The organism is Burkholderia sp. PR2 (assembly GCF_052372875.1).
GTDB classification, from domain to species: domain Bacteria; phylum Pseudomonadota; class Gammaproteobacteria; order Burkholderiales; family Burkholderiaceae; genus Burkholderia; species Burkholderia diffusa.
On record NZ_JBQRWH010000004.1, the window covers coordinates 115,344 to 1,014,775 of the forward strand.

Genomic DNA, 899,432 nt, shown 5'->3' on the forward strand with positions numbered 1-899,432 from the left:
GAGCCGGCCGGCGTGTCGATCGTCGCGTACCAGGATCAGAACCAGGTGTATGCGGATCTCGTGGCGGGTCGTCTCGACGCGACGCTGGTGCTCGCGCCGGCCGGCCAGCGCGGTTTCCTGTCGCGCCCGGACGGCAACGGTTTCGCGTTCGTCGGCCAGCCGGTGCGCGACGACCGGATTCTCGGCAGCGGGATCGCGTTCGGCCTGCGCAAGGGCGACGACGCGCTGAAGGCGAAACTCGATTCCGCGATCGACAAGCTGAAGGCGGACGGCACGGTGAAGTCGCTCGGCCAGAAATACTTCGGCGATATCGACATCTCCACCAAATAACGGACGCACACGATGCAGAGCCTGGATACGGGCGGAGAGACCGGCGGCCACGGTGCGACGGTGCAGGCGGACGACGCGCTCGAGGCGGCGCTCGTCGCCGGCCTGGGCGACTCGCTGGTCACGCGGGCGGCCGGGATCGATCCGCGCTACTTCACCGCGTACAACGAGCCGGCCGGTGTGCGGCCGCGCGCGCTGGTGCGGCCGCGCAGCGTCGACGACGTGTCGCGCACGCTCGCGCTGTGCACGCGGCTCGGGCAGCCGGTCGTGCCGCAGGGCGGTCTCACCGGGCTCGCCCGCGGCGCGGTCGCGCTGGGCGGCGAGATCGTGCTGTCGATGGAGCGTTTCGCGGGCGTCGAGGCAATCGACGCGGCGGCGGGCACGATGACGGTGCGCGCCGGGACGCCGCTGCAGACGGTGCAGGAAGCAGCGGACGCGGCGGGCTTCACGTTCGGCGTCGATCTCGGCGCACGCGGTTCGTGCCAGATCGGCGGCATGCTCGCGACCAACGCGGGCGGCACGCGCGCGATTCGCTACGGGATGATGCGCGAGCAGGTGCTCGGGCTCGAGGCCGTGCTCGCCGACGGCACCATCGTGTCGTCGATGAACCGGATGCTGAAGAACAACGCGGGCTACGACCTGAAGCAGCTGTTCATCGGCAGCGAAGGCACGCTCGGCATCATCACGCGCGCCGTGCTGCGGCTGCATCCGAAGCTCGCCGCGCCGGCCACCGCGCTCTGCCGCGTGCGTGGCTACGACGCCGTCGTCGGGTTGTGGAACCGCCTGCGCGCACTGCCCGAGATCGTCAGTTTCGAAGCGATGTGGCCGGCCTTCTACGACTACGTCGCGGGCCACACGCCCGGCGTCGTCGCGCCGTTCGCGGGCGACGGCGGCTTCGCGGTGCTGATCGAGTGCGCGACGAGCGCGCCGGGCGGCGATGCGCGGCAGGCGCTGGAAACCGGCCTGGCCGATGCGATCGACGCGGGGCTCGTCGACGATGCAGCGCTCGCGACGTCCGAGCGGCAGGCGCGCGACCTGTGGACGTTGCGCGAAGGCCTCGCGATCGATGCGCTGCCGCATCTGGTGAACTTCGACGTGAGCCTGCCGACGGGTGAGCTCGGCCTGTTCGCCGCGCGCTGCGAGGCGGCGTTGCGTGCGGTCTGGCCCGGCATCGTTTGCCTGTTCTTCGGCCACGTCGGCGACGGCAATGTGCATATCGGCGTATCGCTCACCGGCATGCGCGACGCGGACGCCGATGCGATCGATCGCTGTGTGTACGCGGTCGTTCGGGACATGGGCGGCTCGGTGTCGGCGGAGCACGGCATCGGGATGCTCAAGCGCGCCTATCTCGCGCACACGCGCAGCGAAGCGGAAATCGGCTTGATGCGGCGCCTGAAGGCCGCGCTCGATCCCGCCGGCGTGCTCAATCCCGGCAAGGTGCTTTGATCGGCACGCGCCGATGGCGGGCGCGTCAGCCGTCGACCCAGCGCAGTGCGCCGATCCTCAGGTGTTCGACGACGCTGCGCGCCCAGTCGAGTTCCGCGTTGAGCAGCACGAGCGCATGTTCGTTCTGCAACAGGAACAGGCGCGGCACCTGGTCGTTCTGCGCGGCGTTGCGCAGCGACTCGAGACGTTCGCGTTCGGCCTCGAGCGCGGCGATGCGGCGCTCGAGTTGCTGGCGCGCATCGTCGGCGTCGAGCAGCGGCAGGAATGCGAGACCGGCGCCGAATGCCGGAAACTCGCGCGCGGGCTCCGCGAGCAGCGCATGCAGCCACGCCTGCCCGGCCGTATGCCCGGCTTCGGTCAGCGTGTACAGCGTGCGTTCGGGAAACGCGCCGTCGCGCTCGGTGTCGTGCACGGCGATCAGCCCGTCGCGCACCAGCCGGTCGATCGTCTGGTAGAGGCTCGTGCGCTGTCGCACGTTGACGACTTCGTCATAGCCGCGCGCCTTCAACTGCTGGAGCATTCCGTACGGATGCATCGGCGTTTCGGTGAGCGTCGCGAGGACCGCGAGCGCAAGCGGAGACGGGCGGCTTGTTGCCATGAATAGTTCGATTATGTCTAGTAAGAATATAACTAGTATCGACTAGACTATCATATTCCACAAGCGTTTCAGCCGAGGTGTGAGCGCTTCGCGGCTGGCGCGACGGTTTCCATCGTCGTGAGACCGTGGACGATTCCGCAGTCCTCGACCGAATGTTCGCCGACGCACTGGCGGCGCAATTCGGTGAGCTGGTCGCGCAGATGCGTCAGTTCGGCGAGGCGCGCGTCGACGTGGCCGATGTGCTCGTCGAGCAGCGCGTTGACCGAATCGCACGGGTCGGCCGGCGTGTCGGTGAGCTGCAACAGCGCGCGGATTTCGTCGTGCGCCATGTCGAGCGCGCGGCAGTTGCGTATGAAGCGCAGCCGCTCGACGTGCACGTCGGTGTAGTTGCGGTAGTTCGCATCGGTGCGCTCGGCGTCCGGCATCAGCCCTTCCTTCTCGTAGAAGCGGATCGTTTCGGGCGTGCAGCGGGCCGCCTTGGCCAGTTCGCCGATCTTCATGGCTTTCTCCGTTGTAAGGGTTGACCTTGTAGTGGCTTCAGGGTGTTAACTCTACACCGTCAAGCCATAGAGGAGGTTGTCATGACCGACGCCCAGCGTACCCCCGACCCACGACACCGTCATGCAGGCGGCGCCGATGCGTGCTGCGCCGATGCGCGCGACACGCAGGCGGCGACCACTGCCGACGCGGCGCCGGCGGCCGGCGAGCACGCGCATGGCGACGCGGCGGCGCACCGCGCGCAGCCGCATGCATGCGGTCACGATCATGACCACGATCGCCCATCCGCGCACGGCACGGGGCACGATCACGACACCCATGCCGGCCACGCGCACGGCGACGGGCATGAGCATGGCGCGGCGTGCTCGCACGACCACGCGGCGCACGATCATGCCGGTCACGACCACGACCACGACCACGACCACGACCACGACCACGACCACGACCACGACCACGCGGCCCGCGCATGCTGCGCGCCGGCCGCGCTATCGCTCGCGCCGCTGCCGGTCGCGCGGGCGACCGCGTCGGGTCACGTCCGCTCGGCGTTCCGCATCATGCAGATGGACTGCCCGACCGAAGAAACCCTGATTCGCAAGAAGCTCGGCGGAATGGAGCAGGTGTCCGCGCTCGAATTCAACCTGATGCAGCGGATGCTGACCGTCGAACACGTGCCCGGTGCGCAACCGGCGATCGAAAGCGCGATCCGCACGCTCGGGATGACGCCGGAGGCCGCGTCGGCCGACGCACCGGCAGCATCCGTCGCGCCGCCGCCCGCGAAGCCGTGGTGGCCGCTTGCGTTGGCCGCCGTCGCCGCGATCGCATCCGAGGCGGTGAGCTGGGCCGGTCTGCCGACGTGGCTGTCGGCGGTGCTGGCGCTCGCGGCGGTGCTCGCATGCGGGCTGACCACGTACAAGAAGGGCTGGATCGCGATCCGCAACGGCAACCTGAACATCAACGCGCTGATGAGCATCGCGGTGACGGGCGCGATGGCGATCGGCCAGTGGCCGGAAGCCGCGATGGTGATGGTGCTGTTCACGATCGCCGAGCTGATCGAGGCGAAGTCGCTCGACCGCGCGCGCAACGCGATCCAGGGCCTGATGCAGCTCGCGCCGGACACCGCGACCGTGCAGGACGCCGACGGCACGTGGCGCACGATCGAGGCCGCGCAGGTCGCGCTCGGCGCGATCGTGCGCGTGAAGCCGGGCGAGCGGATCGGGCTGGACGGCGAGGTCATCGCGGGCCGCTCGACGGTGAACCAGGCGCCGATCACCGGCGAGAGCCTGCCGGTCGACAAGACGGCCGGCGACGCGGTGTACGCGGGCACGATCAACGAAGCGGGTTCGTTCGACTATCGCGTGACGGCGGTTGCCGCCAACTCGACGCTCGCGCGGATCATCCACGCGGTCGAGGAAGCGCAGGGCGCGAAGGCGCCGACGCAGCGCTTCGTCGACCAGTTCGCGCGCGTCTATACGCCGATCGTGTTCGCGGTCGCGCTGCTGGTCGCGGTGGCGCCGCCGCTCGTCATGGGCGGCGCGTGGCACGACTGGATCTACCGCGCGTTGGTGCTGCTCGTGATCGCGTGCCCGTGCGCGCTGGTGATCTCGACGCCGGTGACGATCGTGTCGGGGCTCGCAGCCGCGGCACGGCGCGGGATTCTCGTGAAGGGCGGCGTCTATCTGGAAGAAGGCCGCAAGCTCGCGTGGCTCGCGCTCGACAAGACCGGCACGATCACGCACGGCAAGCCCGTGCAGACCGATTTCGACCTGCATGCGACGGACGTCGACGCGGCGCGCGTGCGTCACCTCGGCGCGAGCCTCGCGGCGCGCTCCGATCACCCGGTGTCGCAGGCGATCGCCGTCGCGGCCCGCGACACGCAGACGGCAGCATTCGCCGATGTAGAGGACTTCGAAGCACTCGTCGGGCGCGGCGTGCGCGGCACGATCGACGGTACGCGCTACTGGCTCGGCAACCACCGGCTCGTCGAGGAGCTCGAACGCTGCTCGCCGGCGCTGGAGGCGAAGCTCGACGCGCTCGAGCGGCAGGGCAAGAGCGTCGTGATGCTGGTCGACGACACGCGCGTGCTCGGCATCTTCGCGGTGGCCGACACGATCAAGGACACCAGCCGCGCGGCGATCGCCGACCTGCACGCGCTCGGCATCCGAACCGCGATGCTGACCGGCGACAACCCGCACACCGCGGAGGCGATTGCGCGGCAGGCCGGCATCGACGATGCACGCGGCAACCAGTTGCCCGAGGACAAGCTCGCGGCGGTCGAGGAACTGTCGGCGGGCGGTGCGGGCGCGGTCGGGATGGTCGGCGACGGCATCAACGACGCACCGGCGCTCGCGCGTGCCGACATCGGCTTCGCGATGGGCGCGATGGGCACCGACACGGCGATCGAGACGGCCGACGTCGCGCTGATGGACGACGACCTGCGCAAGATCCCCGCGTTCGTGCGGCTGTCGCGCGCGACGCACCGCGTGCTGGTGCAGAACATCGGCTTCGCGCTCGGCGTGAAAATCGTGTTCCTCGGCCTCACGGTCGCGGGGCTCGGCACGATGTGGATGGCTGTGTTTGCCGATGCGGGCGCGAGCCTGATCGTCGTCGGCAACGGGCTGCGGCTGTTGTCGAAGACGAGCGTGTTCGACGGCGCGACGGCGAAGCGATGAGGAGCGGGCTGTGAGCTTTCTGAAACGGATCCTGCGCGGCCACGGAGGTGGTCACGGCGGAGGTGGCCACGGCAGCGGGCAGGGCGGCGGCCACGGTGGCGGCGGGCATCACGGCGGGCAGCAACGCGACGGTCACGGCGGCCACGATGCGCGCGGCCGCGACGGCTACGGCTGGGGCCGGCAGCCGTCGACCGACGCGCCGGGCGGCAACATGCCGCTGCGCCAGCTCGCGTGCGCGGGCTGCGGCGCCCTCAATGCGTCGGATGCGCGTTTCTGCGCGCAGTGCGGTGCCGCGCAACGCGGCAAGTCCTGCAGCCGCTGCCATTCTGCGCTGGCGGCCGACGCCCGGTTCTGTCCCGGGTGCGGGACACAGGCTGCGTAAGTTCGTCGGCCATCCGCGTCGGCGGCGTCTGAACGCCGGCCGGCGCGCTTCGTTTCAGGTGCAGGCACACCCGTCTTTCGATCAGCGCAGCGGCAGGTAGATCTCGGTGCGCAGGTCGGCCGGCGCCGCATTCATCGGCGTATTGAGGTACAGCTCGAACGGCGGCGCGTCGGCGGCTTCTCGGCCCGAGTGACGCAGCCAGTCGCCGTAGAGCCACTGGTAGGCCGTCTTCAGGTCCGCATACGGCCCCGTATGCAACAGCACCGCATATTCGCCGCCCGCCACTATCACGTGCTCCACCGGCGGCACGGGCTCGACGTCCGGCGCACCGTCGGCGGGCATGAAGCAGGCCTTCGCGCGCAACTGCGCTTCGGGCGTGGTGTCCGGATCGTCGTAAAAAATGCCGATCATCTTCGCGCCGGGGCCGATCAACCCGTGCTGCCCGACCCACGCGCCGATCCGCATGAACGCCTCGCTGACCTTCAAGTACGAACCGGTGTGCGCTATCGCATAGCCGTGCAGTTCAGGCAGCTGCCGGATTTCGACTTCATGCTTGAACATGTCTTCTTCTCCTCGCTGTAACGGATAGATGGGCCGGTGGCTGCCCGTGCGCCGGTGCTGCACCGGCGGCACGCCGTAAGCGTCGCGAAACACCCGCGTGAACGCGTGCGTCGAACCGTAGCCCGCGCGCCGTGCGATCTCGTCGATCGGCCGCGCCGTGCAGACAAGATCCTCGGACGCGCGCACGATCCGCATCCGCCGCACCGTCAGCACGACCGACTCGCCATACAGCGCGCGATAGACGCGCTGCCAGTGATACGGCGACAGGCACGCGACTTCGGCAAGCCGGTTCAGGTCGAGCGGGCCGTCGAGGTGCGCGCGAATGTATTCGTGGACGCGCGCCACGTTGGCCGCGTAACGGATCCAGGCGAGCTGGTCGGGTTTCGTTTCGACGGTCATCGGCGTGTCCGGGCGGGAACCGACGTCACGGTAGCACGGGCCGAATTGATAAATCTTGCGGAAATGCGTAGGAGGCCGACAAATCGGGCCCCTTTTTATTATGACGAAATGGGGTCTTGCCCCCCTGCGATCTACGACTAAAGTTAAAGACGGTGAAATCGTATGATCGCGTCATTTTTCTCGGGTAAGTTGCTCGGACGGCAACGCACGGTTTTCGAAGTACGCAGGTAGTTCGTCGATGTTCAATCGCAACGCCACGTTTTTCGGGAGAAGAAGAAATGGATGCTTCCAGCTTCATCACGTCGCTGCAGACCACGCTAGGCGGATACCTGCCCAAGATCGCCGGCGCGATCGGCATCCTGGTGATCGGCTGGCTGATCGCCGTGGCGGTGCGTGCCGGCGCGCTCCGGCTGCTCAACGCGCTGAAGGTCGATCAGCGGATCAGCGAAAGCACCGGCCAGGGCGCGTACGTCGAGCGGATCATCGCCGGCGGCCTGTTCTGGCTCGTGCTGCTCGTCACCGCGGTGGGCATCTTCAACGTGCTCAACCTGTACGCGGTGTCCAATCCGTTCTCGCTGCTCGTCACGCACATCGTCAACTACCTGCCGAACCTGATCGGCGGCGCGGCGCTGACGCTGATCGCGTGGCTGATCGCATCGCTGCTGCGCAGCCTCGCGAACCGCGCGCTGAAGGCGAGCAAGGTCGACGACAAGCTGTCCGAAAGCGCAGGCATGCAGCCGATGAGCGGCTATCTCGGCGACGTGCTGTTCTGGCTCGTGATCCTGATGTTCCTGCCCGCGATTCTCGGGTCGTTCGCGCTGTCCGGCCTGCTGTCGCCGGTGCAGGGGATGGTCGACAAGCTGCTCGCGATCGTGCCGAACCTGTTCGCTGCCGCGGTGATCGGCATCGTCGGCTGGATCGTCGCGCGCGTGTTGCGCGGTCTCGTGACGAACCTGCTCGTCGCCGCCGGCGCCGATCGCCTGACGCAAAGCATCGACAGCCCGACGCCGGTGCGCGTATCGAGCCTGGTCGGCACCATCGTCTACGTGTTCGTGTTCGTGCCGACGCTGATCTCCGCGCTCGACGCGCTGAAGATCGACGCGATCTCGATTCCGGCCACCAACATGCTGAACCAGTTCCTCGGCGCGGTGCCGGACATCGTCGCGGCGATCGTGATCGTGCTCGTCACGTTCTACTTCGCGCGCTTCGTCGCGTCGCTCGCGCAGAAGCTGCTGGAAGCCGCCGGCGTCGACGGGCTGCCGGCCGTGCTCGGCGTCGAGCGCGTGTTCTCGGGGATCCTGCAGCCGTCGGTGCTGGTCGCGCGGCTGATCGTGTTCTTCGCGATGCTGTTCGCGTCGGTCGAGGCCGCGAACCGGCTCGGCTTCACGCAGGTGCGCGACGTCGTCACGCTGTTCATCGAATTCGGCGGCCACGTACTGATGGGCGGCGTGATCCTCGTGATCGGCGTGTGGCTCGCGGGCCTCGCGCGCCGCGTGATCGAGCAGGCGGACCGCGAGCACAGCGTGCTGTTCGCGCGCATCGCGCAATTCGCGATCCTCGGCCTGGTATTCGCGATGGGGCTGCGTGCAATGGGCATCGCCAACGAGATCGTGCAGCTCGCGTTCGGCCTCGTGCTCGGCGCGATCGCGGTGGCGGTCGCGCTGTCGTTCGGCCTCGGCGGCCGCGAAGCGGCCGGCAAGCTGCTCGATCGCTGGTTCAACCAGCGCGGCGGCGGGCAGTAAGCCTGCCGCGTGCCCGTCCGGCCGCTTCGCGCGGCCGGCGGTGGTGCCCGCAGGGGGCGGTCGGGCGTGCGCGCCCGGCACATCGACGCGCGTCGCATGGCCGGCCGGGCCGGCATTTCCGTCAGCGAAATGTCAGCCGTCATCTTTGCCGAATTTCGATAACACGTCGTTTAATGACTCTCTAGCATCGATTCTCAGTCGCGCAGGCCGCCAGGCCCGGCGCATTTGAGGAGAGAATCCGATGAAAGCAGAGTCGAATGGCCGGCCCGCCGCCGGCGCCAAGTCGTCCGGCCAGCCCGCGCTGCAGCAGACGCTCGGGACCTGGCAACTGTGGGGCATCGCGGTCGGCCTCGTGATTTCAGGCGAATACTTCGGCTGGAGCTACGGCTGGGCGAGTGCGGGCACGCTGGGCTTCGTCGTCACCGCGTTGTTCGTCGCGGCGATGTACACCACCTTCATCTTCAGCTTCACCGAACTGACGACGTCGATCCCGCACGCGGGCGGCCCGTTCGCGTATGCGCGCCGCGCGTTCGGCCCGGCGGGCGGCTACCTCGCCGGCGCGGCGACGCTCGTCGAGTTCGTGTTCGCGCCGCCCGCGATCGCGCTCGCGATCGGCGCGTACCTGCACGTGCAATTCCCGGGCCTCGAACCTAAACATGCGGCGATGGGCGCGTATCTCGTGTTCATGGCGCTGAACATCGTCGGCGTGCAGATTGCCGCGACGTTCGAGCTGGTCGTCACGCTGTTCGCGATCTTCGAGCTGCTGGTGTTCATGGGCGTCGTGTCGCCGGGCTTCGCGTGGAGTAATTTCATGAAGGGCGGCTGGTCGGGCGCCGATCATTTCAGCGTCGGCGCATTCCACGGCATGTTCGCGGCGATCCCGTTCGCGATCTGGTTCTTCCTCGCGATCGAAGGCGTCGCGATGGCCGCCGAGGAGGCGAAGAACCCGAAGCGCTCGATCCCGATCGCATACGTGGCCGGCATCCTGACGCTCGTCGCGCTGGCCATCGGCGTGATGGTGTTCGCCGGCGGCGCGGGCGACTGGACCAAGCTCGCGAACATCAACGACCCGCTGCCGCAGGCGATGAAGTACATCGTCGGCGCGAACAGCGGCTGGATGCACATGCTCGTGTGGCTTGGGCTGTTCGGGCTGGTCGCGTCGTTCCACGGGATCATCCTCGGCTATTCGCGCCAGATCTTCGCGCTGGCCCGCGAAGGCTACCTGCCGGAGTGGCTCGGCAAGGTGCATCCGCGCTTCAAGACCCCGCATCGCGCGATCCTCGCGGGCGGCGTGGTCGGCATCGCCGCGATCTACAGCGACGAACTGATCCAGTTCGGCGGCCAGACGCTCACCGCGAACATCGTGACGATGTCGGTGTTCGGCGCGATCGTGATGTATATCGTAAGCATGGCGGCGCTGTTCAAGCTTCGCCGTTCGCAGCCGAACATGGCGCGGCCGTTCCGCGCGCCGCTGTACCCGTTCTTCCCGGCATTCGCGATCGTTGCGGCCCTGATTTGCCTCGCGACGATGGTGTATTTCAACGGGCTGGTGGCGATGGTGTTCGTCGCGTTCCTCGCGCTCGGCTACGCGTACTTCCTCGCGACCCGTTCGCAGCGTGCGAGCGCGCCGGCCGACGTGCTGCTGGAGGAATGAGGGTGGTGGACCCGAACGGCCGTTGGTGACGGCATCCGGCGCGCCCCGTCGAACGGGCGCGCCGTCGGCGTTATGCAAGGCAAGGACTGGCAAGGAGATTCGAACGATGTCCTACACGGAGACGATCGGCCCGCGCACGTACCGCTTCGCGGACCTGAAGACGCTGCTCGCGAAGGCGAGCCCGCTGCGTTCCGGCGACCAGCTCGCCGGCGTCGCGGCGGCGAGCGAGGAGGAGCGCGTCGCCGCGAAGATCGCGCTCGCGGGCGTGCCGCTGAAGGCGTTCCTGAATGAAGCGGTGATTCCGTATGAAGACGACGAGGTCACGCGCCTGATCGTCGACGATCACGACGCTGCCGCGTTCGCGGAAATCTCTCACCTCACCGTCGGCGACTTCCGCAACTGGCTGCTGTCGCCCGCGGCCGACGGCGCCGCGCTCGAACGGATCGCGCCGGGCCTCACGCCCGAGATGGTCGCGGCGGTGTCGAAGCTGATGCGCAACCAGGACCTGATCGCGGCCGCGCGCAAGCGCCGCGTCGTCACGCGCTTTCGCAACACGGTCGGGCTGCCCGGCCGGATGTCGGTGCGGCTGCAGCCGAATCATCCGACCGACGACGTGAAGGGCATCGCCGCGTCGATGCTCGACGGGCTGATGTACGGCTGCGGCGACGCGATGATCGGCATCAACCCGGCGACCGACAGCCTCGCGGCGATCGTGAAGCTGCTCGCGATGATCGACGGGTTCCGCGAGCGCTACGGCGTGCCGACGCAGTCGTGCGTGCTCACCCACGTGACCAATACGATCGCGGCGATCGAGAAGGGCGCGCCGGTCGACCTGGTGTTCCAGTCGATCGCGGGCACCGAGAAGGCGAACGCGAGCTTCGGGATCTCGCTCGCGCTGCTCGGCGAGGCGCACGAGGCCGCGTTGTCGCTGAAGCGCGGCACCGTCGGCAACAACCTGATGTATTTCGAGACGGGCCAGGGCAGCGCGCTGTCGGCGAACGCGCACTTCGGCGTCGACCAGCAGACCTGCGAGGTGCGTGCCTATGCGGTCGCGCGCAAGTTCGATCCGTTCCTCGTGAACACGGTGGTCGGCTTCATCGGGCCCGAATACCTGTACGACGGCAAGCAGATCATCCGCGCGGGGCTCGAGGATCACTTCTGCGGCAAGCTGCTCGGCGTGCCGATGGGCTGCGACATCTGCTACACGAATCACGCGGAAGCCGACCAGGACGACATGGACACGCTGCTGACGCTGCTGGGCGCGGCCGGCATCAACTTCATCATGGGGATTCCCGGCGCGGACGACGTGATGCTGAACTACCAGAGCACGTCGTTTCACGACCAGCTCTACGTGCGCGAGGTGCTCGGCCTGCGCCGCGCGCCCGAGTTCGAGGAATGGCTGGAGACGATGGAGATCGCCGACGCGCGCGGCGCGCTGCGCGCCGCGAACGCGCGCGTGCCGCTGCTCGCGGGCGCGAACGACTGGATGGGGATTTCGGCATGAGCGACGCCGTCGAAAAGAATCCGTGGGCGCAGCTGAAGGCGTTCACGAACGCGCGGATCGCGCTCGGCCGCGCGGGCAGCAGCCTGCCGACCGCGCCGCTGCTCGCGTTCAACCTGTCGCACGCGCAGGCGCGCGACGCCGTGCATCAGCCGCTCGACGCGGACGCGCTGCGCCGCCAGATCGACGCGGCCGGCTTCGCGACGCTCGGCGTGCAGAGCGCGGCGCCGGACCGCCAGCATTACCTGCGCCGGCCCGATCTCGGCCGCAAGCTGTCCGACGACGGACGCGCGCTGCTGGCCGGATACGGCGCGGCGCTCGACGATGCGCCGGACGTCGTGTTCGTGGTGGGCGACGGGCTGTCGGCCTTCGCGGCCGCGAAGCAGGCGCTGCCGTTGCTGCAGGCGGTGCGGCCGCGGCTCGACGCGGACGGCTGGCGGGTCGGCCCGGTGGTGGTCGCGACGCAGGCGCGCGTCGCGCTCGGCGACGAGATCGGCGAACTGCTGCGCGCGCAGGTCGTCGCGATGTTGATCGGCGAACGGCCGGGGCTCAGCTCGCCGGACAGCCTCGGCGTGTACCTCACGTGGGCGCCGAAGGTCGGCTGTCACGACGCGCTGCGCAACTGCATCTCGAACGTGCGGCCCGAAGGGCTGCCGCATGCCGCCGCCGCGCACAAGCTGCATTACCTGATGACGCATGCGCGCAGGCTCAAGCTGACGGGCGTCGGCCTGAAGGACGACAGCGATTCGTTGTTGCCGCAGGCGGAAGCGGAGCGGATCGGCGCGGCGTGACGGGGCCGACCGTCTATCGGAACAGCCGCTCGCACAGGAAGTCGACGAACACGCGCAGCTTCGGCGACAGTTGCCGGCTCGACGGCCACACGATCGAGAACTGCCCCGGCGCGATCCGGTAGTCGTCGAGCACGGTGACGAGCGCGCCCGTGTCCAGCGCGTCGCGCGCGAGGAAGTCGGGCATGTAGCCGATGCCGAGCCCCGCCATCACCGCGCCGCGCAGCGCTTCCATGTTGTTGCAGGTCATCGCGGTGCGCAGCTTCAGCGGCGTGCCGTCGTCGGCGGCAAGCGCCCAGTCCTGCAGCTTGCCGGTGGTCGGGAAACAGTAGCGCACGCAATCGTGGGTTTCGAGATCGTGCGGCGCCCGCGGCGTGCCGGCCAGCGCGAGATACGCGGGCGTCGCGCACAGCACGAACGCGAACGGGCCGAGCCGCCGCGACATCAGGCTCGAATCCGACAGCGGGCCGCTGCGGATCACTGCGTCGAAGCCGCCTTCGACGACATCGACCATCCGGTCGTTGAAATCCAGATCGAGCTCGACGTCCGGATAGCGCAGCCTGAATTCGGGCAGCACCGGCAGCAGGAACCGGTAGCCGATCACCGGCAGGCTCACGCGCAGCTTGCCGCGCGGGCGCTGCGCGGAGGCCGTCACGGTCGCCTCCGCATCACGAAAATCCTCGAGGATCCGCTGGCAGCGTTCGTAGAAATGGCGCCCTTCGTCGGTCAGCGTGACGCGCCGCGTCGTGCGGTTGAACAGGCGCACGCCGAGCGACTGCTCGAGCCGCGCGATCGTCTTGCCGACGGCGGAGGCCGAGATGCCGAGCGCGCGGCCGGCCGCGACGAAGCTGAGCGCTTCGGCGGTGCGGACGAAGGCGGCGATGCCGTTCAGGTTTTCCATCGACGTAGACGGGCGAGCGGGGCGCGAAGCGTTGAATTGAAGAATTTTAGTCCGTTATATGCGGAGCTTCGCATTGTTTTTCTAAGATTGAATCGAAATTATCCTTGATCGCGCTTGAGGCGCATCCGCGCCGGCTTTTCGAGGAGCGATGATGGATCACCCGTTTTCACCCGCTTCAGCCACGTCGGCGCGTCGGCGCGCGTGGGTGCTGGCCGCCGTCTGCATGGCCGCCGTCGCGCTGCCGCTGTCGTTTTCGGGCGGCGCGGTCGCGACACCCGCGATCGGCCGCGACCTGCACGGCGGCCCGGTCGCGATGAACTGGATCACCAACGCATTCATGCTCGCGTTCGGCAGTTTCCTGATGGCGGCGGGCGCGCTGGCCGACCAGTTCGGCCGCAAGCGCGTGTTCGCGATCGGCGTCGGCGGCTTCACGCTGCTGTCGGTGGCGCTCGCGTTCGCGCCGTCGATGCTCGCGGTCGACCTGTTGCGCGCCGCGCAGGGGCTCGCGGCGGCCGCGGCGCTCGCGGGCGGCACGGCCGCGCTCGCGCAGGAGTTCGACGGCGCGGCGCGTACGCGCGCGTTCAGCCTGCTCGGCACGACGTTCGGGATCGGGCTCGCGTTCGGGCCCGTGCTCGCCGGCGGCCTGATCGCGCACTACGGCTGGCGCGCGATCTTCGTCACGGGCGCGGCGGCAGGCGCGTTGTCGCTCGCGTTCGGGCTGCCGCGCATGCACGAGTCGCGCGATCCGCACGCGACGGGGCTCGACTGGCCCGGCACGGCCGCGTTCACCGCCGCGCTCACGCTGTTCACGTTCGGCGTGATCGAGGCGCCCGCGCGCGGCTGGGCGCATCCGCTCGTCGTCGCGCTGCTGGCGGCTGCGGCGCTCGGCGCATGTGCGTTCGTCGCGATCGAGACGCGCGTCGCGCGGCCGATGCTCGACCTGTCGCTGTTCCGGATTCCGCGCTTCGTCGGCGTGCAGGTGCTGCCGGTGTCGACCTGCTGCTGCTACATCGTCCTGCTCGTCGTGCTGCCGCTGCGCTTCATCGGCATCGACGGCTTCAGCGAAATCGACGCAGGCTGGCTGATGCTCGCGATTTCCGCGCCGATGCTCGTCGTGCCGCTCGTCGCGGCGACGCTCACGCGCTGGCTGTCGGCCGGCGTGATCTCGGGGCTCGGGCTCCTGCTCGCGGCGGCGGGCCTCGTGTGGCTGGGCGTCGCGCTGCACGGCGGCGCAGGGCCGACGGCGATCGCGCCGATGCTCGCGATCGGCGTCGGGGCCGGCATGCCGTGGGGGCTGATGGACGGGCTGTCGGTCAGCGTCGTGCCGAAGGAGCGCGCGGGGATGGCGACCGGGATCTTCAGCACGACGCGCGTGGCGGGCGAGGGGATCGCGCTCGCGATCGCCGGCGCGGTGCTGGCGACGCTCGCGCACACCGATCTGCGGCGGGCGACCGGCGCGTCCGACGCAGCGTTGCGCGCGGCCGCGCGGCTCGCCACCGGCGATCTCGCGGGCGCGGCGGCCGTATTGCCGGGCGTCGAGCGTACGGCGCTGCTCGCGAGCTATACGCATGCGTTCGATCGGCTGCTGATCGGGCTCGCGATCGTCACGGTGCTGTGTGCGGGGGTGGTGTTCGCATTTCTCGGTGCGCGGCCCGGGGTGACGGAAGCGCGCGGCGACGATGGTGAAACTGCGCATCCCGGCGCGCCGGCGCGCAGCCGAACCGAACCGGCTTGCACGGAGGCAAGCGGGCGGTGAGCGGGGCGTCTCAGGGGGCGCGCAGGTCGACGATCGCGGGCAGCGTGCCCGCGCATGTTGCGATCACGCGAATCCGTGTACCGACGATCGGCCCCGCGCGCGAATGAGCGTGGAGCGTTGCGTCGCCCGCAGGGCACGCGTCCTGTGGGAATGGCGCCGGCGTGCTCCGGCACCTACGACTGGCTCGATGCAGCACGCTTGCACAAGCGTGCGCAGCACCGCACCGGGCATTGCCTGCCCGCCTTGTGCCGACGACGAAAGGGTGCCGCGCATCACGCCAGCACGAGCGGCGGCAATCCCGCATCGGCCCGTGCCTGCGCGCTTTCCACATCGACGACCACATAGCGCAGCGCATCGGGCCACAGGTGCGCGCGACTTCCGGCATCTTCATCGATCGTCGCGCGACCTTGCACGAGCCACGTCGTCTGCCGGACGAAGTCGACGAACAGCAGCGCGATCGCCGGATTCACGAGCAGGTTGCCGATCGTGTTGAACAGGTTGTTGCCCGCGAAATCGGGCAGCACGAGCGTACGACGGTCGGGCAGGTCGACGAGCGGGGCGAACGAACCGTCCGCGCGCGGCTGCCGGCCGCGATACGAGCAGTCGCTGTCGCCCGCCGCGTTCGCGGTCGCGACGATCAGGAATGCCTGTTCATGGATGAACGCGACGGCATCGTCGCCGAGGGGGCCCGGGTTCATGGTTCGGTCGGCGCGTGGCCGGTGCGTGCGGATCCGCGTTCCGCACGCAAGCGACATGCCACGCTGCAAGCGCGGTGCACGGCGAAGCGTGCGCGGGTGCGCTGTGGAAAATCAGAACACCCGCCGTGCCGGCTGTGCCGTCGCGATGTTCAGAATCGGGACACTCGTTTTTCGTGCGCCGGCGCCGCCCGCGGCGGGCGGCCGGACACACCGCTCCCGTTCGGTTTTCGGCCGGTTTGGCACGCATGTTGCGTAAACCGTGTAGCGCGATCCAACCGGCGCTGCATTCACACAAGCACGATGAACAGGAGACATGTATGAACCCGTTTGACCTGAAACAACTGGGCCTCGACGTCGAATATCCGTATCGTCAGCAGTACGACAACTACATCGGTGGCAAGTGGGTTCCGCCGGTGAAGGGCGAGTATTTCGAGAACGTGTCGCCGATCAACGGCAAGCCGTTCTGCCGCGTGCCGCGCTCGGGCGCCGACGACATCGAGGTCGCGCTCGATGCCGCGCACGCCGCGCGCCGCAAGTGGGGCAAGACGTCGGTCGCCGAGCGGGCGAACCTCCTGCTCGCCGCCGCCGACCGGATGGAAAAGAACCTGAAGCTGCTCGCGGTGGCCGAGACGATCGACAACGGCAAGCCGCTGCGTGAAACGATGGCGGCCGACCTGCCGCTCGCGATCGACCACTTCCGCTATTTCGCGGGCTGCATCCGCGCGCAGGAAGGCGGCATTTCCGAAATCGACGACAACACCGTCGCGTACCACTTCCACGAGCCGCTCGGCGTCGTCGGCCAGATCATCCCGTGGAACTTCCCGCTGCTGATGGCCGCATGGAAGCTCGCGCCGGCGCTCGCGGCCGGTTGCTGCGTCGTGATGAAGCCGGCCGAACAGACGCCCGCGTCGGTGCTGGTGCTGATGGAACTGATCGGCGACCTGTTCCCGGCCGGCACGATCAACATCGTCAACGGCTTCGGCAAGGAAGCGGGCGAGGCGCTCGCGACCAGCAAGCGGATCGCGAAGATCGCGTTCACGGGCTCGACGCCGGTCGGCAAGCACATCCTGCGCACCGCGGCCGAGAACCTGATCCCGTCGACGGTCGAGCTGGGCGGCAAGAGCCCGAACATCTTCTTCGCCGACGTGCTCGACCAGGACGATGCGTTCCTCGACAAGGCGCTCGAAGGGCTCGCGATGTTCGCGCTGAACCAGGGCGAGGTGTGCACGTGCCCGTCGCGGATCCTGATCCAGGAATCGATCTACGAACGCTTCATCGAGAAGGCCGTCGCGCGCGTCGAGCGCATCAAGGCCGGCCATCCGCTCGACATGCAGACGATGATCGGCGCGCAGGCGTCGCAGCAGCAGCTCGACAAGATCCTGTCGTACATCGACATCGGCCGCGACGAAGGCGCGCAATGCCTGACGGGCGGCGAGCGCACGGCACCGGCCGCCGACCTCGGCACGGGCTACTACGTGAAGCCGACGATGCTGCTCGGCAACAACAAGATGCGCGTGTTCCAGGAAGAGATCTTCGGGCCGGTCGCGTCGGTGATGACGTTCAAGGACGAGCAGGAAGCGATCGAACTCGCGAACGACACGTTCTACGGGCTCGGCGCCGGCGTGTGGACGCGCAACGGCACGCGCGCGTACCGGATGGGCCGCGAGATCGAGGCTGGCCGCGTGTGGACCAACTGCTACCACCTGTACCCCGCGCATGCGGCGTTCGGCGGCTACAAGCAGTCGGGCATCGGTCGCGAGACGCACAAGATGGCGCTGTCGAACTACCAGCAGACGAAGTGCCTGCTGGTCAGCTACCAGGCCGAGGCGCTCGGGTTCTTCTGATCGCCGCAGCAGGGGCGAAGTGCCGGGCCGGCCGGGCGGCAGCGCGACGCTGCCCGGTACGGCAACCGGTGCCGGACGGCGGCGTGTCCGGAACCGGATTGCCGGGCAGCGTTCGACGGTCGGGCGATGGCTGCCCGGCCGTCGGGCGGTGCGCGCGGCGCGGCAGCGCGCTTGCGGCCGATCGTCCGGCACTTCGTCTTTTTCGCCTTTCGACATTCGATACGCGGCGTCGGCTGCGCGTCGCCGGCGGCCCGCCTCGGCAACCGCATCGGCTGTCGCGCGGTCGCGCCCGCATTGCGCACCATTGGCCCCGACGGAAACCAGCATGGCAGATCCGCCTCGATCCTGGCCGCGTCACCCCGTGTTTCACGCGGGCGAGCTCGACGCGCAGCACCGGTTCGGCGTCGCCGACGAAGCCGAGCGCATGAGCGACGTCATCACGACGCGGCTGAGCATCGGCGTGCGCCAGTTCGTCGAATCGCAGCCGTTCATGTTCGTCGGCACGACGCGCGGCGACCCGGCGCGCGTGACCTGCGACATCGTGCAGGGCATGCGCGACGCGAACGGCGACCTGTGGCCGGTCGTGCGCGTGATCGACACGAAGACGCTGCGCTTCGCGCTGCCGACGCACGGCGACGGCGACCGGATCGATGCGCTCGCGTGCGACGGTGGCGGCATCGGGCTGTTGTTCATCGATTTCGTGCGCGGCATCCGTTATCGGATCAACGGCCGCGCGACGTTGCGTGCCGATCTGCCGGCAGCGGATGCCGCACCCTGGTCGGCCGGCAGCCCGATCATCGAGCTGGCGGTCGCGCAGGCGTACGGCAATTGCGGCACGCGGGTCGTGCGGTTGCGGCCGGGCGCGTAGCGCGTCGCCGGGCTGCCCGCGGCGCGCAAGCCGCACCCGCACGGTGCGTGGCATGCCGCCTCCGGGTGCGCCCTCATGGCGCGCGGCGGCCGCACGGCGTGCAATGACGGGCTTGTCGCCGGGCCGCGCGGTTCGGCACGGGACTTGCGTGTTGGACGCGGTTCCGGGCAGGTGAGGAGAACACGATGGGTCAACGATTGGAGTGCATGGCCGAGCCGACGGCCGAGGACACGCGGTGCAGCGCGCAGGGTGACGACGCGCTCGCCGGCCAGGCCGTGGTCAGCGTTGCGCATGACGCGGACGAGCAGGCGCGCAACCTGATCGGCTGGCGGCAGACTTACGACCAGCTCGCGGCCGGCCGCTTCGTCGGCACGCTGACCGAGCTGCCGCTCGACACGATGAAGCTGTTTCGCGAATCGACCAGCCACCTGCTGCGCCAGGCATGCGAGGTGCGCGGCGACGCGTACTGGTTCGGCATCCCGCTGGTCAGCGACGGCACCGCGCGCGTCGATGCGTGCCGCATCGGGCCCGGTGCGCTCGCGTTCCGGCCCGGCAACGTCGAATTCGAATTGCTGACGCCCGCGCAGTTCTCGATCTACGGCGTGGTCGTGCGCGGCGACGTGCTGCGCCGCTACGCGGAGGAAGTCGAACACCGCGCGCTCGACGAGCGGCTGTTCACGCAGCACGTGATCCAGATCGGCGATACGCGGCTCGCGCGCCTGTGCGCGCTGCTCGGCCGCCGGCTTGACGGCGCGGCGGCCGTGGGCGGGCCGCTGCCCGACGCGCAGCGCGACGACCTGCAGGCCGAAGTGCTGGCCGCGCTGTTCGATGCGTGCGCGCAACCGGCGGACGATGGCGCCGGCGGCGCGCCATCGACACGGCGCTGGATCGTCGAGCAGGCGCGCGAGTACGTGCTCGCGCACCGCACGCGCCCGGTCGGCGTGCCCGAGCTGTGCGAGCAACTGCACGTGAGCCGGCGCACGCTCCAGTACTGCTTCCAGGACGTGCTCGGCATGGCGCCCGCGACCTACTTGCGGACGCTGCGGCTGAACGGCGCGCGGCGTGATCTGTGCGGGCGGGCGGCCGGCTCGGTGCAGGACGTCGCGGAGGCGTGGGGCTTCTGGCACCTGAGCCAGTTCGCGACCGACTACCGGCGGCTGTTCGGCAAACGGCCGTCGGAGACGCTGCGCGAGCGGGCAGTGACGGTGACGGCCGGATGAGCCGCGCGGCGGTGCGTGGCTGCCGCTGCACGCCCGATCTTTCGGGCGATTTTCGTTTTTCTATCCGGACATAGTCGCCGCGTCGCGCGGTGCAGGCCACGGCACGGCATCCCAGTCGATCGCCCGGTAAGCGGCTTCGACCGCCGCGAGATCGCCCGGTCGCTCGCTGCGATGCAGCCCGTGCAATTCGTCCGGCACGTCGAGCGCGACCGGCACGCAGTGCGGATAGTCGCGCACCCGCAGCACCGGCCCGATCGTCGTGAAACAGGCGAGCGTCGGCACGTCGAAGCCGTCGGCGAGATGCAGCGCGGACGTATCGGGCGCGAACAGCATGCTCGCACCCTCGACCCAGGCAATGAAGTGCGCGGTATCGGCCGCGTCGCGGCTCACGTCGACGTAGGCGGGATGCGCGACAGGGCCGAAGCCGACCACCGGCAGCCCGTAACGCTGCGCGAGTCGCTCGACGAACGTCGCGTGCAGCGCCGGCGGCACGCTGCGCACCGCGGTGCTCGCGGTCGGGCAGAACAGCACGTATGGCCGCCGCCATTCGGCCGGCAGCGCGGGCAGCCGCAGCCGCGCGAGCCAGCGGTTGCGCTTCGCGGCGGCCGGCACCGTGGCCGGATCCGCGCCGAGCGCGTCCAGGAAGAAGTCGATCATCGGCTGCCGCGCGAACGCGGGCCAGTACAGGTGATTGCCGAGATCGACGCACGGCGCGTGCGCGGGCAGTGCATCGGCGGCGCACGGCAGCGCATGCGACGGCGCGACGACGTCAGCCGCGAGCGCATACAGCGCGTCGACGTAGCGCGGCGCGCGGGCCGGCCGGAACAGCGTGAAGCGCAGGCCGGGATGCATCGCGCGCAGCGCGGCGAGCGCGGTCAGCCCGATCACCGAGTCGCCGAGCGTGACGCCCATTCCATTGATCACGTACACGTCCGTCATGCGGTCGTAGTCGAGCCGGAACGGCTGGTGGGCGGCGTGCAGCAGGCCGAGCGCCGGCGCGGCCGGCACATGGCCCTCCGTGGGGCCGCCGCCGTGCTCGAGGTCGTACGGCGCGACGAGCGTGCCGTCCGGCGCGAGCAGCGTGCCGGGGTGGGTGAGCGCGTCGTCGCGCGACAGCGCGAGGCCGGCCGGTGTGGTGCGCAGTTCCACGGTCATGCGCCGCGCGCGCGGCGGCCCTGTTCGCGGATCTGCTCGAGCGTCGCGGCCGGCGTGCTGGCGTCCTGCGGGATGCGGATCTCGATCAGCGCCGGCAGCCCGCAGGTCAGTGCGCGCTCCAGTGCCGGCGCGAAGTCGGCGGTGCGCCCGACCGTCTCGCCATGCGCGCCGAACGCGCGCGCATACGCGGCGAAATCGGGATTCGTGAGCCCGGTGCCATGCACGCGCCCAGGATAGTTGCGCTCCTGATGCATGCGGATCGTGCCGAAATGCCCGTTGTTGACGACGATTGCGATGATGTTCAGTCCATACTGCATCGCGGTCGCGAGTTCGTTGCCGGCCATCATGAAGCAGCCGTCGCCGGCGAGCGCGACGACGGTTCGCGACGGATACAGCGACTTCGCGGCGAGCGCGGCGGGCAGCCCGTAGCCCATCGCGCCGCTGGTCGGCGCGAGCTGCGAGCGGAAGTGCCGGTACGCGAAGTGGCGATGCAGCCAGATCGCGTAATTGCCGGCGCCGTTGGTCAGGATCGCGTCGTGCGGCAGGCGTTCGCGCAGCTGCACCATCACGTCGCCGAGCTGGACGTCGCCGGGCATCGGCAGCGGGGCATGCCATTCGCGGTATACGCGGTGCGAGTCGGCGGCCGTGCCGGCCCACGCGGGCTGCGCCGGCGGTTCGAGCGCGGCGAGCGGCGCCGCGATCTCAGGCATGCCCGACACGATCGGCAGGTCGGCCGCATACACGCGGCCGAGCTCGTCCGCGCCCTGGTGCACGTGGATCAGCGTCTGGCGCGTCTTCGGGATGTCGAGCAGCGTGTAGCCGCCGGTCGTTGCTTCGCCGAGGCGCGGCCCGATCACGAGCAGCAGGTCGGCGTCGCGGATGCGCTTCGCGAGCGCCGGGTTGATCCCGAGCCCGACGTCGCCCGCGTAGTTCGGGTGCGCGTTGTCGATCGTGTCCTGGTAGCGGAACGCACACGCGACCGGCAACTGCCACCGCTCGACGAAGGTGCGCAGGTTCGCGCATGCGTCGGGCGTCCACCCGCTGCCGCCGACAATCGCGAATGGCCGTTCGGCGCGCGCAAGCCGTTCGCGCAGCTCGTCGACCTGCGCGGCCGACGGCGCGGCGGCGACGCGCTTCGCGGCCGGCACGACGGGCTGCGGCGCGCAGGCTTCGGACAGCACGTCCTCGGGCAGCGCGAGCACGACCGGGCCCGGACGGCCCGACATGGCGACGTGGAACGCATGGCTCAGGTATTCGGGAATGCGGCGCGGGTCGTCGATCTGGGCGACCCACTTCGCCATCTGGCCGAACATCCGGCGGTAGTCGATTTCCTGGAAGGCTTCGCGGTCGAGGTGCTCGCGCGCGCACTGGCCGACGAACAGGATCATCGGCGTCGAATCCTGGAACGCGGTATGCACGCCGATCGACGCGTGGGTCGCGCCGGGCCCGCGCGTGACGAACGCGATGCCGGGATGGCCGGTCAGCTTGCCGACCGCCTCCGCCATGTTCGCGGCGGCCGCCTCGTGGCGGCAGACGACCGTCTGGATGCGCGCGGTGTCGTCCGCCAGCGCATCTAGTACGGCGAGGAAGCTCTCGCCCGGCACGCAGAACACGCGTTCGACGTGATTGGCGAGCAACGCATCGACGAGCAGTCGCGCGCCGGTGGTGGCGCGCGGCTCGAGATCCTTGGAATGCGACATGGGCTGCCGTCTCCCTGGGTAGCGGGAGGTACAGCTTACGCCTGTCGGCGGGGCGCCGGTACACCGGCCGGTGAAAAGTGTCGGAACGAGCGGGGCGGCGGCGCGCCTCGGCGCGTGCGCCCGCCCGCCGTCATCGCATCAGCATTCGACGATATTCACCGCCAGCCCGCCGCGCGACGTTTCCTTGTACTTCGTCTTCATGTCGGCGCCGGTCTCGCGCATCGTCTTGATCACCGAGTCGAGCGACACATAGTGCGAGCCGTCGCCGCGCAGCGCCATGCGCGCCGCGTTGACGGCCTTCACCGATGCCATCGCGTTGCGCTCGATGCACGGGATCTGCACCATCCCGCCGACCGGGTCGCAGGTGAGGCCGAGGTTGTGCTCCATCCCGATCTCGGCCGCGTTCTCGACCTGGCGCGGCGAGCCGCCGAGCACGGCCGCGAGCGCGCCGGCCGCCATCGAGCAGGCGACGCCCACTTCGCCCTGGCAACCGACTTCCGCACCCGAAATCGACGCGTTGAGTTTGTACAGAATGCCGATCGCGGCGGCGGTCAGCAGGAAGTCGATCACGCCCTGTTCGTTCGCACCCGGCGTGAAGCGCGTGTAGTAGTGCAGCACGGCCGGGATGATGCCGGCCGCGCCGTTGGTCGGCGCGGTGACGACGCGGCCGCCGGCTGCGTTTTCCTCGTTGACCGCGATCGCATACAGGTTGATCCAGTCGATCATCGACAGCGGATCCTGCAGCGCGCGCTCCGGGCTGCCCGTCAGCGTGCGGTACAGCTGCGGCGCGCGGCGCTTGACCTGGAACGGGCCGGGCAGGTTGCCGTCGGCGTCGGGGTTGCCGATCCCGCAGCCGCGCGACACGCACGACTGCATCACGGCCCAGATCTTCAGCAGCCCGTCGCGCGTCTCTTCCTCGGTGTGCCACGCGCGCTCGTTTTCCCACATCAGCTGCGCGATCGACTTGCCGGTCGACTCGGTCAGCGCGAGCAGCTCGGCGCCGGTGCGGAACGGATGCGTCATCTGCTCGGCCGCGCTCAGCACCTTCGTGTTCGGCGCGCCGGCCGTCACGACGAAGCCGCCGCCGACCGACAGGTACGTGCGCTCGACCAGCACCGCGCCGTTCGCGTCGGACGCGCGCAGCTTCATGCCGTTCGGGTGCTCGGGCAGCGCCTGGCGGTAGAACGCGATGTTCTCCTTCAGCACGAACGGCACCGGATGCGTGCCGAGCAGCGCGAGCTTCTTCGACGTGCGGACGTCCTCCAGACGCGCGTCGATCGTGTCGGGATCGACGGTATCGGGCGCGTCGCCGAGCAGCCCGAGCATCACGCCGCGATCGGTGCCGTGGCCCTTGCCGGTGGCGCCGAGCGAGCCGTACAGCTCGACCTTCACGTGGGCCGTCGCGTCGAGCAGCCCGTCGCGCTCGAGGCCCTGGACGAACATCAGCGCCGCGCGCATCGGTCCGACCGTATGCGAACTGGACGGGCCGATGCCGATCTTGAAGAGGTCAAACACGCTGACTGCCATTTCGATTCCTGCCTTGCTTTGAGAATAGTGCTAACGCGCCTGCAATGGCAGGCACGCGGCGAGCCATGCGGGCGGCATGGGGGAGAGCTGCCGCGCGACGCGGGCATAACGCCCGTCGAGCCGCGCGGCCAGATGAAAGAGTTCAGTGGCGTTTTTCGGGTCCCACTGCCCCGTGTAGCCCGGCAAGCCGGCTTCGCGGCGCTTCGCGTCGAACGGCACCGGCGAATTCACGAATTCCTCGTGCGTCTTCTCGCCGAGCGCGTACGGCACGAGCCAGTCGAGCGCGGCCGCGAGCGTCGCGCCGTTCGCGCCGCGCTCGCGCAGCCAGTTGCGGTTGAAGCGGCGCGCGGCGAGCGCGGCCGTCACCAGCGGCTGGAGGTCGTACACCGCGTAGTGCAGCGCGTCGCGTTCCTCGAAATCCCAGGTCTTGCCGTCCGGGCCGATGTTGTCGGCGAGATGCTCGACGAACAGCCGCTGCGCGGCGTTCATCATCTTGCGGTCGCCGAGCGTGAACGCGGACAGCGCAATCAGCTTGATCCGGTGGCTTTGCCAGTTGTTGCGCCAGGTGCCGGTGAGCGGGCGCTTCTGCGCGTCGATCTGCGCGACGTAACCGGCGCCGAGCTTCGCGATGAACGCCGCCGTCGCGTTGCGGGTCTTCACCGGCAGCGCGCTCGCCGTCATGTCGTACGCGACGATCAGGCTGTCGAAGCGCGTCTCGTCGATCGGGTTGAAGCTCGGCTGGTAGGTCGCGACCCACGCGGACAGGAAGCGGTCGACGAGCTGCAGGTAACGCGGCGCATTGGTCACGCGCCACGCGAGCGCGGCGTCGCGCATCAGCTCCATGTCCTTCAGCGCGTCGGCGCTCTGGTCGTAGATGCCTTCGTGCGGCAGCGTGCCTTCGGTGTGCACGCGCGCCAACGCCTTCGGCTGCTCGCCGATACGCGCGTCGACGCTGCGGATCAGCGCCTGCACGCCCGGCTCGGCCTGCGTCGTCTCGCTCGCCTGCAACGCGGGCGCCGCGCAGAAATTCATCGCCGCGCCTGCGCTGCCCGGCGTGCCAAGGCCGGCGACGGCAAACGACAGCGACGCGACGAGCAGCGGCACGAAGCGGCGCGTGCGCGGCCGCTCGTGCGCTGCACCATGGCCCGGAAACATCGGACGCACCATGCGGAACTCCTTGATTGGCTGGATCGCGTGTGATGTTAGCCGGATTGGGGGGCAAGCGTGAATCGATCGGGCTGGCGGCGAACGCAAAAACCGCACGCAACCGGAGGTTGCGTGCGGTGTGGTCACGGCCGGACTCCGGTGCGCGACGGGCGTTATGCGTATTCCGACATCGGCACGCACGAGCAGAACAGGTTGCGGTCGCCGTAGGCGTTGTCCGCACGGCCGACCGGCGGCCAGTACTTGTTCGTGCCGAGCGATGCGACCGGGTACGCGGCCTGCTCGCGCGAGTACGCGTGCGGCCATTCGTTCGCGGTGACGACTGCTGCCGTGTGCGGCGCGTGACGCAGCGGGTTGTCCTCGCGATCGGCGCGGCCTTCCTCGACCGCACGGATTTCATCGCGGATCGCGATCATCGCGGCGATGAAACGGTCGAGTTCTTCCTGCGATTCCGATTCCGTCGGCTCGACCATCAGCGTGCCCGGCACCGGGAAGCTCATCGTCGGTGCGTGGAAGCCGTAGTCCATCAGGCGCTTCGCGACGTCGTCGACGCTGATGCCGCTGGTTTCCTTGAGCGGACGCAGGTCGAGAATGCACTCGTGCGCGACCAGCCCGCCCGGGCCCGAATACAGCACCGGGTAGTGCGGCGCGAGGCGCTTCGCGATGTAGTTCGCGTTGAGGATCGCGGTTTCGGTGGCGGCGGTCAGATTCTTCGCGCCCATCATCGCGATGTACATCCACGAGATCGGCAGGATCGACGCCGAGCCGTACGGTGCGGCCGACACCGCGCCGATGCCGTCTTCCGCGCGCGCGTAGCCGGTCGAACGCTGGTTCGGCAGGAACTTCGCGAGGTGCGCGCCGACCGCGACCGGGCCGACGCCCGGGCCGCCGCCGCCGTGCGGGATACAGAAGGTCTTGTGCAGGTTCAGGTGCGACACGTCGCCGCCGAACTGGCCCGGCGCGGTCAGGCCGACCATCGCGTTCATGTTCGCGCCGTCGACGTACACCTGGCCGCCGTGCGCGTGCACGATCTCGCAGATCTCGCGCACGTTCTGCTCGAACACGCCGTGGGTCGACGGATACGTGATCATGATCGCCGCGAGGTCGTTCGCGTGCTGCTCGGCCTTCGCCTTCAGGTCGGCGATGTCGACGTTGCCCTGCGCGTCGCAGGCGACGACCACCACCTTCATGCCGGCCATGTGCGCGGACGCCGGGTTCGTGCCGTGCGCGGATGCCGGGATCAGGCACACGTCGCGATGCGCTTCGCCGCGCGAAGCGTGGTACGCGTGGATGATCAGCAGGCCCGCGTACTCGCCCTGCGAGCCGGCATTCGGCTGCAGCGACACGGCCGCGTAGCCGGTGGCCGCGACCAGCATCTGCTCGAGCTGGTCGATCATCTCGCGGTAGCCGACGGTCTGCTCGGCCGGCGCGAACGGGTGGATCCGGCCGAATTCGGGCCACGTGACCGGCAGCATTTCCGACGTCGCGTTCAGCTTCATCGTGCACGAGCCGAGCGGGATCATCGAGCGGTCGAGCGCGAGATCCTTGTCCGACAGGCTGCGCAGGTAGCGCAGCATTTCGGTTTCGGAATGGTGGCGGTTGAACACGTGGTGCGTCAGGTACGCACTCGTGCGCTCGAGGCCGGCCGGCAGCGCGGCGACGCCGGCGAGGCCCGCGTCCAGCGCGTCGACGGTCGGCGCGGTGCCGCCCGCGGCCTGCGCGAACACGGTGAGGAGATCGGCGAGGTCGTCGCGGGTCGTCGTTTCGTCGACCGACACGCCGACTTGCGTGTCGCTCACGCGGCGCAGGTTGATGCGCTTGGCCTTCGCGAATTCGTGAACCTGCGCGGTGCGCGCGCCGGTGTCGATCGTCAGCGTGTCGAAGAACGTGTCGTTGACGGTCGCGAAGCCGAGCAGCTTCACGCCTGCGGCGACGAGCGCCGCGATGCGGTTCACGCGCAGCGCGATCGTCTTCAGCCCGTGCGGGCCGTGGTAGACCGCGTACATGCTCGCCATGATCGCGAGCAGCGCCTGCGCGGTACACACGTTCGACGTCGCCTTCTCGCGGCGGATGTGCTGTTCGCGGGTCTGCAGCGCGAGACGCAGCGCGGGCTTGCCCTGCGCGTCGACGGTCACGCCGACGAGGCGGCCCGGCATCTGGCGCTTGAATTCGTCACGCACGGCCATGTAGGCGGCGTGCGGGCCGCCGAAGCCCATCGGCACGCCGAAGCGCTGCGTGTTGCCGACCGCGACGTCCGCGCCCCATTCACCCGGCGGCGTCAGCACGGTCAGTGCGAGCAGGTCGGCCGCGACGACGACATGGCCGCCCGCCGCGTGGATCGCTTCGGTGAGCGCGCGGTAGTCACGCACGTCGCCGTTGACGCCCGGGTACTGGAGCAGCACGCCGAACGCGTTGGCCTGCGCGGCGTCGGCCGCCGGGCCCGTCTTGACCTCGATGCCGATCGGCAGCGCGCGCGTGCGGATCACCTCGAGCGTCTGCGGCAGCACGTCGTCGGCGACGTAGAACACGTTCGACGCCGGCTTGCCGGTGCGCTGCAGCAGCGTCATCGCTTCGGCCGCGGCCGTTGCTTCGTCGAGCAGCGACGCGTTCGAGATCGCGAGGCCCGTGAGGTCGGCGACCATCTGCTGGAAGTTCAGGAGCGCCTCGAGGCGACCCTGGGAAATTTCGGGCTGGTACGGCGTGTAGGCCGTGTACCACGCCGGGTTTTCGAGCACGTTGCGCAGGATCACGGCCGGCGTGTGCGAGTCGTAATAGCCCTGGCCGATATACGAGCGGAACACCTGGTTCTTGTCCGCGAGGGCGCGCAGCGCGGCGAGGGCTTCGGCCTCGCTCTTCGGTTGCGCGAACGGGCCGAGCGGCAGCGTTTCGGCGCGGCGGATCGAGGCCGGGATCACGGCGTCGATCAGGGCGGCGCGCGACGCGAAGCCGAGCGTGTCGAGCATGGCCTGCTGGCTGGCGGCATCGGGGCCGATGTGGCGTTCGGCGAACGCGTCGTGCGTTTCGAGCGCGGCGAGCGAGAGGGGCGTGCGGTTCATCAGGCGGTCCGGGTGTTCGAGCTTCATGGCGTGACTCTGGTCCCGCGCGGCCCGGCTGGCCGGCCGCGCGGTTCGGGTAGGGAAAATTAGTCGATCAGCTTGCTGTAGGCGTCAGCGTCGATCAGCTTGTCGGTCGAGGCGCCGGCCGCGAGCTTGATCTTGAAGAGCCACGTGCCGTATGCGTCGCTGTTCACTTCTTCCGGCGAGTCGGCGGCTTCTTCGTTGATGGCGACGACTTCGCCGGACACCGGCGAGTAGATGTCGGATGCCGCCTTCACCGATTCGACGACGCCGACGGCGTCGCCCGCGTTCACCGACTTGCCGACTTGCGGCAGTTCGAGGAAGACGATGTCGCCGAGCGTGCTCTGCGCGTGATCGGTGATGCCGACCGTCAGCGTGCCGTCGGCTTCGGTGCGGATCCACTCGTGTTCGTCGGTGTACTTCAGATCGGCCGGGACGTTGCTCATCGGATGCTCCTGGATAAAAGGGTGTGTTCGTTATGCTGGCGCGCCGCCGGGGCGCGCCGGGTGTGGTTGCGCCGGGCGCCATTTCCCGGCTTCCCCGGGAGGCGGCCTCCCGGTCGCCTCTCGGTCGTTACGCAGCGAGGACCTTGCCGTTGCGCACGAACGGCAGTTTTACCACGCGCGCGGGAAGTTGCTTGTCTCGAATCTGCACATGAACGGTGTCGCCGACCTGGACGGCCGCCGGCACGCGCGCGAACGCGATCGATTCCTGCATCGACGGCGAGAACGTGCCGCTCGTGATCTCGCCTTCGCCGTGCGGCGTGACGACCTTCTGGTGCGCGCGCAGCACGCCGCCCGCCTTGCCGTTTTCCTTCTGCAGGATCAGGCCGACGAACGCAGCGCGCGAGCCGTCGCGCTCGAGCGCGGCGCGGCCGACGAACTCGCGCGGCGCCGACAGGTCGACCGTCCATGCGAGGCCCGCGTCGAGCGGGGACACGGTGTCGTCCATGTCCTGGCCATACAGGTTCATGCCGGCCTCGAGGCGCAGCGTGTCGCGCGCGCCGAGCCCGCAGGGGCGCACGCCGTTTTGCTGCAGCGCGGCCCACAGCGCTTCGACGTGCACGGCCGGGACGATCACTTCGAAGCCGTCTTCGCCGGTGTAGCCGGTGCGCGCGACGGTGAGATCGCCGAACGGCGTGCCGGCGACCTGCGCGGCGTTGAACGGCTTCAGTTCGCTGGTCGCGGCACGCGCGGCGGGCACCGTCGTCCAGACCTTTTCACGGGCATTCGGGCCCTGAACGGCGACGATCGCGAAATCGCGGCGCGGCACGATGGTCAGGCCGTAGCCGCCTTGTTCGTTGAGCTGGTTGAACCACGCGATGTCCTTCTCGGCCGTGCCGGCGTTGACGACGACGCGGAAGAAGTCTTCGGTGAAGTAATAGACGATCAGGTCGTCGACGACGCCGCCCTGCGGATTGAGCAGGCACGAGTAGAGCGCCTTGCCGGGGGTCTTGAGCTTGCCGACGTTGTTCGCGATCGCGTGTTCGAAGAACGCGCGCACGCGGCTGCCGGTGAAATCGACGACGCACATGTGCGATACGTCGAACATGCCGGCGTCGGTGCGCACGGCTTCGTGTTCTTCGATCTGCGAGCCGTAGTTGACGGGCATGTCCCAGCCGCCGAAGTCGACCATGCGGGCATTGAGCGCGCGGTGCGCGGCGTTGAGCGGGGTTTGATTCAGTGCAGTCATCGAGGCCTCAGGCAAGGCGCTTGCGCGCGGGTCAGAACGGCCATGTGCCGACCGCCGCGGCCGTGGGCCTGCGAGCGATGCGATACATGCCCCTCTGTCCTCGATACCTGAGAGATTGCGCCGCGGGCAAAGCCGGCGAACGCGCGCCCCTTCGGTGGGCAGCCTGCCCGCGCTGCAATCGCGCAGCGGGCTACTGCCGCTCTCCAGAGTGCGGGGAGTGCGGCCCGCGCGAAGCGCGGACGGGATTCCCCGACGCGGTCGGTCCTTTTGCCTGAGAGTTTGCGGGTGTGCCCCTTCGGCGGCGCGACCGGCGTTGCGAGTTGCTACGCGGTCACACGCTCTCCCGACGCGTGCGGGCGACTGTACGCGAGCGGGTGGGCATTGTCAATTTGAGCAAAAGAATGTCGCTTCGCGACAAGCGGCGGCGCGAGGGGCGCCGCCGCGTTTGCCGGCACCGGCCGGTCCCGGCAGGGCCGGTATTACTCGCCGATCGCGCGCGCGGCCGTGTCGAGTTCCTGGTTCAGCACGCGCTGCTCGTCGCCGGACAGGCCGCCGTTGTGCTGCGCCGACATGTCGTTCGCTTCCTGGCGGATCACGTCGAGCCGGTGGTGCAGCTGCGCGCCGTACGGCGGGGGATAGTAGCCGCCGTTGACGCGTGAGTCGATCCGGCGGTGCAGGTTGTCGATCCGGCCCTGGACCTCCAGCAGGCGATCGTTCGCGACGACCTGCGGATTTGGCCGCGGCGGGGGCGGAGGCGCCTGTCGGGCCGGCCGCTGCGGCTGCACGATACAGGCCGCGAGCGAGGAAACCAGGACGCAGCATGCCGCTGCGCGAATCAACCGTTGCATCACATTCTCCTGACGGTTTGGTGTCGGATCGACTTTTTGAGAAACGCATCAGACTGGGCGACCGATGACTTTCGTTCCCGCACCATTTGTAACGGAATGTTCGGGACCGTGCCGTCGCGGCGGCTGACGCGTGGCCGCTGCCGGGGACGGCGCGGCGCGGGGTAGCGGCCGAGGCCGGGACGGTGCCGACCCGGCCGGCGGTCAGACGATGCGGCGCACGAACGGTACCCGGCGGCCTTCGTGCTCGCTTTGCGCGGCGAGCTCGATGATCGTCATCACGTCGACGGCGTCCTGCGGCGTGATCGGGAACGGCGCGCCGTCGTGGACCGACGCGGCGAGCGCGCGGTAGAACTCCGCGTACTGGCCGTCGAGCGTCGGCACCGGCCGCTCGACCTCGACTTCGCCGTCGAGCACGCGCAGCACGCCGGGCGGGTTGCCGCCGCCGAACTCGACGTGGTCCGGCGTGAGGCCTGCCTTCAACTGATCTTCCTGCGTGTCGAGCCCGAACTTCTGGTAGCTGCCGCGCGTGCCGTGCAGCGTGAAGCGCGCGGGCTCGATCGCCGACAGCGCGCTCGCGTGCAGTGCGACGTCCTTGTCCGGATAGCCGAGCAGCAGGTGCACGAAATCGGGCGCCGTGCCGTTGTCGCGGCGCGTCTTGACCGTGGCGCTGACCGTTTCCGGCAGCCCGAACAGCGCGAGCGCCTGGTCGATCAGGTGCGGGCCGAGGTCGAGCAGCAGGCCGCCGCCGCGTGCGGGCTCCTCGCGCCAGCGCGTGCGCGGGGTCGGCCGGAAGCGGTCGAAGTGCGACGCGAAATACGTGAGCCGGCCGAGTTCGCGGGATTCGACGATGCGCCGCACGGTGAGGAAGTCGCCGTCCCAGCGGCGGTTGTGGAACGGTGCGAACAGGCGGCTGCGCGCGTTCGCGAGCCGCGCGAGCGCGAGCGCTTCGTCGGCCGTGAGCGTGACGGGCTTGTCGACGACGACGTGGCGGCCGGCTTCGAGCACCTGGCGGGCGAGCGTGAAGTGCGTGTCGTTCGGCGTGGCGATCACCACGCAGTCGATGTCGTCGAGGCCGAGCAGCGTGTCGAGATCGGGGACGATGCGTGCGCCCGGGTATGCGGCGCGCGCGCGATCGGGCTGCCCCGTCGCGATCGCGGCGATCTCGGTGCGGCCGCTCGTGGCAATCACGGGCGCGTGGAACGTCGCGCCGGCGAAACCGAAACCCATCAAACCAATCCTGAGCAATGACGACATGGCAAATCCTTGGCTGCGTACGAAGGGCAAAGCGCTGCGGCCACCGGCCGCGCGGACGGCTATTGTGGCACGGCGGCACGCGCGCGACCGGGCGTTGGCCGAACGGACAAGGAACCGCTGCGCGTGCGCACGACCTCGGCCGAATGGCCGGATCGCGCCCGCCGGCGCGCGAATCCGACACAATGGGGGCTGTTCCGGCGCGTGTCCCGCGTCGCCTGCTTGCCCCGTTACTGGATCGAAACCATGGGATATCCGCTCGCCACCGCCGCCCTGGGCCCGTTGCTGTTGATGCAGGGGCGTCGTGTCCGCCGCGTCACGCCGCGGCTCGCCGAGGCGGCCGGCCCGCGCGATGGCACGGCCGGCGACGGGCCGCCGCTGCGCGTGCTGGTGCTGGGCGATTCGGCTGCCGCGGGCGTCGGTGTCGCGTCGCAGCGCGACGCGCTGTCGGGGCAGCTCGCCCGCGCGCTTGCGGCATCGCACCGCGTGAGCTGGAAATTGCTGGCGCGCACGGGGCTGACCGCCGAGGACCTCGTCGACTGGCTTGCCGCCGAGCCGGCGCAGCCGTTCGATGTGGCAGTGACGTCGCTCGGCGTGAACGACGTGACGGGCGGCGTGTCGCCGGCGCGCTGGCGCGCCGCGCAGGCGGCGCTCGTCGACCTGCTCGCCGCGCGATTCGGGGTCGCGCACGTGATCCTGTCGGCGGTGCCGCCGATCGAGCGCTTTCCGGCGCTGCCGCAGCCCCTTGCGTGGTATCTCGGCCTGCGCGCGAAGCGGCTCAACGCGACGCTCTCCGAGTGGGCCGCGACGCAATCGCGTTGTACGTTCCTGCGCGTCGCGCTGCCGCTCGAGCCGCACCTGATGGCGGCGGACGGCTTTCATCCCGGCGCGGCCGCGTGCGCCGCCTGGGCCGCACAGGCCGCCGACGCGCTCAGGCAGCGCCTGCGCGCGTAACGTTGCGCCGGGTACGAACCGTCAGCGGGTGCGGTTCATCCGGATCACGCCGTCGGCGCCCGTCTCGAAGCTGACCTGCCGCGCGAACGACGGATGCTGCGCGACGAGCTCGTCGCCCATCGCGAACCACGTGTAGCCGAGCGTCTTCAGGTAGTCGAGCAGCGCGGCGCGCTTTTCCGAGAACCATTCGAGGTTCCAGGCCTCGAGCAGCAGCGGCGGAAAGCCGTGCCGTTCGAGGAAGGCCGTGCCGCCTTTCAGCACGTCGAGTTCGAGCCCTTCGACGTCGATCTTGATCAGCGCCGGCGACTTCGGGAAGTTGAGGGTGTCGAGCCGGGCGATCGGCACGTCGCTCGGCTGCTGGCTCGCGACGGTCTCGACCGAGTTGCGACGCAGGTTGAACTGCTCGTCGAGGGAGAAGCCGCCGATGTTGATCGAGCGCGAATAGTCGATCGCTGGCAGCGGGATGATGCCGTCCTGGTTGCCGATCGCGACGTTGAACGCGTGCACGTTCTCGAGCCGGTTCAGAAACACGTTGCCGCACAGCTGGTAATAGACGATGCGCTGCGGCTCGAACGCGTAGACCATGCCGCCCTGCGCGGCGATGCTCTTGGCGACCGGCACCGCGTACGCGCCGAGGTTCGCGCCGATGTCGAGCACCAGCGGCGCCTTCTCGTTCGCGTAGAACATCTGGCTGATGGTCAGCAGCGATGCGTCCCACGAGCCGTTGTAATAGAGGTTCGCCGAAATCGCGTCCCGGGTTGCGAACAGCAGGTAATCGGCGTTGTCGGTCTTGACGAGGTTGACTCTGGGTAGCATGGCGCGAGGTGTCAGGGTTGTCGGGCGAAGAGGGCGAAGAGGGCGGCGTGCGTGCATGGCGCTGCGATGCGCCGATGCCGGCCGCCGCGGGTCAGGCCAGGTAGTTCGACCACTTCTGGTGTTCGCGGTAGTACTGTTCCTCCGCGTCCGTCAGGCCGGTCTCCTTGTACCAGGGCACGTGCTTGCAGGTGTAGCGGCCCGCGAACCGGACGCCGCAGAGATGCGAATCGCGGCGGAAGTAGCGCTTGTTGTAGACGGCGAACGTGGTATCGATCGGCGCGTTGTAGATCGGGTCGCCGCCCGCCGTGCTGCCGATCTGGTGGCGCCAGAAGTTCGCCTCCCATTCGAGCGTCGTGTATTGGCGGTCGCCGCAGAAGAGCGTCGTTTCCTTCATCAGCTGGGGTTGCGAGATGTCGAGCGCGAAGCCGGCCTTGCCGGTCTGGAACGCTTCGGTCGCATCGATCAGCTCGAACAGGAATTCGGGCGGCAGCGCGTCGTTCAGTTCGAGGTCCGGATCGGTGACGCAGAAGAGCTCCGGCAGGCGCGCGTAGTTCGCGTCCGACAGGAACAGGTCGCGCGGGCCCGCGTTGCGATCGAGGCGCACGACGGTCACGTCGTCCTGCACGCTTTCCAGGAACGCGAGCATGTCCGGCGCGCTCGACGCGTTGTCGACGATCACGATGTTGCGCAGGCCGCGCGCCTTCAGCTGGGCCACCATCCGGCGCGTATAGGTCGGATTGTTGAAGGTCGGGATCAGCACCGGCACCGTGGCGACCAGGCCGCCCGCGAAATGCCGGAACTGACGGCTGCCCGGCAGCGTCGTGCAGAGCGTCGCGTTCGGCACCAGCGGCATCGCGACGGGCTGCGGCGCCGGCGCGGATTGCATCACATGCGCCTCGAGCTCGGCGAGGTCCTGCCGCGTGTCGGCGTCGTCGGGCATCAGCGCGGCGGCCTTGCGCATCGGCGCGAGCGCCTCCGCGTGACGCTCCTGCTGAACCAGCGTGACGGCCAGCGCCCGCCAGCCGAGCCCGATGTCGGGCATCCATTCGGTCAGCTGGGTCGCGATGCCTTCGGCCTGCGCGAATTGCCGCTTGTCGAGCAGCGCCGCGAGCGTATTCATGAATTCGGAGAGGACGGCCGCCAGCTCGTCGGCGGAGGCCGACGGCGCATCGGCTGCCGCGAGTTCGAGCGACAACGCGTCGATGCCGTGCGTGCGGGCCTGCGCGACCAGCGCGCGCGCCGCATCCATCTGGTTGTCGCGCGTCAGCGCGTCGATGCACGCGATCCAGTAGCGCCGCTGCGACGGCTCGGTTGCCACCGCGGCCCGGAAGTGCCGCAGCGCGGCGTCGCGCCGGTCGAGCTGTTCGAGCACCGTCGCGAGGCGGAGGTGAGAATCGGCATGTTCGGGATGCGCTTGCAGGATCTGGCGGTAGGCCTGCTCCGCGTCCTGAAGCGAGCCGGCGGCGTGAAGCGCGGCTGCGTGGGCCAGCTCGGCCTCGGAAACGGGGGCGGCGATGACGGTGTCATTCATGGCGGCGGAAGTCGATGACGGCGAATGAAGGGGCGGCGGCGCGTACTCGCCGACGTTTCGCGTATCTTGCCGCCGGGGGCCGCGCGGTCATGGATCAAACAGAGGGGAGATTTGCTGCCTGTTCGGATGTTCGGCGCGCGTCCACCGGCGCGTCCACCGGCGCGTCCACCGGCGCGGAAAGCGCGCGGGGAAAGGGGGCAGGAAAAGGGCGCAGGAAAAGGGGCGCGAAGCCCGCCGGTGTCGCGCGTTGCCACGCGGCGGCATCGTCATCCGCCGGCCGCCGCCGACGTGTTAACATGCGCGTCCTGCCCCGCGTGTCCGCCTGCATTCCAGGCCTGCCGCGCGCGGCATCCTCCCGGCGTTCAGCCGTCAACCGCAACATCATCCGTCATCATGTCCGCAGGCCTCAACCCCGCTCAGAACGAAGCGGTGCGCTACCTCGACGGTCCCTGCCTCGTGCTCGCCGGCGCGGGCAGCGGCAAGACCCGCGTGATCACGCAGAAGATCGCGCACCTGATCGAAGCGAAAGGTTTCGAGCCGCGTCACATCGCGGCCGTCACGTTCACGAACAAGGCCGCGGCCGAAATGCGCGAGCGCGTGTCGAAGCTGCTGGAGGGCAAGACGCTCACCACGCCCGGCAAGGAAGGCCGCAAGGTGCCCGTCAACCAGCTCACCGTGTGCACGTTCCACTCGCTCGGCGTGCAGATCCTGCGCCAGGAGGCCGAGCACGTCGGCCTGAAGCCGCAGTTCTCGATCATGGATTCGGACGACTGCTTCGGGATGATCCAGGAGCAGATCGGCACCACCGACAAGGGCCTGATCCGCAAGATCCAGAGCACGATCTCGCTGTGGAAGAACGGCCTGATCATGCCCGATGAGGCGATGGCGATCGCGGCCAACGAGGACGAGCACCAGGCCGCGCTGGTCTACCGCAACTACGTCGCGACGCTGCATGCGTATCAGGCGGTCGACTTCGACGACCTGATCCGCCTGCCCGCCGAGCTGTTCGCGAAGAACGAGCAGGTGCGCGACCGCTGGCAGAACAAGCTGCGCTACCTGCTGATCGACGAATACCAGGACACCAACGCGTGCCAGTACGAGCTGCTCAAGCTGCTCGCCGGCCCGCGCGCCGCGTTCACGGCGGTGGGCGACGACGACCAGGCGATCTACGGCTGGCGTGGCGCGACGCTCGAGAACCTCGCGCAGCTCGGCAAGGATTTCCCGAAGCTGCACGTGATCAAGCTCGAGCAGAACTACCGGTCGACGGTGCGGATCCTGACCGCCGCGAACAACGTGATCGCGAACAACCCGAAACTGTTCGAGAAGAAGCTGTGGTCCGAGCACGGGATGGGCGACTCGATCACCGTCACGCCGTGCAACGACGAGGAGCACGAAGCCGAATCGGTCGTGTTCCGGCTGTCCGCGCACAAGTTCGAGCGGCGCACGCAGTTCCGCGACTACGCGATCCTGTATCGCGGCAACTTCCAGGCGCGCATCTTCGAGCAGGTGCTGCGGCGTGAGCGGATCCCGTACGTGCTGTCGGGCGGCCAGTCGTTCTTCGACAAGGCCGAGATCAAGGACCTGTGCGCGTACCTGCGCCTGATCGCGAACGCCGACGACGATCCCGCGTTCATCCGCGCGGTCACGACGCCGCGCCGCGGGATCGGCAACACGACGCTGGAAGCGCTCGGCTCGTTTGCGGGCCAGGCGAAGGTGTCGCTGTTCGAGGCCGTGTACATGGGCGGGATCGAGGCGCGGCTGTCCGCGCGCCAGGTCGAGCCGCTCAGGATGTTCTGCGACTTCATCCAGCGCCTGACCGATCGCGCGGACAAGGAGCCCGCGACCGTCGTGCTCGACGACATGATGGAGGCCATCCACTACGAGGCCTATCTGTACGACGCGTTCGACGAGCGGCAGGCGCAGTCGAAGTGGCAGAACGTGCTCGAATTCCTCGAATGGCTGAAGCGCAAGGGCACCAAGCCCGAGACGGAAGCCGTCGACGGCGAGGCCGACGGGTTCCACAACGCCGACGGGCTGGCGGACACCGGCAAGAACCTGCTCGGCCTGATCCAGACCGTCGCGCTGATGTCGATGCTCGAAGGCAAGGACGAGGATCCGGACGCGGTGCGGCTGTCGACCGTCCATGCGTCGAAGGGGCTCGAGTATCCGCACGTGTTCCTGGTGGGCGTCGAGGAGGGGATCATGCCGCATCGCGGTGGCAGCGAGGACGACGGCCCCATCGACAACGAGCGGATCGAGGAGGAGCGCCGGCTGATGTACGTCGCGATCACGCGCGCGCAGCGCAGCCTGCATCTGAACTGGTGCAAGAAGCGCAAGCGGGCGCGCGAGACGGTCGTGTGCGAGCCGTCGCGCTTCATCCCCGAGATGGGCCTCGACGAAGCGCCGCCGCCGACGCCGGAGGAAGCCCCGATGACACCGAAGGACCGGCTCGCGAGCCTGAAGGCGCTGTTGCAGAAGTGACGTGCGAAAGGCGGGCCGGCGCTGCCGTCCCGACAAAGGAAAACCCCCGCGATGCGCGTGCGCCGCGGGGGTTTTTTCTGGCAGGCAGACGTTACTTCGACGCGTTGACCATGTAGTCGACGGCCGCCTTCACGTCGGCGTCGGACGCGCTCGACCCGCCCTTCGGCGGCATCGCGCCCTTGCCGTGCAGCGCGTAGTTGTAGACGGTATCCATCGAGTCCTTCAGGCGCGGCGCCCAGTCTTCCTTGCTGCCGAACTTCGGCGCGCCGAGCACGCCGGCCGCATGGCATGCCTGGCAGACCTGCGTGTACAGCGCCTTGCCGGCCGATGCGGCGTCGGCGCTGGTCGGCGCCGCTGCGGGCTTTTCGCCGGCCTTCGGAATCGCGGCGATCGCGGCCATTGCGGCCGCAGCCTGCGCGTTCGATGCATCGGCGCCCGACGCGCCTGCGGCACCCGCCGCGCCGCTCGCCGCCGGCGCCGCATTGGCGGCGGGGGCAGCCGGCTCGGGGAAGTTCGCGCCGTCGTTGTTCGCCATGTAGACGATCGCGCGCGCGATTTCATAGTCGCTGACGTCGTCGGGATTCGTGCCGCCACGCGGCGGCATCGCGCCCTTGCCCGACAGCGCCGTCTTCAGCAGCGTGTCGAAGCCCTGCGAGATGCGCGGCGCCCAATCATCCTTGTTGCCGAACTTCGGCGCGCCGGCGGCGCCCGTGCCGTGACAGGTCACGCACACGGCCTTGTAGACTTCCTCGCCGGTCTTGTACGTGCGGGGCGCGTTGGCGTCCTTCACGTCGACTTTCGCGAGCGGTGCGATCCGCGCGGCGACCTGTTCGTCCGATAGCGCGTCCGTGCCGGCGCCCGAGCGGAACGCATGGTTGGCATAGGTGGCAAACAGGACGATCAGGGCGATCGGAATCGCGAATGATGCGATGACGACGGCAATCAGCTGCCCGGGGGTTTTGACGGGAGATTCGTGGGGTGCTTCGCTCATGCTTGCCTCGTCTCCGTGAATAGGAATTGTGAGCGCGGTGCAACGGCAAAATGGCAGTCCAATGAAGCACGGACGATTATAGACGGAACGTTTACATCACGGCGAGCGGCGCGAAGGCGCGTGTTTACCCGCACGAATGGGGGCCTGACGGGGATTCTGCAGGCAAGGTGGACGCTTCATGGGAAACCGGGTATCCTTGCCGTCTTGCCAATGGTGGGCGGCCGGTTTATTGGGGTCGTTTCACTGTCACATGCGCCCGTAGCTCAATGGATAGAGTACTGCCCTCCGAAGGCAGGGGTTGCTGGTTCGATCCCAGCCGGGCGCGCCAAGCCTAGTCAGGCTTTCAGCGGTTTCGCTGCTTTATCGTTTTCCCCCACTTCAGTGAAATTACAGTCAGCTGGCGGCGACATGCGCCCACTGCGTCAGGTGGTCCGTTGACAGGTGCGGGTAGCGTTGCACCATCTCCAGCGTTTCCCATCCGCCCAGCTCCTTCAACACCTGAAGCGGCGTACCGCGCTGGCGTCGCGCGCGAGCTGCGGCCTGCCGGAATAACCATTACAAGTTCACGCCCGAGGTGTTCGGCGCCTGGATGCGGATCCTGCAGTGGGTGCCGGCTCCCTGGCAGGCCGACTGCCGGATCGCGTCGCAGGTCAAAAGTGGTCGAGATCCAGCACGATGCTCGCCGAGGCTAACAGCCGTTGGCGGTTCAGGCGGACCCACGTATTGGGGCTGGATGCCGCTGGTAGAGCCCGAGCATCGTCGAGCCGATCAGGTCCTCAAGCGTATTGTCGCATCGCATTTTCCTCTGCGCGCCGGCTGGGCTCTGGTGAATGACGACGGAGTTGAGCGGGGCATGAACCATTGCGCGTCCGGAAAGACAAGTGAGCAGGAAGTCCCAGTCTTCGTAAATCTCTAGACCGGTCGCATATTGGACGTGCGCGTCGACGTCGCCGATGCTCACCGTTTCGATCGAGGCAGTGCGTGGCGGATGCGTTGTGCGATCCTCGTAACAGACGTTGAAATCGCAAAACAGGTTTCCGGCTCGTCGGCGCCGATGCTTCGGGCCACCGCGTCGAGGTGCGTTGGCGCAACAAGCGTGTCGTCGTCGAGAAACATGACGTAGCGCGATTGGGCAAGCGAGAGTCCGATGTTGCGGCTTTCGGCTGGCCCGGGTGCGCCGCTGCGGATCACGTGGACGTAGCGCCCCTGCAATGTGAACAGCTGCCCGAATGGGGGCATGTATGTCGCGCTATCGTAGACGACGATGACGGTGACGTCCGGCCACGTCTGGTCGATCAGTGACTGCAACTCTCAGCGCAGCAACAGTGGCGGTTCCCGCCGGGCGATGACGCGAGGTCGTCAGGCGGGGCGGGCACCGGGGCGTTCGTTTAGAAACCCGCGATCCGCTGATATTGCAGCGCTGCTTCCGTACGGCCGATAGCCGCCTGAAACTCGGCCTGCAGTTCCTGTCGCGTCGTTTGTGCGTCTGCCATCACGGCCGCGTCGATCGCCTCGATGCGCTTCAGTATCGCCAGCGCGTCGGGCGATTGCGGGGCGGCCAGAGACATCAGCAGCGGCGAGCGCTGTTCGACGAGGCGCGCGGCGCCCGGCCAGTCGGCCATCGATGCCGCATGTTCGATTGCCTGCGTGAGCGACCACACGCGCTCCAGCAGAGTGGTCGAGTCCGTCGTCATGTTCTCTCCCATGTTGATTGATCCGGCCGCGGCATCGCCTGCCGCTATGCCTTGTTCGTGGCCAGCGCGCCAGCGCTGCTGGTGCCGCCGAACAGTTGCGTCAGGTACTGCGAATTGTTTTGCATCTTTGCCATCAGCGTATTGAGCGCGGTGAATTGCGTATTGTACTGATCGGTGAGCTGGCTCGCGTATGCCTGCAGCGCCGTGGCCTGCGTTTTCGCATCGGCGAGATCCCGGTTCAGCGCCGTGACGCGCGTGTCGATGATGCCGCCCGTCTGCAGGAATGTCGTGATGTTGCTGTTGAGCGTCGCGCCCACGCCGTTGGTCGCGTTGAACGCGGTTGCCACGGATGACGGATTGTTCGCCAGTGCGGACGACAGGGCCGCGCTGTCGACGCTGAGCGTGCCGTCCGGCTGAAGGTTGAGGCCGATCGCGCTAAGACTGACCGTACTGCCGCCGCTCGTTACGCCCTGAGCTACCTTGGTCGCCAGCGTGTTGACGATCGAATTCAGCATCGAGTCGCCGATGAGCGGGCCCCCCTGGCTCCCGGCAGCTGCGCTGGAATTGAAGCTCGACAGCGACGATGCGGTGCTGACGAACGCGTTGTATGCGGAGACGAACGCGTTGATCGTATTTGCGGCGGTGGTGGTGTCCGGCGAGACCGAGAGCGTTTGCGTCGCCTTTGCCGATGAAGCTGACAGGTTGATCGTCACGCCCGTAATCGCGCCCGTGATGGTGTTGCTCGCGCTAACCACGTTGGTGCCGTCGATCGAGAGCTGCGCGTCCTGCGCGGTGACCGTCTCCTTGTAGTTGTTTGTCGCTGCGCCCGTGTTGTCGACGGTTGCCAGCGCAGCCAGCCCGTCCGTCGAATTGGTCGACACCTTGATGGTGTTCGCCCCGCCCGTGACGTTGGACGTCAGCACGAGGTGCGAGCCGTCCGTGCCCGTGACGACCGTGGCGGTTACGCCCGGATTGCCGCTTCCCGTGTTGATTGCATTTGCGATGTCGGCGAGCGTGTTGGTGCCGGAATTGATCGCGACGGTCATCGGCGTGCCGCTGCCGAGCTGGATCGTCAGATTGCCGGTGCCGACCTGGTTCGTCGATGGAATTCCAGTGATCGACGAGAGCTTTTGCGCCGTCGCGACCTGCGTCACTGCGATCGAATAGTTGCCCGCAACCGCCCCGGTCGACGTAGTGGCCGTGAGGCCGCTGCCGCTCGCGGATGCCGTGAATTTTGACAGCGCCGAGCCGTCCGTCAGGCCGGACAGTGCGCTTTGCAGCGACGACAGCGACGACTTGAGCGAGCCGATCGCGGACAGCGTCGTGTTGTCGAGCGTTTGCCGATTGGTGTTCTGGGCCGTTTGTGCGGATGTCTTCGCTGCGACCAGCGCGGACACGAGCGACGAGACGTCCGTGTTCGAATTCGTCACACCGCTGATGATCGATTGGGCGGCTGCCGCCAGTGCGCTGTTCGCCGATGTGGTGGTAGTCGTCGACATATAGGACTCCATTCAATGAGATTGATGCTGCGCAAAGGTCGGGCAGAGTGACGGAATGCCCGAAGCACGAAAAACAAAATGCTTACCCGACGTGATCGGATAAGCATTGGGAGACAGGACGTTCCCGTTCCGATGGCGGCGCCGCGTCGTTCGCGATCCCCGCGGCGCGCGGTCCGGCGTGCTTAGCCCAGGAGCTTCAGCACTTGCTGCGGCATCGAGTTCGCTTGTGCGAGGACCGAAATGCCGGCTTGCTGCAGCACCTGTGCCTTCGACAGGTTGGCGGTCTCCTGCGCGAAGTTTGCGTCGGTGATCTGCGCGCTTGCTGCGTTCAGGTTCGTCGATTGCGACGTGGTTTGCGAGATCGCTGCCTGATAGATGTTGATGTCGGAACCGAGTTGAGCTTGCGCGGTGTTGATGGTGCCGAGCGCGGTGTCGATCGTGTTCATCATCGTTTGCGCGTTGGCGACGGTCTTCACGTCGCCTGTCAGGCCGAGCGTCGTCGTATCGTACTTGCCGCTCAGGTCAAGCGACAGGCTCTGGCCGGACTTTTCGCCGATCTGGAAGGTCAGCGGCGTGGCTGCGGCGTTCGCGGTGCCGTCGAGCAGTTTGATGCCGTTGAACGTCGTTTGGCCCGCGATACGGCCGATTTCGGTGATACGCGCTTGCACTTCGGTGTCGAGGTTGTTTGCAGCAGCTGTGCCGATCGACGAATCGGATGCCTGAACAGCGAGCTGGCGGATACGCTGCAAGTTGGCGGTGATTGCCGACAGGCCGCTCGATGCGGTCTGAGCCATCGACACGGCGTTGTTCGCGTTCGACACACCCTGCGTGTATGCGTTGATCGACGCTTGCATCGTCGTCGAGATTGCGAGGCCTGCCGCGTCATCTGCTGCGGAGTTGATGCGCTTGCCCGACGACAGGCGGTTGATCGCCTGCGCCAGCGCGTTCTGCGTCGACGAGAGGTTCGTTTGTGCGGTTTGCGAATAGATGTTGGTGTTGATGTTCAGCATTTGGATCCTCGTTTGGAAAACGCCGTTTGATTGACTGGATTCGGGTTCGGCGTCGCGCTTTCCGTGTCCCGCGCTGCCCGCCTTTCCTGGTTGACGGCGGCACCCGGCGAAAACTTTAGAGGGATGTGTGAGGAAAATCGGGACGGAATGTGGCGATCGCCGCGCAGGCCGCGCCTGGCTTGGGTGACAGCGATTTCGGGCAGGTTGCGCGACGGTCCCGTTGGATGGTGTACGCGGCCGCGCTGCGCGGGGCGGCGAGCCGGAATCGACAAAAGGATAGTTTTGTCTGTGATTTCCTGATATGATGGCGGGCTGAATTGAGATTTTCTGTCAAGCCTGTGCCGTCTCGGCATTCTTGCTGGCAGTCAAACGCGGCGCTGCACGCGGCTTGTGAAGCGTACCCGCGGTGCTTTGTGCCTCTCTTTTCCGGCCTCCGAGGCCGTATTTCCGCTCGTTTCGCCTGTTGTGGGGACGCCCGGATGGCCGGTGCGTGGCGCTTGGCCGCTACGTTTTTGACCGTTTAAGCAATTTAGGAACGACATGACGACGATTCTTCTGAAAGAAAACGAGCCGTTCGAAGTGGCGATTCGCCGCTTTCGCCGTGCTATCGAAAAAAATGGCCTGATCGCTGAACTGCGCGAACGCCAGTCCTACGAAAAGCCGACCGCAGTCCGCAAGCGCAAGAAGGCAGCAGCCGTCAAGCGCCTGCACAAGCGCCTGCGCAGCCAGATGCTGCCGAAGAAGCTCCACTAAGAGCATCTACGGTTCGCCGCGAAACGGCGGAGCGTGCTTCGAAAGAAGCCGCTCCGCCGTTTTGCTTTTCCGGGCCGGAAAAGGGCGTCGGTCTCGGGTTTCAAGCCTTGGCGGGGCGGTCGCCTGACGGCGACGCGGCCGATTCGACGGATTGCCGGCGGCTTCGAGCCGCCGCCGGGCGCGTTCCGATGCTGTCATCGCGACGCTCAGCGTCGGCGTGACGGGGATCGGTATCAGTTTGAAGAAGCGCAGCGCGTGTGTGTGGGGCCGCGCATGGCGTTGTGATGTGCCGATGCGCCAACCCCCGGCCCGCCCCGGGCGGGTTTCGTCGCCGTCAACCTGCCTTGCGGCTCCGTGCCGGCTGCTGCTTGCCCCCGAGCGCCGCGCATTTGGCGTGACACGGACAGCCGGTCTCGTGGTCGTTGACCATTCCGGTTGCCTGCATCAGCGCGTAGCAGATCGTCGAGCCGACGAACTTGCAGCCGTACTCCTTCAGCGCCTTGCTGAGCGCATCCGACTGGGCAGTCGACGCGGGCGCGTCGCGATACGACTGCCACGCGTTCTGCACCGGCGTGTGATCGACGAACGACCACAGGAATTGCGCGAGCGAGCCGTGGTCGTCGCGAATGCGCTGCACGGCCCGGGCATTGGTCACCGCGGATTCCACCTTCGCGCGATTGCGCACGATGCCCGGATTTTCGAGCAGCTTTTCGATGCGCTTCGGCGTGAAGCGCGCGACCGCGTCGACATCGAACTCGGCGAACGCCTCGCGATAGCCGGCGCGCTTGTTCAGGATCGTCGACCACGACAGGCCCGCCTGCGCGCCTTCCAGAATCAGCATTTCGAACAGATGGCGATCGTCGTGCGACGGCACGCCCCACTCGGTATCGTGATAGTGAGCATCCGCTTCCGTCCTTACCCAGTTGCACCGCTGCGACATCGTCAGCCTCGTTCCAGTGTCGATTCGATCGTGCCAGCATAGCGGAAGGCCCATTCACGGCATAGCTGGCCGAACGGCAGATGGGCGCGCGGCGCCGATCCGGTTAAGCTTGGCGCCTGTTCGAATCAGCAGGATCTACGCATGACGGCACTACTTTTTGCGATCGGCGTCGACGGCGGCGGCACCGGCACCCGCGTGGTACTGGCCGACCGGCACGGGCGCGAGCTCGCGCAGGGGCGCGGCGGCCCGTCGGGGCTCGGCCTCGGCATCGAGCGCGCGTGGGCATCGATCGGCGCTGCCTGTGCCGACGCCTTCACGCAGGCGGGGCTCGCGTTCGACTGGTCGCAATGTGCGCTCGGTTGCGGGCTCGCGGGCGTCAACAATGCCGCGTGGCTCGCCGCGTTCCGTGCGCAGGCGCCGCTCGACGCGCTCGCGATCGAGAGCGACGCGTATACGACCGTCGTCGGCGCGCACGGCGGCGCGCCGGGGCTCATCGTCGCGCTCGGCACGGGCAGCATCGCGGCGGCGCTCGACGCGGCGGGCGACTGCCGCATCGCGGGCGGCTTCGGTTTTCCGTCCGGCGACGAGGCGAGCGGCGCGTGGCTCGGCATGCGCGCGCTTGCATACGCGCAGCAGGCGCTCGACGGCCGCGTGCCGCGTGACGCGTTCGCCGGCGCGCTGCTCGCGGAAACGGGCGCGCACGATCGCGACGCACTCGTCCAGTGGTCGTGCGATGCGAACCAGACGATCTACGCGCGCCTCGCGCCGATCGTGTTCGCGCACCGCGACCATCCTTGTGCGGCGGCGCTGATCGCGCAGGCCGGCGATGAGATCGGCAAGATGATCGACGCGCTCGATCCTCGGCGGGCGCTGCCGGTCGCGCTGTGCGGCGGGCTGGCCGACGCGTTGGCGCCGGCCGTGCCGGCACGCCACGCGGCCCGGCTGCGCGCGCCGCTCGACGATTCCGCGCACGGTGCGTTGCGGCTTGCGCTGCAGGTGTTGAGGGCGACGGAAGCGGGGTGAGCGGTTCAAGTGGGCGGCGTGCGGTGGGTGGGCCGAGCAGGCCGAACGGCCCGAAACCCGCTCCATTCCCCAACCGCCCGGCGGCCCTCCGGGCACGACGTTAAAATGGCGGTTCCGCAGCGTCCCGCGCGCCATTCACCCGTCCCCATGTACAAAGTCATCGCCACCGATCTCGACGGCACCCTGCTGAACAGCGACCACCAGCTCGATCCGTACACGATCGAGACCGTCCGCCGGCTCGACCGCGACGGCCTGCAGTTCGTGATCGCGACGGGGCGCCACTACGCGGACGTCGCCGGCATTCGGGACGTGCTGGGCATTCGGCCGTACCTGATCACGTCGAACGGCGCGCGCGTGCATGCACCGGACGACACGGCGATCCACGCGCAGGACATCGATCCCGCGATCGTCCGCGGCCTCGTGCAGCCGGGCGTGACCGGCGCGCACGGGCGCGTGATCGTCAACCTGTTTACCGACCGCGGCTGGCTGATCGACCGGGACGCGCCGCACCTGCTCGAATTCCACCAGGATTCGGGATTCCGGTACGACGTGATCGACATGTCCGCGCACGACGGCGCCGATATCGCGAAGGTGCTGTACATCGGCGAGCCGGCCGATCTGGCGGTGGTCGCCGAGCAGATGCGCGTGCGGTTCGGCGATGCTCTATACGTCACGTACTCGCTGCCCGACTGTCTCGAAGTGATGACCGCCAACGTGTCGAAGGGCCGCGCGCTGCGTGCGGTGCTCGCGCGGCTCGGCGTCGACGCCGGCCACTGCATTGCGTTCGGCGACAACATGAATGACATCGATCTGCTCGAAACGGCCGGTCACGCGTTCATGATGAACAACGCGAACCCCGACCTGATCGCGCACCTGCCGCACATCCCGCGAATCGGCAACAACTTCGACGCGGGCGTCGCCCGTCACCTGCGCATGCTGTTCGCGCTCGAGGACACCCTCGACGGCGTCGCCGCTTCCTGAGCGGCCATGAAAAACGGGCGCCAGCGGCGCCCGTCCAAATTACCTGCCTCTATGTTGTTCGACAGCGTGAGGCTCGCTGCTCTGCTCGCGTGACCCCGTAGTGTTTTATTCGTTGGTGCGAGCGGATGCGGGCAGCAGGCCGACGGCATCGTCGCGCCCTGCGATGAGTGGGTAGACGATCCCGGCGATTGCCGCACCGATGATTGGCGCGACCCAGAACAGCCACAGCTGGCCGATCGCCTCGCCGCCCACGAACAGCGCCGGGCCGGTCGAGCGGGCCGGGTTGACTGACGTGTTGGTGACCGGGATCGAGATCAGGTGGATCAACGTCAGGCACAGGCCGATCGCGATCGGCGCGAAGCCGGCAGGCGCGCGCTTGTCGGTGGCGCCGAGAATCACGAACAGGAAGAAGCCCGTCATCACGACTTCGCAGATGAATGCCGCGCCGAGCGAGTAGTGGCCGGGCGAGCGCTCGCCGAAGCCGTTCGTCGCAAAGCCGCTGCCGACGACGTCGAAGCCCGGCTTGCCGGTCGCGATCAGGTACAGCACGAACGCACCCAGCGTGGCACCGACCACCTGCGCAACGATGTACGGCGCGAGATCGCGCGCCGGGAAGCGGCCGGCGACCGTCAGGCCGACGCTCACCGCCGGATTCAGGTGGCAGCCCGAAATATGGCCGATCGCGAATGCCATCGTCAGCACGGTCAGGCCGAAGGCGAGTGCGACGCCGGCAAAGCCGATGCCGAGGCCCGGAAAGGCGGCGGCCAGCACGGCGCTTCCGCACCCGCCGAGCACCAGCCAGAACGTGCCGAATGCCTCTGCAGCCAGACGCTGAGAAAGATTCATGTAAGGACCTCGTTCAAGTGGGTTGAAGACAAACGGACGACCGGATGAGTTATTCCGACACCCGGAATTGGTCTGGATTATAGGAAATGAATCGGGTTCGAGAGGGTCAACGATTGTTAAATCTGAATGGCTGGCGAATGGCTTTTATTAGAATAAGTCCGCATTCTCGATATCGACGAATCGGTTAAAGATGACAGCATTAATTTCGAAGAGCAGGGCGGCGGTACGATGACGTAACGGATGTTGGCGTTCCGGCCGAACTCGCCGGAGCCGCATCATGGAAAAGGGGAGTCGAAAAATGTCTCAATACGCGAAACTCAAGGCGCAAATCGCCGACTTGCAGGCTCAGGCGGAGGACGTGCGTCGCCAGGAAGTGGCGGCGGTGATTGCCGACGTCCAGCGAATGATTGCCGAATATGGCCTGACGGCCGAGGACCTGGGCTTCGCGGAGCGAGCGCGGCGCGGCCGTCCGCCGAAAAAGGCGCCGCTGCCCCCGAAATATCGCGATCCGAAGTCGGGTGCAACCTGGAGCGGGCGCGGCAAGCCGCCCAATTGGATCGTCGGGAAAAACCGCGATCGTTTCTTGATCGAATGACCGCGCAAAAATAAAGAGCCGCATCGAGGATGCGGCTCTTTGGCGTTTTCGGGATTTTCACGCCGATTTCGGCGCGAATTTTACCGGGTATTTCCTGACGAATTTCGGCGTCAGGCGCCCGCGACCTGGCGCAAGGTCGGCCGTTTTGCCGCCGTGCAAAGCGATTCGTAAGTTTCGACATAACGCCGCGCCATCGCTTTCGAGCTGAAACGCGTATCGAAACGCGCGCGGATCGCATCGCGCGACAGGCTGTCGATCCGGTGCAGCGCACCGACGGCGCCCTGCACGTCCTCGACGATGAAGCCGGTCACGCCATCCTCGATCACTTCCGGCACCGAGCCGCGGTTGAACGCGACGACCGGCGTGCCGCAGGCCATCGCCTCGATCATCACCAGGCCGAACGGCTCCGGCCAGTCGATCGGGAACAGCAGCGCCTTCGCGCCGGACAGGAACGCCGGCTTCTGCGCCTCGTTGATCTCGCCGATGAATTCGACGTGCGCCTCGCCGAGCAGCGGTTCGATCACTTCCTTGAAGTAGTCGGCGTCGGCCTTGTCGACCTTCGCGGCGATCTTCAGCGGCAGCCCGCTCTGCGCGGCGATCCGGATCGCGGTGTCGACTCGCTTTTCGGGACAGATCCGGCCGAGGAACGCGAGGTATTCGGGCTTCACGTCCGGTTGCGGCGTGAGCAGCGTGTCGGGCAACCCGTGATACACGGTGCCGGCCCATGCGGCCTGCGGCAGCGGCTTGCGCTGGTTGTTCGAGATCGACACGACCGGCGCGTCCGGGAATGCGTCGAACACCGGCTGCAGCTCCGGCAGGTCGAGGCGGCCGTGCAGCGTCGTCACATAAGGCGTATCGAGGCGCGACATCAGCGAGAACGGCAGGTAGTCGAGGTGGAAGTGCAGCACGTCGAATTCGTGCGCGACACGGGCGACCTGCTCGATCAGGCGCATATGGGGCGCCATCGAATCGCGGATCGACGGGTCGAGCCGCAGTGCGCGCGGCCATGCCGCCTCGAGACGCGCGGACGTGACGGAGTCGCCGCTCGCGAACAGCGTCACGTCGTGGCCGACCTCGACGAGCGCCTCGGTGAGGTAGGACACGACACGCTCGGTGCCGCCATAGAGTTTCGGCGGGACAGCTTCGTAAAGGGGCGCGATCTGGGCAATACGCATGGGCGTTCTCCGGTGTCGACCAGCGAGGGCGCTCGAGTGCGCATGCTGGTCCGATGCAGGGTTGCGGAACTCGCCGACGCACGCGCTCTGCGGTACGTGGCCCGGTCCGGGGCGCGGTGCGCGGGAGGCCGGGCGGCAAGCTGCGGGGCGGGCCGGCGCGGCTCCCGCCGCCGCCCATTGGAGTCCATTATCGATATCGCCTTCAGGGGTTCGAGTGTTTTTTCAAACACTTAAGGCTTGTTACACCGTGAAATACGCGAAAACCCCGATAAAAGGGGTGCGGAAACACAAAGCGATATGGCAACGAGAATTGTTGCGCTATCGTGAAAAACCACTATAATTTTTTCCGATTCACTTTCCGGCAGCCTTGCCGGAAGGCCTTCAGCCGGATTCGTCCCGTGTCGGACCGCATCGTCGACGAATTCGCGCGTCACTCCCCCCGCCGTTTGTTTCCTTTCAATTCGCCTTGTCGGAAAAATTCCTACACGGTTTACAGACAAATCCTGCGCGGCATACGTCACTCCGCTGATACCGGCATAAATGCCGTTTGGCCAAAATTCGCCCTGTAAGAATATAAACGTGCCGACGGAGCGCCCAGCGGGGCCTGATCGAGCAAACGTTTTCATAACATGAACGGCCAAAGCAAAGCTCTTAACGGGGGAATCATGAGCGCCAACAGCGAAATGCTCAGTGAGATCAAAGAGGTCAACCTGTCGTACCTCCTCCTCGCGCAGCGCCTGCTGCGGGAAGACAAAGCGATGGGCATGTTCCGCATGGGAGTTTCCCAGGAACTGGCCGATGTGCTCGCGAACCTCACGCTCGCCCAGACCGTGAAGCTCGCCGCATCGAACCAGATGTTGTGCCGCTTCCGCTTCGACGATCACGCGTTGTTGTCGTCGCTCGCCGACAAGGGGCGCAGCGACGTCGTCACGCACGCGCATTCGGCCATCCTGATGGCCGGCCAGCCGGTCGAAAGCGTCCGCTGATCCTTCCCCGCCTTGCGTTCGTCCCGGCGCGCCGCGCCGGCAGGCAGCGTCTTGGCCACTCATCCGAACAACGTCAAGCGGACGGTTATTCACCATGGCAAGCAAAAGCGTCGTGATCGAGGTGAAGGAAATCACCCTCGCCATCGAACTGATCGAACTGGGCGCCCGGCTGCAACTGCTGGAGGCGGAGACGAGCCTGTCGCGCGATCGCCTGATCAAGCTGTACAAGGAGCTGAAGGGCGCGTCGCCGCCGAAGGGGATGCTGCCGTTCTCGACCGACTGGTTCATGACGTGGCAGCCGAACATCCACTCGTCGCTGTTCTACAACATCTACCGGTTCATGCAGGACCACGGCCGCTGCGAACCGATCCAGTCGATCGTGAAGGCGTACCGGCTCTATCAGGAGCACGTGAAGCTGTCCGGCGACGAGGCCGCGCTGAGCCTCACGCGCGCGTGGACGCTGGTGCGCTTCTTCGACTCGGGGATGCTGCAGATGACCCCGTGCACGCGCTGCGGCGGCCACTTCGTCGCGCATGCGCATGATCCGCATCAAGGTTTCGTGTGCGGCCTGTGCCAGCCGCCGTCGCGCGCGGGCAAGACCCGCAAGGCCGCCGCCGCGCGCGCCGAGCTGTCCGCCGCCGCGGCCTGAGCGCCGGGCCGGGCAAGGCCGGGCGGGGCGCGAGCGGACGCCTCACGGCTGCCGCTCGCCGCGCGAACCGCGCGGGGCTTGCTGGTAAACACCGCCGCGCCGCCGCGGCGCGGCCGCGAAAGTTTTCCTGCCGACTGCCGTAAACCTGATTAACGGCGGTCTCCCCGCCGGTCATTCGTGAGGGACAGGCAGTGCTGATTATCGTGGGAACACTCGTGACGCTGTTGTCCGTCTTCGGCGGTTACGCGCTGGCAGGCGGGCATCTGGGCGCATTGATCCAGCCGGTCGAGATCCTGATGATCGCGGGCGCGGGCGTCGGCGCGTTCATCCTCGGCAACGGCATGAAGACCATCAAGGGGACGCTGCGTGTGCTGCCGACGCTCTTCAAGGGCTCGAAGTACACGAAGGACGTCTATATGGAGTTGATGGCGCTCCTGTACGTGCTGCTCGCGAAGGCGCGCAAGGAAGGCACGCTGACGCTCGAGGCCGACATCGACGATCCGGACAAGAGCCCGATCTTCACGCAATACCCGAAAATCCTCGCCGATCGCCACATCGTCGAATTCCTGACCGACTACCTGCGCCTGATGGTGGGCGGCAACATGAACGCGTTCGAGATCGAGAGCCTGATGGACGAGGAGATCGAGACGCACCACGCGGAAGGCGAGGGCCCGGCGCACGCGCTGATGCGCGTCGGCGACGCGATGCCGGCGTTCGGGATCGTCGCGGCGGTGATGGGCGTCGTGCATACGATGGCATCCGCCGACAAGCCGCCCGCGGTGCTCGGCGCGATGATCGCGCAGGCGCTGGTCGGCACGTTCCTCGGGATCCTGCTGTCGTACGGGCTGATCGGGCCGCTCGCGAGCCTCGCGGAGCAGCGCGTGGCCGAGTCGACCAAGATGTTCCAGTGCATCAAGGTGACGATTCTCGCGAGCCTGAACGGCTATGCGCCGGCGATCGCGGTCGAGTTCGGCCGCAAGGTGCTGTACTCGACCGAGCGGCCGTCGTTTACCGAGCTCGAAGAGCACGTGCGCCGCGTGAAGGCGAAGTGACGCGGAGCGTTCGATGAGCAAGAGCAAGGATCGCGCGATCGTCGTGAAACGGGTGGCCCCGCAGAAGAAGGGCCACCACGGCGGCGCATGGAAACTCGCCTATGCGGACTTCATGACCGCGATGATGGCGTTCTTCCTGCTGATGTGGCTGCTGAGCTCGGTCACGCCGGTGCAGCTGAAGGGGATCGCCGAGTACTTCAACACGCCGCTGAAGGCCGCGCTGTTCGGCAGCGGCGATCGCAGCTCGCAGGACTCGAGCATCATCAACGGCGGCGGCCGCGACCTGTCGAGCCTCGACGCCGGCACGCTGCGCCGCACCGACGGCACGACGTCGCTCGCCGACCGCGTCGCGAAAGCCGGCGACGACAAGACGCGCTCGCAGGCGCAGGGCGCGCAGGACCGGCTCGAGCAGACGCGCCTGCACGACCTGCAGATCAAGTTGATGGCGGCGATCGAGGCGAACCCGACGCTGCGCCAGTTCAGGCAGCAGATCCGCATCGATTCGACGCTGATGGGGCTGCGCATCGAGATCGTCGATTCGCAGAAGCGGCCGATGTTCGCGATGTCGAGCGATCACGTCGAGCCGTACATGCGCGACATCCTGCGCGAGATCGGCAAGACGCTGAACGACGTGCCGAACCGGATCATCGTCCAGGGCCACACCGACGCGGTGCCGTACGCGGGCGGCGAGGGCGGCTACAGCAACTGGGAGCTGTCGGCCGACCGCGCGAACGCGTCGCGCCGCGAACTGATCGCGGGCGGCATGGACGAGGCGAAGGTGCTGCGCGTGCTCGGCCTCGCGTCGACGCAGAACCTGAACAAGGCCGATCCGCTCGATCCGGAAAACCGCCGGATCAGCGTGATCGTGCTGAACCGCAAATCCGAAGACGCGCTGATGCGCGACGACGCGACGACCACGACGCTGTCGGCCGACGCGGCGGGCTCGAAGCTGCTGGCCCAGCAGCTCGGCGGCCCGGCGCAGCCCGCGCGACCGGCGCTGGCGAGCGCCGTCGCCGTGGCACCGAAACCCTGACGATTCCCAGATTTCGAGACAGACATGATCCGAACCATTCTCGCCATCGACGACTCGGCGACCATGCGTGCGCTGCTGCAGGCGACACTGGCGCAGGCCGGCTACGACGTGACGGTGGCGCCGGACGGCGAAGCCGGCTTCGACATGGCGGCCACCGTGCCGTACGACCTGGTGCTGACCGACCAGAACATGCCGCGCAAGAGCGGGCTCGAGGTGATCGCCTCGCTGCGCAAGCTGACGGCATACGCGGACACGCCGATCCTCGTGCTGACCACCGAAGGCAGCGATGCCTTCAAGGACGCCGCGCGCGACGCGGGCGCGACCGGCTGGATCGAGAAGCCGATCGACCCGGCCGTGCTGATCGACCTGGTCGCGACGCTGTCCGAACAGACCGCCTCCTGACATGAACGCGACGAATCCAACCGGTGACCGGGCATGACTCTCGACATCACGCAGTTCTACCAGACCTTTTTCGACGAAGCGGACGAGTTGCTCGCGCAGATGGAGCAGCTGCTGCTGAACCTCGACGTCGGCTCGCCCGACCCCGAGGACCTGGCCGCGATTTTCCGCGCCGCGCATTCGATCAAGGGCGGCGCGGCGACCTTCGGCTTTTCCGCGCTGACCGAGACGACCCACATCCTCGAGTCGCTGCTCGACCGCGCGCGCAACCATGAGCTGACGCTGACCAAGGAAATGGTCGACGCGTTCCTCGAGACCAAGGACGTGCTGTCCGACCAGCTGGTCGACTATCGCGCGAGCGCGGAACCGGACGCGGCGGCTGCCGCGACGATCTGCGCGAAGCTCGAACGCCTGAAGGCCGAGAGCGGCGCGGATGCGGCCGCGGCCGTCGTGCCGGCCGCAGCAGCCGAAGCGGCCGCACCGGCGCCGGCGCCTTCCACCGACGACCGCGTGCCCGATCACGTGGTCGAACAGGCCGTCGCGGCCGCGCATCCGGCGGACGACGCCGTCGCGGGCGGCCCGCACCTGAAGATCACGCTCGTCGGCGTCGACGCGAAGGACCAGGCGCTGCTCACCGAGGAGCTCGGCAATCTCGGCCGGATCGTCGGCCGCGAGGAAGCGGGCGCGGACCTGACGCTGTGGCTCGAATCGGACGTGCCGTCCGACGACATCGTCGCCGTGTGCTGTTTCGTGATCGACGACAGCCAGATCCGCATCGCGCGCGGCACCGCGCCGGCCGCACCGGCGCCTGCCGTCGCGCCGGCCGCGCCCGAACCGGCCGCGGCGCCGGAGCCGGCCGCACGCGTCGAGGTATTCGCGCAAGCCGCCGGTGCCGCACCGGCCGCCGCCGCACCGCAAGCGCCGGCGCAGCCGAGCGCCGCCGCGCAACCGGCGCCGCAACCCGCGCCGCAACCGCAGGCCGAACCCGCCGCGCCGGCTGCCCACGCTGCCGCGCACCACGACGACAAGCGTCCGCGCCCGGCCGCCGCCGCATCGGGCGCCGAAGGCAGCTCGATCCGCGTCGGCGTCGAGAAGGTCGACCAGCTGATCAACCTGGTCGGCGAACTCGTGATCACGCAGGCGATGCTCGCGGAAACGGCGAGCGCGTTCGATCCGGCGCTGCACGACCGTCTCTTCAACGGGATGGCGCAACTGGAACGCAACGCGCGCGACCTGCAGGAAGCGGTGATGTCGATCCGCATGATGCCGATGGACTACGTGTTCAGCCGCTTCCCGCGCCTCGTGCGCGACCTGGCCGGCAAGCTCGGCAAGCAGGTCGAGCTCGTCACGTTCGGCCAGGCGACCGAGCTCGACAAGAGCCTGATCGAGCGGATCATCGACCCGCTCACGCACCTCGTGCGCAACAGCCTCGATCACGGGATCGAGACCGTCGACAAACGCGTCGCCGCGGGCAAGGACGCGGTCGGCCAGCTCGTGCTGTCGGCCGCGCATCACGGCGGCAACATCGTGATCGAGGTCAGCGACGACGGCGGCGGCCTGAACCGCGAGCGGATTCTCGCGAAGGCCGCGAAGCAGGGGATGCAGGTATCCGACAACATCAGCGACGACGAAGTCTGGCAACTGATCTTCGCGCCGGGCTTTTCGACCGCCGAGACGGTGACCGACGTGTCGGGCCGCGGCGTCGGGATGGACGTCGTGAAGCGCAACATCCAGTCGATGGGCGGCCACGTCGAGATCTCGTCGCAGGCCGGCCGCGGCACGACCACGCGGATCGTGCTGCCGCTCACGCTCGCGATCCTCGACGGGATGTCGGTGAAGGTCGGCACGGAGATCTTCATCCTGCCGCTGAACTTCGTGATGGAATCGCTGCAGCCGTCGAACGACGACATCTACACCGTCGGCAACGGCGAGCGCGTGGTGCGCGTGCGCGGCGAATACCTGCCGCTCGTCGCGCTTCACGAGGTGTTCTCGGTCGAGGACGCGCGTACCGATCCGACCCAGGGGATCGTCACGATCATGGAAACCGAGGGGCGCCGCTTCGCGATGCTGATCGACGAGCTGGTCGGCCAGCAGCAGGTGGTCGTGAAGAACCTCGAAACGAACTACCGCAAGGTGCATGGCATCTCGGCGGCGACCATCCTCGGCGACGGCAGCGTCGCGTTGATCGTCGACGTCGCGGCGCTGAACCGTGAAACCCGTGCGACGCACGGCGCCCGAGCCGGCGCCGAGCTCGCAATCTTCTGACTCTCGCCATTCAACTGATTGGGGGCAAACGTGTCTGCTGAAGTCCAAATGATCAATACGGCCGCGGCGAACGCGGCGACCAGCCGCCGCGACGCGGAGCAGGGCGATGCGACGGGCCAGGAGTTCCTCGTCTTCACGCTCGGCGACGAGGAATACGGGATCGACATCCTGAAGGTGCAGGAAATCCGCGGCTACGACAGCGTCACGCGCATCGCGAACGCGCCCGAATTCATCAAGGGCGTGATCAACCTGCGCGGGATCATCGTGCCGATCGTCGACATGCGGATCAAGTTCCATCTCGGCCGCGTGGAGTACGACCACCAGACCGTCGTGATCATCCTGAACGTGTCGAACCGCGTGGTCGGGATGGTGGTCGACGGCGTGTCGGACGTGCTGACGCTGCAGACCGACCAGATCATGCCGGCGCCGGAATTCGGCGCGACGCTGACGACCGAGTACCTGACGGGCCTCGGCACGGTCGACGGCCGGATGCTGATCCTGATGGACATCGAGAAGCTGATGTCGAGCCGTGAAATGGCGCTGATCGAGACGCTCGGCGGGTAAGCGCGCCGCGCGCGCAGGAATTTCGGGAGAATCTGCAATGTTGCATAACTGGTCGATCCGCACGACGCTGACGGCGGTCGGACTCATCCTCGTGTGCCTGGCCGCCGCGGTTGGCGGGCTCGGCCTTTACGCGCTCGATCACGCGAGCCGTTCGCTCGACGAGATCGCGCACGTCGACCTGCCGGCGATCCACACGCTGGACGACACGGCCGCGCACCTGCTGCGCTCGCGCATTGCGCTCGATCGCTTCCGTACGCTGACCGAAGCCGGCAATGCGGCCGAGGCGGCGAAGGTGCTCGACCGCGCGCAGGAGCTGTACGCGAAGTCGAACCAGAACTGGCAGGCGTTCCAGTCGACGCCGAAGCTCGGTGTCGAGCAGGCGCTCGTCGACGAGCTCACCGCCCGCTACACGACGATCGTGAAGGAAGGCGTCGAGCCCGAATTTGCCGCGGCGCGCGCGGGCGACATGGCGGCGTATCACGCGATTGCCGACGCGAAGATCAGCCCGATGTTCGTCGCGTTCGACCAGACGGCGGCGGCCGTGATCGCATCGCTGCAGAAGCGCGCGGAAGAACGCCAGGCCGCGACGCAGTCGCAGATCTCGCTGATGGTCGGCCTGATCGCGGCCGGCATCGCGATCGCGTTCGTCGTCGTGATCGCGATCCGCTTCGCGCTGCGCGGGCTGATCGTGAAGCCGCTCGAGGACGCGATCGCGCACTTCGAGCGCATCGCAGGCGGCGACCTCACGCAGCCGGTGAACGTGTTCAGCACGAACGAGATCGGCCGCCTGTTCGGCGGCATCAAGCGGATGCAGGACGCCGTGACGACGATGGTGCAGGCCGTGCATCGCGGCACCGAGTCGATCGACGTCGGCGCGCGCGAGATCTCGACCGGCAACACCGACCTGTCGCAGCGCACCGAGGAGCAGGCCGCGTCGCTGCAGGAAACCGCATCGAGCATGGAGCAGCTGACCGGCACCGTGCGGCAGAACGCGGAGAACGCACGGCAGGCGAGCCAGCTCGCGGTGAACGCGTCCGACATCGCGACGCAGGGCGGCGAGGTGGTCGGCCAGGTCGTGTCGACGATGCAGGACATCGCGGCGAGCTCGGGCAAGGTCGTCGACATCATCGGCACGATCGAAGGCATCGCGTTCCAGACCAACATCCTCGCGCTGAACGCGGCGGTCGAAGCCGCGCGCGCGGGCGAGCAGGGCCGCGGCTTCGCGGTGGTCGCGGGCGAAGTGCGCTCGCTGGCGCAGCGCAGCGCGAGCGCCGCGAAGGAAATCAAGCAGCTGATCGGCGACTCGGCCGAGAAGGTCGACAGCGGGTCGGCGCTCGTCGCGCGGGCCGGCTCGACGATGGACGAGATCGTGCAGGCCGTGCGCCGCGTGACCGACATCATGGGCGAGATCAGCGCCGCGTCGGAAGAGCAGTCGACCGGCATCGAGCAGGTCAACCGCGCGGTCGGCCAGATGGATTCGGTCACCCAGCAGAACGCGGCGCTCGTCGAGCAGGCAGCGGCCGCGGCCGCATCGCTCGAGGAGCAGACGCGCCAGATGAAGGCGATCGTGTCGGCGTGGCGCGTCGCGGGCGGCATCGCGCTCGCGCCGGCGCGCAATGCTGCAGGCCCGGCCGCGCGCGCACCGGCGCCGGCGTTGCCGTCGGCGCACCGTCACGAAGCCTCGCCGGCCGCACTGCCGGCACCGCAGGCTGCCGTGCAGCCGGCCCGTCGCGCCGCACCGGCGCCGCATGCCGCGGCACCGGCCGCGAGCCACGAAACGAAGCGCGCGCCGGACGCCGCTGCCGCACGCGCATCGAAGGAAGCGCCGGCCGCGGGCGGCTATGGCCCGCGTCTCGCGAAGGCGGCCGCCGCACCGGCGCAGAAGCCTGCCGAGAAGCCCGCGCTGGTGCGCCCCGCGCTGAACGGCGAGAAGCCGGCGATGGCGGCGGCCGGCACGTCCGACGACGACTGGGAGACTTTCTAAGCCATGCCGTCCGCGCGCGCACCGTTTCGACCTGATGCACCGGATGCCTCGCCCCGCGCGGGCGAGCCGGGGCGCGACTTCGCGTTCACTGGCGCGGATTTCGCACGCATCCGCGCGCTGATCCATCAACGCGCGGGCATTTCGCTGTCCGAGCACAAGCGCGACATGGCGTACAGCCGGCTCGCACGCCGGCTGCGCGCACGCGGCCTCGACACGTTCCGCGACTACCTCGACCTGCTCGAGCAGGAGAACGATCCGCTCGAGTGGGAAGCGTTCACCAACGCGCTGACGACGAACCTGACCGCGTTCTTCCGCGAGTCGCACCATTTCCCGATCCTGGCCGACTTCGTGAAGGGGCGCGCGGCGCCCGTGTCGGTGTGGTGCTCGGCGGCGTCGACCGGCGAGGAGCCTTACTCGATCGCGATCACGCTGATCGAGGCGCTCGGCGAATCGGCCGCGCGCGGCGCATCGATCCTCGCGACCGATCTCGACACGCAGGTGCTCGCGAAGGCCGAGGCTGGCATCTATACGTACGACCAGGTCAAGCACCTGAGCCCGGAGCGGCTCAAGCGCTTCTTCCTGAAAGGCACGGGCGCGCAGGCCGGCCGCGTGAAGGTGCGCCCGGAACTGCGCGCGATGATCCGCTTCGAGCAGCTGAACCTGACCGATGCCGACTACGGGATCGCGAAGCCGTTCGACGCGATCTTCTGCCGCAACGTGATGATCTATTTCGACAAGCCGACGCAGGGGCAGGTGCTGTCGCGCTTCGAGCCGCTCGTGAAGCCGGGCGGCCTGCTGTTCGCCGGGCATTCGGAGAATTTCACGTACGTCTCGCAGGCCTTCCGGCTGCGCGGGCAGACGGTGTACGAACTGACGCGCGATGCCGCGCCGGGCCTGCGCCCGCGCGGCGCCGCGCCGGCCGCGGCGGTGCCGCCGCGCGCCCATGTGCGTGCCGCGGTCGCCGCGCCCGCTTACGGAGAACGCGGATGAGCGCCCTGCCGATCGCGACCAATCGCTACTTCGACAACCACTTCGAACGCCCGGGCGTGAAGCTGCTTCCGAACGAGTTCTACACGACGTCCGAGGACATGGTGCTGATGACCGTGCTCGGCTCGTGCGTCGCCGCGTGCCTGCACGACCCGTTGGCGGGCATCGGCGGGATGAATCACTTCATGCTGCCCGACGACGGCGCCGATGCCGGCGCGGCCGCGTCGGAGTCGATGCGCTACGGCGCGTACGCGATGGAAGTGCTGATCAACGAACTGATCAAGGCCGGCGGGCGCCGCGAGCGCTTCGAGGCGAAGGTGTTCGGCGGCGCGGCCGTGCTGGCCGGCATGACGACCATCAACATCGGCGACCGCAACGCCGATTTCGTGCGCCGCTATCTGGCGCTCGAACGCATCCGCATCACCGCCGAGGACTTGCAGGGCGTGCACCCGCGCAAGGTCGCGTTCATGCCGCGCACCGGCCGCGCGATGGTGAAGAAGCTGCGGCTGCAGGTGCCGGGCGTGACCGAGCGCGAAGCCGCGCTGGCGCGCGAGGCCGACCGCGTGCGCGCCGACCGGCAGCGCGCGCACGTCGAGCTGTTCGCGGCGAAGCGGCCGGTTGCGCCGCCGCCGGCACGCCCGCGCATCGAGCTGTTCGGAGCACGCGGCGGCACGGGCGCGCAGACGACGAACACGAAGGCCGGCAGCCCGTATGCGGCCAACCTTTCGAGAAAGCAGGAGGCATGACCGCAGTGCAGAAGATCAAAGTGTTGTGCGTCGACGACTCGGCGCTGATCCGCAGCCTGATGACGGAGATCATCAACAGCCAGCCCGACATGGAAGTGTGCGCGACCGCGCCCGATCCGCTCGTCGCGCGCGAGCTCATCAAGCAGCACAACCCGGACGTCCTGACGCTGGACGTCGAAATGCCGCGCATGGACGGGCTCGACTTCCTCGAGAAGCTGATGCGCCTGCGGCCGATGCCGGTCGTGATGGTGTCGTCGCTGACCGAGCGCGGCTCCGAGATCACGCTGCGCGCGCTCGAACTCGGCGCGGTGGATTTCGTCACGAAGCCGCGCGTCGGGATTCGCGACGGCATGCTCGACTACGCGGAAAAGCTCGCGGACAAGATCCGCGCGGCATCGCGCGCGCGCGTGCGCCAGGCGCCGCAGCCGCAGGCCGCCGCGCGCGCGGCGAGCGGCCAGCCGGCCGCGCCGATGGTCAACAACCCGCTCGTCAGTACCGAGAAGCTGATCATCATCGGCGCGTCCACGGGCGGCACCGAGGCGATCCGCGAGGTGCTGACGCCGCTGCCGCCGGATGCGCCGGCGGTGCTGATCGCGCAGCACATGCCGCCCGGCTTCACGAAGTCCTTCGCGCAGCGGCTGAACGGCCTGTGCCGGATCGCGGTGAAGGAAGCCGAACACGGCGAGCGCGTGCTGCCGGGCCATGCGTACATCGCGCCGGGCCACGCGCACCTGCTGCTCGCGCGCAGCGGCGCGAACTACATCGCGCAGTTGTCCGACGAGCCGCCGGTGAACCGGCACCGCCCGTCGGTCGACGTGCTGTTCCGCTCGGCGGCGCAGCACGCGGGCAAGAACGCGATCGGCGTGATCCTCACGGGGATGGGCCGCGACGGCGCGGCCGGCCTGCTGGACATGAAGCGCGCGGGCGCCCACACGTTCGCGCAGGACGAGGCGAGCTGCATCGTGTTCGGGATGCCGCGCGAGGCGATCGCGCTCGGCGGCGCGGACGAGGTGGCGCCGCTTTCCGAGATGAGCCGGCGCGTGATGGCGCGGCTGGCGACGATGGGCGACCGCGTACAGCGCGTCTGAATGAAATGTCACGGGGCAGCTGCGATGCGGCGGGCCCCGACGGTAACGAATCTGCAAAGGAACGACGATGGACAAGAGCATGAAAATCCTGGTGGTGGACGATTTCCCGACGATGCGCAGGATCGTCCGCAACCTGCTCAAGGAATTGGGCTACACGAACGTCGACGAAGCCGAGGACGGCGCTGCCGGCCTCGCGCGGCTGCGCGGCGGCGGCTTCGACTTCGTGATCTCCGACTGGAACATGCCGAACCTCGACGGCCTCGCGATGCTGAAGGAAATCCGCGCGGACGCGACGCTCACGCACCTGCCGGTGCTGATGGTCACGGCGGAGTCGAAGAAGGAGAACATCATCGCGGCCGCGCAGGCGGGCGCGAGCGGCTATGTCGTGAAGCCGTTCACGGCCGCGACGCTCGACGAGAAGCTGAACAAGATCATCGACAAGATGGCCAAGGCCGGGAGCTGACGTGAACGAGCCGATCCATGCGGCGCTTGCCGGCGCGGCAATCAACGCCGACGGCCACGCCGAAGGCGCCGATTACGCGAGCGACCGGATCCTCGCGCGCATCGGCCACGTCACGCGCACGCTGCGCGATTCGATGCGCGAGCTCGGGCTCGACAAGCATGTCGAGCGCGCGGCGGAAGCCGTGCCCGATGCGCGCGACCGGCTGCGCTACGTCGCGACGATGACCGAGCAGGCGGCCGAGCGCGTGCTGAACGCGATCGAGGTCGCCAAGCCGATGCAGGAGCGCATCCAGAACGAGGCCGAGGCGCTCGATGCGCGCTGGGCGCAGTGGTATGCGGCACCGATCGAGCACGCGGAAGTGCGCGAGCTGATGGACGACACGCGCACGTTCCTGCGTGCGCTGCCGGAGGCGGCGTCGGCGACCAGCGCGCAGTTGCTCGAGATCATGCTCGCGCAGGATTTCCAGGACCTGACCGGGCAGGTGATCAAGAAGATCATGGACATGGTCTACCTGATCGAGCAGCAGCTGCTCACCGTGCTCGTCGAGAACATCGCACCCGAGCGGCGCGAGCAGTTCGCGGCGACCGCGGCCGCGCTCGCGGCCGAGCAGATCAGCGCGACCGGCAGCCCCGAGTCGCTGCTGAACGGGCCGCAGATCGCGCCGGAAGGCAAGTCCGACGTCGTGCAGGATCAGGCGCAGGTCGACGACCTGCTTGCGAGCCTCGGCTTCTGAACCTGCCCATCGCATCGGCGCCGCGCCCGATCGCGGAGCGGCCCGGTGCGCGTGGCTTTCACGATGCTGGTCACACGAGCCCACACGTGCGGGTCGTGCTGCACGTCATGTTGCGTTGCGTCATGCCGCGTTGATTTGACACTCCGACACACTCCGCAGGCATACTACGCGTCAGCAGCAACGAAGCGTCATTCTTAAGACTTTCATTTGTTGACTGGCGGCGCCGGATCCGATGGCGGCGCGCCGGCAACGAAGCCAGTCCCTTGGGGGGGAACGTGAAGCTGAAACGCTTGGGCTGGGCCGCCGCGCACGCGACGGCCGCAATGGGTGTGCTGTGGGCCGTCCACGCACAGGCCGAACTGGGCGGCGCGCCGATGTCGCCTCCGGCGGACGATCACGCCGCCACGGTGCGCGCGCTGCAGCGCGCGATGCGCTCCGCCGACGGCGCGCAGGCGAACGCGGCCGCCTACACCGTCCGCGAGATCACGCTCGGATCGGGCACCGTCATCCACGAATACACGACCGCGGCCGGCACCGTGTTCGGCCTCGCCTGGCGCGGGCCGAGCATGCCGGACCTCGAGTCGCTGCTCGGCAGCTATTTCCCGCAGTACACCGCCGGCGTCCAGGTCGCGCATGCGGCGCGCGGCTGGCGCGCGCCCGTGTCCGTCGATACGAGCGGCCTCGTGATCCGCACGGGCGGCCACATGGGCGCCTTCGCAGGCCAGGCGTGGCTGCCGGCGGCGCTGCCGGCCGGCCTGTCCGGCACCGACATCCAGTGACAGCGGGAGAGTGATCTTGCGAATTCCTCGTACCTTCAAGCGCTGGCTCGGCCTGCTGAGCGTCGCGGCCGTGACGGCCATGCTCGTGACCGCCTGCGGCGGCGGCGGTGACAACAACGGCGGGAGCGGCGGCAACAGCGGCGGCTCCAGCGTATCCGACGGCAATACGGCGAACACGGCCGTGATCACCGTCGGCACCGGCGTCGCGCATGTGATCAACATCCCGACCGTCAACGTGAAGATCTGCGTGCCGGGCACGACGAACTGCCAGGTGGTCAACAACGTGCTCGTCGATACGGCATCGTACGGGTTGCGGCTGGTCAGCAGCGCGCTGTCGTCGGGTGTGTTGAACAACCTGCCGCAGACGACGAGCGGCGGCGCACCTGTGGCCGAGTGCGGCAAGTTCGTGTCGAGCTTCACATGGGGCTCGGTGCGCACCATCGACCTGTCGATCGGCACCGAGCAGGCGGGCTCCCTGCCGGTGCAGATCATCGGCGATCTCGGCACCAGCAACGTGCCGAGTTCATGCTCGAACAACGGTGCCCGAACGTCGGCCAACACGGCCAGCGATCTCGGTGCAAACGGCATCCTCGGCATCGGGCCGGCGCCGGTCGACTGCGGCACGAGCTGCGCGACGTCGACGTCGGCAACGTCCAACAACTACTACGCGTGCCCGAACGGCAATTCGAGCTGCACGGTGGCGCTGGTGCCGGTTGCGCAGCAGGTGGCCAACCCGGTCCATCGCTTCGCGACCGACAACAACGGCGTGATCGTGCAGATGCCGACCATCTCGAGCAGCGGGCAGGGCAGCGCGACGGGCCTGCTGACGTTCGGGATCAATACGCAGAGCAACAACGGGCTCGGGGCGTCGACGGTGCTGACGTCGACGACGACGGGCGACGTCGATGCGACGTTCCTCGGCGGCAGCGTGACCGCGTTCTTCGATACGGGTTCGAACGCGTACTTCTTCAACGATTTGTCGCAGAAGACCTGCTCGACCAATACGCAGTTCTATTGCCCGTCGTCGACGACCACCTACACGGCGACGCTGACCGGCAAGAACGGGACATCGGGCGGCGTGTCGATGCCCGTCGCGAACGCCGATGCGCTGTTCGCGAATTCGTCGACGTTCGCGTTCAACGACATCGCCGGCCCGTTCGGCCCAGCCGGGTGGCTCGATCTCGGCATGCCGCACTTCTACGGCAAGACGATCTACTTCGGGATGGATCGGACCGGCACCGGCGGCGCGCAGCCTTACGTCGCATTCTGACCGCGCACGAACGGCGGCAGCAAAAGGGGGCGAGCGATCGCCCCCTTTTTTTTGCCTTCGCCGGCGGCGACGCACTACGCTTCGGGCCGCCGCGCCGTGCCCGCACAGCGCCTACGATATAAGACCGGCACCGGTGCCGGCACGACATCGAGGAGACAGCGCCATGAGCCAGCGTATTCAACGCATCACGCCGTTTCTGTGGTTCGACCACGACGCCGAGGCGGCAGCGAATTTCTACGTGTCGGTATTCGACGACGCGCGCATCCTGCACGTCGCCCGCTACGGCAAGTCGGGTGCGCAGGCGTCGGGCCAGGCGGAGGGCGCGGTGATGACGGTGTCGTTCGAACTGGACGGGCAGGCGTTTCTCGCGCTGAACGGCGGCCCGGCGTTTCCGCTCACGCCGGCCGTGTCGTTCGTCGTCAACTGCCGCGACCAGCAGGAGATCGACCGGTACTGGACGGCGCTGGCCGAAGGCGGCGACGAGCGCGCGCAGCAGTGCGGCTGGCTGCGCGACCGCTTCGGCGTGTCGTGGCAAGTGGTGCCCGTGCAGATGCCCGAACTGATGGCGGGCGATCCGGCACGTGCCGAGCGCGTGATGGCGCAGGTGATGAAGATGAAGAAGCTCGATCTCCACGTGCTGGAGCAGGCGGCGGCAGGCTAGCGCGAACGCCGGCCAGCACGCGCCGTTTTCGACGTGCGCACGCGATGCCCGGCGATATTCCCGGCCGGCCGGTAAATGCGCGACGAACGACCGATTCGATTATCGATCGCGGTGCGTTTCATGCTGGTGTAATCAAGCCGTGGATTATCTGGTCGTTGTTTCCATCCGGACGTCGCGATTATAAAAATGACGTGACATGCCCGCGGGCGATACGGCATGCCGCCGCTGAAGCCGCGCCAGTTCTGCCGGAGCCCGCGTGCGAGCCGGTCGGCACGCGAAAAGAGATGCAAGGCTCGGAAATTCAAACTTATAATGCCCGCGATGTTTCCGGGGTCGCCGATATAAAACATGAGGGCAATAAAATGAATTTCACCGAGGCTGTTCGTTCCGCATTCAATCAATATGCGAAATTCGAGGGCCGCGCGCGCCGTGCCGAATACTGGTATTTCGCGTTGCTGACCAGCGTCGTGTCGATCATCTGCCAGGTGATCACCATGGCGGGGCGCGACGCGAGCGCGCTCTCGCTGCTGTTGATGATCGTCGCGGCCGTCGTGTCGCTCGCGCTGGTGCTGCCGAGCCTCGCGGTCACCGTCCGCCGCCTGCACGATACGGGTCGCTCCGGCTGGTTCCTGCTGATCGCGCTCATTCCGATCGTCGGCGGGATCCTGCTGCTCGTGTGGATGTGCTCGCGCGGCACCAACGGCCCGAACCGTTTCGGCTCGGATCCGATTCCGGTGATCTGAGCGCCGCCCGCCTCGACGCGCGACGCCGTCGCGTCGGGGAGGGCCGACGATCGCTCCACGGCCGCTTCGATCTCCCGATTCCCCGCCTTACCCCTTCATCCGCGTCAACGCGCCCGCCCGCAAACGCGGTTTCCACCGCCTCCCGGCCCCCCGCGCCTGCCCGCGACCTCCCGCCGCACCGGCTCGCCCGATTCTCCGAAATACCCCCCTTTCCCGGCTTTGCTCGACCGATCGGCGTTTGACGTGCGCATGAATAATCGGTGTCACTGGAAAGCGGCATTTCGCCGTACCCGACTGGAGGCACCGTGGCAGACGAGAGCGATCTCGACAGAACCGAAGCCGCCACTCCGAGGCGCCGCGAGAAGGCGCGCGAGGAGGGGCAGGTCGCGCGTTCGCGCGAACTGGCTTCGTTCGCGCTGCTCGCGGCCGGGTTCTACGGCGCGTGGCTGCTCGCCGGTCCGTCGGGCGCTCATCTCCAGACGATGCTGCGCGGTGCGTTCGCGTTCGATCGCGCGACCGCGTTCGATACGCACCGGATGCTGTCGGCGGCCGGCAGCGCAAGCGTCGAAGGTCTCGCCGCGCTGCTGCCGATCCTCGCGCTCACCGGCCTCGCCGCGCTGCTCGCGCCGATGGCGCTCGGCGGCTGGCTGATCTCGCAGAAGACCTTCGAACTCAAGTTCGACCGCCTGAACCCGATCGCCGGCCTCGGCCGGATGTTCTCGATCCAGGGGCCGATCCAGCTCGGGATGTCGCTCGCGAAGACGCTCGTCGTCGGCGGGATCGGCGGGATCGCGATCTGGCGCAGCAAGGACGAACTGCTCGGCCTCGCGACCCAGCCGCTCGGCTCGGCGCTCGCGGACGCGCTGCATCTGGTCGCCGTGTGTTGCGGCACGACGGTCGCCGGGATGCTGGTGGTCGCCGCGCTCGATGTGCCTTACCAACTCTGGCAGTACAACAAGAAGTTGCGCATGACGAAGGAAGAAGTGAAGCGCGAGCATCGCGAGAACGAAGGCGATCCGCACGTGAAGGGCCGCATCCGCCAGCAGCAGCGCGCGATCGCGCGGCGCCGGATGATGGCCGCCGTGCCGAAGGCCGACGTGGTCGTCACGAACCCGACGCACTTCGCCGTCGCGCTGCAGTACACGGACGGCGAGATGCGCGCGCCGAAGGTCGTCGCGAAGGGTGTGAACCTCGTCGCCGCGCGCATCCGCGAACTCGCGGCCGAGCACAACGTGCCGCTGCTCGAAGCGCCGCCGCTCGCGCGTGCGCTGTATCACAACGTCGAACTCGAACGCGAGATCCCCGGCTCGCTGTACTCGGCCGTCGCCGAAGTGCTCGCGTGGGTCTACCAGCTGCGGCGCTTCCGCTCGGAAGGCGGCGCCTTCCCGGCTGCGCCGATCGATCTCGACGTGCCGGCCGAACTCGACAAGGGGTCGTCGGTATCGGCCGACGACGAGCGTGAGGAAGCCGAAGACACGCTCGGCAAGCAAGGAAACGCAGCATGAGCACCCCGACCACCGGCTTCTTCGCCAAACGCCAGAATCCGTTTGCAGGTACCAACCTGCGCGCGCTCGCGGGCCCGATCCTCATCTGCATGATCCTGGGGATGATGATCCTGCCGCTGCCGCCGCTGCTGCTGGATCTGCTGTTCACGTTCAACATCGCGCTGTCGGTGATGGTGCTGCTCGTCAGCATGTACACGATGAAGCCGCTCGACTTCGCGGCGTTCCCGAGCGTGCTGCTGTTCTCGACCCTGCTGCGCCTGTCGCTGAACGTCGCGTCGACGCGCGTCGTGCTGCTCGAGGGCCACACCGGCCCGGACGCGGCCGGCCAGGTGATCGAGGCGTTCGGCCACTTCCTCGTCGGCGGCAACTTCGCGGTCGGCATCATCGTGTTCGTGATCCTGATGATCATCAACTTCATGGTGATCACCAAGGGCGCGGGGCGCATCGCCGAAGTGTCCGCGCGCTTCACGCTCGACGCGATGCCGGGCAAGCAGATGGCGATCGACGCCGACCTGAACGCGGGCCTCATCAACGAAGAGCAGGCGCGCAAGCGGCGCCTCGCCGTGTCGCAGGAAGCCGAGTTCTACGGGTCGATGGACGGTGCGTCGAAGTTCGTGCGCGGCGACGCGATCGCGGGCCTGATCATCATGGCGATCAACGTGATCGGCGGGCTGATCGTCGGGATGGTGCAGCACGACATGTCGTTCGCCGCGGCCGGCACCAACTACACGCTGCTGACGATCGGCGACGGCCTCGTCGCGCAGATCCCGTCGCTCGTGATTTCGACGGCCGCCGGCGTGATCGTGTCGCGCGTCGCGACCGACGAGGACATCGGCACGCAGATCACCGGCCAGCTGTTCACCAACCCGCGCGTGCTGACCATCACCGGCGCGATCATCGGGCTGATGGGGCTGATCCCGGGCATGCCGCACTTCGCGTTCCTCGCGCTCGGCGGCGGCGCGATCTGGCTGGCCCGCACGCAGGTCCGCCGCGCGGCGGCCCGCGTGGCGGCCGGCGACGTGACCGAGATCGCACCGCCCGCCGCGCTGCCGGGCGACAGCCACGAGGCGACCTGGGACGACGTGCAGCTGATCGATCCGCTCGGCCTCGAGGTCGGCTACCGGCTGATTCCGCTCGTCGACAAGAACAGCGACGGCGAACTGCTCAAGCGCATCAAGAGCATCCGCAAGAAATTCGCGCAGGAGATCGGCTTCCTGCCGCCGGTGATCCACATCCGCGACAACCTCGAACTGCGGCCCAACGCATACCGGATCGCGCTGAAGGGCGTCGAGATCGGCGCGGGCGAAGTGTTCCCGGGCCAGTGGCTCGCCATCAACCCGGGCCAGGTGACGGCCGCGCTGCCGGGCGCCGTGACGCAGGACCCGGCATTCGGGCTGCCGCGTGTGGATCGACGTCGCGATGCGCGAGCAGGCTCAGGTGTACGGCTACACGGTCGTCGATGCGAGCACGGTCGTCGCGACGCACCTGAACCATCTGGTCGTCCAGCACGCGGCCGAACTGCTCGGCCGCCAGGAAGTGCAGGCGCTGGTCGAGCGCACCGGCAAGGACGCGCCGTCGCTCGTCGAGGACCTCGTGCCGAAGACGATCTCGCTGACCACGCTGCAGAAAGTGCTGCAGAACCTGCTCGAGGAAGGCGTGCCGATCCGCGACATGCGCACGATTCTCGAGGCCGTGTCCGAACACGCGGGCCGTGGCGATGCGTTCGAGATCACCGCCGCGGTGCGGCTGTCGCTCGGCCGCGCGATCACGCAGCAGTGGTATCCGGGCTCGGGCGAGATGCAGGTGATGGGCCTCGATTCGAATCTCGAGCGCGTGCTGTCGCAGGCGCTCGCCACCGGCGCGAACCCGGGCCTCGAGCCCGGCCTCGCGCACAACCTTCTGACCGGCACGCAACAGGCGATGCTGCGTCAACAGAATCTCGGGCTGCCGCCGGTGCTGCTGGTGCAGCACGCGCTGCGCGCGATGCTCGCGCGTTTCCTGCGCCGCAGCCTGCCGCAACTGAAAGTGCTGTCGTATGCCGAAGTGCCGGACACACGCACGATCAAAGTCGTTAACGTCATCGGGGGTTCCGCTTGAACATTCGCAAATTCACCGGCGCGACCAGCCGCGACGCGCTTCGCCTCGTGCGCGAGGCACTCGGCGCCGACGCCGTCGTGCTGTCGAACCGCACGCTCGATGACGGCAGCGTCGAAATCGTCGCACTCGCCGACTCGGATCTCGCCGCGGTCACGCCGCCGGCCGCCGTCCGGGCGCGCACCCTCGCGCCGCGCACGGCGGAATCCGTGCCGGCAGCGGCCGTTCCGGGCATCGTGTCGCGCCCGGGTGCCGCGCTCGCGCGCCCGGCCGTCAATCCGTATGCGGCAAGCGAAGGCGGCCTCCCGGACGTGTTTTCGTCGGTGTTCGGCGCGAGCGCCGAAGCGACGGAACCGGCCGCGCAACCGACTGCCTTCGACGCCGCCACGGACGCGGCATCGCCTGCGCCCGCTGCCGGCACGCCGGCGGCAGCGTCCGAACCCGCGCCGTGGCTCGTCGAGCACGCGAAGCGCCTGACCCAGCAGCGCGAAGCGCTGATCGCCCGCGCGCAGGCCGCACCGGCCGCGCCGCAGGCGCCGGCCCGCGCGCAGCAGGACGCCGCGCCCGCGACGCCGGCCGGCTGGGCGCGCGACATCGTGCGCGACGCCGAACGCCGGATGCCGTCGGCCGCTGCTGCTGCCGCCACGGGCCGCCCGAGCGAAACCAGCGCCGCGAAGCCGGCCGAACGCACGCGCCTGTCCGCGGAAGCCGCGGCCGCGGTGGCGGATGCGGTGAAGACGCGCATCGAGAGCATCGTCAACGACACCGTGATGCACGAGCTCGGCGCGATGCGCGGGATGATGGAAGAGCAGTTCGACAGCCTGATGTGGCACGACCGCCAGCGCCGCAGCCCGGTGCACGGCGCGCTGACCAAGCACTTGTTCTCGGCCGGCTTCTCCGCGCAGTTGGTGCGCATGCTCGTCGACAACCTGCCGTCCGGCGACGACGCGCAAACCTTCGAGCAGGCCGCCGAATGGGCGCAGTCGGTGCTCGCGGCGAACCTGCCGGTGCTCGAGAGCGAAGACGCGCTGATGGAGCGCGGCGGCGTGTTCGCGCTGATGGGGCCGACCGGCGTCGGCAAGACGACCACCACCGCGAAGCTCGCCGCGCGTTGCGTGATGCGCTTCGGCGCGAGCAAGGTTGCGCTCCTGACCACCGACAGCTACCGGATCGGCGGCCACGAGCAGCTGCGCATCTTCGGCAAGATCCTCGGCGTGCCCGTGCACGCGGTGAAGGACGCGGGCGATCTCGAGCTCGCGCTGTCCGAGCTGCGCAACAAGCACATCGTGCTGATCGACACGATCGGCATGAGCCAGCGCGACCGCGCGCTGTCCGACCAGATCGCGATGCTGCACGGCGCGAACGCGCCGGTGCAGCGCCTGCTGCTGCTCAACGCGACGAGCCACGGCGACACGCTCAACGAGGTTGTCCAGGCCTACCGCAGCGCGGCCGAGTATCCCGATCTCGCCGGCTGCATCCTGACCAAGCTCGACGAGGCGACCCACCTCGGCGGCGTGCTCGACACGGTGATCCGCTACAAGCTGCCCGTCCACTACGTGTCGACCGGCCAGAAAGTGCCGGAAAACCTGTACGTCGCATCGACCCGGTTCCTGCTGAAGAGCGCGTTCTGCGTGCCGCGCGACGGCTCGCCCTTCGTGCCGCAAGACGAGGACATGCCGACGCTGCTTTCCGCCCTGACCGCACGTTCCACCGCCGAGCTGCACGAGGTGCGATTTGGATAAACGGATCATCGATCAGGCCGAAGGGCTGCGGCGCCTGCTGGCCGGGCGCGCGTCGCGCATCGTCGCGGTGACGGGCGGGCCGGCGGGCGTCGGCTGCACGACGACCGTCGTGAACGTCGCGGCCGCGCTGGCCGCGCTCGGCAAGGACGTGCTCGTCGTCGACGAGCGCGCCGACGTGCATTCGGCCGCGGCGACGCTAGCGGGCGCATGGCTGCGCGACGGCGAACGCACCCGCGTCGCCGCCGGGTTCGGCCTGTGCGCGGCCGCGCGGGACGGCTACAGCGATTCGCAACTGAGCGACTTCATCGACGGCCAGGCCGACATCGTGCTGGTCGACGCGCAGCTCGGTGCCGACGGCACGTTCTCCCCGCTCGCGCGCGAGGCGCACGACGTGCTGATCGTCACGCGGGTCGCCGCGCAGGCGATCACCGAGGCGTACGCGTGCATGAAGCGCCTGCATTTCGCGCACGCGGTCGCGCAGTTCCGCGTGCTGACCAATCACGTCGGCAGCCACGCCGACGCCAGGACCGCATTCGACAACCTCGCGGGCGTCGCGAGCCGCTACCTGACGGTGTCGATCGCCGACGCCGGCTGCGTGAGCGCCGATCCGCTCGTCGAGCATGCGCGCGACCTGATGCATACCGCGGTCGACGCGTTCCCGTCGTCGGTCGCCGCGCGCGATTACCGGCAGCTTGCCGCCGACCTGCTGTACTGGCCGATGCGCCCGCGTTCGGGCGCCGGCCGGGCCGTGCATGCGGGCGGCAAGCCGTCGTACGAGGCGGGTGCGGCACACGCCGCGTGAGCGCCACAGGAAGGAGAGAGAGCCATGATGTACAACGCTCAAGGAAAGATGACCCAGGCCGACGTGCTCGCGCAATATGCGCCGCTCGTGCGGCGCCTGGGGCTGCAGCTCGTCGCGAAGATGCCGGCGAGCGTCGATCTCGACGACCTGATCCAGGCCGGCATGATCGGCCTGATGGACGCGGCCGGCCGCTACAAGGAAGACCAGGGCGCGCAGTTCGAGACCTACGCGACCCAGCGCATCCGTGGCGCGATGCTCGACGAGCTGCGCAGCAACGACTGGCTGCCGCGCAGCCTGCGCAAGACGTCGCGCGAGGTCGAGTACGCGGTGCACCAGGTCGAGCAGCAGCTCGGCCGCTCGGCGAGCGAGACCGAGATCGCGCAGCACCTGAAGATGCCGCTCGACGAATACCAGGGGATGCTGCAGGACCTGCACGGCAGCCAGCTCATCTATTACGAGGATTTCGATCGCGCGGCCGACGACGAGCCGTTCCTCGACCGCTATCGCGTCGATCACGCCGATCCGTTGTCGTCGCTGCTCGACGAACATCTGCGCGAGGCGCTCGTCGAAGCGATCGACCGGCTGCCCGAGCGCGAGAAGCTGCTGATGTCGCTGTACTACGAGCGCGGGCTGAACCTGCGCGAGATCGGCGCGGTGCTCGAGGTGAGCGAATCGCGCGTGTGTCAGCTGCACAGCCAGGCCGTCGCGCGCCTGCGCGCGCGGTTGCGCGAACAGGCATGGGTCGGCGCCGAGAACTGACCCTTTCATGAGGCCCGCGCGCGCCGACGCCGCGCGCGGTGCATGGCGCGCATTTCCCGCGCCGATTTGCTACAATCCCTCCCGTTTTCCGAGGAGCGTTGCGACGGACCATCCTGCGTCCGCCAGGCTCGGAAAGCTTCACCAAGCAGCCGTGCGGCATCATTCGCGCCGGCCCCGCTTCCTGAACGGCGCTCACGTCACCAATTTCTAGAACTTTTTTAGAAAGGAGGGCGTGATGAACGCCATTATCGATTCCCAGGCTTCCAAGGATTACATCGTCGCCGACATGGCGCTTGCCGGCTGGGGCCGCAAGGAACTGAACATCGCCGAGACCGAAATGCCGGGCCTCGTGCAGATCCGCGACGAATACAAGGCGCAGCAGCCGCTGAAGGGCGCGCGCATCGCAGGTTCGCTGCACATGACGATCCAGACCGGCGTGCTGATCGAGACGCTGAAGGCGCTCGGCGCCGATGTCCGCTGGGCGTCGTGCAACATCTTCTCGACGCAGGACCATGCCGCTGCCGCGATCGTCGAAGCCGGCACGCCGGTGTTCGCGTTCAAGGGCGAGTCGCTCGACGAATACTGGGAGTTCTCGCACCGCATCTTCGAATGGCCGAACGGCGAATTCGCGAACATGATCCTGGACGACGGCGGCGACGCAACGCTGCTGCTGATCCTCGGCTCGAAGGCCGAGAAGGACCGTTCGGTGATCGCGAAGCCGACCAACGAGGAAGAAGTCGCGCTCTTCAAGTCGATCGCGAAGCACCTCGACGCCGATCCGACCTGGTACTCGACGCGCCTCGCGCACATCAAGGGCGTGACCGAAGAAACCACGACCGGCGTGCATCGCCTGTACCAGATGGAAAAGGACGGCCGCCTGCCGTTCCCGGCGTTCAACGTGAACGACTCGGTCACGAAGTCGAAGTTCGACAACCTGTACGGCTGCCGCGAGTCGCTCGTTGACGGCATCAAGCGCGCGACCGACGTGATGATCGCGGGCAAGGTCGCGGTCGTCGCGGGCTACGGCGACGTGGGCAAGGGCTGCGCGCAATCGCTGCGCGGCCTGGGCGCGACCGTGTGGGTCACGGAAATCGATCCGATCTGCGCGCTGCAGGCGGCGATGGAAGGCTACCGCGTCGTGACGATGGAATACGCGGCCGACAAGGCCGACATCTTCGTGACGGCGACCGGCAACTACCACGTGATCAACCACGATCACATGAAGGCGATGCGCCACAACGCGATCGTCTGCAACATCGGCCACTTCGACTCGGAAATCGACGTCGCGTCGACCCGCCAGTATCAGTGGGAAAACATCAAGCCGCAGGTCGACCACATCATCTTCCCGGACGGCAAGCGCGTGATCCTGCTGGCCGAAGGCCGCCTCGTGAACCTCGGCTGCGCGACCGGCCACCCGTCGTTCGTGATGTCGAACTCGTTCGCGAACCAGACGCTCGCGCAGATCGAACTCTTCACGCGCGGCGAACAGTACGAGAACAAGGTGTACGTGCTGCCGAAGCATCTCGATGAAAAGGTCGCGCGCCTGCACCTCGCGCGCATCGGCGCGAACCTGTCCGTGCTGTCGGACGAGCAGGCTTCGTACATCGGCGTGCAGAAGGACGGCCCGTTCAAGCCGAACCACTACCGCTACTGATGCACCGCCGCCGCCGCGCCGCACGCGCCCCGCAGCGGGCGTGCGCGGTGCGGCGGCCGGCCGCGGTCACCGACCGACCAGATCGACAACCGAACCGGAGCCCTCCATGAGCGTCATCCTCACCTGGGTCATCAACGCCCTCGCGCTGCTGATCATCACGTACCTCGTGCCGTCGATCCACATCAAGAGCTTCGGCACCGCGCTGATCATCGCGGTCGTGCTCGGCCTCATCAACACGGTGATCCGTCCGGTGCTGATCCTGCTGACGCTGCCGGTCACGATCGTCACGCTCGGGGTGTTCATCCTCGTCGTGAACGCGTTGTGCTTCTGGTTCGCGTCGTCGCTGCTGAAGGGTTTCGAGGTGTCGGGTTTCTGGTCGGCGTTCTTCGGTTCGATCCTGTACAGCATCGTGTCGTGGCTGCTGTCCGCGCTGATCTTCGGGCAGCGCGACATCGGCTGACGGCCGCGCCCATTCTTGCGAATCATGAAATCGATCGAACTCTCGTTTGAATTCTTCCCGCCGAAGACGGCGGACGGCGTCGAGAAGTTGCGCGCGACGCGTGCGCAGCTGCTGCCGCTGAAGCCGAAATTCGTCTCCGTGACGTTCGGCGCCGGCGGCTCGACGCAACAGGGCACGCTCGATACCGTGCTCGACATGCAGAAGGACGGCCTCGAGGCCGCGCCGCACCTGTCGTGCATCGGCTCGTCGCGCGACAGCCTGCGCGCGATCCTCGACCAGTACCGCTCGCACGGCATCCGCCATATCGTCGCGCTGCGCGGCGACTTGCCGTCGGGGATGGGCGAGGTCGGCGAGCTGCGCTATGCGTCCGAGCTCGTCAGCTTCATCCGCGCCGAGCATGGCGACTGGTTCCACATCGAAGTCGCCGGCTATCCGGAATACCACCCGCAATCGCGCTCGCCGAAGGCCGATCTCGAGAACTTCGCGCGCAAGGTGAAAGCCGGCGCGAATTCCGCGATCACGCAGTACTTCTTCAACGCCGACGCGTATTTCCGCTTCGTCGACGATGCGCGCAAGCTGGGTGTGGACGTGCCGATCGTGCCGGGCATCATGCCGATCACGAACTTCTCGCAGCTGATGCGCTTCTCGGAAATGTGCGGCGCGGAAGTGCCGCGCTGGGTCGCGCGCCGGCTCGAAAGCTTCGGCGACGATCGCGACGCGATCCGTGCGTTCGGCGCGGATGTCGTCACGAGCCTGTGCCAGCGCCTGATCGACGCGGGCGTGCCGGGTCTGCACTTCTATACGCTGAACGCGGCGACCGCCACGCGGACGATCTGCGAACGGCTCGTGATGTAAGCGCCGCCTCGCGTTTTGCATGTGCGAAAGCCCCGCCGGTCCTGCCGGCGGGGCTTTTTTTCGATGTTTGCGGAAGCGGCCGCGCGCGTCAGCGCTGCGCCTGCATCAGCGGCGGACGCCGGTCGAACCACGGCCGCGCCTGTTCGAGCTGCCGCGCGAGTTTCAGCAGCAATGCCTCGTCGGCGTGGCGCGCGACGAACTGCACGCCGATGGGCAGGCCGCGCGCGTTCCAGTAGAGCGGCACCGACATCGCCGGCTGGCCCGTCAGGTTGAACAGCTCGGTGCAGCCGGCCCATGCGAACGCCTTCTCCGAAGCCTTCGCGAGCATTTCCCGCAGCAGCGGTTTGACCGGCAGCGCGCCGAGCAGCTTCATCTGCGCGGCTTCGAGCGGTGTCGGCTGCAGCTCGCCGATCTTGACCGGCGGCCCCGCGAGCGTCGCGCACAGGATCGCGTCGTAGCGCGACACGAGGCCCGCGACCTGCACGGTGAGCTGGCGCTGCCATTCGAGCACGTCCGGCAGGCGCGCGCGCGCGATGCGCCTGCCGACGACGGCCATCGCCCACGTCGCCGGTTCGAACTCCGCGCGCTTCGGCGTGCGCCCGGTCACCGCGCGCGCGCCCAGCACCATCTCCTCGGCGATCGTCGCCCACAGCGTGAGAAAGGTTTCGGCCGCGCGTGCGTAGTCGATGTTCAGCGTCGCCGGCTCGACGTGATGACCGAGCGATTCGACGAGCGCGGCCGCGTCGTCGAGCGCCGCGCGCGTGTCGTCGGAGAGCGCCGGCGCGAGCATCGGGTCGACGACGAGGCCGATCCGCAGCGGCCCGGGCGGTGTGTCGAGCTCGCCCAGAAAGGTGCCGGGCGCGCCGGGCGGCAGCGTCTGGCCGGTCGTCACGTCGAGCAGCAGCGCGCTGTCGCGCACGCTGCGCGAAACCGCATGCTGGACGACCAGCTCGCCGTTCGACGGCGAGTCGACCAGCACCGGATTGCGGCTCGGTTTCAGGCCGAACAGCCCGCAGCACGACGCCGGAATCCGGATCGAGCCGCCGCCGTCGGACGCATGCGCGAGCGGCACGATGCCTGCCGCGACGGCCGCGGCCGCGCCGCCGCTCGAGCCGCCGGGCGTGTGATCGAGGTTCCACGGATTGCGGCACGCGCCGAACAGTTCGGGTTCGGTGTACGGCATCTGGCCGATTTCCGACGTGTTGGTCTTGCCGAACACGTTGAGTCCCGCCGCGCGGCTGCGCGCGATTACCGGTGAGTCGTCGGCGGGGACGAAGTAGCGATAGTGGCGGCTGCCCATCGACAACGGCAGCCCCGCGACCGCCGCGCCGAGATCCTTGACGAGATACGGGACACCCGCGAACGGCGCATCGGTGCTGGTAGCGACGGCCGATTCCGCCCGCTTGCGCGCATCGTCGTAGTCCTGCAGCACGATCGCGTTGATCGCGCCGTTCACCGCTTCGGCCTGGCCGATCGCGGCGTCCAGCAGTTCGCGCGGGCTCGCCTTGCCCTCGCGCACGAGTGCGGCAAGCCCGATCGCGTCATGCGCGAGATAGTCCGAGTGCATCGCAGTCACCCCCGTTGTGACCCGTGGCGATGAAAGGAGGATAACGCGGGCCCGACGTGCCGGGCCCGCTGCCGGCTGCCGTTACACGTGCTCGGCGAGGAACGTCAGCGTGCGGCCGTGCGCGAGCGCCGACGCGCGCTGGTTGTACGACGCGCGATCGGTGCAGTTGAAGCCGTGTTCGGCGCCCGGATACAGGTGGAACGATGCGTTGTGGCGGCCCGCGAACGCGGCCTTCACCTGCTCGACCGCGTCGAGGGGGATTCCGTGGTCGTTCTCCGCGTAGTGGAACAGGATCGGCTGCGTGACCTTGCCGGCAAGGTCGAGCGCATTCTGGATACCGCCGCCGTAATAGGCGACCGCCGCATCGACCTTGCCGGCCGCGGCCGCGCGGTACGCGAGCTGGCCGCCGAAGCAGTAGCCGATCGCGGCGACCTTGCCGGCGACTTCGGGGCGCGCGCGCAACGCGTCGGCGGCCGCGCCGATATCCGCGACCGCGAGACCGACGTCGGTCTTCTTCATCAGTTCGATGCCCTTGTCGCGATCGGCGCCTTCGTAGGTCAGTTCGACGCGCGGCTGCGTGCGCCAGAAGACGTCCGGCGCGAGCGCGACGAAGCCGTCGGCCGCGTACTGGTCGGCGACCGCGCGGATGTGTGAGTTAACGCCGAAGATCTCCTGGATGATGATGACGGCGGGGCCCTTGCCGCGCTTGGGCAGCGCGAGATAGCCACCGAAGCTGTCGTTACCGGTCGGGATGTCGATCCATTGGGCAGTCACGTTGGAACTCCTGGCGAACGGGTGCGCGACACGCGCACCGCGGATGGAAAAAAGGGCGGCCTAGTGTGCCACCAATCCGGTGGCGCTGCAGCGCGCAAGCGGCGCGCCTGGCGGGTGTGCGCGCGTGTCGAATCCGCGTCTCGGACCCGCGCTTCTCGCGCAGCGATCGTTTCGATCTCGATTATTCATTTTTCGGCGATGCGCCGCTTCGATAGAGTCGATGTGTAGGCCTTTACAAAGCGCTTTCGCACATCGTCATCGAAGGATTCGCCATGTCCACCCGTGCATTTTCCACGCCGTTTTCCGAGCGCTTCGGCCTGCGCCTGCCGCTCGTGCAGGCGCCGATGGTCGGCGCGACCACGGCCGCGATGGTCGCGGCCGCATCCAGTGCCGGCGCGCTCGGCAGTCTCGGCGCCGGCGCGTTCGAGCCGGATCGTCTCGCGACCGAAGTCGCCACCATTCGCGCGGCGACCGCGCGTCCGTTTGCCGTGAACCTGTTCGTGTTGCCCGAGGCCGTGCCCGACGCGGCGACCGTCGCACGTGCGCTCGCCGCGATCGATCCGTTGAACGCGACGCTCGGGCTGCCGCCGGGCACCGCGCCCGCGCGCTATGCACCCGACTTCCGCGCGCAATTCGACGCGCTCGTCGCGCTGCGCGTGCCGGTCGCGAGCTTCACGTTCGGCGTGCTCGACGCGGCCGACGTCGCGCGCCTGAAGGCCGCCGGTACCTACGTGATCGGCACCGCGACGCACGTCGCCGAAGGGCTCGCGTGGCAGGCGGCCGGGGCCGATGCGCTGTCCGCGCAGGGCGCCGAAGCCGGCGGCCATCGCGGTACCTTCATCGGCTCGGCCGACGATGCGCTGATCGGCACGCTCGCGCTGGTGCCGCAGCTCGTCGATGCGACCGGCCTGCCCGTGCTCGCCGCGGGCGGCATCATGGACGGCCGCGGGATCGCCGCCGCGCTCGCGCTCGGCGCGCAGGGCGCGCAGCTCGGCACCGCGTTCCTGACCTGTGCGGAAAGCGCGATCGCGGCGGACTGGAAAGCGCGGCTGCTCGCGAGCGCCGATACGTCGACGCAGGTCACGCGCGCGATCACGGGCCGCCATGCGCGCGGATTGCGCAATACGCTGATGATGCGGCTCGGCGAACGCGTGGCCGACGCCGCGCCGTATCCGGTGCAGAACGCGCTGACCCAGCCGCTGCGCCAGGCCGCCGCGCGCGCGAACGACGGCGACTACCTGTCGCTGTGGGCCGGGCAGGGCGCACCGCTCGCGCGACGGCGCGCCGCCGCGCTGACGACGTCGCAACTCGTCGACGCGCTCGACGCCGAATGGCGCGCAACGGCCGCCTGACCGGCCCGTATCGAAGCGAGAGAAGCGCGTGTTGTCACGCGCTTTTCATTCAATGATCCCGCGCACAAAATACCGAATCGAAATGACGCGAGAATGCTTTGAATCAACCTTTCATCCGGTCGTCCGAAATTAGCGGAAACCCTTATCTGGTGGGACTTGCAGCGAATTCGAGGATTCGTTCCAAAGCGCCCGTATCGGTAGTGTTACCACTACCCCAAAAAAGTCCCACAAATTAATTTGATCACCTACACTTGCGCGCAAGTACGGGCGGGCGGCCGCTACAAGCGGCTGTTTCCCTACGTGCTTGAGGCCAAGTGCATGAACGATGCAACCGGCGAATCGTCCAGTGAATGCAAACACAGGGATGGCAGCGGGGCACCGGGCGATGGCGTTTTTTGGGACCGAAACTGGAGACTTACATGAATATCAAGATGCAAAAGCTGTTGCCGATCACCGCAGCTGCGATGCTGTGTGCTGCAGCTGCAGGCAACGCAGCCGCCGATCAAGTCGTCAAGATCGGCCACGTCGCGCCGTTGACGGGCGGCATTGCACACCTGGGCAAGGACAACGAAAACGGCGCGCGTCTCGCAGTCGAGGAGATCAACGCCAAGGGTCTTACGATCGGCGGCCAGAAAATCACGCTGCAACTCGACCCGCAGGATGACGCGGCCGACCCGCGCCAGGCCACGCAGGTTGCGCAGAAGCTCGTCGACGACAAGGTCGTTGCGGTGGTTGGCCACCTGAACTCGGGCACGTCGATCCCGGCCTCGAAGATCTACAGCGATGCGGGCATCGTTCAGATCTCGCCGTCGGCGACCAACCCGGCTTATACGCAGCAAGGCTTCAAGACCACGTATCGCGTGGTGGCGACCGATGCGCAGCAGGGCCCGGCACTCGCGAACTACGCGCACTCGAAGGGCATCAAGAGCGTCGCGGTGGTCGACGATTCGACCGCATACGGCCAGGGTCTCGCGAACGAGTTCGAGAAGAAGGCGAAGGCGCTCGGCCTGAAGGTGATGTCGCACGACGCGACCAACGACAAGGCGGTCGACTTCCGCGCGATTCTGACCAAGATCAAGGGCGAGAATCCGGACGCGATCATGTACGGCGGCATGGACGCCACCGGCGGCCCGTTCGCGAAACAGGCAAAGCAGCTCGGCCTGCGCGCGAAGATCTTCGCGGGCGACGGCGTGTGCACGGAAAAGCTGGCCGACCTGGCCGGCGACGCGACCGACAACGTCGTGTGCTCGGAAGCCGGTGCTTCGCTCGAGAAGATGGCGGGCGGCGCGGCGTTCAAGGCGAAGTACGAGAAGCGCTTCGGCCAGCCGATCCAGATCTACGCACCGTTCACGTACGACGCCGTGTACATCATCGTCGATGCGATGAAGCGCGCGAACTCGACGGACCCGGCGAAGATTCTCGCGGCGATGCCGGCGACGAACTACTCGGGCGTGATCGGCACGACGACCTTCGACTCGAAGGGCGACCTGCGGCACGGCGTGATCTCGCTGTACAACTACAAGAACGGCAAGAAGTCGCTGCTCGACGAAGTGAAGATGTAAGCTGAAAAGCGGTCGACAGAAGGGGTGAAGGCGCGCCTGCGGCAACGCAGGCGCGCTTTCTTTTTGGCGATCTCGCAGCGGGTGGCCGGCTCGCCGCGCGGTCAGATCTTCAGGTGCGCGAGCACCTTCGGCGCGACGGCCGCGACGAGCGCCGCGCACAGCGCGACGACCGACAGGCCGACGGTCAGGTTCACGGCCTGCGCGACCGCACCGATCACGACCGGACCGAACAGCAACCCGAAATACGCGAGTCCGGCCACGTGCGCGAGCCCTTCGGCCGCGTGGATGCCTTTGACGCGCGCGGCGGCGGCGAACAGCACGGGCATCATGTTCGCGAGGCCGAGGCCCATCAGCGTGAAGCCCGTCAGCACGGCGATCGGGTTCGGCAGCAGCAGCGCGCCGATCATCCCGGCGCACGCGAGCGACGCGCTCGCGAACACGAGCTGCGGCGCGCCGAAACGCGCGCGCACCGCGTCGCCCGCGAAGCGCGCGATCGCCATCCCGCCGGAGAATGCTGCATAGGCCGCGCTCGCGAGCGCGGGGCTCGCCGCGACGACGTCGCGCATGTAGACCGTCGCCCAGTCGTACATCGCCCCTTCGGCGATCAGCGCGATCAGCGCGATGCCGCCGAGCATCCACAGCGCGGGCGAGCGCCAGCGGTTGCCGCCGCCGTGCGTGTATTCGTGATGCGGCACGTGCGGCAGCACGGCCGGGCTCGCGACGAGCAGCACGGCCGCGCTGACGGCCGCCGCGAGCGCGAGATGCACGGCCGGCGCCATGCCGGCCGACAGCAGCGCGCCGCCGGCCGCCGCCCCCGACATCCCGCCGATGCTGAACATCCCGTGCAGCGACGACATGATCGGCTTGCCGAGCGCGATCTCGACCGCGCTCGCCTCCGCGTTCATCGCGACGTCGAGCGTCGCCATCGAGAAGCCGAACAGCGCGAGCACGACGAGCAGCATCCAGTAATCGGGCACGGCGAGGATCAGCGCCGCGCACGCGGCCATCACGAGCCCGCCCGCGAGGCACGCGGTGCGCGAGCCGACGCGCGCGATCCAGCGCGCGATCGTGAGCATCGCGGCGATCGAGCCGCCCGCGACCGCGAACAGCGCGATCGACAGCAGCCCCGGGCTCAATGCGAACTTGTCGCGCACGGTCGGCACGTGCACGCCCCACGACGCGTACATCATGCCGGCGATGAAGAACAGTGCCATCGTGGCCGTGCGTGCGCGCTGGCGGACCGGCAAGGCCAGCAGGCGATGCGCGTCGGGCGGCGCGGCGAAGTCGGACGAGGATCGGGAGGAAGTTTCGGACACGGGGCGCTCTTGAATGGACGATGCGCGGGCGCGTCGCGCCCGTCGGATTGGTCCGATTCTATCGAACCGCTTACGGTCTTGCCGGCGTGCTGGCCGTTTGGCCGATCAGGCTTCGGCGCGCACGCCGCTTGCGCGGTCCGCGTCCGCCATCCGGCCGATGCCCGGCGGGACGCAGCCGCGAGTAACATCGGTGCGCAGGCGGCGTGCCCGAAGCGTTCCAGTGCGGCGCGTCATCGCCCCCGTTGCCGCTCAGGCTTTCCGACCGCAGGAGTCACCGTGAACATCGATCCCACCCTTGCCCTGCACCTGCTGCACCGTTGCGCGCTCGGCACGCTCGCGACCCACGCGCGCGACCCGCAAGGCTTTCCCTATCCGACGGTCGTGCCGTTCGCACCCGATGCGAATCATCGACCCGTGATTCTCGTGAGCGGCCTTGCCGAGCATACGCGCAACCTTGCCGCCGATCCGCGCGCGGGATTCCTCGTCGTCGACGCGCCGGACGGCGACGTGCTGAACGCCGAGCGCGCGACACTGCTCGGCCGCTTCATGTCGCTCGGCGACGATCCGCATGTGGCCGCGCGCTACACGCGTTACGAACCCGATGCCGCACGCTACCTCGCGCTCGGCGATTTCACGTTCTGGGCACTCGACATCGAGCGGCTGCGCTATATCGGCGGATTCGGCCGGATGGGCTGGGTGGACGGCACCGGCCTCGATGCGCTGCCGCCGCTTGGTTTCGACGAAGAACGGGCGTTGTGGGAGGCGTACGACTCGAGCGATGCGCGCCGCGACGGGCTCGACCTGCTCGGCGTCGATCGCCACGGAGCCGACTGGCGCTGCGACAACCGCCGCGTGCGCACGCCCTTCGATTCAGTGCCGGGCGACGCCGGTGCGTTGCGCGAACGGTTGATTGCCTGCGCTCGGGAGGTGACGTGATGCAGGGATACGGATATGTCTGAATAACGCCTCGCGCCGTACGATATTTCCGAACTTGTCGCCGGATGAAAGCTTTGATTTTCCCACATGCAGGGTAATTGCGTATGCTGATAGGCCGATTACCGGATCGATAATGTCCTAATCTCTATGCAAGTGCGTAAAAACTTGAGAAAAGGCCGCGGCCGGTCAAAATGACGTGCGTGAATTGCAATTGGTCTCGGGATTTTCATGAATCTCGCTTCTATCAAATCTTTTTTGTGCTAATCTCTGCCTTCGAAAATCCGAGGCACATATATTTCATGAATGGTGAGCTGGCAACAGACCGGCCCCATTGGTCAGATAGAAAGGGAAACTATGTCTTCTTACAAGGACCTGCTGGCCCAGCGGGAGAAGCTGGAGAAGCAAATCGAAGAAGCGAAGTCGCGTGAATACGCTGAAGTGCTGAATGACGTGAAGCAGAAAATTGCCGACTACGGCTTTTCGCTCGCCGAACTCGGTCTCAGCCGCGCGAAGGCAGGTAAGGTCGGCCGTCCGCGCGCAGGCGTGGCCGCGAAATACCGTGATCCGGAAACGGGCGCGACGTGGTCGGGCCGCGGCAAGCCGCCGCGCTGGATCGCTGGCAAGAACCGCGAACAGTTTGCGATTTAAACGATCGTTTAAGTCGACGTCTCGAAAAGAGCCGCGCATCCGTCGAGGAGCGCGGCTTTTTGCATTCCGGCACCGGATTGTATGCGTTTTGTCATGAAAGTGTCAGGCGCGGGTGTGAATGAAAATGCAACCCGTTCGCATAAGCGGTTGATTTGAATGGAAAATTTTGGGTTATCGGAATGCCGGGCGGACTTCGTTTGATAGAATTCCGTATCACAACCGATATCTAGCATTTCATGTCCACGTTTTCCGACGACGCGCAAAGCGCAGATAAGCACGCGGTCGCGCGCAAGAGCACCCTCGTTAGTATTGTGCTGAATGTGGTGCTCGCGACGTTTCAGATCGTCGTCGGCGTGGTTGCGCATTCGCAGGCATTGATTGCCGATGGCATCCATTCGATTTCCGATCTGATCTCGGATTTTGTCGTACTGGTGGCCAATCGCCATAGTGGTGCATCGCCGGATGCCGATCACAATTACGGACACAGCCGCTATGAAACCGTCGCGTCGCTGTTTCTCGGCGCGATCCTGATCGCCGTCGGCATCGGCATGCTCTGGCGCGCCGGCGACCGGCTCGTGAATCTCGAAAACATCCCGGCCGTCCATTTTTCCGCGTTGATCGTCGCGCTGACCGTGCTCGTGTCGAAAGAGGCGCTGTTCCGCTACATGCTGCGCGAGGCTCGGCGCGTGCGTTCGGCGATGCTCGTCGCGAACGCGTGGCATGCGCGCTCGGACGCCGCATCGTCGCTCGTCGTCGCGATCGGCATCGTCGGCAGTCTCGCCGGCGTGCGGCTGCTCGACCCGATCGCTGCGGCGATCGTCGGTTTCATGGTCGCGCGCATGGGCTGGACGTTCGGCTATGACGCACTTCAGGACCTGTCGGATCGTGCACTCGACACCGCCGATACGGCCGAGATCCGCGCGCTGCTCGAGGCGACGCCGGGCGTGCGCGACGTGCACGACCTGCGCACCCGCAAGATGGGCGATGCGGCGCTCGTCGACGCGCACATCCTTGTCGATCCGATGATCTCCGTCTCCGAAGGCCATTACATCGCGGAAACCGCACGTGCGCGCGTGCTGCGCGACCCGCGCGTGCTCGACGCGCTGATCCACGTCGATCCGGAGAACGACACGGCGCGCCGGCCGGCGCTCGCGCTGCCGCCGCGCGCCGAGATCGCGGCGCGGCTCGAGGCCGCGCTCGCGCAACGTGGGCTGCATCCGGCCGCGATCAACCTGCACTATCTGAGCACGGGGCTCGAGATCGACGTGACGCTCGACGCCGGCGCAGGCGATACCGACGCGTCGCTGGCCGGCCGGCTCGATGTCGACGCGCTGAAGCGGCAGTTCGGCGCGCGTCGGATCGGCTTCACGCGCGGATTGCCCGCGCAGGCCTGAGGGCATCGGCGACCGCGGGCCCGCGCGTTACAGCGGCAGTTGCGTGTCGAACTTGATTTCGCGCAGCACGACGCTCGTGCGCACCTGCGACACCGCCGGGATCTTGAAGATCCGTTCGTGCAGGAAGACGTCGTAGGCCTTGATGTCGGGCGCGACGATCTTGAGGATGTAATCGGCCTCGCCGGTCGTGCTGTAGCACTCGGTGACTTCCGGGCAGGTCGCGATCTCGCGCTCGAACTGCTCGACGCCGCCTTCGTTGTGGCGGGTCAGATGCACGTGCGCGAGCGCGCACACGTGCAGGCCGAGCTTCTCGCGATCGAGCAGCGCCGTGTAGCGCTGGATCACGCCCGACTGTTCCATGTCCTTGATGCGGCGCCAGCACGGCGTGCTCGACAGGCCGACCTGGTCGGAGATTTCCTGCACGGAACGGCGCGCGTCGAGTTGCAACAGGCGAAGGATTTTTTGCGAAAAGGAATCGAGCGTCACCTGCGCCTCCATGCGGCAGCTACAACACGCTGAATGTTAGAGGGCCGGGAAAGGAAAGGCAATCTGACGCGGCGCTGTTGAGCGAGATTCGCTAATTTGCTCGCGGATCCGTGGGGTTTTGTCCCGCCCCCGCGTTTTCCGACCGATCGGTGTCCGACACGGCGAGGCCCGCGAGCGCGGCCTGCTGACGGCGCAGGTCGGCGAGCATGTTGCAGAACAGCGCGCCTTGCTCGATCGCGTCGTCGAGCGCGACGTGCGTGTGCGGGTGATCGTCGAACCAGTGCTTCGGAAAGCGCGGCTTGATCGCCTTGCGGTACGGCAGGCCCGTCATCGCGAACGCGAGCGTCTTGATGTCGAGCGCCGACCACGAGAACGGGCAGCGTCCCGCGAAGCGCATCATGTACCAGAACATGAACGTGAAGTCGAAACCGGCCGGCATCGCGACGAATACCGGCTTGCCGGGCAGCGCCTCGACCCACTCGACGTAGGTGACCAGCGCCGCCTCGGGCGCCTGCAGGTCGCGCCGGCACGCGGCCCACGCTTCCGGTTCCGTCTTCCACCACGCTTCCTGCACCGGGTGGGCCTTCGCGCCGGGCAGCGTCTCGAGGTTCGCCGAGAACGTCGCGATCAGCTGCTTGTCCTCGGTATAGGCGGCCGACGCGAAGCTCAGCATCGAGTGCGGGCCGGGAATCGGGCCGTCGGCCTCGACGTCGGTGCTGACGTAGATTTCGGGGATGGCGGTCTGGTTCATCCGAACACCTTGTCGGACACGAACGGGTTCGTGCGGCGCTCGTCGCCGAACGTCGACACCGGGCCGTGGCCCGGCACGAACGTGACATCGTCGCCGAGCGGCCACAGCTTCTCCTTGATCGAACGCACGAGGTCCGCGTGGTTGCCGCGCGGGAAATCGGTGCGCCCGATCGAGCCGGCGAACAGCACGTCGCCGACGATCGCGACGCGATGCGCGCGGCTGAAGAACACGACGTGGCCGGGCGTGTGGCCCGGGCAGTGATAGACCTCGAGCGTCTCGTCGCCGAACCGCACGGTGTCGCCGTCCTTCAGCCATTGGTCAGGCTCGAACGCCTCGGCGGCCGGGAAGCCGAAGCGCTGGCTCTGCATCGGCAGTTGCTCGATCCAGAAGCGCTCGTCTTCCTGCGGTCCAACGATCGGCACGCCGTAGTGTGTCGCGAGCGCCTTCGCGCCCGCGCAGTGATCGACGTGGCCGTGCGTGAGCAGCACCTTCTCGACCTGCACGTTCTGCCGCGCGATCTCCTGTTCGATCCGTTCGATGTCGCCGCCGGGATCGACGACGGCGGCGCGGCCCGTCTTCTCGCAGACGAGCAGCGAGCAGTTCTGCTGGAACGGCGTGACCGGAATGAGCGTGACTTTCATGGAGACACCGGCGGCTAAAAGGAGCGATTGTACCGGTCGCGCGCGCTGCCTGCCCGCCCTGCGGCGCGGCGTCGGGTGCGCGGCTCCGGGCAATCCCGGAGCATGCCGATTGTTACACTCATAGTGAGAATCAATGGTCCGGAAGGGGCGCTTTTCTAGCCGGGCTTTTGGTTTATGTATAATGCGGCCCATTGCGCGTGAATTTCACGCAATTCGCTGGTGTTTCGGCCCCGTTAAAAAAGGGGTGCGGATTCACCGTCAAGCATCGACCGCCGGGGAGTCCGGCGGTGTATCCAGCACCGAGCATTCGGTGCTCACGTCTTGTCCGGCCGGGTGCTGCGCGCCCGTTCTGCGGCCCTGCTGCCGCGCCGCCGGATGAGGCCTGTGCCGCCGTTCCTGTGCGTTGGCCGTACGCCACGCGCGCGAACGTGATAGCCATGTTCGATGGCGGCATGTGGGGTCTGGTCAGGCTGCCGGGGACAGGTTGCGCCAGACGTGAAAACTAATCAGGACGGTTGCGGCAGAGACGAAAGCCGCGCCCATGCTAGCCGCCTGCTCGCTTGGCCGAGCGGGGCGTGCACGCATTTGCCGTCCGGGCCGCGTATCCGCGTTGTTGAGCAGCGTTGTATCGGTGCGGCCCGAACCAGAAGGCGACACGTCGATGAACTTTCGTTTTCCGACTCGATTCGGGACCATTGCATTATTTTTCGCGCTGACGGGCTGTGCGGTGCCATCCAGCCAGACCACCGGCAGCGCCAACCAGAAGAACGCGGTCAACAAGACGGCCGCTGCCGCGAAAGCGGACGACGACAAGCAGCAACTGAACTTCGATTCCGCGCTGGCATCGATGCCGGCTGCCGACAGCAAGGACGCGAAGAAGTCGTCGCTGGCGGACGCCGAGCCGATCGACGGCAAGGACGTGTCCGACTTCCGCCAGACGGGCCGGGCATCGTGGTATGGCCGGGATTTCCACGGCCGCCGCACCGCGAACGGCGAGCGTTTCAACATGAACGCGCTGACCGCCGCGCACCGCACGCTGCCGCTGTCGTCGTACATCAAGGTGACGAACGCGTCGAGCGGCAAGTGGGTCGTCGTGAAGGTCAACGATCGCGGGCCGTACAAGCGCGGCCGCGTGCTCGACCTGTCTTACGCGGCCGCCAAGATGATCGGCCTCGTGCATGCCGGCACCGGCCGCGTGAAGATCGAAGGGCTGTCGCCGCAGGAAGCGCGCGAGGCGCGCGACGAAATGCTCGCGTCGCTGTCGTCGAAGTAACGCGGCGGTTCGTCCGCACATGCAAAAGGGCTGCCTTCGGGCAGCCCTTTTTCGTTTCCGCGTGCCGGGCGGCGGGTTCCGCCCGCGCTCGCGCGTCAGCCTTCCTTCAGCGCCAGCGCGCGCGCATACAGCGCGTTGCGCGATGCGCCCGTCAGCGCGGCCGCGAGCTTCGCCGCGCTCTTCACCGGCACTTCTTCCAGTAGCAGCTTGAGCAGCGCGTCGTGCGCGGTGTCGTCGGCTTCGCCGACGTCGGCCGGCGCGCCTTCGACGACGAGGACGAACTCGCCGCGCTGCCGGTTCGCATCGCCGGCGAGCCAGCTCTGTCCTTCGGCCAGGGTGCCCTGGAACAGCTGCTCGTGTAGCTTGGTGAGCTCGCGTGCGATCAGCAGCCGGCGCGCCGGGCCGAACGCGTCAGCGAGGGCGGCGACGGTGTCCGTGATCCGGTGCGGCGCTTCGTAGAACACCAGCGCGTACGGGTGTCGCACGAGCGCCTGCAGCGCGCTCGCACGCTGCTTTGGCTTCGGCGGCAGGAAGCCCGCGAACGTGAACGCGCCGGCCCAGTCGCCCGCCACGCTCAGCGCGGTCACGGCCGCGCTCGGGCCCGGCAGCGGAATCACCGGGAAGCCCGCCGCGCGCACGGCGTCGACGAGCCGCGCGCCGGGGTCCGAAATGCCGGGCGTGCCGGCGTCCGACACGTACGCGACGCGTTCGCCCGCGCGCAACAGCTCGATCACGCGCAGCGCGGCTTCGCGCTCGTTGTGCTCGTGCACGGCGACGAGCGGTTTCGAGATGCCGTAGCGGGCCAGCAGCTGGCCCGTGTTGCGGGTGTCTTCGGCCGCGATGCGGTCGGCCAGGCCGAGCACGTGCAGCGCGCGCAGCGTGATGTCGGCGGTGTTGCCGATCGGCGTTGCGACCACATAGAGCGCGGCGTCCGGGTAGTGCTGCGTTTGCGCGAGTTCGAGGAGGGCAGTCATGGCAGGCAATGCGCGCAATCGCGGCGCAGGCGGAACAAGGACGGCATTGTGCCACGCGGCGCCGGCCGCGCCGGGCAACAAGCGCGATTTGCCGACCGGCGGCGGCAACTTTTCCGGCACGGCGCGATCAAGATCGATTGGCGCGACGTTCGAGCAGCGCGCGCGGCAGTTCCTGGAACGTCGCGGTCTCGCGTTCGTCGCGGCGAACGTGACGATGCGCGGCGGCGAACTCGACCTGGTGATGCGCACGCCCGACGGCACGCTCGTGTTCGTCGAGGTGCGCGCGCGGCGCAGCGCCCGGCATGGCGGCGCGGCCGCGAGCGTCGGCTTGCGCAAGCGGCGGCGTCTGGTCGCGGCCGCGCTCCATTTCTGGGCGCGGCACGGCGCGGGTGCCGCATGCCGTTTCGACGTCGTCGCGTTCGAGGCGGGTCGGCTCGAGTGGCTGCGCGATGCATTTCGTGCCGACGATGCGTAGCCGCGAGCTGTGACGAGATGTAAAGAGTTCTTGTCATACCCCCGGAGAGGGTGCCGGAGTGCGGTAAACTCGCCGCACCCATGACGTTGCGCGCTGCGTGCCATGCGCGCCCAGTTCACCAGGAATCGATGTCAGTCGAACGTATTCAGCAACATTTCCGCGACAGCGCCGCGCTTCACGCCGAAGCGGCCGATGCGCTGTCGTTGCCGATCGCGGCCGCGGTCGACGCAATGTTCGCCGCGCTGGCGAACGGCAACAAGATCGTCGCATGCGGGGATGGCCCGTCGGCCGCCGCAGCGCACTACCTCGCCGTGTCGCTCGTCGGCGGTTTCGAGCGCGAGCGTCCGGGCCTTCCCGCGATTGCGCTGGCCACCGATGCGTCGCAGGGCGGTCTCACGGGGGCAGTCGCCGCCGATCAGCTGTTCGCGCAGCAGGTGCGCGTGCTCGGGCAGACCGGCGACATCCTGCTGGTGCTCGACGCGAGCGGCGCGTCGCCGCGCGTGCTGGCCGCGATCGAAGAGGCGCACGAGCGCGAGATGACCGTCGTCGCGCTGACGGGCGGCGACGGCCATGCCGTCGGGGCCGCGCTGTCCGACACCGATATTCCGATCAGCGTGCCCGCCTCGCGTGCGGCACGCGTCCACGAAGTCCATCTGCTGACCATCCACTGCCTGTGCGACGGCATCGACGCGATGCTGCTGGGTGAGGATTGAACGAAGGAGAGCCGTCGATGAATCAAAGCCGCGTCAAACAGACGCTCGTCAGAACCACGTTGCTCGCCGCGCTGACGGCGGGCCTCGCGATGTCCCTGCAGGGCTGCGTGCTCGGCGTGCTTGGGGCGGCGGCCGGCGGCGGCGCGCTGATCGCGACCGATCGCCGTACGCTCGGCGCGCAGACGGAGGATCGCGAGATCCAGGTCAAGTCGCTCTCGCAAATCAACAACGGGCTGCCGGATCAGTCGCACGTGAACGTGACGGTGTTCAACCGCCGCGTGCTGCTGACGGGCGAAGTGCCGAACAATGCGTCGAAGCAGCGCGCCGAGGAAATCGTGCGCGGCATCAACAACGTGAACGGCATCGTCAACGAGCTGTCGGTCGAGCCATCGTCGTCGCTGTCGTCGCGCGCGAACGACTCGTACCTCGAAGGGCGCGTGAAGTCCGAGCTGATCGCGACGAAGGGGCTGTCGGCGAACTACTACAAGGTCGTCAGCGAGCGCGGCAACGTCTACCTGATGGGGCTCGTGACGGTCGACGAAGGCAATCGCGGCGCCGATGCAGCCAGCCAGGTGCCGGGCGTCGAGAAGGTCGTGAAGGTGTTCCAGTACATCCAGCCGCAGGACGCGCAGGCATTGCAGGCCGCGTCGCCGAGCGGGGCGTCTGGTGCGCAGGCCGCCGCCGCGCCTGCGGATGCCGCGACGGTCGGTGCGGTGCCCGATGCGTCGGTCCAGTCCACGCCGCTGCAACCGCCGGCACCGATCTCGAATTCATCGAGCGTGCACCCGGGCAACTCGAAGGCAACGCCGCAATGAAGTCGACGCAAATGAAGATCAGGCAATGGATGGTGCAGGGCGCCGCAGCCGCGGCGCTCGCAGCCGGTGCGCTCGGCACGGCGCAGGCGGACGTCGGCGACGGCCTCAAGGTCGCGCGCGGCAACGCGTGCATGGGTTGCCACGCAGTGGACCGCAAGCTCGTCGGTCCGTCGTTCAAGGACATCGCCGCCCGCTACAAGTCCGATCCGCAGGCCGTCGCGAAGCTGTCGAAGAAGGTGAAGGACGGTGGCTCCGGCGTCTGGGGCGCGATTCCGATGCCGGCGCATCCGCGCATGAGCGACGCGGAGCTGCGTTCCGTGGTCGAATGGGTGCTGGCCGGCGCGCCGTCAAAGTGACGCACCGGGGTGACGGAATCCCTATTGCCAAGCGCGGAAATGCGTGTGTATGATTGAAGACTGTTGGGGCGGTAGCTCAGCTGGGAGAGCGTCGCGTTCGCAATGCGAAGGTCGGGAGTTCGATCCTCCTCCGCTCCACCAACGGAATTCGAAGGGTTCGGTCGCAAGACCGAACCCTTTTTGTTTTTTCGCATGTCCGCCCCCCCGCCGTCACCCGCGCCCGAAACTCGGCCGCTTCGGATCGTACGTCCACCCCGGCACCAGATACCGCATCGCCATCGCATCGTCGCGCGCCGTGCCGCCGACTTGCACGTACAGCGCATGGGCAGCCTCGACCTGCGCCATGTCGAGTTCGATCCCGAGCCCCGGCCGCTCGGGCACGGCCACCTGGCCGCCGACGATCTCGAGCGGCTCGCGCGTGAGCCGCGCGTCGCCTTCCTGCCAGATCCAGTGCGTGTCGATCGCGGTGATCGTGCCGGGTGCCGCCGCGGCCGCGTGCGTGAACATCGCCAGCGAAACGTCGAAGTGGTTGTTCGAGTGCGAACCCCACGTGAGCCCCCAGTCGCGGCACAGCTGCGCGAGCCGCACCGAACCCTGCATCGTCCAGAAGTGCGGATCGGCGAGCGGAATGTCGACCGCCTGCAGCCGCACCGCGTGATCCATCTGCCGCCAGTCCGTCGCGATCATGTTGGTCGCGGTCGGGATGCCGGTGGCGCGCCGGAATTCGGCCATCACCTCGCGGCCCGAGTAGCCGGCTTCCGGCCCGCACGGGTCCTCCGCATACGCGAGCAGATGACCTTGCCCGCGGCACAGCGCGACGGCTTCATCGAGCGACCACGCGCCATTCGGGTCGAGCGTCGCGCGCGCGTCGGGAAAGCGCGCCTTGATCGCCGCGATCGCCTCCATCTCGTCCGCGCCGGCCATCACACCGCCCTTCAGCTTGAAATCGACGAAGCCGTAGCGCTCGACCGCAGCCTCGGCCTGCCGCGCGATCGCGGCCGGTGTGAGCGCGGCTTCGTTGCGCAGGCGGAACCACGGATCGGCCGCGTGCATCTCGTCGCGATACGGCAGGTCGGTGCGGCACCGCTCGCCGATGTAGAACAGGTACGCGAGCATCGGCACTGCGTCGCGCTGCTGGCCTTCGCCGAGCAGCGCGGCGACGGGCACGTCGAGATGCTGGCCGAGCAGGTCCAGCAGCGCGGCCTCGATCGCGGTGATCACGTTGTCGAGCCGCAGGTTGATCTCGTGCGGCTGGCGCAGCACGGCCGCCTCGCCGGCCGACGTCACCTCGTGCCGGATCGTGCGTCCCGCACCCGCAGCGGTGCCGGACAGCGCCGCGCGCACCGCGTTGAGCGTCGCCTGGTAACGCCCGATCGACTGGCCGACCACGAGATCGGTCATCCGTTCGAGCGCCTGTCGGATGCCTTCGCCGCCGGGCACTTCGCCCACACCCGTGTGGCCGCTGCTGTCGTCGAGGATCACGAGGTTGCGCGTGAAATACGGCGCGTGCGCGCCGCACAGGTTCAACAGCATGCTGTCGCGGCCGGCGACGGGAATCACTTGCATGCGCGTGACGCGCGGGGTGCCGGCACGGCTGGGTTCGGACATCGGTTCGCTCCTGGTTCAGGTGGCGTGCGGGCCGCTGGGTGCACTGGCGCAGCCCACGCCGTTCATCATTGAAGCTCGACGCGGCGAATTTCGCCGACGACGAACAGGTAGCAGATCACGGCGACGAGCGCGTGCGCGACGACGTACACGAGCGCGCCGTTGAACGAGCCGCTGCGGTCGACGATGTAGCCGATCGCGATCGGCGTCGTAATGCTGGAAAGATTGCCGCACGTATTGAGCAGCGCGCCGCTCAGGCCGGCGATCTGGCGCGGCGCGGTATCGGCGTTGACGGCCCAGCCGAGCGCGCCGAGCCCTTTGCCGAAGAACGACAGCGCCATGAACAGCACCACGAGCACGTGCGAATCGGTGTAGTTGCAGACGATCATCGACATCGACAGCAGCATGCCGATCACGATCGGCACCTTGCGCGCGACCGACAGTGACTGCCCCTGCTTGAGCAGCGCGTCGGACACGATGCCGCCGAGAATCCCGCCGAGGAACCCGCACACGGCCGGGATGGACGCGACGAGCCCCGCGTTGAGGATCGACATCCCGCGCGCCTGCACGAGATAGACGGGAAACCACGTGATGAAGAAGTAGGTGAGGGCGTTGATGCAATACTGCGCGACGTACACGCCGACGAGCATCCGGTTCCTCAGCAGCGCCTTCACGTGACGCATCGACGGGCCGCCGTCGCGCGCGCCGGTCGCCTGGTCGATGTTGACGAGCGCACCGCCTTCGGTGAGGTAGTCGAGCTCCGCGCCGTTGATGCGCGGGTGCACCTTCGGGTCGTACATCGTGCGGTTCCACACCAGCACGAACGCGAAGCCGAGCACGCCCATCACCGCGAACACCGACTGCCAGCCGTACGCGTGCACGAGCCAGCCCATCAGCGGCGCGAACACGACGGTCGCCGCGTACTGAGCGGCGTTGAAGATCGCCGACGCGGTGCCGCGCTCCGCGGCCGGAAACCACGTGGACACGATCCGGCTGTTGGCCGGGAACGACGGCGCCTCGGCCGCGCCGACCAGGAAGCGCAATCCGAACAGCAGCGCGAACGCGGCCGCGCCGCCGACGAAGCCGATGCCGCCCTGAAGCAGCGTGAACAGCGACCAGAAGAAGATGCTGAACGCATAGACGATGCGCGAGCCGAAGCGGTCGAGCAGCCAGCCGCCCGGCAGTTGCGCGATCACGTACGACCAGCCGAACGCCGAGAAGATGAAGCCCATCTGCACATGGCTCAGGTGCATCGTGCGGGCGAGCGCCGGGCCCGCGATCGCGATCGCCGCGCGATCCGCGTAGTTGATCGTCGTGACCGCGAACAGCACGGTCAGCACGAGCCAGCGCACGCGGGTGCGCCGGGCCGTTGCCGACGCGGACGCCGGCAATGCGTGAAGCGGATTCATGACTGTCTCCTCCGAAGGGCGGAAGGTGCCGTCGTGCGGCTGCGCGTCGGTGCGCGCGTTTTTTCGTGGTGGCCTTGCTGGCCGGGGCCGGACGCCGATGCCCGGAGGCCGGGCGTCCGGATCATTCTGTCATGGCGGAAATTGCGCTTTCATGCCAATTGCTGACTTGATCGATTCAGGAATTGGATCGATCCGTGGCATCGGCATGTCTCTTTTTTACCCGGATGATATTGACAACAATTTATACCCGGATAAAAATTGCGTCATTCCGATTCCTGCCCACGGGCAACCACGATGACTCTCTCCATGCTTCTCCCTTCCTACACGGCGTTCGATGGCCACCGGCGCGTCGCGTCGGGCCCGCTCGCGACGGTGGTGGTGGCGGTCCGTCAGGCGGCCGGCAATGCGATGTCCGGCACCATCGTGATCTTCGACGACGCGACCGGCCGCTCGATCGACCTCGACCTGCGCGGCACGGCGGACGATATCCGTGCGCGTTACGCGCCAGTGCCGGGCGAGGCATCCGCGCCCGCCGAGCCCGCCGGCGCGGCCGAACAACGCGGCCGCGGCCGTCCGAAGCTCGGCGTCGTCTCGCGTGAGGTCACGTTGCTGCCGCGTCACTGGGACTGGCTCGCCGCGCAGCCGGGCGGCGCGTCCGTCGCGCTGCGCAAGCTGGTCGAGGACGCGCGGCGCACGCACGCGGCGGCCGACCGGCGCCGCGACGCGCAGACGCGCGCATACCACTTCATGTCGGCGATCGCGGGCGACCTGCCCGGATTCGAGGAGGCCGCGCGTGCGCTGTATGCGAACGACCTCGAGCGAATGACCGAACTGATTGCGGGCTGGTCGGACGACGTGCGCGACCATGCGCTCGCGCTGGCGCGCGGCGATTTGCCGCCGTCGACCGAAGACTGCTGACGGAGCAGACGACGCGATGACGACGTTCGATCTGAACCGCGGCGCGATCGCGCCGGTCGCCGACGAAGTCGACCTCGTCGACCTGCGCGTGACCGGCACGATCCCGCCTGAACTCGACGGCACGCTGCTGCGCAATGGCCCGAATCCGCCGGGCGGCCGTTTCGAGGGTAACGACGTGCTGTCGTGGTGGCCGGAAGCGGCGATGCTGCACGCGATCGCGTTCGAACGCGGCCGCGCGGCCGGCTACCGGAACCGCTGGGCGCGCACGCGCCGCTGGGCCGATGTGCACGCGCCGGAGCAGGCGCCGCACCTGCCCGACACGAATCCGAACGTGAACGTGCTGCAGCACGCCGGCGAATTGCTCGCGCTGGCGGAAGGCGGCGCGCCGCTCGCGATCACGGCCGCGCTCGATACGCTCGGTGCGCCCGCGCGGCACACGGCGTTCGGCGGCGCGATGACCGCGCATCCGAAAGTCGATCCGGTGACGGGCGAACTGATCCTGTTTCACGCGGACTGGCGCGCGCCGTGGCTGCGCTACGGCGTCGCGGATGCGCAGGGCGTGCAGCGCGTCGACCTCGCCGTCGACGTGCGTGCGCCGTCGATGATGCACGACCTCGCGATCACCGAAACCCGCAGCCTGCTGCTCGACCTGAACGTCGGCTACGACTTCGCGATGCTGAAGCAGGGGCACCGGATGCCGCTGCGCTGGCACGACGACCGCGACGCGCGGATCGGCGTGATGCCGCGCCACGGCGGCGACGTGCGCTGGTTCGGCATCGAGCCGTGCTTCATCCAGCACGTCGTGAATGCGTACGACTGCGATGCGTCGTGCATCGTGCTCGACGCGGTGCGCTATCCGTGGTTCCTGCGGCTCGACGCGCGCACGGGCCGCTTCGCGGACAACCCGGTCGGCGAGCTGTGGCGTTACGTGATCGATACCGCGAACGGGCTGATCGACGAAGGGCCGCTGGCCGACGGCGGCATCGAGCTGCCGCGCATCAACGAAAGCCGGACGGGGCGCCGCTACCGCTACCTGTATGCGGTCGAGCAGCCGAACAACGCCGAGATGCGCGGCGTGATGCGTTTCGACCACGTGCGCGGCACGACGACCCGCTACGCGGTGCCGGCCGGCGACCAGAACGGTGAGCCGGTGTTCGTGCCGCGCCCGGGCGGCACCGACGAGGACGACGGCTGGCTGCTGGTGGTGGTCTACCGCGCGGCGACGGATACGAGCGATGTCGTGATCCTCGATGCGCGCGCGATCGACGCGGCGCCGGTCGCGACGGTGCACCTGCCGCGCCGCGTGCCGGCCGGGTTCCACGGCGCGTGGGTGCCGCGCGAGCGTCGGGCGTGAGGGGCCGCGCGCGTCACTGCGCGCGCAACGCGTCGACGATGTTCAGCCGCGCGGCGCGCATCGCCGGCAGGAAGCCGCCGACGAGCCCCATCACGAGCGAGAACAGCAGCGTCTTCACGACGATCGCGGGCGTCAGCACGAAGCGGAACGACAGGTCGGAGAAGGTCTGGAAGTTGGTCGTCGAGAACGACGCGAACTCCATCAGCGATGCGGATGCGAGCCCCGCGACACCGCCGACGAAGCCGAGCAGCAGCGCCTCCAGCAGGAACGCGGCGAGCACGTTCATGCGCTTGAAGCCGAGCGCGCGCAGCGTGCCGATTTCCGCGGTGCGGTTCGCGACCGACGCATACATGGTGATCATCGCGCCGATCATCGCGGCGATCGAGAAGATCGTCGACAGCGTGATGCCCAGGATGTTGATGAAGGTCGACAACGCCTTCGACTGGTCGCCGTAAAACGTCTGCTCGCGTTTCGCTTCATCCGTCAGGCGCGGGTCGACGTCGATGTCGGCCTTGAAGCGCGCGAAGCCGTCGGCGCTCGGGATGCGCAGCACCATCGACGAGTAGCTGGTGCGCCGGAACGACTGCATCAGCTGGTCGACGTCGCCCCAGATCTCCGAGTCGAAGCCACTGGCGCCCGCGTCGAAGATGCCGACGATGGTCCAGTCGCGCTGCGCGAAATGCAGGCTGTCGCCGAGTTGCGTGCCGCTGAACCCCTTCGCGATCGCGCTGCCGACGATGATCTCCGACGAGCCGGGCGTGAACATGCGGCCGGCGACGAGCTTCACGTGCGGGCGCAGCGCGAGGCCGGCCGGCGACACGCCGCGGATCACGACGTTCGACGGCTTGCCGGACGACGTCTTTACCAGCGAAATCAGCACGACCGCTTCCTTCGACACGAGCGGCCGGCCGTCGGGGCCGAGCGCGACAGCCGGGTGCATCTCGAGCGCGTTGGCCTGCTGGTGGTCGATCGCACTCTGAATCTCGGTTTCGGCGCCTTTGCGGATCACCACCGCGTTGTCCGGTTCGCCGGTCGACACGAGCGTCTGCGTGAGCCCCGCGTCGAGCATCTGCACCGTCGCGAACACGAAGATCACCAGCGCCATCCCGCCCGCGGTGAGCGCGGTGGTGAGCCGGCGCGTCCACAGGTTGCGCGCGATGTAGGTGAGTGGAATGGCCATGCGCCTATCCGATCGCCCGCAGGCCTTCGACCACGCGCACGCGCGCCGCCTGCCACGCCGGCACGAGCGCGGCCGCGAGGCCGACCGCGACCGAGCATGCGGCCTGCAGCGCCATCGTTTCGGCCGACACCTTGAATACCGGGAAGATGCCGCCCGCGGCCTGCTTGAAGAGGCTCGCGGCCGGCGGTGTCGCGAGCATCGCGAGCCCGCCGCCGACCACCGCGATCACGACCGATTCGCCGAACACGATCAGCGCGAGAAAGCCGGGGCCGAAGCCGAGCGCCTTCAGCGTCGCGTATTCGGCGGTGCGTTCGCGCGCGCTCATCGCCATCGCGTTCGCCATCACGGCCATGATGATCAGGATCACCACGTACGACACGACGCGGATCGCCGCGATGATCTGGTTCGACATCGCGACGAAGCCGAGCTGGAACGCCTGCTCGGTCTCGGTCAGCGTTTCGGCGAGCGAGTTCTTGAACACCGCGTCGACGTTTCGCGCGATCGCTGCGCCGTCGTCCGGGTTCGCGACCCCGAGCACGAACACGCCGACCTGGTCGGCCTGCTTCGGCGTCCGCTTGCGCACCGTCTCGTTCAGGTAATCCCAGTGGAACACCAGCTGGCGCGTGATCGTCGAATCGTCGCGGCCGTCGAGAATGCCGCGCACGACGAAGTCCCACGTGCCCGGGTAGATCGTGCCTTTCAGCGGAATCACGTCGCCGACCTTGAAGCCGAACTGCGTCGCGAGCTGGCGCCCGACGAGGCAGCCGCGGCGGTCGCGGTCGTAGTCGGCGCGCTGCTGCGCCGGTAGGATGAATTCCGGATACAGGTCGAGATAGTTCTCCGACACCGCGAAACTCGCGAAGAAGTTCTTGGGGTCGCGGTAGATGCCGCCGAACCAGTTCGAGCGGACCACGGCCGTCACGCCGTCGACGCCGCGGATCCGGTTCTCGTAGCTGACCGGCAGCGGGAACACGAGCGAGATCGCGTTGCGCGTGACGAGCCGGCCGCTGGACGCGGCGGCCGCGCCTGCGTACCACGCGTCGACGACGGTGTGCAGCAGCCCGAACGCCAGCACCGCGATGGTCAGCCCGAGCACGGTCAGCAACGTGCGCAGCCGGTGCCGCAGCGCATTGCGCGCGATCAGCTTCAGCACGTACATCGCGCGCGCTCCCGTCCGTCAGACGGCGTGCCCATCGATCAGCTCCCCTTTTTCCAGATGCACGACCGAGCGCGCGGCGGCGGCCGCGTGCGCATCGTGGGTCACCATGATGATCGTCTTGCCGAGCTCGGCGTTCATCCGCTGCAGCATTGCGAGCACGTCGGTGGCCGATGCGCGGTCGAGGTCGCCGGTCGGCTCGTCGGCGACGATCAGCACCGGATCGGTGATCAACGCGCGCGCGATCGCGACGCGCTGCTGCTGGCCGCCCGACAGCTCGGACGGGTAATGGGTCTTCCGGTCGCCGAGATTCACCATGTCGAGCACCATCTCGACGTGCTCGCGCCGTTCGCGGCGCGACAGGTGCGTGAGCATCAGCGGCAGCTCGACGTTCTCGAACGCGGTGAGCACGGGCATCAGGTTGTAGAACTGGAAGATGAAGCCGACGTTCGCCGCGCGCCATTCGGCCAGTTGCGCCTCCTCGAGCCGCGAGATGTCGAGGCCGCCCACGCGCAGCTCGCCGCTGTCGGGCCGGTCGATGCCGGCGATGAGATTGAGCAGCGTGCTCTTGCCGGAACCCGACGGCCCCATCAGCGCGACGAAGTCGCCTTCGCCGATGTCGAGCGTGATGTCGGTCAGCACCGGCACGATCTGGTGGCCGCGCCGGTACGACTTCGCGACGTGGCTGATCTCGACGAGCGGCGGCGAGGCGTCGTTCACGCGCGCCACGCTACTTCTTCGCGACGGTCACTTTCGCGCCGTCCTTCAGCTTCGCGCCCGGCGCGAGCACGACCGTGTCGCCGGGCTTCACGCCGCGGATCGCGACGAGTTCGCCGATCCGCGCGCCCTTGGTCACCGCCGTTGCATGCACGGTGTCGTCCTTCACGACGAACACGACCGGCCGGCCGTCGCGCTCGACCACCGCGCTCGCCTGCACGGCGGTCACCGGCTGCCGGTCCTGCGGCGAAGCAGGCTTCGACAGGAACGCGATCTTCGCGCTCATGTCGGGCAGCACGCGCTCGTCGCGGTCGACGAAACGCACCTTCACGAGCACCGTCGCCTTCGAGCGGTCGACGGTCGGCACGATGCGCGACACGCGGCCCGCGAAGCGCATGTCGGGCAGCGCGTCGAGCTGGATCTCGCACGGCTGCTCCGCGCGGATCTTCGCGATGTTCGATTCGGCGACGTCGGCCTCGACCTCGAGCGTCTCCATGTCGGCAATCGTCACGACCGCGCCCTTGCTGTCCGACGCGGACGAGAACGGCGTGATGTTGTCGCCGACGTTCGCGTGCTTTGCCAGCACGATGCCGTCGAACGGCGCGCGGATCACCGTCTGATCGACCGCGACCTGCGCGGCCTGCGCATTGGCCTCGGCGGACGCGATCGCGGCCTCGTCGCTGTTGACCGATGCGCGCGCCTTGTTCACGCGGGCCGTGTCGATGTCGAGCTGTGCGGCCGGCACCGCACCCTTCGGCGCGAGCACGGCGGTGCGGCGCAGCGCGATCTCCGCGTCCTTCAGCTCCGCCTGAGCGACGCCGAGGTTGGCGCGGGAGACTTGCGCCTGTGCGCGTGCCTGCGCCAGCGACGCTTCCACGTCGCGGCTTTCGAGCCGCGCGATGATCTCGTCCTTTTTCACGCGCGTGCCTTCGAGCACGCCGAGCCATTCGACGCGCCCCTGGCCTTTCGACGCGACCGCGGCCTTGCGCTGCGGCACGACGTAGCCGGTCGCGTTGAGCTGGGTGTCGTTCTGGTACGGGTAGGCGGACGTGACGGCGGTCGTGTCGACCGTCGGGCGGCCGGTGAGCGCCAGCACGGCAACGATCGCGACGATGACGAGCGCGGCGGCGACCGCGTAGCGGACCCACCGGCGCCGGCGTGGCGCGGTTGCGACGGGACGCCGGTCGATTTTCAGTTTGTCCAGATTGTGATCGGGCAATTTGGGCGCCTCGCGACGGCGGCGGTCTGTGACCGGCCGCGTCCGGTTGGGACGGAAGGAGGCCAGTATAGCGTCGCCGCGGCGGGCGTGAGAGACGGTTTGTCGGACGATTGATGCACGTCCCGCGGCGCGTCGCGCGGGCCCGAAACCGGCGCCCCCGGGGAAACCCGAAGGATGCAAGCGGCATGTCAACTCGTCGCGCGGGCGATGCGTTATGGAGCCAGTGCATCAGTATTTGTCGAGGCGGAAAGGCATGAGCCGGCCCGCCCGGCGGCGACCGGCGATCCGGCGCGACTGATGTTACGATGCGGATGCCTCGCATCACTTACCGGTACGTTTGACTTTTTCTCCGCTAAAGGAAGAACAATGAAGAAGACGCTCGCTTCGATCATGACCGCAGCATTCGCTCTCGCATCGGTTTCGGCATTCGCACAGGAGTCGGCGTCGGCTCCGGCAGGCGCGATGGCACCCTCTTCCGCACCGATGAAGAAGGATCACAGCAAGCCGAAGCACAAGCTGAAGCACCACGGTTCGGCAAAGGGCAAGGCGAAGGCCGCAGCCGCTTCGGCCGCCGGCACGAACGACTCGGGCGCAGCCAACTAAGCGCGCCTCGCCGGAGCTGGCGCTGCCAGCCATCCGTCGCGAAACCCCGCACGCTTCGGCATGCGGGGTTTTGTTTTTTCAGGCGTCCGCCACGTCCGGAACGTCGAGGGCACCGGGCGGCGGCGCGCGCATCGCGTCGACCACCGCGCGCATCCGGCGCCAGTGCGATCCTTCCCAGAACACCCGCTGGCACACGTCGCACGCGGCAAAGCGGCGGTGCCGCTGCCGGACGCCGGCCGGCACGCGCGGCGCGGCGTCCGCCGCATCGAGCGCGTGCAGCGGCGCGTTGCAGCGCAGGCACAGCCGGAACGGCCACATGTGCGGCGCGAGGTCGAGCCGCGCGAACAGCTCGCGCAACTGCGCGTCCGGCTGCTGCGCGTGCAGGTAGCAGCCGCGTGCGACCGCGCGGCGCTTGAGCAGCTCGCGGTCGCGTGTCAGCACGATCCGGCCTTCGCGCGAGGCGAGCGCGACGAGTTCGTCGTCGCGGTAGTGGTTGTCGTAGCAGGTGTCGAAGCCGGCGAGGCGCAGCAGCTGCGCAAGGCCGCCGAGGTGCGCGTCGGCGACGAAGCGCCAGCGGTCCGGTTGCGGCTGCGGGGATGCGGCCGACGGCTGCGGGCGCTCCGGATGGATGTCGACGCGGTCGCCGTCGCCGAGCGGCCGGTCGAGGGCGGACGGTGCGCCGTTCACGCAGAGCCGGCCGATTTCCGTATGCGGGACGCCGAGCGCCTCGATCGCATGTTTGACCGTCGCGTCGCGGGAAAACGCGTGCGTGAACACGCGCTCGCGCTGGGCGCGAGCGAGAAATGCGTTCAGTTCACCGTGGAAGCGGAAGATCGCGGTCGCCATCCGGGCAGTATCGCACCGCGTGCAGCCGGTCGCCGGGGCTGCAGGTCACCGCCATCTGTGTTTAACTCCACGCTTCACGAGTCGAAGGAGCGGGGAAATGGATCTCGGATTTATCGGGCTGGGCGAAATGGGGCAGGCGATCGCGACGAACCTGCTGAAGGCGGGGCATGACGTGCGGGTCTGGAACCGGTCGCGCGAGCGCGCCGAGCCGCTTGCCGCGCTCGGCGCACAGATCGTCGCGACGCCTGCCGACGCGTTTCGCGGCGATGCCGTTTTCTCGATGCTCGCCGACGATGCCGCGGCGCGCGAAGTATTCGACGACGCGCTGCTCGCGCAGGCACCGCGCGGCCTGATTCACGTGAACATGGCCACGGTGTCGGTCGCGCTCGCCGAGTCGCTCGCGCACGCGCATGCGTCGCGCGGCCTCGCCTACGTCGCCGCGCCCGTGATGGGGCGTCCGGACGTCGCGGCCGCCGCGCGCCTGACGATCATGGCCGGCGGCCCGGCCGAGGCAATCGACCGCGTGCAGCCGCTGTTCGACGCGATCGGCCAGAAGACCTGGCGCTTCGGCTCGCTGCCGCAGCACGCGAACGTCGCGAAGATCGCCGCGAATTTCACGCTCGCGTCGGCGATCGAGACGCTCGGCGAGGCGTCCGCGCTGCTCGGCGCGCACGGCGTCGCGATGCGCGACTTCCTCGACGTCATCACGAACAGCGTGTTTCCGGGGCCGGTCTACGAAGGCTACGGCGGGATGATCGCCGAGCGCAGCTACGAGCCCGCGCGTTTCAAGGCGCGCCTCGGGCTGAAGGACGTGCGGCTCGCGCTGCAGGCCGGCGACGCCGCGTCGGTCCCGCTGCCGGTGGCGAGCGTCGTGCGCGACAGCCTGCTCGATGCGCTCGCGCACGGCGGCGGCGAACAGGACTTCGCGGTGCTCGGCGAAGTCGCGCTGCGCCGCGCGGGCCGCTGAGCCGGCGCGGGACAGACACGCCGCGTGCGCGGCATAATCGACGTTTCGTTTCTCTTTCGGTCGGGGTGGTCATGAACCTGCATACGTGGTGGCTTTTCGTGGCGACGGTGTTCGTCGTGTCGGCGATTCCGGGTCCGAACATGCTGCTCGTGATGACGCACGGCGCGCGGCACGGGCTGCGGCGTTCGGCGTGGACGATGGCCGGCTGTCTCACCGCGCTGGTGCTGATGCTGTCGGTGTCGGCGGCGGGCCTCGGTGCCGTGCTCGAGGCCTGGCCGGCGATGTTCAACACGTTGCGCTTTGCGGGCGCGGCCTACCTGATCTACCTCGGCGTGAAGGCGTGGCGCGCGCGCGTCGACGACGAGCAGCCTGCCGCCGACGTCGAAACCGTGTCGCGCCAGGTCGCGTCGGCATCGCGCTCGGCGCTGTTCCGCAACGGTTTCCTGGTCGCAGGCAGCAACCCGAAGGCGATCCTGTTCGCGGCCGCGCTGCTGCCGCAGTTCATCAACGCATCCGAGCCGACGCTGCCGCAGTTCGGCATCCTCGTCGTCACGTTCGCGGTGATCGAGGTCAGCTGGTATCTCGTCTACGCGTCGTTCGGCACGCGCATCGGCGCGACGCTGAAGAGCCAGAGCGTCGCGAAGGTCTTCAACCGGCTGACGGGCGGCATCTTCGTCGGCTTCGGTGCGATGATGGCGCTGGTCCGTCACTGAATTAAGCCCGCGCGGTCCGCCGGACGCCCCGCACCTCGTCAGAGGGCGGGGCGTTTTCCTGTCCGGGCCCGCGTCAAGCGCGCGGCCACGCGGCGGCGCCGGCCCGGCGGCTCGCCGACAAGCCGAACACCGCGGCCGCGCCTGCGAACGCGAAGCCGACGCCGCACACGGCGCTCCACCCGCCCCACGCCCACGCGCTGCAAGCGAGCGCCGCGCCGAGCGCCCCGCCGACGAAGAACAACCCGACGAACAGCCCGTTCAGACGCCCGCGCGCGGCCGGATTCAGCAGGTTGATTTCCCGGCGGCCGATCGTCTGGTCGACGATCACGCCCGCGTCGAGCAGCGCCGCGCCGCTGGCCAGCAGCGCCAGCGCGAGCCCGCGGTGCGCGTGCGCATCGAAGCCGAACCAGCCGGCGCCGGCGATGCCGAGCACGGTGAGCGCGGCGAGCATCGTCACGTGCGCGATGCGCTGCGCGGCCGGGCCGTGGCCGCGATCGCCGGCGCGGCCGGCCAACGGCGTGACGATCGCACCGCTTGCGCCGGCGAACGCGAACAGCGCGATTCCGTGCAGGTCGAGGCCGAACGGCGGCTGCGCGAGCCGCAGCCCGACGGCGGTCCAGAACGCGCTGAACGTGGCCATCGCGAGCCCGGCCGACAGCGCATGTCGGCGCAGCACCGGTTCGTCGGCCAGCAGGCGGCCCATCGACGCGAGCAGCGCGCGATAGCCGGCCGTCACCGGCGGCACGCGCGGCGGCAGGCGCCGCGCGAGCACCGCCGCGATCGCCGCGTTCGCGAGCGCGGCCAGCGCGTAGAACGCGCGCCAGCCGGCCGTGCCCGCGATCAGGCTGGCGAGTGGCCGCGACAGCAGGATGCCGAGCATCAATCCGCTCATCACGTTGCCGACTGCCCGCCCGCGCTGCGCTTCGGGCGCCATCGACGCGGCCATCGGCACCAGCATCTGGATCACGCTCGACGCGGCGCCCGCGGCCAGCGTCGCGAGCAGGAAGACGGTGCCGGACCGCGTGAACGCCGGCAGCGCGAGCGCGGTCGCGCACGCGACGAGCGTCGCCACGATCAGACGGCGGTTCTCGAGCAGGTCGACGAGCGGCACCAGCAGCACGAGGCCCGCTGCGTACCCGAGCTGCGGCAGCATCGCGACGAGGCCCGTGAGGCCGGGCGGCAGCTGCAGGTCAGCGCTGATCGGGCCGGTCAGCGGCTGCGCGGCGAACAGGTCCATCACGATCACGCCGACCGTCGCGGCGAAGAAGAGCGTCATGCCTGCACTGAGCGCGGGCGGTGCGCCGCGCGCGGGGTGACCGGCGGGCGGGCAGGAATCGGCAGGGCAGTTCATCGAAGGCCTCGGGTCTTGAGCGAAGGAAGTCCCATCGTAGGTGCCTGATGTTTATGCGACAATTGAAATATGTCTAACATGATTATGCGAGTTTGCTTTGAATACGCGTGATCTCCAGGCGTTCGTCGCGGTGGTCGACAGCGGGTCGATGGTCGCCGCCGCCGCGAAGCTCCATCTGACGCAGCCGGGCCTCACGCGACGCGTGCAGAACCTCGAAACGCTGCTGGGCATGCCGCTGCTCGAGCGGCAGAGCAAGCCGCTGAAGCCCACGGCCGCCGGGCGCGACGTCTATGCGCTCGCGCGCAACGTGCTGGGTGCGGTCGACGAATTGATGGCGGCTGGCGCACCCGACAGCGAGCCGTCCGGCGAACTGCGCATCGGCGTGCCGCCGTTCCTGTCCGAGCTGGCGCTCGAGCGGCCGATCGACCAGCTGCGCGACACGTTTCCGCGACTGACGCTGCGCGTGACGGCAGGCTGGTCGCCGGCGCTGGTGCAGGGCATCGAACGCGGCACGCTCGATGTCGCGACGGTCATGGTGCCGACCAGCGCGGCGCTACCCGACACGCTGACGGCCACGCCGCTCGGCACGCAACCGACCGTGCTCGTCGCCGCGCGCGACTTCCCGCTGCCGGACGGCCCGCTGTCGCTCGATGTGCTGTCGGGTTTTCCGTGGGTGCTGAGCCAGGACGGCTGCGGGATGCGTTCGGCGCTGAGCCGTGCGCTCGGCGCGGCCGGGCTGCCGTTCGACGTCGCGGTCGAGGCGTTCGGTTCGGAGTTGCAGTTGTCGCTCGTCGCGCGCGGTGCGGGCATCGGGATTGCGTCGCCGAATGCGCTGGCGCGCAGTGCGCATCGCGATGCACTGAGGGTGGTGGAAACGGCGGGGCTGGAGACGCGGATCAACGTGTGGATCGTGCACGGTGCGTTGCCGGGCCGCCTGACACGGCCGGTCGCGCTGCTGCGCGATGCGCTGGGAGCGGTGCTCGACCGGGAGAACGAGAAGGGGTCGGATGCGAACTAGCGCGCTAGAGTGCGCATTCGAGGGAAAATCCTGATTTTCTCTACGGAAATGTTGCAATGCGGAAATCAATTCGCTATAGTTACACCTGTCTCCTCCATGTCTCCTCTGATATGGATTCAGCCCGCCTCTTAGGCGGGCTTTTTTTTGCCCGCGTTTTTTGCGCGGGCCATCCATTCGTCCTCTGTCCGTCCTCGGTTGGCGGCGTCAGAACTTGTAGGTCATCCCGACATAGCTGATGATCGGGTCGGCCTTCAGGTCCGATTTCGACTCGGCGAGCACCGTGCCGTCGGCCGCCTTGATCGTCACCGTCGACGTCGTCTTCAGCGGGATGTACGTCACCGACGCGATCAGCCCGAAATGCTCCGTCATGTTGTACTGCAGGCCCGCGTTGAACACCGGCTGCCACGACGACGACGCCTTCGCCTCCACCGATGTCGTACCCGGCTTGCCCGCGCCCGCCGCGAGAATCGCGCCGAGGTTGTCCTGCGTCTGCTTGATGAAGTTCGTGTTGAGCTGCAGGTCGCTGAACCAGTTGTACGACACGCCGAGGCCGAGGAACGGCCGGAACTTCGCGGTCGCCTGTCCGAAGTAGTACTGCAGGAGCACGGCCGGGCTCCACTGCCGCACGCTCTTCACGATCGGGTTCACCGACGCCAGCCCGATGTTCTGCGTGCCGAGTGCGCCGGCCGGGCCGGGCGGCTTGATCGTGCCCTGGCCCGACACCTTGAACACCGGCGGCACGCCTGCCACCGACGTGACCGCGATGTGGTCGGTCAGGAAGTGGCTGACCGTCAGGCCGACCGTATCGGCACCGCTCGTACGCAGCCCGGTGCCCGGCGACGTGAACGACGGCGGCAGCCGCAGCGGCGTGTTGATCGGCGTCGGCGCGACGTTGGTCGTCATCGGCGTGCTGCTTTGCTGCGGCATCACGTGGAACCAGCCCAGCGTGACGACGTTGCTGCCGGCGCTCTGCGCGTGCGCCGCGAGCGGCGCCAGGGCGGCGGCGCCGGCCGCCGCGCAAAGAAGGGTCCTCTTCATCACGGCTTGCCTCCGCTTACTGGACGAACGCGCCGATCGTGAAATACGGCGTCGAACCCGCGTTGTCGAGGAAACCGAACACGCCACCCGTGAAGATGAACTTGCCGGTCGGCGACGTGCTGCCCGAACCCGTGTGGATCGTCGTGACCGTGCCCGGCACCTTCTGCGTGTAGTCCAGGTCGAGCGCGGTCGCGAGCGATGCCTGCGACGGCTGGAACGGATCGAGCAGCGTGGCCTGGTTGTTGATCAGCGCGGTGGTCCGGTAGTCGAACTGGCTGTCGACGCCGATGTATTCGCCGTTCTGCGAGCCGGCCGCGATCGCGGTCTGCGGCGAGAGGATCGAGATGCTCGATTCGTCGTCGGCGGTCAGGCCCGGCACGCCGTTGCTGTCGGGCGTCGGGTTCGGGTTCGCGACGCCCGTGCGCACGAGGATCGGCACCAGCTGGTTGCGCAGCTTGCCGACGATCATGAAGCCCTTGCCCTGCGGCGTCGCCGACAGCGTCGGCTTCAGCTGGCTCTGGTAGTTGTTGCTCTGGAACGCGCCGCTGCCGTCGGCCGACTGCACGAAGTTCGTGCCCTGCTGCATGCACGCGCCGCCGGCGAACTGGCCGGTCGTGTCGCACTTGGTCCACGTGCCGTCCGCGTTGATCGTCACCTTGGCGTCGATCGACGCCGGCGCGAATTTCTGCGACGGCACTTCGCCGAAGCCGATGTGGCTGTACGTGCCCGCGACCTTCGTGATGTCGGTTTCGATCGACGAGAAGCCGATGAACGGGTAGTACGGGAATTTCGTGTCGGGCACCGCGGCCTGGCCGAGCACGCCGTCGAACTGGATCTCCTTGCCGGGAATCGTGCCGCCCGCCACGCCGAAGCCGACGAAGATGCGCGCCGGACGCGACGCATCGAGGCTCGCGCCATTCAGCCGGAACGCGCACTGGTTCAGCTTGTTGGTCGGCAGCAGCGTTTCCTGCGTGAGCGTGCCGCTGTCGACGGTGCCCGCGCGGGTCGGCGTGACGGTGCCGGTCTTTTGCGGAACCGCCGATTCGACATAGGTGACCTGCCAGGTCATCTTGGTCGTATCGAGCTGGACCTTGGCCAGTTCGCCACTGCCCGCGCCGCCGGTAAACACGGTGCTGTAGTCGAGCGTCGCGGGGCAGAGCCGGTCTTCGACGAGCGGAGGCGGATTGTCGCTGCCGCCACCGCACGCGGAAAGAAGGGGGGCGGCAAGGGCCGCCGCCAGAACGAGGTTGCGCTTCATGTTGCTCCTCCAGATTTGTCTTGTCAGGCGGCCGGCTCCCTGTCGACCGCTTCTGTTGCTTGTGCTCGTGCTGCCTGCGCCGTGCCGGGCGCCGTCGTTTCGTGCCTTCCCTGCATCCCGCGGCGGCGTATCGAGCGCCGCCGCGTCCCCGATCGTTACTTGCTGATCTGTGCGCCCACGCCGAAGTACGGTGTCGACGACGTGCTCGAGTTCGCCGACGTCGACGTGACGCCGCCGTTCACCGTGCCCTGAATGAGCGCCGCGTACAGGCCGCCCGTCGCGATCACCACGCCCGATGCGGACGGATAGGTCGCGCCGCTCGCCGGCGTCGTCGTCGTGTTGAGCAGGCCCGGCGTTCCCTGGCCGTAGTCGAGCGTGAAGGCGTCTTCCTCTGCCTGCGTGGTCGGGTTGATGAACGACGCGTTGCTGCCGCGGATCAGTGCAGCCGTGTACTTGAAGTTCGAATCGGCGCCCGCGTAGCCGCCGTCGATCGCGCCCGACTGGATCGCGCTCGCCGCGCCGAGCACCGCGATGCCCGATTCGTCGTCGACCTGCGCGTCGGCATGCAGCGGCGGCGTGCCGAGGTTCACGTTGCCCGTGCGCACGACCACCGGCACGGTCGCGCCGTTGAGCTGGCCGATCACCATGTGCGCGGTGGCCGACTTGCCGGTTGCGCCGATCAGCGGCAGCTGCGTTTGCGGCAGGATCTGCGGCGCCTTCGCGCTGTTGAGGTAGCCGCCGGTCGCGTTCACTGTCCATGGATCGCCGGTCGTCTGGCAGCCGCCGGCACTCGTCGACGTGCATGCGCCGTTCGCGTCGAACGTCTCGCTCGAATTCGTGCCCTTCGTCGCGTAGTTGCTCGACGGCACGAGGTGGTAGATCAGCGCGTTGTACGTGCCCGGCAGCTTCGTGAGGTCGGTCGTCGTGTTCGCGAAGCCGAGGAACGGATAGAAGTCGAAGTGGCGGTTCGGCACCTGGCCGACGTTCTGGATCACGCCCGGGATGATCGTCAGCCCGTCGTACTGAACCGTCGCGCCGGGGATGCCGCCGCCGGCCACGCCCATGCCGACCAGCAGCATCGGCGGGTTCGCCTGGTTGAAGTCGGCGGCCGTCGAGTAGGTCGAGCCGTTCGGTGCCGTGCCCGAACCCGGCGTGAGCACGAACGCGCAGCGCGTCTGTTCCGCGGTCGGCAGCGTGCCGGTCGGCGGGTGGACGACCTTGCCGGTGATCGTGGTGCCGGCGCGGCTCGGCGTGACCGTGCCGGTCGCGAGCGGAATCGGCGATTCGAGCCACTTGAGCGTGTAGGTCATCGCGACCGCGTCGATGTTGACGCTGACGATCTCGCCGCTACCGGCGCCGCCGAGGTACGTGCTCTTGACGATGTCGGCGTCGGCCGGGCACAGCGCGCCGTTTATGGGCTGCGACGGCGGCGGCCCTTGCGTGCCGCAACTCGATCCGGAACATTGGGGTGCTTCGATGGGCGCGGGCGAGCCGCCGTCTCCACCACAGGCAATCAGGAAAGGGGCGATGGCAAAGGCCGTTGCCACCCCCTTCGATAAGGCGTGCGACATGCCGCTGTCTCCAATCGTTTAATTGTGCGAGCTAATGTCGCTGTCTGGATTTTTGCTGTCAATTGATGAACTCGTCTAAAAAAGACGATTGAAACGGCGTGCGCGCGATGAATCCTTGCAGGATCGGGATTTCAGTAAGAATTAAAACGCGTGAAGGGTGCTAGAGTGCTGCCGAAGTGGGGTGGCTGCCACGCACGGAGGGCTCTCGAGGCCCTCACGCGTATAACGGCAGCGTTTAAAGCGGCGGTATCCGGTTTATCCCTATTCGGGATTGGCTGGAGAAAATTGGGGTAATTAATTCATCGGTAATCGCGCAATGGAAAGCTTGTAAATATTTGTAAATGCGCGAACCGGATTTTATTGATTGCCTGATACGGGAAAATAAAAAGCCGGCCAGCGGCCGGCTTTGCATCGCATGCAAGCGCAATCAGCGTTTGAGGCCTGCATCCTCGGCGGCGCCGATGTTGAGGTTCATGCACTGGATCGCCGCGCCCGATGCGCCCTTGCCCAGGTTGTCGAGGCGCGCGACCGTGACGAAGCGCTCTTCGTTGCCGAACACGAACAGGTCGACGCGGTTCGTGTCGTTGTTCGCCTGCACGTCGAAGAAGCCGCTGTCGAGGTTCGCATCCGCGTTGAACGGCGCGACGCGCACGAACGGTTCGTCCGCGTAGTACTCGGCGAACACGCGCTGCACGTCCTGCGGCGTCGCGCGCTTCGCGAGCTGTTCGGGCGAGAAGTAGGTCGTCACGGCAAGGCCCTTCAGGAACGGGCCGACGATCGGCGTGAAGATCGGTGCGTGCGCGAGGCCCGTGTGCGCGGCCATTTCCGGCAGGTGCTTGTGCGCAAGCGCGAGCGCGTACGGACGCGGGCTCGCGAGCTTGCCGCCCGGCGCCGCGTTCTCGTATTCGGCGATCATCGACTTGCCGCCGCCGCTGTAGCCGGTGATCGAGTAGCTGTGCGCGGCGAAGGTCGGCGCGACGATGCCGGCATCCACGAGCGGACGCATCGCGAGCACGAACGCCGATGCGTGGCAGCCCGGCACGGCGATGCGCTTCGACGTGCGAATCTTCTCGCGCTGCGCGCGCGTCAGTTCCGGCAGGCCGTACGCCCAGTCGGCGTGCGTGCGGAACGCGGTGCTCGCGTCGATCAACGTTGTGTTCGGGTTCTCGACCAGCGATGCCGATTCGCGCGACGCGACGTCCGGCAGGCACAGGAACGTGACGTCCGATGCGTTGATCAGGCGGCGGCGCTCGTCGACGTCCTTGCGCTTCGCTTCATCGATGCGCAGGATCTCGATGTCGTTGCGCGCCGACAGGTATTCGAAGATCTTGAGGCCGGTCGTACCTTCCTGGCCGTCGACAAAAACTTTGGTGCTCATTTCGTTCTCGCTGAATGAAACGGGAGCCGCGGCGCCCTTAAACCGCCATTTTAAGACCTCATCCGGCGGGCCTGCACCGCACGGGGCGAAAAAAAGACGGCCCGCGGGCCGTCTTGTACCGCTCTCGCGCGCCTGCGCGGCATTGCCGCGTCACCGGCGGCGCGGCCGGGCGCGCGTGCCGCCGCGTTCAGCGGCCGCCGGCCAGCCAGCGGGCGGTCGCCTCGGCGACGCGCCGGCCGAACGCCTTCGCGGTCTCGAGGTCGCCCGGCAGCGGGCCCTCGTCGGGCGTCGCATCCGCCGGCGACTGCGCGAGCAGGCCCGTGAAGCCGCCGACGTAGTTGATGTCGTTGCGGGTGGCCGCCTTCGAGTTGGCCGGCATCATGCCCGTGCCGACCCACACCATCCCATGCTGCATCGCCAGTGTGACGAAATACTGAATGGTCGAGAACTTGTCGCCGTTCATCGTCGCGGAGTTCGTGAAGCCCGCGGCGATCTTGTCCTTCCATTTCTGCGTGAACCACGGTTTCGACGTGGCATCGGCGAACTGCTTGAACTGCGCGGACGGGCCGCCCATGTAGGTCGGCGCGCCGAAGACGATCGCGTCCGCCGCGTCCAGCGCGGCCCAGCCCGCGTCGTCGAGTTCGCCGACGGCGATCAGGCGTGCGGTGGCGCCGGCGTCCTGCGCGCCTGCGTGGACGGCGTCGGCCAGTTTCTGTGTGTGACCGTAGCCGCTGTGATAGACGATGACGATGTTCGACATGAAGCGTTCTCCGGAAGGGGACGAAACGGCGGGCGTCGCGGCCTGCCGCGTCACGCGCCGCGGTCGGGCGGCGCGACGGATGCGCGGCGGGATGCCGCGACCGGTGACGCCGAGTCTAGCAAGTCGAAATGACGGGAGAAAAGCACGCAGGCGAGGCGGGGAAATTCGCGGGCGCGGGCGAGGGAGGCCGGGGACACGCGCAACGGGGCAGGCGGCGGCGCGAGAGCGCTCACTGGCCGTAAGTGACCGTGAGCCGCGCGGTGCCGATCGTCAGCGTGCCGATCTCGTGCTCGAACATCGGTGCGGGGCGCCCTTGCGCGACGCGCAGGTCCGTGCCCTTCAGCGCATAGACGGTGATGACGTAGCGGTGCGGCTTGCCGGGGGGCGGGCACGGGCCGCCGTAGCCGTCGATCCCGAAGTCGTTGCGCGCCTCGCTCGCGCCGATGCGGCGCAGGAGGCCCGACGCGCTCGCGTCGGCCGGCAGGCTCGTGACGCTTGCCGGGATGCCGGCGACAGCCCAGTGCCACCAGCCGTGCCCCGGCGCATCCGGATCGAAGATCGTGATCGCGTAGCCCTGCGTGCCGGGGGGCGGGTTGCGCCAGCTCAGTTGCGGCGACCGATTGGCGCCCTTGCAGTCGCCGCGGTCGAACACGTTCGCGGCGCCGACGCGGCCGCCGGCCGTCAGGTCGTTGCTCGACACGGTGAACGGGCCTTCCGCCCGCGCGGGCAGGACGGTGAACGCGACGCACGCGGCGGCGCAGGCAAGGGCGGCGATGAACGGCGAAGGACGACCCGGGGACGCAGGCGAAGTGATCCGGCGATCCACACGCATATGGCGCTTCTCCCGTCACGTGGGCCGGACCGATGCTCCCGGCATTGTTGGCGTTGTGCGTTGCCCGCGCAGCTGATGGCGACGATGGATCAAGTCTAGCATTAGGGTTCGATGCGCGATGCGGGCCGGCCCCGGTGCGGATCGGTGGACGAAAAAAAAGCCGCTCGCGATCAGGCGAGCGGCTTGTTCAGCCAGGGTGCCGGCTGCATGCCGGCCCGGCATTACTCCTTCGGCGCCGTCGCGCCGCCGTGCGCGGCCGACCACTCGGCCGGCGCGTGCAGGAACTTCTCGACTTCGTCGAGCGTCTTGGTCTCGAAGTAGCCCGAGGCCTTCGCGACGCGCAGCACGTCCCACCAGGTCGCCAGCGCGTGCAGGTCGACGTCGATGTCCTTCAGGACCGACACGCTTTCCTTGAAGATGTTGTAGTGGAACAGCACGAAGCAGTGATTCACCGTCGCGCCCGCGGTGCGCAGCGCGTTGACGAAGTTGATCTTGCTGCGGCTGTCGGTCGTCAGGTCTTCCACGAGCAGGACGCGCGAGCCTTCTTCCAGATGGCCTTCGATCTGCGCGTTGCGGCCGAAACCCTTCGGCTTCTTGCGAACGTACTGCATCGGCACCATCATCCGGTCCGCGAGCCATGCCGCGAACGGGATGCCGGCCGTCTCGCCGCCCGCCACCGAGTCGATCTGCTCGAAGCCGACGTCGCGCATGATCGTCGTTTCCGCCATTTCCATCAGCGCACGGCGCACGCGCGGATACGAGATCAGCTTGCGGCAGTCGATGTAGACGGGGCTTGCCCAGCCGGAGGTGAAGATGAACGGTTTTTCTGCATTGAAGTGCACTGCCTGTACTTCGAGCAGGATTTTGGCGGTCGTATCCGAGATCGACTGACGATCGTAGCCTGTCATGGGCATTCCTTGGGTGATGAGCGAAGAGCGGGCGCGGGCCCCATGGCGCAGCAAGGGGAACCTGCCCGAGGGGCCGGGGCGCGATCGGAGGGCCAATCGCATCGCTGCGCGCGTAGCCGGCTATTTTACCCGATTCAGGCCGGTTTTCGGCGGAATTCGCGCGGGTTCGCCGCTTGGCTCACCACCGGCGAAACAAACGGGGCCGGACCGCTCGCGCGCTGATGCAAAGGATGCGGCGCTGCACCAACATGCGTCATGCGCGGGGTGTACACTAGGCGACCCTTAGAAATCGTTCAGTACTTTGTACTTTCCTCTTGCCACCCGCCAAGGTTCGATGGCGTGCCGACCCGGCGCGCTGCGTGCCGTCTCGCAGTCGACCACCCCTTCGATTCAAGTAGACGCGGCCCAAGGTGCTGTGTACTGAACCGTCAAAAATTTCGCATGTCTCTCGCAGGTCAATCATGGACGAACAACTGAAGCAGGCCGCTCTCGCTTATCACCTGAACCCGAAACCCGGCAAGATTTCGGTCACCCCGACCAAGCCGCTGTCGAACCAGCTCGATCTGTCGCTCGCGTATTCGCCGGGCGTCGCCGCCGCGTGCGAGGCGATCCACGCCGATCCTCTCGACGCGCAGAAGTACACGTCGCGCGGCAACCTCGTCGGCGTCATCACGAACGGCACGGCCGTGCTGGGCCTCGGCAACATCGGCCCGCTGGCCGCGAAGCCGGTGATGGAAGGCAAGGGCTGCCTGTTCAAGAAATTCGCGGGCATCGACGTGTTCGACATCGAACTGTCGGAATCCGACCCCGACAAGCTCGTCGAGGCGATCGCGATGCTCGAGCCGACGCTCGGCGGCATCAACCTCGAGGACATCAAGGCGCCGGAATGCTTCTACATCGAGCAGAAGCTGCGCGAGCGCATGAAGATTCCCGTCTTCCACGACGACCAGCATGGCACCGCGATCATCGCGTCGGCCGCGATCCTGAACGGCCTGAAGGTGGTCGGCAAGAAGTTGTCCGAAGTGAAGCTCGTGTGCTCGGGCGCGGGCGCGGCGGCGATCGCGTGTCTGGACCTGCTGGTGAACCTGGGTCTCACGAAGTCGAACATCCTCGTCGCCGACTCGAAGGGCGTGATCTACGAAGGGCGCGGCAACCTCGACCCGTCGAAGCAGCGCTATGCGGCTGCGACCGACGCGCGCACGCTCGCCGACGCGATCGTCGGCGCTGACGTGTTCCTCGGCTGCTCGAGCGCGGGCGTGCTGAAGCAGGACATGGTCAAGACGATGGGCGACCGCCCGCTGATCCTTGCGCTCGCGAACCCGGAACCGGAAATCCGCCCGGAAGACGCGAAGGCCGTGCGCCCGGACGCGATCGTCGCGACCGGCCGTTCGGACTATCCGAACCAGGTCAACAACGTGCTGTGCTTCCCGTTCATCTTCCGCGGCGCGCTCGACGTCGGCGCGACGACGATCACGGAAGAAATGAAGCTCGCGTGCGTGCGCGCGATCGCCGAGCTGGCCGAGGAGACCGACCAGAGCGAGGAAGTCGCGAAGGCGTATGAAGGCCACTCGCTCGAGTTCGGGCCGGAATACCTGATTCCGAAGCCGTTCGATCCGCGCCTGATCATCAAGATCGCGCCGGCCGTCGCGCAAGCCGCGATGGATTCGGGCGTCGCCACGCGTCCGATCCAGGACATGGACGCATACCGCGAGCAGCTCGGCGCAACCGTCTACCGCACCGGCATGGTGATGCGTCCGGTGTTCGCGACCGCGAAGAAGAAGCAGGCGCGCATCGTGTTCGCCGAGGGCGAGGACGAGCGCGTGCTGCGCGCCGCGCAGTTCGTGCTGCAGGAAAAGATCGCGAAGCCGGTCATCGTCGGCCGTCCGTCGGTCATCGAGATGCGCTTGCAGAAGATCGGCTCGAAGCTCAAGGCCGGCGTCGATTTCGAGATCGTGAATCCGGAAGACGACACGCGTTACCACCGCTACTGGCAGGCCTACCACGAGATCGGCGCGCGCGACGGCGTCACGCCGGAAGTCGCGAAGGCCGCGATGCGCAAGTTCAACACGCTGATCGGCGCAATGCTCGTGCATCTGGGCGACGCGGACGGGATGATCTGCGGGATGATCGATACGTACCACACGCACCTGAAGTTCATCGAGCAGGTGCTGGGCCGCGCGAAGGGCGCCGAGCACTTCGCGGCGATGAACCTGCTGATGCTGCCGGGCCGCAACCTGTTCCTGTGCGACACGTACGTGAACGAACTGCCGAGCGCCGAACAGCTCGCCGACATGACGATCCAGGCGGCCGCCGAGATCGAGCGCTTCGGCATCGTGCCGAAGGCCGCGCTGCTGTCGAACTCGAACTTCGGCAGCGCGCCGTCGGCGTCGTCGCGCCGCATGGCCGAAGCCCGCAAGCTGATCAGCGAGCGTGCACCGAACCTCGAGGTCGACGGCGAAATGCACGGCGACGCGGCGCTGTCGGAAGCGGTCCGCAAGGCCGCATTCCCGGGCACGACGCTGTCGGGCGAAGCGAACCTGCTGATCATGCCGAACGTCGAAGCGGCGAACATCGCGTACAACCTGCTGAAGATGGTCGGCGGCGAAGGCGTGACGGTCGGCCCGCTCCTGCTCGGCGCGGCGAAGCCGGTCCACATCCTGACGCCGGCCGCGACCGTGCGCCGGATCATCAACATGACGGCAGTGGCCGCCGCGAACGCGAACACGAAGTAAGTTCGCGCCCGCGTGTGCCGTGCATCGCGCGCGGCGCAATGAAAAACGCCACGGAACCTGCGTTCCGTGGCGTTTTTTTTGTGAACCGCCCACCGCGCGGAGGCGGACGTCCCTACCGTGAACGCCCGCCTCGCGCCGTTACGCGACCTGCTGGCGCGACTGCCCGCCCGACGGCGAACGCCACTTCGCGAGCAACGTGTTCCACTTCTGGCGTACCGCGCGCAGGTTGTTCTCCTTCACGTGGCCGTAGCCGCGAATGCCGTCCGGCAGCGCCGCCAGCTCGAGCGCGAGCGGGTGGTTGGCCGCGTTCAGCCTGGCCAGCACTTCGTCGATCAGCGCTTCGTACTCGCCGATCAGTGCGCGCTCGGTGCGGCGCTCCTCGGTGCGGCCGAACGGGTCGAGGCCCGTGCCGCGCAGGAACTTTGCCTTCGCGAGCAACCGGAACGCCGACAGCATCCACGGGCCGTACGCCTTCTTCACGAGATGGCCGTGAGCGTCCGTCTTCGCGAACAGCGGCGGCGCGAGATGGAACTTCAGTTTCCAGTCGCCTTCGAACTGCGACGACAGGCGCGCGAGGAACGCCGGATCGGACTGCAGCCGCGCGACTTCGTATTCATCCTTGTACGCCATCAGCTTGAACAGGTTGCGCGCGACCGCTTCGGTCAGTTGCTCCTGCATCGTGTCGCCGTCTGCCAGCGCACGCTCGGCTGCCCGCACCTTGTCGACGAAGGCTGCATAGCGTGCTGCGTATGCGGCGTTCTGGTACGCGGTGAGGAATTCCACGCGCTTCGCGATCAGGGCGTCGACCGCCTTCTTCGTGTGCAACGCGATCACCGTGGCGCCTTGCGCCGGGCGTGCGTCGCCGGCCGCGGCCTGCTTCACGCTCGCGAGGTCGTGGGCGGCGCGGCGGCCCCAGTCGAATGCCGCACGGTTCTTCTCGACCGATACCGCATTCAGCTCGATCGCTCGGACGAGCGACGCAAGCGTGAGCGGCAGCCAGCCTTTCTGCCACGCGTAGCCGAGCACGAACGGGTTCGTGTAGATCGCGTCGCCGAGCAGCGCGACCGCGAAGCGGTTCGCGTCGATGAAGTCGACGGCTTCACCCGCCGCCGCGCGGATGTCGTTTTCCGCGGACAGGCCCGGGAACGCCCAGTTCGGATTCTTGATGAACTCGGCGGTCGGCGTCTGCGCACTGTTGACGACCACGCGCGTCGCGTCATGGCGCATGCGCGACGTGCATTCGTCGCCAGCCGTGACGATCGCGTCGCAGCCGATCACGAGGTCGGCTTCGCCCATCGCGATCCGCGTCGCGTGGATGTCGGTCGGCGCGTGCGAGATCTGCACGTGGCTCATCACGGCGCCGCCCTTCTGCGCGAGGCCCGTGACGTCGAGCACGGTCACGCCCTTGTTCTCCAGGTGCGCGGCCATCCCGAGCAGCGCGCCGATCGTGACGACGCCCGTGCCGCCCACACCCGTGACGAGCACGCCGTAGGCACGGTCGATCGCCGGCAGCGTCGGCTCCGGGATCGGCGGCAGCGCACCGCCGTCCACCGACACGGCCTTGGGCTTCTTCAACTGGCCGCCTTCGACCGTGACGAAGCTCGGGCAGAAGCCCTTCACGCACGAGAAGTCCTTGTTGCAGCTCGACTGGTTGATCTGGCGCTTCGTGCCGAATTCGGTTTCAAGCGGCTCGACCGACAGGCAGTTCGACTGCACCGAGCAGTCGCCGCAGCCTTCGCACACCGCGTCGTTGATCACGACGCGCTTCGCCGGATCCGGATACGTGCCTCGCTTGCGTCGGCGGCGCTTCTCGGTCGCGCAGGTCTGGTCGTAGATCAGAATCGTCGTGCCTTCGATCTCGCGCAGCTCGCGCTGCACGTCGTCGAGCTGGTCGCGGTGATGGATCGTCACGCCTGGTGCTAGGAGCGCCTTCTGGCTGTCGTACTTCTCCGGTTCATCGGTGACGATCACGATCTTCTTCGCGCCCTCGGACGCGAGCTGGTGCGTGATCTGCGGCACCGTCAGCACGCCGTCGACCGGCTGGCCGCCCGTCATCGCGACCGCGTCGTTATAGAGGATCTTGTAGGTGATGTTCGCCTTCGACGAGATCGCCGCGCGCACCGCGAGCAGGCCCGAGTGGAAATAGGTGCCGTCGCCGAGGTTCGCGAATACGTGCTTCTCGTCCGTGAACGGCGCCTGGCCGATCCACGGCACGCCTTCGCCGCCCATCTGGCTGAAGGTGCTCGTGTTGCGGTCCATCCAGACCGTCATGTAGTGGCAGCCGATCCCGGCGATCGCGCGCGAGCCTTCCGGCACGTTGGTCGACGTGTTGTGCGGGCAGCCCGAGCAGAACCACGGCTTGCGCTCGGTCTGCACGTGCGGCTTCGCGAGCGCCATTTCCTTCGCGTTGATCACCGCGAGCCGCGCGGCGATGCGCGCGCGCACGTCGGACGGCAGCTCGAACTTCTCGAGGCGCGTCGCGATCGCCTTCGCGATGATCGCGGGCGACAGTTCGTAGTGCGCGGGCAGCAGCCAGTTGCCCATCGGTACCGACCATTCCCCGCCGGCGCCGTCCTTCTCGTCGAACTTGCCGAACACGCGCGGGCGCTGCGCATCGGGCCAGTTGTACAGTTCTTCCTTGATCGCGTATTCGAGGATCTGGCGCTTTTCCTCGACGACGAGGATTTCGTCGAGGCCGCGCGCGAACGCCTGCGCGCCCTGGGCCTCGAGCGGCCACACGCAGCCGACCTTGTACAGGCGGATGCCGATCCGCGCGCAGGTTTCGTCGTCGAGGCCGAGGTCCGTCAGCGCCTGGCGCACGTCGAGGTACGCCTTGCCGCCCGTCATGATCCCGAAGCGCGCATTCGGCGAGTCGATCTCGATGCGGTCGAGCTTGTTCGCGCGCACGTACGCGAGCGCCGCGTACCACTTGTAGTCGAGCAGCCGCGCTTCCTGGACGAGCGGCGGGTCCGGCCAGCGGATGTTCAGGCCGCCTTCCGGCAGGATGAAGTCGGTCGGCAGCACGATCTCGGTGCGATGCGGGTCGATGTCGACCGATGCCGACGATTCGACCACGTCCGTCACGCACTTGAGCGCGACCCACAGGCCCGAGTAGCGGCTCATCGCCCAGCCGTGCAGGCCGAAGTCGAGATATTCCTGCACATTGGACGGAAACAGCACCGGCAGCCCGCAGGCCTTGAAGATGTGTTCGGACTGGTGAGCGAGCGTCGACGATTTCGCCGCGTGGTCGTCGCCGGCCAACACCAGCACGCCGCCGTGCTTCGACGAGCCGGCCGAGTTCGCGTGCTTGAAGACGTCGCCGGTGCGGTCGACGCCCGGGCCCTTGCCGTACCACATGCCGAACACGCCGTCGTGCTTCGCGCCGGGATACAGGTTCACCTGCTGCGAGCCCCACACGGCGGTTGCGGCGAGATCTTCGTTGAGACCGGGCTGAAAGACGATCTGGTGGGCCGCGAGGTGCTGCTTGGCCTTCCAGAGCGAGAGATCGAGGCCGCCGAGCGGCGAGCCGCGATAACCGGAGATGAAGCCGGCCGTGTTGAGGCCGGCGGCGCGGTCGCGTTCCTGCTGGAGCATCGGCAGGCGCACGAGCGCCTGAATGCCGCTCATGTACGCGCGGCCGCGTTCGAGCGTGTATTTGTCGTCAAGCGTGACGGACTTCAGCGCGGCTTCAAGCGACGCGCGTTGGCCTGCGTCTAGCGGGGCATTCATTGAACTGTCTCCTCCACCCAGTTTGGGATCACCAAAGCTTCAATTGCGTCGACGTCTTGTGAACGTCTCGGCAGTGGCCGGCATATTCGCCGGTTTTAAGCGATGGTAGCACTGGGATAAACCCGTCGCTCACCGGCCGGTTGGCCTCGGCGCATCGACGAAACGGCGCGCCGCAATGCGTTACATCATGTAAAAGCATGTAAAGCCGGTCCCATCTTCGTACAAATGCCGTTAATCTTGTCGGCCTGCCGGAGGTGCCCGGCCGCGTCGGCCTGTTTCGACGCAACCGGGGAGGCGCCGGCAGTTTTAAAGGAGGTGCAATGAACACACGTCATATCCAGAGTTTCCTGATCGTGTCCGCCGCGTTTTTCGCGATGACCGGCCCGGTGCACGCGCAAGGCGCGAGCGCACTGGCGGCAGCCGGCGCGCAGATGCGTCAGATCGCGCCGGCGCAGGCTGCCGACGCGCAGCCGGCAGCCGCGCGCGTCGTGTCGAAGGCGAACGTGCGTTGATCTGTTCGCGCGGCGCCAGGCCGCGCCGAAACCACGCAAAAGACGAAAGGGCGGGAATCGCAGGATTCCCGCCCTTTTTTTCATGTGCCGCCGAGGCTCGCGCGGCCCCCGGCTGTCGGGCGCCGGGCGGCCGTCTGCGTCAGGCCTTGTCCTGGACCACGCCGCGGCGGATCTGGTCGAGTTCGATCGATTCGAACAGCGCCTTGAAGTTGCCTTCGCCGAAGCCCTGATTGCCCTTGCGCTGGATGATCTCGAAGAAGATCGGGCCGATCTGGTTCTCGGTGAAGATCTGCAGCAGCAGGTCGTCGCGGGCACCGTCGATCAGGATCTTGCGCTTCTTCAGTTCGTCCAGCGATTCGCCGTGGTTCGGCACGCGGCGGTCGACCAGCTCGTAATACGTGTCGATCGTGTCGAGCAACTTCACGCTCTTGCCGCGCAGGCCGTCGACCGCGCCGTAGATGTCGTTCGTGCCGAGCGCGATGTGCTGGATGCCTTCGCCGTGGTACGCGTCGAGGTATTCCTGAATCTGGCCGGCCGTGTCCGAGCCTTCCTCGTTGATCGGGATCCGGATCTTGCCGCACGGCGAGGTCATCGCCTTCGACTTCACGCCGGTCACCTTGCCTTCGATGTCGAAGTACCGCACTTCGCGGAAGTTGAACAGGCGCTCGTAGAACTCGGCCCATTCCTGCATGCGGCCGCGATGCACGTTGTGCGTCAGGTGGTCGATGTAGGTGAGGCCGTGGCCGACGGGGTTCGGGTTCGCGCCGGCGATCGGCTCGAAGTCGACGTCGTAGATGCTGATGTCACCGATCGCGCCCGGCTGCGCGCCGTTCTTGCCGCGCCAGCGGTCGACGAAGTAGATCAGCGAATCGCCGATGCCCTTGATCGCCGGGATATTCAGCTCCATCGGGCCCGTCTTGTTGTCGAAGCCCCACGCGCCGAGTTCGAGCGCGTGCTTGTACGCCTTCGCGGCGTCCTGCACGCGGAACGCGATCGCGCAGATCGACGGGCCATGCAGGCGTGCGAAGCGTTGCGCGAACGAATCGGGTTCGGCGTTGATGATGAAGTTGATGTCGCCCTGGCGGTAGACCGTCACGTCCTTGTGGCGATGGCGCGCGATCGCGGTGAAACCCATCCGTTCGAACAGTTGTCCGAGCGCTTTCGGATCCGGAGCGGTGTATTCGATGAATTCGAAGCCGTCGGTGCCGACGGGGTTGTCCCATTGGGGGATCTGCATGTCGTGTCTCCTGTGCGGGGCGATCGGCCGGCGCGACGTGCGCGCGCGGCCCGGTTCGATGTCGAACGCGGCGCACGCATCGGCGTGCGCAACGAATCGGTACGTGCGACAAAGTGTAGCGGGCGGCCGCGAGCGTAAACTTGCGAACTTAATCGTCAATGCCTACGATGGCGCAATTTCCAGTCTCTGAACCATCATTGGAGGGCAGAAGATGGCGCAAGCCGAATTGGATGCCATCGACCGGCGGATTCTCGCGATTCTTCAGGAGAACGGCCGCTTGTCGAACCAGGAGATCGCCGAGCGCGTGAACCTGTCGCCGAGCCCGTGCCTGCGACGGATCCGGCGGCTCGAGGAGATCGGTGTGATCACCGGCTACGTCGCGTTGCTCGATCCGCAGAAGCTGGGGCTCGACCTGCTCGCATACGTGAGCGTGCGGCTCGAGAAGCGCGGCGGCCTGGCGCCGGCCCGTGCCGACGAGACGTCGGCGCGCGCGGGCGCGACCCACGCGGAACTGTTCCGCGCGGCCGTGCAGACCTGGCCGGAAGTGGTGGCGTGCCATGCGATGACGGGCGACATGGATTACCTGCTGCGGGTGCAGGTCGAGGACATGGCGCACTTCTCCCGCTTCGTGCAGGAGCATTTGCTGCACCATCCGTCGGTGATCGACGTGAAGACGAGCTTCTCGCTCGAGTGCTTCAAGGAGACGACGGCGTTGCCGATCCGGTCGGTGCGCTAGAGCGCGGTGCGGGAAGGGGAGAAAGAAGGCTGAGCCGGGCGCCCCGCAAGGCAGCCCGGTCGGCCGATGTCATGCCGTCAGCGCGGCGGGCATCAGCGATTCGATGAACTTCGACGTGCGGTGCGCCTGGCGCTTGAGCGCGTAGTCGAATACCGCGGCCTGCTCCTGCAGCATCTCGGCGAGGATCGTCGAGTGGTCGGCCGGTGGCAGCGACAGGTACGCATCGGCCTCGCCGTAAGCGTACTCGATGCGCATCCCGGACTTCTTCGCGATGTGCATCATCGTCGCGTTGCGCGACAGGCAATGCATGTACAGCATCGTCACGCGGGTGTTGCGGCTTCGGATCGCCGCGCGCTCGAACAGTTTCGAGCCGACACCGCAGCCGCGGGCGCTTTCGAGCACCGACACGCCGAATTCGGCCGTACGCTTGTCGCCTTCGGCGGGCAGATACGCCAGGTGGCCGACCCCGATCAGCTCGAGCGCATGGTCGAACACGCCGAACACCGTGTCGCGACCGAAGTCGATCGTACGGACATAGTTCTCGATCACATGGTCGGGCACCATCTGGCCGAAGCGCAGCAGGCGGTCCTCTTCGTTGAGCGAGAGAAAGTGGGTGAGCATTTGCTCACGGTCTTTGGAAGCCAGTTCCCTGACGAGAACCGGCGCAGTACCGGCGTGGCCGACTGCATCGGCACGGCGGTCGAGTTGCGTGTTCATCGTGGGTTCCTCAGTGTGTAGCTGCACGAGCAACTTGTGCAATGCAGCGCATTTTACCTGAGCGGGGTTGGGGAAAACCCGTATTTGACGTTATTTGTGCTGAGGGGGAATTCTAAATCCGCTTAGTTCATTCTCTATCTATTTGATTTTTAACGGATTTAAAATTCATCACATGAAATGCGCGGCGGCCTGTCGCAGTGTGCCCGCCGCGCAACGCATGCTGCTGCGCGGCAATCACGCGCCGGGCGACAGCCCGCGTTCCATCAGGTCGATCACCTGTTCGGCGAAGTCGCGGTAGCCGAGGCGGCCACCCGGCTTGAGCCACGTGAACGTCCAGTTGATCATCCCGAACACCATCATCGTGACCGACGTCTGGTTTTCCTTCGAGATCCGGTCCGGGTAGGCGCGCGCGAGCTGACGCGCGAATGCCGCGACGATGTCGCGCTGCCGGTCGAGCACGATTTCGCGCTGCGCGTCCTCGAGATACTTCACGTCGTTGAGCAGCGCGACATGGCGGCTGTGCGACGTCTCGTACTCGGCGAGGAACGCGCGCACCAGCTCGGCGAACGCGTCGCGCTCGCTGAGGCCGCGCCGCTGGCTCGCGCCTTCCACCTCGGCGATGATCAGCATCAACCGCTTCGTGTAGCGGTCGAGCAGGTCGAACAGGATCGCTTCCTTGCTCTCGTAATAGTGATAGAGACGTGCCTTCGACGTGCCGCTCGCGGTCGCGAGATCGGACATCGACGTGCTCGGATAGCTCGTCTGTGCGAATTTCTCGGCGGCGAGATCGAGGATCTGCTCGCGCTGGGATTCGTGGTCGGGCGCTCGGGTACGGGCCATGGTCGAATGCGAAAGTTGTAGCGTTAGCGAGGCGCGGCTGCCGCGCGCACCTGCGTGGAAGAAAGGGCGGCCGGCGCGTCGTCCTGCAGCTCGAGCCGGCCGGCAGCCGCGAGTTCGCGGCAGCGCCACCAGGCGATCGAATCGCTGACGAACAGCCCGCCGCGGTCGGCGTTGGCCATGATGTCGCCGACGACGCGTCGCGCGGGCAGCCAGCCGGGTTCCGCGTGCGCGACGATCAGCGCGTCGAGGTCCGCGTAATGGCCGCTCTCGATCGTGTTGCTGACCCAGTAGCGCAGCTCGGCATTCAGGTGCTTCGCCTCTTGCCATTCGAGCGCGAGGCGACCGATGCGCAGTACCGAGATCGGCGCGGCCACCGGCCGTTTGCGAGCGAGTGCCGCTGGCGAGAACATCCCGGTCGAGCAGGCCTGGTCGGTGCGGGTCAGCGCCGCGCGCTGCGGGGCGTCGAGGTCCGCGGCCGACAACCGCACCTCGTTCAGCCGCTGCGGCGCGTTGCGCAGGTGATAGGCGACGCGGCGCAACAGCAGCTTGTCGCCGACGCTCGGTGCGTGCCAGACGACCACCTGGTCCGTATCCATCGCGAGCTGGTCGAGGCGGGTGAATTCACCTTCGATCTCCGCGTTCCAGTCGGGAATCTGGTCGCCGAGCACGCGCTGCCAGAAGGCGGCGCGCGTGTCGGGCGTCTCGTCGGCGCCCTTCAGCGGCCCGACCGCGAGATCGTCGAGCAATCCGACGACGCGCTCGTCGCGTCCGGCTTGCGCGAGCGCCTCGCGCAGCGACGCGGCGGCGGTGCCGCCCTGAATCACGTGAATGGTACTCATCGGCCTGTCATCAACAAAAGAAAACCGCCGGCCGGGCGGACGTTGCGACGTCCAGCCGGCCGGCGGCCCCTAGTGTAAGCGAGATGTGTGACGACGAGAAACCGGCGCGCCGCGCCGGTGCGACGCCGCTCAACGCTCGTCGAAGCTCACGACGACCTTGTCGCTGATCGGATGGCACTGGCACGTGAGCACGAAGCCGTCCTTCACTTCGTGTTCCTCGAGCGTGTAGTTCTTCTCCATCCGGACTTCGCCTTCGACCACCTTCGCGCGGCACGTGCAGCACACGCCGCCCTTGCACGCATAGGGCAGCGCGAGGCCCGCGCGCAGGCCGACGTCGAGCAGGCTCACGCCCTCGTACGGCAGGCGCAGCTTGCGCTTCTTGCCGTCGAGCACGATTTCGAGATCGGCGGCCGGCGTCTGGTCGGTGATCTCGACGACGGGCGCGCCGGCCTGCGGCAGCGGCGTGCCGAAGCGTTCGACATGTACCTTCGCCGGCGGCACACCGGCTGCATTCAGCGCGGCTTCGGCCGCGTCCATCATCGGCGCCGGGCCGCAGATGAACGCTTCGTCGATCGCATCGGCCGGCGTCAGCGTGGCAAGGAATTCCGCGCATTTCGCCTGGTCGAGCACGCCGTTGAACAGCTCGACGTCCTGCTGGTCGTCCGACAGCACGTGGTACAGGACGAAGCGGTTCATGTAGCGGTTCTTCAGGTCCTCGAGCTCCTCGGCGAACATGATCGCGTCGACACTGCGGTTGCCGTAGATCAGCGTGAACGTGCTGCGCGGCTCGAGCTCGAGCGTCGTCTTCACGATCGCGAGCACCGGCGTGATGCCCGATCCGCCGGAGAACGCGACGTACTGTTTGCCGTGGTCGGCGTTCAGGTGCGTGAAGAAGCGACCGTCCGGTGTCATCACGTCGATGGTGTGGCCGGGCTTCAGCGTATCGAACGCGAAGTTCGAAAACCGGCCGCCGCGCACGCGCTTGATGCCGATGCGCAGCTCGCCGTCACGGTCGTAGTCGGTCGTACCGACGCAGATCGAGTACGAGCGGCGCGTTTCCTCGCCGTCGATGTGGGTCTTCAGCGTGACGAACTGGCCCTGCGTGAAGCGGTACGCGTCGCGCAATTCGGGCGGCACGTCGAAGGAGACGGTAACGGCGTCGGCGGTCTCGGGGCGCACATCGCGGATACGCAGCGGGTGAAATTGCGGGGTCGCCATGATCAATAAGGTTTGAAGTAGTCGAAGGGTTCGCGGCAGTCGACACAGCGATACAACGCCTTGCAGGCCGTGGACGCGAATTGCGCGAGACGCTCGGTGCGGGCGGAACCGCAGCGCGGGCAGACGGGCGCCGCGACGGGGCGCGGCACGAAACGCACGACGTTTTCCCGCGGCGCGGCGCCGGCGCACTGGCCGACGGGCGGCGCGATGCCGTACGCGCGCAGCTTGTCGCGCGCTTCCTGCGTGATCCAGTCGGTCGTCCATGCGGGCGCGAGCACCGTCTCGATCCGGTGCGGCGGCAGGTCGGCGGCGTGCATCGCCGCGGCGATGTCCTCGGCGATCTGCGACATCGCCGGACAGCCGGAGTAGGTCGGCGTGATCACGACTTCGAGCAGGCCGTCGTCTGCGCGACGGACGTCGCGCAGGATGCCGAGCTCACGGATCGACACGACTGGAATCTCGGGATCGGGCACGGCTTCGAGCACGTCCCACGCGCGCGCGAGCAACGGATCGTTGCGGTGCGCGGCGGGTGCGGTGTCGGCGGGGGCGGCAGTCTGGACGGACATCGTCGGGCTCCGTTGGGTCGGCCGGTTACCAGGTCGCGCCGGGGTGCTGGCGCGCGAGGCTCTGCATTTCCGCGAGCAGGTAGCCCATGTGCTCCGAGTGCTCGCCCTGCTTGCCGGTCGTCACATGCTGCACGGGCGCGGGCAGGGTGAGCGTCGCTTCCGCGAGCGCATCGTCCACGTCCGCGCGCCATGCGGCTTCGAGCGTGGCCGCTGCCGGGCCGATGCCGGATGCGGCGATCGCGTCGTCGACCGCGTCGGCGGCGAAGAATTCGCGCGTGTACGGAATCAGGTAGTCGAGCGCGGCCTGCGCGCGGCGATGCGATTCGTCGGTGCCGTCGCCGAGGCGCAGCAGCCATTCGCGGGCATGCTGCACGTGATAGCGGGTTTCCTTCACCGATTTCGCGGCGATCGCGGCGAGTTGCGCGTCCGTCGAGGTTTCGAGCGCCGTCCACACGTGCAGCATCAGCGTCGCGTAGAGGAAATTGCGCACGATGGTCACCGCATAGTCTTTGTCGGCGTGCGCGGTGCCGGCAATCGGGCCGTAGTGCGGCAGCTCGGCGAGCGTGAAGTTCGCGAACTCGCGCTCGGTGCGGAAGTACGCGTAGTCGTCTTCCGTCTTCGCCGCGCCGTTCAGTTGGCGGTCGAGGTCGGCTGCGTGCGTATAAAGCATGCGGGCCTGGCCGATGAGGTCGAGGCTCATGTTGGTGAGCGCGATGTCTTCCTCGAGGATCGGGCCGTGGCCGCACCATTCGGCGTTGCGCTGACCGAGGATCAGCGCGTTGTCCGCGAGGCGCAGCACGTAGGAGAGGTGTTCGGGCGTGATCGTCATGGCGCGGGCGTTACATGTGGTTGACTTCGTCGGGCAGCGTGTAGAACGTCGGGTGACGGTAGATCTTGTCGCCCGCCGGTTCGAACAACTCGGCCTTCTCGGCCGGATCCGACGCGGTGATCGCCGACGACGGCACCACCCAGATGCTCACGCCTTCCTGGCGGCGCGTGTAGACGTCGCGCGCCATGCGCAGCGCCATCGACGCGTCGGCCGCGTGCAGGCTGCCGCAATGCTTGTGGTCGAGGCCCTGCTTGCTGCGTACGAACACTTCCCAGATCGGCCATTCCTTGTTCATCACTCTCTCCTGAATCCTGTATTCGATAGTTGCCGCTCAGGCGGCTTGCTGCTTGGCGCGGGCGCGGCGCTTTGCTTCGTGCGCGAGCGCGGCTTCGCGCACCCACGCACCGTCGTCGTGCGCCTTCACGCGCGTCGCGAGGCGTTCCTTGTTGCACGGGCCGTCGCCGTTGACGACGCGCCAGAATTCATCCCAGTCGATCACGCCGTAGTCGTAGTGGCCGCGCGCCTCGTTCCATTTCAGGTCAGGGTCGGGCAGCGTCACGCCGAGCACCTTCGCCTGATCGACCGTCGCGTCGACGAACTTCTGCCGCAGGTCGTCGTTCGAGATCCGCTTGATGCCCCATTTCGCGGACTGGTTGCTGTGGACCGAATCGGCGTCGCTCGGGCCGAACATCATCAGCACCGGCCACCACCAGCGGTTCACCGCCTGCTGGACCATCGCGCGCTGCGCGTCGGTCCCCTTCATCATCGACAGCAGTGCATCGAAGCCCTGGCGCTGGTGGAACGACTCTTCCTTGCACACGCGGATCATCGCGCGCGCATACGGGCCGTACGTGCAGCGGCACAGCGGGATCTGGTTCATGATCGCGGCGCCGTCGACGAGCCAGCCGATCACGCCGACGTCGGCCCAGGTCGGCGTCGGGTAGTTGAAGATGCTCGAGTATTTCGCCTTGCCGGCGTGCAGCGCGTCGATCAGCGAATCGCGCGATACGCCGAGCGTTTCGGCCGCGCTATATAGATAGAGGCCGTGACCGGCTTCGTCCTGGACTTTCGCGAGCAGGATCGCCTTGCGCTTCAGGCTCGGTGCGCGCGAGATCCAGTTGCCTTCCGGCAGCATGCCGACGACTTCCGAGTGCGCGTGCTGCGAAATCTGGCGGACCAGCGTCTTGCGATAGGCATCGGGCATCCAGTCCTGCGGCTCGATCTTGCCGTCCGCGGCCATGACCGCGTCGAACCGCGCCTGCTCGGGCGACTCGGCTGCGGCGTCGAGCGGTGCGACGTTGCCGGGGATGTCGAGGGATTGCGTGTACATGGCGGAGGATCTCGTCCGGTTGAATGTGTGCGAAGTATAAACCAACCGACCGGTCGGTTAATAAATTTCTTGCGGATTTGCAGCGGGACTCGGGTAAACGTGGGGCGAGGGGCGCGATCGCCGGTCGGGAGGGCGGTGGCGCGTGAGACGGGTGGCTTCTGCGGCACAATGCCTGCTTTCCGATGAGGATTTCACCGATGTCATTTCGAAGCAGTTTCGTCGCGACCGTGCTGGGCGCGTCCGTTTTCATGTCGCCGTTCGCGGTCTCGGCCGCACCGGCCGGGTGGGTCGCCGCGTGGGCGACCGCGTTGCAGCCGATTCCCGACCTGACTGCGCCGCCGCCGCTCTACCGCGCGCCCGACGTGGCCGGGCGAACCGTTCGGCAGATCGTCTACCCGACGGTTTCCGGGCATGCCGCGCGGATTCGTATCAGCAACGCCTACGCTCGCGCGCCGCTGTTGGTCGAGGCGGCCAGTCTCGCGCGCGCCGGTGACGGCGCGGCGCTTGCCGACGCGACGGGCGCTTCCGTCCGCTTCGGCGGCAAGACGTCGGTGACGCTCGCCCCGGGCCAGGAGCTTGAAAGCGACCCGGTGGCGATCGACGTGACGGCCGGGCAGCCGTATGCAATCAGTCTGCGGATGGGGGCAAACCAGCGGATGACGGTGTGGCACCGTGTGTCGAACCAGCTCAATTACGTATCGGCGCCGGGCGATCATGTGAACGATCCGGGCGCCGGCGCATTCCGCACGCGCTTTACCCAGTATGCGTGGGTGACCGAACTGGCCGTCGAGGCGGGCGCCGCGCGGGCGAGTGTCGCCGCGATCGGGGACTCGATCACCGACGGGCTACGCTCGAGCCTGAACCGCAACCGTCGTTGGCCGGATGCGCTGGCGCGTCGGCTGGCCACGGCAGGTTCGGATTCGCTCGGCGTCGTGAATCTCGGGATCAGCGGCAATCGGCTGCTGAGCGATTCGGCATGCTACGGCACGTCGCTGGCGTCACGGTTCGAGCGCGATGCGCTTTCGCGTGCAGGGGTGAAGGCGGCGATCGTGCTGATCGGCATCAACGACATCAACTTTGCGGCGATGCCGCCGCGTGCGGGGCTCGATTGCGACAACCCGCATACGCAGGTCACGGCCGCTTCGTTGATCGACGGCTATCGCCGGTTGATCGAGGCAGCACATCACCAGGGCGTGAAGGTCTTTGGCGCGACGCTCACGCCTGCGGCGTTGCCGGCCGGGCGCGAGGCGGTCCGACTCGAGGTGAACCGGTGGATCCGGAGCGGCGGCGGGTTCGACGGCGTGGTGGACTTCGACGCGGTGCTGCGCGACCCGGCTCGCCCGAGTGTGCTGCAGCGCCGGTATGACAGTGGCGACGGCATTCATCCGAGTGACGCGGGTTACACGGCCATGGCCGATGCAGTGCCGATGGAGCGGCTGCGGGCCGCAGTCGGCGGCAAGTGACATCGCCTTATATATAGAGCGACGAACCACCGGCTTCCTCGAGATTGTGGGCGGCGCTCGGTCCCTCGGGCCCCAAAAGCCCCCGTGCGCTAACGCGCACGGGGGCTTTTTCAAAATATTTTCACAAAAGGGGTTGCGCAGACCGGGGCGGGTGCTTAGAATCACGCCTCTTTCGCGCTAACGGAAACGCGGCGCGGAGGAAGAAGGGAAGCGGTGCGATGGAGGGTGGGTTGTCGAGCCCCGGCGCACATGAAGTTGAACCCAGTCGCCGCAACGAAGCAGTTCAAAAAGTTGTTGACTGACTGAAAAAGACGGTTCATAATCTCGCTTCTCTGCTGCTGAAAACGCAGCGCTGCTGAGAAACTTCAGGTTTCTCGCAGAAATGCTCTTTAAAAATTAACAGCCGATAAGTGTGGGCGCTTGATGGAAGCGAGCTGATCTTCGGATCAGATAGCGAAAGTATCAAGAGTCTCACACTAAAGTAAGTCAGGTTTATGAAGTGATTCATATTCCTGTCAGCTTTGAGTGAGCGACCGGTTCGAAAGAACCGAAAACAGTAACAGGTTTAAACTGAAGAGTTTGATCCTGGCTCAGATTGAACGCTGGCGGCATGCCTTACACATGCAAGTCGAACGGCAGCACGGGTGCTTGCACCTGGTGGCGAGTGGCGAACGGGTGAGTAATACATCGGAACATGTCCTGTAGTGGGGGATAGCCCGGCGAAAGCCGGATTAATACCGCATACGATCTACGGATGAAAGCGGGGGACCTTCGGGCCTCGCGCTATAGGGTTGGCCGATGGCTGATTAGCTAGTTGGTGGGGTAAAGGCCTACCAAGGCGACGATCAGTAGCTGGTCTGAGAGGACGACCAGCCACACTGGGACTGAGACACGGCCCAGACTCCTACGGGAGGCAGCAGTGGGGAATTTTGGACAATGGGCGAAAGCCTGATCCAGCAATGCCGCGTGTGTGAAGAAGGCCTTCGGGTTGTAAAGCACTTTTGTCCGGAAAGAAATCCTTGGTTCTAATATAGCCGGGGGATGACGGTACCGGAAGAATAAGCACCGGCTAACTACGTGCCAGCAGCCGCGGTAATACGTAGGGTGCAAGCGTTAATCGGAATTACTGGGCGTAAAGCGTGCGCAGGCGGTTTGTTAAGACCGATGTGAAATCCCCGGGCTCAACCTGGGAACTGCATTGGTGACTGGCAAGCTAGAGTATGGCAGAGGGGGGTAGAATTCCACGTGTAGCAGTGAAATGCGTAGAGATGTGGAGGAATACCGATGGCGAAGGCAGCCCCCTGGGCCAATACTGACGCTCATGCACGAAAGCGTGGGGAGCAAACAGGATTAGATACCCTGGTAGTCCACGCCCTAAACGATGTCAACTAGTTGTTGGGGATTCATTTCCTTAGTAACGTAGCTAACGCGTGAAGTTGACCGCCTGGGGAGTACGGTCGCAAGATTAAAACTCAAAGGAATTGACGGGGACCCGCACAAGCGGTGGATGATGTGGATTAATTCGATGCAACGCGAAAAACCTTACCTACCCTTGACATGGTCGGAATCCTGCTGAGAGGTGGGAGTGCTCGAAAGAGAACCGGCGCACAGGTGCTGCATGGCTGTCGTCAGCTCGTGTCGTGAGATGTTGGGTTAAGTCCCGCAACGAGCGCAACCCTTGTCCTTAGTTGCTACGCAAGAGCACTCTAAGGAGACTGCCGGTGACAAACCGGAGGAAGGTGGGGATGACGTCAAGTCCTCATGGCCCTTATGGGTAGGGCTTCACACGTCATACAATGGTCGGAACAGAGGGTTGCCAACCCGCGAGGGGGAGCTAATCCCAGAAAACCGATCGTAGTCCGGATTGCACTCTGCAACTCGAGTGCATGAAGCTGGAATCGCTAGTAATCGCGGATCAGCATGCCGCGGTGAATACGTTCCCGGGTCTTGTACACACCGCCCGTCACACCATGGGAGTGGGTTTTACCAGAAGTGGCTAGTCTAACCGCAAGGAGGACGGTCACCACGGTAGGATTCATGACTGGGGTGAAGTCGTAACAAGGTAGCCGTATCGGAAGGTGCGGCTGGATCACCTCCTTTCCAGAGCTTCTCGCAAAATTGAGCGCTCACGCTTATCGGCTGTAAATTTAAAGACAGACTCAGGGGTCTGTAGCTCAGTCGGTTAGAGCACCGTCTTGATAAGGCGGGGGTCGTTGGTTCGAATCCAACCAGACCCACCATTGTCTGGCGGTAACACCTGAGGCAAATCTGTACTCATGGGGGCATAGCTCAGCTGGGAGAGCACCTGCTTTGCAAGCAGGGGGTCGTCGGTTCGATCCCGTCTGCCTCCACCAATCACCAACGCTAAGGGCTTGGTTCAGACACTGAACCGAGAATTTTGCATTGGCGATTGAGCCAGTCAGAGTGATACGTAGTACGTATCGGCTGTCGTTCTTTAACAATCTGGAAGAAGTAAGTAATTTGGATGGCGGAAGCGTCTTGAGATGGACGTGGAAACTATCCGGGTTGTGATTGTATCGATGTATCTCAAGATGATTCGAACTCTATGTTCGACTCGATTTTGGAATACGGCACAACGCGAGAACTCAACCTGTAACGAGACAGACTCGTTATAGGGTCAAGCGAACAAGTGCATGTGGTGGATGCCTTGGCGATCACAGGCGATGAAGGACGCGGTAGCCTGCGAAAAGCTACGGGGAGCTGGCAAACGAGCTTTGATCCGTAGATGTCCGAATGGGGAAACCCACTCCTTTTGGAGTATCCATGACTGAATACATAGGTCATGTGAAGCGAACGCGGTGAACTGAAACATCTAAGTAACCGCAGGAAAAGAAATCAACCGAGATTCCCAAAGTAGTGGCGAGCGAAATGGGATGAGCCTTGCACTCTTTATTTGTATTGTTAGCCGAACGCTCTGGAAAGTGCGGCCATAGCAGGTGATAGCCCTGTAGGCGAAAACAGTATGAAAGAACTAGGTGTGCGACAAGTAGGGCGGGACACGTGAAATCCTGTCTGAAGATGGGGGGACCATCCTCCAAGGCTAAATACTCGTGATCGACCGATAGTGAACCAGTACCGTGAGGGAAAGGCGAAAAGAACCCCGGGAGGGGAGTGAAATAGATCCTGAAACCGCATGCATACAAACAGTCGGAGCCTCGAAAGGGGTGACGGCGTACCTTTTGTATAATGGGTCAGCGACTTACGTTCAGTAGCAAGCTTAACCGTATAGGGCAGGCGTAGCGAAAGCGAGTCCGAATAGGGCGTTCAGTTGCTGGGCGTAGACCCGAAACCAAGTGATCTATCCATGGCCAGGATGAAGGTGCGGTAACACGTACTGGAGGTCCGAACCCACTAACGTTGAAAAGTTAGGGGATGAGCTGTGGATAGGGGTGAAAGGCTAAACAAACTTGGAAATAGCTGGTTCTCTCCGAAAACTATTTAGGTAGTGCCTCGTGTCTCACCTTCGGGGGTAGAGCACTGTCATGGTTGGGGGGTCTATTGCAGATTACCCCGCCATAGCAAACTCCGAATACCGAAGAGTGCAATCACGGGAGACAGACATCGGGTGCTAACGTCCGGTGTCAAGAGGGAAACAACCCAGACCGCCAGCTAAGGTCCCCAAATATAGCTAAGTGGGAAACGAAGTGGGAAGGCTAAAACAGTCAGGAGGTTGGCTTAGAAGCAGCCACCCTTTAAAGAAAGCGTAATAGCTCACTGATCGAGTCGTCCTGCGCGGAAGATGTAACGGGGCTAAGCTATATACCGAAGCTGCGGATGCGAGCTTTGCTCGCATGGTAGGAGAGCGTTCCGTAAGCCTGCGAAGGTGCCTTGTAAAGGGTGCTGGAGGTATCGGAAGTGCGAATGCTGACATGAGTAGCGATAAAGGGGGTGAAAGGCCCCCTCGCCGTAAGCCCAAGGTTTCCTACGCAACGTTCATCGGCGTAGGGTGAGTCGGCCCCTAAGGCGAGGCAGAAATGCGTAGCTGATGGGAAGCAGGTCAATATTCCTGCACCATTGTTAGATGCGATGGGGGGACGGATCGCGGAAGGTTGTCCGGGTGTTGGAAGTCCCGGTCGCTGCATTGGAGAAGGCACTTAGGCAAATCCGGGTGCGCAATTCAAGGGTGTGGCGCGAGCTCCTTCGGGAGCGAAGCAATTGGAAGTGGTTCCAAGAAAAGCCTCTAAGCTTCAGTCTAACGATGACCGTACCGCAAACCGACACAGGTGGGCGAGATGAGTATTCTAAGGCGCTTGAGAGAACTCGGGAGAAGGAACTCGGCAAATTGGTACCGTAACTTCGGGATAAGGTACGCCCTTGTAGCTTGACTGGCCTGCGCCAGGAGGGTGAAGGGGTTGCAATAAACTGGTGGCTGCGACTGTTTAATAAAAACACAGCACTCTGCAAACACGAAAGTGGACGTATAGGGTGTGACGCCTGCCCGGTGCCGGAAGATTAAATGATGGGGTGCAAGCTCTTGATTGAAGTCCCGGTAAACGGCGGCCGTAACTATAACGGTCCTAAGGTAGCGAAATTCCTTGTCGGGTAAGTTCCGACCTGCACGAATGGCGTAACGATGGCCACACTGTCTCCTCCCGAGACTCAGCGAAGTTGAAGTGTTTGTGATGATGCAATCTACCCGCGGCTAGACGGAAAGACCCCATGAACCTTTACTGTAGCTTTGCATTGGACTTTGAACCGATCTGTGTAGGATAGGTGGGAGGCTATGAAACCGGAACGCTAGTTTCGGTGGAGCCGTCCTTGAAATACCACCCTGGTTTGTTTGAGGTTCTAACCTTGGCCCGTGATCCGGGTCGGGGACAGTGCATGGTAGGCAGTTTGACTGGGGCGGTCTCCTCCCAAAGCGTAACGGAGGAGTACGAAGGTACGCTAGGTACGGTCGGAAATCGTGCTGATAGTGCAATGGCATAAGCGTGCTTAACTGCGAGACCGACAAGTCGAGCAGGTGCGAAAGCAGGTCATAGTGATCCGGTGGTTCTGTATGGAAGGGCCATCGCTCAACGGATAAAAGGTACTCTGGGGATAACAGGCTGATACCGCCCAAGAGTTCATATCGACGGCGGTGTTTGGCACCTCGATGTCGGCTCATCTCATCCTGGGGCTGTAGCCGGTCCCAAGGGTATGGCTGTTCGCCATTTAAAGAGGTACGTGAGCTGGGTTTAAAACGTCGTGAGACAGTTTGGTCCCTATCTGCCGTGGGCGTTGGATATTTGAAGGGGGCTGCTCCTAGTACGAGAGGACCGGAGTGGACGAACCTCTGGTGTACCGGTTGTCACGCCAGTGGCATCGCCGGGTAGCTATGTTCGGAAGAGATAACCGCTGAAAGCATCTAAGCGGGAAACTCGCCTTAAGATGAGATATCCCTGGGGACTAGATCCCCTTGAAGGGTCGTTCGAGACCAGGACGTTGATAGGTCAGGTGTGTAAGCGCAGTAATGCGTTCAGCTAACTGATACTAATTGCCCGTAAGGCTTGATCCTATAACAAGTCTGTCTCGCGCTGATGACAGCGCGTCGGACTGGTTGGATTCTCGTGTGTGATACACACAACCTAAATTACTGCTTCTTCCCAGATTGGTTCTGTTGGCCATGCCAGCAGAACAACCCTCTTTGCCTGATGACCATAGCGAGTCGGTCCCACCCCTTCCCATCCCGAACAGGACCGTGAAACGACTCTACGCCGATGATAGTGCGGATTCCCGTGTGAAAGTAGGTAATCGTCAGGCTCCCTAAGCCAAGAACCCCCGCCCAAAAGGCGGGGGTTTTTGCATTTGCGGGGCGGAAAGCACGAGTGCAAGCAATCGAACCTCTCCGGTTGTTGCTCAATGAGGCTGACCCAATTTCCATCCCGGCCTTAGCTCGAAAATTCCGGTACTTCGGGGTGGGCCGCCCAGGCCCGATCGGTGCGCTGGCGGGCGAATTCCGCCGGTGTCATCCACTGCAGCGCAGAGTGAGGGCGCGCCTCGTTGTAGTGCTCGCGACAGACCTCGATTTTGCGTCTGGCTTCTTCAAGCGACGAGAGCCAATGCGCGGTGAGGCATTCCTCCCGAAAGCGTCCGTCGAAGGATTCATTCTTCGCGTATTCGGTCGGCTTGCCAGGACGCGAGAAATCAATCTCCACGCCGTTCTCGTACGCCCATTTGTCGAGCACCTTCGAAATGAACTCGCTGCCATTGTCTGCCTTGATATAGCGTGGACGCGGGCGATGCTGCGCAAGCCTGGTCAGCGCGGCAACCGCGTGCTCGCCACCCAACGAGCCGCCGACTTCAATCGCCAAGCATTCCCGCGGATAGTTGACCACGATCGTGAGGGTGCGCAAGCGTCGACCATCAAACAGCGCATCAGCGACGAGGTTCTTACTCCAGCTTTCTTTGATCGCGCTCACTGACTGCGTCGGTTGCCGGCGCCGGTAAGACTTGCTTCGACGGGCTCGCTTGCGGCACAACGAAAGGCCCAGTTCCCGATACACGCGTTCTACTCTCTGATGATTGTCTCTCCAGCCTTCCCTGCGAAGCATCACGTACACGCGGGGCGCACCGTAATGCCACCGCACTTCCATGATCTCCTTGATGCGCATTTCCAGTGCGCTGTGATCCCGCGCGACCGAGTCGTGATGGTAGACCGTGCCAGAAAGCTGCAACAACGCGCAGGTCTGCCGTTGGCTCGCCCCGAAACGCTGCATCAAGTCCGTGACCAGATCTCGGCGCCGAGAAGGCTTCAAAGCCCATTTGACAGCACGTCCTGCAGCATGGCCTTTTCCAGCGACAGACAGCGACGAGCCGCTTGAGCTTCGCGTTCTCTTCCTCAAGTTGCTTCAGCCGGCGCAGATCCGAGGGCGACAGTCCTCCATATTTCGTCCGCCAGTTGTAAAACATTGCGTCGCTAATCCCCATCTTGCGGTGGCCTCCGCGACCGGCGTGCCCAGCTCGGCCTGCTTCAACGCATAGGCGATCTGCTCTTCGGTGAACTTGCTCTTCTTCGCGGCATGACCTCCAGGTCCCGATGACATCGTCATGCCGGAATTTTCCACTTCTAAGTGGGGCCATATTGTGGGCTAGGGTCAAAGCTCAACCTGCTTCGGCGTCATGCTGCCGCTCATACGCGACGATCTGCTCCCGCACCCCTGGCTACCACGTCGACTGCGCGTCACCGTCGCGGCGAACGTGCAGCGGCGCAGCCCGCATTGCATCGGGCCTTCGTGCAAGCTTATCAACGTGAGCGTCAGGTCAAGCTATCGCAGCGGAGGAGGCGAACGGCGGCGCTATATCCGGAATCCGGTGTCGGTGTCCCCGAGGCCCCTGCGGACAACGCGGCAGCCCCGGGCCGGGCGATATGCTGACGTCACCGTCAATCGGCTTCAGCTGGTCCGGAAGTTTGCCGGATGCCCCCGCAATTCCCGTCGGCATGGAAATTGCAAATTTTTTGCATCTACCCGCTTGGCATTATCCGCGGGAGGTCGTATCATGGCGGTCTTTCGTTTTTAGCGAAGATGCAAATCGACGCTGAAGACGGAGTCTGACGAAGATGTGGCGCCGATCGGCCTCCTCTCGTGCTTGCCTCAGCCGGGTGAGCGTGAGTGTCTGGTAAGTCGGCAAGTGCTCTGGAAGAGAATGAAAATAATCTTTCAGATGTGCTTGACAAGAGTGCGATGCACCCCCATAATCGTCAGTTCTCTACGGAGGGGTGCCCGAGTGGCTAAAGGGGGCAGACTGTAAATCTGTTGGCTTACGCCTACGTTGGTTCGAATCCAACCTCCTCCACCAGAACATCAACGCAAAGAGCGGTAGGGAATCGTTAGTGGCCCGTGCGGGTGTAGCTCAATGGTAGAGCAGAAGCCTTCCAAGCTTACGACGAGGGTTCGATTCCCTTCACCCGCTCCAGTCCGTGTAGTTGAAGCGTAATAGCGCCCATGTGGCTCAGTGGTAGAGCACTCCCTTGGTAAGGGAGAGGTCGGCAGTTCGATCCTGCCCATGGGCACCAGCAGTACAAAGTCAGTGTCTGTTTGCGCGCGGCGCAACATGTGAAATTCCTTTTGGGAGTTGAAAATGGCCAAGGAAAAGTTTGAGCGGACCAAGCCGCACGTCAACGTTGGTACGATTGGTCACGTTGACCACGGCAAGACGACGCTGACGGCAGCGATCACGACGGTTCTGACGAAGAAGTTCGGCGGCGAAGCGAAGGCGTACGACCAGATCGACGCGGCACCGGAAGAAAAGGCGCGCGGCATCACGATCAACACGGCACACGTCGAGTACGAAACGGCAAACCGCCACTACGCACACGTCGACTGCCCGGGCCACGCTGACTATGTGAAGAACATGATCACGGGCGCGGCGCAGATGGACGGCGCGATCCTGGTTTGCTCGGCAGCAGACGGCCCGATGCCGCAAACGCGTGAGCACATCCTGCTGGCGCGTCAGGTTGGCGTTCCGTACATCATCGTGTTCCTGAACAAGTGCGACATGGTGGACGACGCTGAACTGCTCGAGCTGGTCGAGATGGAAGTTCGCGAACTCCTGTCGAAGTACGACTTCCCGGGCGACGACACGCCGATCGTGAAGGGTTCGGCGAAGCTGGCGCTGGAAGGCGACACGGGCGAGCTGGGCGAAGTGGCGATCATGAGCCTGGCAGACGCACTGGACACGTACATCCCGACGCCGGAGCGTGCAGTTGACGGCGCGTTCCTGATGCCGGTGGAAGACGTGTTCTCGATCTCGGGCCGTGGTACGGTGGTGACGGGTCGTGTCGAGCGCGGCATCGTGAAGGTCGGCGAGGAAATCGAAATCGTCGGTATCAAGCCGACGGTGAAGACGACCTGCACGGGCGTTGAAATGTTCCGCAAGCTGCTGGACCAAGGTCAGGCAGGCGACAACGTGGGTATCCTGCTGCGCGGCACGAAGCGTGAAGACGTGGAGCGTGGCCAGGTTCTGGCGAAGCCGGGTTCGATCACGCCGCACACGCACTTCACGGCTGAAGTGTACGTGCTGAGCAAGGACGAAGGCGGCCGTCACACGCCGTTCTTCAACAACTACCGTCCGCAGTTCTACTTCCGTACGACGGACGTGACGGGCTCGATCGAGCTGCCGAAGGACAAGGAAATGGTGATGCCGGGCGACAACGTGTCGATCACGGTGAAGCTGATCGCTCCGATCGCGATGGAAGAAGGTCTGCGCTTCGCAATCCGCGAAGGCGGCCGTACCGTCGGCGCCGGCGTCGTCGCCAAGATCATCGAGTAAGCCAGTTATTCGTTGATCGACAGTTTTGGGGCTGGCATCAGCCGGCCCCAGCATGGTTTAGGGGTATAGCTCAACTGGCAGAGCGTCGGTCTCCAAAACCGAAGGTTGGGGGTTCGATTCCCTCTGCCCCTGCCAAAAATCGCCACGTGTCCCACGTGGCATTTGTTTTAAGGTGTTATGGCGAATCCATCCGTCGAAACTGTAAATACCTCCGGCGATAAGCTGATGCTGGCCCTGGGCGTATTGCTGGTCTTGGCCGGATTCGTGGGCTTCTTCTGGCTGGCCAATCAGCAGTGGTACGTCCGCGGTGCCGCATTGGCGGTAGGTATTATCGCCGGCGTGGCCGTCGGCCTGATGTCCGCACCTGGCAAGAGCCTCATCGCGTTTGCCAAGGATTCGTACAAGGAAGTCCGCAAGGTCGTTTGGCCCACCCGCAAGGAGGCAACGCAAACCACACTCGTCGTGTTTGGTTTCGTGCTCGTGATGGCGATTTTCCTCTGGTTGAGTGACAAATCGATCGAATGGGTGATTTTCTCGGCGATTCTGGGTTGGAAATGATATGAGCGATACTCCGGCATCCCCGAGCGGAAAGCGTTGGTACGTCGTGCACGCCTACTCCGGTATGGAGAAGAGCGTGCAGCGCGCGCTTCAAGAGCGCATCGAACGTGCTGGCATGCAGGATAAATTCGGTCAGATCCTGGTTCCGACCGAAGAAGTGGTCGAAGTCAAAGGTGGCCACAAGGCTGTAACCGAGCGTCGTTTCTTCCCCGGCTACGTGCTGGTGGAAATGGAGATGACGGACGAAACGTGGCACCTCGTGAAGAACACGGCGAAGGTCACGGGCTTCGTCGGCGGTGCGCGTAACCGCCCGACCCCGATTTCCCCGAAGGAAGTCGAAAAGATCATGTCGCAGATGCAGGAAGGCGTCGAGAAGCCGCGCCCGAAGACCCTGTTCGAAGTTGGCGAGATGGTGCGTGTCAAGGAAGGCCCGTTCACGGACTTCAACGGCACTGTCGAGGAAGTCAACTACGAAAAATCGCGCGTGCGTGTGTCGGTCACCATCTTTGGCCGCTCTACCCCGGTCGAACTCGAGTTCGGTCAGGTCGAAAAAGTTTAATCCCGATTCGGTGGGCAGCCTCGGCTGCCCACCTTCGCGCTTACGGCTCGCGTTATGGCCGTTGAGGAGCGTCAGTAGCCAGCGGCGAAAGCGCGTTATCACTCACCGAACGCCGCTTGGCGTTCCAACGAGGTTTACAAATGGCAAAGAAGATTGTCGGCTTTATCAAGCTGCAGATCCCTGCAGGTAAAGCCAACCCGTCGCCGCCGGTCGGTCCGGCACTGGGTCAGCGCGGCCTGAACATCATGGAGTTCTGCAAGGCGTTCAACGCGCAGACTCAAGGCATGGAGCCGGGTCTGCCGGTGCCGGTGGTCATCACGGCATACGCTGACAAGAGCTTCACGTTCGTGATGAAGACGCCGCCGGCGACCGTCCTGATCAAGAAGGCGGCGAAGGTGGACAAGGGTTCGAGCAAGCCGCACACCGACAAGGTCGGTTCGATCACGCGCGCTCAAGCCGAAGAAATCGCGAAGACCAAGATGCCGGACCTTACGGCAGCTGATCTGGACGCAGCCGTTCGCACCATCGCTGGTAGCGCACGCTCGATGGGCATCACTGTGGAGGGCGTGTAAATGGCTAAGATCTCCAAGCGCCGTCAGGCATTTGCCGCCAAGGTCGATCGTCAGAAGCTGTACGCGATCGAAGACGCACTGGCACTCGTGAAGGAATGCGCGAGCGCGAAGTTCAACGAATCGATCGACGTCGCAGTGCAACTCGGCATCGACGCGAAGAAGTCGGACCAGGTCGTTCGTGGTTCGGTCGTTCTGCCGGCAGGTACGGGTAAGTCGGTTCGCGTTGCCGTGTTCGCACAAGGCGATAAGGCCGAGCAGGCTCGTGCAGCAGGCGCGGAAATCGTCGGTATGGAAGACCTGGCTGAGCAGATCAAGGCTGGCCAGATGGACTTCGACATCGTGATCGCTTCGCCGGACACGATGCGTATCGTCGGTACGCTCGGTCAGATCCTCGGCCCGCGCGGCCTGATGCCGAACCCGAAGGTCGGCACGGTCACGCCGGACGTTGCGACTGCAGTCAAGAACGCGAAGGCTGGTCAGGTGCAATTCCGTGTCGACAAGGCCGGTATCATTCACGCGACCATCGGCCGTGCATCGTTCGAATCGACCGCACTGCGTTCGAACCTGTCGGCACTGATCGAAGCGCTGCAGAAGGCCAAGCCGGCAACGAGCAAGGGCGTCTACCTGCGCAAGATCGCACTGTCGAGCACGATGGGTGTCGGCGTGCGTGTCGACCAGGCTACGCTGGCAGCACAGTAAGCAAGTATTCGGGCCGCTTCGTTCGCGAAGCGGCCTACATGGGCTTTGGGCGGTTGTTCGTGCAGCAAGGCGGGCAACCGGTTATCAAAGACCGTTGGTGGGGCGCAGCAGGCAGGCGATCCCTTAATTCAAGCCAACGCAGATGGCGAACCCGAAAAAGTTTTGCAGTGGTGAAGCCGCAGGCCGTGAAGCGATTCCCGGCGTGAGGTGGAAATACTCCTAACGAGGTCGGACGCCGTTGTTGAACGAGGTACGTGAGGTTTCGTGCCGAACGTATCGTTTCTGGAGGCTAACCGTGCCGCTTAATAGAGAAGACAAGCAAGCCGTCGTCGCTGAGGTTGCCGCGCAAGTCGCGAAGGCCCAGACCGTTGTGCTGGCTGAGTATCGTGGAATTGCGGTTGGCGATCTGACCAAGCTGCGCGCGAAAGCGCGTGAGCAACAGGTTTACCTGCGTGTGTTGAAGAACACGCTGGCGCGTCGCGCTGTTGAAGGTACGCCGTTTGCTCCGCTGGCAGAGCAGATGACTGGCCCCCTGATCTACGGCATCTCGGAAGATGCAATTGCTGCTGCTAAGGTCGTCAACGACTTCAGCAAGGGCAATGACAAGTTGGTCATCAAGGCTGGTTCGTTCGATGGCAAGGTGATGGACAAGGCTGGCGTGCAAGCGCTGGCAAGCATCCCGAGCCGTGAAGAACTGCTCTCGAAGCTGCTGTTCGTTATGCAATCGCCTGTTTCGGGCTTCGCGCGTGCTCTTGCCGCGCTGGCCGAGAAGAAGCAAGCAGAAGCTGCGTAATCGAGCGAGCATCAGCGTCACTGATCGCTGGCTGTATCCGAATTCAATTTAGGAGTATTTCAAATGGCAATCGCAAAAGAAGACATCCTGGCAGCAGTCGAAGGGATGACCGTTCTGGAACTGAACGAACTGGTCAAGGCGTTCGAAGAGAAGTTTGGCGTGTCGGCAGCTGCAGTGGCAGTCGCTGGCCCGGCAGGCGGCGGCGCTGCTGCTGCTGCAGAAGAGAAGACCGAATTCACGGTCGTTCTGGCTGAAGCTGGCAGCAACAAGGTTGCAGTTATCAAGGCAGTTCGCGAACTGACGGGCCTCGGCCTGAAGGAAGCGAAGGACGTCGTTGACGGCGCACCGAAGGCTGTCAAGGAAGGCGTCGACAAGGCTGCTGCTGAAGAAGCCAAGAAGAAGCTGGAAGAAGCAGGCGCAAAGGTCGAAGTCAAGTAAGTTTCGACGCGCTGTGCGAAGGCTGGCGGTATTTTCACCGCCGGCCTTTTTGTGCTTTGTGGGGACGTTATTCTGGCACTCATTCGGGAGCCCGAATAATCGGCCCCAGAAGCCAAAGAAAACCGCCGAATCGTAATCAATGGTCGCGATCGGCGTTTCTCTTTGTCTTCTGAAGCGACTGCAGAAGGCAAGTTTGGTCGGGTAGCGGGCAACACAGGCATCCGCTGCCGTCAGCCAGCGGTTGGTAGCGGCCAACCACCAAGCTTCTCGGCTCGTTCAAGCCGTTGGACGGCCATCGGGTCTCAGTCGGTGAACACTCGGGTTTGAAACGTCCAGGTATTCCGCCTCGATAGCACCCGCCGTGATTCGGAGATCGTATGCAATATTCCTTCACCGAGAAGAAGCGCATTCGCAAGAGTTTCGCGAAGCGCCCCATCGTTCACCAAGTTCCGTTCTTGCTGGCCACCCAGCTTGAATCATTCAGCACGTTTCTGCAAGCCGATGTGCCGGCCACACAACGCAAGCCTGAAGGTTTGCAGGCCGCGTTCACATCGGTATTTCCCATTGTTTCGCACAACGGTTTCGCGCGCCTCGAGTTCGTGAGCTATGCGCTGTCCTCGCCGGCATTCAACATCAAGGAATGCCAGCAGCGTGGCCTGACGTACTGCTCCGCGCTGCGCGCGAAGGTCCGCCTTGTCATCCTCGACAAGGAATCGCCGAACAAGCCGGTCGTCAAGGAAGTGAAAGAGCAGGAAGTGTACATGGGCGAAATGCCGCTCATGACGCCGACGGGCTCGTTCGTCATCAACGGCACCGAGCGTGTCATCGTCTCGCAGCTGCACCGTTCGCCGGGCGTGTTCTTCGAACACGACAAGGGCAAGACGCACAGCTCGGGCAAGCTGCTGTTCTCGGCACGGATCATTCCGTACCGCGGCTCGTGGCTCGACTTCGAATTCGATCCGAAGGACATCCTGTACTTCCGCGTCGACCGTCGCCGCAAGATGCCGGTCACGATCCTGCTGAAGGCCATCGGCCTCACGCCGGAACAGATCCTCGCGAACTTCTTCGTGTTCGACAACTTCACGCTGATGGACGAAGGCGCACAACTCGAGTTCGTGCCCGAGCGCCTGCGTGGTGAAGTCGCGCGTTTCGACATCACGGATCGTGATGGCAAGGTCATCGTCCAGAAGGACAAGCGGATCAACGCGAAGCACATTCGCGACCTCGAAGCCGCCAAGACCAAGTTCATCTCGGTGCCGGAAGACTATCTGCTCGGCCGCGTGCTGGCGAAGAACGTCGTCGATGGCGATACCGGCGAAGTGATCGCGAGCGCGAACGACGAAGTCACGGAAAGCGTGCTCGAGAAGCTGCGTGAAGCGGGCATCAAGGACATCCAGACGCTCTATACGAACGATCTGGACCAGGGTCCGTATATCTCGTCGACGCTGCGTGTCGACGAAACGACCGACAAGACGGCCGCGCGCATCGCGATCTACCGCATGATGCGTCCGGGCGAGCCGCCGACCGAAGAAGCGGTCGAGGCGCTGTTCAACCGTCTGTTCTACAGCGAAGAAGCGTACGACCTGTCGAAGGTCGGCCGTATGAAGTTCAACCGCCGCGTCAGCCGTGACGAGATCACCGGCCCGATGACGCTGCAGGACGACGACATCCTCGCGACGATCAAGATCCTCGTCGAACTGCGCAACGGCAAGGGCGAAGTGGACGACATCGACCACCTCGGCAACCGTCGCGTGCGTTGCGTCGGCGAACTGGCGGAAAACCAGTTCCGCGCGGGTCTCGTGCGTGTCGAGCGCGCGGTCAAGGAACGCCTCGGCCAGGCCGAAAGCGAAAACCTGATGCCGCATGACCTGATCAACTCGAAGCCGATTTCGTCGGCGATCCGCGAGTTCTTCGGTTCGTCGCAGCTGTCGCAGTTCATGGACCAGACCAACCCGCTGTCGGAAATCACGCACAAGCGCCGTGTTTCCGCACTGGGCCCGGGCGGTCTGACGCGCGAACGCGCAGGCTTCGAAGTGCGTGACGTGCACCCGACCCACTATGGCCGCGTGTGCCCGATCGAAACGCCGGAAGGTCCGAACATCGGTCTGATCAACTCGCTCGCACTGTATGCGCACCTGAACGAGTACGGCTTCCTCGAGACGCCGTACCGCAAGGTCGTGGACAGCAAGGTGACCGACCAGATCGACTACCTGTCGGCGATCGAGGAAGGCCGCTACATGATCGCGCAGGCGAACGCCGCGATCGACGAGAACGGCACGCTGGTCGACGAACTCGTGTCGTCGCGTGAAGCCGGCGAAACGATGATGGTCACGCCGGATCGCATCCAGTACATGGACGTCGCGCCGTCGCAGATCGTGTCGGTTGCAGCTTCGCTGATCCCGTTCCTCGAGCACGACGACGCGAACCGTGCACTGATGGGTTCGAACATGCAGCGTCAGGCCGTGCCGTGTCTGCGTCCGGAAAAGCCGGTCGTCGGTACGGGCATCGAGCGCACCTGTGCGGTCGACTCGGGCACGACGGTTCAGGCGTTCCGCGGCGGCGTCGTCGACTATGTCGACGCAGGCCGTATCGTGATTCGCGTGAACGACGACGAAGCGGTCGCGGGTGAAGTCGGTGTCGACATCTACAACCTGATCAAGTACACGCGTTCGAACCAGAACACGAACATCAACCAGCGTCCGATCGTGAAGATGGGCGACAAGGTCTCGCGCGGCGACGTGCTGGCCGACGGCGCATCGACGGACCTTGGCGAGCTCGCGCTCGGCCAGAACATGCTGATCGCGTTCATGCCGTGGAACGGCTACAACTTCGAGGACTCGATCCTGATCTCGGAGAAGGTCGTGGCCGACGATCGCTACACGTCGATCCACATCGAAGAGCTGAACGTCGTTGCACGCGACACGAAGCTCGGGCCGGAAGAAATCACGCGCGACATCTCGAACCTGGCGGAAGTCCAGCTCGGCCGTCTCGACGAATCGGGCATCGTGTACATCGGTGCGGAAGTCGAAGCGGGCGACGTGCTGGTCGGCAAGGTCACGCCGAAGGGCGAGACCCAGCTGACGCCGGAAGAGAAGCTGCTGCGCGCGATCTTCGGCGAGAAGGCTTCGGACGTGAAGGACACGTCGCTGCGCGTGCCGTCGGGCATGAGCGGCACCGTGATCGACGTCCAGGTATTCACGCGTGAAGGCATCCAGCGCGACAAGCGTGCGCAACAGATCATCGACGACGAACTGAAGCGCTACCGTCTCGACCTGAACGACCAGCTGCGCATCGTGGAAGGCGACGCGTTCCAGCGTCTCGCACGGATGCTCGTGGGCAAGGTCGCGAACGGCGGTCCGAAGAAGCTCGCGAAGGGCACGAAGATCGACCAGGCTTACCTGGAAGACCTCGACCACTACCACTGGTTCGACATCCGCCTCGCGGACGACGAAGCAGCGGCATCGCTCGAAGCGATCAAGAACTCGATCGAAGAAAAGCGTCACCAGTTCGATCTCGCGTTCGAAGAGAAGCGCAAGAAGCTCACGCAAGGCGACGAACTGCCGCCGGGCGTGCTGAAGATGGTCAAGGTGTACCTCGCGGTGAAGCGCCGCCTGCAGCCTGGCGACAAGATGGCAGGCCGCCACGGTAACAAGGGTGTCGTGTCGAAGATCGTCCCGATCGAAGACATGCCGTACATGGCCGACGGCCGTCCGGCAGACGTCGTGCTGAACCCGCTCGGCGTGCCGTCGCGGATGAACGTGGGTCAGGTTCTGGAAGTGCACCTCGGCTGGGCCGCGAAGGGCCTCGGCTGGCGTATCGGCGAAATGCTGCAGCGTCAGGCGAAGATCGAGGAACTGCGTGTGTTCCTGACGAAGATCTACAACGAGTCGGGCCGCCAGGAAGATCTGGAAAGCTTCACCGACGACGAGATCCTCGAACTCGCGAAGAACCTGCGCGAAGGTGTGCCGTTCGCAACGCCGGTGTTCGACGGTGCGACCGAGGAAGAAATGGGCAAGATGCTCGACCTCGCGTTCCCGGACGACATCGCGGAACAGCTCGGCATGAACCCGTCGAAGAACCAGGTCCGCCTGTACGACGGCCGCACGGGTGAAATGTTCGAACGTCGCGTGACGCTCGGCTACATGCACTACCTGAAGCTGCACCACTTGGTCGACGACAAGATGCACGCGCGTTCGACGGGCCCGTACTCGCTCGTCACGCAGCAGCCGCTGGGCGGTAAGGCGCAGTTCGGTGGCCAGCGTTTCGGTGAAATGGAAGTGTGGGCACTCGAAGCGTACGGCGCGTCCTACGTGCTGCAGGAAATGCTGACGGTGAAGTCGGACGACGTGACCGGCCGGACGAAGGTGTACGAAAACCTCGTCAAGGGCGATCACGTGATCGATGCAGGCATGCCGGAATCCTTCAACGTGCTCGTGAAGGAAATCCGCTCGCTCGGTATCGATATCGATCTCGACCGCAATTAATCGGACTACGGAGAGAAAGCAATGAAAGCTCTGCTCGATCTATTCAAGCAAGTCCAACAGGAAGAAGTTTTCGACGCGATCAAGATCGGTCTGGCCTCGCCCGACAAGATCCGTTCGTGGTCGTTCGGTGAAGTGAAGAAGCCGGAGACCATCAACTACCGTACGTTCAAGCCGGAACGCGATGGTCTCTTCTGCGCGAAGATCTTCGGGCCGATCAAGGACTACGAGTGCCTGTGCGGCAAGTACAAGCGTCTGAAGCACCGCGGCGTGATCTGCGAGAAGTGCGGCGTCGAAGTGACGCTGGCGAAGGTGCGTCGCGAACGCATGGGCCACATCGAACTGGCCTCGCCGGTCGCGCACATCTGGTTCCTGAAGTCGCTGCCGTCGCGTCTGGGCATGGTGCTCGACATGACGCTGCGCGACATCGAACGCGTGCTGTACTTCGAAGCGTATGTGGTGATCGAACCGGGCATGACGCCGCTGAAGGCGCGGCAGATCATGACCGAAGAGGATTACTACAACAAGGTCGAGGAATACGGCGACGAATTCCGTGCCGAGATGGGCGCGGAAGGCGTGCGTGAACTGCTGCGCGCGATCAATATCGACGAGCAGGTCGAGACGCTGCGCACCGAGCTGAAGAACACCGGCTCGGAAGCGAAGATCAAGAAGTACGCGAAGCGCCTGAAGGTCCTCGAGGCATTCCAGCGCTCGGGCATCAAGCCCGAGTGGATGATCCTCGAAGTGCTGCCGGTGCTGCCGCCGGAACTGCGTCCGCTCGTGCCGCTGGACGGCGGCCGTTTCGCGACGTCGGACCTGAACGACCTGTATCGCCGCGTGATCAACCGTAACAACCGGTTGAAGCGTCTGCTCGAGCTGAAGGCCCCTGAAATCATCGTCCGCAACGAAAAGCGGATGCTGCAGGAAGCCGTCGACTCGCTGCTCGACAACGGTCGTCGCGGCAAGGCGATGACGGGCGCGAACAAGCGTCCGCTGAAGTCGCTCGCCGACATGATCAAGGGCAAGGGCGGTCGTTTCCGTCAGAACCTGCTGGGCAAGCGCGTCGACTACTCGGGCCGTTCGGTCATCGTGGTCGGCCCGACGCTGAAGCTGCACCAGTGCGGTCTGCCGAAGCTGATGGCGCTCGAGCTGTTCAAGCCGTTCATCTTCAACAAGCTGGAAGTGATGGGCGTCGCGACGACCATCAAGGCGGCGAAGAAGGAAGTCGAGAACCAGACGCCGGTGGTGTGGGACATCCTCGAAGAGGTGATCCGCGAGCACCCGGTGATGCTGAACCGTGCGCCGACGCTGCACCGTCTCGGTATCCAGGCGTTCGAGCCCGTGCTGATCGAAGGCAAGGCGATCCAGCTGCACCCGCTCGTCTGCGCGGCGTTCAACGCCGACTTCGACGGTGACCAGATGGCCGTTCACGTGCCGCTGTCGCTCGAAGCGCAGATGGAAGCGCGCACGCTGATGCTGGCGTCGAACAACGTGCTGTTCCCGGCCAACGGCGATCCGTCGATCGTGCCGTCGCAGGATATCGTGCTGGGTCTGTACTACGCGACCCGCGAAGCGATCAACGGCAAGGGCGAAGGTCTGTCGTTCACCGGCGTGTCGGAAGTGATCCGCGCGTACGAGAACAAGGAAGTCGAGCTGGCATCGCGCGTCAACGTGCGGATCACCGAAATGGTCCACAACGAAGACAAGTCGGAAGGCGCACCGGCATTCGTGCCGAAGATCACGCTGTACGCGACGACCGTCGGTCGCGCGATCCTGTCGGAGATCCTGCCGCACGGCCTGCCGTTCTCGGTGCTGAACAAGCCGCTGAAGAAGAAGGAAATCTCGCGCCTGATCAACACGGCGTTCCGCAAGTGCGGTCTGCGCGCGACGGTGGTGTTCGCCGATCAGCTGATGCAGTCGGGTTTCCGTCTCGCGACGCGCGCCGGCATTTCGATCTGCGTGGACGACATGCTCGTGCCGCCGCAGAAGGAAACGATCGTCGGCGACGCCGCGAAGAAGGTGAAGGAGTACGACCGCCAGTACATGTCGGGTCTCGTCACCGCGCAGGAACGCTACAACAACGTGGTCGACATCTGGTCGGCGACGTCGGAAGCGGTCGGCAAGGCGATGATGGAGCAGCTGTCGACGGAGCCGGTGATCGACCGCGACGGCAACGAGACGCGCCAGGAGTCGTTCAACTCGATCTACATGATGGCCGACTCGGGCGCCCGGGGTTCGGCGGTGCAGATTCGTCAGCTGGCCGGTATGCGTGGCCTGATGGCGAAGCCGGACGGCTCGATTATCGAGACGCCGATTACCGCGAACTTCCGCGAAGGCCTGAACGTGTTGCAGTACTTCATCTCGACCCACGGTGCACGTAAGGGTCTGGCTGATACGGCACTGAAGACGGCAAACTCGGGTTACCTGACCCGTCGTCTCGTCGACGTCACGCAGGATCTGGTGGTGGTCGAGGACGATTGCGGCACGTCGAACGGCGTGGCGATGAAGGCGCTGGTCGAAGGCGGTGAAGTCGTCGAGGCACTGCGCGACCGTATCCTCGGCCGCGTCGCGGTCGCGGACGTCGTGAACCCGGAAACGCAGGAAACGCTGTACGAATCGGGTACGCTGCTCGACGAAACGGCGGTCGAGGAAATCGAACGCCTCGGCATCGACGAAGTGCGCGTGCGCACGCCGCTGACCTGCGAAACGCGTTATGGCCTGTGCGCAGCCTGCTACGGCCGTGACCTCGGCCGCGGCTCGCTCGTGAACGTCGGCGAAGCAGTCGGCGTGATCGCGGCACAGTCGATCGGTGAACCGGGCACGCAGCTGACGATGCGTACGTTCCACATCGGTGGTGCGGCATCGCGTGCGGCAGTGGCGTCGTCGGTCGAAGCGAAGAGCAACGGTATCGTGCGTTTCACGGCGACGATGCGTTACGTCACCAACGCGAAGGGCGAACAGATCGTCATCTCGCGTTCGGGCGAGGCGCTGATCACCGACGATATCGGCCGCGAGCGCGAACGTCACAAGATCCCGTACGGCGCGACGCTGCTGCAGCTCGACGGCGCGGCGATCAAGGCCGGCACGCAGCTGGCGACGTGGGATCCGATGACGCGTCCGATCATCACCGAGTACGGTGGTACGGTGAAGTTCGAGAACGTCGAGGAAGGCGTAACCGTCGCGAAGCAGATCGACGACGTGACCGGCCTGTCGACGCTGGTCGTGATCGACGTGAAGCGTCGCGGTTCGCAAGCTTCGAAGAGCGTGCGTCCGCAGGTGAAGCTGCTCGACGCGAACGGCGACGAAGTGAAGATCCCGGGCACGGAACACGCAGTGCAGATCGGCTTCCAGGTCGGTGCACTGATCACCGTGAAGGACGGTCAGCAAGTGCAGGTGGGTGAAGTGCTCGCCCGTATCCCGACCGAAGCGCAGAAGACGCGTGACATTACCGGCGGTCTGCCGCGGGTGGCGGAACTGTTCGAAGCGCGTTCGCCGAAGGATGCCGGCATTCTCGCGGAAGTCACCGGCACGACGTCGTTCGGCAAGGACACGAAGGGCAAGCAGCGTCTCGTCATCACGGACCTCGAAGGCAATCAGCACGAGTTCCTGATCGCGAAGGAAAAGCAGGTGCTGGTCCACGATGCTCAGGTCGTCAACAAGGGCGAAATGATCGTGGACGGCCCGGCCGATCCGCACGACATCCTGCGTCTGCAGGGTATCGAGGCGCTGTCGCGCTACATCGTCGACGAAGTGCAGGACGTGTATCGTCTGCAGGGCGTGAAGATCAACGACAAGCACATCGAGGTGATCGTTCGCCAGATGCTGCGTCGTGTGCAGATCACCGACAACGGTGATACGCGCTTCATCCCGGGCGAACAGGTCGAGCGTTCCGACATGCTGGACGAGAACGATCGCATGATCGCCGAGGGCAAGCGTCCGGCGTCGTACGACAACGTGCTCCTCGGTATCACGAAGGCGTCGCTGTCGACCGACTCGTTCATCTCCGCGGCATCGTTCCAGGAAACGACCCGCGTGCTGACCGAAGCGGCGATCATGGGCAAGCGCGACGATCTGCGCGGCCTGAAGGAAAACGTGATCGTCGGCCGTCTGATCCCGGCCGGTACGGGTCTCGCGTTCCACAAGGCACGCAAGGCGAAGGAGATGTCCGATCGCGAGCGTTTCGATCAGATCGCAGCGGAAGAGGCATTCGACTTCGGCACGCCGAGCGCGCCTGCGGAAGAGCCGCAACACCCGGCAGCCGAATAAGCGCGGGGCGGCGCGAGCCGCCTCACGTTGCGTATTCGCTGTCATCGAAACCGCCCGGTCCGCCGGGCGGTTTTTTTTTACGTCGTTCACGTGCATGACGGGCTTGCCGCACGCTTGCGCAGGCCCGTCATGCGCGTGCACGAACCCTGCCGATCGGCCAACGTTGCACGATTCGCCGCGCGTCGCGCGAGCGGGTTGTTAAAATCGCGGTCATCGTTCCGCCGTCCTCGTTCTCATCATTCATGTCCCGCGCCCTCGAAATCCTCGACGAAGTCTTTGGTTATTCCGCATTTCGCGGCCAGCAGGGCGAGATCGTCGAACACGTCGCCGGCGGCGGCGATTGCCTCGTGCTGATGCCGACTGGCGGCGGCAAATCGCTGTGCTACCAGATTCCGGCGCTGCTGCGCCGCGAGGCCGGGCAGGGCGCCGGCATCGTCGTGTCGCCGCTGATCGCGCTGATGCAGGACCAGGTCGCGGCGTTGAGCGAAGTCGGCGTGCGCGCGGCCTACCTGAACTCGACGCTGTCGGGCGCCGAGGCCGCGGCCACGGAGCGTGCGCTGCGCGAAGGCGAAATCGACCTGTTGTACGTCGCGCCGGAGCGCCTGATGACGGGGCGCTTCCTCGACCTGCTCGAGCGCGCGAAGATCGGCCTGTTCGCGATCGACGAAGCGCACTGCGTGTCGCAATGGGGGCACGATTTCCGTCCGGAATACATTCAGCTGTCGGTGCTGCACGAGCGGTTCCCGTCGGTGCCGCGTATCGCGCTGACCGCGACGGCCGATGCGATCACGCGCGACGAGATCATCCATCGTCTCGCGCTCGACGATGCGCGCGTGTTCGTGTCGAGCTTCGACCGCCCGAACATCCGCTACCGGATCGTCGAAAAGGACAACGCGCGTTCGCAGTTGCTCGATTTCATCCGCGCCGAACACACGAATGCCGACGGCACGACCGACGCCGGTGTCGTCTACTGCCTGTCGCGCCGCAAGGTCGAGGAAACGGCCGAATGGCTCAAGGCGCAGGGCGTGCGCGCGCTACCGTATCACGCGGGGATGGAGTTCGAGGTGCGGCAGAAGCACCAGGAAATGTTCCAGCGGGAGGAAGGCATCGTGATGTGCGCGACCATCGCGTTCGGCATGGGCATCGACAAGCCGGACGTGCGCTTCGTCGCCCACCTCGATTTGCCGAAGAGTGTCGAAGGCTACTACCAGGAAACCGGCCGTGCGGGCCGCGACGGGATGCCGGCAAACGCGTGGATGGCGTATGGGCTCGGCGACGTCGTCCAGCAGCGCAAGATGATCGACGAGTCCGATGCGGACGACGCGCACAAGCGCGTACAGACGTCGAAGCTCGATGCGCTGCTCGGACTGTGCGAGACGATCTCGTGCCGGCGCGTGCGGCTTCTGAACTACTTCGGCGAGGCGAGCCACCCGTGCGGCAACTGCGACACGTGCCTCGAACCGCCCGATTCGTGGGACGCGACGCGCGAGGCGCAGATGGCGCTGTCGTGCGTATTCCGCGCGCAGCGCGCGAGCGGCTTCAATTTCGGCTCGAGCCATCTGATCGAGATTCTGCGTGGCGGCCGCACCGAGAAGGTGCTGCAGCGCGGCCACGACCAGCTCAGTACGTTCGGGATCGGCGCGTCGCTGTCCGAGCCCGAGTGGCGCGCGATTTTCCGGCAGCTCGTGGCGTATGGCTATCTGGCGGTTGACCATGGCGGCTTCGGCGCGCTGATGCTGACCGAGGCCGCGAAGCCGGTGCTGAAGAACGAGGAGAAGGTCACGCTGCGCCGCTACGTGAAGCCGCAGCGCACGCGCCAGTCGTCGAGCCGCAGCGGCACGCGGGTCGATCCGACGGCCGGCATGGGCACGCGCGAGCGCGCACGCTGGGATGCGCTGCGCGCGTGGCGCGCGGAAACCGCGAAGTCCGACGGCGTGCCAGCCTACGTGATCTTCCACGACGCGACGCTGGCCGAAATTGCGCGCAATGCGCCGGAGACGATCGACGACCTGCGCCACATCCCCGGCATGGGTGTGCGCAAGCTGGAACGCTTCGGCGACGAGATCATCGACGTCGTCGAGTCGGCATGACACAGGTGTTCCGACCCTTCCGGTAAACCGCTCGCGCGGTTGGCAAATCACGCAAGCCGTTGACTTCGTTGGCATTTCCGGCATATGATGCTGGGTTCCGGTATTCGGTGGGTCGAGCCGCGTTCGAAAGTTCGTGTCCGTATCGCCAGTTCGGAAATCAACTGTGCGTCGATTCTCGCTTTGCCCGAAATCGATGTGCAGATTTTGTTCAATTTCAGGAATAAACAATGCCAACCATCAACCAACTGGTTCGCAAAGGCCGTCAGTCGGAAACGACGAAGAGCAAGAGCCCGGCCCTGCAGGACTGCCCCCAGCGTCGCGGCGTGTGCACCCGTGTGTACACGACGACGCCGAAGAAGCCTAACTCGGCACTCCGTAAGGTCGCCAAGGTTCGTCTGACGAACGGCTTCGAAGTGATTTCGTACATCGGCGGTGAAGGCCACAACCTGCAGGAACACTCGGTTGTGCTGATCCGCGGCGGCCGTGTGAAGGACTTGCCGGGTGTGCGTTACCACATGGTTCGCGGCTCGCTGGATACCCAGGGCGTCAAGGACCGTAAGCAAGCGCGCTCGAAGTACGGCGCGAAGCGTGCAAAGGCTGCCAAGTAAGCAGTTTTTGATCAGGGATCGCCGCAGGGCGGTCAAGGCGGGAGTGCCGGATTGCCGGTGCTGTCGAGTAAGTGGTCACCCGGCCAAGCTGGTTAGTCGTGAAGATGTGATCGGGTTTGTTGGTGGCCGCGGGGCTGAATGCAGCTCCAACTGAACAGGTAAAGGAAGAATCATGCCGCGTCGTCGCGAAGTCCCCAAGCGGGAAGTGTTGCCGGATCCGAAGTTCGGCAACGTTGATGTAGCCAAGTTCATGAACATGCTGATGCTGTCCGGCAAGAAGTCGGTCGCAGAGCGCATCGTTTATGGCGCATTCGAACAAATCCAGACCAAGGGTGGCAAGGACCCGCTGGAAGTGTTCACCGTTGCGCTCAACAACGTGAAGCCGGTGGTCGAAGTGAAGAGCCGTCGCGTTGGTGGTGCCAACTATCAGGTTCCGGTCGAAGTGCGCCCGTCGCGTCGTATGGCATTGGCGATGCGCTGGCTGCGTGAGGCTGCGAAGAAGCGCAGCGAGAAGTCGATGGCCCTGCGCCTGGCAGGTGAACTCTCCGAAGCGGCCGAAGGCCGTGGCGGCGCGATGAAGAAGCGCGATGAAGTTCACCGCATGGCAGAAGCCAACCGCGCGTTCTCGCATTTCCGTTTCTAAGCGCCTGGCTGGGCTGTTAGCGGAAATAAATTCCGGGCGGGTGCGCTTTTCAGGCGCCTCGCCCGTTTGTGTTGAAGCATGATGCAGCAGGGCTGCATCATGTCATCCCAGTAGAGGATCAAAGTGGCTCGCAAGACTCCTATCGAGCGCTACCGCAATATCGGTATTAGCGCTCACATCGACGCCGGCAAGACGACGACGACCGAGCGCATTCTGTTTTACACCGGTGTGAACCACAAGATCGGTGAAGTTCACGACGGCGCAGCCACGATGGACTGGATGGAGCAGGAACAGGAGCGTGGCATCACGATCACGTCCGCTGCTACCACGGCCTTCTGGAAGGGCATGGGCGGCAACTATCCGGAACACCGCATCAACATCATCGACACCCCGGGCCACGTCGACTTCACGATCGAAGTGGAGCGCTCGATGCGCGTGCTCGACGGCGCGTGCATGGTGTACTGCGCAGTGGGCGGCGTGCAGCCGCAGTCGGAAACGGTGTGGCGCCAGGCGAACAAGTACAAGGTGCCCCGTCTCGCGTTCGTCAACAAGATGGACCGTACCGGCGCGAACTTCTTCAAGGTCTACGACCAGCTCCGCCTGCGCCTGAAGGCGAATCCGGTTCCGGTCGTGGTGCCGATCGGCTCGGAAGAAAACTTCAAGGGCGTGGTCGACCTGATCAAGATGAAGGCGATCATTTGGGACGAAGCGTCGCAAGGCACGAAGTTCGACTACGTCGACATCCCGGCCGAGCTCGCCGAGACCTGCAAGGAATGGCGCGAAAAGATGGTCGAAGTGGCTGCTGAAGCCAGCGAAGACCTGATGAACAAGTACCTGGAAGAAGGCGATCTGCCGGAAGCCGACATCGTCAAGGCTCTGCGCGACCGTACGATCGCGTGCGAAATCCAGCCGATGCTGTGCGGTACCGCGTTCAAGAACAAGGGCGTGCAGCGTATGCTCGACGCCGTGATCGACTTCCTGCCGTCGCCGGTCGACATCCCGCCGGTCAAGGGCGAGCTCGAAAACGGTGAAGAAGCGGAGCGCAAGGCGTCGGACGACGAGAAGTTCTCGTCGCTCGCGTTCAAGATCATGACCGACCCGTTCGTCGGCCAGCTGATCTTCTTCCGTGTGTACTCGGGCGTCGTCAACTCGGGCGACACGCTGCTGAACTCGACCAAGGGCAAGAAGGAACGCCTCGGTCGTATTCTGCAGATGCACGCGAACCAGCGTGAAGAAATCAAGGAAGTTCGCGCAGGCGACATCGCTGCTGCGGTCGGCCTGAAGGAAGCGACCACGGGCGACACGCTGTGCGACCCGGCGAACCCGATCGTTCTCGAGCGCATGGTGTTCCCGGAGCCGGTGATTTCGCAGGCTGTCGAGCCGAAGACCAAGGCTGACCAGGAAAAGATGGGCCTCGCGCTGAACCGTCTGGCGCAGGAAGATCCGTCGTTCCGCGTGCAGACCGACGAAGAGTCGGGCCAGACCATCATTTCGGGCATGGGCGAGCTCCACCTCGAAATTCTGGTTGACCGGATGAAGCGTGAATTCGGCGTGGAAGCGACCGTCGGCAAGCCGCAGGTTGCATACCGCGAAACGATCCGTTCGACGGCGAAGGACGTCGACGGCAAGTTCGTCAAGCAGTCGGGTGGTCGCGGCCAGTACGGTCACGCGGTCATCACGCTCGAGCCGAACGAACAAGGCAAGGGCTACGAGTTCTTCGACGAGATCAAGGGTGGTGTGATTCCGCGTGAATACATCCCGGCGGTCGACAAGGGTATCCAGGACACGCTGAAGTCGGGCGTGCTGGCCGGCTTCCCGGTCGTCGACGTGAAGGTTCACCTGACGTTCGGTTCGTACCACGACGTTGACTCGAACGAAAACGCGTTCCGCATGGCCGGTTCGATGGCGTTCAAGGAAGCGATGCGCAAGGCGAACCCGGTCGTCCTCGAGCCGATGATGGCTGTCGAAGTCGAGACGCCGGAAGACTACATGGGCAACGTGATGGGCGACCTGTCGGGCCGTCGCGGCATCGTCCAGGGCATGGAAGACATGGTTGGCGGCGGCAAGATCGTTCGCGCCGAAGTGCCGCTGTCGGAAATGTTCGGTTACTCGACGTCGCTGCGTTCGCTGACGCAAGGTCGTGCAACGTACACGATGGAGTTCAAGCACTACGCTGAAGCTCCGCGCAACGTTGCTGAAGCGATCATCAGCGCGAAGTCGAAGTAAATCTGTAGCTACCAACCGATTATTTTTTGAAAGAAGAGAATCATGGCAAAAGAAAAGTTTGAGCGGACCAAGCCGCACGTCAACGTTGGTACGATTGGTCACGTTGACCACGGCAAGACGACGCTGACGGCAGCGATCACGACGGTTCTGACGAAGAAGTTCGGCGGCGAAGCGAAGGCGTACGACCAGATCGACGCGGCACCGGAAGAAAAGGCGCGCGGCATCACGATCAACACGGCACACGTCGAGTACGAAACGGCAAACCGCCACTACGCACACGTCGACTGCCCGGGCCACGCTGACTATGTGAAGAACATGATCACGGGCGCGGCGCAGATGGACGGCGCGATCCTGGTTTGCTCGGCAGCAGACGGCCCGATGCCGCAAACGCGTGAGCACATCCTGCTGGCGCGTCAGGTTGGCGTTCCGTACATCATCGTGTTCCTGAACAAGTGCGACATGGTGGACGACGCTGAACTGCTCGAGCTGGTCGAGATGGAAGTTCGCGAACTCCTGTCGAAGTACGACTTCCCGGGCGACGACACGCCGATCGTGAAGGGTTCGGCGAAGCTGGCGCTGGAAGGCGACACGGGCGAGCTGGGCGAAGTGGCGATCATGAGCCTGGCAGACGCACTGGACACGTACATCCCGACGCCGGAGCGTGCAGTTGACGGCGCGTTCCTGATGCCGGTGGAAGACGTGTTCTCGATCTCGGGCCGTGGTACGGTGGTGACGGGTCGTGTCGAGCGCGGCATCGTGAAGGTCGGCGAGGAAATCGAAATCGTCGGTATCAAGCCGACGGTGAAGACGACCTGCACGGGCGTTGAAATGTTCCGCAAGCTGCTGGACCAAGGTCAGGCAGGCGACAACGTGGGTATCCTGCTGCGCGGCACGAAGCGTGAAGACGTGGAGCGTGGCCAGGTTCTGGCGAAGCCGGGTTCGATCACGCCGCACACGCACTTCACGGCTGAAGTGTACGTGCTGAGCAAGGACGAAGGCGGCCGTCACACGCCGTTCTTCAACAACTACCGTCCGCAGTTCTACTTCCGTACGACGGACGTGACGGGCTCGATCGAGCTGCCGAAGGACAAGGAAATGGTGATGCCGGGCGACAACGTGTCGATCACGGTGAAGCTGATCGCTCCGATCGCGATGGAAGAAGGTCTGCGCTTCGCAATCCGCGAAGGTGGCCGTACCGTCGGCGCCGGCGTCGTCGCCAAGATCATCGAGTAACATCGACGATCCGCGGATCCCTCCGGGGTCCGCGATTCCACGGTAGGCAGTCGTACCGTCGAAACCGGGTGCCCAGTTTGATCTGGCACCCGGTTTTGTCTTTGTGGCGTGCGCGTTGCGGCATTGACAAACGCACACCACCACTCCGATTTTTCGTGTAGAATCGCGGGCTTAGCAGTGGAAGTACCGTTCGGAAGCTGGCGCCTCGCTCCCCGCAGGCAACAGGTTTCGCGTTCTTTTAGTGTCCGGCGATGCAACATCGCCTCGCTCTTTTCAAGGAATCGTCATGCAGCAACAGAAAATCCGCATTCGCCTGAAGGCTTTCGACTATCGTCTGATCGATCAATCGGCTGCCGAAATCGTCGATACCGCGAAGCGGACTGGCGCAATCGTCCGTGGCCCGGTGCCGCTGCCGACGCGCATTCAGCGTTTTGACATCCTGCGCTCGCCGCACGTCAACAAGACGTCGCGCGATCAGCTCGAAATCCGTACCCACCAGCGCCTGATGGACATCGTCGATCCGACCGACAAGACGGTTGACGCGCTGATGAAGCTCGATCTGCCGGCTGGCGTCGACGTGGAAATCAAGCTGCAGTAAGGCTTTCGGCGCCATCCGGATTGCTGGGTGGTGCTAAGTCTTTGTATTGCTTGCGGAAATCGAGAAGTCGGGCTATACTGCTTGGCTTTTCGCGTATTCGCGTAAAAAAGTTGGGCCTTGCGTGCCCGGCATTTTGTAAATCAGCCCCGACCAATCGCAGTCGGGAATGGAGAAAATGATGAGCCTTGGACTCGTAGGTCGCAAGGTTGGCATGACCCGTATCTTCACGGCTGAAGGGGATTCGATTCCCGTCACCGTGCTGGACGTGTCGGACAACCGCGTGACGCAGATCAAGACTGTTGAAACCGACGGCTACACGGCCGTGCAGGTTGCATTCGGCTCCCGCCGCGCATCGCGCGTGACGAAGCCGCTGGCAGGTCATCTCGCCAAAGCCGGTGTCGAAGCCGGTGAAATCCTCAAGGAATTCCGCATTGACGCGGCCAAGGCAGCAGAGCTGTCGAATGGCGCCGTGGTCGGTGCTGATCTTTTCGAAGTGGGCCAGAAGGTCGACGTGCAAGGCGTGTCGATCGGTAAGGGCTACGCTGGTACGATCAAGCGTTACAACTTCTCCTCCGGCCGTGCCACCCACGGTAACTCGCGCTCGCACAACGTGCCGGGCTCGATCGGTATGGCGCAGGATCCGGGTCGCGTTTTCCCGGGTAAGCGCATGACGGGTCACCTCGGTGACGTTACGGTGACGGTGCAGAACCTCGAAATCGCTCGTATCGACGCAGAGCGCAAGCTGCTGCTCGTCAAGGGCGCGATTCCGGGCGCGAAGGGCGGCAAGGTTTTCGTGACGCCGGCCGTCAAGACCAAGGGGGCGAAATAATGGAACTCAAGCTCCTGAACGAAAATGGTCAGGAAGGTGCAGTGGTCAACGCGTCGGACGTCGTGTTCGGTCGTGACTACAACGAAGCGCTGATCCACCAGGTCGTCGTCGCGTACCAGGCGAATGCTCGCCAAGGTAACCGCGCACAGAAGGACCGTGAGCAAGTCAAGCACACCACCAAGAAGCCGTGGCGTCAGAAGGGTACGGGCCGCGCTCGTGCCGGTATGTCGTCGAGCCCGCTGTGGCGTGGCGGTGGTCGCATCTTCCCGAACTCGCCGGAAGAAAACTTCTCGCACAAGGTCAACAAGAAGATGCATCGCGCAGGTCTCTGCTCGATCTTCTCGCAGCTGGCCCGTGAAGGTCGTCTGTCGGTCGTCGAGGACATCATCCTCGAAGCGCCGAAGACCAAGCTGCTGGCTGACAAATTCAAGACCATGGGTCTCGACTCCGTGCTGATCATTACGGACACGGTCGACGAGAACCTGTACCTGGCTTCGCGCAACCTGCCGCACGTGGCGATTGTCGAGCCGCGCTACGCTGACCCGCTGTCGCTGATCTACTTCAAGAAAGTGCTGGTCACGAAGGCTGCGGTCGCCCAGATCGAGGAGTTGCTGTCATGAGCGAGATTCGCAAGAACGATCATCGTTTGATGCAGGTCCTGCTCGCACCGGTGATCTCGGAAAAGGCGACGCTGGTTGCCGACAAGAACGAGCAAGTCGTGTTCGAAGTCGCACCGGATGCCACGAAGCAGGAAGTGAAGGCGGCTGTCGAGCTGCTGTTCAAGGTTGAAGTTGATTCGGTCAATGTGCTGGTTCAGAAGGGCAAGCAAAAGCGCTTCGGCCGTTCGATGGGCCGTCGCAAGGACGTGAAGAAGGCGTACGTTTGCCTGAAGCCCGGCCAGGAAATCAACTTTGAAGCGGAGGCCAAGTAATCATGGCAATCGTGAAAGTTAAACCGACTTCGCCGGGTCGCCGCGCGATGGTCAAGGTGGTCAACAAGAATCTGCACCAGGGCAAGCCGTACGCGGCACTGCTCGACTCGCAGAGCTCGACCGCCGGCCGTAACAACAACGGCCGCATCACCACGCGTCATAAGGGTGGTGGTCACAAGCAGCATTACCGTATCGTCGATTTCCGTCGCACGAAGGACGGCATCCCGGCAAAGGTCGAGCGTCTCGAATACGACCCGAACCGTAGCGCGAACATCGCGCTGGTGCTCTACGCAGACGGCGAGCGTCGCTACATCATCGCCCCGAAGGGCCTGACCGTCGGCCAACAGCTGATGTCGGGTTCGGAAGCGCCGATCCGTGCAGGTAACACGCTGCCGATCCGCAACATTCCGGTCGGTACGACGATCCACTGCATCGAGATGCTGCCGGGCAAGGGCGCGCAAATGGCGCGTTCGGCTGGCACGTCGGCCATGCTGCTGGCACGTGAAGGCGTCTACGCGCAGGTTCGTCTGCGTTCGGGCGAAATCCGCCGCGTGCACATCGAGTGCCGTGCAACGATCGGTGAAGTCGGCAACGAAGAGCATAGCCTGCGCCAAATCGGCAAGGCTGGCGCGAACCGCTGGCGCGGTATCCGCCCGACGGTGCGTGGCGTTGCGATGAACCCGGTTGATCACCCGCACGGTGGTGGTGAGGGCAAGACGGCTGCAGGTCGCGACCCGGTGAGCCCGTGGGGTACGCCGGCTAAGGGTTACCGCACCCGCAGCAACAAGCGCACGACGACGATGATCGTCCAGCGCCGTCACAAGCGTTAAGGAGTAGGCAATGGCACGTTCTGTAAAAAAAGGTCCGTTCTGCGACGCCCATTTGCTGAAGAAAGTTGAGGCGGCTGCAGCTTCGCGCGACAAAAAGCCGATCAAGACCTGGTCGCGTCGCTCGACGATTCTGCCGGATTTCATCGGCCTGACGATCGCTGTTCACAACGGCCGTCAACACGTTCCGGTGTACATCTCGGAAAACATGGTCGGCCACAAGCTTGGCGAGTTCGCACTGACCCGTACGTTCAAGGGTCACGCGGCCGACAAGAAGGCCAAGAAATAAGGGGCAATCAAGATGGAAGTGAAAGCAATTCATCGCGGTGCCCGCATCTCGGCGCAAAAAACGCGCCTTGTGGCTGACCAGATCCGCGGTTTGCCGGTCGACAAGGCGCTGAACGTTCTGACGTTCTCGCCGAAGAAGGCGGCTGGCATCGTGAAGAAGGTTGTGCTGTCGGCAATCGCGAATGCGGAGCACAACGAAGGCGCTGATATCGACGAGCTCAAGATCAAGAGCATCTACGTCGACAAGGCTGCATCGCTCAAGCGTTTCACCGCGCGCGCAAAGGGCCGCGGTAACCGCATCGAGAAGCAATCCTGTCACATCACTGTGACGGTCGGGAATTAAGGAGCCATACGATGGGACAGAAAATTCATCCGACTGGCTTCCGCCTGGCTGTCAGCCGCAATTGGGCTTCGCGTTGGTACGCGAACAATAACAATTTCGCGGCGATGCTGCAGGAAGACATCGGTGTTCGTGAATACCTGAAGAAGAAGCTGAAGAACGCTTCGGTCGGTCGGGTCGTCATCGAGCGTCCGGCAAAGAACGCGCGCATCACGATTTACAGCTCGCGTCCGGGCGTCGTCATCGGCAAGAAGGGCGAGGATATCGAACAGCTGAAGACGGAACTGCAACGCCGCATGGGCGTGCCGGTTCACGTCAACATCGAAGAAATCCGCAAGCCGGAAACCGATGCGCAACTGATCGCTGACTCGATCACGCAACAGCTCGAGCGCCGGATCATGTTCCGTCGCGCGATGAAGCGTGCGATGCAGAACGCGATGCGTTTGGGTGCCCAGGGCATCAAGATCATGAGCGCAGGCCGTCTGAACGGTATCGAAATCGCTCGTACGGAGTGGTATCGCGAAGGTCGCGTGCCCCTTCACACGCTGCGTGCCGATATCGACTACGCAACCTCGGAAGCGAAGACGACCTACGGGATCATCGGCGTCAAGGTTTGGGTGTACAAGGGCGACACGCTCGGCCGCAATGACGCGCCGGTGGTCGAAGAAGTAGCCGAAGACAAGCGTCCGCGTCGCAATGCGCGTCCGGGCGACCGTCGTCCGCGCCGTGACGGCGAAGGCGGCGCTCCGGGTGCTCGTCGTGGCGCACCGCGCCGTGGCGCCGGCAAGCCCGAAGACGGCAAGACTGGAGAATAACGATGCTGCAACCGAAACGCAGAAAGTATCGTAAAGAGCAGAAGGGTCGTAACACTGGCAAGGCGACGCGCGGCAACGCAGTGTCGTTCGGTGAATTCGGCCTGAAGGCGATCGGTCGCGGTCGTTTGACCGCACGTCAAATTGAAGCGGCGCGTCGTGCAATGACGCGTCACATCAAGCGTGGCGGCCGCATCTGGATCCGGATCTTCCCGGACAAGCCGATTTCGCAAAAGCCGGCAGAAGTGCGTATGGGTAACGGTAAGGGTAACCCGGAGTACTACGTCGCCGAAATCCAGCCGGGCAAGATGCTCTATGAAATGGACGGCGTAACCGAAGAACTGGCACGCGAAGCGTTCCGTCTGGCTGCAGCGAAGCTGCCGCTGAAGACGACGTTCATCGTGCGCCAGCTCGGCGCCTAAGGAGAAAACATGAAGGCTTCCGAACTTCTCCAGAAAGACCAGGCCGCGCTCAACAAGGAGCTGGCGGACCTGCTGAAGGCGCAATTCGGCCTGCGCATGCAACTCGCGACCCAGCAGCTCACGAACACGAGCCAGCTGAAGAAGGTTCGTCGCGACATCGCACGTGTGCGGACCGTCATGACTCAGAAGGCGAACCAGAAATGAACGATAGCGTGAAAACCTCGCTGAAGCGGACGCTGGTCGGTCGGGTCGTCAGCAACAAGATGGACAAGACCGTCACCGTGCTGATCGAGCACCGCGTCAAGCACCCGATCTACGGCAAGTACGTCGTGCGCTCGAAGAAGTACCACGCGCATGATGAAGCGAACACCTGCAACGAAGGCGATCTCGTCGAAATCCAGGAAACTCGTCCTGTTTCGAAGACGAAGGCCTGGACGGTGTCGCGCCTCGTCGAAGCAGCTCGCGTCATCTAAGCGGGCAGAGCAGTTGGCAGTAACAGGCACTTCGCCAAGAAGTGCTTGAAATCGCAAAGTTTTTGCTTGCGTGACCGGGATTATTTGTTATAATCCCGGTCTTCCCTCTTTATGGGAGCCCCGTCGCGGGCGAAGTTGGTGGGGGAAGCGGACTGGCGCCAGCCTGTCCGAAAGATTCACCGAATTGCGATGGCGGGTTTCGTTTGCCGTCGCTGCTGTTCCAACCCAAGCAGCCGATTGGCTGACGGGACCAAGACTGACCGAATGCATCATGGTGGTGCATCCGGATTAAGTTGGGAAAGACAAACCATGATCCAGACCGAATCTCGGCTCGAAGTAGCCGACAACACGGGTGCGCGTGAAGTCATGTGCATCAAGGTGCTCGGCGGCTCGAAGCGTCGTTATGCCGGCATTGGCGACATCATCAAGGTGACCGTCAAAGAAGCAACGCCGCGCGGGCGCGTGAAGAAAGGCGAAATCTACAACGCCGTGGTGGTCCGCACCGCCAAGGGTGTTCGCCGTCAAGACGGCTCGCTGATCAAGTTCGACGGCAACGCCGCTGTGCTTTTGAATAACAAGCTTGAGCCGATCGGCACCCGTATCTTCGGGCCGGTGACGCGTGAGCTGCGTAGCGAACGATTCATGAAGATCGTTTCGCTGGCGCCGGAAGTGCTGTAAGGAGTCGCGATGAACAAGATTCGCAAAGGTGACGAAGTTATCGTCGTCACTGGCAAAGACAAGGGCAAGCGCGGCGTCGTGCTGGCTGTCGGTGCAGAACATGTGACGGTTGAGGGTATCAACCTCGTCAAGAAGCATGTGAAGCCGAACCCGATGAAGGGTACGACGGGTGGCGTGGAAGCGAAGACGATGCCCCTGCATATTTCGAACGTCGCACTGGTCGACGCGAATGGCAAGGCGTCGCGTGTTGGCATCAAGGTCGAGGAAGGCAAGAAGGTTCGCTTCCTGAAGACGACCGGTGCCGTACTGAGCGCCTGACGCAGCGGAGTAAAAAATGGCTCGTTTTCAAGAGTTTTACAAAGAAAAGGTTGTGCCCGGCCTGATCGAGAAGTTCGGTTACAAGTCGGTCATGGAAGTGCCGCGTATCACCAAGATCACGCTGAACATGGGTCTTGGCGAAGCGATCGCTGACAAGAAGATCATCGAGAACGCCGTTGGCGACCTCACGAAGATCGCTGGTCAGAAGCCGGTCGTCACGAAGGCACGCAAGGCAATCGCAGGCTTCAAGATCCGCCAGGGCTACCCGATCGGCGCGATGGTGACGCTGCGTGGTCGTGCGATGTACGAATTCCTCGACCGTTTCGTGACCGTTGCCCTGCCCCGCGTGCGTGACTTCCGCGGTGTGTCGGGCCGTGCTTTCGATGGCCGCGGCAACTACAACATCGGTGTGAAAGAGCAGATCATTTTCCCCGAAATCGACTACGACAAGATCGACGCACTGCGTGGGCTGAACATCAGCATCACGACGACTGCGAAGACCGACGACGAAGCAAAGGCTCTGCTCGCCAGCTTCAAGTTCCCGTTCAGAAACTGAGGTTACCGTGGCTAAACTGGCACTGATCGAACGTGAAAAGAAGCGCGCCCGCCTGGTCGCGAAGTTCGCAGCAAAGCGCGAAGCGCTGAAGGCGATCGTCGAAGACCAAAGCAAGTCGGAAGAAGAGCGCTACGAAGCACGCCTTGAGCTGCAGCAACTGCCCCGCAACGCAAACCCGACCCGCCAGCGTAACCGCTGCGCGATCACGGGCCGTCCGCGTGGCACGTTCCGTAAATTCGGCCTCGCGCGTAACAAGATTCGTGAAATCGCATTCCGTGGCGAGATTCCTGGCCTGACCAAGGCGAGCTGGTAATAGGAGAAACGTAAATGAGCATGAGTGATCCTATCGCCGATATGCTGACTCGCATCCGCAACGCGCAGATGGTCGAGAAAGTATCGGTCGCGATGCCCTCGTCGAAGGTCAAGGTTGCAATCGCGCAAGTCCTGAAGGACGAAGGTTATATCGACGATTTCGCCGTCAAGGCGGAAGGTGCGAAGTCCGAACTGAATATCGCGCTGAAGTACTACGCAGGTCGCCCGGTCATCGAACGCCTCGAGCGCGTGTCGAAGCCTGGTCTGCGCGTGTACCGCGGCCGTAACGACATTCCGCAGGTCATGAATGGCCTGGGCGTGGCAATCGTGTCGACGCCGAAGGGCGTGATGACCGACCGCAAGGCGCGCGCTACCGGCGTCGGCGGCGAAGTCATCTGCTACGTCGCTTAAAGCCGAGGAGAGAGAAACATGTCTCGAGTAGGTAAGAGCCCGATCGCGCTGCAAGGCGCGGAAGTCAAGCTGGCCGACGGTGCAATCACCGTCAAGGGCCCGCTGGGCACCATCACGCAAGCGATCAATCCGCTCGTGAACGTGGCGAACAACGACGGCACGCTGAATCTGTCGCCGGTCGACGAAAGCCGCGAAGCAAATGCACTGTCGGGCACGATGCGCGCGATCATCGCGAATGCCGTGCACGGCGTGACCAAGGGTTTCGAGCGCAAGCTGACGCTGGTTGGCGTCGGTTATCGTGCGCAGGCGCAAGGCGACAAGCTGAACCTGTCGCTGGGTTTCTCGCACCCGGTGGTGCACCAGATGCCGGAAGGCGTCAAGGCTGAAACCCCGACGCAAACCGAAATCGTGATCAAGGGGATCAACAAGCAACAAGTCGGTCAAGTGGCTGCGGAAGTCCGCGGTTACCGTCCGCCGGAGCCCTACAAGGGCAAGGGCGTGCGCTATTCCGACGAGGTTGTGATCCTCAAAGAAACGAAGAAGAAGTAAGGGTGCGCAATCATGGATAAGACTCAATCTCGCCTGCGCCGCGCTCGCCAGACGCGTATCAAGATCGCTGAGCTGCAGGTCGCGCGTCTCGCCGTGCATCGCACGAACACGCACATCTACGCTCAAGTGTTCTCGCCCTGCGGCACCAAGGTGCTCGCCAGCGCGTCGACGCTCGAAGCAGAAGTGCGCGCCGAACTGGCCGACAAGTCGGGCAAGGGTGGCAACGTTAATGCTGCGACGCTGATCGGCAAGCGTATTGCCGAGAAGGCAAAGGCCGCCGGCATCGAATCCGTCGCCTTCGACCGCTCGGGCTTCCGCTACCACGGCCGCGTCAAGGCGCTGGCTGAGGCAGCTCGCGAAGCTGGGCTCAAGTTCTAAGGAAGGAATTCGTCATGGCAAAGATGCAAGCGAAAGTTCAGGCTGACGAGCGCGACGACGGCCTTCGCGAAAAGATGATTTCGGTCAACCGCGTGACCAAGGTCGTGAAGGGTGGCCGTATTCTCGGCTTCGCCGCACTGACCGTGGTCGGCGACGGCGATGGCCGTATCGGTATGGGCAAGGGCAAGGCGAAGGAAGTGCCGGTCGCTGTCCAGAAGGCAATGGAACAAGCTCGCCGCAACATGTTCAAGGTGCCGCTCAAGAACGGCACGCTGCAGCACGAAGTGCACGGCAAGCATGGCGCATCCGCTGTCCTCCTCGCTCCGGCGAAGGCAGGTACGGGCGTGATCGCCGGCGGCCCGATGCGCGCAGTGTTCGACGTGATGGGCGTTCAGAACGTCGTGGCGAAGAGCCACGGTTCGACGAACCCGTACAACCTCGTTCGCGCCACGCTGGACGGTCTGCGCAAGCAGTCGACCCCGGCAGACATCGCGGCGAAGCGCGGCAAGTCCGTCGAAGATATTTTGGGCTAAGCCCGGGTGGTCACCATGTCTGAAAAAACTGTCAAGGTTCAGCTCGTTAAGAGCCTGATCGGGACCCGCGAATCGCACCGCGCGACCGTGCGTGGCCTGGGCCTGCGCCGACTCAACTCGGTTAGCGAGCTGCAGGACACGCCGGCGGTCCGCGGCATGATCAACAAGGTCTCGTACCTCGTTAAGGTCATCGCGTAAGCGGCCCTACGGATCAAGGAGTTGATATGGAATTGAATAACCTGAAGCCGGCCGCTGGCGCCAAGCACGCCAAGCGTCGCGTCGGTCGCGGCATCGGTTCGGGCCTCGGCAAGACGGCTGGCCGTGGTCACAAGGGTCAGAAATCGCGTTCGGGCGGCTTCCACAAAGTCGGTTTCGAAGGCGGTCAGATGCCGCTGCAACGTCGTCTGCCGAAGCGCGGCTTCACGTCGCTGACGAAGGAATTCGTCGGTGAAGTGCGCCTCTCCGACCTCGAGAAGCTGCCGGTCGATGAAATCGATCTGCTCGCACTGAAGCAAGCCGGCCTGGTCGGCGAGCTGACGAAGAGCGCAAAGATCATCGCGACGGGCGAACTGAAGCGCAAGATCGTCGTGAAGGGTCTCGGTGCCACCAAGGGTGCGCGCGCTGCGATCGAAGCGGCTGGCGGTTCGTTCGCCGAGTGACACGCGTAGCGCGTCGTTACTTGCATTCATCGGAGAAGGTACTTGGCTAACAGCCCGAGTCTTGCAAAACCCGGTCGAAGCACGGCGAAATTCGGCGATCTGCGTCGGCGAGCGATGTTCCTGCTCCTGGCGCTGATCGTCTATCGCATCGGCGCGCACATCCCCGTGCCGGGCATCGATCCGGATCAACTGGCGAAGCTGTTCCAGAGCCAGGCGGGCGGCATCCTGGGCATGTTCAACATGTTCTCGGGTGGCGCGCTTTCCCGCTTCACGATCTTTGCGCTGGGGATCATGCCGTACATCTCGGCGTCGATCATCATGCAGTTGCTGGCGATCGTCTCGCCGCAGCTCGAGGCGCTGAAGAAGGAAGGGCAGGCAGGGCAACGGAAGATCACGCAGTACACGCGGTATTTCACCGTGGTGCTCGCGACCTTCCAGGCGTTCGGGATCGCGGCTGCGCTGGAAAACCAGCCAGGCCTCGTGATCGACCCCGGCATGCTGTTCCGACTGACGACGGTCGTGACGCTGGTTACCGGCACGATGTTCCTGATGTGGCTGGGTGAGCAGATCACCGAGCGTGGTCTTGGTAACGGCATCTCGATCATCATCTTCGGCGGGATCGCAGCAGGGTTCCCGAATGCCGTCGGTGGGTTGTTCGAGCTGGTGCGCACGGGTTCGATGAGCATCATTTCGGCGATCATCATCGTCGTTCTGATTGCCGCGGTGACTTACCTGGTCGTGTTCATCGAACGCGGTCAGCGCAAGATCCTCGTGAACTATGCGAAGCGCCAGGTCGGCAACAAGATCTACGGTGGCCAGTCGTCGCACTTGCCGCTGAAGCTGAACATGTCGGGCGTGATTCCGCCGATCTTCGCATCGTCGATCATCCTGTTCCCGGCCACGATTCTCGGCTGGTTCAGCACGGGTCAGCCGTCGGGAAGCTGGATCTCCAACACGTTGCATAACGTCGCGGAGGCGCTGAAGCCGGGCCAGCCGGTCTATGTGCTGCTGTACACGCTGGCGATCGTGTTTTTCTGCTTCTTCTACACCGCACTGGTGTTCAACAGCAGGGAAACCGCGGACAACCTGAAGAAGAGCGGCGCGTTTGTTCCGGGCATTCGTCCGGGCGATCAGACCGCACGATATATCGACCGTATCCTCACGCGTCTGACGCTGGCGGGTGCGATCTACATCGTCTTCGTCTGTCTGCTGCCGGAATTCCTGGTGCTGCGCTGGAACGTGCCGTTTTATTTTGGTGGAACGTCGCTGCTGATCATTGTCGTCGTCACGATGGACTTCATGGCGCAGGTGCAGTCGTACGTTATGTCGCAACAGTATGAGTCGCTGCTCAAGAAGGCAAACTTCAAGGGCGGCAACATCCCAATGCGTTAATTAAGGACTATGGCCAAAGACGATGTAATCCAGATGCAGGGTGAGGTGATCGAAAACCTCCCGAATGCGACCTTCCGTGTGAAGCTGGAAAACGGCCATGTCGTGTTGGGGCATATCTCCGGGAAGATGCGGATGCACTACATCCGCATCCTGCCAGGCGACAAGGTGACGGTTGAATTGACGCCTTACGATCTGTCTCGTGCGCGGATCGTGTTCCGGGCGAAGTGATTTGAAAAAAGGGTATTATCATGAAAGTGATGGCATCGGTTAAGCGCATTTGCCGCAATTGCAAGATCATCAAGCGCAAAGGCGTCGTTCGCGTGATCTGCAGCTCGGATCCGCGCCACAAGCAGCGCCAAGGCTGACCGCGCGTTTGTTTGCGCTTTTTGTTTGAGGAAAAACAATGGCTCGTATCGCAGGGGTTAACATCCCGAATCACCAGCATACCGAGATCGGCCTGACGGCAATCTTCGGTATCGGCCGCACGCGCTCGCGCAGCATCTGCACGGCAGCTGGCGTGGAATTCTCGAAGAAGGTCAAGGACCTGACCGACGCAGACCTCGAAAAGCTGCGTGAAGAAGTGGGCAAGTTCATCGTCGAAGGCGATCTGCGCCGTGAAGTGACGATGAACATCAAGCGCCTGATGGACCTCGGTTGCTACCGTGGTGTTCGTCATCGCAAGGGCCTGCCGATGCGCGGTCAGCGTACGCGTACGAACGCACGTACCCGCAAGGGTCCGCGTCGTGCAGCGCAAGCGCTGAAGAAGTAAGCGGAACTGACAGTTACAGGAAAACGTAATGGCTAAGGCTTCGAATACCGCGGCGCAACGCGTTCGCAAGAAGGTTAAGAAGAACGTCGCTGAAGGCGTGGTTCACGTTCACGCGTCGTTCAACAACACGATCATCACGATCACCGATCGCCAGGGCAATGCACTGGCATGGGCGACGTCGGGCGGCCAGGGCTTCAAGGGCTCGCGCAAGTCGACGCCGTTCGCTGCTCAGGTTGCTGCTGAGTCGGCCGGTCGCGTGGCGATGGAATATGGCGTGAAGAATCTGGAAGTGCGGATCAAGGGCCCGGGCCCGGGTCGTGAGTCGGCAGTGCGTGCACTGCATGGCCTCGGCATCAAGATCACCGCGATTTCGGACGTCACCCCGATTCCGCACAACGGCTGCCGTCCGCCGAAGCGCCGTCGTATCTAAGAATGTGCTGGCACGTTCGTGCTGGCACATTTGCCTGTCGCCGCGTAGCGTCGACGGGCGTTGCTTTTTTGATTGACTAAGCCCACCGTTCGCCCCAAAGGGCGCGAACTAGCGCGGATTTCGATCCGCGTGACTGATTGATAAAGGAATGCAAAGTGGCACGTTATATCGGCCCCAAGGCCAAGCTGTCCCGCCGTGAAGGCACCGACCTGTTCCTGAAGAGCGCGCGCCGCTCGCTCGCCGACAAGTGCAAGCTCGACAGCAAGCCGGGTCAGCACGGCCGTACCTCGGGCGCACGTACGTCCGACTACGGTACGCAGCTGCGTGAAAAGCAAAAGGTCAAGCGCATTTACGGCGTCCTGGAGCGTCAGTTCCGCCGTTACTTCGCTGAAGCCGACCGTCGCAAGGGCAACACGGGTGAAAACCTGCTGCAACTGCTCGAGTCGCGTCTCGACAACGTCGTGTATCGCATGGGCTTCGGCTCGACCCGCGCTGAGGCGCGTCAGCTGGTGAGCCACAAGTCGATCACCGTGAACGGCGTCGTCGCGAATGTGCCGTCGCAGCAAGTGAAGGCGGGTGACGTCGTCGCGATCCGCGAAAAGGCGAAGAAGCAGGCGCGTATCGTCGAAGCGCTGTCGCTGGCCGAGCAAGGCGGCATGCCGAGCTGGGTTGCAGTCGATGCGAAGAAGTTCGAAGGCACGTTCAAGCAAATGCCGGAACGCGCTGACATCGCAGGCGACATCAACGAAAGCCTGATCGTCGAATTGTATTCGCGTTAATCCGATTGACGGCCGAGGTACCCCGATTGCGTTATGCAAGGGGGGGCCTCGGCTGTTTATTTTCTGGTTGTTACCGGTCAGCCTTATCGGTGTAACGAGCCGAGGGTATTGAAAAGGAAAGCCCATGCAAACCAGTTTGCTGAAACCCAAGATCATCGCCGTGGAATCGCTGGGCGAGAACCACGCGAGGGTGGTCATGGAACCGTTCGAACGCGGTTACGGCCACACCTTGGGCAATGCGCTTCGCCGCGTGCTGCTGTCGTCGATGGTTGGCTACGCGCCGACCGAAGTGACGATCGCAGGCGTGGTGCACGAGTACTCGACGCTTGATGGCGTGCAAGAAGACGTCGTCAACCTGCTGCTGAACCTGAAGGGCGTGGTGTTCAAGCTGCATAACCGTGACGAAGTGACGGTTACGCTGCGCAAGGAAGGCGAAGGCGTCGTCACGGCCGGCGATATCGAGCTGGCTCACGATTGCGAAGTCATCAACCCGAATCACGTGATCGCGCATCTGTCGAAGGGCGGCAAGCTCGACGTTCAGATCAAGATCGAGAAGGGTCGCGGTTATGTGCCGGGCAACGTCCGTCGCTACGGCGAAGACACGGCCAAGATCATCGGCCGCATCGTCCTCGACGCATCGTTCTCGCCGGTTCGCCGCGTGAGCTACGCGGTCGAAAGCGCACGTGTCGAGCAGCGTACCGACCTCGACAAGCTCGTGATGAACATCGAGACGAGCGGCGTGATCACGCCGGAAGAAGCGATCCGTCAATCGGCCCGCATCCTGGTCGACCAGCTGTCCGTGTTCGCGGCGCTGGAAGGCACGGAAACGGCCGCCGAGGCACCGTCGCGCGCACCGCAGATCGATCCGATCCTGCTGCGTCCGGTGGACGATCTCGAGCTGACGGTTCGTTCGGCGAACTGCCTGAAGGCCGAGAACATCTACTACATCGGCGACCTGATCCAGCGCACGGAAAACGAGCTGCTGAAGACGCCGAACCTCGGTCGCAAGTCGCTCAACGAGATCAAGGAAGTGCTCGCTTCGCGCGGTCTCACGCTGGGCATGAAGCTCGAAAACTGGCCGCCGGCTGGTCTCGACAAGTAAGCCCGGTTGTTGCTGTAGTTGGCAAAGATGCGGATTTTCCTTTAAAATCCGCATCTTGCTTTTTTCGTTACCGGCCCGTGCACCCCAGCGGTGCGATAGAAGAGCTGGATCAAAACTTTGAATCAAGGAAACTGAAATGCGCCATCGTCATGGTCTGCGGAAACTGAACCGCACGAGCAGCCACCGTCTGGCTATGCTCCGTAACATGTCCAACTCGCTGATCGAGCACGAAGTCATCAAGACGACGCTGCCGAAGGCGAAGGAACTCCGTAAAGTCGTCGAGCCGCTGATCACGCTCGGCAAGAAGCCGTCGCTGGCAAACCGTCGCCTGGCGTTCAACCGCCTGCGCGATCGTGACTCGGTGGCGAAGCTGTTCGACGTGCTCGGTCCGCGTTTCGCGAACCGTCCGGGCGGCTACCTGCGCGTGCTGAAGTTCGGCTTCCGCGTCGGCGACAACGCACCGATGGCACTGGTCGAGCTGCTCGATCGTCCGGAAGTCGACGAAACGGAAAACGTGCAAGAAGCCGAGTAAGCTTCCAGTACGCAGCAGTATCTGAAAAGGGCCGAGCGATTGCTTGGCCCTTTTTGTTTTTTGTCGTGCCGCGGGCTGCGAAAGATTGTCGCAGCCCGCGGCCGGCAGTGTCGCGCGGGCTGCGCTACGATACGGAACTGTCGGCACGGGCCCTCGATGGGCGAATCGTGGCGGCGGAAGCCGGTAAAAACCAGCCAGGAGGGCGCGTATGGTGGTGGTGTTGATGCTCACGACGGTGCCGGATGCGGCGACGGCTGCGGCGCTCGCCGACGGCGCGCTCGATGCGCGGCTTGCCGCGTGCGTGTCGGAACTCGGTGCGATCAAGTCGCGCTACCACTGGCAGGGCAAGGTCGAGACGGCCGACGAGATCCAGTTGCTGTTCAAGACGAGCCCCATGCGCTCGCTCGAACTGGAGCGATTTATTCTCGCGCATCATCCTTACGAGACGCCGGAAGTCGTCTCGTGGCAGGCGACGGCTTCGGCCGCGTACGGCCAGTGGGTGACCAGCGAAACTCAACGTCTATTTCATGTTTAACGGTATGGCGCTTTCCGTGCGCGTGCGCGCGCTGCGGGTCCTCGCAGTCCTGTTGTCGTTCATGTTCATGCTGGCCGGCGTGTCGGTCGCGCGCGCGGCCGACGATTTTCTCGATCCGTCGGTCGCATTCAAGTTCAGCGCGAGCGAGTCGCCGGGGCAGGTGGACGTCCGCTTCAAGGTCGCCCATGGCTATTACCTGTACCGCGAGCGGTTCGCGTTCGCTGTGAAGGGCGGGCAGGTGACGCTCGGCGATCCGCAGTTCCCGGCCGGTCACGTGAAGTTCGACCAGACGTTCCAAAAAGAAGTCGAGACCTATCGCGACGAGGTCGTGATTCACGTGCCGGTCAAGCAGGCGGCGGGACCGTTCGAGCTCGCGGTGACGTCGCAGGGATGCGCCGACGAAGGGATCTGCTATCCGCCCGCGGAGCACGTCGTGAAGGTCGACGGCGCGGCGCTGGGCGCGGCCGCGCCGGCCGACGGCGCACCGGCCTCGGGCAACTGGTTCGACAAGGTCACGAGCGCGGATTTCGCGCAGTCGCTGCTCGAGGGGCACGGCTTCTTCACGATCGTCGCGCTGTATTTCGTCGCGGGCGTCGTGCTGAGTCTCCTGCCCTGTTCGTATCCGATGATTCCGATCGTGTCCGCGATCATCATCGGCCAAGGCACGCGGGCGACGCATGCGCGCGGCTTTGCGCTGTCGCTGACGTACGTGGTCGGCATGGCGCTCGTCTATACGGTGCTGGGCATCGCGGCGGCGCTGGTTGGCCAGAGCCTTGGCGCGTGGTTGCAGAACCCGTGGGTGCTCGGCGCGTTCGGCGTACTGCTCACGGCATTCGCAGTATCGCTGATTTCCGGCAAGGACATCGCGTTGCCCGAGCGCTGGCAGAACGGCGCGGCCGAAGCTTCGCGCGCGCGGCAGGGCGGTCACTTCGTCGCGGTCGCGGCGATGGGCGCGTTGTCCGCGCTGGTCGTCGGCGCATGCATGACGGCGCCGCTGTTCGCAGTGCTCGCGTTCATCGCGCACACCGGCAATGCGTGGCTCGGCGGTGCTGCCCTGTTCGCAATGGGACTGGGGCTCGGCGTGCCGCTGCTCGTCGTTGGCGTCGGTGCCGGCACGGTGCTGCCGCGCGCGGGCGCATGGATGGATGGCGTGAAGGTGTTCTTCGGCATCGTGCTGCTCGCGGCCGCGCTGTGGATCGTGTGGCCAGTGCTCGCGGGCGGGCTGAAGATGGTGCTCGCTGCGTTGTGGCTGCTCGTCGCGGCTGCGGCGCTCGGCCTGTTCACGCCGCATGCCGGCGCCGCGTCGATCTGGCGCCGACTCGGTCGTGGCCTCGGTGCGGCGCTCGCGATCTGGGCCGCGACGCTGCTCGTCGGGCTCGCGGCGGGCTCCAACGACCCCGTGAAGCCGCTGGCCGTACTCGCGACGCGCACGGTTGCGTCGGGCGATGCGTCGGCAGCCGGACAGGCAGGCCCCGCGTTCGCGTCGGTGCGCTCCAGCGGCGAACTCGACGCGCTGCTGAAGACGTCGGGCCGGCCCGTGATGCTCGACTTCTACGCCGACTGGTGCGTGAGCTGCAAGGAAATGGAGCATCTGACGTTCACCGATTCGCGCGTGCAGGCGCGGCTCGCGCAGCTTCACCTGGTGCGCGCGGATGTCACCGCGAACAATCCGGACGACCAGGCGCTACTCAAGCGCTTCAACCTGTTCGGGCCGCCGGGCATCATCTTCTTCGATCGCAACGGCAACGAAATCGGCCGCGTGGTCGGCTATCAGGCGGCCGAGACGTTCCTGCGCAGCCTCGATCGCGCAGCGGTGCCGACGGTGTAAGGCGCGCGCGTCCGCCGCACATGGGCGCCCGTTGCGCCCACCGGACCGCAAATGCAGAACGGCGGGACACCGATGAAGTGTCCCGCCGTTTTTCTTGATACTCGCCGTCGTGCGGCTCAGCGCTGCGCTTTCAGCAGACGGGCAGCATCGAGCGCGAAGTACGTGAGGACACCGTCGGCGCCCGCGCGCTTGAATGCGAGCAGCGATTCGAGCACGACCTTGTCGTGGTCGAGCCAGCCATTCATCGCGGCGGCCTTCAGCATCGCGTATTCGCCGCTCACCTGGTACACGTAGGTCGGGAAGCGGAACTCGTCCTTCACGCGGCGCACGATGTCGAGATACGGCATCCCGGGCTTGACCATCACCATGTCGGCGCCTTCGTCGATGTCGAGGCGCACTTCGCGCAGCGCTTCGTCGCTGTTCGCCGGATCCATCTGGTAGGTCATCTTGTTGCCCTTGCCCAGATTGGACGCCGAGCCTACCGCATCACGGAACGGGCCGTAGAACGCCGACGCGAACTTGGCCGAATAGGCCATGATGCGCGTATGGATATGGCCGTCGCTTTCCAGCATCTCGCGGACCGCGCCGATGCGGCCGTCCATCATGTCCGACGGCGCGACGATGTCGACGCCGGCTTCTGCCTGCGCGCGTGCCTGGTCGACCAGGATCTCGATCGTGTCGTCGTTGATCACGTAGCCGTTTTCGTCGAGCACGCCGTCCTGGCCGTGGCTCGTGTACGGATCGAGCGCGACGTCGGTCAGCACGCCGAGTTCGGGGAAACGCTTCTTCAGCTCGCGCACAGCGCGCGGGATCAGGCCTTCCGGATTGGCCGCTTCGCGTCCGTCGGGCGTTTTCAGCGACGGCTCGATGGCCGGGAACAGCGACAGCACGGGCACGCCAAGTTCGACGCACTGCTCGGCGACCTGCATCAGCAGATCGACCGATACGCGCTCGACGCCGGGCATCGACGGGACGGCCTGGCGTTCGTTGGTGCCTTCGACGACGAAAACCGGGTAGATCAGGTCGTCGGTGGTCAGGCGGTTTTCGCGCATCAGGCGCCGGGAGAAGTCGTCGCGGCGCATCCGGCGCGGACGATGAAGCGGATGGAAGCTCATGGCGATTTGGCAGAAATCAGGGCAAGAAGGACCTTACGGAACCCTTAGGTCATTTTCGAGATCGTTGGTATATGATAGCGATCGAGCGGCACGCGTCGCGTGCAACTCCCCGCTTCTCCTCCCTGAGCGGGTGCCTGTCGTTATTCGATTAGGCTGTTTGACCCGCCGTTCAACGGCGGGTTTTTTTATGAGCCGGCCGAATCCGCAGGTGCCGTCAGGTGCGCCCGGCCGATCCCGGCCGCGCGTTGCCCGCTCATTGTCCTACAGGCTCGCTTTTTTCGTCGGCGACGGACGGCCGCACCCAGCTCTCGATCAGTTCATGAGCCTCGTCGAGCCCCGTGCGCTTCAGCGCCGAGAACAGCTGGACGGTCAGCTTGCCCTTCACGCCCTGGTCTCGATACGCGTCGAGTCCCTTCTGAGTGTTACGCAGCGCGTTGATGCTTTCCTGGCGCGTCAATTTGTCGCACTTCGTCAGCAGCGTGTGGATCGGCTTGCCGGTCGGCGCAAACCACTCGAGCATCCGGCGATCGAGGTCGGTCAGCGGGCGCCGCGAATCCATCATCAGGATCAGGCCGCACAGCTGCGAACGCGTTGCGAGATACGACGACAGAAGCATTTCCCAGTGGGCCTTCGCGGCCCCCGGCACTTCCGCGTAACCGTAGCCGGGCAGGTCGACGAGGTTCGCGACGGGCTCGGCGGCCGGGCCGACGGAGAAGTAGTTGATGTGCTGGGTGCGGCCGGGCGTCTTCGATGCGAACGCGAGCCGCTTCTGGTTGCACAGCACGTTGATCGCCGTCGATTTGCCGGCATTCGAGCGGCCGGCGAACGCGATCTCCGGTTGCACCGTCGGCGGCAGGTCGCGCAGATGGTTGACGGTCGTATAGAAGCGGGCTTGGTGGAGCAAAAAGGCCATGGGGGAAACCGGAGGGACGGGGCGGCGCGAGCCGCTTGGTGGAGGCGGGGTAGCCCCGATAGGCGCGGGAGCTTTCAGCGCGATATTGTACAATACGCCGGTTTTGCCGAAGGGTTGCGGGCGCCTGCCTCGCGCTTTTATGCAGCTTCTGCGGTAGACTGGTCGACGTCGTTTTTTGCAGAACCTCAAATTCCCACAAGACGAAACAGGGTGTGCGAATGAATCGACTGTGCAAGTCTCTGATGGTGCTTCAGGTTGCAGCAGGGTTCGTAGGTTTCGTAGCGGAGGCAAACGCGGCGGATGCGGCAAAGCCGGATCTGGACCGCGGCAAGGCGATTGCCGGGCAAGTCTGCGCGTCGTGTCACGGCGCCGACGGCAACAGCGCATCGGGCAGTTTCCCGAAGCTCGCCGGCCAGCATCCCGAATATCTGGTCAAGCAGTTGAACGACTTCAAGGCCCAGCCGGGCGCGAAGGGGCCGGCGCGGACCAATCCGGTGATGGTCGGGTTCGCGAGCGCGTTGAGCGCGGACGACATGCGCAACGTCGCCGCGTATTACGGATCGCAGACGACGAAGCTCGGCACCGCACGCGACGCGGCGACCGTGCCGATCGGCCAGAAGATCTATCGCGGCGGCATCGCGGAAAAGGGTGTACCCGCCTGCGCGAGCTGCCACGGGCCGACGGGACAGGGGATTCCGGTCCAGTACCCGCGTCTGTCGGGGCAGTGGGCCGATTACACGGTTGCGCAGTTGACCGCATTCCAGCAGGGTGTCGGCGCGCGCAACAACAACGAGGCGATGCATCAGATCGCATCGCGTCTGTCGGACAACGAGATCAAGGCCGTCGCGGATTACATCGCGGGCCTGCGTTGAACGGACGGCCGCGAATGAAATGACCGGGCGCCCGAAGGGCGGCCGGCGTCAGAACAAGAAAAGGGTGGGGCGCCGCACCGTTGCGGTTGCCTCGCCCTTTTTTGTCGGCACTCGCCGGGCCGTCCCAAGAGTGCTGACCGCCCCCCCTTGGGTGGGCAGCGAACATAGTGAGCGTGGGGGCTGTTTCCCCTTAGTCGGAGTTTGAATGAGCGTTACCACGTCGGGGTTGCAGTCGAAGTCGGGTCAAAGTGCGTCCAGGCGCGCAGTCGAGCTGCTGAGCTCGATGCGCTTCGCGATCGCACTGTTGGTGGTGTTGTCGATCGCGAGCATCGTCGGCACGGTCCTGACCCAGGATGACCCATATCCGAACTACGTGAACCAGTTCGGGCCATTCTGGGCGGACATCTTCCGCTCGCTGGGCCTGTACAACGTGTACAGCGCGTGGTGGTTCATGCTCATCCTGATCTTCCTCGTCGTGTCGATCTCGCTGTGCGTGATCCGCAACGCGCCGAAGATGCTCGCCGACGCGAAGAGCTGGAAGGACAAGGTCCGCGAAGGCAGCCTGCGCGCCTTCCACCACAAGGCCGAATACTCGGCGTCCGGTACGCGCGCGACCGTCGCGGCCACGCTCGCCACGTTCGTCACCAAGGCCGGCTACAAGCACGTCGTGCGTGAAACCGACGGCGCGACGCTGATCTCCGCGAAACGCGGCGCGCTGACGAAGTGGGGCTACATCTCCGCGCACCTTGCGATCGTCGTGATCTGTATCGGCGGCCTGCTGGACAGCAACCTGCCGATCAAATTCCAGATGTGGCTGTTCGGCAAGAGCCCGGTCAACACGAGCGCGACGATCAGCGAAATTTCGCCCGACCACCGGCTGTCCGCGTCGAACCCGACGTTCCGCGGCTACGCGTGGGTGCCGGAAGGCCAGTTCGTGTCGACCGCGATCCTGAACCAGCCGAGCGGCTCGCTGATCCAGGACCTGCCGTTCTCGATCCAGCTCAACAAGTTCATCGTCGACTACTACACGACCGGGATGCCGAAGCTGTTCGCGAGCGACATCGTCGTGATCGATCGCGAGACGGGCCAGAAGATCCCGGCGCGCGTCGAGGTCAACAAGCCGTTCACGTACAAGGGCGTGTCGATCTACCAGTCGAGCTTCCAGGACGGCGGCTCGCAGATGGAGATGACGGCCTACCCGATGACGGGCGGCAACGCGAAGACCTTCGCGGTGAAGGGCACGATCGGCAGTACGGCGCCGCTGCAGATGCCGGGCAGCGACGGCGACACGATCGAATTCTCCGACTTTCGCGCGATCAACGTCGAGAACATGGCGGACGCGAACGGCAAGCCGGACGTGCGCGGCGTCGCGAAGACGGAGTCGCTCAAGGAAGCGTTCGACGAGCGGCTCGGTTCGGGCGCGAAGACGTCGAAGCCGATGCAGCTCCACAACATCGGCCCGTCGGTCCAGTACAAGATTCGCGGCAAGGACGGTCAGGCGCGCGAATTCAACAACTACATGCTGCCCGTCGACATGGGCGGCACGCGCGTGTTCCTCGCCGGCGTGCGCGCGAGCCCGAACGATCCGTTCCGGTACATGCGGATTCCGGCCGATAGCCAGGATTCGATCGGCGAATGGATGCGCCTGCGCGCCGCGCTCGAGGATCCGGCCGTGCGTGCCGACGCCGCCGCACGTTTCGCGCAGCGTTCGCTGCCGACGACCGAAGCGTCGCTGCGCGGCCGCCTGCAGGACAGTGCGTTCAAGGTGCTGACCCTCTTTGCGGCCAGCGACGACAGCGTCGGCCGTGGCGCCGACGGCCAGCCGGTCGGCGGCTTCCAGGCGGTGGCGACGTTCATCGACCGCTCGGTGCCGAAGGCCGAGCAGGAAAAGGCGGCCAGCCTGCTGCTGCGCATGCTCGAGGGTTCGATGTGGGAGGTCTGGCAGATCGCGCGCGAGCATGCCGGCGAGCCGGCCGCCCAGCAGGGCGCCGACACGATCCGCTTCGTGCAGAACGCGATCAATGCGCTATCCGACAGCTTCTTGTACGGATCGCCGGTCTATTTGCAGCTCGACTCCTTCAAGCAGGTGCAAGCTTCGGTATTTCAGCTGACACGCGCACCCGGCAAGAATCTGGTGTATCTTGGCAGCCTGCTGTTGGTCGCCGGCATCTTCTCGATGTTCTACGTGCGCGAGCGGCGCCTCTGGTTCTGGCTCAAGGATGCCGGTTCGGGCGTCGATGTGGTGATGGCGATGTCCACGGCCCGCAAGACCTTCGATTTCGAGAAAGAATTCGTGCAGACGCGCGACGCGGCCGGCGCCGCCTTGCGCGCCGCGCCACGCGACGCCGCACCCGCCGGTGCGGCAGCGACTGTCCGTCCGCCTGCCGGCGGCGGTTCCGATTCCGAGAATTCCACCCGGTAACATCATGGATCTCACTCAAGTCTCCTCTTCCCGTTCGGGGCCGGTTCAGGCCCCGAATCCGGCGCCGTTGTTCGACGACCGTCCGTTCCTCGCCCGCCTGTCGATCATCGACTGGCTGTTCGCCCTGGCTCTCGTGGTCGGCGCAGGCTATGCGTTCGTGCATTACAACGAACACATGAATTACTACGACAAGGCGGTGATGATCGGCACGGTGCCGGCGCTTGTCGTGCTCGGCTGGCGCTGGAAGCCCGCGCGGCTGATGATGGCGTCGATCGCGGTGCTGTCGCTGCTGTCGATCCAGATCTACCAGGGCGATCTCGCGCGTGCCGATTCGGCGTTCTTCCTCAAATACTTCCTGTCGAGCCAGTCCGCGATCCTGTGGATGAGCGCGCTGTTCGTGCTCGCGACGATCTTCTACTGGATCGGCCTGCTCGCGCGCTCGGAGTCGGGCTCCGCGATCGGCCAGAAACTGACGTGGGTCGCGGTGCTGATGGGTTTCACCGGCCTGATGGTGCGCTGGTATGAGTCCTACCTGATCGGTGCCGACGTCGGGCATATCCCGGTGTCGAATCTGTATGAAGTCTTCGTGCTGTTCAGCCTGATCACCGCACTGCTCTACCTGTATTACGAAGGCCACTACGGCACGCGCTCGCTCGGCGCGTTCGTGCTGCTGGTCATCAGCGCGGCCGTCGGCTTCCTGATGTGGTACTCGGTCGCGCGCGACGCGCAGCAGATCCAGCCGCTCGTGCCGGCGCTGCAGAGCTGGTGGATGAAGATTCACGTCCCGGCGAACTTCATCGGCTACGGCAGCTTCGCGCTGTCGGCGATGGTGTCGGTCGCGTATCTGATGAAGGAGCGCGGCGTGCTCGCCGATCGTCTGCCGACGCTCGAGGTGCTCGACGACGTGATGTACAAGTCGATCGCGGTCGGTTTCGCGTTCTTCACGATCGCGACGATCCTCGGCGCGCTGTGGGCCGCCGAAGCATGGGGCGGCTACTGGAGCTGGGACCCGAAGGAAACCTGGGCGCTGATCGTATGGCTCAACTACGCGGCCTGGCTGCACATGCGCCTGATGAAGGGCCTGCGCGGCGCGGTCGCCGCCTGGTGGGCGCTCACGGGCCTGCTCGTGACGACGTTCGCGTTCCTCGGCGTCAACATGTTCCTGTCCGGGCTGCATAGCTACGGCAAGCTGTAAGATTTTCGACGCTGGTCCGACAAAAGACCGCCGGCGCACTGCGTGCCCGGCGGTTTTCTTTTGTAACGGGCGGACGGTCCGGGCGTCGAACGGCGCAGGACGGCTCGGGTCGAACACCCATGAAGCGTGCGCGCCGCGCATGCAGGAGGAGCAGCACGATGTGGATCAAACACCCTTTGCGCACCGTACTGACCGGCGGTGATATCGCGCCGAGCGAGATTACGCCGCGCGCGGTGTTCGAGAACCGGCGGCGTGTATTGCAGGCCGCCGGCCTGGCGGCGGCGGGCGGATTGCTCGGCGGTAGCGGCGCGGCGTTCGCGGCCTATGCGTCGCCGGACGCGCGGGCCGCGAAGCTCGCGGCGAAAACCAATCCGAGGTTCGTCGCGGCCGACAAGGTGACGCCGTTCAAGGACATCACGTCCTACAACAACTTCTACGAATTCGGCACCGACAAGAGCGACCCGGCCCAGAACGCGGGCACGCTGCGGCCGCGCCCGTGGCGCGTGAGCGTCGAGGGCGAGGTGCTGCACCCGAAGGTGTTCGATCTCGATGAACTGCTGAAGCTCGCGCCGCTCGAGGAGCGCGTGTACCGGCTGCGTTGCGTCGAGGGATGGTCGATGGTGATTCCGTGGATCGGCGTGCCGCTGTCCGAACTGATCAAGCGCGTGCAGCCGACCGGCAACGCGAAATATGTACAGTTCATCACGCTGGCCGATCCGTCGCAGATGCCGGGGCTGTCGACGCCGGTGCTCGATTGGCCGTACTCGGAAGGGCTGCGGATGGATGAGGCGATGAATCCGCTGACGCTGCTGACGATGGGCGTGTACGGCCAGGTGCTGCCGAACCAGAACGGCGCGCCGGTGCGGGTCGTCGTGCCGTGGAAGTACGGCTTCAAGAGCGCGAAGTCGCTGGTGAAGATCCGCTTCGTCGACAAGCAGCCGAAGACGAGCTGGAACACGTATGCGTCGAATGAATACGGTTTCTATTCGAACGTGAACCCGAACGTCGATCACCCGCGCTGGAGCCAGGCGACCGAGCGCCGGATCGGCGAGGACGGCTTCTTCACGCCGAAGCGCAAGACCCTGATGTTCAACGGCTACGGCGATCTCGTCGCGTCGATGTATCAGGGCATGGATCTGAAAAAGAACTTCTGAGCGCGCCGGTGAGAAACGACATCCCTCCTTCGACGCTGACGCCCGCGAGTGCGTCCGGCATGCGCATGGCTGCCGCCGGTGGTGCAGGGGCCGGCACGGTTCGGAACGCCTCGCCGCGCTGGCTTGCGCCCGTCAAGGTGCTGGTTTTCGCGGCCGGCCTCTATCCGCTCGCGCGCGTGGTGCTGTTCGGGCTGACCGACCGGCTCGGCGCGAACCCGATCGAGTTCATCACGCGTTCGACGGGCCTCTGGACGCTGGTGATGCTCTGCGTCACGCTCGCCGTCACGCCGCTTCGGCGCGTGACAGGTGTTCCCGCGTTGCTGCGCTTTCGTCGGATGATCGGCCTGTTCGCGTTCTTTTACGCGACGCTGCATTTCACGACGTATCTGTGGTTCGACAAGTGGTTCGACGTGCTTGCGATCCTGAAGGACGTCGGCAAGCGTCCGTTCATCACGGTCGGCTTCGCCGCGTTCGTGCTGCTGATTCCGCTGGCCGCGACGTCGCCGCGGGCGATGGTGCGCCGGCTCGGCCGTCACTGGGCGACGCTGCATCGCGCAATCTATGCGATTGCGCTGTTCGGTGTGCTGCATTTCTGGTGGATGCGGGCCGGCAAGCACAATCTCGAACAGCCGAAGCTCTACGCGACGATCGTAGCGGTGCTGCTCGGCTGGCGGCTGCTTGAATGGGGCTGGCGGCGCATCCGTGCATGACGTGCGCGCCTGGAAAAACAAAAGGCGATGACGGGACGTCATCGCCTTTGTTGCGAACGGAGCCGCGCGAGTGGCGGTGTGCGATTACTGCGCGACAGCCGGACCGGATGCGGGCGTCGCGGCCCTCGACGCATCGCTCGACAGTTCCGGCGACAGCGTGAGCGGCGTGCCGGAAGAATCGGGAATGCTCTCGGACGACGCGTTTTCATCGGTCGGCATGACGTCCGACGGCGGCGTGTCCTGCTGCTGGATGGGCTTCGCCGGCAACGGCGGCACGGTGGGCAGATAGAGCGGGCCGCGTTGACCGCAGCCGGCAAGTATCGCCAAAGCCGCTACAATCGCGCTCATCCGGAAAACGACTCGCATGATCGTCCCTGAACAATTTAACCGATAGAGTTTAGCATGTCCGATACTGAATACCTGGCCCGTGCCGAGGCCGTGCTGGCGGCCGTCGAGCGTACCGTGGATGCCGCGAACGATGGCGATCACGACATCGATCTGGAGCGCAACGGCAGCGTGCTGACGCTGACGTTCGAGAACGGCTCGAAGATCATCATCAATCTCCAGCCGCCGATGAAGGAACTGTGGATCGCCGCGAAGGCGGGCGGATTCCATTACCGTTTCGTGGACGGCGAATGGCGCGACACGCGCACGGGCGCCGAGTTCTTCGCGGCGCTCACCGACTACGCGACGCAGCAGGCCGGTCTGCCGATCACGTTCGGCGCGTAACGTCCGGCACCCGATACGCCGGATCGAAGCACAAGAAAAAAGCGCCCTGCGGGGCGCTTTTTTCATGCTCGGGCCATGCGTGTCAATGGCCGCGGAACAGGTTCATGATGTCCTGCTTCTCCTGCTCGTCGACGTGCGGTACGGGTTCGTCGGTGTTCTGCACCGCCGGCGCCTGCGGCACGCCGACCGTCGATACGAAGCCGTGCCCCGGCGTGAACTCGGTGAAGTACAGCTCGCTGCCGAGCGCCTGGACGTCGTCCGGCATCGTCGGCTTGAACTCCGGCACGCCCTTCAGCGCCGCGCCCATGTAGTCGATCCAGACCGGCAGCGACAGGCCGCCGCCGGTTTCGCGATCGCCGAGGCTGCGCGGGTTGTCGTAGCCGATCCACGCGATCGCCGCGAGCGTGTGCTGGTAGCCGGCGAACCATGCGTCGTGCGAATCGTTCGTCGTACCGGTCTTGCCGGCGAGGTCGGTGCGCTTCAGCACATTGGTGCGCGCGCCGGTGCCGCGCTGCGCGACGCTCTGCAGCAGACTGTTCATCACGTACGCGTTGCGCGCGTCGATTGCGCGCGGCGCGTTCTGCTCGGCGATGAGCGGCTGCGCGCGAGCGACGATCGCGCCATTCGGATCGGTCACTTCGGCGATCAGGTACGGATTCACGCGGAAGCCGCCGTTCGCGAACACCGAGTACGCGCCGGCCATCTGCAGCGGCGTGACCTGGCCCGCGCCGAGCGCCATCGGCAGATAGGCCGGATGGCGGTCGGCGTCGAAGCCGAAGCGCGTGATGTACTGCTGCGCGTACTTCGTGCCGATGTGGTTCAGGATCCGGATCGACACGAGGTTGCGCGAGCGCTGCAGCGCAGTGCGCATCGACATCGGGCCTTCGAAGCCGCCGCCGTAGTTTTTCGGCTCCCACGGCTGGCCGCCGGTTTCCGCGGCGCTGAAATAGAGCGGGCCGTCGTTGATCACCGTGGCCGGTCCGAGGCCCTTGTCGAGCGACGCCGAGTAGATGAACGGCTTGAACGACGAACCCGGTTGCCGCCACGCTTGCGTGACGTGGTTGAACTTGTTCTTGTTGTAGTCGAAGCCGCCGACGAGCGAGCGGATCGCGCCGTCCTGCGGGACGATCGAAATGAACGCGCCTTCGACCTGCGGCAACTGCGTGATCGCCCACTTGCCTGCGTCGTTCCTCGAGACCCGGACGATCGCGCCCGGACGGATGCGGCGGTTCGGCTGCGCGCTGGCTGACAGCGCGCCCGACGCGAAGCGCAGGTTGTCGCCTTCGATCGTCGCGCTGCTGCCGTCGATGAAGGCGACGGTGATCTGCCGCGGGGTTGCGGCGGTGACGACCGCCGCGACCAGTTCGCCGTTGTCGGGGTGCTCGAGCAGCGCGTCGTCGATCGCCTGCTCGCGGTCATCGGCGCCGGCCGGCAGCTCGATGAAGCCTTCCGGCCCGCGATAGCCGTGGCGGCGCTCGTAATCCATGATGCCCTTGCGCAGCGCGGTGTACGCGACCTGCTGGTCGGCGGAGTCGATCGTCGTGACGACATTGAAGCCGCGCGTATAGGTTTCCTCGCGGTACTGCGCGTACATCATCTGCCGGACCATTTCCGCGACGTACTCGGCGTGCACGCTGAACTCGCGGCCCGCGCCCTTGACGACGAGCGGCTGCGCGACGGCTTCGTCGTACTGCTCGCGCGTGATGAAGTTCAGTTCGAGCATCCGCTGCAGGATGTATTCCTGGCGCACCTTCGCGCGCTTCGGATTGACGACCGGGTTATACGCGGACGGCGCCTTCGGCAGCCCCGCGAGCATCGCCGCTTCCGCGAGCGTGATGTCCTTCAGGTCCTTGCCGAAGTAGACCCGCGCCGCGCTCGCGAAGCCATACGCACGCTGACCGAGATAGATCTGATTCATGTAGACCTCGAGAATCTGATCCTTCGTCAGCGCGCGCTCGATCCGGTACGCGAGCAGCATCTCGTAGATCTTGCGTGTGTAGGTCTTTTCGCTCGACAGGAAGAAGTTGCGCGCGACCTGCATCGTGATCGTGCTCGCGCCCTGCGATGCATGGCCGTTCGTCAGCGCGACGAAGCCGGCGCGGGCGATGCCGGTGAGGTCGACGCCGCCGTGATCGTAGAAGCGCGCGTCCTCGATCGCGAGGATCGCCTTCTTGAGCGAGTCGGGCACGTCCTTGAAATGGACGATGTCGCGGCGTTCCTCGCCGAATTCGCCGATCAGCACGTGATCCGACGTGTAGATCCGCAACGGTACCTTCGGACGATAGTCGGTCAGCGCTTCGAGCGACGGCATGTTCGGCCACGCGACGACGAGCGCGTAGCCGAGCACGAGGCCGCCGGCCACGACGAGGGCCACGCACATCGCGGCGACGCCGATCAGGACTTTCAGCCACCAGGATCGCTTCTTCGGCTCGGGCGCGGGAGGCGGGGACGTAGGAGACGTGGATTGCATAGGCATACCGGAAAACAGTCCCGCGATTATAGCTGCCCGGTAAGACGGTCCTGGCGCGGGGGGGCGTCGGCCGGAACGCGGCGGATCGCGGTGCCGCCAGTATGGCGTCCGCGCGGCCGCTTGTGTCACGACTGGCCGTCCGGCCGACTGTCGGGTGCGCGCGGCGCTTTGCAGAATCAGGCATCGGAAACGCGGCGTGGGCCGCAACGATCGCGGGAGGGTGGAATGGCAGGACGATGGGCGGCGCGGTTCGCGCCGGGCAGGCACCGTTCGACGGGCATCGACGTCGGGGCGGACGAGGTGAGGGTGGCCGTGCTGAGCCGGCGCGGCCGGGCTGCGGATGTTCGGGTCGAAGGACTCGAGCGGGAGCCGGTCGGACTGGCAGGTGGGCCGGAGGACGCGCGCTGGGCTGCGGTGGCACGTGCGTTGGCGGCGGCCGTGTCGCGGCTGTCGGCGGCGGGTGTGTGCTGCGACGCACGCGGCGTGATGGCGCTGCGCGATGACGAGATGCAGACCGCGACGCTTGATCTGGCCGGACGCGACGACATCGCGGACGCCGCCCGGCAGGCGGCCGAACGGATCTCGGGGCTGGCACCCGACAACCTCGCGTTCGACTGGCGGCAGGACGACGATGCGTGCCCGGGCGAGATTGCGGTCGCCGTGGCGCCGCAGGCGTTGCTCGAGCGGCGGATCGACGTGGCCGCGCAGGCTGGCATCGATCTGACGGCCGTCGACGGCGAGTCAGCTGCCGCACTGCGCGCGTTGCGCTATGCCGCGCAGTTCGAGCCTGACGCACACGGCCCGTATGCCGCATTCTGGTTTAGCGACACGGGTTTGCGCGGCTGGCGGATTGACGGCGCGATCGCCGCGCCGGTGCTCGCGCTGTCCGGCGACGCGCAGGCGGCGTTGCCTGATGCATTGCGCCAGTGCGTATTCGAGCCCGTGCGCTGCGTGCTCGTGGCCGGCGACGAGCGCTGCATCGGCCGCTGCGGCACGTCGGCTGCCGATATCGGCGATGCGCTCGGGGTGGCCGTGGTGCCGTTCGACTGCACCGGATGGGACGGGCTGCCGCGCGAGCCCGCCGGCGCGCCGGGCGGTCCGGCGTTTGCCCTCGCGATCGGGCTGGCGCTGCGCGGGGTGTGGGAATGATGGTCGATATGGGGTTCGGGCGCGCTGCCGCCAGCCATGCCGCGCTCGGCGGCTTCAATTTGCTGCCGTACCGTGAGCGGCTGGCGCAGGCGCTGCGGCGCCGCCGCGCCACGCAGTGCGGGGCGGCGATCATGCTCGGTGCACTCGGGGCCTGTGTCTGGACAGGGGCGGCGATAGCGTGGCGATGGCGCGTGGATGCCGAGCGCACGCGCGTGGAGGCGCGGCTGCGGCAATTGCAGCCGCAGGTCGATGCCGCACGGCGCACCGCCGGCGCGGCAGCCGATCTCGCGCAACGCGATGTGCGGGCAGTCGTCCTTGCCGGGCCTTACCGGCGCGTTGCCGGACTGCTCGCGACGCTGGCGCTGGTGCGCGACGACACTGTTCGGCTCGACGCATTGCGTACGACACCGTCCGGTGCCGAGCTCGACGCGCGCGCGACGAGTTACCGGACTGCCGCGCAGTGGCTCGCACGGATCGCGGCCGAGCAGCGCGACTGGCGATTCGACATCGGTGCGTTGACACCGGCGTCGGCCACGCCGGTCCCGGGTTCGGCCGCGCCGTTCCGTTTTTCCGTCCAGGTGCGCTGGCACGACGCGCCGCCGCGACAGAAGGCAACGGGAGGCGGAGCATGACGGCCATCGTGCATCGGTCCATGCCTGACGGTGTCGAGTGGTTCGGCCGCATGACGCGGATGTCGCCGGCCGCGTTGCACGCCGTGGGTTGCGCGCTGGCATTCGCGGTCGTGACGGTGGGTGGCATTCATCTGATGAGTGCCGTCGATGGAAGCGGACTCGCACGCAGTCGCGCGTTGCTGGCAACGGCGCAGATACGGGCCGTCGACGCACAACGGCTGCTCGCGGCCGCCGCGCCGCGGCGCGATATGGGCACGCCTGCCGGGCGCGACGCCAGCTCGCCGCCTGCGCCAGGGTGGCCCGCGCTGATGCTGGAGCTGGCTGACCTGGTCCGTGGAAGCGGACTGCGGGTTGTGTCGATCGAACCACGTCGCACTGACGATGCAGCGCCGGATGGCCGGCGCACGGTACGGATCGTCGCGGACGGCGGTTTTCCGGCACTGCTGCGCCTGATGGGCGGGTTGGCGAGTTTCCCCGCGCTGGTGGTGCCGTCGGGGCTGCATATCGAGAGGAAACCGCCCGCGTCGCGGGTGGACATGACGATCGACGTGTTTCCGGCGCTGTCGGGGGCCCGCGTTCCGGACGGCGCGGAGGCGGTGCTTGCCGGTGCGCCGAGCGACGATCCATTCGGCGACGCCGGTTCGCCGACGGTAGCCGACGATACGCCGCCGCGCCTGGCCGGCACCATTCGCGACGGACGCACCGGGCTCGCGCTGTTCGACGCCGGCGATGGCGCATTCGCGACCGTCGCGCCGGGCGAGGCGTTCGGGGTGTCGCGTGTGGTGAGCGTCGATGCCGGTGCCGTGACGGTCGCGACGGCCGATGGCGCACGCCGGTTCGTCGTGGACGACGGAGACCACTCATGACGAAGTACGGATGGTGGGTGATCGCATTCTGGGCTGGATCGAGCGCGGCCACCGTGGATGCGGCGCTACCGCCTTTGCCGCCGGCCGGCTGGCCGATCGGATCGATACGGGCGTACGCCGAGGAGACGCCGCTGCCGCAGGGCGCGCCTGATGGCGCGGACGGCGTGGGCGGTGACGCGCCCGCGCACGATGGTCCGCAGCCGTTCGACCAAGCGGCGCGCGCGGTACTTCAGGCGGACACTGCGGCACCGGTGCTCCAGCTGGAAGGGCCGCCGATTCCATTGCCTCCGCCGGTGCGCATGAGCGACGCCGCGGCGCGGCACCCCGGCGATGCCGACGACGCGCGTCGAATCTCGCTGAATCTGCAGGGCGCCGGGCTCGCGGCCGCATTCGACGCGCTCGCGCGATTCACCGGGCTGAACATCATCGTCGGCGAGCAGGTGCGCGGTACCGTGACATTACGTCTGAACAATGTCCGCTGGCGCGATGCGTTCGATACGTTGCTCGACACGCACGGGCTGGCGATGTCCCGGCGCGGCAACGTGATCTGGGTCACTCCGGCGGCCGAACTCGCCGCGCGGGAGCGCGAGCGCTTCGAAACGCACGCTCGTGCGGCCGAGCTGGAGCCGCTCGCGAGCCGAACCTTCGCGCTGCATTACCCACGTGCGCAGGACGTGCAGCGGTTGCTGGCGGGGGCGACCGGCCAGCGCCTGCTGTCGAAACGCGGCGCCGCGGCGGCCGATCCGCGCATGAACTTGTTGTTCGTCACCGACCTGGCGCCGCGCATCGAGCAGATCGCGGGCCTGATCGACGCGATCGACCGGCCGTCGCGGCAGGTCCGGATCGAGGCGCGCATCGTCGAGGGCGAACAGGGGTTCTCGCGCAATCTCGGGGCTCGCGTCGCGCTGCGCGCCCAAGGGCGGGCCCCCGTAGCCGAGGGGGCGGCGCCCGCGACGGACACGCGCAACGCGCTCGACCTGGCCGCGCGACCGCTCGGCGGCTTCGAGGCGGCGACGGCCGGCTTCACGTTGTTCGCAGCGCCCCTCAGCCGCGTGCTCGACATCGAATTGAGCGCGCTCGAGGCGCAGGGCCGGGGCCAGATCGTTTCCAGCCCGCGCGTGGTGACGGCCGATCGCGTGAAGGCGATCGTCGAACAGGGGTCGGAGCTGCCGTACCAGGCGAAAGTCGGCAACGGCGTGAGCGGCGTGCAGTTCCGCCGAGCGACGCTGAAGCTCGAGGTCGAGCCGCAGATCACGCCCGACGGGCGCGTCGTGCTCGACCTGGACGTGACGAAGGACAGCATCGGCGAGCCGACGGCCGCCGGCCCGGCGATTCATACGAAGCACGTCCAGACGCGTGTCGAGGTCGAGGACGGCGGAACGGTCGCCATCGGCGGGATTTACGAGCAGTTGAACCGGGACGATGTGACGCGGGTGCCGCTCTTGGGCAAAATACCGGTTCTGGGCGCGCTTTTCCGGCACCGTGCGCGGCGCGACCAGCGTAACGAATTGGTCGTCTTCATCACGCCGACGGTCGTCGGCGCGCGTTGCGAAACGGCCGGCGCGGGCGACGCGGATGCGGGAAAAGCGGGGCCGGAAGCCGGTGGTGCAGGCTCGACAAGGCAGCCGCTTTGCCAGTAAGCTGCGCCACACACCAGCAAGATTCAAGCAGAGGAAGCCGTTGCAAGCGCGGGACCCACACGCAAACGTATTTTTCGTCGGCCTTATGGGAGCGGGTAAGACCACCGTGGGCCGTGCGGTCGCGCGCCGGCTCGACAGGACGTTCTTCGACTCCGACCACGAAATCGAGGCCCGCACGGGTGCGCGCATTCCGGTGATCTTCGAGATGGAGGGCGAGGCCGGGTTTCGCGACCGCGAATCGCAGGTGATCGCCGATCTGACGCAGCGCGAGAACATCGTGCTCGCGACGGGCGGCGGCGCGGTGCTGCGCCCTGAAAATCGCGATTGCCTGAAAGGCAGCGGCATCGTCATCTATTTGCGCGCCAATCCGCACGATCTGTGGCTGCGCACGCGCAAGGACAAGAACCGCCCGCTGTTGCAGACCGACGATCCGAAGGCGCGTCTCGAAGCGCTCTACGAAGTACGCGACCCGCTTTACCGCGAATGCGCGGACTTCATCATCGAGACCGGCCGTCCGTCGGTCAACGGCCTCGTCAACATGGTGCTGATGCAACTCGAACTGGCAGGCGTCGTCGCCAAGCCGCTACAAGCATGATTACCGTCAACGTCGATCTGGGCGACCGCGCCTACCCGATTCACATTGGTGCCGGCCTGATCGGCCGCACCGAGCTGTTCGCTCCTCACATCACCGGTTCGTCGATCACGATCGTCACGAACACGACGGTCGATCCGCTCTACGGCGATGCGCTGCGCGCGGCGCTCGCGCCGCTCGGCAAGCGCGTCTCGACGGTCGTGCTGCCGGACGGCGAGGCCTACAAGAACTGGGAAACGCTGAACCTGATCTTCGACGGCCTGCTGACCGAGCGCGCCGATCGCAAGACGACACTCGTCGCACTCGGCGGCGGCGTGATCGGCGACATGACCGGTTTCGCCGCCGCGTGCTACATGCGCGGCGTGCCGTTCATCCAGGTGCCGACGACGCTGCTGTCGCAGGTCGATTCGTCGGTCGGCGGCAAGACGGGCATCAACCACCCGCTCGGCAAGAACATGATCGGCGCGTTCTACCAGCCGCAGGCCGTGATCGCCGATATCGGCGCGCTGACCACGCTGCCCGATCGCGAGCTGGCGGCCGGCGTGGCCGAGGTCATCAAGACGGGCGCGATCGCCGATGCGGCATTCTTCGACTGGATCGAGGCGAACGTCGATGCGCTTAACCGCCGCGAGCCGGCCGCCCTCGCGCATGCGGTGAAGCGCTCGTGCGAGATCAAGGCGAGCGTGGTCGCGGCCGATGAACGCGAAGGCGGGCTGCGCGCGATCCTGAATTTCGGCCATACGTTCGGCCATGCGATCGAGGCCGGGCTCGGCTACGGCGAGTGGCTGCACGGCGAAGCGGTCGGCTGCGGGATGGTGATGGCGGGCGACCTGTCGGTGCGGCTCGGCCTCCTCGACGAAGCGTCGCGGCAGCGGCTCGATGCGGTGATCGCCGCCGCGCACCTGCCGGTCCGCGGGCCGGCACTCGGCGATGCGCGCTACATGGAGCTGATGCGCGTCGACAAAAAAGCCGAAGCCGGCGCGATCAAGTTCATCCTGCTGAAGCGATTCGGCGATACGCTGATCACCCAGGCGCCCGACGAAGCCGTGTTCGCCACCCTGGCGCAGACGACCCGGTAACGGCGCCCCGGATGCCCCGGCGCCCCTGACATGGAGGAGACGTGAGCGAGACATCCAGCAGCAAACCGTCCAAAGCCGGCAGCGCATCCGTCGCGGCGCCGGCCGAGCCGCCGACGCTGGCGGCGCTGGAAGCCCATCTCGCTCCGTATGCCGCCCACGCGTCGCAGTCGCGCGGCCGCCGCCATCAGGAAACACCGCCGGCGGCGCGCACCGAATTCCAGCGCGACCGCGACCGTATCGTTCATTCGACCGCGTTCCGCCGGCTCGAATACAAGACGCAGGTCTTCGTCAACCACGAAGGCGACCTCTTCCGCACGCGTCTCACGCACAGCCTCGAAGTCGCGCAGATCGCGCGTTCGGTCGCGCGCAACCTGCGGCTCAACGAGGATCTCGTCGAAGCGATCTCGCTCGCGCACGATCTCGGTCACACGCCGTTCGGCCATGCCGGGCAGGACGCGCTGAACGCGTGCATGCGCGAGCACGGCGGCTTCGAGCACAACCTGCAGAGCCTGGCCGTGGTCGATGAACTCGAGGAGCATTACGGCGCGTTCAACGGCCTGAATCTGTGCTTCGAGACGCGCGAAGGCATCCTCAAGCACTGCTCGCGCGAGAACGCGCGCAAGCTCGGCGCGCTCGGCGAGCGCTTCCTGCAAGGGCGCCAGCCGTCGCTGGAAGCGCAGCTCGCGAACATCGCGGACGAAATCGCGTACAACAACCACGACGTCGACGACGGCCTGCGCTCCGGCCTGATCACGATCGAGCAGCTCGCCGAAGTCGAGCTGTGGCAGCGCCACTACGACGCCGCGCTCACCGAATTCCCGCATCTGGAAGGTCGCCGCCTCGTCCACGAGACGGTGCGCCGCATCATCAACACGCTGATCGTCGACCTCATCGACGAGACCACGCGCAATCTCGCGCGTGTCGCGCCCGCGTCGCTCGACGACGTGCGCGCCGCGCCGCAGCTCGTCGCGCACAGCGAGGCGATCGCCGCGCAGGCGGCGGCCCTCAAGCGCTTCCTGTTCAAGAACCTGTATCGCCACTACAAGGTGATGCGCATGGCGAACAAGGCGCAGCGCGTCGTCACGGGGCTGTTCGACGCGTTCATCGACGATCCGCGCCTGCTGCCGCCGCCATACCAGTCGGACGACGAAGCGCAGCAGCCGCGCCTCGTCGCGCACTACATCGCCGGCATGACCGACCGCTTCGCGCTGAAGGAATATCAGCGCCTGTTCGTCATCAACGACAACTGACTGTCACAAACGATCACTAGACTTCGCCGGTTCAATGGCGACGGGAATGTTGCACACGCTGTTGGTAACGTTTTCATAGGAGAGAGGTCGATGAAGAAGAAGCCTGCGGGGACCGTGGTTCGCTCGATCGCGCTGGGCGGCGCGCTCATGTTCGGTATGCAGCATGCGGCGTTCGCCGTGACGGAGATCCAGTTCTGGCATGCGATGGAGTCGGCGCTCGGCGAGCGCGTGAACGAGCTCGCCGCGCAGTTCAATGCATCGCAGGGCGACTACAAGATCGTGCCGGTCTTCAAGGGCACCTACGATCAGGCGCTCGCGGCGGGCATCGCCGCCTATCGCAGCGGCAACGCGCCGGCGATCCTCCAGGTCTATGAAGTCGGCACCGCGACGATGATGCAGGCGAAGAAGGCCGTCGTGCCCGTCTACGACGTGTTCAAGCAGGCCGGCGTGCCGCTCGACGAAAAGGCGTTCGTGCCGACCATCGCGAGCTACTACAGCGACGCGAAGACGGGCCATCTCGTGTCGATGCCGTTCAACAGCTCGACGCCGGTGCTGTACTACAACAAGGATGCGTTCAAGAAGGCCGGGCTCGATCCGAACCAGCCGCCGAAGACGTGGGCCGACGTGCAGGCCGACGCGGAGAAGCTGCGCAAGTCCGGGATGGCGTGCGGCTTCACGACCGGCTGGCAAGGCTGGATCCAGCTCGAAAACTACAGCGCGTGGCATGCGCTGCCGTTCGCGAGCCGCAACAACGGCTTCGACGGCACCGACGCGGCGCTCGAATTCAACAAGCCGCAGCAGATCGCGCACATCGCGTTCCTGCAGCAGATGCAGAAGGACGGCACGTTCACGTATGCGGGCCGCAAGGACGAAGCGTCCGCGAAGTTCTACAGCGGCGACTGCGGGATCCTGACGACGTCGTCGGGCGCGCTCGCGAACGTGCAGAAGTTCGCGAAGTTCGGCTACGGCACCGGCATGATGCCGTACGACGCGAACGTGAAGGGTGCGCCGCAGAACGCGATCATCGGCGGCGCGAGCCTGTGGGTGCTGGCCGGCAAGGATCCGGCGACCTACAAGGGCGTCGCGAAATTCCTCGCGTTCCTGGCCTCGCCGCCGATCGCCGCCAAGTGGCACCAGGAAACGGGCTACCTGCCGGTCACGACGGCTGCGTACGACCTCACGCGCCAGCAGGGCTTCTATGCGAAGAACCCGAGCGCGGAAACCGCGATCAAGCAGATGATGAACAAGCCGCCGCTGCCTTACACGAAGGGGCTGCGCCTCGGCAACATGCCGCAGATCCGCACGGTCGTCGACGAGGAACTGGAGCAGGTCTGGGCGCAGAAGAAGTCGCCGAAGGACGCGCTCGATTCGGCGGCCTCGCGCGGCGACGAACTGCTGCGCCGCTTCGAGAAGTCGGGCGGCTGATCCCGCATCGCGTGCGTGTCGCCGGTCGCCGCGTCGCATATGCGACACGCGCGGCCGGCGGCGCGGTTCCTTTCCCGTTTCGCCTGACCGGATGCCCGCGATGCAATCCCGTTCCCGTTTCGGCGCGAGCCTGCTGCCGTACCTGCTGATCGCGCCGCAACTCGCGATCACCGCCGTATTCTTTCTGTGGCCGGCCGGCGTCGCGCTGTGGCAGTCCACGCAGATGCAGGACGCGTTCGGCACGTCGAGCGAATTCGTCGGCTTCGCGAACTTCGCGCGCCTGTTCGCCGATCCGCTGTACCTCGACTCGTTCCGCACGACGCTGGTGTTCAGCTCGCTCGTCACGGTCAGCGGGCTCGTCGTGTCGCTGTTGCTCGCCGCCTGCGCCGACCGCGTGATCCGCGGCGCGCGCGTGTACCGCACGCTGCTGATCTGGCCGTACGCGGTCGCGCCGACGATCGCGGCCGTGCTGTGGGCGTTCCTGTTCAACCCGAGCATCGGGCTCGTCACCTATGCGCTCGCGAAGGGCGGCATCGTGTGGAATCACGCGCTGAATGGCGGCCAGGCGATGTTCCTCGTCGTGCTCGCGTCGGTGTGGAAGCAGGTGAGCTACAACTTCCTGTTCTTCTACGCGGGGTTGCAGGCGATCCCGCGCTCGCTGATCGAGGCGGCGGCGATCGACGGTGCCGGGCCGGTGCGGCGCTTCTTCCACATCGTGCTGCCGCTGCTGTCGCCCACGAGCTTCTTCCTGCTGGTCGTGAACCTCGTCTATGCGTTCTTCGACACGTTCCCGGTGATCGACGCGGCCACCGCGGGCGGCCCCGCGCAAAGCACCAAGACGCTGATCTACAAGATCTTCACGGAGGGCTTCCAGGGCCTCGACATCGGCAGCTCGGGCGCGCAGTCGGTCGTGCTGATGATCATCGTCGTCGGCCTGACGGTGATCCAGTTCCGTTTCGTCGAACGCAGGGTGCAATACGCATGATCGAAAATCGCAAGGGCTTCGACCTGTTCTGCCACGCGGTGCTGATCGCGGGCGTCGTGCTGATCGTGTTCCCGGTGTACGTCGCGTTCTGCGCGGCGACCATGAACGCGCAGGAAGTGTTCACGATCCCGCTGTCGCTGGTGCCGAGCACGCACCTGCTGGAGAACATCGCCTACATCTGGGGGCACGGCAGCGGCGGCACGACGGCGCCGTTCGGCCGGCTGCTCGTCAACAGCTTCGTGATGGCGCTCGGCATCGCGGTCGGCAAGATCGCGGTGTCGATCCTGTCCGCGTATGCGATCGTCTATTTCCGCTTCCCCTTCCGCAACACGGCGTTCTGGCTGATCTTCATCACGCTGATGCTGCCGGTCGAGGTGCGAATATTCCCGACCGTGCAGGTCGTGTCGACGCTGAACCTGACGAACACCTACGCCGGGCTCTCGCTGCCGCTGATCGCATCGGCGACCGCGACGTTCCTGTTCCGCCAGTTTTTCATGACGCTGCCCGACGAACTGATGGACGCCGCGCGCATCGACGGTGCGGGGCCGCTGCGCTTTTTCCGGGACGTCGTGCTGCCGCTGTCGAAGACGAGCATCGCGGCGCTGTTCGTGATCACGTTCATCTACGGCTGGAACCAGTATCTGTGGCCGATCCTGATCACGACCGAGGCGTCGCTGTCGACGGCGGTGGTGGGCATCAAGACGATGATCGCGAGCGGTGACGCCGCGACTGAATGGCAATACGTAATGGCGGCGACGCTGCTGGCGATGATTCCGCCGCTCGTCGTCGTGCTGGCGATGCAGCGCTGGTTCGTGCGCGGCCTCGTCGATTCCGAGAAATGAACCACGGACGGCAACCGGGAGAAGGACCAAGTATGGCTGCGCTGAGCTTGAAGGGCGTCAGGAAATCCTACGACGGCAAGCAGCACGTGCTGCACGGCATCGACGTGGAGATCGCCGACGGCGAATTCATCGTGCTGGTCGGCCCGTCGGGCTGCGGCAAGTCGACGCTGCTGCGGATGATCGCGGGGCTCGAGACGGTGACGGACGGCGAGATCGCGATCGGCGATCGCGTCGTCAACGCGCTGGAGCCGAAGGATCGCGACATCGCGATGGTGTTCCAGAACTATGCGCTGTATCCGCACATGACGGTCGCGCAGAACATGGGCTACGGGCTGAAGATCCGCGGCATCGAGCGCGCGACGATCGACTCGCGGGTGGCCGCGGCCGCGAAGATCCTCGAACTCGAGCCGTTGCTCGCGCGGCGGCCGCGCGAACTGTCGGGCGGCCAGCGGCAGCGCGTCGCGATGGGGCGTGCGATCGTGCGCGAGCCGTCGGTGTTCCTGTTCGACGAGCCGCTGTCGAACCTCGACGCGAAGCTGCGCGTGCAGATGCGGCTCGAGATCCAGCGGCTGCATGCGCGGCTCGCGACGACGAGCGTGTACGTGACGCACGACCAGATCGAGGCGATGACGCTCGCGCAGCGCGTGATCGTGATGAACCGTGGTTATGCGGAGCAGATCGGCGCGCCGGTCGACGTGTACGAGAAGCCGGCGACGGTGTTCGTCGCGGGCTTCATCGGCTCGCCGGCAATGAACCTGATGCACGGCCGGCTGTCGGAGGATGGCGCGACGTTTACGGTCGCGGGCGGCGGTCCGGCGCTGCCGGTCGCCGGCGCGCCCGGCATCGGCACCACGATCGCCACCGGGCGCGACTGGGTGCTCGGCGTGCGGCCGGAGCACATGACGCCGCAGCCGGGCGTCGCGCAGGCATCGCTGCCGGTCGACTCGTGCGAGCTGCTCGGCGCGGACAACCTCGCGCACGGCCGCTGGGGCAACCACGACGTCGCGGTGCGGCTGCCGCACGCGGATCGTCCCGCGCGCGGCACGGCGCTGGGCGCCGCGCTGCCCGCGCACCGGCTGCATTTCTTCGATCCCGAGACCGGCCAGCGTGCCGGCTGACCCTGACGGACCTGCTGCGAGGCGCACGATGACTTCCCGTACCGACTGGCCCTATCCACGCGTCGTCGCCCATCGCGGCGGCGGCACGCTCGCGCCGGAGAACACGCTCGCCGCGTTCGACGAAGGTGCGCGGCGCGGTCACCGGATGGTCGAGTTCGACGCGAAGCTGTCCGCTGACGACGTGAGTTTCCTGCTGCACGACGACACGGTCGACCGCACGTCGAACGGCAGCGGGCCGGCGGCGGGCATGCGCTATGCGGCGCTGGCCGCGCTCGACGCCGGCGCCTGGTTCGACGCGCGGTTCGCGGGCGAGCGGATGCCGACGCTCGAGGCGGCGGCGGCGCGCTGCATCGCGCACGGGATGGCGGCGAACGTCGAGATCAAGCCGTGCCCGGGCCGCGAGCGCGACACGGGGCAGCGGGTGGCGGCCGATGCGGCCGCGTACTGGCACGGCGCGGCCGTGCTGCCGCTGCTGTCGTCGTTCTCGTTCGACGCGCTGCAACAGGCGCGCGCGAGCGCCCCGGCGCTGCCGCGCGGGATGCTGTACGAGGCGGTGCCGGACGACTGGCACGCGCAGGTCGTCGGCGCGCTCGGCTGCGTATCGTTGCATGCAAACCACAAGGAACTCGACGAACCGCTCGTGCGCGCGATCAAGGCGGCCGGGCTGCGCATCCTGGTCTACACGGTCAACGACCTCGCCCGGGCGCGCGAACTCGTGCGCTGGGGCGTCGATGCGGTCTGCACGGACCGAATCGACCTGATCGGCCCCGATGCACTGGACGACATTGCGTAGCGACCCGTCCCGCGCGATGGTGGATGCGGGAAGACCCTGAGACAAAAAAACGACGCCCCGGCGGGATTTCCGCCGGGGCGTTTTGCATCGAGGAGACGTTACGTCACGAAAAATCCGCTACAAATTGCAGCAGGATTAACCATTCCCCAAATATTCGACTACGCTTAGAAACGGTAGCCGACGTTCAGGTACGTGACGATCGGGTTCAGCGAGATGTGGGCCTTCGACGTTTCCGTCAGGGTGCCGACCGGCGTCCGGCGAGCCGTCGTGAAGGTCGCGGTCACGCTGACGGGGATGTACGAGAGCGACAGGCCCGCGAACCAGTGTTTCGTGAAGTTGTACGTGAAGCCGGCGTTGAAGACGGGCGCCCACTGGTTGCTGGTCGTGGCGCTGGTCGGGCCGCCGAGCACGCCGTTCTCGAAGCTGCTGTTCGTGATCTTCGCGCCGGTGAACCAGATGTACGTTGCGCCGATGCCGACATACGGGCGGAACTTCGCGTTGGCGTCGTTGAAGTGGTAGCGAAGCAATACGGCGGGGCTCCACTGGTACGCACGGCCGAGTACGCCGAATCTTTCGAACTGACCCTTGCCGGTGATGTCGAACTTCGGCGGTATCCCCATGACGAGCTCGGTGGAGATATGGTCGGTGACGAAGTAGCCCGTTGCGAGCCCAAGCGTATCGGCGTCGCTGATGCCGGCGCCGGTGTTGGGAATCGATTGGTTGATGGGCGTGCCGCCAACGCCGTAGACGAACAGCGGGTCGCTGCTGTCCTGCGGCGAAAGGTGGAACCAACCGGTGCTGACGTAGAAATCACCTGCGGATTGTGCTTGTGCCGTACCGCCCGCAAACGTGAATGCGAGCGCTGCAGCCCCCGTAATGGCCAGTTTTCGTTTCATTGTGTCTCCTCCGATCTAAGGCGTGCTCATTATGACGACTGCGTTTAAAACCAAACAAGCTCGTAAGTTAGAGTTTTCACCCTAAGATTAGTACGACCGTACGTTTCCGCGCCCGCCGGGACAGGCATTCTACGCAGGTGCGCAATTTCGGACCTCCGGGTATTTCCTAACGCGTTCAAACGGACATTCAGCATGGCACGGTTAGCACGACTCTACGTTCCCGACCAGCCGCAGCACGTGATACTGCGCGGCCTGGATCAGCAACCTGCGTTCGTCGACGACCAGGACTACGAACTCTTCATCGATTGCCTGAAGGCCGCGGCACGCGATCATCACCTCTCGGTGCATGCCTACGTGCTGCTTCCGCGCCAGGTGCAGCTCCTCGTGACGCCCAGCGACGAGGCGAGCCTGCCGAAGGCGATGCAGGCGGTCGGCCGCCGCTACGTCGCGCATTTCAACCGACGTTATTCGCGTCGCGGCACCTTGTGGGAAGGCCGCTATCGCGCGACGGTGATCGAAGGCGAACGCTATTTCCTCCTCGCGAGCCGCGTGGTCGAGATGAGCCCGGTGCGCTCGCAGCTGGTCGCGACGCCCGAGGCCTATCGGTGGTCGAGCTACCGGCATCACGTCGGGCTCACCGTCGACAGCCTGATCACCGACCATCCGCTCTACTGGGCGCTCGGCAACACGCCGTTCGACCGTCAGCGCGCGTACAAGGAGCTGTGCGAGCAGCCGCTCGACGAGCGGCAGGCCGATCAGCTGCAGCAGGCGACGCTGAAGGGCTGGGTGCTCGGCGGCGAGAACTACCGCGAATGGGCGGCGCGTACCGCGAACCGCCGCGTATCGCCGCTGCCGCGCGGACGCCCCAGAAAGGTGCGTGAAAACACCCCGCCGATCCAGCAGTAACGCGGGAAAGGCGGATCACGAGGCGGCGCCGCGGGCGCCGCTTCTTTTTGCACCAATACGATACGGCCCCAATAAAACGGCACCAGATCGGAGCATGCGTTTAATTGGGGTTCGATTAAGCGGTTTTTGTTGCTATTCCTTTGATTCGTCGCGTATATTCCGAATTCCGGTGGCCCGGGTGAAGCTCGCCCAACCACTGTCGGCCGTGCCGTCTCCCGTCGGGAGCGGGATCGACGGCAACACAAAATGGTTCAACGGCCCTCGAGGCCCCTTTACGACGGTGTCCCCATGAACGACCACCAGCAGCCGCTCGCCGCGGTGCCCGCCGCACAAGGTCTGTACGACCCGCAAAACGAACACGACGCCTGCGGCGTCGGCTTCGTCGCTCACATCAAGGGCAAGAAGAGCCACGGGATCATTCAGCAGGGTCTGAAGATCCTCGAGAACCTCGATCACCGCGGCGCGGTCGGTGCCGATCCGCTGATGGGCGACGGCGCCGGCATCCTGATCCAGATTCCGGACGCGTTCTATCGCGAGGAAATGTCGAAGCAGGGCGTGACGCTGCCGCCGGCCGGTGAATATGGGGTCGGGATGATCTTCCTGCCGAAGGAGAACGCATCGCGTCTCGCATGCGAGCAGGAACTCGAGCGGACGGTGCGGGCTGAAGGTCAGGTCGTGCTCGGATGGCGCGACGTGCCGGTCGACCACGCGATGCCGATCTCGCCGACGGTCAAGGCGAGCGAGCCGCTGATCCGCCAGATCTTCATCGGCCGCGGCAAGGACATCATGGTGACGGACGCGCTCGAGCGGAAGCTCTACGTGATCCGCAAGACCGCGAGCCACCGTATCCAGGCGCTGAAGCTCAAGCACGGCAAGGAATACTTCGTGCCGTCGATGTCGGCGCGCACGGTCGTCTACAAGGGGCTGCTGCTGGCTGGCCAGGTCGGCGTGTACTACCGCGACCTGCAGGACTCGCGCGTCGTGTCGGCGCTCGCGCTCGTGCACCAGCGCTTCTCGACCAACACGTTCCCGGCGTGGGAGCTGGCTCACCCGTACCGGATGATCGCGCACAACGGCGAGATCAACACCGTGAAGGGCAACGTGAACTGGCTGAACGCGCGTACCGGCGCGATCGCGTCGCACGTGCTCGGCGACGACCTGCCGAAGCTCTGGCCGCTGATCTATCCGGGCCAGTCGGATACGGCTTCGTTCGACAACTGTCTCGAACTGCTCGTGATGGCGGGCTATCCGCTCGTGCACGCGGTGATGATGATGATCCCGGAAGCGTGGGAACAGCACACGCTGATGGACGAGAACCGCCGCGCGTTCTACGAATACCACGCCGCGATGATGGAGCCGTGGGACGGTCCCGCCGCGATCGCGTTCACGGACGGCCGCCAGATCGGCGCGACGCTCGACCGCAACGGCCTGCGCCCGGCGCGTTACATCGTCACGGACGACGACCTCGTCATCATGGCGTCGGAAGCCGGCACGCTGCAGATCCCCGAATCGAAGATCGTCAAGAAGTGGCGCCTGCAGCCGGGCAAGATGTTCCTGATCGACATGGAACACGGCCGCATCATCGACGACAAGGAACTGAAGGACAACCTCGCGAACGCTAAGCCGTACAAGAGCTGGATTGACGCCGTGCGCATCAAGCTCGACGAGATCGAGCCGAAGGCCGAGGACGTCGCGGCCGGCCGCACGCAGGGCGCCGCGCTGCTCGACCGCCAGCAGGCGTTCGGCTATACGCAGGAAGACCTCAAGTTCCTGATGGCGCCGATGGCGCAGCAGGGTGAAGAGGCCGTCGGCTCGATGGGCAACGACTCGCCGCTCGCGGTGATGTCGAACAAGAACAAGACGCTCTATCACTACTTCAAGCAGCTCTTCGCGCAGGTCACGAACCCGCCGATCGACCCGATCCGCGAGAACATGGTCATGTCGCTCGTGTCGTTCATCGGCCCGAAGCCGAACCTGCTCGACACGAACAACATCAACCCGCCGATGCGTCTCGAAGTGTCGCAGCCGGTGCTCGACTTCAAGGACATCGCGAAGATCCGCGCGATCGACCAGTACACGGGCGGCAAGTTCAGCGCATACGAGCTGAACATCTGCTATCCGGTGGCCTGGGGCAAGGAAGGCATCGAGGCGCGCCTCGCGTCGCTGTGCGCGGAAGCCGTCGACGCTGTGAAGTCGGGCTACAACATGCTGATCGTGTCGGACCGCAAGACGGACGCCGAGCATGTCGCGATTCCGGCGCTGCTCGCCACGTCGGCGATCCACACGCACCTCGTCCAGCAAGGGCTGCGCACGAGCACGGGCCTCGTCGTCGAGACGGGCTCGGCACGTGAGACGCACCACTTCGCGCTGCTCGCGGGCTACGGCGCGGAAGCCGTGCACCCGTACCTCGCGATGGAAACGCTCGCGAAGATGGCCGAAGGCCTGCCGGGCGACCTGTCGCCGGAGAAGGCCGTCTACAACTTCACGAAGGCGGTCGGCAAGGGCCTGCAGAAGGTGATGTCGAAGATGGGCATCTCGACGTACATGTCGTACACGGGCGCGCAGATCTTCGAAGCGCTCGGCCTGTCGAGCGACCTCGTCGAGAAGTACTTCAAGGGCACGGCATCGAAGGTCGGCGGCATCGGCCTGTTCGAAGTCGCGGAAGAAGCGATCCGCCTGCACCGCGACGCGTTCGGCGACAGCCCGGTCCTGCGCGACATGCTCGACGCGGGCGGCGAGTACGCATACCGCGTGCGCGGCGAAGACCACATGTGGACGCCGGATTCGATCGCGAAGCTCCAGCACGCGACGCGCAGCAACTCGTACCAGACGTACAAGGAATACGCGCACCTGATCAACGACCAGACCAAGCGGCACATGACGTTCCGCGGCCTGTTCGAGTTCAAGGTCGAGCCGACCAAGGCAATCCCGATCGAAAACGTCGAGCCGGCGAAGGACATCGTCAAGCGCTTCGCGACCGGCGCGATGTCGCTCGGCTCGATCAGCACCGAAGCGCACGCGACGCTCGCGATCGCGATGAACCGGATCGGCGGCAAGTCGAACACCGGCGAAGGCGGCGAGGACGAGAAGCGCTATCGCAACGAACTGCGCGGCATTCCGATCAAGTCGGGCGAGACGCTGAAGTCGGTGATCGGCGACGAGATCGTCAGCGACATTCCGCTGAAGGACGGCGATTCGCTGCGCTCGAAGATCAAGCAGGTCGCGTCGGGCCGCTTCGGCGTCACCGCCGAGTACCTCGCTTCGGCCGACCAGATCCAGATCAAGATGGCGCAGGGCGCGAAGCCGGGCGAAGGCGGCCAGCTGCCGGGCCACAAGGTGTCCGAATACATCGGCAAGCTGCGTTACTCGGTGCCGGGTGTCGGCCTGATCTCGCCGCCGCCGCACCACGACATCTACTCGATCGAGGATCTGGCGCAGCTGATCCACGACCTGAAGAACGTGAACCCGAGCTCGAGCATCTCGGTGAAGCTGGTGTCGGAAGTGGGCGTCGGCACGGTCGCGGCCGGTGTCGCGAAGGCGAAGGCCGATCACGTCGTGATCGCCGGCCATGACGGCGGCACGGGCGCATCGCCGCTGTCGTCGGTCAAGCATGCGGGCACGCCGTGGGAACTCGGCCTCGCCGAAACGCAGCAGACGCTGGTGCTGAACCGCCTGCGCGGCCGCATCCGCGTGCAGGCCGACGGCCAGATGAAGACGGGCCGCGACGTGGTGATCGGCGCGCTGCTCGGCGCTGACGAATTCGGCTTCGCGACGGCGCCGCTCGTCGTCGAAGGCTGCATCATGATGCGCAAGTGCCACCTGAACACGTGCCCGGTCGGCGTCGCGACGCAGGATCCGGTGCTGCGTGCGAAGTTCAAGGGCCAGCCCGAACACGTCGTGAACTACTTCTTCTTCGTCGCCGAGGAAGTGCGCGAGATCATGGCGCAGCTCGGCATCGCGAAGTTCGACGACCTGATCGGCCGCGCCGACCTGCTCGATACGCGCAAGGGCATCGAGCACTGGAAGGCGAAGGGCCTCGACTTCTCGCGCGTGTTCTACCAGCCGGAAGAGTGCGAGGACGTCGCGCCGCGTCACGTCGACGTGCAGGACCACGGCCTCGAGCGCGCGCTCGACCACGTGCTGATCGAGAAGGCGAAGGCCGCGATCGAGAACGGCGAGCATGTGTCGTTCATCCAGCCGGTGCGCAACGTGAACCGCACGGTCGGCGCGATGCTGTCGGGCGTGATCGCGAAGAAGCACGGCCATGACGGCCTGGCCGACGACGCGGTGCACATCCAGCTGAAGGGCACGGCCGGCCAGAGCTTCGGCGCGTTCCTCGCGAAGGGCGTGACGCTCGACCTCGTCGGCGACGGCAACGACTACGTCGGCAAGGGCCTGTCGGGCGGCCGGATCATCATCCGACCGACCAACGACTTCCGCGGCAAGTCCGAGGAAAACATCATCTGCGGCAATACGGTGATGTACGGCGCGATCGAAGGCGAAGCCTTCTTCCGCGGCGTGGCGGGCGAGCGCTTCTGCGTGCGCAACTCGGGCGCGACGGCGGTCGTCGAAGGCACGGGCGACCACGGCTGCGAATACATGACGGGCGGTACGGTCGTCGTGCTCGGCGAGACGGGGCGCAACTTCGCGGCCGGCATGTCGGGCGGCCTCGCGTACATCTACGATCCGGAAGGCACGTTCGCGGCGAAGTGCAACAAGTCGATGGTCGCGCTCGAGCCGGTGCTGCAGCAGGCCGAGCAGGAGCGCACGGTCGACCGCGCGCTCTGGCATGCGGGCACGACGGACGAAGCGCTGCTCAAGGGGCTCGTCGAGCGTCATTTCCAGTTCACGGGTTCGCCGCGCGCGAAGTCGCTGCTGGAAAACTGGGACGCGGCGCGCCGCCAGTTCGTGAAGGTGTTCCCGCACGAATACAAGCGCGCGCTGGGCGAGATCGGTGCGAAGAAGGCGGCGAAGGAAGTGCTGGCCGCCTGAGCGACGAACGACATAGCGAATGCCGCGCGCGCATGATTGCCGCGCGCGGCTCCCCCACCCGATACACCGAACAGAAGAGCACCTTATGGGCAAGGCAACCGGTTTTCTGGAGTTCGAACGCCGCCACGAGGCGTACGAAGCACCGCTCACGCGCGTGAAGCACTACAAGGAATTCGTCGCGGCACTGACCGACGCGGATGCGAAGGTCCAGGGCGCGCGCTGCATGGATTGCGGCATCCCGTTCTGCAACAACGGCTGCCCGGTCAACAACATCATTCCGGACTTCAACGATCTCGTTTACCGCCAGGACTGGCAGCAGGCGATCGAAGTCCTGCATTCGACCAACAACTTCCCGGAATTCACGGGCCGCATCTGCCCGGCGCCGTGCGAAGCGGCGTGCACGCTCGGGATCAACAACGACCCGGTCGGCATCAAGTCGATCGAGCACGCGATCATCGACAAGGCCTGGGCGGAAGGTTGGGTGAAGCCGCTGCCGGCCGAGCACAAGACGGGCAAGAAGGTCGCGGTCGTCGGTTCCGGCCCCGCGGGCCTCGCGGCCGCGCAGCAGCTCGCGCGCGCCGGCCACGACGTGACGGTGTTCGAGAAGAACGACCGTATCGGCGGCCTGCTGCGTTACGGGATTCCCGACTTCAAGCTCGAGAAGTGGCTGATCGACCGCCGCATGCGCCAGATGGAAGCGGAAGGCGTGACGTTCCGCACCAGCGTGTTCATCGGCAAGGATCCGCTGCCCGAATCGATCGGCAGCCTCGCGAAGGAAACCATTTCGCCGGACACGCTGAAGGAAGAGTTCGACGCGGTCGTGATCGCGGGCGGTTCGGAAACGCCGCGTGACCTGCCGGTGCCGGGCCGCGAGCTGGCCGGCGTGCATTTCGCGATGGACTTCCTGCCGCAGCAGAACCGTGTGAACGCGGGCGACAAGCTCACCGACCAGCTGCTCGCGAAGGGCAAGCACGTGATCGTGATCGGCGGCGGCGATACCGGTTCGGACTGCGTCGGCACGTCGAACCGTCACGGCGCGAAGCAGGTCACGCAGTTCGAGCTGCTGCCGCAGCCGCCGGAAGAGGAAAACAAGCCGCTCGTGTGGCCGTACTGGCCGATCAAGCTGCGCACGTCGTCGTCGCACGAGGAAGGCTGCGAGCGTGACTGGGCGGTCGCGACGAAGCGTCTCGAAGGCAAGAACGGCAAGGTCGAGAAGCTGATCGCGGTGCGCGTCGAGTGGAAGGACGGCAAGATGCAGGAAGTGCCGGGCTCCGAGTTCGAGATGAAGGCCGACCTGGTGCTGCTCGCGATGGGCTTCACGCAGCCGGCAGCGCCCGTGCTCGACGCGTTCGGCGTCGCGAAGGACGCACGCGGCAACGCGCGTGCGGCGACCGAAGGCGATCGCTCGTACTACACGTCGGTCGACAAGGTGTTCGCAGCTGGCGACATGCGCCGCGGCCAGTCGCTCGTCGTCTGGGCGATCCGCGAAGGCCGCCAGTGCGCGCGCTCGGTCGACGCGTACCTGATGGGGCATTCGGAACTGCCGCGCTAAGCTGAAGCGCGAGCGGGTTTCGAAGAAAACCGGGCGTCCGAAAGGGCGCCCGGTTTTTTTATGGGGCGCGAGCCTGAGACGACTGGGTTGGCGGGGATTTTCCGTGAGCAGGCAACAATTTATTCGGCGTCAATTAAATCGACTATTCATAAAAACAAAAATATCGATATTTATCTCGAAATAGACGTTGAATCGGGGTCTGCTGCCACCTATAGTGATTTTTGTCCGATTAATTCGGGCATATTGAACGGTCTGGTTTTCACACCCTTTGGAGAAAATCATGGCGTATATATCGATGTCGTTTCAGTTTGCGCAGGATCCGACGCGCGTCCTCGGTGTTGCCCAGAACAATACCGACGGCAGCGTGATCGGCCCGAATGCCCCGGTGCAACTTCGCTACTTCACCGACCCGAATGTGCAGACCCTGTGGGACTACGATCCCACCCATGGCTTCATCATTCTGGATTTCAGCGATTTGAACGGCGGAGGCAAGCTGGCGGTCGATTTCGCGGACGGCAAGGTCGCCGCCGAAACCCCGCTGGTCCTGCGCCCGTTCACGGGAGCGCCTTCGCAGCGGTGGAGCATCTCCATTCGCCCCGGTTACATCACGTCACTCGCCAACACCGGCCTCGTGATCGACGATCATTACGATAGTCGGCAGGCCAACAACCTCGTCTGGGCATTCCCGTACAACGGCACCCAAGCACAACAATGGACGCCGGTTCATGCCTTCCAGGCAGTCGCCGAAAGAGCGCCGCAATCGCTACGAGCATAAGAATTGTTTGCGGGCGCCGCGGGCAGAGGATCCCCGCGGCGACCCGCGCCAACCGACTCAGACGCATGCGCGTCGTCGACGGGTGAATTGTTTTACGGCAATCAACCGGTATCGCAATAAACTGCATCGGATTCACCCGGGTTATTTCTATTTTTCGGGATTGGGCGTTTATAGAGGGGTAGTCGTGATTAATGGGTAGGGAAAGCTGCTTAAAGCATGGTTTCGTTTTTTAACGCCATTTCTGTTTGGCGATTCACTATTGCGACTGTTTTCGGTTGTCAAAGATCGCGACTCGCCCGCTACGGCATTTCCGCTCGGGATCGCTGCTCGCCGAGCCTGGCGCACCGTGTGACAAAGAGCAGGGATCCGGGGCATGTCGCAAGCCCCGGGCATGCACTCGCCGCGCCGCCCGCCCCGTCGCATCCCCCCGCACCTCCCCGAAGCGTCGCCTAACCTGATCACATCGGACGTTGATTTTCCGCGATCCCGAATACTTTCATTTTGTAATGTTCCTTGGAAACTGTCATATCATCGCCCGCTGGCCGCGTTCGCGTGGCCGCCGCATTTGACTGACCCCATTTACAAGGACTCTGAATGGAAGCATTCGTACAAGGGCTGATCGACGCCGTCAACGGTGTGCTGTGGAACTACGTGCTGATCGCGCTGCTGCTCGGCGTGGGCGCATGGTTCACGCTGCGGTTCCGGATGATCCAGCTGAAGGCGCTGTTCCTCAGCATCAAACTGGTCGGCAGCAAGGGCGAGCCGGGCAGCATCTCGTCATTCCAGGCGTTCGCGACCGGCCTCGCGAGCCGCGTGGGCACCGGCAACATCGCCGGTGTGGCGGTCGCGCTGACGGTCGGCGGGCCGGGCGCGATCTTCTGGATGTGGATGACGGCGCTCGTCGGGATGTCGTCGGCGTTCGTCGAGGCGACGCTCGCGCAGATCTTCAAGGTGTCGCACGCGGACGGCAGCTATCGCGGCGGCCCCGCGTACTACATCCAGACGGGCCTGCGCTCGCGCGGCTTCGGCGTGCTGTTCTCGCTGTCGCTGATCCTCGCGTTCGGCTTCGTGTTCAACGCGGTGCAGGCCAATGCGATCGCCGACGCGTTCCATACGTCGTTCGGCTGGAGCCGTGAGACGGTCGGCCTCGGCCTCGTGCTGCTCACCGCGCCGCTCATCTTCGGCGGGATTCGCCGCATCGCGTCGGTCGCGCAGGTGATCGTGCCGGTGATGGCGATCGGCTACCTCGCTCTGGCGGTCTACGCGGTCGCGACGCACGTCGCGCTGGTGCCGGGCGTGATCGCGCTGATCGTGAAGAGCGCGTTCGGGCTCGAGCAGGCGGCGGGCGGCCTGACCGGCTATGCAGTCAGCCAGGCGGTCGCGATGGGTGTGAAGCGCGGATTGTTCTCGAATGAGGCCGGCATGGGCAGCGCACCGAACGCTGCCGCGACCGCGAGCGTGCGGCATCCGGTCGTGCAGGGGTTGATCCAGATGCTCGGCGTGTTCGTCGACACGATCGTGATCTGCAGCGCGACCGCGTTCGTGATCCTGCTGTCGGGCCAGTACGAACTCGGCACCGGCATGGAGGGCGCGGCGCTCACGCAGCGCGCGATCGCGAGCCACGTCGGCGACTGGGGCGGCATCTACATGGCCGTCGCGATCTTCTTCTTCGCGTACTCGTCGGTGATCGGCAATTACGCATACGCGGAAGGCAACGTCGACTTCATCACGAAGCGGCGCGGCGTGCTGCCGCTGTTCCGCATCGCGGTGCTCGGGATGGTGATGTTCGGCAGCGTCGGGCAACTGCCGCTCGTGTGGGCGATGGCCGATACGAGCATGGGGCTGATGGCGATCATCAACCTGGTCGCGATCCTCGCGCTCGGCAAGTATGCGCATGCCGCGTGGCGCGACTATCGCCGCCAGCGCGCGGAAGGCGTCGCCGATCCGGTGTTTACGCGCAACACGATTCCCGAGCTTGCAAGCGTGCTGCCCGCCGACGTGTGGGGCGAGCACGGTCCGCTGCCGCAGCGTCCGGCTTCGGAGGGCGCGGTGGTCGAAGCGCGCGTGGCGGTGCGCGAGTCATGAACGGCGACCGGCTCCGTGCATTCGTCGCGCTGGTGCCCGATGCGGCATCGCGCGATGCACTGCACGCGTTGCCGGTCACCCGCGGCGCGCGGCGCACGATGCCGGCTCAATTGCACGTGACGCTCGCGTTCATCGGTGCAATCGAACGGGAGCGGTGCAATGCGCTGGCTGCGCGCCTGCCGGCACTCGCGGCCGGGCATGCGCTGCCGTTACAGCTGGTCGAGCGAATCGCGTGGTGGCCGAGCCTGCCGCGCGCGAGGCTGATCGTCGCGGAGCTGGCGCCCGATCCCGCCTGTGCGGCGCTGAATGCCGATGTGTCCGCGCTGCTGCACGAACTGGGCGTGCCGGCCGACGGCCGGCCGTTCAGGCCGCACGTCACACTTGCGCGGTTGCCGCGCGACGCGGACGGGCAGCCTGCGCGCGGCGGTGCGACCGGGCGGCCGGTCGCGCTGCGTTTCGTCGCGCTGACGCTGTTTGAAAGCAGGCTGTCGCACGACGGCGTGTCGCATGTGCCGATCGTGTCGGCGCCGGTCGCGCCGGCGTAGCGGGAAAGCTGGAAGGCGGGAAGGACGAGGAAGTGAAGGCCGGCGCGGTATGCGCCGGCCTTTTTTGCTGTTAAGCGGCGACTTTGTCGCTCTCGTTCACGCGTTCGACGTTGATCGTGCCGACGTGGAACGCGGCCAGCGCCTCGCGGTGCGCGATGCTGACGATCGCGGCCTTCGGCAGCCGTTCGGCGAACAGGTGATAGAGCCGCGCTTCATTGTCGGCGTCGAGCGCGCTCGTCGCTTCGTCGAGGAACAGGAAGTCCGGCTTGTGCAGCAGCACGCGCGCGCCGGCCAGACGCTGCTGTTCGCCCGGCGACAGCACGCGCGTCCAGTGGGCGGTCTCGTCGAGGCGCCCGACGTAGTCTTCCAGGTGGCACGCACGCAGCGCGTCGCGGCACGCGTCCTCGGTGAACGCGTCGGGCGCGGCCGGATAGGTGAGCGCGGCCTTCAGCGTGCCGATCGGCAAGTAGCTGGTTTGCGGCACGAACATCATCCGCGCGCCGACCGGCGCATCGATCGCGCCGTCGCCGAACGGCCAGAGGCCCGCCAGCGCGCGCATGAACGTGCTCTTGCCGGAACCCGACTTGCCGACCACGAGCCAGCGCGAGCCGGGTTCGATCGTCACGTTGCCGATGTTCGCGAGCGCGTTGCCGTTCGGCAGCGCGAGCTTCAGCGACGATGTCGACAGCTTCGCGGCATCGACGTAATGCAGGTTGATGCCGCCGTGCTCGGTCGCGGGCGACATGCTTTCCTTCAGGTGCGACGTGCCCATCACGCGCTTGAACTCACGCAGACGGTTGACGGTGGCGCGCCATTCGACGAGGGTCGAGTAACTGTTGATGAACCAGGAGAACGAATCGCTGACGGTGCCGAACGCCGACGAGATCTGCATCAACACGCCGAACGAGAACGCGCCCGCGAAATAGCGCGGCGCCGCGACGACGAGCGGGAAGATGATCGCGATCTGCCCGTAGAAGCTCAGCACGAACGTAAGGCGCTTCGTGTACTTCATCACGCGCCACCAGTTGTCGCGAATGCGCGTGAACAGGTTCTGCGCATTGACGGTCTCGGTTTTCTCGCCGTCGTAGAACGCGATCTGCTCGGCGTTCTCGCGCACGCGGATCAGCCCGAAGCGGAAGTCGGCCTCGACGCGCTGCTGCTGGTAGTTGATCGACACGAGCGGGTGGCCGACCTTCTGGATGATCAGCGAGCCGACCACCGCGTACAGCGCGGCCGCCCACACCATGTAGCCGGGGATCGTGATCGGCGTCGCGCCGAGCGAGAACGTCAGCGCGCCCGCGAGCGACCACAGGATGGTGATGAACGACACGAGCGTGACGACCGTCGACAGCAGGTCGAGCGACAGCGCGAGCGTCGTCGTCGCGAACGACTGGAGGTCGTCGGTGATCCGCTGGTCGGGGTTGTCGGCGAGGCGGTCGCGTTCGATCCGGTAGAACGCACGATCGCCGAGCCACTGGCCGAGAAAGCGGTCGGTGAGCCACTGGCGCCAGCGGAACCCGAGCATCTGGCGAAGGTAGCGGCCGTACACCGCGAGGATGATGAAGCCGAATGCGAGCGCGGAGAACTGCATCAGCAGGTTCGGGAAGTCGTGGACGTCCTTCGACTGCAGCGCGTTGTAGAACTGCGCGTTCCACTTGTTCAGCTTGACGTTGATCCAGACCACGCAAAGGTTGATTGCGATGATCGTGACGAGCAGCCCCCACGCGATTTTCCATTCGGACGACACCCAGTAGGGCTTGATGAGGCTCCACGCGGATACCGGGCGCTCGTCCTGCGGCGCGTCGGGGACGGAGCGGACGGGATCGATCGATTGGGTCATGTGCTTCCTGATGAGTAGCCGGCGCGCGGGCCGGGCGGAGCCGGACGCGCGCCGCGATACGGCATGCCGGGACGAGGTGCCGACTGACGGCGGGCGTCCGGATGGTGGCCCGCGCGTCTTAAACGGCACTTAAGGCCGGCGGTGACGCGGCAACCGGCCGCTCGCGCGGCCGGCCTGCGGGCATTGTGCCAGAGCGGCGCGGCGCGACGGCGAATTTGCCGCAAGGGGACAGTTTGCGGCGCTTTCCGCTTTTATGGTCTAATGGCCGACGACGAAACAGGGGTGCTTCGAGCGCGGCCGACGGACAGTTCCGGGCGACGCGGCGAGGCTGAGAAAGACCCTTCGCACCCGATCCGGGTAATACCGGCGAGGGAAGTTTCTGATCCCGCCGGGCCGCGCTGGCTGCCATCCCACATGGTCAGCGCCCGAGTCCCGCCCGGCCGGCCTTTGCTGCCGGTTTCGTCCTTTTGGGTACGCGCGTCGCGCGTTACGGAAGGAATGATGACCGCTCAATCTTCAGTCTTTTGCGCTGTTCCCGATCCGCTGTCGCGTGCGTCCGCACGGGACGGTGCATGCGCGTCGACGTTCGTCGCACGCGATAGTGCTGTTCGCGGGGAGGGCGCGCGATGAACCTCCACGCTTCCCGGCCCGATTTCGCGGTACTCGGCGGCGGCCTCGTCGGCCGTCTGATCGCGTGGCGGCTTGCGGGCGACGGGCATCGCGTCGCGCTGTACGAGTGCGGCGGCCCGGACGGCGAGCAGTCGGCCGCGTGGATCGCGGCCGCGATGCTCGCGCCGCTCGCCGAGGCGGCCAGCGCCGAGCTGCTGATCACCGAGCTCGGCGCGGCATCGCTCGCGCGCTGGCCGCAATGGCTCGCGGAACTGCCCGAACCGGTGTTCTTCCAGCAGCACGGCACGCTCGTCGTCTGGCATCAAGCGGATCGCGCCGAGGCGCCGCTGTTCGAGCGGCGCGTGCGCGCGAACGCGCCGGCCGAACTGTTCGACGGTGGCTTCGTCGCGCTGGCCGGCGCGCAGGTCGACGCGGCCGAGCCCGCGCTCGCGGGGCGCTTTGCGCGCGGCCTGATGCTGCCGCGCGAAGGGCAGCTCGACAACCGGCAGGCGCTGCGCGCACTCGCGGCGGGCCTCGCGCAACGCGGCGTCGAGTTGCACTGGCACGCGACGATCGACGACGCGAACCGGCCCGACGCGCATTTCACGATCGATTGCCGCGGGCTCGGCGCGAAATCCGCGCTTCCCGCGCTGCGGGGCATCCGCGGCGAAGTCGCGCGCGTGTGCGCACCAGGCATCGGGCTTACGCGGCCCGTGCGGCTGCTGCATCCGCGCTATCCGCTGTACATCGCGCCGAAACAGGACGACCTGTACGTGATCGGCGCGACCGAAGTGGAGGGCGAGGACATGTCGCCCGTCAGCGTGCGCTCGGCGCTCGAACTGCTGAGCGCGGCGTTTTCCGTGCACCCGGCGTTCGGCGAGGCGCGCATCCTCGAACTGAACGCGCAATGCCGCCCGACGCTGCCCGATCACCGTCCGGCGGTGATCTGGGACGGCGCGACGACGCTGGCCGTCAACGGCCTGTACCGGCACGGCTTCATGATCGCGCCGGAAGTCGCGCATGCGGCGGCTGCGTTCGCGCAAGCCGCGCTCGGCGGCGCGTTCGCCGATGCCGACGCGTTCGCCGCGTGGCGCGATGCCGCGCGCTGGCCGACGCTCCTCCATCACCGCGACGACGCGCGCCAGCCGGCCTGATGCGCGCCGCCGACCGAATTCGACCAAGACTCATGGATATCCAGATCAACCAACAGACGCTGACCCTGCCCGACGGCGCAACGGTGGCCGACGCGCTCGCCGCGTACGGCGCGCGTCCGCCGTACGCGGTTGCGCTGAACGGCAATTTCGTCGCGCGCACGCAGCATGCGGCGCGCGCGCTCGCGACGGGCGACAAGCTCGACGTCGTGCACCCCGTCGCGGGCGGCTGAGCGCCGCCGGTTCGCCCTCTGCTCTTCCAGGAAAACGACATGACGCCCCTCACTTCCGCCGACGCGCTGACGCTGTACGGTGAAACCTTCGCAAGCCGCGTGTTGCTCGGCACGTCGCGCTACCCGTCGCTGCAGTCGCTGTCCGATTCGATCGCCGCGTCGCGCCCCGGGATGGTGACGGTCGCGCTGCGCCGCCAGATGACCGGCGGTACCGCAGAGGCCGGCTTTTTCGATCTGCTCAAGCGTCACTCGGTGCCGCTGCTGCCGAACACGGCCGGCTGCCAGACCGTCGCCGAGGCGGTGACGACCGCGCACATGGCGCGCGAGGTTTTCGATACCGACTGGATCAAGCTCGAGCTGATCGGCGACGACTACACGCTGCAGCCCGACCCGATCGGGCTGATCGAGGCGGCCGCGCAACTGGTCAAGGACGGCTTCAAGGTGTTGCCGTACTGCACCGAGGATCTCGTGATCGGCCGGCGTCTGCTTGACGTCGGCTGCGAGGCCCTGATGCCGTGGGGCGCGCCGATCGGCACCGGCAAGGGCGTCGTGAATCCGTACGGGCTGCGCGTGCTGCGCGAGCGGCTGCCGGACGTGCCGCTGATCGTCGACGCCGGGCTCGGCGTGCCGTCGCACGCGTGCCAGGTGATGGAGTGGGGTTTCGACGGCGTGCTGCTGAACACGGCCGTGTCGCAGGCCACGCATCCGGAAATCATGGCGCGTGCGTTCGCGCAAGGCGTCGAGGCCGGCCGTGCGGCCTATCTCGCCGGGCCGATGGATGCGCGCGAGACCGCGCACGCGAGCACGCCGGTCGTCGGCATGCCGTTCTGGCACCAGGACGGGGGCGGCGCATGAGTGCGCGCTTCGCCGATGCCTTCTGGCCGCCGGCCGACGAGCTGGCCGAAGCGGCCGAGCGGATTCGCGCCCGCCTGGGCGACTGGCCGACCGGCACGGCGGCGTGGCGGCTGTGCGTCGCGGCGCCCGACGTGCCGGCCGCCGGCGACGTGCTGATCGTGTCGGCCGGCGATCGTGCCGCGCAGGCGCGCGCGTCGGCCGCATCGCGCCCCGCGTCGTCGGACGCGGTCGCGATCGAGTTCGGCGAGCACGGCGCGGTGCTGCACGCCGCAGGCGTGCGCTACGCGCTGGAAGCCGCGCATCCGCTCGCCGACGACTGGATCGCGGCGCTCGCGGCGTTCCTCGATTGCGGTTTCGCGCCGATCGACGCGCTCGTGCTCGCGCTGGCGTGGGGCGACGGCGACGAAACGCGCGGGACCGATGCGTGGCCGATCGATGCCGCGCGGTTCCCGCGCGTCGCCGGCCTGGCCGCGGCACCCGAGCCCGCATTCCCGCCGTGCCCCAAGCAACTCGGCCTCTATCCGGTCGTCCCCGACGCCGAATGGGTCGAACGCGTGCTCGAGTGCGGCGCGCGAACCGTGCAGCTGCGCGTGAAAGGCGCGAACCCGGACGCGTTGCGCCGGGAAGTCGCACGTGCGGTCGCGGCAGGGCGCCGCTATCCCGATGCACGCGTGTTCATCAACGATCACTGGCAGATCGCGATAGAAGAGGGCGCGTACGGCGTACATCTGGGTCAGGAGGACCTCGAAACGGCCGATCTGGCCGCGATCGCGCGCGCGGGCCTGCGGCTCGGACTTTCGAGCCATGGTTATTACGAGATGTTGCGCGCGTTGCACGAGCGCCCGAGCTATCTGGCGCTCGGCCCCGTGTACACGACCGCGACCAAGGCCGTCGCGGCGCCGCCACAGGGCCTCGCGCGGATTGCCCGCTATGCGCGCTTCGCCGGCGCGCGCTCGCCGCTCGTCGCGATCGGCGGCGTGGGGCTCGACGCGTTGCCGGACGTGCTGGCGACGGGCGTCGGCAGCGTCGCGGTGGTCAGTGCGGTCACGGGCGCAGACGATTATCGGGCGGCGATTGTTGCGTTGCAGCAATGTTTTGCCCGACAATTTGACAATCATTGACCGCAGGGCCCGGAACGGCGTCACGACATCATTCCAATGCAGGCCCTATAATTCGGCGTTCTGCGTAAAAGGACTGTCAGCTCCGTGAGCCCCACTCCTACCGAGACATTGCTGGAACTTCGCGACGTCGACTTTGGCTATGGCGACCGCCTCGTCCTGTCGAACCTGAACATGCGCTTCGGGCGCGGCCAGGTCGTCGCCGTCATGGGCGGGTCGGGTTGCGGCAAGACGACCGTGCTGCGCCTGATCGGCGGACTGGTGCGCGCACGCCGCGGCCAGGTGCTGTTCGACGGCGCCGACGTCGGCGCGCAGACGCGCGACGGCCTGTACGCGCTGCGCCGCAAGATGGGCATGCTGTTCCAGTTCGGCGCGCTGTTCACCGACATGTCGGTGTTCGAGAACGTCGCGTTCGCGTTGCGCGAACACACCGACCTGCCCGAAGACCTGATCCGCGACCTGGTGCTGATGAAGCTCAACGCGGTCGGTCTGCGCGGCGCGCGTGACCTGATGCCGTCCGAGGTGTCCGGCGGGATGGCGCGTCGCATCGCGCTCGCGCGCGCGATCGCGCTCGACCCGCAGCTCATCATGTACGACGAACCGTTCGCGGGCCTCGATCCGATCTCGCTCGGCATCACGGCGAACCTGATCCGCACGCTGAACGAGGCACTCGGCGCGACGTCGATCCTCGTCACGCACGACGTGCCGGAATCGTTCGCGATCGCCGACTACGTGTATTTTCTGGCCAATGGTGGCGTGCTCGCGCAGGGGACGCCCGACGAGCTGCGTGCGTCGACCGACCCGAGCGTGCGCCAGTTCATCGACGGCGCGCCGGACGGCCCGTTCAAATTTCATTACACGAGCCCGCCGCTGGCTGCGGATTTCGGGCTCGGCGGAGGGCGCGCATGATCAGCGCGATCGGACGTTACGTCATCGGCGGCCTCGAGCGCGCGGGCTACGGCACGCGGCTGTTCGTGCGCCTCGTGCTGGAATTCTTCCCGCTGCTGCGCCGGCCGCGGCTGGTCACCAAGCAGATCCACTTTCTCGGCAACTATTCGTTCGTGATCATTGCCGTGTCGGGCCTGTTCGTCGGCTTCGTGCTCGGCTTGCAGGGCTATTACACGCTGAATCGCTATGGGTCCGAGCAGGCGCTCGGCCTGCTGGTCGCGCTGTCGCTGGTGCGCGAGCTCGGCCCGGTCGTGACCGCGCTGCTGTTCGCGGGCCGCGCCGGCACGTCGCTCACCGCCGAGATCGGCCTGATGAAGGCCGGCGAGCAGCTCACGGCGCTCGAGATGATGGCAGTCGATCCGATCAAGACGGTGATCGCGCCGCGCATGTGGGCCGGCATCATCGCGATGCCGCTGCTCGCCGCGATCTTCAACGCGGTCGGCGTGCTCGGCGGCTATTTCGTCGGTGTCGTGCTGATCGGCGTCGATCCGGGCGCGTTCTGGTCGCAGATGCAGGGCGGGGTCGAGGTGTGGGCCGACGTCGGCAACGGCGTGATCAAGAGCATCGTGTTCGGGTTCGCCGTGACCTTCATTGCACTGTTTCAGGGGTATGAAGCGAAGCCCACGCCCGAGGGCGTGTCGCGCGCGACGACCAAGACGGTCGTGTTCGCGTCGCTCGCCGTACTCGGCCTCGATTTCCTGCTGACCGCGCTGATGTTCAGCTGAGCCTCAGCCAAGCCAAATTTTGGGATGACGATGAAAAAGACTGCTCTCGACTTCTGGGTCGGCCTGTTCGTGGTGGTGGGCTTCCTTGCGGTGCTATTCCTGGCGCTCAAGGTCGGCAACATGAGCTCGCTGTCGTTTCAGCCGACCTACTCGGTGAGGATGAAATTCGACAACATCGGCGGACTGAAGCCGCGCGCCGCCGTGAAGAGCGCGGGCGTCGTGGTCGGCCGCGTGAAGTCGGTCGGCTTCGACACCAACACCTATCAGGCGCTGGTGACGATCGATATCGACGGTCAGTATCCGTTCCCGAAGGATTCGTCGGCGAAGATCCTGACGTCGGGCCTGCTCGGCGAGCAGTACATCGGCCTCGATCCGGGCGGCGACACCGAAATGCTGAAGGAGGGCGATACGATCACGATGACGCAGTCGGCGATCGTGCTCGAGAACCTGATCGGCCAGTTCCTGTACAGCAAGGCAGCCGACGCGGGCGGCGCGAAACCGGCATCCGGGGCCTCGGCCGCGCCGGCGGCACCCGCGCCGGTCGCGGTGCCGGCCTCCGCGGTGTCCGGCTCGGCTGCCCAATAACCACACGAGAGAAAGACAAGAGGGAATGACCATGCAGACGATCCGCATCAGGCACGCCGCGCTCGCGGTGGCGGCAGTCGCCGCGTTGAGCGGTTGCGCGACCGTGCAGACGCCGACCAAGGGCGATCCGCTCGAAGGCTTCAACCGGTCGATGTACAAGTTCAACGACACGGTCGACACGTACGCGCTGAAACCGGTCGCGAAGGGCTACCAGTACGTGGTGCCGCAGCCGGTGCGCGACAGCGTGACGAACTTCTTCTCGAACATCGGCGACGTCTACATCGCCGCGAACAACATCGTGCAGTTGCGAATCGCGGACGGCGTCGGCGACATCATGCGCGTCGTGATCAACACGGTGTTCGGCGTCGGCGGCCTGTTCGACGTCGCGACGATTGCGAAACTGCCGAAGCACACGGCCGATTTCGGGATCACGATGGGCCGCTACGGCATGCCGTCGGGCCCGTATCTCGTGCTGCCGCTGCTCGGCCCGAGCACACTGCGCGACACGGCAGGCCTCGGCGTCGACTACGTGGGCAATCCGCTCACCTACGTGAAGCCGGACGGCCTGAGCTGGGGCCTGTTCGGCGTGAACCTCGTCAACACGCGTGCGAACCTGCTCGGCGCGGGCGACGTGCTTGATGCCGCGGCGCTCGACAAGTATTCGTTCGTGCGCAACGCCTACCTGCAGCGCCGCCAGATGCTGATCGACAACGCGCGCGGCGAGGCCTCGACGGCGTCGAGCAACGATGCGCTGCCGAAGTACGACTTGCCGGACGATGGCGCGGCACCGGCCGGCGCATCGGGCGCGGCCGTTGCCGTACCGGCGTCGGGCAGTGCCGAAGCACCGAACCCGGCCAGCGCGACGAACGTGCCGGCAATGCAGATGACGCCGCCCGCACCGGGCGGGATTCGTTTCCCGAGCATCAAGCTGCACTGACCAACTTACATTCGTTACAGCCGGAAACGATTCAGTCGGTAGCGCATGCGAACTTGCGCGTAAGCTACCGGCTCCAACCTTCGCATCGACTCTTCATGCAGGTCACTATGATGAAAAAACTGTTCCTGATCCCCGTTTTCGCGGCGCTGTTCTCGTTCGGCAGCGCAGCTCACGCGCAAGTCGACCAGTCGAACCCGCAGGCGCTGATCAAGACGGCGACGCAGCAGGTGCTCGACGAAGTCAAGCAGCAGACGATCAAGCAGGGCGACACCAACCGCATCATTACGATCGTCAACAAGGACATCCTGCCGTACACGGATTTCCGCCGTACCACGCAGCTCGCGATGGGCCGCAACTGGCGCACGGCATCGGCCGAACAGCAGCAACAGGTTCAGGAGCAGTTCAAGCTGCTGCTGATCCGCACGTATTCGGGCGCGCTCGCGCAGTTGAAGCCGGACCAGCAGATCCAGTACCCGCCGTTCCGCGCCGATCCGGCCGACACCGACGTGGTGGTGAAGACGGTCGCGATGAACAACGGTCAGCCGGTCCAGATCGACTATCGCTTGTACAAGTCGGCGAATGGCTGGAAGGTCTATGACCTGAACGTGCTCGGCGCGTGGCTGATCCAGACGTACCAGCAGCAGTTCAACGAGAAGATCCAGCAAAGCGGCGTGGACGGCCTGATCCAGTTCCTGACGCAGCGCAACCAGCAACTTGCCTCCGGCAAGCAGGCGTCGTGAGCGGCTTCGAAGCAGGCTCTTCGCTGACCGTCGCGAGCGCGAAGTCCGCGCTCGCGGACGGTCTTGCGCGCATCGGCGCCGGCGCGACCGCCGTCGATTGCACGGCGCTGACGCAGTTCGACTCGTCCGCGCTCGCCGTGCTGCTCGCATGGCAACGTGCCGCCGAAGCGCGCGGCGCGACCCTCGACATCCTCAATCTCCCGCAGAAGCTCGCCAGCCTCGCGCGCGCCTATGGCGTCGACGCCCTCATCGACGGCACCGGGCGACATTGACCCTGCCCGACCGAAGCCTGCCGCGCCAGCCGGCGCGCGCACGCTTCAGGCCGCGCGCCTCCTGCGCCGGCCCCACCAGCCGGTTTGCCCTATAATCAAGCGTTTTGCGGGGCAGCCAATCGGCGTCCGGCCCCCATTTTCTTTCGCAGCAAGCACAGAATAGGCGTCGCGGCCCTTGCGCCGCGCACAGTCATGTCAGCCATAGAAATCCGTCACGTCAAGAAGCGCTACAAATCGCTTCAGGCGCTCAAGGGCGTCAGCCTGTCGGTCGAGGAAGGCGAGTTTTTCGGTCTGCTCGGCCCGAACGGCGCAGGCAAGACCACGCTCATCAGTATCCTCGCCGGGCTTGCCCGGGCCGATGAAGGCAGTATCTCGGTGCGCGGCCACGACGTCGTCAAGGACTTCCGCGATGCGCGCCGCGCGCTCGGCGTCGTGCCGCAGGAACTCGTGTTCGACCCGTTCTTCACCGTCCGCGAGACGCTGCGGATCCAGTCCGGCTATTTCGGGCTGCGCCGCAACGACGACTGGATCGACGAAGTGATGGCCAATCTCGACCTCACCGAGAAGGCCGACGCGAACATGCGCGCGCTGTCGGGCGGGATGAAGCGCCGCGTGCTGGTCGCGCAGGCGCTCGTGCACCGGCCGCCCGTGATCGTGCTCGACGAACCGACCGCCGGCGTCGACGTCGAATTGCGCCAGACGCTGTGGAAGTTCATCTCGCGCCTGAACCGCGAGGGCCACACGATCGTGCTGACCACCCATTACCTCGAGGAAGCCGAGTCGCTGTGCGACCGCATCGCGATGCTGCGCCGTGGCGAAGTCGTTGCGCTCGATCGCACCGACGCGCTGCTGCGCCGCTTCGCCGGGCTGCAGCTGTACCTGCGCCTGGGGACTGGCGCGCTGCCGTCCGAGCTGCGCGGGCTGGAGTCCGACCCGGCCGCCCGCGCGCCGGGCGAGCACCTGCTGCGCCTGACGAGCTACGACGATGTCGAGCGGATCCTCGCGCAATGCCGCGCGGCGGGCTGCACGTTCGACGAGATCGAGGTCCGCAAGGCCGACCTCGAGGATGTGTTCGTCCAGGTGATGAACGGGGCCGAGGTGATCGAGGGTCTGGCATGAATCAACAATCCCCACGCGAACTTCGTTCGCTGCCCCCCGAGGGGGCGCCCGCCACTATTGGGGCGGCCCGGCGAGTGCCGGGAAGCGGCTTTCAAACGCTGTTCTACAAGGAACTGCTGCGCTTCTGGAAGGTGTCGTTCCAGACGGTGTGCGCGCCGATCGTGACGGCGCTGCTGTATCTGACGATCTTCGGCCACGCGCTGTCGGGCCGCGTCGAGGTGTATCCGGGCGTCGAGTACGTGAGCTTTCTCGTGCCGGGTCTCGTGATGATGAGCGTGCTGCAGAACGCGTTCGCGAACAGCTCGTCGTCGCTGATCCAGTCGAAGATCACCGGCAACCTCGTGTTCATGCTGCTGCCGCCGCTGTCGTACCGCGACATCTTCGGCGCGTACGTGCTCGCGTCCGTCGTGCGCGGGCTCGCGGTCGGCGCGGGCGTATTCGTCGTGACGATCTGGTTTGTCCCGATGCATTTCGCGGCGCCGTTGTTCATCATCGCGTTCGCGCTGCTCGGCTCGGCGATCCTCGGCACGCTCGGGCTGATCGCCGGGATCTGGGCCGAGAAGTTCGACCAGCTCGCCGCGTTCCAGAACTTTCTGATCATGCCGCTGACGTTCCTGTCCGGCGTGTTCTATTCGACGCACTCGCTGCCGCCCGTGTGGCGCGAGATCTCGCGTCTCAATCCGTTTTTCTACATGATCGACGGCTTCCGTTACGGGTTCTTCGGCGCGTCCGACATCAACCCGCTCGCGAGCCTCGCGATCGTCACCGGTTTCTTCGTGCTGCTCGCGATGTTCGCGATGCGGCTGCTCGCGACCGGCTACAAACTGCGTCATTGATATCGACGGTGGCGGCCGCCACGGGCGGCGCGCGCCGACAGGAGCCTCTCATGTTGCCGACTCCCGAACAGGTCAAGCAATACATTGCCGGCGGTCTCGCCTGCACCCATCTGGAAGTCGAAGGCGACGGCCAGCATTTCTTCGCGACGATCGTGTCGGCGGCCTTCGAAGGCAAGCGGCCGATCCAGCGGCACCAGCTCGTTTATGCGGCGCTCGGCGATCGCATGAAGCAGGAAATTCACGCGCTCAGCATGAAGACGCTGACGCCCGCCGAATGGCAGAACGCATAACCGGAACCACTGAGTGCAAGTCACCGTCAACGAGTGCGACGCCGTCCAGAGCGTCGCCACGGCACACCCGGCCGCCAACGGGGAATCGCAGGGACATGGGATGGACAAGCTGGTGATCGAAGGCGGTCACCGGTTGTCGGGCGAGATCGTCGTGTCGGGCGCGAAGAACGCCGCGCTGCCGATCCTGTGCGCGGGGCTGCTCAGCGCCGAGCCGGTCGAACTCGACAACGTGCCGAACCTGAAGGACGTGCGCACCACGCTGAAGGTGCTGAACCAGATGGGCGTGAAGAGCGAGACCGACGGCTGCCGCGTGCAGCTCGATGCGTCGCGCGTCGACAACCTCGTGGCGCCGTACGAACTCGTGAAGACGATGCGCGCGTCGATTCTCGTGCTCGGGCCGCTGCTCGCGCGCTTCGGCGAGGCGAAGGTGTCGCTGCCGGGCGGCTGCGCGATCGGCGCGCGTCCGGTCGACCAGCACATCAAGGGCCTGCAGGCGATGGGCGCCGAGATCAGCATCGAGCACGGCTTCATCGAGGCGCGCGCGAAGCGCCTGAAGGGCGCGCGCATCGTGACCGACATGATCACGGTGACGGGGACGGAAAACCTGCTGATGGCCGCGACGCTCGCGGACGGCGAGACGGTGATCGAGAACGCTGCCCGCGAACCGGAAGTGAGCGATCTCGCGCACCTGCTGGTCGCGATGGGCGCGAAAATCGACGGCATCGGCACCGACCGCCTCGTGATCCAGGGTGTCGAGCGGCTGCATGGCGCACGCCATTCTGTGATTCCCGATCGCATCGAGGCCGGCACGTTCCTGTGCGCGGTCGCGGCGGCGGGCGGCGACGTGATGCTGACGGGCGTGCGCCCGCACATCCTCGACGCGGTGATCGACAAGCTGCGCGAGGCCGGCGTGTCGATCGAGGAAGGCGACAGCTGGCTGCGCGTGACGATGGACCGCCGCCCGTCGGCGGTGACGATCCGCACGTCGGAATACCCGGCGTTCCCGACCGACATGCAGGCGCAGTTCATGGCCCTCAATTCGGTCGCGACGGGCACCGCGCAGGTTGTCGAGACCATTTTCGAGAACCGCTTCATGCACGTGCAGGAGCTGAACCGGCTCGGCGCGAACATCACGATCGACGGCAACACGGCGCTCGTGACCGGCGTCGACAAGCTGTCCGGCGCGAACGTGATGGCGACCGACCTGCGCGCCTCGGCGAGCCTCGTGATCGCCGGGCTGCGGGCCGAAGGCGAAACGCTCGTCGACCGCATCTATCACCTGGACCGCGGCTACGACCGCATGGAAACCAAACTGACCGCCGTCGGCGCGAACGTGCGCCGCCTCTCCGGGAGCCAAGCATGACCGCGCCGCTGACCCTCGCCCTGTCGAAGGGCCGGATTTTCGAGGAAACCCTGCCGCTGCTGGCGGCCGCCGGCGTACAGGTGGCCGAGGATCCGGAAACGTCGCGCAAGCTGATCCTGCCGACGACCGATCCGAACCTACGCGTGATCATCGTGCGCGCCAGCGACGTGCCGACCTACGTCGAATACGGCGCGGCCGATTTCGGCGTGGCGGGCAAGGACGTGCTGGTCGAGCACGGCGGCTCGGGTCTGTACCAGCCGATCGACCTGAACATTGCGCGCTGCCGGATGTCGGTGGCCGTGCCGGCCGGTTTCGACTATGCGAACGCGGTGCGCCAGGGCGCGCGCCTGCGGGTCGCGACCAAATACGTCGAAACGGCACGCGAACACTTCGCCGCGAAAGGCGTGCACGTCGACCTGATCAAGCTGTACGGCTCGATGGAGCTGGCGCCGCTGGTCGGGCTGGCCGACGCGATCGTCGACCTCGTCAGTTCGGGCGGCACGCTGAAGGCGAACAATCTGGTCGAGGTCGAGGAGATCATGGCGATCTCGTCGCGCCTCGTCGTGAACCAGGCTGCGCTGAAGTTGAAGCGCACGGCGCTCAAGCCGATTCTCGACGCGTTCGAACGCGCGTCGCAGAATGGCAATTGAGCGCATCACCGTAACGGAATTCCCATGGCCATCACCATCCGCAAACTCGATTCGACGAGCGAGGGCTTCGACGCCGCGCTGCGTGCGGTGCTCGCGTTCGAGGCGAGCGAGGACGAAGCGATCGAGCAATCGGTCGCGAAGATTCTCGCCGACGTGAAGTCGCGCGGCGACGCCGCGGTGCTCGAGTACACGAACCGCTTCGACCGGCTGGACGCGAGCAGCGTCGCCGCGCTCGAACTGCCGCAGGACGCGCTGCAGACGGCGCTCGACGGCCTCGCGCCGAAGGCGCGCGCGGCGCTGGAAGCCGCAGCCGCGCGCGTGCGTGCGTATCACGAGAAACAGAAGATCGAGTGCGGCACCCATAGCTGGCAGTACACGGAAAGCGACGGCACGGTGCTCGGCCAGAAGGTCACGCCACTCGACCGCGTCGGCCTGTACGTGCCGGGCGGCAAGGCCGCCTATCCGTCGTCGGTGCTGATGAACGCGATTCCCGCGCGCGTCGCGGGCGTCGGCGAGATCGTGATGGTCGTGCCGACCCCGGACGGCGTGAAGAACGACCTCGTGCTCGCCGCGGCGCTGCTCGGCGGCGTCGATCGCGTATTCACGATCGGCGGCGCGCAGGCGGTCGGCGCGCTCGCGTACGGCACGGCCACGGTGCCGCCGGTCGACAAGATCTGCGGGCCGGGCAATGCATACGTCGCGTCGGCGAAGCGCCGCGTGTTCGGCACGGTCGGCATCGACATGATCGCCGGCCCGTCGGAAATCCTCGTGCTGTGCGACGGCACGACCGATCCGAGCTGGGTCGCGATGGACCTGTTCTCGCAGGCCGAACACGACGAGCTCGCGCAGTCGATCCTGCTGTGCCCGGACGCCGCGTTCCTCGAGCGCGTCGAGAAGGCGATCGACGAGCTGTTGCCGACGATGCCGCGCCGGGACGTGATCCGCGCGTCGCTGGAAGGCCGCGGCGCGCTGATCAAGGTGCGCGATATGGCCGAAGCGTGCCGGATCGCGAATGACATCGCGCCGGAGCACCTCGAGATTTCCGCGCTGGAGCCGCAGCAATGGGGCCAGCAAATCCGCCACGCCGGCGCGATCTTCCTCGGCCGCTACACGAGCGAAAGCCTCGGCGACTACTGCGCGGGCCCGAACCACGTGCTGCCGACGTCGCGCACCGCGCGCTTCTCGTCGCCGCTCGGCGTGTACGACTTCATCAAGCGTTCGAGCCTGATCGAAGTCAGCGCCGAAGGTGCGCAGACGCTGGGCGAGATCGCCTCCGAGCTCGCATACGGCGAAGGGCTGCAGGCGCACGCGCGTAGCGCCGAGCTCCGGATGAAGGGGTGACGCGCGCCGGAGCCGATGCCGACGCAGCGGTTCCGGTCGACGAGGAGACCCAGCGCAGGGCGGCAGCCGCCGCCCTGCCGACCATTTGACGCCGGCGCGACGCACGCCGGCTTGAGACCATGACGACGCCACAAGACATCATCCGCCGCGACGTGCTCGCGATGACGAGCTACCCGGTGCCCGACGCGAGCGGCTTCGTGAAGCTCGACGCGATGGAGAACCCGTATTCGCTGCCGGCGCCGCTTGCGGCGGCGCTCGGCGAACGCCTCGCGCAGATCGCGCTGAACCGCTACCCGGCGCCGCGCCCGGGCGCGCTGCTCGACAAGCTGCGCCGTGCGATGGGCGTGCCGGCCGCATGCGACGTGCTGCTCGGCAACGGCTCGGACGAAATCATCAGCATGATGTCGGTGGCATGTGCGAAGCCGGGCGCGAAGGTGCTCGCACCGGTGCCGGGCTTCGTGATGTACGAGTTGTCGGCGAAGTTCGCGCAGCTCGAATTCGTCGGCGTGCCGCTCAAGGCCGACCTGACGCTCGACGCCGACGCGATGATCGCGGCGATCGCCGAGCATCGGCCCGCGCTCGTCTACCTCGCTTACCCGAACAACCCGACCGGCACGCTGTACGACGAAGGCGACGTCGAGCGGATCATCGCGGCCGCGCGGCACAGCCTGATCGTGATCGACGAGGCGTACCAGCCGTTCGCGGAGCGCTCGTGGCTGCCGCGTGCCGCCGAGTTCGACAATGTCGTCGTGATGCGCACGGTGTCGAAGCTCGGCCTCGCGGGGATCCGCCTCGGCTATCTCGCCGGCCTGCCGGCGTGGCTGACCGAGTTCGACAAGGTGCGCCCGCCGTACAACATCAACGTGCTGACCCAGGCGACCGCCGATTTCCTGCTCGACCACCTCGACGTGCTCGACGCGCAGGCGGCTGAACTGCGTGCGGAACGCACGCGCCTCGCGCAGGCCGTGGCCGCGCTGCCGGGTGCGACGGTGTTCCCGAGCGCCGGCAATTTCCTGCTGGTGCGCGTGCCGGACGCGGCCGCCGTGTTCGATGCGCTGCTCACGGAGCGGGTGCTGGTCAAAAACGTGAGTAAAATGCATCCGTTGCTGTCCGAATGCGTGCGGCTGACCGTCGGTTCTCCCGACGAAAACGCGCGCCTGCTGGCTGCTTTGAAACTCGCGCTGCCCGGTTGAGCCCAAGGCACGGCGGCGCGAGACGATCAATCCCCATTTACATCAGACTCATTCAAGGAATTGCCATGCGTGTGGCGGAAGTCGTTCGCAATACCAGCGAAACGCAGATCCGTGTGAAGCTCGATCTCGACGGGACGGGCCGGCAGAAGCTGGCCACCGGCGTGCCGTTTCTCGACCATATGCTCGACCAGATCGCGCGACATGGTCTGATCGATCTCGAGGTCGAAGCGCATGGCGATACCCATATCGACGACCACCACACGGTCGAGGACGTCGGCATCACGCTCGGTCAGGCTGTCGCGAAGGCGATCGGCGACAAGAAGGGCATCCGCCGCTACGGCCATTCGTACGTGCCGCTCGACGAGGCGCTGTCGCGCGTCGTGATCGACTTCTCGGGCCGGCCGGGTCTTGAATTCCACGTGCCGTTCACGCGTGCGCGGATCGGCACGTTCGACGTCGACCTGTCCATCGAATTCTTCCGCGGGTTCGTGAACCACGCGGGCGTCACGCTGCACATCGACAACCTGCGCGGAATCAACGCGCACCACCAGCTCGAAACGGTGTTCAAGGCCTTCGGCCGGGCGCTGCGTGGGGCGGTGGAGCTCGACGAGCGTGCGGCGGGGCAGATTCCGTCGACGAAGGGCAGCCTCTAACTTCCGAACGGACACGCCGCCAACGACAACCTCACGGCTTCGGCGCGGCGCGCCGGCTTGCGATGGATCTGCTCAAATCGTTCATTTCGCTGCTGGCGCTGATCAACCCGATCGGCGCGGTGCCGTTTTTCCTGAGCCTGACGGCGCAGCAGTCGGACATCGAGCGGCGCCGCACGATCCGGATCGCGTCGGTGTCGGTGTTCTGCGTGATGACGGTGACGACGCTGCTCGGGCAGCAGATCATCGACTTCTTCGGTATTTCGGTCGGCTCCCTTGAAGTGGGCGGCGGGATCATCATGTTGCTGATGGCGATCAACATGCTGAACGCGCAGATCGGCAACACGCGATCGACGCCGGAGGAGCGCCACGAGGCCGAGCTGAAGGACAACATCGCGGTCGTGCCGCTGGCGATTCCGCTGCTCACGGGCCCCGGCTCGATCAGCACGGCGATCGTCTATGCGGCGAACTCGCATCACTGGTATGAGCGAGCCGGGCTCGTCGCGATCGGCGCGGTCCTGGCTCTGCTGTGTTTCTTCGCGATGCGGCTTGCCGCGCCGATCGCGAACTGGATCGGCCGCACTGGCATCAACATCGCCACGCGGCTGATGGGTCTGATGCTGTCGGCGCTGGCGGTGGAATTCATCGTCAATGGACTGAGGGCGCTACTGCCTGCACTGAGATGAAAACTTCGATTGCGATTGTGGATTATGGGATGGGCAACCTGCGCTCGGTCGCGCAGGCGCTCAAGAAGGCCGAACCGGCCGCCGACGTGGCGATCGTCGATACGCCGGCCGCGATTCGCGCGGCCGACCGCGTCGTGCTGCCCGGCCAGGGCGCGATGCCCGACTGCATGCGCTGCCTCGGCGAGTCGGGGCTGCAGGAGGCCGTGATCGAGGCGTCGCGCACGAAGCCGCTGCTCGGCGTGTGCGTCGGCGAGCAGATGCTGTTCGACTGGAGCGCGGAAGGCGACACGAAGGGCCTGGGCCTGTTGCCCGGCAAGGTCGTGCGGTTCGAGCTCGAAGGCCGCCTGCAGGACGACGGTTCGCGCTTCAAGGTGCCGCAGATGGGCTGGAACCGCGTGCACCAGTCGCAGCCGCACCCGCTGTGGGATGGCGTGCCCGACGACGCATATTTCTACTTCGTGCACAGTTATTACGTGAGCCCGGACAACCCGGCGCACACGGTCGGCGAAACGGTATACGGCGCGCCGTTTACGTCCGCGGTCGCGCGGGACAACCTCTTCGCGACCCAATTCCACCCCGAGAAAAGCGCGGAGGTCGGGTTGCGTCTGTATCGCAACTTCGTACACTGGAAGCCGTAAACGTGGCGTGCGAGCCACAGTCGACCGGGCCGAACGGCCTGTCGCGCGGGGCTTGCCCGCTTAAGCGCCGAAAGAGTTGTACTAAACTAGCGAGACGGCGCGGCACCGGTTTGGCCGGTACGCGCCGGATTCTTTTCATTTTCCACGACGACACCCGATTGCTATGTTGCTGATTCCGGCCATCGATCTCAAAGACGGTCAGTGTGTGCGCCTCAAACAGGGCGATATGGACCAGGCCACGATTTTCTCCGAGGACCCGGCGGCGATGGCCCGCAAGTGGGTCGATCTCGGCGCCCGGCGGCTCCATCTCGTCGACCTGAACGGCGCATTCGCCGGCAAGCCGAAGAATCTCGAAGCGATCGAAGCGATCCTCGACGAAGTCGGCGACGAAATCCCCGTACAGCTCGGCGGCGGCATCCGCAGCCTCGAGACGATCGAGAAGTATCTCGACGCCGGCCTGTCCTACGTGATCATCGGCACTGCCGCCGTGAAGAACCCCGGCTTCCTGCAGGACGCGTGCACCGCGTTCTCCGGCAACATCATCGTCGGGCTGGACGCGAAGGACGGCAAGGTCGCGACCGACGGCTGGAGCAAGCTGACCGGCCACGAAGTGATCGATCTCGCGCGCAAGTTCGAGGACTACGGCGTCGAATCGATCGTCTACACGGACATCGGCCGCGACGGGATGCTGCAGGGCATCAACATCGAGGCGACCGTGAAGCTCGCGCAGGCGGTCGGCATTCCGGTGATCGCCAGCGGCGGCCTGTCGAACCTCACGGACATCGAGAACCTCTGCGAAGTGGAAGAGCATGGCGTCGAAGGCGTGATCTGCGGCCGAGCGATCTACTCCGGCGATCTCGATTTCGCGGCCGCGCAAAAGCGCGCGGACGAACTGAACGGCGAACTCGACAACGCGTAACCGCGGTTGTTCCGTTTGCCGGAGCTGCCCGCGGGCGGCTCCACCGGAAGCCTCGCGCGAGGCTTCCGTAACCGGCCGTCCCAGCGCGGCATTTGGCGCAACATCATGGCTCTAGCTAAACGCATCATCCCCTGCCTGGACGTGACTGCCGGGCGTGTCGTCAAGGGCGTCAATTTCGTCGAACTGCGCGATGCCGGCGACCCCGTCGAAATCGCGCGCCGCTACGACGAACAAGGCGCCGACGAACTGACCTTCCTCGACATCACCGCGACGTCCGACCAGCGCGACCTGATTCTGTCGATCATCGAAGCCGTCGCGTCGCAGGTCTTCATTCCGCTGACCGTCGGCGGCGGCGTGCGCGCCGTCGAGGACGTGCGGCGCCTGTTGAACGCCGGCGCGGACAAGGTCAGCATGAATTCGTCGGCGGTCGCGAACCCGCAGCTCGTGCGCGACGCGGCCGACAAGTACGGCTCGCAGTGCATCGTCGTCGCGATCGACGCGAAGCGCGTGTCGGCCGACGGCGAGGCGCCGCGCTGGGAAGTGTTCACGCACGGCGGCCGCAAGGGCACGGGCCTCGACGCGATCGAATGGGCGCGCAAGATGGCCGAGCTCGGCGCGGGCGAGATCCTGCTCACGAGCATGGACCGCGACGGCACGAAGTCCGGTTTCGACCTCGCGCTCACGCGCGGCGTGTCGGACGCGGTGCCGGTGCCGGTGATCGCATCGGGCGGCGTGGGCTCGCTGCAGGACCTCGCGGACGGCATCAAGGACGGCCGCGCCGACGCAGTGCTGGCCGCGAGCATCTTCCACTACGGCGAGCACACGGTTGGCGAGGCGAAGCGCTTCATGGCCGACCAGGGCATTCCGGTGAGGCTGTGATGAACACGGAAACGAAATCCCTGCCCGCGTGGCTCGACAAGGTCCGCTGGGACGACAACGGCCTCGTGCCGGTGATCGCGCAGGAAGCGTCGACGAACGACGTGCTGATGTTCGCGTGGATGAACCGCGAGGCACTGGCGAAGACGATCGAGACGCAGCGCGCGGTCTACTATTCGCGTTCGCGCAAGCGCCTGTGGTTCAAGGGCGAGGAGTCGGGCCACGTGCAGCACGTGCACGAGGTGCGGCTCGACTGCGACGAGGACGTCGTGCTGCTGAAGGTCGAGCAGGTGTCGGGCATCGCATGCCACACCGGCCGGCATTCGTGCTTCTTCCAGAAATTCGAAGGCACCGTGGACAGCGGCGACTGGGTCGCGGTCGATCCGGTGCTGAAAGACCCCGAACACATCTACAAATGACGCAATCGACCGAAGACACGCTGCTGCGCCTCGCGGCCGTGATCGATAGCCGCAAGGGCGGCGACCCCGAACAATCGTACGTATCGCGCCTGTTTCACAAGGGCGACGACGCGGTGCTGAAGAAGATCGGCGAAGAGGCGACCGAAGTCGTGCTGGCCGCGAAGGACGTGCGCCAGGGCGGCGCGCCGACGGCGCTGGTCGGCGAGGTGGCCGACCTGTGGTTCCATTGCCTGGTGATGCTGTCGCATTTCGACCTGAGCCCGGCCGACGTGATCGCCGAACTCGAGCGCCGCGAAGGTCTGTCGGGCATCGAGGAAAAAGCGCTGCGCAAGCGTCGCGAGCGCGAGGAAAACGGCGGGTGACGACGCGCGGCCTGCCGCGCCGACGACAGTGCGGTAAGCTGTAAGAATTGTCATCTAACGGGGGTAGCATCATGACCGATACACCGAGCCAGTTTCCGACACCGTCGGTGCCGGGCGCAGCGGACGCCGAGCGACTGGCAGGTCTGCGCACGCTGACGCACGTGCTGTACGGCCTCTACGCGATTCATTGGCTGACGGGTGGCGTCACCGGGATCATCGCGATCATCATCAACTACGTGAAGCGCGGCGACGTGGCCGGCACGCCGTACGCCGACCATTTCGAGTGGCAGATCCGCACGTTCTGGCGCGCGCTGATCGCCTACGTGATCGGCTTCGCGCTGATGTTCGTGGTGGTGGGATTCGTGATCATGTTTGTCACGTGGATTTGGACGCTGTACCGTATCATCAAAGGTTGGCTGTACCTGAACGACAACAAGACGCTCGATCCGCAGGCCTGGTTCTGACCGGCGCACGGGCGTTTCGCAGGAGCAACATGAGTCACGATCCGAATTGCCTGTTCTGCAAGATCGCGGCGGGCGAGATCCCGAGCACGAAGGTGCACGAGGACGACGAATTCGTCGCGTTCCGCGACATCCGCCCGGCGGCCGAGACGCACGTGCTCGTCATTCCGCGCCGGCATGTGCCGACGCTGTCGGCGGCGAGCGAGGCCGATGCGCCGATGCTCGGCCGGCTGATGCTGCTGGTCGCCCGTCTGGCCGACCAGCTCGGCGTTGCATACACGGGGGGCGAAACCGGTTTTCGCACGGTGATCAACACGGGCCCCGGCGGCGGGCAGGAGGTCTACCACCTGCACGCGCACATCCTGGCCGGCCCGCGCCCGTGGCTGCGGATGGGTTGACGTGGCGGGGCGTTTCCCCGCATCGATAGTCGAAGCCGGCGTGCCGCCGGCGATTTGCGCCGCGACGCGGCGTGGTTGAGGAGAGGTTTCATCATGGGTGGATTGAGCATTTGGCACTGGCTGATCGTGCTGCTGATCGTCGCGCTGGTTTTCGGTACGAAGAAGCTGCGCAACATCGGCAACGACCTCGGCAGCGCCGTGAAGGGTTTCAAGGACGGCATGAAGGAAGGCGAGACTCCGGCGGACACGCAGCAACTGCCGCGTTCGGGTTCGGTCGACGTCAACGCGAAGGAAACGACGCGTTCCGACTCGAACAAGGCGTAACGCCGGCACGCTGACAGGCATTCGCGATGCTGGATCTCGGTCTTTCGAAGATGGCGCTGATCGGCGTCGTCGCGCTCGTGGTGCTCGGCCCCGAGCGCCTGCCGCGCGTCGCGCGTACGGCAGGCGCATTGTTCGGCCGCGCGCAGCGGTACATCAACGACGTGAAGGCCGAGGTCTCGCGCGAAATCGAACTCGACGCGCTGCGGACGATGAAGACCGATTTCGAGTCGGCCGCGCGCAATGTCGAGACGACGATTCACGACAACCTGCGCGAGCACGAGAAGGAACTGAACGACACGTGGAACTCCGCGGTCGGCGGTCCTAACGAAGGCTCGGTCGATGCCGGCACGTACGGCTCCGACACGCCCGCGGCGCCGTCGTGGCGCGGCAGCATGGCCGCGCTCGCGCCGAAGCGTCGCAACTGGCGTGTGAAACAGGCGGCGACGCCTGTCTGGTACAAGCGCGCGACGACCCGCCGCACGCACGTGCAGTCGGGCGCCGCGCGTGTCGCGCGCCATCAGCCGGCCAGCCTGCGCCGGCCGACGCGCTTCTTCTGAGCCGAGCGCATGCTCGCTCGTCAATCCTACCGAGGGCCGGTGTGAGCGACCCCCAGCAGAATCCGGGCGACGCCCCGGAAGAAACCTTCATTTCCCATCTCGTCGAGCTTCGCGATCGCATCATTCGCGCGGGGCTGGCCGTGATCGTCGTGTTCCTCGGGCTCGTGTACTGGGCGCCCGACATTTTCCGGCTGCTCGCGCGGCCGCTGATGGAGAACCTGCCGAAGGGCGGCAGGATGATCGTGACCGACGTCACCGGCTCGTTCTTCGTGCCGATGAAGGTCACGATGCTCGTCGCGCTCGTGATCGCGCTGCCGATCGTGCTGTACCAGATCTGGGCGTTCGTCGCGCCGGGCCTGTATCAGCACGAGAAGAAGCTCGTCGTGCCGCTCGTCGGCAGCAGCTACGTCCTGTTCCTGTGCGGGATGGCGTTCGCATACTTCCTCGTGTTCCCGACGATCTTCCGTGTGATGGCGCACTACAACGCGCCGCTCGGCGCGGAGATGTCGACCGACATCGACAACTACCTGAGCTTCGTGCTCGGGATGTTCATCGCGTTCGGGGTCACGTTCGAGGTGCCGATCGTCGTCGTGCTGCTCGTCCGGATGGGCGTGCTGTCGCTGAAGAAGCTGAAGGAGATGCGGCCGTACGTGATCGTCGGCGCGTTCGTCGTCGCGGCGGTCGTCACGCCGCCGGACGTGTTCTCGCAGCTGATGCTCGCGCTGCCGCTCGTCGTGCTGTTCGAAATCGGGCTGCTGGCCGCGCGATTCTTCGTGCCGAAGCCGACGGAAGAACCCGAGGCCGAGAACGGCGCCGCGAGTTGATGAAATGCGGCGCGCTGCGCCCGGCATGAGGGGCGCCGTCGATGCGGCACTTCGACGACGTTGAATCCGGGCGCGCGACCGGGCGGTGCAGGCGGCGGGTGAACGCAGCTCTGTCACCGTGACGAAGGATCTTCGAAGCAAAACAAAAGGGCAGCCGATCAGGCTGCCCTTTTGCATTTCCATCCTTGGCCGGCAAGCGGCGCTCGCCGATACGCCGCCCGCCGGATGTCACTCGCTGTCGCTGTCCTGTTCGTCGAGCGTCTGCTTCGGCGGCGGTGGGCGCTTGCCGATCACCACGCTCACGTCGAACTCCTTGCCCTTGCGCACGACGTGCACCTTGGTCGGCGTGCCCGGCTTGATCTGCGCGACGGTGTTCAGCAACTTCGTCGTGTCGGTGATGTCGTCGCCGTTCACGCTCACGAGGATGTCGCCCGGCTTGATGCCGGCCTTGTCGGCCGGACCGCCCTGCAGCACGCCCGCGACGATCGCGCCCGACTTCTGCTGGAGCCCGAACGACTCGGCGATTTCCGGCGTGACGTCCTGCGGCTCGACGCCGATCCAGCCGCGCGTGACCGAGCCCGTCGTGATGATGCTTTCGAGCACGGTGCGCGCGGTCGACACGGGGATCGCGAAGCCGATGCCGAGCGAGCCGCCCGAGCGCGAGTAGATCGCCGTGTTGATGCCGAGCAGGTTGCCGTTCACGTCGACCAGCGCGCCGCCCGAGTTGCCGGGGTTGATCGGCGCGTCGGTCTGGATGAAGTTTTCGAACGTGTTGATGCCGAGATGGTTGCGGCCGAGCGCGCTGATGATCCCCATCGTGACCGTCTGGCCGACGCCGAACGGGTTGCCGATCGCGAGCACGACGTCGCCGACCCGCGACTGGTCGGAACGGCCGAGCGTGATCGTCGGCAGGTTCGTCATGTTGATCTTCAGCACGGCGAGATCGGTTTCGGGGTCGCTGCCGATCACCTTCGCGGTGCCCGTGCGGCCGTCGGCGAGCGCGACTTCGATCTGGTCGGCGCCGTCCACGACGTGCTGGTTCGTTAGAATGTAACCTTCAGGGCTCACGATAACGCCGGAGCCGAGGTTGGCGGCAGGTTCGTCCTGCTGCTTGCGGGCGTTGCGGTCGCCGAAGAAATAGCGGAACAGCGGATCCTTCGCGCGCGGGTCGGGCGGCAGCGAGCCGTCCTTGCTGGAGAAGACGTTGACGACGGCGGGCATCGCCTTTTGCGCGGCCTCCGCGTATGACGTGGTCGCCGGTGCACCGCTGATGCCCGGCGCGACTTCCCGCAGCGCGACGATCGGCGTGGCGAGCTGCTTGCCGAGCTGTCCTTGCCGTTGCAGCCATTGCGGCTTGAGCGTCACGACGATGAACATCAGCGCGAGCAGTACGGTCACCGCCTGCGCGAAGAACAGCCAGAAGCGTCTAAGCATCTGAATGGATTAGAGGTTTATATGGATCGGATCGAACTTGAATTGTACTTGAACAATACCCTTGAAACTGCGCGCTTCAAGGACTATTGCCCGAATGGCCTCCAGGTCGAGGGGCGTCGCAAGATCGAGAAGATCGCCACCGGCGTCACGGCGTCGCTCGCGTTCCTCGAAGGCGCGCTCGAATGGGGGGCGGATGCGGTGCTCGTCCATCACGGCTATTTCTGGCGCAACGAGGCGCCACAGATCACCGGCCGCAAGTACCGGCGCCTGAAGCTGCTGCTCGCGAACGACCTGAACCTGTTCGCGTTCCACCTGCCGCTCGACGCGCATCCCGAGTTCGGCAACAACGCTCAGCTCGGCGAGAAGCTCGGGCTGATCGGCGAACAGCGTTTCGGCGACGGCGACCTCGGCTGGATGGCCACGCTGCCGATGCCCGTCACGCTCGAGCACTTCGTCGCGAAGGTCGAGCGCACGCTCGGCCGCACGCCGCTCGTGCTCGGCGATCCGGAGATGCAGCTGCGCCGCATCGCGTGGTGCACGGGTGCCGCGCAGAGCTATTTCGATGCCGCGATCGACGCCGGCGCCGACGTGTTCCTGACCGGCGAAGTATCGGAACCCGTCACGCACGCGTCGGCCGAGAGCGGCGTCGCGTTCGTTGCGGCAGGGCACCATGCGACCGAACGCTACGGAATCCAGGCGCTTGGCGCCCACTTGTCCGAAGAATTCGATATCGAACACCTTTTTATCGATATTCATAATCCGGTCTGAGCGACGGATTTGCGGCGGCGCATCGAAATTTCACAATGTAGCATCCGCTTAAAAGCGAAATGATTTAATCGCTCCGATAGTGGGGGGAAACCCTTAACTATCAACTACTTCGAAGGGATTTTCATCTCCGGGCCTTGTAAATGGCGACTCCATTCGCGCAAACTAGCGGCGGAATGAAAAGTCGTGACGGAAAATCCAACTCAGAAGTGGGGCGTGTGATGCGAGACAAGGAAGAGAAACGCGTCGACAGCGGCCGCCGTACCTGGCTGATTGCGACATCCGTAGCAGGTGGCGTGGGAGGCGTAGCCACCGTCATACCTTTCGCGGCGTCGCTTGCGCCGTCCGCGAAAGCGAAAGCGGCCGGAGCCCCGGTCGAGGTCGACATCAGCGGCCTGAAGCCCGGCGAAATGGTCACCGTGCCGTGGCGCGGCAAGCCGGTCTGGATCCTGAACCGCACCGACGACATGCTCGCCGACGTCGTCAAGGCCGACAAGGAAGTGGCCGATCCGACCTCGAAATCCCCGTATTCGATGCCGTTGCCCGCGTATTGCGCGAACGAATATCGCGCGCGGGCCGATCGCAAGAACATTCTCGTCGTGATGGCCGTGTGTACGCACCTCGGCTGCACGCCCAGCCAACGCTTCACGCCGGGTCCGCAGCCGAACCTGCCGGACGACTGGCCGGGCGGTTTCCTGTGCCCGTGCCACGGTTCGACCTACGACCTCGCCGGCCGCGTGTTCAAGAACAAGCCGGCGCCTCAGAATCTCGACATCCCGCCCTACATGTTCACGTCGGCGACGACCCTCGTGATCGGCAAGGACGAGAAAGGAGAAGCGTGATGGCCGACAACAAGGAAGTCTCCACGACAGGTCTCACCGGCTGGATCGACCAGCGCTTCCCGCTCACGTCCACCTGGAAGAAGCACGTTTCCGAGTACTACGCGCCGAAGAACTTCAACTTCTGGTACTTCTTCGGCTCCCTCGCGCTGCTCGTGCTCGTCAACCAGATCGTCACGGGCATCTTCCTGACGATGAACTACAAGCCCGACTCGATGCTCGCATTCGCGTCGGTCGAGTACATCATGCGCGAGGTGCCGTGGGGCTGGCTGATCCGCTACATGCACTCGACAGGTGCATCGATGTTCTTCGTCGTCGTGTACCTGCACATGTTCCGCGGGCTGATGTACGGGTCGTACCGCAAGCCGCGCGAGCTCGTGTGGATCTTCGGTTGTGCGATCTTCCTGTGCCTGATGGCCGAGGCGTTCTTCGGCTATCTGCTGCCGTGGGGCCAGATGTCGTTCTGGGGCGCGCAGGTGATCGTGAACCTGTTCTCGGCGATCCCGTTCGTCGGCCCGGACCTGTCGTTGTGGATCCGCGGCGACTATGTCGTGTCCGACGTCACGCTGAACCGCTTCTTCGCGTTCCACGTGATCGCGATTCCGCTCGTGCTGGTCGGCCTCGTGATCGCGCACCTCGTCGCGTTGCACGAAGTGGGGTCAAATAACCCGGACGGCATCGAGATCAAGGCGAAGAAGGACGCGAACGGCATTCCGCTCGACGGCATCCCGTTCCATCCGTACTACTCGGTGCACGATTTCTTCGGTGTCTGCGTGTTCCTGATGGTGTTCGCGCTGATCGTGTTCTTCTCGCCGGAGATGGGCGGGTACTTCCTCGAGTCGAACAACTTCGTCCCGGCGAACCCGCTGCAGACGCCGCCGGAGATCGCGCCGGTCTGGTACTTCACTGCGTTCTACGCGATGCTGCGCGCCACCACCGACCCGTTCAAGATCGTGCTGATGATCGTGATCGCGCTGCTCGGCGTGCTCGCGCTGATCCGCGCGCGCGGCAAGTGGAAGGTCGGCCTGCCCGTGTTGGCCGCGGCGATCGTCGTGTTCATGTTCCTGACGGAATCGAAGTTCTGGGGCGTCGTCGTGATGGGTTCCGCGGTGATCACGCTGTTCTTCCTGCCGTGGCTCGACCGTAGCCCGGTGAAGTCGATCCGCTATCGGCCGTTGTTCCACAAAGTGTTCCTCGGGATCTTCGTCGCGGCGTTCCTGACCCTCGCGTTCCTCGGCACACGGCCGCCATCGCCGGCCGCGACGCTGATCGCGCAGGGCTGCGCGCTGATCTACTTTGCGTTCTTCCTCGGCATGCCCGTCTGGACACCGCTTGGCACGTTCAAGCAGCCGCCGGAACGGGTGCGCTTCAAGCCCCATTAACGTGAGCGAGGAGAGAACGACATGAAGAAACTGCTTTCGACGCTCGCACTGATCGGGGCAACGGCCGTGGCGCTGCTGGCGGCGCCGGCCGTGCGCGCGGAGGGTAATTTTCCGCTCGACCGGGCGCCCGATAACACGGAAAATCTCGTTTCGCTTCAGCACGGCGCGCAATTGTTTGTAAACTATTGCCTGAACTGCCACAGCGCGAACCTGATGCGCTACAACCGTCTGACGGATCTGGGCATATCCCAGAAGGAGATCGAAACGAATCTCCTGTTCACGACCGACAAGGTCGGGAACACGATGTCCGTCGCGATGCGGCCCGAAGACGCGAAGAACTGGCTCGGTACCTCGCCGCCCGACCTGTCGGTCGAGGAGCGGGCGCGCGGCCGCGACTGGCTCTACACGTACCTGCGGAGTTTCTACCGCGACGATACGCGGCCGAGCGGGTGGAACAACGCGGTGTTCGAGAACGTCGGCATGCCCCATGTATTGTGGCAACTGCAGGGGCAGCGCACTGCCAAATTCGAAGACAAGACGGACGAGGAGACGGGCGAGAAGGTCCACAAGCTCGTCGGCTTCCAGCAGGTCACGCCGGGGACGTTGTCGTCGCCGGACTATGATGCTGCGGTGGCCGACCTGGTGGCCTATATGACATGGATGTCCGAGCCGGCCCAGCAGACCCGCAAGCGCCTCGGCGTGTGGGTGCTGGTCTTTCTCGGTGTCCTGACTTTCCTGGCCTGGCGGCTCAATGCCGCGTACTGGAAAGATATCAAGTAAACACGCCTGACCGGCGTGGGGCCGGCGCAAGGCGGAACCCGTGAAAGGGGTTGCGCCGCGTGTCGGCCCTCGGCTTTTTTGAGGAAACGCAAATATGATGGTTCTGTATTCCGGCACAACTTGCCCGTTCTCCCAGCGTTGCCGGCTGGTGCTGTTCGAGAAGGGCATGGATTTCGAGATCCGTGACGTCGACCTGTTCAACAAGCCGGAAGACATCTCGGTGATGAACCCGTACGGTCAGGTGCCGATTCTGGTCGAGCGCGACCTGATTCTGTACGAATCGAACATCATCAACGAATACATCGACGAGCGCTTCCCGCACCCGCAACTGATGCCGGCCGACCCGGTGCAGCGCGCACGTGCACGCCTGTTCCTGCTCAACTTCGAGAAGGAGCTGTTCGTTCACGTCAGCACGCTCGAGAACGAAAAGGGCAAGGCAGCGGAGAAGAACCACGAGAAGGCACGCCTCGCGATCCGCGATCGCCTGACGCAGCTCGCGCCGATCTTCGTGAAGAACAAGTACATGCTCGGCGAGGAGTTCTCGATGCTCGACGTCGCGATCGCGCCGCTCTTGTGGCGTCTGGATCACTACGGCATCGAGCTGTCGAAGAACGCTGCGCCGCTGATGAAGTACGCCGAGCGGATCTTCAGCCGTCCGGCCTATATCGAAGCACTGACGCCGTCCGAAAAGGTCATGCGTCGTTGATGGTGCAATGAGTGCATGACGGAGCGGGCGGCGCGGCGTGCCGCGTGCCCGCTCCGGGTTCGAGGATTGTGATGCAAGAGATTTCAACGAAACCTTATCTGCTGCGCGCGTTGTACGAGTGGTGCACTGATAACGGTTACACGCCGCATATCGCGGTGAGGGTCGACAACTCGACGCGCGTGCCGCGTCAGTTCGTGCGTGACGGCGAGATCGTGCTCAACATCAGCTTCGAGGCGACGAGCCAGCTGCAGATGGGTAACGAGTGGATCGAGTTCACCGCCCGGTTCTCCGGGAAGGCGCACAAGATCGAGATTCCGGTGGCCAACGTGCTCGCGATTTACGCGCGGGAGAATGGGCAGGGGATGGCGTTCCAGGTCGATGCGGTCGCGGGCGAGGGCGCGGATTCGGGCGCGTTCGAAGACGATGCCGCGCAGGCGGAAGATGCGCCGCGTGACGAGTCGCCTGCCGTGTTGACGCCTGTGGTCGATGACGGGGCGAACGAGGAGCCGTCCGAAGGCGCCGACGAACCGCCGAAAACCGACGGCGACGGCTCGAAAGGCGGCAGACCTCGCCTCAAGATCGTGAAATGAGGTAGAATCTCGCGCTTACGCCGGCTTAGCTCATCTGGTAGAGCAGTTGATTTGTAATCATCAGGTGGCGGGTTCGAGTCCTGCAGCCGGCACCAAACACTAGTTTCAAGTAGCACCCGGAAGTCCCAAAACCCGCGTCCAGCCTAGCGCTGACGCGGGTTTTTTGTTTCTGGAAGTGCCGAGTGGAACCGGGGCATCCCGGAAATTTGGGGGTAAGATTCGGGGTATGACTTCCCGGATTTGGGGGTATGCCGTACCCCCGGCGAACAATGAAAACCAAACCTCTTACCGACGCCAAGTGCCGCAACGCTAGATTCGATGAGGCCGGGGGAAACAAACTCTTCGACGGTGGCGGCCTGTATCTCGATCTGCGCTCCAGTGGTTCGAAGAAATGGCGGCTCAAATACCGGTTCAATGGCAAAGAAAACCTGCTGACGTTCGGCGACTATCCCGCGACGTCGCTCGCTGATGCTCGGTCGCGGCGTGACGAAGCGAAGCGACTGTTAGCGGAAGGGAAGAACCCTGCGTTCGAGCGTGACGTCGAGAAGCAGACTCGCGCCATTGCTGCACAGAACACATTCGAGGCCGTCGCGCTGGAGTGGTACGAGGCGCAGCAAGCGACATGGAGCGCTTCGCACGCGAGCCGAGTCAAGAAACAGCTCGATCGCGAGGTGTTTCCCCTGATCGGCCAGCGTCCGATTTCTTCGATCGGCGCACCGGATTTGCTCGCGGTCATTCGACGAATCGAAGGTCGAGAGGCGTTCGAGACTGCGCGCAAGACGTTGCAGACATGCGGCCAAGTCTTTCGCTATGCCGTTGCAACGAGCCGTGCCGAGCGAGATCCGTCGCCGGACCTGCGAGGCGCATTGAAGGCAGTGCCCGTTAAGCATATGGCGCGAGTCGGCGAAAGCGAACTGCCGGAGCTGCTTCGCTCGATCGCTGCATATGAGGGCGAGCCGGAGACACGGCTCGCTCTGCGATTCCTGGCACTGACATTCGTTCGTACGATCGAACTGCGGCAGGCCGAGTGGACAGAGATTGACGTGGAGCGCCGAGAGTGGCGAATTCCGGCCGAGAAGATGAAGATGCGCCGCGTGCATATCGTGCCGCTCGCTGACCAGACGATCGCGCTGCTTTCCGAGCTACGCGCGCTTACGGGCCACCGGCGCTGGCTGTTCCCGAACAGCCGTAGACCGTTGCAGCAGATGAGCGAGAACACGATCCTGTACGCGCTATACCGGATGGGCTATCGCAGTCGCATGACCGGGCACGGGTTCCGTGGCCTTGCCTCAACGATCTTGAACGAGAAGGGCTTCAATTCCGACTGGATCGAGCGTCAGCTCGCGCACTCCGAGCAGGACGGTGTGCGGGCGGCATACAACCACGCCGAGTATCTGTCCGAGCGCCATCGCATGATGCAGTGGTGGGCGGACTATCTCGACAAACAGGGCGGGGCGAAGATCATCCCGATCGCGGCGGCAAGATAGACCGCTGCGCGTACGAGTCAGCGTCAGGTCCGAGATCGCTTGGCCACTACTTCATTAAGGGCCGCGATCGGACCCATAAGAGACCTTCAACTCGTCCAACAGCGGTCATTCAAGGCTTGCATCAATCGGCGCCCGTCGTTTGCCTTAGCGCTTGCGCACCATTACCTGCTCTTCCATAGCCAATGGGGTAACGTCACTATCCGCCACGCTATGCCGGCGGTTCGTCTTGGTTTGTGCATTAGCGGGCGGGGGCTCAGGCGGTTCGCGATCTGTCGATAAGAATCTTTCCCTAGCCCTGAGCAAAATCCCTGGCACGCCGCGAGTTCCGCATCGTGCTCGAGTGCCAGCCGCGCAAATTCTTCGGCGAATGGTTGGACATGTTGCTCTATGTAAATCTTCAGGTAGTCTTCGTGCACAACGTCGATTGCCCAGAGGCGGTCTTTACGCCAGTCTTCGGTGTCTCCATCGTACTCGTGCCGAGCGACACGTACCCACGGGGTCATCCGTGCCGTGGGCTGTGCATTCGTTGTTTGAACAAGAACCATAGGAGCATTCAACACCGCTACTGGTATCGTTAAATGCGCGTCAAAATAGGCAAACGTTGGACGAGGAGACTCTGCATTTTCAAAGTGTGAAGTAGCCTTGATCAACGGCAACACGACACCGTTGTAAGAGTCCTCTCCCGAGAGTTCTACTCCGCCGCCAGAGCGACGAGCGCACTTGCTGAAGGTACTTGATATGGGTACGTCTGCAACGAATTCGTGTCTATCCAAGCCCAAGGCATTCAGAATCGGCAGCGTCCAAGTTGATAGATCGTCGTCAGTCACGAGTTCAATCGTGTTTGATTTCAATCCCGCGAGGACTGGAAAATTTGATAGTCGAGGCCGATGCCGCGTGTCGAAAAAGACGAAGGGCAGATCTGACTGCTTACACTCAATGAGGATGTTTAATTGAGGTCGAACCCGTGGATGAGATCCGCGCATGTCGAAGAGCGGTTTGCTCGCAAGCATATCTAACGTGCGCAGAGCATTACTGTCTCGATCTCTGTACGACCACTCCTCCTGCACATGAAAGTGGGCACTTAGATTTTCTGCCACGCGCGTCTGAAGCGGATAACCTGACTTAGCGATGGCATCAAGTAAGGCCACCTCGGTCACACCTGCATTGAGGGTATTGCGCGCAGGATTGTCCGGGGTTGCATCCATTAGTAGCGGCGCCCTTGGCTGTTATAAGTTGCGAAGTGTGATCTAACATTCCCCACGGTCTCTTAGGGGATCATGTCCGGCCCAATGATGTCATTGGGGACTGCCCGTTGTCGAGCGGCGGAGCTGCCAGACGTCGAATGTATGGTTTCGAGTATTCCGCATGGAGCGCCAATGGCTGATTCTGGCCGAGCTGAGTCAGACGATCGATGTTGTCTGTTTCGCCCCCTCATATGACCCCCTTGCCGGGCACCGCCCACCGATTTTTCAGAGTTGGCACCATACCGCCGGCCCTCCGTATTTCGGTATGAATATGACCCCCCTTAGGCGCGCCGAGAGTAGGAAAAACACGCGGGTGTGAGCCCCCGCGTCTTTGCCCTAGACGCAGGGTCCCCCGGTTTCCGGCCACCCTGACACTTGCGGCCGACGCAACAAAGCCCGATCAGGGCCCATCGCGGACACCCCCCTCAAAAACACGTTGTCGACGCACCTCGAATCCTGGAGAGCCTTGCCACGCTTGGCTTCGGGATTGATGCAGTCGGTCGACGCCTGTCCGCTCAGTGCAAAACGAGCTGGAGATTTGGAGATAAACGTCTGAATCGGCCGAAAAGCCTTATGGGGCAAGGCTTCGCGTGTCTCCAAACGATTTGGAGAACGCTGGAGATACTGGAGTTAAACCGGGCTGGATTGTTGCGGCTACGGCAAGATTCGCGGCAAGCGCCGGCCCGGTTCCGTCTGGAGCGGATCGCTCAAAGTAACTTTGACGCGCGAGAGAAATATGCCGCGCAAAGGAATGCCCGCCACCGCCCTCCCGGACGGCGGCGGTGCATTTCACAGCTCAAGCGTGAAGATGGACGGCAGCACGCGATAGACCATGAACTTGCCGTGACCGGGGATGTACTCCTGCCGATACGGATAGCCGTCGCTACGCGGCATCAGCACGCCGCGCTTCATCAGTGCCTTGGCGACGATCTTGTGATCGAACCCGGCGCACACGTCTTTACGAAACACGGCCGCTTCGATCAGGTATTCCGTCTCGACGCTTTCCGCATCGTCCGCGCTCATCTTGCCGCCGAACTCGGCGTAATACTCGCGATCGGAAGCGATGGGCGTGCGCCGCTCGTCGCGCTTCACGTGCTGTTTGAAGCCCGCTCGATGCGGCACGTTCGGCCGATGGTCGTCCTGCGCCCGGTTCATCCAAACAAAACGGTTGTCGCCGTGTGCGGCGAGAAAATGCTGTACCTGCCGCACGGCTTCCGCCTCGTCGGAGTTGCCCGTGCCGCCGCGCAGTTCGAGCCAGCCCTCGAAGCAGCGACGTGCGGCCTCGACCGCTTCGCCCTGCGGCCAGCCGGTCAGCCCGTGCGCCGTCGCCAGCTCGCCGGCCACCGCAACGAGGCAGAACCGCTTCGCGACGCGCGCGACCTGCGAATGCGAACCGTCCGGCACCCATTGACCGACCAGCTCGTCGATGCGCATGCGCAGATGCTCGGCCAGTTCGCCGGCCTGCGACGACGCCCACTCGATGAACGCGGGGCCGGCCGTGCCGTAGTGCATGCCGGCGTGCCGCTCTAGATGCTCGATCAGCGCGGCCGGCGTCGGGAAGCCATGCAGCTTCTCCACCACACCCATTTCGCCCACCTCGGCCGGGATCGCGGGCAAGCGCACCTCGATACCGCCTTTCATCGGCTTGTTGCCCTCGGCCATCAGCGCGGACACGCTCTTTTCGCCGTTCGACAGGAACAGCAGCCGCCATGTGAGCACGGGCTTTGCCGAGCCGCTACGCGACGCGCGCGCCTTACCCGACTCGTTCGCGAGCATGTAAATCACATCGCCGACCAGACGCGGCTCGACCTGCCCGATTTCGTCGAGGATCAGCATCGCGTCGCTATGCTGCGTGGCAACGGCTTCGAGCGCGTTGTCGGTCGCCTTCCAGCTCCGCACATAGTCCTGCGAGCCGAACACGGACGCGGCGATGACGCCGCCCGTCGACTTGCCCTTGGACGTCGTGCCGAGCAGGTGGAAGCCGCCAGACTGAAGCCCGGAGAAATGCAGCAGCGGACCAGCGAAGGCGGTTGCGACGCAGAACAGCAGGCGGCTATTGCCGACGCAGTAGGCTGCAACCTCCCGTTGCCAGTCGTCCAGCGTGCCGCGCTCCTTAAATTGGCTCTGGATCGGCGTGTCGGCCTGATAGATCAGCGCCTCTTTGCCGGTGCCGATCACGCGATCGGGCAGCACGAACGCGCCGTGATGCCAGCCGACGCGCGGCACGCAGCGCACGCGCTCGTCCGGCTGCGCCATTTGGATATAGTTCGCGATCTGCGTGCGGGCGATCTGCGTGACGCCGAGCTTCACGCCCATATCGAGCAGCATGCGGCGCAGCTCCGTGCCGTCGCCGGCAAAGAGGCCGGCCGGCACCGCCCATCGTTTCAGGATGCCGTCGCGGTCCGTGAATTCGAGCAGGTAACCCCACTCGCTGTTCATTTCGTTTCGCGTCTCCGCGATCACGTCGATCCGCGTGCTGACCCAATGCGGCGGCAGCGGATCACCCTGATTGTTGAACCCGTGAAACCACACGCCCTTGTCGTCGACGACGAACCGCGACTTGCCGTCCTGCGCGCGGGCTGTTTTCGGGCGCTTGGAGGGCTTCGCGGCGGCTGGAGTGGTCTTGCCCTTGCCAACGTCAGCCGAGCCGGCCGGCGCGAGTGCAGCACGCACGGCGGCGGCCACCGCATCGGGGCCGACGTGCGCAGCCAGGTCGTTAAAGTCGGTGCCAGCCGCTGGGCGATTCGGACCGAAGTCGGGCACGGCGACGATGCCGGCGACGGCCTCGGCCGCCGCGCGGGCCTTCGTCACGCCCGGATTGCCCTTCGTCGCGTGGTCGTCGTCGGCGCACACGACGATACGGGCGTCCGGATATTGGTCGCGCAGCGCCGTCGCGACCGCGTGCAGGTTGCCGGCGTCGAACGCGACGGCGGCCGGATAGCCCGTCGCGGCCGCGAGCGTCGCGCACGTCGCGTAACCCTCGCCAATCAGCAGCGTGGACGGCGCGGAAGATAGCGGACCGCCGATCAGCGAGAAGCAGCCCGCCTTGCGACCGTTCGGCAGATAGCGTTTCTGGCCGTCCGTCAGGACGAATTCCAGCGTCCACAGCTTGCCTTCCGCGTCACGGGCCGGGATGACGAGGGCGCCGTCGCATGCGGCCGTGCCGATGCACAAGCCGCCGCGATAGACGCGCAGCGCGTCGACCGGAATGCGCTTGCGAACGAGATACGGATGATCGGCCGACGCAAGCTCTGCCGCCGACCAGATCGACTCAGCGAGCGCCGACGCGGCTTGCTGCTTCTCGGTCAGTTCGGCCAGCTCAGCCGCCTCGCGGGCCGCACGCTCGGCTTTCTGTCGCTCGCGCTCCGCTGGATCGACCGGCTTCGCCCGATGCGCACGCGGATCGAAGCCGCCGACCTTGGCGAGGTGAAACAGCGTATTGATGGTGATCTTGCCGCCCTTGAACGACTTCCACACATCGCGCGCGTCCTTGCCGTTGTAGTTCTGCGCGCCTTGGCTCCATTCGTTCCAGAGGGCGAAGCCCTCCTCGCCAAACTCGGCCTTGAGCGCCATCCCCACCTGACTCCACGTATCGCGGTCGTCGGGCGGAACATAGCCGAGCGCGACTCTCGCCCGCTCGAATTCGGACATGGGTGCGTTACTCATAGGTTCCCACTGAACGCGCGTCGGCCCACTTCCGATTAGTAGTCCATATCGGGCAAGCAGCTACCCGACGCGCGAAGAATTGAATGATGCGATGATGCCTAGCGGCGGGCGTCAGCCGGCCGCGCGAGGCACCGACAGAACCGCACCGCCCGCCGTGACGTCGTTGCTGTAGACGTAGCGGCCGAGCCGCGACTCGCCAAGGGCGTCGTTCGCCGCCTCCAGCGCCGCGCCGATCGACGGCAGGGACGCGCGGAACAGGCTCAGCACAAGCCAGTAGTCGTCATCGGACATGGCCTTGTCGGCCGCCCAATGCAGGCTGTCGAGCAGCTCCATGGCGTCGCTGATCCGCGTCCCGATACGGTTGCAGTCCGGCCGGTTCACCTCGGCCACGAAGTGCGACGCGAGCGGTTGCACGGCATTCTTGTTCGTCTTTGCCATGGCTGCCCCTTAGTGTGTCGTGCGCGGTTCGCGCGTGACGAGGCCGAGCGCCGCGAACAGATGTTGCTGCACGCGCCCCATCAGGCCGGCCGCGAACGCTTGGCGGCTGATCGTCACGCGGTGCGCGTCGACGTCGCCCGCGTCCTGCATGGCGGCTTCCATGCCGCGCGCGAACGCTGCGGCTTGATGTGCCGCGTAGTCGTGCAGTCGCACGTCGCCTTTCAGGTCGAGCCATGCGTCGGCGCAGATCGCGCCCAGGTCGACGGCGAATTGCAGCTCGATCGGAGCGCCGGTATCGAGCGGCGGTGCGTTGTCAAAGCCATTGATAACCGCGGTTCGGATGCGCTGATCAGTCATGGCACACCTCCGGTTGCGCAGTACGGCGCATTTCGGCCGAATACCGGCTCGCGACGCTTTGCCCCATGTCGACAAGCGCTCGCTCGTAGGTGCCCTCCGCAAGATGCGAACGGACAGCATCGAACAGCGCTTCGAGGTGGGCGAACTGATGGGCCGCACACATGGCGATCATTGTGACTTCGTTCGGCAGGCGGAATTCAGACATGGCGCACCTCCAGAATCGACGCGAGGAGTTGCCCGACATCGATCGGGCAATCCAGCTTCGCTTCGCCGCGAATCGGCGTGAGGTTCCAGTCGTGGACGGCTGCATGCGTGAACTCGCCGAATCGGCGGTCGTAGACGCTGCGCCCCGTGACAGGGCCGCCCAAGATCCGCACGCGCCAATCGTGATCGGGCGTCGGACGAGCCGATGCCACCTCAACAAGCATGCCGATGCGTGAACGTGCATCGCATTGCGTGACGATCGCCAGATCGCCAATCTTGCAGCGCAGCTCAGCCATGACGCACCTCCGCACGGACAAGCGCTGCGATTGCGGCAAGTGCCGCGCCGGTCGCGTCGAGCGCGTCTTGATACGTGCTGGCGGTTGCTGCGTCGCGCAGTGCTGCGCGGACGATGGATTGAATGAGGTGGGATTGCTGCCCGGTACGGGCGTGCATGGACTGGCGCATGGATTGCGACCTCCTCTGGTGGGTTGAACCACCCGGACCTCAACGCCAATTGAGGTGGCCGGGCGCATGGCGGCGTTGGCGTACCGGACCCAGAGGAAACCGGCGAGCGCGAGCGCTCCACCACCAAGGCCCGACCGTAGAAGGCGCTTAGTGTGCGGACGTAAAAAAACCGCGCTGAGGCGGTCATCCGCCTCTGGAGATTGCCGGACGCCAATCCGGACCGCTGTTGTTTCAGCGACGCCCACAGGATACTGCGCACCGTCGCGATGTGCAAATTGTGACGTCTCGCGCGGCGCAGAGGCGGCAAAGTGGCTTTGAAGGCGAGTCATGCCAATTTGCTTCCCGGTTGGACAAGCGTGATGGCTTGCTTGATGGCATCAATGTCGGCGCGCAACGCTTCGTCGTAGTTTCTCGCGCGACTTCCCGCCATCCCTGCGCAAATCACCGCTTGAGCAGCCGCGCGTGCATTTGTATCGCGGCAATGCGCATAGACATCGCTATAGAGAGCGCGGTACGCCGACAGTAGATCGTGCTCATGGTCACGCCGATATGCCTCATAGTCCATCACCGCCGCATCAAGCGCTTTCATGATCCTTTCCGGCGCGGCTGAGATTTGGTCGTGCCCAAGGCGCGGCGAGTCCAGCAATAGGGTTGCGACTAGCGTGACTGCAAGCGCGACGAACTGCCCTGTATCGTCACCTCGATTCCACATGCGAGTCTCGAAATCGTCGAGTGCGTGGGCCAATGCGCGCAGCTTTGCGCTCTTACAAGATTGGTAGGCCACATCGCGGGCGACTCCCGCGACAGCGAGCGCTTGACCGAAGGGGCCTCCGCGGCCGCGAACGAGTACGGTGTCTTGGCCGTTCATGCGGGCTCCCGTCCAGCCTGCGAGTTGATCCAAGACTGGATATCAGATTCGAGCCAGCCGACGGCACGTGTACCAAGTGGAATTGGTTTTGGGAACGTGCCCGCCTGAATGCGCCGATAGATCTCGCTCTTGCTGAGACCGACGAGGCCGGGCAGGCCGCGCATTCGTACAACGCAATTGATTGGGTGCAACGTGTTGTGCATCTTTGCTCCGCGACTTATGGGGCCGTGCGGGTTTGCACGGGATAACGCGAAGCATGCGGGCTGAAAAGCGACTGTCGTATCGACAGTTGCTTTTGATGCGTTCACGAACGCAAGTGTCGATACGTCAGTTGCGTTTTTGAGGCTTCAACGTGCTCAACCAGTTTTTCCGAAGCGCACGGACATGACTCGGCGACACATTAAAGCGGGATGCTAATTCCGAGCTGACGGATCGGCCCATGTAATCTTCGCCATTGCGCGATCGACGACTGAGCTCGTCCAGGATCTTGTTCTTCTGGGCGTGAGCGAGGCGCTTCTGCTGAGCTGGGCCGATCCGAGCGCTTGCCCGCTCTTTAGCGTGCCGCTGACGTTCCCGCTCTTCTGTTCGCGCTGTCGCGACACGAAATGTATTGGCATCCGCAGTTTCTGCGACTTGAGCTTGAAGCACATCGATCTGGTGGCGCAAAGCGGTTGTCGCATCGCGGCGTGCAAAATGCACGACGGCCCGAAGCACTGCGCTGTCGAAGGATGGGTGTCGGATTAGGTCCTCGACAGAGTGCATATGATTGGCATCAATACATCGCACAATCAGACCGGCCAGTAGTTCGGTCGCTTTTTCTGACGAGGTGTGCGCAAACAACAGATCTGGGATGTGATCAAGTCGCCCGCGTCCTGAGTTATCGGTATTCGCTTGTGATGCGCGGTGCCGCTCGGCGACGTAGGCGTCGGTACGGAGATGTTGCTTGAGCGGGGTGCGACGTTTTTGCTGGAACGGTCGTGAAGTTGGCGATGCGGAAGACGGACGAGCGTTGTTCTTGTTGAGCAATGAGGCACCCTTCTGTGCGGTCTCCTTCGAAAGACGTCAAGCCAGCCGGTGAAGGAATCCGGGGTTCGGGTGGCCGCCCTAGACTTGACGTCGTTATTTTCTCATGCCCCGAGATATCTGCGTGCTAATGACTTTTGAGTCTGGCAGAGTGGTGCTGCGACAGGTCGCGTTCGCGAGCAACATCGCAAGTCGACGGAGCGGTTGTCTTGCGCGGTTGCACGTTGCAGTCATCGCGTAACTGTGTACTGCTTGGGAAAGAGAGAACATTCGAAAATCTACATTGAGACCATCATGCCAATCGAAATAACTCGCCTCGCTAATGAACTGATTCCGGAGAAGACGGTGTTGTTTTTCGGTGCGGGGGCGTGCGTACCCTCGCATGCTCCTTCAGTGGCAAAGTTGATGGAGTGCTTTGAGGCAACATTCAATTTGGCAAGTGATGGTTATTCGCTTCGTGAATATGCCGGTATTATTGAGAATAAATTTGGTCGCAGAAGGTTGATAGATGCTCTTCGGGTTCCATTCAAAAAACTGCATCCGACAGGAAGTCTTTTGAATATGCCGTTGTATCCATGGAAGTCTCTGTTTACTACGAATTACGACCTTTTGATCGAGCAAAGTTACAAGGCGAAGAGTGTAGATTTGCTCGTTTACGAATCAAATTTTGATTTCTCGGTTCACGAAAGGCCGGCTTCGACGAAGTTGTTTAAGTTGCACGGAACAATAGATAAAGACGTTGCGGATGGACATGTTGGCAGAATTATCATTACCGACAATGACTATGATTTTACTAGTTCATATAGAGAGGGTTTGTATTCGAGGCTGAAATCGGATTTGCTTGGGGCGAATCTGATAATCATTGGTCACTCTCTCGCAGATGAGGATATTAAAGCGGTCGCAAATCATGCGGCTGAGATTTCTGGGCAAACAGGTGGTGTTAGTAAGATAACTTTGTTAATGTATAACAAGGATTTGAATCGTGCTGACCTGTGGGAGCGAAGAGGATTTCAAGTATGCTTCGGCGGTATCGACGACTTCTTTTCTGCTATAGCACCCAAGATTCCGGAGACAACTGCCGCATACATTGATCCAGTTGAGCCGCTAGATCACGCGCCATCGTTAAAGCCGGTGACGATAGATGTTTCTCATGATGCGACCGGCGATTCGGATATAAGTGGTATGTTTAACGGGTGGCCTGCCCGATTTTCCGATATTGAGGCAGGCCTCACGTTTGACAGATTGACGACTTCTGATGTCGTCGAAAAGATCAAAGGCGATCTTTCTTGTGCGGTGATTCTGGGGCCAAGTGGAGTCGGCAAAACGACGTCAGCCCGCCAGATATTGCTGCGTCTCTCCAAGGAAGGCTTTTATTGCTGGGAGCACAAGGACGATTTTGAACTTGTTCCTGCAGAATGGCTAAAGGTCGCACGCGCATTGCCAAAATATAATGCGGTCGGGGTTTTGTTTGTCGACGAGGCGCATCATCATCTCTACGCTGTCAATCAGATTTTGGATGCGATTAGGGCTGATCGTATTGAGTCATTCAAATTAGTTCTTGCAAGCACTCGCAATCATTGGAATCCCCGTATTAAATCGACCGCATTTTATAAGATTGGCAAAGAATTTTCGATGGACCGGTTGCGGCCGCAGGAAATTGAGTGGCTTTTGAATATAATCGATTCGAATCGGCAGATAAAGGAGTTGATAGGTGATTCGTTTGCGGGTTTTTCGAGGTATGAGCGACGTCGACGTCTAATTGAAAGATTTGAATCTGAGACGTTTGTTTGTCTGAAAAATATATTCTCGTCCGAAAAGTTCGATGACATTATTCTGAGGGAGTATGCTTCTCTTTCACCCGAGTATCAGGATATATATCGCGTTGTCGCGGGGATGGAGAGTTCTGGGATTCGCGTTCATCGGCAGTTGGTCATTCGTTTGCTGGGCATTCCAGGCGATGTGATCTCGGCGGCGCTATCGAATCTAACTGACATCATTAGGGAATATACTGTTAATGAGCGCGAGGGGTTGTATGCGTGGAGATGTCGTCACGATATTATTGCTGCGATATTAACGAAGTATAAGTATCAGGATGTGGGGCAGATCGTTCAGCTTTTCGATGATGTCATCGATTCAATATCTCCAACATTCGATATTGAGGTTAGAAGTATTCGTGAGCTGTGTAATTTGGAGGCTGGGCTCCCTAGAATATCGGATAAGGATGTTCAAAATAGACTTTTGCGTAAAATGATGTCCGTTGCCCCCGGGGAGAGAATTCCTCGACATCGATTGGTTCGAAATCTGATACAGATGGGGCAATACGAGAAGGCTGAAACGGAAATTAGAATTTTTGAAAAGGATTTTGGTGTTGATGCGCCAATAACCCGATACAAGATAAAGGTTATGATCGCTCGGGCGGTCGATGCGCCTGGGCTTCTCGATGAGGATAGGATTTCAATTTTGCGCCAAGCTAGAGATTCCGCTGTCTTGGCAGTCGATCGTTATCCGGATCATAAGCTAATCCTAGGCGCTTATTGCGACGTAGGGATCGAGTATTATCGAAAGACTGGCGATTTCTCGATTTACGATGATGCAATGGCAAAGTTGAAGTCGGCCGAGATGCAGGTTGGCGATCCAGAAATCAGTATGCTGGTTCGGCAGTATGAGCGCCGAATGGCCGGGCAAAACGAAATTCTTCCTGACGATAACCTGCCTGAAAAGTGACACGCTGTTACATGGCGACAGTGCTGATTGGTGCCCGCAGGCGTGACTAGGTTGATGCGGGAGAGGGTGCGGCTTTGTGGATATCACTGCCTAGACGTGCCGGTCCCTAACCGCATCAGGCATTGTGTCCGAAACCGATCCCTTGCGGACATGGGTGTGTAGGCATGTCCGAAAATAAGGGTTTGATATTTTCGGACATGCGGTATGATTCGGACATCCTTTTCGAACACATTGAGAGTGCAGCATGTCCCGGACCTTCGCATACGCCCGCGTTAGCACGACCGACCAGACGGCAACTAACCAACTCCGCGAGATCGAGGCGGCCGGCTTTGCGGTCGACAAGCGCCGGATGGTTGCGGAAAACATTTCCGGTAGTGTTAGAGCGCAACAGCGTCCGGGGTTCGCTGAGCTGCTTCTCAAGATGGAAGAGGGGGATGTATTGATCGTGACCAAGCTGGATCGACTCGGCCGGAACGCGATGGACGTGCGCGAGACAGTTGAGGTGTTGGCAGATCGCGGCATACGGATTCATTGCCTCGCACTGGGCGGCGTTGATCTGACAAGCGCCGCCGGGCGTATGACGATGCAGGTCTTAAACGCTGTTGCCGAGTTTGAGCGCGACTTGCTGATCGAGCGAACGCAGGCCGGTATCGCGCGAGCAAAGGCAGAAGGTAAGGCGATGGGCCGTCCGTCCGCGCTAAGCAAGCAACAACAGGACGAAGTGCGGCAGCAATTGAGCCAGGGGGCGAGCGTCGCGAGTCTGGCAAAGAGCTATGGCACGAGCCGACAGACCATCATGCGGGTGCGCGATGCCGTCTAAGCGGCGCATGCCGCCGAACCTAGGACTTGCTAGCGCGCAATTCATTCGGCGGTAGTGGCCTTGCGAAGCGCTACGGCAAGAGTCAACCCACTATTGTGTGGATAGGTGCTGCCGCATAAGCGGAAAAATCGAATGGGCGACCAGATGACCACCCGGCCGCCGGCACAGTTGCCATCGAGTGTGTGTATTTTTACGCACCTTCAGTTGTTGCGTCCCGAGGTTTGAGTGGGCGATTGAGCAGCGAGAAAAGGGTTTCCCCTCCCCAGGAGCTTGCTAGGAGTTCGGCAATCGCGTCTTCAAGCGAGGATCGGTCGTGGCATCGAACGTCACGATTGTCATAGCTGACGACGCACGGATAGCCTTCGTGCGGGCGCTCAAACTTCGCGAGCTTTTCCCATGACGCGTCAATAGCAAGCGGGTTCCGTGCGGCTAGCCATAACTCAGTTGGGGTCGGCTCCGTCGCAGTCAGCAGTGCGATCGAGGTGGCGAATTGCTCTGCAATCGAGCGCTTGCGCGGCTTCTCAAACCGCTGCTGTCCAATTTCAACGCGCCCGTTCGTTTCATTAAACACGGACTGCCGGACGTCGGTGACGACTTGGTCCACCTCCGCCCTAGCTTCGGCGGCGCGGGCGGCCGCGTCTTGTCCGCGCTTGAATGCGTCAGCGAAATCGGTCATGTTCTGCTCCTCAACTCTACGACTCCCAGCACGGGGAGATGGTCAAAAATTTCCTTCGGATTAAGCAGCTTGGCTCTGAGGTCCAGAGGGACTAGGATCCCGCTGTTCGCTTCATCCAAGACAAGCGCTTTTCCTTGGAGGAACTCCGAGGAAAAAATCATTTGATCGAATGTAAACCACCGGGATATGCGTCCCTTGTTGTAGAAGTACGTTCCGCATACCCCGTCCGGGGGATCATCGTCCGAATGGTTGTGCGACTCGCCCAAGCGTTTCCAAAACGGGTTATACAAAAGGTCCTTGTGGGCGCGAACCAAGTAACGGTCCCTTGTCGCGAGCAGATGTTCGGACAAGGACGCAGAAAATGGGTCATCGTTGTAGTCGCCCATCAGCACGATGTACGGATGCGCGTCTGTTCTGAGGTTCTCAACGGTCCATCGAAGCGCGATCCCGAGTTCCGCTCGCTCCGGTGCCGACTGGGCCACGCTCAGACGACTCGGCCAATGCGATACAACCACGTGAAACGTGTCGCCGGTTGCCGTGGCGGTAAATTCGGCGACCTCGCCCGTCTTTAGCGACTGTCGTCCGCGACTATCGACGACAGACCTATGGCGCTCTAAAGCAACTTTGCTTCGATCGTAAATTACGGGCGTATCGAACTTCAAGCGACCGTTTCGGCTTGTCGCGTCATGAACGGCAATCTGCGGGTCATCTAGGCCCCGTACGATGGCGTCGAGATCATCTGTGCAAACCTCGCCGAGCCCCAGCACCGCGAACTCCGTCAGCCGGCGTATCGAGCGAATTTGACTTACGACAAAGTCAAGTTCGGCCCTTCCTGCCTTTCTCCTTGGTACAGGCGGCGAAAGACTCGTGTTCCACCAGACGAAGGCCAATGTCCCGATGGCTTGCCAAACTGCGCTTCTCGATCTGTCGGTTATCAATGTCGACACATTAAATTGCCAGTCCTCTATGAGATGGTCGATTGTAGCCAATGTGGTGTGGCGCTACTCTCGTGACATCGACGATTTCGCAGCCGGTACAGCGGCGGCGTGGGGAGTTTCTTTGCGCGCAGCGTTCCAGCCGCGAAGAGTTCCGTAAACGGCGGGCGTGATCCGAGGCGCCCGCCGGTCTATCTCCAATCGTGTCTCCAAGAAAAGAGGTCTTTTGGAGACATACTTGGAGATAGTCGGAGCCTTGCCAGTCGCGGCAGACCGGCCGAAATGAGCGCTTGTCTCCAAATCTCCAACAAAAATTCGTTCCGGCGGCATACGGAACGCATGTTTCCTTGGCGGCGGGTCCCGGAAAGACGAAGGGAAATTCCGCGAAGCAGCTCTCGCAGGTCGCTCGCTGTATGGGGGTACGTTTGGGGGTGTATCGGAGATTTGTCTGAGATAATTTCTATTTGAATCAGTTGGTTAAGATGTAAATACCATTCCTGCAGCCGCACCATATCTGACAAGGGGTTACGCGATGTTTGCGTAGCCCCTTCGCGTTTCCAATTCAGCTTTTGCGTGACAGTCCGGAAATCGAGCCAGTGGCGGGGCCGAGCATTCGGTGCGGACGTTCGTCTTCATCATCCGCGGGCGCACGAGTATGTTCACAAGCTGCGACTCCGCAAGACCACATAGTCAAGGCAACAATCACCGCTGCCGGTCGGACAGTGTCTAGTGGTTCTCGGGTTGCTATCCCGTCTTTGCGAATCTTTCTTCGTCATCAACTGGAACTGCGCAACGCATGCAACGAGGCATTCCGATTACCGGAGCGCCTTGACGAATCGCGAGCGTGCCGGTTGGAGTTGCGTCGCGGGGACAGCCGTTACGCGCGTCCATGCGCGTAAACGAGATCTGAATCGGTATCCAAGTCAGCCTACACTTTTCACGACGTCCGGGGCGTGGACCGACGGAGCAACTGCGTTTAAGCGAATGCGACGGGTTCGGTAAGGAGTATGACGTGAAGAAAGCTGCCGGGTATGCGATTGATGCGATTTTGATAGTTGGTATCGTCACGTTTTTCTATTTCGTGGCGTTTCGCCGTGAAATTCACCAGTCGGCATCGACGTCTAATATCAGGAACGCTGCATTTGCGATCACGCTCGCGTCATTTGCCATCCTCCCATTTCGCGCCAAACGCCCCCCATCTTTACTTCACTTCATCCAATTCGATGCGAAAGGGAGGCCGAGATCGAACCTTGCCATGCCCCTGATGTGCTTTGTTCTTTCGATCTTGATCGTCCTCGCGTTGATTCGGTTGATCGTGATTGGTTTTGAGCAGGCCGCAGTGTGAATGAAATTTTTTACACGACGGAGGTGGAGCGCGCGCTGATATATCAAGCTGTCCCTGCTTGACGTATATCGGCGCGTTTTCAATCGATGTCACGATGCCCGTCGGATATGGCTGAGAACACCGTCGAATTCGGTATTTTGGTAACGCGAAATTTGCGTAAGTGATTGAGTTTGCTTGATCGTTCGAGTGCTTTGTAAGCATCAGGTGGCGGGTTCGAGTCCTGCGACTGCTCCAAATTGAACGAAGGGCCGGGAGATTTTTTCTCCCGGCCCTTCGTCGTTTCAGCGCCGCGAGCCGACAAATCTGACGCGGGGACACGGGGCGCATGGCAAGCCCGCTTCAGCGCATTTCAGCGCATGCATGTGTGGACACGCGCATGCGGGATTTCTCGACTCGGTGCCGTACATTTCCTGGCCGGCCCGCGCCGCGCTTATCAGGAGCGGCGCATTCACCCGGTTGCAATGCCGCTCCAAGCGATGCCTTGGCGCCGCAGCCAGTCTTCCAGGCAATGCCTGCAAACGACCAATCTGCCGTCGGCGATGAGCGTGGTCGTCGGTATCGGTCGGCCAGATGTGCGCCCCTGCTTTGCTGTCACGGCCGCGTCACGATGGCCCAATAACGTTGCACGTCCCTGCCGTGACGTCCGCATCCAGCGGATCCGATGACGTCGCACCGCTCAGGGAGCGGCTGGCTCCTCGCGACGACGTGCCCTCGTCGCAAACGGCCGCGCATTTTCGCATTCACATGCCTTCGGGCCATTTCATCAAAAGAGACGATCGACGCCGGTTCGAACCGGATCGCGGACGATCAGGAGACAAGGACCATGCTGAGTCCGCACGAATTCTCGATGCTGCTGCGCATTGCCCGCGCACCGGACAGTGTCGACCCGTCGAATCCGGCGTTCGCCGTACTCGTCGAAAAGCGGCTGGTCGACGATACGCAGGTACGTGTGAGTGCGGTGGCTGCGCGCCCGGCGCTGACGCCGATCGGCCAGATGCTGCTTGCGCGCTTCGACGAAGCGGCTTGAGGGGAAGGGAAGAGTAATGCAGTTGCGCGTCACGCCTTCGCCGCAGCGAAGGACGTGACGCAACGCAAGCGCGGCGAACCGCTTACTGCGCGACCGGCACCGTCACGTCGCTGCCGAACCAGTGCATCGAGATCTTCTTCAACGAGCCGTCCTTGCGCAGCGACTCCAGCGCATCGTTGATCGCCTTCTCGAACTTCGGATTGCCCTTGCGGAACGGGATCGCCATCTCCTGCTTGCCGCCGTTCAGCACCGCGCCCGAGCGCAGCGGCAGGTTCGACGTCTTGATCATGTACGGCAGCATCAGGCGGTCGTCGAGCGTCGCCTCGATCCGGCCCGCGGCGAGGTCACGCAGCTTTTCCGGCGCGCCGGGATACGTCTGCACCTCGATGCCCGGCACGCTGCGTGCCATCTGGTCGTAGTTGGTGCCGAGCGTCACGCCGAGCTTCTTGCCCTTGAAATCCTCGAGCGACTTGAAGTTGCGCGTGTCGTCCTTGCGCTGAATCAGCTGCGCTGCCGAGTACGTGTACGGCTCGCTGAAGTCGAGCGCTTCCTTGCGCTGCGGCGTGATCGTGACCTGGTTGACGATCACGTCGAACTTGCCGGCCTGCAGCCCCGCAATGATCCCGCTCCATTCGGTCGGGACGAATTGCGTCTTCACGCCGAGCTTGCCGGCAACGGCATTGGCGACATCGACGTCGAAGCCCTCGAGCTGTCCCGACGTGCCGCGCGAGTTGAACGGCGGATACGTGCCTTCGAGGCCGACGCGCAGCACGCCGGCTTTCTTCACCGAGTCGAGCAGGTCTTCCGCATGGGCGGCAACGGCCGTGAAACCGAGGGCCGACGCGAGCAGCAGGCCCGACAGCAGGAACTTCGAACGTTTCATCGCAGATCTCCAGTGTTCAGTGTGGTAATCGAGCGCCGGGCATCGGTCGTGCCCGGACTGGGCCGGAATACGGGCACGTAGACACTACTCGCAACCGGGCCGCGCCGGAAGTCGAATTGGCCCTGATTGCATCGATTTCAGCGGGCGATGGGCGAGCAGTTCGGCGTGACGTCATGGCGCGTACGTGTCGAACAAGCGTTCGAACGGTTCGACCGGGCCGCTCGGAATACGCTTGAAAAACTCTTTTAAATCAGTTCATTTTTCGGAGTCTCGCAGTAATTTGTCTGTAAAATCGCGCGAGCGAAATCGCATAGCGCGCCATCCGAGGGCGCGTCAAAAGAAGAAAAGGCCGTTGCCATGAACATGCAGAACACTGTTGCCGCATTGCGCGGCGGGTTGCTTCAGCAGGACCGGCTGCTGAAGCTCGATACGCCGCTGGGCCCGAATGTGCTGACCGTGCAGCGGGCGGTCGGCCATTCGCGCGTCGGGCGTGCGTACGAGTTCACGCTCGACGTGCTGTCGACCGATAGTGATCTGGAACTGAAAAAGCTGATCGCGCAGCCCGTCACGTTGTGGATCCAGCAGGGCGATCGCAGCTACCGGCCGATCAACGGATACGTCCACACCGCGCGCCGCCTTGGCGCCGACGGCGGGCTCACGACCTATCAGCTTACGTTCGCCGATTTCACGCATTTCCTGAAGTTCCGTCGCGACCAGCGGCTCTGGAACGATACGACCGTCGATCAGATCATCAGCGATGTGCTGAACAAGCATCCGCAGGCGCAGGGGCATTTCCGGTTCGCGCTGTCGAAACCGCTGCCGAACCGGTCGTACACGCGCCAGCACGACACCGACTGGCATTTCGTGCATCGGCTGATGGAAAGCGAAGGCCTCTACAGCACATGGCAGCAGGCCGACGACGGCAAGTCGCACACGCTCGTCATCACCGACAACCTGCAGGCGTTCGCGCCGCTGTCGCCCGAGACCGTGCGCTTCTACCGCGGCGGCGCGGCGAGCGAAGCCGACGCGTTCACGCAATGGTCGGGCTCGCGCACGCTGCAGAGCGTGACGCGAACGACACGCACGTTCGACTACAAGAATCCGTCGCAGCCGTCGAACCCGAAGGGCACGACGCTGCCGACGATGAGTGGCCAGGGTGAATTGCCCGACCAGCTCGAAGTGTACGAGTACACCGGTGCCTACACGTATCTGGACCAGACGCGCGGCGACCATCTGACGAAGGTGCGGATGGAGGAATGGGAGTCGCAGGCAAAGCGCTTCCATGGCGCGGGTGGCGTGCGCGCAATCGATGCGGGCCGGCGCTTCACGCTGTCGGACCATCCCGAACATGATCGCGATCCGGCGGACCAGCGCGAATTCGCGGCGATCGGCGTCGAATGGTGGATCGAGAACAATCTGCCCGTGGCGAGCAGCAGCGCGGACTTTCCGTACAGCCTGCGCGACGCGCTGATGCAAGCGCAGGAAGGTTACGGTGCCGATCCGGCGTTTCGCGTGCCGCATGACGATGGTTCGGTCGGCTTCTATCTCGTCGAGGTCGAAGCGCAGCGCGTGAGCGTGCCGTATCGTAGCCCGTTCGAACACGAGAAGCCGAAGATGCATCTCGAGGCGGCGATCGTCGTCGGGCCGCAGGGCGAGGAAGTCTATACGGACGAGCTGAACCGGATCCGCGTGCAGTTCGTGTGGGATCGCCTCAATCCGGGCAACGAGAACGCGTCGTGCTGGGTGCGCGTCGTGCAGTCGGATACTGGTGGCGGCTATGGCGGCGTGCATGTGCCGCGCATCGGCGAGGAAGTGCTGATCGACTACGTCGGCGGCGACTGCGACCGGCCGCTCGCGGTCGGCCGCGTGTACAACGGCGCGAACCAGCCGCAGTGGCATAGCGACGGGATTCTGTCCGGATATCGGTCGAAAGAGTATTCAGGCAGCGGCTACAACCAGCTCGTGATGGACGACGCGACCGGGCAGAACCGCGTGCAGCTGATGAGCAGCAGCGCGAACAGCCTGCTGCATCTCGGCTACATCATCGACCAGAACGGCAATTCGCGCGGATCGTACCTGGGCAGTGGCTTCGATCTGCGCTCGGACGCATACGGCGCGGTGCGGGCGAGCCAAGGGCTGTACGTCACCACCCATCCGAAGGCACCGAACAGCCAGCCGCTGGACGTGAAGGAAGCGCAGCAGCAGCTCGTGACGGGCGAGAGCCTGGTCGAGGCGATGTCGGGCGTGAGCGAACAGCATCAGGCGGAAAGCCTGAAGGACGCTCAGGACACGATGCGCGCGTTCACGGACGCGACGCAGGACAGCGCATCGGGCAGCGCGTCAGGCGGGCGCACGGCGGGCGGCGGCACGGGCAACGCGAACGCTTTCAAGGAGCCAGTGATGCTGTTCGGCAGCCCGTCGGGAATCGGGATGTCGACGCAGCAGTCGCTGCACCTGGTCGCGAACGATCACGTGAACGTCGCGAGCGGGCAGAGCGTGCATGTCGCGGCGGGCAAGTCGCTGATCGGCAGCATCGGGCAGAAGCTGAGCCTGTTCGTGCAGAACGCGGGGATGAAGCTGTTCGCGGGCAAGGGCAAGGTCGAGATCCAGGCGCAGTCGGACAACGTCGAGGTGACTGCGCAGAAGGCGGTGAAGGTTGTGTCCGCAACTGATCGGATCGAGATCGCCGCCGATCAGGGGATTCTGTTGACGAGCGGCGGCGGGTATATCCGCATCAAGGACGGCAACATCGAGATTCATACGCCGGGCGCGGTTGATGTGAAGGGCGCATCGCATACGTTCGCGGGGCCGGCGAGCATGGGTTATCCGTTGCCGAGCTCGCGGCCGGATCAGCCGGGGCAGCTCGAACTGTTCCACAAGTACGTGAACGGCGAGGCGGTCAAAGGCGGGCTGTTCACGGTGAGAGACGTGAACGGCGCCGTGCTGAAGAAAGGCGCACTCGACAACAGCGGCTATACGGTTGTGAGCGGTTTGCCGCCGGGGGCGGTGCGCGTCGAGTTCGGCAAGGACCCGCGCGAGTCGGATCAGCCAGCGAACTATTTCAAGCAGGTGAAGTGGCCGGCGGAGCCCGTGCAACCGTCGCCGGAGGCCGCGCAGGCGGCAGCTAGCGGGCAGCTCGCGAGCCAGCTGCAGGGGATGGCGCCGGCCGCGACGACAGCAGCAATGGGGCTGGTGAGCGGCGGTGGCGCGGGTGCTGCCCTTGGCGGCCTCGCCAGTTCCGCATTGCCGGCTGCGGCGACTGCGTTGGGTGGGGCCGGAGCTGCGTCGGCGTTGCAGACGGCGTCGAGCCTGAGCGGTGCGGCGAAGCAGGTGGCCGGGATGGTGCAGGCCGCACGTCAGGGCGGCCTTGCCGCGCTGGCCGCGCCGGCGGCGAATGCGGCGTCCGGGGCTTTGCAAGGCGCATTGCCGGGCGTCGCGAGTATCGCGGGCAAGGGCGCCACGACCGTGGCGTCGGCCGCAGGCGCGACGGGCATGAAGCTGCCGACGAGCGGGTTTGGTGGACCGCTGAAATCCTGAGAGGGCGGCATGTCAGCCGTCTTGAAAAAAACGAATTCAACGAAGAACGACATGGCACAACAACTTCCACCGGGCGCTGAGAAGGAACAGGCTGTTTCCTGGCTCAGCGATATTTCGCCGAAAGACGTGGCGGCGGGGGGCGACCGTTTCAATAAGTGGTTGCTCAAGATCAGCGGCAATCACATTTCGTTCGAGGACCTCAAAACCGTCGCCAGTGCGGTGCCGATCATCGGCAACCTGATGGCGTTCTACGATGCAGTGTGCGACATCGTGATGATCGTCGAGAAGCGTCACGCCGATCTGCTCGATTACCTTGGACTCGCGATCAACCTGATCGGGGTCATTCCGGTGCCGCCGCCGCTGGCATCGTTTCGCCTGTCGGCGCGACCGTTGTTGGCGCTCGTGCGCAATCAGTTGCTGGTGTCGCGCGGCAATCTCGGGGCCGCGATCATTAACGTGCTCATTACGCACGTCAACGCCGCGGCCGCGACGGAAATCGAGAACTTCCTGAAGACTTTGCAGGAGGTTCTAGTCGACTTGCTGAATGACTGCGCGGCCAAGGCGCAGGAGTTGATGGTCGGTATTGCCAGCGGACTGGAGCTTGCCCTCAAAGGGCAAATTTTCGACAGCAGTGCGAACGTACGACGTACACAGCAGATCGCGCGGAAGATGGACGAGCGATCCTGGTACAACCCGATGATCGTGGTCGATGCGTTCGAGTACGGTTACGAAGGTTCGATCGCGTTAGGGAAGGAAGCCGGGAACGCGACGGTCGGGACCGCTGCGAGGCTTGCGCCGGATTCGTGGCTTCAACCGTTTCGCGATATCGTCGCGTTCCTGAAGACCGAAGCACCGAAAGTCGCGAAGGCAATCCGCGATCTGAATGGCAGCGAAGAAGGCAAGATGCTTTGGCTGATCGCGCAAGTGATCGAGGCCGTGGCGAGGGTGCGTGCGGGCGGCAAGCTTCGTGAAAAGAGCGCTGACGTGCCACCCGGCGGCAAGGGAAGGGCACGGCATGACCGCCCGCAGGAGCCGGTGGGTGCGACCGAACAGCATGTGCATCCGGAAGGTGCTGGCCAGAGCCCCTGCAAAAGTTGCGGGATTGGCGCGTCGACCGGATCGATCGATTTTGCTTTCGGCGATGAGACGTTCACGCATACGGACTTTGAACTGCCCGGCGCATTGCCGCTTGTCTGGGCGCGTACTTATCGGTCACGCCTGTCTGCATATGACACTCGGGAACTTGGCGCGCGATGGATTACGCCGTACACGACGCGCATCGATGTCGAAGGCGATACATGGTTCTACCGTGATGCCAGCGGCCGCAGCATTGAATATCGCGCGCTGGCAGCCGGAAGCGTGCATGACGATCTCTCGGAAAACCTGACGCTGTCGCGACTAGACGATACGTGGGTGACGATCGCATACGGTCACGACGAGTTGCACGTATACGAACGGCGCGGCGACGCGTTCCGGCTCGCGATGCAGAAAGATCGCGCGGGCAACACGATCACGCTCGACTACGATGCGCGCGACCGCGTGGCGCGCCTGATTGACGCGAATGGCAACGTGCTCTCGTTCGAGCACGACAAGCAAGGTCGGATCGTCCTGATCGAGCAGGTGATCGAGGATGGCAAGCGCCGCACGCTCGCAAGTTACGCCTATGACGAAGCGGCCGATCTCATCCGTGCAATCGATAGGCACGGCAACGCGTGGAACTATCAGTACGACCGACATCTCGTGACGCGTTATACCGATCGCACTGGCCGCGGGATGTCGCTTGAATGGGATGGCGCGGACGCTGACGACAACGCGAATGCGAAATGCGTGCGTGAGTACGCGGACGATGGCAGTCTCGATATCCGTCTTGCGTGGCACCCGAACATTCGATTGACCTACGTGACCGATGCGCTCGGTCAGACGACCCGTTATTACTTCAACATCAAGGGCTACGTTTATCGGATCGCCTATCCGGATGGAAACGAAGAGTGGTTCAGGCGCGACGAGCACAACAATCTGACGTTGCATATTCTCCAGGACGGCAGCGTCGAGCAGATGCGTTACGACACGCGCGGTAACCGGACGTGGCACGAGCGCGCTGACGGCAGCATTGTCGAAATGGCATATGACGACAAAGATCAGATGATCCGGCTCGTCGATCCGAATGGGCATGTCTGGCAGCGCAAGTACGATGATGCTGGCAATCTCGTCGAGGAAATCGATCCGCTCCAGCACGCTACGAAGTACAGCTATAACGACAAGGGACTGCCGACACAGATCACCGATGCCAAAGGCGGATCGAAGGCACTCGAATACAACTCCGCCGGGCAATTGACCAGCTACACGGACTGCTCCGGAAAGAAGACGGCGTGGCGCTACGACGATATAGGGCGTGTGATCGAGAAAAAGGACGCGTCCGGTGGCGTCGTTGCTTATGCATATGGCCCGAACGGCCGGTTGACGGCGATTCGTTCGCCAGCCGGTGTCGAACATGTGCAACACGATGCCGAAGGGCGATTGCTCGCTCATACGGATCAGCTCAATCGGTCGACGCGATATGCCTACGATGCGGTCGGTCGCATTGCGAGTCGCGCCGATGTGCTCGGGCAGACGGTTGCGTATCGTTATGACCGTCTCGGCCGCTTGTCCGCGCTGACCGATGCGAACTTTGCGACGTATCAGTTCCACTACGATCCGGCAGGTCGGCTGATCGAGGAAATCGGCTTCGACGGCAAGTCGACGCGTTACCAGTACGATCCGGACAGCGGCAGTCTTGTTTCGATCGATGAAGCGGGCTGCCTGACTTCGGTCGAAATCGATGCAAATGGCCGTCTGCTGAAGCGTGTCGCCGGGGAAAGCGAGGAACGGTTTGCCTACGATCCGAGCGGCAGGTTGATCGACGCGGTGAACCGATACAGCCGCGTGCAGTTCTTCTTCGATCCGGTTGGCAATCTCGTGCGTGAACATCACGCCTACGATCTGTTCGGTGACCGGCGCAGCTACGTATGGCATCACGAATACGATGAACTCGGCAACCGGTGGCGTACCGTTCGGCCGGACGGGCATGTCGTCGACTGGTTGCTGTATGGCTCGGGGCATGTGCACGGGATGCTGCTCGACGGCGAGGACCGCGTGCAGTTCGAGCGCGATGATCTTCATCGCGAGACGGTGCGCGTGCTGTCGAGCAAGGTCGGGCAGCGCACGCACTACGATCCGGCGGGACGCGTGTTGCAGCAGTCGATCCAGCGATCGACGTCACCTGCGCCGCTCGCCGAGCGGCGGTATCGCTATGACGCGGCGGGGCAGTTGTCGCGAATCGAGGACAGCCGCAAGGGCGGGACCGACTATCGATACGATCCTGTCGGACGGCTGATCGAGGCGATCAGTCCCATCGCGAAGGAACGGTTTGCGTTCGATCCGGCGAGCAACATCATCGATCCGGCGCGGACTACGGAGACGCCCGCGCCGCGTCCGAGTCCGGTGCGGCCGGACAGCACGTTGCCGGTTGAGGTGCCGAAGGTGCTCGGTAACTTGCTGAAGACGTATGCGGGGATGCACTTCGAGTACGACGCGCGCGGGAATCTCGTGCGCAAGCGCACGCCTGCGGGTGAGCAGGAATACGAGTGGGATGAATTCAATCGATTGCTATCCGCGCGGGTTGCCGAGACGTCGCGGCAGAGTCGCGCGCGGTATTTCTATGATGCGTTCGGTCGGCGTATTGCGAAGGAGTTGAACGGCGAGCGGACGGTGTTCGGGTGGGATGGTGACACGCTGGCGTACGAGAGTGACGGCGAGCGCGCCACGCACTATCTCTACGAGCCGGGGACGTTCGTGCCGCTGGCCCAGTATGTGGCGGAACCGGTCGATGGGATCGTGACGCCGGAGTGGAAGAGTACCGACCGCTATGTGCCGGAGGAGGACCCGCTGCAGCAGGTGCCGGAGCGGCGTGGTGATGCTGCCCTGTTCTATTACCACTGCGATCAGATCGGGACGCCTCAATTGATGACGGATGGCGACGGTGATGTTGTGTGGGAAGCGTCGTACATGGCTTGGGGCGAAGCGCGGGAAGTGATCGCGCGGGCGTCGAAGGCGGCGGGGATCGTGCCTAAGAATCCGTTGCGGTTTCAGGGGCAACAGGTTGATGCGGAAACGGGGTTGTACTATAACCGGCATCGATATTACGATCCGAGCAGTGGACGGTTCATCTCGAAAGACCCGATCAGGCTCGCCGGTGGCATCAACGTCTATCAATACGTACCCGCGCCAACCGGATGGATCGATCCGCTTGGGCTAGCGCGCATCCCGGCGTCTGTCAAACAGAAGGTTGCTCAGGAGAATAAAGACTTCTTTGGAACGGAAAAGTGCGAGTGCTGTGGCACCGACGTGATTCCTGGCCAAAAGAGTCAACGCGGTGTCACACCTCCGGCGAACGAACGTCAGTTCGACCACGTCGAACCCGACTCGCTGGGTGGGGCGAACAACGAAAAAAACACCCAACTGCTCTGCCGTAAGTGCAATCGTGGCTTCTCGAATAAGCTGAAGGAAAATTTCAAGCAACTCAACCGTTTGGGGCGCAACCCCTGCGGAAACGAATAGGATCATCATGCCAGGCTTCGCAAAAATCGTGTTTCGTCTGAAGACTGACGCTGACGGATATCCGCCCGTTGGCTTCGAATCACTGTGGGGGGGGGCTCTTGGCGAGAATTCCTACGTGATCGACAACGTGCCTTACTACATATGTGGGGTGAGCAAAGGTGATACGGTCGTGACCGAGGAGATTGACGGCGAACTTGTTGCCGCTGGAGTAGTTGCTCGGGGGGGGCACTCGACCCTCCGGGTATTTGCGGAGGATGATGTAACCAGAAAGGCAATTGTCCAAAACCTCACGCAACTTGGAGCACAATGCTCAGTAACCGACGGGTTATCGCTCTTTGCAGTTGACATTGCTGCTGATGTCGAATTTCAGAGAATCGACGCCTTCTTGGCTTCACAATGCGATGGCGAGCACGTTGCCTATGAGGATGCATGCCTACAGCACGCGGGAATAGACAGCATGCGAACGGAAGAGTGTGCGTCACTAGCGACGGTACCATTGCGGCTCAATTAGCACGGGCAATTCCGTTGCGTGAGATACGGGCTTACACAATAACTGGCATCGGTATTCCGATCCCAGCACCGGGCGCTTCCTCTCGAAAGACCCGATCGGGCTCGCGGGCGGTATCAACGTTTATTAGTACGCGCCCAATCCAACTGGATGGGTTGATCCCCTCGGCTTGGCGCGTTGCCCTAATAGCGTTCTTGGCCGCAAGGTCAATCAAGACGACTCCTTGATTGACGCGACCACTCCCATCATTCAAATGAGCATCAATCAGAAGGCACTCAATTCGCCTAGCTTCGATAAGCTGAAGGGTATGATCAACAACGGTGCGACGAATGTGGACTTGATGAAAGCGGGCTATGCGCCTTTCGGGCCCGATGGCAATCAGGTAAATCTGCATCATGTGCTTGGTGACGAACCGGGACCAATGGTGGAGCTGTCCGCCGCGACGCATCAAAGGTATTACAAGCAACTTCACGGGTTGATTGACGATGGAGCCAGCTTCCGAAATGATCCAGCAGCCGCACGCGGATATGACCGGTTTCGTCGAAATTACTCGAAACAGAGAGGGGAGAATTTCGGATGTCAATAGATCTCCGCGAGCTCATCGAGCAAAACATTGCTGCTGGGTCGGAAACTATTGTCGCAGGACCCGTTTCGCCAGATAAGGTCCGTAGTGCCGAACAGATGCTCGGCGTCGAATTTCCACCTTCATATACGGCTTTTTTGACCGAGTACGGCGCCCTTGAAATTGACGGTCGCTCGTTCGCGGGGCTTACTTCAAGTGAAGTGGGAACCGCCGGTGACGTTGTCGCGTTCACGAAGCACGCTCGCGAGAACTACGCATTGCCGGAGCGCTACGTTGCTATCGATTTTCAAGATGGCGACGCATTCCTTTGCATCGACACAGAGCAGAAGAGCGTCGATAACGAATCACCTGTCGTGTTGGTGAGTCCGGTCGGCGGACAGCAACAAGGTCCTGTGGCGGCAGATAGTTTGACCGATTACTTGGTGAGGTATTTATCAAACTGAAACGGGTCTGAACTATAACCGGCATCGGTATTACGATCCCCAAACCGGGCGCTTCATCAGTAAAGACCCGATCGGGCTGGCCGGCGTCATCGGTCCCTTGACCAACTGGTCCAGCAGCTCCTTGGGCCGCTGCCTGACGCGCTACGGTTTGCCGTTTCTTCTTCATTGGCATATCCATGACTTTTACACCTCATGATATGCCCCGCCCACGAAATCACGGATAGGTCCAGCCGAGCCCTCGACCGGCTGGCTATCAAAGTCACCACATCATTCAGGATCGTTGGGTTAAAGCGAACGGAATCGAGGGGTACAACTACCGTGAGGCTCCTGCAATCCTCATTCCACAGAACCCGATCCATAAAGCCATCAGCGATAGCCAGAACTCACGTCGTGACAGAATGGTGGCCGCCGGGCAAGACCCGTGGGATACCAGCATCCAGGATCAGTTTAACTACTCGTCGCAAGACATGCGGGCTGCTGGGATCTCGGACGGCTGCCGCAAGCGCGCCTTGAAGAAGGCGTACAAATACTTCGATCAACTCGGAGCCATCAAATGACGGATTTCACCGCGTTGCTGGGCGCGGGCTTTCGCAGAAACGCCCCATCCACCTTGGCGGCAGTCGCGAACCTGGAAACCACCCTGGGCCTCTCGCTTCCATTGGACTATAGGGACTTCCTTGTTTGGGCGGATGGGGGCGAAGGCGATGTTGGTGACCTCTACCTGTCCATGTGGACCGTCGAGCAAGTCGTCGAACTCAACACGTTGTACTCGATCACGACGCGTATGGGCCAAGGCTTCGTGGGCATCGGTACGGACGGTGGGGACTACTGCTTTGCTTTGGATCTCCGGAGCGGCGAACGTTTCGTTGTTGTGCCGCTCGGTGCGCTCGCTGAGGATGAAGTCAAAGCGCTGGCTAGCGACCTCGTGGACGGACTGACCCGCATCCGCGACGGCTACATAACGGGCAACGATCTATAACCGGCATCGGTACTATGATCAGCACTCGGGCAGATTTGACGCTAGCCCACAAAACTGTCCCATTTAAACGTGGAAAATTCCGGCATGACGTTGTCATCAAGACCATGAGGTCATGCCGCGAAGAAGAGCAGTTCACCGAAGAGCAGATCGCTTACGCATCACTGCCACATCGTCGAGACCGGCAATGAAAGATGTACTACGCTGTTTCGGGGTGGGTCAGATTTAGATGAAAACGGTGGGTTAAGACTCGGTGAAAATCAACACTGCGTGATCTGCTCGTCCGGATTGGCTGCGAACGAGAGCGCGGCCAAACAGGGCATGACCAAGATCTATGAAACGATCCGCTACCAACCCTGAAGGGCACTCCGACGCGGGAAATTAGATGCGATCTAGAGTGGCGGCACTGCGTCCGTCCATTGCCGACAGCCAGCGCCGAGCCAACCTCGAGCATACGAAATTGGCATAATCACGCCTCGCCGGCACGAGCGCCGCAACGCCGGCACGCTCGTGCAACTGTCGCATCTCAGCTCGGGCGTATTGATTCCAGTCCCGTTACCACCGCACCACCCATGTCGACCACCATCACGACCACCGCGTCGCTGAAACACATTCTCGAGCAACCGGGCGATTTCTCCGGATGGCTCTGCCTGCCACCGATGCCGTGGACGCTCGACACCGAGGGTGCATTCGCCGACGGCGCAGACGCCCCAGAAACCGGCACGCCACCCGTCACCGCACCGCAGCCCGGCTGGCGCGTAACGCTGAACAGCACGACGATCGAAGACATCGTCATCAACGCGCACGACCAGGTCGACGAACCGAGCATCGCGCAATTGTTCGACGCGTTCGTGTACTACGTCGAAAACGACGAATTCATTCTGCTCTGACGGCGCATCCCGCACGCCACAGTAAAAAAGGACCGCCGGGCGGTCCTTTTCCACGAAGCAGCAGCCGCGTTAAAACGACGACTCAACGCCCCTCAAGGCAACGAAATCGTCAAATTCGCCGACTCCGGCCCGACCTTGATGACCTGCGAATAAGGCGCCAACGCCTGCAGCGTCTTGTCCTTCAGATAGGTATTGAGCCCGAGATACCCGAGCAGGGCCACAAGCGCGAACACCGCCCCGATCGCCCAGACCGGCACCTCGCGCTTCAACCGGTGCGCGATCTGATCCGGCAGCGGCCAATGCGGAGCGAACGCGGCGCGCTTGCCCTTCATGTGCGCAATCTCGTCCCCCAGCCGCGCGGTGAGGTAAGCGAGCTTCTCAGGCCCTTCGAGCAGATACTTGCCCTGGAACCCGAGCAGCAGGCACATGTGAAACACCTCGAGCGACTGCAACCGCGCCGCGCCCTGCGCCCGACATTCCTCGAGATACTGAAAGAATTTCTCCCCCGCGAGCTGCTCGCCGAACAGCACGAGTTGCAGCGGCCGGCGCTCCCAGTCGGTGCGGATCTTGAACTGCGATGACAGCACCATCTCGTCGACGGCCGCGCAGTACGCGAACTTCGCGCCATACACGTCCTCGGCCGGAATGTTGAGCTTCTTCGCGCCGCGCTCGAAATCCGAAAGAAACTCCTGGATCTTCGTACTGAACTCGCTCGCGCTGTCGGGCTCGCGACCGTTCTTGAGCAGGAACAGCATGAAGAACCCGTCGTACAGCAGATCGAGCAGCGAACGGGCCTGGAACGCGGCGTCGGTCGATGCCGGGGTATGCAACGGAGCCGGCGTGTTGTCGCCGAACAGGGAAGGCGCGTAGCTCATGATGTGACCGCGATCAGTTCGAATTTCAGGTCATTGATGCCAGTCGGCGCGTAGATCATCGCGGACTGGGCCTGCAGCATGCGCTCGTACAGCGCGCCGCGCGAATCAAGCTGGAAATAGCACGCACCGGGTCGCACCGGAATCGCGGGCGGCACTTGCGGCATGTACGACAGCCGCACGCCCGGCATGGCCGACAGCACCAGCTTGTCGACGTCATCCGGCGCGCCGACCTTGAAGCGGGCCGGCACCGCGTCGATGAGCTCGACGTTGGGCATGTCCGCGGACACGGCCAGGTAGAACTCGGTCTTGTCGTCGATCTTGCCCGAATCGAGGCGGCCGAGGTGGAACGACGGACGCACCTCGTCGAGCGTGATCGCAAAGTAGCGCGTCGAGATCACGGTGTCGAGCAGTTCGCGCAGCATCAGGTCGAGGCGCGCGAAGCTCGGCCCCGGATCGTCATGGCGATACACGGGCAGGTCGGCAAGCGTGTAGCCCTTCGAAAACGTCATCAGCTGGCCCGCGAGGCGCAGCAGCTCCTGGAATAGCCGCTCCGGATGCAGCGCCGCATGCTGGTGCAGGTGCGCGAGCGTCGCGAACGCGGCGTTTGCGGTGTGCAGCAGCCAGAACGACGCGATGTCGCCCGAACGGAATTCGATGATGTTCTTCGACGGCTCGCGGTGAAAGCCGTACAGTGCGTTCACCTTCGCCTGCAGCGCGTCGACGAGCTGGCGCAGCCGCTGGTGCAGGATCGGCGAAGCGTCGATCGCGAGGCACGGCGGCACGAAGCTGTCGTCGATCTCGAAGCCGGACGTCGCGGTGCGGCGCACGCGCACGAGCGGCACCGACAGCAGCTGGTCGCGCGGCTCGCTGTGCGCGATCAGCTTGACCTGCGTCTTGAGGAACGTGATGTCGGCTTCGGCGGCGTCGGTGAAGTTGTCGGCAACGCTCGTCTGCTCGCTGACGAAACGCGTCATGAAGCCGGCGGCCGGATCGTCGCTGTAGTTGGTGCCGTTCTCGCGCAGCGGGTGCAGCGCGAGATAGAACACGAATTCGTTGATGCCGTCGGGCAGCGTGTCCAGCGCGATCGGCGGCGGCAGGTCGTCGGCTTGCGGCGCGGCATACAGCGCGCCGTCCGGGAACACGAGCGCAAGCTCGGCCACGCGCAGCACGTTGCTGCCGAGCGCATCGCGGTCGATGCGCACCGAGCGCACGCCCCAGTTGTACGGCTGGATCGCCTGGATGGATTCGAACAGGCGCGCCTCGTGATAGGCGTCCTGCCGCTGAAAATGTTGGGGCCGGAGGAACAGCCCCTCCCCCCAAAGCACCTTGGCCGAATAACTCATGTCAAATCCGGTTAATGTCGCGTTGCGATGTAATCGATTTGTTCGTGCCCGAATTAAATCGCCAATTTGTTAACTCTTGTTAATTGACATTCGTGCGTCATGCTTAACCGCAGGTGACCGACGAAAGCAAATTCAGCGGTTGTGAAGGCGCACCCTGTTGCGGTGCGATGACGGAGCCGTCGGTGACCGTCATCGCGCAATTATGCAGGCCGACGATTATGCCGGATTTCTCAGACTTCGCCGGGTCGAACGTCAGTTTCCAGCGCTGGATGGCGGGATCGCGGAACAGTGCGACGATGCCGAATGCCTGCGCTTCGCGCGACACTTTTTCGGTTGCCGTATAGCGCTGGCCCGGAATCAGCGTGATTTCACGCACGTTCAGCAGATCGGTGCCCAGTGCGGCCTTTTCCTTGGTCGGATCGGTGAATGCATCGAACGGCGCCTGCTGGAACGAAGTCGGATCCTTCAACGCGTAGAGCCTTACCACTAATGCGAGCGGCTTGCGATCGTTCGCGGCGTTGAGGTTGGGCGCGGCGGCGAGCGTGAGCCCGATGTTGCGCGGCGGCTTCTGGGCATCCGGCAGTTCGGGCTTGCCGATGCCGGCGGCCTGCATCACGGCGCTCGCGGCGGAGCCGAGCAGCGGGGCGGCCGCGCATCCGGCCAGGAGCGCGCAGGCGATCAGCGGCAGCGCATAGCGAATCATGGACGATCTCATCGTGTTTCCGGCGTACCGCCTTTAACTCCCCTGTCAAAACTACCGGGCATTTCCGCGTTCACCGCGAATGCCGGCTAATCTGCCGTTCAACTATTAAGCACACGTGCGGCGCATTGCGGTTCCGGAATTTTTTTCCGGTGCCCGTGCGCAGCGTTGTCGAGCAAGTAAAACTTGCACATTCCCGTCGATGGAAAAGCCGCCGCCGGGCCGTTGCCGAAGACGTTTCGAGGGGGTAGCGCACGGTTTTAAAAGGAATTACTCTGCACGCAGCGATTGAATTATGAAAAATTGATCGGTACTATACCCGCGCGCTTCTTGCAAAGCAAAAGAACCAGATTCTCAACGATTTTAATACTCACGCGCCGGTGGATATAACGATGAAAGACCGTCTCTTCGCAAAATTGTCTGGGGTAGTGCTGGCCTGCGGCGTGATCGCCGGTTGTGCGAACCAGCCGCCTGCGCCGCCGACTGCCGAGGTGTTCAACAAGTCGCTTGCCGATGCGGACGCCGTTGCGAAGTCGGGGGACCAGGACAAGGCGCTCGGCCTGTACCAGCAGCTCGCGAAATCGGATCCGACGCGCGAGGAACCGTGGTCGCGCATCGCGCAGATCCAGTTTGCCCAGAACCACTATGGCCAGGCGATCGTCGCCGCGCAGGAGGCACTGCAGCGCGACGCGACCGACCGTCAGGCGAAGAGCGTGCTCGCCGTCGCGGGGCTGCGGATCGCGACGCAGTCGCTCGGCGAACTGCGCCAGGATGCTTCGCTCGCGGGCGATGCGAAGTCGGACGCGCAGGCGCTCGCGAAGCAACTGCGCGACACGCTCGGCGAATCGGCGCTGTTCCCGCCGGAGCAGCGGGCCACGAAGACGCGTACGACGCGCCGCGTGATTCACCGTCCGAAGGCCGGCGCGGCGCCGGCAGCCGAGGCAGCCGCAGCAGCAACCACCGCGCCGACGCCGCCGGCCGCACCGCAAAAGGGCGGGGCCGATCCGTTCAGCGCGCTGCGCAACTGACCGCAACTGACGCGATAACCACAACTAACCTGGGAGCCGTCGAGATGGCCAAGAAAGAAAGCATTCAGAAAAGCTTGCAGAAAATACGGCCGCCGCGCGTCCAGCTGACCTACGAGGTCGAGAAGGGCGACGCGATCGAGGTGAAGGAACTGCCGTTCGTCGTCGGGGTCGTCGGCGATCTGGCGGGCCAGTCGGAAGTCGAGCAGCCGAAGCTGCGCGACCGCAAGTTCGTCAACATCGACCGTGACAACTTCGACGACGTGATGAAGGCGATCGAGCCGCGCGCCGCGTTCCAGGTGGAAAACCGCCTGAGCCCGGAAGGCGGCAAGTTCGCGGTCGACCTGAAGTTTCGTTCGCTGTCGGATTTCAGCCCGGACGAAGTCGTCGAACAGGTCGAGCCGCTGCGCCGCCTGCTCGAGGCGCGCTCGAAGCTCGCCGACCTGCGCAACAAGCTCGCCGGCAACGACAAGCTCGAGGATCTGCTGTCCGAGGTGCTGAAGAACACGCAGCAGCTGCAGGAGCTCGCGAAGGGCACCGGCGGCGACAAAGACGGCGAATGACGACGGAGTGTTGAGATGAACCAGCAAACGGCTGCGGCCCAAGCGAGCGGCGCGGAATACGCCGCCGGGACTTCGCTGCTCGACGATATCGTCGAGAAGAGCAAGGTCGCGAAATCCGATTCCGAGCATGCGCGTGCGAAGGACCTGATCGGCGAACTCGTGCACCAGGTGCTCGACGGCACGGTGATCGTGTCGGACAACCTGTCGGCGACGATCGATGCGCGCGTCGCGGAACTCGACCGCCTGATCTCCACGCAGCTGTCCGCCGTGATGCACGCGCCGGAATTCCAGCGCCTGGAAAGCACGTGGCGCGGGATGGACTACCTGGTCAAGGAAAGCAATACGGGCCAGACGATCAAGATCAAGGCGCTGCACGCGCCGAAGCGCGACCTCGTGCGCGACTTCAAGGGTGCGAGCGAGTTCGACCAGAGCGCGCTGTTCAAGAAGGTCTACGAGGAAGAGTTCGGCACGTTCGGCGGCTCGCCGTTCGGCGCGCTGATCGGCGATTACGAGATCTCGCGCCAGCCGGAAGACATGTACTTCATCGAGCAGATGTCGCACGTCGCGGCGGCCGCGCACGCGCCGTTCATCGCGTCGGCGTCGCCGGAGCTGCTCGGCCTCGAGTCGTTCTCCGACCTCGGCAAGCCGCGCGACCTCGGCAAGGTGTTCGACACGGTCGAATACGCGAAGTGGAAATCGTTCCGCGACGCCGAAGATTCGCGCTACGTCGGCCTGACGCTGCCGCGCTTCCTCGGCCGCCTGCCGTTCAATCCGAAGGACGGTCAGACCGCGGAGAACTTCAACTTCGTCGAGGACGTCGACGGCACCGAGCACGACAAGTACCTGTGGTGCAACGCGGCGTGGGCCTTCGCGGCACGCCTGACGGCCGCGTTCGATGACTTCGGCTGGTGCGCCGCGATCCGCGGCGTCGAAGGCGGTGGCCTCGTCGAGGACCTGCCGACGCACACGTTCAAGACCGACGACGGTGAAGTCGCACTGAAGTGCCCGACCGAAATCGCGATCACCGATCGCCGCGAGAAGGAGCTGAGCGACCTCGGCTTCATCCCGCTCGTGCATTGCAAGAACTCGGATTACGCTGCGTTTTTCGCCGCGCAATCGGTGCAGAAACCGAAAAAATACAGCACCGACAGCGCGAATGCGAACGCCGTCCTGTCCGCCCAGCTTCAGTACATCTTCTCGGTATCGCGCGTCGCGCATTACCTGAAGGCGATGATGCGGGACAAGATCGGCAGCTTCGCATCGGCGCAGAACGTGGAGACTTTCCTCAACCGGTGGATTTCGCAGTACGTCCTGCTCGACGACAACGCGTCGCAGGAACAGAAGGCGCAATTCCCGCTGCGCGAGGCATCCATACAAGTGTCGGAGATTCCGGGCAAGCCGGGCTCGTATCGTTCGGTCGCGTTCCTGCGTCCGCACTTTCAGCTCGACGAACTCTCGATTTCTCTGCGACTTGTCGCTGATCTGCCCAAACCGGCAAATTCATAAGCGAGTAAATCGCCCGGGCGGGCCGCCTGGGTAGGACGTTAAAACCACCTCTTTGGGGAGTCGAAGGGCCATGTTACATATGCACTTGCAGTTTGGTAGTCCGGCGGTGAAGGGCGAATCCGCGGACAAAGACCATCAGGGCTGGATCGAGCTGAAATCGTGGGATCACTCGATCGTTCAGCCGCGTTCGGCAACGGCATCGACCGCAGGCGGTCACACGATGACGCGCTGCGAGCACGGCGACATGATTTTCACGAAGGAAATCGATTCGTCGAGCCCGCTGCTGTATCAGCACGCATCGGGCGGCACCACGTTCGATGAAGTGACGGTCCATTTCTCGCGCGCGGACGGTGAAGGCAAGCGCGTGCAGTATCTGGAAGTGAAGCTCAAGTACGTGATCATCTCGAGCATCGCTCCGAGCGTTCGCGAAGAAGGTCTGCCGCTCGAGACGTTCTCGCTGAAGTACGCGGCCGTGCAGTGGAAGCAGACCCAGCAGAAGATCGGCGGCAACCAGGGCGGCAACACGCAGGGCGCCTGGAGCCTGACGAAGAACGACAAGACCTACGCGGTCTAAGGTCGGATGCGGCAACGGGGCGCGCGGCGTCCCGTTGCCGTTTTCGCTGTGCACGCCGGCCGATGAAACGATTCGAACCCAGTTTTCTCGACAAGCTGTTCGACGACGAACCGCATCTGCCGGCCTCGGCCGCGATGCGGCAATTGTCGCTGGACGAGCTGAAGAACACGGTCGCCCGCGACGTCGAGGCGATCCTCAACACCCGTATCGCGCACACCGAGATCGAGCTGGCCGCGCTGCCGGAATGCCAGAAATCGGTGCTGACCTACGGGCTGAACGATTTCGCGGGGCTGAGCCTCGCGAGCCACTACGACCGCGCGTTCATCTGCAAGTCGATCCAGCAGGCCATCGCGCGCCACGAGCCGCGGCTGCAGCAGGTGCAGGTGACGTTCGAGCTGAACGAGCAGTCGACCAACGCGCTGTACTTCGCGATCCAGGCGCTGCTCGTCGTGCATCCGGCCGAGGAGCCGGTGAGTTTCGACGCGATGCTGCAGCCGTCGACGCTGCAGTACTCGGTCACGCGCACGCGCGCGGCCAGAATGCTGTAAATCAAGCCGCCGAGCGGGCCGGACCGCCCGGTGATGGTTCAGGGTCCGGCAGGAAATATTGAGGTTCGGGGTCGTCGATGGAAGAATTGCTGCCGTACTACGAGCGCGAATTATCGTTTTTGCGGCGCTATTCGCGAGATTTCGCGGAACGTTATCCGAAGATCGCCGCGCGGCTCGCGTTGTCCGGCGAGCACTGCGAGGACCCGCACGTCGAGCGGATGATCGAGTCGTTCGCGCTGCTCGGCGCGCGCATCAACAAGAAGCTCGACGACGACTACCCGGAATTCACCGAAGCGCTGCTGGAAGTGCTGTATCCGCACTACCTGCGGCCGTTCCCGTCGTGCTCGATCGCGCAGTTCACGCCGGCTTCGCCGGGCCAGCAGACCGAACCGGTCGTGATCGACCGCGGCACCGAACTGAAGAGTCGCCCGATCCGCGGCGTGCAGTGCCGCTTCCGCACCGCCTATGACGTGACGCTCGCGCCGATCCGCATCTCGGAAGCGCGCTACGTGCCGGTCGCGCTCGCGCCGAGCGCGACGGTGCTGCCGTCCAACGCGACGGGCGTGATCTCGATCACGTTCGAATCGCTCGCGGCGCAGCTCGATCTCGGCGCGCTGAAGGTGCCGACGCTGCGTGCGCACCTGCACGGCGAGCAGTCGTTCGTCGCCGCGCTGACCGACTGCCTGTTCGTCAACGTGCTCGGCGCGTATGTCGAGCCCGAGCGCAACGGCCGCTGGACCGCGCTGCGCAAGCTGCCGATCGCGCAGGCCGGCTTCGACGAAGACGACGCGCTGATCGACTATCCGGCGAAATCGCATCCCGCGTATCGCCTGCTCACCGAATATTTCGCGTTCCCCGACAAGTTCGATTTCGTCGACTTCGACCTCGCGGCGATCGCGCGCGCGTCGGGCCGCTGCCAGCGCGCGACGCTGCATCTCGTGCTGCAGGACGTGCGCAGCGATTCGCACGTCGCGCGGTTGCTCGAGCTGCTGACGGCCAGCCATTTCCGGCTGTTCTGCACGCCGATCGTCAACCTGTTCCGCCAGCACGGCGAGCCGATCCGCATCACGCACCGCGCGGTGTCGTATCCGGTGATCGCCGAGGCGAGGCGCGCGTTCGCGTACGAGGTGTACTCGATCGATTCGGTGAAGCTCGTCAGGCAGCAGGCGCATGAAGAATCGGTGATCGAGTTCCGGCCATTCTATTCGCTGCATCACGGCGAATCGGCGCGGATCGGCCATTACTGGTTCGCGCGCCGCAACGACTGGGTCGCGCAAAAAAGCCCCGGCTATGAAACCGAGATCTCGATCGTCGACATCGACTTCGAGCCGACGTCGCCGCAAACCGACACGCTGAGCCTCGACCTCACCTGCACGAACCGCGACCTGCCGTCGATGCTCGCGTTCGGGCTCGAAGGCGGCGACCTGTTCCAGGAAGGCGGCGCGCAGACGAGCGGCATCTCGCTGCTGAGGCGCCCGACGCAGAGCGTGCGCTTCGAGCGCGGTCGCGCCGCACACTGGCGGCTCGTGTCGCATCTGGCGCTGAACCACGTGTCGCTGGTCGCGCACGGCCTCGCGCCGCTCAAGGAAATGCTGACGCTGTACGACCTGCGGCGCACGGCAGTGTCGATGCGCCAGATCGACGGCCTGGCCGGCGTCGAGCAGCGCGGTGCCGTGCAGTGGCTGCCCGGCAAGCCGTTCGCGACCTTCGTGCGCGGCATCGAGATCCGCCTGACGATCGACGAGGAGCACTTCGTCGGCGCGAGCCTCGCATCGTTCGTGCGCGTGCTCGACAGCTTCTTCGGGCTTTACGTCCACCTCAACAGTTTCGTTCAACTAGTCGTCGTGTCGAAGCGCACCGGCGAGGAGATCATCCGATGCAAGCCCCGGACCGGCGAATCGATCCTGGCGTAGTCGACGCGCTGCTCGACGAGCCGCACCGCTTCGAGTTCTTCCAGGCGGTGCGCGTGCTCGAGGGGCTGTTCGCGCGGCAGGCGTCGGATGCCCCCGGCGCATGGCGGCAGGGCGACGTCGTCGCGCAGCGCATCGAATTCCGCAACACGCTGTCGCTCGGTTTTCCGCCGAGCGAGATCGAGGGCGCGCGCTCGTTTGACGACGACGGCACGCTGCTCGACTCGGGCGAGCAGCGCGGCGCCGCGCTCGCGGCCGGCGAGCTCGGCCACGTCGAGCTGACGCCCGCGTTCTTCGGGCTGCTGGGCGGGCAAGGCGCGCTGCCGCTGCACTACACCGAGCAGATCGTCGCGCGCGAGCACCTGAAGCGCGACCACGCGGCGCGCGCGTTCTTCGACGTGTTCTCGAACCGCGCGACCGCGCTGTTCTACGCGGCGTGGAAGAAATACCGGCTGCCGTTTCATTACGAACTCGATCGCGACGAGCGCTACCTGCCGCTGCTGCTCGCGATCGCCGGCGTGCCGAGCGACGAGGTGCGCGACAGCCTCGCGGCCGGCGCGGGCGGCGTGCTCGACGAGGCCGTTGCCGGCTACGCGCTCGCCGCGCGGCACCGGCCGATGTCGGCCGCGTACCTGCAGCGCACGCTGTCCGATTATTTCCGCGTGCCGGTGAAGATCGACCAGTTCGTCGGCAAGTGGTACGACGTGCCGACCGACCAGCTGAGCGTGCTCGGCGAGGTCAACGCGGTGCTCGGCGCGACGGCGCTCGTCGGCGAACGCGTATGGCAGCGCGACATGCGCGCGCGGATCGTCGTCGGTCCGCTGTCCAAGCGCGACTACGAGGCATTCCTGCCCGGCGGCCCGCAGGCCGTCGCGCTCGAGCGGATGCTGACGCTGCTCGCCGGCGTCACGCTCGAATACGAGGTGAAGCTCGTGCTGAAGCGCACCGAGGTCGGCGCGAGCGTGCTCGGCGCCGGCTCGCGGCTCGGCTGGGACGCGTTCCTCTGCACACGCGACGCGGTCGACGACCGCTCGGACGCCCGCTACGAACTGCACGTGATTCACTGATTCCGAACGACAACAACACGCAATCGAACCTGAGATCGACGCCATGAGCACGCCTCTGAAGACCCTGATCACGAAACTGAATCCGCTCTGCCGGCACGCGACCGAGCGCGCGGCGAGCGCGTGCCTGGCGCGCGGCCACTACGAGGTCGATCTGGAGCACCTGTTCCTTGCGCTGCTCGACGAGGCGACGGGCGACCTGCCGCTCGCGCTGCGCGCAAGCCGTGTCGATCCGCATGCGCTGCGTGCCGATCTCGAGCGCGAACTCACGCGCCTGAAGACTGGCAACACGCGCACGCCGGTGTTCTCCGTGCACCTGATCGCGCTGTTCGAGCAGGCATGGCTGATTGCGTCGCTCGATTCGCAGCTCGGCCGCATCCGCTCGGGGCACCTGCTGCTCGCGCTGCTGACCGCGCCCGATCTCGCGCAGTTCGCGCAGCGCATGTCGTCGCGGTTCGCGGAAATGAACGTGACGGACCTGAAGCACAAGTTCGACGAGATCATGGCCGGGTCGAGCGAGGCCGAGCCGCGCCAGGCCGATGCGGAAGGCAGCGACGTCGCGCCGGCCGCCGACGGCACCGCGCCCGCGGCCGGCCCGTCGAAGACGCCCGCGCTCGACACGTACACGACCAACCTCACGCAGCGCGCGCGCGACGGCAAGATCGACCCGGTGATCGGCCGCGAAGCCGAGATCCGCCAGGCGATCGACATCCTGATGCGCCGCCGCCAGAACAACCCGATCATGACCGGCGAGGCCGGCGTCGGCAAAACCGCCGTCGTCGAAGGGCTCGCGCTGCGGATCGCCGCCGACGACGTACCGCCGCCGCTGCGTGGCGTCGCGCTGCACGTGCTCGACATGGGCCTGCTGCAGGCCGGCGCGAGCGTGAAGGGCGAGTTCGAGAACCGGCTGAAGAGCGTGATCGACGAGGTGAAGAAGAGCGCGCACCCGATCATCCTGTTCATCGACGAGGCCCACACGATCATCGGCGCGGGCGGCCAGGCCGGCCAGAACGACGCGGCGAACCTGCTGAAGCCGGCGCTCGCGCGCGGCGAGTTGCGCACGATCGCCGCGACGACGTGGAGCGAATACAAGAAGTACTTCGAGAAGGATGCGGCGCTCGCGCGGCGCTTCCAGGTCGTGAAGGTCGAGGAGCCGAGCGAGCCGCTCGCGGCCGCGATGCTGCGCGGGATGTCCGGGCTGATGGAGAAGCACTTCAACGTGCGGATCCTCGACGATGCGATCACCGAGGCCGTGCGCCTGTCGCATCGCTACATCAGCGGCCGCCAACTGCCGGACAAGGCGATCAGCGTGCTCGACACCGCATGCGCGAAGGTCGCGCTCGCGCACAGCGCAACGCCGGCCGCGATCGACGATACGAAGAAGCGCATCGAGCGGATCGACGCGGAAATCGCGTCGCTGGAACGTGAAGCGGCCGGCGGCGCGTCGCACGACGAGCGGCTCGGCGAGCTGCGCGGCGCACGCGACACGGCGCTCGCGCAATTGACCGAGGACGAAGCGCGCTATGAAGGCGAGCGCGCGATCGTCGCCGAGATCACCGAGTTGCGCGAAGCGCTCGACAAGGCACGCGGCCCGTCGGAGGACGGCCAGCCGGTCGACGTGCAGGCGACCCGCGAGAAGCTCGCCGAGCGCGTCGCCGCACTGCACGCACTGCAGGGCGGCGAGCCGATGGTGCCGCTGCAGGTCGACGGCCACGTGGTTGCCGAGATCGTCGCGGCATGGACGGGCATTCCGCTCGGCCGGATGGTGAAGGACGAGATCGACACCGTGCTGAACCTGCAGCCGCTGCTCACCGCGCGCGTGATCGGGCAGGACCACGCGCTCGACGCGATCGCGCAGCGCGTGCGCACCGCGACCGCGAACCTCGAGGATCCGAACAAGCCGCGCGGTGTGTTCATGTTCGTCGGGCCGTCGGGCGTCGGCAAGACCGAGACCGCGCTCGCGTTGGCCGACATCCTGTACGGCGGCGAGCGCAAGATGGTCACGATCAACATGAGCGAATACCAGGAAGCGCACAGCGTGTCGGGTCTGAAGGGTTCGCCGCCGGGCTACGTCGGCTACGGCGAGGGCGGCGTGCTGACCGAGGCCGTGCGCCGCAACCCGTATTCCGTCGTGCTGCTCGACGAGGTCGAGAAGGCGCACCCGGACGTGCTCGAGATGTTCTTCCAGGTGTTCGACAAGGGCACGATGGACGACGCCGAAGGGCGCGAGATCGACTTCCGCAACACGCTGATCATCCTGACGTCGAACGTCGGGTCGGCGGCGGTGATGCAGGCGTGCCTGAACAAGCCGGCCGAGGAGCTTCCCGATCCGGACGCGCTCGCCGAGGCGCTGCGCCCGCAGCTGTACAAGACCTTCAAGCCGGCGTTCCTCGGCCGGATGAAGGTCGTGCCGTACTACCCGATTTCCGACGACGTGCTGGCCGAGATCATCGAGCTGAAGCTCGAACGCATCCGCCGCCGCATCGAAGCGAACCACAAGGCCGCGTTCGAGTGGGACGAGTCGCTCGTTGATGCGGTGCTCGCGCGCTGCACCGAGGTCGATTCGGGCGCCCGCAACGTCGACCATATCCTGAACGGCACGCTGCTGCCGGAGATCGCGGGCCACGTGCTCGGCCGGATCGCCGACGGCGCGGCCATCGCGCGCATCGCGGTGCGCGCGGACGAGGCCGGCGAATTCGCGTACACCGTCGAATGAGCCCCGCGCGCGACATCTCATGCATCAACGGATTCACTGAACCATGCCGATCAATCTCCCCGAGCTGCTGACGCCGATCAGCGACGCGTCGCCCAGCGGCGACGACCTGCTGTTTTCGAATGAATTCGACGCGATCCAGGACGCGCGGCGCTATGACGATCCGACGCTCGACCAGGGCGAATGGGTGACCGAGATCAAGGAGGCCGACTGGGGCTTCGTCGTCGATCACGCGGGCGAGCTGCTGCGCACGCGCACCAAGGATCTGCGGCTCGCCGTGTGGCTGACCGAGGCGCTCGCGCTCGAGGACGGCATCACCGGCCTCACCGAAGGTTATGCGCTGCTGGAAGGCCTGTGCCGAGACTACTGGGACACCGTGCATCCGCTGCCCGAAGGCGACGACGTCGAATACCGGCTCGGCAACGTCGCGTGGCTGTCCGGCCGCACGGCCGAGCTGCTGCGCGGCATTCCGGTGACGGAGGGCGCGTCGAACGCGTTCACCACGCTCGACTGGGAAGTCGCACAGCACGTCGCGCAGGCCGTGAGGCGCGACCCCGAGCATGCGGACGACATCGCACGCGGCAAGCCGTCGGTCGAGCAGGTCGATGCGTCGCGGCGCGTGACGCCGATCGCGTTCTACACCGCGTTGCTCGCGAACCTGAAGGCGTTCGAGTTCGCGCTCGATGCGTTCGAGGAGCGGCTCGTCGAACGCGCGGGCGATTCGGCGCCGAGCTTCCGGCAGGCGCGCGACGCGTTCGAGACCGTGTACCGGCTCGCCGAGCGTTTTGCGCGCGAGCAGGGCTATACGGGTAGCGCGCCGCACACGCAGGCGGCGCCGCAGGCGCAGCCCGAGCGCATCGAGCCGAGCTTCGGCGACACGTTCCACAGCGAGGAGACCCACGTGCAGTCGCAGACCGCTCCGCGTCCGCCGGTGACGCAGATGATCGCCGGCATCCAGAACCGCGCGCAGGCCGTCGACCAGCTGCGTGCCGTCGCGCGTTATTTTCGCCAGACCGAGCCGCACAGCCCGGTTGCGTATCTCGCGGACAAGGCTGCCGAATGGGCCGACATGCCGCTGCACAAGTGGCTCGAGAGCGTCGTGAAGGACGACGGGTCGCTGTCGCATATTCGCGAGCTGCTTGGGGTGAGGCCGGACGAGCAGTCGTGAGCGATGGGTTTTTGACCTGAGAGCGCGGGCCCGGCGGGTTCGCGATGAACGAGAAGAAGGGTGACGCATGAACGTGACCGAACTGGCGCAGGCGATCCGTGGTGGCCTGATTCAGCAGGACCGCCTGCTGAAGACGGATATCCCGTCGCTGCCGAACAATGCGCTCGTGCCACGCCGCGCCGTGACGCGGTCCGAGCTTGGCCGCGATTTCAGCGTCGTGCTCGACCTCGTGTCCACCGCGAGCGAAGGCGGCGGCTACGATTTCTCGAATTTGAATGATGGGGAGCGGGCGAAGATGCTGTACCTGTCTCACCACTTGGGAGCGGCCGATGCAAAACGGTATTTGGCCGGAACAATTGCTGCGGAGGACACGTATACGGAGCAAAACCGCACCGTCCGCCCAGGCTCATCGCTCGCGGGGCCAAGACGCGTTTGACCGCGCAGGTGGGAAGCGCGGCAGCAGCGAAGCGTGCGGAAGAGAACGGTGGGAACTATGTCAAGGCTCATCGCCTGTGGTTGAGCCATCTCATCGACACAGGTGTCAACTTCAAGAACTTCGCATGCGATGCTTCGAAACTTGAAGATGTTCGCCCACTGTTGGATCTTGTGACTGTCGTCGGTGGTGCGAACCCCACTTTTTAGGAGGTGGGCTTGTTGAAGTCGTTTGTTGTAGTGTTGATGACGGTCTGTTGCATCAATGTCAAGGCGCAGACCTCGGGTGGGGATCACGATACGATCCGCACCGTTGCGGGCACATTGCAGATATCAAAGATCGCCCGGCCGGGAAGCGACGGCGTTACATTCAACGTCGAGCTCGATGGCAAGCAATTCGATCACCTTTACGGTTCACGCTATGTCTACTATCCGGATTCGAAAGAACGGGACAAGGCCGTCTCGCGGCTGATCGTCGAAGACTTCAGCGGTGGTTTTTCAGACCCACCGGTAATCTCCCTGTACGACTTCCGCCAAAAACCCGCTGCCGTCTTGCCGGTTAGCGACAAGTTGGATATTGACGACGTTCGATGGCTGCCTGGCCGCGTCCTGCTAAGCGTTGGGGGGAAGTGGTTTGCTTTCGCGAACGGAAAGCTTGTGGCGGTTCACAATAGAAGGAAGTAACTCGAGATGTCCGCGGGGTGAAAGTCGCTGAGGGCGTATCGATCCAGATGGAGTTCCTCGGATTGCTCGATACCGTTTCGTCCGTCATGTCGGAGGAAGCCGAGAACGGATCGGAATGGTTACTTATCCGGGTATGTTCGAGATCAGCTGCGATATCGGCCAGCCTGCGGATGCCGCGCGATTTCGGCCCCGATTGTTGTCGCGATTGATGTTGCCGTTGCTGTCGGACATATCGTCATTTACGTAGACAAAAAATCGCATTTACCGAGTGGACAACTAAAATCGATACGTCGGAAGGGCATGCTGGGCAATATTCGGAAGGGAAAACATCATTGAATAGGGCAATGAGATTTTCGAGTCTGGTGAGCCGTGTTCTGGCAGGGTGCCTGCTCGTGACGGCCATGGCGGCGTGCGGCAAGCCGGAACCGACATACAGCGGGATTTCGGTCATGGCTCAGAACTACCTGCCCTATAACCTGGATAAATTCACGATCACCGATGCTCATGGCAACAAGGCAGGCGGCGGTGGCGACAGCATGCCGGGGGGCGGTGGGGGCGTGACTTGTTGCTATCAGCTCAAGGGGACCGAGTTCATCGTCAAATGGGACTACTACGACGTTGACCGGTGGCATAAGGGCGACGAACAGACGTTTCACGCCGAAGCAAAGGTTGTGCTGCCTCCGTCAAAGGTTCCGGAAAATGTGGGCAGCCGAATTCTGGCAGTTCATTTTTATCCGGATCGCCACATCGAGCTTCAGTTTCCCGGCACGCCGATGGACGAATCGCGTATTCCGATGATCGATGTGTCGCACTGGATGTCGACCAACTATCAGGTGCAGTTGAGCAAGCGATACGACGAACGCGAAGACCAGCAGTTTCGCCGTATCGCGCGTATCGTGGCCGCAGCATGGTTGAAATACCGCCTGACCGATTCAGATGACTTGAAGCAGTACGCGTACTACGCCTTGCTGGTGAATAGCCGTTTTGACGCGCATCCGGAGGTTCAGCGCGTCTTGAAAGCAGCAGCCGATCGGCCCGGCGTGTTTGCCACGTCGATGCGGTCTCTGCCGAAGAGCGTCCTATCCGAATTGACGACCGGCCAGTTCGAGCCGGTTGCCTTGCCGGCGGTTCCAGACGGCTTGTTGCCGCCGTCACGTGCAGAGGAAAAGCAGCGTGGCTGAGAGAATCAAACTCGACCCGGATGACGGGAACGCAGTACGTTTCCTTCCCGCGCAACGATCAGCCGTCGCGCCCCGACCGGCACGATACGACGTCTGATCCGAATCCGGTCTGCCGGCGCGAGTCACGAACCGCCGATACGTTTCCGCGCGCGCCGAGTCTTTCGCCTCAACGATTGCTTCTTCCTATCCTCGATCCACGGCAGCATCGAAATGCTCATCGCACACAGCATCAATCCGCCGATCAGGGCGAATAGGCCGAATCCGATTTCACGCACCCATGCTCCGCCCTCAACCGCTTCGTTGCGCCGCGCAATGCCGGGAAACATCGGCGAAACGCGCAGGCCATCGTTCGCGGCCGCATTGCAGTACGTCTTCGTGAACGCTGCGAACTGTTCGTGGCTGATGTTCGAGGCGGCCGAACGCGAATACACCGGCGACCCGGCAGGCTGCCACGCTGTATCGTACTGCTGCGTCTGTCCCGCGCCATAGCGGAAGACGGCGCGCGCCTCCCATGTCGCATCGGATTTGCCATATCGCAGAGACAACTCGCATCGCTCGACAATGGCGGGGACGTGAGGCCACACACGAGCGCGAACGAGGATGGCAGAATTGACGGCGCCAGCTACACCCATCAGCACGAAGGCCGCACCGAAGAGCAGAAGAATGGCCGACCGCAAGCAGCGCATTGCGTATTTCACTGGAATGGTCGGATTCAGTAGTCGGTCGGTCAGGCGATCGGCCTGTTGACAATGCGGGGAGATGGGGGCTGCACGATCCGGCGGGACGAGTCTGCCGGTATCCTGCCACCGGCTCGCCGCACAGCCGAACCTCCGCCTACTGCCCCACCCGGAACTCGATCCGCCGATTCCTGGCCCGCCCATCCGCCGTGTCATTCGGCGCGATCGGCTGATCCGGCCCGACGCCCGTCGTCGTCATCTGCTGCGGCGGGATGCTCTTCGTGATCAGATAACCCTTCACCGCATCCGCGCGCGCCTGACTCAGCGCGATGTTCGACGTCCGGTTTCCCGAGTTGTCGGTGTGGCCGATGATGTCGACCGTGCGGTTCTGCATCTTCGCGAGGGCGGCCGCCATCTGGTCGAGGATCAGCTTGCCCTGCGGCGTCAGCGTCGCGCTGCCGGTCTCGAACTCGATCGTCCGGTTCGCGAGCGTCTGGTCGAGCACACCCTGCTCGGATGCCGACACGCGCAGCCCGTTCTTGATCGTGTAAGTCGGGTTCAGCGTGTTCGCCATGTCGCTCGCGAGCTGCTGGCGCTGTGCTTCGTTGTGCACCTCGCCCTTCATCTCGATCTGCGTGCCGTTGATCTTCAGTTGCCCCTTGCTGATCTGCTTGAGCTGCGCGCCGAGCAGCTTCTGCACGTTCGCGCTCCAGTTCGGCGGCGTCGCGACGTCGCCGACCTCGATCTGGTCGACTACATTCACCGCGCCGTAGGTGTCGCGCAGCTTCTGCAGCACGGCGGCCTTGGTCGCCTCGTCCGGCACCTTGCCGCCGACCACCACCTGGCCGGGTGTCGCGTTCGCGGGCGGCGGCGAGATCGTGCCGGCCGTGCCGTGCACCACCGTGCCGGAGGCGGTAGCAGGCGCGGCGCCGGGGTTCGTGTTGGACGACGGCAGCGCGGTCGTCGCGACCGTGCCGTTGCCGATCGGCGTGACGGTCGCGCCGCCGGTGTTCTGCGCGTAGGCCGCGCCGCTGGCGACGAGGCCGGCGGCGGCGAGGGCGGCAACGAATGCCGAGAAGCGCATGCGCCGGACGTGATTCGTGCGTTGCATCCCGTCAGCCTCCGATGAACGCTTCGCGGAACGCGTCGATGGCGACGCGCAGCGAGAGTTGCGGTTGGTCGAGGTAGCTGACGAGCTTGCTGATCTGCTGATCGTTTTGCGCATGGGCGTCGATCCATTCGGGATCGTCGATGTCGATGTTGTGGGCGGCGTAGGTCTGCGGGTCGACGACGCTCAGCAGCGTCTTCGACGACGCGCCGTTGAAGCCGATGATCAGCCGTTCGCGCTCGGCGATCGTGCCGATGAAGATCGCGAGCTCGAAGTCGGCCTGCGCGACGAACGGTGCGATCAGTTCGAGCCAGAACGCGGCGACGAGGCTTCGGTAGAACGGATCGACGGGTAGCGGCAGCGTGAGGCCGCGCTCGATGTGCGACGAGCCGCTCTGCATCACGGGCCGCAAGAGCGAGCCGAGCGCGAGCATCGCGCCGCGCAGCCGGACCGGATGGCCGCTTTCGAGCAGCATCTGCTGCAGGCCGTACAGCGACTGGTGTTCGATGAAGTCGTTGAAGGTGCCGTCATGCGACGTGCCGGGGCCGCCGACGTCGATCGGCACCTGCGTGTCGCCGAGCGCCTGCAGCGCGCCGGGCGGCTCCTCCTTCGCGAGCAGCGGCGGCATCTGCGCGGCGACGCGCGACCACAGCCGGGCGAACGCGAGCGGGCTGCGCGCGAGGAACGCGAGCGGCCGGTCGACCTCGAGCGCGGTCGCGCCGAGAAACGGGAAGCGGCGCATCGACACGTCGTGGCTCGCGACCATGTGGCCCGCGATCGCGAGCTTGCTGCGCGAGCCGAGGAACGCGAAATGCATCGGCTTCGCATCCTCATAGACGATCTTCCAGCGCGGATCTTCCGCGAGCAGTTCGAGCGCCTGCGCGATCCAGCGATCGAGCGTCTGCAGCAGCTGCGGATTGTGCGGGCTCTTCACGAAGTCGCCGCGCGACGGAATCTTGCCGAAGTAGGCGATCTGCGCCTGAACGGTTTGCGTCATTGCGCCCCCTGTGCATTCGTTGCGGTGGCGGCCGCGACGGCCGGTGCCGGTGCCGGTGTCGGTGCCGCGGCCGGCGTGCCCGTGCCGGCCTGCGTCGCGTTCTGCGCGGCACCCGCGCTCGCGTCGGCGACCGACGACGGCAGCTGCAGGCCGCGCAGGCTCTGCTGCTGCGGCTGGTCGCCGCCGCCGCTCGTCGGCTGCGACGTGCTGATGATGCGCATCGTCACCGACACGTTCACGCTGCCCTGGACCCACGTGAGGTCGAAGGTGCCGTCCGGACGGCGCTTGCGCTGCGCCGAGTTGATCAGCTTCTCGAGACCGTAGCGGCCCGGTTCGTTGACGAGTTGCACGGTGCGGCCGTCGAAGGTCGTCGCGGACAGCGTCGCGCCCGGCGAGCCCTGCGGGTTCGGCCACACGAAGTTGGTCCATTGCGGCGGCGTGTTGCGGTAGCGCAGTTGCTGGCCGTCGATCGCGATCGTGTATTCCGTCGTGCCCGTACTCGGTTGCGGCAGGATCTGGAACACGGTCTGCGGTTCGGCCGCCGCGGCCGCGCCGCCCGCGGCGCCGCCGGCGAGCGGGGCGACCCAGCGCGCGAAGCCGTTCGTGAAGTCGGGCGTGAGGCCGATGCCCATGTCGCCCCACGTGCGGGCCGCAAGCGTGTCGCCGCGGCGCACCGCGAGCGGGCCCAGCGTCGTGCCGACGAACTTCGCGATCGCGCCGTCCGGACCGAACACCTGCGCGATTTCACCGGCGCCGGCCTCGACCTTCGCGTTCGCCGCGAACGGGTACTTCGTCGCGAGGGAGCTCTGGAACGGCTGGTAGACCTGCGCGTTCCACACCTTGTTGACTTCGGCGCTCGCCGGCTGGATCACCACCGAGAACGCCTGCATCAGCGGGCGCACCAGGAGCGGACGCAGCGACTTGCGTTGCGAATCGGTCAGGCCCGTCAGCATCTGCTCGTCGACGAACTTCAGCGAATCGGCCAGTTCCGAGCCGTTGCCGTCGAGCGTCTGCTGCATCAGCTGGCGCGCGCCGGGGCCGGGGTCGCCCTGGTTCTTGATCACGTTGAAGCGCGTACGGACCTTCGACAGCGAGTCCATGTAGCCCTTGAGCATCGACGTGCCGTCGTGCGTCGTGACGATCCGCGCGAGCCCGATGAACTCCTGGCCGATCGGACCCATCGGCACCTCGGCCGGATTGCCGTTGATGTCGATGTTTGCGGCCGCCACCTGGCCGGCCTGCGAGCGCGTGAACAGTTGCTTGACCCAGTTCACGACGCCGGTCTGCGCCTTCTTGATCGCGACGTTCGCCAGCGACGGGTTGTCCCACGACGTCTGGTCGTACGCGGTTTCGAGGATCTTGCGGATCGGCGAATCCTGCGGATCGCCGAGGCGGTTCATCCCGTCGACGGCCTGGCCGAAGCTGCTGAAGCCCTGCACCGCGATACCCTGCATGAACTTCTGCCAGTGCTGCGCGTATTCGGTCTTGTACATGCCGACGAGCGTCTTCTGGATCTGCTCGGGACTGCCTTCCAGCGTCAGGTCGTCCTGCGTCGACGTGTTCAGCACCCAGTCCTTCGCCTGCAGTTCCTTGGTCGCCGCGTCGCGGATCGCCGGCTGCACGTAGTCGAACCACGCTTCGCGCGTGAACGTGCCCGGAATCGCATAGCTGCCGGCGACCAGCCCCTGGTTGCCGTCGCCGACGATGCGCGCGATGGTCATCGGCGCGAAGCGGGTCGACGCGCGCGCCTTGATTTCCTCATAGACGCGCTGGCGGGCCGGCATGCCGCGCACGACGCGGCGCAGGTTCTCGCGGGTCTGGTCGACGAGCGCGAGGTTCGCGTCGATCATCGGCCAGTCGTCGTCGTTGACGCGCGCGAGGTAGAACGAGATCATGCGCTCGGCGCTCTTGATCATCTCGTCGCGCGGCATGTTGCCGCGATTCGTCTCGAGCCAGCCGCGCCAGAAGCGTGCGAGTTGGTCGGTCAGGTGCGCCTGTTCGACGTGACGCTTGTCGGACAGCATCAGGTAAGTCTTCAGCGCGTTGTACGCGTCCTGCACGTTGGTCGGCGACGCGTCGCTGTACAACCCGCCCTGCGGTGCCGCCGCCTGTTGCGGCGCGGCGGCCGTCGCGGCGGATGCGCCTTGCGCGGCGCCGGCGAGCGGCGTGGCGCCCGGCGGGTTCGTCGACACGGGAATCGGGCCGCCCTGCACGGCGCCCGATTCGGGCGGGCGCGTCATCGGCACGAGCTGTTCGGGGTGCGCGTTCACATCCTTCATGAATGACGCGAGGTTCTGCGAGACGGGCGCCAGCAGGATCTGGCGCACGCCGTTGTAGTACTCGGTCAGCAGGTGCTGTTCGAGACGGTCACCCTGGTACAGGCCGAGCGACACCGACACCGGCTTGTCGCGGCGGAACTGTTCGAGCTGTTCGATCCGGTCTTCCAGGATATCCATCGCCTGCAGACGCGACTGCAGATCGTTGCGGCCCTGCTGCAGGCGCGTGACGTTGTCGAGGTCGGCCTGCACGTTCGCGACGAGCTGCTGGTTGCCGATCGTCGACCAGGTCCAGCCGCCGAGCGCGAGCGCGAGCGCCGCGACGAAGCCGAAGAAGGTCGCGTAGCGCAGCCGGGTCTTGGTCGGGCTCGCGAACTGGCGCACGGTCTGGCGGTCCGCGAAGATCACCTTCGAGAACAGGTCGCGCAGGAAGAAGCCGTTCTTCGAAAACGCGCTGTGCGGCTTCGGCAGCGCGCTCGCGTCGAGGCCGAAGCGGTGCGCGATGCGCTGCGCGGCGGCGCTGTTGGTTTCGCCTTCCTGCAGCGCGCTGGTGAAGTAGAAGCCGCGGAAGATCGGCTTGTACTGGAACGGGTTGTTCTCGAACAGCGTCGCGAGGAACGCGCGCAGCGACGGCTTGATCGTCGAGAATTCGAGCGGGAAGCTCAACTGGCCCGGCGACAGCTGGTTGCCGCGCGACAGCGACAGCTGCGCGACGCTGATTTCCTTCAGCCCTTCGTAGAGTTCCTCGAAGTGCGTGTCGAACTGCGCGACGACGTCGCGCTTGTCGTCCGGCTCGTAGGGCAGGGTGGCGCCCCACACGCGGTCGTATTCGTGCTTGTCGCTGCTGCTGAAGAATTCGGTGAAGCCGGTGATCAGGTCGGCCTTCGTGAACATCACGTAGACCGGCGCGAACACCTCGAGCTTTTCCGTCAGCTCCTGAACGCGCTGGCGGAGGTTTTTCGCGAGGTTGATCGCGAATTCGGGGCGGTTGCCGGTCAGTTCGGCGATGCTCGCGGTAACGATGATGCCGTTGATCGGCGCCTTCGGGCGATAACGCTTCAGCAGGCCAAGAAAGCCGAGCCATTCGCTGCGGTCTTCCTCGTGCACCGAGTAGCGGCCGGCCGTGTCGAGCAGGATCCCTTCGGTCGTGAAGAACCAGTCGCAGTTACGCGTGCCGCCGATGCCGTGGATCACGGCGCTGTTCTTGTCCGCGAACGGAAACTGCAGGCCGGAGTTCAGCACCGCGCTGCTCTTGCCGGCGGCCGGGTTGCCGATGACGATGTACCACGGCAGCTCGTACAGCGCGGAGCCGCCCGACACCTGGCCGATCTTCGACGTCTTGATCGTCTTGACCGCGTCGGAGAGGCGCGTGCGCAGCACGTCGAGGTCGGCGGTCTTGGTGTCGGGTGCGAGCGCGGCCGCGGCCGGCGCGGCGATCTTGCCGGTTTCCGCCTGCTCTTCCAGCACCTGGCCGAGCTGCTGGTTCGCGCGCTTCACGCGCCAGCGGCGTACCAACGCGACGCCAAGCCACAGCACGAGGATCGCCGCGAAGGCGATCGCCGCCCACAGGAGCGGCAGCTGCAGCATGTCGGCGACGATGAAGAGAATCGCCGCTAGCGCGATGATCCCGACAATCGAGAGCGTACGCGGATGAGTCAGCACGTTGAGGATGCGTTGCATAGGACGTTCAGGTTCCGGTGCGATTCGGTGAGGCGACGCAGGCGCGCCGAGCGGCAAGCGTGGCGCCGCGATGTGTCGCCATGCTGTCAAACGGGATGAAGGGGGCTGGCATCAATGCGCCCGCGGCATCGGAGAAGGCGCGCGCAATAATGAAAGGACGCTGTGAGAATTAAAACGGAAGCGGCGATCGGAAAAAATCGTGCAACGGAATGCCCGATCGATTGCGCCGCTCAAATCGTTTCCTGCCGGATGATTAAAAAGCCCCATGCCGCCCTCATTATTTCTTGTCCGGCAGCCCTGACTAGCTGCCGCGTCCCAGTTTAAAACCGGGTTTATGGTATTCCACGTGCCCGAGATCCATCATTTTCCATCGGCCTCCCCAGGTCAGGCCGACCTGTTCGGCAACCTGTCCGTACAACTGGTAGCCGCGCATCGCCCAGGGATCTTTCTCGGAAATGACCAGCTTGCCGTCGCGCAGAAACGCGTTGTCGCTCGCGAGCCCGAATTGGTGATAACTCTGGAAGGCCGCCGCATTGGTCACGTTGGTGCCCATTTGCGCGAGCCGGTTCTGTCGTTCCGGGCTCCGATAACCTTCCAGCAGCGCCATCTCGTAACCATATTGTTCGTGCATGATCTTGTAGACCAGCAGCAAACGCGTACGGAAATCGGGATCCAGCAGGTTCCAGTCGCGGCTCGCGTCCTTCAGTGCCGGCCGCACCTGTTCGACTTCCTTCGTGGCAAAGACTTCCGGCGGCAACGGCGGGGGCGGCACGAGCTGTTCGCCCTGCAGCAGCGCGGCGATCTTCTCGTCCGGCACGCGCGCCGTGTCGTCGTACTGAAACAATTGCCGACCGCGTAACGCAATGGCCACCAATGGCGGCGTCGCAAGAATACCTGCCGACACCATAATCATCAAGCGTCGCCGAATCAGTAAATTTTGCACATCGCTTAATGCGCCGCGCGTAACGGTTGCCGATTTAACAATTTGACTTCGCGTGCGTGCGGCGCGAGCGTTCGCGCGGCGCGTCAGACGGCCGTGAAACTGGGCGACGGATTCGAAAACCGCCGTGCGGATACCCGGTAAAAGCAACAGTGCCGCGACCGCGACGGCAAGGGCGAAATAGGCGACGAGTGCGACGGCAATCAACGAAATCCCCGGAAATTGGAATTGATTGTGTTTTGCAATGCTTGCTCTTAGAATCAGGCTGCTTTGAGAGGCCGGGCTATATTATCGCGGTGAATTAAACCAGGATTCAATGAGACGCTGAATGAGTGCGCCGGAAAATTCAAATTCGAAAACCCCGCCGAGCCTGCTGTCCGATACCAAACCGGCAGGTGAGGGTGGACCGCAGCAGTCGCGCATTCTCGCGAATCTGGAAGGACGTGTCACGCCGCCGGCCGAAGCGCCGCGCCGCTCGCTGAAGGGGCCGATCGCGGCCGTCGTCGCGCTCGTGGTCGCCGTCGGCGGCTGGGGGGCATGGCGCTGGCAGCAGCAATCCGGCGAGCAGGCCGTCGTGGCCGCCGCGCCCGCGCAGGCAGCGGCGAAGGCCGAGGCGGCCAGCGGCGGCGCCGTGCAGGTCGCGCAGAATGCCGCGTCGGCCGCTCCTGCCGCGCAACCGGCCACGATCGTCAATGACGATGCGGCGTCCCAGACCGTTGCGTCCGCATCGGGCGCGTCGGGCGCGGACAACAGTCGCTTGTCGCGCGCGCTCGCGAACGGTGCCGACGATGCATCGGGCGCGGCCACGGCTGGAGCCGTCGCCGCGACGGCCGCCGCCGCGGCTGCGACAGCGAAAACCGCGAAGGCCGACGCCGCGCAGAGCGGCAAGGTCGCCGCACGCAGCAAGGCCGATGCGAAGGCCGACGCGAAGGCGGAGGCCCGCAAGCACCACAAGGAACAGCAGGCGGAGCTCGCGCAGGCGAAGAAGCGTCGCGACGCGACGACCCGTACCGCGAGCGCAAAGGCCGCCGGGAAGGACGATCCGGATGCGGACCTGCTCGCCGCGCTCGTCGCACGCACGAAGCCAGCCGACAAGAAGGTCGCCGCGCAGAAGGGGCAGGTCGTGCCGACCAAGACGGCCGCCACGACGGGCGGTTCGCTCGCAGCGCGCGTGAAGGAGTGCTCGGAGCGCGGCTTCTTCGAGGATCAGCTGTGCCGGTGGCGCGTCTGCGACGGCCATTGGGGCAAGGATCCGGCCTGCCCGACCGCCGCGCAGTCGGAGACGCGGCAGTAGCGAGGCGTCACGCCGGCCTGCTCATCGCACATGCGCCGCCCAATGGGCGGCGCATTGCTTTTGGGGGCTGTCCGACGCTGGACGTCCGTATGTGACCCCGTCACGAAAATGTCGCATACGTCGGGCATACGTTTCCTTTCATTTCCCGGCGTGGCGCCGCAATGCGCGATGCGCGGCGCGGCCGCGCCGCACGACCTTCGACACGATGGATCTGATCGTACAGACTTACGGCGCCGATACGTCCGGCATGGTGTGCGGATTCCGCTTCGTCCCGGGCGGATCGGGTGCGATGCTCGATGCCGACGCGGCCGCCGCATGGCTGCGCACGTGCCGCGCGCGCGAGGCAGCTGCCTCGGACGATTTCGTCTGGCTGCACTTCAATCTCGCGCACGGCGCGAGCGAGCGCTGGATGCGCACGCACCTCGGATTGCCCGACAGCTTCTTCGAATTCCTTCACGAAGGATCGCGCTCGACGCGCATCGAGCAGGAGGACGGCGCGCTGCGCGCGATCGTCAACGACGTGATGTTCAACCTCGAGCTGACGCCGTCGGAAATCGCGACGCTGTTCGTCCACGTCGAGCGGCGCATCATGATCACCGCGCGGCTCAAGCCGCTGCGCTCGGTCGACACGCTGCGCGCCTGTGTGCGCGACGGCGAACGGTTCCGGTCCCCGGCCGAACTGCTCGTGCACCTGCTGCGCGACCAGGCCGACCTGCTGATCCAGATCATGCGGCGCACGAGCATCGACGTCGACCGCATCGAGGATCGCTTCCTGTCGCAACGGCTCACGTCGAATCGCGTCGAACTCGGCGCGATGCGCCGTACGCTGACGCGGCTGCAGCGCATGCTCGCGCCCGAGCCGGGGTCGATCTTCCGGCTGCTCGCGAAGCCGCCCGCGTGGCTGCATGCCGAAGACGTGCAGGAACTGCGCGAGTCGACCGAGGAATTCTCGCTGGTGCTCGCCGACCTGTCGGGGCTCAACGAACGGATCAAGCTGTTGCAGGAAGAGATCGGTTCGCGGCTCGACGAGCAGAACAACCGGACGCTGTTCACGCTGACGCTGGTGACCGTGATCGCGCTGCCGATCAACATCGTCGCGGGCTTCTTCGGGATGAACGTCGGCGGCGTGCCGTTCTCGGAGAACAAGCACGGGTTCTGGCTGATGGTGCTGCTGGTCGCGGGCTTTACCGCGCTCGCCGCGTGGTGGGCGTTTCGCCGGCGCGATGATCGCTAGCGGCGGCCGCAAAAAAACAGGCCCCGCATCCGGAGCCTGCCGAAGGACGTGAAAGACTGAACGCCGGCCGGCGCCGCAAACGCCGCGGCACCGGCCGGCCCGACCACGACGTTACTGAACCAGCGTCTTGCGCGGCTTGAACATGCCCTGGTAGCGCAGCGACGGACGTTCCTTCACCGTCGGCGCGATGCCGCCGAAGCTCGGCGTCTGGCGCAGCTTCATCGCGGCCGGCGAGGCGACCGAGCCGATCGACGTCGAACGCGAAGCCGGCGCGAGGTTGTTCGCGACGAGCAGCGCGGCCTCGCTCTTCAGGTTCGCGAGCAGCACCGGATCGGTCGAGCCGTTGACCTGCGTGAGCAGGCCGCTCCACGCGGCGTCGCCGTAGTTCACGACGTAGTAGTCGAGACCACTCGGATCCGCGACCACGCCCGTGCAGCCGTCGATCCGCGTCTGCGTCTGCGTATCCTTCAGCGCGAGCGTCGTGTGTTTCGCGAGCCCCTGGCCGTATGCGAGCGTGATCGGTACCGTCCACTGCAGGCCCGGATACGCGTTCTTGTTCGGGAACGGCTGCTGTTTCAGCGTGACGATCGTCTGGTTCTTCGTCATGTCGCACTGCGTGTCGAGCGAGATCAGCGGCACGCCCGTCTGGCGCACGTAGCTGTCGCCGATCGGGCCGACCGGCTGGCCGCTCGCCTTCGACAGCGCATCCCACAGGCGCTTCGGTGTGCCGTTGCCGAACGAGTAATCGACCAGGTATTGCTGCAAGCCCTTGCGCAAGGTTTGCTCGCCGAGATAGTTCTCGAGCGTCTTCAGCACGTGGCCGCCCTTGTCGTAGGTGAACGCGCTCGCGCTCAGCACGAAGTCGTTCGACGCCCAGTCATTGAAGTTCGGCGCGACCGGGAATGCGTTCGGGCCGATGTCGCGATTGATCACGCGATACTTGTTCTTCACCTGATCGAGCCAGCTGAACTCGTCGGGGAAGAACTGGATCGTCGTCTTCGTCTCGAAGAACGTCGCGAACGATTCATTGAGCCAGACGTTGTCCCACCAGTCGGTCGTGACGAGGTCGCCGAACCACTGGTGCGCGACTTCGTGCGTCAGCACCTCGTTACCGTAGTGCGACATCGGCTGGCCCGGTTGCGGCAGGATGTCGTCGGCGAACTCGAGGATCGACCCCCAGTTCTCCATCCCGCCGAAGTTCAGGTCCTTCTGCTCCTTGAACGCATCGTTCGCGGCGACCGTGTCGAACTTCGTCAGCGGCAGCGGGATGCCCGTATAGCGGTAGTAGAAGTCGAGCGCCTGCTTGGTGCGGTCCATCGCCGGCTTCGCCCAGTCGCTCATGCCCGGCGGCGTGAACACGCGCAGGTGCAGGCCGCCCTTGCCGCCCGGCAGGGGGCTCGAGAAATCGTCCTCGTAGGTGTCGAACATGCCGCCGCCGAAGAACAGCAGGTACGACGGCATCGGCGGCGTTTTCTCGAACTGCACGAGCTTGTAGCCGCCGCCGACGTTGGTCGACGGCTTCTCGGCCGCGTTCGACACGACGCGCCAGTTCTGCGGCACTTCGGCCGTCACTTCATAAGTCGGCCGGAATGCCGGCTCGTCCCAACCCGGGAACCACTGGCGCGACAGGTTGGTTTCGCCCTGCGTGAGGATCGCGCCGCTCGTCGTGCCGTCGGTGCTCTTCAGGTCGACACGGAACACGCCTTCCGCGGCCGAGCAGCCCGGATACGGATCGTCGCCGCAACTGCCGCCCGTCTGCGTGGCCGGATCGTCGTACGACTTGAAGTTGATGATGCCCGACCACTCCATGTGGAGCGAATAGTTGCCCGGCGAGATCGTGCCGGCGACGGGACGCAGCTGGTAGAAGTCGCCCTTGTCCTGCGGCGTCGCGATCAGCTGGATGTTGCCCGGCTGCAGCGTGATGCGGCCGTTCGTGAACTTGATCCGGTGGCCGGCGATCACGATGTTGTTGACCGGCTTCAGCACCTTGATCTCGACGTCGGCGCGCCCGTCGAACGCGTTCAGCGCATCGTTCGGTCGGAACCACAGCCGGTAGTTGACGGGTACCACGGTGTCCGGCAGTTCGACAGGCGACACGCTCTTGTCGACATTGGCCGCGCTCGGCGGCGTGTTGGCGGCGGGCGACGAGCTCGAGTGCGGCGCGCCGGCAGAGCTGAGCGCGGAAGCCGAGCCGACACCGCTGTCGTCGCCGCCGCACCCGGCGAGCGCGAGTGCGGCGACCAGCGGCAGGTAACGCATCTTGTGAATGTTGATCGACATGACTGAAACCTCGATTGTTGAAAGAATCGTTCAGTGCTGCGAAAACGCCGGCAAAGGAAATCCCTCGCCGTTAATCAACAGCGACGAGAAATGCCAATGACGGATTATTCGAAAAGACGGCCGGCCGACTACGTGAAGGTAATCATGGTTTACTGCCCCCTCTGTGTTTCCGGATGTCGGTTAACTTGCCGGTTCAAAATGGCCGGGCGCGTGTTGTACTGAATTGATTTCGCGCGCACGACACGGGGCCGCCCGCCCTGCGCGGGCGTGCATTCCCTTTGAACCGACGACCCACGGGGCTGGCCGTGCAAGGCCGCAGGACGGAAGGACGGCGTGTCGCCGTTCCGTAAAATCGCCGTCATGCGGCTTGAAGGTTTGTCGGCCTGCTCGAAGGATGCGTAAATATACTTGATGGTTTTGGGTAAAGGAAACGAAAAAATTAGAAAGTGATTCGATTGAATTTTTTGCGCACCATTGAATGCTGGAAGGCATTAATTCGCTTTCCATTCGACTGTTTGTTTTCGTAGTTTTAATCTATTAACGATCTCGGCGGTGCGCGGAAACTACGAATCAGGGTGGAGCGTGGCGCGCTCGGTACAATGCAGCGACGGTCCGTCAAATCGATTGCCGCAAGGAGGCCAGCCCATGCCACGAGCCCTGTTCCATATCGCGCCGCTGCGCGCCATGCTGCTGCTGTTCGCCGCCGTCTTCGTGCTCGGCGGTTGCGCGGGTCTGACGCGCGAGCCGGTGAGCGTGACCGTCGCTGGGCTCGATCCGCTCGTCGGCCAGGGCCTCGAGATGCGCTTCAGCCTGAAACTGCGCGTGCAGAACCCGAATGACACGCCGATCGAATACGACGGCATTTCGGTCGCACTCGAACTGAACGGGACGCCGTTCGCGAGCGGCGTGAGCGATCGCGCGGGTGTCGTGCCGCGCTTCGGCGAGGCCGTGATCGACGTGCCCGTTTCGGTGTCGGCGTTCGCCGCCGCGCGGCAGGCGTGGAACCTGCCCGGCGCGGCGGCCAACGGCGAGTTGCCGTACGCGCTGCGCGGCCGGCTCGCGGGCGGCGTGCTCGGCAGCGTGCATTTCCGCGATGCGGGCACGTTGCGCATGCCGGCGATGCCGGGGTGGGGCGGGTAGGCTGCCTGCGCAATGCCAGGGCGGTCGCCCGCGCTTTGCCGCGCGGGCAAAGCGCGGTATGGTGTGGTCCGCGCGGCGCGCTCCTGTGGCGCCGCCTGTCTGAAGCCAACCGTAGCCGAGCTCGCGTGACCGATTTCCCCGTTTTCCACTGGACCGACGCCGACGGCGCCGAACATGCCGTGCGCTGGCGCTCCGAAGCCGGCGTGCAGCCGCCCAGGCGCGCCGTGCCCGCCGACGACCGCCTCACCGCCGACGCCGCGTACCGCCTCGCGTGCGAGGGCACCGCGCTCGTCTGGCAGGGCGACTTCCAGAACGCGCGCCAGCTCGTGCAGGCGATGGCGCGCCGCGTCGAACGCAAGCCGAAGAAGGCGAAGGCCGCGGTGGGCGTCGACGCATTCAACCTGCATCGCCTCGCGCAATCGCAGCGTGCCCGCACGCTCGGGATGCTGCTGATCCCGCTCGACGCCGACTATACGATCCCGCTGCGCCGCGCGCCCGACGTGCGTGCAGCGTGCGAGGAAGCATACGGCCCGGGCGGCGCGCCGTCGGTCGTGTCGCTGCGCGAGCTGCTCGGCCTCGTCGGCGCGCACGAATGGCGCAAGAAGGGCGTGCCGATTCCGGCGCTCGGCGGCGCGCCGATCCATCCGCATTACGGTGTGTTTTCGCCGGTGCGCGGCGAATACGTCGAACTCGTCGCGCGCACGCCGCTGCCCGCGACGTCGCTCGCGTTCGACATCGGCACGGGCACCGGCGTGCTCGCGGCCGTGCTCGCGTCGCGCGGTGTCGAGCGCATCGTCGCGACCGATCAGGATCCGCGCGCGCTCGCGTGCGCTCGCGAGAACGTCGCGCGGCTCGGTCATGCCGAGCGCGTCGAGGTCGTCGAAGCCGACCTGTTTCCGGCCGGCCGCGCGCCGCTCGTCGTCTGCAACCCGCCGTGGGTGCCGGCCCGTCCGAGCGCGCCGATCGAATACGCGGTCTACGATCCCGACAGCCGCATGCTGCGCGGTTTCCTCGCGGGGCTTGCCGACCATCTCGAACCGGGCGGCGAAGGCTGGCTGATCCTGTCCGATTTCGCCGAACATCTCGGCCTGCGGCCGCGCGATACGCTGCTGCAATGGATCGACGAAGCCGGTCTCGTCGTGCTCGGCCGCGAAGACATCCGCCCCGCGCACCCCAAGTCGGCCGACGCGGACGACCCGCTGCACGCGGCACGCCGCGCCGAGGTCACGTCGCTCTGGCGGCTCGGCGCGCGAGCCTGATCGCGTATTTTCGGTAAACTGTCGCCATTCCTCACGAATTCCCGCCGCCGGGCCGTGGTCGACCGACCGTGGCCCGGCGACGCTTCACGATGTCGAACAAGACCTACGAAATCCGTCCGGAGCAGTCCATCGAGCTGCTGAAGGAGCTGCACATCCTCACCCGCGACGGCAAGCTGAACCAGGACAGCCGCCGCAAGCTGAAGCAGGTCTATCACCTGTTCCAGTTCATCGAGCCGCTACTCGCGAGCGTGCAGGCCGACAAGGGTAGCGTGACGCTCGTCGATCACGGCGCCGGCAAGTCGTATCTCGGCTTCATCCTGTACGACCTGTTCTTCAAGCAGCAGCCGGGGCACGGCACACCGGCGTTCGCGTCGCACGTGTACGGGATCGAGACGCGCGAGGAGCTCGTCGCGCGTTCCACCGAACTCGCCGCGCGACTCGGATTCGGCGGCATGTCTTTCCTGAACCTGTCGGTCGCCGATTCGATCACGTCGCCGAAGCTGCCCGAAACGGTCGATGTCGTCACCGCGCTGCATGCGTGCGACACGGCGACCGACGATGCGATCCGTTTCGCGCTCGCGAAGCGCGCGCAGCACATCGTGCTGGTACCGTGCTGCCAGGCGGAAGTCGCGGGCGTGCTGCGCAGGAACAAGGGCAAGTCGCTCGCGAACGCGCTGACTGAAGTGTGGCGGCATCCGCTGCATACGCGCGAATTCGGCAGCCAGATCACCAACGTGCTGCGCTGCCTGCAGCTCGAGGCGCACGGCTATCAGGTCAGCGTGACCGAGCTGGTCGGCTGGGAACATTCGATGAAGAACGAGCTGATCATCGCGCAGTACAAGAACCTGCCGCGCCGCAAGCCCGGCGAGCGGCTGAACGAGATCCTCGGCATGTTCGGGCTCGCCGAACTGAACGAGCGCTTCTTCGCGCCGGCGCCCGCCGCGGCGGCGGGCGAGGCCGTCGAGCAGGCCCCGGACTGAGGCAGGCCGACTTGCGGCCCGTTTGCCGCGCGGCGGACGGCCGGCGCGCGACGCGTCAGACGTCGTCGCCCGGCCGGCGCATCCATTCACGCCAGCCGTCGTGGCCGAGGCGGCGCAGCGTTTCCTGGTTTTTCTCGTAGATCGCGGACGCGTCCGGGAACGCGTCGACCGCGCGTGCGATGCTGTCCTCGCGCAGCAGGTGCAGGATCGGATACGGCGCGCGGTTCGTGTAGTTCTCGATATCGTCGGCTTCGCTGCCTTCGAACCGGTACTCGGGATGGAAGCTCGCGATCTGCAGCACGCCGTCGAGCCGCAGTTGCCGCACGAGCCGGTCGGCGAAGAACAGCGCGTCGTTGTAGTCGACGAAATCAGCGAACGCGCGCGGATAGATCACGAGCGTCGTGTCGACCTGCTGCGGATCCGCCGCTTCAAGCGCGCGCAACTCGGTTTCGAGGTCGGCGAGCGCGTCCTCGAGCGTCGTCGCTTCGCTGATCGCATAGCGCACCTGCTCCTTCACATAGACGCTCTTCGCGAACGGGCACAGATTGAGCCCGATCACCGCGCGCGCGAGCCAGTGCCGCGTGGCGGCGAGGATGTCGTCGTGCGAATCGGGGCGGGTATCGGTCATGGCGAGGGCAGTCGGGCAAGGCGGAAGCGAGGGCCGCATTGTAGCGGGAGCGGGCACGCGGGGTTCGAGCGTGCGCCGCCTGTCACGCGCAGGCGGCTTCGATCAGTTGCGTGACCAGCGCGGGCGCGGTGCCGATCGGCGTTTCGCCGTGCCGGTAGGTCTGGCTGGCCGCGTAGATGCCCTCGACCACGAGCGCGAGCGCATCGGCCAGCGCTTTCGGCTGCCGGGCGCCTGCGCCTTCGCATAGCTCGACGAACCGCTTCATCAGCCGCTCCTTGTTCTGCGCGACGCGTTCGCGCGCCGGATGCGACGCATCGGGGAATTCGGCCGCGACGTTGACGAACGGGCAGCCGCGATAGTCCTTCTGCGTCGCGCGCTCCGCGAGATCGACGAAATACTGGATCAACTGCGCCTTCGGCTGGCCGGGATGCTTCGCGACGCTCGAATCGAGGCGCTCGAAGAAGCACGCATCCATCCGTTCGAGATACGCGAGGATCAGCTCGTCCTTCGACGAGAACTGGCGGTACAGGCTCATCTTGTTGACGCCCGCGCGTTCCACGACCGCTTCGACGCCTACCGCGCGCACCCCTTCCTTGTAAAACAGCTCCTCGGCGGCGCGCAGCAGGTGTTCCTGCGCGGCGGCCGCGGCGATCGGCTGGCGCGTGCGACGTGCCGGCGGCTTGTTGGCGGCCTCGATGCCCGACATGATGACCCTCGACTGCGTGATGAATTGCTTGACATGTTACCGACTGGTCACTACGATCGCAACACACTTGTGACCGAGCGGTAACAATGCCGGCCGGATCGACAGACAGATGCCAGGTATCGGCGCCGGTCAGCCGATGCAGCATGCGGCGGAGGTGGCCTGGTGGTGACGCGGGGCCGGCGCGCGGGTGCCGGCCCGCCAATTGGAGAGCGACGACATGAACTGGGCAGTGACACGAATCGGCGGGCGTTTCCACTATGGATGGCTCGCGGCTGCGGTGGTTTTCCTGATCCTGCTGGCCGCGGCCGGCACGCGCGCGACACCGAGCGTGCTGATGGTGCCGCTCGAGCGCGAACTCGGCTGGAGCCGCGCGGCGATTTCGCTGGCGATTTCGGTGAACATTGCGCTGTACGGCCTGACGGGCCCGTTCGCGGCCGCCGCGATGCAGCGCTTCGGGCTGCGGCCGACGATCCTGACTGCGCTGGTGACCATGAGCGCGGGCGTCGCGCTGTCGTCGATGATGACGCAGAGCTGGCAGATGGTCGTGATCTGGGGCCTGATGGTCGGCTGTTCGACCGGCGTCGTCGCGCTGACGCTGTCGGCGACCTTCGTCACGCGCTGGTTCCATGCGCGGCGCGGCCTGGTGATGGGCATCCTCACGGCGAGCACGGCCACCGGTCAGCTCGTGTTCCTGCCGATGCTCGCGGCGATCGCGCAGCGTCATGGCTGGCGGCCGGTCGTGCTGGTCGTCGCGGTGGCGGCCGCGATCGTGATTCCGCTGGTTGCGTTCCTGCTGCCCGAGCGGCCGGCCGACGTGAAGCTGCGCCCCTACGGCGAGCCGGCCGACGCGCCGGCCGCGCCCGACGCGACGAAGGAGAACCCGCTCGCGGTCGCGTTCCGCACGCTGCTGACGGCGAGCCGCTCGCGCGACTTCTGGCTCTTGTTCTTCAGCTTCTTCATTTGCGGCGCGAGCACCAACGGCTATGTCGGCACGCACCTGATCGCGATGTGCAGCGACTACGGGATGACCGAAGTGCAGGGTGCATCGCTGCTCGCCGCGATGGGCGTATTCGACCTGTTCGGCACGACGCTGTCGGGCTGGCTGTCCGACCGCTACGACAACCGCGTGCTGCTGTTCTGGTACTACGGGCTGCGCGGGCTGTCGCTGATCTACCTGCCGCATGCGTTCGGCATCGATTTCTTCGGGCTGCCGCTGTTCGCGATGTTCTACGGGCTCGACTGGATCGCGACCGTGCCGCCGACGGTGCGGCTCGCCACCGACGTGTTCGGCAAGGCCGCGGCGCCGGTCGTGTTCGGCTGGATCGTCGCCGGCCACCAGCTCGGCGCGGCGTTCGCGGCGCTCGGCGCGGGGCTGCTGCGTGCGAGCCTCGGCACCTATACGATCGCGTCGATGATCTCGGGCGGGCTCTGCATCATCGGCGCGCTGATCGTGCTGCGGATCAACCGCGGCCCGTCCCGCGCGGCCGCGCAGGCCGCCTGAGCGCGGCGCTTCGGCCGGCCCATGCACGGGTGCGGCCGGTCAATGCGGGATCCGTGATTTGCATTGCGCGGGATGATCGGGCGCGTGACGCCTCGAGCGGTTATGCTTTCGGTTCGCCGGGCGTTCGCGCCCCTTCATCGATGTCAGCGAGGAACCGCATGTCCGTCAAACCTGCTCCCACCACTGTTTCGATTCACGACCTGATCGCCGGCCGCTGGAGCCCGCGCGCGTACTCGGACGAGCCGATCAGCGCCGCCGATCTGCACGCGGTGCTCGAAGCCGCTCGCTGGGCGCCGTCCGCGTACAACGCCCAACCGTGGCGCTTCATCGTGTTCGATCGCACGCAGGACGAAGCGGCGTTCAAGCGCGCATTCGCGACGCTGGTGCCGTTCAACCAGGGCTGGAACGCGCCGGCGCCGGTGCTCATCGCCGTGACCGCGCACACGCTCACACCGAAGGGCGAGCCGGCGCCGACCGCGCTGTACGACGCGGGCGCGGCCGCGATGTCGCTGGTGCTGCAGGCGCACGCGCTGGGTCTTGCTGCACACCAGATGAGCGGCTTCGACGCGAAGGCGTTCCGCGACGCATTCGAGATTCCGGCCGACGTCGCGATTCCGGCGATCATCTCGCTCGGCCACTACGGCAACGTAGACAAACTCGATCCGGTGCTGCGCGATCGCGAAAAGGCGCCGCGCACGCGTCATGCGATCGGCGAAGTCGTCTATGCGGGCGCCTGGAAGAAGGGTTTCGACGCCGCAGCCTGATCCGCAATCGGGCAGGCGCTCGTCGAGCACGCTGTCCGCGGCAGTTGCGCGCGCGCAGCACGCGGGCGGCGTGGTGGCGCTGGATGACCCGTCCGCACCCGTCGCCGGTGCGCCGCGGGGGCGCCTGATCGCGACCCCGGGCCGGTTGCGCCGGCATCGGTGGGCGATCCGGTTGTGATCCGGCGGGCTTCATGATAAAAAGCCCGTCCTTTCCGTTTTCGCGCCGGCCCTGCTGCGGCACCTTCCCATGACTTACTGCGCGATCGATTTCGGCACGTCCAATTCCGCCGTGGCGCTGCCCGACGGCGATGGCATGCGCCTCGCGCCCGTCGAGGGCGACCACCTGACGCTGCCCACCGCGATCTTCTTCAACAACGACGAGCAGACGGTCGAGTACGGCCGCGCGGCGCTGGCCTCCTATATCGACGGTTTCGACGGCCGCCTGATGCGCTCGATGAAGAGCATCCTCGGCTCGCCGCTCGCGGAAACCACGACCGATCTCGGCGACGGCAGCGCGATGGCGTACACGGAGATCATCGCGCGTTTCCTGACGCACCTGAAGCGCAAGGCCGAAGCGCGCGCCGGCGCGCCGATCGGGCGCGCGGTGCTCGGCCGGCCGGTGTTCTTCGTCGACGACGATGCGCGCGCCGACCGCCTGGCGCAGGACCAGCTCGAAGCGGCCGCGCGATCGGTCGGTTTTACGGACGTGCATTTCCAGTACGAGCCGATCGCGGCCGCGTTCGACTACGAGTCGCGCCAGCAGGCCGAGCGGCTCGTACTGGTCGCCGACATCGGCGGCGGCACGTCCGACTTCTCGCTGGTGCGCGTCGGGCCGGAGCGGATGGCGCGCCTCGAACGCAAGGACGACGTGCTTGCTCACCACGGCGTGCACGTCGCGGGCACCGATTATGACCGCCGCGTCGAGCTGGCGGCGATCCTGCCCGCGTTCGGCTACCGCGCGCTCGATCCCGAGGGGCGCGAGCTGCCGAACCGGATCTACTTCGACCTTGCGACCTGGCACCTGATCAACACGGTCTACACGCCGAAGCGGCTGGGCGAGCTGAAGCTGATGAAGCATCTGTACCAGGACGTACGGCAGTACGACCGGCTCACGCGCGTGGTCGAGCAACGGCTCGGGCATGCGTTGATGGCGCGCGCGGAAGAAGCGAAGATCGGCGTGGCGGCGGGCGGGGAGACGATGATCGACCTGAACGACGTGGAAGAGGATCTGCAGATCGCGTTCGACGCCGAACGCCTCGTCGATGCGAGCGTCGACGACACCGCGCGCATCGTCGACGCCGCGCGCGAAACGGTACGGCTTGCGGGCGTCGCGCCGCGCGATGTCGGCGCGCTGTATTTCACCGGCGGCTCGACCGGGCTCGCGTTCCTGTCGGGTGCGCTCGCCGGCGCATTCCCGGACGCGCAGCCGGTATTCGGCGATCGCCTCGCGAGCGTCGCGACCGGGCTCGGCATTCACGCGCAGCGGCTGTTCGGCTGAGCGAAGGCCATGCGGGTCGGCGGTGGCCGCAAGGCGGCCCGCGCCGGAAAACAAAAAGCCCCGCCGAAGCGGGGCTTTTTTACACGAAATATCGCGCCGAACTTAGACCGGACGGATGTTCGCAGCTTGCAGACCCTTCGGGCCCGTCTTCACTTCGAATTCAACCTTCTGGTTTTCTTGCAGCGTCTTGAAGCCTTCGACGCGGATTTCCGAGAAGTGCGCGAACAGATCGTCGCCGCCGCCTTCCGGGGTGATGAAGCCGAAGCCCTTTGCGTCATTGAACCACTTGACGGTACCGGTTGCCATGTTACTTGTTCCTAAAAAGATAAAACGGGGCCGAGGCCCATGGGTGCGGAAAATCAAGGAAGGGGGTAATAGGACCAACCGGAGTACCGTTGATGGGCGAACTACGAAAGAACCAATTCACTCGCCGCTTGAAATCCTGCAACGTTGTTTATACGGCTATTCGGTCGCGCGGTCAACCGTATTTCCATGCACTCAGGGTTATTGCGGGGTTCAGGTTTACAAACCTTGCAAACGGTGCGAATTTTTTGTAGGGGCCGAACGATTTTGGCGCCAACTTGCAGGTGCAACCGTTAAACTACGCGCCGCGCGGAAGGGTTGCCCCGATCGGGTGATCCTTCCCCCCAAAATTGCATGCGCGGTGCTATCCGAGCCGATCCCGGACAGCAGGCCGACCATGCTTTTTGAGACATAGGAGAGGATGTGAAGAGTTCTATTCAACGGAACATCGGCCCGTTTGCACTGATGCTGACGGGGCTGGGTTCGATTATCGGCTCGGGCTGGCTGTTCGGCGCCTGGAAGGCTGCGAAGATTGCCGGTCCGGCAGCGATTTGCGCATGGATCATCGGCGCGGTCGTGATTCTCGCGATTGCACTGACGTATGCCGAACTGGGCGCGATGTTCCCCGAGTCGGGCGGCATGGTGCGCTACGCGCGCTACTCGCACGGTTCGCTGGTGGGCTTCATCAGCGCGTGGGCGAACTGGATCGCGATCGTATCGGTGATTCCGATCGAAGCGGAAGCATCGATCCAGTACATGAGCACGTGGCCGTATCCGTGGGCGCACGCGTTGTTCGTGAACGGCGAGCTGACGACACCCGGCCTGCTGCTATCCGCCGTGCTGGTCGTCATCTACTTCATGCTGAACTACTGGGGCGTCAAGGCGTTCGCGCGTGCGAACACCGCGATCACGATCTTCAAGTTCCTGATCCCCGGCCTCACGATCCTTGGCCTGATGCTGTCGAGCTTCCATCCGGAAAACCTCGGCACCGCGTCGAATGCGAGCTTCGCGCCGTATGGCTGGTCGGCCGTGCTGACCGCGGTCGCGACGAGCGGCATCGTGTTCGCGTTCAACGGCTTCCAGAGCCCGGTGAACCTGGCCGGTGAAGCGCGCAATCCGTCGCGCAGCGTGCCGTTCGCGGTGATCTCCTCGATCCTGATCGCACTCGTGATCTACGTGCTGCTGCAGATGGCGTACATCGGCTCGGTGAATCCGGCCGACGTCGCAAAGGGCTGGTCGCACTTCAATTTCTCGTCGCCGTTCGCGGAACTCGCGATCGCGCTGAACCTGAACTGGCTCGCGATCCTGCTGTATGTCGACGCGTTCATCAGCCCGAGCGGCACCGGTACGACCTACATGGCGACGACCACCCGCATGATCTACGCGATGGAGCGCAACAACACGATGCCGAAGATGTTCGGCAACGTGCATCCGATCTACGGTGTGCCGCGCCAGGCGATGTGGTTCAACCTGCTCGTGTCGTTCATCTTCCTGTTCTTCTTCCGCGGTTGGAGCTCGCTCGCGGCGGTGATCTCGGTCGCGACGGTGATCTCGTACCTGACCGGCCCGATCAGCCTGATGGCGCTGCGCCGCGCGGCGACCGACATCGAGCGTCCGCTGTCGATCCCGCTGATGAAGCTGATTGCACCGTTCGCGTTCGTCTGCGCGTCGCTGATCCTGTACTGGGCGAAGTGGCCGCTGACGGGCGAAATCATCCTGCTGATGATCGTCGCGCTGCCGGTGTATTTCTACTTCCAGGCGAAGTCGGGCTGGACCGGCTGGGGCGCCGACCTGAAGGCCGCGTGGTGGCTGGTCGCGTACCTGCCGACGATGGCCGTGCTGTCGCTGATCGGCAGCAAGGAGTTCGGCGGTCACGGCGTGCTGCCGTACGGCTGGGACATGCTGATCGTCGCGGCCATCTCGCTGGTGTTCTACTTCTGGGGTGTGAATACGGGCTACCGGACGCAGTATCTCGACGAGCGCGAGTCGCACGACGAGATCCTCGAAGGGGTCGGTGCCTGACGCGTGACTCGCCACCGGAATCGGCGGTGGCGGAAAGCGTAAAAAAAGCCCGTCCGAGCGCTGCTCGGGCGGGCTTTTTGTTTGCGGCCGCCGGCCGTGTTACCGGATTCAGGCGGCTGCGCTCGCGAACACGTAGTTCGTCATCGCGAGCACGCGTTGATACGTGCCGAGCGACTGGATGCCGAGCTGATAGTCGTCGTCGGCCGCGCCGAGCGCGGTGAACACCGGCAGCAGGTGTTCGTCGGTCGGATGCATCAGCGCCGCGTGCGGCGCCTGCCGGCGATAGTCGAGCAGCGCGTCGACATCGCGCGCAGCGAGCTTCGCCTCGAACCAGTCGGTGAATTCCGCGACGCGCGGGTCCGCATCCTCGGGCGCCGCGCTGAAATCGGCCGCGCGCAGGTTGTGCGTGATCTGGCCCGAGCCGATCACCATCACGCCTTCGTCGCGCAGCGGCCGCAGCGCGCGGCCGAGCGCGAAGTGATGGGCTGCGTCCGCGCGGGGCTGGATCGACAACTGCGCGACGGGGACGTCAGCCTCCGGGAACATCAGCAGCATCGGCACCCACGCGCCGTGGTCGAGGCCGTGCTCGGTCGTCGCGGTCGCGATGCCGGCCGCGTTCAGCAGCGCGGCCGCCCGTTCGGCGACCTCGGGTGCGCCGGGTGCCGGGTACCGGATTTCGTACAGCGCGCGCGGGAAGCCGTAGAAGTCGTGGATCGTTTCAGGATGCGCGGCCACGCTCGCGACCGGCTGTTGCGTGCCCCAGTGCGCGGACAACATCAGCACCGCGCGCGGGCGAGGCAATTCGGCGCCGAGGTGCGTGAACGCACCGGACGGCAGTGTCGGGTCGATCGGCAGGGTAGGGGCGCCGTGGGACAGGTAAAGCGAGGGCAAGCGGTTCATGGTGGGGAGCCTGCAAAAGGGATTTGCCTGTGACTATAGACGCACACCAATCATTGATAAATCGGCTTAGCGGAATTTGATTGAATCGTGTGAGTTGATAATCCGGCCGGCTTCGGGCGTTCGGCGGCAGGCGACGGCTCGAGGTTGCCGGATCGAGCGGGAAGACGGTCGAATCAGCGAAGATGCGTGAAGAACGACGCCGGAGCGCCGTGTCGAGCGGCTTACCCTGCCGGCCTGATGCCGGCCCACGGCGTCGTCATCGGTGCACTGAGTGCGAACAGGTCGAGCACGCGGGTGACGGTCTGGTCGACGAGTTCCTCGATCGTCTTCGGCATCGCATAGAACGCGGGTAGCGGCGGAAACACGATGCCGCCCATTTCGGTCACGGCGGTCATGTTGCGCAGATGCGCGAGGTTGAACGGCGTTTCGCGCACCATCAGCACGAGACGGCGGCGTTCCTTCAGCGTGACGTCGGCTGCACGCGTGATCAGGTTGTCCGACAGGCCGTGCGCGACGCTCGCGAGCGTCTTCATCGAGCAGGGCGCGATCACCATGCCATCGGTCGCGAACGAACCGGATGCGATCGTCGCGCCGACATCACGCACCGAATGCACGACATCCGCCCGGCTTTCGACCTCGGCCTTGGGCAGCTTCAGTTCATGCTGGATATTGAGCCAGCCGGCGTTCGAAACCAGCAGATGCGTTTCGACGCCGCCGGCGGCGCGCAGCAATTCGAGCAGCCGCACGCCATAGACTGCACCGGTGGCGCCGGTGATCGCGACGATCAGCCGGCGTGGCGGCGCACTGGGAGATGCCATCGGGAAGGGGGCGTTACGCGGCGGCGAACAGTTGCTGCAGTTCGCCGGACTGGTACATCTCCATCATGATGTCCGACCCGCCGATGAATTCGCCCTTCACGTACAGCTGCGGGATGGTCGGCCAGTTCGAGAATTCCTTGATGCCCTGGCGGATTTCGTCGTCCTCCAGCACGTTGACCGTCTTGAACTGGTCGACGCCGCAGGCCTTCAGCACCTGCACGGCGCGGCCCGAGAAGCCGCACATCGGGAATTGCGCGTTGCCCTTCATGAAGAGCACGACCTGGTTTTCGTCGACGATTTGCTTGATACGTTGTTGGGTGTCCATGACTGACCTTGCGTTTGCGGGGCGTTAGAACGAAATGATAGCGGATTTCAACCGGGCGGGCCGGCCATCAGCCGGGCAGGCGGCCACCCGTCGTGCGTTCGATCGCGGCCAGATCGGCGAGCGACTGGACCGAAATGAAGCCGCGTGACACGAGCAAGGCGCGCACGGCTTCGGCCTGGTCGTAGCCGTGCTCGATCCATAGCGTGCCGCCGGGTCTCAGGTAGGCGCCGGCGCCCGCGACGATCGTGCGGATCGCGCTGAGACCGTCGGCATCGTCGGTGAGCGCGCCGCGCGGCTCGAACCGCAGGTCGCCCTGCGCGAGGTGCGGATCGTGCTGCGCGATGTACGGCGGGTTGCTGACGATCGTGTCGAACGCGAGTGCCGGATCGAGCGCGACGTACCAGTCGCTCTGCAGCCAGTGCAGCGGGCCGCCGGGGCGGCGCGCGTCGAGCAGCTTGTTCGCGTTGCGTTGCGCGACTGCGAGCGCGGCCGGCGAACGGTCGAGCGCCCACACGCGCGCATCGGGCCGTTCGGCGGCGATCGACACGGCGATCGCGCCACTGCCGGTGCCCAGGTCGAGCACCGTCGGATGCGGTCGTCCGTCGATCGCGTCGAGCGCGGCTTCGACGAGCAGTTCGGTTTCGGGGCGCGGGATCAGCACGTCGGGCGTCACGTCGAACGGCCGGCCGAAGAACTCGCGCATCCCGACGAGCTGCGCGACCGGCTCGCCGGCCACGCGGCGCGCTTCGAGCGCGCGATAGCGTTCGACCGCGGCAGCGTCGAGCGGCACGTCGCCGCGCGTGATCAGTTGCGTGCGGGTCCAGCCGAGCGCGTGCGCGAGCAGCACGCGCGCATCGACCGCGTCGAGCGGCGACGCGCGCAGCAGATCGTCGGCGGTGGTGTCGGGCATCGCGATCTCAGTCGGCGTCGCCGAGCGACGCGAGCAGTTCGGCCTGGTGCTCGCTGACGAGCGCGCTGATCAGTTCGTCGAGATCGCCGTCCATCAGCGCCTCGAGCCGGTACAGCGTCAGGTTGATCCGATGGTCGGTCATCCGGCCCTGCGGGAAGTTGTACGTGCGGATCCGCTCCGAGCGGTCGCCGGAGCCGATCAGGCTCTTGCGCGTCGCGGCTTCCTTCGCGTGCTGCTCGTGATACTGCTTGTCCTTGATGCGCGCGGCAAGCACCTTCAGCGCGCGATCCTTGTTCTTGTGCTGCGAACGGTCGTCCTGGCATTCGACGACGATTCCGGTCGGGATGTGCGTGACGCGCACAGCCGAATCGGTCTTGTTGATGTGCTGGCCGCCCGCGCCGGATGCGCGGAACGTGTCGATCCGCAGGTCGGCCGGATTGATCTCGACCTCGCCGATCTCGTCGGCTTCCGGCATCACCGCGACCGTGCACGCGGACGTATGGATGCGCCCCTGCGTCTCGGTCGCCGGCACGCGCTGCACGCGATGGCCGCCCGACTCGAACTTCAGGCGCGAATACGCGCCCTGGCCCGCGATCCGCACGATCACTTCCTTGTAGCCGCCGAGATCCGACGCGCTCTCCGACATCATCTCGACCTGCCAGCGCTGGCGTTCCGCGAAGCGCAGGTACATGCGCAGCAGGTCGCCCGCGAACAGCGCCGATTCGTCGCCGCCCGTGCCCGCGCGGATTTCGAGGAAGATGTTGCGGTCGTCGTTCGGATCCTTCGGCAGCAGCATTTTCTGCAGCTCGACCTCGAGGCGGGCCATGCTCTCTCGCGCGCTGCGGATCTCGTCTTCGGCGAAATCGCGCATCGACGGATCGGCGAGCAGCTCCTGCGCGGCGGTTTCGTCGTTGCGCGACTGGCGCCACAGCGCGTACTGCTCGACGACCGGGCCGAGTTCCGCATGTTCGCGCGTCAGCTTGCGGTACTGGTCGAGATCGGCCGTGACGTTTTCGCGGCTCAGCAGGTCGTTCAGTTCGGCCAGCCGTGTGGACAGCTGGTCGAGCTTGCGTTGCATGCTCGTCTTCATGGTGTGGAGCGGCGCTCCCGGGGCAAGGGTATTCGGAAAGGATAGGCCGGCGGCGGGACAACGACCGGCCGGCGGCAGAGCAACCGGCCGGCGCTAGTGGCCAGACTGGTCGTTCGAGCGCGGCGCGTGCTGGTAGAAGCCGCGCATCAGGTCGATCAGCGAATCGCGGTCGGCGCCGTTCACGCGGTTGAGCGCGCTCGTCGGGCCGTGGATCAGCTTGTTGGTGAGCGCCTGCGACAGCGCTTCGAGGACTGCCGCCGGATCGTCGCCGCGCGCGAGCAGCTTTTGCGCCTTCTCGACTTCCGCGCGGCGCAGCGCGTCGGCCTGCGTATGCATGTGACGAATCACCGGCACGACGCTACGCGTGTCGAGCCACTGCATGAAATTCTGCACACGCGTCTCGATGATCGTCTCGGCTTGCGCAACCGCGGCCTGGCGCGATGCGTTGCCTTCGCGCACGATCGCGCCGAGATCGTCGACGGTGTAGAGGAACACGTCCTTCAGCTTGCCGACTTCCGGCTCGATGTCGCGCGGCACCGCGAGGTCGACCATGAAGATCGGCCGATGGCGGCGTGCCTTCACCGCGCGTTCGACCGCGCCGAGGCCGATGATCGGCAGCGTCGACGCGGTGCACGACACGATGATGTCGAATTCGTGCATGCGGGCGGGCAGATCCGACAGCGGCATCGCGCGGCCGTTGAAGCGTTCGGCGAGCCGCTGGCCGCGTTCGGCCGTGCGGTTCGCGACGACGAGCTCGCGCGGGCTCTGCGCGGCGAAGTGCGTCGCGCACAGCTCGATCATCTCGCCGGCGCCGATGAACAGCACGCGCTGATCCGATACCTTTTCGAAGATGCGCTGCGCGAGGCGGACGGCCGCGGCGGCCATCGACACCGATTGCGCGCCGATCTCGGTCGTGCCGCGCACTTCCTTCGCGACGGCGAACGTCCGCTGGAACAGCTGGTTCAGGTAGGTGCCGAGCGCGCCGGCTTCGGTCGCGGTGCGCACCGCGTCCTTCATCTGGCCCAGAATCTGCGTTTCGCCGAGCACCATCGAGTCGAGGCCCGACGCGACGCGGAATGCGTGCCGGACGGCTTCCGACTGTGGCAGCGCGTAGACGTGCGGTGCGAGCTCGTCGACCGGAATCCGGTGGTACTCCGACAGCCAGCGAATCGCCCCCTCGCGTGCGGCCCGATCATCGGTCGCGCAATAGAGTTCGGTGCGGTTGCAGGTTGAGAGGATCGCCGCTTCGGGCGAATTGGGCGCCTGGGGGCCGAGGAACACGTTCTTGAACGTGACGAGAGCCGGCTTGATTTGCTCGAGCGGAAACGCCACGCGTTCGCGCAGGGCGACAGGCGCAGTGTGGTGATTGATTCCGATCGTGAGGAGTTGCATATCGAGGGCTATCGTTTAGCGCCATATTATAGCGTTTCGGTGATTTCCTCACTCGCGGCATACCGGGCATCAGCGTGGCGTGGCCTCGAATTTGGGGGCTCGATCGGCACGCGGTCGAGCTGATAGCCGTAGCCGTAGAGCGGCAGAAGCCGGTAGCCATGCTCCGGAAGCAGTTGCAGCTTGCTGCGCAGCCGGGACGCGTGCGTGTCGAGCGTGCGCGACTTCATGTCGCGGCGGCGGGCCCACACGGTTTCGAGGATATGGGCGCGCGACACGGGCCGGGACAGGTTCGCGAACAGCAGTTGCGCGAAGCGGAACTCCTTCGGCGTCAGCGAGACGACCACGTCGCCGAAGCGCACGAGGCCGTGGGTCGCATCGAATGCGTATTCCCCATACATTTCGCGGGAGCGATTCGGCGGCCGCCGGACGCCAGCGCGCCGGCTCAGCGCATTCACCCGTGCGAGCAGCTCGGGCCCGCTCACCGGGCGCACGAGGCAGTCGTCGGCGCCCGCGTGCAGGCATGACACGACTTCGCTTTCGCGCGGCAGCTGCATCACGGCGATGGCCGGCAGGCCGGGCAGGATCGCTTGCGCACGCGGAATGACCTCCTCGGCAGGCTGATCGCCGGCCCAATTGCAGGTGATCAGCATGTCGCAGGTGTCGGTAGCGAGCCACTCGAAGAACGCGGTGCTGGACGGAAACGTGTGGCACACGTGACCGCCGGCGAAGAGGAGGCGGTTCAGGAGCGCAGCATGACGTGCTTCCGGATCGATCAGGGCGATTCGCATGAGGATTTCTTCAATACGGCTGCCGGAGCGCGCTTGCCATAACGTCGGGTCGGCCCCTACACTCGAATGTTCGCGGCGCCCGGCTGGTCTCGGGTTCGATGGATGAATCGATGCTAGTCGCTGGCAACGTTCACGCCTATGGGACGAATCTGAATTTATAGAAGGCGTCGAATGAACTGGTTTGGAATCCTTGTCCTGGGAGCGGCCGTCGGGCTGTTCGGCCGGTGGCTGCATCCGATGCGGCGCACGGGCCGGCCGGCATGGTGGATCGCGGTGCTGGTCGGCATCGCAGGCGCCGCCGCCGCGCGCATGGCCGGCAATCTCTCTGGACTGTTTTACGATGGCGAAACGCTCGAATGGCCGGTCTGCACCGGTGTCGCGTTCCTCGCCGTAGCCGTGACGGTCGCGGTGTCTGCCCGTCGCTGAAAGCTCTCAGGTGAAATCATGAATGCCCGTCTCCCCGAAGTCTCGTCGGTGCCGGCCCGCCTCGCGCTGCTGCGCGGTGCGATGGTCCGCGAGGACCTGGCCGCCTATCTCGTGCCGTCCGCCGATCCTCACCTGTCCGAGTACCTGCCCGAACGCTGGCAGGCGCGCCGCTGGCTGTCCGGTTTCACGGGCTCGGTCGGCACGCTGGTCGTGACCGCGGATTTCGCGGGCTTGTGGGTCGACAGCCGTTACTGGGTCCAGGCCGAAGCGGAACTCGCCGGCACGGGCGTCCAGCTGATGAAGATGACGGGCGGCCAGCAAAGCGCGCCGCATGTCGACTGGCTCGCTCAGAACGTGCCGGCCGGGGCGACGGTCGGTGTCGACGGCGCCGTGCTCGGCGTCGCGGCGGCACGCGCGCTGACGGCCGCGCTGAACGCGCGCGGCATCGCGCTGCGCACCGATCTCGACCTGCTCGACGCGATCTGGCCGGAGCGCCCGGGGCTGCCGGGCGATGCGGTGTTCGAGCACGTGGCGCCGCAGGCCGACACGACGCGCGCAAGCAAGCTCGCCGAAGTGCGCCGCACGATGCACGCGCAGGGCGCGCAATGGCATTTCGTGTCGACGCTCGACGATCTCGCGTGGCTGTTCAACCTGCGCGGCGCCGACGTCAACTTCAACCCCGTGTTCGTCGCGCACGCGATGATCGGCGCCGATCGCGCGACGCTGTTCGTCGCCGAAGGCAAGGTGTCGCCGGCGCTGGCCGCGTCGCTCGCGCGGGACGGCGTCGACGTTCGCGCGTATGACGCCGCGCGCGCGGCGCTCGCGGCGTTGCCCGACGGCGCGACGCTGCTGATCGACCCGCGCCGCGTGACGTTCGGCACGCTCGAGGCCGTGCCGGCCGGCGTGAAGCTGGTCGAGGCCGTGAACCCGTCGACGTTCGCGAAGTCGCGCAAGACGTCCGCCGAGATCGAGCACGTGCGCGTGACGATGGAGCACGACGGCGCCGCGCTCGCCGAATTCTTCGCGTGGTTCGAGCAGGCGGTGAGCCGCGAGACGATCACCGAGCTGACGATCGACGAGCAGCTCACTGCCGCGCGCGCACGGCGCCCCGGCTACGTGTCGCCGAGCTTCGCGACGATCGCCGGCTTCAACGCGAACGGTGCGATGCCGCACTATCGCGCGACGCCCGAGTCGCACGCGACGATCGCGGGCGACGGCCTGCTGCTCGTCGATTCGGGCGGCCAGTACGTGACCGGCACGACCGACATCACGCGCGTCGTGCCGGTCGGCACCGTCAGCGATCTGCAGCGCCGCGATTTCACGATCGTGCTGAAGTCGATGATGGCGCTGTCGCGAGCGCGCTTCCCGCGCGGCATCCGCTCGCCGATGCTCGACGCGATCGCGCGCGCGCCGATGTGGGCGGCCGGGCTCGACTACGGTCACGGCACCGGCCACGGCGTCGGCTACTTCCTGAACGTGCACGAGGGCCCGCAGGTCATCTCGCACTACGCGCCGGCCGAGCCGTACACCGCGATGGAAGAGGGGATGATCACGTCGATCGAGCCGGGCGTGTATCGGCCCGGCAAATGGGGCATCCGGATCGAGAACCTGGTCGTGAACCGCGCGGGCGGGCAGACCGAGTTCGGCGACTTCCTCGCGTTCGAGACGCTGACGCTCTGTCCGATCGACACGCGCTGCGTGCTGGTCGAGATGCTGCATGAAGAGGAGCGCGCGTGGCTGAACACATATCACGCGACCGTGCGTGAGCGCGTCGGCCGGCACGTGAGCGGCGATGCGAAGGCGTGGCTCGACGCGCGCACGCAGCCGATCTGACGCCAGGCGCAACGAGCGACAACGGCCGCGCGACGGCCGGACCATGATCGAGAGGGCAACCGATGGCAGACACCGCAGTGATCGTGATCGACATGCAGCGCGGACTGGTGCAGCGGGCGCGGCCCGCGTACCGGCTCGACGACGTCGTGTCGGGCATCAACCGGCTGACGGCGGCGGCGCGCGCGGCGAACGCGCCCGTGTGCTTCGTGCAGCACGACGGCGACGCGGACGACGATATCGTTCCCGGCACGCCCGGCTGGGAACTGCACGAGGAACTGATCGTCGGTCGTGCCGACTGGCGCATCCGCAAGCAGATGAGCGACTCGTTCCACGACACGCCGCTCGCCGCGCAGCTCGACGGCCACGGCATCCGCTCGGTGCTGATCTGCGGCTATGCGACCGAGTTCTGTGTCGATTCGGCTGCGCGCCGCGCGGCGCTGCTCGGCTATCGGACGACCGTCGTGTCCGACCTGCACACGACGAACGAGCGCACGCACCTGTCGGCCGCACAGATCGTCGCGCATCACCACTTCGTGTGGGAAAACAATACGCTGTCGGGCAATTCGGTGACGCCGCGTCCGCTTGCCGACGTGCTCGCCGCGGAGTTCGCATGACGATCAAGGCGGTGGTGTTCGATTTCGGCGGCGTGCTGATCGACTGGAGCCCCGAGTATCTGTACCGGCAACTGATTCCGGACGAAGCCGAGCGCCGATGGTTCCTCACGCACGTGTGCGCGATGGAGTGGGTGATCCGCCAGGACGGCGGGCAGACGATCGACGAAGGGACGAGCGAGCTCGTCGCGAAGTTTCCGGCGCACGAGGCGCTGATCCGCGCGTTCTACGCGCGCTGGCACGAGATGATCGGCGGCGTGCTCGACGAAGGCGCCGCGCTCGTCGACCGGCTCGACGCGCAGGGAATGCCGCTCTTCGGGCTGACCAACTGGTCCGCGCAGACGTTTCCGTATGCGTGGGACAACTTCCCGGTGCTGCGGCGCTTCAAGGACATCGTCGTGTCGGGCCGCGTGAAACTCGTGAAACCCGATCCGGCGATCTACCGCGAAATGCATGCGCGGATCGATCCGTTCCTGCCGGGCATCGCGCCGCACGAACTCGTGTTCATCGACGACAATGCGAAGAACGCGGCGGCCGCGACGGCGCTCGGCTGGCACGGCATTCATCACACGAGCGCGGCCGCGACCGAGGCGCGTTTGCGCGAGCTGGGCGCGCTCGCGTAGTCTTCCGGCAGACGACGGCAGACGAATGCGAAAAAGCGGGCCACGAGCCCGCTTTTTCGTTTTGCGGAGCCGGCAGCGGCCGCTTTCTGCATCCGGCTCCGCGTGGCCGGGTGCACGGGCCGCTCCGTTCAGCGGCTGATCGGCTTGTAGCGCAGACGCTTCGGCTTCGCGGCTTCCTCGCCGAGACGCGCACGCTTGTCGGCTTCGTATTCCTGGTAGTTGCCGTCGAAGAACGTGACCTGCGAATCGCCTTCGAACGCGAGGATGTGCGTCGCGATACGGTCGAGGAACCAGCGATCGTGCGAGATCACCATCACGGAGCCCGCGAATTCGAGCAGCGCGTCTTCCAGCGCGCGCAGCGTTTCGACGTCGAGGTCGTTCGACGGTTCGTCGAGCAGCAGCACGTTGCCGCCGGAGATCAGCGTCTTCGCCAGGTGCAGGCGGCCGCGTTCGCCGCCGGACAGGTTGCCGACGATCTTCTGCTGGTCGCCACCCTTGAAGTTGAAGCGGCCGATGTACGCCCGCGACGGCGTTTCGTACTTGCCGACCGTCAGCACGTCGGCGCCGCCCGAGATTTCCTCGAACACCGTCTTCGAGCCGTCGAGCGCGTCGCGGCTCTGGTCGACATACGCGAGCTTCACGGTCGGGCCAAGCACGACTTCGCCCGAATCCGGTTGTTCCTTGCCGGTCAGCATCTTGAACAGCGTCGACTTGCCGGCGCCGTTCGGGCCGATGATGCCGACGATCGCGCCGGCCGGAATCTTGAAGTTCAGGTTGTCGATCAGCAGGCGGTCGCCGAACGACTTGCTGACGTTCTTGAACTCGATCACTTCATTGCCGAGGCGGTCGCCGACCGGAATGAAGATTTCCTGCGTTTCGTTGCGCTTCTGGTATTCCTGGCTGTTCAACTCCTCGAAGCGCGCGATACGCGCCTTCGATTTCGCCTGGCGACCCTTCGGGTTCTGGCGCACCCACTCCAGTTCCTTCTTGATCGCCTTCTGGCGCGCCGATTCCGACGCTTCTTCCTGCTTCAGGCGCTCTTCCTTCTGGTCGAGCCAGCTGCTGTAGTTGCCCTTCCACGGAATGCCGTGGCCGCGGTCGAGTTCGAGAATCCACTCGGCCGCATTGTCGAGGAAGTAGCGATCGTGGGTGACGGCGACGACCGTGCCCGGGAAACGCACCAGGAACTGCTCGAGCCAGTCGACCGATTCGGCGTCGAGGTGGTTGGTCGGTTCGTCGAGCAGCAGCATGTCCGGCTTCTCGAGCAGCAGCTTGCACAGTGCAACGCGGCGCTTTTCGCCGCCCGACAGGTGCTCGATCTTCGCGTCCCATGCCGGCAGGCGCAACGCGTCGGCGGCCACTTCGAGCTGCTGCTCGGGGCTGCCGCCGTCGCTCGACGCGAGGATCGCTTCGTACTTCGCCTGCTCGGCCGCGAGTGCGTCGAAGTCGGCGTCCGGTTCCGCATACGCGGCGTAGATTTCCTCGAGCTTCTTGTTCGCCTGGAACAGGTCGCCAAGGCCTTCCTCGACGGCTTCGCGCACCGTCTTCGTCGGGTCGAGCTGCGGTTCCTGCGGCAGGTAGCCGATGTTCAAATTCGGCATCGGCGTCGCTTCGCCTTCGATGTCCTTGTCGACGCCCGCCATGATGCGGATCAGCGTCGACTTGCCCGAGCCGTTCAGGCCGAGCACGCCGATCTTCGCGCCGGGAAAGAACGACAGCGAGATGTCCTTCAGGATCTGGCGCTTGGGCGGCACGATCTTGCCGACCCGGTTCATCGTGAAAACGTATTGGGCCATTTGGGTGTGAAAGTCAGAAAGGGTTGAGACGGCCGCGCAGCTCGCGGGCGTGCGTGGCGTCGGGAAATTCGGTACGGAGCGTGTCGCGCGTGGCGCGGCGGCGTCGCCGCGGGTTGGCGGCGCGAGCGCGTATTGTACTTCGCCGCCGGCTGCCGCTGGCACCGCGCAGGCCATCCGGCCGACCCGCGTTCACAGCCACGCGGCGACGCCGCCGTGCCCCGAGCAGGTGCCGCGCCGATGGCGGCTGAAACTGTACGTGCCGTCGCGGCAGCGCGCGCTCGCGCCCTCGGGCACGCGGCCCGATTTCGAGTGGGCCGGCGCGTGGACGGTTTCGCCGTCGCGATTGCGGTACGTGTCGTGCCGGTCGAGGTCGGCTTCGTTAGCGTAGCCGGGCGACGCGCGATACGCGTGCGCCGCAGGCGGCAGGGCGGCACACGCGACGAACAGCGCGGCCGACAGGGTCGCGATGCGCGTCATGCGGCGGAGCAGGGCAGGCATGGTCGCTCTCCGGATGTCGTTGTCGGGTGCGGGCCGCATGTTAGCCGATCGGCCGAAGATCGTTGCCGCAGCCCTGAGGTGCAGCGACGCTACGCCGCGCCGGTCATCGATGCCGCGCCGTCGGCCTGTGCGGCCTCGAGAATCCATCGGCGGAACGCGGCGACTTTCGCGCGTTCCGCATGATGCGGCGGATAGACGAGGTAGTACGCGAAATCGTCGAGCCAGGCGACGTCGGCAAGCTGCACGAGCCGGCCGCTCGTGAGCTCGTCGCGCACCATCGCCGCCGGCAGCAGGCCGGCGCCCTGGCCGGCGAGGATCGCCTGCAGCAACAGGCCGGAATCGTCGAACGCGGGGCCGCGCGGCGGACCGAAATCAGCGATTCGCTGGGCGTCGAACCAGATGTGCCAGCCCTTGCGCTCGGCGTCGTGCAGATGCGGCCATCCGGCCAGGTCGGCGGGTGTGGCCGGAAGGCCCAGCCGCGCGACGAGTGCCGGGGCCGCCAGCGCGACGATCTCCACGGTGAGCAACCGTTCGCTGCATAGCCCGATGTAGCGGCCGAGACCGTGGCGGATCGCGACGTCGACGCCGTCGCGCGAGAAATCGGCGAGCGCGTGGCTCGTGACGATCTGCAGGTCGACGTCCGGGCACGCGTCGCGGAACTGCGCGAGGCGCGGCACGAGCCACGCGGACGCAAAAAACGGTGTGACGCTCACCGTCAGCACGCCGCTGTCGGCGGCCCCCGACACACGCTGCGACGCGTCGGCGATCTGCCGGAACGCGTTGCGCACGGGCGGCAGGTAGTCGCGGCCCGCGGCGGTCAGCAGGATGCCGCGATTCACGCGCTCGAACAGCTGTATGCCGAGATGCGTCTCGAGCGTGCGGATCATCTGGCTCACCGCCCCCGGCGTGACCGACAACTCCTCGGCCGCCGATTTCACCGACAAGTGGCGGGCGGCCGCCTCGAACGCACGCAACGCGTTGAGCGGTGGAAGGCGTGAACGGATCATTGAGTTTTTCTAAAGCGAAAGACCGATGAAATATCGTTTGAGGCGACGAGCATGCACGAGTACCGTTGTTGCATTCGATCGTATCCGTGGTGAGCGGGTTTTGCGCTGTCGATGCGATCAACATAGTTCAACTATATCCATGAGGCAATCCGGATGCCGTGCGGCGTCCGGCGGAACCTGAAAGGAGGATCGTCATGAGCAGCCTGCGCGCATCGCGCGTCTTCTACGGCTGGTATGTGGTGGCGGCCGCATTCGCCGTCACGTTCGTCGGCTTCGGCAGTGCGTACACGTTCAGCGCGTTCGTCGAATCGCTGCAGCGTGATTTCGCGGCATCGCGCGGGCAGATCTCGCTCGTGTTCTCGCTGGCCGGCTTCCTGTATTTCGGCTTCGGCATCGTCAGCGGCCCGCTTGCCGATCGCTTCGGCTCGCGGCGGCTCGCCGTCGCCGGCATGTTGCTGACGGCAGCGGGTCTCGCGGCGGCCGGTGCCGCGCATACGCTGCTGCAGGTCTATGTCGCGTACGGGCTCGGTGTCGGCCTCGGCGTCGGCTGCGCGTACGTGCCGGCCGTCGGCGCCGTGCAACGCTGGTTCGTGCGGCGGCGCGGATTCGCGTCGGGGCTCGCGGTCGCGGGGATCGGCGTCGGCACGCTCGTGATGCCGCCGCTCGCATCCGCGCTGATCGCGCACGTCGGCTGGCGCGGCGCGTACGTCACCCTCGCGGCGATCGCGGTAGTGGTGGGCGCGGGCATGTCGCTGCTGATCGAGAACGATCCCCGCGGGCGCGGATTGCTGCCCGACGGCGATGCGGCGCGTGCGCGATCGCGCGACGGGCAGCCTGGTGCCACTTCATCGGTGTCCGCCGGCGCGACCGTGCGCGAAGCCGTCACGTCGCGACCGTTCGCGAGCCTGTATGCGGCATGCCTCGTCTGCTCGTTCGGTGTGTTCGTGCCGTTCGTGCATCTCGTGCCGTACGCGCTCGATCACGGCGTCGCGCAGTCGACGGCCGTGCTGCTGCTCGGCGCGATCGGCGTCGGCAGCACGGCAGGGCGCTTCTTCCTCGGCGGCGTCGCCGACCGCTTCGGCCGCCGCGCGTCGCTGCTCGCGATGTTCGCAGGCATGGCGGCCGCGCTCTCGGCGTGGGCCGGTGCCGGAAGCGTCGCGACGCTGGCCGCGTTCGCACTCGTGTTCGGCGTGTTCTACGGCGGCTGGGTCGCCGTGCTGCCGGCCGTCGTGATGGACTACTTCGGCGGCCGCAACGTGAGCGCGATCATCGGCATGCTGTACACGAGCGTCGCGTTCGGCACGCTGATCGGGCCTGCCGCCGCCGGTTTCATCTACGACGCGGGCGGCGGCTATCTCGTGCCGATCCTGGCCAGCGCGGCCGCGAATGCGATCGCGTTTGCGATCGTTGCCGCCACGGGGCGCGCGCCGGTGGCGGCGTGCGCGGCGGGTCGCTAGACGCGCGTCGCCGGGCGCGCGGCCAGACGCCGCTCGGCTAGGCGCCATCCCCGATTTCCGCTACGGTGTCCGGGACGTCGATCACCAACGGGCGGAGGCGCATCGTGACATTCGACGAAGTTCGGCAGGTCGTGCTGGCATGGCGGGGTGTCGAGGAAGGCAAGTCGTACGGCACGCCCGCACTCCGGGTGAAGGGCAAGATGCTCGCGCGTCTGCGCGAGGACGGCGACACGCTCGTCGTGCGGGGCGTCGGCCCCGACGAGCGCGCGTGGCTGATCGAATCGGAGCCCGACGTGTATTACGTGACCGATCACTATGCGGGCTGGCCGATCGTGCTGGTGCGCTTGTCGGCCGCGCATCCTGACGCCGTGAAAAACCTGCTTCTGCGAGAATGGCGCGCGATCGTGCCGGCCAAATGGCGGGACGCAGGGCCGGGCGGCGCGACCTGAGCATCCGGCGCAGCACCTGCGCGGCACACAAACCACCTTGACGGAATGCGTCCGTTGCGATGTCGGGCGGGCATGTCTCACCGCGCGTTTCCCGATCCGGCGGCTCATGAGCGGATAGCCGAACCGGACCAAGCGTTGCATCGGTTCGCATCGATGCAACAAGTGGTTCCATCGAAATTCTTCAATTGGTTCTTAGTCAAGAACCGTTTGATGCTTACACTCCTTCGCTTCGAAGGCGGCTGACCAACAGCCGACGGAAAGGGCGCACGCGATGCGCCGGCGCCCCGTGTGCCGCATCGCACCCGCAGCTTCGCAGACTGCGGCGCGCACCGACCGGAACAGGCTCGATCCGGCTCCCTGCCCGCATGCCGCGCATGCGCGGCGCGCTGCCGGATTCAACAACGACAAATCCCGCGCCGCCTTCATGCGACACCCGGTCATATCGGAACCGTTTTTTGGAGAGAGACACATGAGTGGAAGCAAGACAGGCCTCGGCACGGGTCTGAAGCAGCGTCACGTGACGATGATGTCGATTGCCGGCGTCATCGGCGCCGGCTTGTTCGTCGGCTCCGGCCACGCGATCGCGGAAGCCGGCCCGGCTTCGATCCTCGCGTATGCGATCGCGGGCGTCCTGGTCGTGCTGGTGATGCGCATGCTCGGCGAGATGGCCGTCGCGCATCCGGACAGCGGTTCGTTCTCGACCTATGCCGATCGCGCGATCGGTCACTGGGCCGGTTTCACCATCGGCTGGCTGTACTGGTGGTTCTGGGTGCTCGTGATCCCGATCGAGGCGACGGCCGCCGCGACCATTCTCAATGCATGGTTCCCCGGCGTCGCGACCTGGATTTTCGCGCTCGGCATCACGTTGCTGCTGACGATCACCAACCTCTTCTCGGTCAAGAACTACGGCGAATTCGAATTCTGGTTCGCGCTGATCAAGGTCATCGCGATCGTCGTGTTCCTGTGCATCGGCGGCGCGGCGATCGTCGGTATCGTGCCCGCGCCGGCCGTATCGGGCGTGTCGAACCTCTTCGCGCACCAGGGCTTCATGCCGAACGGCGCCGGCGCGGTGCTCGCGGCGATGCTGACGACGATGTTCTCGTTTCTCGGCACCGAGATCGTGACGATCGCGGCCGCCGAGTCGGACAACCCGCAACGCCAGATCGTGCGTGCGACGAACTCCGTCATCTGGCGTATCACGCTGTTCTATCTCGGCTCGATCCTCGTCGTCGCGGCCATCGTGCCGTGGAACGATCCGCTGCTGCCGAAGCACGGCTCGTATCAGCGCGCGATGGAGCTGATCGGCGTTCCGAATGCGAAGGCGATCATCGACGTGATCGTGCTCGTGTCCGTCGCGAGCTGCCTGAATTCCGCGCTCTACACCGCATCGCGGATGCTGTTCTCGCTGTCCAAGCGCAAGGACGCGCCCGCGTTCCTGCATAGCACCGATTCGACCGGCACGCCGCGTGCGGCCGTGCTCGCATCGACCGCATTCGGTTTCCTGACCGTGATCGCGAACTACCTGATGCCGGAGCAGGTATTCGGCTTCCTGCTGGCGACGTCGGGCGCGATCGCGCTGCTCGTGTATCTCGTGATCGCGATTTCGCAGCTGCGGATGCGCAAGACGCTGGAATCGAGCGGCGCCGACCTGACGCTGCGGATGTGGCTGTTCCCGTGGCTCACGTGGGCGGTGATCCTGTTCATCTGCGGCACGCTGACCGTGATGTTCGTCAGCGAGGAACACCGGATGGAAGTGGGGGCGACGGCCGTGCTCGCGCTGCTCGTGTTGTTTGCTTCGTGGTTGAACAAGCGCGGTCGTGATGCGCGAGCAGGTGCTGGGCGGCGGGTGTCGGCGACGTGATGACGTGACGATCCGAAGGCGGGCAGGGGTGCTCGTCTTTGGCCGACGGGCAAGCCCGCGGATGAAAAATGGGCCGATTGGCATTTGCCAATCGGCCCATTTGCTTTTCGTGCCGGATGCGCATCAGGCGATGCCGAGCGTATCGCGCGGCATCGGCATTGCGCGTATCAGACGTTGAACAGGAAGTTCATCACATCGCCGTCGTGCACGACGTATTCCTTCCCTTCCGCGCGCATCTTGCCGGCTTCCTTCGCACCCTGTTCGCCCTTGTACGCGACGAAATCGTCGAATGCGATCGTCTGCGCGCGAATGAAGCCGCGCTCGAAATCGGTGTGGATCACGCCGGCCGCTTGCGGTGCCGTGTCGCCAATATGGATCGTCCACGCGCGCACTTCCTTCACGCCCGCGGTGAAGTAGGTCTGCAGGCCGAGCAGCTTGAAGCCCGCGCGGATCACGCGGTCGAGGCCCGGCTCCTCCATGCCCATGTCGGCGAGGAACGCTTCCTTGTCTGCCTCGTCGAGATCGGCGATTTCCGCTTCGATCGCTGCGCACACCGCGACGACCGGCGAGTTCTCGCTTTCCGCGTACTTGCGCACTGCGTCGAGATGAGGGTTGTTCTCGAAGCCGTCGTCCTTCACGTTCGCGACGTACATCGCCGGCTTCGCCGTGATCAGGCAGAACGGCTTGAGCAGCGCCTGCTCGTCGTCCGACAGATCCAGGCCGCGCACGGCCTTGCCCTGGTCGAGATGCGCGCGAACCTTTTCGAGCACCGCAGCGAGCTTCACAGCTTCCTTGTCGTTGCCCGACTTCGCGGCCTTCGAGTAGCGGGTGAGCGCCTTCTCGACGGTGCCGAGGTCGGCGAGCGCGAGTTCGGTGTTGATCACTTCGATGTCGTCGATCGGGCTGACCTTGCCCGCGACGTGGATGACGTTGTCGTCCTCGAAGCAGCGCACGACGTGCGTGATCGCATCGGTTTCGCGGATGTTCGCGAGGAACTGGTTGCCGAGGCCTTCACCCTTGCTCGCGCCCGCGACGAGGCCTGCGATGTCGACGAATTCGACGACGGCCGGCACGATGCGCTCCGGGTTGATGATCTCGGCGAGCGCCTTCAGGCGCGCGTCCGGCACCTCGACGATGCCGACGTTCGGTTCGATCGTGCAGAACGGGTAGTTCTCGGCGGCGATGCCGGCCTTGGTCAGTGCATTGAACAGGGTGGACTTGCCGACGTTGGGCAAGCCGACGATGCCGCATTTGAGACTCATGGAATCCTTCGGACGGGTAAGGCGGCGCGGCCGGACAGGGCACGGCGGCGCGGGAAAATAGGGACGGCCGGCGCGTGGGGCGCGGCGGGCCGACGTTCAAAGGCGCTATTGTACCGTGCCGACGCCCCGGTTTCCGGCCTTCCCCCGAATGCCCGATGCGGCGGGCCGTCGCGCTGCCGGGCCGGCCCGCGATTATGCTGATTTCCCGCAAAGTCCGGCCGCGTAAGGGATTGGCCCCGCGGCTATAATGCCCGCCATGACTGCCCACCACACCTTCGACGTCGCCGTGGTCGGCGGCGGGCTCGTCGGCAAGACGGCCGCGCTCGCGCTGACCCAGTCCGGCTACAAGACCGCCTTGCTCGCCCAGCCGGCCACGCCGCGCCCGGCCGATCTCGCGTTCGACACGCGCATCTACGCGCTGTCGTCCAGCTCGCAGGCCTTGCTGGAGCGGCTGCGAGTCTGGCAGGCGCTCGATCATGGCCGGCTCGCGCCGGTCTACGACATGCGCGTGTACGGCGATGCGCACGCGGAACTGCATTTCTCCGCGTATCAGGCCTCCGTGCCGCAACTGGCATGGATCGCGGAATCGTCGCTGATCGAGACGTCGCTCGATGCCGCGCTGCGGTTCCAGCCGAACCTCACGTGGTTCGATGCGCGCGCGCAGGGCTTCGACGTGCACGACGACGCGGCCGTGCTCACGCTGTCGTCGGGGCAGGTGCTGGAAGCCGATCTCGTCGTCGGCGCCGACGGGGCGCATTCGTGGGTGCGCTCGCAAATGGGGGCCAAGGTCGAACGGCGCGACTACCGGCAAACCGGCGTCGTCGCGAACTTCAAGGCATCGCTGCCGCACCGCGAGACGGCCTGCCAGTGGTTTCACGAAGGCGAGATCATCGCGTTGCTGCCGCTGCCGGACGGTCACGTATCGCTCGTGTGGTCCGCGCACACCGCGCACGCGGACGAATTGCTCGCACTCGATCCGGCGCAGCTCGCTGCCGAAGTCGAGCGCGTGTCGCACGGTCAGGTCGGGGCACTCGAATGCGTGACGCCCGCGGCCGGCTTCCCGCTCGCGCTGCAGACCGTCGACAAGCTGATCGCCCCGCGTGTCGCGCTCGTCGGCGATGCCGCGCATCTGATCCACCCGCTCGCGGGGCAAGGGATGAACCTCGGGCTGCGCGACGTCGCCGCGCTCGCCGATGCGATCGCGAACAAGGAGAGCTTCCGCAACCTCGGCGATACGGTGCTGCTGCGCCGCTACGAGCGTTCGCGCCGCGAGGACATCCGGGCGCTGATGGTCGCGACCGACGGGTTGCAGCGGCTGTTCGCGGTGCCTGGCTCCTTTGCGAAGGCGGTGCGCAACGCGGGCATGGCGTTCGTCGGTGCGCAACCGCTCGTGAAGCGCTGGCTCGTGTCGGCCGCGCTCGGCTGATCGAACCTTCGCGCCTTCGGCCTGTCGGACAGGGTTCCGTTACGGCGTACACTGTGACGTGCACTCCGATTGAGCTGAAGGAACTACAGGATGAAAAAAACGATCCGCATCGCATCGCTGGCGCTGGCCGTCACGATGGCGACGCTCGGCTGCACCGCGCAGGCCGACCAGACCACCGACAAGCTGAAAGCCACGCTGCAAGCGCGTCTCGGCAACGACGCGCCGATCAAGAGCGTGTCGAAATCTCCGGTCGCGGGCCTGTACGAAGTGAACCTCGGTACGCAGATCATCTATAGCGATGCAGCCGGCGACTACGTGCTGCTCGGCGATCTCGTCGACACCAAGACGCACAAGAACCTGACCGACGCGCGCCTTTCCGACCTCAACAAGATCGATTTCGCGAGCCTGCCGCTCGCGAACGCGATCAAGGTCGTCAAGGGCAACGGCGCACGCAAGATCGCTGTGTTCTCCGATCCGAACTGCCCGTACTGCAAGCGCCTCGAGACGACGCTGCAGTCGATCGACAACGTGACCGTCTACACGTTCCTGTATCCGGTACTGTCGCCCGATTCGACCGCGAAGTCGAAGGCGATCTGGTGCGCGACCGACCGCGCGAAAACCTGGCAGAGCTGGATGCTCGACCATCGCGTGCCGACCGGCGCCGGCACCTGCGATACGACCGCGCTCGACAAGAACCTCGCGCTCGGCCGCGGGATGAACGTCACCGGCACGCCGACGATCTTCCTGCCCGACGGCCGCCGCCTGCCGGGCGCGGTGTCGGCCGACCAGCTGAACCAGGCGCTCGCGTCGAGCAAGTAAACTGACCGACACCCCGGGCTGCATGGCCCGGCCAGCGAGGGGCGCCCGCGATATCAGCCGGCGCCTCTCTTCGTTTCCGCTGCCGTATTCCGTCCGATTTTCGTCCGATTCCCACGATGACCCAGCCGATCCGTTATTCGATTGCCCCGAAAGATCTTGCCGCGCACCTGTTCGAAGTGTCGGTGACGGTCGCCGATCCCGATCCCGAAGGCCAGCGCTTTTCGCTGCCGGTGTGGATTCCCGGCAGCTACCTCGTGCGCGAGTTCGCGCGCAACATCGTGACGCTCGCCGCGTTCAACGACGCGGGCCGCAAGGTGCGGATCGCGAAAACCGACAAGAACACGTGGCAGGCCGCGCCGGTGAACGGCGCGCTGACGCTGCGCTACGACGTGTACGCGTGGGACCTGTCGGTCCGCTCCGCGTATCTCGACGAATCGGGCGGCTTCTTCAATGCCACGGCCGTGTTCCTGAGCGTCGCCGGCCACGAGGCTGCGCCGTGCGAGGTCGACATCGCGAAACCGGCGGGCCCGGCATTCCGCACGTGGCGCGTCGGTACGTCGCTGCCCGAGGCACGCGGCACCCGGCGCTATGGGTTCGGCGGGTACCGCGCATCGAACTACGACGAACTCACCGACCATCCGGTGACGATCGGCGAATTCGCGCTGGCGACGTTCGACGCGCACGGCGTGCCGCACGACATCGTGATCGCCGGGCGCGTGACGCAGCTCGACATGGAGCGGCTGCGCGCCGACCTGAAGCGCGTGTGCGAGGCGCAGATCGCGCTGTTCGAGCCGAAGTCGAAGAAGGCGCCGATGGACCGCTACGTGTTCATGACGCTCGCGGTCAGCGACGGCTACGGCGGCCTCGAGCACCGTGCGTCGACCGCGCTGATCTGCAACCGCACCGATCTGCCGGTGAAGGGCCGGCCCGACACGACGGAAGGCTATCGCACGTACCTCGGCCTGTGCAGCCACGAGTATTTCCATACGTGGAACGTGAAGCGCATCAAGCCCGCCGCGTTCGTGCCGTATGACCTCGCGCGCGAAAATTACACGTCGCTGTTGTGGCTGTTCGAGGGCTTCACCTCGTATTACGACGATCTGATGCTCGTGCGCAGCGGGCTGATGTCGCAGGACGAATATTTCGCGGCGCTCGGGCGTACCATCGGCGGCGTGCTGCGCGGCACGGGGCGGCTGAAGCAGAGCGTCGCGGAAAGCTCGTTCGACGCGTGGATCAAGTACTACCGCCAGGACGAGAACGCGACCAATGCGATCGTCAGCTACTACACGAAGGGTTCGCTCGTCGCGCTCGCGTTCGATCTCGCGATCCGCGCGCAGACGCGCAATCGCAAGTCGCTCGACGACGTGATGCGCTTGCTGTGGCAACGCTACGGACGCGAGTTCTATCGCGGCAAGCAGGCGGGCGTCGAGGAAAACGAGGTCGAGACGCTGATCGAGGAAGCGACGGGCGTCGCGCTCGGCAGGCTGTTCTCCGACGCCGTGCACGGCACGCGCGATCTGCCGCTCGCCGAATTGCTCGCGCCGTTCGGCGTGATGCTCGCGCCCGAAGTCGCGCCTGGCGCGGCCGCGAAGCCGACGATCGGCGCGCGCCTGCGCGGCGGCGCGGACTGCACGCTGGCGGCGGTATACGAAGGCGGCGGCGCGCATCGCGCGGGGCTGTCGGCCGGCGACACGCTGATCGCGCTCGACGGGCTGCGCGTCACCGGCACGAACCTCGACACGCTGCTCGCGCGCTACCGCCCGGGCGACAAGGTCGAGGTGCACGCATTCCGCCGTGACGAGCTGCGGACCGCGAAACTGAAGCTCGACGGGCCGGAAGTCGCGCGCTACCGGCTCACGGCCGCCGCAAAGCCGGCTGCCGCGCACAAGGCCCGGGAAGCCTGGCTGAAGGGCTGAGCATGCACGAGCGGGTTTCGGGGCGCGATCAACGATTGTTCTGCTGTTGCAACAATCCGTCGCCTTGAACCCGCTTTTTCGCGACCATGCGGCCACGCACAATGGCGTCACTCGCGCTACCGAAGCGCAACCAAACCGGAGCCTGACATGACGACCATTCTGCAAATCAATTCCGCGGCGCGCTCGCAAGGTGCGCAATCCACGCTGCTGGCCAACGAACTGACGGCAAAGCTGCAACAATCGAACCCCGGCGCGAAGGTCGTGGTTCGCGACCTGCTGGCCGACGCGCTGCCGCACCTCGATGAATCGGTGCTCGGCGCATTCTTCACGCCGGCCGACCAGCGCAACGCGGAACAGAATGCGATCGTCGCGAAGAGCGATGCACTGATCGCTGAACTGCAGGCCGCCGACATCATCGTGATCGGGGCACCGATGTACAACTTCGGTGTCTCGTCGCAACTGAAGACGTATTTCGACTGGATCGCCCGTGCAGGCGTCACGTTCCGCTACACCGAGAACGGTCCGGAAGGCCTGATCAAGGGCAAGAAGGTTCACGTGGTGACGGCGCGCGGCGGCAAGTACCTCGGCACGCCGAACGACAGCCAGACGCCGTTCCTGCGCACGTTCCTCGGCTTCATCGGCTTGACCGACGTGAGCTTCATCCACGCGGAAGGCCTGAACCTCGGGCCGGATGCACAGAGCGCCGCGCTCGCCGGCGCCCGCGAAGCGATCGCTGCCGCGTAAGGCCGATGCGGGTGCGTTGCACCCGCTGCGTCGCCAGATGAAAAAAACGCCGCGTCCCGAAAGGGGCGCGGCGTTTTCACGTGATGCAGACGAAAGCGGGAAGTTGAACGCGGAACGGTTACGCGAGCGTTTCGGCCACCTCCGGCAGGCGCCAGTCGATCGGCTCGCGACCCGCTTCGACCAGATAGTCGTTCGCGAGCGCGAAGTGGCGGCAACCGAGGAAGCCGCGGTGTGCGGACAGCGGCGACGGATGCGGCGCCTCGAGCACGCAGTGCGCGCTCGCATCGAATAGCGCGCGCTTCGCCTGCGCATGCGCGCCCCACAGCATGAACACGAGGCCGCGATGGCGGCTGGCGAGTTCGCGGATCAGCGTGTCCGTGCATTGTTCCCAGCCGCGCCTCGCGTGGCTCGCGGCCGCGCCGCGCTCGACCGTCAGCACGGTGTTGAGCAGCAGCACGCCCTGGCGCGCCCAGGTATCGAGGCAGCCGTGACGCGGCGTGTCGTGGCCGAAATTCGCGGCGATTTCCTTGAAGATGTTGCGCAGCGACGGCGGCGTGCGCACGGCCGGCGGCACCGAGAACGCCAGGCCATGCGCCTGCGGCGTACCGCGGTCGTCGCCGTGGTACGGGTCCTGGCCGAGGATCACGATCTTCACGTCGTCCGGGCTCGTCAGGCGCAACGCCCGAAACACGTCGGTCGGGTAGACCGTCTTGCCGGCCGCGCGTTCGTCGTCGACGAAGCGGCACAGTGGTGCATACGCATCGCTGTCGATGAAGGGTTTCAGCACGTCGCGCCAGACGGCCGGCAGCGCGTCGAACTGCGCGGCGAGGTGTGGGACGTGCGCGGCGGCAGCGGGCTGCGGCGCGGCGGAGGCCGGGGCGGCTGCTGCGGCCTTCTTTGCGGGCCTGCGCCCAGCCGCGGCCGGTGCGGGCGCCGAGGCGGAAACATCGTCCTGCGCCGTTTCCGGCACGGGATCGTCGAACAGCGACGCCTGTTGCGGCGTGCGGAGAGTCTTGCGGGTTGCCATGCGTGATGCGGGTTTATTGCGCGCGCAGCCGGTAGCCGCGCTGCGCCTTGCTGATGTTTTCGGGGGCGAGGCCCGGCAGCGCTTGCTGCAGTTCGGCGGCGAGTGTCGCGAGCGCAGCTTCCGGGCCGTCGATCAGTTCGAGTTCGATTTCGCTGATCGGTTCGCGGCGCGTATCGTTTTCCGCCTGGACGACGATCTCGCCGATGTCCACTGCGGCCTCGACGGTTGCGCCGCCGATTGCGATGCGCCACAGCGTACGCGAAAAATCCGTCCGGAACAGCGCGTGCAGCGCCGGCGCCGCGTCGCGCAGCGCGGTGGCCGCGTTCGGCACGTCGCACGCGGAGACGAGCGCATCGATTTCGAGCGCATCGCCGGCGACGGGCAATTCCCATTCATGGCGGCGATGCAGGCCGGCTTCCGCGCTGCCGACCGTCTTGAACGTCTGCAGCCAGCCGTGCGGCGTGCGGCGCACGCGCACCGCGCTCTTCGAACGGGCCAGCGCGAGATCGGGCGTGTCGTAGTAGACGTTCGCGAGCGCGATGGCATCGCCGGCTTCGCCGGTCAGCGTCTCGAAAAAGCGCCGCGCGGTATCGGCCTGGCCGGCCGGCAGCGCGAGCTTGATTTCCTTTTCGATCGCCATCAGAAGAACATCCGCGCGAGTTCCTCGCCCGGCTGCTCGGCGCGCATGAACGCCTCGCCGACGAGGAACGCGTTCACGTTCGCCGCGCGCATCGTGTCGACGTCGGTGCGCGACAGGATGCCCGACTCGGTCACGACCATGCGGTCCTGCGGAATCATGTCGAGCATGTCGAGCGTGGTCTGGATCGACGTCTCGAACGTGCGCAGGTTGCGGTTGTTGATGCCGAGCAGCGGTGTCTTCAGCGTCAGCGCCTGTTCCATCTCGTCGCGGTCGTGAACTTCGACCAGCACCGCAAGGCCAAGCGAGTGCGCATACGCCTCGAGGTCCTGCATCAGCGGCGTGTCGAGCGCGGCCGCGATCAGCAGGATCGCGTCGGCGCCCATCGCGCGCGCTTCGAGAATCTGGTACGCATCAACGATGAAGTCCTTGCGCAGCACCGGCAGCGTGCAGGCCGCGCGCGCTTCCTCGAGATAGCGGACACTGCCCTGGAAGAATTGCTCGTCGGTCAGCACCGACAGGCACGCGGCGCCGTGCTCCGCATACGAGCGTGCGATGTCGGCCGGCACGAAATGCTCGCGCAGCACGCCCTTCGACGGGCTCGCCTTCTTGATTTCGGCGATCACCGCCGCGTTGCCGGCCGCCTGCTTCGCACGCAGCGCGCCGACGAAGTCGCGCAGGTCGCGCGCGGATGCGTCCAGCTTCAGTGCCTCGAGCGGCGTGCTGCGCATGGCCGCCGCGACTTCGTCGCGCTTGACGGCGATGATTCGGTCGAGAATGTCGCTCATGTGGGTTCCTGCTTGATTCGTAAAGGGAGTCAGCGCTTGAACTGCTGCGTGAAACGCACGAGTTCGTCGACCTTCGCGCGCGCCTTGCCGCTCGCGACCGCTTCGCGGGCGAGCTGGATGCCGTCCGCGATCGATTCGGCGATGTTCGCCGCATAGAGCGCGGTGCCCGCGTTCAGCGTGACGATCTCGCGTGCGACGCCCGGCTTGTTGTCCAGCGCGCCGAGCAGCATCGTGCGCGATTCTTCGGCATTTTCCACCTTCAGCGTGCGGTTCGACACCATCTGCAGGCCGAAGTCCTCCGGATGGATCTCGTATTCGTGCACCTCGCCGTCGCGCAATTCGCCGACGAGCGTCGCGGCGCCGAGCGACACTTCGTCCATCCCGTCCTTGCCGTATACGACGAGCACGTGCTGCGCGCCGAGGCGCTGCATCACGCGCACCTGGATGCCGACGAGGTCGGGATGGAACACGCCCATCAGCTGGTTCGGCGCGCCGGCCGGATTGGTCAGCGGGCCGAGGATGTTGAAGATCGTCCGCACGCCGAGCTCGCGGCGCACGGCCGCGATGTTCTTCATCGCCGGATGATGGTTCGGCGCGAACATGAAGCCCATGCCGGTTTCGGCGATCGACGCGGCAACCTGGTCGGGCTGCAGATCGATGTTCACGCCGAGCGCCTCGAGCACGTCGGCGCTGCCGGACTTGCTCGACACGCCGCGGTTGCCGTGCTTCGCGACCTTCGCGCCGGCCGCGGCCGTGATGAACATCGACGCGGTCGAGATGTTGAACGTGTGCGAGCCGTCGCCGCCCGTGCCGACGATGTCGACGAAGTTCGAGTTGTCCTGCACCTCGACGTGGTTCGCAAATTCGCGCATCACGGTCGCGGCGGCGGTGATCTCGCCGATCGTCTCCTTCTTCACGCGCAGCCCGGTGATGATCGCGGCCGCCATCACGGGAGACATGTCGCCGCGCATGATGAGCCGCATCAGGTGCAGCATCTCGTCGTGGAAGATCTCGCGGTGTTCGATCGTGCGTTGCAGCGCTTCCTGCGGGGTAATCGTCATCGTGCGTCTCCCGTCAGGCCGCCGGCGCGGCCGCCCGGGCCGTCGCGCGATTCTGCTTCAGGAAATTCTCGAGCAGCGCGTGGCCGTGCTCGGAGAGGATCGATTCCGGGTGGAACTGCACGCCTTCGATCGGCAGCGTCTTGTGACGCACGCCCATGATCTCGCCGTCGTCGGTCCACGCGGACACCTCGAGGCAGTCGGGCAGCGATTCGCGTTCGATCGCGAGCGAATGGTAGCGGGTGACGTCGAAATGCTTCGGCAGGTCGGCGAACACGCCGCGGCAGTCGGTTTCGATCCGGCTCACCTTGCCGTGCATGATGGTCTTCGCGCGCACGACGCGGCCGCCGAATGCTTCGCCGATCGCCTGATGCCCGAGGCAGACGCCGAGGATCGGTTTCTTGCCCGCGAATTCGCGCAGCACGTCCAGCGTAATGCCCGCGTGCTGCGGGTTGCTCGGGCCGGGCGACAGGCAGATGGCGTCGGGGTTCAGGCGCGCGATCTCGTCGAGCGTGATTTCGTCGTTGCGGTACGTGCGTACGTCCTCGCCCAGTTCGCCGAAGTACTGGACCAGGTTGTAGGTGAACGAGTCGTAGTTGTCGATCATGAGCAGCATGGTCAGTCTCCGGTCAGAAGTCGCTATCGAGGCCGTCCTGGACCTGTTCGGCCGCACGCAGCACCGCGCGCGCCTTGTTCTCGGTCTCTTGCCATTCGGATTCGGGCACCGAGTCCGCGACGACGCCGGCCGCCGCTTGCACGTACAGGTTGCCGTTGTGGATCAGGCCCGTGCGGATCGCGATCGCGAGATCCATCTCGCCCGAGAACGACAGGTAGCCGACGGCGCCGCCGTACAACCCGCGCTTGATCGGCTCGAGCTCGTCGATCAGTTCCATCGCGCGCACCTTCGGCGCGCCGGACAGCGTGCCGGCCGGGAACGTCGCGCGCAGCACGTCGTAGTTCGTCATGCCGGGCTTCAGCTTGCCTTCGACCGAGCTGACGATGTGCTGCACGTGCGAGTACTTCTCGATCACCATCTTGTCGGTCACCTGCACCGAGCCGATCTCCGCGATGCGGCCGACGTCGTTGCGCGCGAGGTCGATCAGCATCACGTGCTCGGCGATTTCCTTCGGATCGTTCAGCAGTTCGGTCGCGAGTTCCGCGTCGCGCTCGGGCGTGTTGCCGCGCGGACGCGTGCCGGCCAGCGGACGGATCGTGACGATCTGGTCATCGCCGCGCTTTTCCTGGCGCACGAGGATTTCCGGCGATGCGCCGACCACGTGGAAATCACCGAAGTTGTAGTAATACATGTACGGCGACGGATTCAGCGAACGCAGCGCGCGATACAGCGACAGCGGATTGTCGCGGTACGGCTTCGTCAGCCGCTGGCCGACCTGGATCTGCATCAGTTCGCCGGCCGCGATGTATTCCTTCGCCTGGCGCACGGCGGCCAGATAGTCTTCCTTCTTGAACTCGCGGAACGTCTCGGTGCGCACGCTCGCCGACGTCACGGGCGGCTGCACGGTCGTGCGCAGGCGCTGCTTCAGTTCGCGCAGGCGTTGCTTTGCCTTCGTATAGGCCTCTGGCTGGGCCGGGTCCGCATAGATGATCAGGTAGAGCTTGCCGGCGAGATTGTCGATCACCGCGACTTCCTCGGTGAGCAGCAGCTGGATGTCGGGCAGGCCGAGATCGTCGCGCGGCGCGGTGTTCGCGAGCTTCTTCTCGATGTAGCGCACCGCGTCGTAGCCGAAATAACCGGCGAGGCCGCCGCAGAAGCGCGGCAGGCCCGGGCGCTGCGCGACCTTGAAGCGCGCCTGGAACGACTCGATGAATTCGAACGGGTCACCGTTGTGCGTCTCGACGACCTGGCCGTCGCGCACCACTTCGGACACGCCGTTGCGGGTGCGCACCAGCGTGCGTGCGGGCAGGCCGATGAACGAATAGCGGCCGAAGCGTTCGCCGCCGACCACCGACTCGAGCAGGAAGGAGTTGGCGCCCGCGCGTTCAGGCTGGGCCAGCTTCAGGTAGAGGGACAGCGGCGTTTCGAGGTCGGCGAGCGCTTCCGCGATCAGCGGGATGCGGTTGTAGCCTTCGTTCGCCAGCGATTGGAATTCGAGTTCGGTCATGTTCCGGTCCTGTTCGGGACGAGCGGCGGAGTGCGCCAGGGATCACTTGACGCTGCGCGGGCTGCCGTCGGCGAAAGGGCGGTCGATCGAGAAGTGCCTGTTGCCGGCCGGCACTCCGGGCGTGAACGTCGCGAGCCTGCGGCCGCTCCTGAACGCAAGCGTTCGGACACGGTAGAACTCGAGGTGGTGCGACGATCGGCGCGCGGATGCGCAGCGAGATAAAAAACGGCGCTGAAGACGTGCCTCAGCGTACCTCATCGAAGAGGTTAGCGCGACCAGCGACGCCAGGGCCAGGCTCCCCGGTCGATGCTGCTCAGACTCCGTTTTTTATTCAGAAACATGCGGATGGAAGAAATAATCAGATGGTTGGCCGGCCGGCGTTGTGCGCGGTAATCGCGCGGGCCGCGACCAGCAACGAATCGACTATACCATCCGAATTTATCGTTTGTATAGCTTTGCCGTGGTTGTAGCCGTACGGCACCGTGAGCGTCGCCATCCCCGCCGCGCGGCCCGCCAGCGCGTCGTTTTCCGAGTCGCCGATCGCGACCGCCGCGTCCGGCGCGACGCCGAGCGCGTCGCAGGCCGTCAGCATCGGCAGCGGATCGGGCTTCTTGCGCGCGACGCTGTCGCCGCCGAGGACGATGCCGAAGCGATCGATCAGCCCGTATTGCTCGAGCAGCTCGACGGCGAAGCGGTGCGGCTTGTTCGTCACGCACGCGAGCCGGATGCCGGCCGCGCGCAGCGCGTCGAGGCCGGTTGCGACGTCCGGATAGAGGCGCGTGTGGCGGCCGTTGATCTTCGCGTATTCGGTCTGGTAGATCGCGAGCGCGTCGTCGAAGCGCGCGTGCGCCTCGTCGGGCGCGAAGCGCGGCTTCAGCACGCTGTGGATCAGGTGCTCGGAGCCCTTGCCGACGTAGCCGATCACCTCGTCGCGCGACGTGGCCGGCGCGCCGAGCTGCGCGAGCATCCCGTTCAGCCCGGCCGTGAAATCGTCGGCCGTGTCGACCATCGTGCCGTCGAGGTCGATCAGCGCCGCGTCGATGCGCGGCGTCGCGAAACGGATCGTGCCGTCGGCTGCGGCCGGTGCCTGACGGGTCTGCGAGGAATCGGCCACGACGTCAGCTCCGCTCGACGGTGGCGAGCGCGGCGCGCATCTCGTCGATCACCTTGCGGTAGTCGGGCTTGCCGAAGATCGCCGAACCCGCGACGAAGGTATCCGCGCCGGCTGCCGCGATTTCCGCGATGTTGTCGGCCTTCACGCCGCCGTCCACCTCGAGCAGGATCTCGCGGCCGGTGCGCTCGGTGTATGCGTCGATGCGCGCGCGTGCTTCGCGCAGCTTGTTCAGCGTTTCCGGAATGAACGACTGGCCGCCGAAACCCGGGTTCACCGACATCAGCAGCACGAAGTCGAGGCGGTCCATCACGTGGTCGAGATAGTTCAGCGGCGTCGCCGGGTTGAACACGAGGCCGGCCTTGCAGCCGTGATCGCGGATCAGCGACAGCGTACGGTCGATGTGGTCCGAACCTTCCGGGTGGAAGCTGATCAGGTTCGCGCCGGCTTTCGCGAAATCGGGCACGATCCGGTCGACCGGGCGCACCATCAGATGCACGTCGATCGGCACCTGCACGTGCGGGCGGATCGCCTCGCAGACGAGCGGGCCGATAGTGAGGTTCGGCACATAATGGTTGTCCATCACGTCGAAGTGAATCCAGTCGGCGCCGGCGGCGACCACGTTGCGGACTTCTTCGCCGAGCCGTGCGAAGTCGGCCGACAGGATGCTGGGAGCGATGCGGAATTGAGTCATGACAGGGGAGCGGGGACGCTGCGGCGCAAAACCGCCATTCTACCGTCCGGCGACCCGGTGCGCGGCGACGGGCCGTGCGGTTGCGGCCCGATTCCGAATAGAATGCCGAACCAGTGCGGCGCGCCCGCGGCCTTGCCGCTCGAGTTGGCGCGGGCGGTTACCTACAGCGGAAACACCATGAGTCAGTATCAGTTCACCGTTTCGGTGAAAACCAGCTACTTGCCGGAACAATCCGACCCCGATCGACGTCAATACGCATTCGCGTACACGCTGACCATCCGCAATACCGGGCAGGTCGCGGCGCAGCTGATCGCGCGTCACTGGATCATCACGGACAGCGAAAACCACGTGCAGGAAGTGAAGGGGCTCGGCGTCGTCGGGCACCAGCCGCTGCTGCAGCCGGGCGAACAGTTCGAATACACGAGCTGGGCCGTGATCGCGACGCCGGTCGGCACGATGCGCGGTGCGTACTTCTGCGTGGCGGAGGACGGCGAGCGGTTCGACGCGCCGGTCGACGAGTTCGCGCTGCACATGCCGCGCACGCTGCATTGAGCGTGCGGGGCCGGTCAGCGCGGCTGGCGGTCGTTGCCGCGGGCGTGCTTCTTCCTGCCCGACGACGTCCACACGACGATGAAGATCAGCAGGGCAAGCGCTACGAAAGCCTCGAGCGCGAAGATGAGCATCGGATATTGGTCGAGAAAATCTGACATGGCGGTTTCCATCAAGAACGAACATTGTATGTGGTTTGGGCCCCGGGCGGCCGGCTGGGTTGCGGCGGCCGCGACGGCAGCGCTGCTTGCCGCATGCGGCGGCGCGCCGACGCGCACGTCGGCGCTCAAGCCGCCGACCGGCGCGGCGATCGTGCCAGGGCAGGTTGCCGCGAAGCGGCTCACGCCGGTCGCGTGGCAGCAGGTGCCGGGGTGGCAGGACGATTCGCTGATCGGCGCGACGGCCGCGCTGCGGCAGAACTGCGTGCGGCTCGCGCGCCAGCCCGCATGGCAGCGCGCCTGCGCGGCCGCCGACCGCCTCGACGAGCTCGACGTCGGCAGCGCACGTGCATTCTTCGAAACGTATTTCACGCCGTTTCAGCTGGCGAATACCGACGGCACGCTCGACGGGCTCGTGACCGGCTATTACGAGCCGCTGCTGCACGGCTCCCGCGTGCGTCGCGGCCCTTACCAGTACGCGCTGTACCGCTGGCCGGCTGGCTATCGCGCCGGTGCCGCGCTGCCCGCTCGCGCGCAGCTCGAGCGGGCCGGCATCCTCAACGGCAACGAACTCGTGTGGGTCGATGATCCGATCGAGGCGTTCTTCCTGCAGGTGCAGGGTTCGGGGCGCGTGCTGCTCGACGACGGCTCGGTGATGCGGGTCGGCTTCGGCGGCACCAATAACCAGCCGTATCGCTCGATCGGCAAGTGGCTGCTCGATCGCGGCGAGCTGACGCCCGCACAGGCGACGATGCAGGGCATCAAGGCTTGGGCGAAGGCAAACCCGACTCGCGTGGATGCGTTGCTCGATACGAATCCGCGATTCGTGTTCTTCCGCGACATGCCGACGAAGGAAGATGCGCCGCACGGCGGCGCGGACGGCCCGATCGGCGCACTCGGCGTGCCGCTCACGGCGGAGCGTTCGATCGCGGTCGATCCGTCGTCGATCCCGCTCGGCACGCCGGTGTTCCTGCAGACCACGCGTCCGCTGACGAATACGCCGATGAACCGGCTCGTGTTCGCGCAGGACACGGGTTCCGCGATCAAGGGCGGCGTGCGGGCGGACTATTTCTGGGGGCTGGGCGACGACGCCGGCGACCAGGCCGGGCGGATGAAGCAGATCGGCCGGATGTGGCTGCTGTTCCCGAATTCGTGATGCGCGGTGGTGCCGGCGTATACGTGTAGCCCGACATCAAAGCGAAACAGCCCGATCGGTGTTGGCCGGTCGGGCTGTTTTTTTTGCCTCGCGATTGCTGTTGCGCGCGGCGGTCGGGTAGCGGGGGTCTGGGGGTATCAGCCCTTGCGCTTGTCGATCACGCGGCGTGCCTTGCCGACCGAACGCTCGATCCCGTTCACGGGCAGCACATTGATCACGGCCGTCACGCCGATCAGCGACTTGATGTCGTGCGCGAGCGCTTGTCTCGCCGCATGGATTGCCGCCGTGTCGGGGGCAGTTTCGGGGCACGGCTCGACATTGAGCGTCAGCACGTCGAGCGGACCTTCCTTCGTCAGCACGATCTGATAGTGCGGTGCAAGCGCACGCTGTTTCAGCAGCTGCTCCTCGATCTGCGTCGGGAAGACGTTGACGCCCCGCACGATCATCATGTCGTCCGAGCGCCCGGTGATCTTTTCCATCCGGCGCATCGTGCGGGCGGTGCCGGGCAGCAGACGCGTGAGGTCGCGCGTCCGGTAGCGGATGATCGGCAGCGCTTCCTTCGTCAGCGACGTGAAGACCAGTTCGCCAAGTTCGCCGTCCGGCAATACCTCGCCGGTGTCGGGGTCGATAATTTCCGGATAGAAGTGATCTTCCCAGATGGTCGGGCCGTCCTTGGTCTCGACGCATTCCGATGCGACGCCGGGACCCATCACTTCGGACAGCCCATAGATGTCGACCGCGTCGATGCCCATCCGATGCTCGATGGCCACGCGCATGTCGTTGGTCCAGGGCTCCGCGCCGAAGATGCCGATGCGCAGCGAGCTTTGTGCGGGGTCGAGGCCCTGGCGCTCGATCTCGTCGGCGATCGACAGCATATAGCTCGGCGTCACCATGATGATGTCGGGCCGGAAATCCTGGATCAACTGCACCTGCTTTTCGGTCTGGCCACCGCCGAACGGAATCACGGTCAGTCCCGCGCGTTCGGCGCCGTAGTGTGCGCCGAGCCCGCCGGTGAACAGCCCGTATCCATAACTGACATGAACCTTGTCGCCACGCCGCGCACCGGCCGCGCGGATCGAGCGCGCGACGAGATTGGCCCAAGTGTCGATGTCGCGCGCCGTATAGCCGACGACGGTCGGCTTGCCGGTCGTGCCCGACGACGCGTGAATGCGCGAGATCTGGTCCTGCGGCACCGCGAACATCCCGAACGGGTAGCTGTCGCGCAGGTCGCTCTTGGTCGTGAACGGGAAGCGCGACAGATCCGTGAGCGTCTTCAGGTCGTCGGGATGCACGCCCGCTTCGTCGAATTTGCGGCGATAGACGGGAGAGTGGTCATACGCATGCCGGAGCGACCACTTCAGGCGTTCAAGCTGCAGTGCGGTAAGCTCGTCGCGCGAGGCGGTCTCGATCGGCTCGAGCGGTAGCGGGGTAGTCATGCCTGTCTCCAGTGATTGTTATGAGCGAGCGGTGGACGTCAACGTTCTTCCGGCAGCACCGTGCCCTTGATCTGGGCCGATTTGCCCCGAAACATCGCTACCGTTTCGCCTGTCTGGTTCGTGACGCGGATGTCATAGATGCCGTGCCGGCCGCTGCGCGTCTGCTCGATCGCTTCGGCCGTCAGCAGGTCGTTACCGTATACGGGACGCAGGTATTCGATCGAGCAGCCGGCCGCAACGGTATTCAGGTTGTACGAGTTGCATGCGAACGCGAACGTCGAATCGGCGAGCGTGAAGATGATGCCGCCGTGACAGGTCTGATGTCCGTTCAGGAATTCCGGCCGTACGCGCATCTGCAGGCGTGCGTAGCCGGCCCGTACTTCGGCGATTTCCATGCCGAACGCGCGGCTGCAGGCGTCTGCGTCGTACATGGCCCGTGCCGTCGCACGGGCGAGCGCATCGGGGGTGAGCGTGTCGTTGGAGGTGGTCATGTCAACGCCCCTCGAAGCGCGGCGCACGCTTCTCGATGAACGCCTTTACGCCTTCCGCGTAGTCGTATGACTGGCCGAGCTTACGCTGCAGGTCGCGTTCGAGGTCGAGCTGCTGATCGAGCGTATTCGTGACGCTGTCGCGCATCGACTGCTTGATCGACGCGATTGCGAGCGTCGGTTGCTGCGCGAGCTGATTGGCGAGCTGACGCGCCAGCGCGGCGAGCGCATCGTCATCGACCACGCGCCAGATCAAGCCCCATTGTTCGGCCTGTTCGGCGCCGAGCTTGTCGCCGGTCAGGGCCAGCCCCAGCGCGCGTGCCATGCCGACGCGTTGCGGCAGGAACCACGTACCGCCCGAATCGGGCACGAGCCCGATCTTGACGAAGGCCTGGATAAAGCTGCTCGAGCGTGCCGCGAACACGATGTCGCAGGCGAGTGCGAGATTCGCGCCGGCGCCCGCCGCCGTCCCGTTGACGGCGGCGATCACCGGAATCGGCATGCGTTGCAGGCGGCGGATCAGCGGATTGAAATGCTCGTCGATCAGCGTGCCGAGGTCGGTGGACGCGCCCGGCGTGAAGTCGAGATCGGCCAGGTCCTGGCCTGCGCAAAAGCCGCGCCCCGCACCCGTCAGGATCAGCGCACGTGCGCCGGCCGTCTCGACTTCATCGAGCGCAGACTGCAGTTCGCGGTGCATCGCCCGCGTGAAGCTGTTCAGCTTGTCCGGGCGGTTGAGGGTGATCGTGGCCACGCGGGCAGTCTGATCGATATCCAGCTGGATCGCCTGATATGACATGCAGTGTCTCCTTCATGACTTCGTTATAGGCGCGCGGCGCGTCGGTTACATGCGCTCGATGGCGATCGCGATGCCCTGGCCGACGCCGATGCACATCGTACAGAGTGCAAAGCGGCCGCCCGTACGCTCGAGTTGGTGAAGCGCCGTGGTCACGAGCCGAGCGCCCGATGCGCCGAGCGGGTGACCGAGCGCGATCGCACCGCCGTTCGGGTTCACGCGCGGATCGTCGTCGGCGACACCGAGCATGCGCAACACCGCGAGACCTTGCGAGGCGAACGCTTCGTTCAGCTCGATCACGTCGAACTGGTCGATCGTCATCCCGAGCTGGCGCAACAGTTTCTGCGTGGCCGGTGCCGGGCCGATCCCCATCACGCGCGGTTCGACGCCGGCGGTCGCCATACCGACGACGCGTGCGCGGCGGCGCAGCCCATACTGATCGGCGGCTTCCGCGTTGGCGAGCAGCAGTGCGCATGCGCCGTCGTTGACGCCCGACGCGTTGCCGGCCGTCACCGAGCCGTCCGGGCGCACGACGCCCTTCAGCTTCGCGAGCGCTTCGAGCGACGTTTCTCGCGGATGCTCGTCACGCGATACGACGAGCGGGTCGCCTTTCTTCTGCGGAATCGTCACCGGGACGATTTCCTCGGCGAGCGTGCCGTCCTGCTGCGCGCGCGCGGCCTTCTGCTGGCTGCGCAGCGCGAACAGGTCCTGATCGGCACGGCTGATGCCGTAGTCGACCGCGACGTTCTCGGCCGTCTCCGGCATCGAATCGACGCCGTATTGCTGTTTCATCAGCGGATTGATGAAGCGCCAGCCGATCGTCGTGTCGAAAATGGCGGTCTGGCGTGCGAATGCGCTGGTGGCCTTGCCCATCACGAACGGCGCGCGCGTCATGCTTTCGACGCCGCCCGCGATCATCAAGCGTGCCTCGCCCGCCTTGATCGCGCGCGCGGCGGTGCCGACGGCGTCCATGCCCGAACCGCAGAGCCGATTCAGCGTCGTACCCGGCACGGCGGTCGGCAGGCCCGCGAGCAGCGCGGACATGCGCGCGACGTTGCGGTTGTCTTCGCCGGCCTGGTTTGCGCAGCCGTAGATCACGTCGTCGATGGCCGACCAGTCGACATTGCGGTTGCGTTCGATCAGCGCCGTGAGCGGCACCGCACCGAGATCGTCGGCACGAACGTCTTTCAGGGAGCCGCCGTAGCGGCCGATGGGGGTGCGAATCGCGTCGCAGATGTAGGCGTCGGTCATGGGGGTGTCGATGTGCAACGAACCTGCCGGTCGGCAGATTCGTTCATGGTAGAGAACGTGACGGCGTTTGCACGTCGGCCATTCGGGTTATGCCGTTTGGCCGGCTTCCGCAGGTTCAGCCTTCGGCGCAACATGGACGCGGCTTTGCACCACGCGGAACCGGTTGGCGACGAACGCCGGATCGGCGAGCGCCGCGTTGGCGGCCGGGTTCGCGCCGGTGCCGTGGAAGTCGGAGAATGCAGCCGACTGGTTGACGAATACGCCGCCCGTCAGGTTGATCGACAGCGCGACGCCGCCACGCACCGCTGCATCGTGCGCAGCGTCGAGGACCTTGTCGTCGGTGCTGTAGACGGAGAGCGTCAGCGCACCATGTTCCGCGGCGATTTTGCCGGCGAGATCGAGCGATTGCGCGGTCGAGTCGGTCGCGATCACGAACGAGATCGGGCCGAACCACTCCTGCGTGAATTTCGCTTGGTCGGCCACGTCGAGTTGCAGCACGAGCGGCGTGCGCACGCGAGCGTCGGCGAATGTCGGATGCTGGAGCGTCTGGCTGTCAGCGAGCACACGACCGAGCTTGCGGGCGTCGTCGATACGCGCGACCACGCCGTCGTTCTGGATCGCGCCGATCAGTTCGACCGAGCGAGCCGGGTCGCCGGTCAGTTTCTGCACGGAGACGGCGATCGCCTGGGCGACTTCGTCGAAGCTTGCATGGCCGTCTGCCGTCCGGATGCCGTCGCGCGGCACGTAAATGTTCTGCGGTGCCGTGCACATCTGGCCGGAGTACAGCGCTAACGAGAACGCGATGTTCTTGGCCGCGGCCTTCAGGTCGTCGGTCGAGTCGATCACGATCTGGTTGACACCGGCCTTCTCGGTATACACCTGTGCTTGATGGGCATGGTGTTCGAGCCACGTGCCGTTTTGCGTGCTGCCCGTGAAGTCGATCAGCTTGATTTCAGGACGCAGCGCGAGGTCCTGCACGAGGGCGCCGTCGTTCGGCTCGGTCGCGAGGAGCGTGACGACGTTCGGATCGAAGCCGGCTTCGCGCAGCACGTCGCGGGCGATGCGGACCGTGATCGCGAGCGGCAGGATCGCGCCCGGATGAGGTTTGACGATCACCGTGTTGCCGGTCGCCAGGTCGGCGAACAGGCCGGGGTAGCCGTTCCAGGTCGGGAACGTGCAGCAGCCGAGCACGAGGCCGGTGCCGCGCGGGACGATCGTATAGCGCTTGTGCATCGCGAGCGGCGGGTTCTTGCCTTGCGGCTTCTCCCAGTGTGCATCGGCCGGGATGCGGCGCAACTCGTCCCAGGCGTAGGCGACCGCTTCGAGCGCACGATCCTGCGCGTGCGGGCCCCCGGCCTGGAATGCCATCATGAACGCCTGGCCCGTCGTGTGCATCACGCTGTAGGCAATTTCGAAGCTCGCGCGATTCAGACGTGCGAGGATTTCGAGACTGACACCGGTCCAGGCGCTCGGGCCGGCTTCGCGCCATGCGCGCTGGGCCGCGGTGGCCGCGGCAATCAGTTCGTCGGGTGTCGATTTCGGATAGCGGATGCCCAGCGCGATCCCGTACGGCGACTGCTCCGCGCCGACGGTTCCGCCGGACGCGGGCTGGTCGAGCGCGAACGTGTTGCCGAGGTGTGCCTTGAACGCCGCTTCGCCGTCGGCGTTGGCGCTTTCCCCGTACACTTTGGGACTCGGCATTTCCGCGAACGGGCTCCAGTACCCGCGGCTCTCGATGGCGGCGAGGGCGTGTTTCAGCGTGTCTTCGTGCTTCGTGAACAGTGCATGGGTCATGGCGGCAGCCTGATGGACATAGGGAAGGGTTGGATCGATTAATTAACCGACCGGTTGGTCGGAGAATGGTAGCATCAAACTATTCGCATGTGCGAGGCGTTTCTCATTTCATTGATCGAGGAGAAATAGATGTCTTACGAGAACATCCTGGTGGAGACCCGGGGGCGAGTCGGGCTGATCACACTGAACCGTCCGAAGGCGCTGAATGCGCTGAACGATGCGCTGATGGATGAGTTGGGCGCTGCGCTGAAAGCGTTCGACGCTGACGAAGCGATTGGCGCGATCGTCGTGACGGGGAGCGAGAAGGCGTTCGCGGCCGGGGCCGACATCGGCATGATGGCGACCTATTCCTATATGGATGTTTATCGCGGCGACTACATCACCCGTAACTGGGAGACCGTCCGCGAGATCCGCAAGCCGATCATTGCTGCCGTGGCGGGCTTTGCGCTTGGCGGTGGTTGCGAGCTCGCGATGATGTGCGACATCATCTTCGCAGCGGATACGGCCAAGTTCGGCCAGCCCGAAATCAAGCTGGGCGTGATGCCGGGCGCAGGCGGCACGCAGCGTCTGCCGCGCGCGGTGTCCAAGGCGAAGGCAATGGACATGTGCCTGACGGCGCGCTTCATGGACGCGGCCGAGGCGGAACGGGCGGGGCTCGTGTCGCGCGTGCTGCCGGCCGACAAACTGATCGACGAGGCGATTGCCGCTGCGACGACGATTGCCGAGTTTTCACTGCCGGCGGTCATGATGGTCAAGGAGTCGGTGAATCGCGCGTACGAGACGACACTGGCCGAGGGTGTCCATTTCGAGCGTCGACTGTTCCATTCGCTGTTCGCGACCGAAGATCAGAAGGAAGGGATGGCGGCATTCGTCGAGAAGCGGAAGCCGGTATTCAAGAACCGCTGATTTGGCGGTGGCTGGGCGGCGCCTGGCGAGCGGCGGGTGTCGGTAAGATCGCCCGGGGCAGTGAGCCCAAAGCCCCCGTGCGCGTTAGCGCACGGGGGCTTTTTCAAAATATTTTCACAAAGGGGTTGCGCAGACCGAGGCGGGTGCATAGAATCACGCCTCTTTCGCGCTAACTGAAACGCAGCGCGGAGGAAGAAGGGAAGCGGTGCGATGGAGGGTCGGTTGTAGAGCCCCGGCGCACATGAAGTTGAACCCAGTCGTCGCAACGAAGCAGTTCAAAAAGTTGTTGACTGACTGAAAAAGACGGTTCATAATCTCGCTTCTCTGCTGCTGAAAACGCAGCGCTGCTGAGAAACTTCAGGTTTCTCGCAGAAATGCTCTTTAAAAATTAACAGCCGATAAGTGTGGGCGCTTGATGGAAGCGAGCTGATCTTCGGATCAGATAGCGAAAGTATCAAGAGTCTCACACTAAAGTAAGTCAGGTTTATGAAGTGATTCATATTCCTGTCAGCTTTGAGTGAGCGACCGGTTCGAAAGAACCGAAAACAGTAACAGGTTTAAACTGAAGAGTTTGATCCTGGCTCAGATTGAACGCTGGCGGCATGCCTTACACATGCAAGTCGAACGGCAGCACGGGTGCTTGCACCTGGTGGCGAGTGGCGAACGGGTGAGTAATACATCGGAACATGTCCTGTAGTGGGGGATAGCCCGGCGAAAGCCGGATTAATACCGCATACGATCTACGGATGAAAGCGGGGGACCTTCGGGCCTCGCGCTATAGGGTTGGCCGATGGCTGATTAGCTAGTTGGTGGGGTAAAGGCCTACCAAGGCGACGATCAGTAGCTGGTCTGAGAGGACGACCAGCCACACTGGGACTGAGACACGGCCCAGACTCCTACGGGAGGCAGCAGTGGGGAATTTTGGACAATGGGCGAAAGCCTGATCCAGCAATGCCGCGTGTGTGAAGAAGGCCTTCGGGTTGTAAAGCACTTTTGTCCGGAAAGAAATCCTTGGTTCTAATATAGCCGGGGGATGACGGTACCGGAAGAATAAGCACCGGCTAACTACGTGCCAGCAGCCGCGGTAATACGTAGGGTGCAAGCGTTAATCGGAATTACTGGGCGTAAAGCGTGCGCAGGCGGTTTGTTAAGACCGATGTGAAATCCCCGGGCTCAACCTGGGAACTGCATTGGTGACTGGCAAGCTAGAGTATGGCAGAGGGGGGTAGAATTCCACGTGTAGCAGTGAAATGCGTAGAGATGTGGAGGAATACCGATGGCGAAGGCAGCCCCCTGGGCCAATACTGACGCTCATGCACGAAAGCGTGGGGAGCAAACAGGATTAGATACCCTGGTAGTCCACGCCCTAAACGATGTCAACTAGTTGTTGGGGATTCATTTCCTTAGTAACGTAGCTAACGCGTGAAGTTGACCGCCTGGGGAGTACGGTCGCAAGATTAAAACTCAAAGGAATTGACGGGGACCCGCACAAGCGGTGGATGATGTGGATTAATTCGATGCAACGCGAAAAACCTTACCTACCCTTGACATGGTCGGAATCCTGCTGAGAGGTGGGAGTGCTCGAAAGAGAACCGGCGCACAGGTGCTGCATGGCTGTCGTCAGCTCGTGTCGTGAGATGTTGGGTTAAGTCCCGCAACGAGCGCAACCCTTGTCCTTAGTTGCTACGCAAGAGCACTCTAAGGAGACTGCCGGTGACAAACCGGAGGAAGGTGGGGATGACGTCAAGTCCTCATGGCCCTTATGGGTAGGGCTTCACACGTCATACAATGGTCGGAACAGAGGGTTGCCAACCCGCGAGGGGGAGCTAATCCCAGAAAACCGATCGTAGTCCGGATTGCACTCTGCAACTCGAGTGCATGAAGCTGGAATCGCTAGTAATCGCGGATCAGCATGCCGCGGTGAATACGTTCCCGGGTCTTGTACACACCGCCCGTCACACCATGGGAGTGGGTTTTACCAGAAGTGGCTAGTCTAACCGCAAGGAGGACGGTCACCACGGTAGGATTCATGACTGGGGTGAAGTCGTAACAAGGTAGCCGTATCGGAAGGTGCGGCTGGATCACCTCCTTTCCAGAGCTTCTCGCAAAATTGAGCGCTCACGCTTATCGGCTGTAAATTTAAAGACAGACTCAGGGGTCTGTAGCTCAGTCGGTTAGAGCACCGTCTTGATAAGGCGGGGGTCGTTGGTTCGAATCCAACCAGACCCACCATTGTCTGGCGGTAACACCTGAGGCAAATCTGTACTCATGGGGGCATAGCTCAGCTGGGAGAGCACCTGCTTTGCAAGCAGGGGGTCGTCGGTTCGATCCCGTCTGCCTCCACCAATCACCAACGCTAAGGGCTTGGTTCAGACACTGAACCGAGAATTTTGCATTGGCGATTGAGCCAGTCAGAGTGATACGTAGTACGTATCGGCTGTCGTTCTTTAACAATCTGGAAGAAGTAAGTAATTTGGATGGCGGAAGCGTCTTGAGATGGACGTGGAAACTATCCGGGTTGTGATTGTATCGATGTATCTCAAGATGATTCGAACTCTATGTTCGACTCGATTTTGGAATACGGCACAACGCGAGAACTCAACCTGTAACGAGACAGACTCGTTATAGGGTCAAGCGAACAAGTGCATGTGGTGGATGCCTTGGCGATCACAGGCGATGAAGGACGCGGTAGCCTGCGAAAAGCTACGGGGAGCTGGCAAACGAGCTTTGATCCGTAGATGTCCGAATGGGGAAACCCACTCCTTTTGGAGTATCCATGACTGAATACATAGGTCATGTGAAGCGAACGCGGTGAACTGAAACATCTAAGTAACCGCAGGAAAAGAAATCAACCGAGATTCCCAAAGTAGTGGCGAGCGAAATGGGATGAGCCTTGCACTCTTTATTTGTATTGTTAGCCGAACGCTCTGGAAAGTGCGGCCATAGCAGGTGATAGCCCTGTAGGCGAAAACAGTATGAAAGAACTAGGTGTGCGACAAGTAGGGCGGGACACGTGAAATCCTGTCTGAAGATGGGGGGACCATCCTCCAAGGCTAAATACTCGTGATCGACCGATAGTGAACCAGTACCGTGAGGGAAAGGCGAAAAGAACCCCGGGAGGGGAGTGAAATAGATCCTGAAACCGCATGCATACAAACAGTCGGAGCCTCGAAAGGGGTGACGGCGTACCTTTTGTATAATGGGTCAGCGACTTACGTTCAGTAGCAAGCTTAACCGTATAGGGCAGGCGTAGCGAAAGCGAGTCCGAATAGGGCGTTCAGTTGCTGGGCGTAGACCCGAAACCAAGTGATCTATCCATGGCCAGGATGAAGGTGCGGTAACACGTACTGGAGGTCCGAACCCACTAACGTTGAAAAGTTAGGGGATGAGCTGTGGATAGGGGTGAAAGGCTAAACAAACTTGGAAATAGCTGGTTCTCTCCGAAAACTATTTAGGTAGTGCCTCGTGTCTCACCTTCGGGGGTAGAGCACTGTCATGGTTGGGGGGTCTATTGCAGATTACCCCGCCATAGCAAACTCCGAATACCGAAGAGTGCAATCACGGGAGACAGACATCGGGTGCTAACGTCCGGTGTCAAGAGGGAAACAACCCAGACCGCCAGCTAAGGTCCCCAAATATAGCTAAGTGGGAAACGAAGTGGGAAGGCTAAAACAGTCAGGAGGTTGGCTTAGAAGCAGCCACCCTTTAAAGAAAGCGTAATAGCTCACTGATCGAGTCGTCCTGCGCGGAAGATGTAACGGGGCTAAGCTATATACCGAAGCTGCGGATGCGAGCTTTGCTCGCATGGTAGGAGAGCGTTCCGTAAGCCTGCGAAGGTGCCTTGTAAAGGGTGCTGGAGGTATCGGAAGTGCGAATGCTGACATGAGTAGCGATAAAGGGGGTGAAAGGCCCCCTCGCCGTAAGCCCAAGGTTTCCTACGCAACGTTCATCGGCGTAGGGTGAGTCGGCCCCTAAGGCGAGGCAGAAATGCGTAGCTGATGGGAAGCAGGTCAATATTCCTGCACCATTGTTAGATGCGATGGGGGGACGGATCGCGGAAGGTTGTCCGGGTGTTGGAAGTCCCGGTCGCTGCATTGGAGAAGGCACTTAGGCAAATCCGGGTGCGCAATTCAAGGGTGTGGCGCGAGCTTCTTCGGAAGCGAAGCAATTGGAAGTGGTTCCAAGAAAAGCCTCTAAGCTTCAGTCTAACGATGACCGTACCGCAAACCGACACAGGTGGGCGAGATGAGTATTCTAAGGCGCTTGAGAGAACTCGGGAGAAGGAACTCGGCAAATTGGTACCGTAACTTCGGGATAAGGTACGCCCTTGTAGCTTGACTGGCCTGCGCCAGGAGGGTGAAGGGGTTGCAATAAACTGGTGGCTGCGACTGTTTAATAAAAACACAGCACTCTGCAAACACGAAAGTGGACGTATAGGGTGTGACGCCTGCCCGGTGCCGGAAGATTAAATGATGGGGTGCAAGCTCTTGATTGAAGTCCCGGTAAACGGCGGCCGTAACTATAACGGTCCTAAGGTAGCGAAATTCCTTGTCGGGTAAGTTCCGACCTGCACGAATGGCGTAACGATGGCCACACTGTCTCCTCCCGAGACTCAGCGAAGTTGAAGTGTTTGTGATGATGCAATCTACCCGCGGCTAGACGGAAAGACCCCATGAACCTTTACTGTAGCTTTGCATTGGACTTTGAACCGATCTGTGTAGGATAGGTGGGAGGCTATGAAACCGGAACGCTAGTTTCGGTGGAGCCGTCCTTGAAATACCACCCTGGTTTGTTTGAGGTTCTAACCTTGGCCCGTGATCCGGGTCGGGGACAGTGCATGGTAGGCAGTTTGACTGGGGCGGTCTCCTCCCAAAGCGTAACGGAGGAGTACGAAGGTACGCTAGGTACGGTCGGAAATCGTGCTGATAGTGCAATGGCATAAGCGTGCTTAACTGCGAGACCGACAAGTCGAGCAGGTGCGAAAGCAGGTCATAGTGATCCGGTGGTTCTGTATGGAAGGGCCATCGCTCAACGGATAAAAGGTACTCTGGGGATAACAGGCTGATACCGCCCAAGAGTTCATATCGACGGCGGTGTTTGGCACCTCGATGTCGGCTCATCTCATCCTGGGGCTGTAGCCGGTCCCAAGGGTATGGCTGTTCGCCATTTAAAGAGGTACGTGAGCTGGGTTTAAAACGTCGTGAGACAGTTTGGTCCCTATCTGCCGTGGGCGTTGGATATTTGAAGGGGGCTGCTCCTAGTACGAGAGGACCGGAGTGGACGAACCTCTGGTGTACCGGTTGTCACGCCAGTGGCATCGCCGGGTAGCTATGTTCGGAAGAGATAACCGCTGAAAGCATCTAAGCGGGAAACTCGCCTTAAGATGAGATATCCCTGGGGACTAGATCCCCTTGAAGGGTCGTTCGAGACCAGGACGTTGATAGGTCAGGTGTGTAAGCGCAGTAATGCGTTCAGCTAACTGATACTAATTGCCCGTAAGGCTTGATCCTATAACAAGTCTGTCTCGCGCTACAGAGCGCGTCGGACTGGTTGATTCTCGTGTGTGATACACACAACCTAAATTACTGCTTCTTCCCAGATTGGTTCTGTTGGCCACGCCAGCAGAACAACCCTCTTTGCCTGATGACCATAGCGAGTCGGTCCCACCCCTTCCCATCCCGAACAGGACCGTGAAACGACTCTACGCCGATGATAGTGCGGATTCCCGTGTGAAAGTAGGTAATCGTCAGGCTCCCTAAGCCAAGAACCCCCGCCCGAAAGGCGGGGGTTTTTGCATTTGAGCAGCGAAAAGCGCGAGTGCAGGCAATCGAACCTCTCCGGTTGTTGCTCAAGCGCGTAACCCGACCCCGCCGCTCTCCATCATCCCGGACCAATCACCCGCTTATTGGCTGCAATCTCCGGCCAGGTAGGTGACTCGTGTCCGCTCGGCGAAGCCGCCGTCAAGGTACTTTTCACACCCGCCCCCGCGTCCGTATCGTCGCATCGGCAGTTCGGAGCCGGACCAGCGTCGACATTTTTCATCCGTTATTCCAGTCTTTTCGCTGAACAGGCGGGAAATTCGTGCGAAATGAGGTCTTAGTCGGTCCATCCTCGTAAAATTTGCGAACCTCCACCCCAGTCGCATCCAGAATGATGAACGTCGCCACTCAGATAGCTCGGGCCGTTTGCCCGCACGATTGTCCGGACACATGCGCGATGCGCGTGACCGTCGAAAACGGCCGTGCGATCAAGGTCACGGGTGATCCCGACCATCCGCCCACGCAGGGTGTGTTGTGTACGAAAGTCAGCCGATATGCCGACCGCGTCCATCATCCCGACCGGCTCACCGTGCCCCTCAAGCGCATCGGCGCGAAGGGGGAAGGGCGCTTCGTGCCGATCAGCTGGAGCGAAGCACTTGACGAGATCGGTCGTCGTCTCGGGGAAATAGCTGCGCGTGCGCCGGAGGCGATTATGCCGTACAGCTACGCGGGAACGATGGGACTCGTGCAGGGCGAAGGCATCGCGCAGCGGTTCTTCCATAAACTCGGTGCGTCCCGGCTTGAGCGGACCATCTGCGCCGCGGCCGGTGCAGCAGGGCTGCGCTATACGTATGGCGGAAGCATCGGTATGCATCTCGAGCATTTCGAGGAAAGCGAGCTGATCCTGATCTGGGGCGCCAACCCGATCGCATCCAGCCTGCATTTCTGGACTCGAGCGCAGGAAGCCAAGCGTCGAGGCGCCCGTCTGGTCGCAATCGATCCCTACCGTTCGCTGACGGCGGAGAAATGTCATCAGCACTTCGCGTTGAAGCCGGGCACCGACGGCGCGTTCGCGCTCGGCATGATGCATGTGCTGATTACCGAAGACCTGCTCGATCACGACTACATCGCGCGTCATACGCTCGGTTTCGACGCGCTCAAGGCGCGAGCCCTGTCCTATCCGCCGGAGCGTGTCGCCCAGATCTGCGGCATCGAAGCGTCGGAACTGATCGAACTCGCACGTCGTTACGGCGCGACCCGCAAGGCGTCGATTCGCCTCAATTACGGCATGCAGCGTGTGCGCGGTGGCGGCAACGCCGTGCGTGCGATTGCGAGCTTGCCTGCGCTGACAGGCGCGTGGCGCGACCGGGCCGGCGGGCTGCTGCTGTCGTCGTCGGAATTCGCTCCGGTCAATCAGTCGGCGCTGCTGCGTCCGGATCTGATGCCAGGCTGGCCACACAAACTGCCGCGCATCATCAACATGAATGCGATCGGCGATGCACTGCTGCATCCGGGCGACGCCACCTTCGGGCCGAAGGTCGAAGCGGTGATTGTCTACAATTCGAATCCGGTCGCGGTCGCGCCCGACTCGTCGAAAGTCGCCGCCGGGTTCGCGCGCGAAGATCTGTTCACGGTCGTTCTCGAGCACTTCAAGACAGATACGGTCGATTTCGCCGACATGGTGTTGCCTGCCACGACGCAACTCGAGCATCTCGACGTCCACAAGTCATACGGCCACACCTATGTGATGGCGAATCTACCGGCGATTCCGCCAGTCGGCGACGCACGGCCGAACACGGAAATCTTTCGCGGCATCGCACGCAGTATGGGGCTCGACGAGCCCGCGCTTTATCACAGCGACGAAGAGGTCGCGCAGATGGCGCTCCGTTGGGACGATCCGACGCTCGACAGCGATTGGGAGACGTTGAAGCGTGCCGGCTGGCTGAAGCTCAAGGTGGCGGACGCGCCTTTCGCGAATGGCGGCTTCCGCACACCGTCCGGCAAATGCGAGTTCTACAGTGCGCGACTCGAGCAGATGGGCATGGACCCGGTGCCCGATTATCTGCCGCCGTTCGAATCGGCGGAGGCCGCCCCTGAACTCGCCGCTCGTTATCCACTGGCGATGATTTCCCCGCCGGCCCGCCACTTCCTGAACAGCACGTTCGTGAACGTGGACAGCCTGCGCAGTACGGAAGGCCAGCCGCACCTCGATATACACCCGGCCGACGCAGACGCGCGCGGCATCGGGGAGGGCGACATCGTGCGCATCTTCAACGACCGCGGATCGATGCAGGCGGTCGCGAGAGTGACCGATCGTGCGCGGGCAGGGCTCGTCGTCGGACTGTCGATCTGGTGGAAGAAATTGTCGGCGGATGGACGGAACGCGAACGAGGTGACGAGCCAGGCGCTGACCGATCTCGGCAACTCGGCGACGTTTTACGATTGTCTGGTGGAAGTTGAGCGGATTTGACCGAACTTCTTGATATGCTCAGACGAATATATTCGAAAGTTCGAAGTGGGCATCTAACCCGGTTGTCTCGGCAAGGGCGAGCCGCTACGATGCGTTTTAGCACGACCATTCGAAAATCTGTGAGGAGACGCGCAGTATGAACAAAATTTGGCTGAAATCGTACCCACCCGGCGTTCCAGCCGAAATTGACGCGTCCCCGTATCCATCCATCCCGGATCTCCTCGACGAAAGCTTCAAGCAGTATCGTGACCGCAAGGCATTCGTCTGCATGGGCAAGAGCATCACGTACGGCGAACTCGATGCGCTGTCGCGCCAGTTCGGCGCGTGGCTGCAGTCGCGCGGCCTGAAGCGCGGCGCGCGCGTTGCGCTCATGATGCCGAACGTACTGCAGTACCCGGTAGCGATCGTCGCGGTGCTCCGCGCGGGCTTCACCGTCGTCAACGTCAACCCGCTCTATACGCCGCGCGAGCTCGAACATCAGCTGAAGGACAGCGGGGCGGAGGCGATCGTTATCCTCGAGAATTTCGCGTCGACGCTGCAGGCCGTCATCGCCAACACCGCGGTCAAGCATGTGGTGGTCGCGTCGATGGGCGATCTGCTGGGCATCAAGGGCTGGCTCGTCAATTACGTCGTGCGCAACGTGAAGAAGATGGTGCCGGCCTGGCAGCTTCCGTCGTACACGCGCTTCAAGGCCGCGCTGTCGGAAGGTGCGCGGCAAACCTTCAAGCCGCAGAAGCTCGGCCCCGACGACGTCGCGTTCCTCCAGTACACGGGCGGTACGACCGGAGTCGCGAAGGGGGCGACGCTGTTGCACCGGAACATCGTGTCGAACGTGCTGCAGGCTGGCGCATGGCACCATCCCGCGCACGAGAAGTACCCCGAGGTGAAGCAGTTCGTGACGGTCGTCGCGCTGCCGCTCTATCACGTGTTCGCGCTGACGGTCTGCGGCTTTCTGACGATGCGCACGGGCGGCATGGGCATCCTGATCCCGAATCCGCGCGACATCGGCGGGATGATCAAGGAGTTGAAGGGTTACCAGATCTCGACGATTCCGGCCGTCAACACGTTGTACAACGCGCTGCTGAACCATCCCGAATTCAACCAGCTTGACCTGTCGAAGCTCGTGATCGCCAACGGCGGCGGCATGGCGATCCAGGAAGGCGTCGCGAAGCGCTGGTATGAGAAGACCCATACGGCGATCGTCGAGGGCTACGGCCTGTCGGAGACCTCGCCGGTCGCGACCTGCAACCCGGTAACCGCGACCGAATATAGCGGGACGATCGGCCTGCCGCTGCCGTCGACAGAAGTGGCCATCCGCGATGACGCAGGCAACGACGTCGCGCTCGGCGAGCCGGGCGAGATCTGCATCCGCGGGCCGCAGGTCATGGCCGGCTACTGGAACCGTCCGGACGAAACCGCGAAGGTCATGTTCCCGGACGGTTTCTTCAAGACCGGCGACGTCGGCGTGATGGACGCGCGCGGTTACGTGAAGATCGTCGACCGGAAGAAGGACATGATCCTGGTATCCGGTTTTAACGTGTATCCGAACGAGGTCGAGGACGTGGTGGCGTCGCACCCGGGCGTGTTCGAGGTGGCGGCGGTCGGCGTGCCGGACGAGCACTCGGGCGAAGCCGTGAAGCTGTTCGTCGTGAAGAAGGACCCGGCGCTTACCGACAAGGACATCCTCGCGTACTGCAAGGAGCGGCTCACTGGCTACAAGCGGCCGAAACTCGTCGAGTTCCGCACGGAACTGCCGAAGACGAATGTCGGCAAGATCCTGCGGCGCGAGCTGCGCGACGGACGCGCATAACACCGAAGTCGAACGAACGAGCCCGGCCAATGCCGGGCATTTTTATTCGTGGTGTCGGCACCGAGGTTGCCGCGCCGAGGTCCGACGGTCGCAGGAACGGCACGCGTTCTACCGGGATGCGCCGTGGCTGACGGAGCGGCTCGACTGGATCGCCGGCGGCGGCCGCGATCCGCGATTCGCGATTCGCATCGCGCGATACCACGACGCATGCTGCCCGCCGGCAGCGGTGGCATTCACGTCGATGAGGCGTAGGGGCCGGTTCGCCGCCGTGAGCGGGCCGTCCGGCGATCGTCCTGTTCTCCGCTCACCGCTTCGCAGCCGCAAAAGAAAAAGGCGCCCGAAGGCGCCTTCAATATGCTGCGGCTTGTCAGGCAAGCTGATTAGAACTTGTGACGGATGCCGACGCGCGCTGCGACCTGGTTGCTGGTGCTCGACGGGTCGAGACCGTTGATCGACGCATGTGCCTGAACGACGTTGCCTGCCGAATCGAGCGTGTTGCCCGACGCATGCTGGTACACACCGATCACGTAGACGTCCGTGCGCTTGGACAGGAAGTAGTCGACGCCCAGCGAGCCTTGGTGGTACTTGGCTGCCGAGTTGCCGTCGATCTTGCTGCCTTGCGTGTAGTCATACGCCGCGCCGACGATCAGCGCCGGGGTCAGCTGATACTTGAAGTTGATTTCGCCGTTGTTGAACGTCGCGGTCTGGTTCACGAACGGACCGACCGAGAAGCCCTTGAACTTCGTGTTCGAGTACGTCGCGCCGATCGTCGCTGCGCCGAACGTGTACGCACCGCCCGCACCGATGACCTGGTACGTGTTCGCGCTGTTCGCATATGCCCCGTAGACCGGCGACGACACGGCCGTCGCCGCAGCCGACGCGCCGGTGTTGAACATGCCGCCGAAGTTCGCCGGCGTGCGTGCGTTCAAGTAGCCGACACCCAACACCAGCGGGCCGTTGTTGTAACCCGCGCCAAGCGACCAGACCTGGTTCTTCGAGAACTGGCCGGCTTGACCGCCGAAGCTGTACAGGCCGCCGAACGAGAAGCCGCCGTAGGTCGGGCTCGTGTACTTGACCGCGTTGTTCACACGGTATGCGTTGTTGAAGTTGTCGAGGTCGCCCGGGTGAGCAGCGATGTAGCCGCCCCACTGGTCGCCTGCCTCGAGCGGGCCGACGAAGTCGACGACGGAGTCGTACTGGCGACCCAGCGTGACCGTACCGTACTGGCTCGACAGGCCGACGTAAGCCTGGCGGCCGAACATCAGGCCGCCCTGGCCCAGCTTGCCGGAGTTGACGTCAAAACCGTTTTCGAGCACGAAGATCGCCTTCAGGCCGCTGCCCAGATCTTCGGTGCCGCGCAGGCCGAAGCGGCTGCCTTGCATCACGCCGCTTGCCAGACCGTACAGGTGGCCGCCCTTGGCGTTGTTGTTGAAGATGAAGCCTTCATCGATGATGCCGTAGAGCGTCACGCTGCTTTGCGCATGAGCTGCGCCAGCAAACGCGCCCAGCGCGACGAGCGCGAGAAGCGACTTTTTCATTAACGGATCTCCAAGAATCACTGAATTTTTTTGGCGGGGCGGATAGTTATGTTGTGTTGACGGGCCCCATCAACTTCGCAAGAAGTCGCACGTAATGTAGCAAAGCCGATTTTTCCGACAAAGCGAAATGCCTTGGCGCAAGGCTGCCATGTTTCCTTTATGCAACAATGGTTAAAATCACGGGTTAACCGCAATTTCCGCTGAATAATCAAGTCGGTTACGCAGCGGAGCACGTGCCTTTGCCGCCCGCGGCAGCACACGCAGCCAGGAGAACAGGATGGTGTTGGATGAATTGATCAGCGAATTCGATCGCGGCCTGCGATCGCTGACCGGCATTAGCCGGATGAGCCGCCCGGTGCCTGCGCCGGCGGAGCCGCCGGCCGGCGAACTGACGCCCGCGGAGCGTACGCATGCCGCCGGGCTGATGCGCGTGAACCACGTCGGCGAGGTCTGCGCGCAGGCGCTTTATCAGGCGCAGAAGCTGACCGCGCGCTCGTCGTCGTCGAAGGCGATGTTCGAGGAAGCCGCGCGCGAGGAGGAGGATCATCTCGCGTGGACCGCGCATCGGCTGAAGGAACTCGATTCGCGTCCGAGCCTGCTCAACCCGCTGTGGTACGCTGGCGCGCTCGCGATCGGCGTCGTTGCCGGAACGCTGGGCGACAAGGTCAGCCTCGGCTTCATGGCGGAGACGGAGCGCCAGGTCGAGAGCCATCTCGACGGGCACCTGTCCGAGCTGCCGGCGACCGACACGGCGTCTCGTGCGATCGTCGAGCAGATGCGGCTCGACGAGGTGAAGCACGGCAAGGCCGCGACCGATGCCGGCGGGATCGAGCTGCCGCTGCCCGCACGGATGCTGATGCGCGCCGCATCGAAAGTCATGACGAGCACTGCATACTATCTCTGACATTCGGGCCGGGGCGGCGTGTGACGTCGCCCTGGTCCGCCGTTCCCGATACCGCCCGTTTTTTCCGCGTTTTCCCGCCCCCGAAAGCCCCGTCCGCACGCCAGTCTGGCCCGCCTTTCTCACGTATCACCTTCACAAGTTGCACTAGCTCATTCATTTATAACGATTTTTAGCATGAAGGGCCGCATGAGCATGCGCGCGTAAGTCCTTGTTCTAACTAACAAAATTCGTCAAAAAACCGGGCCGCTCCCTTGACCGTGCCAAACCCTTCCACTAAAGTGGGAGACAGTGTGAGAAAGTGTATTTTTGTGTGATTTGGCGGGCTATTCCGGCTAAATTCTTGAGCATTGAGCGGGTGCTTCGGTGCCCTGAACGGGAGAGCGGAAAGTGTTCCAAGGGGCGTCGGCGCTGACGCTCGATGCGAAAGGGCGGATGTCGGTGCCGGCTCGCTATCGCGAAGCGCTGCAAGGACAGGCAGAAGGACGGGTGACTGTGACCAAGCACCCGGACGGCTGCCTGTTGCTGTTTCCGTGCCCCGAATGGGAAGTGTTCCGCGCCAAGATCGCCGCGCTGCCGATGGACGCTCATTGGTGGCGGCGAATTTTTCTCGGCAATGCGATGGATGTCGATCTCGACAGCGCAGGCCGGATTCTCGTATCGCCCGAGCTGCGGATGGCGGCCGGACTGGAAAAGGAAGTCATGTTGTTGGGAATGGGTAGTCACTTCGAGCTGTGGGATTCGCAGACCTACATCGCGAAGGAGCAGGCAGCGATGGCGCAGGGCATGCCCGACGCGCTGAAGAACTTCACGTTCTGATTGCGGTGACGGAGACGCCCGCGATGGGAAACGAATTGCAGCATCGGACCGTACTGTTGGACGAAGCGGTCGACTCGCTCGTGACGCGGCCGGACGGCATTTATGTCGACGGCACGTTCGGGCGCGGCGGTCATAGCCGCGCGGTGCTCGCGCGGCTGGCGCCGGCCGGCCGGCTGATCGCGTTCGACAAGGATCCGAGGGCGATCGAGACGGCGCAGCGCATCGAGGATGGGCGCTTCTCGATCGTGCATGACAGCTTTGCATCGATGCGCGACGCGCTTGCGGCGCGCGGTGTCGAGAAGGTGTCGGGTGTGTTGCTGGACCTGGGCGTGTCCTCGCCGCAGGTGGACGATCCGGCGCGCGGCTTCAGCTTTCGCGCGGATGGCCCGCTGGACATGCGAATGGATCCGACGCGCGGCGAGTCGGCGGCCGAATGGCTCGCGCGCGCTTCGGTGCAGGAATTGACGGAGGTGATACGGGATTATGGGGAAGAACGGTTTGCTTTTCAGATTGCAAAGGCGCTTGTTGCTCGCCGGGCAGAGTCCGACCGTCTTGGGCCTCTCGACACCACGGGCGAGCTTGCCCAAATCGTGGGTAACGTCGTCAAAACCCGTGAGAAGGGCAAGGATCCGGCAACCCGCACCTTTCAGGCTATACGGATTCACGTCAATCAAGAGCTTGCGGACCTGCAAGTCGTACTAGACGCGGCATTGTCTTTGCTGGAGCAAGGGGGGCGGCTGGTGGTCATCAGCTTTCATTCACTCGAGGACCGGATCGTCAAGCGATTCATGCAGGCGCACGCGAGTGCGCCTGCCGTCGATCGTCGCCTGCCGATCCGTGCCGTCGACCTCCCGAGCCCGCCGCTCAAGATCATCAGTCGTCAATTCCCGAGCGAGGCGGAAGTTGCCGCGAATCCGCGCGCCCGGTCGGCCGTGATGCGCATCGCGGAGCGCGTCACGCCATGAGCCGCTTCAACATCTTCCTGCTGATCATCGTGATGGGCTGTGCGCTGTCGGTCGTCAACTCGACGAACCAGCAGCGCCAGATCTTCATCCAGCTGCAGCGCGCGCAGTCGCAGGAGCGTCAGCTCCAGCAGGACTACGCGCAGCTTCAATATCAGCAGAGCGCGCTGTCCAAGACGTCCCGCATCGAGCAGCTCGCGAACGATTCGCTGAAGATGCAGCCGATCACGACGGGCCGCACCCAGTACCTGACGCTGCCGCCGGGCGCCGCGAAGGCGATCGACGCGCCGATTCCCGCGTCGGCCGATACGGCCAGCAAGGGCAACGGAGGCGCGCGATGAAGCCGTCGCAAAAGCGCCAGGACGTGAAGTTCTCGTCGAGCCCCGTGCTCGGCGTGCACCTGCCGATGTGGCGCTCGAAACTCGTCGTGTTCCTGCTGTTCATGGCGTTCGTCGCGCTCGCTGCGCGGGCGTTCTGGATCCAGGGGCCCGGCAACGCGTTCTACCAGAAGCAGGGCGAGAGCCGCTATCAGCGCACGATCGAGCTGCCGGCAACGCGCGGCAAGATCCTCGACCGTAACGGGCTCGTGCTCGCGACGAGCCTGCCCGTGCGCGCGATCTGGGCAATTCCGGACGCCGTGCCGGACGATCTCGACGCCGGCAAGGTCAACCAGCTCGGCAAGCTCCTCGGCATGACGCCGAAGGAACTGCGCGTGAAGCTGTCGCAAGACAAGGGTTTCGTCTACGTAAAGCGCCAGGTGCCGATCGACGTCGCGGACAAGGTCGCCGCGCTCGACATTCCCGGTATCTATCAGCGCAATGAATACAAGCGCTTCTATCCGGAAGGCGAGATTACCGCTCACCTGATCGGCTTCACGAACGTCGAGGACGAAGGGCAGGAGGGCGTCGAACTCGGCGACCAGAAGATGCTGTCCGGCACGTCCGGCGTGCGCCGCGTGATCAAGGACCGGATGGGGCACATCGTCGAGGACGTCGCCGAACAGATTCCGCCGCACAACGGGACGGACGTCGACCTGTCGATCGACAGCAAGATCCAGTACATCGCGTATGCGAACCTGAAGGCCGCCGTCGAGAAGTTCAAGGCGAAGGCCGGCGCTGCGATGGTCGTCGACGTGCGCACCGGCGAGGTGCTGGCGCTCGTCAACTACCCGACGTACAACCCGAACGACCGCTCGCGCATGACGGGCGAGCAGTTGCGCAACCGGATCATGACCGACGTGTTCGAGCCGGGGTCGATCATGAAGCCGTTTACGGTGTCGCTCGCGCTCGACCTGCACCGCGTGACGCCGAATACGCTCGTCGAGACGGGCAACGGGCATTTCGTGCTCGACGGCGCACCGATCACCGACGACGCGGGTTTCGGCACGCTGACGGTCGGCGGCGTGATCCAGAAGTCGAGCAACATCGGCGCGACGAAGATCGCGATGACGATGCGGCCCGAGGAAATGTGGAATATGTATACGAGCATCGGCCTCGGCCAGGCGCCGAAGGTCGGGTTCCCGGGCGCGGTGGCCGGCCGCCTGCGTCCGTGGAAGAGCTGGCGTCGCATCGAGCAGGCGACGATGTCGTACGGCTACGGCCTGTCGGTGTCGCTGTTCCAGCTCGCGCGCGCATACACGGCGATCGCGCATGACGGCGAGCTGATGCCCGTGACCATTTTCAAGACCGACCCCAACCAGCCGGTCGTGGGTACGCAGGTGTTCAACCCGACCACCGCGCGCGAGGTGCGTGCGATGCTCGAAACGGTGGTGGCGCCGGGCGGCACGTCGCCCGATGCGGCCGTGCCGGGTTATCGCGTCGGCGGCAAGAGCGGCACCGCTTACAAGCACGAAGGCCACGGCTACACGCGCAAGTACCGCGCGTCGTTCGTCGGCATGGCGCCGATGCCGAACCCGCGCATCGTCGTCGCCGTGTCGGTCGACGAACCGACCGCCGGCAGCCACTTCGGCGGCCAGGTGTCCGGCCCCGTATTCTCGGCGATCGCGGGCGATACGATGCGCGCGCTGAACGTGCCGCCGAACATGCCGATCAAGCAGCTCGTCGTGTCCGACGACGCGCCCGGCGCGCCCGCCGCGACGGGCCCGCAAAAGCTCGCCGCGGGCGGCGGTGCGAAGCATATGATCGTATCCAGCACGACACGTAATTCACCAGGAGTTGTTCGATGAGCGCCGCTCGCAGTTCCCATCCGGCGCATCAGCAGATCGCGGCCGCGCTTGCGTGGCTGCGCCAGCATGTGGCCCCCGCGGCGCAACTGCATGCCGACACGCGCAGCCTGCAGGCTGGCGACGTGTTCCTCGGCTATGCGGTCGACGGGGCAGACAATCGCGCCTTCATTTCCGATGCCGTCGCGCGCGGCGCGGCCGCCGTGCTGTATCAGCCGGAAGGTCTCGAAGCCGCACCGGCCGTACCCGTCGCACTCGCGGTGCCGGCGCTCGACCAACTGGCCGGCGAGATCGCCAGCGGCTGGTACGGCGACCCGAGCGACAGCCTGCTCGCCATCGGCGTGACCGGCACCAACGGCAAGACGTCCTGCACCCAATGGATCGCGGCCGCGCTGACGGCGCTGCACCAGCCGTGCGCGCTGATCGGCACGCTCGGCAGCGGCATGCCGGGGCAACTGGTGCCGACCGGCTTCACGACGCCGGACGCGCCGCAACTGCAGCGGAGCCTCGCGCAACTGCACGACGCGGGCGCGAAAGCCGTCGCGATGGAAGTCTCGTCGCACGCATTGCATCAGGGGCGCGTGAACGGCACGGCATTCGACATCGCCGTCTTCACGAACCTCACGCAGGATCACCTCGACTATCACGTCACGTTCGACGCGTACGAAGCCGCGAAGTCGAAGCTGTTCGCGTGGCGCGGTCTGCGCGCAGCGGTCGTCAATCGCGACGACGAAGCCGGCCGCCGCCTGCTCGACAAGCTGGCCGGCCGCGTGCGCACGATCGCATACGGGATCGGCGACGCGCAGGCGGCCGACGCCGATCGCGAACTGGTCGCGCTCGACGTGCGCGCGACCACGACGGGCACGGCCTTCCGTCTGCGCTCGTCGTGGGGCGACGCGGACGTCGAGGTCGGCACGCTCGGCACGTTCAACGTCAGCAACCTGCTCGCGGTGCTCGGCTCGCTGCTTGCGGCCGACGTGTCGTTCGACGCGGCCGTCGCGGAGATTGCGCGTCTCGAGTCCGTCAACGGGCGCATGCAGCGCCTTGGCGGCCGGCTGCAGAACGACGAACCGCTGGTCGTGATCGACTACGCGCATACGCCCGATGCGCTCGACAAGACGCTCGACGCGTTGCGCCCGATCGCGGCGGCGCGCGGTGGGCGGCTCGTCTGCATGTTCGGCTGCGGCGGCGATCGGGATGCGACGAAGCGCCCGCTGATGGGCGCGATCGCCGAGCGGCTCGCCGACGAAGTCGTCGTCACGAGCGACAATCCGCGCAGCGAGGATCCGCAGCGCATCATCGATCAGGTCATCGCGGGGATGACCGCGCCCGATCGCGCTCGCCGCATCGAGGATCGCGCGAGCGCGATCCTGCAGGCCGTGCGCGGCGCGGCCCGCGAGGATGTCGTCGTGCTGGCCGGCAAGGGGCACGAGGCGACGCAGGAAATCATGGGCAAGAAGCGCACGTTCTCCGATCAGGATCACGCGCGGCTCGCGCTTGCGGCACGCGCGACGCACGGCAAGGGAGGCGGCGAATGACGATGCTCAGTCTCGGCGAAGCCGCGCGCCTGATTCCCGGCGCCACCGTACGCGGCGATTCGGACACCACGTTCGAGCGCGTGTCGACGGACAGCCGCACGGTCGGTCCGGGCGACCTGTTCGTCGCGTTGAAGGGCGAGCGCTTCGACGCGCACGACTTCCTCGGCGACGTGGCCGCGCGCGGCGCAGCCGCGGCGCTCGTCGCGCACGCGCCAGCGGGCCTCGCGATGCCGGTCATCGAGGGCGGTGAAACGCGTGCCGCGCTCGGCGCACTCGCGCACGGCTGGCGCAAGCGCTTCGCGGTGCCGCTCGTCGCGGTGACGGGCAGCAACGGCAAGACGACTGTCAAGGAAATGATCGCGTCGATCTTTGCGGCTGCAGTCGGCGCCGACGCGCGGCTGGCGACGGCCGGCAACCTGAACAACGACATCGGCGTGCCGCTGACGCTGCTGCGCCTGTCGGGCGCACATCGCGTCGCGGTGATCGAGCTCGGGATGAATCACCCGGGCGAGACCGAAGTTCTCGCGCGCCTCGCGGCGCCGACCGTTGCGCTCGTCAACAATGCGCAGCGCGAACACCAGGAATTCATGGCGACGGTCGAGGCGGTCGCGCTCGAACACGCGGCCGTGATCCACGCGCTGACGCCGGACGGCGTCGCGGTGTTTCCGGCCGACGATGCGTACGCCGGTATCTGGCGTGTCGCGGCGACCGGCAATCGGATTCTCGATTTCGCGCTGCACGACGCCGAACGACAGGTCGAAGCGCAGGTCACGGGCCGTTTGCACGGCGGCGAGCTTGCAATCGACACGCCGTCCGGCCCAGTGACGGTGCGGCTGCGCGCGCTCGGCGAGCACAACGCACGCAACGCATTGGCGGCAACGGCCGCGGCACTCGCGGCCGGTATCGAGCTGGCCGCGATCAAGCAGGGGCTCGAATCGTTCGAGCCGGTCAAAGGCCGCTTGCAGGTCCGGCGAGCGGTCGTCGGCAGCCTCGCGGGCGCGACGGTCGTCGACGACACCTACAACGCGAACCCCGATTCGATGCGCGCGGCGATCGACGTGCTGGCCGCGCAACCTGAGCCGCGCGTGCTGGTGATCGGCGACATGGGCGAGGTGGGCGACGAAGGCCCGGCATTTCACCGGGAGATCGGCGCGTATGCGCGCGAGCGCGGCATCGATGCGCTGTTCGCACACGGCGACGCGTCGCGCGATGCTTGTACCGCGTACGGCGACACGGCCCGCCATTTCGATGACGTCGGCGCGCTGGTGACGGCACTGCTCGCTGCGGGCTACGGCGCGCAGGCGACGGTGCTCGTGAAGGGCTCGCGGTACATGAAGATGGAGCGCGTGGTCGACGCGCTGACGAAACAACCCGCGGCGGGCACGGTGCCCGCTGCACACTGAGTAGAAGGAAGGAAGCATGCTGCTGGCGCTGGCGCAATGGCTGCAAGGAGACGCAAGCTTTTTGCGCTTGTTCACGTACCTCACGTTCCGTGCGGTGATGGCCACCATCACCGCGCTGGGGATCGGGCTCGTGTGCGGACCGTGGGTGATCCGCAAGCTGACGCAAATGAAGGTTGGTCAGGCCGTGCGCAAGGACGGCCCGCAGACGCACCTGGTCAAGTCCGGCACGCCGACGATGGGCGGCGTGCTGATCCTGATCGGCATCGCGGTCGCGACGCTGCTGTGGGGCGACCTGACGAACCGTTTCATCTGGATCGTGATGCTCGTCACGTTCGGTTTCGGCGTGATCGGCTGGGTCGACGATTACCGCAAGGTCGTCCACAAGGACCCGCGCGGGATGTCGTCGCGCGAGAAGTATTTCTGGCAGTCGGTGATCGGGCTGTTCGCAGCCGTCTACCTCGCCTTCAGCGTGTCCGAAGCGAACAACGTCCGCGTGTTCGACCTGTTCATGGCATGGGTGAGGAGCGGCCTGTCGATGGGGCTGCCGGCGCGCGCCGACCTGATGCTGCCGTTCCTGAAGTCGATCAGCTACCCGCTGGGCGTGTGGGGCTTCATCGTGCTGACCTACTTCGTGATCGTCGGCGCGAGCAATGCGGTGAACCTGACCGACGGCCTCGACGGTCTCGTGATCATGCCGGTCGTGCTGGTCGGCGCGTCGCTCGGTGTGTTCGCGTACGTGATGGGCAGCTCGGTCTATTCGAAATATCTGCTGTTCCCGCACATCCCGGGCGCCGGTGAATTGCTGATCTTCTGTTCCGCGATGGGCGGGGCAGGGCTCGCGTTCCTCTGGTACAACACGCACCCCGCGCAGGTGTTCATGGGCGACGTCGGCGCGCTGGCGCTCGGCGGCGCGCTCGGCACGGTCGCGGTGATCGTGCGCCAGGAAATCGTGCTGTTCATCATGGGTGGCATCTTCGTCGCGGAAACACTGTCGGTGATGCTGCAGGTGTCGTGGTTCAAGTACACGAAGAAGCGTTACGGCGAAGGGCGGCGCCTGCTGAAGATGGCACCGCTGCATCACCATTTCGAATTGTCCGGCTGGAAGGAAACGCAGGTGGTGGTGCGTTTCTGGATCATCACGCTGATGCTGTGCCTGTTCGGTCTGTCCACCCTCAAGCTGCGGTAAAGGAAAGGTAACAAGGATGTCTGGCGAGATGTTTGGAGATCGGCAGCGGCCGATGGTGCTCGTACTGGGGCTCGGGGAATCGGGTCTCGCGATCGCGCGATGGTGCGCGAGGCACGGGTGCCGGCTGCGTATTGCCGATACCCGCGAGGCGCCGCCGAACCTTGCCGCGCTGCAGGCCGAAGGCATCGATGCGGAGTTCGTCGGCGGCCCGTTCACGCCTGCGCTGCTCGACGGCGGCGTCGAGATCGTCGGGCTGAGCCCCGGCCTGTCGCCGCTCGAACCGGCACTGGCGGCGCTGATCGCGGCCGCGAACGAGCGCGCGATCGCGGTGTGGGGCGAACTCGAATTCTTCGCGCAGGCGCTGCGCGCGCTCGGCACGAGCGGCTATCAGCCGAAGGTGCTCGCGATCACCGGCACCAACGGCAAGACCACGACGACGAGCCTCACGGGCCTGCTGTGCCAGCGTTCGGGCAAGAAGGTCGCCGTCGCCGGCAACATCAGCCCGGCGATGCTCGACCGGCTCGCGGGTGCGATCGACGATACGGCGCTGCCCGACGTCTGGGTGCTCGAACTGTCGAGCTTCCAACTCGAGACGGCCCGCACGTTCGCGCCGGATGCGGCCGCGATCCTCAACATCACGCAGGATCACCTCGACTGGCACGGCAGCTTCGACGCCTATGCGGCCGCGAAGGGCCGGATCTTCGGCGCGACGACCACGCGCGTGCTCAATCGCGACGATGCGGCCGTGATGAAGTTCGCACCGGCCCCCGGCGCGGCCGATGCGGCGCGCACGGTCACGTTCGGCCTGAACGAACCGACGCAGGACGGCGACTACGGCCTGTCGCGCGACAACGGCATTGCGTGGCTGGTCGAAGCGGTCGACCGCGACGCGCCGGACGAGACGACGAGCCGTCGCCGCAAGCGCGACGCCGCGCATACGCCCGACATCGCGCAGAAGCGCCTGATGCCGGCTGACGCGCTGCGCATCCGCGGGCTGCACAACGCGGCGAACGCGCTGGCCGCGTTCGCGCTTGCACGCGCGATCGACCTGCCGGCCGCGCCGCTGCTGCACGCGCTGCGCGAGTATCGCGGCGAGGCGCATCGCGTCGAAGTGATCGCGACGATCGACGACGTGGACTACGTCGACGACAGCAAGGGAACGAACGTCGGCGCGACGGTGGCCGCGCTCGACGGGCTCGCGCAGAAGATCGTGCTGATCGCCGGTGGCGACGGCAAGGGCCAGGATTTCGCGCCGCTGGTTGCGCCGGTCGCGCGCTGGTGCCGTGCCGTGATGCTGATCGGCCGCGATGCGCCGGCGATTCGCGACACGCTCGCCGAAACCGGTGTGCCGCTCGCCGACCACGCGACGCTCGAAGGCGCGGTGCGTGCCGCCGCCGATCTTGCCGAGCCGGGCGATGCGGTGCTGCTGTCGCCCGCGTGCGCGAGCCTCGACATGTTCAGGAACTACGCCCATCGCGCGGACGTGTTCCGCGCGGCGGTGGATGAAATCGCCATCGACAAAGGAGCGACGCCATGAGCTGGTCCGATCGCCTCGTGTCCCGTTTCAACGACCGGCGCGACGCCGGCGGCAATGCCGCCGGCGGCCGCGTCGCGTCGGCCACGCGCGCCGCGACCGGCGGCCTCGCGAGCGTCGTGAACGGCGTTCGGCCGAGCCGCTCGCGCATGCTCGACTTCGACTACTCGCTGCTGTGGGTCGCGATCGCGCTGCTCGGGCTCGGCGTCGTGATGGTGTATTCGGCGTCGATCGCGATGCCCGATTCGCCGAAATACGCGTCGTATCACGACTACGCGTTCCTGATGCGCCACTGCGTGTCGCTCGTCGTCGCGTTCATCGCGGCGGTGATCGCGTTCCGCGTGCCCGTGTCGACCTGGGACAAATACGCGCCGCATCTCTTCCTGATCGCACTGGTCGGCCTCGTGATCGTGCTGATCCCGCACGTAGGCAAGGGTGTGAACGGTGCGCGCCGCTGGATTCCGCTCGGCATCACGAACATGCAGCCATCGGAAATCATGAAGCTCGCGGTGACGATCTACGCGGCGAACTACACGGTGCGCAAGCAGGAGTACATGCAGAGCTTCGCGAAGGGCTTCCTGCCGATGGCGTTCGCGGTCGGTCTCGTCGGCGCGCTGCTGCTGCTCGAGCCGGACATGGGCGCATTCATGGTGGTCGCCGCGATCGCGATGGGCGTGCTGTTTCTCGGCGGCGTGAACGGCAAGCTGTTCGGCGGCCTGGTGGCGACGGCGGTCGGCACCTTCACGATGCTCGTATGGCTGTCGCCGTGGCGTCGCGAGCGGATCTTCGCCTACCTCGATCCGTGGGACGAGCGCTATGCGCAGGGCAAGGCATACCAGCTCACGCACTCGCTGATCGCATTCGGCCGCGGCGAGTGGTTCGGCGTCGGCCTCGGCGGCAGCGTCGAGAAGCTGAACTACCTGCCCGAAGCGCATACCGACTTCATCCTCGCGGTGATCGGCGAGGAACTCGGCTTCGTTGGCGTGCTGGTCGTGATCCTGCTGTTCTACTGGATCGTGCGCCGCGCGTTCGAGATCGGCCGTCAGGCGCTCGCGCTCGACCGCACGTTCGCGGGCCTGATGGCGAAGGGCATCGGCATCTGGTTCGGCGCGCAGACGTTCATCAACATGGGCGTGAACCTCGGCCTGCTGCCGACCAAGGGCCTGACGCTGCCGCTCGTGAGCTACGGCGGCTCGGGCATCCTGCTGAACTGTGTCGCGCTTGCGGTGCTGTTGCGGGTCGACTATGAAAATCGCGTACTGATGCGGGGAGGGAAGGTATGACCGCGTCGCGACGCACGCTGATGGTGATGGCAGGCGGCACCGGGGGCCACGTGTTCCCGGGGCTCGCCGTCGCGCACCGGATGGAAGCGGCGGGCTGGCGGGTCGTATGGCTCGGCAATCCGGCCGGGATGGAAGCGACGCTCGTGCCGAAGCACGGCATCCCGATGGAATACGTGCGCTTCGGCGGACTGCGCGGCAAGGGCCTGAAGACCAAGCTGACGCTGCCGTTCAACCTGCTGCGCGCATGCTGGCAGAGTCTCGGCGCGCTGCGCCGCGTGCGGCCGGACGTCGTGCTCGGGATGGGCGGCTACATCACGTTCCCGGCGGGCGTGATGACCGCGCTGTCGGGCCGCCCGCTCGTGCTGCACGAACAGAATTCGATCGCCGGTCTCGCGAACAAGGTGCTCGCGAAATTCGCGAAACGCGTGCTCGTCGCGTTCCCCGGCGCACTGCCGTACGCGGAATGGACCGGCAACCCGATTCGCGCGGAACTTGCGCGCACGGAAACGCCCAAAGCACGCTATGCATCGCGCAGCGGTCCGCTGAACGTGCTGGTCGTCGGCGGCAGTCTCGGCGCCGCCGCACTGAACGAAGTCGTGCCGCGCGCGCTGGCGCTGCTGGCGCCGGGCGAGCGCCCGCGCATCGTGCACCAGGCCGGCGCGAAGCACATCGAGGCGCTGAAGGCGAATTACGAAGCGGCCGGATTCGCCGGCGGCGACGACGTGCGGCTCGTGCCGTTCATCGACGACATGGCGACCGCGTACGCGGCGGCGGATCTCGTGATCTGCCGCTCCGGCGCGATGACGGTATCGGAAATCGCGGCGGTGGGCGTGGCGGCGCTGTTCGTGCCGTTCCCGTACGCGGTCGACGACCACCAGACGACCAACGCCGCGTTCCTCGCCGATGCGGGCGCGGCGGTGCTGGTGCAACAACGCGACCTGTCGGCGGAACTGCTTGCCGACTGGCTGCGCGGCCAGTCGCGGGTGTCGCTCGCGGACATGGCGGAGCGTTCGCGCTCGCTGGCGAAGCCCGAGGCCACCGACGAAGTCGCGCGCGTCTGCGCGAAGGTGGCCGGCGCGAACCTGGAACAACTGCAATGAAACACATCGTCAAACACATTCATTTCGTCGGGATCGGCGGCGCGGGCATGAGCGGCATCGCCGAAGTGCTCGTCAACCTCGGCTACGAGGTCAGCGGCTCCGACCTGTCGCGCAACGCGGTGACCGACCGTCTCGCGGCGCTCGGCGCGCGGATCGCGATCGGGCACGACGCGGCGAACATCGAGGGCGCGAACGCGGTCGTCGTGTCGACGGCCGTGCGCTCGGACAACCCCGAAGTGCTGGCCGCGCGCCACCAGGGCGTGCCGATCGTGCAGCGCGCGGTGATGCTCGCGGAACTCATGCGCCTGAAGCAGGGGATCGCGATCGCCGGCACGCACGGCAAGACCACGACGACGAGCCTCGTCGCGAGCGTGCTCGCGGCGGGCGGGCTGGACCCGACTTTCGTGATCGGCGGCCGGCTGATCAGCGCCGGCGCGAACGCGCGGCTCGGCACGGGCGACTTCATCGTCGCCGAGGCTGACGAGTCGGACGCGTCGTTCCTGAACCTGTATCCGGTGATCGAAGTCATCACGAACATCGACGCCGATCACATGGACACCTACGGCCACGATTTCGCGCGGCTCAAGCAGGCGTTCATCGAATTCACGCAACGCCTGCCGTTCTACGGCAGCGCGGTGGTGTGCGTCGACGATCCGAACGTGCGGCAGATTATCCCGTTCATCTCGAAGCCGGTCGTGCGCTACGGGCTGTCGCCGGACGCGCAGGTGCGCGCGGAAGACATCGATGCGCGCGACGGCCGCATGCATTTCACGGTGATTCGCGAAGGGCGCGCGCCGCTCGCGGTGGTGCTGAACATGCCGGGCCTGCACAACGTGCAGAACGCGCTCGCGGCGATCGCGATCGCGACCGATCTCGGCGTGGCGGACGACGCGATCCAGCTGGCGCTGGAGGAATTCAACGGCGTCGGCCGACGCTTCCAGCGCTACGGCGAGGTGCCGAGCGCGGACGGCGGCCATTACACGCTGATCGACGACTACGGCCACCACCCCGTCGAGATGGCCGCGACGATCGCGGCCGCGCGCGGCGCGTTCCCGGGCCGCCGCCTCGTGCTGGCGTTCCAGCCGCACCGCTACACGCGCACGCGCGACTGTTTCGATGACTTCGTCAATGTGCTGTCGACGGTCGACGCGCTGGTGCTGACGGAAGTCTATGCCGCGGGCGAAGCGGCGATCGCGACGGCCAACGGCGACGCGCTGTCGCGTGCGCTGCGCGCGGTGGGCAAGGTTGACCCGGTGTTCGTCGCGACGGTCGACGACGTGCCGGACGCACTGGCCAGGGTCGCGCAGAACGGCGACGTGGTGATCACGATGGGCGCGGGTTCGATCGGCGGCGTGCCGGCGAAGCTCGTGCAACACACACAACAGAAGGCATGACATGAGCGGGATCGATCCGAAACGTTTCGGCAAGGTGGCGGTGTTGTTCGGTGGCGAATCCGCCGAGCGCGAGGTGTCGCTCACCTCGGGCCGTCTCGTGCTGCAGGGCCTGCGTGACGCGGGCGTCGACGCGCATCCGTTCGACCCGGCCGAGCGGCCGCTGTCGGCGCTGAAGGACGAGGGCTTCGTGCGCGCGTTCAACGCGCTGCATGGTGGCTACGGCGAGAACGGCCAGATCCAGGGCGCGCTCGATTTCTACGGTATCCGCTACACGGGCAGCGGCGTGCTCGGCTCGGCGCTCGGCCTCGACAAGTTCCGCACGAAGCTCGTATGGCAACAGACGGGCGTGCCGACGCCGCCGTTCGAGACGGTGATGCGCGGCGACGACTACGCGGCCCGCGCGGCGGATATCGTCGCGAAGCTCGGCCTGCCGCTGTTCGTGAAGCCGGCGAGCGAAGGCTCGAGCGTCGCGGTGCTGAAGGTGAAGACGGCCGACGCGTTGCCCGCCGCACTGTCGGAAGCCGCGGCGCACGACAAGATCGTGATCGTCGAGAAGAGCATCGAAGGCGGCGGCGAATACACCGCGTGCATCGCCGGCGATCTCGACTTGCCGCTGATCAAGATCGTGCCGGCCGGCGAGTTCTACGACTACCACGCGAAGTATGTCGCCGACGATACGCAGTACCTGATTCCGTGCGGGCTGCCGGCGGAACAGGAAGCGGAACTGAAGCGCATCGCGCGCCGCGCGTTCGACGTGCTCGGCTGCACCGACTGGGGGCGCGCGGACTTCATGCTCGATGCCGCCGGCAACGCGTATTTCCTGGAAGTGAACACGGCCCCCGGGATGACCGACCACTCGCTGCCGCCGAAGGCCGCGCGGTCGATCGGCATCAGCTATTCGGAGCTGGTCGTGAAGGTGCTGTCGCTTACGCTCAACGACTGACGCAGGAACGGAACGACGTATGTGGAACAACGTTCGCCAACTCAACCTTGCCGCCAGCGCGCTGTACGCGCTGTTGCTGCTCGTGTTGGCGGCGGCCGGCTGCTACTGGCTGATCCAGCGTCCGACGTTCGCGCTGCGCGAAATCCGGATCGACGGCGACACCGAGCACATCAACACGCCGACGGTGCGTGCGGGCGTGGTCGGCCGGCTGAAGGGCAATTTCTTCACGGTCGATCTCGATACGGCGCGTGCCGCGTTCGAGCAGATGCCGTGGGTGCGCCACGCGAGCGTGCGCCGGGTGTGGCCGAATGCGCTGGCTGTCACGCTCGAGGAGTACAAACCGCTCGGGACCTGGGGCAGCGCGCAGCTCGTGAGCGTCGACGGCGAGCTGTTCACCGCGAACCAGGGCGAACTGGACCAGGAACTGCCGGCGTTCGACGGCCCGGAGGGTAGTGCGAAGGAAGTCGTCACGCGGTATCGCGACTTCACGAACTGGTTTGCGCCGCTGAAGGCGGCGCCGGAAGAAGTGACGCTGTCGGCGCGCTACGCGTGGACGGTGAAGCTGTCGAACGGCATGCAGGTCGAACTGGGCAAGGAGCGCACCAGCGAGACCCTGCATGACCGGAGCCAGCGCCTCGTCGCCGCGTGGCCGGCCGTCACGGAGCGTTGGGGCAACGACATCGAGTATGCGGACCTGCGTTATCCGAACGGATTCGCGATTCGTGCGGCAGGCATGCGGTTCCTGACCGATACCGACAAGCGCAAGAAGTAACGAGAGATCACACGCAAGAGCACTTTATGAGCAAAGACTACAAGGATCTGCTGGTTTCCCTCGACATCGGCACGTCGAAGGTGGTGGCCATCGTCGCCGAGCTGAAGGGCGAAGGCCATTACGAGGTGATCGGCCTCGGCCAGAGCGAATCGAAGGGTCTGAAGAAGGGCGTGGTGGTCAATATCGAGGCCACCGTGCAGTCGATCCAGCGCGCGCTCGAGGAAGCCGAGCTGATGGCCGATTGCAAGATCACCAACGTGTTCACGGGGATTGCCGGCAGCCACATCCGCAGCTTCAACTCGAGCGGGATGGTCGCGATCAAGGACAAGGAAGTCACGCAGACCGACGTCGCGCGTGTGATCGAGACCGCGAAGGCGATCAACATCCCGACCGACCAGCAGGTGCTGCACATCCTCACGCAGGAATTCATCATCGACGGGCAGGAAGACGTGCGCGAGCCGATCGGGATGAGCGGCATCCGCCTCGAGGTGAAGGTGCACATCGTGACGGGCGCGGTCAGTGCCGCGCAGAACATCGTCAAGTGCGTGCGCCGCTGCGGGCTGGAAGTGAACGACCTGATCCTGCAGCCGCTCGCGTCGTCGCTGGCCGTGCTGACGGAAGACGAGAAGGATCTCGGCGTGGTGCTGGTCGACATCGGCGGCGGCACGACCGACATCGCGATCTTCGCCGAAGGCGCGATCCGCCATACCGCGGTGATTCCGATCGCCGGCGACCAGATCACGAGCGACATCGCGATGGCGCTGCGCACGCCGACGCCGGACGCGGAAGACATCAAGGTCGGCTACGGGATCGCGAAGCAGGCGCTCGCCGATCCGGACGAGATGGTCGAAGTGCCTGGCCTCGGCGAACGCGGCCCGCGCACGCTGTCGCGCCAGGCGCTCGCGGCCGTGATCGAGCCGCGCGTCGAGGAACTGTTCTCGCTCGTGCAGCAGGTCGTGCGCGAGTCGGGTTATGAAGAACTGCTGAGCTCCGGCGTGGTCATTACCGGCGGGGCTTCGATGATGCCGGGCATGGTCGAGCTCGGCGAAGACATTTTCCTGAAACCGGTGCGCATCGGCGCGCCGGAATACGCAGGCGGCCTCGCCGACGTGGTGCGCAATCCGCGCTACTCGACGGCGATGGGCCTGCTCGTCGAAGGCAGCGCACAGCGCATGCGCGGTCGCAAGGTCGCCGTGCAGTCCGGCAACGCGGGGCAGATCTTCTCGCGGATGAAGGAATGGTTCCTGAGCAATTTTTGAGTACCCCCACGGCTCGGCATGCCGAGCCTGCCCCCCGAGGGGGCCAGGAAAACCCGGGGCGGCCCGGCGTTTTCTTGGGGACGAACCGAATCGAAATTCGCGCCGGTGCCGGCGGCTGGCGCGCGACAGGGGGTTGCCCGATCTCCTGCCGAATAACGGCCGAGTAGTTTTATTCTCTTGACGGAGGCAACAATGGAATTCGAAATGCTGGAAACCGAAACCAACGGCACCATCATCAAGGTGGTCGGCGTTGGCGGCGCTGGCGGCAATGCCGTTCAGCACATGATCAACCGTGGCGTGCAGGGCGTCGACTTCATCGTGATGAACACCGACGCACAGGCGCTGTCGCGCGCGCGCGCACCGTCCGTGATCCAGCTCGGCAACACCGGCCTCGGCGCCGGCGCGAAGCCGGAAATGGGCAAGGCGGCGGCGGAAGAGGCGCGTGAGCGCATCGCCGACGCGCTGCGTGGCGCGCACATGGTGTTCATCACGGCCGGCATGGGTGGCGGTACGGGCACGGGCGCGGCGCCGGTGGTCGCGCAGATCGCGAAGGAGATGGGCATCCTGACGGTGGGTGTCGTCAGCAAGCCGTTCGAATTCGAAGGCGGCAAGCGCATGCGCGTCGCCGAAGCAGGCTCGCAGCAACTGGAGGATCACGTCGACTCGCTGATCGTCGTCCTGAACGACAAGCTGTTCGACGTGATGGGCGATGACGCCGAGATGGACAAGTGCTTCCAGTGCGCGGACGACGTGTTGAACAACGCGGTCGCAGGCATCGCTGAAATCATCAATGTCGATGGCCTCGTGAACGTCGACTTCGAAGACGTGAAGACGGTGATGGGCGAGCAGGGCAAGGCGATGATGGGCACGGCGACGGTCGCCGGCGTCGATCGCGCACGCCTCGCGGCGGAACAGGCCGTGGCGAGCCCGCTGCTCGAAGGCGTCGATCTGTCGGGCGCGCGCGGCGTGCTGGTCAACATCACGTCGAGCCGTTCGCTGCGCCTGTCGGAAACGCGCGAAGTGATGAACACGATCAAGAGCTACGCGGCGGAAGACGCCACGGTGATCTTCGGTGCGGTGTACGACGACGCAATGGGCGATGCACTGCGCGTGACGGTCGTGGCGACGGGTCTGGGCCGTGCGGCGAAGAAGCAGCAATCGGCTCCGATGACGCTGCTGCGCACGGGTACCGACAACCAGCCGGTCAGCGCGATCTCGCACGGCTATGCGCAGCCGCAACACGTCAGCACGGCCGACTACGGCGCGCTCGATACGCCGGCGGTGTGGCGCAACTCGCGCGAAACCGCGGCATCGCACGTGCAGGCGCTGCAGGAGAAGGGTGTCGACACGTACGACATCCCGGCTTTCCTGCGCAAGCAGGCTGACTGACGACGCACACACAGGCGAAGCCGCGGCGCAATCGATGAGATTGCCGCGGTAACGCCGGCGTGACGGATGCCACGGACCACGACAGGCCGCGTCGGATGCGACGCCGGGCCGGGAAACGTGCCCTCTTCGCATGAGCGGAGCGGGATGGGACGTGCTGTCCGCAATACGCCGAAAAACTGTATCGCTATGAGGGACCAGCCATGATTCAAGTGGGCGACGCGCTGCCCGACGCGCAACTGTTCGAATTCATCGACGACGCGCGCGAAGGCTGCACGCTGGGGCCGAATGCCTTCAGCGTGCGCGATCAGGTTGCGGGAAAGCGGGTGGTGATCTTCGGATTGCCGGGCGCGTTCACGCCGACCTGTTCGGCGCAGCATGTGCCGGGCTATGTCGAGCACGCCGAGCAACTGCGCTCGGCGGGCATCGACGAGCTCTGGTGCGTGTCCGTCAACGACGCATTCGTGATGGGCGCATGGGGACGTGATCTGCACACCGCGGGCAAGGTGCGCATGATGGCGGACGGCAGCGCTGCTTTCACTCATGCGCTGGGGCTGACGCAGGATTTGTCCGCGCGTGGCATGGGAATCCGTTCCCTGCGCTAAGCGATGGTGGTCGACGACGGTGTGGTCAAGACGCTGGCCGTCGAAGCGCCGGGCAAGTTCGAAGTGAGCGATGCGGCGAGCGTGCTCGCGACGTTGATGTCCTGATCGTGCGGTGCGCCGTTGCCTGCGGGCAACGCTGCGCACCGGCCTCAGGGCAGTTGTAACACGGGCCGATGACCGGAAACGCCTCCGTTCCGGGCATCGGCCCGTCCCGTATCGGCGCGGGTAAACAGTCGAAACAGATTGATACGCAGTTTCAAACAGCGTTGAATAGGGAATTACGCTATAATCCCACCTATCGAATATAACTCCTGATTGATAATCTCAATCAAGATGAAGAACATCATGCTGAAGCAGCGCACCATCAAATCGATCGTGAAGACCGTGGGCATCGGTCTCCACTCGGGCCGCAAGGTCGAACTGACGCTTCGCCCGGCGGCGCCGGGCACGGGGATCGTTTTCTCGCGCGTCGACCTGCCCACGCCTGTCGACATCCCGGCATCCGCGATGTCGATCGGCGACACGCGGCTCGCGTCGGTGCTGCAGAAGGATGGTGCGCGCGTGTCGACCGTCGAGCACCTGATGTCGGCGTGTGCCGGCCTCGGCATCGACAACCTCTATGTCGACGTGACGGCAGAGGAAATCCCGATCATGGACGGCAGCGCCGCGTCCTTCGTGTTCCTGATCCAGTCCGCGGGCATCGAGGAGCAGAACGCGCCGAAGCGCTTCATCAAGGTGAAGAAGCCGGTCGAAATCCGTGACGGCGACAAGTTCGCGCGTCTCGATCCGTATTTCGGCTTCAAGCTGAAGTTCACGATCGACTTCCGTCACCCGGCCGTCGACAAGACCGGCCAGGAACTCGAGGTCGACTTCGCGAACACGTCGTACGTCCGCGAGATCGCGCGTGCGCGCACGTTCGGTTTTGCCCATGAAGTCGAAATGATGCGCGAGCTGGGTCTCGCACGCGGCGGCAGCATGGACAACGCGATCGTGCTCGACGAATACCGGATCCTGAACAACGATGGGCTGCGCTACGACGACGAGTTCGTCAAGCACAAGATGCTCGACGCGATCGGCGACCTGTACGTGGTCGGCCATCCGCTGCTGGCGTCGTACACCGCATACAAGTCGGGTCACGGGCTGAACAACGCGCTGCTGCGCGAACTGCTCGCGCACGAGGACGCATACGAGATCGTCACGTTCGACGATCCGCAAGCCGCGCCGAGCGGCTTCGCGTTCGACACGCAGACGGCCTTCGCCTGATCGGCGTTCGGCACCCGCGATAAAAAAAGCGACCTTCGGGTCGCTTTTTCGTTGGGCGGCCGCCTGCGCGGTCGGCGCACGTTCAGCGCGAAGACTTCGCACCGTGGCGCGCGGCCATCCGCGCGAGTGCAGCCTGCAGCGGCGACGGCTCGAGGTGATCGGCGAGGTCGCGCAACGCGGTGGCGCCGACGGTTGTCATACGCGCCTGCTTCACGTGCGGTGGTTCCGGCGCGTCCTTCGGACGCACGCGCACGCGCAGCGCCGAGACCGGCCAGCCGCGCTTCTGGAGATCGGCGAGCAGGCGCGGCTCGACCTGCCGCAGCCGGGCGGCGAGCGCATTGTGCGCGGCAAAGAGGGTCAGGGTGCCGTCCTTGATGGAGCCCGGTTCGACGTGATTCGCAAGATAGTCGGGCAGGAGCGCGGCGAGGTCGCGCTGCAGCGACGCGACTTGTTCGACGCCGGCGCGCAGCGCCGCGAACGCGTCGGTGCGGTTGAGCACTTCGGACACGGGTTGCGGGCGATACGCGGCGAGCGGGCCGAAACGCTTGGAAAATCGGTTCATCGAGGCATTCTTCGGGCGCGCACGGGCGCGGACGTTGACGCCGATTGTACCCGCGCCGGCTCGCGCACGGGCGGCTTTCGGGCCACGTGGCCGGTGGCCCGCGCGGGTTTGGCGTGCGGCGTGAGTCCAGCCGGGACACCGGCGCATGCTTCCTCGCGTGCTAAAATTCCTCGTTTGATTCCACTAATTCGCTAAGCCGCCGAGGCTCGGGCGTCGGGGCGCGCAACGCGCGCCGGGCGCCGGTGCTGCGACGCAGGATCCGATCCGATGACAACCGGTTTTCTCCAGAAAATTTTTGGCAGCCGCAACCAACGGCTCGTCAAGCAATACCAAAAGACCGTCGCGACGATCAATGCGCTCGAAACGCAGATCGAGAAGCTGACGGACGACCAGTTGCGCGGCAAGACGGATGAGTTCCGCCAGCGGATCGCGGGCGGCGAGTCGCTCGACAAGCTGCTGCCCGAGGCGTTCGCGGTCTGCCGGGAGGCGAGCCGCCGCGTGCTGAAGATGCGCCACTTCGACGTGCAGATGATCGGCGGCATGGTGCTCCACTACGGCAAGATCGCGGAAATGCGCACCGGCGAGGGCAAGACGCTCGTCGCGACGCTGCCCGTCTACCTGAATGCGCTGGCCGGCCGTGGCGTGCACGTCGTGACGGTCAACGACTACCTCGCGCAGCGCGACGCCGAATGGATGGCGCGCCTCTACAACTTCCTTGGTCTGTCGGTCGGCATCAACCTGTCCGGCATGGAGCACGACCAGAAGCAGCAGGCCTACGCGGCGGACATCACCTACGGCACGAACAACGAGTTCGGCTTCGACTACTTGCGCGACAACATGGTCTACGAGACCGACGCGCGCGTGCAGCGGGCACTGAACTTCGCGGTCGTCGACGAAGTGGACTCGATCCTGATCGACGAGGCGCGTACGCCGCTGATCATCTCGGGCCAGGCGGAAGATCACACCGAACTGTACGTCCGGATGAACGCGCTGCCGCCGCTGCTCGAGCGGCAGATCGGCGAGGAGAAGGCCGACGGCACGGGCGTCGAGAAACCGGGCGACTACACGCTCGACGAGAAGGCGCGCCAGGTGTTCCTGACGGAGTCGGGCCACGAGAAGGCCGAGCGGCTGCTCGCCGAGTGGGGCCTGATCGGCGAGGGCGAGAGCCTGTACGCGCCGCAGAACATCACGCTGATGCACCACGTGTACGCGGCGCTGCGCGCGCACACGCTGTTCCACAAGGACCAGCACTACGTCGTGCAGAACGGCGAAGTGGTGATCGTCGACGAATTCACGGGCCGCCTGATGGCGGGTCGCCGCTGGTCCGACGGCCTGCACCAGGCGGTCGAGGCGAAGGAACACGTGAAGATCCAGAGCGAGAACCAGACGCTCGCCTCAATCACGTTCCAGAACTACTTCCGCATGTACGCGAAGCTCGCGGGCATGACCGGTACGGCCGACACCGAAGCGTACGAATTCAACGAGATCTACGGCCTCGAGACGGTCGTGATCCCGACCAACCGCCCGCCGAAGCGGATCGACAAGCAGGACCAGATCTACAAGACGGCCAAGGAGCGTTACGACGCGGTGATCCGCGACATTCGCGACTGCTACGAGCGCGGCCAGCCGGTGCTGGTCGGCACGACGTCGATCGAGAACTCGGAACTGCTGTCGCACCTGCTGAAGCAGGCCGGCCTGCCGCACGAGGTGCTGAACGCGAAGCAGCACGAGCGTGAAGCCGCGATCGTCGCGGAAGCCGGCCGTCCGAACCGCATCACGATCGCGACCAACATGGCGGGCCGCGGTACCGACATCGTGCTCGGCGGCAACGCCGAGAAGCAGGCCGCGTTCATCGACGCCGACGACGCGATCCCGGCCGACGAAAAAGCGCGCCGCATCAAGCAGCTGCACGACGAGTGGGAAACGCTGCACGAGCAGGTGAAGGCCGCGGGCGGCCTGCACATCATCGGCACCGAGCGCCACGAATCGCGCCGGATCGACAACCAGCTGCGCGGCCGTGCGGGCCGCCAGGGCGACCCGGGCTCGTCGCGCTTCTACCTGTCGCTCGACGATCCGCTGCTGCGCATCTTCGCGGGCGACCGCGTGCGCTCGATCATGGACCGACTGAAGATGCCGGAAGGCGAGGCGATCGAGGCCGGCATCGTTACGCGTTCGATCGAATCGGCGCAGCGCAAGGTCGAAGCGCGCAACTTCGACATCCGGAAGCAGCTGCTCGAATACGACGACGTGTCGAACGACCAGCGCAAGGTGATCTACCAGCAGCGCAATGAACTGCTCGAAGCCCACGACATCACCGAGACGATCTCGGCGATGCGTCATGGCGTGATCGCCGAAGTCGTCCACCAGTTCGTACCGCAAGGCAGCATCGAGGAACAGTGGGACGTGCCCGAGCTCGAGGAAGCGCTGCGCAACGACTGGCAGCTCGACCTCGCGATCCAGGAAATGGTGAACGAGTCGTCGTCGATCACCGCCGAGGAGATTCTCGAAGCGGTGACGACCGCCGCCGACGAGCAGTACGAGGCGAAGGTCGCGATGGTCGGCCGCGAATCGTTCAGCGCCTTCGAGCGCTCGGTGATGCTGCAGACGGTCGATCGCCTGTGGCGCGAGCACCTCGCGGCGCTCGACCACCTGCGCCAGGGCATCCACCTGCGCGGCTATGCGCAGAAGAACCCGAAGCAGGAGTACAAGCGCGAGGCGTTCGAACTGTTCGCCGCGATGCTCGAGGCGATCAAGCAGGAAGTCACGCGCATCGTGATGAACGTGCAGATCCAGTCGCCGGAGCAGCTCGAGGAAGCCGCCGAGCAGATCGAGGAGCGCGGCGGTCAGCTCGAAAACGTCGAGTATCAGCATGCCGACTACGCGGAATCCGGTGCCCCGGTCGCGAACGTCGCGGCCGCCACCGCGGCGACCGCGACGGCCGACATGGTCGGCAGCGCGATGACCCACGGCGGCCCCGGCGGCGAGATGCCGAAGGTCGGCCGCAATGACCCGTGCCCGTGCGGCAGCGGCAAGAAGTACAAGCAATGTCACGGGAAGCTGTCATGATCGACGGCGGCGCGCATCCGCGTGCCGCTTCGTTTGCAGCTTCGAGTCAGTGATGTGAGTTGCGGCGGCCCGCGTGCGGCCCGCCGGTTCTTCCAATCGATGCCGGCGGATGCCGGCATTTTCCATCCGGCAGGTGTGCCCCATGGCTGTCAATTTTCCGTCGATCGATCCCGCCCAACTCCATCCCGTCGCCGGCGTCACGCTCGGCTGGGCGGAAGCGAACATCCGCAAGCCGAATCGCAAGGACGTGCTGGTCATTTCCGTCGACGAAGGGGCGACGGTCGCCGGCGTATTCACCGAGAACCGCTTCTGCGCCGCGCCGGTGACGGTGTGTCGCGAGCACCTGGCAACGGTGCGTGCCGGCGGCGCGGGCATCCGCGCGCTCGTCGTGAACACGGGCAATGCGAATGCGGGCACCGGCGAGCCGGGCCTCGTGAACACGCGCGAGACCTGCTCGGAACTCGCGCGCCTCGCGGGCATCGACGCCGCGCAGGTGTTGCCGTTCTCGACCGGCGTGATCCTCGAGCCGCTGCCGATCGACCGCCTGAAGGCCGGGCTGCCGGCCGCGCTCGCAAACCGCAAGGCCGCGAACTGGTATGACGCCGCGCAGGCGATCATGACGACCGACACGCTGCCGAAGGCCACGTCTCGCCAGGTGACGATCGACGGCCACACGGTCACGCTGACAGGCATCAGCAAGGGTGCGGGCATGATCAAGCCGAACATGGCGACGATGCTGGGCTTCCTCGCGTTCGATGCGACCGTGGCGCAGCCGGTCCTCGACACGCTCGTGAAGGAAGTGGCCGACCGCTCGTTCAACTGCATCACGATCGACGGCGACACGTCGACGAACGACTCGTTCATCCTGATCGCATCGGGCAAGAGCACGCTGCCCGCGATCACGTCGACCGATTCACCGGCCTATGCAGCGCTGCGCGATGCGGTCACGCAGGTCGCTCAGGTGCTGTCGCAGCTGATCGTGCGCGATGGCGAAGGCGCGACGAAATTCATGACGGTGCAGGTCGAAGGCGGCAAGAGCGTCGCCGAGTGCCGCCAGATCGCCTATGCGATCGGGCACTCGCCGCTCGTGAAGACGGCCTTCTACGCATCCGACCCCAACCTGGGCCGGATCCTCGCGGCGATCGGCTACGCGGGCGTCACGGATCTCGACGTCGGCAAGATCGATCTCTATCTCGACGACGTGCTCGTCGCGAAGGCTGGTGGCCGCAACCCGGCTTACCAGGAGGAGGACGGCCAGCGCGTGATGAAGCAGAGCGAAATCACGATCCGCGTGCTGCTCGGCCGCGGTGACGCGCAGGCAACGATCTGGACGTGCGATCTTTCGCACGATTACGTGAGCATCAACGCGGATTATCGCTCCTGATCCGGAGCGCTCGAACGACATGGACAAGCTCGAACAGTTTCTGACGCGCGCGGAAGCGCTGCTCGGCCGCCTCGAGGGGATGCTGCCGCCCGCGCCGGCGGCCATCGACTGGAACGCCGCCACCGCGTTCCGCTGGCGCAAGCGCCAAGGGCGCGGCTATTTGCAGCCGGTGCCGGCAGCGTCGTCGATCACGCTGGGCGACCTGCACAACATCGATCGACAGAAAGGGCTGATCGAGCAGAACACGCGACAGTTCGTCCAGCGCAAGCCGGCGAACAACGTGCTGCTGACAGGTGCGCGCGGCACTGGCAAGTCGTCCCTGATCAAGGCCTGCCTGAACGCGTATGCGAAGGACGGGCTGCGCCTGATCGAAGTCGACAAGGACGACCTGCACGATCTCGGCGACATCGTGGATCTGATCTCTGAGCGTCCGGAGCGTTTCATCGTGTTCTGCGACGACCTGTCGTTCGAGGAGGGCGAATCGGGCTACAAGGCGCTGAAGGTCGCACTCGACGGCTCGATCGCCGCGCAGTCCGACAACGTGCTGATCTACGCGACGTCGAACCGCCGCCATCTGCTGCCCGAGTACATGAGCGACAACGAGTCGTACAAGCATCTGCCGGACGGCGAGATCCACCCCGGTGAAGTCGTCGAGGAAAAGATCTCGCTGTCGGAGCGCTTCGGCCTGTGGGTCAGCTTCTACCCGTTCAAGCAGGACGACTACCTCGACATCGTCGCGCACTGGCTGCGACATTTCGGCTGCGCGGACGCGGAGATCGAGACGGCGCGCGGCGACGCGCTCGTCTGGGCGCTCGAGCGCGGTTCGCGTTCGGGGCGCGTCGCATGGCAGTTTGCGCGCGACTGGTCGGGTCGCAAGGAGCAGGCATGAGTACGGATTTCGCAGCGGGCAGCGTGCGCGCGCCCGATGGACGCAAGGTGACAGAGGTCGCGGTCGGCGTGATGGTGCAGGCAGACGGTCGTTACCTGCTCGCGCAGCGGCTGCAGGGCAAGCCGTACGAGGGCTACTGGGAGTTTCCCGGCGGCAAGCTGGAGGCCGGGGAGAGCGTGGAGGACGCGCTGGCGCGCGAATTGCACGAGGAACTCGGCATCGAAGTCACGGCCAGCCACCGCTGGCATACGCTCGAGCACGATTATCCGCACGCGTACGTGCGGCTCTATTTCTGCAAGGTGACGGGCTGGACGGGTGAGCCGCACAGCAAGGAAGGGCAGGCGTTCGTGTGGCAGCAACTGCCGGTCGAGGTCGCGCCGCTGTTGCCGGCGGCGCTGCCGGTGCTGGAGCTGCTCGAGAAGGAGGCGGCGTCGCAATGACGCCGTGGCGGCTCGCCTGAAAGGCGGGCCATATCCGCAGGGCGGGCGGTGTCGCGCGCCGCTCAGCTGTCGCGGCGGCCGTCGGCGCCGTCTTCCTCCGACGACGGACCCTCGTCGGAGGACCCGCCGATCCGGTACTTTTCTGCGGCCCATGCGCCGAGGTCGAGCTGCTTGCAGCGGGCCGAACAGAAGGGACGGAACTTGTTTTCAGGCGTCCAGCGCACTTCTGCGCCGCACGAAGGACATTTCACAACGGTAGTCATACGAAAGCGTCGAACCGGCACGCGGCCGTTACAGATTGCACAGTGTCAGATGGAACGGCACGTCGATGTCCACCGCGCGCGGCCGCACGTCGCCGTCCTGCATGGTGAACCGTACCCACAGCATGTATTTGTTGGCGCTCGCTTCGGGAATCACGCGCAGCTCCGGAGGTACGCGGACCTGCATCAGCTGGTAGGAGCGCCCCGACAGCATCTGCTGGTAGCTGCCCTGCATCGCCATCACTTTCGAGGCCTGCCCCGATTCACGTGCGAGCCGCAGCACGATCGCAGCGGCATCGCGCAGCGGCAGCAGCGGCAGGATCCATTTCGCGATGTCCTGGCGCCGCTGTTCCGCGGGCCATTGCTGCCACGCATAGTACGACGGCAGGTCGAACTTGCACGTGCCGCCGGGAATCACCGCGCGGCTGCGGATGCTGGCGAGCCACTCGTTGTCGACCAGATGCTGCCCGGTCTTGCCCTGCATCTGCGCAAGATTGGCGAGCGTCTGCTCGATTTCACCGAGCACGGCCTCGAGCGCATTCTGTTCGATGCCCGGATTGCCGCGAAAGGGGGCGAGCGTCTGGCGTTGACGTTCGAGCTCCTTCATCAGATCCGATTTCAGGTCCGCGCGGCCTGTGACCTCAGCGATTTCGAACAGCGTCGTCAGCGCGACGTGATGTTCACGCGGGTCCTCCTGAGCCAAAAAGAACGCGAAGCGCTCGAACAGGTCTTCGAGGCGCAATAGCGTGCGAATTCGCTCGTTGAACGGATACTCGTAAAGAATCAAGCGCGCTCGCCTCTAGGGTAGGGATTGAAACAATGCAGGACATTCTAATGCTCACTGTCTACCCTAGCAACGCACCAATTTCGTACAGCATCACGATCGCGCGCGGCGGTCAGTGTGCGGCAGCCGCGAACGCAAGATAGCGTTGGTGCAGTGCATCGACCTGTGCAGCGAGAGCAGCGGGTGTCGTCGCGTCGTTGACGATCACGTCGTCGGCCGCGGCGAGACGCGCTTCGCGCGTCGCTTGTCTTGCGATGATCGCTTCGACTTGTTCGCGCGTGAAATCATTGCGCCGCATCACACGTGCGATCTGCGTGTCGACCGGACAGTCGACGACCAGCACGCGATCGCTGCGCGCCTTCCAGTTACCTGACTCCACGAGCAGCGGCACGACGAAGATCACGTATGGGCCCTGCGCTTCGCGGGCCTCGCGCTCGGTCTCGGCGCGGATCAGCGGATGCGTGATAGCTTCGAGGCGCCGACGTGCGTCGTCGTCGCTGAAAATGAGTGCGCGCATCTTCGCGCGGTCGAGCGAGCCGTCGGCAGCGACGAAATCCGGTCCGAATGCCTGTTCGATCGCTGGCATCGCGAGGCCGGCCGGTGCGGTGATGCGGTGCGCGATCAGGTCGGTATCGACGAGCGATGCGCCGCGTGCGGCGAACATGTCGGCGACGGTCGTCTTGCCGCTGCCGATGCCGCCGGTGAGTCCTATTGAAAACATGTGAGCCTCCGCCGGGCCGTCGCGAGGCAGCGAAGCGCCTCCCCGCGACGCAGCGAACATGGCGGCCGCCGGCGGTGCGTCATGTCAGCCGCCGAGTGCCGAGTAGAAAGGGGTGCCGAAAAACAGCGTCGCGACGCCGCCTGCCGCGAGAAACGGGCCGAACGGAATCGGCTCCTCGAAGCGCATGCGTCCGCGCCAGGTCGCGACGAGCCCGACGAGCGCGCCCGTCACCGCGGCGAACAGCACGACCTGCGGCAGCGCGGCCCAGCCCATCCATGCGCCGAGCGCGGCGAGCAGCTTGAGGTCGCCGAAGCCGATGCCCTCGATGCCGCGCAACCATTTGAACAGCCAGTAGACCGACCACAGGAACAGGTAGCCGGCCATCGCGCCGACCACGGCCGAACGCAGCGACGTGAACGTGCCGCCGAGGTTCAGTGCGAGCCCGGCCCACAGCAACGGCAGCGTCATCGAATCGGGCAGGTACCCGGTCTGGATATCGATCGCGCTCATTGCCAGCAGTGCCGCGCACAGTCCGAACGCGGCGAGTGCGGCGACGGTGGGGCCGAACGCGGCGAGCGAACCGGCGGCGAGCAGCGCACCGGCGAGCTCGACGAGCGGATAGCGCACGCCGATCGCATGGCCGCACTGACGGCAGCGCCCAAGCAACAGCAAGTAGCTCACGAGCGGGATGTTCTCCCACGCACGCAGCACGTGACCGCAATGTGGACAGGCGCTGCGCGGGCGCCACAGATCGTAATGCGGCGGATAACCGTCGTCCGGCGGCGCGCTTGCGCTGCCGGTCGCTTCGGCGATCTCGGCCTGCCAGGCGCGCTGCATCATCACCGGGACCCGGTGCACGACGACGTTCACGAAGCTGCCGACGCACAGGCCGAGCACGACGGCGAACGCATACTGCACCGCATGCGGCAGCGTCGCCAGCGCGAGCAACATGCTGTCGGGCGAGGCGAAAACGGTGATCAGGGGCGCGGGCGTCATGGGGCTCGGGTTCGGGCATGAAAGGCGACAGAATCGGTTGCGATGCTACACCACGTTGCCCAGCTGAAGGATGGGCAGATACATCGCGATCACGAGGCCGCCGACGAGTGCGCCCAGCACGATCACGATCAGCGGCTCGCCGAGCGCGGCGAGCGCATCGAGACGCGCGTCGAGCTGGCGCTCGCATAGCGCGGCGATATCGGTGAGCATCGTGTCGAGCGCGCCGGTTTCCTCGGCGACGGCGATCGGCTGCACGACGTCGTCCGGGAAGCATCCCATCGCGTGCATCGCATCGGCCAGACGCGCGCCGCGCAGCACGCGCGTCGCAATCTGTGCGGTGGCCTGTTCGAACACAGGATGGCCGGCGGTGCGCTCGAGCGTGGCGAACGCATCGGCGAGCGGGACGCCGGCACCGAGCAGCGTTGCAAGCGAGCGGCACCACCGCGCGGTCGCGAAGCGCGTGAGCGCGCTGCCGACGAACGGCAGATTCAGCAGATGCCGTGCCACCGTATAGCGCAGCGAAGGCGAGCGCCGCAGCGCGTGGCGCGCGGTGAATACTGCGACGGCTGCGCCGGCAACCAACGTGCCACCCCAGGCCGATGTCGCGGACGAGAGGGCGAGCAGGGCGCGGGTCGGTGCAGGCAGTGCCGTGCCGAAACCGTCGAAGATCTGTCGGAACGTCGGCACGACCCACACCATCAGCGCGGCCGAGATAGCGAGCGCGAACACGATGACGGCGACCGGGTACGCAAGTGCGGCACGCAGCTTGCGCCATTGCGCGTCGGCGCGTTCCCGGTGCTCCGCGACGCGGGTCAGTACGGTACCGAGCGCACCCGATGCCTCGCCCACCTCGATCAACTGGCGATACAGCATGCCGAACTGGGACGGATAGCGTGCGAGCGCGGCGGCGAAGCGTTGCCCGCCGACGATCTCGCGCGCGAGACCGGCGGCGATGCGCGGCAGCCCGTCGCGCGTGCGGGTGCGGGCGAGCATCTCGAGCGACGGTGCGAGTGGTAGTCCGGCTTGCAGCAGGCTCGCGAGCTGACGCGTGAAGCGCGTGACCTCCCTTGCGCTGGCCGCTGGTGGTCGGGCCGCGCCGCGGACGTCGAGCGACAGCACCGCGACGCCGTCGCGCGCAAGCGCTGCTCGTGCGGCTGCGGCATCGAAGGCGATGACGTTCCCGCGGCATGGCGTGCCGTCGCGACGACGGCCACGCCACGCGAAGCAGGTTTCGTTTGGCGGTGCACGCATGGAGGTCACGCGTCAGGCGTCGCGGCCAGCGCTTCCGCGATGCTCGTCGTGCCGTCGCGGACGTGCGCAAGTGCCGCGTCGCGCAGACTGCATACGCCCTCGGACGCCGCGCATTGTGCGAGCGTGCCGACGCTTGCGCGCGCGACGATGCGCTCCGCCATTGCCGGTGAAACCGGCATTGTCTGATGCAGGCCGATCCGGCCGCGATAACCGATGCCGTGACAGGCGGCACAGCCGCGCGCGACGAACGGACGCCATCCGGATTCCAGCGCTGCCGAATCGCAGCCAGCTTCGCGCAGCGCGCGTGCCGACGCGTCCGAACGCACGCGGCAGATGGTGCACAGACGGCGAACGAGGCGTTGCGCGGTGACGAGGCGCAATGCGGCCGCCAGGTTGTACGGCGCGACGCCGATGTCGAGCAGTCGCGCGACGGCTGTCGGCGCGTCGTTCGTGTGCAGCGTCGACAGCACGAGGTGCCCGGTCTGCGCGGCCTTGATCGCGACGTCGGCCGTCTCCGCATCGCGAATCTCGCCGACCATGATGACGTCCGGGTCCTGCCGCAGCAGCGCGCGCAGCGCAGTGGCGAAAGTGAGCCCGGCTTTTTCCGCCACGCCGACCTGGTTGATGCCGTCGAGCTGAATCTCGGCCGGATCCTCGACAGTGCACACATTGTGGGCATCGCGGTCGAGCATCTGCAGCGCGCAGTAGAGCGACAGCGTCTTGCCGCTTCCGGTCGGCCCGGTGACGAGCACGAGGCCGTGTGGCGCGCGAATCGCGGCCTCCATCGCCGCCGCCTGCCGCGCGTCGAAGCCGAGGCGCGCAAGCGTGAGGTCGGGCGGTAATGTTTCGAGGCGACGCAACACGAGCTTCTCGCCGAACAGCGTGGGCAGCGAGCTGACCCGGTAGTCGCCTCGCATGCCGCCGTCGACCGCGATGCGCAGCCGGCCGTCCTGCGGAAGCCGGCGCTCGGCGATGTCCATGCGGGAGAGCACCTTGATCCGTGTGACGAGTGCGTCGCGCAGATGAGCAGGCGGCCGCGCGTGTTCGTGCAGGACGCCGTCGATGCGCAGGCGAATGCGCCAGCCTGCTTCGAACGGTTCGACGTGGACGTCGGACGCGTCGCGCACGCGGGCGGCGTGCAGCGTGTCGGTCAGCAGCCGCACGGCGGGCGAATCGTCGAGCTGCGCCGCATCGAGCGATCGGGGCGTTTCAGCGGGCGATGCGTCGATGGAGGCAGGCGGCCGCTGCGTGTGCAGCGGCGCCCCAGGAGGTGGGAGGTGCATGTGAGCCGGCGCTCGGCCGCCTGTTGATCGTGACCTGCAAATGGTCGCGTATCGCGAGCGGTGCTGACAGTCGGCCGTTCGGCTAGCGCGTGGCGCGTGCGCGCGTGCTGCGCGGCTTGAAGAGCTTGACAGTGCGAACGGCCTGGTCGTCGCTGCGCATGACCTCGAGCATCACGTCACGGATTTTCAGGCACACGTCGCCTTCGGGAATTTCCTCGAGGATTTCGAGGATCAGGCCGTTCAACGTTTTTGGTCCGTCGGTTGGCAGTTGCAGGTGCAGCCAGCGGTTCAGTTCGCGCAGCGGCATGCTGGCGGCGACGATGCATTCGCCGTTCTGGTTCCAGCCGCCCGCGCGTTCGCCGCGCGGCATCGACGTCGTGAATTCGCCGATCAGTTCCTCGATGATGTCCTCGGGCGTGACGAGCCCCTCGAGTTCGCCGTACTCGTTGACGACAAGTGCGGTTCGTTGCCGGCTCTCCTGGAAATACTGGAGCTGCTGGACGACCGGCGTGCCCGACGGCACGTAGTACGGCTCGGCGAGCAGCGTGCGCAACGTTTCGCGGTCGAAATCCTGGTTGTGAAGTGCGGTGAGCGTCTTCCGGACGTGCAACACGCCGAGCACCTTGTCGATGTCGTCTTCGTAGACGACCAGGCGGTTGTGATAGCAGGTCTCGAGCTGATGCAGGATGTCGTCGAGCGGCGCGTGGAAGTTGAGCGATTCGATTTGCCGGCGCGGCACCATCACGTCGTCGACGGTGATGTTCTCGAGGTCGAACAGGTTGAGCAGGATGCTGCGGTGCTTGGTCGGCATGAAGCTGCTCGATTCGAGCACGATCGCGCGCAGCTCGTCGGCCGACATCCGCTGGTCGCGGCCCTTCTTCGTGTTGATGCGCAGCACCCAGAGCACGCCGTTCGCGAGCGCGTTGACGAACCACACGATCGGCTTGAACACGCGCATCAGCGGCGCGATCACGAGACTGGCGGGCAGCGCGATGCGCTCGGGGAAGGTCGCGCCGACGATCTTCGGCGCGATTTCCGCGAACACGATGATCAGGAACGCGACGATGCCGGTCGCGATCGACAGCGCGAGGTTGTTGCGGCCGAACGTGTGTAGCGCGAGCGAGGTCGTTAGAACCGGGATGATCGTGTTGAACAGATTATTGCCGATCAGGATCACGCTGAGCAGCAGGTCGGTGCGTGTGAGAAGACCCTGCGTGGTTTTCGCGCCGAGCACGCCCTGGCCGGCGAGATGCTTCAGCCGATGGCGGTTGAGCGCCATCATCGCGGTCTCGGAAATGGAAAAGAAGCTGGAGCAGAGGAGAAGCAGGAAGACGGCGCCGATTTGCGCCCATAAGGGAATTTGGTCCACGCGTCAGAAGGGCAGTGAAGGACAGGGATGGAGGGAATATAGCAGAGGCCGGCGGCCGGGATATATCGCACGCGGCATCGGGCTCGCGTGACCGGGCAAAAGGAAGGCAAAAAAAAACCGTGCACGTGGTGCACGGTTTTTTCAAATCTGGTCGGGGTGAGAGGATTCGAACCTCCGGCCTCTACGTCCCGAACGTAGCGCTCTACCAGGCTAAGCTACACCCCGATTTTTTGCTCTTCCGACTCTAGCGTCTTCGTGAAGATCGCTGCGTCGTCTCAAGCAAGAACGTAACTATAACGATGTTTTTTCTAAAAGGGAATACCTTGTTGAAGAAATTTTTCGAGACAAGGTATCGCGTCCCCTTCGCGGCGCGTTTACGACTGTCGCGACGTCGAGTACGAGCACAGCGCGAGCAGGCTTTCCTTGTAGATCGAATCCGGGAACGCGGCGATCGCGGCCGCAGCGGCCTGTGCTTCCTTGCGCGCGCATTCGAGCGTATGGTCGAGCGCGCCCGAGCGGGTGATTGCATCGAAAATCGTATCGAAGCGATCGGTGCCGCCTTGTTCGATCACCTCGCGCGCGAGCGCCGACTGTTCTGGCGTGCCGCGTTCGATCAGGTAGATGAGCGGGAGCGTCGGTTTGCCTTCACGCAGATCGTCGCCGGCATTCTTGCCCATCGCTTCGGCCGTGCCAGCGTAGTCGAGCCAGTCGTCCATGATCTGGAATGCGGTGCCGATCCGCCGGCCGTATTCGGCAGCGGCGGCTTCGGTCGGCGCATCGGCGCCGGCGAGCACCGCGCCCAGGCGGGCCGATGCCTCGAACAGCTTCGCTGTCTTGTAGCGGATCACCTGCATGTAGCGCGACTCGTCGACGTCCGCGTCGTGCATGTTCAGAAGCTGGAGCACTTCGCCTTCGGAGATGATCGTCGTCGCTTCCGACAGGATTTCCATCACGCGCATCTTGCCGACGCCGACCATCATCTCGAACGAGCGCGAATAGAGGTAGTCGCCGACCAGCACGCTCGCCGCATTGCCGAACAGCGCGTTGGCCGTCTGGCGGCCGCGCCGCAGTTCGGATTCGTCGACGACGTCGTCATGCAGCAGCGTGGCGGTGTGGATGAACTCGACGACGGCAGCCAGCACGTGCCGCTGGTGCGACGTCTCGCCGAGCGCACCGGCGACGAGCAACAGCAGGGCCGGACGCAGCCGCTTGCCGCCCGCGCCGATGATGTACTCGGCGATCTGGTTGATCAGCAGCACGTCGGACGCGAGGCTCTGCCGGATAACGCGATTCACCTGCTCCATATCGCTGGCGATCGGGGCGAGCAGGTGGGCGGCGCTGAGGGTGGGGGAGGCGGTGGACGACGACATGATGATCGAAATGGGTGATGCCGCGGATTATAAGTCGAATCCACGATATCCCGGTCTGTCGGACGTGCCGGCACCGTGATTTTGGCCGTCCGGCCAGGTCTTGCGCGCGGCAATCGCGGATCGGCTTTGACTTGGGTGCTAACCCCATGTATAATCACGTGTTTTCCGCGCGTGGTGTGCGGAAAATTTGGATCCAGAGTGAGGTTCTCAATGTACGCGGTCATAAAAACCGGCGGCAAGCAGTACAAGGTTGCCGTTGGCGAAAAACTCAAAGTAGAACAGATACCGGCTGACATTGACGCTGAAATCACGCTCGACCAGGTTCTCGCAGTGGGCGAAGGCGAATCGATTAAGTTCGGTACGCCGCTGGTCAGTGGGGCTTCCGTCAAGGCCACCGTTGTGTCGCACGGTCGTCATGCCAAGGTCACCATCTTCAAGATGCGTCGCCGGAAGCACTACCAAAAGCACGGCGGCCACCGCCAGAACTACACTGAGCTGCGCATCGACGCGATCAACGCGTAAGCGCCTCGGTAAAGGAGCAATCAGATGGCACACAAAAAGGCAGGCGGCTCTTCCCGGAACGGCCGCGACTCCGAGTCGAAACGTCTCGGCGTGAAAGTGTATGGCGGCCAGGCAATCAATGCCGGCGGCATCATCGTGCGTCAGCGCGGTACGCGCATGCACGCTGGCGAGAACGTCGGCATGGGCAAGGATCACACCCTGTTCGCGCTGGTCGACGGTCACGTCAAGTTCGCGACCAAGGGCGCGGACAAGAAGCATCTGGTCATCGTTGTCCCGGCGGCTGCCTAATTTTAGGCACCCACGGGCTTCGTAGCCGAAAGGCCCCGCAGTCTTCGCGGGGCCTTTTTTTATTTGGCCGCCGGGCGCATGTGCGCACCGGCGGCTGTCGCGAAACGGCGGGCAATTGGCCGAACGGCAGATTGTTCAAGCGCGCCGGCGCGCGGCACAATAGCGGAAATACTGGTCGGAGTGACGAATGAAGTTCATTGACGAAGCACGAATCGAAGTCATCGCCGGCGACGGAGGCGATGGCAGCGCGTCGATGCGCCGCGAGAAATTCGTTCCGTTCGGCGGGCCGGACGGCGGCGACGGCGGCCGGGGCGGGAACGTCTACGCGATCGCTGACCGTAACATCAACACGCTGATCGACTATCGCTACGCGAAGAAGCACCTGGCGCGTAACGGCGAAAACGGTCGCGGATCCGATTGCTACGGCAAGGGCGGTGACGACGTCACGCTGCGCATGCCGGTCGGCACGGTCGTGACCGACATGGACACGGGCGAACTGATCGCCGACCTGACCGAGCACGATCAGCAGGTGATGCTCGCGAAGGGTGGCGCAGGCGGTCTCGGCAACCTGCATTTCAAGTCGAGCACGAACCGCGCGCCGCGCCAGAAGACCGACGGCAAGCCGGGCGAACGGCGCATGCTGAGGCTCGAACTGAAGGTGCTCGCCGACGTCGGTCTGCTCGGCATGCCGAACGCTGGCAAGTCGACCTTCATCTCGTCGGTGTCGAACGCGAAGCCGAAGATCGCCGACTATCCGTTCACAACGCTCGCGCCGAACCTCGGCGTCGTGCGGGTCGGCCCGAGCAAGAGCTTCGTGATCGCCGACATCCCGGGGCTGATCGAGGGCGCAGCTGAAGGTGCGGGCCTCGGCCACCAGTTCCTGCGACACCTGCAGCGCACCGGCGTGCTGTTGCATCTCGTCGATTTGGCTCCGTTTGACGAAAGCGTCGATCCGGTCGCGGAAGCAACCGCGATCGTTGGCGAACTGCGCAAGTACGACGAGGCGCTCTATGAGAAGCCGCGCTGGCTCGTCCTCAACAAGCTCGACATGGTGCCGGAAGACGAGCGCGAGGCGCGCGTCGCCGATTTCCTCGACCGTTTCGGCTGGGACGGCCCGGTGTTCGAGATTTCGGCGCTCACGGGCCAGGGATGCGAAGCGCTGTGCTACGCGATCTACGACTACCTCGCCCAGCATTCGGACGCGCATCGCGCGGCGGAAGAGGAAGATCTGGCCGCGGACGTGCGATTCCGCGATGCGCCGCCCGCCGATGGCGGCGCGACGCCCGGCGACGACGCCTGAGCGCGCCGGAACGCACCGGAACGCACCGGGCGTCGCGCCCGGTGCCGGAATTTAAGCGCGCCCGGTCGGGCAGGCATCAGATACAGGAGACGGCGCACGATGCGTTCGATCATCGCGGATTCGAAGCGTTTGGTGGTGAAGGTGGGCTCGAGCCTCGTAACCAACGACGGCAAGGGGCTCGATCATGCTGCGATCGGCCGCTGGGCGGCCCAGATCGCCGCGCTGCGCGCGCAGGGCAAGGAAGTGGTGCTCGTCAGTTCGGGCGCGATCGCTGAAGGGATGCAGCGGCTCGGCTGGAGCAAGCGTCCGCGCGAGATCGACGAGCTGCAGGCTGCCGCCGCGGTTGGCCAGATGGGGCTCGCGCAAGTCTATGAAAGCCGCTTTACCGAGCACGATATCCGCACCGCGCAGATCCTGCTGACGCATGCCGACCTTGCCGATCGCGAGCGCTACCTGAATGCGCGCTCGACGCTGCTCACGCTGCTGCGGCTCGGCGTCGTGCCGATCATCAACGAGAACGACACGGTCGTCACCGACGAAATCAAGTTCGGCGACAACGACACGCTCGGCGCGCTGGTCGCGAACCTGATCGAAGGCGATGCGCTCATCATCCTGACCGATCAGTCGGGGCTGTTCACCGCCGATCCGCGCAAGGATCCGAACGCGACGCTGGTCGCGGAAGCCAGTGCGGGCGCACCGGAACTCGAGGCGATGGCGGGCGGGGCCGGCTCGAGCCTCGGCCGCGGCGGAATGCTGACGAAGATCCTCGCGGCGAAGCGCGCAGCGCACAGCGGCGCGAACACCGTGATCGCGAGCGGCCGCGAAGCCGACGTGCTGGTGCGGCTGGCGGCGGGCGAGGCGATCGGCACGCAGCTGATCGCGCGCACCGCGCGGATGGCCGCGCGCAAGCAATGGATGGCCGACCATCTGCAGGTACGCGGGCACGTCGTGATCGATGCCGGTGCGGTCGAGAAGCTGACGGCCGGCGGCAAGAGCCTGCTGCCGATCGGCGTGATTGGCGTGCAGGGGGCGTTCGCGCGCGGCGAGGTGATCGCATGTGTCGGCCCCGACGGACGCGAAGTGGCGCGCGGTCTCACGAACTACAGCAGTGCGGAAACGAAGCTGATTCACCGCAAGCCGAGCGGCGAGATCGAGACGGTGCTTGGCTACATGCTGGAACCGGAGCTGATTCACCGCGACAACCTCGTGCTCGTGTAACCATTCGGCCAGACGTCCCGAGATACTAAAAAAGCCCGCGCTGTGCGGGCTTTTTGTTGTGATTGGCGGGGCAGGGCCGGTGGCCTGCGTCGCGCAGTCAGCGCAGCTGGCTCATCGCGGTGCGGTGGAACCGGATGTTCTCGAGAATCTGCTGGGTCGTGCCCTGTGGCATCTTGTTCGAGCAGAAGTAGTCCTGGTACAGCGCCGAGTGGTACGCGTTCAACTCGCCGTTCTCGATGCGACGCCAGTCGTTCTCGACCGTGCGGTCCCAGCCGTCGTGATCCGAATTCAGGCCGGCATACTGACGCCATTCGTAGGTGTCGCAGCGGATGCCTTCATAGTTCACGTTGCGTGCGCCTGCCGGGCTCGTGATGACGACCGCATAGCGCACGACGCCGTCGGTGCCGACCGCGAGCGACTTCGCATCGACGGAGAACTTGAGCGGCGTGTTCTGAGATACGTTGAACGGCAGCAGGTCGCCCGCTTGCGGAAGCGGCGGCAGCGTGTCGACCGGGTTTTCCTTCCAGTTGCCCTGGCGGTCCAGCAGGTACACGAACTCGCTGTCATCCTTGTTGGTCGGCGTCTTCGAATTTGCGCAACCGGCCAGCGTGGCCGCCGCGACAATCGATGCGAGCGCGAGAGCAATCGCTTTCAATATGCATTCCTCGTAAAAAAAGGGCGCGACACAAGGTCGCGCCCGGTCATGCAGTCCGACTCGTCATTTGCCGACGATCTCGCGGGGCGGCATCTCGTCGAGCGTGCTCGCCTCCACTTCGATCTCCGAACAGACTAACGATGTGTCGACAATCGTCAGCGTCTGCTGGACCTGCGCACCGATGACGCGCGGATAGCGCGACGGACGCGGCCCACGCGGCTTTTCGGCTCGCTGCGCCGGGCGGCGCAGGAAGCGCGACAGTTCCGTCAGCGCCAACTGATAGACATCCCGCTTGAACTCGATCACCGCATCGAGCGGCACCCAGTACTCGTTCCAGCGCCACGCATCGAACTCCGGGTGATCGGTCGCGCGCAAGCAAATGTCGCAATCGCGTCCGACCATCCGCAGCAGGAACCAGATCTGCTTCTGGCCGCGGTAATGGCCGCGTACTTCGCGTTTGATGAACTTGTCAGGCACCTCGTAACGCAACCAGTCGCGGGTGCGGCCGATTATCTTGACGTGTTCCGGGTGCAGGCCGGTCTCTTCGTGCAGTTCCCGGTACATCGCCTGCATGGGGGTCTCGCCGTACTTGATCCCACCTTGAGGAAACTGCCAGGAATGCTCGCGGAGCCGCTTGCCCCAAAACACCTCGTTGCGCGCGTTCAAGAGGATGATGCCGACGTTCGGGCGAAAGCCTTCACGATCCAGCATACAACCACCTTCGAATCCTTTAAAATTGCTTTGATTATAAACAGATAACGGGCGCTGCGCACCGTGACGGAGCGAATCCGCGCGGGGTGCACCGGCTGAATTGTCCCTGATTAGTCTGCTACGTCATCTGCGCCATCGTCGTCCCTCGTTGTTCGCCGCGCGCAGCTTTTTCACCTTGAAACTTTTTCGGGCGCCCCGCCTTGGGGCGCCGTATTTGGAACCGTCCGCATGAAAGCTTCCCGTTTCTTTATCGGCACCCTCAAAGAAGCACCGGCCGACGCAGAGATCGTCAGCCACAAGCTGATGGTGCGCGCCGGCATGATCCGTCGCGTCGCCGGCGGCATCTACAACTACCTGCCGGTCGGCCTGCGTTCGATTCGCAAGGTCGAGGCGATCGTGCGCGAGGAAATGAACCGGGCAGGCGCCATCGAGCTGCTGATGCCGGCCGTGCAACCGGCCGAGCTGTGGCAGGAATCGGGGCGCTGGGAACAGTACGGCCCCGAGCTGCTGCGCTTCAAGGACCGCAAGGACAACGACTTCGTGATCGGGCCGACGCACGAGGAAGTCATCACCGACATCGCGCGCAACCAGATCAAGAGCTACCGGCAGATGCCGGTGAACTTCTACCAGATCCAGACGAAGTTCCGCGACGAGATTCGTCCGCGCTTCGGCGTGATGCGCGGCCGCGAATTCATCATGAAGGACGCGTATTCGTTCGACAAGGACGCGGCCGGTCTGAACGAGTCGTATCGCAAGATGTATGACGCATATGTGCGCATCTTCACGCGCCTCGGCCTCGAGTTCCGTGCGGTTGCGGCCGACAGCGGCTCGATCGGCGGCAACTTCTCCCACGAGTTCCACGTGATCGCCGATACCGGCGAGGACGCGATCGCCTACTGCCCGACGTCCGACTTCGCGGCGAACATCGAGGCGGCCGAAGCGTTGCCGCTGATTGCCGAGCGCGCGGCGCCGGCCGAAGCGATGGAGAAGGTCGCGACGCCCGGCAAGGCGAAGTGCGAAGCCGTCGCCGAACTGCTGGCGATCCCGCTCGAGCGCACGATCAAATCGATCGTGCTCGCGACCGACAACGAAGGCGCCGAGCCGACCATCTGGCTCGTGATGCTGCGTGGCGATCACGACCTGAACGAGATCAAGGTGTCGAAGCTGCCGGGGCTGAAGAACCACCGCTTCGCGACCGAGCAGGAAATCGTCGAGTGGTTCGGCACGCCGCCGGGCTATCTCGGCCCGGTCGGCACGAAGAAGCCCGTGAAGGTGATCGCGGACCGCACGGTCGCGAACATGAGCGACTTCGTCGTCGGCGCAAACGAGGTGGACTATCACATCGCTGGCGTGAACTGGGGCCGCGACCTGCCCGAGCCGGACGTCGCCGACGTGCGCAACGTGCAGAAGGGCGATCCGTCGCCGGACGGCAAGGGCGTGATCGACATCTGCCGCGGCATTGAAGTCGGCCACGTGTTCCAGCTCGGCACCAAGTACTCGGAAGCGATGGGCGCGACGTTCCTCGACGAATCGGGCAAGCCGCAGCCGATGCTGATGGGCTGCTACGGCGTCGGCGTCACGCGTATTCTCGGCGCGGCGATCGAACAGAACTTCGACGACCGCGGCATCATCTGGCCCGAGTCGATCGCCCCCTTCGAGGTCGTGCTGTGCCCGATGGGCTACGATCGCAGCGACATGGTTCGCGAGGCGGCCGACAAGCTGTACGCGGAACTGGCCGCCGCCGGCATCGACGTGATCCTCGACGATCGCGGCGAGCGCCCGGGCGTGATGTTCGCCGACTGGGAACTGATCGGCGTGCCGCATCGCCTGGTGATCGGCGAGCGCGGCTTGAAGGAAGGCAAGATCGAGTACCAGGGCCGCCGCGACGCCGAAGCGACGCTGCTGCCGGCCGACGCCGCCGCGGCGACGGTGACGGAAAAGATCCGCGCTGCGCTCGCGCGCTAAGCGCTACAACAGGGGAACACGGTGGAATACACCTTCCTGTCGGCCACCGTGCTCCTCGTGCTGATCACGGATCCGCTCGGCAACATCCCGCTGTTCATCACGGCGATGCGGGACGTGCCGCGCGAGCGGCGCGTGAAGCTGATCCTGCGTGAAGTGGGGATCGCGTTCGTGATCCTGCTGTTCTTCATGGTGGTCGGCGACCGCTTCCTGCGGATGATGAGCTTGACCGACCTGTCGCTGCGGCTCGGCGGCGGGATCGTGCTGTTCCTGATCGCGCTGCGGATGATCTTCCCGCATCCGGACGGCGCGCTCGGCAGCGATCCGCGCGCCGGGGGCGAGCCGTTCATCGTGCCGCTCGCGATTCCGGCGCTTGCCGGGCCGTCCGCGCTCGCGACGGTGATGCTGCTGACGTCGCAGGCGCCGGGCAAGATGTTCGAGTGGGTTGGCGCGCTGACGGTCACGATGATCGTCTGCGCGATCACGCTGGTGCTGGCCGAACGGATCCAGCAGTGGCTCGGCGAGCGGACCGTCGCGGCGTTCGAGCGGCTGATGGGTTTGGTGCTCGTCGCGATCTCGGTCGAGATGCTGCTGGCCGGCATCCGGGCGTTCGTGCACCAGTTGTAGCGCGGGCGGCGCGGCGCGTGCCGACGAAAAAAAAGCGGTGCTCCGGGAAACCGGGGCGCCGCTTTTCTTTGTAGCGGGCAGGGCGGTCAGACGTTCGCGGTCAGTGCGCGGATCGTCGGCAGATTGCGCCAGTAGCCCTTTGCGTCCATCCCGCAGCCGAACACGTAGCGGTCCGGCACCGAGAAGCCGCAGAAGTCGGGATGCAGCGGTTTCGCCTTCGAGAGCGTCTTCTCGCACAGCACGGCGGACATGAAGCGTTTTGCACCCATGTCGAGGATGCGGTCGCGGATCGCGGCCATCGTCTCGCCTTCGTCGAGGATGTCGTCGAGCACGAGCACGATCCGGTCCTTCACCGATTCGCGCGGCGCGACGCGCCAGTGCATCTCCGGGCTGCCCTGCGTGGTGTTGCGGTAGCGGGTCAGGTGGATGTAGTCGAACTCCAGCGGGAAATCGAGATGCGGCAGCAGCATGCCGGTAAACACCGCGGCGCCACCCATCACCGAGAGCACGAGGGGAAACGCGTCGCCGATGTCGGCGCGGATCGCGTCGGCCATCCGGGCGATCGATGCGTTGACGGCATCGGCCGAGACGATCTCTTCGGAGTGGTCGAAAATGTGGAGGGCTTCTTCGCGGTTCATGTGTTCTGGCGGGCAGTCGGTATACAAATAAGGATGAAGCAGAACGGCCGGCGCGCGCTACGGCAAAAACCCGCGCGCCGACCGGCGGGCGGAATCAGCGCATGCCGGGCATCATGCCCTTCAGGCCGCGCATCATCTTCTGCATGTTGCCGCCCTTCAGCTTCTTCATCATCGTACGCATCTGGTCGTACTGATTCAGCATCCGGTTGACTTCCTGCACCGGCACGCCCGCGCCGGCTGCAATGCGGCGCTTGCGCGTCGCCTTGATGATTTCGGGTTTTGCGCGCTCGGCCGGCGTCATCGAGCTGATGATGCCTTCCATCCGGCGGATCGACTTCTCGGCCTGGCCCATGTCGGCGCCGGCCGCCGCCTGCTGGAATTGCGCGGGCAGCTTGTCCATCAGCGAGGACAGCCCGCCCATGTTCTTCATCTGCGAGATCTGCGCGCGGAAATCGTTCAGGTCGAAGTCGCCGCCTTTCTTGACCTTGTCGGCGAGCTTCTGCGCGGCCTGCACGTCGACGCCGCGCTGCGCCTCCTCGACGAGCGCGAGGATGTCGCCCATGCCGAGGATCCGGTTCGCCATCCGGTCCGGGTAGAACACCTCGAGGCCGTCGAGCTTCTCGGCGACGCCGACGAACTTGATCGGCTTGCCCGTGATGTGGCGCACCGACAGCGCGGCACCGCCGCGCGAATCGCCGTCGAGCTTGGTCAGCACGACGCCGGTGAGCGGCAGCGTGTCGTTGAACGCCTTCGCGGTGTTGACCGCGTCCTGGCCGAGCATCGCGTCGACGACGAACAGCGTTTCGGCCGGCTTCAGCGTGCCGTGCAGCGCGGCGATTTCCTGCATCATCGCCTCGTCGATACCGAGGCGGCCGGCCGTGTCGACGATCAGCACGTCATGGTAGTGGCGCTTCGCCCAGTCGACGGCCGCGAGTGCGATGTCGACGGGCTTCTGGTCCGGGGTCGACGGGAAGAAGTCGGCGCCGACCTGTTCGCTCACCGTTTTCAGCTGCATGATGGCGGCCGGGCGATACACGTCGCACGACACCGTCAGCACTTTCTTCTTGTACTTCTCGCGCAGCAGCTTCGCGAGCTTGCCGGCGGTCGTCGTCTTGCCGGCGCCCTGCAGGCCGGCCATCAGGATCACCGCGGGCGGCGTGACCGCGAGGTTCAGCTCGGCGGCCTTGCCTTCGTAGTCGCCGCCGATCACGGCGGTCAGTTCCTTCTGGACCACGCCGACGAGCGCCTGACCCGGCGACAGGCTGCTGATCACTTCCTCGCCGAGCGCCTTTTCCTTGACCTTGGCAATGAATTCGCGGACGACGGGCAGCGCGACGTCGGCTTCCAGCAGCGCGAGACGCACCTCGCGGAGCATCTCCTGGGTGTTCGCCTCGGTGAGCCGGGCCTCGCCGCGCAGCGTCTTGACGACGCGCGCCATCCGTTGAGTGAGATTGTCGAGCATGGGGAGCGATGGACAGTGGGGCCCGAAGGCGCAACGGAACCGAACAAAGGGAGCCGTCGCGGGAAGGGGGCCTAGTGTAAACTTCGAACATGGATATTGTACTGTATGCCCTCACCGCATTCCTGTACGGCGGCCTCGCCGTCGCAGGCTGGCGCACCCACCGCCAGGGCGCGACCTCGCTCGTCGCGAGCGTGCCGGCCGTGCCGGTTCCGGCGTCCGCCGCGTCGGGGATGAGCGGGGCCGGCCGCGCGCTGCTGTTCGCGGCGCTCGTCGCGCACGGCGTGCTGCTGCACATGACCATTTTTCCGAACGACGCGATGATCTTCGGCTTCGCGTTCGCGCTGTCCGCGATGTTCTGGCTCGGCGCCGGCATCTACTGGATCGAGAGCTTCTTCTTCCCGCTCGACAGCCTGCGCCTGCTGGTGCTGCCGCTCGCGTGCGGCGCGTCGCTGCTGCCGCTCGTGTTCGGCGGCGTGCGGGTGCTGCCTTATGCCGCAGCGCCGCTGTTCAAGATGCACTTCCTGATCGCGAACATCGCGTACGGCCTTTTCGCGATCGCCGCGCTGCACGCGGTCCTGATGCTGATGGTCGAGCGGCGCCTGCAGTCGCTGAGGAGCGGCGGGCGCGACGGCTCGACCGGCTGGATCGCGAGCTGGCTCGAGACACTGCCGCCGCTGCTCACGCTCGAGAAGCTGCTGTTCCGCCTGATCGGCGCAGGCTTCGTGCTGCTCACGCTGACGCTCGCGTCGGGGATCCTGTTCAGCGAGCAGATCGATGCGCGCGCGCTGCGGCTCGATCACAAGACCGTGTTCGCGGTGCTGTCGTGGCTGATGTTCGGCGGCCTGCTGGTCGCCCACAAGACGTCGGGCTGGCGTGGACGCGGCGCCGCGCGCTGGGTGCTCGTGTCGTTTGCCGCGCTGCTGCTCGCGTATGTCGGCAGCCGGTTCGTTTTCGAGGTGCTGCTGCACCGCTCCGTGGTTTGAACGCAGGTCTCCGATGCGACAGATTCTTCTCCTGATTCTTCTCTTCTTCGCGGGTTCGTGGCTCACGCGCAAGCTGCGCCAGGCCCAGGAGCACGCACAGGCGCGCACCGGCCGCGGCGGCGGCTTTGATGGCGCACCCGGTTCCGGCGGCGCCGGGACGGCACGCCCGAACGGCGATGCGCGCTCGCTGCCCGAACCGATGGTGCGCTGCGCCGAATGCGGCGTGCATACGCCGAAGGGCGACGCCGTCGCCGCGGGTGGCGAATATTTCTGCAGCACCGAGCACGCGCAGCGCCACGGCGCACACGCGAGCGGCCGCGACGCCCGATGAGCGACGCAGCGCTGCTGTCGGTCGACGCGCACGGCTGGGTGCGTGAAGCGCGCCACGTGCCGTCGCCGAATTTCGAGGCGCGGCCCGCAGGCGCGGTGCCGACGCTCGTCGTCGTCCACAACATCAGCCTGCCGCCCGGCGAGTTCGGCGGCGACGCGATCGAGGCGCTGTTCCTGAATCGCCTCGATTGCGATGCGCACCCCTATTACCAGAGCCATCTGCGCGGCGTGCGCGTGTCCGCGCACTTCCTGATTCGTCGCGACGGTGAGCTCGTGCAGTTCGTGTCGTGCGACGAGCGCGCCTGGCATGCGGGCGCGTCCGAGTTCTTCGGCCGGCCGCGCTGCAACGACTTCTCGATCGGCATCGAGCTCGAAGGCGCGGACGACGTGCCGTTCGACGCGGCGCAGTACGCGACGCTCGGCGTGCTCGCGCGCACGCTCGCCGCGCGCTACCCGATCGATGCAGTGGCCGGGCATTCCGACGTCGCGCCGGGCCGCAAGACCGATCCGGGTCCGCACTTCGATTGGCAACGCTTCGCGGGCGATGCCGGCTTTTCCGCCGAATACTTTCCTTTCCGTCAGCACTGAGCGCAGGGTTTTTTGACCGGGGAAAGTTTTTTCTCCGACCAATGCCTTGTCGTGTCTGCGCGCGAGCGATGTCAAGACCTCCATCGCAAATTATCCGTTTTGACCTCGTCCGAATGTCCACTATACTTGGTGCCAGTTGAGCGGTTCTGTACTAGATATAGTGTGTGTCGCAGGGGAAACCCGAGCGGCACCGGCCGGCGGGCAACGCCGGCGGACAGGGTTCTCAGGGCGGCGCGCCAGGCCGGGCGGTCCGGGCGTCGCGATCAAGCGCAGCGAACTTCGACGGGGCAGGGTACACATGATGAAGCACACGACCGGAACGGTTGTCGCGCATCGACCGAACCGGCTTCCCCGACGCATCGCTCGCCTCTTACCGCTCGCGCACTCCATTGCGCAGCGTTCGTTTTAATCCGCGGTTCTCTCCGCACCATCCAACACCAGGAGCTTTGCACATGCAAACCACCGACAACGCGACGTCCCAGTACGAGAGCGCCTCGAGCCGTCCGCTCGGCGGGACCGAACAGGGCGCGCAGGCGCTCGCGCCGCAGGCCACGTTCGCCGACTACAAGGTGATCCGCCGCAACGGCAGCGTGGTGTCGTTCGAGCCTTCGAAGATCGCGATTGCGGTGACCAAGGCTTTCCTGGCCGTCAACGGCGGGCAGGGCGCGGCATCGGCGCGCGTACGCGAACTCGTCGAGCAACTGACGCACAACGTCGTGCGCGCGCTCGTGCGCAGCCGTCCGAACGGCGGTACGTTCCATATCGAAGACATCCAGGATCAGGTCGAACTCGCGCTGATGCGCGGCGGCGAGCACAACGTCGCGCGTGCGTACGTGCTGTATCGCGAGAAGCGTCACCTGGAGCGTCAGCATGCGGGCGAGGAAGCAGCAGCCGCGGGCGGCGAGTCGAGCACCGGTATCAACGTCGTCGACAACGGCGTCACGCGTCCGCTCGACCTGAACGCGCTGCGTGCGCTGATCGTGTCGTCGTGCGACGGCCTCGGCGCTGCGGTTAACCCTGACCCGATCGTCGCGGAAACGGTGAAGAACCTGTACGACGGCGTGCCGATGAGCCAGGTCTACGACTCGGCGATCCTTGCTGCGCGCACGATGATCGAAAAGGATCCGGCATACAGCCAGGTCACGGCCCGCATCCTGCTGCACACGATCCGTCGCGAGATCCTCGGCGAGGAAGTGCTCCAGGCCGAGATGTCGGCCCGCTACGCCGAATACTTCCCGCAGTTCCTGAAGCGCGGCGTCGACGCCGGCCTGCTCGACGACAAGCTGCTGCAGTTCGACCTGAAGCGCCTCGGCGAGGCGCTCGACGCGAACCGCGATCTGCAATTCGGCTACCTCGGCCTGCAGACGCTGTACGACCGCTATTTCCTGCACGTCGAAGGCACCCGCATCGAAATGCCGCAGGCTTTCTTCATGCGCGTTGCGATGGGCCTGTCGCTGAACGAGATCGACCGCGAAACGCGCGCGATCGAGTTCTACAACGTGCTGTCGAGCTTCGACTTCATGAGCTCGACGCCGACGCTGTTCAACTCGGGCACCCACCGCTCGCAACTGTCGTCGTGCTACCTGACGACGGTCGCGGACGATCTCGACGGCATCTATGAAGCGCTGAAGGAAAACGCGCTGCTGTCGAAGTTCGCCGGCGGTCTCGGCAACGACTGGACGCGCGTGCGCGCACTCGGCTCGCATATCAAGGGTACGAACGGCAAGTCGCAAGGCGTGGTCCCGTTCCTGAAGGTCGTGAACGACACGGCCGTCGCGGTCAACCAGGGCGGCAAGCGCAAGGGCGCGGTCTGCGCGTACCTCGAATCCTGGCACCTCGACATCGAGGAGTTCCTCGAGCTGCGCAAGAACACGGGCGACGATCGCCGCCGTACGCATGACATGAACACGGCGAACTGGATTCCCGACTTGTTCATGAAGCGCGTGATGGAAGGCGCCGACTGGACGTTGTTCTCGCCGTCGACCTGCCCGGACCTGCACGACAAGTTCGGCGCCGATTTCGAGAAGGCTTACACGGCTTACGAAGAGAAGGTCGCGCGCGGCGAGATCAAGCTGTTCAAGAAGATCCCGGCGGCGCAGCTCTGGCGCAAGATGCTCGGCATGCTGTTCGAGACGGGCCACCCGTGGATCACGTTCAAGGATCCGTGCAACGTGCGCTCGCCGCAGCAGCACGTCGGCGTCGTCCACTCGTCGAACCTGTGCACAGAAATCACGCTGAACACGAGCGACACCGAAATCGCGGTGTGCAACCTCGGCTCGGTGAACCTGGTCGCTCACCTGGTGAAGCAGGCAGACGGCAGCTACGCGCTCGACCACGACAAGCTGAAGCGCACGATCAGCGTCGCGATGCGTATGCTCGACAACGTGATCGACATCAACTACTACGCGGTGCCGAAGGCGCGTAACTCGAACCTGAAGCACCGCCCGGTCGGCATGGGCATCATGGGCTTCCAGGACTGCCTGCACCTGCTGCGCACGCCGTACGCGTCGGAAGCGGCGGTCGAGTTCGCCGACCGTTCGATGGAAGCCGTCTGCTACTACGCGTACCACGCGTCAACCGAACTGGCCGAGGAACGCGGCCGCTACTCGAGCTACCGCGGCTCGCTGTGGGATCGCGGCATCCTCCCGCAGGACACGCTGAAGCTGCTGGCCGAAGCGCGCGGCGGCTACGTCGAGGTCGACACGTCCGAGTCGCTCGACTGGACGACGCTGCGTTCGCGGATCGCCGCCCACGGCATGCGCAACTCGAACTGCGTCGCGATCGCCCCGACGGCGACGATCTCGAACATCATCGGCGTGTCGGCCTGTATCGAGCCGACCTTCCAGAACCTGTACGTGAAGTCGAACCTGTCGGGCGAATTCACGGTGGTAAACGAGTACCTCGTTCGCGACCTGAAGGAACGCGGCCTGTGGGACGAAGTGATGGTCGCCGACCTGAAGTACTTCGACGGCATGCTGTCGCGCATCGACCGCATCCCGGCCGATCTGCGCGCGATCTACGCGACCGCGTTCGAAGTCGACCCGACGTGGCTGGTCGAGGCGGCGTCGCGTCGCCAGAAGTGGATCGACCAGGCGCAGTCGCTGAACATCTACATGGGCGGCGCGTCGGGCAAGAAGCTCGACGAGGTCTACAAGCTCGCATGGCTGCGCGGCCTGAAGACGACCTACTACCTCCGCACGATGGCGGCGACGCACGTCGAGAAGTCGACGGTCGCACACGGCGCGCTGAACGCAGTGCCGACGAGCGGCGGCTCGAGCAGCGGCGGCGCGCAAGGCGCGGCAGGCGGCTTCGGTGCGGCGGGCGGCGATGCATCGTCGGGCGCGGTCAATGCGGCACCGGCGCTGGCGCCTGTCGAAGCAGATGGTCCGGTGTGCACGATGCGTCCGGGCGATCCGGGCTTCGACGAGTGCGAAGCCTGCCAGTAACACTGGCGCGCATGACCTGAAGAAGGTTCGGGCGGCGCGCTCGGCAACCGATCGAGGTTGAAGTGTGCGCCGCTCTCAACTAAAAAAATGATAAGGAATCTGTAACGCGACACTTGCGTTGCAGGCAGTGACAAGCGATCGAAACATCCCCGACGACGTCGCGTTTCGATCAGCGTTCGATGCGTCGAGCGCACCTCGCGATACATGCGTGACACGCGTCGCGCTCTGCATGAACGACGATGCGTTGCTCAAAGTGTTGTATCGAGGTCGCAACGCGAATCGAAAAAAGGATTTTTCGTGAGCGAACCCTTTTATCGCTCAGGAAAAGATGGTACAAACCGTTCTAAATTGATGGTGAGAATTTATGCTCAACTGGGATGACGAGAAGACTGCCGTAACCCCCGCGAGCGGAGCGCAGCAAAACGCGATGCGCACCTCCGCAGGGATGGCTGTCGGACTGCAGGCTGCAACGCCTGCCGCCCATCAGGTCCGCGACATTTTCGAAGGCGATCTTGCGGTGCCGCCGCAAGCATCGGCTGTTCCCGCTGGCGGTTCGGAAGCGCGGGTCAATGTCGCCGACAAGCGCATCATCAACGGCCAGACTGATGTCAATCAGCTGGTGCCGTTCAAGTACAAGTGGGCGTGGGAAAAGTATCTGGCGGGTTGCGCGAACCACTGGATGCCGCAGGAAATCAACATGTCCCGCGACATCGCACTGTGGAAGGACCCGAACGGTCTGACCGAGGACGAGCGCCGCATCGTCAAGCGCAACCTCGGTTTCTTCGTGACGGCCGATTCGCTCGCCGCGAACAACATCGTGCTCGGCACGTACCGCCACATCACGGCGCCCGAATGCCGGCAGTTTCTGCTGCGCCAGGCGTTCGAGGAAGCGATCCACACGCACGCGTATCAATACATTGTCGAATCGCTCGGTCTCGACGAAGGCGAGATCTTCAACGCGTACCACGAGGTCACGTCGATCCGCGCGAAGGACGAATTCCTGATCCCGTTCATCCACACGCTGACGGATCCAGCCTTCAAGACCGGCACGCTCGAAGCGGATCAGAAGCTGCTGAAGTCGCTGATCGTGTTCGCCTGCATCATGGAAGGCCTGTTCTTCTATGTCGGCTTCACGCAGATCCTCGCACTCGGCCGCCAGAACAAGATGACGGGTGCTGCAGAGCAATATCAGTACATCCTGCGTGACGAGTCGATGCACTGCAATTTCGGCATCGACCTGATCAACCAGATCAAGCTCGAGAACCCGCATCTCTGGACCGCGGAATTCCGTGCCGAGATCCGCGAGCTGTTCAAGCAGGCTGTCGAACTCGAATACCGCTACGCCGAGGACACGATGCCGCGCGGCGTGCTGGGTTTGAACGCGTCGATGTTCAAGAGCTATCTGCGCTTCATCAGCAACCGTCGTTGCCAGCAGATCGGCCTCGATCCGCTGTTCCCGAACGAGGAAAACCCGTTCCCGTGGATGAGCGAGATGATCGACCTGAAGAAGGAACGCAACTTCTTCGAGACGCGTGTGATCGAGTATCAGACGGGCGGTGCGCTGTCCTGGGAATAACCCGCAGCAGCGAACCCGTCACATGATGGAGCAGCCGGCGGCCTCTCGGCCCCGGCCCAAGGTTTAGGAGCAAGAACGCCTGATGCAAAGCATGCCCGGTGCCTTAACGGCCCAACGACATGATCGGCACTTTGCGAACCCTTCAGTGGGATGGGCAAACTTCCCTCCGGAAAAAGCGGGCAGCCGTGTGGCGGTCCGCTTGATCAAGCGATTAGGGGTAGCGGCGCGAGGTGCGCCGGCTACCGACTTGATTTGGCGCGCGAGGCCATGGGGTCACGCGCGCCATACCGTATTCATTAGCGTAAGCGCGTGGTATCCGCGTACGCCGATGAATAGCCCGCTTCGAAGCGCACGTCCTGAACAGCGTCCGCGGGAAGCGGGTTTTGACGAAGGGTGTAGTTTGAACTGACTCTCATCTGAACCTGAAGGAGAACAACATGGCTACTGCCAAGAAGAAACCGGCTGCTAAGAAGGTCGCTGCCAAGAAGACCGTTGCGAAGAAGGCTGCTGCTCCGGCGAAGAAGGCCGCTGCAGTGAAGAAGGTTGCTGCGAAGAAGGTCGCGGTGAAGAAGGTTGCCGCGAAGAAGGCAGCACCGGCGAAGAAGGCCGCAGCGAAGAAGGTCGCGGCAAAGAAGGTCGCAACGAAGAAGGTTGCAGCCAAGAAGGTCGCTGCGAAGAAAGTCGCGGTGAAGAAGGTTGCCGCGAAGAAGGCAGCACCGGCGAAGAAGGCCGCAGCGAAGAAGGTTGCAGCGAAGAAGGTCGCAGTGAAGAAGGTTGCTGCGAAGAAGGCAGCACCGGCTAAGAAGGCTGCTGCGAAGAAGGCCGCGCCGGCGAAGAAGGCTGCCGCCAAGAAGGCTGCGCCTGCGAAGAAGGCTGCTGCGAAGAAGGCTGCCCCTGCGAAGAAGGCTGCGCCTGCCAAGAAGGCTGCCGCCGCACCGAAGGCTGCTGCCGCACCGAAGGCCGCTGCCCCGGCGAAGAAGGCTGCTGCTCCGAAGAAGGCCGTCGTGAAGAAGGCTGCACCGGCAACCACCGCGTCGACCGCATCGGTCGCGCCGGCATCGGGCGTGAAGACCGCGCTCAACCCGGCAGCGGCATGGCCGTTCCCGACCGGCAGCCGTCCGTAATCGCGGCTGACCAGTACCACCCGGACACTCACGTGGTGTCCGCGGGTTGAGTAGCGCTACTCAATCGGTCCCGCCATCTGGCTCAGGTGGCGGGATTTTTTTCGTCCGTATTCATCGATGTGTCGACCGGTTGCCGGGCACGAACGAAAAAAAACGCATGTGCAGCGTCGCACATGCGTTCGACCGCGGCTTGCGCCGCGTGCTGAGGATGCTCGTTAGTGCGTGACGCGCGTGACGCCGCCGCTCGACAGCAGTCGCACACGCTCGCCGGCGCGGAACATTTCGCCGCTCGCCGCCTGCGTGATCGAGCGCAGGTCGCCGTTGTCGAGGCGCACGGTGATTTCGACACCGTTCGCCGTGCTGAGGTTTTCGCCGACCGCGTTGCCCGCGACCGCGCCGACGAGACCGCCCGCGATGGCCGTCAGGATCGACCCCTTGCCGCCGCCGATCGCGCTGCCCGCGACCGCGCCGAGCGCACCGCCACCGAGCGTGCCGATCGCGCTGCCGCCGCCGTCGGACTGGATGCGTACGGCACGGACGCTTTCGACGGTGCCCATGCGAACGGTTTGTTCGCGCTGCGCCTGGCCGACGCTATAGACATCTGCGGAGCCCGGCGCCGTGAAGCAGCCCGCGAGCGTGAGCGTGGCCGTCAGCATGGCGGTGAGCGTGAGGGTTTTCTTGGTCAACATTTTTACTCTCCCACAATATTCATTTGAGACTGTACCCGAAGGCAGCCTCGAAACGCGCGTCGATTTCGGCGCGCGTCAGTGCGTAAGTTTGAGGCCCCTGGTGGGCGATCTTGATCGAGCCCATCAGGCTCGCGAGGCGGCCCGTCGTTGCCCAGTCGAGGCCATTCTCGATGCCGTACAGCAGGCCGCCCCGGAAGGCGTCGCCGCAGCCGGTCGGATCGACGACACGCTCGGCTTGCACAACCGGAATCTGTTCTTCGCCGTTTTTGTGAAGAATGGTGGCGCCGTGCTCGCCGCGCGTGATGATCAACGCCTGAACCCGGCTGGCGATTTCCTGTTCGGACCAGCCCGTCTTGTCGCTGACGAGCTTGCCCTCGTAGTCGTTGACCGCGACGAAGGTCGCGAGTTCAATGATGCGGCGCAGCGTCGCACCATCGAACAGCGGCAGGCCTTGGCCCGGATCGAAGATGAACGGGATGCCGGCCTTCGCGAATTGCTCGGCGTGCTGGACCATCCCGTCGAAGCCGTCCGGCGCGACGATGCCGAGCTTCACGCCCGACACTTCGTCCGCGCGGTTCAGGTGCGACTGCATCATCGCGCCCGGGTGGAATGCGGTGATCTGGTTGTTCTCGAGATCGGTCGTGATCATCGCCTGCGCGGTATGTGTTTCGGGCACCACGCGCACGCTGGCCTTGGACAGGCCGAGGCTGTCGAGACGCTCGAGATAGCGATCGGCGTCGTTCGCGCCGACCGTCGCCATGATGCGCGCGTCGCCGCCGAGCATGTGCAGCGCGTAAGCGATGTTCCCCGCGCAACCGCCGAATTCGCGACGCATCGTCGGCACGAGGAAGCTCACGTTCAGCAGGTGAACCTGGTCGGGCAGGATGTGCTCGCGAAACCGGCCTTCGAAGGTCATGATGTTGTCGTAGGCGAGCGAGCCGCAAATCAGCGTAGTCAAGGCGTGCGTTCCTGTAGAGAGCAAAAGGAAGCGGCCGCCCGGCCGGTGCGCCGAGGCCGTCGGGCCTCGCGCGGCAGGGCCGGGCGGCAGCGGGTTACTTCAGTGCGGCGAGCGCTGCGTCGTAATTCGGCTCGTCCTTGATCTCGCCGACGAGTTCCGCGTGGATCACCTTGTCCTGCGCGTCGAGCACGACGACCGCGCGGGCCGTCAGGCCATTCAGCGGGCCGCTCGTCACGTCGACGCCGTACGCGTTCGCGAACGCGCGGGCGCCGCGGAACGTCGAAGCCGTCACGACGTTCGCGAGGCCTTCCGTCGTGCAGAAGCGCGTGGCGGCGAACGGCAGGTCGCCGGATACGACGATCACGACGGTGTTGTCGAGCGACGACGCGGCTTCGTTGAACTTGCGGGTCGACGTCGCGCAGGTCGGCGTGTCGAGGCTCGGGACGATGTTCAGCACCTTGCGCTTGCCGGCGAAGCTGGCGAGCGACAGATCGGCGAGGTCCTTGCCGACCAGCTTGAAGTCGGGGGCTTGCGAGCCGACGGCCGGGAACGTGCCGGCGAGATCGATCGGGTTGCCACCCAGCGTAACTTTGCTCATGTTCGTGCTCCGAAATAGCGCGCCGCTGCGGCGCGCGGGTTGAGACGGCGCGCATGCACGCGCCGCGGGGCGTCACGGATAGAAGATCTGGACGCGGAAATTCGAGGCGGGCGCGCCGTTCGTGTCGAGACGGACGACCATCGTCCGCGTCGTGCCGGGCGGCAGCCCGGCGTCGATCGGCGTGCCCGGGCGGACGTAGTCGCGCGGCGCGAGCACGCGGCGCACGGTCACGTGATTCGTGTCGTCGAGCAGCGTCAGCTCGAGAGACGGATAGGCGAGTGCGACGCGGTAGCGGTTCGTCAGCGGTACCTTCAACTCCAGCACGCGCGGGCCGTCGAGCTGGCGCAGGTCGGCCGCGTCGAGCCGCAGGCCGTCGATCGCGCGCGGCGGCGTGACCGTGCAGCCGAGCGGCGCGCACGCCTGCCGGAACCAGCCCTGCGTGACCGGCCAGTAGATCATCACGGTTTCGCGCTGCCACCACGCGAGTTGCGCGACGAGCAGCACCGCGAGCGCGGCAGCGACGAGTCCGCCGAAAAAGCCGCCGAGTATCCCGCGTCGCTCGGGCGCGCGCGTCTCGCGGGTCACGGCGAAGTGCGGGCGATCGTCGTCGGCCAGTGTGGCGGGGAAGGGCGCGGCCGACCTGACGGCCGGTTGGGCAGCCGTTTCGCTGGCGGCCGCGGCCGGTCCGGCGGCGCGCGCGTCGGCGTTGGCATCGTGTTCAGGGACGGCTTGCGCCGGCGTGAATGCGAAGCGCGGTTCGCGCGGTGCGTGTTCGTCGTCGGGTACGGAGAAGTGCGCGTTGGCGACGGGTTCGTCCGCGTCGGCCGCCGACGACGTGTGCGCGACGAAGCGCGGTTCGCGCAGGTCGGGTTCGGCGGATGCCGTGGCCCGCGACGTGCCGGATGAGTCGGTTTCGTGCCCCGCCAAGTCCGGCTCGGCCGACGCGACAGCGTGCAGTTCGGCGGGGGCCGATGCGATCGGGGCGGGCGTGCCGGAGAGGTGGACGACACCGGCGTCCATGGCCGGCAGCGCGAGCGGCACCAGCGGCTCGGTGCGCACGGTCTGTACGTTGTGCTGCAGGGACGGGTCGACGCCGGCATCGAGCCACGGCGCCCACATGTCCCAGCCTTCGGGCTTGTAGTCGGAACCGGGCGCCGGCTCGACCGGTGCGTCGGTGGTGAAGAGCCGCACGGGCGCGGCTTCGTGTTGCGGTTCGGCGGCGGCCGGCCCGGCCGGTGCCGCTTCGGTCAGCGCCGGCTCGGGCCGCCGTGCCGGTTCGGGAACGAGCGACTGCGACGCGTTGAAGACCTGATGGCAGTGTCCGCAGCGCACGAGCCCGTCATGCAGCGAGAGCTGTTCCTGCTGCAGCCGGAAGACGGTTTCGCAATGAGGGCAGCGCGTCGCAAGAAGCATGTCGAGCCGGGCGGCCTGCTGGCCAAAGTGAAGGACAGCGCTATTCTAATGGCTTTCCCGCCGCGTTCCGGCGAGGCATACCCAACCTTCGTGTTCGCGCCAGACCGAGATGTCGACATAGCGCGCATAGACGGCCGCGACTTCGTCCGCCTGGCGCGCGAGCACGCCCGACAGCGCGATGCGCCCGCCCGGTTTCACCTTCGATGCGAGCATCGACGCCATCAGCTTCAGCGGGTTCGACAGGATGTTGGCGACGACGATGTCGAATTCTCCGGCCGGGCACGCGTCGGGCAGCCCGTACGTCACTTCCGCATGGTTGCGTTCGCTGTTCTGCCGCGCCGATTCGACCGCTTGCGGATCGATGTCGATGCCGACCACGGGGTTCGCCCCGCATTTCTTCGCGAGGATCGCGAGGATGCCCGAGCCGCAGCCGTAGTCGAGCACGGACTGGCCGGGCTTGACCGACTGTTCGAGCCATTCCATGCACAGGCGCGTGGTCGGGTGGCTGCCCGTGCCGAATGCGAGACCGGGGTCGAGTTCGAGGATCAGGGCGTCGGGGTCGGGTGCGTCGTGCCACGACGGCACGACCCAGATCCGCTCGCCGATCGGAATCGGCTCGAACTGCGATTGCGTGAGCCGCACCCAGTCCTGCTCCTCGACTTCGCGCACGTCGAACTTCGGCGTATCGGCGATGCCGATCTCGTTCGCGGCCGCCGCGAGCAGCACGGCCGGCTCGTGATCGGGCGACAGCAGCGCGATCACGCGCGAGTGCTGCCACGCGGTGCGTTCGGGCACGAGGCCCGGCTCGCCGAAGAGCGGCTGTTCGTCGGGCGTGTCGGCGTCGGCGTCCTCGACGGACACCGACAGCGCGCCGAGGTCGAGCAGTGCGTCGGACAGCGCCTCCGCATGCTCACGGGCCAGTTCGACGACGAGTTCGCGATAACTCATGCTTACGCTTCTTCCGGTGCGACCTGCTGCTTCTGCGCGAGCCGGTTTTCGAGGTAATGGATGCTGGTGCCGCCTTCGACGAACTTCGAGTCGATCATCAGCTCGCGGTGCAGCGGGATGTTGGTCTGGATGCCTTCGACGACCATCTCCGACAGCGCGATGCGCATCCGGCGGATTGCCTGGTCGCGCGTCGCGCCGTAGGTGATCAGCTTGCCGATCATCGAATCATAGTTCGGCGGCACGAAATAGCCATTGTACGCATGCGAATCGACGCGCACGCCGGGACCGCCCGGCGTATGCCACGACGTGATCCGGCCCGGCGACGGCGTGAACTTGAACGGATCTTCGGCGTTGATCCGGCATTCGATCGCATGTCCGCGGAACTGGATGTCGCGCTGGCGCAGCGCGAGCTTCTCGCCGGCCGCGATGCGGATCTGTTCCTGGACGATGTCGACGCCCGTGATCAGCTCCGACACCGGATGCTCGACCTGCACGCGCGTGTTCATCTCGATGAAGTAGAACTCGTTGTTCTCGTACAGGAATTCGAACGTGCCCGCGCCGAGATAGCCCATCTTCTTGCACGCGTCCGCGCAGCGGTCGCCGATGCGCTCGATCAGGCGGCGCGGAATGCCGGGCGCCGGCGCTTCCTCGATCACCTTCTGGTGACGGCGCTGCATCGAGCAGTCGCGCTCGCCGAGCCAGATCGCGTTCTTGTGCGCGTCCGACAGCACCTGGATCTCGATGTGGCGCGGGTTCTCGAGGAACTTCTCCATGTACACCTGCGGGTTGCCGAACGCACGGCCGGCTTCCTCGCGGGTCATGTTGACCGCGTTGACGAGCGCGGCCTCGGTGTGCACGACGCGCATCCCGCGCCCGCCACCGCCGCCCGCCGCCTTGATGATGACCGGATAGCCGATCGCGCGCGCAATCTTCACGATCTCCTTCGGATCGTCCGGCAACGCGCCTTCCGAGCCCGGCACGCACGGCACGCCGGTCTTGATCATCGTCTGCTTGGCGGTGACCTTGTCACCCATCATGCGGATCGTTTCCGGGCGCGGGCCGATGAACGTGAAGCCCGACTGCTCGACGCGTTCCGCGAAGTCGGCGTTCTCCGACAGGAAGCCGTAGCCGGGGTGAATCGCCTCGGCATCGGTGACTTCCGCGGCGCTGATCAGCGCCGGCATGTTCAGGTAGCTCAGGTTCGACGGGGCCGGGCCGATACAGACGGCTTCGTCCGCGAGGCGCACGTACTTGGCTTCCTTGTCGGCTTCCGAGTAGACGACCACCGTCTTGACGCCGAGTTCGCGGCACGCGCGCTGGATGCGCAGCGCGATTTCACCGCGGTTGGCAATGAGGATTTTTTCAAACATAGCGAGTATTCGTCTCTTCGAGGGGCGCGCGAACGGCGCCTGGCGAGCATCGGCGGCGCGCGGCCCGCAGGCCGCGCGGCGGACTTAGCCGATCACGAAAAGCGGCTGGCCGTATTCGACGGCCTGGCCGTTCTCGACGAGGATTTCCTTGATCACGCCGGCCTTGTCCGATTCGATCTCGTTGAGCAGCTTCATTGCTTCGATGATGCAGATCGTCTGGCCTTCCTTGACCGTGTCGCCCACCTGGACGAACGGGTCCGCGCCCGGCGACGGCGCGCGATAGAACGTGCCGACCATCGGCGACGTCACGACGTGGCCTTGCGGCACGGCGGGCGCGGCAGCGGCGCCTGCGGCCGGCGCGGCAGCCGCGCCTTCGGCCGGCAGCGCGACCGCCGGGGCCGGCGCGCTGACCTGCGGGGCAAATCCGCCCGTCGGCTGGACATAGACCGGCGGCGCGTTCTTGACGATACGCACCTTGCCTTCGCCTTCTGTCACTTCCAGCTCGGAGATGCCGGATTCGGAGACGAGGTCGATCAGAGTTTTCAGCTTACGAAGATCCATCGGGAATTCCCCTTTCAATACGTGAAAGCGCCGGTGGGACCGGCGCTGAATCTAGATCGCGAAATCAGCCGCGCGACGCGCCTTGCAGCTTGTCGAGCGCGTACTCGAGCGCGTACAGATAACCTTTCCAGCCGAGCCCGCAGATCACGCCTTCGGCCTGGTCGGAAAAGTAGGAGTGATGCCTGAAGGCTTCGCGGCGGTGCACGTTCGACAGATGAACCTCGACGAACGGGATGCCAACGCCGGCGATCGCGTCCCGGATCGCGACGCTCGTGTGCGTATACGCGGCGGGATTAATCAGGATGAAATCGGTCTGTTCCTCCCGCGCGGCCTGGATGCGGTCGACGAGCGCGCCTTCATGGTTGCTCTGGAACGACGACAGTTCGGCGCCGGCCTCCTGCGCCCGCGCGGCAAGCGCTTGATCGATCTGCGCGAGCGTGACGCGGCCGTACACCTCCGGTTCCCGGGTGCCGAGAAGGTTCAGGTTGGGGCCGTGCAGCACCAGCAATCGTGTCATGGTCGCTTCTATTTCTGCGGAATTGCGCGAACTTTAGCGCTATTTAGAGAAATTTGTCTAGTTTTGCCGAACGGCCGGGCGCGCCGGACCTGCAAGAATTACCGGTGCGGCCGCAAAGTCTCAGCGAATTCACGTGAAATTGCGGCGATCGACGCACAAATCGCCGCCAACGCGCAGACAGCCGTTCAGGGCGATCACAACGCGTCGAGGGTCTTTTTCAGCTCGGCCGGTTGGATTTGTCCCAATTTTGTCTCGCGAATCTTGCCGGTTTCGTCGATGACGACCGTAAACGGCAGCGCGCCGGCGGTATTTCCAAAATTACGGGCCAGATCGGCGCCCGCATAACCGCTGACGAAAACGGGATAGTCGACCTTCACCTTCTGCAGAAAGTTCTTCACGTTCTGGTCGGAATCGACGCCGATCCCGATGAAACGGATCCCCTTCTGCTTGTATTGGTGCGACAGCGCGACGAGCTCCGGCATCTCTTCGACGCACGGACCGCACCATGACGCCCAGAAATTGACCACGACCTTCTGGCCCTTGAAGGAAGCGAGCGACGCCGGCTTGCCGTCGACACCGGTCAGCGACGCGGCCCACAGCTGGTCGACCGGGCTGCCGTTCGCGGCGGGTGCGGCGACGGCGACGCCGTCATCGGCGCTGCCGCCGCGGAACCAATGGCCGGCGGCGATTCCGCCGGCGACGGCGGCGGCCGCGACCACCGCGAGCGCCAACATGCGTTTCATCATCATCGTTGAATCATTCCGGTTCGGAAGGGGCGTTGCTGGCCTCGAGCAGCGCGCGCAACGCGGTGGCGTCGGCGCGGGCGACCCGGCCGCGGGCGTCGGCCTTGACCGCGCCGCGCAGGTCGTCGCTCGCGTAGAGCGCGACGTGAATGCCGATCGCGTCCACGTCGCGCCGCGGGCGCCACAGGAAGCTGAGCGTCTCGACGTCGGCGCGACCGGCGAAATGCCGCGTTTCGGACACGTCGTACTGAACGTTCTGGTTCAGCAGGTAGATCGCGACGTCCTTCGGGTTGTCGGTGAATATCTGCAAATGGATGTCCGAATGCGCGTTCGCGGTGCCGTTCAGCACCGCGCCCGTCACGTACGGATTGAACTCGGCGAGCCGGCGCATCCAGTCGAGCGCGATCTCGCGCAGGCGGCGCAGCTCGTCCGGCTGCGTGTCGCTCTGGAACAGGGCGAGGTACTCGCGCAGTTCTTCCTCGATCAGATCGTTATCAGGCAGCCATTCGCCGGCAACGCGCGTATCGCCGAACAACTGGCGCGCGGCCTTGCGTTTCGCGCTGGCGTAATCGAGGCCGTCCTCCGCGATCAGGCGGGCGGCGGACTGGGCAATTTCCTCGCGGGCGCGCCGCGGGTCGACAAGAGGTTTGCGAGACATGATCCGGCAATCATACTCGATCGCCGCCACGGCCGAACGCGGTGCGGCCGGGTGCCGCCCGCCGCGCCGCGTGGCGTTCGGATCCATCGTTCGGGCCGCCGGGCAGGGCGGGCCGTCAGTTACAATGACGGTCTTTGTGTCGCGGCGAAAGTCGTTGGCCGGGCGGCCTGTCCGGCGTGCCGCAGACCTTCCTTTCCGAATCGACGGCGCCCGGCGGCGCGAAAGCATTCATCTATGCACATCCACATTCTTGGCATCTGCGGCACCTTCATGGGCGGTCTCGCCGTGCTCGCGCGCGAGGCGGGCCACACGGTGACGGGTTGCGACGCGGGCGTCTATCCGCCGATGAGCACGCAGCTCGAGGCGCAGGGCATCACGCTGATCGAGGGCTACGGCGCCGAGCAGATCGAGCTGAAGCCCGACCTGTTCGTGATCGGCAACGTCGTCACGCGCGGCAACCCGCTGATGGAGGCGATTCTCGATCGCGGCCTGCCGTATGTATCGGGCCCGCAATGGCTCGGCGAGCACGTGCTGGCCGGTAAATGGGTGCTGGCGGTCGCGGGCACGCACGGCAAGACGACCACGTCGTCGATGCTCGCGTGGCTGCTGGAAGATGCCGGCCTGAACCCGGGCTTCCTGATCGGCGGTGTGCCGCTGAACTTCGGTGTGTCGGCGCGGCTGACCGATTCGAGTTTCTTCGTGATCGAGGCCGACGAATACGATACGGCGTTCTTCGACAAGCGCTCGAAGTTCGTCCACTACCGGCCGCGCACCGCGGTGCTCAACAATCTCGAATTCGATCACGCCGACATCTTCCCGGATCTCGCCGCGATCGAGACGCAATTCCATCACCTCGTGCGCACCGTGCCGGGCGTTGGCCGGATCGTGACCAACGGCCGCTCGGACGCGCTGGAGCGCGTGCTCGCGCGCGGCTGCTGGAGCGAGGTCGAGCGCTTCGGCGTCGACGGCGGCTGGCAGGCGCTGCCTGCCGAAGACGGCGTGCTGGTCGACGAGCGTTTCGCGGTGTACGCGCAGGCCGAGCGCGTCGGTGAAGTCGCGTGGCAGGTGCAGGGCGACCACAACCGGATGAACGCGCTCGCGGCGATCGCCGCCGCGCGCCACGTCGGCGTGCCGCCCGCGCAGGCCGCCGAATCCCTCGCATCGTTCCGCAACGTGAAGCGGCGCATGGAAGTGCGCGGCAGCGTGGACGGCGTGACCGTCTACGACGACTTCGCGCACCATCCGACCGCGATCGAAACGACGATCGCCGGCCTTCGTGCGCGCATCGGTCGCCAAAATTCCCGCATTCTCGCCGTGCTCGAGCCGCGTTCGAACACGATGAAGCTCGGTGTGATGAAGGCGCAATTGCCGGCAAGCCTCGCCGACGCCGACCTGGTGTTCGGCTACGGTGCCCCGACCGGGCGCGACGCGCTCGGCTGGAACCTCGGCGACGCGCTCGCGCCGCTCGGCGACAAGGCCCGGGCGTTCGACGATCTCCACCTGCTGGTGAAATCGGTCGTCGAGGCCGCGCGCCCGGGCGACCACGTGCTCGTGATGAGCAATGGCGGCTTCGGCGGCGTGCATCAGAAGCTGCTCGACGCGCTCGGGAGCCGCGCGTGATCCTGTACCTGCACGGATTCCGGTCGTCGCCGGAGTCGCAGAAGTCGCGGCTCCTCGCCGCGCGCATGGCCGCACTCGGTCGCACGCACGAGTGGCGCTGCCCGTCGCTGTCGGTATCGCCGCTCGAGGCGATCGCCGTCGCGGAAGCCGAGGTGGCCGGTGCGCGCGACGTGACGGTGATCGGCAGCTCGCTCGGCGGCTACTACGCAACCTGGCTCGCCGAAAAGCGCGGCTGGAAGGCGGTGGTGCTGAATCCGGCGATCGTGCCGCAGCGCGACCTCGAGCAGTATCTGGGCGAACAGCCGCTGTGGCACGGCGGCGGGTCGATCGTCGTCGAACGCCGACACCTGCACGAGCTCGATGCGCTGCGCGTGCCGGCGATTTCGCGGCCCGAACGCTACTATCTGTTCGCGGCGACCGGCGATGAAGTGCTGGACTACCGCGAGATGCTCGCCCATTACCCGGGCGCGAAAACGCGCGTGATCGAAGGCAGCGATCATGGAATCAGTGAATTTGCCGACTATATCGACGACGTTCTCGCCTTTTGCGACGAAAGAACGTCATGAACACGGCGTCATGCCGATCGAATTCCCATCATCATGCGGCGCCGCCGATGCGGCGCCCGGCAGTCTGAACGAGAGTACTGAGTGAACGTTTTCTTCGAGGAATCGGGCAGTTTCAAGGCGGGCAGCGTGCTGTCGCGCCAGGGCGACGCGTTTCAGGTCGAATTGCCCGGCGGGCGGCGCGCGAAGGTGCGTGCAAAAGACGTGCTGATCGAATTCGAGAAGCCGGCCGCCGGCGAGCTGATGCAGGAAGCCGATACGGCCGCGCAGCAGATCGACCTGGATTTCCTGTGGGAATGCGCGCCGGCCGAGGAGTTCGCGTATACGGCGCTGGCCTCGGAATATTTCGGCGCGACCTACGGCCCGGTCGAGCGCGCGGCGCTGGTGCTGCGGCTGCACGGCTCGCCCGTCTACTTCCGCCGCAAGGGGCGCGGCCAGTATCAGCGGGCGCCGGAAGATCAGCTCAAGATGGCGCTCGCGTCGCTCGAGCGCAAGCGTCAGCAGGCGCTCGTCCAGGCGCAGTATGAAGAGGAACTGAAGGCCGGCAAGCTGCCGGAAGCGTTCGCGGGCAAGGTGCTCGGGCTGCTGACGCGGCCGGACAAGAACGCGATCGAATACAAGGCGATGGAAGCGGCGGCCGGGGCGCGCGGCGTGTCGCCGGCGCGGTTGATGCTCGACTGCGGCGGCATCGCGTCGCCGCGTGCGCTGCACGAGGCGCGCTTCCTCGCGGAATTCTTCCCGCACGGCACGGGCTTCCCCGCCGTCACGGTCGGCCCGCTGCCGGACGACCTGCCGCGCGCGGACGTCGAGGCGTTCTCGATCGACGACATCACGACGACCGAAATCGACGACGCGTTCTCGGTCGAACACCTGTCCGACGGTCGCGTGCGGATCGGCGTGCACATCGCGGCGCCGGCGCTCGGCATCGTGCGCGGCGACGCGGTCGACGCGATCGCGCGCGCACGCCTGTCGACCGTCTACATGCCGGGCGACAAGATCACGATGCTGCCGGACGACGTCGTCGACGTGTTCACGCTGAAGGAAGGCGATTACCGCCCGGCGCTCTCGCTGTACATCATCGTCAACCGCGAGACGCAGGAGATCGTCGCGAACGAGACGCGTGCCGAACTCGTGTTCGTGAAGAACAACCTGCGCCACAACACGCTCGACGAGCTCGTCAATGAAGAGACGCTCGCGGCCGGCACCGGCGACTACCCGCACAAGGACGACATCGCCGTGCTGTGGCCGCTCGCGCAGGCGCTGTTCGAGAAGCGCCAGGTCGCGCGCGCGGGCTATGGCCTGAAGCGCGAAGTGCAGCGCAACACCGACTACAACTTCTACGTCGAAGGCGAGCACGTGACGATCACGCCGCGCCGCCGCGGGTCGCCGCTCGACCTGATCGTGTCGGAACTCGCGATCCTCGCGAACTCGACGTGGGGCGCGTTCCTGCACGATCACACGGTGCCGGGCATCTACCGCTCGCAGCGCGGCTTCGGCGCGCCGGGCCCGAAGCGCACGCGGATGCAGACGACGGCCGCGCCGCACGAAGGCCTCGGTGTCGCTCAGTACGCGTGGAGCACGTCGCCGCTGCGCCGCTATGTCGACCTGGTGAACCAGTGGCAGTTGCTCGCATGCGTGCAGCACGGCGTCACGGCCAAGCTCGCCGCGCCGTTCAAGCCGAAGGACGCCGACCTGTACGCGGTCGTGCAGGGCTTCGACGACACCTATACCGCTTACGCTGACTACCAGCGCCGGATGGAGTACTTCTGGTGCCTGCGCTGGCTCGCGCAGGAGCAGAAGAAGCAGGTCGTCGCGAGCGTCGTGAAGGGCGACCTGGTGCGCCTCGAGGAAATTCCGCTGCTGCTGCATGTGCCGGGGCTCGGCGTGCATGCGCGCGGCACGCGCGTGCTGCTCGACGTGATGTCGCTCGACGAGCTGACGATCGAGGCGTCGGTGCGACTGCTGAACGTGCTTGACGCGCCGACCGTGACGAGCGGCGACGCGGCCGAAGACGAAGACGAGACCGAAGGCGGCGACGACACGCTGGTCGATGCGGAAGACGCGTCGGCGGAAACCGAGGCCGAGGCACTGGCCGAAGCGGACGGCGCAGCGGTCGAAGACGGCGAGGCCGCGAACGGCACCGGCCAGGAAAGCGAAGAGGGGCGCGCATCATGAACGCAGCCGCGTCGACGAGCGGCGCCGACCGCTACGTGGTGTTCGGCAATCCGGTGGCGCACAGCAAGTCGCCGTTCATCCACGCGCAGTTCGCCGCGCAGACGGGCGAGGCGATCGTCTACGAGCACCGGCTCGCGCCGGTCGACGGTTTCGAGGCCGCCGTGCGCGCGTTCGTCGCCGAAGGCGGACGCGGCGCGAACGTGACGGTGCCGTTCAAGCTCGACGCGCATGCGCTCGCCGATACACTGTCGCCGCGCGCGGCGGCGGCGGGCGCGGTGAACACGCTGCGCATCGAAGCCGACGGCCGCATCTACGGTGACAACACGGACGGCGTCGGTCTCGTGCGCGACATCGAATCGAACCTCGGCGTGTCGCTTGCGGGTGCGCGCATCCTGTTGCTCGGCGCAGGCGGCGCGGCGCGTGGCGTCGTGTTGCCGATGCTCGAGCGCGCGCCGCTGTCGATCACGATCGTGAACCGCACCGCGAGCAAGGCCGAAGCGCTCGTCGGTCAGTTCACGCAGGCCGCGCACGATGCGGGCTGCGTGCTGTCGGGCGGCGGCCCGGACACCGTGCGTGCGGAGCCGTACGACGTGATCGTCAACGCGACGGCCGGCAGCCTCGACGCGGCGCTGCCGGAGTGTGACGCGGCCGCGTTCGGCCCGGGCACGCTCGCGTACGACATGATGTACGGCGCGCAGCCGACCGTGTTCATGCAACATGCGGCGTCGCTCGGCGCGCGCACGGCCGACGGGCTCGGGATGCTGGTCGAGCAGGCGGCCGAATCGTTCTTCATCTGGCGCGGCGTGCGGCCGGACGGCGCACCGGTGCTGGCCGCGCTGCGCCAGGCGCTCGCGGCGGCCTGACCGGAGCGCGGCAGGTGGTGGCGGTAAGCGGCACGCAGCGCACGCGGACCATCAGCCCGACCCGCTGGATCGTCTATGCGGGTTCGGTGTTCGCGGGCGCGTGGCTCGCGACGCAGCTGTTCTATCTCGTGCAGATCGCGCTGTGGTCGTTCATCAATCCGGGTTCCACCGCGTTCATGCGGACCGACGCATGGTGGCTGTCGCGCGACAATCCGCCCGCGCGGATCCAGCACCAGTGGGTGCCGTACGACCAGATCTCGCGCAACCTGAAGCGCGCGCTGATCGCGTCGGAGGATTCGACCTTCGCGACCAACAACGGCTACGACGTCGACGCGATCCTGCAGGCGTGGGAGAAGAACAAGGCGCGCGGACGGATCGTCGCGGGCGGGTCGACGATCACGCAGCAGCTCGCGCGCAATCTGTTCCTGTCGCGCGAGAAGAGCTACATCCGCAAGGGGCAGGAGCTGATCATCACGTGGATGCTCGAGACGGTGCTCGACAAGGAGCGGATCTTCGAGATCTACCTGAATTCCGTCGAATGGGGCCGCGGCGTGTACGGTGCCGAGGCCGCCGCCCGCTATTACTACAGGATTCCCGCGAGCCGGCTCGGCGCGTGGCAGTCGGCGCGTCTCGCGGTGATGCTGCCGAAGCCGCGCTGGTTCGACGCGCACCGCGGCTCGGCCTACCAGGCGCAGCGCGCGGCCGTGATTGCCCGCCGGATGGGCGCGGCCGAACTTCCGCAATCGCAGTGAGCGGCGCGCTCGCGCCGTGACATTGTCCGTTCCGTCGCCGGCGCGCCATTGGTGCGCTGCAGCGCATTCGTGTCGCCCGCATTTCGGGACGCATCCATTAGACGAATTCATCTATTTCGCTTTACTGAGCAATGCCCGCCCGCGCGAGAATTTGTTTGCCGATATGGCACGAAATCCGCGCGGTTTGAGTGTTTTCGGGTAGAAGCGAAAGCAATTGAAAGACTGTTGAAACACAACGGTTCGTGAATTGAAGCATTCCTGAAAGGTGTGCGCCGCACCGAGCGTCGATCAAATATTTCCAAATTTTTCAAAGCCGACCCGCTCACGTATATTGGCCAGCGCCTCGGCTCATCGGCCGCAATCGAGGCGGGGGGCGGCTCACCCGGCTGCTCGACACAAAAAACATTCGAGAGAAGGAAAGCAACGATGCCAGCGAGCAAAGCGAAGCTGTTGTTGGGGGTTGTGTTCTCTTCGCTGATTCTGACGGCCTGCAACGACGACGTGACGTCGTCCTCGGCAGCAGGTACCGACAATTCAGCCGATCCCGCCGCTCAGGTGGACAAGCCGTACAACGATCCCAACAGTTATTCGTCGAGCGCGACCGCGTCGCTCGACGCGTCCGCCGCGGTCGAAAAGGCCGCCGTCACCCATCACCAGATCACGCTGAACGGCAAGACGATTCGCTACACGGCGACCGCCGGCCACCTCGTCGCACGCAATCCGCAGACGGGCGCGCCCGAGGCATCGTTCTTCTACGTCGCGTACACCGCCGACAACCAGCCCGCGGCGAAGCGGCCCGTCACGTTCCTGTATAACGGCGGCCCCGGCTCCGCATCGGTGTGGCTGCATCTCGGCTCGTTCGGTCCGAAACGGATCCAGACGGGCGACCCGAACGCGAATGCGTCGACGTTCCCGTTCGTCGACAACGCGGAAAGCCTGCTCGACACGACGGACCTCGTGTTCGTCGATGCGATCGGCACCGGCTTCTCGGAGGCGATCGCGCCGAACACGAACCAGACGTTCTGGGGCGTCGACCAGGACGGCGGCGCGTTCCGCGACTTCGTGACGCGCTACATCGCCGTGAACCAGCGCAACGATTCGCCGAAGTACCTGTTCGGCGAGTCGTACGGCACGCCGCGCACCGACGTGCTCGCGAACCTGCTCGAGACGGCCGGCGTGAAGCTCGACGGCATCGTGCTGCAGTCGTCGATCCTGAACTACAACGCGAACTGCGACATGGCGAGCGACTATGTCGGCAACTCGAACAACGGGGCGAGCCCCGTGAGTTGCGCGGGCTTCGTGCCGTCCTACGGCACGGTCGGCGCGTACTACCAGCTCGACAACCCGAACCCGTCGAGCCTGCCGCAATATGCGGACCAGATGCGTCAGCTGACGGCCGGCAGCTACGTGCCCGCCGTGAACGCGTATCTCGCGAGCCACACGCCGCCCCCGCCGACGCTCGTCACGACGATGGTGAATTCGACCGGCGTGAAGCAGACGCTGTGGAACGCGGACTTCAACGTCGTCCCGACCTTCTTCGACAACAGCTTCCAGGTGTCGCTGATCCCGGGCACGCTGATCGGCCGCTACGACGCACGCGTGAACGTGCCGTCGTCGAGCCCGCTCGCGGCGGACGGCGACCCGTCGAGCACGTTCATCACGAAACCGTTCACCGACACGATCGGCAGCTACCTGCCGAACGTGCTCAAGTACAGCGCGCAGTCGGCGTATTCGCTGAGCAGCAATGCGATCCAGACCTGGGACTGGACGCACGACGGCCTCGCGATGCCGGACACGATTCCCGATCTTGCGGCTGCGCTGACGCTGAATCCGTCGCTGAAGGTGCTGTCGCTGAACGGGTATCACGACATCGCGACGCCGTTCTACCAGACCGAACTCGACCTCGCCCGGCTCGGCTCGCAACCGAACCTGACGATCAAGGACTATCAGGGTGGACACATGGTCTATCTCGACGATACGTCGCGTCCGCAGGAGAAAGCCGACCTCGTGACCTTCTACAACGCGGCCGCGCACTGATGCGATGTGCGGGCCTGGCGACGCGCGCCCGTGGCGGCGCCGTTCGCCGGCCGTCGACGACCCCATTCCAGACTGGAGCCTGACATGAAGAAACGTTTCATCGTCGTTGCCGCTGCGCTCGCATGCGCCGGCGTTGCAGCATCCGCATCGGTGTCCGCGTTCGCGCAGGCGAGCGACGCCGCCACCTCGGCGCGCGCGCGCCAGGCGCAACTCGGCGATCCGTACGTGCCGCCGGCCGCGCGCAAGCCGACCGCCGGCACGCAGACGACGGGCGCCGCGCTGCACGCGCAGGTGGTGCGCAAACTCGCGCGGCAGTTCGGCGCGGCCGATACGCAGAACACCGGTTCGATCACCGAAGCGCAGGCGCGCGCGGCCGGGCTCGGCTATGTCGCGAATCACTTCCGGCAGATCGACGCGAGCGGTAGCGGCCGCGTGTCGTTCTCCGACGTGCAGCGCTACATGCAGGCGCGCAGCACGAACCAGCAGTAAGCGCGGCGCGCATGACCAACGGGGGCGGGACCCGCGACGCATCGGGTTCCGCCCCCGTGCGCATGGCGCGACCGTTTCGCGACCTCCACCGGTTTATCTCATTATCTGGGCAACGCATTCAAATATTGGAGACGAATGCGTGCGCTCCTACAATCCGAAGCACATCGACAGCTTCGGACCCACGCATCGCGCGGCGCCCGACGCACACGGAGACACATTCCATGAAGTTCGCCGGGCGCTTTCCTCGGTGCATCGACCGCCGCGTTGCCGCGACGCCCGACCTCGTTCCGGCGTCGCGACAGCGGCTTCACCGATTCGGCTGAAGAAACCCGTTCCATGACCAAGATGCCCGATTCCCTTGCTCTCGACGCCCGGCGCGCGACGCCGGGCGATGCGCCGCTCACCGACTCCATCGGCGCGACCAGCACGCCGCTCGACCTCACCGCGCAGCAGGCCGGTACGCAGACGCTGTTGCGCGGTCTCGCGATCCTCGAAGCGATCGCGAACGGCGCGCGCGACATGCGTGCGATCGGCGCCGCGCTCGGCACGACGCGCAGCACGACGCACCGTCTCGTCAGCAGCCTCGTGCAGGCGCGCTACCTGCGCCAGGTGCAGGGCGGCTACCTGCTCGGCCCGAAGCTGATCGAGCTCGGCACGATCGCGCTCGAACAGATGCCGCTCACGGCGGTCGCGCGGCCGCACCTCGAGGCGCTCGCCGAAGCGACGCTCGACACGATCCACCTCGGCGTGCGCGACGGCGATGACGTGCTGTACATCGACAAGATCCCCGGCACGCGCGGCCTCGAGATGCGCTCGCGTGTCGGCCACCGGATGCCGCTCGCGTCGACCGGCATCGGCAAGGCGATGATGCTCGACCTCGATCCGGACCTGTGGCGCTCGCTGTTCGAAGCCGCGCGGCGCGCGCTGGCCGGCGTCAACTTCAAGCCGGACAACCGGCCCGAGACGAGCGCGTTCCTGCAGCGCATGGCGCATTACGCGGCCGGCGGCTACACGTTCGACCTCGAGGAAAACGAGGCGTCGATCCGTTGCGTAGCCGCGCCGATCCGCGACGCGTCGGGCGCGATCGTCGCGGCCGTATCGGTCGCGAGCACGATTCCGTACATGCCGCACGACCGGATGGACGAACTGATTCCGCTCGTGCAGCGCGAAGCGCGAGCCATTTCCGCGGAACTGGGCTGGAGCCCGCCGCAGGGTACCCGCAGGATCAAACGATGACCAATTCGACCCGGACCGCTCCGGACGCCTCCTGCGCCGCACCGTCGCTGATCGCGCTCGACTGGGGCACGACGTCGCTGCGCGCGTATCTGTTCGACGCGCACGGTGCGCTGCTCGACACGCGCAGCCGCGCCGCGGGCGTGATGCATGTGCCGGCCGGCGGCGCGCGAGCCTTCGACGTCGTGTTCGAGGAAGCGTGCGGCGACTGGCTCGACCGCGCGCCGGGCGTGCCGGTGCTGGCCGCCGGGATGGTCGGTAGCGCACAGGGCTGGCGCGAGGCGCCGTACGTCCAGGTGCCGGCCGGTGCCGACGCGCTCGTCGCGGGGCTCGTCACGGTGACGACGTCGCGCGGCACGACGGTGTCCATCGTGCCGGGCGTGATCGCGACGGGCGAATTGCCCGACGTGATGCGCGGCGAAGAAACGCAGATATTCGGCGCACTCGCGAACGATCCCATGCTTGATGCAGATCGTTCAGGCGTACTGATCGGATTGCCGGGCACGCATGCGAAGTGGGCATGGGTGAAGGACGGGCTCATCGAGCGCTTCCAGACCTTCATGACCGGCGAGTTGTTCGCGGCGCTGCGCGATCACACGATCCTCGGCCGCACGATGCGCGCGAGCGCGTCGCCCGACCGCGCGGCATTCGCGCGCGGCGTCGCGGTGGCCCGCGGTGCGCAGCGCGCGGGGTTGCTCGCGACGATCTTCAGCACGCGCACGCTCGGCCTGACCGACCGGCTCGCGCCCGATGCGCAGGGCGATTACCTGTCAGGCCTGCTGATCGGCCATGAGCTGAACGCACTTGACGCGATGCTGGCGGAACGCGGTGTCGCGCTCGCGAACCAGCCGCTGCTGCTGATCGGCGACGACGGATTGTGCGCGCGCTACGTCGACGCGTTGAGCGTGTTCGGCTGCACGCATGCGCGTGTCGTCGCTCAGGCGACAGAGCGCGGCTTGTGGTGGATCGCGTCGCGCGCCGGGCTCGTGCGCGCGGATGGCGAGCCCGTCTGCGCCGACCAATGAATCGATTGAAGAGGAACCGCCGATGTCGTCCGACCTTACGCTGCCCGCACCATACACGCCGCACGCCGCACTGATGCGCGCGTTCGACGCGTGCCCGCTGATCGCGATCATGCGCGGCATCACGTCCGCCGAAGCCGCTGACCACGGCCTTGCGCTGCACGAAGCGGGCTTCCGGATCGTCGAGGTGCCGCTCAACTCGCCCGATCCGTTCGGCAGCATCGCGGCGCTGCGCCGCGCGCTACCCGACGACATGATCGTCGGCGCTGGCACCGTGCTGCGCGCCGAGCATGTCGACCGCGTGCAGGACGCGGGCGGCACGCTGATCGTGATGCCGCACAGCGACGCGGCCGTGATCCGCCGTGCGCGCGAGCGCGGGCTCGCGAGCGCACCGGGCGTCGCGACGCCGACCGAGGCGTTTGCCGCGCTCGCGAACGGCGCCGACGTGCTGAAGATGTTCCCGGCCGAGCAGCTCGGCGTGCCCGTCGTGAAGGCGTGGCGTGCGGTGATCGACCGCGCGGTGCCGCTGATTCCCGTCGGCGGAATTTCTCCGGACAACATGCAGCCGTTCCTCGCGGCCGGCGCCAACGGCTTCGGGCTCGGTTCGGCGCTGTACCGGCCCGGCCAGTCGGCGGAGGCGACCGCGGCGAATGCGCGCGCGTTCCAGGCCGGCCTGCGCGTGGCGCGCGGCGGAGCCGCATGATGGAACGTCTCGCGGGCAAGGTCGCGATGGTGACGGGCGCCGGCCGCGGGATCGGCGCCGCGATCGCGCAGGCGTTCGCGCGCGAGGGCGCGGCCGTCGCGCTCGTCGACCTCGATTTCCCGCAAGCGCAGCGCACGGCCGCGGCGATCGCCGACGACGTCGACGGCGCGCGCGTGCTGCCGCTGCATGCGGATGTCGCGCGGCAGGATTCGGTGCGCGACGCGCTCGCGCAGACCGAAGCCGCATTCGGCCCGCTCGACGTGCTCGTGAACAACGCGGGCATCAATGTGTTCGCCGATCCGCTGACGATGACGGACGAAGACTGGCGCCGCTGCTTCGCGGTCGACCTCGACGGCGTATGGCACGGCTGCCGCGCGGCGCTGCCGGGGATGGTCGAACGCGGCCGCGGCAGCATAGTGAACATCGCGTCGACGCATGCGTTCCGGATCATCCCGGGCTGCTTTCCGTACCCCGTCGCGAAACACGGCGTGCTGGGCCTCACGCGTGCGCTCGGCATCGAATACGCGGCGCGCAACGTGCGCGTGAACGCGATCGCGCCCGGTTACATCGAGACGCAGCTCACGCGCGACTGGTGGGACGCGCAGGCCGACCCGGCCGCGGCGCGCGCCGAGACGCTCGCGCTGCAGCCGATGAAGCGGATCGGCAAGCCGGAAGAAGTCGCGATGACGGCCGTGTTTCTCGCCTCCGACGAGGCGCCGTTCATCAATGCGGCTTGCATCACCGTCGACGGCGGGCGCGCGGCGCTGTACCACGACTGACGCAACGATTCGACAGACCGCACGTGCGACGGCCGCGCGCACGCTGCGTCGAAACCAACAAGCGGCTGTATTCCGTTCGATGAAGACAAGGAGACACTGGAGATGAAACGCAGAACCTTCGTAACGCTGGCCGCCGCGGCGGCAGTGGTGATCGGAAGCCCGGCCGCGCATGCGGCCGACCCGGTCAAGATCGGCTTCCTGGTGAAGCAGCCGGAAGAGCCGTGGTTCCAGGACGAGTGGAAGTTCGCCGAGATCGCGGCGAAGAACAAGGGCTTCACGCTCGTGAAGATCGGCGCGCCGTCGGGCGAGAAGGTGATGAGCGCGATCGACAACCTGTCCGCGCAGAAGGCGCAGGGCTTCATCATCTGCACGCCCGACGTGAAGCTCGGGCCGGGCATCGTCGCGAAGGCGAAGTCGCACAACCTGAAGATGATGACGGTCGACGACCGCCTCGTCGACGGCGCGGGCAAGCCGATCGAGGCGGTGCCGCACATGGGGATCTCCGCGTACAACATCGGCAAGCAGGTCGGCGACGGCATCGCGGCCGAGATCAAGAAGCGCGGCTGGGACATGAAGGACGTCGGCGCGATCGACATCACCTACGAGCAGCTGCCGACCGCGCACGACCGCACGAGCGGCGCGACCGACGCGCTGGTGGCGGCCGGCTTCCCGAAGGCGAACGTGATCGCGGCGCCGCAGGCGAAGACCGACACCGAGAACGCGTTCAACGCGGCGAACATCGCGCTCACCAAGAACCCGCAGTTCAAGCACTGGGTGGCGTACGGCCTGAACGACGAGGCCGTGCTCGGCGCCGTGCGCGCGGCCGAAGGGCGCGGCTTCAAGGCGGACAACATGATCGGCATCGGCATCGGTGGTTCCGAATCGGCGCTGAACGAATTCAAGAAGCCGCGGCCGACGGGCTTCTACGGCACCGTGATCATCAGCCCGAAGCGCCACGGCGAGGAAACCTCGGACCTGATGTACGCGTGGATCACGCAGGGCAAGGCACCGCCGGCGCTGACGCTGACGACGGGCATGCTCGCGACGCGCGACAACGTGTCGAAGGTGCGCGACGAGATGGGGCTCGCATCGAAGTAAGCCGCCCGCCGGCTGCCGCGGCGATGCGGCGGCCGGCGATCGATGGAACTGCAAGTAGGGAGACGACGTGTCAGCGGCACTGCGTTTTGACAATATCGGCAAGGTATTTCCCGGCGTGCGCGCACTCGACGGCATCTCGTTCGACGTGCACGCGGGCGAGGTGCATGGCCTGATGGGCGAGAACGGCGCGGGCAAGTCGACGCTGCTGAAGATTCTCGGCGGCGAATACCAGCCCGATGCGGGCAGCGTGCTGGTCGACGGCCAGCCCGTGCATTTTTCGAGTGCGGCCGCGTCGATCGCGGCAGGCATTGCGGTGATTCACCAGGAATTGCAGTACGTGCCCGACCTGACGGTCGCGGAGAACCTGTTGCTCGGCCGCCTGCCGAACGCGCTCGGCTGGGTGAGGAAGGGCGAGGCGAAGCGCCATGTGCGCGAACGGCTCGCGGCGATGGGCGTCGATCTCGATCCCGACGCGAAACTCGGGCGGCTGTCGATCGCGCAGCGGCAGATGGTCGAGATCTGCAAGGCGCTGATGCGCAACGCGCGCGTGATCGCGCTCGACGAACCGACGAGCTCGCTGTCGCATCGCGAGACCGAGGTGTTGTTCAAGCTCGTCGACGACCTGCGCGCGCAGGGCCGCGCGCTGATCTACATCTCGCACCGGATGGACGAGATCTACCGGCTGTGCGATGCGTGCACGATCTTTCGCGACGGGCGCAAGATCGCGTCGCACGAATCGCTCGCCGACGTGCCGCGCGAGCGGCTGGTCGCCGAGATGGTCGGGCGCGAGATCGCGGACATTTACCACTACGCGCCGCGTGCGCTCGGCGACGTGCGGTTTTCGGCCGAAGGCGTCGACGGCCCCGCGTTGCGCGAACCGGCGAGCTTCTCGGTGCGTGCGGGCGAGATCGTCGGCTTCTTCGGGCTGGTCGGCGCGGGGCGCAGCGAACTGATGCGGCTCGTGTACGGCGCGGACCGCCGACGCGCGGGCGCGCTGACGCTCGACGGCAAGCGCATCGACGTGAAGCGCACCGGCGACGCGATCCGTCACGGCATCGTGCTGTGCCCGGAAGACCGCAAGGAGGAAGGGATCATCGCGATGGCGTCGGTCGCGGAGAACATCAACATCAGCTGCCGCCGTCATTCGCTGCGCGCGGGCCTGTTCATCGACCGCAAGACCGAAAATGAAACGGCCGACCGCTTCATCCAGCGGCTGAAGATCAAGACGCCGAACCGGCGGCAGAAGATCCGCTTCCTGTCGGGCGGCAACCAGCAGAAGGCGATCCTGTCGCGTTGGCTCGCGGAGCCCGACCTGAAGGTCGTGATCCTCGACGAGCCGACGCGCGGCATCGACGTCGGCGCGAAGCACGAGATCTACGACGTGATCTACCGGCTCGCGGAGCGCGGCTGCGCGATCGTGATGGTGTCGTCGGAACTGCCGGAAGTGCTCGGCGTGTCCGACCGCATCGTCGTGATGCGCGAAGGCCGCATCGCGGGCGAACTGCCGCGCGAGCAGGCGAACGAGCATGCGGTGCTGAGCCTCGCGCTGCCGCAGACCAGCGTCGTCGAGGCGGCCTGACGCGGTTTCAGGTCGCCTCGGGCGACGCACGACATTCGAATCGATCAAGCGCGGCGCGGGCCGCGCGACGCAGGAGCAGGAGACACAATCATGCAAGTCAGGGAAAACCTCGCCAGCGCAGCCGTGAAGCCGTCGGCCGACGCGCTGGTTCCACAACAGAGCGACCGCCAGAAGTGGTGGCAGCACCTCACTGAATACAGCCTGATCGCGATCTTCGCGGTGATGTTCGTGACGATGTCGCTGACGGTCGATCACTTCTTCTCGATCGACAACATGCTCGGCCTCGCGCTGTCGATCTCGCAGATCGGGATGGTCGCGTGCACGATGATGTTCTGTCTGGCCTCGCGCGACTTCGACCTGTCGATCGGCTCGACCGTCGCGTTCTCGGGCGTGCTGTGCGCGATGGTGCTGAATGCGACCGACAACACGTTCGTCGCGATCGTCGCGGCGGTCGCGGCCGGGGCGGCGATCGGCTTCGTGAACGGCGCGGTGATCGCGTACCTGCGCATCAACGCGCTGATCACGACGCTCGCGACGATGGAAATCGTGCGCGGGCTCGGCTTCATCGTGTCGAAGGGGCAGGCGGTCGGCGTGTCGTCGGATACGTTCATCGCGCTCGGCGGGCTGTCGCTCTTCGGCGTATCGCTGCCGATCTGGGTCACGCTCATGTGCTTCATCGTGTTCGGCGTGCTGCTGAACCAGACCGTGTACGGCCGCAACACGCTCGCGATCGGCGGCAACCCCGAGGCGTCGCGCCTCGCCGGGATCAACGTCGAACGCACGCGCGTCTACATCTTCCTGATCCAGGGCGCGGTGACGGCGCTCGCCGGCGTGATCCTCGCATCGCGCATCACGTCGGGCCAGCCGAACGCGGCGCAGGGCTTCGAGCTGAACGTAATCTCGGCGTGCGTGCTCGGCGGCGTGTCGCTGATGGGCGGCCGCGCGACGATCTCGGGCGTCGTGATCGGCGTGCTGATCATGGGCACCGTCGAGAACGTGATGAACCTGCTGAACATCGACGCGTTCTATCAGTACCTGGTGCGCGGCGCGATCCTGCTCGCGGCCGTGTTGCTCGACCAGCTGAAGAACCGCGGCGTACGCGACTGACCGATTCCACGGAGACGATTCGCATGACCATCGAAACTTCCGCGCAGGATTCGCGCGCCGCGAGCGACGCACGCTATGCGCGCTACCCGAGCCTCGAGGATCGCGCGGTGCTGATCACGGGCGGCGCGACCGGGATCGGCGCGGCGTTCGTCGAGCATTTCGCGCGGCAGGGCGCGCGCGTGGCGTTCGTCGATCTCGACGCGCACGCGGGCCAGGCGCTCGCGGAAACCCTCGCGCAGGCGCCGGACGTGCACCACGCGCCGCTGTTCATCCCGTGCGACCTGACCGACATCGACGCGCTGCGCCATGCGATCGACGCGATCCGCGCGCGCATCGGCGCGATCGCCGTGCTCGTGAACAACGCGGCGAACGACACGCGCCACGCGATCGGCGACGTGACGCCCGAGTCGTTCGACGCGGGCATCGCGGTGAATCTGCGCCATCAGTTCTTCGCCGCGCAGGCGGTGATCGACGACATGAAGCAGCGCGGCGGCGGCGCGATCATCAATCTCGGTTCGATCAGCTGGATGCTGAAGAACGGCGGCTACCCCGTCTACGTGATGGCGAAGGCGGCCGTGCAGGGCCTCACGCGTGGGCTCGCGCGCGATCTCGGCCCGTTCGGAATCCGCGTGAATTCGCTGGTGCCCGGCTGGGTGATGACCGACAAGCAGCGCAAGCTCTGGCTCGACGACGCGGGCCGTGCGGCGATCAAGGCCGGCCAGTGCATCGACGCCGAGCTGCTGCCGGACGATCTTGCGCGCATGGCGCTGTTTCTCGCGGCCGACGACAGCCGGATGATCACCGCGCAGGACGTGGTGGTCGACGGCGGCTGGGCCTGATTGCCGATGTTCGAATTCGCGCGGCACCGCGCGACGACCCGTATCACTTCATCGACGAAGGAAAGGAGCTCACCATGACCGCCACGTCCTCGCGCGCATCGTCGTCCACGAGCCAGTCGCGCCGCGCGCGCCTGGCTGCCGCCGCGCAGCCCGTCAGCGCCGGCCCGCAGACCGCCGCGTTCGCGCAGGGCGTCGGCGCCGCGCATGCGGCGGTCGTCACGCTGTCGAATGCGGCGCTGCGGCTCGACGTGCTGCCGCATCTGGGCGGCGGCATCGCGCGCTTCGACTGGCGCGGCGATCACGGCGCGCTGGTGCCGGTGTTCCGGCGTTGCGAGCACCCGGAAACGGCGACGGATCCGAACGCGCTCGCCTGCTATCCGCTGCTGCCGTACTCGAACCGGATCGGCAACGGCCGTTTCGAATGCGACGGGCGCAGCGTCGCGGTGCCGCGCAACCGCCGCGACGAACCATTGCCGATTCACGGCGACGGCTGGCTCGCGCCGTGGCAGGTGGACGACGCAACCGACACGACGCTGCAGCTGTCGCTCGATCGCGCGAGCGGCGCGCCGTACGCGTTTCGCGCGATCCAGTCGTTCGCGCTCGACGACACGACGCTGTCGATCGCGCTGACGATCGAAAACGCGGGGCGTGCACGGCTGCCGTTCGGGCTCGGCGTGCATCCGTTCCTCGTGCGCGACGACGCGACCGAGCTGGCCGCGGCCGCGGGCGGCCTGTGGCTGTCGGGTACGGATTTCCTGCCGGTGCGGCACGTGAGCGTGCCGCCGGCCTGGCAGTTCGGCGTCGCATATCCGTTGCCGGCGACGCTCGTCAATCATGCGTTCACCGGCTGGGGCGGCCACGCGACGGTGAGCTGGCCGCGCCGCGGGCTGTTGTTGACGATCGCGGCCGACGCCGATGCGTACGTGCTCTATACGCCGCCCGGCGAGCATTTTTTCTGCTTCGAGCCGGTCGATCATCCGATCAATGCGGTGAACCTGCCGGGCGGCGCGGCCGCGCACGGGATGACGCTGCTCGCGCCGGGCGAGCGGCTCACGCGGCGTTTCGCATTCACCGTCGAGCGGTCCGATGCGCGCATCGACGCCGCCGCGCGCGAAGGACGCCGGCGACGCGGGTAAAATACGCGGTCTACCAACGGTTTGCCGCGAGTATCCGCCATGTCTTCCCCGCTTACTTTCATCGAATCGCTGCGCGCCGCGTGGCAGCGCACGAATTCGCTGCTGTGCGTCGGCCTCGACCCCGAGCCGTCGCGCTTTCCCGTGCAGTTCGACGGCCAGCCCGACGCGATCTTCGAATTCTGCCGGCAGATCGTCGACGCGACCGCTGAATACGCGAGTGCGTTCAAGCCGCAGATCGCGTACTTTGCCGCGCATCGCGCGGAAGATCAGCTCGAGCGCCTGATCGCGCACATCCACCTCCAGCATCCGGGGCTGCCCGTGATCCTCGACGCGAAGCGCGGCGACATCGGCAGCACGGCCGAGCAGTACGCGCGCGAGGCGTTCGAGCGCTATCGCGCGGACGCGGTCACGGTGAACCCGTACATGGGCTACGACTCGGTGGAGCCGTACTTCGAGCATGAAGGCAAGGGCGTGATCGTGCTGTGCCGCACGTCCAACCCGGGCGGGTCGGACCTGCAGTTCCTCGACACCAACGGCCGGCCGCTGTACCAGGTCGTGGCCGACCTCGCGGCGAACAAGTGGAATGCGAAGAACGGCCAGCTCGGCCTCGTGGTCGGTGCGACGTTCCCGAAGGAAATCGAGATCGTGCGCGGGATCGTCGGCGACATGCCGCTCCTGATCCCCGGCATCGGCGCACAGGGCGGCGACGTGCAGGCGACCGTCAACGCGGGCCGCACCGCCGACGGCACCGGGATGATGATCAACTCGTCGCGCGCGATCCTGTACGCGAGCAAGGGTGAGGATTTCGCCGAAGCCGCCGCGCTCGCCGCGCAGAAGACGCGCGATACGATCAACGCGCATCGCTGAAATAGCGCTGAAACGCAGGCCGCCCGCCCGGGCGGCCTTTCACCGCCGAGCCCGCATCCGCGGGCCGCGCGCCTGCTTCGCGTGTCTGCCATCCTGGCGCACGCGAACAACTTTCCCGTCGCTTGCGCACCGCATGCCTGCGCGGCAGAAGGCGCTCGGCCTGCCGGCCACGGCGCACAAGAACTGGATCGTCGTGAAGCCCGACGCAATTCAGTCGGCGGGCAGGGGCGGCCGCCCCTGCCGCTGCGCCGGCGAATCAGCCTTCGCGCTCGTCGAGCAGCTTCAGCAGCCCGCGCAGCGCATGCGCGGCGGCCTGCGCGCGGATCTGCTCGCGGTCGCCCTTGAACACGAGGGTCTCGACGTCGGTATGCAGCCGGTTGCTCCATGCGAACGACACGGTGCCGACCGGCTTCTTCTCGCTGCCGCCGGCGGGACCGGCGATGCCGGTGACGGACAGCGCGACCTGCGCGCGGCTGTTGCGCAGCGCACCTTCGGCCATCGCGCGTGCGACCGGCTCGCTGACGGCGCCGTGTTTCTCGATCAGGTCGGGTGGAACGCCGATCATGTCGATCTTCGCCTGGTTCGAGTAGGTGACGAAGCCGCGCTCGAACCACTGGCTGCTGCCGGAGATGTCGGTGATCGCGGCGGCGATCATGCCGCCCGTGCAGGATTCGGCGGTGGCGAGCGACAGGTGCTCGTCACGCAGCTTGTTGCCTGCGCGGATCGCAAGCTGATGGACGACGGAATCGGTTGGCATGCGCGTCGGGAACGGGGAGTCGGGAAATCGGTCAGCCGACGACGGAGCGCCAGGCGGCGATCACGAGCAGCGTCATGAACGCGGCGATCAGGTCGTCGACCATGATGCCGAGCCCGCCTTTCACGCGACGGTCGAAATAGCGGATCGGCGGCGGCTTGAGCATGTCGAAGAAGCGGAACACGACGAACGCCCACAACTGGCCGATGAAGGTCGCGGGCGTGACGAACAGCATCACGAGCCAGATCGCGACGATTTCGTCCCAGACGACGGCGCCCGGATCGGACGTGCCCATCTTTCGTGCGGTGAAACCGGTGATCCACGTGCCCGCCGCGAAACCGACCGCGATCAGCGCCCACCATTCGGGCACCGTCAGGTAGCGATTGAGCACCACGAACGTGAGCCAGCCGAACAGCGAGCCGAACGTGCCGGGCATGAACGGCGCGAGCCCGCTGCCGAAGCCGAGCGACACGATGTGCACCGGGTGCGACAGCATGAAGCGCGCCGTGGCGCGCTGCGGCACGTTCCGGGCGGCGCCGGGCGCGGCCGCGGATTGCCCGGTCGGGTCAGTCTGCATGGAAGTGGTCGAAACCGTGCAACGTGAGAGTCAGGGGGGCGCCGGCGGCGTCGCGCCACGCGATCGCGGGCTGCTCCGACGGCGAGGACAACGCGCGTATTGTACCGACTCGCGTCACCCGGACGCCGGCACTCGCGCCCGCTGCCTCGATCGTCGCGCGGGCCGCGGCCGGCGCGGTGAAGCACAGCTCGTAGTCGTCGCCGCCGGCGAGCATGCAGCGTCGCTGCACGTCGGGCGGCAGCGTCGTGAGCGCGGCCGAGCGCGGCACCGCGTCGGCGTCGATCTCGGCGCGCACGTTCGAGCGGGTCAGGATGTGCTGCAAGTCGCCGGCGAGGCCGTCCGAGATGTCGAGCGCCGCATGTGCGACGCCCGCGAGCGCAAGCCCGAGCGCGATGCGCGGCTCGGGACGCTCGAGCGCCTGCCGGAACACGGCGGCTTCGTCCGCGCCGGCGGTCCATTCGCCGCGCGCGAGTCCGAGCCCAGCACGGGCGTCGCCGAGCGTGCCGGACACCCAGACGTCGTCGCCGTCACGCGCGGCATCGCGCCGCAACGCCGCGTCCGGCGAGACTTCGCCGAACACGGTCACGCACAGGTTCAGCGGCCCGCTCGTCGTGTCGCCGCCGATCAGTTCGCAGCCGAACCGCTCGGCAAGCGCGAACAACCCGTTGCTGAACGCCTCGAGCCACGCCGCGTCCGCGCGCGGCAGTGCGCACGCGAGCGTGAACGCGCGCGGCTCGGCACCCATCGCCGCGAGATCCGACAGGTTGACCGCAAGCGTCTTGTGGCCGAGCGCGTCGGGCGCGACATCGGGGAAGAAATGGCGGCCTTCGACCAGCATGTCCGTCGAAATGGCCAGCAATTTGCCGGATCGAGGGGCGATCAGCGCGCAATCGTCGCCGATACCGAGCGTCGACGCACGCGTCCCCCGGGCCGCGCGGCGCGCGAAGAAGCGATCGATCAGCGAAAACTCGGACAGGGCGGCTGGCACGGCGGACGGACCCGGAAGCGGTGAAGGGAACGGCATTGTACGCAGCGAACGGCGCCGTTCCTGCACCGTTCAGTACATTTTTGTCGCGGCTGTCGCACCCGAATCGCCGGTCTGGGGGCCTTCGATTGGCGCTACAATGCCGTCGAACAGTTATTCTAATCCGCCCGTCAAGAGACACATGTCGACCCAAGCCTCCTCCAAAGCCAAGCTCCGCGAAGCCGCACTCGACTATCACGAATTCCCGACGCCGGGGAAAATCGCGATCGCCCCGACCAAGCAGATGATCAACCAGCGCGACCTCGCGCTCGCGTATTCGCCGGGTGTCGCCTACGCGTGCGAGGAGATCGTCGAGAACCCGCTGAACGCCGCGCGCTTCACCGCGCGCAGCAACCTGGTCGGCGTCGTCACGAACGGCACCGCGGTGCTCGGGCTCGGCAACATCGGCCCGCTCGCGTCGAAGCCGGTGATGGAAGGCAAGGCCGTACTGTTCAAGAAGTTCGCCGGCATCGACGTGTTCGACATCGAGCTGAACGAGTCGGACCCGCACAAGCTGGTCGACGTGATCGCCGCGCTGGAGCCGACCTTCGGCGGGATCAACCTGGAAGACATCAAGGCGCCGGATTGCTTCATCGTCGAGCGCGAAGCGCGCAAGCGGATGAAGATCCCGGTGTTCCACGACGACCAGCACGGCACCGCGATCGTCGTGGCCGCGGCCGTCACGAACGGCCTCAAGGTCGTCGGCAAGGACATCAAGAAGGTGAAGCTCGTCGCGTCCGGCGCGGGTGCGGCCGCGCTGGCGTGCCTGGACCTGCTGGTCGACATCGGCCTGCCGCTCGAGAACATCACCGTGACCGACCTGGCCGGCGTGGTCTACAAGGGCCGCACCGAGCTGATGGATCCGGACAAGGAGCGTTTCGCCCGCGAAACCGACGCCCGCACGCTGGCCGAGGTGATCGACGGCGCGGACATCTTCCTCGGCCTGTCGGCCGCCGGCGTGCTGAAGCCGGAGATGGTGAAGGGCATGGCCGAGCGCCCGCTGATCCTCGCGCTCGCGAACCCGACGCCGGAAATCCTGCCGGAAGCGGCGCTCGAAGTGCGCCCCGACGCGATCCTCGCGACCGGCCGCACCGACTATCCGAACCAGGTCAACAACGTCCTGTGCTTCCCGTTCATCTTCCGCGGCGCGCTCGACGTCGGCGCGACGACGATCACGCGTGAAATGGAGATCGCGGCCGTCAACGCGATCGCCGAACTCGCGCAGCACGAGCAGAGCGACATCGTCGCGACCGCGTACGGGATCCAGGACCTGTCGTTCGGACCCGAATACCTGATTCCGAAGCCGTTCGATCCGCGCCTGATCGTCAAGATCGCGCCGGCCGTCGCGCAGGCCGCGATGGACGGTGGCGTCGCGACGCGCCCGATCGAGGACATGGAGGCGTACCGCGTTCACCTCCAGCAGTTCGTGTACCACAGCGGCACGACGATGAAGCCGATCTTCCAGCTCGCGCGCAGCGCGCCGGCGGAGAAGAAGCGCGTCGTGTTCGCGGAAGGCGAGGAAGAGCGCGTGCTGCGCGCCGTCCAGATCATCGTCGACGAGAAGCTCGCGACGCCGATCCTGATCGGCCGTCCGTCGGTGATCGAGCACCGTATCCAGCGCTACGGCCTGCGCCTCACGCCGGGCACCGACTTCACGGTCGTCAACACCGAACACGACGAGCGCTACCGCGACTTCTGGCAGACGTACTACAAGATGATGGCGCGCAAGGGCATCAGCGAGCAGCTGGCCCGTGTCGAGATGCGCCGCCGCACGACGCTGATCGGCTCGATGCTGGTGAAGAAGGGCGAAGCGGACGGGATGATCTGCGGCACGATCAGCACCACCCACCGCCATCTTCACTTCATCGACCAGGTGATCGGCAAGCGCCCTGGCTGCAGCGTGTACGCGGCGATGAACGGCCTCGTGCTGCCGGGCCGCCAGATCTTCCTGGTCGACACGCACGTGAACGTCGATCCGACCCCGGAGCAACTTGCCGAGATCACGATCATGGCCGCGGAAGAAGTGCGCCGGTTCGGCATCGAGCCGAAGGTCGCGCTGCTGTCGCACTCGAATTTCGGCACGAGCAACGCGCCTTCGGCGCAGAAGATGCGCGATACGCTCGCGATCCTGCAGGAACGTGCGCCGGAGTTGAAGGTCGACGGCGAAATGCATGGCGACGTCGCGCTCGACGCGGCGCTGCGCAAGGAAATCCTGCCCGAATCGACGCTGGAAGGCGATGCGAACCTGCTGATCCTGCCGAACATCGATGCCGCGAACATCGCGTACAACCTGCTGAAGACGGCCGCCGGCAACAACATCGCTATCGGGCCGATCCTGCTGGGCGCAGCCCAGCCGGTGCACGTGCTGACCGAATCGGCGACCGTTCGCCGCATCGTCAACATGGCGGCGCTGCTGGTCGCCGACGTGAACGCCGCACGCTGAGTCGGAACGAACCGCGCGGCAACGGTCGAACCGGTGCCGCGCGCCGGGCGAAATTGTAAACAAAAGCAAAAAGAGGCGTGCCCGCAAAGGGCACGCCGTCGGGCAGGGCGCAAACGCGCTTCCCGCAAGCAGCAGCAGCATCTCTCCACTCCGGGTAGCGAGCGTGGCAAGGAGGCAGGGTCTTGCCATACGAGAGATGCCGCCGGTATTTTATCTCATGTAAGATATATGTAGTCTTGTTTCGGTAAAAAATGCACGATTCCGGGCGGCGCCAGCCTTTCGATTCCCAAACGAACATTGATTCGCGCGGACAATAGCGCTACGCTAACGCCTTTGGTTGGTCGTCAACTACTTGATTTAACAGCGGGAACCCTGGTTCATGGCACGCAAGTGGCTCCGCAACGGCGCGCTCGCGTCCGTCTTCGCGATGTTCGCGATGGGTATCGTCGGTACGCCGACGGGCAGTCTGGTTTCCGCCGCTTACGCACGGCAGGCCGTTTCGGCCGACCTGGCCGTCGGCGGGGTCGATACGATCCCGACCGCCCGTCTGCCGCGCGAGGCCGTGACCACGCTTGGCCTGATCGGCGCCGGTGGCCCCTATCCGTACGAGAAAGACGGCGTCGTCTTCGGCAACCGCGAGCGGATCCTGCCGAAGGCGAAGCGCGGCTACTACCACGAGTACACGGTGCCGACGCCGCGCGCACGCAATCGCGGCGCGCGCCGGATCGTCTGCGGCGGGCCATTGCGCCGGATCGACAACTGTTATTACACGGACGACCACTACAACAGTTTTAAACGTATTGTTGAATGACTTCGGGATGAACGGCATGAGCGACTCCATCTACGCGCACGATACGGCGGCGGCGGAACTGTTCGCGGCCGGCGACGGCAATCTGTTTCAGCGCGTGATGCAACTCCACGCGGCGGCACAGGCCGGCGGCGGCCCGGAGCAACAGGAAGCCGAGCCCGGGCTTTCATCGAACGAGGAGCCTATGAGCCTTTTCACGACCGTGCGACCCAATCTCGTGCAGTCGATCCGCGCGTTCCGCGTGCAGGATCTTGCCGACGAAGCCAGCCGGCTCGGCCAGCATTTCCTGTATGCATATTGCGGCGCCGCGCAGTCGAAGCAGGAAGTGATGGAGACGATCGCGACGTCGTTCCTGTTTCCGAAGCATTTCGGGAAGAACTACGATGCGCTGTACGACTGCCTGACCGACCTCGTCGCGAAGGCCGGCGCGCAGCCCGGTTTCGTGATCGTCCTGGAAGGGCTGCCGATCGCGCAGAAATTCGACAAGGAAGGGCGCGAGACACTGCTCGACGTGTTCCGCGAAGCCGCCGAATTCTGGGCCGAGCGCAAGGTCGCGTTCCGCGTGTTCTATTCGTTCGCGTAAAGCGCGAATCTGTCGGCCGCCTGAACGCGGCCGATCCGGCAAAAGGCCCGCCTCGCGCGGGCTTTTTTGCGTCCGCGCGACGCATGCAGGACGAAGGTGCCGGATGCGTCGCCGGTGACGCGCGCGATGACGGGCACGATCGATCTTGACAGCCTCGATGTCGACTGGGCAACCGGCAGCGTGCAACACGTGCTGACGCCGGTGCCCGACGCATTGTCCAACCTGATGCCGCACCGCTCGTCGAGCGGCAAGTCGCAGCAAGCCGCAAGATCGAAACGCGCCGCGTTCAAGTGGCGACCCCGCGTGCCGGGGCGCCGTGGGTCGCGGCACGTCGGGTTCGTCACCAGCCGCCCCAGCGCGCGGCCAGCGCCGCGAGCACAGCCGCGCCGGCCGTCTCGGTGCGCAGCACGCGCGGGCCGAGCGACAATGCGGTGAACCCGTGTGCGCGTGCCGCATTTTCCTCGTCCGGCGACAGCCCGCCTTCGGGGCCTATCAGCAGCGTGACTGCCGCCGCGGGCGGTGCGTCGGGCAGCGACGCGAACGGGATGCTCGCGCGCGGCGACAGCAGCAGCCGCAGTTCGCCGTCGGACGGCGCGGCCGGCAGCGTGTCGAGCCAAGCGCCGAAGCCGCGTACCGGCGCGACGTCGGGCACGCGGTTGCGCCCGCATTGTTCGCACGACGCGCGCACGACGCCGCGCCAGTGCGCAACGCGCTTGTCCGCGCGCTCCCCCGACAGTTTCACGACGCCGCGCGCGGTCGACAGCGGCACGACCGCCGCGACGCCGAGCTCGACGGCCTTCTCGATCACCCAGTCCATCTTGTCGCCGCCGGCGATGCCTTGCGCGAGCGTCACGCGATAGGGCGGCTCGGCCTCGGACGGGTCGAACGCTTCGATCTGCGCGAGCGCGCTGCGCTTGTCGATCTCGACGAGCCGCGCGCGGTACTGGCCGCCGCTGCCGTCGAACAGCGCCAGCGCGTCGCCGGGCTGCAGCCGCAGCACTTGCGCGTGACGCGCGACGTCGGCCGGCAACGCGAGCGTCGCGTCGGTGCGCAGCGCCGCCTCGACGAAAAAGCGCGGCACGGCCGCGGTGGTGGTGGCTTCACTCATGCGTATCGCGGCTCCGTTCATGCGCTCAGGCGGCGCGCGAGCGCCCAGCGATAGCCGTCGAGATCCTCGATCTGCGCGAAGCGGTCGCCCCAGAATTGGTCTTGCGGTGCGGTCAGCGATTTCGCGCCCGCATCGAGCGCGCGCTGCCAGGTCGCGTCGACGTCGTCGACATACAGGTAAAACGACTGCGGGGCGGTTGCGCCCGCACTCTTCGGCGTGAGCGCGGTGGAGCCGAACGCGCCTTCGGGCGCGAACATCACGATCAGTTGCCCGCGGTAGGTCATCTCCACGTGCATGATCGCGCCGTCCTCGTCGAGGACGGCGCGCAACTCGAAGCCGAATGCGGCCTGGAAGAACTCGATGGCCGCATGCGCATTGCGCACGGCCAGGTAAGGCGTCAACCAAGGCACGTTGGCCGGACGTGGATCGGTCATGAAATCTCCTGTCGAACGGTGTTGGCGCTTGAGCGGTTACTCCGGTCCCATGTTTTGCAGTCCAACGGGTATTGGCGCGCGGGCGCCCGGTGCGGTGCCGCGGATACGCCGGCTGCCCGCGTGCATCGTTCCGCGCCCGCGCGTCGCGGGTCGAGCGCGGGAGAAAGCGCGGCCAGCCCGCAGAACGATGCGTCCGCCCGGAAGCTCAGCGGCGAACGCCCAGTGTATCGCGCAGCGCGCGTGGCAGGGCAAAGAGGGCTGCATGGAGTCGCGCATCGTAGTAGCGCAGTCCCTGCACGCGGCGCGCGGCGAGACGCTCGTCGATGTCGTGCGCGAACAGCGCGGCCGCATCGAGCGTGTCGCTCGCGATCGCCATCAGCCATTGGGATCCGTACAGCGGCACGTGCGCGGACAACGGATCGACGACCGCGAAGCTCGCGCGCAGGTCGGCGAGCAGCGTGGCGATGCGCGCCGCGTGGAACACCGGCGAGCCGAGATGCATCGAGATCGCGCCGCACGGCGTGAGGATCCGCTTGAGTCGCGCGTAGAACTCGCGCGTATAGAGGCCCGCCGCCGGCGAATCGGGTGGCGTGAGGTCGAACACGACGAGGTCGAAATGCTCGACGGTCGACGTGACGAAACGCGCGGCGTCGCCGATCACGACCTCGACGCGCGGGTCGTCGAGCGCGCCCTGATGCACGTCGTCGAAATAGCGGCGCGCCATGCCGACCACCTCGTCGTCGAGTTCCGCGACGACGATCCGCTCGATGCACGCGTGCTTGAGCAGTTGACGCGCCGCGCCGCCATCGCCGCCGCCGAGCACGAGCGCCTTGCGCGGGCACGGATGCGCGAGCGCGGCCGGGTGCGTCATGCACTCGTGGTACACGTATTCGTCGCCGACCGACGTCATCGGCCGTCCGTCCAGCGTGAAGAGGCGGCCGAGCTGCGGGGTGTCCCAGACTTCGATGTGCTGGTGCGGCGACGCGACGTGCGCGAGCCGGCGTGCGTTCGGGAAGCCGTACGCAGCGTCGGGCGTGGGATGGAAGAGAAGGGTCGTGTTCACGGGCGGGCCGCTCGGGGCGGGCAGTTCCGACGCCTGAATTATAGGAGGCGTGCGGTTCCGCGGAAAAGCGTGCCGGAACACCGCGCGCCGACAAGGGAAATGTCAGCCCATCTGTTAAAATGACGAGCTTTGCAGCCCCGTCCGTAGGCTCCGTCCGCTTCGCGTCCGTCAGGCGCCGCACCGCGCGCCGGGAACGATTGACGCTCGAGCTTCCGGATGCCGCCGTGCCCCCGTTTCCTCGACTCGTTCTCCGGACTCGACATGACGACTTCGTCTCCCGCCTCTACCACCCTGATGGCCAACGCGATCCGTGCGCTCGCGATGGACGCCGTCCAGCAAGCGAACTCCGGCCACCCCGGCATGCCGATGGGCATGGCCGAAATCGGCGTTGCGCTCTGGTCGCGCCACCTGAAGCACAACCCGACGAACCCGCACTGGGCAGACCGCGACCGCTTCGTGCTGTCGAACGGCCATGGCTCGATGCTGCTTTACGCGCTGCTGCACCTGACCGGCTACGACCTGCCGATGGAAGAACTGAAGAACTTCCGCCAGCTGCATTCGAAGACGCCGGGCCATCCGGAATACGGCATCACCCCGGGCGTCGAGACGACCACCGGCCCGCTCGGCCAGGGTCTCGCGAACGCGGTCGGCATGGCGCTCGGCGAAGCGCTGATGGCCGACGAGTTCAACCGTGACGGCGCGAAGATCGTCGATCACCACACGTACGTATTCCTCGGCGACGGCTGCCTGATGGAAGGCATCTCGCACGAAGCCTGCTCGCTCGCGGGCACGCTGAAGCTGAACAAGCTGATCGCGCTGTACGACGACAACGGCATCTCGATCGACGGCGACGTCGTCAACTGGTTCCACGACGACACCCCGAAGCGTTTCGAGGCCTACGGCTGGAACGTGATCCCGAACGTGAACGGCCATGACGTCGACGCGGTCGACGCGGCGATCGCGAAGGCGAAGCTGTCGGACAAGCCGACGCTGATCTGCTGCAAGACGGTGATCGGCAAGGGCGCGGCGACCAAGGCCGGCGGCCACGACGTGCATGGCGCTGCGCTCGGCGCGGAAGAAATCGCGAAGACGCGCGAAGCGCTCGGCTGGAAGTGGGAGCCGTTCGTGATTCCGCAGGAAGTCTATGCGGCATGGGACGCGAAGGAAGCCGGCAAGCGTGCCGAGTCCGACTGGGACGCGACGTTCGCGCAATATCGCGCGAAATTCCCGGCAGAAGCCGCTGAATTCGAACGCCGGATGGCCAACAAGCTGCCGGCCGACTGGGCCGAGAAGGCCGCGGCGATCATCGCCGGCGCGAACGAGCGCGCCGAGACGGTCGCGACCCGCAAGGCATCGCAGCAGGCGATCGAAGGGCTGGCTGCCGCACTGCCGGAACTGCTCGGCGGCTCGGCCGACCTGACCGGCTCGAACCTGACCAACTGGAAGGCATCGAAGGCGGTCCGCGCGAATCCGGAAGGCGCGGGCGTCGTGCTGGGCAACCACATCAACTACGGCGTGCGCGAATTCGGCATGAGCGCCGCGATCAACGGCCTCGCGCTGCACGGCGGCCACAAGCCGTTCGGCGGCACGTTCCTGACGTTCTCAGACTACAGCCGCAACGCGCTGCGCGTCGCCGCGCTGATGAAGGTCCCGTCGATCTTCGTGTTCACGCATGATTCGATCGGCCTCGGCGAAGACGGCCCGACGCACCAGTCGATCGAGCACGTGTCGAGCCTGCGCCTGATCCCGAACCACGACGTATGGCGTCCGGCCGACACGGTCGAGACGGCCGTCGCATGGACCCACGCGGTTGCCGCAGACCGTCCGTCGAGCCTGATCTTCAGCCGCCAGAACCTCGCGTTCAACCCGCGCACGGATTCGCAGATCGCGAACATCGAGAAGGGCGGCTACGTGCTGAAGGACTGGGACGAAGAGATCGTCGCGCGCAAGATCATCCTGATCGCGACGGGCTCGGAAGTCGAACTCGCGATGAAGGCCGTGGAGCCGCTCGCGCAGCAGGGCATCGCAGCCCGCGTCGTGTCGATGCCGTCGACCAACGTGTTTGACCGCCAGGACGCCGAATACCGCGAACGCGTGCTGCCGCACGGCGTGCGCCGCGTCGCGATCGAAGCGGGCGTGACCGCGTTCTGGCACAAGTACGTCGGCCTCGAAGGCGGCGTCGTCGGGATCGACACGTTCGGCGAATCGGCCCCGGCCGGCGTGCTGTTCAAGTACTTCGGCTTCACTGTCGAGCACGTCGTCGAGACCGCGAAGGCCGTGCTGGCCTAAAACCATTCGCGACGCGCGCTGCCCCCGCGCGCGTCGCACCGTGAAGCTGCACGAAACGAATTTTTTCAGCCATCAGGAGATAGACCATGACGATTCGCGTCGCAATCAACGGCTACGGCCGTATCGGCCGCAACACGCTGCGCGCGTTTTATGAAAACGGCAAGAAGCACGATCTCGAGATCGTCGCGATCAACGACCTGGGCGATGCGAAGACCAACGCGCACCTGACCCAGTACGACACCGCGCACGGCAAGTTCCCGGGCGAAGTGTCGGTCGACGGCGACTACCTCGTCGTGAACGGCGACAAGATCCGCGTGCTGGCGAACCGCAACCCGGCCGAACTGCCGTGGGGCGAGCTGGGCGTCGACGTCGTGATGGAATGCACGGGCTTCTTCACGACGAAGGAAAAGGCGAGCGCGCACCTGAAGGGCGGCGCGAAGAAGGTGATCATCTCGGCGCCGGGCGGCAAGGACGTCGACGCGACGATCGTCTACGGCGTGAACCACGACGTGCTGAAGGCCGAGCACACCGTCATCTCGAACGCATCGTGCACGACGAACTGCCTCGCGCCGCTCGTCAAGCCGCTGAACGACAAGATCGGCCTCGAAACCGGCCTGATGACGACGATCCACGCGTACACGAACGACCAGGTGCTGACGGACGTGTACCACGAAGACCTGCGCCGCGCGCGTTCGGCCACCCACAGCCAGATCCCGACGAAGACGGGCGCTGCGTCCGCCGTCGGCCTCGTGCTGCCGGAACTGAACGGCAAGCTCGACGGCTACGCGATCCGCGTCCCGACGATCAACGTGTCGATCGTCGACCTGTCGTTCATCGCGAAGCGTGACACGACGGTCGAGGAAGTCAACGCGATCATGAAGGAAGCATCGGAAGGCGCGCTGAAGGGTATCCTCGGCTACAACGACGCGCCGCTGGTGTCGATCGACTTCAACCACAACCCGGCTTCGTCGACGTTCGACGCGACGCTGACCAAGGTGTCGGGCCGCCTCGTCAAGGTGTCGAGCTGGTACGACAACGAGTGGGGTTTCTCGAACCGCATGCTGGATACGGCAGTCGCATTCGCGAACGCGAAGTAATTCCGCACGTCGCGCGGCCGCCGCAAGGCGGCCGGCGTGGCGAACGAGCCCGGCCCGGTTTTTCCGGCCGGGCTTTTTTATTGCCCGGCGTTCGCCGTCACATGTTCGAGCGCGTCGACGAACGCGCGCTTCAGCGGGCTGTCGAGGTCGGTCCACGCGAGCCCGATGCCGGTCCGGTGCCCGGCCATGTCGAGCGGCCGCGCGAGCACGTTCGGCGGCAACGCGCTCGCGGCTTCCGCCGGCATCAGCCCGATCCCCATCCCGGCCGCGACGAGCGCGAGCATCGTCGTGAATTCCCCGAACTCCTGCGCGATCTCGAGCGTCGTGCCGGCGCGGCTCAGCGCGAGCAGCATGTCGTCGTGAAAGCCGGGCGCGTAGCGGCGCGCGAGCACGAACGCGGGCTGTCCGCGCAACGCGGCCGGCGTGATCGTCTCGTGCGCGGCGAGCGGATGGTCGAGCGGCAGCGCGACGACGAAGCCTTCCTCGAGCACCACGCGTGTGTCGATTCCCGCATACGCGGCCGGCAGCCGGATCATTCCGAAATCGATGCGCCGGTCGCGCAGTGCGGCGATCTGGTCGGGCGTCGGCAGATCCTTCAATTCGAGCGCGATCAGCGGATAGCGCTCGCGCATCGTGCGCAGCACGGCCGGCAGCAGCGCGGGCAGCACGGACGACACGAACGCGATGCGCAGCGTGCCGATCTCGCCGCGGCTCGACAGCCGCGCCATCTGCTCCGCACGCGCGGCTTGCTGCAGCGTCGCCCGCGCCTCGGGCAGGAACACGCGTCCGGTATCGCTGAGTTCGACCTTGTGGCGATCGCGCTCGAACAGGCGTGCCCCCAGATCTTCCTCGAGCGCCTTGATCTGCATGCTCAGCGCGGACTGCACGATGAACAGGCGCTGCGCGGCGCGCCCGAAATGCAGCTCTTCAGCGAGCGTGACGAAGGCGCGCAATTGCTTGAATTCCATGGTGGGCGGGCGGCAGCGGATGGTGATCGGATTTCATGATAACCGGATCAAAAAAGACCATTGGCGCGGCCCCGGCCGAGCGCCGAAGATACGCTCATCGCGAGACCGGCCGCGACCGGCGGTCGGCTCGATGGCACGAGGAGACATGCATGAGCAACGCGCTTGACCGGTTCCGGCTGGACGGCCGCCGCGCACTGATCACGGGTTCCGGACGCGGGATCGGGCTGACACTCGCCCGCGGGCTCGCGGAAGCCGGCGCGGCGATCGTGATCAACGACCGTAATGAGGAGAAGGCCGCGACGCTCGCGCACCATTTCCGCGAGGAAGGTTTCGCGGCCGATTACGCGGTGTTCGACGTCGCCGAGCATGCGCAGGTGCGTGCGGCGATCGACGATTTCGAGGCGCGCGTCGGCGCGATCGACATCCTCGTGAACAACGCGGGCATCCAGCGCCGCGCGCCGCTCGATGCATTCGAGCCGGACGACTGGCACGCGCTGATGCGCGTGAATCTCGACGGCGTGTTCAACGTCGCGCAGGCGGTGGCGCGCCACATGATCGCGCGCGGCCGCGGCAAGATCATCAACATCTGCTCGGTGCAGAGCGAGCTTGCGCGGCCGACGATCGCGCCGTATGCGGCGACGAAGGGCGCGGTGCGGATGCTCACGAAAGGGATGTGCGCCGACTGGGCGCGTCACGGCATCCAGGCGAACGGCCTCGCGCCAGGCTATTTCGAGACGGAGCTGAACCGCGCGCTGGTCGACGACGCGGCGTTCTCCGAATGGCTCTGCAAGCGCACGCCGGCCGGCCGCTGGGGACGCGTCGACGAGCTGTGCGGCGCTGCGATCTTCCTGGCATCGGCCGCATCCGATTTCGTGAACGGCCAGACGCTGTTCGTCGACGGCGGCCTGACCAGCGCCGTATAGGAGAACGTCATGCGTATGCGTTGCATGTGTCTCGTGATCCACGGTCCGAACGACCTGCGGCTCGAAGAGCAGGACGCGGGCGAGATCGGCCCGGGCCAGGTGCGCGTCGATGTCGCAATGGGCGGCATCTGCGGCTCCGACCTCCATTACTTCCGGCACGGCGGCTTCGGCGCGATCCGGCTGCAGCAGCCGATGGTACTCGGCCATGAAGTGGCCGGCACGGTGGCGGCCGTTGCGCCGGACGTGACGTCGGTGACGGTCGGCGATCGTGTCGCGGTGAACCCGAGCCGCCCGTGCGGCGCGTGCCGCTACTGCCTGGAAGGGCTCCCGAACCAGTGTCTCGACATGCGCTTCTATGGCAGCGCGATGCGCATGCCGCACGTGCAGGGCGCATTTCGCAACGCGCTCGTGTGCGATGCCGCGCAGTGCGTGAAGGTGGCGGACCATGTGCCGCTGTCACTCGCGGCGCTCGCCGAGCCGTTCGCGGTCGGGCTTCATGCGGTGTCGCGCGCGGGTCCGCTGATCGGCCGCCGGGTGCTCGTGTCGGGGTGCGGGCCCATCGGCGTGCTGGCGGTCGCGGCGGCGCGCGTGCATGGGGCGGCGGAGATCGTCGCGACCGACGTGGTCGATGCGCCGCTCGAGGTTGCCTGCGCGCTCGGCGCGGATCACGCGATCAACGCGTCGACGGACACCGGCTGGGTCGCGCGCTACGGTGCCGACAAGGGGACGTTCGACGTGATGATCGAGTGTTCGGGCAACGGGCGCGCATTGCGCGACGGCCTCGACGTGATGCGGCCGCGCGGCGTCGTCGTGCAGCTCGGGCTCGGCGGCGATGTCAGCCTGCCGCAGAACGTCGTGGTCGCGAAGGAGCTGTCGATCTGCGGTTCATTCCGCTTCCATGCGGAATTCGCGCTCGCGGTGCAGCTGATCAATGCGCAGCGCGTCGACTTGCGCCCGGCCGTGACGGGCGTGTTCCCGATGCGCGACGCGAACCGCGCGTTCGAGCTGGCCGGTGACCGGCAGCGTGCGATGAAGGTGCTGATCGATTTCACGCACGAGGGGGCATGATCGCCTGCTGATGGCGCGACGGCGCGCATGCAGAAAAGGCACGCCCGCGATTTGCGGAGCGCGCCTGTTTCATTGGCCGGCGCGAAAGCGGGCGACTGCGTGACTTGCCGCGCGGTGCAGCTCACCGAATTCGGCGAGGCCTATGCGCGTCACGCGCGCGCTCGCGTATCGCGATCCTTCGGGAGGATGACCGGCACGACCGGAGAATGGGCTGCCGCGGCGGCCGGGATCGCCGGCCGACGGCGGCGTCAGGTGCCCGGCGTCGGGAAGAAGATGCCCGCGCGTTGCGCGGCGTTCTCGATGTGCGTCTCGATCGCCGTACCGGCCGCGGCCGCATCGCGGGCGATCAGTGCGTCGACGATCGCGCGGTGCTCGTGCCACGTCGACAGCAGCAGCTCGCGCCGGTAGAACGGCATGCGCTGGCTTTCCTTCATGATGTCCGCGCTGCTGCGTAGCACCGACTCGATCGCCGCGTTGCCCGCGAGATGGATGATCCGCATGTGGAAGTCGAAGTCGAGCCGCGACGCTTCGTCGAGTGCGCTGTCGGTCAGCGCGACGTGCAGGTCGGCGAGGTTGTCCTCGAACCATGCGATGTCGTCGTCGGTGACGACGTGCGCGGCCATCCGCGCGGCGAATCCTTCGAGCGCATAGCGCATCTGGTACGTGTCGGGCGGCGACGACTGCTCGGCGAATTGCCACGGATGGGCGGCCGTCGCCTGGGCGCTTTCGACATACACGCCCTTGCCGGCGCGAATGCGCAGCATCCCGAGCGCCTCGAGCGTGGAGAGCGCCTCGCGCAGCGACGCGCGGCTGATCTCCAGCTCCTCGGAGAGCTGGCGCTGGGCCGGCAGCAGGCTGCCGACCGGATACACGCCTGCCTCGATCCGGTCGCGGATCGTCGCGATGGCGGCGTCGGTCACGGTGTGCGGAACGTTTTTCATGATGTGAACGATGGCCGGTCTGACCGGCATTGTAATCCGCCTGCGCGCGGTGCATGACCGGCCTACGGGAAAGTCACGATCCGCCCCTGCATGGGCGGGAAATCCCTATTTTATTCGGCCTTGACGCGACTATATCGGCTTCCTACTATCCACCATAACATCACTGGTCTTACCAGTATGAACAGACGAAACTGCAACCGTTGGATCGGGAGAGCGCCGTGTCGAAATTCCTCAATTCGCTGTTTGGCCGGGTAGTCGCCGCATTAATCCTGGGGGTCGCGCTCGGCGCGTTCTTCCCGCATTTCGCCGAGTCGCTGCGACCGCTCGGCGACGGCTTCCTGAAGCTCATCAAGATGGTCATCGGCCCGATCGTGTTCTGCGTCGTGGTCAGCGGGATGGCCAATGCGGGCGACCTGAAGAAGGTCGGCCGGGTCGGCCTGAAGGCGGTCGTCTACTTCGAGGTGATGACGACGATCGCGCTCGGCATCGGACTCGTCCTCGCGTGGCTGACGCGCCCGGGCGTCGGGATGAACATCGACCTGCACTCGCTCGACGCGGCCTCGCTCTCGTCGTACGCGAAGAACGCCGAAAGCCTGAAGGACACGGCCGGCTACCTGATGAAGATCATCCCCGAGACCGCGATCGACGCGTTCGCGAAGGGCGACATCCTGCAGATCCTCGTGTTCGCGGTGCTGTTCGGCTCGGCGCTGTCGCTGCTCGGCGACAAGGCGCAGCGCGTGAACAGCCTGATCGAGGAGCTGTCGCACGTGTTCTTCCGCATCATCGGCTTCATCATCAAGCTCGCGCCGCTCGGCGTGCTCGGCGCGATCGCGTTCACGACCGGCAAGTACGGCGTCACGTCGCTCAAGCAGCTCGGCTACCTCGTCGCGGTGTTCTACCTGAGCTGCATCGTGTTCGTCACGGTCGTGCTCGGCATCGTGATGCGCATCGCGGGCTTCTCGGTGTTCAAGCTGATCCGCTACCTGCGCGAGGAACTGTCGATCGTGCTCGGCACGGCGTCGTCGGACGCGGTGCTGCCGCAGGTGATGAGCAAGCTCGAATACATGGGCATCAAGGATTCGACGGTCGGCCTGGTGATCCCGACCGGCTATTCGTTCAACCTCGACGGCTTCTCGATCTACCTGACGCTCGCCGTGCTGTTCATCGCGCAGGCCACCAATACGCCGCTGTCCACGCATGACCTGATCGTCGTGCTGCTGGTATCGCTCGTCACGTCGAAGGGCGCGCACGGGATTCCGGGTTCGGCGATCGTGATCCTCGCGGCGACGCTGTCGGCGATTCCTGCGATTCCGGTCCTCGGCCTCGTGCTGATCCTGCCGGTCGACTGGTTCGTCGGCATCGCCCGCGCGCTGACCAACCTGATCGGCAACTGCGTCGCGACGGTGGTCGTCGCCGTGTGGGAGAACGACATCGACCGGGCCCGCGCGACGCGCGTGCTGAACCGCGAACTGCGCTACGTGGCCGATGAACAGGCGAGCGCCGCACCGGTCGCCGGCGACCAGGCCCACGCGCTCTGAGCGCCCTCGCGCGAAGCGGCTTCCCCGGCCGCTTCGCGCGAACGAATTCCCTGCGGCCGGCGCCACGACGCGCCGGCCCTCATCAAGATAATGGAGACGACATGGCAGCCCCCATCCTCGATCCGAACGCGCCGGCCTTCACGCGGCGCTACATGAACCTCGCCGACCCGCGCCTGGGTGCACAGGCGCTTTTCGCCAGCGACGAATTCTTCGCGCCGAAGGAGCGCATGCTGAATCCCGAGCCGGCCGTCTTCATTCCCGGCAAGTACGACGACCACGGCAAGTGGATGGACGGCTGGGAAACGCGCCGCAAGCGCACCACCGGCCACGACTTCTGCGTGGTCCGGCTCGCGCGGCCGGGCGTGATTCACGGCGTCGATCTCGATACGAGCCACTTCACCGGCAATTTCCCGCCGGCGGCGTCGATCGAGGCATGCGCGGTGGACGGGGACACGCCGCCGGACGACGCCGAATGGCGCACGATCGTCCCAGCGACGACGCTGCAGGGCAATTCGCACCACTACGTGAGCGTTGACGATGCGCAGCCGGTCACGCACCTGCGCGTGAACTTGTATCCGGACGGCGGGCTCGCGCGGCTGCGCGTGTACGGCCAGCCGCAGCGCGACTGGCGCCACGTGCCGGCCGGCGAGCTCGTCGATCTCGCGGCGATCGAGAACGGCGGCTACCTGGTGGCCGCGAACAACCAGCACTTCGGCGCGGCCTCGCAGATGCTGATGCCGGGGCGCGGCGCGAACATGGGCGACGGCTGGGAAACGCGGCGCCGCCGCGAGCCCGGCAACGACTGGGCGATCGTCGCGCTGGCGCGGCCGGGCATCATCCGGCGCGTCGAGGTCGATACGGCGTTCTTCAAGGGCAACTTCCCCGACCGCTGTTCGCTGCAGGCCGCGCGGGTCGTGGGTGGCACCGACGATTCGCTCGTCACGCAGTCGATGTTCTGGGCCGAGCTGCTCGGCGAGCAGAAGCTGCAGATGGACCACGTGCATACGTTCGACCAGCTCGCGGCACTCGGCCCCGTCACGCACGTGCGTTTCAACATCTTCCCGGACGGCGGCGTGTCGCGCCTGCGTCTGTGGGGCGAGCCGGCTTGAAGGAGGCATCGGCATGAGCGGACCACACATCCTGCGCGTCGAGCGCCTGACCCGCGAGGCGTTTGCGCCGTTCGGCGACGTGATCGCGCTCGAAGGCGCGCGGCACTTCCCGATCAACGGCGGCACGACCGAGCGCTTCCACGATCTCGCGACGATCGACGTCTGCGCGGACGGCGGTCGGCCGCTCGTCAGCGTGTTTCGCGCGCAGCCGCGCGCGCTGCCGGTCGCGATCACGCTGATGGAGCGCCATCCTCACGGCAGCCAGGCGTTCATTCCGCTCGCGGCCGTGTCGCGCTACGCGATCGTCGTCGCGCCGGCCGGCGAGTTCCGGCCCGACGCGATGCGCGCGTTTCTCGCCGAAGGCTGGCAGGGCGTGAACTACGCGAAGGGCGTCTGGCACCATCCGCTGCTTGCGCTCGACGCGGTCAGCGACTTCGTGATCGTCGACCGCGGCGGCCCGCAGCCGAACTGCGACGAGATTCCGCTCGACGGCGCGTGGGCGCTCGAGTTCGCGCCGGCGTGCGCGAGCGCGGCCTGACGCGCGGCGAAGGTGGCATCGGGCGTCGAGCATCGCGCACCGTGCGGCGGCGGCATGGCTCGCCGCTCACAATTGGAAACTTTCCCGAACCGGCCCGCGCGCAACGTGCGGGCCTTTTCCATTCCGATCCCGAAAACAACACGGCCCGGGCGGCGAGATGCCGGCCGGGCCGTGGCGCAGGCGTGATGCGTGCGGATCAGTGCTTGCGGTGCGGGCAGTTCTCGGTCGTGCAGGAGCCGTACATCGCGAGCGAGTGTTCCTGGAGCCGGAAGCCGCGTTCCTTCGCGATCGCCTGCTGGCGGCCTTCGATCTCGGCATCGAAGAATTCCTCGACGCGGCCGCAATCGAGGCAGACGAGGTGATCGTGGTGCGAGCCTTCGTTCAGTTCGAACACGGCCTTGCCGGATTCGAAGTTGCTGCGCGTGAGCAGGCCGGCCTGCTCGAACTGCGTCAGCACGCGATAAACGGTGGCGAGCCCGATGTCGAGCTGCTCGTTGAGCAGATTGCGGTAGACGTCTTCGGCCGTCAGGTGACGCACCGGGCTTTGCTGGAAGATCTCGAGAATCTTGAGGCGCGGTAGGGTGGCCTTTAGCCCGATATTCTTGAGATCCGTCGGATTGGTCATGGCTAGGCATCCCTAGAGTACAATGCAGGGCTTCAATGTTACCGGCTTTTCGCCGTTCCAGAAACACGCGCGGCCCGCGACGCGGGCCTGCGCGGTGACGGAAATGTTCCCGGAATCTCTTTCGCACCTTCAGAGGAGTCGCATGCGGAGTGCCATCATCGCTGCCGCCGCCGTTGCCGCGCTGGCTGGTTGTTCGTCGTACGACAGCGTGACGCAGCGCATCGCGCAGAGCATCACGCCCTATCGGATCACTGTCGTGCAGGGCAACTTCGTGTCGCAGGAGAAGGCCGCGCAGCTGCAGGCCGGAATGACGCGCGAGCAGGTCCGCGCGCTGCTCGGCACGCCGCTGCTGTCGGACATGTTTCATGCCGACCGCTGGGATTACCTCTTTTACTTCAAGCGCGGCTCGACGTCGATCGTCCAGCAGCGCGACCTCGTGCTGACGTTCTCGGGCGATCGCCTCGCGAGCTGGACGGGTGCCGAGAACCTGCCTTCCGAACTCGACCTGCTGGCCGATATCGACGGCGATCGCGGCGGCAAGAAGGCGAAGGCCGCGGCCGCGGCGAAGAAGGCGTCCGAAGCCGCTGCTGCCGCGAGCGCCGCGCAGGCGGCCGCGACCGCATCCGCCGAGCCGGTTTCCGGCGTGGCGGTCGACCAGGATGCCAACGCCCAGGCGGCGCGCGCGGCGAACCGCGCGACCAACCAGGTATCGGGGCAGGGCACGACCGCCCGCCGCTTCACGCCGTCCGCGCAGGCTTCGGGCGGCGCGCCGGTGCCGGGCGGCCAGCCGCCGGGCGCCGCGCCGGCGATCCAGCCGCAATTCCAGTTCCATCGCCCGCCGCAGCCGAACGTGTCGAGCGAGGCGTCGCCGCCGGTCGGCCCGCGGGGTTCGGACAACCTGCAAAACCAGCCGCTCACCGCGCCGGCCCAGTCGCAGTAAGCGGCCGGCGAGCGGAAACAGGGCGGCATGTGCCGCCCGCCTTTAGACCTGTCGTGTAGAAAGCCATGAAGATTGCGATTGCCGGTGCATCGGGCCGTATGGGCCGGATGCTGATCGAAGCCGTTCTCAACGATTCCGACGCGCAGCTCGTCGGCGCGCTCGACCGCGCCGATTCGCCGTTCCTCGGTCAGGACGCGGGCGCGTTCCTCGGCAAGGAAACCGGGATCAAGCTGACCAACGACCTCGACGCCGTATTCGCGCAGGCCGACTACCTGATCGACTTCACGCGGCCGGAAGGCACGATCGCGCACGTCGCGGCCGCGCTGCGCCACGACGTGAAGCTCGTGATCGGCACGACCGGCTTCACCGCCGAGCAGAAGGCCGAGCTGCAGGCCGCGGCAGGCAAGATCGGCATCGTGTTCGCGGCGAACATGAGCGTCGGCGTGAACGTCACGCTGAAGCTGCTCGAATTCGCGGCAAAGCATTTCTCGCACGGCTACGACATCGAGATCATCGAGGCGCACCACCGTCACAAGGTCGACGCGCCGTCGGGCACCGCGCTGATGATGGGCGAGGCCGTTGCCGGCGCGCTCGGGCGCTCGCTCGACGAATGCGCGGTGTACGGCCGCCAGGGCGTGACGGGCGAACGCGATCCGTCGACGATCGGCTTTGCGGCCGTGCGCGGCGGCGACATCGTCGGCGATCACACCGTGCTGTTCGCCGGGATCGGCGAACGGATCGAGATCACGCACAAGTCGTCGAGCCGCGTATCGTACGCGCAGGGCGCGCTGCGTGCGGTCCGCTTCCTGTCGGCGCGCGGCGCCGGCCTGTTCGACATGCAGGACGTGCTCGGCCTGCGCTGACCCTCACGGGGAAACTCCGATGGCGATTCCCACCGGCGTTGTCCACTACCTCGAAAGCGGCGATGCGATCACGCACGCCGTCGCCTACGTGCTGCTGGCGATGTCCGTCGCCAGCTGGTGCTTCCTCCTCATGAAAGCCTGGCTGCTGGTCCGCGCGAAGCGCCAGGGGCCGCGGGCGCTCGCCTCTTTCTGGCGCGCGGCGTCGCTCGACGCGGGCATCGCCGCGCTCGCCGGTGCCGATCGCGAGCGCGTGTTCGTACCGCTCGCCGAAGCGGCGCGCGATGCGGCCGACGAACATGATCCGGCCGCGCTCGCCGCGCGTGTCGAGCGCAGCGAACGCGTGCTGCGCGCGCTGCGTCACGCGATGCTGCGCTCGCAGCGCCGTCTCGAATTCGGTCAGGTGCTGCTCGCGTCGATCGGCAGCACCGCGCCGTTCGTCGGCCTGCTCGGCACCGTATGGGGCATCTATCACGCGCTCGGCAGCATCGCCGCGAGCGGGCAGGCGCAGATCGAGAACGTCGCGGGGCCGGTCGGCGAGGCGCTGATCATGACCGCGTTCGGGCTGGTCGTCGCGATCCCCGCAGTGCTCGCCTACAACATTCTCGGGCGGCTCGTGCGCCAGCTCGCCGAGGAACTCGACGGCTTCGCGCGCGACCTGCATGTGTTCGTGTGCGCGCAGGAAGCCTGACGCGCGCATTCCGGAGGAGCGACCATGGCATTCGGCGGACTGGAGCACCACAAGACGTCCGCGCCGATGGCGGAGATCAACATGACGCCGCTGATCGACGTGATGCTCGTGCTGCTCGTCATCTTCATCATCACCGCGCCGCTGATGACGCACGCGATCCGGCTCGACCTGCCGAAGGTCGCGGCCAGCGTCGCGCGCGACACGCCGCAGTCGGTCACGCTGTCGATCGACGACGCCGGCAAACTCTACTGGGACGACGCGCCCGTCGCACTCGACGCGCTGCCGGCGCGCTTCCGGGCCGCCGCCGCGGGCGCCGCGCCGCCCGAGCTGCGGCTGCGCGCATCGCGCGCGACCCGCTACGAGGTGATCGCGCAGGTGATGGGCGCCGCGCAGGCCGCGGGCCTCACGCGGATCGGCTTCGTCACCGACGTGCCGCCGACGGGCGCCGCCGCACCGGCGGCCACGGGCGCGGCACGCTGACGCGCAGCCCGCTCGCGCGCCGGGGCGGGCAAGAATGCATGGCCAGCCCGCGAGACCGGCCGTCCCGCCCGCCACGGACGGTATAATCGTCGTTTCCGCCCGGTTGGCAGGGTTTCGCCGGGTAACCTGGAGACCCTCCGGGTTACCCGGCGAATATCCGGAACCATGAGGCAGGCCCGAGAACCGTGAGCCTGCTCCCGCCGCCGGGCTGCCCGATTTCGTCCACTTCCGCGTGCCCGCCTCGTGGCGCGCCGCTTAAAGCCTAGTCCGAACCACACCATGCACGAGAGATACGTACCCGCCGACGTCGAAGCCGCCGCCCAGGGCGACTGGCGCGCAGCCGATGCCTACAAGACGAAGGAAGATTCGCAGAAGCCGAAGTTCTACTGCGTGTCGATGCTGCCGTACCCGTCCGGCAAGCTGCACATGGGTCACGTGCGCAACTACACGATCAACGACGTGATGTACCGCTATCTGCGGATGAACGGCTACAACACGCTGATGCCGATGGGCTGGGATGCGTTCGGGATGCCGGCCGAGAACGCCGCGATGGCGAACGGCGTGCCGCCCGCGAAGTGGACCTACGACAACATCGACTACATGAAGGGCCAGATGCAGTCGATGGGCCTCGCGATCGACTGGTCGCGCGAGATCGCGACGTGCAAGCCCGACTACTACAAATGGAACCAGTGGCTGTTCCTGAAGATGCTCGAGAAGGGCATCGCGTACAAGAAGACGGGCACCGTGAACTGGGACCCGGTCGACCAGACCGTGCTCGCAAACGAGCAGGTGATCGACGGCCGCGGCTGGCGCTCGGGCGCGCTCGTCGAAAAGCGCGAGATTCCGATGTACTACCTGCGGATCACGCAGTACGCGGATGAGCTGCTGAACGATCTCGACGGCCTCGGCTGGCCCGAGCGCGTGAAGATCATGCAGCAGAACTGGATCGGCAAGAGTTTCGGCGTGAACTTCGGCTTCCCGTACGAACTCGACGGCGAGAAGAAGCTGCTGCGCGTGTTCACGACGCGTGCCGACACGATCATGGGCGTCACGTTCTGCGCGATCGCGGCCGAGCATCCGCTCGCCACGCGCCTTGCGCAGGGCAAGCCGGAACTGCAGGCGTTCATCGACGAATGCAAGCGCGGCGGCGTCGCCGAGGCCGACGTCGCGACGATGGAGAAGAAGGGCGTCGCGACGGGCTTCTCGGTCACGCATCCGCTGACGGGCGAACCGGTCGAGGTGTGGATCGGCAACTACGTGCTGATGAGCTACGGCGAAGGCGCGGTGATGGGCGTGCCGGCACACGACGAGCGCGACTTCGCGTTCGCGAAGAAATACGACCTGCCGATCAAGCAGGTGATCGCGGCCAAAGGCCAGACGTACTCGCTCGACGCATGGCAGGAGTGGTACGGCGACAAGGAAGTCGCGGTCTGCGTCAACAGCGGCAAGTACGACGGCCTGGCATATGGCGCGGCGGTCGATGCGATCGCGGCCGACCTGAAGGCCGGCGGCTTCGGCGACAAGCAGGTCACGTGGCGCCTGCGCGACTGGGGCGTGTCGCGCCAGCGCTACTGGGGCACGCCGATCCCGATCATCCATTGCCCGTCGTGCGGCGACGTGCCGGTGCCGGAGCAGGACCTGCCGGTCGTACTGCCGGAAGACCTCGTGCCGGACGGCTCGGGCAACCCGCTCGCGAAGTCGGAAGCGTTCCTGAACTGCACGTGCCCGAAGTGCGGCGCGGCCGCGAAGCGCGAAACCGACACGATGGACACGTTCGTCGATTCGTCGTGGTACTTCTCGCGCTACACGGCGCCGGACGCCGAGACGATGGTCGACGCGCGCACCGATTACTGGATGCCGATGGATCAGTACATCGGCGGCATCGAGCATGCGATCCTGCACCTGCTGTATTCGCGCTTCTGGACCAAGGTGATGCGCGATCTCGGCCTCGTGAAGTTCGGCGAGCCGGCGAAGAACCTGCTGACGCAGGGCATGGTGCTGAACGAGACGTTCTACCGCGAAGACGCGGCGGGCAAGAAGACCTGGTACAACCCGGCCGACGTGACGGTCACGCACGACGACAAGGGCCGCCCGGTCGGCGCGACGCTGAACACCGACGGCCAGCCGGTCGTGCTCGGCGGCATCGAGAAGATGTCGAAGTCGAAGAACAACGGCGTCGATCCGCAGGTGCTGATCGACCAGTACGGCGCCGATACCGCGCGCCTGTTCACGATGTTCGCCGCACCGCCCGAGCAGCAGCTCGAGTGGTCGGGCGCGGGCGTCGAAGGCGCGAGCCGCTTCCTGCGCCGCGTGTGGAGCTTCGGCGCGACGAATCGTGAAGCGCTCGCCGCGCGTGCGGGCTTCGACGCGGCCGCGCTCGGCGACGCCGACAAGGCACTGCGCCGCGAGATCTACAGCGTGCTGAAGCAGGCTGATTTCGACTACCAGCGTCTGCAATACAACACGGTCGTGTCGGCCGCGATGAAGATGCTGAACGCGATCGACGGCGCGAAGGGCGCGACGCCCGGCGTGCTGCGCGAAACGTACGGCGTGCTGCTGCGCGTGCTGTATCCGGTCGTGCCGCACGTCACGTTCGAGCTGTGGAAGGCGCTCGGCTACGCGGACGAATTCGGCCCGCTGCTCGATGCACCGTGGCCGAAGGTCGACGAGGCCGCGCTCGAGCAGGCCGAGATCGAACTCGTGCTGCAGGTGAACGGCAAGGTGCGCGGCGCGTTGAAGGTCGCGAAGGACTCGAGCCGCGAGGCGATCGAAGCCGCGGCGGTGGCCGACGACGCGTTCGCGAAGTTCAGCGACGGCAAGCCGGCGAAGAAGATCGTCGTCGTGCCGGGCCGCCTCGTGAACATCGTCGTCTGACGGCCGCCGGCCGTCTGACGTACCCAGAAGGAGCGAAGGTGATCCGCAGATCGTTTTTGATGCTCGTCGGCAGCGCGGTCGCGCTGTCGGCATGCGGCTTCCAGCTGCGCGGCCAGCAGGACTATGCGTTCAAGCACCTGCTGGTGGCCGGCGCGCCCGCGCCCGTCGAGGCGCGGCTGACGCGTCTCGTCGAGGCCGGCAGCGACACGAAGATCGTCAAGTCGGCGGACGACGCCGACGCCGTGCTGCGCATGTGGGAGTCGCGGGGGCAGAACACGCTGACGCTCAACAAGTATGGGTCGGCGCAGGAATACGCGCTGTTCTATACGCTGAACTACACGCTGACGAGCAAGGACGGCACTGTGCTGATCCCGCCGAGCGCGATCGCGCTGAACCGCGCGATGACGTACAGCGACCAGTACACGAACGCGAAGGCGCAGGAAGCCGACATCCTGTACGCGGACATGCAGAACGACGCGGTCGACCAGCTGATGCGGCGTCTCGCGATCGTCCACTCGCTGACGCCGGCGCCGGAGGACGTGGTGCCGGGCGTCGCGCCGGGCGCGCCCCTGCCGCCACCGCCGCTCTGATCGACGGCGCACGCACCGATGCAATTGCGACTTGATGCGCTGGAGCCGCACCTCGCGAAGGGGATGGCCGGACTCTACACCGTCTACGGCGACGAGCCGCTGCTCGCGCAGGAAGCGTGCGACCGCATTCGTGCGGCTGCGCGCGCGGCCGGCTTCACCGAACGTTCGGTGCACACGGTCGAGCGCGGCTTCGACTGGAGCGTGCTGCTCGGCGCGACCCAGGCGATGTCGCTGTTCGGCGAGCGTCAGCTGATCGAGTTGCGCATTCCGTCGGGCAAGCCCGGCAAGGAAGGCGCCGACGCGCTCAAGACGCTCGCGGCCACGCCCAATCCCGACGCGCTGATGCTCGTCACGTTGCCGCGTCTCGATGCGGCCACGCAGAAATCCGCGTGGTTTACCGCGCTGCAGAACGGCGGCGTCGCGCTGAAGATCGATCCGGTCGACCGCGCGCAACTGCCGAACTGGATCGGCCAGCGTCTGTCGATGCAGGGCCAGCGCGTCGCGGCCGGCGACGATGGCCGGCGCGCGCTGCAGTTCATCGCGGAGCGCGTCGAGGGCAACCTGCTCGCCGCGCACCAGGAAATCCAGAAGCTTGGGCTGCTCTATCCGCAGGGCGTGCTGTCGTTCGAGCAGGTGCACGACGCGGTGTTGAACGTCGCGCGCTACGACGTCTTCAAGCTGAATGAGGCGATGCTCGCGGGCGACGCAGCACGGCTCGCGCGGATGATCGACGGGTTGAAGGGCGAGGGCGAGGCGATCGTGCTCGTGATGTGGGCCGTCGTCGAGGAATTGCGCACGCTGTTGCGGATCAAGCGCGGGGCGACGGCCGGCAAGCCGCTCGCCACGCTGCTGCGCGAGAACCGCGTATGGGGGCCGCGCGAACGGCTGATCGGCCCCGCGCTGAACCGCGTGTCGGAAGCGGTTCTCGAGAAGGCGCTCGCGTTCGCCGCGAAGCTCGACCGGCAGGTGAAGGGGCTGTCGGCCGTCGCACCGGGCCGCCGCACGCAGGACGATCCACCGCCCGATCCGTGGGACGGCCTGTTCCAGCTCGCGATGACGGTAGCGGGCGCGCGCGGCGAGCGACCGCCGACCGCGGGTCGCGTGCGTCGTTAAGCCCCGTCCGGGCCTTCAGCGCACGCATCGCAACCCGCTTACAATGTTCCGATAGCTGGCGCGGCCCGCTTGCCGCCGCGCTCCACGCTTCCCACGAATTCACGCCGCGCCAAGCGGCTCGCTTTTCGAGTCACACGATGGATATCGACCAGTACATGACGGACCTGGGCCGCCGTGCCCGGCACGCTTCCCGCGCGATGGCGCGCGCCAGCACGGCCGCGAAGAACGCGGCGCTCGACGCCGTGGCCCGCGCGATCGAGCGCGACGCGCAGGCGCTGAAGGATGCGAATGCACGCGACGTCGCCCGTGCCCGTGAAAAGGGGCTCGATGCGGCGTTCATCGACCGCCTGACGCTGTCGGACAAGGCGCTGAAGACGATGGTCGAAGGCCTGCGCCAGGTTGCGTCGCTGGCCGATCCGATCGGCGAGATCGGCAATCTCAAGTACCGCCCGAGCGGGATCCAGGTCGGCCAGATGCGCGTGCCGCTCGGCGTGATCGGCATCATCTACGAGTCGCGCCCGAACGTGACGATTGACGCGGCCGCGCTGTGCCTGAAGTCGGGTAACGCGACGATCCTGCGCGGCGGCTCCGAGGCGCTCGAATCGAACGCGGCGCTCGCGAAGCTGATCGGCGAAGGGCTCGAGGCGGCCGGCCTGCCGCAGGATGCCGTGCAGGTCGTCGCGACAGCCGATCGCGCGGCGGTCGGCAAGCTGATCACGATGACCGAATACGTCGACGTGATCGTGCCGCGCGGCGGCAAGAGCCTGATCGAGCGCCTGATCAACGAGGCACGTGTGCCGATGATCAAGCACCTCGATGGTATCTGCCACGTGTACGTCGACGATCGTGCCGATCTCGCCAAGGCGCTGACGGTGTGCGACAACGCGAAGACGCACCGCTACGGCACCTGCAACACGATGGAAACGTTGCTCGTTTCGAGCGGCATCGCGGCGACGCTGTTGCCGCCGCTCGGCAAGCTGTATCGCGACAAGCAGGTCGAGCTGCGCGTCGATCCGGCCGCGCGCGCGGTGCTCGCCGAGGCGGGCATCGGGCCGCTCGTCGACGCCACCGACGAAGACTGGCACACCGAATATCTCGCGCCGGTGCTCGCGATCAAGGTCGTCGACGGCCTCGACGCGGCGATCGAGCACATCAACCATTACGGCTCGCACCACACCGATGCGATCGTCACCGAGGATCACGACCGCGCGATGCGCTTCCTGCGCGAAGTCGACTCGGCCAGCGTGATGGTCAATGCGTCGACGCGCTTCGCGGACGGCTTCGAATTCGGCCTCGGCGCGGAAATCGGCATCTCGAACGACAAGCTGCACGCACGCGGCCCCGTGGGCCTGGAAGGGCTCACGTCGCTGAAGTACGTCGTGCTCGGGCACGGCGAAGGCCGTCAGTAACGCGAGGCGCACAACCGATGGCAATGCTCTGGGTCAAGACGTTCCACATCGTTCTGATCGCCGCGTGGTTCGCGGGGTTGTTCTACCTGCCGCGCATCTATGTGAACCTGGCCATGGAGACCGATCCGGCCGCGGTGCGGCGCCTGCTGCTGATGGCGCGCAAGCTGTTCCGCTTCATGACGATGATCGCCGTGCCGGCGCTCGCGTGCGGGCTGTGGCTCTGGCTCGTGATCGGCATCGGCCAGGGGCAGGGCTGGATCCACGCGAAGGTGACGGTGGTGCTGCTGCTCGTCATCTACCACGCGTATTGCGGACACTTGCTGCGGGTGTTCGAGCGCGGAGAGAACAAGCGCACCGACAAGTGGTATCGCGTGTTCAACGAGCTGCCGGTGCTCGGCATGCTCGTGGCGGTCGCGCTGGTCGTGATCAAGCCGTTCTGAACTTTCCGGCGGCCGCATGCCGGCAGTCGATCGACGCGCAACGGCGCCCCTCGGGGCGCCGTTTTCATTTGCGCGTCGTATGCGTCATTCCTTCGTCGGGTCGTCGATCCGGCGGCGCGTGATCGCTTCCTTCGCGCGGCCGACGCGCTCCATGAGCGCGGGCCCGCGCGACAGCGCAACGCCGACCGCGAGGATGTCGCCGATCGCGAGATGCGACATCCGCGACGTCATCGGCGAGAACACGTCGGTTTCCTCGGCCACGTTCGACGCGAGGCTCACCGTCGCGAGCTTCGCGAGCGGCGAGTGGCTCTGCGTGATCGCGACGACTTTCGCGCCGCACGCGAGCGCGGAGCGCGCGGCATCGACGATATCGCGCGTGCGGCCGGTATTCGAGATCGCGACGACGACGTCGTGCGGCCCGAGCAGCGCCGACGACATCGAGAACGTGTGCGGGTCCGAATACGCGACGCTCGGCACGCCGAGCCGAAAGAACTTGTGCTGGATGTCCTGCGCGGCGATGCCCGAGCCGCCGGCGCCGTAGAACTCGATGCGCGACGCGTTCGACAGCAGGGCGATCGCGTCGGCGACGCTGCCGGCCGACAGGCTGTTGCGCACTTCGATCAGCGCGCCGATCGTGCGGTCGAACACCTTGCCGATGATGCCGGGCGCAGGCTCGTCGGGCTCGACGTCACGATAGACCGACGACACGCCCGGCGCGACGCTCTGCGCGAGCCGGATCTTGAATTCGCGAAAGCCGCTGCAGCCGAGCGCCTGGCAGAAGCGCGCGATGGTCGGCTGGCTGACGCCCGCGCGGGTCGACAGCTCGGTCATTGCGAGGTCGAGCACCTCGCGCGGCGCGGCGAGAATGTAGTCGGCGAGCTTGCGCTCGGACGGGCGCAGGTCGGCGCGGATCGCTTCAATGCGAGGCAGCATGGGACGGCGAATGGAAATCGGGTTCGGATGAGCGAGTGTATCGCAATCGAATTGTAGAAAATCTACATGAAAATGCTAGCTCCATCGTCAGCGATTTTCTAGACGACAAATGCTCAAGATTAGGGTTTTCACTAGGTAAAGCCTTGCTGGTGGCGGGAATGATGGTTGCGCGCATGTCGATCTGCATTGCATGCTTGTAGTTTTTCTACTAGACTGGCTTCGTTCGGTCGACGCACTCGACCGTCCCCACGATTCCAACCGCCGGTGTCGTCCGGCATACAGGAGCGCCCAGCATGACGTCGCTGCACCCCACCCTGGCGAAAGTCACCGAACGCGTGATCGCCCGCAGCCAATCGACCCGTTCCGCCTATCTGCAGCGCATCGACGGCGCGCAAGGCAAGTTCCCGGCGCGTGGCGCATTGTCGTGCGCGAACCTCGCGCACGGCTTCGCGGGTCTCGAAGGCAGCGACAAGTTCCAGATCAAGGCGATCCGCGAGCCGAACATCGGCATCGTGTCCTCGTACAACGAGATGCTGTCCGCGCACGCGCCGTACAAGGACTTCCCTGACATCATCAAGGTCGCCGCACGCGAGAACGGCGGCGTCGCGCAGTTCGCGGGCGGCGTGCCCGCGATGTGCGACGGCGTCACGCAGGGCAATCCGGGGATGGAGCTGTCGCTGTTCTCGCGCGAGGCGATCGCGATGGGCACGGCGATCGCGCTCACGCACAACATGTTCGACGCGGCGCTCTGCCTCGGCATCTGCGACAAGATCGTGCCGGGCCTGCTGATCGGCGCGCTCCAGTTCGGCCACCTGCCGACCATCTTCGTGCCGGCCGGCCCGATGACGAGCGGCCTGTCGAACGACGACAAGGCGAAGATCCGCCAGCAATTCGCGACCGGCCAGGTCGGCCGCGACGCGCTGCTCGAAGCGGAATCGGCCGCGTATCACGGCCACGGCACCTGCACGTTCTACGGCACCGCGAACAGCAACCAGATGCTGATGGAGCTGATGGGCCTGCACCTGCCGGGTTCGGCGTTCGTTCATCCGCACACGCCGCTGCGTACCGCACTGACCGCCGAAGCCGCGCGCCGCGTGCTCGACCTGACGGTCGAGCGCGGCCAGTACACGCCGATCGGCCATGTGATCGACGAGAAGGCGATCGTCAACGGGATCGTCGCGCTGCTCGCGACGGGCGGCTCGACCAACCACACGCTGCACCTCGTCGCGATCGCGCGCGCGGCCGGCATCCTGATCGACTGGAACGATTTCGACGAGTTGTCGGCGGTCGTGCCGCTGCTCGCGAAGATCTACCCGAACGGCAAGGCCGACGTGAACCATTTCCACGCGGCGGGCGGCGTCGCGTTCCTGGTGCGCAACCTGCTCGAAGGCGGGCTGCTGCACGAAGACGTGACGACCGTCGCAGGCAAGGGCCTGTCGCATTACACGAAGGAGCCGAAGCTGATCGACGGCAAGCTGACGTGGGTCGACGGCACTGCCGAGAGCCACGACACCAAGGTGCTGCGCGGTATTCGCGACCCGTTCCAGCCGGACGGCGGCCTGCGCCTGATGCAGGGCCGGCTCGGCCGCGGCGTGATCAAGATTTCGGCGGTCGCGCCCGAGCACCGCAAGGTGACCGCGCCCGCGATCGTATTCGATTCGCAGGAAGCCGTGCAGGAGGCCTTCGATCGCGGCGAGATGAAGCGCGATTTCGTCGCGGTCGTGCGCTTCCAGGGCGCGCGCGCCAACGGGATGCCCGAGTTGCACCGTTTGACGCCGCTGCTCGGCGTGCTGCAGGATCAGGGCTTCCACGTCGCGCTCGTGACCGACGGCCGCATGTCCGGTGCGTCGGGCAAGGTGCCGGCCGTGATCCACGTGTCGCCGGAAGCGCTGCTGGCCGGCCCGCTCGGCAAGGTCAAGACGGGCGACACGCTCGTGATCGACGCGGAAGCCGGCATCCTCGACATCGAGGTCGACGACGCCGAGTGGCAGGCGCGCCCGGTCGCGCAGCCGCTGCACCAGGCCGAGAACGAGGTCGGTTTCGGGCGCGAACTGTTCGGCGTGTTCCGCGCGGCGGCCGCGCCGGCCGAGCAGGGCGCATCGGTTTTCGGGGCGCTGGTCGGCGAAGCGGCCGTCCGCGTCTCTGCATGAATTTCAAGGAGCGAATTTGATGAAGACGATTGCTGAAATCGTGAAGCTGGGCCCGGTGATTCCGGTGCTCGCATTCGACTCGGTCGAGCAGGGCGAACATGTGTCGCGCGCGTTGCACGCGGGCGGCGTCAAGGTGCTCGAGATCACGCTGCGTACGCCGGCGGGCCTCGAGGCGATCCAGCGCGCGAGCCAGCTCGCGGACGACATCGTCGTCGGCGTCGGCACGATCACGAAGCCCGAGCACTGCGCGCAGGCGAAAAAGGCTGGCGCGAAGTTCGGCGTGTCGCCGGGCCTGACGAAGGACCTGCACCTCGCGTCGCTCGACGCCGGCCTGCCGCTGCTGCCGGGCGTGATGACGCCGAGCGACATCATTCAGGCGCTCGAATTCGGCTACGAGATCGTCAAGTTCTTCCCCGCGCAGCAGGCCGGCGGCGTGCCGATGCTGCAGGCGTTCCACGGCCCGTTCCCGGCGCTGAAGTTCTGCCCGACGGGCGGCATCACGGTCGATACCGCGCCGAATTTCCTGAAGCTGCCGAACGTCGTGTGCGTCGGCGGTTCGTGGCTCACGCCGAAGGCCGCGCTCGCCGCGCAGGACTGGGCCGAGGTCACGCGTCTCGCGCAAGCCGCGAGCCAGCTTCACCGTTAATACTTGTACGAAATGATAAGGGCCTGTTCGCGCCCGTAACGGGGCTTGCGAACGTCACGCCCTTGACCCTCGGCAAACAAGCGCTTGATGCTTGTTTTACCGAGGGTTTTTGCTGATGGAACCGGTTCTATCCGTGGACCGTAAAGATAAGTAAAATTCAGCGTCCTCACGGGGTGGGTGCCCCCCGTGTTTCGGAGACCTGCATAGCCGGGCATACTCGCAACAGCTCGCCCGGTTTCGAACAATTCAAGGAGGAGTGCCACATGGGGGCTGTCCAAGGCAGCATGCTGCTCGTATTCACGCTGATCGCGATTGCCGCGCTGATCCTGATGATCGCGCGCTACAAGATCTACCCGTTCCTGGTGCTGATCATCGTTTCGCTGGGCCTGGGTCTCGTCGTCGGCATGCCGATGGACAAGATCGTCAAGTCGTTCGAAACGGGCACGGGCGGCACGCTCGGCCACATCGCGATCGTCGTCGGCCTCGGCACGATGCTCGGCAAGATGATGGCCGAATCGGGCGGCGCCGAACGGATCGCGACCACGCTGATCGACTGGTTCGGTGAAAAGAACATCCACTGGGCGATGATGTTCGTCGCGATCATCGTCGGCTTGCCGGTGTTCTTCGAAGTCGGCTTCGTGCTGCTGATCCCGATCGCGTTCAACGTCGCGAAGCGCACCGGCAAATCGCTGCTCGTCGTCGGTCTGCCGATGGTGGCCGGCCTGTCCGTCGTACACGGGCTGATTCCGCCGCACCCGGCCGCGCTGCTGGCCGTTCAGCAATACGGCGCCGATATCGGCAAGACGATCGCGTTCGGCCTGATCGTCGGCGTGCCGACCGCGATCATCGCCGGTCCGCTGTTCGCGCTGATGATCTCGAAGTTCGTGAAGCTGCCGGAAAACAACCCGCTCGCAGCGCAGTTCGTCGATACGCACACGGACGGTCGCAAGCGCGAACTGCCGAGTTTCGGCATCACGCTGTTCACGATCCTGCTGCCCGTCGTGCTGATGCTCGTCGGCAGCTGGGCCGACTTGGTGTTCGCACCGAAGTCGCTGCCGAACAACCTGCTGCGCTTTGCCGGCAACTCCGACGTCGCGCTGCTGATCGCCGTGCTGGTGAGCTTCTTCACGTTCGGCAAGCTGCAGGGCTTCAACCGCGACCAGATCCAGAAGTTCTGCGGCGAGTGCCTGGCGCCGATCGCCGGCATCACGCTGATCGTCGGTGCGGGCGGCGGCTTCGGCGGCGTCCTGCGCGACAGCGGGATCTCGCAGCAGATCGTCGAGACCGCGAAGCACGCGCACCTGTCGCCGCTGCTGCTCGGCTGGTTCGTCGCGGCGCTGATGCGTCTGGCAACGGGTTCGGCGACGGTCGCGATGACGACGGCCTGCGGCATCGTCGCGCCGATCGCGGCGGCGTCGGGCGCGGCGGTTCGTCCGGAGCTGCTCGTGCTCGCGACGGGCTCGGGCTCGCTGATCTTCTCGCATGTGAACGACGGCGGCTTCTGGCTGATCAAGGAATATTTCGGGATGACGGTCGGCCAGACGTTCAAGACCTGGTCGCTGCTTGAAACCATCATCTCGGTGCTGGGTCTGAGCTTTACGCTGCTGCTGAGCGTGGTTTTGTAACAAGGGGTAGTCAATGATTCTGATCGCAATGGGCGTGTCGGGTGCGGGCAAATCGCGAATCGGCGAAATGCTGGCAGAACGCCTGTCGTGCAGCTATACCGACGGCGACGCGTTTCACAGCGCGGCGAACAAGGAAAAGATGCACAACGGCATTCCGCTGACCGACGACGACCGCTGGCCGTGGCTGCGCACGATTCGCGCGGCCATCGAGGAGAAGCAGCGTGCCGGCGAGACCGCCGTGTTCACCTGCTCGTCGCTGAAGCGGTCGTACCGCGACGTGCTGCGCGGCACCGATACCGACGTGCGGTTCGTGTATCTGAAGGGTTCGTTCGAGGTGTTGCACGAGCGCCTGAAGACCCGCACCGGCCATTTCTTCGATCCGTCGCTGCTGAAGAGCCAGCTCGACACGCTCGAGGAACCGGGCCCGGACGAAGCGATCGTGGTCAGCATCGAGCTGACGCCCGAACAGATCGTCGATCAGGTCATGCTGAAGATCGGTATCGCGCGGCAACATTGAGCGCGGTTCGCGGCAATCGTCATGCAGCAGTGAAAAAGGCGCCCCTCGGGGCGCCTTTTTTCGTTGGCGATGCGTGAGCCGCTCAGGTCGCGCGGACGTGCTGCGCGATGCCGTCGAGCAGCACGTCCAGCATCGTGTCGTGCACGGCGGCCGGATCGAGTTGCGCGTAGAGCGGGGCGGCCGATTTGACGAGCGGATGCGCGGTATCGGACAGCGCATGCATTTCCGCGAGCTCGACGTCGTTCGCGGGCCGCGTGAGGCCGCCGGCCTCGGCGGCGGCGAGGCCGATCACGCTCGCATACCAGCCGACGCACACGGTCGGCAGTGCGCTGCGCGGGATGCCGGCATCGGCCAGCGCGCGATGCACGGTCTCGATGTGCGCGAGATCGGCCGGCCCGGTGCTCATGTGACGCTGCAGCAGCGCGAACGCGGCGGGGTGGCGCAGCGCGAGCGCGCGGTACTGGCGGGCGAGATCGAGCAGCCGCTCGCGCCACGGCAGTGACGGGTCGACCGGCGCGAGCGAGCGCGACAGCGCGTTCGCGATCGCACGGCTCAGGCCCTCTTTCGACTTGAAGTGATAGAGTACGCTCATCGGGTCGCAGCCGACCGACTGCGCGAGCTTGCGCACGCTGAACGCGGCTTCGCCGACCTCTTCGAGCAGCGCGAGCGCGGCCGCGACGATCGCATCCTTGTCGAGGCCGCGCGGGCCTTGGGCGGGTTTGTCTTTCATGGAAGCGGGATGGCTGCGGCTGTAATCTTGACGAAAGCATATTCTACGCTGTAGAATTATTTCTGCGGTGTAGAAATTGGGTGTCCCGGCACCTTTCAATGCGTGCTTTCGCACGGTCCGGGATCCTGGCAGGCACGAGCGTGCCTGCCGTCAACACGGGCCATCGCGCCCTTTATCTCGTTGACACCCAAGTGGAACCGGCTGCCCCACCCGCGAAGCCTGAATGGCACTTCGACAGGCGGCCCAAGACCATGCAAGTGCAATCATGACTTCCAACCACAAGCCCCTGATCCAGGGCGAATCGCGTTTCGACCAGACGCAACTGAACATCGAAAAGGACAACTGGAACTGGTGCGCGCCGTCCCGTTACGACGGCGAGCGCCCGGCCAACTGGTACGAGGCGTCTCTGTCGCGCCATGAAAACAGCGCGCCGCTCGCGCACGACATGGTGTGCGACGTGCTGGTGATCGGCGCGGGGCTGCTCGGTGCATCGGCCGCGCTGCATCTGGCGGAAGCGGGCGTCGACACGATTCTCGTCGACAAGCATCACGTCGGCTCCGCGGCGTCGGGCCGCAACGGCGGCCAGCTCACGCCGGGCCTCGCGCGCTGGGAAGCAGCCGACATGATCGACCATCTGTCGCACGACGACGCGAAGCGGCTGTGGCGCTTCGCGTCGGCCGAATCGATGGACCTGATCGACGCGATCGGCGCGCGTTACGCACTCGACCTCGATCGCAAGCGCGGCCACATCACGGCGGCGGTCCACCCGGGCCACATGAGCGCGCTGCTCGACGGCGCTGACGCACGCCGCCATCTCGGTGACGCCGGCGTGACGCTCGTCGGCCGCCATCAGCTGCACGACGAATACGTGCGCTCGGGGCTGTATCACGGCGCGGCGATCGACGCGACCGGTGGCCAGCTTCATCCGCTCGCGCTGGTGCGCGGTCTCGTGCACGGCTTCCGGCTGAACGGCGGTGCGTTGTACGAGGGCACCGAGGTGCTGGAGCTCGACGAAACGCCGGCGGGCGTCGTCGCGACGACGCCGGGCGGCACGATCACCGCGCGCCGTGGCGTCGTGCTCGCGCTGCACAACACGACGTTCCGTCTGCTGGACGACGGCACCGCCACCACCGTGCCGTTCTTCACGTATGTCAGCGTGACGGCGCCGCTCGACGTCGACGTCGCGACACTGATGCCGGCCGGCATGCCGGTGTACGACACGCAGTTCCAGATCGACTACTACCGGCCGGTGCGCGGCAACCGCCTGCTGTTCGGCGGGCAGGGCACCGGCACGTGCTGGGCACAGCCCGACGTCAACGCGTATCTGCTGACGCGGCTGAACACGGTGTTCCCCCAGGCCGATGGCCAGTTCGCACTGGACTACTGCTGGAGCGGCGTCAGCGACTTCACGCTGAACGGCGCGACCGACAGCCGCAAGACCGACGGCCGCGTGCCGATGTACATGGTGCAGGGCTGGAGCGGTCATGGCGTCGCGCAGACGGTGCGGATCGGCAAGGCGATCTGCGACGATTTCGTCGGTCGCAACGACGATTTCTCGATGCTGACCGGCATCGATCACCGCGCGATTCCGCTCGGCCGCCAGTTGTCGCCGATCGCGATTCCCGCTGCGAAGGCCGCGATGAGCGTGATGAGCGCACTCAACCCGGGGCGGATGATCTCGTTCTGACCAGCCGCACAGGCAATGAAAAAGCCCGATGCGATTGCTCGCATCGGGCTTTTTTTACGTGCGGAGACGGCGGTGCTTACGCGATCCGCTTCGCGAGTTCGACGGCCTTGCCGATGTACGACGCAGGCGTCATCGCGAGCAGGCGGTCCTTCGCATCTTGCGGGATCGCCAGCGTGCCGACGAATTCCTGCAGCGCTTCGCGCGTGATGCCCTTGCCGCGCGTCAGTTCCTTCAGCTGCTCGTACGGGTTCTCGATGCCGTAGCGGCGCATCACCGTCTGCACCGGCTCTGCGAGCACTTCCCAGCAGTTGTCGAGGTCTTCGTTCAGGCGCTGCGGGTTCACTTCGAGCTTGTCGAGGCCGCGGATCAGCGAGTCGTACGCGAGCAGCGAGTAGCCGAGTGCGACGCCCATGTTGCGCAGCACCGTCGAGTCGGTCAGGTCGCGCTGCCAGCGCGACACCGGCAGCTTGTCGGCGAGGTGGCGCAGCGTCGCGTTCGCGAGGCCGAGATTGCCTTCCGAGTTCTCGAAGTCGATCGGATTGACCTTGTGCGGCATCGTCGACGAGCCGATTTCGCCGGCCTTCGTCTTCTGCTTGAAGTAGCCGACCGAGATGTAGCCCCACACGTCGCGGTCGAGGTCGAGCAGGATCGTGTTCGCGCGCGCGACCGCATCGAACAGCTCCGCCATGTAGTCGTGCGGCTCGATCTGGATCGTGTACGGGTTGAAGGTGAGCTTCAGGCGGTTCTCGATCACGTCGCGCGAGAACGCTTCCCAGTCGAATTCCGGATACGCCGACAGGTGCGCGTTGAAGTTGCCGACCGCGCCGTTCATCTTGCCGAGGATCTCGACCTTCTCGATGCGCGTGATCGCGCGAGAGAGGCGGGCCGCGACGTTCGCGAGTTCCTTGCCGAGCGTCGTCGGGCTGGCCGGCTGGCCGTGCGTGCGCGACAGCATCGGCTGCTCGGCAAGCGCGTGCGACAGCGCGACGAGGCGCTGGTGGACCGTGCGCAGCGCCGGCACGATCACGTGCTCGCGCGCGCCGGCGAGCATCATCCCGTGCGACGTGTTGTTGATGTCTTCGGACGTACACGCGAAGTGGATGAATTCGCTGGCCTTCTCGAGTTCGGCCTGGCCCTTCACCGATTCCTTCAGCCAGTATTCGACGGCCTTCACGTCGTGGTTCGTCACGCGCTCGATGTCCTTGATGCGGGCGGCGTCGTGCGCGGTGAAGCGCTCGGCGAGTTGCAGCAGGAATTGTTCGGACGCGTCCGAGAAGCGCGGGACTTCCGCGAAGCCGGCGCGCGACAGCGCGATCAGCCAGTGCACCTCGACGGTGACGCGGTGGCGCATGAAGGCGGCTTCGGAGAGCCAGTCGCGCAGCGCTTCGGTCTTGCTGGCGTAGCGGCCGTCGATGGGCGAGAGCGCGGTGAGGGCGAAAAGCGTATCGGGACGAGTGTCGGACATGATCGGGCGTGGCCTTGGCGGCCGGTGCGAACGAGGGGAGGAGAATCCGGCATTTTACCATTGGCGCGGGGCGATCCCGGCCGAACCGGTCAGGTCGCCGCCGCCGTGGGCGATCGGCACGCATGCGGCGCCCGGGCGGCGCGCAAGCAGTCCGCCGGCTGGCGCCCGGGCCGGTTCGCCGAGCTGCCCGCCGCGCCGCCGGGCGGGCCCGCCCGCCGGTAGAATGCAGGCTTCTTCCCGACCGCCGCCCGCCGCGCCCGCCTGCATGGAACTGAAATGGCTCGAAGACTTCGTCTCGCTCGCGGAAACGCGCAGCTTTAGCCGGTCCGCCGAACTGCGGCACGTGTCGCAGCCCGCGTTCTCGCGGCGCATCCAGGCGCTCGAGGCATGGCTCGCGACCGAACTGATCGATCGTTCGGTTTATCCGACGCGGCTCACGCAGGCCGGCCAGATCTTCTACGAGCAGGCATTGACGATGCTGTCGCAGGCGCACGAGGCGCGCACGCTGCTGCGCGGCCATGTCGGCGCGCCTGTGCCGACCATCGAGTTCGCGGTGCCGCATACGCTGTCGCTCACGTATTTTCCGCGCTGGCTGCAGCGGATCGAGGCGAAGATGGGGCAGGTCCACACACGGTTGCGCGCGCTGAACGTGCACGACGCCGTGCTGTCGCTGGTCGAGGGTGGCTGCGATCTCGTGATGGGCTACCACCACCCGAGCCACCCCGTCGCGCTCGATCCGGCCCGCTACGACATGCTGGTCCTCGGCAGCGAGCCGATCAGCGCGTTTTCGGCGCCGGGCCGCGCGGGCCGGCCGCGCTATACGTTGCCGGGCACGGCCGAGGCGCGCGTGCCGTACCTGTCTTATACGCCGAATGCGTATCTCGGCCGGATGACCGAAGTCATCGTTGCGAACGCACCGACGCCGCTGTTCCTCGATCGCGTGTACGAAACCGACATGGCCGAAGGGCTGAAGGCAATGGCGCTCGCGGGCCACGGCGTCGCGTTTCTGCCGCACAGCGCCGTCGAGGATGCGGTGGCCAGCGGCCGCCTGATCCGGCTCGACCGGTCCGCGCGTGGCGGCACGCACCCGTACACGCTGACGATGGAGATTCGCCTTTACTGCGACAAGCTCGCGCTGCAGGGCGACGATCCGCGCCAGAAGCTCGTGCGCGCGTTGTGGGAAGTCGTGCGCGACGAATTGCGCGACACGGCCGAATGATGGAGTCGAGCACGGCCGCGCGCGGCTGACGACGAGCTTGCCGCGCCTGTCGGACGGCTGCCCGACGGGCGTCCGGCGTAATGTACCCACGATTTTTCGCACAACGCGATGCACGGCCGATCGCGGGCGTTCTTGCGCAAATCGACCATGGATTTGCAAAAAATCACGATCATGCAAGAAACGCATAATCGAATAAGCAAACGGCATTGGATAAAAAAAACGGGTTTTTCGACAATGTGCGCAATCCGTTGAACGTTGGAGCGTCCATGTCTTCGCAACTGCAGTCCATCCCGTCCTACCTTCACGCCGACGATCTCGGCCCGTGGGGCAACTACCTTCAGCAGGTCGATCGCGTCGCGCCGTACCTCGGTTCGCTGTCGCGCTGGCTCGAAACGCTGAAGCGTCCGAAGCGCATCCTGATCGTCGATGTGCCCATCGAGCTCGACAACGGCACCGTCGCGCACTTCGAAGGCTATCGCGTACAGCACAACGTGTCGCGCGGCCCGGGCAAGGGCGGCGTGCGCTACCACCAGGACGTGACGCTGTCGGAAGTGATGGCACTGTCGGCATGGATGTCGGTGAAGAACGCGGCCGTGAACGTGCCGTACGGCGGTGCGAAGGGCGGCATCCGCGTCGACCCGCGCAAGCTGTCGCGCGGTGAGCTCGAACGCGTGACGCGTCGCTACACCAGCGAAATCGGCATCATCATCGGCCCGAACACCGATATTCCGGCACCGGACGTCAACACCAACGAACAGGTGATGGCGTGGATGATGGACACGTTCTCGATGAACCAGGGCCAGACATCGACCGGCGTCGTGACCGGCAAGCCGATCTCGCTCGGCGGTTCGCTCGGCCGCAAGGAAGCGACGGGCCGCGGCGTGTTCGTCGTCGGTTGCGAGGCGGCGAAGAAGAAGGGCCTCGAGATCGAAGGCGCGCGCATCGCGGTGCAAGGCTTCGGCAACGTCGGCGGCATCGCGGCGAAGCTGTTCCAGGAAGCGGGTTCGAAGGTGATCGCGGTGCAGGATCACACGGGCACGATCTACCAGCCGGCCGGCCTCGATTCGAACAAGCTGCTCGACCACGTCGCACGCACGGGCGGCGTCGCGGGCTTCGAAGGCGCCGAACCGATGCCGAACGACGAGTTCTGGACGGTCGAGACCGACATCCTGATCCCGGCGGCACTGGAAAACCAGATCACCGAGAAGAACGCATCGAAGATCCGCACGAAGATCATCGTCGAAGGCGCGAACGGCCCGACGACGACGGCGGCCGACGACATCCTGAGCGCGAACGGCGTGCTCGTGATTCCCGACGTGATCGCGAATGCGGGCGGCGTGACCGTGTCGTACTTCGAGTGGGTGCAGGACTTCTCGAGCTTCTTCTGGACGGAAGACGAGATCAACCACCGTCTCGAGCGCGTGATGCGCGAAGCGTTCGCCGGCGTGTGGGCGGTCGCGGAAGAGCACAAGGTGTCGGTGCGTACGGCGGCGTTCATCGTCGCGTGCAAGCGCATCCTGATGGCGCGCGAAATGCGCGGCCTGTATCCCTGATCGGTCATCGCCGATTCGATCGGACGACTATGACAAAAGCATGACGCAATTCACCCGATTGTGTGCATGAACCCTCGCGGGCGGTGCCGAATCCGGCATCGCCCGCGTTGTGCATTCAGGCGCCGCCAGGGGCGCCGGAAGCCGGGAGGACGGCTTCGTACAGGACGATTCGTAGTTCGGTAAACAACCAGTACTTTCAAAAATATTACTTTGATACACTGGCGCGGGTTTCAGCCAAGGAGATGACCAAAATGAAATACCAGAAGGCAGTCCTGATGGTCGCGGCGCTGTGCGCGTTCGCGAGCGGCGCGCATGCACAGGAGACCGGCACGCTGAAGAAGATCAAGGACACGGGCGTGATCGCGCTGGGCCACCGCGAATCGTCGATTCCGTTCTCCTACTATGACCAGAGCCAGCAGGTCGTCGGTTATTCGCGCGAATTCCAGATGAAAGTCGTGGACGCCGTGAAGAAGAAGCTGAACCTGCCGAACCTGCAGGTCAAGAACATCCCGGTGACGTCGCAGAACCGCATCCCGCTCGTGCAGAACGGCACGGTGGACATCGAGTGCGGCTCGACGACCAACAACACGGAGCGTCAGCAGCAGGCCGCATTCTCCGACACGATCTTCGTGATCGGCACGCGCCTGATGACGAAGAAGGATTCGGGCGTGAAGGACTTCGCGGACCTGAAGGGCAAGACGGTCGTGACCACCGCCGGCACGACGTCCGAGCGCCTGCTGCGCAAGATGAACAACGACAAGCAGCTGGGCATGAACATCATCAGCGCGAAAGACCACGGCGACTCGTTCAACACGCTCGAGTCGGGCCGCGCCGTCGCGTTCATGATGGACGACGCGCTGCTCGCGGGCGAGCGCGCGAAGGCGAGGCAGCCGGGCGAGTGGGTGATCGTCGGCACGCCGCAGTCGGAAGAGGCGTACGGCTGCATGATGCGCAAGGGCGATGCGGACTTCAAGAAGGTCGTCGACGACGCGATCTCGCAAGTCGAGAAATCGGGCGAAGCCGCGAAGATCTACGCGAAGTGGTTCGAGAACCCGATTCCGCCGAAGGGGCTGAACCTGAACTTCCCGCTGTCCGATTCGATGAAGAAGCTGTACGCGAACCCGAACGACAAGGCGCTCGACTGACCACGCAGCCGTTGACGCAGAAATGACGCTACTGAAACGGAAGAGGCCTCGCTTCTTCCGTTTCTTTTTGCTGGAGTCTTGCCCATGTCTTACCACTGGAACTGGGGCATCTTCCTGAGCCCCGTCTCGACCGGCGAGCCGACGACTTACTTCGGATGGCTGATGTCCGGATTCTGGGTGACGATCGAGGTGTCGCTCGTCGCCTGGGTCGTCGCGCTGATCGTCGGTTCGCTGTTCGGCGTGCTGCGCACGGTGCCGAACAAATGGCTGTCCGCGATCGGCACCGTGTACGTGTCGATCTTCCGGAACATCCCGCTGATCGTGCAGTTCTTCGTCTGGTACCTCGTCGTGCCCGAATTGCTGCCCGCGTCGATCGGCACCTGGATCAAGCAGTTGCCGCCCGGCACGCAGTTCTTCACCGCGTCGATCGTCTGTCTGGGCCTGTTCACGGGCGCGCGCGTGTGCGAACAGGTGCGCTCGGGGATCAACGCGCTGCCGAAGGGCCAGCGCGCCGCCGGCCTCGCGATGGGCTTCACGCAATGGCAGACGTACCGCTACGTGCTGCTGCCGGTTGCATACCGGATCATCGTGCCGCCGCTCACGTCCGAGTTCCTGAACATCTTCAAGAACTCCGCGGTCGCGTCGACGATCGGCCTGCTCGACTTGTCCGCGCAGGCCCGCCAGCTCGTCGACTACACCGCGCAGACCTACGAGTCGTTCATCGCGGTGACGCTTGCGTATGTGCTCATCAACCTCGTCGTGATGGCGTTCATGCGCTGGATCGAAGGCCGCACGCGGCTGCCCGGCTACATCGGAGGCAAGTGATGCATCAGTTCGACTGGAGTAGTATTCCCGGCGCGATACCGACGCTGTGGACGGGGGCGATCGTCACGTTCAAGATCACGCTGATCGCGATCGTCATCGGCATCGTCTGGGGCACGCTGCTGGCGCTGATGCGGCTGTCCGGCGTGAAGCCGCTCGAGTGGTTCGCAAAGGCATACGTGACGGTGTTCCGCTCCATCCCGCTCGTGATGGTGCTGCTGTGGTTCTTCCTGATCGTGCCGCAGGTGCTGCAGGGCGTGCTCGGGCTGTCGCCGACGATCGACATCCGGCTCGCGTCGGCGATGGTCGCGTTCTCGCTGTTCGAAGCCGCGTATTATTCCGAGATCATCCGCGCCGGCATCCAGTCGGTGCCGCGCGGACAGGTGAACGCCGCGTTCGCGCTCGGCATGAACTACGCGCAGGCCATGCGCCTCGTGATCCTGCCGCAGGCGTTCCGCGCGATGGTGCCGCTGCTGCTCACGCAGGCGATCGTCCTGTTCCAGGATACGTCGCTCGTGTACGTGATCAGTCTCGCGGACTTCTTCCGCACGGCCGCCAACATCGGCGACCGCGACGGCACGACCGTCGAGATGGTCCTGTTCGCCGGCGCATGCTATTTCGTGATTTGCTCGTTGGCGTCTGTTCTCGTCAAGAGTCTCCAGAAAAAGGTCACACGATGATTTCCATCAAGAACGTTTCCAAGTGGTACGGCCAGTTTCAGGTTCTCACCGACTGCACGACCGAGGTCAAGAAAGGCGAAGTGGTCGTCGTGTGCGGCCCGTCGGGCTCCGGCAAGTCGACGCTGATCAAGACCGTCAACGGCCTCGAGCCGTTCCAGCAGGGCGAGATCCTCGTGAACGGCCAGTCGGTCGGCGACAAGAAGACGAACCTGTCGAAGCTGCGCTCGAAGGTCGGGATGGTGTTTCAGCATTTCGAGCTGTTCCCGCACCTGTCGATCACCGAGAACCTGACGCTCGCGCAGGTCAAGGTGCTCGGCCGCGGCAAGGACGAAGCGGCCGACAAGGGCATGAAGCTGCTCGATCGCGTCGGCCTGAAGGCGCATGCGCACAAGTTTCCGGGCCAGCTGTCCGGTGGCCAGCAGCAGCGGGTCGCGATCGCGCGCGCGCTGTCGATGGACCCGATCGCGATGCTGTTCGACGAGCCGACGTCCGCGCTCGATCCCGAGATGATCAACGAGGTGCTCGACGTGATGGTCGAGCTCGCGCAGGAAGGGATGACGATGATGGTCGTGACGCACGAGATGGGCTTCGCGAAGAAGGTCGCCCATCGCGTGATCTTCATGGACAAAGGCGCGATCGTCGAGGACGACCGCAAGGACGATTTCTTCTCGAATCCGAAGTCGGATCGCGCGAAGGACTTCCTCGCGAAAATCCTGCACTGAGCGCTCGTGCGCGCGGAATGCGCAAACCGCCCGGCCGAACGCCGGGCGGTTTTTTTTCGCCTGCCGTCCGTCGCCCGCCGCCGGCGACGAACGGATTCCGGCGCGCGGCGTCACCAGCTGTAGCGGTAGCCAACCTGCCCGGTGACGCCGCGCCGGTAATCGCCGCCGATGTTGCGCGCATATTTCACGTTCGCGTACAACTCGCCCGACTTGCCGAAGCCCGCGGTCACGCCAAGGCCGAGCTCGTACCACGTGCGGCCCGGGTGCGTCGCGAACGGCGTGCCGCCGACGACGGTCTGGCCCGGCGACAGGAAGTCGTGCAGCACGTCGGCGGTGAAGTACGGCGTCGCGGCGCCGCCACCCGCGTTCGCGTCGAGGTTCGGCCGGAAGATGCGCACGCCGACGCGTCCGCGCAACGCATTGGTCGTCGTGCCCGACACGGCCGACACATTGTCGTCGAACCCGTTCAGCTTCAGGTACTGATACATCAGCTGCGCCTGCGGCTCGACCGCGATCGGCGTGCCGCCGATCCCGAACGGCTTGCCGACCTCCTGCGACAGTGCGATGCCGAAGCCGTTCTGCGATGCCTCGTTGCCGTAGCTGTCGCGATAGCGGTTGCCGTAGTGCGTGACCTGGCCGACGCTGTCGAAGTAGGTGCCGTCGGACAGGTAGCGCGTCCAGTAGCCGCCGACGCTCTGCGCGTGCATCTCGACCGAGCCCGTCGACGTCGACAGGCCCGCTGCGTCGGCGCGTGCCATGTCGCTGAAGCTCGCGTTCGCGACGCCGATGCTCGCCGTCACGCCCGCATGCGTGCTGCCGCCGCCGGGCGCCTGGTCGAGCGTCCAGTCCTTGCCGAACTGCGCGAAGAACGTGCGCTCGTCGGCCGCGAAGCGGCCCGCGTTCGCATCGAGGCTCTGTCCGCCGATGCGGCCCCACACACCGTCGCGGTTGCCCGACGCCTGCTTCTCGAGGTTGTAGATGTCGCCGACGCGCTCGTGCAGCTTGCCGAGCGTCGAGAAGCCGTAGTCCGCGTTCAGCAGCGGCGTCATCGCATAGCCCGCGACGCCCGGACGGTACGCGAGATTGCCGCCGCCTTTGATGACGTTCGGGCCGACCGGATCGCCCGGGTCCGTCGGGTCGAGTTGCGAGCGCAGATACCAGCCGTTCGCATCGCTCTGTCCGCCGCGGTAGAGCCGGTATTCGTATGCGCCGGCCTGCACCGGGCCCGCGAGATGGAACGCCGATGCGGAGGTCGTGCCGCCGTTGGCCGTGACGACCACCGGAATCCCTTCGCCCGTCGTCTGCGCGCCGGTGCCGGCCGTGTTCGCGATCTTCAGCCCCGTCGTGCCGGTCGCGGCACCGCCGTTCACGATCAGCCGGTCGGTCGGCGAAGCATCGGCGCCGAGATAGGTGTTCAGCGCGATCGTGCCGCCGTTGCCGACGTAACTGCCGGTCGTCAGCGTCCGGTAGCTGCCTGCCGCCGTCGGCGCGCCGGACGGCGCGGCGAATGCAACCAGACCCGCGTTGTTCAGGCTGCTCAGCACGGAGCTGCCGGTCATGTGCCACGTGCTCGTGCCGTCCACGGTGAGCGCGACCGGATCGATCTTGCCGGTGAGGGTCGTGCCGTTCGTCAGGAACACGTTGCCGGTGCTCGACGCGTCCGACACGATGTCGCCGGCGAGATTCACGGCCGATGCGTTGAAGGTCGCGGTGCTCCCGTTCGCGAGGTCCAGCAGTGTGCCGTTGCCGGCCGTCACGACGGTGCCGTTGCGCACCGCGATATCGACCGTGCCGCCGCGCGCCGCGAACGCCGGCCCGGCGACGGACGCGACGCTGCCGCCGTCGACGAGCACTGCGCTCGTCGCGCCGGTCGCGAGCGTGTCGGTGCTCAGCACGCCGGCCGTCGCGCCCTTGAGCGTCGTGCCGGTCAGCGCGAGCACGCCGCCGCCGTCGACCGTCGCGCCGTTGCCGGCCGCGCTTGCGATCGACGAACCCGTGTCGCCGATGCGGCCGCCGTTCCGTACGACGAGGCCGTCGGCTGCCGTGCCCGCCGTGGAGACCTTCGCGCCCGACAGCAGTGCGGTCGCGCCGCTGCCCGCGACGATCGCGTGCGCGCCGGCACCCGTCGTCGTGACGGTCGTACCATCGGCCTCGAGCGTCGAATCCGCGCCCGTCACGAAGAGGCCGCGCGCGTCGTTGCCGGCGGTGCGCACGACGGTCGCCGCATCGGTCGCGATGCGCGCGCCGGCGCCCGTCGACGACAGTCCGTCGGCACCGGCGCCGGTCGTGCCGATCTGCGTGCCTGACAGCGCGATCGTCGTGTTCGAACCGAGGTTGTCGATGCCCTTGCCCATGCCGCCCACCGCGATCGACGTCGCGCCGGCTGCGATCCCGCCGCCCGACACGGTCGAGTCGATCAGCACGCCGTCGGCGCTGCCGTTCGCGACGATGGTGCCCGCGCCCGACAGGGCGAGCGACGCGCCGGTACCCGTCAGGTGAACGCCGGCGATGCCGTCGTCCGCCTCGATCGTGCCCGCGTTGGCGAGCGTTGCCGACGCACCCTGCACGAGCGCGCCGGTGCCGTTCGATACGCGGATCGCCGACGCGTTGTTCACCGTGCCGAGCGTGCCGACGACAACCCCCGTCGAGCCGGGGCCGGTCAGCAGCACCGTATTGCGGTTCTCGAGCGTGCCGAGGTTTTGCGCGACGAAGCCGGTCACGCCGGCCGTCGACGACGCGACCGCCGCGTTGTTGGTCAGCGTCGTCGCGACTGGCGTTCCGGCGTTCGCTCCTGTAAGGGCGTGTGCCTGGCCGTCGACGGTGCCCGCGATCGCGCCGGCCGCATTCAGGTCGATGGTCGCGCCCGAGTCGATCGTTCCCGTCGCGCCGCCTTCGACTGCGACCGCGATGCCGTCCGTGCCGTTGACGTTGTAGGTGGCGTGGCCCGTGGACAGCGTCGTACCGGCACCCGTGGCAAGCACGCCGCGCGCGCGCTGCCCGTTCACGTCGGTCGTCAGCGTGCCGGCCGCCGACGCGCCCGTATAGGCCGCGCCGCCCGCGATGCGGAACAGCGTCGAATCGTCGGTATCGACGCTCAGGTGCTGCGCGGCGACGTTGATCTTCGAGCCGGCGCCGTATGCGTAGAAACCGATCTGGTTCGTGCCGGACATGAAGGCGGGCACGGCGTTGGCGTCGACGTTGATCGTCGCGCCCGAGCGCGCGTGGACGCCGATCGCGCCGTTGCCGGTCAGGTTGAGCGCGCCGTCGACCGTGGCCTTCGCGCGCGGCCCTTCGGCCCACACGCCATAGTTGCGCGTGTCCGACGCCGGATCGAGCCCGCCGGCCACGTTGATCGTGCCGGTCGACGTCGCGGCCGTCGCGGTCGAACCGGTGCCGACCACCATGATGCCGATGCCGTTCACGCCGTTCAGCGTGATCGTGCCCGTGTTGGTCACGGTCGCGGCCGTATTGGCCGCGAGCATGCCGACGTTGGCGAACGGCGTGCCGGGTGCCGCACCGTTCACGATGATCGTGCCCGCGTTGCGCAGCGCGCCGGACGACGAACCGATGCTCGCCATCCCGGCGCCGTTTTGCGTCTGCGAGCCGATCACGATCGAGCCGAGGTTGCTGGCGGTGCCCGATGCGCCGAGCAGGATCCCGTAGGAATGCGCGGACAGCGCGACGTCGTTCGCCGCTGCCCCCGGTCCGTATTGGGCCGCACGGCCGAGATAGATCGTGCCGCCGGCCGCGTTCGTGAAGGCGCCGCCGGCCGCGAAGCCGCCGATCACCTGGCTGTCGAGCGTCGTCGCGTTGACGCCGACGTTGATCGTGCCGGCGTTCGACGCGTTCGCACCGTTCGTCACGGCCACCGCGTAGTTCTGCAGGTCGGGGCGGTTGCCGTCGAGCGTCCATGCGCCGACGTTCATCACGCCATTGTTGACGAACGAGGTGCCCGTGCCGCTTGCGTACACGCCGTTGCCCTCGGTGTACGCGTGGAAGCCGAAGTTGTCGGGCGGCGCGCTGCTGCTCGTGTCGAAATTGTCGCCGGACGCGTAGCCGGACGAGATCGTGCCGTTGTTGACGCCGCTCGCGCCGCTCAGCAGGCGCACCAGCGTGAAGTCGCCCGACAGGCGGCCGTCATTGACGAAGTGCGCGCCGTTTTCCGCGAGGACGGCCGAGCTCGAAGCGATCGTGTTGGTGCCGCGGAAGTCGATCTGGCCGTCCTTGCCGATCTGCAGTGTCGCGTTCGCGCCGGTGCCGTGCATCGCCGACAGATGATCGATCGGCAGCGTGTTCTTGTCGCCCGACGATACGTTGTTCTGATACTGGAAGGTTTGCTGCGAGAACGTGACGGCCTGGCCGAACGCGTTGTCGTAGGCGGCCTGCGAGCCGAGCGCGCCGCTTTGTACCGAACGCACGAGAAAGTCGTTGTACGCGGCGAGCGACGCGGCGTCGGTGACGGTCCACGTGCTGCCGTCGAATGCGGTGAAGGTGCCCGCGTAGGCCGGGACGTCGACCTGGAGATTGCCAACGGCACCGCCGCTCGCGAGATAGTCGCCGGTGCCGAGCCAGACCTGGTTGCGCGAATTCCAGTGGACGACGCTTTTTGCCGTGCCGGTGCCGTCCGCGAAGGTCAGGTCGGTCTGCTTCGGCGCGATCGAGATCGCGTTGCCGGCCGCGTCTGGCGCGTTCGCGGGATTGCCGATCGACACGTTCAACGTGCCGCCGGTGTTGTCGACGGTGCCGATCCGCAGGTTCACGTACTGGTTCCCGTTCACGTCATGGTAGACGGGCACCTCGGCCGAGCCGGCCGTCGACGCGGCGAATGCGGACGAGTTGTACGTGGCGATCGACGTATGGGTGCCCGTAATCGTGTCGGGCGTGCTGACGCTCTGCGTCTTGCCGCCGAGCGACAGCAGCGGCTGGTTCGGGTTGCCCGACACGATGGACGTATTGCCGATCGGCGTGAGCGTATAGCCGGGGTCGCCGGCGGCACCCGTCCATGCACCCGTCACGCCGACCGTGTCGCCGCCCGACACGGTCGTGGCGCCGGCCAGGTTGTCGTTGACGGTCGGGCTGACGCTGCCGAGCGCGCAACTGCCGCCGCTTGCAACCGCCGAACCGTTACCGCAGCTCGATGCGTACGCGGAGCCGGCCGACAGCGCGGCCAGCGCCGCACCGAGCGCGGCGACGCGTAGCGGCGAGCGGCGGATCGCCGTGCGGCCGTCACGGCGGCTTGCGGCCGATTGGCTACCCGAACGCTTGCCGCGCGCCCGGGCCGTTTCCGCAACCGCGACCCAGCAGCCGGCGGCTTCGCTCCATATCGATCGAAATGAGTGATTCACGACAAGCCCCTCTTTCTTCTTTTGAAGTGGTATTCGCCGTATGCGGCGAATGCGCATTCCACGGTGATGTGTGTTTCGAATGGACGTGCGGCAGCCGTGGCTGCGTCGAGTGCCAATCAGGATTCGTTACACCGAAGATGGAGCGAGTCTACTAATCGACGGGATGGTCGATTTTCAAAAAATCAAGATATGTGGGGATGGTAACGGTATGGGGTGGTATTTCTGGATTGTGTGGTTAATCGAACTGAAAGCCTTGGTGGGGAAGGGTTTGGTGGACCTTCCTATGGGCCGGGCGGAATCGCCAGGTCGGTGGGATGGCGCACGATCAGTGTTGGGTTCGTGCTTTAAACTGCGGCTTCCGGATTATCTGTTTTAGACCGCTTTTATCTTGTTTTTTTGTTGGTTAATTATTTTCTCTCGAAAATTAATAAAATAAAAGCGGATGTTGTATGGCGATGATCGCGTGCATCCAATGGCGATCTGAATGAAACGCGAAACGTCGCCGGGCGGAGACTTTCACTGCCGGTGATCGCCGGGTCGTGACGCGCGCGCACAAGCGGAAGGCGGGAAGGGCGGGCGCCCGACGGCGCGGCGTGCTCAGTAGTCGATCGGGTCGTCGGCGTCGTCCGCGGTGCCGGCCGCCAGCGCCTCGCGCTGCACACCGCCGCACGGGGCGGACGCCGATGCGTCGAGCGCCGGGTTGCGCAGCTTCTCGAGCACGCGCTCGGGCACCGGAATCTGCATCCGCGCGGTGACGTCGCCGCACTGGAACATGATCAGCTCGCCCGGTTCGAACGAGGTCCAGATTTCGTTGTCGGTCAACGGCTGCGTGGCGATCACCGCGACGCGATCCTCGGGCGTCGTGTATTTCGCGAAGTCGATTGACAGGTCTTCGTCGACCAGATGCGCGGTCGAGAACGGCCAGCGCCGCACGAGGTAGTGCAGCCGCGTCGAGCAGTGCGCGAAGAGCGCCTGGCCGTTCGACATCAGGAAGTTGAACACGCCGTGATCGGTGATGCCGCGCGTCAGCTCGCCGACGCGCTCGAACAGCTCCGGCAACGGCGGCTGCGCGCCGGGGAACGCTTCGCGCAGCCCCTGCATCAGCACGCAGAACGCCTTCTCGCTGTCGGTCGTGCCGACCGGATGGTAGACGCTGCCGTCGAGATCGGGTTCGTAGTCCTGCAGATCGCCGTTATGCGCGAAGATCCAGTGCCGCCCCCACAGCTCGCGCATGAACGGGTGGCTGTTCTCGAGCAGGATGTGACCCTGTGTGGCCTTGCGGATGTGCGCGATCGTGTTCTTGGACTTGATCGGGTAGCGCTTCACCATTTCGGCGATCGGCGACGTGGCCGACGCCTGCTGGTCGATGAACAGGCGACACGCCTTGTCCTCGAAGAACGCGATCCCCCAGCCGTCGGCATGGTGATCGGTGAGGCCGCCCCGGGCCGCGAAACCTGTGAAGGAGAATGTGACGTCCGTCGGCGCGGCGCAGTTCATTCCTAGGAGTTGGCACATTTTACTTGGGGCGGGGGCGGAAGCTGGGTAACCAACCGGGTGAACCCCGGTACAATGTGGCTTCTAGCATATCACCGAGCCTTGAGCGGTAAAAAGCGGATTCCGCCAGCCGAAGGCCTCGTGTTGCGGTTTGCCGTCAGTCGGCCCGCGCACGCGCGTTCCGGCCCCGCAGATCGCCAGCCCGTTCCTACAACGCCTCCTATGACTGCCTCGAACGCTTCCTCTCCGGCGACGCTCACGCTCGCCCGTCCCGACGACCTGCACCTGCACCTGCGCGACGGCGACATGCTGGCCGCGGTGCTGCCGCACACGGCGCGCCAGTTCGCCCGCGCGATCGTCATGCCGAACCTGAAGCCGCCCGTCACGACCACCGCGCAGGCGCAGGCGTATCGCGAGCGAATCCTGGCCGCGCTGCCGGCGGGCATGGCGTTCGAGCCGCTGATGACGCTGTACCTGACCGACAACACGGCGCCCGACGAAATCAACCGCGCGCGCGACAGCGGCTTCGTGCATGGCGTGAAGCTGTATCCGGCCGGCGCGACGACGAACTCCGACCATGGCGTCAGCGATCTCGCGAAGTGCGCGAAGACGCTCGAGGTCATGCAGGAAACCGGCATGCCGCTGCTCGTGCACGGCGAGGTGACCGATCCGGCGATCGACATGTTCGATCGCGAGAAGGTGTTCATCGACCGCGTGATGACGCCGCTGCGGCGCGATTTCCCTGGCCTGAAGGTCGTGTTCGAGCACATCACGACGAAGGACGCGGCCGACTACGTGCGCGACGCCGACGCTGCGCCGGGCCTGCTCGGCGCGACGATCACGCCGCAGCACATGCTGTACAGCCGCAACGCGCTGTTCGTCGGTGGGATTCGCCCGCATTACTACTGCCTGCCGGTGCTGAAGCGCGAAACGCACCGCGTCGCGCTCGTCGAAGCCGCGACGTCGGGCAACCCGCGCTTCTTCCTCGGCACCGACAGCGCGCCGCACGCGCGCGACGCGAAGGAAACCGCGTGCGGATGCGCGGGCTGCTACACGGCACTGCACGCGCTCGAGCTGTATGCGGAAGCGTTCGACCAGGCCGGCGCGCTCGACAAGCTGGAGAATTTCGCGAGCCGCTTCGGCGCCGATTTCTACGGGCTGCCGCACAGCACCGAGACGATCACGCTGCGCCGCGAGACCTGGGAACTGCCGCGCGAGGTCTTCGCGGGCGATACGCCGGTCGTGCCGCTGCGCGCCGGCGAAACGATCGGCTGGAAGTTCGCGTGACCGGCACGCCGCCGCGCGGGGCCGGCCTGACGGCCGGCGGCGGGGCGGCGGTATTCGCGCAGATCGACTGGTCAGCGCCGTGGCTCGCGCCTTACGCGGCGCCCGGTCGTGCGCTGCAGGCGGCTGCGCTCACGGGCGAGACCGCGCTGCTCGATGCGCTGAACGGTGCGCTCTGCGGCGGTACGCGGGCGAGCGGCCGCGGCCGGCCGCTGCGCTTCGTGGCGCAGGCGGAGCTGCCGCCAGGCATCGCATACGAAACGCATATCGCCGACACGGGCGGCGTCCCGACCCGTCACAATCTTCATGACTTCTTCAATGCGCTCGTCTGGTTCGCGTATCCGCGCACCAAGGCCGCGCTGAACGCACGCCAGGCCGCGGCGATCGACGCCGCGGGCGGCGTCGGCCCCGTGCGCGGCACGCTGCGCGATGCGCTCACGCTGTTCGACGAGAACGCCGCGCTGTTCGTGACGTCCGACCGTGCGCTCGCCGACGCGCTGCGCGGCTTCAACTGGCAGCTGCTGCTGGTGGCGACGCGCGACGCGTGGGGCACGCGCTGCGAGGCGCGGCTCGTCGGCCATGCGCTGCTCGAGAAGCTCGTCACGCCGTACAAGTCCTGCACCGCGCACACGTGGATCGTCGAAGTGAGCGACGACTATTTCTCGTGGCCCGACGCGCAGCGTGCCGCGCATGTCGATGAGCGGATCGCCGGCGAATTCGCGACCCGCGACCTGACGAGCCGTGACTTCGCGCCGCTCCCGGTGCTCGGCGTGCCGGGCTGGTGTGACGCGAATGCCGCACCCGCGTTCTACGACGACCCGGCGGTTTTCCGCAGCGGCCGCCGTTCGCGCGCTGCCGGCAGCGGCGCGCAGTGCTAGAATGCGCGTCGCAAAGCAGGCCAGGCAGTCGCGGCCTCGCCGCCTTCGGGCAGGCGAGGGCGAGGAAAGTCCGGACTCCACAGGGCAGGGTGATGGCTAACGGCCATCCGTGGCGACACGCGGAACAGGGCAACAGAAAGCAAACCGCCGATGGCCCGGCGCAAGCCGGGATCAGGTAAGGGTGAAACGGTGCGGTAAGAGCGCACCGCGGCGACGGCGACGTCCGCCGGCACGGTAACCTCCACCCGGAGCAATTCCAAGTAGGCAGGCGCGCATTTTCGGATGCAGGACGGGGCCCCCGTCTCGTCTGCGGGTAGGAAGCTTGAGCGCGTCAGCAATGGCGCGTCTAGAGGAATGGCTGCCACGCGCCGTGCGCTTCGGCGTACAGCGTGCACAGAATCCGGCTTATCGGCCTGCTTTGCCGCTCGAATGCGAAAGGGCCGGCGCTCCGTCAGGAGCGCCGGCCCTTTTTTTCATGCGTGGCTGCCGGGCGTTCAGGCCGCGACGATGTCGAACGAATGCGTGAGCTCGGCCGTCTTCGCGATCATGATCGACGCGGAGCAGTACTTGTCGTGTGACAGGTTGATCGCGCGCTCGACCGTCGCCGGGTTCAGGTTGCGGCCCGTGACGGTGAAGTGGAAGTGGACCTTCGTGAACACCTTCGGATCTTCGCTCGCGCGCTCGGCCTTCAGCGTGACCGAGCAGCCGGTGACTTCCTGGCGGCTCTTCTTCAGGATTAGCACGACGTCGTACGCGGTGCAGCCGCCGGTGCCGAGCAGCACCATTTCCATCGGGCGCGGCGCGAGATTATGGCCGCCACCTTCCGGTGCGCCGTCCATCGCGACGAGGTGCCCGCTTCCGGTCTGGGCGGAAAACGCCATGCCGTCCTGACCCATCCAGCTTACTTTGCATTCCATGCTTGCACTCCAGCGTTGCCTGATTCAGATTCGATCACGCATTGTAGCCCGCGGTGCAATAGTCGGCTGATGCGCTGCACGACGCGCAACGTCGCGCCGCCGCACGCGGCGCCTGGCGGGGCGCCGAACGCCGATTTCCCGGCTGGTTTTAGGGGTATTACTCTAGATGCGCCGGATTTCCGGTTGCATTATTTTTCCCAATCTATTGATTTTAAAAAGGAAAATACGCTCGGCCGTGAAATTTTCCATATTTCGCATCATGGTGTGAGATTTCATAATGCAAATTTTCTTGTGATGTCGGCGGTGCGTTCGTATAATTAGCCTCATTGGTTGTCGCGCTGCGGCAACCTCCGCATGTCTCCTCCACCCTCCTCCTAAGGTGGATTAAGCCCGAACCAGCCGTTCGGGCTTTTTTTCGTTCCGTGCAAGCATCGGCGCGCAGTTTGCGCGCTCCGATGCCTGTCGTTGACGCCGTTACGCGGGCCGCCGTGCGACTGCCTGCGATGTCGCGCCGGTTGGCGTGTCGGTCGAACCGGCGGCAGGCGGCGGGACCTGCGCGGCCGATGCGTGTCCATGACCGCGCGCGCAGAAGTGGCGTACGCGTTCGCGTACCGCGCGCAGGCGGGCGATGCGATCTTCGGCATGGGCGCCGCGAGCGTCGGCGATACGGGCGTCGAGTGCGTCGAGCTTGGCCTCGCAGCCGGCCCTGGCGACGGCGGGCGCGGCGGCGGCCAGCAGCGCGGCCGCGAGAAGGGGCGTAAGTCGTTGTTTCATCATGCTTGTTTGTTGTTTTTCCGTTGTCGGCCGGTCTGGCGCGGCAAGGTCAGGTACCGCGCGTCGATGGGTGCCTCCCCGGGCGCTCGGTTCGCCTGGTATATCGGGGCACGACCGGATTTTGGCCCATTTCGGGCGCCGCCGGCACGGGACGCGGATTCTTTTTGACCGCGCTGCCGCATTTCCTTTATAATTCAGGGCTTTTCCGCATTCATGCCCACGGAAAAAGAACAGGGAGAGCCTGCACCGCGCCTCGAAGCGCACACAGACAAGCAGGAAGAACACATCGGGCAAAGCATTTTTTTTGGATCGATCATGAAGACGTTTTCCGCAAAAGCCCATGAGGTGACGCGTGAATGGTACGTGATTGACGCGACGGATAAGGTTCTCGGCCGTGTTGCCAGCGAAGTGGCACGCCGTCTGCGCGGCAAGCACAAGCCTGAGTTCACCCCGCACGTCGACACTGGTGATTTCATCATCATCATCAACGCAAGCAAATTGAAGGTCACGGGCAACAAGACTCTGGACAAGAAGTACTACCGTCACTCGGGCTACCCGGGCGGTATCTATGAAACGACGTTCGGCAAGATGCAAGAACGCTTCCCGGGCCGTGCGCTCGAGAAGGCGGTCAAGGGCATGCTGCCGAAGGGCCCGCTCGGCTACGCGATGATCAAGAAGCTGAAGGTCTACGCTGAAGCGACGCATCCGCACTCGGCTCAACAGCCGAAAGCGCTCGAGATCTAAGGGGAGCCCACATGATCGGTAACTGGAACTACGGTACGGGCCGCCGCAAGAGCGCAGTCGCACGTGTCTTCATCAAGGCTGGCAAGGGCGACATCATCGTCAACGGCAAGCCCATCGCTGACTACTTCTCGCGCGAAACGTCGCTGATGATCGTGCGTCAACCGCTGGAACTCACGAACCACGGCCAGACGTTCGACATCAAGGTGAACGTGAACGGCGGCGGCGAAACGGGTCAGGCAGGCGCAGTGCGCCACGGCATCACCCGCGCGCTGATCGACTACGATGCGACGCTGAAACCGTCGCTGTCGAACGCAGGCTTCGTCACGCGCGATGCACGTGAAGTCGAGCGTAAGAAGGTTGGTCTGCGCAAGGCACGCCGCGCAAAGCAGTTCTCGAAGCGTTAATTCCGCTTCATGGCCGCGCCGCTTCCGGGCGGCGTCCGCCGGAAAAACCGCCAGTTTTCGCGCTGGCGGTTTTTTTATGCCCGCGCGGCGGCCCCCCGCGGGCGGTTTCCTTTACGGAAATCAACAAGAACCTATTGATTTCATGGACATCAGCACGATCTTCTGATCGGCCCTACAATAGCGGCTAAAGCTTTTTGGAGAGTTCGCATGAACGCTGTTACCGAATCCGCAGCAACGACCGCCGAAATGCCGGTACCGTTCGTCTTCACCGACGCCGCGGCCGACAAGGTCAAGCAACTGATCGACGAAGAGGGCAATCCCGACCTGAAGCTGCGCGTATTCGTGCAGGGCGGCGGCTGCTCGGGCTTCCAGTATGGCTTCACGTTCGACGAGGAAGTCAACGAGGACGACACCGTGATGAACAAGAACGGCGTCCAGCTCCTGATCGACTCAATGAGCTACCAGTACTTGGTCGGCGCCGAGATCGACTACAAGGACGACCTCAACGGCGCCCAGTTCGTGATCAAGAACCCGAACGCAACGACCACCTGCGGGTGCGGCTCGTCGTTCTCGGTCTGAGCGCACGACGGAACCTGTCCGGTTCGCCGGAATAAAAAACGGGGCATCATGCCCCGTTTTTTTGTGCCCATGCGCGGTGCGAACCGCCGAACCGAGCGGCCTGCGGGTCGTCGCATCCCGGGCCTTCCATCAGCGCGGATAAAGCGCGCCTAGTACGCGCGCGTCCGCGGCACCCGTCACGCTCGCGAGGTTGCCGGGCTGGCGCGCGGTGAAGCGATACGCGAGCCACGCGAACGCAAGTGCTTCGACCTGTTGCGGCGGCACGCCGAGCGCAGCTGTCGTATCCACCGTTGCCGGCACGCCAGCCTCGCGCAGTGCATCCGCGAGCGCGGCGAGCAGCACCGGATTGCGGGCGCCGCCGCCGCAGACGAACACGGCCCTGCAATCCGTCGCATGCTGCGCGACTTCGCGGGCGACCGAGACGGCGGTGAGCGCCGTCAGCGTCGCCTGCACGTGTTCCGGCGCAACCTGCGCGAACGCGGCGAGCTTCGCGTCGAGCCACGCGGGGTTGAACAGGTCGCGGCCGGTGCTTTTCGGCGGCAGCGCGGCGAAGTAAGGCTCGTCGAGCAGCGCGTCGAGCAGCGGCGCGTGCACGGTGCCGCGCGCGGCGAACTTGCCGCCGTCGTCGTACGGCTTGCCGAGGTGGCGCGTCGCCCATGCGTCGAGCAGCGCGTTCGCGGGCCCGCAGTCGAAGCCGCGCACGTCGCCGCCATCACCGGGCAGGATCGTGATGTTGCTGATGCCGCCGAGGTTGCAGACGACCCGCGTCTCGCCCGGCGCGCCGAACATCGTCGCATGGAACGCAGGCGCGAGCGGCGCGCCGTGGCCGCCGGCCGCGACGTCGCGGCTCCGGAAATCGGCGATCACGTCGATATGGGCAAGCTCCGCGAGCAGCGCCGGATTGTTGAGCTGGCGCGTGTAGCCGCGCTCGGGACGGTGCCGGACCGTCTGGCCATGCACGCCGATCGCGCGGATCTCGTCGCGCGACAGGCCGGCGGTGCGCTGCAACTCGTGACAGCACACCGCGTAGCGCGCGACGAGCGCGTTCGCCGCGACCGATTCGCGGTCGATCTCGTTGTCGCCGGGCTCCTGCAGCGCGAACAGCGCGTCGCGCAGCGATTGCGCGAAGCCGACGAACGCTTCCGCGAGCACGACCGGCGCGCGGCCGGTCTCGAAACGCACGGCGACGCCGTCGACGCCGTCCATGCTGGTCCCCGACATCAGTCCGAAGTAGATGCCGTCTGCCGGATGGGCGGGTTGCGGATGTCGTTGCGGCACGTTGGATTCTCCTGGATCGAGCGACGCGGGCCTGTGCCACGCGCCTTGCGCCCGATTATCCGCGCAACCTGACGCATCGTTAAGCGATGCACGCGCAAGTTATGGGAAAATCCCTGTCTTTGCGACATTCTTCCTGGCACCGATGAGCACCGAACCCAGTTCCAAGCCTGTTTTCCCGATTACCGACGAAGTCCGCCATGCGCTCGCCGTCACGAAGCGCGGCGTCGACGAACTGCTGATCGAGGAAGAGTTCGCGCAGAAGCTCGCGCGCAGCGCGGCTACCGGCACGCCGCTGCGCATCAAGCTCGGCCTTGATCCGACGGCGCCCGACATCCACATCGGCCATACGGTCGTGCTGAACAAGATGCGTCAGCTGCAGGATCTCGGCCACACCGTGATCTTCCTGATCGGTGATTTCACGTCGCTGATCGGCGACCCGTCGGGCCGCAATGCGACGCGTCCGCCGCTCACGCGCGAACAGATCGAGTCGAACGCGAAGACCTACTTCGAACAGGCCGCGCTCGTGCTCGACCGCGAAAAGACCGAAATTCGCTACAACAGCGAATGGTCGATGCCGCTCGGCGCGGACGGGATGATCAAGCTCGCGTCGCGCTACACGGTCGCGCGGATCCTCGAGCGCGAGGATTTCACGAAGCGCTTCCAGAGCGGCGTGCCGATCTCGATCCACGAATTCCTGTACCCGCTGATGCAGGGTTACGACTCGGTCGCGCTGAACGCCGACCTCGAGCTCGGCGGCACCGACCAGAAGTTCAACCTGCTCGTCGGCCGCGAACTGCAGAAGCAGTACGGCCAGGAACAGCAGTGCATCCTGACGATGCCGCTGCTCGAAGGCCTCGACGGCGTCGAGAAGATGTCGAAGTCGAAGGGCAACTACGTCGGCATCAGCGAGAAGCCGACCGACATGTTCGGCAAGCTGATGAGCATCTCGGACACGCTGATGTGGCGTTACTTCGAACTGCTGTCGTTCCGCAGCCTCGACGAAATCGCCGGTTTCAAGCGCGACGCCGAAGGCGGCCGCAATCCGCGCGACTTCAAGGTGCTGCTCGCGCAGGAAATCGTCGCGCGCTTCCACTCGCAGGCCGACGCCGAGCGTGCGCTCGAAGATTTCAATCACCGCGCGAAGGGCGGTGTGCCGGACGACATCCCGTCGGTCACGCTCGCGGGCGCGCCGCTCGCGATCGGTCAGCTGCTGAAGCAGGCGGGCCTCGTGCCGTCGACGAGCGAAGCGCTGCGCAACATCGAGCAAGGCGGTGTGAAGATCGACGGTGCGACGGTGTCCGACAAGGGCCTGAAGGTCGAGGCCGGCGAGTTCGTCGTCCAGGTCGGCAAGCGCCGCTTCGCGCGCGTCACGCTGACAGCATGATCGCGCTGATCCAGCGCGTGAAGCGCGCCGACGTGCGCGTCGGCGACCGCACGACGGGCGAGATCGGCGCAGGGCTGCTCGCGCTCGTCTGCGCGGAGCGCGGCGACACCGAGGCCGCCGCTGACAAGCTGCTCGCGAAGCTGCTCGGCTATCGCGTATTCAGCGACGCGGCCGGCAAGATGAACCTGCCGGTGTCGAACATCGATGGCGCGGGCGGCGCCGGGGGCCTGCTGCTCGTGTCGCAGTTCACGCTCGCCGCCGATACCAATAGCGGGCTGCGGCCGAGCTTCACGCCGGCTGCGCCGCCCGACGAAGGCGCGCGCCTGTTCGACTATTTCGTCGCGGCCGCGCGCGAGCGTCATCCGGTCGTCGAGACGGGCGAATTCGGCGCCGACATGCAGGTGTCGCTCGTCAACGACGGTCCCGTGACGTTCTGGCTGCAAGTGCGGCCCTGATTCCTTCCCCGAGACGCGCCGCGATGACCACCACGCAGATTCTCTTCATTCGCCATGGCGAGACGGCCTGGAACCGCATCAAGCGCATTCAGGGCCATATCGATATCCCGCTCGCCGACACGGGGCTTGCGCAGGCGCAGCGGCTGGCCGTCCGGCTCGCGCGGGAAGCGCATGAAGGGCAGCGGATCGACGCGATCTATTCGAGCGACCTGATGCGCGCGCAGCAGACCGCGCAACCCTTTGCCGATGCGCTTGGGCTGCCGCTGCGGTTGCACGAAGGGTTGCGCGAACGCGCGTACGGCGTGTTCCAGGGGCATGACAGCACCGAGATCGAGACGCTGTTTCCGGATGCCTACGCCGCGTGGCAGACGCGCGACCCGGGTTTCGCGCCAGACGGCGGCGAGTCGCAGCGCGCGTTCTATCATCGCGTGCTGCATGCGCTCGAGCCGATCGTCGCCGCGCATCAGGGCGGGCGCATCGCATGCGTCGCGCACGGCGGCGTGCTTGATTGCGTGTATCGCTTTGCAAACGGTCTCGACCTGTCGGCGCCGCGCAGCTATCAGTTGCTCAACACCAGCATCAACGTCGTCGATTACGTCGATGGCCGTGCGCAAGTCGTGCAATGGGCCGACGTGTCGCACCTGGATACCGCAAGCGACGACGACGGGTATCGCAAGGTACTTTGATGCAGTCATGCCGGCCACGCCGGTGTGACCGGCCGGGGGCCGCCTTCCACGTCAGGCTTGGTGCGGCGGTGCTTGGCGCGTTCTGTAGTCGAGCGTGTACGCGGTCCTGCCGGGCTTGTCGGCCGTGATCGGCTGGCGCAGCTTGTCGAATTCCCCTTTCGTGTGCTTCTTCCCGCCATGGATCGCATCGGCGCGGCGATCACGGGAATTTGCCGGCAAATTGAAATAATCCGAAGAAAAGGATCGTCAGGCGTGCGGAGTACCGTCTGGCGGTGTCGCGGTTGCGCGGCGGCGTGCGCGTTTCGACGCGCCGTTGACGAGCGCCCAGCGCAGCACGGGGGCGACCGCCCTGATACCGGGCCGGACCACCGCGCGTCGCAGCGGCGCGAACGTCGACACGCCGAGCATGCGCTGCGCCCAGTTCGGCAGCAGGTCTATGCCCGCATGCATGATCAGTGACGCAGCCGGCCGCAGCGCGGGCGTAGAGACCGGCACATTCAGCAGGATGTCCATGACGTCGAAGGTGCGTGGCCCTGCTTCGAGTTCGGGCCGCAGGCGCGTGAAATAGGCCGCGACTTCCGCACGTGAACGGGGAACATCCCGCGCGCCGAGCAACTCGGCGATCAACGCCGTCTCAGCGTAGTAGCCGTCCTGCTGTTCGCCCGACAGCGACGGATTCACATAGCGTAAATGTGCGGCGAGGAAGCTCGATACTTCCGCGACATGCACCCAGGTCAGCAACGCCGGATCGTCGGCTCGGTACGGCCTGCCGTCGGGCGCGGTACCCGATACGCGCGCGTGGATCGCTTTTACGCGCTCGATCAGCGCGAGTGCGTCCGCGCGGCTGCCGAACGTCGTGCCCGTGATGAACGTGGCGGTGCGCCGCAAGCGGCCGAGGATATCGGTGCGAAACGACGAGTGATCCCAGACGCCCGCCAGCGCGAGCGGATGGAGCGCCTGCAGCAGCAGCGCGGCAATGCCGCCCGTCATCATCGACGTGAAATCGGCATGCACGCGCCAGCAGATGGCGTCGGGGCCGAACAGCCCCGGGTCTCCGGGAGGCGACGACAGATCGATCGACGGACCGCCGCCACCCGTCGTCAGGTGCGTGACGCCGGCCACGAGCCGCTTGCGGATCGGTTCAACCCAACGCGGGCCCGGCGTGGGCGTGGCGGGGTGCGGGCTGGGCGGCGTAGTCATGGCAGGCGCGGTGCGGGCGGCGGGTTACTTCCCGTCGGCGGTATCCCACATCCCGCGTTCGGTCTTGCCGGCATCGGGCGCGGAGAGCCCGAAGTGGCGGTACGTGAGCAGCGTCGCGACGCGCCCGCGCGGCGTGCGCTGAAGGAAGCCCTGCTGGATCAGGTACGGTTCGAGCACGTCCTCGATCGTGTCGCGCTCCTCGCCGATCGCCGCCGCGAGGTTGTCGATACCGACCGGGCCGCCGTCGAACTTGTGCAGGATCGCCTCGAGCAGCTTGCGGTCCATCAGGTCGAAGCCGACCGGATCGACGTCGAGCATCGCGAGCGCGGCGTCGGCCACGGCCGCGGTGATCTGGCCGTCGGCCTTCACTTCCGCATAGTCGCGCACGCGGCGCAGCAGCCGGTTCGCGATCCGCGGCGTGCCGCGCGAGCGCTTCGCGATTTCCAGCGCGCCGTTCGGATCGATCTGCGCGTTCAGCAGCGACGCCGAGCGCCGCACGATGCGCGACAGTTGCTCGGCATTGTAGAACTCGAGGCGCGCAACGATCCCGAAGCGATCGCGCAGCGGGTTGGTCAGCATTCCCGCGCGGGTGGTTGCGCCGACCAGCGTGAACGGCTGCAGGTCGAGCTTCACGCTGCGTGCGGCCGGTCCTTCGCCGATCATGATGTCGATCTGGTAATCCTCGAGTGCCGGATACAGGATTTCCTCGACGACCGGCGACAGCCGGTGGATTTCGTCGATGAACAGGACGTCGTTCGCTTCGAGGTTGGTCAGCAGCGCGGCGAGATCGCCCGCGCGCTCGAGCACGGGGCCCGACGTCTGGCGCAGGTTCACGCCCATCTCGCGCGCGATGATGTGCGCGAGGGTGGTCTTGCCGAGGCCTGGCGGCCCGAACAGCAGCACGTGATCGAGCGGCTCGGAGCGGCGCTTCGCGGCCTCGATGAAGATCTCGAGCTGGCCGCGCACCTTTTCCTGGCCGACGTAGTCGTCGAGCTGGCGCGGCCGCAGCGCGCGTTCGAACACCTCCTCGTGCGACGAGGCGGGCGTGGCGGCGATGATCCGCTCGGCGGCGAGTTTGTCGGTTTCAATCATGCGGCCATTGTACCGCGCGCGGTCACGCGGTCGAACTGGCCGAACGGCCGACTGGCGCGCGCCGCACGGCGGCGCGACACTGGCTGCGACAGCCGGTTCGGGCGGGTGTTACGCCTTCGACAATGCCTTGAGCGCGAGCTTGATGCCCTCGGACACGCCGGTGCCGGCCGGCACGTTCTTGATCGCGGCGAGGCCTTCCTTTTCCGAGTAGCCGAGCGCGAGCAGCGCGTTGAGGATGTCGGTCGCGTGATCGGACTGGGATGCGGCACCGGCGAGCGCACCGAGATCCGCGCCGAGCTTGCCCTTCAGCTCGAGCAGCAGGCGCTCGGCGGTCTTCTTGCCGATACCGGGCAGGCGCGTGAGACGTGCGGCGTCCTGCATCGTCACTGCCTGCGCGAGCTCTTGCACGCTCATGCCGGACAGCACGGCCAGCGCCATGCGCGCGCCGATACCGGTGATCTTCAGCAGTTCGCGGAAGGTCGTGCGCTCCTGCGGCGTCAGGAAGCCGTACAGCAGGTGCGCGTCCTCGCGCACGATCTGCTGCGTGAGCAGCACGACGCGCTCGCCCGTCTGCGGCAGGTTGTAGAAGGTGCTCATCGGCACGTCGATCTCGTAGCCGACGCCGTTGCAGTCGACGAGCAGGTGGGGCGGGTTCTTTTCGAGCAGGATGCCGGCGATGCGACCGATCATGGATGGCGGGAAGCGAGGAAGAAAGCGCGAGTGTAGCGCAGGTGCGGCGCGATGCCGATGGGTTGGCCGTCAGGTTGGGGTGGCGATCAGGCGATCAGGCGGGTAGAGCGGTTGCAGGCGCAACGCGTGCATTGCGCCTTGGATGTGCGTGTCATTGCGTCAGCCGACGAGCCGTCCGCGCCGCACCCGCAGTCCCTTTTTAGCGAGCGCTGGCGCGAGGCCGCTGATCGTGCCGAGCGTATTACCGCTGTGTGCATGGCAGATCGCCATCCCAAGCGCATCGGCCGCGTCGCTGCCGGGCTGGCCCGTGAGGTTGAGCAGCCGCGTGACCATCTCCTGCATCTGCGACTTGGTCGCGCGGCCGTAACCGACGACGGCCTGCTTCAGTTGCAGCGCGGTGTATTCGGCCACCGGCAAGCCGCCGGCGACGAGCCCGCAGATTGCGGCGCCGCGTGCCTGGCCGAGCAGCAGTGTCGACTGCGGGTTCACGTTGACGAACACCTGTTCGATCGCGGCCTGGTCGGGCGCGTGTTCGCGCACGAGCGTCGATACGCCCTGGAAGATCGTGCCGAGTCGGGTGGCCAGGTCGGCCGTTGGCGTGCGGATCACGCCGCTTGCGACATAGGCGAGCCGGTGGCCGCTGACGTCGATGATGCCGAAGCCGGTCACACGCAGGCCAGGGTCGATGCCGAGAATTCGCATGAGTGAGGAGAAAAACCTGATGCAGCGATACTACAACGAATGGTGTGCGGTGCCGGCCGCACGGTCGTGTACGTCGGCGCCGCACAATAAAAAACCCGGCGGGTATGATGCCGCCGGGTTTCCATGCAGCGGCCGCGCGGGCCGCATGCGATCAGTGACGGAAGTGACGCACGCCCGTCAGGATCATCGCAATGCCGTGCTCGTCGGCCGCCGCGATCACTTCGTCGTCGCGCATCGAGCCGCCCGGCTGGATCACGCAGGTCGCGCCTGCCGCCACGACGACGTCGAGACCGTCGCGGAACGGGAAGAACGCATCCGACGCGACGGCCGAGCCGGCCAGCGTAAGGCCCGCGTTCTGTGCCTTGATGCTCGCGATGCGCGCGGAATCGACGCGGCTCATCTGGCCGGCGCCGACGCCGAGCGTCATGCCGTTGCCGCAGAACACGATCGCGTTCGACTTCACGTACTTCGCGACGCGCCATGCGAACAGCAGGTCGTCCATTTCCTTCGCGGTCGGTTGACGCTTCGTGACGACGCGCAGCTCGCTCGGCTGCACGTTCTTCGAATCGAGCGACTGCACGAGCAGGCCGCCGCCCACGCGTTTCAGGTCGAACGCGTTATGACCGTCGCCGAGCGCGATTTCGAGCAGGCGCACGTTCTGCTTCGCGGCGAACACCTGCTTCGCGGCGTCGGAGAACGACGGTGCGATCAGCACTTCGACGAACTGCTTCGCAACAGCCTGGGCAGCCGCTTCGTCGACTTCGCGGTTGAACGCGATGATGCCGCCGAAGGCCGAGGTCGGGTCGGTCTGGAATGCCTTCGCGTATGCGTCGGCCGAATCGTTGCCGACTGCGACGCCGCACGGGTTCGCATGCTTGATGATCACGCAGGCCGGTGCGTCGAACGTCTTCACGCATTCCCACGCTGCATCCGAATCCGCGATGTTGTTGTACGAGAGTTCCTTGCCCTGCAGCTGGCGGTAGTTCGCGAGCGCGCCGGCCGGCGTCGCGAGATCGCGGTAGAACGCCGCGCTCTGGTGCGGGTTCTCGCCGTAGCGCAGGTCCTGGACCTTGTTGAACGCCATGTTCAGTGTTGCCGGGTACGCGCTGCGCGATGCGTGCTTCAGCTCGTCGGTCAGGCTCGTCAGGTAGTTCGTGATCGCGCCGTCGTATTGCGCGGTGTGCGCGAACACCTTCGTCGCGAGGCGGAAGTTGGTCGCGTAGCCGACCGCATTGCCGTTCGCCTTCATTTCGTCGAGCACGACCGAGTAATCGGCCGGATCGACGACGACCGTCACGTCGCGGTGGTTCTTCGCGGCGGAGCGCAGCATCGTCGGGCCGCCGATGTCGATGTTCTCGATCGCGTCGGCGAGCGTGCAGTCGTCCTTCGCGATGGTCGCGACGAACGGGTACAGGTTCACGACGAGCAGGTCGATCGTCGGGATGCCGTGCTGTTCCAGCGCCTGCATGTGCTCGGGCAGGTCGCGGCGGGCCAGGATGCCGCCGTGCACCTTCGGGTGGAGCGTCTTCACGCGCCCATCGAGCATTTCCGGGAAGCCCGTGTAATCAGCCACTTCGGTAACGGGCAGGCCCGCGTCGGCGAGCAGTTTCGCGGTGCCGCCGGTCGACAGCAGCTTGACGCCGAGGTCGGACAGCGACTTCGCGAAGTCGACGATGCCGGTCTTGTCGGAAACGGAAATGAGCGCTTGCTTGATCATGATGGAACCACCAATAGCCAGGGAAACGGGGACGGGACGGCCGCCTACAGCAGGCCGTGCTGCTGCAGCTTCTTGCGCAGCGTATTGCGATTGATGCCGAGGTACTCCGCGGCAAGCGACTGGTTGCCGCCTGCCTGTACGAGCACGACCTCGAGCATCGGCTTTTCGACGCAGGACATCACCATTTCATAGACGTCGTGCGGATTGGAGCCGTCTAGATCCCGGAAATACACGTCCAGGCTCTCGCGGACACATTGTTCGATGTTGTGCTTGCTCATGCTGCTAACTGGTTATGGTCGTCCGACTCGCCCTGGCCGTTTTCCTCTTCGTCATCGACGTAGACGAGGTGGTCCGACAGCGCTTTTTGCGCCTCGAAGAATGCATTGACGGCGGCGAGCTGCTCGCGGGTGGAATCGAGCGTGTTCATCCTGTGCCGGAACCCGTTGGCACCGGAAAGGCCGCGAGTGTACCAGCCGATGTGCTTGCGCGCAGTACGGACGCCCGTGAATTCACCATAGAACGCGTAGTGGTCTTCCAGGTGTTCGTTCATCACGTGCTGGATCTCGTCGATCCGCGGCGGGGGCAGCAGCTCGCCGGTTTGCAGGAAATGATCGATTTCACGGAACAGCCATGGCCGGCCTTGCGCGGCACGACCGATCATCAGTGCGTCGGCGCCGGTTGCGTCGAGCACGGCCTTCGCTTTCGCCGGCGACGTGATGTCGCCGTTCGCGACGACCGGGATGCGCACGGCGGCCTTCACGGCCGCGATGGTGTCGTACTCCGCGTCGCCGCGGTAGAGGTCGGCGCGCGTGCGGCCGTGCACGGTCAGCATCGAGATGCCGGCCGCCTCGGCGAGGCGCGCGACCGTGATCGCGTTCTTGTGCTCGCGATCCCAGCCGGTGCGGATCTTCAGCGTGACGGGCACCGCATCCGGCCCCGTGCCGACCGCCGCGACGACGGCCTCGACGATCCGCTGCACGAGCGGTTCATTCTGCAGCAGCGCGGAGCCGGCCGCGACGTTGCAGACCTTCTTCGCCGGGCAGCCCATGTTGATGTCGATGATCTGCGCGCCGTTGTCGACGTTGTAGCGGGCGGCTTCGGCCATCATCGCCGGATCGGCGCCGGCGATCTGCACCGCGATCGGCTCGACTTCGCCTTCGTGGTTCGCCCGCCGCATCGTCTTCGCGCTCTTCCACAGCTGCGCATTGGACGCGACCATCTCGGACACGGCGTATCCGGCCCCCAGCCGCTTGCACAGCTGGCGGAACGGGCGATCCGTCACCCCGGCCATCGGGGCGACGAACAGGTTGTTACGCAATACGTGAGGGCCGATAACGGGCATCGCAATGGCACCGCCCGCGAGCGCCGGGCGTCGCGGGCAAAAAAGGGCGGAGGGAAAACGCGCATTTTACCGTATTCCCATGCCCGGCCGATTTGACCCGGTTTGCACGGCGCTGATGGCGCGCAACGCGCGCCGCGCCGCCGCGCGTCAGTTGCGCTGGCCGAACATCATCTGGCGCGCGATCGCCTTCTTGAGCGGCGGTACGAATTCGAGCGCGGTGAGCGCCGCGCCGCGCAACAGCGGAATGGGGCCGGTGTCGACCGTGAACAGCCGCGCGAGCGTGTCGGTCGCGCCGATCGTGAAGCGCCGGTCGAGCGCACGCCGCGCGTTGAAGGTTGCGAGCGCGGTCGCTTCGAAGCCTTGCGTGGACAGCGCGTCGACGAGCGTATGCGCGTCGCGCAGCCCGAGGTTGAGCCCCTGGCCGGCGACCGGATGCAGCGTTTGCGCGGCGTTGCCGACGATCGCGATGCGCCCGTTGACGAGCGTTTGTGCCGCGTTCAGCCCGAGCGGGAACGATGCGCGCCCCGCGATCGCGACGAACTGCCCCATCCGCTCGCCGAAGGCAGCGCCGAGTTCGCGCAGGAACGCGTCGTCGGGAAGGGCGGCGCGGCGGGCCGCTTCGTCGGGCGTGCAGCACCACACGAGCGAATACTCGGCCTGGCGCGGGCCGCCGAGCGGCAGCAGCGCGAGCGGGCCTTCGTGCGTGAAGCGTTCCCATGCGACGTTCGGGCGCGGTGCCGAGACCGTGACCGTGCCGACGATCGCGGTCTGACCGTAGTCGCGGCGATGCTTGCCCGTATCGGCCTGCTGTTCGTGGAACAGCCCGCCCTCGGCGTTGACGACGATGCGCGCGCGCAGCGTGCGCTCGCCTTGCGGGCCGTCGAGTGTCAGCGTGACGCCGTCGGCGTCCTGTCGCGGCGTGCGTGCGGTGGTCGACGTGAGCCAGTCGACGCGCGTGCCGCGCACGGCCTGCGCGAGCGCCTGCACGATCGAGCCGTAGCGCACGACATAGCCGAGCGCGGCGAGGTCGTGCTCGTCTCGGTCGATCAGCGTGCGGCCGAAATGGCCGCGCTGCGACACGTGGATGTGTTCGATCGGCGTCGCGTCGCCCGGCCATCCGAGCGTGTCGAGCAGCACGCGGCTGCCGTGCGATACGGCGATCGCGCGCGGGTCGTTCGCGCTCGCTGCCGGCTCGCGAGCGTCGATCAGCGCGATCGACGCGTGCCGCGTCGCGCTGCGTCGGCCGAGCCAGCCGGCGAGCGCGAGCCCGACGGGGCCCGCGCCGACGATGGCGAGATCGTAGTCCGGCGTGGCCGGGGAGGAAGCGGTCGTCATCAGTGTTCGTGAAACGGGGTAACGGTCAACAGCGGGTCAACGGCGAGTCAGCGGTGGCTCGACAGCGGGGCGATGGCAACCTGCGGCACGCTCACGCGCCGTGCGCCGCGCCCGCGCGCATCAGCGCCTCGATCTCGGCAGCCGCCACCGGCACGTCGCGTGTGATCAGCTCGCAACCGTGCTCGCGCACGATCGCGTCATCCTCGATGCGGATGCCGATGTTCCAGTATTCGGACGGTACGTCGTCGGCTGCCCGCACGTACAGGCCCGGCTCGACGGTAAGCGTCATGCCGGGTTTCAGCGTGCGCCACGGCAACGCGCCGTTGGCGTCGCGCGCGGCGAGCCGCTCGCGGTAGTCGCCGCAATCGTGCACGTCCATGCCGATCCAGTGGCCAGTGCGGTGCATGTAGAAGCGTGCGTATGCGCGCTCGGCGATCACGTCGTCGACGTTCGAGAAGCGCGTCTTCGGGATGATGCCCGTGTCGAGCAGCCCTTGCGCCAGCACGCGCACGGCCGCGTCGTGCGGCGCCTCGAACGGTACGCCCGCGCGCGTCGCATCGATCGCAGCCTGCTGCGCGCCGAGCACGATGTCGTACAGCGTGCGCTGCGCGGGCGAGAAGCGCCCGTTGGCCGGAAACGTGCGCGTGATGTCCGACGCGTAGCCGTCGAGTTCGCACGCGGCATCGATCAGGATCAGATCGCCGTCCCGCGCGGTCGCGTTGCCGGCCGGGTAGTGCAGCACGCATGCGTTCGCGCCGGCCGCGACGATCGAGCCGTACGCGGGCGCCTGCGCGCCATGCTTGCGGAACGTGTACAGCAGCTCGGCCTCGAGTTCGTATTCGCGGATCCCCGGGCGGCACACCTGCATCGCGCGACGGTGCGCGAGCGCGGAGATGTGCGCGGCACGCATCATGATCGCGAGTTCGTGTTCGTCCTTCACGAGCCGCATGTCGTCGACGAGCGGCGTGAGGTCGAGCAGCGCGTCCGGCGCGGCGACACCCGTGCGCGCTTGCGCGCGCACCGCATCGATCCAGCCGGCGAGCTGGCGGTCGAACTCGGCCGAGGCACCGAACCGGTAGTGCACGGTGCCCGCATCGGCGAGCAGGCGCGGCATTTCGGTGTCAATCACGTCGACCGCGTAGGCCGCGTCGAAGCCGAATGCATCGCGCGCGGCCTCGGGCCCGTAATGGAAACCTTCCCAGATCTCGCGATCGGCATTCTTCGCGCGGCAGAACAGGACCGATTCCGGTGCGCCGTGCGACCCGGCCGCGTTCAGCACGAGCATGGCATCCGGCTCGGTGAAGCCCGTCAGGTAGTAAAAGTAGCTGTCATGTCGGTACGGGAAGGCCGTATCGCGGTTGCGCAGCATTTCCGGCGCGGTGGGAACGATGGCGACGCCGCCGCCCGCTGCGCGCAGTGCGGCAAGCACGCGTTCACGGCGCTGGCGGTAGACGTCGACGGCGATGGCGGTATCGAGGGGCGCATTCATCGTGCGATTGTAGCGCCGCCGGACGCGGCGTGTGAGAGGCGCGGCGGCAAGCCGCGCCGGACGGGGCTCGGCGACGGCTGTTGCAAACCATCCACAGGCCGGACGGGCGATTTTCTGCCCGGCCACGCCGGCCGGTTATGATCGGCGACAACGTATACTCTCGGCGGTTCCCTTAAAAAGGCAGATGATGAAATTAATCGGTTCGCTCAGCAGCCCGTACGTCCGAAAGGCGCGAATCGTGCTTGCTGAAAAGAAGATCGACTACAAGCTGGAGCTCGAGAACGTGTGGGCGCCGGAGACGGACATTCATGCATCGAATCCGCTCGGCAAGGTCCCGTGTCTCGTGATGGAGGATGGTGCCGCGGTGTTCGATTCCCGCGTGATCTGCGAATACGTCGATACGCTGTCGCCGGTCGGCAAGCTGATTCCGCCGTCGGGGCGTGAGCGTGTCGAAGTGCGTTGCTGGGAAGCGCTGGGTGACGGCGTGCTCGACGCGGCCGTGGCGATTCGTCTCGAACACACGCTGCGAGACGAAGCGCAGCGCAGCGCGAGCTGGATCGCGCGCCAACAGCGCAAGATCGACGACGCGCTCGTCGCGATGTCGCAGGGTCTCGGCGGCAAGACGTGGTGCGTCGGTAATCATTACACGCTTGCCGACATCGCACTCGGCTGCGCGCTCGGCTACCTCGACTTCCGGATGCCCGAACTCGACTGGCGCGATCGCCATCCGAACCTCGACAAGCATTTCGTGAAGCTGTCGCAGCGGCAGACGTTCGTCGACACGCTGCCGCAAGGCTGACCGGCCGCCGGCGGCGAATCGGACAGACAAACGAAAGCGCCCCGCGGGGCGCTTTCGTTTTGGCGAGCCGCCTCCGGCGGCGGGCGATCGCGCGTTACTCGATCGACGTGTAAACGGTTTCGCCGAGCACGAACGAATCGCTGCGTGCGATCGGCCACCACTTGTCGTACAGCGTATAGCCGCAGGTCTGGCCGTCGAGCAGCGCGCCGGGCTTCAGGTATTTCAGCAACTGCGACATCAGCCGCACCTCGTGCGGCGCGACGCGCTGCACGATGTGATGCGCGCGCAGCTCGGACGGATGGCCCAGGCCGGCCGCCTGCACGAGTTCCTGCAGTGCATGCAGCGTATTGCGATGGAAGTTGTACACGCGCTCGGCCTTGTCGGGCACGACGATGGCGCGCTGGCGCACCGGGTCCTGCGTGGCGACGCCGGTCGGGCAGCGGTCGGTGTGGCAGTGCTGCGCCTGGATGCAGCCGACCGCGAACATGAAGCCACGCGCCGAATTCACCCAGTCCGCGCCGATCGCGAGCGTGCGCGCGATGTCGAACGCGGTGATGATCTTGCCGCTTGCGCCGATCTTCACGCGGTCGCGCACGCCGATCCCGACGAGCGTGTTGTGTACCAGCAGCAGCCCTTCCTGCAGCGGCACGCCGACATGGTCGGTAAATTCGAGCGGCGCGGCGCCGGTGCCGCCTTCCGCGCCGTCGACGACGATGAAGTCCGGCACGATGCCCGTCTCGATCATCGCCTTCGCGATCCCGAAGAATTCCCACGGATGGCCGATGCACAGCTTGAAGCCGGTCGGCTTGCCGCCCGACAGCGTGCGCAGCCGCTCGACGAATTCGAGCAGACCGCGCGGCGTCGAGAATTCCGAGTGCGTCGCGGGCGAGATGCAGTCCTTGCCCATCGGCACGCCGCGCGTCTCGGCGATTTCGGGCGTGATCTTCGCGGCCGGCAGCACGCCGCCGTGGCCCGGCTTCGCGCCTTGCGACAGCTTGATCTCGATCATCTTCACCTGCGGATCGGCGGCCTGCTTCGCGAACTTGTCCGGGTTGAACGTTCCGTCGTCGTTGCGGCAGCCGAAGTAGCCGGATGCGATTTCCCAGATGATGTCGCCGCCGTGCTCACGGTGGTACTTCGACAGCGAGCCTTCGCCGGTGTCGTGCGCGAATCCGCCTTTCTTCGCGCCGAGGTTCAGCGAGCGGATCGCGTTCGCGGACAGCGAGCCGAAGCTCATCGCCGAGATGTTGAAGATCGAGATGTCGTACGGCTGCGCGCGGTTCGCGCCGACCCGGATGCGGAAGTCGTGGTTCGGCAGCTTCGTCGGCGCGAGCGAGTGGCTGATCCATTCGTGCGCGACGGCCTTCACGTTCAGCTCGGTGCCGTACGGGCGATTGTCGGCGACGTTCTTCGCGCGCTGATAGACGAGGCTGCGCTGCGCGCGGGAGAACGGCTTCTCGTCGGTGTCGTCCTCGACGAAATACTGGCGGATCTCGGGGCGGATGAACTCGAACAGGAAGCGGAAATGACCCCAGAGCGGGTAATTGCGCAGGATCGCGTGACGGTCCTGGTTCAGGTCATACAGGCCGAGGGCGACGAGGGCGACGGGGATGATGATCCACAGCCAGGAAAGCACGTGAATCGACGCGAGTGCGGCCACGGCAACGAGCAGCAGCACGGCGCACCACATTGCGAGGTAGCGTCTGGAAAGCATGGGGGGCTCCGCAAGAATCTTGAAATGCCGCCATGCGTACGCTGCGCGGCGGCGCACCGGCCGCGACGGAATCGTGTTCCGCCGGGCGCGGCGTGCCGCAAGTCTAAACCGAATGGATGTCAGCGTGCTTCGGCGAGCGCGCCCGCGTGGGCTGCCGCCGGGACGGCCTGGCCGGGCTGGCCGGTGGCCGCGAACTCGATGATGCCGCCGCCGAGGCAGATCTCGCCGTCGTACAGCACGGCCGACTGGCCGGGCGTCACCGCCCATTGCGCGTCGTCGAACGCGAGCGAGAAGCGCTCGCCGTCGGCCCCGCCGAGCGCGGCCCGGCCGAACGCGGCCCGGCCGAACCTGCAGGCCGCATCGGCCTGACGATAGCGCGTCTTCGCCCCGCACGAAAAGCCTTCGGCCGGCGGCTCGCCCGCGACCCAGCTCACGTTGCCGGCGACGAGCTCGCGCGACAGCAGCCACGGGTGGTCGTGGCCCTGCACGACGTACAGCGTGTTCGACGCGATGTCCTTCGCCGCGACGAACCACGGTTCGCCGCTGCCGTCCTTGCTGCCGCCGAGGCCGATGCCCTTGCGCTGGCCGAACGTGTAGAACGCGAGGCCGATGTGCTCGCCGACCACCTTGCCGTCGGGCGTCTTCATCGGGCCGGGTTTCGTCGGAAGATAGCGGTTCAGGAAGTCGCGGAACGGCCGTTCGCCGATGAAGCAGATGCCGGTCGAGTCCTTTTTCTTCGCGTTCGGCAGGCCGATCTGCGCGGCGATCTCGCGCACCTTCGTCTTCGGGATCTCGCCGAGCGGGAACATCGTCTTCGACAGCTGCGCCTGGTTCAGCCGGTGCAGGAAGTACGACTGGTCTTTCGTATGATCGAAGGCCTTCAGCAGTTCGAAGCGACCGTCGCGCTCGCGCACGCGCGCGTAATGGCCCGTCGCGATCATTTCCGCGTCGAGCGACATCGCATGGTCGAGGAACGCCTTGAACTTGATCTCGGCGTTGCACAGCACGTCCGGGTTCGGCGTGCGGCCGGCCGAGTATTCGCGCAGGAATTCGGCGAACACGCGGTCCTTGTATTCGGCCGCGAAGTTCACGGCTTCCACGTCGATGCCGATCAGGTCGGCCACCGACACCACGTCGATCCAGTCCTGGCGCGTCGAGCAGTATTCGCCGTCGTCGTCGTCTTCCCAGTTCTTCATGAACAGGCCGACCACGTCGTACCCCTGTTCCTTCAGTAGCCACGCGGTCACCGACGAATCGACGCCGCCCGACATGCCAACTACTACACGGCGCTTGCTCATTTGTTTACCGCCTGACGGTCGAATGCTTCCGGGCGCGGCGCGACCGAATGCGTGTGCACGAAATCGAGCGGAATGCGCCGCCCGGCGAGATAGTCGTCGACGCAGCGCATCACCGCAGGCGAGCGATGGCGCTCGCTGCACGCGCGCAGTTCGTCGGCGCTCATCCACAGCGTACGGACGATGCCGTCGTCGAGCATGTGGCCCGGCACCGGCTCGCCGGCCGTGCCGCAGAACGTGAAGCGCAGGTAGGTCGCGCCGGCGCTGCCGGGGCGGTCGTAGTGCGCGAGATAGACGCCGACGAGCGCGTCGGGTACGAACGGATGCGCGGTTTCCTCGAGCGTTTCGCGGATCACGGCGTCGGCGAGTGTCTCGCCGGCTTCGAGGTGGCCGGCCGGCTGGTTGATGCGCAGGCCCGTCGAGGTTTCTTCCTCGATCACGAGAAAGCGACCGGCGCGCTCGACGAGCGCCGCGACGGTCACATGCGGGGTCCAGATTTCGGGTTTCATGGTTCGGCATTTTACCGGTTGCGCCCGGACGCTGCCGGCCGTCTGGTTAGACGAATCCGACCCCGGTCGTTCTTTGCGGCGGCAACAGGTCTTCCCGATTGCCGCGACGCGCATGGGCGCCGCCCGCCTCGGCTGGCGGCCAGCCGGGGGGCGGAAGGTCCGATCGTCACGAGTCGAATCGTGCCCCGTTTTTCACGGGGATACGATCGTCGCGACGCAGGCGGCGATCGTATCCCGCACGCGCACGATCGCCGGGTCGCGCTGCGTGCTCGTGCGCCAGCCGATTTCCACCGGGTAGCCCGGCAGCTCGACCGGGCACGCGAGCGCGCGCAGCGACGTCGACTGCGCGATCGCGCGAGCCGCATGCGCCGGTATCGTGGCCACCGCGTCGGAGCCGGCGAGCAGGTACGGCAGCGCCGCGAAATGCGTGGTCGACGCCGCGACGCGCCGTTTGTGGCCGAGCGCGGCCAGGGCTTCGTCGACGATCCCGATCACGCCGCCCGACGACACGAGCAGGTGATCGCGCTGCACGAAATCGGCGAGCACGAGCGTGCGCGGCGCGTGCGCGCGGCCGGCCGGATCGATGAGGCATGCGTAGCCGCCCGTCGCGACCGCGCGCCGGCTCAGCCCGTTCGCCGAGAACCCGCCCGACGCGATCGCGAGATCGACGCCGTGCCGCAGCAGCGCGTCGCCCGCGATACCGCTGTGCGTCTGCCGAAAGATCAGCCGGATGCCCGGGGCTTCGCGCGCGACTGCGTCGATCAGCGCGCGGCCGAGCGCGATCTCGAAGTCGTCCGACAGGCCGATCGAGATCGTACGGCCGACCCGTTCGCCGCCGTCGGCCGCGATCGCGAGGCTTGCGCGGCAGCGGTCGAGCGCATCGGAGAGGATCGGCTTCAGTTCGTCCGCGCGCGGCGTCGGCGCGAGCCCGCGGCCGGTGCGCACGAACAGCGGATCGGCGTAGATCACGCGCAGTCGCGCGAGCGCCGCACTTACCGCCGATTGCGTGAGGCCGAGCCGCAGCGCCGCGCGGCTCGCGCCGCCTTCCTCGTACAGCGCCTCGAACACCTTCAACAGGTTCAGGTCGAGTCCGGCGATATCATCCGTATTCATGTCAGTTATCGTTTTATCGATTTGATCGATGAAATGATATCGATAAAGATGGCGTCACCCACTCACTGGAGACGCTTTCATGTCCACCTCAGTTATCGCCGCGCTGCAGATCGGCGCATCGCCCGCCGGCACGCGCGCCACGCTCGACACGATCCTCGGCTACGAAGCCGCGATCCGCGACAGCGGCGCGTCGCTCGTCGTGCTGCCAGAGGCCGTGCTCGGCGGCTATCCGAAGGGCGAGATCTTCGGCACGCGGCTCGGCTACCGGCTGCCCGAGGGCCGCGACGCGTATGCGCGCTATGCCGCGCAGGCGATCGACGTGCCGGGCCCCGAAACCGACGAACTGGCCGCGCTGTCGCAGCGCACGGGCGCGAGCCTGGTGGTCGGCGTGATCGAGCGCGGCGGCAGCACGTTGTACTGCACGGCGCTGTTCTTCGATCCGCGCGACGGGCTCGTCGCGAAGCACCGCAAGCTGATGCCGACCGGCACCGAGCGGCTGATCTGGGGGCAGGGCGATGGCTCGACACTGCCGGTGGTCGAAACGGCCGCGGGCCGTGCGGGCGCCGCGATCTGCTGGGAGAACCACATGCCGCTCCTGCGCTGCGCGATGTATGCGAAAGGCGTGCAGATCTGGTGCGCGCCGACCGTCGACGAGCGCGACCTGTGGCAAAGCTCGATGCGGCACATCGCGCACGAAGGGCGCTGCTTCGTCGTGAGCGCCTGCCAGGTGCAGCCGTCGCCGCGTGCGCTCGGCATCGACGTGCCGGGCTGGGATCCCGAGCGGCCGCTGATCCGCGGCGGCAGCGTGATCGTCGGGCCGCTCGGCGACCTGCTGACGGAGCCGCTGATCGGCGAGCCCGGGCTCGTGACCGCGCGTATCGATACGGACGAGCTCGTGCGTGCGCGTTACGACTTCGACGTGGTCGGACACTATGCGCGCCCCGACGTGTTTTCGCTGCACGTCGACGAGCGGCCGAAGCGGTCAGTCGTGTTCGGGGAATGACGGGCGTTGCCGGGGCGCGGCCGCCCCGGCATGCGAATGGCGGCGGCGCGCGTCAGCGCATCGGCGCTTCCGCGATCCGCATGTAGTCGGCGATGCGCCGGCCTTCCATGTCCGGAAACTGCTCGTGCACGGTGATGTCGCCCATCCGCGCGATGTCGAAGGTGCGGAAGTCGTCGCGCAGCTCGCACCACGCGCCGATCGTCCAGCGTCCGCCCCAGTAGACGAGCCCGAGCGGCCACACGCGGCGCTTCGTGTGCGCGCCGAGCCGGTCGCGGTAGTCGAAGCTGACGATGTGATGCGTGTCGACCGCCTGGTGGATCGCGTCGACCTTCGCGCAGAATGTCTCGTCGATGTGGAACGAGGGCGCGAACACCGGCAGGCGATCGAGCGCGGTGCGCTTGTCGGCCGGCATCGCCGACGCGATCTTCGCGAGCGCCGAACGCGCGCCGCCCGCGAAGCGCGCGCCGCCCCAGGTCTCGAGCATCCGCGCGCCGGCCGCGAGTGCCGCGAGCTCCTCGGCGGTGAACGTGAGCGGCGGCAGGCTCGCGTTGCGGTTCAGCCGGTAGCCGATGCCGGCTTCGCCTTCGATCGGCACCCCTGACAGTTGCAGGTCGCGCACGTCGCGATAGACCGTGCGCGGCGACACCGACAGCCAGTCCGCGAGCTGCTGCGCGGTCGTGAGACGACGCCCGCGCAGCAGCTCGGCGATCTGGAACAGGCGGTCGGCACGGCGCGTCATGGCTGAACCTCGACTCCAACGGCTACGGGGACTTCGCGATGATAGCGCCGCGCCGGCCGGATCGTAGACGCGCTCAGTGGCATTTCGGTGCGTGCAGGCCGACGCGGTTGCCTTCGGTATCGATCAGGTAGCCGATGTAGCCGTAGTTGTTCGGCAACTCGACGACCGAGCCTTGCACGACGCCGCCTGCGCGCTTCGCGCGTTCGAGCGCCGCGACGACCGATTCGCCGGCGTTCAGGTACACGAGCACGCCGTTCGCGCTCGGCTTCATCTGCTGCGGATCGAACACGATGCTGCCGCCCGTGCTCGACGCTTCGTGATCGAACACGGCCATCGGCACGCCGCCGATGACTTCGCGTTGCAGCGTCGTCTGCAGCACGGTTTCGTAGAAACGGATCGCCCGGTCGAAATCGAGGGACGGGATGTCGAACCACGCGATCGCGCGTTCCAGGGTTGCGGTTTCGGTTGCTGCTGCAGTTGCGGACGTCATGACGAGCTCCTTGTTGTTCGGGTTCTTGATGGAAACCAGCCTTGCATTGCGCCGGGATTGCAGTGTGATCGGGTGCTGCTGACAGCGTGCTGTCAGTAGTCGTGGCGGTGCTGACAAATGGGGGACCTGACGGCTTTGGCGGGCAAGGGCGGTGCGGGAACCGCATCGGCGCGCGGGTGGCGGCGCGGCACGCGGGCACTGCCCGCGTGGGGGCGGTGGAAAGAAAAACGCCCGGCTCAGGCCGGGCGTCGTCTGGGTGTCAGCAGGCGGCCGCGGCGGCCGTCTCGCGTGTCAGGCGTCGCCTTCCGGCGCGGCGGGGCGTGCCTTCACGCTGCCGGCGATCAGGTCGAAGCGGAACAACCGGCATTCGAGCGCGCCGTTGAACAGCGGCGTCTTCGCCGATTCGCGCAGGCGCAGCAGGCCCGGCAGCGAGCGGTCCGACGTCAGCAGGAACGCCTGCCAGCCCGTGAAGCGCTGCTTGAGCGCATCGCCGAGCGCGTTGAAGAATTCGCTGTCCGGTGCGTCGGTGTGCGTGCGGCGGAATGCGTCGTCGTTGCCGCGGTTGCGGCCCGTCTCGCGCACCTCGCCGCGCGCGCTGCGGCCGCGCACCTCGATCCGCTCGCCGTACGGCGGGTTCGCGAGAATGATGCCCGGGCCGTCGCACGGCGGCGTCATCCCGCGCGCGTCGACCTGCTTGAGCCACACCGACGGCACGCCCGCACGCTCGAGGTTCGCGCGCGCCTTCTCGAGCATGTCGCCCGAGATGTCGCTGCCGTACACGCCGAGCGAATCGCGCTTGCCGCGCGCCGCGCGCTTCGCGTCGAGCGCCGCGACCTTCAGGCCCTGCCATGCGGTGATGTCGTACTGCTTGAGCTTTTCGAAGCCGAACCGGCGCTCGACGCCCGGTGCGACGCCGAGCGCGATCTGCGCGGCTTCCGCGAGGAAGGTGCCGCTGCCGCACATCGGGTCATACAGCGGCGTGCCGGGCGTCCAGCCCGTCAGGCGCAAGATGCCGGCCGCGAGGTTCTCGCGCAGCGGCGCCGCGCCCTTGTCGAGGCGCCAGCCGCGCTTGAACAGCGGCTCGCCCGACGTATCGAGGTACAGCGTGCACTCGGTGGCCGTCAGGAACGCGAACACGCGCACGTCCGGCGCGCCGGTGTCGATGCTCGGGCGTGCGCCGGTCTTGTCGCGCATCCGGTCGCAGATCGCGTCCTTCACGCGCAGCGTCGCGAATTCGAGGCTCTTCAGCGGCGACTTGATCGCGGTGATGTCGACGCGCAGCGTCTGCGTCGATGCGAACCAGCGCTCCCATGGCTGCTCGAGCGCGAGTGCGTAGACGTCCTGTTCGTTGCGGTACGGGCGGTGCGCGATCTTCAGCAGGATCCGGCTCGCGATTCGCGAATGGAGGTTCGCGGCCATGCCGGCGGTCCAGCCGCCGCGGAAATGAACGCCGCCCGGCACCTGCGCGCCCGCGGTGAACGGCGCGCCGTCCAGATGTCGGCCGGCGATTTCGGCCAGCTCGGCGGCAAGCGCCGCTTCGAGGCCGCGCGGGCAGGGAGCGAAGAATTCGTACAGGGTGGGCGAGGACATAAGGCGGGTGAGGACGTGCAAAAGTCCACTATTGTACGCGGCGCGGGCGGCCGGAGCCGGCGTTGCATCCGATTCGGCGCGCCGGTGCCGGTGCGCCGGGCCCGACGGCGAGACGGCAGGCCCGCGCGGCGACGCCCGCCTCGGGCTGCGCGCCGCCGCCGGACGGTCAGTGAGCGCCTGGCTGGCCGGCCCGCGCGGCCGGCGCGCCGGCTGGCCAGAACAGCGCGGACGGCTTCGACAGCACCGTGCGGACGATCGCGCCGACCAGCGCGCGCACCTTGGTGCGGCGCAGGCTGCGCGAGCGCACGGCCATCGTGAATGCGAGCGCGAAGCTCACGAGCACGTTGAGGATCGCCATGCTCAGGACGCCGGCGCAGGCCCACCACAGCTCGGGCGTGCCGAGCGCGCCCTTGCCGAGCACGCCGAGCGCGATCCCGATCGACCCGGCCGACAGCGTCACGTGGCGCACCTCGAACGGGAACAGGAACACGGTGACGATCGCCGGGATCAGGCCGAGCATCAGGCCGAGACCCACGTTGGCGACGACGCCCGCGACGTTCGAGCGACAGAAGTGCGCGAGTTTCGCGGCACCCGACGCGCCGAGCGTGAGCCGCAGCCGCCGGTTGTACGTGAGCGCGTCGCCGACCCGATGCAGCACGAACCAGTTGTCGGCCCAGCCCGCGAGCAGGCTCGACGCCCACAGCAGCACGCCCGTGAGCGCCGCATAGAACGGCGTCGGGCCCAGCAGCGAGAACGAGTGCAGCGTCGCGTGCGCCTTCTCCGGCGAGATCAGGTTTGCGTGCAGCAGGTTGCCGGCGAACAGCTGCACGAGCAGGCACACGGGCAGCACGACGAGCACGTTGCCGGAAATCGCCGCGGCCTGCGTGCGGATCAGCGCGATCACCGACGCGACGAACGTCTTCACGCCTTCCTCGTGACCGGTGTCGTCGAGCTCGCGCGCGAGCGTCGGCGCGGTCATCGCGGGCTGCTTGGTCGCGAGCGTGAAATGCAGGAAGTGCATCAGCATGAAGCTCGCCGCGTAGTTGACGCCCGCGAGCAACCCTTCGAGCATCGACTGCAGGTGCGCGCCGGTGATCGCGAACTTCACGCACACGGTCACGACGGTGACGAGCCCGCCGCCCGCGGCCATCCGCAGCATCTTCAGGTACTCGGCGCGGCCGCGCGAGATGTAGTGCTCGCCGGTGTCCGCGTTGGTCTCGACGAGCTTGCGCGCGAACAGCGAGAAGTTGCTGCGCATGAGGTGCGACACGCTCTGGCTGTTCTGGTTCGCGTCGACGAGTTCGGCCGTCAGGCGCGCCATCCCGCGCAGGTCGTCGCGTGCCATCCACGCGTTGAGCAGCATTTCCGCGCGCAGGATGCGCATGCGCATCCGTTCGACCTGGAACACGATGTCGACCGACACGCCGTTGCGGTACAGGTGCGCGAACACATCGTCGACGGCGATCCGGCATTCGTCGAGCAGCACGCGCAGGTAGTTCACCTCATGAAGCAGCTTGCTCGGGTCGCCGCCGTCCTCCACGGCCGCGTGTGCGGTCTCGACCGCGAGCATCGCGCGCGTGAGCCGATAGAACGGCTGCGTTTCGAGCGGCTTGCGCGCGTCGTCGTCGGACAGGCGGCTGCGCACCGTCTGCGACAGGCCGGTCGAGCTGATCTGGCAGGTCAGGTTGTGCAGCGCGGCCAGCAGGTCGCGCGAGAACGAGCCGGGCTCGTGGCGCTCTTCGTCGGTGACGTCGAACGAGAACAGCTCGGCGAGGCGCGCGAGCAGGTCATCGGGCAGCGCGTCGATCCATTGGGCGTCCCCGGGTGCCGGGAACATCAGCGTGAACAGCGCCGTCAGTTCGCGGCGGTTCGGCGCGGGCGGGATCAGCGACGCGTCGATGCGCTCGAACAGCGCGCCGAAGAAACCGGAATGCACGGGCATCCCCGCGTCGCACAGCAGCGAGATGCCGTCGCATTCGCGCAGAATCCCGCGCAGGGTGCGCGCGGCGTGCGATTTCCATGCGGGATTGCGGTCGAGCACGTGGAACAGGTAGCGCAGCCGCGCATGCGCCGGATACGCGCGCGCGTCGGCGTCGCGTTCGGCCGGCGTGTCGTGCGCGACCTGCATCGCGCCGTTGCGGCGCAGCCAGTGCGCGAGCTCGATCAGCCATTCGCTGCGTTCGGCGTACGACGCCTCCGCGTCGGCATGCGCAAGCAGCGCATCGAGCTGGTGGCCCGCATTGCGCGACGCGCGCCACTTCTTGATCAGGGTCGTCAGGGAACGAAACATAAACGGAATAGCGAAAGCCCTGGACGGGCGGGTTCGGGATGCCGGCCGGAACACGGCGCGGCGCCGGGGAGAACGGTGAGGCTGGTCGGGGGGCGCGGACGATGCGCGGCGACCCGCGATGCGGCTGCCCCGGCGCGGACCACGCGGATCGCATGCGCGCCCCGGCAGACGCGGCGATCGGACCGGATACGACTGGCGGATCGCCGCCGGCGTGCGCGCGCGACGAGCGGCGCGAGCCGGAAAGTGCGTAGGATCGTCAATCGGGCGCGAAAACGCAAGCCGACCGCGTTGCATGGTGCCGGTTCCGGCGGATTTTGACAAACAATGCAAAGCTGCCGTTCGGCCGATGGATGCCGGGCAGCGCAGGCAGTGGCGGCGAGGGCGGCAGGTTCGCGTGCGCGGTTGCATGCGCACGCGGATCGATGCCGACGATGACTATCGGGCGGCGTGTGCCGAGTGCAGCCGTGCCGCGCGCATGCATCGGCCGCCGGCCCGCGCGTCGCGCTTACGCGCCGGACTTGCCCGTCGTGCCCGCATCGTTGCCGGGCATCGGACTGGCCGGGCAAGGCACGGCGGGCGCGGCGGCCGTTGCCTTGCCGGACGCGGTCGTCGAGGTGGCCGACGCAGCCGCGGCTCCGCGCCGCGCGGCCATCGCGCGCACGCCGGACGCGGCCTGCGATGCGATCACGTCGAGCGCGCGCCGGTGGCCCGCGACGAGCGCGTCGTAGCCGTCGGCGACCGGTTCCGCGACGCTCGTGCGACACGTCATCACGGCCTGCGTGCCGAGCGCGCGCACGCTCCACACCGCATCGATCGCCGCGCGTTTGCCGGGCCACGACTCGAAGCGCTGCACGTTCACGCTGATCCGATAGACGGGCACGCCGGCCGGATACGCGGAATTCGCGACGTCGATCGTGCCGAGCTGCGCGGCGAGGTCGTCGGACAAGGCGCGGCGGATTTCGTCGGCGGGCGGCGCGGCCCAGCGCTCCTGTTCGAGCACGTCGACCTGCGCGGCGTTCTTCTGCACGACGAGCTGGTTCTTCGCGACCTGCTCGGGCACGCCGACGGACGGCACCTCGATCAGGAACGACGGGTTGGCGGGCGCGGTACGCACGGGCGCGGCCGCGTCGGCCGGGCTCAGCGTATAGAACCGCGCGGGCGGCGAGCTGCACGCGGCGAGCGCAAGCGCGGCGAAGACTGCCGCCGCGCCGCTCGCGACGATGTTCGCGCGTGTCGTCGTCATTGTTGATCTCCTGGCTTGCCCTTGAGCAGCGATTCGGGATGGCGCTCCAGATAGTCGGCGAGCGCGTTCAGCGATTGCAGCGTGCGCGTGAGTTCCTTCAGTGCGCCGCGCACGTCGGACTGCAGCGGCGAATCCTGCTGCAGCGTCGCCTCGGCGGTCGAGAAGGTCTGCTTCGCGGCCGACAGCGTGTCGCGCGCTTCCGGCGCGACCTGCGTGTCGAGCTGCTTGAAGAGCTTGTCGGCGTTCGACAGCGCGCTGTTCAGGTTCGCGCCGATCTGGTCGAACGGCACCTTGTCGAGCTTCTTCGCGATGTCGGCGACCTGCAGCTGCAGTTCGTCGAGCGTGTTCGGCACGGTCGGCAGCTCGAGCGGCTGGCGTGCCGCGTCGATCTCCACGACCGGTGCCTTCGGGAAGAAGTCGAGCGCGACATAAAGCTGGCTCGTCAGCAGGTTGCCGGTGCGCAGCTGGCCGCGCAGCCCGTGCCTGACGAGGCGCGTGACGATCTCGCGGCGGGCCGGTTCGCCCTTGCGCTCGATCGTTTCGCGGAAGCGCGGGCCGAGCCGCTCCGGATACACGTTCATCGTCACCGGCATCAGGAAGTTCTTGGTCTTCGGATCGAAGTCGATGCCGATGTTCGTCACTTCGCCGAGCACGATGCCGCGGAAGTCGACCGGCGCGCCCACCGCGAGCCCGCGCAGCGACTGGTTGAAGTTCATCACGACCTGCAGCGGCTGGCCGTCCGGATCGCGCATCGCGTCTGCCTCGTCGGAGCCGAGGCGGAAGGTCGTGTTGTTCGGCGCCGTCGCGCCGCTGTCCTGGTTCGGCGGCGTCTGGAACGCGATGCCGCCGAGAATCACGGTCGCGAGCGACTGCGTGTTCAGCTTCAGGCCGCTCGAATCGAGCCGCAGGTCGACGCCGCTCGCCTGCCACCAGCGCGAGTTCACGCCGACGTACTGGTCGTACGGCGCGTTGACGAACACGTTGAACGTGACGCCCGTGCCGTCCTTGTCGAGCGAGAAGCCGACCACCTGGCCGACCTGCACGCGGCGGTAGTAGACGGGCGAGCCGATGTCGACCGAGCCGAGGGAATCGCCGCGCAGCACGTATTGCGTGCCCTTCTGGTCGCCGGTCACGGCCGGCGGCGTCTCGAGGCCGGTGAAGTCGGTCTGCGTGTCCTGCCCGTGGCCGGCATCGACGCCGATGTACGCGCCCGACAGCAGCGTGCCGAGCCCCGACACGCCGGTCGCGCCGACGCGCGGACGCACGATCCAGAAGCGCGAACCCTTGACCGCGAAGTCCTCGGCTTCCTTCTTCAGCTGCACCTGGACGAGCACGCGCGACAGGTCCTTCGACAGCTTGATCGTCTTGACCATGCCGATCTCGACGTCCTTGTACTTGACCTGCGTCTTGCCCGGCTCGAGCCCTTCCGCGCTGTGGAAGCTGATCGAGATTTCCGGGCCGCGCTCGCGCACGGACTTGATCACGAGGCCGATACCGATCAGCGCGGCGATCAGCGGCACGAGCCAGACGAGCGACGGCAGCCAGCCGCTTTTCGTCGAGATCGCCGGATCGGGCGGCCGGGACGCGTCTTGCTGCGGGCCTTGCGGACTATTCATGGTGTTTCCCTGAGGTTTCGACTGGATCCCAGATCAGGCGGGGATCGAACTGCATCGACGCGAGCATCGTCAGGATCACGACCGAGCCGAACGCGAGCGCGCCGGGGCCGGCCGTGATGACGGCGAGCGAACGGAAATGGACGAGCGCGACGGTGAGCGTCACGACGAAGATGTCGAGCATCGACCAGCGGCCGATCCGCTCGACGATCCGGTACAGGCGCGTGCGCTGCAGCGGCCGCCACACGGTGCGCCGCTGCGCGGTGCCGACGAGGATCGTCAGCACGCCGAGCTTGAGCATCGGCACGAGGATGCTGGCGACGAATACGACGACCGCGAGCGGCCAGTCGCCGGACGTCCAGAAATAGATGACGCCGCTCATGATCGTGTCCTCCTGCGAGCCGACGATCGACGACGTGCGCATGATCGGCAGCAGGTTCGCCGGAATATAGAGGATCGCGGCCGCGATCAGCAGCGCCCAGGTGCGCGTGATGCTGTTCGGCGTGCGGAAGTGAAGCGTGCTGCCGCAGCGCGCGCAATGCGCGTGCGGATGGTCGATCGTCTGCACGAGCCCGCATGCGTGGCAGCTGGCGTAGCCCTCGCGGGCGGCGGTCGGCATCGTCATTGGCGGGGCGCTTGCGGCGGCGAAGCGGTGCCGTCGGGCGTGGCGGGCGTGCGCCCGGCGCGCAGGTCGTCGGCGATGTCCCACAGCGTGCGTGGATCGAACATCAGCACGACGGCGGTCATCAGCGTGAGCGCGCCGAACGCGAACAGCGCCGCGTCGGGCACGACGCGCGCGAGGCTCACCATCTTCACGATCGTCACGACGATCCCGAGCATGAACACCTCGATCATCCCCCACGGCCGCACGAGCTGGATCGTGCGCAGCACGAAATTGAGGCCCGGCGGCACGACGCCACGCCGGATCGGCAGCAGCACGTAAAGCAGTGCGGCCATCTCGACGAGCGGGAACAGCACGGTCGAGCAGAACACCATCACGCCGACGATCTCCATGTCCTGATGCCACAGCGCGTCGATTGCGCCGATCAGTGTCGTCTGCACGCGGGTGCCGTTCAGGTCCATTTCGAGGATCGGGAACGCCTGCGCGATGACGAACGTGACGAGTGCCGCGACCGCAAGCGCGCTGATGCGCTCGATCTGCGTGGTGCTGTTGCGATAGAGCAGTGCGTCGCAGCGCGGGCAGCGCGCGATTTCGCGACCGCTCAGGCGCGGTTTATGCAACAGTGCGTCGCATTCGTGGCAGGCAATCAGGTCGTGTCGTTGCATGGAAAAGGCGGTTGTGCGACGGGCGGGGAACGCGTCGACGGGGCCGGAACCCGCGCCAATCTTACCAAAACGGCTTTTTCGGCGTGTCAACGCCCCGTTGCCGGGTGACCGGCCGGTAACATGGCGCAAACCTGTCAGCAGGCTGACGCGCCTGTCCTCGGAGTCCGCGCGAGACAAAAGGTTGCGGTAGCATGGCGCCCTTGACAAGCGTCGGACGAATTTACCGGCGCAGCCGTTCGCTCAACTGAGGAATCCATGATGGCATCGAAATCGCCGCCGGCCTCGCCGGCACGCTACGCGCACACCGCGATCGCGCTGCACTGGCTGATCGCGCTGCTGATCGTCTGCGGCTTCGCACTCGGCTGGGTGATGACCGACATCCCCGGCTTCACGCCGACGAAGCTCAAGTACTTCTCGTGGCACAAGTGGATCGGCGTGACGGTGTTCGCACTCGCCGTCGTGCGCGTGCTGTGGCGCGCGACCCACCTGCCGCCGCCGCTGCCGGGCGGCACGCCGGCGTGGCAGCGTGCGGTGTCGCACGGCGTGCACATGCTGCTGTACGTGCTGATGATCGTGATTCCGGTTACGGGCTACCTGTACAGCTCCGCGTCGAACATCCCGGTCGTCTATCTCGGCATCGTGCCGCTGCCGCGCCTGATCGATCCCGATCCTGCGCTGAAGGAAACCTTCAAGACGCTGCACGTGTCTTTGAATTACATTCTGCTTTCGCTCGTCGCCATGCATGTGCTCGCGGCGCTCAAGCACCAGTTGTTGGACCGCGACGGCCTGCTGTCGCGGATGCTTCCCTCCGCCAAATGAAGGATCCCATGAAAGTGTCTTTCTCCCGCTCCATGCTGACCGCGTTCGCCGCGGTGTCACTTGTCGCGTCGGCCGCGGCGCACGCCGACGTCGATCTCGCGAAGAGCAAGGTGTCCGCCGTGTCGAAGCAGATGAACGTGCCGACCGAAGGCGCATTCAGGAAGTTCTCCGCGCAGGTGAAGTTCGACCCGGCCAAGGCCGCGCAGGGCAGCGCGCAAATGACGATCGACATCGCGAGCTTCGACCTCGGCGACAAGATGTACAACGACCAGGTCGCGGGCAAGGACTGGTTCGACGCAAAGGCGTATCCGCAGGCGACCTTCGCGTCGTCGGCGATCGCGCCGGCGGGCGGCAACAAGTACAACGTGACCGGCAAGCTGACGATCAAGGGCAAGTCCGAGACCGTCACGGTGCCCGTCACGGTCACGCAGAGCGGCCCGACGCAGACCTTCGACGGCGTGCTGCCGATCAAGCGTTCGGCGTTCAACGTCGGCACCGGCGAGTGGAAGGACACGTCGATCGTCGCCGACGAAGTGCAGATCAAGTTTCATCTCGTCGCCACGAAGTAAGCGGCGGGTTGTCGCATCACCCCGAATGCCGCGCGAGGGCGCGGCGCCGTTCCAAGGAGAAAGCGTTTGAAAAAGCATCTGATCATCGCCGCGGGCGCGCTGGCCGCTTCGCTGTCGTTCTCGGCATTCGCTGACAGCGCGACGTACCAGTTCGACCCGAGCCATACGTACCCGAGCTTCGAGGCCGACCACTTCGGCGGCCTGTCGGTCTGGCGCGGCAAGTTCGACAAGTCGAGCGGCACCGTGACGCTCGACCGCGCGGCGAAGACCGGTACGGTCGACGTGACGACCGACATCGCGTCGATCCACACGGGCAGCGCGAAGCTCGACGAGCACCTGCAGACGGCTGAGTTCTTCGACGTCTCCAAGTTCCCGCAGGCGAACTACAAGGGCGCCATCAAGTTCGACGGCGACAAGCCGGTGTCGGTGGTCGGTAACCTGACGCTGCACGGCGTCACGAAGCCGGTCACGCTGAAGATCGATTCGTTCAAGTGCATGCCGCATCCGATGCTCAAGCGCGAAGTGTGCGGCGTTGACGCCGTCGGCGAATTCAGCCGCGACGATTTCGGCCTCGACTACGGCAAGCAGTACGGCTTCAAGATGAAGACGAAGCTGCTGATCACGGCCGAAGCCGTCAAGCAGCAGTAACGCGCGCGGCCGGGCTGGCCGCCGCGTCACGCCGCCGGCCCGTCGCGAGCCAGCCGCCGCGCTCCCGTTTTCAGGGGGCGCGGCGGTTTTTTTTGCGCGCCTATAATCGTCGGCGCAGCGCGCGGCGCGAGAATCGGCGCGCCCGACACAACGTACAACGACAAGGAGATCGCCGATGCATGCCGTCACGCAGTCCAGCTCCATTGCCTCGTCGCCGCGCGTGTGGCGCGCGGTGGTCGCCGCGTCGATCGGTAACGCGCTCGAGTGGTTCGACCTCGTCGTCTACGGCTTCTTCGCGGTGACGATCTCGAAGCTGTTCTTTCCGGCCGGCAACGATACCGTGTCGCTGTTGCTCACGCTCGGCACGTTCGGCGTGTCGTTCTTCATGCGCCCGCTCGGCGCGATCGTGCTCGGCGCGTATGCCGACCGCGCGGGCCGCAAGGCCGCGCTTACGCTGTCGATCCTGCTGATGATGGCCGGCACGCTGGTGATCGCGGTGCTGCCGACCTACCAGACGATCGGCGTTGCCGCGCCGCTGATCCTCGTCGCCGCGCGGCTGATGCAGGGTTTCTCCGCCGGCGGCGAATTCGGCAGCGCGACCGCGTTCCTGGCCGAGCACGTGCCGGGCCGGCGCGGCTTCTTCGCGAGCTGGCAGGTCGCGAGCCAGGGGCTCACGACGCTGCTTGCCGCCGGCTTCGGCACTGTGCTGAACGCGCAGCTCACCGCCGACCAGATGGCCGCGTGGGGATGGCGCATCCCGTTCTTCTTCGGGCTGCTGCTCGGGCCCGTCGCGTACTACATCCGCTCGAAGGTCGACGAGACGCCCGAATTCCTCGCCGCCGAAAGCACCGCGAGCCCGCTGCGCGACACGTTCGCGTCGCACAAGGCACGGCTCGTCGCCGCGATGGGCGTGGTGGTGCTCGGCACCGTCGCGACCTATCTCGTGCTGTTCATGCCGACCTACGGCGTGAAGCAGCTCGGCCTTGCGCCGTCGGCCGCGTTTGCCGCGATCCTCGTCGTCGGCGTGATCCAGATGGCGTTCGCACCGCTCGTCGGCCACTGGTCGGATCGTTACGGACGCGTGCGCGTTATGCTCGCGCCGGCCGTCGGCATCCTCGTGCTGATCTACCCGGCGTTCGCGTACCTGGTCGCGCATCCGGGCTTCGGCACGCTGATCGCGCTGCAGGTGCTGCTCGCGTTCCTGATGACCGGCTATTTCGCGGCGCTGCCCGGGCTGCTGTCCGAAGTGTTTCCGGTGCAGACGCGCACGACCGGGATGTCGCTTGCGTATAACGTCGCGGTGACGATCTTCGGTGGCTTCGGGCCGTTCATCATCGCGTGGCTGATCCGCGCGACCGGGATGAAGACCGCGCCGAGCTTCTACCTGATGTTCGCGGCCGTGCTGAGCCTCGCGGCGCTGATCGTGCTGCGCCGGCGGTTCGGGTTCCGGTGACGCGGGGTGCGCGGCGGCGCGTCAGTCGCTGCCGCGCTCGCATACCGGCTGCGCCGGCATCAGTTGCGCGGGCGCGGCGATGGTCTGCACCGGCCGGCCGGCGAGTGCGTCAAGCGCCTGCCGGAGCTGCCAGTCGGCATCCGTGCCGAATTCCCGCTGCGGCAGCGCCGCGCTCTTCGACGTATCGATTTTCTCGCGCACGCGCGCTTCGCGCAGTTTCTGCCGTGCCTTGCGTACCTGCGCGAACGGATCGGGCGCCAGCCGGTCCGCATACGGCGCGCGGGCGAGATCGACTTCGCGGTACCACAGCAGCACGCCGTCGACGTCCGAGTCGTGGCGCGGCGGCACGAGCCAGTCCGGCACGACGCCGTAACCGTCCATCGGGCAGCCGTTCGGCCGCAGGTTGCGCGCGAACGTGAAATTGACGCGTGTGCCGTCGATCAGGTCGACGCCGGTCTGCGCGAGCCCCTTTCCGTAGGTCGGCATCCCGAGCAGCCGCGCGCGGCCGAGGTCCTTCAGTGCCGCCGCTGTCGCTTCGGCGGCCGACGCGCTCTGTCCGTCGACGAGCACGACGAGCGGCACGCTGCGCCACCAGTCGTCTGCCTGCAGCGGTGCGAGCGGATCCTGGCCGTGCATGACCGGCAGTTCGTAGTCGGGCCAGTTGGTCGTGAAGCGGCGACGCTTCGTGCCGTCGCGCTCGAGCGTCACCATCGCGGTGCGGTCGCGCCCGGCGAACAGCGCGGTGATGCCGATCGCCGCATTCAGCGCGCCGCCGCCGTTGATGCGCAGGTCGAGGATCACGCCTTTCACTGGCGACCCCGCGCGGCGCGCGGCCTGCACCGCGTCGATATAGTTGCCGACCGCGGGCTCCGGGAAGCTCGACAGTCGCGTGTACAGGATGTCGCCCGCGAGCCGCTTGGCGGTCGCCGGGTGTGGCCGGACGATTGCGCGGACCGGCGCGAAGGTCAGCGTCGAATGGTTTGGACCACGCCGGACCGTGAGCTTCAGCGGCACGCCCGCGTCGCCCTTCGCGAGATTCACGACCTCGCTGCTGTCGATCCCGACGACGCTCCGGTCGTTCATCGCGACGACGAGATCGTCGGGCCGAACGCCGGCCTGTTCGGCGGGCGCGTCGGGGATCACGTCGATGATGTGCAGGCCGTCGGGCCGCGTCTCGAACACGATGCCGATGCCCGGCGTGCCGTCGCGTGCGCGGCGCTCGTCGTCGCGCCGTTGCTGTTCCTCCTTTGCGTTGAAGAAGCGCGCATACGGCAGCGTCTTGATTCCGTCGTGCACGGTGGCGTCGAGCAACGCGCCGATGTCGACGTCGGTCAGGTGCTGCTTCTTCAGCACTTCGACCGCGGCCTTCAGCTCGCAGAGCTGCGGTTCCCAGTCGGGCGGGCAGGGTGACGGTTGTGACGCCGCGGTAGCAGCAGCGGCGGGCGGGGCGGACGCGGATTGCGCGCGGGCGGCCGATGCGCATGCAACGAACGCGGCCGCGGCTGCGGCACCGGTACTCCAGGCGACGATGCGATGAACGACATGCGTGGCAGGCATCATGAGGACCGCGGCTTCGACGGGTGGCGGGGCGGGATGGTGAAGCGATTGTAGCCGACGGTCCGTGCGGTCGCGCCGGAGGAAGCGGACGCGGCTCGCGCATGAAAAAAGGCCGGTCCAACAGGACCGGCCTTCTGGTATCCGCCGAAACGACGCGGTGTTTAAACCTGCGCGCCCGCGTTCGGATCGTCCGGATCGTGCGCCGTCTTCTTTTCCTTGATCAGGTCTTCGCGCTTGATGCCGAGCCACATCGCGAGCGAGCCCGCGACGAACACCGACGAGTAGATGCCGAACATGATGCCGACCGTCAGCGCGAGCGCGAAGTAGTGCAGTGTCGGGCCGCCGAAGAAGAACATCGACAACACCATCATTTCCGTCGACGTGTGCGTGATGATCGTCCGCGACATCGTGGTCGTGATCGCGTGGTTGATCACCTCCGACACGCTCATCTTGCGTTCGCGGCGGAACGTTTCGCGGATCCGGTCGAAGATGACGACCGACTCGTTGACCGAGTAGCCGAGCACCGCGAGAATCGCCGCGAGCACCGCCAGCGAGAACTCCCACTGGAAGAACGCGAAGAAGCCGAGAATGATCACGACGTCGTGCAGGTTCGCAATGATGCCGGCGACCGCGTACTTCCATTCGAAGCGGATCGACAGGTAGATCACGATGCCGATCACCACGCAGGCGAGCGCGAGGAGACCGTCGGTCGCGAGTTCGCGGCCGACCTGCGGGCCGACGAACTCGACGCGCTGCAGCGTAACGTCCGGGCTCTGCGCCTTCAGCGCGGTCATCACCTGGTCGCTCTGCTGCGCGGACGTGAGGCCTTCCTTCAACTGCAGGCGGATCAGCACGTTGCGCGACGTGCCGAAGTTCTGCACTTGCGCGTCGGCGTAGCCGAGCTTGCCGAGCGTATCGCGCACGGGTTCGAGCTGCGCGGCCTGCTGGTACTGCACCTCGATCACCGTGCCGCCGGTGAATTCGACGGACAGGTGCAGCCCGCGGTGGAACAGGAAGAACACGGCGGCGAGGAACGTGACCAGCGAGATCACGTTGAACACCAGCGCGTGCCGCATGAACGGAATGTCTTTACGGATGCGGAAAAATTCCATGGCTTCGTCTCCGGGGCCTTATTGGGTCGAGCCCGGTTTCTTCGTCGACACGCCTTGCTGCGCGCGGTTGCGCAGCTGCGGCTTGCCGGCGCGCGGTGCGTTGCCCTTCGCGGGTGCGGCGAGCTTCGCTGCGCGTGCGGTATCGGTCGATTCGTCAGCCGCGGCGAACGAGGCGCCAGCCGTGGCGCCTTCCGGCTTCCACACCTGGCCGATCGCGAGCGACTTCAGCTTCTTGCGGCCGCCGTACCAGAGGTTGACGATCCCGCGCGAGAAGAACACCGCGGAGAACATCGACGTCAGGATGCCGAGGCAGTGCACGATCGCGAACGCGCGAACCGGGCCCGAGCCGAATGCGAGCAGCGCGAGGCCGGCGATCAGCGTCGTGACGTTCGAGTCGAGAATCGTCGCCCACGCGTGCGCGTAGCCGGCCTGGATCGCGATCTGCGGCGGCTGGCCGGCGCGCAGTTCTTCACGCACGCGCTCGTTGATCAGCACGTTCGAGTCGATCGCCATGCCGAGCGCGAGCGCGATTGCCGCGATACCCGGCAGCGTCAGCGTCGCCTGCATCAGCGACAGCACCGCGACGAGCAGCAGCAGGTTCACGGACAGGCCGATCACCGAGATCACGCCGAACAGCATGTAGTACGCGATCATGAACACGGCGATCGCGCAGAAGCCCCAGATCACCGAGTGGACGCCCATCTTGATGTTGTCCGCGCCGAGGCTCGGGCCGATCGTGCGTTCCTCGATGATGTCCATCGGTGCGGCGAGCGAACCGGCGCGCAGCAGCAGCGCGAGGTCTGCCGCCGCCTGCGGCGTCGGCTGGCCCGTGATCTGGAAGCGGTCGCCGAGTTCGGACTGGATCGTCGCGACCGTCAGCACCTCGCCCTTGCCCTTCTCGAACAGCACCATCGCCATCGGCTTGCCGATGTTCTCGCGCGACACCGCGCGCACCGAGCGGCCGCCCGCCGAGTCGAGGCGGATGTTGACCGACGGACGCTGGTGTTCGTCGAAGCCGGCCGACGCATCGATGATGCGGTCGCCGGTGAAGATCACTTCCTTCTTCAGCAGAACGGGCGCCTGGTTGCCCTGCGTGAACAGCTCCTCGCCCGGCGGCACGGGGTCGTTCGGGTTCGGGTGCGTGTTGATCGGATCGGCGAGGCGCGCCTCGAGCGTCGCGGTGCGGCCGATGATGTCCTTCGCCTTCGCGGTGTCCTGCACGCCCGGCAGTTCGACGACGATGCGGTCGCTGCCTTGCTGTTGCAGGATCGGCTCGGACACGCCGAGTTCGTTCACGCGGTTGTGGAGCGTCGTCAGGTTCTGCTTGAGCGCGGCGTCCTCGACGGCCTTCTGCACGGCCGGCGTGAACGTGCCGACGACTTGCGTGCCGCCGCCGCCGGGCTGGGTCGCCCATTGCAGTTCGGTGACCGACGCGGCGAGCACCTTGCGGGCGTCTTCCGCCGTCTGCGCGTCGCTGAAATTGACGACGACGGACTGGTCGACGCGGCTCACGCCGCCGTCGCGGATGTTCTTGTCGCGCAGCAGCGTGCGCGCATCGGATGCGTCGGAGTCGAGCTTCTTCGTGAGCGCGCCCGTCATGTCGACCTGGAGCAGGAAGTGGACACCGCCGCGCAGGTCGAGGCCGAGATACATCGGCAGTGCGTGCAGCGCGGTCAGCCAGCGCGGCGACGCGCTTTGCAGGTTCAGTGCGACGACGTACTGCGGATCGTTCGGATCGGCGTTCAGCGACTTCTGCAGCAGGTCCTTGACGCGCAGTTGCGTATCGGTGTCCTTCAGGCGCACGCGGATGTTCGCGTTGGACGCCGTGTTCTCGAAGGTGACGTCGTCCGGCGTGATCTGCGCGGAAGCGAGCGCGGATTCGACCTGGGTCAGCGTGGTCGAGTCGAGCTTGACCGTGGCCTTGCCGCTCGACACCTGCACCGCCGGCGCTTCGCCGAAGAAGTTGGGCAATGTGTACAGAAGGCCGATGGCGAGCGCCACGACCATCACGACATATTTCCAGAGTGGATAACGATTCATGAGGGGGCCGAACGGGTGGTTGGCGTGAAAGCGTCGCGTCCGGCGCCGCGGCGGCCCGCTCTCTCAGGCGGGCACGACGCGGGGAGCCGGACGCTCGGTGAAAGCCTTACAGCGACTTGATCGTGCCCTTCGGCAGAATGGTCGTGACCGCAGCCTTCTGCACGGTGATTTCGGTGCCTTCGGCGATTTCGACGCCGATGTAGCCTTCGGTGACCTTCGTCACCTTGCCGACGAGGCCGCCGCTCGTGACGACTTCGTCGCCCTTCGCCATGGCCGCGAGCATGTTGCGGTGTTCCTTCTGGCGCTTCATCTGCGGACGGATCATGATGAAGTACAGCACCGCGAACATCAGGATGAGCGGCAGGAAGCTCATCAGGCTCGATTCGGCGCCACCGGCGCCTTGCGCGAAGGCATTGGAAATGAACGGCACGTTGGTCTCTCCGTAGGGGAAGATCGAAAATTAAGCCGGTTATTCTACCACCGGCCCCATGTGCAAACGGCGCAGCAAATGCGCTTTCGGATCAAGCTGTTAAAGCATGAAACGGCACCGTTGCGACGCGTTTGGAAAGGCAATTGTAATATTCGGCGGCCACAACTGGCGGTCGGGACGCGATATTTAGTACGCATCCTATGTGACGTGGCGCGGTGCGGGCAGCGGTGCGAAGCCACGCGGCCCGCCGGCCGGTCAGTCGACCCCTCTTGCGCGATCCTCCGCGAAGCGCTGGCGGAACGCGTCGAACGTATGGGTCTCGATCGCGTCGCGGATCTCGCTCATCAGCTGCAGGTAGTAGTGCAGGTTGTGGATCGTGTTGAGCTGCGCGCCGAGGATTTCGCCGACGCGGTGCAGGTGGTGCAGGTAGCCGCGCGAGAAGTTCTGGCACGTGTAGCACGTGCAGCTCGCGTCGAGCGGCTTCAGCGAATTCTTGTGCGTCGCGTTGCGGATCTTCACGTCGCCGAAGCGCGTGAAGAGCCACCCGTTGCGTGCGTTGCGGGTCGGCATCACGCAGTCGAACATGTCGACGCCGTTCGCGACGCCCTCGACCAGATCCTCCGGCGTGCCGACGCCCATCAGGTAGTGCGGCTTGTTGGCCGGCAGCTTCGGGCCGACGTGGCGCAGCACGCGCATCATGTCTTCCTTCGGCTCGCCGACCGACAGCCCGCCGATCGCGAGGCCGTGGAAGCCGAGCTCCGACAGGCCCGCGAGCGATTCGTCGCGCAGGTCCTCGAACATCCCGCCCTGGACGATCCCGAACAGTGCGTTCGGGTTGCCGAGCCGGTCGAACTCGTCGAGCGAGCGTTTCGCCCAGCGCAGCGACATGCGCATCGAGTCGGCCGCTTCCTTGTGCGTGGTCGGCACGCCGTTGGTCGCGTACGGCGTGCATTCGTCGAACTGCATCACGATGTCGGAGTTCAGCACCTTCTGGATCTGCATCGACACTTCCGGTGACAGGAACAGCTTGTCGCCGTTGATCGGCGATGCGAACGTCACGCCGTCCTCGGTGATCTTGCGCAGGTCGCCGAGCGAGAACACCTGGAAGCCGCCCGAGTCGGTCAGGATCGGCTTGTTCCAGCCCATGAAGCCGTGCAGGCCGCCGTGCGCGTCGATCGTCTCGAGGCCGGGGCGCAGCCACAGGTGGAACGTGTTGCCGAGAATGATCTGCGCCTTGATCTCATGCAACTCGCGCGGCTGGATCGCCTTCACGGTGCCGTACGTGCCGACCGGCATGAAGATCGGCGTCTCGACCACGCCGTGGTTGAGCTTCACGCGGCCGCGGCGCGCATGGCCGTCGGTCGTCAGCAGTTCGAATTCGAGCCCGTTGGCCGGGCGGTCCTGCACGGGAGCGTGCGTATCGTGGGATGAACCTTCGGTCATCGCGTCATTCTCCTTGCCACCGGAGAACAGTCCGGCGCATGTTGGAAACGCCGCCGGCAAGCCGGCGGCTGGGAAAAGCGGGCGCGCGCCATCGGAGCGCGCGCAGCGGGACAACGGGAGCCACGGCGGCTGCGCGGTCGCGGGCCGGTGCGTCTTCGCACCTGCCGCGCTTACGCGCGGGGCGCCTCCGGCGTATCGCGCCGCGTGAGCAGCATCGCATCGCCGTAGCTGAAGAAGCGGTAGCGTTCGTCGATCGCGTGCCGGTACGCGGCGCGGATCGTCTCGACGCCCGCGAACGCGGACACCAGCATCAGCAGGGTCGACTTCGGCAGGTGGAAGTTCGTCACGAGCCGATCGACGACGCGGAAACCGTAGCCCGGCGTGATGAAGATGTCGGTCTCGGCCTGCGTCGCCGCGAGCGGGCGGCCCGCTTCGTCGGCGCTGCGCGCCGCGGCTTCGAGCGCGCGCATCGACGTCGTGCCGACCGCGATCACGTTGCCGCCGCGCGCGCGGGTCGCGGCGATCTTGTCGACGAGTGATTGCGGCAGGTCGTACCACTCGCTGTGCATCCGGTGCTCGGCGATGTTCTCGACGCGCACCGGCTGGAACGTTCCGGCGCCCACGTGCAGCGTCAGCGTCGCGCGCTCGACGCCCATCGCGTCGAGCTTGTCGAGCAGCGGCTGGTCGAAATGGAGCCCGGCCGTGGGCGCCGCGACCGCGCCCGGGTTGCTCGCATAGACGGTCTGGTAGCGCGTCTCGTCGTTCGCGTCGGCGTCGTGCTCGATGTACGGCGGCAGCGGCAGGCGGCCATGCTGCTCGATCAGCGTGAGGCACGGCTCCGGGAAATGCAGCGTGAAGAACGGCTCGACGCGCTCGCCGACCGTCACGTCGAACGCGTCGGCGAGGCGCAGCGTCGTGCCGGCGCCCGGCGACTTGCTCGCGCGGATCTGCGCGAGCGCGGTGTGCGTGCCGGTCACGCGCTCGATCAGCACCTCGATCTTGCCGCCACTGGCCTTCTGGCCGAAGAAGCGCGCCTTCAGCACCTTGGTATCGTTGAACACGAGCAGGTCGCCCGGCGCGATGCACGACGGCAGCTCGGCGAAGCGGCGGTCGACGAGGCGCGCGGGCTCGACGGTGCCATCGACCTCGAGCAGGCGGCTCGCGGTGCGGTCGGGCAGTGCGGTTTGCGCAATCAGCTCGGGGGGCAGATTGAAATCGAAATCGGAAAGCGTGAACATGCGGGCTGGTTCGAAACGGCCGGCGGGCGCCGCCGACAGGGCGGAAACGCATGAATGGGGCGCGCAAGCCGCTATGATGGCGGGATGCGCGGCCTGGCCGGCGTCGTTCGTTCGGACGACGTGAAAGCCGCTATTGTACTTGCCTTGCGAAGCACCCAGACGATCCGATGCCTGTGTCACCACGCCGTTCCTCCGCCGCTGTTGCCGATTCCGCCGATCCGTTCGACGCGGACGATGCCGCGTTGCACGCGCAAAGTGTCGAGCCGCGCGGTGCCGCGCCGCGCCGCGCGGGCCCGAAGCGCGGCGCCGACGGGCGGCTCGCGCAGCCGGCCGCCGCCGCGCCCGACGTCGAACCGGGCGCGGGCAGCGACGACGCGGGGGCAGCCGGTACGCCCGGCGCGAAGCGCAAGAAGAAACCGGCTGCCGACAAACCCGTGAAGACCGCCGACAAGCTTGCGAAGCTCGGCCTCACACGCTCGATCGATCTCGTGCTGCATCTGCCGATGCGCTACGAGGACGAAACCACGCTCACGCCGATCGGCGAACTGCTGCCGGGCGGCATCGCGCAGACCGAGGGCGTTGTGTTCGACAACGAAGTCGCATACCGGCCGCGGCGCCAACTCGTCGTGAAGATCCAGGACGACGACGGCGAGCAGCTCGTGCTGCGCTTTCTCAATTTCTACGGCTCGCAGGTCAAGCAGATGGCGGTCGGCCAGCGGCTGCGCGTGCGCGGCGACGTGCGCGGCGGCTTCTTCGGGATGGAGATGGTGCATCCGGCCGTGCGCGTCGTCGAAGCCGATGCGCCGCTGCCGCAGGTGCTCACGCCCGTCTATCCGAGCACGGCCGGCGTGTCGCAAGCCTATCTGCGCAAGGCGATCGAGAACGCGGTCGAGCGCACGCCGCTGCCCGAGCTGCTGCCGCCCGAGATCGAACGCGACTACCTGAAGCCGCTCGGCGTGCCGACGCTCGCGCAGGCCGTGCGCATCCTGCACCACCCGGGCGTCGATTCCGATGAAGCCGCGCTGATGGACGGCTCGCATCCGGCGTGGACCCGCATCAAGTTCGAGGAACTGCTCGCGCAGCAGCTGTCGCTCAAGCGCGCGCACGAGGAGCGCCGCACGCGCGCGGCGCCCGCGATGCCGCGCCGCACCGCGACCGATGCCGACGCGCTGACGACGCGTCTCTACGCGGCGCTGCCGTTCACGCTGACGGGCGCGCAGTCGCGCGTCGTCGACGAGATCGCGCACGACCTCACGCTCGCGCATCCGATGCAGCGGCTGCTGCAGGGCGACGTCGGCAGCGGCAAGACGGTCGTCGCGGCGCTGGCGGCCACGCAGGCGATCGACGCCGGCTACCAGGCCGCGCTGATGGCGCCGACCGAAATCCTCGCGGAGCAGCATGCGCGCAAGCTGCGCGCGTGGCTCGAACCGCTCGGCGTATCGGTCGCCTGGCTCGCGGGCAGCCTGAAGGCGAAGGAGAAGCGCGCGGCGATCGAGGCCGCGGCGCTCGGCACCGCGCAGCTCGTGATCGGCACGCACGCGATCATCCAGGACACCGTCGAATTCGCGCGGCTCGGCCTCGTGATCGTCGACGAGCAGCACCGCTTCGGCGTCGAGCAGCGTCTCGCGCTGCGCGCGAAGGCCGCGAACGCGGCCAACGGCGCGCGCGATTTCCAGCCGCACCAGCTGATGATGTCGGCCACGCCGATTCCGCGCACGCTCGCGATGACGTATTACGCGGATCTGGAGGTGTCGACGATCGACGAATTGCCGCCGGGTCGCACGCCGGTGCTGACGCGCCTCGTCGGCGATGCGCGGCGCGAGGAGGTGATTGCCCGCGTGCGCGAGGCCGCGCTGACCGGCCGCCAGGTCTATTGGGTGTGTCCGCTGATCGAGGAGAGCGAGACGCTGCAGCTGCAGACGGCCGTGGAGACCTACGAGACGCTGGCCGCGGCACTGCCCGAACTGAAGGTCGGGCTCGTGCACGGGCGGCTGTCGCCGGCCGACAAGGCGGCCGTGATGGAAGCCTTCACGCGCAACGACGTGCAGTTGCTCGTTGCGACGACCGTGATCGAGGTTGGCGTCGACGTGCCGAACGCGTCCCTGATGGTGATCGAGCACGCGGAGCGCTTCGGCCTCGCGCAGTTGCATCAGCTGCGCGGCCGCGTCGGGCGCGGCACCGCGGCGTCGGTCTGCGTGCTGCTGTACACGGGCCCGCTGTCGCTGACCGGCCGTGAGCGGCTGAAGACGATGCGCGAGACGACCGACGGCTTCGAGATCGCGCGGCGCGACCTCGAAATCCGCGGCCCCGGCGAATTTCTCGGCGCGCGCCAGTCCGGCGCCGCGATGCTGCGCTTCGCGAACCTCGAGACCGACGGCTGGCTGATCGACCCGGCCCGCGACGCGGCAGCGCGGCTGATCGCCGCGTATCCCGACGTGGTCACGCAGCACCTCGCACGCTGGCTCGGCGGGCGGGAGCAGTATCTGAAGGCCTGATTCGCGCAATCAGGGACGGATACGAAGCCGCCGTTCGGCGGTGATTCGGCGCATCGCGATGCAGAGAAACTTGGCGAACCGGTGCCAACGGGTGTATAAATTAAACCTATCGCCTGTATAACCCTGATTGACCCACAATGACCCTGACTGAATTGAAGTACATCGTCGCGGTCGCGCGCGAACGGCATTTCGGTCGCGCGGCCGAAGCATGCTTCGTGAGCCAGCCGACGCTATCGGTGGCGATCAAGAAGCTGGAAGACGAGCTCAACGTGCAGATTTTCGAGCGCGGCGCGAGCGAAGTGAGCGTGACCCCGATTGGCGACCAGATCGTCACGCAGGCGCAGCGCGTGCTCGAGCAGACCTTCGCGATCAAGGAGATCGCGAAGCAGGGCAAGGACCCGCTCGTCGGCCCGTTCCGTCTGGGCGTGATCTACACGATCGGGCCGTACCTGCTGCCGACGCTCGTCAAGCAGATGATCCAGCGCGTGCCGCAGATGCCGCTGATGCTGCAAGAGAATTACACGCTGAAGCTGCTCGAACTGCTGAAGCAGGGCGAGATCGACGCCGCGATCATGGCGCTGCCGTTCCCCGAAACCGGCCTGATGGTGCGGCCGCTGTACGACGAACCGTTCGTCGTCGCGCTGCCGGCCGGCCATCCGTGGGAGAAGCGCCACGAGATCGACGCCGAGGACCTGAAGCAGGAAACCATGCTGCTGCTCGGCAACGGTCACTGCTTCCGCGACCACGTGCTCGGCGTGTGCCCGGAGCTGATGCGCTTTTCGCAGACGGCCGACGGTATCCAGAAGACCTTCGAGGGGTCGTCGCTCGAGACGATCCGCCATATGGTCGCGAGCGGTGTCGGCATCACGGTGCTGCCGCGGATGTCGGTCGCCGAAGTCGGCCCGCGCGCGAACGGCCCCGACGCCGAGTTGCTGTCGTACGTGCCGTTCAACGAACCGGTGCCGGATCGTCGCGTCGTGCTGGTGTGGCGCAAGAGCTTCACGCGGATGCCGGCGATCGACGCGATCAGCGACGCGATCGCGGCGTGCGACCTGCCAGGCGTCGCGAAGCTCGACATGCCGGCGACGATGAATTGAGCAGGGTGCGGTGCATCTGAGGCAGGCCAGGGACGGGGTCTAGCGACCCCGTTTATTTTTGCCTATCGAATAGATGAAATTTATCAAATTCAAATTCATGATAGAAATTCATAGAATCACTTCCATGGATTGCACTGGATCTGCGGTCCGATTTGCACACTGAATGCAGATGTCAAAGGAGGATGTCATGATGCGGTCGGTATTGCAGCACGCGCAGCGGAACATCCCGTCGCGCGACGTGGTCGTAAATCGCGCGAGGGCAGCGGCCCGAAGCCTGCGCCCGATAGCGTTCGCGTATCTGGCGGACCGTGTGTATGGCGGATGAGTGCCGCGGCGTCCCGGTTCCGTGTTCCCCCGACTCACCGCCATTCAGCCATGAGGGAGCATTGCATGTCCGAAGTCCCGCAGCCCGCATCGAAGGCAACTCCGCCTGACACCCCGTAGCACGACAGGACCAACCTGTTCCGTTTCATCCCCCTGCAATGCTCCACGAACCGCGCCCGGCAAGTGGGGGCTTACGAGCAAGTAAAGGAGAAAAAAGCATGTCGACCGAATCGAAATGTCCGTTCAACCATACGGCGGCCGGCGGCACGTCGAACAAGGACTGGTGGCCGAACCAGCTCAATCTCAACATCCTGCATCGGCACTCGGCGCTGTCCGATCCGATGGACAAGGATTTCGACTACGCGGAAGCGTTCAAGAAGCTCGACCTCGCGGCGGTGAAGCGCGACCTGCAGGCGCTGATGACGACTTCGCAGGACTGGTGGCCGGCCGACTTCGGTCACTACGGCGGCCTGTTCATCCGGATGGCCTGGCATAGCGCCGGCACGTACCGGACCGCCGACGGCCGCGGCGGCGCGGGCGGCGGGCAACAGCGCTTCGCCCCGCTGAACAGCTGGCCGGACAACGGCAACCTCGACAAGGCGCGCCGGCTGCTGTGGCCGATCAAGCAGAAATACGGCCGCAACATCTCGTGGGCCGACCTGATGATCCTGACCGGTAACGTCGCGCTCGAATCGATGGGCTTCAAGACCTTCGGCTTCGCCGGCGGCCGCGTCGACACGTGGGAGCCGGACGACGTCTACTGGGGTTCGGAAAAGATCTGGCTGGAACTGAGCGGCGGCCCGAACAGCCGTTACTCGGGCGACCGTGACCTCGAGAATCCGCTCGCGGCTGTGCAGATGGGCCTCATCTACGTGAACCCGGAAGGCCCGGACGGCAACCCCGACCCGGTCGCGGCGGCACGCGATATCCGCGAGACGTTCGCGCGGATGGCGATGAACGACGAAGAAACGGTCGCGCTGATCGCCGGCGGCCATACGTTCGGCAAGACGCACGGCGCGGGCCCCGCATCGAACGTCGGTCCGGAACCGGAAGCGGCGGGCATCGAGCAGCAGGGTCTCGGCTGGAAGAGCACGTACGCATCGGGCAAGGGCCGTGACGCGATCACGAGCGGCCTCGAAGTGACGTGGACGTCGACACCGACGAAGTGGAGCAACGATTTCTTCAAGCACCTGTTCAGCTACGAATGGGAATTGACGAAGAGCCCGGCCGGCGCGCATCAGTGGGTCGCGAAGGGCGCCGACGAGGTGATTCCGGATGCGTTCGATCCGGCGAAAAAGCATCGCCCGACGATGCTGACGACCGACCTGTCGCTGCGTTTCGACCCCGCCTACGAGAAGATCTCGCGCCGCTTCTACGAGAACCCGGCCGAGTTCGCCGACGCGTTCGCGCGCGCCTGGTTCAAGCTCACGCACCGCGACATGGGCCCGCGTGCGCGCTATCTCGGCCCGGAAGTGCCGGCCGAGCAACTGCTGTGGCAGGACCCGATTCCGGCCGTCGACCACGCGTTGATCGACGCTGCCGATGTTGCCGCGCTGAAGGCGAAGATCCTCGCGACGGGGCTGAGCGTGTCGCAGCTCGTGTCGACCGCATGGGCGTCCGCATCGACGTTCCGCGGTTCGGACAAGCGCGGCGGCGCGAACGGTGCGCGCATCCGCCTCGCGCCGCAGAAGGACTGGGAAGTCAACCAGCCCGCGCAGCTTGCGAAGGTGCTCGAAACGCTCGAAGGCGTGCAGAAGGCGTTCAACGATGCGCAGACGGGCGGCAAGAAGGTGTCGCTCGCCGACCTGATCGTGCTGGCCGGTGCGGCCGGCGTCGAACAGGCCGCGAAGAATGCGGGCGTGGCCGTGACGGTGCCGTTCGCGCCGGGCCGGATGGACGCGTCGCAGGAGCAGACCGATATCGAAGCGATGGCCGTGCTCGAGCCGGTTGCGGACGGTTTCCGCAACTACCTGAAGAGCGCGTACAAGACGCCGGCGGAGGCGCTGCTGGTCGACAAGGCCCAGCTGCTGACGCTGAGCGGGCCGGAGCTGACGGTGCTCGTCGGCGGCCTGCGTGTGCTCGGCGCGAACGTCGGTGACGCAAGGCACGGCGTGTTCACCGATCGTCCGGGCTCGCTGACCAACGACTTCTTCGTGAACCTGCTCGACATGGGCACGGAGTGGAAGCCGGTGTCGGCCGCTAACGACGTGTTCGAAGGGCGCGATCGGGCGACGGGCCAGGTCAAGTGGACGGGTACGCGCGTCGACCTGATCTTCGGTTCGCACTCGCAGTTGCGTGCGCTGGCCGAGGTGTACGGCAGCGCGGACGCGAACGAGAAGTTCGTGCGCGATTTCGTCGCGGCCTGGAACAAGGTGATGAACCTCGACCGTTTCGACCTCGCGTGAATGTCGCGATGCGGTAACGCAGTCACGCTGTAACGTGAAACGGCCGGTCGCACGACCGGCCGTTTTTTCTTCCAGGATCTTGTCGAAGGAGTGACGACCATGACGCAAATGATGCTGAACATGCGCACCGCGTTCACGCCGGCCGAGTGGGCGCGGCGTATCGTCGGTTTCGCGATCGTCGTCGGCGGTGCGGCCGAGCTGGCCGCGCAGGCGCTGCACGCGCTCGCGCCGCTCGTGTCGAGCGCTGGCGGCTGAGCGCGGCGAGTCCCGAACGGGTGCCGTGCAACGCGGCATGCGGATTGCTCGACGCATTTTCTCCGGTTCAACATTTCGAATGAGGAGTTCCGAAGATGGCCAGGAAAGGCAACGCCACGCAGATCAACATCGGCATCAGCGACAAGGACCGCAGGAAAATCGCGGATGGCCTGTCGCGCCTGCTTGCCGATACGTTTTCGCTGTACCTGAAGACCCACAATTTCCACTGGAACGTCACGGGTCCGATGTTCAACACGCTGCACCTGATGTTCGAAGCGCAGTACAACGAACTGTGGCTCGCGGTCGACTCGATCGCCGAGCGCATTCGCACGCTCGGCGTCGTCGCGCCGGGCACGTTCGCGGATTTCGCGAAGCTGTCGTCGGTGCCGGAAGCGAACGGGGTGCCGGGGGCGGAACAGATGATCCGTCAGCTCGTAGAAGGGCACGAGACGGTCGTGCGCACCGCGCGCGAAATCTTCCCGATCGCCGATGCGGCGAGCGACGAGCCGACCGCCGACCTGCTGACGCAGCGCCTGCAGACGCATGAAAAGACCGCGTGGATGCTGCGGTCGCTGCTCGCGTAAGTTCGATGCGGCCGGTATCGGTGGGCAGTCCGACCTCAAACCGGGCCAGGTTGCCTGCATCGGATTGAATTCCGCCTGCCCGCCGGTGCATGTCCACCATCTGTCCCTGGATTGGCGGGCGGGACTGCCCCGGCCGCTTGCAGCGGGCCGGAGCGGCCGACGCGCGGGCCGCGCCACCCGGCCGCGGGCCATCCCGACATGACGCGAACCGTGCCTCCGCTCTAAAATGCCGGGATTATCTTCCCGGTGCTTCGCCATGCTTGCCCGCTTTCCCCTGTATCTGCGGCTCGTCCGGATGGACAAGCCGATCGGCAGCCTGCTGCTGCTCTGGCCGACGCTCAACGCACTGTGGATCGCATCGGACGGCCATCCGCGCTGGCCGCTGCTCGTGATCTTCGCACTCGGCACGCTGCTGATGCGCTCGGCCGGCTGCGCGATGAACGACTATGCCGACCGCGATTTCGACCGTCATGTGAAGCGCACGGCCGATCGGCCGCTGACGTCGGGCAAGATCCGCGCATGGGAAGCCATCGCGATCGCGGTGGTGCTGTCGTTCATCGCCTTTCTCCTGATCCTGCCGCTCAACACGCTGACGAAGGAGTTGTCGGTCGTCGCATTGTTCGTCGCCGGTTCGTATCCGTTCATGAAGCGATTCTTCGCGATTCCGCAGGCGTATCTCGGCATCGCGTTCGGCTTTGGCATTCCGATGGCCTTCGCGGCCGTGCAGGACACGGTGCCGATGCTCGCGTGGGTGATGCTGATCGCGAACATCTTCTGGTCGGTCGCGTACGACACCGAATACGCGATGGTCGATCGCGACGACGACATCAAGATCGGGATTCGCACGTCCGCGCTGACGTTCGGCCGCTTCGACGTCGCGGCCGTGATGGCATGCTATGCGGTGACGCTCGGCATCTACGTATGGATCGGCGTGACGCTCGGCTTCGGCCTCGCATACTGGGCCGGCTGGGCGGCTGCGGTCGGCTGCGCGCTGTATCACTACACGCTGATCAAGGGGCGCGAGCGGATGCCGTGCTTCGCGGCGTTCCGGCACAACAACTGGCTCGGCGGCGTGCTGTTCGCGGGAATCGCCGCGCATTACCTGCTGGCGGGTGCGGCCGGCAACTGAAGGGGCCGCGCGCCGATGCGCGATGCCAGCAAAAAAGCGGCCGAGGCCGCTTTTTTTGTTGCCGGCGCCGGAAGCCCGGCGGCGGTCGCCGCGCTTACGCGCGGCCGAGCTCGTCGCCCATTTCCTTCGCGCGTGCCTCGGCTGCGAGCGCGCCGCGCACGATCGCATCCTTCACGCCCTGCGCGTCGAACGACGCGAGCGCGGCGGCCGTCGTGCCGCCCTTCGACGTCACGCGCTCGCGCAGCACGCTTGCCGGCTCGCCCGATTGCGCGGCGAGTTGCGCGGCGCCCGCGAACGTCGCGACCGCAAGCGCGCGGCCCTGTTCGTCGTTCATGCCGAGGCGGCGCGCGGCTTCCTGCAGCGCTTCGATGAAGTAGAACACGTAGGCCGGGCCGCTGCCCGAGATTGCCGTGACCGCATCGAGCTGCGCTTCGTCGTCGAACCACACGATCTCGCCGACCGCGCCGAGCACGTTCGACGCGAGCTCGCGACCGGCCGCGTCGACGCCCGGCAGCGCGGCGAGACCCGTCACGCCCATGCCGACCAGCGCGGGCGTGTTCGGCATCGTGCGCACGACGCGCGCGTAGTCGCCGAGCCAACGGGCGAGGTCGGTGCCGCGGATGCCTGCGGCAATACTGATCACGAGCTGCGATTTCAAATGCGGCGCGAGCGCTTGCGCGACGTCCTTCAGCGCCTGCGGTTTCACCGCGAGCACGATCGCGTCGTAGTCCGCGAGCGTCGCGTCGATGGCCGCGCCGGTGCGGACGCCGAACTGCTGCGCCGCGCGCGCGCGGGCGTCCTCGTTGACGTCGATGGCATACAGGCCGTCGGCGGCGACGCCGCGCTTGATCAGGCCGCCGATGAGGGCCGCGGCCATGTTGCCGCCGCCGATGAATGCGATTTTCATGATGTCAGATTGAGCAGGTGATTGAACGGAAAGGCGGAAAAGCGCAGCGCTCAGTGCGAATAGTCGCGCGCGCCGAAGATCGCGGTGCCGACGCGCACGATCGTCGCGCCTTCGAGCACCGCGGCTTCGAGATCGGCGGACATGCCCATCGACAACGTGTCGAGCGGCAGGCCCTCGGCGCGCAATGCGTCGAACAGCGCGCGCAGCGCGCGATGCGGCACGCGTTGCGCGTCGATATCGCCAGCCGGTTCGGGAATCGCCATCAGGCCGCGCAGCCGCAGCGCCGGCAGCGCGGTGATCGCGCGCGCGAGCTCGGCCACGTCGGCCGGCGCGACGCCACTCTTGGACGCCTCGCCGCTGATGTTCACCTGCACGCACACGTTGAGCGGCGGCAGGTGAGCGGGGCGTTGTTCGGCGAGGCGCTGCGCGATCTTCAGCCGGTCGACCGAATGGACCCAGTCGAACCGTTCGGCGACCGGGCGCGTCTTGTTCGATTGCAGCGGCCCGATGAAATGCCATTCGAGGTCCGCGCGCAGGTCGGCGAGCGCGTCGATCTTGTCGATCGATTCCTGCACGTAGTTCTCGCCGAACGCGCGTTGTCCGGCCGCATGCGCGGTGCGCACGTCGTCGGCGGGAAAAGTCTTCGACACGGCGAGCAGCGAGACGGTGGCGGGATCGCGGCCGGCCGCGCGGGCGGCGTCGGCGATGCGGCGGTGAACGGAGTCGAGACGGGCGGCGAAGTCGGACATGACGGGCACGGAAGCAGGCACGGGGAACGAGTACGGCAGCGAGTACGGTGACGAATGCGGCACGGCACGCGCCGCTTCGAATCACCCATTATACGGACGCCGCCGCAGGCGCCGCGCTAGCCGTACAGCAGATGCTCGACGAGCTGGATCCAGTGCGCGACGGGAATCTGCGTGCCGCTTTGCAGGTGCGCGATGCAGCCGACGTTGCCGGACACGATCATCTGCGGCTCGAGCGCCTGCAGCTTCTGCAGCTTCTGCTTGCGCAGCCGGTACGACAGCGACGGCTGCGTCAGCGAATAGGTGCCGGCCGACCCGCAGCACAGATGGCTGTCGGCCGGCAGCCGTACGTCGATGCCGAGCGTCTCGAGCAGGCGCTCGACCTTGCCGCGCGACTGCTGGCCGTGCTGCAACGTGCACGGCGGGTGATACGCGACGGTATGGATCGCGCGGCGTCGCGCGAGCGTCGAGATCTCGGCCTCGAACGCGAGCAGCACGTCGGAGATGTCGCGCGTCAGCGCGACGATGTGCTGCGCCTTCTCCGCATAGGCCGGATCGTCGCGCAGCAGGTGCGCGTAATCGAGCACCGTCGCGCCGCAGCCCGATGCATTCATCACGATCGCCTCGGCGCCTTGCGCGACGTACGGCCACCACGCGTCGATGTTGCGGCGCGCGTCGTCGAGCGCTTCGTCGTGATAGTTCAGGTGCAGGCGGATCGCGCCGCAGCAGCCCGCGTCGGGCGCGACGATCGTCTCGACACCGAGCGCGTCGAGCACGCGCGCGGTCGCGATGTTGATGTTCGGCAGCATCGACGGCTGCACGCAGCCGGCGAGCATCAGCATCTTGCGCGGATGCGTGCGCTGCGGCCATTCGAGCAGTCGCGTGCGCGGCGGCACCTTGTCGCGCAGCCGTTTCGGCAAGAGGGGCCGCACGTGCTGGCCGAGCCGCATGATCGGCGAGAACAGCGTCGCGTTCGGCACGAGGCTCGCGAGCAAGCGACGCACGAGCCGCTGCTGCACGGGGCGCTGCACTTGCGCTTCGACGTGCTTGCGGCCGATCTCGACGAGCCGGCCGTACTGGACACCCGACGGGCAGGTCGTCTCGCAGCTGCGGCAGGTGAGGCAGCGGTCGAGGTGCTGCTGCGTGCTGCGCGTGACGGGCGCGCCTTCGACCATCTGCTTGATCAGGTAGATGCGGCCGCGCGGGCCATCGAGTTCGTCGCCGAGCAGCTGATAGGTCGGGCACGTCGCGGTGCAGAAGCCGCAATGCACGCACTTGCGCAGGATCGCGTCGGCCTCGTCGCCGTCGGGCGTATTGCGGATGAAATCGGCGAGGTTCGTTTGCATCGAGCCCTCAGAGGTCGGGGTAGAGCCGGCCGCGGTTGAAGATGCGCGCGGGATCGAACGCCGTCTTCAGCCCGCGGTGAATCTTCATCAGCGGCGCGGGCAGCGGCGTGAACACGCCCGCGCTGCGGTCGTAGGAATCGCCCGCGCGGAACAGCGTCGCATGGCCGCCGGCCTGCTTCGCGCTCATGCGCACCGTCTGCGCGTCGGCATCGGTGATCCACCAGCGCTGCGCACCGCCCCATTCCATCAACTGGGTACCGGGCAGGTGCATCGGTTCGGTGATCGACGGCAGCGCGAGGCGCCACAGCGCATAGCCGGGCGGAATGCCGTTGAAGAACGGATCGGTGTGCTCGCGCAGGCCGGCCCAGAATCGCTCGGCCTCGACCGCGTCGACGACTTCGCCGCCGAGCAGCGTCTTCGCCGATTTCACGGCGGCCTCGGCGCCCGACAGCCGCAGCACCAGCGTGCCGTTGCGCCAAGCGCTCGCGCTGACCGGCAGCGGATGGCCGCCCCATTCGTTGAGCTTGCGCACCGCGTCGGTCGCGGTCACCTCGAACTTCAGCGTGACTTCGGCGACCGGCACCGGCAGCACCTTGATCGACAGGTCGAGCATCAGCCCGAGCGTGCCGAGCGAGCCGGCCATCAGCCGCGACACGTCGTAGCCGGCGACGTTCTTCACGACCTGCCCGCCGAAGCGCAGCACTTCGCCGCGCCCGTTCATCAGCGTGACGCCGAGCACGAAATCGCGTGGCGCGCCGCAGGTCGCGCGGCGCGGGCCCGCGAGGCCCGCCGCGATGCAGCCGCCGACGGTGGCCGCGCGGCCGAAATGCGGCGGCTCGAACGGCAGCATCTGGCCGCACTCGGCGAGGACGGTTTCAAGCTGCGCGAGCGGCGTGCCCGCGCGGACCGTGACGACGAGCTCGGCCGGATCGTACGACACGATGCCCTGAAACGAGCGCGTGTCGAGTATTTCGCCGTCCAGCGCCTGGCCGTACCAGTCCTTGGTGCCGCCGCCGCGAATCCGCAGCGGCCGGCCGTCGGCACTGGCGGCACGGATGCGCTCGGCCCATCCGGCGACGATGTCGTCCTCTTCCATGTTCTGTTGCTGCCTCGTTGTTGTCCGGTCGATTGTACCGGGGTGGCGCGAATCCACATCGCGACTATCCCTAAGCCCCGTATGACGAAGGCATGCAGCCGCCACGCGCACGGCCGGCACGGGCCGCGCGACTGCGTGACTGCGCGGCGCTCAGAAGCGCGGCAGGTCGGGGTGCGGCAGCAGCCCCCCACGGACGTGCTGGCGGCCGTACTCGGCGCAACGCGCGCGGGTCGGGATGCCCTTGTCGGGGTTGAGCAGCCCGGCCGGATCGAATGCGCGCTTGACCGCGAAGAACGCATCGCGCTCCTGCGGCGAGAACTGTACGCACATCGAATTGAGCTTTTCGATGCCGACGCCGTGCTCGCCCGTCACGCTGCCGCCGAATTCCACGCAGCATTCGAGGATTTCCGCGCCGAACTGCTCGGCGCGGTGCAGCTCGTCCGGATCGTTCGCGTTGTAGAGGATCAGCGGATGCATGTTGCCGTCGCCAGCATGGAACACGTTGATGCAGCGCAGCCCGTAGCGCGTTTCGAGTTGCTCGATGCGCGCGAGCAAGGGGCCGATCGCACGGCGCGGCACGGTGCCGTCCATGCAGTAATAGTCGGCGGAAATGCGTCCCGCGGCAGGAAACGCGTTCTTGCGGCCGGACCAGAAACGCAGCCGCTCGCTTTCGTTGCGCGACACCTGGATTCGCGTCGCGCCATGCTCGCGCAGCACGGCCGTCATGCGGACGATTTCCTCCGCGACTTCCTCGGGCGTGCCGTCCGATTCGCACAGCAGGATCGCCTTCGCGTCGAGGTCGTAACCCGCGTGCGTGAACGCCTCGACGGCCTGCGTGGCCGGCTTGTCCATCATCTCCAGCCCGGCCGGGATGATGCCCGACGCGATGATCGCGGCGACCGCCTCGCCGCCCTTCACGACATCGTCGAAGCTCGCCATCACGAGCTGCGCGGTCTGCGGTTTCGGGATCAGCTTCACCGTGACCTCGGTGACGATCGCGAACATCCCTTCGCTGCCGATCATCACCGCGAGCAGGTCGAGGCCCGGCGTGTCGAGGCCGAGCGAGCCGAATTCGACGATCTCGCCGTCGATCGTGACCGCGCGCACGCGCATCACGTTGTGCACCGTCAGCCCGTATTTCAGGCAGTGGACGCCGCCGGAATTCTCCGCCACGTTGCCGCCGATCGTGCAGGCGATCTGCGACGAAGGATCGGGTGCGTAGTACAGCCCGTACGGCGCGGCCGCTTCCGAAATCGCGAGGTTGCGCACGCCGGGCTGCACGGTGGCGGTGCGCGCGTACGGGTCGACCTCGACGATGCGCGTGAAGCGCGCGAGCGACAGCACGACGCCGTTGACGATCGGCAGCGCGCCGCCGGACAGGCTCGTGCCCGCGCCGCGCGGCACGATCGGCACTTCCATGCGGCGGCAGATCTGCACGATCCGCTGCACCTGCGATTCGGTTTCGGGTAGCGCGACCGCGAGCGGCAGCCGGCGGTACGCGGACAGGCCGTCGCATTCGTACGGCGCCGTATCTTCGTCGCGGAACAGCAGGCAATGCGTCGGCAGCACGGCCATCAGCGCCTGCACGACTTCGCGCTGGCGTTGCGCGCGGGTTGCGCTCGACAGTTCGACGGAAGCGTTCATGGGGTCTCCAGCGGGCGGCGCGGCAGCGCGCCGCCGTGTCAGCACGTGAAGATCTTGCCGGGATTCATCAGGTTGCGCGGATCGAGCGCGAGCTTGATCGCGCGCATCGCGTCGATCGCGTTGTCGCCGTGCTCCTTCGGCAGGAAGCGCATCTTGTGCAGGCCGACGCCGTGCTCGCCGGTGCAGGTGCCGCCGAGGCGCAGCGCGCGTTCGACGATCCGGTCGTTGATGCGTTCGGCTTCGTCGATTTCCTCGGGCTTGTCGGGATCGATCAGGATCGCGACGTGGAAATTGCCGTCGCCGACGTGGCCGACGATCGGGCAGGGCAGCGACGATGCGCGCAGGTCGACTTCGGTTTCCTCGACGCACGCGGCGAGTTGCGAGATCGGCACGCACACGTCGGTCGTCACCGCGCGGCAGCCGGGTTTGAGCTGCAGCATCGCAAAATACGCGTTGTGGCGCGCGGCCCAGAGCCGCGTGCGATCCTCGGGGCGGGTCGCCCATTCGAAGCCCTGGCCATTGTTCTGGCCCGCGAGCGTCTGTACGAGCTCGGCCTGCTCCTTCACGCCGGCTTCGGTGCCGTGGAATTCGAAGAACAGCGTCGGCGCTTCGGCGAGCGTCAGGTTCGAGTGGCGGTTGATCGAGCGTACCGCGAGCGCGTCGACGAACTCGACGCGTGCGATCGGCACGCCGATCTGGATCGTCTCGATCACGGTGCGCACCGCGTCGCCCATCGACGGGAACGTGCAGATCGCGGCCGACACGGCTTCGGGCAGCGGATGCAGGCGTAGCGTGATCTCGGTGATCACGCCGAGCGTGCCTTCGGAGCCGACGAACAGGCGCGTGAGGTCGTAGCCGGCCGACGACTTGCGCGCGCGCGAGCCCGTCTTCACGACACGGCCGTCGGCGAGCACGGCGGTCAGGCCGAGCACGTTCTCGCGCATGGTTCCATAGCGCACGGCGTTGGTGCCCGATGCGCGGGTCGCGGTCATGCCGCCGATGCTGGCGTCGGCGCCCGGATCGATCGGGAAGAACAGGCCGGTGTCGCGCAGCGCTTCGTTGAGCGCCTTGCGCGTGATGCCCGGCTCGACCGTGACGGTCAGGTCTTCCGCGTTGATCGACAGCACCCGGTTCATTTCCGACAGGTCGAGCGAGACGCCGCCGCGCACGGCGAGGAGGTGGCCTTCGAGCGACGAGCCGGCGCCGTACGGGATCAGCGGTACGCCGTAGAGCGCGCACAGCGAGACCACTTCGCGAACTTCATCGGCGTTGTGGGCGAATACGACGGCATCGGGCAGTTGCGGATCGAACGGCGATTCGTCGCGGCCGTGATGGGCGCGGACGGCGTCGGCGGTCGAGACGCGCTCGCCGAAGGCGGCGCGCAGCGCATCGAGCATGGCGGAGGGCAGCGGGCGGCGCGCGGTGGCCGGCGGGGCAGGGTGATTCACGAATGTCTCCTGACGACTGCTTGTCAAACTTTCGGCCCATTCTACGCTGTAACGCCCGCTGCGCCCGCCGCCGCGGGCTGCGATAATCGCGTTCCTAGGCAACCGGGCCGCATTGCGGCCGCGCACGAGAGGAGATTCGCATGGGCAACCGCTTGAGCAAGATCGCGACGCGCACGGGCGACGACGGCACCACGGGTCTCGGCGACGGACGGCGCATCGGCAAGGACGACGCGCGGATCGCCGCGATCGGCGACGTCGACGAACTGAACTCGAACCTCGGCGTGCTGCTTGCCGAGCCGCTGCCGGACGACGTGCGCACCGCGCTCATCACGATCCAGCATGACCTGTTCGATCTCGGCGGCGAGCTGTGCATTCCCGGCCACACGGTACTCGACGACACGCACCTCGCGCGCCTCGACCGGTGGCTCGCCGACTACAACGCGACGCTGCCGCCGCTGAAGGAATTCATCCTGCCGGCCGGCTCGCGCGCGGCGTCGCTCGCGCACGTATGCCGGACGGTGTGCCGCCGCGCGGAGCGCTCGATCGTCGCGCTCGGGCGGAACGACACGCTCAATGATGCGCCGCGGCGTTACGTGAACCGGCTGTCGGACCTGCTGTTCGTGCTGGCGCGCGTGCTGAACCGCGCGGGTGGCGGCTCGGACGTGCTGTGGGAGCGCGGACGCGTCCGCTGACGCCCTGTCGCGTTTTTGCGCGCTGCGACAATTTGCCCGAGGGGCGTCGATTTTTAAAGATGTATCGTATGTGCATGTTTAACGGAGAAATCGAACATGACCCACATCACCGCTGACCAGATGGCTCGTGTGAAGGCCACTGCCCCTGTCCTCGCCGTGCACGGTGCGACGATCACGAAGCACTTCTACCAGCGCATGTTCGCGCGCCATCCGGAACTGAAGAACCTGTTCAACCAGACGCACCAGAAGACCGGCAGCCAGCCGGAAACGCTCGCGAAGGCGGTCTATGCGTATGCGGCGAACATCGACAACCTCGGCGCGCTCGGCGGGGCGGTGTCGCACATAGCGCACAAGCACGCGAGCCTGAACATCCGTCCCGAGCATTACCCGATCGTCGGCGAGAACCTGCTCGCGTCGATCGTTGAAGTGCTCGGCGACGCGGTCGACGCGGAGACGCTCGAGGCATGGCGTGTCGCGTACGGCCAGCTCGCGCAGATCCTGATCGGCGCCGAGGCCGACCTGTACGCGGGCGCCGCGTGGAGCGGCTTCCGTCCGTTCAAGGTCGCCCGCAAGGTGCGTGAAAGCGACGAGATCACGTCGTTCTACCTGACGCCTGCCGACGGCGGCGAGGCGCCGACCTTCGCGCCGGGCCAGTACGTCACGGTGAAGCGTTTCGTCGGCGACCTCGGCGTCGACCAGCCGCGCCAGTACAGCCTGTCCGACGCACCGCACGGCAAGTGGCTGCGCATCTCGGTGAAGCGCGAGGCCGGCCAGCCGGAAGCGATCCCGCCCGGCAAGGTATCGACGCTGATGCATGACGGCGTTGAGGAGGGAGCGATCGTCGAAGTGACCGCGCCGATGGGTGAATTCTCGCTGAAGCGCGGCGTCGATACGCCGGTCGTGCTGATCTCCGGCGGCGTCGGCCTGACGCCGATGGTGTCGATGGCATCGACGCTGGTCGGCGAAGGCAGCACGCGCGAGGTGCGGTTCGTCCACGCATGCCGGTCGGGCGCGGTGCATGCGTTCCGCGACTGGCTGAACGATACGGTGCGCGAACACGCGAACGTGAAGCGCACGGTGCTGTACGAGCTGGTCGGCCCGAACGACCGGGTCGGCGTCGATCACGACCTCGAGGGGCGCTTGACGCCGGAACGCGTGAAGCAATACGCGCTGGTGCCGGATGCCGACTACTACGTCTGCGGCCCGATCGCGTTCATGAAGGCGCAGCGCGACGCGCTGGTCGCGCTCGGCGTCGCGCCGGAGCGCATCAATACCGAGATCTTCGGTTCGGGCGCGCTCGAGTGAGCGCCTGACGGCGGCTGCTTGCCAACAAAAAAGCCCGGCGCGAGCCGTAATGCCGTTCAGTTAAGCGACTGAACGGCATTTTTGTTTTGGGGAAGGAATGGTTGTAAACGCTGCGCTGAGATGTTAACTTTTGGCGCGATGCTGACCGACCACCTGACCTTCATGCTGGATGCCGGACCAACCGACCTGAGCCGGTTGGCGGAGCATCTACCGCATGCATGGATCGAGCAAGCCGTCGAAGCGACCGACACGGCGAGCATCCGTCGCCGTCGGTTGCCCGCCGAACAGGTGGTCTGGCTGGTGATTGCGCTGGCGATCTATCGTCATTGGTCGATCAGTGAAGTGGTGGACAGCCTTGAGCTAGTGTTGCCCAACGAGGCCACCTTCGTCAGCAAGAGCGCCGTTACCCAAGCCCGGCAACGCTTGGGCCAAGCCCCGATAGCTTGGCTGTTCGAGCAAACCGCGCAGGCATGGTGCAAGCAGGACGCTGTTCGTCATGGCTTCAAAGGCCTCAGCCTATGGGCCATGGATGGCACCACGCTACGCACGCCGGATAGTGCCGCGAATCGGGAACATTTTGGGGCCCAACGCTACGCGAGCGGCAAGGTGGCGAGCTACCCACAAGTGCGGGCTGTCACGCTGACCTCGATCCCGACGCATCTCGTGGCGAACATCGCGTTTGGCCGCTACGACACCAACGAGATGATCTACGCCAAGGATCTGCTGGCGCAGATTCCCGACCATTCGCTCACGGTCTTCGACAAAGGCTTCCTGGCAGCCGAGATCCTGTGCGGCCTGAGCTCGGGCGAACGCAATCGCCACTTCCTCATTCCGGCAAAGTCCAATACGCGTTGGGAGGTGCTGTCCGGCAAACCGGACGATGCACTAGTGCGCATGCGCGTCTCGCCTCAGGCTCGGCAGAAATGCCCCGATCTGCCGGAGTGGTGGACGGCACGTGCGGTGCGCATTCAGGATGCACAGGGGCGGCAGCGAGTACTGCTGACGTCCTTGACCGATCGGCGCCGCTTCAAGTTGGCCGATCTGGTGGCTTGCTACGAGCGGCGCTGGCAGATCGAAACCAGCTACCGTGAACTGAAGCAGTCCATGCTGGGTAGCGAACTGACGCTACGCAGCCGAACCGTCGAGGGCATCTATCAAGAGATCTGGGGCGCATTGATCGCCTACAACCTGATTCGTCGAGAAATGGCCTGCGCCGCCTTCGAAGCCAAGTGCGAGCCGACCGAACTGAGCTTCGTTCGCTCGTTCCATCTGATCCAGCACGAGATGATGTGGGCTGCGCGAACGCCTGCCTTCGCCAAGTTGCCCGCCGTCCTCAAGCGACTTCGCGAGCACCTCAAGTTGCTCATCAACGTAAAACGCCCCGATCGCAAATGCGATCGGGCCGTCAAGTCCCGTCCTACTCGTTACGCTGTCCGGTTCCTCAGAAAGAACCTTAACTGAACGGCATTACGGCGCGAGCCGGGCTTTCTTCTTGCGGCGCAGGCTGCAGGCCGCGGGTGGCACGCGCCGCCTCGGGCCTGCCGGCGATCAGTTGCCGCTGCCGCGCGCGACGCGCCGCGCCTTCACCGATTCCGCGAGGCCTTCGAGCACCTTCACGCTGTCGTCCCACGCGATGCACGCGTCGGTGATGCTCTGGCCGTAGGTCAGCGGGCAACCTTCCTTCAAGTCCTGACGCCCCTCGACGAGGTGCGACTCGATCATCACGCCGACGATGCGCTCGTCGCCGGCCGCAACCTGGCGGCCGATGTCCGCGCATACGGGGATCTGGTTCTCGTGCTTCTTCGAGCTGTTCGCGTGGCTCGCGTCGATCATCAGGCGCGCGGCGAGGCCCGCCTTGCCGATGTCCGCGCACGCGGCGTTCACGCTGTCCGCGTCGTAGTTCGGCGTCTTGCCGCCGCGCAGGATCACGTGGCAGTCCTCGTTGCCGGCCGTCGACACGATCGCCGAGTGGCCGCCCTTGGTCACCGACAGGAAATGGTGCGGCTGCGATGCGGCCTTGATTGCGTCGACCGCGATCTTCACATTGCCGTCGGTGCCGTTCTTGAAACCGACCGGGCACGACAGCCCCGACGCGAGCTCGCGGTGCACCTGCGACTCGGTCGTGCGCGCGCCGATCGCGCCCCACGAGATCAGGTCGGCGATGTACTGCGGGCTGATCATGTCGAGGTATTCGGTCGCGGCCGGCAGCCCCATCTCGTTGATCTGCAGCAGCAGTTCGCGCGCGGTGCGCAGCCCTTCGTTGATCTTGAAGCTGTTGTCGAGGTGCGGATCGTTGATGAGCCCCTTCCAGCCGACCGTCGTGCGCGGCTTCTCGAAGTACACGCGCATCACGATTTCCAGCTCGCCCTTGAAGCGCTCGCGCTCCTTCACGAGCCGCCCCGCGTATTCGATCGCCGCCTTCGTATCGTGGATCGAACACGGCCCGATCACGACGATCAGCCGGTCGTCCATCCCGTGCAGGATGCGGTGCATCGACTGGCGCGAGTTGTAGATCAGCTCGGACGCGGCTTCGGAGCACGCGAATTCGCGGATCAGGTGGGCGGGCGGCGTCAGTTCCTTGAGTTCGCGAATGCGGACATCATCGGTGTTGTGCGGGGGCATGCTGTTTCTCCTAATTTTGCGGGCGCCGTTCGGTCAGTGCGCGTGCGGCAGATTCATCAATTCAAGCAATTCAGTGATTCCGGTCGGAACCGCGGGATCCGCTGCGGCGGGGACCGGGTGGCGAAGGGCGAAAAAAAACCGCCGGGTTCGCCGGCGGTTTTTTCGGGAATTTCGGTTGCGCTTTACGCGCCATCAACCCTCTCGATCCGCCAGCGGTCTGAGATGCCAAAAAAAGTAAAAATAAAACTTGGCGGACATGACGGAGATTCGGTTCGTCAAAAAAGTTGATTCGGAATTTATACCCCGGCGCCAGGCCGCTGGCAACCGGGCATGCGCGAAAATGCGGACAATCCGCGCGTTTTCGGCAAAATGCGCGGATTGTCTGCGCCGCGATGCGGTTATGCCGTACCGCCGACCGTCATCTTGTCGATCCGCAGGGTCGGCTGGCCGACGCCGACCGGCACGCTCTGGCCTTCCTTGCCGCACACGCCGACGCCCGAGTCGAGCGACATGTCGTTGCCGATCATGCTCACGTACTTCAGCGATTCCGGGCCGCTGCCGATCAGCGTCGCGCCCTTCACCGGGTAGGTGATCTTGCCGTTCTCGATCATGTACGCCTCGGACGCCGAGAACACGAACTTGCCGTTCGTGATGTCGACCTGGCCGCCGCCGAAGTTCACCGCGTACAAGCCGTTCTTCACGGATGCGATGATTTCCTGCGGATCCTTGTCGCCGTTCAGCATGTACGTATTGGTCATGCGCGGCATCGGCAATGCCGCATACGACTCGCGCCGCGCGTTGCCGGTGACGGGCATCTTCATCAGGCGCGCGTTCAGCGTGTCCTGGATGTAGCCCTTCAGGATGCCGTCCTCGATCAGCGTCGTGCACTGCGTCGGGTTGCCTTCGTCGTCGATGTTCAGCGAGCCGCGGCGATTCGGCAGCGTGCCGTCGTCGACCACCGTCACGCCCTTCGCGGCGACCTGCTCGCCGATCCGGCCGGCGAACGCCGACGAACCCTTGCGGTTGAAGTCGCCCTCGAGGCCGTGGCCGATCGCCTCGTGCAGCAGCACGCCCGGCCAGCCCGGCCCGAGCACGACCGTCATCGCGCCGGCCGGGGCAGGGCGCGCGTCGAGGTTCACGAGCGCCGCGTGCACGGCGTCGTCGACGTAGCGCGACAGCACTTCGTCGGTGAAGTAGCCGTAGTCGAAGCGGCCACCGCCGCCGCCGGAGCCGATTTCGCGGCGGCCGTTCTGTTCGGCGATCACCGTGACCGACACGCGCACGAGCGGCCGGATGTCGGCGGCGAGCGCGCCGTCGCTGCGCGCGACCAGCACAACATCGTATTCGCCGGCGAGCCCCGCCATCACCTGCGTGACGCGCGGGTCGCGACCGCGCGCCATCTGCTCGATGCGCTCGAGCAGCTTGACCTTGGCCGTCGCGTCGAGCGACGCGAGCGGATCGGACGGCAGATACAGGTCGCGGCCCGAGATGCCCTTCAGCGACGTCGCCGCCTTGATCTTCTGGCGGCCGCCGCCGGCCGCCGCGATCGCCTTGGTGGCCGCGGCCGCCTGGGCGATGGCTTCCGGAGACAGGTCGTCCGAGTAGGCGAACGCGGTGCGGTCGCCCGCGACCGCGCGCACGCCGACGCCCTGGTCGATGCTGAAGCTGCCCGACTTCACGATGCCTTCCTCGAGGCTCCACGCTTCGCTGCGGGTCGCCTGGAAGTACAGGTCCGCGTAGTCGACGCGATGCGTGAAGATGTCGGCGATCGTGCGCGTGAGCAGGCTCTCGTCGAGGCCGTACGGCGTGAGGAGGATGTCCTTCGCCAGCGCAAGATTGCGGATGCCGGGTTCGATGATGTTCATGCGGGTATCGAGGGTTCTCAAAAAGTTGTCGGGTGCGTTCTGGGCAGATGGGTTGGCCGGGCGGCGTTTCAAGCGCCAGGGCGGATCAGCGGTTCAGGCCAGCACGCGATGCCGCCACGCGGGCAGGCTCTGGCGCACGTCGACGATGCGCTGCGGATCGAGCGCGCCGGTCACGACGCTCGCGCCTTCGTCGCGGACCGCGACGATTTCGCCCCACGGGTCGATCAGCATGCTGTGGCCCCAGGTGCGCCGGCCGTTCTCGTGCTTGCCGCCTTGCGCGGCCGCGAGCACGTAGCACTGGTTCTCGACGGCCCGCGCGCGCAGCAGCATTTCCCAGTGCGCGCGGCCCGTCGTATACGTAAACGCCGACGGCACGACGATCAGCGCGCAGTCGCCCATCCTGCGGTACAGCTCCGGAAAGCGCAGATCGTAACAGACCGACAGGCCGACCCGCCCGAACGGCGCGTCGAACGTGACGACCGTGTCGCCCGCGCGGATCGTGCGCGCCTCGTCGAACGATTCGTCGCCTTTCTCGAAGTTGAACAGGTGGATCTTGTCGTAGCGGGCCGCTTCGTTGCCGGTCGGGTCGAACACGAGCGTCGTGTTCAGCACGCGATCGGGTTCGGGCGCCTTCAGCGGTAGCGTGCCGCCGATCACCCAGATGCCGTGACGATGCGCGGCCTCCGCGAGGAAGCGCTGAATCGGACCGTCGCGGTAGGGTTCGGCGAGCGCGAGCTTGTCGGTGTCGCGATGGCCCATGAAGCAGAAATACTCGGGCAGCAGCACGAGCTGCGCGCCATCGCTGGCCGCTTCCGCGATCAGGCGTCCGGCTTCGGCGAGATTGCGTGCGACGTCCGGCGTGCTCACCATCTGCAGCGCGGCGACCCGAAAGGGCGTGGCGGAACGGGCGTGATCGGTCATCGCTGGATCGGTTGCGTCATAAATGGGGTGCGGCCCGGCACCCTGCGCGCGTCAGTGGCTCGCCGCATCGGCCGGACCGTGATTCATCTTACCCTGATCGCCTCGCACCCGCTCGATGTGCGGATGCGCCCACGAGCCGGTGATCGCGTAGTCGAGCGCGAACGCGTGCGACAGCGTCTCAGACAGCGCGTAGTTCGCCGCCAGCACGCCGACGCCGAGCAGCGGATTGATGATCGCGGCCGCGATCGCGGCCGTGCCGGCGCCGATCTTCGGCGCGACGTGCGCGTGCAGGTCCTGCGTCTCGGTGCCAAGGTCGACCGCGCCGCGCACGGTCACGTTCGCCGGCGCAGTCGTCATCGAAAAGTCGTCGGTGCGTGCGATCCCGTTCGAGATCCGGCTGGTGCCCGTGATCTTGTCGAACGGCAGTCCCTTGCCGATCACGTCGCGGAAATTCAGCGTCAGGAAGCGCGCGAGACTCTGCAGGCTCAGCACGCCGAGCAGTTTCGCGGCGCCCGGATCGACCTTCAGGATCTGGCCGTGCTCCAGGTCGAGCGCGATCTGGCCGCCGAGCGACGGCAGATCGACCGCGGTCGGGCCGCCGCGCCAGCCGACCTTGCCGGTCACCGTGCCGTGACCGTCCGCCAGCGTGCGCGGCAGGCCGACGAGGTCGAGCAGCGCGCCCGCGTTGCCGACGTCGAGCTTGAAATCGAACACGCTGCGGCGCGGTGCATCGTTTTCGTCGACGCCGCGGGCCAGCGCGCGGCGCGACGTGCGCCAGTTGCCGGTCGCCGTCAGCTTTGCGGCCGGGTTCGCCAGCTCGAGCTTGTCGAGCTGCCACACCGGCGCGCCGTCTTCCTCGATGTTGCGCGCATTGACGACGAGCCGGCCGATGTCGTGATCGCGTGCAACGACCTGGTCGACGATCAGGTCGACCGACGGCATCGGCCGGTCGGTCGGCGTCGGCAGGTTCATCGCGCGGCCGACGAGGTCGTGCTGCGCACTCTGCGGAATCACGAGCTTCGCGAGCCTCGCGTTCAGCACGCCCGCGCCGTTGTGGCCGCCGCCTGGCGCCCACGACAGGTAGCCCGAGACCTGGTTCGACGCGATGTTCGCCTGCCACAACTCGTCGATGTGCGACGCGCCGATGATCACGTTTTCCCAGTTGCGCTTGAGCAGCTTCAGCGTGCCGAAGTGGAGCGCGAAGCGCTTCGGCGTGAAGCTCGCGACGTCGATGCGCGGCGCGGCTTGCGGTTCCGGCGCGCGCGGCGCGTCGTGCTGCAGCGTGCGGGCCAGTGCGAGCCAGGCGTCGGCGTCGAGTTCGTCGACGTCGACGGCGGCGCTCACGCCGTCCTGCGGCAGGTCGGGCATCCGGTGGATGCCCATCGCGCCGCGCACCGCGCGCAGCGGCTGGCCGGGTGTTGCGTCGAGCAGGTAGGTCGCGGACACGGGGCCGAGCGTCAGGTCGGCATGCTCGAGGCGCTTGCCGCCCGCCTCGGCGGCCGGCTGCAGCGTGAAGCGGAACGGCATCGGCGTGCCGGCCGGTTTCGCGAACGGCGCAGGGAAGTTCAACGCGACGCCCGTCAGGTCGGAACGCGCGGTGACCTCCGGCAGGCGGCCCGGCGCACCGCGCACGGCGAGCTGGTACGGTGCGTCGCCGACCACGTGCTCGAGCAGCGCCGCAGCCGTGCCGCGCAGGTTCATCCCGCGCGCGGCGTCGAGCGCGAGCTTGCCGTCGACGTCCACCGCGTACGGGCCGTGCGACTGGAAGTTGCCGTTCGCGCGCACGGGGCCGCCGAGGAAGCGCCCCGACAGGTCGTGCAGCGATGCGCCAGTCTCGGAGAAGCGCACGCTGCCGCGCAGCGCGGACAGCGGCGGCACGCCGTCAGTCGACAGCGTGTTGCCGCCGAACGCGAGTGCGCCTTCGACGTGGGTATGCGGATGCGGAACGTGCTGCGGAATCGTGATCTTGAGCGCGAGCGCCGCCGGCCCCTGCGCATCGATCCGCTGGCCGATGTGCCCGCTCATCGCGCCGAGCGAGCTGTTGTCCGCGTAGTCGATCAGGTCCGCGAGCGGGCCTTGCGCATGGCCGTCGATGACGAGCGGCGACGTCGACGGGTTGCCGAGATCGTCGATCCGGCCGGCGACCTTCGTCAGCGCGACGCGCTTGTAGTGCGCGCGCGCGATGTCGAAACGCAGCTTGTTCTGCGCGAGCTCGAACACGCCGTCGATCCCGTCGAGTGCGGGCCAGACGCTCGGCGTGCCGTTCGCGAGCTTGCGCGGCGGGTACGGCGTCGGCTCGAAGCGGCCGCCGGTGAACGGCGCGACGATATGGAACACGCCGGCATCCGGCTCGTGTTCGAACGGGAATTTCTCGAGCGGGCCGCGGGCGACGATCGACGCGCCCTTGGACACCTGGCCGTCCTGCAGCGCATGGCCAAGATAGTTGCGCAGGTGCTCGGACATCCCGGTCGGCAGGTAGCGCGGAATGCGCGCCACCGACGCGCGCGCGAAATCCGCGCGCAGGTCGAGCGAGCCGCGGCCGTGGCCGGGGTTCGTGTACGAGCCCGACACCGCGATTTCCGCATCGGGGTTCGCGACGAACAGGTCCGGCAACGTCACGTCGACGCGCGCGTGCTTCTCGCCCGGCGCCGGCGTGATCACCCATTTCGCGTTGCCGCGCAGCCGGTCGAAGGTCAGGCGCGGCTCGTCGAATTCGCCGGGCACCGTGACCGCAGCGTTGACCGTGTCGAAGTGCGCAGCGCCGCCCGTCTCGTTCGCGTCGACGCGGCCCCACAGGTTCTCGACGCCCGGCCAGCCGGCGCGCGGATGGCCACGCGGCGAGAGGCCGGGGGGCGGCTCCTGCGCGGCGAAGCTGATGCCCTGCAGGTCGCCGAGGAAGCGGTAGCGCACGATCGGTGCGGCGCCGGTGCGACGCTCTTCGTCGGCGAGCTCGGCCCGCGCCGGCTTCGCGCGTTCGACCTCGATGTGGTAATTCGACACCATCCCGCGCGGGTCGAGCTTGATCAGTTCGTTGCGCAGCTGCGCCGGCAGCGGCAGCCCGCGGATGAACTCGCTGAGGATGCCGAGATCGACGCGGTCGCCGACGACGCTCAGGAGCTGCCCCTGGTCGGCGGCCGGCACGCGGTAGCGGGCGGTCAGCGTCGACAGCGCGAGCGAGCGGGCGAGCGGCGTGCCGTCCGGCAGCGGCGGCTGCCCGAGCTCCGCGTTGAAGCGCGTCAGGTGCAGCGTGTAGTCGCGGCCGGCGTCCAGCGCCATGTCCCAGCCGAAGCCGACCGTCGGCACGTCGAGGCGCGGCTGGGTCGGCCGCACGCGCAGCACGACGTCGGCGCCCTGCAGGTCGCCGCCGGCGGAGCGCAGGTGGCCGTTCTGGAAGGTCGCCCAGATTGCGTTGTCGATGCGGCCCGCGTGGATCGTGAGCGGTATGTCGAGATAGCGGCCGAGCGTCTGCAGGTCGACGGGGCCGGTCGACAGATACGCGTCGCCGGTCCAGTTCGTCGGCTTGCCGATCGGCGCGAGCGGCTTGTGCCGGAAGCGCGCGCGGAAATCGAGCGGGCCGAGCAGCAGGGTGCCGTTCGCGGGCGCCTGAAGCGCGGCCTTGTGCTCGCGGCCGTCGTTGAGCACCGCGAGGCGGATGCCGGACAGCGCGAGCTCCGGCGCATCGTGCTGCGCGTCGCGCCAGCGCAGCGTGCCGTTGCGCAGCACGATCGCTTCCTGCTTCAACAGCCAGGTGCCGAACGTGTCGTTGCCGCCATGGGTGGTCGCGACGCCGACGCCCGCGATGCTCAGCGAGCCGTCGGCCGCGCGCGCGACGACGAGGTCCGGATGGTCGACGATCAGGCTCGACAGCGCGGGCGACAGCCGCAGCAGCGACAACCACGACAGCGCGGCCGTCGCGTGCGGGACCGACAGCGCGATCTGGCCGTCACGGCCGCGAATGGTGAGGTTGGCGACTTCGACACCCGGCTGCATGCCGGACCAGTGGGGGGACAGTTTGCCGATCGAGAGCTGCGCGTGGAGCTTGTCGGACACCGCGCGCTCGATGCGCGGGCGAAATTCGTCGATGCGCGGCAGCACCACGTAGCGCAGCCCGAGGAACGCGCCGGCCGCGACGAAGTACGTGCCGATCCCGACTGCCAGCGTCACCCTGAACACGTGACGCAGGACTGGATGATCGTGCTTCGGAGGTCCCGCTTCGGGCTCAGCTAAGGCGGATTCCTGACGGTCGGACATGCGGCGGAAGGGCGGCGATATGGTAGTTTTGCAGACTGACGTTGAAATGTATCACAGGGGTTCGTGCCGGCGGCCGTTGCGGCAGCACGGCACGGGCTTTCCGGCGCGCGGTTTTCGCGGCGGCGCATCCGCGTCGCGACACCGCGCCGAGTCCACGGGGCCTGTCGGCAGCGGGGCGCGCAAGCGCTCTCCCGCGGCGGCGGGCCCGACCGCCAGGCCCGCTTTTCGATGACCGACGCTTCCGCCCTGATCAGCCAGTCCTACTCCCGCTATATCGCCCGCGCGGCCGCCGCGCGTCCCGCGCTGTCCGACCAGATCGCCGCGTGGGCCGCCGCACCGCTCGCCCGTGCGCAGCTCGACGCGCGCCTGACCGAACTGCTCGCATCGCCGGCCGGCGCGGCCGCGCCGGGCGACGAGCAACTGAAGCGCGCGCTGCGGCAGTTGCGTGTCGAGGTGTTCGGCGCGGTCGCGGAACGCGACCTGCGCGGCGTCGCGGACGTCGCCGAGGTGACGGGCGCGATGACCGATCTCGCCGAGGTGGCCGTGCAGCGCTCGCTCACGCTGCTGTCGGCCGAACTCGAGGCGATGTACGGCGAGCCGCGCGGCGCCGACGGCCAGCGCGTCGTGCTGGGCGTGGTCGGGATGGGCAAGCTCGGCGGCCGCGAGCTGAACGTGTCGTCCGACATCGACCTGATCTTCGTCTACGAGGACGACGGCGAGACGGCGGGCGGCACGCGCTCGCCGCTGTCCACCCAGGAATACTTCACGCGGCTCGGCCGGCGCCTGATCGGCGTGCTGTCCGAAGTCACGGCCGACGGCTACGTGTTTCGCGTCGACATGCGGCTGCGCCCGAACGGCGATTCGGGGCCGCTCGTGTGCAGCCTCGGGATGCTCGAGGAATATTTCTACGTGCAGGGGCGCGAATGGGAGCGCTACGCGTGGATCAAGGGGCGGCTCGTGTCGGAAGGCGACAGCGACGCGGCGCAGCGGCTCGCGTCGCAGCTCGAATCGATCGTCAAGCCGTTCGTGTACCGCCGCTATCTCGACTTCGGCGTGATCGGTGCGATCCGTTCGCTGCACCAGCAGATTCGCCAGGAAGCCGCGCGCCGCGCGTCGATGCGGCCCGACAAGGCCGACGACATCAAGCTCGGGCGCGGCGGGATCCGCGAGATCGAATTCAGCGCGCAGGTGTTCCAGTTGATCCGCGGCGGCCAGGATGCGGAATTCCGCGTACGGCCGACGCTCGCGGTGCTGCGCCATGCGCAGGCGCGCGGGCTGATCGGCGAGGACGTGCGCGAGCGCCTGACCGACGCCTACAACTTCCTGCGCACGCTCGAGCACCGGCTGCAGTACCGCGACGACGCGCAGACGCACGCGATGCCGGTCGATCCGGCCGAGCGCGCGGCGTTGGCCGCGTCGCTCGGCTTTGCCGACTACGCGGCGCTGATGACGGTGCTCGACGGCTACCGCACCTTCGTCGAGGCGCAGTTCGACCAGATCTTTGCCGACAAGGTGAGCGGCGGCCCATGCGCGGCGGGCGAGGACACCACCGCGTCGTGGATCTGGAGCGGGGCGCTCGCCGACGACGGCGAAGACGACGCGCTGCGCGCGCGCCTCGACGGGCTGGGCTTCACCGATCCGGCGACCGTGCTCGCTCGGCTGCGCGCGATCTGGCAGTCGTCGCGCTACGCGGGCCTGCCGGAAAAGAGCCGGCAACGCTTCGACAGCGTCGCGCAGCGCGCGCTCGAGGCTGCGCCGCGGATCGACGCTGCGCGCCGCGACGACACCATCGTGCGGCTGTTCGACCTGCTCGAGACGGTCAGCCGGCGCGGCGTCTATCTCGCGCTGCTGACCGAGTATCCCGCCGCGCTCGATCGCGTGCTGTCGGTTCTGGGCGCGACGCGCTGGGGCGGCGGCTACCTGATCCGCCATCCACAACTGCTCGACGAACTGCTCGACGACGAAGCGATCGCAAGCCCGTTCGACTGGCCCGCGTTCAAGGACGCATTGCGTGCGCGCCTCGCGGCCGCCGACGGCCCCGAGCAGCAGATGGACCTGCTGCGGCATGCGCAGCACGCGGAGGTGTTCCGCATCCTGCTGATCGATCTGGCGGGCCAGCTGTCGGTCGAGCACGTGAGCGATCGCCTCTCGGAGCTCGCCGACGCCGTGCTCGACGTGACGATCGAGGTTGTCTGGTCGCAGCTCGCGAAGCGCCACCGTGACGTGCCGAAGTTCGCGGTGATCGCGTACGGCAAGCTCGGCGGCAAGGAGCTCGGCTACGCATCGGATCTCGACCTGATCTTCCTGTACGACGACCCCGACGAGCGCTCGGCGGACGTCTACACGACGTTCACGCGACGGCTGATCACGTGGCTCACGACCGCGACCGGCGCCGGCGCGCTGTTCGACATCGACCTGCGGCTGCGGCCGAACGGCGAGGCCGGACTGCTCGTGACCGATCTCGACGCGTTCCGCCGCTACCAGCTGCGCGAGGGCGACGCGGCGAACACCGCGTGGGTGTGGGAGCACCAGGCGCTGACGCGTGCCCGCTACAGCGCGGGCGACACGCAGATCGGCGCCGACTTCGAGGCGATCCGCCAGCAGGTGCTGACGACGCCGCGCGACGGGGCGGTGCTTGCGAAGGAGATCGTCGACATGCGCGGCAAGGTGTTCGCCGGCCACCCGAACCAGACCGAGCTGTTCGACCTGAAGCACGATCGCGGCGGGATGGTCGACATCGAGTTCATCGTCCAGTACTGGGTGCTGCTGCATGCGTCGAGTGATGCCGAGCTGATCCGCAATACCGGCAACATCGCACTGCTGCGCGAGGTCGCCCGATTCGGGCTGATGGGCGAGGACGAAGCCGAGCGCGTCGGCGCCGCGTACCGCAAGTACCGGAAGCTGCAACACAAGCTGCGGCTCGACGGGATGGAAAAGGCGCGGGTCGATCCGGCGCTGGTGGCCGACGAGCGGGCGGCCGTGACGGCGCTGTGGGAGCGGGTGTTCGGCGCGATTGAAACGAGTGTTTGATTCGGGCGTTCGAGTCGAGCGTTCGAATCACCGGAGCAGGGCGGGCGCGATCGGGCGGCCGCTGCTGCCGATGAAAAGAGACCGACGCATGCGCCGGTCTCTTTTCATTCGGGGAGCGGGTGCCTGCGTCAGGCCGCGAGCATTTCCTTCGCGTGCTTGCGCGTCGTCGCGGTGATCTCGAGCCCACCGAGCATCCGGGCGACTTCCTCGACCCGGCTCGCCTTGTCGAGCGGGACGACCGACGAGACGGTGCCACCGCGGTCGTCGGCACCCTTCGCGACCTGGAAGTGATGGTCGCCGCGCGCGGCGACCTGCGGCAGGTGGGTCACGCACAGTACCTGGCGGTCACGCCCGAGCTGATGCAGCAGGCGGCCGACCACCTCGGCGACGCCGCCGCCGATGCCCGTGTCGACTTCGTCGAAGATCAGCGTCGGCGTCGGGCTGGCGGCACTCGCGATCACCGCGAGCGCAAGGCTGATCCGTGCGAGTTCGCCGCCCGATGCGACTTTCGCGAGCGGCCGCAGCGGCACGCCGGGGTGTCCGGCGACCCGGAATTCGACCTGCTCGAGCCCGTGCGCGCCACCATCGGCGAGCGGCACGAGCGCGACTTCGAAGCTGCCGCCCGCCATCGACAGTTCCTGCATGCCGGCCGTGACGGCCATGCCGAGCGCCTTCGCGGCCTGCGCGCGCGCCTTCGACAGGCGTTTCGCGTCAGTGAGATAGGCTTCCCATGCCTTGGCCTGCGCGGCTTCGAGCGCGCCGAGATCGGCGGCTGCGTCGAGCGCGGCGAGCTGCGCGCGGCGTGCCGCATGTTCCTCGTGCAGCGTGTCGGGCGGCAGCCGGAACTTGCGGGCGGTCGAGTGCAGCGCGTCGAGGCGCGCTTCGACCTGCGCGAGCCGGGCCGGGTCGAGATCGAGGCGCTGCGCGTAGTGCGACAGCGAATAGACGGCTTCCTGCAACTGGATCTCGGCCGGTTCGAGCGATGCGAGCGCGTCGCCGAGCCCCGTGTCGTAGTCGGCCAGGCTGCGCAGTTTCGACACGATCGCGCCGAGTTGCGGGAGCATCGCGTCGTCGGCCTCGGACAGCGCGTTGAGCGCACCCTGCACGCCGGCGATCAGATTCGCCGAATGCGACAGGCGCTTGTGCTCGCTGCCGACTTCGTCCCATTCGCCCGGTTGCGGTGCGAGCTTGTCGAGCTCGGCGAGCTGCCAGGCGAGCTTCTCGCGTTCGAGCTGCAGTTCGCGCTCGTGCGCCTTCGCGGCGTCGATCGCCTGCGTCGCGTCGCGCCAGACGCGCCACGCGCGTGCGACGTTCGCGGCATCGGCGACGAGCCCCGCGTGCGTGTCGAACAGCTCGCGCTGCGCATCGGGGCGCATCAGCAACTGGTGCGCGTGCTGGCCGTGGATGTCGACCAGCATCTCGCCGAGCTCGCGCAGCTGCGCGAGCGTCGCGCTGGTGCCGTTGATGAATGCGCGCGAGCGGCCGTTCGCGTCGATCACGCGGCGCAGCATCACGGTGTCCTCGGTGTCGAACGCGTGTTCGTCGAGCCAGTGCGCGACGCGGTCGTGCGGCGTGAATTCTGCGGTGATGTCGGCGCGGCCGCAGCCGGCGCGCACGACGCTCGCGTCGGCGCGTTCGCCGAGGGCGAGGGCGAGGGCGTCGATCAGGATCGATTTGCCGGCGCCGGTTTCGCCGGAAAAGACGGTAAAGCCGCTGTCGAATTCGAGATCGAGCGCGGCGACGATGACGAAGTCGCGAATCGAGAGGTGGCGGAGCATGGTGTCGGGCTCAGGGGAGTCAGAACGCCTTGTCGTCTTCGTTCGACGCGTGTTCGTTCCAGTGCAGCTTCTTGCGCAGCGTCGAGAAATAGCTGTAGCCGACCGGGTGCAGGAACGGCACCGTGTGCTTCGAGCGGCGCACCTCGATCGTGTCGTTCAGTTCGAGCGCGGTGAACGACTGCATGTCGAAATTCACGTTGACGTCGCGCCCACCGACGATCTGGATCGCGATCTTCGAATCGTCGGGCAGCACGATCGGCCGGTTCGACAGCGCGTGCGGCGCGATCGGCACGAGCACGATGCCCTGGAGCTGCGGATGGAGGATCGGGCCGGCCGACGACAGCGCGTACGCGGTCGAGCCCGTCGGCGTGGCGACGATCAGGCCGTCCGAACGCTGGTTGTACATGTACCGGCCGTCGACCGACGCGCGCAGCTCGACCATCCCGGAGAAGCCGCTGCGGTTCACGACGACGTCGTTGAACGCGAGCGCATGGTAGATCGGTTCGCCGTCGCGCACGATTCGGGCCTCGAGCAGCGAGCGCTCCTCGCGCTCGAACTTGCCCGCCAGCATCACGGGGATGCGTGCGTGCATGTCGGCCGCCGCGATGTCCGTGATGAAGCCGAGCCGCCCGTGGTTGATCCCGATCAGCGGTGTCCGGTACGGCGCAAGCTGGCGGCCGATGCCGAGCATCGTGCCGTCGCCGCCCAGCACGACCGCCACGTCCGCACGCGCCCCGATTTCGGCCGGGGTCAGCGCCGGATAGCCGGTGATGCCGAACTCGCGCGCGGTATCGCCTTCAAATACGACCTCGAAGCCCAGCTTCGCTAGGCTGGCAGCCAGGGTGGCGAGCGGCTCGGCGATGCCGGGCGTGTTGCTCCGGCCGACGAGCGCGACAGTGTTGAACTGATTACCGGTTTTCATGCCGGCATTACACCATAGCTCGTTGACGAAAAGAACCGGCTGTGCGACGGCGGGGCCGGATCGGGCCGGCCCGCGCAACAATGGCCGACGCCACTCGCCGCGGTCGCGTGGTTGCGCTAAAATTTTCCACCATGCTAGATCCTCGCGCACGAACCCTCCTGAAAACCCTGATCGAACGGTATATCGCCGACGGTCAGCCAGTCGGATCGCGCACGTTGTCCCGTTACTCCGGGCTCGAGCTGAGCCCGGCGACGATCCGCAACGTGATGTCCGACCTGGAGGAGCTCGGCCTCGTGTCGAGCCCGCACACGTCGGCCGGCCGCGTGCCGACGCCGCGCGGCTACCGGCTGTTCGTCGACACGATGCTGACGGTCGAGGCGCCGATCGACGCCGAGGCCGTCGCGCGGCAGGTGCAGAACACGCTGCAGGCCGGTGAGCCGCAGCAGCGAGTGGTGGCGGCCGCCGCGAGCGTGCTGTCGAACCTGTCGCAGTTCGCGGGTGTCGTGCTGACGCCGCGGCGCAGCCACGTGTTCAAGCAGATCGAGTTCATGCGCCTGTCGGACAAGCGCATCCTGCTGATCATCGTCACGCCCGAGGGCGACGTGCAGAACCGGATGCTCGCGACGCCGCGTGACTACTCGCCGTCGCAACTGACCGAGGCGTCCAATTACATCAACGCGCATTTCGCCGGCCTGTCGTTCGACGAGGTGCGCCGCCGCCTGCGCGACGAGATCGACCAGTTGCGCGGCGACATGACCACGCTGATGCACGCGGCCGTGACGGCCAGTACCGAGGTGCCCGACACCGAGGACACCGTGCTGATTTCCGGCGAGCGCAACCTGCTCGAAGTGGCGGATCTTTCCTCCGACATGGCGCGGCTGCGCAAGCTGTTCGACGTGTTCGACCAAAAGACGGGCCTCCTGCAATTGCTCGACGTGTCGAGCCACGCCCAGGGCGTGCAGATCTTCATCGGCGGCGAATCGACGCTGGTGCCGATCGAGGAAATGAGCGTCGTGACCGCGCCCTACGAGGTGAACGGCCAGATCGTCGGCACGCTCGGCGTGATCGGCCCGACCCGCATGGCGTACAACCGCGTGATCCCGATCGTCGACATCACCGCGCGGCTGCTGTCGCTCACGCTGAGCCAGCAGTAACCTGACCGATCCCGTTCCGCCATCGTGCTGCGACGCCGCGTGCGCTGCCAGTCGGCCGAACGGCCAGCCAACCCCAGCGAGCCGGCCCGCTATAATTGAGGGCCGTCCGACTGCGTGCCTCGAGCACGTTCCTGCCCATGCGTTTCGATCTTGAGCCGCCTTCGAGCATTGCGGCCGCCCATCGCATCGGCGTGCTGCTGATCAATCTCGGCACGCCCGACGCTCCGACACCGCGCGCGGTGCGGCGCTATCTGGCCGAATTCCTGTCGGATCCCCGCGTCGTCGAAATCCCGCAGGTCGTCTGGCAGATACTGCTGCGCACGCTGATCCTGCCGCTGCGCGGTCGCGCGTCCGCGAAGAAATATGCGGCAGTGTGGATGCCCGAGGGCTCGCCGCTGCGCGTGTACACCGAGCGCCAGACCGAAGGCGTGCGCCATCTGCTCGCATCGAACGGCTACCAGGTGACGGTCGACTACGCGATGCGCTATGGCAGCCCAGGCATTGCGCAGGCACTCGCGCAGTTCAAGCGCGCGGGCGTCGAGCGTGTGCTGCTGATGCCGATGTATCCGCAGTACTCGGCGTCCACCACCGCGACCGCATTCGATGCCGCGTTCGCCGCGCTCGCGCGGATGCGCAACCAGCCGGAAGTGCGCACGGTGCGGCAATATGCCGACCATCCGGCCTACATCCACGCGCTTGCCGAGCAGGTGCGTCAGTACTGGGCGCAGCACGGTCGGCCCGACTTCGCGGCCGGCGACAAGCTCGTGCTGAGTTTTCACGGGGTGCCGAAACGCACGCTCGACCTGGGCGACCCTTATCATGACCAGTGCCAGCAGACGGGCGCGCTGCTGATGGCCGCGCTCGGGCTGTCGACGCTCGAGTGCCGCGTGACGTTCCAGTCGCGCTTCGGCAAGGCCGAGTGGCTGCAGCCGTACACCGCGCCGACACTGCGCGAACTCGGCGAGGCCGGCGTGCGGCGGGCCGACGTGTTCTGCCCCGGTTTTACGGCCGATTGTCTGGAGACGATCGAGGAGATCGGGATGGAGGTGCGCGACGAGTTCATCGCGGGTGGCGGCCAGGCTTTCCACCGGATTCCGTGTCTGAACGGCGCGTCCGCGTGGATCGGCGCGGTGGGCGAGATTGTCGCCGAGAATTTGCGGGGCTGGCCGGTGAAGGCCGCACAGCCCGAAACGGTGAATTGAACGCGATGAACTACAGGATTTCGACGGAACCCGGCGCGAAGCTGCGCATCGACAAATGGCTGTGGGCCGCGCGCTTCTTCAAGACGCGCTCGCTCGCGTCCGACGCGGTCGACAAGGGCCACGTGAAGATCGGCGGCGCGGCCGTCAAGCCGGCGAAGGACGTGCGCGTCGGCGACGAGGTCGAGATTGCGATCGACGGTGTCGTCTGGCACATTGCCGTGCTGGGCATTTGCGACGTGCGCGGACCCGCGAGCATCGCGCAGACGCTTTACGAGGAAACGGAAGCGGGGCGCGTCGCGCGGCTCGCCGAACTGGAGCGGCGCCGCACGTATCGTGAGCCGGCGGCGAATCTGCACGGCCGGCCGACCAAGCGCGACCGGCGCATCATCGACAGATTTTCTGGTGGGAGCTGAACATCTGGTCGAAAGTCGCCCGCGCGCTTCCGTATTCGGTCGTGCGGTCGGTCACGGCTCCGGACAGACAGATGGTGGTGGTGCCGGCGATCAGTACCAGCGCGACCACCGATATGGCAAAGGTCAGTTTCACGGTACTCGCCTCGATGGGACGGTGAATGCAGCGCCAGGTGGATGTCAGGCGGCGGTAAGCTAGGGTAAACGCGCTTTCTCGACGCTTGAGTGGAGTGTAGTGCAGCCCCCTGTGCGCAGCTAGTACTTGCCTGGTAAGCGTTGTTACCGACCGTTTCGTCCGATCTGGCGACAAATGCGCGCAATCGGGCGGGGTGCGGCGCGGTTGTTTCGCAGTGTTGGCGAATACCGGCGAATAACCCTCTTGAAACCGCAGTTTTCGCCCTTATTTGCACCAACAATGTGCGGTGTCGCCGGCATACGGTCCGGCGGTTGCCGATTTGGCTTCAACCTCTAATCGACTTTCAGCGACATGGAAAACACGCAAGAGAACCCGGCTACCCAATCGGCCGAAGACATCGGCAGCGAGAAGCAGGCGGCGCAAGGCGCTGCTCCCGCCGCCGAAGCAGCCGACGCTGCGCTCGCGGAGGCTCAAGCCAAGGTCGCCGAGCTGCAGGAGAGCTTCCTCCGGGCGAAGGCCGAGACCGAGAACGTCCGCCGCCGTGCGCAGGAAGACGTCTCGAAGGCGCACAAGTTTGCGATCGAGGGCTTCGCGGAGCACCTGCTGCCCGTGCTGGACAGCCTCGAGGCCGCCGTGAGCGATACGTCCGGCGACATCACGAAGGTGCGCGAAGGCGTCGAGCTGACGCTGCGCCAGCTGACGAGCGCGCTCGAGAAGGGCCGCGTCGTCGCGATCAACCCGGTCGGCGAGAAGTTCGATCCGCACCAGCACCAGGCGATTTCGATGGTGCCGGCCGATCAGGAACCGAATACCGTCGTGACCGTCCTCCAAAAGGGTTACACGATCGCGGACCGCGTGCTGCGCCCGGCGCTCGTCACGGTCGCCCAGCCGAAGTAAGGCTACCGCGATGGTTCCCGCCGGCGTCGATCCGGCCGCGTTCGAAGCGTTCGACATGCAGGCGCTGGCGGCCGACACGTTCGACGCCGCGATCGCCGGCGCCGGCGATGCACTCGCCGTGGTGTTCTTCTGGGGCGTCGACTGCTTCAACTGCGAGATCGCGAAGAAGGCGATGCTCGCCCAGACGGACGCGATGCGCGCGCTGGACCTGAAGTGGTTCCATTGCAACGTGTATGAACATCATGAGCTGGGGCGCCGCTTCGGCCTGCACGGTGTGCCGACGTGGTTCTTTTTCCATCGCGGCAAGCGGCTCGGCCGCGCGACCGGCTGGCATGGCCTCGCGCAGTTCCAGGCGGCGGTGTCGGCGGCGCGCGCGAAGGTTGCCGCGGCGGCAGGCGCGCCGTCGGACCGCGACGACGGTCCGCACGATCCGGCTACCGGCATCGATTGAAAAAATTTAATACCCGCATCGCTTGGTGGGTCTTGAAAACGGATCGGCCGGACGCATTTCGGGAACAGAGTTGAATTCTGGCGCGCGAAACCGCCCAAAAACGCGGGGTTTCGCGCAGCAAACAGGCATTTCTGGAGATTAGGAAAAATGGGAAAGATCATCGGTATCGACCTCGGCACCACGAACTCGTGCGTCGCCATCATGGAAGGCAACCAGGTCAAGGTCATCGAGAACTCGGAAGGCACGCGCACGACGCCGTCGATCATCGCCTACATGGACGATAACGAAGTGCTCGTCGGCGCACCGGCCAAGCGTCAGTCCGTGACCAACCCGAAGAACACGCTGTTCGCGGTGAAGCGCCTGATCGGCCGCCGCTTCGAAGAGAAGGAAGTCCAGAAGGACATCGGCCTGATGCCGTATACGATCATCAAGGCCGACAACGGCGACGCATGGGTCGAAGCGCACGGCGAGAAGCTGGCGCCGCCGCAGGTTTCGGCGGAAGTGCTGCGCAAGATGAAGAAGACGGCCGAAGACTACCTCGGCGAGCCGGTCACGGAAGCCGTGATCACGGTGCCGGCGTACTTCAACGACAGCCAGCGTCAGGCAACCAAGGACGCCGGCCGCATCGCGGGCCTCGAAGTCAAGCGGATCATCAACGAGCCGACTGCGGCTGCGCTCGCGTTCGGCCTCGACAAGGCCGAGAAGGGCGACCGCAAGATCGCCGTGTATGACCTCGGCGGCGGCACGTTCGACGTGTCGATCATCGAGATCGCGGACGTCGACGGCGAAATGCAGTTCGAAGTGCTGTCGACCAACGGCGACACGTTCCTCGGTGGCGAGGACTTCGACCAGCGCATCATCGATTACATCATCGGCGAGTTCAAGAAGGAGCAGGGTGTCGACCTGTCGAAGGACGTGCTCGCGCTGCAGCGCCTGAAGGAAGCCGCTGAAAAGGCGAAGATCGAGCTGTCGTCGAGCCAGCAGACCGAAATCAACCTGCCGTACATCACGGCCGACGCATCGGGTCCGAAGCACTTGAACCTGAAGATTACCCGCGCGAAGCTGGAAGCGCTGGTCGAGGATCTGGTCGAGCGCACGATCGAACCGTGCCGCATCGCGATCAAGGACGCGGGCGTCAAGGTGTCGGACATCGACGACGTGATCCTGGTCGGCGGCCAGACCCGCATGCCGAAGGTGCAGGAGAAGGTGAAGGAGTTCTTCGGCAAGGACCCGCGCCGTGACGTGAACCCGGACGAAGCCGTCGCAGTCGGCGCGGCGATCCAGGGCCAGGTCCTGTCGGGTGACCGCAAGGACGTGCTGCTGCTCGACGTGACCCCGCTGTCGCTCGGCATCGAGACGCTCGGCGGCGTGATGACGAAGATGATCAACAAGAACACGACGATCCCGACGAAGCACGCACAGGTGTATTCGACTGCGGACGACAACCAGTCGGCCGTGACGATCAAGGTGTTCCAGGGCGAACGCGAGATGGCGGCAGGCAACAAGCTGCTCGGCGAGTTCAACCTCGAAGGCATCCCGCCGTCGCCGCGCGGCGTGCCGCAGATCGAAGTGACCTTCGACATCGACGCGAACGGCATCCTGCACGTCGGCGCGAAGGACAAGGCGACCGGCAAGGAAAACAAGATCACGATCAAGGCGAACTCGGGCCTGTCCGAAGCTGAAATCGACCAGATGATCAAGGACGCGGAAGCGAACGCAGCGGAAGACCACAAGCTGCGCGAGCTGGCCGATTCGCGCAACCAGGGCGACGCGCTGGTCCACAGCACGAAGAAGGCGCTCACCGAGTACGGCGACAAGCTGGACGCGGGCGAGAAGGAAAAGATTGAAGCGGCGCTGAAGTCGCTCGAGGACGTGCTGAAGGATACGTCGGCCGACAAGGCGGCGATCGACGCGAAGGTCGAGGAACTCGGTCAGGCTTCGCAGAAGCTCGGCGAAAAGATGTACGCCGACATGCAGGCGCAGCAGGCCGGTGCGGCCGGCGCGGCGGGTGCAGCGGAAGGCGCGGCCCACGCGGGCGGCGCGCAGCAGGCTGCGGACGACGTTGTCGACGCCGAGTTCAAGGAAGTAAAGAAGGACTGAGCCGGGTTGCCATGGCACCGCACGCCGCGCGCGACACGCGCGCGGCGCGGCTGAACAGCGGTCTGTCTTTCCTTCCGGATGGCCGGATCGACTCCACGCCTGGCGGGCTTCGCGGCCCTCCGGGCACATTTGTTTTTTGGCGGGTGCTGCGCGAGCCGTCCGCGGACGGCGCAGCGCCAGACGAGTCGAGAGACTTTACTGCGGGCGAAAGGAGCCGCCGCGTGCGTGACGCGCGACGGCACAGCGAATCGATATGGCGAAACGGGATTACTACGAGGTTCTGGGCGTCGCGAAGAATGCGAGCGACGACGAAATCAAGAAGGCGTATCGCAAGCTTGCGATGAAGTATCACCCTGACCGCAATCCGGACAGCAAGGATGCGGAAGAGCATTTCAAGGAAGTGAAGGAAGCCTATGAAATGCTGTCGGACGACCAGAAGCGCGCGGCGTACGATCAGTACGGCCACGCGGGCGTCGATCCGAACATGGGCGGTGCGGGCGGACAGGGTTTCGGCGGCTTCGCGGATGCGTTCGGCGACATCTTCGGCGACATCTTCGGCCAGGCCGCGGGCGGCGCCGCGCGTGGCGGCCGCGGCGGTCCGCAGGTGTATCGCGGTGCCGACCTGCGCTACAGCATGGAAATCACGCTCGAGCAGGCCGCGCACGGTTACGACACGCAGATCCGCGTGCCGAGCTGGGTCTCATGCGAAGTCTGTCACGGGTCGGGCGCGAAACCTGGCACGAAGCCGGAAACCTGCCCGACTTGCCACGGCCAGGGCACGGTGCGCATGTCGCAGGGCTTCTTCAGCATCCAGCAGACCTGCCCGAAGTGTCACGGCACCGGCACCTACATCCCCGAACCGTGCGTGCACTGCCACGGATCGGGCAAGGTGAAGGAAACCAAGACGCTCGAAGTGAAGATCCCGGCCGGCATCGACGACGGCATGCGGATCCGCTCGGCCGGCAACGGCGAGCCTGGCATCAACGGCGGGCCGCCGGGCGACCTGTACGTCGAGATCCACATCAAGCCGCACTCGGTGTTCGAGCGCGACGGCGACGATCTCCACTGCCAGATGCCGATCCCGTTCACGACCGCCGCACTCGGCGGCGAGATCGAGGTGCCGACGCTGGCCGGCCGTGCGTCGTTCCCGGTGCCGGAAGGTACCCAGTCGGGCAAGACGTTCCGCCTGCGCGGCAAGGGGATCAAGGGTCTGCGTTCGAGCATCGCGGGCGATCTGTACGTACACGTGCAGGTCGAGACGCCCGTGAAGCTGACCGACCAGCAGCGTGATCTGCTCAAGCAGTTCGAGAAGTCGTTGGCCGAGGGCGGTGCGCGTCACAGTCCGCAGAGCAAGAGCTGGTTCGACCGGGTGAAGAGCTTCTTCGAGTGACGGCATGACTGAAGGCAACGAGAGCGCGTCGTTCGCGCTCTTGGACGATTGCGACTCGACCGCGTCCACGCGGTCGAGTCGTTTGTATTCCGGTTTCGTGCGCGAACGCGTGTGTACGGATCCGGCACGGCTCGACGAGCTCGATGCGGCGGTGGCGCAGGATCTGCGCGACGGGCTGCATGCGGTCGTCGTCGGCGATTACGAATTCGGACGCAATCTTGAAAGAGCGCAGCCGGGCCATGCCCCGCTGCGCTTTTTGCTGTATGCGCGCTGCGAGCGCCTGTCGCGCGACGAAGTCGATGCGTGGCTCGCGCAGCAGGACGGCGGCGGCCCGCCGTCGATCGCGGGCGTCGCGCATGTCGCGAAGAGCGTGTCGCGCGACGCGTTCGACGCGGCGATCGCCGCAGTGCACGACGCGCTGCGCGCGGGCGATTCGTACCAGATCAACTACACGTATCGGCTGAATTTCGACATGTTCGGCACGCCGCTCGCGCTGTACCGGCGGCTGCGCGCGCGTCAGCCCGTGCGTTACGGCGCGCTGATCGCGCTGCCCGACAGTGCGTGGGTCGTGTCGTGCTCGCCGGAGCTGTTCGTCGAGAAGCACGGCGACATGCTGCGCGCGCGGCCGATGAAAGGCACCGCGCCGCGCTCGGCCGATCCGCGCGACGACGCGGCGGCCGCCGCGTTCCTCGCGAACGATCCGAAGAACCGCGCGGAAAACGTGATGATCGTCGACCTGCTGCGCAATGACGTGTCGCGGATCGCGCGCACGGGCACGGTCAGGGTGCCGGCGCTGTTCTCGGTCGAGCCGTACGCGTCGGTGTGGCAGATGACGTCGACGGTCGAGGCCGGCTGGCGCGACGGCACCACGTTCGCGCAGATGCTGCGCGCGCTGTTTCCATGCGGATCGATCACCGGTGCGCCGAAGCACAAGACGATGGAACTGATCGACGCGATCGAGTCGACGCCGCGCGGGCTCTATACGGGCGCGATCGGCTGGCTCGACGCACCGAAGGAAGGGGCAGCGCCCGGCGATGCGACCGGCTGCGGCGATTTCTGCCTGTCGGTCGCAATCCGGACGCTGACGCTCGAGGCGGTCGATGTCGATGCTGCCGCAACGATCGACACGCGTGACGCGGCAGCGGCCGCTGGCGGCCGGCGACGCGGCACGATGGGGGTCGGCGCGGGCATCGTGCTCGACAGCGTCGCCGCCGACGAATATGCGGAGTGCGAATTGAAAGCGCGATTCCTGACCGACGCCGATCCCGGCTTCCAGTTGTTCGAAACCACCGCCGCGACGCGTGCGGACGGCATCCGGCATCTCGAGCGCCATCTCGCGCGGCTGCGGCGCAGCGCGGATGCATTCGGCTTCCGCCTCGACGCCGATGCGTTGCGCCGCGAGATCGACGCGCGCTGCGCGGCGCTCGACGGCGATGGTCCGTACCGGATGAAGCTCGCGCTCGCGAAGGACGGCACGATCGACATCATGGCCGCGACGATGAAACCGCTTCCCGCTGGGCCGGTCGGCGTGATGCTTGCGTCCGCGCACGGGTTCGCACCGACCCGCACGGACGACGCGCTGCTGCTGCACAAGACGACGCGCCGTGCCGAATACGATCGCGCATGGCAGGCGGCGGAGGCGCTTGGTGGCTTCGACATGCTGTTTGTCAACGAGCGCGGCGAGGTGACGGAAGGCGGGCGCTCGAACCTGTTCGTGAAGCTCGACGGCCAGTGGGTGACCCCGCCGCTGTCGAGCGGTGTGCTGCCGGGCGTGATGCGTGGCGTGCTGCTCGACGATCGCACATTCGGCGCCCAGGAGCGCATCGTCACGCTCGACGATCTGGCGCGCGCCGAGGCGCTGCTGCTGACCAATGCACTGCGCGGCGCGCTCGATGCGGTATTGAAATGACGCGATGAACGACTGGGCCGCGTGCCCGACGAACCGATACCGCTGATCTTCGGCAACACCGCATCCAAGGAAAAAGCGCGGCGCCCCGCAAAGGGTGCCGCGCTTTTTTTCGTATCGAACAGGCGCCGGCCGCGCGTCAGAACGAGTGTTCCGGGCCCGGGAACGAGCCGTCCTTCACCGCGCTCACGTACGCCTCGACGGCCGCCTGGATGTTCGGCTGGCCCTGCATGAAATCCTTCACGAAACGCGGGCGCTTGCCGGGGAAAATGCCGAGCATGTCGTGCAGCACCAGCACCTGGCCCGAGCATTCGAGGCCCGCGCCGATGCCGATCGTCGGGATTTTCAGCATGTGCGTGACTTCGGACGCGACGAGCGTCGGCACCGCTTCGAGCACCACGAGCTGCGCGCCCGCGTCCTCGATCGCGCGCGCATCGCGCAGCAGCTGCGCGGCGCCAGCTTCCGTGCGGCCTTGCACCTTGAAGCCGCCGAACGCATGCACCGACTGCGGCGTGAGGCCGAGGTGCGCGCACACCGGCACCGAGCGTTCAACGAGGAAGCGGACCGTGTCGGCGAGCCATTCACCGCCTTCGAGCTTGACCATCTGCGCGCCGGCGCGCATCAGCGTGACCGCGTTCGCGAACGCCTCGGCCGGTGTGCCGTACGTGCCGAACGGCAGATCGGCGACGACGAGCGCGCGCGGCTGCGCACGCGCGACGCATGCGGTGTGGTACGCGATGTCGTCGATCGACACGGGGAGCGTGGTGGTGTGGCCCTGCAGCACGTTGCCGAGCGAGTCGCCGATCAGCAGCACGTCGGTGCCGGCGCGATCGAGCAGCGCGGAAAAGCTCGCGTCGTAGCAGGTGAGCATCGCGATCTTCTCGCCGGCCTCGCGCATTGCCTGCAGCTTGGGCACAGTGACGGCAGGCCGGCTCGATTCCTGGAGATAGGTCATGGGGAAATCCGGTTCGATGGGGGAGGAACGAAAGGCGAGGACGCGTCAGCGCGTCGTTTCGCCCTTGACGAAGAATTCCTTGCGGCCGCGCATCGTGTCGATGCGCTCGATCAGCAGCGCGAGGTCTTCGGGGGAGTCCTGCGGGTTCAGGTGTTCGGCTGCGACCGTGAGTACCGGCGTTCGGTCGTAGTGATAGAAGAATTCGTTGTACGCATCGACGAGCGAGCGCAGGTACGCGTCGCTGATCTGCAGCTCCATTGGCAGCCCGCGCTTCTGGATGCGCGAGAACAGCACCTCGGGGCTCGCCTGCAGATAGACGACGAGATCGGGCGCGGGGGCTTGCGGGACGTCGAGGTGCGTCGCGATCGACCGGTACAACTGCCATTCGTCTTCCGGCAGGTTCAGCCGAGCGAAGATGTCGTTCTTCTGCGGCATGAAATCGGCGACGACGGGCCGGCCCGTATCGAGCGCGCCGATCAGTTCGCGCGCCTGCTGCGCGCGCTGCAGCGCGAACGACAACTGCGCGGGCAGCGCGTAGCGCGCGGTGTCGCGATAGAAGCGTTCGAGGAACGGGTTGTCCTGCGGGCGCTCGAGCAGCGTCTGCATCGACCAGCGCTCGGCGAAGAGGCGCGCGAGCGTCGTCTTGCCGACGCCGATCGGCCCTTCGATCACCAGATAGCGATGCGGGGCGCGCAGGTCTGGCGCGGTGACGGTCAGCGGAGTGATGTTCATCGGCAGCGGTTCTTGTCGGCGTCAGCGCCGGCGGCAAGGGCCTTCTGCATCAGGCATTGACAGGTCTGCACCTTCTCGACGCGCTGATCCGCGACAGAGGCGAGGTACGCATCGGCGCGGCCGCGCGCGGGGATGTCGAGCGCCGGCTCGATCTCGACGAGCGGCACGAGCGCGAATGCGCGATCGGTGAGGCGCGGATGCGGGACGATCAGGTCGGGTTCGTCGATCGAATCGGAGCCGAACAGCAGGATGTCGAGGTCGAGCGTGCGCGGCGCGTTGCGATACGGGCGCTCGCGCCCGAAGTGATGTTCGATCTTCTGGCAGAGCGCGAGCAGCTCACGGGCCGACAGCGTCGTGTCGAGCTTGACGACGCAGTTGTAGTAATCGTCGCCGCCCGCTTCGAAGGGCGCCGTGCGATACAGGCTCGATTTGCCGAGGATCGAGATGGTGCGCTGCTGCGCGAGGCACACCACCGCGTCCTTCAGGGTCTGGCGCGCATCGCCGAGATTCGCCCCCAGTCCGATATATGCAACCGTCATGGCATCACTTCCTACGTCGTTCGCCGGCGCGCGCGTCAGTCGTCGGAACCGCCCGCGGTGTCCGGCGCCTGCTCGGCGGCGCCTTCGCCCGGATTGCGGTTTCGCGCACCGCCGCGGCGGCGCCGCTTGCGGGGCGATTTTTCCTTCGAGCCGCCCTGCGTGAGGAGTGCCTCGCGCGCGGCCGCGTCGCCTTCGATGAAATCCGTCCACCACTGTCCGACTTCCGCATCGAGCTCGCCGGATTCGCAGCGTAACAGGAGGAAATCATACCCCGCTCTAAACCTTTGGTGTTCCAGCAGCCGCATCGCGCTGCGGCCCGAGCGTTTTTCGAGGCGCAACTGCAGGCCCCAGATCTCGCGCATGTCGGCCGAGTAGCGCTTGTGGATCGCGAGTTTCTCGGTCTGCATGTCGATCACGTCGTCCATCGCGCGATGGAGCGCCGGCACCGGGAATTCGCCTTCCGCCGTGTATTGCTCGAAGCGCTGGCGCATGTCGTGCCACAGCAGCGTCGCGAACAGGAAACCCGGCGATACCGTCTTGCCGGCGCGCACGCGCGCGTCGGTGTTGTTCAGCGCGAGCGTGATGAACTTCTCGCCCTGCGGTTGTTCGAGCACGACGTCGAGGAGCGGCAGCAGCCCGTGGTGCAGGCCTTCCTTGCGCAGCCGCTGCAGGCACGCGAGCGCGTGGCCCGACAGCAGCAGCTTCAGCATTTCGTCGAACAGGCGCGCGGCCGGCACGTTGTTGATCAGGTCGGCGAGCGCCTTGATCGGTTCGCGCGTATGCGGCTCGATCTCGAAGCCGAGCTTTGCCGCAAAGCGCACGACGCGCAGCATCCGCACCGGATCCTCGCGGAAGCGCGTGGCCGGGTCGCCGATCATCCGCAGCAGGCGGGCGCGCATGTCGGCCATCCCGTCGTGGTAGTCGAGCACCGTCTGCGTCGACGGGTCGTAGTACATCGCGTTGATCGTGAAGTCGCGGCGCGCGGCGTCTTCGTGCTGTTCGCCCCACACGTTGTCGCGCAGCACGCGGCCGCTGGCGTCGACCGCGTGCGTGCGGCGATCGAGTTCGTCGCGCTTCAGGCGCTTCGGCGGCTCGGCCGACGCGGCAGCCTCGGGCGGCGCATCGACCAGTGCGCGGAACGTCGACACCTCGATCAGTTCCTGGCCGAACTGCACGTGGACGATCTGGAAGCGGCGGCCGATCAGGCGCGCGCGGCGGAACAGGCGCTGGACTTCGGTCGGCGTCGCGTCGGTCGCGACGTCGAAGTCCTTCGGCGCGATGCCGAGCAGCAGGTCGCGCACCGCGCCGCCGACGATGAATGCGCGAAAGCCCGCCTGCTGCAGCGTGTCGGTCACGCGGACGGCATTGCGCGAGATCAGTGACGGATCGATCTGGTGCACGCTGGCCGGCACGACGGTCGGTTCGTGATTGCTGCGCGGCTTCCTGGCGCCGCCGCCGCGGCTACCCTTCGCGGGGCGCTGGGCAGGGGCCGTGTCGGCGGCGGGCGCCTCGGCGGGTGACGTTTGTTCGGCGCCGTCCTGGCCGAGCAGCTTGCGAATGAATTTTTTGATCACGACGTTCAGAAGAGATCGAGGATGCGCCAGCCGCGCGCGCTTGCATGCGCACGCAACGTGTCGTCGGGGTTGGTCGCGATCGGGTCGGTGACTTTCTCGAGCAACGGGATGTCGTTGTGCGAGTCGCTGTAGAAGTAGCTGTGCTCGAAGTCGTTCCAGTGCTTGCCGAGCGACGCGAGCCATGCTTCGGTGCGCACGATCTTGCCTTCGCGATAGCTCGGCGTGCCGGTCGGCCGGCCCGTGTACGGCGAATCGGGATGTCCGTCGGTCGTTTCGACCTCGCACGCGATCAGCGTGTCGACGCCGAACGCGGTCGCGATCGGACGCGTGATGAATTCGTTGGTGGCCGTCACGACGCAGCACAGGTCGCCGGCATCGAGGTGCTTGCGCACGAGTTCGAGCGCGGCGGGCGTCATCGCGGGGCGGATCACCTCGTGCATGTACTGCTCGTGCCATTCGGCGAGCTGCGCGCGCGAATACTTCGCGAGCGGCGTGAGCATCGCGCACAGGTACGCATGGATGTCGAGCTTGCCGGCCTTGTAGTCGGCGAAGAACTGATCGTTCTGACGCGAGAAGCTTTCCGCGTCGACGATGCCGAGCTTCACCATGAAGCGGCCCCATTCGTGGTCGCTATCGGTCGGGATCAGCGTGTGATCGAGGTCAAAGAGTGCCAGATTAGTCATGGATGCGCATTTTACTCGAAGCGGTTCGGGCCTGTGCCCGGCGGTGCGATGTCGTCGCCGGGGCGGGCCAGCATCCGGCGCAGCAGCGGCAGCGTGACGGCGCGCTTCTGCTCGAGCGAGAAGCGGTCGAGCGCGTCGAGCAGCGCCATCAGGCTCGGCATGTCGCGGCGGAAATGGGTCAGCAGGTAGGCGGCGATGTCGTCGGTGAGCGCGATCCCGCGCTCTTTCGCCGCGAGCTTCAGGACGGCGATCTTGCCGGCATCGGACGGCGGCGACAGGTGAAACACGAGCCCCCAGCCGAGGCGCGTGCGCAGATCCTCGCGCACGTCGAGCGCGAGCGGCGCCGCCGGGCCTGCCGCGACGAACGCGCTCGACGGGTGCGCGCGGACCTCGTTGAACAGGTTGAACAGCGCGACCTGCTGCGTGTCGCTCATCCGGTCGCAGTCGTCGATCGCGTAGATGCCGATGCGCGCGTCGAACGTGAACGCGCCGAGCGGGCTTTGCGGCGTCAGGTAGCGCGCGTTGCCGTACGACGCGTCGCTCACGAGCGCCTGCAGCAGATGGGTGCGGCCGCTGCCGGGCTCGCCCCAGATATAGAACGACCGGTCCGGCACGGGCCCCGCCGCGAGCGCGAGGTCGAGCTTCTGGAGCCGCGAGATGAGCTCGTCGTTCTCCTCATTCATGATGAAGTTGTCGAACGTGGCGGGCGGCGGCGTGCCGAGATCGAGCGTCAGTTGACGGGACACAACAGTCACAATGCGGGTCGGTTGATGAAACGCGCGCCGTACGCCGGGCACGCGCGGGGGGCTGCTCCGGTGCCTGCACACGCGGCCGCACGCACGGCGGCGCGCGGGTTTCGGCGCGGCTCGCGTAGCGATGAAAACGGGGACGTGTCGAGCAAGATGCAATCCCTGACGATTCGGTGCTGGGAATTCCGGCCAACGGGCCGGCTTCGGGTAAAATCGCATTTTACCGACCTTCTCGCATTCCCCCATGAATCCTCCGAAATCCGCTCCCGACGCTCAGGGTCTGTCCTACCGCGACGCAGGCGTCGACATCGACGCAGGCGACGCGCTCATCGACAAGATCAAGCCTTTTGCGAAGAAAACCCTGCGCGACGGCGTGCTCGGCGGCATCGGCGGGTTCGGCGCGCTGTTCGAAGTGCCGAAGAAGTACAAGGAGCCCGTGCTCGTGTCGGGCACCGACGGCGTGGGCACCAAGCTCAAGCTGGCCTTTCATCTGAACAAACACGACACCGTCGGCCAGGATCTGGTGGCGATGAGCGTGAACGACATCCTCGTGCAGGGTGCGGAGCCGCTGTTCTTCCTCGACTACTTCGCGTGCGGCAAGCTCGACGTCGACACGGCCGCAACGGTCGTCAAGGGCATCGCGCACGGCTGCGAACTGTCGGGCTGCGCGCTGATCGGCGGCGAGACGGCCGAAATGCCGGGCATGTACCCGGACGGCGAATACGACCTGGCCGGTTTCGCGGTCGGCGCGGTCGAGAAGAGCAAGATCATCGACGGCAGCACGATCGCCGAAGGCGACGTGGTGCTCGGCCTTGCTTCGAGCGGCATCCACTCGAACGGCTTCTCGCTCGTGCGCAAGATCATCGAGCGCGCGAACCCCGACCTGTCGGCCGATTTCCACGGCCGCTCGCTGGCCGACACGCTGATGGCGCCCACGCGCATCTACGTGAAGCCGCTGCTCGCGCTGATGCAGAAGCTGCCGGTGAAGGGCATGGCCCACATCACGGGTGGCGGCCTCGTCGAGAACATTCCGCGCGTGCTGCGCGATGGCCTCACGGCCGAGCTCGACCAGAACGCGTGGCCGCTCCCGCCGCTGTTCAAGTGGCTGCAGGAGCACGGCGGCGTCGCCGATGCCGAAATGCACCGCGTGTTCAACTGCGGGATCGGGATGGCCGTGATCGTCGCGGCGGCCGATGCCGACGCGGCCATCGCCGACCTGACGGCCGCCGGCGAACAGGTGTGGAAGATCGGCACCGTGCGTGCGAGCCGCGAAGGCGAGGCGCAGACGGTCGTGGTCTGACGCACCGCAAGCAGGATGCAGTAAGGAAAACCGCCCGGAGTCGATCCGGGCGGTTTTTTTTTCGGGCGTCGCACCGGGGCGCGGCGACCCGCGCGTGCGTCAGGCTGTTGCGCGGCCGTCGAGCACGCGTTCGAGCGCGTCGAGTGCGCGGGCTGTGGAGTCCGGCGCGATGCAGTCGACGACGATCCGCTCCGGCATCGCGCGCAGCCACGTGATCTGGCGTTTGCACAGCTGGCGCGTCGCGAAGATGCCCTTGTCGCGCATGGTGCGGTAGTCGGTGTCGCCGTCGAGGAATTCCCATGCCTGCCGGTAGCCGACGCAGCGCATCGACGGCAAGCCGAGATGCAGATCCTCGCGGCGGCGCAGCCGTTCGACCTCGTCGATGAAGCCCGCGTCGAGCATCGCGTCGAAGCGTTGCGCGATGCGCGCGTGCAGCACCGCGCGGTCCGACGGTTCGAGCGCGACCGGCACGAAGCGGTACGCGGCGGCCTCGTCGTCCGCGCGCCGCGGCGCGGCGAGCAGCACCGACATCGGCTGACCGCTCAGCATGAACACTTCGAGCGCGCGCTGGATGCGCTGCGAATCGTTCGGCGCGAGCCGCGCGGCCGTCGCGGGATCGACCTGCGCGAGCCGTGCATGCAGGGCGGGCCAGCCGTCGCGCGCGGCGTCGGCATCGAGCGCCGCGCGCACGGCCGGATCGGCGCCCGGCAGGTCGTTGAGGCCCTGCGTGAGCGCCTTGTAGTACAGCATCGTGCCGCCCGCGAGCAGTGGCGTGCGGCCGCGCGCGGCGATCTCGCCGATCAGGCGCAGCGCGTCCGCGCGGAATTCGGCCGCCGAATACGCATCGGCCGGGTCGATGATGTCGATCAGATGATGCGGCACGCTCGCGCGCTCGTCGCGCGTCGGTTTCGCGGTGCCGATATCCATGCCGCGATAGACGAGCGCCGAATCGACGCTGACGATCTCGATCGGGCGGCGCGCGGCCAGCGCCAGCGCGGCGGCCGTCTTGCCCGATGCCGTGGGGCCGAGCAAGCAGGCGATCGTCGTCGGAGGGGAGGGCTGTGCAGCGCTCATTGCCCGCGCATGAAGAGGCGGTCGAGATCGTTCAGCGTGAGCTGATACCACGTCGGTCGGCCGTGATTGCACTGGTCAGCGCGTTCGGTCGCTTCCATCTGGCGCAGCAGCGCGTTCATCTCGTCGAGCGTCAGGCGCCGGTTTGCGCGCACCGCGTGGTGACATGCAAGCGTGCCGAGCAGCTCGTGCTGGCGCTCGGTGAGCACGCGCGAACCGCCGAACGCGTGCAGGTCGGCCAGCACCGCGCGCGCGAGCGCCTGCAGGTCCGCATCCTTCAGCAGCGCGGGTACCGCGCGGATCGCGAGCGTCGTCGGCGACAGCACCGCGAGGTCGAAGCCGAGCGATTCGAGCGTGTCGCGTTCTTCCTCGACCGTGCCGATCTCGACCGGCGTCGCCGTCATCGATACCGGCAGCAACAGCGACTGCACGGCGACCGTGCGGTCGGCCAGCGCGTTCTTGAACTGTTCGTACAGGATCCGTTCGTGTGCGGCGTGCATGTCGACGATCACGAGGCCGTGCGCGTTCTGCGCGAGCACGTAGATCCCGTGGATCTGGCCGAGCGCGAAGCCGAGCGGCTGCTCGTCGTGCGCGCTGGCAGCGAGCGGCGACGCGGCGAAGCCCGACAGCGGCGCGATCGGTGCGTCGGCTACATCCGCCGAATCGCGCGCGACGATCGTCGTGCCGCCCGGCGTGCCGGCGCCCGTGTCCTTGCGGCCGAACAGCGCGTCGTAGAGTGCGAGCGGTTGCGCGACCGGCAGCGTGCCCTGTGTCATACGCGCCTGGCGCATCCACGTGTTGCCTGACGATGAGGACGACGACGGCGAGGCTGGCGAGAAGCCGCTGGCGCCCGTGCTGGTGGCCGCGCCCTGGCCGAGCGGGGTGTTCAGGAACGACGCGGGGCCGCCCGGCGCCGGCGAGAGTTGCGCGGCATGGCCGCCGGCAGTGGTTTCCGGCGACGCGCCCGCGTGGCGGGCGAGTGCGCGCTGCACCGCATGGAAGACGTACTGGTGGATCGAGCGCGAATCGCGGAACCGCACCTCGATCTTCGACGGGTGCACGTTCACGTCGACGGCTTCGGGCGGCAGGTCGAGGAACAGCACGTACGACGGGTAGCGGTCGCCGTGGAGCACGTCCTCGTAAGCTGCGCGCACCGCGTGCGTGAGCAGCTTGTCGCGCACGAAGCGGCCGTTCACGAAGAAGTATTGCTGATCGGCGCGGCCGCGGCTCGCGGTCGGCAGGCCCGCGCAGCCGTAGACGGCGAGCGGCCCGGCCTGTTCGTCGAGCGGCAGGTGCGCCGTTGCAAAGCCGTCGCCGAGGATCTTCGCGACGCGCTGCGCGGGTTCGGTCGCGTTCCAGTGCTCGACGGCCTTGCCGTTGTGCAGCACTGAGATCGCGACGTCCGGCCGCGCGAGCGCCGCGCGGCGGATCATTTCGAGGCAGTGACCGAACTCGGTCTGCTCGCTTTTCAGGAATTTGCGGCGCGCGGGCGTGTTGAAGTACAGCTCGCGCACTTCGATCGTCGTGCCCACCGCGCCGGCGGCCGGCGACAGCGCGCCCGTGGCCGCGTCGATCTTTGTCGCATGCGCGAGCTCGGCCGTGCGGCTCGTGATCGATAGCTCGGCGACCGACGCGATCGATGCGAGCGCTTCGCCGCGAAAACCCAGCGTTGCGACCGCCTCGAGTTCCTCGAGCGAGCGGATCTTGCTCGTCGCGTGGCGCATCAGCGCGAGCGGCAGCTCGGCGGGCGGAATCCCGCAGCCGTCGTCGGTGATCGAGATGCGCTTGACGCCGCCTTCCTCGAGCACGATGCGCAGCGTCGTCGCGCCGGCGTCCATCGCGTTCTCGAGCAGTTCCTTGACGACCGACGCCGGGCGTTCGACGACCTCGCCGGCAGCGATCTGGCTGATCAGCTGGTCGGGCAGGGGCTGGATCGCGCGCAGCGGGCGCGGAGCGGGGGCGGGCGCGGCGCCCGCGGCCGTTTCGGTGATTTCGGACATGGCCGAATTATAGCGAGGCCGCGAGGGCGTGCCGGGGCCGCGAACGGTTACGTTTTTTCACGGAGCCTTAAGGTAGTTTGGGTATCATGGGGCTCCGTTGCGCGCGCCGCCTTGTGCGGCGGGCACTCCCGCTTTTTCCGGCCGTTCCGGCCCTTTCGCCTTCGAGGAATTGCATTTGGATACGCTGCTTCATTTCGTCAACCTGGTCCTGCATATCGACGCGTTCCTCGGCGACTTCATCCGGCAGTACGGCGCATGGGTGTATCTGGTGTTGTTCCTGATCGTGTTCTGCGAGACGGGGCTCGTCGTATTGCCGTTCCTGCCCGGCGATTCGCTGCTGTTCATCGGCGGCGCGTTCGCGGCGACGGGCGACATGAATGTCGGCGCGCTGATCGTGCTGCTGCTCGTCGCGGCGATTGCCGGCAACACCGTGAACTACCTGATCGGCCGCTGGATCGGCCCGAAGGTGTTCAATACCCATATCCCGGTGCTCGAGCGCTTCCTCGATCGCGCGGCGCTGCAGAAAACCCACTCGTTCTACGACAAGCACGGCGGCAAGACGATCGTGCTCGCGCGCTTCATCCCGGTCGTGCGCACGTTCGCGCCGTTCGTTGCCGGCGCGTCGTCGATGAGCTTCGCGCGCTTCCAGCTGTTCAACGTGATCGGCGCGCTGGTCTGGGTGCTGCTGCTGGTGCTGCTCGGCTACTTCTTCGGCAATATTCCGTTCATCCGCCAGTACCTGAACGTGATCGTGCTGGCGGGGATCGGCGCGGCGATCGTGCCGGTCGCGCTCGGCGCGGTGTGGAAGCTGGTGCGCGGGCGGCAATCGGGTGGTACGCAGAAGACGGGCGGGCGTTGAGCGGGGGCTTCGTTTTCAGGGCAATAAAAAGGTTCATCGCGGATTAACGGGGAACGCGGCGCGGATCTTCAGGAAGAAGTATTCCTCGTCGCGGTACCCGTAAGCCTTGGGCGAACTTTTGCAGAGCGGCGAGCCCGCAGAATCCCGGCTGATTCTCTTTTCGAACCTCGTCCTCATTGCGTTGGTGGTTCGGGCGCAAGCCCCCCGCTTTCGCGTAGCGCGACGTATCGCAGTCCAATCCCGACAGTTCGATCATCGCTGGGATTCCCCCCTACGTCACACGGACGCAATGCCCCTTGCACATCGAAGGCAATGATCAGCAACTGGTGCTTGACGGCTTCGGCGTCGAGTCGGACAGCCCACTCCATACTTCCGCCCTGACCGAGGGATAACCGACATTCGTGGCCATTGACCAAAATGTGTACGGTCGGCGGAGTCACCGAGCCGGGTGCAAACACGTCGCCGTGCAACGAGAATTCGAAGTCGCCGCTGGGCGGCACGGTATCTGGAAAGCTCAGTGGAATAACCAGCGACGCGTGCGCTTCGGCACTCCATACCCCCCAATTTTCAGGCCAGTACCAGCCATATCCAAAAACAGTGCATGCAGCGCCCGGCGCATGCAGCGCCATGCTCAGCGATTGTCCCGGCGCGAGCGTCGGCAATTCCGGCAGGCCGTTCACCGTTGGATCCAATCCCCAGCGGTAGCCGAAAATCTGGTTGAGCATGTCCTCGGGAAACGACGGCGGCCCGTTGGACGAAAGCCGAGGCAGGGGCCAGTGCCACGCGCGTTGTCTCGCGCGGGCGAAAGCCCTTAGCGAGCGAACGCTAGCCACCTCGAGCCTGACGGGTATCCATGGTGAGCAGGTTGCCGGCAGAAGCCCCGCCCTATTGCGGTCATCGGTGAGCAATCGCCGAATATCGTTGCACCCAAAATAGCTGGCTTCGTCAAGCACGCCGGAGGAAATCGCTCCGACGAATGCAAGATTGTCCGCGCAGAGCAGACCGTATGTGTTGCCGCCCACGAGTACTGCGTTGGGCACCTGTTCTAGCAACGCGTGAAGGTGGCTCGTATCCGTCTGCGCAGGATGACGACGAACAGCTAGCAGATCGACCTCCTTCGCCCAGTCGCTGATTTGCTTGGCGAAATCGACGGGGTGCGTCAGGCAACCACCGCGTACCACGGCTAGATCAATGGTCATCTGCCCGACAAATAAACCCACGCTCCGATCAGGTCGCACAATAGAGGACTGTCCGCGTCGCGCAAAGTGAGCGCGCAGGCCAGCGGCCGCAGACCAGAACATCTCGTCGTCGATGCGCAATCGCTCCAGTTCACGTTGAATCCCGGGGTCGTTGGTGCGCATTGCCAGATGCAGATCACGGGTAAAGCGGATCGAGTGGATTTCCACGTCGATGAATGCCGCTCCGCGGCTGTCTACATACTGCATGATGGACGGCGGCAAGCCCCAGCCAATCACAAGGGTAGCGGGCGTCAAGGCGAGCGAACTCAAGTGCTCAGAGGCCTGATTCAAATCGGTCGTGCACGCAGCGGCCCATCCGTCCGGGCTTTGCGGTAAGTCCAGTGCCTCCATGACCTTGTGCACAGGTATGTTTCCGCCCTGCGAGCAAGAGCAAACTTCCTTCACGCGCCAACCCAGTCTCGAAGCAGCCGGCCCGAAGAAAGCACGCAAGAACTTGCGGTTGACCTGTGGCGCCAGCGGCAATCCGTTTTCGCGTGTCCGAAGAAAATCGTCAGCGAAGACCACCTCTTCGATGTGCGGTCGTCGTTTCAATCCCAGCATGAACTCATCACCGTTTATTGCAGGTTATTGAATGTGTTGTGAGTGCATCGATGACGGAGACAAGCCGCGTCAAGCCACCGGCTCGCGGGAAAACACGAACATCGGACTTGTGTGGTGATGCATTTCGCCCGGCTCAGCGTCGACGTCCGGGAATTCCAGCTCGTAGTCGTGCTTGCGCAAAAACACGCGATAGCCGTACGGGTGCGTGCCGGTCAACCGTTTCCGGAATTCATTACGCAACTCGCCGAAAAGCTCGGCGATGATGACGCGCGGCGGACAACGACTCACGTTTCAGTGCCGCCCGACAGCGCATCGACTTCCGCGCCCTCGATATCCAGTTTCCAGATGTCGAACGCGCCGTGTTCGCTTTGCAGCGCATCAATGGTCGTGGTCCGCACGGAAATCCTGTGATACGTGTCACCGAAGATGTACGGAAACAGCGCAAGCACTTCGTCCTTCAGGCTTGACCCTTGATTGTGAGCCAGAGAAACGGTCATGGTTGCATGCCCCGCATCGGATGAGATGGCCCGATCCTCAGGCACGATGCGGTCCGTCGCCAACCCCGCGAGCCTGGCATGGACCTCGGGAATCGGCTCGGCGGAGATGACGCGATGCGCGCCGGCCTCAAGCAACTCCAGTGCGGTGACGCCGATATTCGCGCCGGCGTCGAGCACCTGATCGCCCGCCTTGACGAATCGGCGGAATAGCCCCCGGTCTATATCACCTTGCGGATATCGAATATCTAGGATCAGCGACGCCGCATAGTACCTTTCGTGCCGGTGGGACAAATCAAACGTGATGGGTATCGTCCCGATTTCGAAAGTGACTTTTCCACTATCTCGGATACGTTCTTCGATTTCAGTGTAAAGCGTATCCCGCGTCGACATTACGCTCTCTTCTGTAAATGGGGCATATTATCAGCCCGTGCCGATGCTATCGTACCCGTGCACTAGGCAGAGCAATATTATTTTTGGTTACCAATGGTTTCATTACATTGTCCGTTCATGATTTTGGTGACGAGGTCACGGCGCCGTGCCGATGCCGTTTTCGATTCGGCAAGCGATATCATCACCGCACGTTCTCGCTCATTCCGGAATGGGGCGTTGTTCACTTGGGTTCCTTGTTTCGGAACACGTTCCGTGTCCGTCGCCGTCCTGCTACGCGCAAGCCATTTGGACCTGTATTTCGGCAGTATCGCGACGCATCGACAATGCACAGCGCATCAAGGGGCTGCATCCGCCTGTAACCGAATTCGCCGATGGATCGGGTGCGGCCGCGACGCTTGTTTCGCTCGACAATGATACATTCGAACTCGCCGTGGACGAATACCGCGACGATGAGTACTTCGCCCTCAAGATCCGCACCACATCCCCCGGTGATCCGCGATGAGCCAAAACAAAACCGTAGCCCTTGGCGAGCGTTTGTCAGTAGTCTGAGTGTGGCGGTTGCCCCGCTTTTTTCGTCGTGCGCCGCCGTTACGCGTTGCGATGTGAGACCGGTGTTTCGGGCGTCGGGTATTGCGCGTCGCGGAACGTCTCGAGAATCACGCGGTTGGTATCGCAGTACACCTGCCAGTAGTTCTCGGGCTGCGTGGACGGGCGCACGAACAGCAGCGGGCCTTCCGGCGTGAACTGCAGTACGCCGACGTCCGGGGCGGGATTGGTCAGCACGTTCGGGATATGCTGCAGCGACGTCTTCAGGCGGTTGATCGCGTCGACCGCATCGACGCCGTTCGCGATCTTCGCGGTCAGGTCGACGCGACGGTGCGACGTTGCGCTGTAGTTGGCGATGTTGTCCGAGAAGATCTTGTTGTTACCGACGATTGTCACGATGTTGTCGGGCGTGATGATCGTCGTGCCGAACAGGCCGAGCTCCTTGACCGAGCCCGTGACGCCGCCTGCGCTGATCACGTCGCCGATCTTGAACGGGCGCAGCACCTGCATGAACACGCCGGCGGCGAAATGCGCGAGCAAGCCGCCCCAGGCCGTGCCAATTGCGAGGCCGAGGCCGGCGAGCAGAGCGGCGAACGAAGTCGTCTGCACGCCGAAGATCTGCAGGATCGCGAGGATCAGCAGGACCGTCAGCAGTACGCCGACGACGGAGGCCAGGTAGTCGGTGAGCGTCGGGTCGACCTTGCCGCTGCGGCGCACGACCTTGCCGAGCAGGCGCGTGGCGATGTGGATCGCCCAGCGGCCGATGAACCACAACAAGATCGCGGCGAGAAGGTTGAGGCCGAAGTCCAGGCCGCGGGTCATCAGGAATTGTTGGGCGGTGGCGAGATCGATCATGCGTTCTCCGAAGTCAAGAGTAAAAAGGGCGGCGCATACACCGGAGTGGGTGGCGCTTTTATAGCCCGACCTGTGAGGGGCGGGCAACCCGCCTTACATGGCTTGACGTAATGAAAAACGGGCAGGACGCGCGCGCGTCCTGCCCGTTGGTGGGAGTCGGTTCGCGGCCAAGTTCGGCCCGTAATCCGGAAATCGCTGTGGTTACGAGGCTGCTCGGCCATAGGTGTCTTCGAAGCGGACGATATCGTCCTCGCCGAGATATGCACCCGATTGGACTTCGATTAGTTCGAGCGGAATCTTGCCGGGGTTCTTCAGCCGGTGGGTTGCGCCGAGCGGGATGTAGGTCGACTGGTTTTCGGTCAGCATGATTTCCTTGTCGCCGTTCGTGACGAGTGCCGTGCCTTTCACGACGATCCAGTGTTCGGCGCGATGGTGGTGCATCTGAAGGCTGAGTTGTGCACCTGGTTTCACGACGATACGCTTGACCTGGAAGCGGTCGCCTTGGTCGATGCCTTCGTAATCGCCCCACGGACGCACGACTCGGCGGTGCGTGATGGATTCATGGCGGCCGGAGGTGTTGAGCCACTCGACGATTTTCTTGACGTCTTGGGTTTTGTCGCGATGAGCGACGAGAACGGCGTCGGCGGTCTCGACAATCACCAAATTGTCGACACCGATCGTTGCGACCATGCGGTGTTCGGCGCGAACGTAAGCATTGCTGGTATCGTAGGTGAATACGTCTCCGAACTGCGCATTACCGTTATCGTCCTTGTCTGCGATCTCGGCGAGTGACGCCCACGAACCGATATCATTCCAGCCGAGGTCGGATGCGGCGATCACGACGGCACGATCGGTCCGCTCCATTACAGCGTAGTCGATCGAAATATTCGGTACGGCGGAGAATTGGGTTTCATCGAGACGGATAAAATCGGTGTCGCAGGTGGCTGCGTGGAGTGCAGCTTCGGCCTGTCGGGCGACCTCTGGTTCGAAGCGTTGCAATTCCTCCATGTATGTCGATGCCTTCAGCATGAACATGCCGCTGTTCCAGTAATAGCCGCCGTCGTCGAGGAACGCTTCGGCCGTCGCGTGGTCGGGTTTCTCGACGAAAGCCCGTACCGTGTAGGCGGCGAATTCCTCGGAGATAGTCGAGCCGCGGCGGATATATCCGTATCCGGTATGTGGTGAATCCGGCTTGATGCCGAACGTGACGAGATGATTATCCTCGGCGATTTTCGCGGCTGTGCAGGCTGCTTTGATGAAGGCCTGCTCGTTGAGAATGATATGGTCCGACGGCAGCACCATCAGTAGCGCGTCCGGTGCGCTTCGCAGCGCAACCAGTGCCGCGATGGCGATCGCGGGGGCCGTATTGCGGCCAACCGGCTCAAGTATGACCGAAGATGGCGCGATGCCGACGGCGCGTAGCTGTTCGGAAATGATGAACCGTTGCTCGGTATTCGAAACGACAATTGGTGCTGCCGCATCAGGGATGTCGGCAAGACGCAGCGCAGTCTGCTGCGCCAGAGAGTGCTTTCCTGCCAGTTTTAGATATTGCTTCGGGTAGCCACCCCGCGACATTGGCCAAAGCCGTGTACCACTGCCACCACAGAGAATCACCGGATAAATGTTCATGAATCACTCGACCTTGCTGAGATGCTGATGAAAGAGTTGCCTGTCTTGAAATCAGTGTGCCATTTTCTCGAAATTTTGCAGTCACGTGTTGTTTTTGGATGAACGAGTGCCCCGCTTATTTGAAATCGAACACAGCACGATCAACCGCGCGAAAGAAGGTGCAGAATGCCATTCCGACTCCAGCGCCAGGCTTTCAGCCACGGCCGCATTCGGTTGCCTTCGATTCTTTCGAGCGGCCGCGATGCGGATGCGCTCATTTTGCCGACAACTGATTCCGGCGTGGTAAATATTCTCCAGGTCCAGTCCCAGTAAACCGGGTAGCGAATCAGCACGCCCGCGGTGAGCATGTCTAGAGTCAGTTTGCGTTCGCGCCATGGCTGTGGGAGCCTGTCGTGCGTGAGGCCCCAGCCGGCATAGAATGGCAGTCCATAGGTATGGACTTGCTTACCGCGTATGAGGGCTTCGAAGCCGGACAGCGAGGATAGAGTGTGAACTTCGTCGGAAACTTCGATCAGAGACGCGAGATCGGATTCGGCGTCGACAATATCCGCATTGCCGTTAGCCTCGACAACACCCTGCCGGTTTCCGGACAACACGTCCGGGTGCGGTTTGTACACGATAAACGCGTCAGGACGATGGAGGCGGACTTGGTTCACGAGATCTTCAATCGTCGAGATGTTTCTCGTGCCGAGGCGAATGGATGCATCGTCGGCAACTTGACCGGGGACGAGGATGACTGTTTTCCCGAGCGGGGCGTGCCAGGTCGGGCGGCGGCGACCCAGATTGTATTTCGTCAATCCAGCGTTTGAGATTGTTTCGCGTAATGTTCTGGCGCGAGATAGTTCCGAGTCGGCAAACTCGGCCTCGTTCAGGATCACTGAGAGATCGCTTGGCCGGCTCGGATCGAAATAAATACCTAGTCGGTCGATAACCTGACTGCAGGGTGCGACGTGATCCGAACCCAGGCCAGCCGAGTGCAAGAAGCCATCCTCGATGCGGATCATGGGCGTCTCGGGTGGAAGGCCTGTCGACGAGCGGGCGCCCCAGAACGCGGCATATTCACCAGCGCGAAGTTCGTCGAGCCGATCGATCCAGCGCAGTCGTGTTCCCGCTGCGGTGAGGTAGGGCGTGGCGAACGGCCGTTTCCACCACTGGAAGCGGACTCCCGCAACCCTACCCACATCGGCGAAACGCCGCGCCGTCGCACGGTGTGTCGTGATTGCGGCAAGCAACGTGTCCAGTTCGCCGATTGTCCCGGTCTCCGGATCAATGTGCCGGGATAGGCGTACGAACATCGCTTCGAACAGAGCACCGATTGTTACACTGGCCTGACGCGCCGGCTGAACGGCATCATCGTGCGTGAGGCCCCATCCCGCGTAGTAGGGGCGGCCAAATACGAATACCGGTACTCCGCACAACAGTGCTTGCATGCCTTCGGGAGCAGATACCGTGTAAACATGCTGGAAATGGGGGAGTGACGCGCACAGCGAGCCGAGAGGATCAATTGATCGCGAAGCTGCGCATATCTCGGGATGGCGGGCGGACAACCAATCCGTGCGCTCGTTCGCACCGCTGCGCGCTAGCCACAATTCCGCGTCTGGATGCGTGTTGCGCGCCGCTGAGATCATCTTTTTGAATGCCAGACGACGCACCGGACTCGGTGTGCCGAAGGCGTCCGAGACCGGTTCGTCGATCAGCAGAACGCGCTGCTTGGTCGACGCGGCCAGATCGGGGTGGGGGCGCGATGGCGAAGCAGCAGGATCGAAGACACAGGCTGCGCGAAATCGCTCCATCAACTGCTGCAAGTCTGTCGTTTCGCTGTCGGTCGCGTGTTTCGCCAGTTCGTCATCGATGCAGCGGATCCATGTTTCCGCGGTGCGAATGGCAAGTGGCGCACAAAACCACGATAGTAACGGCCCGCGTTTGCGTGGCAGGATATCGTTTGCCCATACACCTGGAGCGCTGGTGGGGCGGTAGATGTTCGTCTTCACGAAGACAGTGCGTCAATAAATGTGTCGACCTGGCGGAAATGCATATGCCAGGTGGGGATTTCGAAGTCTGCAATGCGATCGAGCTGTGCGTTGCGCTCGGGGCTGCCGCTTTGTGCATATGCGAGAATGCGCGCGGACCAGCCTGGGCCATCGAATGGGTCGAGATAGTCCGGAATATCTCCGGCAATTTCATGAAACACCCCGAGATCGCTTGCTAGCACGGGGACTCCGAGCGTCAGCGCCTCAACGAGCGGCATGCCGTAGCCTTCCACGAAGGACGGGAATAATAGTGCTCGCGCATGCTGCAGCCAGGCGCGCAATTGTGCGTCACTGCAGTCGGAATGTTCTATCACGGCATCCTGGATGCTTTCGCAGCGTTCGAGCATGTCAATGACGTTTTCGCATTCCCATCCGCGGCGACCGATAATGACGAGTTTGGGCGCTCGCTTGCCGAGCCGGGCGACAAGTTCCCGCCAGATATGCAGCATGAACCAGTGGTTCTTTCGAGGCTCGATTGTGCCGAGCATGACGAAGTAGGGCTGATCGAGCGGGCTGGATACACTGTCGTGTACTGCGATTCCCGGTGCCAGGCGAGCCACGACCGTAGGCGGTAGCGACAGGTTGGCGCGATGCGCTTCCGCAGTCAGTGCATCGAGTGTGTCCTGCGAGTTCATGATGAGGCCGTCGGCATGGCGCAGCGCGGTGTGGATGCGCGCGCGATGAACCGGGCCGACTCCCGGGCGACAGTATTCGGCATGCGTGATTGGTATCAGGTCGTGGATCATGAAGACTGACCGAATGCCGCGACGTTTCATGGCTTGGTAGTAGCGTGGCTGTTCCATGCCGTTGTGGCTCGTATGCAGGAGAACGGCCTTGTCGAAAGTGCCACTTACGGGTGTCAACAGACTGAAAGCAGATTGCACGCGTATTCGCGCCTTGGAGGGCGCGGTCGATTGCAGTAGCAGGCTGAATATCCTGCGCGAATCCCGTTCGGACAGAATTTTGGAAAACCCGAAATCGCTGAGTACTGCGCGCGCGTTGTCGTGGTAGCGTTCCACGTAGGCCAGCCCGACGCGATCCACGCCTGTCGGTAATTGTCCTTTAGCCAGGCGCGACAGGAGTCGGGATACGTCCAGAAATACGTTTAACACGGATGAAATATTTTGTCTTGACGGATGGACGTGTGCGAGTAGCAACGGATGGATCGAGGAATTCTGCCAATCGCGCGCAAATATATTCTACATCGTGAGACAATCCAAGCCGATTCTAGATGATGACCGGAACGCATCAAAACATGGCAAGTTTCTATCGTCGTACATATCTGGCCTGGGCGGCATGTGGTGTCGTCGGCCTGAGCGCCTGCTCGGCCATCCCGACTTCCGGGCCCAGCCGGTCCCAAGTCAATAGCGCGGCCTCCGAAAGCAATCCGGCGGGAATTCAAATTGTCGATCTCACCGACGAAGTGGCGCGCAAACTTTTTGCCGAGCGCAAGCTCAGCGATTTCGTCGATGTCCTGGGCGACGGGGCGCAATTCAGTCAGCGGCTCGGGGTTGGCGACAGTCTTTCCGTGTTGATCTGGGAGGCGCCACCGGCAACGCTGTTCTCAGCAGGTGAAATGGACGCCAAGTCCGGTGCGACAAGCGGATCGCGCATGACGACGCTGCCGACCCAAACCGTCGATGGAGAGGGGAATATTCGTATCCCATTCATTGGTGCAGTAAAGGCGGTCGGGCGCACGCCAGCGCAGCTTGAGCAATACATCACGACTCGGCTTAAGGGCATTGCGCATGATCCCCAGGTGCTGGTAAAACTCGATCGCAACGAGACGTCATATGTCACGATTGTGGGTGATGTGGCGAGCAGTAACAGGATGCAGCTCAGCGCACGCGGCGAGCGCGTGCTCGATGCCCTGGCTTCCGCAGGGGGCGTCCGGCAGCCGATCGACAAGATCACGATCCAGGTGACGCGGGGCAATGTTGTGGCGTCGCTTCCGCTCGCGACAGTGATTCGCGATCCGCGTCAAAATGTACCGTTACGCGCGGGAGACGTGGTTACCGCGTTGTTCCAGCCTTACAGCTTTACGTCCCTGGGCGCGACGGGCAAGAATCAGGAAATCAATTTCGAAGCTCAGGGTATTACCTTGGCACAGGCGCTCGCGCGCGCCGGCGGCTTGGAAGACTCGCGTGCAGATGCGCAGGGTGTGTTTGTCTTCCGTTTCGAGGATGCTGGTGCGCTCGATTGGCAGTCCAAGCCGGTGCGCACCACGGCGGATAACAAGGTTCCTGTGATTTATCGAGTGAACTTGCGTGATCCAGGCTCGTTTTTTGTTGCCCAGAATTTCATGGTGGACAACAAGGATCTGATTTACGTGTCAAATGCACCCGTTACAGAACTCCAGAAAATGTTGAATCTGGTGTTTACCGTTGCATATCCGGTCGTGACCGGGGTGCAGTCGTTCAAATGATTTGAGGATTGAGGCATTTGATCGTTGCGTGTTGTGTTGGCAATGTCGATCAATTCAATATGCGGAAATGCTTGATTGCGTATTCGCATGATCGTATATGCTGACTCATTGGCGATCTGAAGTACTTTTTTGAATTGCAGAGATAAACATGAAAACAGCAATCATTACTGGTATTACTGGGCAGGACGGAGCGTATCTGGCGCAATTGCTGCTGGAGAAGAATTATTTGGTTTACGGTACCTACCGTCGGACGAGTTCGGTAAATTTTTGGCGAATTGAGGAGCTCGGTATCGACTCGCATCCCAATCTGCGACTCGTCGAATACGATCTGACGGATCTGGGTGCGAGCATCAACTTGCTCAAGACGACCGGCGCCACCGAGGTTTACAACCTTGCTGCGCAAAGCTTCGTTGGCGTGTCCTTTGATCAGCCGTCCACGACGGCCGCGATTACTGGGCTTGGACCGCTGAACCTGCTCGAAGCGATCCGTATCATCAACACTGATATTCGCTTCTACCAGGCCAGCACCTCCGAGATGTTCGGCAAGGTGCAGGCGATTCCGCAAATCGAATCGACGCCGTTCTATCCGCGTAGCCCGTACGGTGTCGCAAAGCTGTATGCCCACTGGATTACCGTAAATTATCGGGAAAGCTACGACATCTTTGGCTGCAGCGGCATTCTCTTCAATCATGAATCTCCGCTCCGCGGGCGTGAATTCGTCACGCGCAAAATCACCGACAGCATCGCGAAGATCCATCTCGGCAAGCTTGACGTGCTGGAACTTGGCAATCTCGACGCGAAGCGCGACTGGGGGTTTGCCAAGGAGTATGTCGAGGGCATGTGGCGGATGCTTCAGGCGGACAAGCCTGATACCTACGTCCTGGCCACGAACCGGACGGAAACCGTGCGAGATTTTGTGACGATGGCGGCCAAGGCAACCGACATCGATCTCGCGTGGAGTGGCAGCGGTGCCGACGAAATCGGTACCTGCAAGAAGACGGGCAAGGTGATCGTGAAGATCAATCCGAAGTTCTATCGTCCCGCCGAGGTCGAGCTGCTGATCGGCAATCCGGAGAAGGCTCACGCCGAACTCGGGTGGAAGCCGCAAACTTCTCTCGAGGCGCTTTGCCAGATGATGGTTGAAGCCGATATCCGCCGCAATAAAGCCGGCTTTTCGTTCTGACACTCATGGCGAAAGTCCTGATCACTGGGGTACACGGCTTCACCGGCCGCTTCCTGTCGGATTTTCTCGTCGCGGCAGGCCATGAGGTATGTGGCTTTGGTCATCGGCAGGATGTGAATCCGCCTACGACTCGTGTCGTCGACCTGCTGCATCGCTCCCAAGTCGAACAGGCCCTTGGGGAAATCAGGCCCGATGTCGTTGTGCATCTGGCAGCCATTGCGTTTGTAGCACATGGAGATGCACGCACAATTTATGACACAAACGTAGTCGGTACCCGGAATCTGCTGGAGGCCATATGCTCGTCCGGATGCAGTCCCCGATCAGTGCTACTGGCGAGCAGCGCGAACGTTTATGGCAACTCGGATCGGGAAGTTTTGGACGAAGAGACGCCTGTGAGTCCCGCGAACGACTATGCCGTAAGCAAGGTTGCGATGGAGTTCATGGCAAGACTTTGGATGGACAAACTGCCCATTACCATCGTCCGGCCGTTCAACTATACCGGTGTCGGACAATCGATCAGTTTTCTGTTACCCAAAATCGTTGAACACTTCCGTGATCGGCGACCGGTAATCGAACTTGGCAATGTTGACGTGATTCGGGATTTCTCCGATGTCAGGTCGGTGGTCGCCGCCTATGCACGCTTGATTGACGGCAGTTTTGCGGGGCAAACATTCAATGTCTGTTCCGGTCATGGTTACGCGCTGCGCAAAGTGTTGGCCATTGCAGAACAAATTACCGGACACCATCTCGAGATTCGTGTCAATCAGCAATTTGTTCGCGCCAACGAAGTGCACAAGTTGATAGGTTCGAACGAGAAATTGCGTTTGGCCACCGGCTGGGAGCCGGATTCCGACCTGGATAAAACGCTTGAGTGGATGCTCGCGGGAACGAATGTCGGGCAATGAGCCGATGGCTGTCCATCCCACCTCGCAAGCCGCCGGAGCATCTGGTGGCTTGCGAGTGGAGGGTAGCGGCCGAAGGAATTTTATCTCTGGATTCGATACGTGCCGTCGTGGTGTTTCAATGATCGCGGCAAGGTAGAGATGGGTTATACGGAATGAAGCACGATACTCCACTTAGACGATCTCTCGAAATTCAGATCAGAGTGATTGGTGCGCTCTTGATGCGGGAAATCATTACGCGCTATGGAAGACACAACGTCGGGTTCGTCTGGTTGTTTGGTGAGCCGATGATGTTTACGTTGGGTGTCATCGGATTGTGGACGGCGACCAAAACTGTTCATGGCTCGGGTTTGCCGATTGCCGCCTTCGCCCTGTCCGGTTATTCGTCAGTCCTGCTGTGGCGGAATTGCGTTAACCGATGCTGTCTCGCAATCCTTCCGAATCACAGTCTCCTGTTTCACAGGAATGTACGCGTGATCGATTTGTTCATTTCTCGGGCGATACTGGAGATCGCGGGTGCGACAATCTCGATATTCACATTGACGATATTATTTGTGACGCTCGGCATCATGTCGATGCCAAGTGACATCACTTTGATTCTCATGGGTTGGTTTCTGCTTGCATTCTTCGCGATCGGACTTGGATTTGCGATTGGGGCGTTGAGTGAGCGCAGCGAGATGTCGGAACGGATCTGGCATACGGTTTCTTATCTGCTGTTTGCACTTTCCGGTGCGCTGTTCATGGTTGACTGGTTGCCGAAGAAAATGCAGCAATACGTATTGTTTTTGCCCATGGTGCATGGCGTGGAAATGATGCGGGCCGGCTATTTCGGTGATCTCGTCAAGCCGCATTACAGCGTGTCCTACGTCGTGATATTCGATGCCATTTTAATGCTAGTCGGCCTGTTTCTCGTGGCCGAAACAGGCAAGCGAGTCGAACCTGAATGATTGCACTGGAAAACGTCACCAAGGTCTATCGGACCCGCCAGGGTTCGCGTGCAGTTCTCGATCGTATCAACCTGACGGTTGAGCGCGGAGAGAAAATTGGTATTCTCGGACGCAACGGCGCCGGCAAGTCGACTATGATCAGGCTGGTTAGTGGTGCCGAGCCACCTACCAGCGGGATGGTGCGACGTGGCATGAGCGTATCGTGGCCACTGGCATTCGCAGGCGCATTCCAGGGTAGTCTGACCGGTCTGGATAATCTACGCTTCATCTGTCGGGTATATGGCGCCGATTCGAAGGCGGCCGAGCCGTTTGTTCAGGAATTTTCCGAACTGGGTTATTACCTGAGAGAACCCGTCAAGACGTACTCAGCAGGTATGCGTGCTCGTCTGGCGTTTGCGTTATCGATGGCTATCGAATTCGACTGCTTCCTGATTGATGAAATCATTGCTGTTGGTGACAGTAGATTTCATGCGAAATGTCACGCTGAACTCTTTGAAAAACGGAGTGATCGGGCGTTGATTATCGTTAGTCACGACGCCGGATATATTCGACAGCATTGTGATCGTGCCGCGGTTCTCGTTCAAGGGAAGTTGCATCAATTCGATCATGTCGACGAAGCCTACGACTTTTATCAGGCTAGTTCGAATTAATTGAATATTAAACCTTCGAATTTGATATTTTTGTGATGTGGAAAACGGTATGGTTGCATCTTCTCCAGTTGCTTGCCGTTCACTACCACGAGGCCTGGGTGAAATACGCCCGCCGAGGCATTGCGTCGTTGCGTGTCCTACCGGAACCGCAGCGCAGGGGCAGGTGGCTGCTTGTCGATGTCTCGATCTTTGCCATGCATGACGCGGGAACAGGCATTCAGCGCGTTGTCCGCTCCGTCGCTATCGAATTGTTGCGGGCCCCCCCAGATGGTTTTGAAGTCAAGCTGGTTAGAGCTACGCGTAAGTTGGGCTATCGCCATGTCGAGCTTCAGTGCCCGGTTGGAGATGACGATCGACTGCAATTGCGGACGCTCGATTTTCCGGTAACTGTTCAATGCGGTGACATTTTTCTCGGCCTGGACTTCAGCAGCCGAATCATCCCAGAGAGATTGCGTGAATTATTGTCATGGCGACAGATCGGGGTGAAATGTGCATTTGTCATCTATGACCTGATCCCGGCCCTGTATCCGCAGTGGTTCACGAAAAAAGGCAGTAAGCATTATCAAAAGTGGCTGAGATCAATCTCGATTCACGCCGATATGCTTTGCTGTATTTCGAATGCGGTAGCCGATGATGCTCGTCACTGGATTTCATCGAGATTCGGCATTGGCGACGACGAAATTAATTTTCGCTGGTTCTATCTTGGCGCATCATTCGGTGAGGCGGTCATCGAGCCGATTCAGCCGGCGATCGTGCACGCCGGCGGAAGTGAAGCCGCGCTCGCCAGCTCCTTGTTGATGGTCGGTACCGTCGAGCCGAGAAAGGGACATGAGCACGTGCTGGGCGCCGTGGAGGAGCTGTGGCGACGAGGATTCGATGTCGTACTGGTCGTGGCGGGGCGGCAGGGCTGGAATGTCGAAGCGTTTGCCGCACGTTTGCGTGCGCATCCCGAAAACGGCAGGCGGATAGTCTGGTTGGAGGATGTCAGCGACGGCCAGTTGGGATGGCTCTACGAGAATCTGGGTGGACTGGTGATGGCGTCGATGGCAGAGGGATTTGGCCTGCCCCTCGTCGAGGCGAGGCATTACGGGATGCCAATTTTGGCGCGGGATCTGCCGGTGTTCAGAGAAATCGCCGGAGAGTCAGCATCGTATTTTTGCGACGACAATCCGATTCAACTCGCGGATCGAATACTCGAATGGATGAATGATTCAGAATCGAAAAGAGTACCCGCGATCGACCGAATGAGGTTGCTCAACTGGCGGGAGAGCACGAATTGGCTGATCAGGCATCTGAACGAACTGGCCTGACTGGCTAGGCCTTGTCCCGACCAGCGGCATGGTTGGCCGGGACGATCTGCCGCCGGGAAAATTATTGCGTGTCGCTTTTCCGCAGGCGCCCGGAGTGACGTGTCGTTGTTGCAATCGAGAGATCCGCTTGACTAGGCCGGCCGATAGCCTTCGCCGGGGTTCCGACGATGTAAGGAAGGGCAGCGGGGCCGATGCGAGATTGCTTCGCGAGCGCAGGTTCCTGACCTCGACGTGACGCGCTGATGGCAATCAAGGCAACTTCAACAATCTTTCGCCGAAATTTAACGATTTTGGCGTCGTCGTCGCGCAGACACAATTATTGTGGGATTTTGCTGATATTCTTCGTCTATTGCGACGTAAAATCATCGAAATCGCTCGATTCGTTCGTTCGGGTGCAGGCATGTGTTCAGGCAACTGAATATTTGTGAAGTGCGCCCGATTGCACCCTCGTCACAGGCCAGCCCAGAATGAAGTCGAGTTTGCCGAGAGTGGCTCGTCGCGGATGTTTCCGTGCGGTGCGGCTGGCTATGGGCATCCGCGACCGGGCGGGTCATCGGCCGGTCCGTACACGTAGCGATTCAGCTCCGCGAAGCTCACACTTTGGTGACTGACGCCAAAGATGGGTCACCCGCGGGAAAGATGGGTTGTATCAGTCAGAACATGTGAAGGGGAAACATGAAGAATCCTTATTCCGGTAAACCGGACTACGCTTTCTGGAAGCGATCGGTGTCCAGCCTGAACATCGGTGAAGTGGATCCGGTAGTGTCGGCGCCGTTCCCGATCAATCTCGGGGACAAGATCGCGACCGCAGGGAGCTGTTTCGCCCAGCACATATCGAGAACGTTGACCTCGGAAGGTTACGACTATCTGGTGACGGAGAGTGCACCGCGCTCCGTCGCTGCGGTTGATGACGGATATGGTGTATTCCCGGCTCGCTTCGGCAATATCTACACCGTGCGTCAGCTTCTGCAGTTATTCCTCCGGGCTTACGGTTTGTTCCATCCGGTCGATACCGTATGGTGGCGGGCAGATGGCCGCGCGGTCGATCCGTTTCGTCCGCGAGTTCAGGAGTCTGGATTTGCCAGCCGTGAAGAGGTTGAATCCGATCGTATTGAACATTTCAAGGCCGTGCGCGAAATGTTCGAGCGCGCAAACGTTTTTGTGTTTACGTTGGGGTTGACGGAGGGATGGGTCTCGGATGTCGATGGTGCTGTCTTCCCGATCGCGCCCGGCGTAGTTGCCAATCCGGGTGCAGGGGATTCGATTTCATTCCGGAATTTTACGGTTCGGGAGATGGAAGAGGATTTGACCAAGTTCATCTCGCTGCTGCGGGGCGTCAATCCAGCCATCAAGATCATCCTGACGGTTTCGCCGGTCGCCTTAGTTGCAACCTATGAAGCACGCCATGTGCTGGTTTCGACCTGCTATAGCAAGTCAGCGTTGCGTGTTGTTGCCGAGGACGCCTCGCGCTGCCATTCAAATGTGGCCTATTTCCCCTCGTATGAAATCATTACCGGGGCATATGCTCGTTCGTCATATTTCGAGGACGATCTCCGGGAAGTACGGCCCGAGGGAGTGGCGCACGTGATGCGCCTGTTCAAGCGTCACTATCTTGCTGGTACCGACACAACGGTTACCGATGCCGTGACACTTTCTGCTCGGCCCGCAGATTTTCGCCCGGCTCATACGGCATTCACGGCGGCGGGCGGGACATCGACTGCGGAGCACATGAAACAGCTTCAGAAAATTATTTGTGATGAAGAGGTCCTTGATCAGGACTTCGGCAGCTAATCTCCGAAACGACAGGCGAATCATGAAAATCTCTCTTGTAGGTATCTGTCAAGTCGTGGGAATGGCCGCTTATTTGCGCAAGCAATTTCCCGAAGTAGAAGTGTCTAGTTATCATGTACAGCCGACGTCAAATGTAAACGAAATAATCGGCCATCTTAAAAAATCTGATTTAATCATTTCGCAAATCCTGCCGGATCACGGTATGGAGGAGTTTTCGAAAGATGCGCTGCGGGAAATCGCGAGGGATGTCGTGATCATCCCGCCGCTGGTATTCAGCGGTTTTCATCCCGACATGATCATCATTCCGTATCGCGGAGCACCACTGAATTCCCCGATCGAGGTCTATCACTCCAGAATCATTGCGGCTGCCTATACTCTTGGTTTGCCCGATACGCAGGCAGCAAATATTGCCAATGCATTGATATTTGATCGCCTCGGTTATTTTCATCACTTCAATGCAGCTAAGGAAGTATTCTTTGAGCTGCTGCGCCCCTATCAACTCGAAGAGTTCGCGCGCTCACGCTGGGACGACTGGATTGCGCGCGGCGCATTCATGCATACACCGAATCATCCGAGCGTCGCTATACTTGGCGAGTTTGCACTGCATGCCGCGAAGACAGTAGGCCTTGAGCCTGGTTCGTCGGTCGAAGGTGAGATTGACGATATATTCGACGATCAGCATGGTTGCCCGGTATACCCCGAAATTCGGCGTTATCTTGGGGTGCAGGGAGCAGACCGTTTTCGCACTTACAAGCGAGCGACCAATAGCGAGGCGGAGAGATACATGGATATCCATCACTTTGCGAAAAATGCCTACGAGATCTATCGTTCGCTGGAGCGTGATGAGCTTCTCGTCGATTCCTCGGTTCGCTTCGCACGGAAAGTCATACAGGACTTGATTTCCGATTCTCGCTCTTGAGCGGTGCTGATAGGGCAGGCGTCGAGTTACGGTCGGTGTCGCATGTCGATCGCGTGATCCACTCGAACCCAAGTGGATCACGCGCTTGACGAGACGCTGGCGCAAACCAGCAGCTATGCCAATTGTCCGTGACCGCTTCCGCGGGCGACGCGACCGGGCGAACGATACATCTCTTCGGTAGTCTACTGCTGTGTTCGGCGAGCGTACTCGGAGGGGCCATACAAGGCATGTGTCGAGACCGATGCCGATATTCGCTGATTCTCGGACCTGCGTGCTGAACTGCCTATGAAACATGTTGGATCGGTTGTGGCCGTGATGGTTGGCCTGTCTGCTTTCGCGACAAAGAATGCGCCCGCACAGGTAGTTGATGTGCCCGGTCGAGAGATGGTCGCGGGTACAGGTCGAACGCACGGCGGCCGCGAAGATGCCATCTGCGATCCGACAGGAGAAGAGGACTCGACTGCCTGTCTCGAGAAAAAGATGCGCGGCCTGACCGGTGGAGGCCGCGTCCAGGTAACCGGCAAATACTTGATTGAGCGAGAGTTGGTTGTCCCGCCGGGTGTTTCACTCGAGGGTGAGTGCACGACGCCGGGAACCAACGGCAGCAATTCGATCACCGAATATGCCAACTCGAGTTGCGGTGTGATGAATGTGAGTCCCGCAGCGACGATTGTCTTGTCGTCCGGTGCGAGTATTCGGGCAATGCAGATCTTTCGCGCGGGGATGACGTTTCCTGCGCCCGATAGCAAGTCATACGCGGGAACGGCAATTACGATCGGTGGTGATGATGCTGCGGTGGACCGCGTCACGATTCTCGGATTCGAACGAGCTGTGTACGATGCGGGCTACCAGCGGCCATTGATCAATTCATTGTACGGCGATAATAATAATGGCATCGAGCTCACGCGCGTTTACGATGTTGCTCGGATTACCAACTGCCATATGTGGCCTTTCGCAACGATTGCATCGCCGGGAGGTCCCTCGCGTAATCGGCGGCCTGGCATTGCGTATAATTTGCACGATACCGTCGATGGGCCAATTCTCGTCAATAATTTCGCATATGGCTATAAAACATCGTTTCGCTTCGCGAATGTCAGTACGGTGAGTGCGGTCAACAATTTTGCGGATAACGTCGAGCAGTCTTCTGATTCTGAGGGGTGGCGGTTTGATGGAAATCTGAATGGATTTTCAGGGGCGGGAAATGTTGCCTGGAGTCAGGCTGTTGGGGTGCTGATTAATCTTAACCCCAGTCAAATCGCTGATTTGACTGGTATGAAATTTAATCGTAATTCTACGCATATTTATGTTGAAAGTGGTAATGCGAAGGTGTATGGAGCGGAATTTTTTAATGCAAAAAAGATATTGGTGATCCGGCGTCCGGAATCGATTGTTATGTTTGATAGGAATACGTTGGCGAATAATGATTTCGGTATTGCCGTGCTTGTTTCGACATCCAATATAAATATCGGGCCGGATAATCTAAATTTGACAGGCAAACAGGGTGAGGCGCTCTCCTCTGGGGACCTCAAAATCCCCGAACTGATATCGCGGGAATATCTGAATCTTCCGTCAAATGGCGAAGTATTTGCGGTAAAGGGGGGCACCGGATTACGGTATCTCGGCGGCGGTTGGGCAGGACGGACGATCACATTGATATTTCGCGATGCGTTGACGGTCTATTCGGGCGATGGCCATGATTCGCTGTTTGTGGACAACGGCGGTAAATTTCAGGCGAATCGCAATGCAGTGCTCGTGCTTGTTCATGACGGGGCGCGCTGGATCCAGGCGGCCGGAGCCGGCGCACGACCCGAGGCGATGCCGCAGGCAACGGTCGCAACTCTACCCGCATGCGGCAAGTCATCGATCGGATCAACTTACTTTGTGACCGACGCAGCGATACCGCAATACGCGAAGCCGTTAACAGGCAGCGGGACAACGACTGTGCTGGCGGTGTGTGACGGGACGAATTGGACTGCGCATTGAAGTGGCGTTGTCCTGCACTCTCGCTGGATACCGCGATCACCTATCATTGTGATGGCGCCAGCGACTACGCCTGAGAGATTTGCCGATAGAGCTTGATCGTCTGATCAGCGCAGCGCTTCCAGGTGAAGCGGCCGGCCACCGACAAGCCCGCGGACACTGCGGTTCGCCGCCACTCGTCGTCAAGGAGGATCTTTGCGATGCCGTGCTTCAACGCTTCGGTATCGTCGGGATCCACAAGCCAGGCTGCGCCGCTGGCGACCTCGGGGAGGGATGAGCGATTCGAAGTCAAGGTCGGGATGCCGCTGGCGAGCGCCTCGAGGACTGGGAGTCCAAATCCCTCGTAAATCGACGGGTACAGGAAGGCGCGTGCACCGGAGTAAAGGAGCGGAAGCGCCGATTCGGGAACAAACCCGAGATAGCGGAGCCATCCGTCGCGCTGGTAGGTCTCGATGCGAGAATATAGCGCGTCACTCAACCAGCCTTTGCTGCCTGCCAACACCAGCGGGTAGTGCCGTCGTATATCGTCGGGGAGGCTGGAGTAGGCATCGAGCAGGTATTCAATCCGCTTGCGCGGTTCCAGCGTCGATACGCACAGCGAATATGATCCGAACCCAAGTCCGGTCGAACTCAGGTAGTTTTGCAGATCGCTGTTGTCACGAGGATGGAAATCGGTCGCGACGCCGAGCGGAATCGATGTAATGCGATGGTCCGGCCAGCCGAAGTAATCGATGACTTCCTTTCGTGTAGCTTCGGAGTCGGTGACCAGGTGTTGTGCTCTGTTGAGCGTCGATTCAAACCGGTTTTCGAAATCGGCGATTCGTTCGCGGGGGTGTGCCTCGGGATACCTAAATACCGACAAATCGTGAATGGTCGAGATTCCGGAGTCGACCAGATCCGGGAGAAAGTAATTGGGCGAGTGAAACAGGAACTGTCTGGCCTGACGGTTCAGCCGCCAGCGCCGGAACTTTCGTGTCGTCTGAGCAAGCAGTCCCTTTCGGTGTCGAGCCTGAACGAGATTACTTAACAGTGCGTTGGGGTTCTCGATCCAACGATTCTGGAGAAAGAATTTTAACTCTGCGAAATTCGATGAATCTGCCAGGTAATGATTGGCCAACTCATACGTGTAACGACCGATGCCGGTGAGAGGTGGGGTAATGGCATCGACGCAGAAGGCAATTTTCATGAATTCGCGATAGTGGGAAGACAACCTTGTGCGAGGTACGCCATATCCAGTCAAAGTTGGGCGACATCGAGATGGAGTCCATCTCGATGTCGCCATTGATGAGTCGTGTATCAGCCCGTCACGCCAGGTCTTGCGGCACATGAGCGGCAAGCCGACCCGGAGGCGTTCGCAACCGGCCGAAGTACAGTGATGCTCAACTGATCGACTCGGTGTTCGACATATGGCGACTGGCGTGATCTCGTGAAAATTCGATGATACATGCGAGTGCTTCGGCGGCGTCTTCATACGCAAACCACACCGGGAGCCCGTGTTCCACGGGCAGTCCCCTGAGTTTTGCCTGGGGCAAGACTACCGGCACCCTGATGTCTAGGTTCTGGCGTATCACGTTGCTCAGATCGCCATTGCTCTCGGTAATCCAGATCAACGAGAACTCCCGGAGTTGCGCCGGAGTGATCCATTCATGGTGTGTGAAGACAGGGCGAATTTCCTCGGCGAGACATTCATGGGTGGCTTCGACAATCGTGGCAAACGACTGGTCGAATCTGTCTCCGATGCACAGAATCCGCGCTGCCGGGCCGGGTGTTCGGGAATGATCGATCGAAAGCCTGTAGATATGAACGAGGCGCGAAACCTGCATCTCGAAGGCATTGAACCGCATGGCTTCCTGAGCATTGACGCCGAGCAGGGTGCGCAATTCCGGAGAGCGAGCCATTTCTTCCATGCAATGGGCGAGGTCGCTTGCGTTGCCGGGTTCGAAGGTCAATCCGGTGACGCCGTGCTTGACCAGTTCCGGCATGCCGCCGATTCGCGATGCAATGACTGGTATTCCGGAGCACATGGCTTCCGTGATCGAGACCGGTTGATTTTCCGGCCAGACTGACGGAAGAACCAGCACGTCGGTATTTTCATAAACGGACGTCATCTGTTCATTCGGAATTTTCCCCCAGAACGTCACGAGATCCTTGCAGCCGTTGCTGGCAACCAAGCGCTCGTATTCTTCATGCTGCTCGCCTTCGCCGATCAGATTGACGTGAACGTTGATATGGTTCTTGACGATCGTGAGCGCGTTTAGCAGGGTGGCGGCCCCTTTGTGCTTGCCGAAGTAACCAACAAAGGTAAAGCGCACGGCAGGTGCTGCACGTCTGTCGATATTCGAAAAGCGTTGGAAGTCGACGCCATTCCAGTTGACGTGCATCTTCTCCGCCGGGAAGCCAGCCTTCAAGTAGGAATTTGCCAAATGGGCCGAAGGCGAGATAAAGGCGTCGACGCTGTCGAACAAGATTCGGAAATGCCCTTGGCGAAGCCGGATCGGTATGTTTCTGCCACGTCCGTCGTCTAGCGGGCCGTGGCATCGCGTGCAGGCCGTGAAGTCATCACAAAGCTGCCCATCCTCAAGCATTGCCGTATTTTTTAGGCAATATCCCCAATGATCATGGAGGGTGACGACGCAGAACGCACCGGCATCCTTGGCGATCCGGAGAATGCGCGTCGACAGTCCGATCAGATTATGTCCATGCACCACGTCGGGCTTGAATCGCTCGATGACCGCGCGAAAATTGTCCTCAACTTCCGGATGGTTGAAGCTGAGCAGGTTGATCTGGAAATCTTCGCCGGTCAGCCGGTTGCGGTGAACCGTGATTCCATCCAGTTCGTCGGTGCGCAAGCTATGTCGGGGGTAGCCTTCGCGAATGTCCCCGCAAAACACTTCGACTTCATGTCCGGCGCGTTTCAACATGACCGCTTGCTGGTGCGCGATCAGTTCGGCACCGCCGATGAACTTCGGCGGATAGACGTTTGAGCAGATAAGTATCTTCATCGCAATTCAGTGATCGGCTTGCAGGGTGTCCATGATCGAGAAAACGACGTGCTTTCTTGAGTCGCCGTCACCGAGCGAGACGATATCGCGTGTCGGTTCCGGATTTCGGCGGTCGTTGGAGACGACGGACATACGATCGTTTTGAAAGACCGCGTGCCGTTGCAGCCTGATCATGTCCGGCAAGTTCGTCTCGAGATAAACGGCGAGCGGCTGCTTCGTCACGTATGCATGGGCGATGTCGAGGGCTTGTGCGACAAGGCGCTCATCATCGGACACGACCAGTATCGAATCCGGATAGGGACCCCGGACATCGAGTTCTTCAAGCACGAGCGGAAGCGAAATATCGATCGGTCCACTGATGCGGATGACGTGATCGTCACCTGGGCGGACGTCGTGCGATTTGTCGTCCGGGTTGAACGCGAATACTGCGCGTCTATCGGGTACCTGTATCAACGCGTCTACCTGCTTGTCGGTGACGATGAGCGTGCTACCAAGCGAGACCCGTTTGAAAAGGGCGTTCAGGAAGATACGCGATGCCGTGCTGATGCCGTAGTTACGGATGAGCGACAGCGATTCACCAATGGCCGCCTGCACGCCGTCTTCGTCGGCATCTTCGTGCTCGGCATCCGTCGATTCGTCGAGTATCTCGAGAAAGCTGGACGTGTATTCCCGCCAGTTCTTGATGGCACGCTTACCGGCCTGTTCGGTCAGGCGTTGCATCAGTGCCCGATCACTGCCCGCCTTGAACAAGGCATCCGCGATGCGGCCGGGTGTTGTCATATCTGCCGTCAGGCAGCCGCCGTCGCTCGCGAGCTCACGCATCACACCATCCGAGTGGCAAATGCAGGGCTTGCCGTGCCACAGGCTTTCCATGATGGGCATGCCGAAACCTTCGATTTCGGAGGCGTAGATCGTCAGTGTCGAATCGGAGTAGGCCCTACGCAACGTGTCGTCGTCGACGATACCGAGCCATTTCGCACGGGGCTCAGATTGGCAGAATGCCGTCATCTCGTCGGCAATGTCCTGGGCCCCTGCATATCGATTCCCGATAAACGTGATTTCCCAGTCAAAATCAGGATGGTCCTTCGCCAGCATTCGCAGGGCCGAAAGTATTTTCCTGTGTCCCTTTCTGGGTTCCAGCGTCGATACGCAGAGAATGCGCGTCGGCCCTTCGGACGACGAGTTGACCGAGGCGACAACTCGGGACGTGCCACCGAACTCGCCGGGCAGGGTGTTGACACGGACCCGCGGCCCGGCGAGATCGTTCGCTCTCCAGAATGTATCGAGGCAGTCGCCCGAGAATTGGGAAATGGGAACGACCACGTCACAATGCGAGATGCCTCGCATGTAGTCCGCATGGTTCTCGCGAATGGCGGAGTCCTTGACGTAGTCGGGGCGGAGCACGGGGATCGCATCATAGAAGATGGCCGACGTCCGGATGCCGTTCTGCTTGCAGAACTTTCGAATGTTGACGCCGTTCTTCTCGAATATGGTTTCAGTCAGAAGAAGCCACGTATTGTTTCCGCGATACAGATCCGAACGGTCGCTTAGCAGTTTGCGTTTGCCCGCCGGAGAGCGCGGCAAGTCATTCCCGGCGACCGGGCCATTGTATTGCGACAACTGTTTGTACTCATGCTCCGTCGGGAACACATACTGCTTGATGCTTGGATCCCACATGACGAAGACAGGATCCACAAAATGTTGTAGCTCGCGACTGAGTCGTCGGGTGACGCGAATGACGCCGGAGTTGGCCGGGTCAATCGCGGCATTGCTCACGTCGATCAAGACCTTCCTGCGGGCGTGACCGAGGTCACGGATGACGTTGACATATTGCCCGATGACACGCCGCCAGCGGAAATCCCGATGAAACAGCGTCCGCTCTGGCCAGTGATCGGCGGCGACGACGTCGGCGGAATCGCGCAGATAGGCGAGTTTGTCCACCATCTCGGTTGTATTCGCACACAGGTACCACGGGTGAACAACGACCTCGGGGTGTGCAGCGACATTGAAAACCAGTGTGGGCTTGTTCAACCATTGCATCTCCGCGAGCGGAAGATTGAATCCTTCCCAGGTCGACACGGAAATGCCGACGTCGCAGGCGTGCATCAGATCCTGCAGTTGCAGGTCGCTCGGGAATCCGACTGGGTGCACGTGATCTCGTGCGGGCGCGGGGCATTCAAACTGCTGGGGATCGGCCAGCACGAAGATGTTGTGGTCGATGTTCCGTTGCGACAGCTCGGTAGAGATGTCGAATACGCATTCGGAGTTCTTGTAGCAGCCGGGTTCCCAGCGGCCCAAGTTGATGATGTTCAGTCTTTTTCCTTTCGAGGCATCGAGGATCGGCGACGCGAGCGATTCGGAATTCTGGGCTGCATCGTCCCAGATTGCGTCTGCCATGTGATCCGCGCCGAGCAGGATCGTTTCGGATGACACCGAGGGAGCGTCGATCGCGGATTGCGATGTCGCGATGAATTGGCTGATCGGTGAAATCTTGGTCAGACGTGGCAAGTGCTTCTTACGCAGTTCCTTCAGGTAAAGCTGAATCTCACGTGCGTGCCCCTCGAATCCGTCGAGCGGGACGGAGCCGCAGTCGATGAACAGGGTCCGACAGTTATGCTTTTCGAGAACCGGAATCGTGGAGAAAAATGGCCAGCCACCGATAATTGCGACGTCAGGTTTCGATTTCCAGAACAGCTCGTCCCATGCCCTGTCGATCCACTTTGATGTAAAAGTGTCGAGCTGGATGTAGGCCTCAGCGCCATCCGGAATTCGATAAATTTGATCGGCGGCGTTTTTTACAACGGAGTCATTGAAATTGTTCGCAATCACAGTGACGTGGTGTCCCTGCTTGCGAAGATTCTCAGCGAGAATCAGGAGTAGTCGATCGACGCCAAAGCGAAACAGAAGCCGTTCATTACAAATCAGAATATTCATGATTGTTTATGCCTTTTTTTGCGCTTTTTTATCGATGACTGCGTAGTCTTGTGGGCCAGCGTGCACATCATGTGACGTATCGCGAGGAGTCTGCCAAGTCGCCCCCTCATTCGCGTGACCGACCGTCGCAGAGAATTTCGTCAACGTGTCGTCCAGCGCCAGCTTAAACGAATCCAGTTGGGTTGCGATGGCAAGCAGTTGGCCCTGATCGGTGGAACCGCTCGATTCGCGGAAGTTGTTCGTTCGATGTACGCTTTGCTCGATGCGACTGATCCTGCTTTCGAGCGCACGGAGGCGTTCGTCGTACATGATCCACTGAGGTTGTTCCGCGGAGCGTTTGCGCTCCTTGACGATGTGGTCGACGTTCGACCGGAGTACGTCGACCGCATGTTGCAGCATTTCAATCTCGGAATCGCGAACTCCGTTGTTTTCTGCGATGAAATCCAGCAAGGTTGCGAGTGACCGGTCGTGCGTCGCCGATGCGCTGCTGACGTCACCCTCAGACAAGCTGGGCTTTTCCGTACGTGTAGATTGCACGCGTGAGGCCGTACCGGAAGTGCCGTGTGCACTCGGCTGGGGGGCGTCGGCCGCTGCGGAAACGACGCGGGCGGTGTCGAATATGTCTTGGCGGAGAAGATCGATTTCGCTCTTCAACTCGAGGGCGATGGCTTGACTTGTTTTCCTGCTGTCCTCGATGGCGCTGAAGACGACCCGATGGATGTCATCAGAGCGCGTTGCACTGTCCTCGAGTTTGACGAGTCGCGCGAGATGATCACGATCCGACTGCATTTTCTTCTCGAGCTTCCGGATTCGTTCGTCGTAGGCGATCCACGGAGAACGCTTGGCCGATTCGGCAATCATTTTGGATGTGGCATCGATGCTCCCCTGCAGGGACGTGATCGCATCACGCGCAATACAGGCCTGGATATTCGAAATTTGATCGCGCTCCCCGATGGCAATCAGGATCCGCTGGAATGCGGAATCTGCGGCTGCGGCGCGGGCGTTCGTATTGGCGATGAGGGTGCTATTGGCCAGCTTTGCCAATTTCGCGATGCGATATGTACGATAGTGAACGATGAATGGGAAAGCGATCCAACGAATCACGGGGATTGCCTCCAGCGTTTCTACCATGCTCGCGTAGGCGATATCGTGAAGATCGGTCGCGGCCTCCTGTCCTTCGCGACTTGTGCGCAAATCCTGAATGATCTTGACCTTCGAGATGCCAGACCTGATCTGATTCAGGTAGTCACGGAGGCCCTGGGTGTCCGGTTCGCGCCTCAAGATGACGCGATAGGCTGAGCGGACGAACCCCTCGTCTTCATACTGTTGGAGCGTCGTCGCGGAAAACTGGATCGTTTTTTTGCCAGAGGCCGATGGCCTGAGCTTGCTTTTGAATCGGCGGCCGATTACAGGAAGATTCGAGAGAAACAGAAGTCGTCTCGCATGCCGTATTCCCCCGAGTTGCGTGCCGAGTAGTTTCCGTTCCTCCGATGCCCAGATGTGAAGAAGGACTTCGAGTTGGGAGTCGCCCGACCGGAGTTGTTCGAGCAGATGCTCGAGGCCAGCTTCATCGGGCTCCCGGTGCAGGAGATGGGTGAACAACCGGTGAAGGAAGCGTTCGTGGTTTTCGTCGAAGAAGTCGACGAAACTCGGATAGGTGGGCAGTGCAGGGTAGGCCAGATCGAACCGGGCGGGGATGGACACACCGGGTAACGGCGGCAGCGGATGCGGCTCGAGAGTGGCGTGATGGTGTGTGCCGCCTGACGCATAAACGGCGCCGCGCAGCTCGATGGCGATCTGCTTGATGCGCTCGATATCGGGTGCGATCGAATCCGGGCTGCCGGTATGCCCCTGCGTCAGATCGACCGCCTTCTCGAGTTTGGAATGCAGGATTCGGTTGGCTTGTTTCGCAACTACCTGTCGGATTCGGTTCTTGAAGTGAGCGATTTCAGTGGGCTGCATGGTTTTGAACCTTCTTGAAGGTAATTGCCGAATTAAAAATCGTGAACTTCCTGCCTGCCATCTGCCGTGTCGACGAGGCGGCCAGAGCGAAATTCCGATCGTCGCGATTTGGGGAAATATCGCGCGATGATCGGAGTTTCATTGCGGAAATATGTTCTCGGTCGTGCGGGCAAGTCATTGAGCAAGCTCGGCGGGAGCGTACGTACTGCATAGCCATCCAGCGAAAAGGCGACTTCGAATTACGAGTGCCGAAAGTTTGATTGCCGGAAAGACACAGCCGACCACTCTGCAGATAAGGCTCGTGCACTGCTGCTTCCGCAAGCCAAGAGATGCCTCTCCGCCGTTCTTCTCGTGAGATGGCGCAGGCTCCCGAATTGCCTGCGTCATCGTGTTTAAATGGCTCGCTATATTAGCAGCTATCCGAGAATATAGTGTCGCAACAGATCAATCGTGATGTTCGCGAATTCCCGCAAGCAACAGGCTCAAAATTCCCCATGCAATCATTCCGAGTGCGATTGCCTCAAATATCGATCTGAGTCGCTTGGGCTCGGTTGCGACGTCAGGGGTGTTCGGTTGAACCAGTCGAGCCAGGTAAAGTTGCTTTCGCTCTGCCTCGCTGCGGGCATTTTCCAGTGCGGAGATGGTCGAGGCAAGTTGCTTATTGGCAACTTCCGAATCCAGTTGCAACTTCGTATAGGCGACATTTTTTGCCGACAACGAGCCCTTGTTGCCTGTGACATCTCCGGTGGAGTCGTGGATCTGCTTCTGCAGCATGGCGATATTCTGCGTCAGCACCGGAATCTGAGGATTCTTCGGCGCGATGGACTGCAGTTGCACAAGTTGGGTCTGAGCGCTGAACAGGTCCGTTTGCAGCTTAGTGATTTGCTGAAGTTGCAGGGCTGACTGCTTTTCAGGGTCGAAAACTGCGTTTCCGCTTCGATATGCCGCGAGGTTGACTGCGGCTGCCTTGGCTCGATCCGCGGCTTCGTCGACCTGGCGTTGCGCAAATCGCACCGTGTCGTCCGCGGCACGCTTGTTCATCTCGTTGATCAGGCGTTCGCTTATCTCCAGCAGCTTCTCATTGATGCCGGCGGCCTCATTGGCGGTATAGGCGCGCACCCGCAGTGTCGCGATGCCGGACGCGGAATCCAGATTCACTGACACAATGTGCTTGCCGTAGTATCTCCACAGCGATTCGAAGCTGCCGTCGAGGCTTGCGTGGAACCTGCTGAAGATGTCGCCCTGTGTAGAGTAGGCGGTCGCGATGCCGCTGTTGGTATTGAGTTCGTGAAGCGCGTCACGCGACTGGATATAGTCGATGACGGAGTAAGCATCGTCCGGCGTGCGGGAAAAGGCAGCCCCTTGCAGCAGGGCGCCCATGACGCTGCTGGAGCTCTGACGAGATGCACTTCGTACAATAAAGCGCGACTCAGAGACGTACACATCGGAGGCGATCAGACCGTAGTAGGCGATCGCAACGATAGTCGGTACGACGACCGCGATTACAAACAGCCGATTCATGTGCTTAAATCTATCGATCAGGCTGCGTCTGGCTGATGTCGACTCATTGTTCGTTGCAGTGTTGCTAGAGATCTGTTCCAACTCTTTTCCGCAGGAATGTGGTGCCCTCACTTCGCTGCCAGCATCATTATCTGGCGGAGGGCGAATCAGAAATCCGGGGTGCTGTTCAGGCTGGGTGCAGACTGCCTGGTGCCTGGTGCGCATCCCGGGACGTACAATCATGTACCGTTCCTAGCTCTTCGTACTACAGGCCGGAGCGGAGTCGCGATCTTGCTGTCCATGCCACGCCGAATTCCGCGGGACGGCTGCGCGCGAAATTATAGCTGCGTTGAGTGTACGATATCACTCGGAGCTGACACTTTTGTGTTCTGTTGTGCGGTGGCGTTCGACACGGGGCGAATTCGCAGTGATGTAGCTGCGCGTAACAGAAAGATTGTGACTATAGGGATACAGGTCGAGTGTAATCGTCGCTCCGCTGGCGGGCCGTTTGCCGTCGCTCGCAATCCATGTGGGTGCTATCGAAAATTGACGGCACTCAAAATTATTCTGTTCAATTGTCTGATTAGAAAAATAAAAAACAAGCAGAGTCGGATTTGGCTCGAGTACGGACGCGCGGCGACCCAGGAAGGAGGGCGTTTGCCTCGTAGCCCGGGCGTGCAGACGGAGGGCGTGTTGGGGTATTGGCCGGCGTGACGGAGGGCACCTCGACCGGGACGTTGTAATACGCCACATATTTCATCTGCTGCCTTGTGGGCGCTCAGTTTGGAATGCTATATTCGGCGGCCTTGCGAATCGCGAGCAATCCCGGCGCGATGAATGCCAATTTCAGAGCCCGATTCGATGAATGAGGGCGATTCCCCCGGGACGCCCGGTTGGTTGATATTTCGATGCCTCGCTCCTTTCTTGTGCTGCAAGGCACGGCTTCCCTATTCTTCAGTCGGTTGTCGGAGGCGCTCTCCGCCCGTGGTCACGCGGTATGCCGTGTCAATTTTTGCGGCGGCGACTGGTTGTACGGCCGGACGAGGGAGGTCATCAACTATCGCGGGAAGACTTCCGAGCTCCCGGATTGGTATGCGGATCTCGTTCGTCAGAAGGGGATTACGGACGTCCTGATGTTCGGCGATTGCCGCGAGATCCACCAGCACATGCATTTGGTATCCGAGCGGCATGGCCTTCGGTTGCACGTCTTCGAGGAAGGCTATATTCGCCCGCACTGGATTACGCTTGAGCGTCATGGCGTCAATGGCAGATCTCTGATGCCGACCAATCCCGAAAATATCCTTCAGTTTCAAGGGCATGTTCCATCGGCGCAACCCGGAGTGGCAACAGGGTACAACCTTTTCGAGCGAGCCTTTCATGATATCGCGTACCGTATCGCGAACGCCCTGTTAGCTTGGCGGTTCCCGTGCTACCGTAGCCATCGTCCGCGTAACGGATTTGTCGAATATGCGGGGTTGGCGGCGCGTACATTGTTGCGGGGCCGGCATCACCGTCAGGCCGAGGCGGTTACGCGAGAGTTGCTCGACGGTGGGCGGTCGTACTATCTGTTTCCGCTGCAACTGAATTCCGATGCGCAGATCATTGTGCATTCGCCCTTTGACGGCATGCGCGACGCCATCGATCAGGTGATCCGGTCGTTCGCGAAGCACGCATCGCAAGACGCAACATTGGTCATCAAGAATCATCCGCTCGACACGGGGTTGATCGAATATCGGCGCTTCGCGATGTCGCTCGCACGTGCAGTCGGTATTGACGGGCGCTTGCGCTTTATTGATTCCGGCCATCTGCCCACGCTACTGGAGTTTTCGCGTGGCGTGGTAGTGGTCAACAGTACGGTTGGCTTGTCTGCCTTGCACCATGAGCGCCCTTTAATGGCGCTCGGTACTGCCATATATAATATGCGTGGCCTGACTTGGCAGGGAGGGCTGGATGACTTCTGGAGCAACAGCGAACCGCCCAATATGGTCCTCTATCACGCCTTTCTCGACTACGTGATGCATCACACGCAGATCAACGGTGATTTTTATACGCACACCGGCATTGCGATGGCGGTGAAGGGCGCTGTCGACCGTTTGGATTGTGTGGATGCGTAGCCGCGGGCCTGTTCACGTCGTCATTACGGGTGCGAGCGCAGGCCTCGGCCGGGCCCTTGCACTCACCTATGCGCAACCGGGCATCGTGCTCGGTCTCATCGGTCGCGATTGTGAACGGATCGCAGAGACCGCGGAAGCCTGTCGCTCGCGTGGTGCTGCCGTCGAGACCGGGGCAATTGACGTGTGCGACGCGACGGCGATTTCCGCTTGGCTTGATGATTTCGACGCCCTTCATCCGATTGACCTGCTAATCGCAAACGCGGGCGTTGCCAGCACGATTGCGTCGGCCTCAGACTGGGAAGGGCTCGAGCGTACGGTGCGCGTCATCGACACCAATCTTTACGGTACGCTGAATACGGTTCTGCCCGTCATTGACCGTATGCGCGCACGCAGGCGCGGCCGCGTTGCCATGGTCAGTTCGATCGCTGCACTGCGCGGCATGGCGATCTCGCCGGCCTATTGCGCAAGCAAGTCTGCCATCAAAGCGTATGGCGATTCGGTGCGGCCGCTGCTTGCGCGAAACGGCGTCGGCGTCACGGTGATCCTGCCCGGCTTTGTGAAGACGGCGATGAGCGACGTATTTCCTGGCGACAAGCCGTTGCTCCAGAGTGTCGAACGTGCGGCTGCATACATCCGGCGCCGGTTGGACGCGGGCCACAGTGAGATCGCATTCCCTGGGCTGCTCGTGTTCGGCATGCGCTTGCTGTCAATCCTGCCCGCCACACTCGCCGACGCGATTCTTGACCGCCTGTCCTATCTGCCGTCGAAGGACCGGGTCAATTGAACGCGCGTCTTGCCGTGACTCTGGCGGCCACCGTTGCGCTGTCGTTCGCGGTCGACGCGATCGCTGTCCCGCGTGCGCCGCTGCGACGGCCGCTGCTGTCGTCAGTGCTTCACATTCTTTCCGTAGTATTCCTGTTCGACGCGGTGTTCGCCGTCACGTCGCGGCCGCTTATTTCGGCCTGCGCGGCACTGGCGCTCGTCGGTCTTGTCGCCGCAGTCAGTAATGCGAAGTACGAGTCGTTGCGTGAGCCGTTCGTTTTTACCGATCTGAGCCTATTCAGTCAGTTGTTCTCGCATCCCCGTCTTTACCTGCCGTTCCTGAGCGTCGGCAAGGTTGTCGCGATCGGTGTCGGCATCGTGCTCGTGATCGCGGGCTTCGTCGTCGAGCGCCCGGCACCTGTAGGCTCCGGCATGCTGGTCTGGCTCACGGTCGGGCTGTCGTTCATGCTGGCCGTGCTCGTGGCCGCCCGTGTACCGCTCACACTCGATCCCGATGCCGACCAGCGTCGCCACGGTTTTTTTGCCGTGTTCGTTGGCTATCTGCTCAACGGCTTGCGTCCCGCGACGATTCGCCGGTTCCGCGAAGTCGTGGCGGCCGGACCGTTCGCAACCGGCAAGCCGAGTCGGCGCCCTGACGTGGTCGTGATCCAGAGCGAATCGTTCTTCGATGCACGCCGGCTCGGAGAGGCAGTCGAGCCGAATCTCTTCACGCGCTTCGACCAGGCGCGTCGCGAGGCCGTCTGGCATGGCGAGATGACGGTGCCTGCGTGGGGGGCAAATACCATGCGAACGGAATTCGCGGTGCTGACCGGTACGGAATCCTTTTCGCTTGGGTATGCGCGCTTTTATCCTTACGTATTTGCAAGAAATAAAATCGCTTCGCTCGCATCCTGGTTCAACCGTTGCGGCTACGATACAGTCGCGATTCACCCCTATTACGCCGATTTCTTCGGGCGGCACCGGGTATTTCCGTTGCTCGGCTTCACGCGTTTTCTCGATATCCGCCACTTTGAATCGGCGCTCCGTGCCGGTCCGTATGTGGCGGACGCCGCAGTGTCGGAGTCGATCATCGCGGAACTCGACGCGGCGAGCAGCGACCGCCCGCGCTTCGTCTTTACTATGACCATGGAAAATCATGGCCCGCTGCATCTGGAGCAGGTTTTGCCTGGAGAATCGTCTTCGCGGCATACTCTCGGCGAGGATGCATCCTGGCGCGACCTGACGGCATATCTGCGGCACGTCGAAAATGCGGACGCGATGATCGGCCGACTGATGGATTACCTGCGCACCAGCAATCGTGAAACGATCGTTTGTTTTTACGGCGATCACGTTCCCGCTCTACCTCGTGTTTTTCATAAGCTGGGTGTTACTCCGCAACACAGCGACTACTTCATTTGGCGAAATTACGGCACAGTTGCTCCCGAACGCCGGGACCTGGCGGCCGAAGAATTAGGGGTGGCGCTGCTGCGCGTGGTACAAGATGACGGAAATCGTACGCAAGAGCCGTGCGTATCCGAGAAAGCGACATAAAAATGAACCGTAAGATTGCAATAATTGGGGTGGCGTGTCGGTTTCCCGGAAGTGCCAATAGTCTTGGCGACTTCTGGCAACTGCTGCGCGAAGAACGCGACGCAGTCACCGAAATCCCATCCGACCGCTTCGGCACGGACTTCTACCAGCACCCGTCCAAACGCGAGCCGGGCAAGAGCTACACGTTCTCGGCCGGCATCCTCGATGACGTCGCCGGCTTCGACGCCGCCTTCTTCGGTATTTCGCCACGCGAAGCCGCTCAGATGGACCCCCAGCAGCGCCTGCTGCTCGAACTCGCATGGGAGGCATTCGAGGACGCGGGCGTCCGCCCGGCCGACATGCGCGGCAGCAACTGCGGCGTTTTTGTTGGCGCGGCCAGCATGGATTACGGCAATCGCAACATGGACGATCTGAACGTGATCGATCCGTATTCGGCGACCGGTAACACCCTGAGCATCGCGTCGAACCGCGTGTCCTACCTGTTCGACCTGCGCGGCCCGAGCATGTCTGTCGACACGGCCTGCTCGTCGTCGCTCGTCGCACTCCACCAGGCTGTCAAGGCGCTGCAGTCCGGCGAAGCCGACATGGCGCTCGCAGGCGGTGTCAACCTGTTGCTTCACCCGTTCGGTTTCGTCAGCTTCTCGAAGGCCTCGATGCTGTCGCCACGCGGCCGTTGCCGCGCGTTCGATGCAACCGGCGATGGCTACGTCCGCTCGGAAGGCGGTGCGTTCGTGCTGCTGAAGCCGCTCGACCGTGCGCTCGCCGACGGTGACACGATCCATGCGGTGATCGCCGGCTCCGGCGTGAACTCGGTCGGCCACTCGCCGGGCGGCATCAGTGTGCCAGGGGCGGACGCGCAGGCGTCGCTGCTGCGCAGCGTCTACGCGCGTGCGGGCATCGATCCGCAGTCTCTCGCGTATCTCGAAGCGCACGGCACCGGCACGGCGGTTGGCGATCCGATCGAGGCGCGCGCGCTGATCGACGTCGTGTCGGGCGAGCGCCCGGCGGATCGCCCGCTGCTCATCGGTTCAGTGAAAACCAACATCGGCCATTTGGAAACGGCATCCGGTATGGCCGGCCTGCTGAAGGCCGTGCTGTGTCTGAAGCATCGCGCGGTACCGCGCTCGCTGCATTTCGTTACCCCCAATCCGGCTATCGATTTCGACGGCGGGCGTCTGCGTGTCGCCGATCGTTATATGCCGCTCGATGCCGGCGATGTGCCGCTGACGGTCGGCGTCAACTCGTTCGGCTTCGGCGGAACGAACGCACACGTCGTGCTGACCGAGGCGCCGGCGGCAAACGAGGCGTCGACGGCCGCACCCGAGCCGACTCCCGCGCAGTTGTCTCCGCTCGTCCTGACCGCGCGCAGCGCGAACGCACTCGGCGCGCTCGCGGGCCGCTATCTGGCGGCCCTCGACAACGGCGGCGACTGGCAGGCGCTGGCCGTCGCGGCCGCACGTCGTCGCCAGTGGCTGGAACATCGCGCAATCGTTGCACCGGCCGGCGTGGCCGAAGGCCGTGCGGCGCTTGCGGCACTGGCCCAGCCGGCGCCGGAAGGGCTGCCGGGCTGCGTGGCGGCCGGCCAGGCTCCGGCCGACGCGGTGCGCACCGCGCTCGTGTTCTCGGGCAACGGTTGCCAATGGGTCGGGATGGGCAGCGAGCTTTATGCCGAGAACACCGTCTTCCGCGCGGCGCTCGACGAAGTCGACGCGCTGTGGTGTGCCGACGGCAGCCCGTCGCTCGTCGATGTGATGCGCGGTGGTTCGAGCGCGGAATGGCTGGCCGGCGCGGGCGCCGAATGGCTCGCCGCGACGGAGAACGCGCAACCGCTGCTGTTCGCAATCCAGGTCGGCATGATCCGCGTGATCGACGCGCGCGGGATGCGTTACGACGCGGCGATCGGCCATAGCGTCGGCGAGATTGCCGCGGCATGGGTGACGGGCGCGCTGTCGCTCGCCGACGCGGTTCGCGTGATCAAGATTCGCAGCCGTGCGCAGGCGATGACGCGCGGCAGCGGCCGGATGGCGGCCGTCGGCATCGGCGACGCGGCGGCGCGCGAGCTGATCGCGCGCCATGGGCTGGCGCGGCGCGTCGAGATCGCCGGCATCAACAGCCCCGATGCGGTGACGCTCGCGGGCGAGCTGCAGGGGTTGCAGGCATTGGAGGCGGCGCTGCGCGGCAGCGGCAAGTTCTTCCAGATGCTGGATCTCGACTACGCGTTTCACAGCAGCCACATGGACCGCATCGAGCCGGTCGTGCTGGCCGAACTGGCGAGCTTGCGGTCGCAGCCGGGCAACGGCACGTTCGTGTCGACCGTGACCGGTGGTGCGCTGGCCGGCACCGAGCTCGATGCCCGCTACTGGTGGCGCAACATTCGCGAGCCCGTGCGCTTTGGCGACGGCATCGCACATCTGATCGAGCAGGACATCCGGTTGTTCGTCGAGGTCTCGCCGCATTCGATTCTGCGTACGTACGTGAAGCAGGCGTTCACGACGGCCGGCGCGACCGGCGTGGCACTGCCGACGCTCAAGCGCGATCACGGCAGCGCGGCGACGCTGCAGAAAGCGATTCTTGCGGCGATTGCGCATGGCGCGAACGTTGATCCCGACCGCTTCGCGCCGGGTGAATCGCGTGCTGCATTGCCGTCCTATCCGTGGCAGCGCGACCGCTTCTGGTTGACGCCGACCGTCGAAGGTTACGGTCTCGTCAATCGGCGCCGCGCGCATCCGCTGCTCGGCTATCGCCTGCATGAGCACGCGTTCGCGTGGGAGAACCAGCTCGATCCGGCGAAGCTGCCGATGCTGGCCGATCACGTAGTCGACGGCGGTGCGGCGTTCCCGGGCGCGGGCTACGTGGAAATGGCGCTCGCGGCGGCAAGCACCTTCTTCGATACGCCGGATGCGGCGCTCGAAAACGTCGAGATCCGCACGCCGGTGGTATTCCAGCCGCAGCAGGCTAAGCTGTTCCGGCTCGTGATCGAACCGCGCACCGCGACCTTCACGATCGAGACGCGCGACCGGATGTCCGACGCCGCATGGACACTGAACGTGACGGGGCGAATGCTGGAAAGCGGCAATACGCTCGGCGATGCGAACGTCGTGCCGTCCGACGCGCTCGATCGTCTGCTCGCGTTGCCCGCTGCCGCCGGCGACACGCTGTATGCAAACACGGCGGCCATCGGCCTCGACTACGGGCCGGCGTTCCGCCGGGTCCGCGCCGTGCGGGTCGCCGCGGACGACGGCGCGGCGCTGGCCGATGTCGCCGCGCCGGCCTCGTGCGGCGATGCGCGGGCATTGTCAGCCTATCTGCTGCATCCGGCGCTGATGGACAGCGGGTTTCATCCGCTGTTCGCCCTGCTTGCGGCACATGCGCGCGAAGGCGAGCATCCGGCTTATGTGCCGGTGCAGATCGGCCGGGTCGACTATCTGCGCGGCGACACGGTCGAGCGGGTGCTCGTGCGGATCGACCGGCACAGCCCGCATTCGATCGTCGCGCATTTCGAATTCCTCGACGCGCGCGGCGCGATCGTCGCGCGGCTCGGCGCGTGCCGGTTCCGGCGTGTCGATCTCGTCGGCCGTCGGCAGAACCTGCCGGCGCGTTTCGTCTACCGCCTTGAAGAAGTGCCGCGGCCGGGTGACCTCAATGCAGCCGGTTTGCCGGCCCCCGGCGCGTTGCTCGCGCGTGCTGCCGCACGGCTCGATGCGGCCGGGTACGACGGCCGCCGGACGCAGCATCTGACCGAAATCCTGCCGCTGCTCGATGTGCTGGCGAGTCTCTACGCGCTCCGCGCGTTCGATGCGCTCGGCGCATTCACCGGCACGTGGCAGCCGGCGGCCGGGCGTGCGGCGTTGGCCACGCGTCTCGCCGACATGCTGGTCGAGGATGGTCTCGCTCATCGCGATGGCGCGCTGCTCGTGCGCGACGACGCGGCGTGCGCGGCGCTGCCGCCGCTCGACGAGCTGTGGCGCGGGCTGCTGGCCGAATCGCCGGGGCACGTGGCCGAGCTGACGCTGCTCGCGCATTGCGGCGCGGCATTGCCGGACGTACTGAACGGCGCGAAGGACGGTGCACGTCTGCTGTCGCCGACCGGGCACAGCCTGGTTGAGCAACTCCTGGCGGCATCGCCGACGTGGCAGCACGTGCACGCGTTGCTGACCGCAAGCGTCGAGCAGGCGGTCGACGGATGGCAGCCGGCACGCCGGTTGCGCGTGCTCGAACTGGGCGCGACGGACGGCGACGTGCTGCAGACGCTCGGCATGCATCTCGCGGCCGCGCGCTGCGATCACACGATCGCAGCGACAGCCGGTCAACTGGCCGGGTTCGACGCGGATGCGCAAGCTGCGGTGCGCACGGTTGCGCTGCAGTCGGGCGAGCGGCTGTCGCTGGCGGCCGACGAAGCTGACCCTTACGACCTGATCGTCGCGAACCGCGCGTTGAGCGGCCGTCACGATGTGGCCGATGCGTTGAATGCGATGCGGTCATGGCTGGCGCCGGGCGGATTGCTGCTGCTGGCCGAGTCGCGTCGCGGCCGTTTCTCCGACATCGTATTCGGCGCACAGGCTTCGTCGACGGAAGCCGGCGCGGCGATGCCGCTGGCGCCGGCGGATCTCGATGCGGCGCTCGCACGCGCGGGCTACGTCGATGTCGTGCGGCACGTCGAGCAATCGCTCGATCTGGACGGCACGCCGACGTTCGTCATCGCGCGCAACCCCGCAAGCGCCGTTGTTGGGCAACGCGGCGACGATCCGAGCAATCTCGATACGCTCGCACGCAACGAGCAATGGCTCGTGGTGCACGCACCGGATACCGCCGGCAGTTTCGGCGTGCGGCTGGCCGATGCGCTCGCTCGCGCGGGCTATCCGGCCGATATCGTCGACATCACGCACGCGGCCGATGCGATTGCCTCGTTGCCGGCCGGGCAGCCGGCGCATGTCGTGTTCTGCGCGCCGGAGACGCCGCTCGCCGAATCGTCAACGGGGGATGGCTTGATGGCCGCGCAGCGTAACGGCGTGATCGCCCTTGCGGCACTCGTTCGCACGCTTGGTGCGCAGCTGAACGCGGCCACGCGGCTGACCGTCGTCACGCGTGGCGGCGCGCCATTTGCCGGGACCGCGAATGCGCATCCGGAACAGGCCACGCTGTGGGGCCTCGGTCGCGTGCTGGCGAACGAGCATCCCGAACTCGCGTGCCGCCTGATCGACATCGATCAAGCGGCGGACCGGATCCCCGACGCGCTGATTCGCGAGCTGACCGGCGCAGCGCTCGAGGAAGAAGTCGTCCTGGGCGCACACGGGCGGCAGGTGCCGCGCATGCTGACTGCCGCGCAGGACGCGGCCCGCAACGATGGCGCGATCGCGCGTGCGGCCGTGCTCGCGTTCGATGCGCCGGGCTCGTTGCGCAATCTCGAATGGTTTGCGTTGCCGGAAAGCCCGCTGGGTGACGACGAGGTGGAGATCGAGCCCGTTGCCACCGGCCTCAATTTCCGCGACGTGATGTATGCGATGGGGCTGTTGTCCGATGAGGCGGTCGAGACCGGCTTCGCGGGCGCGACGATCGGCATGGAACTGTCCGGCCGCGTCATGCGGGTGGGCAAGGCCGTGACGGAATTCGCGCCGGGCGATGCGATGCTCGGCTTCGCGCCGGCTTCGTTCGCGACGCGCGTCAGGACGCGTGCGCAAGCGATCGCACTGAAACCCGAACGCCTGTCGTTCGAGGAAGCGGCCACCGTGCCGACCACGTTCTTCACCGCGTATTACGCACTCGTCGAACTCGCGCGCCTGCGTCGCGGCGAGCGTGTGCTCGTGCACGGCGGTGCGGGTGGCGTCGGGATCGCCGCGATCCAGCTCGCGCGCCACTTCGGCGCGGAAGTGTTCGCGACGGCCGGCAGCGATGAGAAGCGCGAGTTCGTGCGCCTGCTCGGTGCCGACCACGTGCTCGATTCGCGCAGCTTGGCGTTCGCCGACGAGATTCGCGCGCTGACGGGCGGCCAGGGCATCGACATCGTGCTGAATTCGCTCGCCGGTGAAGCGATGGTGCGCAGCATCGATACGCTGCGGCCGTTCGGTCGTTTCCTCGAGCTCGGCAAGCGCGATTTCTACGAAAACAGCTATATCGGGCTGCGGCCGTTCCGCAACAACATCAGCTATTTCGGTATCGATGCCGACCAGCTGATGGGGGCGTTGCCGGAGCTGACCGCGCGCCTGTTCGGCGAAGTGATGGCGCTGTTCGAGGCAGGCCTGCTGCATCCGCTGCCGTATCGCGCGTTTCCGGCCGAACGGGCGGAAGACGCGTTCCGCTACATGCAGCAGGCGCGCCAGATCGGCAAGGTGCTCGTGACCTATCCGTCCGGCACGCCAGCCCCGACGCGCGGCGTCACGCGCGCGGGCTCGCTCGAGCTCGATCCGCATGGCACGTATCTGGTGGTCGGCGGCACGGGTGGGCTCGGTTTCGCGAGCGCGCGCTGGATGGTCGAGCACGGCGCACGCCGGCTGACGCTGGCGAGCCGTTCCGGCGAACTCGTTGCTGCCGCACGCGAGGAAGTCGAGCGCTGGCGCAAGACGCTCGGCGTCACGGTCGATGTCGTGTCGTGCGATGTGACCGACGCAGCGGCGGTCGATGCGATGATCGACGCGATCGTCCGGCGCGACAGCCCGCTCAAGGGCGTGTTGCATTCCGCGATGTCGATCGATGACGGCCTCGTGCGCAATCTTGACGATGCGCGCATGGCCGCGGTGCTCGCACCGAAGGTGGCCGGCGCGTGGAACCTGCATCGCGCGACTCGCGCGTTGCCGCTCGACCTGTTCGTGGTCTATTCGTCGGCGACGACCTATCTTGGCAATCCCGGGCAGTCGAACTACGTCGCGGCCAACAGCTTCCTCGAGGCGCTCGTCGAACATCGTCGCGCAGCGGGCTTGCCGGGCACGTTCATGGCCTGGGGGCCGCTCGAGGACGTCGGCTTCCTCGCGCGCCACGCGGATACGCGCGAAGCGTTGCAGTCGCGAATCGGCGGGGCGTCGATCACGTCCGACGAGGCGATGGCCGCGCTCGAGCGCGCACTGGTGGCGGGCGTGGCGGGTGAAGCCGTGGTCCGGCTCGACTGGCACGCCGTGGCGCGCGGGATGCCCGCCGCGAAGGCGCGCCGGTATTCGCTGCTGCAATCGCAGGCGAAGGGCGGCGATGTGCGCGACGGCGGCACACAGCTGCGGGAAGAAGTGCTCGCGTTGCCGCGCGACGAAGCGATCGCGCTGGTGGCCCGGACGCTGCAAGGGCAGATCGCGCGAATCCTGCACATGACGCCGGATCGCATCGCGCTCGACAAATCAGTGCTCGACATGGGCATGGATTCGCTGATGGGGATGGAGCTTGGCCTCGCGGTCGAGGAAGCGTTCGAGGTCAAGCTGTCGGTGATGGCGATTGCCGAGGGCGCGTCGGTGACGACGCTGGCCGGACGCATCGTCGATTCGATCGGCGCGTCGACCGATGCCGACGCCGATTCCGCGACCGATGCCGTCGCCGCGCTTGCGGCGAAGCATGCGATCGACGGCGAAGCGCGCGCACTGCTCGATGCGCAGCCGGCGCCCGTCGGGTGCCAGGCGTCGCCGACGCCGGAGGTCGCGCAATGAGCGCGCCGTCCGGCTGGGCGACGAGTCAGGGCACGCTGGCAGGTCCGCTGACGATCGACGGTCACGGGCTGCACACGGGGCGCAGGGTCGGTGTGCGGATCCTGCCCGCGCGCCCGGAAGACGGCATGACGGGCATCGCGTTCCGGCGCGTCGCACAGGGGCGCACGCTTGCGACGCTGCCGGTCGATCCCGCGCTGCGCCGCGCGCAGCCGCTGTGCACGATGCTGCGCAATGCCGACGGTGTCGGCGTTCGCACGGTCGAGCATCTGCTGGCGTCGCTGCTCGCTTGCGAGATCGATCACGCGATCGTCGAGATCGACGCCGAGGAAGTGCCGATTCTCGACGGCAGCGCCACGCCGTGGGTGGATGCCATCCGCGCGTGCGGCCGCGTCGCGCTTGCTGCGCCGAAACGCTTCATCCGCGTGCTGCGGCCCGTCGTCGTGACGGACGGCGACGGCGACCAGCGGCGCGAAATGCGGGTCGAGCCGGCGCCGCGTTACGAACTGAGCGTGCGCAACGACCTGCGCGGCTTCGGCGACATGCACTGGGATGGCGCGTTGACGCCCGCCGCGTTTGCGGCCGAAATCGCGCCGTCGCGCTCCTATGGCCGCGTGAAGTGGGCGGTACCCGCGATCGTCGCCGGCTATCTGCGCGGGGTGCCGATCCTGCGCGGCGCGCGGCCGTCGTGCACGGCGTCCATCGTCGGCAATCGCGTGCTGGGCGGGATGCGGCTGCCCGAGGAGTTCGTCCGGCACCGCGTGCTCGACCTGATCGGCGATCTCGCGCTGGCCGGCGCGCCGCTGCTGGCGCGCGTGAGTGCGCGGCGGCCGAGCCACGAGATGAATTTCCGGCTGGTCGACGCGCTGCTGGCCGAGCCCGATGCGTGGCAGTGGGCCGAGTTTTCCGACGCGTGACACCACGCTTTTTCATGATGCGCGGCGTAACATAGCGCCTTTTCGAGAAACAGTGAAGGAAGCAATGGCCCTCGGAGAACACCTTCGCCAGCAACTCGCGGCGAAAGCGCTGAAACGGCAACTTGAGCGCGCAACGGAAGCTGCCGCGGCGCCCGGCGTGCCCGGTACGCCGGCGGCGCAGGCCGCGTCGGCGCGCAGTCGTTTCGAATCGATGCCGCAGTATCAGCAAGTCAGGATCATGCGCGAGATGGGCGAGAAGCTGCGCGTCGACTCGCCGTTCTTCCGCGTGCACGATGGCGTTGCCGGCGCGACCACCCAGATCGGCGGTCGCGAGTACGTGAACTTCGCGAACTACAACTACCTCGGTCTCGCCGGTGATCCGACCGTGTCCGAACGTGCGAAGGCCGCGATTGACCGCTACGGCACGTCGGCGTCCGCGAGCCGCATGGTCGCGGGTGAGCGTCCCGTGCAGCGCGACCTCGAGCGGGCGCTGGCCGCGTTCTACGAGACCGACGATTGCGTCGCGTTCGTGAGCGGCCACGCGACCAATGTGACCGTGATCGGCGCACTGTTCGGCCCCGGCGACCTGATCGTCCACGACGCGCTCGCGCACAACAGCATCGTGCAGGGTGCGCAGCTGAGCGGCGCGAAACGGCTGAGCTTCGCGCACAACGACTGGCAGGCGCTCGACGAACTGCTGTCGCGCGTGCGTCGCGAATACCGGCACGTGCTGATCGCGATCGAGGGGCTGTACAGCATGGATGGCGATTTCCCGGACCTGCAGCGTTTCGTCGACGTGAAGACGCGCCACGGTGCGTTCCTTCTGGTCGACGAAGCGCATTCGCTCGGCGTGCTCGGCGCGACGGGCAAGGGCATCCGTGAACATTGCGCGGTCGCGCCCGACCAGGTCGACGTGTGGATGGGCACGATGAGCAAGACGCTGGCCGGTTGCGGCGGCTTCATCGCCGGCTGTCAGCCGCTCGTGGACATGCTGCGCCATCTGGCGCCGGGCTTTCTCTATAGCGTTGGACTCGCGCCGACGCTCGCCGAAGCGTCGCTTGCCGCGCTCGAACGCCTGCAGGCCGAACCGGAGCGGGTTGCGCAACTGCAGGCGCGCGGGCAGCAATTCCTGACCGAGGCACGCGCGGCGGGGCTGAACACCGGCACGAGCGCCGGGTATGCGGTCGTGCCGGTGATCACCGGAAGTTCGCTGAAAGCCGCGCAGTGGGCCAACGCGATGTTCGACGAAGGGATCAACGTGCAGCCGATCTTCTATCCGGCCGTCGAGGAGAAGGCCGCGCGCCTGCGGTTCTTCATCTGCTCGACGCACGAGCCCGGGCAGATCAGCCGGACGGTCGATGTGCTGGCCCGCCTGGCGGGGCGGGCGGCATGATGCCCGCCGCGGTGCTTGCGCCGTCGTTCGACGTGCCGCAAGCCGGCGCGTCGACGCCGTTTCGCGCCGCATGCGCGGACGATGCGGCGGCATGCGCACCGCTCGTGTTCGCATCCGGCGTCGGCGAATTCGGTTTCTTCCTCGGTGAGAGCGACGCGCGCTGCATCGCGTTCCTGCAACAGGCGTTCCGGTCGCGTCACGGCCGGTTCTCGTGGCGCAGGCATCGGGTCGCGCTCGGCGCCGACGGCACCGTGCATGCCGTGATGGCCATTCATGACGGGCGCCGGACGTTGTTCGACGACGTTCACGTCGTGTGGGCCCTGGCGCGCTTTTTCGGCGTGCGCCGCACGATCGGCCAGCTGCTGCGCGGGCTGGTGCTCGAAACGGAGATTCCGGCGCCCAAGCGTGGGCAGATCCTCATCGCGCATTGCGCGACGGACGAGCGGCGGCGCGGCACGGGCATCTTCACCGCACTGCTGCGCGACGCGCTCGAGACCGGTGCGTTGCCGGACGACGACAGCCGCGACATCGTGCTCGACGTGCTGACCCGCAACGAGCGCGCCCGCGCACTGTACGAGCGGCTCGGCTTTGTCGCGCTGACGCGGTCGCGTCAGCGCTCGCGACGGCTGCCCGCCGAGCTTGATTCGGTACGCATGCGGCTCACGCGTCGCGGCTGACGGTGCGAACGCCTTGGCGGCCTATTTGTGCCGCGGATTGAACGGCCGCTGCTGCACATCCGCCCCATGCGCGACGATCACCGTGCTTTCGGGCACTTCCTCCCATGCGTCGCGCAGGTCGATGAGCGGCTCCGACACGACCATGAACGCGTCGTCGCCCGCTTCGACGATGCGCGGATTGTGCGGATAAAGTTCGTGCAGATGCCTGAACGACGTGCTGTGGAACAGCGAGCGCGATTGCCGTTCGCTCGAGTAGCGCACCGCGATGATCCGGTCGCCGTCCGTCACGCAGATCGTCATGTTGAGCGGCTCGGCGACTCGGTATCGCGCGGCGGTTTCCTCGATCACGCCGACCATGCGTTCGAGCGCCGGCAGCGGCATCTGCTCGAGGCCGTAGGTCAACGCGAGACGGAACATCAGCTCGGAATCGGTCGAGCCTTCGAGCGTAGCGAACAGCGCCGGGTCGACCTTCATCGTCAGGTCGCGGCGCAGCTTGTGGAAATCGCGGATCAGCCCGTTGTGCGCGAACAGCCAGCGGCCGTGGCGGAACGGGTGACAGTTGGTTTCCTGCACGGGCGTATCGGTTGCAGCACGGATGTGCGCGATGAACATCCGCGAGCGGATCGCGCGCGCGGCTTCGCGCAGGTTGCGATCGTTCCACGCGGGATGCACCGAGCGGTAGCGGAACGGCAGTTCGTCGGGGTTGCCGTACCAGCCGATGCCGAACCCGTCGCCGTTGGTGGTCGTGGCGCCCAGTTCCGAATGCAGGCTCTGGTCGATCAGCGAATGCTTCGCGCGAAACAGTACGGTCTCGAGATGGATCGGATTACCCGTATAGGCGAGCCAGCGGCACATGGAGCGCTCCTTCGCGATGAATCCTCTCGCGCATGGTAGCCGACTTCGCGGCGCCGTTATACGCGGCTGCCGCACGCTCGCCGGTTGGCAGACTGCGCCGGTCGATCGTCGATGAAGGATGCGGCGGGTGCCGCGTCCTTCGTGCACGCGTCAGTCGCCGAGCGCGTCCATCACGCGGGCGGAGTAGACGAGCGCCGCGCCCGCATTCAGCGCGATCGCGACGCCGAGCGCTTCGGCCACTTCCTCCTTGGTCGCACCATGCTTTGCGGCTTCCGCCGTGTGCACGGCGATACAGCCGTCGCAGCGCGTGGTGACGGCCACCGCGAGCGCGATCAGCTCGCGCGTCTTTGCGTCGAGATGACCCGTCTTGGCGCCGGCGCCGGACAGCGCCTTGTAGCCGGCCAGCGTATCGGGCGACAGCTTGGCGATGTCGCCGATGCGCGTCGAGAGTTCCTTCCGGTATTCGTTCCAGTTCAGCATGATGCGTCCTTTCGAGAAGAGGTGAGGAGGGCGGCGGGCGCCGCGATCTCGGGCGATGCAGACCTATTCTGATCGTTCGCGCTGAGGGTTTCGATACGCTAGAGTGTCAATTTTTAGCGAGATCGTCTCATGGATGCCCTCAGTCAACTACTATCGCTGGGCCGCAGCCATGTCGAACTCGACGTGCGCTGCCTGCTCGATGGCCCGTTCGCGATGCCGCACGATCCGTTGCCGCCCGGCGAGGCCGCGTTTCACCTCGTGCTGGCCGGAACGTGCCGGATGCGTACCGCGGACGGGCGCACGCTGCAGCTCGCCGACGGCGATTTCGTACTGCTGCCCGCGGGTGGCGCGCACGACCTGCTCGACGCAGGAGCCGGCCGGTTGGGGCCGGTTGCAGCGCTGCGCGATCTGGGGACGGGCGGTGGCACGGTGCTGCCGGTCAAGTCGAATCTCGATCCGGCCGAACCGGGCGGCGCGAGCGTGGACCTGCTGTGTGGACGGTTCGTCTATGCGCGCGGTGCGGGTGAACTGCTGATGCGCACGCTGCCGCATGTACTGCATGTCGGGTTGCGCGAGGCGTCGGGGTTCGCGCCGCTGCAGCTGCTGACGAGCGTGCTGCGCACCGAGGCGTCGAATGGTCAACCGGGCGCCGGCGCGATCGTGAACGCGCTCGGCCAGGCGCTGCTCGCGTATGCGTTGCGCGCATACGGTCGTGGTGCGCGCGTGCCGTCCGGCTGGCTCGCGCTTGCGGCCGACGCGCGGCTCGGCCCGTCGGTTCAGGCCGTGCTGCAGGCGCCGGAGAAGCCGTGGACGGTCGAGTCGCTCGGCGATGCATCCGCGATGTCGCGCGCGACATATGCACGGCATTTCCGCGAGCGGGCCGGGATGAGTGTCGGCGCGTTCATCGCGCAGATCCGGATGATGCATGCGTGCGCGCTGCTGCAGGACACGCAGCGCGGGCAGGCGGAGATCGGGCAGGCAGTCGGCTATCAGTCGGAGGCGGCGTTCGGCAAGGCATTTCGCGCGGTGCTCGGCACGACGCCGGGGCGCTGGCGGCGCGCGCAGCGCGACTCGTGAGGTTGCCGGCGGGGGCGTCGTGCTCGACGACGAACCGTTGGCGAAAATCGAAGAGGGGAGAAGTGTCTGCGTGCCGCGGCGCACACCTGCTCGCGAGGCAACAACAATGAAAAAGGGGCTTCCGGTTTCCCGGAAGCCCCTTCTTGACATCTTGGTAGGCCGTGCGTGACTCGAACACGCGACCAACGGATTAAAAGTCCGCTGCTCTACCAACTGAGCTAACGACCCAAAGAGCAAAAAATTATAGCGGCGGATCGCTGGTCTGTCAACAACCCGTCACCATAATTTATTTGATGCTTTCGATCTTGCCCTGTGCCGTCTGCGCGGCGTTCGATCCAGCGTATTGCGACACGACCTGCTCGAACGTCTTCTTTGCAGCCGCCTTCTGGCCCTGCTCGAGTTGGTTCGTGCCGATTGCCACGAGTGCGTCGGCCGCGCGCGGGTGCTGCGGGAACTTGCTCACAATCCCTTGCCACGTTGCAGTCGAACCGCGGTAGTCGCGCAGCGCGTATTGCGCATTGCCGTACCAGTACTGCGCGGTCGGCTGGTAGGGGCTCTGCGGATACTTCGCGATGAACGCGCGGAACGAAGCCGCCGCCGCCTTGAAGTTGCCGTTGCGGAACTGCTGTTGCGCCGCGTTGAGCGCATCCGTTTCACCCGGCTGCACGGTGCCTTCCACGCCGTCGATCGTCGCCTGTTGCGGCTCGAACTTCTTCAGCCGCGTGTCGAGATCCTGGTAGTACTCCTTCTGCTGCCGCTCGAGTGTCGTCAGCCGGTTCGTCAGGTCTTCGTTCTCGCCGCGCAGCGTCGCGACCTGCTGGTTCAGCTGGTCGATACGGCCGGATTGATCGAGGATCGTACGCTGGGCGGCCGACAACTGACTGGACAGGTTGTCACTCTTGCTGCGCAGATCAAGCACGGCGCGGCGCGCCTCGTTGTCGTCGAACATGCCGGCGTGCGCCGGCGCGGCCGACCACGCCGCGCCGACGACGCAGAATGCTGCGGCCATCCGCAGCCAGGATACACGGTGCGTCATACGGCAACTCTTCCGTTACTTACTGTTGGTAGACGAGGTCGGCGCGGCGGTTCTGCGCCCACGATGCTTCGTCGTGACCCGATGCTTGCGGCTTTTCCTTGCCGAGGCTCACGGCTTCCATCTGCGAGTCGTTCACGCCGAGCAGTGCCATCGCGCGGCGGACAGCCTCCGCACGCTTCTGGCCCAGCGCAAGGTTGTACTCGCTCGTGCCGCGTTCGTCGGTGTTGCCCTGGATCAGCACATGGCGCTGCGGGTGGCTCTTCAGGTACTGAGCGTGCTGCTGCAGCAGCGGCTGGTATTCGTCCTTCACCGAATAGCTGTCGAAGTCGAAGTAAATGCTGCGCTTCGCAAGCGGGCTGTTCGGGTCATTCAGCGGATCGACGTTCACCTGCGCGACGTTGTCGGCGCTCGGCTGCGTGCTCATCGCGCCCGCGTTGGCCTTGTCGTCGAGCTTGACGCCCGACTTACACGCTGCGAGCGCACTGATCATCATCACGGCCAGGGCCAGACGAGCTTTGTTCGACATCATGGTTACTCTCCTTGTGGTCATTGCATGAAGGGCCCCCACGACGGCTCACGAACGGAGCCGCCCTGGACGGACAGGATCTGCGGCGGCGCGCTGCCGTCGGAGGGCACTGCTGCCAGCACGTTGCGACCACCCGACTGGGTAGCGTAAAGAAGGTACTGGCCGTTTGCCGCGAAGCTCGGCGATTCGTCGCGATTGGTATTCGTGATGGCGTTCGCCGCGCCGGTTTGCAGATCCTGAACGTACAGCTTGAACCCCCCACCCGTGCGGGAGATGTAGGCGAGCAGCTTGCCGTCCGGGCTGATGCGCGGGCTGGTGTTGTAGCTGCCGGTGAAGGTCACGCGTTGCGCGGAGCCGGCGCTTTCGCCTTGCGCGGGCATCCGGTAGATCTGCGGCGCGCCGCCGCGATCGCTCGTGAAATAGATCCAGCGGCCGTCCGGCGAGTAGAACGGCTCGGTATCGATCGAGCTGCTCTGCGTGAGCCGGCGCAGACCGCCGCCGTTCGCATTGACCGTATAGATTTGCGTATTGCCCGTCAGCGACAGCGCAACGGCCAGCGTGTTGCCGTCCGGCGACCACGCCGGCGCACTGTTGTTGCCCTTCTGGTCGGAGACCATGTAGCGGCGGCCCGTCGGCAGGTCATGGATGTAGACGATCGGCTTCTTGCGCTCGAACGACACGTACGCGACCTTCGTCCCGCTCGGCGACCACGCCGGCGAGATGATCGGCTCGGTGCTCGAGAGCGCGATGCGTGCGTTCTGGCCGTCGGAGTCCGAGATCTGCAACTGGTACCGGTTGCCCGTCTTGATCACGTACGACAGACGCGTGGCGAACACGCCGCGCACGCCGAGCAACTTCTGGTAGATGAAGTCGGCGATCTTGTGGCCAGCCGTGCGCAGCGTGTTGTCGTTCGCCGTCAGCGACAGGCCGCCGAGGCTTTGCTGCTTCACGGTGTCGTACAGGATGAAGTTCACTTTGTACTGGCCGTTGGCGTCGCGGTTCACGCTGCCGGCGACGAACGCGTTCGCACCCTTGGCCTTCCATGCGCCGAGATCGACCGATGCGGTTTCGGGCACCGGCGTGCTGCCCGCGTCGATATTGGTGAATTTGCCGCTGCGCGCGAGGTCGGCGCGGACGATCGACGTGACCTGCTGCGGCAGGTTCGCCTCGTTCACGAAATTCGCGGTGGCGATGGGGAACTGGGTCGAACCGACGCCGGTGATCAGCACGTTGACCTGCGCATTAGCGGCGCCGCCGGCCGCAATCAGACACGAGGCCACGAGTGCCCTGAAACCTAGTTTCGTCATCAAACTCATGCTTCTTGCTTCCCATGTGACTTGGATCGCTGCGCAACCGCAGAGACAGTAAAAATACCCGATTCGTTCCCGTCCGGCAGCGACGCACGGAGTGTAAGCGCATTTGCGATCACTCCGCTGCCTTGAAGGTAATCGTAATGTCGGACGGGGTACGACCGTTAGAATCGGGCGGCAATGGGACCGACGCCTGAATCGCATTGACCACGGCTTGATCCCACCCCGAATTTCCGCTCGAACGGCGGATCGAAACGCTCAGCACGTCGCCCGACGGCGTGCAGCGGATCGCGACGACCGTCGTCAGGCCCGCGCGCTCGCCACCCCAGACGATGTTCGGCTTCACACGGCGACGCACCTTGTCGGGATAGCCGGGCGACGCGGCATTGCCGCCGGAGCCCGTCCCGGTACCGCTTTTCGCGAGGCCTTCACCGCCGCCTTCGCCGGACCCGGACATGCCTTGCATCTGCGCGAGACGCGCGCTGCGCTCACGGTCGAGCTTCGCCTTCGCCGCCGCGTCGGCCTTCGCGCGCGCCGTCGCTTCGGCCTTCGCCTTTGCCTGGGCTTCCGCCTTCGCCTTCGCGGCCGCGTCGGCCTTGGCCTTCGCCGCCTGCTGCGCTTCCAGCTGCGCCTGCTTCTGTTGCTGCAGTTTCTGCTGCTGGAGTTTTTGCTGTTCGAGCTTCTGCTGCTCCACGAGCTGTTGTTGCTTGAGCTTGTCTGCCTGCTTCTGCTTTTCGCGCTCGGCGGCCTTCTGCGCGGCGAGGGCAGCAGCCTGCTGGGCCGCAAGCTGCTCGCGCCGGGCTTCTTCCTGCTGGGTCTTCAGTTGTTGCGCGCGGCGCTGCTGCTCGAGCAGCGCTTCGCGCGCGGCCGCTTCCTGTTGCCGTTTCTTCTGCTGCAGCGCGATGTCCGCCTGCTCGTCCCGGACCGGGGGAGGGGGCGGTGCGAGCTTCGCGGGCGGCGTGGGTGTGACGACGGGCCGCGGCGCGGGCACGTCGGGCACCTCGGTCCACAGTTCGGCTTCGGCGCCTGCCGGCGTGCTGTTCTGCCACTGCACGCCGTGATAGAGGAACAACGCGAGCAGCACGTGCATCAGCGCGGCGAGCGCGAACGCGCGCCAGGTGCCGCGCTCGCGAGGGGGCTGAGACGGATAGGCGTTGCCGCGCGTGGATTGCTGCCGGTTCATTGCGATTTGACGAGGAGGCCGACGCGCTTGACGCCGCGCGCCTTCAGGTCCGACATCACGGTCATGACGGCATCGTACTGCACGGTCTTGTCGGCCGCGATCACGACGGGCTGGTCGGGATGGTCAGCCTGCCGGGCCGAGATGAAGCTGTCGAGCTCGGCCTTGGTCATCGTGTCTTCCTGCGTCGCGCCGGAGTCGCCCTTGTACTTGACGCTCATCGTGCGGTCGGCCTTGATGTTGACGACGACTGGTGGCGTCTGTTCCTGGGGTGCGGCATTGCCGACGGTCGGCAGATTGATGATCGACGGGGCGACGAGCGGTGCCGTGACCATGAAGATCACGAGCAGCACCAGCATCACGTCGATGTACGGCACGACGTTGATGTCGGCCATCGCGCGGCGCGAGCGGCCGCCGCGCATGCTGGATCGAATGGGACTTCCTGCCATGGCGCGCTCCTTACTGGGCCTGACGCTGCAGGATGTTCGAGAACTCTTCGATGAAGGTCTCGAAGCGGATCGCGAGGCGGTCGATGTCGTGCGCGTAGCGGTTGTACGCGACAACCGCCGGAATCGCGGCGAACAGGCCGATCGCGGTGGCGACGAGCGCCTCGGCGATGCCCGGTGCGACGTTCGCGAGCGTCGCCTGCTGCACGTTCGCCAGGCCGCGGAACGAGTTCATGATCCCCCAGACGGTGCCGAACAGACCGATGTACGGACTGACCGAGCCGACCGACGCGAGGAACGCGAGGTTCGCTTCGAGCACGTCCATTTCGCGCTGGAACGACGCGCGCATCGCACGGCGCGCGCCGTCGAGCACGAGGCCCGGGTCGCTGATGCGCTTTTCCTTCCCCTTCAGGAACTCACGCATCCCCGATTCGAAAATCCGCTCGAGCGCGCCGATCGTGTGACGATTGTTGGCCGCGCTTTGATACAGCGCCTGCAGGTCGCCGCCCGACCAGAAATCCCTTTCGAAGCGTTCGGTCTGCGCGCGTGCGCGGCGGATCGCGAACCACTTGCGGAAGATGAAGGTCCACGACATCAGCGACAGCAGCAGCAGCAGCCCCATCACGGCCTGGGCCAGCACGCTCGCGTTGAGAACGAGGGAAATGATCGACAGGTCTTGAGAAGTGTTCATAGAGGTTTGAGTAACGTCCCTTCGGGGGTGTCCGGCGAGGGCGCACGGTATGCGTGTGGCGCGGCGCGCCGGCCTGGCCTGGCGCCGAACCTTGCTTAGTATCGATTCAGGAGGGCAAGTTCATAGGCTTTGTCTAAACGGTGCTCACCCGAGCTTCGTTGACAATACAGTCTGCCCGGCGTCGATGACGGGCCCGCGTTGCAGCGCGTCGAGCACGACCGGCGGGATTGCCGCGGGCCGGATGCCGGTTCGGTCGACGCAGCCGAGGCGGATGTGTCCGGCCACGAGCAGCGTGTCTCCGCACCAGGCTTCCTGCGTGAATTCCACCGATGCGCGGCCGATGCGCCCGGGCCGGCTCGTGATCGTCAGCGCGTCGTCGAGTCGCGCCGGCGCGCGGTAGTCGAGCGACGTGCTGCGAACGATGAAGATCGCGACGGTATCGTCGGCGAGCCGACGCTGGTCGATGCCGCATGCGCGCAGCCACTCGGTGCGAGCGCGTTCGAAGAACTTCAAGTAGTTGGCATAGAAGACGATGCCGCCTGCGTCGGTGTCCTCGTAGTACACGCGTACCGGCCAAGTGAAGCCGGAGTGCGCGTCCGGGGAGCGGGTAGGCTGAGTCATGGCGCGCATTTTACCGGAAGGCCGAGGCCGGATTCGTAACCGATTCGTAACGGAATGTAGTATGCCGTAGCACACTGCGGGCCGGCCCCGGGAGGAGGCGGGCCCGCGCGACTTCAGCCGCGGTGGACGGTCGGGCCGCCGGGCGCTTGCGCGACCGGCATCAGCTCGATCGTGTTGACGTTGACGTGTGCCGGGCGCGTCGCGATCCAGTAGATCGTGTCGGCGATGTCCTCGGGCATGAGCGGCTGGACATTGTTGTAGACGCTCGCCGCTTTTGCGTCGTCGCCGCGATAGCGGATGTTCGAGAACTCGGTGCCGCCGCACAGGCCCGGCTCGATGTCGGTGACGCGCAGTGGCGTGCCGAGCAGGTCGGCGCGCAGGTTCAGGCTGAATTGTCTGACGAAAGCCTTGGTCGCGCCGTAGACGTTGCCGCCCGCATAAGGATACGAACCCGCGACCGAGCCGATATTGAAGATGTGACCGCGGCCGCGCTCGATCATGCCGGGCAGCAGTGCGTGCGTAACGGTGACGAGGCCCGTGCAGTTCGTGTCGATCATCGTGTGCCATTCGTCGAGGCTGGCCTTTTGGGCCGGCTCGACGCCGAGCGCGAGGCCGGCGTTGTTGACGAGGACGTCGAGTGCCGCGAATTCGGCGGGAAGGGCGGCCGGCACGGCCTCGACGGCCGCGCGATCGCGTACGTCGAGCTCGAGCGGCAGCAGGGAATCGCCGAGTTCGGCGGCGAGCGCATCGAGACGATCCTTGCGGCGCGCGGTCGCGACGACGCGGTGGCCGCCCTTGACGAAGGCACGGGCGATGGCGGCGCCGAAGCCGGCGGACGCGCCTGTGACGAACACGATCATTGCTGCTCCTGGTCGGTAACAAAGTAGCGGATAGTATCCCGCAAGCCTACTGAGATTGCGGCACCGCGGCAAGGCGGCACAGCGTTCCGGTGCGGGCGCGTAGAGTCTGGCCCCAATTGCTTAGGGCGTCCCGCCGTGCGGTTGCCTATTCATGACGCATCCAATACACTAACGCGCTCATCACCCCTGCGTGACTGGCGATAGAACCCTTCGGGTTCAAGGTGGAGCATCCCACCGTGAAGCGCGGGGCGCCGTTTTTGCCGTTCGCCTGGGCAGCCGTTGTGCGCCGTCGCGTGCATCGCCGGTGGCTGTCCTGCCTCGCGTCATACGGATTCTTCCGCCACGTCGGGCTGGTTCCGCCAGCAGCGCAATGTACTCGGCCACTCCGGTCAACCTGTACACACTTAACGGAAACCGTATGTTTGACAGAGCCCAAAGCACCATCGCGAACGTCGATCCCGAAATCTTTGCAGCGATCGAGCAGGAAAACCGCCGCCAGGAAGAGCACATCGAGCTGATCGCGTCGGAAAACTACACGAGTCCGGCCGTGATGGCCGCACAGGGCTCGCAGCTCACGAACAAGTACGCGGAAGGGTATCCGGGCAAGCGTTACTACGGCGGCTGTGAATACGTCGACGTGGTCGAGCAGCTGGCGATCGACCGCGTGAAGCAGCTGTTCGGCGCGGAAGCGGCGAACGTGCAGCCGAACTCGGGTTCGCAGGCGAACCAGGGCGTGTTCTTCGCGATGCTCAAGCCGGGCGACACGATCATGGGCATGAGCCTCGCGCACGGCGGCCACCTGACGCACGGCTCGCCGGTGAACATGTCGGGCAAGTGGTTCAACGTCGTGAGCTATGGCCTGAACGAAAACGAAGACATCGACTACGACGCAGCCGAGCAACTGGCGAACGAACACAAGCCGAAGCTGATCGTCGCGGGCGCGTCGGCATTCGCGCTGAAGATCGACTTCGAGCGTCTGGCGAAGATCGCGAAGTCGGTCGGTGCGTACCTGATGGTCGACATGGCGCACTACGCGGGGCTGATCGCGGCGGGCGTGTACCCGAACCCGGTGCCGCACGCGGACTTCGTGACGACGACGACGCACAAGAGCCTGCGCGGCCCGCGCGGCGGCGTGATCCTGATGAAGTCGGAATACGAGAAGCAGATCAACTCGGCGATCTTCCCGGGCATCCAGGGCGGCCCGCTGATGCACGTGATCGCGGCGAAGGCGGTGGCGTTCAAGGAAGCGCTGTCGCCGGAGTTCAAGGCCTACCAGGAGAAGGTGGTCGAGAACGCACGCGTGCTGGCTGAGACGCTGGTCAAGCGCGGGCTGCGGATCGTGTCGGGCCGTACGGAAAGCCACGTGATGCTGGTGGACCTGCGCGCGAAGAAGATCACGGGCAAGGCGGCGGAAGCGGCGTTGGGCGCGGCACACATCACGGTGAACAAGAACGCGATCCCGAACGATCCGGAAAAGCCGTTCGTGACGAGCGGGATCCGTCTGGGTTCGCCGGCGATGACGACGCGCGGCTTCGGCCCGGCGGAAGCGGAGACGGTCGGCAACCTGATCGCCGACGTGCTCGAGAACCCGGAAGACGCAGCGACGATCGAGCGCGTGCGCGCGCAAGTAGCCGAGCTGACCAAGCGTTTCCCGGTTTATCGCTGATCCAGCATGCGCTGCCCGTTCTGCCGGCACGAGGACACGCAGGTCGTCGACTCGCGTGTGTCCGAAGATGGCGCCGCGATTCGACGGCGCCGTCGTTGCTCGGCTTGCGACAAGCGCTTCACGACGTACGAGCGGGTCGAGCTGAACCTGCCGGCCGTCGTGAAGAAGGACGGCAGCCGCACGGAATTCGACCGTCGCAAGATCGTCGCCAGCATGCAACTCGCGCTGCGCAAGCGGCCGGTTGCGGCTGACGCGATCGACGCGGCGGTTGCCCGCATCGAATATCAACTGCTCGCGACCGGCGAGCGTGAAGTGCGTAGCGAGAAGCTTGGCGAACTCGTGATGAACGAGTTGCGCGGCCTCGATACGATCGCCTATGTCCGTTTCGCATCGGTTTACCGCCGGTTCGAGGATGTTTCCGAATTTGCCGACGTGATCGAAGAGTTCCGTCGCGCGTCCCCCTCCAAACCTCCGCGTAAGCGCTGACGCGCTGCGTCCGTTCATCGTCTTCTCCGTGGGTTCAGTTCGCGCCGATTGTGTCGGCCGCGATCGCATGTCGCCAGTCGGCCGTTCGGCTAATGGCGCGTGTCTGCTTGCGTCGCTACAGTCGTCGCATCACGTTGACGGAGGGCGATGGCGATGGGACTGCACCGACAGGGCGTTGAACAATGCGTGCGACGCTGCGGCGGCTTTACGCTCGTCGAGCTGATGGTCGCGATCGCGCTCGCAGCCGCGATCGGGCTATACGCAACACCTGCATTCGATCAGTGGCACATGCGTGAACGTGTGGATGCACGCACGCGTGCGTTGCTCGGCGCGCTGTCGTTCGCGCGCACCGAAGCAACACGTCTCGGCGTGCGCGTCACGCTGTGCAGGGCCGGGCGCGACGGCGGTTGCGTGCGTTCAGGCGAGCGGTGCGACCTGGCGGGATGGTCGTGCGGATGGATAGTCAGCGGGCAGTTCGACGGACGGTCGCGCGTGCTGCGGCGCTATCCGCGCGATGCCGACATCGCTGTCGCGGGAGCGGCGCACGATCTGGCATTTGCTCCGCCGGCGGGTCAGGTGCTTGGCGGGATCAGACGTTTCGAGTTGCGTCCGCAGCGCACGCTGTCCGGTGACGACACACGCGTGTCGCGCTGCGTCCGGATAGCGGCAGGCGGCCGGGCGCGCGTCGTCACCGGTCGTTGCGAAGCGGCATGAAGCGCGCGCGCAAATCGATGCACGGCACGTCGCTGCTCGAAGCGGTGCTGGCTGTCGCGCTACTTGCAACCGTGATGCTGGCCGTGGCCGGCAGCCAGCTTGCGATGACGCGCGCGCAGTGGGCGACGATCTGGCGTGAACGCGCGCTGTGGCTGGCCGATGCTCGCATTGAGCGCCGGCACGCAGTGGCAGGCGCCGACGACGGCATCGCGGCGCTCGCGTCTGCATCGTTGCCCGGCGGCACGACGGCGCTCGACGATGGGCCGGCGGGTGTCCGCTACGTGACGGTCGGCTGGCGTGACGTTCACGCCCACGCGCTGACATCGGCGCGCTGCGAAAGTGCGCGGGCAACGGTCGGGCCACCGTCGTGCGTGCGGATTCCGTTTCGGGAGGCCGAGGTCAATGCCGATGAACGGTGAACGCCGTAGCCGCGCGCATACGCTGCTCGAAGTGCTGATCGCGATGACGGTCGGTCTGCTGGTGCTTGCCGCTGCCGGTGCGCTGTATCACGCCCAGCGCGTCGCGCAGCGGCGAGCGGAAGACGGGTTCCGGATGCGCGATGCGGCCGCGACCGCACTGATGCTGATCGGCGAGCAGATCCAGATGGCCGGGTTTCGTCCGCTCGATGTCGAAGGGCCGCCATCGTTACCGCCCGTGTTCGGCTGTTCCGCGGGGCGCGTGCGAGGCAACGGAGCGAAGGTGCGCTGCGAAGCCATGCGCGCAGCGTCGGATGCATTGCTGGTTCGGTATGTCGGCGATGCCGTGTCGACGTGGCCGACGGCTGGGGCACAGGTGTCGGATTGTCTCGGGCAGGGTGTTGGCGCGCCTGGTGAGCGGCCGCTCGTGGAAAATCGTTTCGACGCGCATGTCAGCCCGTCGACGGGTGAGCCCGAGTTGTACTGCGAGGGAAGCGGGCGCCCGGGTACGCCGCAACCCGTCGTGTCCGGCATCGATCAACTGCGCGTGCGTTACCTGCGTCGCGAAGCCGTGCAGTTCGTCGACGCGGGGGCGATGGGCAGCGGTGACTGGCGCGATGTCGTTGCCATGCATGTATGCGTGCGTGCGCGTGGCGAACCGACGCACGGGCCCGCGCGTCATGTCGATTGCGACGGCCGCACGGCCGTTTCGTCGGACGGTCGCGCGCATCTGGTGCTGCATCGAATCGTCGCGTTGCGCAATGCCGCGGTCGCATCCACCGATCCCGTGGGTGATGCGGCGCAGGATCATGAGGTGTTGCGATGATCGACGCGAACCGATTCGTCGACCAGCTCGCAATGCGAATCGCGGCTGGTTTCGAAAGGCAGCGCGCCGTGGCGTTCCGCGACATGCGGCACGCGGTGAGGTCCCCATGCTGAGCGGAACAACATCACGCACACGCTTTCCGTCCACCAGCCGCCACTGGCGTCGCGACGCAGGCCTTGCACTGCCTGCCGTGATCGCGGTTGGCGCGGCGGTCGCCGCGCTGACCGGCACATGGTTCGAATCCGCATTGACGGAATCGCGCCGCACACGTGCATTGTCGGACCGGCTGATTGCATTTCACGCGGCCGATGCGGCGGTCGCAGCCTGCACGGCGCGATTGCTTCGAGGCGGGGCGCCGTACATCGACGAGCTCGCGTCATCCGCCGAGCCGGACGCGTGGCGGCGTGTGACCGCGCTGGGTGTCGCCGAAGCATTCGCGCCGTTCGCATCCTGGCCGATGGCGGCCCAGCCGCCGCGTTGCCTGATCGAAGCCTGGCGAGGTGTCGGCCCTCGAGGGAGTCGTGCTTACCTCGTCACCGCGCGTGGTGTCGGTGGCCACGCGTCAAGCGTGGTCTGGCTGCAGAGCCAGGTCGCGGTGCGACACGGACGCATCGTTGCACAGCGCTGGCGTCGCGTCGCGGCGGTTCATCGATGAAACGGCCTCCATTGCTGCGCCGATCGGTGGCGTTCACGTTGCTCGAACTGATGATCGTGCTCGCGATCGTCGCCGCGCTGGCCGGGTGGGCTATCCCGTCGTATCGCGAGCACGTCGCGCGTGTGCATCGCGCATCCGCGGTCGCTGCGCTCTACCGCGCGGCTCAGTATCTCGAAACGCTCGACGGCGCGCCGCCACGGACGCTGCCAGACGCATATTCGCAGGCGCCCCCGGACGGGCAGGCGGTCTACGACATCGCGCTGCGGCGAGCAGCCGGCGACGATGCACCGGTGGCCTACGAACTCATTGCACGCCCGCTCGATGCAGGCCCGATGCGCGACGACGCATGCGGTGCTTTCACGCTGCGCGCGGACGGGACGAAAGGCAATGCAGGATCTAACGATGCTGACGCCGACGCACGGGAGCGGACATGCTGGGGCGTGCGTTGATCACGCGATCACGCACGGAAAACGCGCAACGGCGCCGGGCCCATGCGCGCCTGTCGTTGCGTGTCAGTCGTCGTTCGTGGCAGGGTTGCGCTCGTCGCGCGACTGTTTCCAGATCCGGTAGATCTCCCATGCAGCGAAGCCGACGGAGCCCCATTTCAGCGCGGGGCCAGCGCTCGCGCGTATCAGCGAGCGTATGGGTTTCGCCAGCACGAGCGACGCGAGCGAACTCAACATCGGGTACTGGTTGACGAGTTGGCCGAGGCTCGCGTTCAAGTTCTTGGCGGACTGGCTGAAGCCGGTGCCCGACAGGCCGGGGACGAATACCTTGAGCCAACTGAAGCGCGTGACGGCGTGGCGCATTTCGGCGGCGGCTTCGGCAAGCTCGAGCCGTTCGACCTCGGATCGCAGGATCAGCAATTCCTTGCGGAGTGCGCGATGCTGCGACGCGCTCCAGTTCGATCGCGACGAATGGGGGCGGGTTGAATGGCCCGTGACGTTCTGGCTCATGGCGCGTCGGCGAAGTAGGTGAGGGAGGGGAACGCGACTGCGTTCACGGCTTGCCGCGGAAAATTTCGCGATCTTTATCGAGCTCGGCGAGCGTCGCCTCGAACACGGTCGGCGCGTCGCGCAGACCCGAACGCGCTTTCAATGCACATCCGATGCCCGCGATCGCGTACAGCGCGGTGATGGCCGCGAGCGACTGCCAGCGATAGGTGTCCCAGAACGCGATCGTGACGAGCACGGTCAGGCTGATGAGCGCCATCGTCGCGAGCATCATGGCCGCGAGCCCGAGGAACAGCACGCCCATCAGGCGTTCCTTCTCCTCGGCGAGTTCGATGCCGACCAGTTCGAGGCGCGTTTGCAGGAGGCCGATCGCGGAGCCGACGAGGCGGCGCAGCGGTCCCTGGCCGGACGGCTGCGGGTGGGTGTCTGTCGTCATGGATGAGGCGCTTGTGCGCGCAATGAGCGGCTAGGGCAAAGCCGGCCGGGAGCGGACCGCCGGCTGGCTTCGGCACCCATACGCCGCACCGGGCGGCACATGGGGCGGAACGGCGTTGAGCGCGTTACTTGCGGTTGATCAGCAGACCGATCAGCACGCCGACGCCGGCAGCGACGCCGATCGACGTCCACGGATGCTCGTGCACGTAGTCGTCGGTCGCGCGCGCGGCCTTCTTGCCTTTCTCGACCACCACGACCTGGACGTCGGTTGCCTTTTCCTTGGCCTGTTTCAGGCGCGACATGGCTTTCTCGCGCAGCTCGGCCGCACGGTCGCCCGTGCTGCTCGCTGCCTGCTTGAGCAGATCCTCGGCGTCCGCGAGAACGGTTTTGATATCCGACATCAGCTTCTCCTTGTTGATTTCCGACATTGCAACTCCCTTCATGCTGTCATGCTGCAGGTTCACATCGTAGCGAAACCCTTGCCTGCTGGCGAGCCGGGAAGACACGCGGCGGCGGTGCAAGACCACATGGTAAACGACTCGTAAGCATTGACAGAGCGGCAAATGCTGCGAAAAGTTTCCCTTGTGGCCGTCCGTCGTGTCCCGATACCGGGTAAAAATGACAAAAAAGTATGAATATCAAACAGAATAATCGTTCGCGTCGCCCATTGCTTCCCGTAAGCTGATGGACTGTCCCGCGCCGTCCAGGGCGCGGTTTCAACCAGCATCGTTCGAGGAGGGAACATCATGAGTCTGCGTCTTGGTGACATCGCACCGGATTTCGAGCAGGAATCGAGCCTGGGCCCCATCAAGTTTCACGAGTGGCTGGGCGACAGCTGGGGCGTCCTGTTCTCGCACCCGGCCGACTACACGCCGGTGTGCACGACTGAACTCGGGCTGACCTCGAAGCTGAAGGGCGAATTCGAGAAACGCAACGTGAAGGTGATCGCGCTGTCGGTCGACGGCGTCGAATCGCACAAGGGCTGGATCAACGACATCAACGAAACGCAGTCGACCGTCGTCGGTTTCCCGATCATCGCCGACGCGGACCGCAAGGTGTCGCAGCTGTACGACATGATCCACCCGAACGCGAACGAAACGCTGACGGTGCGCTCGCTGTTCGTGATCGACCCGAACAAGAAGGTGCGGCTCACCATCACCTATCCGGCCAGCACCGGCCGCAACTTCGACGAAGTGCTGCGCGTGATCGACTCGCTGCAGCTGACCGACAACTACAAGGTCGCGACGCCCGGCAACTGGAAGGACGGCGACGACGTCGTGATCGTGCCGTCGCTGCAGGATCCGGAAGAGCTGAAGAAGCGTTTCCCGAAGGGTTTCAACGCGGTGCGTCCGTACCTGCGCCTCACGCCGCAGCCGAACAAGTAAGCAGCGGCGGGTGAACGCGGTACCGGGCCGGCGGCCCGAAGCGCGGATCCGATGAAAAACGGCCCGTCCGGCAGTCATGCCGGGCGGGCCGTATCTTTTTGCGCGTACGCCGCGGCACTGCCGCGTACGACGCCGCATCCGGACGATCAGAAGAACGCCTGGATGCCCGTCTGCGCACGGCCGAGGATCAGCGCGTGGATGTCGTGCGTGCCTTCGTACGTGTTGACCACTTCGAGGTTGACGAGATGGCGCGCGACGCCGAATTCGTCCGAGATGCCGTTGCCGCCGAGCATGTCGCGCGCGAGCCTCGCGATGTCGAGCGCCTTGCCGCACGAGTTGCGCTTCATGATCGACGTGATCTCGACGGCCGCCGTGCCTTCGTCCTTCATCCGGCCGAGACGCAGCACGCCTTGCAGGCCGAGCGTGATTTCGGTCTGCATGTCGGCGAGCTTCTTCTGGATCAGCTGGTTCGCGGCGAGCGGCCGGCCGAACTGCTTGCGGTCGAGCACATACTGCCGCGCGGTGTGCCAGCACGACTCGGCCGCGCCGAGCGCGCCCCAGGCAATGCCGTAGCGCGCCGAGTTCAGGCACGTGAACGGGCCGCGCAGGCCGCTCACGTTCGGCATCAGGTTCTCTTCGGGCACGAACACTTCGTCGAGGACGATCTCGCCGGTGATCGACGCGCGCAGCCCGACCTTACCGTGGATCGCCGGCGCCGACAGGCCCTTCCAGCCCTTCTCGAGGATGAAGCCGCGGATCGCGTCCTTGCCGTTTTCTTCCAGTTTCGCCCACACGACGAACACGTCGGCGATCGGCGAGTTGGTGATCCACATCTTCGCGCCGGACAGCGAATAACCGCCGGCCACCTTCGTCGCGCGCGTGACCATGCTGCCCGGGTCGGAGCCATGGTTCGGCTCGGTCAGGCCGAAGCAGCCGATCCATTCGCCGCTCGCGAGCTTCGGCAAGTATTTCTGCTTCTGCGCGTCCGAGCCGAATTCGTGGATCGGCACCATCACGAGCGACGACTGAACGGACATCATCGAGCGGTAGCCGGAGTCGACGCGCTCGACTTCGCGCGCGATCAGCCCGTAACTCACGTAATTGAGGCCGGGGCCGCCGTACTCTTCCGGAATCGTCGGGCCGAGCAGGCCGATCTCACCCATCTCGCGGAAGATCTCGGCGTCGGTGCGTTCATGGCGGAACGCCTCGGTGACGCGCGGCGCGAGCTTGTCCCGCGCATACGCGTGCGCGGCATCGCGCACCATCCGCTCTTCTTCGGTCAGTTGCTGGTCGAGCAACAGCGGATCGTCCCAATGAAAAGTTGCAGCGCTCATCGTGTCATCTCCTGTTGGCCAGGGTGGGCGCTTCAGCGCTTGCCCTGATCCCATGCTTTGCGGTCGGTCCCGGGTTGGCGCTTCGCGGCCTGCCCCGATATCTAACGTTCGCTTGACTATAGTTCCGCTGTGCGGAACAATGTTTTGCAAAACGAACCCAGTGTAGCATCACATGACGCTTTCAACCATCGACGAAACCACGATCGACGAGCGCAAGTTCGTCGTTGCGCTCGCGCGCGGGCTCGACCTGCTGCGCGCATTCCGGCCCGGCGAGACGATGCTCGGCAATCGCGACTTCGCGGAGCGCACCGGGCTGCCCAAGGCGACGGTGAACCGGCTCGCCTATACGCTGACCGTGCTCGGCTACCTGCGCTATGACGAGACGCTCGGAAAGTATGCGCTCGACGCCGGCGTGCTGTCGCTCGGCTACGCGCTGCTGTCCGGCTCGGGGACGCTCGATCTCGCCCGGCCGCACATGCAGGCGCTTGCGCGCGAGATCGGCGCGGCCGTGTCGCTCGGTTGCCGCGACGGGCTCGACATGATCTATCTGGAGACGATCCGCAGCGAAACCGCGCTGACGCTCGGGCTTGCGCCCGGCTCGCGGCTGTCGATGCTGACGAGCTCGATGGGGCGCGCGTACCTGGCCGTGCAGCCGGAGGACGTGCGCCGCGCGCTCTATGCGGATCTGCACCGGGCCGCCGGCGGCGCGGCCGACGCGGATGCGCTCGTCGCGGCCGCGCGGGACGCGGTGGCCGAGTTCTCCGCGGGCGGATGCTGCTATTCGTTCCGCGCGTGGCACATGGACGTGAACGCGGCGGCCGTGCCGTTTCGCGAACCGCGCGAGGGGCGCTGGCTGATCCTGAGCTGCAGCGGGCCTGCGTCGTCGATGGACGAGGACGTATTCCGCACGCAGGTCGGGCCGAAGCTGAAGGCGCTCGCGCAGCGGCTCGGGCAGACGGTCTGAAACGGTCGCCGCAGGCGGCGCGTCGCCGGGCCGACCGGGCACCGGAGGGGGCGCCGCAGCCGGTTGCACCGCGCGCGAACCGCGCTCATCATCGTCCACCGGTTCCTCGACGATGACGAGGTTCGCGATGTCCCACCCGGAAACCATGGAAGGCGGTTGCGCATGCGGGGCGATCCGCTACCGGATCGCCGGCATTCCGGCCGACGCAGGCTTTTGCCATTGCCGGCTCTGTCAGCGCACGACGGGGGCGGCGGTCGTCGCGTCGGCATCGGTGCCGCTCGACGCATTCGAATACCTGCGGGGTGAGCCGACGGTCTATGCGTCGAGCGCATGGGGCGAGCGGCGCTTTTGCGGCCGCTGCGGCGCGCAGTTGGAGTACCGCCTGACCGATGCGCCGACGACCGTGGAAATCAACTATGCAACGCTCGACGAGCCGGCGCGGCTGCGTCCCGCGTGGCACGTCTGGTACGGGGATCGCCTCCCGGGCATCGAGATCGACGACGATCTGCCGAAATTCGACGACGGCGGAACGGCATAGGCTGCGGCCGTCGACGTGCCGGCGTCGAATCCGCGCGCAAGTGCGTTCTACCTTTCACGCATGAACGGAAGAGGAACCGGCCGGTTTCGGGCGACGATGCACGCCGCTCCCGATTCCCGAAGCAATCCTGACATCGGATTCCGCCATCCGGCGTGCCGCGCCCCGCGCGGGCCGGGCACCCGCCCGCTCAGGCCGGGACGACCTTCGCGAACACCGGCCCCTGCATGAACCGCACGTCGTGCTGGCGCAGCAGCTCGCACTGCGTCTCGTCGACGACGCCGTCGAAAATCAGCGGAATCCGCACGCGCTGCGCATACGCGACCAGCGCCTTCACCATCCCGTCGCGCAGCGCGATGCCCGCATCCATCTTGATGTAGTCGGGCCGCGCCATCTCCGATTCGACCGCGAGGATCCGGCCCGGGTCGGGCAGCTTGTCCGCGACCTTGAAGCCGTGATGCTGGTAGCTGCGCGTCAGGTAGCCGAGGAAGGTCTTGTGCGCGACCGCGACCGCCGGCAGCTCGATCACGATTCGCTCGGTCGGCAGCCCGAAGCGCTGCAGCACCGACGAAAAATGCTTGCCGTGGTCGTACTTCACGCTCTTGAGCAGCCGTTCGTGTACGCGCAGGAACAGCAGCCCGTGTCGTTGCGCGCCGAAGAAGTTGATCGCGTGCAGCGCGCGCGACAGCCGGTCGATCGCGACGAGCGTCTGGTCGTCGACGGCGGAGTCGACCGGGTCGTGCGGCGTGCCCGTGACCAGCGTGACGGCCTGGAAGCCGAGTTCGTCGCCGTAGCGCTCGATCGCGTCAGCAAACGACGTCGACTGCGGCGCGCCGGGCATCGTCACGTCGTAGATCGGTTCATAGGCGCTCGCGAGCGTGCGCTCCGGCAGGGTGGCGCACGCGGTGCCGCCCTCGGCGAGCGCGAGGTGTTCCCGCAGATACGGCAATTGCCCGGCACGGACGATCAGCTCGGGAATGTTGGGCGGAATCATCGGCGTAGGAAGGAAAAATGGCGGCCGAAAGGGCCGCCTCGTGCCTTGATATTAGCAGCGCGCGCCCGGCTCGGCTTGGCGTTTCGCTCATATGGTTATCCCGTCCTCGAGCCAATGGCTAGGGTTTACGTTGATTTCACTATTCGTAATTGGTTTTACTATTCGTAAATCCAAAGATTTGTCGCCGATCAAGAAAAGCGGCGTTCGGGCGCCCGGAGCGGCGCCGTTTCCCGAATCGAATCAACAGGAAGCAAGGAGCGAGACGTGGCGGTTGACAGCAAGTGGGCGAGGCAGGGCGGGCCGCGGCAGCGGCGGGCAACGGGCATGAGCGGGACGACGCGGCGCGCGTCGGCGCGCGGACGGCAGGGCTGAGGAGCGGATGGCGACCATGAGCATCGATTACCAGACGCTGAAGTTCGACTACCGGCCGCGCGCGACGCGCGGCGCCGGCGATGACGCCGCCATCCACCCGGTGGTGGTGGTCGGTGCGGGCCCGGTAGGCCTGTCGGCCGCGATCGACCTCGCGCAGCAGGGGGTGCCGGTCGTGCTGCTCGACGACGACGACACGCTGTCGACGGGCTCGCGCGCGATCTGCTTCGCGAAGCGCACGCTCGAGATCTTCGATCGGCTCGGCTGCGGCGAGCGTTTCGTCGACAAGGGCGTGAGCTGGCATGTCGGCAAGGTGTTCCTGCAGGACGAACAGCTGTATGCGTTCGACCTGCTGCCGGAGGAAGGCCATGCGCGTCCCGCATTCATCAACCTGCAGCAGTACTACGTCGAAGGCTATCTGGCCGAGCGCGCGTTCGCGCTGCCGAACATCGACATCCGCTGGAAGCACAAGGTGACGGGTGTCGCGCAATCGGCGGAACACGCCACGCTCACCGTCGAGACGCCGGAAGGCATCGAGACGCTGCGCGCGCAGTACGTGATCGCGGCCGACGGCTCGCGCAGCCCGATGCGCGCGGCAATGGGCCTCGAGAGCCGCGGCCGCACATTCAAGGACCGCTTCCTGATCGCCGACGTGAAGATGAAGGCGGAATTCCCGACCGAGCGCTGGTTCTGGTTCGATCCGCCGTTCCACCGCAACCAGTCGGTGCTGCTGCACCGCCAGCCCGACAACGTCTGGCGCATCGACTTCCAGCTCGGCTGGGACGCCGATCCGGTCGCCGAGAAGCAGCCGGAGCGCGTGATCCCGCGCGTGCGCGCGCTGCTCGGGCCGGACGCCGAGTTCGAGCTGGAATGGGTGAGCGTCTATACGTTCCGCTGCCAGCGGATGGATACGTTCCGGCACGGCCGCGTGCTGTTCGCGGGCGATTCCGCGCACGGCGTGTCGCCGTTCGGCGCGCGCGGCGCGAACAGCGGCGTGCAGGACGCGGACAACCTCGCGTGGAAACTGAAGCTCGTGCTCGACGGCCGCGCGGACGACCGCCTGCTCGACACCTATGCGAGCGAGCGCGAGTTCGCGGCTGACGAGAACATCCGCAACTCGACGCGCTCGACCGACTTCATCACGCCGAAGAGCGCGGTGTCGCGCGTGTTCCGCGACGCGACGCTGAAGCTCGCGCGTGACTGCGAGTTCGCGCGCAAGCTCGTGAACAGCGGCCGCCTGTCCGTGCCGGCCGTGCTGGCCGATTCGCCGCTGAATACGCCGGACCGCAACGGTGACGCGTTCGCGTGCGCGATGCGGCCGGGCGCGGCGGCGGCCGATGCGCCGGTGCGCGCGCACGGCGCGTCGGGCTGGCTGCTGCGGCACCTGGGCGACGGCTTCGCGGGCATGCTGTTCGGCCTGCCGGGCGACGCCACCGCGCTCGCGCAGGCACTCGACGGCCTGGCGCTGCCGGTGCGGCCGGTGCTGGTCGTGCCGGCCGGGCACGCGCGACCGGTGGCTGGCGTCGACGTCGTGGAGGACGTCGACGGTTTCGCCGCGCAACGCTACGACGCGAAGCCCGGCACGTTCTACCTGCTGCGCCCCGACCAGCACGTCTGCGCGCGGATGCGCTCGCTCGAGCGCCAGGCGATCGCCGACGCGCTGGCGCGCGCGACCTGCGCGCGCGGAACACCGCATTGAACACGACAACGATACCGGAGACACCCGTCATGCCCCGACTCGATACCCGCCCGCGCCTGGCCGATCCGGACGCGTTCTACGAAGCGTTGATCGACATGCATCGCGATCTGTCCGACGCCGACAGCCAGCTCGTCAACGCGAAGCTGATCCTGCTGCTCGCGAACCAGATCGGCGATGCCGACGTGCTGCGCGAAGCGATGGCGCTCGCGTGCCAGGGCGTGACACCGCCCGTGCATCCGGCCGCCGAGGTGGCGCAATGAGCGCGGCGCCGGCCGACGCGCGCGTGCTCGAAGTCGAGCGCGTGATCGACGAGACCCATCGCCCCGGCTTTCACTGGATGCTGCTCGCGTTGTGCGGGCTGTGTCTCGTGATCGATGGCTTCGATGCGCAGGCGATGGGCTACGTCGCGCCGAGCGTGATCGCCGAATGGGGCGTGCCGAAGCAGGCGCTCGGCCCGGTGTTCAGCGCGAGCCTGTTCGGGATGCTGCTCGGCGCGCTCGGGCTGTCGGTGCTGGCCGACCGGATCGGGCGGCGCCCGGTGCTGATCGGCTCGACGCTGTTCTTCGCGGTGACGATGCTCGCGACGCCGTTCGCAAGCTCGATTCCCGTGCTGATGGCGCTGCGCTTCGTCACGGGCCTCGGCCTCGGCTGCATCATGCCGAACGCGATGGCGCTGGTCGGCGAATTCAGCCCGGCCGCGCATCGCGTGAAGCGGATGATGATCGTGTCGTGCGGCTTCACGCTCGGCGCCGCGATCGGCGGCTTCATCAGCGCCGCGTTGATTCCGGCGCTCGGCTGGCGCTCGGTGTTCTTCGTCGGCGGCGCGGTGCCGCTCGTGCTCACGCTCGCGATGCTCGCGCGGCTGCCCGAGTCGCTGCAGTTCCTGGTGCTGAAAGGGCGCGACGCGCAGGCCCGCGCCTGGCTCGCGCGCTTCGCGCCGCAGGCCGGCATCGACGCGAGCACGCGCCTCGTCGTGCGCGAGCGCGCGGCGAGCGGCGCGCCGGTCGCCGAGCTGTTCCGCCATGGCCGCCTGCCGGTCACGCTGCTGCTGTGGGCCATCAGCTTCATGAACCTGATCGACCTGTACTTCCTGTCGAACTGGCTGCCGACCGTGATGCGCGACGCGGGTTATTCGCCGGGCACGGCGGTGATCGTCGGCACGGTGCTGCAGACGGGCGGCGTGATCGGCACGCTGTCGCTCGGCTGGTTCATCGAACGCTACGGCTTCGTGCGCGTGCTGTTCGCGTGCTTCGCATGCGCGGCCGTCTCGGTCGGACTGATCGGCTCGGCAGCGCATGCGCTGCCGTGGCTGCTGATTGTCGTGTTCGCGGGCGGATTCTGCGTGGTCGGCGGGCAGCCAGCCGTGAATGCGCTCGCGGGCCAGTATTACCCGACGTCGCTGCGCTCGACCGGCATCGGCTGGAGCCTCGGCATCGGCCGGATCGGCTCGGTGCTCGGGCCGCTCGTCGGCGGACAACTGATTGCGCTCAACTGGACCAACGGCGCGCTGTTCCACGCAGCCGCGGTGCCCGTGCTGTGCTCGGCGCTGTTCGTGCTGGGACTGGCCGGCGTAACGCGGCGCAGCGGTGCGCAGGCGCCGAATGCCGCCATGAATTGATGGAGAAAGGAAACGATGACGCTTGACCTGTCGAAACCGGCGAACGCCGGCTACCTGAGCGGTTTCGCGAACGAATTCGCGACCGAGGCACTGCCCGGCGCGCTGCCGCATGGCCGCAACTCGCCGCAGCGCGCGCCGTACGGGCTGTATGCGGAGCAACTGTCGGGCACCGCGTTTACCGCGCCACGCAGCCACAACCGCCGCTCGTGGCTGTACCGGATCCGGCCCGCGGCCGTGCACCGGCCGTTCGAGCCGTTCACGGGCACGCAGCGGCTCGTGTCGGAATTCGGCGACTCGGCCGACGTGCCGCCGACGCCGCCGAACCAGCTGCGCTGGGATCCGCTGCCGATGCCGGCCGAACCGACCGATTTCGTCGAAGGGCTCGTGACGATGGCCGGCAACGGCTCGGCGGCCGCGATGAACGGCTGCGCGATCCACCTGTACGCCGCGAACCGCTCGATGCAGGACCGCTTCTTCTACAGCGCCGATGGCGAACTGCTGATCGTGCCGCAGCAGGGGCGGCTCTTCATCGCGACCGAGTTCGGCCAGCTCGACGTCGAGCCGTTCGAGATCGCGGTGATTCCGCGCGGCGTGCGGTTTTCCGTCGCGCTGCCGGACGGCGATGCGCGCGGTTACATCTGCGAGAACTTCGGCGCGCTGCTGCGCCTGCCGGACCTCGGCCCCATCGGCTCGAACGGGCTCGCGAACCCGCGCGATTTCCTCACGCCGCAGGCCGCGTACGAGGATCGCGAGGGCGCATTCGAGCTGGTCGCGAAGCTGAACGGGCGCCTGTGGCGCGCGGATATCGGACATTCGCCGTTCGACGTCGTTGCGTGGCACGGCAACTACGCGCCGTACAAATACGACCTGCGGCTGTTCAACACGATCGGCTCGATCAGCTTCGACCATCCCGATCCGTCGATCTTCCTCGTGCTGCAGTCGCCGAGCGACACGCCCGGCGTCGACTCGATCGACTTCGTGATCTTCCCGCCGCGCTGGCTCGCGGCCGAGGATACGTTCCGCCCGCCCTGGTTCCACCGCAACGTCGCGAGCGAGTTTATGGGGCTCGTGCACGGCGCGTACGACGCGAAGGCCGAAGGTTTCGTGCCGGGTGGCGCGAGCCTGCACAACTGCATGTCGGGCCACGGGCCGGATGCGGACACGTTCGAGAAGGCATCGGCGAGCGACACGACGAAGCCGCACAAGGTCGACGCGACGATGGCGTTCATGTTCGAAACCCGCACGCTGATCCGGCCGACGCGCTACGCGCTCGACACCGCGCAACTGCAGGCCGACTACTTCGAATGCTGGCAAGGCATCAAGAAACACTTCAATCCGGAGCAACGATGAGCGATACCCAAGACTGGCGCGCGACGCTCGACCCGGCCCGCAAGAGCTGGGTCGAGACGGCGAACGATCCCGCCTGCGATTTCCCGATCCAGAACCTGCCGTTCGGGATCTTCAGCGATGCGAAGCAACCGGTGCGCCGCGCGGGCGTCGCGCTCGGCGACCAGATCATCGACCTCGCGGCGCTCGCGCGTGCGGGCCTCGTGACGCTGCCCGCCGGTGCCGAGGCGTTCGCCGCACCGACGCTCAACGCATTCATCGCGCTCGGCCGCGACGCATGGCGTAGCGTGCGCGTGCAACTGTCGGACCTGTTCTCGCGCGAGAACGCGCGGCTGCGTGACGATGCGGCGCTGCGCGCGCAGGTGCTCGTCGCGCAGCGCGACGCGACGCTGCACCTGCCGGTCGACATTCCCGGCTACACCGATTTCTATTCGTCGAAGGAGCATGCGACCAACGTCGGTTCGATGTTCCGTGATCCGAAGAATGCGCTGTTGCCGAACTGGTCGGAGATGCCGATCGGCTACAACGGCCGAGCGTCGTCGGTGGTCGTAAGCGGCACGCCGGTGCGGCGCCCGAACGGCCAATTGAAGCTGCCCGACCAGGAGCGTCCGGTGTTCGGCGCATGCCGCAAGCTCGACATCGAACTGGAAACGGGCTTCATCGTCGGGCGCGGCAACGCGCTCGGCGAGCCGATCGCGTGTGAGGGCGCGGAAGCGCATATCTTCGGGATGGTGCTGCTGAACGACTGGAGCGCGCGCGATATCCAGCAGTGGGAATACGTGCCGCTCGGCCCGTTCAACGCGAAGACCTTCGCGACGACGATCTCGCCGTGGATCGTCACGCTCGACGCGCTCGAACCGTTTCGCGTCGAGCAGCCCGAACAGTCGCCGCAGCCGCTCGCGTATCTGCGGCACGCGGGCAAGCATGCGTTCGACATCGCGCTCGAAGTGACGCTGCGCGCGGAGGGTGCCGCCGAAGCGACGTCGATCTGCCGCACCAACTTCAAGCACATGTACTGGACGATGGCGCAGCAGCTCGCGCATCACACGGTCGCGGGCTGCAACACGCGCGTCGGCGACCTGATGGGATCGGGCACGATCAGCGGGCCGACGAAGGATTCGTTCGGCAGCCTGCTCGAGCTGACGTGGAACGGCAAGGGGCCGCTCGCGCTGAACGGCGGCGGCAGCCGCGCGTTCATCGAGGACGGCGACGAGCTCACGCTCGCCGGATGGTGCCAGGGCGACGGCTATCGCGTCGGCTTCGGCACGTGTGTCGGCAAGATCTTGCCGGCGTTGAAGGCGTAACGCGCAACGTAGCGATCATGAGCACGACGGCCCGCATTGCGCGGGCCGTCGTCGTTTTTGCAGTGTGACCGGCGTGTCCGTGGCCCGGCGGCGCGTGTTCGTGCCGTCGTCGTCCGGGCGGCGCGCTGCGGCGTGCGCGCCAATGTCAGACCGCGCGCTGCAACGCGGCGCGTCGTTCCCACAGCGCGGCCGCGACGAACGCGGCGACGCAGACGACCAGCACGCCGATCAGCGCGTTGCTGCCCAGTTGCTCCATCAACGCGCCGGCAACCAGCGGGCCGCCGAAGCTCGCGGCGCTCCACGATGCCGACACGAGCGAACTCGCGGTGACGAGCGCCGCGCCGCGGAAGCGTTCGCCGCATGCGACCAGCGACAGCGTGTAGATGCTGCCGGCCGCCGCGCCGAGCACGAACAGCAGCGGCCAGCACAGCCACGGATCGGCGATCACGAGCGGCAGCAGCGGCAGGCCGGCGAGCACGATCCAGCCGGCGCCGAGGTGCACGCGTTCGCGGCCGAGCTTGTCCGCGAGCCAGCCGATCGGGAACTGCATCGCCGTATCGCCGAACAGCATGATCGATGCGAGCAGCACGGCGGTCGCGCTCGCTACGCCGTGATCCATCGCATAGAGCGGCAGCAGCGACAGCGCGAGCGTATCGAACAGCGCGAAGAAGCCGGTGCCGATGATCAGCGCGGGCATGCGCGGCAGCACGGCGAGCCAGCTGTCGTGCGCTGCGTGATGCGCGTCGTCGCCGGCGCGCGGCGCGCGGCGGATCGTCGCGAGCGTCGGCAGTGCGAGCAGGAACAGTGCGCCGCACAGCGCGAAGCGGATGCTCGTCGCGCCGGCGATCTGGCTGACGAGCACGGGGCCCGCCATCTGGAACAGCGTGAAATTCGTCGCGTAGATCGCGACCACGCGGCCGCGCGTCGAATCGTCGGCGAGCTGGTTGACCCACGCCTCGCCGATCGTGAACAGCAGCATCAGCGCCGCGCCGCACAGCACGCGCAGCACGCCCCATACGATCAGGTTCGACGTGAACTGCATCAGCGCGGTGGCTGCAGCAAGCAGTACGACCGACACGACGATCGCGCGGCGCGAGCCGATGTGTCGCGCGAGCGCGGTGACGAACGGGACGATCGCGAGGCCCCCCAGGGCCTGCGCGGCCGTTAACATGCCGACGACGTTGGTGCCGTGTCCGGCCTCGGTCAGCGCGAGCGCAGTGAGCGGCAGTGTGGCGCCGGTGCCGAGACCGACGACCGCGACGCTCAGGATCAGCGCAAGGAAATCACGGTTGAGAATGGCTTTCATCGGGCGCGATGCTACACCGCGGACCCTGAAAGGTCCATGAAGGCCATCAGGTTCGCGTGGAGTTGTGCGCGCAACGATTGCAGCAGGGTTGCGTTACACGTACTCGGTCGGCACGGCCACCGGCCGGCGTTCGAGCGACGCTGACCACAGCGTGAGCGCCAGTGCCGCGACAGCCATCGCGACGCCGACCCACGGCAGGTTCACGAGCGACACGCCGGAGCCGATCGCCATGCCGCCGAGCCAGGCGCCCGTCGCGTTGCCGAGGTTGAACGCGCCCTGGTTCAGCGTCGACGCGAGGTTCGGCGCGTCGCTCGCGCGATCGACGATCAGGATCTGCAGCGGCGGCACGATCGCGAACGCGAGGATGCCCCACACGAAGATCGTCGCGAGCGCCGCGAACGGCAAATGCATCGTGCCCGCGAACAGTGCGAGGACGATGCCGATCAGCGCGAGCGTCGCGATCAGCGACGGCATCCGGCGCCAGTCGGCGAGCTTGCCGCCGAGCGTGCCGCCGACCGTCAGGCCGAGGCCGAACAGCAGCAATACGTAGGTGACTTGACGCGGCGAGAAGCCCGTCACGTCCTCGAGGATCGGCGTGATGTACGTGAACACGCTGAACAGGCTCGCGGACGCAAGCACGCTGATGCCGAGCACCATCAGCACCTGCGGGTGCTTCAGCACGCTGAATTCCCGCGTGATGCTGGTGTCGGGCATCGCGAGGTTCTTCGGCAGGCAGACCGCGAGCGCGGCGGCCGCGGCGATGCCGATGCCGGTGACGGCCCAGAACGTCGCGCGCCAGCCGAACGCCTGGCCGAGCGCGGTGCCGAGCGGCACGCCGAGCACGTTCGCGAGCGTGAGGCCGGTGAACATCAGCGCGATCGCCTGCGCGCGCCGGTTCGGCGCGACCAGGTTGCTCGCGACCACCGAGCCGATCCCGAAGAACGCGCCATGGCAGAACGCGGTGACGACGCGCGCGGCCATCAGCACCGCGTAGCCGGGCGCGATCGCGCAGAACAGGTTGCCCGCGATGAACAGCCCGATCAGGCCCATCAACGCGCGCTTGCGCGGCATCTTCGCGGTGACGATCGCGAGGATCGGCGCGCCGATCGTCACGCCGAGCGCGTAGCCCGACACGAGCATGCCGGCGGCCGGGATCGACACGCCGAGGTCGCGGGCGACGTTGGGCAGCAGCCCCATGATCACGAACTCGGTGGTACCGATTCCAAATGCGGCAACGGCAAGGGCGAAGAGAGGTAACGGCATCGCGGTGGGCTACGGAAAGGCCGCGGCCCGAGGTCGGCGCGGGATGCGCGGGTCGGGCGGGGCGGAGAGACATCAGCCGCGATTCTACTTCAGTGAAAACCCCTATGCTCGGGGCCAAAACGGATGTTGCCGGCGTGCGACGCGGTAACGGCCGGGGTGCTTCACAGTGTGGGATTGGGCGGGTCCAGCGGCGGCGCGCGGCGAAATTCGGGTCGGAGCGACGCCGGGTGGAGCGGCGCCTTGCGCGCGCTGTGGGTTCGGTCAGCGTTCGGGCAGGGCGCCGGCTGGTGCCGAGTCTGAGCGGTCGTCCGGTTCGGCAACTGCGGGCGACGGCGATGGCGACGATCCGGCTGTCGCGCCGGCGTTTGCCGTGCAGTCGGCGGCCTGCATCACCGGTGCGTCCCAGCCGTTTTCGAACAGGCATGCCTCGATCGGCATCCGCGCGGCCCAGCGCTCCTCCTCGAGCATCGGCTTCGCGTAGAACGCATCGACATGCCCGACGCACAGCACGGCGATCGGCTTCGCGCCGGCCGGCATGCCGAGCAGCGTGCGCAGCGCGTCGACGTCGAACAGCGACACCCAGCCCATCCCGAGCCCTTCCGCGCGCGCGGCGAGCCACATGTTCTGAATCGCGCAGGCGGCGGACGCGAGGTCCATCTCCGGCAGCGTGCGGCGGCCGAACACGTGGCGCTCGCGATCGTCGGTCAGCGCGACGACCAGCAGCTCGCCGCATTCGCGCACCCCTTCGACCTTCAGCCGCATGAATTCGTCCTGCCGCTCGCCGAGTGCGTCGGCGGTCGCGCGGCGCTCGGCCTCGACCAGCGCGTGGATCGCGGTGCGCAGCGCGGGATCGGTGATGCGGATGAAGCGCCATGGCTGCATGAAGCCGACGCTCGGCGCGTGGTGCGCGGCGCGCAGCAGCCGCGCGAGCGTGGCCGGATCGACGGGCGCCGGCGTGAAGTGGCGCATGTCGCGCCGTTCGAAGATCGCGCGGTAGACCGCGGCAATGGCGGAGTCGTCGAAACGCATGAGCGGCAGAAGCAAGGGGGAAGTCGGCGCAACGATAGCAGACGCCGGACGGGCGGCGTTACATCAGTCAAAACAAAATGATGAATCGTTGACGGATCACGTGCGCCGAGCGCCGAGGATCAGCGCCCCGTCGTGACGACGTTGGTCGGTGTGCCGGCGTGCCACGCCTCGATGTTCAGCAGCGTCGTGTGCGCGATCTCGGCGAGCGCCTCGCGCGTGAAGAACGCCTGGTGCGACGTGACGATCACGTTCGGGAACGTCAGCAGGCGCGCGAGGACGTCGTCCTGCAGCGGCAGGTCGGAGTGATCCTCGAAGAACAGACCGCTCTCCTCCTCGTACACGTCGAGCCCGAGATGGCCGAGCTGGCCGCTCTTGAGCGCGTCGACCAGCGCCTGCGCGTCGACGAGGCCGCCGCGGCCGGTATTGATCAGCATCGCGCCGTGCTTCATCCGCGCGAGCGTCTGCGCGTTGATCAGATGGTGCGTCGACGGCAGCAGGGGGCAGTGCAGGCTGACGATGTCCGAATGGTGCAGCAACTCGTCGAGTTCGACGTAGCGCGCGCCGAACGCGATCAATTCGTCGTCGTACGGCGGCATCGAGTGCGCGAGCACGTGCATCCCGAAGCCCATCATGATCTTCGCGAACACACTGCCGATCAGGCCGGTGCCAACCACGCCGACGGTCTTGCCGTGCAGGTCGAAGCCGAGCAGGCCGTTCAGCGAGAAGTCGCCTTCGCGCGTGCGTGCGACCGCGCGCGGCAGCCGGCGGTTGAGTGCAAGGATCAATGCGACCGCGTGTTCGGCAACCGCATGCGGCGAATACGCCGGCACGCGCACGACGGCGATGCCGAGCCGCTCCGCGGCCGCCAGGTCGACGTGGTTGAAACCCGCCGAGCGCAGCGCGATCAGGCGCGTGCCGCCGTCAGCGAGCCGTTGGAGCACGGCCGCGTCGACGGTGTCGTTGACGAACGGACAGACGACCTCGAAGCCGTGCGCGAGGATCGCGGTCTCCGCGTCGAGGTGCGACGGCTGGAAGTGCAGCCGATAGCCGAATTGCCGGTTGGCGGCGGTAAACGATTCGTCGTCGTACTGCCGGCTGCTGAACAGGATCACGCGCACGCTGCACCTCCGATGGCTGTCGCGTGCAGTTTACTGCAGGCCCGTCTGCCGGCCGGTGGCGATGTCGGTGCGATCGGGCGTGCGCAGGAAGCCGTAGCCGGTCCGCTCGCGGGCCGCCTGTGCGCCGAAATGCTCGAGCGCGTGCTCGACGAAGCTTCGCGTGCGGGCCGGCACGTACTGGCGGTTCGGGTAGACGAGGGACAGCTGCGTGTCCGTGTCGTCGATCCGGTAGGCGGGCAGTAGCCGCACGAGCGTGCCGGTGGCGAGCGCGTCGACGATGCTCGCCTCGGGCAGCACCGCGATGCCGGACCCGGCGACGGCCGCCAACTGCACGAGCGCCAGCTGGTTGACCGTGCAGGTCGGGCGCACCGTGATCGAATGCGTGACGCCGTCGTGGCCGACCAGCCGCCACGCGGGCGCATGCTGGTGCGGCGCGAGCGCGACCCAGTCGTGGCCCGGCAGGTCGTCGGGTGCGCGCGGCTCGCCGCGCCGTTCGAGATACGCGGGCGCCGCGCAGGCGACGAACGGGTTCGGTGCGAGTGCGTGGCCGATCAGGGTCGGGTTGCCGTCGAGCAGGTTGCCCGTCGCGATGCCGACGTCGTAGCCGGATTCGAGCACGTCGAGCGGCCCTTCGGCGACGGTAAGCTGCACGCGCAGTTCGGGGTAGCGGTGCCGGAAACTGCTGACGAGCGGGGTGAGCGCAAGCGGCGACAGCAGGCCGGACGCGACCACGCGCAACGTGCCGGCCGGCTCGCGCACGGCGTGCGCGACGGACGCCTCGAGATGATCGAATTCCTCGAGCAGCGCACGGCAGCCGTCGAGGTAGCGCAGGCCGGCCTCGGTCAGCGACAGGTTGCGCGTGGTGCGGTGGATCAACCGCGTGTTCAGGTGAGACTCGAGCATCGCGATCGAGCGCGTGACGAGCGCATTGGATACGCCTAGATGGTGCGCCGCGCGCCGGAAGCTCTGCTGTTCGGCGACGCAGACGAACACACGCATGGTCTGAATCTGGTTCATGGCTCGCGAATTTCTGGCCCGGTTGATTGATTTTGGTTGTGATTTTTCGTTGCGCGACCTGGAAAAACGTCGCGTGACACCAGGTTCTGGCCCATATCGAAAAATCGGATTTCGATTCTGCAGACGATTGTTCATTACAGAACCGATATCCGTCAACCTGAGAAAAAGGGCGGGTTGCGTAAAATCGAAATAGCGGGTATCGATTTAGCGGGGAAGTGTCGTGTGTATGTGCGGGGGATAGCCGGAAGTGTATTGAGTGAAACTGCCGACGGTTCGAATATTTGTCATGTAAATCAATGCATTGTGCGTGATCGTGTGTGGCGGGGTGCGGTAATGGGTGAAATCGCTCACCAATTGATGCCGCGATAATGGATGTTTTTTCCCGGGGTCTGGTTTTCGTGGGCCGATTCCACCCTGCACGATTTTCATCGTGATGGCCGGTATTCCGGTGGATGCATGTATCGTGCAGAACGCGGGCATCCGGAGCGCATCGCAATACTGCGCGAGAAAATCGCGGACATCGAACCGCGGATGGAACCGTTTTGCATGCGCACGGCCATGCTGCGGGATTGCGCAACCCGGTCGTGCGACGCAGGCCCGGCTGGCTGGCCCGGTCCGTCGACCGGGCCAGCGTCACGCTGTCCGGCCGCGCGTGCCTCTTGCGCGCGAGCGCGGAACGCGGAATGATCGATCAGTTGGCCGTGCCGTGCGGCGAACGACGTCCGAGCGTTTTCTTCCTACCTCCCTTGCCTGCCATGTCCATCGATTACTCGCCGATTCCCTGTCCCGTCGTCGTGCCGCTCGACGCGATCCTGCCCGAAGAACCGCTGCTGATGATGGGGGCCGGCCCGGTCCCGATCCCGGCCGCCGTCGCGAAGGCGAACACGATCGTGATCAACCACCTCGGCGCGACGATGGCGAAGATCATCGAGCAGGTGAAGGAGATGGCGCGCTACGTGTTCCAGACCCGCACGAAGTGGGTGCTCGGCGTTGCCGGCCCCGGCTCGGCCGCGATGGAGATGGCGATTTCGAACCTCGCGTGGCGCGGTACGCGCGTGCTGTCGATCCGCAACGGGTTCTTCAGCGCGCGGATGGCCGAGATGGCCACGCGCGTCGGCGCCGACGTCGCCACGCTCGAGGTGGCCGACCGCTCGGTCGCGAGCCTCGACGAAATCGCGGACGCGATCGCGCGGGAGCGGCCCGAGATCGTCACGATCGTGCAGGGCGAGACGTCGAACACCGTGTGGAATCGCGATCTGCGCGACATCGCGGCGCTCGCGAAGGCGGCCGGTGCGCTGGTCGTGGTCGACGCGGTGTGCACGCTGTCGACGATGCCGCTCGAAATGGACGCGTGGGGCATCGACGCGGTGATCACGGGGGGCCAGAAGGGGCTGTCGTCGATCCCCGGTGTGTCGCTGATCGCATTCTCCGACGCCGCGTGGGAGCGCATGAAGCATCGTCCGGAACCGAACGCGCACTGGTGCCTCGACATGGCGCTCGCGGAGAACTTCTGGCACAACGCGGGCTATCACTACACGGCGCCGGTGTCGGGCGTGCTCGCGCTGCACGAGGCGCTGCGGCTCGTCTGCGCGGAGACGCTCGAAAGTCGCTTCGCGCGCCACCTGCGCTGCTCGCTCGCGCTGCAGGCGGGCGTCGAGGCGATGGGGCTCGCGCTCTATGCGCCGAAGGACTGCCGGCTCAACTCGGTGGTCGGGATCGAGACGCCCGAAGGGCTCACGCCCGGGATGGTGTGCGGCCATATCTCGAAGCAGTACCAGGTCGAGATTTCGGGCTCGTTCGGGCTGCCGATCGTGCGGATCGGGCAGATGGGCGAACAGTGCCGCGAACACAACCTGTTCCGCACGCTGCACGCGTTCGGCCGCACGATGGTCGACCTGAAGGTGCCGGTCGACCTGCCGGCCGGCGTGGCTGCGCTCGAGCAGGAACTGTCGCGGCGCGGTACGTAAGCGGAGAGACGCGAGGCGGGTGCGCTGCACGAAACCGCCTCGTCGACAGCCGGGGTGCGGCGTTCAGCCGCCCTGCATCGCGCGCCGGTACGCGTTCGGCGTCGTGCCGTGCGCGTCGCGAAAGCGGTGGCTGAAGTGGCCGGCGTTCGCGTAACCGCATTCGGCCGCGACCTGTGCGAGCGGTAGCGCCGTCGTGCGCAGCAGCAGGCGCGCCCGCGCGAGCCGCTGCTCGGCCACCCACGCGTGCGGCGCGCGCCCGAACGACAGCCTGAACATCCGCGAGAAATGGTATTCGGACAGCGCGGCGACGTTCGCCAGCTCGCCGAGCGTCAGCGGCTGGGACAGGTAGCTGTCGATGTAGTCGCGCACGCGGCGGCGCACGGCCGGCGCGAGTCCGCCGCGGAACGGCAGATCGGTGCGCGTCGTGCTCTGGCCGCGCAGCAGCAGGCTCAGCACGTCGTGCGCGGCTTCGTTGACGCGCAGCCGTCCGTCGGCATCGTCCCAGCGTTCGAGCGCAAGCGAACGGAACTGCGCCGCGACGCGTGCATCCTCGAAATAGGTGCGGTCGGCGAGCTTCAGCTCGCGCGGCTCGCGATCGAGCTCGCGGATCGCGCGCTGCGTGAAGTGCTCGGGCAGGAAGTAAAGGTGGATGAAGTGCATCTCGCCGCGCACCCACCAGCGCGACTCATGGTCGCCCGGCAGCGCGCACAGCAGGCTCGGCGCGCCGTAGCGCGGCACGCGTTCGCGCTCCGTCCGGTAGCCGCCGTCCAGATAGCACGACAGCGTGTGGTGGCCGGGCTGTTCGTAGATCGTTTCGCTTTCGTCGGTGATGCGCGTCCATTCGGCGATCGCGAGATGGTCGCCGAGCCAGGTGAAGCGCTCGAGCGTCGCGTTCGCCTCGGCGAGCGTGCGGCATACCGACTGCAGGCCGAACGGCATCGCACCGCCGGCAAGGGCAGCCGCGTGGTCGATGGGCGGGGCGTACAGGGGCGAACTCATGATGGGGCGAGTATAAGCGCGCGCGAAGCGCGCCGTGCGGCTGCCCGAAAAAGACCGCAATTCCGGACAATCCGCGCGGGCAGGGTGGCGGCACAGTCGGAGTCCGCTTCACTCGTTCCGCTTCGTTGCCGCCATGAACCTGTCGCTCTATTTCGTTACCGTGCTGATCTGGGGCACCACCTGGATCGCGATCAAATGGCAGCTCGGCGCCGTGCCGCCGCCCGTGTCGATCGCGTGGCGCTTCTGGCTCGCGGCCGCCGTGCTGTTCGCGCTGCTGCGCGTGATGCGCCGGCCGGTGCGTCCGCCGCGCGAGGCGTGGCGCTACCTCGTCGCGCAGGGCTTCGCGCTGTTCTGCCTGAATTTCCTGTGCTTCTACTATTCGGAGCAGGTCGTGCCGAGCGGCCTCGTCGCCGTGATCTTCTCGACCGCTCCGCTGCTGAACTCGATCAACGGCCGGCTGTTCATGGGCCGCCCGCTGCGGCCGTCCGCGATCGCCGGCGCGCTGCTCGGGCTGACCGGCATCGCATGCCTGTTCTGGCAGCAGATGGCCAGCCATCTCGACGATCACGCGACCTGGACGGGCCTCGCGATCGCGTTCGCGGGCACGATGTGCTTCTCGGCGGGCAACCTGCTGTCGAGCCGGATGCAGTCGATGGGCCTGCACCCGCTCGTGACCAACGGCTGGGCGATGCTGATCGGCGCGGCGATCCTGACGGTCGGCAGCGCGATGGCCGGGCTGCCGTTCATGATCGACCCGAGCCCGCGCTATCTCGGCGCGCTCCTCTATCTGGCCGTGCCGGGCTCGGTGATCGGGTTCACTGCTTACCTGACCCTCGTCGGCCGGATCGGGCCCGAGCGCGCCGCATACTGCACGGTGCTGTTCCCGATCGTCGCGCTTGCCGTGTCGACGGTCTTCGAGGGCTACCAGTGGTCGCCGCTCGCGGTGGTCGGGCTGTTGCTCGTGGTGGCCGGCAATCTCGTCGCGTTCGACCTGACGCGACGGTTGTTCCTGCGCACGGCCTGACCGGGGCGGCCGTCGCGATGGCCGCCGGAAACAAAAAACGCCCGCGCGATGCGGGCGTTTTCGTTTGGGCGCCAGGGCAGCGGCCGCCTGCGCGTCCGGCGAGCGGCTCGCTCAAGCCGCCGCGCCGCTCCCCGCGACTCGCGCCTGCCGCTGATACAGCACCATCGACAGCGCGACGCCTGCCGCCGCGGCCACCGCCGCGAACAGGAACACCTGCGGATAGCCGAACTCACCGGCCACATAGCCCGCGAGCGGGCCCGTGATGCCGAGCGACAGGTCGAGGAACACCGAATACGCGGACAGCGCCGCGCCGCGGCTTGCCGGCGGCACGAGCCCGACGGCCTCGACGCCGAGCGCCGGGAAGATCAGCGCGAAGCCGAAGCCGGTCAGCGCCGCGCCGACGAGCGCGACATGCGGCACGGGCGCGATCCACAGCAGCACGAGGCCCGAGCATTCGAACGCGAACGACACGATCGCGACGCGGAAGCCGCCATAAGTCTTGATCGTGTTCGCGAACAGCAGGCGCGCGCCGATGAACAGCGTGCCGAACACGGTCAGCGATAGCGCGGCGTTCGGCCAGTGGCGCGCCGCGTAGTACAGCGTGACGAAGGTCGCGATCGAGCCGAAGCCGGCGGAGCCGAGCGCGAGACCGAGGCCGTGCGGCAGCACGCGCGTGAACACGCTCGCATACGACATCCGTTCGCCGTGCACGAGCGGCACGGAATCGATCAGGCGTGCAAGGTAGAAGCCGGTCGCGGCGAGCGCGATCACGATCACGCCGATCAGCGCCGGATTCAACGTATGCGCGATCGCGACGCCGACGGGCGCGCCGAGTGCGAGTGCGCCGTAGGTCGCGATGCCGTTCCACGAAATCACTTTCGCGTTGTGCGCGACGCCGACCCGCCCGATGCCCCACAGGATCGCGCCGGTGCCGCACAGGCTCTCGCCGACGCCGAGCACGAGCCGGCTCGCGACCAGCAGCACGAGGCTCGCGACCGGCCAGTGGGCCAGCAGCAGCGCGACGAGCAGCAGCACGCCCGACACGCCGCAGCCGATCAGCCCGCGCAGCACCGTCTGCTTCGGCCCGAGTGTGTCGGCGAAGCGCCCGGCGAGCGGGCGCGACGCGAGGGTCGCGAAATACTGGACGCTGATTGCGCCGCCCGCGACGATGGCGGAAAAGCCGAGGTCGTCGTGGACGAAGCCCGGCAGCACCGCGAGCGGCAGGCCGATGGTCAGGTAGCAGATGAACGTGAAGCAGACGACGGACACGATTTGCAGCGTGACCGCGAACCCGCTGCGCGGCGGTGTGGCGGAATCGGTTGACATGGGGTCGGAACGAATGGGCGAAACGGGCGGAAGACGGCGAAAAAGGGAATCGGGATTTTCCCATGGAACCGGTTTTCATGCAGGTACCATTTAGTTAATCGCGACCCGTTTCCGTTGCCGAAGAATCGCTGACGGAACGGTGCCGGCAGGCCTGGAACCCAGATGGGGCAAGGTGCTCGATGCCCGCCGTGCGGCCTCGGCGCCCATATCGCGGCAGTTATATGGGCCCCATGCGTGATGGGCTATGGGTTGCGGAATTTGATGGTGATAGCGTGCAAACTGTCAGAGAAACGTCGGTCGAGCGCCCCGCGCAGGCCGCCTTGCCCCCACTTGAAGAACGATAGAGACATGAGTGAGCCGATCCGCTTCTACCATCGTCACGCGGTCCGCGAAGTCAGCGGCGCGGACGTCACCCGCACCGTGCTGCAATACCTGCGCGAGGACGCGCACTGCACCGGCACCAAGGAAGGCTGCGCGGAAGGCGACTGCGGCGCGTGCACGGTCGTCGTCGGCGAGCTGACCGACGCGGGCACCGTCGCGTTCAAGGCCGTCAACGCCTGCATCCAGTTCCTGCCGACGCTCGACGGCAAGGCGCTGCTCACGGTGGAAGACCTGCGCCAGCCGGACGGTTCGCTGCACCCGGTGCAGCAGGCGATGGTCGATTGCCACGGGTCGCAATGCGGGTTCTGCACACCCGGTTTCGTGATGTCGATGTGGGCGCTGTACGAGAAGCATGGCCACGAAGGCTGCGGCAGTGCGTGTGCAAAGGCGAAGGACGTGCCGACGCGCACCGAGATCGCCGATGCGCTGACCGGCAACCTGTGCCGCTGCACCGGCTACCGCCCGATCGTCGACGCGGCCGTGCAGATGTTCGACGCAACCGGCGAAGGTGCGCCGGCGTCTACCGCGCCGGTCGACACGGCCACGCTCGCCCGTACGCTCGCAACGCTCAAGCGCGACGACACGTTCGACTACACGACGGCCGACGGCGCGCGCTTCGCGGCGCCGCGCACGCTCGACGCGCTGGCCGCGCTGAAAGCCGAGCGTCCCGCTGCGCGGATCCTCGCCGGCAGCACCGACATCGGCCTGTGGGTCACCAAGCAGATGCGCCGTCTGGACGACCTGATCTACGTCGGCCAGATCGCCGAACTGCAGAATGTCGTGCGCGGCGACGACTGGATCGAGATCGGCGCGGGCGTGACGGTCGAGAACGGGTATGCGGCGCTCGCCGACACGTATCCGGAACTGACGGAAATGTGGAAGCGCTTCGCGTCGCTGCCGATCCGCAACGCGGGGACGATCGGCGGCAACGTCGCGAACGGTTCGCCGATCGGCGACTCGATGCCGGGCCTGATCGCGCTCGGCGCGCGGGTCGTGCTGCGCGGCGGCGACACGGTGCGCGAGCTGCCGCTCGAGGCGCTCTACACCGGCTATCAGCAAAAGGACATGGCGCCGCACGAATTCGTCGTCGGCCTGAAGGTGCCGACCCGCACCGGCGCGCGTGCGAAGCTGCAGTTCCGGACGTACAAGCTGTCGAAGCGCTTCGACTCCGACATTTCGGCGGTGTGCGCGGCGTTCGCGTTCATCGCGGACGGCGAACTGATCCGCGAGCCGCGCATCGCGTTCGGCGGGATGGCCGCGACGCCGAAGCGCGCGACGCACACGGAAAGCCTGCTCGACGGCGCGCAATGGCACGAAGCCACCGCGCAGGCCGCGATGCAGGCGCTCGAGCGCGACTACCAGCCGCTCACCGACATGCGTGCGACGAGCGCGTATCGCCTCGATACCGCGAAGAACCTGATGTATCGATTCTGGCTGGAGACGCGTCCGCACGACCCGCTGCCGCCGCAAGCCCTGAATGTGCGTGAAGTGGCCGCCGAAGCCGGCGCCGACGTTGCCGATGTCGCGGCGCGCGTCTGAAGACGGAGAACACCGAAGATGAACCAGCAAGCAGAACCGTTCCTGAACACCCTCGACCCGCAGGCCGACGCCGCGCAGGTGCACGTCTCGCGCGCGCACGAATCGGCCCACCTGCACGTGAGCGGGCGCGCGACCTACACCGACGACATCCCGCTCGTCGCGGGCACGCTGCACGCGGCGCTCGGGTTGTCCGCGAAGCCGCACGCGAAGATCGTGTCGATGAACTTCGACGCGGTGCGCGCGACGCCCGGCGTGGTCGCCGTGTTCACGGCCGACGACATCCCGGGCGTGAACGACTGCGGCCCGATCATCCACGACGACCCGGTGCTCGCCAAGGGCATCGTGCAGTTCGTCGGCCAGCCGATGTTCATCGTCGTCGCGACGTCGCACGAAATCGCGCGGCTCGCCGCGCGCCGCGCGCAGGTCGACTACGAGGAGCTGCCCGCGATCCTGACCGCGCAGGATGCGCGCAAGGCCGAAACCTATGTAATCCCGCCGCTGAAGCTCGCGCGCGGCGACGCGGCCGCGCGGCTCGCCGCCGCGCCGCATCGCGAGTCGGGCGAGATGCTGCTCGGCGGCCAGGAGCAGTTCTACCTGGAAGGCCAGATCGCCTACGCGGTGCCGAAGGACGACGACGGGATGCACGTGTACTGCTCGACGCAGCACCCGAGCGAGATGCAGCATCTCGTCGCGCACGTGCTCGGCGTCGCGTCGCACAACGTGCTGGTCGAATGCCGCCGGATGGGCGGCGGGTTCGGCGGCAAGGAATCGCAGTCGGGCCTGTTCGCGTGCTGCGCGGCGCTCGCCGCCTGGAAGCTGCTGTGCCCGGTGAAGCTGCGTCCGGACCGCGACGACGACATGATGATCACCGGCAAGCGGCACGATTTCCATTACCGCTTCGACGTCGGCTACGACGACGACGGCCGCCTCGACGGCGTGGCGCTCGACATGACGTCGCGCTGCGGCTTCTCGGCGGACCTGTCGGGCCCGGTGATGACGCGCGCGGTGTGCCACTTCGACAACGCGTACTGGCTCGGCGACGTCGACATCGCCGGCTACTGCGGCAAGACCAACACGCAGTCGAACACCGCGTTCCGCGGCTTCGGCGGTCCGCAGGGCGCGTTCGCGATCGAATACATCCTCGACGACGTCGCGCGCTCGCTCGGCCGCGATCCGCTCGACGTGCGCTACGCGAACCTGTACGGCAAGACCGAACGCAACGTGACGCCTTACGGGCAGACGGTCGAGGACAACGTGCTGCATGAACTGCTCGGCGAACTCGAGACGACGAGCGACTACCGCGCACGGCGCGCGGGCGTGCGCGAATTCAACGCACGCAACGCGGTGCTGAAGAAGGGCATCGCGCTCACGCCGGTGAAGTTCGGCATCGCGTTCAACGTCACGCACTTCAACCAGGCCGGCGCGCTGGTGCACATCTACACCGACGGCTCGGTGCTCGTGAACCACGGCGGCACGGAGATGGGGCAGGGGCTCAACACGAAGGTCGCGCAAGTGGTCGCGCACGAGCTCGGCATCCGCTTCGGCCGGATCCGCGTGACGGCGACCGACACGAGCAAGGTCGCGAACACGTCCGCGACGGCCGCGTCGACGGGCTCCGACCTGAACGGCAAGGCCGCGCAGGATGCGGCGCGCCAGTTGCGCGAGCGCCTCGCGGCGTTCGCGGCGAAGCAGTTCGGCGACGGCAAGATCGATGCGGCCGACGTGAAGTTCGGCAACGATGTCGTGTGGGTCGGCGGCCACGGCGTGCCGTTCGGCGAAGTGATCGCGAAGGCCTACCTTGCACGTGTGCAGTTGTGGTCCGACGGTTTCTACGCGACGCCGAAGCTGCACTGGGATCAGTCGAAGCTGCAGGGCCGGCCGTTCTACTACTACTCGTACGGCGCGGCCGTGTCGGAAGTCGTGATCGACACGCTGACGGGCGAGATGCGCACGCTGCGCGTCGACGCGTTGCACGACGTGGGCGCTTCGCTGAACCCGGCACTCGACATCGGCCAGGTCGAAGGCGCGTTCATCCAGGGGATGGGCTGGCTCACGACCGAGGAGCTGTGGTGGAACGCGGGCGGCAAGCTGATGACGCACGCTCCGTCCACGTACAAGATTCCGACCGTCAACGACACGCCGCCCGAGTTCAACGTGCGGCTGTTCCAGAACCGCAACGTCGAGGACAGCATCCACCGGTCGAAGGCCGTCGGCGAGCCGCCGCTGCTGCTGCCGTTCTCGGTGTTCTTCGCGGTGCGCGACGCGATTGCCGCGGTTGGCGACTACCGGGTGAATCCGCCGCTCGACGCGCCGGCCACCGGCGAATCGATCCTGCGTGCGGTGAATGCGGTGCGCGCGGCGGGCGCCGCGCGGGCAGGCTGATATGAACCGGCCCCCAGGCTCACTGCGCTCGCTGCATGCCGCGTCGCATGCGCCCGCCGCCGGTTGCAACGGCGCGTGCGACAACGCGCCGTCGATCGGGACGTTCGCACCGGGCACCGGCCGGCGCAACCGCGCGAGCGCGGCGCAGCCGCCGATGCACATCGTGCTGTTCGGCGCGGGGCACGTCGGTCATGCGCTCGTCACGCTGCTCGGCGCACTGCCGTGCGTCGTGCAGTGGGTCGACACGCGCGACGAGCTGTTCCCGGACGAATGTCCGCCGAACGTGCAGCCGGAGTCGACCGACACGCCGGAGGCCGTTGTCGACGCGGCGCCGCCCGGCGCGTACTTTCTCGTGATGACGCACAATCATGCGCTCGATTTCTCGCTCGCCGCGCAGATCATGCGGCGGCGCGACTTCGCGTACTTCGGGATGATCGGTTCGCGCACCAAGCGCGTGAAGTTCGAGCGCCGGCTCGCGGCGCGCGGCGTCGATCCGGCGCGGCTCGCGGAGATGGTGTGCCCGATCGGCATCGCGGGCATCGTCGACAAGGCGCCCGGCGCGATCGCGGTGGCCGTCTGCGCGGAACTGCTGCAGGCCCGCTCGGGCATGCCGGTGGCCGATGCGAAGGCGGCCGCGGCGGGGCGCGTGCGCGACGACGTGAGCTGCGCGCGGTAACGACGCGGGCCGGCACGCCCGACGCACGTCCGCCGGTTTTTGCCTACACTGCACGGATCGCGCGGCATCGGGCCGCGCGCCTTTTCGTGCAGGCACCATGTCCGATCCCCAGGTCTATCTCGACGCACTCGATGCAAGCGTCGTCGACATCGAGCGCTGGCTGTCCGGCACCGATACTTCACCCGCGGCGCTCGAGGCGCTGATCGCACCTTTTTCCGCCGATTTCACGATGATCATGACCGACGGCCGCGCGCTCGACCGCGACGGCACGCGTGCACTGTTCGCGAGGCTCGGCGGCGCGAAGCCGGGGCTGCGCATCGCGCTGTCGGACATCCGCGTGCTCGCGGCCGACGCATCGCATGCGGTGCTCACCTATCTCGAAGCGCAGCATGCGGTATCGGGCGAACTGCCCGCGCGTCGCGCGACCGCCGTGTTCGCGCGCGACGCGGCAGGCATCGTGCGCTGGACGCATCTGCAGGAAACCTTCTGCACGGCCTGAGCGGCGGGGCTGCGTCGTCGCGCGCAGGCCGTGCCGCGCGGGGTCACCGCTTGCGGCCGCGTGCGGCAGTCAGCTCGTCGGACACGCTCTGCATCAGCGCGCACAGCCACGCGATGTCGGTCGGGCGATCGGGGTGCGGGTGCGTGAGCAGGTAGCTCTTGATGCGCGGGAACGGCACGGGCGGCGTGACGACGACGAGCGGCAGCAGCTGCGCATAGTGCGTCGCGAAGCGGCGCGTCGTCGTGAAGATCAGGTCCGACTGCAGCAGCACCTGCGGCACGATCCCGAAATACGGCAGCGTCGTCACGATCCGCCGCGTGAGGCGCGCGCGTGCGAGGCCGATCTCGATCGCGTTGCGCTTGTCGCCGGTGTAGGGCGTCGGCGCGACGTGCGCGGCCGACGCGTACGCTTCGCGCGTCAGCGGTGCACGGGCGAGCGGATGCGCATCGCGCATCAGGCACACGATCGTGTCGGAGAACAGGTCCTGGCGCGCGAACCGCGGGTCGGGCTTCGGCCAGTTGCCGATCACGAGATCGAGCGCGCCCGATTCGAGCGCCTCCGCGTGATCGAGCGCGGGATTCAGCGAGTCGATTTCCAGATGTGCATGCGGCGCCGCGTCGCGAAAGCGTTCGATCAGCGTCGGCATGAAGAAATCGTTCAGGTAGTCGGGCGCGGCGACGCGGAACGTGCGCCGCGCCGACGACGGGTCGAAGTCGCCGTGCGGCGTTGCGATGAAGTCGACCTCGCGCAGCGCGCGCGACGCCGCGCCGAGCAGCGACGCGCCGTACTCGGTCGGCACCATTCCGGACTTGCCGCGCACGAGAATCGGGTCGTTCAGCGTCTCGCGCAGCTTGCGCAGCGCGGTGCTGATCGCGGGCTGGGTCTGGTTCAGCCGCAGTGCGGTCTGCGTGACGCTGCGCTCGAGCAGCAGCGTGCGCAATACGCGCACGAGCCAGATATCGAGCGAGGCGGTACGGTCGTCGTCTTCCATCGGTGCGCGGTGATTCGGGAGAAGCGTAACCTTACCGCAGCCACGTGTCGCGGTGCGTGATACCGGCCATCACGCGCGCCCCTTCGGCAGCGTGCTGATCCGCTTGACCTCGCGCGATTCGAGCCAGTTCGGCGTGCGCGCGCAGTACAGCACCATTGGCAGCGCGTCCTCGCCCCAGAACAGCTGCTGGTTCATCCAGAACGTCGGCACGCCGAACACGCCGAGCGCGATCGCGTCGTCGGTGTTGCGGCGCAACTGCGCGCTCGTTTCCTCGAATTCGATCAGCTCGTCGCCGTGCCCGACGCCGACGCGCTCGCACAGCGCGGCGAACCCGTCCGGCGTCGACGGATCGTTGCCGTCGTGCCAGATGAAGCGGAACATTTCGAGCACGGTCGCGATGTCGGCGCGCAGCGCGATCGCGAGGCGCAGCACCTTGTCGGTGTCGAACGGATGCGCGGGCGGCATCTTGAAGCGGATGCCGAGCTGTTCGGCGCGAAACAGCGCATGGCGGTACGTGAACATGCGCTTGGCCGGCACGTCGGCGCTCGGGCGCTGTCCCCAGTGGCGCTGCAGGTCGGGCAGCGACACGGCGACGAGGTCGAACGGCACGTCCGGCCACTTGTCGTGCTGTTCGAGCAGCAGGTAGGAGAACGGCGACACGAAGTCGAAGAACCAGGCGGGTTGGGCAGTGTCGAGGCCGGTTGTCATGGCGATCTCCAGAGAATGGGGCGTGTGCGCCTCGCGGCGGCCTTCAAGTTAAGCGGCTGCGCGCGGATGCAGCAATGATCGTGGATCGGCCGCTCATGCGGAACCGGGAGTCGCCCGAGGGGGCTCGCCGGCCGGCGACGCGGCCGCGCCGCCGCGCGCCGCCGCGAGGCCGCCGGCGCCGGGTGTACCCGACGCGGCGTCGTGGTCGTGCGCGGTGAGCCGCTCGCGCACGAAGCCGATGTGTTCGCGCAGCACGTAGAACTGCCCCGCATACGCGAGCGGCATCTTCATCCGGTTCACGGCTTCCTCGATGTCGTCGAGCTCGTCGAGCAGATGGACGCGCTCCTCGGCCGTATGCTCGCCGAGCGCGCGGCGCTCGAGCGCGATCAGCGCGCCGTACCAGCGGTAGATACGCGAACGTACGCGCCAGCCATACAGCGACGGCACCAGCCGCAGCCCGGGGATCAGCACGACGATCAGCGGCACCACCACGACCAGCAGCCGGTCGACGAGACTCGCGACCCAGAACGGCAGCCGCCGGTACAGGAAGGTCTTGCCCGACTTGTAATAGCGCGCCGCGTCGTCGGACAGCGGGAAGCCGCGCGTGACGGCCGACGGGAATTCGCCCGCGTGCTGCAGGATTGTCGCGTGGCCGTGCACCTCGCGCGCGGCCTCGATCAGCAGGTCGGACAACGCGGGGTGCAGCGAGTCGCGCGCGACCAGCTCGATCGTCGGCGCGACCGTATGGATGTCGGCGGGCGGCAGGTTGCGGCCGAGATCGTAGACGCCCATCGGCAGCGTGATCGCGGTCAGGTACGGGAAGCGCCGCGCATACGCCTCGGCCTGCGTGAACGAGTACACGTGCACGCCGGGGGCGCGGAACAGTTTCGCCATGACCGGGATCTGCGTCGAGTCGCCGGACAGGAATGCGGCGTCAATCCTGCCGTCGAGCAGCGCGGTTGCCGCGTCCTCGCCGGCCGTCGGCAGCAGCTCGGTCGAGCCGCCCGGCACGATGCCGTTCATCTTCAGCAGCGCGAGGCTCAATTCGCGCGCGCCGCTGCCTTCGGCGCCGAGCGCGAGCCGCTTGCCCTTGAAGTCGGACAGGCGCGCGACCACCGGGCCGCGGTACATGATCGCGAGCGGCACGTAGCCGATGCTGCCGAGCGATACCAGGTGCTCGTCGCGCTCCTTCGGGCCGATGCCGCTCTGCACGAAGCCGACGTCGACCGGCGCGTTCGGGTTCGACAGCCGCTCGAGGTTCTGCGCGGATCCTTCGGATGACTGGACGTCGAGCGTGACGCCGTTCTTCGCGAGGATCGCCTTGTATTTCTGCGCGGCGTTCCAGTAGGTGCTGCCGGGCGGGCCGGACGAAATCACGAGCGTGGACGGCGGCGCCGGCTGGATCAGCTTGACCGCGAGCCAGACCGCCGCGACCGCGAGCAGCACGGTGGGGCCGATCGACAGCGCGAGGTCGCGCCACGACACCGCGACGAAGCGGGCGAGGATGCGGCGCGGCGGGCGAGGGCTGGCTGGCTTCATGGAGTCGACGGATGACACGGGCGTGACGCGTCGGTGACGCGCGTCACGGACGATGTACGCGATGCAGGTTCTGGCGGCGATGGTACCCGGTTTCGCCCGGCATGCGCGAGTCCGGCCCCGTGGCGCGGCGGCGGACTCGGGCGCGCGAGCCCGCGGCCGCCGGGGGCTCGCGCGTCAAAAGCTTTGCGCTTCGGCGGGCGCTGGATTACATTGTGCGTCGCAGCCGCGACCGATTCGCGCGCGACCCGGCACGCAATGAGACCGGGCGCGTCCGGCCGGCGGCTGTCCGGCCCGGCCGGCCCGCATTCGCGTGCGCCGGTCGCCGGCCCGTGTCGCCTCTCTCGCATCGCCGTGGAAGTCATCGGCCGTCCCGCCCGTTCGCGCGCGGGCCGGCTGCCTTTGGGGGTATCCGGCCGTACTGTGCGCGGCCGTTCCGAAGTCATAAGGAGATAGCATGAAGTCGATCGTGTTGAGAGCGTTGGGTGTTGCGGCCGTGGCTGCCTGTCTGTCGGGCAGCGTATATGCGCAGTCGAGCGATGCGGCGGCAACCGGGGCGCCGGCTGCGGCAGCGAGCTTGCCGAAGGCCGCGGCCAAGACCGCGAAGAAGGCGAACCGCAAGCTCGGCTACGCGGTGCGCAAGGCAATTACGAAGGCAGGCGGCATCGACGTGGCGAACCTCGTCGTGCGCTCGAAGGGCGGCGCGATCTCGTTGGAGGGCACGGTGCCCGACCAGGCACAGATCGACAAGGCGGAAGAGGCAGCGAAGAGCGTGAAGGGCGTGACGTCGGTCACGAACAAGCTGACGGTCCAGCAGCAATGATGCCGGGCGGCGGCGCGCCAGCGCCGCGCGCCCGCTTGCGGCGGGCCCCGGCGCACCGGGGCCCGTTTGCGCTTTAGAATGCCTCGGGCCTGCCGCTTTGCGCCAGGCCCCCCGAACGGGTATCCCCAAGGGACTTCCTTCAGGACGGAAAACGCTGGACGGCCCCGCGTTCTTCAGAGGCCGTGAGCCGCGCACGACGCAGCGGCGGACCGATAACGATATCGAGAGGGCGGCAATGACGACGCACGGGTGGGGCAGTCGGATTCTCTTGGGCGCGGCGCTGGTCGCGGTCGCGATGCTCGGTGCCTGCAACGGTGACGATTCGGGCGAGCGCAACCGGTTGCCGGGTTTCGTGTCCGGCAGCGTGCGCACGACCGCCTATGACGGCACGAGCGACGATCTGCTGACGGCCGGCCTCGGCAAGACCGGGCTCGCCGCCGCCACCGCGCCCGCGTTCGCGAATCCGTCCCGGCCGACGAGCGCCGAGCTGCGCCGGGTCGCGATCTGGTCGAACTACCGCGCGCTCGTCGACATGAGCGCCAATGGCGGCTACGGCCGTTTCTGGGGGCCGAACGTCGATCTCGACGGCAACGACACGCTCGGCGAAGGCAAGATCCCCGGCACCGAATATCTCGCGTATTCCGACGACGGCAGCGGCCGCAAGAACGTGACGCTGCTCGTGCAGGTGCCCGCGAGTTTCGATCCCGCGCAGCCGTGCATCGTCACGGCGACGTCGTCCGGTTCGCGCGGCGTGTACGGCGCGATTTCGGCGGCCGGCGAGTGGGGCCTCAAGCGCGGCTGCGCGGTCGCATACAACGACAAGGGCGGCGGCAACGGCGCGCACGAACTCGGCTCCGACACGATCACGCTGATCGACGGCACGCTCGCCAACGCCGTGCTTGCCGGCAACGCCAGTCTCTTTACCGCCAACGTGACGAGCGGCGACCTGGCCGCCTTCAACAGCCGCTTCCCGAACCGCTACGCGTTCAAGCACGCGCATTCGCAGCAGAATCCCGAGCAGGACTGGGGGCATGTGACGCTGCAGTCGGTCGAATTCGCGTACTGGGCACTCAATGAGCAGTTCGGGCCGCTGCTCGACAGCTCGCATCACGGCGTGCGCTACCGCCCGGGCGACATCACGACGATCGCCGCGTCCGTCAGCAACGGCGGCGGCGCGGCGCTCGCGGCGGCCGAGCAGGACACGCGTCGCTGGATCACCGCGGTCGTGGTCGGCGAGCCGCAGGTCAACGTGCGGATGGCGCCGAACGCGGTCGTGCGCGAGGGCGGCCAGCCGGTGCCGTCGTTCGGCCGGCCGCTGGCCGACTACGCGACGCTCGCGAACCTGCTGGAGCCGTGCGCGGCCGCATCGGCGTCGCTCGCGGGCGCGCCGTACCTGAGCGCGCTGCCGGCCGCCACTACGCAGTCGATCCGCACGCAGCGCTGCGCGACGCTCGCCGCGGCGGGGCTCGTGTCGGGCGCCGATACGCAAAGCCAGGCCACCGACGCGCTCGCGCAACTGCATGCGGCCGGCTATCTCGCCGATTCCGACCTGCTGCAGGCGCCGATGTGGGATTCGCAGGCGATTCCGGCGATCGCGGTCACCTATGCGAACGCGTACACGCGCTCGCGCGTGACCGACAATCTGTGCAATTTCAGCTTCGCGACCACCAGCGCGGCGACGGGCGCGGTCGCGCCGCCCGCTACGTCGCCGATGCCGGCCGTGTTCGGTCTCGGCAACGGCGTACCGCCGACCGCCGGCGTCAGTCTCGTGTTCAACACCGGCGCGGGTGTCGACCACCGGCTCGCGACGCCCGACGCGAGTTTCGCGGGCGCGCTGTGCCTGCGGCAGCTGTGGACCAACGGGATGCTCGACATGCCGGCGAACGTCGACGCAGTGCGCGTGAACGCGAACCTGCAGGGCAAGCCCGCGATCATCGTGCAGGGCCGCAGCGACGCGCTCGTGCCCGTGAATCATGCGTCGCGCGCATACGTCGCGCAGAACGGCATCAGCGAAGGCGGCCGCAGCCAGCTCGTGTTCTACGAGGTGACGAACGGACAGCACTTCGATGCGTTCCTGCCCGTCGCGGGCTTCGACACGCGCTTCGTGCCGGTCCATTACTACAACCTGCAGGCGCTGAACCTGATGTGGCGGCACCTGAAGAGCGGTGCGGCGCTGCCGCCGTCGCAGGTGATCCGCACGGTGCCGCGCGGCGGCACGCCGGGCGCCGCGCCGGCGCTGACGAGCGCGAACCTGCCGCCGATCTCGGCGTCCCCCGGCGCGAACACGATCACGACCGGCGCTGGCGCGATCGACGTGCCGCTCTGACGGCGCCGCCGCGCCGCGATACGGAAGCCGGACAGTCGTCCGGCTTTTTTCTTTTCGGCACCTGGAATCGGTCCCGCACTGGCCTTTATCGGAATGGCACGCGCTGTAACAAATTATTACTTTACGACGTAAAACCCGGAATCTATTATGCGCCGATATTTTCACTTAATTTAATAAATTACCGTAAAGACAATATTCCTTTCCGTATAGTTAATCGATCCTTTCGATTTTATTAAATCGGCTCGAGCTGCGATTGGTCGCCGTTTTGCGATTGATCGGCATTTTGCCGAGGGGGTCGTTCGTCTCTTGGAAGCGAAGGCGTCTTTTCTGGCGGGCTTCACGGGGAATGCTTTTGCTTGCTGTTTCTGGCGCATGCGGATGACAGAGCGGAATTCGCATTGCCGAGCATTATTGAATCGTCGTTTGCAATGGAATTGATTCCATTGTGCGGTCGAGGAATATGGGTGGGGTAAATCGTGCCGGTCGGTATTCGCCGATCCGGTAAAAAACTCGGAGTGCATCGCAAAACGAATGCGCTCCCGGTGCGGAGCGCCGGCGCAAATGATCCTTTGCGACCGGCGGTATTTATCGTTCTGTTCGAGAGGCAATAATGACGACACTGAAGTCCTTGAAAGACGGTTTCGCGCTATTTGGAACGACACTGAGCGTGCCGCTCGCCGCAGCCGCGGCCGCGGCGCTGCTCGTCACGGGGTGCGGCGGCGACGACGGGTCCGGCCCGACCGCAGCCACCGCGGCGGCCGCGACGACGTCGAACGGCAGCACGGCGGCCACCGCCAATGCAACGGCCGCCGTCCCGGCCGACCAGCCGTACGTCGACAGCGACGTGTACGGCACCGGGCCGAACGACGCGGTCACGGATTCGACCGAAGGGGCCGCGGTCGTGCACCGCCAGGTCACGATCGGCGGCAAGACCGTCCAGTACACGGCCACCACGGGCCACCTGACTACGATCGATCCGATCACGTCGGCGCCGAACGCGAAGATGTTCTACGTCGCGTACACCCAGGACAACCCGGACCCGTCGAAACCGCGCCCGGTCACGTTCTTCTACAACGGCGGCCCCGGCTCGTCGTCGGTCTACCTGCTGCTCGGCTCGTATGGGCCGAAGCGCCTGCAGTCGTCGTTCCCGAACTTCACGCCGCCGGCCCCGTACAAGCTGCTCGACAACCCGGACAGCCTGCTCGACCGCACCGACCTCGTGTTCATCAACCCGGTCGGCACCGGCTACTCGGCGGCGATCGCCCCGGCGAAGAACAAGGACTTCTGGGGCACTGACCAGGACGCGCACTCGATCGATCGCTTCATCCAGCGCTACCTGACCAAGTACTCGCGCTGGAACTCGCCGAAGTTCCTGTATGGCGAGTCGTATGGCACGGCGCGCAGCGCGGTCGTATCGTGGGTGCTGCACGAGGACGGCATCGACCTGAACGGGATCACGCTGCAATCGTCGATTCTCGACTACGCGAACGCGCTGTCCGCGCCGGGCACCTTCCCGACGCTCGCGGCCGACGCGTTCTACTGGAAGAAGACGACGCTCAACCCGACGCCGACCGATCTCGACGCGTACATGGTGCAGGCCCGCAACTATGCGGACAACACGCTCGCGCCGCTCGCGCAGAAGCCGAATCCGCAAGACGGCGGCTTCGTGAACGTGCGGCTTAACCTGAACCTGCAGACCGCGCAGCAGATGGGCTCGTACATCGGCACGGATCCGACGTCGCTGATCCAGACGTTCGGCAACCCGGCCGCGCTCGGCAACGTGCCGTCGTCGGACGACAACCCGCCGTACACGTTCTTCCTGACGCTCGTGCCGGGCACGCAGATCGGCCAGTACGACGGTCGCGCGAACTTCACGGGCAAGGGCATCGCGCCGTACATCCTGCCGAACTCGGGCAGCAACGATCCGTCGATCACGAACGTCGGCGGCGCATATACGGTGCTGTGGAACAGCTACATCAACACCGACCTCAAGTACACGTCGACGTCGTCGTTCGTGGACCTGAACGACCAGGTGTTCAACAACTGGGACTTCAGCCACACGGACCCGACCGGCGCGAACAAGGGCGGCGGCAATACGCTGTACACGGCCGGCGACCTGGCGGCGACGATGAGCGTGAACCCGGACCTGAAGGTGCTGTCGGCGAACGGTTATTTCGATGCGGTCACGCCGTTCCACCAGACCGAGCTGACGCTCGCGCAGATGGCGCTCGATCCGACGCTCAAGGCGCAGAACCTGACGATCAAGAACTACCCGTCGGGCCACATGATCTACCTGAACGACGCGTCGCGGACCGCGCTGAAGGGCGATCTCGCCAACTTCTACGACGGCATCCTCGCGAACCGCACCGCACTGCAGCGCGTGCTGAAGCTGCAGGCGCGCACGCAGCAGCTCAAGCAGCAACAGTTGAAGCAGCAGGGGCAGTAAGCATCGCGTTGCGGCCCGCACGGTCCGGCCTTGCGCCGGGCGGTGCGGGTTCGCGAGACTCCGGATGGACGACAGCCCGATCGGCGCAGGCCGGTCGGGCTGTTTTTTTCAGCGCATGGCGATGCCGGCGGCTGAAGGAGGCGCCCGGCGGCGGCGCCTACGCGAGCACGAGCCGCACGCCGACCGCGACGAGCGTCGCGGCGAGCAGGTTGCGCAGCAGCCGCTCGGGCGCGCGCGCCGACAGCAGGCTGCCGATAACGATGCCGGGCAGCGAGCCGAGCAGCAGCGACAGCAGCATCGACCAGTCGACCGAGCCGAGCAGCCAGTGGCCCATGCCCGCGACGAGCGTGAGCGGCACCGCGTGCGCGATGTCGGAGCCGACGATGCGCGTGGTCGCGAGCGTCGGGTACAGCAGCAGCAGCACGGTGACGCCGATCGCGCCGGCGCCGACCGACGTCATCGACACGAGCACGCCGAGCACGGCGCCCGTCAGCACGGTCGACCACAGCGTGCGCGCGGGGCTCGGCGCGAGCGGGTTGCGCGCGGCGAACGCGGTCAATTGCGGACGGAAGATCAGCGCAAGCGACGTGAGCAGCAGCGCGATGCCGAGCACGAGCTGGATCATGCGCGCGGTGCCCGGCGTGTTCATCCCGTGCGTGTGCAGCCACCACAGCGTGAGCGCCGCGGCCGGGACGCTGCCGGCCGCGAGCCGGCCCGTGATACGCCAGTCGATCGACCCCTTCAGGCCGTGGACGAGCGTGCCGGTCGCCTTGGTCGCGGCCGCGTACAGCAGGTCGGTGCCGACCGCTGTCGCGGGGTGGACGCCGAATAGCAGCACGAGGATCGGTGTCATCAGCGAACCACCGCCGACGCCCGTCAGGCCGACGAGGATGCCGACGAACAGGCCGGACAGGGAGTACAGCAGATCGATATGGGGAAGCGACATCGGAAGCAGGCGGTTATGCGGCGTTCGGCGGCGGCGCGCGGCCACTGCGCGCGCGTCAAAGTCCGCCATTGTCGCAAATGTGGCGGGTGGATGTACGACTGCGTTAAAAATCGGCTGCGAAGGCCCGTGCGGCGGGCGGCTGGCGGGGCGTGAAACGGGCGTTCGATCGACGGCGGGGCCGATTACGCGATCGGCCCGAAAGGTATGATGAATCGGGAGTGGGCGCCGCGCCCCGGCGCGCGCAAAAAAGGGCGCGACAGTGCGCGCCCCGGTGCGATGCCGGCGACCGGCGCCGCCTGCCGACGGTCAGTGCATCGCGGGGCCGACGCCTTCGACGCCGTTCTGCGGCCGGATGCGCAGCGCAAGGCCGACCAGCGCGGCGGCGGCGGCGAACGCCGCACCGAACGCGAAGGCCGCGTGGTAGCCGCCGTTCAGTGCGTCGAGCGGCGCGGCGTGCGCGGCCGCGAGCGCATCGGTGCGGGCGGCCGCAAGGCTCGCGAGCACGGCGAGGCCGAGTGCGCCGCCCATCATGAATGCGGTGTTGACGATGCCTGACGCGAGCCCCGAATCGGCCGGGTCGACGTCGCTCATCGCGGCGAGCAGCACCGGATTGAACGCGACGCCGGCGCCGATGCCGAGCAGCGTCATGCCCGGCAGCACGTGCCAGACGAAGCTGCCGTCCGCCGGCGCGCGCGAGAACAGCGCGAGGCCGCACGCCGCGACAAGCAGGCCGGCCGCGATCGGGCCGCGGATGCCGAAGCGCATCACGATCCGCGCCGACAGCCCGAGCGAGAACGCGGCCATGATCAGGTTCGCCGGCAGGAACGCGAGCCCGACCTGCAGCGGCCCGTAGCCGAGCACGCGCTGCATGTAGAGCGCGGACAGGAAAAACCACGCGAACATGGCCGCCGCCCACAGCACGCCGATCACGTTCGCGAGCGCGACGTTGCGCGCGGCGAACAGCGTGAGCGGCATCAGCGGATGCGCGACGCGCGCCTCGATCGCGATGAACAGCGCGAGCAGCACGACGGCCGCGCCGATCAGCACGACGGTCTGCGTCGACAGCCAGCCGGCCTCGTTGCCGCCGACGATCCCGTAGACCGCGAGCATCAACGACGCGGTCACGGTGATCGCGCCCGCGACGTCGAGCCGCGCGGCGCCGGCCGGCGCGCGCATGCTCGGCAGCAGCGCGACGCACATCGCATAGACCGCGAAGCCGATCGGCAGGTTGACGAGGAAGATCCAGTGCCACGACAGCGTGCTCGTCAAGAGCCCGCCGAGCAGCACGCCGATGCTGCCGCCGCCCGCGCAGACGAAGCCGTAGACGCCCATCGCGCGCGCCCGTTCGCCCGGTTCGGTGAAGAGGTTCATGATCAGCGACAGCGACACGGCCGACACGACCGCGCCGCCGAAGCCCTGCACCGCGCGCGCGGCGATCAGCATCGTCTGCGACTGCGCGAGGCCGCAGGCGAGCGACGCGAGCGTGAACACGACGAGGCCGGCGAGGAACATGCGCCGCTGGCCGTACAGGTCGCCGAGCCGGCCGCCGAGCAGCAGGCAGCCGCCGAACGTCAACAGGTATGCGTTGACGACCCACACGAGGGCCGTCTCGGTGAAATGGAGGTCGGTGCTGATCGACGGCAGCGCAACGTTGACGATCGTGCTGTCGAGCACGATCATCAGCACGCCGAGGCAGAGGACGATCAGCGCGTACCAGCGCTTCTCGCCGTGGATCCCGTGGGTCATGGGCTGGCCGCCTTCTCTCTGATAGTTATTTGAAAGGCTGCATTGTAGACGTCATTCGCGCGCGCTTCCTGCCGGTTTATGGCAGGAGCGACGCGTAGCGGCGGCGCGCGTCGCGCGGCGCCGGGAGGTTATCCGCGCGGCGGCAGTTCGCAGCCGTCGGGGCCGCATGCGGCGGCGTCGCCGGCGAATTCGACGATAGCGCTATCGCGCCACGCCTGCTCGAGTGCCTGCGCGAACACCTCGGTCGGCTGCGCGCCCGATACCGCATAACGGCCGCCGAACACGAACAGCGGCACGCCGCGTCCGCCGATCTGCGCCGCATGCGCGATGTCGGCCTCGACTTCGTCACGGTATGCGTCGCTGCGCAGCACGGCTTCGACGGCCGAGCGCTCGAGCCCCGCTTCGACCGCGAAGTCGATCAGCGCCGCGTGGTCGAACAGCGAGCCGTGCTCGCAGAAATACGCGCGGTACAGCCGCTCGGTCAGCGCATGCGCACGGCCGGTCGTTTCCGCGAGCTTCACGAGCCGGTGACCGTCGAGCGTGTCGCCGACGAACGTGCCGGGCAGGTCGTAGCGGAGCCCGACACTCGCGGCCGCATCGGTCACCTGGCGCAGCATCTGGTCGACCTGCGCGGGCGACATCCGGTACTTGCCGGCGAGCATCGCCTCGACCGGTTCGACCGGCTGGCCCGGCATCAGCCGGTACGCGCGCAGCGCGACGTCGACGTGCTCGGCGTGCGCAAATGCGGCGAGCGCCTCGTCGAAGCGGCGCTTGCCGATCCAGCACCATGGGCAGATCAGGTCGGACCAGATTTCGACGGTCAGGGTCGGGCGGGCTGTCGGGGCAGGGGTGGTCGTCATGGGCGGTCCGGGACGGCAAATAAATGTAACCGGGACTATATCATTTTATGCTTCGATGCTTCGTCGGCGTCTCGCCCAGGTGGAACGGGCCGGCCCGGACGCTTCACGAAGCATAGACACGCATGGTGTGTACCGGTAGCGATTGTCGATGGCGATGACGGCATGCCCGGCGCCGCCGCTCGCCGCACGCGCTGCTTACGCGTCGCCCTGCGTTTCCTTCAGATGCTTCAGGTGCTTGTAGACGGTCGCGCGCCCCATCCCGAGCACGTTCGCGACGTAGTTCGCGGCGCTCTTGCCACGGAACGCGCCTTCCGCGTACAGCGCTTCGACGAGTTCGCGCCGGTGCTCGCGCGTGAGCCCATTCAAGCCGACCTGCCGCTCGCGCAGCCAGCCGTGCAGGAACGTGTTGATACGCTCCTGCCAGTCGTCGCGGAACAGCTCGTCCGGTTGCGCGACGATGCCCGCGCCCTTGATGAAGACGTCAAGCGTCGCGCGGACGTCGTCGAACACCGCGATGTTGAAGTTGATGCACATCATCCCGGCCGGGCGGCCTTCGTCGTCGAACAGCACGTTGCTCACGCAACGCATCCGCCGGCCGTCCCAGTTCAGCTTTTCGTACGGACCGATCACACGCTCGCGCGCCGAATGATCGATTTCCTCGAGCGCGGAGTCGTCGCCGACCTCGCGCTTCGACAGGTTGTTCGCGAGATACAGCACGGTCTGGTCGTGCAGGTCGTGGATCACGACTTCCGCATACGGGAAGAACAGCGCCGCGATGCCGTCGGCGATCGGTGCATAGCGGGTGAGCAGCAGGTCTTTGACGGGGGATTGCTTCTTGCGCATCGGAATCGCCATCTCGGGTGAGCGGGGGCCGGGCGGTGCGTCGGCACGGCGCGCCGGCGTGCCGTCGACCGGCTGGTCCGTGCGCCCGCGCGCTGCCGCCGCGGCGGTTGCGCCATTGTATCGGCCCCGCGCGCGCGTGCTGCTCATGCGCGCGTCAGATGCGTGTACAGCGCGTGCGCGATCGCGATGTCCTCGAGCCCAAGGCCGATCGAGCGGAAGAACGCATGACGCGTGCGAGACGGCGCCGCGCACGTGCCGGCGACGAGCGCGGGCAGGTCGCCGACGATCCGCTCGGGCGTCCAGCCGTGCCCGGCCGCCGCGATCTGCATCTCGCCCGCGCTCGCGGGCGTCGTGTGCCGGTAGTCGCAGTACACGTCCATGTCGGGCAACCACGCGGGCGGGATCTCGTGCGCGCGCGCGACGTTGGTGCTGATCGACGTGACGAGCGCGGGGCGCGTGAGCATGCCGTCCGCGAGCACCGGCGTGCCCGACGACGTGCACAGCATCACGACGTCCGCGTCGCGCACGCACGCCTCGACGCTGGCGGCCGCACGGGCCCGCGGATCGATCCGCGCAAGCGTCGCCTGTAGCGTCGGGTCGCCGGCGAGCGCGGGCGAATGGACGCTGATCGATGCCCAGTCGCGCAACGCCGCGGTGTGGCGCAGATGCGCGAGGCCGACCGCGCCCGTGCCGATCACGGCGAGCCGGCGCGCGTCGCGCGGTGCGAGGCAGTCGACCGCGAGCGCCGTCGTGCCGGCCGTGCGCTCGACCGTCAGCAGCCCCGCGTCGCACCACATCAGCGGCTGGCCGGTGCGCATCGACATCAGCGCCGTCCATGCGGTGACGATCGGTTTCCCGTCGGGTTTGCCGCCCGTCACGACGTACGGAGACAGCTTCGCGCCGAACACCTGCTCGTCGGCGAGCGCGCCGAGATACGTGATGAAATCGCCGGCCTGCTCGGGGAACAGCGTGAGGGTCTGCGGCGGCTGCACCGCGCGGGCCGACGCGAGCGACGCGAACATGCGGCGCAGCGTGCCGAGCACGTCGAGCGACGGCAGCGCCGCGCGCACCGCGGCTTCGTCGACGACCAGCGGCAGGGTCGGGGCGGGTTGCGTCATGGGACTTCTCCGGTCGGGGCCGGACAGGACAGTCTCGAAATAGCGTGTCCGGCGGTGTTCGTAGTGGACTAAAAGTCTAATATAGACAATGGAATTCTGGCGAGTTTTTCTTTTCAGGACCGAGGCGCGCTATGCGGAACGGTAAAAACGTCGCTAAATCAATGGCGTGGAGCGCGGGCGGTAACGATTCGATCACTGCATCGCGCTTGCGATTATCGTATCCCCTATAGTCTATAGTAGACTAAGAGTCTATATTTTGCGTGCGGACCGGCGTGCCGTCGCACGATGACCGGTCTTCATCGCCTCAATCCGGAATCGAAGGACATCCGTCATGAACTGGAAGCTTTCCCTCTGCGCCGTCGCGGCGCTTGCGTGCGCGGCCGTCTCGGCCCACGCGGAACAGACCACGCTGCGCTTCGGGATCGAAGCAGCGTATCCGCCGTTCGAGAGCAAGACGCCGGCCGGCCAGCTGCAGGGTTTCGACGTCGACATCGGCAACGCGGTGTGCGCGAAGCTGAACATGAAGTGCGTGTGGGTCGAGAATGCGTTCGACGGGCTGATCCCGGCGCTGCAGGCGCGCAAGTTCGACGCGATCAATTCGGCGATGAACATCACCGCGAAGCGCAAGCAGAGCATCGACTTCACGCCGGCGATCTACGTGGTGCCGATCGTGATGGTCGCGCACCGCGGCTCGCCGCTGCGGCCCGATGCCGCCAGCCTGCGCGGCAAGCACGTCGGCGTGCTGCAGGGCTCGTCGCAGGAGGATTTCCTCAAGGCGCACTGGGCGAATGCGGGCGTGGCCGTCGTGTCGTATCAGGACCAGGACCAGATCTATGCCGATCTCGTCGCCGGACGTCTCGACGCGGCCGTGCAGGAAGCGCAGACCGCGCAGGACGGTTTCCTCGACAAGCCGGCCGGCCGCGATTACCAGATCGTCGGCGACGCGCTGAAGGATCCCGCGACGCTCGGCGAAGGCACCGGCTTCGGGATGCGCAAGGGCGACAAGGCGCTGCAGGCGAAGATCGTCGGCGCGCTCGACGCGCTGAAGAAGGACGGCACGCTAAGTGCGCTGTCGCAGAAGTACTTCAAGCGCGACATCGTCGCGAAGTAAGCCTGGCCGCGCGCCGGCCGCGGTGCCGGCGCGCGTCGCACCGAATCTCGACGCAGTACGGGGAAGCATGGATTTCGACGTCATCGTTCTGGGGGCCGGCATCGTCGGCGTGTCGTCGGCGCTGCATCTGCAGGATCGCGGGCTGCGCGTCGCGCTCGTCGACCGGCGCGCGCCCGGCGAGGAAACGAGCCACGGCAATGCCGGGCTGATCGAGCGCTCGTCGGTCGTGCCGTACGCGTTCCCGCGCCGGCTCGGCACGCTGCTGCGCTACGCACGCAACCGCTCGGTCGATCTGTATTGGGACTACAAGGCATTGCCCGCGTATGCGGGCTGGCTCGCGCGCTTCTGGCGCGAATCGTCGCCGCAGCGGCTCGCGGCCGCCGCGCGCGACATGCTGCCGCTCGTCGCGGCGAGCGTCGTCGAGCACGACGCGCTGCTCGCGCGCACCGACGCGCAGCCGCTCGTGCATGACGGCGGGTGGATCGAGGCGTTCCGTTCACCGGCGCTGTTCGACGCGGAAACGCGTGCGCAGCAGCGGGTGGCCGCCGCGCACGGGTTGCGGATGAGCGTCCTCGACGCGCGCGCGTTGCGCGAACGCGAGCCCGGTATCGGCGACGCATTCTGCGGCGCATTCCACTGGCAGGACCCGAAGACCGTGTCGAGCCCCGGGGGCCTGACGAAGGCGTACGCGCGGCTGTTCGAGCGTGACGGCGGCACGTTCGTGCGCAGCGACGCGGCGACGCTCGCGCAGGTGGACGACGGCTGGCGGGTCAATACCGAGCATGGGCCGATCGCGGCCCGCTCGGCCGTGGTCGCGCTCGGGCCGTGGTCCGATCACGTGTTCGCGCCGCTCGGCTACCGGATTCCGCTGCGCGCCAAGCGCGGCTATCACATGCATTACCTACCGACCCGCGCGCCGCTGAACGTGCCCGTGTGCGATACCGAGGAGGGTTTCGTCGTCGCACCGATGGAGGGCGGCCGCCTGCGGCTCACGACCGGCGTCGAGATCGCGTTGCGCGGCGCGCCGCCGACCGGCGTGCAGCTCGCGCGCGCCGAGCCGCTGGCGCGCGACGCGTTCGGCATCGGCGAGCGGCTCGATCCGGCACCATGGCTCGGGATGCGGCCGTGCACGCCCGACATGCGGCCGGTGATCGGGCCTGCGCCGCGCCATCGTCATCTTTGGTTCGCGTTCGGCCATTGCCACCACGGACTGACGCTCGGCCCCGCGACCGGGCGTCTGCTCGCCGAGATGATGACGGGCGAGCCGACCTACATCGATCCCCATCCGTACCGACCCGCGCGCTTCGGCTGAGCGCGTTTCGATACGACGGCCGCCGCAGTGCGGCCGTCACATTTTTTCATTTGGTTATCCGTATTATCCGCAGTCGCGCAAATGGAAATGATCTGCGTAATTGATTGGAAAGAAATCACGAAATAAGAAAAACGGTAAACAAGTGATTTATTAATGCATTTTCATGAAAATGAAATGCGGAGCAGGCGATCTGCCAGGGCAATCCGGCGGCGCTTTCACAACGGACGTCCCGATGTGGCACGGAATGTACCGGAACACGTTACTTCGGGCCTCGCAAACGTTACGTTACATCCGCGCACCGGACGTCTCATTCGTCAGATTATTGTGGCCGTGCGACCCATTTATTTGCCCGGAAATCCATATAAAACCGTTATTGGCCCGCAATAGGCCAACGAATCAATCCGTTTTATCCGGGTGGCACACTTCGTGCAATCCGTCCCCATGCTTTATCAACGTAGTGCCAACCGAGATGGGGTAAAGATGGGACAAAAGATTGAATTGACGGGTGTGGCGCTGTCGGTCGCGACGGTGTTCGGGGTACTGGCTTCCGGTTCGGCAATCGCGGGGACGCTCGATGCGCTGCCGCTTCCGCAGGTAATCGTGAATCCGCCGACGAACAGCGTCTCGATCGGGCTGGCCGCGACCGGCACGTCGCCGCTGGGTTCGATCACCGTGGCGGCGGGCGGGTCGGGCGCGATTCAGACGTCGCTGGGCGATCCGGCGCAGGCGTTGTCTGGCGCGGTGAACGCGCTGCAAGGCGCGCTCGGCGGCGCTGGCGGCACGGTGACGCCGCTCGCGCCGGTTCAAGGCGTGGTGAACCAGGTGACGGGGGCGCTCGCCGGCGGCAATCCGGCAAGTGCGTTGACCGGTGCGCTGGGCACGGCGACGGGGACGTTGAGCAATGCGGTTGGTACGGTCACGGGTGCACTGGGTAACGTGGGTGGCGGTGCGAATCCGCTGGCGCCGGTTCAAGGTGTCGTCAATCAAGTGACGGGGGCGCTCGGTGGCGGCAATCCGGCAGGTGCGTTGACCGGTGCGCTGGGCACGGTGACGGGTGCGCTGGGGAACGTCGGCGGCACGAACCCGCTGGCGCCGGTTCAGGGTGTCGTCAATCAAGTGACGGGGGCGCTCGGTGGCGGCAATCCGGCAGGTGCGTTGACCGGTGCGCTGGGCACGGTCACGGGTGCACTGGGTAACGTGGGCGGCGGTGCAAACCCGCTGGCGCCGGTTCAAGGTGTCGTCAATCAAGTGACGGGCGCGCTCGGCGGCGGCAATCCGGCAGGTGCATTGACTGGTGCGCTGGGCACGGTCACGGGTGCGCTGGGTAACGTGGGTGGCGGTGCGAATCCGCTGGCGCCGGTTCAAGGCGTCGTCAATCAAGTGACGGGGGCGCTCGGCGGTGGCAATCCGGCAGGTGCGTTGACCGGTGCGCTGGGCACGGTGACGGGTGCGCTGGGTAACGTGGGCGGCGGTTCAAACCCGCTGGCGCCGGTTCAAGGCGTCGTCAATCAAGTGACGGGCGCGCTCGGCGGCGGTAATCCGGCAGGTGCGTTGACCGGTGCGCTGGGCACGGTGACGGGTGCGCTGGGTAACGTGGGTGGCGGTTCAAACCCGCTGGCGCCGGTTCAAGGCGTCGTCAATCAAGTGACGGGCGCGCTCGGCGGTGGCAATCCGGCAGGTGCGTTGACCGGTGCCCTCGGCACGGTCACGGGTGCACTGGGGAACGTCGGCGGCACGAACCCGCTGACACCGATCCAGAACATTGTCGACCAGGTCACGGGCACGGTGGGCAGCGGCAATCCGGCCGGTGCGCTGGGCAACGCGGTCAATACGATCACCGGGACGCTCGGCAACATCGGCGGCGCGTCGAGCCCGTTGGCACCGGTGCAAGGCGCCGTCACGCAACTCGCCGGCACGCTTGGCAACGGCAACCCGGCCGGTGCGCTGACGGACGCCGTGAACTCGATGACGGGCGCGCTCGGCAACCTCGGCGGCACGAACCCGCTGGCGCCGGTGCAGGGCGTCGTGAACCAGGTCGTCGGCACGTTGTCGGGCGCCGGCGGCGGCAGCCCGATCGCGCCGATCACGAACCTCGTCAGCGGCCTGCAGAACGCACTGCCGACGGGTGGCAACGCGGCCGGCGCGCTGACCGGCGCACTCGGTTCGGTCACGAGCGCGCTCGGCAACCTCGGTAGCACAAACCCGCTGGCCCCGGTCCAGGGCGTCGTGAACCAGGTCGTCGGCACGCTCGGCAGCGGCAACCCGGCAGCCGCACTGAGCAACGCGGTCAATTCGGTGACGGGCGCACTCGGCAACCTCGGCGGTACGAACCCGCTGGCGCCGGTGCAAGGCGTCGTGAACCAGGTGGTCGGCACGCTCGGCGGCAGCAATCCGGCCGGCGCACTGACGGGGGCCGTGAGCTCGGTGACGGGCGCACTCGGCAACCTCGGCGGCACGAACCCGCTGGCCCCGGTGCAGGGTGTCGTGAACCAGGTCGTCGGCACGCTGTCGGGCGCAGGCGGCAGCCCGATCGCGCCGATCACGAACCTCGTCAGCGGTCTGACCGGCGGCAGCAACCCGGCCGGCGCACTGACCGGTGCACTCGGTTCGGTGACGGGCGCCCTCGCGAACGGTCCGGCAGCCCTCGGGCAGGCGGCCGGCGCGCTGTCGGGCGCGGCGGGTTCGACGGCTGCGGCGGGCGGCAGCCTGCTCGGCTCCGGCGCGAGCGCGGCCGGCAGCACGGCGGGCGCGACCGGTTCGCTGGTGTCGACGACCGGCAACGCGACGGCAACGGTCGTCAATGCTGTCGGCACGACGCTGGGCGCGGCGCTGGGTTCCACGCCGAGCCTGTCGGTCACGCCGCACTCGGGCAACGGCTCCGCGAACAACCCGCTCGCGCCGGTGTCGACGCTGCTGCAGGCGGTGACTGGCGCATTGCCGAAGTAACCGGCCGGAACGCGCGGCGGCGGCGCATCGCCCGCCGCGCGCACCGGGTCGTACATCGCGGCATGACAGCAATGTCATGCCGCGTTTTCTTTGGGTTCCCGATGTGTTTCCCGTGAGGAGTGGCGTCGCTTTGTGGGGTGGCATGGAATAACCGGCCGGTTTCGTCCGTTTACATACCGAGTCTCGGCGCGGCCGGACAGCGGGATAATGGTCATGACGAAGTCGACGTCCCGTCCGGCGCCACCGTGCCGCGATGCCATGTCAAGGAGAACGGGAATGAAGACGATGCTGTTCGCCATCGCGCTGACGGCCGCGATCGCGCGGCCCGCGGCCGCCGAGCCGCCGCAGGCCGGTGACGGGAAACTGGTCGACGAAGATCACATGACGCTATACGTGTTCGATCACGACGCGCCGGGCAAGAGCACCTGCACCGGCACCTGTGCGGCCAACTGGCCACCGGCGCTCGCCGACGGATACGACAAGGCGTCGGGTGCACTGAGCCTCGTCACGCGCGACGACGGCCGGAAGCAATGGGCTTACCACGGCCGTCCGCTGTATCGCTGGAAGATGGACCGCAAGGCCGGCGATGCCGGCGGCGACGGGATCGGCGGCATGTGGCACGTCGCGCGCCCCTGAGAAACCGACGGACCGAATGACGGACTGACGGCGCGGCGATGCGCGAGGCATCCGGATGAGCTACGAATCGGACCTGCTGGTGTGGCTGCCGCATCTCACGCGATATGCGCGCGCGCTGACGGGCGAGCGGGCCTGGGCGGACGATCTCGTGCAGGACACGCTCGAGCGCGCGCTGAACCGGCCGCCGCGCGACGGCGGAAACCTGCGTGCGTGGCTGCTGACGCTACTGCGCCACCGCTTCATCGACCAGTTGCGCGCGCGGCACGAGATTGCGGTCGACGATGCGACCGCGCCATGGCAGACGATGGCCGCGCCGACCGACGAGATCGGCGGCCTGCTGCTGCGCGACGTGCAGCGCGCGCTGTATCGGCTGCCCGTCGAGCAGCGCGAGGTGCTGCTCCTGGTCGCGCTCGAGGAATTGAGTTACCGCGAAGCCGCACAGGTGCTTGGCGTGCCGGTGGGGACGGTGATGTCGCGGTTGTCGCGGGCGCGTGAACAGATGCGTGCGCTGCTGTCCGGCGAGTCGCCGGCGCGCGGCGCGGCCGCGTTACGGGTGATCGGGAAGACATGATGGACGACGATCCGCGCAAACCTTCGAATGATCGGGACGGCGGAGCCGATGCATCGGCGCAATTGCTGTCGGCGCTGCTCGACGGCGAATTGTCTGGACAGGAGCGCCGCGAGGTGCTCGAACGGCTGCAGTCCGATCCGCGTGAAGCCGACCGGTTTGCGCATTACGGCGCGCAGCGCGACGCGTTGCACGCGCTGTTCCCGCTGCCTGCCGCCGCACCCGCGCTGTTTGTGCAGCGGCGCGCACCGCGCTGGCGCGGCGTCGCGCATGCATTCGCGGGACTGGCGGCCGGGCTGGTGATCGGCGTCGCGCTGCACGCGGGCTGGACGACGTTCGGTGCCGAGCCGGCCTTCGCCGCGCGCGCGGACGTCGCGTACGCCGTGTACGCGGCCGATCGGGAGCATCCGGTCGAGGTCGACGCACGCGATCCGGCGCGCCTTGCCGCGTGGCTGTCCGCGCGTCTCGGGCGGCCCGTGCGCGCGCCGTCGCTCGACGAATACGGATATGCATTGCTGGGCGGCCGGCTGCTGCCGGGCGACGCGGGGCCGGCCGCGCAACTGATGTACCAGCGTGCGGACGGCAAGCGCGTGACGCTCTACATGACGGCCTACGATGCGCGGCGCTTCGCGCCGCAGTCGATGTCGGCCGGCGGCCGCGACACGTATTTCTGGTCCGATCGCGGCATGGGTTATGCGCTCTCCGGACGCGCCGACGAACGACGGCTGCGCGAGCTCGCGATCGAAGCATGCGGCGCGCTCGGCGGACCGACCGACGCGTGGAAGGGTTGACGCGCGCGACGTCGGCAGGGAGCCAACATGAACACGAAGACGGTGATGGCGGCGGTGGCGCTCGTGGCGGGCGCCGGGCTCGCGCGGGCGGACGGCGATGCGCCGGTGCGCGTGCCGGTCGATGCCGACGGCGTGCAGCGGGTGGCGATCGTCGGCGGCAGCTATTTCTTTCGCCCGAACCACGTGATCGTCCGCGCGCACGTGCCGGTCGAACTCACGGTATCGGCCGAACCGGGCGTCGTACCGCACAGTTTCGAGATCGATGCGCCGCAGGCCGGGATCGCGGTGCACACCGAACTGGGCACGACGCCGCGCACGTTGCGCTTCACGCCGACGGCGCCCGGCCGCTTCGCCTACTATTGCACGCATCGGCTGCTGTTCCTGCGCAGCCATCGCGAGCGCGGAATGGAAGGCGTGCTCGACGTCGAGGCGGCGCCGTGATCGCCGCATTGCTGGCCGCGAGCCTGATAGGAGCGAGCATGACAGCCGATCCCGTTACCATCGCGCAGTCGCATTTCGACCAGGTCCATTCGTACCGCGCGACGATCCGCTCGTCCGCGCGAAGCGGCGAGCACGCCGAATTCCACTATGCCTACCGGAAACCCGGTTTCGTGCGGATGGACTTCGTGTCGCCGCATCACGGCGCGGTGCTCGCGTACGACCCCGACGCGGGCAAGGTGCGGCTGCGCCCGTTCGGCGAGCATGCGCTGCCCGCGCTGACGCTGTCGCCGTCCAATCCGCTCCTGCGCGACCGCAGCGGCCATCGCGTCGACCGGTCGGATGTCGGCGTGCTGCTGCGCAACGTGCATGCGCTGCAGCAGGGCGGTGCGACCGTGACGGAAGGCAAGGAAACCATCGGCGGCCGTACCACGCTGCGCGTATCGGTGACGGGCGCGCCCGCACACGTGGTTGACGGCGTGCATCGCTATCTGTTGTGGCTGGACGCCGAGGACGGCTTTCCGCTGAAGGTCGTCAGCTTCGCGGATGACGACGGCGCGCCGCTCGAAACGGTGACGCTCGACGACGTCGAGATCGACGTCGCGTTTCCCGCCCGCTTTTTCGCGCCCTGATCGCGCGCTTGATCCCGATCCTGATTCGCGCCGGAGGCAGCATGGCGGAATACCGGTTTTCGACGACGTGGCGCGTGGACGCGCCCCTCGCGGCTGTCTGGGACGCGATCTACCAGGTCGATCGCTGGCCCGACTGGTGGAAGAGTGCCGTGCAGACCGCCGAGATCGAGCGCGGCGACGCGCGCGGCGTCGGCGCACTGCAGCGATACACGTGGAAAGGTGCGTTGCCGTACCGGCTGACCTTCGACATGCGCGTGCTGCGCGTCGAGCGGCCGCATGTGCTCGAAGGCCGCGCGAGCGGCGCGATCGAAGGCGCCGGCCGCTGGTCGTTCGCCGGCGACGGTGCGCGCACCGTCGTGCGCTACGACTGGCACATCCGCACGCGCGAGCGCTGGATGAACTGGCTGGAGCCGATCGCGCGCCCGCTGTTCGCCTGGAATCACGACGTCGTGATGCGCGAAGGCGCGAAAGGCCTCGCGCGACTGCTCGGCGCGACGGTCGTGACCGACGGCCGGACGTTCCAGCCAGTGGCGGGCTGTCCGGACATGTGACGATCCCGTGGCCGCCGTTTGGGCCCCTGTCGGGTCCGAGCAGCCTTTTTCACGCGATGCCGGACGACCGCGGGAACTCGGTGCTCGCCCCGTGTCAAATTGGGGCGAGGGTCGGGATTTCCCGTATCCCGTCCGCTCCCGGTGTGCGAGATTGATGCTTATGTAATTGTTTTAAATGAATTTTTGTGATTCACCCCCGTTTTTCCGTCGTTCCGCCTCGCACGAAAAAACCTCCGGCTCCCCTTCTTGAATTTGTCAAAACCCGTCCATATAATTAGCACTCGCTGCACGAGAGTGCTAACAATTCTCTGCCGGGCGATTTGCCGGGCAGATTCCCCAAGCGTTCTTCAATCTCAGTCAAGAGAGGAGTGAATATGAACCTTCGTCCTTTGCACGATCGCGTGATCGTCAAGCGTCTGGATCAAGAAACCAAGACCGCCTCGGGCATCGTCATCCCCGAAGCCGCTGCTGAAAAGCCGGATCAAGGCGAGATCCTCGCGGTCGGCCCGGGCAAGCGTGACGACAAGGGCGCTCCGATCGCGCTCGACGTGAAGGTCGGCGATCGCGTCCTGTTCGGCAAGTACGCAGGCCAGACCGTCAAGGTCGACGGCCAGGAACTGCTGGTCATGCGCGAAGAAGACATCATGGCCGTGGTCAACGCGAAGTAAGCGTCCACTGACGGTACATATTCCCAAGAATTCAAGGAGTTAGAAGATGGCAGCTAAAGACGTCGTATTCGGCGATTCCGCCCGTTCGAAGATGGTCGAAGGCGTGAACATTCTCGCCAACGCAGTCAAGGTCACGCTGGGTCCGAAGGGCCGCAACGTCGTGCTCGAGCGCAGCTTCGGCGGCCCGACGGTCACCAAGGACGGTGTGTCGGTCGCGAAGGAAATCGAGCTGAAGGACAAGCTCCAGAACATGGGCGCGCAAATGGTCAAGGAAGTCGCTTCCAAGACCAGCGACAACGCAGGCGACGGCACGACGACGGCAACCGTCCTCGCGCAATCGATCGTTCGCGAAGGCATGAAGTACGTCGCATCGGGCATGAACCCGATGGACCTGAAGCGCGGCATCGACAAGGCAGTCGCAGCGGCTGTCGAAGAGCTGAAGAAGATCAGCAAGCCGTGCACGACGAACAAGGAAATCGCACAGGTCGGCTCGATCTCGGCGAACAGCGACTCGTCGATCGGCGATCGCATCGCTGAAGCGATGGACAAGGTCGGCAAGGAAGGCGTGATCACCGTCGAAGACGGCAAGTCGCTGGCCGACGAACTCGACGTCGTCGAAGGCATGCAATTCGACCGCGGCTACCTGTCGCCGTACTTCATCAACAACCCGGACAAGCAAGTCGCCGTCCTCGAAAACCCGTTCGTGCTGCTGCACGACAAGAAGGTGTCGAACATCCGCGATCTGCTGCCGGTGCTCGAACAAGTCGCGAAGGCAGGCCGTCCGCTGCTGATCATCGCCGAAGACGTCGAAGGCGAAGCGCTCGCAACGCTGGTCGTCAACAACATCCGCGGCATCCTGAAGACCGTTGCGGTCAAGGCGCCGGGCTTCGGCGATCGTCGCAAGGCGATGCTGGAAGACATCGCGATCCTGACCGGCGGTCAGGTCGTCGCGGAAGAAACCGGCCTGACGCTCGAGAAGGCAACGCTGGCTGAACTGGGCCAGGCGAAGCGCATCGAAGTGGGCAAGGAAAACACGACGATCATCGACGGCGCAGGCGAAGCCGTGAACATCGAAGCGCGTGTCAAGCAGATCCGCACGCAAATCGAAGAAGCGACGTCGGACTACGACCGTGAAAAGCTGCAAGAGCGCGTGGCCAAGCTGGCCGGCGGCGTGGCAGTGATCAAGGTCGGCGCTGCGACCGAAGTCGAAATGAAGGAAAAGAAGGCACGCGTCGAAGACGCGCTGCACGCAACCCGCGCTGCCGTTGAAGAAGGCATCGTCCCGGGCGGCGGCGTTGCGCTGATCCGTGCACGTACCGCGATCGCAGGCGTGACCGGCGCGAACGCCGATCAGAACGCAGGCATCAAGATCGTGCTGCGCGCAATGGAAGAGCCGCTGCGCCAGATCGTCACGAACGGCGGCGAAGAAGCGAGCGTCGTGGTCGCAGCAGTTGCAGCAGGCAAGGGCAACTACGGCTACAACGCAGCGACGGGCGAGTACGTCGACATGGTCGAAGCCGGCGTCGTCGACCCGACCAAGGTCACGCGCACCGCACTGCAGAACGCAGCTTCGGTTGCAGGCCTGCTCCTGACGACGGACGCAGCTGTCGCAGAACTGCCGAAGGAAGATGCACCGATGCCGGGCGGCATGCCGGGCGGCATGGGCGGCATGGGCATGGACATGTAATCGACTTCGGTCGATGGTGTCCGGAACGCGCAGCGATGCGCGTTCCAGCCAAAAGAAAAGACCCGCAGCGATGCGGGTCTTTTTTTATGCGCACGCGAAAGGGGCTGGCATGCGGCTCCTAAGCGAGAGCAGGCGGCGCGCAACGGCGGCGCAGGGCCGCCGCGCGGCGTCAATGCCGGGCAATTCGCGGCGAGGTTTTGCTGCTGTCCGTCACCGGACGCCCGCCTTCCTCATCGTTGCTGCGCGCCCAGAAGAACCGGTCGGGCAGGTACGCGCCCATGCCGGGCCGGAACGCGTCGCGGACGGCCTGGTACAGGTATTCCTGCGCCTCGCGCACCGCTTCGGGCGGCTCCTGGCCGTTCGCGAGCAGTGCCGCGATCGCCGCGCCGAGCGTGTCGGTGATGCCCATCAGCCGGTGCGGCGAGCGATCCCACATGTCTTCGCGAAGCTGGCCTTCCTCGCCGTACAGCGTGTTGACGAGCCGGTGCGAACCCGTCTCCGACGACAGGATGTACTCGCAGCCCTGCGACAGCAGGTGCGACACGGCCGCGTCGAGATTCGGCGCCTCGGCATCGCCGTCCGGCTGCGCGAGCGCGATCAGCGTCGCGTGGTCGGCGACCAGCAGTGTCGTCTGCGGCGCGAGCAGGTCGGCGATCGATTCGCGCAGGTCGTCGGCGGCGAGCACGTGCTCGTCGTCGAGCGTGAAGTCCGGTGCGAGCACGAGCGGCACGCCGTCGTAGTCGGCGACCACTTCCGCGATCGCGCTCACGACTTCCGCGCGCGTCGCGGCGCCGATCTTGAACGCGGCGACCGGCATGTCCTCGAGCAGCATGCGCGCCTGGGCGGCGACGACATCGGGATCGAGGCCGGTCACTTCGTCGCAGGCGGCGGAGTCGCGCACGGTGTAGCCCGTCAGGACGGACACGCCGTGACAGCCCATGCTCGCCAGGGTCATCAGATCGGCTTGGAGGCCGGAACCGCCGGTGGGATCGGACAGGCCGAAGGTGAGGACGATCGGAGGGGCGTTGCTGGACATGTAGAAATGGGGCAAGAAAAAAACGGGGAAGCGACAGAACTGCGGACGGCGAGGCGAAGTGGGCGTTTCGGCCCCGTGTTGCCCGGCAGGCCGCACTTTTCAGTCATTATGCGGCGGAATCCGGCCCGCACGACGGAATTTTTAGCGCAGCGCAACGTAGTCGCCGTACTCCAGCGCGATTGCTAGGCAGTCCGGCCCCGACACGGTACCATCATGGCTCCCGAATTTACCGACTTTTCCCGACGCGGCTTAAGATGGAATACAAGAGCTGGATGTGCCTGATTTGTGGCTGGATTTATGACGAAGAAGCCGGGCTGCCCGAAGAGGGCATCGCCCCGGGCACGCGCTGGGAAGACGTCCCGATCAACTGGACGTGCCCCGAATGCGGCGCTCGCAAGGAAGACTTCGAGATGGTCCAGATCTGACCGGACCCTTGGCCCACGGACACACCGCTTCGGCCTCGCGGTTGCCCGGCGCTCTTGCGCCGCGGCCGGCGCGAGCGACTTGACGATGACAGGCGCGCGTGTCCATGACGTCCGATCCGGCCAACGTTTCTCACCCTGACGCACTGCCCAACCCGCGTGGCGGGGCCGTGCGCGCCGCCGACGCGTGGCTCGCGGCAGCCGCCGACGCATTCGAGCACCGGGACGACGCGGCCGCGCCGCTGTCAGCCGCCGCCGCCGTGCTGGCGGAGGCCGGCTGGCTGCCGGCCGCCCGTTTCGCCGGGCAACTGTCGGCCGCCGTGCCGCTCGTCGCCGCCGAGCCGACTTCGGCCGGCTGGCGGGCCGCGCTGCGCGACTTCCGCGCTGCCGTCGGCCGCCACAACCTGCGCGAACTCGCCTGTTCGTCCGTTCTCTTCGATCATTTCCGTGCATTGCGTGCGCAGAGCGCCGCCGACCTGCGTGCGAGCACGCCGCTCGACGCGCTCGCGCTCGTCGGTCGCGCGGTGCCGCAGGCCACGCTGCGCGTACTGCCCGAGGAGATCGCGACCCGGGTACGCGCCCGCTACGAGCAGGCGCTGCTCGGCGTGCTGCGTGCGCAGCACGGCGCGCCCGACGCCGCGCTCGACGAACTCGATGCGATGCAGGCTGCGCTGGCCGACGATGGTCCGTACGATTTCTGGCGGCTCGCGGCAGCGTGCCAGCGTGCGCTGCGCGCAACCGGCGCGCCCGAACTGAAGCGCTTTCTCGCGCGGACGAACCTGCTGCTCGGCGAGCAGGCGCAGGGCCGGCGGCGCAGCGCGCCGCCCGAGCTCGTGCGCGAGACGGTCGCGCTGTTGTGGCGCGATTTCGCGCTGTTCGGCGCAGCCGCGGAAGACGTCGCGCTCGTCGACGTGCTGCACGACTATGGGTTGACCGTGGACTGGCACGTCGCCGGCACGCCCGCGTCCGAGGCGCTGTGGGAGTCCGATGCCGCGCGGGCCGAGCACGACGCGGTTGCCGTCGCGCCGACCCGTGCGCTCGGCGTCGTGACCGTCAACGCGCATGCGTATGAGGATTTCCTGCAGACGGCCGACGCGTCGATGGCCGATCTGGCCGTCGATCCGGCCGCGGCCGATGCGGGGGCTGCATGGCGCGCATCCGCGGCCGCCTACCGGGTTGGTACGGCCGCGTGCGCGCTCGGGCTCGGTCATGCGGCGCTGCTGGCCGACACGCTCGGGCTCGCGTGGCGCCGCGCCGCGCACGGCATGCCGCTCGCCGACGGCGGGCTCGATGCACACGCCCGCGCGTCCGACATGCTGCGCGCCGCGCTGCTGAAGATCGCCGCGGGGGTGGCGCCGCCGGACCTGACTGCGGCGTCCGGGGCGCTCGGCGCGGCGCTCGGCCGGACCTGACGCACAACGGGGCGCGACCGCAGCGGCAGCCCTTGTCGCGCGGGCCGGCAACACGCTGCCGACAGCGCCCGCGCGCGTGTTAGAGTGCCGTGTGATCCGCGCGCGTCGTTGCCAGCGTCGCGCGGCGTTGCTTGTTGATCGCGGCCCGGTCAGGTCGCGGCGTCTTTGCTAAAATTCAAACCATGTCAAAGCCTTCCGATCGCATCAATCTCACCAACCAGTTCCTGATCGCCATGCCGAACATGGCGGATCCGACGTTTTCGGGAACGGTGGTCTATCTTTGCGATCACAGCGAGCGCGGCGCGCTCGGCCTCGTCATCAATCGTCCCACCGACATCGACCTCGAATCGCTGTTCAACCGCATCGACCTGAAGCTCGACATTGAGCCGCTGCTGCACATCCCCGTGTACTTCGGCGGCCCGGTCCAGACCGAGCGCGGCTTCGTGCTGCACGAGCCGGTCGAGGGGGCGAACTACAACTCGTCCATGTCGGTCGAGGGCGGGCTCGAGATGACGACGTCGAAGGATGTGCTCGAGGCGGTCGCGACGGGCACCGGCCCGAAACGCTTCCTGCTGACGCTCGGCCATGCAGGCTGGGGCGCCGGTCAGCTCGAGGAAGAAATTTCCCGCAACGGCTGGCTGACCGTGGCCGCCGATCCCCGCATCGTGTTCGACACGCCGGCCGAGGAACGCTTCGAAGCAGCACTGGGCCTGCTCGGCGTCAGCTCGTCGATGCTGTCCGGCGAAGCAGGGCACGCATGAGTGGCGCGAGCGCGCGCGATGCGACGCTCCTGGCGTTCGACTACGGCGAAAAGCGAATCGGCGTCGCGATCGGCAATGCGCTGACGCGCTCGGCCCGTGCCCTCGTCGTGATTCCCAACCTGAACCGCGAGCACCGCTTCAAGGCGGTCGGCGAACTGCTGGCCGAATGGCGGCCCGACGCGCTCGTCGTCGGCCTGCCGATGCATCCGGACGGCACGCCGCACGAGATGACGCAGCAGGCGAAGCGCTTCGGCAACCAGCTGAACGGCCGCTTCGGGCTGCCCGTCACGTGGGTCGACGAACGCTATTCGTCGGTCGAGGCCGAGGCCGGGCTGCGCGAGCGCAACGTGCGCGGGCGCGCACGTGCCGAGATGCTCGACGCCGAGGCCGCGCGCGTGATCCTTCAACAGTATCTCGATCAATTGTCCGACCATGAGCACCATTGACGCCGACGCGCTCTACCGCGTCCTGCTCGACCAGATCCGCGACGCATACGGCACGGCCTTCGCCGAGCCGGGCGGCCCGCGGCTCGCCGGCATTTACAGCGGCGGCGCGTGGCTCGCCGAGCGCCTCGCGCGCGATCTCGGCGCGCCGGCGTTCGGCGTCGTGAACGTCGCGCTGCATCGCGACGACTACGCGAAGAAGGGGCTGCACAGCCAGGCGAGCCCGACGTCGCTGCCGTTCGACATCGACGGCGCGCGCATCGTGCTCGTCGACGACGTGCTGTACACCGGCCGCACCGTGCGCGCCGCGCTCAACGAACTGTTCGACTACGGCCGTCCGGCCGCGGTCGAGCTCGCGGTGCTCGCCGATCGCGGCGGCCGCGAACTGCCGGTCGCCGCGCGCTTCGCGGGCGGCACGCTCGACGTGCCGGCCGATGCGACGCTCGTGCTCGCGCGCGACGAAGCCGCGCAGCTGACGCTGCGCATCGAGGCGCACGGCGCCTGACCGAACCGCGAAACCGTATCCCGGGCCGCCGGTTCGTACCGCGGCCCGTTTGCATAGTTGGAATCACGCACACCATGACTACCGACACCACTGGCCGCACCGGCAATCCCGCTGCGACCGCGAGCCCCGAGCGGTTCCGCTACGGTTTCCTGAAGGGCAACCCGCAGCTCACGAAAAACGGCGAGCTGAAACACCTGCTGTCGATCGAGGGGCTGCCGCGCTCGATCGTCAACCACATTCTCGATACGGCCGAGCAGTTCGTCAGCGTGACGGACCGCGAGGTGAAGAAGGTGCCGCTCCTGCGCGGCAAGTCGGTGTTCAACCTGTTCTTCGAGAACTCGACGCGTACGCGCACGACCTTCGAGATCGCCGCGACCCGCCTGTCGGCCGACGTGCTGAACCTGAACATCAACGCGTCGTCGACGAGCAAGGGCGAGTCGCTGCTCGACACGATCAACAACCTGTCGGCGATGCATGCCGACCTGTTCGTCGTGCGCCATGCGTCGAGCGGCGCGCCGTATCTGATCGCCGAGCACTGCGCGCCGCACGTGCACGTGATCAACGCCGGCGACGGCCGTCATGCGCACCCGACGCAGGGCCTGCTCGACATGTACACGATCCGTCACTACAAGCGCGACTTCACGAAGCTGCGCGTGGCGATCGTCGGCGACATCCTGCATTCGCGCGTCGCGCGCTCCGATATTCACGCGCTCACCACGCTCGGCGTGCCGGAAGTGCGCGCGATCGGCCCGCGCACGCTGCTGCCGGGCGGCCTCGAACAGATGGGCGTGAAGGTGTTCCACAACCTCGACGAAGGGCTGAAGGGCGTCGACGTGATCATCATGCTGCGGCTGCAGAACGAGCGGATGAGCGGCGCGCTGCTGCCGTCCGCGCAGGAATACTTCAAGACCTGGGGCCTGACGCCGGAGCGCCTCGCGCTCGCCGCGCCCGACGCGATCGTGATGCACCCGGGCCCGATGAACCGCGGCGTCGAGATCGACTCGCAGGTCGCCGACGGTCCGCAGTCGGTGATCCTCAACCAGGTCACGTTCGGCATCGCCGTGCGGATGGCGGTGATGGGCATCGTTGCCGGCAACAGCGACTGAGCCCGCGTACGCGCATCCTTATCCAGGCATTCAACGCATTCAACGCATTCACAGACAGCGCATGAAGATTCATATCCAAGGCGGCACGCTGATCGACCCGGTCGCCGGCACCGAACGGCAGGCCGACGTATTCGTCGCGGACGGCAAGGTCGCCGCGATCGCGGCGGCTGGTGCGGCGCCGGCCGGTTTCAACGCGGACAAGACGATCGACGCGGCGGGCCTGATCGTTGCCCCCGGTCTCGTCGACCTGTGCGCGCGGCTGCGCGAGCCCGGCTACGAGCACAAGGCGACGCTCGCGTCCGAGATGGCCGCGGCCGTCGCCGGCGGCGTCACGACCCTCGTGTGCCCGCCGGACACCGACCCCGTGCTCGACGAGCCGGGCCTCGTCGAGATGCTCAAGTTCCGCGCCCGCAACCTCCACCAGGCCAACGTCCATCCGCTCGGCGCGCTCACCGTCGGCCTCAAGGGTGAAGTGATCACCGAGATGGTCGCGCTGACCGAGTCGGGCTGCGTCGGTTTCACGCACGCGAACGTGCCGGTGCGCGACACGCAGGTGTTGCTGCGTGCGCTGCAGTACGCGAGCACCTACGGTTACACGACGTGGCTGCGTCCGCTCGACGCGTTCATCGGCCGAGGCGGTGTCGCGGCGAGCGGTGCGCTCGCGTCGCGGCTCGGGCTGTCCGGCGTGCCGGTCGCGGCCGAGACGATCGCGCTGCACACGATCTTCGAACTGATGCGCGTGACGGGCGCGCGCGTGCACCTCGCGCGGCTGTCGTCGGCGGCGGGCCTCGCGCTCGTGCGCGAGGCGAAGGCCGAGGGGCTGCCCGTGACCTGCGACGTCGGCGTGAATCACCTGCACCTGATCGACGTCGACATCGGCTATTTTGATTCGCAGTTCCGGCTCGATCCGCCGCTGCGCGGCGAGCGCGATCGCGAAGCGATCCGCGCGGCGCTCGCCGACGGCACGATCGATGCGATCTGCTCCGATCACACGCCGGTCGACGACGACGAGAAGCTGCTGCCGTTCGCCGAAGCGACGCCCGGTGCGACGGGGCTCGAACTGTTGCTGTCGCTGACGGTGAAGTGGGCCGACGAAACCAGGACGCCGCTCGCGCAGGCGCTGCGCCGCATCACCGCGGCGCCGGCCGACGTGCTGCAACTGCCGGCCGGACGTCTTGCCGAAGGCGGCGCGGCCGATCTGTGCGTGTTCGATCCGCGCGCGCACTGGCGTGTCGAGCCGCGCGCGCTGAAGAGCCAGGGTCACAATTCGCCGTTCCTCGGCTACGAACTGCCGGCTTGCGTGCGTGCGACGCTCGTGGCCGGGCAGGTCGCGTTCGAGCGCCACTGAACAACGCCGGATCTTCGCCATGATCGCACTTCGCAAGCTGCGTCTCGTCTTTCACCTGCTGCGCGGCATGGCGACCGTCGCGCTGCGCTTCTCGCACGTGAGCGCCCCGCGGCGCCTCGAGCTCACGCGCCGCTGGTCGCTCAAGCTGTTGCGGATCTGCGGGATGCGGCTCGTCGTCCACAACGACGGCGCGCGCCTCGACGCGGGCGCGCTCGTCGTCGGCAACCATGTGTCGTGGCTCGACATCTACACCGTCAATGCGTGGCGGCCGACGCCGTTCGTGTCGAAGGCCGAGGTGCGGCAGTGGCCGGTGGTCGGCTGGCTGGCCGAGAAGCTCGACACCGTGTTCCTGCAGCGCGAGAAGCGTACCGAGGCGATGCGCGTCATGCACGAGATGGCGGAGCGGCTGCGCAACGGCGGCGTGATGTGCGTGTTTCCGGAAGGCACGACGTCGGACGGGCAGGGGCTGCTGCCGTTTCACGCGAACCTGTTCCAGGCGGCGGTGTCGGCAGGCAGCGCGGTGCAGCCGATCTGCCTCATGTACGAGGATGCACAGGGGCGGCAGTCGGTCACGCCGGCCTACACGGGCGAACTGTCGCTCGGCAAGTCGCTCGACATGGTGTTGCGCAGCGGCCCGCTGGTCGCGCATCTGTACGTGTGCGAGCCCATTGCGCCGGGTGGCGACCGTCGCGCGACCTCTGCCGCCGCGCGTGACGCGATCGCCGCTGCACTCGAAGCGATGCAGGCGAAGGTCGGCAAGCCGTCGCCCGACGCGCTTGCGGAGCTCGAGAAGCATGCGTATCCGGTAACCGAAGTCGGTGCCGGGGCGACGGGCGATGCGGCGGCCGAAGAGCCGGTGGCGGGGCGCGAGGGGTAAGGCTTCATTGCGCCCCGGTGCGACGCGGGCAGGCTATTCGCCGCCCGGCGCCCGGCATGCTTCGCACTGCACCTGCGTGACCGTGCGTTGCGCCGGGTCGGCCGTCAGTCGTACGGCCGACAACCGATTTCCCCACACGCATCCGGAATCGAGCGCGACGATATTGTCGCGCAGCATCAGGCCGAGCGCGGCCCAGTGCCCGAATACGACGGTCACGTTTTCGGTGCGGCGCTCCGGTGCGTCGAACCATGGCAGATAGCCGGGCGGCGCGCTGTCGGGGCCGCCGTTCGCCTTGAACTCCATCGTGCCGTCGGACGTGCAGAAGCGCAGGCGCGTGAACGCGTTGAATGCGACGCGCATCCGGTCGCGTTTTTTTAGGTTCGGACTCCATTGGTTCGGCTCGTTGCCGTACAGGCCTTGCAGTGTGTCGCGCCAATCGGGGGCGCGCAGCGCGCGTTGCAGCTCGTCCGCGAGTTCCAGTGCGAGCGTGGTGTCCCATTGCGGCAACACGCCTGCGTGGACGAGCAGCATCCCGTCCTCGAAGTGCGCGAACGGGCGGTGGCGTACCCAGTCGAGCAGTGCATCGGCGTCGGGGGCGTCGACAATCTCGCCAATCGTGTCGCCCGGGCGTTCCGTGCGGATGCCAGCCGAGACGGCGAGCAGGTGGAGGTCGTGGTTGCCGAGAACGACGGTCGCGCGCGGCCCGAGATCGACCATCGCACGCAGCGCGGCGAGAGAGTCAGGGCCGCGGTTGACGATGTCGCCGGCGATCCAGAGTGGGGTGTCGGCGGGGGCTGAAAGCTTTTCGAACAGCGACTGGAAAGCTGAATGACAGCCTTGGATGTCGCCGATGGCGATGGGGGGGCGGGTCATGAGAGGCGGATCCTGCAGGTTTCGCGCATAAAGGAAAAACACTCGGAATTTCACTGAAATTTCGCGAGCGTCGTTCTCCGAAATGTGATTGATGTAACAGGAAATTCCATTCTCGACAAGGGTGCGGAGCGCTGTATCAAGTTGTTAGCGGCATGGCTTTTGCGCCGCGTGGCTCCCTATAATTGTCGTTTTCCCGAACAAAATTAGCATTTCATGACTTTGGCGGTCATGCCGACCGGTTAAAATTCCGGTCCGATATGGCGACTATCGCCAAGTGCTTCGAATTTTGACGCGGCGACCGCCCGGGGGCGCTCGCCGCGCATTACTACAGAGGGAGTCTCATGATTTTGGTCACGGGCGGCGCAGGGTTTATCGGTGCCAACTTTGTACTCGACTGGCTGCGCGGTTCCGACGAATCGGTGCTCAATGTCGACAAGCTGACCTACGCGGGCAACCTCCGTACGCTGCAATCGCTGGACGGCAATCCGAAGCACGTGTTCGCGCGCGTCGACATCTGCGATCGTGCCGCGCTCGATGCGCTGTTCGCCGAGCACAAGCCGCGCGCGGTGCTTCACTTCGCCGCCGAAAGCCACGTTGACCGTTCGATCCACGGCCCGGCCGACTTCGTGCAGACCAACGTCGTCGGCACCTTCACGCTGCTGGAAGCGACTCGTCAATACTGGAACGCGCTGAACGATGCCGACAAGGCTGCATTCCGCTTTCTGCACGTGTCGACCGACGAGGTGTTCGGCTCGCTGTCCGCGACCGATCCGCAATTCTCGGAGACCACGCCGTACGCACCGAACAGCCCGTATTCCGCAACGAAGGCTGGCTCGGATCACCTGGTGCGTGCGTACCATCATACGTATGGCCTGCCGACGCTGACGACGAACTGTTCGAACAACTACGGCCCGTACCAGTTCCCCGAGAAGCTGATCCCGCTGATGATCGCGAATGCCCTCGCCGGCAAGCCGCTGCCCGTGTACGGTGACGGCCAGAACGTGCGTGACTGGCTGTATGTTGGTGACCACTGCAGCGCAATCCGTGAAGTGCTGACGCGCGGCGTGCCGGGCGAGACGTACAACGTCGGCGGTTGGAACGAAAAGAAGAATCTCGAGGTAGTGCACACGCTGTGTGATTTGCTCGACAAGGCACGCCCGAAGGCCGCCGGTTCGTATCGCGACCAGATCACCTACGTGAAGGACCGTCCGGGCCATGATCGCCGCTATGCGATCGATGCGCGCAAGCTCGAGCGCGAGCTCGGCTGGAAGCCTGCGGAAACGTTCGAGACTGGCCTCGCGAAGACCGTCGACTGGTATCTCGACAACCAGGTGTGGGCCAACGAAGTTGCGTCGGGTGAGTACCGCAAGTGGGTCGAGACCAACTACGCGAAACGCACCTGAGGAGAAACGCGATGGCACGTAAAGGCATCATCCTCGCCGGCGGTTCGGGCACGCGGCTGTATCCGATCACGCACGTCGTCTCGAAGCAACTGCTGCCGGTGTACGACAAGCCAATGATCTACTACCCGCTGTCGACGCTGATGGTCGCCGGCATTCGCGACGTCCTGATCATCTCGACGCCGCAGGACACGCCGCGCTTCGAGTCGATGCTCGGCGACGGCAGCCAATGGGGGATGAACATCCAGTACGCGGTGCAGCCGTCGCCTGACGGTCTGGCGCAGGCGTTCATCATCGGCAAGGAATTCGTCGGCAACGATCCGTCGGCGCTGATTCTCGGCGACAACATTTTTTACGGCCACGATCTCGCGAAGCAGCTGGAGCGTGCGCACGCGCAGGAAGCCGGCGCGACGGTGTTTGCATACCACGTGCACGATCCGGAGCGTTACGGGGTCGTCGAATTCGACAAGTCGTTCCGCGCGTTGTCAATCGAAGAGAAGCCTGCGAAGCCGCGTTCGAACTACGCGGTGACCGGCCTGTATTTCTACGACAACCGTGTGTGCGACATCGCGGCCGATATCAAGCCGTCGCCGCGAGGCGAGCTGGAAATCACTGACGTCAATTCGCGGTATCTGAAGGATGGCGCGCTCAATGTCGAGATCATGGGGCGTGGTTACGCATGGCTCGATACCGGCACGCACGATTCATTGATCGAGGCAGCAAGCTTCATTGCGACACTGCAGAAACGGCAGGGTCTCGTGGTTGCATGCCCGGAGGAAATTGCGTACCGGCGGCGCTGGATCGACGCGGAACAAGTAGAGAAGCTCGCGCAACCTCTTGCGAAGAATGCATACGGGCAGTACCTCAAGAACCTTCTTACGGATCATGTCGTATGGCCATCCAAGTAACAGCAACGTCGTTGCCGGAAGTAAAGATCGTCGAGCCGAAGGTTTTCGGCGATGCACGCGGATTTTTCTACGAGAGTTTCAACGGGAAGGAGTTCGCCGAGCAGGTCGAACCTGGTATCGAATTCGTGCAGGACAATCACTCCCGCTCATCGAAGGGCGTGTTGCGCGGATTGCACTATCAGATCGAGCACGCGCAGGGCAAACTCGTGCGCGTCGTGGAAGGCGAAGTGTTCGATGTTGCGGTCGACATTCGTAAGCGCTCACCGAACTTTGGCCGATGGGTTGGCGTCATTTTGTCGAACGACAACCATCGCCAGTTGTGGGTGCCGCCCGGTTTCGCGCACGGCTTCGTCGTGTTGTCGGAGGCCGCACAGTTTCTTTACAAAACGACCGACTATTGGTTTCCGAAGCACGAGCGCAGCCTGTTGTGGAACGATCCGGAGATCGGCATCGAATGGCCGATCGATTTCGAGCCGTTGCTTGCGGCAAAGGATGCGGCCGGAAAGCGACTGAACGAGGCCGATGTCTATGCGTGAGGCAACAATGAGACCGGAACCGACAATTCTCGTAACTGGCGCGAATGGGCAGGTAGGGTGGGAGTTGGTCCGGGCACTGCAACCCTTGGGGACGGTGGTGGCAGCAACACGTCGCAACGTCGATCTGAAGGACCCGGTGGCTGTGGGCCTCTTTATCGAGAAGGTCGAGCCGGATATCGTGGTCAATGCGGCGGCGTACACGGCGGTCGATCGGGCAGAGGACGACGTCGTGACGGCCTTTGCCGTGAACCGCGACGCAGTAGCTACGATGGCGAGCGCCGCTGCGGCGCGCGGTTCGCTGCTGATCCATTTTTCGACCGATTATGTATTCGACGGAAGCAAGCAGACGCCTTATTCGGAAAGCGACGTCGTTTGCCCGTTGAACGTGTACGGCGCGAGCAAGCTGGCTGGCGAACAGGCAATTGCCGACATCGGGGGCGACTGGCTCGTGTTCCGTACCTCGTGGGTTTACGGGGCACGTGGGCAGAACTTCCTGCGCACAATGCTTCGGCTCGGTGCTAGCCGGGAGGTGTTATCCGTTGTTAACGATCAGTATGGCGCGCCGACAAGCGCACGTACGATCGCGGATCTGACAGCGCATACCGTTGCAAAGGCCCTTGCTGAGCGGCGGGCGGGAACATTCGAAAGCGGCATTTACCACATGACAGCGCGTGGTATGACGACATGGCACGCATTTGCCGAGGCGATTTTCGACGGCGCGAGACACCTGTCTCCGCAGAATGAACTCTCAATTCGGCAGGTAAACCCGATCCCTGCCGCAGAGTACCCGGCCAAGACGCTGCGTCCAGCATATTCGGTGCTGGACAACGCGCGTTTTGACGCGCGCTTCAGACTGCGTCGGCCGGAATGGAGGGACGCGTTGGCGCTGGTTCTCGACGAGTATTACGGCGCATGATGTTGCTCGGAGTGATCGCGCGCACGGCCGTGCGGCACCTTCATTGGGTACCTTGTTTCATTAGAGTTTGTCATGCGGGATAACATTCAAAATTCACTTCCTATCTGGCGGCATCGCCGCCTGATCTACCAGATGACGCGCCGCGAGGTCGTCGGTCGGTACCGCGGGTCGGTGCTCGGGCTGTTGTGGTCGTTTTTCAATCCGTTGCTCTTGTTGGCCGTGTATACATTTGTATTCAGCGTCATTTTCAAAGCGCGTTGGAATACCGGATCGGATTCGAAGACCGAATTTGCGGTTGTTCTTTTCGTGGGGATGATCGTCTTTCAGGTTTTTTCCGAGACGATTAACCGCGCGCCTTCATTGATTATCAGTAACGCCAACTATGTAAAAAAAGTCGTGTTTCCGTTGGAGGTGCTTCCGCCGGTAGCGCTGCTGGTTGCGCTCTTTCATGCCGTGATCAGCTTTTGCGTATTGTTGCTGGCGATGGTGGTGTTGGGGTTCAGCGTGCCAGCGACCGTGTTTTATTTCCCGGTGGTGGTATTGCCGTTCCTACTATTTACACTCGGGCTGAGCTGGTTTCTTGCTTCCCTCGGCGTATATATTCAGGACATTGGCCAGTCCATCGGCCTAGTCACAACGGTCTTGATGTTTCTGACTCCGGTGTTCTACCCGGTCACCTCGCTGCCCGTGCACTACCAGCACATCGTTTCGTTGAACCCGGTCGCGTTCGTGATCGAGCAGAGCCGTAACGTTGTGATCTGGGGGACCGCGCCCAACTGGCTCGGCGTGCTGAAAATGCTGTTGGTGAGCTCTATTGTCGCGGCTCTGGGGTACCAGTGGTTCAACCGTACCAGGAAAGGATTTGCCGATGTCCTCTAATCTTGCCGTCAGTGTAGAGAATCTCAGCAAGGTATTTCACATCTACGATAGCCCGCGGGCTCGGCTGATGCAGATGCTGCTTGGCTCTCGGAAGCGGTTTTACCGTGAATTCTGGGCCCTACGCGATATTTCGTTTGATATCGCGCCAGGCGAAACCGTCGGCATCGTGGGGCACAACGGGTCGGGAAAGTCCACGCTTCTTCAGCTGATTTCGGGCACGCTTTCACCGAGTGCTGGGAGCGTCGTGACACACGGCAAGGTTGCTGCCCTGCTGGAACTTGGTTCCGGGTTCAATCCGGAATTTACTGGCCGGGAAAACGTGATGCTGTACGGCCAGATCCTCGGAATGAGCCGAGAGGAGATCGAAGAGAAGTATCCGGCGATCGTCGAATTTTCGGAGATCGAGAGCTTCATCGATCAGCCCCTGAAGACGTACTCGTCAGGGATGTACGTCCGACTGGCTTTTTCCGTGGCGATTCACGTCAATCCGGATATTCTGATCGTCGACGAGGCATTGTCCGTCGGTGACGCGATGTTCCAGGCGAAATGCATGGCCGTAATGAAAAAGCTGATGGACCGCGGCACGACGCTGCTGTTCGTCAGTCATGATCCGGGGGCGGTGAAGGCGCTTTGCGATCGCGCGATTCTTCTCGATCACGGCAATATGCTGGCGAGCGGCTCGACGGACGATGTTATTGAGGCGTACTACTCGTCTTACGTGCGCAAGAGGCAACGTGTTATTTCCGACGAAGCGCAAGCCGTGGCGCAGCCGCTTGAACTGGATGCCGACCTCAGCACCGGCGCGGAGGAATTCCAGAAGCGTGCCGGATTTCAGCGGATCCGGAATGGCCGGGCGACGTTCGTCAACGTGCAGCTGATCGACGAACTGGATCGTGTGACACGACAGGTTACCTACGGCGACACGGTGACACTGCGGATGGTCGTGAACGTGGAAGAGGATCTGCCAACGCTCTCGTTCGGTTACCACCTCCGGGATAAGAATGGCTTCGATATCGCCTATTCGGATACGGGGCTCGAACACGCCCATCTTTACGACGTCCGTGCGGGTGAGGTGCATGTGGTCGACTGGACGTTCAGAATTCCGTTACGTGCCGGCGAATACAGCATCAGCGCGGTGGCAGCGGTCCCGATCGATCTTAGCATCGGTCAGGTCGACACATGCGATCACGTTCCGATCGCCGTGCAATTTAACGTGTCCCGTGGCACGCATTTGCCGCTGTATGGTGCAGTCCACTTCGAAAACAAAGTCCATGCGCGCTTGCTGTCGAAGGCGGCAGCGTGATCGAGTTGGTGGTGAAATTGGCGTCGGGGGGCAAGCCTGACGAGATGGAGCGGAGAGCAGGATGAACCAGAAGCCGGACGTATTCGACAAGCCTGTCTATGTGACTAAGCCAATGCTGCCGCCGCTGGATGAATATTCGGCGCAGCTGGCGGACATATGGGACAGCGCGTGGTTGACGAATGGCGGCCAGAAGCATGCGGCGCTCGAGGCCGCGCTGGTGGAACGGCTCGGTGCGCCGCACTTTTCGCTCTTTAATAACGGAACGAGCGCGTTGCTGGTTGCATGCCAGGCACTGCGGCTCGCGGGCGAGGTAATCACGACGCCGTTTACGTTTCCGGCAACGCCCCATGTGCTCCATTGGAACAACGTGACGCCGGTGTTCTGCGATATCGACGAGGAAACGCTCACGATCGATCCGGTGGCCGCCGAGGCGCTGATCACCTCGCGTACCACCGGCCTGCTCGGCGTGCATGTGTACGGCATGCCGTGCGACGTGGCCGCATTTGACCGCATCCGGGAGAACTATGGAGTCAAGGTTCTCTACGATGCGGCTCATGCATTCGGCACAGAAATCGATGGAGTGCCGATCGCCCGATTCGGTGACGCGACCATGTTCAGCTTTCACGCGACGAAGTTGTTTCATTCGGCGGAAGGCGGTGGGTTGGCGCTGGTGGACGCTGCACTGAAGAAGCGTGTCGATTTGCTGAAGAACTTCGGAATCTTGAACGAAACCGAAGTAATCATGCCAGGCATCAACGGCAAGATGAACGAGATTCAGGCCGCGCTCGGGCTCGTCAACTTGTCTCACTACGGCGCGGAACACGACGCTCGGCAGCGCGTCGCCCAAGTCTATCTCGATCGGCTCGAGGAGATTCCCGGAATCCGATGCTTCCGGTTGCCAGTAGGGGTGAGCCACAGCATGCAGTACTTCATTATCCGAGTGAATGCGCGGATGTGCAGTGTGACACGCGATGACCTCTACGAGCGACTGAAGCAGTTCAACGTGTTCACGCGCCGCTATTTTTATCCGCTTTGCAGCGAGCACAACTGCTATCGAGCATTGCCTAGCGCCGATCCGGGGCGGCTCCCGGTCGCGACGCGTGTATCTCGCGAGGTTCTTGCGCTTCCGTTGTTCGGAGATCTTGGCGAAGCTGGCGCACATCGTATTGTCGATATCATTAAATATATTTGTAATGGCAAGTAATCAATCGGGGAACGGTGAGCGTCCACGTGTAAGCATTATCGTGACGTCCTATAACTATGCGAGGTTTATCGGTGAGACCATTCGGTCCGTCATCGACCAGACCCTCGATTCGTGGGAATTGATCATCGTCGACGACTGCTCGACGGACGATTCGTGGAGCGTGATTCAGGCGTTTGAGGACCCGCGCATTCATGCGGTCCGTTTCGACAAGAACCGCGGCGCGTGTGCCGCATACAACACTGCACTGGGCCTGGCGAAAGGGGAGTTCATAGCAAGCCTGGATTCCGACGACGTATTCGCTGCGGACAAACTTGCCGTCCAGGTGGATTTCCTGGATCAACATCCGGAAGTCGATATCTGCGGCACGTATTTGGAAGAAATCGACGACGCGGGCAACGGGGTGCCAAGCGAAAGCTGTATGTACGCGCCGTGGTTCAACAAGGAACTGGATCTCAATTCCCCTGATTGTTGGATCTGGGAGAACCATCTTTGTCATTCAGGCGTGCTGATGAGAAAGTCATTGCACGACCGTGTCGGCCCGTTTCGTGAGGAGTTAACGTATTCGCCCGACTGGAATTTCTGGCTGCGCGCGTTGGCGGACGGGGCGACTTTTCATGTGATTCCGCGGGAGCTTGTCCGCTACAGGTCGCACGGAAGCAACATTACCCACCGGAACTTCGATTCCTTGATGTGGGAGTACGCGGATACCTCCGCGCGAACGCTGCATCCTTATCTGGTGCGTGTGGGCCGCCCCGACCTGATCGCGAAAAACGTCCAGATCTTTGTCAAGCGGTTCTTCGAGGTTGACGGGGACTGGCGCCGATACTTGGAATTGATGGATCTGCTCGATTGGCGTAACGCTCATGGCGATCGATTCGTGATTCCGCCGCATCTGTTCGATGATCCCGAGTTGACGGCGCTCGTTGCGCGGCTTGCGCGCGGTTGGTCTCCGAAAATGGTGGCCGGCACGTTGCCGTCATCGGAGAGCGCCGCGGAGAGCGGCGATCCCGAGCGGGCGATCGCTTCATCCACTGTCGATGTGTCGACGTTTTTGCTGCTCGTGCGCAACGAGCGGGATCAAGCACGTCGCGACCTTGCGGATGCCGGGGAAGCGGTTCGTGTTGGTGCCGAACGAGAGGCGCACCTTGAATCGGAGCAGGCCGCACTCAAGGCGGAGCAGATTAGGTTACAGGCAGAGATTGCGTCGCTTCAGACCGAACTCGATCGTATCGGGGGTACGGTCTGGGGCATGGCAGATAGGTTGTTTCGGCGTCTCGGCGGACGGATTTGACTAGATTCAGGAAATCAAGGTACTCAACTATGCCGCGATACCAAAAATTTTTGTTCTTTGCGCAACGCGTCTACCATCGCCTGCCGCTGCAACAGCAGATGAAATGGCGTATTCGCAGGATGATCCTGCCTGTTTTGCTGTCTCTGCGGCAGGAGAACCCGTCAATCAGTCGGGCGCTGAAAGCAGCGTTCGTTCCACCGCCGACGCTTCGCGACGGTGCGCGGGAATTGCACTTGCAGAATCTGCTGCTTAGCCTTGCCCGTCGTGGCGTGAAGAACGTGAGTCACATTATTGCCGTCCCGTTTATGGGAACCGGTGGTGCGGAGAATGTGGCGCTGAACTTCGCACGGGCGGTGTGTGAACTGTACCCGCAGCATCAGGTGTTGCTCGTCGTGGCCGACCGGTCGCACGTGGATGAACGCGTTGTTCAGGTCGATGGCGCACACCTTGTGGTGCTTGGCGATTTCACGAGCAACGATTCGTATGAGCAGAAACAGGGCCTTCTATATGACCTGATCCTGGCGATCAAACCCGCGGTGTTTCACAACATCAATAGCGAGGTCGGCTGGAACATCATTATCGAGTCGGGCGAGCGCCTCAAGCGGGTCGCCAAGCTTTTTGCATGTATTTTTGCCTTTCAGTTTGCCGAGGATGGAAAAAGCAAGACAGGTTATGCCGCGTATTTCCTGCAGCCCGGTCTGCCGGCGCTGACGGCTCTGCTCTCTGACAATCAACGTTTTGTGACCGACGCCCGCGTCGAGTATCAACTCGGTGACCAGGGGGGGAAGCTACATACGATCTACAACCCGAGCCGCGTGTCCGGGGACAACTGGCGTGCCGCCGCGCTCGAGCGCATCATGCGTCGCGGTATCGCGTTGTCGGGAAAGCGGCCGGCATTCCTGTGGGCCGGACGACTCGACAAGGAGAAGCGGATCGATTTGCTGACGGCGCTTGCCGAGGATTGTCCGCAGTTCGATTTTTACGTGTACGGACAATCGGTCGTCGATTCGGGCGATTTGTTACCGCGGCTGCCCAATTTGCACCTGCAAGGTCCGTTTTCGTCTCCAGCCGAACTCATCTCGGATCGGTTGTATACCGGCTTCCTTTTCACGTCAAAGTGGGAAGGAATGCCGAACATCTTGCTCGAGATCGGGGCGCTTGGCGTGCCGATCGTGGCGCCTGCGGTCGGCGGTGTAGGAGAACTGATCACCGATGCCACGGGTTATCTGTTGCCCGCGAATCCGACTGCAAACGACTATCGGGCAGCGATGGAGGCGATGATCGCGGATCCGTCCACGACGGACACGCGTGCGCGCTCGCTCGTCGAGTTGATTGACGCGCGCCACACGTGGCCTCGATTCGTTGAGTGTGTTAGGGAGTTGGAAGGTTATGGAGTTTGACCGACAAAATATGGTGCCGAACGATTCGCGCGACCCATCGTTGCCACTCGTGTCGGTGGTGATTCCGTGTTACAACCAGGCTCAGTACCTGACCGAGTCCGTATCGTCGGCGCTGGATGCATACAGCGGGCCGCTGGACATCATCGTCGTCGATGACGGCAGTACCGCGGCCAGAACGGGCACGTATCTGCGTGCGGCAGAAGCACTGTCGCCCGCTGTGCGGGTAATCTCACAACCCAATGCCGGCCTGTCCGGTGCACGCAATACGGGCATTGCGGCCGCGAAAGGAGAGTTCATCCAGTTGCTCGACGCGGACGATCTGATCATTCCGCCGAAGCTCGACCTGCAGGTCGCACATTTTCGGGTGGGGAACGCTCTGGATGTGTCGATTTCGAATTTCCTTCTCTGCGACGAGTCGCGGACTGTATTTTCGAAACATGACGAAGCCATCGCGCATTCTGCACTCGATTTGCAGGACTTCCTCTACAAGTGGGAGCGGGGCTTCGCCGTTCCTATCCACTGCGCCCTGTTTCGGCGAGCGGCACTCCTGGATAATCCATTTGACACGTCGGCCCGTGCGAAGGAAGACTGGCTCTTCTGGTGTGGGCTCAGCGCGTATGGCGCGCGCATGGCCTACATCAATGCACACAATGCGATCTACCGCCAGCATGCACAGAGCATGCGTCGGTCGTATGTAAGGATGGGCAAAAGCTGGCTGCATGCCGCGGCGAAGATCGATGCGATGGTGTCGGCGCGCGAACCCGCGTTTTTTGAATCCGCCGTCGACTGGTTCGAGAATTTCTATCGAAAGCACCCTGCTTACATCGAGGAGATCGCACAGCTGCGTAGCCAGACGGGTACGTGTGCGTCGGGCGTATCCAGTCAGCAAGCTAAACCGGAGGTGCAGCACACGCAGAAGCTCGAACGGCTGCAGGCTGCTCTCGCCAAGATGCCTGCGGAAGCACCGCTCATCAGCGTCGTGATCCCTGCGTACAACCATTTCGACTACATCGACGGGTGTCTGCTGTCCGTGATCGAGCAGAAGGGTGTTGCGATCGAGATCGTTTGCGTCGACGATTGTTCACCTGACAAGCGCACGACGGCGCTGCTGAGTGCGCTTCAGACGCGTCACCCGAATGTCCGGATCATCCTCAACGACGAGAACAAGGGTATATCGCATACGCAGAACGATGCGGTTCGGCACGCGAGGGGCGACTATATCGCGTTCGTCGATTGCGACGATGCACTGATGCCAGGTGCACTCGCACGCGTCGCGCAAGTGTTGGCGCAGATGCCGGAATGCGATTATCTGTTCACCGACCGGTTCGATATCGATGAAAACGGCGACGAAGTTCGTCGCGCCGACTATGGCGGCTATCCGAATATCGTGTTCAAGGATGACGCAAGCATCAAAAACGACCTGCTCGATGGCATGGTAGCGTCGCATCTCAAGGTGATTCGACGCAGCACGTATCTGGCAGCAGGCGGATCCGACGATGCTTTTTCCGGCATCCAGGACTGGCAGCTGGCCTTGACGATTGCGGAGTTCGGGCGACTCCACTATTTGCACGAGCCACTCTATCGGCATCGAGTCCATACGCGATCCGTTACGTCGTCGGATAGTGTCGGTCAGTTCAGGAAGACTAATATCGTCCGGCGGCAGTTCACTACACGTTGGTTGTCCGGCGGACGTGACCGAACTGGGCCGGTATTGCGATTTTCCAGCGAGACTGGGCGAATGCCGACGGTCGATGAACTCAAAGAGGCTTGGCGCCAAGGTCGACGATGCGAGATGTTGGTCGCGGCGGATGCTCCCGTGCCTGTGCTCAATTTTATACGGGAATTCAATTCCTACTTCGATCGGATCGAGTGGGTGGGCGCGGAAGCTTACGCTGGCCTGCTCGGCTATGTGCCGTCCGGTGTGTTGGTTGAACAGGCGCCGGAGCAGTGCGGCTGACGGTGCATGCGCCCGAGCGCGGTTCCCGCGTTCGTGCCAACTCACGCCTATCGTTTCACCAGCGGTACCGCCGGGTTGCCGACCACGGTCACGCCCGGCGGCACGTCCTTGGTCACGACAGCGCCCATGCCGATTACCGCGCCTTTGCCGATCCTCAATGGTTTATCGGGGCTGCCTTGCTTCAGAACGGCACCCGTGCCGATGTAGGCATCGTCCTCAATTATGATCCGGCCGTTGCAGGCCACCCGTGGCGCAAATGTCACGAAATCGCCGACGATGCAGTCGTGAGCGACATAGCTGTAAATGTTGCATTGGAAATGTCGGCCGATCCTGACGTCAGATGTGCACATCGAAAAGTCGCAGAACACGGCGCCTTCGCCTATTTCGACGTTATCGAGGGACACATGCGTCCCGGCCGTCAGCGAGCCGAATGTCAGCCCTTCGCTCTCACAGCGTTGGACCAGCGTGCGTCGCGCGGCCGACGATCCGAGCGACACGACGACCGCGCGGTCGCGGTGCATAGGCGAGACAAGGGAATCGAAGGAAATGACTTCGATGCCGTTTTGCACGGTACCGATTTCCGACGGCGTGTCGGACACGAATACGATTCCGGAGGCCGGACCCTTGCTCGTTCGCGCTTGATGCTGCCGTGCCAGCGGCAGGATCTCGCGCCCAAAGCCGCCGCACCCGTAAATAGCGATTCGTTCCATCATTCACTCCAATCTGAGGGAGAATCAGTCTAACGGTACGAGCGACGCCCGAGCAACCGCAGGATGTTGCCGGGTGCAGAATCACAGAGGTACAGCCGGGGACGTTCGGTACTTCGTCGTTACCGGCGCACGTGTCACGGGCCCGGGCACAACTCGTTCTCTTGCGCTTAGCCCCACGAAATATCGGCCGGGCGTACAGCAGAAAAGCGGCCGGCGCCGAGGGCGGCTTTCGTGTCCAAGGATACCGTCTCGCATTGAGCGCGATTTTTCTGCGCCGGACGCCTGTGACAGGCGTCGCCACGGCATAATCGCTACAAATGCCAATTTTTGTGGCGCGGACAGGCATGCATACGCACATCGGCGGATGCCTTCCGCGTCTATGGAAAACGACAGTCAGCACGTGCCATCTCATCCGCAAACATCCTCTTGCTCATCGCATTCCGTCGACGAAGTCCTGTCGATTTCCATCGTGACGTACCACCCAGACGAGGCGCTCCTCGCCCGTACGTTTTCCAGTCTCCGCGCGGCTTGCGCGCGCCTTCAGGCCGTGCGCAACGGCAGCGCGATTAGCCTGTGCGTGGTCGATAACGGCGGCATGCCGGACCTCGCGGCGGAGCTCGCCGCGTTCGGGCAGGCAGGCATCGGGTACCGCGTGCTGTCCGGTCACGGCAACGTCGGCTACGGGCGCGGGCACAACCTCGCGATCGAAGCGGCGCGCAGCCGCTATCACCTGATCTTGAACCCCGATATCGACCTCGAGACGGATGCGCTCGTGCAGGCGCTCGATTTTCTCGATACGCATCCCGAAGCAGGCTTGCTGACGCCGTGCATCGGCGACGATTCGGGCCGAATCCAGTATCTGTGCCGCCGCTATCCTGCGCTGGTGGATCTCCTCGTCAGGGGCTTCCTGCCGTCGGCCCTGCGCCCGCCGTTCGAGCGTCGGTTGGCCAGCTACGAGATGCGCGATCGCATCAACGAAACGGACGTCGTGTGGGATCCGCCGATCGTCAGCGGCTGCTTCATGCTGTTCCGTACCGATGTGCTCGCGCGCCTGCAGGGCTTCGATCCGCGCTATTTCCTGTACTTCGAGGATTACGACCTCAGCTTGCGTACCGGCAAGTGCGCGCGCATCGTCTACGTGCCGCTGGCGCGCGTGATCCACCACGGCGGCGGCGCGTCCCGCAAGGGTTCCGCGCACATCCGCATGTTCGCGGCGTCGGCGTTCAAGTTCTACAACCGCTTCGGCTGGAGGCTCTGGTGACCCGCATCGTCGTGACGGGCGCGAACGGTTTCGTCGGTCGCTCGGTCTGCCGGCTGGCGCTCTCGGCAGGGCATACGGTCACGGCGCTGGTGCGCCGTCCCGGCAGGTGCGTCGACGGGGTTCGCGAATGGGTGCACGACGCGCCGGATTTCGCTGGCCTCGCGGACGCGTGGCCGGCCGATCTCGACGCCGACTGCGTGATCCATCTGGCCGCGCGTGTTCACGTGATACGCGACGAGTCGCCCGATCCGGATGCCGCGTTCGAGGCGACCAACGTCGCGGGGACGCTGCGCGTGGCCGAGGCGGCGCGTATGCACGGCGCCCGCCGCTTCGTGTTTGCCAGCAGCATCAAGGCGGTCGGCGAGGGCGATCGCGGCGTGCCGCTCGCGGAAGACGTCGCACCCGCGCCGCAGGATCCATACGGGCGTTCGAAATGGCGCGCGGAACAGGCGCTTGCGCAATTGGGGTTGTGCGCCGGTATCGATGTGGTCGTCGTCCGTCCGCCGCTCGTCTACGGCCCCGGCGTGCGCGCGAACTTCCTGCGGATGATGGACGCCGTGTCGCGAGGGCTGCCGCTCCCGCTGGGCGCGATCGCGGCGCGTCGCAGCCTCGTCTATGTCGACAATCTCGCGGATGCGCTGCTGCGCTGCGCGATCGATCCACGCGCGGCCGGCGAATGCTTCCACGTCGCCGACGACGATGCGCCGTCGGTCACGGGCCTGTTGCGCCTGATCGGCGACGCACTCGGCAAGCCGGCCCGCCTGATCGCGGTCCCGTCCACCGTGCTGCGCGCGCTCGGTACGTTGACCGGCCGACGCGCGGCAATCGACCGCCTGACCGGTAGCCTTCAGCTCGATACAGGCCGGATCACGCGCGTGCTCGGCTGGCATCCGCCTTATACGACACAACAGGGCCTCGAAGCGACTGCCGCATGGTATCGTTCGCGCGATACACAACAATAGCCGACATGCATTTCCCGATATCCACGTGGCCCGAAGCGGCCGCGGTGGCGCTGGCCGCTGCCATCGCATCGACGGCCATCCTGCGCGTGCTCCTCGTGACCGGTCTCGCGTGGCGCCTTGCCACCGACATTCCGAACGACCGTTCGCTCCATACGCTGCCGACTCCGCGTGTCGGCGGGTGGGGGATCGTGCCGGTCTGCGTCGTCGCGCTGCTCGCGCTGGCGCCGCACTTGTGGTTGATCGCCATCGCTGCCGCCGGACTCGCCGCGATGTCCCAGATCGACGACCGGCGCGGGCTGCCTGCCCGCGTGCGGTTCTCGGCGCACCTTGCGGCGGTCGTCGCGCTGATCGTCGTGTCTCCGGCCGACGCGCCGTGGTGGATGCTGGTCGGGGTCGGCTTCGTGATGGTCTGGCTGACGAACCTGTACAACTTCATGGACGGCGCCGACGGCCTCGCGGGCGGCATGGCGCTGTTCGGCTTTGGCGCGTACGCGATCGCGGCGCTTACCGGCCCGATGCCGTCGCCAGATCTAGTCGTGGCCGGCGCAGCTGTCGCCGGCGCCGCGCTCGGCTTTCTACTGCTGAATTTCCATCCGGCCCGGCTGTTCCTCGGCGATGCCGGCTCGATCCCGCTGGGATTTCTGGCCGGCGCGCTTGGCTACTGGGGCTGGAGTGAAGGCGCGTGGCCGATCTGGTTTCCGGCGCTCGTGTTTGCGCCCTTTATTGCCGACGCATCTGTAACACTTTTGAGACGCCTGTTACGTGGCGAAAAGTTCTGGCAGGCCCACCGGGAGCATTATTATCAGAGGATGGTCCGGGCAGGTGTAGGTCACCGCCGGACTGCTCTTTATTGGTACCTCATCATGCTCGCAGGCATAATCGTCGCCGTTTGGGCAAAGGGACGCCCTGAACTGCAGCAGTGGTTGTCGTTCTTCGCGTGGTACGGCGTCCTGGCATGTATCGGATTGGTGATCGACATGCGTTGGCGCCGGTATCAGTCGGCCGCCGAAAATAACTCTTGAGGTTTCCCGCCGATGTTGCGATCCAAAGCATCGTGGCTTTCGCTGAGCGCTTTCCTGTTTGATCTCACGGCGGTCACCGCCGCGTGGCTGTTCGCCTATCTCGTCCGATTCAACGGGAGTGTTCCACCTGATTTCCTCGGTGGTGCGCTAACGGCGCTTGTCTGGGTATTGCCGGTCTATGCGTTGATGTTCCATGTGTTCGGCTTGTACCGCGGGCTGTGGGTATTCGCGAGCCTCCCTGACCTTGTGCGCATCTCGAAGGCGGTGAGCGGCGGCGGCGTGATCGTGATGATCGGCGCCGTGATGTTCCAGCCGTCGCCGATCATCCCGCGCTCGGTACTGCTCGTGTCGCCATTGATGTTGTTCCTCGCGATGGGCGGCGCCCGCGCGCTGTACCGAGCAACGAAGGAGTTCTACCTGTACGGCGGGCTGGTCGGGCAGGGCAAGCCTGTGCTCGTGCTCGGCGCCGGCACGGCCGGCGCGAGCCTCGCGCGCGAACTGTCGCGTTCGGGGGAATGGCGTCTGGTGGGCCTCCTCGACGACGATCCGACCAAGCAGGGGCGCGAGATCTACGGCTACAAGGTGCTCGGCTCGTTCAACGACCTGAAGCACTGGACCGACGCGATGAAGGTCGAATACGCGATTATCGCGATTCCATCCGCGTCCGTTGAAACGCAGCGTCGCGTCGCGACGCTGTGCGTGCGTGCCGGTGTGAAGGCGATGGTGCTGCCTTCGCTGACCGCATTGATGCCGGGCCAGGGGTTCCTGTCGCAGGTGCGCAATATCGACCTCGAGGACCTTCTTGGCCGCGATGCGGTGACGATCGACACGCCGCACGTCGAGGCGCTGCTGCGCGGCCGCGTCGTGATGGTAACCGGCGCGGGCGGTTCGATCGGTTCCGAGCTGTGCCGGCAGATCCTCCGCTTCAAGCCGGCGCAACTGGTTGCGTTCGATCTCTCCGAATATGCGATGTATCGACTCGCCGAGGAATTGCGGGAACGCTTCCCCGACCAGCCGGTGATACCGATCATCGGCGACGCAAAGGATTCGCTGCTGCTCGACCAGGTGATGTCGCGCTACGCCCCGCATATCGTGTTCCATGCGGCGGCGTACAAGCACGTGCCGCTGATGGAAGAGCACAACGCATGGCAGGCGCTGCGCAACAACGTGCTGGGTACCTACCGCGTCGCGCGTTCGGCGATCCGCCACGACGTGCGCCATTTCGTACTTATCTCGACCGACAAGGCCGTCAATCCGACCAACGTGATGGGTGCGAGCAAGCGTCTCGCCGAGATGGCCTGCCAAGCGCTGCAACAGACGAGCGCGCGCACGCAGTTCGAGACGGTGCGTTTCGGCAACGTACTCGGTAGCGCAGGTAGCGTGATTCCGAAGTTCCAGCAGCAGATCGCGAAGGGCGGCCCGGTGACGGTCACCCATCCGGAGATCACGCGCTTTTTCATGACCATTCCGGAGGCGTCGCAACTCGTGCTGCAAGCGTCGAGCATGGGGCGCGGCGGCGAGATTTTCATCCTCGACATGGGTGAGCCGGTCAAGATCGTCGATCTCGCGCGCGATCTGATTCGCTTGTACGGATTCTCGGAAGGGCAGATCCGGATCGAATTCACGGGACTGCGGCCAGGCGAGAAGCTCTACGAGGAACTGCTCGCGGACGACGAGACCACCACGCGCACGCCGCATCCGAAACTACGGATCGCACGTGCGCGGGAAGTGCCGGACCATCTGCTCGACGAGTTGTTGCCGTGGCTGATGCAGCACCGCGTGCTCACCGATGACGAAGTGCGGCGCGATCTCCGGCGCTGGGTGCCTGAATATCAGACGGCTGTGGCGCCGGTGTTGCAGAGTGTGCCAAGGCGTGTGGTGTCGGGTGAATCGGCTTGATACGATCGCGCTAATCAAACCTGTGGCTTATGGAACTGTGCCGTTCAGTAAGTTGCTGAACGGCTTTTTTTGGTTCAACGCGGAATTCCGGGGAACGCGGCGCGGATCTTGAGGAAGAAGTACTCCTCGTCACGATACCGATAGGCTCGACGCTTGATGACCTTGATGGTGTTGTTGATACCTTCAACGACGCTGGTATTGAGCGGGTAGCAGCAACGGGCTACGATTCCGTGCCAGTAACCCTGCAAGCGCTCGGCGAACTTTTGCAGGGCAGCAATCCCGCTTTGCCGTGCTTGTTCGAACGATTGACTCCAAGCCTTTTCCGCCCAAGCTGGCTTTCGATAGAACCAGAGCCGCTTGAGTTCGTCGCGCAGCACGTAGACACATGACAGCGATTGATTGGCGGCCAGCAACTCCTGCAGGTGTACGGCCTGCTCAGGCTTCAAGTTGTGGCGGTTACGCAGCAACAGCCAGCGGCTGGACCTCAGAACCTTCCGGGCTGGCTTGTCATGTCGGAGTTGATTGGCCTGATCCACGCGCACCCGGTCGATTACCTCGCGACCGTATTTGGCCACGACGTGGTACAGATCGAAGACGATTTCCGCTTGCGGGCAGTATTCCTTGATATCCAGCTCATAGGCCGTGGTCATGTCGATCGCGACCGCTTCGATGCGCTCGGCAACGCCTTCAGGCAACTGTTCGAAGAAGGTTCGAGCCGTTTCGCTCGAGCGTCCAGGGCCGATCCAGAGCACCTGGCGGCTGATCGGATCGATGACCACTGTCGCATAGCGATGGCCCTTGCGAAGGGCAAATTCGTCCATCGCCAGATAGCGCACTTGCGTCCAATCGGGTTGCGCAATACTGGTTTGCAGACTCGCTTGGTCGATGGATTTGACCGTGTGCCAGCGGCCAGCAGTAACACGCTGGCCGCCACCCCTCAATGCCCGCGCTTTTCCTTCCTCACCACCATCCACCTCGGCGCCCTGAACCTGACGATGCTGATATACAGCCAAACATAGGTCAGCGCGAACAGCACCACGAACACGAACAGGTGCACCGTGTGCCGCCAGAACAGCGTTGCGGGAATCACCGCGACGAGGCACAGCAGCCACAGATACGGCGACGTCAGCGAATTCCGGCGCGTGAGGTCATGCGCATGCTTCGTCCCGACGGCCCATCGCATCAGTCGCTTGTACACGAGCATGTGCAGGTGCACGCCGTCCGGAATCCCCGGCGACATCCCGCGGATGAACTTCTTCCGGTAGATCGAGAAGCAGGTCTCGAAGATCGGATACATGAACAGCAGTACCGGGTACCACGCCGACACCTCGTGATTGCGCATCACCAGCATGATCGCGAGTTCGGCGAGCATGAAGCCGATGAAATACGCACCGCCGTCGCCGAGGAAGATCAGGCCGGCCGGGAAATTCCACAGGAAGAAGCCGAGCACGGCGCCCATCATGATGATCGACGCGGACATCACGACCGGGTCGTTGACGTGGAATGCGACGTAGGCGAGCGACGCGAACATCATGAAGCTGACCATCGACGCGAGGCCGTTGAAGCCGTCGATGATGTTGATCGCGTTGGCCAGTGCCGCGACCGCGAGCACCGTGATGAACGCCGAAATGGCCACGTAGTGGAGCAGGAAGTCGAGCGGCGGCACGCTGATGCGCGTGACCGCGATGTTCAGCAGCCAGAACGCCAGCGCGGCCGCGCCCATGGTGCACAGCAGCCGCGCGCGCGGCGACACGCGCTTGGTCAGGTCCTCGACGAGCCCGGACAGGAACGCCGGCAGCCCGCAGGCCACGATGCCGAGAATGCTGCCGGCGATCGTCGGATAGCGCCGTGTCAGGAGCAGCGCGGCAATGACGACGCCGGCGAGGATCCCGATGCCCCCGACGCGCGGCACCGGCCGCACGTGGAATTTCTGCACGCCGGCCAGGTCGCTGTCGATCGAGAATTTCTCGTGCAGATGCGCATAGCGCACGATGAACAGGGTGACGAGCAGGGAGACGATGAAGCCGGATGCGAAGCTGAGCATGGGATCGCTCGAAAAATGGACAGCGGATTATACAAAACCGCGGGGGTTCCCCTCCTGCCATTTCCAGTGGTCGGCGCACATCTCCTCGATCCCGAGCGTCGCACGCCAGCCGATCAGGTCGGCGGCGGCCTGCGGATTCGCGTAGCACTCGGCGATGTCGCCGGGGCGGCGCGCGACGAGTTCGTACGGCACCGGGCGGCCCGACGCCTTCTCGAACGCGCGCACGACCTCCAGCACGCTGTAGCCCTGGCCCGTGCCGAGGTTCACGACGAAGCTCGCATCGCGCTTCGCGAGCGCGTCGAGCGCGGCGATGTGCCCCTTCGCGAGATCGACGACGTGGATGTAGTCGCGCACGCCGGTGCCGTCCGGCGTCGGGTAGTCGGAGCCGAACACGCGCAGCTTCTCGAGCTTGCCGACCGCCACCTGCGCGACGTACGGCATCAGGTTGTTCGGGATGCCGGCCGGATCCTCGCCGATCAGCCCGCTCGCATGCGCGCCGACCGGGTTGAAGTAGCGTAGCGTCGCGATGCGCCACGACGGGTCCGATACCTCGAGATCGCGAAGGATCTGCTCGGCGATCAGCTTGGACTGGCCGTATGGGTTGGTCGCGGACAGCGGGAACGACTCGTCGATCGGCGAGCGCTCCGGCACGCCGTACACGGTTGCAGATGAACTGAACACGAATTGCTTGACATTCCGCTCGCGCATGACCTTCAGGACCGTCAGCAAGCCGCCGAGGTTGTTCTGGTAATACTCGAGTGGCTTCTCCACCGATTCGCCGACCGCCTTGAGCGCCGCGAAATGGATCGTGGCGGTGATCGGATGCGCGTCGAAGACTTTCATGAGCGCGGCTTCGTCGCACACGTCGACCTGATGGAATGCCGGTGTCTTGCCGGTGATGCGTTCGATCCGGCGCACGGATTCGGCCTTGCTGTTGACGAGGTTGTCGACGATTACGACGTCATAGCCACAGTCGAGCAGCTCGACGGTTGTGTGCGAACCGATGTAACCCGCACCGCCGGTGACGAGGATGGTGCCTTTAGCGCTCATTGCTCATGTGCTCCTTCAGAATGTGATGCCTGTCAACGTATGAATGGTACGCCTGTAGCGATCGACGACTGTCTGCTCGTCGAATTCGGCTGCAACCTTGAGTCGACCGCGTGCACCCATTGCCGTGCGTCCTTCCGGCTGCAACGCGATCATGCGGATCAGCTGCTCGGCGAGGCTCGCGCTGTCGCGCACGCGGCACAGGAAGCCCGTTTCGCCATCGGCCACGACGTCGCGGCAGCCCGGCACGTCGGTCGCGACGATCGGGCGGCCCATCGCGGACGCTTCCATCAGCGTGCGCGGCACGCCCTCGCGGTACGACGGCAGCACGACGCAGTCGGCCGCCGCGATGTGCGGGCGCACGTCGTGCGCCTCGCCGAGATACTCGACGACGCCTTCGTCGACCCACGCGTCGACGTCCGCGCGGCCGATCGCGCTCGGATTGTCGACGCCGAGCGGCCCGAGCAACTGGAAGCGCGCGTCCGGGTAGCGGGCCCGCACGACGCGCGCGGCCTCGACATATTCGCGCACGCCCTTGTCCCACAGCAGCCGGCCGATCAGGATGAAGACCGGGCCACGGCCGGCGGGCAGCGGAACCGGTGCGAACTGTTCGAGGTCGACGCCTTCGCCGTGCAGCAGGCGCGCCCGGTCGGGGTGCGCAAGCAGTTGCTCGTCGGTGAAGGTCGCGAGGTCGTCGCGGTTCAGGAACCAGACTTCACGCGGAAAGCGGAACGCGAAACGGTACAGGCGCTTCGCGACACTGGCCGCGCGGCTTTTCTGGATGAACACGTAGCCGAGGCCTGTCGTGACCGCGATCGACGGCACGCGCGCGAGCCACGCCGCGATCGACCCGTAGATGTTCGGCTTGATCGTGTAATGGAACACGAGATCGGGCTTGAGCGCGCGGTAATGGCGCACCAGCGCGGCAAGCGTGCCGAGATCCTCGCGCGGGCTCGTGCCTTTCGATGCGACGGCGAGCGCGACGTAGCGGCAGCCCATCTGCTCGAGCAGCGGCACCGTGCGGTCGTGCGGCGCGATCACGATGACCTCGGCGCCGCGCGCGACGAGCGCACGGATCAGCCCGTGGCGGTACGTGTAGATCGCCCAGGCCGTGTTGCAGACGAGCGCGATGCGCAGCGAGGAGGTAGCGGACATGAAAAAAAAGAAAAAATAAAGCGTCGAAAATGCCGGATGCGGGCTAGGCGGACGGGCGCGCCGCGAACAGCGTCCGCTTGATCCGCTGCAACGTACGGTACGGCGTCACGAAATGCAGCAGGTTCTTGGCGAGGCCGGCCCAGTCGTACGGGTTCAGAACGTTGAAGTGTCGCAGCAGCAGCGAGAGCGTCGATATCAGCTGGCGGCGGCGCTTGGTCGCGCTGATCCCGCCCTCGTTGAGCTCGTAATAGAGGCCGAGCTCGGGCAGGTTCGCGCAATCGTAGCGTTGCATTAACCGTAAAAAAAGATCGAGATCCTCGGCCGCGCGGTACTTCGCCCGATAGTTGCCGACTTCGCGCACCGCGTCGATGCGCAACATGACCGATGGATGCACGAGTGGCGAGCGCAGGAAGCGCGTGCGGCGCAGCGTGCGCGGATCGGCGGGCGGCGTCAGCATGAAGCGCGGCTCGCCGGCACGCGACACGACCTGCGTCCACATGCCGACGCAGGCCACGCGCGGATGCGCATCGAGATAGGCGCGCTCTTTGGCGAGGCGCTGCGGCGCGGCGAGGTCGCCGGCGTCGATCCGTGCGGCATAGCGGAAGCCGCGCGCCGCGAGCGCGTCGATGCCGGCCTCGAGCGCGCGCTCGATGCCGCCGTTTTGCGGCATGCGCAGCACCTCGACCACGAGGCCGGGCAGGTCGGGCGCCGCGATCGGCGGCGTGCTGCCGTCGTCGACGATCAGCACGTGCACCGGCGCGTCCTCGCGAAACGACGCGAGGGTGCGGACGACGTCGTCGTGGCCGTTGTAGGCCGGCATCAGCACGGCCACGTCGTCGAGCGGGGGCGGGCAAGCGGGAGGCGTCATGGGCGCAGCTTGAGACGAATGTAATAAAAATTAACGGCGGCGGCCGCAACATAGCCGGCCGCCAGCCCGACGAGCGCGCCGTACAGGCCGAGCCGGGGGATGGCGAACACGTTGACGAGCGCGGCGATCGCGAGCGCGAGCACCCATTTCGCCAGCAACACGAATTTTGCTTGATATTTGAGAACGATAAGATTGCCTATCGCCTCGATGCCGGCCGGCACGGACAGCCAGACGGCCCAGCGGAAGATGTCGACCGACGCCTCGTAGCCGCGGCCGAACACCTTGCCGACGATGAGCGGCGCGGCTGCGTCCAGCACCAGCGCGCCGGCCGTCATCAGGCCGGCGGTCATCGCGATCAGCCGGACGATGTTGCGGCGCAGCCGCGCGATGTCCTGCACGCGGTACACGAACGCGGGCGCGATGGTCTGCGCGAGCATCAGTGCGAGTGTGATCCAGTTCTCGTTGAGCTGCTGGGCCGCGGAATAGCGGCCGAGGTCGGCGAACGACACGTGACGCTCGAGCATCAGGCGGTCGAGCTTCAGGAACAGATACATGCAGATCAGGCCGAGCCAGAACACGGTGCCGGCGGTGGCAAAGTGCCCGAACAGCGGTTTGTCGAACGTCCAGCCGAGCGTGCCGCCGTTACGATGGCGGTAGTAGAGCAGCAGCGCGAAGCCGATCGCGGCGGCCTCCAGCGCCCACAGCCACGCGAAGCGGGCGGGGCCGGCGGCCGCGCGGACCAGCAGCCAGACGAGCAGCGCCTTCGCCAGCGCGGTGAGCATGCTGGTCACGAGCTGCGGCTTGCTGTAGGTCATGCTCTGCAGCCACGCGTTGATCACGCCGACGAACGGCTCGCGGAACACCATCGTGACCGCGAGGCCCGCGAGCATCGCGCCGACGAGCGGGTCGAACGCGCCGGCGCCGATCGCGATCCAGGTCGCGACGAGCGCTGCGGCGGACACGCCGATGCGCAGCGCGAATGCGCTGCCGAGCACCGCGCCGAGTTGTGCGGGCGGTCGGTGGACGATGGTCGGAACCAGGATTTCGGCGCCGCACACCCAGGTGAGCGGTGCCAGTACGAGGAGAAGCGTATTCGCATACTGCCATTTGCCGAACACGTCCGGCCCGAAATAACGGGCCAGAAGACCGCTGATCGCGATCGCGACGCCGATCTGCGTGAGCCGCTCGAGCCCCAGCCAGACGAGATTCGCGACGGCCTTCGCGACGTCCGGGTTGCCGAATCGCTTCAGCATGCGGGGCAGCCGCGCGCGCGCGAGGCGGCCGGCAGGGCGCCCGGGGGCGGCAGGGTGGCGGCGGCGGAACGGCTAGGCATTAAAATGGACGGAATCCGCGTCATCAAAACCCGCGATTATAAGTTGGATCGGGGCCGCTCCAGCCGTCCCGTTCCTTGCAGCGCCGGGCCCGCATGTATGATGCCGGGCATGCGCGAAAGGCGGCCAGATTATTTTCCATGCACGCAACCGAGAGAGAATCGATGATCTCCCAATCCATCTTCAAGGCATATGACATTCGCGGTGTGGTCGGCAAGACGCTCGACGCCGACACGGCGCGCGGGATCGGCCGGGCATTCGGCAGCGAAGTGCGCGCACAGGGCGGCGACGCGGTCGTCGTCGCGCGCGACGGCCGCCTGTCGGGGCCCGAGCTCGTCGGCGCACTTGCCGATGGCCTGCGTGCGGCGGGCGTCGACGTCGTCGACGTCGGCATGGTGCCCACGCCGGTCGGCTATTTCGCGGCGAGCGTGCCGCTTCCGCTGAAGGGCGGCGAGCGTCGCGTCGATTCGTGCATCGTCGTCACGGGCAGCCACAACCCGCCGGACTACAACGGCTTCAAGATGGTGCTGCGCGGCGCGGCGATCTACGGCGAGCAGATCCAGGCGCTGTACCGTCGCATCGTCGACGAGCGCTATGAGACGGGCAGCGGCTCGTACGAGGCATTCGACGTCGCCGACCAGTACATCGAGCGCATCGTCGGCGACGTGAAGCTCGCGCGCCCGCTGAAGCTCGTGGTCGACGCCGGCAACGGCGTCGCGGGCCCGCTCGCGACGCGCCTGTTCAAGGCGCTCGGCTGCACGCTCGTCGAGCGTTTCACCGACATCGACGGCACGTTCCCGAACCACCATCCCGATCCCGCGCACCCGGAAAACCTGCAGGACGTGATCCAGGCGCTGAAGGACACCGACGCCGAGCTCGGCTTCGCGTTCGACGGCGACGGCGACCGCCTCGGCGTCGTCACGAAGGACGGCCAGATCATCTTCCCGGACCGCCAGCTGATGCTGTTCGCGGAGGAAGTGCTGTCGCGCAACCCGGGCGCGCAGATCATCTACGACGTGAAGTGCACGCGCCATCTCGCGCAGTGGGTGAAGGCGAAGGGCGGCGAGCCGCTGATGTGGAAGACGGGCCATTCGCTGGTCAAGGCGAAGCTGCGCGAGACGGGCGCACCGCTCGCGGGCGAGATGAGCGGCCACGTGTTCTTCAAGGATCGCTGGTACGGCTTCGATGACGGTCTCTACACGGGCGCGCGCCTGCTCGAGATCCTCGCGAAGACGGCCGATCCGAGCGCGGTGCTCAATGCGCTGCCGGACGCGATGAGCACGCCGGAGCTGCAGCTCTGGCTCGACGAAGGCGAGAACTTCCGCCTGATCGAGAAGCTGCAGAAGGAAGCGAAGTTCGACGGCGCCGACGAAGTCGTGACGATCGACGGGCTGCGTGTCGAGTACCCGGACGGCTTCGGCCTCGCGCGTTCGTCGAACACGACGCCGGTCGTCGTGATGCGTTTCGAATCGGAGACGCAGGAAGGGCTCGCGCGCATCCAGGCGGACTTCCGCCGCGTGCTGACGGCCGCGAAGCCGGACGTCAAGCTGCCGTTCTGAGCCTGGGCGGCCTGCGGGCCGCCGCCGGCGCGACGATGGTCGAAGGATCGTCGCGCCATTCCCGAAAAGCGGCGCACGCCGACGGCGTGCGGCCGCTTTTTGCCTGTGTGGTCCCCCGGGCGCGATAAAATCGCGTCTTTATGCCTGTCGCCGGCCGTCCGCCGGCGTTTTTTCAGCGTGCAAAAGATTCTGATCGTGCGCGTGTCGTCGCTGGGCGACGTCGTGCACAACATGCCCGTGATCGCCGATATCCGGCGCCGCCACCCCGACGCGCAGATCGACTGGCTCGTCGAGGAGAGCTTCGTCGACCTCGTGCGGCTCGTCGACGGTGTGCGCGACGTGCTGCCGTTCTCGCTGCGCCGCTGGCGCAAGAAGCCGCTCTCGGGTGCGACGTGGCGCGAGATCCGCGCGTTTCGCAAGCGCCTCGCGGCCGAGCAGTACGACCTCGTGATCGACTGCCAGGGTCTCATCAAGACGGCCTGGGTCGCGAGCTGGGCGCGCGGCCCGCTCGCGGGCCTCGGCAACCGCACCGACGGCGCGGGCTACGAATGGCCGGTGCGCTTCTTTTATCGCAAGCGCGTGCCGATCGCACCGCGCACGCACGTGGTCGAACGTTCGCGCCAGCTGGTCGCGGCCGCGCTGGGCGACCCGGCGCCGACGCCGGCCGATCCGGTCGACTTCGGCCTCGATACGCGTGCGGCGGCGCTCGCGGTCGCGGCGCTCGGCCTGAACCTGCCGGTGCCGTACGTGGTGTTCGTGCATGCGACGTCGCGCGCCGACAAGCAGTGGCCGGACGCCGCCTGGATCGAGCTCGGCCAGGCGCTCGTGCGGCGCGGCGCGTCGCTCGTGCTGCCGTGGGGCAACGACGCGGAGCGCGCGACCAGCGAGCGGCTCGCGAAGGAGTTCGGCGCGGCGGCGATCGTGCCGCCGAAACTGTCGCTGCCGGCCGTCGTCGGCCTGATCGACGGCGCAGCCGCGACGGTCGGGGTTGATACAGGTCTGGTTCACATCGCGGCCGCGCTGAAGCGTCCGACGGTCGAACTGTACAATTTCGCGACGGCCTGGCGCACCGGCGGTTACTGGTCGCCGAACGTCGTCAATCTCGGCACGGCGGGGCAGCCGCCGTCGATCTCGCAGGTGAAGGCGGTGCTCGCGGGCTTCGGTCTGCTGTGATGCCCGTCATGCCTGCCCTGCCCGTCACGCACGCGAACCGATCATGAGCGAATCCCAGATCATCGTAGTCCCGTCCGCCGACTGGAGCGGACACAACCTGTCGGCGCCGCGCGAGCAACTGCTCGCCGCGGTCGAGGAAGGCAAGGTGCTGTATTTCCCGCACCTGCGCTTCGCGATCGAAGGCGGCGAGGAAGCGCTGCTCGATCCGGCGCTCGCCGATCCCAAACGCAAGAACATCAGCCTCGCGCCGAACGGCGGTGCGCTCGCCGGCGTGCTCGGCGACAGCGTCACGCAGTCGGCCGTACGCGCGCTGGTCGCGCGCTTCCAGCAGCAGGCTGGCACGCTCGTCGACGGCCTCTTTCCCGAATATCGCGGCAAGCTGCGCGTCGCGCCGACGAGCCTGCGGCTGATGCAGGTCGAGACGCGCCAGACGTCGTGGCGCAAGGACGACAGCCGGCTGCACGTCGACGCGTTCCCGTCGCGGCCGAACTACGGCGAGCGGATCCTGCGCGTGTTCACGAACGTGAACCCGGCCGGCCAGCCGCGCGTATGGCGCGTCGGCGAGCCGTTCGAGGACGTCGCGAAGCGCTTCCTGCCGAAGATCCGGCCGCAGTTCCCGGGTTCGGCGTGGCTGCTGAACCTGCTGCACGTGACGAAGTCGCCGCGCAGCGCGTACGACCACCTGATGCTGAACCTGCACGACAGCATGAAGGCCGATCTCGACTACCAGAAGACCTGCCCGCAGCAGACGATGCCGTTTCCGCCGGGCAGCGTGTGGATATGTTTCTCGGATCAGACTTCGCACGCTGTGATGTCCGGCCAGTTCATGCTCGAGCAGACCTTCTTCCTGCCGGTCGACGCGATGGTGCGTCGCGAATGCGCGCCGCTCGGGATTCTCGAGCGCCTGCAGGGCAGGGCGCTGGTTTGAGCGCGCACCGCATCCTCCGCGGTGACGGAGTCCGCTCATGCTGAGGGCGATCTATCGCGCGCTGTGGTGGCTCGTCGCACCGATCGCGGTCATCCGGCTCTGCGTGCGCTCGCGCAAGGAGCGCGGCTATCGCGAGCACATCGGCGAGCGCTTCGGCCACGTCGCCGGCCGTTCACCGGACGATCGCGCGCCGCTGATCTGGGTGCATGCGGTGTCGGTCGGCGAGACGCGCGCCGCGCAGCCGCTGATCGACGCGCTGATGCGCGCACGTCCCGACGCGCGCATCCTGCTCACGCACATGACGCCGAGCGGCCGCGCGACCGGCGAGCAGATCTTCGGCGACCGCGTGCTGCGCTGCTACCTGCCGTACGACATGCCGGGCGCGGTGCGGCGCTTCCTGCGCGCATGGCGGCCGACGCTCGGCCTCGTGATGGAAACCGAGGTGTGGCCGACGCTGATCGACGAGTGCCGCCGCGCGGACGTGCCGCTCGTGCTGACCAACGCGCGGATGTCCGCGCGCTCGCATCGGCGCGCGGCGAAGTTCGGCGCGGCGACGCGCGACGTGTTCGGCGGTTTCTCGCGCGTGCTCGCGCAGAGCCCGGCCGACGCGGAGCGGCTGACGTCGCTCGGCGCGCGTAACGTGACGGTGCTGGGCAACCTTAAGTTCGACATGACGACGCCGCCGGAGCTGGCGGCGCGCGGCCACGCATGGCGCGACGCGATCGGCACGCGGCCCGTGTGGGTCGCAGCAAGCACGCGCGAGAACGAAGAGGCGCTGGTGCTGCAGGCATTCGCGGCGATGAAGACGCCCGGTGCGCTGCTGATTCTCGTGCCGCGTCATCCGCAGCGTTTCGCCGAAGTCGAGGCGCTCGTCGCGCGCAACGGATTCAAGTGCGTGCGGCGTTCAGCGTGGGGCGCGGACGCGGCGGCGCGCGCGGCCGGCCGGCCCGCCGCGGCCGAACCGCTGCCGGCCGACGTGACGGTGCTGCTCGGCGATTCGATGGGTGAACTCGGCGCGTACTACGCGGCCAGCGACGTCGCGTTCATCGGCGGCAGCCTGCTGCCGCTCGGCGGGCAGAATCTCATCGAGGCGTGTGCGGTCGGCGTGCCGGTGCTGATCGGCCCGCACGTGTTCAACTTCACGCAGGCGACCGCCGATGCGGTCGCGGCCGGCGCGGCGATGCAGGTCGCGGATCCGCTCGATCTCGCGCATGTGCTCGACGCGCTGTTCGCCGATCACGCGCGCCGTATCGCGATGGGCGCGGCCGGTGCCGCGTTCGCGTCGCGTCATCGCGGCGCGACCGCGCGCTCGGTCGACGTGCTCGCGGCGTTGCTGCCGCCGGTCGAGCGCGGCAGCGGCGCGATGCCCGGCGCAACGGACGCGTCGGAAGCATCCGGCGACTGAGCGGGCGGCGCAAGGCCGCCCCGGGCAGACGAGGCGGCAGCGGGCCGCCGCGCCGCCGTTTACACCGTCAACAATCCCTTCTTCTCGATGAACGCGACGACGTCGGCGAGGCCTTCGAGCGCCTTCAGGTTCGTCATCACGTAAGGTCGCTCGCCACGCATCTTCTTCGTGTCCGAGGCCATCACGTCGAGGTTCGCCCCGACGAGCGGCGCGAGATCGGTCTTGTTGATCACGAGCAGGTCGGATTTCGTGATGCCGGGGCCGCCCTTGCGCGGAATTTTCTCGCCGCCGGCGACGTCGATCACGTAGATCGTCAGGTCCGACAATTCGGGGCTGAACGTCGCCGCGAGATTGTCGCCGCCCGACTCGATGAACACGATGTCGGCGTCCGGAAAGCGCGACAGCATCCGGTCGACGGCCTCGAGGTTGATCGACGCATCCTCGCGGATCGCCGTGTGCGGGCAGCCGCCCGTCTCGACGCCCATGATGCGTTCCTCGGGCAGCGCGCCCGCGACCGTCAGCAGGCGCTGGTCTTCCTTCGTATAGATGTCGTTCGTGATCGCGACGAGGTCGTAGCGCTCGCGCATCGCCTTGCACAGCATTTCGAGCAGTGTGGTCTTGCCGGAGCCGACGGGGCCGCCGATGCCGACGCGCAGCGGCGGCAGTTTCTTCGTGCGGCGGGCGGAGGAGGGAGCGGGTGCGTTCATGGTGTGGGTCGGGTTCAGGAGCGGAACAACCGCGAGTACTGGGCTTCGTGCCGCGCGGACAGGATGCCGAGCTGCGGCGCGAACGTGTTGATGGCGTCGGGTGGTGTCGCAAGCGCGCGGCGTACGGCCGCGTCGATCGCGCCGCGCAGCGCGACGATGATGCGCTGGCCCGCGAGCTGGCCGAGCGGCACGGCCTTCAGCGCGGCCGACGTCTGGTTCTCGACCCAGCCGAATGCGTACGCGGCGAGCGTGGCGTCGGCACCGGCGTCGTGAGCGGCGGCCGCGTAGGCGAATGCGGTCGGCAGTGCGACCGGCGACAGCGACGCGAGCGTCGCGCGGCGCGAGGCATCGCCCCATTCGAGCGATGCGCAAAGCTGCACGAGCGACCAGCCCATCTGCTCGGTCTCGCGGCGTAATTCCGCCGATTCGCGGCTCGCGACGAACCATGCGTTTTCGCGAGCGAGCGCGTCCGCGTCGTGCGCCTGCCAGCGCGCGAGCTGGTGCGCGAGGAACGGCAGCTCGCCGTGCGCGAGCACGTCGGTCAGCCCGCTGGCGATCCAGTCGCGCGCGGTGTCGGCATCGCGGATCAGGTTCGCGTCGAGCGCGGCTTCGAGTCCCTGCGAATAGCTGTACGCACCGATCGGCAGCGCGGGCGACGCGAGATGCAGCAGCGCGACGAGTTCAGTGGTGGTCATGACCGTGGTGGCCGTGCGAGCAGCCCGGACCATGCTGGTGATCGTGATCGTGATCGTGATCGTGATCGTGGTCGTGCGAGTGGCCGTGGTGTTCGCCGAATACCTGCTGCGCGAGCGCGTAATCCTCGGCGAACGTGGCATCGTGCCCGTGCTTGTGGCCGCCGCCGTACGCACCGGCTTCCGGCTGGAACGGTGCGCTCGCTTCGTCGACCTGCGTGCCGAGCCGGCGCAGCATGTCGGCAAGCACCGGATCGGCTTCGAGCTTCAGATAGCCGTCGCCGATCTCGACCGGCGTGTGACGATTGCCGAGGTGATACGCGGCGCGCATCAGCGTGAGCGGGTCGGCCGCGCGCACGAGCAGCACGGTCTCGGGCGCTGCGGCGATTCGCACGAGCGCGCCGTCGTCGGCGACGAGCACGTCGCCGTCGCGCAGCACGGTGCCGCGCGGCAGCAGGACCGCGACGTCCTCGCCCGTGTCGAGCGTCGCCGCGAGGCGGCTCTTGCAGCGGGCGTCATAGGCGAGCGTGAGCGTCGGCGCACGCGCGACGAGCGACGCGGCGAGCTTCACGTTCGGGGCAATGCGTTTGTCGAGGGTGCGCATGGAGCGAAAACCGGAAATCAGAACAGGAAATAGCGCTGCGCCATCGGCAGCACCGACGCCGGCTCGCAGGTGAGCAGCTGGCCGTCGGCGATCACGTCGTAGGTTTCGGGATCGACGCTGATCGACGGACGCCACGCGTTGTGGATCATGTCGGCCTTCGTCACGTTGCGGCAGTTGCGCACCGGCACGATGCGCTTCGCGAGTCCGTAGCGTTCGGCGATGCCGGCATCGGCGGCCATCTGCGACACGAAGGTCAGCGACGTGCGCGCGAGTGCGCCGCCACGCGTCGCGAACATCTCGCGATAATGGACGGGCTGCGGCGTCGGGATCGACGCGTTCGGGTCGCCCATCTGCGCGACCGCGATCATCCCGCCCTTCAGGATCATCGACGGCTTGATCCCGAAGAACGCCGGCTCCCACAGCACGAGGTCGGCCCACTTGCCGGGCTCGATCGAACCGACTTCATGCGCGATCCCGTGCGTGATCGCCGGGTTGATCGTGTATTTCGCGACGTAGCGCTTCGCGCGGAAGTTGTCGTTGCGCGCGTTGTCTTCCGGTAGCGCGCCGCGCTGCACCTTCATCTTGTGCGCGGTCTGCCAGGTGCGGATGATCACTTCGCCGACGCGGCCCATCGCCTGCGAATCGGACGACAGCATCGACAGCGCGCCGAGATCGTGCAGGATGTCCTCGGCCGCGATCGTCTCGCGGCGGATCCGCGATTCCGCGAACGCGAGATCCTCGGCAATCGACGGATCGAGGTGATGGCACACCATCAGCATATCGAGATGCTCGTCGAGCGTGTTGATCGTGTACGGGCGCGTCGGGTTGGTCGACGACGGCAGCACGTTCGCCTCGCCGCACACCTTCAGGATGTCGGGCGCATGGCCGCCGCCCGCGCCTTCGGTGTGATACGTGTGGATCGTGCGGCCCTTGAACGCGGCGACCGTCGATTCGACGAAGCCGGCTTCGTTCAGCGTGTCGGTGTGGATCGCGACCTGCGTGTCGGTGTCATCGGCGACGGAAAGGCAGTTGTCGATCGCGGCGGGTGTCGTGCCCCAGTCCTCGTGCAACTTCAGCCCGATCGCGCCGGCTGCGATCTGTTCGACGAGCGGCTGCGGCAGGCTCGCGTTGCCCTTGCCGAGAAAGCCGAGGTTGATCGGCCAGCCGTCGGCGGCCTGCAGCATCCGCTCCATGTGCCACGGGCCCGGCGTGCAGGTCGTCGCATTGGTGCCGGTGGCCGGCCCCGTGCCGCCGCCGAGCATCGTCGTGACACCCGACGCGAGCGCCTCGTCGATCTGCTGCGGGCTGATGAAGTGGATGTGCGTGTCGATGCCGCCCGCGGTCACGATCAGCCCTTCGCCGGCGATCACTTCGGTCGCGGCGCCAATGGCGATCGTCACGCCCGGCTGGATGTCCGGATTGCCGGCCTTGCCGATCGCCGCGATGCGGCCGTGCTTGATCGCGATGTCGGCCTTCACGATGCCCCAATGATCGAGGATCACCGCGTTCGTGATGACCGTGTCGGGCACGTCGGCGGCCACGCGCTGCGACTGGCCCATGCCGTCGCGGATCACCTTCCCGCCGCCGAATTTCACTTCCTCGCCGTAGGTCGTGAAGTCGCGTTCGATCTCGATCAGCAGTTCGGTATCGGCGAGCCGCACGCGGTCGCCCGTCGTCGGCCCGAACATTTCCGCGTATGCGCGGCGGCTCAAGCGTAATGTCATGTGCTGTTCCTGAAGAGCGGGGCGCGGCTTACAGCGGCCCCATCACCTTGCCCTGAAAACCGTAGACGGCGCGTTCGCCGGCCAGCTCGACCAGCTCGACGGTGCGCGTCTGGCCCGGCTCGAAGCGCACGGCCGTGCCGGCCGCGATGTTGAGCCGGAAGCCGCGCGCGGCCGCGCGGTCGAACGACAGCGCGTCGTTGACTTCGAAGAAGTGGTAATGCGAGCCGACCTGCACAGGGCGGTCGCCGGTGTTCGCGACGACGAGCGAGCGCGTCGCACGGCCTGCATTCAGTTCGTGCTCGCCGTCGTCGGTGAGGATTTCGCCGGGGATCATGCGTGCTACCTCGGTCACGGAATCGGGTGGTGGACGGTGACGAGCTTGGTGCCGTCGGGGAAGGTCGCCTCGACCTGGATGTCGGGGATCATCTCGGGCACGCCTTCCATCACGTCGTCGCGCGTGAGCAGCGTCGTGCCGTAGTGCATCACCTCGGCGACGGTCTTGCCGTCGCGCGCGGCTTCCATCAACGCGGCGGTGATGAACGCGACCGCTTCCGGGTAGTTGAGCTTCAGCCCGCGCGCGCGGCGGCGCTCGGCCAGCAGCGCCGCCGTGAAGATCAGCAGCTTGTCCTTTTCTCGGGGAGTCAGTTTCATGAAGGCAATCGTTCAGGAAAACGTAATTTTTATCGGTGCGCGGGGTTCCGGCCGGGGCGCGGGCCATCGTAGCACCGCGCCGTTTTTCGTGCGTCGTGTAGCCGTTATGTAAGCAGCAAGGCGCGTGCCATGCCGATGGAACGCGTCTCGATGCGCGATCGTGGTGCGCGATGCATGAATCGTGGGCAGGGTAGGCGGCGCGGCTGCGCCGAAACGGTGCGTGCCGGGCCGGGCGCTCAGGTCTGCCAGAGGCGCAGCGGCCGTGCGTCGACGCCGTGCACGAGCGGCCGCAGGTAAAGCCAGCAGTCGGCGAAGTGATGCTGCAGTGCTTCCATCGACGTCGATACCGCGCGCACCAGCACGACGCCCGGCGTCACGCAGGTCGCGCCCGCGCGCAGGGTGTCGTCGAACGGCATCCGCACGGCGAGCGCTTCGGCGAGCGCGGCATCGCACGCGGTGCCAACCGCCCACAGCGTGCCGTACACGGGAAAGCCGGCGAGACCCTGCAGTGCGCTGCGCAGCGGATCGTGCGCGTCGAGCAGCGCGCGCTCGGTCCATAGCGGCCGTCCATCGGCATCGACGAGTGCCGAACCCGACGCGATGCGGCCCGCCGACCACGTTTCGCCGGCCGCCTGCCGGCCGAGCTGCGTCGCGTCCCAGCCGATCGCGCTCGCGCCGGCGCCGAGCGTTACCGTGAAGTCGAGCGCGGCGTGGGCCGCGTCGAAGAACAGATTGTTTTGCGGCAGCCAGTCGAGCTTCGCGTGCTCGCCGACCGTGATGCCGATGCGCTGCGTCGCGTCGAGCCCGTTCGACTTGTACCACTTGGTCGCGCCGGGTGTCGTCAGCACCGCGTGCGTGCCGTCGCCGAGCGTGATGTCGATCTCGAGTCGGTCGCCGCCCGCGACGCCGCCCGGCGGGTGAACGATGACCGCGTGACAGATCGCGTCGCCCTCCGGATACAGCGGCCGCTGGACGCGCAACGGGCCGTCGTGCAGCCGGTGGACGAGCGTCGTGCGCGCGCCGTGCCGTTCGAAGCCGAGTTCGAGACGGCCGCGCCACGACTTGGCGACGGCGGGGCGGGACAGCGGGGCGTGGGAGTCGGGGGCGGACATCGGCGGCGAGCGGGAAACGACGGAAACGGGCGCGAAGAACGTGGATGCTACCGGAACAATAATGCAGATGCCGCGTTCGTTGGAAGCGCGGCGTGCGGCCGCACCGCGAACCGGCCGCCCGTGCGCGCTGCCGTGCCGCCGCTCACACCGCGATCAGTTCGCGCACACCGTTCGTTTCCATGTCGCGCGCATCGCCGCCCGCGATGACCTCGCCGCGGCTCATCACCCAGTAATGGTCCGCGATCGAGCGCGCGAAGTCGTAATACTGCTCGACGAGCAGCACGGTCATTTTCGATTCGTCGACGAGCTGGCGCAGCGTGCGGCCGATGTCCTGGATGATCGACGGCTGGATGCCCTCGGTCGGCTCGTCGAGGATCAGCAGCTGCGGCTCGCTCATCAGCGCGCGGCCGATCGCGAGCTGCTGCTGCTGGCCGCCCGACAGGTCGCCGCCGCGTCGCGCCCGCATGTCCTTCAGCACCGGGAACAGGTCGTAGATGCGATCGGGCACTTTCGACGGCGCCTTGCGGCTCGCCGCGCCGACGAGCAGGTTCTCCTCGACGGTCAGCCGCGGAAAGATGTCGCGACCCTGCGGCACGTACGCGAGGCCGGCCGCGACGCGCGCATACGGCGGCAGCGCGCCGAGCGCCGTGCCGCGCCACGACACGCTGCCGCTTTTCGCGGCGACGACCCCCATCAGGCAGCGCAGCAGCGTGCTCTTGCCGACGCCGTTGCGGCCGAGCAGCACGGTGAGCTTGCCGTCGTCGGCGGCAAGCGTCACGTTGCGCAGGATATGGCTGCCGCCGTAGTACTGGTTCAGTGCATCGATCTTCAGCATTGGATTACCGTCCGAGGTAGGACTCGATCACCGCGTCGTCACGCTTGACCTGGTCGAGCGTGCCTTGCGCGAGCACCGCGCCTTCGGCCATCACCGTCACGCGGCCCGTGTCGCCCGCGAGCGCCGCGACGAATTCCATGTCGTGTTCGACGACCATCATCGAGCAGGTGCCGCGCAGCGTGTTCAGCAGCTTCGCGAGTTCCATCGTCTCGTGGTCGGTCATTCCGGCGGCCGGCTCGTCGAGCAGCAACAGAGCCGGGCGCTGCATCAGCAGCATGCCGATCTCGAGCCGCTGCTTCTGCCCGTGCGACAGCTCGCCGGCCGCGCGATACGCGTCGCTTTCGAGGCCGATCAGCGCGAGCGTCTCCTCGATCTTCGCCTGTGCGGCGCGATCGAGCCGCGCGCGCAGCGACGCGAGCCAGCCCTTGTCGGTCTGCATCGCCAGTTCGAGGTTTTCCCACACCGGATGCTGTTCGAACACGGTCGGCTTCTGGAACTTGCGGCCGATCCCCGCACGTGCGATCTCGGGTTCATTCATCCTCGCGAGGTCGATGGTCTGGCCGAGAAAAACCTTGCCCGCATCGGGTCGCGTCTTGCCGGTGATCACGTCCATCATCGTCGTCTTGCCCGCGCCGTTCGGGCCGATCACGCAGCGCAGTTCGCCCGCGTCGATCGCGAGCGACAGCTTGTTCAGCGCGCGAAAGCCGTCGAAGCTCACCTCGATGTCCTCGAGATAGAGGATCGTGCCGTGCGACGTGTCGATGCCGGGCGGCACCACGCGGCCCATCGATGCGGTGCCGCTGACGGCCAGCAGCTCGTCCTCGGCCGGTGGCGTGAACTGGTAGAGGGCCGTGCCGTTCATGCGCGTTTCCCCTTTGCGAGCAGCGTGTCCACGAGGCCCATGATGCCGCGCGGCAGCAAGAGCGGCACGAGCACGAAGATCAGCCCGAGAAAGAACAGCCAGTATTCGGCGAAGTACGCGGTAAAGAGGCTCTTCGCGCCGTTCACCGCGAATGCGCCGACGATCGGACCGATCAGCGTCCCGCGCCCGCCCACCGCGACCCAGATCGCCATTTCGATCGAGTTGCCGGGCGACATCTCGCCGGGGTTGATGATGCCGACCTGCGGCACGTACAACGCGCCCGCGATACCGCACAGCACGGCCGACAGCGTCCATACGAACAGTTTGTACGCGAGCGGGCTGTAACCGAGGAACATCAGCCGTGTCTCGCCGTCGCGCACCGCGGTGACCACGCGCCCGAGCTTGCTGGTGACGATCGCGCGCGCGGCGATGAACGCGAGCACGAGCGTCGCGAAGGTCAGCAGCAACAGCACCGTGCGCGTGCCGGGCGACGTGACGGAGAAGCCTGCGATGCGCTTGAAGTCGGTGAAGCCGTTGTTGCCGCCGAAGCCCGTCTCGTTGCGAAAGAACAGCAGCATCGCGGCGAACGTCAGCGCTTGCGTGATGATCGACAGGTACACGCCCTTCACGCGCGAGCGGAACGTGAAGAAGCCGAACACCCATGCGAGCACGGCCGGCACGAGCACGACCAGCGCGAGCGCCCACGCGAGATGCTGCGTGCCGCTCCAGTACCAGGGCAGCTGATGCCAGTCGAGGAACACCATGAAGTCGGGCAGGTCGCTGCCGTATTTGCCGTCGCGGCCGATCTCGCGCATCAGGTACATGCCGATCGCATAACCGCCGAGCGCGAAGAACAGGCCATGGCCGAGGCTCAGGATTCCGCAGTAGCCCCACACGAGATCGAGCGCGAGCGCGGCGATCGCGTAGCACATCAGCTTGCCGGCGAGCGTCATCGCATACGCTGACAGGTGGAACGCGCTCGACTCGGGCGCGACCAGCGCGGCGAGCGGCACGCCGATGCCGATCGCGACGCACAGCGCGACGAGCGCAAGCCATGCGCGGCGCGACAGCAGCGCGGGGCGGGGCGGCAGGCCGAGCGCGAAACCGTCTTCGGCACGCGCGGTTGCGGCGGGCTTCGGCGCGCCGGCGACCGGATTCGACAACGAATCGGTGATTGAAGTCATGTCAGGCCTCCGCGCTGCGTCCCTTCGGGGCGAACATGCCCTGCGGACGTTTCTGGATGAACAGCACGATCATCACGAGCACCGCGATCTTCGCGAGCACTGCGCCCCAGAACGGCTCGATCGCCTTGCTGACGAGGCCGAGCCCGAAGCCGCCGAGCACGGTGCCGGCGATCTGGCCGACGCCGCCGAGCACGACCGCCATGAACGAATCGATGATGTAGTTTTGCCCGAGGTCGGGGCCCACGTTGCCGATCTGCGACAGCGCGCACCCGCCGAGGCCCGCGATGCCCGCGCCGAACGCGAACGCATACGCGTCGACGCGAGCGGTCTTCACGCCGACGCACGCGGCCATCCGGCGGTTCTGCGTGACCGCGCGCACGAACAGGCCGAGCCGGGTCTTCGTCAGCACGCCCCAGGCGACGCACACGACCGCGAGCGCGAACGCGAGGATCGCGAGCCGGTTGTACGGCAGGATCAGGTTCTGCATCACGGTCACGCCGCCGCTCATCCACGACGGGTTCACGACCTGCACGTTCTGCGCGCCGAACAGCATGCGCGTGGCCTGGATCAGGATCAGGCTCACGCCGAACGTCGCGAGCAGCGTCTCGAGCGGGCGGCCGTACAGGTGCCGCAGCACGAGCCGCTCGAGCACGATGCCCACCAGCGCCGCCGCCGCGAACGACACCGGCACCGCAACGAGCGGATACCAGTCGAACGCGGCCGGCGCATAGCGCTGGATCAGCGTCTGCACGACATAGGTTGCGTACGCACCGATCATCAGGAATTCGCCGTGCGCCATGTTGATCACGCCGATCAGCCCGTACGTGATCGCGAGGCCGAGCGCCGCGAGCAGCAGCACGCTGCCGAGCGACAGGCCCGCGAACACGGTGCCCGCGATCTCGCCGCGGCGCTGCAGCGTGTGCAATGCATCGAGTCCTTGCTGCGCGGCGTCGCGCACGCGCGCGTCGGGCTCCGCATGGCTGCCGTCAGCGTTCTGTGCGACGAGCGGGCGCAATTGCTCGATCATGTCGAGATCGTGGCGCGCGGCCACCACCTGCACGGCTTCGAGACGCTTCGCCGGATCGGCGTCGTGCAGCGCGGCGATCGCCCACAGTGCGTCGAGGCGGCGTTTCAATGCCGGATCGGTTTCCTTGGCGCGGGCGCGCTCGATCATCGGCTTGAGCGCCGGGTCGGGCGACTTCAGCAGCGCGTCGATCGCGTCGCGACGCGCGGCGACATCCGGCGACGCGAGAGCGAGACCCGACAGCGCGCCCGCGATCTTCGTGCGCAGCAGGTTGTTCAGCATCACGGGCTGCGCGTCGCCGGCCGGCGTCGCGGCCTGCGTGAGCGCGTCGTGCGCCGTGTCGCCGGTCTGGATCAGCAGGTGTCCGTCGCCGGTCGCGAGCGCGTCGCCGGTCGACAGCGCATTGAGCAACGCGACGGCGCGCGGATCGGCATCGGCGGCGAGATGTTCGATCGCGGCCGTTTTCGCGTCGAAGTCGTCGCCGGCAAGCGCGGCGGTATCGGCCGCCGTCAGGGCGAACGCGGCGTGCGGCAGCGCGCCCGTCAGCGCGGCACAGGCGACGACCGCGACGGCGGCGCGGCGAAAGCGTGTAGGCATCGAGAAATCCTGTCGGGCGTGGGAAAGCGAACGCGTGTGGCGGTGCGCGAGCGAGAGCGGCGCGTTACCGCAATCGCGGCGGCGTGCCTGCACCGGCCTGCGAACGGAGCGCCACGCCGGTGCGCGGCGCTCCGCATCGCATCAGGCGAGCGCCGCGCGCTGCCGGCGCAGGAACGCCGGGATCGAGCTGACGATGTCCGGCTTGCCCTGGTTGCCCGCGATGAACGGGCTCCACGGCTGCGCGCGCACGACCGTCTTCGTCTTCCACACGACGTTGAACTGCCCGTCGCCGCGGATCTCGCCGATCATCACCGGCTTGTGCAGGTGATGGTTGCCGTCCATCGAGAGCGTGAAGCCCGACGGCGCGGCAACCGTCTGTCCGATCATCGCGACGCGCACCTTGTCGACGTCGGTGCTCTTCGCCTTCTCGACCGCCTGCTTCCACATGTGGATGCCGACGTAGGTCGCTTCCATCGGATCGTTGGTCACGCGCTTCGCGCCGCCTGGCAGATTGTTCGCCTTCACCCACGCGGCGAACTGGTCCTTGAACTTCGTGTTCGTCGGGTTCTTCACCGACATGAAGTAGTTCCAGGCGGCGAGATGGCCGACGAGCGGCTTCGTGTCGATCCCGCGCAGCTCTTCCTCGCCGACCGAGAACGCGACCACCGGCACGTCGGTCGCCTTGATCCCCTGGTTGCCGAGCTCCTTGTAGAACGGCACGTTCGAATCGCCGTTGATCGTCGAGACCACGGTCGTCTTGCCGCCCTGCGCGAAGTTCTTGATGTTCGCGACGATCGTCTGGTAGTCGCTGTGTCCGAACGGCGTGTAGACCTCCTGAATGTCGGCGTCCTTGACGCCTTTCGATTTCAGGAACGCGCGCAGGATCTTGTTGGTCGTGCGCGGATACACATAGTCGGTGCCGAGCAGGAAGAATCGTTTGGCGCCGCCGCCTTCCGCGCTCATCAGGTACTCGACGGCGGGGATCGCCTGCTGATTCGGCGCGGCGCCCGTGTAGAACACGTTGCGCGACATTTCCTCGCCTTCATATTGCACCGGGTAGTAGAGCAGGCCGTTCAGTTCCTCGAACACCGGCAGCACCGACTTGCGCGACACCGACGTCCAGCAGCCGAACACGCATGCGACCTTGTCCTGCGTGAGCAGCTGGCGCGCCTTCTCCGCGAACAGCGGCCAGTTCGATGCGGGGTCGACGACCACGGGCTCGAGCTTGCGGCCCATCACGCCGCCGCTCTTGTTGATGTCGGCGATCGTCATCAGCGCCGTGTCCTTCAGCGACGTTTCGGAGATCGCCATCGTGCCCGACAGCGAATGCAGGATACCGACCTTGATCGGACCCGTGCCCGCATCGGCCGCGTGCGCAAACGGACTCTTGCCCGCCAGCGCGAGTGCACCGGCCATCGAACCGAACTTCAGCAGACTGCGACGTTTCATCGAGTTCCCCTTGACGTGTTTGGTAGGCGTGCGCCATGACGGCGCCGGCATCCGACTAACGCAAGGCATGTGCCAGTCGCACGGATGCACGCCGGGCGTGCCTGTGCGGGGTGGCGTGGGGCGTCGGCGTGGTGCGCGTGACGCGTCGTGCAGCATGCGCGATCCGTTGCGGTGCAGTCGCGCGGGCGCAAATGGTGCACGGCGTGCGCCCGTGTGCGAGCGCGCACGTCACGCGTTGAGGGACGTGCGGAACGTGATCGATGCGCATGCATTCAGCCGCGTCGTGTCGTGTCGGCGTCGCAGTGCACGGGGGGAAGTGGAGTACGACGGGAAGCGCGAAGCGATCCGTTCGACGGGTGCCATGCTCGGGTGCTCGCCGCCGTTCGACATCGAACGGACGCGGATAGCCGACGGGCTGAAGCGATCGGGGGAGGGGGAACACAGAAGCGGAAATGCAAACGGGCGCGCCATGCGCGCCCGTTCGGCGGATCGGGGCGATCGGCTGCAACGTGCCGGTCGCCGTGGCGGCGCGCGATGCGCCGCCGGGAAGGTCAGTCACTCAGTAACGCGGCACGGACGGATCGACGTCACGCGACCACGCGTCGATCCCGCCCTGCAGGTTGTACAGCTTCGTGAAGCCGCGCGATTCGAGGAACATCGCGACCTGGGCGCTGCGCATCCCGTGATGGCACACGCAGACGATTTCCGCTTCGTCGTCGAGCTCCTCGCTGCGCGCGGGGATCTGTTGCATCGGGATCGACACGCTGCCGGCGATCTGCGCGGTCGAGATTTCCCAGGGCTCGCGCACGTCGAGCACGAGCGGCGCGGGACGCGCCGGATCGCGAAGCCATTCCGCGAGCATCGCGGGTGTCAGGATCTGCATGGAAGCTCCGCCGCTCAGAACTTGAAGCGCGACGGCTCCATCGCGTTGACGAGGTGATTGACGTAGGTTTCGAACACGTCGGCGACACGGTACTGCTTGTCGTCGATGCGCGTGATGATCTGCGCCTTCATCACCGGACGGCCGCCGACGAACGCCGACAGGCGGCCGCCGATCTTCAGCTGTTCGAGCATCTGCTGCGGCACGACCGGCAGGCCGCCCGCGACGCAGATCACGTCATACGGCGCCTTGTCGGGCCAGCCGAGCGAGCCGTCGCCGAGCACGACTTCCGCGTTCGTCACGCCGTCGTTGCGCAGGTTGTCCGCCGCGAACTTTGCGATGGTCGGATCGATATCGACAGCCGTCACGTGCTGTGCGCGATGCGCGAACAGTGCGGCCAGGTAGCCCGAACCCGCGCCGATCACGAGCACGTTCTCGTGCTTCTTGACCGACAGTTCCTGCAGCACGCGCGCTTCGACGCGCGGGAACAGCATCTTGCTGGTGCCGCCGGGCAGCGGCAGCTCGAGGTCGGCGAACGCGAGATCGCGGTGTTCGGGCAACACGTAGTTTTCACGCTTGACGATCGACAGCAGGCCCAGGACGTCCAGATCCAGCACATCCCACGGCCGGATCTGTTGTTCGATCATGTTGAAACGCGCGTTTTCGATATTCATGGTGTGGTCACGCAGCCAAGTCGGCCATCAGCGGGGATAGAGAAACTTCGTGATTGTACCAAAGGGGGCGGCCGCGAAGCCTTCAGACGGCCTGCAACAGACCTTTATCCCTTGCTCTTCTTGATCTGCGCCTCGAATGCGAGGTCGAGCTTGCTCGCCTTGCGCGGCTTTTTGGGGCCGAAGTCGTCGACGAACCTGACGAATTCGTCGAGCGGCAGCGGCTCGCTGCGCTTCTCGGCGGTGCCGCCGGAGCGGTCGACCAGATAGAACAGGCCGCCCGCCATCGCGACGGCCGCGAACTGCGGATTGCCGGAACGCGTTTTCAGGCGTTCGACCGCGTTGGTTGCTTTGGTGGTGCGCATCGTGCGGATTCTTGCAGGGGCGTTGAGCCCCGTACTTTATCAAACCGGCCGCCCGCATGCGGCCGTGCAGCGTCAGACGGTGCGCGAGTAGCGTTGCCGCGGCGTCTGGCCGAGGTAGGCGTCGAACGCCATCGCGATGTTGCGCACGACCATCCGGCCGGCCGGGTGGATCGTCAGGCGGTCGCCGGCGATGGTCAGCAACCCGTCCTGCTCGAACGTGCGCAGCGCGTCGAGCTCGCGCGCGAAGTGATCGGCGAAGCGGATCCCGTGCGCGGCCTCGATATGCGAGAACGGCAGTTCGAGGTTGCACATCAGCTGGGTGATCACGTCCCGGCGCAGCCGGTCGTCGGGCGTGAGCCGCACGCCGCGCGTGATCGGCAGCCGGCCCGCGTCGAGCGCGGCGCCATAGGCCGGCAGGTCCTTCGCGTTCTGCGCGTAGACGTCGCCGACCTTCCCGATCGACGACACACCGAAGCCGACCAGATCGGTATCCGCACGCGTGCTGTAGCCCTGGAAATTGCGCTGCAGCGTGCCGTTGCGCTGCGCGCGCACGAGCTCGTCGGTCGGCCGCGCGAAGTGATCCATCCCGATGTACACGTAGCCGGCCTGAGTCAGCATGTCGATCGCGAGGCCGAGCAGCGCGACGCGCGTTGCGGGCGGCGGCAGCGTCGCGTCGTCGATCTGCCGCTGCATCTTGAACAGGTGCGGCATGTGCGCGTAGCCGAATACCGAGAGGCGGTCGGGCGCGAGTTCGATGATTGTCTCGAGCGTGCGCGCGAATACGGCGACCGTCTGGTGCGGCAGTCCGTAGATCAGGTCGACGCTGACCGAATGGAAGCCCGTCGTGCGTGCTGCCGACAGCAGGTCGGCCGTCATCGCGAGCGGCTGGATCCGGTTGATCGCCTGCTGCACGATCGGATCGAAATCCTGCACGCCCAGGCTCAGCCGGTTGAAGCCGATGTTGCGCAGGTGGACGAGCGTCGCGGGCGTGACCGTGCGCGGGTCGATCTCGATCGAGAACTCCGCGTCGGCGTCCGGCGCAAGCGCGAAGTGTTCGCGGGTGGCCACCATCAGCTCGGCCGTTTCGTCGTCGGACAGGAAGGTCGGCGTGCCGCCGCCCCAGTGCAGCTGCGTGACCGGGCGCGCGGGATCGAACAGCGCGGCCTGCAGCGCCAGCTCGCGCTTCAGTTGCTCGAGATACGGGCGCGCGCGGCGGCGGTTGTTGGTCGCGATCTTGTTGCAGCCGCAGTAGAAGCAGGCCGTGTTGCAGAACGGGATGTGGAAGTACAGCGACAGGTCGCTCGACGACGCGCCGGGATCGCCCGCGGCGCGCACGTAGTCGGCCGGGTCGAAATCGTCGCGGAATTGCAGCGCGGTGGGGTAGGACGTATAGCGCGGCCCGTTCGCGCCGTACTTCGCGAGCAAATCGGGACGGAACATTGTGTCGGCAGAACCGGAACTCATGATGGTCTCGCGCTTTTTAGATGCTTTCGAGTATATAAACGCGCGTTTCGGCTGCATTGTGTAATAACGTCGCAGCCGGCGGTGGCACAATGCGCAGTGGGCTGCCGCACGCTGCGTCCGGTTGCCGCACCGTTTTTTGTTGTTCGTGAGAGAGCCGAGTGTCCGTCGAAATGCCTGTCCGTCCGGCGCCCGCCGATGTCCCGCCGCCGCATGCGTGCCGCGAGGGGTGCGGCGCATGCTGCATCGCGCCGTCGATTTCCTCGCCGATTCCGGGGATGCCCGACGGCAAGCCGGCCGGCGTGCGTTGCGTGCAGCTCGGCGACGACCTGCGCTGCCGGATCTTCGGCCGGCCCGAGCGTCCCGCGTGCTGTTCCGGACTGCAGCCGTCCGCCGAGATGTGCGGTGCGTCGCGCGACGACGCGCTCGCGTGGCTGACGCGCCTCGAGGTCGCGACGCAGCCGGCGCCCGGCGCCGGCGCGGCCCGCTGACGCATTGCCCGCGCTGCCCGTCACCGGCACGCGCATGGAACCGGCGACATCCGCCGAAGCACTAACTTCGGTCCACGGCCCTGCTTGCGGCCGAGCCGGTAACCCGACGGACGCTTCGCCCGATACAGGAGATTGTTCAGCATGACCGCATCTTGCACGTCCGGCCGGCGCCGCTTCCTCGCCGCTTGCGCCGGCGCCATCGGCGTGTCGGTATCGCTCGCCGCCTGCGCGTCGACTTTCCCGTTCATCCCCGATCACTACACGTTCTCGCGCGGCGATGTGCAGAAAGCCGTCGCGCGCAAGTTTCCGTACCAGAAGACGGTCGCGCAGGTCGTCGACGTGTCGCTCGCCAATCCGGCCGTCAACCTGCTGCCCGACCAGAACCGCGTCGCCGTGCAGCTGGACGCGCATTTCGCGAGTCCGTTCCTGAGCGAACCGGTGAGCGGCAAGTTCATCGTGTCGGGCCAGCTGGCTTACGACGCGCCGAGCCGCTCGGTCGTGCTGAAGGCGCCGGCCGTCGACAGCCTCGTGCTCGACGGCAACGCGCAGATGTACGCGCAACAGGTCGGCGCGGCCGCCGGCCTGCTCGCGACGCAGGTGCTGACCAACTATCCGATCTACACGTTCAAGCCCGAACAACTGCAATTTGCCGGCGTGAACTACGAACCCGGTACAATTACGATTCTTACAAACGGCATACGCGTAGCGATCGTCGAAAAGTGACGGCGCACCGCGCGCGGCCGGGCGGGCCGCGACGGTGACGCGGCCCTTTCTTTCGACTACTTCGGAGTTGGGCCACGGATGGACTGGATCCTGATCTGCAAGGCATTGATCCTCGGCGTCGTCGAGGGGCTGACGGAATTCCTCCCGGTGTCGAGCACCGGCCACCTGATCGTCGCGGGCAGCTTCCTGAATTTCAACGACGCGCACGCGAAGACCTTCGACGTCGTGATCCAGTTCGGCGCGATCCTCGCGGTCTGCTGGGAATACCGGCAGCGGATCGTCTCCATCGTGTCCGGGCTGCCGAGCCGGCCCGACGCGCAGCGCTTCACACTGAACGTCGTGATCGCGACGATTCCCGCGATCGCGCTCGGCCTGCTGTTCGAGAAGAAGATCAAGGCCGTGCTGTTCTCGCCGGTGCCGGTCGCGTTCGCACTCGTCGTCGGCGGCGCGATCATCCTGTGGGCCGAGGCGCGGCAGCGCGAACGCCTCGAGCCGCCGCGCGTGCAGTCGGTCGATGCGCTCACGCCGCTCGACGCGCTGAAGGTCGGCATCGCGCAATGTTTCGCGCTGGTGCCGGGCATGTCGCGCTCGGGCTCGACGATCATCGGCGGGATGCTGTTCGGCCTCGACCGGCGCGTCGCGACCGAATTCTCGTTCTTCCTCGCGATTCCGATCATCTTCGGCGCGACGCTCTATGAAACCGTCAAGGACTGGCAGGCGTTCACGGTCGATTCGCTCGGCCTGTTCGCGCTCGGGCTCGTTGCCGCCTTCGTCAGCGCGTTCGTGTGCGTGCGCTGGCTGCTGCGTTTCGTCGCGACGCACGACTTCACCGTGTTCGCGTGGTACCGGATCGCGTTCGGCCTGTTCGTGCTGTTGGTGGGGTATAGCGGGTGGCTGAACTGGGCGTGATGCCCGTGCGGGGGCGAGGGCGCATCCAATAGAGAACGGCCCGACCGGTAGCAGATGCCGGTCGGGCCGTTTGTCATTGCGCGACGCGCAGCGTGCGTTGCGCGCGCCGCGCGTTGTGTTCAGCCGGCGCGTTTGCGGAACACCAGGTCCCACACGCCGTGGCCGAGCCGCAGCCCGCGCCGTTCGAACTTCGTGACGGGGCGGTAGTCGGGGCGCGGCGCGTAGTCGGCAGCCGTGTTTTCGAGCGTCGGTTCGGCGCCGAGCACTTCCAGCATCTGTTCCGCGTAGTTTTGCCAGTCGGTCGCGCAGTGCAGGTACGCGCCGGGCTTCAGGCGCGATGCGAGGTGCGCGACGAGCGGCGGCTGGATCAGTCGGCGCTTGTGATGGCGCGCCTTGTGCCACGGATCGGGGAAGAAGATGTGCACGCCGTCGAGGCTTTCCGGCGCGAGCATGTGCTCGAGCACCTCCACCGCGTCGTGCTGGATGATGCGGATGTTCGGCAGGTCCTGCTCGCCGATCAGTTTCAGCAGCGCGCCGACACCCGGTTCGTGCACTTCGACGCCGAGGAAGTCGTCGCCCGGGCGGTGCGCGGCGATTTCCGCGGTCGATGCGCCCATCCCGAAGCCGATCTCCAGGATGCGCGGCGCGCGGCGGCCGAACACGGCGTCCCAGTCCGGGATTTCCGCCGCGTACGGGACGACGAAGCGCGGGCCGAGATCGTCGAGCGCGCGGCGCTGGCCGGTCGACACGCGGCCGGCGCGCGTCACGAAGCTGCGGATGCGGCGGCGGTGCAGCGGGTTGACTTCGTCGGCGCCGTCGGCGGCTTCGTCGGGAAGGGCGGCGTCGTCCGGCGGCAGGCCGGCTTCGTTCGGATCGTCGTGCATCATCGGTGACAGAGAAAGGCTTGGTTCGGGCGCGGGCCCGTCATGCGCAGCGGTACTACCGGATGAACCGGCAGACGGTACAAAAAAGCCGCCTTCGACGAGGCGGCTCTTGCGCAGGCTGCCGAGCAGCCGAAGGTGGAGCGGGCGATGGGAATCGAACCCACGTCATCAGCTTGGGAAGCTGAGGTAATGGCCATTATACGACGCCCGCAGAACGCGTAATTCTACAGGGTTTGGCCCAGATGTTGCAAGCAAGGCGTTTTTGGCCGCCTGCCTCGAAGCTCGCATGGGCTCGGTGGTTGGGCGACGGATCGCCGGGAACGGGCGTCAAGGATCGGCCGGAAGCGGTCGGTCATCGCAAGCCCGACCGGAACACGCAGGCGGCGCGCCAGCACGCAAGCCCGTGTCGAAAATAGACGAGTCGGTGTCGGACGCATACAAGCCCCGGTGAAGCTTTCGAACTAACGTGACAGACCTTCTACCCGATCGTTAGTCTGGAGCCGACATGTCCGATTTCATCACCGTTCTGCGCAAAACCTGCCCGACCCCGGTCGTCGACGCGACCAAGTGGAAGCGCATCGGCGGCGATCCGCACACCGTGAACCTCAACGCCTACCTCTCGAAGGATGGCAGCAAGATCATGGGCACCTGGATCTGCACGCCGGGCAAGTTCGAAGTGAACTACGAGAAATGGGAGTACTGCCACTTCCTCGACGGCTACTGCATCATCACGCCGGAAGGCGAGGAGCCGGTGCACCTGAAGGCCGGCGACGTGTTCGTGATCGAACCCGGCATGAAAGGGACGTGGGAAGTGGTGGAGACGGTGCGCAAGTACTTCGTGTTTGCCTGAGCGGGCCTGTCGATTCGACTCGCGTACCAGCGCTGGTTGAATCGATGCGTTGAAACGCACCCGTACCCGTGCCGACGAGCAAGGGTTCAGTCGGGATCGCAAGCAGGGGATTCCGGCTCAACAAACTCGCTCCGGTTCGGAAACAACTCGCCGAGCGTGGCCGCACGCTCGGCCGATTCCGCTATTCCGTCGATCTCACCGATCGCATCGGGTGTCTGCAGCTCACGATAGGCGCTCGGCGCCATCCCGTACGCCCGCCGAAGCGCGCGCCCGAGGTGCGACGCATGGGCAAATCGGCAGGTCGACGCGATCTCCAAAATGCTCTTGTCCGGATACATCAGCATCCATGCTGCCGGGCGCTTCCTTGAACAGCCGTCGTTCCGCGAGCATGTCCCGCAAGTAGATCAATCGTTTCGTGATCCGCGGCAGAACGGTGGTGATCGGAGGGGTGTCGAACGACCTTGCGGGGGTTAGGCGATGGGCAAAGAAGCGCGGCCAGTCCGGAGTCAATCAGAGCGCTCGCGTGCGTCGCGATGTCCGCGCAGCGCCGCCCGGCACGACGCGATTCGACAACGTCGGGGCGACGTTCACTGCTCGATGCTCAGGGCTTTTTCGATCGCGGCAATCAATCTGAATGCATCGTCTCGGCCGATCAGGAGGCCGCGACTGGTGTACTCGCAGCCGAACGCGTAGAAGCTAGGCAGAAGCGTGATCGCATCCTTCTGTCGATCGAAATCGACCTCGCACTTCGTCAACGGGAAGAATGGAGGGTCCTCGACGGTCGGCTGATACACGGCGTTCTCCTAATAGAGCTTGCGAGGCGGCAGCATGCGTTTCGCGAGGAGGCACTGTCTCGCGACGGCGCTGGCTTTCTTGCGCTTGCGCTCGGTAGTTGGCTTTTCATAGCCGGTGCGACCACGCAACTCGCGGATCAGGCCCGTCTTCTCGATGTTTCACCGGAAGCGCCGAAGCGCGACATCGACAGGTTCGTCGGGCTTGCGGATGATCGTCGTCATGCAGGTGCTGTTTCAAGACACGCGTGGCGGAACACTAGCCGAGCCGGGTCATGACGGCACTCGCGATCTCGTCGGATTCGAATTCGGAATATCCGGCGCTGATCGTCAATGCGCGCACTGCAGCGAACATCTGCAACTCGGGTTGGTGACGCAACGCAGAACCGGCGAGGCCGTCGTGCGGGACTGCGTCGGTAGTGGAAATCTCTCGCCGTTCGATCAGGCGGAGGAGTTCATCGATAATCATTTCGTCATCCGAATCAGGGTGCGGCCGCGCTGCCGCGACAGGAAGCGTCAATGGGAATCTGCGAAGAGCGGCTGCTTGTCGCGATTGCCGTCGATGATCTGCTCCGCGTAGCGAACGGACGCGCGGCGCGCTTCGCCCGCCGATTCGAACGGTGCGTTGTCGATCAGCCGGAATGTTTCGCTGCGGGTCAGCGTGTCGGTGGTGCCGCGCAGGCAGATCTTCACGGCCGCGTCGAAGCCGGCGTCGTAGTTGTGCGTATTACCGTTCAGCGACGGAGTGTGCGGGTAGATCAGCGGATAGATTTCGAAGCCACGATAGAGATGCATGCTCATGATGAACTCCTGGGTTCGGGCGCGACAAATCGCGTGGACGAACGCATCCGACCGGTATCACCGCGGCGCGGTGTGACGGGTGGGGTGAAAAGGACAGCAATGCGCGCGGGTAACGGAGGGTAACGGCGCGACGCAGCGAGAGGGTAGACGGCGGGGCGAGCGGCGAGTGCAGTAACGCGGGCTCGGACAAAATTCATCATACGCGCTTCGCGTCGGATGTCTATCTAATTCGCGGCCGTGCCAGTGGGGTGCGATGACCGGCGTCGAGGCGTGCGACGCGCCTCGCGCCTCGCACGTGATGCGGCGGTCGTCCGCACGTCGACGCGGCACGGCGCGGTTCGGATGATGTCGAGCGAGTCGGATCCCTTCGCCGCATCGCGACGGTCGCGCGTCTGCACGACATCGCGCAGGCGCCTATGATGCAGCGATCCGCCATTCGCGCCGTCCGAAATGCGCGCATGGTCCGCAAACGCCGAACGTTTTCCCGGAACCCCGACCATGCGCATCATCGACATCCGCGAGCAAGCGATCCCCGTTTCCCGCCATGCAGATCCGACGCTTCCGTCGGGCGACCTGACGACGAGCGTCGTCGCGATCGTCACCGATGTCGTGCGCGATGGCCGGCCGATCACGGGTTATGGCTACGCTTCGGTCGGTCGTCATGCACAGGGCGGGTTGATTCGCGAACGGTTCGCGCCGCGTCTGCTGGCCGCCGCGGACGCCATCGCCGACGACGCCGGCACGAACCTCGATCCGTTTCGCGCATGGCGCGCGATGATGGCAGGCGAGAAGCCCGGCGGGCACGGCGAACGCTGTGTCGCGGTCGGCGTGCTCGACATGGCGATCTGGGATGCCGCCGCGAAGATCGCGGGGCTGCCCCTCCATCGCTTCGTCGCCGACGGGCTCGCGCGCAACGCGGCACCTCGCGTGCGTGTCTATGCGGGCGGCGGTTACCGCTATCCGCACGACGATCTCGCGCACCTGTCGGACGAGATGCGCCGCATCGCCGATCTCGGCTACACGCACGCGAAGATCAAGATCGGCGGCGCGGATGTCGATGACGACAAAAGGCGCATCGAGGCGGCCGCGGCGTGTCTGGCCGACAGTTCGCATCTCGCGGTCGATGCGATGAATAGGTATGACGCGACGAGCGGCCGCGCAGCCGTCGCGATGCTGGCACCGTTCGAACTCTGGTGGTTCGAGGACCTTTGCGATCCGCTTGACCTGCCGCTTCATGCGGACCTGACCGCGCAATACGCGCCGCCGGTCGCGGCCGGTGAGGCGTTGTTCTCGCTCGCGGAAGCGAAGCTGATCGAACGCTACGGCGGCCTGCGCCCGGACCGCGACGTCCTTGTGTTCGATCCGGTGCATTGCTATGGCCTGCCGGGCTATCTGCAGATCGTCGACCATTTCGTGTCGAACGGCTGGCGGCGCGATGCGTTCTGGCCGCACGGTGGTCATCTGTTCTCGTTGCACGTCGTGTCGGCGCTCGGGCTCGGCGGCGCCGAAGTGAGCCCGTTCGCGTTCCGCCCGTTCAACGGGCTGGCGGACGGCGAATCGGTCGACGCCGGCTACGCGGCCGTGCCACAGGCGCCGGGCATCGGCTTCGAGTGTCATGCCGATGCGTACCGCGCGTTTCGCGCGGTAGCCGGCTTGTGAACTGCGCGGCCGGTCTCGGCGCGCGTCGATCGCGAAGCGGACCGCGAACCCGAGCATCATCGCGGTGACGACGCGCCCGAGCACACACTGCGTGAGCGCGCGGTCGAACCATGCGCGGCACGCCCGTACGCCATAGGCGAGCCGCCGTCACCCGATCGCGTGCGCGCCGACCAGCAGCAACGCGCCGACGACGATCAGCAGCAGTGCGTGAATGCGCGTGACCATCACGCATATCGTCGACATGACCGCGATCGCCCGCGCGGGCCAGCCGCCGTCGAGCGCCTGCAGCAGCACCCAGACGGACGCGAGGATCATGCCGGCCGCGACCGGGCGCAGGCCTGCCTCCAGCGCGACCTGCCAGCGTGCGCCCTGGTGGCGCCGCCACAGATGCGCTGCGCCGTAGATCAGGAACGCGGTCGGCCCGAACAGCGCGAGCGTCGCGATGACCGCGCCCCAGAAGCCCGCCACCTGCCAGCCGATCAGCGTCGCGAGCAGCGAGCCGGGGCCCGGCGCCATTCGCGCGATCGCGAAGTCGTTCACGAACTGCGAGGCCGTCATCCAGTGATGCACGTCGACGACCTGCCGCTGGATGTCCGCGATGATCGCCTGACCACCGCCGATCGTCGCGATCGACAGCGGTGCGAATACGCCGAACAGGGCGGCGTAGCGTGACGAGGCAGTCATCGTTCGTCGCTCCCGACGATGGATGCGGCCGCGCGCCGGTATTCGAGCGCGACGCTCAGCGCGCCGGCGATAAGTACGGTCCATACGAGCGGCCAGTGCAGCACGGCCACCGACACGAACGTAAGCGCCGCCACCGCGAACGGCAGCGCGCGGCGCGGCAGTCGGCGCACCGCGGTGATCGCCATCGAGATCGACAGCCCGATCGCCGCGGCGGCCGCGCCCGCGAGCGCGACGTGCGTGAGCGTGAAGCGCGTCAGCGTCGAGAACGCGACGCCGAACAGCACGATCAGCACGGCCGGCGGCGCGATGATGCCGGTGAAGCCGGCCACCGCGCCGCGCCATCCGGCCAGCCGGTAGCCGATCCAGATCGCGAGGTTCTTCACGTTGACACCCGGCAGCGCCTGCGACAGCGCAAGGCCGTTGAGGAACGCTTCCTCGTCGAGCCAGCGCCGCTCGTGAACGAAGTCGCGCATCATGCGCCCGCTGAGCCCGCCGCCGAAGCTGGTCAGGCCGATCTGCGCGAACGCGATGAACAGTGCGAGGACGCCGGGCGGCGGGGCAGGGCCGTCGGGTGGCGCGGGTGTGATCGGGTTGCAGGGTGAAGACATCGGGCGGGGCGCGGCGGGTGGGCAGTCGCCCATCGTAGCAAGCGGCACCTGTCGGCACGCTGACATCGCGCCGACGACGATGTCGGTGCCGCCCCACCGGCGTGCAGACGTCGAAGCCGCGGCTCGGCTACGCGCGCACGACCGTCACGCCCGCGGCCTCGATCGGCTCGGTCAGCGCTGCATCGGTTTCCCGTTCGACCACGATCGCTTGTGCGAGCGTGAGTTCGCCGATCGCGAACTGCGACGCCGCTCGCAGTTTGGATTGCGAAGCCAGCACGATCGTCTCGCCGGCGCGCCCCGCGAGTGCGCGCTTGATCGCCGCTTCCTCGAAGTCGCCGGTGCTCAGCCCCGCGACTGGATGAACGCCGGTCACACCCATGAAATACAGGTCCGCGTGAATGCGCGAGATGCCTTCCATCGCCGCGGCGCCCACCGCGACGATCGAATGCTTGTACAGCCGTCCGCCGATCAGGATCACGTCGATCGACGGATGCGCGGCCAGTGCGACGGCGACGCTCGGGCTGTGCGTGACGATCGTCGCGCGCAGGTCGGGCGGCAGCTCGCTGACGAGCAGTGCCGAGGTCGTGCCGCCGTCGACGATCGCGACCTGTCCGGGCGCGATCATCTGCGCGGCCCGGCGCGCGATGCGCCGTTTTTCCGCGGTTTCGAGCAGCTCGCGCTGCGCGAACGGCGCGACCGCCGGCGACGCCGGCAGCGCGCCGCCGTGCACGCGCTGCAGCAGGCCCTCGGCCGCCAGTTCGCGCAGGTCGCGCCGGATCGTGTCCTCGGACACGCGGAATTGCGCGCTCAGTTCGACGGCCAGCACCTGGCCGTCGCGGGCGAGCGCGTCGAGGATCGCTTTCTTGCGTTGGGTCGTCAGCATCGGGTTTGCACGAAATTTCTTGAAATTGCACGAATATGCACGCTACCATGAGTGCCGTCACTTGTCGAATGGGAGACCACCATGGCCGCAACGCGGGACCGCGTCCGCATCGTCGATACGACGGTGCTGTCCGACGACTGGTATGTGCTGAAGAAGGTAACGTTCGATTTCCTGCGCCGCGACGGCACGTGGCAGCGCCTGAGCCGCGAAACGTACGACCGCGGCAACGGCGCGACCATCCTGCTGCGCAACGCGAGGACGGGCGACGTGCTGCTCACGCGGCAGTTCCGGATGCCGGCGTTCGTCAACGGACACGACGGGATGCTGCTCGAAGCCGCCGCCGGCCTGCTCGACGACGCGACGCCCGATGCACGCATTCGCGCGGAGGCCGAAGAGGAAACCGGCTATCGCGTGCGCGGCGTGCGCAAGGTGTTCGAGGCGTTCATGAGTCCCGGCTCGGTGACGGAAAAGCTGCATTTCTTCGTCGGCGAATACGATGCGTCGCTGCGCACGGGCGACGGCGGCGGCATCGCGGAGGAGGGCGAGGATCTCGAGGTCGTCGAGATGCCGCTGCACGCGGCGCTGGATGCCGTCGAGCGTGGCGAGATCGTCGACGCGAAGACGATCATGCTGCTGCAGTACGTCGCGCTGCGGGAACCCGCGGGCGTGCGCGCCGCGGCTGTGTGATGTCGCGGCGCGGCGCCCGAACCGGCGTATGATCGCGCGACGCCACTCGCGCACCGTTCGACGCTTCCGCTGCCCCATCATGCCGATTTCCGACTCGTCCGATTCCACTGATTCCACCGATTCCAGCGCCGCTGCCGAGCCACTGCCGGCTCATCTGGTCGCGTCCGCCGTCGAGGCGCTCGCGCGCGCCGATGCGCTGCTCGTGACGGCCGGCGCGGGCATCGGCGTCGATTCGGGGCTGCCCGATTTCCGCGGCACGGACGGCTTCTGGCGCGCGTACCCGGCGCTGCGCCACGAGCGTTTCGAATTCCACGAGATCGCCTCGCCGCAGGCGTTCCGCGCACATCCGCAGCTTGCGTGGGGCTTTTACGGACACCGTCTCGGACTCTACCGGCAGACGGTGCCGCACGCGGGCTTCGCGATCCTGCGGCGCTGGATGGACGCGATGCCGAACGGCGGCTTCGTGCTGACGAGCAACGTCGACGGCCAGTTTCAGAAGGCCGGTTTCGATCCGGCGCGTGTCGCCGAGATTCACGGTTCGATTCATTCGATGCAGTGCCTGCGACCCTGCTCGGACGACACGTGGGACGCCGCGCCGTTCACGCCCGATGTCGACGCGGCCGCGTGCCGGCTGGTCGGCGAGCTGCCGCGCTGCCCGCGTTGCGGCGGCCTCGCGCGACCGAACATCCTGATGTTCGGCGACAACGGCTGGCTCGGCGAACGCTACGACGCGCAGGAGCGGGCCCTGCAGGACTGGATCGCGCAGGCGGGATGGGTGACCGTCGTCGAGATCGGCGCGGGCACCGCGATTCCGACCGTGCGTCTCTCGAGCGAACGGCTCGGTGCCGACGTGATCCGCATCAATGCACGCGAGACCCATGCCCGCCGCGCGGACGTGATCGGGCTGAAGGGCAGCGCGCTCGCGACGCTCGTGGCGCTCGACCGTGCATGGCACGGCAGCTGAGCGGCGCGGGACGAATCGGCCGGCCGCGGCCGCGCGATCACGGCTGTGCGACGAGCGCCTGGACGAGCGCCGGCGCGATCGGCGAGCCGAGGCCCGTCACGTAGTCGTAGCCGCCCGCTGCATTGCAGATGCTGCCGCAAGTGCCGTTGGATCCGGTCGTGACGTCGTGATAGTCGCTGCCGTAGGCGTTTTTCCCGACCGTATAGAGCGTGTCGTAGGTGCCGCTCAGCGCGTGTTTGCCGGCCGCCGTGCGCAGCGAATTCGCGATGGCGACGAGCGCCGACCATTGCGGCGCGCCCGCGCTCGTGCCGCCGACCTGGAACCAGCCGGCCTGCCCCTGATAGGTGACGGAGTCGTACACCGCGAAGCCGCTTGACGGATTCGCGTCGTAGCTGACGTCGGGCACGCCGCGCTTGCCGGCCACCGGCACCGGCCAGCCGGTCTGCCCGGCCGGCTCGGCCTCGATCGAGCTGACGCCGCCGCCGCTGCCGCTCCACGCCGCCTCGCTGACGTAAGTGCCGGATGCGTCGGTGGACAACGTCGTGCCGCCCACCGCCACCACGTACGGCGACGCCGCCGGGTACTCGGTGCCGGTGCCGCTGTCGCCGGACGACGCGACGAACGTGACGCCCGATGCGTTGAAATGGCTGTCGAAGCCGGTCTCGCTGCCGAACTCGTTGCCGCCGAAGCTCATCGACACGACCGATGCGCCGCGCTTGACCGCTACGTCGACCGCGGCCATCAGGTCACTGAAGCTGGCCGACGCGGCCTCGACGAGCACGATCTTCGCCTTCGGTGCGATCGCATGCACCCATTCGACGTCGAGCGACATCTCGAGCGACCAGCCCGCGTCCGTCTTGGGTCGCGTGCCGCGCGCGTAGACCTTGGTGAAACAACCGTTCGACGAAGTGCAGGCCGGCAGCGAGAACGCGTTGCTGAACACGCCGAGATCGGCTTCGGATCGTCGTACGCGTCGACGATCGCGACGACCATCCCGTCGCCCTGGTTGGCGATCGAATCGAACCCGTACGCATGGCGTACGAGCACGGGTGTGAGGCCGGCCACCGTGGCCGTGCTGGCGCGCTGTTTCGTGTGGAAAGGCGGGCGCGCATAGCCTTTCGGCGCGCGGTTGCCTTCGACGTAGGACGGGGGGCCGTTGTCCTCGGCGAGCGCGACGCTCGACGCGAGCAGCGACGCGCACAGTGCCGGAATCAACATGGATGACAGGCGGTAATTGTTCATTTTTCGAGTTTCCATGTCGATGGAGTGGGGGAGCGAAATGATTTTACGAAATCAGCAGAGCGAATTGCATTGAATATCGACCCGATTCGGGAATGTCTGGATTAGGGAAAACACGCGAAATGCCCATGAAGAAAGGCTTGCATGGCTGGTGCGGGGCTGACTTTTCGAATTCGTGAAAATCTGATGAATAATCGATTCGTTTCCGGCGATTTGTAATGACCTGCGTAATGCATTGGAAAATATCGAGCTCGGCGGTGCGTGGAAATAATGAAATGCACGATTCCGGCGCGACACCATCCGGTGCGCGCTGGGGTGCCGGCCGGCATTGCCGTCGCGGCGCGATTCCGCATACAGTTCGGCGTAGGCCGCGCCCGCGATGCGGCCTCGTCAGCGAGGAGCTCCCTTGTTCTATTCGATCGTCGCGATCTTCGTCGGCGCCGGGCTCGGCGCATTGCTGCGCTGGTTCCTGAGCCTTGCGCTCAACGCGTTCTTTCCCGCCGTGCCGCTCGGTACGCTCGCCGCAAACCTGATCGGCGGCTACGTGATCGGCATCGCGGCCGTCGCGTTTACCACCCGCGTCGGGCTGCCGCCCGAGTGGCGGCTGTTCGTGATCACGGGCTTCCTCGGCGGCCTCACGACGTTCTCGACCTATTCGGTCGAAGTGATGACGCACGCGGTGCAGGGCGAATTGGGATGGGCGTTCGCGGTGGCTGCCCTACACTTGACTGGATCGTTCACGCTGACGGCGCTCGGCATGTGGACCGCGCGCGCGTGGTTCGCGGCAGCCTGAGCGCGCCGGCATCGGGAGGACGCGATGGACAGGGTTTTCTTGCGCTTCTACGTGCACGAGCAGCACCGGCTGCACTGGAAGCCGCTGTGGGAGTGGTTGCTGGAGGAAGGAAACCGGATGGGCGTCGCGGGCGGTTCCGCGTTTCGGGCGATGGCCGGCTTCGGCCGGCATCGGGTGCTGCACGAGGACCGCTTTTTCGAGCTGCAGGGCTCGCTCGCGATCGAGGTCGAGTTCATCGTCACCGAGGACGAGGCGCAGCAACTGCTCGAGCGGCTTGCGCGCGAGAAGGTGCGCGTGTGCTACGCGATGATTCCCGCGCGCTTCGGGGTGATCGACACGCTCGAGGTGTCGCCGGCGCAGGGGCCGGCAGCATAGCGCAACGCGTCAGATGCCGAACATCGTCAGCGACACGGCGGCGCGCGTGACGATCATCAGCAGCACCTGCACGATCACGAACAGCAGGATCGGCGACAGGTCGATGCCGCCCAGGTTCGGGATCACGCGGCGCAGCGGGTTCAGGAACGGCGCGGTGAGCTGGTAGAGGATCGGCATCGCCGGCGAGCGCGGATTGAGCCACGACAGCAGCGCCATCAGGATCGTCATCCAGATCACGAGATTGAGCGCCCACTTCACGACGGTGAGCAGCGCGACCACGACGAGCGTCGCGATCACCGAGGCCGGATCCAGGCCGGCCATCACGACCATCAGCACCACATAGACGAGCGCGGTGAGGAGGGCGGCGACGACGCTTGCCCAGTCGATGCCGCGCACGCCCGCGATCACGCGGCGCAACGGCAGCACGAGCCAGTTGGTCGCCTGCAGCACGGCCTGCGTGACGGGGTTGTACGGCGGCACGCGGACGGCCTGCATCCAGACGCGCAGAATCAGCGCCGCGCCGAACAGTGTGAAGACGGTATTGAGCAGAAAACGGGCGATCTCGCCGAACATCGTTGGCATCCTTTTTATACAGTCGGGTAGCGTGCGGCCGCCAACGCCGGATGGCGGCGCATCGGCCGACACCTTATCACGCCTCGTCTCGCGGCGGGGAGGGGTGCCCGGTCGTGCGCTCGAGCGACGTTTCGACGGCCTGCGCAAGCGCCGGCAGCGCGGCCGGCGGCGCCGCGCGCTTCGCCGCGAGCGCGACTGCGCGGCGGGTCATCAGCGCATACAGGGTCGCGTGGTCGCCGCCGCGCGCTTCGAGCAGCGCGAGCTGACGCTTGACGATGCCGGTGTCGCCGCGCGACACCGGGCCTGCCAGTGCGTTCGCGAGGCCCTTGTCGCGCGCGGTGGCGATCGTGCCGGCGAGCATCGGCAGCAGCGCGCGCAACGCCGCTTCCTCGTCGAAGCCGAGGCCGCGCCACAGCTCGACCGCTTCCGACAGCCCGCACAGCGCGAAGCTCGCCGCGTAATGCGCGGCCGCGTGATACAGCATTCGGCCGCCGGCCGGAATCGACAGCGGATGGCAACCGAGTGCGGCAGCAAGTCGCAGCAGCGTCGCGTGCAGCGCGCCGTCGGCTTCGAGCGTGACCGAGCAGCCGTCGATGCGGGAGAGATCGGCGTCCGTGCCGCCGAACAGGTAGAGCGGGTGGAAGCCGCCCGTGGCCGCGCCTTGGCGCTTTGCCGGATCGAGCAACTCGACCGCCGACGCGCCGCTGCAGTGGACGAGCGCCTGGCCTGCCGCGCGCGCCGCGTCGAACCGCAGCGCGGCGGCGGTCGATGCGAGATGGTCGTCGGGCACGGTCAGGAAGATCAGGTCGGCGGCGTCGACAACCTGCTGCGGCGTGTCGACCGCCCGGCAGCCGTCGATGCGCGCGGCAAGTGCCGCGGCCGATGCCGTCGTGCGACTCGCGATCGCGATGACCGGAAAGCCGGCCGCCGCGAAGCGCAGGGCGAGGCAGCGCGCCAGGCGGCCGGCGCCGATGAAGCCGAGGCGGGGGAGAGCGGGGAGGGGCATGGCGGGTCACGCAGCGAAAACGGAGCAGACGTCAGTATCGCAGGAATGACGGGGCGGTCGCGGATCGGCGGCGATGCCGAACGGGGACGGCCTGGACGGCAGCGTTCGGTGCGGACAAGGTAAATTCGCGCCGCGGTTTCGCCTCCGTCGAAGATGGCCTAATCCGGCCCCAAATCGCGCGGGGGCTGTGTCCCGCCTGGATTGTCGGCGTCCTGTTTCAAATTTGTAATCGTTCATTACGGAAGCGTGCCGGCCGCGCTTACCGGATCCGGTAAGACTGACCGGCCGGCGCGTCGCGGTTTGGCTGCTCGGACGGAATCGCGGGACTCGCGAGGGGGATTGCCGGGCCTCGGCGCCCTGCTGCACGGTCGCCGCCGCCGCGTGGAATTGCAATTTGCAACAAATGCGCCATACGCGAGCGGTGGGTTTTCGCTACATTGCATCCATGCGACGTGCATGCCCGCCGTTGCCGACAGGAGCGTACAAATTACCGCTCCAGCAGGAGAATCGAAGTGAAAAAGCTCATTCCGTTCATCGCCGCCGCCGCGCTGGCCCTGGGGGCCGCAAGCGCCGCTCAGGCTCACGTGTCGATCGGGGTCGGCATCGGGGTCCCGATCGCACCTGCGTATCCCGTGTATGCACCGCCTCCGCCCGTTTATTACGCACCGCCCCCGCCGGTGTATTACGCGCCGGCGCCGGCCTACTATGCACCGCCTGCCGTGGTCGTCGGCGGCTACGGCGGCTACTACGGCCGTCCGTACTGGCGTCACGGCTACGGCGGCTGGGGTCACCACGGCTGGCGTCGTTGACGAATTCCGCGCGGCGGCCTGACCGCGCGCGGCAAAACGGCGCAACGTCCCTCGCGGGGCGTTGCGCCGTTTTTCATTTGGGGCGCGGCTGTGCGTGCGGCGGTCACGCCGCGTGGGCAATCAGGTCGCGGTAGCCGCCGACGATCACGCTGTACGAGAAATACGCGAACAGCAGCGCCGACGCGACGTGGCACGCGCGCATCATCCCGGCGCCCGCGCGCTTGCGGCCCTGGCTCGCGAGCGTGCACATGAAGAGCGTCCACGCGAGGCCGCCGAGGAAGAAGCCGGACAGGAACACCGACGCCGTCGCCGGCGTGGTCGCGCCGGCTTTCGCGATCAGCGCGCCGCCGACCGCCGCGAACCACAGAATCGCACTCGGCGACGACATCGCCAGCAGCATTCCGCGCACGAAGCTGCGCCGCGCGCTGGCACGCGGCTGCGGCGTGTCGTCCGCCGTGCCGTCGTGGCCGCTGCCGGCCGGCGCGAGCGCTTCACGCGCCATCTTCCACGTGAGGAACAGCAGCACCGCACCGCCGCCGATCCAGACGATCCAGCGCACGGCCTCGAACTGCAGCAGCACGGCCATGCCCGCGAGCGCGAGCGCCGCGTAGACGAGATCGCCGACGCACGAGCCGACGCCGAGCCAGAAGCCCGGCCGGAAGCCGTGCGACAGCGTCAGCGACAGCATCGCGACGTTGACGAGGCCGATGTCGAGACACAGCGACAGCGACAGGAAGAACCCGTCGGACAGCATCGAGGTGGGGGGAAAGCTCATCGTTGTTCTTGCCGGGTGCGTTCAAGGCGCGGACTTACAGTCCGATTTCCTGCCAGAGACGGTCGACACGCGCCTTCACCGCCGCATCCATCTCGATCGGGCGACCCCATTCGCGGTTCGTCTCGCCCGGCCACTTGTTGGTCGCGTCGAGCCCCATCTTCGAGCCGAGGCCCGCGACGGGCGACGCGAAATCGAGATAGTCGATCGGCGTCCTGTCGACCATCACGGTGTCGCGCACGGGGTCGACGCGCGTCGTGATCGCCCAGATCACCTCGTTCCAGTCGCGGATGTTGACGTCCTCGTCGACGACCACGATGAACTTCGTATACATGAACTGCCGCAGGAAACTCCACACGCCGAACATCACGCGCTTCGCATGGCCGGCGTAGCTCTTCTTCATCTGGACGATGGCCATCCGGTAGCTGCAGCCTTCCGGCGGCAGGTAGAAGTCGGTGATCTCGGTGAACTGCTTCTGCAGCAGCGGCACGAACACCTCGTTGAGCGCGACGCCGAGCACGGCCGGCTCGTCGGGCGGTTTGCCCGTATAGGTCGAGTGATAGATCGCGTCGCGGCGCATCGTGATCCGCTCGACGGTGAACACCGGGAACCACTCCTGCTCGTTGTAGTAGCCGGTGTGGTCGCCGTACGGGCCTTCGAGCGCGTGTTCGTATGCGGCGGCCGCGTTGCCGGCCGGCCGCGGCGGTGCGCCGGCCGGGGCAGGGGCGGGTGCGCCTTCCTGCGGATGGATGAAGCCTTCGAGCACGATCTCCGCGCGGGCGGGCACCTGCAGCGTATCGACGCCGGGCGTCAGGCACTTCGCGAGCTCGGTGCGGCTGCCGCGCAGCAGGCCGGCGAACTGATACTCGGACAGTGAATCGGGCACGGGCGTCACCGCGCCGAGCGTCGTAGCCGGATCGGCGCCGAGCACGACCGCGACCGGATACGGCTTGCCGGGGTTCTTCAGCGCGAATTCGCGGAAGTCCAGCGCACCGCCGCGATGCGCGAGCCAGCGCATGATCAGCTTGTTGCGGCCGATCAGTTGCTGGCGGTAGATGCCGAGGTTCTGGCGTGGCTTGTTCGGCCCGCGCGTGACCGTGAGGCCCCACGTGACGAGCGGCCCTGCGTCGCCGGGCCAGCAGGTCTGGATCGGCAGCTTGTTCAGGTCGACGTCGGCACCTTCCCAGACGATCTCCTGGCACGGCGGCGACGACACCGATTTCGGCGCCATGTCCCATACGGCCTTCGCGAGCGACAGCAGCTTGCCGGCGTCCTTCAGGCTCTTCGGCGGATCCGGCTCCTTCAGCGCGGACAGCAGCCGCCCGAGGTCGCGCAGCGAGCCGAGCGCGGCGTCGTCGCCCGCATCGACACCCATCCCGAGCGCCACGCGGCGCGGCGTGCCGAACAGGTTGCCGAGCACCGGGAACGCATTGCCGGGCGGCGCTGCGAACAGCAGCGCCGGGCCGCCGGCGCGCAGGACGCGGTCGCACAGTTCGGTCATTTCGAGCACGGGCGACACGGGCTGCGTGACGCGCCGCAGCTCGCCGAGCGCCTCGAGGCGCTGGATGAAATCGCGTAAGTCTTTGTATTTCATGAAGAAGGTCCGAGCCACCCGCAAGGCGGGCAGCGATGGGCGGGCGCAGCGGCCGGCTGCGGCCCCGAATCGACCGACGATTTTACCCGGGCGGCCGCTCGCACGCCCGGCGGAGAAAAAAGTCGACGGCGCGCAGAGCCCCTACGGCAGCGGGCTTGCGATCTGAAGGGCGATTCAAAATTACTTTTTGTTATGATTTTGCGGTTTTATAGTGTTGACGATCTATAAAACCCTGCTAGAATCCGCTCACATTGGTTGCAGGGTAAAAGGCTTCGAGCCGCCAATCACCGATCTTTGACGCAGCGCGTCACCGTCCGCCGAAACCTGCACGGCGTATTCGACGGCCTTTGTCGTAGTCCCAGCCAGCGCCACGAGACGCTGGTTTTTTTGCGTGGGTGCCACCGCGTATGCCCGCCTCGCCCAATGTGCGAAGGTGCCGGCCCTCTTACACCGTGGCCTCGAACGGTACTTATACCGTTTCCCCGATGCTTGCGCGTCCCAACCAAGGCGTGCGGCGTCGTGATTCCGCGGCGCGTTTTCCGTCTCGCCATCGAGCTGAGCGAGCCGCACGAGTCATGTTCATGGGAGATGATCTGAATGAACGCTTGGTTATCGTGGCGTCCTAGTGAGCAGCATGCACAAATCGTGCGCAACATGCTGCGTCGCGGGACGCGTGTCAGTCACCATCTATTCAGCGTTGTCGGCTGTCTCGCTGTCGCGGTCGCACTTGCCCTGTGGTTGCTGCCGACCGTGCGCGGGAATCTCGCCGCGAAGCTGATGCCGGTCGTATCCGCGGCCGTGCAGGCCGGTCCGGCCCGTCTGCTGACCGGCCATCCGCTGCCGAACTTCGCGCCTGCTGGCGCGCAGCCGCAGCAGGAAGACGCCCCGGAAACGGATGCGCTCGCCGTCGGTCTCGACGTCACGCCGGAAACCGCCGCGCAGAACGATGCGTCCGATCCGGCCCGTAGCGGCCCGTCGCCCGTCGCGCTGGCGAAACTGATCCCGACCCAGCGGGTCCCGGCCGATGCGCGCGACGATCGTGCGCTCGCGTCGAACCGCGAACAGGCGCTCGTCGCCACCTACCTGTCGCGCCGTTACAGGGTCGCGCAGGAGCCGCTCGGCCAGCTCGTCAAGGCTGCGTTCCAGACCGGCCGCGACGTCGGCCTCGATCCGCTGCTGCTGCTGTCCGTGATGGCGATCGAATCGGGCTTCAACCCGTACGCGGAAAGCGGCGTCGGCGCGCAAGGCCTGATGCAGGTCATGTCGAAGGTTCATTCCGACAAGTTCGAATATTTCGGCGGCACGGACACCGCGCTGCAACCGCTCGCGAACCTGCAGGTCGGCGCGCTCGTGCTGAAGGACTGCATCGCCCGCGGCGGCTCGCTCGCGAACGGGCTGCGTCTGTACAACGGCTCGACCAACCCGGACGACACCGCCTACGGCTCCAAGGTCATGGCCGAGCGCGGCCGCCTGCGCGATGTCGCGCATGGCCGCAGCGTGCCGGTCAATGCGCCGCAGGCGCCGGCCCAGCCGTCGAAGCCGATCGTGACCGCGGCCGTGACGGCAGCAGCCGGCGGCGCCAAGCGCGTGCATGCGACGCTCGACGGCGCGCAGCCGATCACCGCGAAAGCGGCTGCCGCGCCGAAGGGCGCACCGCAGCAGGACGACGCAAGCGTCGACACCGCGAAGCAGTCGCACGGCGACCACTCGGAACTCGGCGCGTAACGTCCCGCGGCTCCGGCCAGACTCCAGCAAAAAGGCACCCGATTCGGGTGCCTTTTTCTTTTTTTGCGCGGGGCAACGGCCGGTGTGCCGGCCGGGAAAGCGGATCGGCGGATCGGCGGTCAGTGCTGGCCAAACAGTGCCGCGAGCCGCTCGACGGCCTCTTCGAGGCGCGAGTAGGCGGTCGCATAGGACAGCCGGATATAGTCGCGCGGCGCATGCACGCCGAAATCCATGCCCGGCACCAGCACGACGCCCGCATCGTGCAGCATCGCGTGCGTGAGCGCCGCGCTGTCGCCGGCCGCGGGATGGGCGACGCCGCCGCAGTGCGCATATACGTAGAACGCGCCGTCCGGCATCACGGGCACCGTGAAGCCGAGCTTCTCGAGCGCTGGCGCGATGAAATCGCGGCGACGCTTGAATTCGAGGCGGCGCGCCTCGTAGATGTCGAGTGCTGCCGGTTCGAAGCATGCGAGCGCCGCGTGCTGCGCGAGCGCGGACGGACAGATGAACAGGTTCTGCGACAGCTTTTCGAAGGTGCCGACGAGCGCGGGCGGCACGACGAGCCAGCCGAGCCGCCAGCCGGTCATGCTGAAGTACTTCGAGAAGCTGTTCACGGTGACGACATCGTCGCCGAACGACAGCGCCGACACGGGCGCCGCGTCGTAGCTGAGCCCCTGGTAGATTTCGTCGACGATCGTGAAGCCGCCGCGTGCGCGCACGGCTTCGACGATCCGCTTCAGTTCGTCCGGCTCGAGCGACGTGCCGGTCGGGTTCGACGGCGACGCGAGCAGCACGCCGCGCGTGTGGCTGCCCCAGCGCGTGCGGACGTCGTCCGCGGTGAGCTGGAAGCGCGCTTCCGGGCCGCTCGGCACGAGCACCGGCCGACCTTCGGCCGCCGCGACGAAATGCCGGTTGCACGGATACGACGGGTCGGGCATCAGCACCTCGTCGTCACGGCCGACCAGCGCGAGGCACGCGAGCAGCAGCGCGGCGGAGGCGCCGGCCGTCACGACGATCCGCTCGGGGCTGATCGTGAGGCCGTAGGCGCGCGCATAGTGCGCGGCGATCGCTTCACGCAGCGGCGCGATGCCGAGCGCGCTCGTGTACTGCGTGACGCCGCGGCGCAACGCGGCCGCGGCCGCCTCGACGACGGGCTCCGGCGCGGTGAAATCCGGTTCGCCGATGCCCATGTGGATAACATCGCGCCCGGAGGACTCGAGCCGCTGTGCCTCCTTCATCAGTTCCATCACGTAGAAGGGCTGGATCGCGTCGACGCGTGCGGCGAGCGTGACGAGCGAATCGGCGGTGGTATTCATCGGTCGGGCGGGGCGGGGGAGAGAATGAAAAACGGGCGCTTGCGCGCCCGTGGACAAACAAACGGTATCAGCCGTTGCGGCGCGCCTGCGTTTCGGCGGGGCGCAGCTTCGCGGCGAGCTTGTCGAGCACGCCGTTGACGTACTTGTAGCCGTCGGAGCCGCCGAACGTCTTCGCGAGTTCGACCGCTTCGTTGATGATCACACGGTACGGCGTTTCGACATGGTGAGTGAGCTCGAACGTCGCGATCAGCAGCACCGCACGTTCGACCGGAGACAACTGGTCGATCGGGCGGTCGAGCGACGGCGTCAGCGCTTCGACGAGCGTCGCGTGCTCGCGGATCACGCCGTGCAGGATGGCTTCGAGCAGTTCCTTGTCAGCCTTGTCGTAACCGAGCGCGCCGCGCAGCTGCGCGTCGATCTCGCCGGAGGCCGCGTTCGACAGCAGCCACTGATACAGGCCCTGCGTCGCCAGCTCGCGCGATTGTCGGCGGGCGCTCTTCTTCATGCGCGCTCCTCTTCGTCTTCTTCCTCTTCGTCCTCGTCGTCGTCGCCGAGCTGGTCGAGTGCCATCGTCAGGTTGGCCATCTCGACCGCGACGCGCGCGGCGTCACGACCCTTTTCGGTCATGCGCGCGACGGCCTGCTCGTCGTTTTCGGTCGTCAGGACCGCGTTGGCGATCGGCAGGTTGAAGTCGAGGCCGATGCGGGTGATGCCCGCGCCGCTTTCGTTCGACACGAGTTCGAAGTGGTACGTCTCGCCACGGATCACCGCGCCGAGCGCGATCAGCGCGTCGAACTGGCCGCTTTCCGCGAGTTTCTGCAGCGCGAGCGGGATTTCCAGCGCGCCGGGCACCGACACGAGCAGCACATCTTCACCGGAGACGCCGAGGCGCTCGAGTTCCTCGACGCACGCATCGGCGAGGCCGTTGCAGACGGGTTCGTTGAAGCGGGATTGCACGATGCCGATACGCAGGCCGTCGCCTTCGAGATTCGGTTGGTATTGTCCGATTTCCATGATCTGGTCCGTGGTGTGGATGAACGGTTATAGGGCGAAAGCGTCGTGGCGGGTTACGCGTGGGACGCCGGGCAGGACTTGGCTTCGCCGCCGGGCATCGGAATGAAGCCCGTGACTTCGAGGCCGTAGCCGGACATGCTGCCCAGCTTGCGCGGATTCGACAGCACCTGCATCTTGCTGACGCCGACATCGCGCAGGATCTGCGCGCCGATGCCGAACGTCTTGAAATCGACCGGCCGGCGCTTCAGCGCAGCGGCCTTTTCTTCCTCGTCGAACGCCTTGAAGACGTCGATCAGATGTTCCTTCGTGTCGCCGCAGTTGAGCAGCACGATCACGCCGAGGTCGCGTTCCGCGATCTCGCGCATCGCCGCGTCGAGCGTCCACGAGTGCGTCGAGATGCTCGTCTCGAGCAGATCGAGGACCGACAGCGGCTCGTGCACGCGCACGGGCGTATCGACGTCGGGCGACGGCGTGCCGCGCACAAGCGCGATGTGCGGCGAGCCGCTCGGCTGGTCGCGGTACAGCACCGCGCGGAACGTGCCGTGCGCGGTCTGCATCGTGCGCTCGGCGATCCGCTCGATGATCGATTCGGTGCGGCTGCGATAGTGGATGAGGTCGGCGATCGTGCCGATCTTCAGACCGTGTTCCTTCGCGAATTCGATCAGGTCGGGCAGGCGCGCCATCGTGCCGTCGTCCTTGATGATCTCGCAGATCACCGCGGCCGGCGTGAGGCCCGCGAGCGCGGTGAAGTCGCAGCCGGCCTCGGTGTGGCCGGCGCGCACGAGCACGCCGCCCGGCTGCGCCATGATCGGGAATACGTGCCCCGGCTGCACGATGTGCTCGGGGCGGACGTCGTGCGCGACCGCCGTGGCGATCGTGTGCGCGCGGTCGGCGGCCGAGATGCCGGTCGTCACGCCCTCGGCCGCTTCGATGCTGACCGTGAACGCGGTGCCGTACTGCGTGCCGTTGCGGTAGGTCATCAGCGGCAGGTGCAGCTGCTTGCAGCGTTCCTGCGTCAACGTCAGACAAACCAGGCCGCGGCCGTACTTGGCCATGAAGTTGATCGCTTCCGGCGTGACGAATTCGGCGGCGATCACGAGGTCGCCTTCGTTTTCGCGGTCTTCTTCGTCGACCAGGATCACCATCCGGCCGGCTTTCAACTCCGCGATGATGTCGAGCGTGGAGGCGAGCGTCATAAGGGGGCGAGAAAGAGGAAAGTGCGTATTTTACGCCAGCCGGGCGACGTTTCGGCTGGCACCGGCTGCGCGCGGCCGGCGAGCGCGCCGGAAAGCGGTGCGACCGGCCGTCGGGCCGGGCCTGCCCGGGCCGTCGCGGCCCGCCCGAAGACGGGCCACCGCAGGCCGGCCGAGCCCCGGCCGTGCGTCACGCTTGTTCGTTACGGCCGCCGAGGTAATCGAGCTTGCCAAGTTCGACGCCGCTGTGGCGCAGGATGTCGTATGCCGTCGTCACGTGGAAGAAGAAGTTGGGCAGCACGAAGTTCAGCAGATACGATTGGCCGGTGAACTCGATCGGGCCGACGCGCATCTTGAGCACGACCTGGCGCGCTTCGCTGCCATCGATCTGCGCGGCGTCGAAGCCTTTCAGATAGTCGATCGTCTTCTGGATGCGCGCGTGCAGTTCGTCGAACGTCTGCTCGACGTCGGGATAGCTCGGGATGTCGACGCCGGCGAGCCGCGCGGCGCAGCCCTTGGCCGTGTCGGTCGCGATATACACCTGGCGGACGAGCGGCAGCATGTCCGGATAGAGGCGTGCGCCGATGAACACCGACGGGTCGATCTGCTTCTCGGCCGCATGCGCCTGCGCCTTGCCGAGGATGTGCTGCAGGTTGGTGAGGCCGCGGATCAGGACGGGCAGCGAAGCCTGGTACATCGAGATGGACATGGGACGACTCCTGGAGGAAAAGGGGGCAGCCGGTACGCGGCGCACCGTGCGTCGCGGCGCCGAAACCGCTGCCGTTGCATCTTAGCGCGACGGGATGACCCGTGCGCGTCGTTGGCCATCAGGTCAGGTGCCGGGCCGCACCGCCGGCTGCCATTTACCATCCAGGGGGCGGAACAGTCTGGTCAGTCCTGATGCACGCCCTGCGATGCCGACATCATCCGCTCCACATACCGCGCGATCATGTCGATTTCGAGATTGACCTTGTCGCCGGCCTTCACGTGACGCAGTGTCGTGACCTCGACCGTATGCGGGATCAGGTTGATCGAGAACTCGCAGCCGTCGGCGCGATCGTCGACCGTGTTGACGGTCAGGCTCACGCCGTTGACCGTGATCGAGCCCTTGTACGCGAGATAGCGGCCGAGCTCGCGCGGCGCGACGATCCGCAACTCGTGCGATTCGCCGACCGGCGCGAAGCGCGTCACGGTGCCGAGGCCGTCGACGTGGCCCGACACGATGTGCCCGCCGAGGCGATCGTGCGCGCGCAGCGCCTTCTCGAGGTTCACTTCGCCCGGCTGCGCGAGACCGACCGTGCGGTTCAGGCTTTCGCGAGACACGTCGACGTCGAAACCGGTGTCGGTCTTTTCGATCACCGTCATGCACGCGCCCTGGATCGCGATGCTGTCGCCGAGCGCGACATCGGCCAGGTCGAGCCCGCCGGCCTGCACGGTCAGCCGCACGCCCGCCTCGGGCGACGCGCCGAGCGGGTTGATCGCCTCGATGCGGCCGACGGCCGCGACAATTCCGGTAAACATCCTGACGGCTCCGTTCAAAGAGTGGCGGGGGGCGGCGCGACACGCGCCAGGATTCGCAGATCGTCGCCGATCCGCTCGACGCTGTGGAACGCGAGCCGCACGCGGGCGTCGAGGCTCGCCGGCGCGGCGAGGTCGAACATGCCGGCCGCGTCGCTGCCGAGCAGGCTCGGCGCGAGATAGACCAGCAGCTCGTCGACGCACTGCTCGCGCAACAGCGAGCCGTTCAGCTTGTGGCCGGCCTCGACGTGCAACTCGTTGACGCCGCGCGCGCCGAGCGCCGCCAGCATCGCGGGCAGGTCGACCTTGCCGTACGCATTCGCGAGCGGCACGATTTCCGCGCCGCGCGACTTCAGCACGTTCGCGCGCACTTCGCCGGCGGCATCGAGCCGGCCGCAGAAGATCAGCAGCGGCGCGCCTTCGAGCAGGCGCGCATCGAGCGGCAGGTCGAGGCGGCTGTCGACCAGCACGCGCTGCGGCTGGCGCGGCGTGTCGATGCCGCGAACGGTCAGGAGCGGGTTGTCCTCGCGCACGGTGCCGATCCCGGTGAGGATCGCGCACGCGCGCGCGCGCCAGGCGTGGCCGTCGAGGCGCGCGGCCTCGCCGGTGATCCACTGGCTTTCGCCGGACGGCAGCGCGGTGCGCGCGTCGAGCGACGCGGCCGTCTTCATCCGCACCCATGGACGGCCGCGCGTCATCCGCGACACGAAGCCGATGTTCAGTTCACCCGCTTCGTTCGCGAGCAGCCCGCAGCGCACGTCGATGCCCGCGTCGCGCAGCATTCCGAGGCCGCGCCCCGACACTTGCGGATTCGGGTCTTCCATCGCCGCGACGACCTTCGCGACGCGCGCGTCGATCAGCGCGTTCGCGCACGGCGGCGTGCGGCCGAAGTGGCTGCACGGCTCGAGCGTCACGTACACGGTGGAGCCGGCGACGTCATGGCCGCGCGCACGCGCGTCCTTCAGCGCCTGCACTTCCGCGTGGTCCTGGCCGGCCGGCTGCGTGAAGCCTTCGCCGATCACGTCGCCGTCCTTGATGATCACGCAGCCGACGCGCGGGTTCGGCGCGGTCGTATACATGCCGCGCGCCGCGAGCGTCAGCGCGCGCTGCATGTGGGCGAAATCGGTATCCGAGAACATGCGTGCGGACCCGGGTCAGGCGGCGAGGGCTGCGAATGCGCGGCGTGCGGCCGCGAGCGTCGCGTCGATCACCGCGTCGTCGTGCGTGCTCGACACGAAGCCGGCCTCGTACGCGGACGGCGCGAAATACACGCCCTCGTCGAGCATCAGGTGGAAGAAGCGGTTGAAGCGCTCGGTGTCGCTCTTCGTGACTTCCGCGAAGCTGGTCGGCACACGCTCCGCGAAGTAGAGGCCGAACATCGCGCCGATCGAGTCGGCGGCGAACGGCACGCCGGCCGCGCGCGCTTCGGCCGCGAGGCCGTCGGCGAGACGCTTCGTCTGCGCGGTGAGCGCGTCGTAGAAGCCGGGCGCCTGGATCAGTTGCAGCGTCTTCAGGCCCGCGGCGACCGCGATCGGGTTGCCCGACAGCGTGCCGGCCTGATAGACGCCGCCGAGCGGCGCGAGGTGGGCCATGATGTCGCGGCGGCCGCCGAACGCGGCGGCCGGCATCCCGCCGCCAATCACCTTGCCGAGGCAGGTGAGGTCGGCCGTGATCCCGTAGTACGCCTGCGCGCCGCCGAGCGCGACGCGGAAGCCGCACATCACTTCGTCGAAGATCAGCACGGCGCCGTGCTTCGTGCACAGCGCGCGCAGCGCGTTCAGGAATTCGGGCGTGCCGCGCACGAGGTTCATGTTGCCTGCGACGGGCTCGACGATCACCGCGCCGATCTCGTCGCCGAACGCGCCGAACGCTTCTTCGAGCGCGGCGACGTTGTTGTATTCCAGGACGGTCGTGTGTTTCGCGATGTCGGCGGGCACGCCGGCCGACGTCGGGTTGCCGAACGTCAGCAGGCCGGAGCCGGCCTTGACCAGCAGGCTGTCCGCGTGGCCGTGATAGCAGCCCTCGAACTTGACGATGCGGCTGCGGCCCGTGAAGCCGCGCGCGAGACGCAGCGCGCTCATCGTGGCCTCGGTGCCGCTCGATACCATCCGCACCTGCTCGATCGACGGGACGAGCTTGCAGATTTCCTCGGCGATTTCGATCTCGGCTTCGGTCGGCGCGCCGAACGAGAAGCCGTCGGCGAGCACGTTCTGCACGGCCGACAGCACTTCCGGATGGACGTGGCCGACGATCATCGGGCCCCATGAGCCGATGTAGTCGATGTACTGCTTGCCGTCGGCATCCCAGAAGTACGGGCCCTGCGCGCGCGAGACGAAACGCGGCGTGCCGCCGACCGAACGGAAGGCGCGCACCGGCGAGTTGACGCCGCCCGGAATGGTCTTCTGGGCGCGTTCGAAGAGGATCTGATTGTTGGACATGGACGAAACCTGCGAGAGAAGGGCGCGGGGGCCTGTGCACGGGCCGCGGCGCTTGGGCGGAACGATCGTCTGATTGTACCGGAGACGCGCATGACGGGCCCGCCGCGCGGTCTGCGGCCTTTCGGCGCGTGAGGGATGGCGCGGGCCGGGCGAGACGAGGGTGTGATTCGGCCCCGTTATCGATCCGGCAACGGTGGCGGCTTGCGCTTGCCGGTCAGCTCGGCCCAGCGCTTCTCGAGCGGGCCTTCGACCATCGGCTTGATCACCGTGCCGGAGGACTGCGCGTCCCAGGTCTGCACCGAGTATGGATGGACGCGCAGCGCGTCGCGCGCGATCACGACGTCCTGGTGCGCGTCGACCAGCCAGTCGTAGACGAAATCGATGCACAGCCGGTAGCCGCGCTTCGTCGCCGGGTCGGGCACCTCGTAGGGCGCGCGCGTCACGTAGCCCGAGCCGAACATGCCCTTCGGCTCCTTCGCGACGCGGTGCAGGAACACACGATCGCCCGGCAGGATGCCGCGCGCGAAGCCGCAGCCCCACACGTCATGCACGGCCTCGCCGGCCTTCACGCGCGCGGCGACGTCGGGCAGTTCGGGCCACGGCCATTTCTTGGGGCTCCAGATCAGCAGGAAGGCGGTCATCGGTTCGATCGTGTGTCGTATTGGTCAGACGAGAGGGGCGAGGAGTTGCAAGCTTAATCGAATCCCGGCGCTCGATCCCGCGCGGTGGGCGTCGCGCCGGTGTTTTCCCGCCAGCCGCCCACTCGGCCGCCAGCACGTAAAAAAGTTGCGCGTACAATCATGGGCCTGAGCGCCGTTCGCGGCGCGGCCTCCCGTCTTCACCGCCACGCGCGCCCCGATGCGCGCGGGCCTCCATTCCGGATACCCATGTCTCACGTCATCCGACGCCGGCCCGATGCCCGGCTGATCCTGTTGCTCGGCGCGCTCGCGGCCTGCGGGCCGATCGCCACCGACATGTACCTGCCGAGCCTGCCGTCGATCGCCGACGGCTTTTCCGTGAGTCCCGGCGCCGCGCAGCGCACGCTGACGAGCTTCATGGCCGGCTTCTCGATCGGCATGCTGCTGTACGGTCCGATGTCCGACACGTGGGGCCGCCGGCCCGTGCTGCTCGGTGGCATCGCGCTGTTCACGCTCGCGAGCGTCGGCTGCTTCGTGTCGAACTCGATCGACATGCTGATCCTCGTGCGGTTCCTGCAGGCGCTCGGCGCCGGCGCGGCGTCGGTGCTGTCGCGTGCGATCGCGCGCGATGCGCACGAGCCGACCGATGCGGCGAAGGTGCTGTCGATGGTTGCGATCGTCACTGCGGTCGGGCCGCTGCTCGCGCCGCTGATCGGCGGGCAGATCCTGCGCTTCTCGGGCTGGCGCGGCGTGTTCGTCGTGCTCGCCGTGTTCGGCGCGGTGTGCGCGGCGACCGCGTACCTGCGCGTGCCGGAAACCTGGCCGAAGGAGCGGCGCAAGAGCGCGGCCGTGCTCGCGTCGTTCGCATCGTACGGGCGCATCCTGTCCGATCCGGTCGCGTGGGGGCACATGCTGTGCGGCGGGATGGCGTTCGCGTCGATGTTCTCGTACATCACCGCGACGCCGTTCGTGTACATCGAGTATTTCCACGTGTCGCCGCAGCACTACGGGCTGCTGTTCGGCCTGAACGTCGTCGGGATCATGATCGGCAACTTCGCGAACACGCGGCTCGTCGGCCGCATCGGCTCGCTGCGCATCATCTCGGCCGCGTCGCTCGTGAGCTGCATCGCGTCGCTGGCGGTCGCGCTCGTCGCGCTGACCGGGTGGGGCGGGTTGTGGTCGATCGTCATGTGCCTGTTCTTCGTGGTCGGCGTGGTCGGGATCCTGTCCGCGAACTGCACGACCGACCTGATGCATCGCTATCCGCACAACGCGGGCGCGTCGGCGGCCGTGTTCGGCGCGATGCAGCTCGCGCTTGGCGCGATCGCGAGCGTTGCGATCGGCGCACTCGCGGACGGCACGCCGTTCGCGATGGGCGTGACGATCGGCGTCACCGGCGTGCTGTGTTTCGTCGGCCGCTCCCTCGTGCTGCGCTGGCATGGCCGGCCGGTGAAAGCGGGCGCCTGAGCCGGCGCGGCAGCCGCCGCCCCGGCATGAAAAAACGCCACCGCGCGATGCGTCGGTGGCGTTTTTTTCGGGCGGGCGGAAAGCGGCCGCCGTGCCGTGTCGGGCGTCAGTCCCGCGCGACGTCCTTCGCCGCCGGCGAGGCGCCGTGGCTCAGCCAGTCGAGCACGTCGGCCGTCTCGTCGTCGCTCGCCCGTGCGCGCGCCTGCGCGACGGCCTCCGGCAGTTCGCCGTTGGTGGACGCGCGACGAATCGCGACGCCGACCGCGAGGACGTCGATCATCAGCAGATGCAGGACCCGCGAGATCATCGACAGCTGCGATTCGCGCATCTCGATGTGGTCGGTCTCGAGCGCGACGGTCGCGCGCTTCGCGAGCGGCGTGTTGCTCGACGTGATCGCGATTACCTTCGCGCCGGCCTGCATCGCGACCTCGAGCACGCGCAGCAATTCCGGCGCGCGTCCCGATTTCGACACCGCGACGATCACGTCGCCCTTGCCGAGCAGCGCGGCCGATGCGGCCTGCATGTACAGGTCGCCGTACGCGATCGTCGGAATCCCGAAGCGGAAGAACTTGTAATGCGCGTCCTGCGCGACGATGTTCGAGTTGCCGAGCCCGTAGAACTCGATGCGGCGCGCGCCGTTCAGGATCTCGATCGCGTTCTCGACGTGCTCGAAGTTCAGGTGTTCGCGCAACTGCAGGATCGCGGACACCGTGTTGTCGAGCACCTTCGCGCCGAAGTCGGTGGCGGTGTCGCCGAGATGCACCTGGCTGTGGCTCATCGGAATCGTGCCGGTGAGGCCGGTCGCGAGCTTCAGCTTGAAATCCGACAGCCCCTGGCAGCCGAGCGAGCGGCAGAAGCGGATCACCGTCGGCTGGCTCACGTCCGCCTTGCGTGCGATGTCGACGATCGGGTCGTTGATGATCGAGCGCGGATGGTTCAGCGCGAGATCGGCGACGCGGCGCTCGGCCGGCGTCAGCGCGTCGCGCATCTGGCGGATCCGCTCGAACACGGCCGACGATGCGCCGCCCGACCGGTTCGACAACTGCTCCGCGAGGATCGCCGACACGCCGAGGAAGGCCGGATATTCGGCGGTGATCAGGTAGGTCGGGATGTTCTGGAGATACTGCGTGAAGCGGCCCTTCGCCTCGAAGCGCGCGCGGAACGACGAGCGCGTGAACAGATCGCCGAGCTTCAGCGCGACGCCGCCGCCAATGTACACGCCGCCGAGCGCGCCGAGCGTCAGCGCGAGGCTGCCCGCGAACGAGCCGAGGATGCCGCAGAAGCATTCGACCGCCTCGAGGGCGAGATCGTCGCCCGCATGCGCGCGCTCGACGATCTCCGCGGTGTCGACGGTCGCGGCCACGCGCTTCTTGTCGCGCGCGGCGAGCGCGCGGTAGATGACCTCGATGCCCGGTCCCGCGCACACGCGTTCGAACGACACGTGCGGAAACTTCTTGCGCGCGTACTGCAGCACGAGATCCTCGCGCTCGTCCTGCGGCGCGAACGATGCGTGACCGCCTTCGCTGCCGAGCGCGATCCAGCGGTCGTCCGCGGGAATCAGGCCGGAGACCCCGAGCCCGGTGCCGGGCCCGAGCAGCCCGATCACGCTGTTCTGGCGGCGTGTGCCGCCACCGATCTGCACGCGCTGCGCATCGGTCAGGCCCGGCAGCGCCATCGCGAGCGCGGTGAAGTCGTTCACGACGAGCAGCGTGTCGAAGCCGAGCGCGCGGCGCGTGGCCTCGATGGAGAAGCTCCAGTCGTGATTGGTCATCGTGATCTGGTCGCCGTCGACCGGGTTCGCGATCGCGATCGCCGCGTGGTTCACGCGGCTGATCTTCACGTCCTTCAGATACTTGCGGATCGCGTCGGTGAGCGTCGGATAGTCGGCGCCGGGGTAGACGCGGATTTGCGTGATCTCGCCGGGGCCGGTTTCCAGCGCGAAACGCGCGTTGGTGCCGCCGACGTCCGCGAGCAGGCGCGGGCCGTCGGCATGCTGGGCCGCGACGACAGCCTTACTTTGCGCACCAGTAGACATCGAGCTTGGTCCCCTTGTCGTTGGCCAGTTGGGAAATCGCGTTCTTCTGCAGCGATGCGGCTGCCGCGTCGAGCACCGCGCGTTTGCGTTCGCCCGCGATCAGCAGGAACAGCCGCTCGACGCGCTTGAGCGCATCGAGCGAGAAGCTCAAACGCGCATGCGGCGCGGCGCCGGGATGCACGGCGACGAAGCGCTCGGGCGTCGTGATCGCGCGATCCCATTCGGGCGCATCGGCGAAGATCGACGCGGTGTGGCCGTCCTCGCCCATGCCGAGCACGGCGACGGTCGGCACGCGGTAGTCGGCGTTCGCGTTGAGTGCGGCGACGTGCGCGTCGAGCGCCGCGCGCGTGTCGACGAGCGGCAGGAAGCGGGCAGGGGCCGCCGCGTGTTGCAGCAGCGCGTCGCGCACGAGCTGCGCGTTGCTGGCCGCGTCGTCTTCCGGCACCCAGCGGTCGTCGACCAGCGTGACGTCGACGCCGGCCCAGTCGAGCGCCGCGTGCGACAGCGTTTGCAGGAACGGGCGCGGGCTCGTGCCGCCGGACACCGCGAGCGTCGGGCGCGCGGGGCCGCCGAGCGCGGCGCGCAGCGCATCGCCGACGGCGCGCGCGAGCGCTTCGCTTTGCGCTTCCTGGGTGTCGAAAGCGTGAATCTCGATCACATCTCCTCCGGACTGCTTTGTCTGTTCAATTCGTGCGAATCATGGGGCACGTTGTCGTGTGCACACGGCAACGGTTTGCATCAGTTTTCTTCTTCGAGCCAGCAGGTGCCGTGCTGCGCAAGCATCGCGCTCGCCGCGGCCGGCCCCCACGTGCCTGCCGCATACGGCTTCGGCGGCTTCAGCGAGCGGGCCCATTCGTTCAGGATCGGCTCGACCCAGCGCCACGCGGCTTCCTGTTCGTCGCGACGCACGAACAGGGCGAGGCGGCCGTTGATCACGTCGAGCAAGAGGCGCTGATACGCCTCCATCTGCCCTTCCTTGAAGAAACGGTCGAACGCGAGGTCGAGGTGCACGCTCGCGAGGTTCATCCCTTCGCCGGGCTGCTTCGCGAGGCAGTACAGGCGAATCGTCTCGTTCGGCTGCAGCCGGATCACGAGGCGGTTCGATCCGGCGCGCAGCGCGGTCGGCCCGAGGGCCGAGTGCGGCACCGGCCGGAAGTTGACGACGATCTCCGCGACGCGATCGGCAAGACGCTTGCCGGTGCGCAGGAAGAACGGCACGCCGGCCCAGCGCCAGTTCTCGATCTCGACCTTCAGCGCGACGAAGGTTTCGGTCGGGCTGTCCGGCTTCACGCCAGGCTCGGTCGCGTAGGCCGGCACCTGCGCGCCCTTGATCACGCCCGCATGATACTGGCCGCGCACCGCGACCTTGCCGATGTCGCGCGAATCGACGGGTTTCAGCGCGCGCAGCACGCGCAGCTTTTCGTCGCGCACCGAGTCGGAGTCCATCGAATGCGGCGGCTCCATGGCGACGATCGACAGCAGCTGCAGCAGGTGGTTTTGCACCATGTCGCGCAGCGCGCCCGTATTGTCGTAGAAATCGCCGCGCGCCTCGACGCCGAGCTCCTCGGCGATCGTGATCTGGATGCTCTCGACCCATTCGCGGCGCCACAGCGGCTCGAACAGCGCATTGCCGAAGCGCAGCGCGAGCAGGTTCTGCACCGGCTCCTTCCCGAGGTAGTGGTCGATCCGGTAGATCTGGTCTTCCGCGAAGATCTCGCCGACCGCGTCGTTGATCGCGTTCGACGAGCGCAGGTCGTAGCCGAGCGGCTTCTCGAGCACGATGCGCGCGCCTTCGTTCAGGCCGACCGACGCGAGCGCCTTGCAGATCGGCACGAACAGCGACGGCCCCGTCGCAAGATAGAACACGCGGATGCCGGGAAGCTGCGCGACCGCGTCGCGCAGCACGACGTAGTCCTCCGCGCGACCGAGGTCGAGCTTTACGTATTCGATGCGTTCGAGGAAGGATTTCCACGCGGTTTCGTCGAAGGCCTTGCCGGCGGCTTTCGCCGCGTGCGGCTTCACGTGCGTGTCGACCCACTCGAGATAGCCGGCCCGATCCGATTCGTGCCGCGCGACGGCAACGATCCGGCCGCTTTCCGCGAGCATGTTGCCGCGGTGCGCTTCGAACAGCGCGGGCAGGATCTTGCGCATCGACAGGTCGCCGGTGCCGCCGAAAAGTACGAAGGTAAAGCTGGAATCGGTATGCATGTGTCTCCGCCGGTTGGGGTGCTGGGAAGCGATCCGTAGTGCGATAAAAATATTTTTGACACTGAATTGTAGTTTAACTACAATCCGCCGCAAGGGGTAGCACCTGGGTGAAGAAAAAAAGAAGTGCGGTCGATGAACTGCGCGAGCTTCGCCTTCGGGAACGCCTTGTGCCGAATGTTATCGGACATTGACGGTGCGCATCGTCCGCGCGCCGTCGCCCCCGGGCTCGCGCCGCGGCATCGCGGCGGGCCAGAAACACAAAGAGGAGACACGCCGTTGAATCTCGATTCACGCTTTCTGTAAGAGCCCGGCCGGTCATCGGCCCCGTACGCTGCATGCGTCCCGCGGCTCGATTTCCCCGTCGTTTATCAAGAAGCCGGTTCCCCGTCGGGGAACCTCACGAGTTGATTCAGTCTGGAGGAGATAAGTAATGAAAGTTCGCTCGATCATGGGCGCGCTCTGCGCCGCGGGTCTGATGGCTGGCGCCGTGGCGGCGCAGGCGGCCGAGAATGTAACCGTGCTGCACTGGTGGACCTCGGGCGGCGAGTCGAAGGCCGTCGGCGTGCTGAAGGACGACTTGCAGAAGCAGGGCTACGTGTGGAAGGACTTCGCGGTCGCGGGCGGCGCCGGCGCCGCGGCGATGACCGCGCTGAAGACCAAGGTGATCAGCGGTGACGCACCGTCGGCCGCGCAGATCAAGGGCCCGCTGATCCAGGACTGGGCCGACCAGGGCGTGCTCGTCAACATCGATTCCGCCGCTGGCGACTGGAAGCAGAACCTGCCGCCGGAAATCGACAAGATCATCAAGTACAAGGGCCACACCGTCGCGGCGCCGTTCTCGGTGCATCGCGTGAACTGGCTCTATATCAACAAGGCCGCGCTCGACAAGGTCGGCGCGAAGGTGCCGACCACCTGGCCGGAATTCTTCGCGGTCGCCGACAAGCTGAAGGCCGCGGGCATCCAGCCGGTCGCGATGGGCGGCCAGCCGTGGCAGGACCTGACGCTGTGGGAAGACGTCGTGCTGTCGCAGGGCCCGGCGTTCTACAAGAAGGCGCTGGTGGATCTCGATCAGGCGACGCTGACCTCGCCGCAGATGCTGTCCGTGTTCGACACGGTGCGCAAGATCCAGGGCTACTTCGATACCGGCCGTAACGGCCGCGACTGGAACCTCGCGACCGCGATGGTCATCAACGGCAAGGCCGGCATGCAGTTCATGGGCGACTGGGCGAAGGGCGAGTTCGAGAACGCCGGCAAGAAGGCGGGCAAGGACTACATCTGCGCGGCGGTGCCGGGTACGGCGAATTCGTACACGTTCAACGTCGACTCGTTCGTGTTCTTCCAGCAGAAGGGCCAGAAGGAAGCGACGCCGGGCCAGCTCGCACTCGCGAAGACGATCATGACGCCGGCCTTCCAGGAGCAGTTCAGCCTGCTGAAGGGTTCGGTGCCGGTGCGTCTCGGCGTGAAGATGGACAAGTTCGACGACTGCGCGAAGAAGTCGTACGCCGACGAGCAGACCGCGATCAAGTCGGGCGGCTTCGTGCCGTCGCTCGCGCACGGGATGGCGCAGGGCGACGCAACGGCCGGCGCGATCACCGACGTCGTGACGAAGTTCATGAACTCGCAGCAGGATTCGAAGAGCGCGGTCGCCGCGCTCGCGAAAGCCGCGAAGGTGAAGTAAAACGCGATAGGCGCCCGGCCGGTAGCACTTCGTCGGCCGGGCGTTTTTGCAAGTGCAGCAAACGGGCTCGCCCGCGAAGCCCGTGCCGTACCCGGCGCCGGCCCGGCCTGCGTCACCCTCGTTCCAGGAGTCGAATCAAGTGGCTGCCCCTCTTAGCGGAAACGGATCCGGCGCTGCCGCCGCACGGCGCACGTCGCCGATGTCGGCCTTCGCCGATCGCTGGATTCCGAAGCTCGTGCTCGCGCCGAGCCTCGCGATCGCCGTGGTGTTCATCTACGGCTTCATTCTGATTACCGGCTATCTGTCGCTGACCAACTCGCGGCTGTTGCCGAACTACGAATTCGACGGCTTCGGCCGTTACACGGACCTGTTTCAGAACGACGTGTGGTGGACCTCCGCCGCGAACCTCGGCTGGTTCGGGATTCCGTTCATCGCGATCTGCGTCGCGCTCGGGCTGTTCCTCGCGATCCTGCTCGACCAGCGGATCCGCAACGAAGGCGCGCTGCGCGCGATCTTCCTGTATCCGATGGCGCTGTCGTTCATCGTCACGGGTACCGCATGGCAGTGGATCCTGAACCCGGGCCTCGGCCTGGAGAAAGTGATGCACGATTGGGGCTGGACGAGCTTCTCGTTCGGCTGGCTCGACGATCCGGACAAGGCGATCTTCTGTATCGTGATCGCCGCGGTGTGGCAGTCGACCGGCTTCGTGATGGCGCTGTTCCTCGCCGGGTTGCGCGGCGTCGACGCCGAGATCTTCAAGGCCGCGCAGGTCGACGGCGCGACGCTGCCGACCATCTACCGCAAGATCGTGATCCCGAGCATGCGCCCGGTGTTCTTCTCGGTGCTGCTGATTCTCTGCCACATCACGATCAAGACCTTCGACCTGGTGGTCGCGTTGACGGCGGGCGGCCCCGGCACGTCGTCGTCGCTGCCGGCCATGTTCATGTACACGTTTTCGTTCAACCGCGGCCAGCTTGGGCTCGGCGCGGCGTCGTCGGTGATGATGCTCGCGACCGTGGTCGCCGTGCTGGTGCCGCTGATGTATATGGAATCGAGGAGCACCCGCAATGCAGCCTAAGATGACGATCAGCCGGGCAGTGATCTATGCGGCGCTGATCCTGTTCGCGCTGTATTTCCTGTTCCCGATCTACGTGATGCTGTCGACGTCCTTCAAGGATCTCGACCAGCTGCGCACCGGCAACCTGCTGACGCCGCCGACGCACTGGACCATCGATCCGTGGGTGAAGGCGTGGAGCGGCGCGTGTACCGGCGTGCGCTGCGACGGCATGAAGCCGTTCTTCCTGAACTCGCTGCAGATGGTGATCCCGGCCGTGCTGATCTCGTCGCTGATCGGCGCGTTCAACGGCTACGTGCTCACGCACTGGCGCTTTCGCGGCGCGGATGCGCTGTTCACGATGATGCTGGTCGGCTGCTTCATTCCGTTCCAGGTGATCCTGCTGCCGATGGCGCGCCTGCAGGGGATGCTCGGCCTCGCCAACACGATTCCGGGCCTCGTGTTCGTGCACGTCGTGTACGGGATCGCGTTCACGACGATGTTCTTCCGCAACTTCTACGTGAGCGTGCCGGCCGAGCTCGTGAAGGCCGCGCGCATCGACGGCGCGGGCTTCTTCACGATCTTCACGAAGATCCTGATGCCCGTGTCGCTGCCGATCTTCATGGTGTGCCTGATCTGGCAATTCACGCAGATCTGGAACGACTTCCTGTTCGGGATCGTGTTCTCCGGCGTCGATTCGATGCCGATCACGGTCGCGCTGAACAACCTCGTCAACACGTCGACGGGCGTGAAGGAATACAACGTCGACATGGCCGGCGCGATCATCGCCGCGCTGCCGACGCTGCTCGTCTACGTGGTCGCCGGCCGCTACTTCGTGCGTGGGCTGACGGCGGGCGCGGTGAAGGGGTAAGCGCGGTTTCATCCGAAACGACGAACCGGCCGCGCACGACGCGCGGCGCATCGAAACGAACCCGACGCGGCGCCGCAGTGCGCCGCGCGAGACGAGACAGAGGATTCACAGCATGGCAAGCCTTTCCATCCGTGACGTGTACAAGACCTACCCGAACGGGGTGCCGGTCCTGAAGGGTGTCGACATCGAGATCGAGGACGGACAGTTCCTGATCCTGGTCGGCGGGTCGGGCTGCGGGAAGTCGACGCTGCTCAACATGATTGCCGGGCTCGAAACCGTGACGAGCGGCGAGATCTGCATCGACGGCAAGGTCGTCAACGACCTGTCGCCGAAGGATCGCGACATCGCGATGGTGTTCCAGTCGTACGCGCTGTATCCGTCGATGACGGTGCGCGAGAACATCTCGTTCGGCCTGAACATCCGCAAGGTGCCGAAGAGCGAGCAGCAGCAGATCGTCGAGCGCGTGTCGTCGATGCTGCAGATCCAGCATCTGCTTGACCGAAAGCCGGGCCAGCTGTCGGGCGGCCAGCGCCAGCGCGTCGCGATGGGCCGTGCGCTCGCACGCGATCCGTCGCTGTTCCTGTTCGACGAACCGCTGTCGAACCTCGACGCGAAGCTGCGCATCGAGATGCGCGCGGAAATCAAGCTGCTGCACCAGCGCCTCGGCACGACGATCGTCTACGTGACGCACGACCAGATCGAGGCAATGACGCTCGGCGACCGGATCGCGGTGATGAAGGACGGCGTGGTCCAGCAGTTCGGCGCGCCGCAGGAGATCTACGATTCGCCGTCGAACCTGTTCGTCGCGGGCTTCATCGGCGCGCCGCCGATGAACTTCATCAACGGCAAGCTGGTCGAGCAGGGCAGCGGGATCGCGCTCGAGATCGACACGGGCCTCGCGCGCAGCGCGCTGAACCTGCCGTTCGACGCGAAGCGAATGAACGGCCATGTCGGCCGCGAGGTGATCCTCGGCCTGCGCCCGGAGCGGATCACCGACGTGCGCAACGCGCACCACGGCGAGACGTCGCAGCTGCAGCCGATCGACGTGCGCGTCGACGTGACGGAGCCGACCGGGCCGGACACGCACGTGTTCGCGCAGGTCAACGGCAAGCGGATCGTGAGTCGCGTGCATCCGGCCGCGAATCCGCAGCCGGGGCAGACGCAGTCGCTGCTGTTCGACGTGTCGAAAGCGGTGCTGTTCGATCCGGTGTCGGAAGAGCGGATCGCGTGAGGACGCGAATGCGCTGAACGAAAGTGAAGGGGCCGTCTTGAGCGGCCCCTTTTGTTCTGGCGTCCCGGCCAGGCACGGCATTGCGGCGCGGGGCGGCACGGCGTCGGTCAGTGCGGCAACCGCACGTCGAACTTGAAAGTCGCGAGCCGTGCGACGAGGATGAAGCCGGTCGCGAGCAGCACGCTGTACACCGAATCGAACTGCAGCCACACGAGCAGCAGATAGAACCAGCAACCGACGAACGCGCAGGTCGCGTACGGCCGCGAATCGCGCAGGATCAGCGGGATGTCGTTGCACAGCACGTCGCGGACGATCCCGCCGACCACGCCCGTAATCACGCCCATCATCACCGCGATGAAGCGCGGCATCTCGGCGTCGAGCGCGATCGACGTGCCCGAGATGCTGAAGATGCCGAGCCCGATCGCATCGGCGACGAGCAGCAACCGCTCGGCCGACAGCCGCGACAGCATGCGCAGCACGAACGGCGCGAACAGCGCGAGCACGAAGATCGCGATCACGTAGTCGTCGTGCACGACCCAGTAGAACGGCCGGCGCTCGAGCAGGATGTCGCGCAGCGTGCCGCCGCCGAACGCAGTGGCGAGCGCCACCACGAATGTGCCGACCGAGTCGAGGCGGTTCTTGCGCGCCTCGATGAAGCCCGAGATCGCAAATGCCAGCGTGGCGATTGCTTCCAGTATCGCGATCGCGAGCGTCAGCCTAGGATGCGGCACGCGGCCCCCGGTCGCCCGGCGCCGCGAACGGCTGCAGCAGCACCAGCACCGCGCCCGCGCCGCCATCGTGGCCGCGCGCCTCGCAGAATGCGATCACTTCTTCCTTCTGGACGAGCCACGCACGGACCTTGCCTTTCAGCACGGGTTCCTTGCCGATCGAGCCGAGCCCCTTGCCGTGGATCACGCGCAGGCAGCGCAGCCCTTTCTTGCCGGCTTCGCGGATGAATTCGGCGAGCGCATCGCGCGCTTCGTCGCGCCGCATGCCGTGCAGGTCGATCTGCGCCTGCACGATCCACGCGCCGCTCCTCAGCTTGCGCACGACGTCGCGGCTGATGCCGGGGCGGTGGTAGTACAGCGAGTCGTCGCTGTCGAGCAGCGTCTCGGGATCGAATTCGTCGGACAGCGTCGCGTTCAGCACGGCTTCCTCGTCGCGCTGCGTCTGCTTCGGCACCGGATCGGGCGGCGTGCGGCCGGCCGCCGCGCGCGGCGGTGCGTTCAGCGGCCGGACGGCGCCGATCTCGTTGCGGAACAGGTTCGCGTCGGCTTCCGCCTTGCGCTCGGCCTTGGCCGTTTCGATGCGCTCGCGGTCGCGGCGATCGGCTTCGCCTTGCAGCGACTTGCGCAATGCGCCGAGGCCGGCGAGCCCCTGGCCGCGCAACGCGGCGGGATCGGGCGCGGGCGGCGGCGCGGCGGGCGCGGGGTTCGCGGGACGGGCGGCGATCTGCCGCTTCGCGGGATCGCTCGGATGGGGCTGGTTCTTTGCCATGATTCGGTAACAGGGCAGGCGCGTTCGGGCGCGCGGGCACAAAAAAGCCGCTGCGCGGCGGCAGCGGCTTTCCGGTCGAGCCCGCTTCGCGGCAGCGGACGCCATTGTAGCGCCCGCCGCGGCAAGGCTCCCGGCTTACTTCTTGTCGTGCAGGCTTTCGAGGTAGCGCTGCGCGTCGAGCGCGGCCATGCAGCCCGTGCCCGCGCTGGTGATCGCCTGGCGGTACACGTTGTCCTGCACGTCGCCCGCGGCGAACACGCCCGGCACGCTCGTCGACGTCGCGTTGCCGTGCAGGCCGCTCTTCGTCAGGATGTAGCCGTCCTTCATTTCCAGCTGGCCCTGGAACAGGTCGGTGTTCGGCTTGTGGCCGATCGCGACGAACACGCCCTGCACCTGCAGGTCTTCCGTCGCGCCGGTCTTCACGTTCTTGATGCGCAGGCCCGTGACGCCCGACTCCTCGCCCGTCACCTCGTCGAGCACATGATCCCACTTGATGTCGACGACGCCTTCCTTTTGCTTCTCCAGCAGGCGGTCGATCAGGATCGGCTCGGCGCGGAACTTGTCGCGGCGGTGGATCACCGTGACCTTCTTCGCGATGCCCGTCAGGTAGAGCGCTTCCTCGACGGCCGTGTTGCCGCCGCCGATCACCGCGACTTCCTGGTTGCGATAGAAGAAGCCGTCGCAGGTCGCGCAGGCCGACACGCCCTTGCCCATGAACGCTTCCTCGGAAGCCAGACCGAGATACTGCGCGGACGCGCCGGTCGCGATGATCAGCGAGTCGCACGTGTATTCGCCCGAGTCGCCGATCAGCCGGATCGGCTTTTCGTGCAGTTTCGCGGTGTGGATGTGGTCGAATACGATTTCGGTGTTGAAGCGCTCGGCGTGCTCCTGGAAGCGTGCCATCAGTTCCGGGCCTTGCACGCCCTTCGCGTCCGCCGGCCAGTTTTCGACGTCGGTCGTGGTCATCAGCTGGCCGCCCTGCGCGATGCCGGTGATCAGCACCGGGGACAGGTTGGCGCGTGCCGCGTAGACGGCAGCCGTGTAGCCGGCGGGGCCGGAACCGAGAATCAGGACTTTGGCGTGTTTGGGCGTGGACATGTGCGAATCCGTAAAAGGCGGCCGCGGCGGGAGGGGTAGGCCCGCCGTACGATCCGGGTTGACCGGGATGCCGTCATAGATGGGTATCAGACGCGCATTATAAAGGCCCCGTTGCTGCGCTGCCGAACGAGAGTTTCAATCGTGACGATAGCGTTTCGCGGCGCGCCTCCCGGGCCGGCGCGGCGGGCCGGGTGGGCGGCGGCGCGATGTCGCAGGCCCCGGCAAGGGCGCGTCCGTCCGGCTTGCGGTCGCTTGAGGCGCCCGGTTTGGCACCCCGTCCCTGTTATGTAACCGTCATTTACACTTGGCGGCCCGATGCAGCGTTTACAATAAGCGCGATCGAACGACAGGCGGGCGCGCGGCCCGTCCTCTTTATACGGATTCATGGCAAAAGCTCCTTATTCCGCCCAGGCACAGGCGTTGCCGCACCGGATGTCGAAGCTCCTCACGGAGATCCGCTGGATTCTCCAGGTCGCGCTCTGCGCTTTTCTGGTGATGGCCCTGTTGAGCTACAGCCGGCGCGATCCGAGCTGGACGCACGCCGCGCAGGTGGACCACATCTCGAACTGGGCCGGCCGCGTCGGTGCGTGGACGGCCGACATCATCCTGCTGCTGTTCGGGCTGTCGGCCTACTGGCTGATCGTGCCGCTCGGGCGGCGCATCGCGGTCAACTACCGGCGCATCACGCGTCACGAGGCCGTCGCCGACGAACCCGAGCGGCCGATCGGCTGGCTCACCGAGATCTTCGCTTTCGTGCTCGTCGTGCTCGCGTGCGACGGCATCGAGGCGCTGAGGATGTGGTCGCTGAAGGTGCAACTGCCGCGCGCGCCGGGCGGCGTGATCGGCGAGGCCGTGGCGGGCGCGATGTCGCACGCGTTCGGCTTCACCGGCGGCACGCTGCTGCTCCTGATCCTGCTCGCGATCGGCCTGTCGCTGTATTTCCGCTTCTCGTGGCTGTCAGTTGCCGAGCGCGTCGGCGGCGCGATCCTGTCCGCCGTCAACGTCGCGAAGCTGCGCCGCGAGGCCGAACGCGACCGCAAGCTCGGCGAGGCCGCGGCCGTGCGCCGTGAGGGGAAGGTCGAAGAGGAGCGCGTGCGCATCGAGGATCACGAGCCCGTGACGATCGTGCCGCCGGTCGTCACGCCGGCGAAGTCCGAGCGCGTCGAGCGTGAGCGCCAGGTGCCGCTGTTCACCGACCTGCCGGGCGATTCGACGCTGCCGCCGGTGTCGCTGCTCGATCCCGCGCCGCAGACACAGGAAGCGATTTCCGCCGATACGCTCGAATTCACGTCGCGCCTGATCGAGAAGAAGCTGAAGGACTTCGGCGTCGAGGCGAGCGTCGTCGCCGCGTATCCGGGCCCGGTCGTCACGCGCTACGAGATCGAGCCGGCCACCGGCGTGAAGGGCAGCCAGATCGTCAACCTCGCGAAGGATCTTGCTCGCTCGCTGTCGCTCGTGTCGATCCGCGTGGTCGAGACGATCCCCGGCAAGAACTACATGGCGCTCGAGCTGCCGAACCAGCGCCGCCAGACGGTCCACCTGTCCGAGATCATCGGCTCGGAAGTCTATGCGGCCGCTTCGTCGGCGCTGACGCTGAGCCTCGGCAAGGACATCGGCGGCAAGCCGGTGTGCGCGGATCTCGCGAAGATGCCGCACCTGCTGGTCGCCGGCACGACCGGGTCGGGCAAGTCGGTCGGGATCAACGCGATGATCCTGTCGCTGCTCTACAAGGCCACCGCCGAGCAGGTGCGCCTGATCCTGATCGATCCGAAGATGCTCGAAATGAGTGTCTACGAGGGCATTCCGCACCTGCTGTGTCCGGTCGTCACCGACATGCGCCAGGCCGGCCATGCGCTGAACTGGACCGTCGCCGAGATGGAGCGCCGCTACAAGCTGATGAGCAAGCTCGGTGTGCGCAACCTGGCGGGCTACAACAACAAGATCGACGAAGCGGCAAAGCGCGAGGAAAAGATCCCGAATCCGTTCAGCCTGACGCCGGACGATCCCGAACCGCTCGGCCGCCTGCCGAACATCGTCGTCGTGATCGACGAGCTGGCCGACCTGATGATGGTCGTCGGCAAGAAGGTCGAGGAGCTGATCGCGCGGATCGCGCAGAAAGCGCGCGCGGCCGGCATCCACCTGATCCTCGCGACGCAACGTCCGTCCGTCGACGTGATCACCGGCCTGATCAAGGCGAACGTGCCGACGCGGATCGCGTTCCAGGTGTCGTCGAAGATCGATTCGCGCACGATTCTCGACCAGATGGGCGCCGAATCGCTGCTCGGGATGGGCGACATGCTGTACCTGCCGCCGGGCAGCGGCCTGCCGGTGCGCGTGCACGGCGCGTTCGTCGCCGACGACGAAGTGCATCGCGTCGTCGAGAAGCTCAAGGAGCAGGGCGAGCCGAACTACGTCGAAGGGCTGCTCGAGGGCGGCACCGCCGACGGCGACGAGGGTTCGGCCGGCGCGGGAACCGGCGAAGGCGGCGGCGAGTCTGATCCGCTGTACGACCAGGCGGTCGAGATCGTCATCAAGAACCGCCGCGCGTCGATTTCGCTCGTGCAGCGCCATTTGCGGATCGGCTACAACCGCGCGGCGCGGCTGCTCGAACAGATGGAACAGTCGGGGCTCGTGTCGGCGATGTCGTCGAGCGGCAACCGCGAAATTCTTGTGCCGGCGCGCGACGCGGAATGAGTCCGCGGCGCACGCAGCGCCGGCCACCCAGGGAGAAAACCGCAACATGCAGCAACTTTCGTTCGTCCCTTCCCTTCGTTCGACGCGGCGCTGGCTCGGCGCGGCGCTCGCCGGCGCATCGCTGATGCTCGCGGCGACGCACGCGTTCGCGGGCGGCACCGAGCAACTGAAGGCTTTCGTGTCGCAGGTGCATTCGGCGAAAGGCGATTTCACGCAGCAGATCGTCAAGGCGCCGGCCAAGGGCGCGAGCGCCGCACAGGCCGCACCGAAGCCGAATGACAACTCGAGCGGCACGTTCGTGTTCTCGCGTCCGGGCAAGTTCATCTGGACGTACCAGAAGCCGTACCAGCAGGTGCTGCAGGCCGACGGCGACAAGCTCTACGTGTACGACCACGACCTGAACCAGGTCACCGAGCGCAAGCTGAACGGCGCGCTGGGCGCGAGCCCGGCCGCGATCCTGTTCGGCAGCAACGATCTCGACAAGAACTACACGCTGCGCGACGCCGGCGAGAAGGGCGGCATCGAGTGGCTGGAGATGCTGCCGAAGGCGCAGGACACGCAGTTCCAGCGGATCGGCATTGGTTTTCGCAATGGCACGCTCGCCGCGATGGAGCTGCATGACGTGTTCGGCAACGTCACGCTGCTCACCTTCACGAACATCCAGACGAACCCGCCGCTGAAGAGCGATGCATTCAAGTTCGTCGTGCCGAAGGGCGCGGACGTGATCGCGGGCTGAACGGCACCGCGCCCTTTTCCCGACACGGGCCTGCCGGCGACGGCAGGCCCGTTTTGTTTTCCGGCGCGGGCACCCGGCGCGTGCACCCCGTGCGGGCATCCGGCGCGGGCACCGGGCCCGGCGGTGCCGTCGTGCGGCTGTCATAATGTCGGGTCCGGCGGCCGGTTCGGCCGCCATCGTTTGATCTGGAGCGAGGGTTCATGTCCGACCTGTTTCAAGTCGAGCCGCGCCGGCCGCTCGCCGAGGCGCTGCGGCCGAAAACGCTCGCCGAGGTGATCGGCCAGACGCATCTGCTGGGCGAAGGCAAGCCGCTGCGGCTCGCGTTCGAATCCGGCAAGCCGCATTCGATGATCCTGTGGGGGCCGCCCGGCGTCGGCAAGACGACGCTCGCTCGCCTCACCGCGCTCGCGTTCGACTGCGAGTTCATCGCGCTGTCCGCGGTGCTCGGCGGCGTGAAGGACATCCGCGAGTCGATGGAGCAGGCGAGGGACACGCTGAACCGCACCGGCCGCCACACGATCCTGTTCGTCGACGAAATCCACCGCTTCAACAAGGGGCAGCAGGATGCGCTGCTGCCGTTCGTCGAGTCGGGGCTCGTGACCTTCATTGGCGCGACGACCGAGAACCCGAGTTTCGAAGTCAACTCGGCGCTGCTGTCGCGGGCGCAGGTGTACGTGCTGCAGTCGCTGAGCGACGACGAGATGCGTCAGCTGCTCAAGCGCGCGCAGGAAATCGCGCTCGACGGCCTCGCGTTCGACGACAAGGCGATCGATACGCTCATTGGTTATGCAGACGGCGACGCGCGGCGTTTCCTGAACCTGCTCGAGCAGGCGCAGACGGCCGCATCGTCCGCCAGAGTCACGACCATCGATGCCGATTTCGTCAGCAGCGCGATGACGCTGAACGCGCGGCGCTTCGACAAGGGCGGCGACAACTTCTATGACCAGATCTCGGCGCTGCACAAGTCGGTGCGCGGTTCGAGCCCGGACGGCGCGCTGTACTGGTTCTGCCGGATGATCGACGGCGGCGCTGATCCGAAATATCTCGCGCGCCGGATCGTGCGGATGGCGTGGGAAGACATCGGCCTCGCCGACCCGCGCGCGCTGCAGGTGGCGAACGACGCGGCCGAGACCTACGAGCGGCTCGGCTCGCCGGAAGGCGAGCTGGCGCTTGGGCAGGCGGTGATCTATCTCGCGTGCGCGGCGAAGAGCAACGCGGGCTACAACGCGTTCAACCAGGCGATGGCGTTCGTGAAGCAGGACAAGTCGCGCGAGGTCCCCGTGCATCTGCGCAATGCGCCGACCAAGCTGATGAAGGAACTCGGCTACGGTCACGCGTATCGCTACGCGCACGACGAGCCGAATGCCTATGCGGCCGGCGAGTCGTACCTGCCGGAAGGGATGCGCGAGCCGCGCTGGTACAAGCCGGTGCCGCGCGGGCTCGAATCGAAGATCGCCGACAAGCTCGCGTGGCTGCGCGAACTCGATCGCGAGGCCGGCAAGAAGGACTGACCGGCTGCGCGCGGCCCGGGGGCGCGTCAGCGCTTGCGGGGGCTACCGTTGCAAGCCGCGCAACGGCGCCGCGCAACGCGCTTCGCCGGCTGCACACGCGCAGCCGGCGAAGCGACATGCCCGCGCCCGTCGCGCGTTTGCGGCACTGTCCATCCGGCCAGTGCCGTGGCGGCCCCGCGGTGCGTTAGAATTCCGGTCTTACACAACGATTTTCCAAGTCCTCCCATGCTCGACATCCAGTTGCTGCGCAAAGACCTCGACGGCGTCGCGAAGCGCCTCGCCGATCGCGGCTACACCCTCGACGTCGCCGCGTTCTCCGCGCTCGAAGCGGAACGCCGTGCGATCCAGACCCGTACCGAAGAGCTCCAGGCGCGCCGTAACAGCCTGTCGAAGCAGATCGGCGCGATGAAGGGGAAGGGCGAGGACACGTCGGCCGTCATGGCCGAAGTCGGTGGGATCGGCGACGAGATGAAAGCGTCGGAGGCCAAGCTCGGCGAGATTCAGGCGCGCCTGTCCGACCTGATGCTGGGCATGCCGAACATCGCGCACGAAAGCGTGCCGGTCGGCAAGGACGAGGCCGACAACGTCGAGGTGCGCCGCTGGGGCACGCCGCGCGAGTTCGACTTCGAGGTGAAGGATCACGTCGACGTCGGCACGCCGCTCGGCCTCGATTTCGAAACCGGCGCGAAGCTCGCCGGTGCGCGTTTTACGATGCTGCGCGGCTCGATCGCACGGCTGCACCGCGCGCTCGCACAGTTCATGATCGACACGCACACGCTGCAGCACGGCTACAGCGAGACGTACACGCCGTACATCGTGAACCCCGAAATCCTTTACGGCACGGGCCAGCTGCCGAAGTTCGCCGACGACATGTTCCGCGTGGAGAAGGGCGGCGCCGAAAACACGATCACGCAGTACCTGATCTCCACGTCCGAGATTTCGCTGACGAACACCGTGCGCGAATCAATCGTCGAAGGCGCCGCGCTGCCGATCAAGCTGACCGCGCATTCGCCGTGCTTCCGTTCGGAAGCCGGTTCGTACGGCCGCGACACGCGCGGCATGATCCGTCAGCACCAGTTCGACAAGGTCGAGATGGTGCAGGTCGTTGCGCCGGACACTTCGTACGCGGCACTCGACGAGATGGTCGGCCACGCGGAAGCGATCCTGCAGAAGCTTGGCCTGCCATACCGCGTGATCACGCTTTGCACGGGCGACATGGGCTTCTCGGCCGCGAAGACGTTCGACCTCGAAGTGTGGCTGCCCGCGCAGAACACCTATCGCGAGATCTCGAGCTGCTCGAACACCGAGGCGTTCCAGGCGCGCCGCATGCAGGCACGTTTCCGCAACGCGCAGGGCAAGCCGGAACTCGTGCATACGCTGAACGGTTCAGGCCTCGCGGTCGGCCGCACGCTCGTCGCCGTGCTGGAGAACTACCAGAATGCCGACGGTTCGGTCACGGTGCCGGAGGCACTGCGTCCGTACATGGGCGGCATGGAGCGAATCGAAGCGCCTGCGCAGGCGTCGTGAGATCGCTCCGCGATCGGTCTTCGAAGGCCCCGAAAAAATTTGCAAAAAGGGCTTGTGAGTTTCAAAGAGATCGTTCTATAATCTTTTCTTTCCCGGACACGACCAGCCGGGAATGAAGCAGCAAGGAAGGAGAGGTGGCAGAGTGGTCGAATGTACCTGACTCGAAATCAGGCGTACGGTTTCCCCGTACCGTGGGTTCGAATCCCACCCTCTCCGCCAAAATACGAAGCCCCGTGATCCGAAAGGATCACGGGGTTTTTCGTTTGGGTCGCGCGTGAGTGAACGCTGCGTCGATGGCGGTGTACGATAGCGCGCAGGCGTACGGGCCGGCCACACGAACCACACAAAAGCCACGATGAGAGCGAGCACGCGAATCTGGGGGATGCTGACCGGCGCGGTATTGCTGACGGTGCTTGCCGCCGGCCTGTGCGTCATGCACGCGGATTGGGTCGTGAATCCTGGCAGCATCGTCGAGTTCGCGCAGCACGTCGCGCTCGGGTTCGCCGCAAGCGCGTTCCTTGCCGTGCTGTCTCGTGTGCGCCGCTATCGCGACATCACGCGAACGCTGCGCTGTCGCGAATTCGCATTCGCGCTACTGAGCGTGGCGCTGCTCGCAACGCTCAGCGCGGCCGTCGCCGTGCTCGACTATCTTTGCGTGGCGATCGCCCCGCCGTCGATCGAAAACCATCTCGTTCGCTTCGATGCGATGCTCGGTTTCCATTGGCCGGACCTGTACCGATGGGTGACGGCGCACGCCGGCCTGCATCGTATGCTCGACCTCGCCTATCGCAGCGGCATGCCGCAACTGTTTGCGGTGCCGTTCATCCTCGCGGCGGTCCGCCGCGTCGACGATCTTGCCGAGTTCGTCGCGCAGTTCATGTTCGCGGTGATCGTGGTCGTGCTCGTCTCCGTGCCGCTCCCCGCCGCCAGCGCATTCATCCATTTCGGCATCACCGACCCGGGCACCGCATCGACGGTGACGCACTACGACCTGTTGCGCAGCGGGCAGCTCCGTCAACTGAATCTGGCCGACGCGCAGGGGCTCGTGTCGTTGCCGTCGTTTCACGTGATGCTGGCGCTGCTGTTCGCGTATGCGGTGCGGCATGTCCGCTACGTGTTTCCGGCTGCGATCGTGCTGAATGCGGTGATGATCGCGTCGACGCCGACGCAGGGCGGTCACTATCTCGCCGACGTGATCGCCGGGATCGTGTGCGGCGCGCTGTCGATCGCCGCAGTGCGGCGCTGGATGGCCGGTCGACACGTGATCGAGGCGGCCGGACCGCACGCGGCAAGCCCGACCTGATCGCGCGACGCCAGAGTCGCAATGCTCCCTCGCTTGCAGGCGGCCCGGTTCTCACTGTCGCCGGATCGCCGTCTTCCTCGCGGCCGGTGCGCTGGATTCCCGCTGTCGATGTCCTGCTTCAGCCTTGGCTTCGCGTGCCGTTAACAGAGGGCGGCGGCAAGCGTCTTTTGCATCGTCGCCGTTTCCCGTCGATTCAAGGTCCAATGAAGCTGAGCTACAAGATTCCCTTCGCATTCGCCATTGCGCTGCTGCTGATGTTCTGCGGCGCGCTGTACGGCATCCGCATCCTCAATCGCTCGATCGATACGTTCGCGAACGACGTGCAGACCCGGGTCGCCGACGAGCGGCTCGTGTCGGCGACACTCGTGCAGTTCAAGCTGCAGGTCCAGGAATGGAAGGACACACTGCTGCGCGGCAAGCAGCCCGACAAGCTCGACAAGTACTGGCAGGCATTCCAGACGCGCGAGCGCACGGTCGATACGCTCGCCGCGCAGCTCGTGAACCAGTTGCCGCCCGGCGAGAGCCGCACGCTCGTCGAGCAGTTCATGCGCGCGCATGCGGCGATGGGTGACGGCTACCGGCGCGGGTTCGACGCATTCAAGGCCGCTGGCTTCGAGCCGACGGCCGGGGATGCGGCCGTCGCGGGCGTCGACCGTGCACCCGCCGCGCTGCTCGAGCGCGCGGCGAAGGCGATTGCCGACGAGAGCGCCGCCGTGTCAGCGCAAGCGAGCCGCGATGCGAGCCACGCCACCGCGGCGAGCGTCGTGCTGATGCTGATCGTGCTCGGCATCGCGATGATCGGTGCGTACCTGTTCAGCCGCGCGATCCTGCGGCCGCTCGATCGCGCCGTCGCCTGTGCGCAGGCGGTGGCCGACGGCGACCTGACGCGCCACGTCGATGCGGTCGGTCGCGACGAGATCGCCGATCTGCTGCGCGCGTTGCGGACGATGCAGGCAAGCCTGTCGGGCGTCGTGCTCGAGGTACGGACGCACGCCGAAGCGGTCGCGTCCGCGAGCGCGCAGATCGCGGCGGGCAATCACGACCTGTCGTCGCGAACCGAGGCGCAAGCTGCGTCGCTCGAGGAAACCGCCGCCAGCATGACCGAACTGACGGGCATCGTGCGCCAGTCGGCCGAACACGCGCAGCACGCGGCGCAGCTGGCGCGGGACGCATCGGACATTGCGTCCGCCGGCGGTGGCGTGATGTCCGACGCCGTCGACACGATGAGCGGGATTGCCGCCAGCGCGGCGAAGGTCGGCGAGATCATCGCGGTCATCGACGGCATTGCGTTCCAGACCAACATCCTCGCGCTGAACGCGGCCGTCGAGGCGGCGCGCGCGGGCGAGCAGGGGCGCGGCTTCGCGGTCGTCGCGTCGGAAGTACGCATGCTCGCGCAGCGCAGCGCGGCCGCCGCGAAGGAGATCAAAGTGCTGATCGAGCAATCGACGCGGCGGGTCGACGAGGGCGCGGTGTTGATCGGCCGCGCGGGCGAATCGATCCACGAGATCGTCGGCGCGGTTCAGCGAGTCACGTCGATCGTCGGCGAGATCTCGTCGGCATCGCAGGAGCAGAGCGGCGGCATCCAGCAGGTGAACGTCGCAGTCACGCAAATGGACGAGGCGACGCAGCGCAACGCGGCGCTGGTCGAGCAGGCGTCTGCCGCGACGCAGGCGCTGGCCGAGCAGGCGAGCGCGCTGCGACACGCGGTCGCCGTGTTCAGGCTGCCGCAGGCCGCGTGACGATATTGCCGATCGCGATCGCGATCGGACCGCACCGTCGCGTATCAGGCCGCGGTCGAATACTGCGCGAGCACGCGAGCGCGGATTGACGGCTTGATGTTCGACTGCGCCATGTTGCCGCCATAGTGCGCGACGACACGCGGATTCATCACGCGAAACCAGAGCGGCGGCACGTACGCGAACAGGATCATCGTCGCATAGCCGGCCGGCAGTTGCGGCGAGTCGTCGAAGTGGCGCAGCGCCTGGTACGAGCGCGTCGGGTTCGCGTGATGGTCGGCGTGCCGCTGCAACTGATACAGGAACAGGTTCGTGACGACGTGATTGCTGTTCCACGAGTGCTGCGGCGTGCAGCGTTCGTAGCGGCCGCTCGGCAGCTTGCGGCGGCCGAGCCCGTAGTGTTCGACGTAGTTGACGACTTCGAGCAGCGACGCGCCGTACACGGCCTGGATCACGAGGAACGGAATCACGACCTTGCCGGCCATCGCGATCGCGATGCCCCACACGACGACGGTCATCGCCCACGCGTGCAGCACCTCGTTGCGCCAGGTCCATGGCGAATGCCCGAGGCGCTCTAGGCGCGCCGTCTCGAGCCGCCACGCCGAGCGGATGCTGCCCGTCACGGTGCGCGGCAGGAATGCCCAGAACGATTCGCCGTAGCGCGCGCTCGCCGGATCCTCGGCCGTCGCGACGCGCACGTGATGGCCGCGATTGTGCTCGACGAAGAAGTGCCCGTAAGCGACCGGCGCGAGCGTGACTTTCGCGAGCCAGCGCTCGAAGCGGTTGGTCTTGTGCCCGAGTTCGTGCGCGGTGTTGATCGAGATGCCCGTCGCGGCGCCGAGCGACAGCGCGAAGCCGACGTAGTCGTACCACGCGAGCGCATGCGTACCGACGATCCATACGCACATGAAGAACGCGATGTATTCGACCAGTGTCGCGAGATAGACGATGTAGCGGTAGTAGCGCTCGCGTTCGAGGTGCGGGACGGCGGCTTCGGGCGGATTGTCGCGATCGTCGCCAATCAGGGTGTCGAGGACCGGGATCACGCCGAACGCGAACAGCGGGCCGAACCACCAGAACACGTGAAGGCCCGTCGACAGTGCGAGCTGGGCCGAGAGGATGGGCAGCGTGATCGTCACCGCGCCGAGCAGCCATAGATAACGTTTGCCATCCGACCAGCCCGAGGCCGATGTGTCGGTCATTGCCATTGTCTCCCTCCTTGTGGGGCCGGCTCCCGCGTGTGCGGGAGCAGCGGCCGAGTGACGCGTTTGTCGTCGTTCGAATCGTCGTGGGTCCGCGGCACCGGATCGGTCGTCCGGTTGTGCCAGTTATACGACCGTCACGCACGCTTTCCAAACCCTGGCGCTAGGCGCGTAACTCCAAACGGTGGGCCGTGCATGACGACGGTCGGGAAGGGCCGGCACGGGGCGATTGAAACACGCAGTCTTGGGCCGATCCGCTGGCGCGACCGGCGTTCTTGTCAGATGAATGCCTGGCGTGACGCACGCGTGCATCCATCGGCGAAGTCCGCAACGAATGTTGCGATGCAGCAGGTCTGGCGCGACGTCGCCCGGCTGCGCGGTTCTTTTGCATACACATGTAACGGATCATTACGGCATCGATGATGAAATGCCGGACCCTCGCTGCATGAGTGCCATGCATGACAAGGCGAGCGAGGCGACGCTTCCGGTCCCGCAGTTCGGGTTTCATGCGTTGCCGCACGTCGACGCATCGATGCTGCACCTGCACACCGGCGTGTGCGCGACATCTGTTGCCTTTCGATCGGCGCTGCCGTTTGAAAATTACGATTTGACTCATGCCCCGCTTTCGGTTGAAGCTAATAGCTTGCTGTCCGAAGGGGGCTGTGCCTGCATGAGTTCGACCTTGACCGTTCGTCGTATCGCTGCCGACCAAGGCCGCGTGTATCGCGAACTCCGCGCCGCATCGCTGCGCGAGCCCTACGCGCCCGGTGAAGCGCCGGAGGCCGAATTGCTGAACGTCGATTCCGACGCGGCGGCGGCCGTCGCCGCGCTGCGCGCCGCGTCCGACGAGTCGACGACTTTCCTGCTGTATACCGAAGGTCATCCGGCCGGCATGATTGGCGCGTATTTCGACAACACGCCCGAGCGGCGCGCGTTCGTCAGCGAGCTGTGGGTCGCGCACGCGGTCCGCCACCTGCGCGGCGGCGTGCTGTTGCTCGAAACGGCCACCGCGTGGCTGGCCGAACGCGGTGCGCAGGACGTCTACGCATGGATCGCCGATGCGAACCGCAACGCGATTCGTTTCTACGAACGCGCGGGTTTCGCCAACACGGGCGAGCATGCGCCGATCGCGCGGATGCCCGGCGCGATGAAGTCGTTGTTCGTGTCGCACTTCAACACGCCCTGACGCATGAATGCGCGGGCCGCACGGTGCGATGAAGGCCCGGCCGCCCGTCCGACTACCGGCTTGCCGGTTGCGCGCTCGCCGCGACCGTCGCCGCCCGGTTCCCCAAAAATAATGGCCGCACGCGTGGACGCCTGTAAAATACGCAAAAATTTTTTGCAGAGTGTCCATGTCGCTTAAAAAATCGCCATTCTTCGAGCTGCGCAGCGGATCGGTCGATACGTTGTTGTTCACCGTGAAGACGACCGATCTCGATGCGTTGCGTACCGAACTGGTCAAGCGCTTCGAAGCGACTCCCGAGTTTTTCGCCGATGATGTCGTCGTGATCGACGTTCGCCGCCTCGCGGACGGCGAACGCGTCGCGCTTGCCGACATCCGCCAGATGCTGAACGACGTGCGGATGCGCCCGGTGGGCGTCGTGGCGCTCGCCACGCAGGGCTGGGCGGGGGAAGCCGGCCTGCCGCTGCTCGAGGCGCGCGACCGCCGCGTGTCGACCGCGAAGCCGGCCGAGGAAGCGGAGCCGGCGCCTGTCGTTGCCGCGGCGGCTGCCGTGGCGGCCGAACCGGCGCCGGAGCCTGGCCCGACGCCGATTCAGGCGGGCGGCCAGACGCTGGTGATCGATCGGCCGCTGCGTTCGGGACAGCAGATTTACGCGAAAGGGGACCTCGTGGTGCTTGCGCCGGTCAGTCACGGCGCCGAGATCATCGCGGAAGGCAACATCCACATCTACGCGCCGTTGCGCGGCCGCGCACTGGCGGGCGTGCACGGTAATCACGACGCGCGCATTTTCTGCACGTGTCTGGAGCCGGAACTGATTTCGATCGCGGGTATCTATCGAACGACCGAGAACCCGTTGCCCGCCGACATACTGGGCAAATCGGTGCAGATCCGGCTCGAAGAGGAAAAACTGATGATCGAACCGCTGCGCCTGACGTGATTCACGCGGCGCACGCCGGATCGATCGGCTCTCATTGACGAACACAGGGTATTGGGTAAATGGCAAAAATCATCGTGGTGACCTCGGGCAAGGGCGGCGTGGGCAAGACGACGACGAGCGCGAGCTTTGCGTCCGGTATCGCACTGCGCGGCCACAAGACGGCCGTGATCGACTTCGACGTCGGCCTGCGCAACCTCGATCTCATCATGGGCTGCGAGCGTCGCGTGGTGTATGACCTCGTCAACGTGATCCAGGGCGAAGCGAACCTGAACCAGGCGCTGATCAAGGACAAGAAGTGCGAGAACCTGTTCATCCTGCCGGCGTCGCAGACGCGCGACAAGGATGCGCTCACGCGTGATGGCGTCGAGAAGGTGCTGAACGATCTGGTCGCGATGGACTTCGAATACATCGTCTGCGATTCGCCGGCCGGTATCGAGGCGGGCGCGCTGCACGCGATGTACTTCGCGGACGAAGCGCTGATCGTCACGAACCCGGAAGTGTCGTCGGTGCGCGACTCGGACCGCATTCTCGGCATCCTGTCGTCGAAGACGAAGCGCGCGACCGAGGGCAAGGATCCGATCAAGGAACATCTGCTGATCACGCGCTACAGCCCGAAGCGCGTGAGCGAAGGCGAAATGCTGTCGCTCGAGGACATCAGCGAGATCCTGCGCATCAAGCTGATCGGCGTGGTTCCGGAATCGGAAGCCGTGCTGCACGCATCGAACCAGGGTCTGCCGGCGGTGCATATCGACGGCACCGACGTTGCCGAAGCGTACAAGGACGTCGTCGCTCGCTTCCTCGGCGAGGACAAGCCGCTGCGCTTCACCGATTATCAGAAGCCGGGCCTGCTGCAGCGCCTCTTCGGCAGCAAGTAACGGAGGCCGCCCATGTCCATCCTTTCGTTTCTCCTCGGCGAGAAGAAGAAGTCCGCATCGGTCGCGAAGGAGCGCCTGCAGCTCATCATCGCGCACGAGCGGGTTGGCGGCCGGCCGCCGGCCGATTACCTGCCGGCGCTGCAGAAGGAGCTGGTCGCGGTCATCTCGAAGTATGTCCATATTTCGAACGATGACATCCGCGTGAGCCTCGAGCGCCAGGACGATCTCGAGGTCCTCGAAGTGAAGATCGAGATCCCGCAAGCCTGACGCTTGCATGTCCCCCCGCACGGCGGCGCATGCCGTCGTGCGCGTCTTACGCCCTGTTGCACTTTGGGGCTCGCCGTAACACGGCGTCTGTCGGCCGTTGATCGACCTCCCGCATTGAACGAATACGCTCGCGTCATTTGTTAATCAGGAGGTTGTCATGGCTGTCTCTGTCGTTCGACGTCGTATCGTTTCGCTCGCACTGTTCGCCGCGGGCCTGTCAGCCATTGCCGCGCCGCTCGCCGCACGCGCGGACGAAATCCTCGTCGGTGCCCCGGTAATGGTGCAGTCGGGCCGGATGGTCGTCGCCGAACCGGTGGCCGCGCCCGTGGAGGAAATCGTCGTCGTCGCGCCGAACGCGCCGCCGCCCGTGCGCCACGAGGTCGTGCCCGACGCGCGCGTCGGCTATGTGTGGGAGCGCGGGCACTGGCACTGGGACCATGGCCGCTACGTCTGGATCGGCGGCCACTGGGAAACCGAGCGCATCGGCATGCACTGGGTGCCGGGCCACTGGGATCAGCGCGGCCCGAACTGGTTCTGGACCCGCGGCCACTGGGCCTGACGGAGGCATGCGATGAAACGAACCGCCATTGCCATCGCGCTCGTCGCGATCACGCTCGCCGGCTGTATCGTCGTGCCGGCCCGGCCCGTCTACTATCGGCCGGCGCCGGTGGTGATCTACTGAGGGTCACGCGGGCCCGCCGGCGCCGGGCCGCTCGCACCGGATGCGGACGCGCCGGGCTCGTGCGACGTCGCCGGCGTGTGCTTGGCGACGTTGCCGGTCACAGGGGCCTCCGGCTCGCCGCCGTCCTGCTCGCGCAGCGTGTCGAGCGGATCGGCGGGCGCGGCGGCCGCATCCTGCGGCTCGACGACCGCGGCCGCAGCCGCCGGTGCCGCGGCGGGTTCCGCGGTGGCCGCGGGCGGCGCGAGATAGCGCTCGGCGAGCGTTTCGTAGAGGGGCGGTGCGAAGAAGCGCGCCATGCGGCTCGATACCAGCGCGGTCGCCATCAGCGAAATCACGAGCGCGTGACCGTTGATCATCTCCATCACGATCACGAACGACGTGATCGGCGACTGCGTGACCGCCGCGAGGTAGCCGACCATCGCGAGCGCGATCAGCATCGGCAGGCTCATGTTGCCGAACACGATGTGCAGCAGGTTGCCGAACCCGGCGCCGATCGACAGCGAAGGCGCGAAGATCCCGCCCGGGATGCCAGGCAGGTACGACGCGACCATCGACACCATCTTCAGGAACGGATAAAGCACCGACAGCCGTTCATGGCCGTCGAGCAGGCCGCGTGCCTCGGCATAGCCGCTGCCGAACGTCGTCCCGCCCGACACGAGGCCGACGAGCGCGATCACGAAGCCGCACAGAGCCGCGAACGCGATCGGGCGCTCGCGATACAGGCCGAGCAGGCGCGCGGGCAGCCAGCGGCCCGTATTGAGCAGCAGCCAGCTGAAGAGACCGCCCGCGATGCCCGTCACGATCGCGGTGACGAGCACGGCGACGGCAAGCATCTTCGGAAAATGCTGGCCGGCGTCGATCGTGCCGAAGTACGTGTAGTTGCCGTTCAGTCCCAATGCGACGACACCGGCGAGGATGATCGCGGTGATCAGCACGCCGCTTGCGCGGGCGGAGAAACTGCGGGTCAGCTCCTCGATCGCGAACACGATCCCGGCGAGCGGCGTATTGAATGCCGCCGACAGGCCGGCCGCCGCGCCGGCGAGCACCAGTTGCCGTTCGATCTGCGCGTTCGAGCGCGGGTAGAAGCGCCGCAGGTTGAACATCAGCGCCGCGCCGACCTGCACGGTCGGGCCTTCGCGGCCGATCGTGAAGCCGCCGAGGATTCCCAGGAACGAGATCAGGACCTTGCCGAACAGGATGCGCAGCGTCAGCAGCCGCGCACCGAATGCGCTCGGGCTCGCGTGCAGTGTCGCAATGACTTGCGGGATCCCGCTGCCCTCCGCGCCGCGGAAGAAGCGGCGCGTGAGCCATGCCGACGCGGCGGCGATCGACGGCGTCAGCAGCAGCGGCAGCCACGCGGCGTGGTCGCGCATCGTGCGGAAGGTGTCGTAGCCCCAGTCGATCAGCCGCGCGTACAGCACGGCCGCGAGGCCGACGGCGATCGCGCCGAGCCAGAACACGCCGTACTGGCGCCAGATCCGCAGCGAGCGGCGGGTGAGGGCAGGGAACAGGGCAGGAAGGGCGGGGCGTTGCATCGGCAGCGGGCCGGGAGGGCAAAGAACGCATTATAAAAAGAACCCGATGCGGCGGGGCTCGACAAATATTCACAAATGCGTCGCATTTTGTTGCAAATGTAATGTCGGTGTAATATCCGCGCACCGCAAGCGTCGATAGCATGGCGAAATGGCCAGCCATTCCTCATAACGAACGTGAAACGCATCCTCATCGTGAAAGTGACGTCGCTCGGCGACGTCGTCCAGACGCTGCCCGTCGTCGCAGACCTCCATCGCGCCTTCCCGGGCGTGAGGGTCGATTGGGCCGTGGATGAATCGTGCGCGGAGGTCGTGCGCTGGCACCCGGGCGTAAGCAACGTGCTCTGCGCGCCGCTGCGGCGGTTCAAGAAGCTCCGCAACGGCGGTGACCTGAAGGCGATCTCCGCGTCGATCGGCGCGCTGCGCGCGCACCGCTACGATGCCGTCATCGACCTGCACGGCGTCTACAAGAGCGCGATCATCTCGGCACTCGCGCGCGCCGCACGCCGTGTCGGCTACCAGACGCAGGATCTTGGCGAGACGGGCGCCCGTTTCGCGTACTCGCATCGCTTCGGCCCGCGGCCGGATTGCGACGCGTGGCACGGGATGCGCGTGAGCGCCGGCGAGGCGCTCGGCTATGTCCCCGAAGGCATCGCCGAGTACGGAATCGTCCCGCCGCAGGATGCGAGCCTGCCGCCCGCCGTGACCGACGGCGCGCCGTTCATGCTGCTGTTCCACGCGACGTCCAATCCGGACAAGAAATGGCCGGCCGACGACTGGGCCGCGCTAGCCACCCGGATGATGGCGCGTGGCGTGCGCGTGTTGTTGCCGTGGGGATCGGCCGCCGAGCACGACGATGCGCAGGACATTGCCGCGCGCGCGCCGGGCGCGGTCGTGCTGCCCGCGATGTCGGTGCGCGAACTGGGCGCGGCCATCGGCCGGGCTGCGCTCGTGGTGGGGGTCGATACCGGGTTCGTGCACATGGCGCATGCGCTGCAGCGGCCGACCGTGATGATTTTCGTCGCGACCTCGCGCCACCATTGCGGCATCGGCGGCGCACCGAATGCACTGTCGATCGGCGAGCCCGGCGCGCCGCCGTCGGTGGCGCAGGCACTCGATGCGATCGATGCGGTCGGGTCGGCCTACGGCGCCCAGCGCGAGCGGCTGACGGCCTAGGGCCTGCACAGGGCCGCTATCGTCGTGAATGGGCGCCGCGGAAACGGTGCCGGCCGGTTCAGGCGAGCAGTGCTTCGACCGTGAGCACCGCGGCGACGGCGGCCAGGTTGGCGAGCAGCGCCTCGAACAGGAGGCCGCGCCAGGTTTTCGGCCGGAAGCGTGCCGCGAGCAGCAGGGCGCCACCCAGCGCGAGCGCCAGGATCAGGACGAGGTCGGCGTTGTCGAGGCGGATGTTCATCGCGGCGGCTCCTTCGAGGATCCGGGGGCGCGCGACGGCGCCCCCGGATCGAGTATAGTCAGCGCCGCCCGCCACACAACCCGAGGCGCCCCTGAGGCTCAGACGAGCGATGCGTCGCGGGTTTCGCGCATCAGCAGCACGCCGATCAGGCTGATCGCTGCCGCGACCGACACGTAGCCGCCGACCCACGACAGGCCGCCGCGCGCGGCGAGCAGCTGCGCGATGTACGGCGCGATCGACGCGCCGAGGATCCCGCCGAGGTTGTACGCGACCCCGGCGCCCGTATAGCGGACGTTGGTCGGGAACAACTCGGGCAGCAGCGCGCCCATCGGCGCGAACGTCACGCCCATCAGGAACAGCTCGACCGTCAGGAACAACGCGACGAGCGGCATCGAGCCGCTGCCGAGCAGCGGCTCCATCGCGAAGCCGGACAGCAGTGCGGCGATCGCGCCGACGACCAGCACCGGCTTGCGGCCGAAGCGATCCGACGCCCACGCCGACAGCGGCGTGGCGAGCCCCATGAACACGACAGCGAAGCACAACAGGCCGAGGAAGCTCTGACGCGGAATGTGCAGCGTCGACACGCCATACGACAGCGAGAACACCGTCGAGATATAGAACAGCGTGTAGCAGACCACCATCGCGAGCGCGCCGAGCAATGTGGGGCGCCAATGTTGCGAGACGAGCGTCGCGACCGGCACGCGCACGCGTTCGTTGCGGTCGAGTGCGGCCTGGAACGCCGGCGTCTCGGTGATCTTCAGCCGCACGTACAGGCCGAGCGCGACGAGCACCGCACTGACGAGGAACGGGATGCGCCAGCCCCAGCTGCGGAATTGTTCGTCGGACAGCGACAGCGCGAGCGCGAAGAACAGCCCGTTCGACATCAGGAAGCCCACCGACGGGCCCAGCTGCGGGAACATCCCGAACCAGCCGCGCTTGCCTTGCGGCGCGTGCTCGGTCGCGAGCAGCGCCGCGCCGCCCCATTCGCCGCCGAGGCCGATCCCCTGGCCGAAGCGCAGCACGCACAGCAGCACCGGCGCGAGTGTGCCGATCGTGTCGTAGCCGGGCACGAATCCGATCGCGGTGGTGGACACGCCCATGACGAGCAGCGACGCGACGAGCGTCGACTTGCGACCGATGCGGTCACCGAAGTGGCCGAACAGGAACGAGCCGATCGGCCGCGCGATGAATGCGATACCGAACGTGACGAATGCGGACAGCGCCTGTGCGGTCGCGGAGCCGTGCGGAAAGAACACGGGGCCGATGACGAGTGCGGCGGCAGTCGCGTAGACGTAGAAGTCGTAGAACTCGATCGCGGTGCCGATGAAGCTCGCGAACACGATGCGCCGGTGGCTGACGGCGCCGGCCGAACCGGTTGCGTGTGCAACGGCCGGGGGAGATGCGGACATGGATGTCTCCGTTTTGTCGTTGGGGCATTCGCCTGAGCGTGCGCTCGGGCAGGCAGGTGGACGCCTGCCGGGAGATCGCAGCCGGGCGGATGATGCGGTAGCGGCGTGAACGCGCGCCGTGGCGCTGACGTCACCCGCCGGTCGACGATGGAGACGGATAGGTCGCCGCCGCCCTGTGCCGGCGTGGTCGGCTCGCATGCCGGGTGCGGCGCGCGAACGCGCGCGCGGGAGGGTGGCCGCGCGATTGCGGAAAATTATAGCCAGCGCCGCGACATAGCGGCAATCGCGGGCGGGCGCGGGCTCAGTCGAGCGATTGCGCCTGTGCGGATGCGGTGCTTTGCAACTGGAAACGTCCGTCGTCGTTGAACAGCCAGCCTTCCATCATCTCGAGCCGGCCATTGCCGTCCAGCAGTTTCGACGGCGGTGGCGGCAGCGGCGCCGAGCGACGCAGCGACGCGAGCGCGAGCCCTTCCGCTTCGCTGTCGCCGTTGCTGCGATAAACGGATGCGTTGACGAGGCGGCCGCTGCCATCGACGGTGAACGCGACGACGACGAGCGAGCGCAGCATCGCCTGCGGCGTCCCGCGCGCGACGCCGGACGGATTGTGCTCGGTGACGCACCGCGCGACTTCCACGCGGTACTGGTCGCGATTCGCGTTGCGGATGACGGACGGGATCGTCTGCACCGAGCGCAGCGATGGCGGCGGCGTGATCGTGCAGGCGGCAAGCAACGAGGCGGCGACCAGCCAGGGAACACGCAGCCGGCTGGCGCCCGGGTGGGGAAGATGAGACATGGCGGACTGCCGGAGGGTGACGATAAAAAAATGATAGGCGTCCGGCCGCGACCTGTTATCGGGAGAAACGCATAGTGCGCGAAGCGCGACGTAGCGATTCGCGGATGATGGCGATCGGCGGGCCGACCGGCATGTGTTCCGATGTGACGTGACATGTGACGGCGCGGGCGCGATATGCGCACGCGCGTCGCACGCAGTGGCGGTGGGCGTGGCCCGATCTGCCCGCTTAGTAGCCGTGTGTTACGAGCGACAGAACGGACAGGTCCGGATGCGTGCCGTCGATGATGCTCTTGCCGATGTGCACGGCTTCCCGAACCGCTTCGTCGACGCTCGCGAAGCTTTCCTCGCCGTCCGCGTGGAAGGGCACCGCATGATCGGGCAGCGCGGGATTCGCGCCAGGATGGCAGACATAGCCGGTGTAGGTGTAACGCGTGTCGCTGCCCGGGGCGATGCCCGGCACCACATGGATCTCGAAGCCTTCGTAATCGACGTGATCCGTCGCTGTCGACAATTCGGTCATGGCGGTCTCCCTGGGCCGCACGCACGGATGGCGCGGGCGGCATCGAGTCGCGGCGGCGGTCGTGTTGCCGTGCTGATCGAATTCTAGGCGATGGCGGCCCGGCCCGTGAGGCTCGCGCGCGTCGTCGTCGGCGGACGGCGGGCGTGCCGTGGCGCGCGTTACCGCGTGCAGCGCGCGTCCTTGCGCTGCACCACGAGGATCACGGGATACTTCTGGCCGTGCTCGAGTTCCACCGGCGCGACGACCGTCAGCGTCGCCGGGTCGGAATCGTCGTACACGCTGACCTGTTCGTTGCGGATATAGGTCACGCCGGTGCAGTTCGATGCGCGCCCGTCATCCGACACCTTGCACTGGATCTCGTTTTCCTTCAGGTAGTTGTACGGCGTCGGGCTCGCGAGATATTCGCGCAGGCTGCGCGGCGAGCCGCCGACACCCTTCACGTACGCAATCGCGCATGACGGCGTTTGCGCGTCGGTGCCGGAGGCGGAATCGGCGGCCGCGGCGTGCGTGCCGACGGCAGCCAGGGCGACGAGCGACGAGGCGATGAAGGACTTCATGACGTGGTTTCCCGTTTCGCGAATCGGAGCGCCGGATTGTAACGGCATCGGGCGAGATGCGTCGGCACGCGGGGCGGGCACCGTGCGCGGCGCGCGTCGAACAAACAAAAACCCCGTCATTCGATGAATGGACGGGGTTTGGCGAACTTCCTGGCGGAAGCGGTGAGATTCGAACTCACGGACAGTTTCCCGTCGCCGGTTTTCAAGACCGGTGCCTTAAACCGCTCGGCCACGCTTCCACACGAGGCGGCATTGTAACCGAAATGCCGCCTCGTTCCGCCTCAATCGTCGCGCAGGAACAATTCCTGCAGGTCGTTGAGGAACCGTTGACCAAGCGGCGTCGGCGCGATCTGCGCAAAATCGCGCGTGATGAGTCCGCGCTGCTCCGCATCCTTGAGTGCCTGCTCGATCGTGCCGATCGGCAAACCCGTGCGTTCGACGAAGCTGTGCACGGGGAAGCCCTCGACGAGCCGCAGCGTGTTCAGCATGAACTCGAACGGCAGGTCGCGCGCACCGACTTCACGTTCTTCCTGCACCGGCGTGCCGGCCATCGCCTGTTCGATGAAGGTAGCCGGATGCTTGTAGCGTGCCTGCCGCAGGATCCGGTTCGGGAACGACAGCTTCGTGTGCGCGCCCGCGCCGATCCCGAGATAGTCGCCGAAGCGCCAGTAGTTCAGGTTGTGCTTGCACTGATGATTCGGCTTCGCGTAAGCGGACACTTCGTAGCGGCCGTAACCGGCCTCGGCCGTGCGCGCGTGGATCCATTCCTGCATGTCGGCCGACGCGTCGTCGTCGGGCACCACGGGCGGAAACTTCGCGAACAGCGTGTTCGGTTCGAGCGTCAGGTGATACAGCGACAGATGCGGCGGCGCGAACGACAGCGCGGTTTCGATGTCGGCCCGGCATTCGTCGAGCGTCTGGTTCGGCAGCGCGAACATCAGGTCGAGGTTGAAGTTGTCGAACGTCTTCGCGGCGATCTCGACGGCCGCGCGCGCCTGCGCGGTGTCGTGAATGCGGCCGAGCGCTTTCAGATGGCCTTCGTTGAAGCTCTGGATGCCGACGGACAGGCGGTTCACGCCGCTCGCGCGAAACTGCGCGAACTTCGCGGCCTCGAACGTGCCCGGGTTCGCCTCGAGCGTGATCTCGGCGTCGGCATCGAGCGGCAGCAGCGCGCGCACGTCGGACAGCAGCCGGTCGAGGCCGGCCGCGGACAGCAGGCTCGGCGTGCCGCCGCCGATGAACACCGTATGCACCTGCCGGCCCCAGACGAGCGGCAGCGCCTGTTCGAGATCGGCGCGCAGCGCGTCGAGGTACTCGGTTTCCGGAAACCGCTCGCCCTTCCACTCGTGCGAGTTGAAATCGCAGTACGGGCACTTGCGCACGCACCACGGAAAATGCACGTACAGCGCGAGCGGCGGCAGCGACGTGAGCCGCACCTGCCCGGGCGACGTGAAGGCCGCGACGACGCGCGCGCCGGTTTCCGCCGCCTGGCTCATGCGGCCTCCGGTTGCGAATGCGTGACGAAGACGATCATGCCGGTTCCTCCGCGAGCCGCGCGAGCAGTGCCTTCAGCGCGAGCGCGCGATGGCTGTGCGTGTTCTTCACGGCCGGCTCGAGTTCGGCCGCCGTCGCGCCGAGCGACGGCAGGTGGAAATACGGGTCGTAGCCGAATCCGTGCTCGCCGCGCGGCGTGTCGACGATCTCGCCTTCCCAGCGACCTTCGGCGAACAGCGGCTCGGGATCGTCCGCGTGGCGCACCAGCGCGAGCACGCAGCAATAGTATGCGCGCCGGTCGGCGACGCCGCGCAGCTGCTCGACGAGGTACGCATTGTTCGCCGCGTCGCCCTTGTCGCCGCCCGCGCGCTGCGCGTAGCGTGCGGAATAGACGCCCGGTGCGCCGCGCAGCGCGCGCACGCACAGGCCCGAATCGTCGGCGATCGCCGGTAGGCCGGTGAGCCGCGACGCGTGCCGTGCTTTCGTCAGCGCGTTCTCGATGAACGTGCTGAACGGCTCGTCCGCCTCCGGCACGGCCAGGTCGCCCTGCGGCACGATCTCGATGCCGACCGTCGAAAACAGCGCGGTGAACTCGCGCAGCTTGCCGGCGTTGTTCGACGCGAGCACGATGCGCGACAGCGGCGCGAGGGTGCGATCGTCAGACATGGCCGGCGCCCAGCACGTCCTTCTGCAACTGCACGAGCTGGCCGATCCCGCTTTGCGCGAGGTCGAGCAGCGCGTTCATCTCGGCGCGCGAGAACGGCACGCCTTCGGCGGTGCCCTGGACTTCGACGAAGCCGCCGGCGCCCGTCATCACGACGTTCATGTCGGTGTCGCAGCGCGAATCTTCCGCGTAGTCGAGGTCGAGCACGGGTGCGCCTTCGTACACGCCGACCGAGATCGCGGCGACGTGGTCGGTGATCGGCGAGCGCGCGAGCTTGCCGGCCGCGATCAGCTTCGACACGGCGTCGTGCGCGGCGACGAAGGCGCCGGTGATGCTGGCCGTGCGCGTGCCGCCGTCGGCCTGGATCACGTCGCAGTCGATGTGGATCGTGCGCGGGCCGAGCGCTTCGAGATCGAACACCGCGCGCAGCGCGCGGCCGATCAGGCGCTGAATTTCCTGCGTGCGGCCCGTCTGCTTGCCGCGCGCGGCTTCACGGTCGCTGCGCGTGTGCGTCGCGCGCGGCAGCATCCCGTATTCCGCCGTCAGCCAGCCCTGGCCGCGATCGCGCAGGAATTCGGGCACGCGTTCGGCGACGCTCGCGGTGCAGATCACCTTGGTATCGCCGAATTCGACGAGTACCGAGCCTTCGGCGTGTTTCGTGTAATGGCGCGTGAGGGCGACCTTGCGCAGTTCGTCGGCGCGGCGGCCGCTCGGGCGGGACAGGGAAGACGTCATGGGGGAATCGTGGACGGAAGAGGAAACCCCGATTTTAGCGCCGAACGGCTGCCTTGCCCGGCGGGGTGGGGCGCAAAAATGGGATAATGCGCGCTTCCCGCCCCGCGCCTTGCAATGCGCCGGGCGCCTCGACATATTCCCGCCCGAGAAGGGCACCCAGACGGCGAGACGAACCATGATCTACAGCATGACGGGCTACGCGAGCGCGACGCGCGAACTCGCGACGGCCACCGGCAACGGCGGCACCAGCGTGTCGGTCGAACTGCGCACCGTGAACTCGCGCTTCCTCGACCTGAATTTCCGCATGCCGGACGACGTGCGCGCGTGCGAGCCCGCGCTGCGCGAAATGCTGATGAACAAGCTGTCGCGCGGCAAGGTCGACGTGCGCATCAACCTGCAGCGCGGCGAGCAGAGCATCGGTGCCGGTGCGCTGAACCAGACGGCGCTCGGCCAGCTTGCCGAGCTCGAGCGCTCGGTGCTCGATTCGTTCCCGGGTGTCGGTCGCCTGCGTGCGGGCGAGATCCTGCGCTGGCCAGGCGTGCTCGCCGAGAGCGGCGTGTCGGCGGAAGCGATCCGCGACGCGGTGCTCGCGTGCGGCAAGGAAGCGATCGGTGAACTCGTCGTCGTGCGTTCGCGCGAAGGCGCGCAGCTGGCGACGATGCTGCTGTCGAACGTCACCGAGATGGAGGCGATCGTCGCGCGCATCACGCCGCTCGTGCCGGAGCTGATCGCGAAGCATCAGCAGAAGATCGTCGAGAGGCTGCAGGAGGCGCTCGGCATCGCGGCGCCCGAAGGCAGCGCGCCGATCGTCACGCGCGAGGAAGCCGCGGAACGCATTCGTCAGGAAGTGACGATGTACGGGATCCGGATCGACATCGCGGAAGAGCTGTCGCGACTCACCGCGCACCTGAACGAAACGCGTCACGTGATCGAGAAGGGCGGCCGCGTCGGCAAGCGTCTCGACTTCATGATGCAAGAACTGAATCGAGAAGCAAACACGCTCGGCTCGAAGGCGGCGGCGAAGGAACTGGCCGACGCATCGATGGCGCTCAAGCTGTTGATCGAGCAGATGCGTGAGCAAGTGCAAAACCTGGAGTAACGCAACATGACCCATCCCACTCACGACGGCCACGCGTCGCATGCGCTGCACGGCGGCGTCTATCCCGGCAACCTGTTCATGGTCATCGCGCCGTCGGGCGCCGGCAAGTCGACGCTCGTGAATGCGCTGCTGTCGAAGGACAGCGACATCTGCCTGTCGATTTCGTACACGACGCGCAAGCCGCGCCCGGGCGAGCAGGACGGCCAGCACTACCACTTCACGACCGTCGAGGATTTCCGCGCGCGCCACGCCGCGCACGAATTCCTCGAAAGCGCGGAAGTGCACGGCAACTACTACGGTACGTCGCGCGTCTGGATCGAGGAGCAGATGATGAGCGGCCACGACGTGCTGCTCGAGATCGACTGGCAGGGCGCGCAGCAGGTGAAGAAGCAGTTCCGCAACGCGGTCGGCATCTTCATTCTGCCGCCGTCGCTCGACGCGCTCGAGGAACGTCTGAAGAAGCGCGGCCAGGACGAGCCGAACGTGATCACGCGACGCCTGCTCGCCGCGGGCAGCGAGATGGCGCACGCGTCGGAAGCGGAATACGTGGTGATCAACGAAAATTTCGATCGTGCACTGGCCGAGCTCGAATGCATCGTCGCGGCGACGCGCCTGCGCTTTGCTTCGCAGTACGCGCGACATACCGAGCTGTTCATCGAGCTCGGCATCCATTTGCCCCACGCGGAATGACGCGGGGGTAGAGGGACATAAGGTAGAATAGGGACTATATTCAGAAGGAATTACCAACATGGCTCGCATTACCGTCGAAGACTGCCTGAAGCAAATCCCCAACCGCTTCGAACTGGCGCTCGCCGCCACTTACCGCGCGCGGCAGCTCGCGCAAGGCCATACGCCGAAGATCGAGAGCCGCGACAAGCCGACCGTCGTCGCGCTGCGCGAGATCGCTGCCGGCCAGGTCGGCGTCGAGATGCTGAAGAAGGTGCCGGTGTAACGCGCATCCGGCCCGTTCCAGCCATGTAGTCCACGCGCGCAACGACTCGACCTGGAGGCGAATATGAGCACCACCCCATCGTCCGCCTCCGCGGATTCGACCACCGAAGCCACGGCCCAGTCGCCTGCGCGCCAGTACATCGACGCGGTCCTCGAACAGTCCTTCCGGCATCTGTTCGGGCCGACCGCCACGCCGGAGCAGCCGCGCAAGCACGGCGTCGTTTCGATCGCGAAACTGACGGCCGCGCTTGCCGAGTATCTCCCTCCGGAAGAAATCAAAGAGGTCAAGGCGGCGTTCCACTTCAGTGACGAAGCCCACCTCGGTCAATATCGCCAGAGCGGCGAACCCTACATCACCCATCCCGTCGCCGTCGCGGAAATCTGTGCCGGCTGGAAGCTCGACGCGCAAGCGGTGATGGCCGCGCTCCTGCACGACGTGATGGAAGACCAGGGCGTGACCAAGAGCGAACTGGCCGAACGGTTCGGCCCGAAGGTCGCCGAACTGGTCGACGGCCTGTCCAAGCTCGACAAGATGGAGTTCCGCAGCCGCGAGGAAGCGCAGGCGGAAAACTTCCGCAAGATGCTGCTCGCGATGGCGCGCGACGTGCGGGTCATCCTCGTCAAGCTCGCCGACCGTCTGCACAACATGCGCACGCTCGGCGCGGTGCCGATGGAAAAGCGCCGGCGCGTCGCACGCGAGACGCTCGACATCTACGCGCCGATCGCGCACCGCCTCGGGTTGAACAACACGTATCGCGAGCTGCAGGACATGAGCTTCGCGAACTTCAACCCGCATCGCTACGCGACGCTCGAGAAGGCCGTGAAGGCTGCGCGCGGCAACCGCCGCGAAGTAATCAGCAAGATCCTCGAGGCTGCTCAGCGCGCGATGAGCGACGCGAAGCTCGACGCGGAGATCACCGGCCGCGAGAAGACGATCTACAGCATCTATCGCAAGATGCGCGACAAGCAGCTATCGTTCTCGCAGGTGCTCGACGTGTACGGCTTTCGCGTCGTCGTCGAGAGTCCGCTCGACTGCTACACATGCATCGGTGCGTTGCACGCGTTGTACAAGCCCGTGCCCGGCAAGTTCAAGGACTACATCGCGATCCCGAAGATCAACGGCTATCAGTCGCTGCACACGACGCTCGTCGGCCCGTTCGGCGCGCCGATCGAGTTCCAGGTGCGCACGCGCAAGATGCACGAGATCGCCGAGGCCGGCGTGGCCGCGCACTGGCTGTACAAGAACGGCGGCGCGGATCTGAACGACGTGCAGAAGCGCGCGCATCAGTGGCTGAAGTCGCTGCTCGACATCCAGAGCGAAGCCGGCGATTCGAGCGAATTCCTCGAGCACGTGAAGATCGACCTGTTCCCGGATGCGGTCTACGTGTTCACGCCGAAGTCGAAGATCATGGCGTTGCCGCGCGGCGCGACGGCGCTCGATTTCGCGTATTCGATCCATAGCGATCTCGGCAACCAGTGCGTGGCCGTGAAGATCAACAACGAGTTGCTGCCGCTGCGCACCGAGCTGAAGAGCGGCGACATCGTCGAGGTCATCACCGCGCCGTATTCGAAGCCGAACCCCGCGTGGCTCGGTTTCGTGCGCACCGGCAAGGCGCGTTCGGCGATTCGTCACTACCTGAAGACGATGCGCCTGAACGAGTCGGTGCAGCTCGGCGAGCGGCTCGTCGATCAGAGCCTGAAGGGTTACGGGCTCGCGCTCGCCGATGTCGCGCCGGAGGTGTGGGAGAAGCTCGTTCAGTGGACGGGCAACAAGAGCCGCCAGGAAATCTTCGCGGACATCGGCCTCGGCCGCCGCGTCGCCGCGGTGATGGCCAAGCGCATCGAGGTGCTGATGACCGGCCGCGATGCGGACGACGATCTGCCGAAGTCCGAGCGGCATCCCGCGCACAATGCGCCGCCGGTCGTGATCACCGGCACCGAAGGGATGTCCGTGCAACTGTCGGCGTGCTGCCGGCCGATTCCGGGCGATGCGATCATGGGCTATATCGGCATCGGCCTCGGGATGGCGATTCATACGACCGATTGCCGGGTCGCGCAGCGCATCCATCGTCGCGATCCGGGCCGCTGGATCGACGTCGAGTGGGCGCCGCAGCCGGGTCGTCTGTTCGACGTCGCGGTGAAGGCGCTCGTGAAGAACACGAAGGGCATCTTCGCGCGCGTCGCGGCGGACATCACGTCGGCCGACGCGAACATCGTTCACATCGCGATGGACGAGGATCTGACGCACGAATCGACGGTGCTGCGGTTCGTGATCCAGGTCAGCGATCGCGTGCATCTCGCGAACGTGATGCGGCGCGTGCGGACCAATCCGGACGTGATGCGGATCATGCGCGAGCGCTCGACCGACGACAGCGTGCATGCGCGTCACGACGGCGGCATGCGCATCGAGCGCGAGCGGCAGGATTACTGACGTCGCGCGGTGGTTTGCGGCGGGATGCGACGGCGGCCACGGACCGCCGTTTTCATGTGTGCAGCGCGTCGGGCGCTGTCATGAAGTGGCAACCCGACTCGAGCGGGCGGTGGCCGAACAAAAGAGGGGGGCGGAAAAGAAAAAAGGGCCTTCCCGGAGGAAGGCCCTTCTGAGGTGGCGCGGCTGGCAGGATTCGAACCCACGACCCCTTGGTTCGTAGCCAAGTACTCTATCCAACTGAGCTACAGCCGCACGCAAAGCGGTACTACTTCAACTGTCGGAACCTTCTGCGATGGGAAGGCCCCCAAAAAGGTGGCGCGGCTGGCAGGATTCGAACCCACGACCCCTTGGTTCGTAGCCAAGTACTCTATCCAACTGAGCTACAGCCGCACGCAAAAACAAAACGCTACAACATCGAACTGAAAGGGCCTTCGGTTTGGAAGGCCCTCGAAAAAAAGTGGCGCGGCTGGCAGGATTCGAACCCACGACCCCTTGGTTCGTAGCCAAGTACTCTATCCAACTGAGCTACAGCCGCACGCAGAAGCGGAAGTATAGCAGGGTTGTATAAAAAGGGAAGCCTTATTCGCAAAAAATGTCACCCGATCCTGGGCGGCCGCGTTCGTGTACCCTTGATGCATCAGTCATCCAAGTGTTGAATCTGCATCATGAACAAGGCGTTTGTCAAAGAGTCGGACGGCGACGACGACGATCTCGACCCGAGTCAACCCGCGATTCCGGCGGGCACGAAGAACTACATCACCCCGGCCGGCCACAAGCGGCTCAGGGACGAACTCCTGAACCTGATCGACGTCGAGCGCCCCGAAGTCGTGCGGTTGGTGTCGTGGGCCGCGTCGAACGGCGATCGATCGGAGAACGGCGACTACATCTACGGCAAGCGGCGGTTGCGCGAGATCGACCGCCGGATCCGCTTTCTGACGAAGCGGCTCGATCTCGCCGAAGTCGTCGACGCGAGCCGGCAGGAGAATGTCGACCAGGTGTTCTTCGGCGCGACCGTCGATTACGCGACGCCGGACGGCGAGGATCACACCGTCACGATCGTCGGGATCGACGAGGTCGATCTCGATCGCGGCTGTGTCAGCTGGATTTCGCCGGTCGCACGAGCCCTCATCAAGGCGAAGATCGGCGACACCGTCACGCTGATGACGCCGGCTGGTCCCCAGCCGATCGACGTGCTCGACGTTCGCTATCCGGCACCGGGCAGCGCGTGAGCGGGGAGCGGTGCATTCGCACAGCGCAGCGCTGAAACGACGAGCGCCCCGGGTGGGGCGCTTCGTCATGACGGTCCTTGCCGGGCGGGGACCGATCGCATTGCTCAGAAGCGGTGGCGCATGCCGGCCGTGACCGCGATCTGCTTGTTCGTCGACGACGCGGTGTCGAGCCCGTTGATGTTCGCACCCACAGTCAGGCCGTCCGCATTGACCCGTTGGTACTCGCCCTGCAGATACAGGTCGGTGCGCTTCGACAGCGCATAGTCGGCCTGCAGGTTGAACTGGTGCCAGCTGGGCGTCTGGCCGTCGAGGCGGCCGTCGGTGTACGTGTATGAACCCGCGAGCGAGAATGCCGGTGTCAACGCGTAGCGGCCATTCACTTCGTAATTGTTGAAGCGCGTGCCGCCGGTGAGCGGGATGCCGCCCGACACGCCGGACTGCCCGGCGCTGATCCTGGCCGAATCGGTCAGGCGCGTCTGCGTGAACACGAAGCCGGCCGTCGCGGGCCCGAACGTATAGTTGAGGCCCGCGCCCCAGGTGCGCTGACGGCTGGCGGCGAACGTCCAGTCGCCGGCCACCGCGCCGGGGTCGCTGGCTGCGAGCGACAGCGCGTTGATGTTGTTGTTGAGTTGCATGTACGCGGCCGCGACGTTGAAGCCCAGATAGCTGTACGACGCGCCCACGCTGTATGCGCGGTTGTTCGAGAAATCGCTGGAATTCGAGAAGCCATACAGCGCGCCGAACTTCAGGCCGCCGTAATTGGCACTCTGATACTTGACCGAGTTGTTGATCCGGAACGAGTTGTTCAGATTGTCGTTGTCGAACGGGTGCGCGAACTGCGTGCCGCCGTATTGGGTGCCGGTCAGCGACAGCGGGCCGAGGAAATCGACGACGCTGTCGTACTGGCGGCCGAGCGTGAGCGAGCCGTAGCTTTGGTGCGCGAGGCCGACGAAAGCCTGGCGGCCGAATTCGCGGCCGTTCTGCTTGAGCGAACCGTTGTTGATGCCGAAGCCGTTTTCCAAGGTGAAGATCGCTTTCAGTCCGCCTCCGAGATCCTCGGTGCCGCGCAGGCCCCAGCGGCTGCCGTTGATCGAGCCGCTGGTCTCCTGCCACGCGCTGTGACCACCCTGGTTGTTCGTATAGGTGATGCCTGCATCGATCAGGCCGTACAGCGTGACGCTGCTTTGCGCATGGGCGGCAGTGGCACACACGCCGGTCAATGCGGCGACGATCAGGGGCTTTTTCATGATCTGTCTCCAAACAGGATGATGTCGATCGAACCTGCTGCGGGCATCGGCGGCGTCGCGTGTCGGCGACGCCGTGCGCGTTGAGCGCGGCGCCTTCGTCGGAAATCCATTTGCAGTGTAAGGATGGGTCCGGGTGCAAAAGGAAATTGCTTCTGGCAATACTGTATTTTGAATCCCGCAAGAATGAGTGTATGCGCCGGGAGCCCCGGCCATCAAGACTTTGCGGCAGCGCAGCAGGCGGAGAATGTGCTCAGGACTGCATAACGGGTGTCGAGGGCGTTGCGCGATCGCGACAGGCAATCGGTGGCGGGCGGGGCAGACCTAGCGCGATTATTGACACATCGGCAATAGAGGTTTGTGTGGAGCATGGATAATGAAAGGATGTTCTCTCGCTATACTGCGATCTCTGCTTTCCGAAGCAGACTTTTTCGTTGACGGAAAAGATCTCCAAACCTTTGTCGGCGCGACTTCCCAGTCGCGCTTTTTTTTTGCCCGTCTCCCGGATCCCTATTGCTTGTACGAGCGTCGCTTGCGCTTGCCTGTCGGTTGCGTGTCATCGGTTTCGGCTTGCGGCGGCGTGTACGTCCAGTCTTCCATCACGTAGTGACGGGCGTCCAGCGGTGAAGCCAGCAGGTTCTGCCAATGATCGCCGTGCCAGGTCGGGTCGAACTCGGTATCGCATGGCGTTTCACGAGACTCGGCCAGCGCGCGGGACTTGCGGCGTACGCGTGCGAGCCGGCTCGCAAGGCGTTTGATTCCGTCCAGCCACATGACCTTCTCCTCCAAATGCCATGCACCAGCATCGCAACGTCCTTCGTTCTTGGCAATCCGGAAAAAACCCGATGATTTTACCGGCCCGATTTGTCCCCGGTAGGTTTTTCATGTTTTTGATTATCGGTGATTCGATCCAGGTAATATTGACAGGTTTTTGATGCGGATCAATTAATAAAAGACGATGGTGTACCGATTCCAGTGGTATTGACGTTTTTTTGATAAAGAAGGCGCCAAAAATTCCCTTGACGCACCCGGATCGTCCAATTTATAAAGTCAGCACTCCGTCCCCGGGCGGAGCGCTGGGGGTGAGTGTCGGCGCGCCGTTGCGGGATTTCGGGAAGCGGCTATAAACAGTAGCTTTTTTGATCTAATCGAGTGGGGAACGAAGGTATGGATACCGGTATCGTAAAATGGTTTAACGATGCTAAAGGTTTCGGCTTTATTACGTCCGACAATGGTGGCGAAGATCTGTTTGCGCACTTTTCCGAAATCCGGATGGACGGCTTCAAAACGCTGAAGGAAAACCAGCGCGTTTCCTTCGATGTGAAAGTCGGGCCGAAAGGCAAGCAGGCAGCGAATATCCAGGCGGTCTGACGCGCCACGCATTGCCGATCACGTCCGGCCCCCGCATCGCGGGGGCTTTTTGCTTTTTGGGGCACGAAAACCCGTGACCGGCGAATCGAATCCGCTTCGGACTGGTCGCGAACACGCCTGCCGGTGCATACTCACGGAAGCATTGTCTCTCCCGCCTTTTCATGTCCGATTTCCGTCCGTCCGATCCCGCCTGCGAACAGCCGCTCGTCTTCGTCGATCTCGAAACCACCGGTGGTTCGTCCGCCGAGCACCGCATCACTGAAATCGGCGTGGTCGAAATCGGCCCGCTGGGCGTATCGACATGGACGACACTGGTCAATCCGGGGCAATCGATTCCGCCGTTCATCCAGCAACTGACGGGCATTTCCGATGAGATGGTGCGCGACGCGCCGTCGTTCGCGTCGCTCGCGCCCGTGCTGTTCGAGCGGCTCGACGGCAAGCTGTTCGTCGCGCACAACGCGAGCTTCGACCGGGGCTTCCTGCGTGCCGAATTCGAGCGCGCCGGCTTCGCATTCAATCCGGACGTGCTGTGCACGGTGCGGTTGTCGCGCGCGCTGTTTCCGCGGGAGGCGCGACACGGACTCGATGCGCTGATCGAGCGGCATGGCCTCGTTCCCGCCGCCCGCCACCGGGCGCTCGCGGATGCCGATCTCCTTTGGCAGTTCTGGCGGCAATTGCACGAGATCGTGCCGCTCGAGCGTCTGCGCGACCAGATTGCGCGCACGACGCGCCACTTCCGTCTCGCGGGCGGCATGACCGAAGCGTGGCTCGATACCGCGCCGGCCGGATGCGGCGCGTACGCGTTGTTCGGGGAGGGTGACGTAGCGCTGTACGTTGGCCGCAGCGTGCGCGTGCGGCAGCGCTTGCGCGCGCTGCTGACCGGCGAGCGGCGTTCGTCGAAGGAAATGCGGATTGCGCAGCAGGTGCGGCGCGTCGAATGGCGGGAGACCGGCAACGAACTCGGCGCAATGCTTGCGGAAGCGCAGTGGATCGCTCGTCTGCGTCCGTCATACAACCGGCGTCCCGCGGCCGAAAGCGCCCGTGCCGGCAATGTGCCCTGGCCGTTCGACGGCCCGGTCGCGTTCGAGGCGAGCGGCGAGCGCCGCCTGTTTCATGTGATCGACGGCTGGCGCTACCTCGGTGTGGCCGAATCGCTCGATGCGGCGGCGCGGCTCGTGGCCGATGGCGCGGACGGTGCAGTCGAGCCGCATACCCATCGCCTGCTGCAGACGCATCTCGCGCGCGGCCTGCAACTGATTCCGATAGCGGCGCTCACGCCTGCCGACTGAGCACCGCCGGCTGCAGCGCGTAATGGCCCCGCGCCATCAGCCGATCGCGCTGGCGCCGCCGGCCGAGCAGACGTGCGACAGCGCGATGCCGAGTGCCTGCGTCTGGGTGCGGTCGTAGCGCGTAAGCGTCTTCCAGTTTGCGATGCTGCGTGCGAGCCGCGCCTGGCAATCGGGCGCGTCGCGCAGCGGTGCGACTTGCGCGAGGCCGGCCAGCATCTTTTGCGTGAGCTGGTCGAGCGCCGGCCGCGTGCTGGTCGCGAGGTCGGGCGGCGAGCCTTCCGGCGGCCGCGTCGCGCGCCACGTTGCGAAGAGCGCGTTCTGCACGTCCTTGCTCGCGGCGATCTGATCCTCGAAGAACGTGCGCGCGAACGCGGGATCCACGCCGGACTGTGCGGCACGCTTCTCCACCGATGCGAGCAGGGCCGCTTCGCGCGGCCGGTCCTCGATCGCCTGGTGGTTTGCCCATTTCCATCGCGCGACGGGTTCGGCAAGTGCGAGCCGCTGCGATGCGAGCGCGACGAGATTGGTAAGCGCGGTGTCGTCGCCGTCCGCGCGTGCGACGTGCGGTGACGTAAAAAAGGCGACGCCGAGCGCGGCGACAGCGACGCTGGCACGAATGGCTTGTTTCATCGGAACGATCGGGAGGACCGGGCTGGCCGGAGGTGGAAAACCAGAAGAATAGACGAAGACAGTCGCGCGGCGGAACGACGCGACAGAAGAATCAGCGGACGCGCTGATCCGGCACCGTCAGGCCATTGCAGCCCGGGTGCGAAGCGATCTGCGCCGAAAACGCAGCGATGAACCGCACGATATCGATCGACACGTGGCGGTTACAGAACGGAACGTAGGTTCACTTCGGCGAGTACAGCTTGTGCTGCTCGTCGAAGAATGCCCGGACATGCTCGGGCAACTCGGCGAGGAATTCCACGCCGACGGGTTCCGGATCCGGGCTCATCACTTGCTCGGGCGGGGGCATGCGGGTTGGTCTTTCGTCCATGGTCATTTCTCCAGCAGGTTCAATAATTATCAACCTCGCGCTTGGATTTATGCCAGTGGCGAATCGTTAGATTTTGTCTCTGTTGTATTAACGGCACATGCGCAGCCGCGCACTGTGCGATGCCGACTATTGCACCTCGCACGTCGGCAACGATCGGGCCGCTTGTTATACTTGCGCGCTCTTTTTCCTGGACCGCGATGAAACGAACGACGCGATGGATCGGCCTCGTATGGTTGGCGCTCGTACTGAACGTACTGTCGCCCGTCATCGGCTACGCGCGTCTCGCATCGAGCGGTTCCGGCGAGCTCACGCTCGAATTGTGCAGTGCGGCAGGCGTGCGCCACATCGCCCTCGCGCAGTCGGGCGACGACCGCGGCACAACGCCGTTGGACCATGCCGGCGTGCCGCACTGCGTGTACTGTCCCGGCTTCGCGGCGAACGTGGCGCTCGGCACGAGCCTGCCTGCATTGCCGGGCTTCGTGCGCGCATTCGCGTACCGGGCGGCCGCCCCGGCCGTTCCCGTTTTTCCCCGCAAGGGCATCCGTCTCGCGCAGCCGCGCGGTCCGCCTGAAAACGTCCCGATCTGATTGATATCGTCCGCGCGCTCCGGTGGCGCGCGTGTCGCCTGCGGCCCGATCCGCGCGCCGCGCCATGTGCGCGCGGCGCGTCGGCTCGCGCACGGCGGCGTCCGGTCACGTTTTCAGGAATTCATCCATGTCGTTCACCTTCCCCGCGCGGCCGTCGCGCGGCCGGCTCGCGCTCGCCTGCGCCGCAGTTTTTGTCTGGCCTGCCGCGCAGGCGGCCACGATCGATGGCGCATCCGCGGACCCCGTGCCCGGCGGCCCGGGCAACCCGGCCGGCCGTGCCGCACCGGTTGCCGCGCCCGCGCCGACGGGCGGCACGCTGACCGCCGTCAGCGTTTCCGCCCGGCGGCAACCCGTCGATCCCGATACGCCGGCCGTCGTCGAGTCGATCACGCGCGAGCAGATCGACGCGCACACCAACGTCACCACCGAGGACGCGCTGAAGTACGCACCCAACCTGATGGTTCGCAAGCGCTACATCGGCGATCGCAACAGCGTGTTCGCCGGCCGCGACTTCAACGAGTTGCAGAGCGCGCGCGGGCTCGTCTACGCCGACGGGCTGCTGCTGTCGAACCTGCTCGGTTCGAGTTATGCGTATCCGCCGCGCTGGTCGCTGATCGCGCCCGACGATATCGCGCGCGTCGACGTGCTGTATGGTCCCTTTTCCGCGCTGTATCCCGGCAACGCGATCGGCTCGACCGTGCTGCTGACGACGCGGCGCCCCGATGCGCTCGAGGCGTCGCTGTCGACGCAGTTCTTCACGCAGCGCTATCACGACGGCTACGGGTTCGCGGACAGCTTCGGCGGCAATCACCAGACCGCGCGGATCGCGAACCGCGTCGGCAAGTTCTGGTTTTCGCTGTCGCTTGACCGGCTGGAGAACGACGGCCAGCCGATGCAGTATGCGGGCCCCAATTCAGCCTACAACCCGAAGCTCGGCGCTGCGGTGCCAGTTACGGGAGCGGCTACCGACATCGGGCCGAACGGCAAGCCGCGCACGATCGTCGGCGCGCAGACCATCGAGCGGACCGAGCAGCTCAACGAGACGGTCCGGATGGGCTATGCGTTGACGGACCACGTCGACGCGACGCTGACGCTCGGGCACTGGGAAAACCATTACCGGCAGCACGGCGAAACCTTCCTGCGCGATGCGGCCGGCAATCCCGTCTACGGTGGCAACGTGTCGATTGGCGGCCGGAACATGACCGTCGCGCCGAGCGCGTTCGCGCCGCAGCGCGGCGACCAGGAGAATTGGTTCTACGCGCTCGGCCTGAACGGTCGGCTGGATTCGGGCTGGCGGCTGTCGGGCGTCGTGTCGGCGTACGACGTATCGCGCGACGTGCTGCGCGCGGCGTCGACCGTGCAGGGCGGGGCGGGCACGCTGTTCCAGGGCGACGGCACGGGCTGGCGCACGTTCGACCTGAAGGCCGAAGCGCCGGAAGTGAAGGGCCACGCGTTCACGTTCGGCTATCACTACGACAACTATTTCCTGCGCAACGTCACGTACAACACGGCCGACTGGCTGACCGGGCCGACTACGTCGCTCGCGAGCGTCTACCGGGGCGACACGCGCACGCAGGCGCTGTTCGCGCAGGACGCGTGGCGTTTCGCGCCCGGCTGGCTCGCGACCCTCGGCCTGCGCTACGAGCGCTGGGATGCGTACGGCGGCGCGCTTGGCAACGCCAACGGCATGCGCGGCTACGCGGACCGCAACGCGAATGCGCTGTCGCCAAAAGTCGCGCTGCAATGGGACGCGACGGACGTCTGGCGCTTCCGGCTGTCGTTCGCGACCGGCACGCGCTTCCCGACGGTCGGCGAACTGTTCCAGGGCACGATCTCGAACAACGCGATCGTCAACAACAACCCGAACCTGCGGCCGGAAAAGGCGATCGACTGGGACTTCACGGCCGAGCGCGACGTGGGCGTCGGCGTCGTGCGCGCGAGCGTGTTCCAGAGCGACCTGCGCGATTCGATCTACAGCCAGACGACGGTGTCGGGCGCGTCGACCGTCACCAACATCTCGAACGTCGATCGCGTGCGCGTACGTGGCGTCGAACTCGCATTCAGCGGCCAGAGCGTCGGGCTGCGCGGGCTCGACATCGACGCGAACGTGTCGGCGAGCAACGCGCAGATTCTGGCCGACGCCGCGAATCCGGCTTACGTCGGTTCGCGCTTTCCGCGCATCCCGCGCATGCGCGCGAACCTGCTCGCGTCGTACCGCTTCGACGAACACTGGCTCGCGAGCGTCGGCGTCCGCTACTCGGGCCGCCAGTTCAATACGCTCGACAACAGCGACGTCAATCCGGACGTGTACGGCGGCACGAGCACCTTCACGGTCGTCGACCTGAAGGCACGCTACCGGCTCGACCGTCACTGGGTCGCGTCGGTCGGCATCGACAACCTGACTGACCGTCGCTACTACGTGTTCCACCCGTATCCGGGCCGCACTTTCTTTGGAGAACTGAAATGGTCGCTGTGAAATCGTTCTCGGCAGGCTGCGCGCTGTGGCTCGCGGCGCTGTCGCCCGCAGGTGCGCACGACGCGCCGAACACCGTCGATCCGCATGCGGCGCACATGAGCATGCAGGCCGCGCCGGCACAGCAGAAGCAGCCGCTCGCGACCGGCGCCGCATTCGACGTGCGGCACCGGCTGTGGGTCGCATGGGTCGAAGGCGCGCACGTCGTCGTCGCGCACTCGGATGACGCGGGCCGCACGCTGTCCGCACCCGCGACCGTCAACGCGATGCCCGAGCCGATCTACACGAGTGCGGAGAATCGCCCGAAGATCGCGACGAGCCCGGACGGTAGTGCGGTATACGTGTCGTGGTCGATGCCGCTCGATGCGCCGTACACCGGCATGGTGCGCTTTTCGCGTTCGCTCGACGGCGGCGCGACCTGGAGCGTGCCCGTCACCGTGCATCGCGACCGGCAGGCGATCACGCACCGCTTCGACATGATGGCAGTCGATCCGGCCGGCAACATCGCGATCGCGTGGATCGACAAGCGCGATCTCGTTGCGGCGAAGGCGGCGGGGCGGGCGTACGACGGTGCGGCCGTCTACTACGCCGTGTCGCGCGACGGCGGCGCGTCGTTCAAGCCCGAGCGCAAGGTGACCGATCACACATGCGAATGCTGCCGCATCGCGATGGCGATCGATCCGGCCGGACATATCGAAGCCGTGTGGCGCAACGTGTTCCCGGGGCAGATCCGCGACCATGCGCTCGCGGTGCTGCCCGTGTCGGCGTCGGAGCCCGTCGCGCCGGTGCGCGCGACGTTCTCGAACTGGCACGTCGAGGCGTGCCCCGAGCACGGGCCGGCGCTCGCGATCGCGCCGGACGGCACGCGCCACATCGCGTGGTTCGGCGTCGTCGACGGCCGCGCCGACGTGTTCTACTCGCGCATCGGCGCCGATGGGAGGCAGCTCGGCACACCCTGGGCGTTCGGCGCGAATCCGGCGGTACCAGCGGAGCAGGCATCGCATGCGGCGCTCGTCGCGCGCGGTGATGTCGTCTGGCTCGCATGGAAGGCGTTCGACGGCGACACGATGCAGATCAAGTTGCGCCGCTCGGACGATCGCGGCGAGCACTGGTCGGCGCCGCGCGTGATCGCGTCGACGTCGGGTGCGAGCGACAACCCGCAACTGCTCGACGATGCAGGACGCATCTACCTGTCGTGGCGTACGCGTAACGACGGCTATCGGCTGATTTCCGTGGAGGGGGCGCAATGAAACGGCTGCTGGTGTCGATCTGCGCCGTGCTTGCGAGTCTGCCCGCATGGGCCGGTGAACTGCAGCCGCTGCGCGCGTCCGAGGTCGCGAAGTTGTACGCGACGGCGCTCGAACGGCCGCTCGCGGTCGAGATCTGGTCGCTCGATTGCGGCTACTGCCGCGAGAACGCCGCGCATCTGGTCGCGTGGCAGCGCCGGCATCCGGACGTGCGCCTCGCGATGGTCTCGATGGACGCGTACGACGACAACGGTGCGGCGATCGCGCAGGCGCTCGCGCAAATGAACCTGCCGCCGCAGGTCGCGCAGTATGCGAACGCGGAGCCGATGCCCGAGCGTCTGCGGGCGGCACTCGATGCGGGATGGCGGGGAGAAATGCCGCGTACCGTGTGGATCGGACGCGATGGCGCGCGCGAGGCGCGCAGCGGATTGCTGACGACCGACGTGCTCGACGGCTGGTTTCGGCGCGGCAAGCGCCAGTGAAACCGGACGGCGGCGCGCGGGCAATGCCGCGCGCCGCTTCGATGCAACTACGAAACGAAAGCGCGCCCGAAGGTGCGCGAGAAGATCGTCAGGCCGCGCGCCTGAACAGACGGATCACGAACAGCAGGATCACGGCGCCGATGACCGCGACGATCACCGAGCCGATGAAGCCGCTGCCGAGGCTGATGCCGAGCACCCCGGCCAGCCAGCCGCCGATCACCGCGCCGACGATCCCGACGATGATATCGACGATCAGGCCGAACCCGCCGCCCTTGACGAGCAGGCCCGCCAGCCAGCCGGCGATCGCGCCGATGATGAGCCACATAATCAAGCCATGAGTCATGGTGATCCTCTCCTAGTGTTGAGTCGAAATGACCGGACGTCGGCTGTTTCGCCGCAAGCTGCATGAAGGCGGCATGCGACCCGCCGCGCCGCCCACGCAATGTAACGCGATAGACGGGTCGGAATCGTTAAGTAATGTTATGCACCCTTATCGGGATTTTCCAGGGGATTCGTCTGCCTACGAAATGAATCTGTAAGAAATTGATGGTGGCGCGCAAGGGATGCGTCATGTGTCACATCATCCATGCGTCGGCGCCGGTGCGCCCGTGTCGGGCAGGCCGTCGCCGGCGTCCGCGATCAGGCGGGTGATGGTTGCCGCGTCGCCGATCGCCTCGATCGCCAGCAGCGCGAAGCGGGCGAGAAAGAGCGACGCGTCGGTTTCGCCGATGCGGGTCATCGTGCGGCACAGGTTGGTGTAAAGGACGTCGCGTTCGGTGTCGGTCATCATGCGTTCTCCTGAGGATCGGCTGACGTGTGCGGGTGAAGTGCGCGCTCGAGTGCGGCGCTCAGGTCGGTGGTGCGCGCATCGTGCCAGCGGCCGAGCACGTGTCCGTCCGGACGCACGAGATAGACGGTGCCGTCGCGCGCGCCGTACAGGTCGAACAGCCGGCCGTCGACATCGTAGCCGCCGCCTCCGGGGTGTTGCGGTGCCGCATGCCGCGCGAGCGTGACGAGCGCGAACGGTATGCCGATGTCGTGCAGGCGTCGTTCGAGATCGGCGAACGACGGATCGGGCGCACCGTCGCGTGTAAAGCGGAACGCGGTGAAGCGCGAGCCGACGAGATCGGTCAGGTGGCCGCGACGCGCGCCGTTGTCGTTGCCGATGTCGCTCGACGTCTGCAGCATCAGCGGGCATTCGGCGAGTACCATGCCGGGCGCCGGCCCAGCCGAGAACGCATCGCGTTCGTCCGCATTGAGCGGCGACGCCGTGTAAGCGATGGCCGATGTCTGACGCGGATTGATCAGCGAACGCAACGCCGGATGCCGGACCGCGAGCGTCAGCACGGCCTTGCGCATCAGGTCGAACGCAAACGACGGCGGCGCCATGAACTCGGTGCTCTTGGTGCCGTAGCGCAGGTTCTCGTGCGTCGCGAACACGCGCTCGTCCGAATAGCTGTCGAGCAGTGCGTCCGACGCGAGCCCGCGAATCACGTACGCCAGTTTCCACGCGACATTGTCGGCGTCGTCGATGCCCGAGTTCGCGCCGCGCACGCCGAAGATCGGCACGAGGTGCGCGGCGTCGCCGCAGAACAGCACGCGGCCGTGCCGGTAGCGTTCGAGCGTCAGCGCGTTCGCCTTGTAGATCGTGATCCAGATCGGCGACCAGTCTCCGCGCTCACCCATCATGTCGAGCAGGCTCTGCACACGCGGGATCACGTTTTCGGGTTTGACAGCCGCTTCGGGATCCTCATCGTCGCGCAGCTGGTAGTCGATCCGCCACACGTTGTCGGGCTGTTTGTGGACGAGTACGGTCGAGCCTGGGTTCGACGCCGGGTCGAAGTAGGCGAGTCGCTCGGTCGGCCGATCGCTGTCGAGCGCGATGTCGACGATCACGTAACGGCCTTCGTAGCTGGTGCCCTGGAGCGACAGGCCGAGCGCATCGCGCATCGTGCTGCGCCCGCCGTCGCTCGCCACGGCCCAGTCGGCATCGAGTGCGTAGCCGCCGAGTGGCGTATCGACGTCGAGACGCACGCCGTCCGGGCGCCGCGTGACGCCGGCGACCTTCGTCTGCCAGCGGATTTCGATCAGCTCGGGGCGGCGCAGCGCGGCATCGAGGAGGAACTGCTCGATGTGATACTGCGCGAGGTTCACCATCGGCGGCAGCTTCTGGTTTTCGTCCTGCGGCATCGTGAAATGCAGCACTTCTTCGTGACGATGGAAGCTGCGTCCGCCGCTCCACGGCAGTCCGACGCTGAGGAAACCGTCGAGTGCGCCGAGCCGCTCGATGATCTCGAGGCTGCGTCGCGAGATGCAGATGGCGCGGCTGCCGTGACAGACCGAATCGTCGGCTTCGAGCAGCACGCTGCGGATGCCGTGATTGGCGAGGCCGAGCGCGACCGCGAGGCCGACCGGCCCGCCGCCGACGATCGCGACGCGGTGCCGCTGCATGTCGACGCCGTCGCTGCAGGTCGGCAGGTGCGCGGGATGGCGCGCGGCGACGAACGGATATGGCTTGAATTCGATGCCCATCGTTGGCTTCCAGGTTGCACTGTTTGAATGCGCACGCTCGACGACGCGATGCGTGCGGCAGGCTGGATGCAGTATGGAAGCCGTACCGAACACCGCTGTCCCCATTCCGGGTACAGCGCTCGGCCGGCGGCGGGTCGGGACTTACCCCGACGCGCTCAGGATCGGCAGTCGACGTTCAGGGCTGCAGGCACAGCGCGAACAGCTGGCGCTGGCTCGAGATGCCGAGGCGACGGTACGCGCGTTTCTGGTAGGTGACGACGCTGGAGGCCTTCACGCCGATCGTCTCACCGATCTCCTGCGCGGTCTGGCCTTCGAGCACGCCGCGCAGCACATCGAGTTCGCGCTTGGACAGTGCCGGGCATGCGCCGCGCAGCCGCGCGAGCATCAGTTGCGGGATGCCGATCTGCGCCGCGCCGGCGAGCGCATAGTGATGCCGCGCGGCCTGCGCGATCAGCGGTGCGAGCGTTTCGATGGCCGCGATCTCGCGTGGCTGGAACGCGCCGCTGCGACGCGCGCGATACAAGTTGATCGACAGCCAGGTCGAGTCGTTCGGCTGCATCAGCAACGCGACGCGATCGGACACGTCGGGGCCGCGGTAGCAGGCTGCGCGATATGCGTCGTGGCAGATCTCGTCGCCGGCCTGCTGATGCAGCACCACGTCGTGGCGGTGCGTGCCGCGACCGGCGGCCGAGACGATCTTCTGGTTGCCGTCCAGTGCATAGAAATGCCGCGCGTAGGTGTCGGCGACGTCACGCAGGTAGCGGCCGCCGCGATGATCGGCGACCGAGATGGTGCGTGGACGGTTGCCGAATTCGTACGCGAAGATCGTGCACTGCGTGACGGACAGCGCATCGTCGAACAGCTTCAGGATTTCCGCGGCGAACGCATTCGGCTCGCTGCCGCCGATCACGGTAACGAGACCGGTTGCGCGGGACACGTCCAGTTGCCCGCCGAGGTTCGGTCGCTCGAGGCGCCAGATGCGCATGATGCGGAGGGGGGGGAGGGCCAGGTGATCCGGCGATTGTAATCGGCGGCGCGCGGTGCGGGAGTCGGGGGATGCCCGCAAGCGGAAATGATGCGGCGGGTGGTGCAGGACTTCGTGTATCGGAAATCGTGGCCGTAAAAGAGAAAAGGCCTGATAAGCGATGCTTATCAGGCCTTTATATCTTGGTGCCGGAGATAGGAGTCGAACCTACGACCTTCGCATTACGAATGCGCTGCTCTACCAACTGAGCTACACCGGCAGCAGAGAAATGAAATTATATGGTCAAATCCGAGATCTTGGCAATAGGTTTTGCGAAATTTTTTCAGCTTGCTGCTGCTGTTTCGCGAAACCATCGATCCGGCGGACTTCCCGCTTTCACTTCACTGCGATGCAGCCTGTCAGGGCCACATCGCGAAGGCGCGATTGTACTGGCGTCTCGCACCTCCGTCTAGTGCTGCAGTGCAAATTTATTTGCCTTCGCCTTCGGTGTGATAGCGGGTCACGCGCTCGACTTCGTTCTTCGAACCGAGGAACACCGGGACGCGCTGGTGCAGTCCGGTCGGCTGCACTTCCATGATGCGCTGCGTGCCGGTCGTCGCGGCGCCGCCGGCCTGTTCGACGATGAACGACATCGGGTTCGCTTCGTACATCAGGCGCAGCTTGCCCGGACGATCGGGCGTGCGCTTGTCGGCCGGGTACATGAAGATGCCGCCGCGGTTCAGGATCCGGTGCACGTCGGCCACCATCGACGCGATCCAGCGCATGTTGAAGTTGTCGCCGCGCGGGCCTTCCTTGCCGGCGTTCAGCTCGCTGACGTAGCGCTGAACCGGTTCGTACCAGTGGCGTGCGTTCGATGCGTTGATCGCGTATTCGCGCGTATCGGCCGGGATCTGCATGTTGCTTTGCGTGAGCACCCACGAGCCGACTTCGCGGTCGAGCGTGAAGCAGTTCACGCCGTTGCCGGTCGTCAGCACGAACACCGATTGCGGGCCATACACCGCGTAGCCGGCCGCGACCTGCTCCGTGCCCGGCTGCAGGAACGATTCCTCGGTGGCCTGCTTGCCGTCCGGGCAACGCAGCACCGAGAAGATCGTGCCGATCGACACGTTCACGTCGATGTTCGACGAGCCGTCGAGCGGGTCGAACACGAGCAGGTATTCGCCGCGCGGGTAGTTCGCGGGGATCGGGAAGAACGTTTCCATTTCTTCCGACGCCATCGCGGCGAGGTTGCCGCCCCATTCGTTCGCGTCGAGCAGGATTTCGTTCGACAGGATGTCGAGCTTCTTCTGCACTTCGCCCTGGACGTTCTCGCTGCCGGCGGTACCGAGTGCATCGCCGAGCGCGCCCTTCGACACGTTGTAGCTGATCGCCTTGCACGCGCGGGCGACAACTTCGATCAGCAGGCGGAGGTCGGCGGGGAGGTTGTTGGTCTCACGCTGCTGCTCGATCAGGAACTTGGACAGCGTGGTGCGGCGGGCAATGGACATGACAGACTCCGAAAGGCCAAAGAATCCTTGAATTGCCGCAATTTTACCCGGCGCGCCTCCCGACCCGCCGCCTTTTTTCGTCCGGTTACATGGTCGGTCGGCTGACTCGGCCGGGTTTAGGCGTGCGTGACGCGGCGGATCGGCGTGGAAGCGGAGGGAAATCCGGGTGCCACGAACGCGTGGTCCGGCTCCGACCCCGTCAACCTTCAGACGACAAAAAAGCCGGCGCCGCAACGGGGCGGCGCCGGCTTCGTCGCACGCGAGCCGAATCGCGTGCGTGACGTTACGCAAGTGCCTTTTCGACGATCTCGCGCACGTCGCGCGATTTCGCGCCGGCGGCGACCTGCTCGAGCGCATCGCGCATCCGGTCGCGCAGCGCCGGCGTGAAGCGGCGCCACAGTTCCAGCGAGCGGGCGAGGCGCGCGGCGACCTGCGGGTTGATCGCGTCGAGCGCGAGCACCTGTTCGGCCCAGAACGCGTAGCCCGAGCCGTCCGCCGCGTGGAATTGCGCCGGATTCGCCGCGCAGAAGCTGAAGATCAGCGAGCGTGCGCGGTTCGGGTTCTTCAGGTTGAACGCCGGGTGGGCCATCAGCGTGCGGACCTTCGCGAGCGTCGGCTGCGCGGCCGTGCCGCGCTGCGCGGCCTGCATCGCGAACCACTTGTCGATCACGAGCGCTTCCTTCTCGAAGCGACGGTAGAAGTCGTCGAGCGCGCGCGCGGCCGCGTCGTTCGCGCCCGATGCCGCAGCGGACAGCAGCGCGCCGAGCGCGGCGGCACGATCGGTCATGTTGTTCGCCGCGTCGTACTGCGCGGTCGCGATGCGCACGGCGTCGGCCGGATCCTCGAGTTCGGCGAGATACGCGAGCGCGAGGTTCTTCAGCGCGCGGCGGCCGGATGCGTCGGGCGTCGGCTCGTACGCGCCCGGCGTCTCGTGCTGCGCGTACGCGGCGAGCCACTCGGCGCGCAGCGCGGTCGCGAGCTGGCGGCGCACGAACTGGCGCGCGCGGTGCACGGCGGCCGGATCGGCTTCCGCCATCTGGTCGGCCAGATAGGTTTCCGACGGCAGCGTCAGCGCGAGTTCGCGGAACGCGGGCGACAGGTTTTCATCGGTCAGCACGCGGCGGAACGCGGCGACGAAATTCTCGCCGAGCGTGAGCGGCTCTTTTGCGGCGGCACGCGCGGCGAGCGTCAGCAGCGCACGCGTCGCGAGGCGCTGGCCGGCCTCCCAGCGGTTGAACGGGTCGCTGTCGTGCGCGAGCAGGAATGCGAGGTCGTCGTCGCTGTAGTCGTACTCGACGATCACCGGTGCCGAGAAATTGCGCAGCAGCGACGGCAGCGGTTGTTCCGGCACGTCGACGAACGTGAAGGTCTGCTCGGTATCGGTGAAGTCGAGCACGCGCGTCGTGCCTGCCGCCGTGGCTTCGCCGTCGAGACGCAGCGGCAGGTCGCGGCCGTCGCGGCCGATCAGGCCGATCGCGAACGGGATCAGGAGCGGCCCTTGCTGCGTTTCGCGCGCGGCCGGCGACGCATCGCCGTAGCCCTGCGCGAGCGTGAGCGTGTAACGGCGCGTGGCCGGGTCGTAGGCGGCCTTCACCGACACGCGCGGCGTGCCGGCCTGGCTGTACCAGCGCTCGAACTGCGCGAGGTCGCGCCCGTTCGCGTCGGCCATCGCGTGACGGAAGTCGTCGCACGTCACGGCATGACCGTCGTGGCGCTTGAAGTACAGGTCCATCCCCTTGCGGAAGCCGTCGCGGCCGAACAGCGTCTGGTACATCCGCACGACTTCCGAGCCTTTCTCGTAGACGGTCATCGTGTAGAAGTTGTTGATCTCGACGTAGCTTTCCGGGCGCACCGGGTGCGCCATCGGGCCCGCGTCCTCGGCGAACTGCAGCTGACGCAGCACGCGCACGTCCTCGATGCGCTTGACCGCGCGGGCCGCGGATGCGACGTCGTCGCCCGCGGCCATGTCGGCCGAGAATTCCTGGTCGCGGAACACCGTCAGCCCTTCCTTCAGGCTCAGCTGGAACCAGTCTCGGCAGGTCACGCGGTTGCCGGTCCAGTTGTGGAAATACTCGTGGCCGACCACCGATTCGATGTTCGCGAAGTCGGTGTCGGTCGCGGTCTCGGGGTTCGCCAGCACGTACTTCGTGTTGAAGATGTTGAGCCCCTTGTTCTCCATTGCGCCCATGTTGAAGTCGCCGACCGCGACGATCATGAAGCGGTCGAGATCGAGCTCGAGGCCGAAGCGCTTTTCGTCCCAGCGGATCGAGTGGATCAGCGAATCCATCGCATGACGGGTCTTGTCGAGGTCAGCCGGCTCGACCCACACCTGCAGCAGTTTTTCCTTGCCCGAGCCGGTTGTGATCTTCTCCTCGATCGCGACGAGCTTGCCCGCGACCAGCGCGAACAGATAGCTCGGCTTGCGGAACGGGTCTTCCCATTTCGCGAAGTGGCGGCCGTCGGGCAGCTCGCCCGAGTCGACGAGATTGCCGTTCGACAGCAGCACCGGATACGCCGTCTTGTCGGCGCGCAGCGTGACCGTATACGAGGCCATCACGTCGGGGCGGTCGAGGAAGTAGGTGATGCGGCGAAAGCCTTCGGCCTCGCACTGCGTGAAGAAGTTGCCGCTCGACACGTACAGGCCGGACAGCGTCGTGTTCTGGTCCGGCGCGCACGCGCTGTCGAGCGTGAGCTCGAACGCATCAGGCACGTTTTCGACGGTCAGCCCGTGCTCGTGCGCGCGCACCGCGCCGTACGGCGCGCCATCGAGCTGCGCGCCGAGGAATTCGAGCGCTTCGCCCAGCAGCTCCAGATGCGGGGTGGGCGCCGCGTCCGGATTGCGGCGCACGCGCATCGTATTCCTGACGATCGTGCGGGCCGGCGCGAGATCGAATTCGAGCGCGACGGAATCGATGAGGAAGGCCGGCGGCGTGTAGTCGGCGCGGCGGATCACGGTGGAAGAGGCGTTGTCGGACATGGTCGTCGAGATCGGTGGAATGGGGATCGGGCCCGCGACGCGGGCCGGGCGAACCGGGTCATTGTACAAAGGCTGGCGGCTGCGTGCCGGGCGAACTTTTTACCGGTTCCGGGAGTCCGCGTATTATCGGCATCCCGTGCAGTTCGCGCGTTGCGACGCACGGGTGACGGATCGACGAGGATCGACATGAAACACGATTGGATTTTTCGCGGTGCGGGCTGGGCGGCGGTGCTGTGCGTGACGCTGCTGACGGGCTGCACCAGCTACGTGACGACGCAGGTCACGGCATTCTCCGACTGGAGCGGCAGCGACGCGACACGCACTTATGCCTTCACACGCACGGATGCGCAGAAGCACAGCATCGAGCAGTCGACCTACGAGCCGATCGTCGCGAACGAACTGTCCGCGTATGCATTCAGGCAGGTGCCGGCCGCGCAGGCCCGCTATCTGGTCGGGCTGGCCTACGGGGTCGGCAGCGATCTGGTGACGGTGCCGCAACCGGTTTACTACGACCCGTGGTTGATGGGGCCGGGGCCGTACTGGCGGGGCGGGCCGTGGGGCCCGTGGGGGCCCTGGGGGCCGATGCCGGCAGGCTACGTCGCGCAGACCTACCAGGTCTTCGACTACACGCTCGGCATCCGGATCACCGAGCGCGCGACCGGCAAGGAGGTCTATAACGTGACCGCGCGCACCACCGGCGACAACGGGGCGCTGCTGTATGCGATGCCGTTCCTCGCGCGCAGCGCGCTCACCGATTTCCCGTTGGCGAACGGTGCGATCCGCACGGTGCGGCTGCCGGTCGACAAGCGCGGCGGGCCGGCCGCACCGGCCGCCAACGAGCGTGCGGTGCCGGCCGTGCCGGCATCGGGCGCGGCGGTCGCGAAGTAGCGCGGTATCGACACCGGCGCGGCCGCCCGGTCGCGCCACTTGCTGCGTGCGTCAGGCCCCGACGCCCAGCAGCGCCAGCGCGCCGAGCACGACGAACAGCACGGCCGCGATGCCATGCACGAGCTTCGTCGGCAGGCGGTGCGCGAAACGGTCGCCCAGCAGGATCGCGGGCACGTTCGCCAGCATCATCCCGAAGGTCGTGCCGGCCACCACGCCGATGTAATCCTGGAAGCGCGCGGCGAGCGCGACGGTCGCGATCTGCGTCTTGTCACCCATTTCCGCGAGGAAGAACGCGACGAGCGTCGCGCCGAACACGCCGAGCCGCGAGCGGTTGGCATTGGCTTCGTCCGCATCGAGCTTGTCCGGCACGAGGATCCACAGCCCCATCGCGATGAACGAGAACGCGAGCGCCCAGCGCATGATCGATGGCGTGACGAGCGCGCCGAGCCATTCGCCGAGCGCACCGGCGAAACCGTGGTTCACGAGCGTCGCGACGAGCACGCCAAGAATGATCGGCACGGGCTTGCGGTAGCGCGCGGCCAGCACGAGAGACAGCAGTTGGGTCTTGTCGCCGATTTCAGCGAGGGCGACGGCGCCGGTGGAGATCAGGAAGGCTTGAGACACGTATGGGGTTCCACGGGCCGATGTTGTGCGTGCGAGCGACGATCCGCCGCGCGCCGGGCCCTGATGCGGCGCGCAGTGAACCATCGGTCTCGCCAGGCCTTGGTGGCTGCGTCCGCCATGGCCGAAAGGCCAAGTCTGTTGACGGACGCCTCCGTCACGATGCGCGCCGGTGGCGCGGGACATCGAGCGGAGCGGCTACTCCCCAATGAGCGGCGAATTCTAGCACGGCGTGCGGCGCGCGCGGTGCGAATCCGGTTGCTCCGGCCTGCCTCGCGACGCACGCCGGGGCAGGCATGGGCAAGCGCGCGTCAGTTACGCGGCGGCGGTGCGGCGCGCGGCACCGCGCTCGTGCACGAGTTGGCCGGCCGCATAGGTGCGGTACACCGCACGGTCGTCGCCGAGCAGCGCGAACGCGAACAGCAGTTCTTCCAGCGACTCCGCGCGTTTCGTGCGGCGTGCGAGCAGCGGCGTGGCCTGCGGGTCGAGCACGACGAAATCGGCCTCGGTGCACGGCGCGAGCGTGCCGACCGTATCGGCGAGATCGAGCGCCTGGGCGGCGCCGGCCGTCGCGAGCCAGAACATCCGCGTCGCCGTCAGGTGGTGGCCCGACAGCCGCGCGACCTTGTGCGCCTCGTTCATCGTCTGCAGCATCGAGAACGACGTGCCGCCGCCGACGTCGGTGGCGAGCGTGACGGGCACGTCGAATTCGCCGGCCTTGTCGAAGTCGAACAACCCGCTGCCGAGGAAGAAGTTCGACGTCGGGCAGTGCGCGACGACGGTGCGCGTCTCGGCCATCCGGCGGCGGTCCTCGTCGTCGAGGTGGATGCAGTGGCCGTACACCGCGCGCGGGCGCAGCAGCCCGTAACGGTCGTAGATGTCGAGATAACTGCGGTGGCCGGGGAACAGCTCGGCCACCCATTTCACTTCATCGACGTTTTCCGCGACGTGACTCTGCACGAACACGTCCGGATGGCGGCGCGCGAGTTCGCCGCATGCCTCGAGCTGCGCCTCGGTCGACGTCGGCGCGAAGCGCGGCGTGAGCGCATACATCTGGCGGCCCTTGCCGTGCCAGCGGCCGATCAGCTCGGCGCTGTCGTCATAGCCCGATTGCGCGGTGTCGCGCAGGAACTCGGGGCAGTTGCGGTCCATCAGCACCTTGCCCGCGATCATCCGCAGGTCGCGCGCGTCGCTCGCCGCGAACAGCGCGTCGGCCGATTGCTTGTGCACGGTGCAGTAGACGAGCGCGCTCGTCGTGCCGCAGGCGAGCAGTTCGTCGACGAAGAAGTCGGCGACTTCGCGCGCATGTTCCGGATCGCCGAACTGGCGCTCGGTCGGGAACGTGTACTTGTCGAGCCAAGGCAGCAGGCCGGGCGCCGGCGACGCGATCATGTCCGTCTGCGGATAGTGGATGTGCGTGTCGATGAAGCCGGGCACGATCAGCTTGTCGCGCAGGTCGTGGACGACCGCGTCGCGCGCGAGCGTCGCGGCGAGCTGCGCATACGGGCCGGCCGCGACGACCTTGCCGTCGTCGACGATCAGGAGACCGTCGGTCTCGTGGTTCGCGGCCTGGCTCGACTGCGCCGGGTCGCCGTTGAAGGTGAGCAGTTGGGAACGGAAAGCGGTTTGCGTCATGACGAATGGTCCTGCATCAAGGTAAGGCGAACAGAAGAAAACGGTCGGCGCCGCGCGGGCGACGGCATGGCGGGCGCTGCTCGGGCATGCGCGATGCGGCGAAGCGCGAAGGCCGGGGCGCGGCGGAAGGCGATCGCGGTGGCATTAGCGACCGGCGCGGCGGCGAGCTGCATGACGAGCCGCAACGACAGGCTTCGGCGCGCGACGCCGCACAACGCCGTCGCCACGCGGGCGACTGGCGCGACGCGCGCGTGCGTGCGCGGTGCACGCACGCGGCCGACGTGGCGCAGGGCCAAACCGGTCGCCACGAAGCGGATGCCGTCGATGTGTTTCATCTGTCTAGCGAACCTCGATGCCAGCCGTCACGCGGCCTGCCAGTACGAATCGAGACGCGCGATCAGCGCATCGCGCTGCGCGGCGTCGACGAACGACGCCTCGAAGCCGTTGCGGATCACGGTGTGCACTTCGGCGTCCGTCAGCTGCAGCCCGTCAACCGTCGCGAAGTAGTTGTCGTTCACGTAGCCGCCGAAATAGGCCGGATCGTCGGAGTTGATCGTCACCGCGACGCCGCGATCGAGCAGCGCCTTCAGCGTGTGCTTCGCCATGTCGTCGAACACGCACAGCTTCAGGTTCGACAGCGGGCACACGGTCAGCGCCGTGCGCGTGCGCGCGAGGCGTTCGACGAGCGCCGCGTCCTCGATGCTGCGCACGCCGTGGTCGATCCGGTCGACCTTCAGCACGTCGAGCGCTTCGTAGATGTAGGCGGGCGGGCCTTCCTCGCCCGCATGTGCGACGAGCTTCAGCCCGAGCGCACGCGCCTTCTCGAACACGCGCGCGAACTTCGTCGGCGGATGGCCGAGCTCGGACGAATCGAGACCGACGCCGATCAGCCGGTGGCGATAGCGTTCGAACAGCGGCAACGCGGATTCGAACGTCGCGAGCGCATCGTCTTCGGACAGGTGGCGCAGGAAGCACAGGATCAGCTTGCTCGACAGCCCGCGCTGCTCGGCATCGGCGAGCGCGCGGTCGATGCCGGCAACGACCGTCTCGATCGGCACGCCGCGTTCGGTGTGCGTCTGCGGGTCGAAGAACAGCTCGGTGTGGACGACGTTGTCGGCGAGTGCGCGTTCGCAGTATGCGGCCGTCATGTCGTAGAAATCCTGCTCGGTCAGCAGCACGCTCGCGCCGGCGTAATAGATGTCGAGGAACGATTGCAGGTCGGTGAACGCATACGCGGCGCGCAGCGCGTCGATCGACTCGTACGCGAGCTTCACGCCGTTGCGCTGCGCGAGCGCGAAAATCAGTTCGGGCTCGAGCGAGCCTTCGATATGGATGTGCAGCTCCGCTTTCGGGGCGCGGGCAATCTTGTCCTTGAAGGTCGGGGTCATGGCGTTGTTCTTGGTCGGTCAGAATGTAGGGGAAGCCAGTGCGGGCGCGTTCGCCTCGACGGCCTGCAGCAATTGCGCGGCCACCGAGATCGCGATCACTTCGGGCGCCTTGTCGATGATGCCTTCGACGCCGATCGGGCAGCGCATCCGCGCGACCTGGGCCGGGTCGATGCCGATCGCCGCCAGCCGATGATCGAACTGCACGCGCTTGGTGCGCGAGCCGGTCATCCCGAAGTATGCATAGTCGCCGCGCCGCAGGATGCGCTCGGCCAGCACGAAATCGAGTGCGTGGTCGTGCGTCATCACGACGAAGTACGCATGCGGCGGCGCCGTATCGACGGCATCGGCCGGGCTGGCCACCGCGTCGATCGCGAGATTGCCGATCCCGGCGAGTGCGTCGGCCGGCGGGAACACCGCGTCGGGCCCGTCGATCCAGTGCACGTGGCACGGCAGCGTCGCCAGCACCTTCACGAGCGCGGTGCCGATGTGTCCCGCGCCGAACAGCACGACGGGGAACGCATACGGCGCGATCGTTTCGGTCATCAGCGACACGCCACCGGTTTCCCACAGCAGGCAATCGGCGCGCGCCGCGGGCGATTCGGGCTCGCTCAGCAGCGGCGCGCCCGGCGAGGGGCCGAATGATACGCTACGCACGGTTGCGGCGCCCGCCGCGACGCGCTTGGCGAGCGACATGATCCAGCCGAGGTCGCCGACGTCGAGCCGCTCGAACGCGAGCACGACCGCGCCGCCGCAGCACTGGCCGAGGCTCGGGCCGAGCGCGAGCCGTTCGAGCCGGCGCGCGTGGGGCACGTGCGCGCCGTCCTTCAGCAGGTGCCGCGCGATCTCGATCGCCTTCCATTCCAGATGACCGCCGCCGATCGTATGGCGGGCCGTGTCGCGCGTGACGAGCATCTTGGTGCCGGCCTCGCGCGGCGCGGAGCCGTCGGTGTGCGCCACCGTCACCAGCACGGCCGCTTCGCCGTGCGCGAGCAACTGCTGCAGATCGCCGAGCCAGGCTTCCATCAGCACGCTCCGGTCGGGACGACGCGGCGCGACGCGCGGCGCGGGGTGGCGGGCGCCGCGGCAACGAGGGCGGACGAAAGCGACGCGGGCCGGCTGCCCGACTGCGAATTCGGTGCGGTGGCCGTGCGCCGAAGGCGCGCGCGAACGACGTCGCGGGACGTGCGGACGCCATGAGGGTGACGGATGCGGATGGTTTGCGTTGTCATGATGAATCCAGTCGACATTGCGGATCGGGCGCGCGTTACGCAGGAGGTGAGGCAACTGGCCTCGCGCACGTAGATCGCCATCCAGTCGCGAAGATAGCACCGCAAGGCGGCGGAAACATTGCCGGGCGGTGATCCGGGCTATCAGACGGCGATCATGTCGATCATAGGCCCGCCGTGCGGGATCGGGGCGCCGATGCACGGGCATCGGGCCGAAACGCATGCGCGGCGGGGCGTGCGCGCGGCTGTCGCGTGAGGTGCGTTCGCCCTGAAATCCGGGTTGCGGCGGGGTAGGTGTTTACGCGCGGCCGGCATGTGCGGCCGCGTGGGGCTGCGCCGGTGCAGCCGGGTGAGCAGCGCGAAGCGCCTGCGCGGCCTCGACCGGTCGGCCGGAACGTGGCGCGTCCGGTCAGCCTGCCAGCTTGCGGCGATGGCGCCAGAGGCTCGAGGCGACGGGAATCAGGATCGCGGCGAAGCCGATCAGCGCCCAGCCGGGCAGCAGGATGCCGAAGATCGGCGGGTAGACGGTCTCGCACAGGCCGGCGACCTTGAACATGCCGGGGAACCACTGGGCGGGCGGCAGGCTGTCGACGATCGGTTGCAACGTGTCGAAGCCGCAGCTGAAGCCCGGATTCATCTGGATCGAAAGGTGCCGCGCGGCGGTGCCGACGCCGCCGGCCGCGGCGATCGCGATCAGCAGCTCGAGCACCCAGATGCCGCGCCAGTTGCGCATCCCGGCCGCCAGGAACGCGAAGATCCCGATCGCCGCGAAGAAGTAGCGCTGGATGATGCACAGCGGGCACGGATCTTCGTTCTTCACGTACTGCAGATAAAGCGCGCCGGCCAGCAGGGCGATGCACACCCATCCGAGCAGCATCAGCAGGCGGCGTTCACGGCGGAGTGCGAGCGTGGAGTCGTTCATGTCGGCGGGATTCCTGTCGTTGGTCGGTCCGATAAACAATCGCGCGATTTTAGCGCGAACGATCTGGCACGAAACTGACAGCGCACATGCGGCACCCCGCCGCAGCCACTTCGTCCGGGGCACCTTCTGCCGTCATTGCGCCCGTGCGGTCACCGGATCGTGTTCAGCACGGCTTCGACCGCCTGGCCGATCGCGAGCAGCGCGTCGTCGCGATGCGGCGCGGCCGCGAGCATCAGGCCGACCGGTGCCGTGTCGCGCGGATGGCACGGCAGCGACAGCGCGCAGGCGTCGAGGAAGTTGAACGCGCTCGGGTTGCGAAGGATCAGCGCGTTGGTGCGCGTAAAAGCATCGTCGTCCGCTTCGAGTTCGGCGATGCGCGGCGGCACGACGGGCACCGTCGGCGCGACGAGCGCGTCGAAGCGCGACCAGACCGTGTGCGCCGCTTCCTCCAGCATCGCCTGGCGGGCGGCGAGCAGGTCGAGATAGTCGGCCGCGCTCGCCGGCTCGCCCTTCAGGATCCGCGAAAGCACGCGCGGGTCGTATTGGTCGCGGTGCTGCGCGAGCAGCGGGCGATGCCACGCGTATGCCTCGATCGGCGAGAAGCCGAAGCGGTTGATGTCCGGCAACCGGTCGAGCGCGGAAAAGCGCACTTCCGTGACGATCGCGCCGGCGGCTTCGAGGTGCTTCAGCGAGGCGTCGAGCGCGGCGGCGACATCGGCATCGACGCCGTCCGTCACATAGTTGGTCAGCACGCCGAGCCGCACGCCTTCGAGCGGCCGCGCGGCCGGTACGTGCGGCTCGAGGCCTGCGAGCATGCGGTCGACGAGCGCGCAACAGGCGACCGTCAGGCCGATCGGGCCGAACGAGTCGAGCGTGGTCGACAGCGGCACGCCGCCTTGCGTCGGGATCCGGCTCGCGGTCGGCTTGAAGCCCGTGAGCCCGCACAGTGCGGCCGGAATGCGGATCGAGCCGCCGGTGTCGGTGCCGAGCGCGACGGCCGCCATCCCGTCGGCGACGGACGCGGCGGCGCCGGACGACGAGCCGCCGGCAATCCGCGCGTCGCCCGGCACGTCGCGGCGGTATGGTGAGCGCGGCGTGCCGAAGTGCGGATTCAGGCCGAGCCCCGAGAACGCGAACTCGCTCATGTTGGTGCGGCCGACCAGCACCGCGCCCGCGCGCTTGAGCCGCGCGACGGCGACCGCGTCGGCCCTGGCGGGCGGTGCGCCGTCGAGCACGCGCGAGCCGGCGCGCGTCACCTGGCCCGCGACGTCGAACAGATCCTTGACCGACACGGGGATGCCCGCGAGCGGCGACAGCACGGTGCCCGCGGCACGCAGACGGTCGTGGGCATCGGCGGCCGCGCGCGCGTTGTCGGCGTCGACTTCCGTGAAGACGGCGGCACCCTGGCCGGACGGATCGGCGATCCGGTCGAGCGCGACGTCGACGAGCGCGCGGCTCGTGGTCCGGCCGGCGGCGAGGTCGGCGGCGAGCTGGGCGAGCGGAGGGAAGGGCGTGAAGGTGGTCATGGGCGGTTCAGGGGCGAAGACGTTGGACAAGAGTGGCGCGAAACGAATCGATATGGCGTTCGACGGCCGTGCGCGCGCCGGCGGCATCGCGCGCGGACAGCCGTTCGAACAATTCGAGGTGTTCGCGCTGGACGTCGGACAGGTGGTGCGGCTCGGACAGCGTGACGAACCAGAAGCGCAGCGAGCGTTCGTGCAGCGCGCGCAGGATCTCCGCGAGCACGGTGTTGCGTGCCGCCGCGGCGATCGCCTGATGAAACGCGCGGTCGAGCTCCATCATGCCCTCGACGTCGTGCGCGTCGACGCAGGCCTGCCCGTCGTCGAGCAGCGCGGCCATGCGCGCGAGATCGTCGGGCGTCGCATGGCGGGCGGCGAGTTCGACGCAATGCGCTTCGTTGATGCGGCGCACGTCGATCACCGCGACGATGTCGTCGAGCGACAGCGGCTGCACCATCAACCCCTTGCGCGGCATCACGGACAGCAGCCCTTCGAGCACCAGCCGGTGGACGGCCTGATGGACGGGCGTGCGGCCGATGCCGGTGCGGGCGACGAGGTCGGCTTCGTTGAGCGCGGCGCCGGGCTTCAGGCGCATCGTGATGATGTCGCGCTGGATCAGCGCGTACGCGCGGTCGGCGAGGCTGACGGCCGATGCGGCGGGCCGGTCGTGGAGGACGTCGGTCAGGGCGTTCATGCGGGCGGCGGCGCGGTGGCCGGGCAGGGCGCGATCATGGCGCAGGCGATCGGTAGCGTGGACGATTCGTGAATATTATTGTGATATATCACTGATGTCCAGTGTGCCCGGGCGACGATCGATATCGTCGAATGAGTTCGGTGACACGCCTGGCGGCGGATGCGACGAGTTGCAACAATATCGACAGGATGTTGCTCGTTTACCGCGCGATCGTGCACTGAAGCATAATGAATCCTCGTCAATCCACCACGCGCGAGCGACGTACCAGACCATCGTCATGAGCGAAATCACGCCTTCCCCGGCCGGTCTGCCCGGCACCTCTTCCGCTTCTACCGATTCCCCCCGTTCCAGGCCGGCGCACACGCCGGAGGCGTCTGCCACGCAGGCTGCCCCTGCGCAAGTCGTCGCGGCGGACGGTGCGTCGCCGGTCACCGCGGCGTCCGAGCCGGGCGCCGCAGGCACGACAGGTGCTGCAGCCGAAGGCGGTGCAGTGTCGCCGAAACCCGGTGCCGCGCCACCCGGTTTTGGCGCGCAGCCCGATTTCGACACGCCGCGTCCGCCGCCCGCCAGCGCGCAGAACGCGCCGCCGGCATACCTGAAGCAAAGCGACACGCCGTGGTCGGTGTTCGGGCGGATCATCGCGGCACGCGCACGCCGGATCTTCGATCGCGCCGGCCAGCGGATCACGCAGCGTACGCTGCGCATCGGCGTGTCGGCGCGGATCTTCCATCCGGAGCCGGGCGCGAAGGGACTGCGCGGCAAGACACTGCAGTATCTCGAGGAATCGATCGCGCACTGGGTGATGTCGCGCGACGTGCTCGTGTTCATGATCCCGACCGTCGGTCACCAGGGCATGCTGCATCCGAGCAACATCCGCCTGCGCGACTACGCGAAGCATCTCGACGGCCTGCTGCTGCAAGGCGGCGCCGACGTGTCGCCGCAAACCTACGCGGCGTCGGATGCGCGCCCCGAATGGCCAGGCGACCGCGTGCGCGACATGTACGAGCTCGAGCTGTTTCACGAGTTCGTCGAGTCCGGCAAGCCGGTGCTCGGCGTGTGCCGCGGCTGCCAGCTGATCAACGTCGCGTTCGGCGGGTCGCTGTACCAGGACATCGCGACGGACGTGCCGACCGCGAATGCGCACGTGAGCGAGCATTACGACCAGCATCGCCACGCCATCCGCTTCCCCGACTCGTCGACGCTCGCGAGCATGTTCCCCGGGCGCAGCGAAGCGATCGTGAACTCGATTCACCATCAGGCGATCCGCGATCTCGGCCGCGATCTGAACATCGAGGCCGTGTCGGCCGGTGACGGGATCATCGAAGGCATTCGCTACCGGCGTGCACCGTTCGTCGTCGGCGTGCAATGGCACCCGGAGTTTCATCGTGCTGGCGGCGCCGAGTTGCTCGACTGCACGCCGCTGCTCGATGCGTTCCTGCGAGCGGCTCGCGATACCCGCCTGTAAGCCGCTCTTGTATCGCCGCGCAGGAAGGCTGGCCGCATCCCGATAAATTCGAGATGCGGCCGTTTCGTTTTGAACGATAATCGCGACTCCCGATTCGTTCGCCGGAGTCTGACGTTGGTCTTCCGAGATTTTTCCCCTGCACGATGCGCAACGTGGATCGTTGCGCTGGCCGCCTGCGCGCACGCGGGCGCAGCGTGGTCCGACGCGACCGCGCCGGTCGCGGGCACGCGCCCCGCGGTGACGAGCCTGAGCGGCGATGTCGCGACTGCGGCACCGGCATCCGCGGCATCCGCCACGGATGCCACCGCGCAAGGCAACGTCGGCGAACTCACGCAGATGCTGCATGACGGACGAATCGTCGAGATGCGCACCACCTACAACGGCAGCTATGGCGCAAGCCTGATGTTCGATCCGCGCGAGATGACGTATTACGTCGCGCTGTTTCAGGACAAGCATCTGTGGCGCGTGATCAGGTCGCAGGAGAAAAGCCGTGCGGAGATGGTGTACGCGAACTTCGTCCAGCAGACGGTGCAGCTCGCGGACGTCGAAATTCGTCGCACCGAACTCGAGGCGCAGAAGACGTTCCTCGAACGCGTGATCGCGCTGCAGGCGAATCGCGCGCAGCAACTGCAGGCCGATCTGAACGTCGCGCGCGGCCAGCAGGCCGCAGTGGCGCAGCGGCAGAAGGCGGCGCAGGAGCAGACGCGGGCGCTGCAGATCGAGAAGCGGGCCGCGCAGGTGCAGTTGCGTGATCTGCAGGAGCAGGTGCGGCAACTCGAGCGGCAGTCGGAAACGGGGTTGCCCGCGCACAAGTGACGATTCGGTGCGATCGACCGACGGACGGACGAACGAAAACCCGGCGAAGCCTGCTTCGCCGGGTTTTTTGTTGGGCGCGTGTCAGCGGATGAGCGTATCCGGTCCGTCGGTCAGGCGGCGGTGGGACAGTTGTGCTGTCCAGTCGAAACCGGCGCCGGGCGCGTCGGCCGCCGGTGCCGCGCGATCGGGGTGCAGCGCGTTCACCATCGCGATAAGCGTGAGCGGGTCGTCGAGCGGGTCGAGCGGGGCTCCGGGATGCGCAGGCGAACCGACGCGATCGGGCGTCGGTGTGCGCGACGCGTGGCGCGTGGCCGATGGGCGCGCGGCGAGTCGCGGCGCGGAAGGTGCGTGCACGCGTGCCGTTGTCTTGCGCCTGTGGTCCGGCCGATGCGGCGTCGGCGGCGCTGCGATGGCGACGCGCTGAACGTTCGGTGTCATCTCGGAGCGTCGCGGCGCTGGATGGGTCGTCGCGCCGCGTGTGACGGGCGCGCCTCTGGAAGGCGTCGCAAACGGCCGCGCTGCGACGGGCTGCGCCGGTGCGACGGTCGGCATGGCGGGCGCCACCGCGGCCGTTTGCACGGCACCCATGGACTGCACGGCATGCTCCGGCACGACGCCAACGATCTGCGTCGCGGGTGCAGGCGCGAAACCCGGTAACGGCTCGTGCGCGGCGATCAGCCAGCCGATGATGCCGAGTGCGCCGATGCTCCAGCAGGCGGCGTGCCGCGCACGTCGGTCATGCGCGCGACCGGCGGCATGCTCGATGTGCTGGCCGGCGGCGCACGCCGCAACGTCCGGTACACCGGCAGACACCGGGCGCGTGGCGGGCGGCGATTGCCAGCGGCACGCGCGATGCGGTGCTCCGACGTCGATGCATGAGGTCTTCAGGATGGCTGCGCAGAGCGTGCCGAGTCGGGTGCCGGGCGCGCCGCTGAACGTCCATTCGCGGCCGAACGGCGGCACGCCGTCGAGCGGTGCGACACGAGGGCGGGCAAGCGGACCTTCGACGGAAACGAGGAGCATTGGGATCATGAGGGCGGTACGCGATGCGACACAGGCAACGATGCCGGCCGCGGCGCGAATAGCGTGGCAAGTTGTGAAATTGTGGTCAGTCGACGGCGACCGGTCGATCAGATCAATCTGATTTTTTGTACGCTTTTCGAGGCGATTCGTACCAGACGAACGCGGCGACGGTGATCGCGGGCCCGGCCCAAGGCAATTGTCGGCTTCGCGTGGCATCATTTGCCGTCCATGCCGGCGTGTGCATCATTGTGCTGCGTGCCTCCGGCTGGCAGCGATGTTCGTGCGTGCCAGTCCGGTGCCACACGCATCGTCGGCTGCACCTGTCGTCGCTCGACGCACTCGTCGTAACCGTCTGCGTCGGCCTGTCCAATCTCGTCTGGCTGCCGCTGTCCGGCGCGCTGTCGGATCGCATCGGCCGCCGCCCGGTGCTGATCGCGTTCACGGTGCTTACGCTGCTGTCGGCCTACCCGGCCGTGCTGTGGCTCGTGGCCGATCCGTCGTTCCTGCGGCTGCTGGCGGTCGAGCTGTGGCTGTCGTTCCTGTACGGCTCGTACAACGGTGCGATGGTCGTCGCGCTGACCGAAGTGATGCCGGCCGACGTGCGCACGGCTGGCTTTTCGCTCGCGTACAGCCTCGCGACGACGATCGGCGGTTTTACGCCGGCGATCTCGACGTTGCTGATCCACCAGACCGGCAACAAGGCGGCGCCGGGGCTGTGGCTGAGCGTCGCCGCGATTTGCGGGCTGATCGCGACGCTCGTGCTGTATCGCACGCCCGAGGCGCGCAACCAGTACAAGGCGGCTTGACACCACCTGCGTCGCATCACGTCGAACGAAAAAAGGAGCGCGCCGCGCTCCTTTTTTTCTGCGTTCGGCCACTCAGGCGTCGCGCAACGCGTCGGCGACTGCCGCCGCCACGTCGAGCCATTGCCCCGGTGCGGACTGGCGGGCGAGCTTCGCGTGCGGATACCAGGGGCAGTCGTCGCCGGTGAACCAGCGCCAGTCGGGTGCGAACGGCAGCATGATCCACAGCGGCTTGCCGAGTGCGCCCGCGAGGTGCGCGACCGCCGTGTCGATCGTGACGACGCCGTCGAGTCGTTCGATCAGCGCGGCCGTATCGGCGAAGTCGTTCAGCCGCCCATCGAGGCGATGCACGCGCGGATGCGCGTCGACGCGCGCCCGTTCGTCTTCGTCGAGCGCCGGCTGCAGCACGACCCAGTCGATGTCCGGCAGTGCGAGCAGCGGTGCGAGCGCGTCGAACGACATCGAGCGATTTTCCTGCGCTTGCCGGCGCCCTGACCACGCGAGACCGAACTTGCGCTTCGACTGGCCGCCGAGCGAGCCGCGAAAGCGCCGGCGCGCGCTGTCCGGCGCGTCGAGGTAACGCTTGCCCGCGACGATGTCGGCTGGCTGCAGGCCGAGCAGGAACGGCAGGCTCATCAGCGTGCACGCGACGTCCGCCGCCGGCGGCTTCGCGGCGCCCTGTGCGACGAGCGTCACGCGCCAGCGTGCCGCGGCCGGCGCGAGCAGCGCGACGAGTTCCGGCTGCACTTCGAGCACGACGCGCGCGCAGCGGGCGCGCGCGAGCGGCACGAAGCGGACGAACTGCAGCGTGTCGCCGAAGCCCTGTTCCGCGCGGATCAGCAGCGTGCGCGACGCAATCGGCTCGCCTTGCCAGCGCGGCAGCGTGCCGAGCGGCGTTGCGCCCGGCGTGTCGTGACGCGCTTCGTATGCGGGCAGGCCGCGGGTGAAGTCGCCCAGCGTAAGCAGCGTGACGGCGCGATGCAGGTGCGCGAGTTTGAGGTCGGGAGCGACGCGCAGCGCCTGGTCGAACGCGCGCAGCGCCATCTCGTGCGCGCCGAGTGCGTGATGTGCGTTGCCGAGGTTCAGCCACGCGAGACTGAACGACGGATCGAGGCCGACCGCCCGTTCGTAGTAGGGCAGCGCTTCGCGCTGGCGTGCCTGCGCGCACAGCGCGTTCGCGAGCCCGAAAAGGGCGAGTGGGAACGGCGGGTGCAGCGCGAGCGCGGCTTCGAATGCGGCGGCGGCTTCGCCGTGACGGCCGACCGCCTCGAGCGTGTTGCCGAGATTGAAATGCGCGGCGACGAAGCGCGGCTGCGCGGCGATCGCCGCCTGGAAGTGCGCGATCGCGTCGTCGGCCCGGCCCATCGCGTTCAGGGCCATCGCGAGATTGTTGTGCGCACCGGCATGCCCGGGCCGCAGCTCGAGGGCGCGATGGAATGCGGCGAGCGCGTCGTCGTGACGGCCGAGGGCATTCAGCGCGTTGCCGAGGTTGTTGTGGATCGATGCGTCGTCGGGCGTGAGCCGAAGTGCGCGGCCGAACGCATCGACGGCATCCTCGTGGCGCTGCAGCGCCGCATACGCGTTGCCGAGGTTGTAGTGCGCGAGCGGAAATTCGGGCGCGAGCGTCAGCGCGTTGCGAAAGCGGTCGATCGCTTCGTCGAGTCGGCCGAGCGCCTTCAGCGCGTTGCCGAGATTGAGCTGCAGCGCGGCATCGTTCGGGCGCAGCTCGACCGCACGCCCGACGAGATCGGCTGCCTCGGCATGCTGGCCCTGCTGATGCCGCAGCACGCCGAACAGATGCAGTGCGTCGGCGTCGGCGGGATTGGTGGCGAGTGCGGTGCGATAGCCGTGCTCGGCCTCGGCGAGGTGGCCCGCGCGGTGCGCGGCATACGCTCGGTCGAATGCGGAATCCATGACGCGAAAACTGACGGAAAGCGCGTATTTTCCCACACTGCGCGGTGGCACCCCAGATCGGCCGATTGGCATATGGCCCCGTCACGCGGAGCGGCGTAGACTTGCACAATCGCGTGTCATCGAGGTTCTCATGGCTGACACACCGCTCGATATCCCGCCCGTGCTGATCGTCGGCGCGGGCCCGACTGGCCTTGCCGCCGCGATGGCGCTCGCGCGTGCCCGCGTGCCGGTGCGCATCATCGACCGGCTCGCCGCGCCCGCACCGTATTCGCGCGCGATCGGCATCCAGGCGCGCACGCTCGAACTGCTGGAGCAGCATCGCGCGGTCGAACCATTTCTCGCGTTGGGCCATCGTGCGCATGCGGCCGTACTGCACGCGGACGGCCGCGTGATCGCGCGGCTCGATTTCGATCCACTGCAAACGCGCTATCCGTATTTGCTGTTTCTCGACCAGAGCATCACCGAGCGGCTGCTCGCCGAGCACCTGGCCGGGTTCGGTGTGATGGTCGAACGCGGCGTCACGTTAACCGCGTGCGACGCGGGCGGTATGTCGCTCGACGTGACGATTCGCGGCGCCGACGGTCGTGAACAGGCATTCGCACCGTCGTACCTGATTGCCGCCGACGGCGCGCACAGCACGGTGCGCCATCTGCTCGGCCTGGGCTTCGCCGGGCATGCGTTCGAGCAGACCTTCCTGCTCGCCGATTTCTCGGCGATACCCGATTGGCCGGACGAGGAGATCCACCTGTTCACGACGCCGGACGGCATCGCGGGGCTGTTTCCGATGGGCGGCGGCCGCTACCGGCTCGTCGCCGACCGGCCGCCCGGCGGCGACGCATCGCCCGATGCGCCGGCCACCCCGACGCTCGACGAATGCGAGGCGATCGTGCGCGCTCGCGTCGGCGCGTCGATCGCGCCGAGCGATCTCGCGTGGTCGGCGTATTTCCGCCTGCATAGCCGGATGGTCGACCGGCTGCGTCACGGGCGCGTGTTCTTCGCGGGCGACGCCGCGCACGTTCACAGCCCGGCGGGCGCGCAGGGGATGAACACGGGTATCCAGGAAGCGTTCAATCTCGGCTGGAAGCTCGCGCGCGTGCTCGGCGCAGGCACGCCGGAGCGGCTGCTCGACACGTATCACGCGGAGCGCCATCCGATCGAGCGTGACGTATTGCGGCAGACCGGCTTCATCACGCAGATCGTCGAAGCCGACCACGGCGCGATGAAGCTGCTGCGCGATCATGTCGTGCCGCTGCTGGCGTCGTTCGGGCCGGTGCGCGACGCGGTGCGTCGCACTGTCAGCGAGCTCGGCGTGCAATACCGGAAAAGCCCGCTCACGCTCGAACGCGTGCTCGATGGCGGGCCGCGCGCGGGCGAGCGTGCGCCCGACGCGCTCGTGCACGTCGTCGACGGGCCGCTCGGCCGGGCGCCCGGGACCGCGAGACTATATGACCTGCATGACCCGGCGAGCTTTACGCTGCTGCTGCTCGAGGAGCCGGCAAGTGCCGATACGGGCGACACGGGCGACGTGCCGCCGATGCCCGCGGACGCGCAGGCGCTTGCGCAGGGGCTGGAGCGGATCATGCCAGGTGCCGTGCGAACGTGGCGCGTCGCCGATGCCGAAAGCGACGGCGACGATGGGCTCGCGCAGGTATACGGCCGTTCGAGGCCGTCGTTCTACCTGCTGCGTCCCGATGGCTACATCGCGGTGCGCGGCCGTACCGCCACCGACGCGAACGCGCTGCTGCGCCATTGCGAAGGCTGGTTCGCGGGCATGCCGGTGCCCGCGTAGCGCGGCGCTCAGGCGCAGGCCGCGGCCGGCACGAGCGATGCGCGGTGCGCGGCGATCGCGTCGCGCACGATCGGTGCGGCGCGTTGCGCGGCTTCGCTCGACGGATCGTCGAGCGCGGCGAGTAGCGCGCGCCGCATCCGCGGTTCCCAGAAGCGCCGGATGTGATCTGCGATTCCGGCCAGCGCTTCTTCGCGATCGGGCATCGATTCGAAGAACGCGCCGATCTGGTTGGCCATGTCGATCAGGTGTCCGTTGTCCATCGCGTCCTCACTTGCCCGTCGTCGCGGCAGCCGGCGTGGCGGCGCGGCGCTCGAGCAGGTCGAGCTGCTCCGAGTTGAAACGTGCATACGCGCGCTGCCAGTCCGACGGCTGCGCAACCGGCATGACCTGCACGGCCGTGACCTTGTATTCCGGGCAGTTCGTGGCCCAGTCGGAGCTGTCCGTCGTGATCACGTTCGCGCCCGACTCGGGGAAGTGGAACGTCGTGTACACGACACCCGGCTGCATGCGGTCGGATACGAGCGCGCGCAGTACCGTCTGGCCGGCCCGCGATTCGATGCCGACCCAGTCGCCGGTCCGAATCCCGCGATCCTCCGCATCGTGCGGATGAATCTCGAGGCGATCCTCTTCGTGCCACCGGACGTTCTCGGTCCGGCGCGTCTGCGCGCCGACGTTGTATTGCGACAGGATGCGGCCCGTGGTCAGGATCAGCGGATAGCGCTGCGTGACCTTTTCCGGCGTCGGAATGAACTGCGTAATCACGAACCGGCCCTTGCCGCGCACAAACGCGTCGATATGCATCGTCGGCGTGCCGTCCGGTGCATCTTCGTTGCACGGCCACTGGATGCTGCCGAGCGCGTCGAGCTTCTTGTACGACACGCCCGAGAAGGTCGGCGTGAGCCGCGCGATCTCGTCCATGATTTCCGACGGATGCGTGTAGTGCATGTCGTAGCCGAGCGCCTGCGACAGCAGCAGCGTCACTTCCCAGTCGGCGTAACCCGCGAGCGGCGGCATCACCTTGCGTACGCGAGAGATGCGGCGCTCCGCGTTCGTAAACGTGCCGTCCTTCTCGAGGAACGTCGAACCCGGCAGCAGCACGTGCGCGTATTTCGCGGTTTCGTTCAGGAAGATGTCCTGCACGACGATGCATTCCATCGACGACAGCGCGGCCGCGACGTGCTGCGTGTTCGGGTCCGACTGGACGATGTCCTCGCCCTGGCAGTAAAGCCCCTTGAAGCTGCCGTCGAGCGCCGCGTCGAACATGTTCGGGATGCGCAGCCCCGGTTCCGGTTGCAGCGTGGCCGACCATGCTTCCTCGAACTGGCTGCGCACGATTGCGTCGCTGATGTGCCGGTAGCCGGGCAGCTCGTGCGGGAACGAACCCATGTCGCACGAGCCTTGCACGTTGTTCTGGCCGCGCAGCGGATTGACGCCGACGCCTTCGCGACCGATGTTGCCAGTCGCCATCGCGAGGTTCGCGATGCCCATCACCGTCGTCGAGCCTTGCGCGTGTTCGGTCACGCCGAGGCCGTAGTAGATCGCGGCGTTGCCGCCGGTTGCATAGAGGCGTGCGGCCTCGCGCACCAGTTCGGCCGGTACGCCCGTCACGTCCGCGGTGGCCTCGGGCGAGTTGTCGGCGCGCGACACGAAGTCGCGCCATTGCTCGAACGCGCGCGTGTCGCAGCGTTCGGCGACGAATGCCTCGGCGACGAGCCCTTCGGTGACGATCACGTGCGCGAGCGCGTTGACCATCGCGACGTTGGTGCCGGGGCGCAGCTGCAGGTGGTGCGTGGCCTTCACGTGCGGGCCGTCGACCACGTCGATGCGGCGCGGGTCGATCACGATCAGCTTCGCGCCTTCGCGGATGCGTCGCTTCATGCGCGAGCCGAACACAGGGTGGCCGTCAGTCGGGTTCGCGCCCATCACGACGATCACGTCAGCCTGGCCGATCGACGCGAAGGTCTGCGTACCGGCCGATTCGCCGAGCGTCGCCTTCAGGCCATAGCCGGTCGGCGAGTGGCACACGCGTGCGCAGGTATCGACGTTGTTGTTGCCGAACGCGGCGCGTACGAGCTTCTGCACGAGGTAGGTTTCCTCGTTCGTGCAGCGCGACGACGTGATGCCGCCGATCGAATCGCGGCCGTATTTCTGCTGCAGCTTGCGGAATTGCGTCGCCGCGTACGTGAGCGCTTCTTCCCAGCTGACTTCGCGCCACGGGTCCGTGATCTTCTCGCGGATCATCGGTTTCGTGATGCGGTCCTTGTGCGTTGCGTAGCCCCACGCGAAGCGGCCCTTCACGCACGCATGCCCTTCGTTCGCGAGGCCGTTCTTGTGCGGCGTCATGCGCACGACCTGCGTGCCCTTCATCTCGGCCTTGAGCGAGCAGCCGACGCCGCAGTACGCGCAGGTCGTGACGACCGAGTGCTCGGCCTGGCCGAACTGGATGACGGACTTCTCCTGCAGCGTGGCGGTCGGGCACGCGGCGACGCAGGCGCCGCACGATACGCATTCCGATTCCATGAACGATTCGCTTTCGCCGGCGGCGACGCGCGATTCGAAACCGCGCGCGGCGATCGTCAGCGCGAACGTGCCTTGCGTTTCCTCGCATGCGCGCACGCAGCGGTTGCAGACGATGCACTTCGACGGATCGTACGTGAAATACGGATTCGATTCGTCCTTCTGCTCGCGCAGGTGATTCGCGCCGTCGAAACCGTAGCGCACTTCGCGCAGCCCGACCACGCCGGCCATGTCCTGCAGCTCGCAGTTGCCGTTGGCGGGGCAGGTGAGGCAGTCGAGCGGGTGGTCGGAGATGTACAGCTCCATCACGTTGCGGCGCAGCGACTGCAGCCGGTCCGACTGCGTGCGCACCTTCATCCCGGCTTCGGCGGGCGTCGTGCACGATGCCGGATAGCCGCGCCGGCCCTCGATTTCGACCAGGCACAGGCGGCACGATCCGAACGGTTCGAGCGAATCGGTCGCGCAAAGCTTGGGCACGTTGACGCCGGCTTCGATCGCGGCGCGCATCACCGACGTGCCGGCCGGCACCGTCACCGGCTGGCCGTCGATTTCGAGCGTGACGTCGGTATCGGCATGCCGTTGCGGCGTGCCGTAGTCGGTTTCGTCGAACGGATCGCGCACGCGCGCCTGGGCGGCGCTCTTGCACGCGCATTGGCCCGAGCCGCAGCCGCCTTGGCGGACGTTGTTCGTGTCGAGGGACATTCAGGGCTCCTTCTGGGTCAGGCCGCAGCCTTGACCGGACCCGACGCGGCTTGCTTGCCGGCGGCGAGCCCGAAATCTTCGGGGAAATGGTCGAGCGCGGACAGCACCGGGTAAGGCGTCATCCCGCCCATCGCGCACAGCGAGCCGGCGAGCATCGTGTCGCACAGGTCGCGCAGCAGCGTGACCTGTCGCTCCGACTTATCGCCCTGGCGAATGCGTGCGATCGTCTCGACGCCGCGCGTCGATCCGATCCGGCACGGCGTGCACTTGCCGCACGATTCGATCGCGCAGAACTTCATCGCGTATTCGGCGAGCTCCGCGAGATTCGACGTGTCGTCGTGCAGCACGATGCCGCCGTGGCCAACGACCGCGCCGATTGCCGTGTACGCCTCGTAGTCGAGTGGCACGTCCCACTGGTGATCGGGCAGATAGGTGCCGAGCGGGCCGCCGACCTGGGCGGCGCGCGCGGGCCGGCCGCTTGCCGTGCCGCCGCCGTAGTCGAACAGCAGCTCGCGCAGCGTGACGCCGAACGCGAGCTCCACGAGCCCGCCGTAGCGGATGTTGCCCGCGAGCTGGAACGGCAGCGTGCCGCGCGAGCGACCCATCCCGTAGTCGCGATAGAACGCGGCGCCGCGCGCGAAGATCACCGGCGCGGTCGCGAGCGTGATCACGTTGTTGATCACGGTCGGCTGGCCGAACAGGCCGGCGAGCGCGGGCAGCGGCGGCTTCGCACGTACGACGCCGCGCTTGCCTTCGAGCGATTCGAGCAGCGCCGTTTCCTCGCCGCACACGTAGGAGCCCGCACCCTTCGCGACGTGCAGGTCGAACGCATGCGCGGAGCCGAGCACGCGTTCGCCGAGCCAGCCGGCTTCACGGGCGCGCTCGATCGCGGTTTCCAGTGCCGCGATCGCGTGCGGGTATTCACTGCGCACGTAGATGTAGCCGAGCGTCGCGCCCGTCGCGATGCCCGCGATGATCATCCCTTCGATCAGGCAGTACGGATCGCTTTCCATGATCAGGCGATCGGAGAACGTGCCCGAATCGCCTTCGTCCGCGTTGCAGACGATGTATTTTTGCGTCGCGCTGGCCTGCCGGACGGTGCGCCACTTGATGCCGGCCGGGAAGGCTGCGCCGCCGCGGCCGCGCAGCCCCGATTCGATCAGCAACTCGCACGCGGCGCCGCCGTCGAGCGCGAGCGCGTTCTTCAGGCCGGCGAGGCCGTCGTGCTTCAAGTAATCGTCGATCGACAGTGGATCGGTCAGGCCGATGCGCGCGAACGTGAGGCGCTGCTGGCGCGCGAGATAGGGCAGGGCGTCGACTACGCCGACGCCGCTCGGATGCGCGCCGCCGTCGAGCCAGTTCGCGTCGAACAGGGCGGGCACGTCTGCGGCTGACAGGTTCGCGTAGCCGACGCGACCGGCGGCCGTGCCGACCTCGACGAGCGGCTCGAGCCACAGCAGCCCACGCGAGCCGTTGCGGATCAATTCGATCGCGACGCCGCGCCGCTCGGCTTCCGCAACGATCGCGGCGGCGAGCGCGTCGGCGCCGAGCGCCAGCGCTGACGAGTCGCGCGGAACGTAGATGCGGGTCGTCATGCTGCCTCCGAAGTGTGCGCGGTCGCGTCGGCGAGCAGGGCGTCGAACTTTTCCGGCGTGACCTTTGCGTGCAACACGCCGTTGACCGTCATCGACGGCGATTGCGCGCACAGCCCGAGGCAGTAGACCGATTCGAGCGCGATGTCGTCCGGCGCGTGCGCGTCGGCGCCATCGCCGTGCGCCGCGTCGAATCGACAACCCGTGCGCGCTTCCGCGTGCGCGGCCAGCGCTTCGCAGCCCATGCTGCGGCACGCCTCGGCGCGGCACATCTGGATCGTCACGCGCGCGGGCGGCGCGGTGCGGAAGTGGTGATAGTAGGTGAGCACGCCGTGCACTTCGGCGCGCGACAGATTCAGCGCCTTCGCGAGCGGCGCGACGCAGCCTGCCGGCACGTAGCCTGCATCGTCCTGGATCGCATGCAGGATCGCGACGAGCGAGCGGCCGGCACGCGCGTGGCGCTCGACGAGCGCGTCGGGCGCAGGGGAATTCGGGGACATCGGTTATGCTCCTCCAAAGTCTCATATGTGCCGTCAATTCATATAGTGCACATCGGGACTTCGTCCTGATTGATTTTAAGCAACGATAAGCGGAAGATTTCGCAGTCGCAATAGGAAATCGGAGTACATAATTGATTCGAATCGAATGCGACGCGTATCTGACCGTACGCGACACGGAGGGCCGGACGGCGAGCCTGTCGGACGTCGCCCCGTTGCTGGAGCTCGTGGCCGATACGGGCAGCATCGCGCAGGCCGCGCAGGCGAAAGGTCTGTCGTATCGGCACGCGTGGGGCATGCTGCGGGCGCTTGAGGCATGCGTCGGCGGCGAGTTGATCGAGACGGCACGCGGCAAGGGATCGACGCTGTCGGAGCTGGGGCAGGCGGTCGTCGACGCGCAGCGGCTCGCGCGCAACCGTCTCGACGGGAACCTGCGCGCGCTGGCAGCCGAGGTGGCGAGCGACCTGAACAGGCGGCTCGCGCAGCGCGACGGCGCCGTGCGCATCCATGCATCGCACGGCTACGCGGTTGCGACGCTCGTCTCCGCGCTTGTCGATTCGCAGGCAGCCGTCGACATCAAGTATCGCGAGAGCGTCGAAGCCGTGCAGGCGCTCGCGCGCGGTGAATGCGAGCTGGCCGGTTTTCATCTGCCACGCGGCGCGTTCCGCGAACAGTGCGCGCAGATCTACCGGCCGTGGCTCGACGACACCCGTCACGTGCTGATTCATCTGACGCGTCGCCAGCAGGGGCTGTTCGTGCCGCGCGGCAACCCGAAGCAGGTCAGCGGGCTCGCCGATCTCGCCCGCAACGACATCCGCTTCGTCAACCGGCAGCCGGGGTCGGGCACGCGCATGCTGCTCGATCTTGCATTGCGCGCGATCGGCATCGATCCCGAGCGTATCGACGGCTATGCGTCGGCCGAACTCACGCACTCGGCGATCGCCGCGTTCGTCGCGAGCGGGATGGCCGATCTCGGCTTCGGCGTCGAGCCGGCCGCCCATCACTTCGGGCTCGATTTCATCCCGGTCGTCGACGAGGACTATTACTTTGCGTGCGAACGCGCGCAGCTCGACTCGCGACCGCTCGCCGGCGTGCTCGCCTTGCTGCGCGATGCGCGCTTCGTCGACCGCGTCGCGCATCTCGACGGCTACGATCCGGCCGCGTGCGGGACGCTGACCGGCATCGCGGACGGATTCGCCGGTATCGTCGGGGGCGGTATGCCGGACGGCAATGTACGGTAACGGGGACGCGCGCGAACCGCGCTGCAGCAGCGAGGGATTTGCGCTACGCTTGCCGCTTGATCAACGTTCCAACAAGCACGCCGTTCAGGCGTCATCCCGCCATGAAACTATCCGTTCCTTTCTCCGCGGCAGCGTTGACCGCAGGGCTTCTTGTTGCCGTTTCGCCATTGGCGCTCGCGCAGAATTCACCTGGCCTGCCCGGCGGGATCCTGAGCGACCAGTTCCGCCTGAACGAGCATCCGCAGATGCCGTTCGCGGCGTCGGCGCCGTCGCAGAAATACCAGAACGGCAAGAAGTCAGCATTGCGCCGCAAGGGCGATTTGGGGGACCCGAACGGCTGCAACCTGAAGTGTCCGATGGACACACAATGAGCAGGCGCTGACGCGCCGGGTTGTCGACGCCGCGATCGTTTGTCCGAACCGCGCCGTTGCCGCGCGGTTCCTTTGGAGCCCCGCAGGGTGTGCTGCCCGGCGGGGCTCATGCTTTGTGGTTCGCCCTCGCGTAGTGTGATCGTGCGGAGCTGGACCAGATTCGTACCATCCTAGGGTTAACCCTCGTTTCGGGAAGGATGTCTTCCTGAAACCTGCCTTATTCTTAAGCACGCGCCTACATAAACTTCGGTTTGTCAGCGATGAACGGGTGTTCACCGCGAAATCAGACAAATCTGGAGGTAGGTCATCATGAAGTCGCTCGTTCAAGCCGTTGTCGTTGCTGCTGCTCTCGTTGCCCCGGTCGTGTCGTTCGCGCAGTCCGGCTCGGCACTCACCCGCGCACAGGTTCGTGCCGAACTGGTTCAGCTCCAGCAGGCCGGTTACAACACCGCCCGCGGCGAAGATCCGCATTATCCGGAAGCGATCCAGGCCGCCACGGCGCGTGTCGCAGAGCAACAGCGCAGCGCGCTCGCCCAGGCGCAAGGCGCCGACGCCAGCGGTTATGGCGCGCAGGTGCAAGGCGCATCGGCAGCGGGTTCGCGTGCGATCGGCGTGCGTCCGGCCAGTGCGGAAGAAATGAAGTCGCTGTATCGCGGCAGTTAAGCTGCTCATCGCCCGGTGAGGCAGTGCTGCGCGTGCGATGACGCGTCGCGTGCCGGGCAGGGTGCCGTCCGCCGCGGTCGATCACCGTGCGGGCGACGCCGAATATCCGTCACCTCCTGCCGTCGGAATGCTGGCGGCATTCCGCCCGGCCCGTCCGGGGCTGGGCGCTTTTTCGGAAGGCACGGGACGTTCGGCTTCCCCGGCAACAAAAAACCCCGCAGACTCGCGTCGTGCGGGGTTCGTGCGTCAAGCGCGAAATTTGGTGGGGCGGCGTCACTCGAATTGTGGCGTGCAAGCCACGTCTGTAAAGGAAGATGGTATTTCGGATTTGAAATGTACCCCCAGAAATACCCCCGGACTGGCGATGCTACCCCTCGACCACCACGGTTGAGACGCACCCCGCCGCGCAGCTCGTCGCGTGGATTGAGCGGCACGCCGGTGCCGCTGTTACCGCCGGCGATACCGCGCCGGCCGACTACCGGCGCTTCCTCGACGACTGGCGGCCCGCATCATTCGTGCCGGGCGCGTTCGTCGAAACTGCCGACTGGCCGCTGCTGCCGAGCGGCAAGACCGACCGCAACGGTTTTCCGTCTGTCGATCCGGCGGGCGATCCCGTTGGCCGCGTCGCGCCGCTGCGCGCGCCCTCAACGCCGGTCGAGCGGACGCTCGCGGGCGCGGGTCTCGCGCAGGGCTATACGCGCGCGCCTGTATGCAACGGGTGACCTCGCGGTGCGCGGCGAGGACGGCACGCTGCTGCTCGGCCGCGCGGACGACCATGTGAAGATCAACGGCTACCGGATCGAGCTCGGCGACGTCGAAGCCCGTCTGTGCGCGCTCGACAACGTCGCCGACGCGGCCGCAACGGTGCGGCGCGGGCTCGACGGCCGCTCCCGGAGGCTCGAGGCGCATCTGGTGCTGCGCGACCCGGCGCGGCCGTTCGACGACGCGCCGCTGCGCGACGCGCTCGTCCGCCAGCTGCCCGCGTACATGGTTCAGCAGGCGTTCGCGCTGCACGACGCACTGCCGCGCACCGCGAATAGCAAGGTCGACCGCACGCGGCTGCCGGCGCCCGTGCGCGTCGCGACGTGCCGGTGCGCGCTGTTCGAGGCTTCCGTGCTCGCGCAGTACACGCGCTACAGGTGGCCGACGCGCAGCGCGCTGCTCATGCCGGCGCCATGACGCCAGGTGCGGCGCCAGCCAAAGTCGGCGAGCTCGGCGTCGCCGCGCCGTCGCGCGCGCATACCTGGCGCAACGACGACGGCGTGCTGTTCGTGCCGTACGGACAGGTCGACGCGGCGGCCGCCGCCTGCGATGCGCGGCTCGCGGCCGATCCGGCATGGCTGTCGCGCGCTCGACGAGATCGCGCTGTCGGCCGACGGCGTCGAGCTGGTCGAAACCGCGCGCAATTCGTCGCCTCAGATCGAGCCGGCGATTCGCCGCGCCGACATGACGCTCGTCGTCGGCCGCCCGAATCGGCCGCGCGGCGGGCCGGCGACGGCGAACGGCAGATCGTCGTGCACCGCCTGAATCCGGCCTGCGACATGCAGCGCGCCGCACGCGCGATGCTGCGCGCGGTTGCGGGGACGGCGTCGATGCTCGAACAGTGGCTCCAGCCGATGCAGTCGTGCCGGAAGCGTTCGCGCGCGGCGGCTGGATCTTCGACGCTGCGCGGTATTCGCAGGCGTTGCACGACCTGAACGCGACGCAGGCGGTGATCCGCGCGGAATACAGCGCCAAGACGGCGTACCGGATCGGCGCCGAACTACTTCAGAAAACTTCAGTATCAGCCTCGCTCGGTGAGCGCATGAAGGCTCGCGAGGAGCGTACGCAGATCGACGGGCTCGTGCGGCTGGTGTTCCACGCGCTGCCATCTGGCCATGCGTGCGCCGCGCGGCCGCCGGCCGGCAGGCGCGTCGGCGGCCTTCATTGCCTCGCGCACACGCGCGTAGGCGTAAGAAAATTCGCTGGCGCGGTTCGCGGCGCTACGTTGACTGCATCCCCCTGCGGAATGGCGCTTTGCCTTATGCGGCAGAGGACTGCGGCGCGGACCGCGGCGCGACGGTCCCCCGATTCTTCAACGTCCCACCAACGTAACGGCAATTGCCGGTCAGAATGGCCGAGATCACAACGCGACCTTCCATTTCGGCTCTGTGCGCCGCTGGATAGGTTGAACGGAACCGTTGATCTGCTCCCACGTGATCATGGGGTGGCCGTCGACCTTCCGGGGTGGTTTGAACCCTAATTGGCGCTCAATCCATCGAATCTGCGCGGCGCCTTGCCGGAGGCCGCCAGTCAGTTGAACCAGCTCGTCGTTCGTAAGGATGTGCACCTCGCCCCCAATCGCTTGTCACGCATGTCTCGTTTCAGCGCCGCCGGGCAGTAACGCCGTGAGCATGGCCGCCGCGGTGAAGTGTGAGCGCTACGCCTTCGGTGGCTCGATGAGCGTGGCAAGCTGCTTGATGCGTTCGGCCATCTCGAGGAAACGTACCGCCCATCCTGGAATCGGCGATTGCCCGGTCACCCATCGGCTCGGCGTGTTCTTGTCCACGTCGGCCATGCGGGCGAAATCGGCTTGCTTCCAGCCGAGCCGGCCGAGCGAGGCGGTAAATTCGTCAGGGGTCATGTGTGCGTCTCGCGCGTGTGTGAGGGTGGATGGCCGATGATAACCCGTCTCCCGGTATGCGTATAGAACAGCGGAAAACGTACTCAATTTAACATAACGCTGCTTATCAGTTTGTCGACGTGTGGATAGTTTTTGTCCGCTTCTCGGGAGAGGCGCGCCGGTAAACGAGATGCGCGTCGCGAGGGGTGTGCCTAAATTTTGTGCAACGTCGGCTGCGGCAGTTATCCACAAGGCAGAGCGGTGGTTTCGGGCCTCTCGATCGCCTCGCGCTAGGCCTGCGCGCCGCTTCACTGGGCGGACCCAGATTCCTCGATGCCGCGACTGGCTGGCGTCGTCGGTGCCCCTCAAGCTATCCTCAAGCATCACTGGAGATCGCAATGCCGACGCAGAATGACATGATTGAGGTGCTTCGCCTGGCAGAAGGGGCAGGCGTGAAACTTGTGGTCCAATTTCGAGCACCGGACGGGTGGATGGAGCGCCCCATCACACCTGAAACGCTCGCCAGATGCATTGCGACCGGCCATTCGGCGCCGGCTGCCGCGGTTGGTGTGACCGATGCAGAATATGCCGAATGGGTCGAAAACAACGGCTCCATCCAATGCATCGCGAAAACGCGCGCCGGGAAGCGCTGCCGATGCTTCGTGCCCGGCACACACTACCGCGACGCGCTCGCATGGAAGGCAGCGAATGATGCCGGCGGGTACTGTAGCATCCACGGCGACGCGTAAGGGGTACATCAGTACCGCAGCTCGAGCTCGTGCTCGATCGCATCCAGTTCCTCGTCGGACAGGAGGATCAACTCGAACCGTGCGGACCACCAATCACAGGTCGTCGTCCAAGCCGTCGTCCGCGCCGCCGTGTGTTCGGCCGACCTGGTCGGCACCGTCCGTAGTCTTGGGCATGGATTGGTGGCCCTGCATGGCGGCGCGCTTGCGCTTCACGTGGTATGCCGTCAACACCGCGTGCGCGACCATGTCGAGCGCCGGCCGCGTGTCGCCGTGCTTGTCGGTCCAAACCTTCGGCGTCAGCGTGCCAGCCAGCGACACCGAGTCGCCGTCGTCAAGCGCGAGCAGGGCATCGGCCGCAGTCGTGCTGAACGTGATGACGTTCACGAACAGCGATTCGCCCTCACCGGTGGCGGCGCGCACTTTCGCCGTCACGAACGTTTTGCCACTCTGGCCAGTGCGTTCGGTCGCCACGCCGTAGAGCTTTCCGCTAATCAATCCGTCGATCATCACGCCTCCATCAGTTCACGTTGCCGCTGTTGCCCGGACCCGGCTGAACGCCATTGTGGGTGTGCGTGTCGTCGATGCGCTTGCCGTTGGCGGTCAGCGTGCCGATGAAGTTGATCGTGCCTGTGATCGTCGCGGCGGCGCCGCTCACAGCGCTGCCGATCATCCCGCCGAGGAACGAGAACAGGCCCTGTACGATCACCGCGCCGCTGAATCCGGACTGCGGCGAGTTCACGGTCAGCGACGTCGATGCATTCACGACTACGTTCGGCGCCGTCAAGTCAATGAGCGTTGGCGCGACGAGCTTCAGCGTGCCGGCCGTAGGGTTCAGGTCGACGAAGGTCGAGCCATCGTCGCTGCGCAGCTGCGTCGACGACGTGCTGACGTTCGACAGAACACGCGGCTGTGATCGGAAACCGAGCAGCGCGAACCCGTCGGACAGGTCATGATTGCGGACAGAAACCTTCTCGCCGACACCGCCCGATTGCCACCACGCATCGATTGCGCTGTCGGCGAATACGACGAGACATTCGTCGCCGGGAGTCACCGGGAAGGTCAGCGTACAATTTCCGCCGGACGGGAACTGCACCGGGCAGTCGACGAGGAGCGGAAGGGCGACGGTCTTTGTCGAACCATCCTCGGCGCGAATCCTCGTTTTGATGCCGGGCTGGACTGCGACGGTCTGCGCGTTCGCATCGTAGGAATCGATGATTCCGGGAAGTGCTACATGGACTTCTCGCTTCGCGGCGCTCACGATTGTCCGTACCACTTCTAAGTTATCTGCGGTGATTTCGTCTCTGTTCACGGGGGCCTCAATGAAAAAAATTATTGGATTGCTTGCTTTCTTGGCGGCCTCATCGGCACTGGCCGCGCCACCGAAACATAGCGGTGACGATGTGCTGATATGGCCGACGAGACAGGCCAAAAGCGGCGATACGGTGGATCTGTCCACGATGGTCTATACGCTTCACGTCGGCGAAAAATGCACACTGCCTCTTGCCAACGCGAAGCATTTCCGACGGCTAGATGTTCATTCGGGCGCTACCAGCTACGTTGGTTGCTGGGGGATGACGCTCGACAATTCGGTGGTAATGATCGCGCCCGATGGCAAGACGACAGTAGACTCGCTTGTTATCTTCGGGCGCGCGAGCGCGAACGGTGACGGGACCGCGACCATTCAGTATCCGAGCTACAGCCAGCGTTAGCCATACGGGTTGACGGGATCATTTGTGCTCGAACCGAATGGGTTATTGGGATCGATCTTCGGTGGGGCGGGCGCGATAGCGTCGCGTGCCGCTTTGTTCGACAACTCGACCGAGGCGGATGCATCGACAGCTATGCAAGTTGCTTCGGTGTACCAGTCGTTCCCTCGCGTGTCGCCCATGTGCTCGGCAACCATGACTCGGTAATAGCCGTACTTACCGTTCGGATTATTGAGCTTGTTGAGTTGTGCGTCGAATCTGTTTTGGGGGTCATCGCGCACGGCTAAGCTGTATTCGTATCGCTGGATGCTCGCGTTCTCGAGCTGAATCACGTTGCCGATTTTGATATTCGGGTTCAGCAGCATCCGGACGAAGATATAGTTCCGAAGCTGCGTCGGCATACCGACCATTCCTGTTTCCTGCGTCACCTTGTATATATCGCTCGGAATAAACGCAGTCCTCGGAATCATCGTGAGCTGACCGTTTTGGATGCTCCAATCCATGTCGAGGTCCTGCGCGGCGTCACGCATGAAGTCGCGGGCCATACCGAATAACACGCGGCCCCGCGGATACGCATTGCCAGTCAGGTCCGGGATATAACCTCGAGTCACTCCCTTCTCGGCGAACGCCTTCATCACCGCATCGACAACGTCTCCGTGAGTTGCGCCAGCTGCCAACGTTGTGTTGATCGTCGCAAAGTTGTATGCGCGATCACCGTCGGCACACGTCAGGTCAAGGAACGTGTCGGTAGGGCTCTCGCGCCCCTGTCGCGCCTGCACCAACGTACCATCAAATATGACGCCGCAATCGTCGCCATATCCGGCTTGAAGCATGACGCGGGAAAACTCGAAACTCACCTTGTTTGCTGTATTGGGGCTCAAGTTGTAGACGCGAATATGTGCCGAGTTTGGCGTCTCGCGATCGCCGCGTCGGACATCGAACGTGAAACGAAGCGCTGACAAGTCGAGGCCGTTGTCGCCGAGATCGCCCGCCAGTAGCGTCGCTTTCCGTAACCATTGCTGTGTCATGTCTTCGTCCTCAATGCACAATGCCGGCCGGGTATACGAGAGTCATACACACCCATTCGAGTTCAGGGTTTTCCTTCCAGACGCGGTCCTGCACTTCGGCGGCTTGCGCGCGATAGTAGGTACCGTGATTGCGTCCAAGGCTGTCGTCGACGCGCCAGAACGAGTTCTTTCCGTTCGCCGCCATTTCGCAAGCCAAGTCATCGTCTTTCTCTATCGTCACATGTCCTCCTGCCTTCAGGTACGCCGAGGTGCTTTCGTGAGCAGCAGCCCCGATTCAACAATTTCTACGACGCCGCGCGCTGCCGTCGCGGCGCGAGCCTCGGCGACACGCTGGCGGAAGTGGTGCAGATCCGGCAACAGGTCGCCGAGCGAGCCGCACAACGCCGGGTAGAGCACGTGATCGCGCTGATCGTCGGTCCACCCCTCCAGTTGGGCGAGCTCGCCAATCACGTCGAGTAGCTCGCCTCGCATGTCGCGGACTTCGGCGGCCGACAGTCGCGGACCCCATGCGAGTGGCAGCTCGGCGCCGTATTCGCAGCCAATGGCGCGGCGCGGTCCGGTCGAGCGATCGTGGTCGTTCTCAGAAAGCATGGATGCCTCCTTGGTCGTGAGGTGCAACAGGTGCAACGTGTGCAACGTCCTTGTGCGGCGGCGCTTTGCGCCGTTGCACGCGTTGATTTCGACGTGCAACAGGTGCAACGCAGCGGGCAGGGCGGCGGCCCGCCGGACCGTCTGAATGGGTCGCGAGTCGCATCACTCACCCTCCGTCAGCCGTTCGGGATCGACGTGGTAGAGGCGCGGCGTCCGGCCGTCGGATGTTCGTGTGGTCTTCGATCTCTTTCCGCCGCCGTCGACGTCTGCCAGGGCTCCCGCCTTGTCGAGCGCCGCAGTGACGCGCGGCAGGTCGTAGCCCTTCGTCGCCTCGCGCAACCCGCCGGACGTGAAAAGGTAGAGGCGCCGCTCGCCGTCGTTCTTCCAGTAGCCTGCGCGATCACGGATCAGGTCGGCGCTGCCCTCGATGTTGGAGAACCGGCTGTCCGCGTGTCGGTCGATGAAGTCGGACACCGCGCGGAGGATGGCGGCGTGCTCGGCGCCGTGCCCGCTTCCCTGGCGGCGGCCCCGCCAGAGGTTGAAGGCGTGGACGGCGGCGCGTGTCGGCTCATCCGACTCCCACGGCACGATGTCCCATACGACCGCCATTTCTCCGGCAAGCGCGCATAGGGCGAACGTGCGCGCCGCCCGCCGTTCCTGGCCCTCCGCGGCGTCGAATCGCTCGATCAGCGGTTGCAGGGCGTCGGCCGGGCGGAACCCAGCGCGCAGCTCGCGCACCAGCGCTTCCAAGAAGCGCGGGCCGGCGTGGCCGTAGTGCTTCGATGCGAGATTGCGCACGTCGTCCGACAGCAGGCCGCCTGAGGTGCGCCCGTGCAGATCGTCGAACAGCCCGAAAGCGCCAGTCACGGGGACGTCGAGGATACGCAGCTCCTGGCCGGCCTTTGCCTCGATGCCGCCGGCACCCATCCGCGCAGCGATCGTGAGCTCGCCAGTCGACAACAGGAAGACGCGCCAGCGCGCCGCCTGCCGCGCCTCTCCGTGCCGGTTCGCTCGCGTCTTGCCCGTACCGTTGATGAGCGCATAGGCGGATTCGTAGAGCGCGCGCGGCTCGATCTCACCGAGCTCGTCGAGTGCCAGCAGCGTATCGGAGTGCAGCGAGCCCGCACCCTCCAGCCCGTTCGCCGTAGCGCGCCAGGTGCGTTTGAACGCGGCTCCTCCCCATACGCTCACGGCAGCGATCAGAGCCGTTGTCTTACCGCACGACGAATCGCCGTACAGGTGCGCGCCGCCGCCGTCGACGTTCAGCGGGCCGAGCAGCGGGCCGGCGAGCGCCGCCGACATGGCGAGCATCAGGAGGGGATTGCCAGATGCGAGAGCGGCCAGCTCGCACCAGCCGTCGAATGTGCCCGCCGACGCGTAGGGTGCGACGCGGCCGGACGCCTGAAACCAGATGTCGTCCGCGCCGATGACGACCTCGGGCAGCACGAACGCGTCGTCGTGCCAGCCGGTCACGCTCGCCGCACGCATCGTGCGCTTCGGGTGCTGGCCGGCGATATAGCGCGGCACGGCCTGTCGGTCGTTCATGTCGAACACCAGCCCTTCGGAAAGCAGGACCGAGCGGACCTCGTTACCGTCGCCGGCGAGCATCGCCATCGGCATTGCCCATTTCTTGCGCTTACCGGCGGGCGACAGCACCTCGAGCAGGCGTCCGTACTCGGCATCTTCGCGGTTGCGCGTCGTCGCGATGACCCATAGTGGCGAGCACACCCACTTGTCGATCAGTTCGGGTGGTGCGTCGCCCTTCGGAAGCTTCACGCCGTGCCAGTAGACGCCGGGCTTCATCCTGTTTCCGCTCACCAGCGTCCAGGAGTCGTAGACGCGCCAGCAAGGGCGCTCATCGAGCAACGGGAACGAGGTGCTGTCGTCGGGCCGGGCGCCCGCCGTGGCGCCTGTATCGGCCGTCGCGGGGGCCGCGGCCGCGTCGATGCACGCGCGCACGGCATCCGCGCTGCGCAGTACGAAAAGGTCGTTGATGTCGCTCGGCGCGGCATCGCCGATCAGTTCGTCCGGCTCGAACATCGGCACCGCCAGTACCCCAGCGGCGGCGCGCGCGGCGTCGAGTGCTTTGTCGGCGCCGTTACCGACCTCGCCGTGAATCAGGATGACTGCTTCCGGGTGCGCGTCGCGCATGGCGCGCGCGACCTGGTGCAGATTGCCGGCCGTCAGCGCCGCGACGGCGACGTCGGCAGGGCAGACAATCTGATGGGTCAGGGCAGAGGCGACGCCTTCGGCGATCGCGACACGCTGCTCGCCGCCGGCTGGCTCGGCGGCGAGCCAGTATCCCCCTGCTTTCGCGCCGCCAGCGAGGGCCGACTTGCGCCCGTCCGCGTCGATGAACTCGAGACTGGAGACGTTGCCAGCTCGCTGGATGGGCGCGACAAGGATGCGTCCGACGAGCAGCTCGCCGCGTGCCCGCGGCGTATAGCCAATCAGGCCGCGTAACGTTCCGGCATCGATCTCGCGAAGCATCGGTGTTGCCGGCAGCCCCTTGCGCGCGAGATACGGATGATCATCGCGGACCGGGGATGCCTTGGCCCACACTGCGACAGCGAGCGTGGCGGCCTTTCGCTGCTCGAGCACGCGGTCGGCCTCTGCCTGATCCGCCTTCGCTTGGCGCTCGGCACGTCGTCGTGCGATCTCTGCTGCGTCGATGACCGGCGCGGTGCGATCGGCAATAGTGAACCCGTGGTCCTTCGCGATCGCGAACAGCGTGCCGACCGTAACCCCGCCATCGGCGCGCAGTGAGCGCCACGTGTCGCGCGCGTCGGCCTTGGAGTAATTGGCAGCGCCGCGGCTCCAGCCGTCGAACAGAACGAATCCGGCGTCGCCGAGTTCGTGCTTGAGCGCGGCCGCGATGCGCCACCAGTGTTCACGCTCAACGTCAGGCGGGATGCACGCCAGCGCATTTTCGATGCGCTGGCGCTCGTCAAACTCGGGAATTGCGCTCATCGCGCGGCCTCCAGTGCGCGGCGAACCTCGCGCTTCAACGTGTGAATGATGTTGGGAGCGTCGTCGCGCACCCGCTCCCCGTTGAATCCGCGCGGGTCGAACTGCAGCGCGATAGGGTGCAGCGGCCGGAAGGCATCGAGGACAGTCATGCTTTCCTCTGGCACGCTCCAAGTCGTCCCTGCCAGGCGGCGCGCTTGCACTTCGCAGCCGCGCGCCATGATTTCGAGCAGCTCGCCAGCGTCGGCGTCGATCTTTTTGTCGGACAGTCGATCTGGCGCCACGGCGAACACGAAGCGATACGGCCAGTGCGACTCAGTCCAGATGAGGTAGGGGTAGAGCTCACGCATAGTGTTCCTCCCCGGTTGCAGCCGAATGTTCACCGGTAACGCCGCGGAGCGGCAGCAGCGACGAATCGAGGAAGGCCCAGTCATTCGTTATGATGGGGCGCCCATCGCAGGCCGTCACGCCGAATACCGGATCACCGAAAACGGTAACAGCCCATCGCTCAGCGTCATATGAGTGAGTGACGAGTACGATTCGACCCATGAGTGCCAGATTGACTGAATGAATGACGCGGGCTAGATCGCCCGGGCGGCAGCGGCGCTTAGGCATCACCCACCTCCCTCAAAATCACGTCAAGGGTCTCAGGGAGCGCTTCGGCAAGGTTGAGGATGTGCTTCAGCGCACCGCGCACAGGAAGCCCGTGCGGTGTATCTTCAGGCACCGCTTGGTGCAACACACGCAGCAGGTTGCAGACGACATGCGCATCGAGCTCTGCGTCGATGAGCATCTGTCCAGCGTTAGCCATGGCTCACCTCCGATGAGGACTGCTTAGTGGAAGATGCGCGCGAAGATTCCTTGGTGGGGCGAGCGGTCAGTTGCGCTACACGCGCGCGCAGCTCGTAATCAGCCTCGCTGCCGATATGTGCCATCTGGCCGATCACCTCGATTTCACGGGCGATTTTCCAGAGGAGGTGGGATTGACTATCTCCGCGGAAAGAACCGGCCTGGGGTACCGGTCGGCCGTCGGCGTCCGAAGCAATCAGACTGGCTATACCGCTCACCTGTTCGCTGAGACTGAGCGCTTCGCTGAAGGCGTTCTCGCCAGCCCTCGACAGAAATTCGAGATCCTCGCGGGTTGCGGACTTCAGGTCATATCGATCCGCCAAGAACGTCAGCAGACCGGCGGCATCTGCGTCTCGGTTATGCATGGCGCACCTCCGCACGTGCCAGCTCCGCGAGGCGGCGCAACGCGTCACCGGTTACGTCGAGCGCGTCCTGATACGTCGGCGCGAGCGCGGCGGCGCGCAGCGCTGTCGACACGATCGCGAGGACGAGGGTGCTTTCGGGAGAGTGATTGCGGTGGGCGAAAGTGCCCGGGGTATGGGCGTGACGAAGCTGGCGCATGAAGCGGCCTCCTATGGTCTGAATGGAGGCCCGCCGCTCATTTCCACGTGAGGGGTGGCGGGCCCGACGGCAAGGGGTGGAAAACCGGCCCATAGGAAACCGGCCCAGCCGAAGCTGGCCCTCGCCCGGCCCGCCATAGAAAACTGGCGTGCAGAAGCGTGCAGACGAAAAAATAGCCGCGTGTGCGGCGGCTCGTCCGCCTATGGTCCACGGGTTTCCACGCCCGGCGCCCGTTGTCTCGGACGCAGAGTCAGTATAGCGGATCGCCATAGGTTTACAAGTACCGACAACGTTCAGCACGTTCCGCCTCCGTCCGGCAACAGGAAGTAGACGCCGACCCGATGCATGGCACCGCTTTCCGTCTGTTCGGCGCGCATGGCGGTGTGGATCCGGTATCCGTAGATGTGGCGCAGTTCGTGGATACGCGGCCGTGGGTCGAACACGTCGAGGTGTCGCATCGCCTCGAAGGTGGTGATGCTGCCGAGTGCTCGCATTGCGGAAAGCATCCGCGTTCGCTGCGTTGCGGAGTCGTTGCCGGGCAGGGTGCGCAGGATGTCAGCGAGGTACTGTTGGCGCCCCTGGTCCGCCGATGCGCTGGGTGAGGGTTCGCCTTGTGCTGTGTTCGCCGCTGCCGCGCTATGATCGGCGTGGGTCGTCTGGGTCGCGCTCTTGCCGGAGTCGCGGCCCTTTTGCGTTTCGGGGGTCGTCGCCATCGATCAGCCCTCCGCGCGATAGCCCGAGGGGTTGGCGAGGAAGGCGTCGATGTCGCCCGCGCGCCAGCCTACGGAGCGCGGTCCGAGTTTGATCGGGGCCGGGAACGTGCGCTCCTTGATGCGGTAGTAGATCGTCGTGCGAGAAAGCCCGGTCGCGGCTTCGACCTGCCGGCGGCGCAGGATTGTGAGGGCGGTTTGAATCTGCTCGGTCATGTTTCACCTGTAATGAACGATCCCGGAACATCCGGGAATGGGGCTCATTACAGGCGACTTGAGAAGCTGGAAACAGGGGGGCAGGATACCGAAAACCCACCATCGACCGCCACGAATGGGGTGGGTGGGTTGCCTTGCGCGTTGACCGTGAGCGCCTTTAGGAATAAGGCTCTGTGGGGTGGGTGGGTTACTCGGCGGGCGTACTGATTGCGCCGCCGTTCTGCCTCCAATTTGCTACCTTCGCCGCTTCTTCGACGGCGGTGCGATTCATGTCGCCGGCCTTGACGTTGTTCTTCGGATTGTCCCGTTCATGCACAAGCCCGAGTTCTTTGTATCGCGTCTCGAGCCATCCCTCCATGGCGTCGATCGCGCCCTTCGCGCGGCGTAGGTTCTCATCCTCCATCGCGAGCCAGACCTTTACAGCTGCCGCCAGCTTTGGGGCGTAGCGCGGGTGCCGCGGGTCGAGATAATCCGGCGTGTCGCTCGTCTCGGGGAAAAAGAATCCGGACTTCACGCCGCGCGTCGCGAGCCAATTCCTGAGATCCGCCGCGTCTACGGTTGTGGAGCTGGGATCCAGCCGACCAACGATCTCGTGACCAGGTGGCAGGTCCAAAGCGAGGGCCATCGATTCTTCGTCAGCGGAATAGCATCGTGAAGCCGGTAGCGACCCGCGATTGACGGCGTGTGTCAGTGATCGCAGCGCTGCGTCGAACGCTTCGGGCTTGTTGTCGAGCGCATCGACGTCTGCATCCGGGTGTTCGAGGCGTGCCAGGTGGTAGCGGCTGAGCGTCCATTTACTCGGCGGCCGAACGCGGCTCGGCTTGGCCCCGACCAGCAGCGCGGCGGCGTCGGTCAACGTGTAGGTGTCTGCGATGCGGAACAGATCGAGCTCGTCCATTTTGTTTTTCGGGATGGCGCTGAAAGAGAGAGGTACCGGACCAGGCGTTTTGCCAAAGACGATGGGTCTTGGTTTGTTCACTAGCGTCCGGTATGTTCCATTGTAAGCCCCGCAACTGTTCATCTGTACAGTAGGGGCGTTGCACTTGTTGCACCCTATTTAGCCGACGTGCAACGGCGGTGGCCCTTTGCCGGTGGCCGTGTTGCACGCGTTGCACCTGTTGCACGTGGACAAACCGTGTATGTCCACTCGAACCCGCCAAGGATTGGAGATTGACGATGGATGAACGCCTGATGTCGCCGGCCGACCTCGAGCGTGTGACCGGCTACAAGCAGTACACGGCTCAAGTCAGATGGTTCAATCGGCACTTTGGGGTTGACGTCCCGCGCCGCGCCGACGGAAGCATTGTGTTTCTGTGGACAACTTTTGCGGCGCTGGATGCGCGGAGGGCGGGACTGATTCCTGCCGAACCCGCAGCGCGCGAGCGGCCAGAGTTGCAGCCGTTACGATCGAAGAAGCGCGCTTGACGCCGCCGTCCGCTTCCCGAGCAGCACCAGAGGTTTCACCCTTCGCCTCGGCACGCTGCTGTCGCCCTGCGTTGCGCACGTCGCAGCCGGTCTCCTGGGTGGGCGGTCAGCCGGCCGCCGCCCCGATCGGGATGATCTGCGCGCCGGCCTTGAGTTGCTCGAGGTAGTTGGCCCAGCGTTGCATCATTTCGCGGCGCTGCTGTAGATGAGCGGTACGATTGTATGCTCGGCCGAGCGGGTCTTTCACTGCGTGGGCGAGCTGTGCCTCGATGATCGCTGCTGGCACGCCGAGCCCCTCGTCAAGGATCGTGCGCGCCATCGCGCGGAATCCGTGTCCTGTCATCGTGTCGCCGTCGTATCCGAGTCGACGCAGTGCGCTGTTGACCGTGTTGTCGGACATCGGGCGGTCCTTCGTTCGGACACTCGGGAACAGGAACCGGCTGTTACCCGTGAGGGCGTGCAACTCACGGAGAACCGCGATCGCTTGAGATGGCAACGGCACGATATGGGCGCCGCCGGACGCCTTGCCTTGTTTCGTGCGCTTCATTCGCTCGCTGGGAATCTCCCAGATCCCGGCGTTGAGGTCGAACTCGGCCCACTCGGCGGCGCGCAGCTCTCCAGGGCGCTGGAACAGAAGCGGTGCGAGGCGCAGGGCGCATAGCACCGGGAACGTGCCCTGATAGCCGTCGATCGCGCGCAGCAACTCGGCAACCTGTTTCGGGTCGGTGATCGCGGCCATGTGCTCCTGCTGCACGGGCGGAAGCGCGCCACGGAGGTCGGCGGTCACATCGCGCGGGGCGCGGCCGGTCGCCACCGCATAGCGGCACACCTGGCCGATGTTCGCGTGCAGGCGGTGGGCCGTTTCGAGCGCGCCGCGCTTTTCTACCCGACGCAACACGTCGAGTACGTCCGGCGGCGCGAGGTCGGCAATGGGTTTGCCGCCAATCCACGGGAACGCGTCGACCTCGAGACGGCGGAGCAGGCGGGCGCCATGGCTGGCAGACCAGGTCGGACCATACTTGGCGTGCCACTCGCGCGCGACTGCTTCGAACGAGTTTTCGGCACTCAGGCGAGCTGAGCGCTTCTCGGCCTTCTTCGCTTCCGCTGGATCGATGCCCGCGGCCATCTTCTCCCTGGCTTCGTCCCGCTTCCGGCGGGCCGCCGCGAGCGTCACGTCGGGATACACGCCGAGCGCCAGCAGTTTTTCTTTCCCGGCGGCGCGGTATTTCAGCCGCCAGTACCGCTGCCCGGCCGGCGTCACGAGCAAAAACAAGCCGCCACCGTCGAACAGCTTGATGGGCTTCTCGGCTGGCTTCGTGTTGCGGATGGTCGTGTCGGTGAGTGGCATGGGGGTATCTGGGCGCGGGGGTATATCGGATACCCCCGAAAGTACCCCCAAGTACCCCCGGATGTCTACGGAGCTTTTCGGAACGCTCAGGAATGAAAAAACCCGCGAAGCCTTGAGCTATCGCGGGTTTCTGTACTTCCTCGGAACATCTCGGAAGGGAATTTGGTGGAGGCGGCGGGAATCGAACCCGCGTCCAGAAGCGCTCCACGACTAGTTCTACATGTTTAGTTCAGTCATTTGATTTAACCGCAGCGACGCGGACGAACACGCTGCACTACGGCGATTCGCTAGATTTTCGACCCTGGCGTCGCGACGCCGACAGGGCTTAACTGACGTAAATGACCTCTGGCGGTATTGCTACCGGTCTTGCGACACTAGCCCGTCAGTGAACTAGGCAGAGGACGGCGGCCGTTAGGCTGCCAGTGCGAACGTATCGTCGTTTGCAGTTACGATTTTCCCATTGATTAACGAGGTGACGGGTCCTCGACATGCCCTAGCCGCTTCACAACCCCTGTCGAAACCAGGTCGCCCCCGCGGATAAGATCCACCATTATAGCCCAACATGGCGCAGCAGTTCGCGCAGTTCCTGCGTCGTGCCGACGAGATGCTGCGCCTGCCAGTCAGCCGGCGCGACGCCGTCACCGCAGTAGCCGTACGCGGCCGCGACCGTCGCCATCCCCGCCGCGCTGCCAGCCTGGATGTCGCGAAGATCGTCGCCGACGTAGACGATGCGCTCCGGCGCGAGCGTCATTTGTTCCGCCGCATGCAACAGCGGGGCCGGATGTGGTTTCGAGTGCGGCGTTGTGTCGCCCCCGACGATGCAGGCCGCGCGCGGCGCGAGGCCGAGCAGGTCGGCGAGCGGCGCGGTGAGACGCATCGCCTTGTTCGTGACGATGCCCCAGCGCACGCCGCGTCCATCGAGTTCGTCGAGCACGTCGCCGATGCCGGGGAACAGCACTGTGTGCACGCAGATGTCGGTCGCGTAATTGGTCAGGAACTCGTCGCGCATCGCATCGTAGCCGGGCGAATGCGGGTCGATTCCGAATGCGCCGCCGAGCAGGCCCCGCGCACCGGCCGATGCCAGCGGCCGCAGCACGTCGAGCGACGTTTCGGGCAGGCCGCGCACGCGCTGCATCTTGTGGACTGCAGCGGCGAGATCGGGCGCCGTGTCGGCGAGCGTGCCGTCGAGGTCGAACAGCACGGCATCGCAGTGCAGCAGGTGCGGCGCGTCGAATGCGGGCCGCTCGGTCGAAAGGGGAATCGTCATGCCGGTCGGAGGGTCACGCGCCTCGGCGGCACGCGACGAGATAGTTGATGTCGGTGTCGTTCGACAGCGCGAAGCGCTTGCCGATCGGGTGATAGGTAATACCCTTGATCTCCACGATGTGCAGATCGGTCCCGCGCACGAAGCTCGCCAGTTCCGACGGGCGGATGAAGCGCGCGTAGTCGTGGGTGCCCTTCGGCAGCATCTGCGCGATGTACTCAGCGCCGATTACCGCGAACAGGTAGGACTTCAGGTTGCGGTTCAGCGTGGAGAAGAACACCCAGCCGCCCGGCTTCACGAGCGTCGCGCACGCGGCGACGACGCCGGCCGGCGAAGGCACGTGCTCGAGCATCTCCATGCAGGTGACGACGTCGTAAGTGCCCGGCTCGCGTTCGGCGATCGCTTCGGCGGCGATCGCCTCGTAGTCGACCGTGATGCCGCTTTCGAGGCTGTGCAGGTCGGCGACGCCGAGCGCTTCGGTCGACAGGTCGATGCCTTTCACCTGGGCGCCGAGCCCGGCCATTGATTCGGACAGGATGCCGCCGCCGCAGCCGATATCGAGTGCGCGCTTGCCGGCGAGGTGCGCATGCGAATCGATCCAGCCGAGCCGGACCGGATTCAGGTCGTGCAAGGGCTTGAATTCGGCATTCGGGTCCCACCACCGATGGGCGAGGTCGCTGAATTTCTGGAGTTCGTGCGGATCGGCGTTGGTCATGTCGGCAAACGGGCTACGGAAGGAGGGCGGTGCGTCGGTACGTCAGCCCCGAGTATATAAGGGGGCGCACAACGAGGCCAGCGAGCGCCTGGGCGGGCGTCAAAGAAAAAGCCCCGCCGGAGCGGGGCTTTGAAGCAGTCGAAAACCGCGGCTTACTGCGCCGGAACGGTCGTCTTCTGAACTTCTTGCGTACCGACCACTTCGACTTCCACGCGGCGGTCCGGTGCGAGGCAGGCGATCAGTTGCTTGCGGTTCTTCTGGTTGCAGCCGGTCGTGACCGGGTTGCGCTTGCCCTTGCCTTCCGTGTAGATCTTGTTGGCCGGGACACCCTTGCTGACCAGGTACGACTTGACAGCTTGTGCGCGGCGCAGCGACAGGCGGTCGTTGTACTTGTCCGAACCGATGCGGTCCGTGTAGCCCGTAGCGACGACCACTTCCGTGTTCATGCCCTGGATCTTCGAAGCCAGTTCGTCCAGCTTTTGCTTGCCCAGCGGCTTGAGCGTTGCCTTGTCGAAGTCGAACAGTGCGTCGGCTTGGTACGTGATCTTCTGGCTCGTGATGGCCGGAGCAACCGGAGCGACCGGCGGCTGCGGTGCCTGGGCGACCAGTGCGCCATCGCACTTCGCGTTGGCGGTGGCCGGCGTCCAGAACGCGTCACGCCAGCAGAGCTCGTTCGTGCCGTTCATCCACACCCATTCGCCCGTGCCGTTCACCCAGTTGTCGTTGACGGCTTGACGCGATGCCGGCACCGACTGTGCCGAAGCGGATGCAGCCATAACTGCGGTAGCTGCAATGAACGCGAGCTTTGAAAGTTTATTCATATTTCTCCTCTCGAAATTGAGATTACCGCAGGTTTACTGCGAGCCTGTTGACGGTGACAAGTCATACATTGCTCGAAGTATAACATTGGTGCGGCACAAAAAACGCGGCACCGCTCTGTGTAGACTTCGAGCAGCGTCTAACTTTCAGTGCGTTGGCATTTTGCCATATCGTTCCCTTCCTACGAAAAAAAATCCTCCCCACCCCAAGATCGCTTCAACTTTGTGGTGCATGCGCAACACCTGCCTGCCGTAACTTTCAGAGATTGTCAAGAGTGTGTCCGCGAAATTGCATGAAAGGCCGCAAGGGTTTACGCGCATGCGTGACAAGGGTCCGAACGCCGTGGGCTTCCTGAATGGGGCGCGATCATGGCCGGTCCGGGACGCCTTTGCCATGGGCCGTGATTTTTGCTGTTTACATATAGAGGGGGTGGCGAATTGGCGGCTGATGCGTGCATGTTAGAATCTCGCGTTGCGTTGCGCATGCAGCGCCCACGCGAAAGGCGTTCGCCGTCTTCGCTCCGAAACGATACGGATACATGGATCAATTCGCCAAAGAGACCCTGCCCACCTCCCTAGAGGAGGAAATGCGCCGTTCGTATCTCGATTACGCGATGAGCGTGATCGTCGGACGTGCCCTTCCGGATGTCCGCGATGGCCTGAAGCCCGTGCACCGGCGCGTACTGTTCGCGATGCACGAACTGAACAACGACTGGAACCGCGCGTACAAGAAATCGGCGCGTATCGTCGGTGACGTGATCGGTAAGTATCACCCTCACGGCGATACCGCGGTGTACGACACGATCGTGCGGATGGCGCAGGACTTCTCGCTGCGCTACATGCTGATCGACGGACAGGGCAACTTCGGCTCGATCGACGGTGACAATGCCGCGGCGATGCGTTACACCGAAATTCGCATGGCGAAGATCGGTCACGAGTTGCTCGCCGACATCGACAAGGAAACGGTCGACTTCGAGCCGAACTACGACGGCAACGAGATGCAGCCGTCGGTCCTGCCGTCGCGCATCCCGAACCTGCTGATCAACGGCTCGTCGGGTATCGCGGTCGGTATGGCGACCAATATCCCGCCGCACAACCTGAACGAAGTCGTCGACGCGTGCCAGCACCTGCTGAACAACCCGGAAGCGACGATCGACGAGCTGATCGAGATCATCCCGGCGCCGGACTTCCCGACGGCCGGCATCATCTACGGTGTCGCCGGCGTGCGCGACGGCTATCGCACCGGGCGCGGCCGCGTCGTGATGCGCGCGGCCACGCACTTCGAGGAGATCGACCGCGGTCAGCGGATGGCGATCATCGTCGACGAGCTGCCGTACCAGGTGAACAAGCGCTCGCTGCTCGAGCGTATCGCCGAGCTCGTCAACGAGAAGAAGCTCGAGGGCATCTCCGACATCCGCGACGAGTCCGACAAGAGCGGCATGCGCGTCGTGATCGAGCTGAAGCGCGGCGAAGTGCCCGAAGTGGTGCTGAACAACCTGTACAAGGCGACGCAGCTGCAGGACACGTTCGGCATGAACATGGTCGCGCTGGTCGACGGCCAGCCGAAGCTGCTGAACCTGAAGGAAATCCTGCAGTGCTTCCTGTCGCATCGACGCGAAGTGCTGACGCGCCGCACGATCTACGAACTGCGCAAGGCGCGCGAACGCGGCCACGTGCTCGAAGGTCTCGCGGTCGCGCTCGCGAACATCGACGAGTTCATCGCGATCATCAAGGCAGCGCCGACGCCGCCGATCGCGAAGCAGGAGTTGATGGCGAAGCCGTGGGATTCGTCGCTCGTGCGCGATATGCTGACGCGCGCCGAGGCCGAGAACGCGTCGGCGGGCGGTCGCTCCGCGTACCGTCCGGAAGGCCTGAACCCGGCGTTCGGGATGCAGGCCGACGGGCTGTACCGTCTGTCCGACACGCAGGCGCAGGAAATCCTGCAGATGCGTCTGCAGCGCCTGACCGGTCTCGAGCAGGACAAGATCATCGGCGAGTACCGCGAAGTGATGGCGCAGATCGCCGACCTGCTGGACATTCTCGCGCGCCCCGAGCGGATCACGACGATGATCGGCGAGGAGCTGACGGCGGTGAAGGCCGAATTCGGCGACGCACGCCGCTCGAAGATCGAGCTGAACGCGACCGAACTGAATACCGAAGACCTGATCACGCCGCAGGACATGGTCGTCACGATGTCGCACGCGGGCTACGTGAAGTCGCAGCCGCTGTCCGAGTATCGCGCGCAGAAGCGCGGCGGCCGCGGCAAGCAGGCGACGCAGATGAAGGAAGACGACTGGATCGAGACGCTGTTCATCGCGAACACCCACGACTACATCCTGTGCTTCTCGAACCGCGGCCGCGTGTACTGGGTCAAGGTCTATGAAGTGCCGCAGGGCTCGCGCAACTCGCGCGGCCGTCCGATCGTCAACATGTTCCCGCTGCAGGAAGGCGAGAAGATCAACGTCGTGCTGCCGATCAAGGAGTTCTCGGCCGACAAGTTCATCTTCATGGCGACGTCGCTCGGCACCGTGAAGAAGACGCCGCTCGAAGCATTCAGCCGCCCGATGAAGAAGGGCATCATCGCGGTCGGCCTCGACGACGGCGACTTCCTGATCGGTGCATCGATCACCGACGGTGCGCACGACGTGATGCTGTTCTCCGACGCCGGCAAGGCCGTTCGCTTCGACGAGAACGACGTGCGTCCGATGGGTCGCGAAGCGCGCGGTGTGCGCGGCATGCAGCTCGAGGACGGGCAGCAGGTCATCGCGATGCTGGTCGCGGGCAGCGAGGAGCAGACCGTGCTCACCGCGACCGAGAACGGCTACGGCAAGCGCACGCCGATCACCGAGTACACGCGCCACGGCCGCGGTACGAAGGGTATGATCGCGATCCAGACGTCCGAGCGCAACGGCAAGGTCGTGGCCGCGACGCTCGTCGACGCCGAGGATCAGATCATGCTGATTACGACGGCCGGCGTGTTGATTCGCACCCGCGTATCCGAGATTCGCGAGATGGGGCGTGCCACGCAAGGTGTTACACTCATCAGTCTCGATGAGGGTACCAAGCTTTCTGGCCTGCAGCAGATCGCGGAGGCCGAAGAGGGCGATGGCGAGGCCGACGAGGCGTCGGACGGCGAAGCCTGAAGAACGGATGAGACTCTGGCCGCCGCGGGCGTGAAGCGCCGCGGCCGGCGAGCAACCATTCATATTTCCAAAAGGGAGTGATGATGCAAAAGCAATTCAAGCAACTGGTTCTGCTGGCTGCACTGGTGCCGACGTTCGCGATGGCGCAAGCGCTGTCGAATTCCGCACCGGCTGCGACCGCGGCAGCTGCGCCGATCGACGCCGACAAGAAGGCGGCGATCAAGGATCTGCTCGACGCGATCGACGCGCCGAAGCTCGTGTCGGCAATCGGCAACAGCGCCGAGATGCAGGCAAAGCAACTCGTGCCGGCGATCCTGTCGGACGCGCTGTCGGAAAACAAGACGCTGAACGACAAGCAAAAGCAAGCCGCCGTGCCGACGCTGCAGAAGAACGCGGTGCCGAAGCTGGTTGACGGCGCGGGCAAGGTGTTCGGCACGCAGCAGTTCCAGAACGACGCGATGTCGGCTCAGTACGACGCTTACGCGAAGTACTACAGCACGTCGGAGATCAAGGATCTGACGACGTTCTACAAGAGCCCGACGGGCCGCAAGTTCATCCAGGTTCAGGATCAGGTCGGCCGCGACGTGGTCAACGGCCTGATGCAGAAGTACATGCCGCAAGCGATCCAGGCAACGCGTACGCAGGCTGACAAGGAAGTCGCTGCAGTCAAGCCGGGCAAGTAAGCCGTCCGGGCACGCCGCCCGGCCGTTCGGCCGGGTTTGGCGGGAGCCTGATGACAGTGCGATAATGGCCGTTTGCGCGCGAGCGCAAGCGGCCATTCCTTTTCTGGCGCGGTTCTTTCTGCCGGCGGCAAGCCGGTCGCGTCCCTCCCGAGGTTTTCACGATGCGCGTCTTTAATTTCTCCGCCGGTCCTGCGGCGCTCCCCGAGGAAGTGCTGCGGCAGGCCGCCGACGAAATGCTCGACTGGCACGGCAGCGGCATGAGCGTGATGGAGATGAGCCATCGCGGCAAGGAATTCATGTCGATCCACGAGGCAGCGCTGACCGACCTGCGCGAGCTGCTCGATGTGCCGGCCAGCCACCGGATCCTGTTCCTGCAGGGCGGCGGCATTGCCGAGAACGCGATCGTGCCGATGAACCTGCTTGGTTCGCGCAAGACCGCCGACTTCGTCGTGACGGGTTCGTGGTCGCAGAAGTCGTTCAACGAAGCGAAGAAATACGGCACGCCGCATCTGGCCGCATCCGGCAAGACGGCCGACGGTTTCACGCGCGCGCCCGCCCGCGCCGAATGGCAGCTGTCGGACGATCCGGCCTACGTGCATCTGTGCACGAACGAGACGATCGACGGCGTCGAGACGTTCGAGATTCCCGACCTCGGCGACGTGCCGCTCGTCGCGGACGTGTCGTCACACATTTTGTCGCGTCCGATGGACGTCGCGAAGTACGGCGTGTTGTTCGGCGGCGCGCAGAAGAACATTGGGATGGCCGGCGTGACCGTCGTGATCGTGCGAGAGGATCTGCTCGATCGCGCGCTGTCGATCTGTCCGTCCGCATTCGAATGGAAGACCGTCGCCGCGAACAACTCGCTGTACAACACGCCGCCTACTTATGCGATCTACATCGCGGGCCTCGTGTTCCAGTGGCTGAAGCGGCAGGGCGGCCTCGAGGCGATCGAGGCGCGCAATATCGAGAAGGCGAAGCTGCTCTACGACACGATCGATGCGAGCAGTTTCTATCTGAACAAGGTCGAGCCGGCGGTGCGGTCGCGTATGAACGTGCCCTTTTTCCTGGCCGACGAAACGCGCAACGAAGACTTCCTTGCCGGCGCAAAGGCGCGCGGGCTGCTGCAGCTGAAGGGCCACAAGTCCGTCGGCGGCATGCGGGCGTCGATCTACAACGCGGTGCCGCTCGAGGGCGTGAAAGCGCTCGTCGAGTACATGAAGGACTTCGAACAGCGCGGCGCCTGAGCGCGCGCTGTTCAAACAGCACGGCAACTACGCATGGACGACGAACTGAATTCCCGCCTGAAACCGCTGCGCGACCGCATCGATGCGATCGACGCGCAGCTGATCGCGCTCCTCAATCAGCGCGCCGCGGTGGCGCTCGAGGTGGGCGAGGTCAAGAAGCATTTCAATGCGCCGGTGTTCCGGCCGGAGCGCGAGCTGCAGGTGATCGCGCGCCTGCAGGACATGAGCGCGGGACCGCTCGCGAGCGAGCACATTAGCGCCATCTGGCGCGAGATCATGGCCGCGAGCCGCGCGCTCGAACAGACGATCCACGTCGCGTTCCTCGGGCCGGTCGGCACGTACAGCGAACAGGCGATGTTCGAGTACTTCGGCCAGTCGATCGAAGGGCTGCCGTGTCCGTCGATCGATGAGGTATTCCGCTCGGTCGAGGCAGGCGCGTCCGCATTCGGCATCGCGCCGGTCGAGAACTCGACCGAAGGTGCGGTGTCGCGCACGCTCGACCTGCTGCTGCAGACGCAGTTGCTGATCAGCGGTGAACTCGCGCTGCCGATCCATCACAACCTGCTCACGCAGAGCGGCACGCTCGACGGCGTGACGCGCGTCTGCGCGCATGCGCAGGCGCTCGCGCAATGCCAGCAGTGGCTTGCCGCGAACGCGCCGCAGCTCGAGCGGCAAGCGGTGTCGAGCAATGCGGAGGCCGCGCGTCTCGCGGCGGCGGATCCGAGCGTCGCGGCGATCGCAGGCGACCGCGCAGCCGCGCACTACGGCCTGCAGATCGCGTTCTCGCTGATTCAGGACGATCCGCACAATCGCACGCGCTTCGTGATCGTCGGCAAGCAGCCGGCCGGACAGAGCGGTCACGACCAGACGTCGCTGATCGTGTCGGTGAAGAACGAGCCGGGCGCGGTGTTCAAGCTGCTCGAACCGCTCGCGCGGCACGGTGTGTCGATGACGCGCTTCGAGTCGCGCCCCGCGCGGGTCGGCACGTGGGAGTATTACTTCTACATCGACATCGAAGGGCACCGGGACGAGCCAGCCGTGGCCGCCGCGCTCGCGGAGCTCGGCCAGAAGGCCGCGTTCCTGAAGATACTCGGTTCGTATCCGCGCGCGCGCTGACGCGCAGCGGCCCGTCGCCTGCACCAGCAGGCGGCGCGGCGAAGCGGGTGGGGCAGGCCGGGCGGCGCTGCCCAAGGCGGGTTCGGGCGGTATCCGGTGCAGGTCGCACCGGGTGCGGGCCCGTTGCCCGGAATCTGGACTTCCGTGCGCGGGGCGTCGTTCCGCGCGCGTCACTTGGCTCTTGTCGTGTCAGGCTTTGCATTCAACAAACTTGTCATCTTCGGCGTCGGCCTGATCGGCGGATCGCTGGCGCGCGCGCTGCGCGAGCGCACACCGGGTGGCGCGGGCGAAGTTGTCGGCGTCGGTCGTTCACGTGCAGCGGTCGAGCGCGCGCTCGCCCTCGGCGTGATCGATCGCGCGGTGGCGCTCGACGACGATGCGCAACTGCGCGACGCGCTTGCCGGCGCCGATCTCGTATTGCTGGCTGCGCCCGTCGCGCAAACGGGCCCGTTGCTCGCGCGCATCGCGCCGTGGCTTGACGCTGCGACGATCGTCACCGACGCTGGCAGTACCAAGTCCGACGTCGTTGCGGCGGCACGCGATGCGCTCGGTGCGCGGATCGCGCAATTCGTGCCGGGCCATCCGATCGCCGGGCGCGAATCGAGCGGCGTCGAGGCCGCGCTGCCGGATCTGTACGTCGGTCGCAACGTCGTGCTGTGTCCGTTGCCGGAGAACGCGCCCGAAGCGGTCGCGCGGATCGACGCGATGTGGCGGGCGACCGGCGCCGACGTGCGCACCATGAGCACGGCGCAGCACGATCGCGTGTTCGCGTCGATCAGTCATCTGCCGCACGTGCTGTCGTTCGCGCTCGTAGAGCAAATTCTCGGCGAGGCGGATGCCGAACTGAAATTCTCGTACGCGGCGGGTGGCTTCCGCGACTTCACGCGGATCGCGGCGTCGAGCCCGGAAATGTGGCGCGACGTGTGTGTCGCGAACCGCGCGGCGCTGCTCGATGAGCTCGACGGCTACACGCGCGTGCTCGCCCGGCTGCGTGCGGCGATCGACGCCGGCGATGGCGCGGCGCTCGAAGCCGTGTTCACTCGCTCGCGTGCTGCACGCAAGGCCTGGCAGGAACGTGGCGCGCAGCCCGCTGCCGAACCGGTCAAGAAATAACAGGAAACAGGACGATTCCCATGGACTATCTCGATCTCGGCCCATATTCCAGCGCGTCGGGCACCGTGCGCCTGCCCGGCTCGAAAAGCATCTCGAACCGCGTGCTGCTGCTCGCGGCGCTTGCTGAAGGCGATACGACGATCACCAACCTGCTGGATTCCGACGACACGCGCGTGATGCTCGACGCGCTCGGCAAGCTTGGTGTGAAGCTCGCGCGCGACGGCGACACCTGTGTCGTCACCGGCACGCGCGGCGCGTTCACCGCGAAGACCGCCGATCTGTTCCTCGGCAACGCGGGCACCGCGGTGCGACCGTTGACGGCGGCGCTCGCGGTCAACGGCGGCGACTATCGCGTGCACGGCGTGCCGCGCATGCACGAGCGGCCGATCGGCGACCTCGTCGACGGCCTGCGGCAGATCGGCGCGCAGATCGACTACGAGCAAAACGAAGGCTTTCCGCCGCTGCGGATCAAGCCTGCCGCGATCACGGTCGACGCGCCGATCCGCGTGCGCGGCGACGTGTCGAGCCAGTTCCTCACCGCGCTGCTGATGACGCTGCCGCTCGTGAAGGCGAAGGACGGCAGGATCGTCGTCGAAGTCGACGGCGAATTGATCTCGAAGCCGTACATCGACATCACGATCCGGCTGATGGCGCGCTTCGGCGTGGCCGTCGAGCGCGACGGCTGGCAGCGCTTCGTCGTGCCGGCCGGCGTCCGCTACCGTTCGCCGGGGCGCATCATGGTCGAGGGCGATGCATCGTCGGCCTCGTACTTCCTCGCGGCCGGCGCGCTCGGCGGCGGCCCGCTGCGCGTCGAGGGCGTGGGGCGCGCGAGCATCCAGGGCGACGTCGGCTTCGCGAACGCGCTGATGCAGATGGGCGCGAACGTATCGATGGGCGACGACTGGATCGAGGTGCGCGGCATCGGCCATGACCATGGCAAGCTCGAGCCGATCGACATGGACTTCAACCTGATTCCCGACGCGGCGATGACCATCGCGGTCGCGTCGCTGTTCGCGAGCGGCACGAGCACGCTGCGCAACATCGCGAGCTGGCGCGTGAAGGAAACCGACCGCATCGCCGCGATGGCGACCGAACTGCGCAAGGTCGGCGCGATCGTCGAGGAAGGCCCGGACTATCTGGTCGTTACGCCGCCGCAACGGCTCACGCCGAATGCAGCGATCGACACGTACGACGATCACCGGATGGCGATGTGCTTCTCGCTCGTCAGCCTGGGCGGCGTGCCCGTGCGGATCAACGATCCGAAGTGCGTCGGCAAGACGTTCCCCGACTATTTCGACCGCTTTGCCGCGCTCGCCAAAGCCTGACCCGACAGTTCCGATGAAATCGACCCGACCCTTTCACCCGACCCCCGTCATCACGATCGACGGTCCGACCGCTTCCGGCAAGGGGACCGTCGCGGCGCTCGTCGCCGCGCATCTCGGCTTTCACCTGCTCGACAGCGGCGCGCTGTACCGGCTCGCCGCGCTCGCGAGCGTGCGCTACGGCATCGCGGCGGAGGATGTCGACGCGCTCGTGAAGCTGATTGACGATCTTCACATCACGTTCCGCGAGGGCTGCGCGCAGCTCGACGGCGTCGACGTGTCGAACGACATCCGCGCCGAAGCGGTCGGCAACCGCGCGTCGGCCATTGCCGTGCACGGGCCGGTGCGTACCGCGCTCGTCGCGCGCCAGCGCGCGTTCCGCAAGACGCCGGGCCTCGTTGCCGACGGCCGCGACATGGGCACTGTGATCTTCCCGGACGCCGTGCTGAAGGTGTTCCTGACGGCCAGTGCCGAGGCTCGCGCGACCAGGCGGCATAAGCAATTGATGCAAAAAGGTTTTTCTGCTAATATTGATAACTTGCTCCGGGATCTTCGTGAACGTGACGCGCGCGACAGCAATCGCGCAGCCGCGCCGCTGAAGCCTGCGGCAGATGCCAAGCTGCTCGATACGTCGGCGCTTTCGGTTGATGAAGCAGTCGACCAGGTGCTGCAGTGGTACCGAACGCTCGGTCAGCCCGCCTGAGAAGGCGGGCAGCAGTAGGTGCTTTGCGCGAGAAGCGCGGAGCGTGTTTCGAACCCTTAACCCCGTGTGGCTTCGATCTGGCCCTTTCAGCCTGCCATTCCGGCCGGCGTGGCACAGCGATCCATGCACAATCAGATTTTTATGTCCGACCTGCAAACCTCCAACCCGAATACTGAATCTTTCGCGGCTCTGTTCGAAGAGTCGCTGACCCGCCAAGACATGCGCGCCGGCGAAGTGATTTCCGCCGAAGTCGTGCGCGTCGACCACAACTTCGTGGTCGTCAATGCAGGCCTGAAGTCCGAGGCTTACATTCCGATCGAGGAATTCCTGAACGATCAGGGCGAGGTTGAGGTGCAGTCGGGCGATTTCGTGTCCGTCGCGATCGATGCACTCGAAAACGGCTACGGCGACA

Annotated in this window: 820 protein-coding genes, 20 tRNA genes, 6 rRNA genes, 2 other RNA genes, 13 pseudogenes and 6 riboswitches (2 of these 867 cut by a window edge); of the genes and pseudogenes, 496 read left to right on the forward strand and 365 right to left on the reverse strand. The window is 65.8% G+C overall.

From position 1 onward, the window contains the following. Both ACT2FV_RS17650 and ACT2FV_RS17655 read left to right on the forward strand, forming a co-directional pair. Positions 1-330 carry the final stretch of an ABC transporter substrate-binding protein gene (locus ACT2FV_RS17650; protein ID WP_124627925.1) on the forward strand. The gene continues 459 nt to the left of window position 1, outside the view, so the window shows 330 of its 789 coding nt (coding positions 460-789); the start codon falls outside the window, past its left edge; its stop codon occupies positions 328-330. 12 nt (positions 331-342) lie between these two features. Further along, positions 343-1,773 carry an FAD-binding oxidoreductase gene (locus ACT2FV_RS17655; protein WP_444504533.1) on the forward strand — a complete coding sequence of 477 codons (1,431 nt, stop codon included), beginning with the start codon at positions 343-345 and terminating at the stop codon, positions 1,771-1,773. Between the two features lie 25 nt (positions 1,774-1,798). Here the strand turns inward: ACT2FV_RS17655 and ACT2FV_RS17660 are convergent, their stop codons facing one another. Both ACT2FV_RS17660 and cadR read right to left on the reverse strand, forming a co-directional pair. Then, positions 1,799-2,371: a PadR family transcriptional regulator gene (locus ACT2FV_RS17660; protein WP_151051975.1), complete on the reverse strand. Its 573-nt coding sequence runs from the start codon at positions 2,369-2,371 to the stop codon at positions 1,799-1,801. A 68-nt stretch (positions 2,372-2,439) separates the two neighbouring features. Continuing rightward, positions 2,440-2,871 (reverse strand): Cd(II)/Pb(II)-responsive transcriptional regulator, encoded by a 432-nt coding sequence (gene cadR / locus ACT2FV_RS17665; RefSeq protein ID WP_059602032.1) that lies wholly within the window; start codon positions 2,869-2,871, stop codon positions 2,440-2,442. 81 nt (positions 2,872-2,952) lie between these two features. On the opposite strand from cadR, the gene ACT2FV_RS17670 reads away from it, so the two are divergent. Next, entirely contained in the window at positions 2,953-5,538 is a 2,586-nt protein-coding gene (locus ACT2FV_RS17670; protein ID WP_444504534.1) for a heavy metal translocating P-type ATPase, read from the forward strand. 10 nt (positions 5,539-5,548) lie between these two features. After that, on the forward strand, positions 5,549-5,920 hold the full coding sequence (locus ACT2FV_RS17675; RefSeq protein WP_174920002.1) for a zinc ribbon domain-containing protein: 372 nt from the start codon (positions 5,549-5,551) through the stop codon (positions 5,918-5,920). A gap of 81 nt (positions 5,921-6,001) precedes the next feature. Here ACT2FV_RS17675 and ACT2FV_RS17680 read toward each other — a convergent pair whose 3' ends face one another. Continuing rightward, a complete protein-coding gene (locus tag ACT2FV_RS17680; RefSeq protein WP_444504535.1) occupies positions 6,002-6,880 on the reverse strand; it encodes an AraC family transcriptional regulator in 879 nt (292 codons plus the stop codon). A gap of 278 nt (positions 6,881-7,158) precedes the next feature. On the opposite strand from ACT2FV_RS17680, the gene ACT2FV_RS17685 reads away from it, so the two are divergent. From ACT2FV_RS17685 to eutC, 4 genes are all read left to right on the forward strand, one after another. Continuing rightward, positions 7,159-8,622: a mechanosensitive ion channel gene (locus ACT2FV_RS17685; protein WP_444504536.1), complete on the forward strand. Its 1,464-nt coding sequence runs from the start codon at positions 7,159-7,161 to the stop codon at positions 8,620-8,622. Between the two features lie 241 nt (positions 8,623-8,863). Then, positions 8,864-10,276, forward strand: a complete 1,413-nt coding sequence (gene eat / locus ACT2FV_RS17690) for an ethanolamine permease (protein WP_059602017.1) — start codon at positions 8,864-8,866, stop codon at positions 10,274-10,276. Between the two features lie 106 nt (positions 10,277-10,382). Continuing rightward, entirely contained in the window at positions 10,383-11,780 is a 1,398-nt protein-coding gene (locus ACT2FV_RS17695) for an ethanolamine ammonia-lyase subunit EutB (protein ID WP_124627941.1), read from the forward strand. Further along, positions 11,777-12,568 (forward strand): ethanolamine ammonia-lyase subunit EutC, encoded by a 792-nt coding sequence (eutC, locus tag ACT2FV_RS17700; RefSeq protein ID WP_124902767.1) that lies wholly within the window; start codon positions 11,777-11,779, stop codon positions 12,566-12,568. Before ACT2FV_RS17695 ends, eutC begins: the two co-directional genes overlap by 4 nt. A 13-nt stretch (positions 12,569-12,581) precedes the next feature. Here the strand turns inward: eutC and ACT2FV_RS17705 are convergent, their stop codons facing one another. After that, positions 12,582-13,466, reverse strand: coding sequence for a LysR family transcriptional regulator (locus tag ACT2FV_RS17705; RefSeq protein ID WP_151052679.1), 885 nt, complete (start codon positions 13,464-13,466; stop codon positions 12,582-12,584). 151 nt (positions 13,467-13,617) lie between these two features. Here ACT2FV_RS17705 and ACT2FV_RS17710 point away from each other — a divergent pair, with 151 nt between their 5' ends. Then, positions 13,618-15,222 (forward strand): MFS transporter, encoded by a 1,605-nt coding sequence (locus ACT2FV_RS17710; RefSeq protein WP_444504537.1) that lies wholly within the window; start codon positions 13,618-13,620, stop codon positions 15,220-15,222. Positions 15,223-15,494: 272 nt separating this feature from the next. Here ACT2FV_RS17710 and ACT2FV_RS17715 read toward each other — a convergent pair whose 3' ends face one another. Then, complete coding sequence (locus ACT2FV_RS17715) at positions 15,495-15,920, reverse strand: pyridoxamine 5'-phosphate oxidase family protein (protein ID WP_059602244.1); 426 nt, start codon at positions 15,918-15,920, stop codon at positions 15,495-15,497. Positions 15,921-16,237: 317 nt separating this feature from the next. Here ACT2FV_RS17715 and exaC point away from each other — a divergent pair, with 317 nt between their 5' ends. The 3 genes from exaC (at position 16,238) to ACT2FV_RS17730 (ending at position 19,852) form a co-directional block, all read left to right on the forward strand. Beyond that, entirely contained in the window at positions 16,238-17,764 is a 1,527-nt protein-coding gene (gene exaC, locus ACT2FV_RS17720; protein ID WP_059602002.1) for an acetaldehyde dehydrogenase ExaC, read from the forward strand. A 325-nt stretch (positions 17,765-18,089) separates the two neighbouring features. After that, on the forward strand, positions 18,090-18,632 hold the full coding sequence (locus tag ACT2FV_RS17725) for a hypothetical protein (protein WP_444504538.1): 543 nt from the start codon (positions 18,090-18,092) through the stop codon (positions 18,630-18,632). Positions 18,633-18,817: 185 nt separating this feature from the next. Next, a complete protein-coding gene (locus ACT2FV_RS17730; protein WP_444504539.1) occupies positions 18,818-19,852 on the forward strand; it encodes a helix-turn-helix domain-containing protein in 1,035 nt (344 codons plus the stop codon). A gap of 60 nt (positions 19,853-19,912) precedes the next feature. Here the strand turns inward: ACT2FV_RS17730 and ACT2FV_RS17735 are convergent, their stop codons facing one another. The 9 genes from ACT2FV_RS17735 to ACT2FV_RS17775 form a co-directional block, all read right to left on the reverse strand. Beyond that, the gene (locus ACT2FV_RS17735; RefSeq protein ID WP_444504540.1) at positions 19,913-21,007 is read right to left on the reverse strand and encodes an ADP-heptose--LPS heptosyltransferase; all 1,095 of its coding nucleotides are present in this window, start codon (positions 21,005-21,007) and stop codon (positions 19,913-19,915) included. Continuing rightward, complete coding sequence (locus tag ACT2FV_RS17740; protein ID WP_444504541.1) at positions 21,004-22,707, reverse strand: thiamine pyrophosphate-binding protein; 1,704 nt, start codon at positions 22,705-22,707, stop codon at positions 21,004-21,006. Before ACT2FV_RS17740 ends, ACT2FV_RS17735 begins: the two co-directional genes overlap by 4 nt. A gap of 138 nt (positions 22,708-22,845) precedes the next feature. After that, the gene (locus ACT2FV_RS17745) at positions 22,846-24,234 is read right to left on the reverse strand and encodes an L-serine ammonia-lyase (RefSeq protein WP_059601985.1); all 1,389 of its coding nucleotides are present in this window, start codon (positions 24,232-24,234) and stop codon (positions 22,846-22,848) included. A gap of 30 nt (positions 24,235-24,264) precedes the next feature. Next, the gene (locus ACT2FV_RS17750) at positions 24,265-25,401 is read right to left on the reverse strand and encodes an alginate lyase family protein (RefSeq protein WP_059601981.1); all 1,137 of its coding nucleotides are present in this window, start codon (positions 25,399-25,401) and stop codon (positions 24,265-24,267) included. Positions 25,402-25,553: 152 nt separating this feature from the next. Continuing rightward, a complete protein-coding gene (gcvP, locus tag ACT2FV_RS17755) occupies positions 25,554-28,481 on the reverse strand; it encodes an aminomethyl-transferring glycine dehydrogenase (protein ID WP_444504542.1) in 2,928 nt (975 codons plus the stop codon). Between the two features lie 59 nt (positions 28,482-28,540). After that, complete coding sequence (gene gcvH, locus ACT2FV_RS17760) at positions 28,541-28,921, reverse strand: glycine cleavage system protein GcvH (protein WP_057926424.1); 381 nt, start codon at positions 28,919-28,921, stop codon at positions 28,541-28,543. Between the two features lie 127 nt (positions 28,922-29,048). After that, positions 29,049-30,167, reverse strand: coding sequence for a glycine cleavage system aminomethyltransferase GcvT (gene gcvT / locus ACT2FV_RS17765; RefSeq protein WP_444504543.1), 1,119 nt, complete (start codon positions 30,165-30,167; stop codon positions 29,049-29,051). 84 nt (positions 30,168-30,251) lie between these two features. Then, a riboswitch (glycine riboswitch) is annotated at positions 30,252-30,384 on the reverse strand. A 32-nt stretch (positions 30,385-30,416) separates the two neighbouring features. Further along, a riboswitch (glycine riboswitch) is annotated at positions 30,417-30,523 on the reverse strand. A gap of 123 nt (positions 30,524-30,646) precedes the next feature. Then, positions 30,647-31,015: a hypothetical protein gene (locus ACT2FV_RS17770; protein ID WP_059601974.1), complete on the reverse strand. Its 369-nt coding sequence runs from the start codon at positions 31,013-31,015 to the stop codon at positions 30,647-30,649. Between the two features lie 201 nt (positions 31,016-31,216). Beyond that, positions 31,217-32,269 carry an oxidoreductase gene (locus tag ACT2FV_RS17775; RefSeq protein WP_124627963.1) on the reverse strand — a complete coding sequence of 351 codons (1,053 nt, stop codon included), beginning with the start codon at positions 32,267-32,269 and terminating at the stop codon, positions 31,217-31,219. A gap of 243 nt (positions 32,270-32,512) precedes the next feature. Between ACT2FV_RS17775 and ACT2FV_RS17780 the strand changes: the two genes are divergently transcribed. Further along, positions 32,513-33,220: an SGNH/GDSL hydrolase family protein gene (locus tag ACT2FV_RS17780; RefSeq protein ID WP_174919998.1), complete on the forward strand. Its 708-nt coding sequence runs from the start codon at positions 32,513-32,515 to the stop codon at positions 33,218-33,220. 21 nt (positions 33,221-33,241) lie between these two features. Here the strand turns inward: ACT2FV_RS17780 and ACT2FV_RS17785 are convergent, their stop codons facing one another. Then, the gene (locus tag ACT2FV_RS17785) at positions 33,242-34,036 is read right to left on the reverse strand and encodes an FkbM family methyltransferase (RefSeq protein ID WP_444504544.1); all 795 of its coding nucleotides are present in this window, start codon (positions 34,034-34,036) and stop codon (positions 33,242-33,244) included. A 91-nt stretch (positions 34,037-34,127) separates the two neighbouring features. Next, entirely contained in the window at positions 34,128-35,567 is a 1,440-nt protein-coding gene (locus ACT2FV_RS17790; protein WP_444504545.1) for a tetratricopeptide repeat protein, read from the reverse strand. Between the two features lie 393 nt (positions 35,568-35,960). On the opposite strand from ACT2FV_RS17790, the gene ACT2FV_RS17795 reads away from it, so the two are divergent. Beyond that, on the forward strand, positions 35,961-38,048 hold the full coding sequence (locus ACT2FV_RS17795; RefSeq protein ID WP_059601965.1) for a UvrD-helicase domain-containing protein: 2,088 nt from the start codon (positions 35,961-35,963) through the stop codon (positions 38,046-38,048). A 91-nt stretch (positions 38,049-38,139) separates the two neighbouring features. Here ACT2FV_RS17795 and ACT2FV_RS17800 read toward each other — a convergent pair whose 3' ends face one another. Further along, positions 38,140-39,039, reverse strand: a complete 900-nt coding sequence (locus tag ACT2FV_RS17800) for a c-type cytochrome (protein ID WP_175907757.1) — start codon at positions 39,037-39,039, stop codon at positions 38,140-38,142. A gap of 252 nt (positions 39,040-39,291) precedes the next feature. On the opposite strand from ACT2FV_RS17800, the gene ACT2FV_RS17805 reads away from it, so the two are divergent. Next, positions 39,292-39,367, forward strand: a tRNA-Arg gene (locus tag ACT2FV_RS17805). A gap of 65 nt (positions 39,368-39,432) precedes the next feature. On the opposite strand, the pseudogene ACT2FV_RS17810 reads toward ACT2FV_RS17805, so the two are convergent. The 6 genes and pseudogenes from ACT2FV_RS17810 to ACT2FV_RS17835 form a co-directional block, all read right to left on the reverse strand. After that, positions 39,433-39,558: pseudogene (locus tag ACT2FV_RS17810) on the reverse strand (tyrosine-type recombinase/integrase); the annotation flags it as partial. Between the two features lie 187 nt (positions 39,559-39,745). Then, positions 39,746-40,000, reverse strand: coding sequence for a hypothetical protein (locus ACT2FV_RS17815; protein WP_444504546.1), 255 nt, complete (start codon positions 39,998-40,000; stop codon positions 39,746-39,748). Then, positions 39,997-40,347: a glycosyltransferase family 2 protein gene (locus ACT2FV_RS17820; RefSeq protein WP_444504547.1), complete on the reverse strand. Its 351-nt coding sequence runs from the start codon at positions 40,345-40,347 to the stop codon at positions 39,997-39,999. Before ACT2FV_RS17820 ends, ACT2FV_RS17815 begins: the two co-directional genes overlap by 4 nt. Before the next feature lie 80 nt (positions 40,348-40,427). Next, on the reverse strand, positions 40,428-40,733 hold the full coding sequence (locus ACT2FV_RS17825; RefSeq protein WP_444504548.1) for a flagellar protein FliT: 306 nt from the start codon (positions 40,731-40,733) through the stop codon (positions 40,428-40,430). Positions 40,734-40,777: 44 nt separating this feature from the next. Further along, on the reverse strand, positions 40,778-42,244 hold the full coding sequence (fliD, locus tag ACT2FV_RS17830) for a flagellar filament capping protein FliD (protein ID WP_444504549.1): 1,467 nt from the start codon (positions 42,242-42,244) through the stop codon (positions 40,778-40,780). Positions 42,245-42,414: 170 nt separating this feature from the next. Further along, positions 42,415-43,242, reverse strand: coding sequence for a flagellin N-terminal helical domain-containing protein (locus ACT2FV_RS17835; RefSeq protein WP_444504550.1), 828 nt, complete (start codon positions 43,240-43,242; stop codon positions 42,415-42,417). Positions 43,243-43,782: 540 nt separating this feature from the next. Here ACT2FV_RS17835 and rpsU (ACT2FV_RS17840) point away from each other — a divergent pair. Beyond that, positions 43,783-43,995: a 30S ribosomal protein S21 gene (gene rpsU, locus ACT2FV_RS17840; RefSeq protein ID WP_006401410.1), complete on the forward strand. Its 213-nt coding sequence runs from the start codon at positions 43,783-43,785 to the stop codon at positions 43,993-43,995. 334 nt (positions 43,996-44,329) lie between these two features. On the opposite strand, the gene ACT2FV_RS17845 is transcribed toward rpsU (ACT2FV_RS17840), so the two are convergent. Beyond that, positions 44,330-44,935, reverse strand: a complete 606-nt coding sequence (locus tag ACT2FV_RS17845; RefSeq protein WP_059601954.1) for a DNA-3-methyladenine glycosylase I — start codon at positions 44,933-44,935, stop codon at positions 44,330-44,332. Between the two features lie 141 nt (positions 44,936-45,076). On the opposite strand from ACT2FV_RS17845, the gene ACT2FV_RS17850 reads away from it, so the two are divergent. Next, complete coding sequence (locus ACT2FV_RS17850) at positions 45,077-45,958, forward strand: BadF/BadG/BcrA/BcrD ATPase family protein (RefSeq protein WP_174919994.1); 882 nt, start codon at positions 45,077-45,079, stop codon at positions 45,956-45,958. Between the two features lie 147 nt (positions 45,959-46,105). Beyond that, positions 46,106-46,939: a Cof-type HAD-IIB family hydrolase gene (locus ACT2FV_RS17855; protein ID WP_174910448.1), complete on the forward strand. Its 834-nt coding sequence runs from the start codon at positions 46,106-46,108 to the stop codon at positions 46,937-46,939. A 105-nt stretch (positions 46,940-47,044) separates the two neighbouring features. On the opposite strand, the gene aqpZ is transcribed toward ACT2FV_RS17855, so the two are convergent. Continuing rightward, positions 47,045-47,785, reverse strand: a complete 741-nt coding sequence (aqpZ, locus tag ACT2FV_RS17860; protein WP_124628656.1) for an aquaporin Z — start codon at positions 47,783-47,785, stop codon at positions 47,045-47,047. A 298-nt stretch (positions 47,786-48,083) separates the two neighbouring features. On the opposite strand from aqpZ, the gene ACT2FV_RS17865 reads away from it, so the two are divergent. Further along, the gene (locus ACT2FV_RS17865) at positions 48,084-48,380 is read left to right on the forward strand and encodes an H-NS histone family protein (protein ID WP_124628670.1); all 297 of its coding nucleotides are present in this window, start codon (positions 48,084-48,086) and stop codon (positions 48,378-48,380) included. Between the two features lie 110 nt (positions 48,381-48,490). On the opposite strand, the gene ACT2FV_RS17870 is transcribed toward ACT2FV_RS17865, so the two are convergent. Beyond that, positions 48,491-49,555, reverse strand: a complete 1,065-nt coding sequence (locus ACT2FV_RS17870) for a glycosyltransferase family 4 protein (protein WP_444504551.1) — start codon at positions 49,553-49,555, stop codon at positions 48,491-48,493. 665 nt (positions 49,556-50,220) lie between these two features. On the opposite strand from ACT2FV_RS17870, the gene flhD reads away from it, so the two are divergent. The 25 genes and pseudogenes from flhD to metF all read left to right on the forward strand — a co-directional run bounded on the left by flhD (position 50,221) and on the right by metF (position 75,828). Then, complete coding sequence (gene flhD / locus ACT2FV_RS17875) at positions 50,221-50,541, forward strand: flagellar transcriptional regulator FlhD (RefSeq protein WP_059601943.1); 321 nt, start codon at positions 50,221-50,223, stop codon at positions 50,539-50,541. Positions 50,542-50,635: 94 nt separating this feature from the next. Continuing rightward, positions 50,636-51,190 carry a flagellar transcriptional regulator FlhC gene (gene flhC, locus ACT2FV_RS17880; RefSeq protein ID WP_059601940.1) on the forward strand — a complete coding sequence of 185 codons (555 nt, stop codon included), beginning with the start codon at positions 50,636-50,638 and terminating at the stop codon, positions 51,188-51,190. Between the two features lie 191 nt (positions 51,191-51,381). Next, a complete protein-coding gene (gene motA, locus ACT2FV_RS17885) occupies positions 51,382-52,242 on the forward strand; it encodes a flagellar motor stator protein MotA (protein ID WP_059601938.1) in 861 nt (286 codons plus the stop codon). A gap of 13 nt (positions 52,243-52,255) precedes the next feature. Beyond that, the gene (gene motB / locus ACT2FV_RS17890) at positions 52,256-53,275 is read left to right on the forward strand and encodes a flagellar motor protein MotB (RefSeq protein WP_059601936.1); all 1,020 of its coding nucleotides are present in this window, start codon (positions 52,256-52,258) and stop codon (positions 53,273-53,275) included. A gap of 24 nt (positions 53,276-53,299) precedes the next feature. Next, positions 53,300-53,677 (forward strand): response regulator, encoded by a 378-nt coding sequence (locus tag ACT2FV_RS17895; protein WP_124628650.1) that lies wholly within the window; start codon positions 53,300-53,302, stop codon positions 53,675-53,677. Between the two features lie 33 nt (positions 53,678-53,710). After that, positions 53,711-55,939 (forward strand): chemotaxis protein CheA, encoded by a 2,229-nt coding sequence (gene cheA / locus ACT2FV_RS17900; protein ID WP_175867922.1) that lies wholly within the window; start codon positions 53,711-53,713, stop codon positions 55,937-55,939. Between the two features lie 48 nt (positions 55,940-55,987). After that, positions 55,988-56,503 carry a chemotaxis protein CheW gene (cheW, locus tag ACT2FV_RS17905; protein WP_059601930.1) on the forward strand — a complete coding sequence of 172 codons (516 nt, stop codon included), beginning with the start codon at positions 55,988-55,990 and terminating at the stop codon, positions 56,501-56,503. A 37-nt stretch (positions 56,504-56,540) separates the two neighbouring features. Beyond that, positions 56,541-58,487 carry a methyl-accepting chemotaxis protein gene (locus ACT2FV_RS17910; protein WP_444504552.1) on the forward strand — a complete coding sequence of 649 codons (1,947 nt, stop codon included), beginning with the start codon at positions 56,541-56,543 and terminating at the stop codon, positions 58,485-58,487. Between the two features lie 3 nt (positions 58,488-58,490). Beyond that, positions 58,491-59,477, forward strand: a complete 987-nt coding sequence (locus tag ACT2FV_RS17915; RefSeq protein ID WP_124628644.1) for a CheR family methyltransferase — start codon at positions 58,491-58,493, stop codon at positions 59,475-59,477. Then, positions 59,474-60,220 (forward strand): chemoreceptor glutamine deamidase CheD, encoded by a 747-nt coding sequence (cheD, locus tag ACT2FV_RS17920; RefSeq protein WP_444504553.1) that lies wholly within the window; start codon positions 59,474-59,476, stop codon positions 60,218-60,220. Before ACT2FV_RS17915 ends, cheD begins: the two co-directional genes overlap by 4 nt. Then, on the forward strand, positions 60,217-61,308 hold the full coding sequence (locus ACT2FV_RS17925; RefSeq protein WP_059601922.1) for a protein-glutamate methylesterase/protein-glutamine glutaminase: 1,092 nt from the start codon (positions 60,217-60,219) through the stop codon (positions 61,306-61,308). The genes cheD and ACT2FV_RS17925 overlap by 4 nt, the downstream gene beginning before the upstream one ends. Positions 61,309-61,375: 67 nt before the next feature. Then, entirely contained in the window at positions 61,376-61,771 is a 396-nt protein-coding gene (gene cheY / locus ACT2FV_RS17930) for a chemotaxis response regulator CheY (protein ID WP_006754880.1), read from the forward strand. A 1-nt stretch (position 61,772) separates the two neighbouring features. Further along, entirely contained in the window at positions 61,773-62,504 is a 732-nt protein-coding gene (cheZ, locus tag ACT2FV_RS17935) for a protein phosphatase CheZ (RefSeq protein WP_059601920.1), read from the forward strand. Between the two features lie 275 nt (positions 62,505-62,779). After that, entirely contained in the window at positions 62,780-63,283 is a 504-nt protein-coding gene (locus tag ACT2FV_RS17940; protein ID WP_124628642.1) for a DUF2844 domain-containing protein, read from the forward strand. 16 nt (positions 63,284-63,299) lie between these two features. Next, positions 63,300-64,553: a DUF3443 domain-containing protein gene (locus tag ACT2FV_RS17945; RefSeq protein WP_444504554.1), complete on the forward strand. Its 1,254-nt coding sequence runs from the start codon at positions 63,300-63,302 to the stop codon at positions 64,551-64,553. A 163-nt stretch (positions 64,554-64,716) separates the two neighbouring features. Next, positions 64,717-65,214 carry a VOC family protein gene (locus tag ACT2FV_RS17950; protein ID WP_124628638.1) on the forward strand — a complete coding sequence of 166 codons (498 nt, stop codon included), beginning with the start codon at positions 64,717-64,719 and terminating at the stop codon, positions 65,212-65,214. Positions 65,215-65,258: 44 nt separating this feature from the next. Then, positions 65,259-65,957 carry a DUF805 domain-containing protein gene (locus ACT2FV_RS17955; protein WP_444504555.1) on the forward strand — a complete coding sequence of 233 codons (699 nt, stop codon included), beginning with the start codon at positions 65,259-65,261 and terminating at the stop codon, positions 65,955-65,957. Between the two features lie 305 nt (positions 65,958-66,262). Then, positions 66,263-67,462, forward strand: coding sequence for a flagellar biosynthesis protein FlhB (gene flhB / locus ACT2FV_RS17960; protein ID WP_059601910.1), 1,200 nt, complete (start codon positions 66,263-66,265; stop codon positions 67,460-67,462). Continuing rightward, positions 67,459-69,559, forward strand: a pseudogene (flhA, locus tag ACT2FV_RS17965) (flagellar biosynthesis protein FlhA). Before flhB ends, flhA begins: the two are co-directional and overlap by 4 nt. Continuing rightward, positions 69,556-71,298, forward strand: a complete 1,743-nt coding sequence (gene flhF, locus ACT2FV_RS17970) for a flagellar biosynthesis protein FlhF (RefSeq protein ID WP_444504556.1) — start codon at positions 69,556-69,558, stop codon at positions 71,296-71,298. The pseudogene flhA and the gene flhF overlap by 4 nt, the downstream one beginning before the upstream one ends. Continuing rightward, positions 71,291-72,100, forward strand: coding sequence for a nucleotide-binding protein (locus tag ACT2FV_RS17975; protein ID WP_444504557.1), 810 nt, complete (start codon positions 71,291-71,293; stop codon positions 72,098-72,100). The genes flhF and ACT2FV_RS17975 overlap by 8 nt, the downstream gene beginning before the upstream one ends. 24 nt (positions 72,101-72,124) lie before the next feature. Next, positions 72,125-72,859 carry an RNA polymerase sigma factor FliA gene (locus ACT2FV_RS17980; protein WP_124628629.1) on the forward strand — a complete coding sequence of 245 codons (735 nt, stop codon included), beginning with the start codon at positions 72,125-72,127 and terminating at the stop codon, positions 72,857-72,859. An 84-nt stretch (positions 72,860-72,943) separates the two neighbouring features. Continuing rightward, positions 72,944-73,060: riboswitch (S-adenosyl-L-homocysteine riboswitch) on the forward strand. Positions 73,061-73,094: 34 nt separating this feature from the next. Continuing rightward, complete coding sequence (gene ahcY / locus ACT2FV_RS17985) at positions 73,095-74,513, forward strand: adenosylhomocysteinase (RefSeq protein ID WP_059533465.1); 1,419 nt, start codon at positions 73,095-73,097, stop codon at positions 74,511-74,513. Between the two features lie 106 nt (positions 74,514-74,619). Next, the gene (locus tag ACT2FV_RS17990; RefSeq protein ID WP_006477367.1) at positions 74,620-74,973 is read left to right on the forward strand and encodes a phage holin family protein; all 354 of its coding nucleotides are present in this window, start codon (positions 74,620-74,622) and stop codon (positions 74,971-74,973) included. Between the two features lie 24 nt (positions 74,974-74,997). Further along, the gene (gene metF, locus ACT2FV_RS17995; protein ID WP_226118647.1) at positions 74,998-75,828 is read left to right on the forward strand and encodes a methylenetetrahydrofolate reductase [NAD(P)H]; all 831 of its coding nucleotides are present in this window, start codon (positions 74,998-75,000) and stop codon (positions 75,826-75,828) included. An 88-nt stretch (positions 75,829-75,916) separates the two neighbouring features. Here the strand turns inward: metF and ACT2FV_RS18000 are convergent, their stop codons facing one another. Both ACT2FV_RS18000 and ACT2FV_RS18005 read right to left on the reverse strand, forming a co-directional pair. After that, the gene (locus ACT2FV_RS18000) at positions 75,917-77,395 is read right to left on the reverse strand and encodes an amidase (protein ID WP_444504558.1); all 1,479 of its coding nucleotides are present in this window, start codon (positions 77,393-77,395) and stop codon (positions 75,917-75,919) included. Between the two features lie 81 nt (positions 77,396-77,476). Further along, positions 77,477-78,169, reverse strand: coding sequence for a dienelactone hydrolase family protein (locus tag ACT2FV_RS18005; protein WP_151051523.1), 693 nt, complete (start codon positions 78,167-78,169; stop codon positions 77,477-77,479). Positions 78,170-78,441: 272 nt separating this feature from the next. Between ACT2FV_RS18005 and ACT2FV_RS18010 the strand changes: the two genes are divergently transcribed. Together ACT2FV_RS18010 and ACT2FV_RS18015 are read left to right on the forward strand one after the other, a co-directional pair. Beyond that, complete coding sequence (locus tag ACT2FV_RS18010; protein ID WP_151051521.1) at positions 78,442-79,521, forward strand: NAD(P)H-dependent flavin oxidoreductase; 1,080 nt, start codon at positions 78,442-78,444, stop codon at positions 79,519-79,521. 419 nt (positions 79,522-79,940) lie between these two features. Continuing rightward, positions 79,941-81,083: a branched-chain amino acid ABC transporter substrate-binding protein gene (locus ACT2FV_RS18015; protein WP_059601894.1), complete on the forward strand. Its 1,143-nt coding sequence runs from the start codon at positions 79,941-79,943 to the stop codon at positions 81,081-81,083. 101 nt (positions 81,084-81,184) lie between these two features. Here the strand turns inward: ACT2FV_RS18015 and ACT2FV_RS18020 are convergent, their stop codons facing one another. After that, the gene (locus tag ACT2FV_RS18020; RefSeq protein WP_174920201.1) at positions 81,185-82,399 is read right to left on the reverse strand and encodes an MFS transporter; all 1,215 of its coding nucleotides are present in this window, start codon (positions 82,397-82,399) and stop codon (positions 81,185-81,187) included. Between the two features lie 276 nt (positions 82,400-82,675). Here ACT2FV_RS18020 and ACT2FV_RS18025 point away from each other — a divergent pair, with 276 nt between their 5' ends. From ACT2FV_RS18025 to ACT2FV_RS18035, 3 genes are all read left to right on the forward strand, one after another. Then, a complete protein-coding gene (locus tag ACT2FV_RS18025) occupies positions 82,676-83,335 on the forward strand; it encodes a HugZ family pyridoxamine 5'-phosphate oxidase (RefSeq protein ID WP_151050112.1) in 660 nt (219 codons plus the stop codon). Between the two features lie 354 nt (positions 83,336-83,689). Further along, on the forward strand, positions 83,690-83,983 hold the full coding sequence (locus ACT2FV_RS18030; protein WP_006491875.1) for an H-NS histone family protein: 294 nt from the start codon (positions 83,690-83,692) through the stop codon (positions 83,981-83,983). Between the two features lie 236 nt (positions 83,984-84,219). Continuing rightward, on the forward strand, positions 84,220-85,377 hold the full coding sequence (locus ACT2FV_RS18035; protein WP_059601887.1) for a cation diffusion facilitator family transporter: 1,158 nt from the start codon (positions 84,220-84,222) through the stop codon (positions 85,375-85,377). A 27-nt stretch (positions 85,378-85,404) separates the two neighbouring features. Here ACT2FV_RS18035 and ACT2FV_RS18040 read toward each other — a convergent pair whose 3' ends face one another. The 3 genes from ACT2FV_RS18040 to ACT2FV_RS18050 all read right to left on the reverse strand — a co-directional run bounded on the left by ACT2FV_RS18040 (position 85,405) and on the right by ACT2FV_RS18050 (position 87,255). After that, the gene (locus ACT2FV_RS18040) at positions 85,405-85,875 is read right to left on the reverse strand and encodes an Lrp/AsnC family transcriptional regulator (protein ID WP_006477376.1); all 471 of its coding nucleotides are present in this window, start codon (positions 85,873-85,875) and stop codon (positions 85,405-85,407) included. Positions 85,876-85,954: 79 nt separating this feature from the next. After that, a complete protein-coding gene (locus ACT2FV_RS18045) occupies positions 85,955-86,614 on the reverse strand; it encodes an exonuclease (RefSeq protein ID WP_444504559.1) in 660 nt (219 codons plus the stop codon). Beyond that, the gene (locus tag ACT2FV_RS18050) at positions 86,611-87,255 is read right to left on the reverse strand and encodes an MBL fold metallo-hydrolase (protein ID WP_124628617.1); all 645 of its coding nucleotides are present in this window, start codon (positions 87,253-87,255) and stop codon (positions 86,611-86,613) included. The genes ACT2FV_RS18045 and ACT2FV_RS18050 overlap by 4 nt, the downstream gene beginning before the upstream one ends. A 661-nt stretch (positions 87,256-87,916) precedes the next feature. Here ACT2FV_RS18050 and ACT2FV_RS18055 point away from each other — a divergent pair. Next, positions 87,917-88,528 (forward strand): septal ring lytic transglycosylase RlpA family protein, encoded by a 612-nt coding sequence (locus ACT2FV_RS18055; protein ID WP_124628615.1) that lies wholly within the window; start codon positions 87,917-87,919, stop codon positions 88,526-88,528. Between the two features lie 95 nt (positions 88,529-88,623). Here the strand turns inward: ACT2FV_RS18055 and rsmI are convergent, their stop codons facing one another. Further along, positions 88,624-89,502 carry a 16S rRNA (cytidine(1402)-2'-O)-methyltransferase gene (gene rsmI, locus ACT2FV_RS18060; RefSeq protein WP_059601879.1) on the reverse strand — a complete coding sequence of 293 codons (879 nt, stop codon included), beginning with the start codon at positions 89,500-89,502 and terminating at the stop codon, positions 88,624-88,626. A 46-nt stretch (positions 89,503-89,548) separates the two neighbouring features. Between rsmI and ACT2FV_RS18065 the strand changes: the two genes are divergently transcribed. From ACT2FV_RS18065 to ACT2FV_RS18085, 5 genes are all read left to right on the forward strand, one after another. Next, positions 89,549-89,977 (forward strand): YraN family protein, encoded by a 429-nt coding sequence (locus ACT2FV_RS18065; protein WP_174910515.1) that lies wholly within the window; start codon positions 89,549-89,551, stop codon positions 89,975-89,977. A gap of 128 nt (positions 89,978-90,105) precedes the next feature. Continuing rightward, a complete protein-coding gene (locus tag ACT2FV_RS18070) occupies positions 90,106-90,690 on the forward strand; it encodes an SIS domain-containing protein (protein ID WP_174910415.1) in 585 nt (194 codons plus the stop codon). Between the two features lie 17 nt (positions 90,691-90,707). Further along, entirely contained in the window at positions 90,708-91,505 is a 798-nt protein-coding gene (locus tag ACT2FV_RS18075; protein ID WP_444504560.1) for a BON domain-containing protein, read from the forward strand. After that, positions 91,502-91,861, forward strand: a complete 360-nt coding sequence (locus ACT2FV_RS18080) for a c-type cytochrome (RefSeq protein ID WP_124905320.1) — start codon at positions 91,502-91,504, stop codon at positions 91,859-91,861. Before ACT2FV_RS18075 ends, ACT2FV_RS18080 begins: the two co-directional genes overlap by 4 nt. Positions 91,862-91,926: 65 nt before the next feature. Then, positions 91,927-92,002: transfer RNA gene (locus ACT2FV_RS18085), tRNA-Ala, on the forward strand. A 69-nt stretch (positions 92,003-92,071) separates the two neighbouring features. On the opposite strand, the gene ACT2FV_RS18090 is transcribed toward ACT2FV_RS18085, so the two are convergent. Beyond that, a complete protein-coding gene (locus tag ACT2FV_RS18090; RefSeq protein ID WP_444504561.1) occupies positions 92,072-93,469 on the reverse strand; it encodes an enolase C-terminal domain-like protein in 1,398 nt (465 codons plus the stop codon). 65 nt (positions 93,470-93,534) lie between these two features. Continuing rightward, on the reverse strand, positions 93,535-94,875 hold the full coding sequence (locus ACT2FV_RS18095) for an MFS transporter (RefSeq protein ID WP_124905761.1): 1,341 nt from the start codon (positions 94,873-94,875) through the stop codon (positions 93,535-93,537). 294 nt (positions 94,876-95,169) lie between these two features. On the opposite strand from ACT2FV_RS18095, the gene ACT2FV_RS18100 reads away from it, so the two are divergent. After that, positions 95,170-95,793: a DUF2239 family protein gene (locus ACT2FV_RS18100; protein WP_444504562.1), complete on the forward strand. Its 624-nt coding sequence runs from the start codon at positions 95,170-95,172 to the stop codon at positions 95,791-95,793. Positions 95,794-95,809: 16 nt separating this feature from the next. After that, complete coding sequence (locus tag ACT2FV_RS18105; protein ID WP_151052698.1) at positions 95,810-97,147, forward strand: carotenoid oxygenase family protein; 1,338 nt, start codon at positions 95,810-95,812, stop codon at positions 97,145-97,147. A 13-nt stretch (positions 97,148-97,160) separates the two neighbouring features. Here ACT2FV_RS18105 and ACT2FV_RS18110 read toward each other — a convergent pair whose 3' ends face one another. The 4 genes from ACT2FV_RS18110 to ACT2FV_RS18125 are packed head-to-tail and all read right to left on the reverse strand — an operon-like array spanning position 97,161 to position 101,419. Beyond that, positions 97,161-98,327: an ABC transporter permease gene (locus ACT2FV_RS18110; protein WP_444504563.1), complete on the reverse strand. Its 1,167-nt coding sequence runs from the start codon at positions 98,325-98,327 to the stop codon at positions 97,161-97,163. A gap of 4 nt (positions 98,328-98,331) precedes the next feature. Next, positions 98,332-99,486: an ABC transporter permease gene (locus tag ACT2FV_RS18115; RefSeq protein WP_059607762.1), complete on the reverse strand. Its 1,155-nt coding sequence runs from the start codon at positions 99,484-99,486 to the stop codon at positions 98,332-98,334. An 18-nt stretch (positions 99,487-99,504) separates the two neighbouring features. Then, positions 99,505-100,203: an ABC transporter ATP-binding protein gene (locus ACT2FV_RS18120; protein ID WP_059607770.1), complete on the reverse strand. Its 699-nt coding sequence runs from the start codon at positions 100,201-100,203 to the stop codon at positions 99,505-99,507. 10 nt (positions 100,204-100,213) lie between these two features. Then, positions 100,214-101,419, reverse strand: coding sequence for an efflux RND transporter periplasmic adaptor subunit (locus ACT2FV_RS18125; RefSeq protein WP_226118665.1), 1,206 nt, complete (start codon positions 101,417-101,419; stop codon positions 100,214-100,216). A gap of 174 nt (positions 101,420-101,593) precedes the next feature. Between ACT2FV_RS18125 and ACT2FV_RS18130 the strand changes: the two genes are divergently transcribed. Then, positions 101,594-102,022 (forward strand): hypothetical protein, encoded by a 429-nt coding sequence (locus tag ACT2FV_RS18130; protein ID WP_244107999.1) that lies wholly within the window; start codon positions 101,594-101,596, stop codon positions 102,020-102,022. Positions 102,023-102,100: 78 nt separating this feature from the next. Here the strand turns inward: ACT2FV_RS18130 and ACT2FV_RS18135 are convergent, their stop codons facing one another. Then, entirely contained in the window at positions 102,101-102,868 is a 768-nt protein-coding gene (locus tag ACT2FV_RS18135) for a Mut7-C RNAse domain-containing protein (RefSeq protein WP_174920197.1), read from the reverse strand. Positions 102,869-102,887: 19 nt separating this feature from the next. On the opposite strand from ACT2FV_RS18135, the gene ACT2FV_RS18140 reads away from it, so the two are divergent. Both ACT2FV_RS18140 and ACT2FV_RS18145 read left to right on the forward strand, forming a co-directional pair. Next, on the forward strand, positions 102,888-103,835 hold the full coding sequence (locus tag ACT2FV_RS18140) for an NAD(P)-dependent oxidoreductase (RefSeq protein WP_279609276.1): 948 nt from the start codon (positions 102,888-102,890) through the stop codon (positions 103,833-103,835). A 71-nt stretch (positions 103,836-103,906) separates the two neighbouring features. Then, positions 103,907-104,548, forward strand: a complete 642-nt coding sequence (locus ACT2FV_RS18145; protein ID WP_124628550.1) for a LysE family translocator — start codon at positions 103,907-103,909, stop codon at positions 104,546-104,548. Between the two features lie 73 nt (positions 104,549-104,621). On the opposite strand, the gene ACT2FV_RS18150 is transcribed toward ACT2FV_RS18145, so the two are convergent. Next, a complete protein-coding gene (locus tag ACT2FV_RS18150) occupies positions 104,622-105,899 on the reverse strand; it encodes an MFS transporter (RefSeq protein WP_444504564.1) in 1,278 nt (425 codons plus the stop codon). A gap of 97 nt (positions 105,900-105,996) precedes the next feature. Between ACT2FV_RS18150 and ACT2FV_RS18155 the strand changes: the two genes are divergently transcribed. After that, complete coding sequence (locus ACT2FV_RS18155; RefSeq protein ID WP_444504565.1) at positions 105,997-106,917, forward strand: LysR family transcriptional regulator; 921 nt, start codon at positions 105,997-105,999, stop codon at positions 106,915-106,917. Positions 106,918-107,121: 204 nt separating this feature from the next. Here the strand turns inward: ACT2FV_RS18155 and ACT2FV_RS18160 are convergent, their stop codons facing one another. The 7 genes from ACT2FV_RS18160 to ACT2FV_RS18190 form a co-directional block, all read right to left on the reverse strand. Next, complete coding sequence (locus ACT2FV_RS18160) at positions 107,122-107,955, reverse strand: OmpW/AlkL family protein (RefSeq protein WP_226118674.1); 834 nt, start codon at positions 107,953-107,955, stop codon at positions 107,122-107,124. 16 nt (positions 107,956-107,971) lie between these two features. Further along, entirely contained in the window at positions 107,972-109,213 is a 1,242-nt protein-coding gene (locus ACT2FV_RS18165; protein ID WP_124628543.1) for a DUF2957 domain-containing protein, read from the reverse strand. Positions 109,214-109,368: 155 nt separating this feature from the next. Then, on the reverse strand, positions 109,369-110,784 hold the full coding sequence (locus tag ACT2FV_RS18170) for a DUF2957 domain-containing protein (protein WP_444504566.1): 1,416 nt from the start codon (positions 110,782-110,784) through the stop codon (positions 109,369-109,371). Between the two features lie 427 nt (positions 110,785-111,211). After that, positions 111,212-112,162 carry an N-acetyl-gamma-glutamyl-phosphate reductase gene (gene argC / locus ACT2FV_RS18175; RefSeq protein ID WP_124628539.1) on the reverse strand — a complete coding sequence of 317 codons (951 nt, stop codon included), beginning with the start codon at positions 112,160-112,162 and terminating at the stop codon, positions 111,212-111,214. Between the two features lie 187 nt (positions 112,163-112,349). After that, the gene (locus tag ACT2FV_RS18180; RefSeq protein WP_044846329.1) at positions 112,350-112,922 is read right to left on the reverse strand and encodes a flavodoxin family protein; all 573 of its coding nucleotides are present in this window, start codon (positions 112,920-112,922) and stop codon (positions 112,350-112,352) included. A gap of 229 nt (positions 112,923-113,151) precedes the next feature. Then, positions 113,152-113,754, reverse strand: a complete 603-nt coding sequence (locus ACT2FV_RS18185) for a YbhB/YbcL family Raf kinase inhibitor-like protein (RefSeq protein WP_175817272.1) — start codon at positions 113,752-113,754, stop codon at positions 113,152-113,154. A 221-nt stretch (positions 113,755-113,975) separates the two neighbouring features. Next, the gene (locus ACT2FV_RS18190; protein ID WP_006752465.1) at positions 113,976-114,662 is read right to left on the reverse strand and encodes an orotate phosphoribosyltransferase; all 687 of its coding nucleotides are present in this window, start codon (positions 114,660-114,662) and stop codon (positions 113,976-113,978) included. Positions 114,663-115,123: 461 nt separating this feature from the next. Here ACT2FV_RS18190 and ACT2FV_RS18195 point away from each other — a divergent pair, with 461 nt between their 5' ends. Continuing rightward, positions 115,124-117,394, forward strand: coding sequence for an NADP-dependent malic enzyme (locus tag ACT2FV_RS18195; protein ID WP_059608515.1), 2,271 nt, complete (start codon positions 115,124-115,126; stop codon positions 117,392-117,394). A 138-nt stretch (positions 117,395-117,532) separates the two neighbouring features. On the opposite strand, the gene ACT2FV_RS18200 is transcribed toward ACT2FV_RS18195, so the two are convergent. Continuing rightward, positions 117,533-121,123, reverse strand: a complete 3,591-nt coding sequence (locus ACT2FV_RS18200; RefSeq protein ID WP_444504567.1) for an indolepyruvate ferredoxin oxidoreductase family protein — start codon at positions 121,121-121,123, stop codon at positions 117,533-117,535. A gap of 320 nt (positions 121,124-121,443) precedes the next feature. Here ACT2FV_RS18200 and ACT2FV_RS18205 point away from each other — a divergent pair, with 320 nt between their 5' ends. Further along, a complete protein-coding gene (locus tag ACT2FV_RS18205) occupies positions 121,444-121,635 on the forward strand; it encodes a hypothetical protein (RefSeq protein WP_124905731.1) in 192 nt (63 codons plus the stop codon). A 139-nt stretch (positions 121,636-121,774) separates the two neighbouring features. Here the strand turns inward: ACT2FV_RS18205 and hppD are convergent, their stop codons facing one another. Then, entirely contained in the window at positions 121,775-122,872 is a 1,098-nt protein-coding gene (gene hppD / locus ACT2FV_RS18210; RefSeq protein WP_124905729.1) for a 4-hydroxyphenylpyruvate dioxygenase, read from the reverse strand. A 211-nt stretch (positions 122,873-123,083) separates the two neighbouring features. Here hppD and ACT2FV_RS18215 point away from each other — a divergent pair, with 211 nt between their 5' ends. Further along, the gene (locus ACT2FV_RS18215; protein WP_059608511.1) at positions 123,084-123,608 is read left to right on the forward strand and encodes an Lrp/AsnC family transcriptional regulator; all 525 of its coding nucleotides are present in this window, start codon (positions 123,084-123,086) and stop codon (positions 123,606-123,608) included. 69 nt (positions 123,609-123,677) lie between these two features. On the opposite strand, the gene ACT2FV_RS18220 is transcribed toward ACT2FV_RS18215, so the two are convergent. The 8 genes from ACT2FV_RS18220 to paaA all read right to left on the reverse strand — a co-directional run bounded on the left by ACT2FV_RS18220 (position 123,678) and on the right by paaA (position 129,947). Further along, complete coding sequence (locus tag ACT2FV_RS18220; RefSeq protein ID WP_151050630.1) at positions 123,678-124,325, reverse strand: GNAT family N-acetyltransferase; 648 nt, start codon at positions 124,323-124,325, stop codon at positions 123,678-123,680. A 234-nt stretch (positions 124,326-124,559) separates the two neighbouring features. After that, positions 124,560-125,165, reverse strand: coding sequence for a TetR/AcrR family transcriptional regulator (locus tag ACT2FV_RS18225; protein ID WP_006757885.1), 606 nt, complete (start codon positions 125,163-125,165; stop codon positions 124,560-124,562). A 23-nt stretch (positions 125,166-125,188) separates the two neighbouring features. Next, positions 125,189-126,004, reverse strand: coding sequence for a DUF1835 domain-containing protein (locus ACT2FV_RS18230; protein WP_059608510.1), 816 nt, complete (start codon positions 126,002-126,004; stop codon positions 125,189-125,191). A gap of 129 nt (positions 126,005-126,133) precedes the next feature. Continuing rightward, positions 126,134-127,222, reverse strand: a complete 1,089-nt coding sequence (gene paaE, locus ACT2FV_RS18235) for a 1,2-phenylacetyl-CoA epoxidase subunit PaaE (RefSeq protein ID WP_444504568.1) — start codon at positions 127,220-127,222, stop codon at positions 126,134-126,136. A gap of 2 nt (positions 127,223-127,224) precedes the next feature. After that, entirely contained in the window at positions 127,225-127,788 is a 564-nt protein-coding gene (gene paaD / locus ACT2FV_RS18240) for a 1,2-phenylacetyl-CoA epoxidase subunit PaaD (protein WP_226118680.1), read from the reverse strand. A gap of 25 nt (positions 127,789-127,813) precedes the next feature. Then, complete coding sequence (paaC, locus tag ACT2FV_RS18245; protein ID WP_124905727.1) at positions 127,814-128,617, reverse strand: 1,2-phenylacetyl-CoA epoxidase subunit PaaC; 804 nt, start codon at positions 128,615-128,617, stop codon at positions 127,814-127,816. Between the two features lie 10 nt (positions 128,618-128,627). Next, positions 128,628-128,912, reverse strand: coding sequence for a 1,2-phenylacetyl-CoA epoxidase subunit PaaB (paaB, locus tag ACT2FV_RS18250; RefSeq protein WP_006752453.1), 285 nt, complete (start codon positions 128,910-128,912; stop codon positions 128,628-128,630). A 36-nt stretch (positions 128,913-128,948) separates the two neighbouring features. Then, entirely contained in the window at positions 128,949-129,947 is a 999-nt protein-coding gene (paaA, locus tag ACT2FV_RS18255; protein WP_151050628.1) for a 1,2-phenylacetyl-CoA epoxidase subunit PaaA, read from the reverse strand. Between the two features lie 197 nt (positions 129,948-130,144). On the opposite strand from paaA, the gene ACT2FV_RS18260 reads away from it, so the two are divergent. From ACT2FV_RS18260 to rrf (ACT2FV_RS18285), 6 genes are all read left to right on the forward strand, one after another. After that, the gene (locus ACT2FV_RS18260) at positions 130,145-131,410 is read left to right on the forward strand and encodes an SGNH/GDSL hydrolase family protein (RefSeq protein WP_444504569.1); all 1,266 of its coding nucleotides are present in this window, start codon (positions 130,145-130,147) and stop codon (positions 131,408-131,410) included. A gap of 567 nt (positions 131,411-131,977) precedes the next feature. Next, positions 131,978-133,510: ribosomal RNA gene (locus ACT2FV_RS18265) — 16S ribosomal RNA — on the forward strand. A gap of 63 nt (positions 133,511-133,573) precedes the next feature. Further along, a tRNA-Ile gene (locus ACT2FV_RS18270) sits at positions 133,574-133,650 on the forward strand. Between the two features lie 38 nt (positions 133,651-133,688). After that, positions 133,689-133,764, forward strand: a tRNA-Ala gene (locus ACT2FV_RS18275). Positions 133,765-134,046: 282 nt separating this feature from the next. After that, positions 134,047-136,928 (forward strand): 23S ribosomal RNA (locus ACT2FV_RS18280). A 132-nt stretch (positions 136,929-137,060) separates the two neighbouring features. Next, positions 137,061-137,173: ribosomal RNA gene (gene rrf / locus ACT2FV_RS18285) — 5S ribosomal RNA — on the forward strand. The 16S, 23S and 5S rRNA genes sit together here with 2 tRNA genes alongside, the layout of an rRNA operon. Positions 137,174-137,304: 131 nt before the next feature. On the opposite strand, the pseudogene ACT2FV_RS18290 reads toward rrf (ACT2FV_RS18285), so the two are convergent. Beyond that, a pseudogene (locus ACT2FV_RS18290) lies at positions 137,305-138,456 on the reverse strand (transposase); the annotation flags it as partial. 668 nt (positions 138,457-139,124) lie between these two features. On the opposite strand from ACT2FV_RS18290, the gene ACT2FV_RS18295 reads away from it, so the two are divergent. The 49 genes from ACT2FV_RS18295 (at position 139,125) to dsbD (ending at position 177,130) form a co-directional block, all read left to right on the forward strand. Then, positions 139,125-139,210, forward strand: a tRNA-Tyr gene (locus ACT2FV_RS18295). 43 nt (positions 139,211-139,253) lie between these two features. Continuing rightward, a tRNA-Gly gene (locus tag ACT2FV_RS18300) sits at positions 139,254-139,327 on the forward strand. 25 nt (positions 139,328-139,352) lie between these two features. After that, a tRNA-Thr gene (locus tag ACT2FV_RS18305) sits at positions 139,353-139,427 on the forward strand. A 65-nt stretch (positions 139,428-139,492) separates the two neighbouring features. Beyond that, positions 139,493-140,683, forward strand: a complete 1,191-nt coding sequence (gene tuf / locus ACT2FV_RS18310; protein ID WP_006482910.1) for an elongation factor Tu — start codon at positions 139,493-139,495, stop codon at positions 140,681-140,683. 59 nt (positions 140,684-140,742) lie between these two features. Further along, positions 140,743-140,818, forward strand: a tRNA-Trp gene (locus tag ACT2FV_RS18315). A gap of 42 nt (positions 140,819-140,860) precedes the next feature. Beyond that, positions 140,861-141,241 (forward strand): preprotein translocase subunit SecE, encoded by a 381-nt coding sequence (gene secE, locus ACT2FV_RS18320; protein ID WP_006482892.1) that lies wholly within the window; start codon positions 140,861-140,863, stop codon positions 141,239-141,241. A 1-nt stretch (position 141,242) separates the two neighbouring features. Further along, entirely contained in the window at positions 141,243-141,800 is a 558-nt protein-coding gene (nusG, locus tag ACT2FV_RS18325) for a transcription termination/antitermination protein NusG (protein WP_006400672.1), read from the forward strand. Positions 141,801-141,940: 140 nt separating this feature from the next. Then, entirely contained in the window at positions 141,941-142,372 is a 432-nt protein-coding gene (gene rplK, locus ACT2FV_RS18330) for a 50S ribosomal protein L11 (RefSeq protein ID WP_006400671.1), read from the forward strand. Next, on the forward strand, positions 142,373-143,071 hold the full coding sequence (gene rplA / locus ACT2FV_RS18335) for a 50S ribosomal protein L1 (RefSeq protein WP_059535563.1): 699 nt from the start codon (positions 142,373-142,375) through the stop codon (positions 143,069-143,071). It abuts the gene before it with no gap. Between the two features lie 295 nt (positions 143,072-143,366). Then, complete coding sequence (gene rplJ, locus ACT2FV_RS18340) at positions 143,367-143,864, forward strand: 50S ribosomal protein L10 (RefSeq protein ID WP_059599773.1); 498 nt, start codon at positions 143,367-143,369, stop codon at positions 143,862-143,864. Positions 143,865-143,927: 63 nt separating this feature from the next. After that, on the forward strand, positions 143,928-144,302 hold the full coding sequence (rplL, locus tag ACT2FV_RS18345) for a 50S ribosomal protein L7/L12 (protein WP_021161757.1): 375 nt from the start codon (positions 143,928-143,930) through the stop codon (positions 144,300-144,302). Between the two features lie 377 nt (positions 144,303-144,679). Continuing rightward, a complete protein-coding gene (gene rpoB, locus ACT2FV_RS18350) occupies positions 144,680-148,786 on the forward strand; it encodes a DNA-directed RNA polymerase subunit beta (RefSeq protein WP_059599774.1) in 4,107 nt (1,368 codons plus the stop codon). Between the two features lie 21 nt (positions 148,787-148,807). Next, positions 148,808-153,049, forward strand: coding sequence for a DNA-directed RNA polymerase subunit beta' (gene rpoC, locus ACT2FV_RS18355; RefSeq protein WP_124628084.1), 4,242 nt, complete (start codon positions 148,808-148,810; stop codon positions 153,047-153,049). A gap of 242 nt (positions 153,050-153,291) precedes the next feature. Next, positions 153,292-155,139: a DNA helicase RecQ gene (gene recQ, locus ACT2FV_RS18360; RefSeq protein WP_059599776.1), complete on the forward strand. Its 1,848-nt coding sequence runs from the start codon at positions 153,292-153,294 to the stop codon at positions 155,137-155,139. A gap of 227 nt (positions 155,140-155,366) precedes the next feature. Next, a complete protein-coding gene (gene rpsL / locus ACT2FV_RS18365; RefSeq protein ID WP_006400662.1) occupies positions 155,367-155,747 on the forward strand; it encodes a 30S ribosomal protein S12 in 381 nt (126 codons plus the stop codon). 172 nt (positions 155,748-155,919) lie between these two features. After that, entirely contained in the window at positions 155,920-156,390 is a 471-nt protein-coding gene (gene rpsG / locus ACT2FV_RS18370) for a 30S ribosomal protein S7 (RefSeq protein ID WP_006477195.1), read from the forward strand. A 123-nt stretch (positions 156,391-156,513) separates the two neighbouring features. Then, positions 156,514-158,616 (forward strand): elongation factor G, encoded by a 2,103-nt coding sequence (gene fusA / locus ACT2FV_RS18375; RefSeq protein ID WP_059535572.1) that lies wholly within the window; start codon positions 156,514-156,516, stop codon positions 158,614-158,616. Between the two features lie 42 nt (positions 158,617-158,658). Continuing rightward, positions 158,659-159,849 (forward strand): elongation factor Tu, encoded by a 1,191-nt coding sequence (gene tuf / locus ACT2FV_RS18380; RefSeq protein WP_006482910.1) that lies wholly within the window; start codon positions 158,659-158,661, stop codon positions 159,847-159,849. A 286-nt stretch (positions 159,850-160,135) separates the two neighbouring features. Continuing rightward, a complete protein-coding gene (gene rpsJ / locus ACT2FV_RS18385) occupies positions 160,136-160,447 on the forward strand; it encodes a 30S ribosomal protein S10 (RefSeq protein ID WP_004199280.1) in 312 nt (103 codons plus the stop codon). A 178-nt stretch (positions 160,448-160,625) separates the two neighbouring features. Further along, positions 160,626-161,276, forward strand: coding sequence for a 50S ribosomal protein L3 (gene rplC, locus ACT2FV_RS18390; protein WP_006752926.1), 651 nt, complete (start codon positions 160,626-160,628; stop codon positions 161,274-161,276). Then, positions 161,276-161,896 carry a 50S ribosomal protein L4 gene (rplD, locus tag ACT2FV_RS18395; RefSeq protein ID WP_006477192.1) on the forward strand — a complete coding sequence of 207 codons (621 nt, stop codon included), beginning with the start codon at positions 161,276-161,278 and terminating at the stop codon, positions 161,894-161,896. The genes rplC and rplD overlap by 1 nt, the downstream gene beginning before the upstream one ends. Next, positions 161,893-162,207 carry a 50S ribosomal protein L23 gene (gene rplW, locus ACT2FV_RS18400; protein ID WP_004199275.1) on the forward strand — a complete coding sequence of 105 codons (315 nt, stop codon included), beginning with the start codon at positions 161,893-161,895 and terminating at the stop codon, positions 162,205-162,207. Before rplD ends, rplW begins: the two co-directional genes overlap by 4 nt. A gap of 2 nt (positions 162,208-162,209) precedes the next feature. Further along, entirely contained in the window at positions 162,210-163,037 is an 828-nt protein-coding gene (gene rplB, locus ACT2FV_RS18405; RefSeq protein ID WP_034209733.1) for a 50S ribosomal protein L2, read from the forward strand. 10 nt (positions 163,038-163,047) lie between these two features. Beyond that, a complete protein-coding gene (gene rpsS / locus ACT2FV_RS18410) occupies positions 163,048-163,323 on the forward strand; it encodes a 30S ribosomal protein S19 (RefSeq protein ID WP_004199273.1) in 276 nt (91 codons plus the stop codon). A gap of 12 nt (positions 163,324-163,335) precedes the next feature. Beyond that, on the forward strand, positions 163,336-163,665 hold the full coding sequence (gene rplV, locus ACT2FV_RS18415) for a 50S ribosomal protein L22 (RefSeq protein WP_004199272.1): 330 nt from the start codon (positions 163,336-163,338) through the stop codon (positions 163,663-163,665). Positions 163,666-163,676: 11 nt separating this feature from the next. After that, a complete protein-coding gene (gene rpsC / locus ACT2FV_RS18420; RefSeq protein ID WP_006482899.1) occupies positions 163,677-164,477 on the forward strand; it encodes a 30S ribosomal protein S3 in 801 nt (266 codons plus the stop codon). A gap of 2 nt (positions 164,478-164,479) precedes the next feature. Next, positions 164,480-164,896, forward strand: coding sequence for a 50S ribosomal protein L16 (rplP, locus tag ACT2FV_RS18425; protein ID WP_059468475.1), 417 nt, complete (start codon positions 164,480-164,482; stop codon positions 164,894-164,896). Positions 164,897-164,905: 9 nt separating this feature from the next. Beyond that, entirely contained in the window at positions 164,906-165,100 is a 195-nt protein-coding gene (gene rpmC, locus ACT2FV_RS18430) for a 50S ribosomal protein L29 (protein WP_006400652.1), read from the forward strand. After that, positions 165,097-165,369 carry a 30S ribosomal protein S17 gene (rpsQ, locus tag ACT2FV_RS18435; RefSeq protein ID WP_006752928.1) on the forward strand — a complete coding sequence of 91 codons (273 nt, stop codon included), beginning with the start codon at positions 165,097-165,099 and terminating at the stop codon, positions 165,367-165,369. Before rpmC ends, rpsQ begins: the two co-directional genes overlap by 4 nt. A 309-nt stretch (positions 165,370-165,678) precedes the next feature. Then, positions 165,679-166,047, forward strand: a complete 369-nt coding sequence (rplN, locus tag ACT2FV_RS18440; protein ID WP_006752929.1) for a 50S ribosomal protein L14 — start codon at positions 165,679-165,681, stop codon at positions 166,045-166,047. A 9-nt stretch (positions 166,048-166,056) separates the two neighbouring features. Further along, on the forward strand, positions 166,057-166,365 hold the full coding sequence (rplX, locus tag ACT2FV_RS18445) for a 50S ribosomal protein L24 (protein ID WP_006477187.1): 309 nt from the start codon (positions 166,057-166,059) through the stop codon (positions 166,363-166,365). 16 nt (positions 166,366-166,381) lie between these two features. Next, the gene (gene rplE / locus ACT2FV_RS18450; protein WP_006482882.1) at positions 166,382-166,921 is read left to right on the forward strand and encodes a 50S ribosomal protein L5; all 540 of its coding nucleotides are present in this window, start codon (positions 166,382-166,384) and stop codon (positions 166,919-166,921) included. Positions 166,922-166,928: 7 nt separating this feature from the next. After that, positions 166,929-167,234, forward strand: coding sequence for a 30S ribosomal protein S14 (gene rpsN, locus ACT2FV_RS18455; RefSeq protein ID WP_006482884.1), 306 nt, complete (start codon positions 166,929-166,931; stop codon positions 167,232-167,234). 14 nt (positions 167,235-167,248) lie between these two features. After that, on the forward strand, positions 167,249-167,644 hold the full coding sequence (gene rpsH, locus ACT2FV_RS18460) for a 30S ribosomal protein S8 (protein WP_006477185.1): 396 nt from the start codon (positions 167,249-167,251) through the stop codon (positions 167,642-167,644). A gap of 18 nt (positions 167,645-167,662) precedes the next feature. Then, the gene (rplF, locus tag ACT2FV_RS18465; protein WP_006758786.1) at positions 167,663-168,193 is read left to right on the forward strand and encodes a 50S ribosomal protein L6; all 531 of its coding nucleotides are present in this window, start codon (positions 167,663-167,665) and stop codon (positions 168,191-168,193) included. Between the two features lie 12 nt (positions 168,194-168,205). After that, a complete protein-coding gene (gene rplR / locus ACT2FV_RS18470; protein ID WP_006477183.1) occupies positions 168,206-168,571 on the forward strand; it encodes a 50S ribosomal protein L18 in 366 nt (121 codons plus the stop codon). A 14-nt stretch (positions 168,572-168,585) separates the two neighbouring features. Continuing rightward, the gene (rpsE, locus tag ACT2FV_RS18475) at positions 168,586-169,104 is read left to right on the forward strand and encodes a 30S ribosomal protein S5 (protein WP_006752931.1); all 519 of its coding nucleotides are present in this window, start codon (positions 168,586-168,588) and stop codon (positions 169,102-169,104) included. A gap of 15 nt (positions 169,105-169,119) precedes the next feature. After that, a complete protein-coding gene (rpmD, locus tag ACT2FV_RS18480; protein WP_006400644.1) occupies positions 169,120-169,302 on the forward strand; it encodes a 50S ribosomal protein L30 in 183 nt (60 codons plus the stop codon). A 26-nt stretch (positions 169,303-169,328) separates the two neighbouring features. Further along, complete coding sequence (gene rplO / locus ACT2FV_RS18485) at positions 169,329-169,763, forward strand: 50S ribosomal protein L15 (RefSeq protein ID WP_006477180.1); 435 nt, start codon at positions 169,329-169,331, stop codon at positions 169,761-169,763. Positions 169,764-169,805: 42 nt separating this feature from the next. Beyond that, on the forward strand, positions 169,806-171,155 hold the full coding sequence (secY, locus tag ACT2FV_RS18490; RefSeq protein ID WP_006400642.1) for a preprotein translocase subunit SecY: 1,350 nt from the start codon (positions 169,806-169,808) through the stop codon (positions 171,153-171,155). A gap of 9 nt (positions 171,156-171,164) precedes the next feature. Further along, positions 171,165-171,383, forward strand: a complete 219-nt coding sequence (gene infA / locus ACT2FV_RS18495) for a translation initiation factor IF-1 (protein ID WP_004521905.1) — start codon at positions 171,165-171,167, stop codon at positions 171,381-171,383. Positions 171,384-171,403: 20 nt separating this feature from the next. Next, on the forward strand, positions 171,404-171,520 hold the full coding sequence (rpmJ, locus tag ACT2FV_RS18500) for a 50S ribosomal protein L36 (RefSeq protein WP_004199844.1): 117 nt from the start codon (positions 171,404-171,406) through the stop codon (positions 171,518-171,520). Positions 171,521-171,558: 38 nt separating this feature from the next. After that, positions 171,559-171,924, forward strand: coding sequence for a 30S ribosomal protein S13 (gene rpsM / locus ACT2FV_RS18505; protein ID WP_039323572.1), 366 nt, complete (start codon positions 171,559-171,561; stop codon positions 171,922-171,924). A gap of 28 nt (positions 171,925-171,952) precedes the next feature. After that, complete coding sequence (gene rpsK, locus ACT2FV_RS18510; RefSeq protein ID WP_004197937.1) at positions 171,953-172,354, forward strand: 30S ribosomal protein S11; 402 nt, start codon at positions 171,953-171,955, stop codon at positions 172,352-172,354. 155 nt (positions 172,355-172,509) lie between these two features. Beyond that, positions 172,510-173,133: a 30S ribosomal protein S4 gene (rpsD, locus tag ACT2FV_RS18515; protein WP_012362893.1), complete on the forward strand. Its 624-nt coding sequence runs from the start codon at positions 172,510-172,512 to the stop codon at positions 173,131-173,133. 124 nt (positions 173,134-173,257) lie between these two features. Beyond that, on the forward strand, positions 173,258-174,235 hold the full coding sequence (locus tag ACT2FV_RS18520) for a DNA-directed RNA polymerase subunit alpha (protein WP_006477176.1): 978 nt from the start codon (positions 173,258-173,260) through the stop codon (positions 174,233-174,235). A gap of 136 nt (positions 174,236-174,371) precedes the next feature. Continuing rightward, positions 174,372-174,767, forward strand: a complete 396-nt coding sequence (gene rplQ / locus ACT2FV_RS18525) for a 50S ribosomal protein L17 (RefSeq protein ID WP_006477175.1) — start codon at positions 174,372-174,374, stop codon at positions 174,765-174,767. Positions 174,768-174,975: 208 nt separating this feature from the next. Further along, positions 174,976-175,302, forward strand: coding sequence for a divalent-cation tolerance protein CutA (gene cutA, locus ACT2FV_RS18530; RefSeq protein ID WP_059599777.1), 327 nt, complete (start codon positions 174,976-174,978; stop codon positions 175,300-175,302). After that, a complete protein-coding gene (gene dsbD, locus ACT2FV_RS18535; protein WP_151048393.1) occupies positions 175,295-177,130 on the forward strand; it encodes a protein-disulfide reductase DsbD in 1,836 nt (611 codons plus the stop codon). The genes cutA and dsbD overlap by 8 nt, the downstream gene beginning before the upstream one ends. Before the next feature lie 116 nt (positions 177,131-177,246). Here dsbD and hemB read toward each other — a convergent pair whose 3' ends face one another. After that, positions 177,247-178,245, reverse strand: coding sequence for a porphobilinogen synthase (gene hemB / locus ACT2FV_RS18540; RefSeq protein WP_124628078.1), 999 nt, complete (start codon positions 178,243-178,245; stop codon positions 177,247-177,249). 253 nt (positions 178,246-178,498) lie between these two features. Next, entirely contained in the window at positions 178,499-179,158 is a 660-nt protein-coding gene (gene yihA / locus ACT2FV_RS18545) for a ribosome biogenesis GTP-binding protein YihA/YsxC (RefSeq protein WP_059599780.1), read from the reverse strand. Between the two features lie 218 nt (positions 179,159-179,376). Here yihA and ACT2FV_RS18550 point away from each other — a divergent pair, with 218 nt between their 5' ends. The 5 genes from ACT2FV_RS18550 to msrQ all read left to right on the forward strand — a co-directional run bounded on the left by ACT2FV_RS18550 (position 179,377) and on the right by msrQ (position 185,511). Next, positions 179,377-180,030, forward strand: coding sequence for a c-type cytochrome (locus tag ACT2FV_RS18550; RefSeq protein WP_059468469.1), 654 nt, complete (start codon positions 179,377-179,379; stop codon positions 180,028-180,030). Positions 180,031-180,235: 205 nt separating this feature from the next. Next, positions 180,236-182,452, forward strand: a complete 2,217-nt coding sequence (locus tag ACT2FV_RS18555) for a cytochrome c biogenesis protein ResB (protein WP_444504570.1) — start codon at positions 180,236-180,238, stop codon at positions 182,450-182,452. A gap of 4 nt (positions 182,453-182,456) precedes the next feature. Then, positions 182,457-183,647 carry a c-type cytochrome biogenesis protein CcsB gene (gene ccsB, locus ACT2FV_RS18560; protein ID WP_059692389.1) on the forward strand — a complete coding sequence of 397 codons (1,191 nt, stop codon included), beginning with the start codon at positions 182,457-182,459 and terminating at the stop codon, positions 183,645-183,647. Positions 183,648-183,805: 158 nt separating this feature from the next. Next, positions 183,806-184,801 carry a protein-methionine-sulfoxide reductase catalytic subunit MsrP gene (msrP, locus tag ACT2FV_RS18565; RefSeq protein WP_444504571.1) on the forward strand — a complete coding sequence of 332 codons (996 nt, stop codon included), beginning with the start codon at positions 183,806-183,808 and terminating at the stop codon, positions 184,799-184,801. A 20-nt stretch (positions 184,802-184,821) separates the two neighbouring features. Further along, entirely contained in the window at positions 184,822-185,511 is a 690-nt protein-coding gene (gene msrQ, locus ACT2FV_RS18570; RefSeq protein ID WP_444505434.1) for a protein-methionine-sulfoxide reductase heme-binding subunit MsrQ, read from the forward strand. Between the two features lie 84 nt (positions 185,512-185,595). Here the strand turns inward: msrQ and lptM are convergent, their stop codons facing one another. After that, the gene (gene lptM / locus ACT2FV_RS18575) at positions 185,596-185,877 is read right to left on the reverse strand and encodes an LPS translocon maturation chaperone LptM (protein ID WP_124628070.1); all 282 of its coding nucleotides are present in this window, start codon (positions 185,875-185,877) and stop codon (positions 185,596-185,598) included. A 36-nt stretch (positions 185,878-185,913) separates the two neighbouring features. Between lptM and cyaY the strand changes: the two genes are divergently transcribed. Further along, positions 185,914-186,240: an iron donor protein CyaY gene (cyaY, locus tag ACT2FV_RS18580; RefSeq protein ID WP_059599785.1), complete on the forward strand. Its 327-nt coding sequence runs from the start codon at positions 185,914-185,916 to the stop codon at positions 186,238-186,240. An 82-nt stretch (positions 186,241-186,322) separates the two neighbouring features. On the opposite strand, the gene ACT2FV_RS18585 is transcribed toward cyaY, so the two are convergent. Beyond that, positions 186,323-188,710 carry a penicillin-binding protein 1A gene (locus ACT2FV_RS18585; protein ID WP_108064679.1) on the reverse strand — a complete coding sequence of 796 codons (2,388 nt, stop codon included), beginning with the start codon at positions 188,708-188,710 and terminating at the stop codon, positions 186,323-186,325. Positions 188,711-188,935: 225 nt separating this feature from the next. Between ACT2FV_RS18585 and ACT2FV_RS18590 the strand changes: the two genes are divergently transcribed. From ACT2FV_RS18590 to ugpQ, 12 genes are all read left to right on the forward strand, one after another. Next, positions 188,936-189,859: a competence protein ComA gene (locus tag ACT2FV_RS18590; RefSeq protein ID WP_444504572.1), complete on the forward strand. Its 924-nt coding sequence runs from the start codon at positions 188,936-188,938 to the stop codon at positions 189,857-189,859. Then, positions 189,856-190,491 carry a fimbrial protein gene (locus ACT2FV_RS18595; RefSeq protein ID WP_444504573.1) on the forward strand — a complete coding sequence of 212 codons (636 nt, stop codon included), beginning with the start codon at positions 189,856-189,858 and terminating at the stop codon, positions 190,489-190,491. The genes ACT2FV_RS18590 and ACT2FV_RS18595 overlap by 4 nt, the downstream gene beginning before the upstream one ends. After that, on the forward strand, positions 190,488-191,357 hold the full coding sequence (locus tag ACT2FV_RS18600; protein WP_444504574.1) for a pilus assembly protein: 870 nt from the start codon (positions 190,488-190,490) through the stop codon (positions 191,355-191,357). Before ACT2FV_RS18595 ends, ACT2FV_RS18600 begins: the two co-directional genes overlap by 4 nt. Further along, complete coding sequence (locus ACT2FV_RS18605; protein ID WP_444504575.1) at positions 191,354-192,997, forward strand: type IV pilus secretin PilQ; 1,644 nt, start codon at positions 191,354-191,356, stop codon at positions 192,995-192,997. The genes ACT2FV_RS18600 and ACT2FV_RS18605 overlap by 4 nt, the downstream gene beginning before the upstream one ends. Before the next feature lie 40 nt (positions 192,998-193,037). Then, positions 193,038-193,592 carry a shikimate kinase gene (locus ACT2FV_RS18610; protein WP_082728862.1) on the forward strand — a complete coding sequence of 185 codons (555 nt, stop codon included), beginning with the start codon at positions 193,038-193,040 and terminating at the stop codon, positions 193,590-193,592. Beyond that, positions 193,589-194,668, forward strand: a complete 1,080-nt coding sequence (aroB, locus tag ACT2FV_RS18615; RefSeq protein ID WP_059599791.1) for a 3-dehydroquinate synthase — start codon at positions 193,589-193,591, stop codon at positions 194,666-194,668. The genes ACT2FV_RS18610 and aroB overlap by 4 nt, the downstream gene beginning before the upstream one ends. Positions 194,669-194,709: 41 nt before the next feature. Next, complete coding sequence (locus tag ACT2FV_RS18620; RefSeq protein WP_151052085.1) at positions 194,710-195,918, forward strand: deoxyguanosinetriphosphate triphosphohydrolase; 1,209 nt, start codon at positions 194,710-194,712, stop codon at positions 195,916-195,918. Between the two features lie 90 nt (positions 195,919-196,008). Further along, positions 196,009-197,343: a sn-glycerol-3-phosphate ABC transporter substrate-binding protein UgpB gene (gene ugpB, locus ACT2FV_RS18625; RefSeq protein WP_444504576.1), complete on the forward strand. Its 1,335-nt coding sequence runs from the start codon at positions 196,009-196,011 to the stop codon at positions 197,341-197,343. Between the two features lie 100 nt (positions 197,344-197,443). Continuing rightward, positions 197,444-198,328, forward strand: a complete 885-nt coding sequence (gene ugpA / locus ACT2FV_RS18630) for a sn-glycerol-3-phosphate ABC transporter permease UgpA (RefSeq protein WP_124628056.1) — start codon at positions 197,444-197,446, stop codon at positions 198,326-198,328. Continuing rightward, the gene (ugpE, locus tag ACT2FV_RS18635) at positions 198,325-199,170 is read left to right on the forward strand and encodes a sn-glycerol-3-phosphate ABC transporter permease UgpE (RefSeq protein WP_059599794.1); all 846 of its coding nucleotides are present in this window, start codon (positions 198,325-198,327) and stop codon (positions 199,168-199,170) included. The genes ugpA and ugpE overlap by 4 nt, the downstream gene beginning before the upstream one ends. A gap of 32 nt (positions 199,171-199,202) precedes the next feature. Beyond that, positions 199,203-200,288, forward strand: a complete 1,086-nt coding sequence (locus ACT2FV_RS18640; protein ID WP_124628051.1) for a sn-glycerol-3-phosphate import ATP-binding protein UgpC — start codon at positions 199,203-199,205, stop codon at positions 200,286-200,288. A gap of 28 nt (positions 200,289-200,316) precedes the next feature. After that, positions 200,317-201,081, forward strand: coding sequence for a glycerophosphodiester phosphodiesterase (ugpQ, locus tag ACT2FV_RS18645; RefSeq protein WP_174919911.1), 765 nt, complete (start codon positions 200,317-200,319; stop codon positions 201,079-201,081). A gap of 164 nt (positions 201,082-201,245) precedes the next feature. On the opposite strand, the gene ACT2FV_RS18650 is transcribed toward ugpQ, so the two are convergent. Then, entirely contained in the window at positions 201,246-201,977 is a 732-nt protein-coding gene (locus tag ACT2FV_RS18650) for an OmpW/AlkL family protein (RefSeq protein WP_151051098.1), read from the reverse strand. A 192-nt stretch (positions 201,978-202,169) separates the two neighbouring features. Between ACT2FV_RS18650 and ACT2FV_RS18655 the strand changes: the two genes are divergently transcribed. From ACT2FV_RS18655 to thpR, 6 genes are all read left to right on the forward strand, one after another. After that, positions 202,170-202,883 (forward strand): transposase, encoded by a 714-nt coding sequence (locus tag ACT2FV_RS18655; RefSeq protein ID WP_027783329.1) that lies wholly within the window; start codon positions 202,170-202,172, stop codon positions 202,881-202,883. A gap of 288 nt (positions 202,884-203,171) precedes the next feature. Then, positions 203,172-207,875 (forward strand): glutamate synthase-related protein, encoded by a 4,704-nt coding sequence (locus tag ACT2FV_RS18660; protein ID WP_444504577.1) that lies wholly within the window; start codon positions 203,172-203,174, stop codon positions 207,873-207,875. An 85-nt stretch (positions 207,876-207,960) separates the two neighbouring features. Beyond that, positions 207,961-209,427 carry a glutamate synthase subunit beta gene (locus ACT2FV_RS18665; RefSeq protein WP_124628042.1) on the forward strand — a complete coding sequence of 489 codons (1,467 nt, stop codon included), beginning with the start codon at positions 207,961-207,963 and terminating at the stop codon, positions 209,425-209,427. A 280-nt stretch (positions 209,428-209,707) separates the two neighbouring features. After that, a complete protein-coding gene (locus tag ACT2FV_RS18670; RefSeq protein ID WP_151051102.1) occupies positions 209,708-210,202 on the forward strand; it encodes an RICIN domain-containing protein in 495 nt (164 codons plus the stop codon). Positions 210,203-210,796: 594 nt separating this feature from the next. Continuing rightward, positions 210,797-212,287, forward strand: a complete 1,491-nt coding sequence (locus ACT2FV_RS18675; protein WP_444504578.1) for an alanine/glycine:cation symporter family protein — start codon at positions 210,797-210,799, stop codon at positions 212,285-212,287. Next, complete coding sequence (thpR, locus tag ACT2FV_RS18680) at positions 212,284-212,832, forward strand: RNA 2',3'-cyclic phosphodiesterase (protein WP_444504579.1); 549 nt, start codon at positions 212,284-212,286, stop codon at positions 212,830-212,832. Before ACT2FV_RS18675 ends, thpR begins: the two co-directional genes overlap by 4 nt. 70 nt (positions 212,833-212,902) lie before the next feature. On the opposite strand, the gene ACT2FV_RS18685 is transcribed toward thpR, so the two are convergent. After that, on the reverse strand, positions 212,903-214,672 hold the full coding sequence (locus tag ACT2FV_RS18685; RefSeq protein ID WP_444504580.1) for an ABC transporter ATP-binding protein/permease: 1,770 nt from the start codon (positions 214,670-214,672) through the stop codon (positions 212,903-212,905). 268 nt (positions 214,673-214,940) lie between these two features. Continuing rightward, a riboswitch (TPP riboswitch) is annotated at positions 214,941-215,064 on the forward strand. Positions 215,065-215,298: 234 nt separating this feature from the next. On the opposite strand from ACT2FV_RS18685, the gene ACT2FV_RS18690 reads away from it, so the two are divergent. The 29 genes from ACT2FV_RS18690 (at position 215,299) to tatC (ending at position 236,751) form a co-directional block, all read left to right on the forward strand. Further along, entirely contained in the window at positions 215,299-216,435 is a 1,137-nt protein-coding gene (locus tag ACT2FV_RS18690) for an FAD-dependent oxidoreductase (RefSeq protein WP_444504581.1), read from the forward strand. A gap of 32 nt (positions 216,436-216,467) precedes the next feature. Then, on the forward strand, positions 216,468-216,665 hold the full coding sequence (gene thiS / locus ACT2FV_RS18695) for a sulfur carrier protein ThiS (RefSeq protein ID WP_014898319.1): 198 nt from the start codon (positions 216,468-216,470) through the stop codon (positions 216,663-216,665). Between the two features lie 39 nt (positions 216,666-216,704). Then, the gene (locus ACT2FV_RS18700; RefSeq protein ID WP_444504582.1) at positions 216,705-217,520 is read left to right on the forward strand and encodes a thiazole synthase; all 816 of its coding nucleotides are present in this window, start codon (positions 216,705-216,707) and stop codon (positions 217,518-217,520) included. After that, on the forward strand, positions 217,517-218,641 hold the full coding sequence (gene thiE / locus ACT2FV_RS18705; RefSeq protein WP_444504583.1) for a thiamine phosphate synthase: 1,125 nt from the start codon (positions 217,517-217,519) through the stop codon (positions 218,639-218,641). The genes ACT2FV_RS18700 and thiE overlap by 4 nt, the downstream gene beginning before the upstream one ends. Before the next feature lie 84 nt (positions 218,642-218,725). After that, positions 218,726-219,547 (forward strand): ABC transporter ATP-binding protein, encoded by an 822-nt coding sequence (locus tag ACT2FV_RS18710; RefSeq protein WP_059535623.1) that lies wholly within the window; start codon positions 218,726-218,728, stop codon positions 219,545-219,547. After that, on the forward strand, positions 219,544-220,311 hold the full coding sequence (gene mlaE, locus ACT2FV_RS18715; RefSeq protein WP_059599807.1) for a lipid asymmetry maintenance ABC transporter permease subunit MlaE: 768 nt from the start codon (positions 219,544-219,546) through the stop codon (positions 220,309-220,311). The genes ACT2FV_RS18710 and mlaE overlap by 4 nt, the downstream gene beginning before the upstream one ends. A gap of 24 nt (positions 220,312-220,335) precedes the next feature. Further along, positions 220,336-220,896 carry an outer membrane lipid asymmetry maintenance protein MlaD gene (gene mlaD, locus ACT2FV_RS18720; RefSeq protein ID WP_151048129.1) on the forward strand — a complete coding sequence of 187 codons (561 nt, stop codon included), beginning with the start codon at positions 220,336-220,338 and terminating at the stop codon, positions 220,894-220,896. 31 nt (positions 220,897-220,927) lie between these two features. After that, positions 220,928-221,833: an MlaA family lipoprotein gene (locus ACT2FV_RS18725; protein WP_151048146.1), complete on the forward strand. Its 906-nt coding sequence runs from the start codon at positions 220,928-220,930 to the stop codon at positions 221,831-221,833. A 110-nt stretch (positions 221,834-221,943) separates the two neighbouring features. Beyond that, a complete protein-coding gene (locus ACT2FV_RS18730) occupies positions 221,944-222,573 on the forward strand; it encodes an MlaC/ttg2D family ABC transporter substrate-binding protein (protein ID WP_151048130.1) in 630 nt (209 codons plus the stop codon). After that, positions 222,570-222,845, forward strand: a complete 276-nt coding sequence (locus ACT2FV_RS18735; RefSeq protein ID WP_124904013.1) for an STAS domain-containing protein — start codon at positions 222,570-222,572, stop codon at positions 222,843-222,845. Before ACT2FV_RS18730 ends, ACT2FV_RS18735 begins: the two co-directional genes overlap by 4 nt. A gap of 192 nt (positions 222,846-223,037) precedes the next feature. Further along, positions 223,038-223,964 carry an ABC transporter ATP-binding protein gene (locus tag ACT2FV_RS18740; protein ID WP_175816781.1) on the forward strand — a complete coding sequence of 309 codons (927 nt, stop codon included), beginning with the start codon at positions 223,038-223,040 and terminating at the stop codon, positions 223,962-223,964. Beyond that, the gene (locus ACT2FV_RS18745; protein WP_226118283.1) at positions 223,961-224,800 is read left to right on the forward strand and encodes an ABC transporter permease; all 840 of its coding nucleotides are present in this window, start codon (positions 223,961-223,963) and stop codon (positions 224,798-224,800) included. The genes ACT2FV_RS18740 and ACT2FV_RS18745 overlap by 4 nt, the downstream gene beginning before the upstream one ends. A 50-nt stretch (positions 224,801-224,850) precedes the next feature. Then, a complete protein-coding gene (locus ACT2FV_RS18750) occupies positions 224,851-225,090 on the forward strand; it encodes a BolA family protein (RefSeq protein WP_006477131.1) in 240 nt (79 codons plus the stop codon). 13 nt (positions 225,091-225,103) lie between these two features. After that, positions 225,104-226,453, forward strand: a complete 1,350-nt coding sequence (gene murA, locus ACT2FV_RS18755; protein WP_444504584.1) for a UDP-N-acetylglucosamine 1-carboxyvinyltransferase — start codon at positions 225,104-225,106, stop codon at positions 226,451-226,453. Continuing rightward, entirely contained in the window at positions 226,450-227,103 is a 654-nt protein-coding gene (hisG, locus tag ACT2FV_RS18760; protein ID WP_059599813.1) for an ATP phosphoribosyltransferase, read from the forward strand. The genes murA and hisG overlap by 4 nt, the downstream gene beginning before the upstream one ends. A 24-nt stretch (positions 227,104-227,127) precedes the next feature. After that, the gene (gene hisD, locus ACT2FV_RS18765) at positions 227,128-228,444 is read left to right on the forward strand and encodes a histidinol dehydrogenase (protein ID WP_059599814.1); all 1,317 of its coding nucleotides are present in this window, start codon (positions 227,128-227,130) and stop codon (positions 228,442-228,444) included. A 119-nt stretch (positions 228,445-228,563) separates the two neighbouring features. After that, complete coding sequence (hisC, locus tag ACT2FV_RS18770) at positions 228,564-229,637, forward strand: histidinol-phosphate transaminase (RefSeq protein ID WP_444504585.1); 1,074 nt, start codon at positions 228,564-228,566, stop codon at positions 229,635-229,637. Between the two features lie 65 nt (positions 229,638-229,702). Next, on the forward strand, positions 229,703-230,290 hold the full coding sequence (hisB, locus tag ACT2FV_RS18775) for an imidazoleglycerol-phosphate dehydratase HisB (protein WP_059599816.1): 588 nt from the start codon (positions 229,703-229,705) through the stop codon (positions 230,288-230,290). 62 nt (positions 230,291-230,352) lie between these two features. Beyond that, positions 230,353-230,973 (forward strand): MarC family protein, encoded by a 621-nt coding sequence (locus ACT2FV_RS18780; protein ID WP_444504586.1) that lies wholly within the window; start codon positions 230,353-230,355, stop codon positions 230,971-230,973. Further along, positions 230,970-231,611: an imidazole glycerol phosphate synthase subunit HisH gene (hisH, locus tag ACT2FV_RS18785; protein WP_059599818.1), complete on the forward strand. Its 642-nt coding sequence runs from the start codon at positions 230,970-230,972 to the stop codon at positions 231,609-231,611. The genes ACT2FV_RS18780 and hisH overlap by 4 nt, the downstream gene beginning before the upstream one ends. 163 nt (positions 231,612-231,774) lie before the next feature. Then, positions 231,775-232,530, forward strand: a complete 756-nt coding sequence (gene hisA, locus ACT2FV_RS18790) for a 1-(5-phosphoribosyl)-5-[(5-phosphoribosylamino)methylideneamino]imidazole-4-carboxamide isomerase (RefSeq protein ID WP_039366646.1) — start codon at positions 231,775-231,777, stop codon at positions 232,528-232,530. Positions 232,531-232,635: 105 nt separating this feature from the next. Next, a complete protein-coding gene (hisF, locus tag ACT2FV_RS18795) occupies positions 232,636-233,409 on the forward strand; it encodes an imidazole glycerol phosphate synthase subunit HisF (protein WP_444504587.1) in 774 nt (257 codons plus the stop codon). After that, complete coding sequence (gene hisI / locus ACT2FV_RS18800; protein WP_044845954.1) at positions 233,409-233,825, forward strand: phosphoribosyl-AMP cyclohydrolase; 417 nt, start codon at positions 233,409-233,411, stop codon at positions 233,823-233,825. Before hisF ends, hisI begins: the two co-directional genes overlap by 1 nt. Next, entirely contained in the window at positions 233,822-234,187 is a 366-nt protein-coding gene (locus tag ACT2FV_RS18805; protein WP_044845953.1) for a phosphoribosyl-ATP diphosphatase, read from the forward strand. Before hisI ends, ACT2FV_RS18805 begins: the two co-directional genes overlap by 4 nt. 71 nt (positions 234,188-234,258) lie before the next feature. Further along, the gene (locus tag ACT2FV_RS18810) at positions 234,259-234,651 is read left to right on the forward strand and encodes a DUF4870 family protein (protein ID WP_059599820.1); all 393 of its coding nucleotides are present in this window, start codon (positions 234,259-234,261) and stop codon (positions 234,649-234,651) included. A gap of 29 nt (positions 234,652-234,680) precedes the next feature. Beyond that, positions 234,681-235,046 (forward strand): histidine triad nucleotide-binding protein, encoded by a 366-nt coding sequence (locus tag ACT2FV_RS18815; protein ID WP_044845951.1) that lies wholly within the window; start codon positions 234,681-234,683, stop codon positions 235,044-235,046. Positions 235,047-235,139: 93 nt separating this feature from the next. Next, a complete protein-coding gene (gene tatA, locus ACT2FV_RS18820; protein WP_059599821.1) occupies positions 235,140-235,370 on the forward strand; it encodes a Sec-independent protein translocase subunit TatA in 231 nt (76 codons plus the stop codon). Positions 235,371-235,396: 26 nt separating this feature from the next. Further along, a complete protein-coding gene (tatB, locus tag ACT2FV_RS18825) occupies positions 235,397-235,927 on the forward strand; it encodes a Sec-independent protein translocase protein TatB (protein ID WP_059686471.1) in 531 nt (176 codons plus the stop codon). A 41-nt stretch (positions 235,928-235,968) separates the two neighbouring features. Further along, positions 235,969-236,751, forward strand: a complete 783-nt coding sequence (gene tatC, locus ACT2FV_RS18830; protein WP_059599823.1) for a twin-arginine translocase subunit TatC — start codon at positions 235,969-235,971, stop codon at positions 236,749-236,751. Between the two features lie 228 nt (positions 236,752-236,979). Here tatC and ACT2FV_RS18835 read toward each other — a convergent pair whose 3' ends face one another. Continuing rightward, positions 236,980-238,185, reverse strand: a complete 1,206-nt coding sequence (locus ACT2FV_RS18835; RefSeq protein WP_444504588.1) for a Do family serine endopeptidase — start codon at positions 238,183-238,185, stop codon at positions 236,980-236,982. 21 nt (positions 238,186-238,206) lie between these two features. Here ACT2FV_RS18835 and ACT2FV_RS18840 point away from each other — a divergent pair, with 21 nt between their 5' ends. The 8 genes from ACT2FV_RS18840 to ACT2FV_RS18875 all read left to right on the forward strand — a co-directional run bounded on the left by ACT2FV_RS18840 (position 238,207) and on the right by ACT2FV_RS18875 (position 244,734). After that, positions 238,207-238,953, forward strand: coding sequence for a Nif3-like dinuclear metal center hexameric protein (locus ACT2FV_RS18840; RefSeq protein WP_444504589.1), 747 nt, complete (start codon positions 238,207-238,209; stop codon positions 238,951-238,953). Between the two features lie 218 nt (positions 238,954-239,171). Next, positions 239,172-239,792, forward strand: a complete 621-nt coding sequence (petA, locus tag ACT2FV_RS18845; protein WP_059599826.1) for a ubiquinol-cytochrome c reductase iron-sulfur subunit — start codon at positions 239,172-239,174, stop codon at positions 239,790-239,792. Next, positions 239,789-241,171 (forward strand): cytochrome b, encoded by a 1,383-nt coding sequence (locus ACT2FV_RS18850; RefSeq protein WP_108064681.1) that lies wholly within the window; start codon positions 239,789-239,791, stop codon positions 241,169-241,171. Before petA ends, ACT2FV_RS18850 begins: the two co-directional genes overlap by 4 nt. 21 nt (positions 241,172-241,192) lie before the next feature. After that, positions 241,193-241,951 carry a cytochrome c1 gene (locus ACT2FV_RS18855; RefSeq protein ID WP_124628020.1) on the forward strand — a complete coding sequence of 253 codons (759 nt, stop codon included), beginning with the start codon at positions 241,193-241,195 and terminating at the stop codon, positions 241,949-241,951. A gap of 94 nt (positions 241,952-242,045) precedes the next feature. Next, positions 242,046-242,657: a glutathione S-transferase N-terminal domain-containing protein gene (locus tag ACT2FV_RS18860; RefSeq protein WP_006400565.1), complete on the forward strand. Its 612-nt coding sequence runs from the start codon at positions 242,046-242,048 to the stop codon at positions 242,655-242,657. 71 nt (positions 242,658-242,728) lie between these two features. Then, complete coding sequence (locus ACT2FV_RS18865) at positions 242,729-243,247, forward strand: ClpXP protease specificity-enhancing factor (protein WP_124628018.1); 519 nt, start codon at positions 242,729-242,731, stop codon at positions 243,245-243,247. A gap of 19 nt (positions 243,248-243,266) precedes the next feature. After that, positions 243,267-243,342 (forward strand) — tRNA-Thr (locus ACT2FV_RS18870). A 174-nt stretch (positions 243,343-243,516) separates the two neighbouring features. Continuing rightward, positions 243,517-244,734: a tyrosine-type recombinase/integrase gene (locus ACT2FV_RS18875; protein WP_444504590.1), complete on the forward strand. Its 1,218-nt coding sequence runs from the start codon at positions 243,517-243,519 to the stop codon at positions 244,732-244,734. 161 nt (positions 244,735-244,895) lie between these two features. Here the strand turns inward: ACT2FV_RS18875 and ACT2FV_RS18880 are convergent, their stop codons facing one another. The 10 genes from ACT2FV_RS18880 to ACT2FV_RS18925 all read right to left on the reverse strand — a co-directional run bounded on the left by ACT2FV_RS18880 (position 244,896) and on the right by ACT2FV_RS18925 (position 253,002). Then, on the reverse strand, positions 244,896-245,939 hold the full coding sequence (locus ACT2FV_RS18880) for a hypothetical protein (protein WP_444504591.1): 1,044 nt from the start codon (positions 245,937-245,939) through the stop codon (positions 244,896-244,898). An 828-nt stretch (positions 245,940-246,767) separates the two neighbouring features. After that, complete coding sequence (locus tag ACT2FV_RS18885; protein WP_444504592.1) at positions 246,768-249,629, reverse strand: DUF927 domain-containing protein; 2,862 nt, start codon at positions 249,627-249,629, stop codon at positions 246,768-246,770. A gap of 126 nt (positions 249,630-249,755) precedes the next feature. Next, positions 249,756-250,082, reverse strand: a complete 327-nt coding sequence (locus ACT2FV_RS18890; protein ID WP_208282350.1) for a hypothetical protein — start codon at positions 250,080-250,082, stop codon at positions 249,756-249,758. 9 nt (positions 250,083-250,091) lie between these two features. After that, positions 250,092-250,439: a hypothetical protein gene (locus ACT2FV_RS18895; protein ID WP_014722320.1), complete on the reverse strand. Its 348-nt coding sequence runs from the start codon at positions 250,437-250,439 to the stop codon at positions 250,092-250,094. Then, complete coding sequence (locus ACT2FV_RS18900) at positions 250,432-250,644, reverse strand: hypothetical protein (RefSeq protein ID WP_444504593.1); 213 nt, start codon at positions 250,642-250,644, stop codon at positions 250,432-250,434. The genes ACT2FV_RS18895 and ACT2FV_RS18900 overlap by 8 nt, the downstream gene beginning before the upstream one ends. Then, positions 250,637-250,939, reverse strand: coding sequence for a hypothetical protein (locus ACT2FV_RS18905; RefSeq protein WP_059603878.1), 303 nt, complete (start codon positions 250,937-250,939; stop codon positions 250,637-250,639). The genes ACT2FV_RS18900 and ACT2FV_RS18905 overlap by 8 nt, the downstream gene beginning before the upstream one ends. Further along, entirely contained in the window at positions 250,932-251,108 is a 177-nt protein-coding gene (locus tag ACT2FV_RS18910) for a hypothetical protein (protein ID WP_085962283.1), read from the reverse strand. Before ACT2FV_RS18910 ends, ACT2FV_RS18905 begins: the two co-directional genes overlap by 8 nt. 325 nt (positions 251,109-251,433) lie before the next feature. Next, positions 251,434-251,976, reverse strand: coding sequence for a hypothetical protein (locus ACT2FV_RS18915; RefSeq protein ID WP_444504594.1), 543 nt, complete (start codon positions 251,974-251,976; stop codon positions 251,434-251,436). Further along, positions 251,973-252,179, reverse strand: coding sequence for a helix-turn-helix transcriptional regulator (locus ACT2FV_RS18920; RefSeq protein ID WP_444504595.1), 207 nt, complete (start codon positions 252,177-252,179; stop codon positions 251,973-251,975). Before ACT2FV_RS18920 ends, ACT2FV_RS18915 begins: the two co-directional genes overlap by 4 nt. 124 nt (positions 252,180-252,303) lie before the next feature. Continuing rightward, complete coding sequence (locus ACT2FV_RS18925) at positions 252,304-253,002, reverse strand: DNA-binding protein (RefSeq protein WP_444504596.1); 699 nt, start codon at positions 253,000-253,002, stop codon at positions 252,304-252,306. Between the two features lie 291 nt (positions 253,003-253,293). Between ACT2FV_RS18925 and ACT2FV_RS18930 the strand changes: the two genes are divergently transcribed. Next, positions 253,294-255,723: an SIR2 family protein gene (locus ACT2FV_RS18930; RefSeq protein ID WP_444504597.1), complete on the forward strand. Its 2,430-nt coding sequence runs from the start codon at positions 253,294-253,296 to the stop codon at positions 255,721-255,723. Between the two features lie 244 nt (positions 255,724-255,967). Then, positions 255,968-256,543 (forward strand): recombinase family protein, encoded by a 576-nt coding sequence (locus ACT2FV_RS18935; protein WP_249462911.1) that lies wholly within the window; start codon positions 255,968-255,970, stop codon positions 256,541-256,543. A gap of 190 nt (positions 256,544-256,733) precedes the next feature. Here the strand turns inward: ACT2FV_RS18935 and ACT2FV_RS18940 are convergent, their stop codons facing one another. Continuing rightward, positions 256,734-257,219: a hypothetical protein gene (locus tag ACT2FV_RS18940; protein ID WP_249462908.1), complete on the reverse strand. Its 486-nt coding sequence runs from the start codon at positions 257,217-257,219 to the stop codon at positions 256,734-256,736. Then, complete coding sequence (locus ACT2FV_RS18945; protein ID WP_444504598.1) at positions 257,216-258,208, reverse strand: endonuclease/exonuclease/phosphatase family protein; 993 nt, start codon at positions 258,206-258,208, stop codon at positions 257,216-257,218. The genes ACT2FV_RS18940 and ACT2FV_RS18945 overlap by 4 nt, the downstream gene beginning before the upstream one ends. Positions 258,209-259,166: 958 nt before the next feature. Between ACT2FV_RS18945 and ACT2FV_RS18950 the strand changes: the two genes are divergently transcribed. Together ACT2FV_RS18950 and ACT2FV_RS18955 are read left to right on the forward strand one after the other, a co-directional pair. After that, a complete protein-coding gene (locus ACT2FV_RS18950; RefSeq protein ID WP_444504599.1) occupies positions 259,167-259,499 on the forward strand; it encodes a hypothetical protein in 333 nt (110 codons plus the stop codon). A gap of 823 nt (positions 259,500-260,322) precedes the next feature. After that, positions 260,323-260,526: a hypothetical protein gene (locus tag ACT2FV_RS18955; protein ID WP_059599832.1), complete on the forward strand. Its 204-nt coding sequence runs from the start codon at positions 260,323-260,325 to the stop codon at positions 260,524-260,526. Positions 260,527-260,608: 82 nt separating this feature from the next. Here the strand turns inward: ACT2FV_RS18955 and ACT2FV_RS18960 are convergent, their stop codons facing one another. Further along, positions 260,609-261,409 (reverse strand): cystine ABC transporter substrate-binding protein, encoded by an 801-nt coding sequence (locus tag ACT2FV_RS18960; protein WP_059599833.1) that lies wholly within the window; start codon positions 261,407-261,409, stop codon positions 260,609-260,611. Positions 261,410-261,766: 357 nt separating this feature from the next. Between ACT2FV_RS18960 and ACT2FV_RS18965 the strand changes: the two genes are divergently transcribed. The 10 genes and pseudogenes from ACT2FV_RS18965 (at position 261,767) to ACT2FV_RS19010 (ending at position 272,942) form a co-directional block, all read left to right on the forward strand. Further along, a complete protein-coding gene (locus ACT2FV_RS18965) occupies positions 261,767-264,946 on the forward strand; it encodes a type VI secretion system Vgr family protein (protein WP_444504600.1) in 3,180 nt (1,059 codons plus the stop codon). A 51-nt stretch (positions 264,947-264,997) separates the two neighbouring features. Continuing rightward, on the forward strand, positions 264,998-269,542 hold the full coding sequence (locus ACT2FV_RS18970) for an RHS repeat-associated core domain-containing protein (RefSeq protein ID WP_444505435.1): 4,545 nt from the start codon (positions 264,998-265,000) through the stop codon (positions 269,540-269,542). Between the two features lie 7 nt (positions 269,543-269,549). Next, a complete protein-coding gene (locus tag ACT2FV_RS18975; protein ID WP_124627982.1) occupies positions 269,550-270,053 on the forward strand; it encodes a DUF4265 domain-containing protein in 504 nt (167 codons plus the stop codon). Between the two features lie 22 nt (positions 270,054-270,075). After that, positions 270,076-270,177: pseudogene (locus ACT2FV_RS18980) on the forward strand (RHS repeat-associated core domain-containing protein); the annotation flags it as partial. A 126-nt stretch (positions 270,178-270,303) separates the two neighbouring features. Further along, positions 270,304-270,636: an HNH/ENDO VII family nuclease gene (locus ACT2FV_RS18985; protein WP_444504601.1), complete on the forward strand. Its 333-nt coding sequence runs from the start codon at positions 270,304-270,306 to the stop codon at positions 270,634-270,636. Then, a complete protein-coding gene (locus ACT2FV_RS18990) occupies positions 270,627-271,076 on the forward strand; it encodes an SMI1/KNR4 family protein (protein ID WP_226118221.1) in 450 nt (149 codons plus the stop codon). The genes ACT2FV_RS18985 and ACT2FV_RS18990 overlap by 10 nt, the downstream gene beginning before the upstream one ends. After that, positions 271,075-271,167, forward strand: a pseudogene (locus tag ACT2FV_RS18995) (RHS repeat-associated core domain-containing protein); the annotation flags it as partial. The gene ACT2FV_RS18990 and the pseudogene ACT2FV_RS18995, both read left to right, overlap by 2 nt. 208 nt (positions 271,168-271,375) lie before the next feature. Beyond that, a complete protein-coding gene (locus ACT2FV_RS19000; protein WP_444505436.1) occupies positions 271,376-271,633 on the forward strand; it encodes a hypothetical protein in 258 nt (85 codons plus the stop codon). After that, entirely contained in the window at positions 271,630-272,055 is a 426-nt protein-coding gene (locus tag ACT2FV_RS19005; protein WP_226118220.1) for an SMI1/KNR4 family protein, read from the forward strand. Before ACT2FV_RS19000 ends, ACT2FV_RS19005 begins: the two co-directional genes overlap by 4 nt. A gap of 569 nt (positions 272,056-272,624) precedes the next feature. Next, the gene (locus tag ACT2FV_RS19010; RefSeq protein WP_226118219.1) at positions 272,625-272,942 is read left to right on the forward strand and encodes a DUF7716 domain-containing protein; all 318 of its coding nucleotides are present in this window, start codon (positions 272,625-272,627) and stop codon (positions 272,940-272,942) included. A 92-nt stretch (positions 272,943-273,034) separates the two neighbouring features. On the opposite strand, the gene icmH is transcribed toward ACT2FV_RS19010, so the two are convergent. The 3 genes from icmH to tssJ form a co-directional block, all read right to left on the reverse strand. After that, positions 273,035-273,817, reverse strand: coding sequence for a type IVB secretion system protein IcmH/DotU (gene icmH / locus ACT2FV_RS19015; RefSeq protein ID WP_059510562.1), 783 nt, complete (start codon positions 273,815-273,817; stop codon positions 273,035-273,037). After that, complete coding sequence (gene tssK / locus ACT2FV_RS19020) at positions 273,814-275,160, reverse strand: type VI secretion system baseplate subunit TssK (protein WP_059682129.1); 1,347 nt, start codon at positions 275,158-275,160, stop codon at positions 273,814-273,816. Before tssK ends, icmH begins: the two co-directional genes overlap by 4 nt. Positions 275,161-275,263: 103 nt before the next feature. Then, positions 275,264-275,875 (reverse strand): type VI secretion system lipoprotein TssJ, encoded by a 612-nt coding sequence (gene tssJ / locus ACT2FV_RS19025; protein WP_124905093.1) that lies wholly within the window; start codon positions 275,873-275,875, stop codon positions 275,264-275,266. Between the two features lie 377 nt (positions 275,876-276,252). Here tssJ and ACT2FV_RS19030 point away from each other — a divergent pair, with 377 nt between their 5' ends. The 12 genes and pseudogenes from ACT2FV_RS19030 to ACT2FV_RS19085 all read left to right on the forward strand — a co-directional run bounded on the left by ACT2FV_RS19030 (position 276,253) and on the right by ACT2FV_RS19085 (position 289,228). Next, the gene (locus ACT2FV_RS19030; RefSeq protein WP_175816766.1) at positions 276,253-276,888 is read left to right on the forward strand and encodes a tetratricopeptide repeat protein; all 636 of its coding nucleotides are present in this window, start codon (positions 276,253-276,255) and stop codon (positions 276,886-276,888) included. Positions 276,889-276,932: 44 nt separating this feature from the next. Next, positions 276,933-277,448 (forward strand): type VI secretion system contractile sheath small subunit, encoded by a 516-nt coding sequence (gene tssB, locus ACT2FV_RS19035; RefSeq protein WP_044845930.1) that lies wholly within the window; start codon positions 276,933-276,935, stop codon positions 277,446-277,448. Between the two features lie 15 nt (positions 277,449-277,463). Beyond that, positions 277,464-278,954, forward strand: coding sequence for a type VI secretion system contractile sheath large subunit (gene tssC / locus ACT2FV_RS19040; protein ID WP_039320274.1), 1,491 nt, complete (start codon positions 277,464-277,466; stop codon positions 278,952-278,954). A gap of 70 nt (positions 278,955-279,024) precedes the next feature. Next, complete coding sequence (locus ACT2FV_RS19045; protein ID WP_006477093.1) at positions 279,025-279,528, forward strand: Hcp family type VI secretion system effector; 504 nt, start codon at positions 279,025-279,027, stop codon at positions 279,526-279,528. Positions 279,529-279,590: 62 nt separating this feature from the next. After that, positions 279,591-280,076: a type VI secretion system baseplate subunit TssE gene (tssE, locus tag ACT2FV_RS19050; RefSeq protein ID WP_059465243.1), complete on the forward strand. Its 486-nt coding sequence runs from the start codon at positions 279,591-279,593 to the stop codon at positions 280,074-280,076. A 77-nt stretch (positions 280,077-280,153) separates the two neighbouring features. Beyond that, a complete protein-coding gene (gene tssF, locus ACT2FV_RS19055; protein WP_124905091.1) occupies positions 280,154-281,989 on the forward strand; it encodes a type VI secretion system baseplate subunit TssF in 1,836 nt (611 codons plus the stop codon). Then, positions 281,953-283,053: a type VI secretion system baseplate subunit TssG gene (gene tssG, locus ACT2FV_RS19060; protein WP_059607866.1), complete on the forward strand. Its 1,101-nt coding sequence runs from the start codon at positions 281,953-281,955 to the stop codon at positions 283,051-283,053. Before tssF ends, tssG begins: the two co-directional genes overlap by 37 nt. 43 nt (positions 283,054-283,096) lie before the next feature. Next, positions 283,097-285,766 carry a type VI secretion system ATPase TssH gene (gene tssH / locus ACT2FV_RS19065; RefSeq protein WP_444504602.1) on the forward strand — a complete coding sequence of 890 codons (2,670 nt, stop codon included), beginning with the start codon at positions 283,097-283,099 and terminating at the stop codon, positions 285,764-285,766. A 43-nt stretch (positions 285,767-285,809) separates the two neighbouring features. Continuing rightward, positions 285,810-286,931, forward strand: coding sequence for a type VI secretion system protein TssA (tssA, locus tag ACT2FV_RS19070; RefSeq protein ID WP_059607868.1), 1,122 nt, complete (start codon positions 285,810-285,812; stop codon positions 286,929-286,931). Positions 286,932-286,998: 67 nt separating this feature from the next. Next, positions 286,999-287,178, forward strand: a pseudogene (locus tag ACT2FV_RS19075) (hypothetical protein); the annotation flags it as partial. 404 nt (positions 287,179-287,582) lie between these two features. Then, complete coding sequence (locus ACT2FV_RS19080; RefSeq protein WP_444504603.1) at positions 287,583-288,047, forward strand: hypothetical protein; 465 nt, start codon at positions 287,583-287,585, stop codon at positions 288,045-288,047. A 344-nt stretch (positions 288,048-288,391) separates the two neighbouring features. Further along, complete coding sequence (locus tag ACT2FV_RS19085; protein WP_444504604.1) at positions 288,392-289,228, forward strand: DUF3304 domain-containing protein; 837 nt, start codon at positions 288,392-288,394, stop codon at positions 289,226-289,228. Positions 289,229-289,350: 122 nt separating this feature from the next. On the opposite strand, the gene ACT2FV_RS19090 is transcribed toward ACT2FV_RS19085, so the two are convergent. The 5 genes from ACT2FV_RS19090 to ACT2FV_RS19110 all read right to left on the reverse strand — a co-directional run bounded on the left by ACT2FV_RS19090 (position 289,351) and on the right by ACT2FV_RS19110 (position 297,113). Beyond that, entirely contained in the window at positions 289,351-289,926 is a 576-nt protein-coding gene (locus tag ACT2FV_RS19090; RefSeq protein ID WP_226118194.1) for a DUF3592 domain-containing protein, read from the reverse strand. A gap of 136 nt (positions 289,927-290,062) precedes the next feature. Continuing rightward, on the reverse strand, positions 290,063-291,016 hold the full coding sequence (locus ACT2FV_RS19095) for an OmpA family protein (protein ID WP_124905085.1): 954 nt from the start codon (positions 291,014-291,016) through the stop codon (positions 290,063-290,065). A gap of 4 nt (positions 291,017-291,020) precedes the next feature. Then, positions 291,021-292,010, reverse strand: coding sequence for a type VI secretion system-associated protein TagF (gene tagF / locus ACT2FV_RS19100; protein ID WP_059607872.1), 990 nt, complete (start codon positions 292,008-292,010; stop codon positions 291,021-291,023). Then, positions 292,007-295,966, reverse strand: a complete 3,960-nt coding sequence (gene tssM / locus ACT2FV_RS19105) for a type VI secretion system membrane subunit TssM (RefSeq protein WP_124905083.1) — start codon at positions 295,964-295,966, stop codon at positions 292,007-292,009. The genes tagF and tssM overlap by 4 nt, the downstream gene beginning before the upstream one ends. 301 nt (positions 295,967-296,267) lie before the next feature. Next, the gene (locus ACT2FV_RS19110) at positions 296,268-297,113 is read right to left on the reverse strand and encodes a M15 family metallopeptidase (protein WP_059607874.1); all 846 of its coding nucleotides are present in this window, start codon (positions 297,111-297,113) and stop codon (positions 296,268-296,270) included. 121 nt (positions 297,114-297,234) lie between these two features. Here ACT2FV_RS19110 and ACT2FV_RS19115 point away from each other — a divergent pair, with 121 nt between their 5' ends. Further along, positions 297,235-298,200 carry a phage tail protein gene (locus ACT2FV_RS19115; RefSeq protein WP_444504605.1) on the forward strand — a complete coding sequence of 322 codons (966 nt, stop codon included), beginning with the start codon at positions 297,235-297,237 and terminating at the stop codon, positions 298,198-298,200. 205 nt (positions 298,201-298,405) lie between these two features. After that, positions 298,406-299,434 (forward strand): transporter, encoded by a 1,029-nt coding sequence (locus tag ACT2FV_RS19120; protein ID WP_444504606.1) that lies wholly within the window; start codon positions 298,406-298,408, stop codon positions 299,432-299,434. Positions 299,435-299,545: 111 nt separating this feature from the next. Here ACT2FV_RS19120 and ACT2FV_RS19125 read toward each other — a convergent pair whose 3' ends face one another. Then, the gene (locus tag ACT2FV_RS19125) at positions 299,546-301,714 is read right to left on the reverse strand and encodes a M1 family metallopeptidase (RefSeq protein WP_444504607.1); all 2,169 of its coding nucleotides are present in this window, start codon (positions 301,712-301,714) and stop codon (positions 299,546-299,548) included. Between the two features lie 645 nt (positions 301,715-302,359). On the opposite strand from ACT2FV_RS19125, the gene ACT2FV_RS19130 reads away from it, so the two are divergent. The 3 genes from ACT2FV_RS19130 (at position 302,360) to ACT2FV_RS19140 (ending at position 305,093) form a co-directional block, all read left to right on the forward strand. Beyond that, positions 302,360-302,854: an LEA type 2 family protein gene (locus ACT2FV_RS19130; protein WP_124629101.1), complete on the forward strand. Its 495-nt coding sequence runs from the start codon at positions 302,360-302,362 to the stop codon at positions 302,852-302,854. Positions 302,855-302,979: 125 nt separating this feature from the next. Further along, positions 302,980-304,113: a methyltransferase gene (locus ACT2FV_RS19135; protein ID WP_124905075.1), complete on the forward strand. Its 1,134-nt coding sequence runs from the start codon at positions 302,980-302,982 to the stop codon at positions 304,111-304,113. A gap of 89 nt (positions 304,114-304,202) precedes the next feature. Continuing rightward, positions 304,203-305,093 (forward strand): class I SAM-dependent methyltransferase, encoded by an 891-nt coding sequence (locus tag ACT2FV_RS19140; RefSeq protein ID WP_059607880.1) that lies wholly within the window; start codon positions 304,203-304,205, stop codon positions 305,091-305,093. 55 nt (positions 305,094-305,148) lie between these two features. On the opposite strand, the gene ACT2FV_RS19145 is transcribed toward ACT2FV_RS19140, so the two are convergent. After that, on the reverse strand, positions 305,149-305,721 hold the full coding sequence (locus tag ACT2FV_RS19145) for a DUF1415 domain-containing protein (protein WP_059692336.1): 573 nt from the start codon (positions 305,719-305,721) through the stop codon (positions 305,149-305,151). A gap of 82 nt (positions 305,722-305,803) precedes the next feature. Next, positions 305,804-306,427 (reverse strand): TetR/AcrR family transcriptional regulator, encoded by a 624-nt coding sequence (locus ACT2FV_RS19150; RefSeq protein ID WP_059607882.1) that lies wholly within the window; start codon positions 306,425-306,427, stop codon positions 305,804-305,806. Between the two features lie 217 nt (positions 306,428-306,644). Here ACT2FV_RS19150 and ACT2FV_RS19155 point away from each other — a divergent pair, with 217 nt between their 5' ends. The 3 genes from ACT2FV_RS19155 to ACT2FV_RS19165 all read left to right on the forward strand — a co-directional run bounded on the left by ACT2FV_RS19155 (position 306,645) and on the right by ACT2FV_RS19165 (position 310,190). Continuing rightward, positions 306,645-307,928, forward strand: coding sequence for an MFS transporter (locus ACT2FV_RS19155; protein ID WP_059607883.1), 1,284 nt, complete (start codon positions 306,645-306,647; stop codon positions 307,926-307,928). Between the two features lie 158 nt (positions 307,929-308,086). After that, the gene (locus ACT2FV_RS19160; protein WP_124629097.1) at positions 308,087-308,692 is read left to right on the forward strand and encodes a nitroreductase family protein; all 606 of its coding nucleotides are present in this window, start codon (positions 308,087-308,089) and stop codon (positions 308,690-308,692) included. Between the two features lie 247 nt (positions 308,693-308,939). Next, on the forward strand, positions 308,940-310,190 hold the full coding sequence (locus tag ACT2FV_RS19165) for an Hsp70 family protein (RefSeq protein WP_226118180.1): 1,251 nt from the start codon (positions 308,940-308,942) through the stop codon (positions 310,188-310,190). A 102-nt stretch (positions 310,191-310,292) separates the two neighbouring features. Here ACT2FV_RS19165 and ACT2FV_RS19170 read toward each other — a convergent pair whose 3' ends face one another. Further along, on the reverse strand, positions 310,293-310,496 hold the full coding sequence (locus ACT2FV_RS19170) for a cold-shock protein (protein ID WP_006477070.1): 204 nt from the start codon (positions 310,494-310,496) through the stop codon (positions 310,293-310,295). A 420-nt stretch (positions 310,497-310,916) separates the two neighbouring features. Here ACT2FV_RS19170 and ACT2FV_RS19175 point away from each other — a divergent pair, with 420 nt between their 5' ends. Further along, positions 310,917-312,515 (forward strand): APC family permease, encoded by a 1,599-nt coding sequence (locus ACT2FV_RS19175; RefSeq protein WP_124629094.1) that lies wholly within the window; start codon positions 310,917-310,919, stop codon positions 312,513-312,515. 108 nt (positions 312,516-312,623) lie between these two features. On the opposite strand, the gene ACT2FV_RS19180 is transcribed toward ACT2FV_RS19175, so the two are convergent. From ACT2FV_RS19180 to ACT2FV_RS19210, 7 genes are all read right to left on the reverse strand, one after another. Continuing rightward, entirely contained in the window at positions 312,624-313,415 is a 792-nt protein-coding gene (locus ACT2FV_RS19180) for a DODA-type extradiol aromatic ring-opening family dioxygenase (protein WP_059607887.1), read from the reverse strand. Positions 313,416-313,636: 221 nt separating this feature from the next. After that, on the reverse strand, positions 313,637-314,233 hold the full coding sequence (locus tag ACT2FV_RS19185) for a UbiX family flavin prenyltransferase (RefSeq protein ID WP_059607888.1): 597 nt from the start codon (positions 314,231-314,233) through the stop codon (positions 313,637-313,639). 13 nt (positions 314,234-314,246) lie between these two features. Continuing rightward, positions 314,247-314,558, reverse strand: a complete 312-nt coding sequence (grxD, locus tag ACT2FV_RS19190; RefSeq protein ID WP_011883132.1) for a Grx4 family monothiol glutaredoxin — start codon at positions 314,556-314,558, stop codon at positions 314,247-314,249. Between the two features lie 67 nt (positions 314,559-314,625). Next, on the reverse strand, positions 314,626-315,468 hold the full coding sequence (gene prmC / locus ACT2FV_RS19195) for a peptide chain release factor N(5)-glutamine methyltransferase (RefSeq protein WP_444504608.1): 843 nt from the start codon (positions 315,466-315,468) through the stop codon (positions 314,626-314,628). A gap of 7 nt (positions 315,469-315,475) precedes the next feature. Then, a complete protein-coding gene (gene prfA / locus ACT2FV_RS19200; protein ID WP_124629087.1) occupies positions 315,476-316,558 on the reverse strand; it encodes a peptide chain release factor 1 in 1,083 nt (360 codons plus the stop codon). Between the two features lie 93 nt (positions 316,559-316,651). Beyond that, on the reverse strand, positions 316,652-317,950 hold the full coding sequence (gene hemA / locus ACT2FV_RS19205; protein WP_059607891.1) for a glutamyl-tRNA reductase: 1,299 nt from the start codon (positions 317,948-317,950) through the stop codon (positions 316,652-316,654). A 26-nt stretch (positions 317,951-317,976) separates the two neighbouring features. Then, positions 317,977-318,738: a response regulator transcription factor gene (locus ACT2FV_RS19210; protein WP_059607892.1), complete on the reverse strand. Its 762-nt coding sequence runs from the start codon at positions 318,736-318,738 to the stop codon at positions 317,977-317,979. A 171-nt stretch (positions 318,739-318,909) separates the two neighbouring features. Between ACT2FV_RS19210 and ACT2FV_RS19215 the strand changes: the two genes are divergently transcribed. The 4 genes from ACT2FV_RS19215 (at position 318,910) to ACT2FV_RS19230 (ending at position 322,231) form a co-directional block, all read left to right on the forward strand. After that, positions 318,910-319,164, forward strand: a complete 255-nt coding sequence (locus ACT2FV_RS19215; protein WP_059449757.1) for a hypothetical protein — start codon at positions 318,910-318,912, stop codon at positions 319,162-319,164. An 18-nt stretch (positions 319,165-319,182) separates the two neighbouring features. Next, entirely contained in the window at positions 319,183-320,997 is a 1,815-nt protein-coding gene (locus ACT2FV_RS19220; RefSeq protein ID WP_444504609.1) for an aminopeptidase P family protein, read from the forward strand. A 62-nt stretch (positions 320,998-321,059) separates the two neighbouring features. Next, entirely contained in the window at positions 321,060-321,611 is a 552-nt protein-coding gene (locus ACT2FV_RS19225) for a cysteine hydrolase family protein (protein ID WP_059682192.1), read from the forward strand. Further along, positions 321,608-322,231, forward strand: a complete 624-nt coding sequence (locus tag ACT2FV_RS19230; protein WP_059682193.1) for an HAD family hydrolase — start codon at positions 321,608-321,610, stop codon at positions 322,229-322,231. Before ACT2FV_RS19225 ends, ACT2FV_RS19230 begins: the two co-directional genes overlap by 4 nt. A gap of 128 nt (positions 322,232-322,359) precedes the next feature. Here ACT2FV_RS19230 and ettA read toward each other — a convergent pair whose 3' ends face one another. The 3 genes from ettA to gcvA all read right to left on the reverse strand — a co-directional run bounded on the left by ettA (position 322,360) and on the right by gcvA (position 325,532). Continuing rightward, positions 322,360-324,027, reverse strand: a complete 1,668-nt coding sequence (ettA, locus tag ACT2FV_RS19235) for an energy-dependent translational throttle protein EttA (protein WP_124905061.1) — start codon at positions 324,025-324,027, stop codon at positions 322,360-322,362. Positions 324,028-324,216: 189 nt separating this feature from the next. Continuing rightward, a complete protein-coding gene (locus ACT2FV_RS19240) occupies positions 324,217-324,525 on the reverse strand; it encodes a DUF3761 domain-containing protein (protein WP_059682198.1) in 309 nt (102 codons plus the stop codon). A gap of 89 nt (positions 324,526-324,614) precedes the next feature. Continuing rightward, a complete protein-coding gene (gene gcvA, locus ACT2FV_RS19245) occupies positions 324,615-325,532 on the reverse strand; it encodes a transcriptional regulator GcvA (RefSeq protein ID WP_444504610.1) in 918 nt (305 codons plus the stop codon). 194 nt (positions 325,533-325,726) lie between these two features. On the opposite strand from gcvA, the gene ACT2FV_RS19250 reads away from it, so the two are divergent. The 3 genes from ACT2FV_RS19250 (at position 325,727) to gabP (ending at position 329,299) form a co-directional block, all read left to right on the forward strand. Next, positions 325,727-326,989, forward strand: a complete 1,263-nt coding sequence (locus ACT2FV_RS19250; protein ID WP_444504611.1) for an MFS transporter — start codon at positions 325,727-325,729, stop codon at positions 326,987-326,989. 104 nt (positions 326,990-327,093) lie between these two features. Further along, on the forward strand, positions 327,094-327,438 hold the full coding sequence (locus tag ACT2FV_RS19255) for an MmcQ/YjbR family DNA-binding protein (RefSeq protein ID WP_059600634.1): 345 nt from the start codon (positions 327,094-327,096) through the stop codon (positions 327,436-327,438). A gap of 469 nt (positions 327,439-327,907) precedes the next feature. Next, positions 327,908-329,299, forward strand: coding sequence for a GABA permease (gabP, locus tag ACT2FV_RS19260; RefSeq protein ID WP_175816746.1), 1,392 nt, complete (start codon positions 327,908-327,910; stop codon positions 329,297-329,299). A 167-nt stretch (positions 329,300-329,466) separates the two neighbouring features. On the opposite strand, the gene ychF is transcribed toward gabP, so the two are convergent. Further along, positions 329,467-330,561, reverse strand: a complete 1,095-nt coding sequence (gene ychF, locus ACT2FV_RS19265) for a redox-regulated ATPase YchF (protein ID WP_444504612.1) — start codon at positions 330,559-330,561, stop codon at positions 329,467-329,469. Between the two features lie 247 nt (positions 330,562-330,808). Between ychF and ACT2FV_RS19270 the strand changes: the two genes are divergently transcribed. The 4 genes from ACT2FV_RS19270 to ACT2FV_RS19285 all read left to right on the forward strand — a co-directional run bounded on the left by ACT2FV_RS19270 (position 330,809) and on the right by ACT2FV_RS19285 (position 335,466). Beyond that, positions 330,809-331,987, forward strand: coding sequence for a UbiH/UbiF family hydroxylase (locus tag ACT2FV_RS19270; RefSeq protein WP_059608049.1), 1,179 nt, complete (start codon positions 330,809-330,811; stop codon positions 331,985-331,987). Between the two features lie 90 nt (positions 331,988-332,077). Next, positions 332,078-332,806, forward strand: coding sequence for a DsbC family protein (locus ACT2FV_RS19275; RefSeq protein ID WP_059608050.1), 729 nt, complete (start codon positions 332,078-332,080; stop codon positions 332,804-332,806). Positions 332,807-332,922: 116 nt separating this feature from the next. After that, positions 332,923-334,722, forward strand: a complete 1,800-nt coding sequence (locus tag ACT2FV_RS19280; RefSeq protein ID WP_444504613.1) for a M61 family metallopeptidase — start codon at positions 332,923-332,925, stop codon at positions 334,720-334,722. A 147-nt stretch (positions 334,723-334,869) separates the two neighbouring features. Then, positions 334,870-335,466 carry an FMN-dependent NADH-azoreductase gene (locus ACT2FV_RS19285; RefSeq protein ID WP_059608052.1) on the forward strand — a complete coding sequence of 199 codons (597 nt, stop codon included), beginning with the start codon at positions 334,870-334,872 and terminating at the stop codon, positions 335,464-335,466. 118 nt (positions 335,467-335,584) lie between these two features. On the opposite strand, the gene ACT2FV_RS19290 is transcribed toward ACT2FV_RS19285, so the two are convergent. The 8 genes from ACT2FV_RS19290 to rpe all read right to left on the reverse strand — a co-directional run bounded on the left by ACT2FV_RS19290 (position 335,585) and on the right by rpe (position 342,904). Further along, positions 335,585-336,493 (reverse strand): uracil-DNA glycosylase, encoded by a 909-nt coding sequence (locus ACT2FV_RS19290; protein ID WP_174913543.1) that lies wholly within the window; start codon positions 336,491-336,493, stop codon positions 335,585-335,587. 13 nt (positions 336,494-336,506) lie between these two features. Continuing rightward, entirely contained in the window at positions 336,507-337,133 is a 627-nt protein-coding gene (locus ACT2FV_RS19295) for a CYTH domain-containing protein (protein ID WP_444504614.1), read from the reverse strand. Beyond that, positions 337,133-337,918, reverse strand: coding sequence for an indole-3-glycerol phosphate synthase TrpC (gene trpC, locus ACT2FV_RS19300; protein WP_444504615.1), 786 nt, complete (start codon positions 337,916-337,918; stop codon positions 337,133-337,135). Before trpC ends, ACT2FV_RS19295 begins: the two co-directional genes overlap by 1 nt. Positions 337,919-337,947: 29 nt before the next feature. Beyond that, on the reverse strand, positions 337,948-338,979 hold the full coding sequence (gene trpD, locus ACT2FV_RS19305; protein ID WP_226118164.1) for an anthranilate phosphoribosyltransferase: 1,032 nt from the start codon (positions 338,977-338,979) through the stop codon (positions 337,948-337,950). A gap of 13 nt (positions 338,980-338,992) precedes the next feature. Next, the gene (locus tag ACT2FV_RS19310; protein WP_059608057.1) at positions 338,993-339,592 is read right to left on the reverse strand and encodes an aminodeoxychorismate/anthranilate synthase component II; all 600 of its coding nucleotides are present in this window, start codon (positions 339,590-339,592) and stop codon (positions 338,993-338,995) included. A 13-nt stretch (positions 339,593-339,605) separates the two neighbouring features. Beyond that, positions 339,606-341,099, reverse strand: a complete 1,494-nt coding sequence (trpE, locus tag ACT2FV_RS19315; protein ID WP_124629065.1) for an anthranilate synthase component I — start codon at positions 341,097-341,099, stop codon at positions 339,606-339,608. 358 nt (positions 341,100-341,457) lie between these two features. Continuing rightward, positions 341,458-342,213 (reverse strand): phosphoglycolate phosphatase, encoded by a 756-nt coding sequence (locus ACT2FV_RS19320; protein ID WP_059608059.1) that lies wholly within the window; start codon positions 342,211-342,213, stop codon positions 341,458-341,460. A 4-nt stretch (positions 342,214-342,217) separates the two neighbouring features. Next, entirely contained in the window at positions 342,218-342,904 is a 687-nt protein-coding gene (gene rpe, locus ACT2FV_RS19325; protein WP_006482066.1) for a ribulose-phosphate 3-epimerase, read from the reverse strand. Between the two features lie 177 nt (positions 342,905-343,081). Between rpe and apaG the strand changes: the two genes are divergently transcribed. Beyond that, a complete protein-coding gene (apaG, locus tag ACT2FV_RS19330; protein WP_057924835.1) occupies positions 343,082-343,456 on the forward strand; it encodes a Co2+/Mg2+ efflux protein ApaG in 375 nt (124 codons plus the stop codon). Between the two features lie 14 nt (positions 343,457-343,470). Here the strand turns inward: apaG and ACT2FV_RS19335 are convergent, their stop codons facing one another. Then, on the reverse strand, positions 343,471-343,614 hold the full coding sequence (locus ACT2FV_RS19335) for a hypothetical protein (protein WP_006758475.1): 144 nt from the start codon (positions 343,612-343,614) through the stop codon (positions 343,471-343,473). A gap of 28 nt (positions 343,615-343,642) precedes the next feature. On the opposite strand from ACT2FV_RS19335, the gene mltA reads away from it, so the two are divergent. Continuing rightward, complete coding sequence (mltA, locus tag ACT2FV_RS19340; RefSeq protein WP_244111929.1) at positions 343,643-344,767, forward strand: murein transglycosylase A; 1,125 nt, start codon at positions 343,643-343,645, stop codon at positions 344,765-344,767. A 137-nt stretch (positions 344,768-344,904) separates the two neighbouring features. Here the strand turns inward: mltA and paaK are convergent, their stop codons facing one another. The 5 genes from paaK to paaN form a co-directional block, all read right to left on the reverse strand. Further along, a complete protein-coding gene (paaK, locus tag ACT2FV_RS19345; protein ID WP_151052067.1) occupies positions 344,905-346,203 on the reverse strand; it encodes a phenylacetate--CoA ligase PaaK in 1,299 nt (432 codons plus the stop codon). Between the two features lie 38 nt (positions 346,204-346,241). Continuing rightward, the gene (gene paaI / locus ACT2FV_RS19350) at positions 346,242-346,694 is read right to left on the reverse strand and encodes a hydroxyphenylacetyl-CoA thioesterase PaaI (RefSeq protein ID WP_059608061.1); all 453 of its coding nucleotides are present in this window, start codon (positions 346,692-346,694) and stop codon (positions 346,242-346,244) included. Position 346,695: 1 nt separating this feature from the next. Beyond that, positions 346,696-347,487 carry a 2-(1,2-epoxy-1,2-dihydrophenyl)acetyl-CoA isomerase PaaG gene (gene paaG, locus ACT2FV_RS19355; RefSeq protein WP_444504616.1) on the reverse strand — a complete coding sequence of 264 codons (792 nt, stop codon included), beginning with the start codon at positions 347,485-347,487 and terminating at the stop codon, positions 346,696-346,698. 45 nt (positions 347,488-347,532) lie between these two features. Next, positions 347,533-348,735 carry a 3-oxoadipyl-CoA thiolase gene (pcaF, locus tag ACT2FV_RS19360; protein WP_444504617.1) on the reverse strand — a complete coding sequence of 401 codons (1,203 nt, stop codon included), beginning with the start codon at positions 348,733-348,735 and terminating at the stop codon, positions 347,533-347,535. An 87-nt stretch (positions 348,736-348,822) separates the two neighbouring features. Then, a complete protein-coding gene (gene paaN / locus ACT2FV_RS19365; RefSeq protein ID WP_444504618.1) occupies positions 348,823-350,529 on the reverse strand; it encodes a phenylacetic acid degradation protein PaaN in 1,707 nt (568 codons plus the stop codon). 129 nt (positions 350,530-350,658) lie between these two features. Between paaN and ACT2FV_RS19370 the strand changes: the two genes are divergently transcribed. The 8 genes from ACT2FV_RS19370 (at position 350,659) to ACT2FV_RS19405 (ending at position 361,474) form a co-directional block, all read left to right on the forward strand. Beyond that, positions 350,659-351,435, forward strand: a complete 777-nt coding sequence (locus tag ACT2FV_RS19370) for an enoyl-CoA hydratase (protein ID WP_174913565.1) — start codon at positions 350,659-350,661, stop codon at positions 351,433-351,435. A gap of 559 nt (positions 351,436-351,994) precedes the next feature. After that, positions 351,995-353,527, forward strand: a 16S ribosomal RNA gene (locus ACT2FV_RS19375). A gap of 63 nt (positions 353,528-353,590) precedes the next feature. Then, positions 353,591-353,667 (forward strand) — tRNA-Ile (locus tag ACT2FV_RS19380). A 38-nt stretch (positions 353,668-353,705) separates the two neighbouring features. Next, positions 353,706-353,781: transfer RNA gene (locus ACT2FV_RS19385), tRNA-Ala, on the forward strand. Between the two features lie 282 nt (positions 353,782-354,063). Continuing rightward, positions 354,064-356,945: ribosomal RNA gene (locus ACT2FV_RS19390) — 23S ribosomal RNA — on the forward strand. Between the two features lie 129 nt (positions 356,946-357,074). Continuing rightward, positions 357,075-357,187: ribosomal RNA gene (gene rrf / locus ACT2FV_RS19395) — 5S ribosomal RNA — on the forward strand. Between the two features lie 401 nt (positions 357,188-357,588). Then, positions 357,589-359,664 (forward strand): molybdopterin-containing oxidoreductase family protein, encoded by a 2,076-nt coding sequence (locus tag ACT2FV_RS19400; protein WP_444504619.1) that lies wholly within the window; start codon positions 357,589-357,591, stop codon positions 359,662-359,664. 136 nt (positions 359,665-359,800) lie between these two features. Next, entirely contained in the window at positions 359,801-361,474 is a 1,674-nt protein-coding gene (locus tag ACT2FV_RS19405; RefSeq protein WP_151048168.1) for a long-chain fatty acid--CoA ligase, read from the forward strand. A 380-nt stretch (positions 361,475-361,854) separates the two neighbouring features. On the opposite strand, the gene ACT2FV_RS19410 is transcribed toward ACT2FV_RS19405, so the two are convergent. Continuing rightward, on the reverse strand, positions 361,855-363,012 hold the full coding sequence (locus tag ACT2FV_RS19410) for a porin (RefSeq protein ID WP_124624679.1): 1,158 nt from the start codon (positions 363,010-363,012) through the stop codon (positions 361,855-361,857). Positions 363,013-363,289: 277 nt separating this feature from the next. Between ACT2FV_RS19410 and coq7 the strand changes: the two genes are divergently transcribed. From coq7 to lpxC, 18 genes and pseudogenes are all read left to right on the forward strand, one after another. After that, positions 363,290-363,916 (forward strand): 2-polyprenyl-3-methyl-6-methoxy-1,4-benzoquinone monooxygenase, encoded by a 627-nt coding sequence (coq7, locus tag ACT2FV_RS19415; RefSeq protein ID WP_059608158.1) that lies wholly within the window; start codon positions 363,290-363,292, stop codon positions 363,914-363,916. Between the two features lie 387 nt (positions 363,917-364,303). Next, positions 364,304-364,732 carry a division/cell wall cluster transcriptional repressor MraZ gene (mraZ, locus tag ACT2FV_RS19420; protein ID WP_039224371.1) on the forward strand — a complete coding sequence of 143 codons (429 nt, stop codon included), beginning with the start codon at positions 364,304-364,306 and terminating at the stop codon, positions 364,730-364,732. A 23-nt stretch (positions 364,733-364,755) separates the two neighbouring features. Beyond that, a complete protein-coding gene (rsmH, locus tag ACT2FV_RS19425; protein ID WP_059608159.1) occupies positions 364,756-365,697 on the forward strand; it encodes a 16S rRNA (cytosine(1402)-N(4))-methyltransferase RsmH in 942 nt (313 codons plus the stop codon). Continuing rightward, positions 365,694-366,035 carry a cell division protein FtsL gene (gene ftsL, locus ACT2FV_RS19430; RefSeq protein WP_124624687.1) on the forward strand — a complete coding sequence of 114 codons (342 nt, stop codon included), beginning with the start codon at positions 365,694-365,696 and terminating at the stop codon, positions 366,033-366,035. The genes rsmH and ftsL overlap by 4 nt, the downstream gene beginning before the upstream one ends. Beyond that, positions 366,032-367,879 carry a peptidoglycan D,D-transpeptidase FtsI family protein gene (locus ACT2FV_RS19435; RefSeq protein ID WP_124624691.1) on the forward strand — a complete coding sequence of 616 codons (1,848 nt, stop codon included), beginning with the start codon at positions 366,032-366,034 and terminating at the stop codon, positions 367,877-367,879. Before ftsL ends, ACT2FV_RS19435 begins: the two co-directional genes overlap by 4 nt. Next, positions 367,876-369,414, forward strand: a complete 1,539-nt coding sequence (locus ACT2FV_RS19440; protein WP_444504620.1) for a UDP-N-acetylmuramoyl-L-alanyl-D-glutamate--2,6-diaminopimelate ligase — start codon at positions 367,876-367,878, stop codon at positions 369,412-369,414. Before ACT2FV_RS19435 ends, ACT2FV_RS19440 begins: the two co-directional genes overlap by 4 nt. Continuing rightward, positions 369,411-370,817, forward strand: a complete 1,407-nt coding sequence (locus ACT2FV_RS19445; RefSeq protein ID WP_226113442.1) for a UDP-N-acetylmuramoyl-tripeptide--D-alanyl-D-alanine ligase — start codon at positions 369,411-369,413, stop codon at positions 370,815-370,817. The genes ACT2FV_RS19440 and ACT2FV_RS19445 overlap by 4 nt, the downstream gene beginning before the upstream one ends. A gap of 16 nt (positions 370,818-370,833) precedes the next feature. Beyond that, the gene (gene mraY / locus ACT2FV_RS19450) at positions 370,834-372,003 is read left to right on the forward strand and encodes a phospho-N-acetylmuramoyl-pentapeptide-transferase (RefSeq protein WP_059681765.1); all 1,170 of its coding nucleotides are present in this window, start codon (positions 370,834-370,836) and stop codon (positions 372,001-372,003) included. A 28-nt stretch (positions 372,004-372,031) separates the two neighbouring features. Next, positions 372,032-373,540: a UDP-N-acetylmuramoyl-L-alanine--D-glutamate ligase gene (gene murD / locus ACT2FV_RS19455; RefSeq protein WP_175815284.1), complete on the forward strand. Its 1,509-nt coding sequence runs from the start codon at positions 372,032-372,034 to the stop codon at positions 373,538-373,540. Continuing rightward, positions 373,537-374,820, forward strand: a complete 1,284-nt coding sequence (ftsW, locus tag ACT2FV_RS19460; RefSeq protein WP_059528582.1) for a putative lipid II flippase FtsW — start codon at positions 373,537-373,539, stop codon at positions 374,818-374,820. Before murD ends, ftsW begins: the two co-directional genes overlap by 4 nt. Further along, positions 374,817-375,920 (forward strand): undecaprenyldiphospho-muramoylpentapeptide beta-N-acetylglucosaminyltransferase, encoded by a 1,104-nt coding sequence (murG, locus tag ACT2FV_RS19465; protein WP_444504621.1) that lies wholly within the window; start codon positions 374,817-374,819, stop codon positions 375,918-375,920. The genes ftsW and murG overlap by 4 nt, the downstream gene beginning before the upstream one ends. Continuing rightward, the gene (gene murC / locus ACT2FV_RS19470) at positions 375,917-377,314 is read left to right on the forward strand and encodes a UDP-N-acetylmuramate--L-alanine ligase (protein WP_059608167.1); all 1,398 of its coding nucleotides are present in this window, start codon (positions 375,917-375,919) and stop codon (positions 377,312-377,314) included. Before murG ends, murC begins: the two co-directional genes overlap by 4 nt. A 1-nt stretch (position 377,315) precedes the next feature. After that, entirely contained in the window at positions 377,316-378,257 is a 942-nt protein-coding gene (locus ACT2FV_RS19475) for a D-alanine--D-alanine ligase (RefSeq protein WP_059608168.1), read from the forward strand. Positions 378,258-378,276: 19 nt separating this feature from the next. Then, positions 378,277-379,029, forward strand: coding sequence for a cell division protein FtsQ/DivIB (locus ACT2FV_RS19480; protein ID WP_057926855.1), 753 nt, complete (start codon positions 378,277-378,279; stop codon positions 379,027-379,029). Positions 379,030-379,055: 26 nt separating this feature from the next. Next, entirely contained in the window at positions 379,056-380,288 is a 1,233-nt protein-coding gene (gene ftsA / locus ACT2FV_RS19485; RefSeq protein ID WP_006752447.1) for a cell division protein FtsA, read from the forward strand. A gap of 192 nt (positions 380,289-380,480) precedes the next feature. Beyond that, positions 380,481-381,677, forward strand: a complete 1,197-nt coding sequence (ftsZ, locus tag ACT2FV_RS19490; RefSeq protein WP_059608169.1) for a cell division protein FtsZ — start codon at positions 380,481-380,483, stop codon at positions 381,675-381,677. Between the two features lie 200 nt (positions 381,678-381,877). After that, a pseudogene (locus tag ACT2FV_RS19495) lies at positions 381,878-382,384 on the forward strand (peroxiredoxin). A gap of 240 nt (positions 382,385-382,624) precedes the next feature. Continuing rightward, positions 382,625-383,542: a UDP-3-O-acyl-N-acetylglucosamine deacetylase gene (lpxC, locus tag ACT2FV_RS19500; RefSeq protein ID WP_059506998.1), complete on the forward strand. Its 918-nt coding sequence runs from the start codon at positions 382,625-382,627 to the stop codon at positions 383,540-383,542. A gap of 82 nt (positions 383,543-383,624) precedes the next feature. Here the strand turns inward: lpxC and ACT2FV_RS19505 are convergent, their stop codons facing one another. Beyond that, entirely contained in the window at positions 383,625-384,104 is a 480-nt protein-coding gene (locus ACT2FV_RS19505) for a DUF721 domain-containing protein (RefSeq protein WP_059535175.1), read from the reverse strand. A gap of 267 nt (positions 384,105-384,371) precedes the next feature. Between ACT2FV_RS19505 and secA the strand changes: the two genes are divergently transcribed. From secA to ACT2FV_RS19525, 4 genes are all read left to right on the forward strand, one after another. After that, positions 384,372-387,170, forward strand: coding sequence for a preprotein translocase subunit SecA (secA, locus tag ACT2FV_RS19510; protein ID WP_124624710.1), 2,799 nt, complete (start codon positions 384,372-384,374; stop codon positions 387,168-387,170). Between the two features lie 142 nt (positions 387,171-387,312). Then, on the forward strand, positions 387,313-388,554 hold the full coding sequence (argJ, locus tag ACT2FV_RS19515) for a bifunctional glutamate N-acetyltransferase/amino-acid acetyltransferase ArgJ (protein ID WP_059608172.1): 1,242 nt from the start codon (positions 387,313-387,315) through the stop codon (positions 388,552-388,554). A gap of 19 nt (positions 388,555-388,573) precedes the next feature. After that, entirely contained in the window at positions 388,574-389,443 is an 870-nt protein-coding gene (locus ACT2FV_RS19520; RefSeq protein ID WP_124903820.1) for an ATP-binding protein, read from the forward strand. Beyond that, entirely contained in the window at positions 389,440-389,883 is a 444-nt protein-coding gene (locus tag ACT2FV_RS19525; protein ID WP_059608174.1) for an NUDIX domain-containing protein, read from the forward strand. The genes ACT2FV_RS19520 and ACT2FV_RS19525 overlap by 4 nt, the downstream gene beginning before the upstream one ends. A 62-nt stretch (positions 389,884-389,945) precedes the next feature. On the opposite strand, the gene ACT2FV_RS19530 is transcribed toward ACT2FV_RS19525, so the two are convergent. The 9 genes from ACT2FV_RS19530 to ACT2FV_RS19570 all read right to left on the reverse strand — a co-directional run bounded on the left by ACT2FV_RS19530 (position 389,946) and on the right by ACT2FV_RS19570 (position 397,917). Next, positions 389,946-390,146: a DNA gyrase inhibitor YacG gene (locus ACT2FV_RS19530; RefSeq protein ID WP_444504622.1), complete on the reverse strand. Its 201-nt coding sequence runs from the start codon at positions 390,144-390,146 to the stop codon at positions 389,946-389,948. 28 nt (positions 390,147-390,174) lie between these two features. After that, complete coding sequence (zapD, locus tag ACT2FV_RS19535; protein ID WP_059608176.1) at positions 390,175-390,930, reverse strand: cell division protein ZapD; 756 nt, start codon at positions 390,928-390,930, stop codon at positions 390,175-390,177. A gap of 109 nt (positions 390,931-391,039) precedes the next feature. Further along, positions 391,040-391,648 carry a dephospho-CoA kinase gene (coaE, locus tag ACT2FV_RS19540; protein WP_444504623.1) on the reverse strand — a complete coding sequence of 203 codons (609 nt, stop codon included), beginning with the start codon at positions 391,646-391,648 and terminating at the stop codon, positions 391,040-391,042. Positions 391,649-391,732: 84 nt separating this feature from the next. Further along, complete coding sequence (locus ACT2FV_RS19545; RefSeq protein WP_444504624.1) at positions 391,733-392,644, reverse strand: prepilin peptidase; 912 nt, start codon at positions 392,642-392,644, stop codon at positions 391,733-391,735. Positions 392,645-392,689: 45 nt separating this feature from the next. Next, positions 392,690-393,895 (reverse strand): type II secretion system F family protein, encoded by a 1,206-nt coding sequence (locus tag ACT2FV_RS19550; RefSeq protein WP_444504625.1) that lies wholly within the window; start codon positions 393,893-393,895, stop codon positions 392,690-392,692. A 5-nt stretch (positions 393,896-393,900) separates the two neighbouring features. Further along, the gene (locus ACT2FV_RS19555; RefSeq protein ID WP_226113456.1) at positions 393,901-395,178 is read right to left on the reverse strand and encodes a GspE/PulE family protein; all 1,278 of its coding nucleotides are present in this window, start codon (positions 395,176-395,178) and stop codon (positions 393,901-393,903) included. An 82-nt stretch (positions 395,179-395,260) separates the two neighbouring features. Continuing rightward, positions 395,261-396,547 (reverse strand): HlyC/CorC family transporter, encoded by a 1,287-nt coding sequence (locus ACT2FV_RS19560; RefSeq protein WP_082729084.1) that lies wholly within the window; start codon positions 396,545-396,547, stop codon positions 395,261-395,263. Positions 396,548-396,695: 148 nt separating this feature from the next. Further along, positions 396,696-396,772: transfer RNA gene (locus ACT2FV_RS19565), tRNA-Pro, on the reverse strand. A gap of 149 nt (positions 396,773-396,921) precedes the next feature. Beyond that, entirely contained in the window at positions 396,922-397,917 is a 996-nt protein-coding gene (locus ACT2FV_RS19570; RefSeq protein WP_059608181.1) for a polyprenyl synthetase family protein, read from the reverse strand. Between the two features lie 210 nt (positions 397,918-398,127). Between ACT2FV_RS19570 and rplU the strand changes: the two genes are divergently transcribed. From rplU to proB, 4 genes are all read left to right on the forward strand, one after another. Further along, entirely contained in the window at positions 398,128-398,439 is a 312-nt protein-coding gene (gene rplU, locus ACT2FV_RS19575; protein WP_006025184.1) for a 50S ribosomal protein L21, read from the forward strand. A gap of 24 nt (positions 398,440-398,463) precedes the next feature. Beyond that, positions 398,464-398,727, forward strand: coding sequence for a 50S ribosomal protein L27 (gene rpmA, locus ACT2FV_RS19580; RefSeq protein ID WP_006476999.1), 264 nt, complete (start codon positions 398,464-398,466; stop codon positions 398,725-398,727). A 187-nt stretch (positions 398,728-398,914) separates the two neighbouring features. After that, a complete protein-coding gene (gene cgtA, locus ACT2FV_RS19585; RefSeq protein WP_444504626.1) occupies positions 398,915-400,027 on the forward strand; it encodes an Obg family GTPase CgtA in 1,113 nt (370 codons plus the stop codon). A gap of 99 nt (positions 400,028-400,126) precedes the next feature. Beyond that, positions 400,127-401,245, forward strand: coding sequence for a glutamate 5-kinase (gene proB, locus ACT2FV_RS19590; protein ID WP_059465328.1), 1,119 nt, complete (start codon positions 400,127-400,129; stop codon positions 401,243-401,245). Between the two features lie 97 nt (positions 401,246-401,342). Here proB and ACT2FV_RS19595 read toward each other — a convergent pair whose 3' ends face one another. Beyond that, entirely contained in the window at positions 401,343-401,900 is a 558-nt protein-coding gene (locus ACT2FV_RS19595; RefSeq protein ID WP_059465329.1) for a CNP1-like family protein, read from the reverse strand. A gap of 63 nt (positions 401,901-401,963) precedes the next feature. Beyond that, on the reverse strand, positions 401,964-402,611 hold the full coding sequence (locus ACT2FV_RS19600) for an RNA pyrophosphohydrolase (RefSeq protein WP_059608184.1): 648 nt from the start codon (positions 402,609-402,611) through the stop codon (positions 401,964-401,966). 228 nt (positions 402,612-402,839) lie between these two features. Between ACT2FV_RS19600 and ACT2FV_RS19605 the strand changes: the two genes are divergently transcribed. After that, complete coding sequence (locus tag ACT2FV_RS19605) at positions 402,840-404,576, forward strand: proline--tRNA ligase (RefSeq protein WP_151048153.1); 1,737 nt, start codon at positions 402,840-402,842, stop codon at positions 404,574-404,576. 21 nt (positions 404,577-404,597) lie between these two features. Then, on the forward strand, positions 404,598-405,200 hold the full coding sequence (locus ACT2FV_RS19610) for a MarC family protein (RefSeq protein ID WP_012363042.1): 603 nt from the start codon (positions 404,598-404,600) through the stop codon (positions 405,198-405,200). An 86-nt stretch (positions 405,201-405,286) separates the two neighbouring features. Here ACT2FV_RS19610 and ACT2FV_RS19615 read toward each other — a convergent pair whose 3' ends face one another. After that, positions 405,287-405,838 carry a hypoxanthine-guanine phosphoribosyltransferase gene (locus ACT2FV_RS19615; RefSeq protein WP_124624737.1) on the reverse strand — a complete coding sequence of 184 codons (552 nt, stop codon included), beginning with the start codon at positions 405,836-405,838 and terminating at the stop codon, positions 405,287-405,289. Positions 405,839-405,932: 94 nt separating this feature from the next. Next, positions 405,933-407,300, reverse strand: a complete 1,368-nt coding sequence (ffh, locus tag ACT2FV_RS19620; RefSeq protein WP_059608187.1) for a signal recognition particle protein — start codon at positions 407,298-407,300, stop codon at positions 405,933-405,935. 89 nt (positions 407,301-407,389) lie between these two features. Here ffh and ACT2FV_RS19625 point away from each other — a divergent pair, with 89 nt between their 5' ends. From ACT2FV_RS19625 to ACT2FV_RS19655, 7 genes are all read left to right on the forward strand, one after another. Further along, entirely contained in the window at positions 407,390-408,283 is an 894-nt protein-coding gene (locus tag ACT2FV_RS19625; RefSeq protein ID WP_059608188.1) for a cytochrome C assembly family protein, read from the forward strand. A gap of 13 nt (positions 408,284-408,296) precedes the next feature. Next, positions 408,297-408,614, forward strand: coding sequence for a PP0621 family protein (locus ACT2FV_RS19630; protein ID WP_059608189.1), 318 nt, complete (start codon positions 408,297-408,299; stop codon positions 408,612-408,614). Continuing rightward, complete coding sequence (ampD, locus tag ACT2FV_RS19635) at positions 408,611-409,201, forward strand: 1,6-anhydro-N-acetylmuramyl-L-alanine amidase AmpD (RefSeq protein ID WP_444504627.1); 591 nt, start codon at positions 408,611-408,613, stop codon at positions 409,199-409,201. Before ACT2FV_RS19630 ends, ampD begins: the two co-directional genes overlap by 4 nt. 452 nt (positions 409,202-409,653) lie before the next feature. After that, the gene (locus ACT2FV_RS19640; RefSeq protein ID WP_124903806.1) at positions 409,654-412,647 is read left to right on the forward strand and encodes a ribonucleoside-diphosphate reductase subunit alpha; all 2,994 of its coding nucleotides are present in this window, start codon (positions 409,654-409,656) and stop codon (positions 412,645-412,647) included. A gap of 364 nt (positions 412,648-413,011) precedes the next feature. Beyond that, entirely contained in the window at positions 413,012-414,223 is a 1,212-nt protein-coding gene (locus ACT2FV_RS19645; protein WP_059535212.1) for a ribonucleotide-diphosphate reductase subunit beta, read from the forward strand. A gap of 82 nt (positions 414,224-414,305) precedes the next feature. Beyond that, a complete protein-coding gene (locus ACT2FV_RS19650) occupies positions 414,306-414,632 on the forward strand; it encodes a hypothetical protein (RefSeq protein WP_081334211.1) in 327 nt (108 codons plus the stop codon). A 28-nt stretch (positions 414,633-414,660) separates the two neighbouring features. Continuing rightward, positions 414,661-415,347: a histone H1-like DNA-binding protein gene (locus ACT2FV_RS19655; protein WP_059608192.1), complete on the forward strand. Its 687-nt coding sequence runs from the start codon at positions 414,661-414,663 to the stop codon at positions 415,345-415,347. Positions 415,348-415,562: 215 nt separating this feature from the next. On the opposite strand, the gene ACT2FV_RS19660 is transcribed toward ACT2FV_RS19655, so the two are convergent. The 10 genes from ACT2FV_RS19660 to ACT2FV_RS19705 form a co-directional block, all read right to left on the reverse strand. Beyond that, positions 415,563-416,036: an outer membrane lipoprotein gene (locus tag ACT2FV_RS19660; protein ID WP_059608193.1), complete on the reverse strand. Its 474-nt coding sequence runs from the start codon at positions 416,034-416,036 to the stop codon at positions 415,563-415,565. A gap of 19 nt (positions 416,037-416,055) precedes the next feature. Further along, positions 416,056-416,994, reverse strand: a complete 939-nt coding sequence (locus tag ACT2FV_RS19665; RefSeq protein ID WP_124903802.1) for a carbohydrate kinase family protein — start codon at positions 416,992-416,994, stop codon at positions 416,056-416,058. 94 nt (positions 416,995-417,088) lie between these two features. Next, the gene (tpx, locus tag ACT2FV_RS19670; protein ID WP_059535219.1) at positions 417,089-417,592 is read right to left on the reverse strand and encodes a thiol peroxidase; all 504 of its coding nucleotides are present in this window, start codon (positions 417,590-417,592) and stop codon (positions 417,089-417,091) included. A gap of 72 nt (positions 417,593-417,664) precedes the next feature. Further along, positions 417,665-419,005 carry a DUF3426 domain-containing protein gene (locus ACT2FV_RS19675; protein WP_444504628.1) on the reverse strand — a complete coding sequence of 447 codons (1,341 nt, stop codon included), beginning with the start codon at positions 419,003-419,005 and terminating at the stop codon, positions 417,665-417,667. A gap of 45 nt (positions 419,006-419,050) precedes the next feature. Beyond that, complete coding sequence (gene prmA / locus ACT2FV_RS19680; protein WP_124624753.1) at positions 419,051-419,953, reverse strand: 50S ribosomal protein L11 methyltransferase; 903 nt, start codon at positions 419,951-419,953, stop codon at positions 419,051-419,053. A 2-nt stretch (positions 419,954-419,955) separates the two neighbouring features. Then, entirely contained in the window at positions 419,956-421,323 is a 1,368-nt protein-coding gene (gene accC, locus ACT2FV_RS19685; RefSeq protein WP_059608197.1) for an acetyl-CoA carboxylase biotin carboxylase subunit, read from the reverse strand. A gap of 84 nt (positions 421,324-421,407) precedes the next feature. Further along, positions 421,408-421,884 carry an acetyl-CoA carboxylase biotin carboxyl carrier protein gene (gene accB / locus ACT2FV_RS19690; RefSeq protein WP_124624755.1) on the reverse strand — a complete coding sequence of 159 codons (477 nt, stop codon included), beginning with the start codon at positions 421,882-421,884 and terminating at the stop codon, positions 421,408-421,410. A gap of 64 nt (positions 421,885-421,948) precedes the next feature. Beyond that, on the reverse strand, positions 421,949-422,401 hold the full coding sequence (gene aroQ, locus ACT2FV_RS19695; RefSeq protein ID WP_040143361.1) for a type II 3-dehydroquinate dehydratase: 453 nt from the start codon (positions 422,399-422,401) through the stop codon (positions 421,949-421,951). 194 nt (positions 422,402-422,595) lie between these two features. Then, a complete protein-coding gene (locus tag ACT2FV_RS19700) occupies positions 422,596-423,150 on the reverse strand; it encodes a TlpA family protein disulfide reductase (RefSeq protein ID WP_059608199.1) in 555 nt (184 codons plus the stop codon). A gap of 7 nt (positions 423,151-423,157) precedes the next feature. Continuing rightward, positions 423,158-423,802, reverse strand: a complete 645-nt coding sequence (locus tag ACT2FV_RS19705) for a hypothetical protein (protein WP_059681884.1) — start codon at positions 423,800-423,802, stop codon at positions 423,158-423,160. Positions 423,803-424,036: 234 nt separating this feature from the next. Between ACT2FV_RS19705 and mpl the strand changes: the two genes are divergently transcribed. The 17 genes from mpl (at position 424,037) to pyrF (ending at position 442,664) form a co-directional block, all read left to right on the forward strand. Beyond that, complete coding sequence (gene mpl, locus ACT2FV_RS19710) at positions 424,037-425,422, forward strand: UDP-N-acetylmuramate:L-alanyl-gamma-D-glutamyl-meso-diaminopimelate ligase (protein ID WP_151050644.1); 1,386 nt, start codon at positions 424,037-424,039, stop codon at positions 425,420-425,422. Then, a complete protein-coding gene (locus tag ACT2FV_RS19715) occupies positions 425,419-425,988 on the forward strand; it encodes a YqiA/YcfP family alpha/beta fold hydrolase (RefSeq protein ID WP_444504629.1) in 570 nt (189 codons plus the stop codon). Before mpl ends, ACT2FV_RS19715 begins: the two co-directional genes overlap by 4 nt. 81 nt (positions 425,989-426,069) lie before the next feature. Next, a complete protein-coding gene (locus ACT2FV_RS19720; protein ID WP_059608202.1) occupies positions 426,070-428,160 on the forward strand; it encodes an RNB domain-containing ribonuclease in 2,091 nt (696 codons plus the stop codon). Then, the gene (gene aroE / locus ACT2FV_RS19725) at positions 428,157-429,023 is read left to right on the forward strand and encodes a shikimate dehydrogenase (protein ID WP_059608203.1); all 867 of its coding nucleotides are present in this window, start codon (positions 428,157-428,159) and stop codon (positions 429,021-429,023) included. Before ACT2FV_RS19720 ends, aroE begins: the two co-directional genes overlap by 4 nt. A 14-nt stretch (positions 429,024-429,037) precedes the next feature. Beyond that, a complete protein-coding gene (gene mtgA, locus ACT2FV_RS19730; RefSeq protein ID WP_059681846.1) occupies positions 429,038-429,775 on the forward strand; it encodes a monofunctional biosynthetic peptidoglycan transglycosylase in 738 nt (245 codons plus the stop codon). A 426-nt stretch (positions 429,776-430,201) separates the two neighbouring features. Continuing rightward, on the forward strand, positions 430,202-431,812 hold the full coding sequence (locus ACT2FV_RS19735; RefSeq protein WP_124903790.1) for a S10 family peptidase: 1,611 nt from the start codon (positions 430,202-430,204) through the stop codon (positions 431,810-431,812). Positions 431,813-431,896: 84 nt separating this feature from the next. Then, positions 431,897-432,301, forward strand: a complete 405-nt coding sequence (locus ACT2FV_RS19740; RefSeq protein ID WP_151050648.1) for an EF-hand domain-containing protein — start codon at positions 431,897-431,899, stop codon at positions 432,299-432,301. Between the two features lie 336 nt (positions 432,302-432,637). Next, a complete protein-coding gene (locus ACT2FV_RS19745; protein ID WP_059608207.1) occupies positions 432,638-433,537 on the forward strand; it encodes an IclR family transcriptional regulator in 900 nt (299 codons plus the stop codon). Continuing rightward, on the forward strand, positions 433,534-434,559 hold the full coding sequence (locus ACT2FV_RS19750) for a 2-dehydro-3-deoxygalactonokinase (RefSeq protein WP_226113479.1): 1,026 nt from the start codon (positions 433,534-433,536) through the stop codon (positions 434,557-434,559). The genes ACT2FV_RS19745 and ACT2FV_RS19750 overlap by 4 nt, the downstream gene beginning before the upstream one ends. A gap of 22 nt (positions 434,560-434,581) precedes the next feature. Continuing rightward, positions 434,582-435,259 (forward strand): 2-dehydro-3-deoxy-6-phosphogalactonate aldolase, encoded by a 678-nt coding sequence (locus tag ACT2FV_RS19755; protein WP_124903784.1) that lies wholly within the window; start codon positions 434,582-434,584, stop codon positions 435,257-435,259. Further along, complete coding sequence (locus ACT2FV_RS19760; protein ID WP_444505437.1) at positions 435,259-436,038, forward strand: SDR family oxidoreductase; 780 nt, start codon at positions 435,259-435,261, stop codon at positions 436,036-436,038. Before ACT2FV_RS19755 ends, ACT2FV_RS19760 begins: the two co-directional genes overlap by 1 nt. A gap of 102 nt (positions 436,039-436,140) precedes the next feature. Continuing rightward, positions 436,141-437,136 (forward strand): arabinose ABC transporter substrate-binding protein, encoded by a 996-nt coding sequence (locus tag ACT2FV_RS19765; RefSeq protein WP_059608209.1) that lies wholly within the window; start codon positions 436,141-436,143, stop codon positions 437,134-437,136. A 67-nt stretch (positions 437,137-437,203) separates the two neighbouring features. Beyond that, a complete protein-coding gene (araG, locus tag ACT2FV_RS19770; RefSeq protein WP_059608210.1) occupies positions 437,204-438,715 on the forward strand; it encodes an L-arabinose ABC transporter ATP-binding protein AraG in 1,512 nt (503 codons plus the stop codon). A 90-nt stretch (positions 438,716-438,805) separates the two neighbouring features. After that, the gene (gene araH / locus ACT2FV_RS19775) at positions 438,806-439,822 is read left to right on the forward strand and encodes an L-arabinose ABC transporter permease AraH (RefSeq protein ID WP_059465359.1); all 1,017 of its coding nucleotides are present in this window, start codon (positions 438,806-438,808) and stop codon (positions 439,820-439,822) included. Positions 439,823-439,845: 23 nt separating this feature from the next. After that, positions 439,846-440,661 (forward strand): SDR family NAD(P)-dependent oxidoreductase, encoded by an 816-nt coding sequence (locus ACT2FV_RS19780; protein WP_444504630.1) that lies wholly within the window; start codon positions 439,846-439,848, stop codon positions 440,659-440,661. A gap of 74 nt (positions 440,662-440,735) precedes the next feature. Beyond that, positions 440,736-441,797, forward strand: coding sequence for an aldose 1-epimerase (locus tag ACT2FV_RS19785; protein ID WP_444504631.1), 1,062 nt, complete (start codon positions 440,736-440,738; stop codon positions 441,795-441,797). Positions 441,798-441,836: 39 nt separating this feature from the next. Beyond that, positions 441,837-442,664, forward strand: a complete 828-nt coding sequence (gene pyrF, locus ACT2FV_RS19790; RefSeq protein WP_069247098.1) for an orotidine-5'-phosphate decarboxylase — start codon at positions 441,837-441,839, stop codon at positions 442,662-442,664. Positions 442,665-442,920: 256 nt separating this feature from the next. Here the strand turns inward: pyrF and ACT2FV_RS19795 are convergent, their stop codons facing one another. The 3 genes from ACT2FV_RS19795 to thiL are packed head-to-tail and all read right to left on the reverse strand — an operon-like array spanning position 442,921 to position 445,019. Next, entirely contained in the window at positions 442,921-443,421 is a 501-nt protein-coding gene (locus tag ACT2FV_RS19795) for a CinA family protein (protein ID WP_151051949.1), read from the reverse strand. Positions 443,422-443,452: 31 nt separating this feature from the next. Then, positions 443,453-443,995, reverse strand: coding sequence for a phosphatidylglycerophosphatase A family protein (locus ACT2FV_RS19800; RefSeq protein WP_151051951.1), 543 nt, complete (start codon positions 443,993-443,995; stop codon positions 443,453-443,455). Next, entirely contained in the window at positions 443,985-445,019 is a 1,035-nt protein-coding gene (thiL, locus tag ACT2FV_RS19805) for a thiamine-phosphate kinase (protein WP_151051953.1), read from the reverse strand. The genes ACT2FV_RS19800 and thiL overlap by 11 nt, the downstream gene beginning before the upstream one ends. Positions 445,020-445,119: 100 nt before the next feature. On the opposite strand from thiL, the gene ACT2FV_RS19810 reads away from it, so the two are divergent. From ACT2FV_RS19810 to ACT2FV_RS19820, 3 genes are all read left to right on the forward strand, one after another. Beyond that, positions 445,120-447,462 carry an NADP-dependent malic enzyme gene (locus tag ACT2FV_RS19810; protein WP_269467503.1) on the forward strand — a complete coding sequence of 781 codons (2,343 nt, stop codon included), beginning with the start codon at positions 445,120-445,122 and terminating at the stop codon, positions 447,460-447,462. 379 nt (positions 447,463-447,841) lie between these two features. Beyond that, complete coding sequence (locus tag ACT2FV_RS19815) at positions 447,842-448,273, forward strand: ribonuclease (RefSeq protein WP_006760307.1); 432 nt, start codon at positions 447,842-447,844, stop codon at positions 448,271-448,273. A 16-nt stretch (positions 448,274-448,289) separates the two neighbouring features. Beyond that, positions 448,290-448,853 carry a barstar family protein gene (locus ACT2FV_RS19820; RefSeq protein WP_059608342.1) on the forward strand — a complete coding sequence of 188 codons (564 nt, stop codon included), beginning with the start codon at positions 448,290-448,292 and terminating at the stop codon, positions 448,851-448,853. On the opposite strand, the gene ACT2FV_RS19825 is transcribed toward ACT2FV_RS19820, so the two are convergent. From ACT2FV_RS19825 to speE, 4 genes are all read right to left on the reverse strand, one after another. Beyond that, complete coding sequence (locus ACT2FV_RS19825; protein ID WP_444504632.1) at positions 448,838-449,143, reverse strand: hypothetical protein; 306 nt, start codon at positions 449,141-449,143, stop codon at positions 448,838-448,840. The two genes, ACT2FV_RS19820 and ACT2FV_RS19825, sit on opposite strands and share 16 nt — an antisense overlap. Positions 449,144-449,193: 50 nt before the next feature. After that, a complete protein-coding gene (locus tag ACT2FV_RS19830; RefSeq protein ID WP_124903778.1) occupies positions 449,194-449,961 on the reverse strand; it encodes a 16S rRNA (uracil(1498)-N(3))-methyltransferase in 768 nt (255 codons plus the stop codon). A gap of 17 nt (positions 449,962-449,978) precedes the next feature. After that, entirely contained in the window at positions 449,979-450,395 is a 417-nt protein-coding gene (locus ACT2FV_RS19835) for a VOC family protein (RefSeq protein ID WP_444504633.1), read from the reverse strand. Between the two features lie 205 nt (positions 450,396-450,600). Beyond that, positions 450,601-451,458, reverse strand: coding sequence for a polyamine aminopropyltransferase (gene speE / locus ACT2FV_RS19840; RefSeq protein WP_444504634.1), 858 nt, complete (start codon positions 451,456-451,458; stop codon positions 450,601-450,603). A gap of 216 nt (positions 451,459-451,674) precedes the next feature. On the opposite strand from speE, the gene tkt reads away from it, so the two are divergent. Together tkt and gap are read left to right on the forward strand one after the other, a co-directional pair. Continuing rightward, entirely contained in the window at positions 451,675-453,747 is a 2,073-nt protein-coding gene (gene tkt, locus ACT2FV_RS19845) for a transketolase (protein WP_174910555.1), read from the forward strand. 86 nt (positions 453,748-453,833) lie between these two features. Then, the gene (gene gap, locus ACT2FV_RS19850) at positions 453,834-454,844 is read left to right on the forward strand and encodes a type I glyceraldehyde-3-phosphate dehydrogenase (protein ID WP_006485712.1); all 1,011 of its coding nucleotides are present in this window, start codon (positions 453,834-453,836) and stop codon (positions 454,842-454,844) included. Between the two features lie 77 nt (positions 454,845-454,921). Here gap and ACT2FV_RS19855 read toward each other — a convergent pair whose 3' ends face one another. Then, positions 454,922-455,812 (reverse strand): LysR family transcriptional regulator, encoded by an 891-nt coding sequence (locus ACT2FV_RS19855; protein ID WP_444504635.1) that lies wholly within the window; start codon positions 455,810-455,812, stop codon positions 454,922-454,924. Positions 455,813-455,961: 149 nt separating this feature from the next. Here ACT2FV_RS19855 and ACT2FV_RS19860 point away from each other — a divergent pair, with 149 nt between their 5' ends. Together ACT2FV_RS19860 and ACT2FV_RS19865 are read left to right on the forward strand one after the other, a co-directional pair. Next, entirely contained in the window at positions 455,962-456,735 is a 774-nt protein-coding gene (locus tag ACT2FV_RS19860) for an SDR family NAD(P)-dependent oxidoreductase (RefSeq protein WP_059608222.1), read from the forward strand. A gap of 9 nt (positions 456,736-456,744) precedes the next feature. Further along, complete coding sequence (locus ACT2FV_RS19865; protein ID WP_444504636.1) at positions 456,745-457,803, forward strand: L-idonate 5-dehydrogenase; 1,059 nt, start codon at positions 456,745-456,747, stop codon at positions 457,801-457,803. Positions 457,804-458,051: 248 nt separating this feature from the next. Here ACT2FV_RS19865 and ACT2FV_RS19870 read toward each other — a convergent pair whose 3' ends face one another. After that, complete coding sequence (locus ACT2FV_RS19870; protein WP_174919958.1) at positions 458,052-458,774, reverse strand: FadR/GntR family transcriptional regulator; 723 nt, start codon at positions 458,772-458,774, stop codon at positions 458,052-458,054. Between the two features lie 188 nt (positions 458,775-458,962). Here ACT2FV_RS19870 and ACT2FV_RS19875 point away from each other — a divergent pair, with 188 nt between their 5' ends. The 3 genes from ACT2FV_RS19875 (at position 458,963) to ACT2FV_RS19885 (ending at position 461,929) form a co-directional block, all read left to right on the forward strand. Then, positions 458,963-460,282: a C4-dicarboxylate transporter DctA gene (locus tag ACT2FV_RS19875; protein WP_444504637.1), complete on the forward strand. Its 1,320-nt coding sequence runs from the start codon at positions 458,963-458,965 to the stop codon at positions 460,280-460,282. Between the two features lie 101 nt (positions 460,283-460,383). Further along, positions 460,384-461,391 carry an allantoicase gene (gene alc, locus ACT2FV_RS19880; RefSeq protein ID WP_151051289.1) on the forward strand — a complete coding sequence of 336 codons (1,008 nt, stop codon included), beginning with the start codon at positions 460,384-460,386 and terminating at the stop codon, positions 461,389-461,391. A 13-nt stretch (positions 461,392-461,404) separates the two neighbouring features. Further along, positions 461,405-461,929 carry an ureidoglycolate lyase gene (locus ACT2FV_RS19885; protein ID WP_151051287.1) on the forward strand — a complete coding sequence of 175 codons (525 nt, stop codon included), beginning with the start codon at positions 461,405-461,407 and terminating at the stop codon, positions 461,927-461,929. A gap of 196 nt (positions 461,930-462,125) precedes the next feature. On the opposite strand, the gene fur is transcribed toward ACT2FV_RS19885, so the two are convergent. After that, a complete protein-coding gene (fur, locus tag ACT2FV_RS19890; protein ID WP_011350926.1) occupies positions 462,126-462,554 on the reverse strand; it encodes a ferric iron uptake transcriptional regulator in 429 nt (142 codons plus the stop codon). A gap of 142 nt (positions 462,555-462,696) precedes the next feature. Here fur and ACT2FV_RS19895 point away from each other — a divergent pair, with 142 nt between their 5' ends. From ACT2FV_RS19895 to ACT2FV_RS19935, 9 genes are all read left to right on the forward strand, one after another. Further along, the gene (locus ACT2FV_RS19895; protein WP_059608228.1) at positions 462,697-463,494 is read left to right on the forward strand and encodes an outer membrane protein assembly factor BamE; all 798 of its coding nucleotides are present in this window, start codon (positions 462,697-462,699) and stop codon (positions 463,492-463,494) included. A 65-nt stretch (positions 463,495-463,559) separates the two neighbouring features. Next, the gene (gene dapB / locus ACT2FV_RS19900) at positions 463,560-464,357 is read left to right on the forward strand and encodes a 4-hydroxy-tetrahydrodipicolinate reductase (RefSeq protein ID WP_151052657.1); all 798 of its coding nucleotides are present in this window, start codon (positions 463,560-463,562) and stop codon (positions 464,355-464,357) included. Positions 464,358-464,376: 19 nt separating this feature from the next. Next, a complete protein-coding gene (locus ACT2FV_RS19905) occupies positions 464,377-465,045 on the forward strand; it encodes a MotA/TolQ/ExbB proton channel family protein (protein ID WP_059682572.1) in 669 nt (222 codons plus the stop codon). Positions 465,046-465,069: 24 nt separating this feature from the next. Beyond that, a complete protein-coding gene (locus ACT2FV_RS19910) occupies positions 465,070-465,525 on the forward strand; it encodes an ExbD/TolR family protein (RefSeq protein ID WP_124903760.1) in 456 nt (151 codons plus the stop codon). Positions 465,526-465,804: 279 nt separating this feature from the next. Continuing rightward, the gene (gene leuS / locus ACT2FV_RS19915) at positions 465,805-468,399 is read left to right on the forward strand and encodes a leucine--tRNA ligase (RefSeq protein WP_444504638.1); all 2,595 of its coding nucleotides are present in this window, start codon (positions 465,805-465,807) and stop codon (positions 468,397-468,399) included. 38 nt (positions 468,400-468,437) lie between these two features. After that, complete coding sequence (locus ACT2FV_RS19920; protein WP_059608233.1) at positions 468,438-468,989, forward strand: LPS-assembly lipoprotein LptE; 552 nt, start codon at positions 468,438-468,440, stop codon at positions 468,987-468,989. Between the two features lie 18 nt (positions 468,990-469,007). Beyond that, positions 469,008-470,102, forward strand: coding sequence for a DNA polymerase III subunit delta (gene holA / locus ACT2FV_RS19925; RefSeq protein WP_059608234.1), 1,095 nt, complete (start codon positions 469,008-469,010; stop codon positions 470,100-470,102). Positions 470,103-470,239: 137 nt separating this feature from the next. After that, positions 470,240-471,511 (forward strand): glutamate-5-semialdehyde dehydrogenase, encoded by a 1,272-nt coding sequence (locus ACT2FV_RS19930; RefSeq protein WP_124624826.1) that lies wholly within the window; start codon positions 470,240-470,242, stop codon positions 471,509-471,511. 17 nt (positions 471,512-471,528) lie between these two features. Further along, complete coding sequence (locus ACT2FV_RS19935) at positions 471,529-471,951, forward strand: CopD family protein (protein WP_108064730.1); 423 nt, start codon at positions 471,529-471,531, stop codon at positions 471,949-471,951. An 84-nt stretch (positions 471,952-472,035) separates the two neighbouring features. Here ACT2FV_RS19935 and ACT2FV_RS19940 read toward each other — a convergent pair whose 3' ends face one another. After that, entirely contained in the window at positions 472,036-472,884 is an 849-nt protein-coding gene (locus tag ACT2FV_RS19940) for a MurR/RpiR family transcriptional regulator (protein WP_059608236.1), read from the reverse strand. 293 nt (positions 472,885-473,177) lie between these two features. Here ACT2FV_RS19940 and edd point away from each other — a divergent pair, with 293 nt between their 5' ends. The 4 genes from edd (at position 473,178) to ACT2FV_RS19960 (ending at position 477,822) form a co-directional block, all read left to right on the forward strand. Further along, positions 473,178-475,034: a phosphogluconate dehydratase gene (gene edd / locus ACT2FV_RS19945; protein WP_444504639.1), complete on the forward strand. Its 1,857-nt coding sequence runs from the start codon at positions 473,178-473,180 to the stop codon at positions 475,032-475,034. 19 nt (positions 475,035-475,053) lie between these two features. Further along, the gene (gene eda, locus ACT2FV_RS19950) at positions 475,054-475,680 is read left to right on the forward strand and encodes a bifunctional 4-hydroxy-2-oxoglutarate aldolase/2-dehydro-3-deoxy-phosphogluconate aldolase (RefSeq protein ID WP_124624832.1); all 627 of its coding nucleotides are present in this window, start codon (positions 475,054-475,056) and stop codon (positions 475,678-475,680) included. Positions 475,681-475,943: 263 nt separating this feature from the next. Next, the gene (locus ACT2FV_RS19955; RefSeq protein WP_059535304.1) at positions 475,944-477,305 is read left to right on the forward strand and encodes a GntP family permease; all 1,362 of its coding nucleotides are present in this window, start codon (positions 475,944-475,946) and stop codon (positions 477,303-477,305) included. 13 nt (positions 477,306-477,318) lie between these two features. Next, positions 477,319-477,822 (forward strand): gluconokinase, encoded by a 504-nt coding sequence (locus ACT2FV_RS19960; RefSeq protein WP_151050965.1) that lies wholly within the window; start codon positions 477,319-477,321, stop codon positions 477,820-477,822. An 82-nt stretch (positions 477,823-477,904) separates the two neighbouring features. Here the strand turns inward: ACT2FV_RS19960 and ACT2FV_RS19965 are convergent, their stop codons facing one another. Next, positions 477,905-478,552, reverse strand: a complete 648-nt coding sequence (locus ACT2FV_RS19965) for a TetR/AcrR family transcriptional regulator (protein ID WP_059608240.1) — start codon at positions 478,550-478,552, stop codon at positions 477,905-477,907. Positions 478,553-478,817: 265 nt separating this feature from the next. On the opposite strand from ACT2FV_RS19965, the gene ACT2FV_RS19970 reads away from it, so the two are divergent. Continuing rightward, positions 478,818-480,239: an NAD(P)/FAD-dependent oxidoreductase gene (locus tag ACT2FV_RS19970; RefSeq protein WP_059608241.1), complete on the forward strand. Its 1,422-nt coding sequence runs from the start codon at positions 478,818-478,820 to the stop codon at positions 480,237-480,239. A 76-nt stretch (positions 480,240-480,315) separates the two neighbouring features. Here ACT2FV_RS19970 and purB read toward each other — a convergent pair whose 3' ends face one another. Continuing rightward, on the reverse strand, positions 480,316-481,704 hold the full coding sequence (gene purB, locus ACT2FV_RS19975; protein ID WP_059608242.1) for an adenylosuccinate lyase: 1,389 nt from the start codon (positions 481,702-481,704) through the stop codon (positions 480,316-480,318). Between the two features lie 265 nt (positions 481,705-481,969). Between purB and ACT2FV_RS19980 the strand changes: the two genes are divergently transcribed. The 6 genes from ACT2FV_RS19980 to ACT2FV_RS20005 all read left to right on the forward strand — a co-directional run bounded on the left by ACT2FV_RS19980 (position 481,970) and on the right by ACT2FV_RS20005 (position 487,845). Next, a complete protein-coding gene (locus ACT2FV_RS19980) occupies positions 481,970-482,923 on the forward strand; it encodes a LysR substrate-binding domain-containing protein (protein WP_124624844.1) in 954 nt (317 codons plus the stop codon). Positions 482,924-483,189: 266 nt separating this feature from the next. Next, positions 483,190-484,476, forward strand: coding sequence for a Glu/Leu/Phe/Val family dehydrogenase (locus tag ACT2FV_RS19985; protein ID WP_059465395.1), 1,287 nt, complete (start codon positions 483,190-483,192; stop codon positions 484,474-484,476). A 251-nt stretch (positions 484,477-484,727) separates the two neighbouring features. Beyond that, on the forward strand, positions 484,728-485,621 hold the full coding sequence (locus tag ACT2FV_RS19990) for a glutamate/aspartate ABC transporter substrate-binding protein (protein WP_170296485.1): 894 nt from the start codon (positions 484,728-484,730) through the stop codon (positions 485,619-485,621). Between the two features lie 84 nt (positions 485,622-485,705). Beyond that, a complete protein-coding gene (locus ACT2FV_RS19995) occupies positions 485,706-486,446 on the forward strand; it encodes an amino acid ABC transporter permease (RefSeq protein ID WP_124624852.1) in 741 nt (246 codons plus the stop codon). Then, positions 486,446-487,123 (forward strand): glutamate/aspartate ABC transporter permease GltK, encoded by a 678-nt coding sequence (gltK, locus tag ACT2FV_RS20000; RefSeq protein WP_151052088.1) that lies wholly within the window; start codon positions 486,446-486,448, stop codon positions 487,121-487,123. The genes ACT2FV_RS19995 and gltK overlap by 1 nt, the downstream gene beginning before the upstream one ends. Next, positions 487,120-487,845: an amino acid ABC transporter ATP-binding protein gene (locus ACT2FV_RS20005; RefSeq protein ID WP_124902718.1), complete on the forward strand. Its 726-nt coding sequence runs from the start codon at positions 487,120-487,122 to the stop codon at positions 487,843-487,845. Before gltK ends, ACT2FV_RS20005 begins: the two co-directional genes overlap by 4 nt. A gap of 110 nt (positions 487,846-487,955) precedes the next feature. Here the strand turns inward: ACT2FV_RS20005 and ACT2FV_RS20010 are convergent, their stop codons facing one another. Together ACT2FV_RS20010 and ACT2FV_RS20015 are read right to left on the reverse strand one after the other, a co-directional pair. Then, entirely contained in the window at positions 487,956-493,190 is a 5,235-nt protein-coding gene (locus ACT2FV_RS20010; protein ID WP_444504640.1) for an autotransporter outer membrane beta-barrel domain-containing protein, read from the reverse strand. Between the two features lie 597 nt (positions 493,191-493,787). Further along, a complete protein-coding gene (locus tag ACT2FV_RS20015) occupies positions 493,788-494,705 on the reverse strand; it encodes a class II glutamine amidotransferase (protein WP_151051925.1) in 918 nt (305 codons plus the stop codon). Positions 494,706-494,906: 201 nt separating this feature from the next. Between ACT2FV_RS20015 and pyrC the strand changes: the two genes are divergently transcribed. From pyrC to rnpB, 3 genes are all read left to right on the forward strand, one after another. After that, on the forward strand, positions 494,907-495,971 hold the full coding sequence (pyrC, locus tag ACT2FV_RS20020) for a dihydroorotase (protein ID WP_059608249.1): 1,065 nt from the start codon (positions 494,907-494,909) through the stop codon (positions 495,969-495,971). Then, positions 495,968-496,846, forward strand: coding sequence for a DUF3025 domain-containing protein (locus ACT2FV_RS20025; protein WP_444504641.1), 879 nt, complete (start codon positions 495,968-495,970; stop codon positions 496,844-496,846). Before pyrC ends, ACT2FV_RS20025 begins: the two co-directional genes overlap by 4 nt. A gap of 12 nt (positions 496,847-496,858) precedes the next feature. After that, positions 496,859-497,270, forward strand: an RNA gene (rnpB, locus tag ACT2FV_RS20030) — RNase P RNA component class A. Between the two features lie 70 nt (positions 497,271-497,340). Here rnpB and ACT2FV_RS20035 read toward each other — a convergent pair. After that, a complete protein-coding gene (locus tag ACT2FV_RS20035) occupies positions 497,341-497,763 on the reverse strand; it encodes an OsmC family protein (RefSeq protein WP_444504642.1) in 423 nt (140 codons plus the stop codon). 69 nt (positions 497,764-497,832) lie between these two features. Between ACT2FV_RS20035 and ACT2FV_RS20040 the strand changes: the two genes are divergently transcribed. After that, positions 497,833-498,084: a hypothetical protein gene (locus ACT2FV_RS20040; RefSeq protein ID WP_444504643.1), complete on the forward strand. Its 252-nt coding sequence runs from the start codon at positions 497,833-497,835 to the stop codon at positions 498,082-498,084. 153 nt (positions 498,085-498,237) lie between these two features. Here the strand turns inward: ACT2FV_RS20040 and ACT2FV_RS20045 are convergent, their stop codons facing one another. After that, the gene (locus ACT2FV_RS20045; RefSeq protein ID WP_444504644.1) at positions 498,238-498,540 is read right to left on the reverse strand and encodes a hypothetical protein; all 303 of its coding nucleotides are present in this window, start codon (positions 498,538-498,540) and stop codon (positions 498,238-498,240) included. Between the two features lie 312 nt (positions 498,541-498,852). Between ACT2FV_RS20045 and rplM the strand changes: the two genes are divergently transcribed. From rplM to erpA, 3 genes are all read left to right on the forward strand, one after another. Further along, on the forward strand, positions 498,853-499,281 hold the full coding sequence (rplM, locus tag ACT2FV_RS20050; RefSeq protein WP_009687896.1) for a 50S ribosomal protein L13: 429 nt from the start codon (positions 498,853-498,855) through the stop codon (positions 499,279-499,281). 11 nt (positions 499,282-499,292) lie between these two features. After that, on the forward strand, positions 499,293-499,685 hold the full coding sequence (gene rpsI / locus ACT2FV_RS20055; RefSeq protein WP_011883283.1) for a 30S ribosomal protein S9: 393 nt from the start codon (positions 499,293-499,295) through the stop codon (positions 499,683-499,685). Positions 499,686-499,892: 207 nt separating this feature from the next. Continuing rightward, positions 499,893-500,264 carry an iron-sulfur cluster insertion protein ErpA gene (gene erpA / locus ACT2FV_RS20060; protein ID WP_006751888.1) on the forward strand — a complete coding sequence of 124 codons (372 nt, stop codon included), beginning with the start codon at positions 499,893-499,895 and terminating at the stop codon, positions 500,262-500,264. A gap of 129 nt (positions 500,265-500,393) precedes the next feature. Here the strand turns inward: erpA and ACT2FV_RS20065 are convergent, their stop codons facing one another. Then, a complete protein-coding gene (locus tag ACT2FV_RS20065) occupies positions 500,394-501,542 on the reverse strand; it encodes an anhydro-N-acetylmuramic acid kinase (protein ID WP_151050006.1) in 1,149 nt (382 codons plus the stop codon). Between the two features lie 142 nt (positions 501,543-501,684). On the opposite strand from ACT2FV_RS20065, the gene tyrS reads away from it, so the two are divergent. From tyrS to ACT2FV_RS20080, 3 genes are read left to right on the forward strand one after another with little or no spacing between them, the layout of a single operon-like run. Then, positions 501,685-502,926, forward strand: coding sequence for a tyrosine--tRNA ligase (gene tyrS / locus ACT2FV_RS20070; RefSeq protein ID WP_059608253.1), 1,242 nt, complete (start codon positions 501,685-501,687; stop codon positions 502,924-502,926). After that, positions 502,923-503,381 carry a D-aminoacyl-tRNA deacylase gene (gene dtd, locus ACT2FV_RS20075; protein WP_006751891.1) on the forward strand — a complete coding sequence of 153 codons (459 nt, stop codon included), beginning with the start codon at positions 502,923-502,925 and terminating at the stop codon, positions 503,379-503,381. The genes tyrS and dtd overlap by 4 nt, the downstream gene beginning before the upstream one ends. Before the next feature lie 23 nt (positions 503,382-503,404). Then, the gene (locus ACT2FV_RS20080; RefSeq protein WP_151050008.1) at positions 503,405-504,067 is read left to right on the forward strand and encodes a histidine phosphatase family protein; all 663 of its coding nucleotides are present in this window, start codon (positions 503,405-503,407) and stop codon (positions 504,065-504,067) included. 51 nt (positions 504,068-504,118) lie between these two features. On the opposite strand, the pseudogene ACT2FV_RS20085 reads toward ACT2FV_RS20080, so the two are convergent. From ACT2FV_RS20085 to ACT2FV_RS20130, 10 genes and pseudogenes are all read right to left on the reverse strand, one after another. Further along, positions 504,119-504,262 (reverse strand): annotated as a pseudogene (locus ACT2FV_RS20085) (ParB/Srx family N-terminal domain-containing protein); the annotation flags it as partial. Positions 504,263-504,313: 51 nt separating this feature from the next. Then, a complete protein-coding gene (locus tag ACT2FV_RS20090; protein ID WP_444504645.1) occupies positions 504,314-505,267 on the reverse strand; it encodes an oxygenase MpaB family protein in 954 nt (317 codons plus the stop codon). 24 nt (positions 505,268-505,291) lie between these two features. Beyond that, entirely contained in the window at positions 505,292-506,359 is a 1,068-nt protein-coding gene (ruvB, locus tag ACT2FV_RS20095) for a Holliday junction branch migration DNA helicase RuvB (RefSeq protein WP_059608256.1), read from the reverse strand. Between the two features lie 108 nt (positions 506,360-506,467). Further along, positions 506,468-507,049, reverse strand: coding sequence for a Holliday junction branch migration protein RuvA (gene ruvA / locus ACT2FV_RS20100; RefSeq protein ID WP_059451998.1), 582 nt, complete (start codon positions 507,047-507,049; stop codon positions 506,468-506,470). Positions 507,050-507,208: 159 nt separating this feature from the next. Beyond that, positions 507,209-507,751, reverse strand: coding sequence for a crossover junction endodeoxyribonuclease RuvC (gene ruvC, locus ACT2FV_RS20105; RefSeq protein WP_059465409.1), 543 nt, complete (start codon positions 507,749-507,751; stop codon positions 507,209-507,211). Positions 507,752-507,902: 151 nt separating this feature from the next. After that, positions 507,903-509,468, reverse strand: a complete 1,566-nt coding sequence (purH, locus tag ACT2FV_RS20110) for a bifunctional phosphoribosylaminoimidazolecarboxamide formyltransferase/IMP cyclohydrolase (RefSeq protein ID WP_059608257.1) — start codon at positions 509,466-509,468, stop codon at positions 507,903-507,905. 44 nt (positions 509,469-509,512) lie between these two features. Continuing rightward, positions 509,513-509,746, reverse strand: coding sequence for a Fis family transcriptional regulator (locus ACT2FV_RS20115; RefSeq protein WP_006476892.1), 234 nt, complete (start codon positions 509,744-509,746; stop codon positions 509,513-509,515). Then, positions 509,743-510,810: a tRNA dihydrouridine synthase DusB gene (dusB, locus tag ACT2FV_RS20120; RefSeq protein WP_006497523.1), complete on the reverse strand. Its 1,068-nt coding sequence runs from the start codon at positions 510,808-510,810 to the stop codon at positions 509,743-509,745. Before dusB ends, ACT2FV_RS20115 begins: the two co-directional genes overlap by 4 nt. Before the next feature lie 147 nt (positions 510,811-510,957). Next, positions 510,958-512,145: a UbiH/UbiF/VisC/COQ6 family ubiquinone biosynthesis hydroxylase gene (locus tag ACT2FV_RS20125; protein WP_444504646.1), complete on the reverse strand. Its 1,188-nt coding sequence runs from the start codon at positions 512,143-512,145 to the stop codon at positions 510,958-510,960. A 91-nt stretch (positions 512,146-512,236) separates the two neighbouring features. Beyond that, positions 512,237-513,634 carry an aminopeptidase P N-terminal domain-containing protein gene (locus ACT2FV_RS20130; RefSeq protein WP_151050014.1) on the reverse strand — a complete coding sequence of 466 codons (1,398 nt, stop codon included), beginning with the start codon at positions 513,632-513,634 and terminating at the stop codon, positions 512,237-512,239. Positions 513,635-513,821: 187 nt separating this feature from the next. Between ACT2FV_RS20130 and ACT2FV_RS20135 the strand changes: the two genes are divergently transcribed. Continuing rightward, the gene (locus ACT2FV_RS20135; RefSeq protein WP_059608346.1) at positions 513,822-514,433 is read left to right on the forward strand and encodes a glutathione S-transferase family protein; all 612 of its coding nucleotides are present in this window, start codon (positions 513,822-513,824) and stop codon (positions 514,431-514,433) included. A 94-nt stretch (positions 514,434-514,527) separates the two neighbouring features. On the opposite strand, the gene ACT2FV_RS20140 is transcribed toward ACT2FV_RS20135, so the two are convergent. From ACT2FV_RS20140 to ACT2FV_RS20155, 4 genes are all read right to left on the reverse strand, one after another. Further along, entirely contained in the window at positions 514,528-516,147 is a 1,620-nt protein-coding gene (locus tag ACT2FV_RS20140; RefSeq protein WP_124624871.1) for an FMN-binding glutamate synthase family protein, read from the reverse strand. Between the two features lie 119 nt (positions 516,148-516,266). Next, a complete protein-coding gene (gene mnmA, locus ACT2FV_RS20145) occupies positions 516,267-517,445 on the reverse strand; it encodes a tRNA 2-thiouridine(34) synthase MnmA (RefSeq protein ID WP_174912775.1) in 1,179 nt (392 codons plus the stop codon). Next, positions 517,442-517,951 (reverse strand): NUDIX hydrolase, encoded by a 510-nt coding sequence (locus ACT2FV_RS20150; RefSeq protein ID WP_124624878.1) that lies wholly within the window; start codon positions 517,949-517,951, stop codon positions 517,442-517,444. Before ACT2FV_RS20150 ends, mnmA begins: the two co-directional genes overlap by 4 nt. A 192-nt stretch (positions 517,952-518,143) precedes the next feature. Further along, on the reverse strand, positions 518,144-519,064 hold the full coding sequence (locus ACT2FV_RS20155) for a LysR family transcriptional regulator (RefSeq protein WP_444504647.1): 921 nt from the start codon (positions 519,062-519,064) through the stop codon (positions 518,144-518,146). 79 nt (positions 519,065-519,143) lie between these two features. Between ACT2FV_RS20155 and ACT2FV_RS20160 the strand changes: the two genes are divergently transcribed. Continuing rightward, positions 519,144-520,067 carry a carbon-nitrogen hydrolase family protein gene (locus tag ACT2FV_RS20160; protein WP_444504648.1) on the forward strand — a complete coding sequence of 308 codons (924 nt, stop codon included), beginning with the start codon at positions 519,144-519,146 and terminating at the stop codon, positions 520,065-520,067. Between the two features lie 52 nt (positions 520,068-520,119). On the opposite strand, the gene ACT2FV_RS20165 is transcribed toward ACT2FV_RS20160, so the two are convergent. From ACT2FV_RS20165 to ACT2FV_RS20200, 8 genes are all read right to left on the reverse strand, one after another. Beyond that, positions 520,120-520,806: a helix-turn-helix transcriptional regulator gene (locus ACT2FV_RS20165; protein WP_059535356.1), complete on the reverse strand. Its 687-nt coding sequence runs from the start codon at positions 520,804-520,806 to the stop codon at positions 520,120-520,122. Positions 520,807-520,879: 73 nt separating this feature from the next. Beyond that, positions 520,880-521,296, reverse strand: a complete 417-nt coding sequence (locus tag ACT2FV_RS20170) for a VOC family protein (RefSeq protein ID WP_124624883.1) — start codon at positions 521,294-521,296, stop codon at positions 520,880-520,882. 291 nt (positions 521,297-521,587) lie between these two features. Next, the gene (locus ACT2FV_RS20175; protein ID WP_151050022.1) at positions 521,588-522,886 is read right to left on the reverse strand and encodes a THUMP domain-containing class I SAM-dependent RNA methyltransferase; all 1,299 of its coding nucleotides are present in this window, start codon (positions 522,884-522,886) and stop codon (positions 521,588-521,590) included. 166 nt (positions 522,887-523,052) lie between these two features. Then, on the reverse strand, positions 523,053-525,176 hold the full coding sequence (locus ACT2FV_RS20180) for a site-specific recombinase (RefSeq protein ID WP_444504649.1): 2,124 nt from the start codon (positions 525,174-525,176) through the stop codon (positions 523,053-523,055). Between the two features lie 505 nt (positions 525,177-525,681). Further along, positions 525,682-526,419 carry a PqiC family protein gene (locus ACT2FV_RS20185; protein ID WP_444504650.1) on the reverse strand — a complete coding sequence of 246 codons (738 nt, stop codon included), beginning with the start codon at positions 526,417-526,419 and terminating at the stop codon, positions 525,682-525,684. Further along, entirely contained in the window at positions 526,416-528,035 is a 1,620-nt protein-coding gene (locus ACT2FV_RS20190) for a PqiB family protein (RefSeq protein WP_444504651.1), read from the reverse strand. The genes ACT2FV_RS20185 and ACT2FV_RS20190 overlap by 4 nt, the downstream gene beginning before the upstream one ends. Continuing rightward, the gene (locus ACT2FV_RS20195; protein WP_059608272.1) at positions 528,028-528,657 is read right to left on the reverse strand and encodes a paraquat-inducible protein A; all 630 of its coding nucleotides are present in this window, start codon (positions 528,655-528,657) and stop codon (positions 528,028-528,030) included. The genes ACT2FV_RS20190 and ACT2FV_RS20195 overlap by 8 nt, the downstream gene beginning before the upstream one ends. Further along, entirely contained in the window at positions 528,654-529,319 is a 666-nt protein-coding gene (locus ACT2FV_RS20200; protein WP_059608273.1) for a paraquat-inducible protein A, read from the reverse strand. The genes ACT2FV_RS20195 and ACT2FV_RS20200 overlap by 4 nt, the downstream gene beginning before the upstream one ends. Before the next feature lie 258 nt (positions 529,320-529,577). Between ACT2FV_RS20200 and ACT2FV_RS20205 the strand changes: the two genes are divergently transcribed. The 4 genes from ACT2FV_RS20205 (at position 529,578) to ACT2FV_RS20220 (ending at position 532,808) form a co-directional block, all read left to right on the forward strand. Further along, positions 529,578-530,138 carry a cytochrome b gene (locus ACT2FV_RS20205; RefSeq protein ID WP_124902678.1) on the forward strand — a complete coding sequence of 187 codons (561 nt, stop codon included), beginning with the start codon at positions 529,578-529,580 and terminating at the stop codon, positions 530,136-530,138. A gap of 8 nt (positions 530,139-530,146) precedes the next feature. Beyond that, on the forward strand, positions 530,147-530,707 hold the full coding sequence (locus ACT2FV_RS20210) for a YceI family protein (RefSeq protein ID WP_059608347.1): 561 nt from the start codon (positions 530,147-530,149) through the stop codon (positions 530,705-530,707). A 66-nt stretch (positions 530,708-530,773) separates the two neighbouring features. Next, entirely contained in the window at positions 530,774-531,355 is a 582-nt protein-coding gene (locus ACT2FV_RS20215) for a YceI family protein (RefSeq protein WP_059535372.1), read from the forward strand. Between the two features lie 175 nt (positions 531,356-531,530). Beyond that, entirely contained in the window at positions 531,531-532,808 is a 1,278-nt protein-coding gene (locus ACT2FV_RS20220; RefSeq protein ID WP_301848916.1) for an MFS transporter, read from the forward strand. Positions 532,809-532,829: 21 nt separating this feature from the next. On the opposite strand, the gene ACT2FV_RS20225 is transcribed toward ACT2FV_RS20220, so the two are convergent. From ACT2FV_RS20225 to queA, 6 genes are all read right to left on the reverse strand, one after another. Beyond that, positions 532,830-534,368 carry a S41 family peptidase gene (locus ACT2FV_RS20225; RefSeq protein WP_444504652.1) on the reverse strand — a complete coding sequence of 513 codons (1,539 nt, stop codon included), beginning with the start codon at positions 534,366-534,368 and terminating at the stop codon, positions 532,830-532,832. A 158-nt stretch (positions 534,369-534,526) separates the two neighbouring features. Next, positions 534,527-535,477 carry a protein translocase subunit SecF gene (gene secF, locus ACT2FV_RS20230; protein WP_059465429.1) on the reverse strand — a complete coding sequence of 317 codons (951 nt, stop codon included), beginning with the start codon at positions 535,475-535,477 and terminating at the stop codon, positions 534,527-534,529. A gap of 18 nt (positions 535,478-535,495) precedes the next feature. After that, positions 535,496-537,517 (reverse strand): protein translocase subunit SecD, encoded by a 2,022-nt coding sequence (gene secD / locus ACT2FV_RS20235; protein WP_059608277.1) that lies wholly within the window; start codon positions 537,515-537,517, stop codon positions 535,496-535,498. Between the two features lie 106 nt (positions 537,518-537,623). Continuing rightward, entirely contained in the window at positions 537,624-537,947 is a 324-nt protein-coding gene (yajC, locus tag ACT2FV_RS20240) for a preprotein translocase subunit YajC (RefSeq protein ID WP_006476868.1), read from the reverse strand. A gap of 255 nt (positions 537,948-538,202) precedes the next feature. Further along, the gene (tgt, locus tag ACT2FV_RS20245) at positions 538,203-539,390 is read right to left on the reverse strand and encodes a tRNA guanosine(34) transglycosylase Tgt (RefSeq protein ID WP_059608278.1); all 1,188 of its coding nucleotides are present in this window, start codon (positions 539,388-539,390) and stop codon (positions 538,203-538,205) included. 170 nt (positions 539,391-539,560) lie between these two features. Beyond that, positions 539,561-540,628, reverse strand: a complete 1,068-nt coding sequence (gene queA, locus ACT2FV_RS20250; RefSeq protein WP_059608279.1) for a tRNA preQ1(34) S-adenosylmethionine ribosyltransferase-isomerase QueA — start codon at positions 540,626-540,628, stop codon at positions 539,561-539,563. A 167-nt stretch (positions 540,629-540,795) separates the two neighbouring features. Between queA and recG the strand changes: the two genes are divergently transcribed. The 6 genes from recG (at position 540,796) to ubiA (ending at position 548,917) form a co-directional block, all read left to right on the forward strand. Beyond that, positions 540,796-543,123, forward strand: coding sequence for an ATP-dependent DNA helicase RecG (gene recG, locus ACT2FV_RS20255; protein WP_124902676.1), 2,328 nt, complete (start codon positions 540,796-540,798; stop codon positions 543,121-543,123). A gap of 137 nt (positions 543,124-543,260) precedes the next feature. Next, positions 543,261-544,220 (forward strand): hydrogen peroxide-inducible genes activator, encoded by a 960-nt coding sequence (locus ACT2FV_RS20260; protein ID WP_059608281.1) that lies wholly within the window; start codon positions 543,261-543,263, stop codon positions 544,218-544,220. Positions 544,221-544,762: 542 nt separating this feature from the next. After that, positions 544,763-546,949, forward strand: a complete 2,187-nt coding sequence (gene katG / locus ACT2FV_RS20265) for a catalase/peroxidase HPI (RefSeq protein ID WP_124902674.1) — start codon at positions 544,763-544,765, stop codon at positions 546,947-546,949. Positions 546,950-547,048: 99 nt separating this feature from the next. Continuing rightward, complete coding sequence (locus tag ACT2FV_RS20270; protein WP_170296459.1) at positions 547,049-547,204, forward strand: hypothetical protein; 156 nt, start codon at positions 547,049-547,051, stop codon at positions 547,202-547,204. 95 nt (positions 547,205-547,299) lie between these two features. Further along, positions 547,300-547,788, forward strand: coding sequence for a Dps family protein (locus ACT2FV_RS20275; protein ID WP_444504653.1), 489 nt, complete (start codon positions 547,300-547,302; stop codon positions 547,786-547,788). A 256-nt stretch (positions 547,789-548,044) separates the two neighbouring features. Beyond that, positions 548,045-548,917: a 4-hydroxybenzoate octaprenyltransferase gene (gene ubiA, locus ACT2FV_RS20280; protein ID WP_059608284.1), complete on the forward strand. Its 873-nt coding sequence runs from the start codon at positions 548,045-548,047 to the stop codon at positions 548,915-548,917. Positions 548,918-549,011: 94 nt separating this feature from the next. On the opposite strand, the gene proC is transcribed toward ubiA, so the two are convergent. The 6 genes from proC to ACT2FV_RS20310 form a co-directional block, all read right to left on the reverse strand. Beyond that, positions 549,012-549,824 (reverse strand): pyrroline-5-carboxylate reductase, encoded by an 813-nt coding sequence (gene proC / locus ACT2FV_RS20285; RefSeq protein WP_444504654.1) that lies wholly within the window; start codon positions 549,822-549,824, stop codon positions 549,012-549,014. 50 nt (positions 549,825-549,874) lie between these two features. Further along, positions 549,875-550,573, reverse strand: coding sequence for a YggS family pyridoxal phosphate-dependent enzyme (locus ACT2FV_RS20290; protein WP_444504655.1), 699 nt, complete (start codon positions 550,571-550,573; stop codon positions 549,875-549,877). Between the two features lie 116 nt (positions 550,574-550,689). Then, positions 550,690-551,916 carry a glycolate oxidase subunit GlcF gene (gene glcF / locus ACT2FV_RS20295; protein ID WP_444504656.1) on the reverse strand — a complete coding sequence of 409 codons (1,227 nt, stop codon included), beginning with the start codon at positions 551,914-551,916 and terminating at the stop codon, positions 550,690-550,692. Positions 551,917-551,923: 7 nt separating this feature from the next. Further along, complete coding sequence (gene glcE, locus ACT2FV_RS20300; RefSeq protein ID WP_124624922.1) at positions 551,924-553,012, reverse strand: glycolate oxidase subunit GlcE; 1,089 nt, start codon at positions 553,010-553,012, stop codon at positions 551,924-551,926. Between the two features lie 150 nt (positions 553,013-553,162). After that, positions 553,163-554,656 carry an FAD-linked oxidase C-terminal domain-containing protein gene (locus tag ACT2FV_RS20305; RefSeq protein WP_151050825.1) on the reverse strand — a complete coding sequence of 498 codons (1,494 nt, stop codon included), beginning with the start codon at positions 554,654-554,656 and terminating at the stop codon, positions 553,163-553,165. A 38-nt stretch (positions 554,657-554,694) separates the two neighbouring features. Continuing rightward, positions 554,695-556,104, reverse strand: coding sequence for an FAD-binding oxidoreductase (locus ACT2FV_RS20310; RefSeq protein WP_124624927.1), 1,410 nt, complete (start codon positions 556,102-556,104; stop codon positions 554,695-554,697). A 140-nt stretch (positions 556,105-556,244) separates the two neighbouring features. On the opposite strand from ACT2FV_RS20310, the gene ACT2FV_RS20315 reads away from it, so the two are divergent. The 3 genes from ACT2FV_RS20315 to ACT2FV_RS20325 all read left to right on the forward strand — a co-directional run bounded on the left by ACT2FV_RS20315 (position 556,245) and on the right by ACT2FV_RS20325 (position 559,562). Next, positions 556,245-556,796 (forward strand): cob(I)yrinic acid a,c-diamide adenosyltransferase, encoded by a 552-nt coding sequence (locus tag ACT2FV_RS20315; RefSeq protein ID WP_444504657.1) that lies wholly within the window; start codon positions 556,245-556,247, stop codon positions 556,794-556,796. A 96-nt stretch (positions 556,797-556,892) separates the two neighbouring features. Beyond that, positions 556,893-558,101 (forward strand): NO-inducible flavohemoprotein, encoded by a 1,209-nt coding sequence (hmpA, locus tag ACT2FV_RS20320; protein WP_124624933.1) that lies wholly within the window; start codon positions 556,893-556,895, stop codon positions 558,099-558,101. Positions 558,102-558,239: 138 nt separating this feature from the next. Continuing rightward, positions 558,240-559,562, forward strand: coding sequence for an IS4 family transposase (locus ACT2FV_RS20325; protein WP_444504658.1), 1,323 nt, complete (start codon positions 558,240-558,242; stop codon positions 559,560-559,562). Between the two features lie 87 nt (positions 559,563-559,649). Here the strand turns inward: ACT2FV_RS20325 and aroG are convergent, their stop codons facing one another. Then, positions 559,650-560,723, reverse strand: coding sequence for a 3-deoxy-7-phosphoheptulonate synthase AroG (aroG, locus tag ACT2FV_RS20330; RefSeq protein WP_059465445.1), 1,074 nt, complete (start codon positions 560,721-560,723; stop codon positions 559,650-559,652). Between the two features lie 42 nt (positions 560,724-560,765). Between aroG and ACT2FV_RS20335 the strand changes: the two genes are divergently transcribed. After that, on the forward strand, positions 560,766-561,011 hold the full coding sequence (locus ACT2FV_RS20335) for a hypothetical protein (RefSeq protein WP_162499696.1): 246 nt from the start codon (positions 560,766-560,768) through the stop codon (positions 561,009-561,011). A gap of 110 nt (positions 561,012-561,121) precedes the next feature. On the opposite strand, the gene tldD is transcribed toward ACT2FV_RS20335, so the two are convergent. From tldD to ACT2FV_RS20350, 3 genes are all read right to left on the reverse strand, one after another. Then, complete coding sequence (gene tldD, locus ACT2FV_RS20340; protein ID WP_059451318.1) at positions 561,122-562,588, reverse strand: metalloprotease TldD; 1,467 nt, start codon at positions 562,586-562,588, stop codon at positions 561,122-561,124. Between the two features lie 93 nt (positions 562,589-562,681). Beyond that, a complete protein-coding gene (locus ACT2FV_RS20345; RefSeq protein ID WP_444504659.1) occupies positions 562,682-563,509 on the reverse strand; it encodes a carbon-nitrogen hydrolase family protein in 828 nt (275 codons plus the stop codon). Positions 563,510-563,560: 51 nt separating this feature from the next. Further along, the gene (locus tag ACT2FV_RS20350; protein ID WP_444504660.1) at positions 563,561-567,760 is read right to left on the reverse strand and encodes a YhdP family protein; all 4,200 of its coding nucleotides are present in this window, start codon (positions 567,758-567,760) and stop codon (positions 563,561-563,563) included. A gap of 228 nt (positions 567,761-567,988) precedes the next feature. Between ACT2FV_RS20350 and glnE the strand changes: the two genes are divergently transcribed. Then, positions 567,989-570,790 (forward strand): bifunctional [glutamate--ammonia ligase]-adenylyl-L-tyrosine phosphorylase/[glutamate--ammonia-ligase] adenylyltransferase, encoded by a 2,802-nt coding sequence (gene glnE / locus ACT2FV_RS20355; protein ID WP_444504661.1) that lies wholly within the window; start codon positions 567,989-567,991, stop codon positions 570,788-570,790. Between the two features lie 128 nt (positions 570,791-570,918). Here glnE and recN read toward each other — a convergent pair whose 3' ends face one another. Together recN and ACT2FV_RS20365 are read right to left on the reverse strand one after the other, a co-directional pair. Then, positions 570,919-572,568: a DNA repair protein RecN gene (gene recN, locus ACT2FV_RS20360; protein WP_444504662.1), complete on the reverse strand. Its 1,650-nt coding sequence runs from the start codon at positions 572,566-572,568 to the stop codon at positions 570,919-570,921. A gap of 19 nt (positions 572,569-572,587) precedes the next feature. Beyond that, positions 572,588-573,490, reverse strand: coding sequence for an NAD kinase (locus ACT2FV_RS20365; protein ID WP_059608296.1), 903 nt, complete (start codon positions 573,488-573,490; stop codon positions 572,588-572,590). Positions 573,491-573,621: 131 nt separating this feature from the next. Here ACT2FV_RS20365 and hrcA point away from each other — a divergent pair, with 131 nt between their 5' ends. From hrcA to ACT2FV_RS20380, 3 genes are all read left to right on the forward strand, one after another. Continuing rightward, the gene (gene hrcA / locus ACT2FV_RS20370; RefSeq protein ID WP_011544637.1) at positions 573,622-574,644 is read left to right on the forward strand and encodes a heat-inducible transcriptional repressor HrcA; all 1,023 of its coding nucleotides are present in this window, start codon (positions 573,622-573,624) and stop codon (positions 574,642-574,644) included. A 137-nt stretch (positions 574,645-574,781) separates the two neighbouring features. After that, complete coding sequence (gene hemH / locus ACT2FV_RS20375; protein WP_151047890.1) at positions 574,782-575,846, forward strand: ferrochelatase; 1,065 nt, start codon at positions 574,782-574,784, stop codon at positions 575,844-575,846. A 5-nt stretch (positions 575,847-575,851) separates the two neighbouring features. Further along, positions 575,852-576,259, forward strand: a complete 408-nt coding sequence (locus tag ACT2FV_RS20380; RefSeq protein ID WP_059608298.1) for an RNA-binding S4 domain-containing protein — start codon at positions 575,852-575,854, stop codon at positions 576,257-576,259. Here ACT2FV_RS20380 and ACT2FV_RS20385 read toward each other — a convergent pair. Further along, complete coding sequence (locus tag ACT2FV_RS20385; RefSeq protein WP_006476841.1) at positions 576,231-576,392, reverse strand: hypothetical protein; 162 nt, start codon at positions 576,390-576,392, stop codon at positions 576,231-576,233. The genes ACT2FV_RS20380 and ACT2FV_RS20385 overlap by 29 nt on opposite strands. A 351-nt stretch (positions 576,393-576,743) precedes the next feature. Here ACT2FV_RS20385 and grpE point away from each other — a divergent pair, with 351 nt between their 5' ends. The 5 genes from grpE (at position 576,744) to ACT2FV_RS20410 (ending at position 583,139) form a co-directional block, all read left to right on the forward strand. After that, a complete protein-coding gene (gene grpE / locus ACT2FV_RS20390; RefSeq protein ID WP_059465453.1) occupies positions 576,744-577,289 on the forward strand; it encodes a nucleotide exchange factor GrpE in 546 nt (181 codons plus the stop codon). A gap of 10 nt (positions 577,290-577,299) precedes the next feature. Further along, complete coding sequence (locus ACT2FV_RS20395; RefSeq protein WP_059608299.1) at positions 577,300-577,740, forward strand: thioredoxin family protein; 441 nt, start codon at positions 577,300-577,302, stop codon at positions 577,738-577,740. 147 nt (positions 577,741-577,887) lie between these two features. Further along, positions 577,888-579,840 carry a molecular chaperone DnaK gene (gene dnaK, locus ACT2FV_RS20400; RefSeq protein WP_124624956.1) on the forward strand — a complete coding sequence of 651 codons (1,953 nt, stop codon included), beginning with the start codon at positions 577,888-577,890 and terminating at the stop codon, positions 579,838-579,840. 253 nt (positions 579,841-580,093) lie between these two features. Next, positions 580,094-581,230 carry a molecular chaperone DnaJ gene (gene dnaJ / locus ACT2FV_RS20405; protein WP_014898006.1) on the forward strand — a complete coding sequence of 379 codons (1,137 nt, stop codon included), beginning with the start codon at positions 580,094-580,096 and terminating at the stop codon, positions 581,228-581,230. Positions 581,231-581,234: 4 nt separating this feature from the next. Continuing rightward, positions 581,235-583,139 (forward strand): chorismate-binding protein, encoded by a 1,905-nt coding sequence (locus ACT2FV_RS20410; protein WP_444504663.1) that lies wholly within the window; start codon positions 581,235-581,237, stop codon positions 583,137-583,139. A 136-nt stretch (positions 583,140-583,275) separates the two neighbouring features. On the opposite strand, the gene panB is transcribed toward ACT2FV_RS20410, so the two are convergent. Genes panB through hda form a run of 6 tightly spaced genes read right to left on the reverse strand, consistent with a single transcriptional unit; the run spans position 583,276 to position 588,365 of the window. Beyond that, positions 583,276-584,091, reverse strand: coding sequence for a 3-methyl-2-oxobutanoate hydroxymethyltransferase (gene panB / locus ACT2FV_RS20415; RefSeq protein ID WP_124902648.1), 816 nt, complete (start codon positions 584,089-584,091; stop codon positions 583,276-583,278). A gap of 45 nt (positions 584,092-584,136) precedes the next feature. Next, the gene (locus ACT2FV_RS20420) at positions 584,137-584,823 is read right to left on the reverse strand and encodes a deoxynucleoside kinase (RefSeq protein WP_059465459.1); all 687 of its coding nucleotides are present in this window, start codon (positions 584,821-584,823) and stop codon (positions 584,137-584,139) included. Next, a complete protein-coding gene (folK, locus tag ACT2FV_RS20425; RefSeq protein ID WP_059465460.1) occupies positions 584,820-585,362 on the reverse strand; it encodes a 2-amino-4-hydroxy-6-hydroxymethyldihydropteridine diphosphokinase in 543 nt (180 codons plus the stop codon). The genes ACT2FV_RS20420 and folK overlap by 4 nt, the downstream gene beginning before the upstream one ends. A 35-nt stretch (positions 585,363-585,397) precedes the next feature. Next, entirely contained in the window at positions 585,398-586,936 is a 1,539-nt protein-coding gene (pcnB, locus tag ACT2FV_RS20430) for a polynucleotide adenylyltransferase PcnB (protein ID WP_444504664.1), read from the reverse strand. 5 nt (positions 586,937-586,941) lie between these two features. Further along, positions 586,942-587,619 carry an HAD family hydrolase gene (locus ACT2FV_RS20435; RefSeq protein ID WP_151047884.1) on the reverse strand — a complete coding sequence of 226 codons (678 nt, stop codon included), beginning with the start codon at positions 587,617-587,619 and terminating at the stop codon, positions 586,942-586,944. A gap of 11 nt (positions 587,620-587,630) precedes the next feature. After that, positions 587,631-588,365, reverse strand: a complete 735-nt coding sequence (gene hda / locus ACT2FV_RS20440) for a DnaA regulatory inactivator Hda (RefSeq protein ID WP_059608306.1) — start codon at positions 588,363-588,365, stop codon at positions 587,631-587,633. Between the two features lie 247 nt (positions 588,366-588,612). On the opposite strand from hda, the gene purM reads away from it, so the two are divergent. Further along, positions 588,613-589,668 (forward strand): phosphoribosylformylglycinamidine cyclo-ligase, encoded by a 1,056-nt coding sequence (purM, locus tag ACT2FV_RS20445; RefSeq protein WP_059608307.1) that lies wholly within the window; start codon positions 588,613-588,615, stop codon positions 589,666-589,668. A 99-nt stretch (positions 589,669-589,767) separates the two neighbouring features. Here the strand turns inward: purM and miaA are convergent, their stop codons facing one another. Then, a complete protein-coding gene (miaA, locus tag ACT2FV_RS20450) occupies positions 589,768-590,742 on the reverse strand; it encodes a tRNA (adenosine(37)-N6)-dimethylallyltransferase MiaA (RefSeq protein ID WP_444504665.1) in 975 nt (324 codons plus the stop codon). After that, complete coding sequence (mutL, locus tag ACT2FV_RS20455; RefSeq protein WP_444504666.1) at positions 590,739-592,739, reverse strand: DNA mismatch repair endonuclease MutL; 2,001 nt, start codon at positions 592,737-592,739, stop codon at positions 590,739-590,741. The genes miaA and mutL overlap by 4 nt, the downstream gene beginning before the upstream one ends. Before the next feature lie 175 nt (positions 592,740-592,914). Here mutL and ACT2FV_RS20460 point away from each other — a divergent pair, with 175 nt between their 5' ends. Next, on the forward strand, positions 592,915-593,598 hold the full coding sequence (locus tag ACT2FV_RS20460; RefSeq protein WP_444504667.1) for a DedA family protein: 684 nt from the start codon (positions 592,915-592,917) through the stop codon (positions 593,596-593,598). Between the two features lie 173 nt (positions 593,599-593,771). Here ACT2FV_RS20460 and ACT2FV_RS20465 read toward each other — a convergent pair whose 3' ends face one another. From ACT2FV_RS20465 to ACT2FV_RS20475, 3 genes are all read right to left on the reverse strand, one after another. Beyond that, a complete protein-coding gene (locus tag ACT2FV_RS20465; RefSeq protein ID WP_444504668.1) occupies positions 593,772-595,397 on the reverse strand; it encodes a hypothetical protein in 1,626 nt (541 codons plus the stop codon). A 69-nt stretch (positions 595,398-595,466) separates the two neighbouring features. Further along, on the reverse strand, positions 595,467-595,613 hold the full coding sequence (locus ACT2FV_RS20470) for a hypothetical protein (RefSeq protein WP_444504669.1): 147 nt from the start codon (positions 595,611-595,613) through the stop codon (positions 595,467-595,469). A 68-nt stretch (positions 595,614-595,681) separates the two neighbouring features. Further along, the gene (locus ACT2FV_RS20475) at positions 595,682-596,284 is read right to left on the reverse strand and encodes an FkbM family methyltransferase (RefSeq protein ID WP_444504670.1); all 603 of its coding nucleotides are present in this window, start codon (positions 596,282-596,284) and stop codon (positions 595,682-595,684) included. A gap of 151 nt (positions 596,285-596,435) precedes the next feature. On the opposite strand from ACT2FV_RS20475, the gene ACT2FV_RS20480 reads away from it, so the two are divergent. Continuing rightward, positions 596,436-596,786, forward strand: a complete 351-nt coding sequence (locus ACT2FV_RS20480) for a hypothetical protein (RefSeq protein WP_444504671.1) — start codon at positions 596,436-596,438, stop codon at positions 596,784-596,786. Between the two features lie 86 nt (positions 596,787-596,872). On the opposite strand, the gene ACT2FV_RS20485 is transcribed toward ACT2FV_RS20480, so the two are convergent. The 4 genes from ACT2FV_RS20485 to ACT2FV_RS20500 form a co-directional block, all read right to left on the reverse strand. Next, positions 596,873-597,685, reverse strand: a complete 813-nt coding sequence (locus ACT2FV_RS20485) for a mechanosensitive ion channel family protein (protein ID WP_444504672.1) — start codon at positions 597,683-597,685, stop codon at positions 596,873-596,875. 201 nt (positions 597,686-597,886) lie between these two features. Beyond that, complete coding sequence (locus tag ACT2FV_RS20490; protein WP_444504673.1) at positions 597,887-599,314, reverse strand: mannose-1-phosphate guanylyltransferase/mannose-6-phosphate isomerase; 1,428 nt, start codon at positions 599,312-599,314, stop codon at positions 597,887-597,889. 140 nt (positions 599,315-599,454) lie between these two features. Beyond that, positions 599,455-601,305 (reverse strand): capsular polysaccharide export protein, LipB/KpsS family, encoded by a 1,851-nt coding sequence (locus ACT2FV_RS20495; protein WP_444504674.1) that lies wholly within the window; start codon positions 601,303-601,305, stop codon positions 599,455-599,457. After that, complete coding sequence (locus tag ACT2FV_RS20500; protein ID WP_444504675.1) at positions 601,302-602,456, reverse strand: glycosyltransferase family 4 protein; 1,155 nt, start codon at positions 602,454-602,456, stop codon at positions 601,302-601,304. The genes ACT2FV_RS20495 and ACT2FV_RS20500 overlap by 4 nt, the downstream gene beginning before the upstream one ends. A gap of 143 nt (positions 602,457-602,599) precedes the next feature. Between ACT2FV_RS20500 and ACT2FV_RS20505 the strand changes: the two genes are divergently transcribed. The 9 genes from ACT2FV_RS20505 (at position 602,600) to ACT2FV_RS20545 (ending at position 613,454) form a co-directional block, all read left to right on the forward strand. Then, a complete protein-coding gene (locus ACT2FV_RS20505; protein WP_444505438.1) occupies positions 602,600-603,769 on the forward strand; it encodes a polysaccharide biosynthesis/export family protein in 1,170 nt (389 codons plus the stop codon). Positions 603,770-603,917: 148 nt separating this feature from the next. Further along, a complete protein-coding gene (gene gmd, locus ACT2FV_RS20510) occupies positions 603,918-604,952 on the forward strand; it encodes a GDP-mannose 4,6-dehydratase (protein WP_444504676.1) in 1,035 nt (344 codons plus the stop codon). A gap of 5 nt (positions 604,953-604,957) precedes the next feature. Beyond that, on the forward strand, positions 604,958-605,857 hold the full coding sequence (locus ACT2FV_RS20515; protein ID WP_444504677.1) for a GDP-mannose 4,6-dehydratase: 900 nt from the start codon (positions 604,958-604,960) through the stop codon (positions 605,855-605,857). 152 nt (positions 605,858-606,009) lie between these two features. After that, the gene (locus ACT2FV_RS20520; RefSeq protein WP_444504678.1) at positions 606,010-606,801 is read left to right on the forward strand and encodes an ABC transporter permease; all 792 of its coding nucleotides are present in this window, start codon (positions 606,010-606,012) and stop codon (positions 606,799-606,801) included. Continuing rightward, entirely contained in the window at positions 606,798-607,451 is a 654-nt protein-coding gene (locus ACT2FV_RS20525; protein WP_444504679.1) for an ABC transporter ATP-binding protein, read from the forward strand. Before ACT2FV_RS20520 ends, ACT2FV_RS20525 begins: the two co-directional genes overlap by 4 nt. Positions 607,452-607,486: 35 nt before the next feature. Beyond that, positions 607,487-608,761, forward strand: coding sequence for a glycosyltransferase family 4 protein (locus tag ACT2FV_RS20530; RefSeq protein ID WP_444504680.1), 1,275 nt, complete (start codon positions 607,487-607,489; stop codon positions 608,759-608,761). A 675-nt stretch (positions 608,762-609,436) separates the two neighbouring features. Beyond that, entirely contained in the window at positions 609,437-610,552 is a 1,116-nt protein-coding gene (locus tag ACT2FV_RS20535) for a GSCFA domain-containing protein (protein WP_444504681.1), read from the forward strand. Positions 610,553-610,574: 22 nt separating this feature from the next. Further along, positions 610,575-611,471, forward strand: coding sequence for a WcbI family polysaccharide biosynthesis putative acetyltransferase (locus tag ACT2FV_RS20540; RefSeq protein WP_444504682.1), 897 nt, complete (start codon positions 610,575-610,577; stop codon positions 611,469-611,471). Between the two features lie 285 nt (positions 611,472-611,756). Beyond that, positions 611,757-613,454, forward strand: coding sequence for a hypothetical protein (locus ACT2FV_RS20545; protein ID WP_444504683.1), 1,698 nt, complete (start codon positions 611,757-611,759; stop codon positions 613,452-613,454). 64 nt (positions 613,455-613,518) lie between these two features. Here ACT2FV_RS20545 and ACT2FV_RS20550 read toward each other — a convergent pair whose 3' ends face one another. The 5 genes from ACT2FV_RS20550 to ACT2FV_RS20570 form a co-directional block, all read right to left on the reverse strand. After that, positions 613,519-614,637: a glycosyltransferase family 4 protein gene (locus ACT2FV_RS20550; RefSeq protein ID WP_444504684.1), complete on the reverse strand. Its 1,119-nt coding sequence runs from the start codon at positions 614,635-614,637 to the stop codon at positions 613,519-613,521. A gap of 193 nt (positions 614,638-614,830) precedes the next feature. Then, positions 614,831-616,453: a glycosyltransferase family 4 protein gene (locus ACT2FV_RS20555; protein WP_444504685.1), complete on the reverse strand. Its 1,623-nt coding sequence runs from the start codon at positions 616,451-616,453 to the stop codon at positions 614,831-614,833. A 6-nt stretch (positions 616,454-616,459) separates the two neighbouring features. Continuing rightward, the gene (locus ACT2FV_RS20560; protein ID WP_444504686.1) at positions 616,460-619,387 is read right to left on the reverse strand and encodes a glycosyltransferase; all 2,928 of its coding nucleotides are present in this window, start codon (positions 619,385-619,387) and stop codon (positions 616,460-616,462) included. 6 nt (positions 619,388-619,393) lie between these two features. Then, positions 619,394-621,349 (reverse strand): DUF4214 domain-containing protein, encoded by a 1,956-nt coding sequence (locus tag ACT2FV_RS20565; RefSeq protein ID WP_444504687.1) that lies wholly within the window; start codon positions 621,347-621,349, stop codon positions 619,394-619,396. Between the two features lie 444 nt (positions 621,350-621,793). Further along, on the reverse strand, positions 621,794-622,951 hold the full coding sequence (locus ACT2FV_RS20570) for a hypothetical protein (protein ID WP_444505439.1): 1,158 nt from the start codon (positions 622,949-622,951) through the stop codon (positions 621,794-621,796). 806 nt (positions 622,952-623,757) lie between these two features. On the opposite strand from ACT2FV_RS20570, the gene ACT2FV_RS20575 reads away from it, so the two are divergent. The 7 genes from ACT2FV_RS20575 (at position 623,758) to ACT2FV_RS20605 (ending at position 637,882) form a co-directional block, all read left to right on the forward strand. Beyond that, positions 623,758-624,963: a capsule biosynthesis protein gene (locus tag ACT2FV_RS20575; RefSeq protein WP_444504688.1), complete on the forward strand. Its 1,206-nt coding sequence runs from the start codon at positions 623,758-623,760 to the stop codon at positions 624,961-624,963. Then, the gene (locus ACT2FV_RS20580) at positions 624,956-625,747 is read left to right on the forward strand and encodes an SDR family NAD(P)-dependent oxidoreductase (protein WP_444504689.1); all 792 of its coding nucleotides are present in this window, start codon (positions 624,956-624,958) and stop codon (positions 625,745-625,747) included. Before ACT2FV_RS20575 ends, ACT2FV_RS20580 begins: the two co-directional genes overlap by 8 nt. Then, on the forward strand, positions 625,744-627,276 hold the full coding sequence (locus ACT2FV_RS20585; RefSeq protein WP_444504690.1) for an LTA synthase family protein: 1,533 nt from the start codon (positions 625,744-625,746) through the stop codon (positions 627,274-627,276). Before ACT2FV_RS20580 ends, ACT2FV_RS20585 begins: the two co-directional genes overlap by 4 nt. 2 nt (positions 627,277-627,278) lie before the next feature. Beyond that, complete coding sequence (locus ACT2FV_RS20590) at positions 627,279-634,898, forward strand: SDR family NAD(P)-dependent oxidoreductase (protein ID WP_444504691.1); 7,620 nt, start codon at positions 627,279-627,281, stop codon at positions 634,896-634,898. Beyond that, positions 634,895-635,812 carry a UDP-3-O-acyl N-acetylglycosamine deacetylase gene (locus ACT2FV_RS20595; protein WP_444504692.1) on the forward strand — a complete coding sequence of 306 codons (918 nt, stop codon included), beginning with the start codon at positions 634,895-634,897 and terminating at the stop codon, positions 635,810-635,812. The genes ACT2FV_RS20590 and ACT2FV_RS20595 overlap by 4 nt, the downstream gene beginning before the upstream one ends. A 64-nt stretch (positions 635,813-635,876) precedes the next feature. Next, positions 635,877-637,205 (forward strand): aminotransferase class I/II-fold pyridoxal phosphate-dependent enzyme, encoded by a 1,329-nt coding sequence (locus tag ACT2FV_RS20600; protein ID WP_124625046.1) that lies wholly within the window; start codon positions 635,877-635,879, stop codon positions 637,203-637,205. Then, the gene (locus ACT2FV_RS20605; protein WP_124902722.1) at positions 637,205-637,882 is read left to right on the forward strand and encodes a GNAT family N-acetyltransferase; all 678 of its coding nucleotides are present in this window, start codon (positions 637,205-637,207) and stop codon (positions 637,880-637,882) included. Before ACT2FV_RS20600 ends, ACT2FV_RS20605 begins: the two co-directional genes overlap by 1 nt. Before the next feature lie 21 nt (positions 637,883-637,903). On the opposite strand, the gene ACT2FV_RS20610 is transcribed toward ACT2FV_RS20605, so the two are convergent. Together ACT2FV_RS20610 and ACT2FV_RS20615 are read right to left on the reverse strand one after the other, a co-directional pair. Next, a complete protein-coding gene (locus tag ACT2FV_RS20610) occupies positions 637,904-638,737 on the reverse strand; it encodes a class II glutamine amidotransferase (protein ID WP_059608328.1) in 834 nt (277 codons plus the stop codon). Positions 638,738-638,887: 150 nt separating this feature from the next. Continuing rightward, positions 638,888-639,217 (reverse strand): carboxymuconolactone decarboxylase family protein, encoded by a 330-nt coding sequence (locus ACT2FV_RS20615; protein ID WP_006484989.1) that lies wholly within the window; start codon positions 639,215-639,217, stop codon positions 638,888-638,890. Positions 639,218-639,346: 129 nt separating this feature from the next. Here ACT2FV_RS20615 and ACT2FV_RS20620 point away from each other — a divergent pair, with 129 nt between their 5' ends. Further along, positions 639,347-640,294: a cupin domain-containing protein gene (locus tag ACT2FV_RS20620; protein WP_059608329.1), complete on the forward strand. Its 948-nt coding sequence runs from the start codon at positions 639,347-639,349 to the stop codon at positions 640,292-640,294. Between the two features lie 152 nt (positions 640,295-640,446). Here ACT2FV_RS20620 and ACT2FV_RS20625 read toward each other — a convergent pair. The 9 genes from ACT2FV_RS20625 to ACT2FV_RS20665 all read right to left on the reverse strand — a co-directional run bounded on the left by ACT2FV_RS20625 (position 640,447) and on the right by ACT2FV_RS20665 (position 646,964). Further along, a tRNA-Lys gene (locus ACT2FV_RS20625) sits at positions 640,447-640,522 on the reverse strand. Positions 640,523-640,580: 58 nt separating this feature from the next. After that, the gene (gene ybgF / locus ACT2FV_RS20630; RefSeq protein WP_059608330.1) at positions 640,581-641,330 is read right to left on the reverse strand and encodes a tol-pal system protein YbgF; all 750 of its coding nucleotides are present in this window, start codon (positions 641,328-641,330) and stop codon (positions 640,581-640,583) included. A gap of 19 nt (positions 641,331-641,349) precedes the next feature. Continuing rightward, complete coding sequence (gene pal, locus ACT2FV_RS20635; RefSeq protein WP_059465490.1) at positions 641,350-641,859, reverse strand: peptidoglycan-associated lipoprotein Pal; 510 nt, start codon at positions 641,857-641,859, stop codon at positions 641,350-641,352. A gap of 17 nt (positions 641,860-641,876) precedes the next feature. Further along, complete coding sequence (gene tolB / locus ACT2FV_RS20640; protein ID WP_444504693.1) at positions 641,877-643,172, reverse strand: Tol-Pal system beta propeller repeat protein TolB; 1,296 nt, start codon at positions 643,170-643,172, stop codon at positions 641,877-641,879. 109 nt (positions 643,173-643,281) lie between these two features. Continuing rightward, the gene (gene tolA / locus ACT2FV_RS20645; RefSeq protein ID WP_059608332.1) at positions 643,282-644,349 is read right to left on the reverse strand and encodes a cell envelope integrity protein TolA; all 1,068 of its coding nucleotides are present in this window, start codon (positions 644,347-644,349) and stop codon (positions 643,282-643,284) included. Further along, positions 644,346-644,795 carry a protein TolR gene (tolR, locus tag ACT2FV_RS20650; RefSeq protein WP_006484943.1) on the reverse strand — a complete coding sequence of 150 codons (450 nt, stop codon included), beginning with the start codon at positions 644,793-644,795 and terminating at the stop codon, positions 644,346-644,348. Before tolR ends, tolA begins: the two co-directional genes overlap by 4 nt. A gap of 10 nt (positions 644,796-644,805) precedes the next feature. Continuing rightward, positions 644,806-645,483 carry a protein TolQ gene (gene tolQ, locus ACT2FV_RS20655; protein ID WP_059608333.1) on the reverse strand — a complete coding sequence of 226 codons (678 nt, stop codon included), beginning with the start codon at positions 645,481-645,483 and terminating at the stop codon, positions 644,806-644,808. Between the two features lie 144 nt (positions 645,484-645,627). Continuing rightward, positions 645,628-646,113 (reverse strand): tol-pal system-associated acyl-CoA thioesterase, encoded by a 486-nt coding sequence (gene ybgC, locus ACT2FV_RS20660; protein WP_444504694.1) that lies wholly within the window; start codon positions 646,111-646,113, stop codon positions 645,628-645,630. Positions 646,114-646,217: 104 nt separating this feature from the next. Next, positions 646,218-646,964, reverse strand: a complete 747-nt coding sequence (locus tag ACT2FV_RS20665; RefSeq protein ID WP_059608335.1) for an SDR family NAD(P)-dependent oxidoreductase — start codon at positions 646,962-646,964, stop codon at positions 646,218-646,220. Between the two features lie 180 nt (positions 646,965-647,144). After that, a riboswitch (ZMP/ZTP riboswitch) is annotated at positions 647,145-647,245 on the forward strand. Positions 647,246-647,382: 137 nt separating this feature from the next. Here ACT2FV_RS20665 and glyA point away from each other — a divergent pair. The 7 genes from glyA to ACT2FV_RS20700 all read left to right on the forward strand — a co-directional run bounded on the left by glyA (position 647,383) and on the right by ACT2FV_RS20700 (position 652,176). Continuing rightward, complete coding sequence (gene glyA, locus ACT2FV_RS20670; protein WP_108064727.1) at positions 647,383-648,630, forward strand: serine hydroxymethyltransferase; 1,248 nt, start codon at positions 647,383-647,385, stop codon at positions 648,628-648,630. Between the two features lie 6 nt (positions 648,631-648,636). Then, positions 648,637-649,116: a transcriptional regulator NrdR gene (nrdR, locus tag ACT2FV_RS20675; protein WP_006760615.1), complete on the forward strand. Its 480-nt coding sequence runs from the start codon at positions 648,637-648,639 to the stop codon at positions 649,114-649,116. A 153-nt stretch (positions 649,117-649,269) separates the two neighbouring features. Next, positions 649,270-649,830, forward strand: a complete 561-nt coding sequence (locus tag ACT2FV_RS20680) for a GspH/FimT family pseudopilin (protein ID WP_444504695.1) — start codon at positions 649,270-649,272, stop codon at positions 649,828-649,830. Further along, positions 649,827-650,249: a type IV pilus modification PilV family protein gene (locus ACT2FV_RS20685; protein WP_059604443.1), complete on the forward strand. Its 423-nt coding sequence runs from the start codon at positions 649,827-649,829 to the stop codon at positions 650,247-650,249. The genes ACT2FV_RS20680 and ACT2FV_RS20685 overlap by 4 nt, the downstream gene beginning before the upstream one ends. Continuing rightward, positions 650,233-651,072 carry a PilW family protein gene (locus ACT2FV_RS20690; RefSeq protein ID WP_082728990.1) on the forward strand — a complete coding sequence of 280 codons (840 nt, stop codon included), beginning with the start codon at positions 650,233-650,235 and terminating at the stop codon, positions 651,070-651,072. The genes ACT2FV_RS20685 and ACT2FV_RS20690 overlap by 17 nt, the downstream gene beginning before the upstream one ends. 106 nt (positions 651,073-651,178) lie before the next feature. Then, positions 651,179-651,727 (forward strand): pilus assembly PilX family protein, encoded by a 549-nt coding sequence (locus tag ACT2FV_RS20695; RefSeq protein ID WP_082728991.1) that lies wholly within the window; start codon positions 651,179-651,181, stop codon positions 651,725-651,727. After that, the gene (locus ACT2FV_RS20700; protein ID WP_059604447.1) at positions 651,724-652,176 is read left to right on the forward strand and encodes a type IV pilin protein; all 453 of its coding nucleotides are present in this window, start codon (positions 651,724-651,726) and stop codon (positions 652,174-652,176) included. Before ACT2FV_RS20695 ends, ACT2FV_RS20700 begins: the two co-directional genes overlap by 4 nt. Positions 652,177-652,239: 63 nt before the next feature. On the opposite strand, the gene ACT2FV_RS20705 is transcribed toward ACT2FV_RS20700, so the two are convergent. The 3 genes from ACT2FV_RS20705 to ACT2FV_RS20715 form a co-directional block, all read right to left on the reverse strand. After that, positions 652,240-652,683, reverse strand: a complete 444-nt coding sequence (locus ACT2FV_RS20705; RefSeq protein WP_059604450.1) for a DUF3318 domain-containing protein — start codon at positions 652,681-652,683, stop codon at positions 652,240-652,242. Positions 652,684-652,726: 43 nt separating this feature from the next. After that, positions 652,727-653,116 (reverse strand): phage holin family protein, encoded by a 390-nt coding sequence (locus ACT2FV_RS20710; protein WP_059604455.1) that lies wholly within the window; start codon positions 653,114-653,116, stop codon positions 652,727-652,729. A 124-nt stretch (positions 653,117-653,240) separates the two neighbouring features. Then, positions 653,241-653,543, reverse strand: a complete 303-nt coding sequence (locus tag ACT2FV_RS20715; RefSeq protein ID WP_006754606.1) for a DUF883 family protein — start codon at positions 653,541-653,543, stop codon at positions 653,241-653,243. A 318-nt stretch (positions 653,544-653,861) separates the two neighbouring features. On the opposite strand from ACT2FV_RS20715, the gene ACT2FV_RS20720 reads away from it, so the two are divergent. Then, positions 653,862-654,500, forward strand: coding sequence for a peroxiredoxin (locus ACT2FV_RS20720; RefSeq protein WP_034182833.1), 639 nt, complete (start codon positions 653,862-653,864; stop codon positions 654,498-654,500). 146 nt (positions 654,501-654,646) lie between these two features. On the opposite strand, the gene ACT2FV_RS20725 is transcribed toward ACT2FV_RS20720, so the two are convergent. Beyond that, positions 654,647-655,834, reverse strand: coding sequence for an acyl-CoA dehydrogenase (locus ACT2FV_RS20725; protein WP_444504696.1), 1,188 nt, complete (start codon positions 655,832-655,834; stop codon positions 654,647-654,649). A 172-nt stretch (positions 655,835-656,006) separates the two neighbouring features. Between ACT2FV_RS20725 and ACT2FV_RS20730 the strand changes: the two genes are divergently transcribed. Further along, complete coding sequence (locus ACT2FV_RS20730; RefSeq protein ID WP_059604464.1) at positions 656,007-656,798, forward strand: IclR family transcriptional regulator; 792 nt, start codon at positions 656,007-656,009, stop codon at positions 656,796-656,798. A 127-nt stretch (positions 656,799-656,925) separates the two neighbouring features. Next, positions 656,926-657,336 carry a GFA family protein gene (locus tag ACT2FV_RS20735; RefSeq protein ID WP_444504697.1) on the forward strand — a complete coding sequence of 137 codons (411 nt, stop codon included), beginning with the start codon at positions 656,926-656,928 and terminating at the stop codon, positions 657,334-657,336. 187 nt (positions 657,337-657,523) lie between these two features. Here ACT2FV_RS20735 and ACT2FV_RS20740 read toward each other — a convergent pair whose 3' ends face one another. After that, complete coding sequence (locus ACT2FV_RS20740; protein ID WP_059604468.1) at positions 657,524-658,327, reverse strand: EAL domain-containing protein; 804 nt, start codon at positions 658,325-658,327, stop codon at positions 657,524-657,526. A 379-nt stretch (positions 658,328-658,706) separates the two neighbouring features. Here ACT2FV_RS20740 and ACT2FV_RS20745 point away from each other — a divergent pair, with 379 nt between their 5' ends. From ACT2FV_RS20745 to fahA, 5 genes are read left to right on the forward strand one after another with little or no spacing between them, the layout of a single operon-like run. Continuing rightward, positions 658,707-660,395, forward strand: a complete 1,689-nt coding sequence (locus ACT2FV_RS20745; RefSeq protein ID WP_444504698.1) for an FAD-dependent oxidoreductase — start codon at positions 658,707-658,709, stop codon at positions 660,393-660,395. Between the two features lie 29 nt (positions 660,396-660,424). Then, the gene (locus ACT2FV_RS20750) at positions 660,425-660,655 is read left to right on the forward strand and encodes a DUF2783 domain-containing protein (protein WP_444504699.1); all 231 of its coding nucleotides are present in this window, start codon (positions 660,425-660,427) and stop codon (positions 660,653-660,655) included. Next, the gene (locus tag ACT2FV_RS20755) at positions 660,652-662,013 is read left to right on the forward strand and encodes an MFS transporter (protein ID WP_444504700.1); all 1,362 of its coding nucleotides are present in this window, start codon (positions 660,652-660,654) and stop codon (positions 662,011-662,013) included. The genes ACT2FV_RS20750 and ACT2FV_RS20755 overlap by 4 nt, the downstream gene beginning before the upstream one ends. Before the next feature lie 15 nt (positions 662,014-662,028). Beyond that, positions 662,029-663,363, forward strand: a complete 1,335-nt coding sequence (gene hmgA / locus ACT2FV_RS20760; protein ID WP_059604477.1) for a homogentisate 1,2-dioxygenase — start codon at positions 662,029-662,031, stop codon at positions 663,361-663,363. After that, on the forward strand, positions 663,360-664,664 hold the full coding sequence (gene fahA, locus ACT2FV_RS20765; RefSeq protein WP_444504701.1) for a fumarylacetoacetase: 1,305 nt from the start codon (positions 663,360-663,362) through the stop codon (positions 664,662-664,664). Before hmgA ends, fahA begins: the two co-directional genes overlap by 4 nt. Positions 664,665-664,809: 145 nt before the next feature. Here fahA and ACT2FV_RS20770 read toward each other — a convergent pair whose 3' ends face one another. From ACT2FV_RS20770 to ACT2FV_RS20790, 5 genes are all read right to left on the reverse strand, one after another. Further along, positions 664,810-665,970, reverse strand: a complete 1,161-nt coding sequence (locus ACT2FV_RS20770) for an MFS transporter (protein WP_444504702.1) — start codon at positions 665,968-665,970, stop codon at positions 664,810-664,812. A 93-nt stretch (positions 665,971-666,063) separates the two neighbouring features. Continuing rightward, complete coding sequence (locus ACT2FV_RS20775) at positions 666,064-667,233, reverse strand: MFS transporter (RefSeq protein ID WP_059604486.1); 1,170 nt, start codon at positions 667,231-667,233, stop codon at positions 666,064-666,066. A gap of 261 nt (positions 667,234-667,494) precedes the next feature. After that, positions 667,495-668,262: a 5,6-dimethylbenzimidazole synthase gene (gene bluB, locus ACT2FV_RS20780; RefSeq protein WP_059604489.1), complete on the reverse strand. Its 768-nt coding sequence runs from the start codon at positions 668,260-668,262 to the stop codon at positions 667,495-667,497. A 119-nt stretch (positions 668,263-668,381) separates the two neighbouring features. Further along, a complete protein-coding gene (locus ACT2FV_RS20785) occupies positions 668,382-669,380 on the reverse strand; it encodes a 2-hydroxyacid dehydrogenase (RefSeq protein WP_124903120.1) in 999 nt (332 codons plus the stop codon). 30 nt (positions 669,381-669,410) lie between these two features. After that, positions 669,411-670,397: a LysR family transcriptional regulator gene (locus tag ACT2FV_RS20790; RefSeq protein WP_151050390.1), complete on the reverse strand. Its 987-nt coding sequence runs from the start codon at positions 670,395-670,397 to the stop codon at positions 669,411-669,413. A 755-nt stretch (positions 670,398-671,152) separates the two neighbouring features. On the opposite strand from ACT2FV_RS20790, the gene ACT2FV_RS20795 reads away from it, so the two are divergent. Continuing rightward, positions 671,153-672,364 carry a pyridoxal-phosphate-dependent aminotransferase family protein gene (locus ACT2FV_RS20795; RefSeq protein WP_059604498.1) on the forward strand — a complete coding sequence of 404 codons (1,212 nt, stop codon included), beginning with the start codon at positions 671,153-671,155 and terminating at the stop codon, positions 672,362-672,364. 63 nt (positions 672,365-672,427) lie between these two features. On the opposite strand, the gene ACT2FV_RS20800 is transcribed toward ACT2FV_RS20795, so the two are convergent. Then, positions 672,428-673,363, reverse strand: a complete 936-nt coding sequence (locus ACT2FV_RS20800) for an AraC family transcriptional regulator (RefSeq protein WP_226113673.1) — start codon at positions 673,361-673,363, stop codon at positions 672,428-672,430. A 133-nt stretch (positions 673,364-673,496) separates the two neighbouring features. Here ACT2FV_RS20800 and ACT2FV_RS20805 point away from each other — a divergent pair, with 133 nt between their 5' ends. Beyond that, complete coding sequence (locus ACT2FV_RS20805) at positions 673,497-674,387, forward strand: DMT family transporter (RefSeq protein ID WP_151050392.1); 891 nt, start codon at positions 673,497-673,499, stop codon at positions 674,385-674,387. Between the two features lie 111 nt (positions 674,388-674,498). Here the strand turns inward: ACT2FV_RS20805 and ACT2FV_RS20810 are convergent, their stop codons facing one another. Further along, positions 674,499-675,713, reverse strand: coding sequence for an MFS transporter (locus tag ACT2FV_RS20810; protein WP_444504703.1), 1,215 nt, complete (start codon positions 675,711-675,713; stop codon positions 674,499-674,501). Between the two features lie 348 nt (positions 675,714-676,061). On the opposite strand from ACT2FV_RS20810, the gene xdhA reads away from it, so the two are divergent. From xdhA to ACT2FV_RS20830, 4 genes are all read left to right on the forward strand, one after another. After that, a complete protein-coding gene (xdhA, locus tag ACT2FV_RS20815) occupies positions 676,062-677,633 on the forward strand; it encodes a xanthine dehydrogenase small subunit (protein ID WP_124629557.1) in 1,572 nt (523 codons plus the stop codon). Between the two features lie 18 nt (positions 677,634-677,651). Beyond that, a complete protein-coding gene (xdhB, locus tag ACT2FV_RS20820; protein WP_124629558.1) occupies positions 677,652-680,015 on the forward strand; it encodes a xanthine dehydrogenase molybdopterin binding subunit in 2,364 nt (787 codons plus the stop codon). 1 nt (position 680,016) lies between these two features. Beyond that, positions 680,017-680,691: a xanthine dehydrogenase accessory protein XdhC gene (gene xdhC, locus ACT2FV_RS20825; RefSeq protein WP_444504704.1), complete on the forward strand. Its 675-nt coding sequence runs from the start codon at positions 680,017-680,019 to the stop codon at positions 680,689-680,691. Between the two features lie 97 nt (positions 680,692-680,788). After that, on the forward strand, positions 680,789-681,190 hold the full coding sequence (locus ACT2FV_RS20830; protein WP_444504705.1) for a polyketide cyclase: 402 nt from the start codon (positions 680,789-680,791) through the stop codon (positions 681,188-681,190). A 43-nt stretch (positions 681,191-681,233) separates the two neighbouring features. On the opposite strand, the gene ACT2FV_RS20835 is transcribed toward ACT2FV_RS20830, so the two are convergent. The 3 genes from ACT2FV_RS20835 to ACT2FV_RS20845 all read right to left on the reverse strand — a co-directional run bounded on the left by ACT2FV_RS20835 (position 681,234) and on the right by ACT2FV_RS20845 (position 684,428). Continuing rightward, positions 681,234-682,181 carry a LysR family transcriptional regulator gene (locus tag ACT2FV_RS20835; protein WP_059604519.1) on the reverse strand — a complete coding sequence of 316 codons (948 nt, stop codon included), beginning with the start codon at positions 682,179-682,181 and terminating at the stop codon, positions 681,234-681,236. A gap of 69 nt (positions 682,182-682,250) precedes the next feature. Then, positions 682,251-682,889 (reverse strand): 2-hydroxychromene-2-carboxylate isomerase, encoded by a 639-nt coding sequence (locus ACT2FV_RS20840; RefSeq protein WP_444504706.1) that lies wholly within the window; start codon positions 682,887-682,889, stop codon positions 682,251-682,253. A gap of 93 nt (positions 682,890-682,982) precedes the next feature. Then, entirely contained in the window at positions 682,983-684,428 is a 1,446-nt protein-coding gene (locus ACT2FV_RS20845; protein WP_444504707.1) for a TAXI family TRAP transporter solute-binding subunit, read from the reverse strand. A gap of 454 nt (positions 684,429-684,882) precedes the next feature. Between ACT2FV_RS20845 and ACT2FV_RS20850 the strand changes: the two genes are divergently transcribed. From ACT2FV_RS20850 to ACT2FV_RS20860, 3 genes are all read left to right on the forward strand, one after another. Then, positions 684,883-685,248: a BON domain-containing protein gene (locus ACT2FV_RS20850; protein ID WP_444504708.1), complete on the forward strand. Its 366-nt coding sequence runs from the start codon at positions 684,883-684,885 to the stop codon at positions 685,246-685,248. 235 nt (positions 685,249-685,483) lie between these two features. Further along, positions 685,484-687,574, forward strand: coding sequence for a D-(-)-3-hydroxybutyrate oligomer hydrolase (locus ACT2FV_RS20855; protein WP_444504709.1), 2,091 nt, complete (start codon positions 685,484-685,486; stop codon positions 687,572-687,574). A 610-nt stretch (positions 687,575-688,184) separates the two neighbouring features. Beyond that, positions 688,185-690,020: a S10 family peptidase gene (locus tag ACT2FV_RS20860; RefSeq protein ID WP_444504710.1), complete on the forward strand. Its 1,836-nt coding sequence runs from the start codon at positions 688,185-688,187 to the stop codon at positions 690,018-690,020. A 157-nt stretch (positions 690,021-690,177) separates the two neighbouring features. On the opposite strand, the gene ACT2FV_RS20865 is transcribed toward ACT2FV_RS20860, so the two are convergent. The 5 genes from ACT2FV_RS20865 to ACT2FV_RS20885 all read right to left on the reverse strand — a co-directional run bounded on the left by ACT2FV_RS20865 (position 690,178) and on the right by ACT2FV_RS20885 (position 695,533). After that, positions 690,178-690,966: a sulfite exporter TauE/SafE family protein gene (locus tag ACT2FV_RS20865; RefSeq protein WP_124629565.1), complete on the reverse strand. Its 789-nt coding sequence runs from the start codon at positions 690,964-690,966 to the stop codon at positions 690,178-690,180. Between the two features lie 306 nt (positions 690,967-691,272). Then, the gene (locus ACT2FV_RS20870; RefSeq protein WP_444504711.1) at positions 691,273-692,712 is read right to left on the reverse strand and encodes a DHA2 family efflux MFS transporter permease subunit; all 1,440 of its coding nucleotides are present in this window, start codon (positions 692,710-692,712) and stop codon (positions 691,273-691,275) included. 128 nt (positions 692,713-692,840) lie between these two features. Beyond that, positions 692,841-693,572 carry a DsbA family oxidoreductase gene (locus ACT2FV_RS20875; protein WP_444504712.1) on the reverse strand — a complete coding sequence of 244 codons (732 nt, stop codon included), beginning with the start codon at positions 693,570-693,572 and terminating at the stop codon, positions 692,841-692,843. Between the two features lie 195 nt (positions 693,573-693,767). Further along, entirely contained in the window at positions 693,768-694,562 is a 795-nt protein-coding gene (locus ACT2FV_RS20880; protein ID WP_059604541.1) for a helix-turn-helix transcriptional regulator, read from the reverse strand. Further along, positions 694,559-695,533, reverse strand: coding sequence for an ornithine cyclodeaminase family protein (locus tag ACT2FV_RS20885; RefSeq protein ID WP_124903094.1), 975 nt, complete (start codon positions 695,531-695,533; stop codon positions 694,559-694,561). Before ACT2FV_RS20885 ends, ACT2FV_RS20880 begins: the two co-directional genes overlap by 4 nt. Positions 695,534-695,864: 331 nt before the next feature. On the opposite strand from ACT2FV_RS20885, the gene ACT2FV_RS20890 reads away from it, so the two are divergent. The 11 genes from ACT2FV_RS20890 (at position 695,865) to groL (ending at position 706,873) form a co-directional block, all read left to right on the forward strand. Then, the gene (locus ACT2FV_RS20890; protein ID WP_059604546.1) at positions 695,865-696,644 is read left to right on the forward strand and encodes an ABC transporter substrate-binding protein; all 780 of its coding nucleotides are present in this window, start codon (positions 695,865-695,867) and stop codon (positions 696,642-696,644) included. Positions 696,645-696,711: 67 nt separating this feature from the next. Next, positions 696,712-697,956, forward strand: a complete 1,245-nt coding sequence (locus ACT2FV_RS20895) for an NAD(P)/FAD-dependent oxidoreductase (protein ID WP_444504713.1) — start codon at positions 696,712-696,714, stop codon at positions 697,954-697,956. Between the two features lie 480 nt (positions 697,957-698,436). Beyond that, entirely contained in the window at positions 698,437-700,902 is a 2,466-nt protein-coding gene (locus ACT2FV_RS20900) for a beta strand repeat-containing protein (protein ID WP_444504714.1), read from the forward strand. A 276-nt stretch (positions 700,903-701,178) separates the two neighbouring features. Beyond that, a complete protein-coding gene (locus tag ACT2FV_RS20905; RefSeq protein WP_059608124.1) occupies positions 701,179-701,538 on the forward strand; it encodes a COG4315 family predicted lipoprotein in 360 nt (119 codons plus the stop codon). Between the two features lie 55 nt (positions 701,539-701,593). Beyond that, the gene (locus tag ACT2FV_RS20910; protein ID WP_059608125.1) at positions 701,594-702,109 is read left to right on the forward strand and encodes a sigma-70 family RNA polymerase sigma factor; all 516 of its coding nucleotides are present in this window, start codon (positions 701,594-701,596) and stop codon (positions 702,107-702,109) included. Further along, positions 702,109-702,897 carry an anti-sigma factor family protein gene (locus ACT2FV_RS20915; protein ID WP_226114235.1) on the forward strand — a complete coding sequence of 263 codons (789 nt, stop codon included), beginning with the start codon at positions 702,109-702,111 and terminating at the stop codon, positions 702,895-702,897. Before ACT2FV_RS20910 ends, ACT2FV_RS20915 begins: the two co-directional genes overlap by 1 nt. A 27-nt stretch (positions 702,898-702,924) precedes the next feature. Further along, positions 702,925-703,338 (forward strand): quinol oxidase, encoded by a 414-nt coding sequence (locus ACT2FV_RS20920; RefSeq protein ID WP_444504715.1) that lies wholly within the window; start codon positions 702,925-702,927, stop codon positions 703,336-703,338. Further along, the gene (locus tag ACT2FV_RS20925; protein WP_059608128.1) at positions 703,335-703,967 is read left to right on the forward strand and encodes a LolA family protein; all 633 of its coding nucleotides are present in this window, start codon (positions 703,335-703,337) and stop codon (positions 703,965-703,967) included. The genes ACT2FV_RS20920 and ACT2FV_RS20925 overlap by 4 nt, the downstream gene beginning before the upstream one ends. Before the next feature lie 41 nt (positions 703,968-704,008). Then, positions 704,009-704,518 (forward strand): SRPBCC family protein, encoded by a 510-nt coding sequence (locus tag ACT2FV_RS20930; protein WP_444504716.1) that lies wholly within the window; start codon positions 704,009-704,011, stop codon positions 704,516-704,518. Between the two features lie 374 nt (positions 704,519-704,892). Beyond that, positions 704,893-705,186 carry a co-chaperone GroES gene (locus ACT2FV_RS20935; protein WP_011544732.1) on the forward strand — a complete coding sequence of 98 codons (294 nt, stop codon included), beginning with the start codon at positions 704,893-704,895 and terminating at the stop codon, positions 705,184-705,186. Positions 705,187-705,232: 46 nt separating this feature from the next. Beyond that, positions 705,233-706,873: a chaperonin GroEL gene (groL, locus tag ACT2FV_RS20940; protein WP_059611329.1), complete on the forward strand. Its 1,641-nt coding sequence runs from the start codon at positions 705,233-705,235 to the stop codon at positions 706,871-706,873. Between the two features lie 169 nt (positions 706,874-707,042). Here the strand turns inward: groL and ACT2FV_RS20945 are convergent, their stop codons facing one another. Continuing rightward, positions 707,043-707,909, reverse strand: coding sequence for a hydroxymethylpyrimidine/phosphomethylpyrimidine kinase (locus tag ACT2FV_RS20945; protein WP_059608131.1), 867 nt, complete (start codon positions 707,907-707,909; stop codon positions 707,043-707,045). 254 nt (positions 707,910-708,163) lie between these two features. Between ACT2FV_RS20945 and ACT2FV_RS20950 the strand changes: the two genes are divergently transcribed. The 8 genes from ACT2FV_RS20950 (at position 708,164) to ACT2FV_RS20985 (ending at position 714,783) form a co-directional block, all read left to right on the forward strand. Beyond that, positions 708,164-708,334 (forward strand): rubredoxin, encoded by a 171-nt coding sequence (locus ACT2FV_RS20950; protein WP_004186709.1) that lies wholly within the window; start codon positions 708,164-708,166, stop codon positions 708,332-708,334. Between the two features lie 104 nt (positions 708,335-708,438). Further along, positions 708,439-709,743 carry a hypothetical protein gene (locus ACT2FV_RS20955; protein ID WP_444504717.1) on the forward strand — a complete coding sequence of 435 codons (1,305 nt, stop codon included), beginning with the start codon at positions 708,439-708,441 and terminating at the stop codon, positions 709,741-709,743. Positions 709,744-709,925: 182 nt separating this feature from the next. Beyond that, entirely contained in the window at positions 709,926-710,504 is a 579-nt protein-coding gene (locus tag ACT2FV_RS20960) for a YqgE/AlgH family protein (RefSeq protein WP_006751106.1), read from the forward strand. Next, positions 710,501-710,950: a Holliday junction resolvase RuvX gene (ruvX, locus tag ACT2FV_RS20965; RefSeq protein WP_059530402.1), complete on the forward strand. Its 450-nt coding sequence runs from the start codon at positions 710,501-710,503 to the stop codon at positions 710,948-710,950. The genes ACT2FV_RS20960 and ruvX overlap by 4 nt, the downstream gene beginning before the upstream one ends. Beyond that, positions 710,937-711,452: a bifunctional pyr operon transcriptional regulator/uracil phosphoribosyltransferase PyrR gene (gene pyrR / locus ACT2FV_RS20970; RefSeq protein WP_444504718.1), complete on the forward strand. Its 516-nt coding sequence runs from the start codon at positions 710,937-710,939 to the stop codon at positions 711,450-711,452. Before ruvX ends, pyrR begins: the two co-directional genes overlap by 14 nt. A 74-nt stretch (positions 711,453-711,526) precedes the next feature. Further along, on the forward strand, positions 711,527-712,558 hold the full coding sequence (locus ACT2FV_RS20975) for an aspartate carbamoyltransferase catalytic subunit (protein ID WP_059608134.1): 1,032 nt from the start codon (positions 711,527-711,529) through the stop codon (positions 712,556-712,558). A 61-nt stretch (positions 712,559-712,619) separates the two neighbouring features. After that, positions 712,620-713,906: a dihydroorotase gene (locus ACT2FV_RS20980; protein WP_226113701.1), complete on the forward strand. Its 1,287-nt coding sequence runs from the start codon at positions 712,620-712,622 to the stop codon at positions 713,904-713,906. 19 nt (positions 713,907-713,925) lie between these two features. Further along, complete coding sequence (locus ACT2FV_RS20985) at positions 713,926-714,783, forward strand: lysophospholipid acyltransferase family protein (protein ID WP_444504719.1); 858 nt, start codon at positions 713,926-713,928, stop codon at positions 714,781-714,783. 33 nt (positions 714,784-714,816) lie between these two features. Here ACT2FV_RS20985 and ACT2FV_RS20990 read toward each other — a convergent pair whose 3' ends face one another. Next, positions 714,817-715,656, reverse strand: coding sequence for a symmetrical bis(5'-nucleosyl)-tetraphosphatase (locus ACT2FV_RS20990; RefSeq protein ID WP_444504720.1), 840 nt, complete (start codon positions 715,654-715,656; stop codon positions 714,817-714,819). 341 nt (positions 715,657-715,997) lie between these two features. On the opposite strand from ACT2FV_RS20990, the gene rfbB reads away from it, so the two are divergent. From rfbB to ACT2FV_RS21040, 10 genes are all read left to right on the forward strand, one after another. Further along, positions 715,998-717,059 carry a dTDP-glucose 4,6-dehydratase gene (rfbB, locus tag ACT2FV_RS20995; protein WP_444504721.1) on the forward strand — a complete coding sequence of 354 codons (1,062 nt, stop codon included), beginning with the start codon at positions 715,998-716,000 and terminating at the stop codon, positions 717,057-717,059. Positions 717,060-717,070: 11 nt separating this feature from the next. Beyond that, entirely contained in the window at positions 717,071-717,964 is an 894-nt protein-coding gene (gene rfbA, locus ACT2FV_RS21000; RefSeq protein WP_444504722.1) for a glucose-1-phosphate thymidylyltransferase RfbA, read from the forward strand. Then, positions 717,949-718,500, forward strand: a complete 552-nt coding sequence (gene rfbC / locus ACT2FV_RS21005) for a dTDP-4-dehydrorhamnose 3,5-epimerase (RefSeq protein WP_444504723.1) — start codon at positions 717,949-717,951, stop codon at positions 718,498-718,500. Before rfbA ends, rfbC begins: the two co-directional genes overlap by 16 nt. Beyond that, entirely contained in the window at positions 718,493-719,416 is a 924-nt protein-coding gene (gene rfbD / locus ACT2FV_RS21010) for a dTDP-4-dehydrorhamnose reductase (RefSeq protein WP_444505440.1), read from the forward strand. Before rfbC ends, rfbD begins: the two co-directional genes overlap by 8 nt. A gap of 72 nt (positions 719,417-719,488) precedes the next feature. Further along, positions 719,489-720,295 carry an ABC transporter permease gene (locus tag ACT2FV_RS21015; RefSeq protein WP_444504724.1) on the forward strand — a complete coding sequence of 269 codons (807 nt, stop codon included), beginning with the start codon at positions 719,489-719,491 and terminating at the stop codon, positions 720,293-720,295. Continuing rightward, positions 720,285-721,598, forward strand: a complete 1,314-nt coding sequence (locus tag ACT2FV_RS21020; protein ID WP_444504725.1) for an ABC transporter ATP-binding protein — start codon at positions 720,285-720,287, stop codon at positions 721,596-721,598. Before ACT2FV_RS21015 ends, ACT2FV_RS21020 begins: the two co-directional genes overlap by 11 nt. A gap of 61 nt (positions 721,599-721,659) precedes the next feature. Beyond that, positions 721,660-722,802, forward strand: a complete 1,143-nt coding sequence (locus tag ACT2FV_RS21025) for a DegT/DnrJ/EryC1/StrS family aminotransferase (RefSeq protein ID WP_444504726.1) — start codon at positions 721,660-721,662, stop codon at positions 722,800-722,802. Beyond that, positions 722,741-724,093 carry a glycosyltransferase gene (locus tag ACT2FV_RS21030; protein ID WP_444504727.1) on the forward strand — a complete coding sequence of 451 codons (1,353 nt, stop codon included), beginning with the start codon at positions 722,741-722,743 and terminating at the stop codon, positions 724,091-724,093. The genes ACT2FV_RS21025 and ACT2FV_RS21030 overlap by 62 nt, the downstream gene beginning before the upstream one ends. Before the next feature lie 29 nt (positions 724,094-724,122). Continuing rightward, entirely contained in the window at positions 724,123-725,493 is a 1,371-nt protein-coding gene (locus ACT2FV_RS21035; protein ID WP_444504728.1) for a glycosyltransferase, read from the forward strand. Continuing rightward, positions 725,483-727,450 carry a glycosyltransferase family 2 protein gene (locus ACT2FV_RS21040; protein WP_444504729.1) on the forward strand — a complete coding sequence of 656 codons (1,968 nt, stop codon included), beginning with the start codon at positions 725,483-725,485 and terminating at the stop codon, positions 727,448-727,450. The genes ACT2FV_RS21035 and ACT2FV_RS21040 overlap by 11 nt, the downstream gene beginning before the upstream one ends. Before the next feature lie 47 nt (positions 727,451-727,497). On the opposite strand, the gene ACT2FV_RS21045 is transcribed toward ACT2FV_RS21040, so the two are convergent. After that, entirely contained in the window at positions 727,498-728,160 is a 663-nt protein-coding gene (locus ACT2FV_RS21045) for an acetyltransferase (protein WP_444504730.1), read from the reverse strand. Between the two features lie 379 nt (positions 728,161-728,539). On the opposite strand from ACT2FV_RS21045, the gene ACT2FV_RS21050 reads away from it, so the two are divergent. From ACT2FV_RS21050 to ACT2FV_RS21065, 4 genes are read left to right on the forward strand one after another with little or no spacing between them, the layout of a single operon-like run. Continuing rightward, on the forward strand, positions 728,540-729,421 hold the full coding sequence (locus ACT2FV_RS21050) for a glycosyltransferase family 2 protein (RefSeq protein ID WP_444504731.1): 882 nt from the start codon (positions 728,540-728,542) through the stop codon (positions 729,419-729,421). Beyond that, the gene (locus ACT2FV_RS21055) at positions 729,418-730,383 is read left to right on the forward strand and encodes a UDP-glucose 4-epimerase family protein (RefSeq protein WP_444504732.1); all 966 of its coding nucleotides are present in this window, start codon (positions 729,418-729,420) and stop codon (positions 730,381-730,383) included. Before ACT2FV_RS21050 ends, ACT2FV_RS21055 begins: the two co-directional genes overlap by 4 nt. 5 nt (positions 730,384-730,388) lie before the next feature. Beyond that, positions 730,389-731,405 carry an MraY family glycosyltransferase gene (locus tag ACT2FV_RS21060; RefSeq protein ID WP_444504733.1) on the forward strand — a complete coding sequence of 339 codons (1,017 nt, stop codon included), beginning with the start codon at positions 730,389-730,391 and terminating at the stop codon, positions 731,403-731,405. A 12-nt stretch (positions 731,406-731,417) separates the two neighbouring features. Continuing rightward, a complete protein-coding gene (locus ACT2FV_RS21065) occupies positions 731,418-733,304 on the forward strand; it encodes a polysaccharide biosynthesis protein (protein ID WP_444504734.1) in 1,887 nt (628 codons plus the stop codon). Between the two features lie 74 nt (positions 733,305-733,378). Here the strand turns inward: ACT2FV_RS21065 and ACT2FV_RS21070 are convergent. The 6 genes and pseudogenes from ACT2FV_RS21070 to ACT2FV_RS21095 form a co-directional block, all read right to left on the reverse strand. Next, positions 733,379-734,209 (reverse strand): annotated as a pseudogene (locus ACT2FV_RS21070) (ISL3 family transposase); the annotation flags it as partial. Between the two features lie 32 nt (positions 734,210-734,241). Next, a complete protein-coding gene (locus ACT2FV_RS21075; RefSeq protein ID WP_226113731.1) occupies positions 734,242-735,348 on the reverse strand; it encodes an MraY family glycosyltransferase in 1,107 nt (368 codons plus the stop codon). Between the two features lie 27 nt (positions 735,349-735,375). Then, complete coding sequence (gene galE / locus ACT2FV_RS21080) at positions 735,376-736,398, reverse strand: UDP-glucose 4-epimerase GalE (RefSeq protein ID WP_444504735.1); 1,023 nt, start codon at positions 736,396-736,398, stop codon at positions 735,376-735,378. Between the two features lie 15 nt (positions 736,399-736,413). Further along, positions 736,414-737,550 (reverse strand): glycosyltransferase family 4 protein, encoded by a 1,137-nt coding sequence (locus ACT2FV_RS21085; protein ID WP_059605568.1) that lies wholly within the window; start codon positions 737,548-737,550, stop codon positions 736,414-736,416. Positions 737,551-737,593: 43 nt separating this feature from the next. Beyond that, complete coding sequence (locus tag ACT2FV_RS21090) at positions 737,594-738,418, reverse strand: glycosyltransferase (RefSeq protein WP_151048432.1); 825 nt, start codon at positions 738,416-738,418, stop codon at positions 737,594-737,596. Continuing rightward, on the reverse strand, positions 738,415-739,671 hold the full coding sequence (locus ACT2FV_RS21095; RefSeq protein WP_444504736.1) for a lipopolysaccharide biosynthesis protein: 1,257 nt from the start codon (positions 739,669-739,671) through the stop codon (positions 738,415-738,417). Before ACT2FV_RS21095 ends, ACT2FV_RS21090 begins: the two co-directional genes overlap by 4 nt. A 242-nt stretch (positions 739,672-739,913) precedes the next feature. On the opposite strand from ACT2FV_RS21095, the gene ACT2FV_RS21100 reads away from it, so the two are divergent. The 4 genes from ACT2FV_RS21100 to waaA all read left to right on the forward strand — a co-directional run bounded on the left by ACT2FV_RS21100 (position 739,914) and on the right by waaA (position 744,814). Further along, positions 739,914-741,308: a phosphomannomutase/phosphoglucomutase gene (locus ACT2FV_RS21100; RefSeq protein WP_151048430.1), complete on the forward strand. Its 1,395-nt coding sequence runs from the start codon at positions 739,914-739,916 to the stop codon at positions 741,306-741,308. Between the two features lie 177 nt (positions 741,309-741,485). After that, positions 741,486-742,481 (forward strand): lipopolysaccharide heptosyltransferase I, encoded by a 996-nt coding sequence (waaC, locus tag ACT2FV_RS21105; protein WP_059605585.1) that lies wholly within the window; start codon positions 741,486-741,488, stop codon positions 742,479-742,481. 43 nt (positions 742,482-742,524) lie between these two features. Next, entirely contained in the window at positions 742,525-743,409 is an 885-nt protein-coding gene (locus ACT2FV_RS21110) for a Kdo hydroxylase family protein (RefSeq protein ID WP_444504737.1), read from the forward strand. A gap of 37 nt (positions 743,410-743,446) precedes the next feature. Next, a complete protein-coding gene (waaA, locus tag ACT2FV_RS21115) occupies positions 743,447-744,814 on the forward strand; it encodes a lipid IV(A) 3-deoxy-D-manno-octulosonic acid transferase (RefSeq protein ID WP_444504738.1) in 1,368 nt (455 codons plus the stop codon). Positions 744,815-744,873: 59 nt separating this feature from the next. Here waaA and ureG read toward each other — a convergent pair whose 3' ends face one another. The 16 genes from ureG to hemN form a co-directional block, all read right to left on the reverse strand. Beyond that, positions 744,874-745,521 carry an urease accessory protein UreG gene (gene ureG / locus ACT2FV_RS21120; RefSeq protein ID WP_059605594.1) on the reverse strand — a complete coding sequence of 216 codons (648 nt, stop codon included), beginning with the start codon at positions 745,519-745,521 and terminating at the stop codon, positions 744,874-744,876. A gap of 14 nt (positions 745,522-745,535) precedes the next feature. Further along, positions 745,536-746,216: an urease accessory protein UreF gene (locus ACT2FV_RS21125; RefSeq protein ID WP_444504739.1), complete on the reverse strand. Its 681-nt coding sequence runs from the start codon at positions 746,214-746,216 to the stop codon at positions 745,536-745,538. Next, positions 746,203-746,817 carry an urease accessory protein UreE gene (gene ureE / locus ACT2FV_RS21130; protein ID WP_444504740.1) on the reverse strand — a complete coding sequence of 205 codons (615 nt, stop codon included), beginning with the start codon at positions 746,815-746,817 and terminating at the stop codon, positions 746,203-746,205. Before ureE ends, ACT2FV_RS21125 begins: the two co-directional genes overlap by 14 nt. Before the next feature lie 17 nt (positions 746,818-746,834). Then, positions 746,835-748,541: an urease subunit alpha gene (ureC, locus tag ACT2FV_RS21135; protein WP_124629646.1), complete on the reverse strand. Its 1,707-nt coding sequence runs from the start codon at positions 748,539-748,541 to the stop codon at positions 746,835-746,837. A gap of 28 nt (positions 748,542-748,569) precedes the next feature. Then, complete coding sequence (locus ACT2FV_RS21140; RefSeq protein WP_059455900.1) at positions 748,570-748,875, reverse strand: urease subunit beta; 306 nt, start codon at positions 748,873-748,875, stop codon at positions 748,570-748,572. Between the two features lie 14 nt (positions 748,876-748,889). Then, entirely contained in the window at positions 748,890-749,192 is a 303-nt protein-coding gene (ureA, locus tag ACT2FV_RS21145) for an urease subunit gamma (protein WP_006048588.1), read from the reverse strand. Between the two features lie 236 nt (positions 749,193-749,428). Further along, a complete protein-coding gene (locus ACT2FV_RS21150) occupies positions 749,429-750,304 on the reverse strand; it encodes an urease accessory protein UreD (protein WP_444504741.1) in 876 nt (291 codons plus the stop codon). A 142-nt stretch (positions 750,305-750,446) separates the two neighbouring features. Then, positions 750,447-751,139 carry an urea ABC transporter ATP-binding subunit UrtE gene (gene urtE / locus ACT2FV_RS21155; protein ID WP_124521600.1) on the reverse strand — a complete coding sequence of 231 codons (693 nt, stop codon included), beginning with the start codon at positions 751,137-751,139 and terminating at the stop codon, positions 750,447-750,449. 4 nt (positions 751,140-751,143) lie between these two features. After that, on the reverse strand, positions 751,144-752,001 hold the full coding sequence (gene urtD, locus ACT2FV_RS21160) for an urea ABC transporter ATP-binding protein UrtD (RefSeq protein ID WP_059509652.1): 858 nt from the start codon (positions 751,999-752,001) through the stop codon (positions 751,144-751,146). After that, positions 751,998-753,185, reverse strand: coding sequence for an urea ABC transporter permease subunit UrtC (gene urtC, locus ACT2FV_RS21165; RefSeq protein WP_059605612.1), 1,188 nt, complete (start codon positions 753,183-753,185; stop codon positions 751,998-752,000). Before urtC ends, urtD begins: the two co-directional genes overlap by 4 nt. A gap of 1 nt (position 753,186) precedes the next feature. Further along, positions 753,187-754,806 carry an urea ABC transporter permease subunit UrtB gene (gene urtB / locus ACT2FV_RS21170; protein WP_151048857.1) on the reverse strand — a complete coding sequence of 540 codons (1,620 nt, stop codon included), beginning with the start codon at positions 754,804-754,806 and terminating at the stop codon, positions 753,187-753,189. Between the two features lie 141 nt (positions 754,807-754,947). Further along, positions 754,948-756,255 carry an urea ABC transporter substrate-binding protein gene (gene urtA, locus ACT2FV_RS21175; RefSeq protein WP_059605640.1) on the reverse strand — a complete coding sequence of 436 codons (1,308 nt, stop codon included), beginning with the start codon at positions 756,253-756,255 and terminating at the stop codon, positions 754,948-754,950. A gap of 559 nt (positions 756,256-756,814) precedes the next feature. Then, complete coding sequence (locus ACT2FV_RS21180) at positions 756,815-757,138, reverse strand: rhodanese-like domain-containing protein (RefSeq protein WP_059605618.1); 324 nt, start codon at positions 757,136-757,138, stop codon at positions 756,815-756,817. 14 nt (positions 757,139-757,152) lie between these two features. Continuing rightward, positions 757,153-757,809, reverse strand: coding sequence for a protein-L-isoaspartate O-methyltransferase family protein (locus tag ACT2FV_RS21185; RefSeq protein ID WP_059605621.1), 657 nt, complete (start codon positions 757,807-757,809; stop codon positions 757,153-757,155). 104 nt (positions 757,810-757,913) lie between these two features. After that, positions 757,914-758,171 carry a hypothetical protein gene (locus tag ACT2FV_RS21190; RefSeq protein WP_151048858.1) on the reverse strand — a complete coding sequence of 86 codons (258 nt, stop codon included), beginning with the start codon at positions 758,169-758,171 and terminating at the stop codon, positions 757,914-757,916. Between the two features lie 72 nt (positions 758,172-758,243). Beyond that, positions 758,244-759,635, reverse strand: coding sequence for an oxygen-independent coproporphyrinogen III oxidase (gene hemN / locus ACT2FV_RS21195; RefSeq protein ID WP_124629651.1), 1,392 nt, complete (start codon positions 759,633-759,635; stop codon positions 758,244-758,246). Between the two features lie 170 nt (positions 759,636-759,805). On the opposite strand from hemN, the gene ACT2FV_RS21200 reads away from it, so the two are divergent. From ACT2FV_RS21200 to ACT2FV_RS21210, 3 genes are all read left to right on the forward strand, one after another. Next, on the forward strand, positions 759,806-760,123 hold the full coding sequence (locus ACT2FV_RS21200) for a YkgJ family cysteine cluster protein (RefSeq protein WP_059680838.1): 318 nt from the start codon (positions 759,806-759,808) through the stop codon (positions 760,121-760,123). A 141-nt stretch (positions 760,124-760,264) separates the two neighbouring features. Then, positions 760,265-760,846 carry a DUF1439 domain-containing protein gene (locus ACT2FV_RS21205; protein ID WP_059605627.1) on the forward strand — a complete coding sequence of 194 codons (582 nt, stop codon included), beginning with the start codon at positions 760,265-760,267 and terminating at the stop codon, positions 760,844-760,846. Positions 760,847-760,924: 78 nt separating this feature from the next. Further along, positions 760,925-761,755 (forward strand): undecaprenyl-diphosphate phosphatase, encoded by an 831-nt coding sequence (locus ACT2FV_RS21210; protein WP_151048861.1) that lies wholly within the window; start codon positions 760,925-760,927, stop codon positions 761,753-761,755. 119 nt (positions 761,756-761,874) lie between these two features. On the opposite strand, the gene trmB is transcribed toward ACT2FV_RS21210, so the two are convergent. Next, positions 761,875-762,642, reverse strand: coding sequence for a tRNA (guanosine(46)-N7)-methyltransferase TrmB (gene trmB / locus ACT2FV_RS21215; RefSeq protein WP_059605632.1), 768 nt, complete (start codon positions 762,640-762,642; stop codon positions 761,875-761,877). 133 nt (positions 762,643-762,775) lie between these two features. Then, a tRNA-Gly gene (locus tag ACT2FV_RS21220) sits at positions 762,776-762,850 on the reverse strand. Between the two features lie 294 nt (positions 762,851-763,144). Here ACT2FV_RS21220 and ACT2FV_RS21225 point away from each other — a divergent pair. Beyond that, a complete protein-coding gene (locus ACT2FV_RS21225; protein ID WP_059466993.1) occupies positions 763,145-763,489 on the forward strand; it encodes a cupin domain-containing protein in 345 nt (114 codons plus the stop codon). 86 nt (positions 763,490-763,575) lie between these two features. On the opposite strand, the gene ACT2FV_RS21230 is transcribed toward ACT2FV_RS21225, so the two are convergent. From ACT2FV_RS21230 to ACT2FV_RS21250, 5 genes and pseudogenes are all read right to left on the reverse strand, one after another. After that, the gene (locus ACT2FV_RS21230; protein WP_444504742.1) at positions 763,576-763,833 is read right to left on the reverse strand and encodes a helix-turn-helix domain-containing protein; all 258 of its coding nucleotides are present in this window, start codon (positions 763,831-763,833) and stop codon (positions 763,576-763,578) included. 243 nt (positions 763,834-764,076) lie between these two features. Next, positions 764,077-764,283: a hypothetical protein gene (locus tag ACT2FV_RS21235; protein ID WP_059605430.1), complete on the reverse strand. Its 207-nt coding sequence runs from the start codon at positions 764,281-764,283 to the stop codon at positions 764,077-764,079. Between the two features lie 9 nt (positions 764,284-764,292). Further along, a pseudogene (gene rpsU, locus ACT2FV_RS21240) lies at positions 764,293-764,505 on the reverse strand (30S ribosomal protein S21). 34 nt (positions 764,506-764,539) lie between these two features. Next, positions 764,540-764,749: a hypothetical protein gene (locus tag ACT2FV_RS21245; protein ID WP_151048863.1), complete on the reverse strand. Its 210-nt coding sequence runs from the start codon at positions 764,747-764,749 to the stop codon at positions 764,540-764,542. A gap of 47 nt (positions 764,750-764,796) precedes the next feature. Beyond that, entirely contained in the window at positions 764,797-765,081 is a 285-nt protein-coding gene (locus tag ACT2FV_RS21250) for a hypothetical protein (RefSeq protein WP_059605424.1), read from the reverse strand. A 498-nt stretch (positions 765,082-765,579) separates the two neighbouring features. On the opposite strand from ACT2FV_RS21250, the gene ACT2FV_RS21255 reads away from it, so the two are divergent. After that, positions 765,580-766,740, forward strand: a complete 1,161-nt coding sequence (locus ACT2FV_RS21255; RefSeq protein ID WP_444504743.1) for an enolase C-terminal domain-like protein — start codon at positions 765,580-765,582, stop codon at positions 766,738-766,740. 147 nt (positions 766,741-766,887) lie between these two features. Here ACT2FV_RS21255 and ACT2FV_RS21260 read toward each other — a convergent pair whose 3' ends face one another. The 3 genes from ACT2FV_RS21260 to ACT2FV_RS21270 form a co-directional block, all read right to left on the reverse strand. Then, positions 766,888-767,424, reverse strand: coding sequence for a chromate transporter (locus tag ACT2FV_RS21260; protein WP_444504744.1), 537 nt, complete (start codon positions 767,422-767,424; stop codon positions 766,888-766,890). Then, complete coding sequence (locus tag ACT2FV_RS21265) at positions 767,421-768,032, reverse strand: chromate transporter (RefSeq protein WP_124903011.1); 612 nt, start codon at positions 768,030-768,032, stop codon at positions 767,421-767,423. The genes ACT2FV_RS21260 and ACT2FV_RS21265 overlap by 4 nt, the downstream gene beginning before the upstream one ends. Before the next feature lie 127 nt (positions 768,033-768,159). Then, positions 768,160-768,915, reverse strand: a complete 756-nt coding sequence (locus tag ACT2FV_RS21270) for a DeoR/GlpR family DNA-binding transcription regulator (RefSeq protein ID WP_444504745.1) — start codon at positions 768,913-768,915, stop codon at positions 768,160-768,162. Between the two features lie 81 nt (positions 768,916-768,996). Between ACT2FV_RS21270 and ACT2FV_RS21275 the strand changes: the two genes are divergently transcribed. Then, entirely contained in the window at positions 768,997-769,602 is a 606-nt protein-coding gene (locus ACT2FV_RS21275) for an NUDIX domain-containing protein (RefSeq protein ID WP_175815719.1), read from the forward strand. A gap of 79 nt (positions 769,603-769,681) precedes the next feature. Beyond that, positions 769,682-770,566 carry an SIR2 family NAD-dependent protein deacylase gene (locus tag ACT2FV_RS21280; RefSeq protein ID WP_444504746.1) on the forward strand — a complete coding sequence of 295 codons (885 nt, stop codon included), beginning with the start codon at positions 769,682-769,684 and terminating at the stop codon, positions 770,564-770,566. A 37-nt stretch (positions 770,567-770,603) separates the two neighbouring features. On the opposite strand, the pseudogene ACT2FV_RS21285 reads toward ACT2FV_RS21280, so the two are convergent. Further along, positions 770,604-771,808: pseudogene (locus ACT2FV_RS21285) on the reverse strand (S53 family peptidase). A 403-nt stretch (positions 771,809-772,211) separates the two neighbouring features. Between ACT2FV_RS21285 and crcB the strand changes: the two are divergent. Both crcB and ACT2FV_RS21295 read left to right on the forward strand, forming a co-directional pair. Next, positions 772,212-772,598, forward strand: coding sequence for a fluoride efflux transporter CrcB (gene crcB, locus ACT2FV_RS21290; RefSeq protein WP_059530237.1), 387 nt, complete (start codon positions 772,212-772,214; stop codon positions 772,596-772,598). A gap of 24 nt (positions 772,599-772,622) precedes the next feature. After that, positions 772,623-772,973 (forward strand): DUF190 domain-containing protein, encoded by a 351-nt coding sequence (locus ACT2FV_RS21295; RefSeq protein ID WP_124629659.1) that lies wholly within the window; start codon positions 772,623-772,625, stop codon positions 772,971-772,973. A gap of 9 nt (positions 772,974-772,982) precedes the next feature. Here ACT2FV_RS21295 and ACT2FV_RS21300 read toward each other — a convergent pair whose 3' ends face one another. Together ACT2FV_RS21300 and ACT2FV_RS21305 are read right to left on the reverse strand one after the other, a co-directional pair. Beyond that, a complete protein-coding gene (locus ACT2FV_RS21300; protein ID WP_059530230.1) occupies positions 772,983-773,546 on the reverse strand; it encodes a YggT family protein in 564 nt (187 codons plus the stop codon). A 76-nt stretch (positions 773,547-773,622) separates the two neighbouring features. Then, a complete protein-coding gene (locus tag ACT2FV_RS21305) occupies positions 773,623-774,552 on the reverse strand; it encodes a Rossmann-like and DUF2520 domain-containing protein (protein ID WP_151048871.1) in 930 nt (309 codons plus the stop codon). Positions 774,553-775,064: 512 nt separating this feature from the next. Between ACT2FV_RS21305 and ACT2FV_RS21310 the strand changes: the two genes are divergently transcribed. Next, positions 775,065-775,361: a hypothetical protein gene (locus ACT2FV_RS21310; RefSeq protein ID WP_124629662.1), complete on the forward strand. Its 297-nt coding sequence runs from the start codon at positions 775,065-775,067 to the stop codon at positions 775,359-775,361. 103 nt (positions 775,362-775,464) lie between these two features. Here ACT2FV_RS21310 and ACT2FV_RS21315 read toward each other — a convergent pair whose 3' ends face one another. Further along, the gene (locus tag ACT2FV_RS21315) at positions 775,465-776,136 is read right to left on the reverse strand and encodes a LysE family translocator (RefSeq protein ID WP_059605390.1); all 672 of its coding nucleotides are present in this window, start codon (positions 776,134-776,136) and stop codon (positions 775,465-775,467) included. Positions 776,137-776,170: 34 nt separating this feature from the next. Continuing rightward, positions 776,171-777,727 (reverse strand): UbiD family decarboxylase, encoded by a 1,557-nt coding sequence (locus ACT2FV_RS21320; protein WP_124902997.1) that lies wholly within the window; start codon positions 777,725-777,727, stop codon positions 776,171-776,173. Positions 777,728-778,324: 597 nt separating this feature from the next. Here ACT2FV_RS21320 and ACT2FV_RS21325 point away from each other — a divergent pair. Beyond that, entirely contained in the window at positions 778,325-779,452 is a 1,128-nt protein-coding gene (locus ACT2FV_RS21325) for a transglycosylase SLT domain-containing protein (RefSeq protein ID WP_444504747.1), read from the forward strand. Positions 779,453-779,571: 119 nt separating this feature from the next. Here ACT2FV_RS21325 and ACT2FV_RS21330 read toward each other — a convergent pair whose 3' ends face one another. From ACT2FV_RS21330 to ACT2FV_RS21370, 9 genes are all read right to left on the reverse strand, one after another. Continuing rightward, on the reverse strand, positions 779,572-780,768 hold the full coding sequence (locus ACT2FV_RS21330) for a pyridoxal phosphate-dependent aminotransferase (protein WP_059605381.1): 1,197 nt from the start codon (positions 780,766-780,768) through the stop codon (positions 779,572-779,574). Positions 780,769-780,835: 67 nt separating this feature from the next. Beyond that, positions 780,836-781,273 carry a transcription antitermination factor NusB gene (nusB, locus tag ACT2FV_RS21335; RefSeq protein ID WP_059605377.1) on the reverse strand — a complete coding sequence of 146 codons (438 nt, stop codon included), beginning with the start codon at positions 781,271-781,273 and terminating at the stop codon, positions 780,836-780,838. Continuing rightward, entirely contained in the window at positions 781,270-781,782 is a 513-nt protein-coding gene (ribH, locus tag ACT2FV_RS21340; RefSeq protein ID WP_444504748.1) for a 6,7-dimethyl-8-ribityllumazine synthase, read from the reverse strand. Before ribH ends, nusB begins: the two co-directional genes overlap by 4 nt. A gap of 53 nt (positions 781,783-781,835) precedes the next feature. Then, the gene (ribBA, locus tag ACT2FV_RS21345) at positions 781,836-782,978 is read right to left on the reverse strand and encodes a bifunctional 3,4-dihydroxy-2-butanone-4-phosphate synthase/GTP cyclohydrolase II (protein WP_059605371.1); all 1,143 of its coding nucleotides are present in this window, start codon (positions 782,976-782,978) and stop codon (positions 781,836-781,838) included. Positions 782,979-783,165: 187 nt separating this feature from the next. Beyond that, positions 783,166-783,684, reverse strand: coding sequence for a DUF1993 domain-containing protein (locus tag ACT2FV_RS21350; RefSeq protein ID WP_059605368.1), 519 nt, complete (start codon positions 783,682-783,684; stop codon positions 783,166-783,168). Positions 783,685-783,866: 182 nt separating this feature from the next. Next, positions 783,867-784,496: a riboflavin synthase gene (locus ACT2FV_RS21355; protein ID WP_059680800.1), complete on the reverse strand. Its 630-nt coding sequence runs from the start codon at positions 784,494-784,496 to the stop codon at positions 783,867-783,869. A gap of 14 nt (positions 784,497-784,510) precedes the next feature. Then, complete coding sequence (ribD, locus tag ACT2FV_RS21360; protein WP_059605363.1) at positions 784,511-785,632, reverse strand: bifunctional diaminohydroxyphosphoribosylaminopyrimidine deaminase/5-amino-6-(5-phosphoribosylamino)uracil reductase RibD; 1,122 nt, start codon at positions 785,630-785,632, stop codon at positions 784,511-784,513. A 15-nt stretch (positions 785,633-785,647) separates the two neighbouring features. Continuing rightward, positions 785,648-786,931: a glutamate-1-semialdehyde 2,1-aminomutase gene (gene hemL / locus ACT2FV_RS21365; RefSeq protein ID WP_444504749.1), complete on the reverse strand. Its 1,284-nt coding sequence runs from the start codon at positions 786,929-786,931 to the stop codon at positions 785,648-785,650. Between the two features lie 176 nt (positions 786,932-787,107). Beyond that, positions 787,108-787,572: a hypothetical protein gene (locus ACT2FV_RS21370; protein ID WP_444504750.1), complete on the reverse strand. Its 465-nt coding sequence runs from the start codon at positions 787,570-787,572 to the stop codon at positions 787,108-787,110. Positions 787,573-787,818: 246 nt separating this feature from the next. Between ACT2FV_RS21370 and ACT2FV_RS21375 the strand changes: the two genes are divergently transcribed. Then, complete coding sequence (locus tag ACT2FV_RS21375; RefSeq protein WP_444504751.1) at positions 787,819-789,036, forward strand: Bcr/CflA family multidrug efflux MFS transporter; 1,218 nt, start codon at positions 787,819-787,821, stop codon at positions 789,034-789,036. Positions 789,037-789,142: 106 nt separating this feature from the next. Here the strand turns inward: ACT2FV_RS21375 and ACT2FV_RS21380 are convergent, their stop codons facing one another. The 3 genes from ACT2FV_RS21380 to zwf all read right to left on the reverse strand — a co-directional run bounded on the left by ACT2FV_RS21380 (position 789,143) and on the right by zwf (position 793,279). Next, the gene (locus tag ACT2FV_RS21380; RefSeq protein ID WP_124904337.1) at positions 789,143-791,071 is read right to left on the reverse strand and encodes a bifunctional transcriptional regulator/glucokinase; all 1,929 of its coding nucleotides are present in this window, start codon (positions 791,069-791,071) and stop codon (positions 789,143-789,145) included. Further along, the gene (gene pgl / locus ACT2FV_RS21385) at positions 791,049-791,729 is read right to left on the reverse strand and encodes a 6-phosphogluconolactonase (RefSeq protein WP_444504752.1); all 681 of its coding nucleotides are present in this window, start codon (positions 791,727-791,729) and stop codon (positions 791,049-791,051) included. The genes ACT2FV_RS21380 and pgl overlap by 23 nt, the downstream gene beginning before the upstream one ends. 80 nt (positions 791,730-791,809) lie before the next feature. Then, positions 791,810-793,279 (reverse strand): glucose-6-phosphate dehydrogenase, encoded by a 1,470-nt coding sequence (gene zwf / locus ACT2FV_RS21390; RefSeq protein ID WP_124904341.1) that lies wholly within the window; start codon positions 793,277-793,279, stop codon positions 791,810-791,812. A gap of 430 nt (positions 793,280-793,709) precedes the next feature. Here zwf and ACT2FV_RS21395 point away from each other — a divergent pair, with 430 nt between their 5' ends. From ACT2FV_RS21395 to ACT2FV_RS21410, 4 genes are all read left to right on the forward strand, one after another. Further along, complete coding sequence (locus tag ACT2FV_RS21395) at positions 793,710-794,957, forward strand: ABC transporter substrate-binding protein (RefSeq protein WP_059605341.1); 1,248 nt, start codon at positions 793,710-793,712, stop codon at positions 794,955-794,957. 139 nt (positions 794,958-795,096) lie between these two features. Continuing rightward, a complete protein-coding gene (locus ACT2FV_RS21400; RefSeq protein WP_059509685.1) occupies positions 795,097-796,035 on the forward strand; it encodes a carbohydrate ABC transporter permease in 939 nt (312 codons plus the stop codon). Then, the gene (locus ACT2FV_RS21405; protein WP_124623544.1) at positions 796,025-796,882 is read left to right on the forward strand and encodes a carbohydrate ABC transporter permease; all 858 of its coding nucleotides are present in this window, start codon (positions 796,025-796,027) and stop codon (positions 796,880-796,882) included. Before ACT2FV_RS21400 ends, ACT2FV_RS21405 begins: the two co-directional genes overlap by 11 nt. A 112-nt stretch (positions 796,883-796,994) precedes the next feature. After that, complete coding sequence (locus ACT2FV_RS21410) at positions 796,995-798,113, forward strand: ABC transporter ATP-binding protein (RefSeq protein WP_444504753.1); 1,119 nt, start codon at positions 796,995-796,997, stop codon at positions 798,111-798,113. A gap of 107 nt (positions 798,114-798,220) precedes the next feature. Here the strand turns inward: ACT2FV_RS21410 and ACT2FV_RS21415 are convergent, their stop codons facing one another. The 3 genes from ACT2FV_RS21415 to trxB form a co-directional block, all read right to left on the reverse strand. After that, on the reverse strand, positions 798,221-798,844 hold the full coding sequence (locus ACT2FV_RS21415; protein ID WP_059605334.1) for a trimeric intracellular cation channel family protein: 624 nt from the start codon (positions 798,842-798,844) through the stop codon (positions 798,221-798,223). Then, positions 798,831-799,610: a Smr/MutS family protein gene (locus ACT2FV_RS21420; protein WP_059605331.1), complete on the reverse strand. Its 780-nt coding sequence runs from the start codon at positions 799,608-799,610 to the stop codon at positions 798,831-798,833. The genes ACT2FV_RS21415 and ACT2FV_RS21420 overlap by 14 nt, the downstream gene beginning before the upstream one ends. Before the next feature lie 135 nt (positions 799,611-799,745). Beyond that, complete coding sequence (trxB, locus tag ACT2FV_RS21425; protein WP_059680789.1) at positions 799,746-800,708, reverse strand: thioredoxin-disulfide reductase; 963 nt, start codon at positions 800,706-800,708, stop codon at positions 799,746-799,748. Positions 800,709-801,092: 384 nt separating this feature from the next. Between trxB and ACT2FV_RS21430 the strand changes: the two genes are divergently transcribed. From ACT2FV_RS21430 to ACT2FV_RS21460, 7 genes are all read left to right on the forward strand, one after another. After that, on the forward strand, positions 801,093-803,402 hold the full coding sequence (locus ACT2FV_RS21430; protein ID WP_124623535.1) for a DNA translocase FtsK: 2,310 nt from the start codon (positions 801,093-801,095) through the stop codon (positions 803,400-803,402). 46 nt (positions 803,403-803,448) lie between these two features. Further along, positions 803,449-804,138 (forward strand): outer membrane lipoprotein chaperone LolA, encoded by a 690-nt coding sequence (lolA, locus tag ACT2FV_RS21435; protein WP_124623532.1) that lies wholly within the window; start codon positions 803,449-803,451, stop codon positions 804,136-804,138. A gap of 200 nt (positions 804,139-804,338) precedes the next feature. Beyond that, positions 804,339-805,649 (forward strand): replication-associated recombination protein A, encoded by a 1,311-nt coding sequence (locus ACT2FV_RS21440; RefSeq protein ID WP_059605319.1) that lies wholly within the window; start codon positions 804,339-804,341, stop codon positions 805,647-805,649. Positions 805,650-805,874: 225 nt separating this feature from the next. After that, positions 805,875-807,176: a serine--tRNA ligase gene (serS, locus tag ACT2FV_RS21445; protein WP_226113817.1), complete on the forward strand. Its 1,302-nt coding sequence runs from the start codon at positions 805,875-805,877 to the stop codon at positions 807,174-807,176. Positions 807,177-807,304: 128 nt separating this feature from the next. Continuing rightward, positions 807,305-807,395: transfer RNA gene (locus ACT2FV_RS21450), tRNA-Ser, on the forward strand. 136 nt (positions 807,396-807,531) lie between these two features. After that, positions 807,532-808,479, forward strand: coding sequence for a phosphatase PAP2 family protein (locus ACT2FV_RS21455; RefSeq protein ID WP_444504754.1), 948 nt, complete (start codon positions 807,532-807,534; stop codon positions 808,477-808,479). Between the two features lie 203 nt (positions 808,480-808,682). After that, a complete protein-coding gene (locus ACT2FV_RS21460) occupies positions 808,683-810,218 on the forward strand; it encodes a methyl-accepting chemotaxis protein (protein ID WP_151050996.1) in 1,536 nt (511 codons plus the stop codon). 44 nt (positions 810,219-810,262) lie between these two features. Here ACT2FV_RS21460 and ACT2FV_RS21465 read toward each other — a convergent pair whose 3' ends face one another. Continuing rightward, positions 810,263-811,423, reverse strand: a complete 1,161-nt coding sequence (locus ACT2FV_RS21465) for an alkane 1-monooxygenase (protein WP_444504755.1) — start codon at positions 811,421-811,423, stop codon at positions 810,263-810,265. Between the two features lie 526 nt (positions 811,424-811,949). On the opposite strand from ACT2FV_RS21465, the gene ACT2FV_RS21470 reads away from it, so the two are divergent. From ACT2FV_RS21470 to ACT2FV_RS21490, 5 genes are all read left to right on the forward strand, one after another. Continuing rightward, entirely contained in the window at positions 811,950-812,603 is a 654-nt protein-coding gene (locus ACT2FV_RS21470; protein ID WP_226114236.1) for a GNAT family N-acetyltransferase, read from the forward strand. A gap of 166 nt (positions 812,604-812,769) precedes the next feature. Continuing rightward, positions 812,770-813,537 (forward strand): septum site-determining protein MinC, encoded by a 768-nt coding sequence (gene minC, locus ACT2FV_RS21475; RefSeq protein ID WP_444504756.1) that lies wholly within the window; start codon positions 812,770-812,772, stop codon positions 813,535-813,537. A 59-nt stretch (positions 813,538-813,596) separates the two neighbouring features. Continuing rightward, on the forward strand, positions 813,597-814,412 hold the full coding sequence (gene minD / locus ACT2FV_RS21480) for a septum site-determining protein MinD (protein ID WP_034182973.1): 816 nt from the start codon (positions 813,597-813,599) through the stop codon (positions 814,410-814,412). Between the two features lie 12 nt (positions 814,413-814,424). Next, positions 814,425-814,679: a cell division topological specificity factor MinE gene (gene minE, locus ACT2FV_RS21485; RefSeq protein WP_006486661.1), complete on the forward strand. Its 255-nt coding sequence runs from the start codon at positions 814,425-814,427 to the stop codon at positions 814,677-814,679. Between the two features lie 157 nt (positions 814,680-814,836). After that, positions 814,837-815,238 (forward strand): YXWGXW repeat-containing protein, encoded by a 402-nt coding sequence (locus ACT2FV_RS21490; protein WP_444504757.1) that lies wholly within the window; start codon positions 814,837-814,839, stop codon positions 815,236-815,238. A 116-nt stretch (positions 815,239-815,354) separates the two neighbouring features. On the opposite strand, the gene ACT2FV_RS21495 is transcribed toward ACT2FV_RS21490, so the two are convergent. Further along, positions 815,355-816,896: a chloride channel protein gene (locus tag ACT2FV_RS21495; protein ID WP_444504758.1), complete on the reverse strand. Its 1,542-nt coding sequence runs from the start codon at positions 816,894-816,896 to the stop codon at positions 815,355-815,357. A gap of 174 nt (positions 816,897-817,070) precedes the next feature. On the opposite strand from ACT2FV_RS21495, the gene waaC (ACT2FV_RS21500) reads away from it, so the two are divergent. Then, on the forward strand, positions 817,071-818,069 hold the full coding sequence (gene waaC, locus ACT2FV_RS21500; protein WP_151050510.1) for a lipopolysaccharide heptosyltransferase I: 999 nt from the start codon (positions 817,071-817,073) through the stop codon (positions 818,067-818,069). A 58-nt stretch (positions 818,070-818,127) separates the two neighbouring features. Here the strand turns inward: waaC (ACT2FV_RS21500) and ACT2FV_RS21505 are convergent, their stop codons facing one another. The 9 genes from ACT2FV_RS21505 to rph form a co-directional block, all read right to left on the reverse strand. Further along, positions 818,128-818,307 (reverse strand): hypothetical protein, encoded by a 180-nt coding sequence (locus ACT2FV_RS21505; protein WP_059605294.1) that lies wholly within the window; start codon positions 818,305-818,307, stop codon positions 818,128-818,130. Positions 818,308-818,405: 98 nt separating this feature from the next. After that, positions 818,406-819,716 (reverse strand): MFS transporter, encoded by a 1,311-nt coding sequence (locus ACT2FV_RS21510; RefSeq protein ID WP_444504759.1) that lies wholly within the window; start codon positions 819,714-819,716, stop codon positions 818,406-818,408. Between the two features lie 301 nt (positions 819,717-820,017). After that, positions 820,018-820,509, reverse strand: a complete 492-nt coding sequence (locus ACT2FV_RS21515) for an energy transducer TonB family protein (protein ID WP_151050514.1) — start codon at positions 820,507-820,509, stop codon at positions 820,018-820,020. A gap of 226 nt (positions 820,510-820,735) precedes the next feature. Next, the gene (locus tag ACT2FV_RS21520; protein ID WP_124623503.1) at positions 820,736-821,029 is read right to left on the reverse strand and encodes a hypothetical protein; all 294 of its coding nucleotides are present in this window, start codon (positions 821,027-821,029) and stop codon (positions 820,736-820,738) included. A 158-nt stretch (positions 821,030-821,187) separates the two neighbouring features. Next, complete coding sequence (locus tag ACT2FV_RS21525) at positions 821,188-821,586, reverse strand: hypothetical protein (protein WP_124623500.1); 399 nt, start codon at positions 821,584-821,586, stop codon at positions 821,188-821,190. A gap of 151 nt (positions 821,587-821,737) precedes the next feature. Further along, positions 821,738-821,825 (reverse strand) — tRNA-Ser (locus ACT2FV_RS21530). Positions 821,826-821,867: 42 nt separating this feature from the next. Next, positions 821,868-823,082: a radical SAM family heme chaperone HemW gene (gene hemW, locus ACT2FV_RS21535; RefSeq protein WP_124904361.1), complete on the reverse strand. Its 1,215-nt coding sequence runs from the start codon at positions 823,080-823,082 to the stop codon at positions 821,868-821,870. Between the two features lie 34 nt (positions 823,083-823,116). Then, positions 823,117-823,746 carry an RdgB/HAM1 family non-canonical purine NTP pyrophosphatase gene (gene rdgB / locus ACT2FV_RS21540; protein WP_151050517.1) on the reverse strand — a complete coding sequence of 210 codons (630 nt, stop codon included), beginning with the start codon at positions 823,744-823,746 and terminating at the stop codon, positions 823,117-823,119. Continuing rightward, on the reverse strand, positions 823,739-824,479 hold the full coding sequence (gene rph / locus ACT2FV_RS21545; RefSeq protein WP_059530129.1) for a ribonuclease PH: 741 nt from the start codon (positions 824,477-824,479) through the stop codon (positions 823,739-823,741). The genes rdgB and rph overlap by 8 nt, the downstream gene beginning before the upstream one ends. A gap of 175 nt (positions 824,480-824,654) precedes the next feature. On the opposite strand from rph, the gene ACT2FV_RS21550 reads away from it, so the two are divergent. From ACT2FV_RS21550 to ACT2FV_RS21565, 4 genes are all read left to right on the forward strand, one after another. Further along, a complete protein-coding gene (locus tag ACT2FV_RS21550) occupies positions 824,655-825,578 on the forward strand; it encodes a YicC/YloC family endoribonuclease (protein WP_059598967.1) in 924 nt (307 codons plus the stop codon). A gap of 6 nt (positions 825,579-825,584) precedes the next feature. After that, on the forward strand, positions 825,585-826,268 hold the full coding sequence (gmk, locus tag ACT2FV_RS21555; protein ID WP_059598968.1) for a guanylate kinase: 684 nt from the start codon (positions 825,585-825,587) through the stop codon (positions 826,266-826,268). Positions 826,269-826,326: 58 nt separating this feature from the next. Continuing rightward, positions 826,327-826,530 carry a DNA-directed RNA polymerase subunit omega gene (gene rpoZ / locus ACT2FV_RS21560; RefSeq protein ID WP_006025620.1) on the forward strand — a complete coding sequence of 68 codons (204 nt, stop codon included), beginning with the start codon at positions 826,327-826,329 and terminating at the stop codon, positions 826,528-826,530. Between the two features lie 63 nt (positions 826,531-826,593). Next, positions 826,594-828,960, forward strand: coding sequence for a RelA/SpoT family protein (locus tag ACT2FV_RS21565; protein WP_151050521.1), 2,367 nt, complete (start codon positions 826,594-826,596; stop codon positions 828,958-828,960). Positions 828,961-829,135: 175 nt separating this feature from the next. On the opposite strand, the gene ACT2FV_RS21570 is transcribed toward ACT2FV_RS21565, so the two are convergent. The 3 genes from ACT2FV_RS21570 to ACT2FV_RS21580 all read right to left on the reverse strand — a co-directional run bounded on the left by ACT2FV_RS21570 (position 829,136) and on the right by ACT2FV_RS21580 (position 829,495). Then, positions 829,136-829,212, reverse strand: a tRNA-Arg gene (locus ACT2FV_RS21570). Positions 829,213-829,273: 61 nt separating this feature from the next. Further along, positions 829,274-829,350 (reverse strand) — tRNA-Arg (locus tag ACT2FV_RS21575). Between the two features lie 68 nt (positions 829,351-829,418). Then, positions 829,419-829,495 (reverse strand) — tRNA-Arg (locus tag ACT2FV_RS21580). Positions 829,496-829,625: 130 nt separating this feature from the next. Between ACT2FV_RS21580 and greB the strand changes: the two genes are divergently transcribed. Continuing rightward, positions 829,626-830,189, forward strand: a complete 564-nt coding sequence (gene greB, locus ACT2FV_RS21585) for a transcription elongation factor GreB (RefSeq protein WP_059530120.1) — start codon at positions 829,626-829,628, stop codon at positions 830,187-830,189. Between the two features lie 104 nt (positions 830,190-830,293). On the opposite strand, the gene ACT2FV_RS21590 is transcribed toward greB, so the two are convergent. Together ACT2FV_RS21590 and ACT2FV_RS21595 are read right to left on the reverse strand one after the other, a co-directional pair. Next, positions 830,294-831,436 (reverse strand): porin, encoded by a 1,143-nt coding sequence (locus ACT2FV_RS21590; protein WP_444504760.1) that lies wholly within the window; start codon positions 831,434-831,436, stop codon positions 830,294-830,296. A 507-nt stretch (positions 831,437-831,943) separates the two neighbouring features. Next, positions 831,944-832,207, reverse strand: a complete 264-nt coding sequence (locus ACT2FV_RS21595; RefSeq protein WP_151050525.1) for a hypothetical protein — start codon at positions 832,205-832,207, stop codon at positions 831,944-831,946. A gap of 393 nt (positions 832,208-832,600) precedes the next feature. Here ACT2FV_RS21595 and ACT2FV_RS21600 point away from each other — a divergent pair, with 393 nt between their 5' ends. Then, positions 832,601-832,804, forward strand: coding sequence for a cold-shock protein (locus tag ACT2FV_RS21600; protein ID WP_006476615.1), 204 nt, complete (start codon positions 832,601-832,603; stop codon positions 832,802-832,804). A gap of 161 nt (positions 832,805-832,965) precedes the next feature. Further along, positions 832,966-834,093: an exonuclease domain-containing protein gene (locus tag ACT2FV_RS21605; protein WP_124904369.1), complete on the forward strand. Its 1,128-nt coding sequence runs from the start codon at positions 832,966-832,968 to the stop codon at positions 834,091-834,093. Between the two features lie 36 nt (positions 834,094-834,129). Here the strand turns inward: ACT2FV_RS21605 and ACT2FV_RS21610 are convergent, their stop codons facing one another. Then, positions 834,130-834,723: a chorismate mutase gene (locus ACT2FV_RS21610; RefSeq protein ID WP_124623488.1), complete on the reverse strand. Its 594-nt coding sequence runs from the start codon at positions 834,721-834,723 to the stop codon at positions 834,130-834,132. A 220-nt stretch (positions 834,724-834,943) separates the two neighbouring features. Continuing rightward, the gene (locus ACT2FV_RS21615) at positions 834,944-835,090 is read right to left on the reverse strand and encodes a hypothetical protein (protein ID WP_009690993.1); all 147 of its coding nucleotides are present in this window, start codon (positions 835,088-835,090) and stop codon (positions 834,944-834,946) included. 197 nt (positions 835,091-835,287) lie between these two features. On the opposite strand from ACT2FV_RS21615, the gene ACT2FV_RS21620 reads away from it, so the two are divergent. The 4 genes from ACT2FV_RS21620 to ACT2FV_RS21635 all read left to right on the forward strand — a co-directional run bounded on the left by ACT2FV_RS21620 (position 835,288) and on the right by ACT2FV_RS21635 (position 839,879). Beyond that, on the forward strand, positions 835,288-835,677 hold the full coding sequence (locus ACT2FV_RS21620) for a DUF2946 domain-containing protein (RefSeq protein ID WP_124623485.1): 390 nt from the start codon (positions 835,288-835,290) through the stop codon (positions 835,675-835,677). Between the two features lie 127 nt (positions 835,678-835,804). Then, positions 835,805-838,153 carry a TonB-dependent receptor gene (locus ACT2FV_RS21625; protein ID WP_444504761.1) on the forward strand — a complete coding sequence of 783 codons (2,349 nt, stop codon included), beginning with the start codon at positions 835,805-835,807 and terminating at the stop codon, positions 838,151-838,153. Beyond that, positions 838,141-839,400 carry an exo-alpha-sialidase gene (locus ACT2FV_RS21630; protein ID WP_444504762.1) on the forward strand — a complete coding sequence of 420 codons (1,260 nt, stop codon included), beginning with the start codon at positions 838,141-838,143 and terminating at the stop codon, positions 839,398-839,400. Before ACT2FV_RS21625 ends, ACT2FV_RS21630 begins: the two co-directional genes overlap by 13 nt. Beyond that, the gene (locus ACT2FV_RS21635; protein ID WP_124904379.1) at positions 839,397-839,879 is read left to right on the forward strand and encodes a TlpA disulfide reductase family protein; all 483 of its coding nucleotides are present in this window, start codon (positions 839,397-839,399) and stop codon (positions 839,877-839,879) included. The genes ACT2FV_RS21630 and ACT2FV_RS21635 overlap by 4 nt, the downstream gene beginning before the upstream one ends. An 88-nt stretch (positions 839,880-839,967) precedes the next feature. On the opposite strand, the gene ACT2FV_RS21640 is transcribed toward ACT2FV_RS21635, so the two are convergent. The 7 genes from ACT2FV_RS21640 to pepN form a co-directional block, all read right to left on the reverse strand. Beyond that, complete coding sequence (locus tag ACT2FV_RS21640) at positions 839,968-840,222, reverse strand: GlsB/YeaQ/YmgE family stress response membrane protein (RefSeq protein ID WP_059530096.1); 255 nt, start codon at positions 840,220-840,222, stop codon at positions 839,968-839,970. Between the two features lie 237 nt (positions 840,223-840,459). Beyond that, positions 840,460-840,669: a hypothetical protein gene (locus ACT2FV_RS21645; protein WP_151051417.1), complete on the reverse strand. Its 210-nt coding sequence runs from the start codon at positions 840,667-840,669 to the stop codon at positions 840,460-840,462. Next, positions 840,666-842,411: an FAD-dependent oxidoreductase gene (locus ACT2FV_RS21650; protein WP_444504763.1), complete on the reverse strand. Its 1,746-nt coding sequence runs from the start codon at positions 842,409-842,411 to the stop codon at positions 840,666-840,668. The genes ACT2FV_RS21645 and ACT2FV_RS21650 overlap by 4 nt, the downstream gene beginning before the upstream one ends. A 175-nt stretch (positions 842,412-842,586) precedes the next feature. After that, the gene (locus tag ACT2FV_RS21655; protein ID WP_059598980.1) at positions 842,587-843,396 is read right to left on the reverse strand and encodes a helix-turn-helix transcriptional regulator; all 810 of its coding nucleotides are present in this window, start codon (positions 843,394-843,396) and stop codon (positions 842,587-842,589) included. A 183-nt stretch (positions 843,397-843,579) separates the two neighbouring features. Then, positions 843,580-843,655: transfer RNA gene (locus ACT2FV_RS21660), tRNA-Thr, on the reverse strand. 208 nt (positions 843,656-843,863) lie between these two features. Further along, positions 843,864-844,883: a class 1 fructose-bisphosphatase gene (locus ACT2FV_RS21665; RefSeq protein WP_059680758.1), complete on the reverse strand. Its 1,020-nt coding sequence runs from the start codon at positions 844,881-844,883 to the stop codon at positions 843,864-843,866. Positions 844,884-845,166: 283 nt separating this feature from the next. After that, positions 845,167-847,860, reverse strand: a complete 2,694-nt coding sequence (gene pepN, locus ACT2FV_RS21670; RefSeq protein ID WP_444504764.1) for an aminopeptidase N — start codon at positions 847,858-847,860, stop codon at positions 845,167-845,169. A gap of 186 nt (positions 847,861-848,046) precedes the next feature. Between pepN and ACT2FV_RS21675 the strand changes: the two genes are divergently transcribed. Then, complete coding sequence (locus tag ACT2FV_RS21675) at positions 848,047-848,748, forward strand: DUF4136 domain-containing protein (protein WP_059598983.1); 702 nt, start codon at positions 848,047-848,049, stop codon at positions 848,746-848,748. Positions 848,749-848,799: 51 nt separating this feature from the next. Here ACT2FV_RS21675 and ACT2FV_RS21680 read toward each other — a convergent pair whose 3' ends face one another. The 8 genes from ACT2FV_RS21680 to ACT2FV_RS21715 all read right to left on the reverse strand — a co-directional run bounded on the left by ACT2FV_RS21680 (position 848,800) and on the right by ACT2FV_RS21715 (position 856,754). Further along, positions 848,800-849,372, reverse strand: a complete 573-nt coding sequence (locus tag ACT2FV_RS21680; RefSeq protein WP_059448199.1) for a TMEM165/GDT1 family protein — start codon at positions 849,370-849,372, stop codon at positions 848,800-848,802. Between the two features lie 77 nt (positions 849,373-849,449). Next, positions 849,450-849,588: riboswitch (yybP-ykoY riboswitch) on the reverse strand. A gap of 96 nt (positions 849,589-849,684) precedes the next feature. Further along, on the reverse strand, positions 849,685-851,004 hold the full coding sequence (guaD, locus tag ACT2FV_RS21685) for a guanine deaminase (RefSeq protein ID WP_124623462.1): 1,320 nt from the start codon (positions 851,002-851,004) through the stop codon (positions 849,685-849,687). Next, entirely contained in the window at positions 851,001-851,339 is a 339-nt protein-coding gene (locus ACT2FV_RS21690; RefSeq protein WP_124904397.1) for a hypothetical protein, read from the reverse strand. Before ACT2FV_RS21690 ends, guaD begins: the two co-directional genes overlap by 4 nt. A gap of 27 nt (positions 851,340-851,366) precedes the next feature. Beyond that, positions 851,367-852,392: an adenosine deaminase gene (locus tag ACT2FV_RS21695; RefSeq protein WP_059598985.1), complete on the reverse strand. Its 1,026-nt coding sequence runs from the start codon at positions 852,390-852,392 to the stop codon at positions 851,367-851,369. Between the two features lie 18 nt (positions 852,393-852,410). Then, positions 852,411-853,415, reverse strand: coding sequence for a xanthine dehydrogenase accessory protein XdhC (gene xdhC, locus ACT2FV_RS21700; RefSeq protein ID WP_059598986.1), 1,005 nt, complete (start codon positions 853,413-853,415; stop codon positions 852,411-852,413). 612 nt (positions 853,416-854,027) lie between these two features. Further along, a complete protein-coding gene (locus ACT2FV_RS21705) occupies positions 854,028-854,540 on the reverse strand; it encodes a disulfide bond formation protein B (RefSeq protein ID WP_059598988.1) in 513 nt (170 codons plus the stop codon). A gap of 149 nt (positions 854,541-854,689) precedes the next feature. After that, complete coding sequence (locus ACT2FV_RS21710) at positions 854,690-856,066, reverse strand: amidase (protein WP_444504765.1); 1,377 nt, start codon at positions 856,064-856,066, stop codon at positions 854,690-854,692. A 7-nt stretch (positions 856,067-856,073) separates the two neighbouring features. Next, complete coding sequence (locus ACT2FV_RS21715) at positions 856,074-856,754, reverse strand: GntR family transcriptional regulator (RefSeq protein ID WP_059598990.1); 681 nt, start codon at positions 856,752-856,754, stop codon at positions 856,074-856,076. Between the two features lie 277 nt (positions 856,755-857,031). Between ACT2FV_RS21715 and ACT2FV_RS21720 the strand changes: the two genes are divergently transcribed. Then, positions 857,032-858,219, forward strand: a complete 1,188-nt coding sequence (locus tag ACT2FV_RS21720) for a gamma-glutamyl-gamma-aminobutyrate hydrolase family protein (RefSeq protein ID WP_444504766.1) — start codon at positions 857,032-857,034, stop codon at positions 858,217-858,219. A gap of 114 nt (positions 858,220-858,333) precedes the next feature. Beyond that, entirely contained in the window at positions 858,334-859,035 is a 702-nt protein-coding gene (locus ACT2FV_RS21725; RefSeq protein WP_444504767.1) for a DUF2968 domain-containing protein, read from the forward strand. 81 nt (positions 859,036-859,116) lie between these two features. Here the strand turns inward: ACT2FV_RS21725 and ACT2FV_RS21730 are convergent, their stop codons facing one another. After that, positions 859,117-860,277 (reverse strand): hypothetical protein, encoded by a 1,161-nt coding sequence (locus ACT2FV_RS21730; RefSeq protein ID WP_444504768.1) that lies wholly within the window; start codon positions 860,275-860,277, stop codon positions 859,117-859,119. Between the two features lie 95 nt (positions 860,278-860,372). Here ACT2FV_RS21730 and ACT2FV_RS21735 point away from each other — a divergent pair. Further along, positions 860,373-860,864 (forward strand): annotated as a pseudogene (locus tag ACT2FV_RS21735) (MFS transporter); the annotation flags it as partial. 72 nt (positions 860,865-860,936) lie between these two features. Here the strand turns inward: ACT2FV_RS21735 and ACT2FV_RS21740 are convergent. Beyond that, the gene (locus tag ACT2FV_RS21740; RefSeq protein WP_444504769.1) at positions 860,937-862,775 is read right to left on the reverse strand and encodes a tetratricopeptide repeat protein; all 1,839 of its coding nucleotides are present in this window, start codon (positions 862,773-862,775) and stop codon (positions 860,937-860,939) included. A 130-nt stretch (positions 862,776-862,905) separates the two neighbouring features. On the opposite strand from ACT2FV_RS21740, the gene ACT2FV_RS21745 reads away from it, so the two are divergent. Further along, positions 862,906-864,564 carry an FAD-dependent monooxygenase gene (locus ACT2FV_RS21745; RefSeq protein WP_444504770.1) on the forward strand — a complete coding sequence of 553 codons (1,659 nt, stop codon included), beginning with the start codon at positions 862,906-862,908 and terminating at the stop codon, positions 864,562-864,564. An 8-nt stretch (positions 864,565-864,572) separates the two neighbouring features. Here the strand turns inward: ACT2FV_RS21745 and ACT2FV_RS21750 are convergent, their stop codons facing one another. The 4 genes from ACT2FV_RS21750 to ACT2FV_RS21765 are packed head-to-tail and all read right to left on the reverse strand — an operon-like array spanning position 864,573 to position 869,875. Beyond that, positions 864,573-864,824: a formate dehydrogenase subunit delta gene (locus ACT2FV_RS21750; protein WP_174907126.1), complete on the reverse strand. Its 252-nt coding sequence runs from the start codon at positions 864,822-864,824 to the stop codon at positions 864,573-864,575. Positions 864,825-864,831: 7 nt separating this feature from the next. After that, positions 864,832-867,783: a formate dehydrogenase subunit alpha gene (fdhF, locus tag ACT2FV_RS21755; protein WP_444504771.1), complete on the reverse strand. Its 2,952-nt coding sequence runs from the start codon at positions 867,781-867,783 to the stop codon at positions 864,832-864,834. A 17-nt stretch (positions 867,784-867,800) separates the two neighbouring features. Beyond that, positions 867,801-869,378, reverse strand: coding sequence for a formate dehydrogenase beta subunit (locus tag ACT2FV_RS21760; RefSeq protein ID WP_059598998.1), 1,578 nt, complete (start codon positions 869,376-869,378; stop codon positions 867,801-867,803). Continuing rightward, positions 869,375-869,875 (reverse strand): NAD(P)H-dependent oxidoreductase subunit E, encoded by a 501-nt coding sequence (locus ACT2FV_RS21765; protein ID WP_124623570.1) that lies wholly within the window; start codon positions 869,873-869,875, stop codon positions 869,375-869,377. The genes ACT2FV_RS21760 and ACT2FV_RS21765 overlap by 4 nt, the downstream gene beginning before the upstream one ends. 131 nt (positions 869,876-870,006) lie before the next feature. On the opposite strand from ACT2FV_RS21765, the gene ACT2FV_RS21770 reads away from it, so the two are divergent. From ACT2FV_RS21770 to ACT2FV_RS21795, 6 genes and pseudogenes are all read left to right on the forward strand, one after another. After that, on the forward strand, positions 870,007-871,113 hold the full coding sequence (locus ACT2FV_RS21770) for a substrate-binding domain-containing protein (RefSeq protein ID WP_151047059.1): 1,107 nt from the start codon (positions 870,007-870,009) through the stop codon (positions 871,111-871,113). 101 nt (positions 871,114-871,214) lie between these two features. Continuing rightward, positions 871,215-871,484 carry a hypothetical protein gene (locus tag ACT2FV_RS21775; protein WP_124623574.1) on the forward strand — a complete coding sequence of 90 codons (270 nt, stop codon included), beginning with the start codon at positions 871,215-871,217 and terminating at the stop codon, positions 871,482-871,484. A 309-nt stretch (positions 871,485-871,793) separates the two neighbouring features. Beyond that, positions 871,794-872,147 (forward strand): DUF4148 domain-containing protein, encoded by a 354-nt coding sequence (locus ACT2FV_RS21780; protein ID WP_059599002.1) that lies wholly within the window; start codon positions 871,794-871,796, stop codon positions 872,145-872,147. Positions 872,148-872,662: 515 nt separating this feature from the next. Further along, positions 872,663-872,869, forward strand: coding sequence for a hypothetical protein (locus ACT2FV_RS21785; protein ID WP_444504772.1), 207 nt, complete (start codon positions 872,663-872,665; stop codon positions 872,867-872,869). Positions 872,870-872,876: 7 nt separating this feature from the next. Further along, a complete protein-coding gene (locus tag ACT2FV_RS21790; RefSeq protein ID WP_444504773.1) occupies positions 872,877-873,326 on the forward strand; it encodes an AMP-binding enzyme in 450 nt (149 codons plus the stop codon). Beyond that, positions 873,233-873,924 (forward strand): annotated as a pseudogene (locus tag ACT2FV_RS21795) (terminase small subunit); the annotation flags it as partial. The gene ACT2FV_RS21790 and the pseudogene ACT2FV_RS21795, both read left to right, overlap by 94 nt. Before the next feature lie 345 nt (positions 873,925-874,269). Here the strand turns inward: ACT2FV_RS21795 and ACT2FV_RS21800 are convergent. Both ACT2FV_RS21800 and ACT2FV_RS21805 read right to left on the reverse strand, forming a co-directional pair. Beyond that, positions 874,270-874,476, reverse strand: coding sequence for a DUF4224 domain-containing protein (locus tag ACT2FV_RS21800; RefSeq protein ID WP_444504774.1), 207 nt, complete (start codon positions 874,474-874,476; stop codon positions 874,270-874,272). Positions 874,477-874,566: 90 nt separating this feature from the next. After that, on the reverse strand, positions 874,567-874,770 hold the full coding sequence (locus ACT2FV_RS21805; protein ID WP_444504775.1) for a helix-turn-helix domain-containing protein: 204 nt from the start codon (positions 874,768-874,770) through the stop codon (positions 874,567-874,569). A 377-nt stretch (positions 874,771-875,147) separates the two neighbouring features. Between ACT2FV_RS21805 and ACT2FV_RS21810 the strand changes: the two genes are divergently transcribed. Beyond that, positions 875,148-875,498: a hypothetical protein gene (locus ACT2FV_RS21810; RefSeq protein WP_444504776.1), complete on the forward strand. Its 351-nt coding sequence runs from the start codon at positions 875,148-875,150 to the stop codon at positions 875,496-875,498. Between the two features lie 93 nt (positions 875,499-875,591). On the opposite strand, the gene ACT2FV_RS21815 is transcribed toward ACT2FV_RS21810, so the two are convergent. Next, complete coding sequence (locus ACT2FV_RS21815) at positions 875,592-876,005, reverse strand: single-stranded DNA-binding protein (RefSeq protein ID WP_444504777.1); 414 nt, start codon at positions 876,003-876,005, stop codon at positions 875,592-875,594. Between the two features lie 10 nt (positions 876,006-876,015). Beyond that, a complete protein-coding gene (locus ACT2FV_RS21820) occupies positions 876,016-876,807 on the reverse strand; it encodes a Gp138 family membrane-puncturing spike protein (protein WP_444504778.1) in 792 nt (263 codons plus the stop codon). A 10-nt stretch (positions 876,808-876,817) separates the two neighbouring features. Between ACT2FV_RS21820 and ACT2FV_RS21825 the strand changes: the two genes are divergently transcribed. After that, a complete protein-coding gene (locus ACT2FV_RS21825; RefSeq protein ID WP_444504779.1) occupies positions 876,818-877,207 on the forward strand; it encodes a hypothetical protein in 390 nt (129 codons plus the stop codon). On the opposite strand, the gene ACT2FV_RS21830 is transcribed toward ACT2FV_RS21825, so the two are convergent. From ACT2FV_RS21830 to ACT2FV_RS21880, 11 genes are all read right to left on the reverse strand, one after another. Continuing rightward, positions 877,204-878,232, reverse strand: a complete 1,029-nt coding sequence (locus ACT2FV_RS21830; RefSeq protein WP_124749956.1) for a phage protein — start codon at positions 878,230-878,232, stop codon at positions 877,204-877,206. The genes ACT2FV_RS21825 and ACT2FV_RS21830 overlap by 4 nt on opposite strands. A 10-nt stretch (positions 878,233-878,242) precedes the next feature. Then, complete coding sequence (locus tag ACT2FV_RS21835; protein ID WP_444504780.1) at positions 878,243-878,452, reverse strand: hypothetical protein; 210 nt, start codon at positions 878,450-878,452, stop codon at positions 878,243-878,245. Positions 878,453-878,466: 14 nt separating this feature from the next. Then, positions 878,467-878,823, reverse strand: a complete 357-nt coding sequence (locus tag ACT2FV_RS21840) for a hypothetical protein (RefSeq protein ID WP_124749955.1) — start codon at positions 878,821-878,823, stop codon at positions 878,467-878,469. Between the two features lie 162 nt (positions 878,824-878,985). Next, the gene (locus tag ACT2FV_RS21845) at positions 878,986-881,793 is read right to left on the reverse strand and encodes a DUF927 domain-containing protein (protein WP_444504781.1); all 2,808 of its coding nucleotides are present in this window, start codon (positions 881,791-881,793) and stop codon (positions 878,986-878,988) included. Next, positions 881,790-882,140 carry a hypothetical protein gene (locus tag ACT2FV_RS21850; protein ID WP_444504782.1) on the reverse strand — a complete coding sequence of 117 codons (351 nt, stop codon included), beginning with the start codon at positions 882,138-882,140 and terminating at the stop codon, positions 881,790-881,792. Before ACT2FV_RS21850 ends, ACT2FV_RS21845 begins: the two co-directional genes overlap by 4 nt. Positions 882,141-882,397: 257 nt before the next feature. After that, complete coding sequence (locus ACT2FV_RS21855) at positions 882,398-882,601, reverse strand: hypothetical protein (protein ID WP_155631029.1); 204 nt, start codon at positions 882,599-882,601, stop codon at positions 882,398-882,400. After that, positions 882,594-883,004, reverse strand: a complete 411-nt coding sequence (locus tag ACT2FV_RS21860) for a hypothetical protein (RefSeq protein ID WP_444504783.1) — start codon at positions 883,002-883,004, stop codon at positions 882,594-882,596. The genes ACT2FV_RS21855 and ACT2FV_RS21860 overlap by 8 nt, the downstream gene beginning before the upstream one ends. After that, positions 882,997-883,200 (reverse strand): hypothetical protein, encoded by a 204-nt coding sequence (locus ACT2FV_RS21865; protein WP_444504784.1) that lies wholly within the window; start codon positions 883,198-883,200, stop codon positions 882,997-882,999. The genes ACT2FV_RS21860 and ACT2FV_RS21865 overlap by 8 nt, the downstream gene beginning before the upstream one ends. 293 nt (positions 883,201-883,493) lie before the next feature. Continuing rightward, positions 883,494-883,913, reverse strand: a complete 420-nt coding sequence (locus ACT2FV_RS21870) for a helix-turn-helix domain-containing protein (RefSeq protein ID WP_444504785.1) — start codon at positions 883,911-883,913, stop codon at positions 883,494-883,496. Positions 883,914-883,916: 3 nt separating this feature from the next. After that, positions 883,917-884,126, reverse strand: a complete 210-nt coding sequence (locus ACT2FV_RS21875; protein WP_444504786.1) for a helix-turn-helix transcriptional regulator — start codon at positions 884,124-884,126, stop codon at positions 883,917-883,919. Positions 884,127-884,313: 187 nt separating this feature from the next. After that, positions 884,314-885,024 carry a hypothetical protein gene (locus ACT2FV_RS21880; protein WP_444504787.1) on the reverse strand — a complete coding sequence of 237 codons (711 nt, stop codon included), beginning with the start codon at positions 885,022-885,024 and terminating at the stop codon, positions 884,314-884,316. A 278-nt stretch (positions 885,025-885,302) separates the two neighbouring features. Here ACT2FV_RS21880 and ACT2FV_RS21885 point away from each other — a divergent pair, with 278 nt between their 5' ends. After that, positions 885,303-885,551, forward strand: a complete 249-nt coding sequence (locus ACT2FV_RS21885) for a DUF4224 domain-containing protein (protein WP_444504788.1) — start codon at positions 885,303-885,305, stop codon at positions 885,549-885,551. Positions 885,552-885,657: 106 nt separating this feature from the next. Here the strand turns inward: ACT2FV_RS21885 and ACT2FV_RS21890 are convergent, their stop codons facing one another. The 5 genes from ACT2FV_RS21890 to ompA all read right to left on the reverse strand — a co-directional run bounded on the left by ACT2FV_RS21890 (position 885,658) and on the right by ompA (position 889,699). Continuing rightward, a complete protein-coding gene (locus ACT2FV_RS21890) occupies positions 885,658-886,899 on the reverse strand; it encodes a tyrosine-type recombinase/integrase (protein WP_444504789.1) in 1,242 nt (413 codons plus the stop codon). A 163-nt stretch (positions 886,900-887,062) separates the two neighbouring features. Continuing rightward, positions 887,063-887,432: a transfer-messenger RNA gene (ssrA, locus tag ACT2FV_RS21895) on the reverse strand. A gap of 17 nt (positions 887,433-887,449) precedes the next feature. Then, positions 887,450-888,166, reverse strand: coding sequence for an HAD-IA family hydrolase (locus tag ACT2FV_RS21900; RefSeq protein WP_151047057.1), 717 nt, complete (start codon positions 888,164-888,166; stop codon positions 887,450-887,452). Between the two features lie 13 nt (positions 888,167-888,179). Next, a complete protein-coding gene (gene ubiG, locus ACT2FV_RS21905) occupies positions 888,180-888,878 on the reverse strand; it encodes a bifunctional 2-polyprenyl-6-hydroxyphenol methylase/3-demethylubiquinol 3-O-methyltransferase UbiG (RefSeq protein WP_044844843.1) in 699 nt (232 codons plus the stop codon). Between the two features lie 152 nt (positions 888,879-889,030). Then, the gene (gene ompA / locus ACT2FV_RS21910) at positions 889,031-889,699 is read right to left on the reverse strand and encodes an outer membrane protein OmpA (protein WP_006400736.1); all 669 of its coding nucleotides are present in this window, start codon (positions 889,697-889,699) and stop codon (positions 889,031-889,033) included. A gap of 536 nt (positions 889,700-890,235) precedes the next feature. Here ompA and gyrA point away from each other — a divergent pair. From gyrA to rpsA, 8 genes are all read left to right on the forward strand, one after another. Further along, positions 890,236-892,839, forward strand: coding sequence for a DNA gyrase subunit A (gene gyrA / locus ACT2FV_RS21915; RefSeq protein WP_444504790.1), 2,604 nt, complete (start codon positions 890,236-890,238; stop codon positions 892,837-892,839). Between the two features lie 83 nt (positions 892,840-892,922). Next, a complete protein-coding gene (locus ACT2FV_RS21920) occupies positions 892,923-893,522 on the forward strand; it encodes a DUF2059 domain-containing protein (protein ID WP_011883810.1) in 600 nt (199 codons plus the stop codon). A 161-nt stretch (positions 893,523-893,683) separates the two neighbouring features. Next, a complete protein-coding gene (serC, locus tag ACT2FV_RS21925; RefSeq protein ID WP_059530019.1) occupies positions 893,684-894,766 on the forward strand; it encodes a 3-phosphoserine/phosphohydroxythreonine transaminase in 1,083 nt (360 codons plus the stop codon). Positions 894,767-894,799: 33 nt separating this feature from the next. Next, positions 894,800-895,882 (forward strand): prephenate dehydratase, encoded by a 1,083-nt coding sequence (gene pheA / locus ACT2FV_RS21930; RefSeq protein ID WP_059599006.1) that lies wholly within the window; start codon positions 894,800-894,802, stop codon positions 895,880-895,882. A 186-nt stretch (positions 895,883-896,068) separates the two neighbouring features. Continuing rightward, positions 896,069-896,995, forward strand: a complete 927-nt coding sequence (locus ACT2FV_RS21935) for a prephenate dehydrogenase/arogenate dehydrogenase family protein (protein WP_444504791.1) — start codon at positions 896,069-896,071, stop codon at positions 896,993-896,995. A gap of 20 nt (positions 896,996-897,015) precedes the next feature. Further along, on the forward strand, positions 897,016-898,320 hold the full coding sequence (aroA, locus tag ACT2FV_RS21940; protein ID WP_444504792.1) for a 3-phosphoshikimate 1-carboxyvinyltransferase: 1,305 nt from the start codon (positions 897,016-897,018) through the stop codon (positions 898,318-898,320). Between the two features lie 13 nt (positions 898,321-898,333). Next, positions 898,334-899,020, forward strand: a complete 687-nt coding sequence (cmk, locus tag ACT2FV_RS21945; RefSeq protein ID WP_059599008.1) for a (d)CMP kinase — start codon at positions 898,334-898,336, stop codon at positions 899,018-899,020. A gap of 141 nt (positions 899,021-899,161) precedes the next feature. Then, positions 899,162-899,432 carry the 5' end (the start) of a 30S ribosomal protein S1 gene (gene rpsA, locus ACT2FV_RS21950; RefSeq protein ID WP_059599019.1) on the forward strand. Its footprint extends 1,442 nt past the window's final position, so the window shows 271 of its 1,713 coding nt (coding positions 1-271); its start codon is at positions 899,162-899,164; its stop codon lies off the right edge, out of view.

Excerpts from the sequence above, each read along its gene's own strand:
- ACT2FV_RS18595 (WP_444504573.1), top strand. The coding sequence starts at position 189,856 with ATGATGGTCGATATGGGGTTCGGGCGCGCTGCCGCCAGCCATGCCGCG.
- ureE (WP_444504740.1), bottom strand. The coding sequence starts at position 746,817 with ATGCGCACCCTCGACAAACGCATTGCCCCGAACGTGAAGCTCGCCGCG.
- ACT2FV_RS21150 (WP_444504741.1), bottom strand. The coding sequence starts at position 750,304 with ATGTCCGCCCCCGACTCCCACGCCCCGCTGTCCCGCCCCGCCGTCGCC.
- ACT2FV_RS20045 (WP_444504644.1), bottom strand. The coding sequence starts at position 498,540 with ATGATGAAACAACGACTTACGCCCCTTCTCGCGGCCGCGCTGCTGGCC.
- ACT2FV_RS17835 (WP_444504550.1), bottom strand. The coding sequence starts at position 43,242 with ATGCTGAACATCAACACCAACATCTATTCGCAAACCGCACAAACGAAC.
- ACT2FV_RS18660 (WP_444504577.1), top strand. The coding sequence starts at position 203,172 with ATGAACGACCACCAGCAGCCGCTCGCCGCGGTGCCCGCCGCACAAGGT.
- trmB (WP_059605632.1), bottom strand. The coding sequence starts at position 762,642 with ATGATGCACGACGATCCGAACGAAGCCGGCCTGCCGCCGGACGACGCC.
- ACT2FV_RS18115 (WP_059607762.1), bottom strand. The coding sequence starts at position 99,486 with ATGTACGTGCTGAAGCTGATCGCGCGCAATGCGCTGCGGCACCGGCTG.
- ACT2FV_RS20090 (WP_444504645.1), bottom strand. The coding sequence starts at position 505,267 with ATGACTACGCCGCCCAGCCCGCACCCCGCCACGCCCACGCCGGGCCCG.
- waaA (WP_444504738.1), top strand. The coding sequence starts at position 743,447 with ATGCTGAGGGCGATCTATCGCGCGCTGTGGTGGCTCGTCGCACCGATC.
- ACT2FV_RS21710 (WP_444504765.1), bottom strand. The coding sequence starts at position 856,066 with ATGACCACCTTCACGCCCTTCCCTCCGCTCGCCCAGCTCGCCGCCGAC.
- rfbD (WP_444505440.1), top strand. The coding sequence starts at position 718,493 with ATGCGTGAGGCAACAATGAGACCGGAACCGACAATTCTCGTAACTGGC.
- rpsH (WP_006477185.1), top strand. The coding sequence starts at position 167,249 with ATGAGCATGAGTGATCCTATCGCCGATATGCTGACTCGCATCCGCAAC.
- ACT2FV_RS17845 (WP_059601954.1), bottom strand. The coding sequence starts at position 44,935 with ATGTCGCAGCGGTGCAACTGGGTAAGGACGGAAGCGGATGCTCACTAT.
- eutC (WP_124902767.1), top strand. The coding sequence starts at position 11,777 with ATGAGCGACGCCGTCGAAAAGAATCCGTGGGCGCAGCTGAAGGCGTTC.
- hemW (WP_124904361.1), bottom strand. The coding sequence starts at position 823,082 with ATGAGCCAGGCGGCGGAAACCGGCGCGCGCGTCGTCGCGGCCTTCACG.
- ACT2FV_RS18935 (WP_249462911.1), top strand. The coding sequence starts at position 255,968 with ATGTCCCGGACCTTCGCATACGCCCGCGTTAGCACGACCGACCAGACG.
- ACT2FV_RS17685 (WP_444504536.1), top strand. The coding sequence starts at position 7,159 with ATGGATGCTTCCAGCTTCATCACGTCGCTGCAGACCACGCTAGGCGGA.
- ACT2FV_RS21805 (WP_444504775.1), bottom strand. The coding sequence starts at position 874,770 with ATGACCCCTGACGAATTTACCGCCTCGCTCGGCCGGCTCGGCTGGAAG.
- ACT2FV_RS20865 (WP_124629565.1), bottom strand. The coding sequence starts at position 690,966 with ATGTCGCTTCCCCATATCGATCTGCTGTACTCCCTGTCCGGCCTGTTC.
- paaI (WP_059608061.1), bottom strand. The coding sequence starts at position 346,694 with ATGACCACCTCCAACGACACGCTCACCCCCGATGCGCTCGCCCGTGCG.
- fliD (WP_444504549.1), bottom strand. The coding sequence starts at position 42,244 with ATGGAGTCCTATATGTCGACGACTACCACCACATCGGCGAACAGCGCA.
- ACT2FV_RS18675 (WP_444504578.1), top strand. The coding sequence starts at position 210,797 with ATGGAAGCATTCGTACAAGGGCTGATCGACGCCGTCAACGGTGTGCTG.
- ACT2FV_RS18840 (WP_444504589.1), top strand. The coding sequence starts at position 238,207 with ATGGATCGGATCGAACTTGAATTGTACTTGAACAATACCCTTGAAACT.
- grpE (WP_059465453.1), top strand. The coding sequence starts at position 576,744 with ATGGAAAACACGCAAGAGAACCCGGCTACCCAATCGGCCGAAGACATC.
- gcvT (WP_444504543.1), bottom strand. The coding sequence starts at position 30,167 with ATGACTGCACTGAATCAAACCCCGCTCAACGCCGCGCACCGCGCGCTC.
- flhD (WP_059601943.1), top strand. The coding sequence starts at position 50,221 with ATGAGCGCCAACAGCGAAATGCTCAGTGAGATCAAAGAGGTCAACCTG.
- ACT2FV_RS18650 (WP_151051098.1), bottom strand. The coding sequence starts at position 201,977 with ATGAAACGAAAACTGGCCATTACGGGGGCTGCAGCGCTCGCATTCACG.
- ACT2FV_RS20350 (WP_444504660.1), bottom strand. The coding sequence starts at position 567,760 with ATGTCCGACCGTCAGGAATCCGCCTTAGCTGAGCCCGAAGCGGGACCT.
- ACT2FV_RS18010 (WP_151051521.1), top strand. The coding sequence starts at position 78,442 with ATGTCCACCCGTGCATTTTCCACGCCGTTTTCCGAGCGCTTCGGCCTG.
- glnE (WP_444504661.1), top strand. The coding sequence starts at position 567,989 with ATGACCGACGCTTCCGCCCTGATCAGCCAGTCCTACTCCCGCTATATC.
- ACT2FV_RS20195 (WP_059608272.1), bottom strand. The coding sequence starts at position 528,657 with ATGACGATGCCGACCGCCGCCCGCGAGGGCTACGCCAGCTGCCACGCA.
- urtA (WP_059605640.1), bottom strand. The coding sequence starts at position 756,255 with ATGAAACGTCGCAGTCTGCTGAAGTTCGGTTCGATGGCCGGTGCACTC.
- ACT2FV_RS19155 (WP_059607883.1), top strand. The coding sequence starts at position 306,645 with ATGAACTGGGCAGTGACACGAATCGGCGGGCGTTTCCACTATGGATGG.
- ACT2FV_RS19705 (WP_059681884.1), bottom strand. The coding sequence starts at position 423,802 with ATGTCTCGCAAACCTCTTGTCGACCCGCGGCGCGCCCGCGAGGAAATT.
- zwf (WP_124904341.1), bottom strand. The coding sequence starts at position 793,279 with ATGCATACCGATTCCAGCTTTACCTTCGTACTTTTCGGCGGCACCGGC.
- gcvH (WP_057926424.1), bottom strand. The coding sequence starts at position 28,921 with ATGAGCAACGTCCCGGCCGATCTGAAGTACACCGACGAACACGAGTGG.
- ACT2FV_RS19655 (WP_059608192.1), top strand. The coding sequence starts at position 414,661 with ATGGCTACTGCCAAGAAGAAACCGGCTGCTAAGAAGGTCGCTGCCAAG.
- ACT2FV_RS21305 (WP_151048871.1), bottom strand. The coding sequence starts at position 774,552 with ATGCCCCTCCCCGCTCTCCCCCGCCTCGGCTTCATCGGCGCCGGCCGC.
- ACT2FV_RS21855 (WP_155631029.1), bottom strand. The coding sequence starts at position 882,601 with ATGGCTAACGCTGGACAGATGCTCATCGACGCAGAGCTCGATGCGCAT.
- ACT2FV_RS21295 (WP_124629659.1), top strand. The coding sequence starts at position 772,623 with ATGGACAGGGTTTTCTTGCGCTTCTACGTGCACGAGCAGCACCGGCTG.
- rplK (WP_006400671.1), top strand. The coding sequence starts at position 141,941 with ATGGCAAAGAAGATTGTCGGCTTTATCAAGCTGCAGATCCCTGCAGGT.
- ACT2FV_RS21185 (WP_059605621.1), bottom strand. The coding sequence starts at position 757,809 with ATGAATATCGAAAACGCGCGTTTCAACATGATCGAACAACAGATCCGG.
- ACT2FV_RS20480 (WP_444504671.1), top strand. The coding sequence starts at position 596,436 with ATGCCGTTTTCGATTCGGCAAGCGATATCATCACCGCACGTTCTCGCT.
- erpA (WP_006751888.1), top strand. The coding sequence starts at position 499,893 with ATGAACGCTGTTACCGAATCCGCAGCAACGACCGCCGAAATGCCGGTA.
- icmH (WP_059510562.1), bottom strand. The coding sequence starts at position 273,817 with ATGAGCTACGCGCCTTCCCTGTTCGGCGACAACACGCCGGCTCCGTTG.
- ACT2FV_RS20880 (WP_059604541.1), bottom strand. The coding sequence starts at position 694,562 with ATGAGCAGCACGCGCGCGCGGGGCCGATACAATGGCGCAACCGCCGCG.
- purM (WP_059608307.1), top strand. The coding sequence starts at position 588,613 with ATGAATCCTCCGAAATCCGCTCCCGACGCTCAGGGTCTGTCCTACCGC.
- rfbB (WP_444504721.1), top strand. The coding sequence starts at position 715,998 with ATGATTTTGGTCACGGGCGGCGCAGGGTTTATCGGTGCCAACTTTGTA.
- ACT2FV_RS19335 (WP_006758475.1), bottom strand. The coding sequence starts at position 343,614 with ATGTCAGATTTTCTCGACCAATATCCGATGCTCATCTTCGCGCTCGAG.
- ACT2FV_RS21595 (WP_151050525.1), bottom strand. The coding sequence starts at position 832,207 with ATGTGGCTGGACGGAATCAAACGCCTTGCGAGCCGGCTCGCACGCGTA.
- ACT2FV_RS18555 (WP_444504570.1), top strand. The coding sequence starts at position 180,236 with ATGAGCGTTACCACGTCGGGGTTGCAGTCGAAGTCGGGTCAAAGTGCG.
- ACT2FV_RS20435 (WP_151047884.1), bottom strand. The coding sequence starts at position 587,619 with ATGACTAATCTGGCACTCTTTGACCTCGATCACACGCTGATCCCGACC.
- ACT2FV_RS20505 (WP_444505438.1), top strand. The coding sequence starts at position 602,600 with ATGGCAAGTTTCTATCGTCGTACATATCTGGCCTGGGCGGCATGTGGT.
- ACT2FV_RS19165 (WP_226118180.1), top strand. The coding sequence starts at position 308,940 with ATGACTTACTGCGCGATCGATTTCGGCACGTCCAATTCCGCCGTGGCG.
- tssJ (WP_124905093.1), bottom strand. The coding sequence starts at position 275,875 with ATGAGATCGTCCATGATTCGCTATGCGCTGCCGCTGATCGCCTGCGCG.
- ACT2FV_RS20800 (WP_226113673.1), bottom strand. The coding sequence starts at position 673,363 with ATGAGTTCGCCCCTGTACGCCCCGCCCATCGACCACGCGGCTGCCCTT.
- rpsS (WP_004199273.1), top strand. The coding sequence starts at position 163,048 with ATGGCACGTTCTGTAAAAAAAGGTCCGTTCTGCGACGCCCATTTGCTG.
- mlaD (WP_151048129.1), top strand. The coding sequence starts at position 220,336 with ATGACGATGAAAAAGACTGCTCTCGACTTCTGGGTCGGCCTGTTCGTG.
- ACT2FV_RS20155 (WP_444504647.1), bottom strand. The coding sequence starts at position 519,064 with ATGAATACGGATGATATCGCCGGACTCGACCTGAACCTGTTGAAGGTG.
- ACT2FV_RS20740 (WP_059604468.1), bottom strand. The coding sequence starts at position 658,327 with ATGATTCCGCCCAACATTCCCGAGCTGATCGTCCGTGCCGGGCAATTG.
- ACT2FV_RS20945 (WP_059608131.1), bottom strand. The coding sequence starts at position 707,909 with ATGTCCAGCAACGCCCCTCCGATCGTCCTCACCTTCGGCCTGTCCGAT.
- ACT2FV_RS17725 (WP_444504538.1), top strand. The coding sequence starts at position 18,090 with ATGGCAGATCCGCCTCGATCCTGGCCGCGTCACCCCGTGTTTCACGCG.
- ACT2FV_RS18750 (WP_006477131.1), top strand. The coding sequence starts at position 224,851 with ATGTTGCCGACTCCCGAACAGGTCAAGCAATACATTGCCGGCGGTCTC.
- ACT2FV_RS17950 (WP_124628638.1), top strand. The coding sequence starts at position 64,717 with ATGAGCCAGCGTATTCAACGCATCACGCCGTTTCTGTGGTTCGACCAC.
- ACT2FV_RS20270 (WP_170296459.1), top strand. The coding sequence starts at position 547,049 with ATGACGCAAATGATGCTGAACATGCGCACCGCGTTCACGCCGGCCGAG.
- ACT2FV_RS21780 (WP_059599002.1), top strand. The coding sequence starts at position 871,794 with ATGAAGTCGCTCGTTCAAGCCGTTGTCGTTGCTGCTGCTCTCGTTGCC.
- ACT2FV_RS21315 (WP_059605390.1), bottom strand. The coding sequence starts at position 776,136 with ATGAGCTTTCCCCCCACCTCGATGCTGTCCGACGGGTTCTTCCTGTCG.
- ACT2FV_RS18745 (WP_226118283.1), top strand. The coding sequence starts at position 223,961 with ATGAATCAACAATCCCCACGCGAACTTCGTTCGCTGCCCCCCGAGGGG.
- ACT2FV_RS21775 (WP_124623574.1), top strand. The coding sequence starts at position 871,215 with ATGAAACTATCCGTTCCTTTCTCCGCGGCAGCGTTGACCGCAGGGCTT.
- ribBA (WP_059605371.1), bottom strand. The coding sequence starts at position 782,978 with ATGACGCTCGCCTCCACGCTCGACATCATCGCGGAGTTGAAAGCCGGC.
- ACT2FV_RS20080 (WP_151050008.1), top strand. The coding sequence starts at position 503,405 with ATGACCACCACGCAGATTCTCTTCATTCGCCATGGCGAGACGGCCTGG.
- ACT2FV_RS21880 (WP_444504787.1), bottom strand. The coding sequence starts at position 885,024 with ATGGACGAGCTCGATCTGTTCCGCATCGCAGACACCTACACGTTGACC.
- ACT2FV_RS18110 (WP_444504563.1), bottom strand. The coding sequence starts at position 98,327 with ATGGCCATTCCACTCACCTACATCGCGCGCAACCTGTGGACGCGCCGG.
- hrcA (WP_011544637.1), top strand. The coding sequence starts at position 573,622 with ATGCTAGATCCTCGCGCACGAACCCTCCTGAAAACCCTGATCGAACGG.
- ACT2FV_RS18905 (WP_059603878.1), bottom strand. The coding sequence starts at position 250,939 with ATGGCTGAGCTGCGCTGCAAGATTGGCGATCTGGCGATCGTCACGCAA.
- ACT2FV_RS20725 (WP_444504696.1), bottom strand. The coding sequence starts at position 655,834 with ATGAGCGCTGCAACTTTTCATTGGGACGATCCGCTGTTGCTCGACCAG.
- ACT2FV_RS20595 (WP_444504692.1), top strand. The coding sequence starts at position 634,895 with ATGAGCGCGCCGTCCGGCTGGGCGACGAGTCAGGGCACGCTGGCAGGT.
- rpsU (WP_006401410.1), top strand. The coding sequence starts at position 43,783 with ATGACGACGATTCTTCTGAAAGAAAACGAGCCGTTCGAAGTGGCGATT.
- ACT2FV_RS17850 (WP_174919994.1), top strand. The coding sequence starts at position 45,077 with ATGACGGCACTACTTTTTGCGATCGGCGTCGACGGCGGCGGCACCGGC.
- rph (WP_059530129.1), bottom strand. The coding sequence starts at position 824,479 with ATGACGTCTTCCCTGTCCCGCCCGAGCGGCCGCCGCGCCGACGAACTG.
- dusB (WP_006497523.1), bottom strand. The coding sequence starts at position 510,810 with ATGCCCGTTATCGGCCCTCACGTATTGCGTAACAACCTGTTCGTCGCC.
- tyrS (WP_059608253.1), top strand. The coding sequence starts at position 501,685 with ATGAGCACCGAACCCAGTTCCAAGCCTGTTTTCCCGATTACCGACGAA.
- ACT2FV_RS20905 (WP_059608124.1), top strand. The coding sequence starts at position 701,179 with ATGAAGACGATGCTGTTCGCCATCGCGCTGACGGCCGCGATCGCGCGG.
- urtE (WP_124521600.1), bottom strand. The coding sequence starts at position 751,139 with ATGCTGAAGATCGATGCACTGAACCAGTACTACGGCGGCAGCCATATC.
- ACT2FV_RS19150 (WP_059607882.1), bottom strand. The coding sequence starts at position 306,427 with ATGTCGGGCATCGAGGCCGCCAACAAGCCGCCGGCACGTCGCACGCGC.
- ftsW (WP_059528582.1), top strand. The coding sequence starts at position 373,537 with ATGAGCTGGTCCGATCGCCTCGTGTCCCGTTTCAACGACCGGCGCGAC.
- ACT2FV_RS21695 (WP_059598985.1), bottom strand. The coding sequence starts at position 852,392 with ATGACCCCGACCTTCAAGGACAAGATTGCCCGCGCCCCGAAAGCGGAG.
- ACT2FV_RS19600 (WP_059608184.1), bottom strand. The coding sequence starts at position 402,611 with ATGCTGGATCGTGAAGGCTTTCGCCCGAACGTCGGCATCATCCTCTTG.
- ACT2FV_RS21490 (WP_444504757.1), top strand. The coding sequence starts at position 814,837 with ATGGCTGTCTCTGTCGTTCGACGTCGTATCGTTTCGCTCGCACTGTTC.
- ACT2FV_RS18070 (WP_174910415.1), top strand. The coding sequence starts at position 90,106 with ATGTCAGTCGAACGTATTCAGCAACATTTCCGCGACAGCGCCGCGCTT.
- ACT2FV_RS18200 (WP_444504567.1), bottom strand. The coding sequence starts at position 121,123 with ATGAATGCCCCGCTAGACGCAGGCCAACGCGCGTCGCTTGAAGCCGCG.
- ACT2FV_RS18220 (WP_151050630.1), bottom strand. The coding sequence starts at position 124,325 with ATGAACACGCAACTCGACCGCCGTGCCGATGCAGTCGGCCACGCCGGT.
- rpmC (WP_006400652.1), top strand. The coding sequence starts at position 164,906 with ATGAAGGCTTCCGAACTTCTCCAGAAAGACCAGGCCGCGCTCAACAAG.
- rpmD (WP_006400644.1), top strand. The coding sequence starts at position 169,120 with ATGTCTGAAAAAACTGTCAAGGTTCAGCTCGTTAAGAGCCTGATCGGG.
- ACT2FV_RS18105 (WP_151052698.1), top strand. The coding sequence starts at position 95,810 with ATGACGACGTTCGATCTGAACCGCGGCGCGATCGCGCCGGTCGCCGAC.
- ACT2FV_RS17695 (WP_124627941.1), top strand. The coding sequence starts at position 10,383 with ATGTCCTACACGGAGACGATCGGCCCGCGCACGTACCGCTTCGCGGAC.
- ACT2FV_RS21510 (WP_444504759.1), bottom strand. The coding sequence starts at position 819,716 with ATGTCCGCATCTCCCCCGGCCGTTGCACACGCAACCGGTTCGGCCGGC.
- ACT2FV_RS19660 (WP_059608193.1), bottom strand. The coding sequence starts at position 416,036 with ATGTTGACCAAGAAAACCCTCACGCTCACCGCCATGCTGACGGCCACG.
- paaD (WP_226118680.1), bottom strand. The coding sequence starts at position 127,788 with ATGTCCGTCCAGACTGCCGCCCCCGCCGACACCGCACCCGCCGCGCAC.
- ACT2FV_RS19675 (WP_444504628.1), bottom strand. The coding sequence starts at position 419,005 with ATGCTTCTTGCGACGCGCTGCCCTCATTGCGAAACCGTCTTCCGGCTG.
- ACT2FV_RS21515 (WP_151050514.1), bottom strand. The coding sequence starts at position 820,509 with ATGTCTCATCTTCCCCACCCGGGCGCCAGCCGGCTGCGTGTTCCCTGG.
- ACT2FV_RS17775 (WP_124627963.1), bottom strand. The coding sequence starts at position 32,269 with ATGTCGTCATTGCTCAGGATTGGTTTGATGGGTTTCGGTTTCGCCGGC.
- ACT2FV_RS17705 (WP_151052679.1), bottom strand. The coding sequence starts at position 13,466 with ATGGAAAACCTGAACGGCATCGCCGCCTTCGTCCGCACCGCCGAAGCG.
- ACT2FV_RS20550 (WP_444504684.1), bottom strand. The coding sequence starts at position 614,637 with ATGAAAATTGCCTTCTGCGTCGATGCCATTACCCCACCTCTCACCGGC.
- ACT2FV_RS20730 (WP_059604464.1), top strand. The coding sequence starts at position 656,007 with ATGACGCTTTCAACCATCGACGAAACCACGATCGACGAGCGCAAGTTC.
- ACT2FV_RS19835 (WP_444504633.1), bottom strand. The coding sequence starts at position 450,395 with ATGACCGATCCACGTCCGGCCAACGTGCCTTGGTTGACGCCTTACCTG.
- rplX (WP_006477187.1), top strand. The coding sequence starts at position 166,057 with ATGAACAAGATTCGCAAAGGTGACGAAGTTATCGTCGTCACTGGCAAA.
- ACT2FV_RS19935 (WP_108064730.1), top strand. The coding sequence starts at position 471,529 with ATGGCAATGCTCTGGGTCAAGACGTTCCACATCGTTCTGATCGCCGCG.
- ACT2FV_RS20885 (WP_124903094.1), bottom strand. The coding sequence starts at position 695,533 with ATGACGCAACCCGCCCCGACCCTGCCGCTGGTCGTCGACGAAGCCGCG.
- ubiA (WP_059608284.1), top strand. The coding sequence starts at position 548,045 with ATGCTTGCCCGCTTTCCCCTGTATCTGCGGCTCGTCCGGATGGACAAG.
- hisH (WP_059599818.1), top strand. The coding sequence starts at position 230,970 with ATGAAAACTTCGATTGCGATTGTGGATTATGGGATGGGCAACCTGCGC.
- ACT2FV_RS19650 (WP_081334211.1), top strand. The coding sequence starts at position 414,306 with ATGCAAAGCATGCCCGGTGCCTTAACGGCCCAACGACATGATCGGCAC.
- leuS (WP_444504638.1), top strand. The coding sequence starts at position 465,805 with ATGCACGAGAGATACGTACCCGCCGACGTCGAAGCCGCCGCCCAGGGC.
- edd (WP_444504639.1), top strand. The coding sequence starts at position 473,178 with ATGACGTCGCTGCACCCCACCCTGGCGAAAGTCACCGAACGCGTGATC.
- ACT2FV_RS19095 (WP_124905085.1), bottom strand. The coding sequence starts at position 291,016 with ATGCAACGCACGAATCACGTCCGGCGCATGCGCTTCTCGGCATTCGTT.
- ACT2FV_RS20790 (WP_151050390.1), bottom strand. The coding sequence starts at position 670,397 with ATGAACCAGATTCAGACCATGCGTGTGTTCGTCTGCGTCGCCGAACAG.
- gcvP (WP_444504542.1), bottom strand. The coding sequence starts at position 28,481 with ATGAAGCTCGAACACCCGGACCGCCTGATGAACCGCACGCCCCTCTCG.
- hmpA (WP_124624933.1), top strand. The coding sequence starts at position 556,893 with ATGACCCACATCACCGCTGACCAGATGGCTCGTGTGAAGGCCACTGCC.
- ACT2FV_RS17865 (WP_124628670.1), top strand. The coding sequence starts at position 48,084 with ATGTCTCAATACGCGAAACTCAAGGCGCAAATCGCCGACTTGCAGGCT.
- holA (WP_059608234.1), top strand. The coding sequence starts at position 469,008 with ATGCAATTGCGACTTGATGCGCTGGAGCCGCACCTCGCGAAGGGGATG.
- ACT2FV_RS21705 (WP_059598988.1), bottom strand. The coding sequence starts at position 854,540 with ATGAACGACTCCACGCTCGCACTCCGCCGTGAACGCCGCCTGCTGATG.
- ACT2FV_RS21245 (WP_151048863.1), bottom strand. The coding sequence starts at position 764,749 with ATGATTATCGATGAACTCCTCCGCCTGATCGAACGGCGAGAGATTTCC.
- galE (WP_444504735.1), bottom strand. The coding sequence starts at position 736,398 with ATGAGCGCTAAAGGCACCATCCTCGTCACCGGCGGTGCGGGTTACATC.
- ACT2FV_RS21325 (WP_444504747.1), top strand. The coding sequence starts at position 778,325 with ATGAACGCTTGGTTATCGTGGCGTCCTAGTGAGCAGCATGCACAAATC.
- ACT2FV_RS21890 (WP_444504789.1), bottom strand. The coding sequence starts at position 886,899 with ATGCCACTCACCGACACGACCATCCGCAACACGAAGCCAGCCGAGAAG.
- ACT2FV_RS21275 (WP_175815719.1), top strand. The coding sequence starts at position 768,997 with ATGGCCGCAACGCGGGACCGCGTCCGCATCGTCGATACGACGGTGCTG.
- pheA (WP_059599006.1), top strand. The coding sequence starts at position 894,800 with ATGGACGACGAACTGAATTCCCGCCTGAAACCGCTGCGCGACCGCATC.
- ACT2FV_RS21300 (WP_059530230.1), bottom strand. The coding sequence starts at position 773,546 with ATGTTCGGCGAGATCGCCCGTTTTCTGCTCAATACCGTCTTCACACTG.
- nusG (WP_006400672.1), top strand. The coding sequence starts at position 141,243 with ATGAGCGATACTCCGGCATCCCCGAGCGGAAAGCGTTGGTACGTCGTG.
- ACT2FV_RS20345 (WP_444504659.1), bottom strand. The coding sequence starts at position 563,509 with ATGACCGATCACGCCCGTTCCGCCACGCCCTTTCGGGTCGCCGCGCTG.
- ACT2FV_RS21715 (WP_059598990.1), bottom strand. The coding sequence starts at position 856,754 with ATGAACGCCCTGACCGACGTCCTCCACGACCGGCCCGCCGCATCGGCC.
- murD (WP_175815284.1), top strand. The coding sequence starts at position 372,032 with ATGTTTGGAGATCGGCAGCGGCCGATGGTGCTCGTACTGGGGCTCGGG.
- ACT2FV_RS20710 (WP_059604455.1), bottom strand. The coding sequence starts at position 653,116 with ATGACGACAGACACCCACCCGCAGCCGTCCGGCCAGGGACCGCTGCGC.
- ACT2FV_RS18915 (WP_444504594.1), bottom strand. The coding sequence starts at position 251,976 with ATGAACGGCCAAGACACCGTACTCGTTCGCGGCCGCGGAGGCCCCTTC.
- ACT2FV_RS19605 (WP_151048153.1), top strand. The coding sequence starts at position 402,840 with ATGAAAGCTTCCCGTTTCTTTATCGGCACCCTCAAAGAAGCACCGGCC.
- rpsI (WP_011883283.1), top strand. The coding sequence starts at position 499,293 with ATGATCGGTAACTGGAACTACGGTACGGGCCGCCGCAAGAGCGCAGTC.
- ACT2FV_RS19480 (WP_057926855.1), top strand. The coding sequence starts at position 378,277 with ATGTGGAACAACGTTCGCCAACTCAACCTTGCCGCCAGCGCGCTGTAC.
- ACT2FV_RS19010 (WP_226118219.1), top strand. The coding sequence starts at position 272,625 with ATGTCGACCACCATCACGACCACCGCGTCGCTGAAACACATTCTCGAG.
- panB (WP_124902648.1), bottom strand. The coding sequence starts at position 584,091 with ATGACCTATCTCCAGGAATCGAGCCGGCCTGCCGTCACTGTGCCCAAG.
- ACT2FV_RS20315 (WP_444504657.1), top strand. The coding sequence starts at position 556,245 with ATGGGCAACCGCTTGAGCAAGATCGCGACGCGCACGGGCGACGACGGC.
- ACT2FV_RS18080 (WP_124905320.1), top strand. The coding sequence starts at position 91,502 with ATGAAGTCGACGCAAATGAAGATCAGGCAATGGATGGTGCAGGGCGCC.
- groL (WP_059611329.1), top strand. The coding sequence starts at position 705,233 with ATGGCAGCTAAAGACGTCGTATTCGGCGATTCCGCCCGTTCGAAGATG.
- ACT2FV_RS21180 (WP_059605618.1), bottom strand. The coding sequence starts at position 757,138 with ATGCAGATCCTGACACCCGCGATGCTCGCGGAATGGCTTCGCGATCCG.
- serS (WP_226113817.1), top strand. The coding sequence starts at position 805,875 with ATGCTCGACATCCAGTTGCTGCGCAAAGACCTCGACGGCGTCGCGAAG.
- recQ (WP_059599776.1), top strand. The coding sequence starts at position 153,292 with ATGTCCCGCGCCCTCGAAATCCTCGACGAAGTCTTTGGTTATTCCGCA.
- purB (WP_059608242.1), bottom strand. The coding sequence starts at position 481,704 with ATGTCCGACACTCGTCCCGATACGCTTTTCGCCCTCACCGCGCTCTCG.
- ACT2FV_RS19170 (WP_006477070.1), bottom strand. The coding sequence starts at position 310,496 with ATGGCAACCGGTACCGTCAAGTGGTTCAATGACGCAAAGGGCTTCGGC.
- minD (WP_034182973.1), top strand. The coding sequence starts at position 813,597 with ATGGCAAAAATCATCGTGGTGACCTCGGGCAAGGGCGGCGTGGGCAAG.
- lolA (WP_124623532.1), top strand. The coding sequence starts at position 803,449 with ATGCAGCAACTTTCGTTCGTCCCTTCCCTTCGTTCGACGCGGCGCTGG.
- ACT2FV_RS18690 (WP_444504581.1), top strand. The coding sequence starts at position 215,299 with ATGAACCTCCACGCTTCCCGGCCCGATTTCGCGGTACTCGGCGGCGGC.
- ACT2FV_RS20950 (WP_004186709.1), top strand. The coding sequence starts at position 708,164 with ATGGAATACAAGAGCTGGATGTGCCTGATTTGTGGCTGGATTTATGAC.
- petA (WP_059599826.1), top strand. The coding sequence starts at position 239,172 with ATGCGAGACAAGGAAGAGAAACGCGTCGACAGCGGCCGCCGTACCTGG.
- ACT2FV_RS21920 (WP_011883810.1), top strand. The coding sequence starts at position 892,923 with ATGCAAAAGCAATTCAAGCAACTGGTTCTGCTGGCTGCACTGGTGCCG.
- ACT2FV_RS21885 (WP_444504788.1), top strand. The coding sequence starts at position 885,303 with ATGGATGAACGCCTGATGTCGCCGGCCGACCTCGAGCGTGTGACCGGC.
- ACT2FV_RS21260 (WP_444504744.1), bottom strand. The coding sequence starts at position 767,424 with ATGACTGCCTCGTCACGCTACGCCGCCCTGTTCGGCGTATTCGCACCG.
- ACT2FV_RS20605 (WP_124902722.1), top strand. The coding sequence starts at position 637,205 with ATGCCCGCCGCGGTGCTTGCGCCGTCGTTCGACGTGCCGCAAGCCGGC.
- ACT2FV_RS17680 (WP_444504535.1), bottom strand. The coding sequence starts at position 6,880 with ATGACCGTCGAAACGAAACCCGACCAGCTCGCCTGGATCCGTTACGCG.
- ACT2FV_RS19905 (WP_059682572.1), top strand. The coding sequence starts at position 464,377 with ATGGCGATTCCCACCGGCGTTGTCCACTACCTCGAAAGCGGCGATGCG.
- ACT2FV_RS19250 (WP_444504611.1), top strand. The coding sequence starts at position 325,727 with ATGAGCAGCCTGCGCGCATCGCGCGTCTTCTACGGCTGGTATGTGGTG.
- ureG (WP_059605594.1), bottom strand. The coding sequence starts at position 745,521 with ATGAACGCACCCGCTCCCTCCTCCGCCCGCCGCACGAAGAAACTGCCG.
- aqpZ (WP_124628656.1), bottom strand. The coding sequence starts at position 47,785 with ATGAATCTTTCTCAGCGTCTGGCTGCAGAGGCATTCGGCACGTTCTGG.
- thpR (WP_444504579.1), top strand. The coding sequence starts at position 212,284 with ATGAACGGCGACCGGCTCCGTGCATTCGTCGCGCTGGTGCCCGATGCG.
- ACT2FV_RS19965 (WP_059608240.1), bottom strand. The coding sequence starts at position 478,552 with ATGAAAGACAAACCCGCCCAAGGCCCGCGCGGCCTCGACAAGGATGCG.
- ACT2FV_RS17770 (WP_059601974.1), bottom strand. The coding sequence starts at position 31,015 with ATGCAACGGTTGATTCGCGCAGCGGCATGCTGCGTCCTGGTTTCCTCG.
- ACT2FV_RS21230 (WP_444504742.1), bottom strand. The coding sequence starts at position 763,833 with ATGCTGATGTATCCGGACAAGAGCATTTTGGAGATCGCGTCGACCTGC.
- ACT2FV_RS19810 (WP_269467503.1), top strand. The coding sequence starts at position 445,120 with ATGCCGTCGAACAGTTATTCTAATCCGCCCGTCAAGAGACACATGTCG.
- tssG (WP_059607866.1), top strand. The coding sequence starts at position 281,953 with ATGCAAGCCCCGGACCGGCGAATCGATCCTGGCGTAGTCGACGCGCTG.
- cutA (WP_059599777.1), top strand. The coding sequence starts at position 174,976 with ATGGTGGTGGTGTTGATGCTCACGACGGTGCCGGATGCGGCGACGGCT.
- aroQ (WP_040143361.1), bottom strand. The coding sequence starts at position 422,401 with ATGACACGATTGCTGGTGCTGCACGGCCCCAACCTGAACCTTCTCGGC.
- ACT2FV_RS20860 (WP_444504710.1), top strand. The coding sequence starts at position 688,185 with ATGACGACACTGAAGTCCTTGAAAGACGGTTTCGCGCTATTTGGAACG.
- ACT2FV_RS18725 (WP_151048146.1), top strand. The coding sequence starts at position 220,928 with ATGCAGACGATCCGCATCAGGCACGCCGCGCTCGCGGTGGCGGCAGTC.
- ACT2FV_RS19140 (WP_059607880.1), top strand. The coding sequence starts at position 304,203 with ATGTCGAACAAGACCTACGAAATCCGTCCGGAGCAGTCCATCGAGCTG.
- ACT2FV_RS20305 (WP_151050825.1), bottom strand. The coding sequence starts at position 554,656 with ATGAACGCTTCCGTCGAACTGTCGAGCGCAACCCGCGCGCAACGCCAG.
- rplL (WP_021161757.1), top strand. The coding sequence starts at position 143,928 with ATGGCAATCGCAAAAGAAGACATCCTGGCAGCAGTCGAAGGGATGACC.
- ACT2FV_RS19505 (WP_059535175.1), bottom strand. The coding sequence starts at position 384,104 with ATGAACCGATTTTCCAAGCGTTTCGGCCCGCTCGCCGCGTATCGCCCG.
- ACT2FV_RS19970 (WP_059608241.1), top strand. The coding sequence starts at position 478,818 with ATGACTTCCAACCACAAGCCCCTGATCCAGGGCGAATCGCGTTTCGAC.
- rplF (WP_006758786.1), top strand. The coding sequence starts at position 167,663 with ATGTCTCGAGTAGGTAAGAGCCCGATCGCGCTGCAAGGCGCGGAAGTC.
- ACT2FV_RS19760 (WP_444505437.1), top strand. The coding sequence starts at position 435,259 with ATGGAACGTCTCGCGGGCAAGGTCGCGATGGTGACGGGCGCCGGCCGC.
- hisC (WP_444504585.1), top strand. The coding sequence starts at position 228,564 with ATGACGACGCCACAAGACATCATCCGCCGCGACGTGCTCGCGATGACG.
- gyrA (WP_444504790.1), top strand. The coding sequence starts at position 890,236 with ATGGATCAATTCGCCAAAGAGACCCTGCCCACCTCCCTAGAGGAGGAA.
- ACT2FV_RS19630 (WP_059608189.1), top strand. The coding sequence starts at position 408,297 with ATGCGACAGATTCTTCTCCTGATTCTTCTCTTCTTCGCGGGTTCGTGG.
- rpe (WP_006482066.1), bottom strand. The coding sequence starts at position 342,904 with ATGACTCAATTCCGCATCGCTCCCAGCATCCTGTCGGCCGACTTCGCA.
- ACT2FV_RS20875 (WP_444504712.1), bottom strand. The coding sequence starts at position 693,572 with ATGACGACCACCCCTGCCCCGACAGCCCGCCCGACCCTGACCGTCGAA.
- ACT2FV_RS20845 (WP_444504707.1), bottom strand. The coding sequence starts at position 684,428 with ATGAAGCCAGCCAGCCCTCGCCCGCCGCGCCGCATCCTCGCCCGCTTC.
- minC (WP_444504756.1), top strand. The coding sequence starts at position 812,770 with ATGTCGCTTAAAAAATCGCCATTCTTCGAGCTGCGCAGCGGATCGGTC.
- ACT2FV_RS21460 (WP_151050996.1), top strand. The coding sequence starts at position 808,683 with ATGAAGCTGAGCTACAAGATTCCCTTCGCATTCGCCATTGCGCTGCTG.
- ACT2FV_RS20290 (WP_444504655.1), bottom strand. The coding sequence starts at position 550,573 with ATGTCCGACTTCGCCGCCCGTCTCGACTCCGTTCACCGCCGCATCGCC.
- rpsK (WP_004197937.1), top strand. The coding sequence starts at position 171,953 with ATGGCTAAGGCTTCGAATACCGCGGCGCAACGCGTTCGCAAGAAGGTT.
- ACT2FV_RS20840 (WP_444504706.1), bottom strand. The coding sequence starts at position 682,889 with ATGACAACCGGCCTCGACACTGCCCAACCCGCCTGGTTCTTCGACTTC.
- tssE (WP_059465243.1), top strand. The coding sequence starts at position 279,591 with ATGAAACGATTCGAACCCAGTTTTCTCGACAAGCTGTTCGACGACGAA.
- ACT2FV_RS20525 (WP_444504679.1), top strand. The coding sequence starts at position 606,798 with ATGATTGCACTGGAAAACGTCACCAAGGTCTATCGGACCCGCCAGGGT.
- ACT2FV_RS21565 (WP_151050521.1), top strand. The coding sequence starts at position 826,594 with ATGAGCACCACCCCATCGTCCGCCTCCGCGGATTCGACCACCGAAGCC.
- ACT2FV_RS20565 (WP_444504687.1), bottom strand. The coding sequence starts at position 621,349 with ATGCAGCCCACTGAAATCGCTCACTTCAAGAACCGAATCCGACAGGTA.
- ACT2FV_RS18880 (WP_444504591.1), bottom strand. The coding sequence starts at position 245,939 with ATGGATGCAACCCCGGACAATCCTGCGCGCAATACCCTCAATGCAGGT.
- ACT2FV_RS21110 (WP_444504737.1), top strand. The coding sequence starts at position 742,525 with ATGAGCGAATCCCAGATCATCGTAGTCCCGTCCGCCGACTGGAGCGGA.
- ACT2FV_RS18780 (WP_444504586.1), top strand. The coding sequence starts at position 230,353 with ATGGATCTGCTCAAATCGTTCATTTCGCTGCTGGCGCTGATCAACCCG.
- urtD (WP_059509652.1), bottom strand. The coding sequence starts at position 752,001 with ATGAACGGCACGGCCCTCTACCAGTTCACGCCACCGGCCGAGGACGAG.
- dsbD (WP_151048393.1), top strand. The coding sequence starts at position 175,295 with ATGTTTAACGGTATGGCGCTTTCCGTGCGCGTGCGCGCGCTGCGGGTC.
- ACT2FV_RS20575 (WP_444504688.1), top strand. The coding sequence starts at position 623,758 with ATGCCTCGCTCCTTTCTTGTGCTGCAAGGCACGGCTTCCCTATTCTTC.
- rpsM (WP_039323572.1), top strand. The coding sequence starts at position 171,559 with ATGGCTCGTATCGCAGGGGTTAACATCCCGAATCACCAGCATACCGAG.
- ACT2FV_RS21025 (WP_444504726.1), top strand. The coding sequence starts at position 721,660 with ATGAACCAGAAGCCGGACGTATTCGACAAGCCTGTCTATGTGACTAAG.
- thiL (WP_151051953.1), bottom strand. The coding sequence starts at position 445,019 with ATGCCGTTCCCTTCACCGCTTCCGGGTCCGTCCGCCGTGCCAGCCGCC.
- ACT2FV_RS20855 (WP_444504709.1), top strand. The coding sequence starts at position 685,484 with ATGACGACGCACGGGTGGGGCAGTCGGATTCTCTTGGGCGCGGCGCTG.
- ACT2FV_RS18835 (WP_444504588.1), bottom strand. The coding sequence starts at position 238,185 with ATGCTTAGACGCTTCTGGCTGTTCTTCGCGCAGGCGGTGACCGTACTG.
- pyrC (WP_059608249.1), top strand. The coding sequence starts at position 494,907 with ATGACTGCCTCGAACGCTTCCTCTCCGGCGACGCTCACGCTCGCCCGT.
- nusB (WP_059605377.1), bottom strand. The coding sequence starts at position 781,273 with ATGAAGAAGAGCGCCCGCCGACAATCGCGCGAGCTGGCGACGCAGGGC.
- ACT2FV_RS21720 (WP_444504766.1), top strand. The coding sequence starts at position 857,032 with ATGAGCGAAATCACGCCTTCCCCGGCCGGTCTGCCCGGCACCTCTTCC.
- mpl (WP_151050644.1), top strand. The coding sequence starts at position 424,037 with ATGCACATCCACATTCTTGGCATCTGCGGCACCTTCATGGGCGGTCTC.
- alc (WP_151051289.1), top strand. The coding sequence starts at position 460,384 with ATGGCAGCCCCCATCCTCGATCCGAACGCGCCGGCCTTCACGCGGCGC.
- ACT2FV_RS21870 (WP_444504785.1), bottom strand. The coding sequence starts at position 883,913 with ATGGCGACGACCCCCGAAACGCAAAAGGGCCGCGACTCCGGCAAGAGC.
- ACT2FV_RS21190 (WP_151048858.1), bottom strand. The coding sequence starts at position 758,171 with ATGCGCACCACCAAAGCAACCAACGCGGTCGAACGCCTGAAAACGCGT.
- ACT2FV_RS19405 (WP_151048168.1), top strand. The coding sequence starts at position 359,801 with ATGAACAAAATTTGGCTGAAATCGTACCCACCCGGCGTTCCAGCCGAA.
- ACT2FV_RS20520 (WP_444504678.1), top strand. The coding sequence starts at position 606,010 with ATGAAGCACGATACTCCACTTAGACGATCTCTCGAAATTCAGATCAGA.
- rplP (WP_059468475.1), top strand. The coding sequence starts at position 164,480 with ATGCTGCAACCGAAACGCAGAAAGTATCGTAAAGAGCAGAAGGGTCGT.
- ACT2FV_RS19545 (WP_444504624.1), bottom strand. The coding sequence starts at position 392,644 with ATGACGCCCGCGCCCCTGATCACCGTTTTCGCCTCGCCCGACAGCATG.
- ACT2FV_RS20870 (WP_444504711.1), bottom strand. The coding sequence starts at position 692,712 with ATGACCCACGGGATCCACGGCGAGAAGCGCTGGTACGCGCTGATCGTC.
- ACT2FV_RS18095 (WP_124905761.1), bottom strand. The coding sequence starts at position 94,875 with ATGAATCCGCTTCACGCATTGCCGGCGTCCGCGTCGGCAACGGCCCGG.
- ACT2FV_RS18050 (WP_124628617.1), bottom strand. The coding sequence starts at position 87,255 with ATGAAAGTCACGCTCATTCCGGTCACGCCGTTCCAGCAGAACTGCTCG.
- ACT2FV_RS21140 (WP_059455900.1), bottom strand. The coding sequence starts at position 748,875 with ATGATCCCCGGCGAAATCCTCACCGACGACGGCGAGCACGAACTGAAT.
- ACT2FV_RS21550 (WP_059598967.1), top strand. The coding sequence starts at position 824,655 with ATGATCTACAGCATGACGGGCTACGCGAGCGCGACGCGCGAACTCGCG.
- ACT2FV_RS21200 (WP_059680838.1), top strand. The coding sequence starts at position 759,806 with ATGCCTGTCCGTCCGGCGCCCGCCGATGTCCCGCCGCCGCATGCGTGC.
- ACT2FV_RS20975 (WP_059608134.1), top strand. The coding sequence starts at position 711,527 with ATGACTACCGACACCACTGGCCGCACCGGCAATCCCGCTGCGACCGCG.
- hemN (WP_124629651.1), bottom strand. The coding sequence starts at position 759,635 with ATGAGTTCCGGTTCTGCCGACACAATGTTCCGTCCCGATTTGCTCGCG.
- rplQ (WP_006477175.1), top strand. The coding sequence starts at position 174,372 with ATGCGCCATCGTCATGGTCTGCGGAAACTGAACCGCACGAGCAGCCAC.
- ACT2FV_RS17980 (WP_124628629.1), top strand. The coding sequence starts at position 72,125 with ATGATGTACAACGCTCAAGGAAAGATGACCCAGGCCGACGTGCTCGCG.
- ACT2FV_RS21675 (WP_059598983.1), top strand. The coding sequence starts at position 848,047 with ATGAAACACGATTGGATTTTTCGCGGTGCGGGCTGGGCGGCGGTGCTG.
- miaA (WP_444504665.1), bottom strand. The coding sequence starts at position 590,742 with ATGAGCGCTGCACAGCCCTCCCCTCCGACGACGATCGCCTGCTTGCTC.
- ACT2FV_RS18860 (WP_006400565.1), top strand. The coding sequence starts at position 242,046 with ATGATGGTTCTGTATTCCGGCACAACTTGCCCGTTCTCCCAGCGTTGC.
- ACT2FV_RS20190 (WP_444504651.1), bottom strand. The coding sequence starts at position 528,035 with ATGAATAGTCCGCAAGGCCCGCAGCAAGACGCGTCCCGGCCGCCCGAT.
- ACT2FV_RS21125 (WP_444504739.1), bottom strand. The coding sequence starts at position 746,216 with ATGACCACCACTGAACTCGTCGCGCTGCTGCATCTCGCGTCGCCCGCG.
- ACT2FV_RS17795 (WP_059601965.1), top strand. The coding sequence starts at position 35,961 with ATGTCCGCAGGCCTCAACCCCGCTCAGAACGAAGCGGTGCGCTACCTC.
- ACT2FV_RS20620 (WP_059608329.1), top strand. The coding sequence starts at position 639,347 with ATGGATGCCCTCAGTCAACTACTATCGCTGGGCCGCAGCCATGTCGAA.
- ACT2FV_RS21440 (WP_059605319.1), top strand. The coding sequence starts at position 804,339 with ATGTCCGACCTGTTTCAAGTCGAGCCGCGCCGGCCGCTCGCCGAGGCG.
- ACT2FV_RS21045 (WP_444504730.1), bottom strand. The coding sequence starts at position 728,160 with ATGGAACGAATCGCTATTTACGGGTGCGGCGGCTTTGGGCGCGAGATC.
- ACT2FV_RS19370 (WP_174913565.1), top strand. The coding sequence starts at position 350,659 with ATGTCTTACGAGAACATCCTGGTGGAGACCCGGGGGCGAGTCGGGCTG.
- ACT2FV_RS20535 (WP_444504681.1), top strand. The coding sequence starts at position 609,437 with ATGAAGAATCCTTATTCCGGTAAACCGGACTACGCTTTCTGGAAGCGA.
- ACT2FV_RS20115 (WP_006476892.1), bottom strand. The coding sequence starts at position 509,746 with ATGAGCAAGCACAACATCGAACAATGTGTCCGCGAGAGCCTGGACGTG.
- urtB (WP_151048857.1), bottom strand. The coding sequence starts at position 754,806 with ATGCCTACACGCTTTCGCCGCGCCGCCGTCGCGGTCGTCGCCTGTGCC.
- ACT2FV_RS19895 (WP_059608228.1), top strand. The coding sequence starts at position 462,697 with ATGCGGAGTGCCATCATCGCTGCCGCCGCCGTTGCCGCGCTGGCTGGT.
- rplA (WP_059535563.1), top strand. The coding sequence starts at position 142,373 with ATGGCTAAGATCTCCAAGCGCCGTCAGGCATTTGCCGCCAAGGTCGAT.
- ubiG (WP_044844843.1), bottom strand. The coding sequence starts at position 888,878 with ATGACCAACGCCGATCCGCACGAACTCCAGAAATTCAGCGACCTCGCC.
- ACT2FV_RS20775 (WP_059604486.1), bottom strand. The coding sequence starts at position 667,233 with ATGCCGTTACCTCTCTTCGCCCTTGCCGTTGCCGCATTTGGAATCGGT.
- paaN (WP_444504618.1), bottom strand. The coding sequence starts at position 350,529 with ATGACCCATGCACTGTTCACGAAGCACGAAGACACGCTGAAACACGCC.
- rdgB (WP_151050517.1), bottom strand. The coding sequence starts at position 823,746 with ATGTCTGACGATCGCACCCTCGCGCCGCTGTCGCGCATCGTGCTCGCG.
- rpoB (WP_059599774.1), top strand. The coding sequence starts at position 144,680 with ATGCAATATTCCTTCACCGAGAAGAAGCGCATTCGCAAGAGTTTCGCG.
- paaA (WP_151050628.1), bottom strand. The coding sequence starts at position 129,947 with ATGTACACGCAATCCCTCGACATCCCCGGCAACGTCGCACCGCTCGAC.
- xdhC (WP_059598986.1), bottom strand. The coding sequence starts at position 853,415 with ATGGAAGCCTGGCTCGGCGATCTGCAGCAGTTGCTCGCGCACGGCGAA.
- purH (WP_059608257.1), bottom strand. The coding sequence starts at position 509,468 with ATGATCAAGCAAGCGCTCATTTCCGTTTCCGACAAGACCGGCATCGTC.
- thiE (WP_444504583.1), top strand. The coding sequence starts at position 217,517 with ATGAGTGCGCGCTTCGCCGATGCCTTCTGGCCGCCGGCCGACGAGCTG.
- cheD (WP_444504553.1), top strand. The coding sequence starts at position 59,474 with ATGAGCGCCCTGCCGATCGCGACCAATCGCTACTTCGACAACCACTTC.
- msrP (WP_444504571.1), top strand. The coding sequence starts at position 183,806 with ATGTGGATCAAACACCCTTTGCGCACCGTACTGACCGGCGGTGATATC.
- ACT2FV_RS20225 (WP_444504652.1), bottom strand. The coding sequence starts at position 534,368 with ATGATGCCTGCCACGCATGTCGTTCATCGCATCGTCGCCTGGAGTACC.
- ACT2FV_RS19130 (WP_124629101.1), top strand. The coding sequence starts at position 302,360 with ATGCCACGAGCCCTGTTCCATATCGCGCCGCTGCGCGCCATGCTGCTG.
- ACT2FV_RS17655 (WP_444504533.1), top strand. The coding sequence starts at position 343 with ATGCAGAGCCTGGATACGGGCGGAGAGACCGGCGGCCACGGTGCGACG.
- ACT2FV_RS20955 (WP_444504717.1), top strand. The coding sequence starts at position 708,439 with ATGACGTCCGATCCGGCCAACGTTTCTCACCCTGACGCACTGCCCAAC.
- ACT2FV_RS19225 (WP_059682192.1), top strand. The coding sequence starts at position 321,060 with ATGGCAGACACCGCAGTGATCGTGATCGACATGCAGCGCGGACTGGTG.
- ACT2FV_RS20795 (WP_059604498.1), top strand. The coding sequence starts at position 671,153 with ATGTCCATCGATTACTCGCCGATTCCCTGTCCCGTCGTCGTGCCGCTC.
- ACT2FV_RS18130 (WP_244107999.1), top strand. The coding sequence starts at position 101,594 with ATGCAAGCGGCATGTCAACTCGTCGCGCGGGCGATGCGTTATGGAGCC.
- ACT2FV_RS21520 (WP_124623503.1), bottom strand. The coding sequence starts at position 821,029 with ATGACCGAATTGTCGACAGCGACGGATCACGTCGATTACGAAGGCTTC.
- secF (WP_059465429.1), bottom strand. The coding sequence starts at position 535,477 with ATGGAATTTTTCCGCATCCGTAAAGACATTCCGTTCATGCGGCACGCG.
- ACT2FV_RS19230 (WP_059682193.1), top strand. The coding sequence starts at position 321,608 with ATGACGATCAAGGCGGTGGTGTTCGATTTCGGCGGCGTGCTGATCGAC.
- ugpB (WP_444504576.1), top strand. The coding sequence starts at position 196,009 with ATGAAGAAGAAGCCTGCGGGGACCGTGGTTCGCTCGATCGCGCTGGGC.
- ACT2FV_RS17670 (WP_444504534.1), top strand. The coding sequence starts at position 2,953 with ATGACCGACGCCCAGCGTACCCCCGACCCACGACACCGTCATGCAGGC.
- ACT2FV_RS19160 (WP_124629097.1), top strand. The coding sequence starts at position 308,087 with ATGTCCGTCAAACCTGCTCCCACCACTGTTTCGATTCACGACCTGATC.
- recG (WP_124902676.1), top strand. The coding sequence starts at position 540,796 with ATGCCTGTGTCACCACGCCGTTCCTCCGCCGCTGTTGCCGATTCCGCC.
- ACT2FV_RS19180 (WP_059607887.1), bottom strand. The coding sequence starts at position 313,415 with ATGAACCGCTTGCCCTCGCTTTACCTGTCCCACGGCGCCCCTACCCTG.
- ACT2FV_RS20560 (WP_444504686.1), bottom strand. The coding sequence starts at position 619,387 with ATGAATATTCTGATTTGTAATGAACGGCTTCTGTTTCGCTTTGGCGTC.
- gabP (WP_175816746.1), top strand. The coding sequence starts at position 327,908 with ATGAGTGGAAGCAAGACAGGCCTCGGCACGGGTCTGAAGCAGCGTCAC.
- ACT2FV_RS20260 (WP_059608281.1), top strand. The coding sequence starts at position 543,261 with ATGACCCTGACTGAATTGAAGTACATCGTCGCGGTCGCGCGCGAACGG.
- ACT2FV_RS18810 (WP_059599820.1), top strand. The coding sequence starts at position 234,259 with ATGACCGATACACCGAGCCAGTTTCCGACACCGTCGGTGCCGGGCGCA.
- cyaY (WP_059599785.1), top strand. The coding sequence starts at position 185,914 with ATGTCCGATACTGAATACCTGGCCCGTGCCGAGGCCGTGCTGGCGGCC.
- ompA (WP_006400736.1), bottom strand. The coding sequence starts at position 889,699 with ATGAATAAACTTTCAAAGCTCGCGTTCATTGCAGCTACCGCAGTTATG.
- ACT2FV_RS20475 (WP_444504670.1), bottom strand. The coding sequence starts at position 596,284 with ATGTCGACGCGGGATACGCTTTACACTGAAATCGAAGAACGTATCCGA.
- tssA (WP_059607868.1), top strand. The coding sequence starts at position 285,810 with ATGCCGATCAATCTCCCCGAGCTGCTGACGCCGATCAGCGACGCGTCG.
- exaC (WP_059602002.1), top strand. The coding sequence starts at position 16,238 with ATGAACCCGTTTGACCTGAAACAACTGGGCCTCGACGTCGAATATCCG.
- rpoC (WP_124628084.1), top strand. The coding sequence starts at position 148,808 with ATGAAAGCTCTGCTCGATCTATTCAAGCAAGTCCAACAGGAAGAAGTT.
- ACT2FV_RS18090 (WP_444504561.1), bottom strand. The coding sequence starts at position 93,469 with ATGTCCGAACCCAGCCGTGCCGGCACCCCGCGCGTCACGCGCATGCAA.
- fdhF (WP_444504771.1), bottom strand. The coding sequence starts at position 867,783 with ATGTCCCTCGACACGAACAACGTCCGCCAAGGCGGCTGCGGCTCGGGC.
- ACT2FV_RS20610 (WP_059608328.1), bottom strand. The coding sequence starts at position 638,737 with ATGTGCCGCTGGCTCGCCTATACGGGTAATCCGATCCATCTCGAGACC.
- rpoZ (WP_006025620.1), top strand. The coding sequence starts at position 826,327 with ATGGCTCGCATTACCGTCGAAGACTGCCTGAAGCAAATCCCCAACCGC.
- cmk (WP_059599008.1), top strand. The coding sequence starts at position 898,334 with ATGAAATCGACCCGACCCTTTCACCCGACCCCCGTCATCACGATCGAC.
- ACT2FV_RS19270 (WP_059608049.1), top strand. The coding sequence starts at position 330,809 with ATGCCCGCCATGACTGCCCACCACACCTTCGACGTCGCCGTGGTCGGC.
- ACT2FV_RS19755 (WP_124903784.1), top strand. The coding sequence starts at position 434,582 with ATGTCGTCCGACCTTACGCTGCCCGCACCATACACGCCGCACGCCGCA.
- tldD (WP_059451318.1), bottom strand. The coding sequence starts at position 562,588 with ATGAACATCATCGAACCCGGCATCCGCAATCTTGCGCTGGCGAAGGAC.
- ffh (WP_059608187.1), bottom strand. The coding sequence starts at position 407,300 with ATGCTCGACAATCTCACTCAACGGATGGCGCGCGTCGTCAAGACGCTG.
- ACT2FV_RS18180 (WP_044846329.1), bottom strand. The coding sequence starts at position 112,922 with ATGTCGAACATCGTCATCGTCTATCACAGCGGCTACGGTCACACACAG.
- tkt (WP_174910555.1), top strand. The coding sequence starts at position 451,675 with ATGCCGCCGTGCCCCCGTTTCCTCGACTCGTTCTCCGGACTCGACATG.
- ACT2FV_RS18895 (WP_014722320.1), bottom strand. The coding sequence starts at position 250,439 with ATGACTGATCAGCGCATCCGAACCGCGGTTATCAATGGCTTTGACAAC.
- coaE (WP_444504623.1), bottom strand. The coding sequence starts at position 391,648 with ATGTTTTCAATAGGACTCACCGGCGGCATCGGCAGCGGCAAGACGACC.
- ahcY (WP_059533465.1), top strand. The coding sequence starts at position 73,095 with ATGAACGCCATTATCGATTCCCAGGCTTCCAAGGATTACATCGTCGCC.
- ACT2FV_RS17915 (WP_124628644.1), top strand. The coding sequence starts at position 58,491 with ATGCCGTCCGCGCGCGCACCGTTTCGACCTGATGCACCGGATGCCTCG.
- ACT2FV_RS21600 (WP_006476615.1), top strand. The coding sequence starts at position 832,601 with ATGGATACCGGTATCGTAAAATGGTTTAACGATGCTAAAGGTTTCGGC.
- ACT2FV_RS19550 (WP_444504625.1), bottom strand. The coding sequence starts at position 393,895 with ATGCGTGCACCGCCAAACGAAACCTGCTTCGCGTGGCGTGGCCGTCGT.
- xdhA (WP_124629557.1), top strand. The coding sequence starts at position 676,062 with ATGAGTGAGCCGATCCGCTTCTACCATCGTCACGCGGTCCGCGAAGTC.
- ACT2FV_RS20200 (WP_059608273.1), bottom strand. The coding sequence starts at position 529,319 with ATGCAACGACACGACCTGATTGCCTGCCACGAATGCGACGCACTGTTG.
- ACT2FV_RS20165 (WP_059535356.1), bottom strand. The coding sequence starts at position 520,806 with ATGACGCGCCGTGCCGACCGCCTGTTCCAGATCGCCGAGCTGCTGCGC.
- murC (WP_059608167.1), top strand. The coding sequence starts at position 375,917 with ATGAAACACATCGTCAAACACATTCATTTCGTCGGGATCGGCGGCGCG.
- ACT2FV_RS17955 (WP_444504555.1), top strand. The coding sequence starts at position 65,259 with ATGCCCGGCGATATTCCCGGCCGGCCGGTAAATGCGCGACGAACGACC.
- urtC (WP_059605612.1), bottom strand. The coding sequence starts at position 753,185 with ATGACTTCAATCACCGATTCGTTGTCGAATCCGGTCGCCGGCGCGCCG.
- ACT2FV_RS17855 (WP_174910448.1), top strand. The coding sequence starts at position 46,106 with ATGTACAAAGTCATCGCCACCGATCTCGACGGCACCCTGCTGAACAGC.
- ACT2FV_RS17895 (WP_124628650.1), top strand. The coding sequence starts at position 53,300 with ATGATCCGAACCATTCTCGCCATCGACGACTCGGCGACCATGCGTGCG.
- ACT2FV_RS21015 (WP_444504724.1), top strand. The coding sequence starts at position 719,489 with ATGCGGGATAACATTCAAAATTCACTTCCTATCTGGCGGCATCGCCGC.
- ACT2FV_RS19085 (WP_444504604.1), top strand. The coding sequence starts at position 288,392 with ATGAGATTTTCGAGTCTGGTGAGCCGTGTTCTGGCAGGGTGCCTGCTC.
- ACT2FV_RS19240 (WP_059682198.1), bottom strand. The coding sequence starts at position 324,525 with ATGCCTGCCCTGCTCCGCCGCATGACGCGCATCGCGACCCTGTCGGCC.
- ACT2FV_RS20690 (WP_082728990.1), top strand. The coding sequence starts at position 650,233 with ATGCCGATGAACGGTGAACGCCGTAGCCGCGCGCATACGCTGCTCGAA.
- lpxC (WP_059506998.1), top strand. The coding sequence starts at position 382,625 with ATGCTGAAGCAGCGCACCATCAAATCGATCGTGAAGACCGTGGGCATC.
- ACT2FV_RS21745 (WP_444504770.1), top strand. The coding sequence starts at position 862,906 with ATGGCTGACACACCGCTCGATATCCCGCCCGTGCTGATCGTCGGCGCG.
- ACT2FV_RS18685 (WP_444504580.1), bottom strand. The coding sequence starts at position 214,672 with ATGACCCAATCGATCGATCCCGTCCGCTCCGTCCCCGACGCGCCGCAG.
- ACT2FV_RS20895 (WP_444504713.1), top strand. The coding sequence starts at position 696,712 with ATGGATTTCGACGTCATCGTTCTGGGGGCCGGCATCGTCGGCGTGTCG.
- ACT2FV_RS21280 (WP_444504746.1), top strand. The coding sequence starts at position 769,682 with ATGCCGATTTCCGACTCGTCCGATTCCACTGATTCCACCGATTCCAGC.
- ACT2FV_RS20755 (WP_444504700.1), top strand. The coding sequence starts at position 660,652 with ATGAGCGCGGCGCCGGCCGACGCGCGCGTGCTCGAAGTCGAGCGCGTG.
- hisG (WP_059599813.1), top strand. The coding sequence starts at position 226,450 with ATGACCGCGCCGCTGACCCTCGCCCTGTCGAAGGGCCGGATTTTCGAG.
- mlaE (WP_059599807.1), top strand. The coding sequence starts at position 219,544 with ATGATCAGCGCGATCGGACGTTACGTCATCGGCGGCCTCGAGCGCGCG.
- ACT2FV_RS20665 (WP_059608335.1), bottom strand. The coding sequence starts at position 646,964 with ATGATCGTGTTCGTCACAGGCGCGTCCGCCGGCTTCGGCGCCGCCATC.
- ACT2FV_RS18640 (WP_124628051.1), top strand. The coding sequence starts at position 199,203 with ATGGCTGCGCTGAGCTTGAAGGGCGTCAGGAAATCCTACGACGGCAAG.
- tolQ (WP_059608333.1), bottom strand. The coding sequence starts at position 645,483 with ATGAACACTTCTCAAGACCTGTCGATCATTTCCCTCGTTCTCAACGCG.
- tssK (WP_059682129.1), bottom strand. The coding sequence starts at position 275,160 with ATGAGTTATTCGGCCAAGGTGCTTTGGGGGGAGGGGCTGTTCCTCCGG.
- ACT2FV_RS21410 (WP_444504753.1), top strand. The coding sequence starts at position 796,995 with ATGGCAAGCCTTTCCATCCGTGACGTGTACAAGACCTACCCGAACGGG.
- ACT2FV_RS20890 (WP_059604546.1), top strand. The coding sequence starts at position 695,865 with ATGAACTGGAAGCTTTCCCTCTGCGCCGTCGCGGCGCTTGCGTGCGCG.
- katG (WP_124902674.1), top strand. The coding sequence starts at position 544,763 with ATGTCGACCGAATCGAAATGTCCGTTCAACCATACGGCGGCCGGCGGC.
- ACT2FV_RS21865 (WP_444504784.1), bottom strand. The coding sequence starts at position 883,200 with ATGCGCCAGCTTCGTCACGCCCATACCCCGGGCACTTTCGCCCACCGC.
- pyrF (WP_069247098.1), top strand. The coding sequence starts at position 441,837 with ATGTCTTCCCCGCTTACTTTCATCGAATCGCTGCGCGCCGCGTGGCAG.
- ACT2FV_RS19830 (WP_124903778.1), bottom strand. The coding sequence starts at position 449,961 with ATGAGTGAAGCCACCACCACCGCGGCCGTGCCGCGCTTTTTCGTCGAG.
- ACT2FV_RS21630 (WP_444504762.1), top strand. The coding sequence starts at position 838,141 with ATGGTCGCTGTGAAATCGTTCTCGGCAGGCTGCGCGCTGTGGCTCGCG.
- aroA (WP_444504792.1), top strand. The coding sequence starts at position 897,016 with ATGGACTATCTCGATCTCGGCCCATATTCCAGCGCGTCGGGCACCGTG.
- tpx (WP_059535219.1), bottom strand. The coding sequence starts at position 417,592 with ATGAGCAAAGTTACGCTGGGTGGCAACCCGATCGATCTCGCCGGCACG.
- ACT2FV_RS20830 (WP_444504705.1), top strand. The coding sequence starts at position 680,789 with ATGTCCGATCCCCAGGTCTATCTCGACGCACTCGATGCAAGCGTCGTC.
- ruvB (WP_059608256.1), bottom strand. The coding sequence starts at position 506,359 with ATGATTGAAACCGACAAACTCGCCGCCGAGCGGATCATCGCCGCCACG.
- ACT2FV_RS19820 (WP_059608342.1), top strand. The coding sequence starts at position 448,290 with ATGAGCGACTCCATCTACGCGCACGATACGGCGGCGGCGGAACTGTTC.
- ACT2FV_RS18190 (WP_006752465.1), bottom strand. The coding sequence starts at position 114,662 with ATGACAGGCTACGATCGTCAGTCGATCTCGGATACGACCGCCAAAATC.
- ACT2FV_RS18100 (WP_444504562.1), top strand. The coding sequence starts at position 95,170 with ATGACTCTCTCCATGCTTCTCCCTTCCTACACGGCGTTCGATGGCCAC.
- ACT2FV_RS18670 (WP_151051102.1), top strand. The coding sequence starts at position 209,708 with ATGGCGTATATATCGATGTCGTTTCAGTTTGCGCAGGATCCGACGCGC.
- ACT2FV_RS21270 (WP_444504745.1), bottom strand. The coding sequence starts at position 768,915 with ATGCTGACGACCCAACGCAAGAAAGCGATCCTCGACGCGCTCGCCCGC.
- ACT2FV_RS18730 (WP_151048130.1), top strand. The coding sequence starts at position 221,944 with ATGAAAAAACTGTTCCTGATCCCCGTTTTCGCGGCGCTGTTCTCGTTC.
- ACT2FV_RS19980 (WP_124624844.1), top strand. The coding sequence starts at position 481,970 with ATGGAACTGAAATGGCTCGAAGACTTCGTCTCGCTCGCGGAAACGCGC.
- ACT2FV_RS21810 (WP_444504776.1), top strand. The coding sequence starts at position 875,148 with ATGCCGACGCAGAATGACATGATTGAGGTGCTTCGCCTGGCAGAAGGG.
- rplC (WP_006752926.1), top strand. The coding sequence starts at position 160,626 with ATGAGCCTTGGACTCGTAGGTCGCAAGGTTGGCATGACCCGTATCTTC.
- ACT2FV_RS17790 (WP_444504545.1), bottom strand. The coding sequence starts at position 35,567 with ATGAATGACACCGTCATCGCCGCCCCCGTTTCCGAGGCCGAGCTGGCC.
- pal (WP_059465490.1), bottom strand. The coding sequence starts at position 641,859 with ATGATGTCGAACAAAGCTCGTCTGGCCCTGGCCGTGATGATGATCAGT.
- ACT2FV_RS20420 (WP_059465459.1), bottom strand. The coding sequence starts at position 584,823 with ATGAACATCACTCCGCTGACCGTCACCGCGCCAGACCTGCGCGCCCCG.
- rfbA (WP_444504722.1), top strand. The coding sequence starts at position 717,071 with ATGGCACGTAAAGGCATCATCCTCGCCGGCGGTTCGGGCACGCGGCTG.
- ACT2FV_RS20380 (WP_059608298.1), top strand. The coding sequence starts at position 575,852 with ATGAACTACAGGATTTCGACGGAACCCGGCGCGAAGCTGCGCATCGAC.
- ACT2FV_RS19740 (WP_151050648.1), top strand. The coding sequence starts at position 431,897 with ATGAAGAAACGTTTCATCGTCGTTGCCGCTGCGCTCGCATGCGCCGGC.
- gmk (WP_059598968.1), top strand. The coding sequence starts at position 825,585 with ATGACCCATCCCACTCACGACGGCCACGCGTCGCATGCGCTGCACGGC.
- ACT2FV_RS20590 (WP_444504691.1), top strand. The coding sequence starts at position 627,279 with ATGAACCGTAAGATTGCAATAATTGGGGTGGCGTGTCGGTTTCCCGGA.
- rplE (WP_006482882.1), top strand. The coding sequence starts at position 166,382 with ATGGCTCGTTTTCAAGAGTTTTACAAAGAAAAGGTTGTGCCCGGCCTG.
- ACT2FV_RS21730 (WP_444504768.1), bottom strand. The coding sequence starts at position 860,277 with ATGATGCCACGCGAAGCCGACAATTGCCTTGGGCCGGGCCCGCGATCA.
- ACT2FV_RS21750 (WP_174907126.1), bottom strand. The coding sequence starts at position 864,824 with ATGGACAACGGACACCTGATCGACATGGCCAACCAGATCGGCGCGTTC.
- cheY (WP_006754880.1), top strand. The coding sequence starts at position 61,376 with ATGGACAAGAGCATGAAAATCCTGGTGGTGGACGATTTCCCGACGATG.
- ACT2FV_RS19645 (WP_059535212.1), top strand. The coding sequence starts at position 413,012 with ATGCTCAACTGGGATGACGAGAAGACTGCCGTAACCCCCGCGAGCGGA.
- ACT2FV_RS18930 (WP_444504597.1), top strand. The coding sequence starts at position 253,294 with ATGCCAATCGAAATAACTCGCCTCGCTAATGAACTGATTCCGGAGAAG.
- proB (WP_059465328.1), top strand. The coding sequence starts at position 400,127 with ATGCGTTCGATCATCGCGGATTCGAAGCGTTTGGTGGTGAAGGTGGGC.
- rpsL (WP_006400662.1), top strand. The coding sequence starts at position 155,367 with ATGCCAACCATCAACCAACTGGTTCGCAAAGGCCGTCAGTCGGAAACG.
- ACT2FV_RS18550 (WP_059468469.1), top strand. The coding sequence starts at position 179,377 with ATGAATCGACTGTGCAAGTCTCTGATGGTGCTTCAGGTTGCAGCAGGG.
- ftsZ (WP_059608169.1), top strand. The coding sequence starts at position 380,481 with ATGGAATTCGAAATGCTGGAAACCGAAACCAACGGCACCATCATCAAG.
- tssF (WP_124905091.1), top strand. The coding sequence starts at position 280,154 with ATGGAAGAATTGCTGCCGTACTACGAGCGCGAATTATCGTTTTTGCGG.
- ACT2FV_RS20275 (WP_444504653.1), top strand. The coding sequence starts at position 547,300 with ATGGCCAGGAAAGGCAACGCCACGCAGATCAACATCGGCATCAGCGAC.
- rplV (WP_004199272.1), top strand. The coding sequence starts at position 163,336 with ATGGAAGTGAAAGCAATTCATCGCGGTGCCCGCATCTCGGCGCAAAAA.
- ACT2FV_RS20160 (WP_444504648.1), top strand. The coding sequence starts at position 519,144 with ATGTCCACCTCAGTTATCGCCGCGCTGCAGATCGGCGCATCGCCCGCC.
- ACT2FV_RS19445 (WP_226113442.1), top strand. The coding sequence starts at position 369,411 with ATGACGATGCTCAGTCTCGGCGAAGCCGCGCGCCTGATTCCCGGCGCC.
- rplD (WP_006477192.1), top strand. The coding sequence starts at position 161,276 with ATGGAACTCAAGCTCCTGAACGAAAATGGTCAGGAAGGTGCAGTGGTC.
- ACT2FV_RS18815 (WP_044845951.1), top strand. The coding sequence starts at position 234,681 with ATGAGTCACGATCCGAATTGCCTGTTCTGCAAGATCGCGGCGGGCGAG.
- ACT2FV_RS20990 (WP_444504720.1), bottom strand. The coding sequence starts at position 715,656 with ATGACCCGCCCCCCCATCGCCATCGGCGACATCCAAGGCTGTCATTCA.
- hisI (WP_044845954.1), top strand. The coding sequence starts at position 233,409 with ATGAACACGGAAACGAAATCCCTGCCCGCGTGGCTCGACAAGGTCCGC.
- ugpE (WP_059599794.1), top strand. The coding sequence starts at position 198,325 with ATGATCGAAAATCGCAAGGGCTTCGACCTGTTCTGCCACGCGGTGCTG.
- ACT2FV_RS21765 (WP_124623570.1), bottom strand. The coding sequence starts at position 869,875 with ATGTCCCCGAATTCCCCTGCGCCCGACGCGCTCGTCGAGCGCCACGCG.
- ruvA (WP_059451998.1), bottom strand. The coding sequence starts at position 507,049 with ATGATCGGTCGCATCGCCGGCATCCTGCTCGAAAAGAACCCGCCCCAC.
- ACT2FV_RS21505 (WP_059605294.1), bottom strand. The coding sequence starts at position 818,307 with ATGAACATCCGCCTCGACAACGCCGACCTCGTCCTGATCCTGGCGCTC.
- dapB (WP_151052657.1), top strand. The coding sequence starts at position 463,560 with ATGAAGATTGCGATTGCCGGTGCATCGGGCCGTATGGGCCGGATGCTG.
- gcvA (WP_444504610.1), bottom strand. The coding sequence starts at position 325,532 with ATGATCCGTTCACGCCTTCCACCGCTCAACGCGTTGCGTGCGTTCGAG.
- ACT2FV_RS20695 (WP_082728991.1), top strand. The coding sequence starts at position 651,179 with ATGCTGAGCGGAACAACATCACGCACACGCTTTCCGTCCACCAGCCGC.
- araH (WP_059465359.1), top strand. The coding sequence starts at position 438,806 with ATGCAAGTCAGGGAAAACCTCGCCAGCGCAGCCGTGAAGCCGTCGGCC.
- ruvC (WP_059465409.1), bottom strand. The coding sequence starts at position 507,751 with ATGCGAATTCTCGGCATCGACCCTGGCCTGCGTGTGACCGGCTTCGGC.
- ACT2FV_RS20900 (WP_444504714.1), top strand. The coding sequence starts at position 698,437 with ATGGGACAAAAGATTGAATTGACGGGTGTGGCGCTGTCGGTCGCGACG.
- rplB (WP_034209733.1), top strand. The coding sequence starts at position 162,210 with ATGGCAATCGTGAAAGTTAAACCGACTTCGCCGGGTCGCCGCGCGATG.
- ACT2FV_RS18075 (WP_444504560.1), top strand. The coding sequence starts at position 90,708 with ATGAATCAAAGCCGCGTCAAACAGACGCTCGTCAGAACCACGTTGCTC.
- ACT2FV_RS21455 (WP_444504754.1), top strand. The coding sequence starts at position 807,532 with ATGAGAGCGAGCACGCGAATCTGGGGGATGCTGACCGGCGCGGTATTG.
- ACT2FV_RS20805 (WP_151050392.1), top strand. The coding sequence starts at position 673,497 with ATGAACCTGTCGCTCTATTTCGTTACCGTGCTGATCTGGGGCACCACC.
- ACT2FV_RS20735 (WP_444504697.1), top strand. The coding sequence starts at position 656,926 with ATGTCCCACCCGGAAACCATGGAAGGCGGTTGCGCATGCGGGGCGATC.
- tolB (WP_444504693.1), bottom strand. The coding sequence starts at position 643,172 with ATGAGTTTGATGACGAAACTAGGTTTCAGGGCACTCGTGGCCTCGTGT.
- murG (WP_444504621.1), top strand. The coding sequence starts at position 374,817 with ATGACCGCGTCGCGACGCACGCTGATGGTGATGGCAGGCGGCACCGGG.
- hisA (WP_039366646.1), top strand. The coding sequence starts at position 231,775 with ATGTTGCTGATTCCGGCCATCGATCTCAAAGACGGTCAGTGTGTGCGC.
- ACT2FV_RS21635 (WP_124904379.1), top strand. The coding sequence starts at position 839,397 with ATGAAACGGCTGCTGGTGTCGATCTGCGCCGTGCTTGCGAGTCTGCCC.
- ACT2FV_RS19885 (WP_151051287.1), top strand. The coding sequence starts at position 461,405 with ATGAGCGGACCACACATCCTGCGCGTCGAGCGCCTGACCCGCGAGGCG.
- ACT2FV_RS21760 (WP_059598998.1), bottom strand. The coding sequence starts at position 869,378 with ATGACGACCCGCATCTACGTTCCGCGCGACTCGTCAGCGCTGGCGCTC.
- ACT2FV_RS17825 (WP_444504548.1), bottom strand. The coding sequence starts at position 40,733 with ATGACGACGGACTCGACCACTCTGCTGGAGCGCGTGTGGTCGCTCACG.
- hisD (WP_059599814.1), top strand. The coding sequence starts at position 227,128 with ATGGCCATCACCATCCGCAAACTCGATTCGACGAGCGAGGGCTTCGAC.
- ACT2FV_RS18605 (WP_444504575.1), top strand. The coding sequence starts at position 191,354 with ATGACGAAGTACGGATGGTGGGTGATCGCATTCTGGGCTGGATCGAGC.
- ACT2FV_RS21645 (WP_151051417.1), bottom strand. The coding sequence starts at position 840,669 with ATGATGACCGACACCGAACGCGACGTCCTTTACACCAACCTGTGCCGC.
- ACT2FV_RS19640 (WP_124903806.1), top strand. The coding sequence starts at position 409,654 with ATGCAAACCACCGACAACGCGACGTCCCAGTACGAGAGCGCCTCGAGC.
- ACT2FV_RS20005 (WP_124902718.1), top strand. The coding sequence starts at position 487,120 with ATGATTTCCATCAAGAACGTTTCCAAGTGGTACGGCCAGTTTCAGGTT.
- ACT2FV_RS19120 (WP_444504606.1), top strand. The coding sequence starts at position 298,406 with ATGGATCTGATCGTACAGACTTACGGCGCCGATACGTCCGGCATGGTG.
- ACT2FV_RS21470 (WP_226114236.1), top strand. The coding sequence starts at position 811,950 with ATGCTGCACCTGCACACCGGCGTGTGCGCGACATCTGTTGCCTTTCGA.
- ACT2FV_RS20150 (WP_124624878.1), bottom strand. The coding sequence starts at position 517,951 with ATGAAACCCGAAATCTGGACCCCGCATGTGACCGTCGCGGCGCTCGTC.
- ACT2FV_RS20015 (WP_151051925.1), bottom strand. The coding sequence starts at position 494,705 with ATGTGCCAACTCCTAGGAATGAACTGCGCCGCGCCGACGGACGTCACA.
- fur (WP_011350926.1), bottom strand. The coding sequence starts at position 462,554 with ATGACCAATCCGACGGATCTCAAGAATATCGGGCTAAAGGCCACCCTA.
- ACT2FV_RS20960 (WP_006751106.1), top strand. The coding sequence starts at position 709,926 with ATGTCAAAGCCTTCCGATCGCATCAATCTCACCAACCAGTTCCTGATC.
- proC (WP_444504654.1), bottom strand. The coding sequence starts at position 549,824 with ATGAAAATCGCATTCATCGGCGGCGGCAACATGGCCGCGGCCCTCATC.
- guaD (WP_124623462.1), bottom strand. The coding sequence starts at position 851,004 with ATGACGCAAACCGCTTTCCGTTCCCAACTGCTCACCTTCAACGGCGAC.
- cadR (WP_059602032.1), bottom strand. The coding sequence starts at position 2,871 with ATGAAGATCGGCGAACTGGCCAAGGCGGCCCGCTGCACGCCCGAAACG.
- glcF (WP_444504656.1), bottom strand. The coding sequence starts at position 551,916 with ATGCAAACGAACCTCGCCGATTTCATCCGCAATACGCCCGACGGCGAC.
- ACT2FV_RS19400 (WP_444504619.1), top strand. The coding sequence starts at position 357,589 with ATGAACGTCGCCACTCAGATAGCTCGGGCCGTTTGCCCGCACGATTGT.
- ACT2FV_RS18590 (WP_444504572.1), top strand. The coding sequence starts at position 188,936 with ATGGCAGGACGATGGGCGGCGCGGTTCGCGCCGGGCAGGCACCGTTCG.
- ACT2FV_RS18145 (WP_124628550.1), top strand. The coding sequence starts at position 103,907 with ATGAACCTGCATACGTGGTGGCTTTTCGTGGCGACGGTGTTCGTCGTG.
- ACT2FV_RS19785 (WP_444504631.1), top strand. The coding sequence starts at position 440,736 with ATGACCGCCACGTCCTCGCGCGCATCGTCGTCCACGAGCCAGTCGCGC.
- ACT2FV_RS17745 (WP_059601985.1), bottom strand. The coding sequence starts at position 24,234 with ATGGCAGTCAGCGTGTTTGACCTCTTCAAGATCGGCATCGGCCCGTCC.
- ureA (WP_006048588.1), bottom strand. The coding sequence starts at position 749,192 with ATGAAACTGACTCCCCGAGAAAAGGACAAGCTGCTGATCTTCACGGCG.
- ACT2FV_RS21875 (WP_444504786.1), bottom strand. The coding sequence starts at position 884,126 with ATGACCGAGCAGATTCAAACCGCCCTCACAATCCTGCGCCGCCGGCAG.
- ACT2FV_RS19005 (WP_226118220.1), top strand. The coding sequence starts at position 271,630 with ATGACGGATTTCACCGCGTTGCTGGGCGCGGGCTTTCGCAGAAACGCC.
- ACT2FV_RS20915 (WP_226114235.1), top strand. The coding sequence starts at position 702,109 with ATGGACGACGATCCGCGCAAACCTTCGAATGATCGGGACGGCGGAGCC.
- tagF (WP_059607872.1), bottom strand. The coding sequence starts at position 292,010 with ATGACGCAAACCGTTCAGGCGCAGATCGCCTACTTCGGCAAGATTCCG.
- infA (WP_004521905.1), top strand. The coding sequence starts at position 171,165 with ATGGCCAAAGACGATGTAATCCAGATGCAGGGTGAGGTGATCGAAAAC.
- paaE (WP_444504568.1), bottom strand. The coding sequence starts at position 127,222 with ATGGCGACCCCGCAATTTCACCCGCTGCGTATCCGCGATGTGCGCCCC.
- argC (WP_124628539.1), bottom strand. The coding sequence starts at position 112,162 with ATGAGCACCAAAGTTTTTGTCGACGGCCAGGAAGGTACGACCGGCCTC.
- ACT2FV_RS18170 (WP_444504566.1), bottom strand. The coding sequence starts at position 110,784 with ATGTCGCACGCCTTATCGAAGGGGGTGGCAACGGCCTTTGCCATCGCC.
- ACT2FV_RS19275 (WP_059608050.1), top strand. The coding sequence starts at position 332,078 with ATGAAAAAAACGATCCGCATCGCATCGCTGGCGCTGGCCGTCACGATG.
- secD (WP_059608277.1), bottom strand. The coding sequence starts at position 537,517 with ATGAATCGTTATCCACTCTGGAAATATGTCGTGATGGTCGTGGCGCTC.
- ACT2FV_RS21850 (WP_444504782.1), bottom strand. The coding sequence starts at position 882,140 with ATGCGTGAGCTCTACCCCTACCTCATCTGGACTGAGTCGCACTGGCCG.
- ACT2FV_RS18035 (WP_059601887.1), top strand. The coding sequence starts at position 84,220 with ATGTCCACGTTTTCCGACGACGCGCAAAGCGCAGATAAGCACGCGGTC.
- ACT2FV_RS21590 (WP_444504760.1), bottom strand. The coding sequence starts at position 831,436 with ATGAAAAAGCCCCTGATCGTCGCCGCATTGACCGGCGTGTGTGCCACT.
- dnaJ (WP_014898006.1), top strand. The coding sequence starts at position 580,094 with ATGGCGAAACGGGATTACTACGAGGTTCTGGGCGTCGCGAAGAATGCG.
- ACT2FV_RS17990 (WP_006477367.1), top strand. The coding sequence starts at position 74,620 with ATGAGCGTCATCCTCACCTGGGTCATCAACGCCCTCGCGCTGCTGATC.
- mltA (WP_244111929.1), top strand. The coding sequence starts at position 343,643 with ATGTGGTTTGGGCCCCGGGCGGCCGGCTGGGTTGCGGCGGCCGCGACG.
- ACT2FV_RS20365 (WP_059608296.1), bottom strand. The coding sequence starts at position 573,490 with ATGAAAACCGGTAATCAGTTCAACACTGTCGCGCTCGTCGGCCGGAGC.
- ACT2FV_RS21205 (WP_059605627.1), top strand. The coding sequence starts at position 760,265 with ATGACCGCATCTTGCACGTCCGGCCGGCGCCGCTTCCTCGCCGCTTGC.
- ACT2FV_RS21370 (WP_444504750.1), bottom strand. The coding sequence starts at position 787,572 with ATGACCGCCTTCCTGCTGATCTGGAGCCCCAAGAAATGGCCGTGGCCC.
- ACT2FV_RS20170 (WP_124624883.1), bottom strand. The coding sequence starts at position 521,296 with ATGACGTCCGCAACTGCAGCAGCAACCGAAACCGCAACCCTGGAACGC.
- ACT2FV_RS21085 (WP_059605568.1), bottom strand. The coding sequence starts at position 737,550 with ATGTCCGCTACCTCCTCGCTGCGCATCGCGCTCGTCTGCAACACGGCC.
- ychF (WP_444504612.1), bottom strand. The coding sequence starts at position 330,561 with ATGAGTCTCAAATGCGGCATCGTCGGCTTGCCCAACGTCGGCAAGTCC.
- ACT2FV_RS20125 (WP_444504646.1), bottom strand. The coding sequence starts at position 512,145 with ATGACGACCGCTTCCTCCCCGGCCACGCCGGACTACGATCTCGCCATC.
- ACT2FV_RS20600 (WP_124625046.1), top strand. The coding sequence starts at position 635,877 with ATGGCCCTCGGAGAACACCTTCGCCAGCAACTCGCGGCGAAAGCGCTG.
- grxD (WP_011883132.1), bottom strand. The coding sequence starts at position 314,558 with ATGGACACCCAACAACGTATCAAGCAAATCGTCGACGAAAACCAGGTC.
- ACT2FV_RS20580 (WP_444504689.1), top strand. The coding sequence starts at position 624,956 with ATGCGTAGCCGCGGGCCTGTTCACGTCGTCATTACGGGTGCGAGCGCA.
- flhC (WP_059601940.1), top strand. The coding sequence starts at position 50,636 with ATGGCAAGCAAAAGCGTCGTGATCGAGGTGAAGGAAATCACCCTCGCC.
- tgt (WP_059608278.1), bottom strand. The coding sequence starts at position 539,390 with ATGACCGAAGGTTCATCCCACGATACGCACGCTCCCGTGCAGGACCGC.
- ftsL (WP_124624687.1), top strand. The coding sequence starts at position 365,694 with ATGAGCCGCTTCAACATCTTCCTGCTGATCATCGTGATGGGCTGTGCG.
- ACT2FV_RS19955 (WP_059535304.1), top strand. The coding sequence starts at position 475,944 with ATGGGGGCTGTCCAAGGCAGCATGCTGCTCGTATTCACGCTGATCGCG.
- ugpA (WP_124628056.1), top strand. The coding sequence starts at position 197,444 with ATGCAATCCCGTTCCCGTTTCGGCGCGAGCCTGCTGCCGTACCTGCTG.
- minE (WP_006486661.1), top strand. The coding sequence starts at position 814,425 with ATGTCCATCCTTTCGTTTCTCCTCGGCGAGAAGAAGAAGTCCGCATCG.
- ACT2FV_RS20035 (WP_444504642.1), bottom strand. The coding sequence starts at position 497,763 with ATGGAATGCAAAGTAAGCTGGATGGGTCAGGACGGCATGGCGTTTTCC.
- trpC (WP_444504615.1), bottom strand. The coding sequence starts at position 337,918 with ATGAGCGACATTCTCGACCGAATCATCGCCGTCAAGCGCGACGAAGTC.
- ACT2FV_RS21035 (WP_444504728.1), top strand. The coding sequence starts at position 724,123 with ATGCCGCGATACCAAAAATTTTTGTTCTTTGCGCAACGCGTCTACCAT.
- ACT2FV_RS19910 (WP_124903760.1), top strand. The coding sequence starts at position 465,070 with ATGGCATTCGGCGGACTGGAGCACCACAAGACGTCCGCGCCGATGGCG.
- ACT2FV_RS19555 (WP_226113456.1), bottom strand. The coding sequence starts at position 395,178 with ATGCACCTCCCACCTCCTGGGGCGCCGCTGCACACGCAGCGGCCGCCT.
- ACT2FV_RS19030 (WP_175816766.1), top strand. The coding sequence starts at position 276,253 with ATGAAAGACCGTCTCTTCGCAAAATTGTCTGGGGTAGTGCTGGCCTGC.
- ACT2FV_RS17910 (WP_444504552.1), top strand. The coding sequence starts at position 56,541 with ATGTTGCATAACTGGTCGATCCGCACGACGCTGACGGCGGTCGGACTC.
- tssC (WP_039320274.1), top strand. The coding sequence starts at position 277,464 with ATGAACCAGCAAACGGCTGCGGCCCAAGCGAGCGGCGCGGAATACGCC.
- ybgF (WP_059608330.1), bottom strand. The coding sequence starts at position 641,330 with ATGACGCACCGTGTATCCTGGCTGCGGATGGCCGCAGCATTCTGCGTC.
- ACT2FV_RS21430 (WP_124623535.1), top strand. The coding sequence starts at position 801,093 with ATGGCAAAAGCTCCTTATTCCGCCCAGGCACAGGCGTTGCCGCACCGG.
- ACT2FV_RS19795 (WP_151051949.1), bottom strand. The coding sequence starts at position 443,421 with ATGCCAACCGATTCCGTCGTCCATCAGCTTGCGATCCGCGCAGGCAAC.
- ACT2FV_RS19125 (WP_444504607.1), bottom strand. The coding sequence starts at position 301,714 with ATGTCGATCAACATTCACAAGATGCGTTACCTGCCGCTGGTCGCCGCA.
- ACT2FV_RS21265 (WP_124903011.1), bottom strand. The coding sequence starts at position 768,032 with ATGTCTTCACCCTGCAACCCGATCACACCCGCGCCACCCGACGGCCCT.
- ACT2FV_RS21090 (WP_151048432.1), bottom strand. The coding sequence starts at position 738,418 with ATGACGCCTCCCGCTTGCCCGCCCCCGCTCGACGACGTGGCCGTGCTG.
- ACT2FV_RS20935 (WP_011544732.1), top strand. The coding sequence starts at position 704,893 with ATGAACCTTCGTCCTTTGCACGATCGCGTGATCGTCAAGCGTCTGGAT.
- folK (WP_059465460.1), bottom strand. The coding sequence starts at position 585,362 with ATGACGGTTGCATATATCGGACTGGGGGCGAATCTCGGCGATGCGCGC.
- gmd (WP_444504676.1), top strand. The coding sequence starts at position 603,918 with ATGAAAACAGCAATCATTACTGGTATTACTGGGCAGGACGGAGCGTAT.
- ACT2FV_RS20985 (WP_444504719.1), top strand. The coding sequence starts at position 713,926 with ATGATCGCACTTCGCAAGCTGCGTCTCGTCTTTCACCTGCTGCGCGGC.
- ACT2FV_RS18740 (WP_175816781.1), top strand. The coding sequence starts at position 223,038 with ATGTCAGCCATAGAAATCCGTCACGTCAAGAAGCGCTACAAATCGCTT.
- ACT2FV_RS19800 (WP_151051951.1), bottom strand. The coding sequence starts at position 443,995 with ATGCAGACTGACCCGACCGGGCAATCCGCGGCCGCGCCCGGCGCCGCC.
- dnaK (WP_124624956.1), top strand. The coding sequence starts at position 577,888 with ATGGGAAAGATCATCGGTATCGACCTCGGCACCACGAACTCGTGCGTC.
- coq7 (WP_059608158.1), top strand. The coding sequence starts at position 363,290 with ATGGTGTTGGATGAATTGATCAGCGAATTCGATCGCGGCCTGCGATCG.
- ACT2FV_RS19570 (WP_059608181.1), bottom strand. The coding sequence starts at position 397,917 with ATGTCGTCGTCCACCGCCTCCCCCACCCTCAGCGCCGCCCACCTGCTC.
- ACT2FV_RS20410 (WP_444504663.1), top strand. The coding sequence starts at position 581,235 with ATGACTGAAGGCAACGAGAGCGCGTCGTTCGCGCTCTTGGACGATTGC.
- ACT2FV_RS21020 (WP_444504725.1), top strand. The coding sequence starts at position 720,285 with ATGTCCTCTAATCTTGCCGTCAGTGTAGAGAATCTCAGCAAGGTATTT.
- ACT2FV_RS19865 (WP_444504636.1), top strand. The coding sequence starts at position 456,745 with ATGCGTATGCGTTGCATGTGTCTCGTGATCCACGGTCCGAACGACCTG.
- tatA (WP_059599821.1), top strand. The coding sequence starts at position 235,140 with ATGGGTGGATTGAGCATTTGGCACTGGCTGATCGTGCTGCTGATCGTC.
- paaG (WP_444504616.1), bottom strand. The coding sequence starts at position 347,487 with ATGTCATATCAGGCGATCCAGCTGGATATCGATCAGACTGCCCGCGTG.
- ybgC (WP_444504694.1), bottom strand. The coding sequence starts at position 646,113 with ATGCGCGCCATGACTCAGCCTACCCGCTCCCCGGACGCGCACTCCGGC.
- ACT2FV_RS19870 (WP_174919958.1), bottom strand. The coding sequence starts at position 458,774 with ATGCCGGTCAGACCGGCCATCGTTCACATCATGAAAAACGTTCCGCAC.
- ACT2FV_RS20530 (WP_444504680.1), top strand. The coding sequence starts at position 607,487 with ATGTGGAAAACGGTATGGTTGCATCTTCTCCAGTTGCTTGCCGTTCAC.
- ACT2FV_RS19530 (WP_444504622.1), bottom strand. The coding sequence starts at position 390,146 with ATGACTACCGTTGTGAAATGTCCTTCGTGCGGCGCAGAAGTGCGCTGG.
- ACT2FV_RS17780 (WP_174919998.1), top strand. The coding sequence starts at position 32,513 with ATGGGATATCCGCTCGCCACCGCCGCCCTGGGCCCGTTGCTGTTGATG.
- nrdR (WP_006760615.1), top strand. The coding sequence starts at position 648,637 with ATGCGCTGCCCGTTCTGCCGGCACGAGGACACGCAGGTCGTCGACTCG.
- ACT2FV_RS17925 (WP_059601922.1), top strand. The coding sequence starts at position 60,217 with ATGACCGCAGTGCAGAAGATCAAAGTGTTGTGCGTCGACGACTCGGCG.
- ACT2FV_RS19290 (WP_174913543.1), bottom strand. The coding sequence starts at position 336,493 with ATGGCAACCCGCAAGACTCTCCGCACGCCGCAACAGGCGTCGCTGTTC.
- ACT2FV_RS20930 (WP_444504716.1), top strand. The coding sequence starts at position 704,009 with ATGGCGGAATACCGGTTTTCGACGACGTGGCGCGTGGACGCGCCCCTC.
- paaK (WP_151052067.1), bottom strand. The coding sequence starts at position 346,203 with ATGACTACCCCGCTACCGCTCGAGCCGATCGAGACCGCCTCGCGCGAC.
- ACT2FV_RS20395 (WP_059608299.1), top strand. The coding sequence starts at position 577,300 with ATGGTTCCCGCCGGCGTCGATCCGGCCGCGTTCGAAGCGTTCGACATG.
- ACT2FV_RS18260 (WP_444504569.1), top strand. The coding sequence starts at position 130,145 with ATGTCATTTCGAAGCAGTTTCGTCGCGACCGTGCTGGGCGCGTCCGTT.
- ACT2FV_RS20210 (WP_059608347.1), top strand. The coding sequence starts at position 530,147 with ATGAAAGTGTCTTTCTCCCGCTCCATGCTGACCGCGTTCGCCGCGGTG.
- ACT2FV_RS20555 (WP_444504685.1), bottom strand. The coding sequence starts at position 616,453 with ATGAAGATACTTATCTGCTCAAACGTCTATCCGCCGAAGTTCATCGGC.
- ruvX (WP_059530402.1), top strand. The coding sequence starts at position 710,501 with ATGAGTGGCGCGAGCGCGCGCGATGCGACGCTCCTGGCGTTCGACTAC.
- tuf (WP_006482910.1), top strand. The coding sequence starts at position 158,659 with ATGGCAAAAGAAAAGTTTGAGCGGACCAAGCCGCACGTCAACGTTGGT.
- glcE (WP_124624922.1), bottom strand. The coding sequence starts at position 553,012 with ATGGAAGAGGACGACATCGTCGCCGGATGGGCCGAGCGCATCCGTGCC.
- trpD (WP_226118164.1), bottom strand. The coding sequence starts at position 338,979 with ATGACGATTACCCCGCAGGAAGCGCTGCAACGCACGATCGAACACCGC.
- ACT2FV_RS21210 (WP_151048861.1), top strand. The coding sequence starts at position 760,925 with ATGGACTGGATCCTGATCTGCAAGGCATTGATCCTCGGCGTCGTCGAG.
- ACT2FV_RS21620 (WP_124623485.1), top strand. The coding sequence starts at position 835,288 with ATGAAACGAACGACGCGATGGATCGGCCTCGTATGGTTGGCGCTCGTA.
- ACT2FV_RS18940 (WP_249462908.1), bottom strand. The coding sequence starts at position 257,219 with ATGACCGATTTCGCTGACGCATTCAAGCGCGGACAAGACGCGGCCGCC.
- ACT2FV_RS18965 (WP_444504600.1), top strand. The coding sequence starts at position 261,767 with ATGAACATGCAGAACACTGTTGCCGCATTGCGCGGCGGGTTGCTTCAG.
- ACT2FV_RS19410 (WP_124624679.1), bottom strand. The coding sequence starts at position 363,012 with ATGAAAAAGTCGCTTCTCGCGCTCGTCGCGCTGGGCGCGTTTGCTGGC.
- rpsG (WP_006477195.1), top strand. The coding sequence starts at position 155,920 with ATGCCGCGTCGTCGCGAAGTCCCCAAGCGGGAAGTGTTGCCGGATCCG.
- rplR (WP_006477183.1), top strand. The coding sequence starts at position 168,206 with ATGGATAAGACTCAATCTCGCCTGCGCCGCGCTCGCCAGACGCGTATC.
- ACT2FV_RS20705 (WP_059604450.1), bottom strand. The coding sequence starts at position 652,683 with ATGAGCCAGAACGTCACGGGCCATTCAACCCGCCCCCATTCGTCGCGA.
- ACT2FV_RS19185 (WP_059607888.1), bottom strand. The coding sequence starts at position 314,233 with ATGGCATCTCCCAGTGCGCCGCCACGCCGGCTGATCGTCGCGATCACC.
- hemB (WP_124628078.1), bottom strand. The coding sequence starts at position 178,245 with ATGAGCTTCCATCCGCTTCATCGTCCGCGCCGGATGCGCCGCGACGAC.
- fahA (WP_444504701.1), top strand. The coding sequence starts at position 663,360 with ATGAGCGATACCCAAGACTGGCGCGCGACGCTCGACCCGGCCCGCAAG.
- ACT2FV_RS18520 (WP_006477176.1), top strand. The coding sequence starts at position 173,258 with ATGCAAACCAGTTTGCTGAAACCCAAGATCATCGCCGTGGAATCGCTG.
- ACT2FV_RS19435 (WP_124624691.1), top strand. The coding sequence starts at position 366,032 with ATGAAGCCGTCGCAAAAGCGCCAGGACGTGAAGTTCTCGTCGAGCCCC.
- ACT2FV_RS17750 (WP_059601981.1), bottom strand. The coding sequence starts at position 25,401 with ATGGTGCGTCCGATGTTTCCGGGCCATGGTGCAGCGCACGAGCGGCCG.
- ACT2FV_RS21255 (WP_444504743.1), top strand. The coding sequence starts at position 765,580 with ATGCGCATCATCGACATCCGCGAGCAAGCGATCCCCGTTTCCCGCCAT.
- ACT2FV_RS18875 (WP_444504590.1), top strand. The coding sequence starts at position 243,517 with ATGAAAACCAAACCTCTTACCGACGCCAAGTGCCGCAACGCTAGATTC.
- ACT2FV_RS19220 (WP_444504609.1), top strand. The coding sequence starts at position 319,183 with ATGAATGCCCGTCTCCCCGAAGTCTCGTCGGTGCCGGCCCGCCTCGCG.
- rsmI (WP_059601879.1), bottom strand. The coding sequence starts at position 89,502 with ATGACTGCCCTCCTCGAACTCGCGCAAACGCAGCACTACCCGGACGCC.
- ACT2FV_RS17710 (WP_444504537.1), top strand. The coding sequence starts at position 13,618 with ATGGATCACCCGTTTTCACCCGCTTCAGCCACGTCGGCGCGTCGGCGC.
- ACT2FV_RS21060 (WP_444504733.1), top strand. The coding sequence starts at position 730,389 with ATGCATTTCCCGATATCCACGTGGCCCGAAGCGGCCGCGGTGGCGCTG.
- ACT2FV_RS21380 (WP_124904337.1), bottom strand. The coding sequence starts at position 791,071 with ATGTCTACTGGTGCGCAAAGTAAGGCTGTCGTCGCGGCCCAGCATGCC.
- ACT2FV_RS21665 (WP_059680758.1), bottom strand. The coding sequence starts at position 844,883 with ATGTCCATTGCCCGCCGCACCACGCTGTCCAAGTTCCTGATCGAGCAG.
- ACT2FV_RS19990 (WP_170296485.1), top strand. The coding sequence starts at position 484,728 with ATGAAATACCAGAAGGCAGTCCTGATGGTCGCGGCGCTGTGCGCGTTC.
- ACT2FV_RS21845 (WP_444504781.1), bottom strand. The coding sequence starts at position 881,793 with ATGAGCGCAATTCCCGAGTTTGACGAGCGCCAGCGCATCGAAAATGCG.
- ACT2FV_RS17660 (WP_151051975.1), bottom strand. The coding sequence starts at position 2,371 with ATGGCAACAAGCCGCCCGTCTCCGCTTGCGCTCGCGGTCCTCGCGACG.
- ACT2FV_RS19525 (WP_059608174.1), top strand. The coding sequence starts at position 389,440 with ATGAGTACGGATTTCGCAGCGGGCAGCGTGCGCGCGCCCGATGGACGC.
- ACT2FV_RS21375 (WP_444504751.1), top strand. The coding sequence starts at position 787,819 with ATGTCTCACGTCATCCGACGCCGGCCCGATGCCCGGCTGATCCTGTTG.
- ACT2FV_RS21690 (WP_124904397.1), bottom strand. The coding sequence starts at position 851,339 with ATGAAACACATCGACGGCATCCGCTTCGTGGCGACCGGTTTGGCCCTG.
- prmC (WP_444504608.1), bottom strand. The coding sequence starts at position 315,468 with ATGCCCGACACCACCGCCGACGATCTGCTGCGCGCGTCGCCGCTCGAC.
- ACT2FV_RS18990 (WP_226118221.1), top strand. The coding sequence starts at position 270,627 with ATGTCAATAGATCTCCGCGAGCTCATCGAGCAAAACATTGCTGCTGGG.
- argJ (WP_059608172.1), top strand. The coding sequence starts at position 387,313 with ATGGCTGTCAATTTTCCGTCGATCGATCCCGCCCAACTCCATCCCGTC.
- ACT2FV_RS20810 (WP_444504703.1), bottom strand. The coding sequence starts at position 675,713 with ATGTCAACCGATTCCGCCACACCGCCGCGCAGCGGGTTCGCGGTCACG.
- rplM (WP_009687896.1), top strand. The coding sequence starts at position 498,853 with ATGAAGACGTTTTCCGCAAAAGCCCATGAGGTGACGCGTGAATGGTAC.
- ccsB (WP_059692389.1), top strand. The coding sequence starts at position 182,457 with ATGGATCTCACTCAAGTCTCCTCTTCCCGTTCGGGGCCGGTTCAGGCC.
- ACT2FV_RS18195 (WP_059608515.1), top strand. The coding sequence starts at position 115,124 with ATGGACGAACAACTGAAGCAGGCCGCTCTCGCTTATCACCTGAACCCG.
- ribH (WP_444504748.1), bottom strand. The coding sequence starts at position 781,782 with ATGGAAATCGGACAATACCAACCGAATCTCGAAGGCGACGGCCTGCGT.
- secA (WP_124624710.1), top strand. The coding sequence starts at position 384,372 with ATGACAACCGGTTTTCTCCAGAAAATTTTTGGCAGCCGCAACCAACGG.
- ACT2FV_RS20745 (WP_444504698.1), top strand. The coding sequence starts at position 658,707 with ATGGCGACCATGAGCATCGATTACCAGACGCTGAAGTTCGACTACCGG.
- eat (WP_059602017.1), top strand. The coding sequence starts at position 8,864 with ATGAAAGCAGAGTCGAATGGCCGGCCCGCCGCCGGCGCCAAGTCGTCC.
- ACT2FV_RS17735 (WP_444504540.1), bottom strand. The coding sequence starts at position 21,007 with ATGACCGTGGAACTGCGCACCACACCGGCCGGCCTCGCGCTGTCGCGC.
- ACT2FV_RS21815 (WP_444504777.1), bottom strand. The coding sequence starts at position 876,005 with ATGATCGACGGATTGATTAGCGGAAAGCTCTACGGCGTGGCGACCGAA.
- bluB (WP_059604489.1), bottom strand. The coding sequence starts at position 668,262 with ATGCGTTTCGACGACTCCGCCATTGCCGCGGTCTACCGCGCGATCTTC.
- rplW (WP_004199275.1), top strand. The coding sequence starts at position 161,893 with ATGAGCGAGATTCGCAAGAACGATCATCGTTTGATGCAGGTCCTGCTC.
- ACT2FV_RS20615 (WP_006484989.1), bottom strand. The coding sequence starts at position 639,217 with ATGCTGAACTGGAACGAATACCGGAAGGAACTCTCGACGCGCATCGGC.
- ACT2FV_RS19745 (WP_059608207.1), top strand. The coding sequence starts at position 432,638 with ATGACCAAGATGCCCGATTCCCTTGCTCTCGACGCCCGGCGCGCGACG.
- ACT2FV_RS18040 (WP_006477376.1), bottom strand. The coding sequence starts at position 85,875 with ATGGAGGCGCAGGTGACGCTCGATTCCTTTTCGCAAAAAATCCTTCGC.
- ACT2FV_RS20835 (WP_059604519.1), bottom strand. The coding sequence starts at position 682,181 with ATGGAAGACGACGACCGTACCGCCTCGCTCGATATCTGGCTCGTGCGC.
- ACT2FV_RS19780 (WP_444504630.1), top strand. The coding sequence starts at position 439,846 with ATGACCATCGAAACTTCCGCGCAGGATTCGCGCGCCGCGAGCGACGCA.
- ACT2FV_RS21640 (WP_059530096.1), bottom strand. The coding sequence starts at position 840,222 with ATGACTCATGGCTTGATTATGTGGCTCATCATCGGCGCGATCGCCGGC.
- xdhC (WP_444504704.1), top strand. The coding sequence starts at position 680,017 with ATGAACCGGCCCCCAGGCTCACTGCGCTCGCTGCATGCCGCGTCGCAT.
- ACT2FV_RS21320 (WP_124902997.1), bottom strand. The coding sequence starts at position 777,727 with ATGAAATACAAAGACTTACGCGATTTCATCCAGCGCCTCGAGGCGCTC.
- hisF (WP_444504587.1), top strand. The coding sequence starts at position 232,636 with ATGGCTCTAGCTAAACGCATCATCCCCTGCCTGGACGTGACTGCCGGG.
- ACT2FV_RS20910 (WP_059608125.1), top strand. The coding sequence starts at position 701,594 with ATGAGCTACGAATCGGACCTGCTGGTGTGGCTGCCGCATCTCACGCGA.
- ACT2FV_RS18865 (WP_124628018.1), top strand. The coding sequence starts at position 242,729 with ATGCAAGAGATTTCAACGAAACCTTATCTGCTGCGCGCGTTGTACGAG.
- ACT2FV_RS21610 (WP_124623488.1), bottom strand. The coding sequence starts at position 834,723 with ATGAAACAAGCCATTCGTGCCAGCGTCGCTGTCGCCGCGCTCGGCGTC.
- ACT2FV_RS19295 (WP_444504614.1), bottom strand. The coding sequence starts at position 337,133 with ATGGCGATCGAAAAGGAAATCAAGCTCGCGCTGCCGGCCGGCCAGGCC.
- ACT2FV_RS20135 (WP_059608346.1), top strand. The coding sequence starts at position 513,822 with ATGAAATTAATCGGTTCGCTCAGCAGCCCGTACGTCCGAAAGGCGCGA.
- ACT2FV_RS17740 (WP_444504541.1), bottom strand. The coding sequence starts at position 22,707 with ATGTCGCATTCCAAGGATCTCGAGCCGCGCGCCACCACCGGCGCGCGA.
- ugpQ (WP_174919911.1), top strand. The coding sequence starts at position 200,317 with ATGACTTCCCGTACCGACTGGCCCTATCCACGCGTCGTCGCCCATCGC.
- ACT2FV_RS18160 (WP_226118674.1), bottom strand. The coding sequence starts at position 107,955 with ATGAAGAGGACCCTTCTTTGCGCGGCGGCCGGCGCCGCCGCCCTGGCG.
- ACT2FV_RS18215 (WP_059608511.1), top strand. The coding sequence starts at position 123,084 with ATGGCGCAAGCCGAATTGGATGCCATCGACCGGCGGATTCTCGCGATT.
- aroE (WP_059608203.1), top strand. The coding sequence starts at position 428,157 with ATGAACGCAGCCGCGTCGACGAGCGGCGCCGACCGCTACGTGGTGTTC.
- hppD (WP_124905729.1), bottom strand. The coding sequence starts at position 122,872 with ATGCAGATCCCCCAATGGGACAACCCCGTCGGCACCGACGGCTTCGAA.
- metF (WP_226118647.1), top strand. The coding sequence starts at position 74,998 with ATGAAATCGATCGAACTCTCGTTTGAATTCTTCCCGCCGAAGACGGCG.
- prfA (WP_124629087.1), bottom strand. The coding sequence starts at position 316,558 with ATGAAGACGAGCATGCAACGCAAGCTCGACCAGCTGTCCACACGGCTG.
- secE (WP_006482892.1), top strand. The coding sequence starts at position 140,861 with ATGGCGAATCCATCCGTCGAAACTGTAAATACCTCCGGCGATAAGCTG.
- tatB (WP_059686471.1), top strand. The coding sequence starts at position 235,397 with ATGCTGGATCTCGGTCTTTCGAAGATGGCGCTGATCGGCGTCGTCGCG.
- ACT2FV_RS20220 (WP_301848916.1), top strand. The coding sequence starts at position 531,531 with ATGCATGCCGTCACGCAGTCCAGCTCCATTGCCTCGTCGCCGCGCGTG.
- ACT2FV_RS21350 (WP_059605368.1), bottom strand. The coding sequence starts at position 783,684 with ATGTCCATCTCGATGTACCAGGCTTCGCTGCCCGTCCTGATCCGCGGC.
- pepN (WP_444504764.1), bottom strand. The coding sequence starts at position 847,860 with ATGTCCGACAACGCCTCTTCCACCGTGATCCGCCGCGCCGACTACACG.
- ACT2FV_RS19960 (WP_151050965.1), top strand. The coding sequence starts at position 477,319 with ATGATTCTGATCGCAATGGGCGTGTCGGGTGCGGGCAAATCGCGAATC.
- ACT2FV_RS19735 (WP_124903790.1), top strand. The coding sequence starts at position 430,202 with ATGCCAGCGAGCAAAGCGAAGCTGTTGTTGGGGGTTGTGTTCTCTTCG.
- lptM (WP_124628070.1), bottom strand. The coding sequence starts at position 185,877 with ATGCGAGTCGTTTTCCGGATGAGCGCGATTGTAGCGGCTTTGGCGATA.
- ACT2FV_RS20465 (WP_444504668.1), bottom strand. The coding sequence starts at position 595,397 with ATGCTGGGATTGAAACGACGACCGCACATCGAAGAGGTGGTCTTCGCT.
- ACT2FV_RS19995 (WP_124624852.1), top strand. The coding sequence starts at position 485,706 with ATGTCTTACCACTGGAACTGGGGCATCTTCCTGAGCCCCGTCTCGACC.
- ACT2FV_RS19145 (WP_059692336.1), bottom strand. The coding sequence starts at position 305,721 with ATGACCGATACCCGCCCCGATTCGCACGACGACATCCTCGCCGCCACG.
- ACT2FV_RS20770 (WP_444504702.1), bottom strand. The coding sequence starts at position 665,970 with ATGAAAGCCATTCTCAACCGTGATTTCCTTGCGCTGATCCTGAGCGTC.
- dtd (WP_006751891.1), top strand. The coding sequence starts at position 502,923 with ATGATCGCGCTGATCCAGCGCGTGAAGCGCGCCGACGTGCGCGTCGGC.
- ACT2FV_RS17715 (WP_059602244.1), bottom strand. The coding sequence starts at position 15,920 with ATGAACCCGGGCCCCCTCGGCGACGATGCCGTCGCGTTCATCCATGAA.
- ACT2FV_RS20130 (WP_151050014.1), bottom strand. The coding sequence starts at position 513,634 with ATGAATGCGCCCCTCGATACCGCCATCGCCGTCGACGTCTACCGCCAG.
- ACT2FV_RS18985 (WP_444504601.1), top strand. The coding sequence starts at position 270,304 with ATGAGCATCAATCAGAAGGCACTCAATTCGCCTAGCTTCGATAAGCTG.
- ACT2FV_RS18855 (WP_124628020.1), top strand. The coding sequence starts at position 241,193 with ATGAAGAAACTGCTTTCGACGCTCGCACTGATCGGGGCAACGGCCGTG.
- apaG (WP_057924835.1), top strand. The coding sequence starts at position 343,082 with ATGAGTCAGTATCAGTTCACCGTTTCGGTGAAAACCAGCTACTTGCCG.
- rplO (WP_006477180.1), top strand. The coding sequence starts at position 169,329 with ATGGAATTGAATAACCTGAAGCCGGCCGCTGGCGCCAAGCACGCCAAG.
- ACT2FV_RS19045 (WP_006477093.1), top strand. The coding sequence starts at position 279,025 with ATGTTACATATGCACTTGCAGTTTGGTAGTCCGGCGGTGAAGGGCGAA.
- ACT2FV_RS18665 (WP_124628042.1), top strand. The coding sequence starts at position 207,961 with ATGGGCAAGGCAACCGGTTTTCTGGAGTTCGAACGCCGCCACGAGGCG.
- serC (WP_059530019.1), top strand. The coding sequence starts at position 893,684 with ATGCGCGTCTTTAATTTCTCCGCCGGTCCTGCGGCGCTCCCCGAGGAA.
- ACT2FV_RS21405 (WP_124623544.1), top strand. The coding sequence starts at position 796,025 with ATGCAGCCTAAGATGACGATCAGCCGGGCAGTGATCTATGCGGCGCTG.
- ACT2FV_RS18700 (WP_444504582.1), top strand. The coding sequence starts at position 216,705 with ATGACGCCCCTCACTTCCGCCGACGCGCTGACGCTGTACGGTGAAACC.
- ACT2FV_RS20680 (WP_444504695.1), top strand. The coding sequence starts at position 649,270 with ATGGGACTGCACCGACAGGGCGTTGAACAATGCGTGCGACGCTGCGGC.
- ACT2FV_RS19475 (WP_059608168.1), top strand. The coding sequence starts at position 377,316 with ATGAGCGGGATCGATCCGAAACGTTTCGGCAAGGTGGCGGTGTTGTTC.
- ACT2FV_RS18030 (WP_006491875.1), top strand. The coding sequence starts at position 83,690 with ATGTCTTCTTACAAGGACCTGCTGGCCCAGCGGGAGAAGCTGGAGAAG.
- ACT2FV_RS18135 (WP_174920197.1), bottom strand. The coding sequence starts at position 102,868 with ATGGCGACCGCGATCTTCCGCTTCCACGGTGAACTGAACGCATTTCTC.
- ACT2FV_RS21355 (WP_059680800.1), bottom strand. The coding sequence starts at position 784,496 with ATGTTTACCGGAATTGTCGCGGCCGTCGGCCGCATCGAGGCGATCAAC.
- ACT2FV_RS20715 (WP_006754606.1), bottom strand. The coding sequence starts at position 653,543 with ATGTCGGAAATCAACAAGGAGAAGCTGATGTCGGATATCAAAACCGTT.
- ACT2FV_RS21655 (WP_059598980.1), bottom strand. The coding sequence starts at position 843,396 with ATGCGCATCTGGCGCCTCGAGCGACCGAACCTCGGCGGGCAACTGGAC.
- ACT2FV_RS20180 (WP_444504649.1), bottom strand. The coding sequence starts at position 525,176 with ATGTTTCGTTCCCTGACGACCCTGATCAAGAAGTGGCGCGCGTCGCGC.
- tssM (WP_124905083.1), bottom strand. The coding sequence starts at position 295,966 with ATGCAACGCATCCTCAACGTGCTGACTCATCCGCGTACGCTCTCGATT.
- ACT2FV_RS21615 (WP_009690993.1), bottom strand. The coding sequence starts at position 835,090 with ATGGACGAAAGACCAACCCGCATGCCCCCGCCCGAGCAAGTGATGAGC.
- ACT2FV_RS18975 (WP_124627982.1), top strand. The coding sequence starts at position 269,550 with ATGCCAGGCTTCGCAAAAATCGTGTTTCGTCTGAAGACTGACGCTGAC.
- ACT2FV_RS20980 (WP_226113701.1), top strand. The coding sequence starts at position 712,620 with ATGAAGATTCATATCCAAGGCGGCACGCTGATCGACCCGGTCGCCGGC.
- ACT2FV_RS21420 (WP_059605331.1), bottom strand. The coding sequence starts at position 799,610 with ATGGCAAAGAACCAGCCCCATCCGAGCGATCCCGCGAAGCGGCAGATC.
- rpsQ (WP_006752928.1), top strand. The coding sequence starts at position 165,097 with ATGAACGATAGCGTGAAAACCTCGCTGAAGCGGACGCTGGTCGGTCGG.
- ACT2FV_RS21495 (WP_444504758.1), bottom strand. The coding sequence starts at position 816,896 with ATGCAACGCCCCGCCCTTCCTGCCCTGTTCCCTGCCCTCACCCGCCGC.
- ACT2FV_RS21650 (WP_444504763.1), bottom strand. The coding sequence starts at position 842,411 with ATGGGCATCGAATTCAAGCCATATCCGTTCGTCGCCGCGCGCCATCCC.
- ACT2FV_RS19310 (WP_059608057.1), bottom strand. The coding sequence starts at position 339,592 with ATGCTGCTCATGATCGACAACTACGACTCGTTCACCTACAACCTGGTC.
- ACT2FV_RS20325 (WP_444504658.1), top strand. The coding sequence starts at position 558,240 with ATGCTGACCGACCACCTGACCTTCATGCTGGATGCCGGACCAACCGAC.
- ACT2FV_RS20490 (WP_444504673.1), bottom strand. The coding sequence starts at position 599,314 with ATGAACATTTATCCGGTGATTCTCTGTGGTGGCAGTGGTACACGGCTT.
- tssH (WP_444504602.1), top strand. The coding sequence starts at position 283,097 with ATGAGCACGCCTCTGAAGACCCTGATCACGAAACTGAATCCGCTCTGC.
- ACT2FV_RS20140 (WP_124624871.1), bottom strand. The coding sequence starts at position 516,147 with ATGCTTTCCAGACGCTACCTCGCAATGTGGTGCGCCGTGCTGCTGCTC.
- rplU (WP_006025184.1), top strand. The coding sequence starts at position 398,128 with ATGTACGCGGTCATAAAAACCGGCGGCAAGCAGTACAAGGTTGCCGTT.
- tolR (WP_006484943.1), bottom strand. The coding sequence starts at position 644,795 with ATGGCAGGAAGTCCCATTCGATCCAGCATGCGCGGCGGCCGCTCGCGC.
- ACT2FV_RS18900 (WP_444504593.1), bottom strand. The coding sequence starts at position 250,644 with ATGTCTGAATTCCGCCTGCCGAACGAAGTCACAATGATCGCCATGTGT.
- ACT2FV_RS17730 (WP_444504539.1), top strand. The coding sequence starts at position 18,818 with ATGGGTCAACGATTGGAGTGCATGGCCGAGCCGACGGCCGAGGACACG.
- gltK (WP_151052088.1), top strand. The coding sequence starts at position 486,446 with ATGCATCAGTTCGACTGGAGTAGTATTCCCGGCGCGATACCGACGCTG.
- ACT2FV_RS20545 (WP_444504683.1), top strand. The coding sequence starts at position 611,757 with ATGAAACATGTTGGATCGGTTGTGGCCGTGATGGTTGGCCTGTCTGCT.
- tssB (WP_044845930.1), top strand. The coding sequence starts at position 276,933 with ATGGCCAAGAAAGAAAGCATTCAGAAAAGCTTGCAGAAAATACGGCCG.
- rsmH (WP_059608159.1), top strand. The coding sequence starts at position 364,756 with ATGGGAAACGAATTGCAGCATCGGACCGTACTGTTGGACGAAGCGGTC.
- ACT2FV_RS21250 (WP_059605424.1), bottom strand. The coding sequence starts at position 765,081 with ATGAGCATGCATCTCTATCGTGGCTTCGAAATCTATCCGCTGATCTAC.
- paaC (WP_124905727.1), bottom strand. The coding sequence starts at position 128,617 with ATGACGATCACGCCCGAACACCTCTCCTACGTGCTGCGCCTCGCGGAC.
- xdhB (WP_124629558.1), top strand. The coding sequence starts at position 677,652 with ATGAACCAGCAAGCAGAACCGTTCCTGAACACCCTCGACCCGCAGGCC.
- ACT2FV_RS20175 (WP_151050022.1), bottom strand. The coding sequence starts at position 522,886 with ATGTCCTCGCCCACCCTGTACGAATTCTTCGCTCCCTGCCCGCGCGGC.
- cheA (WP_175867922.1), top strand. The coding sequence starts at position 53,711 with ATGACTCTCGACATCACGCAGTTCTACCAGACCTTTTTCGACGAAGCG.
- ACT2FV_RS19700 (WP_059608199.1), bottom strand. The coding sequence starts at position 423,150 with ATGATGATGAAACGCATGTTGGCGCTCGCGGTGGTCGCGGCCGCCGCC.
- prmA (WP_124624753.1), bottom strand. The coding sequence starts at position 419,953 with ATGAGTTATCGCGAACTCGTCGTCGAACTGGCCCGTGAGCATGCGGAG.
- hemL (WP_444504749.1), bottom strand. The coding sequence starts at position 786,931 with ATGTCCAACAATCAGATCCTCTTCGAACGCGCCCAGAAGACCATTCCG.
- paaB (WP_006752453.1), bottom strand. The coding sequence starts at position 128,912 with ATGAACAAGGAATGGCCGATCTGGGAAGTGTTCGTACGCAGCAAGCAG.
- ACT2FV_RS18055 (WP_124628615.1), top strand. The coding sequence starts at position 87,917 with ATGAACTTTCGTTTTCCGACTCGATTCGGGACCATTGCATTATTTTTC.
- ACT2FV_RS18920 (WP_444504595.1), bottom strand. The coding sequence starts at position 252,179 with ATGCACAACACGTTGCACCCAATCAATTGCGTTGTACGAATGCGCGGC.
- rpsC (WP_006482899.1), top strand. The coding sequence starts at position 163,677 with ATGGGACAGAAAATTCATCCGACTGGCTTCCGCCTGGCTGTCAGCCGC.
- ACT2FV_RS21465 (WP_444504755.1), bottom strand. The coding sequence starts at position 811,423 with ATGGCAATGACCGACACATCGGCCTCGGGCTGGTCGGATGGCAAACGT.
- ACT2FV_RS21840 (WP_124749955.1), bottom strand. The coding sequence starts at position 878,823 with ATGCTTTCTGAGAACGACCACGATCGCTCGACCGGACCGCGCCGCGCC.
- ACT2FV_RS18585 (WP_108064679.1), bottom strand. The coding sequence starts at position 188,710 with ATGCAATCCACGTCTCCTACGTCCCCGCCTCCCGCGCCCGAGCCGAAG.
- ACT2FV_RS21625 (WP_444504761.1), top strand. The coding sequence starts at position 835,805 with ATGTCGTTCACCTTCCCCGCGCGGCCGTCGCGCGGCCGGCTCGCGCTC.
- ACT2FV_RS18910 (WP_085962283.1), bottom strand. The coding sequence starts at position 251,108 with ATGCGCCAGTCCATGCACGCCCGTACCGGGCAGCAATCCCACCTCATT.
- ACT2FV_RS19860 (WP_059608222.1), top strand. The coding sequence starts at position 455,962 with ATGAGCAACGCGCTTGACCGGTTCCGGCTGGACGGCCGCCGCGCACTG.
- eda (WP_124624832.1), top strand. The coding sequence starts at position 475,054 with ATGAAGACGATTGCTGAAATCGTGAAGCTGGGCCCGGTGATTCCGGTG.
- ACT2FV_RS19210 (WP_059607892.1), bottom strand. The coding sequence starts at position 318,738 with ATGCGAATCGCCCTGATCGATCCGGAAGCACGTCATGCTGCGCTCCTG.
- ACT2FV_RS21330 (WP_059605381.1), bottom strand. The coding sequence starts at position 780,768 with ATGAATACCACCGCCGATTCGCTCGTCACGCTCGCCGCACGCGTCGAC.
- ACT2FV_RS19615 (WP_124624737.1), bottom strand. The coding sequence starts at position 405,838 with ATGAACCGCGAAGAAGCCCTCCACATTTTCGACCACTCCGAAGAGATC.
- mnmA (WP_174912775.1), bottom strand. The coding sequence starts at position 517,445 with ATGAGCAAGCGCCGTGTAGTAGTTGGCATGTCGGGCGGCGTCGATTCG.
- recN (WP_444504662.1), bottom strand. The coding sequence starts at position 572,568 with ATGCTCCGCCACCTCTCGATTCGCGACTTCGTCATCGTCGCCGCGCTC.
- ACT2FV_RS21040 (WP_444504729.1), top strand. The coding sequence starts at position 725,483 with ATGGAGTTTGACCGACAAAATATGGTGCCGAACGATTCGCGCGACCCA.
- tuf (WP_006482910.1), top strand. The coding sequence starts at position 139,493 with ATGGCCAAGGAAAAGTTTGAGCGGACCAAGCCGCACGTCAACGTTGGT.
- ACT2FV_RS19285 (WP_059608052.1), top strand. The coding sequence starts at position 334,870 with ATGACGACCATTCTGCAAATCAATTCCGCGGCGCGCTCGCAAGGTGCG.
- ACT2FV_RS18015 (WP_059601894.1), top strand. The coding sequence starts at position 79,941 with ATGAATATCAAGATGCAAAAGCTGTTGCCGATCACCGCAGCTGCGATG.
- greB (WP_059530120.1), top strand. The coding sequence starts at position 829,626 with ATGAACAAGGCGTTTGTCAAAGAGTCGGACGGCGACGACGACGATCTC.
- ACT2FV_RS18045 (WP_444504559.1), bottom strand. The coding sequence starts at position 86,614 with ATGAACCAGACCGCCATCCCCGAAATCTACGTCAGCACCGACGTCGAG.
- rpmJ (WP_004199844.1), top strand. The coding sequence starts at position 171,404 with ATGAAAGTGATGGCATCGGTTAAGCGCATTTGCCGCAATTGCAAGATC.
- ACT2FV_RS19115 (WP_444504605.1), top strand. The coding sequence starts at position 297,235 with ATGAGTGCGCCGGAAAATTCAAATTCGAAAACCCCGCCGAGCCTGCTG.
- hisB (WP_059599816.1), top strand. The coding sequence starts at position 229,703 with ATGCGTGTGGCGGAAGTCGTTCGCAATACCAGCGAAACGCAGATCCGT.
- gap (WP_006485712.1), top strand. The coding sequence starts at position 453,834 with ATGACGATTCGCGTCGCAATCAACGGCTACGGCCGTATCGGCCGCAAC.
- thiS (WP_014898319.1), top strand. The coding sequence starts at position 216,468 with ATGGATATCCAGATCAACCAACAGACGCTGACCCTGCCCGACGGCGCA.
- accB (WP_124624755.1), bottom strand. The coding sequence starts at position 421,884 with ATGGATCTTCGTAAGCTGAAAACTCTGATCGACCTCGTCTCCGAATCC.
- ACT2FV_RS20920 (WP_444504715.1), top strand. The coding sequence starts at position 702,925 with ATGAACACGAAGACGGTGATGGCGGCGGTGGCGCTCGTGGCGGGCGCC.
- ribD (WP_059605363.1), bottom strand. The coding sequence starts at position 785,632 with ATGTTCTCGGATACCGATTTCGCCCACATGCAGCGCGCGCTGACGCTC.
- ACT2FV_RS20750 (WP_444504699.1), top strand. The coding sequence starts at position 660,425 with ATGCCCCGACTCGATACCCGCCCGCGCCTGGCCGATCCGGACGCGTTC.
- ureC (WP_124629646.1), bottom strand. The coding sequence starts at position 748,541 with ATGACATTACGCTTGAGCCGCCGCGCATACGCGGAAATGTTCGGGCCG.
- ACT2FV_RS18955 (WP_059599832.1), top strand. The coding sequence starts at position 260,323 with ATGCTGAGTCCGCACGAATTCTCGATGCTGCTGCGCATTGCCCGCGCA.
- queA (WP_059608279.1), bottom strand. The coding sequence starts at position 540,628 with ATGTTCACGCTTTCCGATTTCGATTTCAATCTGCCCCCCGAGCTGATT.
- ACT2FV_RS20485 (WP_444504672.1), bottom strand. The coding sequence starts at position 597,685 with ATGATCGATCTCGCCACCGCCCAACAATTCCTGATGACCCGCGGCCTG.
- tolA (WP_059608332.1), bottom strand. The coding sequence starts at position 644,349 with ATGAACCGGCAGCAATCCACGCGCGGCAACGCCTATCCGTCTCAGCCC.
- ACT2FV_RS19930 (WP_124624826.1), top strand. The coding sequence starts at position 470,240 with ATGGATATCGACCAGTACATGACGGACCTGGGCCGCCGTGCCCGGCAC.
- cheW (WP_059601930.1), top strand. The coding sequence starts at position 55,988 with ATGATCAATACGGCCGCGGCGAACGCGGCGACCAGCCGCCGCGACGCG.
- ACT2FV_RS18165 (WP_124628543.1), bottom strand. The coding sequence starts at position 109,213 with ATGAAGCGCAACCTCGTTCTGGCGGCGGCCCTTGCCGCCCCCCTTCTT.
- aroG (WP_059465445.1), bottom strand. The coding sequence starts at position 560,723 with ATGCCCCCGCACAACACCGATGATGTCCGCATTCGCGAACTCAAGGAA.
- ACT2FV_RS18225 (WP_006757885.1), bottom strand. The coding sequence starts at position 125,165 with ATGGCCCGTACCCGAGCGCCCGACCACGAATCCCAGCGCGAGCAGATC.
- ACT2FV_RS20700 (WP_059604447.1), top strand. The coding sequence starts at position 651,724 with ATGAAACGGCCTCCATTGCTGCGCCGATCGGTGGCGTTCACGTTGCTC.
- ACT2FV_RS21605 (WP_124904369.1), top strand. The coding sequence starts at position 832,966 with ATGTCCGATTTCCGTCCGTCCGATCCCGCCTGCGAACAGCCGCTCGTC.
- ACT2FV_RS18805 (WP_044845953.1), top strand. The coding sequence starts at position 233,822 with ATGACGCAATCGACCGAAGACACGCTGCTGCGCCTCGCGGCCGTGATC.
- ACT2FV_RS21830 (WP_124749956.1), bottom strand. The coding sequence starts at position 878,232 with ATGACACAGCAATGGTTACGGAAAGCGACGCTACTGGCGGGCGATCTC.
- ACT2FV_RS20850 (WP_444504708.1), top strand. The coding sequence starts at position 684,883 with ATGAAGTCGATCGTGTTGAGAGCGTTGGGTGTTGCGGCCGTGGCTGCC.
- hmgA (WP_059604477.1), top strand. The coding sequence starts at position 662,029 with ATGACGCTTGACCTGTCGAAACCGGCGAACGCCGGCTACCTGAGCGGT.
- ACT2FV_RS20540 (WP_444504682.1), top strand. The coding sequence starts at position 610,575 with ATGAAAATCTCTCTTGTAGGTATCTGTCAAGTCGTGGGAATGGCCGCT.
- ACT2FV_RS18230 (WP_059608510.1), bottom strand. The coding sequence starts at position 126,004 with ATGAGTACCATTCACGTGATTCAGGGCGGCACCGCCGCCGCGTCGCTG.
- rfbC (WP_444504723.1), top strand. The coding sequence starts at position 717,949 with ATGGCCATCCAAGTAACAGCAACGTCGTTGCCGGAAGTAAAGATCGTC.
- rplN (WP_006752929.1), top strand. The coding sequence starts at position 165,679 with ATGATCCAGACCGAATCTCGGCTCGAAGTAGCCGACAACACGGGTGCG.
- ACT2FV_RS21860 (WP_444504783.1), bottom strand. The coding sequence starts at position 883,004 with ATGCATAACCGAGACGCAGATGCCGCCGGTCTGCTGACGTTCTTGGCG.
- ACT2FV_RS21525 (WP_124623500.1), bottom strand. The coding sequence starts at position 821,586 with ATGAAGTCCTTCATCGCCTCGTCGCTCGTCGCCCTGGCTGCCGTCGGC.
- trxB (WP_059680789.1), bottom strand. The coding sequence starts at position 800,708 with ATGTCCACGCCCAAACACGCCAAAGTCCTGATTCTCGGTTCCGGCCCC.
- rpmA (WP_006476999.1), top strand. The coding sequence starts at position 398,464 with ATGGCACACAAAAAGGCAGGCGGCTCTTCCCGGAACGGCCGCGACTCC.
- ACT2FV_RS19765 (WP_059608209.1), top strand. The coding sequence starts at position 436,141 with ATGAAACGCAGAACCTTCGTAACGCTGGCCGCCGCGGCGGCAGTGGTG.
- ettA (WP_124905061.1), bottom strand. The coding sequence starts at position 324,027 with ATGGCCCAATACGTTTTCACGATGAACCGGGTCGGCAAGATCGTGCCG.
- ACT2FV_RS21825 (WP_444504779.1), top strand. The coding sequence starts at position 876,818 with ATGAAAAAAATTATTGGATTGCTTGCTTTCTTGGCGGCCTCATCGGCA.
- ACT2FV_RS18885 (WP_444504592.1), bottom strand. The coding sequence starts at position 249,629 with ATGTCCGAATTCGAGCGGGCGAGAGTCGCGCTCGGCTATGTTCCGCCC.
- ACT2FV_RS19855 (WP_444504635.1), bottom strand. The coding sequence starts at position 455,812 with ATGGAATTCAAGCAATTGCGCGCCTTCGTCACGCTCGCTGAAGAGCTG.
- ACT2FV_RS21225 (WP_059466993.1), top strand. The coding sequence starts at position 763,145 with ATGTCCGATTTCATCACCGTTCTGCGCAAAACCTGCCCGACCCCGGTC.
- hemA (WP_059607891.1), bottom strand. The coding sequence starts at position 317,950 with ATGCAACTCCTCACGATCGGAATCAATCACCACACTGCGCCTGTCGCC.
- ACT2FV_RS18970 (WP_444505435.1), top strand. The coding sequence starts at position 264,998 with ATGGCACAACAACTTCCACCGGGCGCTGAGAAGGAACAGGCTGTTTCC.
- ACT2FV_RS19815 (WP_006760307.1), top strand. The coding sequence starts at position 447,842 with ATGGCACGCAAGTGGCTCCGCAACGGCGCGCTCGCGTCCGTCTTCGCG.
- ACT2FV_RS18890 (WP_208282350.1), bottom strand. The coding sequence starts at position 250,082 with ATGGCAAAGACGAACAAGAATGCCGTGCAACCGCTCGCGTCGCACTTC.
- pcaF (WP_444504617.1), bottom strand. The coding sequence starts at position 348,735 with ATGACCGACGCCTACATCTGCGACGCGATTCGCACCCCCATCGGCCGC.
- ACT2FV_RS19520 (WP_124903820.1), top strand. The coding sequence starts at position 388,574 with ATGGACAAGCTCGAACAGTTTCTGACGCGCGCGGAAGCGCTGCTCGGC.
- cgtA (WP_444504626.1), top strand. The coding sequence starts at position 398,915 with ATGAAGTTCATTGACGAAGCACGAATCGAAGTCATCGCCGGCGACGGA.
- ftsA (WP_006752447.1), top strand. The coding sequence starts at position 379,056 with ATGAGCAAAGACTACAAGGATCTGCTGGTTTCCCTCGACATCGGCACG.
- ACT2FV_RS21100 (WP_151048430.1), top strand. The coding sequence starts at position 739,914 with ATGATCTCCCAATCCATCTTCAAGGCATATGACATTCGCGGTGTGGTC.
- glyA (WP_108064727.1), top strand. The coding sequence starts at position 647,383 with ATGTTTGACAGAGCCCAAAGCACCATCGCGAACGTCGATCCCGAAATC.
- ACT2FV_RS21740 (WP_444504769.1), bottom strand. The coding sequence starts at position 862,775 with ATGGATTCCGCATTCGACCGAGCGTATGCCGCGCACCGCGCGGGCCAC.
- hemH (WP_151047890.1), top strand. The coding sequence starts at position 574,782 with ATGCGTTTCGATCTTGAGCCGCCTTCGAGCATTGCGGCCGCCCATCGC.
- ACT2FV_RS17870 (WP_444504551.1), bottom strand. The coding sequence starts at position 49,555 with ATGCGTATTGCCCAGATCGCGCCCCTTTACGAAGCTGTCCCGCCGAAA.
- rpsJ (WP_004199280.1), top strand. The coding sequence starts at position 160,136 with ATGCAGCAACAGAAAATCCGCATTCGCCTGAAGGCTTTCGACTATCGT.
- ACT2FV_RS21050 (WP_444504731.1), top strand. The coding sequence starts at position 728,540 with ATGGAAAACGACAGTCAGCACGTGCCATCTCATCCGCAAACATCCTCT.
- aroB (WP_059599791.1), top strand. The coding sequence starts at position 193,589 with ATGATTACCGTCAACGTCGATCTGGGCGACCGCGCCTACCCGATTCAC.
- ACT2FV_RS18960 (WP_059599833.1), bottom strand. The coding sequence starts at position 261,409 with ATGAAACGTTCGAAGTTCCTGCTGTCGGGCCTGCTGCTCGCGTCGGCC.
- ACT2FV_RS19625 (WP_059608188.1), top strand. The coding sequence starts at position 407,390 with ATGGATATTGTACTGTATGCCCTCACCGCATTCCTGTACGGCGGCCTC.
- ACT2FV_RS21095 (WP_444504736.1), bottom strand. The coding sequence starts at position 739,671 with ATGCTGAAGCGATTCGGCAACCCGGACGTCGCGAAGGCCGTCGCGAAT.
- ACT2FV_RS19750 (WP_226113479.1), top strand. The coding sequence starts at position 433,534 with ATGACCAATTCGACCCGGACCGCTCCGGACGCCTCCTGCGCCGCACCG.
- ACT2FV_RS17785 (WP_444504544.1), bottom strand. The coding sequence starts at position 34,036 with ATGCTACCCAGAGTCAACCTCGTCAAGACCGACAACGCCGATTACCTG.
- ACT2FV_RS20720 (WP_034182833.1), top strand. The coding sequence starts at position 653,862 with ATGAGTCTGCGTCTTGGTGACATCGCACCGGATTTCGAGCAGGAATCG.
- rpsE (WP_006752931.1), top strand. The coding sequence starts at position 168,586 with ATGGCAAAGATGCAAGCGAAAGTTCAGGCTGACGAGCGCGACGACGGC.
- trpE (WP_124629065.1), bottom strand. The coding sequence starts at position 341,099 with ATGACCGAACTCGAATTCCAATCGCTGGCGAACGAAGGCTACAACCGC.
- ampD (WP_444504627.1), top strand. The coding sequence starts at position 408,611 with ATGAGCGACGCAGCGCTGCTGTCGGTCGACGCGCACGGCTGGGTGCGT.
- ACT2FV_RS19440 (WP_444504620.1), top strand. The coding sequence starts at position 367,876 with ATGAGCGCCGCTCGCAGTTCCCATCCGGCGCATCAGCAGATCGCGGCC.
- ACT2FV_RS18185 (WP_175817272.1), bottom strand. The coding sequence starts at position 113,754 with ATGCGTGTGGATCGCCGGATCACTTCGCCTGCGTCCCCGGGTCGTCCT.
- ACT2FV_RS20205 (WP_124902678.1), top strand. The coding sequence starts at position 529,578 with ATGGCATCGAAATCGCCGCCGGCCTCGCCGGCACGCTACGCGCACACC.
- ACT2FV_RS21065 (WP_444504734.1), top strand. The coding sequence starts at position 731,418 with ATGTTGCGATCCAAAGCATCGTGGCTTTCGCTGAGCGCTTTCCTGTTT.
- ACT2FV_RS18000 (WP_444504558.1), bottom strand. The coding sequence starts at position 77,395 with ATGCACTCGGACTATCTCGCGCATGACGCGATCGGGCTTGCCGCACTC.
- mraY (WP_059681765.1), top strand. The coding sequence starts at position 370,834 with ATGCTGCTGGCGCTGGCGCAATGGCTGCAAGGAGACGCAAGCTTTTTG.
- accC (WP_059608197.1), bottom strand. The coding sequence starts at position 421,323 with ATGTTTGAAAAAATCCTCATTGCCAACCGCGGTGAAATCGCGCTGCGC.
- ACT2FV_RS19215 (WP_059449757.1), top strand. The coding sequence starts at position 318,910 with ATGAACTGGTTTGGAATCCTTGTCCTGGGAGCGGCCGTCGGGCTGTTC.
- ACT2FV_RS21395 (WP_059605341.1), top strand. The coding sequence starts at position 793,710 with ATGAAAGTTCGCTCGATCATGGGCGCGCTCTGCGCCGCGGGTCTGATG.
- ACT2FV_RS19940 (WP_059608236.1), bottom strand. The coding sequence starts at position 472,884 with ATGCTGCCTCGCATTGAAGCGATCCGCGCCGACCTGCGCCCGTCCGAG.
- ACT2FV_RS21900 (WP_151047057.1), bottom strand. The coding sequence starts at position 888,166 with ATGACGATTCCCCTTTCGACCGAGCGGCCCGCATTCGACGCGCCGCAC.
- ACT2FV_RS20185 (WP_444504650.1), bottom strand. The coding sequence starts at position 526,419 with ATGACGACGACACGCGCGAACATCGTCGCGAGCGGCGCGGCGGCAGTC.
- ACT2FV_RS21075 (WP_226113731.1), bottom strand. The coding sequence starts at position 735,348 with ATGCTCAGCTTCGCATCCGGCTTCATCGTCTCCCTGCTCGTCACCCTG.
- motB (WP_059601936.1), top strand. The coding sequence starts at position 52,256 with ATGAGCAAGAGCAAGGATCGCGCGATCGTCGTGAAACGGGTGGCCCCG.
- ACT2FV_RS18205 (WP_124905731.1), top strand. The coding sequence starts at position 121,444 with ATGAACACACGTCATATCCAGAGTTTCCTGATCGTGTCCGCCGCGTTT.
- mutL (WP_444504666.1), bottom strand. The coding sequence starts at position 592,739 with ATGTCCGAAATCACCGAAACGGCCGCGGGCGCCGCGCCCGCCCCCGCT.
- ACT2FV_RS19985 (WP_059465395.1), top strand. The coding sequence starts at position 483,190 with ATGTCTTCGCAACTGCAGTCCATCCCGTCCTACCTTCACGCCGACGAT.
- pyrR (WP_444504718.1), top strand. The coding sequence starts at position 710,937 with ATGAGCACCATTGACGCCGACGCGCTCTACCGCGTCCTGCTCGACCAG.
- ACT2FV_RS17800 (WP_175907757.1), bottom strand. The coding sequence starts at position 39,039 with ATGAGCGAAGCACCCCACGAATCTCCCGTCAAAACCCCCGGGCAGCTG.
- ACT2FV_RS19280 (WP_444504613.1), top strand. The coding sequence starts at position 332,923 with ATGACCCAGCCGATCCGTTATTCGATTGCCCCGAAAGATCTTGCCGCG.
- ACT2FV_RS18655 (WP_027783329.1), top strand. The coding sequence starts at position 202,170 with ATGGCACGGTTAGCACGACTCTACGTTCCCGACCAGCCGCAGCACGTG.
- ACT2FV_RS18600 (WP_444504574.1), top strand. The coding sequence starts at position 190,488 with ATGACGGCCATCGTGCATCGGTCCATGCCTGACGGTGTCGAGTGGTTC.
- yihA (WP_059599780.1), bottom strand. The coding sequence starts at position 179,158 with ATGGCCTTTTTGCTCCACCAAGCCCGCTTCTATACGACCGTCAACCAT.
- ACT2FV_RS20515 (WP_444504677.1), top strand. The coding sequence starts at position 604,958 with ATGGCGAAAGTCCTGATCACTGGGGTACACGGCTTCACCGGCCGCTTC.
- ACT2FV_RS20685 (WP_059604443.1), top strand. The coding sequence starts at position 649,827 with ATGAAGCGCGCGCGCAAATCGATGCACGGCACGTCGCTGCTCGAAGCG.
- ACT2FV_RS20040 (WP_444504643.1), top strand. The coding sequence starts at position 497,833 with ATGCGCTGCACGACGCGCAACGTCGCGCCGCCGCACGCGGCGCCTGGC.
- ACT2FV_RS18150 (WP_444504564.1), bottom strand. The coding sequence starts at position 105,899 with ATGAACTGCCCTGCCGATTCCTGCCCGCCCGCCGGTCACCCCGCGCGC.